The following is an 844,854-nucleotide window of genomic DNA, read 5'->3' on the forward strand; positions in this document are numbered from 1 at the left end:
CCAGAACGGCATCACCGCGGCCGGGTCGAGGGCGTCGATCGTCAGCTGCACCGTCTGCAGCACCGCGGGATTCGCCGCCAGCCCGAGCTCGGCCGCGACGCCGGAGATCGCCCTCGCCACGGCGACGTCGACCGGCGTGAGCGGCACGGACCCGACGTGCACCCGCACCCCGTCGGCCCGCAGGTCGATCTCCGCCACTCCGGCGGCCCGGCGGACCAACCCCGCCCCGGCGGCGTGCGACGGGGCGTCGAACCACGCGCTCGCCCCGGACGTCAGCACCCGCCAGTCGCCGACGCCGTCCGAGGCCTGGAACTGCGCCGCGGTCAGTGCGTTGTCCATGAAGGCACCCTAGATTCGGTTCCGGACGAAAGCCTTCCGGAATGCGACAACCGGCCGGGCCTGGTCGGCCCGGCCGGCACCGCGTCGTTTCGACTCAGAACTTCCCCGCCGCCACATCGGCCAGCGTGACCCGGGAGACCTCGAACTTGACGTCGTCCGAGGACTTGTTCTGGCCGCTGTGGAAGGAGATCGGGACGCCCGTGTCGGCGTCGATGGTCACGGTCTGGGTTTCGCCGGACGAGGACTTGGGGCCGGCCTTGACCGGCGGCTCGGTGTCGGTCAGCGCGAGAGTGGGCCGGCCGTCGGTCGAGGTCTTGGTCACGGCGACGTGCGGCAGCGTGGACATCAGGCGCAGCACGCCCTCGCGGACCACCGGGTTGCCCGCGCCGGCCTTGAGCGCGCCGATGCTGTCCGACCAGATCCACCAGTCGGTCAGCTCCTTGTCGTCCCGCTCGCTGATCACGCCGGGTTTCCCGGCCGCGCCGGCCATCTTCTGGCGGGCCGTGTCCAGGTCGCCCTTGGCCGCGTACACCGCCGCCTCGACCTCGCGGCCGAACAGGCTGTCGCCCTGGTTGTTGTGGGCGGCGACCTGCGCCGGCAGGCCGTCCCGCGTCTGGGCGAAGTAGTACGAGCCGTCGTCGCCGTACAGGTCCCACACCACGACCCGCTGACCGTTCGCTGGCGGGCCGGCAGGGACAACAGGGCGTGCGGCAGCACGTCGCGGTCGACGACGCGGTTCGAGGGATCCGGCACCGCCGCCTCCGGCGCGGCCTCGTCCGTGGGCGGCGCCGCGTCACGGTGGCGTTTCCAGTAGCGGTTGGCCTCATCGACCAGGATTCGCTTGACGTAGGCGTCCGGATTCTCGGCCCGCCGCGCGCTACGACTCCAGGCCTGAGCCCTCTTTCGCCAACAACTCGGCGGTTTCGGCGAGGATGCGGTGGGAGATGCCGGGATCGCGGGCCTCGGCGGCGGCGACGCCGTGCCACTTGGCGACCAGGACGGTCAGGCTCGTGGTGGTCGTCGCGGTCGCGGCCTCGCGCAGCACGATGTCGCGTTCGTGCTCGAATTCCGCTTTCAGCAGGGGAGGCAGCGCCGAGCCGATGGTGTCGAGCCGGGCGAGGACCTCGGGTGGGACGTCCATGATCTCCGTTCCGGGGAATAGCTGTTCCGAAGCGTAGGCGGCGGCGCGGCCGTCGCGGCGACGGCAAGGTTGTCCGGGCAGCGGAACGTGCCCGTGGTGTCGCCGCTCAGGACAGGCCGGTGATGAGCGCGTTGACGCCGAGCCGCCAGCGGCGGTCCACCGAGTGCCTCGACCCGCCGAGCCGCTGGGCGTTCTCGGCGGCGGCCATGCCCTGGACCAGGGTGAAGAAGATGAGCGCGATGTCGGTCGGGTCGCCGGTGAGCAGGCCCGCGTCGACGGCGTCCCGGACGTGCCGCACGAAGATCTTGCGCACCTTGACGCCGGCCTTGGTCTCCTCCGCCGTGGGGTCGAAGTCGGCGAACGGCCGGGCGAACATGACCTCGGCCAGCACGGGATTGGCGACGTTGAACCGGCGGAAGCCGTCGGCGAGCCGCCGGAGTCCGTCGAGCGGGTCGGCGGCGGGCGGCAGCTCGGCGAGGTCGTCGCCGAGCATCCGGAACCCCTCGAAGAAGACCGCCCGGACGATGCCGGCCTTGTCACCGAAGACCTCGTAGATCGCGGGCAGCGAGGCGCCGGCGCGGCCGGCGACGGTCCGGGTGGTCAGGCCGGCCACGCCCTCCTCGGCGAGCGCTGCGAGGGCGGCGGCCAGCCCACGCTCACGGAGGGCGTCGGTGCGCTGCTTCAACCGGGGCACGGGCACGACGGTACCAGGCTGTCGCGATTGAGCTGACGCACGTTACGGAACAATGATACGGAACGTTGTTACACGTGCCACCTCCGGCTCTGGACTGTTCTGACTGCGGTATAAAGAGGCGGTGACCGCCTCCGTTCTGCAACTGCTGCGAGACCGCAAGGCGCAGGGAAGCACGCCCGGGAACCGCAGCGACGACGCGCGCCTGGTGCTGCTGGTCGAGGGCGGCAGCTCCCGCGGCGCCTACTCGAGCGGCATGACGATCGCCATCGAGCAGCTGGGGCTGCTGCCGGCGTTCGACGCCGTCTACGGCAGCTCCGCCGGAACGCTGAACGCGGCCTGGCTGCTGTGCGGCCGCGCCGAAGCGACCCAGCACGCGTGGTGGGATCCGCTGATCATGCGCACGACCATCAACCTGGGCAACGCCCTGCGGCTGAAACCGGTGGTGGACACCCACTTCCTCGTCCACACCGTGTACACCGAGATCATGCCGATGGGGTTCCAGGAGATCCTCGACAACCCCGTCGAGTTCCACCCGATGGCCACCGACGCTCGCACGGGCGAGTCCGTCGACCTGTACGACCAGGTCCGCGACCAGGCCGGCGTGCAGCGGGCGCTGCGCGCCTCGACGGCGATGCCCATCCTCGCGGGGAAACCGGTCGAGATCGACGGGCGGTCCTTCGTGGACGCCGGCCTGAGCGAGGCGGTTCCGATCAGGACGGCGCTGGCCCAGCGGGCGACGCACATAGTGGCCCTGCGCACGATGCGCGCGGACGAGACCTCGTCGGCCCCGTCCCGCGGCGAGCGCCTGGTGGCGTCGCGCTGGTTCGCCCGACGCGCCCCCGGCGCCCTCGACCCGTGGCTGCGCAGCGACGTCTTCCGGGCGGAGGAGGAGCGCCTGCTGGCGACGCACCCCGCGACCCTGCAGATCCGCCCGCCGCTCGGCAGCGCGCGCATCGGCCGCACCGAACGGCGCCCACACCTGCTGCGCTCGGCCGTCGCCACGGGGCGGCAGGCGGCGCTGAGCGAACTGGCCGGCTGCGTCGAAGAGCCGCTACGCACCTAGGAGGTCGCTGGGACACGGTCCTCGCCGCCACGCTGTCCGCCCCGGCTGATCCTCGACTTCGCGACGTGAGGACGCCGGGATCCCCGGGGGACGGGGATCCCGGCGGGTGCGTCAGCCGACGAGCGGCTGCGCGGACAGCAGGATCTGGGTCCAGCCGTGCGTGTCGACCGGGTCGGTGCCGAAGCCCTCGATGTCGGAACCGTTGAGGTCGAACGGGTTGTGGTCGAAGTACCGGTACATCGCGCCGTCGCGCGTCTGGCCGTAGTACAGGCCGTAGCCGGGGGTGACGAGCTGGTCGAAGGTGCTCCACCGGTCGGCCAGCGTGGCGCCGGTCCAGGTGTAGTCGGCGGCGATGTGGTACGAGCGCAGCACACCGGTGGTGCTGATGCCGACCAGCCAGTCGTCGCCGGAGGCGGCGATGGTGCGCATGGTGAAGCCGGTGCCGATCACGGCCCGCTGGCCGATCTGGGTGGACGCCGGCTTGGGCCGGGAGACCACATAGGACATCAGGGTGCCGTTGGCGATGCCGTACAGGTGGCCGTGCCCGTCGTAGGTCAGCATGTCGTGCGTCCAGCCGCCGCCGAGCGCGGTGGGGGTGGCGAACTGCAGCGAGTTGCTGTTGGTGATGATGTCCACCCGGTACAGCTGGCCGGCGGGCGAGGTCACCAGCAAAGTGTTGAAGTTCAGCGTGGCCAACGTCTTCGGCACGAAGCCGAGGTTGTCGGTGGAGACGACGGTCTTGGTCCGGTCGCCGGTCTGCGAGTTGATGGTGGAGTAGGTGAGCCGACCGTCGGACAGCGCGCCGTAGATCGACACGGTGACGGCGCCGGGGCCGCTCAGCTCGTCGACGATGCGCTGCGCGTCCAGGGTCTGCTTGGCGTACCGGTCGGGGTAGGCCGACCGCTGCACCTTCTGGCAGACGTCGCCGATGTCAGCGGTGCGCCAGCTGCCGTTGGGGTAGACGCGCTCCATCTCGTCGAGGAACGCGTTGGTGGCCCAGCTCGGGTCGAGCCGGTCGTCCCGCGAGCCCCAGGCGTCGATCTGCTGGAACAGGCCGATGCTGCTGCTGCCGTCGCCGGCCGCCCCGCTGATGTTCTCGATGGTGGACTCGACGATGGTGGTGGTGATCGCGATGACCGCGGCCCGCTCGTCGAGCCCACGCTTCTGCACGGCGTCGATGACGGCGCGGGCGCACGACACCCGGTAGGCGGTCATCGAGTTCTTCAGGCCCTGGGTGAGCACGCCGTTGAGCTTGCTGGCGGCCTGGCCGTCGGCCGACGTCGGCGCGCCGTCGCACGGCTCGGTCTGGTAGGCGGCGACCTGGGCGACGCGGGCCCGGACGAAGTCGTCGGAATCGGTGGCGGCCTGGGCGGTGCCGGCGGTCAGCGCCGTCAGCGCGGCGGCCGCGAGGGCGAAGGTTCTTGCTGCGAAACGCAAAGCGGACTCCTGGGTGCGGACGGCGCCGCGGCCGGCGTTGGCCGCGGCGCCGCGTTGATGGTGGAGGTCAGGCGCCGGGCGGCGAGACGTAGCCGGAGATCGGCTGGTCGTTGTTCGCACCGGAACGGGCGGTGTCGGGATCGATGACCCGCCGGCTCACCTGCTGGCTGACGTTGCCGCCGACCACGGTCAGCGTCCCGTCCGGGTGGACCGCGGTCACCACGTCGACGTGCCCGCCGACCTGGCCGTCGGGCTGGCCGTAGATCACCCAGTCACCGGGCTTCGGGCTGCCGTGGGTGCTGCTGGAGCGCCACTTGAACAGGTTGTGGTCCACGCCCCACTTGCCCAGGCCACGCGCGACGAAGGTGCTGCGCGGCACGCCGGACACCCCGGCCGTCGCCCAGGTCCAGGTGGCGAACATCGCGCACCAGTCGAGCCGGCCGCCGTCGCAGGCCTCGTTGTACTTGTCGCACTGCGCCTCGGGGGTGCCGACCTCGCCGGTGGCCGCCGCGACGATCTTGCCGCGCAGCGGGTTGGCCGGCGGCTTGGCGGTGCAGGTGCTCGGGTCGGCCGAGAGCAGGATCTGCGTCCAGCCGCGGGAGGCGACCGGGTCGTCCAGGTGGTACGTGATGTCCGTGCCGCGACCGTCGGCCGGGTCGGCGTCCTCGTACCAGTACATGGCGCCGTCGGGGTTCTTGCCGTAGTACAGGCCGCCGCCGGGCGAGACCAGGTTCGCGAAGCTCTGCCAGCCGGCGTCGTCGAGCTGGGCGCGGGTGTAGCCGCCGGACGCGGTCACGGCGTAGCTGATCAGCTGGCCGTCCGAGGCGGTGGCGATGAGCCGGTCGTCGGCCGCCGCGGCCAGCGTCTTCAGGTAGAACCCGCCGCTGCCGATCTCCACGCGCTGCCCGATCTGCAGCGGGCCCGGCTTGCCGTTCTGGGCGGACATCAGGTACTGCAGCAGCACCCCGGCGGAGGTGGTGCCGTAGATGTGGCCGTGACCGTCGTAGGTCAGCAGGGTGTGGGTCCAGCCGTGCTGCAGGTCGATCGGGTCGTTGAAGGTCAGGCTGGTGGCGTTCGTGATCACGTCGATCCGGTAGAGCACGCCGGCGGTGGACGTGACCAGAACGGTGTTGCCGTTCAGCGTCGCCATCGCCTTCGGCGTGAAGCCGATCGACCGGCTGGACGTGATGACGTGCACGATGTTGCCGTTGTCCGGGTCGATCGCGGTGTAGGTCAGGCGGCCGTCGGCGAGCACGCCGTAGACCGAGACGTTGGCCGAGCAGGTCGCGTCGGCGTGGGCGGGCGGGCTCTGCACGGCGACCGCCGTGACGCAGCCGAGCGCGACCGCGAGGGCGACGACGGCCGCTCGGGCCCGTCTGAACAATGCCGGTAGTGCGGGCATGGTGGGGCCTTTCGAGAATCGGGATTTCACAATTCGGCTCAGTCGCCGGTGCTGGTGCAGGTCCACTTCAGCGCGCCGTACTGGTACGCCTTGCCGAAGACGGTGTCGTCGTCGCCGACCACGTAGGTGCCGGCGTCGTCGGTGACGCCGTCGGGCAGCGGCAGGTCGGCGAGGAAGGTGGTGCCCGACCACACGGCGGGCGGCCCGACCAGGTCGCCGCGGTCGCCGGCGATCAGCCCGTGGGCGTTGACGGCCTGCGCGGTCCCGCCGTTGTCGATCGGACGGGCGGCCGCGGGGTCGGTCCACAGCAGCGACTGCGACTCCGGCCAGGACTCGACCTTCGTGCCGATCACCCTGCCGGCGCGGACGGCCGCGACCATCGTCGGGTACTCGGCGGCCAGCGGGATGATCCGGCCGTTGCGCCACAGGTGCGCCGGATTGCTGGCGCCGTCGTAGAGCAGCACGGTGCCGTCGTCGTCGAGGTCCTTGCCCGACCCGTACGGGGTGTCGATGACGGTCGGCCCGGCCGCCAGCGTCGACCAGAGCAGCGAGACCTCATGCCCGTCCTTCACGGCATGACCACGGGCCAGCACGTCGCCGCGTTCGTTCAGCGCGACCGCGTAGTCGGTCACGTAGCCGGCGGGCGACGGCAGGTAGCTGAGCGTGCCGTGGCCGGTGTGGCCGCCCGCGTACAGGAAGGCGCCCGTGCGGTCGGTGCTGCGCTGGTGGCCGGACACCAGCACGGTGCCGGCCGAGTTCTCGTCGACGACCTGCGGGTACGTGAAGTCGGCGAACTCGTCGACCACGCGCGGCTGCCCGTTGGTCCAGAGCACCACCACGCCGCTGTCGCTGGTGTTCGACAGCACCCAGCCGGAGTAGTTGCCGTGGCTGTCGGTGCCCGTCACGGTCGTGTGCCGCTCGTCGTAGCCGGCCGGCGCCGCCACCTTGGCCACGTGCCAGTCGCAGGTTTCGGCTGCGGCCACGGCGGGTGTCGCCGTGCCGGCCCCCAACGCGAGCAGCACTGTCGCGAGCACGGCTGTTCGTCTGTGCATTCGATGTCCCCCTTGCGGAAGCCCTCGGTTCCCCTCACCTGACCGGGGGCTGCGCAACGGTGTAGCGCTTCGGCGTTGTCAGGCGCCGGGCGTTGGACGCCGGACACCAACACCCGGACAATGTCGAGGCCACGCCGGGCAAGGGCTGGGGGGAACATGCCGCGTGCCGAACGACCGCTGGAGCTGGACGGCTCCGCGCTCGCCGAATTCGCCGCCGACCTGCGGAAACTGCGGGAACAGGCGGGCCGCCCGCCGTACCGGGAGCTGGCCGCACGGGCGCATTTCTCGCACACGACGTTGTCCGACGCCGCCGGCGGCCGCCGCGTGCCGAGCCTCGCGGTCACGCTGGCGTTCGTGCGCTGCTGCGGCGGCGACGCGGCCGAATGGGAACGACGCTGGCGCGCGCTCCGCGCCGAGTTGGACGCCCGGTCCGCCGCGCCGGACGACGCCGTCGCGGGGGCCCCGTACGTCGGGTTGGCCAGCTACGAGGTCGCCGACGCCGATCGGTACGTCGGCCGCGAGCAGCTGGTGTCGGACCTGGCCGCCCGGGTGCGCCGGCAGCCGTTCACGGCGGTGTTCGGGCCGTCCGGCTCGGGCAAGTCGTCGGCGCTGCGGGCCGGCCTGATCCCGGCGCTGTCCGGGGACCGGCGGGTCGTCCTGTGCACGCCCGGCGCCGACCCGATGGCCGCCCTCGACGGCACGGCGGACGCGGACGTGATCGTCGTCGACCAGTTCGAGGAGCTGTTCACGCTCTGCGGCGACGAGTCCGAGCGCGAGCGGTTCATCGCCGCGCTGCTCGACGCCGCCGACGAGCGCCACGTGGTGATCGGGGTGCGCGCGGACTTCTATCCGCACTGCGCGCAGCACTCCGGCCTGGTGGCGGCCATGCGGGACGCGCAGGTGACCGTGGGCCCGATGACCACGGACGAGCTGCGGCGCGCGATCGTCGCGCCGGCGGCGAGGGCCCAGTGCAGCGTCGAGGGCGCGCTGCTGGCCACCCTGATGTCGGAGGCGGCGGGCCGGCCGGCCATCCTGCCGCTGCTGTCCCACGCCCTGCTGGAGACGTGGCGTCGGCGCGCCGGCGCGAAGCTCACCCTGGCCGGGTACGAGAGCGCGGGCGGCATCGCGCACGCGCTGGCGCGGACGGCCGACAGCGTGTTCGACGGCTTCAGCAACGCGCAGCAGAAGATCGCCCGGGACCTGTTCGTACGACTGTGCGTGCTGGGGGAGGGCACCGAGGACACGCGCCGCCGCGTGCCCAGGGCCGAGCTCGACCAGGGCGCCGACCACGACACCGTGATCGCCCGGCTGGTCGACGCCCGACTGGTCGTCGCCGACCGGGAGTCGGTGGAGATCACCCACGAGGCGCTGATCCGCAGCTGGCCCCGGCTGGGCCGGTGGCTGACCGAGGGCCGGGACGGCCTGCGGATCCATCGGATGCTGACCGAGGCCACCGCGACGTGGGAGGCGATGGACCGGGATCCGTCGACGCTGTACCGCGGGGCGCGGCTGGAGCAGGCCCTGCAGTGGCGCGAGACGGCCGAGTCCTCGCTGTCCGAGCGGGAACGCCAGTTCCTGGACGCCGGCGAGCGTGGCCGGCACGCCGAGCTCGCGGTGACCCGGCGGCGGACCCGGCGATTACGGCTGCTGATGGCCGCTGTCGTCGTGTGCGCCCTCGTCGCCGCCGTCGCGGCGGTGGTGGCCGGCACGGAGCGGACCACCGCGCTCCGCCAGCGTGACGACGCGCTGTTCCAACAGGTTCTGGCGGAATCGGACTGGTTGCGGGACCGGGACCCGTCGCTGTCCGCACAGCTGGCGCTCGTCGCCCGCCGGATGCGCCCGACCGACGACTCCGTGCGCACCCGACTGCTCAGCACCCAGACCGCCACCCTCGCGACCAGTGTCGGCAGCCACGGCGGCAACGTCTACTCGGCGTCGTTCAGCCCGGACGGCGCGATCCTCGCCTCGGGCGGCGCCGACGACGTCGTGCGGCTCTGGGGCCTGCGCACCTCGTCCGGCCGCGCGGAGTCGCTCGGGACGCTGCCCAACGACCAGGGCGGCTGGCTCAGCGCGGTCGTGTTCAGCCCGGTCGGTCCCGTGCTGGCCACCACCGGCAAGGCCGGCACCGTGCAGCTGTGGGACGTCACCGACCCGAAACGACCCACCCGGTTCGGCGCGCCGATCGCCGCCATCGGCGGCAGCGTCTACTCGGTGGCGTTCAGCTCGGACGGCCGGTTGCTCGCGACGGCGAACAACGACGGCACCATCGGGCTGTGGAACGTCGCCGACCCCGCGGCGCCTCGGTCCGTCGCCGTGTTCCACGGCCACGCCGGCGTGGTGGCGTCGGTCGCGTTCAGCTCCGACGGCCGGCTGCTCGTCTCCGGCGGTGGCGACAAGACGGTCCGGCTGTGGGACCTGCGGGACCTGGAACACCCCGTCCCGTTGCACGATCCCATGGGCGGCCCCGACCTGCTCGTGCACTCCGTGGCGATCAGCCCCGACAACCGGTACGTCGCGGCGGGCAGCCTGGACGGCACCGTGCGGATCTGGGACGTCGCCACCGGCGCGCCGGCCGGCGTCCCGCTGACCGGGCACACCGCCGCCGTCTGGATGGTGGCGTTCAGCCACGACGGGTCGATGCTCGCGAGCGGCAGCACCGACGGCACGGCCCGGCTGTGGAACATGTCCGATCCGGCCCACCCGGCGCCGCTGCCCCGGGCCACCGCCGGCGGGGACGTCTACACCGTCGCCTTCGCCCCCGACGACACCCGCCTGGTCACCGGGAGCTCGGACGGCGTCGTCCAGCTGTGGTCGCTGCCCGGTGGAGTGCTGCTCGGGCACCGCAGCACCGTGGACGCCGTCGCCTTCCGGCACGACGGCGGGCTCCTCGCCACCGGCGGCCTCGACGGCGCCGTGCGGCTGTGGCTCACCAAGGACCGGGGGCGGCCGCGGCTCGCCGCCGAGATCCCGCCGCCCGCCGGGCCGGCGGCGGTCTGCAACACCGACTGCACCGACATCGAGATGAGCTCCGACGGGCGGGTGCTGGCCGTGTTGAGCCAGGCCAAGGTCCTCCGGCTCTGGGACATCAGCACGCCCACCCGGCCGGTGCCGCTGGGCGACGGGTTCACCGTCAAGACGCCGCTGCGGGCCGCCTTCGCGTTCAGCTCGGACGGCCGCACGCTGGCCGTGCCCGAGGACGAGAACGCCGTGCAGCTCTGGGATGTGACCGACCCTCGCCTTCCGGTCCCCGTCGGCCGCGTCACCGCGGCCATCGGCGGCAACGCCATCGCCTTCAGTCCCGACGGCAAGCTGCTCGCCGCGGTCGACGACGATCACAGCATCCGGCTGTGGGACGTCACCAACCGCTCCGCGCCACGGGCCGTCGGACAGCTGCACGGCCACACCAACGACGTCGTGACCATCGCGTTCAGTCCGGACGGCCACACGCTGGCCAGCGGCGGCGCGGACCAGACCGTGTGGCTGTGGGACGTGCCGAATCCGACCCGGGCCATGGTCCTGCAGGGCCACACCCGGTCCGTCTCGGCGATCGCGTTCAGCCCCGACGGCCGCACCCTCGCCAGCGACAGCACCGACGAGACCATCCGGCTGTGGAACGTCGCCGACCGGGCCCATCCGACCGCGCTCGGCGCCCCGATGGCCGCCCTGACCAGCCGCGGCGCCGGCATCGCCTACAGCCCGGACGGCGCCTACCTCGCCGTCACCGACGACGCGGACGCCGTCCGCCTGCTCGATCTCGACGTGGACCACGCCGTGCAGCGGATCTGCGGCACCACCGACACACCCACCACCGACCAGTGGATCCGCTACCTGCCGACGCTGCCCTACGACCCGCCCTGCGCCGGCTGATCAATCATTGCCCGACCAGTCGGCGCACAGTGGCGGTGACGGCCTCGACGGCCATGTCGGCGGCGAGTTCGGCGGTGCCCCCGGCGTCGACGACGACGGCCTGGGTGAACATCGGGCTCAGGTGTGCGGCGACGGTCTGCTGCAACGGCTGCGGTGTGGAGCCGTCGCCGCCCGCGGCGCGCCAGACGGAGTCGGCGACGCTGCGGAAGAAGCGGTGCAGTTCCTCCTGATATCGGGCGTAGGCCTGGGCGAGGCGGGCGGGCAGGGGGCGCGCGGTGAATTCCCGGTGGAGGTGGCCGGCCTGCAGGTTGGCCTGGTGTCGGACGAGGGCGACGTCGGCGAGCCAGGTGTGCCAGTCGTCGCCGGTGTATTCGGGCACGGAGCGCAGGTGCTTGGCGCACGAGGCGTCGACGGCGGCGCTGAGCAGGTCCTCGCGGGTGGCGAAGTAGCGGAACACGGTCCGGCGGGCGACCTGGGCCAGCGTGGCGATGTCGTCCATGCTGACGCCGAGCCCGTGCTCGATCATGCCGCGCTCGGCCGCGTCGAGCAGCGCGTCGATGGTGACCTGGCGCCGTTGCCGCTGCACGGCGGTGAGCTCTGCCACGGTTGACATCCTACAGTGCCGTAATGACACTCATGAGTGTCACTTGGACACTCTTGAGTGTCGGTTAGGGGAACCATGGATCTGCAGTTGGCCGGCCGCCGCGCGGTGGTGACCGGAGGAAGCCGGGGGATCGGGTTCGCGGTCGGACGGGCGCTCGCGCAGGAGGGGGCGGCCGTGGCGCTGGTGTCGCGGAACGCGGAAAGCGTTGCGGCGCAAGCGACCCGGCTGAGCGCGGAGACGGGTGCGCAGGTCATCGGGGTCGCCGCCGACACCGCCGACGACGGGTCCGTGACGGCCATGGCCGAGACGGTGATCGCCCGCCTCGGCGGCGTGGACATCCTGGTCAACAACGCCGCCCCGGTGATGTCGGCGGTGTCCGGAGAAGACCAGCTGGAGGAGCAGATCAACGTCAAGGTCCGCGGCTACCTGCGCTGCGTGCGGGCCTTCACGCCGGGCATGACCGAGCGCCGCTGGGGGCGGGTCATCAACGTCGCGGGTCTCGCCGCGCGGCAGGCGGTGTCGGTGACCGGATCCATTCGCAACGTCGCGATCGCCGCCATGACAAGGAATCTGGCCGACGAACTCGGTCCGCGGGGCGTCAACGTGACGGTGGTGCACCCCGGGGCCACCCGCACCGAGGCCATGCAGTGGGCCGTCCAGCAGCAGGCCGAGGCGACCGGGCGCAGCCTCGAGGAGATCGAGCGCCGGTACGCCGACTCCATCTCCATCGGACGCGTGATCGAGCCGGCGGAGGTGGCGTCGGTGGTCGCCTTCCTCGCCAGCCCGCTCAGCGTTGCGATCAACGGCGACGCGGTCTGTGTCGGCGGCGGCGCCAAGGGCGCGATCCACTACTGACCGATGTCCCCGGCCGGCGCCGCCGGCCGGGGACGGCGAATCAGACCCCGAGGCCCGGGGTCACGACCACGTAGAACCGCGCGCCGCCGTAGACCTTGGCGCCGTCGTGATACGTGGTGACCACGTCGAAGCCGAAGACGTCGCCGACCCGCTGCTCGTGGTACTGCGGGATGGTGATCTTCAGCAGCTTGCGGTCGCCCGGCTTGAGCTCGATGTCGAGGTCGTCGGTCGGGCAGCCGTCGCCGGCGTCGACGGTCACCTTGTCCACCGGATCCCCGCACGGCGTCCGCAGCTCGAGGTCCCCGAAGTCGCCGACGAGCTTGCGCAGCTCGGCCGGGTCGTCCGGCAACTCCACCTCGCGGAAGGCGACATTGGCCTCGAGCGGGCACCGGTCGGTCGCCGGAACCGCCAGCAGCAGGTTGCGCGCCACCGTCGTGTTCACGGTCGCCGCCACGATCTGCAGGTTGCGCTGCGCGTGGTGCGAGTCGCGGTACGGGAAGACGGTGAAACCGGACTGCTGGCCGTCGGGCGGCGTGCCGTCGGCGCCGTCCCCGGCGAACGTCTCCTGGGCGTATATGTTCGCCTGGGCGCACACGTGGCCGTTGTAGTCGCTGACCTCCTTCGCCGTCGGCTGCCAGGGGTTGTTGTTGCTGACCAGCACGAAGTCCTGGTGGGGCTTGATCGGACCGGACTCGAAGCCCGCGAACACCGCCAGCCGGTCGGTCAGCGCGCCGGCGCCGGCGTTGAAGCCGAGCACCCAGCCCTCGAGGTTGATCTGCTTGAGGTCGGTCGGCGTGTTGTCCGCGCCCGGCGGCGGGTAGAGCAGGTCGCCGCGGTTGGTGGCCCGCACCACGAGCTGGTAGAACTTGCCGACCTCGACGCGGTTGCCGTCGGTCGGGTCGTTCCAGATCGCGGCCGTGGGGTCCCGGTACTGCTCCAGCCGCTCGATGGGGACCACGCGGACGTTGGGACCGTCCCACACGGCCACGTCCGAGGCGATCGGCCGGGTGCCGTCGTCGCCGGCCTTGTACGGGATGATCAGCCGGCCGCCGACCGGTGTCGGATCTGCCATGGTTGTCGACTCCTTGGTTTCTCAGGGCGTGCAGGTGATCTGGATGCCGGACACGGACACGTCGTTGGTGTTGTCGCCGTGGCCGGTGATCTCGAGGTAGTACGTGTAGTTCGTGGTGTCGATGGCCGCGCGGTTGGACTGGGCGGTCACGTAGATCTCGTAACGGCCGTCGGGGGTCTGCGACTTGATCCCGGTCTGGGACGCCACCGCCTCGGGCAGTTGGCCGCCGAACGGCTTGCGGTAGAGGTAGACGTCGACGGTGGCGGTGCCGGAGTTCGATCCGGTGACCCGGACGGTGTTCACCTTGCCCCGTGCCGGCAGGCTGGTCAGCGGGATGATGCCCTTCACGAGTCCGCCGGTGTCCTTGTGGGACTCGCCGTTGGCGTAGATCCACTGGCCGGCCGGCAGGGCCGAGTTCATCGACGGGTTCACGTTGACGGTGATCACGTCCGGCACCGTCGGCGCGACGGCGTTGAGCGCCTTGTTGATCTCGTCGATGCGGGCGGCGAGGGAGTCGAGGTCGGCCTCCAGGGCCTGGAACCGGACGTTGAAGCCGTTGTCGCCGCCGGCGGCGACCCGGTCGACCGTGTCCACCCACGGCTTGTGGCTGAACGTGCGCTTGAACTGGATGTTGAAATTCACTGGCTGTCCTCCTGGGCGGTGCGCGCGGGCAGGGGGCCGCGCAGGCGGTAGGTCGGAAAGGTGTAGGCCGGCAGCACGTCGAGCAGATCGGCCCTCAGTTCGAGCACCCGCTTGCGGATCTCGCTGGTGTCGATCTCGACGCCGACCGGGTGGAACTCGCTGAGCACGTTCATCACCAGGTCGTAGGCCTCCTTGGGAATGGCCACGTTCTCCTGCTGCCGCAGGTACGGCGTGAGCACGACCCGGGCGGTGTAGGGCTGCACACCGGGGGCGGTGTAGCGCGCGGTCACCTCCACCGGTCCGGCCTGCTGGGCGATGAGGTGCACGGAGTGGCCGGTGGTGCCGTCCAGCCGGGCCACGGCCTGCGCGCCGGTGCGCACGGACACCGCAAGCCGCTCGCCGTAACCGCTTCCCAGCGCCCAGAACGCCAGCGGCGCCAGGTTTGCGGTCGGATCGAGCACGGCGACGGCGTCGGTGCCGCCGAGCGCCGGATCGGCGACAGTGGTGGCGTACAAGCGGTTCTGCACGACGAACAGGTCGCTGACCAGGCCGGCCAGCCGAACACGGCGCGGCGGCTGGGTTTCCGCGCCGGTGGCGGTCCGGACCTGCACCTCGCCGGTGGTGGCGTCGGACAGGTACACCGCATTCGCGGTCGCGTCGTACACCACCGACCGCGGTGCTGGGCCGACGTTGTCCGCCGAACGGACGGCCCGGCCCGGCACGTCCACAATGGACAATCGCCCCGGGCTCACCGCGTACACCGCCGTCGGACTGACGGCCAGGTCCGTGACCACGTCGGGCATGGTGACGGGGGCGGACACGGTCGTGCCGCTGAGCGCCACCGAACGCACCGTCCTGTCGGCAAAGCCCAGCCAGGCGGTCGCCCCGGTCGGGTCGAGGGCCAGCGTGGTCGGCGGCGTCGGCAACGCGACGGTCGACAGCACGTCGAAGTTGAAGCCCATCACGACCAGCTTGGCGGTGGTCGCGATGACGATCTGGTCCTCGGTCGGATGCGCGACCACGGCCACCGGCTTCTCGGTCAGCTGGATGGCGGCGCCGATCTCGCCGAATCCGGTGTCCACGGTGGAGATCGTGTTGCTGTCGCCCTCGGCGACGAAGGCATACCGCAGGCCCGGGATGGCGGCGATGCCGATCGGGTCGTCGCCGACCTTGACGGTGGCCGCCACCTTCCCGCTGGCAGGGTCCACTGTGGACACCGTGCCGGTGCCGGCGTTGAGGACGCACAGGGCTGTGCCGTCCCACGCGATGGCGCGGGGCTCGGCCCGCGGCGCCACCCGCAGCAGCGAGCTGGCGCCCTCCTCGACCTCCGACGGCCCGCTGATCGTCACCAGATCCTCGGCCCGGTGTGCGACCTGGATCGCCGAGCCGGTGTTGCGCACGTAGTCGAAACCCGCGCCGTGGGCCAGGACCGCGATCGACTCGATGTTCAACGCGACGGTTCCGGCGTCGAACGTCAGCGCCCGACCGACCCGCTCCAACCCCGTCCCATCCGGGTTGTAGCCGGACCGCACGTGGATGGCCCCGGTCCGGCCGCCGGTGATGAGCATGTCCAGCATTGCCCTGAGGATGGCGGCCAGCGCCGGCTGCATGCGCAGCGCCTGCGGGTCGCCGGTGACCCGCGCGTCGCGGAACAGGGTCAGGTAGGTCGGCAGGAACGGCGCGTCGTCCACGGTGCCGGCGACGGACTCGGTGACGCCGCGCGCGCCGTCGGGGCCGATGGACGTGTTGGCCTGCACCTGTTCGAGCCCGATGCGCAGCTGCCGGGACCCGGTGAAGGTCCGCCCGCCGCGCCGCACCCCGGCCCGCACGGTCAGCCGGCCGGCCTTGAGCGCGTGGAACATCGGCCGCGGCAGCGTCGGGTCGTCCAGCAGCTCGACCCGCCCGGGTCCATAGTGGATGATCGACCACCGCACGACGGCGTCGGCCGGCGGCGCCGGATCCGTGCGCAGCACGAACGTGCCGCCCTCCCACACGTCGAACCCTTCGCCCCGGCTGGCGGAACCGCCGTCCGCGTCACGGATCTGCACGGTCGTGGTGTCGGCGACGGAGGCGTACACGTCGTCGGTGGCGGGCCGGTGCGTGACCCACGAGAACCCGACCTTGTGCGCCAGCGCGGCCAGCCGGTCGGCCGGCACGTCCGGGTGGTACAGCACCAGCCCCCGGCCGACCGCCCGCAGGTCGGTCGCGCCCGGCTCGTACCCGTACATCACGGCAAGATGCTGCGGAACTCCCATGCTGTCCAGCAGATCCGCCAGCGCCCACAGCGCCTTGCGAGTGGCAACCCGCATCAGCGTTGAGACACGCGGTCGCGACGGATCGCCGGCGTAGAAGGCGATCCGCCCGTCGTAGCCGTCGATCAGCATGGCCGGGTCGTACCACGGGTCGTCGGCCGCCGTGCCGCACACCGCCGCCTCGGGCACGTTGCGCCGGCCCAGTGCGTCGACCGACTCGCGCGGCAGCAGCCGGGCCGGCCGGATCGTCACCGGCAGCGTGCCGGCGAACTGCGGCGCGTCCACGTCCTCGACGACGAACGGGAACAGCGCGCCCGCGACCCGGTCGCCGACCGCCTTGTTGATCAACTCCTCGATGGTGGCCCTGGTCGGCAGCTTCCACTCGCGGAACAGCGCCAGCCGCGGCACGAAGCTGTCGTCGCTCTCACCGAGCACGGGGTGGAACCGGTCCAGCCCGACGGCGCTGAACCGGACTTCGTCCAGCGCGCCCCGGTATCCCGGGGCGCCGATCCGCACCGGCTCGGTGTTGGTGGCCTCGCCGAACTCGCCGATGTCCTGCCTGACCCGCAGCCGACCGTCCACGTAGAGCCGAACCTCGTCGAGATGCCGGTCGACGACGCCGGCGATGTGGTGGAACTCCGCGGTGCTCAAGGAGATGTCGGCGTACAGCGTGATCGTGGTCGTGGCGACGCCGTCGCTGACCACCAGCCGCACGTTGCGCGGGATGCCGCGGCCGAAGTCGCCCACCGACAGCGCCCAACCGGGCTTGGTGGCGTCCGCCGGCTGTTTGCGCACGAGGTCGCCCTGCCAGGTGCCGTCGGCCGGCTTGGCGAAGCACTCGATGGTGAGGCTCTGCCCGCGGCCGAGGGCGAAGTCGTGGTTGTCGGGAACGGTGATGCCGCCCGTGCCGTCGAACGACGCGGCGGTGCCGAACCTTCCCGCCCCGCCCAACGCCACCCCCGGGTCGACCGCGCCGCGCAGGCCGGTGCCGGGCCGGTACAACTCGGTCGCGTCCTCGACGGTCGTGCTGTTGGCCGGGTCGTTGAGGTGGTAGAGCGCGATCGTGTCGAAGTCGAAGATGTACGGCGTCGGCGGCAGCCGCGGCACGCCGAGATCGGACCCGATCAGGTCGAGGCTCGCCCCGAACGCGCTCGCCAGGTTCCGCTGCTTGCGGGCCTTGGCCAACTGCGCGGTCAGCACGTCCCGTTCCGTGCCGATCGTCCACAGTAGAGCGGCCAGGTCGCCGAGCAGCACGCTCAGCCGCCACTCCCGCGCGACCGAGTTGGCCTCGCCCTGCGGCGGCGGCAGGAACTCGACCGACCGCAGCACGGCCGTCGCCGCGTCCGCGCCGAGCGGCAACATGAACGAGCCGCCGGCCAGTGTTCCCGCCGGCACAGTGATCGTGCAGGTATGCGCCGAGCCGCCGGGCACGTCGTAGTGCGTCACCACAACCGTCTCCGCGGTCACGTCGACGCGGGCCGACAGGACGTAGCGCGGCTTGGGCAGCGCGCCGAACCGGGCGATGTGCTCACGGAAGTCGTACGCCGCCACCGTGCCGCGGCGGTCGGCGAAGGTCAGGTCCATCCGGTCCGCGCCGCGGCCGAAGGGGGCCGTGAGGTGGCCGGCCATCCGGTCTACGGCGGTCATCGGCCCACCACCTCCAGGTCCAGCAGGCCGCTGTCCAGCCGGAACACCGCGATCTCGGTGGGGCCGAGACCGAGGTTCTCGCCGACGGCGGCCTCGAACACGTCCCGCTGGAACTCGACCGCGCCGAACACCACCCGGCCGAGCTGCGGCGGGAACCGCCGCAGCCGCATGTCCTGCACGTCGAGCACGCCGGGCTGGTCCACCAGCACGGCCATGATCTGCGAGAACAGCACGTCGTCGCCGAGCCGCAGGCCGCCGATGTCGTTCGCCAGCCGGCGCACCAGGGCGGCGGTGATCGCCTGCTTGTCGATGCCGGGCTCGATGACCACCCGGGCGCGCAGGCCGACCTCGATGTGGTCGGCGGGCACGATGTTCGGGTGGATGCCCATCGGCCGCACCCGGTCCACCGCGGCCAGCACCCGGTCGTACACGCCGATGACGACGCCGGTGGTGTGCCACGGCCGGCCGATCTCGTGCGCCACGACGACCGTGAAGTCGTACTGCTGGTCCACACGGCGCTCGGCGGCGAAGACCCGCTGGTTGAAGTCGAACAGGGTGAAGTAGCTCTGCGAGACGTCCGGGCCGCCGAGCGGGTCCGACAGCAGCACGTCCAGCACGCCGGGCACGCTCAGCACGGCCGCCCGTACACTCTGGACGGTCCACATCTCCCGCGGGTAGCCGAGCTGGCGGGCCCGGTAGTCGGTGTCCGACTCCCGCGCGTCGCCGCCGGTGAACGGGGCCGGGTTGGTGACGGTGACCCTCGTGTTCGGCCCCAGGTTCAGGTACTGGTCCTGGTAGTCGAAGTCGATCAGGCTGATCTCGCCGGTGTCGACGTCGCCCGACTCGCCCGGCTCGAACGCCCGCGCCGCCACCGTCACGGTCTTGGCCTGGGCGCTGAGCCGCGCCGGCTCCGTGGTCCGGAACGCGACCGGCACGGTCTCGTTGGTGGTGAGGATGATGCCGACCGGCAGCAGGTAGGTGCGGCCCGGATCCGGGTTGTCGATGGTGAACTGCACCTGGCCGTGCGCGAACAGGAATCCGCGCGGCAGACCGATGTCCTCACCGAGCTGGTCGAGGCTCGGCCCGGTGGCCGTGGACACGAACTGGCTGTAGTACGTGTCCTCCAGCCGTTGCCACAGCAGGGCATCCTCGTCGGCGGTGACCTGGAGGATCTTGTTCAGCGCGCTGGTCGCGGACAGGTCGACGTCCGGCCCGAACGCGTCCCGCGCCCGCTGCTGGGCCTCCTGCAGGATCTCGGCGAATCCCTTGAGGACGAAACCGTCCGCGGTGACCCCGAAATCGGTCATGACTGTGCTCCGAGTTCAACTGGCAGGTCGAGGGTGGCTCCGTCGGCGGCGGTGACCGTGACATCGGCCCGCCACGTGCGGTCGTGCGCGGCCGGATCCCGTTGGTACACCTGGATGTCACGCACGTCGCGCACCCGGCTGTCGGTGCCGATCGTGCGCACCAGGTTGAGCTTCAGCAGGCTGGCCATGTCGTGCGCGCCGACCGGGGCGGTGAAGATCGAGGCGGTGTCCAGGCCGTACCGGGTGTCGTAGCGGTCGGTGCCCAGCGGCGTCAGCACGCGGATGGTCAGCGCCTGCACCAGGTTCGGCGGCCCGACCACCTCGTTCAGCCGGCCGTCGGTGAAACCGATGTCCCCGTCGTCGACCCGAAGCCCGCTGCCGTGGTATGTCGTCATCGTTGTCCCCCTTCACTTCGAGTCGAGTGCGGTCTGTCCGGCGCTGAGCACCCGGAATGTGTCCTGGTCGGTCGCGCCCTTGGCGCTCGACAGCACGACCGGCGTGCCGTGCACGGACAACACCGTCGACAGGCCCGCGGCGTATTGCTGGATCGATTGGCACGGCTTCTGGTTGGTGCAGCCGGCGAACCCGTCCGGACCCACCTTGTCCGACTTCAGCAGCGCCGGCTTGCCACCGACCTTGAGCACCGTCTGACTGGGCACGACGGCCCCCTTGCCGCCGTGTGTGCACAGGAGCACCGCGCCGTCCACCAGCACCGCGGCCATCAGCCCACCTCCACCGAGGACGCGTCCAGCTTGACCGTCTGCGCGGACAGCGTGATCGTGCTGCCGCTGATGGTGATCGACGCCTGGCCGTCGCCGAGGGTGATGTCCTTGCCCTCGGTGGTCACCGTCACCGAGCCGTCGTCGGTGATCGCCACCTTCGTGCCCTGGTCGTGCTCGATGACGAAGGTGCGGGCGGCCGGCGGCTCCGGGCGGGAGCCGACGTCCGGCAGCTTGTCCTCGCCGACGGTGATGGACAGCCCGGCGGCCTGGATCACCCGTCGTCCGGTGGCGTCGGTGAGATCGTTGACGCCCTTGCCTGCAGGCCGGCCGTTGTCCACTCCGGTCGGCAGGCAGAGCCAGTAGTCCCCGGGCTCGTTGCCGGGCGGCGCGTGGCCGGCCTGCCGGGACCAGGTGAATCCGGCGGCGAGGGCGTCGTTGACCGAGCCCTCGTTGTGCACGAGCACGGCCCGCATGCCCTCGTACACCGGCACGATCAGCCCGCAGCGGTCCCACGCGAACGGCGACACCAGTGGCTTCTGGTGCAGCGTGCGGGTTTCGTCCACCTCGCCGTCCACGCTGGGCGTCGTGACGTCCGGCTTCGGCTTCTGTCCGTAGTGGAGGGTCGCGCGGTGGCCGCCCTGCTCGCCCTCGCCGGCCTTGGCGTACGCGGTCACGTCACCGACGTCGACCGCCGGTCGGTCGGCGATGGTGTTGCGGATCATCTGGTGCATGCTGTCGGTGACGGTCTCCGCCCCGGTCGGCAGCTTGGTGGCCGCGGCGTCCATCGCCAGCACCTCGCACACGTAGCCGCCGGCTAGGGTGAAGCTGGTGGTCACCGACTTCAGCCGCAGGTTGTCCGCGTCGACACCGTCGATTCTCACCCGACGACCGATGTGCAACGACGGGTCGCCGAGCACCTGCAGCTCGTAGCTCGTGCCCCGCACCGGCGGCGCCGCCACGTCCCGCTGTTCGTCCTTGCGGCCCTGCCGCGTGATGTTGGTGTCGGGGGAGAACACCGCCGGCGGCGGATCCTGGTCCGGCACACCGATCACGGCCTTGCCGCCGGTCACGTACAACGGCAGTTCGGCGTCCTCGGCGATCAGCGCCAGCGCCTCCAGCGCGGAACTCGTGCGCGTGGTGAAGTCCTTGCGGTCCCCGGTGACCGACTTTCCGTCGACGACGACGTCCGTCTCGCGGTGGACCCGGTCGAGGAGGTACCCGAGCGACGACGAACCCAGCTGGTCGTAGTAGAACGGGGTTCTGGCCAGGTAGTAGCCGGCCACCTCGTTGCCCTCGACGACGGTCAGCAGCTCGCCGTTGCCGGCCACGGTCGTCTTGATCTTCGTGACGATGCCGAGCATCAGGCTCGTGCGCTGGCTGTCCGTGTCGTCGAAGTAGCCGAGTTGGATGTCCACGCCCAGCGGACCGGACAGCGGCGTGCTGGCCAGGTGCCGTGCGGCCAGCTGTTCGGCCGTCTCCAGCGGAAGATCGTGCAGCGTGAGGGTGAACTTGTCGGCCTCCCGGCCCATCTTCGACTCCGCGGTGAACTCGGCGTCTACGATGAAGTCGCCGTGCAGCACGTCGTTGGAGACCGTGGCCAGGGGCGCGCCGTTGGCGCGGAAGGTGAACTTGTACCAGACTACGAAGCCCATCGTGCCGCCACCCCTCCGACCACGGTCGAGCCGAACGCACCGGACCCGTTGAGGTTCAACGGATGCACGGACATCCGGGTGAACACCAGCGCCAGGTCGTCGGCCTCGTACTCCAGATCCGGCACCAGTTTCCGGCGGAAGATCGGCCGCGTCCGCACACCGTCCTGTTCGGACACGTCCAGCACCAGGTAGGCGCCGTCCCTCGGCAGCTCCAGCGGCTCGGCGCCGGCCAGCACCGCCTCGTCGGTGACCGTGACATAGAGCGCCACCACGTAGGTGTTTCCGTTGAACGCCAGCCGGAACGCCTGCGGGAAGCCGCGGTCGGCGTCGATCGGCAGTCGTAGGTAGTCGGTTCGCACGTCCGGCCTCACAGTGGTAGCAACGGGGTGACGGCGGCGCCGGCCAGGCCGGCCAGCGGGGCCGCCCCGCCCGCGCCGAGCAGCGTGCCGGCCGCCAGCGCCAGATCGCCGATCGCGCCGGCCAGCGCCGACTTCGCGGTGCGCGGCACCTGCTGCAGGCTGATCGACACGTCCAGCGCGTCCCGCTTGCCCGTGGTCTGGGTGAACTTCAGGTCGGTGATCTGCATGTCCAGGCTGATGGTCAGGCCGCACACCACCGGGATGCCGGCGGTGGCCAGCAGCTTCGCCGTCGCCGCCACCAACAGCCGGTTGTCCAGCGCCAGCGTCTCCAGCGCCTTCTTCAGCACCAGCCGCTCCGGCCCCAGCAGCAGCGCCTCGATCGCGATGGTCGTCCTCGTCGGCGCCACCGCCTGCGAGAACCGGCTGTCGGCGATGCGCTGAATCTGGTAGCCCTCGGACATCGAGATGCTCTGCACGTACAGCAGCGGCACCGGTCCGACGAGCACCGGCGGTGTCGGAGCCATCTCACGCACCCTTCCTGTCCACAGTGGATTCCTCGGTCATCACTTGGTCCGGTAGAAGTCGACGCCACCGGTCTCCAGCCACAGCTGCAGCGAGGCCCGCAGCCGCGCCCGCTGTTTGCGCCGGCGCCGGGGCAGCGTCGCGATGAGCGCCTCGTCGAACTGGGCCAGGAAGAACTTCTTCACCTCGCCGAACAGCGGCTCGCTCAACTCGTTGTAGCGGTAGCGGAGACGGCTGAAGCCGCCGTACGTGAGGGCATGGTGGCGCAGGTCCGACCGGACCTGGTTCGCGATCATGCTTGCGTCGCCGGTCAGGTTGGTCTTCACCTCCACCTCGACCGCGTCCAGACCGCGCAGGCGGGCCCTGATGTCGATCCGCCGGCCGGCCCGGTCCACTTCCAGCCGCATGGCCAGCGCGCCGTCGCGCTCGATCAGGTCGCGGACGGCGTACAGGTGCCCCCACGCGCCCTGGGCCGCGTTCATCGGGCCCTGCTTGGGGGAGTCCCGCAGCAACGCCGACAGCACGCGGTCCATGCCCTCGATCAGCACCGGGGTCCTGCCCCGTCCCTTGCTGTACGCGTCGAGATCGCCGATCAGCCCGAGCAGCTGGCGACGGTCCGCCTCGCCCCAGCCCCGGAACCGTTCGGACTGGCTGTCCGTGCCGGGGATGCGCTTGGGGCTGCGGCGGTCCAGGCCGGCCAGGCGCTCCAGGCCGTCCAGCTCGTGGTCGGCGAGCCCGTCCAGGAACGCCGCCTCCTTGTCGAACACCGTGAACGAGGCGTCCGTCTCACGCAGGGTCAGGCCGAGCTCCTCCTGCAATGCCGCCCACCGCGACCCGCCCGACCGCAGCCGGCGCGCGGCATTGCCGATGGGACCGGGGCCCTGGCCGGCAACGGTCACCAGGGCCGCCGCGTCGCCCCGCCGGAGCCGGTCGACGAACTCCAGGTACTCGGCCGGGTCGGTGATCCCGGCGGTCGCCGGTTCGAGCCGTTCCAGCAGCGGGACGACCTGCTTCGGATGCGCCTCGAACGTCCGGATGATGTCGCGCAGGGCCGCGGTGCCGGCGCGGTCGAGGAAGGCTGTGACCGCCTTGGACGTGGCGTACGCGACCACGTCCGCGCGGCCGATGACCTCGGCCAGCTCGTACGGGGACCAGCGGGCGGCGAACCGCAGCACCGCGGGCAGGTCCTGGTCGGACAGCTTCTCCAGCCAGGCGAGCTGCTGCCAGTTCGTGCTGTCGCCGGTCTCCAGCAGGCGGTGCAGGCCGGCGACGACGTCCTCGGTGAGGCCGGCCGAGCCGCCGGTCTTCTGCTCGACCAGCCGGACCACGTCGAGGGCGTGCGCGATCCGGTCGGCCGGCTCCTTGTTGCCGGCCATGGTGCGGAAGGTGTCGAAGGTGAGCGCCCGCGGCGGCGCGTTGTCGATCAGGTGCGCCAGATCGGCCTCGAAGCTGTTCGGCAGCAGCTTCACCAGCCGGGCGGCGTGCTCGGCGTCGGCGACGCCGACAACACCGCCCAGGGCGGTGAGCAGCCGCCCGGCGCGGGCGATCTCCTCGGCGGTGAGCACGGCCTTCGCGCCGCGCAGCCGGAGGAGCAGCCCGACGACCCACGTCGTGCCCTGACGGGCCTCGCCGGCGACCGCCTTGAGCTCGCCGGCGCCGATCGCCGCGGACGCGGCCTCGAGCAGCAGCAGGTACTTCACCCGGCGGACGATCTTCCGGCCGACCGAGAGGCCGCCGACGGCGCCGCGGGGCGCGCCGAGGCGCTCCGCGTAGTGCGCACCGGCCAGGGCGGTGCGCAGCGTGCGGCCGAGCCGGGTGACGAGTTCCCGCAGGGCCGCCCGGTCGTCCGGCCGGATCTCCACCGGAAGACCGGTCAGCAGGTCGCTGCCGGTCGCGTGCGACACCATCTGGTAGAGGCGGTAGAGGTGCGGCGCCGCGTCCACGAGCGTGGTGGGCAGTTTCGGCAACTCGCGGAAGGAGCCGGCGAAGTTCGCCGCCCAGTCCCACACGGTCGCCAGCGACTCCTCGGAGTCGTGCTCCGACAGCGGCGACTCCCGCTGCTCGGTGATCACCTGTTCGAGGTAGTTCACGTCGACCGGCTCCGGCCCGACGAAGCCGCCGAGCGTCACCAGCAGCTCGAACGTCGCCGAGTCGAACCGGGCGAACAGCGCCGCGACGCCGGCCGGGCCCAGCGGCGCGAACAGCGCCTCCAGCTCGGCCCGCGAGTCGCACGTGCGGACCAGCCGCAGGATCGCGTGGTGGATCTGGTCCACGTCCGGGCCGCCGACCGGGATGCTCGCGGCGTCCACCAGCAGGGCCAGCCAGGCACCGCGGTCGACCATGCTCATCGCCGCGAACGCCCGCTGGTCGAAGGAGAGCAGCCGCTCCACCGGCGAGTTCGACGACACCACCAGGCGATCGGCGAAGTCGAGCAGCTCCGTCGGCGTCACGACGTCGCCGGAGCGCAGGCTCTGCTGGTACTGCCGGGCAATCGTCTCGCCGCTGGTGTCGTTCGGGTGGAGCCTGCGCCCCTGCCGGTACAGGCGGTTGCCCTCGCGGGTGACGGCGAGGATCGCGCCGCTGTCGTGGTCGAACTCGAACCGGAGCCGGGTGTTGTAGAAGATGATGCCCTCCGGCGCCTCGATGTCGGTGTCCTGCTCGGCGAAGCCGCCGACGTCGGCGATGGCCAGCGGGCTGGTCAGCGGCAGCGCGCTGAACCGGCCGGGCTTGTCCCGCTCCCGGCGGACGACGAAGCCGGTGGCGCCGAACAGCGCCGACCCCCAGTGCAGGGCCCGGACCACGCTGTCCGTCTCCACCCGCTGGCTGGGGTCGGCGGTGCGGTAGGCGAGGTGCAGGGCGTCGGCCATGAGTACCCGGACCGGCGGCTGCGCGCCGACGTAGAGCACGTCGTGGTGCCGGTTGGCGGTGGTGGCGACCGGGGCGGGACGCCGCGTCGGCGTTGTGGGCCGTCGGCGGCCGCGGGCGGTGGCGATGCCGCGATGGATGCCACGGTGGATGGCGGCCTCGGTACGGCGCTGGTCGGACGGCGTGACGGCGGCGCCGTGCCAGGTGGTGGTGATGTCAGGGGACAAGATGGACCACCCGCCCGCTGCCCGGGATGACAAAGCGCTGCAACTCGTCGACGAGCCCGGCGGGAATCTCCATCTGGTCATCGGCGTACGTGACGTCGACCAGCCGCGGCTGCCGGCCGGCGAGCGGGCCGGTCCGATGTTCGGGAATGGCGGCGGAGCGGACGGCCCGCACCCAGTCCTCCCGGACCTCGAACGCCACGATCCGTGTGCCGGGTTCGTGCTTGGTGCCCTTGGCCAGGAACTCGTACGCGCGTTCCTCGGAGCCGAAGTTGAGGTGGATGGTGGCGCGGGCGATCCGCACGTCGCCGGTGGCCGTGACGGTCAGCAGCTGGCGATTGCCAGGGCCCTCGACCCGGTACACGACGCGGCCGCCGTGGGTGCCGCGCATCAGCGGCCGGACCAGCCGGGCGAGAGCTGCCTCGTTCCGTTCCACCGCGGCCAGCGGGATGCTGACGGCGTGCTCGGTCGTCAGGCGACGGGCGAATTCCTCGGCGCTGTCGGGAAGATCCTCGGGCCCGGGCAGGTCGGCCGTCGCCGATCGGGCGCCGCTCTCGTACTCCTGGGCCTCGGCCCGCAGCGCGTCGGCACTGGCACGCAGCTGTTCGGCTTCCTGACGCCGCCGGGCGGCATTCTGCCGGAGCCGCGCGGCCCGTTCGGGCCTGGTGGCGTCGACCATCGACGCCCGGATCTCGTCGTCGGCCGCCGACACGGCCGTTTCCGCAGCCCGCCGCTCGGCCGCCTCCGCCTCGGTCCGCGCCGCGCCGCCGCGCTGAAGTTGGTTCAGGGTCGGCTTGCGGGTGGTCAGGCCCATCTCGGTCAGCACGCTGTGCAGCTCCTCGATCCGCTTGGCGTCCCGGATCGCCCGGCCGGCCCGGACGTCGGCGGCCGCGGCGGACAGCACCGCGGCGCCGCGGGTGCCCGGCGCGACGCCGGCGGAGGCGCGGAAGATCGCTTCGGCCTCGCCCGCGGTGAGCCGGTACTCTCGGGCCATCCGCGCCACCGTGACGCCGGCCCGGCCGAACCGGAAGATCCGCCCGGCGACCGGCAGGAACACCGACGCCACCAGGATCGCCCGGTCCACAGTGGACAGCTGGTGGCCGAACAGGTCCTCGCCGCCGATGACCTCGTAGCCGGCGACGATGTTGCCGACCACCGGCAGCAGCCCGACGCCCAGCTCGATCGCCGTCTGCCACTCGGGCAGCCGAACCGGCGCGTCGTACTTGTCGACCTCCGGATACGCCTGCGCCAGCAGCAGATTCCGGCCCAGCTCCGGGTGGTCGTGCAGCCAGACGGCGAAGTCAGCCGCCGGGCTGGCGAAGCGGAAGCCGGGCCGGCTCATCCGCTGCCGCAGGTCCCGCAGGTAGGCGTCGGCCAGCCGGCGGCGGGCGTCGTGCTCGGCCTCGGACGGCGAGACGAGGAAACCCTTGCCGTGCTCGTTGTCCTCGGCCCGATGGGGCCGGTCGTCGACCGGGATCACCTTGGTCTGCAGGTACGTCAGCGCCTGCGCCAGGGCGGCGCCCTGGTCGGCGGAGACGTCCTCCCGCGGCACCACCGGGCGCGCCATCGGCACTGCCGAAGGCGTTGAAGGGACCGGCACGGCCCTCGGTATCGTGGGCGGGACGTCATGACCCGGGGGAGGCGTGTCGACGGGCCGGTGCAGGGGCGGGACCGGCGTCGACACCACCCACTCCGGCGCGGTCACGTCGCCGTGCCGCGGCGCGTACAGGGAACCCCGCGCCACGACCGAGAGCGAGACCACGATCGGCTCGGTGAACAGGTCGGCGTCCCGGTATGCCCGCGCCAGCGCGTTCGCCGCCTCCACCGGCCACAACCCGACCACCGGCAGCGCCCCGAGCAGGTGCGCCGTAATCCCGTTGTCGGCGACGGAAAACACGCCGTGCAGGTCCGGCTGGTCATGCTCGCCGGCCCGGACCCGCAGTTCGACCCGGTCGCCGGCGGTGAGCGGCCCGGTCTGAGGGCCGAGCCGGAACTCCAGCTCGGCCAGCTCGTCCCGGTCGCGCTGCGGCAACTCGGTCAGCAACGTCCGCCACCGCCCGGACAACCGCAGCTGCTGCCGCACCCGCAACTGCTCCACCGGCTTCAGCCCCCGGAACACGGTGAACGCCGCGACGGCCTCCGCGTCGGTGACCTGCCAGTCGAACGGGCCCGTGGCCAGCAACTCGGAGATCCGAGCCGCCGGATCGGGCCGTCCCCGCACCGGCACCGCCACCGGACGTCCACCGTCCCCATAGGACGGAACCCGGCCTGGCACCTCGACCGTCGGCCGCTCGACCGCCGGCCGACCGCGCGGCGCGCGCCGGTTGGTCGCGATCTCCCGCTCGGCGGCGGCCAGCCGGTCGGCGACGGCGCGGGCCACCGCGTCCTCGATGCGGGCCAGGTCGGCCTCGGTCGGCCGCCCGGTGATCCGCACCCGCACGGGTACGTGGCAGTCGATCCGGGGCATGGGTTTCTCCTGGGTAGGTGCGTCAGCCGCGGCTGCGCAGGGTGGTGTCGAGCTGCTCGAAGACGTGCCGGGCGATCTGCCGCAGCTGGTCGCCGTCCAGCTCGCCGACGATCTCGACCTGGACCGGGAAGTGGTAGCTGACCGCGTGGTCGCCGTCGGCCAGCACGGCCTCGCTGCCGGCGGCGGGCAGGATCCGCTCGCCCTCGTGCACCAGCGCGATGCCGGTGCGTTCGACCCGGGTGGCGTCGGCCACGGCTACTCGACCCCGGGCTGCAGGCAGGTGCAGGTGAACGTGGCCGTCGGCGCGCCGTCGATCACCACGTTGCTCGGGTTGGCCGAGGTGATCAGGCAGCGGCCGAACTTGAGCGCCTTGAACGCCCAGTCGGTGCCCTGCTTCTCCGACACCGCGATGTCGAACTCGGTGCCGGCCATGGCCAGCGTGGTCAGGTCGGCCACCACCGAGCCGATCGCCTGCACCGTCATGGTGAAGGTGAACGTCTGCGGCTGCCGCACGTAGCCGACGTTGTCGGCCTCCACGCTGTGCACCACCGTGTGCGGCACGTTGAAGGTCGGCGTGAACTGGGAGATCGGCGTGACGACCGTGCTCCCGAGTCGCACTTCCAGTCGGGTGTTCCAGTTGAGCATGACTCGTCCCGTTCTCGGCTAGGCGAAGTTGAGCTTGATCGCGATCCGGTGCATGGCGCCCGCGTACTCCACGGCCACCAGCACCTCCGCCACGCGGCTGGTCTCGGCGTGGTGGACCTGCGCGGCCTGCGCGTCCGACAGCGTGGACGGGTCCGCGTCGAGCAGGCCGAGGATCGGGATCACCACGTCGTAGGACTCGATCACGCCGTCGGCGACCAGCGGGTTGAGCACCGATTCCAGCTGCACGGCCAGCGCGCGCAGGCCGGACCGGCTGATCCGCAGGTTGCCGATGGCCCTGATGACCCGGGCCTTGAGCTGGAACGTGACGTCGTCGACGGTGCGGGTGATGTCGATGTACTGCTTGCCGTTCCTGTTCCCGGTGTAGCCCTCGCCGAGGCAGACCGCGCTGCCGCCGAGCAGCGCCGGCTTCGTCAGCCAGATCACGCCCCTGCCGCCGGAGGTCTTGCCGAAATCCTCGGGGCCGTTGAGGTTCTCGATCTCGGTGGCGGTGAAGTCGTCGGTCTTCACCGACACCGGCTTGAGCACCATCGACACGCTCGGCGGGTAGCCGGCCACCGTGCCGGCGACGGCCGCGGCCACGTCCTCGTCGCTCTTGTGCGCGACGTAGATCATCCGGTCGTTGGGCAGCGCGGCGGCCGGCGCCGGGTCGCTGTTGCCCTTGACCAGCATCGCGACGCCCATCCGCTCCTTGCCGTCGCCGCTGTTGGAGACGGCGGTGACATGCTTGGACAACAGGTCGATCGCACCGTTGGTCGCGCCGCTGGTGGCGTCCAGCGCGGTGTTGGCGACCAGCACGAACTGCACGTTCAGCGTTTCGACGGCGGCCAGCGCGGAGGTGATGTCCTGGGCCGCCGGCACGCCCCACACCTGGCCGGGGCCGGGCGTCTGGTCGAAGACGGTGTCGATCGCCCGGGTGAGCGCGGAGTTGATGGTCTTTCCGTCGGCCTGGTAGGCCGCCCCGAACTTCGTCGCGGCGTCGGTCGGGTCGCTGACCTGGACCGGGACACCGACGCCGCCGGTCGCGGCCGCGCCGACCACGGCGATGTTGCCGGTCGGCCGGATCACGGGGGAGAACAGGTCGACCGTCGACTGCACCTGCACGTAGCGCAATGGCATGCGGATTTCCTCCTTGTCAGTGGTACTTGCGCCGCAACTTGGCCCGCAGCGCCTCGAGCTGCCGCGGGGTCAGTTCCGGCTCGGTGACTGGTGCTGGGACGGTCTCGGCGGCGGTCTCGGCCGCCACCGGTTCGTCGGTCTGTTCTTCCTCGGGCACGGCGAATCCTTCGAAGACGTTGCGGTGAAAGGGAAATCAGGTGGTGAACGCCGCGACGGCGCGCTGCCTGGTGAAGAAGTCGGTCAGCTGCGCCTGGGTCAGGCCGGTCGCCGGCACCGCCGACGCGGGGAACACCAGCAGCGGCGCGCAGGCCGCGGTCGCCTCGGCGACGTCGGAATCGCCCTGGTAGCCGGTCTCCCGCTGGCATGCCGACGCGACCAGTCGCACGTCCCGCAGCGCGGCGGCGATGTCGATGATGTCCCGGACCAGCACGGCCACCCGGAGCGGGAAGCGACGGCCGTTGCGCGGATCGGCCGGGTCGAACGGCGGCGCCGGCTTCAGCCGGATCTCGCCGCGCAGGTAGTGGAAGGCGTCCCTGAGCTGCTCGACCGTGCTGATCCGATGCTCGGTCAGGAACGCGTCCAGGTCGAAGTAGGAGAACTTGGCCCGGAACTCGTCCAGCGTGGCGAACTCGCCGATGTCGCCGATCCGCCACGACTCGACCTCGCCCGGGTCGACGGTCAGCACCGTGTCCACGGTCAGCCGCGCGTCCAGATCCATCCACTGTGGACTGTTGTGGTCGTTGCCCTCGACGGTGAAGTCGGTCCTGGTGTGCGCCGGAATGGTCTGCATCCAGTTGCCGATCCGCTGCACCTGCGGGAACAGCGGCTGCTGGCAGGTCACCGACTGCACCGTCACGCCGGACACGTCGTGCACCGCGGCGTCCGGCAGTCGATAGACCTCCGCGAACAGCGCCCTGATCCGCGTGTGCGCCGGGTCGTCGGACGGGAACACCAGGTCGCGCAGTCCGTCCGGAGTGGACAGTCGGACCAGGGTGCTGTCGACGAACGCGGTCACGGCGTTCTCAGGCACAGGTGTCTCACCACGTGCTACCCCCGGATTTTCGGCCGCGCGCCAACCGCGCTGCCTTTCCAGCTTCACCGGGATCGTCCGAAAAATCACCGTCCCACCGGGTGCCCGATCGGGCTGATCGCCGGTGACGCCCCCGTGACGGGCATTGGGTTGACTTGTCCGCTCTGCCGGGTGCGAGGAGGAACAGTGTTCACGCTGCAACAGGTTGTCAGCCGGGAGGACCAGGCCTTCCTGTGCTCGGCGGCGAGGCTCGACGTCGGCCAGGACGGCCGGGTCTACCTCCTCGACTCGCGGTCGAACTCGAAGGTCACCATCAACTACGTCCTCGGCGTCGGCCCGGACGCCGCCGGCCGGCGCGGCGTCGCGTGGGTGCAGGGCGGCGAGGCCCCGGTGTCCGTCGCGGTGAACTCGCGGCACTACATGGCCCGGGCGGAGGCCCACTTCGGCGGCGAGGTCACGGTGATCGGCCCCGACCTCGACCCCGACGACCCGGTCGGCGTGTGGGCGGGCGCCTGGTACGGCGACGACACCGGCTACGACGCCCCGTTCCGGGTGATCGCCGGCGCGGCCACCGGCCGGTTCTACGCGCTCGCCCAGTACGGCCTCGGCCGGCCCGGCGACCCGAGGTTTCCGCGGGATCCCGTGCCGGCGATCGTCGCCGTCGGCAGCCCGCCCGAGCAGGTGGCCGCCCTGGCGACGTACAAGCTGCAGTTCGGGGCGGCGACGGTGCAGGTCCGCGACTTCCGGCTGCGGGAGACCGCCGCCGGGCCGGAGTTCTACGTGCTGTACAAGGACCTCGCGCCCGGGGGCACGAAGCACATCGCCAGGTTCGACCAGACCGGCGCCGAGGTGTGGGACCGCACCGACGACGTGATCGCCGCCATCGAACCGGGGCCGGACAACAAGGCCGGCGGCTTCGACGTGGCGGCGAGCGGCCACCTGTACGTGATCGGGGCGAAGGGCGCGCTGTACCGCTACCCGACGGACAACGGCGCCGCGGCCCGGACCCAGCTCCAGCTGACCGGGGCCTTCCCGACCGACGCGCCGTACAAGGACCTTCGCGTGCTGGGCAGCCAGCTGATCCTGCAACGGCAGCAGGACCGCGAGATGTTCGGCGTGTTCACGCTGCCCGACCCGGCGACGGCCGGCACCGCCGTGCCGTTCGTGCGATCCGTGTGGTCGCAGTACGAACTCGTGCAGGCGGTGTTCACCGACCAACCGCAGGACCAGCACATGGTGGCCGGCAGCAGCGTCCCGGTGACGCTGACCGTGGACCGCTTCGACGGCGGCGTGCAGCAGCGGTTGCCCGCCCCGGGGTGGCGGGCCTGGCTGCGCACGGTCGGGGCCCAGGACCACCGCGAAGTCGCCGTGACGCAGACCGCGGATTCCCAGTACACGCTGGCGATTCCGGCCGACGCCGCCGGCATGTACCAACTCACCCTGGCGCCGACGCGGGGGCCGTGGCGGATCGGTGAAACCCCCGACTACCGGTTCCGGCGCATCGTGGAGATCCGGCCCGCCGACGCCACCGGCTCGGTCAGCCTGAGCACCGTGTCCAACGCGGTGTTCGGCTTCGACGCGCTGCCGTCGCGGTACAGGGGCCAGCAGAACCGGACCCGTTACGCCGCAGGGGAACCCATCACCTTCACCGTGTCGATGCGGCCCGCGCCGACGGCCCCGGCCACCGTGACGCTCCGACTCGACGACCTCGCCACCGGAACCACGGTCGCCCGATCCGTGCTGAGCGTGCCGGCCGCCCCGCCGCCGCAGACGTCCATGACCGTGCCGACGTCCGTGACCAGCCTGCTGCGCCCCGGAAAGTACCTGCTCACCGCCGAGGCGCCGGGCAAGACCGTTGCCGCGCAACCGATCGAGATCGGCTCCGGGATGCCGGTCTCCGGCTACCGGCGGGTGTGGTTCGGCGACTACGGCGAGGTGTACCCGGGCCTGTACGGCGGCACCAACTCCACCTTCGCCGTCGACTACGGCGACGCCGCCGACGTGGCGGCCGCGCACCTGGAGCGGGTCCGCCGGCAGGGCTGGACCATCGAGGTCGACCGGCTGGCCAGGCAGTCCGGCAACATGGACGTCTTCGAGCTGAACCTGCTGCCGGAGACCACCCCGATCCAGGCCCGGCTGGATGGTGACCCGAACGCCGTGGACTCGATGAAGCTGTGGCGGCAGACGCCGCTGCTGGACGTGGTCGGCGGGCTCGGGGCGCTCGGCGTGCAGCAGCGCGGCCTGCTGCTGGCCAACGACACCATCCTGCCGGCGCCGGAGCAGAAGGACGTCCGGCAGAAGGACGCCAGGACGGCCAACTTCGAGGGCTACCCGATCGACCGGTACCAGGACCTGTTCCGCGCCAACACCGTGCTGTCCGGCTACCGCGCGTTCGGCGGCTGGCACTGGGCGGCCAACTGGTGGCTGAGCGAGCACAGCTCGAGCGCGCTGCCCAACGGGCTGTTCGGCCCCTTCACCGGCCCGTACCCGTATCAGCTCGACCAGACCAAGAAGGACCACAAGTGGCGGCCGCTGCTGGCCGCGATGCAGGAGCACGCGCTCAGCCACGGCCCGGACCTGCAGCGCCAGCTGCGGCGGGTGCTGGCGGCCGGGGCCAGGGCCGGCGCCGGCCGGTCCGACCTCGTCACCGCGGCGCCGGGTCCGTTCCGGGCCGGCTTCGTCTACCCGCCGGACTGGTTCACCGAGGTGGACGAGGTGGACCTGCAGGCGCAGTGGGAACAGTTCCCGCTCTGGCTGCACACCGCGTTCGCCGTCGACTACTATCCCCGGCCCGGCAAGCAGAGCACGCTGCACGAGGAGAGCGGCAACGACAGCGGGGCCGGCGAGCAGCTGCTGGGGCAGGCGTTCGCGGCGCTGATGCGCGGGTCGAACACCAGCGGCCACTCCGGCCCGGTGGTGGCGAGCCGGCAGCTGGACCTGTTGCCGGATCCGCGCGGCCTGGCCCACGGCCTGCCGTCGATGCACCGGGTGCTGGCCGGCGCGCTGCACGACTACGGCGAGTGGGTGAGCCGGTTCGGCAACGCCGACCGGGTGGCGATCCTGATCTCCCGCCGGACCTTCGCCGTCGAGGGCTGGTTCAACGACCTGCCCGACCACGTGGGCCGGATCTTCGAGGCGTACGTTTCCCTGCTGTACGCCCAGATCCCGACCAGCCTGGTCTTCGTCGAGGACCTGGACAAGCCGGGGGTGCGGCCACTGTCCGACTACGACGCGGTGCTGCTGGTGCACGAGCTGGTGGAGTTCGACGCGGACGTGCAGGTCGCGCTGCAGCAGGCCAAGCAGGTGTTCCACGACGGGACCTGCGCCGCCGACGTGGTCGCCGCGGTCCGCAGCAAACCGCTCGGCTATTCCTTCAACCAGTCCGACGACTACTCGTTCCAGCAGGCGCACAACGATTCGCAGAACCAGAGCGCCAACCCGAATCGCAACCGGCTCGACGAGGGCAAGCCCGATCCGGCGCGGCCGCCGAAGAGCTGGCAGCGGATCTCGATGTCCGGCGGGGCGGCGGTGCGCCCGCTGCTGGAGGGCACAATCGCCGCTCGATCCACTGTGGACGACAAGCAGGTGCTGGTGAGCGAGCGGATGCTGGGCTCCGCCCGGCTCGTCATCGCCGTGAACAACTCACTGTTCGATGTGGACAATGCGCTGTTCCGGCGGGCCGACGTCTCCACCGGCGTACGGGCTCCGCTGTCGACGACCGTGCGGCTGGCCGGCGTCCCGGCCGGCTCGGCGGTGTACGACGTGTTCGCCGGCAAGCAGGTGACGCCGTCCGCGCAGCGCACGGTGACCGCCGACTTCCGGCACTGGCCGGCCGCGATCTTCGCGGTGCTGCCGAAGCCGATCACCGGCGTTCGGGTCGACGCTGTGCCGGTGGTGAACGTGCGGGGCGACAGCCGCACGGAGATCGACTGGTCGGTGGCCGTGGTCGGCCCGGACACCCCGCTGCCGGTGCGGATCCGCGCCTTGGACGAGAGTAACACCGTGCTGTGGCAGCGGAACACCATCACCCCGGCCAGCGGTGCGTTCTACGCGCCGGCCAACACGCAGGGCCGGATCCGGGTCGAGGCGGTGGAACTGGTCAGCGGCCGCGCCGCGGTCGCCGATGCCGGCGCCGTCGGCGGTGGAGTGCCGCTGGACCTGCTCAACGGCCCGACCGGCGAGGTCGACCAGATCGCCGCCGCCCGGAGCGCCGCGGTGGCGTCGAGCGGTGTCGTCACCGACTGGCGGGCGGCGGCCGACCGGCTCGGTGCGCACGTGCGGGACATCGCGCTCACCGACGACGGCGGCGCCGTGCTCACCGCGGCCAACTGGGACAGCAACCTGTACGCCGTCGACCTGGCCACCGGGCAGCAGCGCTGGCAGGCCCGCGTCGGCCAGCACTTCAGCTATGGCGCGCAACGGATCGACCACGGCGTGGCCGTCCGCGCCTCGGTGCTGGACTCGCCGAGCGGCTTCGGACTGCACCTGGTCAACCCGGCCAACGGCGCCGTGGAACGCCGGTTCGACCTGTACGGCACGATGCCGCGCTGGTTCGAGCGGACCGCGACCACCATGCCCGACGGCCGGCCGCCCGCCTTCGCCACCCCGGCCGACGGCGCGTGGATCGCCAGCCAGGGCAACCTCGGCCTCGCGGTCTGGCGGCGCAGCGACGGTGCGCTGCTGTGGAAGCAGGACACCTGGAGTTCCGCGCCGGCCAGCATCGGCCGGCCGGGGGAGGCCAGCACAGCCGTGCTGGCCGCGCTGGACGCGGACACGCTGCTGGTGGTCGACCAGGGTTTCGCGACCGCGTACCAGGTGAGCACGCGGGCAGTGCGGTGGCGCAAGGACCTGAGCCTGTTGGCCACCACCATCGGCGGCCGGGCCACCGTCATCGTGCCCAGCCCCGACGGCAAGACCGTCGCCGTGGCCAGCAACTTCGACGCCGGCCGGGTGTTCCTGCTGCGCACGGCCGACGGCACGCCGGTGGCGACGCTGCCGGTCCGCGTCGACGAGTTGGCGTGGGGGCCGGACAGTCGCACCGTCGTCGTGCTGCGGGACACGCTGCTCGACCAGTACGACGCCGCGACCGGGGCGCTGCGCCAGAGCTACCCCGCCGCCGACGTGCTGCACAACCTCGACGTCGCCGCCGACGGGCGGATCGCCTGCGGCGACGAGCAGGGCAACCTGGTCGTGCTCGGCCCCGACCTGGCGCCGCTGCTGGTCCGGGACGTCGTCGGCATCCCCGCCGTGCGCTGGCTGCCCGGCGGCGACCTGCTCGTCGGCACCTGGCTCGGGCAGGTCACCCGGCTCGACGGCGCCTACCAGCCCCAGTGGACCACGCTGCTCCGGTCGACGGCCGCCGACATGCGGTCCACGCTGCTCGCGCCGTCGACGGCACCGGTGTCCGCCGTTCCCGTCACCGGCAACGCCACTACACCCGCCAGCACCGCGCCCAACCTGCTCACGACCGGCACCACGTTCTCCTTCCACGGCTGGGATCCGAACCACGAGCAGCCCATGGACGCCGCCACGCTGCTGTCCGCCACGCCGACGCCGCTCGGCGTGCCGTGGCTGCCCGACGGCATGGTGGAGTTCGCCGCCTCGGGGTTCCCGCTGTGCTGGGTGCGGATCGTGTCCCCGAAGAGCGTCACCTTCAGCAAGCTCTCGCTGTGGGACGACCCCGCACACCCCGAGTCGTGGCTGCGGGACGTGCGGCTGGACGTCCGGTCGAATGCCGGCGACCCGTGGCGGCCGGTGGCCCGCCTGGTGTCCGACGCCGCCAGCCGCAGCTTCCAGCTGGCCGGTCCCGTCGCCGCCACAGAACTGCGTCTGGTGCTGCCGCCCGGCATCCCCGGCAACCTCCGCGTCGCCGGCATCGCCGTGCACGCCTAGGGATCATCTCGGCGCGCAGGTTCGCCTGCGCGCCGAGAAGGTCCGTCAACACGGCGGCTGGTAGTCCACGCCGGGCAGGTAGGTGTTCCAGTCCTCCTGGCTGATGACGGGATGCGCGATCTGGCAGGCACGGACCTCGGCGCGGGCGGGGTCCGTCTCCCACAGCTGGGCCGTGTGGTCGTCGCTGGCGGTGGCCAGGGTGTGGCCGTCGGGGGAGAACGCCGCCGACTCGATGGAGCTGGTGTGGCCGGTGAGGACGGCGGACTCGGTCGGTTTCGCCGGATCGCTGTAGTCCCACAGCCGGACGGTGTGGTCGTAGCTCGCGGAGGCGAGGGTCCGGCCGTCCCGGCTGAACGCCACCGCGGAGACGACGTCCGTGTGTCCATGCAGGTCGGTCGACCGGCCGGGATGGCCGATGTCCCACAGCCGCACCGTTTTGTCGTCGCTGCCGGAGGCGAGCAGCTGCCCGTCGGGGCTGAACGCCACGGTGTCGACGAGATCGCGATGCGAGCCGAGCACGGACGGCGCGCCAGGATCGGCGGGATTGCTGACGTCCCACAGCCGGATCGTGCGGTCGTCGCTGGCCGTGGCCAGGGTGTGGCCGTCGGGGGAGAACGCCACGGGTTTGACGTTGTTCGTGTGGGCGTCGAGGGTGCGCAGCTCGGACCGCGTGGCGACGTCCCACAGCCGGGCGGTGTGGTCGTAGCTGCCGGAGGCCAGCACGCGGCTGTCGGGGGAGAACATCAGCGAGAAGACGTTGTCCCGATGACCCGTGAGCACGGCCAACTGCGCGGGATGCACGGGGTCGTCGAGGCTCCACAGCCGGATCGTGCGGTCGCGGCCGCCGGTGGCCAGCAGCTTCCCGTTCGGGCTGAACGCGACGGCGTCCACGCTGTCGGTGTGCCCGGCGATCTCCGGCAGCGACCTGGGATGGGCCGGGTTGGACAGGTCCCACAGCCGGGCGGTGTGGTCGAAGCTGGCCGTGGCGAGCAGCTTGCCGTCGGGGCTGAACGCGACCGATGCGACGTTCTGCTCGTGGCCTTTCAGCGGAATCGCGACCGCGCTGAGGAGATCGTCCCGGTTGTGGCGGGTGGGACTCATCCGGTACGCCGCCAGCGCGAGCTGCGCCGCCAACTCCGGCCGGTCCGTGCGCAGGGCGACGGCCGCGTCGGCAACCTGTTGCGCCAGCACGACATCGCGCTGCGCGGCGATCGTGCGGTTGGCGCTCATCGCCTCCGCGGTGGCGATGGTGGCGATCACCAGCAGCCCGGCGAGGACGACGACGAGCATGCGCAGCAACAGGCTCCGCCGGCGGGCCGCGGCCTGCTGGGCCGACTCGGCGGCCAGGCTCGCCGCCAGGAAGGCACGCTCCCGTGCCGTCAGAGCCGCGTCGTCGAGCTCACGCGCCTGAGCCAGCCGGACTCCCCGGTACAGGGCGTCCGGATCGCGCAGCAGCGACTCCCACACCGCCGCGTCGTCAGCGACCTGCCGGTGCAGGCGCAGGGCGTCCCGGTCGGCCGCCAGCCACGACCGCAGCCGGGGCCAGTGCTTGATCAGGGCCTCGTGTGTGATCTCGATCGTGTCCTGGTCCATGGTCACCAGGCGGGCCCGCACCAGTTCGTCCAGCACGGACCGGACGGTGGGATCGTCGTCGAGTTCGTCGATGGTGATCCGGCGCTTCGTGTCCTCCGTCGCCTCGCCCAGCGCCGTCAGCCGGAGCAGGATCTGCTTCACGACATCGCGCTGCTGCTGGTCGAACCGGTCGTAGACGCTCTCCGCGGTGTGGGCGATCGCGTGGTGGATGCCGCCGGTCGAGTTGTAGGCGGCCAGCGTGACAGCGATTCCCCGGCGACGGCGCCAGGTCTCCCGCAGCGCGTGGGACACCAGCGGCAACGCCCCCGGCTGGTTGCTGGCGTCGGCGACGAGGCGGACCACCAGCGCCGTCTCCACCGAGCAGCCGGCCGCCGCGGCCGGCTTCATGATGGCCTCACGCAGTTCGTCCGCGGTCATCGGGCCGACCAGCACCTGCCCGCCGCGCAGCGCTTCCCGCAGGTCCGGGTGGTCGCCGCAGTGGCCGAGGAAGTCCGCCCGCACGCCGAGCACCACCCGCACACGGCTCGGCTCCGCCGTGGCGGCGCCGACGAGGGCCCGGATGAACGCCGCCAGCTCCCCGTGATCCTCGCAGAGCGTGAAGATCTCCTCGAACTGGTCGACCACCAGCAGCAGGTCCGCGTCGTCCGGCTGCGATGCGAGGGCCTGTCGGATGCGCAGGTGCAGGTGGTCCGGGTCGGTCTCCAACTCCGTCTTCAGCACCACCGCCGATTCGCCGGTCAGCTTGGCCAGCTGGACCGCGCATTCCTCCAGCGGATGCGGGCCCGGCGACAGCAGCAGGGTCGGCTGCGGGCCCGTGCCCGCGACGCCCTCGGTTTGCGCCACGGCCGCCAACCCCGCGTGCAGCAGGGAGGATTTCCCGGAGCCCGAGGCCCCGAACACCCCCACGAACCGGCGGGACGCCACCTGCTCCCGCAGCTCCGCCAGCAGCGCATCCCGGCCGTGGAACCGATCCGCGTCCTCGATCCGGAACGGCGACAGCCCCAGGTACGGCGCCTCCGCGTCCGCTGCCGGCTCCGCCGGCGCCTCCTTGCCCGCCGCCACCTCACGCCAGCGGCGCTCCCACAGTTCCGTGTCGCCGTCGCAGGCCGCCACGTAGGCCAGCGTCACCGCCAGCGTCGGCAGCTTTCGCCCGCCCGCCGCCTCCGACAGCGCCGGCGCCGAGTAGTGCGAGCGCCGACTCAGTTCCCGATAGACCGGATTTCCGGCCGCTTCACGCAGTTTCCGCAGGTCCGCCGCGAATCTCAGCAGCGGCGTGTCGCCCGCGTCCAAGGGACGCTCGCCACGTGGCACAACCCACCCCCAAGGCTGTTTTTCCACTCCCCTGGGACCATTGTTCCGGATTGTCTATTCATCGTCCATCGGCCGAGCGCGAACACGTCAGCGCAGCAAACACGCCCTCTCCCGGTGGCCAGGCGCCGTGGTCCGGGCCGTCCGCTTCCGGCGTAGTCGTCCGCTCATCCGCTGATTGGAATTCCACTTCCAGCGCCATCGGTGGGGCAACAATGCACATCACCGGAAATTCGGGACCAGTGCCGAATCGGCGGCGGCGCCTAGGCGAACTGGTTTGCCGTCCGCATGCAGCCGGCTGCGCAGGAGCTTGGTAGGCGCGCAGGTGGTGTCCCGGTCGGCCGCCGCATGGCGCTGACGGCCGCCTCCAGCACGCTCGGGGAGCATGCGCGGGGGATCTCGCCGTCACGCCGTCATGCGATGCCGGCCTCGATGAGCTGACGCCAGATCTCGCCCTGGTCGGTGATCTCGACGCCGAGCTTCTCGGCCTTGGTCAGCTTGCTGGCGCCGACCTCGGCGCCGGTGATGAGCACGTCGGTGTTGGCCGAGACGGAGGAGGCGATGGTCGCGCCGGCCTTCTCGCACAGGCGCTGGAAGGCCGGGCGGTTCACCTTCTCGCCGGAACGGGGATCGCTGATCGCGCCGGTGACGACGACGGTCTTGCCGGCCAGGGGCGCGCCGGCGGCGACGACGGGCGGCAGGTCCTCCTCGCGTACGTCCAGAGAAACGCCGCGGTCGCGAAGGCGCTGGAGTTCGGGGCGCAGGCGGGTGAGGTGCGCGACGAGCGAGGCGGCGACGCGGGGACCGATGTCCTCGACGGCCACCAGCCGTTCCTCGCCGGCCTCGGCGACCTCTTCCAGGGAGCCGAATCCGGCCCGGCACAGGCGGGTGGCGGTGCCCTCGGAGGCCATCGGGATGGCCAGGCCGATCAGGGCCCGCCGCAGGCCCACCGCGCGGCTGGCGGCGATGGATTCGATCATGCGGGTCGCGGAGGTGTCGCCGATGCGCTCGAACTCCAACAGCCGCTCCTTGGTCAGGGCGTAGAAGTCCGACGGGTTCTCCAGGTCGCCGGACTCGGCCAGGCGCTCGATCCACACGGGACCGACGGCCTCGATGTCGGCGGCGGCGCGGGAGGCCCAGTGCACCAGCCGGCGCACCGTCTGGGCGGGGCAGGAAACGTTGGTGCAGAACAGTTCGCGACTGTTGCCCTGCTCGGTGAGGGGCTCGCCGCACGACGGGCACGTGGTCGGCGGCACGATCTCCCGCTCCGCGCCGGTGCGCCGCGACTCGTCGAGCACGCCGGCGACGAACGGGATCACATCGCCGGCTCGGCGCACGAGAACCGTGTCCCCGATGCGGATTCCCCGTGCCCTGATGACTTCCTGGTTGGCCAGGGTGGCGCGGGTCACGGTGGTGCCGCCGACGAACACCGGCTCCAGGTGGGCCACCGGGGCGATCTTGCCGGTCTTGCCGACGTCCCACACGACGTCGGCCAGCACGGTGGTCTTCTCCTCGGCGGCGAACTTGAACGCCAGCGCCCCGCGCGGCGAGTTGGACCGGGTGCCGGCGGCCGCGTAGGCGTCCCGGTCGGCCAGCCGCAGCACCGCGCCGTCCAGGTCGTAGTCGCGCTCGTTGCGACTCCGCTCGATCTCGGTGATCACGGCCTGCGCCTGCTCGGCGTCGGCACACACCCGCATGTCGGCGGCCGCCAGCCCCAGCGACTGCAGGGCCTGCTCCAGGTCGGCGGACGCGCCGTCGGTGGAGGTGTGCAGGTCGAAGGCGAACAGCTGCAGCCGCCGCTCGGCGACCGTGGCCGGGTCCTTGGCCCGGAGCGTGCCGGCGGCGGCGCCACGCGGGTTGATCAGCGGCTTGTCCGGGTGCGCGGCGTTGTAGGCGGCGAAGGTGGAGCGCAGCATCACCGCCTCGCCGCGCACCTCGACCCGGCCCGGGGCGTCGATGCGCTCGGGCACGCCGTCGACCAGCGCGCGGACCAGCATCGTCACGTCGTCGCCGGTCGTGCCGTCGCCGCGGGTGACCGCCCGCACCAGCCGCCCGTCCTCGTAGATCACGGCCAGCGACAGGCCGTCCAATTTGGGCATGACGGCCATCGGCTGGCCGGGGAACCGGTCGAAGAACGCCGCCACCTGCTCGGGCTTGGTGGCCTTCTCCAGCGACAGCATCGGCCGTGAGTGCCGGATCGGCGCGTGCAGCACCGACGGGGCGCCGACCTGCTCCAGCGGGTTCGGATCGGGCGCCAGCTCCGGGTTCGCCTCGACCAAGGCCCGCAGCTCGTCCTCGATCGCGTCGTACTCGGCGTCGGCCACCAGCGGCGAGCCCTGGTAGTAGGCGTCGCGCAGCGCCACGACCTGGTCGGCGAGCTTCTGGATGCGTTCCCCGGCGTTCACGGTGCTGACGCTACCGCCACCCCCTGACACAAACCGTCAGGCGACGGCCGTCATGAGCCTTCCGGGTCGGCCAGGTCGCCGTCATCGGGGGCACCTCTGTACGGGCATCGGTGCGCTGGCTGGACATCGACGGCGATCCACCGTAAGGGTGGCCCCATGTTGGCCTTTCGACTCACGGCTGCCGGCGCCACCGCGCTGCAGGACGTGCCGGTGCCCGAGCCCGGTCCCGGCGAGGTGCTGGTGCGGGTCGGCGCGGCCGGCGCCTGCCACTCCGACCTGCACATGATCGACGCCACGGCGCCGCGGCACGTCCCGCTCACCCTGGGGCACGAGATCGCCGGCTGGGTCGAGGCGCTCGGTCCCGGCGTCACGGGCTTCGCCGTGCACGAGCCGGTCGGCGTGTACGGGGTTCTCGGGTGCGGGCAGTGCGCCGAATGCCTGCGCGGGCGGGAGAACGCCTGCCGCAGCGGGTTCGGCGGGATCGGGCTGACCCGGGACGGCGGCATGGCCGAGTTCGTCGTCGTGCCGGCGCGTTGCCTGATGCCGTTGGGCGGCTTGGACGTCGTGCGTGCGGCGCCGATCGCCGACGCCGGGCTGACGCCGTACCACGCGATCGCGATGCACCGCTGCGCGCTGCAGGCCGGCAGTACCTGCGTCGTGCTCGGAGTCGGCGGGCTCGGCCACCTCGCCGTGCAGATCCTCCGCGCCACCACCGCCGCGACCGTCATCGCCGCCGACATCGCACCCGACGCCCTCGCCCTGGCCAAACGCCTCGGAGCCCACGCCGTCGTCGACACCGAGGATCCGGACGCCGCCGTAGCCGAGATCCGTGAGCATGCCGGGGCGGCGGACGTCGTGTTCGACTTCGTCGGCCTCAGCGCCACTCTGGACATCGCCCGGCGGGTCGTCGCCACCGGCGGGCACCTGAGCCTGGTGGGCCTCGGCGGCGGCACGCTCCCCGTGAGCCCCGGCGGCTGGACGCTTCCGTTCGAAGTCCGCATCACCCTGCCGTTCTGGGGGACCCGCGCCGAGTTCCGGGAGGTGCTGGCGCTGGCCGCGCGAGGGGACCTCACCACCGAGATCCAGCCGTTCGACCTCGCCGACGTGGCCACCGCCTACGACCGCCTCCGCGCCGGCGCGATCACCGGCCGCGCCGTCGTCGTGCCGGGTGGTGCCCGTGCCTGAGCTTCCCGAGGTCGAGTCCGCCCGGTCGGTGATCGAACGGGCCGCGCTCGGCCGGCTGATCGTCGACGTCGACGACTCCGACACCTACGTCTGTCGACCGCACGCACCCGGCGAGATCCGGTCCGCGCTGCTCGGACGTCGACTGGTGGCCGCGCACCGGCGGGGGAAGTCGCTGTGGTGCGACACCTCCGCCGACGACGGCGACGGCCCCGTGCTCGGCATCCACCTCGGCATGTCCGGGAAGATCGTCATCGCCGATCGCGACGGCGGGGAGATCGACGGCGGTGACTACTGGGAGGGCCGGCGCGTGCCCGGCGACTACCGCTGGTCGCGGTTCTCCCTCACCTTCGACGACGGCGGCCGGCTGATGCTGGTCGATCCCCGGCGACTCGGCCGGATCACCCTCGATCCGCCCGTCGACCGGCTCGGCCCCGACGCCGCCACCATCAGCCCCGCCGCGTTCCGGGCCGTGCTCAGCGCCGGGACCGCGCCCGTCAAGGCCAGGCTTCTCGACCAGCACGCCGTCGCCGGCATCGGCAACCTGCTCGCCGACGAGATCCTCTGGCGGGCCCGCGTCCACCCCGCCCGGCCCGTCGACGAGCTCACGCCCCGCCAGATCGGCAAGATCGTCCGTGCCACCCGGGACGCCGTCACCGACGCCCTGGCCGACGGCGGTGTGCACACCCTCAGCATCATCCCGTTCCGACGTCCCGGTGCCCGGTGTCCCCGTGACAGCGCCCCGATGTCCCGGGGCACCGTCGGCGGTCGTACCAGCTGGTGGTGCTCGGCCGAGCAACTGCTGTGAGCCGGCGAAGCGATCGGATGTCCACTGTGGAGGAACACCGCTAGGGCACCGGCTCCGGGGCCGGTTGGCGGTCACGGAGCAGGGCGCTGATGGACAGGAGCCCGATCATCGTGAGGCCGAAGCCGACGAGCCCGAGCACGACGGCGATGCCGGTGTGCAGGACGATGCCGACGGCCAGCGCCCAGGCGCGCACGCGATCGCCGGCGAAGACCGACAGGGCAAGGAATGTCTCGGCGGCGAGCGTGGCCCACGTCATCACGGGGCCGACGCCGTCGAGGAAAGCGGCGGCCGACGGGGTGGCGCCGAAGTAGGGATCCTGGAACACGTAGTGCAGCGCGGAGCCGTCACGCCAGGCGGCCTCGGCGAACTTCGAGACCGCGGACTGCGCATAGACGGACAGCACCAGCGCACGCACGGCGAGATGGCTCGCGGCGGCGGCGCCACGCCAGCGCGGGGACATGGGCGTCGATGGCCTGGTCCAGTGCCACGTGCGGTCGTCGCCGAGCAGGATCGGGATCAGCAGCAGCGCGACGATCTTGGCGATGTGCTCGCCGCCGGTGGGCGACACCAGGGCCGCGGCGAAGCTGAACGAGACGTACCAATGGGGAATGCACGTCCAGCGCGGTCGGTAGCCGACGGCCACGGCGACGAGGACGGCGATCGCCAGGTACCGCGCGACGGTCTGGCCCACCGCACCGGAGTTCAGGCACCACAACGTCACGGTGCGCAGGCCGGCGCCGCACTGCGGCCCGGTCGGGGCGTCGTCGACGCCGGGGAACAGGTCCGGGTCGGTCGTGAACAACAGGGTGAGCAACTCGGCCACCGCGACCAACGACCGGCCCACGCCGAGAAGCCGTGTTCGGGGCTCGAACTCGAGCAGGCGCGTCAGCATGCCAGGTCGACCGCGGCCACTCGCCGGATCTGGCGGGACGGACCGGGGGAGGGGTGCTCTACGGCGAAGACGAACGGTCCGCAGGCCTGCGGCAGCCGGCTGGGCACTGGCACGGCCGGGACGTTCGCAAGTACCGGTGAACAGTCCCGGATGTCGGTGGCGACGCAGTCATGCCAGGCGCTCGCGGGAATCTGCAGCGCGGTGGACACCAAATGCACGGAATCGCCGTACACCGACCGGCTCAGGCCCCACTGGTGCTCGACGTTCGGCGGGGTGAGCGGTTCGAAACCGCCGCCCCGTTCGCGGTAGGCCACGGTGAACTCACGATCGGCCGGCTGCGTGTAGAAGCCCCACCGCATCGGCCACAGCAGGGCCGCGGCCTCCTGGCGGGCATGGATCGCCGGGCCGACGAGACCCTCGGGCAGGTAGGTCACCGCCAGGATCGACGCGACCACCACGAGGGCGGCGAGCGTGAAGGCGAACCCGCGCCGGGCCTCGGCCAAGGGCTCCGCGCGGCCGACGGGCCTGCGGGTCAGCAGTCCTCGCAAGGAGTGTTGCCGGCCTGGATCGTCTCGACCGTCGTCCGGTGGGGCGCCGCCGCCCCGGAACCCTCCAGCAGGACGACCGCCAGGATCGCCGCCGCCACAAGCCCACCCAGCAAGCTGTACCGCTTCAAGTCCACTCCTCGGTCAGATGCTCAGCCCACGCGTTGTCCCGGTCCGTTCGTGGCGGTGAGGCTACCGTGGTGAGGTCCGGGCGGGGGTGGGTTTGGTGTATTTCGCGCTGTTGGGGTCGCTGGAGCTGCGGGTGGCGGGCGCGCCGGTCGCCCTCGGCGGGGAGCGGCAGCGCAAGCTGCTCGCGCTCCTGCTGCTCAACGCCGGCTCCGTGCTGCCCTACGACCGGCTCGTCGACGAGCTGTGGGAGGACCCGCCGCCCACCGCGCGGCGGCAGGTCGCCAACGCGGCCACCGGCGTTCGGCGGGTCATCGGCCAGCGGCTGGTCACCACGCCCCACGGCTATCTCGTCCGGCTCGGGGACGACCGGCTGGACCTGGCCGATTTCCGCGACCTGGTCCGGGACGCGGCGGCCGAGCCGCCGGAGGTGGCGGCGAAGCTGCTGGGCACCGCACTCGGCCTGTGGCGTGGGCCGCTGCTGGACGGCCTCGACTCTCCGATGATCGCTGCCGCCCGCGGCCGCCTGGCCGAGCAGCGGCTCACGGCGCTCGAACGGTACGCCGAGGTCGCGGTGGAACCCGCCGACCTGCAGACCGTCCTGGGCGAACTCGTCGTCCACGTCGCGGAGAACCCGTTCCGGGAGTCGCTGCGGGCCGCGCTGATGCGAGCGCTGCACCGGGCCGGGCGGCAGGCCGACGCGCTCGCCGTGTTCGAGGAGGGGCGCCGGCTGCTGGCCGAGCAGTTGGGCGTCGACCCGGGGCCGGCCTTGCGCGCCGCGCACGAGGAAGTGCTCAAGGCGGACCGCGCGGTCGACACCGGGGCCGCGTCGGCTCCGTCGTTCCTGCCGCTGGACACCGCGCACTTCGTCGGCCGTGACGTCGCCATCGGCCAGGTTCTCTCCGTGATCTCCGACGCTCCCGCCGGGCGCCCGGGGGTGGTGGTGTTGGAAGGCATGGGCGGGGTCGGCAAGACCGCGCTGGCCGTGCACCTGGCTCACCGCTTGCTCGACCGCTACCCGGACGGGGCGTACTTCCTGGATCTGCGCGGGTTCACCGACGGGGAGTCCCCGATGCCCGTCGACGCCGCGCTCGAAGTCCTGCTCTGGCAGGCCGGCGTGCCGGCCGACAAAGTCGCCGTCGACGGTGCCGCCCGGCGCGACCAGTGGCGACGACACACCGTGGGTAAGCGCTTACTCGTAGTGCTGGACAACGCCGCCGGCGCGACCCAGGCCCGGCAGCTGCTGCCGAGTTCGGCGGGATCGCTGGTGCTGGTGACCAGCCGTCGGCACCTGCTCGACCTGGACGAGGCCGTCCCGGTGCCGGTCGACGTGCTGGCGCCGGGTGCGGCGGCCGAGCTCTTCCGCAGGCTCGGCTCCGAGCGTCGAGTGGACGCGGAGCCCGAGGCGACGGACACGGTGGTGCGGCTGTGCGGCGGCCTGCCGCTGGCGGTGCGGATCGCGGCGTCCCGGTTCCGCCGCCGGCCGGCCTGGACCATGGCATACCTGGCCGAGCAGCTCGGCGACCGTCAGGGCCGCGAACGCACGTTCACCACCGACGACTCCGGAGTGGCCGGCACGATCACCCTGTCCTACCGGGATCTGCCGCCCGAACGCCGACGCCTGTTCCGCTTGCTCGGCGTCATCCCCGGACCCGATTTCGATGCCGACGCCGTCGCGGCGGTGGCCGCGGTGTCGCCGGCGCAGGCCCGGGAATCGCTCGACGCGCTGTTCGAACGGAGCCTCCTGCTCCAACTGGGCCCGGATCGCTATGCCCTGCACGACCTGGTTCGCGACTACGTCCGGGCCAGGGCGGCGGACGAGGACACCAAGGCCGACCTGCACGCGGCCTTCGAGCGGTTGTCGGACTACTACGCGCACTTCGTCCAGGTGCACTGCGCGCCGATCCGGGGGTACCGGCCGCTACCTCGATTCACCCTGTCCCGGCCGCCGGCGGCGGTGCCGGAGCCCACGACGCCCGCCCAGGCGATCGGCCGGTTGCGCGTCGAGTACGCCAATGTGGTCGCCGCGATCGGCCATGCCAGCGATCGAGGCTGGTGGGAGCACGTCTGGCGGCTGCCCTGCCTGCTGCTGCCCTACTTCGTCGCGATCGGCCGGAGGACGGGTGTGGGCGCGCTGGCCGATGAGGCGCTGCGGGCCGCCCGGCATCTCGGCAACACGCAGGCCGAGGCCTACGCGCTGCTCATCGCGGCCTTCGCGCTGGGTGAGCAGGGACGGCACGAGCAAGTGCGTGAGCTGCTCGGACGAGCCGTGCGGTTGAGCGAGGCCGGCGGCGATCTCGCGACCGCCGCGGCCGCACGTCGGGATCTGGGCGGGGCCGAGCTGGCGGCCGGCCGGCACGCCGAGGCGGAGCGGGAACTGGTCCAGGCCCGCCGGCTGGCGCGCGCCGCGGGCAACGTGGCGTGCGAGATAACCGCCACCAGCAATCTCGCGCTCACGTTCGCGCAGGTCGGTCGGCACGACGAGGCCCGAGCCCTGTTCGAGGAGGTGCTGGCCCACCACCGCACCACCGGGGCGGTCGGCAGCGAAGCCGTCACGCTGATCAACCTGGCCTGGTTGCACCACGCCGACGGCCAGGACGGCCTCGGGCTGACCGTGATGCTGCAGGCGCTGTCCCTGAGCCGGACCGCGGGCCGGATCGGCGCCGAGATCACCGCCCTGGCCTGGCTCGCGGTCATCCACCGCCGGCTGGGCCAGCTCGACGACGCCCTGACCGCCGGCCGGGAGGCGTGCGAGCTCGCCAGGCGGTCCGAGCTGCAGGATCCCGAGGCCGAGTCGCTCAACGGCCTGGGCGAGGCCTGCGTGGCGGCGGGCCGGCTCGACGACGCCGTGCGGGCGTTCGAGCGGGCCGAGCGGATCGCGTCGACCGGTGACCTGCCGATGGCGCTGGCCCGCGCTTGGGAGGGTCTCGCCCACGTCGCGGCCCGCCAGGGCGACCACGAACGCGCCACCCGACTCTGGGAACGCGCGTTGAGCACGTACCCGGCGACCATGCCCGACGCCGACCAGCCCCGGGCCCACCTCGCCGCGCCCGCGGACCCGCTCGTGCGGTGCACCCGCTGCCAGTCCAACCCGGCCGAGGTCCACTCCGCCGTGCGCTGAGCGCCCCCCCACCTGCACACCCGGCCCGCGGTCATCGACCGCGGGCCGGTTCCGATGTCGCGCGGATGCAGAGCGGATGTAGCCCGGTGCGAGGGTCGATCCCGTTCGAACGCAAGCGTCCAGCACATCGACTGGAGGTGAGTTATGGGTCAGCAGATTCTGATCGACGAGCCGGCGGTGACCGCCGGCGAGGGGGAGTTCGAGTTCTCCGAGGTCCTCGAGACCAGTGAGTTCGAGATCTCGATGAACGCGGACATCACGCGGTTCTGCTCCGGCTGTCGCTAGTCGGAGGGTGGCGGTCACGTGCCCGCTCCAGGCACGTGACCGCCCGTGAACGCCAACCGGGAGGGACGATGAACGCCACACCACGGCCGAAACTCGGCTCGGGCCTGGGCTACCGGGCCGGCCTGCACGAGCGCACGATGGCCAGCACCGCCCACATCGACTGGCTCGAACTGCTCGCGGAGCACTTCCTTCCGCTCACGCCGTGGCGGCGCCGGCTGCTCGACCAGCTGCGGACCGCGTACGTCTGCGTTCCGCACTGCCTGAACCTCTCGGTGGGCGGCCTGGGCGGGGTCGACGAGTCCTACCTGGACGCACTGTGCGAGATCAGCGCGCTCATCGACGCCCCCTGGGTCTCCGACCACCTGTGCTTCACCGAGGGCGACGGGTTCGACTTCGGGCACCTCACCCCGCTGCCGTGGACCAGGCGGGCCGCCGACCGGGCGGCGGAGAAGGCCGCGTACATCCAGCAGCGGCTGGGCCGGCAGTTCCTGCTGGAGAACATCACCTACCACTTCCGGCTGGGCGGCGAGCTCACCGAGGCGCGGTTCATCGAGCGGGTCCTGACCCGGGCCGACTGCGGGATGCTGCTCGACCTCAACAACGTGCACACCAACGCTGTCAACCACGGTTTCGACGCGGTCGAGTTCCTCGACCAGCTCCCGCTCGACCGGGTGGTGCAACTGCACGTGGCCGGCGGCCGCTGGAACGGCGACGTGCTGGAGGACTCGCACGACGCGCCCGTCCCCGACGAGGTGTGGCGGCTCGTGGAGCACATCATGCCCAGGGCGACGGGGTTGCGGGCCGTGCTGCTGGAACGGGACGCCGAGTTCCCCGACGAGTTCGACGTCCTGCTGGGCGAGATCGCGCGGGCGCGGGACCTGATGGACGGGGCGAGCCACCGTGTCGCCGGCTGAGGCGGCGCTGGGCGTGCAGGAGACCGTGACGAGAATCCTGCACGACGCCACGCTGTTCGACGCGCTGCGCCGGGGCAGTTTTCCCGACCTGGCCCGGCGGCTGCCGCTGGCCGACGGGGTCCTGGACGTGATCAGGACGATCGACGTGGCCGGCTTGCAGCACCACCTGCACACCATCCAGGCCAAGCACCTGCGGCATGCCGAGGGCGTGCTGCCGGTGTCGATGGCGGTGGCCCGGGAGCGGCTTGGACCGGACCGGCTGAGACAGGACTTCTGGACCCGAGCTCCGCTCGGTTTCGCCCCGGCCGCCGAGCTGCGCTCGGTCTACCTGGCGCTCGGGCGCGCGTACCTCGAAGGCTTGCCGGTGACCTCGAAGCCACCGTGGCTGGCCGACCTGGCCCGGTTCGAGGCCACGCGCGGCGGCAGCGCGACGGCGCCGCCGCGCGGCCAGGCGGCCGCGGACCGATTCCTGCTCAGCGGCGACGTCACGTTGTGCGCCTTCGACTGGGACGTCGTCTCCCTGTTCGCCGACCTGACCGCCGGCGTCGCGCCGGCCGAGCCGGGCCGGATCCACCGCCGCACCCTGCTGGCCGTGCGCGCGACCGGTGAGTGGCGCAGCCAGGTCTTCCGCCTGGGGCCGGCCACGTACGAGGTGCTCCGGCGGTGCGCCCGGCCGGCCCGCCTGGACGACCTGGTCGACGCGGTCGGCGGCGAGGCGGTCGCGGCCGACGTGCGCAAGATCGTCACCGGTGCGGTGGCGGGGAAGCTGTTGATCACGGGAGGCGGCGCATGAGGATCTGCGCGATCGTGAAGTACCCGCCCATCCAGGGTGGCGTGAGCGCCTACTCGTACTGGATGTGCCATGCGCTGGCCGCGCTCGGCCACCAGGTCTACGTCGTGACCAACGCCGACGAGGTGGAGCCGGAGTACCGGATCTGGATGCGCCCCGGCGACGATGCCCGGCTGCGGGCCCGCTTCGACAACGGCGGACTGGTCCACGTCAGATCGACCACGGCCTGGAACGAGGCGGAGCACCGCTACATCCCGGCCGGAAACCCGTCGGTGACGAAGCTCGCGGCGATGGCGACCGAGACGGTGCGGGAACACGGCTGCGACGTGGTGTTCGCGTTCTACCTCGAACCCTACGGTGTCGCGGCGAATCTCGTCTCGGCGTGGACGGGCACGCCGTTCGTGCTGCGCCACGCCGGCAGCGACCGGTACGCCCTGATGAGCCATCCCGACCTTTCCCTTGCGTACAAGGAACTGCTGCGGTCGGCCGATGCGCTGGTCAGCTCGGGCGGCGACTTCGACGGGCTGCTGGTCCCCGACGACCGCGTCCGCACACCGCCGGCGCTGCCCATCACCACGGCGTTCGCCCCGTCCGCGCCGGCCATGGACCTCGCCGCCGTGATCGGGGAGCTCACGGCGGCGGGCCATCCCGGGCTGTTCGCGCGGGCATCGTTCGACGACACCGCCCCGGTCATCGGCATGTACGGCAAGATGGGTGAGCTCAAGGGAACGCTGGACCTCGTCGCGGCGCTGGGCATCTTGCGGGACCGAGGCAGCGACGCCCAGCTGGTGCTCATGGGCGGCGGTGTGCACTGGCCCCGGGTCAAGGACGCGATCCTCGCCGCCGGGCTGGGCGACCGGGTGTGGCGGCTGCCGTTCCTCGCGCCCTGGCAGGTGCCCGGGTTCGTCCGGCGGTGCGACGCGGTGTGCTTCCTCGAACGCGGCTTCGCGATTCCCCAGCACGGACCGCGCGTCGCGGCCGAGATCCTGGCCTGTGGCCGGCCGCTCGTGGTCTCCGGGGAGATCGTCGCCAAACAGCCGTTCCGCGACCGGATGGTCGACGGTGAGAACCACTTCCTGGTGCCCGACCCACGTGACCACGTGAAGCTGGCGGACGTGCTGGCCGGTGTCCTGGCCGACCGTGCCGCCGCCGTCGCCGTCGGACTGGCCGGGGCCCGGCTGGTCGAACGCCCGGCGGAGGCCCAGATCGCCACCGGGTACGAACGTGCGCTGGCCTTCTCCTCGGTCGAGGGGTCCGAGGAGAAGGTCGGCGTCGAGGCCGTGCTTACCCTGCTGCACAAGCGATGCCCGGCCACGGCGGCGTTCCTCGGGCCACGTGTCGGGGCCGTGATCGCCGAGCACTGCGGCGACGTCGATCCCGCCCACCGGACGCCCGCGATGCTGGCATACGCGGTCACGGCCTGGTGTGCGGCGGCGTGCGAGGCGGAGCATCCGCTGCGGCGGGACGCGATTCGCCTTGAACACCACCTGTTGTGGTTCACCACGGACGTCGAGGGCGTGGCCGGGCTGCCGGTGTTCCCGGCCGCCGTGATCGCCGCCCGCACCGGCGTGACCGACCAGGTCCGGCCGGTCGCGACCCGCTACCGGCGTTTCGACCACCTCGACGTGGATCCGCACCACTACACGGCCGGACTCGCCGACCGGGGGAGCAGCGCGCCGGCGCCACGGCCACTCGACCAGCGCAGGCTCTTTCTCTTCCACAAGCTGCCGCAGCTCGAGGGACGCGTGTACCGGATCGGCGAGCAGACGGCACGGATCCTCGACCTGTGCACGGGCGAACTTTCCGTACGCGAAATAGGCGACCGCGCCGGGATTTCCGTGAAGGCCAGGGATGACCTGCGGGACATGGTCGATGGCTGGCGCCGCCGCGGGCTGGTGGCCTTCGCACAGGGCAGGCGGCCATGACGGCCGGCCGCTCCACGATGGTGCAGCTGCTCGGGATGCTCCCGGCCGCCGGGCGTGGCCTGACGGCGATCACCGCCACGGCCACCGTCGTCACCGCCTTGCTGCCGCTGGTGTTGATGCAGGTCGTCGGCGTCCTGGTCGGCAGTGTTCCGCGACTGCTGGCCGACGACCGGCCGGCGCTGTGGATGCTGCTGGCGGCGGTCGGCGTGCTGCTCGCCGTCCAGCAACTCGCCGGCCTGCTCCTCGCCGGGCTGTCCGAACGGTTGGGCCGGCGGCTCAACCTGGTCCTGCGCACGCGGGTGATGAAGGCGATGACCGAACCGGTCGGCCTGGCCCATCTCGACGACGCGCGGGTGCAGGAGCTGCGCCTGGGCGCGCAGGGGCTGCGCGGTGGGTACGCCGGGGTGATGGGGTCGGTGGTGGGCCTGACCCACAACGGCGGCCTCCTGCTCACCGCGGCGGGCTGCGCCGTCACCATCGTGTGGATCTCGCCGATGCTGGGCGCGATCCTGCTCGTGTCGCACGTCGCGGTGGGAACGCTGGCCCGGCGGCGGTTCCGCGAGAGCGTGTCGCTGCTGCACCTCGATCCGGCCCGGCAGCGCCGGTCCGCGTACTTCCGCGACCTGGCCCTGGCCGGCGGCGCGGACAAGGAGCTGCGGGTCTTCGGGCTCGCCGGCTGGGTGATCGACCGCTTCGACAGCACGTGGTTCGCGGTCATGAGGTCGGCGTGGCGGGACCGCCGCCGTTCGCATCCGGTGCTGTTCGCGGCGTACGTGGCGCTGGGCGTGGTCTACGCGGGCGCGGCCTACTGGCTGGTTCGGGCCGGCACTGACCATGTCATGGGCGTGTCCACGATCGCCGTGGCGATCCAGGCGATCCTCGGCCTGATGACGCTGGCCACCGTCAGCCAGTGGGACGAGCTGATGCAGGCCGGCCGTGACGCCAGCGCGGCCGTGGTGGCGCTGGAGCGGCGGATCGGCGAGTTCCCGGCCCGAGCGGCCGCGCCGGTCGTGCCGGCGACCGGTGGTGACCTGGTGTTCGACAACGTGCGGTTCGCCTACCGCGCCGGGTCCCGGGCCGTCCTCAAGGGCGTCGACCTGGTCATTCCCGAAGGCCGCGCGACCGCCATCGTCGGCCGCAACGGTTGCGGCAAGAGCACGTTGCTCAAGCTGCTGCTGCGGTTCTACGAGCCGGATTCGGGCCGGGTGTGTCGCGGTCCGGTCGCGTTGTCCGCGCTCGACCCGGTGGCCTGGCGAACCCGCTGCGCCGTGGTGTTCCAGGACTACCTGCGGATGGCGGTCTCGCTGCGCGACGCGGTCGAGTTCGGCGCCTGGGACCGGCGGGGCGGGCAACAGGCCCTGGACCTCGCGGCGGAACGGGCCGGGCTGAGCCAGGTGCTGGCCGAGCTGCCGGACGGCTGGGACACGGTGCTGTCGCCGCGGTTCGCCGGCGGAGTCGACCTGTCCGGCGGCCAGTGGCAGAAGGTCGCCATCGCCCGTGCCCTGTACGCGCTCGACCGCGGCGCCGAGATCCTGATCATGGACGAGCCCACGGCGAGCCTGGACGCCGAGGCCGAGCAGGCCGTCTACGAGTCGATCATCGAGGCGGCCGCCGGCCGGACGTCGATCCTGGTCTCGCACCGGTTCTCCTCGGTCCGCAAGGCCGACCACATCCACGTGCTCGACGACGGGGTGATCGCCGAGCACGGCAGCCACCCGGAGCTGATGGCCCGGGGCGGAAGTTACGCCCGGATGTTCGACAAGCAGGCGGAGTTGCTGCGATGACGGCGGGAATCCTCACGCGCGGGGTCGACGTGCTGTCGGCGCTGCGGCTGGCCGCGCAGGCGGCGGCGAGCGCGAACCGGCGGCTGGCCGTCGGGGTCGGCGTGCTGGCGGTGGTCGGCTCGGCCCTCACGGTCGCCGTTGCCCTTGTGTCCCAAGAGATCGTGGACAGCGCGACCACCGGTCAGGCCGTGCTGCTCGCCGCCGGGCTGTTCGGCGCGTACGCGATCGCCACGCTGTGCCTGGAGTGGCTGAACACGGGCCTGACGACCACCCTGGCCGAGGCAACCGACCACTGGCTGGAGTCCACGCTGGCGAGGTGCGTGCTGGCGCCGCCCGGGCTGGACCACGTGGAGAACAGCGAGTACCAGAACCAGGTCCACGTTCTGCTCAACCAGCGCGGCGCCCTGGGCGGGACGGTCAACACGGTCGTGGGCGCGACGACGCTGGCCGTGCGCTTCGTGGTGGCGGAGGTGTTGCTGGCCCGGATCTCCCCGGTGCTGCTGGTGTTCCCGCTGTTCATCGTGCCGACGATCGCGATCAGCGGCCGCACCCAGCGGCTGTTGTCCCGCAGCCTCACGGCGGTGGCCGAGCGAACCCGGCTCGCCACGATGTTCTTCCAGACCGCCAGCGATCCGGCGGCCGGCCGGGAACTGCGGGTCTACGGCCTCGGCCCGGAGGTCGTCCGCCGGCACACCGACCTGTTGCTGGAAGTGGACGAGGAGCAGTGGGCGGCGCGGCTGAAGAGCAGCCTGCTGGAGGGCGCCACCTGGGCGTTCTTCGCCGCCGGACTGGTCGGCGCGATCTTCTTCGCGGTGCACGACGGCCGCGCCCAGCACTCGCCGGCCGAGTTGCTGCTGCTGTTCGTGCTGGCCGCGCAGATCGCGGGGCAGACCAAGACGGCGAGCTTCGTGGTCGGGTCGATCGGCCGGCAGACCGACGCCTTCCGCCGCTACCGCCACGTCCGCGACGTCGCCGACCGGTACCGCGGGTCGTCCGCCGATGCCCCCGCGCCGGACCGCCTCGAGCACGGCATCGATCTGGTGGACGTCGAACTGCGCTATGCCGGCGCGTCCGAACCGGCGCTGCGGGGGGTGAGCTGCCATCTCCCCGCCGGTGCGACGGTCGCCCTGGTCGGTCCCAGCGGCGCCGGCAAGAGCTCGTTGGTCAAGCTGCTGCTCGGCCTGTACGAGCCGACCGCCGGCAGCGTCAACGTCGACGGTGTGCCGCTCTCGGCGATCGACCACGGGCGCTGGCGCGAGCGGACCGCCGCCGCGTTCCAGGACTTCACCCGCTTCGAGCTGACGTTGCTGGAAAGCGTCGGGGTCGGCGACCTGCCGCGTAGCACCGACGAGGTCGCCGTGGCCGGTGCCTTGCGACGCGCCGAGGCCGGTTCGCTGGTGCAGCACTGGGATGACGGCTTGCAGACCCGGCTCGGTCGCAGTCACGCCGACGGTGTGGAGCCGTCGGAGGGCCAGTGGCAGAAGGTGGCGATCGCGCGGGCGATGCTGCGCGACGCGCCCCTGCTCACGGTCCTCGACGAGCCGACCGCCAGCTTGGACGCGGAGAGCGAGTACGACCTCTTCCACGCGTACCGGCGCAGCGCACGCGACCGGGCGCACCGCACCGGCGGCATCACCGTGCTGGTGTCGCATCGGTTCGTCACGGTGCGTGATGCGGACCTGATTCTGGTCATCGACGGCGGCCGGGTGGTGGAGTCCGGCACTCACGACGAACTCGTGCGCCTGGGCGGCCGCTACGCCCGGCTGTTCGAGACGCAGGCGGGGGAGTACCGATGACCGTCTGGCACTCGCCGCAGACAGCGGATCGATACGACCGGTACACCCAGAAGTTCCCGTTGTACGCGACGACAAGCGCGCGTCTGGTGGCTGCGGCGGGCATCCGGCCCGGATCGCGGGTGCTCGACCTCGGCTGCGGAACGGGCGTGACGACTCGTGCCCTGCTGGCCCGCGTCGGGCCGGCCGGGCAGGTGCTGGCCGTCGACTCCTCGCCGGCGATGCTCGACACCGCCCGGGCGAACGTCAGGGCCGACAACGTCTCCTGGTACCAGGGCGATGCCCGGGACGTGGACCGGCTGGTCGGTGGGAAGGTGGACGCGGCGGTGTCCAACATGGCCTTCTGGCAGTTCGATCTCGTGCCGACCCTCGCCGCCGTCGCGAAGGTGCTCACCGACGAGGGGAGCCTGACGTTCAGCATCGGTTACCGGGTCCGGCCCGACGCCGCCGCGATCGCGAGCCACTGGCGAAGGACGTTGCGCGACAACGGTTACGACCTGGTCGAGGCGAGGCGATCCGAGCACCGGGAATCCGCGTTGTCCCTGCGTGAATGGTCACGCCTGGCGCTGGTCGCCCAGGCCGCTGCGCAGACCGACGACCAGCCGTGGACGCTGCACACGCTGTACTTCCGTTGCCGGCCACAGGGATGACCGCGATGTTCACCGTTACCGGTCAGGCGCAGGGCTGGATCTGCGCCCTTCCCGCCAGCGCCGCCGAGGCGACTCGGCGGGACATTCCCGTCGACCCCGTCGGCTACCTGCGCGAGATCGCCGCCGTGCCGGGGCTGCGGGAGGCGATCGCGGTCGCCAGCACATCGCTGGACCAGGCGTTCGACCGTGCCCTGGCCAACGGGCTGACCCACGACCGTGCGGGCCGGGTGGCCTTCTCCGTGGCCAAGTACCTGCTGCGGATGGCGACGCGCCCGGTCCCGTTCGGCACGATGGCCGGGACCGCCACGGCTGAGGTCGGCTGCGGTCCCGGCAGCGCCGAGCTCGGGGCACGGCATCGCCGGGAGGCGTTGCCGGATCTCGGTTGGCTGGCCTCGTTGGTGGCTCGGTGGGAGCAGGACGGGCGGCTCACCCCGGAACTGATGGTGATCACCAACGACCTCGTCGTGACGCGGGGGGATCGGCTGTTCCTCGCCACCCGCCCCGGCGCGGAGATCTCCCTGCGGCTCACGCCGTCGCTGCGGGAGACGGTGCGCTACTGCGGGCAGCCTCGCCGAGGCCGAGACCTACTTGACCATCTTGCCCGCACGTTCCCCTTGGTGGACAAGGACACCATTGCTGCGGCGGTCCGTGCACTGATCGGGCACGGTGTTCTGTGCACCGACCTGGCCGCCGCGACCACGCTGGAGCCCATCGCGGCGACCTTGCGGGCGGCCGGTCATGAGGACGCCGAGGCTGTTGCCGGGCTGCTTTCTCGATGTGCGGACTACTCCTCGTGCGCACCGGAAGCCAGGCGGGCGGCCCTGCGCACTGCGACGCGCTCCGCCCGGAACCTGGCCGAAGCGCCCGCGCCGCTCCAGGTCGACCTCGGCATGGACGCGTCGGTCCGGTTCCCCCGGATCGTGGCCGACGAACTCGACTCCGCGTTGTCGGTGTCGGCCCGGCTGGCCCGGACCGGCACCCGGGACCACGCCCTGCGCGAGTACCACAACGCGTTCCTCGCCCGGTACGGCCCGGCGACGGCGGTGCCGCTGCTGGAGGTCTTCGACAGCGAGCGGGGTCTGGGGCCCTACCGCGACCCGGCCGCCGCGTCCACGCCCACCGCCGAGACGCAGTGGCGCGACACCGTTCTGTTGCGGCTGGCCCAGCAGGCGGTCGCCGACGGGTTCGCCCCGGTGACGCTGACCGAGGACGTGATCGACGAGCTGGCCGCCGTCGGGCACAGCGGCGAGTTGCCGGCATCGGTGGAACTGTCCGTGGAGGTCCTGGCCGAGTCCATGGCCGCGATCGAGTCGGGACGATTCGACCTTCTACTGTGGACGGTGTCTGCCGGGGTGGTGACACAAACCAGCGCCGCCGCGCTGGCCGAGCGGGACACCATGCCGGTACAGCTGCGGTTCAAGCCGTTGGCGGCACGGGACGGCAACGTGCTCCGGCAGCCCCGGCTGCTGCCGGACGCCCTCGACATCGGCACCTTTCCCGCTGCCCACAGCCTGCGGGCGACCGACTTGGCGCTCGCCGCCACCTCACGGTCGTTCCACGTGCTGCGTCGCAACGACTTGCGGGAGATCGAACCGGTGTCCTTCACGCTGCTGCGGGACGACCGCAGCGGCGATCTCGAACGGTTCCTGCGCGTCTACCGCCGTCTGGGCCAGGCGCAGTTGCACTGGAGCTGGGGTGCCGCGGCCGCCCTGCCGTGGCTTCCCCGCGTGACCCACGGCCGCACGGTTCTGTCCGCCCAGCGCTGGCTGATCCCGCGAACTTTGAGCACGGCCGGCTGGGACGACGCCCTGGCGCGGTGGCGAGCGCAGTGGCGGGTGCCCGACGAAGTGCGGCTCGTCAGCGGGACTTCGGCGGTGGACCTCGATCTCCGGCAGGGCCTGCACCGCGAGCTCCTGCGCACCGAAACCGCCCGGAACCCCGAGGCGTACGTGAGTGAACTGCCCGGCTGCGCGGACCGGTACTCCTGGTTGGCGGGTCACGCCAGCCGGTTGCACTTCTCGGCCTTCCGCAAGGAATGCCGCCGACCCGTGACGGTCGTGCCACGCGGGGAGCCCGTGCGCCACCTTCCCGGCGGGGAATGGCTGTGCCTGAAGTTGTACGCCAGCCCGGTCCGTCACGACACGCTGTTGGCCGAACATCTGGCAGGCCTGGTCGACGCCCTGGGACTGCCGGCGGACCGGTGGTTCTTCGTCCGATACGCCGATCCGGCGCCCCATCTGCGACTGCGTTTCCGCGGCAGCGGCGCGGACCGAAAGATCTGTTCGTGGGCGGCTGCACTCGTGCGAACCGGCCTGGCCGCTCGGTTCGTGATCGACGAGTACGAGCCCGAGTCGGCCCGCTACGGCGGCGACAGGCTGATTGCCGCCGCCGAGCATGCCTTCGGGGCCGACAGCGTGGCCGCCGTTGAGTTGCTGTCCTCGGGTAAGCGCCACCCGCTCGCGGTCCTGTGCGCCGTCACCGGACTCGACCTGGTCCGGCAGGTGCACGGCCTAGGCTGGGAAACCTGGGTCAGCGCCAACCTGCCGCACGGGTTGCGTGGCCGGCGCGACGACCGCAAGGCGGCGCTCCGGCTGCACGCCAACTTGCCGGCAGAGCTGCGCACGGTGCTCGACGAGCGGGCTGAGCCGCTGCGCGAGTACGGCGAGCGGTTGCGCGCCGAGGGGAACGAGCGCCGTGACCGGGCCCTGAATTCCTTGCTGCACATGCACTTCAACCGTCTGACGCCGATCGGCTCACCGCTGGAGGGCCAGGCGCGGCTGCTCGCACGGGCGATCGCCGACACCCACCGAACGTATCCGCAGGAGAGGACATGACCCTGAACGACCTCGCCTACCGCCCGCCGGGGTTCACGCTCGCCGCGGACACCTCGGACTGGCCCGTGGCGCTGCACGACGGCGTGCAGCGGCTGGAACAGGCCCTGGACCGGGGTTTCGGCGCGCCCGACATGCCGTTGTTGCTGTGCGCGCAGGCAACCGTGGGCGACGCCGTGCTCAACATCGGCCTGAGCAAGGAATCCCTGCCCGGCCTGACCGCACTGCTCGGATCCGCGGACGCGGCGGAGCATGCCTACGGACGGCTGGAGACGGCCCTCGGGCAACCGCCGTCCCCGGATCCGCACCACCAGCTGCGGTCGGTGGTCGAGGGCATGGTCGCCGCCGGTGCGGACGTCGAGATCACGTCGATGGTGTTCGGCAATTCCGGTGTGGGTTCCGGCACCGGGCTGGCACTGAGTCGCCATCCGGAGTCGGGGGAGCCGGGACTGTTCGGCTGGTTCCTGCCCAACGCCACCGGCGTGGCGGTGGCCGATGCGGTCGCCGGAACCGATGTGACGGACCTGAGCGCCTTGACCGCGGAGTGGGTGACCGAACTGGCCGCCGTCACCCGATCATTGGAGCGGGTTCGGCGGGACATGTGCGAGATCCAGTTCGTCGTCGAGCACGGACGGCTCTGGATCCTGGACTCCCGGCCGGCGCCTCGAAGCGCGGCCGGGGCGTTCCGCGTCGCCAAGCGGCTCGCCGACGACGGGATCGTGACCGAAGACGAGATGGTGGGCCTGGTGACCGGCGAGCAGCTCACCTCGCTGCTGTTCGCCCAGGCCCGGCCGGGCCAGCACAGCCCGGCGGTCGCCACCGGGCAGGGGGTGTCGCCGGGCATCGCGTCCGGGCCGGCGGTGTTCGACGCCGAACGCGCCCGGGCCCGCCCGGGCAGCGTGCTCGTGCTGCCGGAGACCACTCCCGCCGACATGGAGGGGATGCTCACCACGGCCGGCATCCTGACCGCGCGGGGCGGCAGCAGTTCCCACGCCGCGGTGGTCGCCCGGGGCGTCGGCGTGCCGTGCGTCTGCGCGGCCGCCGGGATCACCATCGACCTGCCCGGGGCCAAGTTCCGCACGGCGGCGGGAATCTCCGTGCACGAGGGGGAGTTCATCACGATCGACGGCGCCACCGGAACCATCCACCTGGGACAGACCGCGGCGGGGGAGTCGGAGGTGTTGCGGCACCTGGAAACCCCGCTACCGGTGGAGGAACGATCCGAGCTGGTTGCTGCCGTCGATGCCGTGCTCGGCCACGCCGATCGGCTGCGCCGGCTGGAGATCCGGGCCAACGCCGACACCGCGGCCGACGCCGCGCGGGCCCGTGCCTTCGGCGCCACCGGGATCGGGTTGTGCCGCACCGAACACCTCTTCCTCGGCGCCCGCAGTTCGCTGGTGGCCGACCTGGTCCGGGCGAGGACCGCGCCCGAGCGGAACGCGGTGCTCGCCGTGATGACCCGGATCCACCACGGCGAACTGGTCGAGGTGTTCGCCGCGATGAGCGGGCTGCCGGTGACCGTGCGGCTGCTGGACCCGCCACTGCACGAGTTCGTGCCCGACCACGCCGAGCGGGAGACCAACCCGATGCTGGGCCGGCGTGGCGTCCGGCTGGGCCTGACGGTCGCCGGACTGTTCGCCGCCCAGGCCCGCGCGGTGGCCGAAGCGGCCCTCACGGTGCGGGAGCGGGGCGGCGACCCGCGCCCGGAGATCATGATCCCCTTCGTCAGCACCGAACGGGAACTCCGACCGCTGCGAACGGAGATCGAGACCGCGCTGGCCGAAGTGTTCGCGGCGCACGGCGAGTCGATGGAGATCCCGATCGGGACGATGATCGAGCTGCCCCGGGCCGCGCTGACCGCCGACGCCCTCGCCCGGCACGCCGACTTCTTCTCCTTCGGCACCAACGACTTGACGCAGACCACGTGGGGCATGTCCCGGGACGACGCCGAGTCGACCTTCCTGCGTGACTACGTCGACCGGGGCGTGGTCGAGGACTCTCCGTTCGGGACGTACGACCAGGCCGGAGTCGGTCAGTTGGTGGCCACGGCGCTGCGGCGGGGCCATGCCGCCCGTGCCGACCTCGTCACCGGGGTTTGCGGCGAGCACGCCCAACTCCCCGAGGCTGTGGCCCGGTTCCACGACGACGGCGTCGACTACCTGTCCTGCTCCCCGTTCGCCGTTCCGGCCGCACGCCTGGAAGCGGCCCGCGCCGCCCTCCACCACCGCACGAGGAGTCTCCCGTGAACGCCACCAAGACCCGGATCGGACAGCTCGGCAGCGGCAGCGGGCTGGACGTGCAGATCACCCACAACCCCGTGTTCGACCTGTTCATGACCCTGCGCCGGGAGACGACGGGCCGCAGCCACTGGGAACGCGTCGTCCTCGAGCCGCCCCACCGGCCCGGGGTGACGCGGTTCGCCGCCGCCCTGGCCGAACTCGCCCCGCGGCAGCTCAGCCAGTTGGAGCGGCACATCGCGCTGGCCCCGTCCCTGGAACAGCTCGCCGCATCGGTCAGCCGTGAGCCGCGGGCGGCCGAAGTGGTGGCGGCCATGGCCGAGGAGGCGGAGCACGTGGCGCTTGCCTTGCAGGCGTTCGGCTCGGACCCGAAGAGTTCGCTCGGCGCGGCCGGCGATCTGCTGGCCGACGTGCAGGACAAGTGCCTGACGTTCGTGGCCGAGGCGTTCGGGCTCGGCCAGCGCGCACTGTCGGTCGAGGTCCTCACGGTGCCGGCCACGCCGAGGGTGACACCGTGCGGGGTCCTGCTGGCCACGGGGCGACCGGCCGCCTTCGTGAACCACACCGAGCTGCGATCGGTCGGGCTCGTCGAGGCGATCCTCAACATGACCATGCTCGCCGCGCTCCGAGCGGACGGGAACGCCACGCCGGGCCGGCACATCGCGGCGCAGCTCACCGACGTGCCCACGGAACGGGCTCGCATGGCCCGCACGATCGACACGATCCTCGTCTACGTGACCAGTGCGCAGGCCATCCGGTTGTTCGTGGACACCGACCACCTCGACCTGGCCGAGCCGCTCGGCGTGTACATCACGCACGGCCGGCTCACCGACATCCTCCGGCCGTACTGGCTGCACCACCTGAGCGGCCGGCTGACCAGGGAGGCGGCGCTCGCCGCCGTCGTCGCCGAGCTCCAGGCCGGCGGTCCGGGCCTGTTCGCCCTGCGCGACACCGCCGAACTCGCCGCCGACTTCTACCTGCTGGAGCTCCTCCACGCCCGTTCGGACGCCGCCGCGAGCCGGCGCCTGGAGCAGTTCGAAGCCGCCCTGGCCCGCGACGTCATCCGCTACCTGCACACCGCCGTCGGCGCCGAACTCGGCCACTGCCAACGGGTGCCGATCGACACCGTGGCGGATCCCGAGCTGCGCGACTTCGTCACCGAGATCAACCGCGGCGACAGCGCCATCTCGTGGCGGCGGATCTTCGACCGCCTCGGCACCCGCGCCCTCCTGCTGGCCGAGGCCGCCTTCGAAGGGCCGTGCATTCCGTACGGCGGCCTGAAGTGGTCGCCGGTGGCGCGGACCTTGCGCCTGCACCTGGACGACGTGATCCCTCGGCGGGTGTTCATCGACCAGTGCTTCACCCTCCGCCACAACAACGGTCCGCTCTTCGACAAGTCCTTCGACGTGTCGAAGGTGCTCACCGTCCTCGATGCCCAGGCGTCCGCCGACTACGACCTGTTGCTACAGCACGCCTCCACCGACGTCCGCCGCCTCTGGGCCGCCCACCACGAAACGAGGTTCGCGGACCGTCATCCGGTGTGGCTGGGCTCCGCCGCCCGCGCCGTCTCGTCGGCATCGAGAAACGCGTCGCGGTGATCCCGCGCCCACGTACGGAAGCTACGAGCCGGGCGGCCGAGGAGGCGGTGCACGTCGTCCGTCACGACGGCGTTGCCGCCGTCGCGGACCAGCCGGAACCCGTGGACCGCGACGTCGACCACGGACGGATCGAACCCGCCGGCGAGCATCTGCTCTCGCGCCTGGTCAGGCGGGACGTCGACAGTCCCGATCGGTCGTCCCAGCAGCTCGGCTAGTTGGGCCACCTGGTCGGGAACGCTGACCAGCTCGGGCCCGGTCAGCGTGTAGGCCGTTCCGTCGTGCTCGGCGCCGAGCAGCGCCTCGACCGCCACCTCGGCCACGTCGCGAGGGTCGACGACCCCTTGCCCGCCCGTCCCGGTCATGTTGGGCACGGGCTGGCCGGCTCGGATCGATCCGGCCCAGCGCAGCGTGTTGGAGGCGAACGCGGAGGGACGCAGGACGGTCCAGGCCAACCCGCTGTCGGCCAGGGCTTGCTCGCCGGGGGCGTGCCAGTTCGCCGGCATGGCATTCCCGTCACCGGCGGGTAGCCGACCGCGGATGGCCGACAGCTTCACCACCTTCCGTACGCCGCCGGCGCGGGCGGCGTTGATCATCGCCAGGTCGTGCGCGGGAACCCACGCTCCCGGCGCGGTGAGCAGAAAGACACTCTCCACCCCGGCCGCCGCACGGCGCAGCGCCTCGGGATCCTCGTAATCGGCGTGCACCACCTCCACTCCGGCCTCGACCGACGGGAGACGGTTTCGGGTCATCGCCCGCAGCGGCGCGCCCCGCCGGGCCAAGAGCCGGAGGACTTCACTGCCGACGGTGCCCGTGGCACCAGTAACCAAGATCATGACGTCAGCCTGTCAGCGCCGACACCGGGCTGATAGGAAAATCCGGCACTCCTCGGTCGGGCCTCGGTACGGCCCGGCGCGGATACCCTGATGCCGTGAACGCGAGCCGACAACTGCCGGTCCCCGACGCTCTCCGGCTCTGGATGGACCGCATCGACCTCGCGTCGTACCGCGCGGACAGCGACCCGTGCCCGTTGGTCCACGTGCCAGACCCGGCCACCACGCTCGTGTGGCGCACAACGGCCGATGGGCACAGCGCCTTGCTGGTAGTCGGCCCACGCACGCACGCCGCCTACCACGAGGGCAAGGACATCCCGGTGTGCGTGCGGTTCCGGATCACGACTGGCGCCGCTCGAACACTCCTCGGCACGTCCGTCGACGAGATCACCGACCAGGTGGTGCCACTCGGCGAGCTGTGGGGGCCGCTCGGCACCCGACTTGCCGACGAACTGGCCGGGCTCGCTTCCCAACCGACGGCCGTTGTCGACCATCTGGCGGCCGCGCTCTCGGCCCGAGTCGATGCCGTGCAGGATCAGGGAAGTGCAACAGCGGATCTGGTCCGGCGGGCGTCGGTCGCGCTGTCCTCGAACAGCGGCCATTCGCGCCCACGGGTCGACGAGGTGGCCCGACGTGTCGGCGTCAGCGAGCGCCATCTCCGCAACGTGTTCACCACGGCCGTCGGCATCCCGCCGAAGCAGTTCGTTCGGCTCGCCCGGATCCGAACGGTCCTCCCCGGACTGCGTCGGACGTCCTGGGCCCGGCTGGCCAGCGATGCCGGTTACTACGACCAGTCGCACATGGTCGCCCAGTTCCGCGAGATCATGCACGTGACGCCGAGCGCGTTCGCCGCCGGCCGGTTACCCACTGTCCCTTGCTGAGCAACCGGACCCGTCAGACCGGGCCGCACGAATGGCTACGGCGTTCGATGAGCACGACGTCGCGCCACACACCGTGGTGTCGGCCGATGCGCTCGCGAGTGCCGACGGTCCGGAAACCGGAATTCCGGTGCAGCGCAAGGCTTTCGGTGTTCTCGGGGAAGACCCCGCTCTGCAACGTCCACACCCCCGCTGCCTCGGTGGCCGCGATGTACGTGGTGAGCAGGGCCGTGCCGATGCCGCGGCCGTGGTGGTCGGGGTGGACGTAGACGCTGTGCTCCAGCACGCCGGCGTACACGCAGCGGCTGGAGACCGGCGTCGCGGCGATCCACCCGAGCACGGCGCCGGTGGAGTCGGTGGCCACGAACCGGTGTGCGGCAAGGTGTGCTTGGTCCCACTGATCCCAACTCGGCGCGATGGTCTCGAAGCTGGCGTTGCCGGTGTCGAGTCCGGCTTGGTAGACGGCGAGCACCTGCTCGGCGTGCTCCGACTTCATGACGCCGACGACGACCGTGCTCCTGTTCTGCCGCAACGGTTTCGCGGCGCGAATGAGCGCGGCGTGCAGCTTGTCGGCGACCTGGTGCGTGCGGTGCACCTCGATGCCGGCGAGCCCGGCCGTGGCCAGGGCGGCGACATAGTCGTCAGTGGTCAGCGAGCTGGTCAGGCACTCGACCCGGTCGGCGCCGGCGGCGCGTTCGGCGTCGGTGAGGCTGAAGTCGGCCAGCACGTCGGTGATCCCGATCCGGCCGCCGGGACGCAGCACGCGGGCGATCTCGGCGAACACACGCGGCTTGTCGGCGGACAGGGTGATCACGCAGTTGGAGATCACCACGTCGACGGAGCCGTCCGGCAGCGGGATGTCCTCGATCCGGCCGCGGTGGAACTCGACGTTGGTGACGGCCTGCTCGGCGGCGTGCCGGCGGGCGAGGTCGAGCATTTCCGGCGTCATGTCCAGGCCGATCACCCGCCCGGCGGGCCCCACGCGGCGGGCGGAGACCAGCACGTCCAGCCCGGCGCCGGAGCCGAGGTCGAGCACGGTCTCGCCGGGGTTCAGGTCGGCGACCGCGACGGGGTTGCCGCAGCCGAGGCCGGCCTGGTCGAGCGGGACGTCGGCGAGGCGGTGCGCGGCGGCGGTGTAGCGGGCTTGCACGGGGCCGATGTCGGTCATGAGCACACCGCCTCGACGGTGGTCGGGGCCTTGCCCATCACCACGTCGGCGGCGCTGGGGAAGCACGCCACGCACCGCTGGTTCACCCGGTACAGGCGGGCGGTTCCCCGCTGCTCGACGAGCACGAACCGCACTTCGGCCAGGATCTTCAGGTGGGCGGACACCGTGGACTGCCCGACCGGGACCTGGTCCACGATCTCGCCGACGGTCATCGGCCGGTCCTGCTCGGCGAGCAGGTTCAGGATCTGCACGCGGGTGGCGTCCGCGAGGGCGCGGAACCACCCGGCGTAGGTCTCGGCGAGCTGACGGTCGAGCATCGGTAAACCCCCTTCATCGTTCATCGACGATAGACGATGAAGGGGGTTGTCGGCCAGCCCGCCGCAAAGCCCGCAGGAGCAGCGGCACGCCGACGACGGCGGGCAGCAGCCAGTACGTGATGTGCGGCAGCAGGTTCCACAGTGGCAGGTTCGGCCCGTTGTCCACGTAGAAGCCGGTCAACAGCGCCATGTAGGAGACCGCCATGCCGGTGCCGTGTATCCGGAACCAGCCAGGGCGATGCCGTCGGCGCGCGACCAGTCCGGCCGTCCCGGCGACGACGGCGACCGTGCCGATCGTCAGCAGGTCGACGTCGTGCGGCCAGCGCAGCACGGCCAGCGCCACGAGCGCGGCGAAGGAGCAGACGAGCGCCCAGTAGTAGACGATGCCGGCGCGTGGATGGCGGCCGCGTCGCTTGCGGGCCAGCGCCGCCAGCGCCCCCGCGACCACACATCCCGCGCCGGCGGCCACGTGCACGGCGAGCGCGGCGAGGAACACCGGCCTGTCGTCCGGGACCGGCAGGCCGCCGACGACGATCTGGTCGGCCAGCATGCTGGCCAGTGTGCGCCGGCTCAGGCGTCGGCGGCGACCAACTCAGCGAGCAGTTCGGCGACGCGGCGGTCGATCTCGTCGCGGATCGGGCGCACGTCCTCGACGGACCGGCCGGCGGGGTCGTCCAGCTTCCAGTCCAGGTAACGCCGGCCGGGGTAGACCGGGCAGGCGTCGCCGCAGCCCATCGTGATCACCACGTCGGCCGCCCGCACCGCGTCGTCGGTCAACGGCTTGGGGAACTCCTTGGACAGGTCCAGGCCGAGTTCGGCCATGACGGCGACCACGGCCGGGTTGATCGCGTCGGCCGGCGCCGAGCCGGCCGAGCGGACGGTGACGCGGCCGTGGGCGTGGTGGTCCAGCAGTGCGGCGGCCATCTGCGAGCGGCCGGCGTTGTGCACGCAGACGAACAGCACCTCGGGCTTGTCGGACACGGTCACTCCTCCACGGATGGGTTTGTCGCCGGCACGGGACCGAACAGGCGTCGTGCCCACAGGGCCGCGTAGACCAGCGCCACCAGCGCCGGCACCTCGATGAGCGGGCCGACCACACCGGCGAGAGCCTGTCCGCTGGTAGCGCCGAAGGTGGCGATCGCCACCGCGATGGCCAACTCGAAGTTGTTGCCGGCGGCGGTGAACGCCAGCGTGGTCGTGCGCTCGTACGGCAGGCCGACGGCGCGGCCGAGGGCGAACGAGCCGGCCCACATGATCGCGAAGTACGCGAGCAGTGGCAGCGCGATCCGGGCGACGTCGCCGGGACGGTGGGTGATCTGGTCGCCCTGCAAGGCGAACAGCACCACGATGGTGAACAGCAGGCCGTACAGCGCGGCCGGGCCGATCCGTGGCAGGAACCGCGTTTCGTACCAGTCTCGGCCGCGGGCACGCTCGCCGAGCCGGCGGGTCAGGTACCCGGCCACCAGCGGGATGCCGAGGAAGATCAGCACAGAGCGGGCGATCGCCCACGCCGAGACGGTCAGGTCGGCCCGTGGCAGGCCGAGCCAGCCGGGCAGCACGTCGAGGTAGAACCAGCCCAGCGCGGCGAACGCGATCACCTGGAACACGGAGTTGAGCGCGACCAGCACGGCGGCGGCCTCGCGGTCCCCGTCCGCGAGGTCGTTCCAGATGACGACCATCGCGATGCAGCGGGCCAGCCCGACGATGATCAGGCCCGTTCGGTACTCCGGCAGGTCCGGCAGCAGCAGCCACGCGAGCGTGAACATCAGTGCCGGGCCGAGCACCCAGTTCAGCAGCAGCGAGACGGCCATGAGCCGGCGGTCGCGGGTGACGGTGTCCAGCCGGTCGTAGCGGACCTTGGCCAGCACCGGGTACATCATGATCAGCAGGCCGAGCGCGATCGGCAGTGAGATCCCGTCCATCCGCACGGCGTCGATCGCCGCGCCCAGGCCGGGGATCACGCGGCCGGCGCCGAGGCCGAGCAGCATCGCGGCCAGGATCCACACCGGCAGGAACCGGTCGAGGGTGGACAGCCGAGCGACCACGCCCCGGTCGGCGACGGCGGTCACGGGGTGACCGGGGCGGCCTGGTCGGGGGCCATCAGCACCGCCGACAGCGTCTGCAGCGTGGTGGGCAGCACGCGGTAGTAGATCCAGGTGCCGCGGCGCTCGCCGTCGATGATCCCGGCCTCGCGCAACACCTTGAGGTGATGGGAGATGGTCGGCCCGGTCAGGTCGAAGGCGTCGGTCAGGTCGCACACGCACGCCTCGCCGCCGGCGTGGGAGGCGATCAGCGACAACAGTCGCAGTCGTACCGGGTCGCCCAGTGCCTTGAACACCCGCGCCAGCTCGACCGACTGGTCCTCGGTCAGGGGTCGGCGCATCAGCGGGGAGCAGCACAGTGACGTCTGCTCGACCAGCGGCAGCTGTTTCGGCATACGTCTAGGTTGACAGACATCTATCTAGAGCGCAATCTAACCAGCGTCCTGATTCGATGGATGTCTATCCAAGGAGGATGACATGTCCCGTGTGCAGCTGGCCCTGCGGGTGGCCGACCTGGACGCCTCGATCGCCTTCTACACCAAGCTGTTCGGCGTCGAACCGGCCAAGCTCCGGCCCGGCTACGCCAACTTCGCGATCGCCGAGCCGCCGCTGAAGCTCGTGCTCATCGAGGGCGAGCCCGCCCAGCAGACCGTGCTGGATCACCTCGGCGTCGAGGTCGAGTCCAGCGAGCAGGTCGGCGAGGCGACCGAGCGGCTGTCGGCGCTGGGGTTGTTCACCGACGTGCAGAACGACACGACCTGCTGCTACGCCGTGCAGGACAAGGTTTGGGTGCACGGCCCCGGCCAGGAGCCATGGGAGGTGTACGTCGTCAAGGGTGATTCGGCGACCTACGGCGTCGACCCCGAGCTGACCGCCGCCTGCTGCACCGACGACGCCGGCAAGACAACGTCGGCCTGCTGCGGCTAGCGCTGCGGCGCGGTCACGGCCCTCAGGTCTTCCAGCGATTCCCGCATCATTTGGGACAACTCGCATTCCTCGGAGGCCGCGAGCCAGAGCCTGAAGCCGACCTTGAAGACGACGATCCCCGCCTCGGCGGTCAGGGTTGCCGACGGTTCGGCAACGCCGCGCCGGCGCAGGGCGTCGGCGATCGCGGCCGACATCGAGGCGTACTTGGTCAGCTCGCGCTCCTGGAGTTCCGCGTTCGCCGCGATGACGGCCTGTCGCTGTCGGTGCTCGCGGCGGCCGGCGAACATCTGGGAGACCGCCTCAAGTCCCGCCGCTATCGCGTCGATCGGCGCCATGGACGCCGGTGCCTCGGCGACCGCGGTCGCGAACTCCTCCTGCAATGCGCCGGATTTGCCGAACATCACCTCGCACTTGTCGGCGTAGTGCCGGAAGTAGGTCCGCTCGGTGAGGCCCGCCCGTTTGGCGATCTCCGCCACCGTGGTCTGCTCGTAGCCGCGCTCATCGAAGAGCTCCAACGCCGCTTGCGCCAGGCGTCCGCACGCGTTCGGCTCCCATCTGCCCATGCGCGGATCCTACGAGATGGCAGTCACTGACATCAGATGCTAGGGTCTGATGTCAGTGACTGACATCGATGGTTCGGGGTGCCTCCCATGCGTATCTTCGTGACTGGCGGGTCCGGCTGGATCGCCTCCGCCGCCGCCCTCACCGCCACCGGAGCGGAAGCGATCCGCACCCCCGCCTGACAGCCGCGAAGACGCCACCTGCCCGGCTGTGCCTCCTCCCGGCCGGGTGCTGTCCCGCTCGCCGTACGCCTTCAACCCCGACGCGTCGCCGACGTCAACCGCTCAGCGAGGCGGTCCACGACCTTCGCCGACACGTCCGCGGGGGTCGTCCGCGAACACCCGGAAGCGCACGGTCGTCAGCCGCACCGCAAGCCCGAGCGGCCGCGGGCGCGCCGCTTCATCCCATCACCTGCACATTCCCATCGGGAGGTCCAGCAATGACAAGCGCATCACTCGCCGAGACCAGGGGGAACACATGCGCGTCGGAGTAGCCATGCCCGCGTTCGCCCCGGAAGAAAACCTCAAGAACGTCGTTGACCGCGCCGTCGAACTGGGCCGGGAAGCCGAGCACCTGGGGATCGACGCGGTCTGGTTCAACCAGCCGGCCACACACGACGCCGTCGTGCTCGCGGCCGTCGTGGGCCGCGAGGTCCCCCGCATCTCAGTGGGCACCGCCGTCGTACCCATGCATCCACGGCACCCGCAGCTCCTCGCATCCGCGGCCAAGACAGCCCAAGCGGCCACCCACGGACGCTTCCAACTCGGCATCGGCCTCGGAGCGCCGGACCTGTTGACGCACGCCTACGGCCTGCCCTACCCGCCGCCGATCACTCACCTGCGCGAGTACCTTGGCGCCATCCGGCCGCTGCTGGCCGGTGACGTCACCCCCTACGAGGGCGCAACCCTGACATCACACCCGGTCGGGCCCACCGCGGTAGCCGGCGCCGAACCGGAGATCCCGCTGATCGTGGGTGCCATGGGCCCTCAGGCGCTGCGCGTGGCCGGCGAACTGGCAGACGGAACGATGCCGTTCCTGGCCGGGCCTCGGACCATCGAGGAGCACATCGTCCCCCGGATAACCGAAGCAGCCGCTCGCGCCGGCCGCCCCGCTCCACGGGTGATCGCCTCGGTCCCAGCCATCGTGACCGACGACATCGACCAGGCCAGAGCCGCAGCCATCGCCCACCTGGCTTTCTACGATTCGATCCCGTCCTACCGCCGCGTCCGCGACATGGAGGGTGCACACCGCGCCGTCGACCTGGCGCTGATCGGCGACGAGGCGACGGTCGCAGCCGGACTACGCCGCTACATCGAGGCCGGCGCCACCGAAATCACCGTCGCCTACACCGACATCGCCCGTGAGGAAGACCGCCGGCGCACGTGGCAGCTCGCCGGCGAGCTGAGGCGGGCAGCCTGACTTCGGCACGCTGCGCGCCCGCACCGACAAGGAATCCGCCTCCATCGCCCGACGCGAGGACGGCGCTCCAGCTGGCGACAGTTCCGCTTCACCCATGGCGGCCCGGCCGCGGAGGCCGGGCCGCCCTGGCCCCCGCTCGCCGGGTGCGGCAGCCCTCGGCGGCTCCACGCGATCGCGACAGCACTGCGGGACAGTTCGACGCCCGGGCGTCCGTGAATATCGTGACAAGCTGATACGATATTCACGACGAGCGGCTGCGGCTCCGGTGGCGCGTGGCGAGGCCGTCCGGGAGGTCGCGAGATGACCAGGTCGCTGCGGGAACTGTCGGATCGGCTGGAGATCCAGGACCTGCTCGTCGACTACAGCTACGCGGTCGACAAGCGGGACTGGGACGCCCTCGACCGGATCTTCACCCCGGACGCGTCGATCGACTTCCGGGCGACCGGCGGCGCGTGCGGCGACCTCGCCACGATCAAGGCATTCCTGGTGAAGGCGCTGGCCCACTTCACCGTCACGCAGCACCTGGTGGCCGCCAGCAAGATCGAACTGGACGGGGACGCCGCCACCGGTCGCACCATGTGCCACAACCCCATGGTGTTCGACGGAGGTCGCGTGCTGTTCGTGGGCCTGTGGTACGTCGACCGCTTCGTCCGCACCGCGACCGGCTGGCGCATCGCGGACCGTGTCCAGGAACTCGCCTACTTCCACAACGACCCTCGTCCGCGCTGAACTTGCCGGTGTAGTCAGGTGCTGATGGTGTTGTCGCCGGCGCCGATCACGGACGCTCCGGTTCTCGGTCCTGGGCGACCTGGATGATCGTTCGGCCGGGGCCGCGGCGGCGGGCCATCGCGTCGGCGGTCTCGGCGAGCGGGCGCACGGCGCCGACGAGGGGCTTGAGCCGACCGTCCCGCAGGCGCTGGGCCAGGGTCACAAGCTGCGCGCGGTCGGGTTCGACGACGAAGAAGACGGCGCGCCCGTTCTTGGGCTGCACGGCCGGTGGCGCGGCGATGGTCACGAGGGTGCCGCCGGGACGCACCAACGCGGTCGACCGTTCGAGGACGTCGCCGCCGATGACGTCGAAGACCACGTCGACCTCGCCGACGCTTTCCCATGAGTCGGTGTCCAGGTCCAGGAATGCCTGTGCGCCAAGGCCGAGCACGACGTCGCGGGCGGCGGCGCGGCCGGTGCCGATCACGTGGGCACCGACCTCGCGGGCGAGTTGGACGGCGATCGATCCGACACTGCCGGCCGCGCCGTGGATCAGGACGGTCTGGCCGGTGGTGAGCCGCGCGTGGTCGAACAGTCCTTGCCACGCGGTCAGGCCGGAGATCGGCAGTGCCGCGGCCACGGTGTGGTCGATGTCGGCGGCGAGCGGGGCGAGGTTGCGGGCCTCGACGGCGGTGTACTCGGCCAGGGAGCCGTTGCGGGCCCAGTCGGTGAGGCCGAACACCCGTTGGCCGACGGTGAGGCCGGTGGTGCCGTAGCCCAGCTCGACGACGACGCCGGACAGTTCGTGCCCGGGAACGCTGGGCGTGCGGTCGCGGCCGGCCCGGTCGGTCCAGGTGGCGGGCCAGTCGAGCTCGCCGGGGGTGAAGCCGGCGGCGTGGACACGCACGATGACGTCGTTCTCGGCGGCGTGCGGATAGGGCAGGTCGGTCAGGGTCAGCCCGCCGACACCGGCGTCACGGTCTCGTACGGTGATGGCTTGCATGTCGGTTCCTCTTCCATACGGTTTCTCGAACGGTCAGCGGTGTCGCGGCGAGCCGACGGCCGGCGTGGAGGGCGGCGGTCAAGGACAGCGCCGCGACGAAAGCGGTGTACAGGTAGCTCGTGGTCTCCAGCCCCCACGAAGGAGCCGCCAGCCCGGCAGCGAGTGACGGCAGGCTCAGCGCCGCGTAGCTGACGACGTAGGCGGCGGAGAAGACCTCCGACCGCGACTTCGCGGCGGTGGCCGCGCTGATGGCGCGGAGCGTTCCGTTGAACGTGAGGCCGACGCCCAGCCCGGAGATGATCGATCCGCCGATGAAGGCGGACGGGGAGGCGAGGGCCAGGGCGGCGGCCAACCCCAGCGCGCCCAGCGTCAGCAGGATCGCTCCCGACAAGGTGGCGCGCAGCGCCGGTTGCCGCCCCGCCCACAGTCCGCCCGCGCTGTTGGCGACGAACAGCGCCGTGATGCTGAGACCGCCGGCGGCGCCGAACCGCACGTGCAGGACGTCGTGCACCAGGGATGGCGCGAGTGCGAGGAACAGCCCGGTGATGGACCACCCCGCGACGATGGCCGGGACCGCGGCGAAGAACTCCGGCCGCGTCTCGTGGGAACCCGCATTCTCGGGCGCAGCGCGGCCAGCCCGCCGGGACGGCGGACGGCCGTCTCGGGGATCGCGAGGACCAGGCCGGCGAGGACCACGAACACCAGTGTGAGCGCCGGGAAGATCGCCGCATCCGGACGCGGGCCCACCTGGACGAGCAGCCCCGCCACACCGCCGCCGACGGCCAGCCCGAAGCTCGTGCCCACGGCGGTCATCGTCGGCCCGGCGTGCGGGCGGCCCTCGGGGGAGAACTCGACCAGTCCGGCGGCGAGTGCGCCCGTCGCCGTCCCGGTGGCGATGCCCTGCACGATTCGGGCGATGACGAGCGGGACGACCCCGTCGGCCGCCCAGAAGACCGCCGTGCCGGCCGCGGCCACCAGCAGGGACGCGACCAGCACCGGACGGCGCCCGAGATGGTCGCTCAGCGAGCCGACCGTCAGCAGGGCGCCGACCAACCCGGCCACGTACACGGCGAAGACCACCGTCAGGACCGTCACCGAGAAGCCCCACCGCTGCAGGTACAGCGGATAGATCGGGGAAGGCGCGCTCGTCGACGCCATCAGCAGCACGTTGGCGACGACGAGCAGGCTGAAGGAAGCACCTCGTCCGAAGCGGCTCACACCATTCATCGCGGTGTCCTCGACGCGAGTTCCGGTCAGCTCGGCCAGGGCGAGCCGAGGATGCGCTCGACACTGGAGGTGAGCCGGAGATCGGGGATGAAGTGCGCCAGAACGTCGGCGTTGACGGTTCCGACGGTCGTCTCCGGACGGTTCTTCAACCCCTCGAAGTAGGTGCGCAGGAACTCGTTCTTGAAATCGCCCCGCGGGTGCGCGGCGAGGATCTCGGACACCTGCTCGGTGTCCAGCCCGTCAAGGCCGAAACCGACCACGTCGGTCAGCACGCCGAGATTCGTGCCGGCGATCTCCGGTCCCATTCGGCCGGGAATTCCCGGCGTCGTGTGCAGCGCGATCGCCGTCCACACGGTGTCCGCGGCCGCGGCGGAGAACCCGTGCTGGAGCAGGAACTTCCGGCCGTGGTCGGCCCCGTCGACCTCGAACCGCTGCACCACGTCGGAAAAGGGCGTCGCCAGACCGGTGTCGTGGAACATGGCGGCCAGGTAGAGCAGTTCGGGATCCGGTTGCACGCCGAGCCGGCGGGCGTGGATCTGGCCGAAGAAGAAAACCCGGCGGGAGTGGTGGTAGATGAGCGGGCTGGTCGTCTCCCGGACGAGCCGGGTCGCCTCGGCGACCGCCGCGGTCTCGGGAACCTCCACACCCGCGATGACCTCTGACATGACTTCCGCGCTTTCCCTTGTCGTTGTCGGACTGTGTCCGACAACCATGCTGCCGACCGACGTGTGCTCGGCGCTGCCTTCGTCCGGCCAGGAACCCCTCAAATCCGGACGGCGAAACCGCCGCGGTGAGCTGCGCCACTGGTGGCGTCACCCGCGCCGGGGGCGGCTCCCCCGCTTTTCGGTGACTGTGTGCTACCAATGGCTGTGCCTCCGCTCCGTGTCGCGTTCCTGGCCTACGACGGCGTGACCCTGTTGGACATCGCGGGTCCGGCGGAGGTGTTCAAGGAGGCCAACCGGTTCGGCGCCGACTACCGGATCGTGCTGCTGTCGCCGACCGGCCAGGACGTCACGTCGAACCTCGGGTTCAGCGTCTCGGTCGACGGCGCCGTCTCCGCCGAGCCCGCGCCGGACACCTACCTGGTGCCCGGCTCGGACCTCTTCCCACGCACGCCGGTGCCTCCCGACCTGGCGGAAGCCGCACGAGTGCCGGCGGCCGAAGCCCGCCGCGTCGCGTCGATCTGCACCGGCGCGTTCATCCTCGCCGCCGCCGGCCTGCTCGCCGGCAAGCGGGCGACCACGCACTGGAAGGCCACCCGCGAGCTCGCCAGCCGGTGCCCCACGTGCCGCGTCGAACCCGACGCGATCTACGTCCGTGACGGCGACACCTACACCTCGGCCGGGATCACCGCCGGCATCGATCTGGCGCTCGCGCTCGTCGAAGAGGACCACGGGCCGGACCTGACCCGTGACGTCGCCCGTGCCCTGGTGGTGTACATGCAGCGTTCCGGCGGCCAGTCGCAGTTCTCCGCTCCGCTGCAGGGGCCGCCGCCCCGCTCGCCGGCGCTGCGGACCGTCACCGACCTGGTGACCGCGAACCCGCAGGCCAGCCACTCGCTCGGTGAACTCGCGAAACACCTCAACCTGAGCACCCGTCACCTCACTCGGCTCTTCCACGAGGAGCTGTCCACCACCCCGGCCCGGTACGTGGAGAACATCCGCTTCGACATGGCCCGGGCGTTGCTGGACCAGGGACACACCGCGACCCAGGCCGCGGCCCGCGCCGGTTTCCCCAGCTACGAGAGCATGCGGCGGGTGTTCGCGCGCAAGCTGTCCATCAGCCCCGCCGCCTACCAGCGCCGCTTCAGCACAGCTCGCCGCGTCAACTCGGAGTAGCGCCGTCGGAGTCGCCGTTGTGGACGAGACGGTCTTGTAGACGGGCGTGCCGGAACTGGTACACAGCGCCCGCCTGGCGCAGCACACCACGCCGGTGGGCGTCTTCCAGGAAGCGAATGCAGTCCCGCGGCAGCTGCCCACGCATGGCCAGCCACGCGCGTGCGACCTGGAACAGACCCCATGCGCTGTCGAAACCGCCGGCCAGCGCCCCGGCCGATGCCGCCACCGCTGCCGCAGCCAGGCCTGCGATGTCACCGAAGACGACGCCGACCAGGACACCAACCGCTGCCATCAGACCGATGCCCTGGGTCAGCGCCCGCACTCGGGCCACGGACCGATCGGCGCGCAGGACGGAGACCGGGCTGGGGGCGGACAGCTCGTCGACCGGGACGGTCGACCAGTCGGCGACCGCCGCCACGACAGCTGCCGCGAACCCGCTGCCGGCGCCGAGCAGCAAAGCAGTGCCGAACCCGGTCAGCCACGTTGTCGCCAACACCACCACGACGCTGATGCACCCACCGAACGGCAACCGTTTCCCCGTCGTGCGGGCGAGTTGCCGCAGCCGGCCGTAAAGCCGCACGACGGTCCGCCCGGGGATGTGCCGTGCGCTCCACGCGAACCTGACGATGAGTCCGAACACGACGGAGGGGACCAGGGCCGCGATGAACGCCGTCATCAGCAACGGGAGCCCGCCGGCCAGTCCGGCCGCGTCGCCGGCGAGCCCGACGCCCAGGCCGGTCAGCAGCCCGGCGCCGAGTCCGTAGATGGTGCCGGTGACCGGTGGCGGGACAGCGTGGTGCAGTTGCCACCACGCCAGGTCCCGGGTGTGCTGACGATGCAGGTGCGTGGCCAGGAAGGTCAGCCAGCGCTGGGCATCGGCCGGGGCGTAGCGCGGCGACGTTCGACTCGTCGGGCCGGGCGGAACGCGCCGGTACAGGGACGGGATCAGCCGGTCCAGCAGATGGTTCTCGATCGCATGGGCGCTGGTGAAGCCGACCAGGTCGGCCGGGTCCGTGTCGGGGTGGAGGTAGGCGTTGCGGGCCAACCACACCGCCAGCGGGGTGGACAACGCCGCGGCCAGCGGGCCGTGGGGGTGAGCGCGCAGGTGGGCGTACACCGGATTCCAGCGTCCGTCACCAGGCACCGTGCCGGCCGCGAGGAACGCGATGGCATCCTCGACGCCTACGGGTTCGATCTCCACGACCGCCGCCGTGGCCAAGACCCGGCCGCCAGCCGCGACCGCGGCCTCGTACTCGGAACTGCGGCAGGTGACGGCGAACGGGCGACCACCGGCGCCGGCCCGGTCGAGCGCCTCGATGGCAGCCGCGTGCCGCGCGTGGGAGATCTCGTCCAAACCGTCGAGGATCGGCATCACTCGCCCGGCGGCGACGAGTGTGGCGGCGACGTCGCCCAACGCCGGATACTCCTCGACCAGGCGGCGGTTGAGCCAGGTGTCGAGATGTTCGGCGTCCGGATCCCACGACGCCAACGCCAGCATCACCGGTACCGGGCCACCCGCGCGCCGACGATGCTGGAGCAGCCCGAGGGTCAGCAGGATCGCCAGCACCGTCTTGCCGGCGCCCGGTTCGCCGAGCACCACCAGCTGCCGATGGGGTAGTCGCACCACGAGTTCGACGACGTCTTCGAGAAACCCGTGCAGTCGCAGCCGAAGCGGCCGACCCCCGACGGCGGCGCCGAGCACTGCCGCTGGTCGTCCGGTCACCGGACGGCCGGTGGTCGACCACCGCAGCCGCAGCGGTTCGGGCTGGCGCAGCAGCCGCACCGCCGCTTCGTCCGCCCATTGCCTGCGCACCACCTCGGCCAGCGCGTCGGCCTCGTCCGCCGCGGTCTCGGTGGTGTGGATGGTCACCGGGCCCTGGATGTGGCCGGCCTGGATCACGGTTCCGACCACGTCGCCGACGACGGTGTTCGCCGATCGAGCGGGCGTACGCCGTCTCCATCTCAGCACTGCCGCATTGTGTCGTTCCGTGTGCGCGGTGGCCGGCGGTTCACCGGCCCGCTACACGTTCGGCCCACCGCGGAACGGTCGGTCAGCAGGAGTCTCCGAGGTACTGGTTGAGCACCCACCCGGAGTCGCCGTTGTCGGTGTGCACGAAGGACCAGGCGCCCTGGTCGCGGCTGCGGTCGATGACCACCCGGTCGCCGTGCTGGAGGTGGCGCTGGACCTTGCCGGCCGGACTGTCGCGGAGGGACATGTGGTTGTCCTGGGCGCAGACCAGGCGGGTGACGACCTGTGCGTCGGAATCTCGCGGCCACCACAGCAAAGCGGCTGCCAGCACGAGGAGCACGAGAAGGCCGGCAGCGGCCAGCAGCCGCCGGTTCGGCGATCTGGGTACCCGGATCTTCTCGCCCGCGGCGGCCCGCCGCACGGCGTCGGCGAAGGCCGCGGCGGACGGGTAGCGGTCCGCCGGGTCCTTGGCCATGGCGACGGCGATGACGCCGTCGAACGGCCCGCCGGTGCGGGGCGGTGGTTCGGCGGTGACGGCGTAGGCGAGTTCGGGCAGGGACCGCTGTTCGTACGGCAACCGCCCGGTGATCGCCGTGAAGAGGGTGGCGCCGAGGGCGTAGACGTCGCCCCGGACCGTCGGCGGGTCTCCCCGCCACTGCTCGGGCGGCATGTACGCGAGGGTGCCGGTCATGTCCGGCTCGTCGGTGGAGGTCCAGCTCAGGTCGGCGGACTCGGTGCCGGCGTCCGGCAGCGGCGCGGCGATGCCGAAGTCGGTGACCAGCGCGTGCGAGCCGTCGAGCAACACGTTGGCGGGCTTGATGTCCCGGTGCACGAGGCCGGCGTCGTGCACCGCGGTCACCGCGGCGGCGACCTGGCCCAGCACGTCAGCCGCCTCGGCCGGCGGCAGCGGCACCCGCTCGCGCAGGTCGGAGCCGTGGACGAGCGGCATCGCGAACCAGACGACGCCGTCGTGCGACCCGTGCGCGACGACGGGGACGACGCCGGGATGGTCCACGCGGTCGGCCTCCGCCCGAAGGCGCACGCCCCGGCTCGCGGGCACGACCTTGACCGCCCACTCCGAGCCGTCCGACGTGCTGCGGGCCGCGTACACCGTGCCCATGCCGCCTTGGCCGAGCTGCTGCCCCAGCTCGTAGCCGGGCACCTCCGGCAACGTCACGACTCGCAACATACCCACCCCTTGATCGGTGGTAACCGCTCAGAACGTGACCAGTTCGACGACCCTCGACACGATCGGCACAGTGCCCAGCACGCGGGCCCGCAGCGACCGCTGGTCATCGGGGGAGGCGGGGTCCTGCGCCGGCCCGTCGACGGGGGCCAGCAGCTCCCGCAGCGCCTTGCCCAGCTCGTCGGGCGCGCACTCCGCCACCTGCGGCAGCAGCTCCCGGGCCTCGTGCAGCGCCCGGGCCAGCGGACCGGCCCGCGGCGTGTCCTCCAGCAGCAGCACGGCCAGGCGCAGCATCCGGCGGGCGGCGCGGCGGGCCAGTTCCGGTGAGGCGCTCGGCACCGTGTCCGCGCCGAGCCGGTCGCGCATCTGCTCGATCCAGGGTTCCACGGTCGCGGCCTGCCAGATCGGTCCGGACGCCAGTTCGGCGTCCGGCTCGGGCATGCCGTGGCTGCGGCGCTTGCGCCACACGGTGACCAGCTGGCGGGCCAGGCCGAGGGCGTCGGCGATCTCCGCGATGCCGTAGAACGGCCGGCTCGGGTGCATTGCCACAGATTACCCCTCTTGTCATCTCAGATGACACGGGCTACGGTCGGCGTGTCATCTGAAACGACGGTAGATGGGAGTTGAGATGACGTTCCGTCGATGGGCGGCGGCGGCCGGGATCTGCGCCGGCACGCTGCTGACCCTGGCCCCGGCCGCGCACGCCGACTTACCGCCCGGCTACGTGCACGCGGTCGTCACCTGCCAGACCGCGACGCTCTACACCGGCTTCAACCCCGGCCTGCACGGCACCACCAGCGGGGATCCCGGCTACACGCTGACCCAGGGCAACAAGGTCGCCGTGCAGACCAAGGCGCCGGTCTACAACGGCTGGCTGGACACGCTGGACATCGGGCCGAGCACCACCGGCTGGATGCGGACCGAGTGCATCGGGGGGTACGGGTCGTGGTGAGGCGCATCGGTGTGGTTCTGGCCGTGCTCGGGCTCGCGGCGGTGGGCACGGCCGGGGCGGCGCAGGCGGCCCCGACCGTCAAGGTCGTGTGCGGAGTGCAGAACGTGTACCTGCGGACCGAGCCGGTCGGCCCGGTGATCGACAACCTGCCGGCGGGCTCGCACTTCGTCGTGTACGAGGTGACGCCGGGCGGCTGGGCCCACGGCACCTCCTACTACGACAACGTGAGCGGGTACGTGCCCAACCAGTACCTGTGCGCCGAATGAGGCGCGCGCTGCTCGGCGGCGCGGCGGCGTTGTGCCTCGCCTCGGCGCTCGCGGCCCCCGCGCACGCCGGCATCCGGCACACCGTCGTCACCGCCGACTCGCCCTCGACCGGCCAGCCGGTCATCGGCGGCGGCAGCTGGATCGTCAACAAGCCCAGCGGTTACTACGTCGGTCGGGCCATGCCGGGCACCACGTTCGACAACGAGGTCACGTCCTCCTCGAACTGGCACTACGGCCGTGGCTACAACCCGAACATGTGCGGCTGGGTGATGCCCGGCTCGCTCGGTCCGACCATCGACACCGTCGCGGACTCGTGTTCGTCCGACACGGAATCACAGCTGTCGCACCGGATGACCGTCGGCAAGGACTACAACGCCGCCGCGCACGTGGCGCAGGACGGCACCGCCGTGCCGGCCGGGTCGTGCACCCTGTACTACAACTACTTCGTCGGCACGAACTTCGCCGGCGGCGCCAACGGCGGGCACTGGGCGGACGCTGCGGGTCCGGCGTCGTCGACCGTGTACTACCGCTTCACCACCTTGGACGGCCGCGCCGCCGTCGTGCGGGATCCGGCCCTGGGTTGGGGCTTCGTCCCGTTCGGCTGCGTGACCCGGCCGAGTCCGCTGTACAACGACAACGACTGACGCGCTTGGAGGCCGGGATCGATCCCGGCCTCCAAGCGTGCCGGGCTGCACGGCCCGGTTCGCCGACGAGTGCGTGCTGTGGCCCGGAAACCCGGTTGCCGGTGGCTGTCACGATGCGCGATTCTCCGGCCGTGGCCGATCTCCTTCCGGTGCTGTGGTTGTGCGGCCCTCCGGGCGTGGGCAAGTCCACCGTCGCCTGGGAGCTGTTCTCCGGCCTGCCTGGCGCCGGCCACATCGATATCGACCAGGTGGGCATGTGCTATCCGACGATTCCCTCCGACCCCGACCGAACCTTGTTGGAAGCACGCGTCCTCGGCCGGGCGGTGGCCAACTTCCGGGCGGCGGGCGCCAGTTGCCTCGTCGTGTCGGGGTACATCAACTCCCGACGCGGCATCCACACCGAGCACCTTCCGCACGCCGCGCTCAGCGTGCTGAGGCTGCGCTGCGACCAACCCGAACTACGCCGCCGCCTCGAGACCCGGGCCCGCCCGGGCGAGCAGCGGGAACTCGCGTTGCGCGAGGCCGACGTGCTCGACCGCAGCGGGTTGCCGTACCCGTGCCTGGACACCACCAGGCTCACCGCCGCCGAGGTGCTCGCGAGCGTCCGCGGCCGGTGGCCGGCACATCCGGTCCGGCAGCCTGGTCCCTGGCCGGAACCGGAGCCCACGCCCGGGGAAGTCCTCTGGCTGTGCGGCGCGACGGCGGTCGGCAAGTCGACCGTCGGATGGGAAGTGGCCCAGTCGTTGTGGCGCGCCGGGTACGTCACCGGTTTCGTCGACCTCCAGCAGATCGGCTTTCTCCGGTCGGCGCCGGGGCTGGGCCCGGGCAACCACCGGCTCAAGGCCGCCAACCTCGCTGCCGTGTGGCAGAACTTCCACGCACAGGGAGCGCGCCGCCTGGTCGTGGTCGGCTCGGTCGGCCAGGCCGGCGAGCTACGGCATTACGCCGAGGCGTTGCCTGCCGCGACCGTCGCGCTCTACCGGCTACACGCGGGCCCCGACCAGTTGCTGGAGCGGATCCGCCGGCGCGGGGCGGGCGATGGTCCACCGGTCGCAGGGGACGACCTGCGCGGGCAACCCCCTGCCGCGCTCGATCGAGCCCACCAGGCCGCGGTGGCGCAGGCCGAGGCGTTGGAACGCAGCGGCATCGGAGACATACGCGTCGACACCGACGGCCGTACCGTCGACGACCTCGCTGAGGAGATCGCCAGAAGTAGAGGCTGGTGACCGCCGCCGTGGCCGGTGCGACGCGAGCCTCTCCCGTGGGTGGACGTCAGCGGCCGAGCAGAGTGGTCAGGTCGACGGTGTCGGCCATCGCCCGGGTGCCCGCGTCGCCGGGGTGCAGGTGATCACCGGAGTCGTAGGCGGGGCGCATGCGGAACGGGTCGGCCGGGTCGGCGGTGGTGACGGCGAAGTCGACAACGCCGTCGAACGCCCCGCTGTGCCGGATCCAGTCGTTGAGCCGCTGCCAGGTCTGCCGGTGCTCCGGGGTGTCCAGGAACGACCCGCCGAACGGGGTGAGGGTCGCGCCGACGATCCGGACGCCCGCGGCGTGCGCGGCGGCGATCATCCGGCGGTAGCCGGCGACGATGTCCCCGGCGGACGCGTCGTAGCCGATGTCGTTGACGCCCTCCAGCAGGATCACCGTCCGCACACCGGTGATTCCCAGGGCGTCCCGCTGGAACCGGGTCACCCCGGCCACTCCGTAGTAGGGCTGGCCGGGGCGGTCGGCGAGCACGCGGTTGCCGCCCAGGCCGGCGTTGGCCACCGACAAGGTGCGGCCGGGCAGCGCGGCCAAGCGCCGGGCCAGGAAGTCCGGCCAGCGGCGGTTGGCGTTGCCGGTGGTGGTCGCGGTGTCGGTGATCGAGTCGCCGAACGCCACCACCGTGCCGGTCACGGCGGCCGACGGCGTGACGTCCACGCCGTCGGCCAGCATCCAGCACGGGGTGTCCCCGAACCGGGCGGCGTCCGCGGCGAGCGTCGCGTCACCGCCGGCCAGGTAGTTGCCCTGGGCGGTGAACGGGTGGTTGGTCAGCGGTCCGGTCGTGCCGGCGACGTGTGCGCTGACAAGCAGCGTGGACAGCGCCGTGACGCGCAGCGGCACCGGGTCGCTGAACTCCTGCACGCCTGGCGGCACGGTCAACGTGCGCCGGCCGTGGAAGGTCAGCTCGCGCATGGTGCCGGCAACCGGGGTGGCGCCGCTGCCCTGCACCGCAACCGAGGCGTGGTCGACGGCCAGTGGCTTGGTGCCGAAGGTGTTGGTCAACCGGACCCGCACGTGGTCGCCGCCGGCGCTGAGGAAGACCACGTTGCGCACGGTCTGGTCGGTCAGCCCGGTGCCGGCCGGGCAGGTGGAGCCGGGGATGGCGGACCCGACCACCGGGCTGGCGGACCAGCCGGTGACCCAGTGCGTGTCAGCGGTGCTGGCCGCGGCCGTTCCAGGCAGTGCCAGGACGATGGATGCGGCGGCCGCCAACGCGGCTGCTTGTGTTCGTTTCACGTCGTGTGTCCTCCTCAGTCGGCGGCCGGGTGCTTGCGCAGGCCGGCGCCGTACGCGGTGGGCGTGCCGTTGTGGTCGGTGATGAGCGCGAGATCGATCAGACCGGGCGGCCGCACGCCACCGCGGCGGCGGGGGACAGCGGCAGCACGGGCAGCAGGGCGGCCTGGAAGGCGTGGTACACATCGGGCTTGCCGGCCCACACGGTCGCGGCCGGCCGCCCCTCCGGATCGAGCTCGTGGTGCCAGCTGCCGCCGACCGGGTCGAGGTGTCGAGTGCGGGCGAACTCCCAGAACTCGTGGTACCGGCGCAGGTAGCCGGCATCGCCGGTGTGAACGTGCAGAGCGTGCGCGGCCAGCACCGCCTCGGCGATCACCCAGTGCATACGGGACCGCACGACAGGACGGTCCTGCCAGTCCACTGTGTACACGAAGCCCGGAAGCCCATCGGCCCGCCAGCCGCGCGTGACGGCCGAGTCGAACAGCCGCCGCGCGTCGTCCGCCAGCCAGGCCGGGGCGTCCGCACCGAACGTCGCCGCCAGGTGCAGCAACAGCCGGGACCACTCCAGCCAATGACCGGGGGTGCCGCCGAACGGCCGGAACGGGTGGTCGGGCCGGTCCCGGTTGTGGTCGGGCAGCGGGACCCAGGCGGCGGTGAAGTGCTCGGGCAGCCGCCAGTCGTGCGCGGCGGCCACCCCGTGCACCAGATGCTCGGCGATCCGCAGTGCCCGCCGGTGCCACCGCGGGTCGCCGGTGACGTCCCCGGCCGCGAGGAACGCCTCCACCAGGTGCATGTTGCTGTTGGCGCCGCGATAGTCCTCCGTGGACAGCCATGCGCGGTCCCAGCTCTCCGGGCCAGGCCGGCTTCCTCGTCCCAGAACCGCTGCTCCACCACGGACAACGCCTCGGCCAGCAGCTCCGCCGCCCCGGGCGCCTCGGCGGCGGTGGCGCTCGCGGCCGCCAGCACGACGAACGCGTGCTCGTAACCCGCCTTACGCGGATCGGCCGTGCTGGCGTACCAGCCGCCGTGCACCGGGTCGCGCAGGCGGCCCCGCAACGCCGCCACACCGTGCGCCGCCAGCTCGGCGGCTCCCGACTCGCCGAGCCCGTGCGCGAGGCTGAACACGTGCGTCATCCGGGCGGTGATCCAGGTGGCCACCGGCTGGTCCGGCACCAGCCGGCCGGCGCCGTCCAGCCACCCGAACCCGCCGTCGGGGTGCCGGGCCGCCCCGGCGAAGCGGACCAGGCGGTGGCGCTCACCGGCCAGCCACGCCCAGTGCTCGACGTTCCCGGCCCGGTGCTGGCGGATCTCGCCGGCGGTCACGACTCGTCGCCCGGATGCCAGCACTTCACCAGGTGGCCGGGGCCGACCGGCTCGTCCGGCGGGGTCTGCGCGCAGGTGGCGGTGGCGAGCGGGCAGCGGTCCCGGAAGCCGCAGCCCGGGCCCGCGCCGCCCCCGGCGCCGTCCGGCGGCCGGGTGGCGGCGGGGTCCTCCCGGCGGCGTCCGTCCGTGGTGCGCGCGTCTGGATTCGGCGCGGACGCGGCCAGCAGCCGGGTGTAGGGATGCCGGGGGCGCAGGATCACCTCGTCGGCGGGTCCCCGTTCGACGATCCGGCCCCGGTACATGACGATCACGTCGTCGGAGAAGTGCCGCGCGGTGGCCAGATCGTGCGTGATGTACAGGACGGCGAGCTGCTCCTCCCGCTGGAGCCGGGCCAGCAGGCTCAGCACTCCCAACCGGATCGAGACGTCCAACATGGACACCGGCTCGTCGGCGATCACCACCTGCGCGCCCGGGGCCAGCGCGCGGGCGATGGCCACCCGCTGCCGCTGGCCGCCGGACAGCTCGTGCGGGCGGCGGTGGGTGAACTCCTCGGGATCGAGGTTCACGCGTTCCAGCAGCCGGGCCACCTGCTCGCGGGTCTCCTGCTTGCCGGCGGCGCGGTGGTGCAGCCGCAGCGGCCGCGCGATGTGGTGCTCGACGGTGTGGAACGGGTTCAGCGACGCGAACGGGTCCTGGAACACCATCTGCACGTGGTGCCGGTGCTGCCGGTCGGGCACCGCCGCGCCGTCGGCGTCGGTCAGCCCGATGCTGCCGCCGCTGGGTTTCTCCAACCTGGTCAACAGCTTGGCCACAGTGGACTTGCCCGAGCCGGATTCGCCGACCAGACCGAGGGTGCGGCCGGGTGTGAGCGTGAAGGTGACGTCGTCCACGGCGCGCAGCCGGGTGCGGCGGACGGTGTAGTCCTTGACGAGGTTGTTGGCGTGCAACGTGGTCACCGCGAACCTCCGTCGGGCAGGGCGGTCGCCGGGACGAGGTAGTCGCGGCGTTCACCGGCCAGGCTGGGGAAGGAGGCCAGCAGGGTGCGCGTGTACGCGTGCTGCGGGTCCTGGTGGATCCGCTCGGCGGTGTCCAGCTCCACCACCTCGCCGGCGCGCATCACCGCGATGCGGTCCGCGACCTCCAGCAGCAGCGGCAGGTCGTGGGTGATCAGCACGACGGCGAAGCCCAGTTCGTCGCGGAACCGGAGGATCTCGTCGAGAATGCCGCGCTGCACCACGACATCCAGCGCGGTCGTCGGCTCGTCCATGATCATGACCTGTGGTTCGAGCAGCAGCGCCATCGCGATCATCACCCGTTGCCGCATGCCGCCGGACAGCTCGTGGGCGTACGAACGCAGCCGGCGCGGATCCACCCCCACCAGGCGCAGCACCTCGGCGCACCGCTCCCGTCGTTGCCGCTCGGTCATGCCCGGCCGATGGGTCCGCAGCACGTCGTCGAGCTGGCTGTGCACGGTGGTGACCGGGTTCAGCGAGTTCATCGCCCCCTGGAACACCATCGACAGCTTGGACCAGCGGAACGCTCGCAGCTGCTCGGGCGGCAGGTTCAGCACGTCGACGTCGGTGCCGTCGCGGTCGTGGAACACCACGGACCCGGCGGTGACCTCGGCCGGCGGTCGGTGCAGCCGGTTCACCGCGTACGCCAGGGTGGTCTTGCCGCAGCCGGACTCGCCGGCCAGGCCCAGCACCTCGCCACGCCGCAGCGTCAGCGACACGTCCCGCACCGCGTGCACCGGGGTGTCGGTGCGGTACACCACGTCCAGCCCGGTGACGGTGAGCACCGCGTCCGGCCGGTGCTCCGCCGGCGGCGGGCTGGTCCGCGCGACCCGGGCCCGGCCCCGCCGCAGCGGCGTGTCCCGCAGCCGGGGGTTGATGATCTCGTCGATGCTGAAGTTGACCAGCGACAGGCCGCAGCCGAGCAACGCGATCACCGCGCCCGGCGGCACGAACCACCACCAGGCGCCACGCCGCAGCGCGAACCCGTTCTGGGCGTAGTACAACATGGTGCCGAGCGTCGACGACCGGGATTCGCCGAGGCCGAGGAAGGCCAGCCCGGCCTCGTTGAGGATGGCCAGCAGCACGGCGAACACGAACTGCGAGGCCAGGATCGGCAGCAGGTTCGGCAGGATCTCGTTGGCCACGATCCGCCACGGCTTCTCGCCGGCCACCCGGGCCGCGGCCACGTAGTCCCGGTTGCGCAGCGACAAGGTCTGCGCTCGCAGCACCCGCGCGCTGGCCGCCCACCCGGTGATCGCCAGCACCACCGCGATCGTCCACGAGCCGCGCTGGTCGGCCGGCACGAAGCCGGCGATGACGATCACCAGCGGCAGGCCGGGAATCACCAGCATCACGTTGGACGCCAACGAGAACAGCTCGTCCACCGCCCCGCCGAGGTAGCTGCCGACCACGCCGAACAGGCCGGACAGCGCCGTGGCCAGCAGCCCGACCAGCAGGCCGGTCTGCAGCGAGCCGCGGGTCGAGGCGGCGAGCTGGGCCAGCACGTCCTGGCCGGTCTGGGTGGTGCCGAGCGGGTGCTGGCCGCCGGGCGGGGTCAGGCCGATGTCGCGCACCGTGTTCGGGTCGCCCAGCAGCAGCGGGCCGACCAGACCGAACAGCGCGATCAGGCCGACCAGCGCGAGGCCGATCCCCAGCTTCGGCGACCAGCGGGGCAGCACGGCGCGCCAGCCGCCGCGGCGCGAGGTCGAGGTCATCGGATGCTCTCCCTGGCTATCGGCCGGCTCGGGTTCGGGGGTCCATCAGGCCGTGCAGCAGGTCCACGACCAGGTTGGCGCCGAGGACGGCGACCGTGATCACCAGGAAGACGCCCTGCATCAGCGCGTAGTCGTTGCTCGCCACGGCGAGCAGCAGCTTGGAACCGATGCCCGGGTACGAGAACACCTGCTCGGTGACGATCGAGCCGGACACCACGAAACCCAGCGCGATGGCGAATCCCGACACCGACGGCAGCACCGCGTTGCGGGCCGCGTACCGGATCATCACCCGGCTGTCCCGCAGGCCCTTGGCCTGGGCGGTGAGCACGTAGTCCTCCGAGCCGGTGGCCACCATCATGTTGCGCATCCCCAGCAGCCAGCCGCCCACCGAGGACAGCACGATCGTCAGCGCCGGCAGCGCGCCGTGGTAGAGCGCGGACGCGATGAACTCGCCGTTCCAGCCCGGGTCGAGGGCGACGTCGTACCCGCTGTTGAGCGGGAACCAGCCCAGCCCGGAGGCGAACACCGCGACCAGGATCAGCGCCAGCCAGAAGTACGGCACCGCCGACAGCACGGTGGTGGCCGGCACGAGGTGGTCCAGCCAGGTGCCGCGCCGCCACCCGACGACCGCGCCGAGGCCGATGCCCAGCGCGAACGACATCAGCGTGGCCAGCCCGACCAGCACCAGCGTCCACGGCAGCGACTGGGCGATCACCTCCGACACCGGGGCCGGGAACGCGCTGACCGACACGCCCAGGTTCCCGTGCAGCATGTTGCCCAGGTACTCGACGTACTGCCGCGGCAGCGACTCCCCGGTGTCGGCGCCGAGAAGGAGCTCGTAGGCCCGGCGCACCGCCGGATCCGGCGGCCCGCCGTGCTCCGCGAGCCGGGCCAGCAGCGCGTCCACCGGATTGCCCGGCATCAGCCTCGGCACGACGAAGTTGAGTGTCACCGCCGCCCACAGGGCGACCAGGTAGAACGCGATCTTGCGGACGTAGTACCGCACGACGGGCCCTCCTCGTCCGGCCGTCAGCCCGCCGGCTTGAGGTGGATGTAGATCTGCGAGGCGTCCGGCCGTCCCCACACCGCCGGGAAGGCGTAGACGTCGTCCTTGGTGGGGAAGCCGGTGAACTTCGCCGCGTTGAACTCGCTGATCGCGCTGCCGGTGAGCACCGGGATGTACGGCATGACCTCCTCGATCCGGGTCTGCACGGTGTCGAGGTAGGGCTGGCGGGCGGCCGTGTCCTTGCCGTCGATCTTGTCGAGCGCGGCCAGCGCGGCGTCCACGGCCGGGTCGCTGAACCGGCCGAAGTTCGGGTTGGCGACCTGCCCGGCCGGCGCGGTGTTCTTGCTGCTGAAGAAGTAGCTGTAGAGGTAGAACGGGTCGGGCGCGGGCCCCTGGTACAGCGAGTCGATCAGCAGCTGGTACTGGCCGCGGCCGCGCGCGTCGGACCACTCGTTCCAGGACAGCTGCTCGGCGGTCAGCTTGATGCCGAACCGCTGCAGCTGCTGGGCCATCGTGTCCACGGCGGTGATGTAGTCGGTCCAGCCGGCGACGACCTTGACGCTGAGCGCCAGCGGCGTGCCGTTGCGGGCGTAGACGCCGTCCGCGCCCTTGGTGTAGCCGGCCTCGGCGAGCACCTGCGCGGCCTTGGCGGTGTCCGGTGACATCGGCGCGGTGCGGTCGTGCAGCTTGCCGGAGATGAGCTTGTCGTCCCGGCCGATCAGCGCGAAGCCGGGGGAGATCGGGGTCGAGGTGTTCTCGAACGCCAGCGAGTTGAGCTGGGTGCGGTTGAGCGCGTAGTAGATCGCCTTGCGGACGGCCGGGTCGGTCTGCGGACCGGTGCAGCCCAGCTGCGCGTTGGAGCAGGTGAACAGCGCGACCTGGTTCAACGGGGTGATGGCCGCCTTGTACCCCGGGTAGTTCTTCTCGATGTCCTTGATGTCCGGCACCGGCCCGGTCTGCCAGTCGATCGTGCCGGCGGCGAGCGCGTCGGCGCCGGCCTGGTTGCCCGACAGCGACACGGCGCGGATCTTCTTGACCGCCGGCTCGCCGCCCCAGTAGTGCGGATTGGCCTTGAGCGTGAACGCCTGCGGCTTGAAGTCGTCCAGCTGGTACGGCCCGGTGCCGACCGGGTTCTTCACCGGGTCGGTGACCGGGTTCGCGATGTCCTTCCACAGGTGCTGCGGCACGATGAAGATCCGCCCCAGCACCTGTGGGCCCTGCATGAACGACGGCTCGGGGAAGGTCACCGCCACGTGCGTGTCGTCGACGGCCCTGGCCTGGCCGGCGTAGCCGGTGGTGTTGAGCGCCTTGTTCTTGCTGATCAGGTCGAGCGTGTAGACCACGTCGGCGGCGGTGAACTTCACGCCGTCCGACCAGGTGGCGTTGTCCCGCACCGTGATGTCCAGCTCGGTGCCGGTCGCGTTCCAGCTGTAGGCGGTGCCCAGGCGCGGCGCCGGCGGGTCGTTGCGGACCACGTTGTAGAAGAACAGCGGCTCGAAGATCGTGCCGGGACCCTCGATCAGGTTGGGCGAGAACGGGTTGAAGTTGACCTGGTAGTCGCTGGACTGTCCCGTGTAGACGACGAGCGTGTCGTCACGGCCGCCACTGCCGCTGCCGCCCGCACAGCCGGCGGCCGTCAGCGCGGCGAGCACGACGGCGGCGACCGCGGCGGCGCGACGTCGTCCGCGCCGAGCCTGCTGGAACATCACGGATGGTCCTCTCGGTGGATGGGACTGCGTGGGCGGAAGCTGCGGTGGCGCGGTCGACCCGGGTCGCGGGCCGCGCCGTCGTCGTTGGCCTGGCACCGATCGGATGGCATTGTTAAGTAGCCGAAGAAACCAAGTCAACACCTGGATGTCGTCTGTCCGTTCCTGTCAGGTGGTCCGGTCCAAGGCCCGCGCCGAGAAACCCCTGGGCACGGGGGCCGTGCGGCGATCGGCCGGGCGTCGGTTGTCCGATACGCTTCGAACAGCGAGCGAACAAAGGTGGGAGGACCGGTGAGCGGACCGCGCGTCACGCCGCACGCCAGCAGCAAGGCCGCCGTGCTGGACGTGATCCGGGCCGCCGGCACCATCAGCCGGGTGGGGCTGGCCAACGCCACCGGCCTGACCGGCGCGACCATCTCGACCACCGTCCGCAAGCTGATCGACGAGGGTCTCGTCGTCGAGACGGGCCACGCCGAGTCCACCGGCGGCAAGCGCCGGGTGCTGCTGCGGCTGAACGAGTCCGCGCGCTTCGCCGTCGGCGTCCACCTCGACCAGGACCGCATCACCTACGCCCTGACCGACCTGAACGGATCGGTCGTCGCGCGGATCTCCCGGCTCGGCGCCGCCGGCGACCAGCCCGCCGACGTGGTGCGCCGGATGGGCCGTGAGGTGGCCGCGCTGATCGCCGGGGCGGGCGTGGACCGGGACCGCGTGCTGGGCGTCGGCCTGGTCGCGCCGGGCCGGCTCACCGCGGGCGGCGGGTTCCGCGTCGCCCCGCCGCCGCTGCGCCGGTGGCAGGACTTTCCCGTGGACGACGCGTTGACCGGGGCCACCGGCCTGCCGGTGGTGGTCGGCAACGACGCCACCGCCGCCGCGCTGGGCGAGCACTGGTCCGGCGGGGTCAGCGACGCCGGCACCTTCGCCGCCCTGTACATGGGCAGCGGCATCGGGGCCGGCCTGGTCGTCGGCGGCCTCACCTACACGGGGGCCAGCGGTGAAGCCGGCGAGATCGGCCACGCCTGCCTGGACGTGGACGGCCCGCTGTGCTGGTGCGGGGCGCGCGGGTGCCTGGAGGTGCTGGCCGGCCCCGCGGTGGTGGTGGCCGCCGCCCGCGCCGACCGGGCCTTGGCCCGGGCCATCGGGCTGGCCGGCCGTGGCCTGCTGCACCGGGACTCGGTGGCCGCGGACTTCGCGGCGATCAGCCGGGCCGCGCGGCGGGGCGAGTCCGGGGCGGTCGCGTTGCTGGAGCGCTCGGGGCGCTACCTGGCGGCGGCCGCGCGCACCCTCGCCAACGTCATGGACGTCGCGGTGCTGGTGCTCACCGGTCCGAGCTTCGCCGTGGCCGGGTCGCTGTACCTGCCGGTGGTGCAGGCCGAGTTGGACACGGCGTTCGTCGGCCGCAGCGCGCACCGGGTCGAGGTGCGGCTGTCGCCCTCGGCAGCCTCCGCGTCCGCCATCGGCGGTGCGGCAATGGTTCTGCAGTCCGAGCTGGTGCCGCTGCACACGGGGGAGCGGCTGCCCGGGGACCTCACCGTGCCGGAACCGCCGCCTGTCGCGGTCCAGGTGTCGTAGCTCCGGACCCCGTCTGGTCGTGAAACTTTCTTCGTTGACTAATTTTACTCGCGGGCAGCAGAATCGGGCATCCCCCGTCCCGATGCCGCGAGGAGCGCCCGCCCGTGATCGTTGAGACCCTGGACCGAGGCTGGCAGCTCACGCCGCTCGGCGACGCCGTGCCGGCCGACCTCGCGGGCCGCACGGTCCCCGCCACCGTGCCGGGCTCCGCGCACCTGGACCTGCTGTCGGCCGGCCTGATCGCCGACCCCTACCTGGACCGCGTCGCCGACGACCTGGCATGGGCGCACCGCGCCACCTGGCGCTACCGGACCACTTTCGACGCAACCGCCCCCGAAGCGGGAGAGCGCTGCGACCTGGTGTTCGAGGGCCTCGACACGGTCGCCGTCATCACCCTCAACGGGCAGGAACTGGGCCGGACCGCCAACATGCACCGGACGTACCGGTTCGACGTCCGCGACGCGCTGCGGGCCGGGACCAACGAGCTGGTGGTCAAGTTCCGCTCGGCTCTCGCCCATGCCGAGGAGCTGGCGGCCGAGCTGGGGCGGCGCGACCACGTCAACTCGCACCCGTTCAACATGGTGCGGAAGATGGCGTGCAGCTTCGGCTGGGACTGGGGCCCGGACCTGCAGACCGCCGGCATCTGGCAGCCGGTCCACTTGCAACGCTGGCGCGCCGCAAGGCTGGCAGAGGTGCGTCCGCTGGTCACAGTGGACGATGACGGCACCGGCCGGGTGGCCGTGCACGTCGACATCGAACGCGCCGACCGTGCCGAGGAGTTGGTCCTCGTCGCCGCCGTCGCCGGCCAGGCAGCTGATGTCACGGTGGCGGCCGGTGCGACGGCCGCCGTCGTCGAGCTCACCGTTCCGGACGTCCCGCTGTGGTGGCCGGCGGGCTACGGCGAGCAGCCGCTGCACGACCTCGCCGTCGCCCTCACCACCGCCGACGGCGCACCGCTGGGCGAGTACCGCCGCCGCATCGGGTTCCGCACCGTCACGGTGGACACCACGCCCGACGACATCGGCACGCCGTTCACGTTCGTCGTCAACGGGCAACGCCTGTTCGCCAAGGGCGCCAACTGGATTCCCGACGACCACTTCCTCACCCGCATCACCCGCGACCGGCTGGCCCGCCGGATCGACCAGGCCGTGGCCGCGAACCTCAACATGCTGCGGGTGTGGGGCGGCGGCGTGTACGAGTCCGAGGACTTCTACGAACTGTGCGACGAGCGGGGTGTCCTGGTGTGGCAGGACTTCCTGTTCGCCTGCGCCGGCTACCCCGAGGAGGATCCACTGTGGAGCGAGGTGGCGGCCGAGGCGCGGGAGCACGTCGCCCGGCTCACCCCGCACCCGTCCTTGGCCCTGTGGAACGGCAACAACGAGAACCTGTGGGGCTACGCCGACTGGGGCTGGGCGGGCGAACTCGCCGGCCGCACCTGGGGACACCGCTACTACACCGAGCTGCTGCCGGCGATCGTGGCCGAGCTGGATCCCACCCGGCACTACAGCCCGGGCAGCCCGTACAGCACCCAGCACGCCGCCGAGTCGCCGCACCCCAACGATCCCGACCACGGCACGCGGCATGAATGGGAGGTGTGGAACCGGGTCGACTACACCCGCTACCGCGACCACGTGCCGCGCTTCTGCTCCGAGTTCGGCTTCCAGGGGCCGCCCACCTGGGCCACGCTCACCCGCTGGGTGCGCGACGAGCCGCTGACGCCGACCTCGCCCGTGTTCCTGGCCCACCAGAAGGCCGAGGACGGCAACGGCAAGCTGGAGCGCGGCCTCGCCCCGCACCTGCCGCTGCCCGCCGACTTCGCCGACTGGCACTGGGCGACGCAGCTCAACCAGGCCCGTGCCGTCGCCTTCGGCATCGAGCACTTCCGGTCCTGGTGGCCCCGCACGGCCGGCGCGATCGTGTGGCAGCTCAACGACTGCTGGCCGGTCACCTCGTGGGCGGCCGTGGACAGCGACGAGCGGGTCAAGCCGCTGTGGTACGCGCTGCGCCGGGCCTTCGCCCCGCGGCTGCTGACCGTGCAGCCACGGGACGGCCGGTGGGTCCTCGTCGCCGTGAACGACCGGGACGACCCGTGGGTGGGGGAGCTCGCGCTGACCCGGCAGACCTTCGCCGGGGTGGAACTGGCCGGCGCTAGGCTCGCCCTCGACGTCCCGGCCCGGTCGGTCGCGCACGTCGAGCTGGCCGACGGCCTGCTCACCCCCGACGACCCGCGGCAGGAGGTGCTGGTGGCGACGACCATGGACGCCCGCGCCGTGCACCTGTTCGCCGAGGACCGCGACCTGGCGTATGAGGACGACGCCCTCACCGCCACTGCCACCGCTGTGCCCGGCGGCTACCGGGTCGAGGTCACCGCCCGCTCGTTCGTCCGGGATGTCACGCTGTTGGCGGACCGGCTCGCCCCCGACGCCGTTGTGGACGACGCGATGGTGACCCTCCTCGCCGGCGAGTCCGCCGCGTTCGAGGTACGCACCGGTGCCCGGCTCGACCCGGCCGCGCTGACCGCCGCGCCGGTGCTGCGCAGCGTCAACGACTTGTGTGGATCGGTGGTGCATCACCCGTGAGCAGTGCCGTGCCCGGCGCCGGAGCGGTCGGCCTCGTGTTGGCCCGGCCGCTGCGATTGCTGGGCATCGAACCGTTCTTCATGGAGTTCATCGGCGGCATCGACGAGCGCCTGGCCGAGCGCGACCTGTCGGTGCTGCTGCACGTGGTGACCACACACGACGACGAGATCGCCACCTACCGCCGCTGGGCCGCGCACCATCTGGTGGACGCGGTCACCGTGGTCAACCGCACCGACGACGACCACCGCCCGGCCGTGCTCCAAGAGCTGGGGCTGCCGGCCGTGCTGGTCGGGGCGCCGGCCGAGGCCTGCGACCTGCCGGCGGTCCGCACCGACGACGCCGGCCCGATGCGGGAAGCGGTGGCATACCTGCTGGGCCTCGGCCATCGCCGCATCGCCCGGGTCAGCGGTCCGGCGAATCTGCTGCACACCCGGGCGCGATCCGCCGCCATGCGGGAAGTGTGCGCGGAGGCGGTGATCCTGGAGGGCGACTACTCGGAGGAAGCCGGCGCCAAGCTCACCGCCGAGCTGCTGGACCGGGAGGACCGGCCGACCGCCATCCTGTACGACAACGACGTGATGGCGGTGGCCGGGCTCGCGGCAGCGGCCGAGCGCGGTGTCGCCGTCCCGGATCAGCTCAGCCTGATCGCCTGGGACGACTCCACCCTGTGCCGGCTCGCCGTGCCGCCGCTGACCACCATGAGCGTCGACGTGCACCAGTTCGGCCGCGCCGTCGCGGAATCCGTGCTGGAACTGGTGGACGGCGGGCCCGTGGCCGAGCGCTGGTCTCCCATCGCGCACCTGGTCGAACGGGCCAGCACCGCCGCCCCGGCCGAACCCGTCAGCCGGGAATCCTGACCCGTCGACCGTCTGGCGAATATTTCCGAAGTCCCGTGGCCTCAGGATCGGGAACCGGCGGCGGCCTCGGGATCTCCCCACGGGGCTTCCAGGGCGGCGCGGAGCGCGTCGACCGTGCCGGCGCCGATGACTTCGGCCAGGTTTGCCTCGATCCCGGCCAGCAACCGCATGGTCCGCGCGCGGCGCCGGTGCCCGGACTCGGTGAGGCGGACCAGTTTGGTCCGGGCGGAGGCGGGGTCGGGTTCGACGGTCAGGGCGTCCATGGCCACCAGTTCGTGCACCCATTGGTGGACGGTCGGTGAGCTGACGCCGATCAGGCGGGCCAGTTCCGCGATGCTGGCGCCGTCCGACGGGAGCTGGCTCAGCAGTGTCGCCTGGGCCGCGGTGATCGTCGCCGGGTCGTCGCCGGCATCGAGGGCGGCGATCACGGCAGCGCGGAACCAGTTGTGGGCGCGCCAAAGCAGCCGGATCAGCGGCTCGGGTTCCGGCGTGGGCGTGGCCATGGCAGTCATCTCCGCGGTCGGCGTCGGTCGATCTTAGTCCCCGGCACCAGGGGTTGCCCGGCGACTGTTAGGTAGCCTAACGTTAGGTTGCCTAATGGTCGAGTGTGGGAGGCAGACGTGCGGGTGATCGCGGTGGAGGAGGCCTTCTCGGTGCCGGAGGTGATCTCGTGGCCGCCGGCCGGTGCGGGCATGCCCGAGCGGTGGATTCGGGAGTGGGGCCGTCGCCTGCCGGACCTGGCTGAGCTGCGCCTGGCCGACATGGACGCCCACGGCGTGGACGTGCAGGTGCTGTCGATGACCTCGCCGGGCCTGGAGGTCATCGACGACGCGGCCGAGGCGGTCGCCGCCGCACGGCGGATCAACGACCACCTCGCCGACGCCGTCGCCGCGCACCCGACCCGGTTCGCCGGCTTCGCGGCCCTGCCGCTGCAGGACCCCGACGCCGCGGTGGCCGAACTGCGCCGGGCCGTGCACGAGCTCGGGCTGAAGGGGGTGCTGCACAACGACCACGTCGGCGGGCACTATCTGGACGAACCCCGGTTCCGCCCGGTGTGGGCGGAGTTGGAGCGCCTCGGGGTGACGCTGTACCTGCATCCGGCGATCGTGCCGGCCGACCGCTGGCGGGTGCTGGACGGGTATCCGGTGCTGGGCGGGCCGTCCTGGGGGTGGACGGCGGCGGTCGGCGCCCACGCGCTGCGGTTGATCTACGGTGGTGTGTTCGACGCGTTCCCGGGGGCGTCGGTGATGCTGGGGCACATGGGCGAGCTGCTGCCTTTCCAGCTGGCCCGGCTCGACAGCCGCTACCGGCAGGCCGATGTCGAGCGCCGGCCCCGGCAGTTGCCGTCGCACTACCTGCGGCACAACGTGTACGTGACGACCAGTGGCGTGTTCTCACACGCGGCGTTGTTGGGCGCGACGCACGAGGTCGGGACCGATCGGGTGCTGTTCGCCATCGACTACCCGTACGAGTCGACGGCGGAGGCGGTCGAGTTCCTGCGCACCGCGCCGTACGCTCCCGCGGATCTGGCGCGCATCGCCCACAGCAACGCCGAGAGGGTCCTGCGGCTGTGATTTCGCCGGCCGGCGGTGCCATTGGCCCGCCCGCCGGCGAGATCGTCAGCCCAGCGCCCCGACCACGGCGGGATACCAGCGGCTCTCCATCTTCTGGATGCCGGTGGTGCTGTTCGGGTGCACCCCGTCGACGGTGTCGGTTGCTGGGTTGAACCCGGTCCACTGGTCGACGACGGTGATCGGTGAGGCGGCGGTGCTGTGGGCCTTGGCCCAGCTGGGAATGGCGTTGTCGAGTGCGACCACCCGCTGGCCGCAGGCAGGGCAGTTGGCCGGGTTCATCGGGATGATGCGGGCGACGACGAGCTTGATGGTCGGCTTGCTGGCCCGCATCTGGCCGAGCATGGTGGTGTAGGCGTTGAGAATGGTGCTGGCCGGAACATTGCTCCAGACGTCGTTGGTGCCCAGGTGCATCAGGACGACGTCCGGACGGGTGGCCGACAGCCAGCCGGGAAGTTGGTTGTTGCGGACGATGCCGGTGGCCAGGATGCCGCCGTGACCCTCGTTCTCGCCGTCGTAGGCGAATCCGCAGCCCGGGGCCGGCAGCGTGCCGACGAAGTCGATGTTGCCGTGGCCGGTGGCGCGCAGGTGCCGCCACAGCAGGGCGCGCCAGCAGCCGGGGGAGCCGGTGATGGAGTCGCCCAGCGCCATGATCCGTGTGGGTGCGGCGGCCACGGCTCCGGCCGGGACGGGAGCCATGGCGGCGCAGGCGGCCAGCAGCAGGCCGGTGACCGTTGCCCGGAGAAAACGCCAGTTCACAGCGACCTCCTGAGGTCTCGTGTGCACAGTGGACGCAGTTGCGCAGCGGCGAGATGTGGTCCGGGAAGGGTGTCGAAGTGCGAGTCGGGGCAGGGCTCGCCGCAAGATCCCTGCCCCGACTCCGTACGCGCCCGTCCCTAACGGGCGACGAGCGCGACGACTTCGTCGACTCCGTCCGTGATGGCGGACGTGGTCGCGGCTCCGGCGGGATGGAAAGCGTTTTCCGGCACGGTGAGATCGAAGCGCTTCATCGGAGATCATTTCAAGGGCCCGCGCTTCATCACCGCGAGCCTGGCCGCCGGACGGCCACACGAGGCGGCCCTGTGTCTCGCCGCCATGCCGGAGACATGCGCCCGTCGCGGCGAAAGAAATGGTGTCGTGCCTGCGGTTTCGTCCATGCCACGCGCTTGGCTGCGGTGCCGGCAGCATCGCCGCGGCCCGCCGGGCGCCACCCGGCGGACCCGGGCGGGAACGAGGCGGCGTCGATGAAACTTTCGGTGAACACGGCCGGGAAGCACGTTCGTCGGCCCGATTCGCGGGTGCCTGCCCGTCCCGGCTTGACGGACGTCGAGTCCGCTGGTGACGATCGTCGTCGTTTCCCTGCCGCACCAAGTAATCGTGCCCCGAACTCGGGGACCGCAACGAAGAGGTGCTCATGAGAAAGTCACTTGCCGTGCTCGGCGCGACCCTGCTCGCCGCCGTCGCGTCGGTCGTGGTCGCCGTCCCGTCGACGTCGGCCGCCCCCAGCGCAACGGGATTGCACATCAGCGGTCGCGACATCGTCGAGGCCAACGGCCAGAAGTTCATCATGCGCGGCATCAGCCACGAGCACGTCTGGTTCCCCAGCCAGACCAGTTCGTTCGCCAACATCAAGGCGCAGGGCGCGAACACCGTGCGCGTGGTGTTGGGCAGTGGCAAGAGGTGGGGCCCGTCCAACGACGTGGCCAACGTCGTCGCGCAGTGCAAGCGCAACCGGCTGATCTGTGTGCTGGAGGTGCACGACACCACCGGTTACGGCCAGGACGGCGCCGCCGCCACGCTGGACCAGGCCGTCAGCTACTGGATCGGGCAGAAGAACAACCTGGTCGGCCAGGAGAACTACGTCGTGATCAACATCGGCAACGAGCCGATCGGCAACAACAACCCGGGCCAGTGGACCACCGCCACGGCCAACGCGGTGCGGCGGATGCGGGCCAACGGCTTCCAGCACCTGCTGATGGTCGACGCGCCCAACTGGGGTCAGGACCAGGACCACGTCATGCGCGACACCGCGCAGACGGTGTGGAACGCCGACTCCCAGCACAACACCGTGTTCTCGGTGCACATGTACGCCGTCTACAACACCGCGGCGTCGATCACCTCGTACTTCGACGCCTTCAAGAACAAGGGACTGCCACTGGTCGTGGGGGAGTTCGGTTGGCACTTCGCCGCGAGCGAGGTGGACGACCAGACGCTGATGGCGCAGGCGGTGGCCCGGGGCATCGGCTACCTGGGCTGGTCGTGGGCCGGCAACAACGACGCGCGGCTGGACATGACGAACAACTTCAACCCCAACCAGCTCACGACCTGGGGTAAGCGGATCATCAACGGCCCCAACGGGATCAAGGCCACCGGCAAGGAGGCCACCATCTACAGTCACCGCTGAACCACGGCCGGAGCGGGCCGGTCCTCCCCGGAGGCCGGCCACACGGTCGCAACCCCGACAATCGTCCCACTGTCCACAAGGGACTTCATACACGTCGAATCACGCCGAGGCGCGCGGCACCAGCTCCGTGTCGAGCACAACGCCGCACTGCGGGGCGGAACTGTCGTCCATCAGGCCGAGCAGCTCGCGGACCATCCGGGCGCCCAACTCCTCGGTGGGCTGGCGCACGGTGGTCAGCGGGGGATCGGTGTGCCGGCCGACCGGCAGGTCGTCGAAGCCGATCACGGCGACGTCGTCGGGCACGCGGCGGCCGGCCCGGCGTAACGCGCGCAGCACCCCGACGGCCATCAGGTCCGACGCGGCGAAGATCGCGTCCACGTGGGGCCGGCGTTCCAGCAGCCGGACCGTGGCGTGCTCGCCGGAGGCCTGGCTGAAGTCGCCGAAGTACACGAGGCCGTGGTCGGACCGTTCCGCGTCGGCCATGACCCGGCGGTAGCCGGCGAGCCGGTCGAACCCCGCGGTCATGTCCCGTGGCCCCGCCACGGTGGCGATCATCGACCGGCCACTGTCGATGAGGTGGCGGACCGCCCGCACGGCCCCGCCGTGGTTGTCGACGTCCACGTAGGAAACCTGGTTGATGTCGTTGCCGTGCATCGGTTGCCCACCGACGACAACGGGTACGCCGATCCGTCCCACGTTCAGCGGGCTGCGGCCGTGCATGCTCACGAACAGCGCCCCGTCGACGGGGCCACTGCCCAGATAGTGCATCGCCGGCACCTGGGAGTCCTTGGTGGACGGAACCGTGAGCAGCACCAGCTGCACTTCCGCGGCGGTCACCTCGCGGCTGATGCCGGCCACGATCCGAGCGAAGTACGGGTCGGTGAACAGCCGCAGGCCCTCCTCGCACACCACCAACGCGATGGAACGGGTGCGTGCCGGAGGAGCGGACCGCGCGGCGCGCTGGCGCCGGTAACCCAGCGCGGCGATCGCGGACTCGACCTGCCTGCGGGTCTCGGCCCGCACGAGGGGTACTCGGTTGAGCACCCGGGACGCGGTGGCCAGCGACACGCCGGCCGCTCGCGCGACGTCGGCGAGCGTCGGGGATGCCGGGCACGGCTCGACAGCGGTCACGCTCCACCTCACAAGACGGCTTCGTCCAGCGGAGGACCCAGTGTTATCTCAATCTTCCCCCGTGGGCAAGGAAAGGTCGCTCACGGGAGGACGTGGTGAATGCGACCGGTGAAAGTTTCAATCGGGAGCGGCTCGCGACGCGGTTGTCACGCCGCTGGGGACGCCGGCCGGCGAGTCGGGGAGTCGCAGGTCAGCAGCCGTCAGCGCACTGCGGCGGACCGTCAACTCGTCGAAACCATTGCTGTCGAAGCGCATCGAGCTTGACGCCCTCGCGACGCCGTTGCGATAGTCCTGGCACGGTTCGGCCTGGTGGCGCGGGTCATATGCCGAACTGTCGAAGCGATTCGAGGAACCCGTCTGGCCGGAGGTGTACGTTGGCGCGCCTACCTCGATGGTGCGGAAGCGTCCCCCTTGCCGTGGCGGCCGTCCTCACCGTCGCGACGGCCGCGGCCGCGACGGCCGTGGGTCGGTTCCGCGAATCCGGCCTTCCGTTGTCGGTGCGGGTCGACGACCTGACCTCCCGGCCCGCCCTGGACGGGAAGATCTCGCCGCTGCACCGGGTACGAGGTGCCGGTTCCCCGGCTGGGCATCGGTTTCCTCAAGACCGGCACCGATGCGCTGTGACAGTGGGAGGTCGACATGGTGACCATCACGGATGTGGCCAGGGCGGCTGGGGTCTCGCCGAGCACGGTGTCCTATGTGCTCAGTGGCAAGCGCACGATCTCCCTGGAGACCAGGAGAAGGGTGCAGCAGAGCATCCGCAGACTGGGGTACCAACCCAACGCCCGGGCTCGGGCGCTGGCCAGCAGCCGCACGCACGTCATCGCGTTGGTCGTCCCGTTCCGGGTCGACCTCAACGTCCCCGTGGTGATGCAGTTCGTCGCGGCGATGGTCGGGGCCGCCCGGGCGTACGACCACGACCTGTTGCTGCTGACCAAGGACGAGGGGTCGGCCGGACTGCGCCGCGTCATCGGCTCGGCCATCGCCGACGCGCTCATCGTGATGGACGTGGAGGCGGCCGAGCCGAGGATCCCGGTGCTGGCGTCGTTGCGGCGGCCGGTGGTGCTGGTCGGCGTGCCCGACCAACCGCAGGGGCTGACCTGTGTGGACCTCGACTTCGTGGCGGCCGGCGCGGCCACCGTGAACCACCTGGCCGACCTCGGGCACCGCCGCATCGCGTTGCTCGGCCCGTCTCCGGCGGTCTACGAGCGCGGCACCAGCTACGCCGGTCGATTCCTGCGCGGCTTCACCGAGGCGGTGGCGGCGCGTGGCCTGCACGCGGTCTCCCACCCGTGCGTGCCTTCCTACGACGGCGTGCGCGTTTCCCTGCACCAGACGCTGGACGCCGACCCGTCGATCACCGCGATCGTGACGCACAACGAGGCCGTGCTCGGCCCGTTGCTGTCCGAGGTGCGCCACCGCGGTCTCGACGTCCCCCGTGACATCTCGGTCGTGGCGGTCTGCCCCGACGACATGGCCAAGGCGCAGTCCGTCGCGCTGACCTCGCTCGCCATTCCCGCGGCGGAGCTGGGCCGGCTGGCGGTGGACATGACGATGCGGCAGCTCGACGGCCCGGCGCCGGCCGAGATCAGGCTGCTCTCGCCCCGGCTGACGCAGCGACACAGCACCGCGCGACCGCGCCCCTGATTCGGGCCGGGATTCGACACCAAGAGGAGATGACGGCGTTGTCGTCCACAATTGCACGCCTGAACAAGGCTATCGGGAGGCCGGCGGCGGCAGTGGCGCTCGTGCTGGCGTTGGCCGCCTGCGGGTCGTCCGGCGGCAGCGCGGCGAACTCCATCACCGAGCTGGACTACTACACCGACCAGCAGGGCTCGGCGGCCTGGCAGAAGGTGCTGGACACCTGCGCCCGGCAGACCGGCGTGACGATCCAGCGGCAGACCGTGCCCACGGACCAGATGCTGCCCAAGATCCTGCAGGGTGCGAGCTCGCGGTCGCTGCCGAATCTGGTGTTCACCGACAACCCGACGGTGCAGCAGATCGCCAGCACGGGCGCGCTCACGCCGCTGTCGGACTACGGCATCGCCACCGACAGCTACTACGACAGCATCGTCAAGGCCGGCACCTACCAGGGCAAGGTGTACGGGCTGGCGCCCGGCGTGAACGGTCTCGCCCTGCTCTACAACAAGGACATGCTGGCCGAGGCGGGGGTGGAGCCGCCGCGCACGTGGGACGAGCTCAAGGCGGCCGCGGCCAAGCTGACCAAGGGGCAGCGGTACGGCCTGGCCTTCTCGGCGATCCCGTCGGAGGAAGGCACGTGGCAGTTCCTGCCGTTCTTCTGGAGCAACGGCGCCGATCTGTCCACACTGGACTCCGACAGGGCGGTGCGGGCGCTGGAGTTCGTGTCCGGCCTGGTTTCCGCCGGCTCGGCGTCCAAGTCGGTGCTGAACTGGAACCAGAACGACGTGGCCGACCAGTTCGTCGCCGGCAACGCGGCCATGATGATCAACGGGTCGTGGAACCTGGCCCGGCTGGACGACGAGAAGTCGCTGCACTACGGCGTGGTGCCGATCCCGACGCCGGCCGCGGGCGGCGAGCCGACCGTCGCGTTGGGCGGCGAGATCGGCGTCATCCCGGCGACCGGCCAGGCCACTCAGCAGTCGGCGGCGAAGGTGCTGTCCTGCCTGCTGTCGCCGGACGTGATGCAGAGCTGGGACGCCGGCCACGCCTACGTTCCGTCCAAAAAGGACGTGGCGGAGAAGTTCGGCCAGCAGCACCCGACCATGCAGCCGTTCGTGACCGAGGTGGCGACCGCCCGGTCCCGTTCGGCCGAGCTGGGGGAGAGGTACCCGAAGGTATCGCAGGCGCTGGCCACCGCGGTGCAGGCGGCGATCACCGGCAGCCAGTCGCCCGAGCAGGCGCTGCGCCAGGCCCAGCAGGCGGGCGGGTCGTGAGCCGGCGCGCGGCCGCCATCGCCTTCCTGCTGCCCGCACTGCTGTACGTCCTGGTCTTCTTCGGATATCCGCTGGTCTACAACATCCTGATGAGTGTGCGGGACTACAGCGTCCGCTCGTTCTACACCGGGGAGGCGCCGTTCGTCGGGGTCGCGAACTACCTGGCGGCGATCGGCAACCCCGTCTTCGGCAAGGCGGCGCTGAACACCGTGTGGTTCACGGTCGGCTCGATCGCCTTCCAATTCGGGATCGGCCTGGCGCTGGCGGTGTTCTTCAACGGCCGGTTCCTGGGCAGCGCGACGCTGCGGGCGCTGCTGCTCCTGCCTTGGCTGTTGCCGCTGGTGGTCAGCGGCGCGGTGTGGCGGTGGATGTTCGACCAGGACCATGGTGTGCTCAACACGGCGCTGCGCCTGGTGGGCCTGCCGGCGGTGCCGTGGCTGACCGACACCGGGTGGGCGCTGCCGGCCGTGATCCTGACCAACATCTGGATCGGCATCCCGTTCAACCTGGTGCTGCTGCACGGCGGCCTGCGTGCCATTCCCGGTTCGCTGTACGAGGCGGCGGCGCTGGACGGCGCGAACGCCTGGCAGCGGTTCCGCGACGTGACCTGGCCGCTGCTGCGGCCCGTGACCTGGATCGTGCTGATGCTGGGCCTGGTGTACACGATCAAGGTGTTCGACGTGATCATGGTGATCACCGGCGGCGGCCCGGCCAACGCCACCCAGACATTGACCACGTTCTCCTACAGCCTGTCGTTCCACGACTTCGCCTTCGGGCAGGGCGCGGCGATCGGGAACGTGCTGATCCTGGTGGCGACCGGGTTCGGGTTCGTGTACCTGCGCTCGGCCCGGGAGCCGCTGGCATGAGGGGCCGGGTCAGGACCGTCGCCGGCGTGCTGATCGTGCTGGTGCTGCTGTTCCCGCTGTACTGGATGCTCAACGCGTCGCTGCAGCCCAGCGGGGCGCTGCTGCGGCCGACACCGGAGTTCCTGCCGCTTCCCGCGACCCTGGACGGCTATCGCGAGGCGCTGGCCACTCAGGGCGGGCACCTGCTGTCCAGCCTGGTGGTGGCCGGCGGCACCGTGCTGGTGTCGCTGCTGATCGCGACGCCGGCCGCGTACTCCCTGGCGCGATTGCCGTGGCGCGGTGGTCCCGTGTTCGTGTTCGCCCTGCTGATCGTGCAGATGATCCCCGGCATCGTGATGGCGAACTCGCTGTACGCGTTGTTCGGCAGCCTCGGCCTGATCGACAACTACCTCGGGCTGGTGCTGGCCGACTCCACCGCGACGGTGCCGTTCGCGATCCTGGTGTTGCGCGCGTTCATGGTGGCCATCCCCCGTGAGCTGTCCGAGGCGGCCCGGGTGGACGGCGCCGGCTACTGGCGCACGTTCACCTCGGTCATCGTCCCGGTCAGCCGCAACGCGGTGATCACCGCGGGGCTGTTCTCCTTCCTGTTCGCCTGGGCGGACTTCCTGTTCGCCGTCACGCTGACCACCGGGCAGGGCATCGAGCCGGTCACGGTCGGGATCTACCGCTTCGTGGGCAACCAGACCGCCGACTGGAACGGGGTGATGGCCACCGCGGTGCTGGCCTCGGTCCCCGCGGCGATTCTGCTGGTGGTGGCCCAGCGCTACGTCGTGGCCGGCATGACCGGCGGGGCGGTCAAGGAATGATCACCCGCACCCGCTGGAGCAGCTGTAAAACGTTATCGACAACGATTGACACAAGGTGTGCGGGCGAGCACACTCGGTCGTGTCCGGCTCGACCGTCGTCAGGAGTGGGGGACTGATGCCCGTCGTTGCGCCCGACCGCCGTGGCGTTGGGGGTCACGGCGGCCGGCGCGCCGGTCCACACCGGGCACCCTGACCAACTCCGGCAACAGCATGGCCGCCCGGTCCGGCCTCGCAGATCAATGTCGGGGCCTTCGCCGTGGTCCCTGATCACCCACCGGATCCAGCGGCCGACACCTGAATCGACGGGCCCGAGGCGCCGGCGGGACAATGTGTGTCCCGCCCCGTCGGTCGGCCGATTGAATACAGGAAGCCGTCGACCCGTCGAATTCGATTCGTGACCATCGGAGTAAACGCAGGGAATTCCCTCACCGGCGGGCGTCGAAAAGCCCCTGCCCCGGTGCACCGCCGGGACAGGGGCCGCTTCGTCACTTGCTGGAAACGCGATACATCACGACGCCGTGCGCGGGCACCGACGCGGAAATCGTGCCGGTGGTGCTGGACTTCGCGCCGGACCACAGATCGGTGAGGTTGTAGCCGGCGGCCCCGGTCTTGCCGATGGCCGACGTGGTGGTGCTGATGGTCGCCGTGGAGCCGGTCTCGTTGAACAGCACCACGGACACGTCGCCGTTGGCCAGCGGCTTGGCCAGCACGTCGTGGCCGTTGGTGGAGGAGACCATGCGGCCCTGCTTGCCGAGGGAGTCCTGGTCGACGGCGATGACGGCCTTGTTGGCCAGGATGCTCACGGTGGTGGAGCTGGCGCCGGCGATGTTCGTGCCGGCGATCAGCGGCGCGGCCATCTCGGCCCACAGGCTGAACTCGGCGCGGTCCTCGGTGGCCGACATGCCGTTGCCGATCTCCAGCATGTCCGGGTCGTTCCAGCCGCCGGGGCCGGCGTAGCCGGACAGGCGCACGTTGGCGTGGAAGATGCCCAGCATGGAGCTGAAGCTCGGCGAGATGTCGCCGGTGGTGCGCCAGCTGTTGCCGACCTGCGACCCCCAGGTCCAGACGTTCTCCTGGCCCCAGTTGCACAGGCTGAACAGGATCGGCCGGCCGGTCGCCGCGAGCGCGTCGCGCATGGCGGTGTAGCGGGACTGCGCGCCGACGCCCTGGTTGTTGCAGTTGTCGTACTTGAGGTAGTCCACGCCCCAGGACGCGAACAGCGCCGCGTCCTGCCGCTCATGGCCGAGGCTGCCGGGGTAGCCGGCGCAGGTGGCGGTGCCGGCGTCCTCGTAGATGCCGAGCTTGAGGCCCAGGGAGTGCACGTACTGGGCGGTGCCGGCGATGCCGTCCGGGAACTTGTTGCGGTCCGGCACCAGGTTGCCGTTGCCGTCGCGGTTGTGGGTCAGCCAGCAGTCGTCGATGTTGACGTACTGGTAGCCGGCGGCCTGCATGCCGTTGTTGTGCATGGCCAGCGCGGTGGACTTGATCAGCGACTCGGAGACGTTGCAGCCGTAGGCGTTCCAGTCGTTGAAGCCCATCTGCGGGGTCTTGGCCAGGCCGTTGCCCAGGGCCTGGGCCGGGGGAGCGGTCGCCAGCGCGAGCACGGCGGCCAGGACGAGTGAGAGCCGTTTCATGGAGGTCTCCGTCAGTGCAGGAAGCCGGCGTAGGGGCCGCTCAGGATGGCGTTGCGCTGCTGCTGGCTGAAGTTGCAGTTGGGGTAGTCGTACATCGACGCGGACATGCAGGTGCCGTCGGTGGAGGAGGCGTCCGGCAGGCCGAAGGCGTGCCCCAGCTCGTGCACCATGCCGCCGTACCAGCGGTTCATCGGCCCGTTGACGCCGGCGGCCCCGTCCGCGTCGTGCTTGGGCATCAGCACCCAGCCGCCGCCTCCGCCGCCGCCCGCGCCGGGGCCCTCGGCGCTGACCTCGCCGACGTTCAGCCAGCGACTGTCCGGCGCGCCGAGGCCGAGCTTGCGCCGCAGCTCGGCCTGCATGTTGAACACCGACCACCAGTACCGGTCGCCGCCGTTGGCGGTGTTCTCGTACCAGCTCCTGGTGTGGTCGCCGGTGACGACCTCGACCACCGGGCTGTTCAGCGTGAACGTCTTGCCGAGCTGCTTCTGGTAGAACCGCTGCGCCTCGGCCATCACGCCGGCGATGCCGTTGGGATAGCGCTGGTCGTAGGGCACGTCGGACGGGCGGAGCCAGAACACGCGCACCGTCTTGGTCGGCGGGGTGTGCGGGGTCGCGGCGCCGCCCGGCGCGGCGGTCAGCAGGCCGGTGGCGAGCACGGCCGCCAGCACGGGGGCGGCCCGGGCGAGCCGTCGTCGAAACGGCCGGATCGGGGCAGGGCGCATCGTCGGGCCTCATATCCTCGTCGCAGCGGCAGGGGACGACCGGCCGCCTTCGGCGAGACCGCCGAACGGCACGATTTTGTCAACGGTGAAGAAAGCCGACCGAAAGGCGTCCGGTCCTTCGGACTTTAGGGGCGGGTCGGAAGCGCTGTCAACGGAGCTGGTCGGGTGAACGGAGTATCGAAAATTTGTTTCGAAGGAACCGAGCTTGACTCGGCTGGGCGGCTACTCCTATCGTGCGAAAAGCCATTTCGACACCGTGATCAACAGAACATTTTCGATGACGACGTCAGGTCGACTCCGTCCTCTCCGCCAGGAGGTCGTTTCATGCCAGCAGGCTCCCCGCCGCGCCGGTGGCCTCGCGTTCTCGTCGCGGCGGTCGTGGCGGTGGCCGCCGTCTGCGCCACCACGTCGAGCGCCGCGGCGGTGACGCTGCCCGGCAGCTTCCGGTGGAACTCCGGCGGCGTGGTCATCAGCCCGCGGTCGGACTCGAGTCACAGCCTGGTGTCCATCAAGGACCCGAGCGTCGTCCGCTACAACAACCGCTGGTACGTGTACGCCTCCACGGTCAACAGCGCCGGCAAGTACAGCATGGCCACCGTGAACTTCACCGACTGGTCGCAGGCCGCGTCGGCGCCGACGTACCACCTGGACACCAACCCGAACATCGGCAGCCGGTACGCGGCCGCGCCGCAGCTGTTCTACTTCGCCCCGCAGCACAAGTGGTACCTGGTCTACCAGACCGGCCCGCCCTCGTTCTCCACCGCGAGCGACCCCGGCCGCCCGGACACCTGGTCGGCGCCGCAGCACTTCTTCGCCGCCGAACCGCCGATCGTCACCCAGAACAAGGGAAGTCACGGCTGGATCGACTTCTGGGTGATCTGCGACTCGGCCAACTGCTACCTGTTCTTCTCCGACGACAACGGGCATCTCTACCGCTCGCGCACCTCGGTGGCGAACTTCCCCGACGGCTTCACCGACACCACCATCGTGCTGCAGGACAGCAACAAGTTCCACCTGTTCGAAGCGTCCAACGTGTACAAGCTCAAGGGGCAGAACGGCTACCTGCTGCTGGTGGAGGCGATCGGCTCGGACGGGCGCCGGTACTTCCGCTCGTGGACGGCCGGCCGGCTGGACGGCGCCTGGACACCGCTGGCCGACACCGAGTCCAACCCGTTCGCCCGCGCCGACAACGTGACCTTTACCGGCCCGGCGTGGACGAAGGACTTCAGCCACGGCGAGATGATCCGTGACGGCTACGACCAGACCCTGACCATCGACCCGTGCCACCTGCAGTACCTCTACCAGGGCAAGGATCCGTCCGCGTCCGGTCCGTACACCTACCTGCCGTGGCGGCTGGGGCTGCTCACGCAGACCGGCTCCAGCTGCTGATTCCCGGAGGACGACGATGACCTCTTCGGCCGAACTGGCCAGACGGAACTTCCTGCGCCTGATGGGGGTTCTCGCCGCCGGAGCGGCGACCGCGCGGGCCGGGACGGCGTTCGCCGCGCCGAGTTATGTGTCCGACCGGGCCGACACGGGCAGTTTCCCTTTGGTGGCGGGGAAGAAGGCCACCGCGCTGGTGGTCAGCGCCGCCGATCACCCGGGCGTGGTGCGCGTCGCCGGGGACCTGCAGGCGGACATCGAGCGGGTCACCGGGATCCGGCCGGCCCTGCACGTCGACGAGGTCCCCCAGGCGGCGCAGGTGGTGTTGATCGGGTCGATCGATCGCAGTCCGCTGGTGCACGATCTGGTGTCCGCCGGTCGGCTTGACGTGTCCGGGATCGCCGGCAAGTGGGAGACCTCGCTGACCGAGGTCGTGGCCAACCCCCGGCCCGGGGTGGCCCGGGCCCTGGTGATCACCGGCAGCGACCAGCGGGGCACGATCTTCGGCGCCTACGACATCTCGCGCCTGATCGGCGTCTCACCGTGGTACTGGTGGGACGACGTCCCGGTGGCGCACCAGGACGAACTGCACGTGCAGGCCGGGCGGCACAGCCTCGGCACGCCGTTCGTGAAGTACCGGGGGCTGTTCATCAACGACGAGAACCCGGCGCTGGGCACGTGGGCGCCGGCGTTCTTCGGTCCCGGGCTGGCGCCGGGGCACGCCGACGGCTTCAACCACAAGTTCTACGAGAAGGTCTTCGAGACCATGCTGCGGCTGCGGGCGAACTACCTGTGGCCGGCGGTGTGGGGCCGGGCCTTCGCCGAGGACGATCCCGTCAACCACGCGACCGCCACCCGGTACGGCGTCGTCATGGGCACCTCGCACGAGGCGCCGATGTTGCGGGGCATCGAGGAGTGGAACCGGCACGCGGTGGCCGCGGTGCGCGACGCGGACGGCAAGATCGTGAAGCCGGGACACGACGCGTACGGCGGCACGGGGGAGTGGAGCTACCGCCGCAACCCGGACGCGCTGAGGGCGTACTGGACCGACGGCATCCGGCGCATGGTCGACCAGAACATCGAAGGCGTGGTCACGGTCGGGATGCGCGGCAACGGCGACACCGCGCTGCCCGACGGCGACAGCAAGGACCTGATGCAGGAGATCATCGCCGCGCAGCGCGCGATCCTGGCCCAGGAGACCGGAAAGGATCCGGCGACCACACCGCAGGTGTGGACGCTCTACAAGGAGGTCCTGCGGTACTGGCAGCAGGGACTGCGGCCGCCGGACGACGTCACCGTGGTGTTCCCCGACGACAACTGGGGGAACATGTGCAAGCTGCCCGACCCCACGCTGCCGCCCCGGGCCGGCGGTTACGGCCTGTACTACCACTTCGACTACGTCGGCGCCGCCCGCTGCTACAAGTGGGTGGACACGGCCCTGATCGCCAACGTCTGGGAGCAGCTCAACCAGGCCGCCACGTACGGCATCGACCGGCTGTGGGTGGCCAACGTCGGCGACATGAAGGGCAACGAGCTGCCGCTGCAGTTCTTCCTCGACTACGCCTGGAACCCGTTCCCGGCCGAGCAGTTGACCGCGTGGGAGCAGCAGTACGCCCGGCAGAGCTTCGGCGAGCGGAACGCGGCCGCCGTCGCCGGGGTCCTGCACACCTACGGCCGGCTGCAGTCCCGCCGCAAGCCGGAGCTGCTCAACCGCAGGATCAGCATCACCCCGGGCAAGGACCCGGCCACCGACCGGTCCGCGATCGTCTACGACGACCAGGCCAGCCCCTTCAGCCTGACCGACTACCAGGAGCTGGACCGGGTCACCGCCGAGTGGCGGCAGCTGGCCGACCGCGCCGACAAGGTCGGACGCCAGCTGCCGGCCGCCTGTCAGGACGCCTTCTTCGAGCTCGTGGGCTACGAGGTCGCGGCGAGCGCGAACCTGTATGCGTTGCGGCAGGCCGAGTTCACCAACATCCTCTACGCGGCCCAGGGCCGGGCCTCGGCCGACGACCTGGCGACCACGGCCGAGGCCCGGTTCAACGACGATCTCGCGCTGGCCGACCGGTTCAACACCAAGGTCGCCGGTGGGAAGTGGAAGGGGTTCCAGACCCAGCCGCACATCGACTACGGCGACGTGGCCCGCTACGGCACGGACGCGTCCTGGCAGCAGCCGCAGCTCAACAACGCGGCCATCCCGGACGTGATCTTCCCTGCTGTCCGTCGGGTCACCCTGGCGGCCGGTGCGGAGCTCGGTGTGGCGATAGACGGCTCGGACCGCTGGTGGCCGGCCGAACCGACCGGCCCGGTGCTGCCCGAGTTCAGCCCGTTCCAGTCACAGCCGGCGCAGTACATCGACGTGTTCAACCGCGGCAGTGCGGCCTTCGACTACACGATCACGCCCGGCGTGCCGTGGCTTCAGGCGCAGCCGGCGCGGGGACGGGTCGACAAGCAGGTCCGCGCGACGCTGCGGGTCGACTGGTCGAAGGCCCCCAAGGGGACGACTCAGGTGCCGATCGTGGTCAGCGGCGCCGGTCGCACCGTGACCGTCCAGGCCGTCGTCGCCAACCGATCGCTTCCTTCGGGATGGCGCAACGGTTTCGTGGAGGCCAACGGCTACGTGTCCATGGAGGCCGAGCACTTCACCGCCAGCGCGGGCACAGCGGCGGTGTCGTGGCGGCGCATCCCGGACCTCGGCCGCACCGGTGCGGGGATGAAACCCTTCCCCGTCACGGCCGCCTCCCAACAGCCGGGGCAGGGCCCGCGGCTGGAGTACCGGATGACGCTGTTCACCGCGGGAACCGTTACGGTGTGGGCCTTCCTGTCGCCGCGCAGCAACGTGCTGGCGTCGCCGGGCCTGCGCTACGCGGTGTCGTTCGACGACGCGCAGCCACAGGTGGTCGACATCATCAAGGCGACCGGCGCCGACTCCACCGCGATGAACCGGCAGTGGGAGTGGACCATCTCCGACAACGTCAACCGCACCGCCACCCGGCACACCATCGCCGGCCCCGGCACGCACGTGCTGAAGTTCTGGATGGTCGACCCGACAGTGGTGCTGCAGAAGCTCGTCGTGGACACCGGCGGCCTGCGGCCGAGCTACCTCGGCCCGCCCGAGAGCCGCCGAATTCCGTAAGGCACAAGGAAACGCCCCTTCCCCGTCGGGGAAGGGGCGTTTCGTCGTGGGCTCAGCTCGCGACTGGCCTCTGTGGGGGGTAAGCGCTTTCCCGACTCCGCATGCCGCTCACCGGAACAGTGAGAGGGGGACGGCCCGCCCGAGTGCCTGGTAGCCGACCGGGTTCAGGTGCAGGTGGTCGCCGGTGTCGTACGCCGGCAGCAACTGCCTCGGATTGGCCGGGTCGCGGGCGACGCGGTCGAAGTCGATCACACTGTCGAACCTGCCGCTGGTGCGGATCCACGTGTTGACGCTCTGCCGGGCGGCCTCCCGGTACCCGTCCGGGTCGTCGTAGGAATTGCCGCCGAAGGGGGTGATCGTCGCGCCGTAGACCCGGATGCCGTGGGCATGGGCACGGGTGACCATCTGCTGGTAGGCCATGATGAGGTTCTGGACGACCTGGTGCTGGGTGGTCGGGTCCGGCGTGGCGGTGCCGATGTCGTTGACGCCCTCGAACACCATCGACCAGTTGATGCCGCTCTGGGCCAGCACATCGCGGTCGAACCGGCCGAGGGCGTTGGGACCGAGGCCGTCGTGCAGCACGCGGTTTCCGCCGGCCGCCTGGTTGAGCACCGAGATGTCCCTGGTGTCCCGGCCCGCCTGCAGCCGTGCGATCAGCGCGTCCGGCCACCGGTCGTTGCCGTTTGTCGTCGAGCCCCGGCCGTCGGTGATCGAGTCGCCCACGATGGCGACGCCCGCACTGCGCGTGGTGGACAACAGTTCGACCGCGCTGAGGAAGTACCAGTGGTCGACCGGGGTCGCGCCGGAAAGGTCGGCATCGTCGAGGTGGTTGCCCGCGAGGAGGTACGAAGTGGTGCGGGAACCGGGATGCGAGGTGATGTTCGTGGACGCCTGTCCGGTGGCCAGGTAGAGCGTGACGGTCAGGTTCGACTGCGCCGTAACGGAAAGGTCGACCGGGTCCGAGACCGCCAGCGCCCCGACCGGTATCGTCACCGAGGGCTGGCCGTCGAAGGTGACCGTCCGCGAGGTGCCCGGCGCGATCGCGCTCACGCCGGCCTTCCCGTCGGCCGGAAGCGCCACCGAGACCGCGGTGATGGGCAGGTCTGCGCCGCCGAATGCGTTGGACAGCTGCAACCTGAGCTGTCGTCCGGCGGTTGAGACGTGGACCGTTTGTCGCACCGTGCTGTTCGCCAGTACCAGGTTCGGCTGTGTGAACGGCGCCGGCGGCATGTTGGCCGGCTCGGTGAGCTGCGGCATCGCGGTCCAGGTGTCGACCCAGTGCGTCGCGGAGGCAGTGGACTGGGAGGCAGCGGACTGCGTGGGGGCTGGCGGCAGGGAGAAGGCTGCGGCGGCGAGACAGATCACCGCGGCGGCGACGAGAGGAACCGGCCACCACAATGGTTTTCTCATGGCGTCAGCCTGCCGCAGGAGACCGCTGCTGACCAGACTCCACTCAGGTCAGCGCGTGACCGTGCAGCCCGTAACCGAAACGCCGGCTCTGACCGTCCACATGCGACCACGCCCCGCACTTCACACCGGTGAAGCCACTTCCGTCGCGGTATGGTTCCATGGACGCGTGGGGGAGCAGCCGCTACGTCGCCGGTGGCCCAGACGGGCCCTGCGGATCGGGCTCGCCGTCCTCGTTCTGGCCGTCGTGCTGACGGGTGCGAGTGTGACGTGGGCGTACACCGCCTCCGCCGGACACCGGTACGACGTCGCCGACGCGCCCGCCGCCCCGGTGGCGATCGTGCTCGGCGCGGAGGTCGGGACCCCTTTCCTCCGCGGCAGGCTGGACGTGACGGTTCAACTGGTCGCGACGGGCAAGGTGCGGTCGGTGTTGGTGTCCGGCAATGCCGCGGGCAGTTCCGGTGACGAGACCACGACGATGACCTCGTACCTCGTCTCGAGAGGCGTCTCCCCGACCAAGATCGTCGTCGATCCGTACGGCTTGGACACGTACGACACCTGCGCGCGGGCAGTGCGGGTGTTCGCCGTCCGCCGCGCGCTGGTGGTGACGCAGCCGTATCACCTGCCGAGGACGGTGGCGCTGTGCCGCAGCCTGGGAATGGACGCGGACGGCGTGAACGCGACGTGTGACTGTGGATTCCTCATCCTGCTCAAGAACCAGGTGCGGGAGTGGCTGGCCAGTGTCCTCGCCCTCAAGGACGCGATCTGGCACCGTGCGCCCGCTGTCGTGTCCCCGCCGATGTGAATCCCCTGTGCCGGCTCACCTCGTGTCGGCCGTGCCGACGTGGTCCGGTTCGGAGGCGCGGACGGCGTGACCGCGGAGTCCGGCGGCCGCCGGCGGCACGAGCGCGATGGTCAACAGGGCCGAGACCAGCAGGCCGCCCTGCGTGCCGACGCCCTGCACGAGCGGGCCGCCGAGGGCGAGGCCGATGGGTGCGGCCAGGGTCGAGCCGGCGGTCCACAGGGTGAGCACCGGCTGCTGCTCGTCCGGCGCGAGCACGGCCTGCACGGCCGTGTAGACCACGGGGGTGAAGGGTGCGTAGATCAGCCCGCCGACGAAGAGCACGACGACGGCGTAGGGCACCGACGGCGCGATGGTCAGCAGCAGCACCACGGCCGCCCACCCGGCGATGATCGAGACCAGGAGTTTCCGCTCGGGCAGCTTCCGGAGCAGGCCGGTCAGCATCGCGCCGATCAGCGCGCCCACGCCGAACCCGGTCCAGATCAGGCCCAGCGACAGGCCGTCACCCCGCAGCGGCCCGCGCACCAGCAGCGGCAGCGCGATCTCCACCGGCATGTAGAACAGGTTGAAACCGAACACCACCACCAGCAGCCGGGCGGTGAGTGGGATGCGGCGCAGGATCCGCAGGCCGGACGCGGGAATGGTCTCGCCGTCGACCGAGCCGGTGGTCGGTGGTCTGATGACGACGGCCGCCGCCAGCAGGAGGATCAGGCTGGCGCCGTCCACGAGCAGGGCGATGCCCGGATTGCGGACGGCGGCCAGGATCCCGCCGACCAGCGGGCCGATCGCGTACGTCGCGAGACTCGTGCTGGTGCCGAGGAGTCCGTTGGCCGCCAACCGGCCTTCCGGCGGCACCATCGCCGTCACCACGAGGCGGCGGGCGCTCATGCCGACCATCCGGAAGACCGAGGCGACCAGCAGCCCGCAGACCAGCACCGGCAGCGTGATCGCGTCCGCCATGGCCAGCAGTCCCAGCCCGGCGAGCAGGCCGCCGCGCAGGACGCAGTCCGCGATGATCGATGCCCGCGGCGGGATGCGCAGCCTGGTGAGCCCGATGGTGAAGGCCAGGACCGTGGCCAGCACGTACGGAGCCGCCTCGACCGCGGAGATCGCCAGCGGCGCCGGCACGTCGCCGTGGATGCGCAGGGTGAGCAGCGGCAACGCCGTGATGATCGCGCCGTCACCGACGTTGGTCACCGCGTCGCCGGCCAGCAGCGCGCTGACCTTGCCGTCGCGCAACACCCGCCAGTACGACCAGGTCCGGTTCTCCTCCACCACGCTGATCATTGTTGAACCTCCAGCAGAGTAGAAGTCCAGTGCCCGGGTCACCGGTAGGGTCGCCGGGTGCAGCGGGAGAACGTCCTGATGAGGGTCGGCTGGATCTGCCTGGCTGTGGTCAGCGTCGGCATCCTCGCCTTCGGCGCCGTCGTGTTGGTGACGCCGCCGAGCGGGGACAGCCCGCTCTACCGCGCTGACGGCCTGGCCTCGGTCGGCCTGGGCGGGTTCGGGCTGCTGCTCGCCGTGATCCCGTTCCGTCGGCGGGAACGTTGGGCCTGGTCGGCGCTGTGGTTCTACCCGCCGTTCTGGCTGGCTCACCTGGTGTTCGGCCTGCCGCCCGGCACCGACCACGTGCACCAGGTCGTGTTCGTCGTGCTTTCGCTGGCCGGCTTGCTGCTGCCGGTCCGACAGTTCTTCCCGGTCGGCGCGCGGTGACCGAGGCGCTGGCGCTGCTCGGGTTCGTGCTGCCACTCGGGCTGGACTCGTTCGCCGTCGCCGCGGCGGTCGGCGCCGCCGGGACGCTGCCCGCGCGGGTCCGGTGGCGGATCACCGCGTTGTTCGTGGTGTTCGAGGCCGGGATGCCGCTGGTCGGGCTCGCGCTTGGTGCGCCGGTGGCGCGGGCGATCGGTCCGGTCGCCAACTACGTGGTGGTCGCGGTCGGCCTGTGGATGTTGCTGCACGACGAGGACGACGAGGAGGAGAAGGCCGAACGGCTGGTGACCGCCCGCGGTGCCGCGCTGCTCGGCCTCGGCGTGAGTATCAGCCTGGACGAACTGGCCATCGGCTTCGGCCTGGGCCTCACCCACCTGCCGCTGCTGCCGGTGATCGTCGGCATCGCCGCGCAGGCGTTCATCGCCACCCAGCTCGGGCTGTGGCTGGGCGCCCACGTCGCCGAGCGATTCCGGGAAGCCGCTGAGCGCCTCGCCGGCATCGTGCTGGTCGTGATGGGCGTCGTGCTCGCCGTCGAGCAACTCATCGGGTGACAGCCGATCAGGCCACGAGCAGGACGACCTTTCCCGTGGTGCGGCGGGCGATGAGATCGGCGAAGGCGCGGTCGGCGTCGGACAGGGGGTAGCGGGAGCCGGTGATGGGGCGCAGCCGGCCCTGGGCGGTGAGGCTCAGCAGCTCGCTGAGGGGCTCGCGGTAGGCCAACGGCAGGGCGAGGGCGGGGCGGAGCCAGAAGCCGGCCACGGAGACGTTGCGTTCGGCGAGCCGGCCGGGGTCGATGGACGGCCGGCCCTGGTGCGCCGCGTCGCCGTAGCTGACCAGGCGGCCGAACTGGGCGAGCGCCTCCAGCCCGGCGGTGATCGCGGCCCCGCCGTTGGCGTCCAGAACGACGTCGACGCCTTGGCCGCCGTTGGCCTGGCGGATCCGCTCGGCGTAACCGGCCGGGTCGCTGTCGACGGCGGCGTCGGCGCCGAGTTCGAGGGCGAGGCGTCGTTTGTCCGAAGTGGACGCTGCGGCGATCACCCGGCCGGCGCCGAACTCGCGGGCCAGCTGGATCGCGAGCGAGCCGACGCCGCCCGCGGCGGCGTTGACGGCCACCGACTCGCCGCCTCGGAGGCGGGCGGAGCCGCGGAGCAGGTGCCAGGCGGTCAGGCCCTGCACGAGCAGGGCGAGCGCCTGCTCGTCGGTGACGCCGTCGGGGACGTCCACGGCCGCGTCGGCCGGGATCAGCGCCTGCTCGGCGAAACCGCCGCCGTCGAAGGACAATCCGACCACGCGACGACCGTCGGCGGTCCGGCCGACCACCTCGGAACCGGGGATGAACGGCAGGTCGACGGCGACGGAGTAGGTGCCGGCGATCCGTGAGACATCGGCGTAGTTGACGCCGGCGGCGGTGACGGCCACCAGCAGATGGCCGTCGCCCGGGACAGGGTCGTCCACCTCGGTCACGTCGAGGGTCTCGGGTCCGCCGTGCCGCGTGATCTGGATCGCCCGCATGTCATCAGACGGTAGGCGGGACCCGTGCGCTCCACTGTGACGTCCACATGCCGGGACCGGGTCGACGCCGCCACTGCTCGGCCAGCAGCTCGTACGACGGGTTTGAGCATCGGCCCGGTTGGGTAACCGCTCATGTTCAGCAAAAACGATCCCGGGGAGCTGGCTTAGGACGGGTTCGAGCACCGAGTGCTCGCTTTGGGTTGCCCCTCGCCAACGTAGGGAGCCCGCATGCGTGACCACTCGCGTCTGCCTCGGTGTTGGTCCCCGCCGCTGCGGGTCACGGTCGAGCACCGCGGCCGAATGTGCCTCGTGCGTGTGTCCGGCGAGGTGGACGCGTTCAGCGCCAATCAGCTCGCGCAGCCGATCTGGCGCGAGCTGGCCGAACTGCCGGACGTTCTGGTGCTCGATCTCCTGCACGTGACGTTCTTCGGCGCGGCCGGCGTGCGGCTCGCACTCCAGATCCGGCAGGCCGCCGAGAACGTCGAGGCCGACCTCCGCCTGCTGGGGACCGAAACCATTGTGCGGCCACTCGAACTCACCGGCCTCGGCCGGCTGTTCCGTGTGCACGCCACGCTTGCGGAGGCCGCCGCCGCGCTCGGATGAGATCGCGCGCGGCGAGGCGCGGTCGGTTCTGCCGTGCCGCGCTTCGCCAAACGTCGAGCTCCTATCGTTGACCGTGCCCGCGGGCTGGTCCGCTCGGCGGACCGCCATGCGTGCCGCCGCCGTGGGTGCCCGGGTCCGGCGGACCGTGCTCGTGGGTGTCGCGCTCGCAGTGCCCGGGCGCCGGGACCTTTCCGTCGCATCGCGCCGGTCGGTCTTCGGATGAGCGCGTGGAGAACACTGGTGGGTCGACCGGGTGGGATTCCGCCGCTGGAGTGGTGGCGGCGGGCGTGGTCGCAACGGCCACCTCCCGAGGCGGTGGAATCGCACCTGCGGACGGGTGACCGGCGGCGTCCGAGGATGACAGCCGCACCGACGTCGAGGTCCCGGGTGCCGGTGGGGCGACGGTCTTCGCCGAACAGGAGAAGTAGCAATCATCGGCTGGTGGGACGACCGTGAGCGGGACGACGATTCCGGCGACCATCAGCGCGAGACCGCCGACTCCGGCGGCCCACGAGACGGCGGTCGTGCGACCGTTGCTGCGGCCCCGCTCGGTCATACGAGTGATCCTCACGTACGCTGACAACGGTGACACCGGAGTATACGAAGCCCAATCGGCGCCCGGAACCGACGCCTGCGTGAATCGCGCATCGTGACGACCGCTCGCGCTGTGTCGATGTCGGCTCCATGCCGCCGAAAGGACGCGGCCGGTGCTGCCTACTGGCCGCGGTGTCGGGACCGGTCGGCGCGCGGGAAGTCGGCTTGCACGCGTTCCTCCTGGTGGTAGGTGCGCTCCTTGGCATAGGCGTCGTAAGCACGCTGATCGGCCTCGGTGTCGGGCGAGTCGCGCAGGCCACGGGGATGCAGGCGTTCGGTCAGCACGACGTTGAGCTGGGCGCCCGCCAGCGTGATCAGGCTCTGCAGGTAGAACCACCACAGGATGGTGATCACGGTGGCGAAGTGACCGTAGGTGCTCTGCGCGTTGTGCAGATAGCGGCTGATGATCAGCGAGGACAGCGACTGCAGGACCCAGAACAGCACGCCGGACAGCACCGCGCCGGGCAGCACCTGCCGGGTGGTGATCTTCCGGTTGGTCAGGATCCGGAAGGCCGCGACGAACAGGCCGACGTCCAGCGCGATCGCCACCGCGTACCCGGCCACGCGCCCCGTCCAGCCCAGGTCGATGCCGGTCGACTGGCCGGAGACGAACCCGGTGACCAGTGTGCTGACCACCAGACCGAGCCCGACGGTGGCCAACACGCCCAGCGCGCGCAGCAGCTGCGAGAACAGGCCGGGCCGTTTGACGTAGGGGATCTCCCACACGGCGTTGAACGCGACCTCGACCGTGCGCACCACCGCCAGGCCGCTCCACAACGCGTTGACCAACCCGACGATCAGCGCCCACCAGGAGCCGCTCAGCCCGTGCATCGCCGAGGTGTCCACCAACGGGATCATGCTCGCGACGTGTTCGAGCACCGTGGCCTTGATGCCGGTGGGCAGCAGGAAACCGAGCAGGGTCACGAACACCAACAACAGCGGGAAGAGCGAGAAGAACGCCCAGAAGGCGATCATGCTGGCCAGCCTGGTCGACTGGTCCTCGGCGAATTTCCGGGCCACCGCGACCGCGATCGCCACCGGCTTGTGCCGCTGCTGGAACTGGTCGATCTGGTCAACCGCCTCCTGCACGGGACCGGTGCCGCGAGTGTCGGGCGGCGCGCCGCGGGAGTGGGTTCCGGGGTTGTCGTTGTTCTCGCGCATGGCGGGCTCCCGGGTCGGGCCAGGGTTCATGACCGCTTACAGGTGCTCGCGGGTGCCCGTCGAGCCGACGGCGAACCTGCGTCCGCGGTGGGCATGCGCGCCATTGGCGTCGATTGGCCGGCGTTTCCGGCGGCGACAGCACACGATCTCATCGGACGCGCCACCGCCGGGCGCAGTTGTCACCGGTCGAGGCGATCGCCGGCCAGGGCGCGGCTGGCCATCGCGAAGACGGTGGGGCTCAGTTCCGGATCATCCTGGTCCGGCACCCACCGGCCGTTCCTGGTGCGGGCGGCCAACGCGTAGGCGCAGGCCCGTAGGACGTCGAAATCGGATCGGGAGCCGGGCTTGCTGAGTAACGCGTGAACGAGACCGGGTAACGCGAGCAGCGGGTACGCCGGGTCGTCGGCGGCGAGCAGTGGCGGTTGGCCTTCCGCTGTGGTCGGCAGGACGACCGGAACGCCGCCGCCCAGGGGATCGATCACGGCGTCGGAGCGGTGGGTGATGCGGCGCAGCGGGTAGCTCAGGGCGTCGGTGGGTTCCCAGGACACGATGTCGCCCACGCCGATGGCCAGCAGCAGCGGACACAGCGTCGGGATCGCCGTCGACTCGACGATGACCACGCGTGCCGACGCCGGCGGCCGGCCGGTCCTGGCCAGCAGCACGAGCAGCCGGCCGGCGAGCCCGACGGCGGTCATCTCCTCGCGGGTGAGGCACGGGATGGCCGCTCTCGCCGTGAACTCGGCCTTCAGTTGGCGGGCGCGGATCTGGTCCAGCCCGCCGAGGTACACGGCGTCCACGCCGCGCGGCCGTGGCGTGAACAGCAGTGCGACCGACTCCGGCACGATCTTCAGGCCCGGGAGCTCGTCGGGCAGGTCGGTGTCGCCGTCGCCGATGACGGCCAGACGCAGCGGGCGTCGCATCGCTGTCACCCGTTCCCGTCCGGCAGTGTGGCGAGAATGTCCGACTCCACCCACCCGCTCATGTCCACGCCGTGTCGTCGGGCGACGGCGAGCAGGTCGACGAGCCGGCCGGAGAACAGCTGCTCACGGTAGCCGTCACCCACCCGCCTGGCCTGGCGGATGTCGGCCTGAACGTCCTGGACGCGGTCGTGCAGCGTGGCCACGAACTCACCCATCGGACTCCGTCCCTCCAGCGGCTGCCCACATTATGCTCTGCGCAATTGAAGATTATTGCAACTCTTTGACACCGTACTGTGGCGACGATCTCCCGTTGCGGCGCGTAGCCGCGCAAGGGAGCGTGCGCGGGGCGTCGCGGCTCAGTCGGCCCGCACTTCCGTGGCCGCGCCGGGCACGGCGGTGCGGAGGTCTTCCAGCAGCTCGATCTGCCCCGCCAGCACCCCGGTCAGGATCGACCGGGCCACCGCGAGCAACTCGGCCACCTGCGGACTGGTCAGCGAGTAGTAGACGTTCGAGCCTTCCTTGCGGCTGGTCACCAGGCCGGCCCGGCGCAGCACCGCCAGCTGCTGTGACAGGTTGGCGGCCTCGATGCCGACCTCGGGCAGCATCTCGGCGACCGCGTGCTCGCGCTGGCTGAGCAGCTCCAGCACCCTGATCCGCGCCGGATGCCCCAACGTCTTGAAGAACTCGGCCTTCAGCTGGTACAGCGGCCTGCTCACGCCGACCACCCCGCCCTCGTCGTCATGTCATGATCCTCTCCTGTCCCGCCGCCGGAGGATCGACCGCGCCCAGCCTTTCGCAGGATCAACAATTGCAGAATTTAGCAAGTCTTCGCGGCGAGGGGGACTCTCCACGCGGCTGGCGTCGCGCGGATCTCATCCGGCCCGCTGGCCGGCGCCATGGCCGAGGTGAACGGTGGCCGGCGAGCGACCGGACCGACAGCGCCGGTAGACCTCGACGTGTCCAGCTCGCGTCGTTGTCGCGGGACCGCAAGACGCTGCCGTCCGCGCGCGCCGGCGCAGGTCCCCGGCAGCAGCTCGTACGTGGGGAGAGCGACCCGCGCCGGTCGCATGTGTCCTCTGTGGAACAAGGACGGGCGGCAGTGCCTGGGGGTGTGCACCACCGCCCGTCCGGTAGCGACGCCGGGAGGGAGGCCCTGGCGCCGCGAACCCTTGGGGGAACGGACGATCAGTGACCGGGATGCGTGGTCGGCGGGCCCGTGGCGTGGTTCGGGCCCGGATCGGGATGGCTGGTGGCGGGGCCGTTCCCGTTGTGCCCCTGGGCACCGTGGTTCCCGTCGGTGGTGGCCGGCGGGACGACCGTGGTGGTGCCGCCGGCCGGTCCCCGTTTGCTGGCAAGCAGTTCGGCGCAGTAGGCGTCGACCTTGTCCCTGCCGCCGGCCTCGGTGACCAGCGCCGTGAACCCCGGGCTGTCCAAGGCTTTGCCGTGCTCCGAGCCCGCACCGGCGGTGTAGGCGTTGCACAGGCCGGCCAGGGAGGGAGCCGGCGACGGGGCTTGCGGCGACGGGGATGAGCCGTGATCACCACTGCCACCGGCGCCGGTCAAGGGGTCGGTCGAGGACGGGTTCGTCGAGGTGCTGGGAGTGCCGGAGTGGGCGGGCGCGACCGGCGGGTTCCCGCTCAAAGGGGTTGGCAGATAACCAGTTGCGGCGGCCGTCGCGACGCCGCCGACAACCACCGCCACGGCGGCGGCGACGGCCGCGATCCTGGCGGTGCGCAGCCTCGCCAGCAGGGTCTTGAGTATCGACGGTCTCCGGGACGGAGATGCGGGCTCGAGACGAGCGGCGCGGAACGCCGCAACAGCGGCCTGCTCACCGGCCAGCTCGCCGTCACGGGCGGGGGCGGCCGCGGCGGCAAGCAGGTCGGTCAGCGGACGTGCGCCGACGACCGGGGCACCGTTGAGCATCTGCTCGGTGGTGCGCCGGTCGAGGCGGCGGCGGGGGTGCGTGCTCATCTCACCTCCTTCAGCGTCGGCGTGGCCATTTGTGTCACACCACCCGCTGACCTGCGGGTTTTCCCGTCCTCGTCCTCGGCGTCGAGGAGCTCGGCGAGCTTGCGCAGCCCCCGGTGGGCCGCGGTGCGCACGGCTCCGGCGCGCTTGCCGAGCACGCGGGCCGCCCGGGTGGCGTCCAGCCCCATGACCGCTCGCAGCAGGACGGCTTCGGCCTGGTCACGGGGCAGCGTCGCGATCAACGCCAGCGCCGCGTCGGTCCCGATCGCGTCCACAGCGGACTCGGCGGTGTCCTCGCGCGCGGGCACCTCGGCCAGCTGGTCGTCCTGCGCCGAGCCGGCCGGACGTCTTCGCTGGTGGCGCAGGTGATCCAGGGCTCGGTTCCGGGCGATGGTCGCGGCCCAGCCGCGGAATCCGTCCAGGTCGCCCCGGAAGGTCGCCAGGTCCCGCGCGATGTGCAGCCACGCTTCCGACGCGACGTCCTCGGCGTCGTCGGCGACCAGAACACGCAGGTAGCGCAGCAGGTTCGGCTGGACCGCGCGGTACAGCACCCGAAACGCGTCCTCGTCACCGCTCTCGCACGCGGCGCGCAACGCCACCGACGGATCTGGCGTCTCCGCAGCCGCCGACACCAGCGCCTCACCACCTTCACCCAGCCGCCTCGACAACCGCGACATCATGGTGCACGTCGGTGCCGTTACGGAACCCCTTGGCGGCCGGTCGAGCGTAGGCTCCGTCGCTCGCGGCGACTAACAAAAAGCTAACGACACTGTCCATTGCGGAGCTAACGGCGCATGATGCCGCGGCAACGCCATCACGCTGCCTCCTGGAGTCCACCATGGTCAAGTCCGGTCTGTTCAGAACCATCACCGCGGTGCTGCTCACCGCCGGCGCCGCGCTCGCGGCGTCGGGTGTGGCGGCCGCGGCGACGGACACCCCGCCGTCGTCGGGGGACGACCGGGCGGTCGTCTACTCGGGCAACGCCGTCACCTGCGACCAGGCGCACCTCCCTGGCGGCATCGTCCAGGTCACGTCCACTGTGGACGCCACGAACACCTACATCACCGTGACCGGTGTCCCCGGCGGCGTCACCGTCACCGGCATCGTGGTGAAGGGCAGCGACGGGTTCAACGTGTACCTGCCCGGCAAGCTCGGCGCGCTGCCGTGGAGCAACCTGCACTCCCCGATCGCCGGCAACAGCGGCAAGCCCGCGACGATCAGCCACTGGTTCGCCTGCGGCACCGAGACGACGTCGTCGACCAGCAAGACGACCAGTTCCACCAGCAAGACGAGCACCACCAGCACTACCAGTAAGACAAGCACCACCAGCAACACCACCACGACCGCGCCGGGCTCGTCGACCACCACCACGACGACCGTGACCACCACGACGGCCGCCGGCGTCGCCACGACGACCACCACGTCCGCCGGCACGGCGCCGCTCGCCTTCACCGGCTTCAGCGGTGGCTGGTTGGTCATCATCGCCGCCGCGCTGCTGCTCGGCGGGGCCGCGTTGATCGCGATCCCGAAGCTGCGCGCCCGGCGACGCTAGCCGATCCGGGGCGGGCGCCAGCGGCGTCGAGCCACGCCGCTGGGCCTGCCCTGGAATGCCCGAACCGTTGACCGTCTACTTCGGAATCATCATCGCCGCCGGGCGTCGTCGTCGATGGCGTCTGCGAGATTCAGCCCGCGTTCGAGTCCCGGCCATCGGCCGTCACACTGGGACTATCGTCCACAGTGGACTCTTGTGACGGTGGCTTCCCGACCGTGTCGAACGATCGCCGGCGCGAGATCCCCTCGACCGCGTCCGGATCGCGCAGGGTGGCTGGCAAGTTCAGTTCCACGGTGAATCGCTGCCGTGCCAGGGAATTCGGATCATCGCGCGGTGAGTCGCGGCTGCGACGACTAGCCGAGCGTCCACCGTTGGTTGCTGCGGCCGTTGCAGGTCCACAGCTGGACCAAAGCGCCGTCGGCGGTGCTCGCCCCGGTGACGTCGAGGCACAGTCCCGACTGGACGCCGCTGATGGAGCCGTCGGCGTTGAAGCGCCACCGCTGGTTGGCCTGGCCGTTGCAGTTCCAGATGATCACCTTGGTGCCGGGATCGGTGCCCTGGCCGTAGGCGTCGAGGCAGACCGTGCCGTCGTACACCGTCAGTTCGCCCGCGGAGCTGCGGGTGAAGATCTGGTTCGCACCCCCGGAGCAGGAGCGGATCTGCAGCTGCGTGCCGGGCGTGGTGGTGGAGTTCGGCACGTCCAGGCACTTGCCCGCACCGACCGCGTGCAGCTGTTTGCCGCCGGACCGTGGAGCCGTCGTCGTGGTCGCCGCCGGCGGGTGCGGGGCCGAGGACGGGGGAGTCGTCGTGGTGGTGACCGGCTGAGCCGGTGGCAAGGCCGACGTGGTGGCCGGCGGTGCCACGGCCGCGAACGTGGTGCTGGGCGCGGCGGTGGCGGTGGCGATGGTCGAGGACGACACGGCGGTCGGAATCCGCCAGTCCGTCGACGGCATCGGCTCGGCCACCGGCTCCGGCGGCGGCGAACTGGTCGCCAGGAAGATCAGCACCGAGCCGACCAGCGCGCCGGTCGTCGCGATCCACACCATCAATCCGTCGACGCGCGGTCTCTCGCGGCGTCTCGGACGATGCTCGAAGGGCTCCATAGCGCGGGCAGCATACGCGGCCGGATTCCCGCCCACTGTGCCGGATTTGGGCCGCGAACGTCAGAGTTGACCCTACGTAGTCGAATTCGACGAATTCGACGGTGGTCGGTCACCGTGGTTGCGTGCCGTCAGTCCGGACCAGGCCGGTCTGGTAGGCCAGCACGACCAGTTGCGCACGGTCGCGGGCGTCCACTTTGGCCATCGCGCGGTTGATGTGCGTCTTGACGGTCAACGGGCTCAGCATCAGCAGTGCGGCGATCTCGTCCGTGGACAGCCCGGTGGCCACCAGCGCGGTGATCTCGAGCTCCCGCTCGGTCAGGACCGCGAGCCGATCCGGATCGGCGGCGCGCGCGGTCCCGGGCTGGCGGAGGAAATGGTTGATCAGCTTGCTCGTCGCGGTCGGCGACAGCAGCCGGTCGCCCCGCGCCACCACGCGGATCGCGGCGAGCAGCTCGCCGGGTTCGGTGTCCTTGCCGAGAAAGCCGCTGGCGCCCACGCGCAACGCCTCGAAGACGTACTCGTCGATCTCGAACAGCGTCAGGATCAGCACCCGGACCGGCGCGAGATCCCGGTCGGCGGCGATCTGGCGGGTCGCGGCCAGACCGTCGCCGTCGGGCATGCGGATGTCCATCAGCAGCACGTCGGGCCGGGCGCACCGGGCCAGTTCCACGGCCTGCCGCCCGGTTCCGGCCTCGCCGACCACCTCCATGTCGTCCTCGGCGTCCACCAGCATGCGGAAGCCGACCCGCAGCAGCGCCTGGTCGTCGGCCAGTGCTACCCGGATCCGCGCGGCATCGGCCACAGCTCATCCCTCCTCGGGCAGCGGCAGCACGGCCGTCACCCGGAATCCGCCGTCCGGCCGCGGTCCGAGCACCACTCGGCCGCCCACGGCCGCGGCGCGTTCGATCATGCCTCGGGTTCCGTTGCCCGTCGTCCCCGCCGGCGCGCCCACGCCGTCGTCGTCGACCGCGATGCACAGCTCGGCCTGCCGGTAGTCCACGCACAGCCGGGCCGAGCCGGTCCGGGCGTGTCTGCGCACATTGGTCAGCGCCTCCTGGATGATCCGGTAGGCCGCGGCGTCCACCACCGCGGGGAGCGGTCGCGGCGATCCGACCGTGGTCAGCTCGACCGACAACCCGGCAACACCCAGGGCGTCGGTCAACTCCGCCAACCGCGCCAGCCCGGCGACCGGTTCGACCGGGGCGGCGGGGTCGCCCGGATGGCGGAGCATCTCGATGGTGACGGCCAATTCGTCCAGTGCCGCCCGGCTGGCGGCCCGGACGTGTCCCAGCGCGGTCTCGGCCTGCTCGGGGCGACGGGCCAGCAGGTGCGCGGCCACGCCGGCGTGCACGTGGATCAGGGCGAGTTGGTGGGAGACAACGTCGTGCAGGTCCCGCGCGAGGCGCACGCGTTCCTCGGCCACGCGGCGGCCGGCTTCCCGTTCCCGGTCGTGTTCGGCGTGCCGGGCCCGATCCTCGACGGCGGCGAGGTAGGCCCGTTGCTGGCGCGCTGCGTCCCCGGCCGCGACGGCGGCCGCCACTATGGCCAACTCCAGCAGGGGGACGCCCTCCCCCAGCAGCGTGCCGCCGATCCCGACGGTCACGAATGTGGCGACGCCGGTGGTGAGGGCGGCGCGGCGGGGGAGGGCGGCCGTCAGGGTGTAGACGGTGGCGGTCAGCGCGGTGGTGGTCGTCCAGTGCGGTCCGGAGCCGGTCAGCTGGGCCAGGAACGCGGCCACGGCGACCGTGACCGCGGCGGCGGGCCACTGCCGGCGGAAGGCCACCGCCAGGCCGGCGGCTGCCAGCACTGTCACCTCCCAGACCCGATGTGGTCCGGACAGACCGTCGGGCAACAACATCAGGCCGACAATGCACACGCCGACCGCGAGCACCGCGTCCAGGACTTGCCACCGCGACCACCTGGCGTAGCCGGCAAACAGCGTGCGCACGACACGACTGTAGAGCCTTCCGCCGCCGTGGTGCCGCTGAGCTCCCCGGGTACTGCCAGCGCAGTACGCCGTCCGCGATTACCGCGCCGGCAGTACCGGTCGACCCTGCCGTGGGTGGATGCGCCCGCGTGTGGTGCCGGGCCAAGGTGATGCCGTGCACGGTCGCCGTCGCGAATGCGTGCCACAACCCGAGGAGGATTCTGTGTTGAGTCGCTTGCTGCGAGCGCGCGGCCGGACGGGGAGGGCGGTGGCGTTGTTCGTCCTCGTTCTGTGCGGTGTGGTGGGAACGACCGGCGTCGTGCCGACGGCCCCGTCCCACGCAGCCACCGCCACGGCGACGCCGGTTCGAGAACTCCCGGTTCCGCCCACGGCTCCGTCGGCAGCGGCGGGATCGTGCACCCGAGCGGTGAACCCACACGGCACCGGCTGCCTGTCGGCCGCGCGAACCTCGGTCGGTTCGCCGGGATTCTTCTGGGACCCGCACTACGTGCTGCTCGGAGTGACCTTCGCCGGCGCTCCGGCCGCGCCCGACCCGGCCAGCGTCTACAGTGGACAGCAAGTGCTGCTGGAGAAGACCGACGGCACCACCTTCCCCAACGGTGACGCGTGGAAGTGCATCACCTGCGGGGTGCCGGCGGCCAACGAACAGGGTGTCGACACCACCAGCTTCACCTATCCGCCGCCGCACGCCTTTCCCGGGGACCGTCGGGTCCTGGTCGGCAACGGCGTGCTGGACTGCGGCCCGTACCAGGTGTCCGATGCCCGCTGCACTCCGGGGAACACGCGCATCTATCCGATCGAACTGGGCGGCAAACCGCTGGGCGGCGCCATCGGCGGCGGACTCACCCGCGAGTGGCGGCTCAATCCCGACGGCGTGCACCTGGGATGGAACACGGAGGTCCCGGCCGGCGACTTCTTCGACGAGTTCGGCTCGATGGGCCGGCTGGTCTTCGACCAGGCCGGCCGGCGCTACGACCTGACCGACGTCAGCCTGCTGTTCAACCGGGCGCCCGACTACCAGCCGTACGTCGTCCGGCCCGGCAACGTGCTGACGTTCAACCCGGCCGGGATGGTCGGCGAGTTCCGCGGCTGGAGCGCCGACGGGCGGTCAGCCCTGGGCATACAGTCCTACGAGTCCGACAGCATCGACGCCTGGGAAACCTCGCTGGCCACCGGCGAATCGCGCCCGCTGACCCGGCACGCCGAGTACACCGACCCGATGTTCGCCTCGCCCGACGGCCGGTGGCTGATCGCCGAGGAGGTGCTGGACTCCGGCCGCCTGCACTTCATCTCCGGCATGCCCGGCATCCCGCCCGTCACGGACCAGTTGCCGTCCACGGCCTACGTCTCGGGCATCCGCAACAACGGCGAACGCCGGTTCTTCCTGCCCTACCTGGTCAATGCCGCGACCGGCGCGAGCGCGCAGGTCAACCCCGGCGCCGACCCGAACTGGAACGCCGGCGCCGACCCCGTCTGGCTCGCCGACAGCTCCGCGGTGGTGTGGGCCGAGAACCTGGTCACCGCGCCGGACTGCGGCGGCGCCCATCCGCTGCCGTGTCCGGTGTCCACCGAGCCGGGCGGACGCCACAGCCGGGTCATGATCGCGCGATTCCCGGCCCTGCCGGCGAGCACGCCGGTCCCGCCGGCGCCCGTGTCCGACGCGGTGCCGTGGGGCACGCCCTACACCGTGGGGCAACCGTTCCCGACGCGACCTCACCTGCCCGCGGGCACGTACTCGTTGCCCGGCGCCGTGTGCGGGACGGCGACGGTCGTGATCACTACCGACGACACGGACGCACTGATCACCCGTATCGAGGTCGGCTACACGGGCTTCGACAACGACGGCAGCGACATCATCAACGGCACCGAGAGCATCGCGCGGGACTCCGACTCCGCGATCAGCGCCGTGACCTGGCACGAGAACCTCACGCTGACCGGCAGGCACACCGGGGCGAAGGTGACCAGTCCGGACGGCCTGACCCTGTCGCCACAGGTGATGGACAGCGACTTCCAGGCCACCGGCACCATGACCACCACCATCGACGGCCAGGTATACACCCAACCCGGCAACGGCGACTGACCCCGTCGCCCTGCACTGGCGAAGGCGGGCTCACCGCCCCGGTGATTGTCCACTAAGGACTAATAACGGGCTCGCCCGTGCGTCGAGGGGTGCTGTCCCGCAGGACGACGTTCGTCGGCAGCCACACGACCTCGCCCTCGCCGCCTGCGGCCAGGGCGAGGTCGATCGCGTGCAGGCCCATGGCCCGCATGGGCACCTGGACGGTGGTCAGCGCCGGGTGCACGTCGGTGGCGGCGCTGATGTCGTCGAAGCCCGCGACGGCCAGATCGTGCCCGGGCACCAGGTTCGCGTCGCGCAGCGCTCGCATGGCACCTATCGCCATCACGTCGTTGACCGCGAACGCCAGTTCGACGTCGTCCGGGCCACGGTCGAGCAGGGTGGTCATGGCGGCGTGGCCGCCGTCCTCGGTGAAGTCGGCTTCGACCACGAACCGGTCGGCCACCGTGATCCCGGTGCGGGCGAGGCCGGCGACGAACCCCTCGAGGCGGTCACGGGAGGTGCGAAGGACGTCCGGCCCGCGCAGCACGGCGAAGCGCCGGTACCCGTGGGCGACCAGCGCGGCCGCGAGGTCCTCGGCGGCTTTGCGGTTGTCGATCGTGACGGTGCCGTACGGCAGGCCCGGCTGGCTCACCACGGCCACGCGCCCGCCCGCGGCCTCGTACGCGCGCAGTTCCTCGGCCAGGGCCTCCTGATCCTCGCCGATCCGGCTGCCGGCGAGAATGATCGCGTGTGGCCGGTGGCCCCGCAGTGTCGAGACGATCTCCAGCTCCCGGTCCGGCGACCGGTCGGTGACGGCCATGGTCACGGTCAGGCCGGCGGCCTCGGCGCCCTCGACGGCCCCGGCGGCGATGGCGGAGAAGTACGGGTCGGCGATGTCGTGCACGATCAGGGCGACCATCTTCGTCGACCCCCTGGCGGTGGCCTGCGCCGACAGGTTCGGCGTGTACCCGAGCTTCGCGGCCGCCCGCAGCACGGAAGCGAGCTTGTCCGCGCTGACGTTGCGGGTGCTGCCGTTGAGCGCACGCGACGCCGTGGCCGGGGAGACGCCGGCCTCGGCTGCGACATCCCGCAGGGTGGGGGAGGAGCCGGTGCGCTGCTCGGTCATGACGGGACGAACTCGTTTCACTCGATCCGCGCGGTTCTTGTGGAAGTCGACGATAGGTGGTGGAATACGTTTTCCGACAGTGGCCCCCACGATGAGGTGAGGAGCACCACGTGTTACGCGTCTTCAGGCAAGCTGGCCCCGGATTGCTCGCGGCGGCAGTGCTCGTCGCCTCGGCACAGGTCGTTCTCGCCGCACCGGCCGACGGCGTCACGGCCGGGGTGAGTTACTACGTGGATGCCTCGCAGGGCGACGACAACGCTTCCGGTGTGGACAGCACGCACGCGTGGCGCAGCCTCGCGCGGGTCAACCGGGCGACCTTCCACCCCGGGGACCAGATCCTGTTGCGGGCCGGCGGCCGGTGGAGCGGCCAGCTGTGGCCGAAGGGCTCCGGCGCGTCGGGTGCGCCCGTCACCATCGACCGGTACGGCGACGGCGCGAACCCCCGGATCGACGGCGGTGGCCTGGTCGACGACACCGTGCGCCTGTCCGACCAGGAGTTCTGGACGGTCCGGCACCTGGAGGTGACCAACCAGGCGCCCGCGACGGGCACGCCGGGGGCGAACCTCAAGGACCTGCGAGGCATCCACGTCACCGGTGACAACGGCCGGCAGCTGCACGGCTTCGTCGTCGACGGCGTCAACGTCCACGACGTCACCGGCGAGGTGAACTGGATCGGTGGCAGCACATCGGACGACGCGTCCGGAATCCACTTCAAGACGGGCTGGGACCGGTCGAAGCGGACCGGCGGCATCGTCTTCGACACCACGGTGGCGAACGTCGGCGCGCCCACGGCGACGCCGACGGTGCTCGACGACGTCACCATCCAGAACTCGGTCATCGTCAACACGTCGTTCGCCGGCATCTCGATCAAGCAGTACACCGGTGACGGCCCCGGCGCGGTGGCCACCGGCTGGGGGACCCGCACGAGCCCGACCGACGCCAGGTTCACCCCGCACAACAACGTGGTCATCCGGGGCAACTACATCAGCCAGGCGGGCACCGCCTACGGGTGCAACGGTGTGTACGTCACCGACGTCCGGCACGCGGTCGTCGAGCACAACGTCATCTACCGGGCCGGCACGTCCGGCATCGAGACCTACTTCGCCGACGATGTGACCATCCAGTCCAACGAGGTCGCCGAGACCACCCAGAAGGCGAAGGGCGCGGACTCCAACGGCATCGACGCCGACAAGGGCACCACCAAGGTCGTCGTCCAGTACAACTGGTCCCACGGCAACGGCGACGGCATCCTGCTGTGCCAGTTCTCGTTCGGTGACGTCGTGCTGCGCTACAACGCGATCGCGGGCAACACCAGGTACCAGGTCTACCTGCACTCCGACAAGGCCGCCAGGGCCAAGGTGCACAACAACACGATCTACGACGACCGCAGCAAGTACGCGATCTACGGCTACGGCACGTCCCTCACCTCGTCGTACGACATCACGGACAACATCATCTACTCCAAGGTGGCCGGGGCGTCCCTCACCACCAGTTCGACGGTCCGCTACGACAACAACCTGTACGGCGGCGCTTCCCTGCCGGTGCCCTCCGGTGACACGCACGCCGTCCGCGCGGATCCGCAGTTCACGGGGTCGCCGGACTGGACGGTGGGCACGCCGGACGCCGGGCCGCGGCTCACCGGGGCGTACGGTCTGCGGGTCCGTTCCGGCTCTCCTGCCATCAACAGGGGAGTCGCGATCAGCGACAACGGTGGCCGTGACTACGCGGGAACACCGCTGTACAACGGGAAGCCGGACATCGGCGCGTTCGAAGTGGGGTAGCGATGCCGCATCCGGCACGGGACACCGTGACGCTGCACGACGTGGCGGCCGCCGCGGGAGTGTCGCTCGCGACCGCGTCACGCGTGCTGGGGGGCAGTTCCCGGACCGTCGCGCCGGAGTTCAGGGAGCGTGTCCTGACCGCGGCCGAGCGGCTGCGCTACACGGCGGACGCGTCGGCGCGGGCGATGCGGGGAATGAGTGACTCGCTGGCCCTCGTGGCCGACGATCTCACCACGCCGTCGATGGCCATCGTGGTGTCCGCGATGGAGCGGGCGGCCAGCACCACCGGCACGTTCGTCACCGTCTCGGCGACCCGCGGCGATCCCGAACGCCAGCTGGAGACCATCCGCCGCGTTCGGGCGCTGCGACCGCGGGCGCTGGTGCTCACCTCCGGCCGGGTCGACGCCGACGCCCTGTCCGGCCGGCTGCTCGCGGAGCTGCGCGCCTACGAGCTCGACGGGGGACGGGTGGTGATCGTCGGCGACACCGACCTGCCGTTCCATTCGGTCGGTTTCGACAATCGCCAGGCCGCTCGGCGACTCGGCCACTTCGTGGCCGAGTCGGGGCACCGGCGGGTCGCGATCATCGCGGGCGCTCGCGGCCAGGCCGCCCCCGAGACCCGGACCGCCGGGTTCGTCGACGGCCTTCGGGCCGGCGGCGTCGCCGCGGCCGACGTCCGGATCGTGCACTGCGCGGTGAGCCGGGAGGGCGGATTCGAGGCTGTGCAACGGCTTGTCGCCGAAGGGTTGCGGGACACCGATGCCGTCCTGGCGGTCAACGACCTGCTCGCCGTGGGCGCGCTCCGCGCCCTGCGCGAGGCCGGGGTGGCCGTGCCGGACGACGTGTCGCTGACCGGCTTCGACGACATCGGGCTGGCGGTCAACGTGACGCCGAGGCTCACCACGGTGGCGCTGCCGCTCGCGTACGTCGGGACCGAGGCGATCCGGCTCGCGCTCGGCGAACCCGGCGCGGTCACCCACGTGACCGTCGAAGGGCGTCTGGTGGTTCGCGACAGCACCGGACAGCGAGCTGTCGAAGCCGGTTGATGCGCTCTTGACGGTGTGGGTGTTGCCGGCCACACTCCTGGAATGCGTTTTCCGAGTCTCGCAGAAGAGGGGGCGGCATGAGCACCCTCGGCGAACTCAGGGCGTTGCGCCGGCGCGGCGCGCGGTCCACGAAGCGCGACAACAAGGCCGCCTTCTGGTTCCTGCTGCCCTGGTTCGCCGGACTGCTGTTCATCACCCTCGGGCCGATCGCGGCGTCGTTCGGTCTCGGCTTCACCAAGTACAACCTGATCCAGCCGCCCCGGTTCATCGGGCTGGGCAACTTCGCCCGGATCCTCACCGACGAGCGGCTGCACAACGCGCTGGGCGTGACCTTCACCTACGTCCTGGTGTCCGTGCCCCTGCAGCTGGCGTGCGCGCTCGGCGTCGCCATGCTGCTGGACCGGGGCATGCGCGGGCTGGCCTTCTACCGCTCGGCGTTCTACCTGCCGTCGCTGCTCGGCACGAGTGTGGCGATCGCGGTGCTGTGGCGGCAGATCTTCGGCACCGAGGGGCTGGTCAACCAGCTGCTCGGCCTGGTGGGCATCACCGGGCAGGGGTGGATCTCCGACCCGAGTTCCGCGCTGTCCACGCTCATCGTGCTCAACGTGTGGACGTTCGGCGCGCCGATGGTCATCTTCCTGGCCGGCCTGCGGCAGATCCCCACGGTCTACTACGAGGCCGCGGCCATCGACGGCGCCGGCCGGTGGACCAGGTTCCGGCGGATCACGCTGCCGCTGCTGTCCCCGATCATCTTCTTCAACCTGGTGCTGCAGGTGATCCACGCGTTCCAGTCGTTCACCCAGGCCTTCGTGGTGTCCGGCGGCACCGGTGGCCCGGCCGACTCCACCATGGTCTACACGCTGTACCTGTACCAGCAGGGCTTCGGGCGCTTCGACATGGGCTACGCCTCGGCGCTGGCCTGGTTCCTGCTGCTGATCATCGCCGGAATCACCGGAATCAACTTCTGGGCGGCCAAGCACTGGGTGTTCTATGACGACTGACATCAGCAGCCCGCCGGCGACCGTTGTCCCGCCGTCGCGGCGGGAGCGGCCGCGGGCGCGTCGGCCGACCGTCCGAAGTGTCCTGCGGACCGCCGCCCGGCACGTCGGCCTGACGCTGTTCGCGGTGGTCATGCTGTACCCGGTGTTGTGGATGGTCGTCAGCTCGCTGCGGCCGAACGACGAGATCTTCCGCAGTCCCGGCCTCGCGCTGGACCACCTGCGGATCCAGAACTACGCCGACGGCTGGACCGCGCTGGCGTCGCCGTTCGGGCACTACCTGGTCAACTCGGCGATCGTCGTGCTCGGCTGCATCGTCGGCAACCTGGTGTCGTGCTCCATGGCGGCCTACGCCTTCGCGCGCCTGGAGTTCACCGGAAAGCGCTGGTGGTTCGGCATCATGCTGGGCACCATCATGCTGCCGATCCACGTGATCATCGTGCCGCAGTACATCCTGTTCTCGCAGCTGGGCTGGGTGAACACGTACCTGCCGCTGATCGTCCCCAAGCTGCTGGCCACCGACGCGTTCTTCGTCTTCCTGATGGTGCAGTTCATCCGCGGCCTGCCGCGCGAGCTGGACGAGGCGGCGCGCATCGACGGCTGCGGCCACCCCCGGATCTTCCTGCGCGTCATCCTGCCGCTGATGAAGCCGGCGCTGGCCACCACGACGATCTTCACGTTCATCTGGACCTGGAACGACTTCTTCAGCCAGCTGATCTACCTGACGGACCCGGACAAGTACACCGTTCCCGTCGCCCTGCGCTCGTTCGTCGACGCCACCGCGACCACCTCGTGGGGCTCGCTGTTCGCGATGAGCGTGCTGTCGCTGCTCCCGATCTTCCTGGCTTTCCTCGTCGGACAGCGCTACCTCGTCCGGGGGATCGCCACGACCGGGGGCAGGTAGCCCCGGAAAGGAACCAAGGCCATGCGCTCGAGACACGTCCACCGCGTCGCCTGGGCGGTCCTGCTGACGGTGATCGCGTCCCTGCTGGTCGCCTGCTCGTCCGGACCGGGCGGGGACGACGAGCTGTCGGCCGGGCCGGTGACGCTGCGCTTCACCTGGTGGGGCGCCGACGACCGGCACAAGCGGACCCAGCAGGTGATCGACCTGTTCCAGAAGAAGCACCCGAACATCACCGTGCGCGGGGAGTTCAAGGACTGGAACAGCTACTGGGACAGCCTCGCCACCACCGTCGCGGCCAACGACGCCCCGGACGTCATCCAGATGGACGAGCTCTATCTCGCTTCGTACGCCCAGCGCGGCGCGCTGCTGGACCTCAACACCGAGAAGAAGTACCTGAACACCGGCGACTTCGACGCCAAGGCACTGGCCACCGGCGCCGTCGACGGCCAGCAGTACGGGCTGCCCGTCGGGTTGGGCTCGTACGCGCTGGTGGCCAACACGGACCTGCTGGCCAAGTACAACATCCCGCTTCCCGACGACAACACCTGGTCGTGGGACGATCTGAAGAAGATCGGGGAGCAGGTGTCGAAGGCCGGCGGCGGCTCGGTGTGGGGTGTGCAGTCCCCGGGCTTCAGTGACACCGGCGGCCTGCAGATCTGGGCCCGCCAGGCGGGCGGGTCGCTGTTCGACGACAAGGGCAAGGTCACCATCCCGCCCGACGCCCTCACCCGCTACTTCTCGTACATCCTCGACCTGGCCCGCGACGGCGCCGCGCCGCCGCCCTCGATCACCATCGAGAAGGCCGACGGCACTCTCAACCAGACGGCGGTCGCCACCAACACCGCCGCGTTCGGCCTGTGCTGGAACACCCAGCTGACCGCGCTGTCCGCGGCCAGCGGCCAGAAGCTGAAGCTGCTCAAGCTGCCCGGTGAGGCCAAGGCGCACGCCGAGTACTACAAGCCGTCGATGTTCTGGTCGGTCTCGGCCCGGTCCAAGCATCCGGCGGAAGCCGCGCTGCTGCTGGACTTCCTGGCCAACGACGCGGACGCGGCGAAGGTCATGCTGACCGACCGCGGCGTTCCGGCCAACCTGAAGATCCGCGCGGCCATCGACGGCAGCCTGACGGACACCGACAAGGCGGCGGCCGACTACCTGAACCGGATCACGGTCAGCGACCCGCCCCGGGTCACCCCCAACGGCGCGAGCACCATCGAGACGATCCTCAAGCGGCACGTCGAGGACGTGTTGTTCGACCGGGCCAAGCCGGACCAGGCCGCCAAGGCGTTCATCACCGAGCTGCAGGCCGATGTCGACGCGGCCAGGTAGCTCCCCATCGGACGGAAGGAGCGCCATGCCGGCGCGGACCCACCGCACCGCGATCGTCGGGACCGGGGCGATCGCGAACGCCCACGCGGCGGCCGTGCGTGCGGCCGGCGATCGGGCAGACCTGGTCGCGGTCGTGGACATCGACCGCGACCGTGCCCGCGCGTTCGCCGACGAGCACGGTGTGCCCGGCGTCTACCCCAGCCTGACCGCGCTGCTGGCGGAAGAGGCCGTGGACCTGGTGCACCTGTGCACCCCGCCGCGGCAGCACGCGCCACTGGCGATCGAGTGCCTGGACGCGGGGGTAACCGTGCTGGTGGAGAAGCCACCGGCGCTGTCCCTGGCCGAGATGGACGAACTGGTGGCGGCGGAGCGCCGGTCCAACGCCCACGTGGCCACCGTCTTCCAGCACCGCTTCGGATCGGCCGCTGTGCGGCTGCGCCGGTTGACCGCGGCCGAACAGCTGGGCCGGCCGCTGCTGGCCACCTGCGCCACGCTGTGGTACCGGGACGACGACTACTTCGCCGTGCCGTGGCGGGGATCGTGGGACAGCGAGGGTGGCGGACCCACGATGGGGCACGGCATCCACCAGTTCGACCTGCTGCTGTCCGTGCTCGGTCCGTGGACGGAGGTCCGCGCGCTGGCCGCGCGGCAGGCCCGTGCCGTGCGGACCGAGGACGTGTCGATGGCGCTGGTGACCTTCGCGAGCGGGGCGGTCGCCACGGTCGTCAACTCCGTGGTCTCACCGAGGCAGACCTCCGCGTTGAGGTTCGACTACGAGCGCGCCACGGTGGAGGTGGAACACCTGTACGGGTACACGGAAGCGGACTGGACGGTGACCCCGGTGGAGGGCCACGAGGACGTCCTGTCGGGGTGGGCCGACGCCGAGCCGAGCCCGCCCAGCGGCCACCAATGGCAGATCCGGGCGGTTCTCGACGCGCTCGACCGCGGCGATCCGCCCCCGGTGACGTGTGCGGACGCGCGGAACACCATGGAGTTCATCGCCGCGCTCTACGCGTCCGCCTTCACCGGCCAGCCGGTCTATTGTGGACAGATCACCCCGGACAACCCGTTCTACCGGCGGATGGACGGGACGGGGGCGCCATGGGCGGACGTCATGGAGGCAGGCCGATGAAGCCGACGATCGTCCAGGCCGCCGACTTCCTGGCCGTGTGCGCCGGGGATGTGGAGATCTTCCGCTACGTGTGCCGGCCGGAGGTGTCGCCGTTCGAGGGGCCGAAGCCCTACCTGCACCCGGTGCGGACACTGGCGGGCGATGTCGTGACGGCCTATCGGCCGCATGACCACCGGTGGCACAAGGGAATCCAGATGACCGCCACGGACGTGTCCGGGCAGAACTTCTGGGGTGGCGTGACCTACGTGCGCGACCAGGGTTACGTCGAACTGCCGAACGTCGGCACCATGCGGCACCAGGATCTCGTCGTCGCCGACACGCCGTCGGACCGCGCCGGCTTCACGGAAAGGCTGGCTTGGCACACCCAGGCCGGCGAGCACTGGGTGGACGAGGTGCGGGAGTTCACCGTCCAGGACATCGACGGCGAGTCGTGGGCGCTGCGGTTCACCACCGAGCTGACGAACGTGCGCGGCGAGCCGCTGGTCTTCGGCAGCCCGACGACCAGCGGGCGGGAACTGGCCGGCTACACCGGGCTGTTCTGGCGCGGGCCGAGGGCGTTCACCGACGGCGAGATCATCGCGGCGGACGGCCAGGGCGGCCCGGAGATGATGGGCCAAGAAGCGGCGTGGCTGGCCTATGTCGGGCACCACGACGAGGTGGACCGCTCGTCCACCCTGGTGTTCATCGACCATCCCGACAACGGGGTCACGCGGTGGTTCGTGCGCGACACCCCCTTCCCGGCGGTGAACCCCTCGTTCGCCTTCTTCGACAAGCTCGACCTCGCGGCGGGGGAGCGCCTGCGGCTGCGTTACCGCCTCGTCGTCGCGGACGGCGCGTGGGACCGCGCCCGCATCGAGTCCTATGTGGAGGATCATCCGTGGTGACGCCGTTGCCGGGCGCGGTCGGTGTGTCGGGGCTGCAGGTCTACGACTGGCCGACGCCGGACGGGGTGTGCGGTGGATCGCCGCACGTCCACCTGACCTGTGCCGAGTGCTACGTGGTCGTCGACGGCGTCGGCCGGGTGCAGACGCTGACCCGTCGCGGCTTCGCCGAGACGCCGCTGCGCGCCGGGACGGTGGCCTGGTTCACGCCGGGCACGATCCACCGCCTGGTCAACCAGAACGGCTTGCGGATCGTGGTGATCATGCAGAACAGCGGCCTGCCGGAAGCCGGTGACGCGGTGTTCACGTTCCCGGCCGAGACGCTCGCGGACCCGAGTGCGTACGCCGAAGCCGCGTCACTGGCCGGCCGCGACGGCGTGGACGCCGGTGAGCAGGCCGCCCGGCGGCGGCGCGACCTCGCGATCGAGGGATTCATCGCACTGCGCAAGCGGATCGACGCGGGGGACCACGGTGCGCTCACCGAGTTCTACCGGGCGGCTGTCCGGTTGAAACATGGCTCGTTCGCCGACTGGGAACAGCGCTGGTGGGCCGGTGCGCTGGCTGCGGCGCACGAAACGGGACAGCACCTGACCAGGCTGGGCGACGGGGACCTCACCCACCTCACCGAGGCCGACATCCATGTCCTGGACCCACCGGCCGCGCAGCGACTCGGCATGTGCGGCCGCCTCGACGTCTACGATCCCTCGTCCGGAACGTCCCCGCACGACTGAGGTTCCGCCGGCTGTCGGCCCGTCGGGGTGGTGTCCGATCCCGGACACCACCCCGACGGGGCCGGGATTACCGCAGGCCCCAGGCCAGGGCGACGCGGCTCGCGCCGCTGGCGTTGGTGACGCTCAGGGACAGCGCGGTGCCGCTGCCGTGCAGCGCGGTGAGCGAGTAGGTGTCGCCGGTGCGCAGGCCCGGCCAGTACACCGAACCCATGTGCAGCTCACGCAGCCGGGTCGTCACCGACTGGATGTAGGCGATCTCGTTGGAGCCGTCGACCGGCCCGTTGTAGTTCAGCCCGGTGGTCATGCTCGCGCCGAACTCGTCCAGGATCGTGCGGTACGCGCAGGTCCCGAGGCGCTGGTCGAAGTCGGCGACCCACTGCTTCGGGTCGGTCCACGTGCTGTGCCAGAAGCCGTAGAAGTGCAGCGCGAGACGGGTGCCGTTGAGCCGGTTGTCCGCGCACACCGGCTTGACGTCGTCGGCGTAGCCGGTGCCGTCGACGATCACCCGCGAGCGCGGGACGTTCGGGTGGGCCGACAGCCAGGAGGCGACGATGCCGGTCCACTCCTGGCTGGTGTAGCCGAACGGCTCGTTCATCGGCTCGAAGTACACGTGGCCGTTGCTCGCGTACCTCGCCGTGATGCGCTGCCACATCGCGGTGAACGCGGCCGTGTCGTCGATCCGGCCGTCCTTGGCGTTCGGCGCCTCCCAGTAGCCCAGGATCACCTTGAAGCCCTTGGCGGTGGCCGCGTCGACGGCGCCGGTGTAGGAGTTCCAGAACCGGCCGTTCACGGTGGCCGGGTTCACCGGTAGTCGCACGGTGTTGGCCCCGAGCTCGGCCTGGAACTGGCCGATCACGGCACTGGCCTTGGCATAGGTGGTGGCGTAGCTGTCCGCTGTGGACAGACCGGACGGCACGACCTCGTCGGAGGCGTAGTTGTCGCGCGGATCGGCCCAGTTCACGCCGCGGAACTGGCTGATGGTGGCGGCGTCGGCGGCCGGGGCGGTGACGGCGGCCAGGCCCGCCACGCCCACGGCGCAGCAGACCGCCGCGACGAGCTTGCGGATGGGCGAAGAGTTCATCGTTGATCTCCTCAGGCTTCGGTGTGGCCGAGCAGCGCGTGCGGTGCGCAGCGGACCACGGGGTCGGGCATCGTGTCGAGTTCGAGCACGACGACGTCGTTGGCGCCGGCCCGGACCACGGGGGCGGGCACGTAGAGCGTTCGCTGCGGGCCGCGGCGCCAGTAGCGGCCGAGCAGGAACCCGTTGATCCACACCAGTCCCTTGCCCCAGACCGCGGTGTCGAGGAACAGGTCCGTCGACTCGGTGACCGTGAGCCGGCCCCGCACGAGCACAGGGCCGGCGAGCGGCCCGTTGGCCTCGGCGCCGTCGGTTGTCCCGCGATACCGGTCCGGCAGCGTGGCAGTGTCGATCGGCCGCACCTCCCAGTCGGTCAGCATCCGGCCGTGCAGGTGGACGCCGCCGATGACGCCCTTGGGCTCGCCGATCCGGGGCCCGTAGTCGACGCGACCGAGGTCTTCGATCAGCAGCGTCAACTCACCGGCGGTCAGGGGCAGCGCGATAGCCTGGTCGTGGTGCTCGCGCAGGAGTGTGCCGAGCCGCACGCCGTCGAGGAAAACCGTGACACGGTCCCGGATCTCGCCGAAGACGAGCACTCCCGGGCCCTCGCCGTCGATCCGGGTGCGGGCCAGCGCCAGCTGCGGAATCGGTGCGAGGTCGTCGAAAGCGGGCAGTTGGTCGTGTGTCTCCCACGCGCCCGGGGTTTCCAGCAGCGAGATCGGTTCGTGCAGGGAGGTGGACGGGGTCGGCAGGGGCCGCGCGGGTGGCGGCACGCTGTCGGGAACCTTGTGGTAGCGCGCGATGACGTCCCGGAACGCGTGGTACTTCGCGGTCGGGTTGCCGGCCTCGTCCAGCGGCGCGTCGTAGTCGTAGGACGTGACGATCGGCTGGTAGGTGCCCTTGTCGTTGGCGCCGTTGGTGAGGCCGAAGTTGGTGCCGCCGTGGAACATGTAGATGTTGACCGACGCCCCGGCCGCCAGCAGCGCGTCCAGTTCCGCCGCGGACTCCTCGACGGAGGTCGTGTGGTGGTGCGCGCCCCAGTGGTCGAACCAGCCGCACCAGAACTCGCTGCACATGAGCGGGCCGGTCGGCTGCTGGGCGCGCAGGACGGCCAGCCGCTCGGCGGCGCGAGACCCGAACGACGCCGTGCGGTGCAGCCCGTCGATGCTGCCGGCCGCCAGCATGTCGTCCAGCGGCTGGTCCACTGTGGTCAGTGGCACCGTGATGCCCGCCGCGCGGGTGTGCCGGGTGAGTTCGGCCAGGTAGCGCTGGTCGCTGCCGTACGCCCCGTACTCGTTCTCGATCTGGACCAGCAGGACCGGGCCGCCCCGGTCGACCTGATGCGGCACGACCACGCGGTACACCTGGTCCAGGTACTCGCGAACGGCGTCGAGGTACCTGGGCTCGTAGGCGCGGACGCCGACGTCGGGATCGCGGAGCAGCCACGTCGGCAACCCGCCGTTGTCCCACTCGGCGCAGATGTACGGGCCCGGCCGCACGATGGCGTGCATGCCCGCCTCGGCGACCAGCCGGAGGAACCGGTCCAGGTCCAGCCCGCCGTCGAGGTCGAACGTGCCGCGTTCGGGCGCGTGGGCGTTCCACGGCACGTACGTCTCGACGGTGTTCAGACCCATCCGGCGGGCCTTGTCGATCCGGTCCGCCCACAGGTCCGGGTGCACCCGGAAGTAGTGCAGCGCACCGGAGAGGATCCGGAACGGCCGGCCGTCGAGCAGGAAGTCGGCGTCGCCGATCGCGAACTCGGCCATGCGTGGTCGTGCCTCCAGGTCGCGGAGCTGTTCGAGTGGGGCCAGGTCAGCCCGCGCTGACGGTGAAGCCCTGCTGGTTGCCGTAGTCGACGAGCGCGGACTGCCACGCCTTCAGGCCGCCCTCGATGGGCGTGCCGTTGAGGTAGGACTTGCCGACGGTGTCGTTGTAGATGCTGTTGGCGTAGAGCTGGTAGGGCAGGTAGCTCCAGCCCTTGGCCACCGCGCCGCTGGCCGCGGTGAGCACCTGGTTGATCTTCTGGCCGCCGAAGTACGGGTCGGTGGCGTCCAGGAACGCCGGCGCGTTCAAATCGGCGGTGGTGGAGGGGAAGCCGCCGCTGGCGATGAAGGACTTGATGCCGTTGCCGTGGTTGAGCCAGCGCACGAACGCCGCGGCCAGCGTCGGGTTCTGGCTCTGCTTGAGCACCGACTGGGCGCTGCCGCCGTTCTCCGCGCTGACCGGCTGGCCGTCGTAGGTCGGCATCGGCGCGACCGCCCACTTGCCGCTGCCCGCCGCCACCGAGGACTTGAACACGCCGGGCATCCATGCGCCGGTGACCAGGGTGGCGATCGTGCCGTCACCGAGCTCGCGGTACCAGTCGTCGCTCCAGCCCTTGACCGTGGACAGCAGCTTGCCCTGGACCAGCTGGTCCCAGACCTTGGTCCACTTCTGCGCGCCGGCGTCGTTCAGGTTGATCTTGACGTTGCGACCGTCTGTGCTGAACGGGTGGCCGCCCGCCTGCCAGATCATGCTCGTGGTGAAGCCGGCGTCGCCGTTGTCGGAGGTGATGAACTTGGTCGGGTCGGCGGCGTGCAGCTTCTTGGCCGCGTCCAGGTACTCGTCCCAGGTCTTCGGCACGGCAATGCCGTACTTGTCGAAGTCCTCCTTGTTGTAGAACAGCGCCATCGGGCCGGAGTCCTGCGGCAGCCCGTACAGTCCGCTGCCGACGTTGACGCTGGTCCAGGTGGAGGGGGTGTAGTCCTTCTGGAACGTGCCGAAGCCGTACTGGTTGAGATCGACCAGCGAACCGGGCAGCGCGAACTGCGGCAGCGCCTGGTACTCGATCTGGGCGACGTCCGGACCACCGGAGCCGGCCTTCACCGCGTTCTGCAGCTTGGTGTACTCGTCGTTGCCGGTGCCGGCGTTGACCAGGTTGACCTTGACGTTCGGGTACTCCTGCTCGAAGGCGGCGACCTGCGCCTTGGCCGACGGGGTCCAGGTCCAGTAGGTGATCGTGCCGCCGGCCTTGAGCGCGGCGTCGACGGAGTCCTGGGTGCCGTTGGCCTTGGCGGCGTCCTGGCCGGGCGAGCCGCACGCGGTGGCGAGCGCGGCGGCCAGGGCCAGTGCGGCGACTGCTCTGTGGCGGCGGAGTGGTGCCATCGGAGTTTCCTTCGCGACGTGGTGACGGGTTACTGCTTGACGCTTCCCGCGGTCAGACCGGACTGCCAGAACCGTTGCAGGAAAAGGAAAGCGATCACGAGCGGGATGATGGTGAGCAGCGAACCGGTGATCACCAGGTGGTAGATCGGCTGCGCCCCGGCGCCGATCGCCTGCGCGCTCCACTGGTTGAGCCCGACCGTGAGCGGGAACCAGTTCGGGTCGCTGAGCATGATCAGCGGAAGGAAGTAGTTGTTCCAGGTGGACACCACCGCGAACAGCGCCACCGTCACGATGCCGGGGACCAGCTGCCGCAGCGTCACCGCGAGGAAGATACGGATCTCGCCGGCGCCGTCGATGCGGGCCGCCTCCATCATCTCGTCCGGGATCGCGTCGGTGGCGTACACCCAGATCAGGTAGAGGCCGAACGGGCTGATCAGGGACGGGATGATCACCGCCAGCGGCGTGTCGGTCAGCCCGAGCCGGCTGAACAACAGGAAGGTCGGCACCGCCAGCGCGGTGGCGGGCACCGCGATCGCGCCGAGCACCACGGCGAACACCGCCTGCCGACCGCGGAACCGGTACTTGGCCAGGCCGTAGCCGGCCGCCGTGGCCAGGATCGTCGCGCCGCCCGCGCCGACCACGACGTAGAGCAGGGTGTTGCCCAGCCAGCGCAGGAAGACCCCGTTGTCGTAGGTGAACGTCTGGCGGATGTTGTCGAACAGGGCGAAGACGCCGCCGAAGGACAGTCCGGGCGTGGACAGCAGGTCGGGCTGGGTCTTGGTGGCGCTGATCACCAGCCACACCAACGGAATCAGCGTGTAGAGGAGGTAGAGCGACATCACCGCGGTCAGCGTGCGGGAGCGGCGCGGTCGCAGCACCGAGATCGAGCTCGCCACCGTCACATCTCCTTCCGCTTGCCGCGCAGCTGCACGGCGTAGGCGATCACCGCAGTGATCACGCCCATGACGATGGCGACCGTGGCCGAGTAGTTGTACTGCTGGCCGCTGAAGGACAGGTAGTAGGCGTACATGTTCGGCGTGTAGTTGGTGGTGATCACGTTGGGCACCAGCACGCGGAGGATGTTCGGCTCGTTGAACAGCTGGAAGCTGCCGATGATCGAGAAGATGGTCGCGACCACGATCGCCCCGCGGACCGCCGGGAGCTTGACGCTGACGATCGTGCGCAGCGCGCCGGCGCCGTCGATGGCGGCGGCCTCGATCTGGTCCGGCGGCACGACCTTGAGCGCCGAGTAGAAGATCAGCATGTTGTAGCCGACGAACTCCCAGGTGACGATGTTGCCGATGGACGTGAGCGCCCAGTTGCCGGACAGCGGTTCCACCACGTCCCGGCCGAGCAGGTGGTTCAGGTCGGCGGCCAGCCCGAAGTGGTCGCCGTAGATGAAGCCCCACATCAGGACGGCGACCACGCCGGGCACCGCGTACGGCAGGAAGATCACGATCCGGAAGAAGCCGGCGGCGTGCAGGCGGGCGCTGTCGATGGCGAACGCCGCGACCAGGGCCAGCAGCAGCATGATCGGCACCTGCACGGCCAGGAAGAGCAGCACGCGCAGGAAGGCTTCCCAGAACTTGGCGTCGCCCAGCGCCTGGGTGTAGTTGCCGAGCCCGACGAACACCGTGCCGCCGAAGAAGGCCTGGTCGCGGAAGAGGCTCAGCCCGAAGGCGTAGACCAGCGGGGCCAGGAAGGTCAGCGCGAAGACCACCGCGAACGGCGCGACGAACAGCCAGCCGCGTCGGTGGTGACGCTGGGTGTGGGCCCGGCTGGCGCGCGGCGACGGGGGGTTCGCCGTGGACGTCATCGTCCCTCCGGTTCCGATGCCGAATCGTCGAGTCGGCGTGAATGTTTACGTCAACATGGGTGCCGGGAGGCTAACTTGTTGACGTAAACATGTCCATAGGTGCAACCGAGGAGACAGCGTGCGGCAGAGTCCGGGGCGGGGCGGCGGGCGCGGGCCGTCAATGGCCGACGTGGCGCGCGAGGCCGGGGTGTCCGGGCAGACCGTGTCGCGGGTGGCCAACGGCCGGTCCAACGTGGACGCCGACACCCGCGAGCGGGTGCTCGCCGCGATGCGGCGGGTCGGCTACCGGCCCAACAGCGCCGCCCGCGCCCTGCGCAACGGGCGGTTTCGCAGCATCGGCGTGATCATCTCGTCGCTGTCCACCTTCGGCAACAGCCGCACCCTGGACGCCATCGCCGCCGCCGTGGTCGACCACGACTTCTCCATCGTGCTGATGACCGTGCCGCGATCCACGCAGGGCGAGGTCACCGGGGCGTTCAGCCGGCTCAACGAGCAGGCCGTGGACGGCGTGATCATCCTGATCGAGCAGCATCAGCTGGACCGGAGCGAGATCGAGGTGCCGCAGGGGCTGCCCGTCGTCGTGATCGACTCCAACGCGCGGTACCCCTCGCCGGTGATCGACACCGACCAGGCCGAGGGGGCCGCCTCCGCCACCCGGCACCTGCTGGAGCTCGGGCACGCCACCGTGTGGCACATCGCCGGGCCGCCCCAGTCCTATGCGGCCGAGCGCCGGCTCCGGTCGTGGCAGGCGGTCCTGGAGGCGGCCGGCCGGACCGTGCCGCCCGTCCTCGTCGGCGACTGGTCCGCCGCGTCCGGCTACGAGCACGGCCGCCGGCTGGCCGCCGACCCCTCCGTCACCGCCGTCTTCGCCGCCAACGACCAGATGGCGCTGGGTCTCGTCCGCGCCCTGCACGAGGCCGGCCGCGACGTGCCCGGCGACGTCAGCGTCGTCGGGTTCGACGACATGGACGAAGCCGCCCACTTCTGGCCGCCGCTCACCACCGTGCGCCAGTCCTTCGACGCCGTCGGCCGCCACGCCGTCGCCGCCCTCGTCAGCGAGATCGCCGACGGCCGTCGGGAGTCCACCCTGATCCACGTCCCGACCGAACTCGTCGTCCGCGCCAGCACCGCACCCCCGCCGAAGTAGCGGGGTCGGCGGGGTCAGCCCGCGTCCGGTCCGGTGAGCATCTTCAGCGTGGTCACCGTGTACGACAGCGAACCGCGGAAACCGGCGCCGGTGCGCACGATCGTCAGGTCGGCCAGCTCCTCGCCGGGTGCGGCGAAGAAGTTCAGGGTGCTGGTGCCCGTCCAGTTGTTGCCGACCACCGGAGTGTCCAGAACGGACTGGGTCAGCTCGTGCACGTCGGGGTTGTCGTACTGGCCGGCGATCAGGCGCGGGAAGTGCCGCAGGTTCACGATCGGTCGGCCCAGCGCCGGCAGCGTCGAGGACGGCGACTGGAGGGTGATCTGCGCTTCGGCGAGCCGGCGCCCGGCGGCCGACAGGCTGGCGCCGAACTGGCCGCCCGGGCCGACGACCGGCGATGCCTGGCCCGGCACGGAGAACGCCCTCGTCTGCCGGATGGCGCCCAGCTTCTTCGGGAAGCCCTGGAACCAGCCCCTGGCCAGCGCCGCGTCGTTGTCCACCCAGATGAACGGGCACCACGCCACCGGCCGGCCCTGGAACTGGGCGTCCAGCAGCACCAGGAACTCGGAGTACTGGCTGCGCACCGGATCCAGGTATTCCTGGTGGGAACCGGAGAACTGCCAGTCGATGAACAACGCGTAGGCGTGGCCGGACGTGTTCGGGTCCGGCGTCAGGCCGGCGGGCAGCGCGGCCTCGGCGGCCGTGGGCGTCGTCCAGAACTCGACGCCGACCACGTCACCCGCGTAGTGCCACGGCGGCTCGGACACGATGTTCGCGGTGCCCTTGGCGCTGAGCGGCAGGCTGTAGCCGAGCAGCTTCTCCGTGGGTTGCGTGGTGGTCGCCGGATCGGCCGCCGCCGGCGACACGACCGCGGCCGTGGTGACCGCCGCGATGCCGCCGGCGATCAGGCTCCGTCTGCCGATCTCGCCCCGGCCCGTGTTCGCGTCGGACATGCGTTCCTCCTTGCGTGGATGGGATTTCGCGATACGCCGAAGCTACCGGCGATCACGGCCGGTCCCAGCGCCCGACGATCAAGACTGCGGTCACCGTTGCCCGAAAGGTCGAGGAGCAAGTTCACCGCGGCCCGCTCAACTGTCCTTTGTGGACCAACGTGTCATGTTGGCTCCGATTTGGTGGTGTCGGCTGCCCGAAAGGACGCACCCCTGTCCGGATGGGCGCAGCTGATGAGGACTTTCGCCGTGAGGCGAGCGTGTTCGGCGAACAAGAGAGATCATTCCGCAGGCTTCGTGACGGGCAAGGGCTGGTCCGTGGCCAGGGCGGTCATGCTCCAATGGAGTACGGCCTGCGCTTCACCACCCTCGTCCGGGACACCAGCGATGGCACCTGCGGCACTTCGTGGCCGCGACCGGTGGCTACCGGATCGTCAACGCCCGGTCCGGGCTCGCGCTCACCGACGGCGGCTCGATCACGCAGATGCCGTCCGGCGACGAAGCCGAGCAGGTCTGGTCGCTCGTCCCGCACGGTAGCCGGGACCTGGTCAGGAACGTGGGCACCGGGCGGTTCCTGACGAGATCGACACGCCGGACCAGTACTGGACGGTCCGTCGGATCAACAACTGAGCATTGTGGCGGCGGCGCGGACGGGCGCCGCCCGCCGTGGGGAAGCTGAGTAGAACCACCGATGCCCGGCCCGCTGTCCTGCGGCGAGGATTCCGCAGGACATCGGGAGGTCATATGTCCAACGAGGACGGGCGTGGCGGCGTGACGGTGAGATCGGCGGAGACGAGTTGGCGGGTGGCGGGGTTGTGCGCCGGGTTGGCGCTGGCGGAGGCCCTGTTCTTCACGTTCCTGGGGCACTTTCGGCATCCCCGCCCGCTGTGGGACTACGGGATGCCCTGGGTGCTGGCGCCCGCCGTTCCCGTGCCGGGAGCCCTGCTGGGCCTGCTCACCGGTCTGCGCCGCCCGGCCGGCGGCCGGGTCCTCGCCACCGTCTACGGCGCGTTCCTGGCCGGCGTCGTCCTGGCCGCCGCCTGCGGCGGGGTGATGCTGCTCGACCTCATGATGTCGGACTAGGCGCCTCGGCGATCCGATGGCGGGAACGAGTGACTCCGACCATCGCGGCCTCCGTATGACGTAGCGGACAGGGCAGGGGCCGGGAATCCTGCACCAGATTCCCGGCCCTGTTCCGTCGACCGCGGCTCAGCCGGATCGACGAGTCACGACAGCGAGATGACGGCGTTGTGGTCGCCGCCGGGCGTGACGCTGACGGTGAACAGGTGAGTCGTCGAGTTGTAGGACACCGCGCCGGCGGTCCCGTCGGTCGCGGTCACCTTCGGCGCCGACGGGGCGTAGCCGTGCAGGGTGACCGAGTGCTCGCCGGCCGCGAACGTGACGGTGGCGTGCACCGTGCCGTTGTCCGACAGCTGCGAGACTCGCTTGCCGCCCAGCGACACGAACTTGCCGGCGTCACCGAGGAAGGCGATGCCGGACTGGCCGACCGGCGCGACCACGTAGTACGAGCCGGAGCTGACCGTGTCGGTGAACGTGCCGCCGGCCGGCACGACCTTGCCGGCGCCGGTGAAGTAGTTGTACACGTACGCGCCGCCGCCCACGCCGAGGCTGTTCGGGCTGAAGCTGACCGACTGGGAGCCGTTGTTGCGGGCGTAGGCGAAGACGTAGCCGTCGCGCAGGCCATTGTGGTCGGTGTAGGTGCCGGCCACCATCGGCGCGCTCGAGTTCTGCGCGACCGCCGGGTACACGGAGTCCAGCGGCACCAGCGAGGCGTCCGGCTTGACGATCACGCCGTCCCCGCGCACCGTCTTGGCCAGGTTCGAGACGCTCTCCTTGCCGATCGCGTCGCCCACGCCGACCATGCCGCCGGACAGCGTGGACAGCACGAGGTTGTTGGTCTCGGTGCTCATGAACACGTCGCTCCACGGCCATTCACCCAGCGCGCTGGCCATCCGCGAGTCGAACAGGAACGTGTCCCACTTGCTCCGGTCGAAGCGGTCAGCGCTGACCCTCCCCAAGGAGACGTGGAACTTCTTCACCCAGTTCTGCCCGGGTAGGCTCGTCGAACGCCGTCTTGGTGGTGGCCACCGATGACGCCCGGCGGCGGTGGTGGCCAGCTTTGGTCTTTGTCAGGCGAACGCCACCTCGGCCTCGATCTCGACGGGCAGCGCGAACGGCAGCTCGGCCACGCCGATCGCCGAACGGGCGTGGCTGCCGGCCTCCGGGCCCCACAAGCGCAGGATCAGGTGGGAGAAACCGTTGACCACCGCGGGCGTCGCGGTGAAGCCGGGAGCCGCGTTCACCATGCCGAAAACGCGCAGCCATGCGGTGATTCGATCCAGATCACCCAGTTCCCGGCGCAGGCTCGACAGGATCGCCAGGCCGGTCGACTTCGCCGCTTCGTAGGCCTGCTCCTGGCTGACCTGGTCACCGACCTTGCCGAACGGGCCGGCGAGCGTGCCCTCCGGGGTCAGCGGCCCGTGCCCGGACACGAAGGCACGGCCACCGTGCACGCGTACCTGGGGAAACGGCAGGTCCACGTCCTTCGGCGGACGCATGGGCTCCGGGAGGGTGAGACCGAGTTCGGCCAGTCTGGCTTCGATGCGCATGGTCGGAGATCCTGTCATGCCAGCCAGGCCGCGCCGTCGCGGTAGAGCCGTTCCACCGCCTCCCCGGTGAGTCCGGGCAGCCCGTTCCGCACCTCGTAGCCGGCCTCGGTCTGGACGTAGGCCAGATGCCGATAGCCCTCGGGGAAACGGGCGAGCCGCTGCGCGTCGAGTTCGATCCGCGCCCCGGGGTTTACCGGCGTCATGCGATCGATCTCGTAGATCAGCCTCCGTCGCACGATGCGCCACTGATCGTCCTCGCGCCCGAAGAAGTCGTAGAACCGCCCCGTGCACACGACGTCGGCCGGCACACCGTGGACGGTCGCGCGCTGAGTGATCGTCATCTTGGTCTGGGCGATGGCGCGGTCGCCGGCCACGTCGACGGAGCTGCCACCGAGGAAGTGCAGGATGCGGACGCCGGCCTCGAACCCCTTCGCGGAGGCGGCGATGAAGTCGGCCGCGCTGCCGTGGAACCACGTCGCGGTCATCTGCCCGTCCCGGTGCCACACGGTCGCGAACCTGGTCCAGTCCCCGGCATCCCGCCAGACCGCCCAGTTCTCGATCACGGTGCGGATTTCCCGGACGTCGTCCCGGACGGCTGGTGCCGTCGGCTGGGTCGTCGTCATGTCGTCTCCCTCCACCCGGCGCTCCCGGGGCGAGGCTAGATGGCGGCGTGCGGCGATCCCAAGGCTCAACCGCCGCTGAGTGGCAGCCACATGGGGCTACTGCCGACAGGCGCACAGAGGAATCACCGAGGTCGGGCGCCGCCTCCGGCAGGCTCCGGGCCGTCAGGTCCAGACGGCATCCGGCGGCCTGCTCGACGGTGGTTCGCCGCCGGCTTCAGCGAACGCATCGGCGGATGGACCCCGGACGGCGATCGGGACCGTCGTCCGGGGCATTCCGCGTGTACCCGCGTCGGGGCCCACTACGCCGTGCGCAAGCACATAGTTTGAGTAAGCATCAGTTGTGCTGGGAAACAATTGGCTGGCCCGGTCCGAGCAGCCGGCGTTTCGGCCGCACCACCCGCGCATGGCTGGTTCGGGCACCGCGTCCGGTGCCCGAACCATCTCGTAGGACCAGCCGTCAGCGAGTGGCGCGGCGGCTCGTCGAGGTGGACATCAACATGGCTGCGGCGGCCGCGCTGAGCACGGTGATCACGCCGCCGGTGACGACGTTGTTCCAGACGACAGCAACCGTGTCCGGACCGATGACCCACGGCGTGATGATCTGCCACACGCCGATGGCGGCCATCGCCCAGCTGAGCCGGAACATCCGGGTGGGAGCCGCGGTCAGCCCGCACGCCAGCACCGCGACAGCGAGGCCGATGATCAGGTTGTCGATGGCGAGGCGTGGATACGCTGCCCCGAAGCCCACCACCCATGGGGAGATGGCGGTGTACAGACCCGCGAGCAGGATCAGCCCGTCAACGGCCACCGCGGGCGGGCCGCCGAGGACGCGTGCGTACCGGTCGCGCATCTCGGACATGTCCGGGTGGTTGGTGAAGTCGACTGTGGGCCGAGAGATGTCGGCCATGAGACGGCCTCCTCTCCTTCAGATCGGCTGAGATCGCTGACGGACCTCGACTACCCGACCCGCATGGCGATAACCGATGACCGGCTGACTCCTGGGTCACAGTTTGATAGAGCAACTGTTGCATAGGGGTACGATTGGTGTGTTGCGCCGTCGCGTTGTGACGGGTCAGCCCGCGGCGGTTATCCGCCACTGCTGGTTGGTGCTGGCGCTGTCGCCCCACTGGCCGAGGGCGACGCCGTCGCCGGTGCGTCCCATGCCGTCGATGAACTTGCCGGTGGCGCGGTTCTTGATCCGCACGTTGTTGGCGTCGGTCAGCACCGTCCACTGTTGACTGGTGCTGTTGGTGTCGGCGTACTGGCCCACCGCGGCGCCGTCGGAGGTGCGGCCTTCGCCGTCCAGGTAGAGGCCGGTGGCGCGGTTCTTGATGCGCACGTAGTTCCCGTCGTTCTCGACGGTCCACTGCTGTTCGAGGCGGCTTGCGCTGCCGCTCCACTCACCGGCGTCGGATCCGCTGGACGTGCGGCCCACGCCGTCGATGTACTGACCCGTGGCGGCGTTGACGATCCGCACGTAGGTGCCGCCGCCGTTCCCGATTCCCCATGCGTACTGGAGTCGCGCCAGTCCGGTCGGGTTCACCAGCGACAGCTGGATGTTCGCCCCGCTTCCGCTCCTGGTGGTGAGGCTGTACCAGTCCCCGTCACGCAGGCCGGGCCAGTACACGCTGCCCATGCCGAGGCTGCGGAGTTCGCTGCTGACGCCCCGGATGTAGTCGGCGAAGAACGAGCCGCTCGGGATGCTGTAGTCGATGGTGTCGTAGTGGACGCCGTTCTTGCTGCCCGGTCCCATCGGGCCGCCCCATTCGGTGGCGACGGTGCGGCTGGCGTACCCGCCGATGTAGCTGGCGATGTGGTTGGCCCACTCGGTTTCGCTCTCGTAGCCGGCGAAGAACGAGTAGTCGTGCACGGCCAGCAGGGTGTTGTCGAGGCGGTGGTCGTTGCCGACGGCGGCGGCGTTCTGGGCGTAGCCGGTGCCGTCGAGGATCACCCGGCCGCGCGGCACCGCGGGGTATCGGGTCAGCCAGTCGTTGTACAGGTTGTCGAGGGCGGCGGCGCTGTAGCTGTACGGCTCGTTGATGACCTCGAAGTAGGCGTTGGGGTTGCTGCCGTACTTCGCGACGACCTTGTCCCACATCTGGTTGAACCCGGTGATGCTGGACGGCTTGCCGCCGGTGTAGGCCCAGTACGCCAGGATGACTTTGCCCTTGCTCAGCGCCGTGTCGATCGCCCCGGTGTAGGTTCCCCAGTAGCCGGCCACGGTCGGCTCGTTGATCGGCATCCGGACCGTGTCGGCGCCGGTGATGGAGTACATCTGCCCGACCACCCGGTCGGCCACGGTGGCGGCCGAGGAGTAGGTGTCGGAGGCGCCGAGCCCGGACACGTAGAGCACGCCGTTGACGAAGTTGTCCCGCTGGTCCGCCCAGTTCACGCCCCGGAACTGGCTGGTGGACGCGTGCGCCTGGTGTTGGCCGACGATCAGCGTTCCCCCGGCGAGCACGAACACCGCCAGTAGCCGCAGCAGGGTCAACGATCGCATCGGTCAGCCTCCAGGAATGCCAGTGCCGTGCACCGACGGCGCGGTGGTCCGCGCGGACCGTAACAGGGGCGAGCCGTTCCCCACCCGCGAAGGCGAACGGCCCGTCGATCGTCTCTGCCTCGGATGCGGCCGGTATTCGCACGTCCACCAGGGCACAAGCGCCTCCGCTCGGCGCGGGTGAGTCCTCCCCGGCGGCCTGAAAGTTCCAGAAACCGGAGCGGCTAGGGCACCATGACAAGCTTCCCGGCGGCTTCGTTGTTCTCCATGTACCGGTGGGCCGCGACGATGTCGGCCAGGCCGACGACTCGGTCGAGGTTGGGTCGATAGGCGCCGGCCTCGACCTCGCGGACGACCCGTTGCAGGCTGGCCGCGCCCACGCTGCCTTTGACGGTGTCGCTGTGGAACGCCGTGAGTTTGGTGCCGGACGGAATCATCGCTATCGGTTCGAGGTTCGGGATCAGCCAGCCGCTGAGCGAGCCCGCCACGCACACCGTCCCGCCGCGACGGACCAGCCGGAGTGAGTCCACCGCCGTGCTCGCCCCGACGAGATCCAGGACGTAGTCCGGCCCGTCGGGCCAGATCGAGTGGATGCTCGCTGCCAGCGCTCCGTCGGTGTCGAGGAGTGCGTGGTCGGCGCCGGCAGCGGTCAGCGTGTCGATCTTGTCCGGTCGGCGGGTCGTGGCCGCGGTCTCGACGCCGTGAGCGGACGCGATCGACGCGGCGGCCATCCCCACCGACGAGGTACCGCCGCGGATCAGCAACCGCCCCCGCACGGCCCCCAACGCGTCCAACGCGCCCTGCGCGGTCAGGTACGTCTCGGGTAGCGCGGCCATGACGTCCCAGGGCAACGTGGTCGCGATCGGCATCAACAGCGAGTTCGGCAACAACGCGTACTCCGCGTAGCCGCCGTCGAACTCCCGGCCCATCTCGCCCATCACCGCCGCGACGGTGGTTCCCTCCGGCAACCGGGGATCGGTCGAGACCGCCACGATGCCAACGCATTCGATGCCGAGCACACGCGGGAACGCCACGTTCGGGGAATGCCCCTGCCGGGTCCTCAGCTCCGACCGGTTCAGGCCCGCGCCCTTCACCCGCACCAGGCTCCAGCCCTCCCGAACCGCCGGCACCGGCAGCTCCCGGAGCTCCAGCACCTCCGGGCCACCAGCCCGCACACAGACCGCCGCTCGCATCGTCGTACTCATGCCTGCACTGTCGCCCGAACGCGATGTGGCCGGCCACCGGTAGAATGCCAAGTTATGCCCATTGGCCGCCAACCTGCCCGGTCCGCTGTGACATCACAGCTCTGGCCGTCCGGGGGAGCGCACCTGTGGCCGTCGGGGGGAACAAGCCCGGCGCAGTCCCATCAGCGTGGACACCTGGTGTACGCGGCCAGCGGGGTCCTGTCGGTGCACACCGAACGGGGCACGTCGATCGTGCCCGCCAACCGGGTCGCCTGGACCCCGCCCGGGTTCACGCACCAGCACCGCGCGCACGGCGACACCGACATGCGCATCGTGTTCCTGCCGCCGTCCCTGGCGCGGCTCATACCCGGCCGTCCGGCCGTGTTCACCGCCTCCGGCCTCGCCCGCGAAGTCCTGCTCACGCTCACGGGCCCACGCAACTACGACTCCGCTGCCCGCCCCTTCGACCGCGCCGCGCGTGCCCGCCTCCGTCGTGTCCTCGTCGACGAGCTCCACGAGGCACCCGAGCAGCCTCTGCAGCTGCCGGAACCCCACGACGACCGGTTGCGCGCCGTTGCCCGGATGCTGCGCGCGAGTCCCGCCGACAACAGCTCACTGGCCGAACTCGGGCGGACGATCGGAGCCAGCGCCCGCACCCTCAGCCGACTGTTCCACAACGAACTCGGCATGACCTTCTACGAGTGGCGCACCCAGCTGCGCGTCTGTCACGCGCTCGTCCTGCTCGCCGACGGCCACGACACGACGCAGGTCGCCCACGCCTGTGGCTGGGCGAACCCCAGCCACTTCATCACGGCCTTCACCAAGCTCGTCGGCACCACACCCGGCCGTCATCGATCGCGGAACACGACTGTCCGCGACACCTGATCACGAGATCGGGCACCTGGTGGCAGTGCCTCGTGGTCGCGGCAATGCCGCGGTGCCGCCGATGACTACGCCCGGCGGCACCGCGGTCCTGCTTCGGTCAGGTGGTCAGCACCCTAGAAGGGAACACGCCACCGCCGAGGAGTCGTTGGTCCTCGATGGCGGGGTTCCGGCCGGTGAGTTGGTGGGTGTGTACGTGGCCGACGCCGTGTTGGTGAAGGGCAGCAACGATATGAGCAACGACGTCGAACAGTAGATCTGTTTGCTCTGTCCTGCCGCCAGATCGAACGTGCCCGCGGCGGACCGGCACGACGGCGCGGCGTTGTCGTTGATCGTGACGCCGGTGATGTCGGTCGGACCGGTGTCGGTCACGGTGATCCGCCAGTGCGGGTTGGCCAGCAGCAGGCCGAGCAGGCCCGGCGTCGCGTGTTTCGCCCATGGTCCCGGGCCGCCGGGTTGGCAGTTGTCGTCGTGGACCGATACGCAGATCTCCTTGTTGACCGTCACTGTCGGCTGGCAGGCCGGCCCCGGCGCGACGGGCAGGCTCACGGTGTTGGAGGTGAGCGCGCCGGTGGCGTCATTGCCGGTCGCGGTGTCGGACACCGCCGTCGCGGTGCAGGTCGTCGAGACCGTGGTCTTGAAACAGACCTGCGGCGCGTCGCCGACGAACGCCACCACCAGGTGCGGCTGGTTGCCACCGGTGAAGTCGTTGCTGTTGTTCAGCACGAGGTGCGCGGACACGGTGATGCTGGGATGCGCGGCCGGTGAGATCCCCGACAGGTCCAGGGTGCCGTCCGGGGCGAACGTGGGATGGGCGATCACGGGGCCGCCTGTGTCGCTGACGTCCGCGGTCGACGCGGTCAGGTCGACGTTGGCGAGGTTCATGTTCTCCAGGCGGGCGTTGGTGTAGCTGTGGATGTGGCCGGTGCCGCCGTCGCAGTAGAACGCCGACGGCGTCAGCGTGACGTCCGCTCCGCTGTGGATGCACGGCGAACTCGACGTGGTGGGGTCCTCGGAGAACAGGATGCCGGCGTCGCCGAGGCCGAACAGGCAGCGAGTGGTCTGGTCGAACGCATAGCCGTAGTCCCGGGTGACTCCACCGTTGGCACTGGGATGCGTTGCCGGCAACGGGAAACCCGCGCACGCGGCTGCAGCGGTCCAGTCGTAGCAGACGGTGTCACCCGTGCTCGACCCGCCCCAGGTTCCGGTGTAGCTACGCAGATGGCCGTCCGAGCCGACGGCCGTCTCCGGGTTGAAGACCAGCTGGTTGGTCAGGGAGTTGAACACGGTCGGCGCGGCCAGTGGGGCGCCACTCACGGTGAAACAGGTCGATATCGACGTGGGATTGCCGGTCGTCGTCGCGCACGCGCCGACGGCATTGCTCGCGGTGTCGTATGCGGTGTAGGCGTTGTACGTGGAGTTGCCGGCCGGCGCGATGGCGTGTGGCGTGGCCCAGCCGGCGCAGGCCGTCGCGGTGGCCGGATCGAAGCAGCCGAGCACCGGCGCCCCGCCCGACGGCGAGGACGACGCGAACACCTTGCCGGCGGCGATGGCCATCGACCCCAGGTAGTTGGCGCCGGGCGAGTTGTTGTTGGCCGGCACGATCGCGGCGTACGGCTGGCCGGGACACGGCGACTGGGAGGCGATGGTCAGGCACAGCACCTGGCCGTTGCTCCCGACGCCGTAGAGGTTGCCGCCGGTGGCGACCAGGCCGGCGAGGCCGTACGCGCCGCCGGAACCGGTGGTGACGAGCGGGAAGTATCCGCAGTTGGCCCGCGCGCCGAGGTCGAGGCACCCGACCCCCACCGAGGAGGCGGTGACGGCGGCGTAGTACACCACGCCGGGCCGGCCCGGGTCCTGGACGTACTGCGGGGTCAGCGTGCTGGCGATGTCACCGGTGGAACCGGAGCCGAACGGTCCGGGCGCGGTGTTGACCGGCCGTGGCCACGGGCCACCGGCGCACGGCGCGCCGGCCGTGAGGTCGGTGCAGACCAGCTTGGGCGCCGCCGCGACCAGGTGGTGGTACATGTTCCACGCCTCGACCGTGCCGTTGGGCTGGCGGAAGATGATCGGCGAGTAGCCGTCTCCGCCGGTCGCGGTCGCGGTCGGCTTCACCGGCGCGAGCAGGATGTTCGCCAGGTTGGTGCCGCCGGACCGGGCGCCGGGATTGGTCGCCCGCACCGACACGGTTGCCGCGCCCGGGTCGGTGGTCTGGTAGTTCGTGCCGTCGGTCGACCAGGACGGTGTCCAGCCCGGCGGCACCTGGAGCGAGCCCGGCACGTACGTCTGTGTGGTCCCCGCGCCGGCGATCGGATCGGTGATGGTCGCCGCGGAGGGACCGTCCGGGCCGTTGTTGGCGTAGCTGAGCACCCAGTTGACGGTGTCCGCGTGGTTGACCGGGTTCGCGCCGGGACTGGTCACGTCCTGAGCGCTTTTGGTCAGCACGGACGTCGCCGCGGGTGCGGCGGTGACGGGAGCCGACACGCCGGCTGCCACCGCGGCGAACGCGATGCCGATCGCCAACGTCGAGCGTAGGTATCGCACAGTTCTCCCATGTCTTCGATGCATGCTCTCCCTCGCCCCAAATGGACTCGGCGCGGAAATGTCCGCGCCTGCGAATGCGAGCCTAGGAAGAGGGCCGCGGCCGGACAATGAGGGTCGCCGGGACGCCAGCGCCGGGGCTCTATCCGCGCAAGGGGTCACCGGGTCGGCGGCACTCTGGGCACCGGTTCGTGCCGGCGCGGCTGGGCGGAATGGGTCATCCGATGGTCCGATCGATTTCCGGTGAACCTTCACGAACTCGCCCGGTGACAGTCACCGAAATGGTCCGCTCGAGTGATACGCCGCGCATCCATCGAACAGGCCAACCCTTCCGGGTTTCGAAAAGTGTGCACCCCTCGGCGCACGCTGGCCGCGAATACCCGGAGCTCTTCTGCTTTGGCCGCACTGCGGTCACGGGGAACCGGCGCTGGTTGTCGCCGGACCCCACCAGCAGCGTCGTCGGAGTCTCACCTGTCGGGTTCGGCCTGTTCGGCCGGCCGGATGTTCTGGTTGACGTGGAACAGGTTGTCCGGGTCGTAGCGGCGCTTGATCCGGGCGAGCCGGTCGTAGTTGCCGCGGTAGGACGCCCTGACCCGGTCCTGTCCCTCGTCCATCAGGAAGTTGACGTACGCGCCGCCGGCCGAGGTGGGGTGCAGCTCCTGCCAGTAGTCCCGAGCCCACCGGGAGATGACGTCGGCGTTGGCCGGGTCCGGGTCGACGCCCACGATGACCCCGGCCCAGCCGCCGCCCCGGTAGGCGAAGGCGGTCGCGTCGTCCGGCACGCGGCCGGCCGCGCCGTCGACGGGGTAGAGGTGCATGGTGGAGTGGCCGGTCGGCAGCCGCGCGCCGTACTTGAGGTGCACGTCGATCGCGGCGTCGGAGATCTCGTCGAAGAAGTCCGCCCGCCAGTACCACTGCAGCCCGGCCGGGTAGAGGCCGTCGAACGCGCTCTGCAGCACGGTGAACGGCATGGCATGCAGGCCGACCAGCAACGGCGAACCGTAGGTCGTGATCGGCTCGAGTGTCTCGTCGGAGCGGGCGTGCGGCCCGGTGTAGCACCAGACGACGGCACAAGCCTTGCGGCCCCAGAGCTCCTCGGGGAACGGTGCGGCAGGCGGGACCGTGAGCAGCGCGAAGAAGCCGTTGAGCTCCTCCGGCAGCGACGGCAGCAGATCTCGGTACCAGCGCATCACTTCGGCGGTGTCGGCGAGGTCGTAGAGCACGGGACCGCCGATGACCACACCGTCGTCACCGATGTCGTGGCAGCGGAAGGTGAACGACGTGACGACGCCGAAGTTCCCGCCGCCGCCTCGCAGGGCCCAGAACAGGTCGCTGTGGGCGTTCTCGCTGGCCGTCACGAACGTGCCGTCGGCGAGCACCACGTCCGCGGCGAGAAGATTGTCGATCGTGAGGCCGAAGCGCCGGGAGAGGTAGCCGATGCCGCCGCCGAGCGTCAGTCCGCCGACACCGGTGGACGCGAGGAAGCCGGAGGGAGTCGCCATGCCGAACCCGACGGTCGCGTGGTCGACGTCGCCCCAGGTGCAGCCGGCGTCGGCACGGACGGTGTGGTTCCGGGGGTCGACCGTGGTGCTGCGCAACAGGGAAAGGTCGATGACCAGGGCGTCATCCCACACCCCGAGGCCGGCGGCGTTGTGGCCGCCACCTCGCACGGCGATCTCGAGGCCGTGTGCACGGCCGAAACGCACACAGGCGATGACGTCGACGGTGTCCCGACAGCGGGCGACGGCCGCGGGCCGCTTGTCGATCATGCCGTTGTAGACGGCACGTGCCTTGTCGTATCCGGCATCGCCCGGGGTGACGAGCTCGCCGCGCAGGGCGGCGGCCAGGTCTGCGAATGGCGTGTCGCCGACGTCGGCTGATGTGGCCGGTGTGGTCGTCATCCGCGATCTCCGGAGAACGCCGCTGAATGGTCAGGCCGGCTCATTCGCACCCCTTACTTCCACGCGGGAAGAAGTGGCCAGGTTACCGTCCAGGGCCTGTACGCGGGAGGTGGCAGGTGGCGAGTCCGCGCCAATGACGGAAATCGGCGACTGTGCAGCACCACGCCACGTCATTCGGCACATTCCCGCCGGTCCTGCCCCGTCTCTCGCGCCGCATGAACGAAGTCGGCGTGGGCAATGAAGTCGTTTCGAAACCCCATGAACTGCCGGGCGACTTCGAGAGCCTTTCAGGCCGCTACGGCAGCGCGGTCGCGAAATCGTCGGCCATCAGCCAGGAGAACCCGCCCGGTGACCAGAAACCGACGAACGCGGTGTAGGTGACCGGGCCGGGGTGGATGAGGTCGTCCGGCGTGCAGCGGGAGGCGAAGCGAACGGACAGCTGCTGGTACCCGTTGCTCAGCGGACCGAACTTGGTCTCCTTGTACGGCGTCACGGAGGGGTAGGCTCGCACGCCGAAGTAGCCCGCGGTGACGTTGCTCGACGTCCACACGAAGGCGCTCAGGTCGAGCGTGCGGCACGTGGGCACGACGATGTTCTGGGTCAACGCGTTCCACTGCGTCGTGCTCCGCGCCTCGATGTACGCGTCGTTGGCCATGCTGTGGGCGATACCGGCGTTGCGGTCCACCCCCTTGGTGTCCGGCCCCTCGGTGCACCAGTTCGGCACCGCCGTGCCGTCGGGCGCCGCCTCGAAGCTGGCGTTCGGCATGTACATCATCCAGCCGTCGCAGCTGGCCGGCGGTGTCGAGGCGCTGCTCGCCGACGCGGTGGCGCCGCCGGCGAGCAGCGCGCTGACGGCCGCGACCACGGCCCAGCCAAGGAATGTCCCGGAAAACCTCATGGTGACCCCCTGTTGTCACGTGTGAGAACCCCTGTCCGACCGGTGTGACGGCTGACGCCGCCGGCCGGGTGACGACCAGTGTCCGAGCGGTGGTCAAGGTGGTATCAAAGTCGGTCCTGGCGCAGCGGCCGGAGGGGGCGGCATGCTCGACGTGCTACGCGGACGGCTCTCCGTCGTGGTCGCGGCCGCCGGATACGGCAAGACGACGGCGGTCGCCCGGTGGCTGCGCGACACGGGCGAGAACGTGCTGGTGGTCGACGACGTGCACCGGGACGGCCCACCGGACACGGCGGGCGACGCCGACCGGTTGGTGCTGATCTCGCGCCGGCCGATTCCGGTGGTCACCCTGCTTCGCTACGACCTGGGCGCGCCGGTGGAGATCGGGCCGCGGCGGCTGGCCCTGTCGCCGCAGCAGGTGGCGGCCCTGCTGACGAGTCAGTACGGCGTCGACGATCCGGGCCTGGCCGCCGAGTTGCACCGGCTCACCGCCGGATGGCCCGCACTGGTGCAACTCGGCGGCGCCAGGCTGGCCTCGGAGGGAACGGCCGAGCCGCTCGCCGACCTGCTGGCGGCGCCGAACACCCCGCTGTACGACTACGTCCGCGGCGAAGTGCTCGACGACCTTCCCCCGGACGCGCTGGAACTTCTCGTGCACATCGCGGAACTGGGCTCCATCTCGATGGAGCTCGCGGCCGGGATCGGCCAGGACCGCCTGGCTCCGCACCTGGCGCTGCTGGCCCGGCTCGGTCTGCTGCAGCCGCCGGTCGTCAGCCGGGACTGGTACGAACCGGTGCCGGTGGTGGCCGCGATCGTCCGCGCCGGCCACCCGATGCCGCCGACCCGGCGCAAGGCGGTCGTCGCGCTGGCCGCCGAGTGGCACACCGACCATGGCCGGACCGCCGACGCGCTCCGCCTGGCGCTCGCCGCTGCCGACCACACCCGCTGCGCCCACCTGCTGCGTGAGTACGGCGGCCAGTTGCTGGCCGCGGGCGCCGCGAGCAGCATTGTCGCGGCGGCCCGGGCCCTGCCCGAACGGCTGCGGGACGACGCCGTCGAACTGGTCCACGCCGATGCGCTGCAGGCGACCGGGGACACCACGGGAGCGTTGGCGGTCTACTCACGGCTGGCCGGCGACTCGCGGCAACTGCCGCCCGGACTCGCCTGGCGTTACGGCGCGGCGGTCTACCTGTGGGGTGATCCGAACGACGCGCTCGCCGTGCTGCGCCGTGGCCGGCTGGACGACGGCGCGCAGTCGGACAACGCGTTGCTGCTGGCGTGGACCTCGGCCGCGCACTGGCTCGCCGGGGACGAGGCGAGGTGCGCCGAACTTGCCGGTCGCGCCTACGAAACCGCGTGCACCACGGGCGACAGCCGCGCACTCGCCACCGCACACGTCGCACTGGCGTTGTGCGCCCACCTCACCGGCGACCCGATCGGGCTGCGCGCGCACTACGGCCAGGCGCTGGAGCTGGCCGAGGCGGCCGGCGACACGGTGCAGGTGCTGCGGATCCGCGTGAACCTCGCGGCCGGGCTGGAGCAGGAGGGCCGCCTGACCGAGGCGCTCGCGGTGCTCGCTCCCGCCGTCGAGCTGGCCGCGTCCGGCGGCTACGACGGCTCGCTCGCCCTGGCGCTGGCGAACCAGGGCAAGCTGCTGCACCACCTGGGCCGGCTCGACGACGCGGTGGCGAGCTACCAGCGCGCGGTGCGGACGTACCAGCGGATGCACTCGATGAAGGTGGCCTACCCGCTCACCGGGCTCGGTGACATCCACCGGCTGCGCGGGCAGCCGGCGCAAGCCAAGGCGGCGTACACGGAGGCACTGCGCGCCGCCACCGAGGACGGCCACAACCGCCAGGGCATGGTCCCCGCGCTGGCCGGCCTGGCGCGGGTCGTCGCGGAGACCGATCCGGGCCAGGCCGCCGAATTCGCCAACCGCGCCATGGACCACGCGCACGGCCACTGGGTGACGACCGCACTGGTGGCCCGCGCCTGGGCGGCGTGGCAGGTGGGCGCGGGCGCCGACGCGCGCAAGGACGCGCAGGCCGCCATCGACGCCGCGGCCCTGCACCGGGACCGCAGCGGGATGGCGTGGGCACTGGAGGTCGAAGCGGCCGCCACCGACGAGCCCGCGGCGGCCGTGAAGCTGTTGCGGGAGGCCCTGTCGATCTGGCGGGACTCGGAGGCGTGGCTGGAGGCGGACCGGATCCGGGTGGCGCTCGGCCGGATCGGCGGTGACGACGGCGACCTGCGGCTCAACGGCCGGCTGGCCGAGTCCCGGCTGGCCGCCGCCGGTGTGCCGGCCGCGGCGCCGGTGCGCCCCGGCTCACCCGGCCGGGTCGAGGTCCGCGTGCTCGGCGGTTTCACCGTGCTCGTCGACGGCCAACCGCTGCCGCCGCGGGCGTGGCAGTCCAGAAAGGCACGTGACCTGCTGCGGGTGCTGATCGCCCGGCGCGGCAGTCCCGTCTCCCGCGACGAACTCGCCGACCTGTTGTGGGGGCCGGTCGCACGCGACGAGCGCCAGAAGGTGGCGCACCGGCTGGCGGTGGCGCTGTCCACGCTGCGCGGCGTGCTCGATCCCGACCGGCGGGCGCCGCCGGACCACTTCGTCCTGGCCAGCCACAAGGACATCGCGGTCGACCTCGGCCGGCTCACGGTCGACGTCGAGGACCTGTTCGCCCAGGCCCGGTACGGGGCGCGGCTGCGGGAACAGGGTGCGCCGGCCGACGCCTGGTCGGTGCTGACCGCCGCGGACCGGGCCTACAGCGGCGAGGTCTTCGCCGACGACCCGTATCCGGACTGGGCCCGGCCGCTGCGCGAGGAGGCACGCGCCACACACCTGCGCGTGCTGCGGATGCTGGTCGAGCTGGCCCAGCGGGCCGGCGAGGTCGACGAGGTCGTGTGCCACCTGCTGCGCATCCTGTCGGTGGATCCCTACGACGAGCAGGCGCACCGGGACCTGGTCGCGAACCTCGCCGAGGCGGGCCGGCACGGCGAGGCGTCGCGGGCGTTCCAGCGCTACTCCGAGGCGATGGTGGAGATCGGCGTGCCGGTGCGGGAGGTGTCCGGCTTCGCGGCGCGGTGACCGGTGGGACGCCGGGGATTCCCGACGCCCCACCGGTCGCGGGCTCACCACCAGACGTTGATCGAGCTGGTGATGTTGTCGAACCCGTACGTCGACATGTTGAACCGCCAGTTGCTGCCGCCCCACATGCTCAGCCACCCGCCGCCGAAGTTCGGGTCGGCGTAGAAGGTGGCGTTGCCGTTCATCAGCGCCGAGGAGATCACGTCGTTCCAGTTGCCGGCGCAGCCGAACAGCCCACAGCCGCGCAGGACGGCGGTCAGGTTGTTCACGCTCCAGCCCGACTGGATGGCCTGCGAGTCGTCGTGGCCCTCGTCACCGGAGTAGATGACGATGGACTGCCCCGCCGACATCGGCGTCGCAACCGCGTCGCGGCGCGCGACCTCCGCCTTGGCCTCGCTCTCGTTCGTGTAGCCCACCAGCAGGTCCGGCGTCCGCTGGTCGACGAAAAGGTAGAGCGGCCTGCCGTCGAACCGGCTGATCTCCTTCGGGGCCAGCCGAACCCCGTCGATCAGCAGCGGCACCTTGGGCACCGGCCGCGCGTGCACCGGGCCCACCGGCACATTCCCCACCGGCGCGTTCCCCGCCGACGCGGGAGCCGCCGCCACGCCGAGCAGCACGCCCATCGCCGCAATCAGCAGAGCCACCGTCCGTTTCACCATCACTGCCTCACTTCGATCGTTTCCACCCTCACCGCGAGGGCGACCGAAGACTCCCGGCCGACCGTCAACGTCGGGTCAGCGTGAAATCAGGACGTGAACCAGCATGCGTGGAGCCGACCGTGATCACGGCCGCGCCGGGCACCCGGCTGCTCGGACATGTCGGCCACGTCGCCGACGACCTCTGGTGGCGGTACCGTGGGGCCCGACAGTCGGGAGGTGCCATCGTGACGCCACGGCGCGATGCCGAGGCATCGACGTCCCGCGACTGCGACGTTCCGGCGCTGCGCGTGGAAGCGCTGCCCGACCAGGTGGGGGTACGCGTGGCCGGCGAGGTCGACGCGACTGTTCGAGACAGCTGGCACGCGACGCTGGCGCCGCTGGTGGATGTCGACGGCGACATCCACCTGGACCTGTCCGCGCTGACGTTCATCGATGTCCGAGGCGTGGCCGAACTGGTCGAACTGGCGCACGGTCTGGGAGAGGAGCGGCAGATGGTCCTGCACCAGCCGCCGCGCGTACTACGGCAGGTGATGGACGTGTTGTGGCCCGACGCCCCGCGATTGGTCATGGTGGCTGCGCCATGACGACCGCGACCACGGCGGCGAAGACCGACCCGTTCGACCACCCGGCGTTGTTCTACCGCGACGAGCACGAGTACCTGGCCGGCACCCTGCCGTTCATCACCGAGGGACTCGCCGCCGGCGCGCCCGTGGCGGTCGCCGTGCCCACCGCCAACCTCGCGCTGCTGCGCGAGGAGCTGGGCCGGGACGCCGAGCACGTGCGGATGCTGGACATGACCGAGGTCGGCCGCAACCCGGGACGGATCATCCCGGGCGTGCTGCGCGCGTTCGCCGATGCTCATCCCGGCCGGCACGTGCGGATCATCGGCGAGCCCATCTGGGCGCACCGCTCCGAGACCGAGTACCCGGCCTGTGCCCAGCACGAAGCGTTGATCAACCACGCATTCACCGGGCACACGGCGACGATCCTGTGCCCCTACGACGTCGCCGCGCTCGACCCGCTGGTCGTGGCCGACGCGGCCAGGACCCATCCGGTGCTGGTGGACCGCACAGGTCGACGCGACAGCGACCAGTACGCTCCCGACGCGGTCGTCGCCGACTACAACCGGCCACTGGCCACGCCCCCGAACGCCGTCACGTTCACGGCCACCGCCACGGACCTCGCGCGGCTGCGCCGCTGGGCCTCCGCGACGGCCGGCGCGCTCGGCCTGTCCGAAGGTCGTGCCGGGGACCTCCTGCTCGCCGTCACCGAGCTGGCCACCAACAGCATCGAACACGCGGGCAGCAGCGCCACCGTGATGCTGGGTGTCGACGGCAGCGACCTGGTGTGCCAGGTCCACGACACCGGCCATATCACCGACCCGCTGGTCGGACGCAGGCCCGAGGCCGCGGGTCAGCGCCGTGGGCGTGGCCTGCTGATGGTCAACCACCTCGCCGACCTGGTCCGACTGCACACGACCCCGCGGGGGACGAGTATCGAGGCCCGGTTCGTCCTCACCTGAGCGAGTGGGCGGCGTGGGTGACCGTCCAGCTGGCCAGCCCATCAGCGGAGGGCGTGCCGGGAGCGGCGGTGCAGACGGTCAGGGTCGCCCGACCCTCCCCATCGGGCGAACCGGTCTGCCCCCACGTTGTCATCCACGGCCACCGTCGCCGCGGCGGAATTCGGTAGGGTCGGAGCCGGAGACCGGAATCGGCGGGGGACCATGCGAAAGCTCGGGCTGAGATCGTGCTGCGTCGTCGTGCTGGCAGCGTCGGTGTTCCCGCTGCTGGTGCCGGCCGCGAGTGCCGGCGCCGACGATGCGCCGACGACGGTGGCGGGCCTGGTCGGCCGGTACGTCGATCTGAGCCGTCAAGCCGAGCGGGTCAACGAGCAGCTGCTCAAGGCCCAGGAGCAGGCGACCGCCTTGCGGCAGCAGGCCGTGGCGGCCGATGCCGCCTTCCGGGCGGCCGACGACAGTTGGAAGCAGGCGGTGCGGCAGGCCGAGCAGTTGGTGGCTGACCGTAGGGAACGGGCGGCGCTGCTCAGGACGATGGTGCCGGCCAACAGCGTGGCCGCGGTGCTGAACAGCGGCAGCCAGGACGAGTTCGCGTCGGCCTCGATCCTCGCCGGCCTGGTGCACGATGCCGACGACGCCGTGCAGGCGGCGACGGCGCAGACCCTGGCCCAGACGTCCCAGGCACGAGAGGCGGCCGAGCGGCAGCAGGCCGCGGCGGAGAAGGCGGCCGCGGCTGCGACCGCGACCGAGAACCAGGTCAGCGCGCAGCGTGCGGACCTGGACAAGCGGGTCGCCCAGGTTCGGGCGGCGTTGAACGCCTTGCCGCCCGACGCTGTCTCCCTGATGCAGGGCGGCACCGTGGCCCCGAGCGTGACGGTGCCGCCGGGAGCGGTGGGCACGGCGCTGCGGTTCGCTCTGGCCCAGCTGGGCAAGCCGTACGAGTGGGGCGGCACGGGGCCGTTCGCGTACGACTGTTCGGGCCTGGTCCAGGCCGCGTACGGCGCCGCCGGCGTGCGGTTGCCGCGGGTCGCCGCCGACCAGGCGCTGGTCGGGCAGCGGGTCGCACGGGCCGACGTCCGGGCGGGTGACCTGCTGTACTTCTATCAGCCGGTCCAACACGTGGCGCTGGCCCTCGACCACAACCAGGCGATCCAGGCGGCCACCTTCGGGGAGCCGGTCAAGATCAGCCCGATCGACTCGATCGGCCCGATCGCGGTGATCCGCCGGCTCGTGACGAACTGAGCGGACCGGCCGCACACTTCCGGCCCGTTCGGCGGCCCGACGGCGACCAGCACCGGCTACGCGGCCAAGGAGTGCCGGTCACGATCATGCGGCGGTGATCGTTCAACCGCGCCGGTGAGCGCTCAGGCCGTCGAGGATCAGGGCGAGCATCGACGGCGATCGGTCTTCCGGCCCCGAGGCGGCCCGCCAGAGGGCGCCGGTGAGCTGGAGGAAGTCACGGGGGTCGGCGTCGTCGCGGATGGTGCCGTCGTGTTTGCCCGCGTCGAGCAGCTGCGTGATGGCGGCGATGACCGGGCCGTAGGTCTGCTCGGTGATCGCTTGATGCGCACCGGGGCTGAGCGCGTCGCCGAGACCGTGCTTCTGCCGCATGGCGGCCACCAGGTCGACGGTCCACCGCCGAAGCGCCTCCAGCGGCGGCAGCGTCGCCAGCAGTTCCGGGACGGACTCGATGAGCCGGTCGACTTCGTGCTGGTAGATGGCCAGGACGAGAGCCTCTCGGGTCGGGAAGTTGCGGTACAGGGTGCCGGGCCCGACGCCGGCACGCTGCGCGATCTGGTTCATCGAGACGTCACCGCCCCCGGCGAAGGCCTCGCGAGCGACCTGCAGGATGCGAGCCCGGTTTTCCCGAGCGTCCGAGCGAACCATGTGCCGTCCTTGCTATCCGGAGACCTCTCCACTAACGTATGTGGAGACCTCTCCAGAACCATAGAGGAGCACCATGCGCTACACCAAGCTCGGAACCACGGGTCTCGACGTCTCGCCGATCGCGATCGGTGCGATGACCTACGGCGACCCCGACCGCGGCCACCCGGTCTGGTCACTGGCCGAGGACGCCAGTCGCCCGCTCGTCAAGCACGCTCTCGAGGCCGGCATCAACTTCTTCGACACCGCCAACATGTACTCCCACGGCTCCAGCGAGGAGATCCTGGGCCGTGCCCTCAAGGACTTCGCGAACCGGGACGACGTCGTCATCGCCACCAAGCTGCGTCACCCGATGCGGCCGGGACCGAACGGGAAGGGCCTGTCCCGAAAGGCGATCATGACCGAAGTCGAGCACAGCCTGCGGCGGCTCGGGACCGACTACATCGATCTCTACCAGATTCACCGCAACGACAACGACACCCCGCTCGAGGAGACCCTCGAAGCCCTGCACGACCTGGTCAAGTCCGGGAAGGTCCGCTACCTCGGGGCCTCCTCCATGGCCGCCTGGGAGTTCGCCAAGGCCCTCCACCTGCAGAAGCAGCACGGCTGGGCCCGGTTCGTGTCGATGCAGAACCACTACAACCTGCTCGCCCGCGAGGAGGAGCGCGAGATGATCCCGCTGTGCCTCGACGAGGGAGTCGGCACGATCGTCTGGAGCCCGCTCGCCCGCGGCCGGCTGGCCCGCCCCTGGGACGCCGCGAAGTCGACAGCCCGGTCCGAAACGGATGGTGGCTACGCGGACCTGCTCTACACCCCGCTCACCGCCGACAGCGACCACGCGATCATCGACGCCGTCGGCGCGATCGCCGAGGAGCGCGGCGCCACCCGAGCACAGGTCGCCCTGGCCTGGCTGCACAGCAAACCCGTCGTGTCGGCACCGCTCGTCGGGGCCAACACGATCACCCAGATCGACGACGCGATCGCGTCGTTGGACATCGAGCTGACCGACGAGGAACTCGCCGCCGTCGAGCGGCCGTACACGCCTCGCCACGACTTCCAAGGCATCTCCGACGAAGCCGAGCTGCAACGGATCCGGGACCGGGTTCCGGGATACGCGAACGTCTAGGACCACCAGGCGTTTCCGATCGAACGACGACACGTTCTCCGCCCAAGTCATTGTGAGGATCATTCATGACGGAAGTGCTGGTCACCGGCGGCTCGGGGTACATCGGCAGCTGGTGCGTGCTCGCGCTGCTGGCGCAAGGGCACACGGTACGCACCACGGTGCGAGACCTGAAGAAGGAGCCGACGCTGCGGGCGACGCTCCGTGCCGGAGGGGCGCCCGAGGACGCGAAGCTGACCGTGCTGCCGGCGGACCTCCAGCAGGACACCGGCTGGCGCGAGGCGGTCGGGGGCTGCGACTACGTGCTGCATGTCGCCTCGCCGACGCTCACCAGCCTGCCCCGCTACGACGACGAGATGGTCGTGCCCGCCCGGGACGGGGTGCTGCGCGTGCTGCGGGCCGCGCGCGAGGCCGGGGTGAAGCGGGTCGTGCTGACTTCGGCGTTCGGGGCGGTCGGGATGGGGCACCCCGAGAAGTCGCGGGTGTTCACCGAGGCCGACTGGAGCAATGTCGACGGCGGGATCCCCCCGTACCAGAAGTCCAAGACGCTTTCGGAGAAGGCGGCGTGGGAATTCGTCGCCGAGCACGGTGGTGTCGAGCTGGCTGTCGTGAACCCCGTGGGTGTGCTCGGACCGGTCCTCGGCTCCGACTACTCGCCGTCGCTGGGGCTGGTGCAGCGGATGCTGGACGGTGAACTGCCCGCTCTGCCGAAGTTCGCGATGGGGTACGTGGACGTGCGCGACGTCGCGGACCTGCACCTGCGGGCGATGACCGATCCGGCCGCGGCGGGTGAGCGGTTCCTCGCGATCTCCGGGCACAGCCTGTGGACGCGTGAGATCGCGGCGATCCTGCGGGACCGCCTCGGCGACCGCGCGTCGAAGGTGCCCACGCGTGAACTGCCGGTGTGGACGGCGCGAGCCCTCGCCCGCGTCAACCCGGGACTGCGCATCCTGCGCCCACAGCTGGGCCGGAACTTCGACGCCACGTCGGAGAAGGCTCGGCGGGTGCTGGGCTGGTCTCCGCGGCCGATCGAGGACACCATCGCCGACACGGCGGAGAGCCTGCTCGCGCTGAAGGGGGCGACCGTCTGACGGCCGTCGGGGGACCAGTGCTCGCCCACTTGTGACGGATCGAGGACGTGGTGCGCCATCGTGGTGAATCCGATCTGACCAGGAGAGGAAGCCCGTGATTCACCACTGGAAGAAGACGCTTGCGATACTGGCGGTCGCCGCCCTGGCATCGGTGTCGCCGGGCACGGCGACGGCGGCGCCCACCGGGCTGACCCCGGCGAACTTCCGCCTGCAGCAAGGCTCCTACTCGGCCACGATCGCCGCGCTGGACAAGGTGCTGCCCACGGCCGGGTTCCCGGACGTGGTGGCGAGCGCGAACCGCACGGCGAAGCCCTGCTCGGCGCACGCTCCGGCCGCGGTGGAGGCGTTCTGCTGGCAGTCCGAGCCCGGCGCGGACGACGAGGGCGGGACCGACTGGTACCCGCAGGGCATCACCTCCAGCGCCGACGCCGACCCGTCCGGCGCCTACCAGGGGCAGACCGTGATCGCCGCCAGCTGGTACTGGCACGCCGGCGGCGTCGACCGCGGTGACCGGATCGCGTTCGTGGACTACTCGGACCCGGCCCATCCGGTGTACCGCCTGGTGCTGCTGGTGCTGCCGACGACGAACTCGGCCGGCAAGCCCGACTTCAAACCCGTGACCAACAGCAGCGGGGACGCCGTGCACGCCGGCGGCATGTTCTGGTACGGCAACTACATCTACGTCGTGGACACCAGCGGCGGCCTGCGGGTCTTCGACCTGAACCACATCTGGTCGGTCGACACCGGCGGCGACGGGATCGGCCTCCAGTCCGACGGGTCCTACCAGGCCTTCGGCTACAAGTACGTGCTGCCGCAGGCCTTCACGTACAACGCCTCGACCGCCGGCGGCTACCCGGCGTTCCGGTTCTCCTCCACGGCCCTGGACCGCACCGGCGCCTCGGACACGATGGTCGTCTCGGAGTACAACACCGAGACCACGGACACCCACCGCGTCGTCCGGTATCCGCTCAACGCCGCCGACCACACCCTCGCGGCGTCGACCGACGGGCTGGTGCACGGGATCGAGGCGTACGAGACCGGCATTCTCAAGACGCAGGGGACCGCGTCCGTCCGCGGCCGCTACTACGCGTCCACCAGCTACTCGACCAGCACCGCCCACTACGGCTCGCTCTACTCCTACACCGCCCGGCAGTCGGTCGCGAAGTACGAGAACGTGTTGCAGCCCTACCCGGAGGACCTGAGCTACTGGCCCGGCCGGGACGAGCTCTGGTCGCTGTCGGAGGACCCGGGAAGCCGTGTGGTGTACGCGATGCGGGAGTCCCTGCTCGCCTGGCCGCTGGTGCAGAACGGTGACACCGGCGCCGACGTCAAGGCGTTGCAGTACCTGCTCAACAGCCAGCACAACGCCGGCCTGACCGTGGACGGCGACTTCGGCCCGGCGACCCTCGCCGCGGTCAAGAGCTTCCAGACCGCGCACAAGCTCACCGCGGACGGTGTGGTCGGCCCGAACACGTGGTCGGCGCTCGTGCCGACGGTGAACCCGGGCAGCACCGGGGACACGGTGCGGGCGGTTCAGACCGAACTCACCGCCCACGGCTGGGCGACCACGGTCAGCGGCACCCTCGACGCGGCGACGGTGACGTCGTTGAAGGCCTTCCAGGCCGCCAACGGCCTCGCCGCCGACGGCGCCGTCAACCGCGACACCTGGCGTGACTTGATCAACTGATCCTGGCGCGGCGCGCGGGCGCCGGTCCCGCGCGCCGCGATCATCGGGCCGACGCCAAGGTGTCGATGAGCAGGTTCGCCCGTAGCCGGCGGAGCTCCGGGCTCGGCCCGACGCCGAACTGCGCACGCAGGCGGAGCTGGGCCGAGTCGTACGCGGCGAGTGCCTCGCCCCGGCGACCGGAGCGGACCAACGCCGTCATCAACTGGCCGAGAAACCGTTCCCGCAGCGGGTGTTCCCGCGTGAGGGCGGCGAGCTCGACGACGACGTCTCCGTGCCGGCCGAGCGCGAGGTCGGCATCCAGCCGCGCCGTCAGCACGTCCAGTCGCAGCTCCTCGAGCAGGGCGGCGTGATGGGGCAGGTCGGTGCCGGCCAGTGCGGGGCCACGCCACAACGCCAGCGCCCAGCGCGCGGACGTTGCCGCCGCCTCATGGCGGCCGTGTCCGAGCTGCCGGTGCGTGTCCCGCGCGGCCTGCTCGAACGCCACCACATCCAGGCTCGCACGGTCCGCTCGGATCCGGTAGCCGGAAGGGCAGGTCTCGATCGGCACGCCGGCGAGCCGCAGCATCGACACCCGGTTCTGCACCTGCCGGTGAGCGGTGCGCGGCGGCCGCACGTCCCAGACCAGGTCCACCAGCCGCTCCACCGTCACCATGGAATTGGCCGCCAACAACAGTGCCGCGAGCACCGTCCGGCTGCGGGGGCCGCCCACCGGCAGCGGCCCGTCCTCGTCATGGGCCTCGACGGGCCCCAGGAGCGTGAAGGTCACCGTGCCCGCCATCGGTCAGTTCACCAGGGCCTTCCAGGTGTCCGCGTCGGTGCCGCCGGTGGCCGGCAATCCGTTGGCAGTCTGGAAACTCCGCAGGTTGGTGTCGGTGGTGGCGTCGAAGACGCCGGTCACGGGAGTGGCGATGTCGTGCGCGGTCAGCTCATTCTGCACCGCCCGCACGGCGTCGCCGGTGCTGCCCGACGCCACCGCCGGCACGAGCGCCGACCACGTGTTCGGGCCGACGATGCCGTCCACGGTCAGGCCGTGCGCGGACTGGAACTTCTTCACGGCCGCGAGCGTGGCCGGGCCGAAGTCGCCGTCGACCGTGAGGCCCGCCTGCTGCCGGGCGTTGAGCAGGTACTGCACGGTCTTCACCGTGTTGCCGGTGTCACCCTGCTCCACGATCGGCCAGGTGGGCGCCGGCGTGCCGGAGCCGGTCCACTGGTAGGTGACCTGGATCCAGCCGTTGTCGGTCATGCCCAGGCCGTCCCAGAACGTGCCGTCGGCGAGGTCGATGCCCGCCGGGTTGCCCACCGAGCGCCCGTACTGGTCCAGACCGCCGTTGTAGTCGTCCTGGTAGGCGGCCTGCGCCTCCGGCTTGCCCTGCGGCAGGTCCTTCCACGACTGGCGCACCGAGGACGGATTCCAGTAGTCGTCCCTGGTGTTCCACGGCCCGACGTCCCACACCGGCGCGACCTCGCACTTGTTGTTGGCCGGATTGCACAGTTTCACCGAGTAGGTGGAACTTCCCTTGGCCGACAACGCCTTTCCAGAGGGCAACGCGACGAAGTGGTCCCGGGACGTGATGGTGTGGCCGTTCGCGGTGGTCTGGCCGGCCAGGCCCTCACGGGTGGCGAACACGCGGTAGGTCAGCGGAGTCCCGGTGACCAGCGGACGAATCCCCGACTCGTCGGCGGACAGGCGTAAGCCGGTGACGGTCGGGGCCGCCGACCCGTTGGTGTGCAAGGTGATTCGGGCCTGCACGGCGGTCGCGGCCGCCGGCAGCGTGGTTCCGGCCGCCGTCCACTCGGTCCAGCTCCGGTCGGCCAGCCGGCCGCGGACGTCGACGTCGACCTGGGCGCCGGCCGGAATCCGGGCCGACAGGCGGGCGTCGACCCGGTCGGTCGGCGTGGCCAGTTCGTGCACGGCCAGCAGATCCACCGCGTAGCCCTGTCTCCAGGCCGGGTCGAGAACCGTGACGACACCGTCCCGTGTGGACATGTTGGTCTGGACGGCATCGGTGACCAGATCGGCCTGCCAGCCCGGCGAAGGGGTGGCGAACGCGGCCGGCGGGAGCAGCGCGGCCACGCCGATCGTGGCGGCCGCAAGGGAGATGACACGCACTTGCTTGTCCTTTCCGAACACGGGCCACGCCGGCCGCGCCCCTCGACACGGCCGGCGTGGAGTCGGTCACTTGACGACGGGCGAGGCGTAGCCGCCGATGCTGGTGCCGCTGCGGGAGATGGTCTTCTGCAACAGGCCGTCGTCGTTGCCGGTAGCCGGGTTGTAGGTGTTGCCGGAGATGTAGGTGATGGTGCTGCTGGTCGCCGACACCACGATGCCCACGTGGCCGTAGGTGAAGTAGACGGCGTCACCGGGCTTGGGATTGCTGGTGTGCCAGGTGCCGTGCGCCTTGCCGTAGTCCTCCAGGCTCGACGCGAGGCCGTTGATGCCGCTGGTGTTGGCCCCGGCCTTGATCCAGTCCCAGCGCACGAAGTCGGCGCACCACGCCTCGGAGCGCCAGCCGTTCGAGCAACCACCGCTGCCGACGCCGAGCTGCGTGCTGTAGTAGTTGCAGTTGTAGCCGCCGATCTCGTGGTTGTGCGCGGAGTTGGCGGCCTCCTGCTGCGCGATGGTCAGGATCTGCTGGACCATCTCGTCCTGCGTCGGCCGCGAGCACGGCGTCTTGAGGCGGTCGATGCCCATCGCGGTCATGGTCGCGGCGTCGGCCTGCCCGTTCTGGGTCAGGTTGTGCGCGGCCTGCCAGGTCTTCACGGCCGCCTCGGTGTTCGGCCCGTACATGCCGTCCTGGGTGGTGCCCGCGGCCGCCTGGACCTTGGTGACCTGGGCGGACAGTTCGGAGTTGGTCTCCGGCCCGACGACGCCGTCGACGGTCAGGCAGCGGTCGGTCTGGAAGGCCGACACGGCGCCGGTGGTCTGCGGGCCGGACACGCCGTCGACGTCGGTGAACGTCAGGTAGGCCATGCCGGCCAGATCCCACTGCGTCTGGCGGACGTCGGTGTCGGCGAGAGCCTGTCCCGGGGTGATGGCGGCCATCGTGGCGGTCATGGCCGCCGCGGCCAGGGCGAGGCCGACACGGCGGGCCCACGCTGAGCTGATGCGGATGTGCACGGTGATCCTTTCCGTCAGGAGTCAGGAGACGAGTGCTTGCCAGGTGTCCGGTCCGACGACGCCGTCGGCCGTGAGTTGGCTGCTGGTCTGGAACGCGACGACTGCCGCACGCGTGGCGTCGGTGAACTGGCCGTCGACGGTCACGGCGGCGCCGTGCGCGACGAGCTCGGTCTGGGCGGCCCGCACGGCCGGGCCGGAGTCGCCGGACTGCACGGTGACGACCAGCGCCTGCCAGGTGTTGGGGCCGACGATGCCGTCGGCGGTGAGCCCGTGCGCGGACTGGAACGCCTTCACCGCCGCGAGCGTCGCCGGACCGAAGTCGCCGTCCGCGGTCAGCGTCGCGCCGCGGGCGTCGAGCAGGTCCTGCACCGTCGTCACCCGGGTGCCGCTGTCGCCCTGCTGGACGATCGGCCAGGCGCGGACCGGCGGGGGAGTGTAGTCACCGAGGGCGAAGGTGCGCAGGTCGTCACGGGTGCCGTTGAACGTGTTCTGGTCGCCGGGGAACGGGCCGGAGTCGGCGTACTGCCAGATCGTGTCGCTGGCCCAGCCGGCCGGCAGCGGCAGCGGGGTGCCCGAGTAGTTGGCGATCCACAGCGGGTTGGTGGCGCCGAAGCCGGCGTAGTCGCCGGTGCACTTGTGCCACCAGTCGGTGGTGGAGTAGATCACCGGCGCCCGGCCGGCGCGGGCCCGGTAGCGGCTGCTGAAGGCGGAGATCCAGGAGACCATCGCGCCGGCGCTGAGGCCGTAGCAGGTGTCGCCGTGCGGGTTGTACTCGATGTCCAGCGCACCGGGCAGCGTCTTGCCGTCGGCACGCCAGCCGCCACCGTGGTCCACGAAGTAGTCCGCCTGTGTGGCGCCGCTGGACGCGTCGGGATGGGCGAAGTGGTAGGCGCCGCGGATCAGGCCGGCGCCGGCGGCGCCGTTGTACTGCTGGCCGAAGTAGCTGCTGACGTAGTTGGTGCTCTCGGTCGCCTTGACGTAGGCGAAGGACGCGCCGGCGGCGGCGACCGATGCCCAGTCGACCGCGCCCTGGTAACCGCTGACGTCCAGGCCGCGCACCGAGCCGATCGCGGCCGGCGTCACCGGCTGCGCCGTGCGGGCGGCCAGGCCGGAGCCGGCGTGATCGAGGTCCGGTCCGCTCGCCGCGGCGGCGGGGATTGCCGCCGTTACGGTGAACATGAGCGCGACCGTCAGACCCACGGCCACCGTTTGCCCTGTTCTCGCCACTGCCGTGAATCCTTTCGTCGGGGAGTGCGTGGCTTCCGGTCTACGGCGAACGTGGTTGTCCGGCTTCGTTCGCTGGACGCCGGACATCGGAGTTCGGACAATGGCTCCCTGATTGACGAAGCTGGGGGTTGGTGGCGGTGCCGAGATCCGAGCGGCCGCTCGAGGAGAACGACGCGCTGGGCCGGTTCGCCGCCGAACTGCGGCGAGTGCGGGAGAAGGCGGGCAAGCCGCCCTACCGGGAACTGGCGCGGCAGGCGCACTACTCGTCGACCACGCTCGCGGACGCCGCCGGCGGCCGGCGGCTGCCCAGCCTGGCGGTCACGTTGGCGTTCGTCGAGGCGTGCGGCGGCGACACCGTCGAGTGGGAGCAACGCTGGCGCGAGGTGGCCGCCACGCAGACCCTCGACCGCGCCGAGAACCCCGCCGTGGGCGAGTCCTGCCCCTATCCCGGCCTGGCGGCGTTCCAGCCGGAGGACGCGGATCGCTTCCACGGCCGGGAAGCGCTCACCGACGACCTCGTCTCACGCGTCGCCGGACGCCGGTTCGTCGCGGTGTTCGGTCCGTCCGGTTCCGGAAAGTCGTCCCTGATCCGCGCCGGTCTTGTCCCCGGACGGCGGGGGAACGGGCCGGTCGTGCTGTTCACCCCGGGCGCGGATCCGCTCGACGAGTGCGCGGCCCGGATCGCCGCGCTCGCGGGCGGTTCCGCGACCGCGTTGCGTCGCGAGCTGGGCAGCGACCGCCGGGCACTGCACCTGACCGTGTTGCAGGCACTGGCGAACGGACCGGCCGACGCCGAACTGCTGCTGGTCGTCGACCAGTTCGAAGAACTCTTCACGCTGTGCCCCGACGCCGGCGAACGCGCCGCGTTCATCGACGCGCTGCTGACGGCCGCGCAGGCCGGGAACAGCCGGACCCGCGTCGTCATCGGGGTCCGCGCGGACTTCTACGCCCACTGCGCCGACCACGCCGGGCTCGTCGAGGCACTCCGCGACGGGCAACTGCTCGTCGGCCGGATGACCACCGACGAACTGCGCCGCGCGATCAGCCAACCGATGGTGGACGCCGGCGGCGCGGTGGAAAGTGCCCTGCTGGCCAGGGTGATCGCCGACGCGGCCGGCCAACCGAACGCGTTGCCGCTGGTGTCGCACGCGCTGCGGGAGACGTGGTACCGGCGCCGCGGCGCCATGATGACGCTCAGCGGCTACGAGGCGTCGGGCGGAATGCACCAGGCGCTGGCCCGGACCGCCGAAGCCGTCTACACCGGTCTGACTCCCGACCAGCAACGACTGGCGCGCGCCGTCCTCCTGCGCCTGATCGCCGTCAACGCCGGCGCCGACGACACCAAGCGGCGAGTGCGACGGGACGAGCTGCCGGCCGATGCCGAACCGGTGCTGGACACGATGGTGCGGGCGCGACTGGTCACGGTCGACGCCGACACCGTGGAGCTGACCCACGAGGCCCTGCTGCACGCCTGGCCCCGCCTGCGCGAATGGGTGGCCGAGGACCGTCAGGGCCTGCTTGTGCACCAGCAACTCGTCGACGCCGCGCTGACCTGGGACCGGGAGGGCCACGATCCCGCCGTCCTGTACCGGGGAAACCGGCTGGCCGTGGCCATGGAGTGGGCCGCCCGCCACCGCGAGGACCTGGAGCGGGATCCGCGCCTGCGGCGCTTCCTCCTTTCGTCAGCGGGACGTCAGAACCGCGCCCGCCTGCTGACCCGCGCCGCGATCGCCGTGTTGGCGGTGCTCGCGGTCCTGGCGTCGACCGCGGCGGTGTACGCACTTCAACAGCGCGACACCGCGCAGGCGCAACGCGACCGTGCCGTAGCGATGCACACCGCGGACGAGGCGCAACAGGTGCACGACACCGACATCTCGTTGGCCGCCCAGTTCTCGCTCGCGGCCGAGCGAATGCAGGACACGTCCCAGAATCGGACTGCGGTGCTCGGCACGCAGAACGTCGCGCTGTCCTCGCTGGTCGACGGCGGTACGAAAACCGTGTACGGCGTGGCGTACAGCCCCGACAAGCGCACCCTGGCCACGGTCGGCCTGGACGGCGCTTTGCGGCTGTGGAACATCACCGATCCCGTGCACGTGAGGTTGTGGACGCCACCGCTGACCGGGCACCGCGACAAGGTGATGTGGGTGGCGTACAGCCCGAACGGCCATCTGGTCGCCACGGCCGGCAGCGACCACACGGTCCGGCTGTGGGACGTCACCGATCCCGCCCACGCCAGGTCCGCTGGGCCGCCGCTGCTCGGGCACAGCGACATCGTGTTCTCGGTGTCCTTCAGCCCGGACGGGCACACGCTGGTCAGCACGGGCGCCGACCGGACGCTGCGGTTGTGGAACGTGACGGATCCCGCGCACGCCACGCCGATCGGGCAGCCGCTCATCGGTAGCCACACCGACGCCGTCGCCTCGGCCACGTTCAGCCCGGACGGGCGCACGATCGCCAGCTCCGGCCACGACCACCTGATCCAGCTGTGGAACGTCACCGATCTGGCCAACCCGACACCGTGGGGACAGCCACTCGCCGGGCATTCCGACACCGTCTACGCGACCGCGTTCACCCCGGACAGCAGGCTCATGGCGTCGGTCAGCAACGACCACACCGTGCTGTTGTGGGACGTCAGCGATCCGGCGCACCCGGCCCGGCTCGGACACCCGCTGGCCGGGCACACCGACACCATCTTCGCGGTGGCGTTCAACCATGACGGCACCGTGCTGGCCACCGCCGGCGCCGACCAGACCATCCGGCTGTGGAACCTCAGCCAGCCGGCCGACCCGGTCCCGCTGGGCCAGCCGCTCACCGGGCACACCGGCTACATCTACTGGCTCGCGTTCAGCCCCGACGGGCAGACCCTGGCCAGCGTCGGGGCCGACAGCATGGTACGGCTGTGGCACCTGCCGGCGACCGTCCTCATCGGCCACACCAGCTACGTCAACGGCGTGGCTTTCCGGCGCGACGGCAAGGTCATGGCCAGCGCGAGCACCGACCGCACCGTCCGGTTGTGGGACACGGCCGACCCGAGACGTCCGAAGCCGCTCGGGCCGCCGCTGACCGGGAACACCAAGGCTGTCAACCAGGTCGCGTTCAGCCCCGACGGACACACCCTGGCCAGCGCCGGCCGTGACGGCACCGTGTGGTTGTGGGACGTCGCCGATCCCCGGCATGCCGTTGCCTGGCCCGAACCGGTGAGCGGGAACTCCCAGGCCGTCACGGAGGTCGCGTTCACGCCGGACGGGCGGACCCTGGCCGCGGCCGGCGCCGACGGCGTGGTGCGGCTGTGGAACGTCACGAACCGCGAGCACGTCACACCGGCCGCGACCCTCCTCGGCCACCGCGAGGACGTGACCTGGCTGGCGATCAGCCCCGACGGCCACGAACTGGCCGCTTCCAGCAGCGACGACACCGTGCTGCTGTGGGACATCACCGATCCCGGTCGTCCGGGGCAGGCCCGGCGGCTGACCGTCAACACCGGCGGCGTCCGGTGCGTCGCCTTCGCCCCGGACGGGCGCTACCTGGCCACCGCCGACAGCGACCACACCGTCCGGCTCTGGGACGTCAGCGGCACGGGGACGCCGCAGCAGATCGGCGCACCGCTGACCGGTCACACCAGCTTCGTGTACCAGGTGACGTTCACGCGTGACGGCACCACCATGGCCAGCACGGGCCAGGACGGCACGATCCGGTTGTGGGACGTCCACGACCCGGCCCACGCCAGCCCCGTCGGGCCGGCGCTGACCACGCACACGGCAGCCATCGACGGCGCTGCGTTCAACCCGGACGGCACGGTGCTGGCGACCGCCAGCGACGACCGCACCATCCAGCTGACCCCGATGGACGGGCAGGAGGCGGCGCGGCGCATCTGCGCCGACACCGCGGGAGTGCTGACGCCGCAGCGCTGGGCGCAGCACGTCCCCGAAGCCCCGTTCCCTGTTTCCTGCGGGTGATTGTCCGGCAGGTGATGTCCGGCGCGGTCGGCACGACGCCGGACATCCGTCACCGCTCTACACAGGTGGGACGGAGTCACCAGCAGACAGGAGAACACGATGCGTGCGACAGCGATCGCCGCCGCACTGACGTTCCTGCTCACCGGCGTCGCACAGGCCGACCCCGCGCCGCCGCCGTTCACGGTCTATCTCGACCCCGCCGGGTCGGACGCGAACAACGGCCTGAGCACGTCGACGGCGGTGCGGACACTCGCCCGCGCCCAGGACGTGATCACCGCCGCCCGGCCCCAGGCCGACGTGCAGGTCCGGATCAAGCAGGGCACCTACACGGCGCCCACGACGACCTGGACCTTCGTGGTGCCCGGCCACACCGTCACGTTCATGCCCGTCGACTACCAGTACGGCGGCGGGATCGACGACATCGCCGGCCGTCCCGTCTTCCGGGGCAACGGCACGGCCGGATACTGGTTCAAGGGCCGCATGCCCGACAGCGCCACCGCGGGCGGCGACGGTGGCCTGCGGTTCTACTACCTCCAGGTCCAGGACTACAGCGAGGGTGGCATCGCGCTCGCCGGCCGGACCACGACGGACTCGGCCACCAACCTGCGCGTGCCGGCCGACGCCGGGTTCAACCACAACAAGGTGTTCGGCCTGGAGTTCGTGGACATCGGCTCCAAGTGGTCCTCGGCCGGGTACGCCTACGGCGGTGTCGACCTCGTCAACTCCAGCGACAACGTGGTGCAGAACAACCACTTTGTGCACCTGGAGAACGCGGGCGGCGACGCCGACCTCCTGCACGGCGTGTATCTCGCGCACGGCAGCAGCCGCAACGTCGTGAGCGGCAACCAGTTCGCCTACGTCAGCGGTGATCCCGTCCGGGTCCGCAACGGCAGCGACGACAACGACGTGTACGGAAACACCCTCACCCGGTCCGGTCAGCGCGGGCTGCTCTCGGACTGGTTCTGCGACACCACCACCGGGTGCGTGTCACCGGGCCATCCACGCGAGTGCGCTTCGCACGGCAACCTGTTCCACGACAACGACAACGTGTCCGGTTACGACGGCAGCAGCATCTCCAACTGGGCCACGATCGTCGGGGACCTCGACTACGCCGGTGGCGCGCCGTGCAGCCTCGGCGGCGAGGCGCGCATCCGCACCTGGGGCAACACCTGAGCGCCCGACGTTCAGATCCGCCGTGACCGAAACAGTGAAGGAAATCCGATGAGACCTGCCCGCATGATTCTGCCCGTGGTCGCGGCGCTGGCCGCACTCCTGGTCCCCGGGCCGGGGACGCCGGCCGCCGACGCGGCGGTCGCCTCCGGCGCCGTGTTCAACAACCCGACCGACCCCGCCCAGCAGTACGCCATCGTCAACCAGCTGCGTTCCCTCATCCAGACAGCGGCGGCCGGATCGGACATCCGCGTCGCGATGTACCACTTCACCGACACCACCGTGGCGGGCGACCTGCTCGCGGCACACGACCGTGGTGTCAACGTCCGGCTGGTCGTCGACCACTCGGCCGCGGACTCGGCCGCCGTGGTGCGCCTGGTCGGGGGACTGGGCACCGACCGGAGCAAGTCGTCGTGGGTGACGTTGTGCACCGACGGCGGGGCGTGCATCGGCGACGTCGGCACCCCGATCATGCACAACAAGTTCTTCCTGTTCTCCCAGACCCAGGGCTCGGCCGACGTGGTGGTCCAGTCCTCGGCCAACCTCACCGTCGACAACGCCGAGAAGTACTGGAACAACGCGGTCACCCTGGTCGGCAACACCGCCCTCTACAACGGTTACCTGAGCTACTTCAACGACCTGGCCGCCCAGCACAAGACCGGCGACTACTACCGCACGGTCAGCGCCGGGGACGTCAAGGCGTACTTCTTTCCGAGGGCCGGCAACGACGAGTCCACGGACACGATCTACAACATGTTGAGCGACAACGTGACCTGCGAGGGAAACACCACCGTCGGCACGCCCACCGGCCGCACCGTGATCCGGATCGCCATGTGGGACTTCACCCGCGACAACATCGCGCGGGAACTCCGCGCGCTCGCCGACCGGAAGTGCTGGATCGAAATCGCCTACACCGGCATGGACGCGGGCACGCTGGGCTACCTGAGCGGCCACGACCGGATCAAGCTGCACCAGATCGACGGCACGTACATCGTGCACTCCAAGTACATGCTGATCGAGGGCACCTACGCCGGGGAACGCGACAGCAAATGGGTGATGACCGGTAGCCACAACTACACCAACGCGGCGTTGCGGGAGAACGACGAGGCGATGGTCCGCGTGCACTCCAACGCGATCCACGACCAGTATCGCGCGAACTTCGACGCGTTGATGGCAGCCACCGGCTGACCCGGATCCCGCGCGAACGGGCAGGCCGGATGGCTGGAGTCGAAGGACCAACACCGGCCTGCCCACCGAGTTTCCCGTTGTCACCCGGGCAGATCGCACAGGGGAGAGGATCCTCTCGTCCAGTTCCCGTCAACGGCGCGTTTGCGTCGCGTCCGCCGCTTGCGTCCGTCCCGCTCGTCATCCAACGCTTGCTTCTGAACCGTTCCGCGGTACGCGCTGATGCGGCGTGCGCGAGTCGGTTGGCAGAGCACGTCGGGGGTGGGGGAGGAAGTCCATGGGAGCTGCCGTAGGGCAGCCGACGTCCGAGATGGCCAGGGGACACCGTGGGGGGTGTTTCGTCGGACGACGCCGGGAGTTGGGTCGGCTACGGCGGTTGCTGCAGTGGCCGGAAGGAGAGCAGGTCGCGCGGTTCGTCCAGGTGGTCGGCGAGCCGGGGATCGGGAAGACCCGGTTGTTGCAGGAGTTCGCCGGAGCGGCGGGGCGGGCGGGCGTCCCGGTGTTGTGGGGGCGCGCGGACGAGTTCGAGCGAGAACTCCCGTTCGGCGTGTTCATCGACGCCGTCGCCGACCACCTGCCCGAGGCAGCGGTGGAACGGATCACGCAACTGGGCGAGGATGCCTGGGGCCTACTGCGCACGGTCTTTCCGCTGGGCCGGGGACCAGGACCGAAACAGCCTGCGGTGGAACTGCTGGATATCGAGCGTTATCGCCTGCACCGTGCTGTACGAGCGCTGTGGGAGACCGTGGCTGCGCCGGAGGGCCTCGTCCTGGTGTTGGACGATCTGCACTGGGCCGATGCCGGCTCGATCGAGCTGCTGGACCATCTGATCCGCCACCCACCCCGCGCCCGAGTGGTGGTGGCAACGGCCTTCCGCCCGCGGCAGGCGCCCGCACGGTTGAGCGCGATCCTGTCGCAAGCTGAGTTGATTGAGGTTGGGCCACTCGCCGCAGCGGAGATCGAGCAGTTCCTCGGCCCTGGCGCCGCGGCCGGCCGCCGGCGAGAGTTGTACGACGTCGGCTGCGGTAACCCGCTCTACCTGCAGGCACTGGCCCGTGACGGCAGATGGACGCACGACGCCGACCGTGTGTGTCCGGCAGGTGACGCTTCCGACCTGCTTCGCGCGTCGCTGTCGGATGACTTCGCTGCCCTGGGATCCGCCGAACTCGGGGTCGCGCAGGCGGCGGCGATCGCCGGCGAGGAGTTCGACGCGGATCTGGTGGCGGCGGTCGCCGACTGCGACCGGAACGAGGTCCTTGCCGTGATCGACCGACTGGTCGACCGTGATCTTCTCCGCCCGGCGGGTGTGCCTGGTCATTTCCGCTACCGGCATCCGCTGGTGCGCACCATGGCCTACCAGACCGCCGGGGCAGGGTGGCGAGTGGCCGCACACGCCCGTGCGGCAGCCGCGCTGCGGCAGCGCGGGGCGCCGGCCACCGCACGGGCGCACCACGTGGAACGTTCCGCTGCCTACGGCGACCCGGCTGCCATCGATGTCCTGTTGGACGCTGCCGTCACGACCATGCACACCACCCCGGCCACGGCGGCACATTGGCTGGAGGTGACGCTCCGCCTGCTTCCCGACGACGCGACAGCGCAGCCCATGCGGCTCAGTCTGCTGGGCATGCGCGCACGAGCCCTCGGCGTCACCGGACGCTTGGCCGACAGCCGGGAGTTGCTGCACGAGGCGTTGCGACTGCTGCCGGCTGAATCGGCCGAAGAACGCGCCCGGGTCGCGGGCTTCTGCGCCGTGATCGATCGCCTGCTCGGCCATCACGCCGAGGCCCGGGCCCTTCTCCTGCACGAACTGGACGGCCTCGCTGATCCGGACAGTGTTGCCGCGGCGCTGCTCAAGCTGGAACTCGCCGCCGGTCGACTCACCCGCGGGGACTTCACGACACACCACCCGTGGGCGTACGAGGCCCTCGCGATAGCACGCCACCACTCGGATCGGGCACTGCTGGCCACCGCGATGGGAATGTGCGTGCTGAACGGTTTGCTCGACGGCACGGTCGACTCCCAGACCTTCGCCTCACTTGACGAGACCAGTGCGGTGGTCGACGCGCTGCCGGACGGCGACCTGTCCCGGCACCTGGAGGCCACCGTCTGGCTCGGGTGGAGCGAGATGTTCCTCGAGCGCCCGGCCGAGGCATTGCGACACCTCGACCGGGGCCTGCGGCTGGCTCGCACGACCGGCCAGAACCACCTGATGACCTACCTGCGTATGGGGCAGGGCACCACTTATGGGCTGCTGGGCCGTCTCCAGGAGGCGGCCGACTGTTTCGCGGACGCGCTGGAAGTGTCGCGGCTGACCGGCAGTGACGAGCTGCGCGCCATGGCGCTGGCCAACCTGTGTTGGATCACCACGTGGCAGGGAGATCACGCGCGGGCGTTACGGCTGGGTGAGCAAGCCGTTGCCGCGGCCGGAGAAGACAAGGACTGGTATGCGGCTGTGGCGCACGGCCTGCTCGCCCAGGCTCGTCTGCATGCCGATGATCCCGGCACGTGCATCGAGATCCTGGTCCGGGCGGGTGGTGGCCCCGGGCTGCCCAATCTCGACCCCTTGTCCCGGGCCGGCTGGTACGAGCTGCTGGCCGCCGCCGACGCGCGTCTCCACCACGCCGAGCGAGCCGGCGACTGGGCACACCGCGCGGAAACACTGGCCGCCACGCTTGGACTGCACATGCGCACCGGATTCGCGCGGCTTGCCCGAGCTCACGCGCTGCGGTCGGCCGACCCGGCCCACGCCGCCCGACACGCCGTGGCCGCCGCGGAGTCCTTCGCCGAGGCAGGCGATCGCGTGGATGCGGGGAGAGCACACCTGCTGGCCGGTGTGCTGCTCGACCGCTGTGGCCACAGCGGGCCGGCCGGTAGGGAGCTGGCCAGCGCGCATGCGCTGTTCACCGCGTGCGGAGCGCGTGGGTTCCAGGCCAGGGCGGTGCGCGCGCAACGACGTGTCAACGCGCGGGGGCCGCGGCACTCCAGCCGCTCCGGACGGATCGGGAGCCTGACCCGTCGCGAGCTGGAGATCGCCCGTCTTGTCGGGACCGGCATGACCAACCGCCAGATAGCCGCCCAGCTGTGCGTGAGCAGCAAGACCGTCGAGGTGCACGTTTCCCGCATCCTCGCCAAGCTTGCGGTCCCCGCTCGCGCCGCGGTGGCGAACGCCCTGGCGGGGGCCGAAAACGGCGGTGACGGCGGATCCACCGGACGGTGAGCACGGGCCGTCAGCGACTCAGATGGTTGCACCACCTGAGTCGCTGACGCCGTCCTCCCGTGCACGCCGGCGGGCATCGTCGATGGCCGGCCGAGGGGCTTGCCCGCGGAGACCGACCGCCCGCGACGCAGGTGCGGTGGGCGTGCGTCGGGTTCGAGTTGGCCGCGGACGCCACTGTTCCCGTCGCCCCGGACGCGGGTATGACGCTGACCACCGTGGCGAGCGCGAGCCCGACGACAACAATCTTCCCTGTCCTGGTCACGTCGGTCTCCTCCTCGAAGGCTGATCGGATGCCAGTCAATCCGGCGTTACTCGGTGGAGCATCGGGGAATTCCCCATGTCTGGCGGATCATGCGCCACCGACGACCGCGCAAGGCCGGTGACACAACTGAGACAGCCACGGTGACCGGGGAGCGCCAGGCGTGAGAAGTAGTGGATTTCCCTGATGCTGTGGTCGGTGGCGGCCGGAGACGATGGCCGCTCACCTTGTGCGCCCGCCTGCGCGCACGAGGTCCACTGAGGAGGTGAGGAAACATGACCATCGAGATCAGACGGGTCGAGGACATCAAGGTTACATCGATCCACGTCATCGACACCTGCGGCGCGTGACGCCGAGGCGGTGGCCCTGCCATGGCGATGGCAGGGCCACACATGCGCAGAGAGAAGGATTCTTGTTGATACCGCGTCTGAAGTCCTTGACCTGCCTGGTCGGCGTCGGACGGCTGATCGTCACCATCGACCCGCGCAGGCGGATCGAACTCACCGATCCCGACGGCCACGTGTTGTTCCTGCTGCGCCTGCTGGCCGAGGGGACGAGAGACCTCCCCGAGTTGGTGGCAACGATGCGTGGTCGTCGACCGCGTGTCAGACAGTCCGATGTGGAGAGTGCGCTGAGCGCGCTCGACGAACTCGGCTGGCTGGACAATGCGCGGGCCCCGAGGATGCTCAGCGACGAGCAGCGCGAACGCTACTTCAGCAACCTGGCCTTCTTCGACGTGTTCACCTCCCAGCGCCGCGGGCGTGAGGAAGTGCAGCGCCAACTGGTCGACGCGCATGTGCTTGTCCTCGGCGTCGGCGGCCTCGGGTCGAGCGCCGTCCAGCATCTGGTGGGCCTCGGGGTAGGCCGCCTCACGTTGGTCGACTTCGACACTGTCGAACAGCGCAACTTCGCACGTCAGTACACCTACACCCCGGCGCAGCTCGGCCAGTCCAAAGTGGAGCAGGTCGCCGCCTGGGTTCGCGCGTTCGACCCGGCAGTCCGGGTGACCGCGCTCCACCGGCAGGTCACCGGCGGGGGCATGGTCGCCGAACTGCTGGACGACGTCGATTTCGTGGTCTCGGCGATCGACCAGCCGGCAGGAGTGGATCTCCAGGTGAATCGGGCCTGCGTGTCGGCCGGGGTGCCGTTCGTTCGGGGCGGACTGGCCTACGCGCAGGGGCTGTACTGGTCGGTCGACCCGGGCCGCAGCGCATGCCGGCATTGCCTTGAAACGCACCGGGAAGCGCAACGTCGCCAGGACACCAGCGGAGAGCTGTCCTGGCCGCGGGCACTCGAACAAGATCAGGTCAATCGCGCCATCGGACCGGTCGCGGGCATGCTCGGCGCGCTCGTGTCGATGGAGGCCCTGCGCTACCTCACTGGCGTGATCGCCCCGGTTGCCGCCGGCACCTACCATCTGATCGATTTCACGGGCGACTGTCGGATCACGACCGAACCGTGGCCGCGGGACGACAAGTGCCCGGTGTGTGCTCTCGCGCCGGTGTCACGCTCGGCAGCGAGGCGCGCGTTGTGACCGCGGACGGTCTGCCCAGGCGCCGTCGATACTGGCCACTGCTCGTCGGCACGTTCTTCGACGGCACGGTGTTGCTGGGCGCGCTGCTGGGCCGACTCGGCGGGCAGCTCCGCTGGTGGGAACTGGAGCCCGGCGCCGACAGGTTCCTGGCGGCACTGGCATTCCTCCAACTGTCGCTCATCGCCAGCCAGTGCTTCGTCTTTCTGCGGACGGACATCTACGCCGTGCTGCTCACCGCCGCCGGCTGCTTCGACCTGTGGCGGGTCAACCAGTTGCTCCTCCGGCGCAGGCTGAGGCTCATCACGCCGGCGCAGCGGCAGGAGCTCGACGCCGCCCATCCCAGGGATCTGGCGGTGGCCCGTTGGTACTGCTGGGTCTACATGGCCGGGCTTGTGCTGGCTGGCTGGTTCTTCGTCTGCTTCTTCGCTCCGGCCACCGTGCGTCTGCTGTGCTGGATCGCGCAGACGGTGGCCGGCGCCGAGCTCGCGGATCCTTCGTTCTGGGAGGCATTGGTCTTCGGAGCGGTCGTCCTGTCTCCGCAGATGGCGACTCTGGCGATAGCGGTTCGAGACATCAGCCGTCGGCGGCGTACGCGGGCTGCCGCTGGGCCGATGGGGCGACGACGAGTCTGGCCGGCGGTGCCCAGATGAGCGAAGCGTTCTACGCCGTCACGTATACTGTCGGGCCGCTGATCATGGCCCTCGTGACGATCGGCATCGGCACACTCGTCACACAGATCCGGCGCGTCCGCGACCGTGGAACGAAGAAGCGAAGTGGTTCCGAGCGCGTTGATCGCTGCACCGAAACGAGCTTCTACCGGAAGGGTGCGGACCTGATGCCGTCCATGGACGATCTCCAGGCGGAGTCCGTTACGTTGCGGATGCCTGCCCGCATCTGGGCTGGTATCGACGCCGGGATGGACAATGTCGTGTCCCTTGCCACTGTTGACGGCGATGCGCATGCCGTACGCGTCGGGCAGGCCATCCGTGAGGCGGGCTGGGCCCAGGTTCCCTGGGTGGACGGGCTGTGGCCGCCCATGGACCAGATCATCTCCATCCGGTTGACACGAGCTCAGTGGCGGTTCGCGGCCGATGAGGCGCGTGAGAGCGCCATCGACTACGAATCACTCCGTGACGAGGCGTCGGCGCAGTTGTGCAGAGATGCTCTCGCGGTGATCGAAGCCGCCGACGTGCCGTAGTGTGTCGCCGGTCGCCTGAATAGTGGGGCCAGCGACGGAGCGCCACATCCGCCGCCGGCCCCGACCTCGCCACTACCGATACCACCGCTGCTGAGGACCGTTATTGCAGTTCCAGACCTGGACGACACCGGTGAGCGTGACGCCGTCCAGCGTTTGGGCGTCCAAGCACTTGTTCCAGTTCAGGCCGTTGTGGATCCTGTGGTCGGGCGTGAAGAACCACCGCTGCTGAGGACCTCCGTTGCAGTCCCAGACCTGGACGGCGCCGGTGAGCGTACGGCCGTCCAGCGTCTGGGCGTCCAAGCACTTACTCCGGTTCAATCCGTTGAATTTGGTGCCGTCGCTGTTGTCGAACCAATCCTGCTGAGGACCTCCGTTGCAGTCCCAGACCTGGACGGCGCCGGTGAGCGTGAGGCCGTCCGGCGTCTGGGCGTCCAGGCACTTGTTCCAGTTCAAGCCATTGTGCAATTCCTGGCCCGAGGCGGCGGTCGCCGACGCGACATAGCCGTTCGCGGTGGTCAGCGCCACTGCCGTAGCCGCGGCGATGGTCAGTACGCAAGCTTTCTTTCCCGGCATCCGATCCTCCCCTTGCTCGGTGAAGTCATTGCGGCGAATTGCGTGGGCTCTTCGGAGGAGACGAGGCGGATGCCACCTGGGCGGCGGTACGCCGTGAGATTTGGCCGACACCGAGTGCGGTAGTGGATCCGCTGACCGCCACCAACGGCGCATCCTCGGCTGACGGAAGATGCTTCGGATTCATTCTTGGCTTCCCTTGTGAATAACCGTTGGATTACCCTCGGGTGGCCGTCATGAGTCTCCTTCTTTGGTTTCGTGGCAACAACGACGGCAACGAAGAGCCGCATCGCTCTCGGTCGGACTATCGCCTACTGTGGCCCCGCTGCCGGTGGTCACGCTGCCCGAAACAAGTTAAGTTGGAAGAACCGCAAACCAGCTCTACTCGCGTCGCTCCAGTCCTGGCAAGACTGTGGCGTGGCATATGTTCACCCATGGCGCGGCATGGCCACGCAATTGTTTGTACCCGCAATCGAGGTCTTCTTGGCGGATAGCCGTGTTCGAAACGAGTGGGCATGAGTGCGCTTGGCTATGGTGCTGATCCGACGCCGGCCGAACTGGTCGAAGCCGGCCACGCCGCCGGCGAGCGGCCAGCCTGGCACCCTGCCGGCGGCGGCCTACTTCACCGTCGCGCCGTGCTGGACGACCGGCTCCCACCGAACGCCCGAGCACCATCGAGCGCTCCCGCGCCCTCGTTCCGTGCGCACGAGGTCAGGAGCTGGCCAGGTAGGCGCGCCAGCCCCCGTGTGCGGTGATCTCCCGCGTCGGATCGGCGCAGCCGGTGTCGGCGACGAAGCCGAGCACCGTCGTGCCGTCGTCCAGCGCAAGAGGTCCCAGGTGCAGCGGTGGCGCGATGCCGGGCAGCAGATCGGCGACGGCCGCGGCGGGCAGGTCCCACACCTCGACCTCGATGCCGCCCGGTCCGCTGCCCCGAACCAGGCCCGGTCGGGGAAACGGTCCGTCCACTGTGTACATCCGGTAACCGCGTGCGGTACGCGCCCTGCTGTGCAGGGTGCCGCCGAGCCGGACGAGGTCGGCGTTGGCCGGCTGACCGGTCAGATGTGCACCGGCCACCGCCAGCAGACCGCGTTCGGCGACCGGCCGCTCGGCCTCGCCGGTCCACCGGGCCGCCAGGTCGAGCAGCGGTCCGTCGGCGAACGCCGGCGCGATCAGCTGCACGCCGAACGGCAGCCCGTCGGCGTCACCGGCCGGCACCGCGACCGCGCACAAGTCAAGCAGGTTCACCATGTTCGTGAACGTGCCGAGCCGCGCGTTCGTCCCGATCGGATCGGCGGCGACATCGGCGAGCCTCGGATGACCGGGCGTCACCGGCAGCAGGAGGGCATCGGCGCCGACGAACGTGGACTCCGCGATCGAACGCAGCCGGGCCAGTTCGCGCTGGACGGTGAACACATCGCCCGCGGTGAAACGGCCGCCCTCCGAGACGATCCGCCGCACCGTCGGGTCGACGCCCGGGCCGTTCAACTGGTCGCCGAACGCCGCCAGCCGTTCGGCGACCAGCGCCGACCCGTAGAGCAGTCGGGCGGCAGCCAGGAACGGGTCGACGTCCACCGGCACGACGTGCGCGATCCGCGCGAGGTGGTCGAGAGCGGAGGCCCACGCCGCCGCGTAGGACGGATCGAGGTCCAGTGGTCGGTTCGGGACGGCGACCACTCGCATGCGTGCCGCGACGCCGTGTGGGAGTCGTGTCGGCATCGGCCGCGAATACGGGTCGTGCGGATCGGGGCCGGTCAACGCCTCCAGCACCGGCCGGGCGGCCGTGACGGTGCGGGTCAGTGTCGTCACGCAGTCCAGCGACGGGCACGCCGGCAGCACGCCGCGGGTGGACACCAGGCCCCGGGTCGGTTTCACGCCGACCAGTCCGTTGAACGCGGCCGGCACCCGTCCGCTGCCCGCGGTGTCGGTGCCGAGCGCGAACGGCACGACGCCCAGCGCGACCGCGCTGCCCGAACTGCTGCCACCGCTGACGTGTTCCGGCGACGCCACGCAGTGACATGCCCCGTACGGTGACCGGGTGCCGACCAGACCGGTGGCGAACTGATCGAGGTTGGTCTTGCCGATCGGAACCGCACCGGCGGCGCGCAGCCGGTCCACGGCGACCGCGGACCGAGCGGCGGGTTCGGTCCGGTCCGGACACGCGGCGGTGGTCGGGACGCCCGCGACGTCGATGTTGTCCTTGACCGCGAACGGCATCCCGCCGAGTGGGCCGTCCGAGCCGTCGGGAGCGTCCGCCAGCACCGTGATGAAGGCGGGCTGGTCGACCTCGGCGGCCAGCTTGAGCGCGGTTCGCACGTCGTGGCTCATGCCCGCCACCGGTCCCGCTCGGCGGCGAACGCGGCCTCGCGCGCGGCCCGGAAGCGCGCGATCTCCTCACCGTGCTGCCGCTCCAGGTCGGTGACCTCGGTCAGGCCGAACGTGGCCGGCCGTCTGTCCAGTTCGGACCGTCCGGCCAGGATGTCGGCCCGAAGATCGGCGAGTTCCTCGACACCGACCGGTCGGAACCGCAATCGGTCGAACTGGCGCAGCAGCCACGGCGGCTCGGCGGAGCCGGGCACGTGGCGCCACACCGGAACGGTGCGCCCGACCAACTGGTAGCCACCGGGTCCTTCCATGCCGTACACGCAGAGGTACACGCCGCCGATGCCGACCGCGTTCTGCGGCGTCCACGTGCGCGCGGGATCGTACTTCGTGGTGACCAGCCGGTGCCGGGGATCGATGGGAATGGCCACGGGCGCGCCCAGGTACACGTCGCCGAGGCCGACGACCAGATAGGTCGCGTCCCGCACGATGTCGAAGACGTCGGCCCGCTCGGCCAGCGCGTTGACCCGCCGGATGAACTCGACGTTGTCCGGGCACCACGGCGCGTCCGGCCGCACCGACCGGGCGTAGCGGGCCATCGCCTCGTGCGCCGCGGGGTGGTCGAACGCGATCGGCAGAGTCACCTCGCGCACGTCGAGGGTGACGGTCGCCGGATCGGGCACACCGGCGGCCAGCTCGTCCAGGACGTCGGCGAGACGCGGCAGCGGGCACGCGAGCGGGTCGACCCGCACCAACAGCGACCGCACGCCCTCGACGATCTCCCGGACCCCGTGGACGACGGAGTCACGCAGCGCCTCGGCGAGTAGATGCACCCACAATCGCACCCGCAGGTCGAGCAGCGGGGGACCGGCCTCCAGCAGCACGTGGTGATCACCGGCGCGCCGAACCACCACCGTCGGGGCGGCTGCGGTCGCCGGCCGGGACAGCAGCAGGCCGTGGTCGCGCAGCAGCTCGGGACGGACACTCGGCGGCGCCGACCGCGGTGCCGGAACACCGGCCAGCGACCGCTCGAACGCGTCGGACACGGCGGCGGTGGGGTCGGCGAGCAGCGCGTCGCGTTCCCGGTTGGCGGCGTCGGCCTCCTCCGGTGACACCAACACCAGTTGCACGACGTCGCCCGGCCGGGCCTGGGCGAACATCCAGCGATCGGCGCGGATCACGGTGTACGGCACGACAAAGCCGCCGAGGCTCGGCCCGTCCGGACCGACCACGACCGGTGTGTCGCCGGACAGCATGATTCCGCCGATCGGGTAGGCGCTGTCATGGATGTTGGACGGGTGCAGGCCCGCTTCGCCGCCGTCCGGCCGGGCCCACTGCGGTCGCGGCCCGACCAGCCGGACACCGGTGCGGTCGGCCCGGTGGTCCACCGTCCACGTCGCCGCCAGCAGCGCAGCGGCGCCGGCGTCGGTGAGGTGTTCCGGCGCGCCGTGCGGACCGGCCAGCACGCGCACCGTCCAGGTCGAGCCCAGCGGCGGCAGCACGGACGTGACGTCCACCGGGGCGGCGAGGTTCTCCTCGCGCCCCAACGGGATCGTGTCGCCGACCGTCAGCGCGCGGCCGGCGAGCCCGCCGAAGCCACCGAGCAGGAACGTCGCGCGGCTGCCGAACACCGGCGGCACCGCGACGCCGCCACCGATCGCGAGATAGGCCCGGAAGCCGGGTGCGCCACACGGGCCGACGTCGACGACCGAGCCGGCGCCGACGACGGCGACCGTCCCGGGTCGCAGGGGGCGACCGTCCACTGTGGCCCGATGCGCGGCTCCGGTGACGCAGACCGTGGCCCGGCGGTCGAAACGCACGACCGGGCCGGTGACCACCGCTTCCAGCCCGGCGGCCGACGCGGGGTTGCCCACCGCCGCGTTCGCCAGGGCGAAGGAGAGGTCGTCCCAGGCCCCGGAGGGCGGCACACCGACGTCCCACATGCCGCCGCGACCGGCCTGATCCTGCACGGTGGTCTGGGTTCCGGCCGCGAGCACCGTGAGGGTCGCGGCGCGCACGCCGTGGTCGACGACGGTCACGGCGACCACCAGCCCAGCAGCCGCACCGGTGTGGGATCCCAGCCGTTGCAAGGGTTGTTCACCTGCGGGCAGTTGCTGATCAGCACCAGCAGGTCCCGTTCGGCGCGCACCTGGACGTGCTTGCCCGGCGCGGACACGCCGTCCGCGAACGTGAGGCCGCCGTCCGCGGTCACCGGGACGTTCATGAAGAAGTTGATGTTGTGACCGAGTCGTTGGGCGTCGATGCCGGCCGCCGCGCCGTGCCGCAGGAACGTCTCGCGACAGGCATGCTGATGGCGGGTGTGCTCGCCGTAACGGACCACATTGGACTCCTGCGCGCACGCGCCGCCGAGCGTGTCGTGCCGTCCACAGGTGTCGTCGGTGATGGTGGCCAGCACGTCCAGTCGCACCGACAGCAGGCGCGAACCGGTCGTCAGGTAGACAGCGCCCTGCTCACGGACGGTGTCGAAGGCGCTGTACCGGTTGTCCACGTCGGCGGCGTCGTAGAACAGCGTGTCCACGGCCTGGTTGCCGTGGAGGTCGACGATGCGGAACGTGCCGCCGGCCGGGATCGTGCCGAGAAAGCCGTCGCCCGCCTCGACGACGGTGTCCAGCACGGCCGTCGCGGGGTCGAACGCGAGTTCGGTCGCGGTCACGCCAGCACCTCCTTCGACAGCAGCAGGGCCCGTTCGCTTTCGGCGCGGAACGTCCAGGACGCGTCGTCCGGCCCCGGCGGATCGACGGCCCGTACTTCCGCCCGCACGGGCTGCGGCGCCCAGCGCGGGTCCAGCGGATGCGGCGCGGTCGACAGCACCACCAGCACGTCGATCTCGGCGCGCAGCGCCACCCAGTCGCCGGTGGTCGCGTGGTCCGGTTGGAACGTAAGGGTTCCTGCCGCGTCGTCGGCCGTGGCCGCCTTGGCGAAGAAGTTCACGCACCCATGCAGGTCCGCGGTGTCCCGCCCGTGCTTGCGCAGTTCGGCGAGCAGCCCCGCGCGGGCCGATCGGCGCCACGCGTTGCCGTCCCGCTGGTAGCTGGACGGGCCGAACCGGGCCACGTGCGTGTCCGTGGAGTGACCGCACAGCGCGTCGTGCCAGGGGAGTGACGATCCGGTGACCGAGCACAGCGCGAGGCCGCGGTCGGACATCAGCACCATCGGCGGTCGGATGGTGGCCGCCATCTGCGCCTTCAACGTGTCGGGAATGTTCAGGCGGTCGACCGGGTGCTGCGCGGTGAACAGCAGCGTCGAGCAGTTGGCGCCCGGACCGAGCGCGGTGAGCCGTAGTTCCCGGCCCCTGCGCACCAGCACCGACCACGCGGCGCCGGCCGGGATCTCGTGGGAGACGAGGACGTCGCTCATTCGGCACCGTCCAAGGCCAGCATGACGATGGCGGGCCGGCGGGTGCGCGCCGTGTACGCGAGCGCTCCGACCGCGAGCGCGCCGACCAGGAACAGCGGCGCGAACCACTGGAGGTAGATGTGTCCGCCGGCCGGGTCGAACACCTCGGCGCGCGGCCAGCCGAGGTTGACCGCCATCAGGGTGCCCCACGCCACCGCGAGCAGGTTGACCACGACACCCCACCGGCCCAGGCTGAACTCGCCGGCTCGGGTGGGCAGGCCACCGCGCAGTCGCCGGACCAGCATCGGCAGCGTCACCATGAGATACGCCAGGTACAGCAACATGATGCAGACGCTGGCGACGGTGGTGAACAGCGCCGGGTTGCCGACGTTCACCAGCAGCAGCGCCGCCGCGAGCACCCCCACGAGAACCGAGGCGCGGACCGGCGTTCCGGTGCGCCGGTTGACGGCCGCCAGCCCGGAGGAGAACGGCAGCACGCCGTCCCGTGACATGGAGAACACCATTCGCGTGGCGGCGGTCTGGATGGCCAGGGTGCACACGGCCACCGCGATCGCGACGTCCACCAGGAACACCCGCCCCAGCGTGTCGCCGAGCCTGCTGGTCAGCACGAACGGCAGGCCGCGGGCCGGGTCGCCCAGGCTGCCGTCGGTCACACTGCCCGCGGCCATCAGCGTGGCCAGCAGCATCAACGCGCCGCCGAGACCGGACACCAGCACGGCCCGGACGATGGTGCGTGGTGTGGTGCGGCGCGGATCGCGGGTCTCCTCGGACAGTTCGCCCGCGCTGTCGAACCCGACCAGCACGTACGCGGCCATCAGGCCCGACACCGCGAACGACCACAGGTAGCCGTGCCCAGCGGTGCCCTGCGTCTGCAGCACCACGCCGGGCCCACGCTCGGCGTGGGCGAACAGTGCGACGCACAGCAGTGCCACGCCGACCAGTTCGCACGTGACGCCGACGCTGTTGAGCACGGACATCAGGCGCACGCCGGTCGCCGTCACTGCCGTCGTGACGGCCAGCAGGATCACGCCGAGCACGACGGCGTTGGCGGCGCCGGTCGGGCTGGTCAGTGAACTGTCACCGGGCACGAGTTGGAACCCGCCCCAGACCGGCGGCAGCACGACCTGCAGCGCGATCGCGGCGCCGGCCAGGGTCACCACCTGGGCGACCATCATCAGCCAGCCGGCGGTCCAGCCCCAGATCCGGCCGCCCAGCCTCGTGGCCCACTGGTAGATCGCGCCGGAGATCGGGTACCGCGCGGCCAGCTCGGCGAAGCACAGCGCGACCAGCAACTGCCCGACCAGCACGATCGGCCACGTCCAGAAGAACGCCGGGCCGCCGAATCCGAACCCGAAGAAGAACAGCTGGAACACCGTGGTGAGGATGGAGACGAACGAGAAGCCGGCGGCGAACGAGCCGTAACCGCCGATCTTGCGGCGCAGCTGTTGGCCGTAGCCGAAGGTGGACAGATCCCCCGCGTCCGCGGCGGAGTCGGACTCCGCCTCGATGGATGTCACGCTCACGACAGCCTCCGGATCTGCGAGCCCGGACCACGCGCGCAGTCCGGGGCCGTTGGCCTCCCGGGCTTTTCTCCCGCCGTGGAACGGTCCCGTTTCCGGTGTGGACCGCCTGCGTCTCTCGGACCAGACCCGCGTCGCCGCGGCGGAACCCTAGACGCGCCCCGCGCCGCCGCGGGTCGTGAACAGTGCACCGGCGGGCCGTGTCGTCGCCGGGTCGGCCGTGTGAACCCCGCGTATCGGGACCGACCCGTGCGCGGCCAACGGCGTCACATCGTGTTCACACATGGCGGTCTTCGTGTGTGCGCGCACGACGGCGTCCGGGACCCCGGCAGCACCGACAACCTCGCCGAGCACAGCGTGCTCGGCGCGATCGCCGGTGACCGTGCGGCGTGGTCACGATGCCGCAACGGCAGAGCACCGGTGCGCTCAACGGCCACTTCACCGTCAGGTGCGGCGTTCGCCACGTTTCGCGCACTCGTAGGTGACGGACGACCTGATTTCCTTTCGGTGCGCGGCCGCGAATGCGGAAGTTTGCTCGGGCCGTAGGCGAAGAGTGCCCAAGGGAGCGACAATGAACTATCGAAGCGTGATCGTCGCCCGCATCGTGCCGGGTAGCGAGGGCACGGTTGCCGACGTGTTCGGCCACTACGACAGGACCACGCGACCGCAGGATGTCGGCGTGATCGGACGGGGATTGTATTCGCTGGACGACCTGTACGTGCACATCATCGAGCGCAACGTGGACCCGAAGGAGTCGTTGGGCAGGGCTCGCGGTTTGCCGGCGTTCAAGCAGATCGCCGAGGCCATCGCCCCGTACGTGACGCCGTACTCGAAGAACTGGAAGGTGCCGGCCGACGCCGTCGCCAAGGAGTTCTACAGCTGGGCGCCGGCCGAGAAGCCCGCGTCGGAGCCGGGGCGGGAGACCACGTATCTGACGGTCATCGCCGCGCACATCAAGCCCGGCGCCGAGGCGGACGTGGCCCGGATCTTCGCCGAATCCGACGCCGGGCCGCTGCCGGCCGAGATGGGCGTCACCGGCCGCGGGCTGTACTCGCTGGAGGACGTCTACGTGCACGTGTTGGAGCGCGCGGACGAGTCGATCTCCGACGCGATGCGGCGCAACCACGACAAACCGGCGTTCGCCAAGATCATGGACGACCTCAGCCCGTTCATCAGCGCGTACCGGCCGGATTCCTGGAAGGGGCCCGCGGACGCGGTGGCGAAGGAGTTCTATCGCTGGCGCGCCGACGGCTGACGACCACCGGCCACGCCGCGACGAGAATGAGGGAGAACACCGATATGAGCGCGCAACCGTTTCGACTCGAGAACCTGATGGACATTCTCGAGCACAAGGCCGGGCTGCCGGCCGCCGACCGGGTCACGGACGAAAGACTGACGCTGGCCGCGATAGGGCTGGATTCCCTGGCGTTTCTGACCCTCCAGTCGGTTCTGGAGGCCCGGTACGGATTCGAGTTGCCGGACGAGGCCATGCGGCACCGCCCGTTCGCGGACATCATCGCCGCGGTCAACGAGCGGCTCGAGGCGGCGAACCCGCTATGAGCGGACACACCGAGAACTCGGTGTTCATCGGCGCTCCGATCGACCTGGTCTGGAGCATGACGAACGACGTGGCGTCCTGGCCGACGCTGTTCACCGAGTACGCCACCGTGGACATCCTGGCCCGTGAGGAGAACACGGTGACGTTCCGGCTGTCGATGCACCCCGACGAGAACGGCACCGTCTGGAGTTGGGTGTCGAAGCGGACCCTGTATCCGGACGAGCGCCGGGTGCTGGCCTACCGGGTGGAGAAGGGGCCCTTCGCGTACATGGACATCGAGTGGACCTACCGCGAGGAGGGGGACGGGACCCGGATGCGCTGGGTGCAGGACTTCGCGATGCGGCCGGACGCGCCGGTCGACGACGCGGCGATGACCGAGCGGATCAACCGGAACACCCGGATCCAGATGGACGTGATCGCGCGGAAGATCGAGCTGGCGCGGGAACGGGCGTCATGACGACCACTTCGGACTCGACGGGCCAGGCGGAATCCTTCCGCACCGTGTCACGCCACGATGTCCCGCCCAACCTGCGGCGCGGCGGCGACATCCGAACCGTCCTGTCGCCGGCCACGGTCGGCGCGACGACCGGTTTCCTGGGCACGCTGACGTTGCGCCCCGGCGAGGTGGTGACCGAGCACTGGCACCCCTACTCCGAGGAGTTCCTGTTCTGTGTTCGCGGCGCGATCACCTTGCGACTGAACGGACGGTCGCAGCCGTTGCGCGCCGACGAGGGCGTGCTCATCCCGATCGGCGTCCGGCACCGGCTGCTGAACGACTCCGGCGACACCGCCTTCCTGGTCTTCAGCCTGAGCCCGCTCGCGCCACGCCCCGAGCTCGGGCACGTGGACACGGAGCCGCTGCCGGGTCAGGTCCCGGCGTGAGCGGCCGCGGCCGCTCGTCGGTGATCACCGGCCTTGGCGTGGTGGCGCCGGGGGGCAACGGGCGCAAGGAGTTCTGGCAGCTGATCACCAGCGGTCGGACCGCGACCAGGCGGATCTCGTTCTTCGACCCGGACCCGTTCCGCTCGCAGATCGCCGCGGAGTGCGACTTCGACCCGCTCGAGGCCGGGCTCACCCCGCAGGAGATCAGCCGCACCGACCGCTTCACGCAGTTCGCACTGGTCGCCGCGAGCGAAGCGGTCGCGGACAGCGGGCTGGAGCTCGCGAAGGGCGCGGTCGACCACAACCGGCTGGCCGTGGCCATGGGCAGCGCGGTCGGCGCCACCACTCGGCTCGAGGACGAGTACGTGGTCCTCTCCGACGGCGGTCGCAACTGGCTGGTGGATCCGCGCTACGGCAGCAGGTTCCTGTACGAGGCACTGGTGCCGAGCAGCATGGCGACCGAGATCGCCGTCCGGTTCGGCGCCAACGGCCCGGCCGCGGTGATCTCCACCGGATGCACTTCCGGCATCGACGCCGTGGGCTACGCCCACCAACTGGTCGAGGACGGTGACGCCGACGTGGTGATCGCGGGCGCGACCGAGGCCCCGATCTCGCCGATCACCATGGCCTGCTTCGACGCGATCAGGGCGACCTCGGCCCGCAACAACGACCCGGAACACGCCTCGCGCCCGTTCGACGCCACCCGGGACGGGTTCGTGATGGGCGAGGGCGCCGCGGTGCTCATCGTCGAGGAGGCCGAGCACGCCCGGCGGCGGGACGCGCACCAGTACTGCTCGATCGTCGGGTACGCCAACCGCTGCAACGCCTTCCACATGACGGGGTTGCGGCCCGACGGCGTCGAGATGGCCGCGGCGATCGGCGACGCGTTGCGCCAGGCGAGAATTCGCGCCGAGGAGGTCGGCTACGTCAACGCCCACGGATCCGGCACCAGGCAGAACGACGTCCACGAGACCGCCGCGTTCAAGCGCAGCCTCGGCGAGCACGCCTACCGGGTGCCGGTGAGCTCGATCAAGTCCATGGTCGGGCACTCGCTCGGCGCGATCGGCTCGATCGAGCTGGCCGCGTGCGCGCTCGCGATCGAGAACGGGGTGGTCCCGCCCACCGCCAACTACGAGCATCCGGATCCGTTGTGCGACCTGGACTACGTGCCCAGGACGGCACGGGACCAGCCGCTGGACGTCGTGCTCTCGGTGGGCAGCGGCTTCGGTGGCTTCCAGTCGGCGATGCTGCTGACCAAGCCGGGCTGGTCCCGGTGAACGCGACCGTGGTGACCGGAGTCGGTGTCGTCGCGCCGAGCGGTGTCGGGACCGAGGCGTACTGGCGGTCCACCCTGGACGGTGAGCTGCACGTCCGGCCGATCGAGGAGTTCGACGCGGACACGTACGGCGTGTCGATCGCCGGTCAGGTCCGCGGTTTCCGCTCCGAGGACCACATCGACGACCGGCTCGCCGTGCAGACCGACCGGTGGACCTGGATGGCTCTGGCGGCGACCCAGTTCGCCCTGGACGATGCCGGGTACGACATCGGCGGCGGGGACCGGTACCGCACCGGCGTGGCGTTCGGCAGCGGTTCCGGCGGCGTGGAGTTCGGCCAGCGGGAGATCCAGGCGCTGTGGGCGCAGGGGCGGCGCGCGGTCAGCGCCTACCAGTCCATCGCCTGGTTCTACGCGGCGAACACCGGTCAAGTGTCCATCAGGCACGGCGCCAAGGGGCCGTCCAGCGTTGTCGTCACCGACGGCGCGGGCGGACTGGACAGCGTCGGGCACGCGCGCAGGATGATCCGGCGCGGCACGCAGGCCATGATCGCCGGCGGCACCGAGGCGCCGCTGTGCCCGTACTCGCTGGCCTGCCAGGCAGCGAGCGGGCGGCTGACCACCAGTCGCGACCCGCGACACGGGTACAAGCCGTTCGACGTCGAGGCCAACGGACACGCACCCGGCGAGGGCGGCGCCGTCCTCGTCCTCGAAGACGCTGCCGAGGCCGAACGCAGAGGCGCGGCGCAGGTGTACGCCGAGGTCGCCGGATACGCGGCCACTCACGACGCGTACCACCATCACCGGCCCGCCGAGGACAACACGCAGCTGACCAGGTGCATGCGGCTGGCCATCGAGGACGCGGGTCTTTCCCCCGATGCCGTCGACCTCGTGCTGGCCGACGGAGCGGGCAGCCGCGACCTGGACGCGCTGGAGGTGCGGGCGATCAGGGACACCTTCGGGCCGGGGGCGAACAGCGTTCCGGTGAGCGCCCCACAGGGCTTCATCGGACGGCTCTGCGCGGGTGGCTCCGCGTTGAACCTGGTCGTCGGGGTGCTCGCCATCCGGGACGGCGTCGTTCCCGCCGTCGGCAATCTCACCAACCCGGTGCCCGACTACGGCCTCGACTTCGTTCGCGAGCCCCGTCGGATGCCCGTCGACGTCGTGCTGGTGACCGCGCGCGGCTACGGCGGATTCAACAGTTCCATCGTGCTACGCAAGCCATCCAAGGACAACTCGTGATCAGGACAATGCTTCGGATGCGGGCCCGCGCGGGGTGCGACTCCGCCGTGGAATCCGCGTGGCGGACGGCCGCCGCGCGGATCGGGCGGCTCGCCGGCAACCTCGGGCGGGACATGCTCCGGGACGCCGGCGACCCGCGCTCGTTCGTCGTCGTCACCGAGTGGGCCGACGAGTCCGCGCGGCACGGCTACGAGAACGGGCCGATCGCCGCGAGCTTCGCCGACGCCGTTCGGACGCTGTGCGAGGCACCCGCCGGACAGACCTACCGGGTGATGCGCGACCTCGACGGCAAGGGGGCGCGGATCTGCGTGGACGTCGCCGTCACCGTGCCGATGTCCCGGCGCGCGGAGTTCGAGCGCGGATACGCCGAGGTCGGCGCCCGGATGGCCACGGTACCCGGCCATGTGCGTGAGGAGCTGCTGCGCGAACCGGCCACCGACACCTATCACATCATCGCCGAATGGGAGAGCGAGGCGGCGTTCTACAGCTGGGTCGCCGATCCGGCACACGCCGAGCAGGCCGAGCCGATCGCGCCGTTCCTCCGCGAGTTCCAGCGCCGCGTGTTCCACCTCGGCGCCGACCGAAGGCCCGACGGCACAACGGATGTGCTCGTCGTCGGCGCGGGACCCACCGGGTTGACCACCGCCATCGAGCTGGCCCGGCGCGGCATCGCGTGCCAGGTGGTCGAGAAGCTGGCCGAACCGCCCGTGAACGCCGACAAGGCGATCGGCGTGCACTGCCGCACGATGGAGATCTGGGAGGACCAGGGCATCGCGCGGGACGCGATGGACGCCGGCATCTGGCTCACCGGCCAGGCCGTGTTCGTCAACGGCGCGCAGACCCATCACATGAGCTGGGAGCTACCCGACCTGCCGTACGGGCATCTCGGCCTGCCCCAGTACGAGACCGAACGCATCCTGGCCGACCGGCTGGCCACGCTCGGCCTGTCGCCTCGGCGAGGAGTGGAGCTGATCTCGTTCAGCCAGGACGACGACGGCGTGCGGGCCACGCTCGCGACCAGCGACGGCGGCACGGAAACGGTGCGCGCGAAGTACCTGGTCGGATGCGACGGCGCACACAGCAAGGTCCGTGACGGGCTCGGGCTGACCTTCTCGGGCGGGCTGGGCCAGTTCCCGCAGCTGTTCATGCTCGGTGACGTCGACGTGGACTGGGACATGCCGGACGGCCACCTGCTCCGGTTCATCCACGAGACCGACGGCCGGATGGACAACATGCTGGTGTGCGTGCCGTTGCGCGGCGAGGCCCGGTACCGGATCGCGACACTGGCGCCACCCCGGTTCTTCGCGCAGACCGGCGGCACGGAGGCCCCACCGGGGTTCAGCGAGGAACTCGCCGAACCGACGCTGGAAGACATTCAGGCCGCGCTGGACCAACTCGCCCCGCCGGGCACGCGCGCGTCGAACCTGCGCTGGTCGTCGGTGTTCCGGATCAGGCACGGGATCGTGAACCGGTACCGCGACCGGCGGGTGTTCGTGGCCGGCGACGCGGCGCATCTGCACCCGCCCGCGGGCGGCCAGGGCATGAACACCGGCATCCAGGACGCCTACAACCTCGCGTGGAAACTGGCACTGGCGGTGCGGGGGATCGCGGCGCCCGAACTGCTGGACAGCTACGAGACCGAGCGGCGCCCGCAGGGCGAGGAGATCGTCGGGCGGGCCGTGCGGATGGCATTCACCGACGAGCTGGACCGTGACGACCTGAAGCGTCAGTTCCTGCAAGAGATGTCGATGCTGGTCAGCTACTCGGCCAGCACGCTCGTCGGCGAGTCCGTGTCCATCCTCGACGGTCCCCGGCCCGGCGAGCGTGCTCCCGACGTCGGCGGTCTGCGCCGGCGAGGCGTCGGCCACGCCCTTCGGCTGCACGACCTGACCCGTGGCACCAGGCACACGCTGCTGCTCTACGCGGACGGTTCGACCGACGCGACAACGGTGATCGCCGCGGAGAAGTTGTACGCCGAGGTCCGCGAACTCGCCGCCGACGAGGTCGACGTGTACCTGCTGATCAGCCCGGACGCCGACCTGCCGCCGACGCTCACTCCTCCCACGCTGCGCGACGCCGGGGGCGAGTTCCGCGCGACCTACGGCGTCACCGGCGCCGCGCTCTACCTGATACGCCCGGACGGGCATGTCGGCTTCCGCAGCCGGCCGATCGACGCCGACGGGCTCAGGAACAACCTGCGACTGGTGTTCGGGGGTGCGAGGTGACCGGCGTGCGCACCGTGCTCGCGATGCGCACCAAGGAGGGCTGCGAGCAACGGTTCGAGGCGGAGTGGCTCTCGGCCGCCGCCGAGATCGGCACGGTGGACGGGTGCCTCCGCCAGGACCTGATCCGGGACGCCGACGACCCGCGCAGCTACCTGATCATCAGCGACTGGGCGGACCGCGAACGGCTGGACGCCTTCGGGCGCAGCGAGCTTCGCGACCGGCTGCTGCGCGTGGTCAGAGAGCTTCGCGAGTCCGCGCAACGACACACCTACCACGTTCTGCACAGCATGCGGAGCGAGTCCGAGGAGCCGCAATGACCGAGCATGCCGTTCCCGCGGCGGAGTTCTACACCGACGAGTTCGCCGCGGATCCGTACCCCGCCTATGCGCGGCTGCGCGAGGAGAGGCCGGTGTGTCCGGTCAGTTCGCCCCGGTTCGACTCCTACCTGATCACCAGGCTGGACGACGCCAGGGCCGCGCTGACCGACCCCCGGCTGTCCAAGGACCTCTACGGTCCCGGCGACCACTACGTCCGGATCTTCGGGCCGAATTCGGCGGCGTTGAACAAGAACATGCTCAATGCGGACCCGCCGGAGCACAGCCGGCTGCGCCGGGTGGTGTCGCAGGCGTTCGCGCCGCGCCGGGTCGAGGCGTTGCGCCCGCGTGTGGCGGAGATCGTCGACGCCCTGCTCGACAAGATCGTCCCGCACGGGCGGGCCGAGCTGATGGGCGAGTTCGCCATCCCGCTGCCGATGATGGTGATCTGCGACCTGCTCGGGGTGCCGGAAACCGATCACGAGCCGGTCCTCGGCTGGACGCAGGTGATCAGGACCTCCGGGTCGTCCGACCGCAGCCCCGAGGCGGACCGGGCGGCCGTGCAGCAGGCCCAGCTGCGCCTGCGCGACTATCTCGCCGACCTGGTCCGGCGCAAGCGCGTGAACCCGGCCGATGACGTCATCAGCGCACTCGTCGACGCCTGCGACAACGACGAGGGGCTGTCGGAGGCCGAGGTCGTGGCGACCACGTTCCTGCTGTTGTTCGCCGGGCACCAGACCACGGCCGACTTCCTCGGCAACGCGACGGTTGCGCTGCTGACCAACCCGGATCAGCTGAAGCTGCTCCGGGCCAGGCCGGAGCTGCTGCCGGCGGCGATCGAGGAGCTGCTCCGGTTCGACGGCCCGCTGCCGGTCGCCAGCCCCAGGATCGCCACGGAGGACGTCGAGTACCGGGGGGTGCGCATCCCGCGGGGATCCGTCGTCGGCGTGGTGATCAACGCGGCCAACCACGATCCTGCGCACTTCGCCGACCCGGACCGGCTGGACCTGGAACGTGGGGGTGGCTCACATATTGGCTTCGGTCACGGCGTCCACCACTGCCTCGGGGTCTCGCTGGCCCGGATGGAGGCGCGCATCGGCATCGGCACACTGCTGGACAGGCTGCCGGAACTACGCCTGGCGGTGGCGGCCGACGAGCTTCACCGGTTGCCGGCCGCGTCTCCCTTCCGTGGCTTGCTGGAGCTTCCCGTCCGGTTCACCGCGGGCACCACGGAGCGGTCGTAGTCCACCGTCCGGAGCAGCCGCCGGATCTCGGGCGACGGCTCGATGCCCAGTTCCGCCTTGAGCAGTTCCCGGTACCGGTGGAACTGGCGTACGGCCTCGGTGTAGTTCCGCTCGAGCAGGTGCACCCGAATGACCGCCCGGTGCGCGCTCTCCCGCAGCGGGGCGATGTCCGCGCACACCAGCGCCGTGTCCAGCGCCTCCACGTGCCTTCCGGCGTCGGCCAGCCGTGCGGAGACGGCCTCCAACGCGTGCAGCCGCAGCTGCCGCAGCCGCTCTCTCGCGGTCACGACCCACTCGTCGTACCAGCCGGTGAGCAGGTCGTCGGCGTGCAGCAGGCGCAGGATCTGCTCAGGGGTGGGCGGTTTGTTCGGTTCGCCGTAGAGCATGTCCTCGGCGCACCGAACGACGTCGTGCACGTCGACGGTCACGTGTGGGGCGAGCGCGAGCACGTCTCGGCTCACCCGGACCACACCGAGATTCCGGGCGAGGAGCCGGGACAGCGCCGAGCGCAGGTTCGCCTGCGCCTGTGCGTCGGAGCGTTCCGGCCACAACGTGCCCGCGAGGTACGAGCGGTTGCGCGAGCCGACCAGCGTGATCAACGCGATCAGCCGCCGGGCGGTCCCGGGCACCTCGACCTCGACCTGATCTCGCATCAGCCGCCACGAAGGCAGCAAGCACACGCGGAACTCGGGTGCCGGCGGCGACGTGGGCTCACTGTTCTGCGCCTGTGTGCCGTGGTCCCGGGCTTCCGGCGCGGCCGCGCTCGACTGCCCTTGAGCAGCGGACAGCGGGGATCTACGCACGGACGCCGCTCCTCTCGCGCCCGATCCGGGCAGCGGCGCGGCCGCGAGGGCACGCGACAGTGCGTTTTCCGGTACCAGGGCGGCCGTGCGGCCCCACCTCACAGCTGATCCGACAGCAGCCCGCCTCGGCGGACAAATCCGCAAAAATTGCACGCGCCCTTTCGTGAGATTCGGCTACCCGAACAACCCGCTGTCGACCGTCGAGTCCGCAGGAATCTGCCGCGGTGGGGGTTTGCCGAGCGCCATGTCGTGGCTCTTGTCGTCCGGGCGTTGGTGAACTCGTAATCATGTGCCGGATCGGGTGAAGCCTAACAAGAAAACCGTGGCGGGGCGGAGGAGCCAACCGGGCGGCCCCTCCTGACTCTCGGGTCCGGCTCGACGCCGGTGCTTCTACCGTACGCCGACGCCGAGGGCGCCGGCCGGCATCTCAATGTGGGCGCTACGGGACCGACTGCCTCGTCTGTGGACGCGTTTTCCGGTATGCGCCGCCATTGTTACATCTCTCGGCTGCCGGCCAGTCAGGCGACTCCTTGCTTGCCGAATCGCACTGCGATAGAGAAAGGCCATGGGACGTAAACACCTTGTCATTCTGCTCACGATGACCGCCGCAATGCTGGGGACCGTCGGGCCGGCGTCGGCCGAGTCCGCGCCGCCGGCCCGCACGGCAGTCACCACGGCCGACTTCGAGCCCTACCGGCCCGACGCCAAAGCCGTGACCTACAACCCCGACCTCGTCGCGGTCGGATCAACCGCCACCGTGCGTTCCATGCCCACCCCGGACGGCAAGACGATGGTGCTCCTGTATGTGGAGGGGCTGGTGGCCGACCATCAGTACGGCGCGCATGTGCACCAGAAGTCGTGTGGCGCGAAGGCCGAGGATGCCGGGCCGCACTACCAGAACGTGCCGGACCCGGTGCAGCCCTCGGTCGACCCGGCCTATGCCAACCCGCAGAACGAGATCTGGCTCGACTTCACCACCGACCGGCACGGCAACGCCCTGGTCAACTCGTTCGTGAACTGGCAGTTCACCGACCGGCATGCCGGTTCTGTGGTGATTCACGCCGAGCAAACGCACACCGACGCGGGGCACGCCGGCACCGCGGGCGACCGTTTGGCCTGCGTCACCGTCGATTTCTGAATGGCCCGCGAACGTCGTTGAACGGTCCGTGCTTTACTGAGTGACCAACTGCGGGAGGCCCTGCTGTCCGTGTGGACGGCAGGGCCTCTGACGTGCTTCGCATCTACATTCCAGTTCCGCCGGTGAGCACTGGTAGGCTGACCAGCCAGAGTTCGACGCATTGTGGCGGGCCTGTCGGCAAAAAGTAGGCCGGAAATAGGTTGCCCGTGGCCGTCGTCGGTTCCACGGGCGCAATCCTCATCACGGCTGATGGCACGGGGTTGGGCGGAGGGTGGTGCAGGGCAGTGCGACGCACTATGTCGCGCGGTAGGTGTGGAATCGCCGCAGAGGCAACCTCGACGATGACGCGGGCTCCGGGCGCTGGACCGGTGCGCGGGAGGGCGACGTCCGAGGTGCTCGCGCACCCGGGCGCGGCACCCATGCCTCTACGCGACCGAGGCCCAGCGCCCCCGCCATGACCACCAACGGAAAGGTCAATGTCAGCCACATGCCTGTGGTGTACCCGCGGCGAACGGTGGTTACGCCGATTGCCTCACCCAACCGGGCGAACTGCTGGCACCGGTCGACGTGTCGCGGCACCAGCGCGCACGGCCGGTCGGCCGCGACACTCCCGAGCCGGTCAGCGCAGTGACCACCGTTGGTTGGCTCCGGATCCGCAGGTCCACAGCACGATCTTGGTGCGGTTGCCGGTTCCGTTGTCGTACGCGTCCAGGCACAGGCCGGACACCGCGTTGGTGATCGTGCCGTCGGAGTTGATGTTCCAGCGCTGGTTGGCCCCGCCATGGCAGTCCCAGACCACGACGGCGGTGCCGTTCGTGGTCCCGCTGTCGTAGGCGTCCAGGCACTTCCCGCCGTTGACGACGAGCTGGCCGCGCGACGACACCCAGGTCTGGTTGGGACCGCCCGCGCAGTCCCACAGCTGGGCCTGGATGCCGTTGGTGATCCCGTTGTCGTCGACGTCCAGACAACGCCCGGACTGCGCGCCGACGACCTCGGCGCCCGCGGTGCCGGGCAGCGGCGACACCGTGATCGCGCTCGGCGCGTTCGTGAACGACACCGTGTTAGTCCCCTTGGCCAGGGACACGATCACCGACACCGTGCGCGGCCGCCCGCCCGTCGCCGGGAACGCCACGACGGTCGGCTGCTGGTCGTTGACCTTCAGCGTCGCGGTCTGCGCGGTGGCGGCCGTGTAGGTCACGTCGGCCACGGCGAGCCCGGTGGCCTCGGCGGTGACTCCGGTGAAATCGCCGTGGTAGGTCGTCGACGCGGTCTCGGTTCCGTCCACGGTGATCAGAACGGAGTCACCCGCCGGCACGGTCACGGTGTAATCCGCGGACCGGCTCGTCTCACCGGTCCAGACGTCGCGCACCCGGGCCCGATCGGACGTCAGGCCGAGATCGGCCCAGCGCACGGTCATCGCCGCCGGCGCGGACGTCCGGTTGAGCAACACGACGGCGCGACGGCCGGAGCCGGAGAGGACCTTGCCGTACACCTGAAGGCCCGCGCTGTCCTCGGAGATCTTCACGCCCTGCAGGCCGCGCGGGTCCTGATCGACCGCGATCACGTCCCGGTCGGTCAGAATCGACCTCGTGGCCGCGCTCATCGTCGCGAGGTTGTTGCCCGCCAGCAGCGGCGCCCCCGACACCGCCCACAGGCTCATCTCCGTGCGGGCCTGGGCGTCGGTGAGGCCGGGCATGCCGACGGTGAGCATGTCCGGGTCGTTGACGTAGCCGGTGTGCTGCGACACCGGGTGCTGCGCCTGGTCGAAGTTGGTCAGCACCTGGCCGAGCGTGGCGTTCTGGCCGTAGAGGATGATGTCGTTGCTGGTGCGCCACAACGCGCCGGCGCCGGGGCCCCAGTTCCACGGGTTCTTCCGGCCCCAGTCGCAGATCGACAGCTTCAGTGTCCGCCCGGTCTGCGCGGTGGCCCGGGTGATCGCGTCGCTGATCGCGCGATAGGTCGTCGCCGGGTCGAGCCCCTCGGCGTCGCCGCCGCACCAGTCGACCTTGACGTAGTCGAAGCCCCACCGCTGGAACTGCAGCATGTCCTGGTCGTAGTGACCCTCACTGCCGCTACCCGGTGCCGCGGGGCGGCCGGTCGGGTAGTAGTAGCCGCATCCGTCCTTGCCCGCGTCGGTGTAGATCCCGGCCTTGAGTCCCTTGCTGTGCAGGTAGTCCGCGATCGCCTTCATCCCGCCGGGCCACTCGGTCTCGTCGACCACGATGTTGCCCTGGGCGTCACGGGTGCCCTGCCACCAACCCTCGTCGATGTTGACGTAGGAGTAGCCCGCGGCCTTCATCCCGGACGACACCAGCGCGTCCGCCTGGGCTCTGATCGTCGTGTAGTCGATCTTGGCGGCGAAGCTGTTCCACGACGCCCAGCCCATCGGCGGCGCCGGAGCGGCGACGTCAGCGACCTTCGAGGCGGCCTCGGGAACGGCGTCGGCCGGGCCGGCGATCGGAGTACTCACCGCCGCCAGCAGGAGCACGACGACACCGCGCCGGAACATCGATCTCATGTGCGCACCCCGTTGTTAGCGCTAACATTCGGTCGGACTGAGTGAGATGTTCAGGGTTGCCGCGAGCCACGTCAAGAGCGTGAGTCGAATGTTCGGCGTCGGAGCGCCTCGAGGCCGGCCGTGCCGCCCCGAGCTCGCGACTCAGAGCTCGATGGGCCGGTACGCCAGCGCCTTGTCCACGATCTCCTCGGGGGAGAGCTCCTCGTCGGAGTAGAAGATCAGGTCGCTGATCGCCGGGTGCGGCACGGACTCGTCGAGCCGCTCGATCCACTCGCCGGCCTGCTCGTCGTCCCCCTCGCCGCGCTGGAGGCGGTCGACCAGCGCGATCATCTCGTCTCGGGTCAGGCGTTCCATGACGTTCCCTGGGTCATCCGTAGTGGTAGCCGCGGTCGAGGACGTCGCGGTGGTACTGCGGCGTCACGACGACGATGTTGCGCATGTCGTACACGGCGCCGCCGTGCTGGATGGGTGTCACGTGGTGCAGCGCGTAGCTCTTGACCTTACCGACGTGCTGGCTGGAATGCGCGATCGGCGCGTTCTCGTTCTGCATCCGGCGCACGTTGCTCGGGCTGAACTGGGAGGCCAGGTGCGGGTCGTTGCCGACGGCCTTCCAGAACGCCTTGCGGAAGTCGTCGAAGGAGTTGAACTGCTGGCCCTCCAGCTGCCGGGCGATCTGGCCGGGGATGCGGCCGGCGTTGCCGTGCGAGCCGCGCAGCCACTTGCCGTTGACGTCCTTGAGGTGGTGGCCGCCGGCGGCGGTGCCCGGCAGGTTGCGCGGATCGTCGCAGCCGGCCAGGCCGAGCGGGTCCAGCCACCCGACGGGATTGGGCACGTAGGCGTTCGGGTTGGCGCCGGCGTCCAGCCCGAGCGGGTCGGGCGCGAGATAGGCGGCGGCCTCGGGGTCGTAGTAGCGGAACAGGTTGTAGTTGTGGCCGGTCTCGGGATCGAAGTACTGGCCGGGAAAGCGCAGCGGACACCAGCTCTGCTGCACCACGGGCGCGAGTTGGCCGCCCCACAGGGTGGTCTGCTGCCGCCACGCGACCGTGCCGGCCGTGTCGACCAGCTCGTTCGGGGTGCCGATCAGGTCCGTGACGATGGCGTGGAACTGGCTGTCGATCCACTCCTGGGGTGCCCGGACCCGTTCGGTCTGGGCCAGCGGCGTGAACCCGCCGGGCTGGTAGTCCCAGGTCAGGGCCTGCCCACCGGAGTGGACCTGCTCGACGAGGGTGACGCCGTCCCAGGTGAAGGTCGTCTGTTCGACGACCCGGTCACCGTCCATGCGCAGCTTGGCGATGCGCCGGCCGAGCGGGTCGTAGCGGTAGCGCCAGGTGACGCCGTCGGGCGTGGTGACCGCGACGAGCCGGTCGTCGGCGTTCCAGGCGTAGCGCCACGTTCGGGTCTGCCCGGACAGTGTGCGGGTGTGCCGGGCGATCACGCGGCCCTGGCCGTCGTGCTCGTAGCGGCTCGCGCCGGCCGCGCGGGGCAGAGTGCCGGCGTGGGCACGGTCGGAGCCGGCGAGGACTCCGTTCGGGCCGTAGCCGTACTGCTCACGGTGCTGTGGCGTGATCACCGTGGTGACCCGGCCGACCGCGTCGAGCTCGAACTCCCGGATCCCGGCGAGTTGGTCGACGATCGTCGTCACCGCGGCGTCCCCGCGGTAGCGGTAGGCGCGGCGCTGGACCAGCCGCTGCTGCCCCGCCGGCCCGGGCGCGGTCACGGCCTGGGTGTGCAGGCGCTGGTTGGCGTCCCAGGTCTGGGTGAGGGTGACCGCGCCGATCCGGCGGGAGATCTCATTGCCGGCGGCGTCGTAGCCGAAGCTGATCGTCCGGCCGCCCGCGGTCAGCTGGCTGGCCAGGCCGGTGGGGCCGTAGCTCCAGCGGGAGAGCGCACCGGTCGGGGTGGTGCGGCTGATCTTGCGGCCGAGCGCGTCGTAGGCGCTGGCCAGCACGCGGCCGTCGCACGCCTCGGCGACGACCTGTCCCAGCACGTCCCGGGTGATGGTCAGCTCGCTGTCCTGGTTGGTGGCGCGGACCAGCCGGTCGGCCGGGTCGTACTCGAAGGTGGTGACGGCGTCGGCGGACTCCCGGCGCAGGAGCCGGCCCAGCGTGTCGTAGCTGAACGTCGTGGTCTGGCCGGCGCCGTTGACGCGGGTGACGGCCTGTCCGCAGGCGTCGCGGGTGTAGGTCAGGCGGCGGCCGTTGACGTCGGTCTCGCCGACCAGATTGCCGGCGGCGTCGTAGTCGTAGCGCCAGACGAGGCCCGCCGGGTCGGTCGTCGTCGTGAGCCGCAGCTCGGTGTCGTAGCGGTACTCGGTGCGGGCGCCGGTCGGCTCGATCCGGGCCAGCGGCAGGTCGAACGCGCCGTACTCGGTGCGGAAGACCTGGCCGAACCCGTTGGTGTAGGAGGTTTCGTTGCCCTCGCCGTCGTAGGTCCAGCGCTCGGTGGTGCCGTCGGGCAGGACCCGCTCGGTCGGGCGCCCGTCGACCGTCCACGCCAGGCGGGTGACACCGCCCAGGGCATCGGTGACGGCGACGACCTGGCCGAACGCGTTGCGCTCGTAGCGGGTCACCGCGCCCAGCGGGTCCGTCACCGTGATCGTCTGGCCGGCGGCGTCGCACTCGAACCGGGTCGTCGCGCCGGTCGGGTCGGTCACCGCCGCGATGTGCCCGCGCTCGTCGTAGTCCAGGCGGGTCGTCGCCCCGGTGGGGTCGGTGGCGGCGATCGTGTTGCCGTTGCCGTCGAAAGTGCGGCGCCACTGTGAGCCGTCCGGCTCGACCACGACGTCCGGCCGGCGATGTTCCCCGTACACGGCAACGGTTTGCGTGCCGTCCGGGCGGGTCAGCCGGTGCAGGAAACCGTTGTCGGTGTACTCGTAGCGGGTCGTGCGGCCCAGCGCGTCGGTGCGGGCGAGCAGCCGGTCGTGCCGATCCCATTCGGAGACGGTCTCGCCGCCCAGCGGGTCGACGACCTTGACCAGCTGGAGTGCGTCGTTGAAGTGGTACGTGGTGGCCTCGCCCAGCGAGTTGGTCATCGTGGTGACCAGATCGCCGTACTCGAAGACGGCGTTGAGCAGGCCGTCGTCGCCCTCCCCGGCGACGCAGCGGCCGGCGCTGTCGTAGCGGTAGCGGTAGGAGCGGCCGTTGCGGTCGGTCCAGCGGATCAACCGGCCGTCGGCGTCGTAGGCGAAGCGGTAGGCGCGCCCCTCCGGATCAGCCACCTCCACCAGGTTCTGGTGTTCGTCGTAGCCGTACCGGGCGACCGGTTCGCCGGCCACCGACAGTCCGGTGACCAGGCCGTCCGCGGTGTCGATGTCGACGACGTAGCCGCCGGAATGCCGCAGCCGCACCAGGTTCCCGTCGCCGTCGCGGTCGAACTCGACGCGGTGGCCGATGTGGTCGGCGATCGTGGTCAGCTCGCCGTTCTCGGCGAAGGCCAGGTGCAGGCCGGAGTCGATGTCGTCGAGCACGTGGCCTGTGGCGGTCCGGTGTAGCGGCCAGCGTGGGCCTTCGGCCGGTAGGACCGGCTCGTCAGCCGGGGCCGGGTAGGTCAGCAGCAGGCCGTCCTCGCCGACGAACACCACGCCCTCGGCGTCGATCTCCAGGCGTTGGTCGAGCGTGGACGCCCAGGATGCGCCGAACAGCCGACCCGTGCGGTAGGACGACTGGTGGGTGCGCGACAGCAACAGCGCCAACACACCCGGCAGCGCCAGGTCGAGCTGGGTCATGAGCACGTCGCCGGTGGCGAGGTCGACCGGGTCGCCGCCGACGCACTTCTTGCGCTTGGGGATCGCCCCCGGCCGGGTTTTGCCGTCCAGCTGGTTGCGAGCCGATCGGCGTGAGCCACCGCCGAGCCGTCCGGGCCGGCGTCCGCCGCCGCCCTTCGACCCGCCGACCCGCCCCGGATGACGTCCGCCGCCGCCCTTCGGGCCGAGGTTTCCCCTGGTGTCCGGGTGATGCCGCTTGAGCAGGCTGGCGCCGTGGCTGTCCGCCTCCTCGTAGAGGTCGCCGGTGGCGTGCAGGCGCTTGCCGGCGCCCTGGACCACCCGGCCGCCCTCGCTGAACACCTTGCCGGTGACCTGGATGCCCCGTCCCATGGCCTTGGCCACCACCGCGCCGATGCCTGAGCGGTCGCCGCTGGCGTGCGAGACCAGGTTCTGGCCGGCGGTTTCCAGCTTCTGGCCGCCGTCGGCGAGCTTGCCGCCGAAGTCGCTGAGCTTGCCGCCGGACCTACGCAGGTGGTCGGGATGCGCATTGATCTTGGTCATGAGCGCTTCCCCCTGGTTCCGGCCCGGCCCTGCCCCGAGTAGTTTGCCCGACGCAATGCCCGGGCTCGACGCGTTCGACGAAATGCGGGAAGGCGATGCGGCCCGCGGCCCGCGCGACCAGATGGTGGTCACCTACCACGCCGAGCCGGGCTCCGAGTCCGCGACGACACCGACGAACCTGACCGTGTCAGGCCACGAATCCGTGCCGCCGGGGGAGAACCACCTCGCGAGTCTCATCGACCCGTAGCGGGCGCGCCCGTCCCGCAACCTCGCGGCCCGTGCTCAAGCCCGTCCGCGAGCCACCACGTTCACAGGTCCCGATCGCGGAGGAGTTCGGGGAGTTCGGCCCGGTCGATCTGCTGGCGGAGGCGGAACTTCTGGACCTTTCCCGACCCGGTCAGGGGAAGCTCGTCGGCCGTGAGCCAGCGAGCGGGTGTCTTGTGCGGGGCCAGCTTCTCGCGGCACAGGTCCCGCAACTCGGCGACCGTCGGGACGTGGTCGGCATCGGTCGGCACGACCACCGCGGCGACGATCTCGCCCCACGTGGGATCGGGCAGGCCGAGCACGGTCACATCGCGGACGCCGGGATGGGTGAACAGCACCTGCTCGATCTCGGAGGCGTAGATGTTCTCGCCACCCCGGATGATCATGTCCTTGAGCCGGCCGGTGACCGTGAGATAGCCGCGCTCGTCCAGCACACCCAGGTCACCGGTGCGCAGCCACCCGTCCGCGTCAATGGTTTCGGCGGTGCGTTGCGGCATGCCGAAGTAGCCCGACATGGTCTGGTAGCCACGGGCGCAGATCTCCCCGACCCGGCCGGTCGGCATGAGCCGTCCGCTGACCGGGTCCCGGATCGCGACCTCCAGTTGCGGCAGCGGGCGCCCGGCGGTGGTGGCCTTGTCGTTCGGCGCGTCGTCGGGGCTGGTCTGGCTGATCACCGGCGACAGTTCGGTCTGGCCGTACACGGCGGTGAACCGCACGCCGAAGCGCTCCTCGACCCGGCGGACGAGTTCGGGTGGGACAGGGCTGCCGCCGGAGAGCACACGGGACAGCCGGGACAGGTCGAACCGGTCGAAGTCGGGATGGCTCAACAGGGCGATGAGCATGGTGGGGACGCCGGCCAGCATGTCGGCGTGATGCCGTGCGGCGGCGGTGAGCACCAGGGTCGGGTCGAAAAGCTGGCACAGCACGTAGCTGGCGCGCTGGTGGGCGCTGCCCAGCACGCCCATGGCGCAGCCGGCGGTGTGGAACAGCGGCATCGCGGACACCACTGCGCCTCGGCGCGGCAGCTGTGTCCGGTCGATCATGAACCGGGCGTTGGTGACCAGCCCCCGATGGTGCAGCAGCGCGCCCTTGGGGAACCCGGTGGTGCCGGAGGTGTACTGGATCTGGGCGGCGTCGCCCGGGCGCACCGTTGGCAGCGCGTCGGTTTCCTGGTGCGAGCGCACGGTGTCCGGCCAGTCGCCGAAGCACACGGTGGCACGCAGGTCGGGCAGTCCCGCGCTTGCCTCACGCGCGATGGCGGTCATGTCGCTGCCCCGGAACGCGGCGGTGTGGAACAGCCCGGCCGAGCGGGACTGCGCCAGGACGTAACGCAGTTCGGCCGTGCGCAGCGCCGGGTTCGCGGTCACCAGGATCAGGCCGGCCAGCGCCGCGCCGTACTGCAGGATCGTCCACTCGGGAATGTTCGGCGCCCAGACGGTGATTCGCTCGCCCGGGGAGAACCGCGTCAGCAGCCAGTGCGCGCACTGCTGGGCGTCGGCGAGCAGCTGGCCGTAGGTCCACTGGCGGTCGGTGCGGTCCGCGCCGGCCAGCGACGGCGTGTCCGGCGGCGCGACCTCGATCAGCGCGGTCTGGTCGCCGGCGTCGGCGGCGGCCAGGCGGAGCAGGTCGCCAGTGGTCAGCTCCAGCACGGGGTGGCTGGTGTCGGCGGGCCAGTACGCGAGATCGGCGGCTGCCATGACGGGTCACTCCTCGTCGAGTTGGGCCCTGGTCGGTATCGGGCCGCCGCCGTCGGGGATCGGTCGGCCGGCGTCCCGCCACCGCACCGCGGCCGGAAAGCCGTGCTCGGCGGCGAACTCCTGGAACCAGCGCCCCTCGGGGGAGTGCCGGGTGATGCCGTCGAACAAGGTGGCCAGGATCTGGGTTCCGGACAGCCCCATGTTGTCGTAGGCCTGGTTGATCATCAGCTTCTGCATGGCCAGCTGGTTGACCGGCACCCCGGCGATGCGGTCGGCCAGGGCCTCCACCGCGTCGTCGAGTTCGGCGGCGGGGACCGCCTGGAGCACCAGTCCCCAGGCGGCGGCGGTGGTTCCGTCGATGGTGTCGCCGGTCAGCAGCATCCGTTTGGCCCGCTCGGCGCCGAGGCGGTAGACCCACATCGCGGTGGTCGGGCAGCCCCAGACCCGGGCCGGCATGTAGCCGATGCGGGCGTCGTCGGCCATCACGACCAGGTCGCAGGACAGGGCGATGTCGCTGCCGCCGGCCACGGCGTACCCGTGGACCTTGGCAATGGTCGGCTTGAGCGAGCGCCACAGGGTGAAGAAGTCGTCGGTGTTGCGCTTCATGTGCTGGTAGTCCTGGATGGGATCCCAGACCGGCGGCTGGGTCAGGTCGCCCCTTTCCGCGTACTGCTTGAGGTCGTAGCCCGCGCTGAACGCCCGTCCCGCGCCCTGCAGCACGATCACCCTGACCGCGGGATCGTCGTTGGCCCGATCGACCAGTTCGCGGAGTCGGCGCGCCAGCTCGGCTGTGATCGCGTTCAACCGGTCGGGCCGGTTCAGCGTGAGGTAGGCCTTGCGGCCGCGCACCTCGTAACCGATGAGATCACTCACGTGTCGCTCCCGTCCACGTCCAGTGGGCGGCCGGTCAGGATGGCCCGGGCGACCGCCGCCCAGTCCAGGAGCAGCCGCTCGGTGCCGCCCCGCTCGCCGCGCAGCACGTCGGAGATCGCCAGTCCGCGCAGGAACTGCACGGTCAGCGAGGCCACCACCGGGTACCGGTCGCTGGCCACCAGGTCCGCGCCGAACACCTCGGCGACCACCCGATACAGGTCGCGGCTGGCCCGCTTTTCCTCGTCGCGCAGCACATCCCGCAGCGCGTGGTCGGTGCGGGCGGCGGCCCACAGCTCCAGCTCGGCGACGAACGCCGGGCGGACCATCGACGCCCCCAGCACACGAACCGCGCGTGTCACGTCGTCGAGGTCGGCCGGCACATCGGCCGCCGCTTCCCGCACGGCCGCCTCGTTGCGTTCCATCAACTCACGGATCGTGGCGCCCAGCATCGCCTCCCGGGTCGGGAAGTGATGCAGCAGTGCGCCTCGGCTGAACCTGCCGATGCGTTGCACCTCAACGGTTGTGGTCGCGGCCAGCCCGCGGCTGATCAGCAGCTCCACCGCGACCCGCACGATGCGCTGCCGCGTGGCTTCCCGCTGTGCGGCCCGCACACCGGGCGGCTTGGTGTCCGACGGCATGGGCGGACGATTTCACAGTCAGATCTGACTGTCAATGTGCGATGCGTCGGCGGCGAACCCACGGACCACTGGGGTGGCTGAAACCGGCCGTCGCCACCGGGACAGGGGAAGCGGGGGCCGCATCAGCAGATGGTCACCAAGTGGCTCCGCCGTCGATCCTGTTCTCGCTGGCCGGTCGGGCCGGTTGGCCGAACCGGCCCGACCGGTGTCGGTGAACGATGCTCAGGTATGGCTGATGACGACGTTGCGTGCGCGGAACGTCGTGTTCCCGCTGGGGCCGGGCGCGCCTGAGGAACCCTCCATCTGGAGGTTGATGATGACCCACATCGGCTTGCCGACGAACCCGGTCGCGTGGTGCACGGCCCGCTGCACGCCGTCGAGGAAGTAGCGGATGTCCACGTCGGTGTTGTTGACCTTGGTCAGCACGGCTCGATACTGAGCCTGCTGAAGGTCGAGCCGATGCACCCGTACCGGATGCAGCAGCTGATCAAGCAGTGGGGCAAGGACGAGGTGATCAACGTCGAGCCGCGGGCCTCGCTGTACAAGATGATCGAACGGCTGCGCAACACCGGCCTGATCGCCGTGCTCAACACCGAGCGGGACAGCCAGTGGCCCGAGCGCACGGTGTACGAACTCGCTCTTTGTCGATGCCGGGGAAACGGTTGGTCCGACTCGGCGTGAGCGGCCGCTCCGGGCCGGGCTCGCGGTCACGTCGACGGACTCGGCGCCGCATCGCGGACAGCCCTGCCGCAGCCGTCGACGATGTCACGTTGAATCGAGGAAAGCTCGGCGATGGCGTCTCTCGAACAGACCGGGTCGTGGCGACACGGACCGCCCGGTCACCCGGGCGGTCCGTGTCACGGCGTCAGGGCAGCGTCGGCACGCTGATCGTGACGACGTTGTCCCACGGCATGTTCGCGAAGCCTGCGCCGTTGTGCCAGGCCCGGAGCTGGTAGTTCGGGTCCACGGCGACGGCATCGGAACGGTGGTCGCCGTCCAGGTCGGCGAACTTCAGCGTCGCCGGATTCGGGAAGCCGGTGGCGACCTGCTGGTCCCCGCCGTCCCACGGCATCGTGGTGAAACCCTTGATGTTGTGCCAGGCGTGCACGGTGCCGTCGGCCATCACCCGCAGCGCCTCGGCCCGGCCGTCCCCGTCCAGGTCGGTGAACCAGCACTGGCCGGGCTTGAAGTCCACGGCCACGGTGACCGAGCCGCCGTCCCACGGCATCTCCGCGAAGCCCTTGATGTTGTGCCAGGCGGTGACGCTGTTGTCATCGTTGATCTTGAGGATCTCGGACTTCCGGTCCCCGTCCAGGTCGGTGAACATCAGCCGGGACGGGTCGTTGAAGCCGACGCCGACGATCTGGTCGCCGCCGTCCCACGGCATGGTGGTGAAGCCCTTGCCGTTGTGCCAGGCGTGCACGTCGCCGTTGTCGTAGTCCCGGATCGCCTCGGCCCGGCCGTCGCCGTCCAGGTCGGCGAAGTGCGACCGGTCCGCGGGGAACTCGACGGCGACGACGATGTCGTCGGTGCCCCACGGCGCGGAGCTGAAGCCGTTGTTGTTGTGCCGGGCCCGCACGGTGCCGTCCGGGAAGTACGCCAGCAGCTCCGCCTTGCCGTCGCCGTCCAGGTCGGCGAACTGGATCTTGGTCGGGTCGGCCATGAGCGGCGTGGTCTGGGCCTGGATCCACGAGGCCAGGTCGTCGACGCGGGTCTCGGTCGCGCCGCTGCGGGTCTCGTTCACGTCCAGACACCCGTGCTGCCAAGACCTGCTGGTGATGCCGACGAGCTCGGGCTGCCCGTTCACCGTCGCCACGGCCGGGCCGCCGGCGTCGCCCTTGCACGGATCCGCCGCGCCCGCGGCGGCCGCGAGAGAGATGGTTGTCGCGTCGGTGGCCTGGACGGTGTAGTTCGCCGCGTGCAGTCGGGCCGGCACCCACTCGGTGTCGGTGCGGCCGGCGCCGGCGACGTTGAGCGTGCTGCCCACGGCCGGCGCGGCGGTGTCGATGGCAATCGGCGTCACGTTGGCCACCGCCGAGGACAGTTGGGCCAGCACGACATCGCGCTCGGTGCGCGGCACGAGGTAGGTGACCGTGAGGGTGGCCGCCTTGTCGTCGGGGCCGATCGACACCCGGGCCGGCGTCGTCGGGGCGCCGGTGGCCACCGGCTGGCCGTTGACCGAGAAACAGCTGGACGAGGTGATCACCCAGCGCGGCGCGACCAGGGCGGCGGTGCACCCGGCCTGGTCGTTGACGTTCACCTTGGCGGCGAAGGCGAATGTGCCGTCGGGCACCGGCGTGCCTCCGCTGACCGCGAGCGCGAGCGCGCCGCCGAGTGCGGTGGCCGTCGCGACGACGACGGCGACCGTGGCGGCGCGGCGCAGACCGGAGTTGCGCATGTGTTGTAGTCCCCCCTTGATTCGAGAAGTGCTCACGGTAGGCCTCAGGACGACGCGGTCAGCTGGACGAGCGCGGTCGGGGCGGCGTCGGGCTTGGTGCCGACGCCGACCGGCGTGCTGCCGCTCGGGTTGACGTCCACCGTGCTGTGCGCGCCGGCGTCGGTGGTGAGGTCCGCCTTGAGCTTGTGGCCGGCGCCGGAGATCTGGCCGTCGCCGCGGATCTCGTACACGTTCGTCACCTTCAGCGTGAGCGTGCCGCTCGCGGCGGTCACCTTGAAGCAGACGGTGCCGTTCTTGCTCGGGCCGATCGGGTCGGTCGAGTGCACCTGGATCACGCCGATGTTGTTGGCGGGCGGCGTGCCGCAGTCGGCGTAGAGGATGTGTCCGTCGCCGGAGACCAGCGTGATGCCGGCGCTGGCGTTGATGGCGTTCGCGCCCGGGTAGGAGAAGTCCTCGACGAGCGAGGGCTGCTGGTTGTCGGCCGGGCTCTGCTGGCCCGCGTGCGCCACCAGAGTTCCGCCGGTCAGGGCCACCGCAGCGGCGGCCGCGCCGAGCAGAACGCGCGCGAGAATTCGCATCCGTCCCCCTGTGTCTGTCGCGGACCGGCGTGCCGAAGCGTCGGACGTTTTGTCCGGTCCGCGAGGAATGTGTGTCGCATCTAGTATCGTTTCCGTTAGCGCGAATCTTTCAGCGGCCATGCGTGATCTGAGTCACGTTTGATGACCGTGAATATCGAGCTATGCTCGGCTGGAGTCCAGCAGGGGAGGCTGGACTAAAGCGGGGGAAGCGGTTGCGCCATTCGGCATTCGCCGGTCGCTTCGCCCTGCGTCGTTCTTCTATTTCTCCGACCCGGCGGATATCGATCGGGTTCTGCGTCACTGGGGTCGCCGAGATGCTCGACTCGACCCTGGACTCCATGAGCAACGCCTGCGAACGCGTCCGCGTCGCGCTGCACCGTCGCCGATCAGAGGCCGGTTCGCTCGCCCCGAACACCGAGGTCGTCGCCGAACCGGGTGCCATTGAACGCGATCACCACCATATTCGCCATCGGCGGTATGGTGGTGATCGCGTTCAGTTTGGATTCGTCGCAGGGGCTAGAGGCCCATGCTTGCGCCGAGGCTGTTCAGCGCCTTGGTGACCATGCCCTGCGCGGTGGCGTTCAGGTTGGCGTTGGTGCCGTTCACGACCCAGGACGGGCCGGAGAAGATCACCACGGTCACGCCGTTGTCGACACCGCCGGTGGTGCCGCTGGAGGGGATGCCCAGCAGCGAGGCCGCCTTCACGGACGCCTCGCCCAATTCGCGCGAGTCGTTGTCCGAGGTGGTCTGGTCGTTCCCGGTCTGCGTGTCGCCGAAGATCGCGCCGATGACCTTGCTCTTGTAGAACATCAGCGCGAACTGCCGGCCCTTGATGCCGTGTTCCTTGTAGAAGAAGTGCGGACACGGGCTCTTGCGTTCGTAGCAGTCGTCGCCCAGCACGTAGAACGGCACGTGGTGCGCGGCCAGCTGCTTGCCGTTGCTGTCCTGGAAAGTCGTCTCGTCCTGGTGGTCGGGGTCGGAATCGGGATCGCTGCCGTCGTCGTCGACGGCCAGGCTGGAACCGTAGGCGTAGACGCCCGTCGCCACCTGGTACACGTTCACGTTCTGGGCCCGGGTCATGGTGTTGATGTGGGGCTTGGAGTTGACCTTGTTCGCGGTCGTGCTGTTCTTCTTGACGCCGGCCAGCACCTGGGCGGCCGTGTACGTCTTGTCGGCCGGGCTCTGGGCGGCCGTGGCCGCGGTGTTCGTCGTGGCTGCGGCGGCGGACTTCACGGCGAGCGGCGTCGCGAGCGCCAGAGCCGCGACGGCTACCACAGCGGCGCGCGTGCGGGTGGATGACATGAGTGCAGGGCCTCCGTCGATGGTTAGGAAAGTTTCCTAACGTATTGAAGCACTCGCGGTGACCTCTGTCACTGATCAACTTCACGACCGGTTAATACTACAGCCGCAGGCTGTGATGTTTGCGGTGTTGCCGCTGGTAGTGGCATCGCCGGGCGTGGGTCTGATGAAGTCGCCGCCAGTCCGACCATCGATCAGTGTGCGCTCGGGGGTGCGTCGGTCGCGTCAGGATGGCCCACAAACGTCTGATCTCGTTGCACGACAACGGGATCAAACACTCGTGGCCGGCTGTGACGCCCCCTTTGCGTCGCGGTCGCGTTCAGCGGACGCGGTCACGGCCAGGAACGCGGCGGCCAGCATCGACAGCGTGACATGTCGGTACCACGCCTGATACTTGCGGACCTGGTAGTGGTCCAAGCCGGTCTCGTTCTTGGCGAACTGGAAGGTTTCCTCGACACCCCAACGACTGCCGGCGACCCGGACAAGTTCTGCCAACGGCACGGGACGGCGGGTGTGGCAGATGTAGTACGCCAACTCGTCCGGCTTGCTGATCGACCGGCGCACCACGAGAAGGTGCTCGTCCGCGCCCGGGTCCAGCAGCAGCCAGTCATACAGCCGGCGCCCCTTGCTGCCCTCACCGGCCGACAGGCGTTGCCAGCCCTTGCGCGGTGCGCTGCGAGCCAACGCATCCGCCCGCACAGCGCCTTTCGGGGTGGTGAAGCGCTGATCGCAGGAAACGGCCATGACGTAGTCGATGTCGTTGTCTTCTAGCCAGGTTCGCAGGCCGGGATTGTCGCCGTATGCCTCGTCCGCGGTGAACCAGTCGATGTCCCTTCCCGCCTCCAGCAGGCGAGCCAGCATGTGTTGGGCCAGCACGGGCTTGGTCGCGAACTCCACATCCTCGTCGATCCCGGCCTCCGCGCAGCGCTCGCGGTCGTCGGTCCAGGACGCGGGCAGGTAGAGCTCGCGGTCGATCAACGCCCGCCCCCGGGCCGACACGTAGGTCAAGAACACGCCGAGTTGGCAGTTCTCGATCCGACCGGCGGTGCCGGAGTACTGCCGTTGGACACCGGCGGATTTGGTGCCTTTCTTGAGGAATCCGGTCTCGTCGGCGACCACGACCCCGGTGGGATCAGTGATCTGGTCCAGCACGTAGTCCCGCAGGTCGTCTCGGACCGCGTCGGCGTCCCAGCGGTAGAAGTTCAGCAGGCGCTGCATGCCGTCAGGGGCCAGGTCACCGGCCTGCTCGGCGATCGTCCAGGAGTTCTTGCGCTCGGCGCCCGACAGCAAGCCCAGCAGGTACATCCTGGCCCGGTGGCGTGAGTCTGCCTGTGCGAACCGGCCTGCGACCAGCGCGAACATGTCCTCGAACCCTGCCCGCCACCGCGCCAGGCGATCGTCCGCGTTCGTCTCCGGTAGGGCCGTGAGGTCCTGCTCCATGTCCGGCACACCCAAGTCGATCACGCATCGGCGGTCTCCGTGAACACGACACGCCGACAAGTATCACACCGTGCGGCTGTAGTATTAAGGCAGGTGTTACGGACTCCGAGCAGTGCGGGACGGCTCCCTCGCGGCTGCGTCGGCCACGTCCGGCGAGGCCACGCGGCCGCGGCCGGCCCTTCCCGGACCTCCTCGTTGCGCTCGCCGAGCGGTTGCCCGACGAGCGCAACGACCTGGGCGCCTGGTCGTGGACGACCACGAGTCCGAGCCGGAGCTCGGCAGCGTGACCACGGGCGGGAACCGGCGTTCATCGCCAAGGCGCGGGCCCGGGGAGCCGGGGCACTCTAGGCCGCGGCGCGGCCCCGCTGCGCCGTGAGGAACCAGGCCACCGTGTCAGCCAGGCCGTCCCGCAGCGGACGGGGCGTGAAATCGATGATCTCGTTCATCCTCCGCAGATCCAGCCGGCGACCCGACGGGCCCGCCGGCTTGTCCAGGTCCAGACGGATCCGCTCGGGCCGTCCCAGCAGCGCCGCGAGGCGGCGGGCCAGGTCCACGATGGACACCGACTCCGCCCCGCCCACGTTGACCGTCGGATGGCGGCTCGTGGCGATCATCGCCAGCGTGGTCCGGACCAAGTCCTCGACGTGCACGAAGCTGCGGGTCTGGCGGCCGTCGCCCCAGATCACCACCTCCTCGCCGGCGGCCAGCCGGTGCAGCATCGCCGGGATCACCCGCCCGCCGCTGTCCCGCGGCCCGTAGACGTTGGTCGGCCGGGGCACGTGGATGGTCATGCCGAACTGCTTGCGGTGCAGGTCGGCGAGGATCTCGGTGAACATCTTCGACAGCGCGTAGCCGTTCTCGGTGAAGTGCGCATGCCGCCGGAAGTCGTCCTCCTCGGCGACCGGATCCGGCGCGGCCGGCGCGTAGACCTCGGCCGAGCTCATCAGCACCACGTGGTCCACCTGCTGGCGGCGGGCGGCGCCGAGCACGTTGGAAGCGATCCGCATGTTCTCGTCCAGGATCCGCGCCGAGTGCCGCCGCTTGAACTCGGCGTTGCCGTCCAGGGCCGCGCAGTGCACCACCGCGTCGACGCGCCGCGCGGCGTACCGGCAGGCCGCCCGCAGCTCGCTCTCATCGAGCAGGTCGAGCTGGATCAGGCGGAGCCGGGCGGTGTGGCCCAATTCGGCGATCACCTCGGGTCTTTCCGTGCGGTGCAGGCAGATGACCTCCGCCCCGCGCGCGAGCAGCTGCTGCACGAAATGTGAGCCGACGAACCCGAGGCCGCCGGTCACCACGGCGGTGCGTCCCACCCAGTTCACGACCGCACCTCCGCCAGGCGGACGAGATCGTGGAGGCTGTCAGCGACCAGGTCCGGCGACGGCCGGCGGCGGATCTCCGTGCGCAGCGCCCAAGCCGCCGCGCGATGGCTGCCGTCGTCCAGCAGGGCGGTGACCGACGCGCGGACGGTCTCGGCGTCGACCTGCCCCGGCAGCAACTGGATGCCGGCGCCGGCGGCGGCCAACCGCTCGGCGTGCCGGTACTGATCGCACATCTGCGGCAATGCCAGCTGCGGCAACCCGAACGCGGTCGACGTCATGGTGGTGCCCGAACCACCGTGATGCACGATCGCGTCACAGGTCGGCAGCGCGTGGCTCAGCGGCAGGCCGGTCACGGCCCTGATGTGGGGCGGCAGGTCGTCGAGCGGCGCGAGATTGCCGCCGGTGACGAGCACGACGTCGGCGGCGACGTCGGACAGCCCGGCCAGCACGACGTCCAGCACGGACGCGTGGTCGCCCGGGATCGGGATGCTGCCGAGCGTGACGCAGATCCGTGGGCGGTCCGACCGCTCCAGCAGCCACATCGGCACCGGGCCGGAACCGTTGTAGGGGACGTACGTCATCGGCAGGGTCGCCGAGTGCGCGTCCGGATACTGCAGGCTGGGCGGACACACGTCGACGGTCCAGGTCGGTTCGGCGACGCCGGCCAGTCCCCACCGGCGATGCAGGTCGGCGAGGGCCGCCGCGGCGGCGCCCGGCAGCTCCGGCGGCAGCGCGACACCCCAGGTCTGAATCACGGTGGGAATGCCGACCACGGCCGCCGCGAGCGGGCCGGCGTGCTCCCACGGGGTGTGCAGCACGACGTCCGCCCGCCACTCGGCGGCCAGTTCGACCGTGCGGCCGGCGAGCCGCTCGGCGAGCGGCAGATAGTAGGCGACGACGTGGTCGATCAGCGCCGCCGTGGAGCTGTCCTGAACGGCGTGGTCATCGGGGACGAAATCTCGCACCGGACAATCGGGACCGAGTCGGACCGCGGGCAGTCCGGCGGCGACCGCCACATCGGCGAAACGTCCCGGCAATGCGACGAGAACATCGTGGCCGCCGTTGCGCAGTGCCCAGCACAACGGGACCAGCGGAAAGAAATGCCCATAGGTCGGACACGCTGTGACCAGCACTTTCATGGTTGCTCTGCCACTTCCTGCCTGGGTGATGGTCGTGGACGAGCGCGGCGGTCGAGCACTGGAAAGCTAGCCGATTCGTATGCCTTCCTCTATGACTTCGGGCGAGATATGGCCGAATTTCCGCGAATGACGTGAATTATCGGCGGCGTCGATCGCGGTCATTGTCGATGGCGGCCGGGCAGTCGTTGGGACAGAATCCTGCCGTGAGCGCATCTGGCCGAGCGGACACCGCGCCGCCGCACCGGCGATCCGGCTGTCTGATCATCGTCTGCGGACTGCCGGGCAGCGGCAAGACCACACACGCGCGCCGGCTGGCGGCACAACGTGGGGGCGTTCGCCTCGCTCCCGACGAGTGGATGTCCGCGCTGGGCGTGAACCTGTGGGACTCCGCGATGCGCGAGCGCGTGGAAACGCTGCAGTGGGCGCTGGCCAAGGACGTTCTCCGGGCCGGCGTGACCGTCGTGGTCGAATGGGGAACCTGGAGCCGCGCGGAACGAGACACCCTCCGAGTCGAGGCGAAAGAACTGGGCGCCTCGGTCGAACTGTTGTACCTGGATGTGCCGGTCGACGAGCTGTGGCGGCGCGTTCAAGGCCGCGGCAGCGAGGATCCACCGATCACGCGATCCGATCTCGACGCCTGGAGCCGCGCCTTCCAGCCACCGGACGAGGCGGAGACGCGGCTCTACGACGCACACCTCGGGTGACCGAGGAACGTCCGGTCGTGCCGCCGTCCGGGTGGTGCGTCAGCTGGGGCGATGTGAGGGTCGCGGCGCTACGGGAGATGTAGGCTGTCCGCAGCGCGTACCAGGGCGCCTCCCGTCCGCGGCAAGCACCGAGTGCTCCTGGATCCCACTCACTGTGCATCGCCGTGCGCTGACGTCCCTGTCGCACCCGGCCGCAGCGGACCCGGGTGACGATGGAGAAGCCATGGAAGCCAAGGATCTGCCCGACAATGCCGACCTGGGCCAGTTGCGGGCTCAGGCCAAGGAGCTCCGGCGAGCTTGTGTCGGCGGCAACCCGGTGGCACTGGCCCGGGTCCGGGCTGTGCGCCTGGAGGCGGGAGCGGAGATCCAACTCCGTGACGCGCAACTGGTGATCGCCCGGGAGCACGGTTTCGCCGGGTGGCGGGAGCTCGTGGCCGCCGTGGTCGCGCGGCAGAGCGGCGGTCGGGATCTGCACCGCTGGTTCGCGGTCGAGCTGAACAACAGCACCTGGGACGTGCTGGACGCCGGCCTGTCCGAGGACAGTCCCCGGGAGGAGCGCGAGCTGGCTCTGTACGCGGCCTACGCGTCCACCTATCACTGGATGCACGCCGGGACGGTGGCCAACCGCGGCCGCGGCGAGTACCTGATCGCCAGCGTCGCGACCAGCATCGGGTTGCTGGAGGTCGCCGCCCGCCACTCGGCCCGCTATGCCGAGCTGATCAAGCTGCATCCGGCGGCGTTCGCCGATTGGGACCGAGCCTTCGCGGCCGAGGGGCTGGCCCGGGTCGCGGCGAGGTCGGGCGCCCCGGACGCCGAAGGTCTCAAGGCCGAGGCCCAACGGCTCGGCGAGGCGGTCGCCGATCCCGAGGACCGCCGGATCTGCCTGGAACGGCTGGCCGCAGCGCCCTGGTGAGCCGGTGAGCGCCGCCCGGCTCAGCGCGAAAGCCGGGCAGCACTCAAGCCGACGGGACTCTGCCGTGCGCCCCGACGACCCACGCCACGCTGATGACGTCGTGCGCGCGGGACGGACATCCGCTACTGCCGACGGAGCCCGGTCAGCTGGCCAGTGCGTCCTACTTCGGTGCCTGGAAGCCGCCGATCCTCTGCTCGAGCAGTTCGGCCAGCCGCAGCGGGGTGCGGTCCTCGAACATCGGACCGATGAGCTGCACTCCGACCGGCAGGCCCTCGGCGGACCGGCCCGCGGGTACGGCGGTGGCGGGCAGGCCGGGCATGGTGGCCAGGCCGGCCCAGACGAGCTGGTCGAAGTACGGGTACTCGACGCCGTCGATGTCGATGCGCCGTTCCAGCGGATTGGGGTGGTGGTCGTGCGGGAACGCGGGCGTCGGCGTGATCGGGCACACCACAGCGTCGAACTCGGCGAACAGCTGCCGCCAGCCGTGGCGGTGGGCCTCGCGGCGGTTGTTCGCCTCGATCCAGTCGCGGTGGCTGAACAGCAGGGCGCGCAGCCGCACGCAGTCGAGACTCTGATCGTTCGCGCTCAGCCCGGCTACGCGGATCCGCAGCTGCTCGTCCGATTCGATGGGAAAACGCGCAACGGAGCCAGAAATCAGCAACTGCATGTACAGCGTCGCGGCTTCGGTCAGATCGGGCAGCAGCGGACTGCGCCGCTCGACGCGGGCGCCGCCGTCGGCCAGCGCGGCGGCCACCCGGTTCACGCCCGCCCGCACGCCGGACCCGGTCGCAATGAGCGGATGCTCGTCGAGGACCAGGACCCGGAAATCGCGGAGCCGCTCGTGGCGAGCGGGCGGCAGCGTCAACCGGTGCGCCACGCCGAGCGTCAGCGGGTCCGGTCCGGCCATGACGTCGAGCAGGAGCGTGAGGTCGCGGGCGGTGCGCGCCATCGGACCGACGACGGCGAGGTCGAGGTCGGCCGGCAATGCCGGCTCGGACGGCGGGACCATGCCGCGGTTGGCCGCCAGTCCGAGCGTGGGCTTGTGTGCGTAGACGCCGCAGAAGTGCGCGGGGGTGCGCAGCGAGCCGGCGATGTCGGAGCCGATGGACAGCGCGCCGAACCCGGACGCCAGGGCCGCCGCTGATCCGCCGGAGGATCCGCCCGGCGTGCGGCTGTGGTCCCACGGGTTGGCGGTGGTGCCGTAGATCTCGTTGAAGCTCTGGATGTCCTGCAGTCCCAACGGGACATTGGTCTTGCCGAGGATCACCGCGCCGGCGGCCTTGAGTCGCGACACCTGCACCGCGTCCTCGGCCGGCATGTAGTTCCGGTGCGGCGGCATGCCCCAGGTCGTGGGCAGCCCGGCGATGTTGTAGCACTCCTTGACCGTCACCGGAATGCCGAGCAGCGGCCGGTCCTCACCACGCGCGCGTGCCTGGTCGGCACGGCGTGCGGCGGCCCGCGCACGGTCGAAGTCCGGCACGCAGATCGCGTTGATCGCCTCGTCGTCGCGCTCGATACGGGCGATCGCCTCGTCGGTCAGTTCCACCGATGTCACCGCTCCGGCGCGCAACGCGGTAACGAGCTCCTCGGCCGTCTGAAAGCTCCATTCCATGAATTCGAAGCTATCGGCCGGCCGCGGAGGACACGAAATTCCGGTGCGCGCAACGAGGATATCGAACGGGCCGCCTTCACCGACGAAGTCGCGCACTCGTTCTACCGCCGAAGGCGGCCCACCGCAGGTCACGGCACCGATAGTGGGCCAACTCCGCCCGTGCAGGCCATGAAATGCCGCATCGTGCAACAGGATGGACGTCTCAATTCTTGTCCGCTGGCCGTTGACGTTCCCGATCGCCCATTGGGCCTTGTCCACCACATCGTTTGTCGACGGACGATTGTCGTCATGTTTCGCAACGTCCGCTCATGCCGCGGTGAGCGCCTGCGCCAGGTGCTCTCTCAGGCCGACGGGGAATGTCGCCAGGCCAGTCTGTCCCCGACCGCTAACACCAGGTTCCGGTGGTTCGATTCACCTGGCGGAGGTGGTGCGCATGATCGCACGAGTCGCGGTGTGGGAGCCCATGCCCGATGACGACCGCCAATGGGTGATCGACGCGGCCAAGGCCGTGCCCGGGGTCCTGGGCAGCTACCACCTTGTCGACCCGGCCACCGGCAACGGCCTGTCGATCGCGTTCTTCGAGGACGACACCGACCTGGCTGAGGTGAGGGCCGCGATCGCACGGCGGGCCGACGAGATCGGCTGGCACACGACGCCGCGTCCGGCGCCGAAGTCGGAGACGATCTACCGCGTGATCCGGAGCGGCTGATCGAGGCCGCGCCGCCCGAATCGGCCTTGACGGAGCCCAACAGCCGGAACTCCACATCCGCCCCCAAGATCTACCGGGTCCAGAATGACCCCGATCGGCCGTGTGGACAACGAGAACGGGTTACTTCGCCGGGGCGTACACGGTCAGCCGCACGGCGGCGTCGTCGTTGGCCTGGAAGGTGGCGTAGTCATAGGTCAGCACGCCGCGAACCGGGTGGTGCAGCACCTTGCGGCCGGAGCCGCGGCCGACGGAGATGTCGTGGTCCTCCCACCAGGCGGTGAACTCGGGCGAGCCGGCGGCCAGCCGGGCGGCGAGACGCGTGAACATGGGATCGCCGGCGAAGACGTCGTGGGCTGCGCGGAACTGGGTGACGGTGTGGCGGGCCATGGCGGCCCAGTCCTTGCCGAAAAGGCGGCGGGTGGCGGGGTCGAGCAGCAGATAGACGAGGATGTTGCGGTCCTCGTCGGCGCAGGCCCCGAAGTCGGTGAACAACTCGCCGGCGGCGTCGTTCCACGCGAGCACGTCCCAGCGGCGGCCGGTGGCGTAGGCCGGCTGGTCGAGGCCCTCGATGAGGCGCTTCACCGCAGGCGGAACGGTTTCCGGTTCGAACGCCGGCCGAGCGGTCTGCCGGGCGAGCACGGCGAGATGGGCCCGCTCGGTGTCGTCCAGGCGCAGCGCGGCGGCCAGGGCGTCGATGGTGGCGGCCGAGGGGCGGACGGTCCGTCCCTGCTCCAGGCGGACGTACCAGTCGACGCCGATGCCGGCGAGCTCGGCGACCTCTTCCCGGCGCAGGCCCGGCGTCCGTCGGCGGCGGCCCAGCGGCAGGCCGACCGCCTCGGGGGTCAGGCGTTCGCGGCGGGAGCGCAGGAACTCTCCGAGTCCGGCGGGCATCAGGGGACCTCCTCAATCCTAGGATAATACCAGGTCTGGTTACGGGCTCCTGGTCGCCGCACGATGGGTCGTGCCAGTGGAACGACCCAGTGGAACGACCCGGAGGAAGCCACCGATGAAGGCCGCAGTGCTCACGAAGTTCGGCGCCCCGCTGACCGTGCGAACCGTGCCCGATCCCGTGCCGGGAACGGGCGAGGTGCTGGTGGACGTGGTGGCGGCGCCGGTGCTGCCGTACACCGGTGAGGTGATCGACGGCGACCGCGGGTACATGCTGAACCTGCCGGTCACCGTCGGCGCCGGCGCGGTCGGCCGGGTCCGGTCCGTCGGGCCCGACGCGACGCGGCTCCGTGTGGGGGACTGGGTGCTGTGCGACCCGACGATCCGGTCCCGCGACGACGCCCTGACGCCGGACATCATGCTGCAGGGCTGGAGCGCTCGTGGCGACGGCGGGCTGCGCCTTCAGGACCACTTCGGCAACGGGTCCTTCGCGGAGCAACTCCTTGTCCCCACCGAGAACGCGATCCCGCTCGGATCGATCGACCCGGCGGACGCGGGCCGCTGGGCAGCGGCCGCGATCGTGTGCTTGGTGCCGTACGGGGGACTGCTCGCGGCCGAGCTGGCGGCGGGGGAGACGGTGCTGGTCAACGGGGCCACCGGCAACTTCGGCAGCGCCGGCGTCGCAGTGGCGCTGGCGATGGGCGCGGCCTGCGTGGTGGCCCCCGGGCGTGACGAGAAGATGTTGGCGGAGCTGGAGAACCGCTTCGGCAGTCGCGTCAGGACGGTCCGGCACGGCGACACCGAGGAGATGCGGCGGGCCGCGCCGGGGCCGATCGACGTCGTGCTGGACCTGCTGCCGCCGTCGGCCGGGAACGAGCCCGTACGGGCCGCCGCGATGACCGTGCGGGAGTACGGCCGGGTGGTGCTGATGGGTGGCGTGCAGGACGACGTCTCGCTGCCGTACCGGTGGTTGATGCGCAACGGGATCACTGTGCGCGGGCAGTGGATGTGCCCGCGCTGGGCCAATTTCCGCTTCGTCGAGCTGGTTCGTTCCGGCCTGCTCGACCTCGACCAGTTCACCGTCACGGAGTTCGCGCTCGACGACATCACCGCCGCCGTGAAGCACGCCGCCACCAGCGGTCGGTTCGCGGCGACCGTGATCGCCCCCTGAAGGCGATCAGCTCCACCGCCGGGCTGTTGCCGCGCCGCTCCTTCAGCGGACGCGTTGTCCCACTGACGCTACGGTCGCCGGTGAGCCGTGGCCAGCGAGCGTTCGATCTCCTCGGCGCGGTCGCCGGCGCCGAGGAGGAAAGTGCGCAGCTGCGCGTCGTGGCAGGTGCCGGCGTCGTGGGGATCGGCGAGGTAGCGGCCGAGTTCGAGGGTGACGAGGCCGTGCAGGGTGATCCACAGCTGACGGGCGACGAGGTGGGGGTCGGCGTGCCGGAGACGGCGCGCGGCCATGGCCCGGCGCACGGCGGAGACGAGGCACGACAGGGTGTACCGGGCCAGCTGGCGGTCGTCGTCGTTGGGGGAGAAGCCGTCGACGGCGGCGGTGCCGTACATGACGGCGTAGAGGTGTGGGTGCTGCTGGGCGGTGGCCCTGTAGGCGTGGGCCAGTAGGATCAGGTCAGTGACCGGATCCTCGGTGGGTGCGACCAGGGCGAGCCGGTCGTGCAGTCGCGAGAAACCCTCGTGCACGACGGCCCGCACAAGACCGTCCATGCCACCGAAGTGTGTGTACACGGCGGAAGTCGAGGCGCCGACCATCGCGGCGAGGCGGCGCGTGGACAGCGCCGGCGGCCCTTCGGCGGCCAGCAGCTCGGCCGCCGCCTCGACCAAGGCGGCGGCCGTCCGCGGATCGGCGCGACGAGGGCTCACAGCTCAGCGGGGCGCGATGGTGCCGTCGGGGTGCAGCCGGGTCAGGACGGAGGTCATGGCCTCGACGGTCCGGGCAGCCTGCTGCTCGTCCATCACCAGCGGCGGGGCGATCACCACGGTGTTGCCGTAGTCGCGAACGATCACCCCGTGGGCCTTGCGGATCTCGGTGGCGGCGGGACCGGCCATGATCGGCTCACGGGTGGCGCGGTCGGCGACCAGTTCGACGCCGATGGTGGCGCCGGCCATGCGGATGTCGCCGACCACGGGCAGCGACTCGGCCGCCGTCAGGCCCTCCCGCAGCCAGGCGCCGATCTGCCGGGAGCGGTCGAGCAGGCCCTCGTTCTCGATCAGGTCCAGGTTGGCCAGCGCGATCGCACACGCGGTCGGGTGGCCGAAGTAGGTGTAGCCGTGGAAGAAGCCGTCGTCGGTGACGGCGGCGGCGATGTCCTCGTTGAACAGCACCGCCCCGAGCGGGGCGTAGCCGCTGGTGAGCCCCTTGGCGGTGACGATCATGTCCGGGTCCATGCCGCGGCCGGGGGAGTCGAACCACGCGCCGGTCCGGCCGAATGCGGTCACCACCTCGTCGGCGATGAGCAGAATCCCGTTGTGCCGCAACAGGGCCCGCACCCGCGGCCAGTAGTCGTCGGGCGGCGGGACCACGCCACCGCCGGCCATCACCGGCTCGCCGATCATGGCGGCGATGTTGTGCGCGCCGATCTGCTCGATGGCGGCGGCCAGCTCGTCGATGAGGAAGTCGGTGCAGCCCCGGCCCTCGAACCACTCGGAGTGGTAAGGGAAGGGCGGCGTCAGCTTGTGCACGTGCGGCAGGTTCGGGCCGACCGCGTGCTGCATGCCGTCGAAGCCGGTGGCGGTGCCGCTGCCGTAGGTTGCGCCGTGGTAACCGAACCGGCGGGCCAGAATCCAGGTCCGCTCGGACTCGCCCCGCCGGTGGTGGTAGAGCCGGGCCGCCTTGATCGCGGTGTCCACGCCCTCCGAGCCGCCGCAGGTGAAGAACACCTGGCCCAGCCCGGCCGGCGCGAGGCCGGCCAGCCGGGTGGCCAGCCGGATCGACTTGTCGTTGGAGAACACGTCGAAGCTGGTGAAGTAGGGCAGCTGCCGGAGCTGCTCGGCGGCGGCCTCGGCCAGCTCGGCGCGGCCGTGGCCGACCTGGCACAGCCAGTTGGCGCCGCCGGTGGCGTCCAGGTACTCGGCGCCGTCGGCGTCCCACACCGCACACCCCTGGCCGCGCACGATCACGGCGCGGTCGGTGCGGTCGGAGCGCTGGTGCGGGTGCACCAGGTGCCGGCGGTCCAGGTCCGCGAGGGCGGCCATGTCCAGCGCGGCCGTTGCGAGGAAAGGAGAAGCCACGGCGATCCGCTCCAATCTGCACTTGTCTGTGCGATCGAACCTAGCAATCCCGTTGTCTGGCCCCACCTCTGAGATTGCCCTGCCGCGAACACCGCTTCAATTCACCGATTTTCCTGGCTAGCGTCGAACGAAAGACCGCTCAGGACACTGTGGACGATTCCGAGCCAGAGACAGGTGAGGCCCGTGTTGCCCTTCCGTATCGACGTTCCGCAGGACGAGCTGGACGAGCTCCGCGCGCGCATCGCCGCCGCCCGCTGGCCGACCGAGCTGCCCGGGGTGGGCTGGCAGCGCGGCGTGCCGGTCGGCTACCTGCGCGAGCTGTCCGAGTACTGGCGCACCACCTTCGACTGGCGGGCCGTCGAGCGGGAGCTGAACCGGTGGCCGCAGTTCACCGCGGTGATCGGCGGGGCCACCGTGCACTTCCTGCACGTCAGGTCGCCGGAGCCGGACGCGGTGCCGCTGATCATGACTCACGGCTGGCCCAGTTCGGTCGTGGAGTTCCTGGACGTGATCGGCCCGCTCACCGACCCCCGGTCCCACGGCGGCGATCCGCGCACGGCCTTCCACCTCGTGATCCCGTCCATCCCGGGCTTCGGCTTCTCCGGTCCCACCACGCAGACCGGCTGGAACGCGCGGCGGGTGGCCGCCGCCTGGGCCGAGCTGATGCGCCGGCTCGGCTACGAGCGCTACGGCGTGCACGGTGGCGACGCCGGCTCGGTCGTCTCGCTGGAACTGGCCCGCCTGGCCCCCGAGCACGTCCTGGGCGTGCACCTCACCATGCTGCTCACCTTCCCCTCCGGCGATCCTGCGGAACTGGCCGAGCTGAGTGACCTCGACCAGGAGCGCCTGGCCCGGCTGGCCCGGTTCGACGCCGAGCTGTCCGGCTACATGAAGCTCCAGTCGACCCGGCCGCAGACCCTGGCCTACGCGCTGACCGACTCACCGATCGGGCAGCTGGCCTGGATCGTGGAGAAGTTCCGGGAGTGGACCGATTCCGCCACGGTCCCCGAGGACGCGGTGTCCCGCGACCGGATGCTGGCCACGGTCACGGTGTACTGGCTGACCCGCACTGCCGGCTCGTCGGCCCATCACTACTACGAGGGCGCGGCCGACCTGCGCGGCGGTGGCGAGCCGATCGACGCGCCGGTGGGGGTGGCGGTGTTCGGGGCGGACATCCTGCCGCCGATCCGCCGGCTCGCCGAACGCGACCTGCCCAGGATCGTGCACTGGAGCGAGTTCGAACGGGGCGGCCACTTCCCGGCGCTGGAGCAGCCGGCGGCGCTGGTCGGCGACGTGCGGGCGTTCTTCGGCACGGTGAAGTGACGCGGTGGGGCGCCGGTCGGGGCGCCCCACCGCGTCAGACCGCGGCCGGGGCCGGTGCGGGCCGCTCGCGGATCAGGTCGGCGGCCTTCTCGGCGACGGCGATGACCGGCGCGTTGGTGTTGCCACGCACCAGGGTCGGCAGGACTGAGGCATCCACCACCCGCAGGCCGTCCACACCGAGCACGCGCAGCTCACTGTCCACAACGGACCCCATGGCGCAGGTTCCGACCGGGTGGAACAGGGTCTGCGTGTGCCGCCGGACATAGGCGCGCAGGTCACTGTCCGATTCGGACTCCGGAGCGAGATGGAGCTTCCCGGTGTAGCGGGCCAGCGGCCCCTGCCGGGCGATGTCCAGGCCGATCCGCAGGCCCCGCACGGCGACGTCGAGATCGGCCGGGTCGGCATAGTAGTTGTGCACGATGCGAGGCTTGGCCGTCGGATCGTCGGTGGCGATGCGAACGGCGCCCGTGCTGCGTGGACGCAGCACACAGGCGCCGTAGGACAGGGCGTGGTCGGTCGGCACGCCGAGCCCGCCCTCCGGGAACATCATCGGGGCGACGTGGAACTGCACGTCCGGCGCCGGCAGTCCGGGCTCGGTGCGGACGAATCCGCCGACCTCGGGCCCGTTGGAGGCCAACGGGCCACGGCGGTGCAGCACGTACTCGCGGACGTTGCCCGGCTCCCCGGCGACGAGCAGGCTGACCGGCTCGTCGTGCACGAAGTTCAGGTTCACCTGAGGATGGTCCTGAAGGTTGGCCCCGACCTCGGGCTGGTCCAGCCACACCGGAATGTCCAGCGCCCGCAGCAGATCGGCCGGGCCGATGCCGGACAGCATGAGCAGCTGCGGCGAGTTGTACGCGCCGGCGGCCAGGATCACCTCCCGCTCGGCCCGCAGCGTGATCTCCGCGCCGAACCGTCGGCCCACCAGCCCGGTGGCCACGCCCTCGGCCCGGGTGATCCGGTGCACCTGGAGATCGGTCAGCAGGGTGAGGTTGGGCCGGTGCAGCGCCGGGCGCAGGAAACCCACGGCCGTGCTGCACCGGCGGCCGTCCCGCTGGGTGACCTGGTACGCGCCGAAGCCGTCCTGCTCGGCGCCGTTGAAGTCCGAGTTGGCCGGATACCCGGCCGAGCCGGCGGCGGCCACGAAGGCCCGGGTCATCGGATTGCGGGACCGGCCGTCCGACACCGACAGCGGGCCGCCGACGCCGTGGTAACGGCCGGCGCCGCGTTCGTTGTCCTCGGACCGCAGGAAGTACGGCAGCAGCTCGGCGTAGCTCCAGCCGGGCTGCCCCCACTCGTCGTAGTCGGCGCGGTGGCCCCGGATGTACACCATCGCGTTCATGGAGCTGGTGCCGCCGAGCACCCGCCCGCGGGGCAGGTAGATCCGGCGGTTGTCGCAGCGCGGCTCGTCGTGCGTGTCGTAGTCCCAGTCGAGGCTGGTGCGGAACAACTTGCCGAACGCCGACGGCACGTGCACGTTCTCGCTGGTGTCCGGAGGGCCGGCCTCGACCAGGCAGACCCGCAGGTCCGGGTCCTCGCTCAGCCGGGCGGCCAGCACGCACCCGGCCGAGCCGCCGCCGACCACCACGTAGTCGTAGGTGTGCACCGCTCAGCTCCGCTCGACCACGGCCAGGACGTTGCCGGCGGGATCGCGGAACCAGGCGATGTTCGGCCCGCGGCCCCGGTAGATCCCCTTGGCATCGGTCTTCGGCCGGGTGTACTGCTCGAACCGCACGCCCTTCTCGGTCAGCTCGTCCACCGCCTGCTCCACGTCGTCGACGGGGAAGTACAGCGCGGTGTAGGTGGCCGGCGTGTGGTCCGGTTTGGGGTACAAGAGCAGTTGCGTGTGCTCGGACAGGGCGATCCGCAGCTGGCCGAACCGGCGGGTCACGGCCAGGCCCAGGGTGCCGGCGTAGAACTTCTGCGCCCGGCCCAGGTCGTCCACGGAGAACCCGGCGAACGCCTCGGATGGGTTGATCATGGGACAGCCTCCTTCGCTAGAACGTCACCACCGCGCGGAACAGCGCCTCGCCCCGCGCGACGCGGTCCACGGCGGTGGCCACCTCGCTCGCCGCGAAGGTCTGCACCCTCGGCCGCACCTGCCCGGACGCCGCCAGGTCCAGCGCCGTGCGCAGCAGGTCCAGGCCGTTGTGGGTCGCGCCGATCACCTGCTGCCGCTGGGCGAAGAACGGCCGGGCCAGACTCGGCGGGATGGTGAACGAGCCGGCGGTGTCGATCCCGGCCAGCACCATCCGCCCGTTCGGCCGCAGGGCCGGCAGGCAGTCGGTGGCCGCGGTGTAGGAGCTGCCCGTGACCAGCACGACGTCGGCGCCGCCGGCCGCGAGCAGTTCCGCACCGGAACCGACCACGGCGTCGGCGCCGAGTTCCCGGACCAGGTCGTGCTTGTGCGCCGACCGGGTGACGGCCACGGTCTCGAGGCCGCACGCCTTGGCGAACTGCACGGCCAGGTGGCCGACCCCGCCGATGCCGAGCACCGCGACCCGTTCGCCCTCCTGCGGCGCGGCGGCGATCAGCGCGCTCCACGCGGTGTATCCGGCGCACATCATCGGCGCGGCCAGCTCGTCCGGCAGCGTGTCGGGGATGGGCACCGTGGCCTCGGCCGCCGCGACGACGTACTCCGCATGCCCGCCGGGCACGGTGAATCCGGTCATCACCGGGGCGGCGCAGTTCAGCCCGGTCTGTCCGGTCACGGGCAGGCCCAGCGCGCAGTAGTCGCACGTGCCGCACCCGGCCTGCACCCAGGTCGTGCCCACCCGGTCGCCGACCTTCAGGTCTCGCACGCCCGGACCGACGTCGGCGACCTCGCCGACCGGCTCGTGGCCGGTGACCGCGGGATCGCCCATCGGGAACGGCAACACACCGCGCCAGGTCAGCACGTCGTTGTGGCACACCCCGCTGGCCCGCACCCGGATCAGCACCTGCCCCGGTCCGGGGCGCGGGGTCGGCACCTCGCGCACCTCCCACTCCTGTCCCACGCCGGGAATGACCGCTGCCCGCATCGCCGCCCCTTCCGTTGCCCATCAGGTGGAATCCAACTGGTGGCCGGGACACGTCGGCGGCCGGCCGCTCCGCCGGTTCATCCTCCGCCGGGGCTTGAGGAAGGCACATCTTCCACGTTGCGGCGGATGTCCCGGTCGGCCGCGCTGGTAGAATTCCGCCATGTCCGGCAGACGGTCCTACGACGACGGGTGCGCCACGGCGCACGCACTGGACCTCGTCGGCGAACGCTGGGCGCTGCTGGTGGTGCGGGAGCTGTTGTTGGGCCCCAAGCGGTTCACCGACCTGCGGGTCGGTCTGCCGGGTATCAGCCCGAACGTCTTGTCCCAGCGGCTGCGGGAACTGGAACAGGTCGGCGTGGTGAAGCGGGGACGGCTGACGCCGCCGGCCGCGGCCAGCGTGTACGAGCTGACGGAGTGGGGCCACGAGCTGGAACGGGTGATCCTGGCGCTGGGGCGGTGGGCCTGCCGGTCGCCGATGATGGCCCACGACGCCGCGGTCGGCGCCGACTCGCTGGTGCTGGCGCTGCGCAACCTGTTCGATCCCCGCGCGGCCCGGGGGTTCACCCTCACCTTCACGCTTGTGTTGGGTGACAACGACTTCCGTGTGTCGGTCGGCCGCACCCGGTGCCAGGTCAGCCGCGGCGCGGCCGCGAACCGGGACCTGGTGGTGCGCACCGACGCCACCACGCTCAACGCGCTGCTGTGGGGCGGGCGCGACCTGACCGAGGCGCTGCGGGCCGGGGACGTGCGGATCACCGGACCGGTGGAGCCGGTCGCCACCTTCCTCACCCTGTTCCCGCTGCCGGAACCGATGCCGCTCACCGGAAGCTGACCGGCACCGAGTGCACGACACTGCCCGTTCGGTCAGAATCGCCGGTACGCAAGTGCAGTTCGCCGAGCGTCGGGTGCAGCACCACCGTCGCGACAGTGCGTTCGCGGCGGATGTCTCCGTTGCCGGCGACGTGGATCGGCGGCGTGGACAGCACCGCGAAGTGCTGCTCGGCGCTCGCCGTGACGGGCACCTGCGCCAGTCGGTCCAAGCACGTGTGCAACCGGCGCACCGAGGACCTACGGGCGAATGGGTTGAGGGCGTCGAAGGGTTCCAGGTCCGGATGGAGGAAGTGGTTGGTGTGCACCAGTTCGTCGCCGGTGCGCACCCGCAGCCGGCCCGCCACCGCCTCGACCACGGCCGCCTTGCGCCGATCGCACAGCATGAAGCAGCGTGAGCTGGCCAGCGGCAGCCCGTGCAGCAGCGTGATCGCCTGGTCCACGTCGTCGGCCCGGTCCAGCAGCTCGCGAATGGCCAGATAGGGCGGCACACCGGCGGCCCACTCGCCGCCGAGCAGCAGGTTCAGGCCGATGGCCAGGCCGGCCGAGTTCAGTCCCAGGTAGCCGAGCTGGCCGGCGAAGCTGAGCACCAGACTGCGCCGCCCGGACAGGTCGAGGTCGAGCACCGAGAGCTGGTCCTCGAGGTCGCCGTTGAGGTCGACGGTCTGCGCCAGCACCGGCAGCCCCGATCCGCTGCGCGCGTACGTCGTGCAGTCGCCGCGAGCCGGCACCGTGCGGTAGCCCAGCACTTCACGGCGGATCTGCAACAGCACCGCCTCGTCCCGGCTGATCCCGGCGCCTTCGGCCAATCCGGTGATCTCGGCGGCGAGCCGGGGCACCGCGGCGGTGATCGCCTCGTCGTACGCGGCGATCACCGGCCGCAGCCCGGCCGGTGAGACGGGGTGCCAGAGGATGCGGTTGAGGCGGCACAGGTCGTCGGCCAGGAACTCGCGCAGCGCCGTGGCGCGGGCCGCGCCGTGCATCCGGCCCAGTTCCGTCGGATCTCCCGTCGCACGGACCAAGGGCACGTCCACGGGTCAGCCGGCGAGGCGCTGCCGGACCGCGGGCCACTCCGCCCGCAGCACGCTGTAGTAGACCGCGTCCCGACGAGTGCCGTCGGGCATCGGGTTGAAGCTGCGCAACGTGCCCTCCTCGGTGGCGCCGATGTTGCGCAGGCCCCGGCGGGCCTGCTCGTTGCGCCGGTCGGTCTTGAATTCGACACGTTCCGCGCCCATCCGGTCGAACGCGTGCGCCAGCAACAGGTTCTTGGCCGCGCCGTTCACGCCTCGGCCGCGGAAGTCCCGGCCCAGCCAGGACCAGCCGATCTCCAGCCGGCCGTCGCGTTCGGCCAGGTTGCCGTAGCTCATGCTGCCGGCGCCGCGGCCGGTCTTCTTGTCGACGATGTGGAACACCGCGCGCACGCCGGACTGGTGATCGGCCAGGGTGGCGTCGAAGAACGCCTGGAAGTCCTGCTCGGTGTCCACCCTGGTGACGAAGTACCGCCAGATGTCCGGGTCGAACGCGATGGCGTGCAACGACTCCCGGTCCTCCGGGCGCAGCGGGCTCAGCCGGACCCGGTCGTCCTCCAGAGTGGTGCGCGCGATGTCCAGCCAGCTCATCGGGTGCGGTCCTTTCGCGGTGCGGACGGTGCCGACCTCATCATGGCGCGAACCCACCGGCCGGGTCGTTGATCCGGTCGGCGAACGTCTCGGCGATCAGCTTGCGCCGCGGCTTGAACTGCCCGGTGAGCAGCCCGTTGTCCACGCTGAACGGCTCCGGCGCCACCACCACCCGGCCGATCTGCTCGTCCGGGCCGAACACGGCGTTGGTCCGGGCGACCTGCGCGGCGATCTCGGCGTGGTCGGCCGGTTCGGCCGGCGACACCACCGCGACCAGGTGCGTGCGGGTCGGGCAGAACAGCACGGCCTCGGCGATCGCGGGGCTGCGCCGCAGGTGCTCCTCGATCGGCCGCACCATGATCTTCCGGGCGTTGTCCAGCACGATGACGTCATCGGCCCGGCCGCGGATGTAGAGGAAGCCGTCCTCGTCGAAGTGCCCGATGTCGCCGGTGCGCACCAGCCCGTCCGGCCCGAACACCCGCTCGGACTCGCCCGGCGCGGCGAACTCGTAGCGCCGGTTCACCGGGTGCTCGCTGCGCACGCTGATCACGCCGTCCGCGTCCAGCAGCACCTGCTTGCCCGGCACCACCCGGCCCACGCTGCCCAGCCGGCAGGCGCCCGGGTGGTTCTTGGTCACGATGCACGTCTCGTTGAGGCCGTAGCCCTCGTAGATCGGCAGGCCGAGGTCGGTGTAGAAGCGCAGCGTGGACTCCCGGGCCGGGGCGGACCCGGTCCACAGGTAGCGGATCCGGCGGCCGAACACCTTGCGGGCGGCGGTGTGCGGATCCGACCCGGCGGCCAGCGACTCGATCCGCCGCCGCAGCACGTCGTAGAACGCCGGCACGCCCATCACCACGGTCGGTTCGACCCGGCGCAGCGTGTCGAACGCGGCCTCGTTGGTGCAGACGGTCACGTCGTGCCCGTACCGGAGCGCGGAGTAGATCCAGTACCGCTGCTGCAACAGGGACAGCGGCAGGAAGACGAACAGGTCGTCGCCGGGGCCGTGCGCGAACATCTGCTGCACGGCCCGCAGCGATCCCTCGATGCTGCCCACGGTGGCGCCGAGCCCCTTCGGCACGCCCGTGCTGCCGGAGGTGAACTTGAGCGTCGTGACGTCCTCCGGGCCGTAGCGCACCGGCGCCGGGATCGGGGCCGAGTTCTCCGCCCACTCGCGGACCACGGCGATCGGCGCGGTGCCGGGTGTGTCGCGGTCGGAGAACAGCAGCTTCAGCCCGTAGTCGGTGGCCAGCAGGCGCTCGTCGAACCGGCCCGGCTCGAAGCCGGCGACGACCACGCCCAGCCGCAGCGCCGCCAGGTCGAGCAGCACCCACTCCAGCGAGTTGGCCGCGACCACACCGATCCGGTCGCCCCGCCGCACCCCGGACTCGGCCAGCCGCGCGGCCAGCCGGCCGGCCAGCTCGTGCAGCTGGACCAGCTCGACCGTCTCGGAGCCGCCGAACCGGCTGAACCTGATCCGGTGACCGGCCGGCGGCGGCTCGGCGATGATGTGGTTGAGCACGGAGTCGGTCATTCCCCGGCCACCTCCTGCGGCACGAAGAAGGTCGGCCGGGCCAGGTCGACGCGGGCACCGGGCGGCACCAGGTCGACGCGGTGCGGCCAGCGGACCGGCGTGGGCTGGCCCAGCGCGGCCGCGAGCCGGCCGGCGAACCGGGGCATCACCGGCATGGCGCACGCCGCCAGCAAACGGGCGGCCGCCAGCTCCAGGGCCACGGCGGTGCGCGCCTCGTCCCGCCACGGGTCCAGCCCGGCCGCGGACCGCTCGCGTTCGGCGAACCGGCGGGCGTCGGTCACCAGGCCGTCCAGCTCCTCGGCGGCACGGTTCAGCGAGAAGCCGTCGGCCGACAGGCTGCTGGTCACGGCGGCCAGCCGGGTGCCGAGCTGGCGGAGGAACGCGGTGTGCTCAGGCGTCCACACGCCGGCGTCCGGCGCCACTCCCCGGTAGCCGTCCCGCACCCGCTCGCCGAGATCCCGCAACCACTCCTGCCAGCCGCCGATCAGCGTGTTCCGCACGACCGACGCGTAGTGGGCGCGGGAGAACGCGGTGCGCCGCCCCTCCGGCCGGGTGAGCGACAGGTAGAAGCGCAGCGCGTCCACCGTGTCCGGTCCGAGCACTTCCTTGCCCCACACGGCATGCCGCCGGCTGGTGGAGAACTTCGCGTCCTCCAGCAGGTAGAACTCGTTGACGTGGTAGTCGATGTCCGGCTCCCAGTCGGGGAAGGCCAGCCGGTACAGGGTCGGGTAGAGCACGGCGTGGTAGAAGCTGTTGTCGTAGCCGAAGAAGTGCACGATCTTCCAGTCCCGCTCGGGCGCGTCGGCCCGCCAGGACACGCCGATCCGGCGGCCCAGCGCCTCGATGCCGTGCAGGAAGCCGTACGACATCTCCGGCCAGGCCCAGATCACCTGTCCGGACACCGCCGGCTCGGTCGGCTCGACCCCCCACCGCGCCAGGTGGGTGAGGGGGACGTCGAACCGGTCCCGGCCGAACACGCGACCGGCCAGCTCCCGCAGCCGGGCCGGCACGCGGCCGAGCCGGTGGTGCTCGGCCACGAACGGGCCGAACCGGTGCAGCGGCAGGCAGAACCGGCACAGTTCGCCCTCGCGCGGCGTCGCCTCGGACAGGGCGGAGCGCGGTCGCACCAGGTCCACGGCGGTGTTGGGTTCCCCGCAGTCCTCGCACAGGTTGCCGCCGGTCCCGGCGCCGCAGGTGGGGCACTCGCCGTGCACGTCCACCTCGTACAGGTACTCGCCGGTGGCCCCGTCGAACAGCGCCGCCGTGGTGCTGGGCCGGACCACGCCGGAATCCACCAGCCGGCTGAAGAAGGCACGCAGCCCGGCGGCGTAGTCGGCGTCGTCCTGCGGCACCGTGTACTGGTCCGGCACGATGTCCATCAGCCGCAGCGTCTCCGCGATCTCCTTGCTGTACTGCGCCGCGGTGTCGGCCGGTTCGCCGTGCACGGTCCGGGCGGCTGCGGCCACGTAGCTCTGGAAGTCGTCGCTGCCGGTGAGGTGCCAGGCGGTGGCGCCGTTCATCCGCTGGAACCGGACGTAGGCGTCGGCCCCGAGGTATGGCCCCGACAGGTGGCCCAGGTGCAGGTCGCCGTTGGGGGTGGGCGGGGTGGAGAACACGAACAGCGGGCGCTGGTCGAAACGCCGCCGCTGGACGGCGGCCGCGGCCTCGGTCGCGCGCGCGGAGTCGCGCCAGTAGAGGTCGCCGAACACCAGGTCGGTGTCGCCGGTGTTGATCGCGACGTGCGTCTCGAACGGCTCGAACACGACCAGCGTGCCCGGACCGACCGGGTGCCGCCGCCCGTCGGCCTCGATCTCGCCGGTCCCGCTGACCACGACGAACACCTCGATCTCGTCGTGCTGGTGCGGGGTCGACCGGCCGCCCGGCTCGACCCGGCCCCACCCGGCGCCGACCGGGGCGGCGGGCACGGCGCTCATCCGGATGCCGAACGCCTCGGACAGCCGCGCCGCGTCATAGCGATCGATGATCACGCTGTTCTCCTCGGTCCGACGGTAGGAGCAGATCGACGGCCTCGGCCGCGACGGCCGGCGCCAGCCGGTAGCCGGAGCCGTTGGCGGCGCCGGCGAACACCACCCGGCCGGTCTCGTCCACCGGCCGCACCCAGGGCTCGCCGTCGGGGCTGTAGGCGTCGCAGAACACCCGGCCGTTCGGCCGGCCGGCGGCCAGCTCCGGCGCGTACCGCGCCAGGGTCTCGGTGGCCTCCTCGAGGTGCCGCCGGGACAGCCCCCGCACGGGGTCGTCCGGGTCGACGTCCCACTCCTGGCAGGTGTAGCTGAACAGCCAGTGGCCGCGGTCGGGCAGCGGCAGCAGGAACGCGTCCTCGTCCTCGAAGATGACGGCGCTGTCGGCCGGGGTCGCCATCCGGTCGAGGTGCAGCGCGACCACGCGCTTCACCCGGGATCCCGACGGGGCCAGCAACTCCCGCCACGCCGGGTCGTTCAGCCACGGACCGGGCGCGAGCACCACTCGATCGGCGGTGACGATGTCGCCGGTGGCCAGCCGCAGCCGGACCTCCCGCTCGCCGGGGACGATCTCGGTGACCCTCGTGCCTTCGGCGAACCGGACCCGCGGCCGCAGCCGCCGGGCCAGTCGCTGGGTGAGCGCCGAAACGTCGGCGTGTTGGCAGCCGTGGCAGGACCACGCGCCGACACCGTCCGGCAGGTTCGGCAGGCCCGGCACGACCGGCGCCGCCGTCAGCGCCGCCTGCGGCAGGTAGGTCCCGGGCAGCTCCCCGGCGACCACGAACGAGGGCACCGGCCGGATCGGCGCGTCGGGGTCCCGGTTGCGCAGGCGCTCGTAGAAGTCCTGGCTGTACACGGTCATGGCCCGGACCCGCTCGCTGCGCCCGCGTGGCAGGTGCAGCCCGGCCGACCGGCGGCTGGCGCCGCTGCCGATGGCGTCCCGGTCCAGCACCAGCACCGAGGTGTGCGGGGCCCGGTCGGCCAGTTCGCCGGCGACCAGGCAGCCGAGCACGCCGGCGCCGATCACCGCGACGTCCACCCCGGCGGTCATCGGGCGCCGCTCATCGGGTCGTCCGGGACCACCGACCAGTCGATGAAGGAGTGCTGCTGGTCGTCGGTGCGCACGCCGCGCAGCCGGTCGATGATGCGCTGGCTGCGCCAGGCGATCAGGCTCAGGTTCCGCTCGGCCAGGCCGCGCTGCCGGCGCGAGGAGTTCTGCATGAAGATGTTCCGGTCGATCGGACCGTCCCACCGCACCGCGAAGCTGTCGTCGATCCGGTACTCGTCGTGCTCGCGCTCCAGCCGGGACGCCAGCGGCGCCAGGAAGTCCATCGGCTCCGGCCGGTAGCCGGTGGCCCACACCACCACGTCCGCGCCGATCCGCTCGGGGGCGCCGGGATGGTGGTTGTGCCGCAGGGTCAGGCGCCAGGCTCCGGGCCCGCCGTCGAGGCCGACGACCTCCCGGTTGGGCCGCAGCACGGCAAGGCCCTCCGCGCCGGCCACGAACCGCAGCAGGTAGATCCGCTGGTACAGCGCGCGCAGCGTGGACAGCGAGATCCCGTCGCTGGTCAGCACCTGGCCGGCGTTGAAGTCGGCGCGGGCAGCCAGGTCGAGCCGGGCGAAGTAGTCCGAGTGGCAGGGCATGTAGTAGTCGTTGGTGAAGGGCGAGTCGTCGATCGGGAAGTAGTTCTGCCGACGGGACACCCAGCACACCTGACGCGGCATCGCACCTGGTCGGGACAGCAGGTCCAGCACCGCCTCGGCGCCGGACTGCCCACCGCCGACCACGGCCACCCGCTTGCCGGCCACGTCGGCGGCGCGGTCCACGTAGTCGTGCACGTGGAACTGGGTGGGGCCGAGCCGGGCGGCGCCGTGCTCCGGCACCCATGGCCGCTGTCCGACGCCCACCGCCACGTTCTCGGCCAGCACCGTGCGGCGCGAGGTGCGGACGTGGAACATCCCGTCGAACGCCACCTCCCGCACGGTCTCCCCGAAGGCCAGGTTCTTGTTGTTCCGACTCGCCCATTCGAGGTAGTTGCGGAACTCCTGGCGGGGAATCGCGTCGAACTGCGAGTTGACGAAATGGTAGATCCGGCCCTGGGCGTGCAGATAGGCCAGGAACGAGAAGGCGTTGGTCGGATCGGACAGGGTGACCAGGTCCTTCAACAGCGGGACCTGCAGCGCCGCGCCCGCCACCAGCTGGCCGTCGTGCCACCCGAAGTTCGCCTTCCGCTCCAGGAAGAGGTTCGATATCTTCGGGTGGGAATGCAGCAACGAGGCCAGGCTCAGATTGGCCGGACCGACGCCGATACCCACACAGTGGTACCGCACGCCATTGTCATCGGTCGTGATGTCTGCCATCGCGTGTCCATGCCTCGCGAACCTCGGTTTACCGGCTGAAGAATGCGTTTCGTATTCGAACCTCAGTCTTCAACACGGGACCGGGCGCCGCGAGATCCACGTTGGGGTATGCCCATCTGCCGGGCTCGGCGGACCGGTGCGGTCAGTGGATCGGAAACGCGACCTCGCAGACCTCGTCGTCGGGCGCGGCCGCCATGAAGTCGCCGAAGTACACCTCACGCGGCGCCCCGACGGCGGTCAGGCCGTGCTCGCCGATCCAGTGCGTCACCTGGTCGTAGGCGGCCAGGATCTGCGGGAACTCGACCTGGGCCCGGCGCAGCCGGGTGTAGGCCTGCTGGTGCGCGGGCTCCCGGCGGGTGGCCACGGCGCTGTCGCCGGCCCGGCTGGGGTCGATCGGCACGCACACCTCGACCGGCCCGTCGCTGTCCTCGTCGACGGCGCCGTAGTAGACGACGAACGGATTGCCGGCCAGGCCGCCGACATCGGTCGCGGCCTTGCCCAGCCGGCCGAGGGCGGCCCCGATCCAGCAGGACAGCCCGTCGGCCTGCACGTGCCGCTGTTCGGTCAGGACGCACTGCTCGGGCACGTCCCGCCGCCGCACGACGCAGTCGCCGCCGGTGCGGCCGGTCAGCTTGCCGGCCAGGTAGTCCACCAGTTCCCGCTGGCTGGTCACCCGCCGCTCGACCTCGGCCCAGTACGCCACCAGCTGCTCGGCCGCGGCCGGCTCGGGCGCGGCGACGATCTCGGCGATCTGGGCCAGCGGCATGTCCAGCCGGCGCAGCAGCCCGACCAGGCGGGCGGTCTCCAACTGGCTCTCCAGGTACCACCGGTACCCGTTGTGCTGGTCCACCCGGACCGGCGTGACCAGGCCGAGCCGGTCGTACACCCGCAGCGCCTTGATCGACAGGCGGGATCGGCGCGAGAACGCGCCGATGCTGAGCTCCTGGTCCTCGGGCGCCCGGCCGGCGGCCGCGTCATCAGCGTGCTCAGGGTCCACGAGGTCGAGCCTAGAGGTGTGCGTCGACCGAAACGGCCCGGTCAGCTCGATCACTTGATCGGGAAGGCGATGTCGCAGACCTCGTCGGAGTCGGCGGCCTCGGTGAAGTCGGTGAAGTAGACCTCGCGCGGGGCGTCGGCGATGGCGTAGCCGTTGCGGGCCACCCACTCGGCGACCGTGCCGAACGCCTTGGCCACCTGGGCCGGGTCCACGAACTCGGACTTGCGCAGGCGGACGTAGGCCTCCTGGTGCGCGGGCTCGACGCGCATCGGCACGTCGGCGGCGCCCTCCTTGTCGCGGCCGATCGGCGCGCAGACCTCCACCGGGATCTCGGGCGTGTCCTCGGTGAACTGCCCGTGGTAGACGACGAACCAGTGGTCGGCGCGGCCGCCGACCTCCTCGGTGGTCTTGTGCAGCCGGCCCATGGCGTCCATCAGCCACGGCTTGATGTCGGGCGCGGCGATCGTGCGCTGTTCGGTGAGTACCAGCAGTTCGGGGATCTCGCGCAGCCTGACGTCGGCCATCTGGGTGCTCCCTGTCGGTCGAACCGGTCGCCCGGGCGGCTGCCCGGGACCGGTCCGACCTTCGGGTCTGCCCCAGGGGCGGGGTCAAGCGGGGCCGGCTCAGCCCTGCTTGGCCCGCCCGTAGCGGAAGCCGATCGAGCCGTCGCGGACGCCGTCGTCGATGCGGCCGAGCAGCTCGGCGAAGTTGTCCTGGTCCAGCTCGGCGGCCTTGGCGAAGCGCACCATGTTCCGGCCGACCTTGGCCTTGCCCAGCTTGCCGGCGTAGTCCTCGACCAGGTACCGGTCGCCGACCACGGCCGCGACGTACAGGCTGATGTAGTTCTTCTGCAGGGCCAGCCCCAGCATCGGCCAGTCGATCGGCTCGTCGCTGCCGGCGACCCGGTACTGGAACGTGCCGTAGCCGATCATCGTCATGGACATGCCGGGCCGGCCGGTCCCGGTGCCGGTGAACAGGTAGCGCTTCAAGCTCGCCGCACCGGCCCTGATCGCCTTGTCGACCTGGCGCAGTTCCGGCTCGCGGGCCGGGTCCGCCGTGAAGTACTCGGTGAGAGTCCTGGCCGCCACAGTGAACATGGCGCCGGAGTGTAGCCGCACGGTCACGCCGGCGCGGGCGTCACGGGCGCTCGGGACCGGCCGAACCGGCGGTAGAACGGCTTCTCCACGGCGGTGCTCAGGTTCCAGGCCAGCAGCAGGGTCATGGCCAGCGACAGCGCGATCGCGCCGATCGCCGCGGGCACCGTCCAGTGATAGGTGAACCCGAACGCGCCGATCACGTTCTCCAGCACGATCCGGTGGAACAGGTAGAACGTGAACGACAGCTGCCCCAGCCACACCACAACCGGGCGGCTGGCCACCGACGGCTTGCCCTGGATGTCCCGCTCGGCCATCGACCCGATCAGCAGCAGCACCGGGATCACGTTCACCGCGACCAGGCTGTACGTGCTCGTCGCGGCGAAGGTCGAGATGACGTAGCCGAGGGCCAGGCCGACCCAGGCCACCCACGGCCGGATCGCCGGGAACCGGCCGACCCGCACGATCCGGGCCAGCAGCAGCCCCAGCACGAACTCCAGCAGCCGGCTCAGCGGGCACATGTACACCAGCCAGTACTGCTGCGCCGGCATGTCCAGCCAGATCAGCGGCGGACCGGTCGGGAACATCGCCGAGGCCACCAGCGGCACGCAGAACACCAGCGCCACGATGCCGAACGTCCAGGCCCACAACCGGTTCGGCGCGATCCGGCGGACCAGCGGGAACAGCAGCGGGAAGGTCAGGTAGAACACCGCCTGGCAGCCCAGCGACCAGGTGACGCCGTTGACCCCGAACGAGCTGGCGACGTCGGGCAGCCACGGTTGCAGCAGCAGGAACGCCTCCGGCACGTGGTGCAGGTCGAAGGTGGCTCCGGTGACCAGCATGGCCGCGATGGCCAGCACGCAGACCACGAAGTGGCTGGGGTAGATGCGCAGGAAGCGTCGCCAGTAGAAGCGCGTCGCCGGCTCGCGCCGGCGGGCCGACCAGGCCAGGCCGAATCCGCTGAGCACGAAGAAGAACGAGATCGAGTTCAGGCCGGCGGCGTTGAACAGGAACAGCGTGGTGTCGTCGAAGACGGGCTGGAGGAAGATGCGCGGACCGATCACCGCGTGGTAGACGAACACCGCGAGGGCGGCGAAGCAGCGCAGGCCGGTCAGCGAGGGCAATCGGTGGTCGGCCCGGTCGGCCGGACTGGACATGACGCCTCCATCAGGGGGTGGGTTCGGTTCGTCTCGCGCCGGTGAGCGGCGCGGACCCGTCCGGCAGGGCGAGCAGCATCGGGGGGTCGAGGTCGGACATCGGCCGCAGCGGCAGGTCGACGTGGTGGTCGGGGCCGCCGGCCGCCACGATCACCGGCCCGCGGGCGGCGACCAGCGGGCGCCGGGCGTCGGGCGTGGGGGCGCGGTAGCCGAGGACGTACCAGCTGCCGGGCGGCACGGCGGCCAGCGTGTAGCGGCCGGGACCAGGCAGCGCCGCGCACCGGACCGGCTGGCCCTGCGGTAGTCGCTCCGGGAACAGCCCGATGAACACCGCGCCGTTCGCGGCGGCGCCCGCCGGCAGCTCGACCCGCCCGCACACCGCCGGGGCGTGGTCCCGGTCCCGCTCGGTGCGGGGCCGCGACGCCAGCTGGCCTGCCTGGCCGCGGCGCTGCCGGTACAGCGAGGGCGACATGCCCACGCTGGTGCTGAACCGGGTGCTGAACGTGCCGACGCTGGCGTAGCCGACCTGGTGGCTGATCTGGGTGACGCTCAGCGAGGTCGTCACCAGCAGGTGCTTGGCCCGTTCCAGCCGCACCGCGGACAGGAAGCGGGCCGGCGACAGCCCGGTGACCCGCTGGAACATCCGGGAGAAGTGGAACTTGCTGAACATCGCGGTTCGCGCCATGTCGTCCAGCGTCAGCACTTCGCTCAGGTTTTCGTGCATCGACTCGATGACTTTGCGGACAGACCTCTCCGTCACATCATTCATGGCCCCCACCATTCGCCGGACGACATTCGACACATCACGCGCGGTAGAGAAAGCGGCCAGAAAGCCGGCGGGGAGCCGACCTCGGCAATGATGGGAAACTAACAGTCGTCGCTGAGTGTGCGCAATGTGCCCACTTGGGCGCGGGAGCGCAATTTCGGATATGTCGCCGGCCGTGCCGCTGAATGCGCGGCGCGGCCGGTGAATCGGTCGAGGCGTCGGCTCAGCGCGATTCGCGGTCGCGCGTTTCCACCAACTGGGCGAACTCGTGCCACGAGGTGCCGAGCTGCCGCGCGGCGGCGGCCACCAGCCCGGCGCAGTGCGGGGGAACGGCGTTGGCCAGGCGCCGCCACGCGGTCCTGCTGGTCAGCCGGTTGCCCAGCAGGTGCAGCAGCATCCGGCCGGCGGCGCTGAGCCGCACCGCGGGATCGCCGCGCAGCTTGGCCAGGATCGACTCGTAGTCGACCTCCTGGACGGCCGGGGCGGTGCGCTGCCGGGGCACCTCGGCCTCGGCGCGGGCCAGCTTGGCCCGCACGTCCCGGACGGTGGCGGTGGAGACGCCGGTCGCCCTGGCGACGGTCCGCAGCGAGGCTGTCGGCTCGCGCTCCAGGAACTCGCGCACCGCCTGCCGGGGCGCGGTCCCGTCCACCGGCCGCTTGCGGCCGTCCCGCCCGATCCGGGTGTGTGACTGGGAAGCGTCCCCAGTTGCCCGTCGCCTGATCGTCGCAATGGTCTTGTGGGACAGACCCGTCACCTCGGCGATGGCGCGGTCGGACCAGTCCGGGAAGTCGTGCAGGATGCGCGCGGCCGCCGCCGCCCGGTCGGTCCGGGACAGCGGCAGCCCGTGTGCCACGTTGGCCTGCACCGCCAGCACGAACGCGTGCTCGGTGTCGCCGTCGAAGAACCGCGCGTCGATGTGCTGTTCGCCGCGCTCGATCGCGGCCCGCAGCCGGTGCATGCCGTCGATGACCCGCATCGTGGGCCGATGCACGGCGATGGGCGGCAGCGTCGCGTCGGACTCGGCCAGCGTGTGCACGTGGTCGATGCTCTCCCCGGCCAGCCGCGGGGAGTCGGCGGCGTTCAGCGCCGCGATCGGGACGCGCACGGTGCCGGTCAGGTCGGGCGGCGGCGACCGGTGCTCGTCGGGGGTGATCATGTTCGACCCGCGTTGCCCACCCACCCGACGAACCCCCCGCGTCCCCGGCCTCGACACGCCATTCGCTGACCGCTCCACGAATCCTTGCGTGACGGCATGGATTCGGCATTCCCCTCGAACCGAGGATCACAGTTGCCTGTGAACTTGTCAAGAAATGGCCGCCGGGTTCGTTTCTGTTCCGTTCGCGTCTACGCTCGACGGTGTCCGAAAGGGCATCTTCGCTGGTAGCTAGGGCCCTGTCGGGTGCGCACACGAGAAGAAGCGGTTCGGCCGAACGGTCATGGATAATGCGTGGAAATGCATCCGGGCGTGGTCCGTGGTCGATTAACGGCGCTGCCGGGCTCCTATTGGGCGAAGGGTGGCGACCGCGTTCCCGCCGGCGCCCCCGATCGGACCCCGGCCGCCGGCCGTCCGCCGGCGGCCGGGAACCTGGTCAGCCGACGGCCGCCGGCCGGACCGGCCCGCCCTCCCGCCGCTCCCGCGAGCGGCGCCGCAGGTGCGCCACCCACCAGCCCAGCCCGCGCAGCGCGCACACGATGCTGGTGGCGAAGAACAGCGTGTAGACGACGTTGAACACCATCAGCACGCCGTACACCGTGGCCACCGAGGCGCCGAACACGAACTGGGCGCGGCCGGCCATGGGCGTGGTGCCGGGGTCGGTGATCATGTAGTTGGTGAACAGCACGAACGCCACCCCGGTCATCACCCCCAGCGCCGAGAAGATGGACACGTCCCAGATCCACCAGCGCAGCACCGCCTGGATCGCGAACCCGCCCATCCAGCCCATGATCAGCATGACCCGCTTGGTCAGCACCCCGTTGATCACGGTGCCGGCGGTGGCGATGAACAGCGGGATCATCACCCGGAAGTAGGTGTTGGCGTTCTCGGTGAACTCGTACGGCGGCGCGATGCTGGCCCACGTGCTGAAGCACAGCAGCACCATGGTGATGCCGAAGTTGGACGGGTTCATGAAGTGCCGCATCCGGCCCCTGATCGGCGCCTGGAGGATGTACTTGGCGCTCACCCCGACCACGACGCCGAAGGCCACCGGCCAGAACTGGTTGTTGGCGTAGAGCAGCATGTTCACCGCGACGCTGGTGATGTGCGCCGGCAGCAGGAACTCGTACACCCCGCGCACCCCGTTGCCGAGGAACCGCGGCCGCTCGCGGTGCGCCCAGGCGCGGATCATCTCCAGGCCGAGTTCGGTGGTGTAGCCGAGCAGCACCGCGGCGATCGGCCACAGCCACGGCTGCTCGAAGCCGAGCAGCGTGTAGCCGAAGATGTTGAACACGCTGATCGAGACGGCGAAGTTGCGCAGGGCCAGATAGCGCGGGTCGCGCGGGGCCGGCGCCGGGCCGGACGGCGGCGGCGCGCCCTGCGCCTCGCCCTTGACGGCCGGGGAAACGGCGGTCATCGGTTCGTCACCTCCTGGATCCCGTCGGTCAACATCAGGGTGTGCTCGCCGGGCTTGAGAGTGGTGGTCTGCTCGTGCCGGTGGCCCTGGAGATCCAGCCAGCGCACCTGCACGCTGACCGGGCCCATCTCGTCACCGAGTCCGAAGTGGACACCGAAGCTGCGGAAGCCACCGTGCCCGCCGCCGCCGTCGAGCTGCGACACCTGGCTGCCGCTGGGCGTGGTCACGGTGACGGTGGCGTCGTACGCCGGTGTGCCGACGCCGGCCATGCCCCCGCTCCGGCCCGGGGCCGCCGGCCGGAACAGGTTCAGGTCCAGGTAGTCGCCGCGGTCGGGCGAGGAGTTGGCGTAGAAGGCGGGCGGCCCCCACTGCCGGGCGATCGCCAGGTCCAGGGCGCCGGTGCCGGTGGTGTCCGCCGTCGCGATGCCACGGGTCGGGGTCGGCACGGCCAGGCCCAGCTCCTTGCTGATGTTGACGTACCTGCCGCTCCCCTCGCGGGCGTAGAAGGCCAGCGCCTGGTCGCCGGCGATGTCGTCGCCCGGCCGCACGTTCGGCCACATCGCCGGGTTGCTCAGCAGGTCGTCGTTGGTCATGGCCATCTCCTGCAGCCAGTTCCAGCGGTCGGTGTCGCCCTTGACGAAGCCGTCCGCCTGGACCATGGCCAGGGTCCCGTCGTTGCGGAAGTCGCCGAACTTGACGTCCCAGCACCAGCCGGTCCAGGCCACGCCGTACTGCTGCGCCTCCTGGGTGAACGGCGCGACGCCGTCGGCCAGCGAACCGGCCATGGCCGCGTTGTCCTCGGCCTGGTTCATGAACAGGAAGTTGCTCTCCTGAAGGCCCCAGGCGGTGGTGATGTTGCTGACCGCGAAGTCGAACCGCCCGGTCCGGTTCACGTCGCCGAAGTCCACGCCCATGCCCTTGAACGACCCGTTGCCGAGCACGAAGGACTTGGGCGTTGTCGGGCTGCGCTGGCCCTTGGCCTCGGTGAACCTGATGCGGCCCGGGCTGGACACGTTGTGCAGCAGGTGGCCGTGGCCGAAGTCGTTGGCCAGGTACATGTCCGGGACGCCGGAGCCGGTCAGGTCGGCGCCGGAGATGGCCAGCGTCCAGCCGGTCGAGGCGTCGTAGGGGATCGCGTCCCGGTCCTCGACGTAGCTGGCGGTGGGATGCTCCCCGCCGGCGCCGGACAGGAAGCGCAGCACTCGGTCGCCGCCGCCGTTGGTGGCGCTGGACAGCGACAGGTTCATCTGCACGTTGTTCAGGCCGTGCGGGTCGAGCACGTCGGAGTCGGGGAAGTAGTTGCCGATGACGATGTCGGGGTGCCCGTCACCGTCGAGGTCGGCCACGTAGTCGGCGTCGGTGTTCCAGCGCGGGCCGTGGTACCCGCCGTCGGTGCTCACCTGCGGCACCAGCTCGGTCGGCTCGTAGGCGGCCGGCGACGGCGTGGTCGCGGTCGACCTGGCCAGGAACAGGATCGGCGTGCGGCCCCAGTAGGTGACCAGCAGGTCCATTCGGCCGTCGCCGTTGAAGTCGCCCGGCGTGCAGCCGGTCGGGGCCATCGTGTCGTCGTACGGCAGCGGCGCGGCGTTCAGCGTGAACGGGGTGAACCGGTCCTGCTGCGGGGCCGTCGGCGTGTACGTGACGATCACGGAGTTGGTCCTGGTGTCCACAATGCACAGTGCGTCCGCGCGGCCGTGGCCGACCAGGTCGTTCATCGCGATGCTCGCGCCGACCGAGGAGATCCAGGACACCAGGTGCTCGTAGGCGGGGTTGACCGGGCGGATGGTCTTCATCGGCTGGTTGTCGTAGCCCGGCGGCATGGCGATGGGCAGTTCCCGGAATCGGTACCGGTCCGCCAGCCGGCTGCCGTCCGGGGCCGCGACCGCGCTCTGGCCGACCAGGAACAGCACCAGCAGCACGAGAATTGGCACGGCGCCGGGCACCAGTTTTCGGGCCCGGTCACGGGGTGTTCCCATAGTGATCCCCTCACAGGACGGCTGTTGCGCGCGTCCCCGTAGAGCTGTCGGCGAACTCGCCGCGGCGTGGCTCCGAGTGTGCTGAAGGCCGGGCGCGGAAAACTTCTCGCGGGTTGCCGCCTTGTCGGCCGATGTTCCCGAGTTCGAGGAAAACGGCTTCACAGCGGGAAGATGCCGCAAGCTGCGAGTAACGCCCCGCCGGACGAGCCCGAGACAATCGGGTGCTGCTGTCGATCACGGCGAAGGGGACGCACACGTGACGAACATCGAACCGGGCAGAGCACGCCGCACCGCCAACTTCCACCATCCCGTCGCCTTCTGGCTCGGCGCCGCGGCCTGCACCGCGGGAGTGCTGCTGCACCTGCCGATGTACCTGGGCGCGCGGGACATGGGCTACCGGCTGGTCGGCATGGAGATGGACGCCTCGATGCTGACGGGCATGGGGCTGATCCTGGCCGGCCTGGCGCTGGCGCTGTACGGGCTGGTGCCTCGTGGCGCCGGGTCGATCGGCCGGCGGGCCAGCGGGATCCGGGTGCGCGCGCTCGACGACGCGCCGGTCCGGTTCCAGCATGTGGCCCTGCTGGTCGTGATGGCGCTGGCGGTGACGATCGACGTGATGAAGCCGACCACGCTGGCCTTCGTGGCGCCCGGCGTGGCCGCGGAGTACGGGCTGAAGACCGCGGCCAACCCACACGGCACGCTGCCGGTGTCCTGGCTGCCGTTGGTCGGCATCACCGGCACGCTGCTCGGTTCCCTGCTGTGGGGCTGGGGCGGTGACCGGATCGGCCGCCGGGCCTCGATCGTGTTCGCCGCCCTGCTGTTCGTGTCCACCTCGATCTGCGGCGCGATGCCCAGCTTCCAGTGGAACCTGGCGATGTGCTTCCTGATGGGCACCGGCGCCGGCGGCATGCTGCCCATCGCCTTCGCGCTGATCGCCGAGACCATGCCGGCCCGCCACCGGGGCTGGCTGATCGTGCTGATCGGCGGGGACGTGGCCGGCGCGTACGTGATCACGAGCTGGCTGGCCGGCGCGCTGACCCCGGAGTACAGCTGGCGGATCCTCTGGCTGCTCGGGCTGCCGACCGGGCTGCTGCTGTTGCTGCTCAACCGATGGATCCCGGAGTCGGCGCGATTCCTGTTGGCCACCGGCCAGGACGAGGCGGCGGCGCAGGTGATGCGTCGGTACGGCGCAAGGGTCGTGACCGCGGCCGACTCGGCCGGGCCGACCGGGCCCCAGCCGTCCGGACGCGGCAGTTACGCCTCACTGTTCGCCCGCCCGTTCGCCGGGCCCACGACGGCGGTCGTCGCGCTGGCGGTGGCGATCGGCTTGCTGACCTACGGGTTCCAGTTCTGGGTGCCGACCAACCTGCAACACCTCGGGCTCACCGCGGTGACCTCCGACTACGTGCTGCGTGACTCGGCGCTGATCGGCCTGCCGGTGACGGTGCTCGTCGCGCTGCTGTACGGGTTCTGGAACAGCCGGTGGACGGTGATCCTGTTGTCCGCGCTGACGGCGGTGTCGGTGCTGGTGTTCGCGTTGTTCGCGGACACGGTGGTGCACAACCAGTTCCTGCTGTCGGTGCTGCTGGTGATCCCGCTGACCGGCATCAGCTCGGCCACCGCCGCGGTCACCGCGTACAGCGCCGAGATCTATCCGACCCGGGTGCGCTCCCGCGGCGCCGGGCTCACCGCGGGCATGACCAAGGCCGGCGGCGTGGCGGTGCTCGCACTGGCCGTTGCCGCGATCGCCGCGCCCTCCATCCTCCTGACCGCGCTGCTGGGCGCGATTCCGTTGCTGCTGGCCGTGGTGGTGTTCGCGCTGACCGCGCCGGACACCCACCAGCGGCAGCTGGAGGAGATCGTCGGCGAGCGCAGCGCGGTGTGACCGGAACCCGAGCGGGCCGCGCTTCGCCGGCCCGGTCGGGTCTCGCCCGGCCGCCACGGGCCGGTCAGTCGTCGGGCAGGCCGTAGCTCAGGCCGGCGGTCTGGAGCAGGGCCAGTCGGAGCTGCCCGTAGGTCGGGGCCAGCTCACGGAAGATGTTCGCCGCCCGGGCGGTGTTCCCGGTGACCAAAGGAAGTTGCAGCGCGCCGGTGAGCTTTGCCTGGCGCTCCAACAGGTTCGCGACTCCTGTGCAGCCGATCCGGCCGAACAGCGCGGCCGCCGCGGTCAGCCGCATGGCGCCGCCGCTGATCTGGTACTCCACCAGGTACTTGTGCTGCATGCGGGTCAGGCCGGCCTCCACCATGTCGGCCAGCCGCAGCGCGGTCGCCGCCGAGTCCGGGCCGTCCAGCAGCGCGATGGCCTTGGGAATGGACCGCCGCAGCGCTGTGTGCACGTCCACCTCGTGCACCTGCCGGAAGTTGGCGCGCGTGGTGTAGGGGGCGACCGGATAGCCCACGGTGTCGGCCTTCCAGGCCGTGAGGAACGCGTCCACCGGGACCGTCGCGAACGGATAGCCGTGCGGGTCGTGCATCAGCACGAGGTCACCGTCCACACCGAACACCACCACGTGGTGGTCGGCGCCGATCGGCTGGCCCAGCCCGGGATGGTGGGGCAGCAACCCCATCTCCACCGGGCCGGCCAGCACCGGCCGCTCCGGGGTGGCGGCGTGCAGCAGGGCCATTGCCTCCTCGGCCGAGCCGCCGTGCAGGTCGAACCGCCAGCCGAGCAGTTCCACGCAGTTGGCGATGCCCTCCGGGGGAAGCCAGTCGCGGGCGCAGAAGAACGGCAGGTCCTGGTCGACCATCCCGGTGCTCTGGATGCTCAGTCCGAAGGGGACACCGCTGAGGACGTCGAGGACGGCCCGGCCCGGACTGTGCCGGCCGAACATCATCGTGAGGGCGTCGGAGAAACAGTAGGGACCGTTTCCGCTGTAATCGACAAGCATGGCTGAAGTGTCGCAGCGCCGGCCGCGGGTTCGCTTTTCTGTCCGTGCGGTGTGCTGCGCAATTCTGAAGAGATTCCCGGCGACGCACGTTCCGAGTAGGCAGCTCCGTTTGGGCGGCCCGATGATGGGAGCGAGCCGAGAATGGGAGAACGGAAATGGGTGATGCCGCGGTGGTGGTGGCCGGCCGGGTGCCGGCGTTCGTGGCCGGACTGGCCGCGATCCTGGCCGAGGGCGGCTTCGAGGTCGCCCGGCCGCCCCGGCTGTCACCCTGGATCCAGCAGCGAGCCACCGAGGTGGCCGTGGTCGCGGTGCACGCCGACGAGGACCTCGACCAGCTGCGTTCGCTGGCCGACGAGTTCCCCGCGCTGTTGCTGGTGGCCGTGCTGCCGGCCGAGGAGGACGGCTGGTACGTGCGGGCGCTGCGGCGGGGCGCGCACGCGGCGGTGGCCTGGAGCTCGAGCCCGCCGGAGATAGTGGAGGCGGTGCGGGCGGCCCGCGACGGCCGGACGGTGCTGCCGACGGCGGTCGCTCGCAGCCTGGCCCGGTCGTCGATCGACCGGCCGAAGGGCACCCCGCTGCTGGCCCGCGAGGTGCACTGGCTGCGGGTACTGGCCGGTGGGGGCTCGGTGGTGCAACTGGCCAGAGCCGAGGGATATTCACAGCGTGAGATCTTCCGGCGGCTTTCCGATGTCTACCGCCGAATGGGTGCCCGTAATAGGTACGAGGCGATTGCGCTTGCTGGCCAGTGGGGACTGCTCGGCGGCGCCGGATCTTGACCGATCGCCCGGCCCTGGTTAGCCTGGCCTGGGGGGTAGTAAGTCTTTAGGACTTAGTTGTCCCAAGTTCCAACTTGTCGATCCATGCCCCCTTTGTGAATCGGGCGAAACCTCGATCTGGAAGGTCACACAAGGCCATGGTGAACATGTTCGGCTTCAACGCGGCCCGGGCCGGCGCGGTGTGCGCCGCCGTCCTGGCGGCAACGGCGCTGGTCGGCGCCGGGTACGCGACCGCGGCCCCGGCCGCGGCGACGATCAAGGTGACCCCGTCCACCGGCCTGAGCGACGGGCAGACCGTCGCGGTGGACGGGGCGGGTTTCACCGCCAACGACAAGATCGGTGTGATGGAGTGCGGGCCGGGCGACTGGCCCAACGTGAGCTGCTACTTCCCGAACCGAAGCATCGTCGTGTCCGACGGTTCTGGCGACTTCAGCACTTCGGTCGTCGTGGTGTCCTCGTTCACCGGCAACAGCCCGGTGGACGGCGCGCCGGCCGGCGCGGTCGACTGCACGGTCGCGCCGGGCTGCACGCTGCGGTCCGGCAGCATCGCGGACAACTCGGTGTTCGCCGACGCGGTGACGCTGGGCTTCGGCGGCTGACCCGGCGCCGATAGAACACCGATTCCGACCCCTGGCCGGCGCCCCCACCCCGGCCAGGGGTTGCCGCGCGTCCGGACCCGGTCCGCTCGGACAATCGGCTAGGCCACTGCGACCGGCCGTTTGTGGACTCCGACATCCAGCGCTGGCTGGATACGTTCGTCAGGACAACCACGAACCCGCTGGAGCTATTGGGGATGAGGACCATGCACGCCATTGTCATGGTGGGGGGCAAGGGTTCGCGCCTGCTGCCGCACACCAGGGAGCGGCCCAAGGCCCTGGTCAAGCTCGGCCGCTGCGCCATACTCGAGATCATCCTGCGTCGGCTGCGCGCGTTCGGGTTCAGCCGGGTCACGCTGTGCGTGGCCCACCTGGGGGAGCAGATCAGGGCCGCCTACGGCGACGGGTCCCGGCTCGGCCTGTCGATCGACTACACGGTGGACGACCGCCCGCTGGGCACCGCGGCCCCGCTGCGGCTGGTGGCGGACTGGCGGACGCCGGCGGTGGTGCTGAACGGAGACATCCTCAGCACCGTTGACTTCGGGCACCTGCTGCGTACTCACGAACTGAGCCGCAGCCTGCTCACCGTCGCCTACGTGCGCCGCCGGCTGACCGCCACGGTCGGGCTGGTGCAGCTGGCGGACGGTCGGGTCAGCGAGATCCTGGAGAAGCCGACCTTCGGGCTGCGCGTGTCCAGCGGGATCTACGCGGTCAGCCCGGTCGTCCTGGACTACCTGCCCGAGGGTTCGGTGGACATGCCCGGCCTGGTCAACGCCCTGGTGGCGAACGGGAAACCTGTGCACGGCTACGGGTTCGACGGCGCCTGGCACGACATCGGCACGCCCGGGCGGTACCTGGAGGCCAGTCGGGCCTTCGAGTCCGACCCGGACCTGTACCTGAGCCCGGCTCCGGCCGACGGCCGGCAGTGGCGGGTCCCGACGTCGCCGGTTCCCGGGTCGCCGGTGGACGCCCTCGCGGTGGCCGAGGACGGCCTGGACCTGACCGAGTTCGGCGACCACGGCGAGGACGACCTGCGCAGCGAGGCCCGCGCGTGACCGCCGGCGGGGTGGACGTGCTGGCGGTGTTCGGCGGCTACCAGGGAGCCTTCGCCGGGGCGGAGCGGATGGCCTGGCGCACGGCGACCGCCTTGGCCAAGCGGGGAAACCGGGTCGCGACGCTGACCGACAGCACCGAAGTCGCCGACGCGGGACCGCGGTCGCGTTCAGTGGCCGAGTTGTCCGCGGCCCGGCCGGACTGGCGGCCGGACGTGGTGCACGCGTACGACCTGGCCAAGCCGGCACACGTGGAGCTGGCCCGGCAGCTGGCCCGGCGATACCGAGTCGGGCTCGCCCTCACGCCGTGCTCCGTCGCGTCGGTGTGGCCGGAGCCCGAGCGGGCGCGGGAGCTGTGCCGGGCGGCCGACGTCCTGTTCGTCCTGACCGAGGCGGAACGGGCCGAACTGACCGGTATCGGCGTCCCGGCGCGGCGGATCCTGAGCATCCCGCAGGCGCCGGACCTCACCGAGCGAGCGGATCCGTCGGCGTTCCGGCGACGCCACGGCATCACCGGACCGGTCGTGTTGTTCGCTGCCCGGAGGGTCGCGTTCAAGGGCTACCGCGCGCTGCTGGCGGCCACGCGACTGGTGTGGCGGGAGCGGCCGGACACCACGTTCGTGTTCCTCGGCGCCGACGGCGAGCCGGAGGCCGCCGAGGCGTTCCGGGCGCACCGCGACCCGCGCATCCGCGACCTGGGCATGGTGGACGAGCAGACCAAGCACGACGCCTTCGCCGACTGCGCGGTGTTCTGCCTGCCCACCAGCGACGACGTGTTCCCGCTGGCCTTCGTCGAGGCGTGGGCATGCGGCAAGCCGGTGGTGAGCGGGCGGTTCCCCGGAGTGGAGGAGGTGGTGCGACACGGCGTGGACGGCCTGGTGGCCGAGGCCGCGCCCGGACCTGTCGCGGCCGCGCTGCTGACCCTGCTCGGCGATGCCCGCGCTCGCACGGCGATGGGGGAGGCCGGCCGGCTGCGCACGGCCGAGCGGTTCAACTGGGACAGGGTGGCCGCGATCGCCGAGGCCGGATACCGGTCGATCGGCGCGGCCGGCATCGGGAGGCGGGAATGAATGGGCCGGACCACTGGAAGGTGCTCTTCGCCGACAACACCATCGGTGAACCTGAGATCAAGGCGGTGACCGAGGTGCTGCGCTCGCGCTGGCTTTCGGCGGGCGCGGTCACCCGGCAGTTCGAGCAGGAGTTCGCCGCCACGCTCGGCGTCTGCGACGCGGTGGCGGTCAGCAGCGGCACGGCCGCGCTGCACCTGGCGGTGCTGGCCCTGGATCCCCTCTCCGGGGACGAGATCATCCTGCCGGCGCTGACCTTCGTGGCCTCGGCCGCGGTGGCCGCGCTGCACGGCATGACGCCGGTCTTCGCCGACGTCCGGTCCGAACGCGACCTCACCGTCGACCCGGCGGACGTCGCCCGGCTGATCACCCGTCGCACCAGGGCGATCGTCGCCATGCACTACGGCGGCCACCCGGCCGATGTGCTGGCCCTGCGCGACCTGGCCCGCCGCCACGGCCTGGTGCTGATCGAGGACGCGGCGCACGCGCCGGCGGTGCGGGTCGGGCAGCGCATGCTCGGCTCGTACGGCGACATCGGCTGCTTCAGCTTCTTCGCCACCAAGAACGCCACCACCGGCGAGGGCGGCATGGTGGTGGCCGAGGACCCGGCCGTGCTGGACCGGGTCCGGCTGATGCGGGCCCATCACCTGAGTTCGACGACCTGGCAGCGGGCCCAGTCCGGCGGCATCGGCTACGAGGTGGCCGGCATCGGCCTGAACTACCGGCCCACCGAGATCGCCGCCGCGCTGGGTCGGGTCCAGCTGGAGCGGCTGGCCGAGGACCGGACCCGGCGGCGGGCCCTGGTGGCCGCCTATCGCGAGGCGCTGGCCGACATTCCCGGCCTGGTGGTGCCGTTCGCCGAGCGGGCCGGGGACAGCGCGCACCACCTGATGGCCGTGTTGCTGCCGCCCGGCGCGGACCGGGAGCGGACCCGGGCCGCGCTGGCCGAGGGCGGGATCCAGACCTCGGTGCACTACCAGCCCACCAACCAGTTCTCGTTCTACCGCGGGCGGTTCCCCGGCGCCGCCCGGACGCTGCCGGTGACCGAGCGGGTCGCGCTCCGCCTGCTGTCCCTGCCGCTGCACGCCCGTATGTCCACATCGGACGCCGAGCTCGTCGCCACCCTGCTCGGCGAGCACCTGCGCCGTGAAGCAACCGTTACGGAGGAGACATGGCCCTGCTCGACCAGATCTGGCAACGCCTGACCCCGGCCGCGATCCGGCCGGTGCCGGCGTTCATGACGGACTTCCTGTCGGCCTGGGGTTTTCGCGCGGTGTGCGTCGCGTTCAAGTACCGGGTGTTCGACTCGCTGGCCGTCTCGCCCAAGACCCCGGCCGTGCTGGCCGAGGAGACCGGCACCCACGCCGGCGGCATGGCCCTGCTGCTGGACGCCCTCGACTGCCTCGGCTACGTGCGCAAGCGCGACGGCCGGTACGAGAACACGCCCATGGTCGAGCGGCTGCGGGAGACGATCAGCCTCGGCATCCCGTACTTCGAGAAGATCGCCTTCCGGGACTGGGAGCACCTGGAGACGCAGCTCAAGGACGGCCGGGGCGTGCGCCCGGTGTGGTTCGGCGGCGACTGGAAGATCTTCCAGGACGGCATGGTGTCGCTGGCCCGAATGAACATCGACGAGGTGCTGCGCAAGGTGAAGGTGGGCCGCTCGGCCCGCCGGCTGCTGGACCTCGGCGGCGGCCACGGCCTGTACAGCATCGCCTTCTGCCGCCGCTACCGGCGGCTGGACGCGGTGGTGTTCGACGTGCCGCAGGTGGAGAAGATCGTCACCAGGACGGTGGCCGAGCACGGCATGCAGGACCGGGTCAAGTTCCGCGGCGGCGACTTCTTCGTCGACGAGCTGGATCCGTCCGACGTGACCCTGCTGTTCAACCTGATCCACTCCAAGAGCGAGGAGGACAACCTGGAGATGATCCGGCGCGTCGCCGACAGCCTCGCGCCCGGCGGCACCGCGGTGCTGCTGGACCAGTTCCCCTCGCCGAAGCTGGGCAAGGTCGGCTACGCCTACGGCTCGCTGATGGCGCTGTCCATGTTCAGCGCCGCCGGGCAGCGGACCTACCAGCCCGACGAGGTCAGCGGTTGGTTCACCAAGGTGGGGCTGACCGACGTCAAGTTCCTGCCGATCCGCAGCGCCCCCGGCAACGCGCTGGTGGTGGGGCGCAAGGAGGGCTGAGGCACGAAGGCGGCCGGCCGGGCGAGCGAACCGGCCGGCCGCAGCCGCCGTTGCCCCGGGCGGGCCGGCGGCCAGCCGCCGGCCAGCCGCCGGCCAGCCGCCGGCCCGGCCAGCCGTCTCAGCCGTGCGCGTTGGTCACGCGGATCCTGGTGTATTCCAGCAAACCCCAATAGCCGTACTCCACTCCGACGCCGGAGTTGCGGGTGCCGCCGAACGGCACGTCGTGCCGAAGGTCTCCGTGCGCGTTGATCCAGGCGGTGCCGCAGTCCAGCCGCGCCGCGACGGCCGCGGCCTCGTGCGGCTCGCCCCACACCGATCCACCCAGCCCGAACTCGGTGGAGTTGGCCCGATCCACCGCTTCGGCCACGGTGTCGTAGCCCAGGACCGGGATGACCGGCCCGAACTGCTCCTGGGTCTCCAGGCGGGTGTCCGGCGGCAGGTCGGTGACGATGGTGGGCGGGTAGAAGTAGCCGGACCCGGTGGGCCGCCGTCCGCCGGTCACCATCCGGCCGCCGGCAGCGCGGGCGGCGTCGACCAGATCCACCACGTGGTGCCGCTGCGTCGCACTGACCAGCGGCCCCAGGTCGGTCGCGGCGTCCGAGCCGGGGCCGACCACGGTCTTCCGCGCGAGCTCCGCCAGCGCCTCCACCAGCTCCGCACGGTGCGGCTCGGGGACGTACACGCGCTTCACGGCGGCGCAGAACTGGCCGCTGTTCACCATCGCCGCCCGGAACAGCTCGCCGGCCACGTGTTCGATGTCCGCGCCGGCCAGCACCACCGCCGCGTCGTTGCCGCCCAGCTCCAACACGACGTGCTTGAACCCGGCCGCCGCGCGGGCGGCGATGGCCCGGCCGGTCGGGACCGATCCGGTGAAGGAAACCATGCGCACGTCGGGATGTCCGGTCAGGGCCGCGCCCAGCTCGCCGCCGCCGGTGACCACGGTGAGCACGTCCGGCGGCAGCACCTCGGCCAGGAGCTCGCCCATCCGCAGGCTGGACAGCGGGGTCAGCGGCGACGGCTTGACCAGCACGGTGTTGCCGGCCAGCAGCGCCGGCGCGATCTTGGTGACGGACAGGATGATCGGGTAGTTCGCCGGCGCGATGGCCGCGACCACACCGTGCGGCAACCGCTCCAGCACGACTCCCGCGCCCAGTGACTCCGGCGCCAGCCCGAGCTGTGCGGTGCGGGCGAACCACTCGGCCGCGAGTGCGACCTCGCCTTCGGCCTGGCGCAACGGCTTTCCCTGTTCCCGAGTCAGCAGCGCGGACAGTTCCGCGTGGTGCCGCTCGATCCGGGATCCGCAGGCACGCAGGACGTCGGCGCGGTCGGCCACGGATCGCCTCGCCCAGCCCGGAAACGCGGCCGCGGCGGCGTCGACCTTCGCCGCCAGCTCCGCCGCGCCGGTCCGCGCGATTCGCGCGATCACCTCCCCGGTCGCCGGGTCCTCGACTGCCAGCTGTGCGGTCATCGCTGCTCCTTCGCGGTCGGACATCGTAGTTCCAGCCTGTTCCGCTTGCCCAGCAGGAGAAAGAAGACCTTCGGGCATGCCGGATCGAGCAGGTTGTTGGCGCGCGCCTCAGCGGCTTTCGTGGCAGGCGGACCGATTGCGATCGTGGGTACCGGCCGAAGCGGGGCGGATCACTGTGGACGGAGGCGGGCCGTGGTGCTCAAGGCTTACACGGCGGCGGTGATGCGCCGCATGGCCGCCAGCTATCCGGATCTCGGCGGGACCGTCACCGACGCCGTCGAGGCGCGCGAGATCCACGCGCGAGCCACGTTCCCGCCGGGGCCGGAACTGCCGGCGGTGTGGGGCGAGATGGTGCCGGCCGAGCCGGACATCCCGATCCGGATCTACCATCCGCACGCCGACCGGCGCCCCCGCCCGGTGGTGGTGTACTTCCACGGCGGCGGGTTCGTCCTGTGCGATCTGGACACCCACGACGGCGTCTGCCGGCTGTTGGCCCGGGACGCGGACGTCGTGGTCGTGGCGGTGCACTACCGGCGCTCGCCGGAGCACCGGTACCCGGCCGCGGTGCAGGACGCGTACCGTGCCGTGCGCTGGGCCCGGGAACACGCCCACGAGTTCGGCGGCGACCCGGACCGGCTCGCGGTCGCCGGGGACAGCGCCGGCGGCACGCTGGCCACGGTCGCGTGTCTGATGGCGCGGGACAACGGCGGCCCGCCGATCGACTTCCAACTGCTGATCTACCCGGTGACCGACTGCCTGGCGCCGCGGCGCGAGCACGCCGAGGGCTACTACCTGACCAGCCGGCACATGCGGTGGTTCACCGAGCAGTACCTCACCGACCCGGCCGAGGGACTCCAGGCGTACGCGTCACCGCTGCGAGCGCCCGACCTGACTGGCCTGCCCCCGGCGCTGGTGCTCACCGTCGAGCACGACCCGCTGCGCGCGGAGGGTGAGGAGTACGCCGCGCGACTGGCCGGCGCCGGGGTCCCGACCGCCCTGCACCGGGTGGACGGCTTGTTCCACGGTGTCTTCGGGCTGTCCTCGCTGTTGCCCGCGGCCGCGCGACTGGAGCAGATCGCTTGTACGGCACTGCGCGAGGCGTTCGAGAGCAACGGAATGGGGAGCAGATGGACGACGTGTCGACCGACCTGAGCGACAGCATCGGCGAGCTGATGGGCGAGGTCCTGGTCCGCGAGCCGCTGGCCGGCCAGGACGACTTCTTCGAGTGCGGCGGCGACTCGGTGCGGGCGGTCGAGGTGCTGCAGCGGCTGGCCGAGCAGCACGGACCGGCCGAGGAGGACGCCGCCGACGAGTTCCAGGCCACGTTGCTGATGGCGATCTTCGAGGACGCCACGCCGGCCGGGCTCGCGGCGGTGATCGCCGGCCATGCGCGCTGACCGGCTGGAGTTGCGCCACCACCTGCGGGCCAACCGGGAGCGCGATCCGGACGGCCCGGCCGTTCGGAGCGGCTCGGTCGTGACCACGTGGGCGGAGCTGCACGACGCCGCCCTCGCGGTCGCGGCTGGCGCCGCTGCACTGCCGGCCGGCCCGGTGGTGGTCGTGGCCGACGGCAGCGTGGCCGGCGTGGCCACCGTGCTCGGCCTGCTCGTCGCCGGCGTGACCATCGCCCTGGTGGAGGAGCGCAGTTCCTACCTGACCGATGAAAGCTCGGTGTTGCACGGGTTCGGCGCGGTCGCGGTGGTCAGTCCGGACGGCGTGGGCGCGGGCTCGCTGGCCGGCTGGCGGTACCGCGATCTGTCTGCTCAGCAGGCAGATCCGGCCGGCGGTCCCGACGGTGAGCTGCTGCAACTGACCTCGGGCAGCACCGGCGAGCCTCGGCTGGCCCGTCAGACGCTGCGCAGCGCCTTGACCGGTGCGCGCAGCTACCGCACGGCGTTCGCGCTGACCCACGAGGACTCGGTGCTGCTCACCGTCCCGCCGGCACACTCGTTCGGCCTGATCGGCGGTGTGCTGGCGGCGGTAGTCAGCGGCGCGTCGTTGTGGTTGCTGCCCAGGTTCTCCGTGCGCGGCGCGCTGGACGCCATCACCGCGGGCGCAACGGTCATGCTCGGGACACCGTTGGTGTACCGGCTGCTCACGCCGGTGTTGCGGCCCGAGATGTCACGGATGCGGATCGCGTTGTCCTCCGGCGGTCCGCTGGCCGAGGAACTCGCCGCGCGGGCCGCCGACCGGCTGGGCTGCCCGGTCCGGCAGGTCTACGGCAGCACCGAGACCGGGCTGATCGCCTGCCATCCGGCCACCGTGGCGGACTGGCCGGCGGGATCGGTGGGTGTGGCCGCGCCCGGCGTGCGGCTGCGGGTCCGCGAGGGCCGGGTGCAGGTGCGCACCTCGACGCTGTTCCTCGGCTACGCCGGGGAAACCGACCCGGTGTCCACAGAGGACGGCTTCTACGACACCGGTGACACCGGCCTGCTCGGCGCGGCCGGGCACCTGTTCCTCACCGGACGCAAGGAGAGCTTCATCAACGTCGGCGGGCGCAAGGTGAACCCGCAGCGGATCGCCCGCATCCTGGGCGAGTGCCCGGGCGTCCGGGACGTGTACGTGTACGGCCATCCCGCCCGTGGCGGGGAGCAGCAGGTGCACGCCGCGGTGGTGCTGGCCCCGCCGGCCACGGCGGCGGACGTGATGGCGTTCTGCCGGTCCCGGCGGCTGATGCCGTACGAGGTGCCGCACCGCCTGCATCCACTGCCCGAACTGCCGCGGTCGGCGATGGGCAAGGTCAGCCGGCGCGCGGTGGCCGAGGCCGTCGCGGCGCGGTCCAGTGACGAGAGCGAGGGAACTACGTGATGAACCCGGGAAACCGGCCGGACGCGGGCCAGGTCGGCGTGCTCGGCCTCGGCTACGTCGGCCTGCTGCTGGCGCTGTCGCTGGCCCGGCAGGGCCGTTCGGTGGTCGGCGTGGACAGCAGCCCCCACGTGCGGGCCGAACTGCGGGCCGGCCGCCCGCAGTTCTTCGAGCCCGGACTGGACGAGTTGCTGACCGCCGAGTTGGGCCGTCGGTTCACCGTGGCCGACCAGCTGCCGGACACGCCGCTGGACGCGGTGATCATCTGCGTCGGCACCGCCGTGCACCCGGTCACCAAGCGGCCCGACCTCAGGGACCTGACGTCCGCCCTGGAGCACGTGGCCGAGCACGTCGGCGACGACACGCTGGTGGTGGTGCGCAGCACGGTCCCGGTCGGCACGACCCGGGACGTGATCGTCCCGAAGCTGCGGGAGCGGGTGGCGCGGCCGCTGGTGGCGTTCTGTCCCGAGCGGACGATCCAGGGCAAGGCGTTGGCCGAGATCGTGTCGTTGCCGCAGGTCATCGGCGCCGACGACGAGCGGTCCCTGGCCCGGGCCGAGGAGTTGTTCGCCCCGGTCGCGCCCGACCAGGTGACGGTGTCCAGCCTCGGGGCCGCGGAGATGGTCAAGCTGGCCTGCAACTCGCACACCGACCTGATCTACGGGTTCGGCAACGAGATCGCGCTGATGTCCGAGGCGCTGGGCCTGGACGCCGACGAGGTGATCGCCGCCGCCAACCTGCGTTACCCGCGCCCCGACCTGTCCCGTCCCGGCTACGTCGGCGGCAGCTGCCTGATCAAGGATCCCCACCTGCTGCGGTACTCCGCCGAGCAGGCCGGCTACCGGCCACCGATGGTGCTGGCCGCGCGCCACGTCAACGAGCTGGTGCCGAGGGTGGTGGCCGACCACGTGCTGACGGCGCTGGCGGCCAAGGGGTGCTCGCCGGACGAGGCCACGGTTCTGGTGTGCGGCATGGCCTACAAGGGCCGGCCGGAGACCGACGACGTGCGTGGCTCGGCCGCCGTCGAGGTGGCGGCCACGCTGCGGGGGCGGGTGTCCCGGCTGCTGGGCCATGACTTCGTGGTGGCGCCGGAGCGCATCGAGGGCCTGGGCTACCAGCCGGTCGAGCTGCCCGCCGGCCTGGCCGACGCCGACGCGCTGCTGGTGCTGGTCGACCATCCCCGCTACGCCGAGCAGCTGAGGCACGAGGTCGTACGCAAGCAGATGCGCTCGCCCGCGGTCGTGGTGGACATGTGGGGAGTCCTGGCCGACGAGCTGGCCGACGCCCCGGACGTCGAGTACCGGAGGTTCGGCCATGGCATCCGGTGAGCGCGTGCTGATCACCGGCGGGGCCGGTTTCGTCGGGCTGCACCTGGCCCGCCGCCTGCTGGCCGAGGACGCCGAGGTCACCCTGCTGGACGACTTCTCCCGTGGCCGGCGGGACGCCGACCTGAGCGAGCTGGCCCGGTTGGCCGAGCTGGTCGAGCACGACCTGCGCGAGCCCATCCCGAACCACCTGCTCACCGGCCGCTACACCCACGTCTACCACCTGGCCGCCGTCGTCGGCGTGCAGCGGGTGCACGACAACCCGAACCGCACGCTGGACGTCAACCTGCGCGCGGCCCTCAACGTGCTCGACTGGTGCCGCCGCGTGGAGCCGGAGTCGGTGTTCCTCAGCTCCACCAGCGAGGTCGCCGACGGCGCGGCCGAGCTCGGGCTGATCGGCTACCCGACCACCGAGAACGGGCCGTTCGCGCTGCCCGAGCCGGCCCAGCCGCGCGCGTCGTACGCGCTGAGCAAGCAGGTGGCCGAGTTCCTGTTCCGGCACAACGGCGCCGGCCTGCGGGTGCGGATCGGGCGCTACCACAACATCTACGGCCCCCGGATGGGCAACGAGCACGTGGTCCCGCAGTTCATCGCCCGCGCCCTGGCCCGCCAGGACCCGTTCCCGGTGTACGGGACCGACCAGACCCGGGCGTTCTGCTACATCGAGGACGCCGTCACCGCGACCGTGGCGCTGGCCCGGCTGGCCGGCGACGAGGCGGTCGTCGCCAACATCGGCAACGACCAGGAGGAGATCCCGATCGGCCGGCTCGCCGAGCAGGTGACCGCGCTGGCCGGGTACCGGCCCGCGCTGCGGCCGCTCGACGCGCCGCCCAGCTCGCCCCGGCGGCGGCTGCCCGACCTCACCACGCTGCGGGCGACCGTGGACTACCGGCCGGCGGTGGACCTGGCTGAGGGGCTGCGCCGGACATTCCACTGGTACGCGGCACAACCGGTGCCGGCATGACCTTCACCGTGCGGAACGGGCGGTTGTGGCGGGACGGGGCCGAGTTCGTCGCCATCGGCGTGAACTACCACCCGTCCCGGGCCGGCTGTGCCATCTGGACCGACTGGGCGCCGGACGTGCTGGCCGCCGACTTCCGGCGGATGGCCGCGGACGGGCTGAACACGGTGCGGCTGTTCGTGTTCTGGCGCGACTTCGAGCCGGCCGCCGGCCGTTACCGGGCGGAGTCGTTCGCCCGGCTGCGGGAGGCGGTGCGGCTGGCCGGTGCGGCCGGGCTGGCGTGCGTGCTGTCGGTGTGCACGATCTTCATGAACGGCCAGCTGCTCGAACCGGCCTGGCGGCGCGGCGAGAACCTGTGGCGGGACGAGGAAACCCTGCGCCGGCAGGAGGAGTTCGTCCGCAGGGTGGCCCGCGAACTGTCCGAAGTGGACAACATACTGGCGCTCGACCTCGGCGACGAGATCGAGAACGTCGACCCGGTGGCCGCGCGCGGGCTCGGCCCGGCGGAGGTCGCCGCCTGGCGGGCCCGGCTGGCGGCCGCGATCCGGGCCGAACTGCCGTCGGCCCTCGTGGTCCAGGCCACCGGCGCCACCGGGGTGTTCGGCGGCTCGGCGTTCGGCGTCGACAACTCGGCCGCGCTCGACCTCGTTGCCACGCACGGATTCCCGCTGTGGGCACCGGGCTCGGTCGAGTCCACCGACTCGTACAAGGCCACCAACCTGGTGCCGTTCCTGGTGCGGTTCGCCGCCGCGTACGGGGCGCCGTTCGTGGACGAGTTCGGCAGCTACGGCGTGGACGAGCCGACCGCGGCCCGCTACCTCCGGGCCGCCGGCGCGTCCACCATCGCCAACGGCGGCAACGGACTGCTGGCCTGGTGCTGGCAGGACATCACCGCCACCGGGGAGCCCTACCGGGACCGGCCCAACGAGCGAGCGGTGGGGCTGCGCCGGCCCGACGGCCGGGCGAAGCCGGCGCTGGCCGAACTCCGCCGGCTGGCGGCGAGCCGAGAGCTGAGCGGCCGGTCCGACCGGCCGCCGATCGCGATCTACCTGCCGGAACGGGTGCGCGGCGGTGGAGCGTCCTACCTGGACGGTGAGCCGGGAACGATCGGCGCCTTCTACGCCTACCTGCTGCTCAAGCGGGCCCACCTGCCGTTCGACCTGGTGTCGGGCCCGCTGGACGGCTACCGGCTGGTGCTGTGCCCTTCGGTCACCCGGGTGACCATGACCGATCTGGACCGGTTGCGGGCGCACGTGGACTCCGGCGGCGTGCTGTACTACTCGCTTGGGGATCATCTGCACGGCTTTCCCGGCGCGGACCTGGCCGGGGTCGAACTCGTGGACTTCCGGCTGGACCCGGGCGGCGAATCGGTGCTGCGCTGGGACGACGACGAGTGGCCGCTGCACTGGCCGGCGCGGCAGCGGAGCCGGGTCGCCGCGACCACGGCCACCCGACTGGCCGGCGACGACCGGGCGATGGTGCTGGACAACCGGGTAGGCGCCGGCCGGGTGCTGTTCTGTTCGGCCCCGTTCGAACGTCTGCTCGACCGGCCCGGCCTGCTCGCTTCCGGGCGCTGGGAACGGTTCTACCGCCGGATCGCCGAGCTGGCCGGGCTGCGGCCGGCGATCGGCGGCGCCGATCCGGACGTCGAGATCGTGCCGAAGCGAGGGCACGCGGTGGTGATCAATCACGGGGTCGCGCCGACCCGCTGCGAGCTGACCTGGCCGGGCCGGGCCGATCCGGTCACGGTGGAACTGGCCGGCAAGGACTGGTGTGTTGTCCGAGAGGACGTGCGATGAAAGGCGTTGTCTACCACGGGCCCGGCGACGTCCGGGTGCACGACGACCTGCCGATGCCGCAGCTGCGCGGGCCGCGAGACGCCGTGGTCAGGGTGACGATCACCGCGATCTGCGGCACCGATCTCCATCCCTACCGGCACGAACTCCCCGGCCTGCCGGCCGGGACCGTGCTGGGCCACGAGTTCGTGGGCACCGTGGCCGCCGCCGGAACCGAGGTCCCGTTCGCTGTCGGCGACCGCGTCCTCGCCTCCGATCTGGTGGCATGTGGACGGTGCCGGAACTGCGCCCTGGGCTGGCATTACCAGTGTTCGGAGGCGACCTTGTTCGGTTACGGCACGGTGGTGGGGGAGAGCCTGCCCGGCGGCCAGGCCGAGTACGTGCGGGTGCCGTTCGCGGACGTTGTGCTGTCGAGGATCCCGGCCGACGTCGAGGACGAGGAGGCGTTGTTCGCGGGAGACATTCTCACCACCGGTTACGCCGCTGTGGAAGCAGCCGGCCTGCGGCCGGGCGAGACGGTGGCCGTGATCGGCGGCGGTCCGGTCGGAGCGTGCGCGGCGATGTCCGCCGTCACCGCCGGCGCGGCGCGCGTGGTGGTGGTCGACCCGGACGACGGCCGCCGGGCCTGGGCTCGATCGCGGGGATGGCTTGCCGCCCAACCGGATTCGCCGGAGGCCGCGGACGCCGACGTGGTGATCGAAGCGGTCGGCGACGCCGAGGCGCTGCGCTGCGCGGTGCGCACCGCGGCCCGCCGCGGCCGGGTCGTCTCGATCGGCGCGCACCATTCGCCGGACCTGCCCTTCCCGGCCGACATCGCGTTCGCCCGGGAGCTGTCGGTGCGGTTCGTGGTCGGCGACCCGATCCGGTGCCGGGACCGGGTCCTCGACCTGGTGCGCGCCGACCGGCTGGATCCCACGGCGCTCGTGTCGCACCGGCTGCCGCTGTCCGCCGCCGCCAACGGATACCGGCTGTTCGACCGGCGCGAGGCGGTCAAGGTCCTGTTGCACGTAGGTGACCGGTGACCTACCCGTTCGGCGCGGTCACTCGACCGGTCCTTGGCGCCTTACCGGCGCCGCGGTGATCCGCGATCGTAGGACCACGAACTTACCGCACCTGGAGGCGAGATGACGTCGTTGGCCGCCGTGGCCAGCTATCTCCCGGAGCAGGTCACGCCGATCACGCCGTATCTGGCGCGTGTCGGCCTGAGCCCGTCGCAGATCAAGCTGTACCACCGGTTCTACGGATTCGCCGAGGTCCGGCTGGCGCCGGGCAGCTCCGGCGCCGACCTGATGCTGGCGGTGGCCGACCGGCTGCCCGAGCTGCGCGGCCAGCAGCACCGGGTGCGCTACCTGGTGCAGGCCCGGACGATCCAGCTGGCCGCGCCCTATCCGTACAACCCGCTGCACGAGGTGCGGGAGGCCCTGGGGCTGAAGAACGCCACCGCCTTCTCGCTCACCCAGCACGCCTGCGCCTCCGGGCTGCTCGCCGTGGACCTGTGCGGCAAGCTGCTGGCGTCCGACGGCGACCCGGACGCGCTGGCGCTGATCCTGGCCGGGGAGAAGGCGTTCACCCCGTCCGCGCAGGTGATCGCCGACTCGGCGATCATGGGCGAGGGCATGGCCGCGGTGCTGGTGCGGGCCGGCGGCGACCGGGACGTGATGATCGGCTACGCCACCCGCACGCACGGCCGGTTCCACACCGGACCGTTCCTGAGCCCGGAGCTGATGACGGAGTTCGACCAGCTCTACGCGCCCGCGCTGGCCGAGGTGATCACCGCGGCGGTGGCCCGCGCCGGTCTCACCCCGGACGACATAGCGCTGGTGCTGCCGCACAACGTCAACCAGATGTCCTGGTTCCGGGTGGCCAAGCTGGTGGGGCTGCCCCGGGACCGGATCGCGCTGGAGAACCTGCCCAAGCTGGGGCACTGCTTCTGCGCGGACTCGTTCATCAACTACCGCGCCGTCCGCGACGACGGCCGGCTGCGGCCCGGCGACCACTACGTGATGACCTCGGTGGGACTCGGCGCCACGTTCTCGGCCATGGTGTTCCGCCACTAGCGACGACAACAGGTGTGAGGAGACGAAGATGACCGAAGGCAAGACCGGACTGGACCGGCGCCAGGTGGTCGAGACCTCGATCGGCGTGCTGGCCGAGATGGTGCGCCGCCCGGCGGAGACGATCTCCGAGCAGACCCGGCTGTTCGAGGAGCTGGGCCTGGATTCGGTGAACACCCTCGAACTGCTGATGCATCTCGAGGAGCTGCTGCGGTTCCAGTTCGACGCGGACACCCTGGAGCAGCGCTACCTGGAGACGGTGGGCACGTTGGCCAGCTACGTCGTCGACCAGGCGGGCCGCTGACATGTACCTGGCCGGAGCGTTCGCGGAGGCGCCGGCGGGAGCGGGTCACCGCCCCTTCCGGATCAGCATGGCCGCCAGCCGGGTCGCCGGCGCCGGCCGGGCCTACGACCCCGGCCTGATCAGCTACTTCGCCGATCTGGCCGCGCTGTACGGGCTGCGGCACCGGGCCGACTACTTCACCCGGGTGCGTCGCAACACGTTCACCGACCTGGTGGCGGGCACGCTCGGCCGGCTCGACGGCTCGCTCGGGCCGGTGGACATCGCCGTGCTGGCGCACAGCACGCCGGACGCGGAGCCGGGCTGGCCGGCCTGCTACCTGGCCGAGGCGCTGCCCGGCGACCCGCTCGTGATGGCCGTGTCCGACCAGGGCACGGTCGCCCCGTTCAGCGCGCTGCGGATCATCGCGGACTACATGGCGCTGGACGGTATGCGGCGGGCGCTGCTGGTGGTGGCCGACCAGACGACGCTGATGAGCGACGAGCAGCCGCCGTCCGGCGCGGTGATGCCCACCCAGGACGCGGTGGTGGCCCTGGTCCTGGAGCGGCAGGACCAGGGCGCTGAGCTGAGCACGAGTCAGTTCTCCGACATCGGTGTGGAAGAAGCCGTGACGACCGTGGCCGAGTTGGCCCGCGAGGCCGGTCCGGCGGTGGTGGCGGTCGGGCCGGACCTGGCCGCTGTGGCCGAGCTCTGCCCGACGGCGCCGGTGCGGGTGGCCGAGAACGGCCGTCCCTGCACCGGGGCCTGGGACGGGCTCGGCACGAGCTGGCCGGACGAGGGCCGGCTGGCGCTGGTCGCCGACTACGACCGGGCACTGCGCTACCTCGGGCTGTGCCTGGTCGAAGTGGGCGGTCGGCCGTGACCGAGCCGTGGGCCGACTGCCGGCGACTGTCCCATGTGGATGGTCTGGTCGCCGGGCTGTCGGCGCTGTGCGGGATGCTCGGCCCGAAGGTGCTGCCCTTCGGGCCGGGCGGCCACGCCCTGGTGCCGAGGTCGGTGGCCGAGACGGCGACCTCGGCCTGGTTCGGCGGCGTGCTCTCCGAACGCTCCGCCGAACCGGAGCAACCGCTCACCGACGAACTGCTGTCCGCCGCCGGCCTGGTCGCCCTCCGTCGGCCCGTGCCGCCGGGGCCTCGGGTGGTGGAAACCGATCTGTGGTGGGCGACCGGAATCGCCTGGGTACGCCTCGGCGCCTCGGCGGCGCTGGCCGAGGACTGCCTGGCCCACCTGGAAACCCGTTCGCTGTTGGGCAACCTGCTCGTCGCCGGTCAGCTCGCCGACGCGCTGACCGGCCAGCTCACGGTGGACGCGTTGCTGCTGGGCGGTTCCCGGCCGACGCCGGCCCTGCTGCACGAGGCGCACCGACAGATCACCGAGACCGACCGGGCGCTGTCACGGCTGCGCGGGGCCGGCGGCTTCCTGGCCGACGGGCCGGGCGCGGCCGTGCACCTCTCGGAACTGCTCGCCGACGTCTACCTGGGTGGGACGCCATGATCGTGCTGGACGACCGGCTGTGCGCGCTGCGGGCCCGGTCGGCCGAGTGGGCGGCCGACCTGCGGGCCATCGCGCTGGACCTGGACCGTGATCCCGACCTGATCCGCCGCCACCTGAACCTGCCGGTGATCGAGCACATCGGACTGTTCCAGTACCCGCGCCGGTTCCACCCCCGCCCGCTCGTCGTCGACGGGCACCGGTTCCACGGCGACAGCGCCCTGGAACACGTGGTGTGCTTCGAAGAACTGGCGGCCGGCGACATCGGGGCCCTGATTGCCGCGCCCGGCGCGCCGATGGCCGGGCCGCTGGTCGCGCTGCTCGGCGACGACGACCAGCAGGAGGCGTTCTTCGGCCGGCTGCTGGCCGAGCACACGTGGACCTTCCTGGCGCTGACCGAGCCGGGCGGCGGCTCGGCCACCGACCGCCTGGCGACCACCATCGAGGATCTCACGTTGTCCGGGGCCAAACGGTACATCGGCAACGCCACCCGGTCCGGGATCGGCGTGGTGTTCGCCCGGTCCGGCCCCGGGCCGCTGGGCATCCGGGCCGTGCTGGTGCACGGGGACGACCCCGGGTTCAGCGCCACCGCGCTGCCCACCGTCGGCCTGCGGGCCGCGCTGCTGAGCCAGGTCGACCTGCGCGGTGTGCCGCTCGACCGGTCGCGGCTGCTCGGCGAGCACATGTCCGCCGCCCGCCGCGGCACCTGGAGCTGGGTGCGGGTGTTCAACCGCATCCGTCCCGCCGTCGCCGCCATGGCGCTGGGGATCGCCCGTGCCGCCTACGACTACGTCCGCACCAACCGCCATGCGCTTTCCCCGGCCGAACGCGACCGGTTGGCGGCGCTCGGCGTGCGCATTGACGGCGTGCGCCAACTGGTCTGGCGCTCGGCGGTGGCCGTGGACGCCGACCCCGCGGACGGCCACCTGGCCTCCGCCGCCAAGGCGTGCGCCACCAGCCTGGCCGAGGACGCCGCCGCCGCCGCGCTCGGCTTCTTCGGCGCCGGCGCGCGCCTGGACCATCCGCTGCTGGACAAGCTGGCCCGGGACGCCCGTGGGACGGAGTTCATGGAGGGCACGGGGAACGTGCAGAAACTCGCCGTCTACCACCACCTCGCGCGAAGGAGAAGGGATCATGGCTGAACACGACCGCGACTACCTGCCGGCGCCCCCCGGCGGCGCCCCCGCCGGCCCACCCGGCGGCACGATGGGCGCGCCGCCCGGCGGCGGCATGGGCGGTCCGCCCGGGGGTGGCATGGGCGGTCCGCCCGGGGGACCGATGGACGGACCTCCTGGGGGCGGCGGTCCGCCGGACGGGCCGCCGGGAGCGTGGGCGGTGCCGGGACCGGACCGGACCTCGATCCGCCGGGCGCTGATCCGGCTGGTGGTGCCGATGGCGCTGGCCGAGGTGGTGGGGCTGCTGGTGCTGGTCGGCGTGACCGCGCTGCTGGGCCGGATGGGCGGCGACGCGCTGTACATCCGGGCCCTGTACATGCCGGTGGCGAGCCTGTTCCTGGCCCTGTTCATCGCCTTCGACATCAGCAACCAGGTGACGGCGGCGATCAACCGGGGCCGGGGCCGGCCGCAGGACGTGGCGCCGATGGCGGCGAGCTTCGCCCGCGCCTGGCTGATGCTGGGCACGGTGCTGTCGATGGTGCTGCTCTACGGCGCGCCGACGCTGGCGGTGGCGCTGCGGGTGCCGCCGTGGGCGTTCGGGGACTTCATCGAGTTCGTGCAGTGGATGGCGTTGGCGGAGCTGACGTACATCGGCGTGGTCCTGTGCGCGTCGAGCCTGCGCGGCTTCGGGCACACCCGGCACGCGGCGGTGGTGACGCTGCTCGGCGCGGTGATCCAGTTCGGCGGCGTGGCGCTGGTGGGCCTCGGCGGCGGGGTGGGCGTGGAGAGCGTGCCGCTGTTCATCGCGGTGTCCTCGGCGGTGGGCCTGGTCCTCGGCCTGTTCCTGTTGCGCCGCACCGGGTTGTGGCAGCGGGGACAGCGGCTGCCCTGGCAGCCGGAGGTCATCGTCCAGCTCCGCCGGATCGGCCTGCCGGTGGCGACCACCCAGGTGATCCTGTTCGGAGCGAACTTCGTGCTGCTGCGCGTGCTCGGCGAGTTCGACGTGTCGGTGGTGTCGGCGTTCTCCAGCTCCTCCAGCCTGCAGGTGCTCCTGCTGATGCCGGGCATCGTGCTCGGCTCGGCCACCGCGATCGTGCTCAACCAGCAGCGCGGGGCCGGCAGGCTTGCCTGGCTGCCGAACACCCTGCGCACCGGCATGGAGCTCACGTTCGGCGTGTACGTGCTGATCGGCGTCCTGGTGTGGGCGCTGGCCGGCCCGCTGGGCTCGCTGATGACCAGCTCGGCCCCGGTGGCCGGCCAGACGGCGTTGTACCTGGGCACGATCGGCCTGACCTACGTGCTCCAGGGGCCGGTGCTGACCTCGCTGAACGTGATGGAACAGTTGGGCGCCGGGCTGCTCGCGGTGTCGCTTAACCTCTTCTACTACGCGGTGATCGTGGTGGCCAGCGTGCTGGTGGTGGCCGCGTCGCACGACCCGATGGCCTTCTACCGCACGGTGGCGCTGGCCAACCTGGCCGGGATCGCGGTGCTGTTCGCGGTGGCCTTCGTGGTGCGCCGGGCCAGCCGGGGCGGCGGGCGACCGGCGTTCGCGGGCTGATGGCCCGGGTCGAACGCCACCAGATCCGGTTCGACGGCGGGCCGGCGGCCATGGGACCGGCGACCTGGGCCCAGCACGAGATGTGGTCGCTGATGCGGGCGCGCGGGCCGTGCGGCGGGTTCTACAACCTGTCGCGAACCGTGCTCGTGCCGCCCGGCCCGACCGTGGCCGACGTGCTCGACCGCCTGGCCGAACTGGTGGCGCGGCACCAGTCCCTGCGCACGCTGTTCCACCCCGGCCCGGACGGCGATCCGGTGCAGCAGGTGGTGCCGGCGGGGGAGTTCCCGGTCGACGTCCTGCTCACGACCTCGCCCCGGGATCCCGACCCGGTCGGGCTCGCGGTGCGGCACGAACGGGCGATGACCCGCGAGGAGTTCGCGCTGGACTCGGACCTCCCGGTGCGTGCGCTGGTCGGCGTGACCGACGGCGTGCCCCGGGCGGTCACGCTGTGCGTGCCGCACGTGGCCGCCGACCTGGCCGGCATGCGGGTGGCCATGGCCGAGTTGGCCTGGTCGCTGGACGCGAGCGAGGTCCGGCGGCGAGCGCGCCCGCCGGCCCCGCAACCGCTGGACCTGGTGGCGTGGCAGCAATCCCCGGCCGGGCGGGCGGCCGCCGGCCGGGCAGCGGCCCATCTGCGGGCCGAGCTCGCGACCCGGCCGGCCCGGATGTTCCCGTCGGCCCGCCGGGCCGAGTTCGTCGCCTGCGGGATCGAGTCGCCGGCGCTCGACTTCGCCCTGGACCTGCTGGCGTTGCGGCACAACGTGAGCACGTCGGTCGTGCTGATGACGGCGGTCACGACACTGCTCGGCCGGTGGTGCGAGACGAGCCGGTGCGCGGTGCAACTGGTGGCCGGCAACAGGTTCGGGCCGGCCGAGCGGGCGACGGTCGGCAACCTGATCCAGGAAGTGCCGGTCACGATCTCCGTGTCGGGCGCCGAGTTCGCCGACCGCCTGCGCGCGACCTGGACCGCCTCGATGCGGGCCTACCGGGCCGCGCGCTTCCCACCGGGGCTGCTGACCGAGGCGGCCCGGGGCCGGGCGGTGGAGATGGACTGCTTCCTCAACGACGCCCGCGCGTCGGTGCGGGCCGACCCGAACCGGCGGCCGGTCGCCCTGCTGCCGGCCGCCGCGACGTTCCGGCCGACCGACTTCCGGCCGGACCGGCCGTTCACGCTGCTCGCGCTGGACGGCGTCGAGGCGATCCGGCTGCTGCTGGCCGCCGACACGGGGGTGCTGTCGGCCGACCAGGCCGAGCGGTTCCTGCGGCGGCTGGAGCACGAGCTGCTCGAGCTGGCGCGGTCGTGCTGACCTCCTGGCGCGACCGTGCCACGTAAATGTCGTGCTGACACGGAGAAAGGGCGCGGCCGAACCAGGGAAACCGTTGGTATCAATGGCTTACGGCAATGCGGCGGCCGCGAACCGGGCGGCCGGAAGCCACTGAGAGGTCGCAGATGTCAATTCCCGTCTCCATCGACACACAAGAGATCACCGATCTGAGCGTCGCGGTCCTCGCCGCCAACGAGGTGCTGTGCCGCGGCACGGAGTCGGTGCTCGGCTCGCTGCCCGCGGTCCGCGCGGTGCACCGCTGCGACGGCCCGGACGCCCTGGTCCGGTTCGTCGCCGAGCACACCGTCGACTTCCTGCTCGTGGCGGCGGCTGACGCGCACTGGCTGGACGCGGTGCGGGACCGGCTGTCCGGGGTGAAGGTGCTGGTCCTGATCGACGAGTCGGCCGCGCCCGACCAGTTCGGCGACGCCCCGGTGCCCATCGACGGTTTCCTGTCCCAGCACGACCTGTCCGCGCATTCGCTGTGGGACGGCCTGCGCCGGTGCGCCCGGGGCGAGCTGCCCATGCCGTCGGCCTTCGCCCGTGACCTGCTGGCCCGGGCCGAGACCCCGGCCTCGGCCCAGCGGATGCGCACGGCCAAGCTGACCAGCCGCGAGACCGAGGCGCTGACCCTGCTGGTGATGGGTCTGAGCAACAAGCAGATCGCGCGCCGGCTGGCCATCTCCAGCCACGGGGCCAAGCGGCTGGTCGGCAGCATCATGCTCAAGCTCAACTCGCCCAACCGGACCACGGCCGCGGTCAACGCGGTGCGGGCCGGCATCGTCGAGGGTCTGTGAGGACGCCACCCGATGACCGCTGACACCTCCCAGCAGCCCGAGATGTTCGCCGAGGTGGCCAAGACCGCGCGCTGGACGGCGGCGGCCCGGGCCCGCGAGAGCCGCCGGCCGGACCGGCTGTTCACCGACCCGTTCGCCGCCGGGCTGGCCGGCGCCGAGGGCGCCGACCTGCTCGCGCACTTCCACCCGGACTACGCCGCCAGCGAGGGAAACCCCTTCCTGCCCATCCGCACCCGCTGGTTCGACGACTTCATCACCGCCTCGGTCGGCCCGCACCGCTGCCAGGTGGTCGGCCTCGGCGCCGGCCTGGACACCCGCGCCCTGCGGCTGGACTGGCCGGACGGCGCCGTGGTGTACGAGGTGGACCAGGAAGACCTGCTGGCGTACAAGGAGAGCCGGCTGCCGGCCGACAGCGCGGCGATCCGCTGCGTGCGGCGGACCGTGCCGGTGAACCTGGCCGAGGACTGGGCCGGCGCGCTGTGCGGGGCCGGTTTCGACCCGGGCCTGCCGACAGTGTGGTTCGCCGAGGGACTGCTGTTCTACCTGCCCGAGGCGATGGCGCACAGCGTGCTCTCGACCGCGGCCGCGCTGTCCGCGCCGGATTCGCGGCTGGCGGCCGACCTGATCGGCACCGGCATCTTCAGTTTCCCGTACCTTCGGCGGTTCCTGGGCCGGCTGGAGGAGGCCGGCAGCCCGTGGCGGTTCGGCACCGACGAACCCGGACGCTTCGTCGAGGGCACCGGTTGGTCGGTCACCGACGTGCGGCAGCCGGGCGAGCCGGGGGCCAACTACGGGCGCTGGCCGGCCGCCGCGGTGGCCGCCTCGATCCGCGGCCTGCCCCGCAGCTATCTGGTCGCGGCCCGGCGGTCGGGCCACCGCACGTCCGAAGATGCCGCCGGCAGCGCCGGTTGAGCACTCTGGACGGGCCCCGTCCCGACCACTCACGAGGAGGACATGGTGCCCACCACCGCTAGCCCGACGCGGGCGGAGCTCGTGCGCCGTGCCGGCGAGCTGATCCCGGTGCTGCGCAAGCACGCCGACTGGGCGGAGGACAACCGCCGCCTGCACGAGGAGACCATCGAGGCGCTGGCGGCGGCCGGGATCTTCCGGATGCGGGTGCCCGCCCGCTACGGCGGCTACGAGTCCGACACCGCCACCCTGGTCGACGTGGCCGCGCAGCTGGCCCGGGCCGACGGCTCGACGGCGTGGACCGCCTCGGTGTACTGGATCCCGGGCTGGATGGTGACCCTGTTCCCGGACGAGGTGCAGGACGAGGTGTTCGGCACGCCGGACGTGCGTGTGTGCGGCACGCTGAGCCCCAGCGCCATCGCCGTCCCGGCCGAGGGCGGCGTGGTGGTGAACGGCAAGTGGGGCTTCATCAGCGGCGGCCTGCACAGCCAGTGGCAGGTGATCATCGCGGTGCTGGCCGCCGACGGCGGCGAGCCGTACCCGGTGATGGCCGTGGTGCCGATGAGCGATCTGCTGATCGTGGACGACTGGCACACCTCGGGCCTGCGGGGCAGCGGCAGCGTCAGCACCGTCGCCAAGGACCTGTTCGTGCCGGCGCACCGGGTGCTGCCGCTACCGGCAGTCCTGAGTGGACAGACGCCGCCCAACGCCAGTTCGGACTCGCCGATCTACCGCAACCCGCTGCTGCCGGTCGCCTCCGCCTCCTCGGTCGGCACCGTGCTGGGCCTGGCCCACAGCGCGCTGGCGGCGTTCCACAAGCGGCTGCCCGACCGGAAGATCACCTACACCGGCTACGACAAGCAGATCGAGGCGCCCCTGACCCACCACCAGGTGGCCGAGGCGACGATGAAGGTCGACCAGGCCGACTTCCACGCCCACCGGCTGGCCGCGCTGGTCGACGGCAAGGGCGAGGACGGCTCGCCGTGGTCGCTGCTGGAGCGGGCGCAGGCCCGCGCCGACATGGGCGCGGTGTGCCGGCTGGCCAAGGAGGCCGTCGACGTGCTGGCCTCGGCCAGCGGCGGCTCCTCCATCTACCGCGACGTGCCGATCCAGCGCATCGCCCGGGACGTCAACGCGGTGAACCTGCACGCGCTGATGCACCCGGACACCAACTTCGAGCTGTACGGCCGGGTCCTGTGTGGACTGCCGCCCAACACGCTCTACATCTGACCGGAAGGGGACCCCAGCATGACCGCCAGCAACTCCGACCTGGCCGCGGTGGTGGCGCTGACCCAGCGCGTCGTCGCGGCCTGGGCCTACCAGGACGCCGACGCGTTCGCCGGCGTGTTCACCGAGGACGGGACGATGATCCTGCCCGGCGTGTACCGCAAGGGGCGCGCCGAGATCGGCTCCTACATGGCCGAGGCGTTCGCCGGGCCGTACCGCGGCACCCAGGTCACCGGCAAGCCGCTGGACACCCGCTTCCTCGGCCCGGACACCGCCCTGCTGATCACCCAGGGCGGCGTGCTGCACGCCGGCGAGTCCGACGTGGCCGACGACCGCGCCATCCGGGCCAGCTGGCTCGCGGTCAAGCAGGACGGCCAGTGGTGGCTGGCGGCGTACCAGAACAGCCCGCGCACCGCGTCATGACCGGCGACCTGGGCGGCGGCCGGGCCGTGGTGCTCGGCGGCAGCATGGCCGGTCTGCTCGCGGCCCGTGTGCTCGCCGACACCTACCAGCGGGTCGTGGTCGTCGACCGCGACCAGCTGGACCAGGTGACCACGGCGCGGCGGGGCGTGCCGCAGGGCGCGCACGTGCACGGCCTGCTGGCCAAGGGACAGCAGGTGATCGAGGAGCTGTTCCCGGGCTTCACCGAGAAGATCGTGGCCGACGGGGCGCCGCTGTCCGACCTGGCCGGCACCGTGCGCTGGTACTTCCACGGGCGGCGGCTGTCAGCCGCCCCGTCGGAGCTGACCTGCGTCGCGGCGAGCCGGCCGGTGCTGGAGAGCCACGTGCGGGCCCGGGTGGCCGCGCGCACCACCGTGGAGATGCTGGAGCAGCACGACATTCTCGGCCTGACCACCACCTCGGGGCGGGAGCGGGTGACCGGCGTGCGGCTGCGCCGTCCCGACGGCAGTGAGCACCGGCTGACCGCCGACCTGGTGGTGGACGCCACCGGGCGGGGCTCGCGGACCCCGGTGTGGCTGGAGGAACTGGGCTACCGGCGGCCGGCCGAGGACCGGGTGAAGATCGACCTCACGTACACCACGCGACGCTATCGGCGGTGCCCGCCGGAGGTGTTCGGCCGGGACGTGTCCATCAACCCGGTGTCCACGCCGTCGCACCCGCGCGGCGCGTTCCTCACCCGGATCGAGAACGACCAGTACGCGGTGTCGCTGACCGGGGTGCTCGGCGACCGCGCGCCCACCGACCCGGACGGCTTCCTCGACTGGGCCCGGTCCCTGCCGGTGCCCGACGTCTACCGGGCGATCCGGGACGCCGAGCCGCTGGACGACCCGGTGGCGTTCCGCTACCCGGCCAGCGTGCGCCGACGCTACGAGCGGCTGGACCGGTTCCCGGACCGGCTGCTGGTGGTCGGGGACGCGGTGTGCAGCTTCAACCCGGTCTACGGGCAGGGCATGACCGTCGCCGCGCTGGAGGCGCTGACGCTGGCCGAGCACCTGCGGCGCGACCGTGTGCCCAACCCGCGCCGGTTCCTGGCCGACGTGGCCAAGGTGATCGACCTGCCGTGGGAGATCTCGGCCGGTGGCGACCTGGCCTTCGCCCAGGTGGCCGGGCCGCGCACGGCCAAGGTGCGGTTCAGCAACGCCTACATCGCCCGGCTGCACGCGGCGGCCGCCTCGGACAGCCAGCTCACCCGGACGTTCATGCGGGTGGCCGGCCTGGTCGAGCCGCCGGAGGCGCTGATGCGGCCGGGCACGGTGCTCCGGGTGCTGCGCAACGAACTGCGCGAACTGGTCGGGCGAAGGGGGTAGCCGGTGAGCAGACGACGTGGGACCGCGGTGGTGCTGGGCGCGAGCATGGCGGGGCTGCTGGCCGCGCGGGTGCTGGCCGAGTCGTTCGACCAGGTCACGGTGCTCGACCGGGACACGGTGCTGGGGGTGCGGGAGTCCCGGCGGGGCGCCCCGCACACCCGGCACGCGCACGGGCTGCACGCCCGGGGCCACCTGATCCTGGAGGAGCTGTTCCCGGACTTCACCGCCGAGCTCAGCGCGGCCGGCGTGCCCACCGGCGACCTGGGCGAGATGCGGTGGTTCTTCAACGCCCGCAAGCTCCGGCCGGCGCACACCGGGCTGGTCTCGGTGACCGCGCCGCGCCCGGTGCTCGAACACCACGTGCGGACCCGGGTGGCGGCGCTGCCGAACGTGCGGATCGGGGAACGCCGCACGGTGCTCGACCTGCTGTCCACTTCGGACCACTCGCGGGTCACCGGCGTCCGGCTCCGGGCGGAGGACGGTGACGCGGTCGAGGAGTTGCCCGCCGATCTGGTGGTGGACTGCACCGGGCGGGGCTCGCGGACCCCGGTGTGGCTGGAGGAACTGGGCTACCGGCGGCCGGACGTGGACCGGGTGAAGATCGGCCTGGCCTACACCACCCGGCACTACCGGATGAAGCCGGAGATGTTCGACGGGGTGCAGTCGATCAACCCGGTGGCCTCGCCCGCACACCCCAGGGGCGCGTTCTTCGGGCAGGTCGGCACCGACACGTGCATCCTGTCGCTGACCGGCATCCTCGGCGACCACCCGCCGACCGATCCGGAGGGCTTCCTGGAGTTCACCCGCTCGCTGCCGGTGCCGGACGTCTACCACGCCGTGCGGGAGGCCGAGGCGCTGGACGAGCCGGCGTCCTTCGCCTTCCCGGCCAGCGTGCGGCGCCGGTACGAGCGGCTGACCCGGTTCCCCGAGGGCCTGCTGGTGCTCGGCGACGCGGTGTGCAGCTTCAATCCCGTGTACGGGCAGGGCATGAGCGTCGCCGCGATCGAGACGATGGCCCTGCGCGAGCACCTGCGCGGCGGCGGCGGGGCCGGCGAGTTCTTCGCCCGGCTGGCCAAGGTGGTCGACGTCGCGTGGGACATCTCCACCGGCGGCGACCTGGACTTCCCCGCGGTGGAGGGCCGGCGGACGGTGAAGGTCCGGGTGGGCAACGCCTATCTGGCCCGGGTGCAGTACGCCGCGACCAAGGACGCCGACGTGACGGCGGCGTTCATGCGGGTCGCCGGGCTGATCGACCCGCCGCAGGCCCTCATGCGGCCGTCGATGATGGTGCGGGTGCTGCGGCACGCGATGCGCCGCCCCGCGCCGGGGCCGTCCTGGCTCGGCGCGAAGTAGCGGCGGACACGAAGAAGGCTCGGCCGGACCGGCCGAGCCTTCTTCGTGTCACTGGACGCTGGCGAGGTACTCCGCGCTGAGCTGGATGATCTGCACGTAGTTGCCGTCCGGGTCGGTGACGGTGCCGAACAGCCCGTCCCGACGCTGTTCCAGCTCGGCCACCCAGCTCGCGCCCAGCTCGGTCAGGTGCCGGGCGGTGGCCTCGGCGTCGTCGACGTGGAAGTTGAGCAGCACCCGGCCCGGCTCCGCCGTGCGGGCGGCGACGTCGTCACGGCCGTCGATGAGGATCGACACCGCGCCGAACTGGAGGAACCCGTACTGGTTCTCCGTGGGGCGCAGCGCGTCGAGGTACCACTGCTTGAGCCGCTCGGGGTCGGAGCTGCCGAGCAGGATGCTGCCAAGGATCGGGGACGACACGGTTTCCTCCTGTGTGGACGGTCGGGTCAGGTCGGTCGGCCCAGCCAGCTGCCCACCCGCCGCGCGGCGGTCAGGCTGCTCCAGGACGCCAGGCCGACCAGTGTGGCGTCTCGCGGGTCGGTGCGGCGGAACTCGGCCACCACCTGCTCGTCGACCTGGTACGGCGCGAGCGCGACCAGCAGCGCGAGCCGACCGGCGGCCCGGTCGGCGTCGGGGCAGTCGAGCAGTGCGGTGTCGACCCAGCCCCGGCTGATCCCGCGCGGCCGGCCGTCCCAGGCGGCCAGCTCCGCCTCCACCAGGGCCCGCACCGACTCGGGCACGGACTGCCGGCCGATCTCGTCGCCGGCGGCGTACACCCGGGAGAAGGCGTCGGTGAGCACCGGGCTCCCCTCCGCCCAGCCCAGGTCGGCCGGCGGCGGCGCGGGCGGCAGCAGGGACAGCGAAGTGCCCGGGGCATGGCGGGCGAGGGCCGCCGGGCGGAGGAACCGGCCGAGCGTCCGCAGCACCAGCGGTCGCACCCGGGCCGGCACCTGGGCCGGCACGGGGCTGTCGTCGAGGAACACGGTGACCATGCGGTTGATGTAGTGGAACACCACCGCCACCGCGGCGTGGTCGGGCAGCGCGGCCGGCCGGGCCAGCTCGCGGCGGCCGGTGTCGTGGGCCCAGCCGGCCAGCCGGCGGACCTCGGCGTCCTGGATCCGCTCCAGCCGTCCGGCGGCCAGCAGCCGGCCGACGCCGTCCGGCGCCAGGCCGTGCAGCGTGGCGCTGTGCACCGCCACGCAGTACGGGCACGCATTGCCCAGCGACACCGCGGCCGCCACGACCTCCTTGTCCCGACGGGACGCGGAGGTCGTGACGACCAGGGACTCGCGCAGCATCACCCAGCCGGCGGCCAGCGCCAGCGGGTGCGGCGAGTGCAGCGTGATCGGCGGCGCGACCAGGCCGAACTCGCGTTCCACCTCGCGGTAGACCGCCTGGTCGGGCACCGGGCTGACGTAGCGGATCCGAGCGGGCCGCCGGCGCAGCACCGCCCGGAGGAGCGCTCCGCTCATCACGGCAGGGACGCGCCGTAGCTGACCGCCACCCCGCGCTGCCTGGCCGCCCGCACGATGCCCGGGACGGCCCGCTCGGCCAGCGCCGCGATGGTCAGCGCCGGGTTCACGGTCAGCGCGCACGGCACGGCGGAGCCGTCGGTGACGAAGATGCCCGGGTGGCCGCGCAGCTCGTGCCGGTCGTCCAGGGCCGAGGTGGCCGGGTCGTCGCCGATCCGGCACGACGCCAGCGGGTGCACCGTGTACGCGCCGACCACGTCGTTGCTCCACGGCAGCACGGTCGCCAGCCCGTCCCGTTCCATGATCTCCTTCACCTGCGCGTCGGACTCGGCCCAGCCGCGCAGCGTGTTCTCGGTCGGCCGGTACCGGATCGGGCCGCGGCCCAGCATCTGCTGGGAGATGCGGAACGCGTTGCCGGTGGGCGGGGGAGCGCCGAACTCGCCCTCGTTGTCGTCCTCGGACATGGTGAACGTGGTCAGCCAGGACTGCCACCGCCGCAGCAGCTCCTTCTTCTCCGGGCCGAACCAGGTCGGCCCGTCCGGGCCGGGCACCTGGGCCAGGATGGTGCCGAAGCCGGGCGGGAAGTACAGCTGCTCCAGGCTGAACCGGGAGTACTCGGGCAGGCTGCCGTCCAGCCGGTCCCAGCTGGCCACGCACGGGCCCTTGCCGACCTGGTTGGCCCGGAAGGCGCTGCCGTCGGGCCGGCTCACGCCGAGCAGGTCCCGGGCCTTGTCCTCGTCGATGACGGCGGTGTTCAGCCGCTCCCCGTTGCCGGAGAAGTAGCGGCCCACCGCGTGCGGCATCGCGCCCAGCTCGGCCTCCGAGCGCTGGAGGATCACCGGGGTGGCGCCGGCGCCGGCGGCGAGCACCACGATCTTGGCGTCGATCGCGCCGGAGCCGTTGGTGAGCCGGTAGTCGTCGTCGTGGATGACGTTGTAGTGCACCCGGTAGCCGCCGTCGTCGGTGCGCGCGATCCGCTGGACCTCGTGCAGCGGCCGGATCTCCGCGCCGTTGGCGATCGCGCCCGGCAGGTAGTTGAGCAGCAGCGACCGCTTGGCGTCGAACCGGCAGCCGGCCATCATCCAGTTGCAGTTGGTGCACAGGGTGTTGTCCACGGCCGCCGGCACCGGGTTGGCGGTGTGCCCGGCCCGCGCGCAGGCGGCGGCGAACAGCCCACCGGCGTAGGTGACCGTGTTCCAGTCGTTCCGGCTGACCGGCAGGGCCTGCTCGACCCGGTCGTACCAGGGGTCGAGGGCGGCGCGGTCGATGGTGGCCGGCCACATGCGGCGGCCGATGCTTCCCTTGCGCTCGAACACGAACGACGGCACGCGCGGCATGGCGGCGAAGTACACGACGCTGCCGCCGCCGACGCAGTTGCCGCCCAGCAGGGCCATTCCGTCGCCGACCACGAAGTCGAAGATCCGCGTGTACGACGAGCCGAGCATGAAGTCGTGCTCGAACTCGTCGCTGCGCAGCCACGGCCCGCGCTCCAGCACGACCACCCGCGCGCCGCCGGCGGCCAGGTGGTAGGCGGTGATCGCACCGCCGAAGCCGCTGCCGACCACCAGGACGTCGGTCTGCTCCACGGCGAATGATTCGCCCGCAGGCTCGGTCATGCCAGGCTCCCGGAGGCGGTGGTGTCGGGGTGCAGGTCGGCCAGCGGGCGGCCGTAGGAGTAGGCCGGGAACCGCCACAGGCCGTCCGGATCCGGGGCGGCGAAGCCCATCGTGGCCAGCCCGACGTGCCCCTCGGCGATGGCCTCGGTGGTGTGCCGGTGCGCGGCGGTGTCGAAGGCCATGTTGCTGAACAGGGCCAGCGCCACCCAGCCGTCGCGCTCCGGGTGGTCCGGCCCGGTCAGGGCGCGGACCAGGGCGCTGCGGTCGTCGAAGGCCAGCGCCACGAACGCCGGCACGTCCCCGTCCAGGTCCCGGCCGTGCTCGCGCGCGTACGCGGTGGCGTGCTCGTTCAGCATCCGGGCCAGGTCGGTCAGGCCGCCGGCCACGCCGGCCGCCGGGGTCTCCAGCAGCTCGATCGCGCCGGCCACCACGGCCCCGCCGCCGGACGCCGCGCCGGCCACCGACCGGTCCGCCGGGAAGCGCTTCTCACCGGGCACGATCGTGTCGGCGAACGCCTCCAGGGTCATCGTCCTGGCCACCTGTTGCTGCGCGGTTCCCGGGTCCACGGCTATCCCTCCGAATTCGGCAATGGCCCGTCCCGCCATCCGTTCCTCGTATCCATCCGTATCGAAACCGTAGGTACGAGTTCTGAAACAGGACTATCGGCCCCAATGATTTAAGGGAGCTTCGGATGTGATCGTTCGGGTCTATCATCAGTGACGGAAACGGCAGGTCGCACCTCCGGGATTGCGCTGGTCGGATCAATGAATGCTCTGTTCGGGTGGTGACACAACGTATGTCAATTACCGCATTTACGTCACCGTGACCGCTGTTCGAACTTCCTTGCACGGCCATGGAGCCACTGGTAATGTCCGAATCCGAGGCATTGGAATCTGCGCCGCACTGTTTTGGACGGCGGTATACGAGCCGCAACACTCACATTGTCGACGCCGTGTCCGATGTGTGCGCGAAAGGGTGATCGCGGTGGGGGAGAATAGCGATGATCGGGTTGGCGCGGAGATGCGGGACGTGGTCGGCCGGGCCGTCGAGGTCATGCGGGAGCAACTCGGCCACCAACTCACGGTGGACGACCTGGCCCGGTCGGCGATGTTCAGCCGATTCCACTTCTCGCGGATATTCCAGCGGGTGACCGGCGTTTCGCCGGGCCGCTTCCTGTCCGCGCTGCGGCTCCATGAGGCCAAGCGGCTGCTGCTGGCCACCTCGGACAGCGTGACCGACATCAGCTACCAGGTCGGGTACCACAGCGTCGGCACGTTCAGCGCGCGCTTCCACAGCAGCGTCGGCCTGTCGCCGAGCGCCTACCGGCAGGCCGGCGGCTTCACCACCATGGTGTCGACCGAGCCGCGCGCCCGCAGGCGGCCCGGCTCGGCGCTGGTGCACGGGCGGCTGCGCAGCACCGAGGCCGACGAGACCGGCGTGATCTTCGTGGGGCTGTTCCCGGAGCCCGTGCCCCAGGGCCAGCCGGTGTGCGGCACGATCATGGCCGAGCCGGACCACTTCCTGCTGACCGACGTGCCGTCCGGAACGTGGTACCTGGTGGCCAGTTCCGTGCGCACCGCCTACGCCGCCGGGACCGAGCCGGAGCCCTTCGTCGCCGTGACCGGGCCGGTCACCGTGCACCCGTGCGCGGTGCTGTCGGTGGACCTGCCACTGCGCCGCCGGCGCGCGGTCGATCCGCCGCTGGTGCTGGGCCGGCTGACCGTGCCCGCGCCGACACCGTGCTACGGGGCCGCCAGCTGAGAACCCGGCGGCGCCCGCGTCACCGCAGCGCATGGACCCGCATCGGCAGCCCGCCGCGGATCCGCAGCGACAGCATGGGTTCCGGCACCACCCGGTGGCCCGGCACCGCGTCCAGGCGCAGTCGCCGGGAGACCATGGCCAGCACCATCGTGGCCTCCATCATCCCCAGGCTGTTGCCCACGCAGAACCGCGGCCCGGCCCCGAACGGGATGTAGGCGTACCGGGGCCGGCCCGCCGACCGGTCCGCGTCGAACCGGTCGGGGTCGAACCGCAGCGGATCGGACCAGAAGCCGGGATGGCGGTGCAGCGTGTACGGGCTGACCAGCACGTCCGCGCCGGCCGGCACGTGGTAGCCGCCGATCTCGTCGTCCCCCTGGGCCAGCCGCGGCAGGATCCAGACCGGCGGGTACAGCCGCATCGCCTCGGACAGCACCGAGCCGGTGTAGCGCAGCCGGGCCAGATCGGTGTACTCGGGCAGCCGGTCGCCCAGCACCTCCACCGCCTCGGCGTGCAGCCGCTCCGCCACCTCGCGGTGCTGGCCGACCAGGTGGAACGTCCAGCCGAGGGTGCTGGCCGTGGTCTCGTGCCCGGCCAGCAGCAGCGTCACCAGCTCGTCCCGCATGCGCTGCTGGCCCACCTCGGGGGCGACGATCAGCCGGGACAGCACGTCGTCCCCGCCCGGCCGCTCGCCGTCGGCGGCGACGCGCTCGGCGACCAGGCTGTCGACCACGTGCTGGAGGTAGCGGCGGGCACGGCGGAACCTGAGCTGCCGGGGCAGCGGCAGCCAGGCCGGGACCATGCCCAGCGTCACCATCTCGAACATGGCCTGGTCCTGCACGGACTCGAAGGCCCGGTCCACCGAGCCGAAGGCGCCGAGCTCGGCGTCCAGCAGGGTGTGGCCGAGCACGCCGAGCGTGAACGCCGTCAGCTCACGCAGCACGTCCACCGGCTCGTCGCGCGGCGCCGCCAGCCGGTCGACCAGGCGGGCCGCCTGCCGCGCGACCGTGCCGGCCTGGGCGGAGATCCGCTTGTGCGCGAACGCCGGCTGGATCATCCGGCGCTGTTCCCGCCACAGCTCGCCCTCGCTGGTCAGCAGGCCGTCGCCGAGGGCCCGGCGGGCCTGGATCAGGCCGATGCCCTTGTGGTAGTTGCCGGCGTTGTCGGCGAGCACGTGCTTGACGTGGTCGGGGTGGTTGAAGAAGTACAGCGCCTTCGGGCCGAGGGCCACGTGCGCCGCGTCGCCGTACGCCATCAGGCCGGTCATCATCGCCAGCCGGTCGCCGGCCAGCTGGCGCAGCAGGCGTGGCGACGCCGACCGCGGCGGACCCGGCGGCCGCCGGTGGGCGGTCACCGCGCGGCCCGCCGCGTTTCGGCGAACCGCCGCGCGACCGCCTGCCGCCAGCGCTCGTAGGCCGGCACCTCGCCGTCCACCACCGGATCGGGCAGCAGCTCCTGGGTGACCGCCGCGGCCAGCTGGGGGGTGGTGCCGCAGAACACCTCGGTGGCCACGGCCGTGTGCGGCACCAGGATGTCGGCCCGCACCCGGGCCTCGGCGGCGAAGGCCGAGCCCTGCGCGAGCTGCGGGCGGTATGCCCCGGCGCGGTCGGCCAGCGCCCGCAGCTCGGCCGCGGTGACCCCGCCGGCGAAGGTGGCGGCCAGCCCGACCCCGGCGTACAGGTCGGCGTGGCGCGCCTCGGGGAACTTCTCCAGCAGCCCGGTCACCACGTCCACATCGGTGCCGCCGACGAACCACAGGGCCCGGCCGATGCCCTGGTCGATGGCGCGGTCGGCATACCAGGCCGGACCGCCGCGCGGCCACGGGAAGTTCGGCTGCCGGTAGTGCTTGCGCACGTACCGGTCGGTGTGGAAGTAGGCCTGGTGGAAGCCGTAGCCGTCGAGCACCAGCCAGCGCAGCAGCGGATCGGTGCGCTCGCTGTCGGGCCAGCGGAACCGGGGCAGCCGGGCCATCGCCCAGCCGACCCCGCACTGCGCGATGTAGTGGTGGTTGCGGGCGGTCGGGCCGGCGAGGAACTCGGCCACGTGCCGGTTGCCGCCGACCGGCAGGCCGTCGCGCACGGCGAAGCCCATCGCCGCGCCCTCGTAGGCGAAGCCGCGCCACTGCGCCGGGAGCTCCTCCAGCCGGTCCTCCACGTCCTGCCCGGTGGACGCCTCGGCGGCCTCGCCGTAGCCGTCCAGGAACACCCGGCCGATCGTCTCCAGCAGCTGCTGGGCGTCCAGGTTCTTGCGGTGGAACCCGCGCACGTCCAGGCGCACCGCCGACACGTTCGGCGTGAGGATGCGGCGTCGCAGCGACCGCAGGATGTTCGGCACGTCAGCTCTCCTCAGTCCTCGGCGATGCGGTCGCGCACCCGGCGCCGCCACGTCTCGTAGTTCGGTGTCGGTCCGCCCTCGGGCTCCGTGACGGCGGTGTCGTCGGCCAGGGCGCACGCGGCCGGCACGGTCAGCCCGGCCAGCACGCCGACTCCCAGCTCGCTCTCGGGCGGCACGGTGCCCGAGAAGTGCCGGGCCTTGGCCGCGAACACCGCGCCCTGGCCCAGTTCCCGCCGGTACTTGCCGGCGGCGGTGCGCAGGGCGGTGAGCCCGTCGGCCGGACAGCCGCCGGCGAAGGTCGCGGCCAGCCCGACGCCGGCCCACAGGTCGGCCCGGCGGTGCTCGGCGAACCGGTCCACCGCCGCCGCCACCCCGGCGGGCTCGGCGCCGTGGATGAACCACAGGGCCCGTCCGATTCCCTGGTCCACGGCGCGAGGGAAGTACTCGGGGCAGCCCAGCCACGGGTAGTTCGGGCCGACCCACTGCTCGTCCACCCAGCGCGGGGTGTCGAAGTAGGCGCGGTCGAACCCGTACCCGTCCACCGCGAGCCAGCTCATGACCGGGTGGTAGGGCGTGCCGGGCAGGTCGGGCAGCACCTTGCGCCACAGCATCCGGGGCAGCCGGGCCATGGCGAACCCGATGCCGATGTAGGCCAGGAAGATGTGCCGCTGTCCCGGCCCCAGCAACAGCTCCTGGGTCCGCCGGCCGCCCGGCCCCATCGCGTCCCGCACCGTGCACGCCATGGTCGCGCCCTCGTAGCCGAAGCCGCGCAGGCCCGGTTCCAGCAGTTCCAGGCGACGTTGCAGCTCCCACTGCGAGCGCACCTCGATGCCCCACTCGAAGCCGCAGATCACCGCCTGCGGCACCGCTTCCAGCGTGGCGGCGGCCGGCGCGGCGGCCCCCGGGAAGCCACGGCGTTCGAACGTCACCTCAGCCAGCGCCGGAGTGAGCAGCCGTCTGCGCACCGAACCCAGCATCGGCATCGTCCCCTCGTCTCACCGCTCCCAGCCGTGGCCCCATCGTCTGGGTCCGCCGGGAGGGTCCGCACCTCGCAGCTTGCCGTGATCGTCCCGCCGGAAACCGGGCCGCAGCGTCGAAGAAGCGTCCGGACGGCCCTGTGCGGCAGGCTCGCTGGAGGCAACCGGCGCAGACTTCACTTCGGGATGTGGGCTGTACCCCGTTCCCAGAATCGGTGGAACATGAGCAACGAGCGGATAGCGATCGTCGGTATCGGACTTCGTTACCCGGACGCCGGTTCTCCGCGCGAACTGTGGGAGAACGTGCTGGCGGGGCGCTGTGCCTTCCGGCGGCTACCCGACGAGCGGATGAACCACGCCGACTACTACTCGGCCGATCCGGCGGCGCCCGACCGGTTCTACTCGCGCAACGCCGCGGTGTTGCGTGACTTCGAATTCGACCGGGTGCGCTACCACATCGCCGGCAGCACCTACCGGTCCACCGACCTCACGCACTGGCTGGCCCTGGACGTGGCCGCGGCGGCGCTGGCCGACGCCGGCTTCCCGGACGGCGTGGGGCTGCCCGGCCGCGGCACCGGCGTGGTCATCGGCAACAGCCTCACCGGTGAGTTCTCCCGCGCCAACAACCTACGGCTGCGCTGGCCGTACGTGCGGCGCGTGGTCGCCGCCGAGCTGGCCGGCCGGGGATGGTCCACAGAGGACACCGGATCGCTGCTGCGGGACATGGAGTCGCGGTTCAAGGCCCCGTTCCCGGCGGTCGACGAGGACACGCTGGCCGGAGCGCTGTCCAACACCATCGCCGGCCGGATCTGCAACTACTTCGACTTCGGCGGCGGCGGGTACACAGTGGACGGAGCCTGCTCGTCCTCGCTGCTGTCGGTGGCCACCGCCGCCAACGCGCTGGCCCAGGGGGACCTGGACGTCGCGCTGGCCGGCGGCGTGGACCTGTCCATCGATCCGCTGGAGGTGATCGGCTTCGCCAAGACCGGCGCGCTGGCCACCGGGCGGATGAAGGTGTACGACCGGGACTCCAACGGGTTCTGGCCCGGTGAGGGCGCCGGCATGCTGGTGCTGATGCGGGAGCGCGACGCGCTGGCCGCCGGCCGCCGGATGTACGCGGTGATCACCGGCTGGGGCGTGTCCTCGGACGGCCGCGGCGGCATCACCCGGCCGGAGGCCGCCGGCCACCGGCTGGCGCTGGAACGCGCCTACCACCGCGCCGGCTACGGCATCCAGACCGTGTCCTACTTCGAGGGCCACGGCACCGGGACCGCGGTCGGCGACCCGACCGAGATCGAGGCGCTGTCCTCGGCCCGCCGCGCCGCCGACCCGAGCGCGCCGCCGGCCGCGCTGGGCACCGTCAAGGGCAACTTCGGGCACACCAAGGCCGCGGCGGGCGTGGCCGGCCTGATCAAGGCCACGCTCGCCGTGCACCACCAGGTGATCCCGCCGGCCACCAGCCACTTCGACCCGCACCCGGTCCTGGGCAAGGAGGCCGCCGCGGTCTACGTGCCCACGAGGGCCGAGCCGTGGCCGGCGGGCGTGGCGCTGCGCGCCGGCGTGTCGGCGATGGGCTTCGGCGGCATCAACACGCACGTCGCTGTCCAGCAGGCGCCCGGGGTGCTGCGGCGGACGGCGCTGGACGAGCGGACCACACAGCTCGTGGCCGGCCGCCAGGACGCGGAGGTGCTGCTGCTGGACGCCACCGACCGCGCCGCGCTGCGCGAGAGGGTGGACGGCCTGCTCGGCTTCGTCGGTCGGCTGGCCTTCGCCGAGCTCACCGACCTCGCCGGCCAGCTGGCCGGCGAGCTGTCCGGCGGACCGCTGCGCGCCGCCGTCGTGGCCACCGATCCGGAGCACGCCGAGCGCGGCCTGGCCCGGCTGCGCGAACACCTCGACGACCCCCAGGCCGAGGTGTTCGCGCCGGACGAGGGCGTGTTCCTGTCCGCCGCGCCGACCCCGCCGCGCATCGCGTACCTGTTTCCCGGCCAGGGTTCCGGTCGCGGCGGGGCCGGTGCCCTGCGCGACCGGTTCCCGGCCGCCGAGGAGATCCTCTCGACGGTGCGGCCGGGCGCCGACCAGGTCGCCACCGAGGTGGCCCAGCCGCGCATCGTCAGCGGTTCGCTGGCCGGGCTGCGCGTGCTGCGGGACCTGGGGCTGACGGCCGACACCGCGGTCGGGCACAGCCTCGGCGAACTCACCGCGCTGCACTGGGCCGGCGCGCTGAACGAGGCTCAGGTGCTGACCCTGGCCGGGCTGCGCGGACGGGTGATGGCCCGGGACAGCCGGGCCGGCGGCACGATGGCGGGCCTGGCCACCGGCCCGGACCGGGCCGAGCAGCTGGCCGAGGGCGAGCCGGTGGTGATCGCGGGCTACAACGGTCCACACCAGACGGTGCTGTCCGGCCCGGCCGACGCGGTGGACCGGGTGTGCGCCAAGGCATCGGCCGCCGGGGTGGGAAGCTCCCGGCTCGCCGTGTCGCACGCTTTCCACTCGCCGCTGGTGGAACCGGCCGCGACCGCGTTCGCCGGCCATCTGTCCGAAGTGGACTTCGCGACGCCGGGTGGCGGGGTTTACTCCACGGTGACCGAGAAGGAGCTCGATCCGGCCACCGATCTGCGTGCGCTCCTGCACGACCAGATCCTGCTGCCGGTGCGGTTCCACCAGGCGGCGGCCGCGGCGGTCGCCGAGGCCGACCTGGTGCTGGAGGTCGGTCCAGGGCGGGTGCTCACCGGGCTGCTGAAGGAGATCGCGCCGGAGCGCCGCGTGCTGCCGCTGGACACCGACCACGCTTCGCTGGCGCCGCTGCTGCGGGTGATCGGCGCCGCCTTCGCGCTGGGCGCGCCGGTCCGCGTCGACGCCCTGTTCGCCGGCCGGCTGCTGCGGCCGCTGCCGGCCGACGGCGCGATGAAGTTCCTGACCAACCCGTGCTCGGCCGCGCCGGAGTTCGACCTGGCGCCGGAACTGCTCGCACCGGCCGAGGACGACGAGGTGGCCGAGTCGGTGGCGCCGGCCGGCGTCTCCACGTTCGCGTTGCTGCGCAACCTGACCGCCGAACGGGTGGAACTGCCGCTGGACACCGTCACCGAGCAGACGCTGCCGCTCGACGACCTGCACCTCAGCTCGATCACCGTCGGACAGATCGTCAACCAGGTCACCAGGGAACTCGGCCTGCCGGCGCTCGCGGCGACGCCCAACTTCGCCACGGTGTCGTTGGGGGAGTTGGCGACCATCATCGACGACCTCGCCGAAACCGCCCATGACACCGACGACAGCACCGTCGTGCCGGGCGTGGCGCCGTGGGTGCGGCCGTTTCGCGTCGACTACGTGCCGACGCCGCTGGAGACCGTGCCTACCAGCGGCCCGCCCGGCGACTGGGCCGTGCACACGCCGGCCGATCACCCCGTGGCCGCCCCGCTGGCCGAGGCGCTGGCCGCGGCCGGCATCGGCGACGGTGTGTTGCTGTGCCTGCCGGCAGAATGCACCGAGCAGCACGCGGGCCTGTTCCTCGACGCCGCCCACGCGGTGCTGGCCGCGCCCGCCGGCACCCGGTTCGTCGTGCTGCAGCAGCGGTTCGGCGCGGCCGGCCTGGCCAAGACGCTGCACCTGGAATCGCCGGGCACGCCGACCACCGTGATCAGCGTGCCGGACGTCATGACGATCGTGATCCCGCAGCTCGTGGCGGATGTCGCCGCCACGACGGCTTTCCAGGAGGTGCGCTACGACGAGTCCGGAGGCCGAACCGTGCCGGCGCTGCGCGTGCAGCCGGTGGCCGACGCCTCGGGCACGCCGCTGACCTCGCAGGACGTGCTGCTGGTGACCGGCGGCGGCAAGGGCATCACCGCCGAGTGCGCGTTCGCCGTGGCCCGGGACTCCGGCGCTCGGCTGGCCCTGCTCGGACGATCGGATCCGGCCGAGGACGCCGAACTGGCCGCCAACCTGGCCCGCATGGACGCGGAAGACGTGCGTTACCGCTACGCGCGGGCCGACGTCACCGATCCGGCTCAGGTGCGGGCCGCCGTGGACCAGTTCCGGGCCGAGCTCGGCGAGGTGACCGCGATCCTGCACGGCGCCGGCCGCAACGAGCCGACCGCGCTGGCCAACCTCACCGAGGAGGCGTTCCGCGCCGCGCTGGCCCCGAAGGTCGGCGGCCTGCGCGCGGTGCTGGCCGCCGTGGACCCGGACCGGATCCGCCTGCTGATCACGTTCGGCAGCATCATCGGCCGGGCGGGCCTGCGCGGCGAGGCGCACTACGCCTGCGCCAACGACTGGCTGACCGAACTGGCCACCGAGTTCCAGCGGGCGCACCCGGCCGCCCGGGTGCTGGCGCTGGAGTGGTCGGTGTGGTCCGGGGCCGGCATGGGGGAGCGGCTGGGCGTGGTGGAAGCGCTGCTGCGCGAGGGGATAACCCCGATCTCCGCCGACAGCGGCATGGCCGTGCTGCGCCGGCTGCTGGCCGACCCTTCGACGGGGCCGGTGCTGGTGGTGGCCGGGCGCTCCGGCGACCTGCCCTCGTTGCCGCTGGACCGCCCGCCGCTGCCGCTGCGCCGGTTCACCGACCGGGTGCTGGTGAACTACCCGGGCGTGGAACTGGTCTGCGAGGCCGACCTCTCCGCCGGCTCCGACCCCTACCTCAGCGATCACCAGCTGGACGGCGACCTGGTGCTCCCGGCGGTGCTGGGCATGGAGGCCATGGCCCAGGTCGCCTCGGCCGTCACCGGCCTGACCGGTTCGCCGGTGCTGTCCGACGTGGAGTTCCCACGGCCGGTGGTCGTCCCGCTCACCGGCACGACCACCATCAGGGTCGCCGCGCTGGTCACCGGCGACGGGGTGGTGCAGGTTGTGCTGCGCAGCGAGGAGACCGGGTTCAGCGCCGACCACTTCCGGGCCACGCTGACCTGGCCGCGGCCGGAGCCGGCCGGCGGCTCGACGCCCGACCGGGCGGCACTGCCGGCCGTCCCGGTCGACCCCCAGGCCGAGCTGTACGGCGAGGTCCTGTTCCAGGGCAAGCGGTTCCAGCGGGTGGTGGCCTATCGGAAGGTCAGCGCCCGGCATGCCGTCGCCGAGCTCTCCACCCAGTCGGTTGCCCCCTGGTTCGCCGCCTTCCTCCCGCAGGAACTGGTGCTGGCCGATCCGGGCAGCCGAGATGCGGCGATGCACGGCCTCCAGGTGTGTGTCCCGGACGCCACCCTGCTGCCGGAGCGGGTGGACCGGCTGTACCTGGCTCCTGACACCGTCGCCGACCGTCTGGTGCTGGATGCCCGGGAACGGGCCCAGGACGGCGACCGCTACACGTACGACGTCGACCTGTACGACCCGGACGGCTCACTGGTCGAGCGGTGGGTGGGCCTGGTCCTGCACGCCGTCCGCAAGCGTCACGGCGCCGGACCGTGGGTGCCGGCCCTGCTGGGCCCGCACCTGGAGCGCACCCTCGAGCACAAGCTCGGCGGCCGGCGGGCCGTGGTCGTCGAACCGGATCCGGTGGACGCGGACCGGCGGGTGCAGACCCGACTGGCGGCCAGCCGGGCCGCCGGTGCACCGCTGCGGGTGCACTACCGGCCGGACGGACGGCCCGAGACCGGCCGTCCCGACCTGCTGATCTCCAGCTCCCACGGCGCCGGCCTGACCATGGTCGTCGCCGGGGCCGAGCGGCTGGCCTGCGACGTCGAGACGGTCGTGGACCGCACCGAGCGGGACTGGGCCGACCTGCTCGGCCCCGACCTGGTCGCCGTGTGGGACCTCGTGAGGGCCGAGGCCGGCGACTCGCCGGCGGTGGCCGGCACACGGGTGTGGAGCGCGATGGAGTGCCTGCGCAAGGCCGGCTCGACCACGCAGGCGGTCACGGTGCGGCGGACGGACGCCGACGGCTGGGTGGTGCTGGCCGCCGGCGACGCCGCCATCGCGACCTGGACGACCACCCTGCGGGACCGCCCCGAGCCGGTGGTGTTCGCCGTGTTGGCCGGAGGGGGAGGCTGAGATGCCCGGGTACTACGAGATCCGACACACCGTCGGCTTCGAGGAGACGAACCTGGTCGGCAACGTCTACTACGTCAACTACCTGCGCTGGCAGGGCCGGTGCCGGGAGATGTTCCTCCGCGACCGGGCCCCCGGCGTGCTGGCCGAGCTGCGCGAGGACCTGAAGCTGTTCACGCTCAAGGTGGAGTGCGAGTTCTACGCCGAGCTGACCGCGTTCGACGAGCTGTCGGTGCGGATGCACCTGGAGGAGCTGACCCAGACCCAGCTCCAGTTCGGCTTCGACTACGTGCGCCTGGACGGGGAGTCGGAACTGCTGGTGGCGCGGGGCCGGCAGCGGATCGCCTGCATGCGCGGGCCGAACACGAACACCGTGCCGACCAGGGTGCCCGAGGAGTTCCGCACCGCGCTCGCGCCGTACGCGGAGACGGCGCGGTGAGCGGCGACGGGGCGTCGCCGCTGCGGGAGGTGATGTCCCGTTTCGCCACCGGCATCACGGTGCTGACGACCGGGGGCGAGCGGTGCCACGGCATGACCGCGAACTCCTTCAACTCCGTGTCGCTGGAACCGCCGCTGGTGCTGTGCTGCGTGGTGCGGACCGCCGTGATGCACGAGGCGATCAGCGTCAGCGGAAGCTTCGGGGTGTCCGTGCTCGCCGCCGACCAGGAGCACCTGGCCCGGTACTTCGCCGACCGGAGCCGGCCGCGCGGCGCTGCCCAGTTCGACTCGGTTCCCTGCCTGCCCGGCCGCTTCACCGGCGCGCCGCTGCTCACCGGGGCGCTGGCCTGGCTGGAGTGCCGGCTGGTCGCTGCCTACGACGGCGGCGACCACTCGATCTTCGTGGGCCAGGTGCTCGGATGCGGGCGGGGTGACGGCGGGGAGGCGCTGCTGTTCTTCGGCGGCGGCTTCCACCAGCTGCTGGCCCGCCCGGCCGAGGCCTGAGTTCGTCCACTGTGGACGGCAAGGGTGAAGAAGACAGCTCCGTCGGCTACGACCATGCTTGGTCCGTCACGACAAAGAGGAGGGCAGTCGCGTGAATCCGACCGAAGTGCTCGCCGATCTCGCCGCGGAGGGCGAGGAGTTCGACCGCCTGCTGACGGCGCTGGCCGAGGACCAGTGGACGCTGCCGACGCCGGCGCCCGGGTGGACCATCGCCCACCAGGTCGCGCACCTGGCCGCGACGTTCCGCATGGCCGGCACCGCGGCCGGCGACCCGGCGGCGTTCATGGCGATGACCGCCGGACTGTCCGCCGACTTCAACGCCAACGTGACGGCCGCCCTGTCCGCTTACCTGCGGGATCCGCACCCGGTGCTGCTGGAGCGGTGGCAGGCCGAACGCGCCGCCGCGATCGCCGCCCTGAGCGCGGTGCCGGCCGGCGAGGTGGTGCCGTGGCTGGTGCGCCCGCTGCCGCCGGGTGTGCTGGCCGGCGCCGGGCTGATGGAGTTGTTCGCACACGGCCAGGATGTCGCCGACGCACTGGGAATCCGGCCCGTGCGCACCGATCGCCTGCGGTTCGTGGTCGAGTTCGCCGTGCGCACCTGGGACTTCGGCTACCAGTCCCGGGGACTGACGCCGCCGGACGTGCAGTTCCGGTTCGAGCTGACCAGTCCGTCCGGCACGCGGTGGGAGTTCGGTCCGGACGGGGCCGAGCAGTGGATCCACGGCCCGGCCGAGGACTTCTGCCTGCTGGTCACGCGGCGCCGGCACCGTGACGACCTGGCGCTCACCGCCGGCGGCGCCGACGCGAACCAGTGGCTGGACCTCGCGCAAGCCTATCGCGGGCCGGCCGGCCCCGGCCGGCAGCCGGGCCAGTTCGCCGCGCGGCACTAGTATCGGCGGTGCCGTAGCCGAGCGACGAGGAGTGCGGATGTTCGCCAACACCAAGGCTTTCAGCGGTTTCGCCGTCGATGACGTGCCCCGTGCCAAGGCCTTCTACCGGGACGTGCTGGGCCTGCCGGTGACCGAGGAGCACGGCATGCTGCACCTGAAGTTGGCCACCGGCGCCGAGATCCTGGTGTACCCGAAGCCCGGTCACGTGCCCGCGTCCTACACGATCCTCAACTTCCCGGTGACGGACATCGAGGCCGCTGTCGACGAACTGGTCGGCCGCGGCGTGGTGTTCCAGCGCTATGCCGGATTCGACCAGGACGATCGAGGGATCTTCCGCGCCGAGGGCCCTTACATCGCTTGGTTCACCGACCCTGCCGGCAATGTGCTGTCGGTGCTCCAGGAACGCTGACCGCCCGTTCGGAGGTGTGGGCACCGCCGGTCGACGTGCCAAGGTTGCGACCACAGGGGGGACGACGACCGTCCTCGTCCGAGAGCTTTCCCGCTGTCGAAAGGGCTTCTGTCGTGCCGATTCCCACCGAACCCATCGGGAGCATCCCTCGACCGGCCGAACTGCTCGCGGTGATGGCCGCGCACGCCGCCGGTCAGGCCGACGACAACGAGCTGGCCCAGGCCCAGGATCAGGCCGTGCGTGACACGATCGGGCGATTCGAGGAGACCGGTTCGCCCGTCGTCTCCGACGGCGAGCAGAGCAAGCCCAGCTTCGCCACCTACCCGATCAGCGGACTGTCGGCGCTGGCGCCGGACGGGGTGGTCATTCCCTTCGCCGACGGGCACCAGCGCCAGCTTCCCGTGCTGACCGGCGGGCCCTTCCGCTACCAGGTCAGCGCCGACACGTTCCTGCGCCGGGCGCGGGAGATCGCGTCGGTTCCGGTGAAGCAGGCCGTGATCGCCCCGTCCGCGCTCAGCCTGCTCTACCCGGCGCAAGGTCTGGACGGGTACTCCCGCGAGGAGTTCGTGCAGGATCTCGTCCGGGAGAGCCAGTCCGAGATCCGCCGCTGCCTCGACGCCGGCGCGGAGAAGGTGCAGCTGGACTTCACCGAGGGCCGGCTGTCGATCAAGCTGGACCCGAGCGGCGAGGTGCTGCGCCAGTTCGTGGAGCTGAACAACCAGGTGCTGGCCGGCTTCTCCGACGAGGAACGAGCCCGCCTCGGCGTGCACACCTGCCCCGGCGGCGACCAGGATTCCACGCACAGCCTCGACGTCGACTACGCCGACCTGCTGCCCACCCTGTTCCAGCTCGAGGTCGGCAACGTGTACGTGCAGCTGGCCAGCGAGGCCGACCCCCGCCGCGTGCTCGAGGTCATCGCCAAGCACATCCGCCCCGACCAGCGCGTCTTCATCGGCGTCATCGATCCGATCGATCCCGTTGCGGAGACGCCCGAGCAGGTTCGCGACCGGGTCCTGCTGGCCGCCGAGCACCTCCCCGTCGACCAGTTCGGCACCTGCGACGACTGCGGCTTCTCGCCCTTCGGCGACGACGTGTCCACCTCCCGCGACCTCGCCTTCGCCAAGATCCGCAGCCGCGTCGAGGGCACGCGCCTCGCCGCCGAGCAGCTCGGCGTCTGAGCCGTGCGGACTCGGCGCGCCTTGCGCCGCGCCGAGTCCGCTGCGGGTCAGCGGTTGGTCGTCGGCCGACGAAGTGGGTCCAGCTCATGTTGCCGGGGTGTTGTGTGTCCCCGTGTAACCGACCGTCCACTGTCGACGCTGTCGGGTGGGCAATGGCAGCGCGCTGCGCTGGCCAGGGCGACCAACCATCTCGACCCCTGGCACCAGATCGACGCCCTGGAGTCGGCGCGGTCGCTCGGTTCACGGTGGTGGCGGCGTTGCATTCGCTGGACCTGCTGCGCGATGTGTGCGGCTTCGACGGATCGGTGGTGGACGATCCCGTGACCGGGGAACCGCGAGTGTTGCTTCGCCCGCGTCGCGATCGGCCCTAGTGGTTCGCTACCTGCGCCGGGTGACCGTCGGCTTGCCCCGGCTGATCGCGTAGCAGAGCTGGCCGAGCAGGATGGGGCCGATGACGACAACCGCCAACGCTCCGTAGCCCGTCATGAGCGGCTCCCTGTCTCGCGGGTTCGGTTTCCCACGAGGGTGTGCCGACTTCGCCCGTTCGGGCTAGCGCCGGCACCAGGTTCCGCGTGGTGATAAGGAGCTTCCGTGGGCTGCGGAGAAGTCGCGCCGAGCCGTCTGCACAACGCGGAGCCGGTTCCGCGATCGTCGGCTGTCGGATCACCGCGGAACGGGTGATCCTTGGGGGGTGTGGGATCGCAGTGATCGGGACTGGGACGGCAGCGCCGCGATCGGGGTCGAGATCGGCGTCGACCGTGTCGCTGCCGTCTCGGTGTCGGACGACTTCACGGTGATCGACACCACCTGCCTGCGTCCTGTCGACGAAATCCACGACATCGCCGGCATCGTCGACCCCGAATCGGTGGTGGACGCGACCTTCGCGGCTGTGCGGCAGGTCGCGCTGGCCTGCGCCGCCCGCGGCTACATGGTCGCGTCCGTCGCCTTCAGCGCGGCAGCGGAGGAAGCGGTCATCGCGGTCGACCCCTGGCTCATGGCGATGACTCCCGCGATCTCCTGCCTGGACAACGCCACCCTCGCCGTGGCGCGCGTGATCGGCGGGACGGCGGGGGACGAGATCCTCGCGTCCACCGGGGTCGCCGTGACGGCGGGGTCCGCCGTCGCCAGGATGGCCTGGTTCGTGGCGCACCACGACGTGCCGGCGTACGCGCGGTGGTGCGGCCTCAAGGACTATGTGGCGTCCCGGTTCTACGGCTCACTGGTCAGCGACGTGTCGACGGCGTCGTCGATGGGCCTGCTCGACCTGGGATCGATGACGTGGTCGGCCGCCGCGCTGCGCCCGGTCGGGCTGCGGCCGGAGCAGTTGCCGCCGCTGGTCGCCTCCGAGCAGATTCTCCCGCTCGACGAGGAGGCCGCGGAGTTGGCCGGTCTCGACCGCAGGACCCCTGTCACGGTCGGGGCCTCGGCCGCCTGCCTGTCCTCGCTCGCCATGGGGCTGTACCGGCCGAGGTCGGTCATGGTCCATCCCGGGCTCGTGGGCCGGCTGTGCTCGCTGCACGGCCGGCCCGGCCGGTCGGTGCCGTCCACGGCGGCGGTCGGCGGCAGTTGGCTGCTGACCGCGGACGGCATCGATTCGCTTCGCGCCGAGGGCGTCGACATCGACGTGATCAGGGTGGCCTCGGACATGCGGCAGTCGCCCGAGGTGGCTGCCGCGATCGCGAACACCCATGGCGTGATCGTGGAGATCTCCGACGTCGCCGAGCCGGCCGCGGTCGGCGCGGCCATGCTCGCCTGGTACGCCCGCGGTGTGCTGCCGGCGTTCGGCGCCACCGCCGACCTGTTCCCGCCCCACACGGTCGTGCGCCCGCGCGGCGGGTGAGGGACTCAGACCTCGAACTCGCCGTTCAGGATCGCCACCGCCAACTCCACCCGGGACCGGTAGCCCGTGCGGGAGAACAGCCGGGACAGCCTGCCCTCGACGCTCTTCTCGCTGGCCCGCAGCACCGTCGCCAACTGCTTGTTGCCCAGGCCCTCGGCCACGAGCACCGCCAGCAGCCGTTCGTTCTCCGCGACCGTGGACTGGCGGCCGGGCACCGCGATGTTGTGTTTGCGCATGAGGGTTCGTGACCACGCGCGCAGCAGCAGGGCGTCGAGACCGCCCAGGATCTCGTAGGCTTCGGTCAGCAGGTGCGGTTCGGCGGCGTCGACCTGGACGACATGCTCGATGGTGGTGACGAGCTGGAGCGGCTCGGAGAGTTCCCGGGCCAGTCGCAGCGCCTCCGCGCCGAACCCGGATCCCGGTTCGAGCGCCGCCCGGATCAGCAGGCGGTAGATCTCCGCCCGGACGGTGCCCAACCCGTCCACCACGGCCTCGGCCCGGTGCAGGCACGAGCGGGCGTCGGCCAGGTCTCCCTCGGCGTGCGCCAGCTTGAACGCGGCGAACCAGAGTTCGTCGGTTCCGGCCAGCACGCCGTCCCGGTCCGCGGTGTCGAGTGCCTCTCGCACCGTGGCGCGAGCGCGCTGGTGCTCGCCCAGCATGGTCGCGATCCACGCCTCGGGGCCGGCCAGCACGTGCGGCAGCACCGGGTGCGTGGACCGGCCGCCGGCCAGCAACTCGCGGGCCCGTGTGATTCGGCCGCGCGCCAGATGGATCACCGCGGCGGCCTGGACCATGGCGACCGCCACCGGCCCGTACCCGAAGGAGGGTCCACGCACGATGCGTGTGCGGGTGAACTCGACGGCGGCGTCGAACCGACCGCGTCGAGCGGCCAGCACCGCCTGCTCGGCCAGCCGCGACCACTCCGGGGGTCGGCTGTCCTCGGCGAGCAGCCGCTCCGCCCCCTGCCGGTCGCCGATGGCCAGCAGCGCCCCCACGTAGTGCGTCATCTGGCGCTGACGACGCCGGTCGTCGGCCCCGCACTCACACAGCGCGGCCAAGCCCCGGTCGAACTGGTCGCGGTCGCCCAGCCACAGGCCCGCCAGCGACCCGAGCACGGTCGCGTGGTGGACGGCCGTGGGACAGCCCCGCCAGACGTGCTCGGTGCCCGCCAGCAGGTCGCGTGCCTGCTGCCACCGTCCCAGCAGGGAGAGCGCCGCGGCCCGGGTGACGACCCGTTCCACCGGACGTCCGGCCCACGGCCACCACTCACCGCACGCGATCTGCTCGGTGGTGGCGAAGTCGCCGGTGGCGTGCAACGCGGTGACGTGCGCCAGGTGCACGTCCTGCAGCAGGTCCGGTGGCAGCTGGTCGGGCAGGTCGTGCAGCAGCGTGTGCGTGGTCTCCAGGCATTCGGCGACCTTGCCCCGGACGGCGCAGACCCCGGCGTGTTCCAGCAGGATCGCGGCCCGCTGCGCGCGGTCCGGGGTCAGGTCGGCGGCCGCCCGCAGCCACGTCTCGACGCGGCCCGCCCCGTTCGTCTCCCGCACCCGGGCGAGCAGTTCGGTCCTGGCTCGCTCGCCGTCGACCATGCGCCCGGCGTTCACCAGTTGGTCCGCCAGGTAGTCCGGGTCCTCGCACCGCGCCCGGCCGTCCCACACCGCCGTCACCGCGGCCTGGGCGAGCCGTCGGCGCTCGTACGGGCCGAGCTGGTCGATCAGCACCGCCTCGACCAGGGGCAGCCGGAAGACCCAGCGTCCCGTCCCGGCCAGGTGCCGCAGGATTCCCTGGGACCGCAACAGATCCAGCGCGGCGTCGACCTCGGACTCGGTCAGCCCGGTCGTCTCGGCGGCCAGCCGCACCGCCGCGTCGCCCAGCGGGTTGAGCACCGCCATCGCCTTGGCCACCGTCCACGCGGCGTTGCCCATCCGCCGCACGTACAACGGCAGCTCATGGTTGTCCGGAAGGGCGGGCGTGACGTCGGGGTGGGCCAGGTACGCGTGTCGGTCCACGACGCGAATGGCGTTGCTGCGCTGGTACGCCTCCAGCGCCGTGGTGAGTGCCTTCGGCCGGTTCCGGGTGAGCCGGCGCAGATGCCGCACGAGTTCCGGGGAGGGCTTCGCGCCGAATCGCTCGCTCATCAGCGCGGCCAGTTCGGCGTCGCCGAGCGGGCGCAGGTGCACGATCTCGGCCAGCCCCTCGTGCACCAGCTGGGACAGCACGGCCTGACCCGCGGACCCCGGCGCCGGGGGAGCGGTCAGCCTGATCGCGCAGACGCAGCGCGCCCGCGTGCCGACGAGCTTGCGGACCAATGACTCCAGCCGACCGAGCGTCTCGCCGTCGACCCATTGCGCGTCGTCCACCAGGAGCGCCGCGTTGTCCTTGGCGAGCAACTCGCTCGCGGCCGGAAGTCGGGGCGCCCCCAGCGGCCCGGGCAGATCGGACGAGTTGCGGGTGAACTGCATCGTCACGACGTGCGCGCCGCGCTCGTGCAGTGCCGCGCGGATCTCGTCCAGAGTGGTGCTCAACCCGATTCCGCAGGGGCCGACCATCGCGATCAGCGGTGGCCCCAGCGGCCGGGTCACCGCGTCGAGAATGCCGTCGACCGTGTGCCCTCGATCGAGTGAACCTTGGCTGTGCACCGTTGCGCTCCAGACGCGTCGAAACAACATGAGATGGCTTCATGTTCGTCCGGCGGGCTCGTCACCTCCTCCGCGGGCGGTCGGCCCATTATGGACTCGTGAGGGATGTCCCTGAAATGTGACGTCATCCGGTCGTGGTTCCGGATCGATCATGCGCCGGCTTCGCCCGGCCGGTCTCAGCGACTTGCGGAATCGTTTCCGTGCATATTGCTTTCCGCACTTGGCACTCCGTTCAATTCGTGGCACACACAGGGAGGTGGCGCGGGCGTGCAGCTCGGCAGGATCGTTCCGCTGGTGGTCGCCGGGCTGCTCGCCTCGGCGTGCACCGGCGGCCCCCAGAACGCCGTCGTGAACCAGGCCGTGACCGAACGGATCGCCTTGGTGCCGCCGGGAATTCACGATGCGCTGGCCGATGCGCGGCGGCGCGTGGCGGACAGCCTCGAAGGTAGGTCCGGGTTCGTGCCGCCCGCGCAGGGACCGCGGGCGCAGCGCAAGGGCGGCACCATCGCCTACGTCGCGGCCGACCTGACCAACGGCGGCGTCACCGCCGTCGGCGCCGCCGTCACCGAAGCCGCCGGCGAGATCGGCTGGCACGTCATGACGCTCGACGGCAAGGGCACCGCCCAGGGGCGTGCCGACGCGCTGGACCGGGCCGTCACGATCCGGCCCGACGGGATCGTGCTCGGCGGGTTCGACGCCACCGAGCAGGCCGCCACCATCAGGCAGGCCGCGGCCCTCGGCATCCCGGTCGTCGGCTGGCACGCGGGTCCGGCCCCGGGGCCCATTCCCGCCGCCGGCGTGTTCGCCAACGTCACCACCGATCCGCTCCAGGTGGCGTGGCTGGCCGCGGCTTACGCGGTGGCCGACTCCAACGGCACTGCCGGCGTGGTGGTGTTGACGGACTCGACGTACCAGGTCGCGGCGCGCAAGGCGGAGGCGATGCGGGCATACCTCGGCCTGTGCTCGGGTTGCGCCGTGCTGTCCGCCGAGGACTCCCCGATCGGGGACGCCGACATCAGTATGACCGGGCTGGTTTCCTCGCTGCTGCGGCGTGACGGCAGCAGGCTCGGTTACCTGCTGGCGGTCAACGGCAACTACTTCGGAGCCGCCAAGCCGGAACTGAACAACGCGGGCAAGCCGGCGGCCGGTCCGCCCGTGGCGGTGGCGGCCGGCGACGGCGACGCGGCGGAGTTCCAGCGCGTCCGGGACGGCGACCACCAGGCCGCGACCGTGGCCGAACCGTTGGTGCTGCAGGGTTGGCAGGTGGTCGACGAGCTCAACCGCGCCCTCGCCGGCCGCCCGTCGTCCGGGTTCGTCGCCACGCCGGCGCTGATCACCCGCCGGAACGTGCCCGCGGGCGACGTCTTCGACCCGCCGTCGGGCTACCGGGACGTCTACCGGAAGATGTGGAACGGCTCATGACCCGATGCTGGAGCCGGTAAGACCGGCTCCAGCACCTCGGGTGGCCGGCTCGGGATCCGTCGGGGGTGGACTCCGAACCGGCGTGTGCGGTCGTCGCACTGCCCGATCGTAGCGTCCCGTTGTCGCCGTCGATCGGCAGATCCGCCTGATGACGAACGGGTTCCGCGTCGTGCTGAGCAATCCTCGGAACAGTCAGTGTAGGAGAACCCCGGATGACCGCCACCGAGGGATTCCCCTGGCTGCACAGGGCTCAGCGAGCACGGCCGTCCACTGTGGGCACGCGGCGACGTGATGGGCACGTGGTCGACGTTCTTCCGCCCACCCGGCAGCCCGGGCCCGATGCGAGCTGTACCTTGCCGGCGCCGGCCTGGCGCGGGGATATGCCGGGCAGCCCGGCCTCACCGCGGGCCGCTTCGTCGCCAATCCGTTCGGCCCGCTCGGTTCCCGGCTGTTCCGCACCGGCGACCGGGTGCGGATGCGGTGGGACGGCCAGCTGGAACGCCTCGGGGTCGACACGAGCGCCAATCCGTTCGACGACGACGCCCGCCACCATCTGGTGCTGGTCAACGACGAGGACCAGCACTCGCTGTGGCCGTGCGTCGCCGAGGCGCCGGCGGGGTGGGCCGTGGTGCACGGGCCGGCCAGCCGTGCGGAGTGCCTCGCCTACGTCGAGCAGAACTGGACGGACATCCGTCCACGCAGCCTGCGCTGAATGCCGTCCGCACAACGCGGACGCCGTTCAGCGTCCCAAGGAAGGCTCACGTGAGGGACATCCCTGAGATGGGCGCCGGCCCGGCTTCGCGGGCCGTGCCGTAGCGCGATCGAGTGATATCGATGCTGTGCCGGAGAACTTCCTCCACATGGCGGGTGAACGGGAGGACGTGCAGTGGTAGCACCAGTGGTCGGCACACCGATGCCACGGCCACCGCAGGGCGGGGGCGAGGGCCTGGTCGTGGAGTGGTGTGGGCCGCACGCTCTGATCCGGCGTTGTGACGAGACGGCGAGCGAGGCTCGGATTCTCGGTTCGCTGCCGCATCTGCCCGGCACCGTCGTGATCATGGCGTCGGCGGTGGCGCAGCCGCATGCCGACCTGTGCGACGCGGTCCGCGCGTGCCTGCTCGCCGTGCGGTCCTGGCCCCGTGAGTCCGTTCCCCGCGCGGCCTGGCTCGCCGTCCCCGGGCTGGGCAACCCGGTGGGACAGGCGGTGAACTGGCTGTGCGGTCTCGCGGCCGAGTTCGGGATGGACATCCTCGCGCCGCACGGCATGTGCGCCGCCGCGTTCGGCGCGGGCATCTACGTCGGCCCGACCAGCGGCGGGCAGGGGTGGCGGCGGTTCGGCCCGGCGGGCGCCGGGGACCTGGTCACCACCCGTTTCCCGATGCCGTCCTGGGAGTACCTGCTGCCCTACGCCCCGGTCCAGGTCGCCGACCTGGTCGCAGACCCCGTGCCGGCCGGGTTGTCGGTCCGCCCGGCCGGCACGGCGCCATCGGGCCCGTCCGACGCCGCCAGCCACGTGCCGATGAGCGGGGCCGTCCCGAAGCTCATCGTGGGCGGCGCGGACGCGCCGCCGCACCCGGCGGCGGTCGCCGAGATCATCATGCGGCTGCCGCTGCAGGTGCGCACGCAGCTGCTCCTCGTGCCGACCACCGTGGCGGCGGCCGGTCACGAGTGGATCGGGGAACTGGTCCGACACATCGGGCACGAGATCGCCGTGTCCGCCGGCACCCAGCTCATGACCAGGGCGGGTCGTGTCCGCACGGTGGTGCTCGGCGACAACGGCGAGGAGCTGCTGGCGCCGTTCGCCACCCTGCTGCGCTACTCGCCGGACGTCGAGCGGCCGGAGGTGCTCGACGTCGTTCCGCCGCCCGGCGGCTGGGTGCAGTGCGGCGGCCGGCACTACCAGCACGTCGAGGACCGCTACCGGCTCCGGCCGGGCGGACCGGAGGTGATCGCGGAGGTCGTTCCCGGCGGGCTGGTCGTCCGTCAGGGCGACGGCCACGGCCCGTCACTGCCGTTCGATCCCACGGGCTGGACCCTTGCGCTCGGCACGCCCGGCGAGGCGGTCGGCGTCTCGCTGCTGCCCGCGCTGCAGAGCCTGCTGGACGGGCTGACCGACCTCCAGCGGCGAACCGTCCGGCTCCGGCTGCTCGGCCTGGCCGGTCCCGCCGTCCGCGACGGGCTGGAGCGGATCGTCCGCGTCGCCGGTGTGCGCCTGGAGGAATCGCTGCCCGCCGCATCTCCTGCCCCCGTGTCCCCGCCCCCACCACCCGAGATGTCGTCTTCGCCTCCCGCCCCGCCGTCGCTACCGGTGCCGCCGACGATGCCTGTGATCACGGTGTCCAGCCCCGACCGCCCGCAGCCGAAGCCGCTCGCACCGCCACCGGCGGAGCCGACATGGCCGCGCGCGGAGGAGGCACCCGAGCCAGCTTCCGCCGCACCGCCGGAACCCGCGCCCAAGCCCGAACCGGCCGTGCCGACGCCCGCACGCCTTCCCTGGAGCGTGCGCGGACGGATACAGCTGGAGGATCGGCCGAGTACACCGGCCGAACAGGCTCGCCTCAGCGCCAGCGGCGGCACGCAGTACACCGAGGCTCTCGCCATGGTGAACGTGGCCCTCTCGGCGTGGCCGATGCTGCGGCCGGAGGCGAAGGCCGACTACATCGCGGTCTGCATGTACCTGGGCTACGGCGAGGGCGGCGCGGTCGCCCTCAACGAAACGCTCGGCACCGGCGGCCCGGCGCCGTTCGACGGCTATCTGCCGTGCCTCACGTCCGGGCTGCGGCGGCTGCCGACGCACCGGCGCGTGGTGCTGCGCCAGGAGAAGCTCGAAGACGGCGACGAATGCCCCTACGCGGCCGGCACCGTGCTCGACGAGCCCGCGTTCCTCAGCGCCAGCGCGGCGCTCGACATCACGACTCCCGAGGCCGGCCTGGACGTGCTGATCTGGCCGCTCTCGGCGCGACGCACGACCGAGCTGGTGATGGGGCGCGCGGTGGACGAGACGGTGTTCCCGGCCGGCCGCCGGTTCAAGGCGCTCGCCGTGCTGACCTCCGACGCCGAACCCGGTGAGGACGTCGACGAGGTGCGGGCGCCGAAAACCGCCGTGCTGGTCCGGGAACTGGTTCCCGGCGAGGAGCCCAAGTCCCCGGAGGCCCTCGCCCGTGACGAAGCCGCGCTGTCGCGGCTGGAACGCGCATGGCAGGCGCGGCAGGAGGCGGAGCTGCGGGTGGTCGAGGACCCCGACCTGGTGGCCCGCCTGACCATCCCGATGACGGTGGCCGCCGACACCGGCGTCACTCCGGGCGCGGAGTTCGGCGGCACGGTCGGAGTGGCGTCGTGAGCCGCTGGTCGCGCGCGGCGCCCGTGCTCGGCGCGGTGGCGTTCCTGGTGGTCGCGCCGCCGCAGGCGTTCGCGGACTCGGTGCCGAACCTGCCGTCCGGCGACAAGTGCCTGCCGCCGCCGGTGGCGAGTGCCGGCACCGTGCCCTGGGCCCAGCAGTTGCTTGCGCCACAACGGGTGTGGCCGCTCACCCGTGGCGCCGGAGTGACCGTGGCGGTGGTGGACACCGGCGTGGACGGCTCCGCCCCCCAACTGGCCGGGCGGGTGCTGCCGGGACGCGACGTGCACAACCCGGGCAACCACCGCGCCGACAACGACTGTTTCGGCCACGGCACCTTCGTCGCGGGCATCATCGCCGCGGCGCCCGCTGCCGGCACGATGTTCGCCGGGGTTGCTCCCGATGCGACCGTCCTGCCGATCCGGGTGATCGAGAACGCCAGCGACACCTCGGCCGACACGCTGGCCACCGGCATCCGCGCCGCGGTCGACGCCGGCGCGCGCGTCATCAACGTGTCGGCCAGCACCCAGGCCCCCGACCCGAACATCGATGCCGCGGTGGCCTATGCGGCTTCGCGGGACGTGCTGATCATCGCTTCAGCCGGCAACGACGCGCAGCAGGGCAACCCCACTCCCTACCCGGCCTCGAACCCGTCGGTACTCGCGGTCGGGGCGATCGACCAGACGGGCAAGCGCGCCTCCTTCTCCCAGACCGGCGGCTACATGGGGTTGACCGCGCCCGGGGTCGACGTGTGCAGCTTGGGGCCCGGCGGACCGGGGCAGTGGCAGGCCAGCGGAACCAGCTACGCGGCGCCGTTCGTGAGCGGGGTCGCCGCGCTCGTGCGCGCCTACCACCCGACGCTGACCGCCCCACAGGTGCTGCACCGGTTGGAGGCCACAGCGGACCGGCCGCCGGCGAACGCGCCCGATCCGGGTTTCGGCTGGGGCACGGTGAATCCGCTCGCGGCCGTGACGGCGATCCTGCCGGAGGAGGGGCCGCTGGGCGCGGTGGCCGCCGCGGCGCCGCCGCCCGCGCCGGCCCCGCGTCCGATCGTGCCGGACGAGATCACCGGCCTGCTGGTGACGCTCAGCGTGCTCGGCACGGCGCTGGTGGCAGCGGCGGTGTGCCTGGCCGTGCGGCTGGTCCCCAGCGGAATGCGCCGTCGGTGGCGGCCGGCCCGCCGCGTGGCGGTGGTCTCGACCGAGGAATTCTGACCTCGTCACCGAACGACAACGGCCGGCCGCCGAGGGAAAACCTCGACGGCCGGCCATTGTGGACGGTCAGTCCCGCACGAGCGGGGTCTGCACCAGGTTCACCGACCGGCGCCGGTTGACGTACTGCGCCCGACCCACCGGTAGCGTCCTCGGCCGCACGTTGCCGATGAACACGCCCTCGTCCTTGGGGCAGGAGAACATCATCACCGCGCTGCCCAGCTCCCACAGCCGGCGCACCACCGGGTTCATCATCGCACGGCCGGCGTTCGCGGTGCTGCGGGCCATGACCAGGTGCAGCCCGACATCGGCGCCCTGCGGCAGCAGCGGCAGCAGCGGCTCCAGCGGATCGTTGTAGCCGCCGGTCTCGGTCAGCTCGAAGTCGTCGATCAGGATGAACAGGCGACCGCCGGTCCACCAGTCGCGCTTGCGCAGCCGGCTCGGGGAGATCTCCGGGCCCGGCACCCGGCTCTGCAGCAGCTCCGCCACCTCCCGGATCGACTCGGTCAACCCTTCGCTGCTGACCGTGTAGTTGATCTGGTTGTCCTGGGGAACGGCGTCGTGCAGCTCACGGCGGAAGTCCACGAACATCACGCGGCCCTCGTCGGGACCGTAGTGGGCGGCCACCGAGGTGGCGATGTGCCGCAACAAGTTCGTCTTCCCGCACTCGGCGTCGCCGAAGACCAGCAGGTGCGGGTTGACGTCGAAGTCGTGCCACTGCGGGTTCAGGCCGACGTCCTCGATGCCCAGCGCCATCGTCAGGTCCAGCTCCGGCGTGGCGGCGGTGGGCGGAGGCAGTTCGCCGACCCGCAGTTCGGCCGGCAGCAGCCGCACCTTCGGCGCGCGGGGCGCCGAGGGCAGGTCGAGCGACTCCGCCAACTCGGCGGTCGCCTCGGCCACGTCGTCGGTGGTGCTCGTCCCGTCGATGCGGGGCAGCGCGGTCAGGAAGTGCATCCGGTCGGTGGTGATGCCCCGGCCCGGGATCGCCGGCACGGTGGCCGCGAGCCTGCTGTTGACCTCCGACTCGAGCGGGTCGCCCAGCCGCAGCTCGAACCGGGTGCCCAGGACGTCGCGCAGCCACGGCCGCATCTCCGACCACCGGTTGGTGCCGACGACCAGGTGGATGCCGAAGCCGAGGCCGCGGGCGGCGAGCTCGCTGAACCGGTCCTCCAGCTCCTCGTAGTCCTGCCGGACCGTGTACCAGCCGTCCACGACGAGGAACACGTCGCCGTACGGGTCGACGTCGGTGAACATGCCCTGACGCCGCGCCCGGCGGTAGCTGCTCATCGAGTCGATGTTGTGCTGCGCGAACAGTTGTTCGCGTCGCTCCAACAGGTTGCACATCTCCAGCACCGTGCGGGTGACCCGGTCGCGGTCCAGCCGGCTGGCCAGACTGCCCATGTGCGGCAGTTTCGCCAGCGCGCTGAGCGTTCCGCCGAAGTCCAGGCAGTAGAACTGGACCTCGGCGGCGGTGTGCGTCAACGCGAGCGCGCTGATCAGTGTGCGCAGCAGCGTGCTCTTGCCGCTCTGCGGACCGCCGGTGATGCCGACGTTGCCCCTGGCCCCGGCCAGTTCGGCGACCAGCAGGTCACGCCGCTGCAGCGCCGGCAGGTCGATCAGGCCGACCGGAACCGACAGCGTCGAGGTGTCGTAGTCGCCGACCGGGCGGGGGCCCAGCTCGGGGTGGTCCACCAGCGGTGGCAGCAGCTGGTCGAGTGTGGCCGGCCGCTTCAGCGGCGGGAGCCACACCTGGTGCGCCACCGGCCCGATGCCGCGCAGCCGTCCGATCAGGACCTCCAGCATGGTCGAGGTTGCCTCGGCCGGCTGTGCGGTCTCCTCCTCCGTTGGTTCCCGCACCGCCTGCGGCGCGACGTACTCGGTGCCGAAGGCGACCAGGGCCTGTTCCACCTCGGCCCGCCGCAGCCGCTTCGCGACGGGCGCCCGGTACGGCCCGGAACTGTAGGCGCCCTTGAACCGGATCAGCGTCTGCGTGTCCGGCCGCAGGAAGCCGTTGCCGGGGCTGTTGGGCAGCTCGTACGCGTCGGGCACGCCGAGCACGCTGCGGCTCTCCATGGCCGAGAAGGTGCGCAGGCCGATCCGGTAGGACAGGTGGCTCTCGATCTTGCTGATCCGCCCCTCGTCGAGCCGCTGGCTGGCCAGCAGCAGGTGCACGCCGAGGCTTCGGCCGAGCCGCCCGATCATGGCGAACACGTCGACGAACTCCGGCTTGCTGGCCAGCATCTCGCTGAACTCGTCCACCACGATGAACAGCGCGGGCATCGGCTCCAGCGGTGCGCCCTGCGCGCGGGCGGCCTCGTAGTCGCGGCGGGACGCGTAGTTCCCGGCCGCGCGCAGCAGCTCCTGCCGGCGGTTGAGCTCGCCGGCCAGCGCGTCCTGCATGCGGTCGACCAGCTCCAGCTCGTCGGCCAGGTTGGTGATGACCGCCGACGTGTGCGGCAGCTCGTCGAAGCCGAGGAACGCCGCACCGCCCTTGAAGTCGACCAGCACCAGGTTGAGTTCCTCGGACGAATGCGTCGCCGCCATGGCCAACACCAGCGTCCGCAGCAGCTCGCTCTTGCCGGACCCGGTAGCCCCGATGAGCAGCCCGTGCGGCCCCATGCCGCCCTCGGCCGACTCCTTGATGTCCAGCTCGATCGGCGTTCCCGTGGACGTCATGCCGATCGGCACCCGCAGCCGCCGGCGGGCGCTGGACCTGGACCGCCGGTAGGAGACCGGGTCGAACGTGCGCAGGTCGCCGAGACCGAGCAGGGTGGGCAGCTCGTAGTCGCTGGCCAGTGGCTCCTCGTTGTCCTGCGCCTCGCCGACGCGATAGCGGGCCAGCAGCCGGGCCAGCGCGTCGGCGCCCTGCAGGCTGAGCGAGTCCGCCCGGCACAGCGGAGTCGGGGACGGCTTGCCGAGCCGGTCGAACGCGACGGTGCTGAGCTGCCCGTCGGCCACCTGCAGGTGCAACGTGTGCGGGCGCTGCTGCCAGGACAACGCGCCGGACAGGTCGATGACGATCGTGTTGCGGTAGGACTCCTCGCCGACACGGTGGTCCGCGGGCAGCGAGACACCGTCGATCACCAGCACCACGAACGGCTCGTTGGCGCTGACCGGGCTGTCCGGTTCGAACGGGGGACGGCCGGTGAACTCGACGCCGCCGAGCAGTTTCTCCAACTCGGTGATGCTGTCGGCGACCAGCCGCCGAGCGCCGGTCGCGTCCCGGCTGTCCAGGTCCTGGGTGTGCGGCAGCCACTTCACCCAGTCCCAGTGCGCACGCGACTCCTCGTTCACGCACACCGCGATGCGCGCCTCACCGGGGCTGTGCGCGGTGGCGAGCTGGGCCAGCATCGCCCGGACCAGGCCGCGCACCTGCTCCGGGTAGCCCTGCAGCTGCAACCGGGCGAAACCGCGCAGGTAGGCCGCGATGGGGGCGTTGTCCAGCGTGGAGTACGCGCGGATGAACCGGCGCAGCGCGTGGGCGCACAGCGGTTCGAGGTCCTCCAGCGGCTTGGAGTCGGGCGGCAGCAGCTTCGTCGAGCCGCGCTGCCGGCCCAGCCCGATCCGGACCTCGCCGAAGTCCTCGTGCATGGGGCGGCGCTCCCACAGCCGGTAACCCATCGCCATCGACCACAGCGACCGCGGGTCGGGGTGCACCCACAGGGCGGCCTTGTGCTGCTGGGACAGGGCGGAGCGCATCCGGGCCCGCAGCTGCCCGAGGTAGCGGACGTAGTCCCGGCGGTCGCCGTGCAGCTTCTCCTTGTGGTCCACCCCCGACCGCAGCAGCTGGGCCACGAGCATGCCGACGGCGGCGACGAGCATCAGCCCGCCGCCCACGTAGGCCAGCGCGCCGGAGCCGGGGCGGACGAACATCAGCACCATCGCCAGCGAGCTCAGGCCCATCGGCGCGTACATCAGGATCGCCGAGACCCCGCCGCCCGTGGTCTCCGGCACCGCGGGCGGCGGCTGCAGCTCGATCTCGTCGTTGGGCGCGGTCGGCCCGGGCCGCCGCGCCTTTCGCGTGAACACCTCGGTGGCCACTCGGACTCTCCTTTGGTGAAGGGTTTCCCTGGACCTGTCCCGCCGGCCGCCGCCGAGCGCTGGGCTCGGGGCGGCCGCGGCCTAGGTTCCGCAGCACGGCTTGTCGCTCGCCAGGAAGAATCCGGTGCACACATGGAAGAACGCACGCAGCATCGCATAAAAGTGCCGACAAGGCTACGGTTCGTGCTCGGTGACAAGGCGGTGGACGTCGCGCTGCCGGACGACGTGCAGCTGGTCGATCTGCTGCCGTCGATCCTGGCCCAGTTCGGAAAGGATCGGATCGAGGAGAGCGTCGATCACGAGGGGTGGGTGGCGCAGCGGCTGGGCGAGCCGCCGTTGGACGAGGATCGCTCGCCTGCCGAGCTGAACCTGGTCGACGGCGACACCGTCTACCTGCGACCCCGGGGCGAGGAGATGGCCCCGCTGGACTACGACGACCTGGTGGACGGAGTGGCCGAGCGCGTCCGGGCCGACGCCGGCCGGTGGTCGCCCGACCGTACCAGGTGGATGCTGCGCGTCGCGGCCGCCGCGGCGTTGCTGACGGCGCCGGTGGTCCTGCTGGTCGGACCGCACGCGGAGCCGTTCTGGCCACTGCCCTTCGTACTGGCGCTGGCGATGGTGGTCGGGGCGGCGGGACTGGCCCGGGCCAAGGGAAAAGTGGTCGATGCCACGCTGCTCGCGGTGATCGCGCTCGGCTACGCCGGCGTGGCCGGCTGGCTCGGGGCTCGGGCGTTGGACTCGGCCGGCCCGGTGGCGATCCGCATCGTCTGCGCGGTCGCCGGCACGATTCTGGTTGTCGTGCTGGCGCTCGTCGCGGTCGCCGACTCCGTCCTCGTCTTCATCCCCGTGCTCGTGTTCGCGGTGTTGCTGCTCGTGCCGGCGGTGATCTGGGCATCGTCCGGCCTTGCCCGCCACGAGGCGGCGGCGATCGGGATCGCGGTGAACCTGGTGCTGAGCCTGTTCGCGCCCGGCACCGCGTTCCGCCTCGGCGGCCTGCGGTTGCCCATGCTGCCCACCGAGTCCCACGAGGTGCGGGAGGACATCGAACCGGTGCCGCACCAGGTGGTGCTCGACCGCAGTGCAGTGGTGTTCGGGTACCTCAAGGCGCTGTACCTCGGTTACGGCGGCGCTCAGGCGGTGTTGCTCGTCGCACTGACCGTCGCGGGTGGACAGTGGCCGCTGATCCTCGCCGGTGTCTGCGCGCTCCTGCTGTTCCTACGGTCCCGCCACCTGAACGGGGTCGTGCCGAGGTCGGCCGTGCTTGCTCCGGCCGCCTGCACCGTGCTGGCCGTCGCGCTGCGACTGGCCTTCGGCGGCGACCCGGTGTACCGCGTGCTGGCGGTGCTCACGCCACTGGTGGCGGTCGGGGCCATGCTGCTCGTGCTCAGCACAGTGTTGCCGGGTAAGCGGTTGCGGCCGTACTGGGGACGCGCCGTCGACATCCTCGAGTACGCCACCGCGATCGCCGTGCTGCCGGTGCTGCTCGCGGTGCTCGACGTGTACGCCTGGGTTCGGGGGTTGAGCGGCTGATGCAGTCCCGGAGGGATCAGGTCCAGGCCTACTTCTTCGTCGTGGGCCGGCTGGTCGCCGGCCTCATGCACGGCAAGCCGGATGTGCCCGAGCACCCGAACAAGCGTTTCAACGGCGGCACCTTCCTCGGCGTCCTGCTCGCCGGCCTGCTGGTGGCCTGCTTCGGCATTTTCGGCATGCTCTTCCCCAGTGGCAACAACTCCTGGCGGACACCGGGCACGGTGGTGCTGGAGAAGGACACCGGCGCGCGTTACCTCTACACCGACGGCCAGTTGCGTCCCGCGCTGAACTTGGCCTCGGCGTTGCTGGCGGCGGGCGACAGCTCGAAGCTCGTCACGGTCGGTCGGGACTCGCTGACCGGGGTGCCGGTCGGTGCGCCGATCGGCATTGCCGGGGCGCCGGACGGGTTGCCAGGGGCGGACCAGCTCAACACGACACCCTGGACCGTGTGCGCGAAGCCGGCGGACCCACAGGCCGTGGCCAGCGCGCCCACCGTGACGCTGCGGCTGGACCAGACCGGCGGGATGCCGACGCCGCCCGACCAGGCTCTGCTGGTGTCCACTCCGGACGGTGCGGACTACCTGGTGTGGCGGGGGAGCCGGCTCCATATCGCGGACCCGACAGCGCTGGAGGCGTTGGGCTACAACGCCGACCCACCCCTGCGGGTGTCTCCCGCCTGGTTGAACGTGCTGCCCGTCGGGCGTGACCTGAAGGCGCCGGCGATCGCCGACATCGGGCAGCCCGGGGCCGTCGTCGCCGGGAAGACCGGCCACATCGGACAGTTGTTCGAACTGCGCAATCCGGCGACCGGTTCGCACGAGCTCTACGTCCTGCAGGGCGGCGGCCTGACGCCGGTCAGCCGGACCGTCGCCGCCATGCTGCTGGCCGATCCCGGCACGAAAAACGCCTACCCCGACGCTTCGGTGCGGCCGATCGAGATCGGACCGGGCGATGTGGCCGGCGTGCCCATGCTCAACGGCGACGCGCTGTCCTCCGGCTTGCCGGGCAGTCCGCCCGCACTGACCGATCCCGGCGCGACGAGCGAACCCTGCCTGCGGTTCAGCCCCCAGCTGGACGCCGGGCGGACCGCCACTCTGCTGATGCTGCCACGCGCCGCCGAGACGGTCGCCATGCCTCCCTCCGGCCGCCACGTCGAGGGCGCGACGGCCGACCAGGTGGTGATCCCGGTGGGCAGCGGGGCCCTCGTGCGGTCGCTGCCGACACCCGACGCGACGCCCGGCACCGAGTATCTGATCACGGATCTGGGCGTGAAGTACCCGTTCGCGGACGACTCGGATGTCGGCGCGCTGGGCTACTCGTCGGTGGCCGCTGTGGGCGTGTCGCCGGCACTGCTCGCCCTGCTCCCGACCGGCCCGGCTCTGACCCAGGCGGCCGCGCTGACCAGCCAGATGGTCGGGCGGTGACCCTCATGAGGGAAATTCCCGGACTTCGCCCCCGGGACGCTCCAGAGGCGAGTGGGGCTCTGTTTCCGCCCTCTAATTGAACCGCGGCCGCTCCGGCTCGACCACGTGACGGCCTTGAAGAGAAACCATCCAGGAGGTACCACCGTCATGGCTGGCAACACCACTCAGCTTACCCCCAACGATGTCACCGACATCGCCAACAAGCACCTCAACCTGGCCAACGAGATCACGAGCGACCAGCGGACCCTGTCGTCCAACATCCAGAACATGACCTCGGTCAACAAGGGCGCGATGATGACCGCCCTGACTCCGGTCTACGAGGACTGGAACGCCAAGATGACCGACATCGTGCAGCAGCTGCACACCATGGCGACGAACCTGCGCACGGTCGCCAACGACCTGCAGGCCCACGACGAGTCGAACGCCGCCGGCGTCGGCCGCTGAGCCGGTCTCGAGTCCACTTCACCATCCGACGTCCCACTCTCAGACAGGAGCTAACAGTGAGCGGTGTCATCAACTACGACTACGGCTCGATCGACACCGGCGTGTCGCAGATGAAGGCATTCAACGCCCAGGTGGAGCAGAAGATCTCTGCTCTCAAGAGCCAGGTGCAGGGCCTGCTCCAGGAGTTCAAGGGCGCGGCGTCCTCGTCGTACGACACCTGCGCCCAGCGGATCTCGCAGGACCTGAACCAGAGCAACGAGCGCCTCAACCACCTGGGCGGCAACGTCTCCAAGGGCGCGAGCAACTTCCAGTCCGCCGACGCCGCGAACGCGCGCCGGTTCGCCTGAGTCGATCGGGTGCCGGGCGGTCCGCGCCCGGCACCCGATCGGCAGTCACGGAAAGGCCGCACTCATGGTCAACAATCGCACGTACATCGACCCGGAGGGCATGCGCGGGAGCGCAACCCACATCGGCGGGCTGGTCGACGATCTCACCCCGTTCCACGCGGTGAGCGCGATCCAGACGAAGTCGGGCAACTTTCCCGCCGCCCACTGGCTGGACGGCGTCATCGCCCAGCGTGGTCAGGGGACGTTCCAGCACGGCCAGGGTCTTCACCTGGTCTGCCACGACATCAACGACGGCCTACACGGTGTCGTCGACACCTTCGAACAGACCGACGACTCCAACGCCGACGGCCTCGACCGCAGCGTCTTCCACGAGGTGAACGCCACCAGGCTGAAGTCGTGGCAGGACACGCAGGAATCGGCCGACGTGAACCGTGACGCCTGACCGGTGAACCGGACGGCGACGACGGGCACGCGGTGCCACGAGACCGACAAGGAGGCGTTCCCGGGCTGATGTGGCTGCCGGTGCGCGAGGCACTGGCAGTCACCTGAGTTCGTGAACGGGCCGGCAACTTTCCACGCTGCGAGGACGATTCCGCATGACAGTCCCCGGTTCCACCCCAGACTTCGTGTTCGCCACGGAGACTGCGGTCGAGGGCGACTTCGACCAGAACTTCTCCGGTTGGAACCAGACACTGTCCGCGCCGGCCAACAAGAGCGTCGACGGCATCTCGTCGGTCGCCGAGTTCGAGCAGCTGGCCGGCGCCGCTCTCGACGAGGAGACGCCCGCGCGTTTCCGGCAGCTCGCCTCGGCCTACCAGGGCGCGGTCGACAAGCTGCGGCAGTTCCAGGACGGTTTCGCCGGCGCGGTGAAGAATCTGGACCGGGAGTTCCAGGGCGCGGCCGGGCGGCAGTTCCAGGACTTCGCGCAGAACCAGATCCTGCGACGCAGCCAGGCGGTGACCGACGTCCTGTCGGCCTACCCGGGAGCGCTGAACGGCATCGCCGACGCCACGGAGACGTTCCAGGTTCACGTGTCCCAGGCGATGTTCGCGGCCGTGATGCGGATCAACATCAAGGAGCAGTTGGTCGACAAGTACATCACCGCGATGGCCTCGGCCGGTCAGAAGGTCGACGGTGCGAAGGTCATGCAGGATGAGATCAAGAAGGACGTCGACAACGTCCTGCTGCCCCAGCTGCGCGCGTCCCTGTCCAACCTTTCCGCCGCCTACACCAGCGGTGGGCACAGCATGGCGGCTTTCGACGCGCGGCCGATGCAGCCGCCGGCGGGTGCGAACAGCTCCGGTGGCCGGAAGGGCGGCGGCAGTCAGCAAGGTGGCAGTCAGCAGGGCGGCGGCAGCCAGCAGGGCGGCAGTCAGCAGGGCGACGGCAACCAACAGGGCGGCAGTCAGCAGGGTGGTGGCAGCCAGCAGGGAGACGGCAGCCGGCAGGGTGGCGATGGGGCGCTGACGCCCGCGCAGCGCCAGGCCATCCGGCAGAAGACCATCGACGATGCGGAGAAGGCGTCGGACAAGGCGATCGACGACCAGATCGCGCAGACGCTGCCCGCGAGCAGTTCGCCGCAGGCGGCGGCCCGCCGTCAGGCGCTCGAGGACGCCAAGCGCGCGATCGACCAGCGCCTCGAGAAGCTCGCGAAGGAGGACCCTACCGGCGACGGCAAGGCCACGACCGCGGCGGACGTCCGGCAACAGGCCCTGGAGCAGGCGAAGCAGGCGTCCGAACAGGCCGTGGACGGGCTCGAACAGCAGAGCGCGCACGACGGCAAGGGCGTTTCGCAGGACACCGGCGAGCAAACCGGCTCGCACGGCGGCACCTCTGCCGACACGGCGGCGACCGGCGCCTACGGATACGGCGGGTCGAGCGTCAGCAGCACCAAGGGTGCCAAGGACAAGAGCAGCAAGGACGGCGGTACCGGCCCCAAGGGCAGCTCCTCGGCGGATGCCGAGCGGCAGCAGGCGCTCGCGCAAGCGAAGAAGGTTTCCGACGACGCCATCGACAACCTGAAGAAGACCAGCACCGGCGATCCCGAGACCGACGCCATCCGGAACGAGGCGTACGACGACGCCAAGGAGACCTCCGACAAGGCGATCGACGACGTTGCCAAGACGGCGGCAGCCGCCAGCGGCGCGTCCGACCCCGAGTCGATCCGCAAGCAGGCCCTCGAACAGGCGAAGAAGGCCAGTGGTGATGCCATCACCAAGCAGATCGACGGCGGTGATGACAAGAAGGCGAACACAGACGGCGACGCGGCCAAGGAGAAGGCCGCGGCCGAGCAGAAGGCCAATCAGTCCAAGCAGCAACTCGCTGCCCTGGACGGTGGTGGCGGCGGTGGCGGCTCCCACGGCGGCGGCTCCACTGGTGATGACGGTGCTGCCGCCCGGCAATCCGCCGCGGAGAAGGCCGCGGCCGCGCGGACGGCCGATCAGAGCAAGGCGCAGCTCGCTGCCCTGGGCGGTGGCGGCGGCGGTGGTGCCGGTGGCGGCGGTGCCGGCGGTGGTGCCGGCGGTGGTGGTGATGCTGGCGGTGGCGGCGGTGCCGGTGGTGGCGGCGGCGACAGCAGCGGTGCCGGCGGTGATGGCGGTTCGTCCAGTGCGGACGCGCGCCAGTCTGCCGCGCAGCAAGCCGCCGCGGAGAAGGCCGCGGCCGCGCGGACGGCCGATCAGAGCAAGGCGCAGCTCGCTGCCCTGGGCGACGGTGGCGGAGGCGACGGTGGCGGAGGCGGCGCTGGCGGAGGCGGCGCTGGCGGAGGTGGTGGCGACAGCGGCGGATTCCACGCTGGCAGCAAGGTCAGCGTGCCCAAGAGCCCTGGCCTGTCTTCCCAAGAACTGGCGAACGAGTTGGCCGGCACGCGACAGGTCGCCGGCGCGGGAATCGACGGGCTGTCATCGCTCGGCAGCCTGTCGGGAACCGTTCCCTCCTACCAGAGTCCGGTGCCCGGCACCACGTCGCCCGAGGACTTCACGGGCGCCCCGCCGGATCTCGGCAAGACGTCCCTGTCGAGCTTTCTCGGTGGCGGTGGTGGCGGCGTCGGGGGTTCGGGGCTCGGCGGAGTCAAGGGCACCGGCGTCCCCGTGTCCCCCGAGGCGCCGGCGGCGCAGGCGCGCCAGCAGGGCTTCGAGCTGCCGGGCAGCGGTGGCGTGCCCACGTCGTCGGTTCCGCCCCGGTCGGTCGGCGGTCCCGGTGAGGAAGGCGTGCCGCCGATGATGCCGCCCGGCGCCGGTGCTGGCATGGGCGGCGGCATGGGGCAGAAACGTGAGCGGGAGCGCACGACCTGGCTGCAGGGTGAGCAAAAGGACTGGTCCGAAGACGAGACCGGCGTGTCGTCTTCAACGCTCGGACGGAGCTGATCGATGACAACCCCAGACGGAACCCAGCCCAGTTTCGACGAGGTCCTCGATCAGGTCATGGCCGCGGACCCGGACACCTTCTACCAGAAGGCGCGGGCGTTCGAGAACGTCGTGACGGTTCTGCAGGACGCCAGGGCGTTCCTGGCCAAGCAGCATCGGATGCTCGAGGAGCTGTGGACCACGCCGGACCCGGGCCGCTTCAACCGGCTGGAGCAGGTGATACGGCACCTCGAGACGCTGTTGAGCCGGTACCGGTACCCCAACTACGTCCAGGTGTTGCGGCGGATCGGCGACGTCATCCGGGACAGCCAGCAACGCCTGCTGTCCATGAAGGACGATCACGGCGACCACGCCGCCCGGGCCGACCGGGACAAGCGGGCCCGCAAGATTCTCGCCGACCTGTCCAGTTCGTACCGTCAGCTCGGCGAATCCCTGCAGGAGCTGCCGGAGCGGACCGCCGACGGCGATATCCTGCCGGCTTCGTTCACCCAGGGCACCACCGGGGCGTACGCGCCTGCGCCGCGCGTCGGCGTCGGCCGCGTCCTCGGAACGGCCGGCACGAAGGCACATGGAGGAACGCGGGCCTTCGGTGCAGCGCAGACACAGCCCGAGCTGACGGGTGGCGCCGCTCTGTCGAACACACCGGCTCCGTTTGCTCGCTTCGCCCACTACGCCACGCGTCCGGCCCCGCCGGGCCACGGCCGGACGGAACCTTCGTTCACCGGCTTCGCCGGCATGGCGGACCCGGGTCCCCAAGCCGCACCCTTCGTGCTCACGCAGCCGGGCGTCGGTTCGTCTCGATCGCCGCGCGATGTGGCGCAGGGCAAGGGCAACGTGCCGGCGGCGGATACCTCGGCGGGGCTCGGCCAGCGGGATCAGCTCGTGACGTTGCCAGCGAAGCTCGAGTCGATCCCGGGCGTAGGCGTGTCCGCCAAGGACGTTCCGGTCACGACCGCCGGCCCCGCGCCGGCTTCGGGCGTGGCGGCGCCCCCGGGACCCGCCCCCGCCGCCCCACAGGTCTCGCTGACCGGCAGCACCGCACGCGTGGCTGCCCCGGCCCCGGCCACCCCGGCGGCGTCCGACGTGCCCGTCGCGCCGCCGCCACCACCGGGACCGCCGGCCGCGGCCGTTGCCACCAACGCCTCGGCCGCGCCGCTGGCCATGTCCGCGGGCTCGAGCCTCACCTCGGGCTCCGCCATGCCGGGCAGCATGATGCGAGCCGGCCTCACTCCGGTCCCCATGGCGAACGTCGTCGGCGCCGCCTCCGTCCCGCGTGGGGCGGAGGTCTGGTTGCGGGCCGACGCCTCGAACTGGAACCCGGGGACAGGGGCACAGGCCCCGCTCGGCCGCGAGCACCTCGCCGGCCATCACCTCACCGCGGACGAGCGGGCGTGCGGTGCCGTGCAAAGAAAGGAAGCGCAATGACGGAGTGGAACCTCGCGAACTTCAGGTCGCTCGACGAGGCCAACGAGGCCGCCCTGGCGGCACTGGAGCGCGAGCAGACCAAGCTTGCCGAGCTGACCAAGGTGATCGAGGAGGAGAACGTCACCGTGCGGTCCAAGGACCGTTCGTTGAGCATGACCTTCGACGGCCGAGGCGAGCTCACCAACATCAGCTTCAACGGCGTCAAGTACCGCTCGATGGCCCCGGCCGAACTGGCGCACCTGCTGGTCGAGACGATCCGGTCCGGCCGCGCGCAGTGCGTGCGGAAGATGGCCGACGTCATGGGCGAGTCGATCGTCCCCGGCATCGACTTCACCGAGCTCGCCACCGGAAAGGTGAATCCCATGGACGTGTTCGAGAAGCTCATCTCGCCGTTCGTGGGTGACGACTTCGGCAGCGGTGTCGTCGGCCGTGCCACCAGGGAACCGCAGGGAGGAAAGTGACATGGGCGGCAAGCCGACCAGGATCGATGTCGACAGCGCGCGGCAGCAGAACTCGCGCCTTCGCGACACGGCGATCAGGTTCCATCAGTCGTACCTGAAGATGAACGCGTCCGCCGAGCAGTACGACGGCTGTTGGGGTGGCGACAAGTTCGGAACGGCCTTCGCCAAGAACTACAAGCCAGCCTCGGACAGCCTGCTGAAGTCGGACGGCAGCGAAGGCCTCAGCGGCACGGCCGACGTGATCGACGAGGGCATCGTCTACATGGAGGACACCGACCAGAACAACGCCAACTCGCTCTGATCGACGCCCGTCGCGGCCCTCCGGTGAGATAGGTGATCGCCCATGACCACGCACTTGTCGCCCAAGCTTCAGCATTTGCTGAAGGCCGTCGTCGGCATGGAGTGGCCCGAGGGCGACGAGCACCAGATGTGGGACCTGGCGGACGCGTGGCGTGAATTCCAAAGTGCCCTGGAGGAATTGAAGTCCGACGTGACGAGTGAGGCGGCGGGATTCGACGAGTCCATCCAGGGCGAGTTCGGGGATTCGCTTCAGGACTACTTCAACAACAAGGTTCTGTCGAAGCTTCCGGATGCGATCGATGCGGCCGGCGGTCTGGCCAAGGCGCTGGACAACGGCGGATCGAGCATCCAGGAAGCCAAGATCATGATCATCGCGGCGCTCTCCATCCTGGCCGCCTCGTTGTTCGCGCTGGCTTTGTCGATCTTCGGGTCGTTGTTCACGGGCGGTGTGATCGCGGCGGCCCGCGTCAGCATCGGCGCGGCGCTGAACAAGTTGCTGTCGGAGCTGATGGAGGTCGGGATCGCCCGGTTGGCACAGCAGTTGGCGACCAGGGTGGCGTGGGGCGCGGGGCTGGGCGCGGGCATCATGGGTGGCCTGGAAGCGGGCATCCAGGGCGGGCAGATCGCGGCGGGCCACCGACACGGGTTTGATCTGAAGTCGTTTGAGGGCGCCGTGATCGGCGGGGCGATCGGTGGTGCGTTCAGTGGCGCGGCGGAGTTCGCGGGCGGGCTGGGGAGGGGTCTGGGCGCGGCGTTGCCGAAGGGGATTCGCCCGTTCGGCAAGCTCGGTTCCAGCGCGCTGCAGATCGGTGTGGTGCCGCTGAGCAACATCGCGATCAACAAGGCGCTGCACCAGAAGGGGAGCCCGGCGGACGGGATGTTCGGCGCGTTCGACCACGGCGGTGGTTCGCATCCGGACGTGCCCAGGGTGGAGGTGCCGGACGTCAAATCGCTGCCGAAGGTGGACTTCTCGGGGTCGTTGCCGAAGCTGGAGTCGCCGGCGCCGCACGCGACCACGCCCATGCGCACCAGCGACGGCAAGCCCGCAGGAACGGCGTTCAGCCAGTCCCCGACGACGACCACCGGTGACACAGCGCGGACTGGTGATGCGGCGCGCACCGGGGACTCGGGTCGGGCGGCCGAGCAGAAGACCGCGACGGGGAGCACTTCCCCGACCACGACCGAGGCGAGCGGCTCCGCTGGTGGCCGGGCGGGCGCGTCGAGCCAGGGCGGGAGTGCCGCGAGTCGGCCGGGTGTGTCGACGGAGTCCGGCGGTGGTCGGCAGGGGGCGTCGGGTCAGAGTGGGAGTTCCGCGAGTCGGCCGAGCGTGTCCACCGAGTCCAGCGGGCGGCAGGGCACGTCCGGCGCGGCGGAGGTCCAGACCGAGTCGGACGGCCGGCACGGTGGCGCCGCCACGGAGTCGGGAAGCACGAGTTCGGGCACCGCGACGGCGCAGGCCGGTCACTCGGGCGGCCGGCCGAGCACCTCGCCGAGCCCCGACCGCAGGGGCGCTCAGGACCGCGGCCCGGACCGGGCGACGTCCGAACCGCGCAGCACCGAGTCGGCCAGTGACGGTTCTCCGCACACGGGCAAGGCTCCGGAGCAGACCGATAACCGCTCCGCACAAGGGGACAATGCCCCGGAACAGACCACGTCGCCGGTCGGCCGGGAGCAGCAGACCTCTCCGTCGCCCGCGTCCACCGCTCGTGGGGCGGCGGCTCGTCCCGACGTCTTCACCACCGGCGACGCGCCCCGCGGCGACACCCAAGCGCCGACGGCGACCGGGGACCGTGGCGCTGCGCCGGCCCGCGGCGTCTCCGACCCGCGCACCGAGACCCCCACGCCCACCCGTGGCAGTGACGACATCCGGACCAGTTCGGGCCCCAACACGCCCGCCGCCGCACCCAGGACCGGATCCGGAGCCGCCGACGGCGGCAACCGGGTCACGACAACGTCCACATCGGACATCCGGCCCGCGGGAGGCGGCGACGCGCAGACACCGAACCGGAACACTGCCGATGCACCGGCGCCGAATCGCGGCGATCAACCGCCCACACCGACCGCCGACCGGTCCAGGCCCCTCGACCCCGCCGTGCCGAACCGCACTTCCGCCGACCCCAGGGCGGCCGACCACACACCAGCCACCACGGACTCCGCGTCGCGGGATCCGGGGCAGCAACGCCCCACCACGACCAGCCCCGATACGAGCAAGGCCGCCGGCCAGACCGATGGCACGGCAGTCGTCAGGCCGGACCTAAGTGCCTCCGGTGACCGCGGCACTGCCGGCGACCGCACGGGAGCCACTGACCCGACCACGGCTCCGAGGGCCACTGACCCGACGGCTATGGCCTCGAGGGCGACGGACTCGGCAACCGCAGACCCGCGGGCTACGGGCCCGACGGCCACGACCGCCCGGCCCGACACTTCCGCCGGCGGGCCCTCCTCGTCCACTGTGGACCGCTCCCCGGTGTCCACCACGTCGGCAGCCACCGACCGGCCCGGCATCACCTCGGCGGATCGTTCGGCAACGCCTTCACGCGACGATCGGCCCGCCGACACGTCCCGTTCCGCGGACACCGACGGCGGCCGCCCGCAGACCGAGTCGGGTCCGGCGGCCGGCGGAGACCGGCCCGACCCGGAGCGAAACGGCGACGGTCCGCCGCCGGACAGCCACGTTCCCGAGGACGAGGAGATCGACCTGCCGGACGTCCCGGCCATGACGCCGTTGGAGCGGTTGACCGGTTTGCCGGATCCGTCGTCGGCTTCGCCGCTCGGCGACGTCGTGTCGGCCCCGGACGAGCGGATTTCCCTGCTGCAGCCTCAGGTGCAGACCCGGGTCAACGAGCTGACCGCCATCGCGCGGGGGGCTGGGCTGCCGGAGAGCCAGTGGCACAATGTGGCCGAGTCGGCCCGTGCGGCGGCCCGACAGGGCGAGTGGGGGCATACCGCCGCACGACTCGACGAACTCCGCGCGGCTGTGGGGAGCGGGGTGCTCGATCGGCGTCTTGAGGATTTCCGGAACCACGCGCGGGGCGGGTTCGAGCGTCTGCGCGATCTGGGGGTCCGTGAAGACACGTGGCAGGCCAAGGTGGACGCCGTCGAGCAGGCCCAGCGGAAGGGCCAGCCGGCGTTGGTGGACAGTGCGCTCCGGGAGTACACCGCGTTCATCGAGCGGCATCTCCCGGCGGAGTTGCTCACCGGGGACGACGCCCCCCGGTCCTACGACGCCCTGGTGGAACAGCTCCGCCGGGAGCTGGTCACGGTCTCCGACCCGCAGGAACGCGAACGTCTGCAGCACGACCTGGACGAGCACCAGCGGTTGCACGAGGCCCTGGACCGGTTGGCACGGTCCGATCCCGAGGCGGCGCACCAGCGGCGACGGTTCATCGAGCAGCAGGAAGAGGCGCGGTCCGCGGAGGAGGCAGCGCAGGCCCGACAGGCGCTGGCCGACGGCGACGGGGACCGCGAGCGGGGGCGCAGCCTCGACGACGTGCGCGCGGGCAAGGCCGAGGCGGACCGGGAACGCAGGTTCGCCGCGTTGCTCAGCTCGATGGCGGACGACCCGCGCGGGACGGAACTGCGGCAGCGGCTCGACGCCGCGGCGACCGAGCAGGAGCGGGCGCAGGCGCTGCGCGAGTGGGCCGAACACAACCGGTTGACGTCGGAGGAGCGGCTGTTCAACGACTTGCTGACGTCGGTTCCACGTTCGGGCGACGCGGAGCTGGAAGCGCAGCGGGCGCACCTGCACCGGCTGTCCGAGAACGCCACAACGCCGGAGGAGGCGCGAGCGGCGGACCAGGCACGCCGGGAACTCGACGACCGGCTGATGCGTCAGCGGGAGGAGCAGCGCGCCGCGAGGCTGCGTGCCGAAGCGGATGCCCATGCGAAGGCGGCGGACGACGACCTGCGCCAACGGATCAACCGGATGAACGGCGGGATCCCGCATGATCCGCATGAGGCCGAGTTGCGGCAGCGGCTCGACGCCGCGACGACCGAGCAGGAGCGGGCGCAGGCGCTGCGCGAGTTGGTCCAGCACAAGCAGGCGGCATTGCAGCATCGGGTCAACAGCGCGACCACGGAACGGGAGCGCGCCGAAGCGTTCGCCGAACAGGCCAAGTTCAACGACTGGACGCCGCTGGAGCGGCGGCTGGCCAAGGCACACATGGGTGATGTGCCCGAGGCGGACCCGCACCGCGCGCGTCTGCAGCACGAGGCCGAAAACGCCAGGACGCCCGAGGAGGAGCGCCGCGCGGTCCAGGCGCTCACCGAGTACCTGAACCGTCAGTCTCTTGATCCGGAGCGGTTGGCGGAGGAGCAGCGGCGGCTGGAGGAGCGGCTGGTTGCCGGGCCGCCGCTCCCCGAGGACCTGCACGAGCGGTTCGAAGCGTTGCGATCGCGTGACGACGGGGCGCACCTGGATCCGCATGAGGCCGAGCTGATGCGCAGGAGCGAGGCCGCCGACAGCCCGGAAGCGGCTCGCGGGCCCGATCAGGCCCTCCGGGACTACCGTCGCGCCAGGGAGCAGCAACAGCAGGCGCGGGAGCAGGAGCGGCTCGCGCAGGTCCACAAGCACGAGCAGGAAGTCGCCGATCTTCGGGACAAGTTGGCGCGGGAGCGGCGGACTGGTGCGGTGGACCACGCCGCGAAGACCCAGCAGCGGTTGGAACGGGCACAGGAGCGCTTGGCCGCAGCCCGCGACACCAACGACAACATGGCCGCGCTGCGACACGAGCTGCGGCAACAGGTCGAAAAGCCGGAATCCGACGGCCGACTCGACCGGCTGGTCCAGCGGGGCCGTTCCTCGCACGTCGAGCAGGAGCTGGAGCGACGACGGGAGGAACAGGAGTTTCTGCGCCTGGATCCGGTCGAGCCGGCGCCGCACGAACGTGGCGACGTGTCGAACGCCGCCGACTCCGAGCCTCACGTCGGCGATCGGCCGTCCGACGAACTCGGCGACAAGATCGCGGCCGGGATCAAGGACGCGCTCGACGCGCACAAGGCCCCGTCGGCACGTCACAGCGATGGGGCCGGTTCGCCACACCGGGAAGCGCCGCCGCACACCGCGGAGCCCGGCTCGGAGGTCGCTCAGCTTCAGGCCGAACGCCCCCGCTCAGCCGAGTCCACTGAGGACATCGACGCCCTGCCGTCCGCCACCGGTCCGCGGGTTGACAAAGCCACGATGCACTTGCGGGTTCCGGATGTCACGGATCTCGACCGGGCGTTGTCCGATCCTGACCACCACGACGCGGTCGTGGATTCCGCCGCTGACTCGCCGGCGCGGCACGACGTGCCCACGGAACTGGTGGGACAGTGGCCGCACGCCGAGACCCACACTCCAGGCCTGTCCGGCGCGAAGCCGGAGGAGCAGGTCGCTGCCGACCTGCCGCACACGCCTGCTTCCCACGTGGCCGCCGAGGCGCTGGGTGGAGACGTGCTACAGCGGTTCGAGGCGTTGCGTGCGGGTGGGGATCAAGAGCGGGCGGAGGTTCGGTCGCCGGAGGAGGTTGCGGCGGATCGGGCCTTCGACGAGGAGATGCATCGGCGGCTGGCGGCGTTGCGTGAGGAGCCGGTCACCGGGGACGAAGCGCCTGCGGAGCATGTCGCGGCGCGCGCGGACGACAACCACGGCTTCGCGCCTGATCCCGAACTCGCCCGGTTCGCGGACCGCGAGTTCGGCAAACTGGACGAGCGGACGGCGGCGGGGTTGTGGGGCGAGGCGACGCAGATCATCGCCCGGCACACCCCCTTCGACCTGACCATCGGCCGGCCCGGCGGCGGCATGCGGGAGCGCAGCCCGGAGCAGTTCTGGGCGACGATGCGGGTGGCGCAGGTGCTGCACCGGCACACAGGCGCGGCGGATCGGTTCGAACAGGCGATCGCCGCGGCCAGGGACGTGGCGCACAAGGGCGGCGCCGACCTGGGGCGGGTGACCGTGCCGCACCCGTCGGAACCCCAGCCGCAGCAGGCCTCCCACGAGCCGGAGGCCGGGCAGCGCGGCCACACGCCGCAGGAGCACCCGCACGGGCCGGAGCACGCGCCCCAGCCCTCGTCCGAGCACCAGCCCCCGTCCGAGCACCGGCCGCCGGACAGTGGGCCGCCTTCCCCCGTGGACTGGGCCGAACGCGCCCGGGCCGAGCGCCCGAAGGTCGACGGCGACATCAACGGCGAGCCGATCCGCCGGGCCATCCTCGACCTGCTCCACCTGCGGGACCGACCGGTGGACGAGGTGCGCGAGTCGATCGTCCGGACGAAGTTCTCCGACGAGAACCTGAAGGCGATGTTCCACCGGGCGGTCGACGGCGGTTTCGTGGTCGATCTGGGTTCGAGCTCCCGGAGCGGGCCGCAGATCCGGCTGGAGGTGAGCAGCCTCGGCACGCCGATCCACGAGACCCGGGCCAAGGGCGACTTCACCGGCGAGCACAGCCCGGAGGAGTCCAGGACAGCGCTCGCCAACACTCGGAGCAGCGTCTTCACCGAGGCCCGGAACCTGCGCGTCCCGGTGCTGTTCGCGGCGGTCAACGCCAAGGTCGCGGGCCTGTTCAACGCCCGCGGCGCCGACCTGAAGTCGACGGTCACGCACAAGTCGACGACGAAGGTCACCGAGACCGGGGTGCCGGGCACGCGGGCCACGCATGACGTGATGTTCCGGGTGAACGTCCGCAAGCCGCGGACGTGGCCGTGGACGAAGGATCGGACCTTCGGCGACGTCGTGCCGGTCGAGACGACGCTGCTGTGGCCGGACACGCACGAGCCGCTGTCGGAGCCGGTCGGGACCGCGCCGCTGGAACGCCCCCAGGACATCGTGCACGCGGAGTTCTCCGGACTGGGCGACGTCTACCGGCGGCTCGAACAGGATCACGGGTTCCCGCCGAGCTCGCAGGGCGCGCGCCGGCTGCGGGACTGGCTGCACAGCCTGCCGGCGACGGCCCCGGAACTGCTGGGCGGCAAACCGGCCCGCGCGTCGTTCAAGTTCCCAGGCATCCGGGACCGGATCGAGGTGATCGTCGCCGTCGCCGACACGCAGGCCACGCACGCCACGGTGGACCACACGGGCACCATCGAGCACGTCCGGGAGAGCACCACCGAACGGGACGCCGGCACGTCCCTGACCCGCCGCTGGGGTGGCGGCGTGGGCGTCGCCTTCGGGGACATCACCCAGACACACGTCGGTGGCGGCATCGGCCCGATCGTCCTCGGGTACGGCATGACCAAGGTCGAGACCCGCAACGTCGAGAAGACCGTGCACCAGGTGACGGACAAGTACCAGGGCCCGGTTCAGCGCCAGCGGGTGCGGTTCGACTTCGTCGTCAAGGTCGGTGAATCGGATCCGGCATTCCGCGTGGGTGGCGCGGCGACCGTCTGGCGCAAGCCGGAGGACGCCGTGAGCCAGGAGCCGCCGGCCACGCCCGACCCCGCCACCCACCCCAGCCACGAGCCGCTCACGCTGCCGTCCACCGTGGACGCTGAGAGGTTGCTGGACCGGGTTGACGCCGTGCGCCGCCTGCCGGAGGAGACGATCAGCCACCTCGTGGGGTCGACGTTGCACCGGCTTTCCCGCGAAGGGCTGGTGAAGGCGAAGCGGTTGCCGAAGATCGAGCAGCGGCTCCGCCGGTTCCTGGCGGACTACGCGGACGAGCTGGCGCGCGGTGGCGACGGTGCGCGGTTCCCGCTGAGTTCCTGGCACAAGAACGCGCCGGACGTGTTCGTGCGGGTACGGCCGGACGTGACCCGGCCGGAGTACCTCGGTGCGACGGGGGAGAGCCGCAGCGCCAAGGTCGGTGGCGGGCACCAGGACGCGGTGCAGATCACCAAGGGCACCGACATCTCGGCCGGCATCACGGCATTCATCTACGACAACGAGTCGGTTCCCGCGCACGACGTGCACGGCAAGCCGACGACGAAGGCCGTCGACTCGGTCGGATCGTCGCCTGGCATCGCGTACAAGGGCAATGTCCGTGAGGTCACGGACATCAAGCACGAAGCGGGCCGCGTGCACGAGCTCGCCGCCGACGGGCCGCTGCACCGGGTGCGATTCCCGGCGGAGTTCGAGGTCAGGGTCGGCGGCCGGTGGGCGCATCCCGGCAAGGCGCTGAACGGCGGCGGCTTGTTCAGCGGCCACGTCGAGGTCGTCGCCCAGGAACGTGCGGCGCCCGTCGCCGGGCACGACGAGATCCGGCCGGAAGGACCGCCGCAGTGGCATGACGGGCCGGCGCCGGAGTTCGCGCACCGGCCGGCCTACCTGCCGCCCGGCTTCCAGATCGACTCGCTGAAGCCGGTTCCCGAACTGTTGCCGACGGTCACGAAGATGATCGACGCGCCGCCGACGTCCCGGTTCGCCGGCTGGTTCCGGCGGCCGCTCGTGGGCAGCAGCCCGGCCCGTTTCGACGAGCACAAGGGCGCGGGCGTGTGGGGTCGTGAGCCGCATGTGCCGGACGAGCGCAACGCCGCCCGCGACGCCCTGGAGACCTTCACGAGCATCCCGGCCCGGCTGGCCCGGTTCGAGCGCTCCGCGCTCTACCAGGACACCGCGATGCTCAGGAGTCACAACCGTGCCGGCCTGGCCGGCAGCCGGGAGCGGGTGGCGCGGGTCGACCTGGCCACCCACCTGGCCAACCCGAAGATCCTCGGTGTCGACGAGACGCACCGGTTCGCCGTCACCGACACGACGGGATCCGATCAGGGCGTCACCCACGCCGACGGCTGGGGCGTGAAGGTCAAGGCCGACGTCTGGGACGCCGTGCCGCTGTCCAAGGTGACGAACCCGCTGTTCAGCATCGGCGGCTCGGCCGGATACGTGCATGCCGAGGAGCACGCGCGGGGCCTGGGGCTGACGGAGTCGGCGACACGGACGCGGACCGAGCGGGGCTATCTCGTCCGCTTCGACGCGACGTACGGCGTGCGGGCCGAGTCGCGGCACGCGGTGAACGTGTTCGGGGCGGAGTTCGACTGGAAGGCGCAGGCGCGTGCCGGTGAGAAGTGGGTGCACGTGCCGGAGGCGGCGACGGTGTGGATCCCGGCGGGGGAGATCCACCGGATCGGTCACCTGCCGGACGATGACCTGAGCAAGCTGGCGCCCGAGGATGCCGCCCGCTACCACCGCGAGCACCCGCACAACAACGGCGAAGACCAACCGGACCGGACCGTGCGAGATGGTGACGACACGGCACACCAGGAACCGGAGCCGGTGCGTGCGCCGGCGGACACCGGGCACGGCACCGGCCGGGTGGAGGTGTACCGGCCCGAGGCCGGCGTCGAACTGCTGACGCAGGTCGGCGCGCGCCTCAAGGAGTGGACCCGGCGGCACGAGGGGTCGCCACGTCCGGACCTTCTCGGCCTGGTCAAGCAAGCGCTGACCCGGACGGCCCAGCCGAGCCGCCGGGAGCTGGAGTTCGGCCCGCTCAACGAGCGGCTGGTCCGCGACGTCCTCGGCCCGAACCTGACGGGCGCCGAGTTCAGCGCGTTCGTGCGGGACATGCTGGGCGGCGGACGGTCGGTCTTCCTCGAGGGCCAGACCGCGTACGGCAAGGTCGAGCAGCTGGTGGTGTTGCGCGCCAAGCTCGGCCTGGGTGAGTACCACCGCACCGTCCGTGGAGCCGAGGACAAGGTCAGTTCCGCGGCCGCCGAGAAGTCGGGCATGAAGGTCACCGACGGTGTCGCCACCGACTTCGCGGTCGGCGTCCTGGCCGCCACCGGTCCGTCGGGCCGGCCCGGCACCACAGAGGCCGGCTATTTCGCCGGCGGTTACGGGTTCAAGGCCGAGGCCGCGCACAGCAGCGAGCGCACGCACAAGTTGGAGTTCAGCGACCAGGCCGACCACGCGGAGTTCCTGCACGACCTGCACATCGAGATGGACGTGTACCCCTACGCGCGGTCCGGGCACTACCGGAAGTACCTGCCGTGGGCGCGGCGGCTGGCGGAGCACGAGCACACCGTGTTCGACCTGCCCGGGGCTGTGCGGTCGTCGGTGCCCCTCCACGAGACGATTCCGGCGGACGGCCGCCCGCAACCGCCGATCGGCCACGCGGACGGTTCCCTGCGCGACTGGCAGCGTGACCAGGACGTGCCCCGCGGGTTCAGCGACGAGGCCACGGTGCACGTGCGTCCGTTCGACGCGCCCCAGCTGTTCGACGCCCTCGGCGATCTGGGTGACGGACGTGGCGGTCGGCCGATGCTGCACCCGCGGGCGATGCTCGAGTTGCGGTCGGCCACCTCGTCGCTGCCGCTGCGGCGGCACCTGCCGGACCTGCTGTCCGACGGCGGCCACGTGGTGCACGTCGCCGGCGACGCCATCGAGAGCGTGAAGATCACCGCGGACGTGGTGAAACGCGAACTCGTCCGGGTCATCGACCAACCGCTGCGGCCCGAGGTGAACGAGAAGGTGGCGGCCAAGGTCGGCGGCACGCACAAGGCGGAGATCGGGCCGGCCGTGTTCGCCAACGTCACCGCGGTGCCGATCGAGGACACGCAGCAGCGCGGCAACACGATGGTCGCCGACGTCTACGACAACTGGCGTGACATCGAGCGGTCGCACGGCAACGAGGTGTCGGGCACCCAGGAGGTTCCGAGGGACGGCGCGGGACAGTCCACTTCGGAGCAGGACAACCGGCACTACGTGGTCCGCCTGACTCCACAGTGGACGATCGAGCCGCGTTACCGGGGCAGTCGCGCGCCGGAGGGCTGGCACGCCCCGGTGCACACCGAGCCCGACCGGCCGATCACCGTCAGGACGGACCGGCGCGGGTTGGCGGACCTGGGCCTGGCCCACCTCCTCGACGAGCCGGCCCCAGCCGAGCATGCTCCCGAGAGCACGCACGACCGGCCGCGGGCCACGACGCTCGGCGACTTCCTGGGGTCCCGGCCGGCCGCGCCCGCGGCGACCGAGCATGTCGAGGTCGAGCGACCGAGTACGGAGCCGGAGCGCGCGGACGGCGAGCCGTCGGCGGCGGCCGGCCAGGCGCTGGCCCAGCACGAGCGGCGGGTTCGAGAGGCGCGACGCCAAGCGCGGGATGCGCGCCGGGCTCTGCCGACCGTTGCGGAGGTCGATGAGAGCCGGCTCGCCGACCAGTCGCGAGCGGACCTGATGGACGCGGAACGGCCGTTCGACTCGGCCGAGCCGCCGCCGGCGGCGGACCATCGGACCGACCTGCTGCCCGCGCTCGATGCGATTCCCGAGGTGGCCCCGGTGCGGGACGTGCCGCTGACCGGGCTGGAGATCGACGGGTTGCGGTTGCGGGAGAGCGCGACCGAGGACTTGCCGGACGGGTCACATTTCGAGGTGGTCGACGAGGGCGGTGTGCCACTGCCCGACGTGACGGTGTCGCCGCGGGAGCATGGTCGATTCGTCGTCACCGGGCTCGGGGTGGGTGCGCTGGACATCGGCCGGAACGGCCGGTTCCTGTTCCGGTCGGTGGAGTTGCCGGGCACGGACCGGGTGGTGCGGTTCGAGACGCCGACGGGGGTTGCGGGCCCGCGGTTGGCGGAGTCGGACGGGCTGCCGACCGGCCAGAGTTCCGCGGAGTTCGTGCCCACCGAGAACGGCGGGCTGGTCGTGCGGATGCCCGGGCTGGACGGGGGCGAGTGGCACTTTGACGCCGAGGGCCGGTTGCGGCGGCACGAGTTGCCGCTGATCGGCGACGATCTCGGTCAGCTGGCCGGGTTGTCGCTCCGGATCGAGCACGATCCGGCCGGCGGCGTGACCCGGTCCGTCGCCGGCGGCGTGGGGGCCGGCTTCGCCTTCCGGGTGGAGCCGTTGCCGGCGGCGCCGGCCGGCGAGCTGGGCGACGGCTTCACGGTGGTCGACCGGCACGACGGCCGGGCCTTCCACTTCGACGCCGACCGGCGGCTGCGGTCGGTCGACCTGCCGCCCGACCAGCAGGTGGAACCCGAGCACTCGACCGAGACCCGTTCCGAGGCACACGACTCCACCGCGCACGACGACTGGGACACCGAGGACGAGGAACTGCTGGCGGCGGAGGCCGAGGACGAGCTGGCGCCGCTTCGCTCCACCCCGGTCGAAGCCCCGCACCCCGACGAGGAACGGCCGACGTTGCCGAACGCGGTCGCCGGCGGCCAGCCGCGGGCGATCTACCGTGACGCGACGTACTTCCCGAAGGCGCAGGAGTTCGAGGCGCGGCTGGGAGCGTTCGCCTTCGATCATCCTCGGGCGCTGCGGGCGGCACGGCACGGCGTGTCCCGGCTGTTCGACGTGCTGGCCGAGGCCTTCCCGGAGCACGGGCGCGAGGAGGTCGCGAAGGTCTTCTTCAAGGACGACCCGAGTTCGGCGGGGCAGGTCGGCGAGCGCGACGCCGGGCCGGCGGACCTTCAGGAGTTGTTGGAGCGGGGCAATGTCCGTGAGTTGATGACCGCGTTCTTCAACGCGGCGTTCTTCAAGGACTCGCCGTTGACGCTGAAGGCGTTGCTGTCGGAGATCGCGGAGCACCGCGACTGGACGAGGGCCGAGCGACTGGGCCTGAACGTCCCGGCGTTGCGGCGGCAGGCCGCGTTCCTGCGGGGCGGCACACGGTCGCGGATCCACGCGGTGCTCGGCCTGGTCGCTCCGGGCCGGGCCGGGGCGTTCGACAAGGACTTCTTCTCCATCGGCAACGTGGTGGCGCAGTCGGGGGCATGGAAGCGCGAGGTGGCCAAGTACTGGGGCCGGGTCCGGCGCTGGCGGCCGGAGGACGAGCGGCTGGCCGGGCACATCGCCCGGACCCCGGGCGAGTGGGCCCGGCTCGGGATCGGGCTCAGCGAGCGGGAGCGGGAGTTCCTGGCCGCCAACCCGGTCGCCTTGCAGGTCATGGGTTTCCGGACGGAGTCGGTGGCGCTGGACGACCTGCGCTTCGACGAGCGGGGCGAGCCGGTGCTGGACGAGTTGCGCCAGGCTCCCGGGGTGCTCGGCGTGGAGGTGCACCGCGACGAGCACCGGCGGATCACCGGGATCACCCGGGTCGTCCAGGAAGCCGCCGTCATCGAAGACCCTCGGGCCGGTGACCTCGGACCGGGTGAGCACGGGCCGGAGTTGCCGCTCGGTGTGGTGTCCGGCAAGACGAACTGGGCGATGGACCCGGGTTCCTCGCTGTACCGGCAGGTGCACGACGAGCGGGGCATGCCGCTGCTCGCCGGTGTGTCGGGCACGGCGGCGAAGCTCGGCAACGCGTTCAAGCTGTTGGGCGCGGCTCACCCGGATCCGGACGGTTTCGCGTTGTCGTTGCTGGGGTGGATGCTGCCGACCGAGGATCATTCGCTGTACGAGATCCTCGCGGGCCTGCAGACGGCCGATGTGGTGCCGTCGTTGGCCGGGCATCCGCTGGACGACGCGGCCGAGATGTACCGGTCCATCCCGGGCGTGCCGCTGGCGGAGCTGCGGCAGCGGGTCGGTGCGGACGGCATGCTGCCACACGAGGCGGCGTACCGGGACAAGTTGTACGCCGAGCTCGCGGACGGCGGCTTCCGTGAGCCCGGAGAGATCGGGCTCGGGCTGGCCGAGCGGCGCCGGGACGCCTTCCAACGCCTCCGGGACGACCCGAGCGACCCGCTGGGCCGGACCGCCGCCGACTGGTTGCGCGACAACGGCATGACCGCCGGCCAGGTGCTGGACCGGCTGAGCCCGGCCCACTTCGCCGCCTTCGTCGCCTACACCGGCCCGGCGTTCCCGCTGATCAACGTGCTGCTCGACTTCAAGTCCGGCGGCGCATGGGTGCGCCGGCAGGCCCTCGGCGTCCAGATCAAGGGCCTGCTCGACAAGTACCTCGACCCCGGTGACGGCGGGCTGCCGATCCTGCCGTCCACGCTGGCGGACGATCCGCTGCTCGGCAATCTGCTGATGAAGCCGACGTCGGCCATGACGCCCAAGCAGTTGGCCGAACACAAGACGGACGTCCACGCCGCTGCCGAGGCGTTGCTGCCGTCCATCGAGAAGGAGATGGCGGCGCACACGGCGATGTTGCTGGACGCGTTGGCGCAGTTGCCGCCGGCTCGTGGCGAGGTGTGGCGCGGCACACGCTCGGTGGGTGATCTGGCGTCCGGGATCGGGCGGTTGATCTCGCCGACCTTCGGCGGCTCGAAGCTCTCCTTCACCGCCTTCGCCAGTTTCAGCCGGGAGGAGAGCGAGGCCCGACGCTTCATGCACAAGCAAGCCCAGCTGCCGCTGACCCACCGAGTGCTGATCCGGGCGAAGCTGTCCGGGAACCGGGCCCGGGACATTTCGGTGTTCGCCGTGCAGCAGAGCGAACGCGAGGTGCTGCTGCTGCCCGGCGCCCGGATGAAGATCACCTCCCGCCGGATCGCCGACGAGGGGAACCGGGCCGATGGTTTCGAGCTGATCGAGGCCGTGGAGGAGTTGCCCGAGTTCCCGGTGCGGGATTCGGACGATCCGGCGGACGCGGTCCGGTTGCGGGATGCGCTGCAGCGGTTGTCGGGGTCCGGTCCGTTGCTGCGACGAGAGGATCTCGAGCCGCTGGCCCGGCGGATCGGTGCGAGGTCCGGTTTGGACGTGTGGCAGCTGGCGGGCTTGGCCGGCGATGTGCACGGCGGGCCGGAACACCTGACCGTCGACGGCCTGACGACGATGCGCCGCACGGCGGATCTGGCCCGGCGCACGGTGAAGCTCGGCACCGACACACAGGTCACCGGCGAGCACCTGGACACGCTGGTGCGCCGGCTGGACGGCGCCGCGACGGACGCTGCCGTGGACCGGGAGGCGCGGCAGCGGTTGGTGGATCTGGTCGCACGGCTGAAGGTGCCGGGCCGGCGGGTCTCGTTCTCGCAGTTGGCCGCCGAATGGAACACCCGGCCGCAACGGGCCATGGCGACGTCGCACGCGCCGGTGGAACGGACCGAAGTCGGCGACGCGCCACCGGAGCTGGTGGAGCCGGTACCGGATCCGGTGCGGCCGGAGCAGTGGTCGCACCGCCGGGAGGGCGCACCGAGCAGCGAGTTGCGGACGGAGCGATTCGATCCGACGCAGGGCGTGCCCGCCGGGGACGGCTTGCTGCCCGGTCGTCACACGCTGATCCGTGCCTGGGTGCGGCGTGTCCAAGCCGATGACGGCCGCTGGGTGCGGAGCCTCACGCTGAACCTGCCCGTGCGGTTCGGCGAGGGCACCACTCCGGACATGCTTCCGGTGCTCGTGCAGCGGTGGCGTGCCGCGGTGGACCGGCAGTTCAACGGCGGCTTGCTGCTGCCGAGGTCGGGCGATCAGTTGCATGTGGACCTGCGGCTGACACCGGCCGCTGACGGTCGGGAAGCCATCGAGCTGAGCATGCCGTCGGTGCCCGAGCGGTCGGACCAGCTGCATTTCCGGTTGTCGCACGAGGGGCCGGAGCTGGGGCCGGAGGCGCTGGCGGAGGTGGCGCGGCGCAATGATCTGCTGGTTCTGCACGAGCTGGGACACTTCGTCGGTCTGCCGGACACGTACCTCGACCCGGACTCGCTGTTCCGCGACACCGCGGCGAAGGCCGCCAGCGACGGGATCATGGCCGACATCACCCGGACGCCCGAGGCCGGGGTGCCACGCCGGTACCTGGAGGCGATCGAGAACGCGATCGACTCGGGTCCGGTGGTGCGTGATCACCCGCTGTCCGCGGACCCGTCCCGCACCGGCCGGCCGGATCCGGTGTCCTCGTTGGACGATTCCGGCCCGCACGGCCCGGCCATGGCGCAGCCGGCCCGGTCCGCGCTCGACCAGGTGTTGCACGGCGACGCTGGTCCCGGCGAGCCGGACCTGGTGCGGATCGAGCGGTTGATCGCACAGGCCAGGAGGCAGGCGGTGCGGGCCGGGGTTCCGCCGCACTCGTTGCACCAGGGCGCGGTGGCGTTGCGGTCGGCGGCGTACGACCGGTTGCTGCACAATGCGCAGGCCGCGCGCCAGGCATACCTGGACAAGGGCTCGCCCGTCCAGGGTGGCTTCACTGTGATGCCGGACGGCGTCTCGGGCTGGCATGTCGGGCTGCACAACGGCACGGGACTGCGGACGGCGTTCGACGCGGACGGTCGTTGGACGCTGCGGGAGTTCCAGCTGGCGGATTCGCCGGCGTCGATGGCGCCGGACCTGCGGGTGGCGGCGTTGCGCTCCTGGGACGATTCCGGTCAGGAGAACCTGTCGTACCAGTTCTCCCGTGACGACGCGACCACGGCCGACCTCGAGGTGGCGGCGGTGCCGTCGGACTCCCCGGAGCATGTGTACGGCCCGCTCGTCGTCACCGATGTCATGAGCGGGCATCGATACCACTTCGGGCAGGAAGGGACGTTCACGGTCCGGGACGTGCCGGTGTACCGCGAGGCGTACCTGCGAACCGACGTGCTGGGGCCGGACGACGTCCCTAGGCTCGTCGACCCGCGCGGCGCGGCGCGCGACGACTGGACGGTGGAACGGGCGCCGGACGGCCGGGTGATCGTGCGGCCCGCGGCGCCCAATGACGCCCCGCGGCAGCGGATGGTGGTCGACCCCGGCAACGGGATCGTGGAGGCGGAGACCGTCCCGCTGCGGGACGAGCACGGCCGGCTGACCGGTTACGCGGACGTGGACCGCCGGCACGCCAGCCGGGGCAACCCGATCGAGGTCGAGGCCGCGCGCCTGGACCTCAACGGCGATCCGGTGGCGGACGCTCGGTTGACGGCGCGGATCTGGCCGGACGGGCGGCTGACGGTGTCCGACGAGGCCGGCCGGCCGCTGGCCGGCCGCGAGACGTGGGGCCGGCCGGTGGTGGAGCCGCCGTCGGTCGCCGGCAGTGAGGCGCTGCGGACGCTGTACGAGGATGTGGCGTACGACCTGAAGGCCCAGGAGTTCGAGGCGAACCTGGGGACGTTCGCCGCCAATCACCCCCGGGCGTTGCGGGCGGCGCGGCTGGGTGTGTCGCGGTTGTTCGACGTGCTGGCCGCCGCCTTCCCCGATCGCGGGGACGAGGTCGCCGCGATGTTCCTGAAGAACAGTTCGACCGACCTGCAGGATCTGCTGGGGCGGGGCGACGTCCGGGAGCTGATGGCGGCGTTCTCCCACGCCGCCTTCGACGACTCGCCGGTGACGTTGACGTCGCTGCTGTCGGAGATCGTCGAGCGGGGTGACTGGGAGCGGGCCGACGGGCTCGGCCTGGACGTCCCGACGCTGCGTCGACAGGCTCCGCCGCTGTCGGAGCCGAACACGGCGACGGCGGAGAAGGTCGGGAACGCGTTCAAGCTGTTGGATGTCGTGCACCCGGACCCGGACGGCGTGGCGCTGTCGGTGCTGGGCTCGATGCTGCCCGATCATGGTCTGAAGGACGTTCTCGCGGGGCTGCGGGCGGCGCACGTGCTGCCGTCGCCGGCCGGGCACACGGCGGCCGACGCGGCCGGAATGTACCGGTCCGTTCCCGGCGTGCGGCTGTCGGAACTGCGGGAACGCGTCGGCTTGGGCGGCATGCTGCCGCACGAGGCCGCGTACTGGGCCAAGCTGCACAGCCCGCTCGAGGACGGCGGTTTCCGCGAGCCGGGCACGGAAGCGCTCGCACTGGCCGAGCATCGCCGCACCACCATCGAACAGCTCGTCGACCAGCGACCTGGCGACGAGGCGACCCTGGTTGCCGCGGAATGGTTGCGGGACAACAACATGACCGCCCGGCAGGTGCTGGAGCGGCTGAGCCCGGCCCACTTCGCCGCCCTCATCGTCTACACCGGCCCGGCCTTCCCGCTGATGAACGTGCTGCTCAGGTTCCGGTCCGCGGGCACAAGGGCGGCGGCGCTGCGGTTCCAGGCCAGGCGCCTGCTCGACATGTATCTCGCCGGCGAACGGACGCTGAAGGACGTGCCGGTCGCGCTGCGCGAGGACGAGACGATCCGCGACCTCCTGGCGAACGCGCCGCGAAAGATGACGGTCGCCCAGGCGGCGAAGCACATCGACGCCTACCTCGACGCCGCCGGCCCGACGCCACTGCCGGCCGAGCTGGGGGACAAGCCACGCATTCGCGAGCTGACGGACATCCCGCACCAGAACATGACGCCGGAGCAGTTGGCGGAGCACAGGGAGTGGCTCCACGCCGCCGCAGAGGCGGTGCTGCCGGACATCGAGAAGGAGGCCGAGGAGAAGGCGGCGGCCCTGAAGGAGCCGCTCGACGCCGCCGTCGAGGCGTTGCTGCCCGCCATGGAGAAGGAGATGTCCGCCCACACCGCGATGGTGTTGGACGCCTTGACGCAGCTGCCGCCGGCACGCGGCGAGGTGTGGCGGGGCACTCGCTCGATCGGCGACCTCACGTCGGGTATCGGCCGCCTGATCTCACCGACCTTCGGCGGCTCGCGGATCTCCCTCGACGACTTCGCCAGCTTCAGCCGCGTCGAGGACAAGGCTCTTGACTTCATGGCCGCAGCGGCCCGGCTCCCGCTGACCCACCCCGTGCTGATCCACGCCCGGCTCACCGGCAACTGGGGCCGGGACATCTCGTTCCTGTCGGCCACGCCGGAGGAGAAGGAGGTGCTGCTGCTGCCCGGCGCCCGGATGGCGATCGCGGACCGCCGGACCGCCGAGAAGACCGTCGGCCGGGAGCCGACGCGGATCAGGTTCGAGCTGATCGAGGCCGTCGAGGAGCTGCCGGAATTCCCGGTGCGGGAGTCGGGCGAGCCGGTGGCGGCGCAGGCGGAGGCGTCCCGGCGCCGGGACGCGTTGCAGCGGTTGGCTGAGTCGGGTCCGCTGCTGCGGCGGGACGACCTCAAGCCGCTGGCCGCCCGGATCGGGGCGAAGACCGGGTTGCAGGTGTGGCAACTGGCCGGCTTGACCAGCGACATCCATGGCGGTCCGGAACACATCAGCGTGGACCGCTTGGCCGCCGTGCGCCGAACGGCGGACTTGGCCCGCCGCACGTTGAAACTCGGCGGCCAAGCACCCGTCACTGCCGAGCATCTGGACGCGCTGGTGCGGCGACTGGATGGCGCGGCGGAGGATGCCGCCGTCGACCGGGCGGCGCGGCAGCGGCTGGTGGATCTGGTGGCCCAGGTGAAGGTGCCGGGTCGGCGAGTCACGTACTCCGAGTTGGCGGCAGCGTGGACGACGCCCGTCGAGCACCACCACGAGGAGGCCGCGGTCGTCGAGCCGTCGGCCGAACCGGACACGAACGACTGGCAGGAGTCGTTGCAGCAGCGGTTCTCGCTGGACGCGGTCGTGGAAGTGACGCATCTGCGGGAGTTGCCGCTCGACGTGGACGGGCTGCGACTGCGGGAGAGCGCCACCGAGGGGTCGCCGGAGGGATCGCACTGGGAAGTCGTGGACGTGGACGGCGCGCCGCTTCCCGGGGTGTTGGTGATCCCTCGTGAGCGGGGCGGGTTCGTCGTGACCGGGCACGGCGTCGGCGCGTCGCACTTCGCTGCGGATGGTCGGTTCCTGTTCCGCACGGTGGCGTTGTCGGGCACAGATCGTGTCGTGCGCCTGGAGGCGCCAACTGGCGTGGCAGGCCCGCGGTTGGCCGAGCGGGACGGGTTGCCGTCCGGCCAGGCGACGGCGGAGTTCTCGCCGGCCGCGGACGGCGGCCTGGTGGTGCGGTTGCCGGACGTCGGCGAGTGGCATTTCGACGCCGACGGCCGGTTGTGGCACTACGAGCTGCCCCTGGCCGGCGAGCGGGCCGTCCATGAAGCGCTTCCGCCGCTGCCGGGGCCGGCCCCGGACGGGTTGTGGCTGCGGTCGGTGCATGGTCCCGACGGCGAGGTGTCCCGTTTGGACGTCGTGGACGCCGACAGGTCGCCGGTGCCGGACCGCGTGGTCGTGCCGCAGCCCGACGGGGGAGTGACCATCACCGCCGCGGCGGGGGATGTCCGGTGGAATCTCGGCCCCGAGCGGCAGCTGGAGTCGTACGAGGTACGGCTGCCGGGGACGGACCGGTTCGCGCTGTTCGACGGCGCCGGGCTGCCGTTGGTGGTGGACCGGGACGGCGAGCCGGTTGTCGACGGGTTCACGGCGGTGCCGGTCCGGGATCGCTCGGGCGAGACCTCCGGTGTGGTGGTCACCCGGCACGCCCCGCTCGCGGCCTGGCGGTTCGACGGAAGCCGGGCGTCACTCACTCCGCTCGCGCAATGGCGGTTCGACCACGACGGGTCGCTGGTCAGCGCCGACCTGCCGTTGACCGGCATCGATGCCGACAGCTCGCTGCGAGGTCTGCGGGTTCGCGTGTCCCACCACTCCGGTGAGGCGGGGCCGCAGGCACACCAGGTGTTCGAACTGGCGGGCACGCCCGCCGCGACACGTGAGTTCCGGGTCGTGCCGCTGGACGGCGACCTCGCCGACCGGCTGCCGGGCGGCTTCTCCGTCGTCCACCTGGGAACCGGGCAGCGGTGGCCCGTCGATGCCGATGGCCACGTCGTTTCCGACGGAATCGAGAACCATCCTCACGCCGAGGAGCCCGCAGCTGACCAGAGCCAGCTGCCGCCGGCACCGGGTGACGGTCATGACGGCTCCGCGAGCCGCCGATCGTCCGAGCCGATGCACGACTCGACGCTGCCGGAGCGAACCGCCGCCGAGCCGTCGATCCGGACCGCGCCGTCCCGTGTGCAAGCCCCCGCGGCCGTCCGCCACGACTCGCAGCCGCTGGACTTCGGTGGTGGCCTGGTGGAGCTGGCGCATCAAGAGGGCGGCTTCTACAAGCTCGACAACCATGACGTGTTCATCAGCGTCGACGCCGTGCACGATCCGGACGAGCATGAGCGCCAGGCGGTGTACGACCAGGTCCGGCAGTACTTCGGGGACGGGCTGACCGTCCACCGCGGCATTTCGTCCTGGCACCCCACGTGGCATCGGGTGCGGGACGGCGAGATTCCGCCGCTGGGCACGAGACCCCACCCCGATTACGACACCCGCAACACGAATTTCGTGCCGTTCACGGCGAACAGGGACATCGCCACGATGGCGGCGATGGGGCACACCGGCATGGGTGCGGGCGACGACCGTCGTTTCGTGCCCGGTTACGACCCGGCCGATCCGACGCACCCGGTCGGAATGGTGCTGTCGAAGCGGGTGTCGGCGGCGACCGGTGAGCCGATCGCGTTCATCAATCCCGGTGAGACCCAGGTCGGTGGGCCGATTCGCGATTTCGACGCGACGACGTACGACATGGGCACACCGCTGTCGGCGGTGTACGGCGGTGACGACGACGGCATGACCCTGGGCGCGGTGATGCCGCCGAAGCCGGAGCCGCACGAAGTCGCCGAGTACGTCGCGAAGTTCGGCGGCCTACGGCACGACCCGAATCTGCCCGCGTGGCAGCCGCCGGCAGCCGTCGAGCACGAGCCGACTCAGGACCCTGGCGCGGCGTCCACGAAGCGGATCCGCCCGTTGCCCGGTGCGGTGACCCGCCGGATCGGGTCGTGGTTCGGCCGCGGCGGCGCCAAGGCCGTGAACCGCGTCGCCGCGACCGGCGTCGACCTGGCCACCGGCAAGGTGATCAAGTTCCGGTCCTCCGAGGTCCGGGCCTATCCGCTGGTGCGGGACGGCCGGACGGTCGGCGTGACCTTCGAGGTGGGTGCGGAGCGCTCAACCCCGTTGGCGTCCAACACCTTCTCCGTCGCCGCCCAGGGCGAGTCGGACCAGGTGCACCTCACGTTGTCCTCGGGCGCCAAGGTCGCCGTGCACGGCTCAACGCTCGCCCACGTGCTGCACGACCTGAAGATGTTCCGCCGCACGTTCGAAATGGAGCACCCGGAGTCGGTGACGCTGCTGGTTGGACACGGCGGCGCCCTGGCACACGAGTTCGAGCAGGCCCTGTCAGAGGCGACCGGGCATGACGAGGAGGTCACCGAGCACGTCGTCACGCCGGGTGTCGCCGCGAAGTGGCCACCCCTGGCATCGTTGCGGCGCGCCCACACGAACTGGCGACAGGGTGTGCGGCCGGCGAAGGTCGTGGAGGGCCTCACCCTGCCCGCGATCGACCATCACACGAACGCGCCCACGACGTTCCACACCTCACAGGTGCCGGTGCGCCACCTGCGGGACAAGGACGGCACCCCGGTCGGCATCACCTTCTCCCGGGGCGAGGAGCTGCATGGCGACCGGGAGCTGGTCCGTTCCGTGTTCGGCGGGGTCACCGACATCTACTCGGCCGAGCACAAGGACGCCAGGGCCGAGAACCGCACGCACGTGATGGAGTCCCCCTGGCCCCGGAACACGCTGTACGTGACCACGCACGGCTACGCGGAGCGTTTCCACCTGCACCTCACCGACGGCCGCGAGGTTCTCCTCAGCGGCGAGACCTTCGGCAAGGTGCTGCACGACCTCGCCTCCTTCCGCCACATCGTGAACCGCAACGCCCCAGAGGCGCTGGCCCTGATCGTGTGCGAGGTCGGCAAGAACGACGCGCCCGGTGGCGCGGGGTATGACCTGCAGCAGACCCTCCAGGAGATGGGTTACCGGCAGCCGGTGGTCGCGGCCACCGAGACCATGTCCTTCAACCGCCGGTATCGCGGGCAGTGGAACACTGCCATCGTCAACGGCGGCACCTGGCGAGTGCTGTCCTCCGGTGACGCCGACGTCATCGGCCACGACCTCTGGAACTGGCGGGCGTTCGACCCACGGACCGCCGAGGCGACCCCGCTGGTCCGCGCGGGCAAGACGGTGGGCGTGTCGTTCCGCACCGACCGGGCGGAGTTGCGTCGCCGGCAGATCTGGGCGGGGCACGGCGCCTCCGCCGGGAGTGCGCCGTGGCCGCACCGCACGTTCCTGGTGGACGCCGAGCCCGCGCCGGGCGGTCGAATGGTCGTGCACACGCCGGCAGGCCCGTTGGTGGTCGACGGCAAGACCTTCGGCCGGGTATTGGCCCACACCCGGGCGTTCCGGGACGCGATGGCCACCGCCCGCCCGCAGGCGCTGGCGCTGCTGACCAGACAGTCCGGGGAGCTGTCCCAGCCGATGCCGGGGCAGCCGCGCGACCACTCCCTCGAGTTCGCCCGTTCCCTGGAACACGAGTTCGGTAGCGTGCCCCCGGTGTTCGCCCCGACCGGCTGGGTCCGGTTGGAGGCGGGTGCCGGCGGCACGCCCGAACTGCGCCTCGACCACGGCCAGTGGGCGCGGCACGACTTGTCGGGCCGCGTGTTCCCGGGCGTCGACGACGCGGGGCTGCGCCACCTGATCCGAACCGAGGACGTGGACGTCGCCCCGCTCTACCACGGCGACCATCAGGTGGGCGTGTCGTTCCACGGCCAGCAGGCCAGTGCCCATGTCCAGGGATGGTTCGACAAGGGCGCCGCCGCACCGCACGCCGGCGCCCCGTGGACCGACCACACCGTGTTCGTCGCCGCCGATGGCAGGCCCGACGGCTGCGGCATCCGGCTCGGGGACGGCGAGCGCGTGTGGGTCGACGGCCGCGTGCTGGCGCAGATCATGACCAAGTCCCGCGCGTTCGTGGACATCATGCACGGCATCGGTCCGGACGGACATCCGGTGCGGGACCGCGTCGACCGGTTCGCGTTGCTCGTGAGCCGCGCCGGCGAGCGGGCGGAACCGGGTGGCGCGGCGCGCGACTTCCGGGTCGAGCTGGCCGGCGACCTCGGTCACCGGCAGCCGGTGATCGCGCCGGGCGGCCCGCTCGATCTGCTGCTCGACCACGAGACGGGCCGTCCCGTCGCAGGCCTGCCCGACAGCGCGCAGTGGCGCACGTTCGTCGCCGATCGCAACGATTCGCGAGTGCTCGCGGACGGGCCGTTGGTGGCGGGCTGGCACGGCGGGACCGGGCTGCGCGACTGGTTCGCCACGCGGGACATCAGGCAGCACACGCTGGAGGCCGACGGCCGGGTCATCGGACTGACGTTCTCGTCGCGCCCGACCCCCGAGCAGACCTGGGCCGCCGGTGGCGGTCGGGACAGCACCGTCCACCTGGCGCCAAGGCAGAAACTCGGCGACGCCATGGCGGCCGGCAACCTGGACGTGCGCCCGGCTCCGTGGTCAGACCGGACCTTCTTCGTCGTCGCGCCGACCCATGTGAACCTGTTCGTCGTCGACATCGGCCGGGGCCATCGTGTCCTCGCGGGCCCGGCCTTCGCGCGTCTCGTCGCCGAGTCGGATGCGTTCCGTCGCGCACTGGCCGACGGCGCGAACGACGTCACCCTGCTCGTCTCGCACACCGGTGAACGCGGTGGCCCGGTGGCGGAACTGTTCCACCGGACGTTGGCCGACGAGTTCGGCTTCTCCGGCCGCGTGCACGCGCCGACCAGCCCGCTCGCCCTCATCCCGGGCGACGAGCACGGGGGTTCCCGGACGGTTCTGCACGGCGGCGAGTGGCGCACGTTCCCGGAGGGTGAGGGCGGCCCCGCTCGCCTGGACGGTGACTCGCCGCGTGGTGGCGACGGGCCGCGGGAGCGTCCGTTCGTTTCCACGGGTGTGCGGTCGAACGCGCTCACCCGTGACGATCGGCCGCTGGGGCCGGGCTTCCGGACCGAGCCTCCGGCCACTGTGGACGCCCGGAGAGCGGGCGCGCAGCTGCACGAGACGCCCAAGCGGCCGCCGATGCCGGTGCGGCAACGCGGCGTCGCGGCCGCGCCGCCGCAGCGGGTGACGCTGGCCGACTTCCTGGGCACACGGCCGTCCGAGCCGGTGGGTTCTCATGGCCGGTCTGGTGAGCATGTCGCTGAGGATCAGGGGCAGTCGGCGTCGCGGTCGCACCAGGAGGCGTCGGCGGTTGCTGGGCATCACTCGGAGTTGTTGGACTTCGGTGGTGGACTTGTGGAGCCGGCGCGTCGTGCGGAGGGTTTCTACAAGCTTGTCAATCATGACGTGTTCGTCAGTGTCGATGCCGTGCACAATCTGGGCGAGCGTGAGCGGCGGGAGGTGTTTGAGCAGGTCAGGCGGTATTTTGGCGAGGGTTTGACGCTGTATCGTGGTATTGGGTCGTGGCATCCGACGTGGCATCGGGTGCAGGATGGCGAGATTCCGCCGTTGGGTGTGATCCCGGTTCCGGATTACGACACTCGTAACACGAGTTTCGTGCCGTTCAGCGCGGACAAGGACATCGCCACGATGGCGGCGCTGAGCATCAGCGGCATGGGTGAGGGTGACAACGGCCGTTTTGTGGTTGGTTACGATCCGGCGGATGCGGCGCATCCGGTGGGGATGGTGCTGTCGAAGACGGTGTCGGCGGCCACGGGTGATCCGATTGCGTTCCTCAATTCGGGTGAGACGCAGCTGGGTGGGCCGATTCGTGGTTTCGACGCGGCGACGTTCACGATGGGCACGCCGTTGTCGGAGGTGTTGGGTGATGCCGACGACGGTATGACGCTGGCATCGATGATGCCGCCGAAGCCGGAGCCGGGTGAGGTCGCTGAGTATGTGGCCGAGTTCGGTGGTTTGCGGCATGATCCGAACCTGCCTTCGTGGCAGCCGGCTCCCGCTGCCGAGCACACCGAGGCCCATCCGAGTGCCACCGAGGTGGGTGCGGATGCGCAGAGCGCGGCCGAGCAGAACCACACCGACACCGAGCGGCGTGCCGGGGTGCCGGTTGCTGAGCGTGGTCCGGTGGTGCGGCCGGGTCGGTGGTCGGCGTTGTCGCGCCCGATCAGTCGTCTTGTCGGTCGTGGTTCTTCGTTTACGGGTGTGGACGCGTCCGGGCAGGTGCGGTCGTTCCGGCGGCGGGACGTCACCGCGCAGCCGTTGATCGTCGATGGTCGGGTCGCGGGGGTGTCGTTCCGCCCTGGTGACCGGCCGGTGGCGTTGCCGGTCACGGCGGATCACGGTCCGGTGTTCCATGTGGACGTGGACGCCACGGCGGACCGGTTCGGAGTCCGGTTGGCTGACGGCACGCCGGTCTCGGTGGATGGGCCGACGTTCGCGAAGCTGGTGGCGAAGTCCTCGCCGTTCCGTTCGCTGACCAAGCACACGGAGTTGGCGGCTGTCGCCCTGCCCGGGTCGCGGGCCGGAGCGCTGACCCACGCCGATGGTGCGGCGCACTCTTTCCAGCGCGGGTTGGCCGAGCTCGGCCGGGACGTGCCGGTGGTGGCTGCGGACGGGGCGCACCGTTGGCGGGTGTTCGGTGACGCGCACAAGGTGGCCTGTACGGGCGAGACCGGTCTGGTGCACGTGTTCGGCGCCGGCGAGGCCGCGGTCAGCCCGGTGACCCGTGGTGGCGAGGTCGTCGGCATGTCCTTCCGTGGCGAGCTGCCCGACGGTCTGCGCGACCCCGGCCCCGGGGACAGCCTCGTCGTGGCCGCGGCGCCGTTCCCGGACCGGATCGGTGTCACGTTGCTTGACGGGCGTCGGTTGTTGGTCTCCGGTGAGGCGTTCGCGACCGTGGTGGCGGATGCCGGTGTGTTCGAGCGGGCGCGGGCCAACCGCCCGGGCGGCATCACGTTGATGGCCTCGCGGACCGGTGAGATGGTCTGGCCGGGCGGTGGAGGCCACGACTTCCAGCGGGCGCTGAGCGAGCGTCTCGGTAGCGAGGTCGCGGTGACCGCGGCGCAGGAGGACCTGGCGCCGGAGATCTTCGAACAGACCGACGGACCGTACGGCCTGGAGACCATCAGGGAGGACGAGGAACTCGGTTCAGGACCTGATCCGGCGCGGTGGCACACGTTCGGGCCCCGGTCGCTCGACGGTCCGAACGAGCCGGGGAGCGACCGCGATTCGCACCCCGACGACGAGGGAGACGACGGTTCGGGCGGCCTGCGCCGCGACGGTGGCCCGACCGACACCGATCCGTTGCCCCCGCCGGATGCCGGGCACTCGCCGGAGCGGGTCGCGATCGTCCCCGCGCACGGCGCGCAGCTGCACGTTCCCGCGGACGGCGCCGAGTTCGCCCTCCTGGAACACAACGGCCGCCTCATCGACGTGACCGTGGTGACCCGGGCCGGGGAGGGTCTCGACCACGGACCGCTGGTGGAACTGCTGGGCGCGCGCCGGTCGGCGTGGTCGGACGGCTTCGCGGTGCTGCGGTGGTCGACCGACGCGCGGTCGCTGGCCGGAGCGCTCGGTGTCGACCGTGCGGCGCTGGAGGACGCGGCGGGGTGGCGGACGCTCGTCGTCGGGCCGCTGCCGCTGCCCGCCATCGACGGCGTCCACCCGGCGCGGCCGTCCGTGCTGGTCGACGGCGAGATCGCGGCCCGCCTGGTGGCCGCGGCGGAGCCGTTCCACCGCCTGCTGGGCGACGGTGCGCCGCACGCCCTCACCCTGCCTGGCGCGCAGGTGTCCCGCCAGGCCCACCATGACGAGGCGGGGCCGAGCGGCACCGCCCACGAGCACACCGGCACCAGCGAGATCGCGCCGGCGGACGACGGCGCCGGGCCGGGGGCGAACGGCACGCCCGCCACCACCGATCTCCTCGGGCCCGGCGATCTGGCCGAGCGGGCGCGGCGCGACCGTCCGACCGTCGAGGGTGACATCGACGGGGCGGCGCTGCGCGACGAGATCGCGAGGCTGATCGGCAAGCAGGCAAGCGGCGAGGACAGCGTGCTGCGGCGGCAGGTCGACTCGGCTTTCTCCGACGAGAGCCTCAAGCAGTACCTCCCGCAGGCGCTCGACGGCGGCATGGTCGTCGACTTCGGCGCGCGCGGCGGCCGCCGGGCCGAGGTCACCCTCGAAGTGGTGTCGGTGGGCAAGCCGAAGCCGGCCACCGAGCACGTGCCCGGCGAAGCGGCGGCCGAGAAGCCCGCCACGTCGGACAAGAAGGCCGAGTCCACGGACTCGAAGTCCGCAAAGGACGGCGAGCAGCCGGAGACCGCCAAGTTCCTGCACGAGCACGTCCAGGGTCCGGTGAAGACGAACATCGCCACGGCCCGCAGCACGGTCTCCACCGACGCCCGCTCCATCCGGGTGCCGCTGCCCTGGGTGGTGATCGGCGCGAAACTGGGCGGCCTGGTCAACGGGCGCGAGTCCGACTTCACCTCCAAGACCTCCCGCGACGCCAAGATCAAGCTGGAGGAGAAGGACGTCTCGGTGACCACCGCCGAGCACGACGTCACCTACCGGATCACCGTCCGCAAGCGGCGCGACTGGTTGGTGTGGCGCAAGGTCGAGCGCGTCGGGCACCACGACGTCGCCGTGAAGCTGTCCTGGCCGAAGTACCCCGAGCCGACCCGTGCCGTACTGCCCAGGATGCGGGTGGAGGCGCTTGCGCACGCCGAGTTCACCGGCGTCGGCGACCTCTACCGGAAGGTTGCGGCCGAGGCGGGCCTGCGCCAGGGCGACCCCGCGGTCCACGACTTCCGGGCCTGGCTGGAACAACTGCCGACCCGAGCCCACGAGCTGTTCGGCGGTCAGGCGGTGCGGGAGCACTTCGCCTTCAACGGCGGCAAGCCGGTCGAGGTGACCGTGGCCCTGCGGGCCCGTGGCGAGGAGGCCGGGTCCCACGGCAAGGCCGCGCCCGGCTGGAGCGGCGAGGTGAGCACCCTGCCCGGCGGTGTGGCGAGCCGGGCCGAGCGTGCCAGCGGCGAGACCATCTCCGGTCAGTCCTACACCCGCCGGCACGGTTTCAGCCTCACGTTCGCCGTCGGTCTGCTCAGCAAACCCACCGGCGGTTACGCCGGTGTCTTCTACAACCGCTTCGACAACACGATCACCGGCAGCAACATCGCCGAACGCCACGGCAGCGAGCTGAAGTTCAGCTACAAGGACACACTGGAGCGCCTGCAGACCGACCTGACCTACGTCGTCAGGATCGGCGACGACACGCGCAAGGCGTCGGGTACCGACACCGGCATCGCCCGTGACCACGTCCTCAACCAGCCGGACAGCGGCGCCGGTTCGAAGGTGCGGCCCTACCGGCCGGAGCGGGTCAAGGTCGCGCACCGCGAGGCGGAGCACGTGATCACCGCCGACGGCGCCGCGACCGCGTGGTTCCGGCCCGAGGACAAGATGCTCAAGGCGCCGGACGACGCGGCGCAGTCCCCGGAGGCGCCGCGCCCGGCCGACCCGCCGGGCGGCGACCGGTTCGAGGTGCCCGACCGACTCGGCGCCCGCTTCCGGCTGGACCGGGCCACCGCCGACACCATCGTCGGCCCGGTGCTCAACGAGCTGCTGGCCGCCGGCGCGATCCGTGCTGCCGAGGTGCCCCGGCTGGTGGACCGGTTCCGGATGTTCCTGGACGACCACGCCCGGGAGATCGTCAACGGTGACGGCGCCCGCTTCCCGCTCAGCGCCTGGCGCAAACACGCTCCGGACGTCTTCGTCCGCGGCGCCCTGGACCGGGCCGCGGGACGGCATGTCGGCGAGGTGCCCTCGGAGACCGTCGAGGGTTTCGTCTCGCTCAGCCACACCCACTCGGTCGAGGTGACCAGGGAAGCCGAGCGCGGCTTCGGGGTCACCGCCTCCGCCTTCGGCGGTCCGGACACGGCGAGCAAGGCCGGCAGCCACCTTCCGAAGGGGCTGGGTGACGACGCGGAAGCGGCCGGGATCATCGCCGGCGCGGCGCGCGACGGCCACCCGGACATGTTCTCGGCGGCCGGGGCGGTGGCCGGGGCGGCCGACGCCGACCACAAGAAGAAGCCGCGTGCGGTGTCCACCGGTGGCAGCCTGACGCTGAGCCGGGACAACACGAGCCGCGACATCGACAAGGTGGGGCAGCAGGTCGCGATCGAGCGGGACATCGCCGACGGGGACAAGGTGCACCGGTTCACCTACCCTGCCCGCTTCGAGGTCCGCATCGGCGGCCGCTGGTCCCAGCCGGATACGGCCGGGTGGCGGCACGGCCACGAACCCGGCCGCCGGGTCGTGCACAGCCCGGGGACGGTGGAGATCGACGCCCCGCTGCGCGGCGGCGAGGACGTCCCGGTCGACACCGAACCGAGCCGGGCCGACGAGCCGGTCACCTGGCACGAGGGCCCGCTGCCCGCCGACCGGGACCACTCGCTGGGCGAGCTGCCTGCGGGCTTCGAGATCGAGACGCTCAAGCCGGTCCCCGGCCTGCGCAACGCGATCGCGGAGCTCGTCGGTGTCCCACCGAAGAGCGGATGGCGCCACGTCCTCACCATCCCGTTCAGCGGCACGCTGCCGCCCCAGTTCGACGAGCACAAGGGCCGACGGCGCTACGACCGGCAGCTCGGGCAGCTGGACGAGCGCAATGTCGCCCTGGACGCGCTGGAGGAGTTCGCGAGCCCCGTCGCGCGCGCCACTCGGTTCGAGTCGGCTGTCCTGTTCCAGGACACCTTGCGGCTCAAGGCACACAGCCTCCCCGGTCTGCTCGGCACCCGTGAGCACACGGCCCGGGTGGACCTGAGCACCCGGCTCGGCGCCCCGCGGATCGTCGCCAAGGACGACGCCCACACCTTCCACGGCACCCGCCAGATCGACGCGTCCCGGGAGAACGCCGCGGAGACCACCGCCGAGACCAAGGCGCGCCTCAGCGTGTTCCGCACCGAGCCGGTCAGGGGTGTGTTCTCCACCGGCGCCGACCTCGGCCTGGGCATCGGCAAGCAGCACACCGACGGCATACTCGTGGGCGGCAAGGGACCGGTGAAGGCCGAGCACGAGCACACCGAACGCGGCTACCTCGTCAGTTTCGACGCGACCTACGAGGTGCGCGCGGACGTGCGACGCAACTTCGGCGACGTGGTCGGGTTCTGGCGCGAGCACGATTCGCTGCGCGGGCAGCGGTGGGCGGAGGTGCCGGATGCCGTGCGGGTGTGGGTGCCCGCACACGAGATCCACCACATCGGCGCGCTGTCGGACGCCGAGCTGGCCAAGCTCGACCCGGCCGACGCCGAGCACCACCGGACGAACCTGCCCGGCGAGCCCGGGGCCGCGGCGCCGGCCAGGCCGGCGCCGCGCCGTTCGGATGTCGGGCGCATGCCCGACATCGCGGAGGGCTCCGAGCACTCGTCCGCCGAGGGCGAGTCGCCCCACGGGACCGCGTCGCCGCAGGCCCAGTCGGAGCAGGCCGAGCACGAGGAGCGACCCGCCGCCGCACCGCGGCGCGACGAGGACGACCACGAGCCGGTGGGGGCGCCCGCCGAGGTCGGCCGCGGCGTGGGCAAGGTCGAGCTGTACCGGCTGGCCGCCGGCGCCGAACTGGTCCGGCAGGTCGAGGAGCGGCTGCGGCACTGGACCGGGAACAACGGCGGTGCGCTGTCCACGAGCAGGCTGGAACTGGCGGCGAAGACCCTGGTCGGCCCGTACGACCGGCTGCTGCCGCGGCACCCGTTCGAGCCGATCAACGAACGCCTGGTGCAGGACGTGCTGGGGCCGACGCTCGCGGGCAGCGTCGCCGACGCCGCGATCGAGGACATGCTCACCGGCGGCCGGTCGGTCTTCGTCGAGGGCGCGACCCCGTTCGGCAAGGTCGAGCAGCTTGTCGTGCTGCGCGCCGAACTGGGGGAGGGCCGGTACCACCGGACGATCAGCGAGGCCGTGGAGAAGACGAGCATGGAGGCCGAGCACGTCGCCGGCACCAGCGACCTGCGGCGTTGGCGCTGGGACGTGGGCCTGCGGTTGCTCGGCAACGTGAGCAAGTCGGGCCAGCCGGGCAGCCTGATGGCGGGCGGGCCCGGCCTGACGCACCGCGCCGGAACGAAGACCGAGGTGAGCCTGTCCCGGCGGGAGGGCGTGAAGACCGAGCGGACCGGCGAGGCCGTGCAGTTCGTGCACGACCTGCACATCACGATGGACGTGCACCCCTACGCCCGCGCTGGCCACTACAGCAAGGTGCTGCCGGACTGGATGCCGAAGCCCGGGCCTCGGCCGGTCGACGAGGTCTGGACCACCAGCTTCTCGCTCGCCGGTGCGGTCCGCTCGACGGTGCCGGCGGAGGACACCGTCCCGCCGCACCCGGAACCGGAGAAGATCCTCGACCGCGCCGAGGGGTCACTGGCGGACCTCGAGCGCGCGAACGACCAGGCCGTGCTGCCCGACGACGCTGTCCTGGTGGTCCGGCCGTTCGCCGCACCCGAACTCCACCACGCCCTGGACACGATTGTCTCCGGCGGCGACGGCAGGCCCGGCCTGCGCCCGCGGGCGGAGCACCAGGTGCGGGCGGCGGGCAGCACGACCGCGCTGCGGGCGAACCTGCCCACGCTGCTGTCGGACCGCGGCTACATGATCAAGGTCAACGGCGACGCGGTGTCCAGTGTCCGGATCAAGGCCGACCTCGTGGACCGGCAGCTGCTCCGGGTCCTCGACAAGCCCGTCGAACAGGAACTGCGCACCGACCACGAGGTGAAGATCACCGCGGACCGGCGCGGCGAGGTCAACGTCGCGGCCTCTGTGGACCTGCGCGCGGTCAGCGTGGACCACGTGCGCAGCCGTCCGACGATCCCGCTCGCCGACATCACCACGCCGGTCCTGCCGTGGACGGTCAAGGACAGCGCCACGATCAGCAGCACCGACAAGACCCAGGGCGCCGACGGCGGCGACCGGCGCTACCTCGTCAAGGTCCACCCGGTGTGGGAGGTCACGCCCGGCTACCGGTCGAAGCGCGCCCCGGAGGCCTGGAGCCAGCCACTGAAGACCGCGCCGGACAAGCCGATCCTGCTCGAGGTGAATCGCGCGGGCCTGGAGGCGCTCGGCCTGCGCGACCCGGACCCGGAGGCGCCCCTCAAGACCGACGAGAGCACGAGTGCCCCCGGGCACAGCCACTCGGATGTCGACGCTGCGTTCTCGGCCTTCGCGCCCCGGCGGACCCGCAGCCGACTGCGCTCGGACGGCGGCTGGGACTCCTTCGGCGCCGTCGGCGGTTTCTTCCTCGGCTTCCGCAGCCTGGAGCACACCGCACGCGACCTGGGGCCGCTGCCCGGTGCGATCGGAACCGACGGGCTGGCCGGACTCACCGACGGCGGCGAGATCCGCCGGTTCGCCCCCTCGGACGTGCGGACGCATCCGCTGGTCCGGCGCGGGGAAACGATCGGCATGAGCTTCCTGGCCGACCAGGAGCTCCGCTACGACCGCACGTGGGCCAAGGGGTACGTGCCCGCCGACGAGGTCACGCACTACTACGCCCCGGGCGTCCGGCCGACCTTCGACCGGGGTTGGGGCCACGACGTCCGCCGCACCCCGGCGCCCTGGCCGGACAAGCCGTTCTTCATCAGCACCCACGGGCACCCGGACTCGGTGGCGGTGCGGCTGACCGATGGCACCCGCCTGCGCGTGCTCGGTGACACGTTGGCCCGGCTGGTGGCCACTTCCGAGCCTTTCCGCAGCGCCGTCGGCCGCGACGACCCACGCGCGATCGCCCTGCTGGTCTGCTACGCGGGAACGGACGCCCGACCGGGAGGGGTCGGCTTCGACTTCCAGCACACGCTGGAGTCGGAGTTCGGCCACCGGCAGCCGGTCGTCGGCGCCACTCATGTCGTGGACCTCTGGCAGGACCCCAAGTACGCCAAGGGAAACCAGGTCAAGCGGTGGGTGCGCGGGCTGTTCACCGGCGACCTGCCGCGGCCGCGGGTGCCGTCCCGCACCGGGGTGATCGAGGGCGGCCACTGGCGGGTGTTCTCGTCCGGTTCGGCGGGCCTGCTCGGGGCCGATTCCACCGGCCGGACCCGCCATTTCACGCCCGCCGAGGTCCAGGCCACCCCGCTGGTCCGCGACGGCAGGACGGTCGGTGTGTCGTTCCGGCCCGACGCCACCGGGGAGGCCCCCGCGGCACGCGAGGGCTCGTTCCTCGTGGACGCGTCGACCGTGGGCGGCCAGTTCAGGCTCCGGCTGGCCGACGGCCGGACCCTGCTCGCCGAGGCATCCGCACTGGCCAAGGTCGTGACGCAGTCCGAGGCGTTCCGGGCGGCGGCCGAAGCCGGTCCGGTCGACTCGATCACCCTGCTGGCCAAGCCGAGCAACCCGGTGTTGCTGGGTCGCGCGCCGCACCCGATGGGCGACTTCCGGGAGGCACTGACCCACGCGTTCGGCTTCGACCGGCCCGTGCACGTGCCCGAGGAAGGCGGGTGGCGCACGGCACCCGGCCACGAGGCACGTCCCGAGCCGGTCGTGCTCGCGGGCGAGGTGTCCCACGGGCGCGCCCTCGACACCGCGGAACCGTCGTCCCAGGCCGCCGTGCCGGAGCCCGCACCGGTACAGCTGACGGGCAAGAACACGGCCACCGACCAGCCGCACTGGTTCCACCCGGAGGACGTCGGGGACAGCGAGCTGAGCGGGGACCGCGGAGGGCTGCACGGCACCGGCGCGGCCGGCCGGCTGTCGCTGTTCCGGCGCAGCGAGGTGGCGATGAGCCCGCTGGAACGTGGCGACCGAGCCGTCGGCGTGTCGTTCCGAACCGGCGACGACCTGAGCGCGGTCAAGTCGTGGGCCGCCGGCACGGAAGACCCGAGCGTCACTCACACGGTGGACATGAGGGCCTGGCGAGTGCACACGGAGCGGGCGCCGTGGACGGGTCACGCCTTCTATGTCGACACCCGGCACTCCGCCATCCAGCTCCTGGACGGCCGCGAGACGGGGGTCGACGGGGACACGCTGGCGAGGCTCGTGGTCAAGTCGGAGGCGTTCGGCCGGGCCCAGCACGTGGACGGGTTCGTGCTGCTGTCGTCCGCCGCGGGCGAGGGAGCGTTCGCCCACGACTTCGGCCGTGCGCTGGCGGAGCGGTTCGGCCGGGAGGAAACCCTCCACGCCCCGACCGGCGATCTCGACCTGGTGCCGGAGGATGCCGACACGGGCCGTCCGTCGCTGACCGTGGTCTGGGACGGCCGCTGGCGGCGCTTCCCCGCCATCGAGGCAGCAGGTCCGGATGGCGGGCCGATCCTCCGGGCGGGGTCGATCCCAAGCGCCCTGAGCGCGGTGGGCGACGCTGTGTCGGGCCTGCTGCACGGGACCGACGAGTCGGGCCAGATCCGGCACTTCCAGGCCGACGAGGTGGTCGTCGCACCGCTGACCAAGCGGGGGCGGCTCATCGGGGCCACCTTCACGCCCGACGAGGCCGGGCGTGCGCAGGACCTGCGCTGGGCCAGGGGCACGGGCCGTCGCCACACCTTCGTGCTTCCCGGCGGCGCCCGGTCCTATGACGCTGCCCGCGTCGCAGGCCTGACCCGGCAGGAGCGGCCGCCGTGGACGGGCAACGCCCTGTACCTGATGACCCACGGGCTGTCGAACGTGTTCCAGGTCGCCCTCGCCGACGGCACCCAGGTGGCTGTGGACGGCGCGACCTTCGCCAGGGTCGTCACCAGGGCAGGGGTGTTCCAGGACGCGCTGGCCGAGCTGCGGCCGGACTCGATCGCTCTGGTCATCTGCCTGGCGGGAGCGATCGACCGGCCCGGTGGCGCGGCCTTTGACTTCCAGCACACCCTGGCCACCGAGTTCGGGCACCGCCAGCCGGTGGTCGCGGCGACTCAGTCGGTCGAGCTGGTGCTCGACCGCTCAGCCGGTTCGCCGCTCGACCGGCTGACCGGGGCCGAGGTGTCGCGGACCGCGGTGCTGTTCGGAGGACACTGGCGGGTGTTCGCGTCGGGTCCGGCCGCGCTGCTCGGCGCCGACGCCGCCGGCCGCCCGCACCGCTTCGAGCCCGGTGACGTGCGGATCCGGGAGATCGTGGACGGCGGCCGTGTCGTGGGCGTCTCGTTCGGGCGGGGAACCCCGAGGCTGCCGGCGGGCTTCGCGGCTGACGCGTTCCATGTGGACGCTGCCGTGCGCGGGCACGGCTTCGAGGTCAGGCTCGCGAACGGCGCGACGCGCATCGTCGACGGCCGGGCGCTGGCGCGGCTGGTGGCCGAGTCGCGGCCGTTCCACGACGCGGCCCCGCACCGGTCGCCGAGTGCGATCGTGCTGCTCGACGCTGCCCCGGGGAGCGGCGATCGCGGTCCGCTGAACGACTTCCGGAACGCACTGGCCCGGCACTTCGGTCTCGAGCAGCCGGTGACCACAGTGGACGGTGCCCACGCCGCCGGTTTCGTGCGCGAGCCCGTGCCGCCCCGGCCGGTCGACACACCGCCGGGGACGATCTTCCGCGGCAAGGCTTCCCGCGTCGTTCTGACCGGCGTCGACGCCCGGGGGCGGGAACACCGGTTCGGCCCGGAAGCGGTCGAGGTGATCCCGATGCGCCGCGACGGCAAGGTCATCGGCCTGACCTTCGACGCCGCGGACTTCCGGACCGACCTCGAGTGGGCCCGCCGGGACCCGGCCGAGCAGCAGGTGACCTATCAGCTCCTCAGCGGGCGGAGCGCGGAGGACGTGTTCCACGGCCCGGACGCCCGGCGTGTCCCGTCGCCCTGGCCCGACGGCCCGTTCTTCGTCAGCACCCATGGCTTGCCCAAGTTGTTCCAGGTCAACCTGGTCGGCCGGCCCGACATCAGAATGAGCGGGACCGAGTTCGCCCGACTGCTCGGGTCGCTCGACCGTTTCCGGTCGGCGCTCGGACCGACCGACCGGCGTGCGATCGTGCTGCTGGTGTGCAGTGCCGGCACCCTCGTCGGCGAAGGCGGTGCGGCGCACGACTTCCAGCGCACCCTGGCCGCCGAGTTCGGCCACCGGCAGCCGGTCGTCGCCCCCAGCGCGAAGATGTACCAGGACACGGTGGGCGGCTTCACGCTCCTCAGCCCCGGGGACGAGTGGCGCACGTTCACCTCGGAGCGTTCGGATCTGCTGGGCGTGGGTGCGGACGGGCGCACGTACTACTTCCACCCGGGCGAGGTGCGGGCCGCTCGGTTGGTCGACGGTGGCCGGATCGTGGGTGTCTCGTTCGGACGTTCGCCCGGCCGAGAACCGGCCATTGTGGATGGCGCGGCACGGGCTGGGACATTCCACGTCGAGACTGCGCTGAGCGGTGGTGAGTTCCGGGTGTCGCTGCCGGGTGGTCGGGCGGTGCATCTCGATGGGGCGACGTTCGCCCGTGTGGTGGCGGTGTCGGCGCCGTGGCGTGTGGCGGGTCGTGGTGCGGGGTCAGTGGTGCTGCACGTGAGCGAGCCGCGCCGGCTCGACACGCGGCAGGATGAGGGCCCCACGGCGGCGCTTGAGGGGCTCCGGCAGGCGCTGGCGGCCGAGTTCGGGCACCACGGGGCCGTCACCATCGCCGGCGATGCCTGGCAGGGCGCTGCCCGGCCGCAGACCCTGGCTTTCCAGGGCACCATGAGGTCGGGCCACGTCCGCGAGTTCGAGGTCTCCGACGTCGTGGTCGGGCCGCTGGTCAAGCAGGGCAAGACGGTCGGGCTGACGTTCCGCGGCAAGCGGTACGAGCAGGTACTGGACCAGCAGTGGGCCCGCGGCCGGGGCAAGAGCGAGACCGTCGAGCTGCCGCCGGAGGAGAGCCGGTACTTCGAGGCACGGCACCGCGGCCTGGCGCACCCCATCCGCGCCCCGTGGACCGGCAACGCCCTCTACGTGGTGGCCCACGGGCGCCCCCACAGCGTCCTGGTGTCGCTCAACGACGGATCCGACGTGCCGGTGGACGGTGCGACGTTCGCGCGGATCGTGGCCGGCACGCAACTGTTCCAGGACGCGTTGGCCGACCGCCGCCCGGACTCCATCGTGCTGCTCAGCTGCTCCTCGGCGGCTGTGGACGGCCCCGGCGGCGCCGCCTACGAGTTCCAGCGGACGCTGGCGGACGAGTTCGGCCACCCGCTGCCGGTGACCGCTCCGACCACCGACGTGGAACTGGCGCCCGACCAGCCCGCCAGCGAGCTGGTGGAGCGGGTGATCGGGTACCCGTCGCGGACGGCGGTCGCCCGGGGCGGCCGGTGGCTGGTGTTCTCGACCCCGCCGGCCTCGCTGCTGGGCACCGACTGGCTCGGCCGCTACCGGCGGTTCGATGCGGCCGACGTGCAGCGGACCGAGATCGTCGACGGCGACCGGATGGTCGGTGTGTCCTTCGCCGCCGGCGCCGCGCGCCTGCCCGAGGACAGTCCGGCGGGAGTGTTCCATGTGGACATTCGTGCCGGGAGCCGCGGGTTCGAGGTGTCGTTGGCCGACGGCTCCCACCGGGGCGTGGACGGCCGCGCGCTGGCCCGGCTGGTGGCCGAGTCCCAGCCGTTCCTCGACGCCGTCGGCGACGGAGCGGCGCGGGCGGTCGTGCTGCTGACTCCCGGCGCCGGGAACGGCCCCGCACTGGACTTCCGGTCGGTGCTGGCTCGGCATTTCGGGCACGACGTGGCGGTCGTCGCCCCGGAGGGGCCCGTGCCGCAGCGACTCGGCCCGGACTTCGACGTGCTGACGCCGGACACGGGCTGGCAGGTGTTCCACGCTGCGGACGGCCCGGAACCCGTGAATGATTCCCCCGAAACTGTCTCGTCGAGGTCGCCGCGGCCCGCGCTGAGCCTGCGCCAGTTCCTTAATGGAGGGGGCGCCTGATGAACACGAGTAAGAAGGCCGAGGAGGCTGTGATGGCGGAGACCGGCACAATCGAGGAGACCCCCGTCAAGCTGGAGGGCGACCAGTGGGTCTTCCTGATCGACCCCGCGTGGCAGGCCGAGAACGCCGCGAAGGCCGAGGCCGGCGAGGGGGAGCCGACGCGCCCGCCGCTGGAGGTCGTGGTCGGTGGCTGGTTCGTCGCCGAGGACGGCGAGACCGGTCGGTTCCACGCCAACCCCGCCTATGAGCCCTCCTCGCCGGACTCGCCGACCGATCCCGTGGACGCCACCCTCCAGCTCGTGGTGCGCGGTGACGGCGACGCCGACCAGCTGCTGTCGACGATGCGGGAAAGCGCCTTCGGGATTGCCGTGAACGCCGAGAACACGCCGGTGGTGGTGCTGTCGCCCGACGAGGTGCCGTGCGTGCTGGTGGCCACGGCGCCGGCACACAGCCGGCGGATCGCGGAGGTCGAGGGGCTGTCGGACGTCGCGGCCTGGGTGGAGGTCACCCTCGACCAGTTGGTGGGCCTGCTGCCCGAGGAGGGGGTGGACGTGCTGCTCAACCCGGGCGCGCCCGCCTCGATGCGCCTGTTGGCCGCCGCACTGCGGGAAACCGTGGCCGAGGTGGGCGACGCCGCATCGGAGCAGCCGCAGGCGCGGCCGGCGACCGAGTCGGACACGCCGTCCAAGACGTCGGCGAAGCGAACCCGGTCCCCGAAGGCGCAGGTCGACGCCACAGCCGCGGGCTGACGGCCGGCCGCTACGGTCCTTACCGAGGCAGGCTCATCTTGTTCGAGAGGAGGGTAACTGTGTCGGATTTCCCTTCTGACGCCCCAGGTTCCGGTCCGTCCGCGGGTGGACCGCCGCTGTGGACCGGGTGGGTGGCGTTCGGGTCGGGGGCCGTCGTGGCGTTGAGCGTGGCCGGCGCACTCGCCCTGTCCCCGGTCGACCCCCGCTCGCCCGTCGTCGACGGTCGGGCCACCGCCGCGACGACCGCACCGTTGCCGCCCGGCGTCACCCCACTGCCGGCCCCCGGTGGCGGTTCGGCACTGGACAACCTGGTGATTTTGCCCGCCACGCCGGGAGATACGACGGGTGAGGCGCTGCAGCGGCCGGGGATCGGTCAGCGCCGGGCCGTGTCGGTGGTGTCGACCGGCCGACGGCCCCTCGTCGCGAGGCCGGCCCTGCCCCAACCGATCGCGCCGCCGCAGACGCCCACCGACCCGAAGACGAACACACCACCGCACCCGGTGCACAAGGCCAAGGGGCACAAGCCGACCCACCACCGAGCGCCGAGCCGTCACCGTCCAGCGGCCGGCGATCCGTGCCGGCACAAGCCGCAGTGAGGGATGCTCATCCCGTGAACTGGCCGCTGAGCATGGCCGTGGCCAGTTCCACCCGGCAGTGGTAGCCCGTGCGGGCGAACAGCCTCGACAGCCGCCCCTCCACGCTCTTCTCGCTGGCCTGCAGCGCGGTCGCTATCTGTTTGTTGCCGAGCCCCTCGGCCACCAGCACCGCCAGCAACCGCTCGTTCTCGGCGACCGTGGCCTGCCGTCCGGGTATCGATATGCCGTTGCAGCGCATCGTGTTGCGCAGCCACGCCCGGCTCATCAGCGCGTCCAACCCGCCGAGCAGGTCGTACGCCTCGGCCAGCAACGCCGGATCGGCCACTCCGTAGCGCACCAGTCGTTCCAGGAGCGAGGCCAGCTCCATGGGCTGGCCACGCCGCCGCGCCAGGTCGATCCCGGCCTCGGCCGCCTTCGGGTCCTTGTCCACGAGCGCGAGTAGCGCGAGACGGTTCAGCTCGGCCCGCCCGGTACCCATCTGCTTGGCCACCAACTCGACCTCACGCAGGCACTGCGGAACTTCCTCCTGGCACCCGGTGCGGACGGCGAGGTCGGCCAACGCGGTCCACAGCACGTCGGTGTGGACGACCAGGCCGTCGTCCTCGGCCTGGTCCAGGGCCTCCCGCAGCACCGCGCGCGCCTGCGCGGTCCGCCCGAGCGCGACCTCGATCAGCGCCTCCGGCACGGCCAGCAGGTGCCCCAGCGCGGGCCGCCCCGCCCGGCCCGCCGCCAGCAGTTCCCTGGCCCTCGCGAGCTTCCCGCGACTGGCCAGGATGGTCGCCGCCACCTGGTACATGCCCGCCTGGCCCACGTCGCTGCCGAACGGCGGCCCGGTGGCGATGCTCTTGCGGGCCAGTTCCAGGGCCTCGTCGAACCGGCCGCGCTCGGCCGCGACGAGGACGCGTCCGGGCAGGCGGAGGTGCTCGGCCGCGAGCCCGGTCTCGGCGAGCAGCTGCTCGGCCCGTCCCAGCTCGCCGAGGGTCAACAGCGCGCCGGCGTACCAGCAGGCCTGCTGCGGTCGCTGTCGCGGGTCGCCCGCGCCGGCGGCCAGGGCGGCCGCCGAGTTCTCGAACTCGGCCGGCTCACCGAACCAGAGCCGGACGAGCGCGCGCAGGGACGTGAACGCCGGGTCGAGGTCGTCGGCCGCCAGCAGGTCTCGTGCCTGTCGCCAGCGGTTGAGCAGCACCAGGGCGAGCAGCCGGAAGCCGCTGCGGTGCGGCTGCCCTCCCGGTCCGGGCAACCAGCCCTCGTCCGCGATCCGTTCCAGCACGGCGGTCTCGCCCGCCTCGTGCAGGGCGGTCAGGTGCACGAAGTAGACCTCGAGCAGCTGCCCGGGTGTGAGCTGGCCGGCCAGCGACAGCAGCAGGGCCTGCGAGGACTCGAGCGCCAGCAGGGGAGTGCCGCGGGCCAGGCATAGTCGTGCCTGCGTCAACAGGATCTGGGCCCGTTCCTGTGTGTCCGAGCTGAGGTCGGCGGCGGCCCGCAGCCAGCGGACAGCGCGGTCGGTGTCGATGAAGGACCGCCGGCCGGCGATGGCGAGCAGCGTGTCCTTGGCCCGGTCGGCCGGCGCCATCCGGCCGGCGCTCATCAGCAGGTCGGCCAGGTATCTGGCGTCCGGTTCGGGGGCCTCGCCGGCCCAGACCGCGGACACGGCGACCTGCGCCATCCGGTGTCGCTCGTACGGGCCGAGCACCCAGCGCAGCGCGAATCCCAGCAGGGGCGGCCGAAAGCTCCACGTCCGCTGTGCCCGGCGGAAGCGGAGCACGCCGGCGGCCTCCAACCCGGCCAGCAGCCGCCGGGCCTCGCTCTCGGGTACTCCCAGGGCATCGCCCACCAGCCGCGGTGCGGCGTCACCGAGCGGGCCGAACACCGCGGCCGCCTTGGCCGCCGCCCACACGTCCCGGCCCATCCGGCGGATCGGCAGCACCAGGGCGTCGCTGTCGGGCAGGTGCGGCGCACCGTCGACGGGCCCCAGGAAGGCGTGCCGGTCGACGAACCGGACGAGGTCGTGTTCACGCATGATCCGCAAAGCCGCCGTCACCGTGGCCGGCCAGCCCCGGGTGGCCCGCCACAACAGGGCGGCCAGCTCCGGCGCGGGCTTGGCCCCGATCGCGCCCGTGACCAGCGCGTCGAGCCGGCGCGGCGGTAGCGGGCGCAGCCGCACGTGCTCGGCGAGTCCGTCCCGTCGCAGCCGCGCCAGCATGGCGACCATGGCGGGCTCGACGGCCGACGGCAGCGGCAGGGCGACCGTGCACAGGCTCCGCGTGCCCGTGGCGGCGAGTTGCCGCACCAGCCCTTCCAGACCACCCACGGCCGCCGCGGCGACGCGTTGGATTTCCTCGACGACCAGCAGCGTCGGAGTGTTCCGCCGGTCCTCGAAAGAGGGGATCCGATCAGCCAGGTGGAACAAAGGTGTATTTTCGCTGAACGGAAGGTTAACTGTCGTCAGGCCTTGTTCCTCCGCGCAGCTGCGCATTTCGGACAGCGCGCGGGACAGTTCGGCGCCCGCGGGCCCGCTCAGCACCACCAGCGGGCGGCCCGGCATCCGGAGCTTGTCAACGATGTCGACGACGAGATCTCGGAAATCGCCGGCTTCGCCTTCCGGCGTGTGGCCACTGGGCCGGGGCATCGGTCGCGTCATGGCGGCTGGTCACACTCGTCTCACCACCCCTGGATCGGTGTCCGCTCATATGCGTGGAGGAACTTGTGAGGGAAGTCCCCATTGTGAGCGAACTTTCGCTGGGGCGGCCTAGTGCGTCTACGGACCGTGACAGACTATCCCCGCCTGTAGGTGAGCGCTATGCCACCTTTAGTGGTATGCGCCGCTCATCGGGTGAGCGTGTGAACAATTGAGGAGGCGGCCAGTGTCCCGGGAGTGTGGTGCCTTGTCGGGGCGGGACGAGGAGATCGCGAGAGTCGACGAGCTCGCCGGCCGGCCCGTGCTCATGCTCGTTCGAGGTCCGGCCGGAGCAGGCAAAACGTCCGTGCTGGCCGAGGTGCGGCGCGGCTGGGACGGCCGTGGCGTGAAAACAATTCATGTTCGCTTTTCCGATGACGTTCCGAGCTGGGACCAGTTCGGCGCGCTGGCCGTGGTGAGCACATTCCGCGAAAGGTTCAACCAATTCGGTGATTCGCGGATGGCCGCGGCGTTGGCTGCGGTGAGTCGACTCTGTGTGCCCGAGACCTACTGTTCCGGACGTGCGCGTTCCGCGCTGTTCGCCGAGTTGGTGCGACTGTTCGGCAGTCTCCGGCACAACGAGCTCTCGGCCGTGCTGTTCGACGACCTGCACGCCGCGCCCAACCCCGGCCTCGTGGTGACCGCCGCCCGGCACGCCGGGTGCACCGTGGTCGCCGCCTGCCGGGAGGACGGAATCGCGGAGCCGACCTCGCTGGGGATGCTCGCCGACCATGTCCTCGACCTGCGGCCGCTGACGGAGGCGCAGGTGGACGAGCTGATGACGGGGGCCGTCCGGGGCGTGCTCGACCAGTCCGTGGCGCCCGCGGTGCGCACCGCCCTCGGTTCGCTGTGCGGTAATCCGGGCGCCGTGCTGTCCGTTCTCGAATCACTGCGACAGCAGGGGCGGCTCGTGCCGCTCCGGGGCATGGTGTGCCTGGCCGACCCGGACCAGCCGATCGCACTGCCCGCCGATCACGAGCTCGTCCGCCTGGTGGAGCGGCTGACCGACACGGGGCCGCAGTTGGTCGCGCTCGCCGCGACCGCCGACCGGTTCCGGGTGGACGATCTGCTGGCATTCGCCGAGTCCACGGGCCGGGACCTGGGGGCCTGCGGCCGGACCGTCGACCTGCTGGTCGCCGCGGGCATCCTGGCCTGCGACTCGCAGGGCGCGCTGTCCGTGAGCTGCCCGGCGCTGGCCACCACGGTGCTGGCCGGCCTCGGCGAGCACGCGGTGCTCGCTCTGCACGGTGGGATCGCGGAGCACCTGCTGCGCGCCGGCCACCCGCGCCTGCCGCAGCCGGCACTCGTGGCCGACCATGTCGCACTGGCCGGCGCCGCGTTGCCCCCGACCCCGGACGTCGTGCCGCTGCTGTGTGCGGAGGCGACCAGGGTGCTGGCGGCCAAACCCGAACTGGCCGCGCGGTGGTACCGCGCCGCGCTGGCGCACTGTCGGGCGGACGACCCGGCTCGGGCACGGGAGTTGACCGGATCACTGCTGCGCCTGCTGGTGCGGATCGGGCGCTACGACTGGCTGGGCGACTTCGTCGCCGAGGTGGTCGCGGCGGGCGTGCCGGACGGGCAGCGGTACGAGGTTGCTGTCGGCGCGGCGTTGGCGGCCCTGCACACAGGGGCCCCGGTGCCGTCGAAGGTGTGGGATGAGCTGGTGGCAGACCCGGCCGGCCGGGCGCCGCTGGAGTTCACCACCCGCTGGTTCGAAGGCCGCGAGGAGATCCGGCTCGACGAGCTGGCCGCCGCCTTCGCCCCGTTCCGCGTCGGAGACCTGCCCGACGGGCCGCAGCCGACGCCCGACGACTGGGGGATCGCCGCCGGCCGGCACGACCTGGTGGTCCTGTTCGGCTACCTGCTCGGTGACGAGTACGGGCGGCCGCGCGGCGGCCCGCTGGGGCTGTACCACCGGGTCATCACCGGATACCACCGCGGCGAGTGGGCCGAGGTGCTGTCGGCGGCCCGGGCGCTGGAGCTCTGCGGGCCGGCGCACACCCCGGTCCACCAGCTGTCGCGCCTGCTAGCCACCGAGATCCGGGCCTGCGAGGGCGAGCTGAAGCTCGCGGCGGAGTGGCTGGCCGAGGCCCGTGAGGACTGCCCGTTCCCGGCCATGTGGAGCTGGGCCGAGATCGGCCTGCTGTGGCGGGCCGGCGAGGTGCAGCGGGCGATCGACGCGGGCTGGCGGGGATACGAGCGGGCCGCGGCGGCGGCCGAGCGGGGCACGGTGGTGGGGCTGCACTGGCTCCTTGTCCGGCTGGCGATGCTGGAGTCCGAGGCCGGCAACGTGGACAAGCTGCTGGAGCTGAGCGAACTGGCCCGCAAGTGGTACGGGCGCTACGGCGGCCGCCGGCTGCAGATGGCCGAGCTGATGCTCGGCGGCCTCGCCGAACGGGACTTCGCCAGCGCGCACACCGCCGTCGAGGTGCTCCGCAAGCACGACAACCAGAGCGAGCTGATGCGCGCGTGCCTGATCGCCTCGTCCGTCGCCGACGAACCGCGGCCCTGGCTGCACGAGGCGTACGACATCGCCAAACGGCTCGGCGGGGACCGGCTGCGGATGGTGATCAAGGCGAGGATGCGGGAGTGCGGGGTGACCCCGCCCCGACAGCGGGCCGCCAGCCAGGAGCTGTCCGAGGTCGAGATACGCGTCATCGCGCTGATCCAGCGCGGGCTGACCAACCGGCAGATCGCCGCGGCGGAGCGGGTCAGCGAGAAGACGGTGGAGAGCTACCTGACCCGGCTGTTCGCGAAGACCGGCTGCCGTTCGCGGCTGGATCTCGCCACGGCGAGCCTGGAGGGACGTCTCACCCTGCCCGGGTGCGACCGGAGCGGGACGGCGTGACAGGGAAAGGACAGTGCACGTGGCGCACGACGTGATCATGGTGACGCAGACCGCCGCGCCGGGGCACCGCTCCATCACGGACGCGGTCGAGGCGGCCCGCGACGGCTCGGTGATCATCGTGAGCGCCGGCCAGTACTACGAGAACCTGGTGCTGACCAAGGCCGTCACGGTCGCCGCGGAGGACGGCCCCGGCACCGTCCGGGTGGTGGCGCCGTCGGGGCCCACCGTGGTGCTCGCCGCCGACTCCGCGGCCCTGTCCGGGCTGACCGTCGAGGCGCAGGACGAGGAGAGCCCCGCGGTCGTGGTGGCCTCGGGCCAGCTCGGCCTCACCGAGTGCCGGGTCACGGCATCCGGGTGGTCGGCGGTGTACGCGCTGGACCGGGGGGCGGTGCTGATGCGCGGCTGCGACGTGTGGAACCCCGCCGGCGCCGGGATCGTGGTCACCTCCGCCTCGGGCAACATCGTCGACTCCTGCACGGTGCACGACGTGGGCACCTCCGGCGTCGTGGTCGCCGAGCACGGCGAGCTGGTGATGCGCGCGTGCTCGGTGCGCGACGCCGGCGGCAACGGCATCTGCCTGAACGGACACGGGCGGCTGACCGCCACCGACACCACGGTGACCGCGACGGCCAAGCCGGCGGTCGCGATCGAGCAGCACGCCGGCGCCACGGCCACCCGGCTGACCGTCTCCGACGTGCCCGGGATCGGCGTGTACCTCGCGTCCTCCGGCAGCATCCTGCTGGAGGACGGGTCGGTGACCGGTTCGGGCGCCGAGGGTGTGCTCACCACCGAGTCGTGCGCGCCGGTGCTGCGCCGGTTCCGGGTCAACCGGGCCCGCGAGCACGGGTTCCTGTTCAGCGGCCGGGCCGCGGGCAGCGCCGAGGAGTGCGAGGCCAGCGACATCGCGGGCGCCGGCGTGAGCGTCCGGGAACGCAGCACCACCGAGTTCACGCGGATGACCGTGTCGACGTGCACGGCGAGCGCGGTCAGCCTGGACGGCGCCGCGGACCCCTTCTTCCGCCGGCTGCGCGTGGTCGGCTGCGACGGCGCCGCTGTCGAGGTGGCGGACAACTCGCGGGGCCGCTTCGAGAACGTCGAAGTCGACCGATGTGGCCGCAGCGCGTTCGTGGTCAGCGGCGGCGCGCGCACGGAGGTGACGGGTCTGAGCGCACGCGGCGCCGGCGCGGCCGGGGTGCTGGTCGAGCAGGCGGCCGTCGCGTTGACCGACTGCGACATCGCCGAGGTCGGCGGGGACGGGCTGCACTTCGGCGCCGGCGCGGAGGTATCGGTGACCCGGTGCCGGGTGCGCGAGAGCAAGGCCAGCGGGTGCCACGTCGCCGAGGGGGCCAGCGCGACGGTGGAGGAGTCGGAGTTCGCGGCCAACGTCGGCGACGGCATCCACGTGCTCAGCCAGGACATGGTCCGGCTGGTGGCGTGCACGGTGCGCGACAACGGCGGATCCGGCCTGCGGCAGGCGCGGCCGAGCGCCAACCTGACCGTCGACGACCTGCGCAGCGGCACCAACGGGGTGCGCGATGCCTACGGGTCGGCCGCCGCCGCGTCCGCGGTGGCCGAGGCCCCGCGGCCGGCCGAGCAGCTGTCGTTCGCCGGACGTCCGCCGGGCGATCCGCTCAGTGAGATGAACTCGTTGGTGGGCCTGGATGGCGTCAAGCGCGAGGTCAACTCGCTGGTCAACCTGAACCTGATGGCCAAGCGCCGGCAGGAGGCGGGGCTGTCGGCCCCGCCGATGGCCCGCCACCTGGTGTTCGCCGGTGCGCCCGGCACCGGCAAGACCACGGTCGCGCGCCTGTACGGCGCTGTCCTGGCCGATCTGGGGGTGCTGCGGTCGGGGCACCTGGTCGAGGTGGCCCGGGCGGACCTCGTGGCGCAGATCATCGGCGGCACCGCCATCAAGACGACCGAGGTGTTCACCAGCGCGATGGGCGGTGTGTTGTTCATCGACGAGGCGTACACGCTGAGCATGGGGCAGGGCGGCACCGGGCCCGACTTCGGCCGCGAGGCCATCGACACCCTGCTGAAGCTGATGGAGGACCACCGCGAGGACGTGGTGGTGATCGCCGCCGGGTACTCCCTGCAGATGCGGGACTTCCTCCAGGCCAATCCCGGCCTGGAGTCGCGGTTCAGCCGGACGATCGAGTTCGAGAACTACACGCCCGACGAACTGGTGACGATCGTCCGCATGCACTGCAAGCGGCACGACTACCGTATCGAGGACGCCGCGGCGGACGTGCTGCGCGACTATTTCGAGCGAATTCCCAAGGACGGTACGTTCGGCAACGGACGCACCGCGCGCAAGGTGTTCGAGGTGATGGCCGACCGGCAGGCCTCGCGGCTGACCACGGCCGGTACGGTGGCCACGGCGGAGCTCACGCTGCTGACCGCCGAGGATTTCGACGAGTCGATGGTCTGATCGCCGAGTCATCGGGGCCGTGGCACGCGTGACGTGTCGCGGCCCCTTCTCGTGTGGCCGTGTCGTGTATACGACTGCTGAGGGTTTTCCCGCTTCCGGCCGGCCGACAACGCGGCGGCACTCACCGTCGCCAGGGCGTTTTCTAAAATGAATCGGTGAACCGGCGGCGCCGGCAATTCTCGTGCGAATTCACTCATATGTCGTGCGGCTGATGGACGGGACTTCACGATGACGGTGCTAGACGACCGACCTGGCCCGCGGTGGCCGCGCCCGGTGACGGTGCTGGACGAGCTGACCGAACTCGCCGACCGGCTGAGCAAGGGCGTCCTGCCCGTCGAGGCCCGGCCGGCGGCTCGGGTCCTCTACGGCGAGGCGATCCGGATCTACGCGCGGGTCCTCGACGGGGAGCCGGGGGTCGGCCCGGACCAGCGGGCCCGGGTGCGTGCGGCCGGCCGGGCGCTGGTGGCCGCCGGTGGCTCCCCGGACACGGCGGCCGACCATCTCGGCCGGGTGCTGTCGCACCTGGTGGAGGTCGCGGTCGCGGAGCAGCGGCCGCAGCGTCTGTCCACTGTGGTCAGCGTCGGGAACCTCGTGTTGCGCGACCTGCTGACCGGGGCGCGGGACGCCGGTCCGGAGCGGGGGAGCCGACCGCGGTGGGAGGTCGTCCAGCGGTTGGTCGCCGGCGAGGTCCCGCCCGGCGCCGAGCACGAGCTTGCCGCCGGCTACGACATCGTCCTGCTGCGGCCGTCCGAGGACGTGCCCCGACCGCGGCTGGCCGAACTGCTCGACGAGTTCGAAGGCCTCGGCGTGCTCGGCGCGCCAGTGGACGCGAGTGTCGTGCTGCTCATTCCGGCCACCCTCGACTACTCGCCCCAGCGGGCGGTCGAGCACTGGGCGGCCCGACTGGGCGCGAGCCCGTGGTGCGCGACGGCGCACCGGTCCCGAGACCGGATCGCCTCCGGGTACGAGGAGGCGGCCGACATCCTGACGCTGGCGGTGGCGTCGGGTCGCCCGCCGGGCGTGTTCCGCCTCGACGACTTCCTGATCGAGTACGCCGTGCTGCGCCAGTCCGCGGTCACCGACAGCCTGTTCGCGATCGTCAAGCCGGTGCTGGCCAACGACATGTTGCGCGAGACGCTGTCAGTGCTGATCGAGTCGGACTTCAACCGCAACGCCGCGGCGCAGGCCCTGTACATCCATCGGTCCACTTTGGACTATCGGATCCACCGCATCGAGGAGGCCACCGGCTACAGCCCGATGAGCGGCCGGGGCGCCCAGGTGCTCACCGTGGCGATGACCGCGAGCGCGGTCGCGGACGTCGTGCGCAGGCGCGAAGTCCCCGCCTCACCGACGCGTGATGCCGTAGCCGGTCAGGGTTTCGCGTACGGCAAGCGCTGTAGCCAGTAGGCCGAGTCCGCGCGGGTTGGTCGGTCGGTGTCCGCTGAGCTGTTCGATCCGCCGCAGCCGGTGGTCCAGGACGCCGCGGTCGACCCCGAGATCGGCCGACGCCCTGGCCAGGTCCCCGTCGGCCGAGATCACCGCGCGCAACGTGGCGTGCAGGGTCAGGTCGCCGACCAACCGCCCGGCCATCGCCGACAGCCGGTGGGCAACCGCCGGGTTCCTCGCGGCGGCGTACTCGACGAGCACGTCCTCCACGCGATGCACGCCCGCGGCCTTGCCGGTGAACAGGGCGAGTGCCGCGACATGGCGGGCCTCCTCCTCGGCCGATGCCACGTCCCGCCCCGACCACGCCACACCGAGCCACGTCCCTGATCGCACGCGATCCGGCAGCATGGCGAACGCCTCGCCGCACCGTCGCACGCCGTGCGGCTTGTCCTCCGCCGGCAGCACCAGCGCCCCGTCGGCCGTCCGCCGCACCGACCCCAGCCGGTGCGCAAGCCCGCCGAGCGGGTCGGCGCCGGCCGCCTCGTGACATGTGCGCGCCGCCACGACCACAAACACGTCCGCACCTGATGTCATGGTCGGCACGCTAGTTCCGCGCACCGGGACTGCGTCGGTGACCGACATCTCTTCCGCACGGTGCGGACGTTCTTCCGGCTGCCGAGGAACTCCGGGCCTTGGGCGTCAGTCGCCGTCGGGCAGCGGCAACGGCAGCGGCGGCAGGGGTCGCGCCGCCGCCTCGTACGCGGTGAGCGCGGTGCCGAGCACCTGCAGCCTGCGCGCGGAAGTCGGGTCGTGACCGGTGAGTTGCTCGATGCGGCGCAGCCGGTAGTCGAGCGTGCTGCGGTGGATCATCAGGTCGGTGGCCGCGCGGGACCTGTTGCCGTCGGCGGCCAGCAGCGCCCGCAGCGTGGCGAGCAGCACCGGGATGCGGGTGACGGGCTCGATCTTCGCGGCGAGCAGTCCCGCCACCGACGGGTGGGTGAGCACCGCGTACTCCACGGGCACGTCGCCCAGCAGGTAGCAGCCGGGTCTGCGCCGGGCGGCCAGGGCGGCGGCCACGACGTCGACCGCCTCGATCCGGCCTGCGGGCACCCGATCGACCTGCTGCCAGGAGACGCCGGCCCAACTGTGCTCGGGCAACAGGGCGTGCAGGCCCGTGCATCGTTCGAACCCGGCGTTCTCGTCCTCGGCGGGCACGAGAACGTAGCCGCCCTGGGCACACACGGCGGAGAGCACGTCCGCCCCGAGTTTGCCCATCACGGTGCGCCGTGCCGCCGGCGACGCGACCGTGCGGAACGCCATCACCGCGTACGCGCGGGCGAACCGGCCGTCCGCGGCGTCGACCTCTCCCCGCAGCAGCGCCGCCGCAGCCTCGTCGTGCGACGGCCGCCGGTGCGACCCGGCGGGCTGCACCTCCTGGAAGCCGTGCAGCAGTTCACGCATGAACCGGTTGCTCGCCTCGGCGAGCGCCCTGAGCCGCTCGGTCGACGCGCCGGGCACCTCGGCACGGGCCGCGACGGCTTCCTCGCACACCTTGCCCTGCAGTTCGAGCAGTTGGTCCAGCGGCCACTGCTCGATCGCCCAACTGTGACCCATCGTGCGGACGGCGGCGACCTTCCGAGCGTCCCATTCGTCGCCCATCCCGCGAGCACCGTCCGAGCAAAGCAGTCCGATGGACAGCCGCACCATGTCCGCTGCCTTGGCGCGCTGGGCGGCGGGGAGCCGGTCGAGTTCGCGGAGCACACGGCACCAGACAGTGGCGTGGAGGCCGTTCACCGGCGTTTTCCCCTGCACGGACATCAATAGCGGATCCCCTTCACACACGGGCGCGCGCACTCTCGGCGCGGATTGCCGGGCGGCGATTGTGATCGCAGTGTAAGCGTTGCATCCCTATCCGTCGTCGGCCGACAGTCGAATGTGAGCAATGGTTCAGCCGTTTCCCGAAAGCCGTCCGAAGAATGCGGAACCCGCCGTCTCGGGCCGACTCACGCGCCGCGGTGTGGGCCGGTTGTCGCCCGTCGCACGAGCGTGGTGGGGAAGACGACCTCGGTCGGCGGCCGCTGGTGCCGCAGCTCGTCCAGCAGGAGCTCGGCGGCCCGTGCTCCCTGCGCCGCGACCGGCTGCGCCACCGTGGTGAGGTCCAGCGCCGCGGCGAGCTCATGGTCGTCGAAGCCGACCAGCGAGACCTCCTCAGGTACCGCGACCCCGTTGCGGCGCAGCGCCCGCAAGGCGCCGAAGGCCATCTCGTCGGACATCGCGAACACCGCTGTCGGCTGCCCCGGGCCGGCGAGCAGCCGTGCCATGGCGGCCTCGCCACCGCCCGCGGTGAAACCGCCGGCAACCTGCCAGCCGGGTCCGGGCTCGATCCCGGCTTCGGCGAGCGCCCGCAGGTATCCGAACCGGCGCAGCGCCGGTGTGGTGAAACCGTGCGGGGCTGGATCGGCTTCGCCGATCAGCCCGATGCGGCGGTGTCCCAGGTGGACCAGCAGCCGCACCGCTTCCGCCGCGGCGGACAGGTCGTCGATGCGTACCGAGGAGAAGCCCGGCACGGCCGCGCCGACGAGCACGACGGGCACCCGCAGGCGACGCAGGGCGTCGGCCTCGCGGTCGGTGAGGGGCAGGCACAGCACCAGGACGGCGTCCACCCGCCGGCGCAACGGCATCTGTTCGAAGAAACGGGACCTGCTCGGGGCGTCGGCGACCCCGTACACGACCAGGTCGAGCCCCGCCTCGCGCAGGACCGCCTCGGCCCCGGCGATGACGGTGCCGAAGAACCACCGGGCCACGTAGGGGACCACGATCCCGACCGAGTTCGTGCGGCCCGACGCCAGGCTGGCGGCGTTGAACGGCGCGACGTAGTCCAGCTCGGCGGCCGCGTGCTCGACCCGCGCCCTGGTCGTCGCGGTGACCGAGGGCAAGCCGCGCAGCGCCCGCGAGGCGGTGGCCGTGGAGACCTGTGCGCGCCGGGCGACGTCGCGGATCGTGGGCATCGCCACCTCCCGGAACACCGACGCTACCGATTCGGACGTGGACGACGCCGAGAATTCCGCACAACGCGGAGCAGATTGCGTGGAATGCGGTCGACGGCTGCGGTGGAAACAAGTCCGCACGATGCGGAATCGCGGCCACGTGAAGCGCGCGGACCGTGCCGGCCGGATATTACGGTCGCCGACATCGAGATCGGCCCGTCACTGGTATTCCCGTGCAGAGAAGGCGGCTGTGTGAACGTCAAGGTCCTGCAGGTGCAGCAGTGGGCCAATGCGACCTACGGCGCCGTCATCGGCTACAACCGCTGCCCCGAGGACGGCCGGGTCGGCTGGTCGACGCTGTACTCGCTGACCAGAGCCCTGCAGCATGAGCTGGGCATCACGGCACTGTCGGACAACTTCGGACCGATGACGCTGGGCAAGCTCGCACAGCGCGGCGGCGTTCCCGTCACCGAGCCGAACCAGAACATCGTGCGGATCGTGCAGGGCGGCTGCGTCTGCAAGGGCTACGGTCCGGGCGAGTTCACCGGCTCCTTCGCCGCGGGGCCTCGTGCAGGCCACGATCCTGGCCATCCAGTTCGAACTGGGCATGAGCGACGACGACGCGACCGGCGCGGTCGGTCCGCTCACCAGAGCGGGACTGCGTCAGCATCCCCTCGCCGTCGGATCGACCGGCGTGTGGGTGAACCTGTTCAGCACGGGCATGGTGCTCAACGGACGGGCGTCGTTCACGGACACCTTCGGCGAGGACATGGCCTGCGCGGTGCGGGAGTTCCAGAGCTTGTCGGCGCTGCCCGTCTCGGGGCGGGCCGACCTGGCCACGTGGGCGCAGACGATGGTGTCCACCGGCGACCCCGACCGACCCGGCGCCGCCTGCGACTGCGTCACCACGATCACCCCCGAACGGACAACACGGCGCCCTGACGGTCCTTTGTGGACTGGACAGAATTCGCGCAGACCCGGCGCGCTCAGCCAGGCACGGCTGGGTGCCGGCGAGGTCGCCGAACGTCCACTTCGGACGCCAATGCCGAACGCCGCCAACGGCAGTCGAGTTCCCGTCGGCGGTGCGTGACGCGAGCGAGGCCGGGAGGATTTGCGGGTCCTCCCGGCCTCTGCTCACGAACGATGTTGAGAAAGTCAGTTGTCGTTGCAGGGCGTGATGGGCCCGTCAACCCTTCCGTTCCCGCTGGCGGGGGCGCGGAAGCAGTAGTTCTGGTTGTTGTCGAGGGTGACACCCTTCATCTGCTGGCCGCGGTCGGAGGCCGTGAACCTCGTCTGGGTGGCGTTGGCGGGAACCCGGTACACGTACTTTCCGCCGGCCGCACCGGCCGGCCACGTCGTGCACTTCTGCTTGATGTCCCGCCCCGAGGCGTCCCACGACCTGAAGCAGATCTTGAAGACGACGGACTTGTTGGAGAAGAGAATGAAGTGGTCCCCCGTCGCCGAGGCCGCAGGAGCGCCGACCACCGCGGCCGTGAGCGTGAGAGCGCTCGCCGCGAGACCCACCGCGATCTTCTTCATGGCGTTCACTGGAATCGCCTTTCCTTTGTTGCCTGTAATCGATCGGTAAAGACAAGGCAAACCTTGTCACACTGTCGTGTTTTGGACAATAAGAATAATTCGGGTTGTTGTCCTCAGTCTGCGGAGGCGGCCGCGCGGTGCGAATAGGTATCGCCGTTGCGCGGGGCCGCCTTGCTGCAGAGCTCCCGACTGGCGCTGACGGGTCGTGTCGCCGTAATGGCCGCCGCTGTGGCGGTTGCCCGCTGTGCGAGAGGTGGACGGGCGGTCGAGGGAATGCGGTTTCCCTCGGGAACCTTTGTGGTCGGACGGCGGTCTGTCGACCCGATTGTGTAGTGCTGGAAGCACTTACCTACGTAGTTGACGTGTGGCCGCGTGATTACCGCTGCAGGTGACAGGGGTGATTCTCGATGCGTGTTCTCACGGCGATTTCCCTGGCCGCGCTGTGTTTCGGGGCGGCCGCGTTGATCCCGCTGGCGGTGGCTGGTCAGCCCGGCGCACCGCCGCTGGCAGGTGTAGGTCGCATTCATGCCGATCGGCCGGGACGATGCCCACGGCTGGTCGTCGTGGCAGGAGGATTCGTATCAGGAGGACTGGAGTCTCGTCCGGAACCTGCACCCGATCATTGCGGCGGCCGGGGTGCGGTACCTGATCGACCTGCTCAACGAGGGCATGCCGATGTCGAATGAACCAGTGCTGCGGCAATACGGGACCCGCCTGTGGATCGACTACACGGCGAACTTCGGCGCGAGCGACACCGTGGGCTTCTCGATGACGACCTGGATCGCCGACCGGGCCACTCGGATGACCGCGGTGTACGGCACGAACCCGCCCGCCGTCTTCGACGTGCACCTGTATGGCGACAGCTGGAACGGTGACGAGTACTCGCAGTTCGTCGACGCCGACAGGAAGATGACCGAACTCGGCTACCACCAGGACTGGATCATCGGTAAGACCTATTTCGACGACGCTACGGCCGCCGACGGGATCAGGCGCGCCACCGGTGAGGCGGGCCGCGTCATCCGGTTTCTCACCCGGTGGCCGCTGACGAGTATGCCGGGGCACAGATCTCCGTGGTGGTGCTCGCCCCACGCTGACGTCGAGTGACAGCACGCCCACCCACTGGGCTGCCGCTACGACGAAGGCAAGTCCAGCGCCGCGCCCGTGTCATCATGCGCGGGCGCGGCGCTGGATCCGTTGTGACGCCTCAATGAGTGAACAGGGTGTACGGCAGGGCATCGGCGAGAGCCAGGTACCCGGCCGGGTTGAGGTGCAGATGGTCGCCGGTGTCGTAGCTCGACCGAAGGTGGCTGGGGTTGGCGGGGTCTCGCACGACCTGGTCGAAGTCGGCCACCGCGTCGAACTGGTTGCTGGTGCGGATCCACGAGTTGACCGTCTGGCGGGCGGCCTCGTGGGTTCCGGCCGGGTCGTCGTAGCTGTTGCCACCGAACGGTGTGATGGTCGCGCCGTACACCTTGATGCCGGCGGCGTGGGCTTTGGTGATGAATTGCTGGTACGCGGCGATGAGGCCGTCGGCGGTCTTGGGGGAGCCGTTGCCGCCGAGATCGTTGACGCCCTCGAAGACGATCAACCATTTGACGCCGCTCTGGCCGAGGACGTCGCGGTCGAAGCGGGACACCGCGGTGGGGCCGAGTCCGCCGCTGAGCACCGCGTTGCCGCCCGCGGCTTCGTTCACGACGGCGACGTCCGCGGTGGCGCCGCGCTTCTGGAGCCGGGCGAACAGGTCGTCGGGCCAGCGGTCGTTGCCGTTGGTGGTGGAGCCGCGGCCGTCGGTCAGCGAGTCGCCGAGCATCACCGCCGCACCGGTGTGCGGCGGCGCCCACACGTCCAGGCCGCTGAGGAAGTACCAGTGGTCCACCGGCGTCGTGCCGGTCAGGGTGGTGTCGGTGAGGTGGTTGCCCTTGGTCAGGTACGAGGTGGTGCGCGAGCCGGGGTGTGAGGTGATGTGGCTCGATGCCTGGCCTTGGGCGAGATAGAGCGTCACGGTGAGGTTGGATCCGCTCGGCACGGTGACGTTCAGCGGGTCGGAGATCGTTTCCTTGCCGACCGCGACGGTGACCGATTTCTGGCCGCCGAAGGTGACTGTCTTGGCGGTGCCGGCCTGGATTCCGCTCACCCCGGCGGCGCCGCCGGTCGGCGTCGCCACGGACGCAGCGGTGATCGGCAGTGGCGCACCTCCGAAGATGTTGTTCAGGTGCAGCCGGAACCGGGAACCGCCGACCGAGACGTGAATGGTCTGGCGCAGCGTGGCGTCCACCATGACCTGGTTGCCCTGCGTGTACGGGGCGGGCGGCATGTTGGACGCCTCGGTCAGCTGCGGCATCGACGTCCAGGTCGCCACCCAGTGGTCGCCGCCCGCACCGGTCGGCGGTTTCATCGGCGCCGCGGCGGCGACCCCACCGGTCGCGCCGACGGCGAGGACGGTCACCGCCGCGAGCCAGAGCCTTCTGCGAGCGAGCTTCATGGATCCTCCGATGGGACAAGGTTTCACGCGTGGCGGGAGCAACTGCGGTTGGCTACCCGACGGAGCAGGTTGCGGGTCGTGCCCGACGCGGACTAGCCACCGGACGTCGTCGGGCCACCGGTCAGGACGGGGGTGGTCCAGTCCCGCCAGCTCGGCAGGTTGCCGGCCTTCAGGCTGGAGATGCGAAACACGCCGGGAGGGTTGCCCTTCTTCAGCAGGAACGCCTGCAGGCTCTGCTGCAGCGGCGCCTTCCACTCCGGCCGGACCGAGCAGTGCGTACCGTTCTGCACGTCCGACCAGTAGCTGATGTCGGGTCCGGCGCCGAGCGCCTTGTACACCTCGGCGCCGCCCAGAGCGGCCACGCTGCCGGACCGGGCCGCCAGATGGTTGATGTGCGGGTTCTCCATGACGAACAACCCACGCGGGGCGACCATGGCGACCATCTCGTGAGTGTCGACCGGCAGCCGGGTCGGGTCGCCGGTGAAGGAGCCGAACGCGTCACCGAGCCACGGCTGCTCGCCGTAGGCGCTGCTCAACGACTGGGCGCCGGACTCACCGGGGACCCCGCGGAAGATCGGCACGCCGGCGGTGCCCGACTCGATCGGCATCGTCAGCGCGATGCGCTGGTCGAACGCGCCGGCGACGAACGCGCCCTTGCCGAACCGCGAGCATCCGGTCACGCCGGTCGCGTCGGCCTTCAGGATGCTGCCGCCGGACTGGGCGATGACATCGATGATCCGGCTCACGCCCCACGCCCAGGCCATCTCCAGCCCGGTGCTGCTGCCGGAGCCGTAGATGCTGTAGAACGCGCCCTGCTTGTTGTTGCGGGGCGTGCCTTCCTTGCCCACCTGGTACGGGTCGTAGTACGACAACGACAGGTTGTAATCTAGGTCCGGACTCTGGTAGTTGATCTTGTTGTGTTGGCGGAGATGGTGGCGGACTGGTCGGCGAGCTTCGAGGCGTTTCTGGGCCGGTTCGCCGGCAGGTTCCCCCGAGTGGAGTCGCGGCGCCGGATGCGCTGGTATGTCAAGGGATTGCTCGCCGAGATCGAGCGGAAGAACGGGTGGACGCTGGCCGAGGCCGCCGGGGATGCGGGGCCGGAAGGCATGCAGCGGTTGCTGAACTTCTACGCGTGGGACACCGATGGCTTGCGTGACGACGTGCGTGCCGCGGTTGTGGAACGCATCGGTGACGGTGAGCAGGGGGTGCTCATCGTCGACGAGACCGGCTTTCTGAAGAAGGGTGCCCACTCCGCAGGAGTCGCACGGCAGTACTCGGGCACTGCCGGCCGGATCGAGAACTCGCAGATCGGGGTATTTCTGGCGTATGCCTCACCACGCGGTCGTGCGCTGATTGATCGGGAGTTGTATCTGCCCAAGGACTGGACCGATGATCGTGACCGGTGCCGGGCGGCTGGCATTGATGACGAGGTGGAGTTCGCGACCAAACAGGTGCTGGCCCGCCGGATGATCGAGCGTGCGCTCGCGACGGAGGTGCCGTTCGGATGGGTGACCGCCGACGAGTTGTACGGGCAGGACACGAAGTTCCGGCTGTGGTTGGAGACCGTGGACGTCCCGCATGTGGTGGCGGTGCCCAAGTCGGCGATGGTGGTGTCGATGCACTTGGCCAAGGTCCGGGTTGCGCGGATGATTGCGGACGTCGCGGACGCAGATTGGCAGCGGCTCAGCTGCGGGGACGGAGTTCGTGGCCCTCGGGTGTCGGACTGGACGGCGGTGGAGATCCGGCCGTTGCGCCGGCGGGGTTGGGGGCACTGGCTGCTGGCTCGGCGTTCGGTCAGCGATCCGACCGACATCGCCTACTACGTGTGTTTCGGGCCTGCCGATACCAGCTTGGCGGAGCTGGTTCGTGTCGCGGGCAGCCGCTGGGCGATCGAGGAGTGTTTCCAGACGGCGAAGAACGAGACCGGTCTGGATCACTACCAGGCGCGGGGTTACCAGGCGTGGTACCGGCACGTCACGCTGTCGATGACGGCGTTGGCGTTCCTGGTGATCACACGGCCAACCGTTGAAAAGGGGGCTCCGTTGCTGGCGATGGTCAGACCGTGATCCCGTTGTCGGTCAACGAGGTTCGCCGGTTATGGAACCGGGTCGTGGTCCGTTCCGCCCACACCGTCGATCACATCCTGCACTGGTCACGGTGGCGGTTGGTTAGCCAGGCCCGTGCCCGAGCTAGCCACCACCGGAGACAACATCACGACCTGTCGTTGTCGTAGTAGTTGATGGTCGCGACACCGGCGGCGTGAATGGTGGCCGTGTCCGCCCCCAGGCCGCCGTACACCAGCACCGCCGGGAACGGCCCGGTGCCGCTGGGCAGGCTGACACTCGCCGAGAAGCTTGAGCTCTTGCCGCCGTCCGACACGTTGACCGTGATGCTTGTCCGCGTCACGGTCCCGGTCACGGCGGCCGGCTTGGCCGGCTTGGTGCCGTAGACATAGCGCTGCGCCAGCTTGCTGATCTCCTCCCGCCGGCACCGCCAGTCCGACCTCGTGGCGATCCGGCCGCCGTCGATCCGCTTGAACGGATCGGGCAGCTTCGGATTCGCGGTCGGGGAGCCGGGCAGCGACACCGGGCAGTCGGCGCCCTCGTCCTCGACGCCCGCAGTCAGGGTGGCGTTCGCGGTCGAAGGTCCCGCTACCGCCACGGTGGCCTCGGAAACCATCAGTGTCGCCGCGCCGAGCAGACATGCCGCGGCGACCGGAGCGAACCGGCCACGTCCGGGGGAACGGATCATCGTGCTCCTCCTTGGTTGTCGCGTGCCCTGTCTTTCGAAGAAGTGCGCTCAGGGGATCCGGTAGGTGACGAGGGACCGGGCGGGCACGGTCGCGGTGAACGCGTCCGCGCTGAGCCCGATGGCGGCCTGAGCGGCGGTGCTGTTGCTGGCGTTGGTCAGATACGGGGTGACGGCGCCGGTCGACTTGCCGCTGACGGTGTAGGTGGCGGACACACTGCTCTGTGCGGTGTTCAGGACCGCGATCACCGTGGAGCCGTCGCTGTTGCGGTAGGCCGAGACGGTCAGGTTGCTGTCGCCGCTGGTGGCGCCGATCCGGGTCGCCCCGGGGCGGATGAAGCGACTGAAGTTGGCAAGCGCGTAGTACCGCTTGGACGCCGTCAGGGTCGAGCCGGACAGACTGACCAGGGCGCTGTCGTGGCCGGTCGAGCTGATCCCCCACCAGTACAGGAAGGCGTTGAGGTTGGCTCGGGTCATGCCGGTCTGGATGCGCTGCGCCCAGGTGAAGCCGGCGCTCGTGCTGCCGTCGTCCCACGAGGTGTCCCAGCTGCTTCCGTTCACTCCCCACTCGGACTCCCAGACGCTGTGGCCGCCGGAGTTGATGGTGGAGCTCGGGGCGCTCGAGTAGCCGTGGCTGGTCCACAGCCCGACGTCGGCGTTGCCGACGGCGCTGACGTAGCTGGGCAGCAGGTTGAAGCCGAGAGTGTCGCAGCACGCGGCCTTGGTCGCCAGGCCCGACGCCTTCATAGCGGCGGAGAAAGTCGGCATGAAGCTGGCGGCCTGCGACGGGCTCACGAGCATGCTGGCGTAGCTGGTCGTCAGGGAGGGCTCGTTCACGAAACCCACCGCCGATGGGGTGAGCCCGACCGACGCCCAGTACTTGGCGTGCTGCACCAGATAGTTGGCGTAGGCCTTCCGCCAGTCGCCGGAGGAGCACGACGCACCCGAAGTGCCGCACAACGAGCCGCCGTTCGAGTCGCTGCCGTTGGTTTTCATGAACCCGGGAGCGCTCCACGCGACGTTGTAGAAGTTGGTCACTCCGTAGGTCTTGGCCTGGCGGGCCAGCCACAGTTGCCCCTGGTCGGTGGCGTCGCTGTTGCCGTTCCAGACGTAGGTGGGGGTGGCCGAGGGGCTGCCCGGCGACTTCGGCTCGATGGAGTCGCTGCCCGAGGGGATGATGCTGCGCAGGATGCTGAACCCGGCGCCGTTGGCGGTGCCGAACAACATGTTCAGCGCCTGCTGGCGGGTCGCGCTGCTCGCGTTGCGGATGGAGTTGGCCTGGCCGAACGCTTCGGAGACGCCGAATCCGTCGATGCGCTGGAACGTGGTGCCGGGGTCGATCGCCACCGTCGTCGCGGCATTGGCGGTCAGTTGACTCGCCCCGAGACAGACGAGCGCGGTGGCCGCGACGACGACCACTCGAATGCGGCGTGCAGTTCGAGACATACAAGCCCTCCAGCCTCGGTAATAGACGAGTCTTCCTCATATGTCGGGCGACGGCGACCGGTCCGCGGCCGCCATCGTCCTCACGCGACTGTCAGCAGGTCGAGTCGGTTTGAGTGAGCATGCCCAGTCGCCATGGCAGCGTGTTGTAGGACCCGGTCGCCGACGGGACCATGCCCTGGTAGACGTACCGCATGGCGCAGGGGTTGATGGTGGCGGTCTGGTCGTAGCCGGCGCGGATCATCTCGCCACTGCTGATGTCCTTCGTCCACGGCGTGCCGTTGAAGGTGACGTTGGCCTGGCCGGCGAACGGGTTGGTCTCGCTGGCGGTCAGCGGCGTCCAGGCGCCGTTGATGGCGGGCGAGGTGTAGGAACGGAAGTAGCGCCGCCCGTCGGAGCCGATGGCTTCCATGATCAGCAGGTACTGGTTGCTCCCCTGCACCTTGTACACGTTGTCGAGCCGGCCTTCGACCAGTCGGTGAAGTTCAGGTAGACCATACTGTAGTTGCCCGATTTGTCCACAGTGGACGCGAACACGTGCCAGCGGCCGTTGCAGTGGACGACCGACGGGTCCTTGATCGCCACGAGGTCGTGCGCTGCGTGCGACTTCGGGCTGACGACCATGCCGGTGGAACTCCACCGGAAACTGCTGGGCAGCAATCCAGTGCCGTGGACTTCAGTCGACGCGGCGGCCTGGGTGGGAACCGCCTGGACCACTCCGGCGCCGCCGAAGAGTAGGACGAGTGCGACGGCCAGCCCCGCCCGGCGCTGAATGAATCTCACGAGACCTCCTGGATTTCACGACTGCGACGCCAGGTTGTGACCACTCACATCCTGGGCGTGGGGCGGATCGGGTATCGATGGCTCGGCAGGAGGAATGCCAATCCCGGTCAGCGTGGCAAGCGGCATCACGGGGTCACAAGCATCGGCCGTGGCATCTGCATGTTTGCCGCAGTTCGGGCTATCTTTGGGTGGCGATGTGTTGTGAAAGTTTCAGCGGCGCACATGGCTGCGGCCACGGTCGGCGTCACGGACACCAACCGGGCGAGCCGCCGTCGAAACGACCGTTGTGTCGGGGCAGGCACATCGTCGGGCCTCGCATCCTCGTCGCAGCGGCAGGACGACTAACCGTCCTCGGCGAAGCTTTCGGGCGCCGCCGATGTCGTACAAGGCCGCCAAACGGCACGATTTTGTCGACGGTGAAGAAAGTCGAACCGAAAGAGTGTTCAGTGCTTCGGACTGTAGGGGCGGCCGGGAAGTGCTGTCAACGGAGCTGGCCGGGTGAACAAAGTATCGAAAAATGTTTCGAAGGAACCGAGCTTGACTCGGCTGGTCGGTGACTCCTATCGTCAAAAGTCGTTCGTCGGCGCTGGTCGGGAAAACATTTGGATGACGATGTCTCCCGCGGAGGTGGGCTGTGTCAGTCCTTCGTATGCTCGACGCTCATCAATGCGCCGCGTCGGAAGCGTCTGGAGATGCTCACAGGACGACGGGTCGTTCTGCTCACCGCCCTGGCTCGAACTGAAGCGGACCCAATACCTTCGTCCTGTCGGGCAAGCCGGCCCGGGTCATCGATCTGTTCGGGTCCGTGCTGCGGGAACTGCCACCCACCTACGCCGTGATCGAGGAGCCGCCTTCAGTCGGCTTGCTCAGGCTCACGTCGCGATGAACCACCCGGATCAATCGGCCATGCTCGGGGGAAGACCTTGTCAGCGGGCGAGCCTCGCGCGGGCCTCGTCGGTAAGCGGGGTGAAGAAGTTGACCAGGTTGCCGTCGGGGTCGCGGAACAGCAGGGAGCGGTTTCCCCACGGCATCGTGGTCGGCTTCTGCACGATCTCGGCGGCGACAGCCAGGCTCGCCAGCCGTTCGTATTCCCGGTCGACGTCGTCGACGAGGAACTCGAGGATCGCGGTCCGGTTCGACTCGGGCACGGCCGCCCCGGGACTGAACAGCGCCATCGTCTCGGCGCTGCCGATTGCCAGGGTGCACGACGGGCCGACGAGTTCGGCGAACTGCTCGGCGGGCCGCCGAGCATCGAGGCCGGTGACCTGTTCGTAGAACTCGACAAGGCGGGCGACGTCGCCGGTGATGACGCGGACGGAGACAAGCTGCACGGTGGATCCTTTCTGCGCTGGAGGACGGTTCTGACCCGTCCTCCGGGGACACCGGGCACGCTAGAGGCAATAGTGGACAGGATCCGCCCGGTATTGGGAGGATCTTCTGGTGACTCGGCCGATCGCCCGTGTACTGGCCTTGCTGGAGATCCTCCAGAGTGGAGGCATCAGGACCGTCGCCGAGCTCGCCGAGCGACTCGACGTGGACGAGCGCACCGTCCGCCGTTATGTGGAACACCTACTCGACCTGGACATCCCGGTCCGTTCGGTGCGCGGACGCCACGGCGGGTACCGCCTGTCCCCGGGCTACCGGATGCCCCCGCTGATGCTCACCGACGAGGAGGCCCTCGCTGTCCTGCTCGGTCTGGTCGCAGGCCGACGCGCTGGACTGATCAGCACCTCGGTCGCGGCCGCCGAGAGCGCGGTCGCGAAAGTCCGACGAGTGCTGCCCGAAGCCCTGGGGCGCCGGCTCGACGCGCTGCTGGAGGTCGCCGACTTCACCGCGCCCACACGACCGACACTCACGGCGGAGGCCGAGGTGCTGCTCACCGTCGCGGAGGCGGCGCGGGAACGTCGTCCGGTCGAGATCGCCTACATCGCCGGCCATGGCGGCGCCAGCGAACGCGTCGTCCACCCGTACGGGGTCGTGGCGCACTCCGGTCGGTGGTACCTGACCGGCTTCGACTCCACCAGCGGGCAAGTGCGCACGTTCCGCGTCGACCGCATCACGACCGTCGAGATGCGCGTCGGAACGTTCGACGTACCAGTCGGTTTCGACCCCGCCCAGCAGGTGCTGACCGCGATCGCCGAGGCGCCGTACCAGCACGAGGTGTCGGTGCGCATTCGATCGACGCCCGAACGGATCCGCTCCGTCTTCCCGCCGTCCGTCGCCACACTGGAGGAGATCGGGCCCGGTACTTCCTGGGTACGGGCGCGGGTGCGGGCACAGCGACTCGAATGGATACCACCGCTGCTTGCCGCGCTCGATCGACCGTTCGTCGTCGAACAACCCGACACCCTCCGCGACCTGGTGCGGGCGCTGGCCGGTCGACTGGCCAGCCACGCCGACGCACGACAGGGAGACTGATCGCGTCCTCGGCGTCGGCCACTGTCCCCAGCAGGCGGTAGGCCCGAAGACCGCCGGCCGATGCGTCTCCCACTCGGCGTTGAGCGCGTCCTCCCGCTCGGGCGACCGAGGCACATGCCCGTCACTCATGCGGCCGCATCCTCTCTCGAGTTCGTGGCTCCAGGATGGGGCGGGTTCGGTGGCCGACCCCTCAGGCTGTCGGACGTGAGTTCGCCGACGCCTGGAAACATCGCCCGCGCGCGACGAACGGCTACCTGTGGTGGGCAACTGCCCCTGCTGATCGTGGACGGCCCAGGACATCGGTGAGGTTGGCCAGGCCCGGTCAGCGTGGCCAACCGCACACCGCACCAGCCGTACGGACACTCACGCTGGAGGCCGCGTGGACTCGACCGCCTGCCGGCTGTTCAACCCCGAACTGGCGTCCCCGGAGACCGGCGCAGCAGAATCCGGCACGTGGCCGACCCGCTGGGGCTGGCCGATGTGGAGCCGGCGGCAGGGGAGACGTTGCCGGGCCTGATGGATCGGCTTACCGAGACCCGCCGCACGCCACATGTGCGGGGGTCCAGTGAGGACGAGGCGTTGGACGACGAGTTTGTGGCAAGGCTGGCCGAAGTCGCACGCGGGGACGTCATCTACCTCACCCCTGCGGTCGAACCGAAGCCGGCCGTCTTCGATCGGTCACGCGGCGGTGCGAGAACGGCTTCCCGGGTCGTCGGGTCCGCAGTCGAACAGGCCGGCCTCGGCATTGCCCGGTGTGTCCTGCGCAGGGTTGGGCAGGAGTGATGGCGACGATCGCGGTTGTCGGAACGGGCTACGTCGGTCTCGCGGCCGGCGCCTGCCTTGCCGAGCTTGGTCACCGGGTGTCCTGTTCCGATGTGGACGGTGACAAGGTGCGGCTCCTGCGCGCCGGCAAGGTGGACATCATCGAACCTGGTCTGGGAGAGCTGGTCCGCTCCGGCCTTGCCAACGGCCGGTTGAGGTTCCTGACCACACCGACCGTTACGGACGCCGACTTCGTCTTCCTCTGCGTGCCAACGCCGATGGCGGCGGACGGAGGCGCCGACCTGAGCGCCGTCACCTCGGTGATGCGCCAGATCGGAGACCAGCTGCCGCCCGGCTGCGTCGTGGTGAACAAGTCGACGGTGCCGGTCGGCACCGCGACAATGTTGTCGGAGTCGCTGAACGGCCGGGTGCCCGTGGTGTCCAACCCGGAGTTCCTTCGTGAAGGCTCGGCGGTGCACGACTTCCTGCACCCGGACCGGATCGTGGTGGGCTCCGATGACCTGACCGCCGCGCGGCGGGTGGCCGAGCTGTACGCCGCGCTGCCCGCTCCCGTCCTGGTGACGAGCACCGCGAGCGCAGAGTTGATCAAGTATGCGGCCAACAGCTTCTTGGCGGTGAAACTGTCGTACGCGAATGCGATCGCCGAGCTGTGCGAGCGGCTGGGCGCTGATGTCGCCGATGTGGTCAAGGGCGTCGGCCAGGATCACCGCATCGGGGAGTCGTTCCTTCGCGCCGGACCTGGCTGGGGTGGCTCGTGTCTGCCCAAGGACACCAGCGCGTTGCTGCGTACGGCAAGTGCCGCGGGACAACATTTCTCCTTGCTGGAAGCGGCGATCGCCACCAACGTGCGTCAACACTCGCGGGTCGTGGCCAAGATTCGCGGAGCGCTCGGAGGTGAGCTCCGAGGAGCGCGGATCTGCCTGCTGGGCCTGGCTTTCAAGGCCGGAACGAACGACATGCGCGACTCCCCGGCGCTGGCCGTCGCCGCCACGTTGGCGGCGGAAGGGGCCGAGCTGACCGGGTACGATCCGGTCGTCACGGCGGACGTGCCCGGTCTGCGGGTCGTTGATGACCCGTACGAGGCGGTCAAGGACGCCGGTGTCATCGTGCTGCTTACCGAGTGGCCGGAATTCCGCGGTCTGGAGTGGACTGCCATCCGAGCGCTCGCGGCCGGTGATGTGGTCGTCGACGCCCGCAACCATCTCGATCCGACCGTCGTGACCGCGGCCGGCATGCGATGGTGGGGAATCGGCTGTTCGAGGGGGGTTGACACGCGAGACACGTAGCGACTCCGCCTTCGGGAAGGCTGTTCAGGTCACCGAGGACCGGCTTGTTCGCTGTGTGTTCGAGGGAAGTCGAGCCTTCTCCCTTTTCTTGCTGTGTCAGGGAAGAAGGTAGGTACGGAAAACGAGTTCGGCTCGGGGATGGGGCTGAGTCCTCGTGTCGGTATGAATTCGGACTTGTCGACGGCTCAGCCGGCGACCGCGTGCAGGGGGAGAGATGAGCGGTAGTTCCGCGCTGGCAAGTGCGCAGCCCTTCGGGTTCGGTCCCGCGGCGAAGCTCGTGGCCGTTGTCGACCACCTCGGCGCCGCGCGGGCGAGCTTCTACGGCAACGGCATCGCACTGCGCTACGCCCAGGTCAACGGCGACCACTTCGACGCTGTCGAGGAGTTCGACTTCTCCGACCTCGACGCCGCGATGCACTTGGTCGGCTCGTTCGACTACGCCCTGAGCGTGATGGAACCCCGACTGGTGCTCGCGTGCGTGCGCCGTGGCGTGCCAGTGATGTTCTTCGACAGCCTCTTCGGATTCTGGCGCCTCGACCACGACCTCGCTGACCTCGCGGACGTGGCGCGCACCATCCGAGCCGGCGACGACGCGCAGGCCGCGGCGGCTTTCGCCGGGCTGTCCGTGCACGAGTCGATGGTCGTTTCGCACATGATCGCGACCAGGTCGTACGCCCAGATGTTCCCGGGGGTGGCACGCCGCCGCGATCAGCTCGCCGAGCTGGGATTCGACACCGTCACCGCGACCGGCTCGATGGCCAACCTGGCCGAGATCGAGCACCTGCGCGGCCTGGAGCCGCGCCTGTCCCGCACCCTCGTGCTGAACCTCGGCGGCTTCACCAACGCCTTCCTGGACTACGACCGGCGCGGCGGCTATGTCGACATTCTGATGGCCTGGACGGAGCACGTCGCCCGCACCCGGGACGACTTCGACGAGATCGTCATCTGCACGGGGGCGTTCGGTGACTCCTTCGAACGCCGGATCGGCGACGTGGTGCTCCGGTGCGGTCTCGTCCCGCACGCCGAATTCCTGCGGCTGGTCGCACGCCGGCCGGTGTACCTCACGCCACCCGGGTTGACGTCGTTGCATGAGGCAGTTGTCATTGGCACGCCGGCAATGCTGCTGCCCAGCCAGCACTACGGTCACGAGTTCAACCGTCGCAGCCTCGACGGCACGTCGGTGGCGCGGTGGAGCGCGTCCTTCGACGGCCTCGGCATCCCGGTCGAGCTACCGGACGACGATCTGCAGGGCACCCTCGCACTCGCTGAACTGGCCGACCGCATCCGCGCCGACGAGGCACTGCTCGCGGCGTTCGTCGCGAACATGGATCGCGAGCTGGACGCCTTCGTCTCCCGTACCGACCGGGACAGCGAACAGTGGATCACTGATCTGGGTGCCGTCTTCGCGGGCGAGCCGATCGCTCGCGTGATGGCGACGATCGAGGAGGAGGTCGGCCGTGTCCACGCCAGCAAGCCGCTCTGAGCGGCAGGTCGACGAGCAGGCGGTCCGCCTGCTCTCGGCGGCGTTCGACGGAACGGGGGCGGCCGTGAGTTTCAGGTCATGGACTCCCGTGGGAGCGCGCAAGATCAGGAAGCGTCGGTTCACCATGCTCGTCGCGGACGGCACCCCGGCGCTGGTCTGCAAGACCGCACTCGACATCGACGACGCCAAGGTCGGTGCCGAGGCGACCAAGCTGGACACGCTGGACCTGCCGGCGTCCCTCACCCGCGCCCGTGTGCTGAGCAGGCACGAGGGCGGGTTCGTCATGACGTACGTACCCGCGCTGGATCTGCCGGACGCGTTGGCCGGTCGGTCCCAGGAGTCGTTCGCCACGCTGCTCGGCCGCGCCGTCGAACTGGTTGCCGCCCTCCACCGACACTCCCGTGTGGACGGAGATGTGACCCGCCGGCGTGCCGTCGCCGGACAGTACGTGGCCGAGGAGTTGCTGCACCGACCGGAACTGCGAGCAGCGGTCGACGTTGCCGTCCTGGCCGCGACCCATGGCGACCTCGCGCCTTGGAACGTCCGGCACGATCCGGAGACCGACCGCTTGAGCCTGATCGACTGGGAGGACTACCGGCACTGCGGCATCGCCGGCATCGACATCGTCAACCTGCTCACGACGCTGGGGCTCGTGGTGTTCCCGGAGTACCGTACGCGCGGCCTCGACTGGCTGTACGACCAGATCTTCGGCGGCAGCCACTGGTACTCGCGGCTGGTCCATGACCTGATCGTTCGGTATGCGACCGCGACCGGCCAGGCGCCCGGCGCGGTTCTCGACCTGCTGCCCTTCCACTGCGCGTGGATGACCACACGGATCACCGCCGAGGGCCGCGATCCCAGTCAGCTCTACTACGCCACCTTCCTTCGCCGCTACGTCTCCCAACCGCCGGGGTGGTTCGATGCTTCCGCCGCCTGACACTTATGACGCCGTCGTGGTCGGCGGTGGCCCGTCCGGGATCTTCGCGGCCCATGGCGCGGCGCTCGCGGGCGCGCGCGTCCTGTTGCTCGAAGCCGGGGCGCCGATGGCGGACAGCCTGTGCCCGCGGGTCAAGCTCGACACATCCGGGCGGCTGGTGCGCGCGAGCGAGCGGTTCAGGATGCAGTGCCCTCGCTGCACCTGCCTGACCGGGCTGGGCGGCGCGGCCTTCCACTTCGACACCAACCTGGGCTACTCGCACGCCCTGACCAGGTCCAAGATCGAGGTGGACGAGACCGGAGAGATCCGCCCGTACAGCACCCTCGAGCGTGCCCTGCCGCCGTTCACCCGAGCGCAGGACGCGGTGCGTGAGGTCTTCGACCTGTTGCGGCAGCACGGACTTCCCGCATCGGACGATTCGGGGCCGGCCGCGGATCCGCCCGGCGCGGTGTCGGAGCTGTTCGAGGGAGTCGACCTGAGCACGTCGCAGGAGATCACGGTCGACCGTGCGCTCACGGTGGTCGACTCCGTGATGACCGCGTTCGTCGAGGCGGGCGGCGAGGTGGCGTTCCGGTCCAGGGTCACCTCGATCCGCGCCGGCGACGTCTTCCGGGTCACCGCCGCGACCCCGGCCGGGGAGCGCGAGGTCACGGCGCGGTCGGTGGTCGTCGCGGGCGGCAAACTGGGCATGTCCTGGATCCGGACGGTCGTGGCCGGCCTGGGAGTGGCCCACGAGCCGACCCGCAAGGTCGACATCGGCGTGCGCGTGGAGGGGGCACGGGAACAGTTCGGACCGCTGTCGGCATGGTGTGACAACCCGAAGCTGTCCTTCGTGAACGACCGAGGCGAATCGGTCCGCACGTTCTGCGTGTGTGCGGGTGGCCGCATCATGCAGTACGACTTCGAGGACACCGTGGTGCTGGACGGCCAGCACTGCATGACCAAGCCCACGCGACGGTCGAACTTCGGCGTCGTGACGACCGTTGCCGTACCGCCGGGCACCGACGGCACGGAGCACGCGTTGGACCTGGCGCGTGCCGTCTCCAAGCGGGGCGGCGGGAAGCCGGTCGCGTGTACCGTCGCCGAGCTCCGGCGGGAGCGTGTCGAGGACGTCGCGCTCGACACGAGCCTGATCGACTTCACGCACGCTCCGCTGTCCGAGTGCCTGCCCACCGGTCTGGTCAGCGACGTGCTGGCCATGGTCGACCGGCTCAACACGGCGTTCCCGGATCTGGTCGCCGACTCCGCGGTGGTGGCCGCCCCGGTGGTGGAACGGATTTATCCCCGGCTGGTGCTCAGCGAGCACATGGAATCCAGCGTGCCCGGCTTGTATTTCGTCGGGGACGCCTCCTCGAAGGTCATCGGGGTGACCTACGGTGCGGCGACGGGCCTGGCCGCGGCGCGCCATCTGGCGGGGAGCCGCCGGTCATGAGCATCGGATTCACCCTTCCCGCGCTGGACGCGACCTCCGACCCGCTGCGGATCGTCGCCGCCGCGGCCGGGCTGGTCACCGGCCGCTACGGCATTTCGGGCCGGATCGACCTCGCGCTGGACGACGGGACACGGCAACCGCTGGCCGCGGTGGCCGACCCCGAGGCGCAGCGCCTCGGCGACCTGCTCGCCCCGACCGAGGCGGCACCGGTGAGCCAGGTGCACCTCGACCAGTTCTGTGTGCTCACGCTCTCGGGGGTGCGAGTGGAGATCTCCACTGGCACGGTCGATCTACCGTGCGGCGCGGAGTCGTTCGCGGCGCATCTGCGAGGCGTGATCGAGGCCGCCGTGCGGCATCCGGACCGAGTGTTCGGTGACCACGACATCGTCACGGCCGACGAGCGTCGGCTGTTGCTGGGGGAATGGAACGGGTCGGACGTCACGTACCCGGCGACGACGTTGCACGGGATGTTCGCCGATCAGGCGCGCCGGACACCGGATGCTGTTGCGCTGGTGGACGAAGAGCGGTCGCTGACCTATCGGGAAGTCGATCTGATGTCCAACCGCGTCGCGCGGGGACTGCGCGGTCACGTCCCGGCGGCGGGCGTTGTCATCGCGGTGTCCGGGGCGCGATCGATCGACGTCCTGGTGGCCAAGATCGGCGTGATGAAGGCGGGCGCCGCCTTCCTCTACCTGGATCCGGCGACCCCGGCGACGCGGGTGGCGCAGATCTGTGCGATCGCCCGGCCCGTGGCGGTCGTCCGGTCCCGACAGGCGCCGTTGCCGCCGCTGGACTCGCCGCAGGTACTGCTCGACGACCTGCTCGCGGACGAGTCGGTGCCGACGGAGCCGGTCCCGGAGATCGCGGACGAGTCGACGGCGGCGTACGTCCTGTTCACCTCCGGCTCGACCGGGGAACCGAAGGGCGTGGTCCGTCCGCATCGGATGAACACGACGCGGGTCTTCCTCGAGCAGAAGATGTACGGTCTCGGCCCGGGCGACCGTCACCTGATGAAGTCGGTTCCGTTCTTTCGGGAGTTCTTCTGGGGACTGGCGACCGGCGGCGCCATCGTGGTCGCCCGTCCCGGCGGTGAGCGCGACGACCGCTACCTGGTCGAGCTGATCCGGCGGATGGGCATCACGGTCTGCTCGTTCGTGCCGTCGATGCTGCGGGTTCTGCTGGCGCACGACGACTTCCGGACCCCGTACCTGCCGGTCCGACACGTGTTCACCGCGGGCGAGGCGTTCGACCGCGACCTGGAGGACCGGCTGCGCGATCGCGGCTTCCCGGTGCATGTCACGTACACGTTGGCCGAGGCCGACTACGTCACGCATCGGGGCGCGGCACTACCGCCGGGACCGGGGACGACCGCCGGCCGGCCGCTGGACATGCGCGTCTACCTGTGCGATCCGCGAGGTCGGCTGGTGCCGCCGGGCGTCACGGGGGAGGTCTACACCGGTGGGCCCGGACTCGCCGACGGATACGTCAACAGACCGGAGCTGACGGCCGAGCGGTTCCTGGCCAACCCGTTCGAGCCGGATCGGGTCCCGACGGTCTTCCGGACCGGCGACCTCGGCCGGCACACCGCCGACGGGCAGTTCGAGTTCGTCGGCCGGGCCGACTCCCAGGTCAAGATCCGTGGCCAGCGGGTGGAGCCGACCGAGGTCGAGCATGTGCTGCGCCGGCATCCGGCCGTCGAGAACGCCGTGGTGGCCGCACTGCCCGACCCCGACCAGGGCAACGTGCTGGTGGCCTACCTCCAACCGGCGGTGGGAGACGTGGACACCCGCGAGGTCCGCGCGTTCGCGCATGAGCAGCTGCCCGGGCACATGGTGCCGACCTATCTGGTCGCGGTCGCCGAGCTGCCCATGCTGGTCAGCGGCAAGATCGACCGGGCAGCGCTCCGGACCGTCGTCGGGACCCGCGCGCCCGAGCTGGGGCCGCCGCTGCCGCCTCGGGGCGACCGGGAACGTCGCGTGGCGCGGGTGTGGGCCACTGTGCTCGGGATGCGCGAAGTCGGTGTCGAGGACTCGTTCACCGACCTCGGCGGCGACTCGCTCAAGGCGATGCTGCTGCGGAGCGCACTGGAGACGGAGCTGGGGACGCCGGTGGACTTCGCTTCCGTGCTGTCGGCGCCGACCGTGCGTGACTTCGTCGAGGCGACCTCGTGAGCGCCGCGTTCGACCAGCCGATCGCCGTCGTGGGCGCCGCGCTGCGGCTGCCCGGGGCGCGGAATCTCGGCGAGTACTGGGATCTGCTCACCGGAGCGCGGGACACTGTCACCCGCCGCACGGATGCCGTCCCGGACCCGGCGGCCAGCTCCCTCGGCGTGCCGCCCGACGCCCGGTTCGTCGGCGCCTACGGCGGGATCGACGACCCCATGGCATTCGACCCGGCGCGGTTCGGCATGTCCGCGGCCGAGGCCCTGCAGACCGATCCGCAGCAGCGGGTTCTGCTGGAACTCGTCGACGAGGCGCTCCACGTGGCGTCGGTGCCGGCGGCGGCCCATGCCCGCACCGGTGTGTTCGCCGGCGCCGGTCTCAACTCGTACGCCGACTCGGTCCGCACGGCCCTGCGTGGCGCGATCGGCGTGGACGACTTCGCCGTGGAGCTGGGCACCGCGCGTGACTACCTCGCCGGCAAGATCGCCTACCGGCTCAACCTGCGTGGGCCCGTGGTGAACGTGCTGGCCGCCTGCTCGACCGGCCTGGTCGCGGTGCACCTCGCCAGCCGGGCGCTGCTCGACGACGAAGTGGACGTGGCGGTTGCCGGAGTTTCGGCCATCAGGTACCCGCTGTGGACCGGCTACTGGGCGGTCCCCGGCAGCATCGCGTCGGCGGACGGCGTGTGCCGGCCGTTCGACGTGAGGGCCACGGGCACCGTTCCCGCCGACGGCGCCGGCGCCGTTGTGCTCAAGCGGCTCGCGGACGCGGTGAGCGACGGCGACGACGTGCTTGCGGTCGTTCGTGGTTCGGCGGTGGGCAACGACGGCCGCAAACCGGGCTTCGGACACGTCCGGGCCGACGCGCAGGAGGACGTCATCCGCGCTGCCCTTCGTGCGGCGGGCGTCGAGCCCGGTGATGTGTCCTATGTGGAGGCGCACGGCACGGGCACCCGCCTCGGCGACGCGGTGGAGTGGTCCACCCTGCACAGGGTGTTCGGCGCGAACGCCGGTTCGGTGGCAGTGGGGACCAGCAAGGGCAGCCTCGGGCACACCAGGGAGGCCGCCGGCATGGCCGGCCTGCTCAAGGCCATCCTGTGCTTGAGCAACGGTGTCGTGCCGCCGTCGGCGAACTTCGGGGCACTGCCGCACGATCTTCGCCTGGAGTCCGCGCTGCTGCCGGTCACCGACCCGATCGCGGTGGAGCGCGGGCTCGGCGGCGTCAGTGCGTTCGGCCTGGGCGGCACGAACTGTCACGTGGTGCTGGAACGCGCGCCTCGGCCGGCGGCACGGCCGGCCGCCCGGCGTTCGGTCGCCCTGGTGTCCAGCCACAGCGTCGCCGGGCTGGATGAGGAGACCAGGCTGCTGCGCGACGCCGGTGCAGCACAGGACGATCTGGCCGCCGGCTCCCAGGTTCGGGCACACCACCACCAGTTCCGGCGGTTCGTGGAACTGAGCGCGGACCTCGGCCCGAAGGCGTTGGCCCGCCGCACCCGCAAGGCGCCGCGCCGTGCGACGGCGGCTGCGTTCGCGTTCCCCGGCGTCGGTAGTGACCACATCGGCATGGTTGCCGATCTGGCGGCGGCGTCCGAGCTGTTTCGCGCGAGCCTGCGGGACACCGCGGAACTGGCCCGTGCGGTCGGCGTCCCTGGTCTGTTCGCCGAGCTGCCGGCGGAGTCGCCTGTGGACAGTCCCCCGACGCGCGCTGGCGCCTTGGTGAACCTGAGGATGGTGCTCGGACGGGGCGCGCCGCCGCAGAGTTGCGGATTCACCTCCTTGCCGGTGCGGCATCTGAGTTTGTTCGCGGTGCAGCTGGCGTTCGTGGACCTGTTGGCATCGGCCGGCGTGCGCCCGGCGGCCGTGGTCGGGCACTCGCTGGGCGAGTGGACGGCCGCGACCGTGGTGGGAGCGATCAGTCGGGCCGACGCGGTGCGGATGGTCGCTCGTCGCGCCGAACTCATCCAGAGCGCGCCGCAGGGCATGACCGTGTCCGTCGCCGCCGGTGCCGAGGAGATCCGGCCTCTGCTGGACGACGGACTGGAGATCGCCGCCGAGAACAGTCCGGTCGCATGCGTGGTGTCCGGCATCGACGCGACCGCGTTCGAGGAACGGCTCCGAGCACGGGGTGTGGTGCACCGTCGGCTGGACGACCGGTTCGCCTTCCACAACCGGCTGCTCGCCGAGGCCGCCGACACCCTGGCCGGCCTTGTCGAGGAGGTCGAGTTCACCGAGCCGGCGATCCCGATGGCCTCGGCCGTCACGGGGGAGTGGGTGAAGCAGTTCGACGCCGCGTACTGGCGGGCACAGCTGATCGGCACGGTGCGGTTCAAGGACGCGCTGGCCACCCTCGCCCGTGATCACGGCCTGCTGGTCGAGATCGGCCCCGGCAACGTCCGTCCCTGGGCGACGCACGCGGCGCCGGATCTTGACACTGTTCGAACGGCGAAGTCCTCCTTCGAGGGAGCACGCGACCGGGACGTGTATGAACAGGCGCTCGCTGAGCTGTGGCTGCACGGCCATGAGCCGGTCTGGCCCGTGCCGGCGGCCGACCGACCGCACCGGGCGCCGCGGGCCCTGCCGCCCGTGTTGACGCGGCGCGGCTTCGATCCCGGCCGCGAGCACGAGGCCGTCCCCGCGGCGCCGGCGGCCGAGTTCCCGCTCCGAGCGGCATCGGAGTTGTCGCAGCGGTTGGCCGAGCTGTGGTGCGCGTTGCTCGGTCTGGACCACGTCGACGAGGACGACCACTTCTTCGATCTCGGCGGCGATTCGCTGCTGGGCCGGCACCTGATCGCGCTGGTCCGGCAGCACACCGGCCGTGAGGTCCCGGGCGAGGTGGTGTTCGCGTCCGGCACGGTGCGCGGCATGGCCGATTCGATCCAACGCCACCTGTCGGAGGGAACGCGATGACGGAACGGATCGCGGTCATCGGCGCCGGGGTGATCGGCACCAGCGTCGCACACGCCCTGCTGCGCGCCGGTCGTCCCGTCACGCTGATAGACCGTCCCGGCCACGACTGGTCGACCGTACGCACGGCGATCCGGCACCACGAGCGGCTGGCCCGCTTCGCCGACCGGGGGTCGAAGCCGGCCGATCTGGACCGCCTCGCGCTGTCCACCGATCTCGCGGACGCGGCCGGCGCCGGGTTCGTGATCGAGAACGTCACCGAGGACCTCGAGGTCAAGACCGAGGTGTACCACCGGCTGCGCGAACTCGGCACCTCCGCGCACATCGCGGCCAACACCTCGGCGATTCCCATCGACACGCTCGCGGCAGCCGCCCCCGACCCGGCCAGGGTCGTCGGTGCGCACTTCATGAACCCGGTGTCCGCCACGGCGATGGTGGAGGTGGTGCGGGGTCCGCGCACCTCGCCGCGGACCTTGGACGCGATGCGATCGCTGCTGGACGACCTGGGCAAGCAGGCCGTGGTGGTCAACGACGCGCCGGGCTTCGTGATCAACCGGGTGCTGATGGCCATGGTGAACCAGGCGGCGGTGCTGGTCGAACAGGGCGTCGCCGAGCCGCACGCGGTCGACGCGCTGTTCAAGGGCTGTCTCGGTCACGCGATGGGGCCGCTGCGCACCGCGGACCTGATCGGCCTGGACACCATCGTCAAGACGCTGGACGTGCTCGGCGACGCGTTCCCCGACCCGGTGTTCACGCCGGCGGGCAGCCTCGTCGAGATGGTGGCGTCGGGGCGGCTGGGGATGAAGTCCGGGCAAGGCTTCTACGACTACCGCACGGGGGCGACGGATGATTGAGGCGACGGACGTACGGGCGACCGTGGCGGCGTTCGTGACCAGGCTGGCGGGCCGGCCGGTGGACGACGACGAGCCGATCGTCTCGTCCCGGCTGCTGGAGTCCATCGCCGTGGTCCAGCTGGTGGAGTTCCTCGAGCGGACCCTGGCCATCACCGTCGACGACGACGACCTGGAGATCGGCAACTTCGACTCGGTGTCCGCGATCGTCGCGCTCGCCCGGGCCAAACGGGCGGTGCGATGAGCCCGGTCGATGAGCTCCTCGCTTGCGGCGAGCTGCGGGCGCAGCTGGCCAAGGCCGAGGACGTCGGGGTGATCCCGGACGAGGTCTACCGGAAATGCGGCCGGCACGGGCTGTTCGGGCTCGCCGTGCCCGCGAAGTACGGCGGCACGACCCGCCCGCTGTCCGAGCGCGTCCGCGTGCATGAGGCCGTGGCGCGGCTGTCCGCCAGCCTGCACAGCGTCCTGGTGGTCCATGAGATGGTCGTGCACGCGATCGCGCGGTTCGGCCGGCCGGAGGTGCAGACCCGGTGGCTGCCGGCCCTGGCGACCGGCGACGCGCCGGCGGCGTTCGCGCTCACCGAACCCACGGGCGGAAGCACGTTCGACGCCCTGGGCACGACGGCCACCCCCGCCGCCGGCGGCTTCGTGCTCACCGGGTCCAAGCGCTGGGCCAGTTCCGGTCTGCGGGCACGTGTTGTGCTGGTCGTCGCCGCGACGCCGGGCGGACCGGTGGCATTGCTGGTCGACGGCGACAGCACGGGGCTGACCAGGCGACCGGCGGAGCCGCTCGCGGCGTTCCGCGCCACGTCCATGGCCGACCTGCGGTTCCACGAGTGTGTGGTGGCCAAGGGAAACCAGTTGAGCGCGACCGGATTCGGTCTGCATCGGGTGGCGACCGGATGCCTCACCCTGGGCCGGATCCTCGTCGCGGCGGGCGCTTGCGGGATCGCGGCCGCGGCCCTGGAGACGGCCGTCGATCACGTGCGGACCCGGAAGCCCGCTGCGAAAGCGTTGGCCGATCACGAGATCGTCCGGGCGGCGATCGCGAAGGAGCACGTCGACGTCCGCGCCGGCGTTGCCCTCACCTCGGCCGCCGCGGCCGCCTTCGACGCCGACGAGCCGGATGTGGTGCGAGAGGCGATGATCGCCAAGCTCGGCGCCACCGCGGCCGCGCGTGGGGCGACGAGCACCGCGCTGCGCCTGTACGGAGCCAGTGGCATGACGCAGGCGGCGCCGGTGCGCCGGTACGCGGCGGAGGCACAGGTCTACGACCTGATCGAGGGCGGGACCGACGTCCTGCTGTCGGCGCTGGGCGGCGACCTCGTGCGCGCAGAAGTGAGTTGGGGGTGGCGATGACGACGCTGAAGTGCGTGATCTGGGACCTGGACGACACTCTCTGGCGAGGCACGCTGGCCGAGGGCGACGACGTGGTGCCGGACGCCGCCGCCATCGACCTCGTCGACCGCTTGGAGCGGGCCGGCGTCGTGCAGTCCGTCGCCAGCCGCAACGACCACGACCAGGCCGAACGCCGGCTCGCCGAGATCGGCCTCGCCGACCGGTTCGTCTACCCGGAGATCTCCTGGTCGGCGAAGTCGGCCGCCGTGCGGCGCATCGTGTCGGCGTTGAACATCGGCTCGGACACCGTGGTGTTCCTCGACGACTCGGAGTTCGAGCGCGCGGAGGTCAGCGTCGGCAACCCGGGCGTGCGGTGCCACACCCTGGCCGAGTTCCTCGAACTCGACGGCGCGCACGGCCTGGTGCCCAGCGGCGTGACACCCGACGCGGCCCGCCGGCCGGCCATGTACCGCGACGAGCAGCGCCGCCGGGCGGCCGAGGCCGAGTTCCACGGTCCGCCGGGCGAGTTCCTGGCATCGCTGGAAATGACGCTCACCGTTCGCGCCGCCGACCGGGCGGACCTGGACCGCGCGGCCGAGCTGACCGAGCGCACCAACCAGCTGAACACGACCGGCACGACGTACTCGGTCGAGGAACTGGCCGCGCTCGGCGCCCGAACCGACCGCGAGGTGCTGATCGCCGAGCTGACCGACCGGTTCGGCGACTACGGCCGCGTCGGCCTGGCCGTGCTGCGGCGAGAACCGGGCGTGTGGACCGTCGACCTCCTGCTGGTGTCCTGCCGGGTGATGGGCCGCAACATCGGCAGCGCGCTGTTCGGTGTGATCGCGCAGCGGGCGAGCCACCAGGGGGTCGCGCTCCGCGTGCGGTACGTGCCCAACGGCCGCAACCGCCAGATGCGGATCGTCTGTTCGATGCTCGGTTTCCAGCCGGTTCCCGGCGACGGCCCGGACGTGATCCTCGAACACCAAGCACCCGGTTCGGTGACCGTTCCGGACTATCTCAAGCTGGGAGAAGCCTCGTGAGCCACGCCTTCATCGACCGCTGGGTCGACCGATTCGACACCGTCTACGACGAGACCGCGCTCGGCCGGATTCCCTGGTTCACCGCGTCCCCGGGCATCAAGGTCATCGAGGCGGTGATCACCGGCCTGATCAAGCGCGGCGACCGGGTGGTCGACCTCGGCTGCGGCCCCGGCTGCGACGCGGTGTTCCTGGCCTCGGCCGGAGTCGACACGGTTGCCTTCGACCGGGACGAGACGGCGCTGCGCAAGGCGCGGCAGCTGGCCGACTGGGCCGGCGTGACCGTGGAGCTGGTGCAGGGCGACATCCTGGCCACCGGCCTGCCGGCCGAGTCGTTCGACGTCGTGAACGACTCCTTCGTCTTCCACAACGTGCGCGCCGAGGCCCGCGCCGCCTACGCCGGCGAGGCCGCGCGCATCCTCAAACCGGGCGGGACGCTGCTGGTCAGCGCGTTCTCGGACCGGATGGTGGACGGCACCGGCCCGCTGCGGATCTCCGCGGCCGAGCTGTTCGACACGTTCCGGCCGGCGGTGTGGGAGTGCCTGTCCCTGGAGAACTACCGCAACCTGCCGACCGAGGCCCGGCCCGGCCAGTTCCACTGGTTCGGGGTGTTCCGCAAGCGAGAGGAACCGACCGCATGACTCACGCACCTGGCGGTGACCACCTGTGGCGGTCGGGCCGGATCGTGCCCTCGGCCGAGGCCACCGTGCACGTCCGCTCCGTCGGCCACGCGTCCGTGTCCGCGGTGTTCGAGGGCGTGAACGCCTACCGGGACGACAGCGGCGGGCTGAACGTGTTCCGGCTGGAGGAGCACCTGACGCGACTGGCGGACTCGGTGCGGCTGTCGCACCTGACGATGTCGTACACAGTGGACGAACTCTGTGCGGCGACGGTCGAGCTGCTGCGCCGCAACGAGGTCCGCGACGACGTGCACATCCGGCCGTGGGCGTTCGTCGAGGGCAATCCGATCGAGCAGATGGTGCCGGCCGGCGCCGGCTGCGAAGTGGTGATCGACTGTTGGCCGTTCCGCAGCCGGCTGGCCGAACCGGTCAGCCGCATCGCCGCCGTCACGTCGTGGCGGCGGGTGGCGTCCGAGTCCATGCCGCCCCGGATCAAGGCGTTCGCGAACTACCACAACGGGCGGCTCGGCAACATCGACGCGCAGAGCCGGGGCGCGGACTGGCCGATCTTCCTGGACGACCGGGGCCGGGTCACCGAGAGCTCCGGCGCGACGATCGGCCTCGTCCGCGACGGTGTGTTCCACACTCCCGGCCTGGACTGCGGAATCCTGGAGGGCGTCACCAGGGACACCGTGCTCCGGCTGCTGCGCGACGAGCTGGACGTGCCGGTGCGGGAACACGACCTGACCCGTGCCGACCTGCACCTCGCCGACGAGGTGATGTTCATCGGCACCTCGGCGGAGGTCCTGCCGATCACCGTGCTGGACGGCACGCGGGCGGCCGACGGCGTGATCGGGCCGGTCACCACCGCGTTGCGTGAGGAGTACGCCGCGGTGCTGCGGGGCCGCCGGCCCCGGTACAAGCACTGGCTCACGCCGGTCTGGGTGGCGGAACCGGCCGGCCGATGACCTCTCGCGTCGTGGCCGGGGCGGGCGTGCCGCACGTCCCGGTCTTCCCCCAACTCGTGCGCGACGGCGACCAGGACGTCGCCGGCCGTTACGGGGCGGTCGAGGCGGTGCTGGCCGCCGCCGAACCGGACCTGCTGGTCGTCGTCGCCAACGATCACCTCAACGCCTATTTCCTCGACCGGCTGCCGACGTTCGCGATCTCGCTGGGCGAGGCGGCGTCGGGGCCGCTGGACGCCGTGCCGTCGGTGGCCGCCCATGACGTGCCGGTCGACGCGGGCAGCGCGGCGGCGCTGGCCGCCCGGCTGGTCGACGCCGGATTCGACCTGACGTTGTGTCGGGACGCGGTGCTCGACCACAGCGTCGTCGTGCCGCTGCACTTCCTCAACGGCCGCCACCTGCCGGTGGTGGTGCTGCATGTCAACGGTCTCGTCGCGCCGCTGCCCTCCGCCCGGCGCTGTCACGAGCTGGGCTGCGCGCTGCGCCAAGCGGTGTCGACGTTGCCAGGGGACCGCCGGATCGCCGTGGTGGCCAGTGGCAGCTTCTCCCAGGACGTCGGTGGGTCGCGGGTGGATCCGGGCCGGTCGTGGTCGGTGCCTCGGCCGGACTGGGCGGAGCAGGTCGCCGCCATGCTGACCGTCGGCGATGTCGACCAGCTGGTCCGCCGCGCCACCCCGCAGATGCTGGCCGAGGCCGGGTCGGTGGCCGGCGAGCTGCTGAGCTGGATCACGGTCGCGGGCGCGGTGGGACGCGATCTGGCGCCACGGGTGGACTACCGGGCGGGCGAGGCGTTCGCGTTCGTCGCGTGGACGAAGGAGTAGCCGTGTCCGTTGCCGAAGTGGAGAAGTTCTGTCATCGGCTGAACGCCGACCCGGACCTGCTCGCACTGGCCCGGTCCGACCTGGACGGAGCGCTGTCGCGGTTCGGCCTGACCGAGCGCGAGCGGCAAGCCGTGCGGACCGGCGACGTCGGGCTTCTGCTTGCGGACGGGGTGCACCCGGTGCTGCTGGTGCGGTTGCACGTCCATGGCATCGCCGGGCTGACCGAGGCCGAGTACTCCCGCCGCGTGCGTGCCGTCCGGGACGTCACAGTCGACCGCCGTGATGAGCCGGCACGTCCGTACTGCCTGGTGACCGGTGCGACCGGAGGACTCGGCAGGGAGCTGGCAGCCGCCTTCTGCCGGGCCGGCTACCACCCGGTTCTCACCGCCCGGGACACAGACGCCCTCGACGCCCTCGTCGCCGACCTGCGGCCGCTGGGGCCTGCCACCGCCATCCCCGCCGACATCACCGATCCGGTGAGCGTGGTGGAGCTCGGCGAGCGCGTCCGTGCGGTGACCGACGAGTTGGCCGCCGCGGTGGCCAACGCCGGCATCGCCCTCGACCAGAGTTTCCTGCAGCCACGGGAACCGCTGGCGCGGTGGCGGGAAATGGTCCTGCTCAACGTGTTCGGCACGGCTGCGACCGCCAGGTTGGCGTTGCCGATGCTGGTGCCGGCCCGGGGCCGGCTCGTGCTGGTCGGCTCCGTCGTCGGCCGCACGGTGGTGCCGGGTGACCTGTACTCGGTGACCAAGAACGCCGTGACGGCGCTGGCAGCGGCCGTGCGCGCCGAGGCCGAGCCCGTGGGCGTCGGCGTCAGCGTGGTGCAGCCCGGCCTCATGGACACCGCGATGGTCAGTCCGGACCGCAGATCGCGGCCGATGCTCGCACCGCGCGAGGTCGCCAGGCAGATCGTCCGTCTCGTGGTCGAACGAGGCATTCAGGCGGACGAGGTGGTGCTGCGGCCGGTCGCCGGCCGCGACGTGGTCACCGAATCGATCGGAGGGTAGCGGTGCCGGTGCGAATTCTCGGTCGGGAGGGCGAGATCCTGGTCGTCGAGCCGACCAGGATCGGGGTCGTCGGCTGTGGCGGGCACGCCTATCGGAACGTGTTGCCGTCGGTGCGCCAGATCCCCGAGGCGATCATGGTTGCCTTCTGCGACCTGCATCGCGACAAGGCCGAGCTCTACGCTCGCTCGCTCGGCACGGACGCGGTGGCCCACGAGGACGTCGACGAGATGCTCGACCAGGGCGGTCTCGACGCCGTGGTGGTGGTCGTCGGATTCGACGACGAGACGGGCGAGCCGCTGTACCCGCCCGTCGTGGAGCGCATCCTGCGTCGCGGCGTGCCGGTGTGGCTGGAGAAGCCGCCCGCGGCCGACGTGAGCGGGGTGCGCCGGATGGCGGCGGCAGCGGCCGAGGGCGGCACGTTCGCTCAGGTCGGCTTCAAGAAGGTGTTCTCCCCCGCGGTGCACAGGCTGGGACAGCTGATCGCGCAACCCGAGTTCGGGCCGGTCACCCAGTACAGCTACAGCTACGACGTGGACATGCCGGCGCAGATCGGCAACCTGCGCTCACCGTCCGGCCGTCGGTTCCTCGACGACTTCGTGCACGTCGCCTCGGTGATCGACCAGCTGTTCGGCTCGCCCGCCCGGGTGCAGACGGTGCGCTCGCCGTCCGGCGCCGGCGTCGTGCTGAACGTGCACGCCGACGGCATCGTCGGCACGGTGAACCTGGCCAACTCCCGGTCCGGGCTGGCGCCGGTGGAGCGGCTGGAGATCGTCGGCACCGGCGCCAGCGCATCCCTGGAGAACGGGGCGTACCTGCGGTACTACCCGCCCGGCACGCGTGGCCCGTACGGCACGAGCACGAGCTATCTGCCTCCGGTGACCGACCAGGCGCCTGCCGACCTGGGACCGCGCGTCTGGGAGCCGGAGTTCTCGCTGGGCAACCTGCACGGCGGCTCCCTGTTCGTGCAGGGCTACTTCCACCAGATGCGCGCATTCGTGGACGCGGTCCGCGCGGGCACGCCGCCCGAGCGCTGCGGACTGGACGCCGCCGCCCGGGTCATGGCCTACCTCGACGCTCTCGTCGGCGACTTCGACAGCTGGCGGCCCGTCGCCGGCCAGCCGGACGTGGCGCACACCCACGAGGTCGACGAGCCGCAGGAGTTCAGCTGCCCGGACAGCGGCCGCGCGATGGTGCTCAAGGACGGGTGGAACTATGTCTGCCGGGACTGCGGGCGGACCCGGTCCGGCCAGTCGGCGGACGCGATCACCTGCGGCGCCGGGGTGCGGACGTGACCGGGCCGGACCGCCGCCGGCTGGTCCGCGGCGCCCTGCTCGTGCGGCGGGTCGAGGAGCGGCTGCTCGAGCTGTACGCCCGGGGCGAGGTGCCCGGCACCGTGCACACCGCGATCGGGCAGGAGTTCAGCGCGGTCGCCGTCGCCGATCATCTGGTCGCCTCGGACAAGGTCCTGTCCAACCACCGCTGCCACGGGCACTACCTGGCCGTGACGGGCGACGTGCCCGGATTGGTCGGTGAGGTGCTGGGCCGGGCCAACGGGGTCAACCAGGGCCGGGGCGGCAGCCAGCACCTGCACACCGACCGGTTCGTGTCGACCGGGGTGCAGGGCGGCTGCGTGCCGATCGCCGCGGGCCTCGCGATGGCGAACCGGGACGACGGGATCGCGGTGTGCTTCATCGGGGACGGCACGCTCGGCGAGGGCGTCGTGTACGAGGTGTTCAACCTCGCCTCCCTGTGGCGCCTGCCGGTCCTGTTCGTCGTGGAGGCGAACGGATACGCCCAGTCGACCCGGACCGAGGACGCGCTCGCCGGCACCATCGCCGGCCGGGCCGAGGCGTTCGGCATCCGCCACGGCCAGGCCGACACCTGGCACTGGGAGGAGCTGTGGGCCACGGCACGAGACGCGGTGCGCGCTGTGCGCTCGGGCGCCGGGCCGTTCGTCCTCGAGGTGCGCACCGCCCGGCTGGGTGCCCATTCGAAGGGCGACGACGACCGCGACCCGGCGGAGATCGCTCGGCTGCGGTCCCGTGATCCGTTGACCACGCTGATCGACGCCGACGACCCCGATGTGCTCGCCGTCCGCGACGAGGTCGAGCGCGTGGTGGACAACGCCACGGCGGCGGCCCTCGCCGCCGGTCCGGGCACCGTCCCGGTGCCGGCCGAGCCACGGCGGGACATCACGTGGTCGAAGGCGGACGCACCGCGCGCCCGGTTCGTCGACGGACTGCGGTCCGCGCTGGCGGACCTGATGCGTTCCCGGCCCGACGCGTACCTGATCGGCGAGGACGTCCGCGCCCCGTACGGCGGCGCGTTCAAGGTGACCGGCGGACTGTCGACGCTGCACCCGGACCGGGTCCGGAACACGCCGATCTCGGAGGCGGCCATCGTCGGTGTGGCCACCGGCCTCGCCCTGGGCGGCGCGCTCAGCCTGGTCGAGGTCATGTTCGGCGACTTCGTCACGCTCGCGGCCGACCAGTTGGTCAACCAGGCGGCCAAACTGGGCTTCCTCGCCGGGCAGGGGCCGGACGTGGTGCTGCGGACGCCGATGGGAGGCGGCCGCGGGTACGGCCCGACGCACAGCCAGTCGCTCGAGCGGATGTTCCTCGGTGTGCCCGGGCTGCGTGTGCTGGCGCACAACGGCCTGGCCGCGCCGGAACTCGTCGTCGGCGAGGTCGCGCGGGGCGGCACCGGACCTACGCTGCTGGTCGAGAACAAGCAGTTGTACGGGCGTGTGCCGGCGGAGTCGCTGCCCGCCGGGTTCACGCTGCTGAGGTCGGACGAGCGGTTTCCGACGATGTGGTTGCGGCCCGCCCGGCCGGCGACTGTCACGCTGCTCGGGCACGGTGGCATCTGCCACGAGCTGGTGCTCGCGTGCGAGCGGTTGTTCACCGAGCACGATGTGATCGCCCAGGTGATCAGCCCGACCCAGTTGTACCCGCTCGACTTCGCCGGCCTGCGCGAGGCCGTCGGCTCCGCGCCGGTCCTGGTGATCGCCGAGGAGGGGCAGGGCTTCGCCGGCTTCGGGGCCGAAGTCGGCGCGCGGGTGGCCGAACGGGGACTGCCGACGGTGGTGCGGCGGGTCGCGGCGGCGCCGCACGGAATTCCCGCCGGCCGGGTCGCCGAGCAGCACGCGCTGCCGGGGGTCGACGACGTCGTGGACGCGGCGCTGGACGGAATCAAGGCGGTGAGCACCGATGCCCGTTGAGATCAGGTTGGAGCAGCTGAGCGCGAACGATCCCACCGCGCGGATCACGGAGTGGCTGGTCGAGGACGGGGCTGCCGTCGCGGTGGGCGACGCGATCGCCGCCGTGGAGACGGCCAAGGTCAGCGTCGACGTGGTCAGTCCGCACGCCGGCATCGTGGTGCGCAGCGCCGCCGTCGCGGACGTGATCGGGGTGGGGGACCTGCTCGCGTACGTCTGCGCCGACCAGGCCGAGGTCGACGCCATGGTCCGTGATCGCGCCGAGCCGGTCGAACCGGAGGCGCGCACCGGGCGGTACTCCGCCGCGGCGGCCCGCTACATGACCGAGCACGGCATTCCGGACAGCGCCTTCGCCGACTACGACCTGGTCACGCTCGCCGACGCACAGGAGGTTCACGGCCGGCTGACCCGGCCGACCGCGACCAAGTCGCTGGAGGTCGCGCGGCTGACGGAGGCCAACGTGCTCAATGCCTCCTTGTCGGTCCAGTTCGCCGGCGAACGGATCCGGGCCGACGCGGACACCGCGGATCTGCCCACCGTTCGGCTGCTCGGCCGCGTGGTCGCCGCGACGGCCCGGGCGCTGGCCGACTTCCCGCAACTCAACGGCTACTACGACGACGGCGTCCGGCTTCGGTCGACCATCGACATCGGGGTGGCCATCGATCTCGGCGACGGGCTCAAGGTCGGTGTCGTGCGCCAGGACGAGCCGGTCGAGGACCGGTTGATGGAGCTGGTGTCCCGCTACGTCGACGGCACCCTCACACCGGCCGACGTGGCCGAGTCGAGCCTGACCATCAGCGACTTGTCCATGGAGAACGTGCTGTTCTTCCAACCACTGCTCAACCACAGGCAGGCCCTGGCCCTCGGCGTCGGCGGCGACCTGGAGCTGCCCGGGCAGCCTTTGACGCTGACCGCCACGTTCGACCACCGGGTGACCAGTGGTCGTGAGGTCAGCGCGTTCCTGGCGACGATCCGTCGTCATCTGGCCGTAGGAGGGACATCGTGACGGCTGAGGCATCGCCGGACCTGGTCGCGGACTGCGTCGCGCTGTGGCGCGAACTGCTGGGCCGGGACGACGTGGACGCGGACTCGAACTTCTTCACCGAGGGCGGCCGTTCGCTGCTGGGCGCCCGGCTGGTGAGCAGGGCTCGCACCCTCACCGGGGTGCGGGTCGGGCTCAGGGTGCTGATCGAGGCGCCGACGCCGCGCCGGTTCGCCGCGGAACTCGCCGCGGCCGCGGTCGACTGACGCGGCCGCGGCCTCGCGCTCAGCCGACCGACCGCATCAGCTCCTGTGCCACCGCCAGATACCGGGCGCCGAGTGCCTCGGTCGTCTCGATCCGGTCGGCGTCGGCCGAGCAGTGCATCAGGGCGACGGACGGATCCTGGTCCGCGAGCACGCGGACGAGCAGGCTCGCGCCCATCCCGGACTCCGACCGGAACGCGGTCGGCTCGGCGCGCACTCCGGTCAGGGGAAAGGGAATGTCCAGCGCGGCGGTCGCCAGGATGAGCAGGCCCTGCCGGTAGAGATCGGCGTCCGGCCACACCGTCCTGGTCAACAGCCGCGGCGGGCAGTTCGCGTGGTCCAGGCAGTCGAACAGCGACTCCATGAAGTTCTCGGCCAGCTCGGCCACGTCGCCGTGCAGGGCGGTCCGAACGTAGATCTCGGTGGTGCACATGCCCACCACCGAGTCGTCCTCGTCGAGATCGCGGTTGGCGCAGTTCATGGTGATCACGCAGCTGTCCGCACCGCTGAGGGACCGCGTCGCCGCCAGCAGGATGCCGGCGTACACGGCGAAGGGCGTGACGCAGTGGTCGGCGGCGAACTTGCCGGCCGATGCGGCGAAGCCGGGCGGCAGTTCCACTCGCGTGGTGTGCAGGCGGTTGCTCGTCGCGTCCTGCCCGAACGCGGGTAGGGGATTGCGGGCCGGCTCCGGGGTGGGGCCGATGTGCGACCGCCAGTACGAGACCAGCCGGTCCATCTCCGCCGCGTCCAGGGTTTCCCGCTGCTCGACCGACCACGCGGAGAACTGCTTGGCCCGTACGACCGGCGGTTCGGCGGCACCGCGGACATGGCAGTCGTACCGCTCGCACAGGTCCTGCAGCAGCCGGGTGGCCGACCGGCCGTCGGCCACCCGGTGGTCGACGGCGAGCACGAACACGTGGTCGGCGGGGCCGAGCCGGATCAGGCCCGCACGGGCCATGGGCGCCACCGCCGGGTGAACGGCCTCGACGACGGCCTCGTGCAGGCGATCCATCGCCGCGTCCAGGTCCGAGCCGTCTTCGACGAGCAGCGGGATCCGCGCCGACTCGGCGATGGTGGCGGTGAGACGACTACCATCCACCTGGAACGACCACCTCAGCGCGTCGTGCAGCACGGGCAGGTCGGCGAGTGCGCCGCGCAGTGCGTCGACCGAGAGGTCACCGGTGATCCGGTAGGACAGGCACACCGGACGGCAGGGGCGGTCCCAGACGTGCCCGTGGGAGTCGAAGTACTGCTCCTGCATGATCGCCGGTCGGATCGCCTCGGTGGCCACGTCGGTCGCCTTTCCACAGTGGTCGGTGCGGGGCCGGTCGCCGGATGGCGCAGGTGGCCCGGGATAATGGGTGTCATCGGTGTTCGTGAAGGGATGTGTGCGGCAAGTGGTTCAGTCGGTGGAGGCGGATTGGGTCTCGCGGTTCGCGGACGAGGTTGTCGCGGCGGCCGATCGCAGGGCCCCGGGAGAACCGATCGTGTGCGCGTCGGGACTGAGCCCGTCGGGTCCGATCCACCTGGGCAACCTGCGTGAGGTGATGACGCCGCACCTGGTCGCGGACGAGATCGCCCGCCGCGGCCGCGACTGCGAGCACATCATCTCGTGGGACGACTACGACCGGTTCCGACGCGTGCCCGCTGGCATCGACCCGTCCTGGGCCGAGCACATCGGCAAGCCGCTGACCTCGGTGCCCGCCCCGCCCGGCAGCGAGTACCCGAACTGGGCCGAGCACTTCAAGGCGGCCATGATGACGGCGCTCGACCAGCTCGGCGTGCGCTACCGGGGCATCAGCCAGACCGAGATGTACACCAGCGGCGCCTACCGCGACCAGGTGCTGCTGGCCATGAGCAAGCGCGCCGAGATCGACGCCATCCTCGCCCGGTACCGCACCAAGAAGCCGGTGGAGGACCCGGACGCCTCCGGCGACGAGCGCACCGGCGCGGCGTACTACCCGTTCAAGCCGTACTGCACGAGCTGTGGCCGCGACCTGACCACGATCACCCGGTACGACGACGAGACGACCGAGATGACCTACACCTGCGAGTGCGGGCACAGCGAGACGGTGCTGCTCTCGGAGTTCACCAGCGGCAAGCTGGTGTGGAAGGTCGACTGGCCGATGCGGTGGGCGTACGAGGGCGTGCTGTTCGAGCCCTCGGGGGTCGACCACTCGTCGCCGGGCTCCTCGTACGAGGTCGGCGGCCAGATCGTGGGCCAGGTCTTCGGCGGCACCCAGCCGATCGGCCCGATGTACGCGTTCGTCGGCATCACCGGCATGGCGAAGATGAGCAGTTCGGCCGGCGCCGTGCCGACGCCGGGGGACGCCCTCAGGATCATGGAGCCCGCGGTGCTGCGGTGGCTGTACGCCCGGCGCCGGCCGAACCAGTCCTTCAAGATCGCGTTCGACCAGGAGATCTACCGGTTGTACGACGAGTGGGACGCGCTCACCAACCGGATCGGGCAGGGTACGGCGTCGCCGGGTGACGCGGCGGCGTACGACCGCTCGGTCCGCACCGCGGCCGTCGAGCTGCCGGAGACCCCGCGCCGGATCGCCTATCGCACGCTGGCGTCGATCGTCGACATCACCACCGGCGACGAGCAGCAGACCCTGCGGATCCTGGGCGGGGTGGACACCCAGGATCCGATCACCGACCTCGAGCAGGTCCGGCCGCGGATCGACTGCGCGCAGCACTGGGTCGACACGTACATGCCGGCCGAGCAGCACACCCGGGTGCTGGCCGAGCCGGACACCGATCGGCTGTCCCGGCTGGACGAGACCGAGCAGCAGATGATCAAGACACTGCTGGCCCGGCTCACCGACGAGTGGTCGCTGGACGGGCTGACCACGCTGGTCTACGGCGTGCCCAAGCTGATGGCCGGCCTGCCCATGGACACGCCGCCGACGCCGGAGCTGAAGGTGGCCCAGCGCGCCTTCTTCGTCCTGCTCTACCAGCTGCTGGTCGGTAGCGAGACCGGGCCGCGGTTGCCCACGCTGCTGCTCGCCGTCGGCGCCGACCGGGTGCGCACCCTCGTGGGCGGCTGAGCCCGTCATGTGATCCGGGCCCTGGCATCGGCCAGCTTGGTCGCCACCGCGTCCGCGTCCGGGCCGGTGGCGATCACCCAGCCGACCCGGCCCCAGGGATCCTCAGGCGGAGGCGCCACCACCTCGCCGACCGCACGGGTCTCCCGGACCTCGACGACGTCGAGGTCCGGAGGCACGGTGAGCCCCCGGAACGGACCGGCTGCCCGGGGGTACAGGAAGGCGATGCCCGCCGCCCGTCGCGGGGACGGAGGCGCGGCCGGTTCGCGCCCGGCGACCACCTCGGCCAGCGCCGTGCCGACCCGCAGCCCCGAGGACATGCCGGCGAGGCGGGGGAGCGCCTCGCCCGCTGGCCGGCCGTTCACCTCGAGCACGCGCGGCTCGCCGTCGACCCAGCGGAGGTCGACGTTGGCGATCGTCCGGTTCAGGCCGCACTCCACCGCCGCGAGGCACCCGGCGTGTTCGACGGCCCGGAGCGCCTCCGGGGCGGCGATGCCACGGCCCACCACGCAGCCGGTGTTGATCGCCTGCGGCGCGAAGCCCTTGGTGATCCGACCGGTGAACAGCGCGCCGGCGCGGCCGTCGAGCACCCAGCAGTCGACGCTGAACTCGACTCCGTCGAGGAACTCCTCGACGATGGCATCGCCGATCGGGTCCATGCCGCCGCCCCTCGCATCCAGCCCGAACGCGACCGCGGCCGCGAGCTCCGCCTCGTCGGCCACGACGGTCACGCCCAGGCTGCCCGACATGTTGCGGGGCTTGACCACGACCGGATAGCCGATGGCGGCCGCCGCGGCAGCCGCGGCCTCGACGTCGCGGACGACCACGGACCGGACCGGGCGCAGGCCGGCGGCCTCGTTCAGCCGGCTGCGCTGGGCGTGCTTGTCCCGGACGACCAGGCTGGCTGGGTACGGCAGGCCCGGCACGCCGGTGTGTCGGGTCACCTCGCCGACCAACGGCAGCAGGATCTCCTCGTAGCTGAGCACGCCATCGACACCGGGGGCCAGCTCGGCCACTGTTCGCACCACGGACGGCAGATCCGTGGGGTCGATCGACATCGCCCGGGCCACGAACGGCAGCTGCCACCCGATCTCGCCGGGCTGCAGCAGGGTGACGGCGGCGGCCTCGCCCAGCTCCGCCAGCAGTTCACGGTGCCGTTGCTCGGATCCTGAGCCGATCAGGATGACGGCGGGCCGGCGGCTCACCCCTGGATCCCTTCGCGACCCGGCTGCGTGACACGGGAGCGGTCCGTCAGCCGGTCCAGGGACAGCCGAAAGCCGCCGTGCGGAGGGGCCTGGTCGAGGTGGGCGATGAACGAGTCGTACCGCTGCGCGGGCAACCCGGCCAGCGCCACCTGCTTGCGTAGCTCATGGGAATCGGTCTCGTGCAGGCCGCCGTCACCGACCCGGTGCCCGTCCAGGACGACGTCGAAGGTGGCGGTCCGTCCCACCGCACTGCCCCGGGCTGCGGCGAACCGCTGCCGGGACGCCGGGTGGTTGGTGACCACGAACACCCGCTCCCCGATCAGGTCGCCGAGCAGGCGGCGGTGCGCGAACGACAGCTCGATCCCGTAGTCGACGTCATGCCCGGCCCGGTTGAGCCGGTCGAGCGCCTCGCCGTAGTCCAGGGTGGACGCCGGCCCGTCCGCCATCGGAACGGCCAACCGGACCAGGTCCACAGCGCGCCGCGCCAGATCGCTCAGGTCCACCGGTGCACGCATCTCCACCTGGAGCATCGTCGTTTCCTCGCCGTCCCAGACGGGACCGATCTCGTAGACCTTGTCCATGCCGCCGACCACGGCGAGCTGGTGGTGCAGCTGCGCGGACCGCCGGCGGGCCAGCCCCTCCGTGACGAGGTCGGCGGGCACCAGGCACGGTGTCTGGATCTCGGCGAACCCCTCCGCCGCCAGCTGGTCTCGCCAGTGCGTCAGGACACGTGCGCGGTGCGCCAGCAGCCCGGGGTCGTCTGGTGGTCGCCAGCTGACGACGGGTGGTGGTGCGGTCAGCGCCGTGATGACCTCCTCGGTCCACTCGCCGACGATCCGGCGCGCCTTGTTCACCGACTGCTTGCGTGCGGACAGGTTGCTGGCGGCGTCCTCGGACAGGTGGTCGATGCCGACGACCTCTGCGGTCGTCGTGGCGTCGAGCTGCCGGGTGATCGACGGCGAGGACATGTCGATCAGCAGGTGCCGCTCGGTCAGGTGGCCGAACAGCTTGCCCGCGTACGCCACCGTCTCCGGAGTGTTGGTCAGGCACAGCACGATCACGTCCGCCTCGGCGATGCGGTCGAGATCGCCCCAGTCGACCTCGCGCGCGGCCCCGGCCTTGCCGGGCGTCCGGTTGCACGCGAACACCTCGTGGGCGGTCTCCTTGCCGAGGATCTCGGCGATCAGCCGACCCGTGCGGCCGAGCCCGACCACGGCGACGGACCGGGCCGACGTGACCCGGGCGATGCGTGAGCAGGCGACCCGCTCCAGGGAGACGTTGCCCTGTTGCAGCGAGGTGGTGGTGCGGACCGCGTGCAGCAGCGGACGCAGCCGGCGCGCGAGGAGGGTGAACGCGGAGTCCTGTCGTCCGGCCGTGCGGGCCTCGGCGAGGCCGGCGACGACCTGGGCGTAGACCTGGGAATCGCCCAGCACCACGCTGTGCAGGCCGACCGCGACCTCGCCGAGGAACTCGACGGCCTTGGCCCCGCAGTGGTGTTCGACCCGCGGCAGGTGCGGGCCGAGTCCGGGCGCGAGATCGAGCCACCGTCGCAGCAGCAGATCGCGGGCGAAATGCCGGTCGGTCGGCACGGCGAAGGTCGCCGCCACCATGATCGCGTTGCACTTGTCGATCACCGCGAGGTCGTCGACTGGGGCGCCGAGTCCACGGCGGAACAGTTCCGAACGGGACGTCTCGTTCCCGGCCGAGATGTGCGCGGCGGCCAGCTGGTCGAGCGCGTCCCGGTTCAGCTTGCGATGTTCCAGGGCCACGACCTGGAAGCGCGTGCCCGACTCCCCCATAAACCGCCCCCCGGCAACTCCCGCCGCATGGGCGGGCGACATCCTCGAATCAGGAAAGATGTTGGCGGACAACCAGCCTGCCCGCATGGCCCCTCGGCGAGTCTAACGCAGACCGTTCCGCCGTCAAGGCCGCGCAATCCGTTGCTCGGCCAGGGATCTAGACCCGCGCGGCGAGCCGGTTGCGGACGTGCAACGTGGTCGGCGAGCCGCCGCCGTCGAAGCCGCCGAACACCACGAAACCCGAGTGGTAGGCGAACCTGTGATCGTCCAGCTGGCGCAGCGGCGCGGGCGCCTGCACCGGCTCCTCGAGGTGATAGACGTTGTCGGCCAACAACTTCAGGCCGTCCGTCCCATGTGGCTCGACCCGGTACGAGTGGTAGAGGTCGTGGGTGTACGTCCCGGCGTACTTGGCGATGTCCCGGTCTCCGGACGGCCCCGGCTCGGCGTGGCCGGGGACCGTGAGCCCGTAGAGCCGGTCGAGCATCGCCTGGGACAGGTCGATGCAGACGTGTTCGCCCGCCTCGGAGTTGACCAGTGCCGCGTAGCCGACACCGGTGTCCACGTCCATGGCGATACTGCCGCTGGTGCCGCGGCCGAACGACTGGTGGAGCAGTAGGTCACGCCCACCCCATGTGGCTAGTTGCCAGCCGAGCCCCTGACTCATGCCGGGCGCGAACGCCGCGTGGATGGGACGCTGGGCGCGGGTGGCCTGCACGCGGCTGGTCTCGCTGAACACGGGCTGGGTGGCGTCGACCGCTCCCCGTCGGGTGTACAGGGCCGCGAGTCGCACAAGATCCGTTGTGCTGGCGAACATCCCGGCCGTCGCGGCGAGCCCGACCGGGCACGGGTCGGTGACCGGCACGACCGTGGCACTGTCCTCATCGAACCGATGCCCGATGCCGACGTGCCGGGCCAGCGCGCGTTCCGTGGTGGTGCACGCGCCGGTCATGCCCAGCGGGTCGAGAACACCGTACTGTACGGCGGTCTCCCACGGCATGCCCGTGACATGTTCGATCACCGCGCCCAGCACGATGAAGGCCGTGGTGCTGTAGCTGTGTTGCGTGCCCGGCCGGAACAGCAGCGGCGCGCGCAGGATGTGCCCGGTCAGCTCGGCCGCCGGCCGGTGCAGGTTGTCGTTCGCCTCGGGCGGCAGGTCGGCCAGGCCGCTCTGGTGCGACAGCAGGTGCCGCACCGTCAACCCGGCCGGCGCCGCGCAGTCGGCGGGCAGGTGGTCACGGATCTCGTCGTCGAGACCGAGCCGGCCCAGGTCGCACAGCTGGAGCACCAGAGCGGTGGTCACCAGCTTGGTGTGCGACTCGATCCGGAACACGGTCTCCGGCCCGACCGGCACCGGCGCGACGACCGAGGTGACCCCGGTGGTCCAGGTGGTGATCCCGTGTTCGTCGAGAACACTCAGCGAGCCGCCGACCGCCTGGCGGTCGGTCACCATCTCGACGAAAAGTGCCTCGATTTCGGCCTGTTCCTGCGGTGATGGCATCGGTTTCCCTTTGTTGCCAGAGAGGTTTCGGGCAGTGTACGCTCGCCCGAACCTGGCCACCGGCACTTTGGGAAAGCCGACCCGGTCGAGACGCTGCCACAAGGGGGGAACCATGTGGAGTAGTTCTGTTCGTGCTGCTCGAAGATTGTTCGGGGGCGATTCGTCCGCATCGGGCGGTGGACCGATCGCGCTCTGGGAGGCGCCCCTGTGAGCGGGGCTCGCATTCTGCCGAGTTCGCTCGCGCAGCAGCGTTTGTGGGTACTGAACCGGCTTGAGCCTCGCGATGCCGCCGACGTCGTGGTCTCGGTCTGGGAGACCGACGCCCCGCTCGACGTCGACGGGCTGGCCGCTGCGGCCCGTGACCTCGCCCGTGACCACGAGGTGTTGCGTACGGTGCTGCGGTCGGTGGACGGTCATGTCCGGCAGCTCGTGCTGGACCCGGCGCCGGACGTGGTGATCATCTCCCGCCCGGCGCGGTCGGTCGACGACGCCGTCGCCGTCGAGCTCGACGACGGATTCGATGTCGAATCGGGCCCGCTGTGGCGAATCTCCCTGGCACGGTTGGACGGTGATCGTCTGCTGTTCGTCGTGGCGATGCACGCGGCGATCGCCGACCAGCGGTCGGCCGACCTCGTCGCACGGCAGCTGATCGAGCCGAGGTCTTTGTCCGGTGTGGAAACCTCGACGTCACAGTCGATCTCCCCGGCCGAGTTCCTGGACCTCGTCCGGCGGCAGGGCGATGCCGACGAGGCGGCCGTCGAACTCCTCGAACACTGGCGATCACTTGTCACGAGCCGGCCGCCGGTGATCGACCTGCCGAGTGACCTGCCTCGGCCCAAGCTGCCGGTGCACCGCACGCGGCGAATTCCCTTGGCAGTGGACGAGGCCCGGCTGGCGCAGCTCGACGCGCTCGCGACCTCGTGCGACACGACCGTCGACGTCGTCCTGCTCACCGCCTGTGCTCTGACCATCCGGGCGTTCAGCCAGCGGGACGAGTTCGTGCTCGGAGTCTGGCACGATCACCGGCGCGACGGCGCCGGGCGCGCCCTGGGCCCGTTCACCGACATCCGGCCGGTCGCTGTGGACCTGTCCGATGTGCCGTGCGTCCGGGACCACGTCACGCAGCTGCGAGATCAGACCAGGGACCAGATGACCGTCCCCTTCGGACGCTTGGTGGAGGAGCTCGGCGTCGCCCGTGACCCGGGGCGGCATCCGCTGGTGCAGGTGGCGTTTTCCTATCTGGACAGAACCGCCGCGCAGCGGTGCGCGCCGGTGTCGACAAAGGTCGGTGCGAGCCGGCTCGACCTCGAGTTCCTCGTCGAACGCTGCGCCGACGGTCCGCGGGCCCTGTTGTCGTACGCGACCGATGTCTTCGACGCCGGCACCATGACCGCGATGGCGCGGACCTTCGACCTTCTAACAGCCGCTCTTGCCGGCTCGGCCGAGTCCGAATTGTCCTACGTGGACGATGAACACTCCGCGGCCGGTGCCGCTGCCACTCCGAGCGCCGCGGCCGGACACACGACCGTCGTGCACCTGGTGGACGAACAGGCACGGAATGCCCCCGACACGGTGGCTTTCGTGCACGGCACGGTCACCTGGACCTACCGTCAGCTCGTCGAACGATCCGAAGCGCTGGCTGACGCCCTGATCGACGCCGGTGTCGGCGACGGGGACATGGTCGTCGTGCACGGCCACCGGCGGCCGGACCTCATCGCCGGCTACCTGGCTGTGCTCCGGATCGGTGCGGCGTACGTGCCGATCGGGCCGGACATGCCGAGCGCCCGGCTGGCCGGGATCCTGGCCGACGCCGGGCCCAAGGTGGTGCTCACCGACCAGCCGGACGTCCCCGACGGTGCGTGGCGCTGCCTGCCGCTGGACGCCGAGGCCGCGACCCCGGCGCCCGGGAACCGGTCACGCCCGGGTGAGGTGGCCTATGTGTGCTACACCTCGGGGTCCACCGGCAAGCCCAAGGGCGTGGCGATCGAGCACGCGGCCCTCAGCCATTTCGTCGCCTGGTACCTGGACGAGTACCGGCTCGGCCCGTCCGATGTGGTCAGCTGGGCGACCGGCATCGGGTTCGACGCCTCCGTCGGCGACATCTGGCCGTCACTGGTCGCCGGGGCGACCATCGTGCTGCCCGAGGACGAGTTGCTGCGGTTGCAGCCGGAGGCGTTCGCCCGCTGGCTGGACGACGCCGGCGTGACGGTGTGCTTCCTGCCCTCCCCGCTGGCCGAGGCGTTCCTGGACAACACCGACCCGGAGCAGGTGCCGCGGCTGCGCTTCTTGCTGACCGGCGGTGACAGGTTCAACCGCCGGCCCTCGCCCGCGGCCTCGTACCGCGTGGTCAACCAGTACGGACCGACCGAGAGCACGGTCTGGTCGACCTTCAGCGTGGTGTCCGCCTCCGGTGACGGCGCGCCGACGATCGGAACGCCGATCCCGAACGTCACGGCCTACGTGCTCGACGGGCGGCGGCGGGTGCTGCCACGAGGCGCCTTCGGCGAGCTCTACCTCGGCGGGCCGCAGGTCGCGCGGGGGTACCTGAACCGGCCGGAACTCTCGGCCGAACGCTTCGTGCCGGACCCGTTCGCCGCGCAGCCGGACGCGCGCATGTACCGCACCGGGGACATCGTGCGCTGGACGGCGGCCGGCGAGCTGCAGTTCCTCGGTCGGTCGGACGGGCAGGTCAAGATTCGGGGCGTGCGGATCGAGCCGGCCGAGATCGAGGCCGTGCTGCTGAGTCATCCCGCGGTACGGGAGGCGGCCGTGGTCGCGCGCCCGGGTCGGACCGGGCAGCTCGAACTCGTGGCCCACTTGGTCCCGGGCGTGCACGGGGTGGCAACCGCCGACCTGGCAGCGCTGGTCAAGCAGTGTCTTCCCCAGGCGTTCTGGCCATCGGCGTACCTGCTCACCGACCGCTTCCCGCTCAGCGCCAACGGCAAGCTCGACCGAACCGCGCTTGCTGCTCGACCTCTGCCGGATGAGGCGCTACCCGGTTCGACACGTCCACCCGAGGGGCCGGTCGAGGAACTCGTCGCTCGCGTGTGGACGAAGGTGCTCAACCGGGACCGGATCGGCGCCGAGGACAACTTCTTCGCCCTCGGCGGCGATTCGCTGCTGGCGATCCAGGTGGTGTCCCAACTGGCTGCCGACGGCATGCGCGTGCGGCTGATCGACGTGTTCGACCAGCCGACGGTCGCCGAACTCGCCGCTGTGGTCGGCCGCGATGAGGCCGTCGCGGTGACACCGGTGATGCGTGCTACGGGCGCGGCGCTCGCCGTGGGCGCGCCGGTGGGCGGTCGGGTGCACGTCGTCCAGGTGCCTGACGGCATCGACACGAACGAGATCGTGAACGAGGCGCGGCGAGTGGCTTCCCGGCATGACGGGTTGCGTCTCCGGTTCGACCCCGACGGGCCGTCCGCGACTCTGTGCGGCGATGGCGTCGTGCACGTCGAGGCGTGCGACGACGAGACGACCACAGTGGACGAGCACGCCGCCCGGCTCGGGGCCATGACAACCCGTTTCGACGGCCCGGTGCTGGCGATCGTGCACATGCGTGCCGCGAGCCAACTGGTCATCGCCGCTCATCCGCTGTGCGTCGATCCGGAGTCCTGGCCCGTGTTGCTCGCGGAGCTCGCGGGTGGAACTCCTGGTGCCGGCACGGGAAAACCGTGGTTGGCCGCTGCCAACGAGGCCTACCGCACCACCACGGTCGAGCTGCTCGTCGCCGCCGCGGTGCTGGCGGTCGGCGAACGTCATGGCTGGTCCGACATCACGGTGGAGGTCGACAGCGACGGCCGCACGGATGGGGTCCCAGCGGTCGGACTGCACACCGCACGACGGCGTGTCGCGCTCAGCGTGGCCTCCGATGTCGCCGGCGTGATCACGGAGGCCAAGAACGCACTGCGGTCGCCCGAGAGTGGGGAACGCGCGGCCGGCGCACATACCCTGCGCCTGACCTACCACGATCCGCAGTGGGCGGACCTGCCGGCCGGGTGGCGGCGCATCCGGGAGATACGCCTGCCCACAGCGCAGGCCCACGACCTGGAGGTCGAGGTGACACCCGGTGAACCGAGTCCGGGTGTCGTGGCCTCGGATCGCTTCGAGGACGCCTTTCGGACGGCGTTGACGGCCGTGCTGGACCACTGCTCGAGTGTCCGCCCTGGTCAGTTCACCGCATCGGACTTCCCGCTTTTCAGCCTGGTCAAGCCGAAGGTGGCGGAACCGCGTCGATCACGCTGATCGGTTCGGGTCACCGGCTGTACGAATTGTCCCGTTCGGCGCATGGTTGATCGTTTCCGGCGGATCGAATCGCTGGTTTTCCACTGGTTCGCGGCCCGCCGGAGGCATCGGCGCGCGCGGCAAGATCATAACTGCGCACGTCGGTGGTGTCGTGCGCGCATCGATGTGAGCTGGGTGTTCGGCCACGGAGCTGAGCACTGCTCGTGATCATGCTCGCCGCCGGCGGTCACGGTTCGATCGGCGGAAATCGCTTCACCACCGAGACAGCAACGGGTCGGCCTGTTATGGTCGAGCCATCGCTGTCACGGATTTTCGGGGGGCAACAATGAACGCGGTTGGTTTGATCTGTTCGTCGCGCATGATCGTGACAGGTTCCGCCTTGCTGGGCGTCGCTGAATAGCCGGCTCAGCGCTCAGCTAATTCCCGACCGGGTCAGTTAATTCCCGACCGTCGTCGGTGTACAACGTGAAACCTGTCGTGCCCGGTGCGACAACGCCCGGGGCGACGTCGAATCCTGAGCGCCGGCCCGGTGGGCTCGGCGCGGGTGTTGCCGTGATCGCCTTTTCGTGTGAGGGAACTGTGGTTCGTCCTGGCTCTGGTGCCGTTGGTGATGTGACGGCGGAAATTCGTTGTGGTGATGAGGAAACCGCAATGCCCACGTTGCGGGTGGTGCCCGATCCCGTCGTCACGACGGTGCCGATCGACACGTTGCGGCCGGGGGAGCAGGTCCGGTCGGACGGTGAGGACGAGCACCATGTCGCGATGCTGGCCGAGTGCGGCCAGCGACTGCCGCCGGTGCTGGTCGATCCGGCCACCATGAGGGTCATCGACGGGATGCATCGGCTGAGCGCGGCGAGGCTGCGCGGTGAGAGCCACGTGGACGTCGAGTTCTTCCACGGCACCAGCACGGACGCCTTCATCGCCGCGGTGGAGCGCAACACCGTGCAGGGGCTCCCGCTGAGCCGCAAGGACCGGTTGAGCGCGGCCGCCAGGATCGTCGCTTCGCGTCCACAGTGGTCGAATCGGGTCATTGCCGCTAAGGTCGGCCTGTCGGACAAGACGGTGGCCGCAGTGCGACAGCGTTCGTCCTCGGACATTCCGCAGACGAACGTCCGGCTCGGCCGGGACGGCCGGGCCCGACCCGCCGACATCAGCGCCGGCCGAAAGCGCGCCGCCGAGTTCATCATGGACAACCCGCAGGCATCGCTGCGCGAGATCGCCGCGGCCGCGGGCATCGCGGTCGCCACCGCGCGGGATGTGCGGATCAAGGTCCAGGACGGCGTCGATCCGGTCGGCCGGCGGTGCGGTGGGCGACCGGCCGGCGGCGACACGCGCCGGCGAACCGACGACGCCCCGCCCGATGTCGCCGAGCTGGCAAGGGTCTTGTCCCAGCTGCGCACCGATCCGACCCTCCGCTTCACGGACGCGGGACGCATGGTTCTGCGCCTGCTGGACGCCCACCAGGTCGAGGCGCGCAACTGGCGCAGCCTGCTGGACCGGCTGCCGGCGCACTGCGTCACCAGGCTCGCGGACGCCGCCCGAAACTGCGCGCAGACCTGGCAGTTCGTCGAGTCGTACCTGCGTGACCGCACGGTCGAGGGTTGAACATCCCTTGGCACGCTGGAAATATCCGCCGCCGCGCAGTTGAATGGCGCTGCCGCAGGCGGTTGCCCGTAAGACTCCTGGGGTGACCTGTGAGGGGGCGTGTTGCCTAACCACCACACCGTGCTGACCCGCTTCGAGCAGCGCGTCCGTACCCATCCCGATCGGATCGCCGTCGTCGACGGTGATCAGCGAATCAGCTATCTGGGCCTGGCCCGGGAAGCTGCCCGGGTCGGGGCGGTCCTGGACGATGCGGGAGTGGCGCCCGGCGGGTTGCTGGGTCTGCGGATGGCGCGGTCCTGGCGGACGATCGCGGCGGTGCTCGGCATCTGGTCGCGTGGCCGCGGATACGTTCCTGTCGACCCGGACGCCCCGGAAGCGCGGCGTGCCCAGATCCTGGCCCAGGCGGGTCTGCGGCACGTGGTGGTGGAAACGCCCGAGGGTTACGCGGTGGACAGCCAAGCCACGACGGATGATGTCGCGACAGTCCCGGACGGCACTGCGTACGTCATCTTCACTTCCGGTAGCTCCGGCACGCCGAAGGGCGTGATCGTGAGCGACCGCAGCGTGTGCGCGCTGGTGGACGCGGCCAGCGCGACCGGCGTGCACGAGGCCGGGACGTGGTCGCAGGCGCATACCCACAACTTCGACTTCAGCGTCTGGGAAATGTGGGTGCCGCTGCTGGCGGGCGGAACCTGCGTCGTCGTGCCCGGCGACGTCGTCGCCGACCCGGAACGCTTCGTGGAGCTGTTGGGGCGGCACAAGGTGACTGTGCTCAACATCGTCCCGTCCGTCTTCCGAGGTGTGGCCGAGTTCGCGGCGAGTCGGGGGGTGACGCTCCCGGACCTGCGCGATGTCGTGTTCGGCGGCGAGGCGATCGACGTGGCGTCGGTGCGGCAGTGGTGGTCGGCCGGCGTGGCCGATCGCGCGGTGCTCCACAACATGTACGGCATCACCGAATGCACGGTGCACGTCACCACACACGCCCTCACACCGCAGAGCATCGCCGACGCCACCCCGGGCACGCCGATCGGCAGCGCGTTGCCGCATCTGCGAGTCATGCTGATGGCCGACGGAAAAACGGTGCCGGAAGGTGAGATCGGCGAGATCCACGTCTCCGGCGACGGTGTGGCCGACGGATACCTGAACCGACCGGACCTGACGGGGCAGCGGTTTGTCCGCGTCGAGGAGGACGGGTTCGCCCGGATCTGGTACCGCAGCGGAGACCTGGCCCGTCTGCTTCCCGACGGATCGCTCGTGTACCTCGGCCGGTCGGACGACCAGGTCAAGATCCGGGGAATCAGGGTCGAGCCGGGGGAGACCGAGACGGCGCTCCGATCACACCCCGAGGTGGACCGCGCGGTTGTCGTCGCCGTCTCCGCCGTGGACGGCGCACTGGAACTGGCCGCCGCGATCACACCGTCCGATGTGGACGGACCGAGGCCGGACGAGGCGGCGCTGCGCGACCATCTCCTGGCCCGGCTGCCGGCCGCCTTCGTTCCGGTCACGCTCAAGTGGTTCGACCGGTTACCCGTCACCGAGAGCGGAAAGATCGACCGGGCGCGACTGTCCGCCGAGTTGGTGTCGGCACGGCCCGCGCGTGTTGCGGCTTACGCGGACGGGCTCGACCGGCTATGGCACGACGCGGTCGGGGAGTGGCAGGACGCGGATGCCGGGTTTCTCAGCCTCGGTGGCCATTCCCTGACGGCCGCGCGCCTGGTCTCCGTACTCGACGACCAGTTCGGCGTGCGCCTTCCACTACGCAAGCTGTTGCAGGACAACATGTCGCTCAACGACCTGCGCGGCGAAGTCGGACACCTGCGGGAGCGGCCACGTGCCACCGTCACGGCGAGTTCGGGGCGGACCCGATGGAGGTTGACTTCCACTCAGCGGCGGATGTGGGTGCAGGACCGCATCGACCCGGATCCCGCTGCCTACAATGTTGTCGCGGCACTGCTGTGCCCGTCCGCCACGGATGTGGACGGGATCGTCGGCGCGTTGACCGACACGGCGGATCGACATGCCGCGCTGTGCGCCCGGGTCGAGCTCGACGCGGACAACACGCCCGTGTGGGTGCGGGATGACAGCCCGCTGTCGGTGCAACGCCGGACGGTCGAGCACGACGTCGACGACGAGGCTGTGGCCGAACACGCGCGGGCCCTCGGTGCGCAGTCGATCGACCTGGTGGGCGAGAGGCCGTTGCGTCTCGGGATCGTCCATCGCCCCGGCACCCCCGGCGTGGGCATTGTGTTGTCCCTGCACCACATCGTCGCCGACCAGCGTTCCGTCGAAGTGTTCTTCGACGACTTCGCGCGGGTGCACCGGGCACGCTCGACCGGAGTTCAACCGGATCCGCCGCCGGCCGCACCCGACACCGAGACCGAGCTTCGCGCGCCCGACTCCGAGAAGCTCACGCACTGGGTGCGGATGCTGGCGGACGCGCCTGACGGCATCGCGCTGCCATTCCGTGCGGGCGACGGCACGTCGGCCGGACATCGCGGCCATGTCAGCCGGACGTCCCTCGGCGCGGAGGTCAGCGCGAGCGTCGACCGGACCGCGGCCGGTGTTCCCTCGACGGCCTTCATGGTGATGTTCGCCGCGCTGAGCGTGGTACTGGCCCGGTGGTCGGGACAACGGACCCTCGTGTTCGGTGTGCCGGCGTCGCACCGCGGCTCGGCGGAGGACCACGACCTGGTCGGCTTCATGCTGGACACGCTGGCGGTACGGCTGGATCCAGCCGACGACATGTCCGTGGTGGACCTGGTCCGCCACGTCCGCGACCGCTTCGTCGAGGCGCTGGAGCACCGCGAGGTTCCTTTCGACGACGTGGTGGCGGCCCTTGGCCGGCGGGCCACCCCTGGGCGGACGCCGGTGTTCAACGTCTGGCTCAACGATCTCACCCGGGCCGCCGCACCACCCGTGATCGCGGGCGAGCGGGTGCGGTTCGTCGACCCGGTGCGGCCGGTGGCCCTGTTCGAACTCAATCTCTATGTCCGACGCGACGACGACGGCTATCTGGTCGAGTTCGTCGGCGAGGCCGCCAGGTTGCCGGCCGAGCTGGTGGACGAACTGGGCCGTCAGTTCGCCCATGTGCTCGACGAGATGATCGCGGCGCCAGATGCGACGGTGTCGGACCTGACGCTTGCGTCCGCGCGGCCGGCCGGACGTCTCGAATCGGTGGCCCACGCGGCCACTGAGATCGCCGACATGATCCAGGATCTGCTCGCCGAGGCGACAAGCCGTGGCGCCGCGATCGCCATCGAGGCGGCCGGGCGTCACCTGTCGTACGGCGAACTCGCCGACGAGGTCTCTGCTTTCGGCGCACGGCTGCACCGCGCCGGGATCGGGCCGGGTGCGGCGGTCGAGCTGCTGGTCCGGCGCGAGGTCGGCTTCCCCGTCGCGCTGCTTGCGCTGTGGTCGATCGGCGCGGTGCCCTGCCTAGTGGATGCCGAGTGGCCGGACAAGCAGCTTTCCGCCGCCAGCAGGATCGTCAACGCCAGCCACGTCGTCGGCACCGACCTGCACGTCGAGCCGACCGGAAGGGTCGTGCGTCTGCTGCCGGGAACGGGCCACGTCCTGTTCACTTCCGGCACGGCGAGTGAACCCGCCGCCGTGTTGGTTCCCGCGACGGCGCTGCCGGCAGCCATGACGTGGTACCTGAACAGGTTCCAACCGACCAGCACGGATCGAGTGCCGGTGTTCAGCGGTGTGGCGCATGACCCGGTGCTGCGCGACATCCTGGTGCCGCTGCTGTGCGGAGGGACCTGCGTCCTGCCCGGCGGCGAGGTCCTACGCTCGCCGGCCCGCATGGTGGATTTCCTCGACCATAACCGCGTGACGACACTGCACGCGACGCCGCCGCTGCTCAGGTTGCTGGTGGCGGCACTCGCCGACCACGACCGACGGCTGGACGCGCTGCGACTGATCATCTCCGGCGGTGCGCCGTTGGTCGCCGGGACCGTGCGCGCACTGCGGGAGCGGACGGCGGCGACGGTGGTGAACGCCTACGGGATGACCGAGTCGCCACAGATCGCCGCGTGCGCTGAGGCGCCGAACCCGCTGCCCGTCGATGATTTCGCGCAACTGCCCATCGGCTCGGGGGTGAACGGCACCACGCTGGCCGTTCTCGACGGTCGAGGGCGACCGACAGCGGTCGGTGAGCGCGGCGAAGTCGTGCTTGTCGGACGCAATCTTGCCTCCGGCTACCTCCCGGGCTCCGGGCGGCCGGGCGTCTTCACCACGGACGGCGGTGGCCACGTGTGCTCACTGCGGACCGGCGATCTCGCCCGGACCGACGCCCAGGGCTCGGTGCATCTGGACGGTCGGTCCGACCGGCAGGTCCAGATCCGGGGATTCCGGTTGGAGCTGTCGGCCGTCGAGGAGGCGGCACTCGACGATCCCGATGTGGACCAGGCCCTGGCCGCCGCGGTGCCGGACGGTGAGCACGATCGGTTGGCGCTCCAGGTCGTCCCCGCGGCCGGCGCCGCGCTGCGCGCCGACGAGTTGCGCGACCGGTTGCGTCAGCTGCTCCCCGCGTACGCCGTGCCGTCCGTGGTCGACATCGTCGACCAGATCCGGTTGAACGGCAACAACAAGGTCGTCTGGGACGAGCGGCCGCCGGCGGCGGTCGAGGCCGACACCGGCGACGACGACGTCACCGAGGCGATCCTGGGGTCCATCGAGCAGACCCTGGGCCGTCGGATCGGCCTCGACGTGAACTTCTTCGACGCGGGCCTGACGTCGATGGGCCTGCTGCGACTGCAGGCCCGGTTGGCGGACCGCCTCGACCAACCCGTGTCGGTGACCGGAATGTTCGACCACACCACCGTTCGCGCACTGTCCCGGTACCTGTCCGCCGACCCGGCCTCGGCACGGCATCGCCGGTCGTCGGCGGTGGACCGGGCGGCGTTGGCCGCCGCCGGCCGGGCCAGGAGAGACATCCGCAGGCGGATCATCGCCGCCCAGCGGACGGCAGAGGAGACGGAATGAACGTGGGGCTGCCGCCTTCCCCGACCGCGCGTGCCGGCGAGTCGGTCACGACCAGGGAGAACTCGCTCTGGCTGTTGAACCACCTCGTGCCGGACAGCGGCGTCAGCAACATCGCGCTCGCGTTCGGCGTCGACAGCCGGTTGCGCTGGTGGCCGCTTCAGGCCGCGGTCAGCCAGTTGCTGCGGCGTCACGAGGTGCTGCGCACGACGTACCACGACCGCGCCGGCACTTTGACGCGCACGGTGTTGCCCGCCGACGAAGCTGTGGTGGACGTGGACATCGTGCAGGTCGACTCGCAACGACTGGACGACGAGCTGACGGCGTTCGCCGCCGTTCCCTTCGAGCCGGACGGCGGGCTGCTGGTTCGGGCGGCGCTGTTCCTGTGCCCGGCCGGGGATGTGTTCTGCCTGGTCGCCCACCACCTGGTGTTCGACGGCCGGTCGGTGTCGATCGCCACCCGTGAGCTGGTCGAACTCGTGACAGCCGCTGCCGCCGAGCAGCCGGTGCCGCCGGCGCTGACCGGTGAGGTGCCGGCCCCGGTGCACCGGGAACCGGCGCGCTCAACCGTGGAGTACTGGCGGCAGGCCCTCGACGGCGTCGACGGCGCCAGCACCGCGCTGTCCGTCGGCGACGAACCGTCCGTGCAGTCGGATCTGCGTGGCGGCAGGATCCTTCACCACTTCGGCGAGCGGGCGCACGCCGCGGTGGCGGAACTGCGGGCCGGCCTCCGCGCCTCCGACCACGTCATCCTGCTCGCCGTCTTCCAGGCGCTGCTGGTCCGGCACGGCGCCGGCCCGGACGTGGTCGTCGGCTGTCCCGTCGACATCCGCGGCCCGGCCGACGCGGACACCATCGGGTACCTGATCAACACGATCGCGGTGCGCCAGCAGGTCACGGCCGACACGCCGTTCGCGGAGTTGGTGCGCCGGACCCGGGCCACGTTCCTGGAGGCGATCAGCCACGCCGACGCCTCGATCGACGCGGTGCTGGCCGAACTGCCCCGCCAGGTGGCCGGCTGGAAGTCGACGGTGTTCCGGCACATGTTCAACTTCATGGACGTGGGCGACCGGACGTCCGGGCCGCTGGATCGCATCGGTGCGCGCGGCGTCGACGTGCACAACGGCTTCAGCCGCTTCGACTTCGAGTTCTTCGTTCAGCGGGGTGCCAAGGGAACGACGGTGCGAGCGCTGTACGGCGCGGACGCCTTCACCGCCGCCGAGATCGAGTTGCTGCTGCAGCGTTACGAGGCGCTGCTCACGGCCGCCACCGCGGCGCCGGATTCGCCGATCGGCCTGCTCGACGTGTTCGGCGAGCTTGACCGCCAACTGATCGACGCGGCCAACGACACCGAGGCGCCGGTTCCGGTCGACACGGTGCCGGGGATGATCGCCCGCTGGGTGCTGGAGCGGCCGGACGCGGCGGCGGTGGTCGAAGCGGGACGGACCGTGTCCTACCGGCAGTTGTGGAGCCGGGTGCAGGATGTCGCGACGCGGCTGCGGGCGTGTGGAGTCGGCCCGGGCAGCATCGTCGGCGTTGCCGGTGAGCGCAGCGCGGATCTGGTCGCGGCGGTGCTCGGCGTGCTGCTGTGCGGAGCCGCCTACCTGCCGCTGGACCCGGAACACCCGCATCGCCGGTTCGGCCAGGTGATCGAGAACTCGGGCGTCGACGTGGTGATCGGCGATGCCACGGCCCTCGGCGCCCAAGGCGACGCGCTCGCCGACCTGACGACCGTGCCCTTGACCGACGACGGCTCGGCGGACCCGGCGCCCGTGGCGGTGGAAGACGCCTCGCTGATGGACGGGCCGGCATACGTGATCTACACGTCCGGCACGACGGGCGTGCCGAAGGGCGTGCGCATCAGCCACCGCAGCCTGGCCAACACAGTGGTCCACTTCGGACGGTTGCTCGGCGCGGACGGACCGCTGTCGACGGTGTGGCAGACGAGCTTCACGTTCGACATCTCGGCGCTGGAGCTGTTCCTGCCGCTGGCTCACGGCGCTGCCCTGGTAGTGGCCGACGACGTGACCCGGTCCGACGGCGCGGCCTTCCTCGACCTGGTCGGCCGGCACGACGTACGGGTGGTGCAGGCGACTCCGACGAGCTGGCACCAGTTGCTCGGCGACCAGGACGTCCAACTGGCCGGCCGCGTGCTGCTCTGTGGCGGCGAGCCGCTGACACCCGCCCTGGCCCGGCGACTGACGGCCACCGGCGCGCGCGTGTTCAACGTCTACGGTCCGACCGAGACGACGATCTGGTCGACGTGCGCGGAGCTGGACCGGACCGGCGTGGACGACGTGCACGTGGGCCGGCCGATCGCCAACACCACGGTGTTCATCGCCGACGAGTCGGGCCGCGAACTGCCCGTCGGACCCGTGGGCGAGCTCTGCATCGCCGGTGCCGGTGTGGCCGAGGGGTACCACCGCGCCGACGAGCTCACCGCCGACCGGTTCGGCTCGCACGGCACCCATGGCCGCTTCTACCGGACCGGCGACCTCGCGCGTTGGGACGTCGCCGGCCGGATCCGGCTGGTTGGCCGGGCCGACCGCCAGGTGAAGATCCGTGGCAACCGGATCGAGCTGGACGAGATCGAGTCGGTGCTCCAGGAGCATCCGGAGGTGACGGCGGCGGCCGTCGTACTCGAACGCGCCGGCGAGCCCGACGCGCGGCTCGTGGCGGTGGTGCAGGCGCAGGATCGTCCCGGGCTGGCCGCCGACCTGTGGGCGCATGCCCGGGCGGCGCTGGCGCCCGCCGCCGTCCCACAGGAGTTCCGTGTGGCGGCACGGCTGCCGGTCACTGCCAACGGAAAGCTGGATCGCAAGGCGGCACTGGTGGCGCTACCGGCGCTCACGGAGGCGGTCCAGCGGCCCGAGCCGACGGACGAGCGGCTGCGGAACCGCCTGGAGCTGTTGGTGCGGCTGTGGGGGCGAGTACTGGGCCGGGACGACACGACCGCGGACACCAACTTCTTCCTGCACGGCGGGCATTCGTTGCTCGGCATCTCGCTGCTGCGTCGCCTTCGGGAGGCGACATCGGTGCGGGTACGGCTCGCGGAACTGTTCGCGAACCCCACGCCCCGGGACATGTTGACCAGGTTGTCCGGATCTGACGCCGGTAAGCAGTGGCCGGCGGAAGCGCCCGGCGCGACATCACCTCGTGGGGGGACACGGTGACCGAACTTCTCGAACCCATCGCGGTCATCGGCATGGCCGGGCGGTTTCCCGGCGCACGCGACGTGACGGAGTTCTGGGACGTCCTCGCGGGCGGCGTCGAGTGCGTCAGGTCGGCCTCGGCCGACGAGCTGCTGGCCGTCGGCGTGCCGCCGTCGGCCCTCGATCACCCGGACTACGTTCCCGCGATCGCCCTGCCCGACGGCCTCACCGACTTCGACGCCGGCCTGTTCGGCTTCACGCCCCGCGAAGCGACCCTGTGCGATCCGCAGATCCGGCTGTTCCTGGAGACCGCCCACGCCGCGCTCGAGAACGCCGGCTACGCACCCGATCGGCTGGACTCGGTCGGCGTCTTCGGCTCTGCGGGCGTGAACCGCTACCACGAGGTGTACGGCCGATCGGCGGCCGATGAGCTGCGCAGCGCGTCCGGCATGTCGATCGGCACTCTCAACAACCCGGACTACGTCGGCACCCTCGTGTCGTACAAGTTCGGCTTCCGTGGTCCGAGCATGACCGTGCAGACGGCGTGCTCCAGCAGCCTGGTCGCCGCGCACCTGGCCGCGCAGGCGCTGCGTTCCGGCGAGTGCGACATCGCCGTTGCCGGCGGCGCGGATGTGGAGCTGCCGCTGGGACACGGGCACTGGTGGGCACCGGGCAGTCCGCTCAGCAGGGACGGTCACTGCCGGCCGTTCGACGCCGGGGCGACTGGCACCGTCTTCGGCAGCGGCGCCGGCGTCGTGGTGCTCAAGCTGCTCTCCGACGCGCTGGCGGACGGTGACGAGATCCATGCCGTCATCCGGTCCTCGGCGATCAACAACGACGGCTCGGACAAGGTCGGGTTCAGCGCGCCGAGCGTGCGCGGCCAGGCCGCCGCGGTGGTGGAGGCCATGGAGATGGGCGGCTTCGTGCCGTCGGACATCTCCTATCTGGAGGCGCACGCCACCGGCACCGAACTCGGCGACCCGGTGGAGCTGGAGGCCCTCAACCAGGCATACCGGCAGTTGGCCGGCGACGACTTGACGCCGGGGCTTGTCCCGATCGCCTCGGTGAAGGGCAACGTCGGCCACCTCGGCCACGCGTCCGGGGTCACGTCGCTGATCAAGGTCGCGCTGGCGCTGCGCAACGAGCTGATCCCGGCCAGCGTGAACTTCACCGCGCCGAACCCGAAGCTCCCCCTGGACGGATCGCCGTTCGTGGTCAACGACCGGGCTCGGCCCTGGCCCACCGCGGCCCATCGACCGCGGCTGGCCGGCGTCAACTCGCTCGGCATCGGCGGCACGAACGTGCACATGATCGTCGGGGAGGCGCCCGCCGTCACGCCGACGTCGACCGATGACCGACCCCGTCTGGTCGTCTGGTCGGCGAGGACCCGAGAGGCGCTCGACGCCTACCGACCGGCGCTGGCCGATCACTTCCGCACCATGGACACGGACCGGTTCGACGACGCTGTCGCGACGCTGCAACGGGGCCGCACCGAACACGCCGAGCGGGCCGCGGTCGTGGTGACCGACGCGGCAGATGCCGAGCGGGCGGTGCGGTCGTGGTCCGCGCCCGCTCGGACCACTGTGGACACCGTCGGCTTCCTGTTGCCGGGCCAGGGGACACAGTATGCGGGGATGGCGCGCGAGCTGTACGACCGCGACCAGACCTTCCGCGCGACCTTCGACGAGTGCCTGGACAACCTGCGGACCCACGGCGCCGACGTCCGCGAGCACTGGATCGCCGCGGACGACGCCGAACTGGCCGACACCCGCCTCGCCCAACCTCTGCTGTTCGCCGTGGAGTACGCACTGGCCACCATGTGGCAGGCGTGGGGGGTACGCCCGAACTGGTTGCTCGGCCACAGCATCGGTGAGCTCACGGCGGCGGCGGTGGCCGGTGTCGTCGATCTGCCGGACGCCGCGGCGCTGGTCGCCGGACGGGCAAGGTCGATGGCCGCGGCGGAGCCGGGGGCGATGCTCGCCGTACGTGCCAGCGAGGACGAGATCGCCGCGCACCTGTCCGACGGCGAGCTGAGCATCGCAGTGGTCAACGGGCCGCGTCAGGTCGTGCTGGCCGGTGCCGAGGACCGCATCGACGCCTGCGCTGGGCGGCTGCGCGACGCCGGCATCGCGGTGCGTCGGCTCAGGACGTCACACGCATTCCACAGCGGCCGCATGCGCGCGGCGGAACCCTCGTTCCTCGCCGCGTTCGCCGGAGTCGCGCTGCGCGCGCCTCGGATCCCGATCGTGTCCGCGGCCACCGGTGCCCCGATCAGTGACGAGCAGGCGACCGACCCGATGTTCTGGGTGGGCCAGTTGAGCCGGCCCGTGCTGTTCGGACAGGCGTTGGACACCGCGTTGGCCGACCGCTCCGCGCTGGTGGTCGAAGTCGGTCCCGGTCGCGTGCTCACCGAACTGGTGGGCGACCGAGCGGTGGCTGTGCCGTCGTTGCCGTCCGAAGCCGGCAGCGACTGGCAGGCCGTGTTGGACGCCGTGGGCACGGTATGGCGCCATGGCACGAGCGTCGACTGGTCGGCGATCGACCAGGACCGGCCGCTGCGTCGCACCGTTGTGCCCGGCTACCGGTACGAGCGCCAGCGCTACTGGCTGGACCCGGTGGCGGCGCCGACCGAGGCGGAGCCGCAGGAGGTCGTGGCCGAGGGACCGGCGGCAGGACCCGGACCCGTGGTGACGGGCGTGGCCAGTGAATTCACCGTGCCCACCTGGGTTGTCGTCGATCCCGTGCAGGGCAACGACTTCGAGCACGGCGACACGGCCGTGGCGCTGCTGCCGTCCGACCGGGACAGCGCGGTGGAGCTCATGGTGGCGATGCAGCGCGCCGGGTTGCGGGTGGTGCCGCTCTACGAGTCGACGGAGTTCCGCGCGCTGCCGGACGGCTACGAACTCGGCGCCGATGTCGACGCCGGGGTTGAGCGTGCACTCACCGACCTGGCCGCGCGTGGCGTCGCCGTGCGGCTCCTCGTGCACGCGCTCGGCGCGGCCGGGTGGGAGGCGCCGAGCACCCGGTCGGTCGACCGGCAACTAGCCCAGTCCTTCCACAGCCTGCTGTCCCTGGTCCGGCACGGTCACCGGCATGCCCTCGGTGCTCTGCCCGGCGTCGTCGTGGTGACACGGAACTCGGTGGACGTTTCCGGCGACGAGGGCACGGAGCCGGTCAAGGCGACGATGCACGGGGCGATGCTCAGCCTCGCCGAGGAGGAGCCGCGCGCCAGCTACAAGCTCGTCGACCTCGGACGTTCCGTGGACGAGGACCTGCTGGTGGCCGAACTGTGCGCGAGTGGGCGCACCGAGTTCGTCGCACTGCGCGGGGCACGCCGGTGGCTGCGCGGACTCCGGCCGTTCGAGGCTTCGCCCGGCGGTGACCGCACCTTGCGTCGCAACGGCGTCTACCTGATCACCGGCGGTCTCGGCGGCCTCGGTCGGGCCGTCGCGAGGGAGCTGGCGGGTACCGGGCTGCGCCCGACTCTGTTGCTGCTCGGGCGGTCCGCCGAGGCCGATGACACCCGGTATCGGGCCGAGATCGAAGCCTGGGAACGGATGGGCAGCCGCGTCGCGGTGCTGCAGGCGGACGTGACCGACGTCCGCGGGCTGCGCCGGGCCCTGGACATCGCGGCCAGCAGGTACGGCGCGGTGAACGGCGTGTTCCACCTCGCCGGCGTGCCGGGCGACGGGATGCTGCACGTGCGCTCCGTCGCCGATGCCGAGCGGGTGCTGGCCCCCAAGGTGAAAGGCACCCTCGTGCTGGCCGAGGTGCTGGCCACCCGGCCGGCGCTCGACTTCTTCGTCGCTTTCTCCAGTCGAGCGGCCCTGGCCGGGCATCGCGGCAGCGGCGACTACGCCGCGGCCAATGCCTTCCTGGACGCGTTCGTCGTGACCGACGCGTTGCCCGGGTGCAGGAAGATCAGCATCAACTGGCCGGCGTGGCACACCGTCGGTATGGCGGTGCCCGCGCCGCCGGCCGGAGTGGTCCGTTGGCGGACCACCCTGCGCCCGGACGCGTGCCCGGTTCTCGACGAACATCGGATCAACGGCCGGGCGCTGCTGCCCGGCACCGGTCACCTGGACCTGATCGTCCGTGCGTACCGGGAAACCGTCGCCACCGACGAGGAGATGGCCGTCCGGGTCGAAGACGTCGTCTTCCAGCGGCCCTTCGTGGTCCTCGCCGCGCTCGACTGGGAGATCGACTTCGAGCCTCACGCGGCGGGCGGACACCTGTTCCGAGTGTGTTCGCAACTACCGGGCGAGGACCGCGTGGTGCACGTCCAGGGGCGGATCGGCGCGTGCGCCTCCGATCCCGAGCCGTGCGACCTCGACGCGCTGCGCGACCGGATGCCGGACACGCAGCCGCCGCCGCGACGGCTGCCGGGACGGCGGATGTTTCTGCTCGGCCCGCGCTGGTCGAACGTGACCGCGATCCGGACGGGCGGGGGATCGGCGTCGGAAAAGCTCGTGTCGCTCGCCCTGCCCGAGGTCTTCGCCGCGGAGGCCGGGGACCACTGGCTGCACCCCACCCTGCTCGACTCGGCCACCGCACACGCGAGGGACACGACCGACGGCTTCTTCCTGCCGTTCGGCTACGAGTCGGTGACCGTGCACGGCCGGCTCGGGCCGGAGTTGGTCAGCCACATCCGCCGTCAACCCGGCGGCGACGAGCTGATCCGGGCGGACGTCGACGTGCTGGATCCGCACGGTCGCCTGGTCGTGGCCGTCACCGGCTTCACCATGCGCCGCGTCACCGACACCGCGTTCGCCGACCAGGAGCCGGTGGCGACGGTGGCGGCGGATGAGGAGCCGGCCGGCATCGATCCCGACACCGGCACCAGGATGCTGCTGCGGCTGCTGGACTCGCGCCCGCCCCGGCAAGTTGCCGTGAGCAGGCACCGCGGCGGTCGGCCCGTTCCGGAGGACCTCGCGCTGTCCGTGACCCACGTGGCACCACCCGCCGTGGCCGAGCCCGTGCACACCGCCCGACCCGTGGTCGCCGAGGCGACTGCGCCCGAGACGATGGCGCTCCGGCCGACGCCGGACACCAGCGCGACAACCACTGCGGAACCGGCGGCGCCGGACGGCTCCCTCGTCGGGCGGGTGACCGCGGTGTTCGCCCGGTCGCTGGGCATCCCGGGCGTCGACGCCGGTGACGACTTCTTCGAGCTCGGCGGCAATTCGCTCACCGCGGTCGAGGTCATGAGCCAGATCCGCAAGGAGTTCGCGGTCGACCTGAGCATCGCGGCGCTGTTCGACTACCCGACGATCGGACAGCTCGCCGAGGAACTCCAACGGCGGGGCGTCGCGTGACATGACCGCGATCATCGACGTGAAACCGGAGGCGGCGGGGCATCTCGTCGACCTGACCGAGGGCTGGTCGTTGTGGCGGCAGGCCGTGCTGCGCTCCGCCGGCATGCCGTTCGAATGGCTGTCCTGCCTGTCGGACGAGACGTTGTCGGCGCGGGACCGGATCGCCCGGCTGCTCGGGCACGAACGGTTCCTGGAGGCGTTGACCTGGCAGAGCCCGGCCGTCGTCGCCAACTGGGTGGGCGACTACCTGGCGACGGGCCGGCTGGCCCGGGCCGGGCAGCGGGAGGCGCTGCTGGCCCGGTACGCGCAGCGCTACTGCGCGAAGAACGACACCATCGGCTTTTTCGGTCCCGTGGCCTGGGCGGAACTCGACGAGGCCGGCGACCCGCTCGAACTCCATGGCACGGTCGAGACCAGGCGCCATAGCGTGCATCTGGAAAGCTGGGCGGTCGCGCTCGTCGCCAACTCATGGCCGCGGGAGCAGCAGCCGGTGCGCGTGCACCCGGCAGTGTCGTGGCGAGACTCGTGGGCCTGGCGTCCGCGACGACGACCGCACCAACTTTCGCCGCTGGCGGCGGAACTCTTGGCCCGAGCTCGTGACCAGTCGCTGCGTGCGCTGGTCGCCGAGGTCACGGCGGGCACAGGTGTCGAGCCAGCGTCGGTGGCAGCCGAGATCGACCGGTTGGTCGAGGCGGACGTGCTGGTCGTGGGCTACCGCGTGCCCCTCGACGGTGAACCCGAGAGGCACCTGCGCGCCGACGTCAGCCGGGTCGCCGACGAGCCGGACCGCCAAGGAATGCTCGCAACCCTCGACCGGCTGAGCGGGTTGCGTGAGCGGCTCGGTGAAACGGTGGGCCGGCCGGCGGAGGTGTACGAGGCCCTGACCGAGCTGACCGCCGGCGTTGCCTCCGCCAGCGGCCTGGACCGGGTCGACGCCGCCCGAAGCGGACAGGGTGGCCGCGCTGTGGCCTATCTGGACAGTCGGCGGGACCTCGACGTGGTGATCGGCGGGGAACTGATCGACAAACTGCGCGAGCCGCTGGGAATCGCGCTCGACGCCGCTCGTTGGCTCGCCGCGGAGGTGGGCGACGCGGTGGAGGAGCTCCTCTGGCAGCGGTACACGGAGCTCGCCGCGAGCGCCGACCCGGTGCGGCTGTGTGACCTGCAGTTCGCGGCGGCGGACGTGCTTTCCGGCGCTCCGGGTACCGTCGTCCACGACGTCGCCGAGGACTTCCTGCTGCGGTGGAAGGAAATCCTGGCGGCGGGCGAGCATACGGACGACGGCCGGGAGATCCGGCTCGACCTCGCGGCTGTCGCCCCTCTCGCGGCCGTCCTGTTCCCGCGTCGCGAGCCCCGGTGGCAAGCCGCCCGGTGCCACAGCCCGGACCTCATGCTCGATCACCACGGCGGGACCTGGCGTTGGGTACTCGGCGAGTTGCACGTCGGCCTGAACACCATGGAGAACCGGGTGTTCCACAACCAGGCCGACGATCCGGCCCGCCTCGCCGCGGCCGTCGCCGCCGACATGTCGGCCGGGCGGATGGTCGCGTTGCAGCCGTGGAACTCGCCCGAGGTCAGCTCGCGCACGTATCCGCCGCTGGCGGTGCACGTGCCCGACAGGTACGTGTACTGGTCGTTCGGCAACGACGTGGGCTCGCCGGCCGGTGCCGCGCTGCCCGGCACCGAACTGCTGGTCATGGCCGACGGCGACAGGTTGGCGGTGCGCCCGGAACGCGGCGGCTGGCAGGCGTCGCTGCTGGAAGCGTTCGGCGAGTTCCTGTCCGCGCTCGTGGCCGACCGGTTCGCGATCCTCGCCGCCGACCAGCACCAGCCGCGCGTCTGTCTCGGCGACCTGGTGCTGCGGCGGGAATCCTGGACGATCGCCGCCGCGGACATCGTGGCGTGCGCGGGCCCGGGCCGGCTGCGCGCGCGGCTGACCGAACTCGGCGTGCCGGTCCACTTCTTCGCCCGCACGCCGGCCGAACGCAAGCCGTTCTACGTGGACATGCGGTCGACAGCGCTGTTGGCCAACGTGACGAGGGCAGCGCGGTTGTGCGAAGGGGCTCAGGTGGTGATGAGCGAGATGCTGCCCGGTCCCGAGGGACTGTGGTTGCGCGACGACGCCGGCAACGGCCACACCGCGGAGTTCCGGGTGGTGGCGGTCGACGAGGCCGCGGCGCCGCCGGTCGTATTCGAGCGCGACGGGGGACGGTGACGGCAGTGTCCGCCATGATTGGAGCGATGAGATGAGCGGTGCCCCCGTCGAGGTGGTCGACCTTCGGCGCGAGTACATCGCGAAGGGCAGGCGCCGGGACACCCGGCGCGTGGTCGCCCTCGACGGTGTGTCCCTGACTGTGGAGCAGGGCACGGTACATGGTCTGCTCGGCCCGAACGGCGCCGGCAAGACGACACTGGTGAAGATCCTCTCCACCATCCTGCTGCCGACCTCGGGCACGGCGACGGTGTTCGGCCACGACGTCAGCACCGAGCCGATGGCGGTGCGGCGGTCCATCGGGCTGGTGCTGGGCGGCGACCGCGGCCTGTACGGCAGCCTGACCGGGCGGCGCAACCTCGAGTACTGGGCCGCGCTGTACGGCCTCGACGCCGGGCAGGGCCGGCGGCGGGCGGGCGAGCTGTTGGAACGGCTGGGGTTGGCCGATCGGGCGGACACCCGCGTCGAAACGTACTCACGGGGGATGAAGCAGCGCCTGCACCTGGCCCGCGGGCTGATGGGCGACTCGCGGCTGTTGATCTTCGACGAGCCGACCGTCGGCATGGATCCGGTTGCCGCCAGGGCCTTTCGCGAGCTGGTCCGAGACCTCCTTGCCGACGGCCGGTCGATGCTGCTGACCACCCACGACATGGCCGAGGCCGAACAGCTGTGCCACCAGGTGACGCTGATCGCCGACGGCGCGGTGCTCGCGACCGAGTCGCCGCGCACGCTGTCCGGCTGGATCGACGCCTACGAGTACGTCGACGTCGACCAGGTGCCCGGCGCGGTGGTGGACGAGATCGCGTTGCTGGACGGGGTGGCGGAGGTGACATCCCGGCCGGACGGCGGCGCGCGGATCTCCACCGTCGCCGCCGGAACCACCGCCGTCGTGCTCCGCAGGCTGCTCGACGCGGGCGTGACCGGGATCCGGACCGGACGGCCCAGCCTGGACGAGGTCTACGTGCGACTCATCGGCGACCGCGGACTGGAGGTCTCCTGATGCACGCCCTGCGCGCGGCCTTCGTGCTCCAGTTGGGTCTGCTACGGGCCAAGCTCGGACATGCCGGTGTCCTGGTCGCGATCCCGTTCTACGTGCTGATCTTCTTCTCCATCGTGCGGTCGAACGGCCGGGCCGACCTCGACTCGGCCGCCCTGCTTGCGCCCGCACTGGCCGGCATGTGGACGCTCGGACTGCACTTCGCCGGTGACATCGTCGACGGCGACCGTTGGGACGGCGTGCTGGAGGCGGTGCTCGCCGCACCGACCTCGTTGGTGCGAGTGGTGCTGGGCCGGTCGGCGGCGATCGGCCTGGTCAGCCTGCTCGGCTTCGTCGAGGCCCTGCTGTTCGGCCTGCTGTTCTTCCGCTCGGCGCTGGCGGTCGGCCACCCGTGGTGGTTCACCGCCGCGCTGCTGGCGACCACCTTCGCGTCGGTGTGCACGTGCTCGCTGATCGCCGTGGTGTGCGTGCTCGGGAAGTCGGCGCTGTCGTTCAAGAACTCGCTCATCTACCCGATCTACGTGCTGGGCGGCGTTTTCCTTCCGGTGGTCTACCTGCCCGGCTGGCTCGGCGTGCCCGCCAGAGCCGTGTACCTGTCGTGGAGCTCGGATCTGTTGCGGGCGGCGGCGTCCGGCGCTCCGCTCGTGGATCCGGCGCCGGCACTGGCCGCGATCGTCGGCCTGGGCGTCGCCGCGCTCGTGATCGGCGCGGTGGTGTCGGAACTCGTCGTCCACAAGGTGCGCAGGAGCGGAAGGGTCCTGGTGTCATGACATCACCCGTCGCCGCGGCCGCCCGGGTCGGCCGCCGGGCGTTGCTGATCGGTTTCGCCGACTTCCGCAGCAACCACACCGCGGCCGAGTGGCTCGGCGGCTGGGCGCTGCGCCTGGTGTTCCAGGTGGTCTTCTTCGCCAGCGCCGGCCTGCTCGTCGGCGGCGACGAGACGGTCCGGTACATGGCCGTGGGCAACGCGCTCGCGGTCGGTGTGATCGAATCGGCCACGTCGGTGCTCGCGCTCGGCTGGGAGCGCGCCAGCGGGCGGTTGGCCCTGATGATGGCGACTCCCGGCAACCACGTCGCCGCGCTGCTGGCCAGGCAGGGCAGTGCCCCGTTCCAGGGACTGCTCAGCTCGACCGTGGTGTTTCTCGTGGTGTGGGGGCTGTTCCGGCTGCCCGTGCCCGGACCGTCGGCGCTGCTGCTGCTCCCGGTGGCGCTGCTGACGTTCGTGTCGGTGTACTGCTACGGCCTGCTCATCGGCGTGGTGGTGATTCGCCGGCCCAGTGCCGGCTGGGCCGCCCTGAACGTCTCCTACCTGCTGCTCATGACGTTCTGCGGGGTGAATGTCGCTCCCGGGTTCTGGCCGGGACCGATCACCACGGTGGCGCAGGTGTTGCCGGTGACGCACGGAATCGAGGCGTTCCGCGGTCTCCTGGCCGGGCGGCCGCTCCCGTGGGTCGCGGCTCAGTCGGGACTCGAGCTGCTGGTCGCCATGGGCTGGCTCGCCGCCGCCGTGCTGGTCCTGCGGGCGAAGCTGGTGGCCGACCGGCGGGCCGGAACTCTGGATTTCGGGGGATGAGCGATGGACTTCAGCCTGTTCTACTTCGCCGACGACGCCGACCGTGACGGCGCCGAGTCCCGCTACCGGCTGCTGCTGGAGGGCGCGCAACTCGCGGACCGGTCCGGACTGGCCGCCGTGTGGACGCCGGAACGGCACTTCCACCGGTTCGGCGGCGTGTACCCGGACCCGGCGGTCACCGGCGCGGCGCTGGCGACCGTCACCGAGCGGATCCAGATCCGGGCCGGCAGCGTCGTGTCGCCGCTGCACGACCCGCTCGAGGTGGTGGAACGGTGGGCGGTGGTGGACAACCTGTCGCACGGCAGGGTCGGCCTGTCGCTGGCATCCGGTTGGCACGCCACCGACTTCGCCACCCGGCCCGAGGCGTTCGAGCGCCGGCGCGAACTCGTGGTCGAGTCCGTCGAGCAGATCAGGCAGCTGTGGGCAGGCGTTCCGGTCAAGCGCACGGACGGCGGCGGTCGTACGGTCGAGGTGCGCGCCTTCCCGCCGCCGGTGCGCGGGGCGTTGCCGCTGTGGCTGACCAGCGCGGGGTCGATCGAGACCTTCCAAGCCGCGGGACGACTGGGCGTCGGCGTGCTGACCTATCTGGTCGGACACACGCTGGCGGAACTGGCGGACAAGATCGCCGCTTACCGGGCAGCGGCCAGGGCAGCGTCGGGTGACAGCTGGGCGGGGCACGTCGTGCTGATGGTCCACGTGTACCTGGACCGGACGATGGAGGACGCCAAGGAGGCGGTGCGCGGGCCGCTGCGCAACTACCTGCGCAGTTCGCTGGACCTCAATGCGCGCTCGACTCGGCGCGGCGCGGGAGAGGGGACCGAACAGATGAGCCCCGCCGACGCGGAGGCTCTGGTCGACCGGTCGCTTGCGGGCTACTTCTCCCATCACGGCGTCTTCGGCACGGTCGACTACGCCGCGACCCGAGCCGACGAGCTCGCCGGGATCGGGGTCGACGAGATGGCATGCCTGATCGACTTCGGCGTCGCGGACGAGGTGGCGCTGGCATCGGTGCGGCGGATCGCCGAGCTGAACCGGGAGTTCAACGGTGAGCCCAGCTGAGCAGACGAGCCTGGGCGTCCGGCAGTTTCGGGAGCGCGTGGCCGCTCAGCGCGCCGAGCACTACCGGCGACTCTTCGGTCCCGTCACGGCGTCCGTCCTGCCGGCGTTGGCCGCTGCTGCCGGACTCGGCGCCGGCGGTAGGGCACTCGACCTGGGATGCGGGGACGGCCGGCTGTCGGCGATGCTGACGGGGCTCGGCTGGTGCTGCCTGCCGGCGGACCTGTCGATGTCGGCGATGCGGTCTGAGACCGGTCGTATTCCGGTCAACGCCATCGTCGCCGACGCGATGGCGCTGCCGGTGGCCGATGGCGCCGTCGAACTCGTGGCCGCTGCCTTCCTGACGCCGCATCTGCCCGACCTGCACCGCGGTCTGGCCGAGATGCGGCGGGTCCTGTGCCGGGACGGACGTGTGGTTCTCGCCGGTTGGAGCCGTCCGGCTCGATCGCCGTTCAACGGCCTGCTCGTCGAACTCATCCGGGACGGCGCGGGCCCGGCGGACCGCTCGGCGTTGGACGAGTCCGTCAGGCGGGCCGATCCGGAGTGTGTGGGCACTGAGCTCACGCGGGCCGGATTCACCGATGTCCGTGTCGACGCCGTGCCGACGACGGCACGGATCGCATCGCCGGAGGTCTGGTGGGACGGGCTCACGCGGGGCTCCGGCGGAATCGCGTTTCTGCTGCAGCAGCGCACGCCGTCCGATCGCGAGGACATCCGTCGGAGGTTTCTCGCCGAGGCGGCGAAGTTCGTGCAGGGTGCGGTCGTGTCCGTGGCCGCCGAGGCGTTCGTCATCGCCGCGACGGCGGCGTGAGCCGATCACATCGCTGTCGTTTCCGCAGTTGTCACACGAGTAAGGGAATTGGTCATGAGTAGTCGTCCGTTGTTCTCCTCCTTGGCGGTGGCCGCAGTCATCGGCGCCGGCATCAGCGCATCCGTGGCACCCGCGTCCGCGACCCCAGCAGACGCGACCTGTGACAGTGGGTACTGTGTGTGGTCCGGTGCGAACTACACCGGGACGAAGGTCGTGCTGGACATCCACAGCGTCAACAGCTGCATCACGCCCTCGGCACCTGGGTTCGACGCCACCAGGTCCGCCGCGTCCACAGGGGACGTCTACGCGCTGGAGTTCTTCGCCACCCCGGACTGCACCGGTCCCGAACAGACGGTCATGTATCGGACTGTGCCGACATTCGACACGCCGATGCGGGGCATCAAGGCCTTCATCATCCGGTTCTGAAGCCCGTCATGAGCCGCTCCCTGTCTCGTGGGTTCGGTTCCCCACGAGGATGTGACGACCTCGTCCGCTCGGGCTAGCGTCGTCACCAGCTCGGTAGCGCCGCGATCGGCGTCGAGATCGGCGTCGATCGCGGGCGCGGTTCGACGAGGCCGAGTTCGCCGATGAGGCCTGGGCCGCCGTGGTGCTGCACTCCTACCGCCACCGCTGGGGCTTCGTCGCCGGCGACCCTCGCTACGACGAGGACGCGCGCCGGGTGCTGCTGCACGGCGTCAGCCACCTAGCCACGGCTGCCACTGAGCGGCAGTTCGCGGCGAGCCGCTCGGCTGTTCTCCCGATACAGTCGGCAAACCTGAGTGGCGGGGCGTCACTCAGCGGCAGACGGGAGTGATGATGGCCGGCAACACCAGCAGCCCGGGGGCGAGCGTCGTCGAACGCGTGCTGGCCATCCTCGCCTGCTTCGACCTGTCCCGGACCGAGCTCACCCTGACCGAGATCGCCCGCCAGTCCGACCTGCCGCTGTCCACCGCCCGTCGGCTGCTCGCGCAACTGGTCGACTGGGGCGCGCTGGAGCGCATGGCCGGCAACCGCTACCGCGTGGGCATGCGCCTGTGGCACATCGGGATCCTGGCCCCACGGCAGCGCGGCCTGCGGGACGCGGCCATGCCGATGCTGTCCGACCTGTACGCGGCGACCGACGAAACCGTGCAACTCGTTGTCCTACAAGGACATGAGGCGCTGTGCGTGGAGAAGGTGTTCGGCCCGAAATCGGCGCCGACCGCGACCGAGGTGGGCGGCCGGCTGCCGTTGCACACCACGGCCGTCGGCAAGTGCCTGCTGGCCCACTCCCCGCGCAGCCTGGTCGACGAGGTCATCGCCGACGGGCTCACGCGGCGCACGGCGTACTCCATCCAACAGCCGGCGCGGCTGATAGAGGAGCTCCGGCGGGCCCGTCAGGACGGCGTCGCCTACTCGCACGAGGAGATGACCATCGGCGCGGCCTCGGTGGCCGCGCCGATCCTGGCCGGTAACGGCCTGCTGCTGGGTGCCGTGGGCATTGTCGTGCGGTCGACCACCCGCGTCGACACCCTCGCCGCCGCGGTGCGGACCGCGGCCCGCACCATCGCCCGCTTCGCCGAGTAGCCCGCTGCCGCCCCCGTTGCCGCTCAGCGGCCGCCAGGAAACCGACAGGCCGCCAGCCCCGACCCCGGCGGGTTCCGCTGCTAGCGTCGTTGTTGTTCAACATTCAACTAAGTGGGGAACAGTAACGATGGCAACGACTTCACCCTGGTACGGCGTCACCACGGCGGCGCTGCTGGTGGTCGGCACGGCCGTGGCGCTGGATCTCGGGCTCTCCGCGCCGGACACGTCGCCGGTCACCGCGCCCGTCGTCGTCGCGACGGAGCCGGCCGGCGAGCTGCACGGCCACAACCATTCGCATCACCGCGGCGGCAACCATGTCTGACCGGGCGACGCGCATTCTGCTGGTGATCGGTGCGGGGGCGGCGGCGACGGTGGCGTTGGCCGCGCCCGGCACGCTGGCCGCGCTGGCCGCGCCGTCGAGCCTGGCTCCCGTGATCGCGCACAACGCGGGCATGCTCGCCGGCTACGGCGCGGCGGTCATGCTGGTGATGATGTCGCGGTGGCCGCTGCTCGAGAACGCGGTCGGCGCGGACCGTCTCGCCCGCTGGCACGCCACCGGCGGGCGCACTTTCCTTGTGCTCGCACTGATGCACGCCATCGCGGCCGTGCAGGGCTGGGCCCAGGTCCGGCGCATCGCCGTGCTGCCGGCGCTGGCCGAGGTGCTCGGCATGCCCGGGTTGATCGCGGCCACCGTGGCCACCGCGCTGTTCCTGTTCGTCGCGGCCATGTCGATCCGGGCGGCGCGGCGGCGGATGTCCTACGAGCGCTGGCATCTGACTCATCTCAGCGTGTACGCGGCGGTCGGGCTGTCGTTCGGCCACGAACTGGCCGGGCCCGACGTCGCCGGCAACCGGGCGGCGCAGATCACCTTGAGCCTGCTCTACGTCTACGCTTACGTGCTGGTGTTGCGCTACCGCGTGATCAGCCCGGTGTGGCAGGCTTTCCGGCACCGGATGCGGGTCGTCCGGGTCAGCCGGGAGGCGGACGGCGTGGTCAGCATCGTGGTGCGCGGACGGCGTCTGGGCGAGCTTTCCCCACGGCCGGGCCAGTTCTTCCGCTGGCGGTTCCTGACCGCCCGCACCTGGCAGTCGGCCCATCCGTTCTCGCTGTCCGCGCCGCCGATCGGCGAGTTCCTCCGGCTCACGGTCAAGGAGCTCGGGCCGGGAAGCGCTTGCCTGCAACGGATCCGGCCCGGCGTCCGGGTGGTCACCGAAGGCCCGTACGGGGCGATGACCGCTGAGCGGCGGACCAGGCCGGGCGTGGTGCTGATCGCCGGCGGCATCGGGATCACGCCGATGCGGGCGCTGTTCGAGACGATCGGCGCCGCGCCCGGCCGGCTCACCCTCATCTACCGCGCGACCTCGGTGCGGGACATCGTCTTCCGGGCGGAGCTCGACGAGATCGCCCGCCGCCGCGGTGCCCGCGTCCACTACCTCGTCGGTCCCTCCTCGGCGTCGGCCAACCGCATGGACGCCGCCAACCTGACCCGCCTCGTGTCCGATCTGCGGGACCGTGACGTGTACCTGTGCGCTTCGCCGCGACTGGCCGAGGCCGTTCGTGAAGCAGTGCGCGAGGCCGGCGTGCCGCGCGCACAGTTCCATGAGGAAGTCTTTGCCTTCTAACGGAACAACGTCAGCGTCACGACGGCGACCACGATGCCGAGCACCACGGCCGCGACGCCGTACCGGACGCGATGGGCGCGTAGCACCGGCACGAAGCGATCGGCGGCGAAGCGGCCCGGGCCGGCGATCGCGACGGCCGCGGCGGAGACGGCCATCAGGAGCTCGTACTCGATGCCGCGCGGGGCGAAGAAGCCGCCGGACCACTTGACCGCCATGGCATTGACCATGGTGCCGACGATCGCGGCGGCGGCCAGCGGCGTGAGCAGGCCGGCGGCCAGGCCGAGGCCGCCGAGGGTCTCGGACAGGCCGGCGACGACGGCCATGAGGTCGGCGCTGCGATAGCCGCTGCGGGCGAAGAAGGCGGCGGCGCCGGACAACCCGCCGCCGCCGAACCAGCCGAACAGGTACTGCGTCCCGTGCGCGGCCATGGTGAGTCCGGCGACAAGGCGCACCATCAACAGGCCGGTATCGGTACTACGCATGGGTTTCCTCCGACAAGTTCGAATTGGAACGAGCCGAAGCTAACGGTCGCCGAGCCGTGGGCCAACGGTGAAGCGCCACTCAGTGGCAGTCGCCGGTTGACCCGAGCGGCGTCCGTGACCACCCTGTCGGGACCTCGGAAAGTCGAACCCCTCAGAGTCGAGGAGTCCTCGCATGAGCAGACCCGTGATGACCCGTGGTGAGATCGCCGCCAACGCCGGCCGCGAACTCGTGCTCACCACGGCGTTGATCTTCACCGTGGTGACTATCGTCCGCTGGCTCGGCGGACCGGGCTCACCGCTGGCCATCGGCACGCCGGCGGTGCTGTTCGCGGTGGCGGGTGCGCTCGTGGCCGTCCTGATCGCCGGACTGATGTACAGCCCGCTCGGCCGCCGCTCGGGCGGGCACATGCATGCCGGTGTAAGTCTGTTCATCTGGCTCAACGGCGGCTTACCCGGCGTGGCCGTGCTGCCGTACATTGCCGCGCAGCTCATCGGTTCCGTCGCCGGCGCGGGCCTGGCGCGGCTGGTGTGGGGGAGTGCGGTGACGCAGGTCGGGTACGCGGCCGTGCAGCCGGAGCCGGGCCTCGGTGCGGTCGGGCTGGTGTTGGCCGAGGCGATCCCACTGCTGGTGATCTTCACCGTCGTCACGCCGTTTCTGGCCACGCCGGGGCGGCGGAGGTGGATTCCGGTCGTCATCGGGGTCGGCGTCGGCCTGACCATCGCCCTGCTGGCCGGCGTCAGCGGCGCCTCGCTGAGCCCGGCCCGCCAGCTCGGCCCGGCGCTGTTGTCCGGCCAGACCGCCTACCTGTGGATCTACCTGCTCGTGCCGGCCGCGGCACCGCCGCTGGTCGCGTTGACCCGCCGGGCCGTGCGGACCTCCGCCTGAACTCCGAGGAGAACACCATGCCCATCACCCGCGACCTGATCATCGACGGCAAGGATGTGCCCGCCGCCGACGGCCGCACCACCGACGACGTCAATCCCTTCACCGGCAAGGTTTTCGCCACGGTGGCCGCCTCCGGCCCCGAGGACGTGACCCGCGCGGTCGACGCCGCCGACCGCGCGCTGCCCGCATGGTCGGCCACACCACCCTCGGCCCGGCGGGCGATCTTCCTCCGGGCGGCCGAGCTGTTCGAGTCCCGTGTGGACGAAGCCGTGGCGATCACGGCCGCCGAAGTCGGCGGGGCCGCGCCCTGGGCCCGGTTCAATGCCGTGCTGGCGGCCAACATGCTGCGCGAGGCCGCCGCCGCGATCACCCAGCCGCTCGGCGAGGTGCTGGCCACCGACACGCCGGGCCAGCTGTCCTACGCGGTGCGCGAACCGATGGGCGTGGTCGCCGCCTTCGCACCGTGGAACGCACCGCTGATCCTCGGCATCCGCGCCGTCGCCGTGCCGATGGCCGTCGGCAACACCGCCGTGCTCAAGCCCAGCGAGGATGCCCCGATCGGCGGCGGCCTGTTCCTGGCCGACATCTTCCGCGACGCCGGGCTGCCCGCCGGCGTGCTCAACGTGATCACCAACGACCGGGCCGACGCCGCCGCCGTCGCGCAGACCCTGATCGCCGACGACCGCGTGCGGGTCGTCAACTTCACCGGGTCGACCGAGGTCGGCCGGATCATCGGCGCCACCGCCGCCCAGCATCTCAAGCCGGCCGTGCTGGAGCTCGGCGGCAAGAACTCCCTGCTCGTGCTGGACGACGCCGACATCGACTACGCCGTGGACGCGGCGGCGTTCGGCTCGTTCCACAATGCCGGCCAGGTCTGCATGTCCACCGACCGGGTGCTGGTGCACCGGTCCGTCGTCGAGGAGTTCACCGCCAAGCTGGCCGCCAAGATCGAGTCGTTGCCGCACGGCGACCCGGCCGACCCCGCCACGGTCGTCGGCCCGCTGATCAACGCCCGCGGCGCCGCCCATGTCGCCGAGCTCGTCGCCGAGGCCGTGGCGGCCGGCGCCCGGGTCCGCACCGGCGGCCGGCCCGCCGACGGCACCCGTTACACCGCCACCGTGCTCGACAAGGTCACCCCGCAGATGCGCATCTACCGTGAGGAGATCTTCGGCCCCGCGGTCACGGTCATCGCCGTCGACAGCGATGACGAGGCCGTGGCCGTCGCCAACGACACCCCGTACGGCCTGTCCGCCGGCATCATCACTGAGGACACGCGCCGCGGTCTCGCCCTGGCCCGCCGCCTGCGCACCGGCATCGTGCACGTCGGCAACCAGACCATCGACGACGAGGCCCAAGCGCCCTTCGGCGGCGTCAAGTCCTCCGGCTACGGCCGTTTCGGCGGCCGTTGGGGCATCGACGCCTTCACCGACGTCCGCTGGGTGACCGTCGCCGACCGGCACAACCATTTCCCGTTCTGAGGGCGGGCCCGGCCGACCAGGACTGCCCGTTCGCGGGCCGGATCGCGATCGGCACGCTGCTGCCGGTATCCGCGCCTGCGGGGGTCAGCGGACTAACACGGGGCGTCAGTCGCGATTTCGTGAGCCACTGCGGTGATGTTGACGTCCATCAGGGTTGGCAGTGACGCCACGTTGGGGTAGTCCGGGTACTTCGCCTCCACCTGAGCCTTGACCGTGGCCAGCTCCTCCGGCGTGACGGTCGTGCCACCGGGTGACGACGGCGCGACCGCCGGCGCGACGAGCGCGCGGAAGTCCTTGATATAGCGCTTCTGGTGGGCGATCAGGCTCGGTGAGCCAGGGGCACCGTGTCCCGGGTACAGCGTCGCCGCGTAGGGAAAGCGGTCGCGCAGCCGGTCCAGGTCGGTCAGCCAGCCGCACGTGTGGGCCTCCAGCAGTGCCGGAGTCATGTGGTTCGACACGATGTCGCCCGGGAACAGCTTGTGGGTCAGCGGCTCGTAGAACACTGTCTCCGCGTCGGTCTCGCCCGGGCCGAACTCGGCGGTCTCCAGGCGGAGACCGCCCACGAACAGGGGCTGGTTCGGCTGGATCACGTGATCCGGCACCGTCATGGTCTTCGGGTAGTTGTCGTGCTCGATTTCGCGGGTCAGTTCGTAGAAGCCTTTCGAGTCGGTCCGGATTTCCTCGGCGGTCGCGGCCGTCGCGTACATCGGCGCGGTCGGGAACGCCTCGTGCAGCACGCCCAGTCCGCCGACGTGGTCGGGATGGGCGTGGGTGATCAGGATTGCGGCCACCGGGCGCCGGGCAGCGCGGATCGCCTTGAGCGCATTGCTGGCCTCGGACAGGGTGCGGCCCGAGTCGATCACGATGAGGCCGCGTGGTGCGGAGATCCACAGGACGTTGACCGAGCCGGGGTTCGGCGACGCGTACCGGCCGACGTCGAGCGGCCGGGCGGCGGCCGGCGCGGCGGTCAGGACCAGCAGCAGGACCGTGATGACGAGCTTTCTCACTGGAGTCGCTCCACGTTGGCTCGGGCCCAGTCCGCGAAGGTGCGGGGCGGACGGCCGGTGACTTGCTCGACGGACGGGAACACTGTCGCCTCGTCCAGCTTTCCTTCGGAGTAGAAGCTGAAGAATGCGTCAACGTACGGCTCGGGCATCTGGGTGAGCATCTCCGCACGGGCCTCGTCGTCGGGCTGGGCCTCGTAGCGAATCTCGCGGCCGAGTACCTCGCCGAGGATGCGGACCCGGTCCGCCGGACGCAGTGCCTCCGGTCCGGTCACCGGGTACTCGCGGCCCTCGTGTTCCGCCGAGACCAACGCTTTCGCGGCCACAGCGGCAATGTCGGCCGGGTCGATGACGGCGGAGGGAACATCCGGCCACGGTGCCCGCACCACACCGGCCCTGAGCTGCGGCAGCCACTGGAACGCGTTCGTCATGAACATTCGTGGCCGGACCATGGTCCACGCGAGCCCGGACGCACGCAGCGCGTCCTCGGTGTCGATCATGTAGCGGGCGACGGCGTTGGACCGGTCGCCGGTCTCGGCCGAACCGCCGGACAGTAGGACGACGCGACGCACGCCGGCCTTCTCCGCCTCGGCGAAGATCTCTGGTGCGTAGCCGCTGAGCAGGAACAACGCCTCCGCGCCGGCCAATGCCGGGGCCAGCGACGACGGGTCGGTCAGGTCCCCGGCCACAGCCTCGGCCCCGGCCGGCATCGTCGCCATGGCCGGGTCCCTGCTCAGGGCCCTCACCCGCGCACCGCTCCCGGCCAGCAGGCGGACGACTTCCCGCCCGACGTTTCCGGTCGCCCCGGTCACAACGATCATGCTTCCCCCCGGAATGTTAGGGATCGTTCCCTAACATGTAGACTACGTGATCATGAGGCGCATGGCCAGGGAGACGCGGGAACACATCCTGGCGGTGGCGCATGACCTCTTCTACTGGCACAGCATCAAAGGCACCGGCGTCGACACCATCGCCGCGGCGGCCGGTGTCGCGCCGACGACCCTCTATCGCCTGTTCGCGTCGAAGGACGATCTCGTCGCGGCGTACGTCGAGCGCGCCAGTGGGCTCTACAAGCAATGGTTCCTCGACGCGACCGCCGAAGGCGAGCCCGCTGACCGGATCCTGTCACTGTTCGACGCGCTCATCGAGCAGGTGCAGCCCGAACACTGCCGGGGTTGCCCGTTCCTGATGGCGATGGCCGAGCTGCCGGACGCGTCGACGAAGGCGCACACGCTGGCCGTCGAGACCAAGGCGTGGGTCCGCGCGCGGATCGGCGAACTGACCCCGTCGGACGTTCTCGCGGACCAGATCTTCCTTGTCATGGAAGGGATTTACGCGTCGGTGCAGTCACACGGCGCCGACGGGCCCGCGCGGCAGGCCCGCGGGCTGGTCGAGTCGCTGCTCAGGGCAGCCCGTTGAGGAACCGCCGTGGTCCTGCCCGCCGCGTCCGTTCGTGCGCTTACGGCTGCTTGAGCCGCTCCAGCACTGTCCGCGCCTGCGACTGCGCGATCGCGGAAAGATCGTCCAGCTTCAGCGGGCCCTCGCCACGCGCACGGTGGACCGCGACCTGGACCTCCACCGACACGTTGCTGTCCTGCACCCCGACGACGTAGCTCGCGCCCGGGGCCGGGTCCGTGACGGCGATCCCGCGCCAGTAGTTGCGGGCGCCGAGTCCGGGGATCGTGCCGGTGCTCCACCCCTGCTGCGCGGCTCCGGCGTTGTTCCACCTGTCGTATCCCGGTGGCTCGCCGGCAGAGGTGAACTCGACGCGGACGCCGATTCCGGCTTCGTCGGTGGTGACACCATCGATGGGGGATGTGCTGGTGTATTTCAGATCGCACGTCAGGCCGCCGCCGTAGCCGCCGCTGGGCGGGTCTTCCCGGTGTGTCGGCGGGGTCGGCGTGGAGGACCACTTCGTCAACGGCGTGGAGTCGAGCAGATCGCAGGCATTGGCGATCGCCGTCATCGAGTACTTTCCCGGCGCCGCGGAGGGCGGGGCGGTGGTCGCGGACGGAACCAGGCTCGGTGAAGCCGGAGTCGGCGCGGGCACGGCCCCGGTGGACGAGCCGCCGCTCACGGAGAGTCCGATCGCGACTCCGACGCCGAGTACCGTGACCAGCCCGACCGCGGCGACCACCATCGGCCCGGCCTTGGACCCGCCGGCCCGGCTGGGCGGGGCTGCGGGCGGCGGATAGCCGGACCCGGGACCGTAGCCCGGGCCGTACCCGTACCCGGGGGAACTGGATGTGGGCGGGCCCGCGACGAAGCTGGGCGTTGCTGGGGCGGGACCGGGCACCGGCGGAGCAGAGCCAGGCGGCACGTGGCCGGATGCGCCACAGACCGAGCCGTGCGGATCCACCGGGGTCGGGTGCGGCGGCCCGGCACCGGGATCGAGGTGGTTCGCGCCGCGCCGGTCGTCAGCTTCGCCCGGGAAATCGGTCATCGGTGCCGTACCTCGGTGTGCCGCATCGCGTCCCCTTAGTTCTGCTTCAGCCCGTTCAGCGTCTTGCGGATCTCAGCCTCGGCGATCGACTGCAGTTCGGCGCTGTCTACCTGCGAACTGTCCTTGCTGCGGCTGACGTTGAGCCGGACGCGCACCGAGACGTTGCCGTCCAGCACGGCCAGCACGTACCGCGTGTTGGTGACCAGGTTGCCGAAAACCTCGGAGTGCCAGTAGCCCTGGGTCCCGATTCCGGTGATCGGGCCGGACTCCATGCCCGCATCGGTCTTGGCCGTGTCACCGCGTTTCCAGTTGTCGTAGGAAGGCGGGGCGTCGCCGGTGGTGAAGTCCGCGTCGACGAGGATTTCGGCCGTGCCCAAGGCGTCGCCGCTGGAGTAGCCGATCTGGCAGCTCAGGCTGCCGGCGCCGTTGACACCCGGGCGGACCTCCCGGTGCTGGCGCGGGCCCGCGGGGGTGGGCGACCATTTCGTCAGCGGAGCGGGGTCGACGAGATCACAGGCGTTGGAGACCGCGTTCATCGAGTAGACCGGGGCTGCGGTCGGTTTCGGCGGCTGGCCGGAGGACTGTCTGACGACGACGCCGATCGCCACCCCGGCGCCCAGCACGATCACCAGCGCGACGACTCCGGCCACGATCCAGCCCGTCCGGCGCGGCCTGGCCGGTGGCGGATAGCCGTAGCCGGGATGGGGGTACGGAGGCCGGGGCCGGCTGAGATGGGGCGGCGGAGCGTTCCCTGCTGGCGCGAAGGGAGCCGGGGTGGACCCGACACTGCCCGGAGCCCGCTGATCATCACGCCCGTGGTCGGATTCGCTCATCCCCCGGCAGCCCTCCTCCCGGCCGCCTGGCCATCCTCGGATGCACTCACCGGGGACGCCGGTCGTGGCGGCGAGTCGATCGTAGTAGATCCGGTACGGGCGTTTGCCCCTTGATCACCGTGCGCTTCCGTCTGACGGCCTGCGTCGAGGTACCGATACCGCAGGCGTCAGTTGCGGCACTGGCGGCAGCGGCGACGGCGCGGGTGAGGCTTGGAACGCCTGGATCATGAGGGCGGCGAAGCGCCGGGAGGCCGCGATCCCTGCTGCCGGTGTGCTCGCGTTGATGCCGGCGTTGGCCATGATCATGAGGATGAGATCCTCCAGGACGGCGTCGGGGCGCAGGCGGCCGGCGTCCTTGGCCCGGCGGATCAGTTCGGCTGCGGAGGTCAGCGAGGAAGAGCGGTTCGCGGCGAAATCCATCGCGCGCGGGAAGGCGGACTTGAAGGCCGCGATGAAGCCGCGGTCACGTGCTTGCAGCTCACACAGCTTCTCGACCGTGACGCAGAAGCCGTGCCAGGGATCGGGGTCGGCGAGCCCTTCGTCCAGGATGGATCGCCATGCCAGCATCTGGTCGGTGAACGCCGCGGCGACCAGCATCTCCTTGGTCGGGAAATGACGGTAGACGGTCGCGGGCCCGACCTCGGCGCGTCGGGCGATCTCGCGGATCGGCACGTCCAAGCCGCCGGTGAGGAACGCCGAGCGCGTCGCGTCGAGGATGCGGTCGCGGTTGTCCCGGGCGTCGGAACGCAGGTTGCGAGGCAAACGAGCGGTCACCGCTATCACTTTAGTTAGACGGACGGGGGTGTCCCGCTACGGTCTGCTGATCAGTCCTGATCGAACAGATCACGCCACCACGGGACCCAAGTCCTGGGAAAGACCGGGCCGAGCATGACTTCCACCAGGCACGACGGGGACACCTGGGACCTGGCGTCCAGCGTCGGCGCGACCGCCACCGCGGCCGCGGCGGCCCGGGCGATAGCGACCCGCGCGGATCCTCGGCTCATCAACGACCCGTTCGCCGAACCGCTCGTCCGGGCGGTCGGCATCGACCTGCTCACCCGGCTGGCGACCGGCGAACTGCCTCCCGGCGACCTGGTCGAGCAAACAGCGATCGACGTGGCCAAGGTACGGACCAAGTTCTACGACGAGTTCTTCCTCGATGCGACGAGCGCGGGCATCACGCAGGTCGTGATCCTGGCCTCGGGGCTGGATTCCCGCGCGTACCGACTGCCCTGGCCGGCCGGGACCGTGGTGTACGAGGTCGACCAGCCGCAGGTCGTCGAATTCAAGACCCGCACACTGGCCGAGTTGGGCGCCGAACCCACCGCCGACCGGAAAGTGGTCGCGGTCGACCTGCGCGACGATTGGCCCACCGCACTGCGCACCGCCGGATTCGACCCGGCCCGGCCGACCGCGTGGAGCGCCGAAGGCCTGCTGGGCTACCTGCCGCCCGAGGCGCAGGACCGCCTGCTGGACACCATCACCGAGCTCAGCGCGCCGGGCAGCCGGGTGGCCACCGAGAGCAGGCCCAACCCGAAACCGGGCGAGGACGACACGACGAAGGCCAGCCTGAACCGCGTCTCCGAACGCTGGCGTGCCCAGGGTTTCGATCCCGACATGGCGAAGCTGCGCTATTTCGGCGAGCGCAACGAAGCCGCTCCCTACCTGACCGACCGCGGCTGGGCCCTGAACACGATCACCATCCGGGACCTGCTCGCCGCCAACGACCTTCCGCCCCTGAAGACGGACGACTTGCGCATGGGCGACGTGCTCTACGTCAGCGGCGCCCTCGACAAGGCCACGGAGTAGCAGCCACCTGCATGACGGCCGACTCCGCACGCGGGACGGTGGGCGCAGATGTCCGCTACTGCCGATGTGCGGGGATCCCGGTGATCGTCCGGGATCCCCTCCGCCCGTGTCGATCAGCGGTTCATCAGCGCGAAGACGCCCCAGCCGAGGTATTCGCGTTGGTTCCGGGCGTAGCGTGCCGGCGCGGTGGCCAGATCCGTGCGCATCTTCTCCGCCAGCTCGTCGTCGGGATGTGCGTCCAGCCAGCGGCGGGTGTTGAGCCACTGGGCCGCGACATAGCGGTCCCAGCTGTCCTGGTCGGCGAGGACCATCTCGACGACGTCGCAGCCGAGATCCCCGAACTGTTCCAGTAGGGCTGGAAGTGCGTGGAAATCGTCTTTCCTGGTGGCGTGACAGGCTTCGACCGTGGCTTGGTCCGGAGGTTCCCGGCGCCAGTACGGTTCACCGATCAGCATGGTGCCGCCGGGACGCAGGCTGCGCCGCAGCAGTTCCACCGTGCCGGCGACGCCACCACCGATCCAGGTGGCGCCGACGCATGACCCGATGTCCACCGGGTCGTCGGCAACGTGGTTCGACGCGTCGCCGTGGATGAAGGTGACCCGCTCGGCTACGTCCAACTCGATCGCTCGTGCTTCGGCCGAGGCCAGGAACACCGTGCTGATGTCCACACCGGTTCCAGTGATGTGGTGATCGCGGGCCCAGGTGCACAGCATCTCGCCCGAGCCGCAGGCCAGGTCGAGCATTCGAGCGCCGGGTGGCGGGTTCAACGCCTGGCCGAGGACAGCCAGTTTCTCGCTGGTGAGAGGGTTATGGATGCGATGACTGCTCTCGCGGATGGTGAAGCCGCGGGGAAGATCCACTTCTGGAATTCCTTACGTCCAAGGGTGAGATCACGGTGGTCAGCACGAGGTCGGTCGTCATGGACCGGGCTGCTCGGACCCGCATGAGATTCCCCCTTCGGACGAAAGGCCGGGTGGTTCGACGGGAAGGCTAGGCACGTCGCGCGTGCCTGTCGACCGGTTATCGCATCGGCAGCGGATGCGCTCACGCACGGGACACCTGGTCGATGGCGCTCACGCTGTCGCTGCCAGTACGCACCGCAGCTGCTACCTCGTGCCGGCCGGCAGTGACGGTCGTCCCGCGCTGCTGGAACGGAAACCTGCCCCGTAGCGCGGGTCGGCCGTTGAGGTCGTCAGCTGACGTTGGTGGCGTCCACTGCCACGCGCAGTGCGTTGGCCAGGGTGACGCCGTCGTCGACGGCCCAGAAGTGGGTGTAGAACAGCCGGGGCTGCTCGGTGAAACTGTGGTTGTGCAGCTCGACGACGTCGATGTTGCCCTTGCGGAGCGCCTGGAGCACTTTCTGCACCTCCGGGACGGTCATGGCGAAGTCGCCGTTGATCGCGGCCCGGCCACCGCCGACCGGCTGGAAGTTGATCCCCGTCGTCACGCCGAACGTCGGCGGGAGCACGTGGCCGTTGTCGACGATGGTGTCGTTGCGGGCGATGGTGACCTTGTAGATCCCGCCGTCGGCGGTTCCCTTGTGTCCCAATGCCTTGTCGATGCCGGCGGTGTCCAGGTCCAGGGGCGGCTGCGGCCCGGGCGGCGCGGCGGGTGGGATCGTGGTGGCGTCCAGCGCGGCCTTGATGCCTCGGGCGAGTTCGGCCGGGTTGGTGTTCATGGCGTGGATGTGCGTCCACCAGACCGGCGGCGTCTGCTCAAGCAAGTGCTTGTGTAGCGCGGTCTGTTCGATCCCGTGCGCCTGCAACGCGTCGGTGACCATGGGCAACTCGTCCTCCGTGACCACCAGGTCACCCATCACCATGACGCCGTCGCGGTATTCGGCGAACGCGGCATAGCCGCCGAAGGACAGACCGGGCTTGATCGCCACGCCGTAGGAGCTGACGTGCAGGTCGGTGCGGGGCAGCGGGATGCGGTAGACCGTGGAGTGGTCGCCGAACTTCCCGGTCCGGCCCAACAGGGCGGTGACGGGCTTCCAGTCCGCCTCGGCGGTGGGGATCGGTTGGTGCCGGCAGTGGTTCGCGTCGTAGTCGGAGTCCGTGCCCGCGGGGGCGTCAAATGCGTTCGGGCTGCCGGCGAGCAGCAGCGCGGGCAGTGGCAACACCGCGCGCCGGGCCATTCTCGCGGGGGTGAAGGGCATGCCTGTCCTTTCTTCGAGGATGTGTCGGCGGTCGCGCGGCCGGACGATGTCGCCCAGAACCACCAGAAACGTTCACGAGTCCGTTCACGCGGCCGGCTTCAGGAAGCCCGGGAAGAGGTACTCCGCGGCCGGCTTGGCGTTCCCGTACACCCAGGCGTCGAAGAAGCACTTCAGGTTCCGGTGCGCACTCAGCTCGGTCAGCAGCTGGAACTGCCGCATGGTCGCGTTGCTGTTGCGGTGGAGCGACGGCCATGTCCGCAGCACCCGGTCGAACGCCTGCTGCCCGATATAGTTCCGCAGCGCGTGCAGCATCATCGGGCCCTTCAGATACACGGCCGCCGTGAACTCGTTCCCCGGGCCCATGTCGTAGAGCTTGCCCGTCCAGAACGCCGTCGGCGCCGACTCGACCCACGCGAGGTACCGGGCGTTGAGGTCCTTGCCCTCCTTGGCCTCGTCCCACAGCCACTCGGCATACGACGCGAAGCATTCGTTGAGGCAGATGTCCTTCCAGTGCTCGACGGCCACCGAGTCGCCGTACCACTGGTGGGCATTCTCGTGCACGATCACGGCTATCCTGCCTCCCCAGCGGCCGGAGTAGATCGGTCGGCTCATCGTCTCCAGCGAGAAGCGGATCCCCTTGTCGAGGAAGATGCCGCCTGCCGCGTCGATCGGGTATGGACCGAATTTTGATTCGAGGAAATCCAGGATCTCCGGCAGTCGCGCCTCGGCCTGCTTCGCTGAATCCGGCGTGCCCGGGGCGAACGCGCTCACGATCGGCGCGCCGTCCTTACGCTTCTGCCGATCGAAGGTCCATTTGTCGACCGCCACCGTCGTCATGTACGGCACGATCGGCGTTTCTTCCGCCCACACGTGGGTGGTGCCGCCCGGGGCCGTGAACGTTCCGCGCTCGCGGCCGTTCGCGATCACGCCCCACCCATCCGGCACGGTGATCGCCAGGTGGAAGACGGCCTTGTCGAGCGGAGTGTCGTTGACCGGGTACCAGGTCGTCGCCGAGTGCGGCTCGCCGGCCACGAACGCGCCGCCGTCCTCGCTGAACTGCCAGCCGTTGTCGCCCAGCTTCGGGTCGTGGATCGGCGCCGGCACGCCGTGGTAGGCGAGTTTGGTCCGAAACGGCTGCCCGCGCCACAGCGGGAACGCCGGCGTGATCACCAACTCGTGCTCGCCGGTGCGGCTGAACTTCGCGGCCCGGCCGTCGACCTTGACCGAATCGACGGTCAACCCGCGCAGGTCGAGGTCGAACGAGCTGAGCGACTGCGTCGCCCGCGCGGTGATCGTCTGCAGGCCGCTGAGCTGATGCGACACGGGATCGTAGCGGACGTTCAGGTCGTAGTCCGAGACGTCATAGCCCCCGTTACCGTCCTGCGGATAGTAACTGTCCCCCGCACCGTCGCTGCCGGGTTTCGGAGCGCCCCTGTCCCCGGCCGACGCGACGCCGCCGCTCAGGCCGATCGCGGTGACCACGGCGGCCGCCATGAGCGCCCAGCGCTGGTTTCCCTTCATGTGCGCTCCTGTTCGTAGGTCCAGATCCGCAACGCGTCGCGGACGACGCATAACCCCTGAGATGCATCGTCGAAGTCACATTCGCACTCACCCATGTCGAGTGCGACCGACTCGGGTGAAAGTGACTGAGACAAACTCAACTATGGGGTGGAAAACAGTTCACGCGACACCGCGCACTTTCCGTCTTGGACACGCGTCAGACCTACTCTCGTAGCTTCGACGGCGCAATGTCGAAGTGGGGCGACATGCCGACTCTGACGCGGTATGGACATGTCATAGGTGCCGCGTCCACGCGGGTGGCGCTACGTGATGCGCATCCAGGTGAATATCGGGGCGACCTATTCGGGCTACCGGTGATAGCCGAAATGCCTCGAATCGTCGGAATCGCGCGAACCCCCTACGGGTACCGTGACAGTGGAGTAAGGAGGCGTCATGGGCCACTCCGCCACGACGACCTGGAAGGCGGCGGCGCAGGCCACACTGCACTGCCTGACCGGCTGCGCCATCGGCGAAGTCCTGGGCATGGTGATCGGCACGATGCTGGGCCTGCACAACGCCGGCACCGTGCTGTTGTCGATCGCGCTGGCGTTCGTGTTCGGCTACGCGCTGACCATGCGCGGCGTGCTGCGCGCCGGAGTCGCGTTCACGGCGGCGGTGAAGGTGGCGCTGGCCGCCGACACCGTGTCCATCCTGGTCATGGAGATCCTGGACAACGCGATCATGGTCGCGGTCCCGGGCGCGATGGACGCGGGCCTGGACAGCCTGCTGTTCTGGGGCTCGCTCGCCGCATCGCTGCTGGTGGCGTTCGTGCTGACCGTCCCGGTCAATCGGTGGATGATCTCCCGCGGCCGGGGCCACGCTGTGGCGGCGGCCTACCACGCCCACCACTGAACACCCGCTCACCACCGCCGACTCGGCCTGCGGGCAGCGGTCCTTCAAGGCCACCAGGACCGGTGACGCCCCGAAGGCGCGGGGTCGACGGTTGGCTCGCCGGGCCGCTGGCGGTTGTGGGAACGGATGGAGTAGCCTCACACGACCTGAAGACTTGCAAAGTTGTGCAATTGCTGATTTTGTGAAGGGTGGGTGTGTTCGATCCTCCGACGGCAGAGGCAGGGGAGAGCACGGCGCATGACGACGAGGGCGGGGTGGTCGGCGTGAGCAGGCCGCTGTACCAGCTGAAGGCCGAGTTCTTCAAGACGTTGGGGCATCCGGCGCGGATCAGGGTGCTGGAGCTGCTCAGCCAGCGCGAGCACGCGGTGGCCGAGATGCTGCCCGAGGTCGGCATCGAGGCCGCCAACCTGTCACAGCAGCTGGCGGTGCTGCGCCGGGCCGGCCTGGTGACCAGCCGCAAGGAAGGCTCGAACGTCTACTACTCGCTGACCAGTCCGCAGGTGGCCGAGTTGCTCGCGGTGGCCCGGTCGATCCTGACCGGGGTGCTGGCGGGGCAGATCGAGCTGCTGGAAGACCTCCGCACCGCCGTGCCCAGCACGACAGCGGAACTACCCGGGTCGGGGACGCGGGCGGCTGAGCCCGCGGTCACCCCCGTTGCACACCTCCACGCCGGCGGGGCGACCGCCGGCGGACGTGACAGAAATGGAGCAGGGGAGTGCTGAGGTTGTGGCGCAGGATCCGGAGCGTCGGGCGGGCGGCGGAGCCGGCGCCGCCAGAACCGGCCGGCGACCGGCCGGCCGCCGCCGCGCGGATGCGGGGCTCGGTGCAGGTGCGCCACGTCGACGCGGGTTCCTGCAACGGCTGCGAGATCGAGATCGCGGCGGCGTTCGGACCGGTGCACGACGCCGAGCGCTACGGCGCCCGGCTGGTGGCCTCGCCCCGCCATGCGGACGCGCTGCTGGTGACCGGACCGGTGACCCGCAACATGGTCGAGCCGCTGCGCCGCACCCACGACGCGGTCCCCGCACCCGGTGTTGTCCTCGCGGTCGGCGACTGTGCCCGTGACTGCGGCGTGTTCGCCGGCGCATACGGTGTGGTGGGCCGGGTCCGCGACGTGATTCCGGTCGACCTGGAGGTCGCCGGCTGCCCACCCCGCCCGGAGGCGATCACCGAGGCGCTGCGAAAGCTGACCGGCCGGTGAATCCCACCGGGCTGGGGCTCGACGTCGCGCTGGCGCTGGGCGTGCTCGCCGCCGCTCTCGGTGCCGTTGCCCCGCAACGAATCCGTCCTTACGCGAGCGGCACCGCCACGGCGCTGTGCGGGGCAGCCGGCGCGGCGGCCGGCGTCAGCGCGATGGCCGGGGTGGTGTACACGGCCGCCTTCCCGGCGCTGCTGCCGCTGTCCGGCGTGACGATCACCGTCGACTCGATGAGCGGCTTGTTCCTGGCCGTGACGGGGGCGGTCGCGCTCGTGTCGGCGGTCTACGGCGTCGGCTACGCTCGCGCCGACGCGAACGGCCGGTTGCCGCAGGCGGTGTTGCCGCTGTTCGTGGTCGCGATGATGCTCGTCGTCTCGGCCGGCAACGTAGCGGCGCTGTTGATGTGCTGGGAACTGATGGCGTTGTGCTCGCTGGTGTTGGTGCTCACCGAGCATCGGCGCCGGCCGGAGGTCGCCGGGGCGGGGCGTTGGTACGCTGCGATGACCCACTTCGGCTTCGTGGCGATTCTGGCCGGCTTGCTGGTGTTCACGGCCGCTGCCGGCGACGACTCGTTCTCGGCGCTGCGTGCCGCCGCGCACCACCTGTCGCCGACGGCCGCATCGGTGGTGTTCCTGGCAACGCTGGCAGGATTCGGGTCGAAGGCCGGCGTCGTGCCGCTGCACGTGTGGTTGCCGCGGGCGCATCCGGAAGCGCCCAGCCATGTTTCGGCGTTGATGTCGGCGGCGATGGTCAACCTCGGCGTGTACGGCATCGTACGGGTCGGGTTCGACCTGCTCGGCGGCGGACAGCGCTGGTGGTGGCTGCTGACCTTGGCAGTGGGGGCCGTCTCCGCGGTCTACGGCATCCTGCAGGCGGCGATGAGCACGGATCTCAAACGGCTGCTGGGCTACTCGACCACGGAGAACATGGGCCTGGTGCTGGTGGGGCTCGGCGCCGCCGGCATGGTCGCCGACGACCCGGTCCTTGCCGGCCTCGCGGTTGCCGCGGCGTTGCTGCACATGGTCAACCACGCGGCGTTCAAGACCGTGCTGTTCCTGGCCGCGGGTTCGGTGCAGCACGGAGCCGGAAGCCGAGACCTGGACGCGCTCGGCGGTCTGCAGAAGTCGATGCCGTTCACCGCCGGCGCGTTCGGGCTTGGCGCACTGGCCGCGTCGGCATTGCCGCCGGGCACGGCGTTCGTCTCGGAGTGGCTGTTGCTGCAGGCGTTGATCCACGGTCGGCCGAGTTCCGGGACCGCAGCCGCGATCATGATGCCGGTCGCGGTCGCGGCGGTGGCGTTGACCGCCGGGCTTGCGGTCGCCACCTTTGTCAAGGCGTTCGGCGTCGGGTTCCTGGCGCGCCCGCGAAGCGACGGCGCCGCTGCGGCGCGGGAGAGCCCGGCGTCGATGGTGGTCGCGATGGCGATCGCCGTGGCGGCCTGTGTCGTGCTCGCTGTGCTGCCGACCGCACTGCTGCCGGCGTTGGGCACACTGTCCGGTCGCCTGGTCGGCGCTGGCGAACCGGCGGTGGTCGACGGGATCACCATCCGACTGTCCGGCGTGTCCGGGGTGCTGTCGCCGCTGATGCTCGCGCTCGCGCTGGCGGCCGCGGTGCTGGTGCTGGTGGCGTTGGTGCGGCTGGTGGTGACGCGACGGGCCCGCCGTGCCGCGCGGTTGTGGGACTGCGGGGCCGGTCCGCTGTCCCCGCGCATGGAGTACACCGCGACCTCGTTCGCTGAGCCCCTGCAGCGGGTCTTCGACGACGTGGTGCGGCCGGAGACCGATGTGGACATCACTCATGTACGCGAGTCCAGCTACCTGGTGAAAGCCGTCCAGTACCGCAGCCAGGTGCCGGACCGGATCGAACGGCGGCTCTACGCCCCACTGCTGAAAGCCGTCGGTGTGTGGGGCACGGCGGCGCGCCGGCTGGCCACCGGCAGCGTGCACCGCTACCTCGGCTACGGCTTCTACGCCGTGTGCGGCCTGCTGATCCTCTTGGTGGTGACGAGATGAGCGACCCTATACCCGATCTCCGTTCCAGCCCGCCATGCGCCCGAGCCGCGGCGGCCGCGCTGTTGGCGGCGGCCGCACACGCCGAGCACGGAGAGACCACCTGATGAGTCTGTTGGGTGTGGTCGGTGGCGTGGTGCAACCGCTGGCGGTAGTGGCCGGATCCCCGGTCCTGGTCGGGATGATGCGGCAGACGCGGGCGCGCCTGGAGGGCCGGGCCGGCGCCGGGATCGGCCAGCCGTGGCGCGACCTACGTAAGCTGTTCGGCAAGGAGCCGGTCGCTCCCCGTGGCACCGGCTTGGTGTTCCGGGCCGCGCCATACGTGCTGGTGGCCACCACGCTCGTGGTCTCGCTCGTCGCCCCACTGGTGACCACCGACTCCGCGCTGGACCCGGTCGCCGACCTGTTCGCCGTGGTCGCCCTGCTGGCCGCGGGCACCGTCGCGCTCGCCCTCGCCGGGCTGGACACCGGGACCGCGTTCGGCGGGATGGGCGCCAGCCGCGAGATGACCATCATCGCGCTGGTCGAGCCGACCCTGCTGGTGGCCGTCTTCGCCCTCTCGGTGCCGGTCGGGTCGACCAACCTGGCCGCGATCGTGTCCTCGACACTGCGCGAACCGGCCCGAGTGATGTCGCCGGTGAGCCTGCTCGCGGCAGTGGCGTTGGTCATCGTGATCGTCGCCGAGACCGGGCGGCTGCCGGTGGACAACCCGTCCACGCACCTGGAGCTGACGATGGTGCACGAGGCGATGGTGTTGGAGTACGCCGGCCCGGACCTGGCGCTGGTGGAGTTGGCCTCGGCGATGCGGCTGAGCGTGTTCCTCGGGCTGTTGTCGAACCTGTTCGTCCCCTGGGGAATCGCCACGACGCCCGGGCCGCTCGCGGTGCTCGGCGGCGTCCTGGCGGTTGCGCTGAAAGTCGGGATCCTCGGATTCGCGCTCGCTGTCGGCGAGGTGTTCCTGGCGAAGTTGCGTCTGTTCCGGGTGCCGGAGCTGCTGGCCGGCTCGTTCCTGTTGGCGCTGCTCGCGGTCGCCGCGTCGTTCTTCCTGGCCTGACAAGGAGGTTTGCCGCGATCGTGAGTGACACAACCTACGTGCAGGTGCTGGATCTGGCCTGCGGCGGACTGTTGCTGACTTCGGTGCTGATGCTGTGGCGGCGAGAGCTCGCCGTGCTCATTCGTGTGTTCGTCGTGCAGGGGCTCGCCCTGGCCGTGGTGGCCGGTGTCGGCGCGGCCCACACCGGCAGCGTCGAGCTCGGAGGCGTTGCGGTGGGGATTCTCGCGCTCCGGGCTGGAGTTCTGCCCTGGGTGCTGCGCCGTGCGGTGGCCGCGGTAGGTCCGGCCAGCCGGGAAACGCGGCCGCTGGTCAACGTCGCCACGTCGCTGCTGGTCGCCGCGCTGCTCACGCTGGTGGCCTACGCGGTGTCCCGGCCGTTGGTCGCGCTCGCCCCCTCGGCCGCGACCAGCGCCATTCCGGTCGGCGTGGCGGTGGTGCTCATCGGATTCTTCGTGCTGGTCACCAGACGCAGGGCGCCGTCGCAACTGGTCGGATTCTTGTTGATGGACAACGGCATCACCGCCGTCGGCCTGTTGACCACGGCCGGCGTCGGGGTGACCGTCGAGCTGGGCGTGTCGCTCGACGTGCTGCTCGCCGTGCTGGTGCTGCAGATCCTGACCGGACGGATGCGCGAGACGTTCGGCGACACCGACGTCGCCGAGCTGCGGGAGTTGCACGACTGATGATCACGGTGCTGATACTCACCCCGGTCGGCCTGCCGGTGTTGGGCGCGCTGACCTACCTCGTGGTCGGATGGCGTCCGGTCACCGCCTTGATCGCGACCGGGACGGCGGCGGGCGAACTGGCGGCGGCCGTCGGCATCGCCGCGGTTGTCGGCGCGAGCGGTCCGCAGGTCGCGTTGAGCGGACTGGTTCGCGTCGACGCGCTTTCGGCGTTCATGTTGCTGGTGATCGGAGCGGTTGGGCTGCTGGCCACCGCCACCACTCCGTCCCACCTGACGACCGAGATCCGCGCCGGCCGCGCAAGCAGCCGGACCGCGGCCCGGCACAGCCTGCTCGCACAGGCGTTCCTGGCCGCGATGACGGCCGCCGTGCTGGCCGCCGACCTCGGCGTGCTGTGGATCGCGATCGAGGCGACCACGATCATCACGGCCTTCCTGGTCGGACAGCGCCGCACCCGCGAGGCAGTCGAGGCGGCGTGGAAGTACGTGGTGATCTGCTCGACCGGCATCGCCCTGGCCCTGCTGGGCGCATTGCTGCTCAACTACGCCGCACAGCACACACCGACCAAGCCCGGCCTGGACCTGGTCGGTCTGCTCGGTGCGGCGCACTCGCTCGACCCCGCGGTGACCAGGATCGCGGTGGCGTTGTTGGTGATCGGCTTCGGCTGCAAGGCCGGGCTCGCGCCGCTGCACGCCTGGCTGCCCGACGCGCACAGCCAGGCCCCGGCGCCGGTATCGGCCCTGATGTCCGGAGTGCTGCTGGCCGTGGCCTTCTACGCGATCCTGCGCGTGAAGCTCGTCTCCGACGCAGTGCTCGGCGCCGGCTTCGTGCGAGCGCTGCTGGTGGTGATGGCGCTGGCGTCGCTCGCGCTGGCGGCCTCATTGCTGATCGCGCAGCGCGACTACAAGCGGATGCTCGCGTACTCCAGCGTCGAACACCTGGGGTTGATCGCCATCGGCGCCGCGGTCGGCAGCCCGGTGGCGATGGCTGCGGTGCTGCTGCACGTGTTGGGCCACGGGCTGGCCAAGGGCGTGCTGTTCCTCGGCCTCGGGCGGTTGTCCCAGACGGCCGGCACCAGCCGCATCGAGCAGATCCGGGGCGTGGCCGCGCGACAGCCCGTGCTGGCAGGGTGCCTGGGCTTCGGTGTGCTGGCGCTCATCGGGCTGCCGCCGTTCAGCATCTTCGCCAGTGAACTGGGCATTGCGCGGGCCGGGTTCTCTGCCGGCCTGGGGTGGGCCATCGCGGCCGCACTGCTGCTGGCGGCGATCGCCGGAGCGGCTCTGGTGATCCACATGAGCCGCATGCTGCTGGGTGCCCCGGCCGAAGGGCCTGGCACCGCCACGGCGGCGCCCCGCCTGCCGGGCATGACCGCTGCCGTCCTGCTCGCCGGGCTCGCGTTGAGCGCGGCGCTCGGCGTGTCCGCCGGGCCACTGACCGACCTGCTGCACTCGGCAGCAGCCATAGCCACGGGGACGCCATGACACACGCCTTCGGTGAACTTGTCGGTCACCGCCGCACCGCCCGGGCCGTCGCCGCCGGTGAACTCCCGGACCACGTCCACGGGTTGCTCACCGCCGGATACCGCCCGGCACTGGTGGCCGGCCACGACGACACCACCCGGTTGCGCGCGGTGTACCTGTTCACCCATGCCGGCAGCGACCATCGCGTCGAACTGCACGTCCTGCTCGACCGCGACGCCCCGCAGGTGCCGAGCCTGGCCGACCTGTCGTTCCCGATCGGCCGTTTCGAACGAGAGATGCGCGACCTGTTCGGCATCGTGCCGGCAGACCATCCCCTGCCGCGCCGCCTGGTCCGGCACTTCCACTGGCCACAGGGCTGGTACCCGATGCGCGTCGACGCCGGCGACCCACCCGAGTTCGGCGACCTCGACGGCCCGTACCCGTTCCGGACCGTCGAGGGGCCCGGCGTCTACGAGATCCCCGTCGGGCCCGTGCACGCCGGCATGATCGAACCCGGCCACTTCCGGTTCTCCGTGGTGGGGGAGACCATCCTCAACCTCAAGGCCCGGCTTTGGTTCGTCCACAAGGGACTCGAGAAGTTGTTCCAGGGACGGCGACCGGGCGAGGGCGTCGAACTGGCCGAGTGCATCAGCGGCGACACCGCTGTCGGCCACGCGTTGGCGTACTGCATGGCCGTGGAGGACGCGCTCGGCATCCCGGTGCCGATCGCCGCGCGGCGGGATCGGGCGCTGCTGCTGGAGTTGGAGCGGCTGCACAACCACGTCGCCGACATCGGTGCGCTGTGCAACGACGTCGGGCACGGCATCCTCCACGCGCATGCCGGCCGCATCCGGGAACGGCTCTTGCGTGTCAACGAGGAGGTCACCGGGCACCGACTTCTCCGCGGTGCCATCCGGCCGGGGACAACCGCGCTGCGCGCGGTACCCGACGCCGAATTGTTGACGGCCACCGCCTTGGATGTCGTGGAGATCGTCGAGCTGGCGGTCGGCCACAGCGTCGTTCGTGACCGATTCGCCGGGACCGCCCGCCTGACCGCCGATCAGGCGGCCGATCTCGGCGTGCTCGGCTACGTGGCCCGCGCGAGCGGCCTGACCTTCGACGCACGCCACGACCATCCGTTCATCAAACCCCCGCTGCCGCGGTCCGAGCCGTCGCACGCCGAAGGCGACGTGCTGTCCCGTTTCCTCGTCCGCGTCGGAGAGATCCAGGAATCCGTGGCCTGGATCTCGGCCCTGCTCGACGCGGACGACGACCCTGAACAGGGTGAGACGGCTGGTGCGGCACTGTCCGGGGTGGGCATCGTCGAGGGCTGGCGGGGCACCATCGTGCACCGGGTCGAGCTCGCCGGCGACGGCACGCTCGCGCGGGTGAAGATCGTCGATCCGAGCTTCTTCAACTGGCCGGCCCTGCCGGTCGCGCTCGCGGACACCATCGTCCCGGACTTCCCGCTGGTCAACAAGAGCTTCAACCTCTCGTACGCCGGAAACGACCTGTAGGCCGAGGGAGAGAGGGGCGGCGGTGCCGTTGATCAGCGGCGCTGTCGAGCGGCAAGTCGAGGCCGTGGTCCCGCCGGTCCCCGAGGACAGCGGGTTTTGTTGCCTGGTTACGTTTTCCCGCCGCGGGCGATCTATTGCTCCGGGATGTGTGGAGCGGAACCGGAGAAGAGGGGGGCGCGTGACCGAGAGCTGCGATGCGGACAGGGACGGCACCCAGCACGGTGCGGCGCGATGACGTCGGGGCCGGAGCCGGCGGACGAGACGAACAACGTCATCATCGGCGGCATCGCGGGCAACGTGGTCCAGGCCGGCCACATCGACGTGGTGCACTTCGCGACGCCCGTGCCGGTGGCGCTGGCGGGCCTGCCGGCCGAGGTGGGCTTCACGGACCGTGTCGACGAACAGGCCGGGTTGGCCGCACTGCTCGATCCCGAGGCGAAGGGGCTGCCGAGCGTCGCGACGATCACCGGGCTGCCCGGGATCGGCAAGACCGCTCTGGCGGTGCGCGCGGCGCACGAGGCGGTGGCGGCCGGGTGGTTCCCGGGCGGTGTGCTGTTCATCGACCTGCACGGTTACGATCCGGCCGGTGGTGTCTCGGTGAACGCGGCGCTGCTGGCGATGTTGGGCGAACTGGGCACCGAACGGGCCCCGGCCACGCAGGGGGAGCGGGAGAACCGCTACCGCTCGATACTGGCCGAGATGGCCGACCGGGGCCGCCGCGTGCTCGTGCTGGCGGACAACGTCTCGGATGTGGCGCAGGCCAACGCGTTGCGGCCGGGCAGCCCCGTGCATCGAATGCTGATCACCAGCCGGGACAACCTGCCGGTGCCCGGGGCGCGCCGCGTCGAGTTGGGCGTGCTGCGGGATGTGGATGCGGTCGGTGTGATGGCCCAGGCGCTGGAGGCGGCGATGCCCGGCGACACGCGTGTGGCTGACGAACCACAGGAAGCCATCAGGCTCGCACAGTTGTGTGAGGGCCTGCCGTTGGCGTTGCGGATCGTCGCCGAGTTGCTCGCGGACCGACCCAGGCACGGCATCGGCCGGCTGGTGCGGACCGTCGGCGCGGCCACGGACCGGCTCGACATGCTCTCCTACGGCGAATCGGTCGCGGTCCGGGCTGCTTTCGACACGTCCTACCTGCGATTACCGCGGACCCTGGCGCGACTGTTCCGGCTGCTGTCCCTGCATCCCGGCCCACACATCGGCGTCGGGGCGGTCGCGGCGCTCGCCAACGTGTCGGAGAACGAGGCATGCCGGCTCGCAGAGGGCCTGTGCCGGGCCCACCTGATCGAGCCGTCGATCGTGCCCGACTGCTACCGATTCCACGACCTGGTCCGCCTCTACTCCGGACAGTGCTGCGAAACCGACGAACAACCGGCCGACCGTGCGGCGGCGGTCAGTCGGCTCCTGGGGTACTACCGAGCCGCGACCCAGGCCGTGCGCACGCACCTCGACTCCCGTACGCCCCCTGAGCACAAGTCATGGCTGTTCGGCGGACGGAGCGACGCGGTGGCGTGGTCGGAGGGCGAACGCCCGAACCTGATCCCGGTGGTGAGCCTGTCGGCGCGTTGCGGACTCGACGATCTGACCTGCGAGGTCGTGTCGGCGCTGCACCCGTTCTTCGAGCTGCGCAACCACCCGGACGAGTGGATCACCATCGCCAAGTTCGGCCTCGCGGCGGCACTGCGGCTCGGCGATCAGTTCGCCGAAGGGCAGAGCCTCACCGCGCTGGGCCTGGCCCACCAGGAACTTCAGTGGTACGACGAGGCACGCGACTACCACGGGCAGGCGCTGGCCGTGTGCCGGCGGACCGGCGACCGGCTCGGACAGGCCAAGGCCCTGATCAACGTTGGCGGGGTCAGCTACCAGCTCGGGCAGTTCGAGGACGCCGAGAGCAGGTGGGAGGAGGCCCTGACCATCGCGTGGGAGCGGGAGGACCGCTACCTGGCGGCAAGGACCTTGAACAACCTCGGCTTCCTCTCGGCGCTGCACCGCCGCTACGGCCTGGCCGAGTCCCGCTACCGACAGGCCCTCGCCTGCGCACGGGAACTGGGCGATCCGCAGGCCGAAGGCGGGGTGCTGACCAATCTCGGCGCCGTGTTGCAGCGTACGGGCCGCCACACCGACGCCGTCGAGTGCCACCGGCAGGCCCTCGATGTGCTGGCACAGAGCGGGGACCGGCTGCGTGCCGGCCGGGCGTTGCACAACATGGCGTTGGTGTACCAGGATCTCGGACAGTGGGGCGACGCGTCAGCCTGTCACCGGCGCGCGCTGGCGCTCCGCCGGGAGATCGGGGACCGGCACGGTGAAGGTCTGACCCTGACCCAGCTCGGCCGGATCCACGCCAGGCAGGGGCAGCGGGAAGAAGCCCTTACGTGCCAACGGCAAGCGCTCGCCGCCTTCGTGCAGACCGGTGCCACCGGCGACGCCGACGAGGTCCGGGGCCTGATCGACGAGCTGACGGCCTGAGGCACGGCCCCGTTCGCGGAACCCTGTCCGCCATGCGGTGGGATTCCAGATGTCGACCCCCGCATTCAAGCTGCGCCGACAGGCACGGTCAACGAGCACGGCATGATCGCCAGCGGTGTGATGGCGGCAGCCCATCAGACGCGCGGGCGGGCTGGGGCGTCGTCTTCATCGGTCGGCCGCCGCCAGATGAGCACGGTGACGGCCCCGGCGAGGATTGCCGCCGTGAGGGCGAAGGGGACCGGGATGAGGGGGTCGACGAGGGTGAGGAACCCGGCCACGGGCAGGGCGGTGTTGACGACGTGGTCGGCGTGGGGCCTGATCGCGAGGGCCCAGATGCCGAGGACGAAGACGGCGAGGGGGACTGTGTAGGCGAAGGACGCGTAGGGCTGGTGCAGTGTGGTGTGCCCGGTGAGGACGTCGATCGCGACCTCGGTGCCGGCGGAGAACGCGCCTGCGGCGGCGAAGATGAGGAAGTGCCCGTACACGTAGGCCAGGGAGCTCTTGACGTCCTTGATGGCGTGGTGGTGCGGCGGCCAGAAGTAGACCCACCACATGGCCGCCGTGGCGACGAGCGTGAGCGCGGCGATACCGATGAGCTGGCCGGACGACCCGACGTCCCGCTGGGCCTCGATGATCGCGTTGGCGGAGGCGAGCAGGCTCTCACCGAGGAGGATGAGGGTGAACAGGCCGTAGCGCTCGGTGATGTGGTGTGGGTGCCAGGGCGTGGTCCCGGTGCGCTCGGCGACGATCGGTACGACGAGTTCCGCGGCGATGAGCACGATCAGCGCGACGGTGAACACCCCGGAGGGAAGCAGCAGGCAGGCGAGCCACAAGGCTTGGACCAGTGCGATGCCCGCCGCGTAGATGAGTGTGGCTCGGCGCGTGGGGCCTGATGACCGCGACGCGCGGAGCCACTGCGCGACGAGTGCCACGCGCATGACGACGTAGGCGATGATGAGCACCGCGTAGTCGTGTTCCTCGAAGGCGGGGCCGATGCCGGAGGCGAAGACGAGCACGCCGCCCATCTGCACGATGGTGAGCACCCGGTACAGCCAGTCGTCGGTGTCGAAGGAGGTGGCGAACCAGGTGAAGTTCATCCAGGCCCACCAGATCCCGAAGAACACGAAGCCGTAGTTGACGATCCCGTCGAGCACATGCCCCTCGATGAGCGCGTGGTGCAGTTGCGCGGCGGCGATGCTCACGGCGACGACGAAGACGAGGTCGAAGAACAGCTCCAGCGTGGACGCGGCCCGCCCGGCCTCGTCCGGGTCGCGCGGCGTCATCGGGACGAGTCGGAGTCCCGCCGGCCGTCGAGAACTGACCATGTCGTGTGGTCAGATGGCCAAGCCGGAGCCCCCGGAGACCACGATCTCCTGCCCGGTGATGTACGCGGCATCGTCCGAAGCCAGGAACGCGACGGCCCCGGCGATGTCCTCCGGCACGGCGAGGCGGCCGAACGGGTTCTTCTCCGCCATCGCCGTCATCGTCGCCTCGACGTCATCGGACTGTGCGCGGAGCGAGGTCCGCGTCATGGGGGTGTCGGTGAATCCCGGGCTGACCGCGTTGACTCGGATGCGACGGGGGGCGAGCTCGAGGGCGAGTGTTGGGATCATCGCCAGCAACGCGCCGTGTGACCCGGCCGTGACGCTGTTGCCGGTCAGGCTACGCGTCGCTCCGATACCCACGGTGACAATGACCGAAGCGCCGTCGGACAGCAACGGCAGCGCCTTGACCAGCGTGAAGAACTGCCCTTTGGTGTTGACGGCGAACACCTCGTCGTACGCGGCTTCGTCGCTGGTGTCCAGCGTCATCGGACGGCTGACGCCGGCGTTCAGGAACAGCGTCGTCAGGCTCCCGAACCGTGCTCCGACTTCGGACACGACCTCGTCGGTGTCAGCGAGCGAGCGCGCGTCGGCCAGCAAGACCAGGACATCTTCGGGCAGTTCCGCCCGCGCCCGCGCGACGCTCTCCGGACGTTGTCCGGTGACGGCGACGCGGTAACCGCGGTTGTGCAGAATCTCGGCGGTCGCCTTCCCGATCCCGCTGGTACCGCCGGTGATCAGGGCTGTACGTGCCGACATGGTGATCACTCCACTGTGGTCATTGCCTTGGTTGGACAGCTCGATGGCGTCGCGCCGATGCCTGGCCGGTGGCAAAGGCGCAAGGGGAACGTGCCGGCAGTCGCTGAGCTCGCCGGTCGAAGTCACGTCGGACTCCCTGGACGCGGTAGTCCAGTTGGTTGACGCTAACCCGGTTCCGGCCCGGATTCTGGGTCCACTTGGCATCAGGGAACGGGAACCACTGTGAAGTCCCTGGGAATCGCCAGAGTCGAACACCAGCAGGCCTGATCACTCCCCGGGGTGGTAGTCGTTCGCCACCCGCTCGTCCTTCAGCACTTTCGTCCAGTCCACTGTGGCTTGGGCGGGCCGAGGTGCCGCCCTGATCATGTGTCGGTGCCGCTCGGACACCAGATCCCACAGCTCGTCGTGCCGTGCAAGGAAATCCTGGACGAACGGGCAGCGCGGGACAACCGAACGACCTGCCGCGCGGAGGAGGTCGAGCGCTGCAACGGTCATGGCCGTCGCCACGCCCCGTCCCCGCCAGGCCGGCTCGGTCACGGTGTGCACCAGGAACGTCTCGCTTCCGTTGTGTCGGTAGCTGGTGTACCCGACAAGCTCGCCGTCGCCGTTACGTGCCTCGAACAGCCCCGATGCCGGAACGTCTGCGACCACCAGTGCCACGCCGTCCGCGGTCACCCCGGCGCTCTTCCCCGACGACTCGCACGGTCCGTGCATGCTCACGATCGACCTCCGCTGATCAATCGGGACTAATTAGTCCAAACACTATCAGCTGGCCGGGCGATCATTGCCTATAGTGGACCTCGTGGACCGTTATGGCCAGGACGGCGGCGGCCGTGCCGACGAGCGTCCGACAGGGGAGACCGTCAAAACCAGGCTCGGTAGGCTGCTCGCGATTCAGGAACAGTTGCTGACCAACCTGCACTCGCTGCGGGACCTCGTCCAATGGCTGGACGAGGTGGTCCGCCTGGAGCGGGGGCGCGACGACGAGATCTGCCCGCTGGCCGACCTGGCCGAGCTGCTCGCCGATGGCGACGAAGCTGGACGGTCGGCGGTTCGCGCGTGCTTCGCGGCATGGGAGTCGCTGCTGGCGGTCGGAATCACCGGGGTTCGGGACAACGGCGAACTCGCCGCGGATGTCGATCCGGAAAGGCTTGCGACCGGCCTGATGGCCGCGCTACAGGGTGGTCTGCTGCTTGCCCGCACCACCCGCGACGTGCGGCGGTTGGAGGTGGCCCTCGACATCGCGCTCGGCTACGTCCGGACCCACGCCGTCACGCCGTGAGGAACGACTTCACGTGGTCAAGCGCCATGTCGAGGGCGATTTCCATGGGCTTGACGTCATGCGCGGTCTCAGCGAGGAGGTATCCGCCCTGCAAGGCCGCCATCAGACCCGTGGCGAGCTTCTCCGGATCGGCGTCCGGCCTGAGCGTCCCGCTCTCGCGCATCCGCTGCAGGCCGGCGGCGAGCAGCCCTTCCCATTCCATGAACGACTCGGCGAGCGTGGCGCGGGCCTGGTCGTCCTGGTCGGCCAGTTCGCTGGCCATCGAGCCCAGCGCACAGCCGTAGGCGCCGTTCTGCAACGCGTTTCGCTGCACCAGCGCGTCGCGCCAGCGGACCAGACCGCGGAACGACTTCAAGCGCTGAAGGTAGCCGCGTTCGCGCTCGAGGACCTGCGCGGCACGCGCCGCGACGACGGCGCGGACCAGTTCCTCCTTGTCCGGGAAGTGGTTGTAGAGCTGGGACTTGCTGGTACTGCTCGCGGCCCGGACGTCGTCCAGTGTGGTCGCGTTCACGCCCTTCACGTACATCAGCTCGGCAGCGGCCGCCACGATGCGCGCGCGGGTGGCGGCGCCACGTGGCGTCAGCCTCCGCCCCGGCTGTGCGTTCTCCGGCGTGCTCACGGGTCTCAGGCTACCTCATTTGATCACAGCCGCCGCCGCATTGGACTACACGGTCCTGCTCGTGCGCGCTGGTTCGCGCTCTTCGGTGAACGCGCACACGAGTGGCTCCCGTTCCCGGATGCCAAGTGGACCCAGGCCCCGAGTCGAAAACGGGCTAGTTTCGGAGCCGTGTTGGCAGTCGACCGAGTCGACCCGGCACGGACCGTAACGCGCCCGTTCGAGGGTGTTGATCAAGCGTAGACCAGGGAGATCTGATGGTTGTGCAGGCCAGCGGCCGACGGGGGAAGGGGGGACGTTCGAGGGAGTTGTCCTTGAAGGCTGTCGCCCGGCGGGAGCGCGTGTGGCCGGTCGCGACCGTGCTCACGCGCCTGGCGTTGGCCGCTGGGTTCCTCTCGGCCGTTGCCGATCGGTTCGGCTGGTGGGGCCCGCCGCACACCGCGTCGGTCGGGTGGGGCGATTTCGCCGCCTACACCGCCTATACGCACACCCTCTCGCCGTACGTGCCCGACGGGCTCCAAGACGCCGCCGCGTGGGCCGCGACCACTGCGGAATCGGTGCTGGGCCTGACGTTGCTGGCCGGCATCCTCGTGCGCTGGTCCGCATGGGCCGCCGCGGCGCTGCTGCTCGGGTTCGCGCTGTCGATGGGCCTGTTCCTGGACTGGGAAGCACCGCTGAGCAACTCCGTCTTCGCCGCCGCGGCCGCCGCCCTGCTGCTGGCCCTCGCGCCCGTGGACACGTTCGCCCTCAGCGTCGACCGCATTTTCACATACCGCTAGTGGGAGCACTCATGGTTCCATCGCAGATCGTCGGCCGTCTTCTGGCCATTGCCGCGCTGGCCGGCGCAACAGCCTGCGGCTCTGCCAACGAGAGCACGCCCGCGGCAGCCTCGGCGACGAGCACGGCCACCTCGTCGCCGCCCCAGGTGAGTGTCCTGCTCCAGCAGGCCCTTCCCAACGCTGAGGGCAAGACGTTCACGTCGCAGATCGTGGACTTCCCGCCAGGTGCGGCTGCGCCGCCGCACCGGCACGGTCAGGCTTTCGTGTACGCCTACGTACTGCAAGGTGCTGTGCGAAGCCAGGTCGACGACCAGTCCGCGACCACGTACCACCAAGGCGAGAACTGGTTCGAACAGCCAGGTGCCCACCACGTCGTCGCCGCGAATCCCAGCACGACAGAACGGGCCAAGCTGCTGGTCGTCTACGTCTCCGACACCGGAGACCCGCTCCAGGCCAACGATCCGCACTCGTGAGTCCTGATGCCGACGGCGCGGTTGCGCCAGCCTGGTCCGTATCGTTGTCCGACATGACCGAGCAAGCGGCCAGCGGTACCCGGACATCCGGCCTCGACCTGCATCTGGGCCATATCGGCCGCAATGTGCGCGCGGGGCTCATGGATGCCTTCCGGGAGGCGATCCGCAGCGGGCGGTTGGCGCCGGGGACGCGGCTGCCCTCGAGCCGGGTGCTGGCCGCCGACCTCGGGCTCGGCCGGAACACCGTGGTTCGCGTCTACTCGGAGCTGATCAACGAAGGATGGCTCACCGGGGTGCACGGCTCTGGCACCGAAGTGGCGCAGCGTTCGGCGGAGCCGGCGGGCGAACGGGAACGGCCGCGCCCGCCCGCGGCACGCCCGCAGTTGGTGCACAACCTCCGGCCGGGGCAGCCGGATCTGTCGTCGTTCCCGCGGGACGAGTGGATTCGGGCGGTGAAGCGGACGGTGAGCACGGCGCCGTTCGAAGCGTTCGGGTACACCGATCCACACGGCCGCAGTGAACTGCGTGATGCCGTCGCCCGGTATCTGGCCCGTGCCCGGGGCCTGCGTGCGCGAGCGGACAACGTCGTGGCGTGCAGCGGGGCCGCGGAAGGCCTGCGGCTCGTCGCCGCCGCGCTGGCGAAGGCCGGAGTCACGACGGTGGCGGTCGAAGAGTTCGGCCTGCAGACCCAGCGCGAGACCTTGGTGAAGGCCGGGCTCGACACCGTCCCGATCCCGGTGGACGCGGACGGAGCCGACCTGTCGACGCTCGATCAGGCGCCGTACCCGGGAGCGGTGCTGCTCACGCCGTCACACCAGTTCCCCCTGGGCGTGGCATTGCACTCCGACCGGCGGGCGGCGGTCGTGGACTGGGCGCGGCGGCGGGGCACGCTGATCATCGAGGACGACTACGACGGCGAGTTTCGCTACGACCGGTCGCCCGTGGGCGCGTTGCAGGGGCTGGACCACGACCACGTGGTCTACCTGGGCACCGCGAGCAAGTCCCTGGCACCGGGGCTGCGCCTCGGCTGGCTCGTGCTGCCGGACCACCTGGTCGGCTCGATCGTCGCGCAGAAGGGGGAAACCGAGGAGACGGTCGGCTTCGTCAACCAGTTGGCGATGACCGAATTCATCGAGTCGGGGGCGTACGACCGGCACATCCGCGCGATGCGCTCGCAGTACCGCCGCCGACGCCAGCAGCTGGTCGAGACGATCGGCCGACACGCGCCCACCGCGCGGGTGACCGGGATGTCCGCCGGACTGCACATCGTTCTCGAACAGCTCGGTCGAACCGGCGCCGACATCGTGCGCCGTGCGGCCCGCGAACAGGTGACGGTCGAGCCCCTCGACTTCTTCCGGCACCCCGGCTCCACATCGGACCGGGACGGTGTGGTGATCGGGTTCGCCGCGCCGTCCCCCAGCGCCTGGTCGGGCGTGCTGGACGCGCTGGTTCGTGCCCTTCGGTGAGCGCTGTACTGGTTCCCGTTCGCGGAGGCCAAGTGGACCCAGGTTCCGAGCCGAAACCGGGTTAGCGTCAACCAACTGGACTACCACGTCCAGGGGAGTTTGGCGTGACATCGATCGGCAACCTCACTCGACTGTCTGTGGTCCTTCGCAGCACCACGTCTGACGGTCGCGGCGGTACGTCCTCGTGTGGCGGGGACGTCATAATGGACTATATAGTCCATGTAGCCGTCCGGAGCGTGGCCGCGTGGACTGAATACAGGGAGGTGCCGGATGAAGGCGATCGTGGTGACGGACCAGGCCGCGGGAACGGCCGGGATGACGCTGGCGGAACGTCCCCAGCCCGCGGCGGCGGGGAACGATGTGCTGGTCGAGGTTCACGCGTCCGGGTTCACGACGGGGGAGCTGGAGTGGAACACGACCTGGACCGACCGTCTCGACCGTGATCGGACGCCGTCTATTCCCGGTCACGAGCTGGCCGGGGTGGTCAGCGCTCTCGGCTATGGCACCACCGGTCTGTCGGTAGGTCAGCGGGTGTTCGGACTCACGGACTGGACCCGCGACGGCACCCTGGCCGAGTACGTAGCCGTCGAGGCGCGCAACCTCGCGCCGCTGCCGGGCGATGTCGACTTCACGGTAGGCGCCAGCCTTCCGATCTCGGGCCTGACCGCGTGGCAGGGATTGTTCGTGCACGGCCGCGTCCAGGTGGGGCAGAGCGTCCTCGTGCACGGCGCGGCCGGTGGAGTCGGTTCAGTGGTGACGCAGCTCGCCCGTGAGGCCGGCGCTCACGTCATTGGCACCGGACGTGCCGCCGACCGGCAGACCGCGCTCGACTTCGGCGCGCACGAGTTCGTCGACCTGCAGGACGACTCGTTGGAAGACGTCGGTGGCGTCGATCTGGTGTTCGACATTTTCGGCGGAGAAGTCCAGAAGCGGTCCGCGGGCCTGATCCGAGCCGGGGGAACACTGGTGACCATCGCCGGCCCGCCCGAGGCGCGGCCCGCCGACGGCTTGGCGATCGACTTCGTCGTCGAGGCCGACCGTGCCCAACTGGGTGAGATCGCCCAGCGGGTGCGGGACGGACGACTGCGGACACTCATCGGAAACGTCGCGACCCTGGACGATGCCGTCGCCGCCTTCAACCCGACCGAGCGGGTCAAGGGGAAGACGATCATCCGCGTTCGTCCGTGAGGACTCCCCGAACAACACGATACGGCCGGCTGGTCGAGCCGGCATGGAACGCAAGCCAGCCCAAGAGCCGGGTAGGCACGGACTGATACAGCGAGGGATCCACATGAAGGCGATCGTGGTGACGGACCAGGCCGCCGGGACAGCCGGGATGGCGCTGGTGGAGCGGCCAGATCCGGATGCGGCGAGGCTCGCCGGCCTCTCGGGCGCAAGCTACGGCGATGTCGTCGTTGCCGTTCACGCGTCGGGATTCACCGGGAACGAGCTGGAGTGGCCCTCGACCTGGATCGACCGCCTCGGCCGTGACCGGACGCCGTCGATTCCCGGGCACGAGTTGGCGGGTGTGGTCACTGCGCTCAGCTACGGCACGACGGGGCTGTCGGTGGGCCAACGGGTGTTCGGCCTCACCGACTGGACCCGCGACGGCACGCTGGCGGAGTACGTGGTCGTCGAGGCGCGTAACCTCGCGCCATTGCCGGGCGACGTCGACTTCGCGACAGGCGCCGGCCTCGTGATGTCGGGTCTGACCGCGTGGCAAGGTCTGTTCGAACACGGCCGCCTTCAGACGGGGCAGAGCGTCCTCGTGCACGGCGCGGCCGGCGTAGTCGGATCAATGGCAACCCAGCTCGCCCGTGAGGCCGGCGCGCACGTCATCGGCACCGGACGCGCTGCCAGTCGGCAAGCCGCGCTCGACTTCGGCGCGCACGAGTTCGTCGACCTTCAGAACGACTCGCTGGAAGACGTCGGCAGCGTAGATCTGGTGTTCGACGTCCTCGGCGGAGAAATCCAGAAGCGGTCCGCGGGCCTGATCCGGGCCGGAGGAACCCTGGTGACCGTCACCGGCCCGCCGGAGGCGCGGCCCGCCGACGGCCTGGCGGTCGACTTCGTCGTCGTGCCCGATCGCGCCCAACTGGGTGAGATCGCCCAGTGGGTGCGGGACGGACGACTGCGGGCGAACATCGGCACCATCGCGACTCTCGACGATGCCGTCGCCGCCTTCAACCCGACCGAGCGGGTCAAGGGGAAGACGATCATCCGTGTTCGCCCGTGAGAACGGCGACATGATCGCCGGGCGGTAGCTCGTCATAGCGCCTGGCCTGCGATGCTACGCACTGAGTTCATGCTTACGACGGCCTCGACGAAGTAAATCGTCGAGGCCGAGTTGGAGGCTGAGCGAGAGGTCCGCCAGAGATTGGCGGACAGTGTGGTGCCGTCTCGGGGTTTCTGGCTGCGGTGAAGGCCGAACTGCTCAAAGAGATATCAGGAGAAACCGAGTGAACTCCGAGATGTACGTACAGAAGAACGGCGATCGCGGATCGTACGAAGCCATGGTCGACGGGCACGTTGTCGGCATGATCGTCTACCATTCGCCGCGAGGCGGTCAACGCGTGACGCTCAGCCACACGATCGTCGAGCCTGAGTATCGCGGCCAAGGGATCGCAACCCGGCTTGTCAAACACGCCCTGGACGACCTGCGAGCTCAGGACCTGAAACTCACCAACTACTGCCCCTTCGTGGCTGACTACATTGCCGATCACCCTGAATACAAGGAACTCGTCGACAGCCGCTTCCCGGGCCGCGCGACGGTACCCGACCGCGCACCACGCGAACAGGCCAACTGACGAACACCCGGACCGCACCGGAACATCAGCAGTCGTGGATTTGCGCGGATACGCCCTGGACGTACCGGCGGTCGCGGCGGCGCCGGGAGCCGCAAGCTCACAGCACTCTGGAAGGGGCATGGCCATGCGCGGAACCCTGCCTGATCGATGCGGCACCTTCACGATCGGAGGCCACCCGGTTACTCGACTCGGACTCGGGACCGCTCAGATGAGTGCGTCCGGTGTGTGGAGCCATCCGACGGACGCCGCTGAAGCGGCACGCGTGCTCCGGCAAGCGGTCGATCTCGGCGTGAACCTCATTGACATCGCCGAGTCGTCGGGCCCGTTCAACTACGAAGAACTCATTGCGCAGGCGCTGAATCCGTACCCCGAAAACCTGCTGCTGATGATCAAAGGTGGGCTGCTTCGATCGCCGGACGGGCAGTGGGAGCCCGTGCCGCGGCCCTCGTTCCTCCGTAAACAGATTGACACGCGACTGTGGTATCTGAAGCTCAATCGCATACCGTTGTTTCAATTGCACGGATTCAGTCCTCATGCTCCTGTCGCTGATCAGATCGGACTGCTCACCGATATGCAGCGAGAAGGAAAGATCGGGCAGATCGGGTTGGCGGAAGTGACGGTAGCCGAACTGGAGGAAGCGCGAAAATTTGCGGAGATCGCGACGGTTCAAGCTGAATACAATCTCATCAATCGGGCTGCCGAACCGTTGCTGAACTATGCGGAAGAGGCAAACATCGGGTTCATACCATGGCTTCCGCTGGCCACTGGAGCGCTGGCCAGTCAGGACGGCCCTCTGGCGGAGTTGGCGCGACGGCGCAGTGTCACACCTGCACAGCTCGCTCTTGCGTGGCTCCTGAAACGCTCGCCCGCGATGCTCCCCACCCCTGGGACGCTGAGTATGCAACACCTGAACGACAACGTGTCCGCGGTGGACATCGCGTTGACGGCAACCGAAGTCGATGATCTCGATCGGTCGATCCCACGGATCGACCGCCTGGCCCGGTCGGCGCAGTACTGGCGGTAGATCACCTCGACGTCTGACGACCTTCGCCGAGGGCGGCGTGGATGTGCTCTACGCCCCTTGCCCGTCCGGCCTCGACGCACTCGTCGCGATCGGCACCGCCGTCGCGCCGACACCGGTCAGCGTCCTCATCTCGCCCCGCGGCCCGCACTAGCCCAAACCCTGCGAACCACCGCTCCTCACTCACCCATCGTAAGAAGAAGGCAGATCGACGTGGATCTCGACAAGCTCATGAACAAGCACCTCACCAGGTACTTTGATCCCGACAGGACCATTCCGGAGGAAACCCTTCAGCAGCTGCTGAGGTTCCTGCGCTCCACCCCGTCGTCGGTGAACGTGCAGCCCAACCACTTCTACGTCCTCGCCACGCCCGAAGGCAAAGAGCGGCTGGCCAACAACCTGGGCGAACGATTCCAGGACAACGGCGAGAAGATCCTGAACGCGTCGCACACCATCATCCTCACCACCCGGGCAGACGTGCCTGACAGCCACATCGAGGCGGTGTTCGCGAAGGAGAAGGCCGACGGCCGGTTCCCTGACCCGTCGAAGCAAGAGCTGTGGGAGTCGATGACCCGAGACTTCCTCAACCTGCGGAACTACGGCTACAAGGACCTGAACCACTGGATGGAGAAGCAGACCTACATGGCGGTGGGCCTGACCATGATGGCGGCCGCTGAACTCGGCGTCGAGGCCACCCCGCTGGAGGGTTTCGACCCGACCAGCGTCGACAAGGCGTTCAAGATCCGCGAGGCCGGCCACAGCACCACGGTGCTGCTGGCCCTCGGCTACCCCGACCCGGAGAGGGTCTACACCAACCCGATCTCCCGATTCGACGCCGACCAGCTGTTCACCTTCATCTGAACGCCCACCCGGGAAGCAAAATCCACGACACAGAGCTCGTAACACGATCTTGCCGCGGTTGCCGGCGTGCAGCCGCCGCCGTTCGTGGCAGCCACCTCAGGCCTTGGCCGGATGGTCGGTGAACCCGGATCGAAAAAGGAGTTGATCACCTTGGACGGACAGGAGCTGCAGAAGGTCGCGGGCGACTGCGCCGCGGAACTGCCCGGCGTCGACCTGGAGCATCGTGTCGGGCCTGACTGGACGGTCTACAAGGTGCGCGGCAAGGTCTTCATGCTCATGACCGACATGCCGGGGCGCCCCGTCGTGATCCTGAAAGCTGCTCCGGACGACGCCGCGGCCCTGCGTGAGCAGTACGCGGACATCACCCCCGGCTATCACATGAACAAGAAGCACTGGATCACGGCGGAAGGCGGGGGCGCCATCGACGAGAAGCTGGTGAAGGAGCTCGTGATCGACTCCTACCGTCTCGTGGTCGGCGGGCTTCCCAAGGCCGAGCAGCCGGTGGATCCTCGCACCTACGACCGCCGCGCCTGACTTCGTCATGCGGTACCGCGCCAGTACCTGATCGCGGTGCGCTGGCCTGTGGTTTGGCCGGCCGATCCGGGTCGTGCTTCGGCTAGGCCGGGAGAATCCCCGGTGAGGCTATCGCCGGGTGCGTGGCGAGCTGGTACGGCTGGGCTGTCGACTCGGCGAACTGTTCGGCGGGTCCCGCGAACCCGCCAAGTAGGTCCCGCGCCGCGGGAGGCCGGGTGCACATTCTCGGTGTCGCTTCGGGCGGGTCTTGAAGGCGGACGGGCTGAATGCCGACGAGTGGACGCCACGCGAGCTGCGGCACAGCGTGCCTGTGGCCGTGGTCGGGACTCCGGGCAGCGGCCTGGTGGCGCTTCCAGGTTGGCTGCTGCCTCGCCCGCGCCGAAGGTGTGGCGCCGCCGGCGTCGATCGACTCTGTGAGTCCACGGCGGTTCATGAAGGTGGCACGGGCGGTACATTTCGTCCGGCTTCCGTGTTCCGCGCATAATATAGCCAATCAGAACCTCCTGGTGACAATTCGGGCATGAATTCGTGCACTTTCTGTCGACGGCGGGCATGCGGTGTCCTGCGTTGTTGTCTGGACCATTGCGTGTAGACGAGCGCGGGAGGTAGGGTCGGAACAGAGCGTCGAAAGTGTGCGTTTCGGTCGAGTTTTCGTTCGGGAAATTGCGGGCGACGTTGCCTGTAGGTCATTGACGGCAATCCTTCCCGTTTGTCTGTGCGGGCGGGTGGGCGGCGCGTGGAATGCGAGGTCGGTCGTGGCAGGACGGGTGATCTACACCGGATACGAGGTCGACGTCCCGGTCGGCGGCAACCGCATCATCACCGAACACGTCGCGCTGCTGCACGCGGCCGGCATCGAGGCGTATCGCTGGTCGCCCACGCCCGGCTTCCGCTACACCTGGTTCGACGACACCGTGCCGACGCTGTCCGGCGCCGAGATCGACCTCGGTGCGGACGACATGGTGGTGGTGCCCGAGTTGACGGTGCTGCCGGGACGCGACCCGGCGCCGGGCGGGCGCAAGGTGATTCTGTCGCAGGCCCATTTCATGACGTTCGTGACGTGTCCGGACCTGAATCCGTATCCGGGCTGGAGCGTCGATCCGGCGCTGTGGACCATTTCGCGCAACGGTGTCGAAGTGCTCGGACGGGCGATTCCGAATCTGCCGGCGCCGACGCTCGTGCCCAATCCGGTGGCCATCGACCTGTTTCGCCCGGCCCCGCGCCGTACGCGCAGCATCGCGTGGATGTCACGCAAGCGGCCCTCGGAGAGCGCCCTGCTCAAGCAGCTGCTCCGTGCCGACCCGCGAAGTGCTGGCGTGGAACTGCGCGACATCCGCGGTGTCCCGTACGAGCGGGTCGCGGAGATCATGGCGGACACATCGGTGTTCATCGCCCTGGGCTCACCCGAGGGCGAGGGATTCGGGCTGCCGATCGCCGAGGCACTGTCCGCGGGCTGCTTGGTCACCGGCTACGGACTCGGCGGCGGCGACGAACTGTTCGAGGCGCCGTCCGCGTGGCAGGTCCCCGACCTCCAGACGGTGCGACTGGTCGACCGCGCGCTGGAACTGCTCGACCTGCCCGACGCCGACCGCGTGCGCGAGCAGGGGCGGCAGTGGGTCGTCGAGCGGTACAGCCCCAAGGTCACCACGGACGCGCTGGTCGCGGCGGTCGAGGCCGCGCGACGGTTGCCGGGGCAGGCGTGCCGCGCCGTGCACCCCGACGCCTGGCAGGCCGAGCTGATGGCCGTCCTCGCGCCGTACGCGGCCCCGTTCGAGCAGCAGGCCCAGGCATCGCAGGAGTGAGCTGACAACCGCGGTCACCGTGACTTTCGGGGAGCACTGGTGAGTGTCGTACCTCTGCCATCGAGCGCTGCCCATCCGGTGGCCGTGGTGGGAATGACGTGCCGGGTACCTGGCGCGGAGAACGTCGCACAGCTGTGGCAGCTGCTGCTCGACGGAACGGAAGCGCTGACCGCGCCGCCCGAGGACCGCCGCGCCGATCTGGGCACCGCGGTCCGCGACGGCGTCATGGCGCGGGCGGGCTATCTGGCCGATGTGGCGGGTTTCGACGCGGCGCTGTTCGGCCTGTCGCCCAGTGAGGCGCGCGAGACCGATCCGCAGCAGCGGCTGCTGCTCGAACTGTGTTGGGAGGCGCTGGAGGACGCCGGCATCGTCACCGCCCCGGGCGCCGGGGTGTTCGTGGGTGTCACGTCGTCGGACTACGCCCTGCTCGCCGCGCGTGCCGGCCGGCCGGGACCACACGCGTTGACCGGCAGCAACCGCAGCTTCCTGGCCAACCGGCTCTCGCAGTTCTTCGGTTTCGAAGGGCCGAGTCTGGTCATCGACACGGCCCAGTCGGCCGGTCTCGTCGCCGTGCACGCGGCGTGCGAGAGCATCCGCAGCGGCGAGTCGAACCTGGCGATCGCCGGTGGGGTGCAGCTCAACCTCGCCGGTGAGGTGCCGGAGCAGTTCGCCGGCCTCGGTGCGCTGTCGGCCAGCGGGCGGTGCCAGACCTTCTCGGCCACCGCCGACGGATTCGCCCGAGGCGAGGGCGGCGCGCTGTTCGTGCTCAAGCCGCTGGACCGCGCGCTCGCCGACAACGACCGGATCCACGCCGTGCTGCGCGGCAGCGCCGTCAACCACGACGGCCAGGCCGCCGGCCTCACCGAGCCCAGCCCGGAAGCGCAGGCCCGGGTGTTGCGGGCCGCCTACCGCCGGGCCGGGGTCGCGGCCGAGGACATCGGTTACGTCGAGCTGCACGGCACCGGCACTCCGGTCGGCGACCCGGTGGAGGCGCGGGCACTGGGCGCCGTGCACGGTCACCGCGACAATGCCTTGCTGGTCGGCTCGGTGAAGACCAACATCGGGCACCTCGAAGCCGCGGCCGGCGCCGTGGGCCTGGTCAAAACGGTGCTCGCGACCCGGCATCGGGTGCTGCCGGCCAGCCTGAACTTCGTCGAGCCCAACCCGGCCATCCGGTTCGACGAGTGGAAGCTGCGAGTGGTGACCGCGCCGGAGCCGTGGCCCGGACCGGCCGAGGATCCGGTGCTGGCCGGGGTGTCGGCCATGGGCCTCGGCGGCACGAACGTGCACATGGTCGTGCAGTCCTGGCCCGATCCGGCGCCGCGCCACACGGAGGCCGACGGGCCGGTGGTCTGGTCGCTGTCCGGGCACACCGAGGCCGCGCTGCTGGCCCAGGCGCAACGCCTCGCCGCTCACGTCGACAGCGGGCCGGTGGAGATCGCCCGGTCCCTGGCCCTGCGGGCCCCGCTCGCGCACCGGGCCGCCGTCGTCGGACGCAGCCGCGAGGAACTGATCGACGGAATCCGGGCGCTCGCCACCGGAACGCAGCACCCGGCCCTCGTCCGGGGCACTGCCCGCCCGGTCGGCGAGCAGGTGGTGTTCGTCTTCCCCGGCCAGGGCTCGCAGTGGGAGGGCATGGCGCGCGAACTGCTCGACACCTCGGCGGTGTTCGCCGCGACGATCGCCGAGTGCGACGAGGCCCTGGCCCCATGGGTCGACTTCCGGGTCGCCGACGTGCTGCGCGGCACCGGGCCGTCGATGGCGCGTATCGACGTGAATCAGCCGGTGCTGTGGGCGGTGATGGTGGCGCTGGCCGCCGTGTGGCGCGACCAGGGGATCAGCCCGACGGCGGTGGCGGGCCAGTCGCAGGGCGAGGTGGCCGCCGCGTGTGTGGCCGGAGCGCTGTCCCTGGCGGACGGGGCGCGGCTGATCGCGACCCGGGCCCAGGCGGTCGCCCGGCACCTGACCGGCGTCGGCGCCATGGTGTGGGTCGGGCAGCCCGAAACCGTGGTGCGCGAGCGAATCGCGCCGTGGGGCGAGCGGCTGTCGGTCGCGGTGATCTCCGGGCCGGAGTCGGTCGTGGTCGCGGGCACGCGGGACGCGCTCGACGAACTGGCCGCGTCCTGGGACGTGGACATGCGGCAGGTCGGGGCCGACTACGCGTCGCACTCGCCGCTGGTCGAACCGGTGCGCGAGGAACTGGCCGCCGTGCTCGCTCCGCTGCGTCCAGGCCCGTCCCGGATCCCGTTCCACTCGACCGTGACCGGCGGCGTCATGTCCGGCGAGCAGTTGGACGCCGACTACTGGTACCGCAACCTGCGCGAACCGGTGGACCTGCATGCGACCGTGCGGGGGCTGCTCGGGGCCGGGGCCGCGGTGTTCGTCGAGGTCAGCCCGCACCCGATCCTGCTGGCCTCGGTCCGCGACTGCGCCCTCGCCGAGGACCGGCCCGCGGTCACGATCCCGACGCTGCGCCGTGACGAGGACGGCCTGGAGCGGATCACGAGGTCGCTGGCCGAGCTGTCGACGCAGGGCGGCCCGGTCGACTGGGCGGCGCGGTACGTCCACGCCGACCGGATTTCGTTGCCGCACTACGCGTTCCAGCGCCGCCGCTACTGGCTGGGCGAACAGGTCGCGCCCGTCGCGGACGGCCGGCCGGACGATCTCGGCGCACTCGTGCGGCGTGAGGCCGCCGCCGTGCTCGGTGTCTCCGATCCGTCCGAAGTGGACACCGCGCGGCCGTTCCGTGAGCAGGGGTTCGACTCGGCGATGCTCACGCATTTGACGAGTCGGATCGAGATGGCCACCGGCACCCGGCTGGCCACGTCGACCCTGTTCGCGCACCCGACCCCCGAACGCCTCGCCGCCCACCTCGGCGCATCGACACCCGAGCCGGAACCGGCAGCCCCGTCCCAAGAACTGGACGACGACCCCATCGTGGTGGTGGGCATCGGCTGCCGGTTCCCCGGCGGCATCGACTCGCCCGAGACGTTCTGGGCCGCGCTGGCCGCCGGCGCCGACCTCATCACCGAGGCGCCCGATGATCGCGGCTGGCACCCCGACACCCTGAGCCACCACGGCGGTTTCGTCACCGGCGCCACCGACTTCGACCCGGCATTCTTCGGCATCTCCGGCCGCGAGGCGCTGGTCATGGACCCGCAGCAGCGACTGGCGCTGGAGACGTCGTGGGAGGCGCTGGAGCGGGCCGGGCTGGACCCGACCTCGTTGCGTGGCAGCGACACCGGCGTCTTTCTCGGCGCGATGGCCCAGGACTACGGCGACCGGATGCACGAGACCACCGGGACGACCGAGGGCTACACGCTCACCGGCACGGCGCCGAGCGTCCTGTCCGGACGCATAGCCTATGTGCTGGGCACCGAAGGCCCGGCCCTCACCGTCGACACCGCGTGCTCGTCCTCGCTGGTCGCCCTGCATCTGGCCGCACGGGCGCTGCGCGCGGGGGAGTGCGGCCTGGCGCTGGCCGGTGGCGTGACCGTGCTGGCCACCCCGGGGATCTTCGTCGAGTTCTCCCGCCAGGGCGGCCTGTCCCCGGACGGCCGCTGCCGCTCGTTCTCCGACGACGCCGACGGCACCGGCTGGGCCGAAGGCGCCGGAGTCCTGGTGCTGCAACGCCTTTCCGACGCGCTCGCACAGGGCCGCGAGATGCTGGCGGTGCTGCGCGGTAGCGCGATCAACAACGACGGCGCCTCCAACGGGCTGACCGCGCCCAGCGGAACCGCGCAACAGAAGGTCATCCGCCATGCGCTGGCCGAGGCGGGTCTCCGACCGTCCGATGTGGACGCGGTGGAGGCGCATGGCACCGGCACCCGGCTCGGCGACCCGATCGAGGCCGAGGCGCTGCTGGCCACCTACGGCCGGGACCGGGACGTGCCGCTGCTCCTGGGTTCGGTGAAGTCGAACTTCGGCCACACCCAGGCCGCCGCCGGAGTCGCGGGCGTGATCAAGCTGATCCTCGCTCTCCGGCACGAACTGCTGCCCCGCACCCTGCACGCCGACCGGCCGTCCACACAGGTCGACTGGTCGGCCGGGTCGGTGGCGCTGCTGACCGAGGAGGTGCCGTGGCCACGGGCCGAGCGGCCCCGGCGGGCGGCGGTGTCGTCGTTCGGCATCTCCGGCACCAACGCGCATGTGATCCTCGAACAGCCGCCGCTGCCCGCGACCGACCCGGTGCCCGCCGCCTGGCCGCTGGTCGTGTCGGCCCGGTCCTCGGCCGCGCTGACGGCCCAGGTCGACCGGCTGGCCGCGCACGTCGCCGAACACGGCCTGGACGGCGTCGCTTCGGCGCTGGTCACCAGCCGCCCGCTGCGCAGCCACCGAGCGGTGGTGTTGGACGCGGCCGGACTGACCGACCTGGCTTCGCTGGATGTGGTGACCGGCGTTGCGCGGGATGTGGGCCGGACGGTGCTGGTGTTCCCCGGCCAGGGTGCGCAGTGGGTGGGCATGGGACGGGAGCTGATGTCGCATCCGGTGTTTGCCGCGCGGATGGCCGAGTGTGCGGATGCGCTGGGGTGGCGGCTGGACGATCTGTTCGGTGAGCTGGACCGGGTTGATGTGGTGCAGCCGGTGTCGTTCGCGGTGATGGTGTCGTTGGCGGCGGTGTGGGAATCGGTTGGTGTGCGGCCGGATGCGGTGATCGGGCATTCGCAGGGGGAGATCGCGGCGGCATGTGTTGCCGGGGCGTTGTCGTTGGAAGACGCCGCGCGGGTCGTGTCGTTGCGGAGCCGGGTGATCGCCGAGGAGTTGGCCGGGCGGGGCGGGATGCTCTCGGTCGCGCTCGCGCCGGACGAGATCGAGTTGCCGGCCGGTGTGGAGATCGCCGCGATCAACGGGCCCCGCGCGGTGGTGCTGGCCGGTGCGCCCGACGCGCTGGACGAGTTGGAGCGGCACCATCGCGAACGCGAGGTCCGGGTGCGCCGGGTCCCGGTGGACTACGCGTCGCACACCGCCCACGTCGACCCGGCGGCCGGGCGCATCGCGGCGGAGCTGGCCGGCATCTCCCCACAGCGGCCCAGGATTCCCTGGCTGTCCACTGTGGACCTGGAGTGGGTCGATGACGCGCCCGGGCCGGACTACTGGGTGCGGAACTTGCGGCAGCCGGTGCGGTTTGCCGAAGCCGTCGCCGCGCTGGCGGCGGCAGGCCACGGCCTGTTCGTCGAGTCCAGCGCGCACCCGGTGCTGACGGCGGCGATCGCGGACAGCGCGGGCCGGGACGTGGCCGTGGCCGGCACGTTGCGCCGCGACGACGGCGGCCCGGATCGGCTGCTCCGCGCGTTCGCCGAGGTCTTCACGGCCGGTGGACCGCTGGACTGGACGGCCGTGCTGCCCAAGTCCCGGCCGGTCGCGCTGCCCACTTCGGTGTTCGAACGACGCCGTTGCTGGCTCGGCGACCCACCCCGGGCCGTGGACCCGGCCCCGGCGGCCGACAACGCCGACCTGCTCGACCTGGTCCGCCGCCAGGCCGCGCTGGTGCTGGGCGAGCGCGAGCCCATCCCGGCCCGGATGCCGTTCCGCGACGCCGGGTTCGACTCGCTGACCTCGGTCGACCTCCGCACCCGCCTGGCCGACGCCACCGGCGTGACGCTGGCCGTGACGGCGGCGTTCGACCATCCGGACGCGACCGCGCTGGCCGAGCACCTGCGCGAACGCCTCGCCGGTGACGCGCGCGACGAGACGCCGACGGCCGCCGCGGCGAGTTCCGAACCGATCGCGGTGGTCGGGATGGCGGTCCGGCTGCCCGGCGGCGTGCACACCCCGGAGGACTTCTGGCGGCTGCTGGCCAACGGCACCGACGCCATCTCCGGATTCCCCACCGACCGTGGCTGGGACACCGACCGGCTGCCGCCCGGCACCACCCGCCAGGGCGGTTTCCTCGGTGACGCGGCCGAGTTCGACGCCGCGTTCTTCGGCATCTCGCCGCGCGAGGCGCAGGCGATGGACCCGCAGCAGCGGGTGTTCCTGGAATCGGCGTGGGAAGCCCTCGAGGACGCGGGCATCGACCCCACCTCGGTCCGCGGCAGCGCGACCGGCGTGTTCGTCGGTGCGACCCCGCAGCCCTACGGTCCTGATCCGCTGCTGGCCGGGCAGGCCGGGGGGTTGCTGCTCACCGGCACCCTGCCCGCCGTCATCTCCGGCCGCGTCGCCTACCTTCTGGGCACGCAGGGGCCCGCGGTCACCGTGGACACGGCATGCTCGTCGTCGCTGGTCGCGTTGCACCTGGCCGCCCAGTCGCTGCGGTCCGGCGAGTGCGCGACGGCGGTCGCCGGTGGCGTGACGGTGATCGCGGGGCCCGGTGTGTTCGCCGAGTTCGCCCGGCAGGGCGGGCTGGCGGCCGACGGCCGCTGTCGCGCGTTCGGCGCCGACGCGGACGGCACCGGCTGGGCCGAGGGCGCGGGCGTGCTGGTGCTCAAGCGGCTGTCCGACGCGGTCCGGGAGGGCCGCCGGGTGCTGGCCGTGATCAAGGGCTCGGCGGTGAACTCCGACGGCGCCTCCAACGGCCTGACCGCGCCCAACGGCAGCGCGCAGCAGCGGGTGATCCGCCAGGCCCTGGCCAACGCGGGACTGCGACCGTCCGATGTGGACGCGGTCGAGGCGCATGGCACCGGCACCCGGCTCGGCGACCCGATCGAGGCCGAGGCGCTGCTCGCCACCTACGGCCGGGACCGGGAAACGCCGCTGTGGCTGGGATCGGTGAAGTCCAACGTCGGGCACACCCAGGCGGCGGCGGGCGTGACCGGCGTGCTGAAGATGATCCTCGCCCTGCGCCACGGCCAACTTCCGCGCACACTGCACGCCGAGCGCCGCAGCGAGCTGGTCGACTGGTCCCAGGGCGCGGTAGAACTGCTCACCGAGCCACGCCCATGGCTGGCTGGCGGACGGCCACGGCGAGCCGGCGTGTCGGCGTTCGGGGTGTCCGGCACCAACGCGCACCTCGTCCTGGAGGAGGCGCCCCCCGCGCGCGAGGACGCGCCACCGGCCACGGCCGTGGTGCCGTTGGTGGTCAGCGCCCGCACCGCGAGCGCGTTGGACGCGCAGCTGACCCGGCTGGCCGAGCGCGGCGGTCGCCCGGTCGACCTGGCCCGACCGCTGCTGACCGGCCGCACGACGTCCTGGGAGCACCGGGCCGTCGTGATCGCCGAGACCGAGGACGAGGCCGTCGCCGGACTGCGCGAGCCCGCGATCCGCGGCGTCGCCGGCCACGTCCGCCTGGGGTTCCTGTTTGCCGGCCAAGGCGCGCAACGGGCCGGCGCCGGGCGCGAGCTGCACGAGGCGTTCCCGGTCTTCGCGAAGGCGTTCGACGCGGCATGCGCCGAACTGGACCGGCATCTCGCCGGGCATGTGCCGCATCCGGTGCGTCAGGCCGTGTTCGACGGCGACGGCCTTGGCGACACCGTGTACACCCAGGCCGGGTTGTTCGCGATCGAGGTGGCGACGGCGGAACTGCTCGGGTCGCTCGGCGTTGCGCCGCGCGCCGTCGCCGGGCATTCGCTCGGTGAGATCAGCGCCGCCCACGTCGCCGGCGTGCTCTCCCTGGCCGACGCCGCCGCGCTGGTGGCCGCGCGGGGCCGGCTGATGCAGGCGCTGCCGCCGGGCGGCGTGATGACGGCCGTCGCGGCCAGCGAGGCCGACGCCCGCGCGGCGCTGGTCGAGGGCGTGTCGCTCGCCGCCGTCAACGGCCCGGACACGGTGGTGCTGTCCGGGGCCGCCGACGGAGTGGACGAGGTCGTCCGTGCGCTCGGGGTGGACGGCCGGCGGCTCCGGGTCGGTCACGCGTTCCACTCGCCGCTGATGGAGCCGATGCTGGACGCCTTCCGCGAGGTCGTGGCCGGGCTTGCCTTGCGTGCGCCCAGGATCCCGCTCGTCTCCGGCGTGACCGGCGCGGTGGCCGGGGACGAGGTGTGCGACCCCGAGTACTGGGTGCGGCAGGTGCGCGAGACGGTCCGCTTCGCCGACGCCGTCAACACCATGGCCGACGAGCTGAACGTGTCCGCCGTGGTCGAGGTCGGGCCGGGTGGCACGTTGACCGGGATGGCGCCGGGGATGGCGCCGGCGGTCGCGTTGCTGCGGCGCGGCAAGCCCGAGGTGCGCGGGCTGCTCGACGGGCTCGGGCGGCTGTTCGTGGCCGGCCAGGACGTCCGATGGACCGAACTGACGCCGCCCGCCGCCGCTCCCGAACTGCCCAAGACCGTGTTCGAGCGCCGGCGGTTCTGGCTGACCGGCTCCGGCCACCCGGTCATCGACACCGTGGTGGACACGCCCGGCGGCGTGGTGCTGGCCGGTGCCTTCCGCGGGCCGGTGACGGCGGGCGCACTGGTCGAGCTGGCGCTGCGCGCCGCCGACGAAGCCGAATGCCCGGCACTGGCCGAGTTCACCGTGGCGGAGGTGCCCGCGCCGGGGCCGGTCCGGGTCACGGTCGGGCCGCAGCGAACGCTGGCCGTGCACGCCCGGGTCGCCGACGAATGGGTCGAGATCGCCGCCGGCCGGGTGGCCGACGAGGCCGCGATCCCCGAGGTCGACGAGGCGTTCGACGAGCTGGCGGTCGAGCCGTCGGCGCACGTCATCCATCCGGCGCTGCTCGACGACGTGGCGCCGGGCGAGGTCGCGTTCGAGTGGCGGGGCGTGCGGCTGCACGCAGCCGACGCGACCACTGTCCGGGTCCGGCGCGGCCCGGCCGAGAACGGCTTCGGGCTGGTGCTCTCGGACGGCGCGGGCCTCCCGGTGCTGACCGCTGAGCTGGTCCGCACCCGCCCCGCGGAGCGAACGGCGCCCGTGCTGCACCGGGTCGAGCTGGTGCCGAGCAAGCTCGTGCCCGGCCGGCCGGGCACGACCTGGCCGGTGCTCAGGGTCGGCGGCGGCGAACTCCACGACGTGCTCGCCGATGTCCTCGGCACGCTGCAGGCGTGCCTCGCCGGCGAAGGGCGGATGCTCGTCGTCGTCCCGCCCACGGCACAGGATCCGGTCGCGGCCGGCGTCGCCGGACTGGTCCGGACCGCGGCCACCGAGAACCCCGGCCGGATCGTGCTGGCGCGTACCGCCGACGACGACCTGGCCCCGCTGCTCGCGGTCGTGGACGCGGGCGAGCCCGAACTGGTGCTGACCGGCGGCGACGTCTTGGTGCCACGGCTGCGCCGCGCGGAGGCCGGGGCGCCATGGCGCCCACGCGGCACGGTCCTCGTCACTGGTGGCACCGGCGCCCTCGGCTCGCTGGTGGCCCGGCACCTGGTCGAACAGCACGGCGTCCGCGACCTGGTGATCGCCTCCCGCAGTGGTGAGGGCCCGATCTCCGAAGGTGTTCGGTTCGCCGCCGTCGACCTGGCCCGGCGCGACCAGGTGCGGGAGCTGATCGACGGCATCTCCGACCTGCGGGCCGTTGTGCACTGCGCGGGCATCGTCGACGACGGCGTGCTGTCCTCAGTGGATCGAAGCCGACTCGATGCCGTGCTGGGGCCGAAGATCGACGCTGCCCAGCACCTCGACGAGTTGACCCGCGATCGGGACCTCGACGCGTTCGTGCTGTTCTCCTCGGTCAGCGGCATCCTCGGCAGCGCCGGCCAGGCCGCCTACGCCGCCGCCAACGCAGCCCTCGACGCGCTCGCCGCCCGCCGCCGCGCCGCGGGCCTGCCGGCGACCTCGATCGCCTGGGGCCCTTGGGAACCGTCGGGCGGCATGACCGCAAGCCTGTCCGAGGTGGACATGCGACGGCTCGCCCGGCTCGGGCTGCGGCCGTTGCCGTCGGCCGAGGGCCTGCGGCTGCTCGACGCCGCCGTGCACGCTCCGGACCCGGTCGTGATCGCCGCCGACCTCGACCCGGCCGCGCTGCGCGGTCCCCGAACCCGGCGCCGGGCCGCGACCGAACCGCTCGCCGAGAACGACCTGCACGATCTCGTCCGCCGCGAGGCGGCGGCCGTGCTGGGCCTGGCCCCGTCGGCCGTGATCGAGACACGGTCGTTCCGCGACGCCGGATTCGACTCCCTGATGGCGGTCGAACTGCGCAACCGCCTGTCCGCCGCGACCGGCCTGACCCTCCCCGCCACCATCGTGTTCGACTGGCCGACCCCGGCCGACCTGGCCGCGCACCTCACCGCCGGCACGGCCGTCGAGGAGGCCACGACCCGGGCTCGGGCCGACGATGATCCGATCGCCCTGGTCGGCATGGCCATGCGGCTGCCCGGCGGCGTCGACACGCCCGAGGACTACTGGCGGCTGCTGGCCGACGGCACCGACGCGATCAGCGGCTTCCCCACCGATCGTGGCTGGCCCTCCGACCTCGACTCGATCACCCGCGAAGGCGGGTTCCTGCGGGGCGCCGACCGGTTCGACGCCGAGTTCTTCGGCATCTCGCCGCGCGAGGCGATCGCGATGGATCCGCAGCAGCGGCTGTTGCTGGAGACCTCGTGGGAGGCGCTGGAACGCGCCGGCTTCGACCCCGTCACGTTGCGCGGCCACGAACTCGGCGTGTTCGCGGGCGCGTCGGCCCAGCCCTACGGCACCGGCGGGCCGCTGGACGGCTACCAGCTCACCGGCACCGCATCGAGCGTCCTTTCCGGACGGATAGCGTACGTGCTCGGCACGCGCGGGCCCGCCGTCACCGTGGACACGGCCTGCTCGTCCGCGCTGGTCGCGCTGCACCTGGCCGTGCGCTCGTTGCGCGCCGGGGAGTGCGGCATCGCGCTGGCCGGCGGAGTGACGGTGCTGTCCACGCCCGATGTGTTCGTGGAGTTCTCGCGCCAGCGCGGCCTCGCCCCGGACGGCCGGTGCAAACCGTTCGCGGCGGCAGCCGACGGCACCGCCTGGGCCGAGGGCGTCGGGGTGCTGGTGCTGCAACGGTTGTCCGACGCCGTGGCCCAAGGACGCGAAGTGCTGGCCCTGGTGCGCGGCACGGCCGTCAACTCCGACGGCGCGTCCAACGGACTGACCGCGCCCAACGGCCCCGCCCAGGAACGGGTGATCCGGCAGGCGCTCGCGGACGCCGGCCTCGATCCGTCCGATGTGGATGCTGTGGAGGCGCACGGCACCGGCACCCGGCTCGGCGACCCGATCGAGGCCCAGGCCATCATCGCCACCTACGGCCGGGACCGCGACCGGCCACTGTGGCTGGGCTCGGTGAAGTCGAACGTCGGCCACACGCAGGCCGCGGCCGGCGCGGTCGGCCTGATGAAGATGGTGTTGGCCCTCCGGCACGAGACGCTGCCCCGGACCCTGCACGTCGACCGCCCGACCGACGAGGTCGACTGGGCGGCGGGCCCGGTGCGGCTGCTCACCGAGCCGGTCGCCTGGCCGTCGGGCTCCGTGCGCCGAGCGGCGGTGTCGGCGTTCGGGGTGTCCGGCACCAACGCGCACGTCGTGCTCGAAGCCCCGCCCGTGCGGGAGTCGATCCCGGCCGATCCGGGCTCGGCGCCGCTCGTCCTCTCGGGCCGCACTCCGACCGCGCTCGCGGCCCAGGCGGCGCGCCTGGCCGACGAGTTCCCGGACGCGCCGGTGGCCGCCGTCGCCCGCTCGTTGGTCACCACCCGAGCACTGCGGGAGCACCGCGCGGTCGTGTTCAGCAAGGCTGGCTTGCGCGACCTCGCCTCGCCGGACGTGGTGCTGGGCGCGGCACGGGATGCCGGCCGGACGGTGTTCGTCTTCCCCGGCCAGGGCGCGCAATGGGCCGGGATGGGCCGAGACCTGATGTCGCATCCGGTGTTTGCCGCGCGGATGGCCGAGTGTGCGGATGCGCTGGGGTGGCGGCTGGACGACTTGTTCGGTGACCTGGACCGGGTTGATGTGGTGCAGCCGGTGTCGTTCGCGGTGATGGTGTCGTTGGCGGCGGTGTGGGAATCGGTTGGTGTGCGGCCTGATGCGGTGATCGGGCATTCGCAGGGGGAGATCGCGGCGGCGTGTGTGGCGGGTGCGTTGTCGTTGGCGGACGCGGCGAAGATCGTGTCGTTGCGGAGCCGGGTGATCGCCGAGGAGTTGGCCGGGCGGGGCGGGATGCTGTCGATCGCGCTGGATCCGGGCGAGATCGATCTGCCGGCCGGAGTCGAGGTGGCCGTGGTGAACAGCCCCGGTGCGACCGTCGTGGCCGGAGCTCCGGACCTGCTGGAGGAACTGGAAAGCCGCTGTCGCGCGTCGGATGTGCGGGTACGGCGGCTGCCGGTGGACTACGCCTCGCACACCGCGCACGTGGACGCGGTCGCGGACCGGATCGCCGAGGAGTTGACGGGCATCACGACCGCGCCGCCCAGGGTCCCCTGGATGTCCACTGTGGACGTGACGTGGATCGACGGCGAACTCGGCCCCGATTACTGGGTGCGGAACCTGCGGCAGCCGGTGCGGTTCGCCGATGCCGTCACCGAACTGGGGACCCAGGGGTACGGCACCTTCGTGGAGGTCAGTTCGCATCCGGTGCTGACCACGGCCATCGAAGCCACCGTCGAGGACGCCCTGGTGGTCGGCACGCTCCGGCGCGACGACGGCGGGCCGGAGCGGCTGCTGCGCTCCTTCGCCGAGCTCCATGTCGGCGGTGGCGCCCTTGACTGGACGGCGATTCTGCCCGCAGCGCCACTCGTTCCGGTGCCGCCGACCGTCTTCGAGCACGAGCGCTTCTGGCGGCTGCCCACGCGCGGCGGAGGCGGCCAGGACGCTCTCGCGCACCCGGTGTTGTCGGCCGCCCATGAGATCCCGGACGGGGGTGGCTGGCTGCTGACCGGCCGGCTCTCCGTCGCCGACCAGCCCTGGCTCGCCGACCACGCCGTTGCCGGCATGCTGCTCGTTCCCGGCGCCGCGCTGGTGGAACTGGCGCTCCAGGCCGGCAAACGCGTCGGCCTGCCGGTGCTCGACGAGTTGGTGATCGAGACTCCGTTGGTCCTGACCGGCGAACGCGAGGTGCGGGTGGTGGTCGCCGCCGAGCAGGACGGCGGCCGACCGGTGTTCGTGCACTCCCGCGACGGCGACCGGTGGACCCGCCATGCCGCCGGCCGCCTCGACTCCGGGCCGGCCGCACCGCCCGCCGTGGAGTGGCCGGCGGAGGGCGAGGACATCTCCGGCGCCGAGCTGTACACGTCGATCGTCGAGGCCGGTTACGAGTACGGGCCGTCGTTCCAGGGCGTGCGGACGATCCGCCGACGCGGCGCCGACCTGTACGCGGAGATCGTGCCGCAGGACCCCACCGAAGGCTTCCTGGTGCACCCGGCCCTGCTCGACGCCGCGCTGCACCCGGCCGCGTTGACCGTGCGCGGAACGGCCGAGCTGCCCTTTGCCTGGCGCGGAATGACCGTGCACGGACCGGCGACCGGAACGGTGCGTGTGCACCTCGCTCCCGGCCCGGACGGCATCCGTGTGCAGGCCGTCGACGAGACCGGCGCCCCGGTCTTCACGGTGCGGGGCCTGGTCAGCCGGCCGGCCGTGATGACCGCCGAGGACGTGTTCGTGGTCGACAGCGTCGTGCTCCCGGTACCGGCCTCCGGTGATCCGCTGCCGGCGGAGTGGCGCGTGCACCGGGTGGCGCCGGGCGCGGGCACGGACGGCGAACGGGCCCGCCGGGCGGTGCTGGCCGCCGCCGAGGCGATCCGGGCGGACGAGTCGAAGCTGGTCGTGCTGACCGACGACCCGGCCGATCCGGCGGTGGCCGCGGTGCACGGCCTGATCCGGTGCGCCCAGGCCGAGCATCCCGGCCGAATCCTGCTCGTCGACGGCGATCTTCCCGCCCGCCAGACCGTCGAGAACCTGACCGGGGAGTGGCAGATCTCGATCCGGGACGGCGAGGTGCGCGCACCCCGGCTGGTGCGCCCGGTGGAACGCGTCGAGCCCAAACCGTGGCGTGGCCCGGTGCTGATCACCGGAGGCACCGGCACGCTCGGCGCACACACCGCGCGGCACCTCGTGCGCGCTCACGGCATTCGCGATCTCGTGCTGGTGTCTCGGCAGGGGCCGTCCGCCGAAGGGGCCGACGAACTGCGGGCGGAGCTGACCCGAGCGGGGGCGTCGGTCCGGATCCTGGCGGTCGACATCACCGACGAGGCGAGTGTGCGTGCGCTGCTGACCGAGCCGTTCGCCGCGGTCGTGCACACGGCCGGCGCGCTGGCCGACACCGCGCTGGCCAACCTCGACGCGTCGGACCTGGAGCGGACGATGCGGCCCAAGGCCGACGCGGCGGCGCTGCTCGACGAGTTGACCAGGGGCACCGGGACCGCGCTCGTCCTGTACTCGTCCGCCGCCGGAGTGCTCGGAAATCCGGGACAGGGCGCGTATGCCGCCGCCAACGCGTTCCTCGACGCCCTGGCCCGTCGACGGGCCGAGGCGGGCGACCCGGCGCTCTCGCTGGCGTGGGGCTTGTGGTCCGAGACCAGCGGACTGACCGGCGGTGCCGACACCGGTCGGATGGCCCGCGCGGGCGTGGTCGGCATCGCCACCGAGCAGGGGCTGCGGATGTTCGACGCGGCGCTCGGCTCGGGGCGCGCGGTGACCGTGCCGGTGGCGATCGACCGGACCGCGTTCGGCGCCCAACCGCCCGCGCTGTGGCGCGAGCTGGTCCGGCCCCGGCCCATCGCTGCCGGCCGCGGCGTGCTCGACCGGATCACGGCGGCCGATCCCGATCGCCGCGAAGGGCTGCTCGTCGACCTGGTGCGCCGGGAGGCGGCCGTCGTGCTCGGGCGGACCGGGACCGGCGGCATCGGGGCGAAAGCGGCCTTCCGCGACCTCGGGTTCGACTCGCTGACCTCGGTGGAGCTGCGCAACCGGCTCTTGGCGGCCACCGGCGTGAAGCTGCCGGTGACCGCGGTCTTCGACCATCCGAACGCGACCGAACTGGCCACCCGGCTGCACGAGGGCCTGTTCCCGCCGGCCGCCGTCGAACCGGAGCAGGAACGGCCGGCGGGCGACGAATCCGCGCTCATCGCGGAGATGAGCGCCGAGGAGCTCATCCGGCGGGCACTGGGCGAGGTGGGCTGACGATGGAGAAGGACGGGAGCGCCATGGCTGACGACCGCCTGGTGGCCGCGCTGCGCGCCGCGCTGCTGGAGCAGGAGCGGCTCAAGCAGGAGAACGCCCGCCTCGCCGATCGGACCGCCGAGCCGATCGCCGTGGTCGGCATGGGCCTGCGGTTGCCCGGCGGTGTCGTGACTCCGGAGCAGTTCTGGGAGTTGTTGGACGAGGGTCGGGATGTGGTCACCGGTTTCCCGACCGATCGGGGTTGGGATCTCGCCGCGCTCTACGACCCCGACCCCGCGACGCCCGGCACCACCCACACCCGGCACGGCGGATTCCTCGCTGACGCCGGTGCGTTCGACGCCGGGTTCTTCGGGATCTCGCCGCGTGAGGCGTTGGCGATGGATCCGCAGCAGCGGTTGTTGTTGGAGACGTCGTGGGAGGCGTTGGAGCGGGCGGGTATCGCGCCGGATTCGTTGCGTGGCAGTGATGTCGGCGTGTTCACCGGGCTGATGTACCACGACTACGCGCAGGGCGCGCAGTCCCGTGAGGTCGAGGGTTTCCTCGGTACCGGCACCTCCGGCAGCGTCGCCGCCGGTCGGGTGTCGTACGTGCTCGGTGTGCAGGGCCCGGCGGTCACGGTGGACACCGCTTGTTCGTCGTCGTTGGTGTCGTTGCATCTTGCGGCGCAGGCGTTGCGGGCGGGGGAGTGTTCGTTGGCGTTGGCGGGTGGCGCGACGGTGTTGTCGACGCCGGCGGTGTTCATCGAGTTCTCCCGGCAGCGGGGGCTCTCGGTGGATGGGCGCTGCAAGTCCTTTGCCGAGGCCGCGGACGGCACTGGTTGGGCCGAGGGCGTCGGTGTGCTGGCGCTGATGCGGCTGTCCGACGCGCTGGCCGAAGGCCGCGAGGTGCTGGCGGTGTTGCGGGGCTCGGCGGTCAACCAGGACGGCGCATCCAACGGCCTCACCGCGCCCAACGGCCCTGCCCAGCAGGAGGTGATCCGCCGGGCGCTGGCGTCGGCCGGCCTGCGACCGTCCGATGTGGACGCGGTCGAGGCGCACGGCACCGGCACGACCCTGGGCGACCCTATCGAGGCCGAGGCGCTGCTGGCGACGTACGGGCAGAATCGCGAGACGCCGTTGTGGCTCGGCTCGGCCAAGTCGAATCTCGGCCACACCCAGGCGGCGGCCGGCGTGACCGGTGTGATCAAGATGATCCTCGCGTTGCGGCACGGTCGATTGCCGCGGACGCTGCACGTGGACGCGCCGAGCAGCAAGGTGGATTGGTCGTCCGGTTCGGTGGAGCTGTTGACGCAGGCGCGGGAGTGGCCGCGTGGGGAGCGGCCGCGTCGGGCCGGCGTGTCGTCGTTCGGAGTGTCGGGCACCAACGCCCACGTGATCGTCGAGGAAGCCGCGCCCGCCGCCGTGGCCCCGACGGTTGACGCTCCGGCGCCGCTGGTGGTGTCCGCGCGCACGGCGACCGGGCTCGCGGCGCAGGCGGCCGCACTGGCCGATCAGCTCGGGAACGTGGCCGGGACGGCTCGGGCGCTGGTGGAGACGCGGGCGTTGCGCGAGCACCGCGCCGTGGTGCTGGGCGAACCGCTGGCCGGTTTGCGGGCGCTCGCGGTGAACCGGCCGCACCCGGAGGTCGTCACCGGTGACGCGGGCGAGCCGGCCCGGTCGGTTCTGGTGCTCTCGGGGCAGGGCGCGCAGTGGGCCGGCATGGGCCGGGAGTTGATGGCCCATCCGGTGTTCGCCGCGCGGATGGCCGAGTGCGCGACGGCGTTGGAGTGGCAGCCGGACGACCTGCTCGCGGACACGAACCGGGTCGAGCTCATGCAGCCGATCGCGTTCTCGGTGATGGTGTCGCTGGCGGCGGTGTGGGAGTCGGTGGGCTTCCGGCCGGACGCGGTGGTGGGGCATTCGCTGGGTGAGGTCGCGGCGGCCTGCGTGTCCGGCGCGTTGTCGCTGGCTGACGCGGCGAAGCTGGTGAAGCTGCGCGGCCGGGCCGTTGCCGAGAAGGCGACCGGGCGGGGCGGCATGCTCTCGGTGGCGTTGGCTCCCGGCGACATCGACCCGCCCGACGGGGTGGAGGTCGCCGCCGTCAACAGCCCCGAGTCCACCGTCCTGGCCGGCGACCCGGATGTCCTTGCCCGGTTGGAGCGAGACTTTCGCGCGCGTGGTGTGCGGGTGCGGATGTTGTCGGTCGACTACGCGTACCACACCGCCCAGGTTGATGCGGCGGCCGGCGAACTCGCCGCAGCGCTGGACGGGCTCACCACGGCCGAGCCGCGGATTCCATGGATGTCCACTGTGGACGCGGAGTGGGTGGAAGGCCCGCTCGGGCCGGACTATTGGGCGCGCAACCTGCGTCAGCAAGTGCGGTTCGCCGACGCCGTGGCCGCGCTCGGCGCGGAGGGGTACGGCCTGTTCGTGGAGGCCAGCGCCCACCCGCTGCTGACCGGCGCGATCACCGACACGCTGCCGGAGGCCGCCGCGGTTGGCACGCTCCGCCGCGACGACGCCGGGCCGGACCGGCTGCTGCGGTCGATCGCCGAGTTGTTCGTACGCGGCGGCGTCGTGGACTGGTCCCAGCTGCTGCCCGAGGCCCGGCCGGTGCCGATTCCGACGACGGTGTTCGAGCACCGCCACTACTGGCTCCCGGCCGGCGCGACGGGTCTCGCGCCGGAACTGCCCGCCGAAGCTCCGGAACCGGTGGCCGCGGCGGACGACCTGGTCGAGTTGGTGCGGGCCCAGGTCGCGGCGGTGCTGCGGCTGGACGAGACGGTGAGCCCCGGCCGGGCCTTCCGGGACAGCGGCCTCGACTCGCTCACCGCGGTCGAGCTGCGCGACCGCCTGCGCACCGCCACCGGCATCGCGCTGCCCGCCACCGTCGCCTTCGACCATCCGACCCCGATCGCGCTCGCCCGCCACCTCGGCGAGCTGATGCAAGGCACGCCCGAGGTCGCTTCGACCCGGGGCGCGACGGCGTCGGCCGAGCCGCTGGCGATCGTCGGCATGGCCATCCGGCTGCCGGGCGGAGTCGAGGACACCGAGGCGTTCTGGCGGTTGCTGGACCTCGGCGGCGACACCGTCGGCGACTTCCCGACCGACCGGGGCTGGGATCTCGACAACCTCTACGACCCCGAGCCCGGGGCGCCCGGCAGGACGTACACCCGTCACGGCGGCTTTCTGGCTGACGCGGCCGGGTTCGACGCGGCGTTCTTCGGCATCTCGCCGCGCGAGGCGCTGGCCATGGACCCGCAGCAGCGGGTGCTGTTGGAGACCGCGTGGGAGGCGCTGGAACACTCGGGCATCGACCCGACCTCGCTGTCCGGCCGCCAGGTCGGGGTGTTCATGGGCGCCTCGGCGCAGCCGTACGGCATCGGCGCGCGCGACGCCGAGGGCTACACGCTCACCGGCACCTCGGCCGGGGTCCTCTCCGGGCGGCTGGCCTACGTGCTCGGCCTGACCGGGCCCGCGCTCACCGTGGACACCGCGTGCTCGTCGTCCCTGGTGGCGTTGCACCTGGCCCGGCAGGCACTGCGCGCGGGCGAGTGCGAATCGGCGCTGGTCGGCGGGGTGACGGTGATGCCGACGCCGGACGCGTTCATCGAGTTCTCCCGCCAGCGTGGCCTGTCGCCCGACGGCCGGTGCCGCTCGTTCGGCAGCGGCGCCGACGGGACCGGCTGGAGCGAGGGCGTCGGCGTGCTCGTCGTGCAGCGGTTGTCCACCGCGCTGCGCCAGGGGCGCCGGGTGCACGCGCTCGTGCGCGGCTCGGCCATCAACTCCGACGGCACCTCCAACGGCCTCACCGCGCCCAATGGCCCCGCGCAGCAGCGCGTGATCCGCGCCGCCCTGGCCGACGCGGGCCTGGAACCGTCCGATGTGGACGTCGTGGAGGGCCACGGCACCGGCACCCGGCTCGGCGACCCGATGGAGGCCCAGGCCATCATCGCCACCTACGGCCAGGACCGTGACCGGCCACTGTGGCTCGGCTCGGTCAAGTCCAACGTGGGGCACACCGCCGCCGCCGCGGGCGTGACCGGCGTGGTCAAGATGGCGCTCGCCCTGAGCAAGGGGACGCTGCCGCGCACGCTCCACGTCGAACAGCCGTCGACCGAGGTCGACTGGGCGGCCGGCGCCGTGTCGTTGCTCGACGAACCCCAGGCCTGGCCACGTTCGGACCGTCCGCGCCGGGCCGGTGTGTCGTCGTTCGGAGTGTCCGGCACCAACGCGCACGTCATCATCGAGGAGCCGCCGGTTGCCGCCGAACCGCCCGCGGTCCCCGACACCGTGGTGCCGCTGGTGCTGTCCGCACGGAGCCCGGAAGCGCTGAGGGAGCAAGGAAAGCGGCTGGCCGACGGCCTGGCCGCCGGCCGGCTGGTGTCGGTGGCGCGGTCGCTGGTCACGACCCGTGCCACCTGGGAACACCGCGCGGTCGTGGTGGCCGGCGACGTGGCCGAGGCGGCCGCGGGGCTGCGCGACTTGGACCTGATCCCGCTCGGGGCGGGACGGGTGGCGTTTGTCTTCGCCGGTCAGGGCGCGCAGCGGCTGCGGATGGGCATGCGGCTCCACGATGCGTTCCCGGTCTACGCGCGGGCTTTCGACGAGGTCTGCGCCGCGTTCGAGCTGCCGGTGAGGCAGATCCTGAGCACGGACGACGGCGCGCTGGATCAGACCGTCAACACCCAGGCCGCGTTGTTCGCGGTCGAGGTGGCGATGCACACGCTGGTCACGTCCTGGGGCGTGCGGCCGCAGGCGCTCGCCGGTCATTCCATCGGGGAGTTGGCCGCCGCTCACGTGGCCGGCGTGTTCGACCTGGCCGACGCCGCGCGACTCGTGACGGCGCGGGGCCGGTTGCTGCAGGCGTTGCCCGAAGGCGGCGCGATGGTCGCGGTGGAGGCGAGCGAAGCCGAAGTCGCCGCGTACGACCACCTGATCGCCGCCGTGAACGGCCCGAACTCGGTGGTGCTGTCCGGCGACCGGGAGGAACTGACCGCCGCGGTCGAGGCGATCGGCCGGCGGACACGGTGGCTGAGGGTCAGCCATGCCTTCCACTCGGCGCTGGTCGAGCCGATGCTCGACGAGTTCCGCGCGGTGGCCGAGACGGTGTCGTTCGCGCCGCCCCGGATCCCGATCGTGTCCACGGTGACCGGTCGCGGGCTGACCGACGAAGAAGCCTGCTCGGCCGAGTACTGGGTCCAGCAGGTCCGCCGACCGGTCCGCTTCGCCGACGCCGTGGCGACGATGGACGCGGACGTCGTGCTCGAACTCGGTCCCGGCGGTGTGCTCGCCGGCCTGGTGCCGGGCGCGGTGGCGCTGACGCGGCGCGACCGCGACGAGGTCCGCACGGCCTACCTCGCGTTGGGCCGGATCTTCGCGCGCGGCGGGCACGTCGACTGGACGGCGGTCGTGCCCGACGCGCCTTTCGTGCCGTTGCCGACGACCGCCTTCCAGCACGAGCGGTTCTGGATCGCCGCGGACCGTCCGGTGGAGCGGGAGACCGTCCACGAGATCACGTGGACCAGGGTCGAGCTCCCGGCCGCCGTGCCGGACGGCCGCTGGCAGGTCATCGGCGACGACGCCCTCGCCGCCGAACTCGCCGAGCACGGCCTGACCGTGGCCGACGACGGTGACCACGTGCTCGCCGTCGTCGACGACGCCCGCGACCTGATGCACCTCCTGCACCGGACCGACGCGCCGGTCTGGGCCGTCACCCGCGGCGCGGTCGGAGTCGACGGTCCGGTGACCAATCCCGAGGCGGCCCAGGTGTGGGGTCTCGGTCGGGTCGCCGCCCTCGAACGGGCGTGGGGCGGTCTGATCGACCTGCCCGCCGGCCCCGGATTCGCCGACCAGCTGCTGGCGGTGCTGGCCGGGCCGGAGGACCAGGTCGCCATCCGGTCGACCGGCGTGCACGCCCGTCGTCTGGTGCCGACGACCGGCGCGCCAGGGTGGACGCCGAGGGGCACCGTCCTCGTCACCGGTGGCTCCGGCGCCCTGGGCACTCACGTCGCCCGGTGGGCACTCGCTCGCGGCGCCCAGCGCGTGGTGCTGCTCAGCCGGGGCGGCGGCAAGGCCGACGGGCTCGGCGACCGTGCCATCGGCGTCGCCTGCGACGTCACCGACCGGGCCGCCCTCGCCTCGGTCCTGGCCGCCTACCCACCCGACGCCGTCGTGCACGCCGCCGGCCATCCCGGTGGCCTGCGGCCGATCGCCGAGTACGACGACGCGATGCTGGCCGAGGTCCTGGCCGCGAAGGTCACCGGTGCGGCCCTGCTCGACGAGCTGACCGGGGACCTCGACGCGTTCGTGCTGTTCTCGTCGGTCGCCGGCGTCTGGGGCGCGGCCGGGCAGGGCGCGTACGCCGCCGCCAACGCCTACCTCGACGCCCTGGCGGAGCAGCGGCACGCCCGCGGCCGGGCCGCCACGTCGATCGCCTGGGGCGCGTGGTCCGGCGGCGGCATGGTCTCCGCCGCCGACCAGGCCGAACTGGCCCGTCGTGGCGTGCTCGGCCTCCCGCCCGAGTCCGCCCTCGCGGCCCTGGACGACGTACTCGGGCGAACCACCACCGTGGTGGCGCGGATGGACTGGCCCCGGTTCGTCCACCTCTTCACCGCGGCCCGGCCGAGCCCGTTGCTCGCCGGCTTCGCGGCCGAGCCGGAGCCCGTCCGGGAAAGGCGTGTTCTCGACCGGTCGGAGCTGCTGCGGATCGTGCGCACCGAGGCCGCTCGGGTGCTGGGCCTGGCCGACGCCGCCGCGCTCGACCCCCAGCGCGCGTTCCGTGACGCCGGATTCGACTCCCTGACCGCGGTCGAGCTGCGGGACCGGCTCGTGGCCGCCACCGGCCTGACCCTGCCCGCGACGCTCGCGTTCGACCATCCCGACGCCATCGCGATCGCCGCCCACCTGCACGAACAACTCGGCGGGGCGGCGGCCGCATCCGTCGTCGCCGCGCCCGCGGTGAGCGTCGGCGACGACCCGATCGTGATCGTCGGCATGGGCGTCCGGCTGCCCGGCGGCGTCCGGGCCCCCGAGGACTTCTGGGACCTGCTCGTGCGTGGCGAGGACGTCGTGGGCCCATTCCCCGACAACCGCGGCTGGCCCGCCGACCTCGACGCGTCCACCGGCCAGGGTGGCTTCCTCACCGACGCGGACCAGTTCGACGCCGAGTTCTTCGGCATCTCGCCGCGCGAAGCGCTCGCCATGGATCCGCAACAGCGCGTGCTGCTGGAAACCGCGTGGGAAGCGTTGGAACGCGCCGGAACCGACCCGAGCTCGCTGCGCGGCGACACGGTCGGCGTGTTCGTCGGCGGCGCCATGCAGCCCTACGGCATGGACGCGCAGGGCGCGGTCCCGGGTGCCGAAGGCTATTTGCTCACCGGCTCATCGCTGAGCGTGCTGTCCGGGCGACTGGCCTACGTCCTCGGCCTGCGCGGGCCGGCCGTCACGGTGGACACCGCCTGCTCGTCCTCCCTGGTGGCAACCCACCTGGCCATGCAGGCGTTGCGGTCGGGCGAGTGTTCGATGGCGCTCGCCGCCGGTGTCACCGTCATGGCGACACCGATCGGGTTCGTCGAGTTCTCCCGGCAGGGCGGGCTTTCCCCGGACGGGCGCTGTCGCTCGTTCGCCGAGGACGCCGACGGGACCGGCTGGTCCGAGGGCGCGGGCGTGCTGGTGTTGCAACGCCTGTCCGACGCGGTCGCGCAGGGACGGGAGGTGCTGGCGGTGCTGCGCGGCAGCGCGACGAACTCCGACGGCGCGTCGAACGGCCTCACCGCGCCCAACGGCCCCGCCCAGCGCGCGGTGATCCGCCAGGCCCTGGCCAGTGCCGGCCTCGCTCCGTCCGATGTGGACGCCGTCGAGGCCCACGGCACGGGCACCACGCTCGGCGATCCGATCGAGGCCCAGGCGCTGCTGGCGACGTACGGGCAGGATCGGGCCACGCCCCTGTTCCTGGGCTCGGTGAAGTCGAACCTCGGCCACACCCAGGCGGCGGCCGGCGTGACCGGCGTGATCAAGATGGTGCTCGCGCTGCGCCACGGCGTGCTGCCGCGCACCCTGCACGTAGATGCGCCGAGCAGCAAGGTCGACTGGTCGGCCGGGGCCGTCCAGCTGCTGACCGAGGCGACCGCGTGGCCGGTGGTCGACCGGCCACGGCGAGCCGGCGTCTCGTCCTTCGGCATGTCGGGCACGAACGCGCACGTGATCGTCGAGGAGCCGCCTGCTGCTGCCGAAGCCGTGCCGGCACCGGCCGGCTTGACGCCGCTGGTGGTCAGCGGTCGCAGCCAGGCGTCGCTGGCCGCGCAGGCTTCTCGACTGGCCGATCACCTGTCGCCGGAGATGCCGTTGGCCGGGGTGGCGCGGAGTTTGGTGGTCGCGCGGCCGGTGTTTCGGCATCGCACGGTGGCATTGACCCCGGAGGATCTCGCTTCGGCCGACGCGGTGACCGGAGTTGCGCGGGACCTCGGCCGGACAGTGCTGGTGTTTCCGGGGCAGGGTGCGCAGTGGGCGGGGATGGGCCGGGAGCTGATGTCTCACCCGGTCTTCGCCGCTCGGATGGCGGAATGTGCCGCGGCCCTGGGGATGGACGACTTGTTCGGGGATCTGGACCGGGTCGACGTCGTGCAGCCGGTGTCGTTCGCGGTGATGGTGTCGCTGGCGGCGCTGTGGGAGGCACACGGGCTGCGGGTCGATGCGGTGATCGGGCATTCTCAGGGCGAGATCGCGGCGGCTTGTGTGGCCGGTGCGTTGTCGCTGGCCGACGCCGCGAAGATCGTGTCGTTGCGGAGCCGGGTGATCGCCGAGGAACTGGCCGGGCGCGGCGGGATGCTGTCGGTCGGGATCGGCGCCGACGACGTGGACCCGGGCGACACCGAGATCGCGGTGGTCAACGGCCCGCGTTCGGTCGTGCTGGCCGGTAGCCCGGCCGCGCTCGACGAGCGGGAGCGGCATTACCGCGAGCTGGGGGCGCAGGTCCGCCGGCTGCCGGTGGACTACGCCTCGCACACCGCGCACGTGGATGCGGTCGCGGACCGCATCGCCGGTGAGTTGGCGGGCATCCGGACCGAGCCGCCCCGGGTCCCCTGGATGTCCGCTGTGGACGCTGAGTGGATCGACGGCGAACTCGGCCCCGATTACTGGGTGCGGAACCTGCGGCAGCCGGTGCGGTTCGCCGATGCGGTGGCCGCGCTCGCGGATGACGGCTTCGGGTTGTTCGTGGAGTCGAGTGCGCATCCGACGCTGGTGTCGGCGATCGCCGAGACCGCACCGGATGCAGTGGCCGTGGGCAGCCTGCGTCGGGATGAGGGTGATCACCGGCGGTTCCTGCGCTCCGTGGCCGAGGTGTTCGTGCAGGGCGGCCAGGTCGACTGGCTGTCGGTGATACCGGATGTGCCGCTGGCCCCGGTCCCGACCACGGTGTTCGAGTCGACGCGGTACTGGCTGATGCCCGCTCGCACCGCGGATGTCGCGTCGGCGGGGTTGGAGTCGGCCCGCCATCCGGTCCTGGGTGCGGTGGTCGAGGATCCCGAGTCCGGTGGGGTGGTGCTGACCGGGCGGCTTTCCACCGACTCGCAGCCGTGGCTGGCTGATCACGCGGTGCGGGGCACGGTGTTGGTGCCGGGTGCGCTGTTGGCCGAATTGGCGGTGCAGGCCGGTGACCGGGTCGGGCGGCCGGTGCTGGCCGAGTTGGTGATCGAAGCGCCGCTGACGCCGGCCGGTCCGGTCTCGGTGCGGGTGGCCGTGGACGGCAATGGCGCGCTGGTGATGCACGCCCGAGCCGACGAAGGGGAATGGACGCGGCACGCGACCGGTCGACTGTCCGCCGACGCGCCGGATCCCGCGCCGATGCCCGAGTGGCCGCCGGCCGGTGCCGAGGAACTGGATGTCACCGACCTGTATCCGCGCCTGGCCAAGGCCGGATACGAATACGGCCCGGCCTTCCAAGGAGTGCGAGCGGCATGGCGACGTGGCGGCGACCTCTTCGCCGAGGTCGCGTTCGACGGCGACGTCGACGGCTTCGCCGTTCATCCGGCCCTGCTCGACGCGGCGCTGCACATCGCGGGACGTGACCAGGCCACCGACGACCCGGTCGAGGTTCCTTTCGTCTGGCACGGGTTGGCCGTGCACGCAGCGGGCGCGCGGTCGGTGCGGGTTCGGCTGGGCGCGGGCAATGCCCTGCTCGTGACCGACGAGTCGGGGTCGCCCGTGCTCACGCTGGACGGCATGGACACCCGGCCGCTCACCACGACCGCGGTACGTCGGGGCCGACTGTACACAGTGGACTGGGTACCGGTCGCCGTGCCGTCGGCGCCTCGCGGCGACTGGGAGCTCCACCGCGTCCCGGAGACCGATTCACGCACCGCCGTCCTCGCCACCCTGGACAAGGTCCGCAGGGTCATTGACGATCATGGCCTGGTCGTGTGGACCACGGATGCCGCGGTTCGGGGTTTCGTCCGGTCGGTGCAGGCCGAGCAGCCGGGTCGGGTGCTGTTGGCCGACGGTGATGCTCTCGGCGTCGCGGCCGGCGCGGCGGCGATCGGTGAGTGGGAGATCAGTCTTCGCGGGGGCAAGGTCTTCGCGCCCCGCCTGGTGCCGGCGCAGCCCGGCGAGCCGACGATCGACCTGACCGGCACGGTCGTGGTGACCGGCGGCACCGGCACCCTCGGCGGTCTGCTCGCTGAGCACCTGGTGACGGCGTACGGCACGCGGCGGCTGGTGCTGGCTTCGCGGTCCGCCCACGCAGCGACCGAACTGCGCGACCGACTGTTCGCCCTCGGCGCGGACGTGGATCTTGTCGACTGCGACGTCTCGGTGCGGACCGAGGTGGAAGGTCTGCTCGCGCTCGCCGGCCCGGTGTCGGCGGTGGTGCACGCGGCCGGCGTGATCGCGGATGCGACGTTGGCCGGACAGGACGCGGCGCGGTTGGACGCGGTGTTCGGGCCGAAGGTCGACGCGCTGCGCCATCTGGACGAGTTGACCTCGGCGCCGCTGATCGTCTTCTCGGGAGCGGCCGGCGTTCTCGGCAATGCCGGACAGGCCAACTATGCCGCCGCCAACGCATGCGCCGATGATCTCGTCGCGCGGCGCCGGGCGGCCGGCTTGCCGGGGTGGTCGTTGGCGTGGGGCCTGTGGGAGGACCGCAGCACCATGACCGCGACCGCCGATGCGGGACGCCTGGAGCGCAACGGCATGCGCGCCCTGCCGACGGCGGACGCGCTGCGGTTGTTCGACGAGGCGCTGGGCTCGGATCACGAGCTGCTGGTGCCGTTGTCGGTCAGCGTGCCGACACTGCGCCGCCTTGCGCTGGACGATCGCCTGCCGGCGATCTTGCGCGGGCTGGCCGGGCCGGTGCGCCGGACGGTGTCGTCGGTGGCCGCGCCCACCGATGTCGCGGCGTTGGTGCGGCGCGAGGCCGCCGCTGTGCTGGGGCTGCCCGAGCCGGCGATCGAGCCACGCCGGGCGTTCCGTGACCTCGGGTTCGACTCGCTGACCGCCGTTGATCTGCGCAACCGTCTGGCCGCCGCGACCGGTCTGCGGCTGCCCGCGACGCTGGTGTTCGACCGGCCCGATCCGGAGACGTTGACCGCACACCTCGCCGGGCTGCTGGGCGGTGCGACCGAAGCGGTGCCGGCCCGGTCGGCCGCCGTCGAGTCCGCCGACCCCATCGCGATCGTCGGCATGGGCCTGCGGTTGCCGGGTGGCGTTGCGACTCCGGAGCAGTTCTGGGAGTTGTTGGACGAGGGCCGGGATGTGGTCACCGGTTTCCCTGCCGATCGTGGTTGGGATCTCGCCGCGCTCTACGACCCCAACCCGGAGAAGCCGGGCACGACCTACACCCGGGCCGGGGCATTCCTCAGCGATGCCGGCGACTTCGACGCGGAGTTCTTCGGGATCTCGCCGCGTGAGGCGTTGGCGATGGATCCGCAGCAGCGGTTGTTGTTGGAGACGTCGTGGGAGGCGTTGGAGCGGGCGGGTATCGCGCCGGATTCGTTGCGTGGCAGTGATGTCGGCGTGTTCACCGGGCTGATGTACCACGACTACGGGTTGGGCGCGCAGTCTCCGGAGGTGGAGGGCTATCTGGGGATCGGCACCTCCGGCAGTGTGGCGGCCGGTCGGGTGTCGTATGTGCTGGGGGTTCGTGGGCCGGCGGTGACGGTGGATACGGCCTGTTCGTCGTCGTTGGTGTCGTTGCATCTCGCGGCGCAGGCGTTGCGGGCGGGGGAGTGTTCGTTGGCGTTGGCGGGTGGCGCGACGGTGTTGTCGACGCCGGCCGTGTTCATCGAGTTCGCTCGCCAGCGCGGCCTGGCCGGTGACGGGCGCTGCAAGTCCTTCGCCGAGGCCGCGGACGGCACTGGTTGGGCCGAGGGCGTCGGCGTGCTTGTCCTGCAACGTTTGTCCGACGCGTTGGCCGAAGGCCGCGAGGTGCTGGCGGTGTTGCGGGGCTCGGCGGTCAACCAGGACGGCGCGTCCAACGGCCTCACCGCACCGAACGGCCCCGCCCAGCAGGACGTCATTCGCCGCGCACTGGCCAATGCCGCCCTCCGGCCGTCCGATGTGGACGCGGTCGAGGCGCACGGCACCGGCACGACCCTGGGTGATCCGATCGAGGCCGAGGCGCTGCTGGCGACGTACGGCCAGGATCGGGACGCGCCGCTGTTGCTGGGCTCGGTGAAGTCGAATCTCGGCCACACCCAGGCGGCGGCCGGCGTGACCGGTGTGATCAAGATGATCCTCGCGTTGCGGCACGGTCGATTGCCGCGGACGTTGCACGTGGACGCGCCGAGCAGCAAGGTGGATTGGTCGTCGGGCGCGGTGGAGTTGCTGACCGAGTCGTCGGCTTGGCCGCGTAACGGCCGTCCCCGGCGGGCGGGTGTGTCGTCGTTCGGGGTGTCGGGCACCAATGCGCATGTGATCGTCGAGGAGCCGCCCGCCGTCGAACCGGTGGCAATGCCGACTGCTCCGGCACCGCTGGTGGTGAGTGGGCGCACGCCGGCTTCGCTTGTGGCGCAGGCTTCTCGGCTGGCCGATCACCTCTCGCCGGAGATGCCGTTGGCAGGGGTGGCCCGTAGTTTGGTGGTCGCGCGGCCCGAGTATCGGCATCGTGCGGTGGCGTTGAGCGCGGCCGGGCTGCGTGATTTCGCGTCGCCGGAAGTGGTGACCGGGATCGCGCGCGATCTGGGCCGGACGGTGTTGGTGTTCCCGGGGCAGGGCGCGCAGTGGGTGGGCATGGGCCGGGAGTTGATGTCCGAGCCTGTTTTCGCTGAGCGGATGGTGGAGTGTGCGGCGGCTTTGGGATGGTCGCTGGAGGACTTGTTCAGTGGGCTGGACCAAGTGGACGTGGTGCAGCCGGTGTCGTTCGCGGTGATGGTGTCGCTGGCCGCGTTGTGGGAGTCAGTGGGCTTCCGGCCGGACGCGGTGCTCGGGCATTCGCAGGGGGAGATCGCAGCGGCCTGCGTGTCCGGCGCGTTGTCGCTGGCTGACGCGGCGAAGATCGTGGCGTTGCGCAGTCGGGTGATCGCCGAGGATCTGGCCGGGCGCGGCGGAATGCTGTCGATCGCGCTCGCCCCCGACGAGATCGAGTTGCCGGCCGGGGTCGAGGTGGCCGTGGTGAACAGCGCAGCCGCCACGGTGGTGGCAGGCGAACCGGCTGCGCTGGACGAACTGGAGCGTCACTACCAGGCCCTCGACGTGCGGGTGCGGCGGCTGCCGGTGGACTATGCGTCGCACACCTCGCAGGTGGAGTCGATCGGTCCGAGGATCGTCGAGTTGCTGGCCGGGATCAGTCCGCGGACTCCGCGAATTCCCTGGTTCTCGACTGTCGACCTGGCCTGGGTGGATCAGCCGCCGGGGCCGGACTACTGGGTGCGCAACCTGCGGCAGCCGGTGCGGTTCGCCGATGCGGTGACGGCGTTGACCGGCGACGGCTTCGGGCTGTTCGTGGAGTCGAGCGCGCATCCGGTGCTGGTTCCCGCGATCGCCGAGACCGCGCCCGATGCGGTGGCGGTGGGGAGCTTGCGACGCGGCGAGGGTGACCGTGCGCGGTTCCTGCGTTCGATGGCCGAGGTGTTCGTGCAGGGCGGCCGGGTCGATTGGCGGTCCGTGATACCGGACGTGCCGCTGGCTTCGATTCCCACGACCCTGTTCGAGCACCGGCGGTACTGGCTGATGCCCTCCGGTCGCGCGGACGTCGCGTCGGCGGGCCTTGTCGCCGCGGGGCACCCGGTTCTGGGTGCGGTGGTCGAGGATCCCGAGTCCGGTGGGGTGGTGCTGACCGGGCGACTGTCCACCGACACGCAGCCCTGGCTGGCTGATCACGCGGTGCACGGCACCGTCTTGGCCCCGGGCGCGCTGTTGGCCGAACTGGCGGTACAGGCCGGCCGTTGGGCGGGGCGTCCGGTGTTGGCGGAACTGGTGATCGAGGCGCGGCTGATCCTCGACGGCCCGGTTGCTGTCCGGGTCGCGGTCGACGGAGCCGGCGCGCTCACGATTCACGGGCGAGCGGACGGCGGCGGGTGGACCCGACACGCAACCGGCCAACTGTCCACCGACGCGCCGGATCCCGTACCGATGCCCGAGTGGCCGCCGGCTGGCGCGGACCCACTTGACGTGGCAGATCTGTACCCGCATCTGGCCGACGTCGGCTACGAATACGGGCCCGCTTTCCAGAACCTGCGGGCCGCGTGGCGGCGCGGCGAGGAGATGTTCGCCGAGATCACGGTGGATGCCGAGGGCAATGGCTTCGCCGTGCACCCGGCGCTGCTCGACGCCGCCCTGCACGCCGCGATCATCGGCGCGCAACCGGGCCAGGTCCGACTGCCGTTCGCGTGGACCGGGCTGGCCGTGCACCGTGACGGCGCTCGTGAGCTGCGTGTCCGACTCACGCTGACCGGCGACGCCATGAAGCTCGTCGCGACGGACTTCGCCGGTGCGCCCGTGCTGACGTTGGACTCCCTGGTCAGCAAGCCCATGACGGACACCCAGCAGCACCTCTACGCGGTCGACTGGCAACCGGTCTCGGCCACCGGCACCGCGGCGTCTGTCCTGCGGGCACCGTCGGATCGACCGGTCCGCGCGGCCTTGGCCGAGGTGCTCACCGCGTTGCGCGCCACCGTCGACGCGGCGGATCCGCTCACCGTGGTGACCGGCCCGGCCGCCGATGATCCGGTGGCGGCGGCGATCGGCGGCATGGTGCGGGCCGCGCAGGCCGAGCACCCGGGTCGCTTCGTGCTGGTGGAGACCGACGATCCGACGGCCGCCGTGCCCGCCGCCGGCGAGCCGCACCTGTCCCTTGTGGACGGAAAGCTGCGCGTGCCCCGGCTGGTGCGGCACGCGGTGCGGGGCACCGATCCGTGGCGGCTGGCCATCACCGGTAGCGGCACCGCCGACGGCGTGGCCCCGGTGCCGCTGAGCCTGACCGACCCCGGGCCCGGGGAGTTCAGGATCGAGGTCCGTGCGGCCGGGCTGAACTTCCGCGATGTCGTGATGGCGCTGGGCATTCACCAGGCCGAGGCGCTCGGCTCCGAGGCGGCGGGCGTCGTCACCGAGGTGGGGCCGGGCGTGACGACGCTGCGTCCGGGCGACCGCGTGTTCGGCGTCGTCGCGAACGCGCATGCCACGCATGCGATCGCCGACGTGCGGACCGTGATCCCGATCCCGCCGGGCTGGACGTTCGCCGAGGCGGCCGCGGTTCCCATCGCCTACCTCACCGCCTGGTACGGGCTGATCGACCTCGGCGGGCTGCAAGCCGGGGAGAAGGTGTTGGTGCACGCGGCGACCGGCGGTGTCGGCACAGCGGCGGTGCAGTTGGCCCGCCATCTCGGCGCCGAGGTCTACGCCACCGCGAGCCCGGCCAAGCAGCACCTGCTGGTGGCCCGCGGACTGCCCGCCGATCATGTCGCCGACTCGCGGACGCTGGCCTTCGAGCAGCGGTTCCCGCCGGTTGACGTGGTGCTGAACGCGCTGGCCAACGAGTTCACCGACGCGTCGCTGCGCCTGCTCGCGACCGGCGGCCGGTTCCTGGAGATGGGCAAGACCGACATCCGGGAAGGCATCCCCGGCTACCGGGCGTTCAGCCTGGAACAGGCCGGGCCGGAACGGATCGGCGAGCTGCTGCGCCGGGTCGTCGGGCTGTTCGAGTCCGGGGACCTGACCCTGCCGCCGATCACGCGGTGGGCGGCCGAGCGGGCGCCCGAGGCGTATCACGCGATGGCTCGCGCGCAGCACGTCGGCAAGAACGTGCTGGTCCAGCCCGTGCCACTCGACCCGGAGGGCACCGTGCTGATCACCGGCGGCACCGGTGCGCTGGGCGCGTTGACCGCCGAGCACCTGGCCGGTGCGCACGGCGTGCGGTCGCTGCTGCTGGTGTCGCGACAGGGCGCTGCGGCGCCCGGCGCGGACGAGTTGCGGGCCCGGTTGGCCGGGCTCGGCGCCCGAGCCGAGTTCGTGGCGGCCGACGTGGCCGACCGCGACCAGGTGGCCGCGGCGCTCGCCGCCGCGCCCACTCCGCTGACCGCGGTCGTGCACACGGCGGGTGTGCTGGCCGACGGCATTCTGTCCACAGTGGACGAATTGGCGCTGGATCGGGTGCTGCGACCCAAGGCCGACGCCGTGACCCATCTCGACGAGTTGACCCGGCGACTCGACCTGGCCGCCTTCGTGGTGTTCAGCTCGGCCGCCGGGGTGTTCGGCAACGCGGGCCAGGCGGCCTACTGCGCCGCGAACGCCTACGCCGACAGCGTCGTCGCGCGTCGCCGCGCGGCCGGCTACCCGGCGGTCTCGCTGGCCTGGGGACCGTGGCAGCAGGAACTCGGCGGCCTGAACGCGGGCCTCAACCGGTTCCCCGGCACCAGGGAACTGGACGCGGCCGAGGGGATGCGGTTGTTCGACGTGGCGCTACGGTCGGACCGGGCCCAGCTGGTGCCGATGATCACGGACCTGCGTGCCCTGCGAGAGCGGCCGGTGCCGGCGTTGCTGACCCGGCTGACCGGTTCCGTCGCCAGCAAGCCGAAGGCCGCGACGCCGGATCTGCCGCTGGATCCGGCCACCCTGCTCGCCCTGGTCCAGGCCGAGGCCGCGGCAGTGCTCGGCCTGGACAGCGCGCCCGCACCCGGTCGGGCGCTGCGCGATGCCGGGCTCGACTCGCTCACCGCCGTCGAGCTGCGCAACCGTCTCGGCGCCCGCACCGGCCGCACGCTGCCGGCGACCGTCGTGTTCGACTACCCGACGCCCGTGGCGCTGGCCGACCATCTCGGCACGCTGCTGTTCGCCCCGCCCGACCCGCTGGCGGGCATCCGCCGCCAACTCGACGACCTCGCCACCGCCCTGCCCGAGCTGGATCCCGGCGCGGCGGCGGACGTCGCCGAGCGGCTGCGGGACCTGCTGCGCGTGGTGGCGGCACCCGACGCCGGTCTCGAACCGGATCTCGACTCGGTGACCGAGGACAACCTGTTCGAGTTCCTCGACCGGGAACTCGGCTGACCACACAGGGAGAGAACACCGGTGAGCGCACCAGAACGCGTCAGCTTCCCGATGAGCCGCCGGGGGTGCCCGTTCGCACCACCGGAGGAGTACACGCGCTACCTCGCCCAGGACCGGGCGCAGCAGCTCGAACTGGGCTCCGGGCAGCGGGTGTGGGCGTTGACCCGCAACGCCGACGTCCGGGCGATGCTCAACGACCCCCGGTTCAGCGCCGACCGCGAGGCCCCCGGCTATCCGGACCTGTTCGGGATCGGCCCGCAGCCGCCGGGCCGGCTCAAGCCGTCGATGTTCAGCATGGACGCGCCCGCGCACACCGTCGCACGGCGCTACGTGCAGGGCGAGTTCACCATGCGCAAGATCCTGGAGCTGGAGCCGAGGATCCAGCAGATCGTGGACGAGCACGTCGAGGCCGTCGTCACCGGTCCGCGCCCGGCCGACCTGGTCGAGGCGCTCGCGCTGCCGGTGCCCTCGCTGGTGATCTGCGAACTGCTCGGCGTCCCGTACGCCGAACACGAGTTCTTCCAGCAGCGCAGCACCACGATGACCAGCCGCGGCCCGACGCCGATGGAGCGGCTGACCGCCATGAACGAGTTGCAGGACTACCTGGACGGCCTGGTGCTCGCCGCCGAGAAGGACCCCGGCGACGACCTGCTGGGCCGTCAGGTCCGCAAGCGTCGCGCCGAGGGCGCCTACGACCACGACGACCTGGTGTCGCTGGCGTTCCTGCTGCTGATCGCCGGCCATGAGACGACGGCCAACGCGACGTCGCTGGGCATCGTCGCGCTGCTGGAGAACCCCGACCAGCTGGCCGCGATCAGGGCCGATCCGTCGCTCACCCCGGACGCGGTCGAGGAGGTGGTGCGCTACTTCAACGTCGGCGACCTGGTCACCACCCGGGTGGCCGCGCAGGACGTGGAGATCGCGGGCGTCACCATCCGGGCCGGCGAGGGCGTCATCGGCCTCGGCCAGGCCGCGAACTTCGATCCCGACGCGTTCCCGGACCCGGGCCGCCTGGACATCAGGCGCGTGACCCGCGGCCACGTCTCCTTCAGCTACGGGCCACACCAGTGCCTCGGCGCCAACCTGGCCCGGCTGGAGATGCGGATCGTGTTCGACACGCTGTTCGCCCGCCTGCCCGGGCTGCGCCTCGCCGTCCCGTTCGACGAGCTGCCGTTCAAGTACGAGTCCGCGGTGTTCGGGCTGCACGAACTGCCCGTCACCTGGTGAGAAAGCTGAGCTGACGATGGACGACAAGAACGTCGAGTACTTCAAGCGGATGACCGTCGAGCTGCGCCGGGCCCGCGCCCGGGTCGCGGAGTTGGAGGCCGAGCGCGGCGAGGGCGTGGCGATCGTCGGCATCGGCCTGCGCCTGCCCGGCGGCATCGACACCCCGGAGCAGTTCTGGGATCTGCTGGCGTCCGGTCGTCACATCGTCGGCGGCTTCCCCACCGATCGCGGCTGGGACCTGGCCGCGCTGTTCGGCGACGACGAGGCCGCCGGCGGGCGCTCGATCAGCCGCCACGGCGCGTTCCTGGACGACGCGGGCGACTTCGACGCCGAGTTCTTCGGCATCTCCCCGCGCGAGGCGGCGGCCACCGACCCCCAGCAGCGGCTGGTGCTGGAGAGCTCCTGGGAGGCGCTGGAGCGGGCCGGCATCGACCCGACCTCGTTGCACGGCAGCGAACTCGGCGTGTTCATGGGTGCGACCAGCCAGGGTTACGGCAGCGAGTCGCGCAGCGAGTCGGAGGGGTTCCTGCTGACCGGCTCGGCCCCGGCCGCATTGTCCGGCCGGGTCTCCTACGTGCTCGGCACGCACGGGCCGTCGATCACGGTGGACACCGCGTGCTCGTCGTCGCTGGTGTCGCTGCACCTCGCGGCGCAGTCGCTGCGCGCGGGGGAGTGCTCACTGGCGCTGGCCGGTGGCGCGACCGTGATGACGACTCCGGTGGCGTTCACCGAGGTCACCCGGCTGGGCGGGATGGCGGCCGACGGGCGGTGCAAGTCGTTCTCGGCTGACGCGGACGGCACCGGCTGGTCCGAAGGCGTCGGAGTCCTCGCGCTGCAACGACTGTCCGACGCCGTGCGGGAGGGCCGCGAGATCCTGGCCGTGCTGCGGGGATCGGCGGTGAACCAGGACGGCGCGTCCAACGGGCTGACCGCGCCGAACGGTCCGGCCCAGCAGAAGGTGATCCGGCAGGCACTGGCCAACGCGGGTGTCCGAGCGTCCGAAGTGGACGCCGTCGAGGCGCACGGCACCGGCACCGTGCTCGGCGATCCGATCGAGGCGCAGGCGATCATGGCCGTGTACGGGCAGGACCGGGAGACACCGCTGCGGCTCGGCTCGGTGAAGTCCAACCTGGGCCACACCCAGTTGGCCGCCGGCGTGGTCGGGGTGATCAAGATGGTGCTGGCGCTGCGCAACGACCTGCTGCCGCTGACGCTGAACGTGACCCGTCCGACCGACAAGGTGGACTGGTCGCAGGGCTCCGTCGAGTTGCTGACCGAGGCGTTGCCATGGAAGCGCAACGGGCATCCGCGCCGCGCGGGCGTGTCGTCGTTCGGGGTCGCCGGCACGAACGCGCACGCGATTCTCGAAGAGGCCCCGTCGGTCGAATCCGCGGTGCTGCCGGTCGAGCCGGCCGGGCCGGTGCCGCTGGTGGTGACGGCGCGCAGCGCCGCGGCGCTCGCCGCCCAGGCTGCCCGGCTGGCCGAGCACCTGGCCCAGCCGGGCGTCGACCGCGCCGGCGTCGCCCGCTCGCTGGTCACCTCCCGCGCCCGGTGGGAGCACCGGGCCGTGATCCTGGGTGACGGGTTGCCCGAGCTCGCCGCCGGCCGCTCGGCGGAGGACGTCGTCACCGCCGTCGCCGGGGACGAACCCAGGACGGTGTTCGTGTTCCCGGGGCAGGGCGCGCAGTGGGTGGGCATGGGCCGTGACCTGTGGCGATCGCAGCCGGTGTTCGCGACCCGGATGGAGGAGTGCGAGCAGGCGCTTGCGTCCTATGTGGACTGGTCGCTGCGTGACGTCGTGCTCGGCGCCGGGTCGCTGGACCGGGTCGAGGTGCTGCAGCCGGTCACGTTCGCGGTGATGGTGTCGCTGGCCGCGCTGTTGGCCTCGCACGGGGTGCGGCCGGACGCGGTCGTCGGCCACTCCCAGGGCGAGATCGCCGCGGCCTGCGTCGCCGGTGCGCTCTCCCTCGCCGACGCGGCCAAGGTGGTCGCGCTGCGCGCCGCCACCGGCGCCGACCTGGGCCGGGGCGGCGGCCTGCTGACCGTGGCGCTGCCCGCGGCCGAGATCGAGCCGTGGGACGGCATCGAGATCGCGGCCGTCAACGGACCCCGCTCGGTGGTGCTGGCCGGGCCGGACGAGGCCATCGCCGAGGTCGAGCGGCACTACCGCGAGCGGGACGTCCGCGTGCGCACCGTCGCCGCGTCGTTCGCCTCGCACACCCGCCACGCCGAGCCCATCGCCGCCAAGGTGCTGGAGCTGCTGGCCGACGTCCGCGGTCAGGCGCCGACGGTGCCGTGGATGTCCACTGTGGACGCCGACTGGGTCCGGGAGCCGATCGACGCGGGCTACTGGGGCCGCAACCTCGTGCAGCGGGTGCGCTTCGCCGACGCCATCGCCAACCTGCGCGACTTCGGGCTGTTCGTCGAGGTCAGCACCCATCCCGTGCTCGCGGCGCCGATCTCCGACACCCTCGCCGGCACCGACGCGTCGGTGATCGGCATGCTCCGCCGGGACGACGGCGGCACCGACCGGTACGTCCGCTCCCTCGCCGAGATCTTCACCCATGGCGGCCCCGTCGACTGGACGTCCGTGCTGCCCGAGGCCAAGCCGGCCCCGGTGCCCACCACCGCGTTCACCCACCGCCGCTACTGGCTGCTGCCCGACCCGGCCACCGACGTCTCCCGGCTCGGCCTGGACTCCGTGCACCACCCGATCCTGGGCGCGGCGCTGCCCGACCCGAAGGGGCGCGGCGTGGTCCTGTCCGGCACGGTGTCCCGCGCGTCCGACCTGACGGGCGCACTGTTCCCGGAGTTGGCGGCGCGCGCGGGCCAGCACGTCGGCAGCCCGGTGGTGCACGAACTTGCCCTGACGGCGCCGCTGGTGCTCGACGAGGACCGCGTCACCGTGCAGGTCGTCGTGGGCGAACCGGGCCCGGCCGGGCTGCGTTCGATCGAGATCTACTCGCGCACCGCCGACGAGTGGACCCGCCACGCCGAAGGCACCCTGTCCACCGTCTCCGACACTCCCGAACCGTTGACCCAGTGGCCACCGGCCGGAACCGCCGTCGACGACTTCTACGAAACCCTCGCCGACGCGGGCTACGACTGCGATCCGGCGTTGCGCACCGTGCGCCGGGCCTGGCGCGACGGCGACACCTGGTACGCCGAACTCGCGACCGACGCCGATCCGGCCGGGTATGTCATCCACCCCGCCCTGCTGGAATCCGTTGCGCAGCTTGCCGGTGGGCCGGTGACCGCGTGGCACGGCTTCGCACCGCACGCGACCGCCGGCACTGCCCTCCGGGTGCGGCTCACCGCCGACCTGGCCGTGACCATCGCCGACGACGCCGGCCGGCCGGTCGCCACGATCGGCTCGCTGAGCACCCGGCCGCTGCCCTTCGCGCCCAGGCCGTACGTGGTGAGCTGGATTCCGATCCCGGACCAGCCGGTCGGCACGGTCGAACTGCCCTCCGTCGACGACGGTGGTGACCAACCGTGGGCGCTGCTCCGCGTAGCGCCCGACACGTCACGCGAAGCTGTGGTCGAAGCCCTGCAACGATTCCGCACCGGACCGACCAGACTGGTGATCGCCACCGACGGCGCGGCCACGGACCCGGTCGCGGCGTCGATATGGGGCCTGGTGCGCAGCGCGGCGGCCGAAACGCCCGATCGCTTCGTGCTCGTCGACGCTCCCGGCCCGATCCCGGCCGTGCTGGACTCGGGGGAGTGGCAGATCGTCGTCCGGGACGGCCAAGTGCTCGTCCCGAGGCTGGCCCGGCTCGACCGGCCGCCGGTCGAGCGCACCCTGGCCGGCACCGTGCTGATCACCGGCGACACCGCGTTCGGCAGCATCGTCGCCGAGCATCTGGTCGCCGAGCACGGCGAGGCCGTGCGCGTGGTGCGCGGCGACATCGCCGATCGTGACCAGGCCGCGGAACTGCTCGCCGCCAACGGGCCGTTGACCGCCGTGATCCACGCCGGAGACCTCGACGCCGCCCGACATCTGGACGAACTCACCCGTGAGCAGGACCTTCGGGCGTTCGTGCTGTTCTCCTCGGCCGCGGGCGTGCTGAGCACTGCCGGTCGGGCCGAGGAAGCCGCCGCCGGCGCCTTCCTGAACGCGCTGGCCACTCGTCGCCGCGCGGCGGGTCTCCCCGCGACCGCCCTGGCCTGGGACGACTTGCCGGACACCGAGCGGCTGCGGCTGCTCGACGTGGCCCTGGCCGCGGACGAACCGGTGCTGGTGCCCGTTCGGATCGACCGGGCCGCGCTTCGCGAGCGCGGCACGACCGACCCGATGCTGCGCGATTTCCTCCCCCGGGCGACGGCTGTCGCCCCCGGCCCGGCCGATCTCGCCACCCTGGACGCGGGCGCGAAAATGGAGGTTCTGACCGACCTGGTCCGGCGGGAAGCGGCGATCGTGCTCCGCCACGACGTCGCGGACGGAGGCCTGGCCGCGACGAAGGTGTTCCGGGAAGCCGGGTTCGACTCGCTGACCGCCGTCGAGCTGCGCAACCGCCTCAGCCGCGCCCTCGACCTCACGCTGCCGGTCACCTGGGTCTTCGACCACGAGACCCCGCGTGCCGCGGCCCGTGACCTCCTCGACCGGCTCGCCGCGCCGCCGGAGGCGCCGGCCTCGAACCGCGACTTCGTCGGTGTCTACGCGGCGCTGGTCGAACGCGGCCTCCAGCCCGTCGCCAACGACCTCGCCCGGGCCGCCGCCGCGGTCCGGGACCGGGCCGCCACCGTCGCCGAACTCACGGGCGGGGTCCGCACCACCACGCTGGCGGCCGGCACGAAGCTGCCCAAGCTCGTCTGCGTGCCGTCCATCGCCACCTGGGAACCGGTGCTGAACTACAGCGCCCTCGCCACACATTTCACCGGCATCGCCGACGTGACGGTGATCGTGCCGCCCGGCTACGAGACCGACACACCCGTGGCGGCCACCTGGGCGGCACTGGTCGACACCCTCGCCGACGCCGTGCGCCGCGAGGTCGGCGACCAGCCCTACCTGCTGGTCGGCTATTCCGGTGGCGGCGCCCTCGTCCACGAGATCGCCGCCGCCCTGGAACTCGCCGAGGCCCACCTGCCCGCCGGTGTGGTGCTGATCGACGTCCACACCAACGACAACCTTCCGCCGCGCATGCTGGACTTCTTCCGCCAGCAGTACCAGGCGATCACCCGGGCCGAGAACTACTCGTTCGAGAAGATCACCGCGTCGGTCCTCTACATCGGCATGTATCTCGACCAGTGGCGACTCGACCGCGCCCTCGCCGTGCCCGAGCTGCTGCTCAAGGCGGCGAACCCGCCCGAGACCCCGGCCGGCGAACCCCCGCTCGCCGACGAGGAGTGGCGCCAGGACTGGCCGTTCCCCGTGGACGTCCGCACCCTGCCCGGCGACCATTTCACGATCATGAGCCGCCATGCCGGCGAGGTCGCCCGCGCGATCGTGTCGTGGTACGAGACCCACCCCCGTGCTGCCGAGTGCCGGACCGGCAACAAGTAGCCGACGACTGAGCAGGCGCAGCGAGTGTGCGCTACAGGCGGATGCGACCGGCGAGGGAGTTCACGGGGTCAGGAGGATACGGCCGCGGCCAACTTCTGGCAGGTGGCCCACCCGGGAGCAGGACGAGGAAGACGCGTCCTCGGCTCCGTCGGTTCGTGCGGCTGTCCGGGTGACTACGCGGTCGCCGCGATGTCGGGGGAGCGCAGCAGCGCGGTGACGGTGCGGGCGGCGAGGACCTCGGCGCCCTCCTTGATTCCGACGGCCCGGAACTTGTGGCCGATCTGCAGCAGCGCGATGCCGTGGATGACCGACCACAGTGGACCGGCGACGGCGCGGGGGTCCTGGGTCCGGAGCAGTCCCGCCTGCTGGCCGGCCTCGATGGCGTTCAACAGGACGAGGAAGGTGTGCCGGCCGGCCGGCCGCACGTCGGTGAAGTCCAGCGCGCCGTGGGCGTCGTCGAACATGACCTTGTAGTGGTCCGGGTTGGCCAGCGCCCAGCGCACGTAGCCGCGGCCGAGCCGGACCAGCAGGTCCAGAGGGTCCCGGCCGCGGGCGGTGATGCGGTCCAGCGCCTGCCCGAGGACGGCGAATCCCTGTTCGGCGACCTCGCCCAGCAGGGCGTCCTTGTCCGCGAAGTGCCGGTACGGGGCAGCGGTGCTGACACCCGCGCGCTTGGCCGCCTCGCTCATCGTGAACCCCTGGGGCCCCTTCTCCGCCACGAGCTCCAGCGCCGCGTCGAGCAGCGCCCGCCGCAGGTCGCCATGATGGTAGGAACCCGCCGGCTTGGTGTTGGGGGTCGGCATGTTGCGGATGTTAACATTCACGCGATCTCGCGCCACCAGGAGTCCGTTGTGGGCACGTCGGTGACGGACTGGCCGGGGCGTGGGACGGCCACGCGGAGGCCGTCGGCCGCGGCCAGCAGCCGCTCGATCGGCTCGGACCAGGAGTGCCCGGCGAGCGCGAAAGTGCCCCAGTGCACCGGGATCAGCAGCTCGCCGCGCAGGTCTCGGTGCGCGGCAACGGCTTCCTCCGGCGTCATGTGCACGTCCGGCCACAGGTGGGAGTACGCGCCGATCTGGATCAACGTCACGTCGAACGGGCCGTGCCGCCGTCCGATCTCGCGATACCCGTCGAAGTAGCCGGAATCGCCGGTGTAGAACACCCGGTGCGCCGTGCCGGCCACCACCCAGCCCGCCCACAGGGTGCCGTTGCTGCCCGGACGGACCCGTCCGGAGAAGTGCCGGGCCGCCGTCGCCGTCAGCGTGAGGCCGGCGACGGTCACCGACTCCGTCCAGTCCACCTCGTCGATGCGGCTCGCCGGGATGCGCCAGCGTTGCAGGTGCGCGCCGACGCCAAGGGGCGTCACGAACCTGGTTTTCGGCCACCGCGCGGCGATTGCCTTGATGGTCGCGGTGTCGAGGTGGTCGTAGTGGTCGTGGGAGATCACCACGGCGTCGACCGGCGGCAGCTCGGCCAGGTCGACCGGCACTGGATGCAGGCGCTTCGGGCCGACCAGGGCGACCGGCGAGACGCGGTCGCTCCACACCGGATCGAACAGCACGGTGCCGCCCTCGAGTTCCACCAGGGCGGTCGAATGCCCCAGCCAGGTGGTTCGCACGCCGGTCGCCGGCGCGGTGAGTTCGGGTCTGACCAGCGGCACCGGTCCGGCCGGCCGACGACGATCCGGCCGGGCGGCCGGGTGATGTCCCGACGGGACCGGCTGCGCGGGGCCGGCCGGGTTCTGGAAAGCGCCGTCCCGATAGTTCGGGGACTGCCGTATTTGGGTGAGCCGGTCTCCGCTGGGACGTCCGCCGAGTGCCCCGGCGCCGATCAAGGTCATTGGCTCCTCCTCCGGTCGGGGGCGGGCGTCCTGCTTGACAACACAACAACCCGCTACGGTGCGCTGTTCCCCAACCGGGTTCCGTTCACCCACAGCCGAACGAGCGTCGCCACCGCGGTCACCGGGTCGTGCGAGCTTGCCGGCGGCTGTGCTAGGCCGGGGTGACCGTATCGGCCAGCGAGCGGGTCACCGTCCTGCTGGCCAGGGCCATGAACCGGCGGGGGCGGCGGGGCATCAGGTGGGTCATCGCGAAGTTGCCCGCGCCCGGCGTGAGGTAGCCGCGGTTGCGTTCCAGCCCTCGCAGCGCGGACCGGACCACATGCTCGGGCGTGATCGTGGGGCCGATGGCGGCGTCCGATGAGCCGACCTTGTCGAAGAACGGCGTCTTCACCGGGCCGGGGGTGACCGCGAGGACGTTCACTCCCCGTCCGCGCAGCTCCGCCCAGAGGCCGAGGCTGAACTGGAGGACGAAGGCCTTGGAGGCGCTGTAGGTCGTGAAGAACGGCAGCGTCGAGTAGCCGGCCGTGGAGCCGATGTTGATCACGCCGCCGGCGCCTCGCCGGACCATGTCCGGCAGCACCGCGTGCGTCAGGTCGACCATGGCGACGATGTTCACCATCACCTCGTCGTGCTCGCGGTCAGGCGGAATGTTCTCGAAGCGGCCCGCCGTGCCGAATCCGGCGTTGTTGACCAGCAGGTCGATGCGGAGGTCGCGGCGGCGCAACTCCTGGACGACGCGCTGCACGCCGTCGGCGGTCGCCAGGTCCTGCGCGATCACGTCCACCCTGACGTGGTGGCGGTCGCGCAGCTGCTGCGCCAGTGCCTCCAGTGCCTCGACGTTCCGGGCCACCAGCACCACGTTGTCGCCGCGCGCGGCGAGCTGACGGGCGAACTCGGCGCCGATTCCGGAGGACGCGCCGGTGACGAGTGCGGTCTTGGACATCTGTGCTCACTCCCTTGACCGAGCCAATGTTAATGTCCGTAACATACGGTCCGACCAGCTGGTCGGACAAGGGGCTGCGGTGTGGCGGATGTTACGATCATTAACATGCGGCGGCCGGCGCACCACCGAGGCTAGGGACGTGGTGTAGTCGATGTTGCGACCGGCGGGGCGGGGAGTTGCTGCCCGGCGCCGGACGACGGCGAAGCGCGATTGAGCCGGACTTACGCCGTCGTGTCCTCCCCGAGGATGGCCATGACCGAATGAAGCGTGGCGTCGAGCACGGCGCGGCTGCGCTCACCGGGCGGTAGCGCGCGGGCGATGGTCACCGCGCCGACGATGGCGGCCACAACGGCCCATGCGCTCTCCTGCTGTGCCTCGGGTGGTCCCGGCATGGCCGGCGCGACGAGCGCGACCACGTCGGCCATCCGGCCTTCGTAGGTTTCCCGGATCGAGTCGCCGGCCCTGGCGACGTCCACGCTCACTGCGGCCATCAGGCAACCGTCGGCCACGGCTTCGCAGTGCTCGTCGCTGAGGTAGAAGCGGAGGAGTTCGCGGAGCCGCCGCCGGCGTTCCTCGGGATCGGGGTCGTCGATGGCCGCGAACTCGGCCCCGAGTTGGGCCTTGACGACCTGCTCGAAGAACGACTCCTTGCTGCCGAAGTTCGAGTACAGCGCGCCCGAGGTCACCTGGGCCGCCGCGGCCAGGCCGTCCACGCCGACGCCGGTGAAGCCCTTCTCCTTGAGCGCGCGGGCGCCCGACTTGAGGATCGTGGCGCGTGCTTGCTCCTTGTGGTCTTTCGGGTACCGCATGTCCGGTCGCTTCCCTTCTTGCCGGGCCGTGCCCGACGAGCATAGGATAGCGGTCGTTATATAGCGATCGCTATCCTATGACGGTCGCGCCCCTCCGCAGATCGAGAGAAACGAGCAGGACCATGTCCGCACGTCACAACGACGCCGTCACCCGCACCGTCGACGTCGACGGCGTCGTCTTCGCCTACCGGGAGACCGGCCCCGACACCGGCATCCCGCTGGTGCTGCTGCACCACTTCACCGCCGTGCTCGACGACTGGGATCCGGCCGTGGTCGACGGCCTGGCCGCCGAGCGTCGGGTCATCGAGTTCGACCAGCGGGGAGTCGGCTCGTCGACCGGGACCGCACCCGACAGTGTCGAGGCCATGGGCGCCGATGCCGCGGCCTTCGTGCGGGCGCTCGGGCTGACGCAGGTCGACCTGCTGGGCTTCTCGCTGGGCGGCATGGTCGCCCAGGTGGTGGCCCAGGAACACCCGGAGCTGGTACGGCGCGTCATCCTCGCCGGCACCGCGCCCGCCGGCGACGCCGGACCGGCCAACATCCTCCCGGTGCTGCAGGACGCAGTCCAGCGGGCCACCGCGGCCGGCAAGCACCCCAAGCACTTCCTGTTCTTCTCTCCGACGGCGTCCAGTCAGGCCGCCGCCGACGCCTTCCTCGCGCGGCTCGACGAGCGCACGGCCGACCGGGACCCCGCCGCGACGAACGAGGCCATCGGCGCCCAGGTCACCGCTCTGGCCAAGTGGGAGCAGAGCAGCTCGCCGGCCGGCCTGGCCGACGTCCGCCACCCGGTCCTGGTGGTCAACGGCGACGACGACACCATGGTCCCGACGATCTCGTCGTTCAACCTGGCCCGACTGCTGCCCGACGCCCGGCTCAGCATCTATCCGGACGCCGGCCACGGCGCGCTGTTCCAGCATCACGAGCTGTTCGTGCGGCAGGCCCTGGACTTCCTCCGCGACTGAGGTGAGCTCAGGTGCCGGTCCGGTGCGCCGGACCGGCACCCCGTCGGCGGTATCTATCGGGTGCCGGGCATCACGGATCTGCGTCGCGCCCGAGACGGTGCGCCAGCGGCTGGCCGCCCGTGCGGTGGCGCTTCGCAGACCCGTAAGAAATTGGGCGGCCGTACCCTGTCGATGAAATGACCAAAAGTGCTATGGTTCTTACGTCGACCTCGGCTCGGCTTGACGCGAGCGATCCTCGTCCAGTTGGAGAACGATCATGAACCACGTCACCTGGCGCGTCCACGACGACGTCGCCGAGCTCGTGCTGGTCAACCCGCCGCAGAACCGCATCGGCGAACGGGCGGCGGAGGAGTTGCTCGCCGCCGTCGAGGCGATCGAGGCCGGACCGGCACGCGCCGTCCTGCTGCGGGCGGAGGGAAGCGACTTCAGCTTCGGTGGCGACATCACCTCCTGGCCCGACCTCGGTCACCGTCAACTGCGCGTGCTGTTCGAGAAGTTCCTGGTGGCGTTCAACCGCCTGGAACGCCTGCCGTTGCCGGTGATCGCGGCGGTTCAGGGGCTCTGTTTCGGCGGCGGCTTCGAACTGGCGCTGCGCGCCGACGTTCTGTTCGCGGCGGAAACCGCCCGTTTCGGCCATCCCGAGCAGTCCATCGGCGTGATCACCCTGCTCGGCGGCGCGCACCGGGTGGCGGCCCGCGCGGGTTGGGCCCGCGCCTTCGAGTGGACGCTGACCTCCGAACAGGTGTCCGCCGCGACGATGGCGCAGGCCGGCGTCGTCAATCGTGTTGTGCTCGACGACGAACTGCTTGCCACCGCGCGGTCCTTCGCCGCGAAGGTAGCCGGCGGGCCGACTCGTGCCTACGAGGCCAACAAGGCCGTGCTGCGCGCATGGGTCGACGGCGGCGTCAGCGCCGCGGACAATGCACTGTTCGACATCGCGATGCCGCTGTTCCACACCGACGACGCCCGTCGTGGCATCTCGTCCGCGATCGATGCGCTGCGCGCCGGAAAACCCCGGCCGGTGCTCGACTTCACCGGCAACTGAGTGCTACTCGACTAGGAGGAACCATGTCCGCAATGGACTCGGACGGGGTCCGGGTGATCACGCACCAGGTCCGCAGGCTCGAAGTCCCCGTCGCCGCGGGCTTCGAGGACTTCCGCGGCCGCTACGAACTCGCCGCTCCGGTGTGGGACGTGGCCGGCTTCGCGCGACTCGCGGAGGCCGGCGCCGGCTGGAACGCGGTGACCGAGGCCGCCGCCGCGAACGCGCCGCACGGCTTCATCCGGTACTGGGGAGCGGACATCGAATCGACCATGCGGCTCAGCGGCCGGTCACGGCCGTGCGTGGAGTACCTGATGGGCAACCACATCTATGCCCAGCGCATGTACCGGCACAATCCGGGCGTGATGCTGTACGCCCCACTGCGCACGGCGATCCACGTGGACTACGACGACCGGACATGGTTCACCGTGGACCAGCCCAGCACCCGGTTCGGCAGCTTCTCCGACGAGCGCATCGCCGCCGTCGGCATCGAGCTCGACGCCAAGCTCGCGGCCCTGATCGACCACCTCGGGCTGCCCGTGCCCGCCGACCTCGTCGCCGAGAGCGACCCGAACCGGAGGAGCCAGTGAAGATCACCTCACGGCTTGCCCTGATCGGCGCGGCCGTGCTGGCCGCCGGCCTGATCCCGGTCGCGGCCGACGCGCACCCGCCCCAGCTGACCGACCAACAGCGCCAGCAGATCGTCAGCCGGTTCGCGACCGCGGTCATCCACGACGACCACCAGGGCATCATCGCCAACACCACGCCCGGCATCACCTGGACGGTCCCCGGCCACAGCGCCGTGTCCGGCACGGCCGTCGGGCAGCGCGCCGTGGTGAAGCTGGTCGACACGTTCGCGCGGTACAACCTGAACATCTCCTTGCGCGCGTACACCTACGGCGCCGACACCGTCGCCGTCGAACTACACGACACCGGCAACCACAACGGCCGCACGCTCGACCAGGACATCGTCAACGTGCTGACCATCAGGGACGGCAGGATCTCCGCCCTCAGCGGCAATTTCGCCGACACCGCGTCCTTCGACGCCTACTTCTCGTGACCACGGCAGGGAAAGCAGATGACTGAACGCGAAGACATCGAGTTTCCCGCCGACGGCGGCGTGACGTTGCGGGGTTGGCTGTTCCGGCCCGACGGCGACGACCGGCCGCGACCGGCCATCACCATGGCCCACGGCTATGCCGGCGTGAAGGAACACGGGCTGGATCCGTTCGCCCGTGCCTTCACCGAGGCCGGCTTCGTCGTGCTGGTGGACGACCACCGGGGATTCGGCGCCAGCGACGGTGAGCCCCGCCATGAGGTCAACCCATGGGTCCAGATCGAGGACTGGCGCCGGGCCATCTCGTTCCTGGAGAGCCGGCCCGGAGTGGATCCGGCGCGGATCGGGTTGTGGGGGACGAGCTACGCCGGCGGCCACGCTCTCGTGCTAGGGGCCACGGACCGTCGGGTGCGCTGTGTCGTGGCACAGGCGCCGACCATCAGCGGCTACCAGCAAGGGGTGCGGCGGGTCGCGCCCGAAGCGACTGCGGCACTGGAGGAAGCCTTCGCAGAAGAGGATCGGGCCGCCTTGCGGGGCGAGCCGCCGCGTCGACAGGCGATCGTCAGCGCCGATCCCGCGCAGCCGGCGTCCTACCGCGCCCCCGACGCAGTCCAGTTCTACCTACAGGACTTGCCGGCCGTGGTGTGGCAGAACGACGCCACCGTGCGCTCGACACGGTTCGCTCGGGCCTATGAGCCCGGCGCATGGGCTCCGCGGGTGTCACCCACGCCGCTGTTGATGATCATCGCCCTGCGTGACACGGTCACGGTGACCGACCTCGCGCTGGCCGCCTATGAGCAGGCGCTGGAGCCCAAGCGCCTGGTCACCGTCGACGGTGGGCACTTCGACCCGTACGTGGCGGAGTTCCCGGCGGCCAGCGGTGCGGCCGTGCAGTGGTTCCAGCGGCATCTGAGCTAGGAGAACTGGTGCGGCACAAGGAGTTCGATCCTGCCGTTGCGCTGGACCAGGCGATGGTCCTGTTCTGGGACACGGGGTATGAAGCGACCTCGGTGCAGGATCTCACCGAGAAGTTGGGGATCGGCCGACGCAGCCTCTACGACACCTTCGGCGACAAGCACTCCCTGTTCATGCAGTCGTTGCGGCACTACGCGGAGACGGAGGCCCGTCGCGTGTGGGAAGCCGTTGAGCGGGCAGCCGATGCCCGTGAGGGCGTGCGGGTGCTGCTCGGAGCCGGGTTGTCCCAGAGCAGCCGCGGGACCGGATGCCTGGTGGTGAACACGGCGACCGAGGTGGGGCCACGCGACGGTGACGCCGCCGAGTTCGTCGAGCAGCACTTGGGCGGCGTTCGGAGCGCCTTGACCGACCTCGTCCGACGCGGCCAGGGCGAGGGGAGCATCGCCAACCCGGCCGCACCCGAGGTCTTGGCCAGTGTGTTGTTCACCGCCTGGCTCGGCCTTCGGGTGGGTGTGCGGGCCGGGCTGAGCCGCCGACGGCTCGAGCGAGACCTCTCCGACATCCTCAGCCTGCTCGACCGAGCGTGATCCGGGCCGGTCATAGCCGGCCTGGATCACCGATCCACCGCGCGGGAGATGCACCCGTCGCGGGGGGATGGAGAGAGGTACTCGAGCAGGTCGTCGCGTTCGTCGACGGCACGCTGGCCCATCGGACTGGGCTTCGTCGGCAGCCCCACGGCGGAAAATGACGATTGCTCGCTTGGGTGGGGCCGACGGTGCCCGGGGTGCACACGGACCAGCGCTGCCACCGCTTCCCGCCGGTGACGCTGCTGACGAGCTGTCTGAAGTCGAGGGCGAGGCGGCCGCCGACGAACGCCTCGATCCGGCCGAAGACGCACATGGGCAGCCTCAAGTGCCGGGCGGAGCGGCGGCAGCGACCGGCGACCGCTCTGCACGGAGGGGTCAAGGGGTGCGCAGTCGGCGCAGGCTGTCGACAATCAGTTCCAGGCCGAAGGCGAATTCGTCCTCCAGCGGCACTGGCAACGAGTCGGCGACCGCGCGGGTGGCCGGAAACTCGTCGGACGGCAGGTCGTGGAAATGCGTCGACACCCGCTCCCGCTCGGCGTCGTCGCCGGATCCGGCGAGCTGGATCGCGAAGCCGAGGACATAACGCGAAAGGGTGGCGTAGGCGCGTGCGGCGAGGTCCGGCGGGAGCCCGCCGTCGAGCAGGACGGCCAGGCAGCGTTCTCGCAGCACCATGGCGTTCGGCCCGGTCGGGGTCTGTTCGATCAGCAGGGGCGCGATCTTCCGGTGCCGGCCCAGCGTGTCGAACATCGCCCGGGCGACGGTCTGGCAGGCCTGATCCCAGCTCACCTCCGCCAGCGACGAGGAGTCGAGTTCGACCTCGCCGAAGACGCGATCGATCACGTGAGTGATCAAAGTCGCCCGGTTGCCGAAGTGGCGGTAGAGCGTGGCCGTGCCGGATTCGAGGCGTTGGGCGAGGGTCCGCATGGACAGGGCCTCGGCGCCTTCCTCGTCGACGAGCTGCAAGGCCGTGGCGAGGATGCGGTCCAGCGGGACGGCGGGGCGGCCACGGGACCGGCGAGCGGACCCGCCGGGCGGGGACGAACTGGTCACACCCGTCAGTATGACGGCCGGTTGACACCCCCCACAATAACGGCAACACTGTTGCCATTATGTGGACCGACTGCAACCCCGCCTCTGGCACCCGGCTCGTCCCGGTGGACGGCCTGCACGTTCACTACAAACGTGAAGGTCAGGGGCCGACGGTGGTACTGCTGCACGGCAGCGGGTCGTCGTTGGAAGGCTTCGAGCGGGTAGCGGCGCTGTTGTCGGCGTCCTACGACGTGATCCGTCCGGATCTCCCCGGGTTCGGGCGGACGGGGCCGCGGCCCGACCGCGACTACCGAGTCCGGACGTACGCGGGAACGATCGCCCGCTTCATGACCGCTTTGCAGCTGCCGAACTTCGCGGTGGCCGGGAATTCGCTGGGTGGCAACATCGCGTGGAACCTGGCCCTGGAGGCCCCCGAGCGGGTGAACGGGCTGGTACTGGTCAACGCCACCGGCTACCCGGACAAGACACTGCCCGCCGGGATGCGGCTGGCGCGGAACCCGGTGCTCCGCCCCCTGCTGCGGCGATGGCTCCCGCGCCGCGCGACCGAAAGCGGGCTGCGGGAAGCGGTCGGCGCGAACTCGGCCATCGTGGACGACGCCATGGTCGACCGGGTGCACGCGTTGACGAGCCGCCCGGGCAACCGGTCGGCATTCGTCGACTTCGCCAACACCGACCAGCCGGACCGCAGCACCGAAATCCCGCGGATCGCGGTTCCCACGCTGGTCCTGCGAAGCGCCGAGGTCGACGGGCAGCACTTCGCCCGCGACATCCCGGGCGCCCAGGAGCGCGTCCACCCCGACGGCGGGCACCTGCTCCCGGAAGAGGACCCGGACTGGGTGGCCGCGGCGATCGCGGAATTCCTGTCCGGGAACCAGGGGCGGCGATGAAGTACTTCGTCGCGTCCGATGAGGACCGCCGGCTCGACGCGGCCACGCGGCGGGCGCTGCGCGGCGGTTTCGTCACCCTGTCCGACGGTGTGACGCACTACGAGCTGGCCGGCCCCGACGAGGGCGAACTCGTCGTGCTGGTCGGCGGCCTCACGATCCCGCTGTTCTACTGGGACGGCCTCGCCGCGCGGTTGCACGCCCGCGGTCTTCGCACCCTGGCCTACAGCGCCTACGGCCGCGGCTATTCCGACCGGGTCCGGAGCAGTTACGACGAGGTGTTGTTCGTCCGTCAGCTGGCGGAGCTGCGCTCGGCCCTGGACCTCACACCGCAGCACGTGGTGGGGACCTCGATGGGTGCCCTGGTCGCGATGGCCTACACGGACCGGTACCCCGAAGCCGTGGCCACGCTTACCGTCGTGGGGCCGGCCGGGCTGGCCGAACGTCCCGCGCCGCAGCGGTTGCTGCGCAACGACGTCGTGGCCGGGTTCGTCGCCCGGCGATTCGGCCGCAGGTTGCTGGAGGGGCACCTCGGACACAACGTCCGCGCTCCCGATCAATCCGCCGAACTGGTCGCGATGGTGCGCGACGCCTACCGGTACGAAGGGTCCCTGTACTCGTTCTTCCAGACGCTGCGGGACTTTCCGCTGTACGAACGGCAGGACCTCTTCCGGAGGACGGGCCGGCTCGGCATCCCGACCCTGCTGGTGTGGGGCGACGACGACCAGGTCACCCCCATCACTCATCTCGACACCGCCGGCGCGCTGCTGCGCCCGCGGCAGACGCACGTCATCGCCCGCTGTGGCCACATGGCTCCATTCGAACGGCCGGACGACGTCGGCGACCTGATCGCGTCGTTCGCCGTTCCCCACCCGAATCGGCTCGAACCGTGAACCACACTCGAAAAACCCTCGACGTCCTGATCGCCGGCGCCGGGCCGACCGGCACCACGCTGGCGATCGACCTGGTTCGCCGCGGCCTCGGCGTCCGCGTCATCGACAAGGCCGCGCACGCCTTCGAAGGCTCTCGCGCCAAGGGCATCCAGCCGCGGACTCTGGAGGTGTTGGACGACCTCGGCATCCTCGACGACGTCCTCGCCGGCAGCAGCGACTACCCCCGGCTCGGCATCCACTTGGGACCGGTCACCGTACCGTGGCGCATGTTCCGCAACCGCGAACGCACCACCGACGTTCCCTACCCGAACACCCGGCTGATGCCCCAGTACCGCACCGACAGCGTGCTGCGCGACCGGCTCGGTCAGCTGGGCGGCCAGGTCGAGTACGGCCGGGAACTCGTCGAGTTCGACCAGGGCGACACGTCGGTCACCGCGACCGTGACCGGGAACGACGGCCCCGAACGGATCACCGCGCGCTACCTCGTGGGAGCGGAAGGGGGGTCGAGCGCCGTCCGCAAGCACCTCGGCGTGGGTTTCCTCGGCGAGACCGACGACCGGGACCGGATGCTCATCGTCGATGCCGTCACCACCGGCCTGTCCCGCCACCGCTGGCACGTCTGGCCGGGGGCCAAGGGGCGCTTCGTGGGCGCCTGTCCGCTGCCGCACACCGACCTGTTCCAGTGGATGGTCCGCCTGGCCCCGGACGAGGAGCCGCCCGAGGACGAGGAGGCGATCACCCGGCGGGTCCGGGCGCACACCCGCAACCGGTACGTCGAACTGCGCGACATCCGGTGGCGGTCGGTGTTCCGGCCCAACATCCGCCTGGCGGAGGCCTACCGCCGCGGCCGGGTCTTCCTTGCCGGCGACGCCGCGCACGTGCACACCCCGGCCGGCGCACAGGGCCTCAACACCGGCATCCAGGACGCCTACAACCTCGGCTGGAAGCTCGCCCAGGTCCTCGCCGGAGCCGACGCGCGGCTGCTGGACAGCTACGAAGCCGAACGGCTGCCGATCGCCGCGGGTGTGCTCGGCCTGTCGACGCAGAAGTACGAAGGCATTGCGAAGCTGGACCCGTCGAGCCTGCGCCGCGGCAAGGACGAACAGCAGTTGTCGCTTACGTACCACGGCGGCCCCCTCGCGCCGGGCGACGGCGACCGGACGACGACGCTGCGGGTCGGCGACCGCGCACCGGACACCGAACTGCTCGGCACGGACGGCACGACGGTGCGCCTGTTCGACACCTATCGCGGCCCACACTTCACCGTGGTCGCCTACGGCCCGGACGCCGCCGCGGTGAGCGACGAACTGGACTGGCCGGCCGCGGGTGCGCCGCTGCGACGTGTCGTCATCGACGCCGATGCCGATGCCGACCACGCGCTCACCGATCCCCGGCACGACTTCCGCCGTATCCACGGAATCGAGGGCGACACTGTGCTGCTCATCCGGCCCGACGGCTACGTCGGACACATCGCGACCCGGGACTTCCTCGGTTCGACCCACTCCGCCGCCCGCGCGATGACGCCGGTGGCCCAACCGGAGACGGCGGGATGAGCCGCACCCTGCTGCGCGGCGCGCGCGTGATCACCATGGCGCCGCACCGGCCCGACGCCGAACGCGCCGACGTCCTCATCGACGGCGACAGCATCGCCGGAGTCGGCGAAGGCCTCGACGAAACCGGCGCGGAGATCGTCGACGTCACGGACCGGATCATCCTGCCCGGTCTGGTCAACGCCCACCTGCACACCTGGCAGACCGCGCTGCGGGGCGTGGGCGCCGACTGGACGCTGGCGGACTACCTCGGCCGCATGCACGGTGGCGCGGCCAGGCACTACCGCTCCGAAGACATGCGCGTCGGCACGCTTGCCGGCGCGCTGAGCCAGCTCGACCGTGGCACCACGACCTTGGGCGACTGGTGCCACAACACGCCCACACCGGAACACACCGACGCCGCGCTCGACGGCCTGCGAGCGTCCGGCATCCGCGGGGTGTTCCTGCACGGCACCCCGTATTCCGCGGCCGACGCGGCTCACCCCGTGCGTGAGATCGACCGGCTGCTCGACGGCCCGGTCGCCGCCCATCCGCTGCTCGCTCTCGGCATGGCCGTCCGCGGACCGCAACTGTCCACTCCGGACGCTGCGGTCGCCGATTTCCGTGCCGCCGCCGAGCGCGGGCTCGTGGTGTCGATGCATCAGAGCGGCGGGGAGCCCGGGCCCGGGTGGGAGGCGGTGCGAGCCGCCGGGTTGCTGAGCCCCGACACCAACGTCGTGCACGGCGCCGGGCTCACCGACGAGTGGATCAAGACACTGGTGGACGCGGGCGCGAGCGTCACGTGCACGCCCGAGAACGAGCTCGGCCAAGGCCACGGCTTCCCCATCACCGGGCGCCTGCTCCGGCTGGGCGCCGCGCCGTCGCTGGGCACCGACACCGACGCCGTCGCGCCCGGCGACGTTCTCTCCGCCGCCCGGATCGCGTTGGCCTGCCAACGAGGCCGCGACCACGACCGCCACCGTCAGACCACCGGCTCGTTCTCCCTCACCGCGACGATCACCGGCAAGCAAGCACTGGCCTGGGCGACGGTCGAAGGTGCGCGAGCACTCGGGCTCGCCGGCCGCGTCGGCCGGCTCGAAGCGGGTATGCAGGCCGACCTCGTCGTCATCGACGGCCCCACGGCGAATCCCGTCGCGACAGCACTGTACGCGGGTTCCGGGGACATCGAAGCGGTCATGATCGCCGGGCGCTGGCGCAAACGCGACCACGCCCTCCTCGACGTGGACCTCGACGCCGTGCGAACGCAGTTGCGGGACTCCGCGGCCCGCCTCCTGTCCCACGTCACGGGCTGACGAGCAGGCGGGACGAACCCGCGCGTGGCACGGCTCTCCCGTTCTGTCCAATGGACGTCACTCGAGTCGAAAGGAGCCTTCCGGCTGGATGAAGTCGGGCTGTCGGAACGAGTAGTCCACGACGTCGGGGTGGTGCCTGAGCCGGTCTCGGGCGGCGCGTAACCCGGCGCGTGTTGACCCACGTCCGATTGCGCGGCGGCGTCGAATTGGGCGTCGAATGTGTCGACGGCCGCGTTCCGCCTTTCGTTTTCGACGTGACGGTTGACATGTCGGACAGGCGTATTTAACCTCGCCTCAGGTGAACCGGTTCGACAGTTGGACGCGGTGATCGTCAGTGTTTCCTCAAAGGCAAGCCTTGCCCCGTTCGACAACTCCGGGCATCATCGAATCGATTCGATCAGGAGCGCCGTGAACGTCAGAGACCGTCCGCCGGGTCAGCGCCGTATGGAGCACCGTGTCCTACGTGCTGAGTGGTCAGCGGCCGGTGTCCGAGGCGACCCTCCGGGCATGACGCCCTGACCGCCGCCGCGGCTGGGGCCGGGCACTGGATCCCGGCCGCAGCATTGAAAACATTTACAACCGCCGTGAGCATCATGGGCCGCTTGACAACTTGTGCACACTGTACGGTGCCTGTGGCGTTCGTGATCCGGACAGTCGCGTGGATTACCGAAAAACCGGTGCGGGAAGAGCGCGGATGCCGGCGTGGGGAATCTCCCGTCGGCGGATCGGTTCACCGTGCCTGCTCCGACGGCAGATCGGCGTCGTGTGACCCACCGCCGATTGTCTCGATCATGGGCAATGTGATTCGGCCGATCGACTCGGTCGGCCCTGTGTGGGCGTATATCGCACGGCGTGCCCTGGTGAGGAGTGCCTTGATGGTCGCACCCGACCGCCAGCCGACGCTGGCTGACGTCGCCCGATGGGCCGGGGTTTCCGTGGCAACGGCGTCACGGGTGCTCAACCGGTCGGCACCGGTGAACGAGGACACCGCTGCCCGGGTCGAGCGGGCCGTGGTCGAACTGGGCTACGTGCGGCAGCGGTCGCCGCACCTCGCGCGTGGGCACAGCGGCGCGCTGTCCGTGGTGGTCTTCGACGACCTGCTGCGATATCAGCGCGACTCCTTCTACAGCCGGCTGCTGGTCGGAGCCGAGCGTGCGGCGCTGCGGACCGGCCGTGAGCTGGTCGTGTCGACGGCGCTGCGGAACGCGCCCAGGGACACGCTGCTGCGCTACCTCTGTGGCGGCCATGTCGACGGTGTCGTGATGGTGGGGATGCAGTCCGACGGAGCGCCGGCACAGGTGGTGCGGGAGGCCGGGGTGCCGGTGATCTGCGTGGGCCGACCCACGGCGACCGGACTGTCCTATGTGGATGCGGACAACACGGGCGGGGCATGGCAGGCCGTGGCACACCTGATCTCGTCGGGCCGACAGGCCATCGCCACGATAGCCGGACCGAGGAACATGATCGCGGCCGACGACCGTCTGGCCGGCTATCGCAGCGCGCTGGCCGAGGGCGGCCTGGCGCCGGCCGGGATCGTCTGCCGCGGGGACTTCACCCTCAACTCGGGCGAGCATGCCATGTTGCGGTTGCTGGATCGCTATCCAGCGCTCGACGCCGTGTTCGCGGCCTCGGACCTGATGGCCGTCGGCGCGTTACGCGCGCTGCGCCGGTTGGGCGTGCGGGTGCCGGAGCAGGTGGCCGTCGTCGGGTTCGACGACGCCGCGCTGGCCAGGCACACGACGCCGCGGTTGACCACGGTTCGACAGCCGGTCGAGGAGATGGGCGCGCGGTCGGTCGCCGAACTGCTCGTCGCCGACGAGAGCTGCCGGGCGATCGTCCTGCCCACCAACCTGGTGCTGCGCGGATCGGCCTGACGTCAGCGGTGTGACGCCGTCGCTCGGTCGATAACCGTTCTGAAACTTTCATGGCCTGTTCCTGCGTTCGGCCACGTGTTGGTTGACGCGGATTGTCACCACAAGTTGCATCCGATGACACCGAGGTAACGGTGTGTGTCGTTGTGACCAGGAGGTGGCTGTGACCACGGTGCCGACTTCGGGCGCGCGCCCGACACTGCTGGACGTGGCGCGCACGGCCGGCGTCTCGCCCGCGACCGCGTCTCGCGTGCTGAACGGGTTCCACCAGGTCCGGCCGGAGACCAGGCGACAGGTCGAGAACGCCATGGCGGAACTGGGCTATGCGCGACGACGGTCGACGCGCGGCACCGAGCCGGACCGTACCGGTTCGATCGCGTTCATCGTGTGCGAGGGGGGCGCCCGTGTGTTCTCCGATCCGTTCTTCGCGCGCGTGCTGTGGGGTGCGAGCCGCGAACTGGCGCCGGTGGGGATGCAGTTGGTGCTGCTCATGGTGCACTCGCCTCAGGACTATCAGTCCGCCGCCGCGCGCTACCTGCGGCACGGCAACGTCGACGGCGCACTGCTGGTCAGCATGCACGGGCGGTATCCCATCGACTTGGACGGCGTGTCCGTGCCGGTGATGTTCTGCGGTTGTCCGATCGGCTCGAACGCCGATGATCTGTGTTATGTCGACGCGGACAACCGCGGCGGCGCCGAGCGTGCCGTGCGGTACCTGGTCGAATCCGGGCGACGCGTGATCGCGACGATCGCCGGCCCCGGGGACATGGCCGTCGGAGTGGACCGGCTGGCCGGCTACCGCGCGGCGTTGCTGGACGCCGGCCGGTTCGATTCTCGGCTGATCGTCCACGGCGACTTCGGCCAGTCCTCCGGCGACCATGCCGTGCGACTACTGCTGAACCGCCGACCGGACGTGGACGCGATCTTCTGCGCCTCCGACCTGATGGCCGCCGGGGCGTTACGCGCGTTACGCCGGCACGGCCGCCGGGTGCCCGAGGACGTCGCCGTGGTCGGCTTCGACGACTCGCCGATCGCCCGCCAGACCGAACCCCAGCTCACGACCGTGCGCCAGCCGATCGAGGAGATGGGCAGCCTGATGGTCAGGGAACTGCTCGCGTTGATCCAGGCGCCGGCGCCGCATCGCCGCCGAGCGGTCCTCGACACCCAGCTCGTCATCCGCGAGTCGGCCTGAAGGATTTCAGTCGACGATCCTGCGGCAGGGGAGCGGACCGCCGATCCTCAGTGGACAGACCGTGGTCACGCAGTACAACGGTGTGGTCCGGCGGACCGGTAAGCAGTCGTGGCGGCACGGAGTTCCACAAAGGTTCGTGCTCGGTGCCGGTTGAGTGCTGCCGGGGCGGGAACTGGGAGCCGCCCCGGCACACTCGTGCTGCAACTGCTCTCGGTCTATCCCAGGGTCCACTGCTGGTTGCTGCCGCCGTTGCAGGTCCACAGCTCGGCGAGCGCCCCGTCGGCGGTGGACGCGCCGGTCACGTCCAGGCAGAGCCCCGACTGCGCGCCGGTGATCGTGCCGTCGGAGTTGATGGTCCACTGCTGGTTGGCCTGCCCGTTGCAGGACCAGGTCACCACCTTCGTCCCGGCGGTGGTGCCCTGGCCGTACGCGTCCAGGCACAGCGTCGTGCCGCCGAGCGCGACCGTCAGCTGGTTCGACGAGCTGCGCGTCCAGGTCTGGTTGGCTTGGCCGTTGCAGGACCAGATCTGCGTCTGGGTGCCCAGGGTCGTGCTCGAGTTCGGCACGTCGAGGCACTTGCCCGCGCCGTTCGCGTGCAGCGGGCCGGTACTGGTCCCGGTGCCGCCGGCACCGTAGCCGGCCGCGGTGATGTTGGCCTGCACGGAGTTCTCGGTGGCGTCCGACGGGTAGCCGGACGTCATCACGCCTTCGTAGAAGGTGCCGGCCGATCCCTTGCTGTTGTCGCCGCCGATGCCGAGGATGATCGCGCCCTCCTTGTGCATCGGGTTGTAGCCCGAGACGTTCGGCCGCTGTCCACTGTAGAACGTCGACAGGCCGCCGGACTGCGCGTTGCCGGCCCGAATGGCCCACTGGTTGGCGCCGCCCTTGACGATGGCGGTCAGGTAGCGGTAGTTGACGCTCGGATCGTTGGCGTTGTACCCGGCGTTCACCCCGGAGAACAGGCCGTTCTCCAGATCGGCCATCACCCACGGGCCGTTGCCGGTGCCGTAGCCCCAGACCTTGATGTTGCCGAAGTAGATGGCCTCCATGTGGCCGTTGCCGGTGTCGTTGCTGCTGGTCTCGGCGTTGCCGTAGTCGAAGCAGCAGCCGCCGTTGTAGTGCGTGCCGTCGAAGACCGCGTACATGCCCTCCGGCTGGTCGCCGGTGGCGATGCCGGACGTGTGGTTGTTGCGGTAGCCGGTGCCGGCCGCCACGTACACGCCATAGGCCTTGTGGCCGTTGAGACTGGTTGGCGCCGCGGTCGCGTTGGCGAGGTTGTCGGGCCCGCCGGCGGCGCCGCCGGCGGGCGCCTGGGTGAGGTGGTTGCCCTTGCCGGACTGGTCGTAGATGATCGTGATGAGACACGTCGTGCCGGCACAGAAGGAATCCTGCGCGGCGGAGTCGGCGTATCCGCCGGCGCTGGTGACCCCGATGTCCCGGGTTGCGTTGTCCGACGAGCGCCTGACCTGGTAGAGGCTGCCCGAGTACGAGCCGTAGAGCGCTCGGGTGGTGCTGTGCGCGGCCACGCAGGGCGTTCCGCCGGCCGCGTATATGTCACACGGTCCCTGGGTAGCGGCCGGTGCCGGCGCAGCCGTGCCGACGGCGGCCCCAGCCGCGAGCAGTGTCGCGGCGCCCGCGGCCAGGATCAGCCGTCTGGTGCGTGGCATCCACGGTCGAGAGACCATAGGTGAACTCCCTTGTTCATGGCGGATGGTGATTCGGTGCCCGGAGACTCACCGATGACGCGATTGGCATTGTTAGCGCTAACATTCTTGGTGGCAAAGAAGAAGGGCTGGGGACGACTCCGGGGGACCGTGCGTGGCGGCCATCACTATCGCTCCCAGACGGACGCCCCGTCAAGATGTCGAAGCCCGGTGACGCCGCAACACGAACCGCGACTGCCGTCGGAGCTCTGTTCACCCCGACTCTCCCCCGAGGTGGCACGGCGGTGCGAGCGATGCGGGGCCCGCCGCCGATTGGTCTGGCGTCGCGGCCCCACGGTCAGTCCACGATGGACTCGACGTGCTCGGATGCGGCTGCGGCGGCCGGCTGGCGCCGACCGCCGCAGCTCGTCTCCCCGGGTCAGACGACGGTGATCGTCCACTGGTTGTTGGTGCTGCCGTTCGGGGCCCACAGGAGGGTGGAGTCGCCGACGGTGCTGTCGCCCGCGCCGTCCAGGGCGGTGCCGGTGCCGCGGTTGATGATCTGGTAGAGGCCGTTGCCCATGCTGTTCAACCGCCACTGCTGGTTGTTGCCGCCGTTCCACGGAGCCTGCATCGCGGTGGCGCCGTTGGCCGTGTTGCCCCAGCTGTCGGCGACCATCCCGTTGGCGTTGTTGACGATGCGGTAGTAGCCGCCGCCGACGTCCACCAGCTGCCACTGCAGGTTGGTGCTGTCGACCCAGTTCCACTGCTTGAGCCGGGATCCGGAGGGGACGTTGCCGCCGCTGTCCAGCACCAGACCCGTGGTGCCGTTGGCGATCTTCACCCAGCCGGTCGGCACCGGAGCGGCGCCGAGGGTGGGGATCGGCCCGGTGAAGGTCAGCTTGACCACGTACGCGAGCGCGTCGAACGGCGGGTTGGCCGACGGCATGACGATGTGCAGACCCGAGCCGTCCTGGCTGCGGTTGGGCAGGTTCGCGGCGTTGCCGGCGTCCGGGCCGAGCAGTTGCACCGAGGCCAAGCCGCTCAGGTTGATCCGGTTCGAGCTGAGGGTCGTGATGTTGAGGGTGCTCCCGGGCCAGCCCAGCACGGTCGCGTACAGCACGGTGTTGTCCTTGCTGCGGGTGAACCGGATGTCGGTGTTGGTTCCTTCCACCGGGGTGGTGAACGAACCACCGCCCATCTTCGTCGGCCCCTCGCCGTACGCCGCCCAGGCGCGGGTGCTGTAGACGGATTCGCCGAACCGCTTGAGGTGGTCGCCGATACCGAGCAGGATCGTCCGCTGCTGGTCGGGAATGGTGCCGTCGGCCATCGGGGCGATGTTGAGCATCATGGTGCCGTTCTTGCTGACTCGGTCGAGCAGCGCGTGCAGCATGGCCTTGACCGAGTAGTAGCCGATGCCGACGGTGTAGCACCAACTGGAGCTGGAGACGCTGTCGTCGGTCATCCAGTACGGGTTCTGGATGTCGCCCGGGCCACCGCGTTCGAAGTCGTAGACCTCGCCCTTGTTGTCGAAACCGTCCTTGTAGGTGGCGACCACGTCCCTGTTCCAGGCCACGGCCTGGTTGTAGTAGTGCGCGAGGAAGTTCAGCCGCTGGGTCTCGTCGACCAGGTTCAGATCGAAGTCCTGGTAGATCAGGTCGGGCTGGTAGCCGTCGACGACCTCCCGGAGCTTGTCGTACCACAGCTGGTTCTCCGCGGCGGATCCGTTCTGACCGAACAGTCGGCGCAGCGAATCCGTGGACTGGTAAGGCACGTGGTCGTAGTAGCCGTTGAAGTGGTAGGCGTGGTGCAGCGACGCCACCAACCTGAGACCCTTGCCGCGGATGGCGTCCGCGTGCAGCCGCAACAGGTCGAGCTTGGGGCCGGTCTTGACCGAGTTCCACTCGTTGGCGGCGCTGTTCCACATCGAGTAGCCGTCGTGGTGCTCGGCGACCGGGCCGGCGAACTTCGCGCCGGCGTCGGCGAACAACTGGGCCCAGTCGTTCGGGTCGAAGTTGCCCCCGGCGGACTTCAGCTTCGGCGCGAACTGGACCCAGTTGCCGGCCTTGTCCCGGGCGCCGTTGATGAAGTTCTGGTACGGCCATGCCGATGGGTCGCCGTACACGGCCTTGTGGTGGTTGTTCTCGCTCGACCCGTCGATGTACATGTTGCGCGGGTACCACTCGTTGCCGAACGCCGGGACGCTGAACACGCCCCAGTGGTAGTAGATGCCGAACTTGGCGTCCTGGAACCACTCCGGCGCGGGCGGGTGCTGGTCGACCGACGACCAGGAGGCCGTGTAGCTGCCCGGACCGGCGGTGGCCCAGACGATGCCGGGGCGCACCAGTCCGGTGGCCGCGGCGATGCCGGTGAACCCGGCGACGCTCAACAGCCTGCGTCGGCTGAACTGATGGGGAGAAGAGGACATTGCGGAGCCTTTCAGCCGAGCATCCACTGTGATTGCTGCCTTGCTTGCAGATCCAGAGCTGGACTTCGGCGCCGGGTCAGCGGAGCATGAAGTCCTGGTTGGTGCCGGGCGCGTTCTTGCACGGCCACTGGTCCAGCTGCTGGCCGAGGTTGCTGCCGGCCCCGTACACGTCCAGGCACAGGCCACTGTTCTGGTTGCGGAACTCGTACGAGCCGTCGGACTGCTGCACCGGCTGCCACAGGTTGGCGGCCGTGGTGCCCGGCGAACCCTGGACGATGTCGGGGGTGCCTTGGGCGGTGGTGCCGTTGGCGACGGTCACGTCCTGGCCGGAGCCCTGGGCCCGCAGCTCGCCGTAGCCACCGGAGGCGGGCACGAACTGGAACTGCTGGTTGGCCTGGCCGTTGCAGGTCCACTGGTCGATCGCGGCGCCGGCGCTGGAGCTGGCGCCGTACACGTCCAGGCAGAGGTTGTTGCTGGCGATCACGAGCTGGTGGTTGCCGCTGGGGAAGCCCCCGCCGCCGCTGGTCGAGGCTGGTGTGAGGTAGACGGCGAACGCGTCGTGGGAGGCCTGGAAGGTGATCGGCAAGGTGATCGATCCCCCCGTGGCGTTGACGTTCTGGTTGTACACCACCTGCGGCGCGGACAGCGGGGCCTGGTCGGGGATGCGGTGGACGGTGACGTTCACGCTGCCGTTGTTCGCGAGCCAGGGGACCGATGCCAGGCCGGTGAAGGTGACCGACGAGGTGCCGGTGGTCCCGTTGGCGTCGCCGATGATCGCGACCGCGCGTGTGGCGGTGGCGTCCTCCGAGGCCGAGATCGCGGTCGAGCCGACCTGGCCCGAGGTGGCCACGAGGGTGCCGGTCAGGTCGGCGTAGTCGCGCAGTGCCCACCAGTTGCCGGTGGGCTGCCAGGTCCCGCCGCTTTGGGTCAGGACCCCGGTGAGGTTGGGGGTGATGCAGCAGACCCAGTTGCCGCGCATGGCGTTGGTGTAGCCGGACTGGGCGAAGCGGGCCAGGTACCAGGCGGTCACGCCGGCGGTCTGCCGGTCGGCGGGCTGGTACTCGTTGGCCGACAGCGGGACCGGGCCGAGGCCGGCGGTGGTCAGGGCGTTGTTCAGCGACTGGGAGACGGTGACCGGGTCGTCGACGTCGCCCTCGTCGTGGTTGGTGATCATGTCCGGGACGGTGCCGGCCGCCTTCACGTGGGTCAGCCAGGTCTGCCACTGCGACGACCTGGCCTGGGGGGTGAAGGCGAAGGACGGGCCGACGATCTGCGCGCCGGGGGCGAGGCGGCGGATCTCGCGGAAGGCGGTGTCCCACATCTGGAAGTACTGGGCGCTGTTCACGCCGCGGGTCCAGAACACGGAGATGTCGGGTTCGTTGTCGATGTCGTAGGCGAACTTCAGGCCTGAGGCTTGTAGCGCGCCGACGGTGGCGTCGATGAAGCTGACCCAGTTGGAGCAGTTGCCGTTGTCGCACGGGTACACCGGTGTTGGAGGGCTGCCCGCCGTTGAGGCCGTAGATGTCGGTGAGCAGCGCCTGGTACTGGGCGTGGTAGGGCGGTTGGGTCAGTCGTTTGGCCTGGGAGATCATCGAGTCGAGGTCGGCCTGGGTGGCCGGGCCGAAGCGGTAGCCGTCTTTGATCCAGCCGCCGGAGAACCAGCCGCCGCCGCGGAAGGCGTTGATGCCCAGTGGTTTGAGGTACTGGTCGACGGGTTGGGTGCCGTCGGAGCTGATGCCGTAGAGGAAGCCTTCGCCTACTCCGGTTGAGGGTCCTCGGGGTGAGGCGAGGTCCACGGTCAGTGAGGCGGCCGGGGTGGCGTGGCTGGATCCGGGTGCGAGCAGGGGGACGGCCAAGGCCAGGGCTGCGCCGAGGGCCAGCAGCAGCCGACCGGGTCCGGTTCTCGTTCTCATCGGCTCCTCCTGGGGTACCGCGCCACGATGCCGTGACGACGCGATGAACTCATGAAGCGAACGGGGGAACGGACTGTGCGTGCGGAAACGACGTCGGGTTGCCGGCCCCGACTGGTCGCTGCTCTGGATATTGTCGAATGGACGGTGTCGAATCGATTCGACTCGCGGTATTGATGGATGTTACGACCCGGATACGAGAGCGGTCAACGGCAGGTTTCCCGTCCATGCCGACACCCTGCGAACCTTGCTCGGGCCGTGCATGAAAGTTTCACCGGACCGAGACGGGGTCGTGTGTCCACAGCTGTGACGATGCGTTGCGGCAACAGGCGAGCCTTGACACGTCCGGCGGCCGCGAGTTACTTACTCCGGAGATCGGGTGCCGGCCCGGCCGTGTGCCAGGTAGGCGCGGTCGCGTTTGTCCTTCGGAGGTGAGCGTCGGAGTTCTTGACGAATTCGAGGGATCCGCACAATGTACGGAAACGGTGCCTGGTCTTGACCGGCCCGGCGCGTCCCGTTCTCGATCAGGGGGGCGGCACCGAGATCGGGCTGCGCCCAACGGGTTCGCTCAGCCGGCGCTGTGTGCACGTCGCGGGGCGTCCTCCGTCGAATCGACACGGCATGTCACGGAGATCGACACTGGCGGCGGTCAACGCCTCGAATGCGGGCGTGACCTACACTGCGTGTCATTGGGCCGAACCGGTTCGGAGGGGGCTCGGTGGATATCGGGGAGATCGCCCGTCGTTCCGGGGTGTCGCGGAGCACCGTCTCCTACGCGTTGAGCGGGAAGCGCTCCGTGTCGGAGGCGACCAGGCGGCGGATCCAGGCGGTCGTGGACGAGCTGGGATACCGGCCGAACGCCGCGGCCCGTGCGCTGAAGGAGGGCCGTACCCGCACGCTCGGACTGGTGGTCCCGCCGGCGGTCGGCCGGTTGACGTTGATGCAGTTGGAGTTCGTCGCCGCCGTCATGGAGGCCGCCGCCCGCGCGGATCTGGACGTGCTGCTCTCGCCGTCCGGCGAGGACCATGACCGGTCGTTCGAGCGGCTGGTGACGGGGCGGCGGGTCGACGGGGTGATCGTCATGGAGATTCGCCTGGACGATCCCCGGGTGACGCGGTTGCAGGAGGCCGGCATGCCCTTCGTGGCGATCGGCCGCACCTCGCGACCACAGCGGACGTGCTGGGTCGACGTGGACTACACCACGCTGGTGGCCAGGTGCGTGGATCATCTGGCCGATCTGGGGCATCGTCACGTCGCCTTGCTCAACCGCCCGGCGCCGTTGGTGGCGTCCGGCTACGGTCCCGGGCAGCGGGCTCGGCAGGGCTTCGTCGAAGCGGCAGCCCGTCGTCAGGTCGTCGGGACCGAGTTGTGCTGTGACGACGACATGGCCGCGGGGGAGCGCTGTGTGGTCGAACTCCTGCACGCCCAACCCGAGATCAGCGCGATGGTGACGGTGAACGAGGCGGCGCTGCCCGGCGTGCAGCGGGGGCTGGAACGCGCCGGCCGGTCCGTGCCGGGCCGGTTCTCGATCGTGGGGGTGGCGGCGCGCTACTGGGCCGAGCAGTTCCATCCGCCCCTCACCGCCGCCGACGTGCCGGCCGGCGAGATGGGCACCACGGCGGTCGAGTTCCTCATCCAACGCATCGCCGAGCCCGACGCGCCGCCGCAGCAACGCCTGCTCACGCCGCCGATCTCGTTGCGCAGCAGCACCGGCCCCGCGGAGCGGGTCCGCTGACGCCCGTCGGACCGGGGTGAAGTTCCGACACGACAACGCTGATTCGCGCGCCTGTGGGGTTCTCCACGGCCGAGTGGAGAACCCCACAGCGTGGGCGGCCGTTCGAGGGCATCAGTTGTAGGAGACCCAGTAGCTGTTGGTCTGGAAGTTCATGCCGCCGCTGGAGGAGGTGATCTCCCAGCCGAACTGGACGTTGCCCAGGGTGACGTTGCCGATCCAGTGGGCGCTGTTCTCCAGCCACCTCAGGACGTCGAGGATGTTGACGGTGCCGGAGGTCGACCGGCCGGTGTTCAGGAAGGAGTAGACGTTGTTGGCTCCGTTCCACCCCTTGTAGACGTTCCAGTTGTAGCCGCCGAGCCACACGGTGGTGACGTAGGAGCCGATCGGTCCGATCGGCCCGGTCTGGTTGAGCCACAGCATGATCTCGTTGGAGTTGGACGAGTCCCAGATGTCGTAGGCGGTCTCGTAGGCGCCGGCGGAGGGCACCGAGACGTTGTAGCCCGAGGTCACCGAGTTCAGGGAGTTGATCGGCGTGCCGACCCACCGGGTGACGTTCGGATAGGACTTGATGCCCCCGGTGTTGGGCTGGTCCGACCACACTCCCCAGTTGCTGTAGGAGTTCGCCCAGATCGACTGCGGGCCGGCCCCATTGCCCCAGACGTCGTTGTACAGCGTGTAGCCGCCGTTGCTCCAGGACGCCCACCTGTCGGAGGACCCCCAGGTTGCGGCATAGGCGGGAGCGGCGGCCAGCGCCAGGGCGAGGCAGGCGGTGAGCAGCGTGACCACCGGGGCGATGATCCTGCGCTTCAGCCCGATGATCGTGAGATCGAGTCGAGTATGACGCATGTGTGAGTCCTCTTCGTTGAGGGATTTGGTGAAGCGCTTCGAATCATTGGCACGGACATCGCTCGCGTCAAGAGGCTTGCAAGTGCTTTGACCTGCGGAAAGTGCGGCGGTGAACAATCGTGGGCGCTTCGACGCATATTCGACAGAACCGAGTGTGACCGCTCACGGCGACGCCGCTGTTTCCATCGACGAACGTTCGACAATCGACGACCTGAGCCCGGCTCTCGACTGCGGCGGCGTGTTGGTGCTCACCGGCCCGGCACGGTTCGAAGCGCGCGCCGGGCCGGGAGGTCTGTTACGCGGGGATGAGCTGCCACTGCTGGTTGGCGCCCCCGGTGGCCGTCCACTGCACGACCCGTGCGCCATCGTCGGTCGCCCGGCCGTAGACGTCGGCCAGCAGTCCGTTGTCGGCGCTGGTGATCGTGAAGTAGCCGTCGCCGGTGGGCCGCAGGTACCAGTGCTGGTTGGCACCGCCGTTCCCGGTCCACTGCTCCAACTGAGTCCCGGTCGTGGTGGCGTGGCCGGGCACGTCGAGCACCTTGCCGCTGCCGGTGTAGGTCAGCGTGTAGGACCCGCCGGACGCCGCGCCGATGGTCCACGGTGCGCCGCCGGTCTGCTGGACGACCAGCGCGCCGTCAGCGGTCGACCCGCCGGCGACTGCCAGCGGCTTGCCGCTGTTGCGGTTGACGATCCGGTAGTTTCCGCTCAGCGCCGACGCACTGGTGATCTCGAACCGGTCCACGGTCACCCAGGTGCCGGTGGAACCGGACCGCTGGTTGCCGGTGACGCGTATCCGGACGGTGTGCGGGCCGGACGCCAGCGTCGTGTTGCTCCACACCACCGCGTCGCCGGTCCGCGTCGCCGAGTACTCGTCCACCAGCGTCTCGGCTGCGCCGTCCACCGAGACGGCCGCGATGCCGTGGTTCGGCGCGGTCACGGCGTCCAGGGTGATTCCGGTGCCGGTGAAGCTCAGCGTGGCGGTGTCGCCCGCGACATCGCTGTAGGAGTTGGTTCCGTCATACGGACCGGCCTCACCGGTGGCGTGTCCCCAACTCCCCGTGTAGGACATGGCGGAGCTGGCATCGTCCACATTGGACGAGACGGCGCCCAGGCCGAGGAACTCGGCGGAGTCGGTGAACACCGTGCTGCCGGACTTCGCGGTGGTCAGCACCAGGTACACCCGGGTGCCGCTGGTCGGGGCGGTGAACGTGACCGGCCGGGTGACCCGGGAGCCCAGCGGCACGGTCAGGGTCTCGTCACCGGAGGCGATCACCGTGCCGTCCGGCCGGTCCAGCCGGGCGGTCCAGGAGAACCCGACCGAGGTGCTGGTGAAGTCGTCGTTGAACACGGTGACGTCGCGGGTGACCGTGCTGCCGTACGGGTAGCTGTCGGCCGCCTGCGACAGCGGGAACGTGCCGTTGGCGTCGGACACGCCGGAGGCCGACCAGTACGGCAGGTCGATCGCGGCGACCGGGTTGAACGCGGCCTGGATCCGCTGGATCTGCGGGTTGCTCCACGGGTCGGCGAGATTGTCCGCCCCGTAGATCGGGTGGCCGCCCTCCTCCGGCGTGAAGTCGGTGGTGCGCACCCCGGGCACGACACCGGCCCACCCGGACAGCAGGGTGTAGGGCCGCAGGTCGGTGACGTCCTTGCCGCGCTTGGCGGCGGTCGCGGTGGCGAACCACTCGAAGCCCTGCTTCGTGTTGCAGGCCGGCCAGATGTACTCGCCCTCGCCGTCCGGCCGGCCGGCCGTAGACCAGACCTGCTCGCCGTAGTGGCCGAGACCGTCCAGGTAGTGCCCGAGGACCGCGAAGTTGCCGTACGTCATCGTGGGGTACTGGCCGGGCGACCCGCCGGGACCGAGGTCGACGCTGATCGGCCGGGTGCCGTCGGCGGTGTTGACCGCCGCGTAGAGGTCCTTCTCGAACTGCTCGGAGTCGCTGCCGCTGATGTTCGGCTCGTTGTCCTGGCTCCAGCGGATGACCGCCGGGTGATTGCGGTCGCGCAGGGCCAGCGCGCGATCGTGGGCGACCATGTTGTCGTGCCCGGCGACGAAGTCCTGCTGGCCGCTGGAGCCGCGGATAGCGCTCTCGTCGATGACCATCAGGCCCAGCTCGTCGGCCACGTCGAGCATGTAGGGGCTGGCCGGCTCCTGGTGGATCCGCACCACGTTGTAGTTGAGCCGCTGGTAGTTGTCGACCGCCTGCGGCCAGCCGCCGTTGCCGGTCGAGGGCGGCAGGAAGCCGGGCAGGGTGTCGTAGGCGTCGCCCTTGCCGCCGTTGTCGATCCGGTCGAAGTCGGCGCCCTGCAGGTTGTCGCCGCGGAAGTTCACTCGTACGCCGTTGAGGTAGTAGTAGTCGCCGTTCTGGCTGCTCTCCCGGAACCCGAACCGGTAGGTGGCGTCGCTGGTGCGGCCGTCGTCGGTCACCGCGTGCAGCGCCAGCCGGTGCAACTGGGCGCGGTACCCCTGCCGGTAGGGCACGTTCGGCCACCAGTACGAGGCGGAGCCCAGGTTCCACGGCACCGGGCCGACGGTCGCCGTTGCCGTCGAATGGGCCGCCACGGTGACCGAGCGGCCGGGCAGCGCCGGATAGTTGAAGGACGTGCCGTTGTCGGACGTGAGCGTGCCGCTCAGCGTCACTGTGCGGGCGGTGTCGGAGGTGTTGGCCACCGACACGTCGTAGGTGAGGCTCTGGTTGGCCACCGAGGTGCGCACGAAGGCGTCGCTGATGCGGACCGCCGGGTACACCCGCAGGAACGCCGAGCGGTAGATGCCCTGGGGGACCGCCTCGGACCACTCGGCGGCGTCGGGCACGACGTACTTGCCGTTCGCCGGGTTCTTCATCGCGTTGCGGCCCTTGACGTCCACGCTGAGCGTGTGGGTCGTGCCGGGCGCGGCGTAGGCGCTGATGTCGAAGTTCGACGGGGTGAACGCGGTCGTCTGGGTGGCGACGACCCGGCCGTCCACCGACAGGGTGGCCTGGTGGTTCACCGCGCCGAACTCGATCCACGCCGACTGCGGCCGGCCGGAGTCCGGCACGGTGATGGTGCGCGAGTACACCGCTTCGGACACGTCGGTGAAGCCCTGCTTGTACCAGCCGCCGCCGGGCACGCGGATCGAGGTCGTCGCCCGCCCGGTCGGCGTGAAGCTCCACGTGCCGGTCAGGTCCACGGACGCGAGCGCGCCGTTGCCGTCGCCGAAGCCGGTCACGTCGGCGAAGGATGCCGCCGGGGCGGCTGCTTGCGGCGCGGCGGTGGCCGGACGGGCCGCGACGGCGACGGCGAGCACTGCCACCGCCGTCGCGGCCCACCGGGTGAAGCGCCGAGAACTGGATGATCGAGTGTGATGCCGCATGGAACGTGCCTTCCGGTCTCCGTCGACGTGCGCGACCACTCCGTCATCCGATGGCCGCGGCGCGCCGTGTGCCGTGATGAATCGGGTAGGTCAGGGCGAGCAGGTCAGTGGATGCTCCATTGCTGGTTGCTCTGGCCGTTGCAGGTCCACAGTTCGACGGGAGTGCCGTTGGCGGTGCCGGCCCCGGTCACGTCGAGGCACAGTCCTGATTGGACGCCGGTGATGGTGCCGTTGGAATTGACGGTCCACTGCTGGTTGGCGCCGCCGTTGCAGGTCCAGGTGACGACCTTGGTGCCGGATGTGGTCCCCTGTCCGTACGCGTCGAGGCAGAGCTGGCTGCTGCCGCTGTAGACCGTGAGCTGGTTGCCCGAGGTGTGGGTCCACCCCTGGTTGGCCGCGCCGTCGCAGTCCCAGATCTGGACCTGGCTCCCCGGTGTCGTGCTGGCCCCGTTGACGTCCAGGCACCGGCCGGACGCGGCGGAGGTCACGCTCCCGGCCGCGGTGGACCCGCCCGGGCGCTTGAACAGGCCGAACTCGGCGATGGTCGGGGTGGACCGGGAGCCGGTGACGCGCAACCGCACCTGACTGGTGGTGACCGGCGAGTTCAGGCGGACGAGTTTCTTCTGGCCGATCGTGGTGTCGCCGGCGATCTGGTTCCAGGAGCTGCCGTTCCAGGCGTCCACGGCATAGGACTCGACGCGCTGGCCGATGTGCAGGTCCTCCTGCGCCGAGATGACATCGAACGTCTGCGTTCCGGGCAGGGTGAACACCAGCGCACCCGTGCTGCCGGTCGGCTGCCACGAGGTGTCCAGGTTGCCGTCCAGGGCCAGGTTCGGGGTGCGGCCCGAGGTGTTCGAGGTCCCGCTGTCGTTGGCCACGGTGGCGCCGCTGGCGAGGTTGGTGTTGAACGTCCCCGCGATCCTGGCGTTGAGCTGGGACAGCACGGTCACCTCGGACTGGTCGAACACGCCCTGTCGGTTCGGCGGGACGTCCAGCAGGTTGTTGCAGTTGCGGCCCACCGAGTTGTAGTACATGTCCTCCAGTTCCGGCACGCCCCGCCAGGTGTCGCCGGGCTGCCAGAACCAGTTGTGGTTCGCCGACAGCGTCCCGTTGCACTCCGGGGGCGACCAGCGCAGCAGGTTCCACGCGCTGGTCCCGTCCTGCTTGCGTTGGGACAGCAGGCTGTCGCTGCCCAGATCGGGGGCGCCGTAGCCGCCGGGCGGATTGATGATGGTGTCGGCGGCGGTCGCGGCGTTGCCGGTGAAGGGCACGACCGCCCACTCGGACTGGCGGGCGTAGCCGTTCTCGTTGCCGACCCAGCGGATGTCCGGCCCGCCGTCGTTCTCGATGGCCGCGTTGGGTTGCAGTGCCCGGACGATCTTGATCCAGTCGCTGAAGTTGTACGGCTGGTTGCGGCCGGTCGGGTTGGCGCCGTCCAGCCACAGCTCGTCGATGCCGCCGTAGCGGGACATCAACTCGTAGAGGGTGTTCTCGTAGTAGGTGTTGTAGTCGTCGGAGTTGAAGGTGAACGTGATTCCGTTGACGATCTCGGACGGGTCACTGGGAATGGTCACGGTCCGGCTCGGGCTGCCGTTGGCGAACTTCCCGCCCGGTTGGTTCTCGTGCAGGTCGGCCGGTGACAGGTAGATGCCCGCCTTCAGGCCGGCCTTGTGCATGGAGTCGGCGTAGTTCTTCACCACGTCACCGTTGCCGTTCTGCCATGCGTGGTCGGAGGCGACGCTGAAGGTGGAGTACTTGGAGGGGAAGAGCAGGAAGCCGTCGTGGTGCTTGGCGGTCAGGACGGCGCCCTTGAACCCGGTGTCCTTCAGCGAACTCGCCCACTGGTCGGTGTTCAGGCCGGTGGGCTGGAAGATGTTCGGGTCCTCGGTTCCGGTGCCCCACTCCCGGCCGTCGAAGGTGTTCACGCCGAAGTGGATGAACGCCATCCGCTCCGCCCGCTCCCAGGCCAGCTGGCGCGCCGATGGCACGACGTTGGCCGCGTTCGCGATGATCGTGCTGGGCGAGTCCGACGGCGCCACGGCGATGACCTCGGCCGGAGTCGCCGCGTAGGCGGGGCCTGCCGCGAGCACGGTGAGCACCGTCAGGGCGAGTCCGACCAGGCCGGCCAACCCTTTGCGGTGAGAAACGCGGAGTCGTGGCGCGGATCTGCGTTGATCTGCCGAAAGCATCGATGACCCTCTCTGCCGCTGTGGAGTCGCCGTCGGCCCGCGCTTGTGCTGACGCAGCAGTGTCGAACCGATTCGATCGGAGGCTACGGTCGAGGGTGTGGCCGGTCAACGTGTCGCAAGGACGGTCTGGACGGCTGAATTGGTCGCTGTCGGAAGCAGGGACTCGGCGGCTCGCCGTCGATCGGCCGTTGCCGCTGCTCACCGGGCCTGTTGCGAGGTCGCTTCGGCGATCACCGGGACATCGTGCCGGTGCGCAGGATTCGAGCTGGCGGCCATGAAACTTTCTAGCCAGCAGACCCGTGGTTCCGCGATCGGGTTCGTGGCGCGACGATGACGAGCGCAGAACCACGGGTCGCTCACCTCGCCGGACCCGACCGGAGTTCACCATCGGCGATGAGACCGGCCGGGCGCCGCGAAAATTCGAATCGGTTCGTGTCGTCAGCTCGCCGTGCAGATCGGCGTCGGTGACGTGTTGGTCCCCGAGTAGCCGGCCTGGAACCCGAAGGAGGTGTTGCCGCCAGGGGGGATCGCACCGTTGTAGCCGGCGTTCGTCACGGTCTCGTTGGGACCGCTGTGGCTCTCGGCCGCGTTCCAGACGTTGCTGATCTGCTGGTTGCCGCCCCAGACCCAGGTCACCTTCCAGCCGTTGGTGGGCGCCGTCCCGGTGTTCGTGACGGTCACGTTGGCGGTGAAGCCGGTGTCCCACTGGTTGCTCACCGTGTAGGCCACCGAGCATCCGCCGCCACCACCGCCAGTGCCACCACCTCCACCAGTACCGCCCCCACCGCCGCTGTTGCTGCCGGGGGTGGCACTGAAGGAGAAGCTGTTCGTGGCCAGGCCCTGGCCGCCCTGCCAGATCTCGAAGCCGGCCTCCGCGTCGAGCAGGTAGTGCGAGGGGTTGAGCGAGCCGCGCGCGACCGCGTCGTTGATCAGGGCCTTGATGTCAAGGTTGGTGAACGAGGTGCCGCCGGGGTTGAGCGTGTAGGAGATGATCTTCCACGAGGTCTGCTGCCCGGTCCAGACGTTCCAGTTGTAGCCGGCGACGTTGGCCGTGCCGGTCTGCGAGCCGAACGGCTGCACGCCACCCCGGCTGTTGAGCCAGATCATCATCTCGGTGCCGTCGGGCTGGCCGCTGGTGGTGGGGGTGGAGTTGAACCAGATGTCGTAGGCGACGTCGTAGGCCCCGGAGCCGGGCTGGACGGTGCTCCACGACGAGACCGCGCTGCCGAGGTTGCTCACCTGGATCGGCAGGCCGCTGTTGGGCGTGCACATGCCCCAGTGGCAGCCCTTGTAGATGGACGGGTAGGTGGCCGGGGCGCCGTTGGTGGGCAGGTTGAAGTTGGCCGTGCTCACCGACCACGCGGTGCCGCCGGAGTAGTTGACGCACTGCTGCGTGGACGAGTTCCACTCGTTGGCCTGGATGATGTAGTCCCCGGCCGAGATCGTGCCGGTGCCGGAACAGGTGGACGTGTCGGCTGCCGCAGTTGGCGCGCCGACCGCGGCGACGATCGCCGAGGCGGCCAGCGTCATCGCCGCGGCGGCCGCTGCCGCGCGGAGCCTGGTGAAGCGTAGGAACATCAGGTGTCACCCTTCGGGAGTCCGCCGCGCTCTGGCGGCGCAAGCGCGTCCGGGCAACCGCGGCAGGGCCGCCAGGGCCGAGAAGCGCTTGTGGTGCATGGGATTCGGCTCGCGTAGTGGTGGCGGCCCCGCCGTGTCGGCCGGCGGGGCCGCCCGTCGGTCAGCTCGCGGTGCAGGTGAGCGTCGGGTTCGTGTTCGTTCCGCTGTAGCTGGCCTGGAAGCCGAACGTGGTGTTGGCCCCGGGTGCGAGCGCGCCGTTGTAGGCCGCGTTCGACACGGTCTCGTTCTGGCCGCTGTGCGACTCGGTCGCGTTCCACGCGTTCGTGATCTGCTGGTTGCCGGACCACGTCCAGGTGACCTTCCACGACTGGACGGCCGCGCTGCCGGTGTTGGTCACCGTCACGTTCGCGGTGAAGCCGGTGTCCCAGGAACTGCCGATCGCGTACGTGGCCGAGCAGCCGCCGCCACCACCGCCGCCGGAGGGCTTGACCGTCCAGGTGAAGGAGGCCGAGCCGGTGGCGTTGCTGGTGTCGCGTGCGGTCACCGTGACCGTCGAGGTGCCGGCGGTCGTGGGCGTGCCGGAGATGAGGCCGGTAGTGGAGCTGATCGACAAGCCGGTCGGCAGCCCGGTGGCGCTGTAGGACAGGGTGCCGCCGGCCGTGTCGGTCGCGGTGATCTGGAGGCTGACAGCGGTGTTCACGGTGCTGGTCTGGTTGCCCGGGCTGGTCACCGTCACCGAGCCGGAGCCGCCGCCACCGGAGATCAGCGCCGGGTAGGCGTTGGTCACCAGCTGCTGGAACTGGGCGCCGAACCACTGGCCGGCCGGCACGTCGTAGCCCGGGATGGAACCGGTCGGGTAGGTGCCGCCGTTGCCGTCGCTGTTGGTGCCGCTGGGGTCGCAGTGCGGATCGCCGTGGCTGTGCGAGGCGGTCGGGTAGTCGCCGTCGGACTCACCCGGCGGCTTGATCCAGACGAAGCCGATGATCGGGTCGGCGGCGCCGTAGGGCTGCACGGTGGGCGCCGAACCCAGGCCCGCGCCGTTCTGGTTGCACCAGTCGCCGCGGAAGGACCGCTGGTCGATCTTGTTGGCGGCGACGTAGGCGTCCGGCGTGGTCGGCGAGGAGTTGAGCGAGGTCGGCCGGTTCGGGCCGCCCCAGCCGTTGCGCGAGGTGTCGATGAGGATGCCGATGGTCGAGGGGAAGCCCTGGGCGACCAGCTGCGAGTACATCGCCTCGTCGTAGGTCTTCTCGTCGAAGTACGGGTTCCACTGGTAGAACTTCGCCGAGTCCAGCGGCTGGCCGCCGACCGACATCGTGGAGTTCGGCAGGAACGGCTCGGTGGTCGGCGTGTAGTTGGCGGTGTCGGAGATGAAGCCGTCCACGCTGGCGACGCCGGCGGTCGTGGCCTTGGCCACCTTGGCGAACTCCTGCGCGGCCGGCGGCATGTTGCTCGACCAGCCCAGCCATGCCGAGTGCGCGATGTCCACGTAGTTGTAGACGTTGGGGATCGCGTGCAGCTTGTTCAGCGCGTACTCGACGCCCGCCTCGTAGTACGGGGTGGCCGCGGCGCAGGTCGGCTTGCTCGCGTTGGTGACGGCGTTGGGCAGCGAGTCCGGCTCGATGATCGCGACGATCCGCTCGTTGGCGTACTTGGAGTTGGACAGGATCGTCGCGATCGGGTCGATGTACTGGGACTCGTACGTCGCCAGGCCGGCCGAGGTGGCCGGCAGCTCGCCGTTGGAGGCCAGCGCGGCGCAGTCGCGGCCGGGCAGGTCGTAGATGACCACCTCGACCGTGATCGGAGTGCTGCCCTGCTGCTGGGCCAGCGCCTGGTCGAGGTGCCACTGCAGGCCGTGGTGGACGCTGTCGCCGCTGATCGCGGCGATCTTGTCCATCCACACGCCGGTCGGGAAGTTCGCGACCTTGGCCTCGGCGGCGGCCAGTGTCGGATTCGTCCCCTGGTCGGCGGCGGCCTGGGCGTTGACCTCGGCCGCGTAGTCCGGGCTCGCGTACTGGGTGGCGCCCACGAAGGGGTTGGTCACATGCGCGGCGGCGTGCGCCGCGGTCACCGTCAGCGGCGAGAGCACCGACGCGGCGACCGCGAGCGACACCGCGCCCGCGCGGAGCGCCTGGATGGTTCGGGACACTTCGGTCCTCACTCCTAGAAGACGTCCGCCGCGTCGTCCGCGACGGAGGTGCGGAAGGGCCTGCCGACCGTGAGGACGGCTCGTCGGAGAGTTGGCCAGCGTGATTGAGAAGTCAACGGAGTGTGCTTCCCGGCGAGGGCTCCCGAGGTCAGGGCCGGGTTCGCGCTGAAAGATTCCTGATTCGCACTGAAAGATTTCAGTGCGGCGTCACGGTTTCCGTCGAACGGCGACGTCAGGGACAGGATCGGCGCAGGTTGTCGTCCGCCGGAGCGATGCGTCCTCGCCTTGCCGCCGGCCAGTCTCGCCACCGCCAAGGCAACCGTGATCGGGTCCATGGCGAGCACCCCTTCCGAGTGTGGGGCTCTCGGAAGGGGTGCTGAGCTGCGGGTTGCGTTACGTCGGGCTGGCGATCCTCATCGGCGAGGATCGCTCAGCCCGAGCGAGGGCGGTCATGACCGACGGCTATGCCGTCACACCGACGGTCAGCAGCGGGCGGTAGTGCCCGGCGGGCAGGGGTTCGCCGACGGGGTGGCCGTCGACCTCGACCCAGGCATGCGCGGAGAACGGGCTGGTCCGCACGCCGGTGCACCAGGTCGGCCACGTTCCGCGGGCGCGGCACAGCAGGGCCACGGCGATGGAGCGTTGCAGACAGCCCTGACCGGCGCAGCGCAGGCTGACCGACACCACGGCCTCGCGAGCCCGCTCGGCCTGTGCCAGGGTCGCGGGTCGCGCGCCGCGGCTGGCGAACTCCAGCAGCTGACGGATTCGGACCGGCCGCCGGCCGATCAGCATCCTGGCGACGGCCACTGCAATCAACGGGAGCACCCGGCGGTGCAAGGGCATCGGGGCGGGCCGCGTCAGCGCGGCGGGGAGGCTCACGACGCGCCTTGGACCAGGCCGGCGGTGCGCAACCGGTCGAGCAGGCCGGTCACGTCCCGACGCACGCGGTCGGGTTCGACGGCGTGGCGGGCGGCGAGATCGGCGACGACCTGGTCGACCGCGCGGCCGCCGAGCACGGCGTCGAGGATGCCGGAACCGGTGGCGTTGAGCTGCCAGTACCGGCCGGTGTTCTGGTCCAACAGCACCGCGCCGTCGTCGGTGGCGGTGTGGGCGACGTCAGGGTGCAGTCGTAGCGGCACGGGAATCCTCCGGACGAGTGGGACGGTCGGTGGCCCGCAGCCAGTTCTCGCACCCGATCAGGCCCTCGACGGCGAAGACCGGGCGGAAGTCGGCGTAGGGGGCGAAGAGGCCGGCGATCAGGCGGTCACGGTCGATCAGGCCCCGCGCGGCCAGCGCGGAGTCGGCGAACAGGTCCGCGATGGTGTCACGGTGTCGGCGGAAGCCGGCCCGCACGTCCTGGTTGAACACGCCCTTCGTGGTCCGGGTGCGGATCCGTTCGGGCAGCACGCCCTGCATGGCCTCGGCCAGCAGCGGCTTGTAGCGGTACGGGGTGGCGCGTTCCGGCAGACGCACCGCCATCGCGGCTTCGACCACGCGGTCGTCGAGGAAGGGCAGCTCCAGGGCGACATTGGCGTCACCGAAAACCCTGGCCAACTGCCGATACGCCGCGGCGCCCTGCCGCAGCGTCGTCAGGTATTGGTGCTGGCCGAGGTCGGCGTCCAACGGCTCGGCCGTCTCGGCGTGCCGACGCAGCACATCGCGGGTGGTGGCGATCGCGTCGGCACTGGCCCACTCGGACGCGCGCAGCGACCCCAGTCCCCAGCCCAACACGGGAAATCGTCCCGGCAGCGGGGGAACGGTCAACTGCTCGGCCTGTGCTGCCCACCACGTGGATGCGGTGCCTGGGCGGAGAAGTGCCGCCAGCGTGGGCCGTAACGGCCACCGGTGCAACGCGAGCTGGCCTCGCACATGGTTCACAGCGGTCAGCGGCCGGCGGCGCAGCAATCGGGACAGGTAGCCGGGAAGGTCGCCGAACAGTTCGTCACCGCCGTGCCCGGCGAGGTGTCGGGTGACGCCGTTGTCGGCGAGAACCATGGCGGTGCGGCGGATGCGAGTGGCCGTCCGCATGAACGGATACGGCTGTTCGACATCGATGATCGTTGCCGGATCGGCAAAGCAAGCCGGCAGTTCCGTTTGTGGCAACACCAGGTGCTCGGCCGCGGGCAGCTGCTCGGAGGCCACCGCGCTGAAGATCGCGTCATCGTTTGCCGCTTCGGCCTCCGCCCAGCGAAAGGTCAGCAGCTCCGGGTTGTGTCGCGCGGCCAGGAAGCACAGTGATGAGGAATCCAGGCCGCCGGACAGATCGCTGCCCCACCGCTCGCACTGTCGCGCGCTGACGGCGTCGGCCAATGCCGCTCGAACCCGAACGGCACCCTCGCGCAGGCCGACCTCCGGCGTCGGCGCGCGCCACCACCGAACCTGCCGGACGCGATCGGCCCGCAGCACCAGATAGTGATCCGGCGGCAAGGCGGAAACCCCGCGCCACAGGGGCCGTTCGCCCAGCGGCGGCGGCAGGAGGCCGCACACCACGCGGGCCGCAAGCATTTCCTCGTCCACCACGTCGCCGAGCACGTCGGCGCGATCGGCCGCGACCGGGACTCCGTCGACCATGGCGTGGAAGACCGGCCGCAGCCCGGTGACCGAACCCTGCACGCGAACGTCACCGTTCACCGACACCACGAGGTGGAACGTGCCCGACAGGCTGCGGGCCAGCCGATCGGCGTCGGCCACCGTGCGCAGTTCTGCCGCCCATTTCGCCAGCTGGGCCGCGGTGACGGGACAAATGCCCAGCACCGCCACCGAAACCGGGCCGGCGGTGCCGACCACGCACTCGTCCGGCGACCATCGGCCCACCAGCCAGGGACGACCCGAGGCATGGGGCACCACCCGAACGCCGTCCCGCACGTGCCGGCCGGACACGGCGGCCGCGGCCGCCGTGTCCGGCAGGACCATCAACGCAAACCGCATCCTCAGAAACGCATGTGAGCGACGCCGTCCGGGAAGAGGGCGATCACCGGGCCGAGGGTGTCCTCGCCGAACTCGCCCACCTCCAGCAGCGCCGGCGGCTCGTACGGCTCCGGCTCGAGCTGCTCGTTCATCACGCACCATCCAGGGTGTAGCGCCGGCACACGGGCGTGCACCGGTCCCGGCCGACCCTAGGCAGCAGAATTTTCCTCACGATATCGAAGGCTTATTCATGTATGCGGAGGCGCGGTCGCCGGAGCAGGGTGATGGACAGCCCGGGAGCACAACGCTCTCGACTTCCCCGACCTGCTGCGACTGATCGACGAACGCTCGACGGCCTTCCGCGCCGCGTCGCCGCCGGGGCCGACGCCAGGGCGAAGATCGTGCCGGAGGACGCCCCGGCCGCGCCCGTCCACCGGGCCGGTGGCGGCGGTGAGTCGGTTCTGCGAGGGAATCAGGCGCGAGTCAGGGGAAACCCTGATGGCAGTGCGCCCGGCCGCGGGCACGCTGGAGGTGTCAAAGGGACATCCGCAGTTCGAGGAGAGTCATGAACGAATCCAAGCCCGAGTACACCCGTACCACCGTCGACTCGGTGGTCAACGCTGTTCGCGGGTTGGTCAGTGAGGGCATCAACCGTCGCGTGGTCGTGCGTGACAGCAAGGACGACGTGGTGCTGGAGGTGCCGGTGGCTCTCGGGCTGGTCGCGGCCCTGGCCGCTCCGGTGGCCACCACGATCGGTGCCGGTGTCGCGCTGGTCGGCAAGTGCGACATCAAGCTCGAGGACCGCCGGCAGCCCGGTAGCCAGCCCGCGACGACGGTCGACGCCGAGCAGGTGTAGTGGCAGACGGGGCCTCGCTGGACCTGTGAGCGGCTTCTCCGGCCGCTCCCGCGGTCGACCTCGGGAGCGGCCAGCGAAAGTCGTGGGTGGCCCACGCTCGTCCTGGACGTCTTCCAGGCGATGGGCGACGCCGACGAGGTTGCCCGACTGTGTCAGAGGGCGAAACCGGGAACGAGCGTGGGCAGCCGGCGCCGGCCGGCGCCGGTCAGCAGCAGCTCCCGAGAGTCTTCCCGCCGCCGGACCAGATCGTCGGCGATGAACGCGTCGAGCACGGCCTGTCCCAGTGCGCCGCCCAGGTGGGGCAGTCGGTGGGTCTTGTCGAGGCAGGCGGTGGCGAGCTTGCGGCGGCCGGGGTCGATGGCCGCGGCGTCGACTCCGAGGGAGGCGAACGCCGACAGGTCGTGGCCGAGCGTGAGTTCGTCGCCGCCGCCGGTCGGTGGCTGGAGGGCGGAGCGCTCGACCAGCATGCCGAACACGGAGACGCCCAGTCGCCCGGCCGCGTGGTCGTAACACGTGTGTGCGATGTCGACGGCAGACGTCGGTCGGCCGGTGGGTTCGAGATCGGTGTTGGCGGCGTAGCGGGACAACACGGTGAGCACGTCGCCGAGATCCGCCCGGCCGAGTCGGTACACCGCGTGCCGGCCGGTGTGCTCGACCGCGACGAGGCCGGCGGCGCGCAGTCGGGTGAGGTGGTTGCCGAGGCGGGGCGCGGATACGCCGATGGCGTCGGCCAGCTGGATCATCGTGTGCGGGCCCTCGGCCGCCAGCAGCTGCAGCGCCGTGAGTCGCACCGGGTCGGCCAGCTCGCGGGCCAGGCCGGTCACCGCGGACAGGACCGGATCGTCCGGGTCCACCCAGCCGGCCATCGGTCGCTCCTCTCGTCCGGGTTTGACGTTAGCACGATTCAGGCAACCCTGAATGGTCATTGCTGGACGGGGTGTCGCGGGCTACGGTGGCATGCAGACAGCGTTCATGATCTGCTGAAGGGTGGACGCGATGGTGGCGACGGCGAGCCCGGGCCACGCCGCCGAGGTCACCAGGGGCCTGCGGACGTTGCTGTGGGGAAGGGCCGTGTCCGCGCTCGGCGACGGCCTGTGGTTCACGATCTGGGCGGTGTTCTTCACCCGGATCCTGGGCCTGTCGATGATCATGGTGGGGTTCGGCATGGCGGTGGCCGCCGGCGTCGGCATGGCCGCCGCGGTGCCGATCGGCTCGATCGCCGACCGCCTCGACCCGAGGCTGGTGCTCGTGGCCATCACGGCCGTCCGGGCCGCGGCGATGGCCTCCTACCTGCTGGTGCACGACACGTGGACGTTCATGGTGGTCACCATCCCCTTCACCGCGCTGGCCACCGGCGGCACGGCGGTGCGCACGGCGCTGATCGCCGGCCTGGTGATGGACAACGCGGCCCGGATGCGGTCGCTGGCCCAGCAACGTGTCGCCCAGCATGTCGGCTACGCGATCGGCGCCGGCATCGGCGCGCTCGTGCTGGCCGCCGACCGGCCGCAGGTGTACCTGGTCGCGATCGCCGGCAACGCGGTGACGTTCGTGGTGCTGGCCGCGACCACCCTGGCCGTGCCGAGGCCGGCCGGGCAGGTCCACACCGGCACCATGGCGGGATCGCTGACGGCGCTGCGGGACCGCCCGTACCTGGCGGTCATCGGCTTGACCTCGTTGTTGTCCCTGTGCTGGGCCATGTTGTCCACCGGTCTACCGTTGTGGATCTCCGGCTCGACGCACCTGCCGCTCGCGCTCAGCGGTGTCGTGGTGGTGATCAGCTCAGTGGGCATCGCGGCGTTGCAGGTGCCGGTCACCAGGTTCGCCCGCACACCGGGCCAGTCGGCGCGGACGGCGGTGTGGGCCGGGATCCTGCTGGCAGTCGCCTGTGCGCTGCTCGCGACCACCTCGGGCGCGGCCGGCGTCATCGGCACGGCCGTGGTTGTCGTCGTGGCGCTCCTGCACGTCTGCGGTGAGCTCGGCTATGTGGCCGCGACGTGGGGGTTGTCGGTCAACCTGATGCGGGAGGACGCCCGGGGCGCCTACCAGGGGGTGAGCGAGGCGGCGACCGCGACCGTGCAGATGTTCGCGCCGGCCGTGTTCACGGTGGCGCTGGGGACCTTCGGCGCCGGTGGCTGGCTGCTGGTCGCCGTGGTGTTCGTGCTGGTGGTGATCCCCGTGCCGGCGCTGACCCGCTGGGCGGTGCGGACCCGGCGCGCCAGTTCCCGGACCGTCCACGTGGGACGGTTGGATGGGTGCGCGGACGCGCCGTTCGCGTGGCGGCTGGCCACTCCGGTCACGCAAAACCGAGGATGCCGTCAAGATCGAGTGTGATGTTTGGGCGCCGTTTTCTGCGGTATTCCTTCGGTGTTCGACGGCGACGGTCATTGGTGGACGCTGGTCGGCCAGCGCAACCCGCCACAGACCACCGACAAGTGAGAAGGAGTTGCCGTGAGCACCGAACGCAAGGTCGACGCGACCGCTGACGACGTCAAGGGCAAGGTCAAGGAAGGCGTCGGCAAGGTCACCGATGACCAGAGCCTCGAGACCGAGGGCAAGGGCGACCAGGCCAAGGGCAAGGTCAAGCAGGCGGTCGAGGACGTGAAGGACGTCTTCAAGAAGGACTGACCGACAACGCGGGACCGTGGAAGGGCTCCGCCTCGCGGTGGGGCCCTTCTCGTCCGCGATCGAGCCGGGGGAGGGCTCAGCGTTGACAGACCCTGAACGGGTTTCGAACTCCGATGCTGCCACCGGCTTCCCTGCGGAGCCCGCACCGGTCACTCGGGGCGACGAGGTCGAAACCGCCGTGGTGGTGCGTCTGGCCGGCGAGATCGACCTGGCCAACGCCGAGCACGCGGCCGAGCAGTTACGTGCCGCTGAGGCCGTCGCCGTGGCCGACGCGCCCGCGGTGGTGGTGCTCGACCTGAGCCGCGTGACCTTCCTCGGCTCGGTGGGGCTGGCGATGATCCTCGAGCACGACCAGCTCTGCGCCGCCTTGGACAGCCGGTTATGCGTGGTCGTCGGGGACAATCAACGTGTGTGGCGTCCGATCCACATCGCTTCGCTCGACGAAGTGCTCACCATCGTGTCGAGCGTGGCGGAGGCGGTCCGCGGCTGAACCGGCCTTGGTGCGTCCGGGGAAGCACCTGCTTTCCTCATGGCGGCGAAGCGGCGGTTCCTGTTTGACATCGGTCCACAGCGGGTACGAAACGCATGGTTGTTCGAAGCCACCGGAGGTGCGTGGTGCTCGCTCTGATCGGCCTACTGCTGGTGATCTGGCTCGTGTGCGCCGTTGTCGGCGCTGTGGTGAAGGGTCTCGTCTGGCTGCTGGTACTCGGGGTCGTCCTTTTCGTCGTCACCGCTGTGGTGGGGTGGGTCAAGCGGGAGGCACTCCGACGCTGAAGACGCGGAACCGCTGACGGCGGCATTGCGAAGGGGCAGCCGGCGCCGTCGGCTGCCCCTTCGGGTGGTCCGCCGCGCGACGGGCAAGAGCGCGAAGCGTTTTCTCGACGAGCGGCGCGGCGGGGCCACCGCGGTGTTCAGCCGGTGGCGTTGAGCAGGTCGAGCGCGCTCTGCTGGCGGGCCGCGTCGCTCTGGTCGAACGGGCCCGACCAGACCAGGCCGTACTGGTCGAATCCGTTGCGGTCGTTGGTGTAGGCCGAATCGGCCTGGCGCTTCAGGTAGGCCGTGTACGGGTGGTCGGACAGTGCCGCGTTCAGCGCCGACAGGTCGCGGGCGTAGACGCCCTTGAAGGTCGGGCCGTCCCCGACGCCACCGGGCTGCTCGCCCGGGTCCCGCAGGATTCCGTTGGGGTTGAGGGCCGTGCTGGTCGTGGACGCGTTGGCCAGCGTGCGAGCCTGGTCCAGGTACGAGCCGTTCCCGGTGGCCCGGTACAGCTCGGCCAGCGCCGCCAGCGGCACCCCCTGGTTGTAGGTCCAGGTCGGCTGGTTGTTGTTCACGCAGGTCGAGGTGAGCCCGTCGTTGACCAGGTTCTGGCCGTTGATCATCCCGCTGTTGCGGAACCAGGCCCAGCCGGCCCGCGCCCGTTGCAGATACGTCGTGTCGCCGGAGATCCTGTTGTGCAGCGCGGCGTTGAGCTGGATGTAGAGCGAGTTGGGAATGGCGTTCTTGTACGTCTTGGCCGAACTCCACCACACCCCGCCGCCGCAGGTGCCGTCCCAGTACGAGTGGACGTGGTCGGCGTCGAACCGGGCGGTGCTCAGGTAGCGGCTGTCGCCGGTCTGGTCGTAGGCCGCGACCCAGGCCAGGCCCCACCAGAGCGTGTCGTCGTTGTAGGCGTTGGTGAAGTTGCCGCCTTGGGCCGAGAGGTTCTTGGTGTAGGTGTTGGCGATGGCGTAGGTGTAGCTGCCCATACCGGATGCCCTGATGTTGCCGATGATCGCGGTCAGGGCGTTGGCGGAGTTCCACCAGCCGGTGGTGCCGAACAGGCCGGTGCCGTTGTCGTAGTCCTCCATCAACGCGGTCGCGGCGGCGGTGCGCCGGTCGTAGGAGTTCCACGTGGTGCGGCGCCAGTCCGTGCAGGTGATCGCCGTGCTTCCGGCCGGCTGGGCGCAGGCTCGCAGCAGGCCGACGCCGTTGTTGTTCCAGTCGTCGTCGTTGAACATCAGCGTGCGCCAGCCCGGGTAGCCGCTGGGCGTCTTGGTGTCGCCGAGCTTGGACCCGGAGGCCCAGCTGCGGCCGGCGTCGAACGAACGGTCCAGCCACAGCTCGTCGCCGGTGGAGCTGTTGGTGATCGCACCCCAGCCCATGTCGTCGGCGTCGTCGAGGTGCAGGGACAGTTGACGGTTGCCGGCGGCCGTCGCCGTGACGCCCTGCCGGTCCTGCGTGGCCAGCGCGGGATCGCGGGCGTCACAGTACTTGTCGCAGATGGTGGCCATCGGCGCGACGGCGCCGCTCGACGGGGGAGGAGCGGCGGTGGTCGGGGGCGGGGTCGGGGGTGCTCCGGTGGACGCGACGGCGGCGGCCGGGGCCACCAGGACCGCGGCAGCGAGCGTGAGGGCGCTCAACACGGCACCTCTGAGCATGGAACCTCCCGGTTGCAGGGTTGCCGGTAGGAACGTGCTGGTGAGAGCGCTCTCAACAGCGATTGTGAGGTTCGTGTGAGGCCGCCGTCAACGGTTGCGCGGGATATGTCCTGTTGTCGTCCGATGCTGGGAAATCACTGGTATCCGACCGCCGGCATGCCCCACCCCGACGGGATGGAGACCGAGCGCCTGCTCCGGCCGGCCGAGCCGTCCGATGTGGACGACCTGCGGGCGCTGGACGTGGCGCCGTCGCGGTGATGTCCTGCGGTCCGGCCCCCTTGACTCTCAACCCACTTGAGATTCCATAGTGGCCGGTGTGAACGACCTCTACTCCATCGGGGACGTCGCCCGCCGCACCGGCCTGAGCGTGAGCGCAGTCAGGTTCTACGCCGACGAGGGCGTCGTCACGCCCACCGGCCTGACCGGGGGCGGCTTCCGGCAGTACGACGTGCACGCCATCGCCCGCCTCGAACTCGTGCGCACCCTGCGCGACCTGGGCGCCGGCCTGGACGACATCCGCCGGGTGCTGGCCGCGGAGACCACCCTGCACAACCTGGCCACCACGCACCTGCGGCTGGTCGAGGACCAGCTGCGCCAGTTCCGGGCGCGCCGCGCCGTGCTGCGGACCATCGTCCGGCAACACACCACAACAGAACAGGTGAGCCTGATGCACAAGCTCGTGTCGATGTCCGACGACGACCGTGACCAGCTCATCAACCAGTTCTGGGACTTCGTGACCGACGGCCTGGACGTCCACCCCGGCTACATCGAGCGGCTGCACGCGATGCGGCCGCACCTGCCCGAGGAGCCGTCCACCGAGCAGCTCGAGGCCTGGATCGAGCTGGCCGACCTCGTGCGGGACGAGGAGTTCCGCACGGCGCTGCGCGACCACCTCCACCGCACCTTCAACACCGAGAAGGGCCGCCTGATGGCCACGCCGGAGATGATGGCCCACGCCGAGCGACAACGGGAGCTCTTCCTGGAGGCGAAGGCGGCGCTGCAGGCCGGCGTGCCCGCGGAGTCGCCGCAGGCCCGGGACATCGCCGAGCGGGTGGCCGCCGCCCGGGCCGAGATGCTCGCCGCCATGACCGGGCAGCACGATCCCGACGAGGTCCGGCGCAGCATTGTGGCGTTCGACCGGAACAAGGGGGCGCGGTGGATGGCCGAGGCGACCGGTCTGAAGCTGCTGACCCGGTACAGCACACTGGTAGCCACGATCAACGGCACGCCCAAGCCGGATCCGGACCAGGCGGCGACCCTGCACGAGTGGATGGCCGCCGCCCTGCGCTAGATGTGGTGACCTGAAAGGTTGTGACAGTAACCAGGCCGGTCGGCCTCCGGCAAAGACACGACGCGCGGATGAGGTTGTCCAGGTCAGCCCAGCGATGCGCTCGCGGCGCGCAGCTCGTCGAGGGCCTTCAGGAGGTAGGCGGCGAACCCGTCCTCGGGGGCACGATCACCTTCGGACCATTCGGCGTACCCCCGTTTGAAGGCGAGGACGCCGAGCTCGCTGGCGAGGGCGGCGGTCGGATCGGGCACGCCGCGGGCGACCAGGGCAGCGGTCATGGCGGCCGCGAGGCTGACGCTCTTGAGGGCGTCGCGCTCCTGGAGTTCGGCGCTGGCGGCGACGGCCGCCTTCAGACGCGGGGCGATCTCCCGGCTCATCGGGCCCATCGCGGTCGAGGCACGCTCCAGGCCGGCGGCGACCGCCTCGAGCGGGCTGGCGTCGGCGGGCGCCTCGGCGATGCCCTCGGTCAGCAGCCGGCACAGCGTCTCCTGCCCGGCGACCAGCAGCTCGCGCTTGTCGGGGAAGTGCCGGAAGAAGGTGCTCTTGGTGACCCCGGCGCGCTCCGCGATCTGCGCGACCGTCGTGGCGTCGTACCCCTGCTCGGTGAACAGGTCGACGGCCGCCATGACGAGGCGTTCGCGCGCTCCCGGCTCCCATCGACCCATGGAGCCATCATAAGTGATGGGACTCTTGTCCCATCACTCTGGTACGGTGATGGGACAAGAGTCCCATCACTCGCGGGAGAGTTCCATGCGCGTCTTCATCACCGGCGGCACCGGCCTGATCGGGTCCGCCGTCGTTGCCGAGCTGCTCGGCAACGGCCATACCGTCCTCGCACTCGCCCGCTCCGACGCCTCCGCACAGGCCGCCGCGGCGGCCGGCGCCGAGCCGATCCGGGGAGGTCTGGCCGATCTGGACGTCCTGCGCGCCGGCGCCGCTCAGGCCGACGGCGTGATCCACCTGGCCTTCGCCAACGACTTCAGCAGTCCCGAAGCCCTGGCGAACGCGGTCGCCGAGGAAAGTGCCGCCCTCGCCACCCTCGGCGAGGCACTCGTCGGCACCGACCGTCCCTTCGTGGTCTGCTCGGGCACGCCCGCAGTGCCGGGCCGCGCCTCCACCGAGGCCGACTCGGTTCCGACCGAGGGGCCGGTCGGCGGTCGCGGTCGTGCGGTCACGGGAGTTCTGGACCTGGCCTCGCGCGGCGTCCGGAGCTCGGCCGTCCGCCTGCCGCGGACCGTCCACAACGAGGGCACGGGCGGGTTCGCCGGCGTGTTGACCGGGATCGCGCGTCGCAGCGGTGTGTCCGGCTACCCGGGTGACGGCACGCAGCGCTGGCCGGCCGTGCATGCCCTCGACGCCGCAGTCCTGTTCCGGCTCGCCCTGGAGCAGGCGGAAGCCGGCACCGCCTGGCATGCCGTGGCCGATGAGGGCGACCGAGTGCGTGACATCGCCGCGGTCATCGGCCGGCGGCTGGGCCTGCCGGTCGAGTCCGTGCCGGTGGAGACCTACGGCCCCCTCGGCGTCATCTTCGCGGCCGACCAGCCCTCGTCCAGCGCCCACACCCGGCAGGCGCTCGGCTGGGAGCCGAAGCACCCCAGCCTGCTGGAGGACCTGGAGAACATCCAGCCCTGACCGGCAGCCCGGAACGTGGGGCGAGCTGCCGCCACTGATCACTCTTCTCGCCCTCTCGTCGCCTGTCTGCTCCCCATTTGTTCCCCGGGCTTCGGTAGCACCTGACCGCCCGACAGGAACGACTCTGCCCCGTCGAGCAGCCACTCGACGGGGCAGAGAGATCAGGATCAGCAGGAGTCAGCGGCGCAGTGATGTGCCCAGAACGTACTGTGCGTAGGCGACGGCCGTGTCCAGGATGATCCGTTGCGGACGACCGGTCCACGGCTCGATGCGTCCCCATCCGGTCATCGGGGTGTTGTCCCTGGTCCCGGGCGGCTGGCGCAACAACCCGTTGAAGGCCGCGCTCAACGGGCTCCAGCTGTTCTCCTGGTCGGCGTACTCGCCCGGCAGGTAGAGGGTGGAGTTGCCGTTCATCGTCAGGGCGATCTCGTCCCGTAGCGGTCGGAAACGGGCGGCTTCGGAGATGAACTGGGTCATCATCAGCACCCCGCGGGCCATGTCACGGGGATTGCTGGCGTTCCACAGGTTCCACACGGCCCCGTTGACGGTGTCCCGGTCGATCGCCAGGCCGGTGCGCCCCTGGCCCGCCGTGTTCTCGATGTCGCCGTAGCCCTCCCCGAACGGGCACTGCCATTCCCCGTGGCTGGCGCCGTTGGAGGGACCCGCCCCGTTGCGATTGCCCAGGTAGTTGTAGGTGCTCCCGCCCGTCCACCAGCCGACGAGGTACAGGTCCGAGCGCCGCAGCTGAAGGCGGACGAAGTTGGGGTTGCCCCACATGTGGATGTCGACCCGGATGAACCCGCCGCCACCGGTGTGGTCCACGTTGTAGCCGGAGCCGGCGTTCGGGACCGAGGTGGATCCGCCGTCGTTGACCCGGTTGCGGATGTCGTTGATGAAGTTGATGTAGTCGTAGCCGTTGTTGGCGCCGAGGTAGTAGGTGGGGTTGCCGTCCTCGGCGTGCGCGCTCGGGGCGCCGCCGAGCGGACCGAGCAGCCCGGCGATCGCCGCGACCGCCAGCGCGATCACGGCCGCCGCCACAGCGGCCGGGCGACGGCGTCGACGGCCGTCGCGCCGTCCCGCGCCCGTGTCCCGACCGTGTGCCGGTATCTGTTCGGAAACGTCCATGACAGTGGTAGTTGGCATGCCTCTGCTCTCGCATTGCTCGGGGTGTTGTGCGCCCGACGTGGTCGACCCCACGCCGGGCGGGCAGGCACCTGCCATCGGTGGCTGCGACGGCGGGTTTCATCTCTGGAAGCGTCCGCGAATGGTGCTTGTGGACAGCTGTGACGATGCAGGTCCGTAGTGCACCGAAACAATGGGGAACGCATTGAGTGGGTAGGCAGCCGCAATAAGATGGGTATGGCCGACGACGCCGGACCAACCGACCGCCCTCCGATCACTACACGAGACCAAGCGGGGCAGAGTGTCCGTAAAGGACGGTGATGGGGTGGCTGACCAGCAGGGCTCTCCGGGACTCGGCCGGGGCTTCGCGTTCGTCGGCCGCCGCCGCGAACTCGACCTCCTACTCGCTGCCGTCCGACAGCCGCCCGCCGTCGTCGTGATCGAGGGCGACGCCGGCATGGGCAAGTCCCGGCTGGTGCGCGAGGCCACCGCGATCCTGAGATCGCAGGGTTGGCGGGTGATGACGGGCTTCTGCCACCCGCTGCGTGAGCCCCTGCCGTACGGGCCGGTGGTGGACGCGCTGGGCAAGGCCGGTCCGTGGCTGCCGGACGCCGGGCTGCCGCCGACGGCCGGCGCGCTGGCCCCGCTGCTGCCGGACCTGGCCGACCGCCTGCCGCCGGCGCCGGCCGCATCGGAGCAGCCGGGCGCCGCCCGGCACCATCTGGTCCAGGCCGTGCGCTCGGTGCTGGCGTCGATCGGCCGGGTTGTGCTGGTCGTCGAGGATGTGCACTGGGTCGATGACGCCACCCGCGAGCTGCTCCTGCTGCTCGGCCGCGACCTGCCCGACCAGTTCGCGCTGGTGGTCACCTACCGCGCCGAGGACCTGCCGCCCGGGACCGCGGTCCTGGGCGCGGCCTACCGGCCGCCGCCCGGCGCCAGCGGCACGGTGATCCGGTTGTCGCCGTTGACCGAGACCGACGTCGCCGACCTGGCCGGTGCCGCGCTCGGCGCCCAGGCCACGCCCAAGCTGTGCGCTGCGCTCCACCGCCGCAGCGAAGGCCTGCCGCTGGTCGCCGAGGAAGACCTGATCACGCTGCGGGATCACGCGCGCCGGGACGTCAGGGACCTGGAGCAGGCCGAGGTGCCCGACGGCCTGCGGGAAGCGGTCACCGAGCGGCTGACGGCGCTGTCGCCGGCCGGGGCGGCGGTCGTGGACGCGGCGGCCGTGCTGGCCGTGCCGGCCACCGAGGCGCTGCTCGCCGAGGTCGCCGGGCTGGACCGCGACGCGGCCGCCGACGGACTGATCGATGCGCTGCGAGCGGCCGTGCTGCGCGAAATCGACAACGGCCGCTACGCCTTCCGTCACGTGCTCGCCCAGCAGGTCGCCTACCGGCACGTCCCCGGGCCGCGCCGGACCCGCCTGCACCAGCGGGCCATCGAGAAACTCCAGACCCACCATCCGGTTCCGCTGGTGCAGATCGCGCACCACACGCTGGCCACCGGCGACCAGCAGGGCTGGCTCGACCGCGTCGAGCAGGCCGCCGACCAAGCCGTCGCGCTCGGCGACACCGGCACCGCGGCCACCCTGCTGCACCAGATCCTGGACCGCCCGGAGGTGGACGGTGTGCGGCGGTCCCGAACCGCGCTCGCGCTGGCCCGGATCGCCAACTCGGGGGTGGACTACGCCGCGACCGCCTGCGCACTGCGCGCCGTCCTGGCCGATCCGCTGCTGCCGGCGCCGACCAGGGGCGAGATCCGGCTGGGGCTCGGCCTGATCATGCTCAACCTGGGCGGCGACTCGGCCGGCTTCGGCGAGCTCGAACGCGCCGTCGACGAGCTGGCCACCCTCCCGGACAAGGCAGCGCGGGCGATGATCGCGCTGGCCCTGAACGAGCGGAACGGCGCCGCCGCGCACGCGTGGGACTGGCTCGGCCGGGCCGAACAGGCCGTCCGGGACAGCACGAACGAGTCCGTCCGGGCGGCGGTCCAAGTCACCCGGCTCCTGCTGATGGCGCGGGCGGGCGATGCCGCCGTCTGGCCGCTGGTGGACCAGCTGCGGCGCCAGGGCGGAAGCCGGGCGGTGCTGGGGCAGACCTGTTACGGGCTCTACAACATCGGGGAGACGGCCATCCAGCTCGGCCATGACCGGCGGGCCCGCGCGCTGCTGCTGGCGAACCAGGACCTGGCCGAACGCCTGGACCATCGGCCGTTCGAATGCCTGAATCGCGTCGAACTGCTGCGCATCGAGTGGTTGGCCGGCCGTTGGGCCGGTCTGGAGGACGAGTACGCCGCCCTCGAGCGTGCCTATCCCGATGTCAAGCAGGTCGGTGTCGACCGGGCACTGTGCCAGGGACACCTTGCCCTGGTCCAGGGGCGGCACTCCCGAGCCCTGGAGCACTTCACGGTCGCCGCGGAGCACAGCGGCAACACGAGCGAGGCGGTCGTGAGCAGGGGAATCGCCGCTGGCCTCACCGCCGTGCGCCTCGCCCAGAACGAGCCGCAGGCGGCCTGGGCGATCGCCGAACCAGCCCTGTTGACGTTGAGCGGGCCCAGCGACTGGACGCGGACGACCGGTCTGTTCCCGGTCGCGGTGTGCGCGACCGCGACGCACCGGCCGCCATGGCCGAACTGGCACTGGCTCGCGGCCTGATGCTGCGCGCCACCGAACCCGCACAGGCCGCCGAGCACTTCGCCGAGGCGCAGCGCAGGTGGCAGGACATCGGCCGGCCCTACGAAGTGGCCAAGGCCGCCGAACGCCGCGGTGACGCCCTGACCTGTGTCTGTCCCGAAGACGCCCCGGCGCACCTCGCCGACGCCGTGCGCGGCTTCACCGATCTCGGCGCGACCGGCGACACCGCCCGCTGCCAACACCGCCTACGCGAACTCGGTGTCCAGGCGTTGCGACGACCGGGACGCCGTGGCTACGGAAACGAGTTGTCGCCCCGCGAACTCGAGGTCGCCGACCTGCTCGCAGGCGGCGCCACCAACCAGGACATCGCCCAGACCCTGTTCCTGTCCCCGCGCACCGTCGAGAAGCACGTGGCCCGCGTCCTGGCGAAACTGGGCACCGAGCGCAAGGGCATCCAAGGCGGCCGGTCGAACTCGGACAGCTACGGATCCGACGGAGGTGCCTGAGAAAGCGCGCCCAAATCCGTGGCATTTCCTCGCGAGGGCGAGATCAGGCGGCTTGCCCGAGTCGGCCGAGTACACCACGCTGAGCCCCGAGCACGAGGACTGCCGGCGAGCCCAGATCGCGCACCGATGAGTTTCCCACGCCGCGCTGGTCTGTACGCCGGACACCCACGGACGGAAGGCCGAGCCATGCGGAAACTGGTCTACGGCATGAACCTGACCCTGGACGGCTACATCGCCGCGGCCGGCGACGACATCGGCTGGAGCGGGCCGCCGAGCGACGAGCTGTTCCAGTGGTGGCTAGGCCACGAACAGGCGAGTGGCCTGTCGCTGTACGGGCGCAAGCTGTGGGAGACGATGAGCTCCTACTGGCCGACCGGCGACCAGCAGCCCGACGCCACCCCGGCGCAGATCGAGTTCGCGCGGAACTGGCGGGACACGCCGAAGGTGGTGTTCTCCTCGACGATCGACAAGGTCGACTGGAACACCCGCCTGGTCACCGGCGACGCGATCGCCGAGATCACCCGGCTCAAGGCCGAGGACGGCGGCCCCATGAACATCGGCGGCGCAACGCTCGCCGGGGCGGCCATGCGCGCCGGGCTGATCGACGAGTACGTGATCGTCACCCACCCAGTCCTGGTGGGCGGCGGCACGCCGTTCTTCACCGCGCTGGACAGCTGGGTGAACCTGAACCTGGTGGAGACGCGGACGTTTCCCGGCGGCGTGGTCCTGACCAGGTACGAGACGAGGCGCTGAGCAGCGGCACCCACGGCGCCGCCCGTGCGTGTTGTAGACGTACTTCCACTTCACCGGGCCGGCGTTGGTGATGCCCAGCGCGTAGCACACGGCGGAGTCGGCCGCCGAGCCTCGGCCCTGGCAGAAGATCTTGCCTCGCGGCAGAACCGCACGATGTCCCCACACGACAAGGAAGTGGCCCGTGTCGGGCAGACTGCCGGGGTGCCGAATCTCGACCGTGACGCCGAACAGGACATCCATCGCTGGCTGCTGCGGCGCGGGTTCGCGCTGGAGTACGCCACCCTGGCCTGGAACGTCGTCGGGATCGTCGTGCTGGCCGTCACCGCGATCACCGCGCGGTCGGTCGCACTGGCCGGGTTTGGCCTGGACTCGCTGATCGAGATCGGCGCTTCCACGGTGGTGATCTGGGAACTGTCCGGCACCAGCGAGGCACGGCAGCGACACGCGCTGCGGCTGATCGGGGTCGCGTTCGCGCTGCTGGCCGTCTACCTCGCGGTGCAATCCACGCTCGTGCTGGTCACCGGCTACCACCCGCAGCCCAGCACCGGCGGGATCATCTGGACCGCGGTCACTGCGGTGGTGATGTTCGCGCTGGCCGCCGGCAAGGCCCGCACCGGCGCCGCGCTGGACAACCTGGTGCTGCGCACCGAGGGGCGGGTCACGCTGGTCGACGCGATGCTCGCGGTCGCCGTGCTGGCCGGGCTGGTCCTCAACGCTGCCCTCGGCTGGTGGTGGGCCGACCCGATCGCCGGGTACGTGCTGCTGGCCTACGCCGCCCGCGAGGTGCACGAGATCTTTTCCGGCGAGCACTGATCCAAGCGCCGGCGGCTGCCGTAGTGCCGCCCACTCGGTGACACCGCTCACCGCGTCGGCAAGGTGTGGTCGTCCATGTGGTCCAGCGCGAGGACAGCCACCGTGGGCACAACCAGACCGTAGCTGGCGAGAATCCGGCGGAAGTTGGCAGTCCAGCGCGTTTCCGGCGGCGCGTGGCCGCCATTAGCTTCACGTCGTGATCGTCGTTTCCGCCGTCCTCATCGGCATCCTCTACGTCCTCGTCAACTCCCTCATCGCCGAGCCGCACCGCCGCCGCTTCAACGCGATCATGGTCGCGGGCGCCGGGGCCGCGTACCTCAGCAGCGGCGCGTTCGGGCCGTGGGAGATCGCGTTCACCGCCGCCGTGACCTACTGCGCGTACCGCGGCCTGGAGTCCTGGACCTACATCGGGATCGCCTGGCTCCTGCACACCGCGCTGGACGTGGTTCACCACATCAAGGGCAGCCCGATCCTCCCGTTCGCCCACACCTCCTCCCTGGGCTGCGCCATCTGCGATCCGGTGATCGCCATCTGGTGCTTCGGCGGTGGACGGCCGATTCAGCAGCTCCGCAGGCGGCTGGCGTCCGTGCCGAAATGGCGCCGTGCCAATCGGATGTCGTGACTGCCGTTCAGCTAGCGGCGTGAGGGCAGGTGGGCTGGCGCTACGAGGTGGTCGGCCCGGCGTCGGAGCGCTGGTGGGCAACCTTCGCTCGCTGGCGGCCTACCACCACCGCGCCACCGCATGGCCGACACCGTGGCCGCGCTGCGCGCGGTGTTCGCGGCCCCGGCTGAGCTGCTGGCCGGGCTGAACAGCTCGGCGAACCCCGTCGCGGTCCTGCCGGTCCTCTACCACCTGCTCTGGCAACGCGAACTGAACACCGACCTGCGCCGGCCGCTGCATCCGGACGTCAACGCGCCGCTGGGCCGATGGCCGGCACCGCACACAACCCCGGCCCGCAAGTCGCCCGAGCATCTGTCACCCGGACGAGGCCCCAAACTGGCAGTGCGTAGCTGAATTCGCCCTCCATCCGGACGCCCGGCACTACTTGCGGGGCACCGGCGGCGGCGGTTCCCGGGGATATGACGAACGCTCGACTACCGCTTCGCAGTTGCCCAGTCACCCACACCGGTACACAACAGCCCCCCGGCCCGGAACTCGTTTCCTCGCCAGGATACGAGGTACACGCCTCTCGGGTTCCGGCGACACGCGCCGGACGTATGCGAGAGAGAGCGACAATGACGACATCATCCGTGTGCCGCGCCGTGACGGCGGCCATCGCAGTTCCTGCCCTGCTGCTCGTCGCCCCCGCCATTGCCATGGCCGCCGGCACCGGCGACACCCACGGCGCGGCGATCCACCAGGTCACGACCCACCAGATCACCGCCAAGTCCGTGGTCCACGAAACACCGACCGCGATCAGCAGTACCGGGCACACTGTCGCGCTGCCGACACATCGCATGACAAGCACGAGCACCGCCAACACCAGCTCGAACGCCGCCACGACACCGGCTCGGCGCCAGGTCGGCGGCGTGACTCCGGTCGCGGCCGCACCGAAGGCCGCTCCGGCCACGGCCGTGCCCGCCACGCCCGTGGTCCATGAGACCACGGGCACGGCGCGTGGCTGGGATCCGTGCGGCGCCGACGCCTACGCCTGCGTCCACTGGCACGCGACGTACCACTGGCACGGTGAGTACCACGTCCTCGGCAACAACGTGGAGGCCGGGAACTACTGGAACGCCGGGGCCTATGCGGAGTGGAGCCCCACACATGACACCCACGGCCACTACTGGAACGCCGGCTCGCACGTGAATGTCTCTCATTACTACGGCGACGGCCACCACGGCGACGACGACTGAGCATCAGCTCGGGAGCCGTCGGTCCCGGCCCAGCGCCGGGACCGACGGCACGCACATGTCCGTGGCGAATTTCGCGGGCCGGACCGCGCTCCAATACGTGCTGGGTCGGACAATCCCACCACGCAGATATCGCCGCCGACGCCGCCGTCGACCAATCCTGCCGCGGCCCCCGCGGGCCGGGCCGCCCCGTGCGCCGATCTCCTTCGAGGTCCACGTACGTTGGCCGCCGCCGAGTGCCACTCCGCGCTGGTGCTCCCAGCCGATGCGTCGGTGGTGGTCGGTGCCGCTGTGTCGCCGCGCCGGCGATGGTGCCACGCGTACGGTGCATCCGTCGAAGCGGCCAGCAGATAAGTCGTGCTTCAGCGTGGTTTCGCGGGCTCCGGGAACGTGGTCAGTCCTTCCTCGACCAGGCGGGCGGCGCGGCGGACCTCCTGGGTCACGGCGTCGATCGCGTCCGGCAGTGGGCGACCGGGTCGCAAGTGGATCCTGAGGGCGCGGAACTGGACGCGCCACAGGCCGAGGAGGGTGGCCGCGACAATCTGGGGTTCGGGGTCGTCGGGTCGCATCCCGGTCCGGGTGGCGAGTACTTCGGCGGCGATGTCGACGAACCGGTCGGCGGTGTCACTCCGGTACGCCCGTAGCGAAGGGGTGTTCCGGATCAGGTCGCCGAACTTCTGGTACTGCGCCAGCGCGCGGTCCTGGTCGGTGTCGGCGGCGAGGCTCGCGACGAGGTCGTGTAGTTCGTGGTCGAGGACCGTCAGCATCGCGGTGACCGGGGGGAGCGCAGGGTTCGACAGGTGCGTGCGCAACGCCTCGGCCGTCGCCTCCAGCCGGTCCAGCAGCAGCGCCTCCTTGCTCGGGAAGTAGTTGAAGACGGTCTTCTCGGACACCCCGCACGCCTCGCCGACGTCGGCCACCCGGACGGCGTCGAAGCCGTGCTCGACGAACATCCGCGCGGCGGCGTCGGACAACTGCTGGCGCATCGCGCGCTTCTTGCGCTCGCGCAACCCTTCGACGGCCGGCCGACCGGTTCCCGTTGTCGCCATGCGGACATCCTACTTCAGCCGCACGAAAAGTTCTGTTACAGTATTTTTATAGCAGCCGAAGTTACCCTTGGAGGAGCCGCATGTCCGAGATCCACATCGTTCGCGACTACCCGCACTCGCCCGTGAAGGTCTGGCGGGCGATGACCGACCCGGACCTGATCCCGTACTGGACCTCGACCGGAAAAGGCGCTCGCGCCGTCGGGTTCCAGCCCGTGGCGGGCAACCGGTTCCAGTTCGTCGCCAAGCCGATGCCCGGCTGGCGGGGGATCGTCGACTGCGAGGTGCTGGAGGTCCGCGAGCGGGAACTGCTGCGCTACACCTGGATCGGCGCGCCGGGCGAGACACCCAGCCACGTCCGCTACCAGCTGGAGCCCACGCCCACGGGAACCCGCTTCACCTACCACCACACCGGGTTCACCGGGATCGGCGGATTCGCCATGGCCAAGCTGCTCGGCTCGGTCCGGACCAGGATGCTCACCGTCGGGGTGCCCGCCCTGCTCGCCGAGCTGGACGAGACCGGCGCGCTCCGCCCGGACACGACGCTGCGGCTGACGCAACCCCGATGAACATCCCCGCACAAGCACTCGCGGTCGTCGCGGCGCTCACGCACTTGTGGATCTTCACGATGGAAAGCGTCCGCTTCAGCCGCCCTGACGTGCACGCCATGTTCGAGGTGCGCGCGGCGGACCTCAACGCCGTCCGCCCCTGGGCGTTCCACCAGGGCTGCTACAACGCTCTACTGGCCCTGCAGATGCTCGCTGGTCTGACCGCGGTGCACCTGGGCGCCGCCGCCGCTGGCCAGGCCCTCGTCCTGGCCGCCAGCGCGTCCATGCTCGCGGCAGGCGTAGCCCTGATCGCCTTCGACCCCCGCCGGGCGCGGATCAAGGGCCTGATCGGCCAGGGCGCACCCGCCCTGGCAACCCTCATCGCCCTCATGGCCTGAGCCGCACCTGCAGAGAAACTTCCATGGCGAGGTCCAAGGACTGCAGGTCAGCCTCACCAGGGCCAAGGAGAAACCGGTCGATCTCGACCGGAGCATGACGCGGTTCGCCGCCCCTATCGGCTGACCGAAGCGAGGTGTTCTGGAAGTATTGCTCGGCGCGTGGCGGCCGTCACGACCTGCTGTTTCAGATCGGTGATGTGGAGTGCCGATGTCAAAGGAAAGTCCGCGGATTCCGCTGCGCTTCGGCGCGCAGCTCGTCCCACCCCTGCCCACCGGCGCGGTCGGGAGTGTCGTGTGTGGTCTGGTGGACGGGCGGCCCGTGGCGCTCACCTGCGGCGGGGCCACCGGAGATCGCTCGGTCCGGGTGTGGGACATGGACGATCACCAGCAGCTCGGGCGTGCCATCACCCCCCGCGGCTCTGAGCCGGTGTGGGGCGTGGCCTACGGAGAGTTGGATGGGCGGCCCGTGGCGGTGCTGGTTGGTGGCGGTGTGTGGGTGTGGGACCTGACCGAGCGGCGGCAGATCAGCCGCGGCACGGTCCGGCCTTACCCGCCGAGCCGGCATGTCGCCGGTGGGCTGTGGGATGTGGCGTGCACCCGGCTCGACGGCCGGCTGGTCGCCGTGACCGGCGGCTACGACGACAACGTCCGGGTCTGGGATGTCCTCACCGCACAGCAGCTTGGTGACCCGCTTGTCGGCCACACCGGCGTGATCAGGTCCGTGGTCTGCGGGGCACTGCAGGGCCGTCCGATCGTTGTGACCGGCAGCGAGGACCACACCGTGCGGCTGTGGGACCTGGACCGGCACGAGCCCATCGGTCAGCCGCTTGCCGGCCACGACGGCGAAGTCTGGGCGGTGGCCTACGGGGTGCTCGACGGCAGGCCGATCGCCGTCTCCGGCAGCAGGGACCGCACCGTCCGAGTCTGGGACGTGGCCAGTGGACGACAGCTCGGCGACCCACTGTGCGGCCACTCCAAGGAGGTGGACGCCGTCGCGCTAGCCACGGTCGCCGGTCGGACCGTCGCGGTCAGTGGCGGCGAGGACGTCCGGGTGTGGGACCTTCGGACTCGCCGTCAGGTCGGACCGCCCCTGTTCGATGGCCGCGACCTCGGCCACATCCGGGCGCTGGCCTGCGGCACCCTGCGCGGCCGCCCGGTCGCGCTCGCCGCATGCAGCGGTGCGTGGAGGGCGTGGGTGCGCGTGTGGGATCTGGAGGAACACCGCCACATCGGCAATACCGTGCCCGCCCGGTATGCCGCCGAGTTACCCACGAGCTGGACCGACCCGACCACCGGTGACGTCTACGACCTGACCCGCGATCTTGTCGACAGCGACGGGGGCCGGTGGCAGCTCGTCGACTACGACGGCATTGAACCCATCGTCGCCGAGCATCCGGTGAACCCGCGGGTCACCTTCGGCATCGCCCACGCGCACGCCGAGTACGACTTCGTCGATGCGGTCGCTCCCGGACCGAGGCGTCGCACGCCGCCCCGCACCACACACTCCACCCGCCGGCAGTACTACGAATTTCAAGTCTTGGACGAAGGTCGGGCACTGTCGGCGGAGCAGTTGGCCGAACTCGCCGAGCGATACCCGTACGCCAAGATCGGTCCGACCAGGATGGTGTGGGACTTCGACCCCGACGACGAGGACGACGCTGCCGGGAACGAGCACCCGGGCCTGTTGCTGGGGGAGCGGGAGCGCGACGATCTGCTCAACAGGTTCTTCGACGTCTTTCTGGAGTTCCGGGCCGGCGGTCAGCGGTACCTGATGTTCCGTCTGCCCACCGCCCAACTCGACCTGGAGACGGTCAGCCCCTATCTCACAGCCGGTTACTACGACGGACTATCAGCACGGGTGTGCGACTCCCATGTGCTGCTCGGCTTCGGCCACTACGAGGAGGACGGCGAGCTCGCCCACTGGCGAGAGCGGCCCAACACCTGGCTGAAGCCACTCCTGCCGCTCCATGCCGACCTCGCCAGCGGCGACCTCTCGGCCGCCTATCTGGGATGGCTCAAAGGCGTCCAAGACGCCGATGACCGAGACCAGCGTCGACCGCCACCGCGACCCACGACGTTGCGGGCGATGTCCCCGCAGCTGAGGAAGCTCGCCACCCTGCTCCACCTCAACCAGTGGGCCAGAAAGCACCTTCCCTGACACCCGGGCCAGGCGCACATACCGATCAGACCGGGGGAAACCCCGTACGAAATGCCACGAATGTTCGGGCGATGCGGGCTTGGTCAGCTCGCGGTCGAAGGCCGCCCCCCGGCGGCCGTGTCCGGCCGCGTCGTTGTCGAGGTGGGCGAGGAGTCAGCTGGTGCCGCCGAGCACGCCCAGCCGCCGCAGCGGTGCGCTGCACAAGGCCACCATTGTCACCAGGGCCAGATCGGCCGCGGCTGCATCAAGTTCGCCCGCAACGACGCCTGCTCGTTCTGCTCGATCCGGTTCGGTGGCATGTGGCGCAACTCCGTCCCGTCGGCGGAGGCCGCCTGGCAGGTCATCCACGCCGCGCACACCGCCGGGTACGACTACCTGTACCTGACGGCCGACGAGTTGCCGCTGATGTTCGGCCGGCTGTTGCTGTGGCGGAGTTGGACCGGGTGCAAGCGCGGGATCGGTAGCCGGTTCGCGCGATCCGAACCGCGATCCCGGGTTCGGGGATGCCTGCTGGGCTGACCGCGGGGTCGGAACGCAAGAACGGCTGGACCCTGGCCGAGCACACCGCCCAGATCGGCCCGGATGGCATGCAGCGGCTGCTGCGGCGAGCGGACTGTGACCGTGACGGCGTGCTGATCGTGGACGATACCGGGTTCCTTGTATTTCCGTATCGAGTGGACAGTCGCGCTCAAGTGGAGCAAAACTGGGGCACGCCCCTGACTCTATTTGAAACAGGGTCAGGATTCTGCTCCGCGTCCATGTCGCCCACTTGGGGAGGCCGAGTGTGAACCGTTCGTCGGCCGCGAGTTGGACCGGCAAGCCCGGTCGGTGCGAATCACCTTCCGTGTCGGATGCGGAGTCGAGTAAGCACAAGACGGCCTGCCGGATTCGATGCCGGCCAGGCCGTCTTCCGATTGCCGGTTACCGCGGTTTGTCGGTTACCGTGGGGGCCACTCGCCGCCGTCCTCGCCGCCGGTCGTCGGCGCCGAGACGGACGTGGACACGGCGGCTTCGGCGTGTGCGTGCGCAGCGCCCAGCGCCTGGGCTGCGACCGGCGTCGCCAACAGAGCGAACAGCAGACCAAGCGCGATGTTCCGTGCTTGCACCATGGTTGAAGCTCCCTTCGCTGCGACAGTTTCATTCGGCGACATCGGTGACCCCCGGGTCGTCGGGGTCCGACAAACCGAGCGCATACCGGTAGGATATTTTTACTAATGCCCACACGACGCCAAGTTCGGCCTCGTCACGTGGACCGAACAGCAGGAAGGGGCCGGAAGAGACGCTGGGCTTTCCCCAACCCGCTTTGCTGGCCGCTGCCGCACATGCCGAAGGCAGCATAACATGCAGGCTTCCGTCATAACTCGGGTGCAAATGCGTGAATTCCGTCAGGGCGATGAAGGCCGAGAGGGGTCCCCGCGCCAGCTTGGGCGCCAGGTGCAGCCCGTCGCTGCCGGGCGCGCAGGCGATCGCCGGCCGCACGAGCACGCCGCGCAGCCCGCCGGCCAGCAGTAGGAGTCTCTCCTGCAGCCATCGCGGCGCGTTCTGGGTCAGCTGCTCCTGCCTGCGCTCGTCCGAGGCCAGCGGCGTCGGGCCTTCTCTCCGCGGCAGGCTGCCGGATGTCACTGCGGCAACCTGGTGTCGGGCGATCCCATTCGTTCTCCCTGCCTCCAACGTGTGTCTCGCGAACATGGATCACGTTGCCGAAGCGGCATCCCCATTCGTTCCCGCGGCGATTCCGCCTGGCTCCCACCGGTTCCGGGATCCGGGCGGTAACGGAGCAGGAATGCCGGCACGCACGATCGGCGCAGCGACCGGACTCGCTGACTCGAGGAGATGCCGTGCTGGAATTCACCTTGCTGGGTCCATTGGGGGTCCAGGGCGCTGATGGCCCGGTCCAGCTGACCTCGACCAGGCTCAAGCAGGTGTGCGCGATCCTGCTGGTGGACAGCCCGCGGGTCGTCGACGTCGGCCGGATCGTGGCGGAACTGTGGCCGGCGGGGCCGCCGAAGTCGGCGTTGAGCACGGTGCACACCTACGTCTACCTGGTGCGCAAACAGTTGGCCGAGCACGTCGCGGATGTCAACAAGCTGGTCGCCACCGTGAGCAACGGGTACGCCATGACGGTCGATCGACAGGCGGTCGACGCCTTCCGGTTCGAGCAGTGTGTGCGCGACGGCCGCGTCCTGCTGGACGCGGGGCGGGCGGCCGACGCGTCCGCCAAGTTCGACAAGGCGCTGGCCATGTGGCGGGGATCCGCTCTGGTCGACGTGCGAGGCGGACCGTTGCTGGACGCGGAGGCCGTTCGGCTGGACGGCCTGCGCGAGGCCGCGCTGGAGCTGCGCATCCAGGCCGATCTGGCGCAGGAACGGCTGGCTGAGGTGATTCCGGAACTGCAGGCGCTGGTCCGGCGCTATCCGCTGCGAGAGCGTTTCCACCACCAGCTCGTCGCGGCGCTCAACCGGGCCGGGCGGCGGGCCGACGCGCTGATCGCCTACCGGCACACCTGCCGCGTGCTCCACGAGGAACTCGGCCTCGACCCCTCGTACGAACTGCGCCGGTTGCACCACCTGGTGCTGACCGGCGCGCCGGTCGGCGCAGCAGAAGCCGCGGTCAGACTGCCGTCTCCGTTGTGACGGTGGCTTCGGCCGCGCGTGGTTTTCCATTCGACCCGTGCTTGACGGGAGACCAGTCACTTGACCGCAACACATCAGTTCGGCCCGTACACCGCGATACTGCGCCCATCCGGTGCGACGGACCCCGCGCGACACGGAGCTGAGCGCCGCCGGCCTTTCCCGGACACGGAGCCGATGCGCCGACCGGCGGTGAACGGGGCTCCGACGGCCACCGGCGCCACGCCGCGAACCACCGGTTTCCTCACCCGTGACGGCCTCCGGTTCTCCGTCCTGGGTGACCTCCGTGCCCATCGCGGCGGCGTCGCGCTCGACAAGTTGGGCCCACCGCAGCAACAGGCCGTGCTGCTGGTGTTCCTGCACCACGCCTCCCACGCGGTCTCCATAGCGCAGCTCGTCGACGCGTTGTGGGAGAACGACCCGCCGCGATCCGCGGCACGCACGATCCGCACCTATGTGTGGCGGCTGCGAGGTGTCCTCCGGTCCGGTGACACATCGCCCGGCGAGCTCGTCTCCGCCGGGGACGGCTACCGCCTGGACATCGAACCATCCCAAGTGGACGCAAAGTACGCGACGCTGCTGCTCAAGAACGCCATCGAGCTGCGTGCCAGCGGCCGGACCGCGGAGGCGGCCGCCGCGCTGGACGAATCACTGACGCTGTGGCGCGGTGAGCCCCTGGTGGGGGTGCCGGGCCCGTTCGCGGATCGACAGCGGCTGCACCTCGCCGAACTGCACGTCAGTCTCGTCGAGGAACGCGCCGATCTCGACCTTGCCACTGGCCGGTTCCAGACCGCCGTGGCGCTTCTGCGCGATCTCGCGGCAGCGCACCCCCTCCGTGAGCGCCTCCAGGGACTGCTGATGCGCGCGTTGTACGGCGCCGGGCGGCAGGCCGACGCGCTGGCCGTGTTCCACGCGACCCGGCTGCGGCTCGCCGAGGAGATCGGCATCCACCCGTGTCAGGAGCTCATCAGGCTGCACCAGCAGATTCTCACCGGACAGCTCTCACGCGCGCCGCGCATCGAACCGGCGGCGACGACATCCCCGACACCGCATCCGGTTTCCGCGGAGCGCTCCGAAGGAGTCGGCCGGAGCGACCGGGAAACGTCCGCCGACTCGGCGGCGACGACAGCGGTTCCGCCCGCGGACTCGGGGCGGTCCGACCCGACCGGGTTCACCGTCGCCGAGCCGCCGGCGTCGGGCCACCCGACCGCACCCGCCTTTCCGGTCCCCGCCCAGCTGCCCCCGGACATCCCGGACTTCGTGGGCCGCGCCGCCGAGGTCCAGAGCCTCTGCGCCATCCTGACCGACCGGCGGCGATGTACCCCCGCAGTGGTCGCTGTGACCGGAATGGGCGGCGTCGGCAAGACGTCGCTCGCGGTGCACGTCGCCCATCGCGTCCGTTCCAGTTACCCCGACGGCCAGCTCTACGCGCGTTTCGACGGCGGGGACAGCGATCTCGACGCCACCAGGAACGTGCTGGCGGCCTTCCTGTCCGTGCTCGGCGTCCGGGCCGACCAGATGCCGGACGACGTGGCGGACCGCAGCCGGCTGCTGCGTTCGTTGCTGGACGGGCGCAGCAGCCTGATCGTCCTCGACAACGTCCCCGACGCGGCGGTGATCCGAGACCTGATTCCCGGCTCGGTCGCGTGCGGGGTGATCATCACCAGCCGCTCCCGACTCGTCGGCCTGCCGCTGACCCATCAGCAGTGTCTCGACGTCCTGAGCCTCGAAGCGGCGATCGCCCTGCTCGGCCACGAAATCGGCGCCGAGCGTGTGGCCGCGCAGCACGACGGCGTCGTCGCGCTCGTCACCGCGTGCGGCCGGCTGCCGCTGGCGATTCGCATCGTCGGGGCCCGGCTGGCCGGCCGGGCCGGTTGGCCCGTCTCGGCGATGATCGAGCGGCTCGACAACGGGCGGCAGAGCATGGCCGAACTCCGTGTCGGGGACCTGGCCGTCGAAGCAGTCCTCGAGAGCGGCTACCGGCGGCTCACCGCCGCCCAAGCCGACGCGCTCAGGCTGCTCGCCGATGTGAGCGGCGACGAGCTGACCCTGGCCACGGCCGCCGCCGTCCTCGGACTCGACGAGCACGTGGCCGAGGACATCCTGGAGTCACTCGTGGACGCCGCGATGCTCGAGTCGTCCGTTCCCGGCCGCTACCGCTTCCACGTGCTCGTCCGCGCGTTCGCTCGGCAGCTCGCCGACAGCCGCGACCGTGCCGAACCGCCGGATACGGGCGACCAGCCCCGTGTCGGGGCGGGAACGAGGTGAGTGTCGTGTCCCATCGGGAGGACAAGCGCGGCATGACTTCTGTATCAGCACCGGTCGCGACGACAACGGCGTCCGTCCCGCGGTCGCGGACGAAGATCCGGCCGTCTGGCCACAGTGGACTGATCGGGCGTCGTCCGGCCCGACCCGGCGCCGCCGCCGCGTGCAGTGACGGTTGCCCGGTAGGTCGCCCGCCGATCCGACGTCGACCGAACACCGATCACGACGGACCACGATCGTGTGCGAGGGGCGGAAGCCACCCGATTCCGCCCCACCGGGCCAATTCGCTTTCCGTGACCGGACCGCCAGGAGTGGGACGGGGCACCACATCACTCTCTTCGGGAGGAGGCGCATGATCGCGTCCGCTGCCGTGCCGACGGGTGCACGACCGGGGGCGGCACCCATCGTGCTCGCCACCCCCTCACCTGTCACCCACCGCACCGCCGAGGAGAACCTCGGACTGGGATATCTCGCAGCCTTCCTCCGCGAGGCCGGTTACGAGGTCACCATCGTCGACGGTTGGCTGCGGGGCCTCGACGTCATCGAACTCGCCGCGCAGGTGGTCGCACTCAGGCCGGTGCTGCTCGGATTCGCCTGCTACCGCAGCAACATGCAGCGGGCCATCGAGACCATGCGCCTGGTGCGCGAAGGCGGCGTCCGGCCGTTCACCGTCGCGGGCGGTTACGGGCCGACCTTCCACACCGAAGACTTCCTCGATGCGGGGTTCGACGCCGTGGTGCGTGGCGAGGGCGAGCTTCCGATGCGCATGCTCGCCGACCACCTCGCCGGTCGCGACGGCGCGCCGGACCTCGCGGCCATCCCCGGACTGAGCTGGCGCGCGGCCGACGGGAGAGTCCACCACAGCCCTCAGCCCGCGCCGAAGCTTCCGCTCGACAGCCTTCCGCATCCGCACCGCGACACCCTCGACCTCACCATGAAGCGGCGCAGTCTCGTCCACCTCCAGACCGCCCGTGGCTGCCAGGCCAGTTGCACCTTCTGCTCCATCGTGGCGTTCGAGCGGGTCGGCGGCGGCTCGACGTGGCGGCAGCGCGGCATCAAACACATCGCCGACGAGCTGGAGGCGCTCTGGGAGCGCGGGGCCCGTTATTTCAAGATCATCGACGATTCGCTGGTCGAACCGCCGCGGGACGCCCAGTGGTGCGCCGACCTCGCCGACGAGCTCGACCAGCGGGGGGTGCGGGCCCGGCTGCGCGGTTCGATCCGCGCCGACCGGGCCAGCGAGGACGTGGTGCGGGAACTGGCCCGCGCCGGATTCTTCTCCTTCTCCTGCGGCATCGAGAACTTCTCCCAGTCGGCGCTGCGGCGCATGGCCAAACGGGCCGACGTCGAACAGAACCACGCCGCCCTGGAACGCTTCCGGTCGCACGGCATCTACGTGCAGGCCGGGCACATCCTCTTCGACGACCGCACCAGCCTGCAGGAGCTGGAGGACAACTACGCCGGGATGCGCCGCCACTCCTGGGCGATCTCCAAGGGCATCTTCACCGAGATGTACGCGGCGGCGGGCACCAACTTCACCCGACGGCTGGCCAAGCGCGGCGCGCTCGAGGTGGACCGCGACACGCTCGGAAACACCCGCTACGACGTGCTCGATCCACGGGTGCGGCCGATCTACGACGCGCTGAAGCGGTGGCAGAAGGCGCATTCCGGCGTCTACGACAAGGCGATCGACCCGCTGTCCGCGCCCAAGGCCCTCGATGACCGTGAACTGGCCGTCATGCACGGGCTGTACCTGGAGCTGCGCCGGATCGACCTCGATCTGTTCCGCCGCTTGCTGGACGTCGCCGCCGGGCCGGTGCCCACCGCCCGGCTGGACGCCGAGATCGACGAGCTCGTGCGGGCCGAGACCGAGCGCACCGCCCCGTGGTACGAGCGTTTCGACCGCCGCGTCGAGGCGGCCTACCGCGACGTGGGCCTGGCCTACGACGCCGACGAGAACCCGTTTCTGTGCTGACAAGTCACTCCACCCGAAAGGTCGTGCCGTCCAGTGTCTGACCCGCAAACCGCGAAGCCGGAGTTCCCGTGGGAGCGCAAGGCGCTGCCGCTGTCCGTGATCGACGCCAAGGAGCACTTCGCCCGCCCCGTCGGCCCGATCGAGTACGAGGACGCCGACGAGTGCGCCATCGACATCAAGAACATCGGCTGGACCCTGGGCAACGACTGCCCGTACCGCTGCACCCACTGCTACTCGATGTCCGCCCGTGAGAAGGGCATGGACTTCAGCCTCGAGATCGTCGACCGCATCATCGGGCAGTTGGCCGCCAACAACGTCGAGACGGTGAACCTCGGCGGCAACGAGCCGCTGTTCACCAACGGCGCCAATCCCAAGAACACGCTGCTGCCGCAGATCATCGACGGGCTGGTCGACGCCGGGATCATCGTGGGCCTGACCACGTCCGGCATCACCGCCATCCACCTGGAGCGCGACCACAACGCGTCCTGGCGGCGGCTCAACGACCTCGACATCAGCTTCGACTCGCCGTTCGAGGAGGAGCACAACAAGAACCGCGGCGCGAAGATCTACAAGCAGGCGATCCGCACCCTTGAGCTCGCCAAGGAGTACGGCATCGACCACTCGATCATCATGTGCGGGATGAACTGGAACTTCACCCAGCGGCACCTGGAGGGGCTGCTGGAGCTGGCCTACAAGTACGACGCGCACATCCGCATCAACCCGATCAAGCCGGTCGAGGGCCAGCACATGGACTCGCTGCTGTCGGCCGAGCAGTACTACGAGGGATTCGCCTTCCTGATGGAGCACTGCTCGCCGGTGGACCTCGGCGAGCCGCCGATCGCCGCCGTGACCGACTACCAGAACGCGAAGGGCTGCCCCTGCGGCCGCACGTCCTTCCGGATCCACTCCATCACCCCGGACGGGCGGATCCCGGTCTCCCCCTGCGTGTACCTGCACGACTACAAGGTGGGCGACCTGCGCAAGGACGACCTGTACGACATCATCCGCTCCCCGCAGTTCGCCTCCTTCCGCCGGCGCAACGCCAATCCGCACCTTCTTGAGGGATGCTCGGGGTGCGAGATGCTCCAGTCCTGCCGCGGCGGCTGCGCCGGACGGTCCTACCTGCACAACGCGCACGTGACCGGAGAGCGGTCGCTGTTCGTGCGCGACCCGTACTGCCCCAAGGACATCAAGCCGAAGCAGACGTTCCCGCAGCGCCCGACCGTGCCCACCGACAAGCGCCTGGTGCACATGGACTACCTCTGCACGTGGATCGGGAAGCCGAAGTGACCGTCCTCGACGGCGGCCTGGTCGACACCCTGCCGCGTGACCTCGCCGACCGGCTGGCCGAACGCGTCGGCGCCGACCGGCTCCGGCAGGTGCGGGCGGCGAGCTTCAAGGAGCGTTCCAGCAACGGGTGGTTCCGCGGCGCGGTCGACGGCCAGGAAGTCTTCGTCAAGCTGTACGCCCGGGCCGACCGGGCCGCGGCGGACCGTGCGGTGTCGGCGGCCGTCGGACCGGCGCACACGACCCGGCTGCTCGGCTGGGGCCGGGACGAGCGGACCGGGGAGCACGCCGTCTTCGCCTGGGAGGACTGCACCGGCCTGCCGTGGGACGCTCGTGCGGCGGCGACCGCGGGACGGCTGCTGGCCGTGGTCCACGACACGCCGCCGCCCCTCGGTCCCGACGGGTCGCCGATCCTGGCCGGGCTCCCGACCGCCGAGAGCCACTACGACCGCCTGCTGGCCGGGCTGGCCCAGCAGGCGCCCCATCTGTTCGCCCGGATCAGCGGCCGGTTGACCGGCTCGTGGGCGACCGACCTGGTCGCGGCGGCGCAGCGCGCCGCCGCCCAGGCGCCGGCGGTGGTGCTGCACGGGGACTTCTCGTTCCGCAACATCGCGCGCACGGCACGGGGCGTGGACGTGGTCTTCGACTTCGAACGGGCCGTGACCGGGCCGGTCGAACAGGACCTGGGCCGGTTGTGGGACCGGGAGCTGGCGGCGATCGAGGGCGGTCACGACGCCTTCGTGGCCGGCTACCGGGCCGGGCGGGCCCAGGACCCCGGCCCGTTCTCGACGGCCGCGCTCGACTTCGCCCGCCTGTCGTGCGCGGTGAGCACCCTGATCGCCGCCCGACGCACCCGTGATCCCGAGTTCGAGGCCGAGGGTCTCGCCATCCTGGAAGCACTGACATGAGCAGCGACATCGATCCGGCCGCGCTGTTGGCCGTGCCCACGGCCGGCATCACCCTCGCGGTGGTCGGCAATCCGTCCGTGGTGGCGGCCCTGCGGCAGATCACCAGCCCCTTCTACCAACCCGTCACGGCGCCGCGAGGCGAGGTCTGGACGCTGAGCCTGTACATCGGGGACCCCGGCGTCGAGGCGGCCGACGAGCCGGCCCACCGCGCCGAGTTCGACATGGCCGCGCGGCGCATCACCGTGCGCTGCGCCAAGGCCGCCTGGCTGCCGGTTTTCGGCACTCGCTACGCCCGGACCCTCGTGCGGGCTCTGACCATCGGCCGCGGCGCTGTTCCCCTGCACGGCGCGGCCGTCGAGTTCGACGGGATCGGCGTCATCCTCGTCGGGGACAAGATGGCCGGCAAGACGACATCGGCGCTGTCCCTGGTGCGCTGCGGGGCCGCGCTCGTCTCCAACGACGACGTGCTGCTCGTGAAGGACGCCGTCGACGACTGGCGGCTGATCGGGGGACCCCGCTCGGTCGGCATCCGCCTCGGCTCCCTCGCCGAACACCGCCCGGCCCTCACCGTCGACGAGGTCGCCGCGGCGACCGCGGGCCACCCCGCCAACCGCGCCGACAAGCATTTCCTGCACCCCGGCGACATCGGCCGCCTCGGTGGCGTGGCCCGTGTCCAGGCGCCCGGGCGCGTGCTCATCGAACTCGTCTGCGAGCCCGGGCCGACCAGGAGCCGCCGGCTCGACGGCGACGAGGCCGCCGCCGTGCTGAGCGTCTACCTCGAGGACGCGGCCGACCGGCGCCGGTTCGACCTCATCGGCGCCCTCGGCGCGCCGGCGCCGGCGCTGACCGCGGACACGGTCGGATCACTGGTGCGGGGGCTGGACTTCTACCGGTTCTCGCATCCGATCTCCGGCTGGGTCGACGACCTGCTCGCCTTCGTCAAGGACATCGCCGCACAGCGCGGCGGCTCGGACACCGCAGAGGTGATGGCATGAAACTCGGAGTGGTCCTGCGCGCCGACAACCTGATCCGGGAGAAGCAACTGCGCCAGAACCGGGTCGTCACCCCGTTCGGTCCGGTCGACCGCGTCTTCAGCGGCCTCGTGCACAACGTCGAGGCCCATTTCCTCTACGGCCGCTTCCCCGGCGCCCGCACGCCGAGCTGGGAGATTCCCTACGAGGCCAACCAGAGCGCCTTCGACGCGCTGGGGGTGGACCACCAGATCGGCACGTTCGTCGTCGGCGGCGTCGACAAGTCGGTGCGCGGCGGTGACCTCATCATCCCGCACGACGTGATCAGCCTGTCCGGGCCGTCCCGCAGCCTGCCGCCGCTGGACGGCCGCTTCCGCAACGCGCACGTCATCCCGACGTTCTGCCCGGTGCTGCGGGAACTGCTGATCCGCGGTGCGCGCGCGACGGGCATCCCGGTGCACGAGAGCGGCGTCTACTTCAGCTTCTACGGCTTCGCCCGCATCGAGACCGACGCCGAGCTGCAGCTGATCGAGCGGCTGGGCGCCCGGCTGGTCGGCCAGACCCTGGACCCGGAGTTCACCCTGGCCCGGCAGCGCCAGCGGCACTACGCCGCCATCGCCATCGCCGTGGACTCCTACCACGACATGAAAAACGAGCAGGACGAGGACCCGGAGGTCTTCCGCGCCCGGTCCCGCGAGGCCATCGCCGTGGGACGGGAGCAGTTCGAGCGGATCATCGAGGCCGGGCTGGCCGGCCACGACGAGGCGGCCGAAGGCGACTGCGGCTGCGCGAAGGTGGCCAAGGGTCCGCACCGCGACATGTTCACCTCGTTCCCGGAGCACCTGTTGTGAGCGCGTTCGACGGGCTGCAGGAGGCCTACCTTCACCACATCGCGGACCTCCTGCACGAACCGCAGTTCCGCAACAGCCCGCGCGGCTACGCCAGCCAGGAGCGACTGGGGGTCAGGTTCACGCTGCGCGACCCGCTGCGCCGGCTGGTCACGCACCCGGCCCGGCGGACCAACCTGGTGTTCAACTTCGCCGAGGTGCTGTGGTATCTCGCGGGCCGCGACGACCTGGCCTACCTGGCGTACTACGCGCCCAGCGTGGCCAAGTACTCCGCGGACGGCCAGCGGTTGACCGGAACCGCCTACGGGCCGCGGATCTTCGACCACGGGGCCGGGGCCGGCGACCAGTGGGAGGCCGTGACGACGGCGATCCGCGAGGACCCCGACACCAAACGCGCGGTGATCCAGATCTTCCAGCCGCGCGAGCTGCTGGTGCCCGGCAACCCCGATGTGGCCTGCACGCTGGCCCTGCAGTTCCTGCTGCGCGAGGGCCGGATGCACATGGTCGCCTACATGCGGGCCAACGACGCCTACCGCGGCATGGCCAGCGACGTCTTCTCCTTCACCTGCCTGCTGGAGGCGATGGCCAGGAAGTTCCACGTCCCGGTCGGCTCCTACACCCACGTGGCCGGCTCGCTGCACCTGTACCAGCCCGACCTGGACAAGGCAGCCCGGCTGTTGGAGTGCCCGGAGCCGGTCGAGCCGGCGGGGGACCGGATGCCCGAGATGCCGGACGGCGACAACCGCCCGCACCTGGACCGCGTGCTGAAGATCGAGGAGGCGCTGCGGGTCGGTCGCGCGCGGCTCGACGCCGACGCGATCGAGGCGCTGGACCTGCCGTCCTGGTGGGCCCATGTGGTGCGGCTGTTCGAACTGTACCGGCGGGTGCGGGCCGGCCAGCCGGACCACGACCGGCTGGCCGACCACCTGCCGCCGCTGTACCGACGTCTCCTGCGCCAGCGCTTCCCGTCGCTGGCGATCCACGCCCCGTCCGCCGAGGAGGTCCTCGATGCCGCCCCATGACCGTATTTTCGACCCAGCGACGCACGAGGAGCTCGACCGCCCGGTCGTGTTCCTCGGCGGCCCGTTCAAAGCCCTCATCGACCCGGCCACCGGCCAGCTGCCGCAGCCGGTGCGCCGTCGCTACACCACGCTCATCGCCGCCTTCGAGGACGAGGGATGGGTGGTGCTCAACGCCCACCGCGCCGAGGAGTGGGGCGCCGGGCTGGTCAGCGCCGGCGAATGCACCCGCCGCGACCTGGAGTGGATGCGCCGCTGCTCGGTCTTCGTCGCCTTCCCCGGTGCGCCGGCCTCGCCCGGCACGCACGTCGAACTGGGCTGGGCGTCGGCGCTCGGCCGGCCGACCGTGGTGCTGGTGGAGCCGGGAACGGAACCCGCGGCGCTGGTCGGCGGCCTGCCCGTGGTGGCGCCGGTCACGCTCGTCGAGTACCGCGACGACCGGGACGGTGTACGCGAGGTGGTCGCGGCGGTGACGGCGGCGCTGCACACTCGGACGCCGGTCGCGGGGGTGTTGTCATGAGCGTGACGCCCCTTGCGCCGTACCACTTCCCGGGCAAGGCGCAACGGACCCGGTGCGTGACGATCGGCTCGTCGGACTCCAGCGCCGGCGCTGGCATCCAGGGCGACCTCAAGGCGTTCTCCTCGGTCGGCGCGTACGGCGCCAGCGTGGTCGTCGGCGTGACGGCCCAGAACACGACCGGTGTGAGCGCCAGCGCGGCGATCGACCCCAAGCTCGTCGAGAGCCAGTTGAAGGCGGTGCTCGACGACGTCGGTGCCGACGGCGTGAAGGTGGGCACCAGTTGGAACGCGCCGCTGGTGTGGACGCTGGTGGACCGGCTGGTCTGGCTCGACGACATCCCGGTGGTCGTGGACCCCGTGATGGAGACCGCCGCCGGCTCCGCGCTCGGCGGCAGCGAGGAGTCGGTGGTCGCGATCCGCGAGGGACTGCTCCCGCTGGCCTGGGTGGTGACGCCGAACGTGCGGGAGGCTCGGCGCATCACGCGGCTCGACGAGGACGCGCCGCCCGAGCAGTTGGCCGAGGAACTCGTCCAACTCGGCGCGCAGGCCGCGCTCATCACCGACGCCTTCCCGGACGACCCGGAGGTCTGCGACTGGCTGTTCGACGGCGAGAAGCACCACGAGATCCGCGGCCCGCGCGCGAGCACGCGGTGCGACCACGGCGCGGGCTGCGCGCATTCCGCGCTGCTGACGGTGTTCCTGGCCCGCGGTGTGGACCTCGTGGGCGCCGCCCACCAGGCCCATGAGGCGGTCAGTCTGGCCATTCAGCGCGGTGCGGCGGACATCGGCGCGGGGCGTCACCCCGTCGACCTGCTCGCCGGGAGCGTGGATTGGTGACCAGCCCGACACCAGGCGCGGACGTCGTGGTGATCGGCAGCGGGGTGGTGGGTCTGACGATCGCCTGGCTGCTGGCGCTGCGGGGGGCGGAGGTGACCGTCCTCGACGCGGCCGCGCCTGGATCCGGAGCCTCGCACGCGGCCCAGGGCGAGCTCGTGCCACCCGGCCCCGAGCTCGAATCCTGCTTCCGACGCAGCCTGGAGCTGTACGCCCGCCTCGCGGAGCAGACCGGAATGCCTTGGGACAGCGAGCCGATCGGCTCGCTGCTCCTGTCCGTGCCGGGCGACGGCGCCGCCGCGGGGGGCAGCACCGGATCGCGGGACCTGGTCGGTGCCGAGTACGTGTCAGGCCCCGCGCTGCGTGTGCTGGAGCCGGCCGTCGGGCCCTGCGTCGAATCGGCCTGGCTGCTGGCCGAGGGCCGCCGCATCGAGCCGGCTGCGGTGCTCACGGCACTGGCGCGGGCCGGGCAGGAGGCCGGGGCGGTGCTGCGGACGGGAGTCGGACCGCTGCGACTGGAACAGGGCGCGGGCGAAGGCTGGGTGGCCGTCGGCGAGTCCGGCACACGGGTCGCCGCGCGACAGATGGTGGTGGCCGCCGGACTCGGCTCGGCCGCGCTGCTCGCCCCGCACGGCATCCATGTGCCGCTGACCGGGGTGCGTGGGCGCGTGCTGGTCACCGAGCCGGTGCCCCCGCTGCTGCGCCGGGTGCTGGCCGAGGAGGTCGTCAGCGCTCCGTGTTCGGTGGCCCTGCTGGCCCACCAGACCCGATCCGGCCGCCTCGTGCTCGGCGGCTCCTGGTATCCGCAGGACGAGCCGGAGCCCGACGACCTGTCCGATCGCATCCTGACCCGGGCCCGGCGCCTGCTGCCGGCCATCGGCCACCCGAGGACGGTCGTCGAGCGCCGCGGGCTGCGGCCGACGCTGCCGGACCGGCGTCCCGTCGTGGACCGCCTGGCGCCGGGCCTGTTCGGGTGCTTCGGCCACGGCGGCGAGGGCTACATCGCCGGTCCCGGGACGGCCGAGCGGCTGGCCGATCTCGTGACCGCCGGAACGGCGAGCACGGCCTGAGGAGAATCCCGATGAGCTTTGTCGACGAGTTCCGTGAGCGCAGCGCGGACGTGTGGCGGGCCTACCGCGAGCATCCCTGGATCGAGGCGCTGGCCGCCGGCACGCTGCGGCCCGACCAGTTCGTCTTCTTCCAGATCGACGACGGATCGCACGTCACCGAGTTCAACCGCGCCATCGCGCTCGGCATCGCCAAGGCGCCGGTCGGCCACCCGTGGGCCGCCTGCGCCGCCGATGTGCTGGCCAACATGTCCACAGTGGCCGAACTGGACGAGAAGCGCGCGCTGGTCGAGGACCTCGGCTTCCCGGCTGCCGTCGGCCGGGACCGCTGGACCGCGTCACCGGCCCGCGAGGGGTACGTCAACCATCTGGTCCGCGTCGGCCTGGAAGGCACCTTCGCGCACATCGCCACGAGCCTCTACCCCTGCTCGCTGTTCACCGAGGTGATCGGGACGCGGTTCCGCGACGTGTCGATTCCCGGACCCGAGGCCTACCGCCGGTGGGCCGACATGTACACCCGCCGCACCCGCACCCGGATGTGCGCCGCGCACGCCGCGGTGCTGGAGGACGCCGCGGCGAGCGGCAACGCGGCCGAGGTCGAGACGCTGTACCAGATCTACAAGCGCAGCCTGGAACACCAGGTGCGGGTCTTCGACGCGGCGTGGACGCTCGACGGTGTGTGGCCGGGCGGCGGCCGCGCCCGCGCCGCCGACGTGGTCGGCGGGGGCGGACGATGACCGCCGGCGTGTCACCGGTCGCGTCCGAACACCACCTCACCCGGGGCGAACGGCCCGGTGAGCCGCGCGCGGGCCGGACTGGATCGGGCGATCTCGTGGCCGTGGCGAAACACGTGCAGGCGCGCGGGCAGCAACCGCAGCGCCTCGATCGGATCGCGCGCGTCGAGCAGCACGAAGTCGGCCGGCCGCCCCTCGGCGATGCCGTAGCGGTCGTCCAACCGCAGCAACCGCGCCCCGGAACCGGTGACCAGGTCGAGCATGCCGGCGAGCTGCTGGTGTCCGGTCAGGTGTCCGAACAGCGCCCCGAACTGGGCCACCGCGAGCATGTCGCCCACGCCCAGGGGGAGCCAGGCGTCCAGCACGGAGTCCTGGCCCAGTGCCACGGTGACCCCCGCCTCGCGCAGCGCGGCGATCGGCGCCATGCCGCGGCGCACGGGAGCCGCGTCGTTGCGCCCCTGCAAGACCGCGTTCACCATCGGGTTGGCCACCACGCCCACCCCCGAGTCGGCCAGCCGAGCCGCCACCTCGCCGAGCAGCGCCGCGTCGTACGCCGCCATCGCCGTGCAGTGGCCGAGCACCACCCGGCCCTGCCAGCCGCGCTCCGCCGCCTCGCGAGCCATCGAGACGGCGAAGCGGGAACCCGGGTCGTCGGTCTCGTCGCAGTGCGCGTCGACGTCGGCGTCGAACTCCTGCGCGATGTCGAAGACGTCCCGGACATGGGCTTCGCCCTGCGCCGGCGTCGGCTCGTGGTGCGGGATCCCGCCGACGGCGTCGCAGCCACGCGCCATCGCCGCGCGCAGCGCCTCGCGCTGGCCCGGCTCGCGGTACAGGCCGTCCTGGGGGAACGCGACGAGTTGGACGTCGCACACCCCGCGGGCCTCGTCCCGCAGTTCCAGCAGGGCACTGAGGGCGTCGGGGGCGCCGGGGCTGACGTCGACATGGCACCGCACGTGCAGCGTGCCGGCGGCGACCATCCAGCGCAGCACCTCACGGGCGTTGGCCAGGATCTGCTTGCCCGTCAGGCGAGCGCGCCGCCGCGACCAGACCGCGATGCCTTCGCCCAGCGTGCCCGAGCGGTTCGGGTCCGCCGGGTCGAGGGTGAGCGCCGAGTCCAGGTGCATGTGCGCGTCCACGAAGGGCGGGACCACCAGCCGCCCCGCGGCCTCCACCACCCGTGCGCCCTGCGCCCGCGCCGTCGCGACCTCGCGGGCGTCGAGCGGCCCGACCCGGGTGAAACGCCCGTCGCCCACCAGCAGGTCCACCGGCCCGTTTCGGTCGGCGAGGAGCGCGTCACGCACGAGCAGCTGGGCGGGGACCGGTGCGGCGCCGTGAGTCTGCACCCCACCACCGTAGCCGTCGTGCCGAACAGACCGACAAGGAAGTGAGTGAGCACAGTGGACAGTCCCAGCGCGTATCCCGAACTCCAGCTGGGGTGCCTCGCCCCGGCGGCCCCGGTCGGCGACATCCTGGCCCGGGTCGAGCGGGTCGTGGCCGACGGCGTGCGCCGGCTGGACCGCGTCGCCGACGTCGTGCGGCGCAACCGGGTGGTCCTGCTCGCCGCGCACAACCTCGACGGCACGACGCATCCCACCGGCGCGGCGCTCGTCGCCGAGCTCGCGCCGTTCGTCGCCGACCGGCGCCGGCGGGCCGAGGCCCTGGTGCGGACCGAGGAGTTGCTGGAGCGCCTCGGCGTCGCCCTCGGCATACCGGTGTGGGGTATCAAGGGCCTGGCGAGCCGGGCCGGGTACCCCGATCCCGCCCTCCGCGAGCTGCGGGACGCCGACGTCGCCGTCGCCGGGGCCGACGAGGCGTTCGCGCTGGCCGAGGAGCTGCGGGGGCACGGCTACGACACCGATCACGCCGAGCTGCCCTGGATCAAGCACGACGCCGGCGGCACGCCCTACGGCCAGTACAAGCTCACCGGCCCGGACGGCCACTCCGCGGTGGACATCCACTTCGGCCCCGGCTACTCCGCCGGACACTGCGGCCTGCTGCCGGTGCCCGCGCCGACCGAGCCGGGTCTACGCCCGCTGCCGATCCTGGCCAACCTGCGGCCGATGACCGGCAACAGCGGGGGAGACGTGCACGTCACCGTCAAGGACGTCAACGACCTGTGGACCGCGGCCAAGGTCCTGGACCCGGAGTCGGCCGCGGCCCTCGTCCGGGACGCGCGGGCCGCCGCCCTGCACGGGCACCTGGCCGGCATCGCCCGTCTCACCGCCGAGATCACCTCGGTCGACCGGGACCAGCGCGAGGTTCTCGACGTGTTGGTGCGGGCGGCCGCCGGTCGCGCCGGCCGCCCGGTGGTCGCGACCGGCCTGATGTCCCGCACCGCTCCGGTGCGGGTGCTGCGCACGACCGGCCGCGCCTACGCTCAGGCCCGAGCCCACACCCGCTCAGTGCCGGTCCGCGTCGCGGCGGCGGTCACCGCGTTCGCCTTCTACGTCGTCAACGCCCGTCCTCGCGTGGTCACGGCCCCGGTGCTCACCCGTAGGCCGGCCCCCTGGCGCTGCGTGCGGCTCGTTCCCGTCGGGTTGGCCGAAACTCTCGACCGGCGGGGCCCCGACGCCGCGTCGCAGTGGGAAGGCGACCGGTTGGGTTCGGCGGCCCCGCGCCCAGCGGGCGGCGGGCCGCGCCGTGAATCCCTGCGGTGGACCACGGACCGCACGGTTCTCGCGTACAACGACACGGTTTTCGTGTCCACGGTGTGGGGCGTCCTGCCCCGCGCAGTCGTGCGCAGCGCCGCGGTCGGCCCGGAGCAGAGGCGGCCGGCCCACACCGTGGCGGGGGCAGCCGAATGACCCCCGCACTGCACCGCCGCAGCGTCGTCACCGCCAAGGACGCCTTGGCCGTGGTCGGGCTGACGGTCGACGAGTTGGTCGCCTGCGTCGACCGCGAGCCGGCCGAGGGACCGCGCTACCTGGTCGGTTCCCTCGCCTCCGGCTTCGGCAACGACCACAGCGACGTGGACGTGCACATCCTCGTGCCCGGCCTCGAACGTCCCGTCGGGCCGCGGCTGCACCACGCCGCCGATGTCACCGTCGATGTCGAGCTGTATCCCGCGGCCTGGCCGGCCGAGACCGTCGCCCGGGTGGGCGCGGTGCCCACCGCTGACTGGCTGCTCGGCCGGATCGCGATGGACCGGGTCGTCGACGGCGGCCAGCGGCGCTGGCTGTGCCGGTGGATGCACGCCGTGCCCCTCGACCCCCAGGACGGCCCGGTCTTCAGCGACGAAGAGATCGCCGTCCTACTGCCCGCCCTCGTCCGCGAGGCGCACGACAAGCTCCTGGTCGACGCCGCCGTCGCGCTGCTGGCCGACGCCGCCGGCCGTCGCGGCGCGGTGGCCTACCCCGAGTCGGCCCGCGACTACCTGTGGGCGCGAGCGGCCCGTGGCCTGTTGGAACTGTTCTGCCGCGCGGCCGGCGACGTGACGACGGGGGAGAAGTGGCTGCCGGCGCGCGCCCGGCGGCTGGGCCTCGCCGTGCCGCCACCCGGGCGGTGCGCCGACGATGCCGCGTTCGTGCTCTCCGGACTGAGCTGGAGCGCCGCCGACATCATGGCCGCGGTGCACATCCACCCGGCGTCCGACGCCGCCCCGGTCGAGCTGGCCGGCCGCCGCTTCCTGGCCAACCGGCACGACCGCCTGCTGGAGACCTGGACGTCGGCCAGCGGCGCGCTCGGCGCGGCCCTGGAGGAACACGAGCCGGAGACGCTGCTGGACGCGGTGCGGTCCACGTCCTGCGATCTGGTCGTCGACGAGGCATTCGTGCGGGAAAGGCTGGCGGCGTGAGCGCGGTGGCGGGGATCGACGCGACCTGGCTGGTGACGCACGGAGCGAACGCGGCCTGGCGGTACGCCCGCTCCGTCCAGCCGACCCTGGCCGACATCGAGGCCGCCTGGCGGAACGAGGACTGGCCGCTGTGCGTGGAGGCCTGCGCGCAGGCGCTGCGCGGGATCGTGGTGTGCGGCTACTGCCTGAACGGGATGAAGACCATGCCCGACCGCACCGAGCTGCACCTGCTCATGGCGGTGGACGAGAGCCCGGCCGCGGCGGCGCTGCGGGCCCTGCCGCGGGCTTTCGTCGCTCGACGCCAGGAGGCGTCGGACGCCAGACGGACCACTTTGGACCACGTCGCGACGCTGCGCGCGAGCCTGCCCATCGACCTGCCGGTCATTCGCGCGGCCGGCGCCCATGTGCCGACGCTGCGCGTCACCGCCCAGGTCGGCCGGTGGCGGGCGGAGCGCGGCCTCGGGCCCGTCGACTGGGATCGGTCCGGCCTGTGACCGACGGGCACGACCTGACCGGCACGCCCCGGCCCTGGCCCGCCGACGTGGCCGAGCTGTGGCGGGACGGCCTGGCCGAGGCCAGCCGGGCCGCCTCGTGGGAATCCCGCCCGCCTTGGCGCGGAGTGCCCGCGCTGCGCGACGCGCTCGGCCGCCTCGTCGACTTCGACCAGGCGGCCGAGTTCCTGGTCACCGGCGGCATCCGACCGCTGATCGGCGCGTTCGCGCTGACCGGCCGCCGGGTCGTGGTCGAACGGCCCAGCTTCGAGGGCGTGGCGACCGCGTTCCGGCGCTGCGGCGCGCGGGTGCTGCGGGCGGACATCGACCAGGCGCTGCGGCTGGCCCGGCCGGCCGGCGACCACCTGCTGTGGATCACCTCGCCGTGGCGCAACCCCGACGGCTGGAGCCTGGACCCGGACGTCGTCGAGCGGCTGGCCGACTTCGTGCGGCGGGGCGGGATGCTGGTGCAGAACGAGACCTACCGCCTGTTCTCCCCGTCGACGTCCCCGGCGCCGGCGCGGGTGCCCGGCGCCTTCGTCGCCGGCTCCCTCACGAAGGCCGCCGGCCCCTGGTCCCGGCTCGGCTGGCTGATCGCTCCCGCCGTGCCCGGTCCGGTCGAGGCGCACCTGCGTGCGTCCGCCCCGCCGACGCTGTGGCAGGAGGCCTGGGCGCTGTTCGCCGCCGCGGGCGGATTCGATCGGTTGGGCCGGCGGGCCGCGGCGGTGGGGGCGTTGACCGATCGCACGGCGGCGGCCCTCGGCGGCCCCGTGACCGGAGGGACGAGCCTGCTGGTCAGCGTCAACAGCTCCGACCCGGTTGCCTTGCTGCGCCGGCGTTTCGGTCTGCTCGTCGGAAGCGGCACGGACTTCGCGGCACCGAACACCACGGCACGGTTGTGTTTCCTGGGCTGCAGTCCGGAGTGCGACCATGTCGGGGTCGAGGCGCTGGTGCGCTCCGGAGCCGCCCGGATCGTCCATGGTGGACGGAAGGCCGGGCGGCCGCTCGAACGGGGCGGGGCGGCGTGACTACCGGGACACCAGCAGCCCGCCGATCTCGAGCACGTCGTCGAGCAGCCGGCGGATCTGCTCGATCTCCGCCGGGGTGCAGTCGATGAGCACCTTGACCTCGGCGTCCCGCTTGACCGGGTCCGCGGTCACGAAGACCCCCACCACGCCGGAACCCGTCGCGCTGCCGCGGAACACGTCGATGGCGTGGCCGTCGCCGCCGGTCGTCCCGTCGAGATAGCCGTAGTCCACCGGATACACAGCCTGCGGCACCCGCGGATGCACGGAGTCCTTGGGACGGTCGACGGTCACCGTCGTCCCGGCCACCAGCGCGTCGAGGTTGGCGAAGAACGTCTCACTCATCCGCGCCCACCTTGGCCGCGATGAGGTCGACGATCCGTCGCACCGACCGGAAGTTCTCGAAGTCCAGCTCATCGTCCTCGAAGACGAGGGCGAATCGGTTTTCCAGGCTCAGCGTCAGGTCGACGCTGCGCAGCGAGTCCAGGCCGTGGTACGTCAGGGGATCGAGGTCGCCGATGCGCCGCTCGTCGCCGAGTATCTGTTCGATCCGGGACCGCACGATCCCGGTTATCTCGTCTCGGTTCATCCGGTTGCCTTTCAGGAGATGGCGAACGGTCCGCCCAAGTCTATGCTGAGCGGCATCCGTTGCGCACCATGCCATTTCTGGCAATCACACGGTTGATTCGATGCCGGCAGAACGGGATCGCACCGATCCGCCTGCGGCGTCCCGACCCACGAAGGCTGACATGACAGAGAGCACTGCCGCCGATCCGTCCCCGATCCCGCTCACGTTCGGCCAGGACCACGAGTTGCCCCTGGCGATGCGGACCGAGCCGCCGCCGAACGCGATCCAGGTCGCGGTGCGGATCGAGGGACAACTCGACGCCGACCTGCTCGCGCAGGCGCTGCGGCACGTGACGGCCGACAACGACGGCCTCCGGATGCGGTTGCTGGACGGCACGATCTCCCGCGCCGCGGCCGCCGGGCAGGTGACGCTGCCCGTGCCGGCGGTGGATTCGCCCGACCGGCCGCTGCTGGTGCGGCAGCTGGTGAAGGCCCGCGACGAGGACCAGTTCGGCTTGTACGTCCGCCGGCTGCGGGCGGTCAACAAGTCGCGGCAGTGGGATCTCGTCCAGGGGCCGCCGTACGCGTTCCGGCTGCTGCGACTGACGGCCGATCACCACGCCTTCCTCGGCGACTTCTCCCGTTTCGTCCTGGACGGACGGGGGCGGGTGCTGTTCCTGACCCGCCTCTGGGACGCCTACAGCGCCCTCGCCTGCGGGCGGAAGCCGGCGCCGACCGGTGCTCCGGACGCCTTCACGCGGGCGGCCCGGCAGCAACGCGCCACAATGGACCGACGCTCGGCCACGGTCAACCATCGTTACTGGCAGGGAAAGTTCACGGCCTTGGGGGAGCGGCTCGCCGCCGCTGGTGGGCTGACCGAGGTGGGCACGCCCAGGAGTGTGATGGCGGCGACCACCGTGGCCCGGACCCGCTCTCTTCGTTTCCGGGGACGGACCCTGGCCGAGCTGCGGGCCGCGCACGAGCGCGCCGGTGCGTCGCTGTTCCAGTGGGTCCTCGCGGCCGCCGCGGTGGAGGTCTTCCGCCGATGGCCGGATCCGGTGCTGCCGATCTCCGTCCAGGTGGACACCCGGGACAGCGACGCGATGGCGATCGTCGGCCGGTTCTCCGTCAAGCTGCCGTTGCACCTGACCCGCGCGGACGACGTGCCCGCCATGCTCCGGGTGATCAAGGCCGAACTGCTGCATGCGTTGCGGCACCGGCACATCTCCGAGGCCCACCTTCGAGGCGCGCGTGACGCGGCGGTGGCGGAAGCCGCCCCGTCGGCCCGTGCCGCCCTGCAAGCGGTCGCGCATCGCCGTGCGCTGACGGCCCGTCTCATGGACCATGACGGCGGCCTTGTCCTCCAGGCGGCGGGACTTCGGCTCGACAGCGCCGCCTATCCGCCGGCCGCGGACTACCGCCACGACGGGGTCGACATCTCGGTGCACCAGAACGCCGAGCGGGTCGTCGTCGCCCTCGCGCTGGACTCCAGCGAGTTCACCGACCGGGACGCCGACGACTTCGCGGCCGGGGTGGAGGCCCACCTGCGCCAACCGGTTTCCGTGTGATCCTCGCCGTCGATCGAACGAAGATCGCGTGTCGATCCCCGTCGACCATGCTTGTCGGCGGAGCGGGCGGACCGGCTGCACCGCGCCACCCGCCGATCCGCTCCGTCCATGGGCGTGACCCGTTCCAGTGGCACGTCCCCGATGTGGGAAGGAGTGATTTGCTGATGGACAACTCCGAGGTCCTCGACATCCAGGAGCTGTCGGACGAGATGCTCGCCGAGATCGTGGGCGGCAGCGGTCTGACGATCAACAGCTGCATCTGACCGGCCGCTGACGGCAGCGGGCAGCCGGGCGGCGGCAACGACCGTCCGGCTGTTCCGCCGCTCGTGCGTGTCGATCACGATCACGCCCGGCCGCTGACCCGGTGTACCCGATGACGGAGTTCAGTTGATGAGCACGATGCGAGACGGCGAGCGAGCCGTGCCGAACTCGGCCAACCCCCCGGCGCCCGTGTTCCGGGAGCAGGCCATGGCCGCCCGTGGCGCGGCCCGCGAACTGGGTGCTGCGGTGTCACCGGGATTCGCGCGGCCGGCGCGGACCAACTCGGATGATTCCGAGGGTGCGGCGGATCGGCCGCGCCGGTCCTGGCTGCGGGCCGGCTGGGACGCGTTGCGGGCGCGGCGTGTTCCCGTTCGCATCCAGTCGCAGGTCAGTGACTGCGGCCCCACGTGCCTGGCGATGGTGTTCGCGCTGCACGGCGTGGAGGTGCCGATCCGCGAGCTGCGCGAGGCCGCCGGCACCGGCCGCGACGGCGTCTCCGCCCGCCGGCTGCTGGACGCGGCGCGGGACCACGGCTTCCGCGGACGCGGTGTGCGGACCACATTGGACGGTCTGCGCGACCTGCCGGCGGGCGCCATCCTGTTCTGGAACTTCAACCACTTCGTCGTGCTGGAACGGGTCGCCGGCCGGCACATCCACCTGGTCGATCCCCAGTACGGTCGCCGCCGCATGACCTTGGACGCCGTCGGTGAGGCGTTCACCGGCGTGGCGCTACTGCTGAGTCCGCCGTTGCCCACCACAGGTGAGAAACCCTCGATTTTCGGCCTCCCCTTTCTGGCCAAGCTGGTGCACCGGCGGCGTGCGCGCCGGCCCGAGGGCTCGTGGCGCTATGCCCGCTACTTCCTGCCCGGCGATCGCCGCTGGATCCCGTTTGTCCTCTGTTCGTTGCTGCTGCTCGGCTTCAACCTCGCGACGCCGCTGGTCACCAAGGCGGTCGCCGACCACGCCACCGGGGGCCGCACCGGCGGCACGGCCCTGTTCCTGCTCGGCGTCGCACTGCTCGCCGTCCTCTACTTCCTGCTCCAGTTCGCCCGGTCGGTCGCCTTCGCGGCCATCCAGACGCGAGTCGACGAGGAGGTGACGACCGGCGTGCTGCACCGTCTGCTGGCGCTGCCCTACGGCTTCTTCGCCACCCGCGCGCCGGGCGACCTGATGCAGCGCGTGCGCACCAGCACCGCGGTGCGGCAGATCCTCTCGGCCACCGCGTTCACCAGCATGTTCGACGGCCTGTTGGTGCTGTTCTACATGGCCCTGCTGCTCCTGGCGGACCCGCTGCTGGCCGGTCTGGCCATCGCGCTGGCCCTCGCCCAGGTCGCGGTGCTCGTGCTGTCCTGGCGCCGGCAGGAATACGCCAGCGTCGACGCGCTGGAGGCCCGGTCGCGGGCCGACGCCGAGCTGGTCGAACTCCTCGAGGGCCTCAGCACGCTCAAGGCCGCCGGACTGGAGGACGTGGCCGCGCGCCGGTGGAGCCACACGCTGGCCGACGAGTTGAACGCGCGCACCCGCAGCCGCCGGCTGCTGGCCGTCTCCTCGGTGCTCAGCAGCGCGCTGCAGATCGCGGCCCCGCTGCTGGTACTCGTAGTGGGCTCCGTCCGCGTCGACGAAGGGCTGCTGTCCACCGGAGACGTGCTCGGTTTCAGCGTGTTGGCCATGGGCCTGCTGGTGCCCCTGGCCAATCTGGTGCAGACGGGTTTGCAGCTGTCCGGACTTGGCGCCTCCTTCGCCCGGCTAGGCGACATCATGGAGGCCGTGCCCGAGCGCGCCGCCCGGGACGGGGCGGCGGCCCCGACCGACCCGGACCCGGGCGGCGCGCTCAGCTTCGAGAACGTCTCGTTCGCCTATCCCGGCAGCGAACCGGTGCTCGACGAGGTCTCCTTCACCGTGCCGGCGGGCAGCTTCACCGTCATCCTCGGGGCGTCGGGTTCGGGCAAGTCGACCTGCGCCCTGCTGGCGGCCGGCCTGTACCCGGCCACCTCCGGGCGCGTGCGGGCTCTCGGCCGGGACCTGGCCCGCACCGACACCGTGGCCTACCGCCGCTCGATCGCCTTCGTCAACCAGGACTCCCGGCTGTTCGCCGGCTCGATCCGCGACAACATCACCTTCGGCAGCACGGACACCGACATCGAAGCGATCAAGACGGCCGCCCGGCTGGCCGAGATCCACCAGGACATCAGGACCCTGCCCCTGAAGTACCAGACCGTCCTGGGTTCCGGCGGCGCCGGGCTGTCCGGGGGACAGCGGCAGCGCGTCGCCCTGGCCCGGGCCCTCATGCGCCGGCCCGAGATCCTCATCCTGGACGAGGCCACCAGCGCGCTGGACCCGGCCCTGGAACGCCGGATCTTCCGCTCGCTGGTCGAACTCGGCACCACCCTGGTGGTCATCGCCCACCGGCTGACCGCCGTCGAGGAGGCGGACCAGATCGTGGTCCTGGACCAGGGCCGGGTGGTCCAGCGCGGCCACCACCGCGACCTGGTCGCCCAGGACGGCCCGTACCGCTCGCTGACCCAACGCGACGTCGCCCGGAGCGATGCGTGACGATGCGGGAACCGGTGGTGGGAAACGTCGTGGCCGTTCTCGACCAGGCCGCGGCGCGGCACGGTGCTCGCCCGGCGGTGAGAGACGCGACCGGGCGCTGGACCTGGGCCGAACTCGACCAGGCCAGCCAGCGCGTCGCTCGGGCGCTCGGAGCACGCGGCATCGGCCCGGGCAGCCGAGTCCTCTCGATCGCGCCGCCTGGACGGGACTTCGCCGCGCTGCTGTTCGGCACGATGCGCGCCGGCGCCAGCCTCATCCCGGCCCGCCCGGACGCCAGCGCTTTCGAGCTCGACCACATTCGCGCCGACGCCGCCCCGGCCCTGGTGGTCGGCAGCGACGACCGGCCGACACCGGCCGTGCCGGTGACCACGTTGCTGCGCCAGGGATCCGAGGACCGAAGCGGGCCGTCGCCCGCCGGTTCCCTGATAGCGGGCGACCAGGAGTGCCTGCTGCTCTACACCTCCGGCTCGACCGGCCGGCCCAAGGGCATCGTCTGCCCGCACGCGTCGGTTGCCTTCGCGGTGCGGGCGATCGGGGAACGTCTCGGCTACCGGCCCGACGACGTCGTCTGGAACCGCCTGCCGATGTGTTTCGACTACGGGCTCTACCAGCTGTTCCTGTGTGCGCTCGCCGGTGCGGAGCTGGTCACGCCGCCCGGCGTGATGTCCGCCGCCGAGCTCGTCGCGCTCCGCGAGGCCGGGGCCAGCGTGCTGCCGATCGTGCCGACCGCGGGTGACCTGTTGGCCCGCCTGGCCGTCAGGGACCGGCGGCCCACGAACGTCCGCCTCGTCACGAACACGGGTGCGGCGCTGACCGGCCCGCTGGCCGAACGGGTGCGCCTGGCCTTCCCGGACGTCGCGGTCGTATGCATGTACGGCATGACCGAGTGCAAGCGCATCACCATCGCCGATCCGGACGAGGACCTGGCCCATCCGGCCACCGTCGGGCGCCCGCTGCCCGGCACCCGCGTGCTCGTGGTGGACGCCGAAGGACGGAACCAGCCACCCGGCGCCCCCGGCGAGATCGTCGCCGTCGGCCCGCACGTGATGGCCGGCTACTGGAACAGTCCACAAGAGACTGCCCGCCGCTTCCGCCCCGCGCCGGACACCGGTGAGCCGGCGGTGTTCACCGGCGACCGCGGTTACCTCGATCCGGACGGACGCCTGTACTTCCTCGGCCGCGACGACGACGTCTTCAAACACCGCGGCTGGCGCATGAGCACCCTGGAACTGGAAACGGCGCTGCTGGACATACCCGACGTGCGCGCCGCCGCCGCATTGCCGCCCGACGCCGCCGGCACCCTGACCGTCTGGGCGGTCACCTCGCTGCCCGCCGACCACGTGCGCGACGCGTTGGCCGAGCGGCTGGGCGCCGCCCGTGCGCCGGACCGCTGCGTCGTGCTGCCCGAGCTGCCACAGACGCCCAACGGCAAGGTCGACCGGGCCGCCCTGCGTGCGTTGCGGGAGGCAGCGCCATGACGCCGGCCGACTCTCCACGGGATGCCGACCTCGGTCTCGATCCGGCCTTGCTGGAGGACATCGCCCGCGACTACGGGACGCCGGCGTACGTCTACGACCTGGACGCCGTGCGGGCGGCGTACATCGCTCTCACCGCCGACCTCCCGCAGCCGAGCGACCTCCTGTACTCCCTCAAGGCCAATCCGCATCCCGCGGTGGTCGAGGCGCTCGTCGCCGTCGGTGCCGGGGCGGAAGTGAGTTCGAGCGGCGAGCTGGCCGTCGCACTGGCCGCCGGCTGCCCGCCCCGGCACGTGCTGTACACCGGGCCCGGCAAGACCGCTGACGAGGTGCGGACCGCGCTGGCGGCGGGGGTCCGCCTGTTCTCGGTCGAGTCGCCCGGCGACCGTGCCCGCGTCGAGCAGGCGTGCGAACTGCTCGATGTCACCGTCGATGTCCTGGTGCGGCTGAACTATCCCCGGGCCAGCGCGGGCGGCTCGTTGCGGATGACCGGCCGCCCGACGGCTTTCGGCGTCGACGTGGGCGATGCCGGGGCGGTGACCGCGCTGCTGCGCCCCGGCCGGCGGGTGCGTCCGGTCGGCACGCACACCTTCTTCGCGACCAACGTGGCGGACGAGCAGGACCTGCGCGCGGAGTTCCACAACGCGCTGGCCGTCGTCCGCGCGGTTGGTGGCGACGGTTTCGCGCCCACCGTGCTCGCTCTCGGCGGCGGGTTCTCCGCGCCCAACGCGCGGCCGGGAACCTTGCCGCGGTACCACAGCCTGCGGGCCGACCTGGCCGAGCAGTTGGACGTCGCCTTCCCCGCCTGGCGATCCGGCGTGCCGCGGGTGCTGTTCGAGTCCGGGCGCCACCTCACCGCCACGAGTGGCACGCTGCTGACCACGGTGCTGGACACCAAACGCTCAGGCGACCGCACCTTCGTCGTGCTCGACGCGGGCGTGAACGTGCTCGGCGGCATGACCGGCCTCGGCCGGCTGCGGGCGCCCGACGCCCAGGCCCGGGTGGTCGGCCGGACCGACCGGCCGGACGAGCCCGAGCAGCGGGTGACCCTGGTCGGCCCCCTCTGCACCCCGCTCGACGTGCTGAGCACCACGGCCACGATCGCCGCGCCGCGCCGCGGTCAGCTGCTGGCGATCCCCAACGTCGGCGCGTACGGCACGACCGCCAGCCTGCTCGCCTTCCTCAGCCGTCCGGCGCCGGTCGAGGTGATCGTCGACCACGGTGTGGTGCGGCGCGCGGAACGGCTCGTGCTTCACTCCGAGGAGGTACATCCCGATTCTCAATGAAGTTGTCAAGATGAGAACGTCAAGCAGCGTTTGCCGAGAGGGGCGGGACGAGTGCGTAGCAGCGGTCGTCGCGCAGCAGTGCCCACAGGACGTTGACGCGGCGGCGTGCCAGGGCCAGGACGGCCTGGGTGTGGCGCTTGCCCTCGGATCTCTTGCGGTCATAGAAGGTCCGCGACTGGTCGTTGCAGCCGATGCTGACCAGTGCGGAGGTGTAGAGGGCGCGTTGCAGGCCGCGATGGTAGCGGCGGGGTCGGCGCAGGTTACCGCTGACCCGGCCGGAATCGTGCGGTGCCGGGGCCAGGCCGGCGTAGCCGGCCAGGTGATCAGCGGAGGCGAACGCGGTCATGTCACCGCCGGTGGCCGCGAGAAACTCCGCACCGAGCAGCACTCCGATACCGGGCATGCTCAACAGGGTCGCGGCGTGTCGGTGCCGGCGAAACCGGCCCTCGATGAGCTTGTCGGTCTGCTTGAGCTGCTCATCGAGGGAGATCACTCCCTTCGCCATGTCCGCGACGAGCTGCGCGGCCAACTGCTCGCCGGGCAGCACGGTGTGCTGGGAGCTCGCCGCTGCCACGGCTGCGGCAGCCAGTGCGGCGGCGCTGCGGACTTTCTGCGACCGCAGCCAGTCCTCAAGCCCGCCAACTCCGAGCCGGCGGATGGCTGTCGGTGTCTGGACGTGGGTGAGCAGGACCAGCGGGCCGTGGTTGGTCAGGTCCAACGCCCGTTCCAGGGCAGGGCTGATGCCCAACAATTGGTCGTGCAGCCGGTTGACCAGGCGCACGCGGTCACCGGCGAGGTCACGACGGCGCGCGACCAACATTCGCAACTCGACGATCAGTTCGTCGTCGACGCGCAGCGGGGACAGGTCCCGGCGCATGCGCGCCTGGTCGGCGATGATCGCGGCGTCTTTCGCGTCGGTCTTGCCCTCGCCCCGGTAGCCGCCGGCGGCGCGGTTGACCTGCTGGCCCGACAGGTGGACCACCTGCTGCCCGTGAGCGACCAGCAGCGCCAGCAGCAACGCGGCGCCACCAGTACAGACGTCGACGGCCCAGCGGACCTGGTCGGCCAACGCGGTGATCTGGCCGATCAGCTCCAGCACCGCGGTCTCGTCGTTGACCACCCGGCGCGACAGCAGCCGGACACCATCGGCGTCGATCACCACGACGTGGTGGTGTCCCTTGCCGATGTCCACCCCTGCCCACGCACGTTCCACTCGTGTCTCCCTGCTCTGACCAGCGTGTTCTCCCGTAGACGACCTCGCCGGCCTATCCCTACGCAGCGATCGGGTCGCAATTCTCAATCAGCGGCCGGGTCGTCAAGGAGGTGCCGGGTGGCCAATCGGAACAAGCCACACCAACCGCAGATGACTGAAAGCCACGCCCGGCGCCCCTGGGACCACTCGAACCCTACGACTGGCCCGAGCCGACCCAAGGAAGAAGGTAGGGATGGCTGACCGATCCGCCGTGCGCGTCCGGGACGCGCTCGAATCCCTCGACTCGCTCGTCCCGTTGCTGGCCGCGAACGCCGCGACCGTGGACCGGGAGGCCCGTTTCCCGGCGGAGAACCTCGATGCGCTGCGCGCCGCCGGTTTGCTCGGCCTGCTCGTGCCCGAGGACCACGGCGGCCAAGGCCTCGGCCTGGCCGACCTGGTGACGGTCGCGCAGCGGCTTGCCGGGGGCTGCCTGTCCACGGCCATGATCCTGGCCATGCACTGCCAGCAGGTCGACGTCCTGGTCCGCCACGCCGGCCCGAGACTGCGGGCCGAGCTGCTGCCGCGGATCGCCGCCGGCGAGGTGTACCTGGCGTCCGTCACCACCGAGGCGGGGACCGGGGGCCATCTGCTCTCTGCGGACGCATCCCTCGAACGCGGGGGAGCGGACGGGGCGGCCACGGCCGAAGCGTCCATCCGGTTTCGCCGCGACGCGCCGGTCGTCACCGGCGCCGCCCACGCCGACGGGTTCCTGATCACCATGCGCGATGGTCCCGACCAGGGGGAGCACGCGGTGAGCCTGGTCTACGCCGACCGGGCCGACCTCGACATCGAGCGCTACGGCGCCTGGAACCCGATGGGCATGCGGGCGACCGAGAGCGGCGCCGTGCGGCTGGCCGGGGCCATTCGCCCGGACCAGGTCGTCGGCCCGCCCGGCGGCTTTCGCGCCGTCGCCCTCGACAGCATGATCCCGGTGGGGCACCTGGCTTGGAGCGCCTGCTGGCTCGGGGCCGCGCGGGCCGTCTTCTCCGCCTTGGTGCGGCACCTGGCCCGCGACGGCCGAACCGACGTCGCCTCCCCGCTGGTGCGTGAGCGTGTCGCCCGGATCCGACTCGACCTGGAACTGGTGAGCGCCTATCTCGGGCGGGTCCGCGAGGAGGTCGAGCGGGTCCGGGCGCGGGCGGCTCCGTGCGACGCCCCGTCGCTGCAGATCCACCTCAACAGCCTGAAGATCGCCGCGTCCGAGTTGACCTACCGGGCCGTCGACCGGATGGTGCAGCTGGCCGGGATGTCCGTCGGGTACAGCGCCGACTCGGCGATCCCGCTCGAACGGGCCCTGCGTGACCTCCGCTCGGCCGCGCTGAACTACTCCAACGACCGCCTGTGGACCGCCACCGGCGGCCTGTGTCTGCTGGACCGCAAGGTCGAACTGCTGTGATCCGGCCGATCGGCCACGGTTAGGCGCCTTCCCGCTCGTCGGCCGGGTCCACCGAGTCCAGCTTGTCCCGCAGCACCCGGACCCACGGGGTGCCCATGGCCACGTGGTGGCGCAGCGCGTACTGCCACTGCTGCGCCGCCTCGTCCAGGTCGCCCAGCTCCGCCAGCACGTCGCCGACACCGGCCAGCGCCTTGCCCAGCTCGAGCCGGCACTCGACCCGCTCCGCCAGGTCGACCGCGTTGCGGTAGTGGGACATCGCCGCGGTGAGCTCGTGCCGGGCGAGGTGCACGGCGGCGAGGATGTTCATCGCCTCCGCCTCGACCGCGGGACGCTGGATGGTCCACAGCAGCTCCAGCGCCCGCATCCCGTGCGTCAGCGCATCGTCCAGCCGGCCCATGCGACGGTCGGCGTCGGCCATCCGCATCAGCGTCATCGCTTCGCCCGCGCGGAAACCGATGTCCTGCGTCGTCCGCATCGCCCGAGCCAGGATGTCGGTGGCGGCGGTGTGATCGCCCAGTTCCAGCTCGGCGGCGGCGATCGTCTCCATGGTGGTCACCATGTAGACCCCGTGGTTGAGCTGCTCGTGCAGCAACAGCGCCGTTCGGCCCACGTCCCGGGCCTCCCGGTTACGTCCCAACGCCAGGTGCACCACCGACAGCGTGCTGAGCGCCACGCCCTCCTCGAACAGGCTGCCCATCTCCCGATGCGCCGCGAGCGCCCGCTCCAGATAGGACAACGCCTCCGTGTAGCGGCCGACGCTCTGCGACAGCAGGCCGATCCGGCTCAGGCACACGGCCTCGGACTCGCGGTCGCCGGATTCCTCCGATATCGACAGCGCCCGCTTCATGTTGGTGAAGACCTCGCCGACCTTGCCCATCTGCCACTGCACCGACGACAGCGAACTGAGGTTCATGACCTCGATCGCGCGGTCGCCGCTGCGGGCCGCGGCCACGAGCGCGTTGTGCAGCATGTCGACGTGGTTGTGCAGGCGCCCGCGGATCTGCAGGTAGCTGGCCATGGCCCGGGGCAGGTGACTGCCGTGGTGGTCCGGGCCGTGTTCGGTGATGAAGGCGATCGCCGCGAACAGGCCGTCCTGCTCATGGTCGAACCAGGCCAGGCCGTCGGCCTGGGTTTCGAACGTCGGTATGCCGCTCGTCGGGGCCGAGACCTGCAGCGTGAGCCGCCGCCGACCCGGGTGGATGCTCGCGGCGGCCTCATCGGCCGTGACCAGGTAGAAGTCCAACAGCCGTCGCAACGCCGCCTGCCGCTCGGGCTCCGTGTCCTCGGCGTAGCCGGCCCGCAGCGCGTAGCTGCGCAGCAGGCCGTGCAGCGCGTACCGGTCCGCGCGGGGCTGGAGCAACAGGTGGGCGTCGAGCAGGTGCTCCAGGGTCCGGCTGGTCTGGCCGAGCGGCATGTTCGCGATGGCGGCCGCCGCGTGCACGCCGAAGTCGTTGCCCAGAGTCATGCCGACGTAGCGGAACAGGCGGCGGGCGCTGGCGGGCAGCCGCTGATAGGACATCTCGATCGTCCTCGACACGCTGCGTTCGGCGGTCGACAGCTCGTCCAGCCGGTCGTCCTCCTTCCGAAGGCGCCGCACGAGGTCCCCCATCGTCCACATAGGACGGCTTCGGAGCCGGGCGGCGGCGATGCGCAGGGCCAGCGGCAGATGTCCGCACACCGCGGTCAGCTCGCGGACGTCCGTGGCGGACCTGGTGATCTGCTCCTTGCCGAGGATCCGGCCGAGCAGGTCCATGGCCTCCTCGTCGGTCATGGGCCGCAGCGAGATCGGCGCCACGCCGTCCAGGTCGGTGATCCGGGACCGGCTGGTGACCAGCAGCAGGCAGCCGCCCGCGCCCGGCAGCAGCGGGCGGATCTGGCCGATGCCCACCGCGTCGTCGAGCACGACCAGCATCCGCTTGCCCGCCATCCGCGTCCGCCACATCGCCGAGCGGGCGGCCACCTCGTCCGGGATCTGGTCGCCCTCGACCCCGACGGCCTTCAGCAGCTGTTCGAGCGCCCCCATCGGGTCGAGCGGCTCAGCACCCTCGACATGGCCGCGCAGGTCGATGAACAGCTGGCCGTCGGGAAACTGGTCCGCGATCGCGTAGGCGGCGTGCAGCGCGAAGGAGGTCTTGCCGACCCCGGCCATGCCGTCGACGGCGACGATGGTCAGCCGGCCGCGTTCGGCGGCGGCCATCGCCAGGTTCGCCACGCTCGCCAGTTCGGCCACGCGGCCGACGAAGTCGGGGAGGGTGTAGGGAAGTGTGTTCGGCCGGGTCGCCGGCTCCTCGGCGACCTCGACCGCCGGTCTGAGGCGGATCGCCGGAGTCGCCGGACGCACGTCCAGCTCGGGGTCGCCGCGCAGGATCTGCTCGTAGAGCCGAGACAGCTGCGGCCCCGGATCCACCCCCAGCTCGTCGGCCAGCACGGTGCGGGCATCGGCGTAGGAGCGCAACGCCTCGGCCTGCCGGCCGGTCCGGTACAGCGCGAGCATCAGCTGCGCCCGGAGGGTCTCCCGCAGCGGGTGACGCTGCACCAACAGGTTCAGGTCGGTCACGACCGCCGCCGCCATCCCCAGCGACAGGCGCAGGCCGATCAGGCGCTCGGTGACCACCAGGCGTTGCTCGTCCAGCTGGGCGATGGCTGGGCTCAGCACCGGGCCGCCGAGGCCGTAGAGCGCCGAATCCCGCCACAGCTTCAGGCCCAGGTCCAACTGGATGGCCGCGTTCTCCGGCAGGCCGGACTCCATGGCCTCGTCGGCCCGGGCCAGCCGCAGGTTGAACAGGTTGAGGTCGAGCTGCTCGTCGCTCAGGTGCATTCGGTAGCCGGGACCGTCGGTGACGATGAGCGTGCTGTCCAGGTTCTTGCGCAGGTCAGCGATGATCTTGCGAACCTGGTGCGGCGCGGTGGCCGGGAGCTCGCCCTCCCAGGCCGCGTCGACCAGCCGGTCCACCGGCACGATGCGATTGTTCGACAGCAGCAGCACCGCCAGCACGTACTGGTGTCTGCGGCCGCGAAGAGGCAGCCGGCCCCGCTCGGTCCACACCTCCAACGGCCCGAGAACCTTAAACTCCACGAGCCACCTCCCTCCCCGTGCGCCGACGCCCTTCGGGTCGAACCCTCATGCGCCCGCACGCGGGGAGTGAGCCGTCCGCCCGTGGCCGACCTCGGTGCGCGATGTCAGACCCCCAGATGATCACGCGTCGCCCCGGCCGAGTGCGGCAGGCGGGCTTGTTCGGCGGTGCTCGGACCCGCGACTCCGGGGTCCGGACGCCACCGGCATCCTCCGGCCCTCATGCATTGATCATGTATCGACATCTACATGATTTGAGTGCGGTTGTGCACGCAACAGTCCGTCCGTCCCGCGTCCGATGGTCATTCGGTCACAGGGCGTTTCGGCCGATCCGTCCAAAGCCGAAGCGATCAGGGCGTTCAGCGCGATCTCGACCCGAAGCTTGTCTCATCGACCCGGGTGCGGGTGCGGGTGCGCGGCGCGGAAGGTTGTCGCCGCAGGCCAGGAGCCGCACCGGCCGTACCGGGAACACGCGTGCGCACCAACCCGCTGGCCTCCGAGTCAGGCACGGCCCCGGTGTCCTCCTCACGGGATGCCTCGGACATCGCTGCGTTCAGTACCAGGTGTCCAGCCCGACCGAACAGTGACGTCGGCGGGCTGGCCCAGGGGGCAGATGGAGACCTGCAGACCCAAACGGTTCAACCTCAGTAGCTGACGGCCCTGCCGGTGAAGTAGGGCTTATACGCCGATCAGGACCGACCGGGCAATCGTCATGTATAGAAGGTATGCCGCCCCCAACCCGCAGGTTGAAACTCAAGTCAGGGCACGTCGCGAAAGCCACGGCCAGGCCGACACACTCCGCCTGCCCTACTCCCACCGACACTGTCCTCGACACGCGGCGCGATCGTCACCGGGTAGAAGCCGCGCGAGTGCCTACGTGAGACGGCCGACTGCGTGGGCTGCCATTGCCGGCAACGGCAGCCCACGCACACTCTCCTACCATCCGGGATGCGGCCTCAGCCCTGGAAGTAGGATCCCGAGAAGTCCACCGCAGACCCCGGCGCCGGCTCGATCAGGTCCTCCTGCGGCTCGGCGGCCAGATATGCGATCACCGGGCAGTCGATCAGCGCCTTGACGCTGCCGTACGGCGCGCCGCCCGGGGCGGTGAGCAGGTCCGGGTGCTCGGCGGCGAGCTTGAGGATCTGGAACTCGTCGGTCTGCCGGGTGTTCAGCCCCTGCTGGACGGCCTTGGGTGTCCATTCGCCGAACTGGGCCTCCCACAGCGGGCTGTAGGCGGCACGGCGGTTGTTCTGCGTCAGGGTCGGGAAATCGCCCTGCACGTTGAGCGCGTCGCCGCCGTGACTGAGCGCCTGCAGCAATGCCGTGTCCTGAAGCGAGGCGTCGTCGGCGGCATGTCCGTCCAGAATCAGATGTGACAGGCCCTGCGCCTGCGGGTTGTTGGCGCCGGTCTGCCCGTTGACGAAGGCGAAGATGCGCTCCCGTGCACTGCCGAGCGAGTCGTCGCCTCCGGTGAAGGCCACGTTGTTCAGCGCCGGCACATAGGTGGCGCGCTCCAGTACCGCGGTCGTCGAGTCGCTGGCGTCGGTGGACAGGTACACGATCGGCTGGCCCGAGTCGAAACCGCGGATGAACAGCAGGTCGACGGACGCGCCGTGGAACTGGGCGGGCCCGGTGTCCTTGGCCGCCGGGTGCACGGCCAGCACCCGGTCGGCGGTGTCGGTGTGGTGTACGACGTCGAACGGCCCGTCGCCGACGGCGACGATCGGCGCGTTGTAGACGGTCGGCGAGCCGGCGACGCGGATGAAGGGACTGTAGTTCGCGTCGCCGACTGCGCCCGGGACCGCCTGGCTGGGCGGAAATCCGGTGTTGCCGGGTGTGAGCACGCGGTTGGGGCTGAAGTCGGGGACGCCGGCGAAGTGGATCGTCCCGTCGCCGAACACGTTGCCGGTCGGTGCGGTGAGCGTGACGTTCTGCACGCAGGTCTGACAGCCGATGCCGGCATTGGCGAGCTTGGGCGCGTAGTTCAGCCCGAGGTCGTCGGCGGCGCCCTGGTCGGAGGCCTCGGTGAGCACGTACCAGACTGTCCGTCCCTTGAACTCGCCCTTGTGCAAGGGAAGCCGGACGAACTCGTGCTGCAGGTCGACCTTGATCGCGCTCGGCAGAATGGTCTTGCTGACCGGCAGAGTTCCGGTGCTGGCACCGGTGCCGGTGGTGGCGGGGTGACCGCCGCCGGCGGCCGACGCGCTGGCCTGGGTGGAGACGACGGAGGCGAGAACCGAGGCCATGGCTAAGCCCATGGCGGAGAGGATGATCGCACGGCGGCGATCGCGCATTCTCACGTGATGCTCCTTGCAGTCAAGGGAATGTCGTGCTTGCGCAAGCCCGATAGGTTGCTGCGGAACGAGATTCCGCGCTTGCGGAATCGGCGTCGATGACGCTACCCGCAACCATCACGCTTGTTCCTTACGGAACGGTTATCGACATTCGTCTTCGTGGGCCCGCCAGGGCCGTCGGCGACAGGGCAAGGGTGAGCGCGACCGGTCGTGCAGGGTTGGACAGCCTTCTCGCCGCCACACTTGCGTCGCCGGCGGACCAACCTGTGCGATTGGTGACGTCGCGGTTGCCCCTGCCAACACGACAACGCCTGCCGCGACCGCGAAAGCCTGGCCAGCCGCGACGTCGATCGCCGTGAGCAGCCCGATGCCGAGGACGGAATCCAGTTCACGACTCGAGGTCAGCACGCCGGCCGCCCCGCAACGGCCGATCCACTGTCAGGCCGGGCGCAGAGCCCGGTAGTAGGTGATCTGCCCCATGACCGGGTGACGGCGTGAGGCCACCTCGGCGCAGTCGAGACCCGCCGCGTTCAGCATTCGCGGGATACCGTCGCCCTGGTTGTCGGCCAGGTGACCGGACTTCACCATGCGCCGAGCCAGCAATCCGTGGATCCCGTGCTTGTGTCCGGCGAAATCCACCAGGTGCAAGCTGCCGCCCGGGCGGAGCACCCGCACCACCTCCGCGGCGGCGGCGACTCTGGTGTCGTGGTCCAGATGGTGCAGCATCAACGCCGACAGCACTCGGTCGAAACTGCCGTCGGGATGCGGCAACCGCTGCGCGTAGCCGCGCTCGAACCGGATTCCGTTGAGGCCACGAGCCTTCCGCCGCGCGCGGGCGAGTGCCAGCGGATCCGGATCGGAACCGACCAACTCGACGCCCGGGTGGGTGCGCTTGACGCGGATCGCCACGTTGCCGGTGCCGCAGCCGATCTCCAGCACGCGCTGCCCAGCGGTGAGCTCGGCCTGCTCGATCAGGGTTCGATGGATGGCCGCCGCCCCGAGCGCGGCGGTGAACAGATCGTAGAACGGCAGCAAGGCGTCACGCCCGGCAGCGGGGAGGTAGTCGTGACGCTGCTTGCTCGGGGCCGTCGAGGTGGGATGATATTTCGTCACGGGTTCCATGATGAAGCCAGGTCAGACGGGAAACATGGTCGATTGTTGGTGAAAGTAGGACTATCTTTGGTTCATGTCCGAGGTGGCGAGGCCGGTGGGTTACCGCGCCGGAGTGCCGGTCTACCACTACCGCAGCGCGCCGGAGACACCGCCGGTCTCGGTGCTGCGGTTCGACGCGACCGGCGGGCCGGGCCACGGACAGCGCCACATTCACGACTTCCCGGTGCTGATGTACATCGAACGAGCCGGGCAGATGACGCTGGGCGACCCGCCTCGTCCGGTGCTGGACGGGGACGCATACGTGCTGGCCGCGGGCCAGGTCGTCGATCCGACTGCGGTGAACGCGATCACGGCGGGTCGCGCGGTGTTCTTCGATCCGACGGCACTGGGCGAGGCCGGCCCGTCGTCATCGTGGCGGAGTCATCCACTGCTGTTGCCGTTCCTGCACGGGATTCCGAGTGGGCTGCTTCGGCTGCGCGTTCCGCCGGCGCGGCAGCCGGTGTGGACGGCCACGATCGCGGCGATCGAAACAGAACTGGCCGACCGCGCCGTGGGGTACCGACAGGCCACGCTCGCGCACCTGACGCTTCTGCTGGTCGACGTCGCACGGCTGGCCACGGACGTGGTGGGCGACCTACGACGCAGCGATGAGCCCCTGCTGGCCGAGGTGTTCGACGTGATCGAGCGGCGATTCACCGAACCGCTGTCGCTGCGCGACGTGGCCAGCAATGTCGGGGTGACGCCGGGGTATCTGACCACGGTGGTCCGGCAGCGCACCGGACGCACCGTCCTGGACTGGATCACCGAACGCCGCATGGTCCAGGCCCGCCGGCTGCTCGCCGAGACGGGCCTGCCGGTCAGCGAGATCGCCCACCGCGTGGGCATCCCCGATGCGGGCTATTTCGCGCGGGTGTTCCGCCACAGCAACGGAATGACACCACGGGCATGGCGCCGAGACGCCGGTGGAACGCCGACATGAGCGCGCATGTCCGGCCCGGAGTACGGTTTCGCCCCCTGGCGCGGTCCTCAAACGGGTTGGATTCCGGTTCGCGGCCGTCGCTTACGGATGGATGCCGAAGGGGCCGAGGAGTCCGCCGTCGATCCGATGGGACTCCAGCAGCGCGAAGGCGTTGTCGAAGGTGAAGACGTCGGCGGCGGCCAGTAGCCCGGCGTACTTGGCAGTCACCGGCTCGGCGGCTTGGCGGGCGACCGCGTCGAGGTAGGCCTTGAAGATCGCCCAGGCGTTGCCGCTGGGCCCGTATTTCTCGAAGTAGGGCGTGGGGTCCACCGTGGCCGAGGCGTTGCGGACCGCGGCGTCGAGGTCGGCCATGTACTGCTTCTGGATGTCGCCGTCGGCACGGACACCGAGGCGTCCGAGATGGCCGCCGACCAAAGTCTGCCACGGGTACGCCATCGCCACGTCGTGGGCCTTCACCCAGGCGGGGATGTCCTGGGACACAGCGAGGTTCTTGAACGGCACCCAGCCCGGGTAGAGCACGTCCACGACCATGAGGGTTCGCTGGGCTGGTGCGTAGACGAAGATGTTGTCGGGCGAGTGGTTCGGACCGTGGTGGGCAAGCTCCAGCCGCTCACCGCCCACCTTGAGAACGTAGCGGTCCTCAAACGTTTCCGTCGGCGCCGGCCGGTTGGGGTCCCGGTCGAGCAGGAGCAACCGACGGGTCTCCGTGTGCCCGATGCGCACTACGTCCTTGCCGAAGATGACCGACGCGCCGATGTGGTCGGCGTGGGAGTGGGAGTAGATCAGGTGCGTGACCCTGTTGGGCATGCCGTTGGCTCGAGTGACCTCGGTGATGGCGCGCAGCAGGTTGCGTCCGATCGTGGGCGGTGCGTCGACGAGCACGACACCTTCACGCGTGGTCAGGAACATGGCCTGGTAGAAGGAGTCGGTCACCCAGTAGAGATTTCCCTGGATTCGGCTGACGTAGTAGCCGTCCGTGTTCAGCGCCGGTCCGACCGAGGCCGCGGGCACTGGCGCGTAGTCCGGCAGGGGGTCCGGCTCCGCCGCGGTGGCGGAGCCGGCCAGCGGTCCGCCGAGCAGCCCCGCCGCGGCGGGCACGACAGCGGCCAGCGCCACACTTTTCAGTAAGGTCCGGCGCGTGGCGGATTCGATGCGTTCGGGTCTGTTCGTCATGGCACATCCTTCGAAGGGGAGGGAAGAGAGGAAGCCGGTGCATTCCGGGTGGTCGTCGGCACGCCCATCACGGCGGCCCGGCCCGGCTGACGCCAGGCGCTCGTCATGCCGTCTTGATCGTCCCGCCGTCGATCACCAGGTCCGTGCCGGTGATCCACCGCGCCTGCGGACCGAGCAGGAACGCAATGGCGTCGGCGATCTCGTCGGCCTCGCCCATCCGTCCGAGCGCGATGCCCATGCTCGTCGGCACTCCCTCGTCGAGCACCTGCTCCCGCGTGGCACCGGAGGCGGCGGCCATACCGTCGGCGAGCCGGCCGTCATCGGTCCAGCCCGGTGTGCGGACTGGACCTGGCGACACCGCGTTGACCCGCACACCTCGCGGCGCGAACTCCTCTGACAGCGTCGTGGTGAGGTTGGTGAGCGCGGCTTTGTGCGCGGAGTAGTCGACGACCATGGGGAACGGCAGTCGAGCGTTGATCGATGAGACGTTGACGACGGCGCCGCCGCGCTCCAGCAGCGCAGGAAGCAACGCGCGGGTCAGCCGCACAGCCGACAGCACGTTCGCGGCGAATCCCTGTTCCCACTGCGCGTCGGTGACATCGAGGAACGAACTCCGGGCGTCGAACTGCCCGACGTTGTTGACCAGCGCGTCCACCCGGCCGCGCTGGAGCGCGGCGGCAGCGAGCGCCTCCACCCCCTCGGCTGTGGCGAGGTCAGCCCGCACCACGGTCAGGTCCTCCCCGTGCTCCGGCACGGCCGAGCGCGAGCCTGTGACCACGGCGTACCCATCCTTGCGCAGGCGCTCGACGACCGCCGCGCCGATGCCCTTCGTACCTCCGCTGACCACGGCCACCCTGGTGTTCACCACTGCCTCCCTGTTTGGGAGCGATCGCTCCCGTATGTGGGCACAGTAGTACGGGAGCGGGCGCTCCACAACTTCGCGTAGACTGGGCGTTGTGCCACGGCCCCGGGAGTTCGACGAACAGGACGCGGTCGCGCGCGCCACGGACCTGTTCCACCGGCGCGGCTACCACGCCACGTCCACACGCGACCTCGGCGAAGCGCTAGCGCTCAACCCGAGCAGTCTCTACCGCGCGTTCGGCGACAAGCACGCACTGTTCCTCCGCGCGCTGGACCACTACCAGGCATGCGAGTCCGCGCGCTGCGCCGCAGCACTGGAATACGACCGACCCGTCCGCGTCGTGCTGCGCGACTGGCTCTACTTGATGATCGAGACCACCGACACGGCAGGCTGCTTCCTCGTCAACACCGCCATCGAACTGGGCACCGGCGACCCCGAAACAGCCCGGCGCGTGGACGCGGCCTTCGAAGGCACGACCGACGCGATCGCCGCACTACTACGCCGTGGGATCACCGCAGGTGAACTGCCCGCCGACCTCGACGCGGACGCCACTGCGGACCTGCTGTTCACCACCCTCGCCGGGCTACGGGTACGCCACCGCGCCGGCCACGACTCGAGAAAACTCCGCGCAGCAGTCGACCGAGCCCTGCGCATACTCGACTGAACGCGCCAGAAAGCGCGATCCGAGTCGCCGGTTCGGCAGCTTCGGGTCGTGCCGGATCTTGCCTCCCGGCCGGAACGGCTCCACTGGGTTGTCGTGCGCGTTCGGTCGCTGGTCCCGGTTGATGGCTCTGCTCGGCAGTTGACGCCCCGCCGGGGGAGGCTCGCGTTCACCCGCTCGCACCGTGAGCGTGGGGCCCAGCATCTCGGCCGCGGCGACTCTGCCAAGTCGGTGTCCGTGGGGTTGGCGATCAGCTCTGGCGAGACCTACCCGCGCGCGGTTGGTCGCCCCGTGGACGCCGCCAGTGCCGAGGGCGTGCACCGAGTGCGTGGAACGGCTTGAGATGCGGCCGACGCTGGATCATTCTGCAAGTTTCACCGGCCGCGCCAGGTGAAACAGGGCGAAACCGGCCGTCGGTTGACGCCCGGTGGGAACGTGCCGAACCTCGCCGTGGCCGAGTTCCACGACACGAGGAGTTGCAGGATGCGGACATCGCACCGAGATCACCGGAGGCGGTGGGCGGCGCTGCCCCTTGCGGCGCTGCTGGCCGCCGCTTGGGCGGCCGGGACGCCGCCGGCCGCGGTCGCGGCCGCTGACGCCCCTGCGGCCATCAGCGCGTCGGTGAGCGTGAACGCGGGCAGCGCCCTCGCGACCGTGCCGAGCACCGCGATCGGCGTCAACGGCTCGGTGTACGACGCCGCACTCACCGACGCCGCGGTCCCCGGACTGTTGAAGTCGGCCGGCACCAACCTGATCCGCTTCCCCGGCGGCACGTCGTCGGACACCTACAACTGGCGGACCAACACCGACGTGGTGTCCGGTCAGCGGCAGGCGGTGGACTTCGACCACTACGCCACGCTGCTCGCCCAGACCGGGGCGCAGGGCATGATCACCGTCAACTACGGCACCGGTGACGCGGCCGGCGCGACGCAGAGCCCGGCCGAGACCGGGGCGCAGCTCGCCGCGGACTGGGTGCGCTACGCCAACGTCACCCACCACTACGGCATCAAGTACTGGGAGATCGGCAACGAGATCTACGGCAACGGGACCTACGGCGGCAGCTGGGAGCCCGACCGGCACTGCACCGCCGCGACGAACCCGACCGACTGCGGCCCGGCCGTCTACGCGCAGCACGTCAAGGAGTACATCAGCGCGATGAAGGCGGTCGACCCCGGCATCGTGGTCGGCGTCGTGCTGACCGCGCCCGGCAACTGGCCCGACGGCAACACCTCGGCGGGCAGCCCGCAGCCGTGGAACCAGACCGTCCTGTCCGCGCTGGGCAACCAGATCGGGTTCGCCGACGTGCACTGGTACCCGCAGAACCCGAGCACCGTCACGCCGCCGGGGCCGACCGACGCCGGCCTGCTCGCCGCCAACGCCCAGATCCCGGGCATGGTGTCGTCGCTGCGGTCGCTGCTGTCCCAGAGCGCCGGCGCCGACGTGCCGATCATGATCACCGAGACGAACTCGGTGTCGTCCAACCCCGGCAAGCAGACGCTGAGCATCGTCAACGCGCTGCACCTGGAGCAGGACTATCTCGGCTGGCTGGGCGCGGGCGTCGCGAACGTCGACTGGTGGCAGATCCACAACGGCATCGTCACCACCGGCGACAACGGCCCGTCGTTGTACGGCGACGCGACCTACGGCGACTACGGCATGTTGTCCGACGCGAGCTGCGACACGGCCAACGGCGTCCGGGTGTGCGAACCGGCCGCGGACACGCCGTTCCCCGCCTACTACGGCCTCCAGTTGCTCGGCCAGTTCATCCACCCCGGCGACACGCTGGTGTCCGCGTCGTCCACCGCGTCGCTCGTGCAGTCGTTCGCGGTGAAGAAGGCCGACGGTTCGCTGAAGGTCATGCTCGTCAACGACGATCCGACCAACAGCTACGCGGTGAACCTCGCCTACACCGGGTTCACGCCCAGCGGCGCCACGCCGACCGTGGCCACGCTCGCGCCACCCGGCACCGGCATCACCACGACGACCGCCGGGTCCGCGGCGTCGCAGACCATCGCGCCGTACACCGCGACCGTGGTCACGCTCCAGCCCGGCACGACCCAGAACCCGCCGAGCACTCCGGGCACGCCGGTGGCCTCCGCCGTCACGTCGACGTCGGTCGGCCTGAGCTGGACCGCGTCCACGAGCACCAACGGCATCGCCGGCTACGACGTCGTCCGGGTCAACGGCACCACCGAGACCGTGGTTGCCTCCTCGACCACGAACGCCGCGACCGTCACCGGCCTCATGCCGTCCACCGCCTACACGTTCGCCGTGTACGCCAAGGACACCGCCGGCAACCGTTCGGCCCGGTCCGGCACGGTCGCGGTCACGACGGGCTCGGTTTCCTCCGGCGGCTGCAAGGTGACGTACCAGCCGAACAGCTGGCCCGGCGGCTTCACCGGCGGCGTGACCATCACCAACACCGGGTCCACGGCATGGCACGGCTGGACGGTGACGTTCACCTTCGGCGGTGACCAGAAGATCACCAACGCCTGGAACGCCACCGTGACGCAGTCCGGAGCCAAGGCCACCGCGGTGAACGTCGGCTACAACGGAGACGTCGCGGCCGGCGGGTCGGCGTCGTTCGGCTTCCAGGGCACCTGGTCGAGTTCGAGCGCGGCGCCGACCGGGTTCGCCGTCAACGGCGCGACCTGCACGAGTTGACCGACCGCCGGCGGGTGGTTCGGGGTGCGGCACCTCGAACCACCCGCCGGTGAAACTTTCCACGGACATCCCCAGTTCAGCCCGCCGGCGGACGTCAAGTGTTGAGGGGTGAACCACGTGGGCGTCACGCTGCTCGGCATCCACCGACGACAGGAGTGACATGGATGCGTTACGCCGCAGGACATCCGCTCGGCGTCTCGCCGCGGTCCTCGCCGCGCTCGGCAGCCTCGTGCTCGTCGCGATCGTCGTGCCGAACGCCCGAGCCACCAGCGGCACGGCGTCGGCCGCGACTCCGTCGTGCCAGGTGACCGACCAGATCAACCAGTGGGCCGGCGGGTTCACGTCGAACATCACGGTGACCAACAACGGCCCGGCCGTCTCCTCCTGGACGGTGACCTGGACCTTCGGCGGCAACCAGCACGTGACGTCGGCCTGGTCGGCTCAGGTGGCCCAGACCGGGGCGGCGGTCACCGCGACCAACCAGTCCTACAACGGCTCGCTGCCCACCGGTGGCTCCGTGAGCTTCGGTTTCCAGGCAACGTTTTCCGGTGCCAACGACACGCCGGCTGACTTCGCCGTCAACGGGCAGCCCTGCAATGGCAACACCCCGCCGACATCCACGACCACTACCACCACCACGACCCCACCGGCCGGCACCGGTTGCACCTCGGCCACCGCGATCCGTTGCGACGGTTTCGAGGACCAGACCGGCCCGGCGCCATCGGGCCACTGGAGCACGGTGACACCCAACTGCTCCGGCGCCGGCACCGCGACGATCAGCACCGCGACCGCGCACACGGGAACCCGTTCGTTGCAGGTCAACGGCGCGGACGGCTACTGCAACCACGTGTTCGTCGACGACACGACCGATCCGCCGGCCGCGAGCCCGACCTGGTTCGTGCGGTTCTGGATCAAGCACACCACCCCGCTGCCCACCGGCCACGTGACGTTCCTGGCGATGAACGACGCCGCGGCCGGCAACACCGACCTCCGGCTCGGCGGCCAGAACGGCGCCCTGATGTGGAACCGGCAGTCCGACGACGCCACGCTCCCCGACCAGAGCCCCGCCGGCGTCGCGCAGAGCGTGCAACTGCCGGTCAACGCCTGGACGTGCGTGGAGTTCTCCGTCAGCGGCGCCGACGGCCAGATCCACACCTGGGTGAACGGGTCCGCGGTGCCCGGCCTGACCGAGGACGGCGTGCCCACCTCGAACATCGACGACCAGTGGCTGGGCCGCACCTGGCGGCCGAAGCTGACCGATCTGAAGCTGGGCTGGGAGAGCTACGGCGGCGGTGGGCCCGACGGGCTCTGGTTCGACGACGTGGCGCTGGGCACCAGCCGGATCGGCTGCGACTGACCGGGAAACCAACCGTCACCACAATGGAGGATGAGTGATGTGAGGATTCGACGCACAGTCCTGGCGGCCGCGATCGGCGTCGTCTCGGCGCTGGCCACGGTCGTCGCCGCGGCGCCCCAGGCGTCGGCGCACGGTGCGATGGTCTCCATCGGCAGCCGGACGTTCCTGTGCTACGAGGACGGCCTCACGTCGTCCGGCCAGGAGATCCCGCAGAACCCCGCCTGCCAGGCGGCCACCGCGACCAGCGGTGTGGTCCCGCTGTACAACTGGTTCGCCGTCGGCAACCGCACCGCCAACGGCGGCAAGGCCGGCGTGATCCCGGACGGCAAGCTGTGCAGCGGCAACAGCAACTACTACGACTTCTCCGGGTTCGACCAGGCTCGCTCGGACTGGCCGATCACCCACCTCACCGCCGGGTCGACCATCACCGTCAAGTACAACAAGTGGGCCGCGCATCCCGGCACGTTCAACCTGTACATCACCAAGGACGGCTGGGACTCCACGCGGCCGCTGACGTGGGCCGACCTCGAGTCGGTTCCGTTCTCCACGGCCACCAACCCGCCGTCGGTCGGCGATTCGGGCAGCGCCAGCAGCTACTACTACTGGACCGCGACGCTGCCGGCCAACAAGACCGGCAACCACATCATCTTCTCGCAGTGGGTCCGGTCCGACAGCACGGAGAACTTCCTCGGCTGCTCGGACGTCAAGTTCGACGGCGGCAACGGCAACGTGACCGGCATCGGCGCGGGAGCGCCACCGCCGCCCACCTCGACGCCGTGCACCGCGTCGTACGCGGTCACCAGCACCTGGCCGGGCGGATTCCAGGCCCAGGTGACGGTGAGCAACCCGAGCACGTCGGCGATGACCGGCTGGACGGTCGGCTGGACGGTGGCGGAGGGCGAGACCGTCACCAGTTCCTGGAACGGCACGCTGACCCAGGCGGGATCGCTGGCCACGGTCAAGGCGGCGAACTGGAACAACCAGCTCGCGGCCGGCGGCACCACCAACTTCGGCTTCACCGCCACCTACAACGGCACGCCGCCCGTGCCGACCAGCGTCTCCTGCCAGAGCCCGTAGTGCTGTCACCGGGCGGCGCCGCGGCGCCGCCCGGTGCGGAAAGGCCGTGACCGATGATCGCTCACACCCGCTCGCGCCGCGCCTGCGTCGTGGCGGCACTGCTCGGCACGGTCGTGACGGTCGCCGCGTGCAGCGGACCGACCACCGCCGAACCGCCGATGGCGGGAATGGACGACATGACGGGCATGTCGATGGCTCCGACCGTGTCCTCGATGGCCGAGGCCCAGCCGGTCGGCGACGGGCTTTCCAGCAGCGTCAACGGATACTCGTTCGTGCTGGCGACCGACACCGTGCCGGCCGGCGCGCCGGTCGGCTTCGACTTCCACATCAGCGGGCCGAGCGGCCAGCCGGTCACCAGATACCGGCCCTACGAGAGCCAGTTGATGCTGTTCGATCTCGTCCGCTCGGATCTGACCGGCTATCAGCACATCGACCCGGCGATGCGGCAGGACGGCACGTGGAGCGCGCAGCTGACCGCGCTGTCACCGGGTTCCTACCGCGCCTACGTCACATTCGCCGCACCCGACACCGGCAAGCCGTTGGTGTACACGCTGTCCCGGCCGTTCACCGTGCCCGGCCGGTCCGCCGACGTCGCGCTGCCGGGGCCGTCCGCCAGCGTTCGCCAGGGCAGCCTGACCGTGTCCATGTCAGGTCAACCGAAGGTCGGCGTCGCGAGCCCACTGACCTTCGACTTCACCGACGGCGGAAAGGCGATCAGCTACTTCCAACGTCGTCTCGACGGCTACGCGCACATTGTCGCGTTCCACGCCGGCGACCTCGCCTTCGCCCATCTGACGCCCGCGGACAAGGTTGCGGGCCGCAGCGATGTGTCGGCACTGAGCACGCGGGCGCTGTTCCCGGCCGGCGGCGCCTGGCGCCTCTTCGCCGAGTTCCAGACCAGCGGAGCACCGCAGACAGCGGCCTTCACGGTCGAGGTCTGACGGCGTCGAATTCACTGGAACCCGCGCCGGATGACCGGATGACCAACCCGGGTCCGTTTTCACACCACCCCCGGACCAGCCTGGACACCCGACGCGGCCGAACACGTCATGGGCGGTTGAGGAGGTCGAGCACCTTGGCGGCCATCGTGGCGGGGTCGCCGTCCTCGGGCCGGAGCACGAGGGCGGGCTCGACGGGAACCTCGTAGGGATCGTCGATCCCGGTGAAGCCCCTGATCTCGCCGGCCCTGGCCCGCGCGTACATGCCCTTGGGGTCACGGGCCTCGCAGACCTCGACGGGCGTGTCCACGAACACCTCCAGAAAGGCGAGCCCGGCCGCCGCGTGTCGGGCTCGGACCAGCTCGCGGTCGGCGCGGTACGGGCTGATCAGCGACACGACCGCGACCACGCCGGCGTCGGCGAACAGCTGTGCCACCTCGCCGACCCGCCGAACGTTCTCGGCCCGGTCACGCGGGCTGAACCTCAGATCGGCGTTGAGGCCGTGCCGCAGGTTGTCCCCGTCGAGCAGGTAGGCCGGGCGGCCGGCGGCCACCAGGCGGCGTTCCAACTCGGTGGCGATGGTGGACTTCCCCGAGGCGGACAGTCCGGTGAGCCACACCGTCATGCCCCTGGTCGCGCGATCGGACCGGCTGACCGCGGCGGGATGCCAGACCACGGACGCGCTCGGCTCGGTGATCATGCCGGCGGCCACCGTGCTGTTGGTCGCGTCGTCGACCAGGATGAAGCTGCCGGTCGACCGGTTGCGGCGATAGGCGTCGAACAGCAGCGGCGTCTGCGTGCGCAGCCGGACCCGTCCGATCTCGTTGAGCGACAGGGAATTCGCCGTCTCGTCGCGGTGCAGGGTGTTGATGTCGATGCGGTAGGCCAGTTCGCGCACCTGTGCCCGGACCGAGCGCGTGGTGTGCCGCAGGGTGTAGCGGGCGCCCGGCGTCAGCGTGGACCGTTCGGTGAGCCAGCAGACCATGGCGTCGATCTCCTGGCCGACGTGTGGCCGGTTGTGCGGCCGGCAGATCAGGTCGCCCCGCGCGACGTCCAACTCGTCGTCGAGGCGCACCGTGACCGCCTGCGGCGGGAACGCCTCGCCGACCGGTTCACCACCAGGGCCCCAGATGGACCGCACCCGCGAGGTGAAGCCCGCCGGCAGCACCACCACCTCGTCACCGGGTTTGAGCACGCCACCGGCCACGGTGCCCGCGTAACCCCGGAAGTCCCGCGTGCGGATCGCGTACTGGACCGGGAGCCTCGTGTCGATGAGGTTGCGGTCCGAGGCGACATGCACCTCCTCCAGGTGGTGCAGCAGCGAAGTGCCTTCGTACCAAGGCATGTTCGCACTGCGCTGCACGACGTTGTCGCCGTGCAGCGCGGAAACGGGCACGAACGCGAGGTCGGCCACGTTCAGCTTCATCGCGAACCGGCGGAATTCCTCGCGGATCTCCTCGAACCGCTCGGCCGACCAGTCGACGAGATCCATCTTGTTCACGCACAGCACCAGATGCGCGACGCCGAGCAGGCTGGCGATGAACGCGTGCCGCCGGGACTGCTCGACCACGCCCTTGCGCGCGTCGACCAGGATCAGCGCCAGATCCGCGTTGGACGCCCCGGTGACCATGTTCCGGGTGTACTGCACGTGCCCGGGCGTGTCGGCGATGATGATCTTCCGCTTGGGGGTGGTGAGATAGCGGTAGGCGACGTCGATGGTGATGCCCTGTTCGCGTTCGGCCCGCAGCCCGTCGGTCAGCAGGGCAAGGTTCAGCTCGTCCTCGCCGCGCTCACGGCTGGTTCGCTCCACCGCGGCGAGCTGGTCGGCGAAGATCGCTTTGGAGTCGTGGAGCAGCCGGCCGATCAGGGTGGACTTCCCGTCGTCGACACTGCCCGCGGTGGCCAGCCGAAGCATCAGAAGTACCCCTCCTTCTTGCGATCCTCCATACCGGCCTCGGATATCCGGTCGTCGGCGCGAGTCGCGCCGCGCTCGGTGATCCGGCTGGCCGCCACCTCGGCGATCACCGCTTCCGCCGTGGTGGCAGTGGATTCCACGCAGCCGGTGCACGTGGCGTCGCCGACGGTTCGGAAGCGCACCGACGCCTCGAACGGCTCCTCGCCGTCGATCAGTTCGACGAACCTGGTGTGTGCCAACAACATCCCGTCCCGGTGAAACACCGGACGCCGGTGCGCGTAGTAGATCGACGGCAGGTCGATGCGCTCGTCACGGATGTAGCGCCAGATGTCCACCTCGGTCCAGTTGGACAGCGGGAAGACGCGGATGTGCTCACCCTTGCGATGCGCCCCGTTGTAGAGATTCCACAGCTCGGGGCGCTGGTTGCGGGGGTCCCACTGGCCGAACTCGTCCCGGAAGCTGAACACCCGCTCCTTGGCGCGCGCCTTCTCCTCGTCTCGCCGCGCGCCACCGAACACCGCGTCGAAGCCGTGCTCGGCGATGCCCCGCAGCAGCGTCACGGTCTGCAGCCGGTTGCGGCTGGCCCGCGGCCCGGTCTCCTCGACCACCCGGCCCGCGTCGATGTCGTCCTGCACGGCGGCGACCACCAGGCGCACGCCGAACCGCGCCACGGCGCGGTCCCGGAACTCGATCACCTCGTCGAAGTTGTGCCCGGTGTCCACGTGCATCACCGGGAACGGCACCGGCGCCGGCCAGAACGCCTTGGCCGCCAGGTGCAGCATCACCACGGAGTCCTTGCCACCGGAGAACAGCAGCGCCGGTCGTTCGAAGGTGGCCGCGACCTCGCGCAGGACGTGCACCGACTCGGCTTCCAGCATGCGCAGCGGGGACAGTTCGTATGCAGTGGTCACGGGTCGACCCGCCCTTCACGTCGAGAGGAAACTAGAACAGGTTCTTGTTCTCGGTCAACCGGTGCCGGAAGCTGGACGACGCCACCGAGGCCAAGGAGGGACCCGTGACGGACCTGATCGCACTCGAGGAGATTCGCCGGCTGAAATACCGCTATCTGCGCAGCCTCGACCTCAAGCGCTGGGACGAGTTCGCCCAGACGCTGGCCGTGGACGCCACGGCCGACTACGGCACCCCGGTCTACGGCGAGCGGCTGAGGCTGGCCGGCCGCGACGAGATCGTGGCGTTCATGAGCCGCCGGCTCGGGCCGGACGTCATCACCGTGCACCTCGCCGGCCAGCCCGAGATCGACATCGACGGCGACGAGGCGACCGGGACGTGGGGCATGCAGGACACCGTGATCGCGACCGAGCGTCAGGTCGTGATCCAGGGCGCCGCGTTCTACGAGGACCGGTACCGGTGCGGCGAGGACGGCGTGTGGCGGATCAGCCACACCGGCTACGACCGGACCTACGAGGCGATGTTCGCGCTGACGGACCTGCCCGGCTTCAAGCTCACCGCCAACCGGTGGGCCGGCGTCCGCTGACCTGCTCCGTGACCGCGTCGGCCGCGGCGACGAGAGCGTTGCCGCGCCGCGCGATCTCGGCGCCGGTGATGGCGTCGCCGACGTACAGGGTGAGCACGAGTTCCTGGCCGCCGTCGGCGTCGAACGTCGGCGCCGCGATGAGGCTCACCGGGTGCTTGCGGCGTGTGGCCAGGTCCGCGCCGAGGTACACCCGCTCGCCGAGGCTGGAGACCATCTCGCCGACCAGTTCACGCACCTGTGCCGGCAGGTCGTACGCGGCGACGCCGGCCATCAGCGAGTGCAGCCGCATGCCGGCGGGGGACAGGCTTTCCACCAGATACCCGCGCTCGCGGCACTCGCCGACGACCCGGCGCAGGTGCGCGCGGTCGATCCGGGACGGCAGCGTCGGCGGCCGGGCCAGCCATTCGTCGAGCGCCCGGTCGCCGCCCCAGAGCACGTACATCAGCCCCACGGGTGGGGCGAACGGGTAGGTCTGGCCGACCTTGACCGCGGCGGCGGCCCGCGCGGGCCCGGTGCGCTCCAACACCATGATCTGCTCGCCGACCACCGCGGACGCCGTGCACACCGTGTCGTAGCGTGCGCTCAGGTCGGCGAGTTCGCGCCGGGCCAGCGCCGCGGCCGCGAAGTCGTGCTGAGCCACCCGTCCCGCGGCGATCAGCGCCGGTCCCAGCCTGTAGACCTTGGTCGCCGGATCGTGCACCAGGTAGCCGCCGCGGGTCAGCGCGGTCACGATGCCCAGGCAGGTCGGCTTGGCCAGGCCGACACCGCGGGCGAGTTCGGACAGGCCGAAGCGCTCGCCCGGACGGGCGACCAGGAAGTCCAGCACCGCGACCACGCGCTCGGTCGGCGGCGACTGACGGGTCACCATTGCCAATCCATAGAACACGTTCTAGCCTGGCCGGGCCGACGTTTGTACCACATCGGTACATATTTGGACCGCTGCCACCGAGGTGTCAAGGAGCCGCCCGTGCTCACCCAGCCGTTCGCGGACGCCGTCGCCGAGGCCGAGAAGGTCATCACCGGCGCCCCGCACATCCGGACCGAGCAGGATCTCGTCGAGGGATACGACTACCTGGCCGGCAGCATCCGGGCCTCGCTGCAGCTGGCCTGGGCCTACCAGCGCGACTTCCCGTACTTCGTCCGGTCCACCGGCCCCTACACCAAGCTGGGCCTGGACAACCCGGACACCCTGTACTTCCACTCCTACCTGCGCGACGACTGCGAGTACGTGGTGACCGGCCGGCGCGGCAGCACCGCCGACCTGAGCTTTCAGGTGCTTGCCGGGGACTACTCGCCGGTCGAGGTGCCCGACAGCCTGACCGCGTTCGACGACCGGGCCTTCGAGATCGGCGAGGACGGCGCCTTCGAGGTGCGGTTCGGGCCGGCGAAGCCGAACGCCGGCCCGAACTACTTCACCCTCGGTCCCGGTTCGGCGATGCTCATCGTGCGGGAGGTCTTCAGCGACTGGAGCACCGAACAGCCCGGCGTCATCCGCATCCACCGGGCCGGCGCCACCGGCGCCCCGCCGCCGTTGACCAGGGACGTGCTCGCCAAACGCTACGGCGTCGCCGGCAAGATCCTGCTCAGCCGGCTGCGCACCTTCCTCGCCTTCCCCGAGTGGTTCTACCTCAAGCTGCCGGTCAACACGATGACCGAACCGCGGGCCACGCCCGGCGGGCTGAGCACGCAGTTCTCCTCGGTCGGCCACTACGACCTCGCCGACGACCAGGCCATGATCGTCACCGTGCCGGCGTCGGACGCGCCGTACCAGGGCTTCCAACTCGGCAGCATGTGGTACGTGTCGCTGGACTACATCAACCACCAGACCAGCCTCACCGCCGACCAGGCCCGCGTCGACCCGGACGGCCGGCTGCGGTTCGTGGTCAGCGAGCGCGACCCTGGGCTGGCCAACTGGCTGGAGTGCACCGGGCACCGTCGTGGCTACCTGCAGATCCGGTGGCAGCGGCTGGCCAGGAAACTCGGACCGGCGGACGGCCCCGAGGTCGAGGTGGTCGACTTCGACCAACTGCCGCACCGGCTGCCGTTCCACGAGCGGGCGCGAGTGACACCGCAGGAGTACGCCGAGCGGATCTCGGCGCGTCGGGCCGCCGTCGCCGACCGGATGCTGGGCTGACCGATGGACCAGATGCGCACAGGACGGGACAGCGTCGGCACGGTCGAGGACTTGCACGCCTCGGCGACCAGGATCACCGGGCTTGCCGACTTCGGCGCCGACGAGTACCGCGACGGACTCGCGGTACTGCTGGAGTCCTACGCACGCGACGCCGCCCTCACACCGTTGGGAAACAAGGTGATGCGCGCGTTCCTGCGCGGTGCGCTGGTGGCCAGGCTGCTCAGCGAGGCCGCGTGGCAGCAGTATCCGGAGTACGCACAGGCGCCGGTCGAGCGGCCGATCTTCGTGACCGGCCTGCCGCGCACCGGCACGACCGCGTTGCACCGGTTGCTCTCCGCGGATCCCGCGCACCAGGGACTCCAGGTGTGGCTCACCGAAGTGCCGCAACCCCGCCCGCCGCGTGAGACCTGGGCGGACAACCCCGTGTTCCAGGCGATCGAGGAGAACTACCGCCGGCACCACGTCGAACATCCCGAGTTCATGGGGCTGCACTACATGTCCGCCGACGAGGTGGAGGAATGCTGGCAACTGCTCCGCCAGTCGATGCGGTCGATCTCCTACGAATGCCTGGCGCATCTGCCGACGTACTCCGCCTGGTTGGACGGCCAGGACTGGACCCCGGCCTACCGCCGGCACCGGCGCAACCTCCAGTTGATCGGACTGCCCGACCGCCATCGCCGCTGGGTGCTCAAGAATCCCAGCCACCTGTTCGCCCTCGACGCGCTGCTGGCCGTGTACCCGGACGCGCTGGTGATCCAGACGCACCGGTCGCCGCGGGCCGCCATCGCGTCGGTGTGCAGCCTGAACCAGCAGGCGAGCGCCGGCTGGTCGACCGTGTTCCGCGGTGACGTCGTGGGGCGGGACCAGTTGGAGCTGTGGGCGCGCGGCCTGGAACGCTTCACCGCCGATCGCGCCAACCACGACCAGGCCCAGTTCCTCGACGTGCACTACGACGACCTGGTCAAGGATCCGATCGGGACGGTGCGGGCGATCTACGCGCACTTCGGGCTGGCGCTGACCGAGCGGGCGGAAACCGCGATGACGGCCATGCACGCGGACAGCACCTCCGGCCGGCGCCAGCCGGCCCACCGCTACCAGCTGTCGGACTTCGGGCTGACCGGCGAGGAAGTCGACGAGCGCTTCGCCGACTACCTGCGGGCCCATGGCCGGGACCGGTGACGACAGTCGGCGTTGCTCGCACCGGCGGGCTGCGGATTTCGTCGCTGGCGACGCCAGCTCGCACTCCCGCCAAAAACTAGAACCTGTTACAGTTCTGGTGTGATCTTCGATCGGTTGCGAGTGACGGACAAGGTCGCGGTGGTCACCGGCGCCGGCCGTGGCATCGGGGCGGCGACGGCGGTGGCGCTGGCGGAGGCGGGCGCCGACGTGGTGATCTCCTCCCGCACGGAGGCCGAGCTGAACGACGTGGCGGCGCGGATCGAGAAGGCCGGCCGCAAGGCTCACGTCGTGCCGGCCGACTTGAGTGATCCGGAGGCCGCCGCGGGGCTGGCGGGCGCGGCGGTGGACGTCCTGGGCCGGCTCGACATCGTGGTGAACAACGTCGGTGGCACCTACCCGCGCCCGTTGCTCGAGACCACCGTCGAATTCCTCGAAGAAGCGTTCCGCTTCAACGTGTCGACCGCGCACGCCCTGACGGTTGCGGCGACACCGGCGATGTTGGCCACTGGTGGCGGCGCGATCGTGAACATCTCCTCCGCGATGGGGCGGGTCGCCGGACGTGGCTTCGCGGCCTACGGCACGGCAAAGGCCGCGCTCGCGCACTACACACGCCTGACGGCGGCCGATCTCGCGCCGCGTATCCGGGTCAACGCGATCGCCGTCGGCTCGGTGGCCACATCGGCGCTGGACATCGTGGTGCGCAATGCCGAGCTGCGAGCGAAGATGGAAGCCGCCACACCGCTGCACGCCATCGGTGACCCCGACGACATCGCCGCGACGGTCGTGTATCTGGCTTCGTCCGCCGGTGGTTTCGTGACCGGCAAGGTGATCGAGGTGGACGGTGGCCTGCAGGCGCCCAATCTGGAGCTCGGCCTGCCGGATCTCTGACCGAGGAGGGTGCGCTGGTGGCCTACCGGGTGGTGCAGTGGAGCACCGGCAACGTCGGGCGGCACGCGATCGCGGGCGTCGCCGCGCGTCCGGACCTGGAACTCGTCGGCGTCTGGGTGTCCACTCCGGACAAGGTTGGCAGGGACGCGGGAGAACTCGCCGGACTGGGACGGGAACTCGGCGTCGTCGCGACGAACGACGCCGACGAGATACTCGCGCTGCGACCCGACTGCGTCGTGTACACGGCGATGGCCGACGATCGGCTGGTGGCGGCGCTGGAAGACCTGCGGCGCATCCTGCGGGCCGGGATCAACGTGGTGTCCAGCTGCCCGGTCTTCCTCCAGTTCCCGAAGGGGACGGTGCCCGACGAAGTGTCGGAACCGGTTCGCCTTGCCGCGGTCGAGGGCGGCGTGTCGTTGTGGGTCAACGGCATCGACCCTGGATTCGCCAACGACTGGTTGCCGCTGGCGGTCACCGGCATCAGCGAGCGCATGGACCAGGTTCGCTGCCTGGAGATCCTGGACTACAGCACCTATCACAACCGGAAGGTGCTGTTCGACATCATGGGATTCGGCGGCCCGCTGGGGGAGACCCCGCTGTTGTTGCAGCCGGGCGTGCTGAGTCTGGCCTGGGGCAGTGTGGTGCGTCAGCTCGCGTCCGGTTTGGACATCGAACTGGACGGAGTGGAGGAGAGCTACCAGCGCCTTGCGGCGCCGGAGACCTTCGAGATCGGCGCGGGCGAGATCGCCGCGGGCACGGCGGCCGCGCTCCGGTTCGAGGTGCGAGGAATGCGCGGCGGCCGTCCGGTCTGCGTGCTGGAGCACGTCACCCGGCTGCGCCCCGACCTCGGGCCGGACTGGCCGCAGCCGGCGGGCCAGGGCTGCTACCGGGTCGAGGTGACCGGCGAGCCGAACTACACGCTCGACCTGACCTTGCTCGGTTCGGACGGGGACCACAACACGGCCGGTCTCAAGGCGACCGCGATGCGTCTGGTGAACGCGATCCCGGCGGTGGTGGCGGCAAGGCCCGGGCTGCTCACCGCGTTCGACCTCCCGCTGGTCACCGGCCGCGGCCTGCTTCGCAGCTGACGACCTTGATGATCGAGTCGGCGAGTTCCGGTTCCTCGTCCGGGACCGGGCAGGCCGGTTCGCGGCCTCGCTACAGCGGTCGACGGCCGCACCGTTCCCGGGACGGAGCAGACCTGGGGCACGGCTCAGCTGACCGCGTGGCCGCGGGTGGCGGCGAGCTCGCGGACGGCGTCGGCGACGGCTGGGGAGTCCTTGCTGAGGATCTTGCTGTGGTTGCTGGCGACCTTGGCGCTCACCTTGAGGTTGGGGTTGGCGGTGAGCAACGGGTCGAGCACGGTGCGGCCTTCCTCCATCTCCCCGTCCTTGGTCCCGAGGTTGTCGCCGGTGGCCAGCACGAACCGGACGGGACAGGTCAGGCGCTCCAGGACGGGCCCGCTGGCGGCGGAGACCTCGTTGACCTCGATGTTGACGTCGGCGTGCTGGTCGGCGCTCATCCGCGCGGCCAGGCCCAGGCGGGCGGCGATCGGGAAGGCCCACCGCATCCGGCGGAACAGCTTGCGGATCCGCACCCGGCCGGCCTCGCCGGTGAGGCCGATGGGGAACGCGTCCACGGTGACCAGCCCGGCGACGCGGTCGGGGTGCCGGTCGGCCCAGTGCCACCCGAGGATGCCCCCGTAGGACCAGCCCACCAGAATCGGCTGTTCCACGCCCCGCGCGGTGAGGACGGCGTCCAGGTCCCGAAGGCACGCCTCGAACGAGTACTCGGCGGAGCGCTTCGACTTGCCACGGGCCCGCTCGTCGTACGCGATGTGCCGGTAGCCGCTGCCGAGCTCGGAGATGACGCGGCGCCAGTGCGACTGGTCGGCGTAGGAGCCGTTCAGGTAGACGACGGGTCGGCCGGAGCCGCCGGTGTCGGTGACGTACAGGGCAGTGTCGTCGACGGGCAGCAGGCCGGTCCAGGGGGCGGTGCTCATGGTGTTGCCTCCGAGGGCGGAAGTGGATGACTGAAGCCACCATCACCGGTGGTGCTGACACCGGGCAGCCACCGCGCTGACACGGCCCCGAGGCATGTCAGAGGCGTGTCAGGCGGGTGACACCGGACCCGATGACAGTGCTGGGCATGACAAACCTGGCGATCGCGGCCTCCGGGCTGCGGAAGGCGTACAAGGACAAGACGGTGCTCGACGGCATCGACCTGAATGTCGGCACGGGCACGGTCTTCTCCCTGCTCGGTCCGAACGGCGCCGGCAAGACGACGACGGTGAACGTGCTGACCACGTTGATCAGGGCCGATGGCGGCACGGTCCGCGTGGCCGGGCACGACGTGGCGACGGAGGCCGCGGCGGTGCGGTCGGCGATCGGGGTGACCGGTCAGTTCGCGGCGGTGGACGAGTTGCTGACGGGGGAGGAGAACCTCCGGCTGATGGTGGACCTGAGCCCGCGAGCCGAGGACGGCATCGTCGGCCGGCTGCTGGAGCGCTTCGATCTGGTCGAGTCGGCGCGGAAGCCGGCATCCACCTACTCGGGAGGCATGCGCCGCAAGCTCGATCTGGCGATGACGCTGGTCGGCGACCCACGCATCATCTTCCTGGACGAGCCGACGACCGGGCTGGACCCGCGCAGCCGCCGCACCATGTGGTCGATCATCCGGGAACTGGTGGCCGACGGCGTGACGGTCTTCCTCACCACCCAGTACCTCGAGGAAGCCGACCAACTGGCCGACCGGATCGCGGTACTCGACCACGGCCGCCTGGTCGCCGAGGGCACTCCCGCCGAGCTCAAGCGCCGCATCCCCGGGACGCACGTCCGGCTCCGGTTCACCACCGCCGCCGAGCTCGACGCGGCCGCCCGGATCATCACCGACGCCACCCGTGAGGACGAGGCGCTGGCCCTGCGGGTGCCCGGCGACGGCGGCACGCGGTCGCTGCGGGCCCTGCTCGACCGGCTCGACGAGTACTCGATCAGCGCCGAGGAGCTCTCCGTGCACACCCCGGATCTCGACGACGTCTTCCTCGCCCTGACGGGCCACGCCACGGAGGTGGCCGCGAAATGAAGTCCCAGTCGATGGTGATGCTGCGACGCAACCTCAAGCACGTCGCCCGGAACCCGACCTCGGTGTTCAACGCGGTGCTGATGCCGGTCGTGGTCATGCTGATGTTCGTGTACCTGCTGGGCGGCGCCTTCAGCGTCGGCGTGGACTACGTCGACTACGCCACACCGGGCATGCTGCTGCTGGCCGTCTGCTACGGACTGGGGGCGGTGGCGACGTCGGTGAACTCCGACATGACCAAGGGCGTCATCAACCGGTTCAAGGTCATGGACGTCTCCCGCGGCGCGGTGCTGACCGGCCACGTCGTAGCCAGCGTGCTGACCAACCTGGTCGCCATCGGGGCGATCATCGGGGTGGCCTTCCTGCTGGGCTTCAGCCCGGCGGCGAGCCTGCTGGACTGGCTCGGCGTGGTCGGCATGGTGGTGCTGCTCGCGGTCGCAGCCGGCTGGTTCACGGTCGCGCTGGGACTGTTCGCGAAGTCCCCGGAGACGGCGGGGCTGGCCGCCGTGCCGCTGGTCATGCTGCCGTTCTTCAGCAGCGCGATCGTCCCCGCCGCGAAGATGGGGCCGGGCGTCCGGGAATTCGCCCAGTACCAGCCGTTCACGCCGATCATCGAGACGTTGCGAGGGTTGCTCAACGGCGCCCCGGCCGCCGGCGATGCGATCGCCGCCGTCGCCTGGTGCGTCGGCATCGCCCTCGTCGGCTACCTGTGGGCGCGGTCCACGTTCACCCGCCGAGCGTGACCGCGGCCAGCTCGCGCCAGCTCGCCCGGGTCCCCTCCTGAGTCGCCTCGGCGAACCGCTTGTCGCCGAGGCGACTTCGCGTGGCCTGCTCGATTCGGGTCACGTCCGGCTGGGAGCGGTCCGGCAGGCCGCGGAGGCCGACGCTCGCCGCCAGCAGCCGCGCCGCCTGCTCGTCCTGTTGCTGACGCAGCGCCAGGTCGGCCAGCCCGAGCAGCGCCTGCGCGATCACCGGTGTGCTCCCGTGCTCAGCCGCGGCCGCGAAGGCGGCGACGCGGTGTGCACGGGCTTCGTCGACATCCTCGGTCAGGTAGCCGAGGATGTCATGCCGCATCGCCCGGACCTGTGCCCGCTCGGCGGCGCTGCCCAGCAAGCCGGTCGCGACGTCGAGTTGCCGGCGCGCCTGCTCGGCGTCACCGCGCCAGCGGGCGAGGTTCGCCTTCCCCAGGGCCAACTCGATCAACGCCCCCGGCCATGCCACCCGCTCCGCGGACCGCTGCGCCTGCGCCATGGCGGCGGCGCTCGACTCGTCGTCGCCGGCCAGCCAGTGCAACTGGGCCTGCCGCGACCGCATCCGCACGACGTCCTCGATCGCGCCGACTTCGGTGACCACGGCGATCGCCTGCTCGTAGTGCTCGCACGCGCCGGTGAAATCGCCGCGCATGGCGATTCGGTCGGCCAGTTCGGTCAGGGCGAACGACATGCCCCACCGCTCGCCCAGCGCCTGATACTCGGCCAGCGCCGTCTCGAGACAGGCGTCGGCCTCCCGGCTGCCGTCGCCGGCCATGATCCGCATCTTGCCGAGCTGCAGCCGGGCCAGCGCACGAACCCAGGGCTCCTCGTCGGCGAGCAGCGGCTCCCACACGGCCAGGAACGCGTCCGGCTCCCGCACCAGCTGCTCCAGCGCGGCGACGAGTCGCACCGCCGGGTGGCAGCGCTGGACCCGGCGGTTGATCTCGTGCACCTCGTGGATCCACTCGGCGGCCTGGTTCTGGTCGCTCTCCAGCCCCGACGTCACGAATCCGGTGGCCAGCGCGTACACCGCGGCCCGGACCTCGTCGGCCACCTCGCCGGGCACGGCGGCCGCCGCCATGACCAGCTCGTTGCCCTCGTTCTTGTGCCCGCCGAGCCACCAGTACCAGCCGCCGGCCGCGGCCAGCCGCATCGCCCCGGCCGCATCGCCGGCCGCGAGCGCACCGCGCATCGCCGCGACGATGTTGTCGTGTTCGACCTCGAGCGCGGCGAGCCACTCCAGCTGCTCGGCGCCGCGAAGGTGCGGGTCGGCGGTCTCGGCGAGTTCGGTGAAGTGCGCGAGATGAGCCCGGCGGGCCAGATCGGTTTCCCCAGCCTCGGCCAGGCGCTGCTGGGCGTACTCCTTGATGGTGCCGAGCATCCGGTACCGCGGCGCTGCGTCGCCTTCGGCGACCACCAGCGATTTCTCGGTCAGCGCGGTCAGCAGGTCCAGCACCTCCCACGCGTCGACCGCGTCACCCGCGCAGACCCGCTCGGCGGCCTCCTGGCTCGCGCCGCCGGCGAACACCGACAGCCGCCGCAACGCCGCCCGCTCGGCGTCGGTCAGCAGTTCCCAGCTCCAGTCGACCATCGCGCGCAGTGTTCGGTGCCGGGGCAGTGCCGTGCGGCTGCCGCCGGTCAGCAGGCGGAACCGGTCGTCGAGCCGATGGGCGAGCTGATCCAGGGACATCGTCCGCAACCTGGCCGCGGCCAGCTCGATCGCCAGCGGCATCCCGTCCAGCGCCCGGCAGATGCGGGCCAGGGTCGACGACGTGCCGGCGTCGGCCGCGAGGTCCTTGCGCACCGCGCCGGCCCGGTCCCGCAGCAGCCGGACGGCCGGCGAGGACTCGATCTTGTCGGCGTCGGCGTCCTCCGCCGGCAGGACCAGCGGCGCGACGGGCCACAGCGCCTCGCCGGTGATGCCGAGCGGTTCCCGGCTCGTGGCGAGGATGCGCAGCCGCCGGCACTCGCCGAGCACACGGTGAGCGAAAGTCGCCGCGGACTCGATCACGTGCTCGCAGTTGTCCAGCACCAGCACCATCGCCCGGTCGCGGAGCGCGGCGATGACCCGGTCCGTCGGCTCCGCGTCCGGCGCCTCGCCGAGCAGCGAGTCCCGGAGCTTGAGCGCGGCGAGCGTCGCCTGCGCCACGTCACCGTCCGAGCCGACGGGCGCGAGCTCCACCAGCCAGACCCCGTCCGGCTGGTCGCCGAGCACCGTGCGCGCGGTCTCCGTGGCCAGCCTGGTCTTGCCCGAGCCGCCCGGCCCGATCAGCGTGGTGAGCCGATGGCCGGCGACGAGCTCGCGGACCGCGGCGACGTCGGCGTCCTTGCCGACGTAACTGGTCAGCTCGGCGCGCAGGTTGGTCCGGCGGGTCTCCTCCCGCCGCCCCAACTCGCCCCGCAGCAGCGCCACGTGCACCGCGGACAGCTCGGGTGAGGGGTCCACGCCCAGCTCGTCGGCCAGGGTTTCCCTGGTGCGCTGGTACAGGAGCAGCGCCTCGGTGTCGCGGCCGGTCGCGGCCAGCGCCCGCATCAGGGCGGCGACGAGCCGTTCGCGAACCGGATGTGCGACCACGAGGTCGGTCAGCTGCGTGACGATCTCCGCGCCGTGGCCGAGGCTGATCTCCGCATCGAACCGGTCCTCCAAGGCCGCCAGGCGCAGTCCCTCGAGCCGGGTGACCGCCGCGTCGAACGCCGCGCTGTCCAGCAGACCGACGTCCTGCATGGCCCCGCCGCGCCACAGGGCAAGGGCCTCGCGCAGCCGCCGTGGATCCGCTTCCTCGCGGGCCTGGCTGACGAGGCGTTGGAACCGCACGGCGTCGACGGCATCCGGTGCCACCGTCAGGCGGTAGCCGTTCGCCTGCCCGTCGACCGTCCCGTCCGGCAGCACCTTCCGCAGCCGGGAAACCAGGCGCTGCAAGGCATTCGCCGCGTCGGCGGGTGGGTTCTCGCCCCAGATCCAGTCGACGAGCGTCGCCTTCGGGACCACGTGACCCGGTTCGAGCGCGAGGGCGGCCAGCAGTCCGCGCAGCCGGGCGCCCGGCACGTCGGTCGGCGCACCGCCCTCCGTGCGTACCTCGAATGGTCCGAGCATCCCGATCTGCACCGGCCGATTTTGCCATGGGGGATCGGCTCGCTTCGGCAACTTGCGCCGGCTCTGACACCGATCGCGGCCACCACGTGATCGGTGTCAGGCCCGTGACCGTTCGGTGTCAGTGGAGCCGGCCACTGTGGTGACAGCAATCGTCACGAGAGGAACTTCCGATGAGCCACCCGGTTCCCGTTCCGCAGGGCCTGCCCACCGAGCGCGACGCCAGTCCGTTCGACCCGCCCCGCCGGATCAGCCGCCTGCGCGAGGCCCGCCCGGTCAGCCCGCTGGTCTTCCCGGACGGCCACGAGGGCTGGCTGGTCACCGGCTACGACGAGGTCCGCCAGGTGCTGGCCGACACCCGCTTCAGCTCCCGCCAGGACGTCGGCGTCCTGCACGTGCCCTGGGAAACGCCGGGCATGCCGCCGGCCACCGAGCCGTCCCCGCAGGTGCCGGGCCTGTTCATCGCGATGGACCCGCCGGACCACACCCGGTTGCGGCGCAAGCTGATCGGCGCCTTCACCGTGAAACGGATGAAGATGCTCGAGGAGCACATCGTCGAGATCACCGAGCGGCAGCTGGACGAGCTGGCCGGCCTCACCCCGCCGGTCGACCTGGTCAAGGCGTTCGCGCTGCCGGTGCCGTCGCTGGTGATCTGCGAGCTGCTCGGCGTGCCCTACCAGGACCGGGAGACCTTCCAGGCCAACTCCGCCCAGTTCCTGGTCAAGGACCAGTCGCTGGAGGAGAAGATGGGCGCGTGGAACGCGCTGACCTCGTACCTGGCCGGGCTGATCACCGCCAAGCGGGCCGAGCCGGGCGAGGACATGCTGTCCGACCTGGCCCGCGATGACGACCTGAGCGTCGAGGAGCTGATCGGCATCGCCTTCCTGCTGCTGCTCGCCGGCCACGAGACCACCGCGAACATGCTGGCGCTGGGCACTTTCGCGCTGCTGGAGCACCCCGAGCAGCTGGCCGAGCTGCGCGCCGACCCGGAGCTGATGCCCGATGCCGTCGAGGAGCTCATGCGCTACCTCGCCGTCGCCGACACGTTCCTGCGCTACGCCACGGAGGACATCGAGGTCGGCGGGGAGACGATCACCAAGGGGTCGACCGTCGTCGTCTCCCTGCTGGCCGCCGGCCACGACCCGCAGCGCTTCGACAACGGCGACACCCTGGACGTCCACCGCAGGGCCCGCGGCCACGTGTCCTTCGGCCACGGCGTGCACCAGTGCCTGGGCCAGCAACTGGCCCGTGTCGAGATGCGGGCCGGCTTCGCCGGGCTGCTGCGCCGCTTTCCGACTCTGCGACTGGCCATCCCGGCCGGCGAGGTGCGGCTGCGCACCGACATGAGCATCTACGGCGTGCACGAGCTGCCGGTCACCTGGACGGACACCGCGCCTTAGGCGTGACGATCACGGGGCGGAGCCAGCTGGGAAGGCCGTGTTCGCCGCGTCGATGACGACCTGCACGTCGAGACCGCGCACGACCGGGTCGGCGGACTTGCTCAGCGCCGACGCGGTGAACCGGACGACAGACGACGAGCTCGGCGACCACCGACGATGGGCCGGGCGGGTATCAGGCAGTCGAGACCTGCGCCGGCTCGAAGCGCCGCTTCTGGCGCAGAAAGTTCGACTCGAACCAACGGTAGCTGGCCGACGCGACCAGGACCGTGACCCCGACGACGAGGACGAACCTGAGCAGCGGTGGGTTGTAGCCGAGCCGGTCCAGCAGTTTTGCCAGCGGGACGAGCACGAGCATGTGGAGCAGGTACATGCCGTAGCTCACCGTGCCGATCCAGTTCACGGGGCGAGCGCACAACAGGCCGGCCAGGCCGTGATCCTCGCGTAGCACACACGCAGCGACCAGCAGCGTCATCAGACCGACCACCGTCAGCACGCCCCAGGGGTGTTCCATCGCGTCCATCACGGCCAGTCCGACCAGGACGAGAACCAGCGCCGTTGGACTGCCGAACCGGCCGCCCACCAGCGTCCGCATCAGGTCATAGCCGCGCCGGCTGTGCAGCACATGTGCCAGCAGGACTCCGAGCAGCAGACCGGCCGGAAGGTAGACCACGAGCGTGTCCGCGGCCTTCGCCGTGCCCTACCAGACCGTGGCCGCCGGTGTGGACAGCGCGACGCTGACCATCAGGATCGCCACGGCGAGCAGAACCGGCCATTTCCGGGCGGTGAACCGTTCGATGACGGGCCATACCAGATAGAACTGCTCCTCGGCGGCCAACGACCAGGCCAGGTAGAGCTCGCTGCCCAGGGGCACGAACCAGTTCGACGTGTAGGTCAGGAACGCCGGCAGGTTGTGCAGGTAGTCGTTCCCGTAGGCCGACGGCTTCCACACCAGGAGCACGAGGACGGCGTAGATCGCCACCACGGTGTAGTAGAGCGGGAAGATGCGCAGGCTGCGGCGGGCGTAGAAACGCCGAAGCGAGATCTGTCCGTGCTGGTCTCGTTCCCTGAGCAGCAGGGTGGTGATGAGGAAACCACTGATGACGAAAAACAGGGAGACACCGAGGTAGCCGGTGCGCGGTACGGGTATGCCGGCGACATCGCCGCCGCAGTGGTGCCAGATCACCGCGAGGATGCTCAGGCATCGCAGGCCGTTCAGCGACGCGAAAACTTTCGTGCGCCGATACGTGTCGTAACCCACCAATCCCGCCATACCTCGCGAGGCGCGCCAGCCTACCTTCCTCCCGGCCTCCGCCCCGAAGCAGTCCACAACCCGGCGCTGAAACAGTTCGTTCTTGAATCCGACAACCCGCGTGAAGAGGTCGAGATTGCTCTCCGCAACCACCTCCTCGATGCTCAGTTCGAACCGGACGCACGCCACGAGCGAGGTGGAGATTCGCCCTGCCCTGGGGCGAGCTTGCGGTGTTCGCTGACGGCCACACCATCCCCAAGGCGCTACGACCTACGGCCGTCGTCCTCGCCCGCCTGGACGACCGCTTCCGTCCGGCCCTGCTCAGCACTCACCGATCGCCGGACCACCACCTCCCATTCGCGGCAGTATGGCCCGCGGACCGGCTGGAGCAGGCCGAAGCGACGTGCAACTGACACACCACGGCCTGAACCAGAGGCGGATCGCCAGCATGGCCCAGGTCAGGGTAAGGATCGCCAGACAACCAGTCCGGTGTGGCGACGGCCTTCCTCAAGGGGGCGCTGCCGATCAAGGATGTGGGAACTTGCTCTCCGGTGTTCCGAGCGGGCGAAACACCGGAGAGTTCGTGCGGGAACGGTTAGCTGACCGGCGCCATCAGGTCAGTGATCCGCACGCGCGCGCCGAGGCCGGACGGCCACGCCACCGTCACCTCGTCGCCGAGACTGCCCTGGCCGGGCAGGTCGAAGCGGATCGAGGCCGGGTGAACCATCGGGCCCTCCGACTGCGAGGCCACGTACACCGTCGCCTCATGACTGGCGTCGACCGGCAGTTCCACGTAGGCATGGTGTCCCCCGTTGAGGGGAACGTTCATGTCCTGTCCCTTTTCGTCGAGGAACCGCACGTTGCTCAAGCCACCGCCGATCTTGCAGGTCACGCCGTCCCTGGCGGCGAACGCGATCCGGAACAACTTGCTGCCGCTGTTCGGCGAGTGCGCGTCGCGGGCGGTGATCTGCAGGTCATGTCCGGTGCACCAGCCGACATCGCCGGCGGTCGTCCGCGTGCCGTCGGCTGCGAAAGCGACGGCCGTCCCCGTCACGCCCAGGGCGACGGCGCCGGCCAGCGCCGCCACGGTCATGGTGTGCCGCAACTTGCTCACGTCGTACCCCTCTATCGCTTTGACCGGTTGTTGCTCACCACCGGTAGACGCCACACGGTCAAGGCCGGTTGCGATCACACAATTCCCGGGCCGCAGTCGCGCCGGTAGGAAGTGGCTGGGCCTCGGTCAGCACTCCACGTCGAGTGCGCCGCTGATCCGTTGGTGGTGAGCCCCTCCGTGCACTGCTTCCGACCCCCTGCACGATGCCGAGTCGAACGCTGCTTGGGTTGACCGAGACGCAGTTCTCAGGCGACAGGCGCGGCGTGATGACAAGATCGCTGCCCGGTAGCGGCAACACAGTGGTGGGGGAGTGCCCGATGTGGGTACAGCCGAACCAACGTTGACGGTGGTCAACTTCCGAAGCCCCGACGCATCCTCGGACGTCGACCATCCGGGGGACTGCGGTGCCCTTGATGCCCTGCGGTCGGCGTTGCCTTGGCGCACTTTCCGCTGACACAAGGGCCAGAAGAACCATTCACAACATCAAGGGCTGTTGTGAGAACTGCTCGGATCCGTGCCGGCGACCCCACGCGGGCCGCCGGCACGGCCGGTCATGCGACGGTGAGCGAGTAGAAGCCGCGCCCGAACGTGGCGATCACCAGACGATGGTGCGACTGGTCGTAGGCGATGTCGTCGACGGGCACCAGCGGCAGGTTCTGGCCCAGCCGAGCCCACTGGGCGGACCCCGCCGTGCCGGCGAAGACGCCCTGGTCCGTGCCGGCGTAGAGAATGCCGCCCGCGCCGATCACGAGGGTGTTCACCGGCGCCTGCGGCAGATTCCCGGACAGATCCGTCCAGTGCCCGCCGCTGTCGCCGGTGCGCAGCACATGCGGCTGCGGGGAACCGGACCGGTAGCCGGACAGCGTGACGTAGGCGGCGCTCGGGTTCTGCGGATCCACCACGACCCGCGTCACCCACGGCTGCCCGGTGAGCACGTTCGTCCAGGTGGTGCCGAGATCGTGCGTGACCCAGACCCGGCCGTCGTCGGTGCCGACCCAGACCGTGTGCTGGTCACGTGCCGCGGCGACGGTGGTGATGGTGCCGAACGGATAGTCGTCCTTGCCGGGGCCGCCGGTCAGGTCGGGGCTGATCGCGGTCCAGGTGACGCCGCCGTCGGTGGAGCGGTTGAGCCGGTTTCCGCCGTAGTACATGACTTTCGGGTTGGTCGGGTCGAACTGGACGGGGGTGAACCAGTTGCGGCGATCGGCGGTGGTGGCGTCGGTGAATTCGGTCATCGAGGCGCCGCCGTTGGTGGACCGCGCGCACTCGCCGTACTGGAGGCAGGCGAAGACGATGTTGTCGTCGGCCGGGCTGATCAGGTTCTCCTGGCCGTCACCGCCGAAGTACTCGTTGAACCGCGTGCCGCCCCACGACCGCAGCGATCCGTTGTCCTGCGCGCCGCCGGAGACGCGCGAGGTGTCCGCCGCGGTGATCGCCACGCTGTAGAGCTGCGTGAACGGCTCGCTGACGGCGTGTGTCCAGCCGCCGTCGCCGTTGCTGTCGGAGCGGTAGACGCCGCCGTCGTTGCCGAGGTACACGCGCTTGGGATGGCGCGGATCCCAGACGATGACGTGCTGATCGGAGTGCACGGCGTCGTTGGCGGTCCAGGTCTTGCCGGCGTCGTGCGAGGTCAGCAGGGGCACGCCGGCCAGCTGGACGTGGTTGGCGTCGCGCGGGTCCACCCAGATCTTGCCGAACCACCAGCTGTAGCTGGACTGCGAGTCGACGAGCTCCGGGTCGTCGGGCAGGCGGGTCCACGTGGTGCCGGCGTCGGCGGAGGTGTAGGCGCTGCCGTAGGAGCCGGCGGTCGTGCCGACGATGGCGTACATCCGTCCCGACTGGGAGGCCGAGATGCCGAATCCGTACCGGCCGACGTCGGGTCCGGTGGCCGGCAGCCCGCCGCCGAGCTGCTGCCAGGTGGCGCCGCTGTCGGTCGAGCGGTACAGGCCGGAGCCGACGCCGCCGTAAACCCGCTGGTCGGGCTGTCGGCGATGATCCCAGAGCGCGGCGTAGACACGGTGCGGGTCGGCCGGATCGAACTGGACGTCGACCGCCCCGGTGAACGCGTTGGGCACATCGAGCACCTTGCGCCACGTGCTGCCGCCGTCGGAGCTGAGGTAGACGCCGCGATCCCCGCCGGGCGTGTACAGCGATCCGTTCGCCGCGACCAGGATCCGCTGCGGATTGGTCGGGTCGATGGCGATCGCGCCGATGGTGCCGGAGTCGGACAGCCCCACCTGCCGCCAGGTCGCGCCGTGATCGGTGGAGCGGTAGACGCCGGTGCCCTCATAAGTGACGCTGCCGCCGCCCGGATTGGGCTCGCCGGTGCCGACGAAGACCGTGCCGTTGGGTGCTACCGCGACAGCACCCATCGCCTGCGTCGCATCCTGCGGCCAGGCGGCGGTGAAGGTGCGGCCCGCGTCTGTCGACCGCCAGAGGCCGCCGCTCGCCGAGGCCGCGTACAACGCGTCGGTGGTGGTCGGGTCCATGGCCAGGCCGACCACGCGGCCGCCGATGTTCGTCGGGCCCAGCGACTGCCAGGTGCCGCCGACCTTCGGCAGGCGGCGGGCCTGAGCCGCGGCGATGTCGTAGGCGTGCCGGGGAAGGGTCTGGCCCGGCACCGTTTTCTGCACGTAGCTGTAGTCGGCGGGGGCCGCCGGGCCACCGTCATCGTCGTCGTCCATGGGATGAGCCGAGGGAACGACCAGCGTGGCGGCGAGCGCGACGACCGTTGCTAACCGAAGCATCCGATCTCCTTCGTACGGATCCGAGCCGTGACGATGGCGACGCTAGGAGTAATGGTCGGCGCGTACCAGCCGTCGAAGGTCGGCCAGTCGTGGTGGCGTGCCTCATCGGTCAGCGTCGCCGGCCGCAGTGAAGGCCGAGTCGGTCCCTGGGCGTAGAGCAAGAGCAGCAGACCGGCGACACGGTCTTCGGGTTTGACGGATGGGTCGTTCAGCAGCCAGCGGGCCTGTTCCCAGCGGTTTTCGGTGTCGATGACGCGTACTGGTCCGCCCCATCTGGCTGCGGGATAGGTCGGCCGGGTCAGCTTCTGTTTCTTGGCCCATCGCACGAAATGGCCGGGCTCGTCCCGGTGTGTGGCTTTCTCGTCGGTGAGCCAGGGATCGAGATCGGGCTGCCCGCGGGTAGCAAGTGTCAGGTCGTGCGAGGCCAGCCGATCGAGGAAGTGCATCAGCGGGCAAGATCGGCCGGGGCCTCGGGTGGCGCTTCGGTTCTGGCAACCCCATCAGTGCGTACACCTAACGTGCACCGCCGGCCGACAAAACTGTTGGTCTCGACGGTCGTCATGGCTCCGCTCAGCGCGGTACTAGGGCGGAGCCGGCGGAGAGATCAAGGGTCGACTGCTGCTAAGTGGCAGTCCACTCAGTTCAGCGCGCGCCGCAGCACGGCGATCCGCTCCCGGTGCTCGCGAACCGTGACCTCAGCGGTGGGGGCGATGGCCGATGAGCCGTGGAAGGTGCCGGGGAACAGGTGCAGTTCCACCTGGACGCCGGCGGCGAGCAGCGCCTGCGCGTAGGCGATGGCCTCGTCGCGCAGCGGGTCGTGCTCCATCACGGCGATGTACGCCGGCGGTAGGCCCTCCAGGTCGGTGCAGCGAGACGGTGCGGCGTAAGGGGAAACGGCGTCGCCGCCACGCACGCCCGGGCCCAGGTAGGCGTCCCAGCTGCGGATCGCGTTCTCCCGGCTGAACATGGGCGTGTCCACGAACTCGACCATGGACCGGGTGGTCAGCCGGTCGTCGATCTCGGGGGTGTTCAGGTACTGGAAGGCGATCGCCGGCCCGCCGCAGTCCCGGGCCAGCAGGGCAAGCCCGGCGGCCAGGCCACCGCCGGCGCTGATGCCGTGCAGCGCGATCCGTGTCGGGTCCACCGCCGGATGCTCGGCCAGCCAGACCAGCGCGGCATGGCAGTCCTCGATGGCCGCCGGGAATCGGTTCTCGGGGGAGAGTCGGTAGTCCACCGACACCACGACCGCCTCTACCTCGCGGGCCAGATCGGCATGCAGCCCGTCGTTGGTGTCCAGGTCGCCGATCGTGAACCCGCCCGGGTGCATGGCCAGGATGCCCGGTAGCCCCGTCCGGCCCTCGGGCTGGTAGACGCGGACGCTCACGTCGGGCCCGACGATCTGGTCGGTGATCGTCAGGCCGGTGGGGTCGGCCGGCGCCTGGAGGTGCTTGAGCCCGGCCAGGCGGGCCCGGCTGGCGGCGACGTCGGTGGGGCCGGTGGGCGGGGGCATCGCGGCGAAGGCCGCGACCAGCGCCGGATCGACCCGGTACTTCGGCGGAATGCTCATCGGCGTGAATTATTCGGAATCGGCGCGGTCCGCGGCAATACCCGGATGCCTTGCGGTCATTATGTGACAGGCCGCGAAATGCTCGATCACATGGTGAAAGGATTCTGCTTGCGTAGGATCGCGCGCAGCCGTTCCATCTCCTCGACCAGCGTGCGGGCCGCGGTCTCTCGGGTCTGGGGATCGAAGCGGGACTCCGGCGCGGAGACGGTGTAGACCGCCAGCCCCGGCTGCACCCAGGGGATCGGAGCGGCGATGGTGACCGCGCCCTCGATGGTCTCGTCGACGCCGGCCAGGTAGCCCCGGTTGCGGCCCTGCTCGAGCTCGGCCAGCAGCGCGTCGACGCCGCCGACCGGGGCGGGTATGTCCGACTCGGCCAGCAGCGCGCGCACACCGGCCTCGTCCAGGTCGAGCAGCATCGCCTTGCCGGCCGGGCCGCGGGTGAGCGGGAACCCCACACCGATGCCGGCCTCGACCCGCTGAGGATGGGGGCTGGGCAGCTCCTGCGTGCAGGTGCACTTGTTGCCCAGCCGCCAGTACACGGCCACCGTCTCGCCGGTCAGCGCCCGCAGCCGGGTCAGGCTGGACTGGGTCTGCACGACGAAGGCGTCCCGGTGCAGCAGCACGCCGGCCAGCCGGAGGATCTCCGGCCCGGGACCGTAGGCCCGACTGCCCCGATCGAACACGAGGAAGTTCTCGGCCTCCAGCGCGCGCAGCAGCCGGTACGCGGTCGGCTGCGAGAAGCCGAACTTCTCGGCCACCTCGGGTCCGGTCAGCGTGGGCTGCTGCGGGGTGAAGGCACGCAGGATGGACAGTGCGCGGAAGACGCTCTGCGTCCCCGTCACCGCCGGCTCGACCTCGGTCAGGGTCCGCTCCGATCCGCTCGTCGTGTTGGGTGGCAAGTCTGGGGGCACGGGTGGCGGCCCCGCCAGTTCAGGCCTTCCTCGTCTCGACGACGTCGAGAATCCGGCCCGTGCCCTTGATCGTCATCGCACCGGCCGGCAGGGTACCGGCCGAGTTGCACGGCGCCACCGTGACCAGAGAATTGTTGCGCAGGAGCTTGAGCTTGCCGGTGTCGGCATAGCTGAGTATGTAGAGCGTGTCGTCGCTGACCACCCCGCCGGTCGGAGTCGCGACCGGCCGCCGTCCTCGCGAAATGTAGTCAGGTTGACGTTGAAGCTTTTGGTCAGGCCGGCGATCACCTGACTCTTCGCGTCTCGAACTGTCATGGCTCGATCCTATGTGACAATGGCCTCCTACTGACGATCCGGGCGGATTCAACTGCCCATACCGCCATTGTCACGCGGTGATTGGTCGACCCCGCTTCCTTGCCCCGGCCGGCGGTTCTTTGGGCCGATCACATTGTGATCGGCGACGTGCTCCTCGATTACATGATGACCGTGTTCTTCCTGATGGGACCCACTTTGTGAGGCTCGGTCACGGTGTAGGTTCGACCGGTGTCGCCGAGTGCTAACGTGGGTGTTGTGGCCGACAATAAGGGCAATATTCCGGTCCTGTCCCTGGCTCGGGAGAAGGACGCGCCGCTCGATCCTCCGAGTCGTTACGCCCAGCTCCGAATGGAGGCCCCGCTGTCGCGGGTCACGCTGGCGGAAGGGGCGATGCCTTCTGCCGTGAAGTCGCGGCCGAGCTGGATGTTGTGGTGGCGTCAGTGGAATACCGGCTGGCGCCGGAGCACCCGTTCCCGGCCCCGCTCGAGGACTGCTACGCCGGACTGCGTTGGCTGGCCGAGGATCCCGGCGTCGACCGGACGCGCATCGCCATCGGTGGGGCCAGCGCGGGCGGCGGGCTGGCCGCCGCGTTGGCCCTGCTGGTCCGTGAGCGCGGCGAGGTCACGCCGGTGTTCCAGCTGCTGATCTATCCGATGCTGGACGACCGGACCGCCGACCGCACCGACGTCGACCCCCGGACGCTGCGGCTGTGGAGCCAGCACAGCAACCGGTTCGGCTGGCGTTCCTACCTCGGCGCGGCGGTGAAGGACGTGCGCTACCTGGCCGCCGCCGGCCGCTGTGAGGATCTCGCCGGGCTGCCGCCGGCGTGGATCGGCGTCGGTACCAGGGATCTGTTCCTCGACGAGGACGTCGCCTACGCCGCCCGGCTCACCGACGCCGGCGTGCCGTGCACCCTGGAAGTCGTCCCCGGTGCCTACCACGGCTTCGATGCCACCGAACGCTCCGCCGCCGTCTCGCGGGACTTCCGGCGAGCACAGCTGTCCGCATTGGACACCGCACTGAATGGAGCGGCATGATGCCCCGGTCCGTGGACACTGCCACCCTTTCCATCGCGTACGAGGAATATCCGGGCGACGGGCCGGCGATCGTGCTCGTGCACGGCTGGCCTGACGGCCCGCGCGGCTGGCGGCGGGTCGCCGAGACGCTGGCCGCTGCTGGTCGTCGTGTGCTGGTGCCGGCCATTCGCGGCTTCGGTGGCACTCGGTTCCGTGATCCGGCGACGCCGCGCAGCGGTCAGCTGGCGGCCCTTGGCCGGGATCTGCTGGAGTTCTGCCAAGCCCTGGGCCTCGACGCCCCGGTCCTCATTGGACATGACTGGGGTGCTCGGGCAGCGGCCAATGCCTGCGGGCTGAACCCGTCGGCTGTCGCCGGTCTCGGTCTGCTGTCCGTCGGCTACGGCACCAACGACCCGACCCAGCCCATCGGCCTGGAGCAGGCACGAAACTACTGGTACCACTGGTATCTCGCCTCTGACCGCGGTCCGGCCGAGTTGCGGGAGCGGCGCGTCGAGTTCACGCGGTTCATGTGGGAGACGTGGTCCCCGTCCGGCTGGTTCGACGAGGCCGAGTTCGCCGCCACCGCCGCCGACTTCGCCAACGACGACTGGGCCGACGTGGTGCTGCACTCCTACCGCCACCGCTGGGGCTTCGTCGCCGGCGACACCCGCTACGACGAGGACGAGCGCCGCCTGCTACCCGCCCCGGTCCTGGCCCAGCCGACCCTCGTCCTGCACGGCGCCGCCGACCGCTGCAACGACCCGGCCACCTCGGCCGGCAAGGAGTCCTTCTTTACCGGCCGGTACCAGCGGGTGCTGCTGGACGGCGTCGGGCACTTCCCGCAGCGCGAGGCCCCCGACGCCGTCGCCCGTCACATCCTGGAGTTCTTCCCGAGCCACTCCGCCCCGGCGCGGTAGAGCTCCTGCACCGCTTCGCCGGTCAGGCCAGGGAGGCCGGCCTCCTCCTGGATATAGGCGAGGTGCCGGCAGCCCTCGGGGAACCGGGCCAGCCGCTCCTGGTGGAGCTCGACGCGTACGGCCGGTCGAAGACGCTTGGCGCTCGCAGCAGCGAGAGCGTCAGGGCCGCAGCGCGGCCTGCACCATCCGTGCCACCTTCATGAACTGCTGTGGACTCACGGAGTCGATCGGGGCTGGCGGCTGCGCTCCTTGGGAGCGGGCGAGGACGACGTCGTCGGGCACGGCCCGCAGGTGCACGATCACCAGTCCCGGCGGCACGCAGAGCAGGTACTGGCCGAAGTTGCCGATCGCCAGGAAGGACCCGCGCCCCAGCAGCCGCGGGAGCCACCACAGGTAGCCATAGTCGAGCTGCACCCCGACACCGCGATCGACCTGGACCGACGTGCTCTCGGCCACCCACGACGCCGGCACCACCGGCCGGCCGTCCCACCGCCCGCCCTGCAGCATCATCGCGCCGAGCCGCCCGAGGTCACGGGCAGAAAGGAAGAAGTGGTGCGCGAGGTGTTCGGACACCTCCGGGCGGCCCAGCAGTCGCTGGAGCCCCGGCTCGAAGTCGTCGAAGCCGAGCGGCGCGGCCAGGTCCTCGGCGAACGCATCGAACACGGACCGCCCGGTGCACCGCTGGAAGATCGTGCCGAGGGCGTTGAAGTCCCAGTTGTTGTAGTGGAACAACGCTCCCGGCGGCTGGGAGCCCCGAGCCGGCCCGTCCCGCTCGGGCCCGGCCACAGTCGCCGGCGGGTGATAAACACCGGAACTCGACGTCAGCAGGTCGCGCACCGTGGCGCGGCGTTCCTGCGGCAGCAGCCCACCGATGTCGTCGATTCCGAGCTCGCCAAGGGTCGCGCCGAGCCGGATGGTTCCGCTGGCGACCGCGGGTCCGTAAAGGACGGACAGGACGCTTTTGCGCGCCGAGGCCAGATAGGTCGGAGCGGTCGTCGCGCCGTGGTCGAGCACGACCTGGCCTTGGTCGAGCACGAGGAATGCCGTGGTCGGCAGGGCGTCGAGCGCATCGACGACGTTGTGGAGGGCCGTCATGTCGGGTCCTTAGCTGGGGGGCCGGCAAGTCCGAGGATCTGGGCGAGCGCGGCCGGCCGGGTGACACCGTGCGCCGTGAGCACCTTGCCGGCGCGAGTACCGGGCGTACGCAGGAGCCCGAGGAAGAGGTGCGCCACCGTCACGCCACGGCCGTGTGCCTCGGCGAGCGCGCCGTCGATGGCCCGGCGGACGTCCTGGCCGATCGGCGGTTGCGCGAGGCCGGCCGTGGCGGCCGGCCGGTCATTGTCCGGCTCCTGCCCGAGGGCTGCGCGAAGGTCCGACGGATCAACGTCGAGCGCGAGGATGACGGCGCCGGCCAACCCTGCTGGGTCGTCGAGGATCGCGACGAGGAGGTCGCCGCTGTCGACCGCGTCGTGGCCGAGCCGACCCGCGCGTGTTTGGGCCTGGCGGAGGCAGTCGAGCGCGTCGTCGTTGAATCCCTGCAGGACACCGGCGCGGATGAGATCGTCAACGGTCAACTGCGCGATCAACGGTGCGTATCGCTGTTGCGCGCCCTGCCGGCTGAGGCCGCGGGACGCGCCGATGTCCGCCCACGAGCAACCTTCGGCGCGTGCCAACTCCACGAAGAAGCCGACCAGGCTGTCGCCGAGGACGTTGAGCTCACCGGCGATCCGCTCCGCGGTGGCAATCTGCCGGACCGGATCGCGCGGCTCGGCGATGCCGTCGAGGAGCACCAGGCCGACGAGCTCGGGCAGAGTGGGCATCTGAGGCATGTCAACACACTAGTTGACAGGCGACATATGTCAACAGATCGGTTGACAATGGCTGGGAAGATCTGTATACGGACGTGTGGTGGTTGCCGGATGTCCTCCGCGATCTGGCCGAGGTCGTAGACCGGGCGGCCTTTCTCATCGCCGGTGAGGTGTCCGGTGGTGGTCGTGGGGTACAGCCGGGTGTAGCCCTCGGGGATGTGGGTGAGCAGCAGGTGCAGCCCTTCCGAATCCGTGGTGTCGTTCTGCGGAGTGGTCGGGTCAAGGCTGAACTCGGCGCCAAACCACAGTCACGATGCCTTACGATCGCCACGCCCACGCCGAACCGAAAATCAGTATCGGTTCGGAGGTCATCAGCGCGCACAGACCGGCCCCAGGCTCCCGAGAATGACGTTGTACACGTCACCGCCCCGCTGACCGGTGCCGAAGCGCAAATCGTCGTCTCTCTGAGAGATGTGGATTCGGTGTCCGGCAACCAGGCGCTGATCACGGGTGCCCTCTACCGGATCACGGCGAGCAGCCGGCTCAGTCTCGAGCTGTGGCCGGTGGCATGGCAGTTGCGCCCGGGCAACCAGCTCGAGCTGGAGATCGCGCAAGTGGGGGCTCAATGTGGTGACTGCACACCATGCCGTTCACGTTTCGGACTGTCGATCACCTTGCCAATTTCACCTGATAGGGTGATTCATGGGCGGTCGGACGGCTGCCAGACTTACGCACCCGTCAACCAAGATCGTCACGGAGCCGCCACCGTGTCCGGTCGACGACCTCGGGACTTGTTATGCGCGGTGGCAGCTTGTCCGCGCCCGGAGTGTTCCGGGCTTGGTGGTGGCGCAGTTCTCAGGCCCAGCGCCTGGCGCTGACGAGCGTGGCGACGGTGGCGGGCCTCGCCCTGTCCGGTGCGGCCCTGCTCTGGCCGCGGGGAATGCCCGCTTTCCTCGACGGCGTCTCGAGCTTCGCTGATTCCCCGGCCAGCAGCACCACCACGACCGCTGACATTGCGATGCCGGTTGTTACGCCCACACCGGATGACCCGGTGATCACCGTGAAGGCCGTGTCCACCGCGGCCCGCTTCGACGGAGTCGACGCCACCGGTCGTCCGGTGGCGATTCGCGTGTCGGGCATCGTCTCGGCGGCGGGGTGCTGGTCAACCGAATCCGTGCGCCAGGCGAGTGAAGCGTTGCTCGACAAGCGTGTCTGGCTGGTCCACGCCACCATCGCGCACCCGGATCCAGACGGCCGCGTGCCGGCCCAGGTGCTGCTGCCAGACGGCCACGACTACGCGCTCACCATGCTACGGGCCGGGGCTGTCCGCGTCGGCACCGGACCCGAGCAGGGCAAACTGACAGCCGCGGAGGCCGACGCGCGGCAAGCCCGGCGGGGATTGTGGGGCTCCTCGTGCACGCCGGCAAGCAGCGAAGGATCAACGGCCGGGCAGCCCGTACAGACGACGTCGGCGACCGGCCCCACCACCACGACGTCCGCTGTGGACCCCACGGTCACGGCTCATCCGACCACGTCCACCGACCTGCCCACCACAACCCACTCCGGCCAACAAGGTGGCCAGAGCGATGTGCAGGTGGGCCAGCCGTGCTCGCCGGAGGGTGCGTCCGGCGTCACCTCGCAGGGGCAGGCCGTCACGTGCGTGCAAGGGATGGACGGCCAAACCAGGTGGAGGAAGTCGTGACCGGGGACAGCGAAACCGAACTGGCCCTCACCGAGTTCTTCACCAGATTCGCCGAGCGCCGCGCGGCGAAACAGGAGTTGAGCCTGCCCGACGGCAGCCCTCCGCGCGGGCTGGCAGAGGACGGCCTGGTGCGCACGACCGGCTGGCTCCAGTTCGGGCCCCGTCCCGTCAGTTCAGCGCTGATCGCCGCGGTGGTGGGGCTGTTGGTGGCCATCGTCGCCACAGTCGCTGTGCTACCGGTCTTTCCTGGCATCAGTGGCCTGATTCCGCTGCTCCCGACGGCCTGCTACGCGTTTTGGCGGCTGCTGACGGTACGGCTGATGCCGGCGTCCAGTGCCCGCAACCTCGCAACGGTTACCGCACAGCAGCTACAGGCCGGCGACTGGGTGCGGTTGCACGGCTCGATCGGTCCCGTCGGGCAGGTCGCGCAGGCCGAGGTCGGCGGCACGTGCAAGGTGACGTTCGTTGGCGGCGTTGAGCGAGAATGGTCCGCCGGCGACCGGTTGCACCTCGTCGAACTGCTGGATTAGGAACCAAGGGCAGCGCCACGCTGCTTGGCGTCGGTGAGCCTGTCCCGGTCGAGAACTCGGTGGCTAGCTTTGACCTGCTTGCTTGTCCTGGTTGACGCTACTGGCCACCCCTCGCCCACGACTGGGCTGGACCGACTGTGCGGTGCTTGCGGCCCTGTCCCGGCTCCTGCCGAAATCCCTGCGGGCCTGCCGTATCGTCACGCCCACGACTTTGCTGCGGTGGCATCGCCGGCTCGTGGCGGGGAAGTGGCGTCAGCCGAAACCGCCGGGCCGTCCGCCAACTAGCGACGAGATCATCACGCTCATGATCCGCCTGGCAACCGAGAACCGAACCTGGGGCGTGATCCGCATCCAGGGCGAGCTGCGACGACTCGGGTATCGCATCGCCGCCTCCACCATCCGCCGGGTCCTGCGCAGCCACCGGATATCACTGCCCTCCAGCCGCGCCGAAACGCCGATGACGATCAGAACGTGATCCCACTGCCGGCCCCAGTGGACCGGATCAAGCGCACACGACGCCTTGCAGGACTGCTGAACGACTGTCAAGCAGCCGCCTAAACCCAAGGTCACAGCCAGTGTCAGTATTTTCGACCAGGACAGGCTGGGGCCAGGGGTTGCGCGGATCGCGCGGGTCGTCGCCGTCCTTTAACGCGAGGAAGTGGTCTTCTTCGTAGCTGGACGTGTTCGTGTCCGGGTAGCCGTAGTCGGCGATGCGTTGCTTCTTCAACGCGTCGCACGGAAGTAGAGCGCTCCTCAGCTTTGGGTCAGAACCCGACGAGGGTGGGCTGTTGGTCGGGGTTGCCGTACGTCAAGGTCCGTCGCAGCCCGTCTCGCAGCCGTGTGGTCGCGTCCTCGTCCAGGTCGAGCTCCAGTTGGAGTTCGCCGTCGTCGACGGAGAGTTCTTCGGCGACGTCTTCGCTGAACCGGATGGTCAGCTGGGTGTCGTCGAGTTCGACGTGCTCGATGCCGCCGTACTGGACACCGCCTTGGTCGTCCATGACGCAGTAGGTGTCCATGCCGGTGGCGGTGTCCTGCTCGGTCGGGGGCTGCAGGGAGGTCTGCACGATGAGGTGACCGCCCGAGCCGTCCGCGCTCTCGGCGAGGCCGAGGGTGAAGACCTGGTCGTCGGTGTTCTCGCCGGCGGTGACGGTGGTGATCGTGCGCCAAGTGGAGGTGGGCATGGGTCCTATCCTGCCTGCTGGGACCATCGACGAGCCGTGTGAAACCCCCTGGCGTTGCGGCCGCCGGTCGGGCCGCGTCAGACGAGCAACCCGGTGCCCGTCAATTCGACCATAAAAGCAACAAGATCAAACATTCAAGATGTTCGGATCGTAGAATCTGTCGAATATTCGGCTACTGTAGGGTAGGTATGCCTCACATTCGATCAGGATTCGATCAGGTTCGGAAACAATCCGTCAAACCTTGACATCGTCAGACATGGGACGCTTTCCTGAGTCGTGTGTCACCGCGCCGCCATCCTCATGAACCCGTGATCCGGTGACGCGGGAATGTTAGCGCTAACAGCATGCCCGGCTTGACGGAGAGCAGGGAGACGGCATGGGGGTCGAAACAGGCAGATGGCTGGGTGTGGCGGCCGCGGTCGTACTCATAGCGGTGACGGGCACCGCAGCAACAAGGCGTACGAGGTGTTCGTGACTCCCGGCATCGGGTACCGCTACGACAACGGCTGCTGCTTCGACTACGGCAACGTCGAGACCACCAACAACGACGACGGCAACGGCACGATGGAGGCCATCCACTTCGGGAACGCCTCGTACTGGGACACCGGCGCGGGCAGCGGGCCGTGGATCATGGCCGACCTGGAGAACGGCCTGCTCTCCGGTTCCGACGTGAACAGTCCGAACCCAGGTGGCTCGACGATCAACCGCCGGTACACCACCACGATGATCGAGGGCGGGTCGAACCAGTGGGCAATCCTGCCCCTGCCCCGACGTGAGCGGAGGCTCCACCGTCGACGGCGCTCTCGTCCAGCTCTGGGGCTGCAACGGCCAGCCCAACCAGCAGTGGCCCCTCGGCTGACCCCTGCGGAATCGAATCACGAATGAGGTCGACGATGACCCTGACCACCCATCCAAGTCGACGACGGCTCGCGGTTCTCGCCGTCGTCGCAGCGGTCGCCGTAGTCGCGGCTCCGCTCATCTCCCTCGTCACCGCGCCCCCTGCGCTTGCCCTGGGCAACGGCCTGGCGTTGACCCCGCAGTTGGGGTTCAACGACTGGAACGCCTACGGCTGCAACGTATCCGAGTCGCTCATCAAGTCAACGGCCCTTGCCATGCACAACAACGGCATGCAGGCCGCGGGCTACCAGTACGTCAACATCGACGACTGCTGGATGACCTCCAGCCGCAACAGCGCCGGTCAGTTGGTGCCCGATCCGAACAAGTTCCCCGACGGCATCTCGGGCACCGCCTCCTACGTGCATTCGCTGGGCCTGAAGCTGGGGATCTACGAGGACGCGGGCACGAAAACGTGCGCCGGATATCCCGGCAGCCTCGGGCACGAGAGCACCGACGCGAATACCTTCGCCTCCTGGGGCGTGGACTACCTCAAATACGACAACTGCAACAACCAGGGCATCAGCGCCCAGACCCGCTACACCACGATGCGGGACGCTCTGGCCGCCACCGGCCGCCCGATCCTGTTCAGCCTGTGCAACTGGGGCCAGGAGAACGTGTGGACCTGGGGCGCAGGCGTCGGCAACTCCTGGCGCACCACCGGTGACATCAACGCCAGCTTCGCCAGCATGCTCTCCATCTTCCACAGCAACGTGGGCCTGGCTTCGTATGCCGGCCCCGGGCACTGGAACGACCCGGACATGCTGGAGATCGGCAACGGCATGTCCGCCACCGAGGACCGGACCGAGTTCAGTCTCTGGGCCATGATGGCAGCCCCGCTGATCTCCGGCACCAACATCGCGAACGCGAGCAGCGGCACCCTGTCGATCCTGACCAACAAGAACCTCATCGCCATCGACCAGGACTCACTCGGCAAGCAGGGCACCGAGGTGTCCGCCAGCAACGGTCTCGACGTGCTGGCGAAGCCCCTGTCGAACGGTGACGTCGCCGTCGCGCTGTTCAACGAGAACGGCTCCACCGCCACGATCTCCACCACGGCGGGCGCGATCGGCAAGACCGGGGCGAGCAGCTACACCCTGACCGACCAGTGGACCGGCGCCACCTCTACCACCAGCGGCGCCATCAGTGCCTCCGTGCCCGCACACGGCACGGTCGTCTACCGGGTCGTGGGCGGTTCGTCGTCCGGCGGCGGGGCTGGTTCGGGCCCGCTGCATGCGGTGGGTGCGGGCAAGTGCCTTGATGACCCGAACTCGACCACGACGCCGGGCACGCAGCAGCAGATCTGGGACTGCAACGGTGGCGCGGCCCAGACCTGGACGCACACGGCGTCCAACCAGTTGACCCTCACGGTCGCAGGCACGACCTTGTGCCTGGACGCCAACAACAATCAGACCTCCCCGGGTACCGCGGTACAGACGTGGAGCTGCAACGGCGGGGCGAACCAGCAGTGGCAGCTCAACTCCAACGGCACGGTCACCGGCGTGCAGTCCGGCCTGTGCCTGGACGTGACCGGCGGGTCCACCGCGGATGGCGCCCTGGTCGAGCTGTGGACCTGCAACGGCGGCAGCAACCAGCAATGGAAACTCGGCTAGGGAGCAACGGATGACACCGACCACGCGGCTCGAGCGCCTCACCTCGCTCGGTGTCCTCGTCGCCCTGCTGCTGAGCCTGCTCGGCGTGCAGGTGGCGGCCAGCACGAGCGCGTACGCCGCCACCAACCAGTTCCACGGCGTGAACTGGGCCGACCCCAACGACAACTTCGTCACCGGCAACATCACGCCGGTCGGCCTGTCGAACACGGACAGCTATTCGACCACGTACGCGAAGGCCACCCCCATCCTCAAGGGCTACCAGGCGCTGGGCGCCAACACCGTGCGCATGGGGTTCAACCAGGCGACTGTCACCGGCAGTTGGTGGAACAGCTACACCGCCGCCTTTGACGCGGCCATCGCGCTGGGTATGAAGGTCGTGCTCGTCCCCTGGCTGCAGAACGGCGTGATCGGCGACACCAACTCGTTCTACGCGATGTGGAACACCGTGATCGGCAAATACGTGGGCAACAACCAAGTGTACTTCGGCATCATGAACGAGCCGTGGGGCTACAGCGCCACCGACGAGGACAACCTCGCGGCGGCCTGGGTGGCGCACTTCTCGCAGGTGCCCCGCGGGCGGATCCTGGTGCCCGGCGCCTGGGAGGGGAACCTGTGCACCGTCGGCGCCGACTCCCGTCTCGCCGGCACCCTGCTCTCGCTCCACGACTACACCCTCGGCGGAGAGACCCACCCCACCGAGGCCGATTGGATCACCAGCTTCGAGAACAACGTCTGCGGATACGACAGCCGCGCCGTGCTCACCGAGTTCGGTGTCCCGATGAACACCGGCGTGAACTACGACGGGCCCCGCGACGGCACCAACGACGTGTCCTTCCTCTACGCCCTCACCGACACCGTGCGCAAGCAGGGCATGGGCTCGCTCCTGTGGACCGGCGTGAAGTTCGCCGACCAGACCCAGGGCCCCGGCCCGTGTGAGAACGCGTCCTGCGCGATCACCTCTTTGCAGGGCAGCGCGCCGAACTACACGCTCAGCATCAACAACCAGTCCGGCCTCGACCGGCTTCAGTACGGCTGGGGTGCCGGCAGCACGGGCGGTGGCGGCACGGGCGGCCCCGTCCATGCGGTCGGCGCGGGCAAGTGCCTGGACGTGCCCGGCGCATCGCAGGCCAACGGCGCAGTGGCGCAGATCTGGGACTGCACCGGCGGCAGCAACCAGACCTGGACCCACACCTCGGGCAACCAGTTGACCGTCTACGGCACGAAGTGTCTGGACGCCACCGGCAACCAGACCAGCGCGGGCACACCGGTGGAGATCTGGGACTGCAACGGCGGCGCGAACCAGCAGTGGAACCTCAACTCCAACGGCACCATCACCGGCGTCCAGTCCGGCCTGTGCCTCGACGTGACCGGCGGCTCCACCGCCGACGGCGCCAAGGTTCAACTGTGGACCTGCAACGGCGCCAGCAACCAGCAGTGGACGCTGGGCTGACCCAACCGGGCTGACACGTCCGGGACCGCAGTTCCCGGACAACCTCGCGGTGTACGGGACGATCCGACACGATCGTCCCGTACACCGCCGTTCCGCGAGCGACTGCCCGGACGCCTCCTGCCGTTGCCAACCAGCCGGACGACCTGCCGACGCCGCGAGCAGTTGCCGCGGGATCGACACGGGCGGCCGCGGTTCGGTCTGGTGGATGTGCACGTCGCCTCGCACGACGCCGGCTTGCACGACCCCGGCCACCTCGTGGGCGCTGATCTTGTTGACGGTCTCCGGCGTCTGATCGCCATCGCTGCCAACGTCATCGGCGCGTCGCTGGTCTGCGTCCGCCATCGCCTCGACCCCCGTCGCACGCCCGCGGAGCACTCGACGCTAACCAGCCGGAACCGCGGAGACCACGCGATTCACGCGAACACGCGTGTCCCGGCCGCCGCGAGCCACTGATTTGAGGGGTGCCAATAACTTCGTGCTCGATCGTCCGCGGCGAGTCGCCAAGGCCACTCAAACGGCGTAACGGGCGCCAGAGCATGATCAATGTCAATTGTAAGCACAAGCAATTGTGTGGCAAGACGACGCCACAGGCAACATGTCTCCTCGCTTCGACCTTGCTTGCCTGAAGCAATGAGGGTAGAGCTGAGCCTTGTGTCACAAAATTTCTAGGTTGACCTTCCGGCAGTGGACACGCAGAAGACAACGCTTCGACTGACTTCACCCTGGAGGTTTTTGAGCCTGCCCGGTCGGAGGAGGTAATGGATCATGAGAACAAAGCTACCCGGGGCGCTCGCGCAAGAGAGTATTTGTGTCGCTGTCCAAGCAACCGTCAGGGACAGTTCACGACGGACGACTAGAACTGGAAGCTTGAAGATCGCTTTGGGGTGGGCCGTTCCTGATATCGTTGCCGTAGAACAAACCTCAGTCGGGTTGGGCAGCCCGTCTGCTGGCCGGACGACACATCTGGCACACAGGCATCAATCCTCTAGCGAGGAATGAGGTAAACAATGATGGGAGCTCGGAGATTGCTGTTCACCCTACTCGCGGCAACGGTGATGACTTATTGATTTTACACCAGCGATCGGTCGACCGAACTACAGTAAGGGCCCGTTATCCCACTAGCTTGAGGTTTAGCCTGTTCGGCAGGGTCTCGGGTTGTCTGGCTTGGGGTGCTTGCCGTGGCTGGGTTTCTTGTGTTTGAGCTGGTGACGGTGTGGACGTCGTGGCGCGGCGCGGGCTGGTGGTTGGGTCGAGATCCCCACACTCGTCACCGGCACAGTGTCCACTACGCGCCAGAGCGGTGATCAACGGGCTCGCAACCCAGATCCGGACGCTCGCAGTGGCCTCGCAAGGTACGCCCGGACTTCGCGACGTACGTCCCGGCGTCTCTGTTTCGCTCGAACATTGCGGATGGGCAGGCCGCTGATCTGTGATTCGCAAGATGTAGGTGCGGATGGTAGCCAGGCGAGTTGCCCAGATCCATCCTACGGATTCGACGACGGGGAAGCGAGCTCAGAGGCGAGGGCCGTGCTGGGTTGCGCTTGATGTCGGCGGATGTGTGCCGGTGGCGCAATGTGGCCTGTTGTGGCTCCTGGCCTGCGGGCAGTTCCGCGCCAGTATGCGTGGGAGGTGTCCAGGGTGGATCTTGTCTCTGACCGTACGCCTGAATCGGAAGTGGGGGCTTCCATGTCCATTGCCACGCCCGTCGACGTGTGCAGCTATCTCGCCCAGCAGAACGATCTCCACAGACATTCCCGCCTCCCCGGCGCGACGTCTCCTCAACGACAGAGTTACCGCAGTGGCCAGGGCAATACAGAAAGTTCGTAAGCGATTCACACGAACGGCGTCAGTCCACAGAAAGGACAGAAATGAAAAGACTGCTCATCGCCTTGATCGCGCTCTTCTCGGTGTCGACTCCCGTGGCCACCGCATCCGCTACTTCTGCGCCCGACGGCGTTTCGGTGATGAACACCGTGACATTGCGCAACTGTGACGGCCGGTTGGAGGACTTCGCCCTCGGCACGGATTCCTCGCTTGTGCACAGGTGGCAGAGAAGCCCAGGCGGGGCATGGACCGGCTGGGTGAGTCTCGGCGGGGTTCTGATCTACGACATCGACGCGTCACTCAACTCCGACTGCCGCCTCGAAGCGTTCGGCGTCGGCACCAACCACGAGATGTACCACATCTGGCAGGACGCCAATGCGAGCAACGGCTGGAGTGGCTGGGCCAGCCTGGGCGGCTACCTGACCAGCAGGCCCTGGTCACACCGGCTGTCGGACAACCGGCTTGAGGTCTGCGCCTGGGGCCCGGACCACATCTACCACTGCAAGGCACAAACCCGGCCCTCGTCAGGGCCGTGGACCGATTGGTACTGAACCAGTCTTGACGGCAGGGGCGGGCGCCACCGCCTGCCCCTGCTCATTTCGCCGTCCTGCTGAGGGGCGCGCTCGTCGCGACCATCACCAACACAACAGCGAAGGTGCTCTACCGGAGCGCGCCCGGCCAACACCTGCGCTGGCTGGCGTTCCTCCTCTTCATCACCGGCTTCGGACTGGACCTGCTCGCCAGCCACTGAGCGAATACATACGAGCTACTCGGACAGGCAGGTCGCTGACGGGCCGAGCCTCGCGAGGATGGCCGGGGCCCCTGGTAGGACTGGATTTGCAAAGATCAAGTCCGAACCAGAAGGCTCCCCGTGATCAGCTATCGAGCCACACTCGACGTGCCCGCGAACTGGCCCAGCACCTCGGCCGACTCCTGCAGGCCGAACGCCGCCGCGGCACCCGCGCGAACTCCAGGGCGCTGACCTGCTTCTGGCAAGCGGTGCTTAGCCTGCGCTGGTTCCGCCAGAACACCGATCCGACAGCGTTGGCCCGCGACCACGGCATCTCCCGAGCGACGGCCTACCGCTACCTCGACGAGGCGATCACCGTGCTCGCCGATCAGGCCCCGGACCCGCACGACGCCCGGCACCGAGCCAAAGACGAGGGCGTCACCCACCTCATCCTCGAGGCAAGGTCTTCTGCTGCGACCGCTACGGCGAGAAGACAATCAGCGTCAAAGGCGAGCCCATCGACCTGTGGTACTCCGGGAAAGCCCACGAGCACGGCGGCAACATCCAGGCGCTGTCGGCACCGAACGGCGCGCCGGCTGCCTCGCCGCGAAGCCTTCGCAGGTGACCGGAATGGCCACGTATCTATACGCCCTTCGCCGTGAGGTTTGACTTAAGCTTGGAGATTGCCCCTGGCTACCTCCATCCCTACCGGTTTCTATGCGGGACTCGGGGCACCACGCCGGTCACGGCGGCCGAAACGCCATCACGGTCGTACCGATCTCCGTCATGGCCATGTCTGAGCGAGCCTGTGGAACGTCTCCGGATCGCTGTGCACCGGCACCACGCAGAGCAGGTGGCCGCCGGGCGCGCGCAGCGTGTGGCACTCCAGCCAGCGCGAGACCAGCGTGGCGCCCAGGGCTGTCAGGCGGGCTACTTCCGCCGCCACATCATCAGTCTCGATATCGACGTGATACCGGGGCTTGCCGTCGATCGCCTGGATGTCGACGATCAACCCGGGGATGGCACCGTCGAGAGCGGTGAACTGTTCCTCGCCCGCCACGGAGCGGGCCGGAACGCCCAGTGCGGCAGACCAGAAATCCGCCGCCGAACCGGCTTCTGCTGCAGGCGCGTCGATGAAGATTCCGAACAGCCGACTGCGATGCACGGCGTGAGGCTATCCGAGGCGTGAGATCAGCCGGGTCCAGGGCCAGTTGGTGGCACGTCGATCATGAGAAGATGCGAGCCGCTGGCGCACCGGTGCGGTCGGATCGCGCCACGGCTGTCGCAGCGTAGTTCGCACCTTCGGTACGACCGAGCACTCCTCGACGACGAGGACCGGGCCCGGCTGGTCCGCATCGCCCGCCTGCAGGAGTCCTGAGGGCTGCCCGGCTCGGCGACAAGAGGACCGGCCAGACAGGATGGCGCAGCAGAAACACGCCCTACCACTGTGCAACATCCGGTCATGCTGCCGGTCGTGCAGAGTAATGCTCGCTACTGCCGATGGCAGAGGTGCCCGATCCGGGCTGCCTGCGCGGCAGCACGTAGTACTTTCGGCTTATTTCGACACGGCAGAAACCCTTCGAACGGAGGGAGCAACGGGCCGAACGGACAGTAATTTCAGTGTTTTTGGGCCCGGTGCCGGTTCCACCGCCATTTCGGTCCTACTGTGGCGGTGCTTAGTGATCTTGAACCGGAACCGAAGAGGGGAACCACCTTGCCCGACCGGACCAGATTCCTCGGCAAAATGCTCGCGGCGGCAGGCACAGCAGTGCTTGCGCTGGCCACGGCCGTGCCCACCGCCGCGGCCGCGCCATCCACCGTCGACCAGGACGTCGCGCAGCTGTACCAGGACGTCATCGACCTCTACAACGGTCTGCCCGCGAACGCGCTGCGCGGCGTCGACCGGCTCATCGACTCGCCCATCCCGCGAATCGGCCCCCGATTCCGGCCCGCGCAGGACCCGATACCGGGCTGCACCGAGGGGGCGCTGCTGACCTACGCGAACAAGCTCGCGGCACAGCTCACCCCGCTCGAGGGCAAGGCCCTCGACGCGTTGTCGGGGCTCAGCCAGCTCTACGTCCAGGGCGTCGCGTCCGACAAGTCCCCGCAGGTCTTCGGCACCGACGGCCAGTACACCTCGCGCGCCACGGCCACGATCGACAAGCTGCGTGGCTTCTGGGACATCGAGAGCTGGAACATCCAGCTCGTCGCCTGGAAGGGCACCGATCTCGGCAGCCAGGCGAAGATGGCGCAGACCTTCAGCCTCGGTCTCGCGCCGGCGAAGGTGAAAGCCGCTGCCGCGCTCGCCACCCAGGTGCTCTACGAAGTGCCGGCACTGCAGGGCGGCCGCAACCCGTTACTCACGCTGAACGCGTTCTCCGCCCCGGCCGACAGCCTCGGCGGCAAGCGCGTGGCGCTCGGTGACGGGCTGCTCGACACCGTCAACCTCCTCGGGTTCGACGACGTCTCGGTGGAGTCCGTGGTCGGACACGAGTACGGCCACCAGGTCGACTTCGCGCACAACAACTACCCGAGCAACGAGTCGTCCGAGATGGGCCCCGACGCGTACGGCGGCTATTTCGTCACGCATGCCAAGGGTTTCGGCTGGAATTCCCGCCTCCAGCAGGAGGTCACCTACCTGGACGCCTCCATCGGTGACTGCTACCACAGCCACGGCACCCCCGAGCAGCGCAAGGCCGCCGGCGCCTGGGGTGAGAAGCAGGCGACGAGCCAGGGCAACCCGAACCGGATCATCCCGTCCGCCACGATGATCGAGAAGTTCCAGAAGGAATACCCGAAGCTGATGCCGCCGGCCACTGACCAGTCGGCCGCGACCACGCTGGCCGCCGCTCACCGTTGAGCTCCGCTGCCCGACGGCGGGTCGTCTTCCTCAACCGAGGGAGACGACCCGCTTTCGTCGAAGATCGCCCATCGATGCCTGCTCGTGCCGCAGCAGGGCGTTGATGTGGTGGCTGGACACGCCTTCGGCGGCCGGGAAGTCGCGGAACTGCCTGCGCTCCTGGCCGCTCGTTCTGGCAGCGTTCGCGACCACCGATCCAGGCGGAGTGGCGATGGTTCGCGAGGCTGTCGCCCGGTCGCTGATTGATCAGGTAGATCGGGCGTCGGCGATGTGGACCAGGCGGAACTCCTCGTCATCCATATCGACGACGTGGATCTCGTGGTCCGCACGACCGGCGACCGGTACGAGATCACCAAACGAGTCGCAGAGCGGTTATCCGCTCTGCCGGCCAGCGGCTACCAGCTCCCTCCTGAGTTCACCCGGGCGTCGGAGGAACACCACGTCAACTACCCGCTCTACATCGATCCCGACGACAGTTGGTGCGTGGCCTCCGTCGCGTGGAACGTCGGTCAACGCACACCCGTGCACGGACACGAGACCTGGGCGTCGCCGGCATCTACTCGGGTGCCGAACGCGAGTTCCGCTACGTCAAACCCACGGCGGCCGAGACGGGCAGACCCTTCAGGCCGGCCAGGGAACAGGTGTGGGAGCGCGGACTAGAGGCTGTCCCGTAGCTCAACGTCTTTGTCCACACAGAACCTCAGGACTGCGACCACTGGCTGAGGTCGTCGATGTGCCGTCGGAGGACGGGGTCGCTGTCGTCGGGCTGACGTTGGTCGAGAATTGCTTCCAGCCGGGGCAACATGGCCGCGCATTGAGCGGGCGTGAGGTCGGGGCCAACCACTCCCTGAACCTGTGCAAGCCGATGTAGGACCAGGAGAGTGCCGACGCTCCTGGTCGCGGGCGGCCGTGGAGGCTGCCGCTGGCGGACCGTGTGCTGCTGGTCGCCGCGTACTGGCGGACTAACCTGCCCCTGCGGCAACTGGCACCGCTGTTCGGCGTGTCGAAGTCCGCGGTCAGTCGCGCCATAGGCCACCTCAGCCCGAAGCTCGCGCTCAAGCCGCGCAAGCGGTTCGCAAAGGACGCACTGCTGATCGTGGACGGCCCCTGGTACCCACCCGCGACCGCAGCATTGCCGACCAGTCCAAGAACTATCGGTACTCCACTGCCCACCAGGTCGTGATCGACGCCGCGCCAAGGGCAAGGACCTCCCAGCCGGGAAGGAGGAACACAACCGTTTCCACAGGCGAGTTCGGGCGCGCGTCGAGCACACATTCGCCCGCATGAAGGGCTGGAAGATCCTCCGCGACTGCGGCCTGAAAGGCGACGGCGTCCACCACGCCATGCTCGGCATTGCCCGCATGTACAACCTGGCCCTCAACGGATAGCCGAGGCGCCCGCGCCCTGGTCATCCCGCGTCCGCGTTGCCTCCAACTCGCTTACGGGACAACCTTAGTCACCGTGTGCTGCACGACCGACGACGACGCACGCCGTCGCGGCCGTCGGAAACGTGCCCACCATCGGCATTCACGTCTATGGAGCCGGCAGTTGTACGACTCGGCGACAGGAGCAGCCCGGCGGTTCGTCTCCGGCTGGAACGCAGTCGGAGGCTGACGCCGCTCTATCCCATGCCTGCGGGGATAGCCATGCCGGACAGGTAGCGTTCCAGCATCTGGCGTCGTTCGGCGAGTTGCTGCTCCTGGCGGATCAACTGCTCGCGGACCTGGCGCACGCGGGCGACGAGCGCGGAGCAGTCGCCGTTGGCCGGTGTGGTCCCGGCGCACGGGAGGATCTCCCGGATGATCTCGGAGGAAAGACCGGCCCGGAAGAGATCCTGGATGAAGGCGACCTGGCGTACCGCCTGCTCGTCGTAGTCCCGGTATCCGTTGCCGCGCCGGTGTGCTGACAGCAGTCCCTGTTGCTCGTAGTAGCGCAGTGAGCGGGTGCTGACTCCGCTGGCCGCGGCGAGTTCTCCGATCCGCACGCTGCTCCCTCCGTGGCGTCCGACAGCTTGACATTGACGTCAATGTCAAAGTTTACCGTGGCGGTCATGAAGGCGAAAGAACTGAGCAACCGCACGGCGCTGGTCACCGGGGCCGGCACGGGCATCGGGGCAGCCATCGCGGAACGGCTGGCCGCGCGGGGCGTACGCCTGGTGATCGTGGCGCGGGACGCTGCGCGTCTGGAGGGCGTCGCGGAGCGACTGCACGCCCAACATCAGGTCGATGTGCTTACGGTGCCGCTGGACCTGTCACTGCGGGACGCTCCCGCGCACCTGGCCGCACAGCTCAAGGCGACCGGAACCGAGCTCGACATCCTGATCAACAACGCCGGCGCCGCCCAGGTGGGGCGGATCGCGAAGGCAGACCCGGCGGACCTGCGCGCGCTGATCGACGTCAACGCCACCGCGGTCGCGGAGACGACCGCGCTGTTCCTGCCCGCGATGGTCGCCCGCGGGCGAGGCGCGATCGTCAACATCGCCAGCACGGCCGCGTACGCACCCGCGCCGTACAACGCGGTGTACGCGGCGTCGAAGGCGTTCGTGCTCTCCTTCACGCAGTCGCTGTGGTTGGAGACACGCGGCACCGGCGTCCGCGTGGTGGCGGTCAGCCCAGGTGCGACGGAGACTGCGATGAACACCCGACACATACCCGGAAAGCGGCAGCCCGAACAGGTAGCCGACACCGTCATGGCCGCACTGCGCAGCCGCGCCCCCGCGGTCGTCGACGGCCGGCTCAACACTGTGCAGGCGTTCGCGTTCAGCCGACTCATGCCCGCACGGACCGCCGCGCGGATCACCGGGAGGTTCTTCGGCAGGCAACTCGACCAGGATCCCAGCCGGCACAACTGACCAACGGTGGCCGGCGAGCGCCAAAGTGACCGGCGCTCGTCCAGGCGCCAGGCGAATCCGCATACTGGCCATTGCCCTGACGGCCGGCGCTATCGCGCTGACAGCGGGCGCGGCCGCCGACAGCGGGCATGTGCATCCGGCAGGGCTACCGCGCACAGGTTCTCGTTCGTCGCCACCCGCACGGCCTGTTACCAACTCGGCCGGCGCTACGACGTCGTCGGCCCAGCACCGGAAGTGCTGTTCGGCATCACGGGCGCTGAACCGGCCGCTGACCTTGTCGACGTGCGTGGTGGTCTGACAAGGAGACCATCACGCCCCTGGCATGCCGCGAACCCACCAGTCTTCTCCGACTTGGGGCCTCCTTGCCAGGCCCGCCGAGCGGCTGGTTTGTGGCCACCGAGCACAGGAGGTGGCCTGTGACGTGGAATTTGCCGGTCTGCACGCCTCCCTGTTGGGACGGCTCGACGTGCAGCATGTGATCACCACGTTCCTCCTTGGTGCCCGAGTCGGCCACCGCACGGGCTGGTACTACCCGGTCATCCAGAAGGCAGCGGCGGCCTGGCAGGCGCCGGCCCTGGCCGTGCGCATCAACCCCGCCTGGCCGGCGGGTGTGCCCGACGCGTCCTTCGGTCAGGACGGCTGCTCCGCCTGAACCGGCCGCGCATGGTTGCGGTGATTCCGGTCGGAACGACGGGCGACTGGGTATCTGTCTCCCGCCCCCATGCGGAAGGACGCACGACGGAACGGGCGGCTCGACTTGCCGGTTGAGGGACGCGCTTACGGAGCGTGCGGCATACCGGGGCGGTACCCGAAGGTCAGGGGGATAAACCAGCGCCTGGCGACGACCGGTCGCATACGGCCACAGTGACCGGTTGCCGTGGACTCGCGACACGAACAGTCCTCACCTCTAAGCCATATCTCGTTGAAACGACAACGACTAGCGATCTAGTGCAGTGGCGAACAGTTGATCAGAGCAATATTTCGACGATCGGTTTTCCTGCTTCGGTCGGCGGGTAGGCACCGGGTGTCGCAGGGCAACTTGAGAGCGGAGGGACATGACAGCCAACGTCGCGGACTACGTGCTCGAACGCCTGCGCCAGTGGGGCGTGCACCGGGTCTTCGCCTACCCGGGTGACGGCATCAACGGGCTGCTCGGGGCGTTCGATCGAGCCGGCGGGGATCCGGAGTTCGTCCAGCCCCGGCACGAGGAGATGGGCGCATTCATGGCGTGCGCGCACGCGAAGTTCACCGGCGAGGTGGGGTGCTGCATGGCCACGTCGGGGCCGGGTGCGGTGCACCTGCTCAACGGCCTGTACGACGCCAAGCTGGACCACCAGCCGGTGGTGGCGATCGTGGGCCAGCAGAAGCGCACCTCGCAAGGGGCGCACTACCAGCAGGAGATCTCGTTGGAGAACCTGTTCGCCGACGTGTCGGAGTTCTGCCAGGTGTGCATGCACCCGGCGCAGGTCCGGCACGTGATCGACCGGGCGTTCAAGACCGCGTTGACCCTGCGCGGTGTGGCCACCGTGATCATCCCGGAGGACGTGCAGGAGGAGGCGGCGCAGCCGTCGCCGCCGAAGGCGCACGGCTCGGTGTTCTCGAGCGTGGGCTGGAGTCAACCGCGGATGCTGCCCGACGAGGGCGAGCTGCGACGCGCCGCCGGTGTGCTCAACGAAGGCAGCCGGGTGGCGATGCTGATCGGCCAGGGCGCGGCGCACGCCGCCGCCGAGGTGGTCGAGGCGGCCGAGATCCTGGGCGCCGGGGTGGCGAAGGCGCTGCTGGGCCGGGAGGTGCTGCCCGACGACCTGCCGTTCGTCACCGGGCCGATCGGGCTGCTGGGCACCAAGCCCAGCGACGAGATGATGAACGACTGCGACACCCTGTTCATGGTCGGCACCAGCTTCCCCTACAGCGAGTGGCTGCCCGACGAGGGCCAGGCCCGCGGTGTCGAGATCGACATCGACGGGCGGATGATCGGCATCCGCTACCCGATGGACGCGCACCTGGTCGGCGACGCCAAGGAGACGCTCAAGGCGTTGATCCCGCTGCTCAAGCGGAAGAGCGACCGGTCGTGGCGGGAGACGATCGAGCGCAACGTCCGCACGTGGGACCGGGTCATGGCCGATCGGGCCGGGCAGCACTTCGGCGGCGTGATCAATCCGCAGGCGGTCGCGCAGGAGTTGTCGCCGCGGCTGCCGGACAACGCGATCGTGACCGCCGATTCCGGCTCCTCGACCAACTGGTGGGCCCGGCACCTGAAGCTGCGCAAGGGGATGCGGGCGTCGCTGTCGGGGACGCTGGCCACGATGGGGCCGGGCGTGCCGTACGCGATCGCCGCCCGGTTCGCCTACCCGGACCACCCGGTGATCGCCTTCGTCGGCGACGGCGCGTTCCAGATGAACGGCATGAACGAGATGATCACCGTCAAGCGCTATCTCGACCGGCTGGCCGGCTCCCCGCCGCTGGTGTTCTGCGTGTTCAACAACCAGGACCTCAACCAGGTCACCTGGGAGCAGCGGGCGATGGCCGGCGACCCGAAGTACCTGGGCTCGCAGTACATCCCCGACATCCCGTACGCGCGCTATGCCGAACTCGTCGGGTTGCGGGGCATCTACTGCGACGACCCGAAGGCGGTCGGCTCCGCCTGGGACGAGGCGTTGGCCAGCGACCGCCCGGTGGTGCTGGAGTTCAAGGTGGACCAGCAGATCGCGCCGATCCCGCCGCACATCATGTTCGAGCAGGGCAAGAAGGCGGCCAAGGCAGCGCTGCACGACCCGGAGAAGGTCGGTATCGCCACCCGCGGCTTCCGCCAGAAGCTGGTCGAGTTCTACGAGAAGCTGCCCGGCCGTGACGCGGACTGACGCTCCCGTCGTCGACGCGGTCGAGGTCCACGCCTTCACCGTGCCGACGGACGGACCCGACGGAACCGAGCAGGACGGCACCCTGGACTGGCACAGCACCACCATGGTGCTGGTCACCGCCCGCAGCGGCGATGCGATCGGCATCGGCTACACGTACGGCGAAGTCGCCACCGCGCACCTTATCGGCTCCAAGCTGACTGATCTCGTCACGGGCGCGGACGCATTGGCGCCGGTCGCCGCCTGGCAGCGGATGTTCGAGGGCATCCGCAACGCCGGACGGCCGGGCCTCGGCGCGATGGCCGTGTCCGCGGTCGACATCGCGTTGTGGGACCTCAAGGCGCGGTTGCTGGATCTTCCCCTGGTCCGACTGCTGCCGGCCGGTCATGACGCCGTGCCGATCTACGGCAGCGGCGGTTTCACCAACTACCCGCACGCCCGACTGGCCGAGCAACTGGCGGGCTGGGTCGGGCAGGGCATTCCCCGGGTGAAGCTGAAGGTGGGACGGAACCCGGACGAGGACCGGCAGCGGCTCGCGGCGGTGCGCCACGCCATCGGCCCGACGCCGGAGTTGTTCGTCGACGCCAACGGCGCGTTCACGCCGAAACAGGCGGCGGCGTGGGCCCGGCGCTACCACGACGAATGGGGCGTGATCTGGTTCGAGGAACCGGTCAGCTCGGCGGACCTGGAGGGTCTCCGCCTGGTGCGGGACCGGGCCCCGGCTCCGCTGGAGGTCGCCGCCGGCGAGTACGGGTACGTGCTGCGCGACTTCACCAACCTGGTCACGGCCGGCGCGGTCGACTGCCTCCAGGCCGACCTGACCCGCTGCGGCGGGGTCACCGGCCTGCTGGCCGTCGCCGGCCTCGCCGATGCGCACGAACTCGACCTCTCGGCCCACTGCGCGCCGGCGCTGTCGGCCCACGCGTTCTGTGCGGTTCGCCGGCTGCGGCACCTGGAGTACTTCCATGACCACACCCGCATCGAGGCGTTGCTGTTCGACGGCGTGCTCACGCCGGTGGACGGGACGCTGCGGCCCGCGCTGGACCGGCCCGGCACGGGCTTGGCGGTGAAGTGGCCGGACGCCGAGAGATACCGGGTCTTCGGTCCCGAACAGTGACGACCTACCCGCGGGAGGAAAGCATGAAACGGCTGCGCGAGGTCCCGGCGAAGACGTCACCGGAGATTCCCGGACCACCCCGAGGCGTGGTGCAGATCCCGGTGGCGGACCTGGAACGGGCGCTGGCCGGGGTGGTCGAGGGCGAGGTGCGCTTCGACGCGGGTTCGCTGGCGATGTACGCCAACGACGCCTCCAACTTCCGCCAGGTCCCCATCGGGGTCGTCGTGCCCAAGGCCCTCGACGATGTCGTCGCCACGCACCAGGTGTGCCACCGCTTCGGCGCCCCCATCGTCAACCGTGGCGGCGGCACCAGTCTGTCGGGGGAAACCGTCAACTACGCCGTGGTCATCGACCACTCGAAGTACCTCACCCGCATCGGCGACGTCGACACCGCCCGGCGGCTGGTCACCTGCGAGCCAGGGGCGATCAACGAAGACGTCAACCGGAAGACGGGGCAGGAGAACCTGGTGTTCGGCCCCGACCCGTCCTCGCACTCGCGGTGCGTGATCGGCGGCAACATCGGCAACAACTCCTGCGGCGTGCACTCGATTCAGTCCCAGCTCTACGGTCCGGGCCCGCGGACCTCGGACAACGTGCAGGCGCTGGAGATCGTCACGTACGCCGGCGACCGGTTCTGGGTCGGCGTCGACGAGGAACGCGACCTCGACGCCATCATCGCCGGCGGCGGGGCCAAAGGCAGGATCTACGCCCGGCTGCGCGGCCTGCGGGACCGCTATCTGGAACAGATCCGGCTCGGCTTCCAGCCGGCGACGAACGTGCCCCGCCGGGTCTCCGGGTACAACCTCGACGAACTGCTGCCCGAACGCGGCTTCAACGTCGCCCGCGCCCTGGTCGGCACCGAGGGGACCTGCGTGACGGTGCTCCAGGCGGTGCTGAAGCTCACCCCCGCGCTGCTGCAGCGCACCCTGGTCGTCGTCGGCTACGACGACCTGGCGGCGGCCAGCGAACATGCCCAGGAGATCGTGTCCCGGTGGCGGCCGATCGGGCTGGAGGCCCTGGACCGCCAGCTCATCGAGGACCAGCAGGAGCTGGCCATGAACCTCGACGACATCGAGGAGTTGCCCCACCGCGACGGCAATGCCTGGCTGCTGGTCCAGTTCGGCGCGGACGACGCCGAGGAGTCCGTCGCCACCGCCAAGGCGTTCACCGCCTGGCTGGTGGGGGAGAAGGGCTACGACCCGGACCACGTGCTGATCGCCAAGAGTAAGCAGGAGGGCGGCTCCAGCCAGGACCTGTGGACTATCCGGGAGGGCGGGCTGGGATCCACGGCGTTCCCGCACGGCAAGGACCACTGGCCGGGCTGGGAGGACTCCGCCGTGCCGCCCGAGCGCATCGGCGAGTACGTGACCCGGCTGCGGGCCCTGATGGACGCCCACGGCCTCGACGGCGCGATGTACGGGCACATGGCCCAGGGCTGCATCCACTGCCGGATCGGGTTCGACCTGTACACGGCGGAAGGCGTGGCGAACTACCGCTCGTTCATGGAGCAGGCGGCCGACCTGGTGACCTCGCTCGGCGGGACGTTGTCCGGTGAGCACGGCGACGGCCAGCAGCGGGCCGAACTGCTCGAACGCCAGTACGGCCCCGAACTTCTCGCCGCGATGCGGGAGTTCAAGCTGATCTGGGACCCGGACGCGAAGATGAATCCGGGCAAGGTCGTGGACGCCTATCGGCTGGACGAGGACCTCAAGCTCGGCGTCGACTACAACCCGGCCCGGCCGCACACCAAGTTCGCCTACCAGGAGGACGGCGGAGACTTCGCCCATGCCGCGTTGCGCTGCGTCGGCGTCGGCAAATGCCGCGTGCCGGAGGCCAAACAGACGATGTGCCCGAGCTACCAGGTCACCCACGAGGAGAAGCACAGCACCCGCGGGCGGGCCCGGCTGCTGTTCGAGATGCTGCGCGGCGAGGTGATCACCGACGGCTGGCAGTCGCGGGAGGTGGCCGACGCGCTGGATCTGTGCCTGGCCTGCAAGGGCTGCACCAACGATTGCCCGGTCAACGTGGACATGCCCACGTACAAGGCGGAGTTCCGTCACCACCACTACCGGTCGTGGCGCCGGTGGCGACCCCGGCACGCCTACGCCTTCGGCTTCATCGACCAGGTTTCCCGGTTCGCCGGTCTGATGCCCGAACTCGTCAATGCCGTCACGCAGACGCCGGGCCTGGCCCATGTGGCGAAGTTCCTTGGTGGCATAGACCAACGGCGCCCGCTGCCGAGCTTCGCGCCCATGACGCTGCAGCAGTGGTATCAGCAGCGTGGCGGCACTGCCAACCCGACCGGTCGGCCGGTGGTCCTGTTCCCGGACACCTTCAACAACCACCTGCACACCGACGTCGGCGTCGCTTGTGTGGAATCGCTGGAAGCGGCCGGGTGGCGGGTGATCATGCCCGAGGGGCACGTCTGCTGTGGCCGTCCGCTCTACGACTACGGGTTTCTCGACGTCGCCGAGCGGTACCTGCATCGGGTGTTGGACGTCCTGCGCGACCACGTCCGGGCCGGCACACCCGTGGTCGGGATGGAGCCCAGTTGCCTGGCGGTGTTCAAGGAGGAGCTGATCAAGATGCTCCCGCATGACGACGACGCCCGACGCCTGGCCGACAACGCCTACCACTTCGGGGAGTTCTTCACCGTCTTCGACATCGACCCGCCCCGGCTGGGTGGTGACGCGATGTTGTGGGGGCACTGCCATCAGCGCGCCACCGGCGGCATGCAGTCTGACCAGAAGCTGCTGGAGAAGATGGGCCTCGACGTGACGAACCTGAAGGGTGGGTGCTGCGGGCTGGCCGGCTCATGGGGATTCGAGAACGGCAAGTACGGCATCTCCATGGACTGCGGCGAGCAGGGCCTCCTGCCGGCGGTCCGGGACGCGGACTCGGACACTCTCGTCGTCGCGGATGGGTTTTCCTGCAAGACCCAGATCACCGATGCCGGCACCGGGCGCACGGCGCTGCACAGCGGGCAGGTCATGGCAATGGCTCGCGGCAAGATGCCGGAGCGACCGCGCCCGGTGGCGGCAGTCCGCTTGGCGCGAACGGTTGTGCCCGTATTTGCAGTAGCCGCAGCCGCCGTGGGCGCCGGCGCAGTTCTGCGACGGCTCCGTTAGCGCCGTCGGATCGCGGCCACCGCGTTCGCGGCCAGCGCCGCCGCGATCGCCAGGTCGATCACGGCGGCGCGGCGCCAGACCGGGCTCAGGCAGGCGATCGCCAGGCAGCTGGTCGCGTGCGCCGCGTCGACCACCGCGCCGATGGCCAGGGCGACATCCGCGTCCCGGGCACGCCGGCAGGCGACGGCCTGCACGACCTGGCGAACGCCCAACGCCCGCAACACCCATCGCGCCGATGAAGTGGGCGGGCAACCGGCCACTCGCAGCACGCGGTCGGGAACCGCCAGCAGAGCCGTCCCCCAGGCCGCCCGCAGGGCTGCGGCGATCACCGCCGGCGCCATGCGGCCAGCAGCGCACCGGCGGTCATCAGGCCGCCGATCGCCCCGAGCAGGCCGTGGTGCTGGGATGCCCACATCTGGAGGCTGCGCGGGTGCGCCTGGTCGTCGAACCGGCCGTGCGCGCCGAAGTCGTGGCCGTCGCGGCCGTCGGCCGGCTGCCAGAGATTGGCCGGCTGGTTCGCGTCCCGCTGCTGGTCGGTCTGCTGCGAGCCGAACGCCGTCCGGGCCAGGTAGCGGTCCAGCAGCCCGGGTGCGAACTTGTCACCCAGCAAGGTCAGCACGGTGCTGCCGCCGACCCAGTACTCACGCCGCTTCGGGTGGTCGGCCGCGTACAGGATCGCCCGCGCGCAGACCTCCGGCTGGTAGATCGGCGGCACGGGTTGGGCCTTGCGGGGCAGCCGGGACAGCACCCAGTCGAACTGAGGGGTGTTCACCCCGGGCATGTGCGCCATGGTGACGTGCACGTTCGACTTGGCGTGCAGCAGTTCCGGGCGCAGGGCGTCGTGCATACCCTGGATGGCGTGCTTGGACGCGCAGTAGGCGCTCTGCAGGGGAATTCCCCGGTACGCCAGCGCCGAGCCCGTCTGGACGATGGTTCCGTGGTCGCGGGGCAGCATCCGGTCCAGCGCGGCCTTGGTGCCGTGCATGAAGCCGAGCAGGTTCACCTCGATGACGCGGCGGAACTCGTTCGGCTCGATCTCGGTGAACGGCGCGAACACGGAGGTGAAGGCGACGTTCACCCACACGTCGATGGGCCCCAACTCCCGCTCGACCCGGTCGGCCGCGGCCACCACCTGGTCGTAGTCGGCGACATCGACTTCGATCGGCAGGGCCCGACCGCCGGCCCGTTCGACGTCGTCGGCGGCGGCCTTCAGTCCGGTGGCGCCTCGTGCCAGCAGTGCCACCTTCGCGCCGTGCTCCGCGAACAGTCGCGCGGTCGCTCGGCCGATGCCACCACTGGCGCCGGTCACCACAACGGTTCGTTCGGTCGAGTGCGTCATGGTTCGCCCTCCCTGGTCGGCGGCATCGGCGGATGGACCCCGGACGGCGATCGGCGCCGTCGTCCGGGGCATTCCGCGTGTACCCGCGTCGGGGCCCGCTACGCCGTGCGCGACGGCACAGTTTGTGTGAGCATTAGTTTCACAGGACAAGGTTGTCCACGTTGAAGTGTCACAGGACCGATGTGACGGGACAGTGCGCGAATGACAGCCGAACTTGAGAAGGTGTCGGCTCCGACCGAGCCGACACCGGTCCCGGTGCGAACACGCGCCCCCAAGGGCAGCGTCCTGGAGGAGACGCTGTTCACCACCGATCACAAGCGGATCGGGATGATGTACCTGGTCACCACGTTCGGGTTCTTCCTCGTCGGCGGCGTGCTGGCGCTGCTGATGCGGACCGAGCTGGCCCAGCCCGGACTGCAGTTCCTGTCGCAGGAGCAGTACAACCAGCTGTTCACCATGCACGGCACGATCATGCTGCTGCTGTACGCGACGCCGAACGTGTTCGCCTTCGCCAACCTGGTGCTGCCGCTGCAGATCGGCGCCCCGGACGTGGCGTTCCCGCGGCTGAACGCGTTGTCGTACTGGCTCTACCTGTTCGGCGGGCTGATCGTCGTCTCCGGCTTCGTCACCCCCGGCGGGGCCGCCGACTTCGGCTGGTTCGCCTACGCCCCACTGAACGAACTGGCCCACACGCCCGGCGTCGGCGGCAACCTCTGGGCCGCCGGCCTGATCGTGTCCGGCCTGAGCACGATTCTCGGCGCTGTCAACATGATCACCACCGTCGTGTGCCTGCGGGCCCCGGGCATGACCATGTTCCGGATGCCCATCTTCACCTGGAACATCCTGTTCACCTCGTTCCTCGTGCTGGCCGCGTTCCCGATCCTGACCGCCGCCCTGTTCGGACTGCTGGCCGACCGCACGCTGGGCGCGCACGTGTTCGACCCGCACAACGGCGGGGCGATCCTGTGGCAGCACCTGTTCTGGTTCTTCGGCCACCCCGAGGTCTACATCGTGGCCCTGCCCTACTTCGGCATCGTCACGGAGATCTTCCCCGTGTTCAGCCGAAAACCCTGCTTCGGCTACAAGGGCCTGATCTACGCCACCATCGCCATCGCCGGGCTGTCCATGACCGTGTGGGCCCATCACATGTTCGCCACCGGCGCCGTGCTGCTGCCGTTCTTCTCGTTCACCAGCTTCCTGATCGCGGTGCCGACCGGCATCAAGTTCTTCAACTGGATCGGCACCATGTGGAAGGGGCAGCTGACCTTCGAGACGCCGATGCTGTTCGCCATCGGCTTCCTGCTGACGTTCCTGTTCGGCGGGCTGGCCGGGGTCATCCTGGCCTCGCCGCCGCTGGACTTCCACGTCACCGACACCTACTTCGTGATCGCCCACCTGCACTACGTGCTGTTCGGCACGATCGTGTTCTCCACCTTCGCCGGCACCTACTTCTGGTTCCCCAAGATCACCGGCCGGATGATGGACGAGCGGCTGGGCAAGCTGCACTTCTGGCTCACGTTCATCGGCTTCCACACCACGTTCCTGGTCCAGCACTGGCTCGGCGCCGAGGGCATGCCCCGCCGCTACGCCGACTACCTCGGCTCCGACGGCTTCACGGTGCTGAACTCGATCTCCACCGTCGGCGCGTACATCCTGGGCCTGTCCATACTCCCGTTCCTGTGGAACGTCTTGCGCAGCTACCGCTACGGCGAGATCGTGCACGTGGACGACCCGTGGGGCTTCGGCAACTCCCTGGAGTGGGCGACGTCCTGCCCGCCGCCGCGGCACAACTTCCACTCGCTGCCCCGGATCCGCTCCGAGCGGCCGGCGTTCGACCTGCACTACCCCCACATCACCCCCGGCGGGGGATGAATGCGATCCCGGTGCGGGATCCACACCCCACACCGGGAAACAACAGCTCAGTGGTGGGTGCCGTTCCTCGTGGAAGACGCCACCAGCATGGAGGTGGCCAGACCAAGAACTGCGATCACTGCGCCGGTCACCACGTTGTTCCAGATGATGCCGGTCGCATGCGGAGCCATTCGCTGGATTGGACGTCGCTCGTCAGCTGTGGGTTACCGAGGGAGCCGTCGAGAAGCACGCGCGGCACATCCTCACCAAGCTGCGCCGGCAATCTGGCGGTGTGTGCGGCACCGGGCTGCAGCCGAGGCGGAGAACGGGGTCGCTGTACCCGTCGGTGACCCCGATCGGCGTGATGAGGGTCAGGCTGTGGGCAGCAGCATTGCCACCGCCCCTCAATGGATTCCGGACCGCCGTGGCTGGCGTCAGGTTCAGGGGCGGCGAGTTGTTGACACTGTTGTCCAGTTGCGAGGGTTCTGCGGTTTTGGCCTAGCGCCGGGGTGTTCGAGTGCACAGCTCTGACAGGCATGGAGAAGGTTGTGGCCGGCCGGTGGTGTGCTCGTGTGGGACAGCCGGTTCGGTATCGCTGCGCGAACGTATCCCCGCGGGCCGGCTGTCCGCGGTTCTCCGGCCTGGATTGCCGGGGCCTGGCTGGAGAACCCGAGCATGCGGGTCGTGTCAGGAAGAGGCCTCGCCGACGGGGAATGCGTGACGTCTCAGTGAATCGTGGATCGTCACCGCGGTGAGGGCGGCCACGCCGTCACGAGGACCGAGGCCCTGGGACTAGCTTGCTCCGGCGGTGGCCAGCAGCGGGATCTGACCGCCCGCCAACACGGCTCGTACCTGCCGCGGGGACAACCAGTGGCGCAGCCGGTACTGGCGACCTGTGGTGTGGTTGCGCACCGTCAACTCGGTCGAAGTGGTCAGCGTGTGGTGGAGTCCCTCGAACGCCAGGACGTCGCCCTGATCAATGCGATCGAAGTCGGCGCCGTCGACGAACACCAGCGGGAGCACGCCGAAGTTGGCCAGATTCTGCCAGTGGATCCGGGCGAAGGACTTGGCGACGACCACGCGCAGACCGAGCAGACGCGGGGCGATGGCGGCGTGCTCCCGGGACGAGCCCTGCCCGTAGTTCTCGCCGCCCACCACGACGTGCGTCGCGCCGGCCCGCCCCGGGTAGCCGGCGTCGATGGGAGTGAAGGTGAACTCGGCGAGTTTGGGGATGTTCGACCGGAACGGCAGCGCACGGGCGCCGGCGGGGGAGATCTCGTCGGTCGAGACGTCGTCGCCGACCTTGAGCAGGACCGGCGCGTGGATTTGGTCCGGCAGCGGGTCCAGGTCGGGTAGTTCGGAGATGTTCGGACCGCGGACGAGATCGACCCGCGCGGCGTCCTCCGCCGGCAGCGGCGGGACGAACATGTCGTCGCAGATCGACGACCGTTCGGGCAGGCGCGGCGTCGGGTAGTCCAGTCCGAGGTCGGCGGCCAGGTCTCGAGGGTCGGTGATATGTCCGGTCAGCGCGGCGGCCGCGGCGGTCTCCGGGGAGCACAGCCACACGAGGTCCTCGGCGGTGCCGGAACGGCCGGGGAAGTTCCGGGGGAATGTGCGCAACGAGTTGCTGCCCACGGCGGGCGCTTGGCCCATCCCGATGCACCCGAGGCAGCCGGCCTGGTGGATCCGGGCTCCCGCCTTGATCAGGTCGAGGGTGGCGCCGATCGCGGTGAGATCGGCGAGGGTCTGCCGCGAGGTCGGGTTGACGTCGAAGCTGACCGCCGGGTCGGTCTGGCGCCCGGCGACCACAGCAGCGACGACGGCGAAGTCCCGCAGGCCGGGGTTGGCGGACGAACCGACCACGACTTGGCCGACCGGGGTGCCGGCGACTTCGCGGACGGGTACCACGTTGCCGGGCGAGGACGGCTTGGCGATCAACGGCTCCAGTGCCGACAGGTCGACATGGTCGTGCAGGTCGTATTCGGCGTCCCGATCGGCGGGCAGTTCGACGAAATCGTCGGCACGCCCCTCGGCGGTCAGGAACCGGTACACCGCGTCGTCAGCAGGGAACACCGTGGCGGTGGCGCCCAGTTCAGCACCCATGTTGGCGATGACGTGCCGATCCATCGCGGTCAGCGTGGCCAGCCCCGGCCCGTGGTACTCGATGATCCGGTCGCGGCCACCGGAGACGCCGTGGCGGCGCAGCATCTCCAGGATCACGTCCTTGGCCGAGGTCCACGGCCGCAGCCGTCCGGTCAGCTGGACACCCCAGATCTCGGGCATCCGTAGGCGCAGCGGCTGCCCGGCCATGGCCATGGCCACATCCAGCCCGCCGACGCCGATCGCCAGCATGCCCAGGCTGCCCGCGGCGCAGGTGTGGGAATCCGAGCCGACCAGGGTCCTGCCGGGGATGCCGAACCGCTGCATGTGCGTCGGGTGGGAGACCCCGTTGCCCGGCTTGGAGTACCACAAGCCGAACCGGCGGCAGGCGGAGTACAGAAACAGGTGGTCCTCGGCGTTGCGCTCGTCGGCCTGTAGCAGGTTGTGATCGACGTACTGGACGCTGAGCTCGGTGCGAGCGCGATCCAGGCCCAGCGCCAGCAGTTCCTGCATCACCAGCGTTCCCGTCGCGTCCTGGGTCAGGGTTTGGTCGACGTGGAGCGCGATCTCCTCGCCTGGGCGCATCTGACCGTCCACCAGATGCGAGGAGATCAACTTCTGGGTGACGTTGCTGCCGGGCATCCCTTCTCCTTCCCCTGGCCTGTGCGGTGTTCTCCGCGCGGACTATGGCCGCTGGACAGGGAGCGCGTTGCGCCACGGTGTGGCTGACCGAGCCGAGCACGAGGCGCCCCAGGGCGCCGCGTCCGGATCACTCATGAGCACCACCGCTTGCGTGTCCTGGTCGCGTGTACCCATGAGTCACGTGGGTACACGGGACCGCGGCATCGGGTGAGCTGCGACGGAGCCAGCGCCGAGCGGCTCGAGTTGACCTCATCTTCGAGCACACTGGCTGGCAACGCCGCGACGAGGTCTTCCGGCCCGTAGCCGTGTCGACGGCATGACTGATACGGAACATGGACGAATCAGACCCGACCAGCACGATGTGGACACCTGGTGAATGTGGCGATGCACAGGCCGAACCCGCTGCAGTGGCTGCGTTACGTTTACGGTGGCCGGCTGCCGGAGCGCTATCGCGAGTGGGTACTACACGACGCAACGTGCCGCACCTGGCTGCTGCGGTACGTGTTGCGGGTGGTCGTGGAGGCGGTGCCGTTGCTGGTAGCCGGTTTTGCGGTGCTGACACTGCTGACTCCGGCGCCGGCGTCGTTGGTGCTGCCGGCATTGGCGCTGGCCCTGCTTACGAGCTTGTACTTCACGGTGACCAGCGCGGACGAGTTGATCGAAGTCCGTTTGGTGCAGCACGGATACCCGCCGGGAACCGGCAAGGCGGCGCGGCGGCGCCGCAGCGAGGCGTCCCATGATCGCTGAGTGACTCAGGTTTGGCGGGCACAAAGGACCGGCACCGGCGCAGCTCGTACGTGGCGGAGGCCTCGTCGAGGTCGGCGTCCGCGGATGGGAGGTGGCCGAACTGCCGTGCCGTACGATGCCCGACGATCGACACGTACGGGTTCCCGCACGCGCGCACCAGTCGGCGGGCCACCTCGCGCCGGGGCTGATCGAAGTGGGAGTGCGCCGACGCGATACACAACCGCCTTCTCGCGCATCCGTGCATTGAACGGTTCGCCGCCGGTGAGGGACAACAGGTCGGCGTACTCCTGCAAGAGGGCGCCGACCTCGTCGTTCGATCGGACCATGGCCAGACCTCCGGAGCGCGATCGTGTAGCGGGCAAGGAGCTCAGCCAGACCGTCATCGGCGCCTGACCGGCGGAAGCCGAAGACTTGTCGGGTGGGGTGTCCGCGGTGATCAACCAGCTGCCCTGTGGCCGGTGCGTCGTGGTGGCTCAGCTGACGGGGCCCGCTGCCGGCAGGCGGTCGCACTCGGTCAGCCGAATGCCCTGTTCGGGCACCATCCCGAACTGCACGAGCTGACGGTCGGTGACCAGATCGATGAGCCAGTCCGTAGCCACCCGCAGGCGGTTGCCGGGCAGAGCGAGCAGGTGATAGCCACGCGCCACGGCGGTGGCCAGGCATCCCTCCAACGGGATGTGCAACGGGTCGGCGACCGCGTCACCAGCGCCCAGATCGACCACGAATCCCAGGTCACGGTGCCTATAGCGACGGGGCCGCCCATGACCCAGGCAGGCCGCCAGGTTGATCGCGACGGTGCGGCCCTGGCGCTGGGCGTGCTGGGCGGTCATCGGGGTGAGCCGTCCCGGGTGGCGCCGATCGGCCACGGCAGCGACATCACCGGCGGCATACACGTGCGGCGATCCCGGAACGCGCAGGTAGTCGTCGACGATCAAACGTCCTTGCTCGGTAGGCAGGCCGAGAGCCTGCACGAGTGGGTCGGGGCGCACGCCCACGCACCAGACCACCGTGCGGGTCGGGATCTCGGCGCCGTCGGTGAGCCGGACGCACTGCTCGGTGACCTCGGCGACGCTGCTGCGCAGCCGGACGTCGATGCCGCGGGCCAGCAGCACCCGCAGCGTCGGCTCGGACAGCCGCTCGTCGAGTCCCGGGAGCACCCGCGGAGCAATGTCGACGAGCACCCAGCGGATATCGTGCTCACTCAGCTGACGTCGGTTGCGCACCGCATCACGGGTCAGCAGGCTAGCGTGCGCGACGAGCTCGGTGCCGGTGTAGCCGGCACCGACCACGACGAAGGTGACGCGGGCGGCGCGCTCGTGCGGGTCGTCGGCCAGCTCGGCGAACTCCAGCTGCCGCAGCACGTGGTCGCGAAGGAACACAGCCTCGGCGACCGACTTGAATCCGCGGGCGTGCTCGCCGACACCCGGAATGGACAACAGTCGGGTCACGCTGCCGGAGGCCACCACCAACCAGTCGAAGTCCAGCCCGTGGCAGCGGCCCTCGACGTCCACTGCCGTGCAGCGGCGACCGACCACGTCCAGGTCAACCACGTGCCCCAACACCAACCAGGTCTGAGGCAGCCTCGGACGCAACGCCACGGCCACGCGGCGAGGGTCCAGCGTGCCGCCAGCCACCTCCGGCAGCAACGGCACGTACAGCATGTAGTCGGTGGGGTTCACCGCGACCACCTCGACCTGGCCACGCGGCAACCGGCGTTCCAGCATGCGCAGACAGTGGTAGCCGGCGAAGCCAGTGCCGACCACCAGCACACGCGGGCGGTGCGGACTGCGACCGTCGGACATGGGAATCACCTCCACGATCGTGGACTGCGGGCGCTACGGGGCGCGCTGGTCACCGGGGGCAGGGCGGCACCGGCCGGCCCGGCCGCGGATGGGCTCCGGCGGGACAGTTGGACCAGGACCTGGCAGCGGCGGCTCCGGCTGCCCGGGGTCGGTCGGTATCGGCCGCTCCGGAACGAGCGGCACGGTCTCCGCACCGATTACAGATCATCGCAACAAGGACCTCGAAGTCTCACACAACTCGTACTGACGACGGCTACCCGGCGGCTCAGCGGGTATGCCCGCACTGCCTCAGGCGGCGTTCCCGATCTCCGTCCAACCAGGTCCGCACTGACTCGTCAGGTCGGACGGTCGGCGTAGGTCGTCCGGCACTGCTCGCCGACGACCGCGCTGGCCCACCCGGGCATCGTCCGCCCGCTGGTCGGCACCCGTCACGCGGCCGGCACGGCGATGACCGGTTCGCGCGGGCACCGAGCGGCGGGGCAGCCATTAGGGCCGGCTTCGGCTCGGAGGCATCCTTGCCGCCACGGCCATGGCGTAGGAGTGTCGGGACTGGGGTTCGTTGACGGTGCCGCTGCCCGTAGCGGGCTCAACGTCCGCCGCGGGTGTCACCTAAGGGTGAGGGCAACGTAGACGAACGCCAGCACCGTGGCCGGACCTAGCAATAGGAAGAGACTCAGCGCGCCGTACCACGGCTTGTCTTTGAGGTACATGGCAGCCAGCAGACCGATCGCGGCCAGGATCATTACGGTGAGCAGCGTCAACGCAACTACAGACATGTAGGCAGTCCAGGGGAAGTCGGGACTCGGCTTCGTGTGCTGGCCGGTGCGGGTGGACGTGTGCTATCCGGTGCGGTTGGTTGAGACGCGTCGGGCTCGGTGCTGGCTGTAGGGAACGGCGTGCAGAAGGGCGACGTGCACCGTGGTGCCGTTGGGCACTTGGTAGGAGCGTCGGTCACCGGGCTGTGCTCCGGTCAGTGCCTTGCCGAGGGGTGAAGTCGGTGAGTAGACCTCGATGCGGTTGGTGTTGCCGTCGATGTCGGGGTGTTCGGCGGCGCGTGTTCCGAGGAGGAAGGTTTCCTCGTCCGCGGTGTCGTCGTAGCGGATGGTGAGAACCATGCCGGGTTCGGCGATGCCGTCGTTGGGTGGGTCTTGCCCGACGATGGCGTTGGCGAGGAGTTCCTGGAGCTGGCGCATGCGCGCGGCACGCGTGTGCCCGTCGTCGGTGGTGCTGTCGCCGCTGCGGTTGGATGAGTGCTCCCGCATGGACGGTGTGAGCAGTGACGCGAGTTCGGCTTGGAGTCGCTCGTGTGCTTCGGGCGTCAGCCAGACGCGGTCGGTGTTGGTCATGATGTCGTGTCTCCGTCCGGGTCAGTTCCACGTTGATGTATTAGGTGCCGTCAGGACGACCAGGTGCTGCGGTCGCCCTGACGGCGTGGTTCATGGGAGCCGGGTGAGGGCACGACTCGCACGAACCCGGATATGGCATGGGAAGCTGCTCAGCGTGGCCCAGCTCCACCCGCCGGGGTGTCAGGGACCGGATGCTTGAGCGGTGTGACCGTGTCCTTGGCGTAGCCCGAGGCGATGCGTATGAGGATGGCGCGTTCTGCTCGCAGCAATGTGTTCTCCCTGCGTAGCCAGGTGAGTTCCGATCGTTCGTCCTCGCTGAGCGACGGCGCCTCCGACACCACGTGCTCACCGTCACCGGACTTCGGATCGGCTCTCAAGTCGGGCTCCGAGGTGGACCTGGTGTCGGGCCGCGTGTCGTTGTGGGTGGGCGGGTCAATCGTCATGGGTGGTGAGGGCTTCTCGCTTTTGGTGCGGTGCCGTGTGCCGGAATGTGTTCGCGGGGGAGTGGATGGTGGCGCCGCGGGCAACGACCGCGCGGCCCAGTGCCTGGACGAAACCGCCTGGTCGCCCACCGTCACCGATATGCCGCGTTCCTGTAGGAACCATGCGGCCGACAGACCGACGGTGCCGGCGCCGACCACGACAGCGGACCGTGGTCCGCACTCCAGACGCTCGATGCCGGCCATGTTCCACCTCCCACACTGTGTGCTGGACTCAACGCCCAGGATCGCGACAAGACCCGCACCGGCTGTTGTTGGTTCGGGACAAACGTGGGACCGGTTGATGTCGGATTCCGACAGAGCGGGCGGCTAACCTGGGACACCGGATCCCACGTGTGGGAGTGCGCATGGTCAGGTTGGATCGGTTGGTCAACGTGCTCGGCGGGTACGGGCTGCGGTTGGTGCGGTGCCCGGTTCCACGCTCGACCGAACTGCGCAGCGTGGTGCTACACGAGCGGACGGCCGGGCGCACCGTAGTGGGCGATGTGCTGCTCGCCGTCGGTGCCGGCTCAGTCGCCGAAGCGGTGCGGTGGGCGAGCACTGCCCGTGCGGCCGTGGTGCTGGTGCGCGACGAAGACGAGTCCGTGGTCTCTGACCACGGGATGGAGCAGGCAGATGAGGAGCAGCCGGTCGCGGTGATCGTTGTCGATCCGGCCGTGTCGTGGAGCGAGGTGGCGACGGTCGTGTACGGGCTGGTGCTCGAGGGCCGAGAAACCGAGTCCGGCCGGGGCCCGACCGACCTGTTCGCGCTGGCCGACAGCCTCGCCGACGCGGTCGACGGCGCGGTGACCATCGAGGACCGGCTCTCCCGCGTGCTCGCCTACTCCAGCCTGCAACAGCACGCCGACCGGGCACGCGCGGAGACGATCCTGGGCCGCCAGGCGCCGGAACCATTGCGGGCGCTGTTCGCCGCGCGGGGAGTGGTCGCCCACTTGGAGTCGTCGGACGAGCCGCTGTTCGTGCCCGAGGACCCCGATCACGGCCTCACCGGACGCGTCGTGGTCGCCGTCCGCGCCGGACGGGAGCTGCTCGGCTCGGTGTGGGTGACCAATCCCCACCCCCTGGGCCGAGAGCGGCACCAGGCCCTGACCGACGGCGCCCGCACCGTCGCACTCCACCTTCTCCGATCCCGGGCCAGCGCTGACCTCGAACGCCAGGTCGAGACCGACCTGGTCATGCAACTACTGGAGGGAACGGCTGACGCCGCCACCGTGGTGAGCAAGCTCGGCCTTCCCCAGAAATCGATGTATGTCATCGCCTCTCGCGCCCACCTCGCCGAGCAGGAGCGGCACGCGGCGCTACTGCTGGCCTTCGACCGCGCGACCACCGGCTTCGGGTGGTCACGCCCCGGACGCAGCGCGATCGCCGGCAATACCCTCTACACCGTGCTTCCCGGAGACGACATCTCCGCGGCACGCACGTGGATCACATCACTGCGGGCCGCGCTGCCGACCCGCTTGGCACTCATGGCCGGCATCAGCGCCCCGGCGGCGTCGGAGAACCTTCCCGCCGCCCGCGAGGAAGCCGACGAATGCCTGGCCCTCCACGAAACCCGACACACCGGCAGCGTCCCCCCGGCCTACGAGGAATCCTGGGACGACATCCTGCTGCAGCGCCTGCGCACCGCCGCCCGGGCGGGACGCGCACCAGCACGCGGACCGGTGTCCGAACTACGCCGCCACGACACCGAACACGACACCCAGTACGTCGCCACACTGCGTGCGTGGCTGCAGGCCCAAGGAGACCCCGCCGAAGCCGGCCGACAACTCGGCGTCCACGAGAACACCATCCGCTACCGGCTGCGCAAGATGACCGAACTCACCACGTTGGACCTAGGGGACGGCAAGAAACGTTTCGCGATGATGATCGAGGTCGCCGCCCTCGACAATCCACTGACCAGCACACAACCGCCTGTCTCGAACCCTGACCAGGGCTGACAAGTCGAGCCCACGCCACTCGTGCTGACGGCCGGCGCCCACTACAGCTGTTTCACGCAGACAGCGGCTCGCATCGCTGTTGGGACCACCAACTGTTGGGCTGCGACAAACACTACTTCTTTCGTTGTCGAATGTTGACAACCATCGTGGTGTTCGTCGAGGCATGGTGGATATCGACAGCGTGACGCGGTGACAGCTCGCGATCGCGCGGTTCGCGTCAACTGGGACAACCCGTTGGAGGTATGTCATGCTCAGCGGCGACGAACGCCCGGCGTTCCGCGCAATTCAGAAAACCCTGGTCGACGACGTCGCGTTCAAGGAGCCGATCCGCTCCTGTTCCTGATCATCCCCGGATCCTGGCGAACCGCATCGAAAATCGCAAAAAGAAGCGCACCGGCTGATCTGTTTCCGCCGGACCGGACCGTGTTGCAAGAAATGGAGACGGCAACTGTGAACACAATCATCTGCGGCATCGACCGTTCACCGGGAGCTCGGTCAGCCGTGCGTGTCGCGGCGGCACTGGCTGAGCGACTGTCCGCCCGTCTGATCGCCGTGCACGTGCGTGACCAGTCACCCCGAGATGGGGACCCGGCCCTACGCGTGGCGACGAACATCGTCGCGGAGGAGGTGCCGAACGTCGGCGCGCAACCCCGCGGAGCAACCGGTGACATCGCCGAGCGCCTGGGCGCGATCGCACGGTCGGAAGACGCGCTCATGATCGTGGTCGGCGCACGCCGTCGTGGACGCTCTCGCGCCTTTCTCCGTGCGCGTTCCGCTGTCGGCCTGGTCAGTCTGACGGACATCCCGGTCCTCGTCGCGCCGCTGCCCACCGGCTCGACCAACGCGAGCCCCGCCACCACCACAAGCGACGCGACGTGCCGGTCACTGCTGTCACCAGAGGCAGCATCGAACGTCGAGCGCGGCAACGACGAGACGTCGAGTGGTCATGTCAGGCCCGCAGGGACCACCGTGGCCGAGCAGCGGCGACTTCGCCGCACTTCAGGTGTCCGGATACGACCGCCGTGGTCACGCGGGCCGTATCGGAGCAGGCGACCTTATCGCTGACGCGAGTGCGGCCCTGCCGTCCCGTGGCGGCGCTCGGAATCACTTTCCCGTGACCACGCCCGTGTCGGTGTCGATGCTCACCTGCTGGTGCCAGCTCATGGACATGGTGGTGTGGCTGGGGAAAGTGAGCGGCAGCCACACGTACTTCGAGCTGTTGACCGGGCCGCCCGTCGCCGGTGCCCACCGGTCGCCGAGGTAGAGGTAGGAGGTGGTCTGCGTGCCCTGCACCGGCAGCACGTACGCGGTCTGTGACTGGAACGCCGTGGAGTTGCCGACATTGGCCAGGCCGCTCCACGGGCCGGCGACGCTGCTCGCCGTCGCGTATTTCTGCTGGTTCGGGTTCCAGTACGTCGCTCCCGAGGTGAGCAGGAAGTACGTGCCGTCGCGCTTGAACATGGCCGGCGCCTCCCGGGACGAGCCCGGCCACAGCGTGTGCACCAACGCGCTGACGCTGCGATAGTCGCTGGAGAGCCGATAGACGTCGAGGTCGGCGTTGTTCCGGGCCGCGGAAATCATGTATGCGGTGCCGTCGTCGTCACGAAACAGCGTGAGGTCGCGGGACATGTTGCCCAGCGGCCGGAAGCTGCCCTGGTGGTCGTACTTTCCGTCCACTGTGGACGACACGGCGACGGCGGCGCGGGCCTCGTTGTAGTCCTTGCCGTTCTCCTTGTGCATCCACATCACGAACTGGTGCGTCGTGCTGTTGTAGATCACCTTCGGCCGCTCGATGTCCGAGGTCCGCAGCTCTGCGGCCGAGGACTGGGTGAGCGCGTCGCCCCGGTACTCCCAGGCCTTGAGGTCGGCCGACCGGTAGACCGAGACCGCCTTGAAGGTGTTGTCCGGGTTGCGGTTCTCACCGAACCAGTAGTAGTACGCGCCCACCTTGACCATGCCGCCGCCGTGGGCCTGAACGGCATGGCCGGCCGTGTCGGTGAACTGAACCCCGTTGGCGATCGTCACCGTCGCCGCCTGGGCCGGGGGCGTGAGAACCAGAGCGAACGACAGCGCCAGCACGGCGCCGACCGCACCGCCTCGTCGTGACATAGCGGTCTCCTTTCGATGTCAGCAGGGGCAGCCGCGTCGCGTGGGTTTCGACATGACGCGACCGCCCCGAAAGATGGCTGGTCCTCAGTGGACTGAGCGGATTCACTGCCGGTTGGTGCCGCCGTCGCAGTCGTAGATGTCCAGCTGAGTGCCGTTGGTCTGGGTGCCCTTCGGCACGTCCAGACACTTGCCGGCGCTCACCGCGCGCACCTCACCCGACGTCCCACCGCTACCGCTTGCCGCCGGGGTTGGAGCTGTAGCCCCAGGCGTACTCGAGTCGGTCGCGGCCGGTGGCGTTGACCGTGGTCAAAGACAGATTGGTGCCGGTGCCGTGGAGCTGCTCCATGGACCAGGAATCGCCGGTGCGCAGGCCGGGCCAGTAGATGGAGCCGACACCTTCGCTGCGCATGGTGTCGGTCATGGCGTAGTAGTAGGACCTGTTGTTGTCACCGTCGCGCGAGCCGTTGTAGTTCACGCCCGTGCTCATCGGGACGCCGAACTCGGTGACGATCGTGCGGGAGCCGTATCCGTGCAGGTGACTGTTCAGTTCGGTGACCCAGGCGGCTTCAGTTTTGTGTGAGATGCCGAAGACGCTGTACAGGTGCAGGGACAGCAGGGTGCCGCTCAGGCGTGAGTCGGCCCCGACCGGGCCGAGGTTGGTGTCGGTTCCGGTGCCGGCCACCACGATGCGTCCGCGCGGCACTTTGGGATAGTGGGCCACGAAGCTCGCGGCGAAGTTGACCCAGGCGCTGCTGCTGAATCCGCCCGGTTCGTTGTAGATCTCGAAGTACACGCCGGGCTTGCTGAGGTAGCGGTTGATCACCATGTCCCACATCTTGTAGAAGGCCGTGGTGTCCTTGACGCAGCTGCAGGAGCCGGGGTAGGCCCATGGCGCGATCATGACGTTCATGCCCTGGTCGAGGGTCGCGTCGAGGGCGCCGATGTAGCTGTTCCACCAGGCCGACGAGGTGGTCTTGTCGTTCATGCCGAAACGGACGGTGTTGGCGCCCAGATTGGCCTTGAACCCACTGACTATCGCCGAGGCCTTGGCGTAGGTGGTGGCATAGCTGTCCGATGTGGACAGGCCCGACGGCACGACCGGGCCGTTGACGAAGTTGTCTCGTGGATCGGCCCAGTTCACGCCCTTGAACTGGCTGGTATTGACGACGGCGTGGGCGGGGGCAGAGAGCGGGCCGGTAGCCATTGCGGTGGCGGCGAGCGCCGCGGTGGCCAGGACCGTGAGCAGTATGCGCGGTCGCGGGATCGGGCGTCGGCTGTGGTTGCGTCCGGGACGAGAAAGCATGGATGGCCCTTCTTTCGGTGGGAGCGGATGGAGCAGAGCGGCGCCTGCAGCGTGGGGGCGGTCAACGGTCCGTGGGTGTCATGCCGCCCATCGAGTGGCCGGACGCGCCAACCCCGGCGGTCGTGTCGATATGGCCAGCCAACGGTTTTGCGGGCGCGGTTGCCGGGATCACTGTTCCGAGTGCGGCGGTCAGGGTGCCGGCCCGCGGGAGCGCGGTGCGAGTCAGGTAAGTCGGCATGGCCGGGAGTCCTTCGTTCGGTGCGATGTCGCGCGGCGCGGCGATCAGGGTCGGGGCCCGGCAGGGCTTCGCTGCGTGATCCCTGTCGCGGCACCGGGCGCGCCACTGCCGTTCCTCAACCGGTGAGAGGGCGTGGCCGAGCGGTGTCACCGTCCTCGGTGGACCTCCCCGACGATCGGCGTCCCGCTCACGCCTGCAGGAACCCGTTCATGATCGCCGTCGGCTCCCGGGTGGAGGAGTTCCACGCCCCGTCGCCGTACCCGGTGAACGGCGACATGCATTCGGGCTCCCAGTAGAAGATGCCCTGACCGCCGTTGTTCTTGAGCGCCTTGATGTAGGCGACCAGCTTGGCCTCGGTGGACGATGCCTTGCTGACGGGGCCGCCGAACTCGGTCTGCATGAACGGCTTGTGGTAGGCGTCGGAGATCTTCTTCATGTTGCCCACAATGCTGGTCGCGAGGTTGGCGCTGCCGTAGGAGGAGAACACCGACATGTCCCACTTGCCGCCGTGGCCGCTGTAGGCATTGAAGAACGTCTGCATCGAGGGGTACTTCTGCGGCTGGGCCAGGTGGATGCACACGGTCGTGCTCGGCGACACCTGCTTGACCTGGTTGTAGGCGGCGTTGAGCAGGCCGGCCATCTGGCCCGGGTTGGAGACGCTGCCGACGGGGTGGCAGATGCCGCTGTTGATCTCGTTGCCGATCTGCACCCAGGTGGGCAGCACGTCGTTGCTCTTCATGACGTTCATGGTCTGGCTCACGTAGTTGTTCATGGCCGTGAGCATCTGGCTGTAGTTCATGTTCTTCCAGGCTCCGGGCGGGTTCTGCACGCCGACGGAGTTCCAGGTGTCGCCGAACATGTAGTCCAGCATGATGGACATCCCTGCGGCCTTGACCCGCTTGGCGAACGCGGCGACCTCGGTGATGCCGCAGTGGCCGTTGGCCGGGTCGCCGGATGGATTGACGAACGTGCGCAGCCGGACGGCGCTGATGCCGTATCCCTTGAGGATGGTCAGCAGGTCCTGCGGCTGGCCATTGGCGTTCTTCCAGCTGTAGCCGTGGGCTTCCATCTGGGGCGCCCAGCTCACGTCGACGGCCTTGACGAAAGTGGTCGCGACGGTCGCGCCCGCCGCGGTGGCGGCCAGTGTCCGGGGCAGAGCGCTCGTGCCGAGCAGGGCCGCGCCGGCCGCCGCGCCGAGCAGGACGCTGCGCCGCCCTAGTTGCGCGGGCTCGTTGTCTGGCTTGTCGATCACGGGCGCGCTCCTTCGATAAGCGACCAGGCGGGTGTGGAAAGCGCTTACCAACGACGATGATGGAATCGCTCCAAGGAGATCGTTTCAAGGGCCGACGTTGCACCGCCGCGACCGCGAACGCCGGCCTCCCGTGGTGTCGCACGACATCGGTGGGTCGGTGGGCCTGCGGATTCGGTTGCACCACACCGAACGTCGTCGTCACCGTGCTCGCCAGGAGCCGGTCGGCTCGGCGGTGCGAATCTCGGTGAAAGTTTCAGCCTTGCCTACGGCGGCACTGGCGTAACCGATCACTTACGGGCCTCACGGCCTCCGTCCAGTCCCCGGTGCCAGCATCAAAGTGATCGATCACTATTTGGGAACGGCACCCGCACCAGTCGGTCTGCGCAGGACGGGGCCGCTGGACCCGCGCGGTATAACCCAGACCGAGCGTCTTGGTACAGGTGTCTCGGAACGCGTGGCCGACCAGAACGGGCGCGCCGTAGGCAGGCGGCGGCAGCGCTGGGGAGCAACCGTGTGCGCTGAACGGTCCCCACCTGCGCACAAGGGCTCTGAGGGGACCCGCGCTGACCTGCGGAGGGTGTGTTTTCGTAGGTCAGCGCATCGGGTCGTCGATAGTTGGCACGGTAGAGGTCAGGTATGCAGTTCGAGGCGCCGTTTTCGCTGGTCAAGCCCTGGTGGTGCCGACGCGGCAGGCCCTGGCTGGTGGTGCTCATACTTCGCTGTGTTTCGTCGTGCACGAGCTGCTCGGTCGCTGGCGTTGCTGGTGATGGTGTGCCGAGGCAGGGTTCGAGTGTGCGCGTCTTGGACATCGCCGGTGGAGTCGATCGCTTCGGTCGGTGATGGTCAGGTTCTCTGGCTGGCTCGGTGATCTTGCAATAGGTCCGGTTGGTTGTGGACCGGTGGTGACGGGCTGGTGGAGCGTCTATCGGGCCCGCAGGGGTGGGAGCTGACGGCAACGGCGGCTGGACGTGGTCCTGTTGGTAGCGGTCAGGTGGTGAGTCCTGTTGTCGTGGCGGACGGTGAACCAGCCCAGGGCCGTTCTCGCGCCAGACCGAGGCGATGCCGTACTTCTCCAGGAACTTGACGCTGAAGGTGCCGACGCTCTCACTGAACAGGGCCAGCATGTGGACCGCCTCCCCTCGGATAATCAACGAAGTCGATTTAGACCACGACGAGTTCACCGCCTCCGGCGAAGGCTCAGACGGGACGGATCTGGCTGGCGGGCGCCCGGAAGACAGCCGAACTACGCGACAAGATGGCGCAGCAGTCGACGCAGTAGCGAACAGTAGAGGGGCAGGCGGTTGACGAATACTGCGGTTTCGAGTTCAACCCGGAACGCTGCGGTTCGGGGGGCTAGTCTCCACGCCACCCGTCGACCTTCCCCCTGTTTTGACAGTGCCGCGTTACCGGGATCCTGGAGGGATCGTCACGAACGTTGAACCTCCCACTAAAATTCACTTGACAGGCCGAACCGGGGATGCGCTAGCGTGGTGTTTTACAAACATCAACGAAGGAAAGGTTGGTCAATGCGTCTGATCAGATTAGTTGTCGCCGCCTGTGTCCTCGGGACGACGGCCCTGATGGCCCCGGTGGCTGTCGCGGCCCCCAGCGCTGAAGGGTGCACGTACACTGACTATTACTACGGCCCTACGGCCACCGTTATGTGCGATACCCTCGGCACCGGTCTTGAAATGGTTTGGTCCGATCATCGGCGCGAGAATTTTGTGTTGGGCGCTAATGGTGTCGTTTATCAAGAATGGCAGCTTTACGGTGGGGACACGCAAGGGAGTGGCTGGCGTCCCATGGGCCATTCCAATAACGTCCGGGATGGGATGTACTGGTACGGACACGGGGATGCCCATAACAGTGATCGTCCCATCGTAGAGGCGTACGGCGGCGACTATGTGTGGTATTGTGACGCTTGGAACGGGAGCGCGTGGACGGACTGGTACGTCTGTCCTGTGCAGGGTGGGGATGCGTGACTCTTTTTGGGAGCGCGGCACTTGAGGAGGGAACGCGGTCTCGAGTGAGGTAATCGGCTGTGAGGGGCACCGCCACGCCCGCGCGAGCGTGCGCCGAGGACCAGGACGCCCGCGCACGCTCGCCTCAATCCGCCGCCTCGTCCTGCGCCTGGCAACCGAGAACCCATCCTGGGGCTACCGGCGCATCCACGGCGAACTCGCCCTCCTCGGTATCAAGATCGCTCCCTCCACCGCATGAAAGATCCTCAAGACGGAGGGGGTCGACCCGGCGCCGCACCGGACGACCATCGCTTGGGCCACCTTCTTGCGCTCGCAAGCCGAGGCGATCATGGCCATGGACTTTATCGAGACCGTCACCCTCACAGGACCGCGACAGTACATCCTCGCCGCCATCCACCACGCCGGCCGACGCGTGCGCATTCTCGGCGTCACCGCGCACCCTACGCATATCTGGGTGACCCAGGCCGTCCGCAACCTGGTCATGGACCTTGAGGATGCCGGAAGCCTCGCGCGGATCCGGTTCCTCCTTCGTGACCGCGACGCCAAGTACCCCGCGCTGATCGACGAGATCCTCGGCGAGGTGGGGATCACCACGGTGCTGACCGGTGTCCGGATGCCTCGCATGAACGCGATCACGGAACGCTGGGTGAAGACGCTTCGCGCCGAACCGTTGGATCGCGTGCTGATCTGGAACGAACCCCACCTGCGGCAGGCGCTTCGCGAGTACGAGCGGCTACAACCTGCACCGAACCCACCGATCGCTCGCCGCCGCAGCACCCTTACGAGCCCGGCCCCAGCCCCTTGAACCCGACCGGATCGAACGCCTCGCCATACGTCGACAAGATCGTCTCGACGGAGCCGTCCATGAGTACCGACATGCCGCCTGACCAGCGTGGACGTGGTATTCGGCACGCACAGCGTCGTACAAGCGCGGCACCAGCGGTTCAGGTACGGGCAGGGCCTAGCGTCCTCGCGCTCTAGCCAGCTGCCGGTGGTGACCTCCCAGTCAGCGATGTCGCGCCGACGGCACCGAGTGGCTCACTGTCTCGCTGGCGTTTGATGGCCATTGCCGAGACTGCGTCAACGTCCTACCGCCCGACCAGGCGGGCTGCTGCCACATTCTAAGGGTGGAGTTTTATCGGCGGCCTTGGGTCTTCGTCACCTACGGAGGTGTGTCCGGTGCCCCGTGGACGATCACAGCCACCCCAGCGTGGCCCTCATCGGTCTCGGTGACCGGGTCCGGCTCACGGTCTGAATGATGGCCTGCGAACATGGGATCGGTGCTGTCGGGCACCGGTCGCGGCAGCGTGGCAATCTTCCCGCTGAGGTGACCAGTTTCGTGGACCGCCGCTGGGAGGTTTCCGAGACGAAGCGGCTGCTGTCCGTCGCCCGGTTGTTGACGTTGACCGGCGCGGGTGGGGTGGGCAAGAGTCGGCTGGCGCTGCGAGCGGCGGACGGGGCGGAGGCGGTGCTGCGTCGGCGACACCGGGACCACTACCTCGGGCTGGCCGAACGAGGCGAGGCCGAGTGGGTCGGCCCCACTCAACTGGAGGTGGACGCCCGCATCCGGTCCGCACACCCCAACCTGCGCCTCGCCCTGGAGTACTGCCTGACCACCCCCGGCGAGTCGCAGGCCGGGCTGCGGATGGCCGCGGCCCTGCACTTCTTTTGGCTTTGCTGCGGCTTGCTGGCCGAGGGGCGCGATTGGCTGGGCCGTGCACTGGCCGTGGACACCGAGCCAAGCGACCAGCGGGCCGCCGCCCTGTGGACCAACGCCTACATCAGCACGCTGCAGGGGGACTTCCTCGTCGCCACGGCCATGGTGCAGGAGTGCCGGGACTGGGCCCTACCGCGGGGCGCAGAGACCACATTGGCCTACGCCCTGTTCATCGAGGGGCTCCTTGCGCGGTTAAACGACGACCTACCACGCGCGCAGGTGCTGTTGGAGGATGCTCTGGCACGCTTCGAGGCTGTCGGCGAACTGACCACCACTGTGATCATCGCCTATGCCGTGCTGGCCGGGGTGGCCGTTTTCCAGGGCGACTCCGACCACGCCATCGAGCTTTGCCGGGAGGGCCTGGCGCTCTGTGAGCGACATGGCGAGCAATGGGCCCGGTCCTATGTGGTCTCCGCTCTGTCCCTCGCCGAATGGATGGGGGGCGAGGTGACGCAGGCGAGCGCGCACGCCCGGGAAAGTCTCCGGAGTATGCGCAACTTCCGTGACCTTTTCGGCATGGCGTTGCAAGTTGAGCGGCTGGCCTGGATCACCTGCACGGCCGGCGAGGGCGAGCGGGCCGCCGTGCTGCTCGGCGCGGCACACCAGATCTGGCCGCTGTTCGGCGGCCAATCCCCGTTCGGCTCCTTGCACCATCTCGCCGCGCGCGAGGCGTGCGAGCGGCAGGCCCGCCACTGTCTCAGTGACCGCGCCTTCCAGGCTGCGTTCGGCCATGGCACCGAACTCGACCTGGCTCAGGCCATCGCCTACGCCCTCGGCGAGAAACCCGCACCCTCCACCCCGGCTCCCACCGCGAAAACGCCACTGACCAAGCGGGAGCAGCAGGTCGCCGAGCTCGTCGCCGAGGGTCTGTCCAACAAGGACATCGCCGCCCGGCTGGTGATCGCCCAACGCACCGCCGAAGGCCACGTTGAACACATCTTGACCAAGCTTGGCTTCACCAAACGCACCCAGCTCGCGGCATGGGCCACCGAACAACGAGAAACCGGGGATCGGTGAGGGCCGGCGCGGGCTTGGGTCGGCCGGTCGGGCAACCTTCCGGCGAGGTGACGAGTCTTGTCGGTCGCCACCGCTGGCCGCACTCACCGACACGCTTGCGGCCCTGCGCTCGTCGACGTGCTGAGTATCCACGATCAGTAGGGGGAGCGGTCAGCCATGAAGATGCTCGCGGACCACCTGATCGACAAACGGCTGCTGCGCTCCGGGGACATCGCAGTCGCCGGGTCGGGCTCCTACGCCAACCTGCGCGCCCAGCTCATGACCTGGGCCGAATGCCAGCCCCTGGCCGCGGACTTCTGCGCCCAGGCCATGGAGTGAGCTGATTAGCCCACTCCAGGAACGGCTACAAGATCCGTCACCACAGGCGGATGGACCAGTGAAACGCGTCGAGTTCAACCGGAGCTCGACGAGCACCACCGTCACAGGCCGGCGCACGCAGCCGGCGAGCACGAGACCTACGGAGGCACCCATGAAGGCGATCGTCGCGACGGATCAGGCCGCGGAAGCAGCCGGGATCACACTCGCGGAGCGGCCGGAACCTACGCCGGCCATCAACGACGTCGTCGTCGAAGTTCACGCGTCCGGCTTCGTCCCCGCGGAGTGGGAGTGGCCCTCCACGTGGGTCGATCGCGCCGGTCACGACCGCACCCAGGCGATCATCGGTCACGAGTTCGCCGGAGTGGTCACCTCCCTCGGCTACGGCACGACGGGGCTTTCGCTGGGGCAGCGGGTGTTCGGGATCACGGACTGGCATCGCGACGGGACCCTGGCCGAGTACGCGGCCGTGGAGGCACGCAACCTTGCGCCGCTGCCGGGGAACGTCGACTTCACGGTGGGTGCGAGCCTGCCGATCTCCGGCCTGACCGCGTGGCAGGGCCTTTTCCAGCACGGTCGTCTTCGAGCGGGGCAGACCGTCCTCGCACACGGCGCCGCCGGCGCGGTCGGGTCTGTGGTGACCCAGCTTGCCCGGGAGTTCGGCGCCTATGTCATCGGTACCGGGCGGGCGGCGGACCGCCAGGCGGCGCTCGACTTCGGCGCGAACGAGTTCCTCGACCTCGCCACCGAGGATCTCGCCGACATCGGCGGGGTCGACGTGGTCTTCGATGTCATCGGCGGTGACGTCCAACGGCGCTCGGCGCGCATAGTCCGGCCTGGCGGGACGTTGGTGTCGGTGGTCGGGCCGGTTGAGGCTCGCCCTGTCGACGGCTTGGCGGTCGACTTCGTCGTCGAGTCTGTTCCGAGTCAGCTGGTGGAGATCGTCGACCGGGTGCGGGACGGGCGCCTTCGCACGCACATCGGAACGGTCGCGACCCTCGACGACGCCGTCCCTGTGCTCAACCCGACCGAGCGACGCAAGGGCAAGACCGTCATTCGCGTGCGCCCCTGAGCATGTGGGCCTCGAAAACTCGTCGCCACAGTTCAGGACGCGTAACGGTACTCGTTGATGACTCCGCCGAGGATCCGGGTTCGCAGGAGCCTGTGGGCCTTCAAACCGGCTGCGGCAGGAGGTTGCTCTTGGGCGTCGGGTGGTCGCTGGTTTCGGGATCGATGTGGTCGATGCCTGTTGTAGTGATCCTGATACGCGGCGAGGACCTGCCCGGCGTGGGCCTGGTTCATGACCAGAACGTGGTCGAGAACCTCGCGACGGATGGTGTCGATCACTCGCTCGCAGTGGGCATTCATGCGCGGCGCCTAAGGCACGCTGAGCAGCGCCTTCACCTCCTCGGCTGCGAAAACAGCGTCGAAGGAAACGGTGTACTTGCTGTCCCGGTAGCGGAGGAGGAAGCGCAAAGACTCGACACGGCTGCCCAGGTTGCAGACGAGGTTGCGAGCCTGCTGAATCGCCCACTGCGCGGTCGGGTGCGCGGTGACGCCGGTGATATGGAGCTTGCGGGTGTGATGCTCAAGGAACGCCAGTGCGTACAGCCGTCTGCCGGTGATCGTGTCCACGTGGAAGAAGTCCGCGGCGATGATCCCCTCGGCCTGAGCGGTGAGGAACTCGCGCCAGCTGGGGGCCGGTGCGGCGCGGGGCCGGGTCGATGCCGCCTGCCTGCGGGATCGCCCAGACTGTCGACGGTGCGATGCGGTGTAGTCCCACTTCCCGGCACCAGTCTGCGATGCCAGGTCAGCAGCGTTGCTGGGGTGACCGGGAAGACAGTGCGCCAGCGGTGGCGCGGTAGCAGCGACGACAGCGCGGCCAGCCAGAACCGATCCGCGGGCTCGTAGCGGATCGGACCGCTGAGCTGTCGTCGCAGCACTACGTTCTTGTGCCGCAGCACAAGCAGTTCGGCGTCCTTGGCGGTGTCCCGGCGCAGCAGTACCGTCGGCACGGACAGCAGCGCACGCGTCGCTCGATACAGCAGCGAGACGATCATCCGGGCAGCATCCCAGCCGCGGCCGAGGAGCTGTGCGCCAGCCGACCACCTGCAGCGATGACTTTACGAGTCCCACAGGGTCTGGACACCGTCGGTGATGGAGTCATCCAGCGGTATGATCCGGACTCCGCCGTTGGATTCGGCGGCGGTGCCGAAACCGAGCAACGCACTGGTAACCAGGGGTTACCGCAACCGCGACCAGCAATCTGAGCGCTGTTCGCATGGTCTGCCCCCTCGGTGGTCGCGAGATGACTTTCGCCGTCAGCTCACCGAGGTGCTGAAGGACTGCACGCCGAGGCCGGCGCCGCCCTGCCAGGGCTCGAAGCCGAACTGGATACTGGTGAGGTACCAGGACCTGCTGATCTTGCCGCGAGACACCGAGTCCGAGGTGAACGCGCCGATGTCGACGTTCAGCGAGGTCGTCGGCGAGGTGCGGACGTAGCTGATGACGTTCCAGCCCGTGTTGCCGAACCAGACGTCCCAGCTCGCGCCACTGATCCACACGGTGGCGATCTTGGAGCCGATCGGTTGCGGAGCGCCCTGGTGGTTGCCCCAGATCATCAGTTCGGCGCCGGTGTTCTGCCCCGACGGGTTCGGGTTCGGGTCGAACCAGATGTCGTACGACGCGTCCCACTGTCCACTAGCGACGGTGTAGGCGACGGAGGACTGCACCGAGTGGAAGTTGGCCACCTGTTTGGGAAGCCCGCTGCCGCTCGTGCAGTTGCCGTAGTGGCAGCCGGCGTAGATCGACGGGTAGGACGCGGGTGCGCCGTTGGTCGGCTTGTTGTGATTGGCCGTGGTGATCGTGAACCCGTCGTCGCGGACGGAAAGGCACTGCGTGGTATCGTCGCCCCACTCGTTGTTCTGCACGAGGTAGCGCCCGCCCGACACCCGCACCGATCCGTACTTGTCGCAGATCTGGGTGTCGGCACTGGCGGCCGACGTGGTCGTCAGGGTGGTCGCACCGGCAAGCAGGGCAGCCGCCCCGAGTATGACCGTCGTCCTGCGCAGCCTTGACAACATCAACACTCCCTTGTGATGGCGAGCAGGTCTGGAAGCGCTTCCATTCGTGAGCGTCCCCAACTTGGGACGGTTCGTCAACCATTGGTGCACGAGGCCGAGACAGGCGCGCTTTCCGCTTGTCGTCATGGCCTGTTTCGCGGTCGGCCGGCGTCACCTGTGAAAGTTTCACGGTCAGCCCGTCCGACCGGACGGAATCCGCAACGCGGAGAAACGAGCTTGCCGCCGTTCCCGGCACGTGCCGCTGGTGGCGTGGCCGGCTTTTCAGCGCACAGCGGCCAGGCGGTCCGCACCCGCAGGGCCCGGCCGAGTGGCGGCCACGACCGGGGAGAAGGACTACTCGGGCAGTGGCCGGAAGGTTCGCGGCACCGCGGCCGCCGCACAACCGGCCGCGTTCGCCCATCGTCCGCGGTCGCCGGAGCCGACGAGCTCTCGGAGTCCCGGCAGGCCCGGGGTGAGCGACCAGCGTTCCTCCTTGTCGATGTCGAACCAGGTGAGCAGGCGCAGGTTGGGGAACCGGCCGGCGTTCAGCGCGGCGATCATCGCGGCGACCCACTCGCTCTTGCTGCCGCCGTCCTCGCTGCTGGCGAACTCGGGCAGCATCACCGGTTTGCCGGGATCGATCGCGCGGGCCCGGGCGTAGGCCGCGGCAAAGGTGTCGACGAAGCTGGTCCAGTGGTCGACGGTGGGGTCCCAGGACGGGCCGAAACCCCAGTTGTAGCCGTCGATCCCGATCCAGTCCACGTACGCGCCGCCCGGATAGGCGAGTGCCTCGTCGTTCCAGTCGGCGGCGGGGCTCGCCCCGTTGTTGAAGGCCCAGCACCACTGGACGTTGTGAGCGCCCTGGGCGCGCACGATGTCGTGCACGTGCCGGTAGGCCCGTACGAAGGCCCGCGGGTCCTGGTTGTTGGTGGCGACCGCCCAGGGATACCAGTTGCCGTTGAACTCGTGGCCCCAGCGCACGATCAGCGGTTTGCCGTACCGCGCGAACTCGCGGCCGCGGGCGGCGATGTAGTCGTCCCACTGCCCACCCGTGATGGCGTCCAATCCGATCTGGTTGGGGTCGGTCAGCGCAAGCGTCGGATCCCATGGCTCCCACGTGAAGTGCGGCAGCACATTCCGCCGCCAGAGCGCCTCGGCCGTCGCCACGGGGAACGCCGCCCGGCGACCCCAGTTGTCGAACCACATCACGCTCGCCGGCACGGCGCCGTAGTCGGCGAACGCACTGGCCGGCACGGTCGACTGATCGGCCACTTCCCGAAACAGGCCGAAGTAGCGCTGCTGCTCGGGCAGCGGGCCGGTGACCGGACTGCGGCTCGGCCCGGCGGCGTTGGCCACCGCCTCGTTGCCGGCGACCGCCATGAGCGCGGTGATCGATGCCGTGCGAAGAAGCGCACGTCGAGACAGGGAAAAGCCTGGTGAGGACATCAGAACTCCGTTGCTCAGGGGCGGCTGTGGGAGCGCTTCCATATATACCCCGCCTGCTTCGTCCAGACAACAGACTGCGCGTCACCGTGAGCGCTGCCCCGCCGTGAAACTTCCATGCCCACGTACCCCAGAAGCGGCTGCCGACGGCCTATGCCGTACCCATGGGGTTGAACGGGTAGAGCCTGCGAACGCAGACGGCGAAACCGTTGGTTCCTTGGCCGCGGTGACTTGGGATATGGGTCCTTAGTCGAGCGGCGGCCATCGGTTGTTCTCAGCGGGTCGGAGCTCCGAGGGGGCACCAGCTGTGGACCTCGCGCTTGCCTGCGAGGTTCGCCTCGGGAAGAGTTTCATCTGGCGAGGGGGCTTGTCCCCCGGATGTTGGACACTTGCTGGTGGGCTGCTACGTCATCATGAGGACGAGGATGACGACCTCGTCGAAGGCTGAACGCGTCGCTAGTCGCTTCGATGCTGAGGATGGTGTGGCAAGGGATGTGCGGCTGGATCCCGGACCTTCACACCGAACGCAGTGGAGCAAAACTGGAGCGGGGATGCGTGTTGAACCTACAGCGAACCGCACTGTACGGCATTCAAGTGTAGTGACCGCAACAGGTTTGACGTGGCAGTTCTCTGTTTTCGCAGGTCGGAGGCACTGTCTGCAGTGGGCGCTAGCCACACTGGCAGTGTGAGGGTCAGGGGTTCGAGTCCCCTCAGCTCCACAATTTGGTCAGGCCTCTTCGGTTGTGCGATTTTCGCAGGTCGAAGGGGCTTTTGATCTTTTGAGAAGGATCTCTGGTTGATCGCGCCCACAGGTGACGTGGTGTCCCTACTGGCGCAATTTTGGAGCAGCGCGCTCCGTGTGGGTAGGGTGTTTGATGTCGCAATTCGCGCGGTGATCAGGGATTTCGTTATCTCGCCCCATCTGCCGGCGGTGTGGGGGTCAAAACCGACCGAACTGTGCAGAGTGTGACCGTGCAGTCTCGCTGAGTAACGATCGGTATCCAAGCCTTAGTTTGCGGGTGGCATCCCATCGCAGGGTCGCGGTTATCGCACTTGATGTCGCCGTTCGGCAACTCTGATGAGGAGGACCGGCGTGGCCAGAAGGTGTCGGGTGCTCACCGGGTCACGTATTACTGATCATCTCCAAGACGTTCTAGCGTCCTGACTGGTCGGGAGGTCTCGTGTCCGGTGTGACAGAACGCCAGTGTTGTTTCGTCGGCATTCGTGATGTCCTGTTGTGGTGATGTGTCCGAGAAATAAAGAACCGCAACAGCGCTATTGCGAGAACCGTCGTTCATGTTGCGCGTGAATGCGGAGACAAGGTCCTTTCTGGCATGTGTGTTGTTATGATTGGGTGCCATTTTGTTCGGGATGGACGACGGTCCGTTGGTGGTGGTGCCGTCGGCGTGATTGTTGTCCTGGAGTGCGCCAGAGTTCCCGGTGGTGTTGTGGTCGTCCGTGATCACGGCGGGGTGGGGATCGCGCACGGGGCGGGGTGAGGTTGCCGTGCCGCGAGGTGTCGGCGTCAGGCGCGGGAGGTCCGCGTGAGTGTCGGGGTGCGGGGCCGGTCCGGCGGCGGGGTGGCCGTGTTGGGCGGTGTGCCAGCGATGTTCGAGGTGCGCGAGGAGTCGCTGTTCGAGTTCGGGGGCGACGTGGCTGTAGGTCTCGACGATGCGGTTGTCCAGGTGGTGGCCGAGGCGGCGGGCTTGGGCTATTTCGGGGATGTTGTCGGCGATGAGCCATGTTTTGTGGCTGTGGCGTAGTCCGTGGAAGGTCAGGCCGGGCTTGATCGGATAGGTGCGTGTCGGTGGGCCTTCGATGGTGAGATTGCCGTCCGCGGCGGGGCGCAGGACGCGGCGGATGAAAGTGGAGCGCCATAGCCAGGTGCCGCTGGGGGTGGTGAACACGTACTCGTAGGGGTGGGTGTCCAGGTGTGTCCGCAGCAAGTCGACCAGGAACGGGGGGAGTTGGATGCGGCGGGCGGAGGCGGCGGTTTTGGGTGGGCCGATCCAGCGTGTGCTTGTCGACTCGTGCAGGGCGCCATGTTCGCGGTCGATGATCAGCAGGCCGTGGTGTAGGTCGATGTTGTGGCGGTGTAGGCCGGTGAGTTCGCCCCAGCGGCAGCCGGTCCAGGCGGCGGTGATGATCAGGAGGCGGGCGGTGGGTCCGCCGAGCGTGCCGGCTTGGTCGGCGATGCGCAGGACCTGCTCGGGGGTGGCCCAGATCTTCTCTGGGGTGATTCGGCGGGAGCGGCGGCCGCGGCGGCGGCGTTTGTGGATGGGGTTGGCGGGGATGAGGCGTTGGTCGACGGCGTCGGTGAGGATCATGGACTGCAGGTTGACCCAGCCGGTGATGGTGGCGCGGGCGTAGCCGTTTTCGGCGGCTTCTTTGGTCCAGAGTTTGATGTCGAGGGTGGTGATGGTGCCCATCGGGGTGGTGCCGAAGCGGGGCAGGATGTGGCAGCGCAGGTAGCTGTCGTAGTTTTCCAGGGTGCGTTGGTCGAGGTCGAGGGTGGGGAACCAGCGCTTGACCCAGTCGGCCAGGGTGGTTTGGAATCCGGTGGGGTCGAGCCAGGTGCCGCGGCGTTGGTCGGTTTCCAGGTCGTCGGCGTAGTTGGTGGCGGCTTTTTTGGTGGGGAACCCGGGTATTGATCCGGTGGTGCCGTCGGCGCGTCGGAAGCGGACGCGCCAGGTCTGTGTTCCGGTCTTCTCGATCCAGGCCATGACGACCTCCCAGAGTTGTGGGTTGGGAGGTGTCATTGTGGACAAAATTGTGGTGGGGCGTCGGGGAAGTTCGGTTCGTCTGTTGGGAACCGCCCAAGCTATCTCGCGAGGCGGCGGCGAACAGGCGGTGTCCTGGTGCGCTCCTTGGTGGAGCTGGTTGGTCCGGGTAGGACGGTGCCCGCCGGCCGCGCGGAGCCCGGTCCGGTGATCGGGATCTTCGGGCTCGCTCTCGGTGTCGTGATCCAGCACACGTCAGGAGGACAACGGTCGATCCGGACCGAGGGGCCGGGCAGTCGTCCGACCGCCCAATGGGTTGGTGACGTAGTCGTCGGTGGCGGCCTTCAGACCGGCGATCACGTCGACGGTGTCGGTGCGTGCGGTCACGATGATGGTCGGCAGATCACCACGGCCGCGCGGGCGTGTTGGGTAAAGCAATCACCGGTTCGAGGCCTTCAAAAGCGCCAAACACGAGCGCTCCTAGCGCCAGCATCGATCTGGGAACGGCCCCGCCGAACCAGATCGGCGAGCAACCGCTTCGCGGCATGTCGAGGACCGGAAGGGACGCGCTGCCACCGAGGGCTGGCTGGGCGAGATCGAAGACCTGGACAGCACCTTGCGCTGTCTGCGCGACATCCGCGCCGACGTGCTGCGGTTGACCCGGCACGCGCGCCAGGTCAGCTTGGGTATGCCCATCCTCGTCTCGGCGCGCTGACACGCGGCGGCCGCGAGCTGCTGTGCACAGCCACGCTGCGGCGCACAGCAGGATCGCGGCCACTGGAGGCCGACGGTCACCGTGGCCCCCTCATGGCCGGCCGTCGGGTATCGAGACCCGCAGCCTGGTCGGCGCCAGCCGCGCCGCCGAGCTGATGCGGCACCACCGCGCGCTGACGTGGCTGCTGCTGCGACACGGTGCCACCGCCATCGACCCCTGGCCACGCCGACTGCCCACGCGGACGGACCCTGGCACCACTTTCCCATTCACCGACAAGGGCGAGGAGAGCATCCAGCCACCCCGTGACAGCGCGGTCGGCCTCGAGTCAGGCCCGAACCCCGACCCAGCCGTCGAGCGTAGGGGGCCGACTACTCTGGTAGCGGGCGGTGACCGATCACCTGCTCGCCCACCGCCGCGGACAGTCGCACTGCCGCGAAGCCGTAGTCGCGCATCCGCTCCTCGTACGCGCCGACGCCCTCCACCACCGCCCTGTACCCGTCGGTCACGGCGAGCAGTTCCTCACCGAGGACGTGCGCGTCGCGGAGCGCTGTGTTGGCGCCGATGCCCAGTGCCGAACTCATGGCGTGGATCGCATCGCCCATCATCGTCACGTTCGACGGCTCCCACGCGCCCACGGGCACGCAGCTGCGCAGGGTCAACGCCTGCACAGTGGTGACATCCCACAGTTGCACCGTGTCCACTAGCGCGGGATGCCACGAGGTCAGCCGCGCCATCACGTAGTCCCGCAGCCGCTGCGGGCTGGCCGTGAACAGTTCCGCGTCGGGCATCATCTTCTCGTTCACCGAGTTGAAGATGGTCAGCGCGAAATTCTCCCGGGCTTCGGCCTGGAACTCGTCGTCCTGCTCCTTGATCAGCGGCGAGTCCGGGTTGCTGCGCTCCAGCGGGCCGAACGTCAGACCGGTGTGATCGGAGTCGTAGGCCAACGAGAACGTGGTGAGCAGTTGCGCGGGAATCATGGCCCGCGTCTGGTCAGTCAGCGGGATCTTCGCGACAATGTGCCGTGCGCCGAGGTCGATGACCCGAGCGTGCGGCAGCCGCTGTGCCCGCACGGCCGAGTTGATGCCGTCCGCCGCGATCAGCACGTCGGCTTCGACGGTCTGGCCGTCGTCCAGCAGCACGGTCACCGTCGAGTCCGGATTGGACCGGTAGCCGACGACCTTGACACCAAACCGCACGACCTGTTCCAGGCCGAGGTGCAGAATCCGCCGCAGCGTCGAACGCGACACCACCAGGTGCTCGGGAATGTCGGAGACGGGAGCGCCCACGCCTTCGGTGGCCTTGGTGTCGCGGGCCGGGCGCAGGGTGAGGTGCTCGTCGTACAGGGGCATGCCCTCGTCGGGCATGCCTGAGGTCGCCAGGAACAGCTCCCACAACGCGGGTTCCAGCGCGGCGTGCAACGCGGTGGTGCCGGTGGAGTTGATGTGCAGCCGGTAGCCCGGGTCACGGGTGGCCACCCCGCAGTCGCGTTCATAGACGGTCACGTCCAGGCCGTGCCGGTGTAGCCGGTGAGCCAGCGTCATCCCGGCCGGCCCGCCGCCGGCGATCACGATACGCAGTACAGACACAAGTACTCCCGATTCCGTTGGCGCTGATCAGGGAGCACACCGGGTCCCCTCGGTAGGGAGAGGATGTTGACGCGGCCTGGGTTCTCCATGCCACGGGTCCGGGCTACCAACCGGAACGCGCAGTTTTGTGTGCAGCCGCAGCATAGCAATTATTGATGATCATTTGCCAATACCGGGTTGTGATTGTCGCCCGCGAATAGGTTCTTGACGGGACGCTGAGGATCTGGTCGGCCGTCGACTCGGCATTGACGCCAATGCCGGAATCTGCTCGGCCAGCAGGCTGGAAGCACCCGGACGAGTGGAACGCGACTTGACCCCGGATGTTGGACACCTGACACACTCGGATCATGACGGTCTGGGTGGACTGGAGTCCTGCATGGATGGTGATGAAGCACCACTCGCCGGAGTTCCGGGCCGAGGCGGTCGGGCTGTACCGGTCCCGTCCGGGCACGACGGTCGCCGCGGTGGCCAGGGATCTCGGGGGCAACCCGGAGACGCTGCGGGCCTGGATCCGGATCGATGACGGACGAAGCTGCCGCCCCAGCGTTCCATGATCGCGCTCGCGCGCGGGGCCTGAATCGGAGTCTTGATGATCTTTATGTCCTCGCTGAGGAACTCCGTGTCGAACATGGTCGTGAATTTCGCGTCCCGATCGCGGATCAGGAATTTGGACTGTGACACACGGTCGCCGAGGTCCATGACAAGATCACGTGCTTGTTGGGCGACCCAGTCCGCGGTGGGATGTGCGATGACGCCGAGGACGTGGACCCGACGCGTCGCGTGTGCGACCACCGCGAAGCAGTACAGTCGTGTGAGCATGACGGCGTCGCAATGGAAGAATTCGCAGGCCAGGATGCCGTGTGCTTGGGTACGCAGGAGTTCGGCCCAGGTTGGGCCTGCGTGTTGGGGGAGTCGGCAGAAGATCAGGTACCCAGCCACGATCGTCGGTCATGCCGAACGCGATCCGCCTGCCGTTACCCCTGGTCAGCGCCCATGGCCGAGTAGCGCACCCACAGGGCGGCCAGCATGATGACCAGCAGCGCGATGACGGGCGTGACGCCGGCGATCTGCTCGGCGGTCGAACTCGGCGCGGGTTGGCTGCCGGGCTGTCCCGGGAAGCCGGTGCCGTTGGCCATCCCGAACGCGGTCGCGGCCGGCACCGTGAGGATCAGCGCGGTGCCGGTGGAGGTGAGCCAGCCGAAGAACGCCGAGCCCCACTTGATGCCGCCGAAGCGCCTCTCCTGCCGGTCGAGGGACCTCGCCACGCTCCGACCCGGCCTCGTGGACCGGAATCGGTCGTGACCGCTCGACGGTGTCCGACGAGTCCGGCGGCACGGCCGTGTCGGTACTGCTTTCCTTGCGGCTGCGGTGAATGCCGTCGGAGGTGGTGTTCACGGCGATCTCCTGCCGTGTGGCGGCCGAACGGGTGCCGGGCGATCAGGCCGAGGGCGGGACCGGCGAGGCCATCACGAGGTCGGCTCGTTCCCACGCCCGGTGCAGGCCCACCGCGGCCACCAGGACCTCGGCGAAGTTCTTGTCGACCTCGTCGCCGGGGAGCACGCCCGGGCTGTCCACGTCGATGCCCGCCGCGACGAGGACCTTGACCCCGTCGCCCCAGGCGGCCAGGGCCTTGCAGTGCCGGAAGGCCTCCTGGAGCAGCACGGTCAGCCTGATGTCGCCGGTCGGGGTGGTCGCGCCGGCCACGACCAGCGCGTCGAACTCGACGGACCGGGCGGTCAGCAGGGTGCGGTCCACGGTCTGCCGCGACCGGCCCTTCCGCAGGACGCCGCCGACCGGGGCGATGACGAGCAGCGTGGCCCCGACCCGCTCGACCGCCTTGCGTAGCTTGGTGATCCCGGCGAGGTCGGACCCGGCGTCGGCGATGACGCCGATCTTGCGCCCGGCGACCGGCCCGGGCTCGGCGACCACCTGGGACAGCGCGGGGGAGAGGACGACGTCCTCGGCCGGCGTGCCCTTCGGCGCCGCCAGGCCCAGCCCGGCCGCGACCTGCTCGCACAGCTCGGCGTCCACTTCGGACAGTACGGCGAGTTCGCGTTCCCTGACGTCCGGCGCAAGGCATTTGCCGAGCTCGAAGGTGAACGCGGCCACGATGTGCCCGCGCTCCACCGGGGTCAGGCTTCGGTAGAACATCGTGGCCTGGGAGAAGTGGTCGCCGAAGGAGACGGGGTTCTCCCGGGTCTTCGCGCCGCTGACCTCCCGCGGCGCCGGCACGTAGCCGCCGTCGTCGGCCGAGGCCGTCGCGGGCCGGTTCTCGTCGATTCCGTTGGGGCGGTACGGGGTGATGCCGGTGTGGATTGCGGTCTGGTGCATACCGTCGCGCAGGTTGTCGTTGACCGCGGCGTGCGGGCAGTTGATCGGCAGCTGGGTGAAGTTCGGGCCGCCGAGGCGGGTGAGCTGGGTGTCCAGGTAGGAGAACAGGCGGGCCTGCATGAGCGGGTCGTCGGTGACCTCGATGCCGGGCACCAGGTTGCCGGTGTGGAAGGCCACCTGCTCGGTCTCGGCGAAGTAGTTGGTGGGATTGCGGTCCAGGGTGAGCTTGCCGACCAGCCGCACCGGCGCCAGTTCCTCGGGCACGATCTTGGTGGGGTCGAGCAGGTCGATGCCCTCGAAGGTCTGGTCCTCGGTGTCGGGCAGCAGTTGCAGGCCCAGCTCGAACTCCAGCGGCACGCCCGCCGTGATGGCGTCGGCCATGTCACGGCGGTGGAAGTCCGGGTCGACCCCGGCGGCGAGCTGTGCCTCCTCCCAGACCAGCGAGTGCACGCCGGCCACCGGCTTCCAGTGGAACTTCACCAGCGTGGTGGCGCCTTCGGCGTTCACCAGCCGGAAGGTGTGCACGCCGAAACCCTCCATCGTGCGGTAGGAGCGCGGAATGCCCCGATCGGACATGGCCCACAGGACGTGGTGGGTGGCCTCGGTGTGCCGGGACACGAAGTCCCAGAAGGTGTCGTGCGCGGTCTGCGCCTGCGGGATCTCCCGGTCCGGGTGCGGCTTGGCGGCGTGGATGACGTCGGGGAACTTGATGCCGTCCTGGATGAAGAACACCGGCATGTTGTTGCCGACCAGGTCGAAGTTGCCCTCGGCGGTGTAGAACTTCACCGCGAATCCGCGCACGTCGCGCACCGTGTCGGCGGAGCCGCGCGAGCCGAGCACGGTGGAGAACCGGACGAACACCGGCGTGGTGCGGCCCGCGGCCAGGAAACCGGCCCTGGTCACCGCCGCCGCCGTCCCGTAGGACTGGAACGTCCCGTGGGCCGCCGCGCCGCGGGCGTGCACCACCCGCTCGGGGATGCGCTCGTGGTCGAAGTGGGTGATCTTCTCGCGGAGGTGGAAGTCCTCCATCAGCGTCGGACCGCGGGCGCCGGCCTTGAGCGAGTGGTCGGTGTCGGGCAGTCGCACGCCCTGGGCGGTGGTGAGGAACTCGCCGCTCTGGGCTCGGGTGCCCGCCAAGCCCATGGGTTCCACGGGCGCCGGTGAACTCTGGTCCGGTTTCGCGGACGACGGCATGGTGGCTCCAGACGTGTCGGTGGTCGTGTCGTGACTGTGTCGAGTGCGCCTGCGACCGAGGGCCGGACGCGTCCCAGCTCGCCGCGAAGGCGGCCGAACGAGCGGTGCGCGAAGCCGACATCCGACGCCGAGTGGTGACAGGGCCGCCGGGTCCGGGGCGATCGCTATGCCGGGCTACCCCGGCCGTATGCCGTCAAACCAGGCCGACTCGGTCGGTCCCGGAGGTCGCGGGGGTGTTCGACGCACAGGAGCTTTGCTCGGATTACCGCTCCGAACATCTTGCCGGAAAGACAAAAGTGGAACCGCGCACCGCCGACGCCGCGGGCGTACAGTCGTACTCGACGGCACCGCGTCGGCCGCGGCCGAACGGAGGTCGGCCGACGGCCATCCGGGTTCGGCATGCCATCGCGTGCGGTCGGCGCGCAGGACTCGAGTCTCGCCGGGTGCCGCCTCCAGGCGCCGGTCACCGAGGGCCCGGCAGCCGGGAGCCGGTCTTCGCCCATCGCGCCGAGACCGCCGCCCGCACCACCCGCACCGCCGAACGCCCCGATTTCTTCCTATGCCACCACGAGGTGCGCCATGAACATCGCCATCGTCGTCATCGTCGTCATCGTCGCCCTGATCCTGCTGGCGACCGCGCTGAAGATCATCAAACAGTACGAGCGGGGCGTGCTGTTCCGGTTCGGCCGGGTGCGCGGCACCCGCGAGCCCGGCCTGCGGGCCATCATCCCGTTCGTCGACGTGCTGCGCCGGGTGACCCTGCGGATCGTCACGATGCCGATCCAGTCCCAGGGCATCATCACCCGCGACAACGTCAGCGTCGACGTCTCGGCGGTCGCCTACTTCCGCGTCGTCGACGCGGTGAAGTCGGTCGTGGCGATCGAGGACGTCTACGCCGCGATCGACCAGATCGCGCAGACCACCCTGCGCAAGGTCGTCGGCCAGCACACCCTCGACCAGACGCTGTCGGAGACCGACAAGATCAACCTGGATATCCGCACGATCCTCGACGCCGTCACGCTGGACTGGGGGGTCGAGGTGACGTTGGTGGAGCTCAAGGACATCCAGCTGCCCGACACCATGAAGCGCGCGATGGCCCGCCAGGCGGAGGCCGAGCGGGAGAAGCGCGCCAAGATCATCAACGCCGAGGGCGAGCTGCTCGCCGCCGCGGCGCTCGGCGAGGCCAGCGACGTCATGGTCGCCCACCCGCTGGCGCTGCAGCTGCGCAACCTGCAGAGCCTGGTCGAGATCGGCGTGGACAAGAACACCACCGTCGTGTTCCCGGCCCCGCTGATGAGCATGATCGGCGAGCTCGGCTCGTTCCTCGCCGGCGAGACCGCGGCCGCGAGCCGGATGGGGTCGCCGCCGGTTCCCGCGCCGCGGATCGTCGCCAACGCCGGGGAGTACGACCGGTCGGTGCCAACCCCGGGCTCGGTCCAATAGCCGCTGTCGACGAAGGGGATTCGCCCGGCCGGCCGGGACCGGGCCGCGCCGGCCACCCGATTGTCCGGGGCGTCCGGCACTGTCGCACCCCCCTGAACTGTGCGACGGTGAGGTGTCCGACCATCCAAGACCCTGATGGCCCGTTTTCCGGTGTGATCAGGAGGTGTGGGATGTGCGTGACTCGTGACATGGGCGTCCGGAGCCCCGATGGAACAGCTGCCGGCGAACGGGACGAGCGAACGCCGGCATGGCCGCGACGGGGTCGTCCCCGTACCAGACGGTCACTCGACCCGGGAACCAGGACGACGCCCGCGACGGCGGGGCTGTGAGGGAAAGAGCATGAGAGCACAGGACGTGATGAGCAGCCCCGCGGTGACGCTGCACCCGGATCGGTCGGTGTGGGACGCGGCGAAAGTGCTGTCGGCCAACGGGTTCACCGCCGCTCCCGTGGTCGACGGCAACGGACGGCTGCTCGGCATGGTCACGGCGGCCGATCTGCTGGGCGACCGCGCCCGGCGGGGGTCGCAGCCCTCGGCCGACCTCCCGGCGAGCACGCCCGCCGCCACCGTCGGCCAGGCGATGACCAGGCCCGACACCGGCGTCACGCCGGACACCGACGTCCGCGACGTCGCCCGGATGATGCTCGCCGAGCACGTCCACAGCATCCCGGTCGTGGACGCCATGGGTGTCATCGGCGTGCTCACCCGGCGCGACCTGCTGAAACCGGTCGCCAGGGACGACATGTCGATCGCGGCGGCCGTGCGGTCCCATCTCGCCGCCTATCGTGGCCGCGACCACTGGACCGTGTCGGTGCACGACGGTGCCGTCGCCATCGTCGACGACCTGGACAACGCGACCGACCGCCACGTCGCCAGGGTCATCGCCGAGGCGGTCACCGGCGTCAGCTCGGTCGAGGTCAGCGTCCGGCCCGAGCCCACCCGATGAGCCCCGTCCCGGTGATTCGCCAACTGCGCACGGCGGACGGGCCGGCTGTGCGCGAACTGCACGACGGTCTGTCCGAACGCGACACCTATCTGCGGTTCTTCACCCTTCGGCCCGCACGGCTGCCGCAGTTCGTCGACAGACTGGTCAGTGACGTCGCGCGCCGGGCGGCCATCGGCGCGTTCGTCGACGGCGGTCTCGTCGGCGTGGCCAGCTACGAGGTGGCCGCGGACGCGGTCACGGCGGACATCGCCGTGGTCGTGGCGCACCACATGCAGACGCACGGCATCGGCACGACTCTGTTGCGGAACCTGGTGTCCTTGGCGCAATCGGCGGGCCTGCGGCGGTTCACGGCCGAGGTGCTCCTCGAGAACACCGCGATGCTGCGGGTGCTGCGCGACTGCGGCCTGCCCAGCACCGTCAGCCGGGCCGGCTCGGTGAACCACGTCGTGGTGGAACTGGACGCCGCGTGGGCCGCCGACGCGTGAACGGGTCCGCCCGGCGGCGACCGTCGCTGACCAGTCAGGTTCCCGCCGACACGGCGCCGGAACGCATCACCGTCGGTACCGACGGCTCGTACTGGGGTGACCGCGCGTTGTCCTGGGGAGCGGAGCACGCTCGGCTGCGCGGCGCCCAGTTGCGGGTGCTGCACTCGGCGACCGAGGACCCGGTGTCGACGCTGGCCGACGCGAGTGCGACCAGCGACCTGGTGGTGCTGGGCTGCCGGGGGCGCCGGCACCGGCTACTGGGCCTCGGCGAGGCAGTGCTGCCCACGGTGGCGGCGGCGCACTGCGACGTGCTGGTCGTCCGTGGCACAGCCGCGGCCCAACGCGGCGAGAACAAGCGCGTCATCGCCATGGTCAGCGGCGGCCAGAACGACGTCACCGTTGTGGAACACGCGGCCGCCATGGCGAACTCCCACCACGCACGGATGGAAGTCCTGCACGCCGAGCCGCCTACCGTCATGGACGACGGCGTCTTCGCCGAGAAGCTGCGAATTGAGGCCCTGCGGCGGCGGATCACGGTGACCATGGTGCGGACGCTGCCCCATGACGTGATCGCCAACAGTGACGGCGCCGACCTGATCGTGCTCGGCCGGGGCCGATCCGCCGGACGGCCGTCGAACCCGGGCGTCGTCACGAAGTCGGCGCTGCACCACGCGCCGTGCCCGGTCCTCGTGGTGCATCCCCGTGCGCCGGCCACACAGCGAACACGCGTCGCCGGTCGGCCCGAGATGCCCTAGTGTTGAGCACGTTGGTTTGATGCTGCTCCAGCCCTTGGCGGCGCCGGCGTACGTCCGAGGAGCGGTCATGGTCATCAGTCAACTGCCGTCGCAGCGGTCTCCCATCCCTGAACCCGAGGTCGTCGGAATCGACGACCTGCCGGTGCTGTTCTCCTACCCGCCGCTGCACGGATGGACGCTGCACAGCCTGCTGTCCCCGGCAGCCGTCCGGTGCGCGACATGCGACCAATCGAGCCTCAGCGTGCTGGTCGCGACCCACACCGCGAGCGGTGAGATCCTCTGCGCCGCGTGCTACGGCGTTTCAGCCGTGGCGGCGGCTGCGGTCCAGGGCGGCTGGGGCCGGCCACCTGGTGCCGTCACCGTTCCCCAGCTGGGTCACGGCGATGACGATTGAGTGGCGTTCGGCCCGGCTCGTTCCCACCCAGCCGCCACTGTGGGAGTGTGATGAGGCATCAGACCACCCCAGACCACTGGTGGCCCACATCAGTGCGATCAGGAGGTGCGCGATGAACGCGACGGCGTTGCTGTCGCCGACGGCCGCCCGGCGATCACCGGTCACGGATGGGGCCTCCACCTGCGGAGATCTGGGCACTTCGAGCTGGCTCGGGATGCTCGACCTTCCGACGTGCACCCTTTGCGGCCGGTGACGACAAGGTCACGGGGACCCGGTGAGCGCCGACAACTCGTCACCGCGACGGGACGGACGGTGTCGTGACCGAGAACCACCGGCTGCGGCTGCGTGCACTGCTCGCGGCCGACGACGATCACGGCGTCGGCCCGCTGACTCGAATCTGCGCGTTGGCGGTGGTGGAACTCCAGGTCACCGGCGTCGGCGTGACTCTGGTCAGCCGCGCCGGCAGCGTCGACGCGCAACAGCGCCTGGTGCACGCCAGCGACGCCGTGGCCGCCCGGTTGGAGGACCTCCAGCTCACCGTCGGCGAGGGCCCGGGGCTGACCGCGATCACCTCCGGGGCCCCGGTGCTGGCACCCGACCTGGGCGCGGCCCGCTCCCGCTGGCCGGCCTTCTGCCCCGACGCCCAGCGCATCGGCGTTGCCGCGGCGTTTGCGTTCCCACTGACCCTGGGAGCGATCGCCCTCGGTTCGCTGGACTGCTATCGCGCCACGACCGGCCCGCTGAGCCGCGACCACGTCGCCTGCGGGCTGCTGCTGGCCGAGATGGCGTTCGAGGCGCTGCTGACCGAGGTCGCGGGACACGCTCCGGACGACGTCGGCTGGCTCTCCGACATCCATGCCGAGGTCCATCAGGCCACCGGCATGGTCAGCTACCAACTGGGTGTCGGCGTGCAGGCGGCACTGCTGCGGATCCGCGCCTACGCCTTCGCTCACGGTCTGGCCGTCGCGACGGTGGCCAGGCGGATCGTCGACCGCAGCCTGCTGCTGGACGACGGAAACGGAACGACACCATGACGGGAAGGGAGCACGGGTGAACGACCACCACGAACAGCGGCTGGCACGGGTGTTCGTCGAACTGGCGGACACCCTGGTCGATGACTTCGACATGCTGGAATTCCTGAGCATGCTCGTCGAGCGGTGTGTGGAGCTGTTGGACGTCGCGGCGGCCGGCGTCGTGCTGTCCGACCAAAAGGGCGGCCTGCGAATGGCCGCGGCCTCCTCGGAACAGGCCCGGCTGGTCGAGCTGTTCGCGGTGCAGACCGACGACGGACCGTGCCTGGACTGCGTGCGGACCGGCCAGCCGGTCTACAGCACCGACCTGGTCACCGACGCACGGCGTTGGCCCCGGTTCGCCCCCGCCGCCCGCGCCGCCGGCTTCGTCGCCACCCACGCCGTGCCGATGCGGCTGCGCGGCACCGTGATCGGGGCGTTGAACCTGTTCAAGGCCGAGCCGAACGGCGTCGACCAGCTCAGCGTGCAGCTGGGCCAGGCCCTCGCCGACGTGGCCACCATCGGCATGCTGCAACAGCGCGCCATCGACGACAACACGGTGCTGGTCGAGCAACTCCAGACCGCGCTCAACTCCCGCGTGGTCATCGAACAGGCCAAGGGCGTGCTGTCCGCCCACTCCGGTGTGGACATGGACCACGCCTTCGCGGCGCTGCGCGGCTACGCCCGCTCCCACAACCTGCGGCTGTCCGAACTCGCCTTCACCGTGGCCAACGGCGCCGCCGACCTCCGGGCGATCATGGTCGGCAGCAGGCCACCCGTCCGGCGCACGAGACAGTGACCGGGCACGACATCGACCCGACGGTCGTCCGGTCTGGTGCTGGAGGCCTGTCACCGATAGGGGGTCCACTGGGCGGTGGTGCGGGCGGCCCGCAGAGAGTGCAGGCGCCGCCGTAGCTCGATGCCGACCGAGGGAGTCAGGTGGGCGTTGGGCAGCCCGACCGCGACGAGCTTGAGTTCCCGAAGCTCACGCAGTACCGAGAACCCGGGCCACGCGGTGATGTCGATCCCGTAGGCGTCGGCGAGCTGGCGGTGGCCGTCCGCCGTACGGGCGAAGCGCAGCTGGCCGACCGCGAGCGGGACCAGGTCCCATTCCCGGGGGCCGACGCAGACGGTGTCCAGGTCGCACAGCACCGGCCCGGCCGGTGTCGTGATCAGGTTGCCCAGGTGCGCGTCACCGTGGATCACGCTGGCCGGCAGCGGATAGTCCAACGCGGCCAGCGCGGACTCGACCACGCGGCAGCGCCGCGACAGGAACTCGACGTCACCTCGGTCCCACCCGCGCATGCCGGTGATCCTGCTGCGCAGATCGGCGATCGGGTTCCAGCGCGGGAGGCGGACATCGGGGATCGGCAGCCGGTGCGGGCGGGTGAGCACGTCACTGAGCTGAACGGCGGTCGGCGTCGAGCCGGTGTCGGTGACCTCCTTCCAGAAACTCACCGCGTGTGTGTCGACCTCCACCGGATTCGGTATGCCGAGCAACGGTCTCACCGCCGGAATTCCGTTGGCGGCCAGCATCCGCCCGGCGGCCACGGCCGAGTGGGCCCGATGCGCCAGCCCCTCGGTGAGGGTGACTCGGACCACCACCCGATGCCGCACCAGCCGGAACACCGCGTTGTTGACCAGGCGGACCAGTGCGGCGCCGGCGGGGTCCAAGCCGACCTGCGCGCACGCCCGGGCCAGGACCGCCCAAGGCGCGTGCGGAGTGAGTCCTGAGACCACGGGGACAGTGCCCACCCTGGTTCCCCTTCGCTCAGGCACGATCGCAAGACGGGCTCTCGCAGCCGTGCCGCGGGGAGGCATTCGATCAGCCTTGTGCTCGTGATCGGGGACGCCTCCGGGATCGCGCAGGGTCCTGGCGCGGGGACGAAGTACGCTGGAAGCGGCGTGCATCACGCAGAGTAGGGCGAAGCCGGACCCTGACCTACCGCCATCCAGGCACGGAGTCATCACCGACGGGCGAACTGGACGGTGTCCTCGGTGCGACGGTCCTGGAGCCAATGGGGCACAAGCGATTCCGCACGACACCGGCTAACGTGGGATGTGATCAGCAGTACCGTCGACAGCGCGCTGTGGGGCGGCGGATGTGAGCAGCGACCGGGCCGACAGGGTAATAGCGGCGATCAACGATCTCGCCCGTGCCGAGGGAGCGCCGGTCGCGATCCGGCACGTGTGCCTGGCCTGTGCCAATGCGCTGCACGCCAGCGGAGTCGCGCTGTACGTGATCGGTGACCTCGGACTGGGCGAACCGGTCCACGCCATCCACCCGGTCGGGGGCCAGGTCGCCGAGTTGCAGGTCACCCTCGGCGACGGACCCGCCATGCAGGCGCTGGCCGACCCCTATCCGGTCGCGGCGCCTGATCTGTCCAGCAGCCAGGCGCAGACCGACTGGCCGGTGTTCGCGGCACAGGCGTGGGCCCTTGGCGTTCGGGCAGTGTTCGCGTATCCGCTGGCAATGGGAGCGATCACGGTGGGCGCCCTGGAGATCCACCGGGCCGTCGCGGGCGGATTGTCGGCCGCCGAGCGCGTCGACGCGCTGTTGTTCGCCGACGTGGCGATGCGCCTGATACTCGACCGGGTGCAGGACATCCCCACCGTCGGGGAGCACGAACTGTTCGCCAGCGAGTTCGCGGTGCCGTGGGGCGGAATCCACCGCGCCACCGGCATGGTTTCGGTGCAACTGCACAGCGACCTCGTCACGGCGTTCCTGCGGCTGCGCGCGCATGCGTTCAGCACGGATCGTCCACTGTCGACGGTCGCGGACGACGTGATCGAGGGCAGGCTGCGCTTCACCCCCGATCCCACCGACGAGACCGGTCCCGCGACCGATCCGTGACCACCTTCACCGTGCCGGAGACGGACCACCGTCGCAGGTCATGGTCACTTCGCTGGCGCAGGTGACAACGAGTGCGGGCAGTCGGAGGTCGTGGTCGGTGCGAGGAGAAGGTCGTGTGTTCCGGTCACGGTGAGCAGCCGGCGCACGATCCGGGCCGGCGCCACCAGGCACAGCGAGCCACCCGCGGCGGCCGCCCGGGAGCGCCAGCGCACGAACAGTGTCAGCCCGGCGCAGCCGCAGAACCGGAGCTCGGCAAGGTCGACGACCAGATCGCGGCCGGCCTCGGCCAGCGGTCGCACGTCCGAGTCGAGCCCGGGCGCGGTGGCCATGTCCAACTCGCCCTCCAGCCTGATCCGGACCAGGTTCCGGTCACTGTGGACGGTCCAGCCGAGTGGCGCGCGGGTCCGACTGCTCACGGTCCCGTTCACGGCTGGGAAGCGATGACCGGCCGCGACGAGAGCAGCGCCGTCAGATTCATCTCGTACCTCCTGGTCGCTCTGATGTGAGCCACCAGTGGTCTGGGGTGGTCGGATGACACGGCGGGCCGGGCTCAGTGGGGCAGGGTCACGGCGGGCGACGCGGGCAGGTCAGGCGCCAGACCCGGCCGCGAAAGGGTGTTCGTTCGATCCGGCGGCGGATCTGGCCAGATCGGCGTCCGGTGCGGCAGGTCAGTCGAGTCCGGGTACTCGACCGCCGTCGCCCTCCCAGCGGTCCTCGGCTCCGTCGGACGCCACACGAGGGCGTGGTATCGGTTCGCCGGACGAGACGCCGGCCATGGCCAGGATCGTCGCCGGGCTGTCGGCGTTGTCCCGCAACCCGGCGGCCATCATCGCGTCGTGCCCGGTCGCGTCCGCGGCCTCCGGAGGGACCACGAGTAGGGTGACACGCCGCCCGTCCAGCCCGATGACGTGCACGATGTCCTTGTCCTGGAAGCGGAATCCCTCCAACCGGACGCGCCAGCCGTCGATCTCGACCCGACGCGGAGTCGTGCCCCAGGCGGCCATCGCGAACACCACCCGATGCACCACTCCCAGCCGGACGGCCAGCACCCCGGCCAGTGCGGGCAGTTCCGCGGCCAGGTCCCGGGACCGCGGCCACCAGCCGCCGTCGACGTATCCGGTCGTCGGCCCCTGCGGCTTGAGTCTCAACCTGAGCTGTCGCTGCCCCACCGAGGCGGGACCGGCGTGAACATGTGGGCCCGACGTCATGCCGGTGCTCCTCAACCCGATCGCGTTGCGACCGTTCTGTGATCCGCCGAGGACGGCGCCGACGTGACTGCCGGCGCGCGATGTGCTCTCAGCACCCTCCATGCTACGCCGCCTGTCCACCCCAGGAGTGTCCTCGACCGGGCGTCGGCAGGCGTATCGTCACCACTGACGCCGTCTCGACATCGAACAGTCCGGCCGGCACGTGACCGAGGCCCGGATCCGAAGGCGTGAGCGCAGTCCAGAGGAAGTCTCATGAGTCAGACGTACGACCAGCGGCGAAGCACCGTGCAACACGTCCTGGAAACAGAGAAGATCCATGCGGGCAAGGGAAAGACGCTCGCCGACCTGGCCGCCAAGGTCCTTGACGCGCTCGACCACATCAAGGAGGACGTGCGCTAGCGCACGGCGGCGCGGGCATCGCCGCCGGATCCTCGACCGCCGGCGCGGACGTCGAGGTTTGGGACAGCCGTCGCTGAGCAACCCGGTAGCCGGGAGCGGCGCTCGACTGCGCCGCGTGCAGAGAACCGAGACCACGCGATGCCCGCATCATCCCCGGATTCCGCCGCCGGCCATCACGAACTCGTCGGCCAGCCGCATGACGACGAGCGCGAGGGTCCGGTGGCCGACGCCGAAGCCGAGGCGGCCCAGATCAGCGAGTCCGACCAGCCGCTGGGCACGATCGGTGCGCGATTCGACCGCAGGTCGCCGTTCCTGGTCGGGATGGCCGCCGCGGCTGGTGTCGCCGTCACCTACGGTCTCGTCCTGGTGGTGGCGGGCCTGCGGGAGGTGTTGATCCTCGTCGGGCTGGCGCTGTTCATCGCGATCGGACTCGAGCCGCTCGTGTCCTGGCTGGTGGCCCGCCGGCTGCCCCGCTGGCTGGCGGTCGCCGCCGTGTTCGTGGCGGCGGTCGGCGCGGTCGGCGGCTTCCTCACCGCGGCGATCCCGGTGGTCGTCGCGCAGGCGACCCAGGTGGTGGCGAAGGTCCCCGACTACCTACGCCAGGCCCAGGACCACAATTCCTGGCTCGGCCAGCTCAACGACCGGCTGCACCTCCAGCAGGCGGTCGAGAACTCGCTCAGCGGCGGCGCCAGCCTGCTCAACGCGGGCGCCGTGGTGTTCGGGGCGCTGGCCGATCTCGGCATCCTGGTGGTGCTGACCGTCTACTTCGTCGCCGACCTGCCCCGGATCCGGACCGCGCTCTACCGGTTGGTGCCCAACTCGCGACGGCCGCGGGCGATCCTGATCGGGGACGAGATCTGTGTGAAGGTCGGCGGCTACGTATTGGGGAACCTGCTGATCTCGGTCATCGCCGGGGTGCTCACCCTGGCCTGGTCGCTGGCCTTCGGCGTGCCGTACGCGGTGCTGCTCGCGATCGCCGTCGCCGTGCTGGACCTGATCCCCGTGGTCGGATCGGTCATCGGCGGGGTCCTGGTCAGCCTGGTCGCGCTGACCGTGTCCGTGCCGGTGTGCCTGGCCACGATCGGCTTCGTGCTGGTCTACCGGTTCGCCGAGGACTACCTGCTGGTCCCGAAGATAATCGGCGGCGCGGTGAAGGTGCCCGCGTTGGTCACCGTGGTGGCGGTGCTGCTGGGCGGGGCACTGCTCGGCGTGGTCGGCGCCCTGGTCGCGATCCCCATCGCCGCAGCGGCCTTGCTGCTGGCCAACGAGGTTCTTTATCCACGCCTGGACCGCGCGTGACCAGGAACCGGGCGACTTCACGCGTGACGGTGTACTGTCGGCGGAACCGGGAGCATCTCGCGTGTCGGCGTTCAGGCCGACGCCGTCCCCGGTGAACGTCCATGTCGGTCGTGCCGCGGCCGGGGACAGGGAGACCGACATGAGGTCGGGTCCGATCGTCCGCAAGATCCAGCACCGGCTCACCGTCGGACCGACGAAGTCCGATTCGGTCGACGGCGGCTGGTGGCCGAGGCCGCGCGAGCTGGCGGCGGAACCGCCGCCGTCGCCAACACCCCTGGGCGTCCGGTCGAACTGGATCCGAGCCACCCGGCCGCGTTCGCGGTGAGCGTCCCGGACGTCATGGCGACGGGCACTGTCCACTTCAGACTGTTGACGCGGACGGCCGGCGGCACGTGGAGGCAGGCCGTGATGGAGCCCGTGCGCGCATCCTCCGACAAGGCCGCCCTTTCGGCCGACTGCCCGGTGTGTCCGCATCCATCGGACGCGCATGACCAGATCGGTGCGAGGTACTGCGCCGCGACCGTGGCCGGGAAGTTCGAACGCGGATGTGTCTGTGTCACAGGCGAACCCGCCCGATAGGGCGGCCGTGGCGCCAAGGCCGGTCGACCCGTGGCGCACCCTCGGCGTCGAGGAGGAGTTCTTCCTGGTGGACGCCGAGACCGGAAACGCCGTGGCCGGCGCGCCGGAGATGGCTCGGCTGCTCGCGGACGAGCCGGCCGTCACCCCCGAGTTCATGCGGTACCAGATCGAGACGGCCACCCCGGTCTGTGCCGGGCTCGGCCAGGTCCGCGCGGAGTTGGATCGGCTCCGCCGCCTGCTCGTGGGCGCGGCCGACCGTGTCGGTTGCCTGCTGGTGGCCACCGGCGTGCTGCCGTTCGACACCCCGCCAACGCTCTCCGCGGTCACCGATCTGCCGCGCTACCGGGATCTCGTCGACCGGTTCCCTGGTCTGCTGTCGTCGGCCAGTACGTGTGGGTGCCATGTGCACGTCGGTGTCCCGTCACGGGAAGTCGGTGTCCAGGTGCTGTCGCGGATCCGATCGTGGCTGCCGCAACTGCTCGCGGTCGGCGCCAACTCGCCGTTCGCGATGGGACGGGACACCGGCTGGGACAGTTGGCGCCACCCGATGTGGTCGCGGTGGCCTACCGCGCGGCCGCCGGAGATCTGGGCTGACGCCGGCCACTACGACGCGGCGGTGCGCCACCTCGTGGACAGCGGCGCCGCGGTGGACCCACGCGGCGTCTACTGGCATGCGCGACTGTCGCCGCGGTACCCGACGGTGGAGGTGCGGATCGCGGACGTCGGACTGTCGGTGGACGATGCGGTGCTGCTCGCCGGACTGGTCCGGGCGTTGGTGGCGACCGCGGTCGAGGAGCTCCGTGCGGGCAGGCCGGCGCCGGCCGTGCCCACGGCGAGGATCGCGGCCGCGTTGTCCGCCGCCGCCCGACACGGCCTCGGTGGCCCCGGCATCGACGTCTTCTCCGGCGATGTCACGGCGCAGCGGCAGTTGTTCCAGGATCTGCTCGACCACCTCCGGCCCGGTCTGGAGGTCACCGGTGACGCGGACGAAGTCGAGCGGCTGGCCGGCGGGGTCGTGCTCGGCGGCAGCGGGGCGGACCGGCAGCGGGAGATGCGCGCCGCTTCGGCGACGACGGGGGAGTTCGTCATGGCGCTCGCCGCCGCGACCGCGGCGAGCCGGGCGCCGGAGCTCACGGTCGACGGCAACGACCGGTGATGCCGGGCTGTGCCGCCCGTCGCGGGCGCGGCGCAGCCCGGTGGCCTACGCCGTGGTCCTGCCGGGCATCCGAACGGGGCGCACGGCAGCCGTCGACGGCGCCGCGATCAGCTCTTCGAGCTGGCGGACGACCACAGCGGGCGGCATGGGCTGGGGCGTGGCGAACACGGTCAGCAGCGCGTCCACCGACTGTGCGACGGTGAATCTCGTGGCCGCCCGCTGTCGGGCCGGCAGCGAGAGCGGCCCGAGGTCGACCGCCTTGCGGATGCCCCACGCCAGTGCCTCGGCATCGTCCGGCGCGACGAGCACCAGGCCGCCGCAGTCGGTCTCGGGCAGGCCACCGTCACGTGACGCGATCACCCGGCAGCCCGAGTGCTGGGCCTCGATCGAGACGATGCCGAAGGTCTCGTGCCAGTACTGGCTGTTCGACGGCATCACCACGACGTCGTGCTCGGCCATCAAGGCCGCCATCGCCGCCGGTGTGGTGCGGGTGGGCACCACGGTGATGCCGGGATGGCCGCGGAGCAGCCGTTCGATGATCTTCCCCTGCGGCTTGTCCGCGCCCGCGGTCGTCGCGGTGAACGCGATACGCGAGTCCTGCTCGATGATGTCGATGTGCAGCGTCTCCAGCAGGGTGTAGACGCCCTTCTCCGGGCTCAGCCGGCCGGCGAACAGCACGCGGGTCGTGTCGGTCCGGGTGGCCGGCCGGGACTGGGCGGCGAAACAGGGTTCGGCGAACGGATGCACCACGTTGATCGTCGCGACGTCCACGTCCAGGTACCGCGACCACAGTGTGGCGGCGTAGCGGCTGGTGGCGATGAGCGCGCGCGTTCTGGTTCCCTCGACGGCGAATGCCCGGTGGTGGTCGCGAATGGGCGGCGGATTGTGCAGGATCAGGAACGCCGGACGTCTCGTGGGCACCGTGTGCGGTTCGTTGACGAACACGACCGTGCCGTCCAGATCGCCGACATCGGCCAGCCGTGACAGCGACCGGAACGGGACGCCGGCGAAGCCGTCCCGGCCGTCGCGGGCGCCGAGGCCGACCGTGACCACCTGCGCCGGGATGCCGCGCCTGGTGAGTTCCCGGACCTGTCCGACGGTGTAGTTCTCCGAGCCGCCGGTGCCGGCGGGCAACGGGTTTCCCGGTGACCAGACAAAGGAAATCAAGGTGCCACACCGTCTTTCGTCGTTGGGCGTCACAGATCGACTGGGCGAGCCGCGGCGCGGCCGAAACAATCCACAATGGACGAACGAGCGCGTGGCGGCCCAATCCGCTGAAGAGACGCTCAGAACCAGATGCCGGCGGGAATCCGCGGCGATGTGATGGCGAGCGAAGACACTCGTGGTCAACGTAGCACGGGAAGTCCGTGACCGCCGTGCCGGCGACGCACCGCCGCCAGCACGGAACTTTCCGGGATCGCCAGGCGTTGTGGTGTTGACGGCATGCGGCCGAAATCGGCCGTCCCCGTTCGAACATGGGAAACACATGACGTCAGTCGAGGCAGGACCGCCGGCCGCGCGACGTGGCACCGACTTCGCGGCGCTGTCGCGCGTGATCAGGCGGCAGGGCCTGCTCGACCGCCGGCCACGCAGGTATCTGGTGAAGTTCTCGGTCAACGCGGCGCTGCTGGCCGCGGGCTGGACGGCGTTCGCCGTGCTAGGATCGTCCTGGTGGCAAGTCGCCACGGCGGTTCTTCTGGCTCTGGCGCACACTCAGCTCGCGTTCATCGGCCATGATGCCGGTCACAAGCAGATCTTCACCGGAAAACGGGGCAACGACGTCGTCGGCTACCTGCACGCCGGTCTGGTCGGCATGAGCTATGGCTGGTGGCTGGGCAAGCACAACCGCCACCACGCCAATCCCAACCACGAGGACGAGGACCCGGACATCCGGATTTCCGTGCTGGCCTTCACCGGCGAGCAGGCCACCGCCAAGCGCGGTGTGGCCCGCTGGCTGGCCAGGAACCAGGCCGTGCTGTTCTTCCCGCTGTTGACGTTGGAGGGACTGGGCCTGCACGTGTCGGGCGTCAAGGCGGTCTGGCGGCGTGAGGTCAAGGCGGTGCCGCTGGAGGCGGCGCTGCTCGCGGCACATGCCGTCGGTTACCTCGCGGCAGTGTTCTTGGTGCTGTCGCCGGTGCACGCGCTGGTGTTCATCGCGGTGCACCAGGGGCTGTGGGGCGTCTACATGGGATGCTCCTTCGCCCCCAACCACAAGGGCATGCCCACCGTGTCGGCCGGGCAGCGGTTGGACTTCCTGCGCAAGCAGGTGCTGACCTCCCGCAACGTTCGCGGTGGCCGGGTTGTCGACTTCCTGCTGGGCGGACTGAACTACCAGATCGAGCACCACCTGTTTCCCAGCATGCCGAGGGCGAACCTGCGCCACGCCCAGCCACTGGTGCAGCGGTTCTGTGCGGACAACGGGATCGCCTACCACGAGACCGGCGCCCTGGACTCCTACCGACAGGTGCTCCGTCACCTGCACGCCGTCGGCGCGCCACTGCGCCGAACGAAAGGACAATGATCATCACTCAGACCATCACGGCTGTGCCGCCTCGCAATGCCGGCTCGCACGTCGACGAAGTCCGGTTCAGCCATCCCGTCCTGGACGCGCCCATGCGCCGCTGGGCGGACGGAACACCCGGATCCGGCCGCGCGCCGCGCTGCGCGCCGGTGCGATTCATCGCGCCCGCCGGCGGTGACCAGTCGACGGAGGACCATGTCGAACGGACGGTCTACACGGGACCGTCACCGCGGCAGTCGTTCCGCCGTGTCGGCGCTGAGTCGGCGGCACGCACCCGAGGCCGACGCACGGTGTAGTCCAGCTTGCGGGCCACCGCGCGGCCGAGTTCGTCCCAGCTCGCCTCGAACGCGGCCATGCCCTCGCGTTCCAGGGTTTCGGTGACGTCCGCGTAGTCGACACCGACGTGCCGCAACGAGTCGAGGTGCTCCCTGGCTGCCTCGTAGCGGGCGTGCACGGTGTCCCCGGCGACGACACCGTGGTCGGCGAAGGCGGCCAGTGTGTTGCCGGGCATGGTGTTCACGGTTCCGGACACGACGAGTTCGCTGACGTACACGGTGTCCGGACAGGACGGGTCCTTCACTGCGGTGGAAGCCCACAGCGGTCGTTGCGGATGCGCGCCGTCGGCGGCGAGGCGTTGCCAGCGTGAGGTCGCGAGGGATCCTTCGTGGATCTGGTGCGCCAGGCGGGCATGCTCGACAGGTCGCGGCCGGTGCGCCACGCCTGCTCGAGGCCGAGGGCGAAGGCGTCGACCACCTGGCGGTAACGGTCCAGTGAGAAGATCAGCGTGACGTTGACGCTGATGCCCCCGGCGATCGCCGCCGTGATGGCCGGCAATCCCGCCGTGGTGGCGGGAATCCTCACCATCAGGTTCGGCCGGCCGACCTCGTCCCACAGCGCGTGCGTCTGGTGGACGGTGGCGTCTGTGTCCCCGGCCAGCCGCGGGTCGACCTCGATCGACACCTTGCCGTCGACGCCGTCGGTGCGGTCGTTCACCGGCCGCAGCACGTCGCATCCCGCACGGACTTCCGTTCTGGTGATGGCGAAAACGGCGTCGTCGAGGTCGGAGCCGGCGAGTGCGTGCAGCTGCTCGTCGTATCTGTCTCCTGTGGACAGCGCGGACGCGAAGATGGTGGGGTTCGTGGTGACGCCCACGACGTGCCGGTCGGCGACAAGCGTCGCCAGTCCACCGCCCGCGAGCAACTCGCGGGACAGGTCGTCGAGCCACACCGAGACGCCGGCCGCGGACAGTTCGGCGAGCGGGGACCGCGGCCGTTCGGTGTTCACGAGGCCTCCGCGGTCGCCCGGCCGCTCATCGGGTGCGGGACAGGTTGCGGGCGACCCGCTGCGGCGCCGGCCAGCGGACCTTGGTCGCCCAGCCGAACTTCTCGAAGATCCAGATGACGCGGGCGGAGATGTCGATCTGCCCGCGGCGCACGCCGTGACGCGCGCAGGTCGGGTCCGCGTGGTGGGAGTTGTGCCATGACTCGCCCATGGAGGCGATGGCCAGCGGCCAGAAGTTCGCCGACCGGTCGCGCGCGGTGAACGGCCGGTCGCCGATCAGGTGGCAGATCGAGTTCACCGACCACGTGACATGGTGCAGCACCGCTACCCGCACCAGACCGGCCCAGAAGAACGCGGTCAGCGCGCCCCACCAGGTCATGGTGGCCAGACCGCCGACAAGGGCGGGGGCCAGCAGGGTGCCAGCGGTCAGCGCCGGGAACAGGCGATCGACGCGCCGAATGTCCTTGTCCGCCAACAGGTCCGGCGCGAAGCGGGCGGCGTTGGTCAGGTCCCGCTCGAACAGCCAGCCCATGTGCGCGTGCCAGAAGCCGCGCACCAGCGCGGTGGCGGAAGTGCCGTAACGCCATGGCGAATGCGGATCACCTTCCCGGTCGGCGAAGGCGTGATGGCGACGGTGATCGGCGACCCACGTGACGACGGGGCCCTGCATGGCCGCACTCCCGGCCGTGGCCAGCGCGATTCGCAGCGCGCGGTTGGCCCGGAACGCGCCATGGGTCAGGTAGCGGTGGAACCCGATGGTCACACCCAGACAGGTCAGGCAGTAGAAGAACACGGCGAGCCCGATGTCGAGCCAGCTCAGGCCCCAGCCCCACGCGGCGGGAACGGCGGCGGCCAGGGCCAGCATCGGCCCGGCCGTGAACACGACCACCAGTGCGATCCTGGCGGCGGACTGTTCGCCGGCCAACATCGGTTCCGGCTCGGCGACGCGAGGTGCACGAACAGAAGCGGTCACGAACAAACCTCCAGGGCCTGACGCTGTTACGGCCGCCGGGTCCGGGGCGATCGTGGCGAACTCTCACCATGAGGCTACCCCGGGACGCGCCGGCCAACCCGTCATGTTCCGACCGGCGGCAGCCGTCCGATCCCGTAGAGTGAGCCACGAACGACGTGGTGTGCTGACCATCTTGGCGAAGGCCCGGACCCGCCGCACCAGGAACCATCCTGAGTTGTCGATGTGGCGGAGGTGAAGGCATGCCGGTCGCATGGCTGGCGTACGGCCGAGGTCGCCACCGATGAGTGACCCTGACGGCGCGGTCTTTCGGGTGCGAGCCGTGATCGCCACCGCGATGCGGGAACACGCGGATGACCCGGACCTGCTGGTGCACGTGTGCCGGGCGTGCGCGGACCTGTTGCCGGTGGACGGCATGTCGATCTCGCTGATGAGCGACACGGACCGCCGGGAGGTGATGTTCGCCAGCGACGAGGTCAGCGCGCGAATCGAGGCACTTCAGTTCAGTCTCGGCGAGGGGCCGTGCTTCGAGGCGTTCACCACCGGCCGGCCGGTGCTCGTGCCGGACCTGGCCGGCGCCACCACCCCGGCGTGGCCGGCGTTCGCCGCCGAGATGGCAGGCGAGCCCGTGGGGGCCGTCTTCGCGTTTCCCTTGCAGAGCGGCACGGTCTGTGCCGGCGCGATGGATCTCTACCGGCGGCGGCCGGGCTGGCTGTCGCCGGCGGAGCTGGCCACGGCGCTGGCGGTGGTCGACGCGACGGTGCTGGTGATGCTGAGCCAGTTGGCCGAGGCCGACAACGGCATGTGGTGGCTCGCGCTGCCCGAGCAGCGCGAGCAGGTGCACCAGGCCGTCGGCATGGTCATCGCCGCGTTCGGAATTCCGGCCGATCAGGCGCTGGCGCGGCTGCGGGGATACGCGTTCGCCGCCGGCCGCCTCGTCGACGAGGTGGCCCACGACATCGTCACCCGCGCGCTCGCACCGAAGGATCTCGACAGGTGAACCGAAAGGGATTGAGCGGGTGAGCGACGGTGGAACTGACTATCCTCGACCTGGCCGACAGGAGCGGAGCGAACCCATGAGCAGCACAGCCCCCACCGGCGCGCAACGGGAATCGCAGCTGCTCCACGCCTTCGTCCAGATGGCCGACACCCTGGTCGACGACTACGACGTGGCCGACGTGCTGCACCAGTTGGTCGACCACTGCGTGCGGCTGCTGGACGCCGCCGCGGCCGGTCTGATGCTGTCCGACCAGCGCGGGAACCTACAGGTGCTCGCCTCCTCGTCCGAACGAACGCGGCTGCTGGAACTCTTCCAGATCCAGAACAACGAAGGCCCCTGCCTGGACTGCGTCCGCAGCGGCGAGCCGGTCCTGGTCGCCGACCTCACCGCCGTCACCGGGCGCTGGCCGATGTTCGCCCCGTTGGCGGTCGCGGGCGGCTTCGTCTCCGTGGCGGCCGTTCCGCTGCGGCTGCGACGGGAGACCATCGGAGCGCTGAACCTGTTCGGCCGCGAACCCGGGCCGCTCAACGACCAGGACGCTCAGGTCGCCCGGGCGCTGGCCGACACGGCCACCATCGGCATCCTCCAGGAACGGGCCATCCGTCGCGGCGAGGTGCTCACCGAGCAGCTGCAGACCGCGTTGAACAGCCGAATCATCATCGAGCAGGCCAAGGGTGTGCTCGCCTACGCCGGAGACCTGGAGATGGAGCAGGCGTTCGAGACCCTGCGCCGGTACGCCCGCAGCCACGGGGCCCGCCTCAGCGAGGTCGCGCACCGGCTGGTCACCGGCGGCATCCTGCCGCGGGAAATCCTGCCGGACAGTGTCGATTCCTGACACCCGGTTGCCCTATAGGGCGTCGGACCGTCCGACGCTAGGCTGCTCGGCACTTGCCTCTGCCAGCAGCCGCCCGGACCCGCGGTCAGCCCCCATCTTTGAGGAGCGCTCCGTGTGCCGGATGTCGACGGCCATCACGCTGGACGGCCCCGTGGGCCCAATTCCCTTTGTCACGCGCGACATGTAGCTGTCGGCCCGAGCGGCCGAGGCCGCGGCTCCGGCATGTTCCGACGATCGCCCGCCGAGTGCGGTGATCGTCCGGCCGGAGTTCGACAGGACGGCGTCGGGTCAGGGGTGACGCCGTCTGTTGGTCGTGGTGCTCCCCGCGCAGGGGGCGGGGAGCACCACGATGCCCCGATTGCGTTCGCCGTCGCCACGTCGAGGTTTCCCGATCTGCCCCCGGGGTAGCCAGTCGCAGCCCTTCCTGAGGGGAGGGATCGAGGACGTCACTCCTGGGCCGGGCCGACGCCGGCAGGCCATGGGTCTGTGCGTGAACCTGACGGAGGAAGGATTCCCAATGACGTTGTCAAGCGGTAGCGGTGATAGGCGGTGAGCCTGTCAGGCTGCTGCGCTGCCTGGTCGTGGCACGTGGGGCTGGAACGTTCGTTCGTCGCGGACGAGCGCCCACACGACGTTGAGGCGTCGACGCGCCAGGGCCAGTACGGCCTGCTTGTGGACCTTGCCCTCGTGCCGTTTGCGTTCGTAGAAGGCCTTCGACTCCGGACACCGGACGATGGCGTACTGCGCGGACAGGTAGAACGCCCGCAGCAGCCGCCGGTTGTAGCGGCGCGGACGGCGCAGGTTGCCCTGAACCCGGCCGGAGTCACGCGGGACCGGCGCCAGGCCGGCGACACCGGCCAGCCGGTCAACGCTGCCGAACGCGGCCGGATCCCCGCCGGTCAGAGCGATGATCTCGGCCCCGAGCAACGGCCCGATGCCGGGCATGCTCAGGATCACGGCGGCGTGCCGGTGCTGGCGAAACCGGCCCTCGATCAGGGCGTCGGTCTCCGCGATCTCCTCATCCAGGGCCATCACCCCCTTGGCCAGCCGCGCCGTCATGGCCGCGGCAGTGGACTGTCCGGGAACGGCGGTGAGCTGGGCCCGGGCTGCGGCGATCGCGGTCGCGGCGATTGCGGCGCCGTTGCGGACCTTGCGGGCCCGCAGCCAGGTGGCCAGCTCGGCCTGGCCGCACTCCCGCAGCGCGGCGGGAGTCTGAAAGCCGGTCAACAGCACCAGCGCGGCTTTGGAGGAGCTGTAGTCAAAGGCTCGTTCCAGGGCGGGGAAGTACTCCAGGATCTGGGCGCGCAGCCGGTTGATCGCCCTCGTGCGGTCGGCGGTCAGGTCGTAGCGGCGGGCGGTCAGGATCCGCAGGTCCACGGCGATCTCGTCGCCGGCGGTCATCGGGTGCAGGTCGCGGCGCATGCGGGCCTGGTCGGCGATGATGAACGCGTCCTTGGCGTCACTTTTGCCCGATCCTCGGTAGCCGGCCGAGGCGTGGTGGACGGTGCGGCCGGGGATGTAGAGCAGGGCCTGGTCGTGGTTGACCAACAGGGCGATCAGCAGCGCGCCGCCGCCGGCGTTGAGATCGATCGCCCACAGCACGTCGGGCGACAGCGCTCGGACATCGGCGATCAGCTCCAGCAGTTCGGCCTCGTTGTTGGGCACTCGCCGGGACAGGATCTTGTCGCCCTCGGCGTTGATCACCACGCAGTGGTGGTGGGCTTTGCCCGCGTCCACACCGGCCCACAGTTGCGGCACGGCCACCTCCCGTCGTCGTTCGTGCCAGACACCCAGCAGACGACCTCGCCGTCACGTCCTTATGCAGCGATTGTTTCGCTCATCCCAATCAGCGGCCGAGTCGTCGCAGGACCCCGGGCGGCCAATCCTTCCCAGCCACACCAACGGCTCCGTCATGACAGCCACACCCGAGGTCCCCGGGCCTTCCTGATCTTACGACTGACCAGAACCGACCCGACTCAGAAGATAAGGATCCTCATGAGCACCGAACGCAAGATCGACGCCAAGGCCGACGAGGTCAAGGGCAAGGTCAAGGAAGGCGTCGGCAGCGCCACCGACGACCACAGCCTGGAGGCCGAGGGCAAGGGCGACCAGGCCAAGGGCAAGGTCAAGGAGGCGGCCGAGAAGGTCAAGGACGTCTTCAAGAAGGACTGACCTGAGTAGACAGTGGTGGGCCGTCGCCAATCCGGCGACGGCCCACCACGTCGTTTCGCGGCCGTCTGCCGGATGGCCGCAGCCCGCGCCACCGGATCGGCATCGCCGGAGCCGCCGAGGTTTCGGCGGGCCGTGAACGGGCATCCCCTCGACGACGCCATGAGTTCCCGCGGTCCGCGGCCGGCGTCCCTGGTGAAGGAGCACAGCAAGCCATGATCATCTTAGGTGTCATCCTGTTGATCGCAGGTTTCCTGCTCAACATCTCCATCCTGTGGACCATCGGCATCGTGCTCGTGGTGATCGGCGCGGTGCTGGCGATCCTCGGCGGCACGGGACGCAAGGTCGGCGGCCGGGCGCACTGGTTCTGAGCCGACCCGTCACTCGGCGGTGACCGTCGCCCTCCTCAGCGCACCGGCACACTCACCGCCAGCGCGGCGGCGTCATCCTCCAGCCCCGTCCCGAAACTGGTCAACAGCCTCGCCACCGCGGCGATCAGGTCGGTCGCCGTGGTGGGCGAGAGGGCCGCGGCGAAGGCGTGCAGTCCTTCTTCCTCGTAGCGGCCCTGCCCATCACCGGTGCGCGCCTCGGTCAGCCCGTCGGTGTAGAGCAGCAAGGTGTCTCCTGGCCCCAGGTGCGCCGTGGTGGTGACGAAGCGGGCATCGGGCAGGACGCCGACCAGTTGGCCGCCGGGGGTCCGCAGAGGGTCGACTGCGCCGTCGGCGCGCAGCAGCAGGGCCGGCGGATGTCCGCCACTGGCCAGTCGCACCTGGTAGCCCCCGCCCTGCGGTGTGAGCAGTCCGAAGACCACGGTGGTGAACCGCGGATCGTCACCGGTGTATTCGTGATGGAGCACGGTGTTGAGGTTGCGCAGCACGGCGCTCGGGTCGTTGTCGTACACCGCCGCCGCGCGCAGGGTGTACCGGGTCAGGGAGGTCACCGCCGCCGCGTCGGCCCCCTTGCCGCACACGTCTCCCATGAACATGCCCCAGAGGCCACCGGCGAGTGGGAACAGGTCGTAGAAGTCGCCGCCGACCTCATCGGGGCTGGCGTGGTGGTAGTGGGCCGCGACCTCGGTGCCCGGCGGAGCGGACAGGATCGGTGGAAGCAGGGTGCGCTGCAAGGTGGTGGCCAGTTGCTGGACCCGATCGCGGTCCCGCTCGGCCTCGCGGCGGGCCCGCAGCAACTCCTGTTCGTAGGCTCGACGTTCGCGGGCATCGAAGATCGTCATGCGCAGCAGCAGAGGACGGCCGTCGTGGCCGGACTTGACCCGAGCGGTCAGCAACACCGGCAACCGGGCGCCGTCGGCGGTCACCAGCTCCAGTGCGATCCCGTTGACCTCGCCGTGCATGCGCAGCAGGGGAGCGAGATGGGTCTCGTGGTACAGCCGGCCACCGACCGTGAGCAGGTCGCTCAGCCGGCGCCGACCGACCAGGTCCGCGCGCCGGTGCCCGAGCCACTCCAGCAACGTAGAGTTGATCTTCACGATCCGGCCGTCCAGCATCGCCGACAGATACCCGCACGGCGCGTGTTCGTAGAGTTCCTCGGCGTCGTCCTCCAGCAGCGCGGAGAACTCCGCGTGGTCGCGGTCGGGCCCCGCCGCGGCCGTCACCGCAGGTCCCCGGTGAAGGACATGATCGCCTCGGCGGTGGCCTCGGGCGCGCTGAGCTGGGGACAGTGGCCGGTCGCATCCAGTGTGACCAGTCGACTGCCGGCGATGCGGGCGTGCACGAAAGCGCCGACCGCGCGCGGAGCGATGGCGTCCTGGGCGCACTCGACGACCAGCGTCGGCACGCCGACCGCGGCCAGATCGGCGCGGTTGTCGGACAGGAACGTCGTGCGGGCGAACACGGCGGCGATCGCCGGATCGGTGCGGCAGAAGCTGTCGGCCAGTTCCTGGCTCAGCTCGGGCCGGTCCGGGTTGCCCATGATCACCGGAGCCATCGCGGCCGACCAGCCGAGATAGTTGCTGTCCAGGGACTCCAGCAGCTCGTCGATGTCGGCGGCGGTGAATCCGCCCCGGTAGTCGCCGTCGTCGAGATAGCACGGCGACGGCGTCAGCAGGACGAGACCGGCGAACCGCTCGGGGTGGCGGTTGGCCGCCAGCACCCCGATCATCGCGCTGACCGAGTGCCCCACGAACACCACCTCCGGCAGGTCGAGGCCCGCGCAGAGGTTCAGCACGTCGTCGGCGTAACCATCCAGGCTCGCGTACACTTGCGGGTCCCAGGCCGCCAGGTCCGAACGGCCGGCGCCGACGTGGTCGAAGACCACCACCCGGTGATCGCGACCCAGCGCGGGAACGACCAGGCGCCACAGGTTCTGGTCGCAGCCGAACCCGTGGGCCAGCACGACCACCGGCCCGTCCTGATTGCCGGTGATCACCACGTTGTGCCTACCACGCACATCCATCGGTTGGTCTCCGTGCCCGCCCGGTCGTGTGCGGCAGCTGGCGTCAAGCCGCATACGGCCCCGGGGCTGTGGTCGGCCCGGTCACAGCAGGTGGACCGACGTGGCCTGCGGGCCCTTCTGGCCCTGGGTCACCTCGAACTCGACCGGCTGGTCGTCCGCGAGGCCGTTGTGGTCGTAGTCCTGGATCTTGCTGTGGTGCACGAACACGTCGCGCCCGCCGTCGCGGGAGCGATGAAACCGAAACCCTTCGTGTCACTGAACCACTTGACGGTTCCCTGAGTCATGCGCGTGCTCCTTCGGTCGAGTGGAACGCGTTCGACGTGTCCCGGTAGAAACCCGGGTACTGGTTCCCGACGCCGGGCGACGGTCGGGTGTGCGGCGCCGGCGCAGTCGTTGACGTCGAGCGAGTTGCCGGCCACCAACCGGGCGGCCCGGATATGCTGGTCCGCTTCCGCTCTCGCGGCCTTGGCTCGCGTGTCGGCGAACCCGACATCGCATCCTGGTGCTCGACCCAGGCCGGGTTGGCTCATCCGTGCTGCGGCCGTGATCGCGACGGGCGGGCGGCGTGGTGTCCCGGTGGGGTCGGCTGGCAGTTCGCGACCGACGACGGTGTGGGGTGGGGTGAGCGGATAGTGCGGGGGCAAGCGGTGCTCCCGTCTCCGTGCGGAGAAGCCGCCCGGTTGGATTGACAGGGGACCACGCTGGCTGAGTGTCGGCGGCTCGCGCCCGTCTGGCATCGACTGTACCCCATCGCAGCCGGACTCGACGGGGTTGGAATGCGGCGTGCTTGTCGACGCGCGCCGGATTTGTTGACGCCGGCGACCGGCACGGCGTTCGCGGCTTGGATTGACGAAATGGTTGTCCACCAAGGTGTTTCGGCAACGTAGGGGGGACGGCCTTCGCCGTCATCCAGAGCCGGGCTGGCGGCATGGTGGCCCCTGCCGTCAGCCCGGGACGCCAACGCCGGCGACGTGGAGCGCGGTCGCTCGGTGTCTTCTCAGATGGGCGCCGGGGCTTCGTCGTTGTGAAACGGTCAGCCGTGGCGCTCGATGCCCGCAAGGGACATGGTGGAGACTAGCCGGGCAGGCAACCCGACGTCGTGCCGACGCTCCCGTTCCTGGCCGGACAGGTCCGGCCAGCCTGGTTGCCGAGGACGCCACCAGTTCAAACACCGGCTCGCGAAAAGCTCTCGGCATGGTCCACCGTACCCCAGATCGGGCTGTCGCGCGGCACGTCAGGGAGTACGGTCGAGCCATGACGGAGGAGGCGGGGGCCCCGTGCTCGGTGCGACGCTGGCCGAGTGGGTCAAGGCCAGGGAGGAGACCCTACGACACCTGGTGGCCGGCGCCCGTCGATGAGAGGTGGGTACAGCATCTGGCCGACCTGTTGGCGACGGAGCGGTCGTGGCAGGACCAGTACACCGAGCTGATCGCCCTCGGTCGTGCCGGCGGCACGTTCCCTTCCTCCCAACGCTGATCGACCCGAAAATGAGGAACCATCGGCAGACGGGCGGCCCGATCCGCGCGGGCAAGTCACACATCCGACACTCCGGCCGCTGTGCTCAGCCTGTCGCTGTCCACACGAACACAGACCGGCGCGGCGAGCGGGCAGCTCCCGTCTACGCCGGCGAAGCCGCTGAGGTGAGTGCGAATCAGCTGGACACAGCGGCGATTATGTGACTGCCTCGCCTTTGCGATGGTGATGGTCGCGGCCGCACCACGGACGAAGGGACGCGAAATTCGCGCTTATGGCGGTCGAAACCGGGTATTCGACTGTCTTGCACAACTCGCGACCAGCAGCCGAACATGAACAGGTGATGCCCGTGGCCGCCTCGGACCCCGACCATCCTCCCGGCGAGCACGTGGTGTCCACCCTGCGGCTGACCGACGTGCCGGCCACCGCCGCCGCCCTGACCGGCGTCCGCGAGCAGTTGACGATATGGGCCGTCACTTCCGGGCTGGGCGACGACCAGGTCGACGACGTCGGGCTCGCCACCTACGAGGCGATGGCCAACATCGTCGACCATGCCTACGACCACCCCGGCGGCGTGTTCGACCTGCACGCCTGCCGACACGACGACCAGGTGACCGTCACGGTGACCGATCACGGTCGGTGGAAATCGCGGGAACGCGAAGCGGAGTCTCGGCGCGGTCGTGGGCTGCTGATCATCGAACGGACCACGCGCGAGTTCGAACTGAGCCCGCGCGCAGGCGGTACCACGGTGTGCATGGGCTGGTCGATCCCCGTCGACGAAACGAATTCGGGGCCGGCCACGCACTGAGGTCGCCGTCGCCGGTGCCACGCATGTTCGCGTTCGACAAACCTCGCGTGCGTCGGCGGCCCTGGCACCCGGTGGGAATGACGGGTAGCGTCAGTGACGCATAGTGAGGCCACCGAGGCTGTGCGGAATCGGTCGTGACAGGGGCGTCGGACGGGGCAGTAAGAATTCGAGGCGAGTAGGTCCCCATCAGCGGGCATGACATGGCCTCTCTACGGGGTCACCACATCTCTGCCTCACCTGGCACGTGTTTCGGCCTGTCGCCGCGGAGGCGGGACCCAATCGAACGGCGCTGACAATGCCTGCCACGGAACGGGAAGTCCGTGTTGCCGAGGCCGTGCTCGACCTCGCTCGCCGCGTCTCGGATTTCGATGTCCTGGACCTGCTCTACGATCTGACCGACCACGCGCTCACCCTGCTGACGGTGCAAGGCATCGGGATCACCATCGTTGACGCCCGTGGCAGGGTGCGGTATCTCACCGCGTCCGGCGAACGCTGCCGCAAACTGGAGGAAATCCAGATCGAGCTGGGCGAAGGCCCCTGCGTGGACAGCGCCCGCAGCGCCAGTCCCCTCGGCCCGGTCGCGTTCGGCGACGGCAGCCCAGGCGCGATGCGCCGGCCACGGTTCGCCGCCCACTTCCACATCGCGCGCGTAATCGCCATCGCGGCGGTCCCACTGCGCACCTCCGAGACCACCATCGGCGCCCTCAGCCTGATCAATACCAGGCCGCCGGTGCTCACCAGCCTGGACCTGGATGTCGCACAAGCTCTCGCCGACGCCGACGCCGACGCCGTCCGTTTCCTGAACCGGCGCCGACCACGCGAACAGGCCGAGATCACCGACCAACTCCGTGCAGCCCTCAACAGCCGCATCACGATCGAACAAGTCAAGGGAATCCTGGCCGAGCGCTTCCGCATCTCCATGGACGAAGCGTTCGCCCGCCTACGCGGACACGCCCCGCGCAGGCGCACCTCGATAGTTCCTGTTGAGCGACCTTCCGCACGCTGCGCAGCAACCGGCAGTGGCGGGGTGCGGCGATGATCGCCGCGCTCCGTCACGTCGTGGCGAACCGAGATGGTGGATGCGTGTCCCGATTGACGACCACCGCGCGCGGCCTGTCTCGGTCGGTGCATGCCGGCCTGGCCTGCCGGCGTAGCCGGGCGGTAGACGCGGCTGGTGACGGGTATCCGCCCGCGTCCTGCGCCCAACCATCACCCGTGCGGCGATGTCACTGTCATGGTGCACCGAAGCTTGCCGGGCTCGACCTGGGGCAGTGTCAGCCCGTTTGTTCGCGATGATCGCGGTCGCTGCCTGGAGGCTGGTCGCGACGGTGGCAGCCGTGGCTGCTCTGCTGCGTCTTCGTGATGTTGACACACCTTGGGTCGCGTTGCTGGCCTGGTCAGAGTATGCTGCGGGACAAGGGATCCATGCGTTTCACACCGGACGGGCTGGAGCAAATCTGGAGCAGGGATGCGTGCTGAACCGACGTTGAACCGCACTGTACGGCGCTCAAGTGCAGTGACCGCAACGGGTTTGCTGTGGCGATTCTCTGTTTTGGCAGGTCGGGGGCACTGTCCACAATGGCGTTGGGTCACACTGGCAGTGTGAGGGTCAGGCTCGGCATTGCCGCAGGCCAGAGTCCCACCCCTCAAGGCCGCCAACGCCGAGGTCCTCCTGCCCACTGCCGCTGCACAGCCTCACCTCGTTGGGATCCGCTCGGAGGGCTCGGCGTTCGAGCTGCACTACCCCACAGGTAGAGCGGCTGCGGCTGGAGGTGAGCACGGTGCAACGCCAAGCGTGACCGCGACGGAGCCGGTCGAGCCTATCCAGGCTTGCGGGCCAGGCCGCCGAAGAAGATGTAGTGCTCAGGGTGCGATGGAACATCGAGAGAAGTGTCAGGCCGCCACTCCGGCACATAGGCCGTGCCCGGTTCCACCAGCTCCAACCCATCGAACAGGCTGGTGATCCATTCCGTGGTTCGCGCGACCGCGGGATTGCTGCTGGTGGCGTACAGTTTCTCCAGCGCGCGCATCTCGGTGGGTCGGGAATCGGCGGTGGCATGCGTGATCGCGAGATAACTGCCCGGTACCAGCGCCTCTTGATAGTGGGCGACCAAGCTGGCGGGATCGTCGGAATCAGAGATGAAATGCAGCAGGGCCAACATCAGCACCGCGATCGGCTGGTCGAAGTCCAAAAGTCGCCGAATCTCGGGGGCGTCCAGGACAGCATCCGGAGTGCGGACATCGGCTCGAACGATCGTGGCGTTGGCGTTGTCATGCAGTATCAACTTGCTGTGCTCGACGGCCACCTCCTCGTTGTCCACGTACGCCACCCGGCAGGTGGGATCGGCCGCCTGGGCGATTTCATGAACATTGCCGACGGTCGGGATGCCGGAACCGATGTCGAGGAACTGCCGAATGCCTTTTCCGACCAAGAAGCGCACAGAACGGCGAAGGAACGCCCGGTTGGCCTGGCAGGAGGCGGCGACGCCGGGGAAGACCTGTTCCGCCTTGCGGGCGAACGCGCGATCCGCTTCGAAATTGTGCGCGCCGCCCAGGAGGGCGTCGTAGGCCCGTGCCGCACTCGGGGTGTTGAGATCGATGCCGGGCGGCACCCAGCCTGACAGATCCGCCATCGGTCGTCCTTCACGTCGTCGGGTCGGCTGCTTGATCATAATGGCTACCGCGGCGCGTAGCCGTCGATGTTCAACGGCGTGGCGCGCGGTGCTATCACCAGCCGGCTCACAGGCTGATTCCGGTGGCGCGCCACCCCCGCCAACGCTTGATCCGATGGTTACCGGTCGACGGCGGCGCGGTCAGACGCCAGAGGCGTGAAGCCGGTGCAGCGCCAGTTGGGTGCGGGACGTGCAGCCGGTCGCCTTCATTGCCGCCATGAGATGCTTCTTGACGGTGTTCACGGTGATGTGGAGTTCCTGGGCCACATCCTGGTTGGTCAGGCCTCGGGCCACCAGGTCGGACACCGCGGCCTGCCGCGGCGACAAGCAATCCGGGCCGACGATCCCACTCTCCGCCTGCAGGGCGAGCAACGGCCTGAGGTGACGGGTGAGCAGGCCGGCCACCGCTTGATCCCGCAGGGCGAAAACGTGGTCGGAGAGGATGCCGATCATCAGCACCTCTCCCGTCGCTCCTGACCGTATGGTGGCGGGCCGGGCGGGCGAAGGCACCGGCCGTCTGGAGGAACCTCCAACCCCTTCCACCTTCGGGCCATAGACGCGGTCAATTCCGGCTCCGACACTTGAATGTCCGTCGGACCGGCCGTGCTATCTGGGGGCAGTGGTGCGTTCACGATCAGACTTGGGAACGCCGGCGCCGACTCGCCGCGGGATCTGTGGTCCTGGCTGGCCGCTGAAGAGGATCTGCGGGGACGGGTCACCCTGACCGAACGGCCGCCCGACCCCGGAGCGATGGGACCGGTCGTGGCCACGCTCGCGCCGGGCGGGGCGGCGGTTGTGCTCGTCGGTGCGGTGATGCGGTGGCTGCGCTACCGCAGAGGCGACGTGACCGTCACCGTCGAGCGTGGCACCGAAAAGGTGCAAGTCAGTGCCACCCGGGTGCTCTCGTCAGCGGGCCTGCTGGTGAGCGTCTCCAACACCGGCGCGATCGTGCTTTGGGACGTGTCCCAACCGGGGCACCCCGCGCCGATTGGCCAGCCGGTGCCGGGCCACGACGGTGGGGCGACTGCGGTCGCGGTCGGCCCGGACGGCACGGTAGCCACCGGCGGGCGGGACAACGCCGTTCGACTGTGGCGGATCGACTCCTCGTCTCGCCGTCTGGTTCCCCTGGGAGCGCCGTTGGTCGGGCACACCGGAGAGGTGACCTCGGTGGCCTTCAGCCCGGACGGGAAGATGCTGGCCAGCGGCAGCCTGGACCGCACCGTGCGGCTGTGGAACCTCGGCGCCGACCCGGTCGCGCCGGCCGCCGCCCCGTTGCCGCACCGCAGCGGGGTCCGCACGGTTGCCTTCAGCCCGGACGGCCGCATCCTCGCCACCACCAGCGACGGTGTCGTCCAACTGTGGGACAGCACCGATCCGCAGCGGCTGACGCCGCGCACACCACCGATGACCCAACACGCCGGGCCGGTCACCGCCATTGCCTTCAGCCCCAACGGAAAGATCCTCGCCACCGGCGACGCGGACACCACCGTCCGGCTGTGGGGCATCGGCACACCGGGCCCGCCGCGACCGCTCGGGGAGCCACTGATCGGACACCGCGGGTCGGTCGCCGCGCTCAGCTTCAGCCCGGATGGCGCCCCGTTGGCCAGCGGCTCCGCCGACGGCACCGTGCGGCTGTGGGACGTGCGCAACCCGGTGGTCGCGGCGGCGGTGGGACAGCTGCCGGGCACCAGCGGACAGGTGATGTTCCGTCCGGGCAATGACATCCTGGCGGTGGCCGGCGCAGACCAGTCGCTGCAGCTGTGGGACGTGCACGAGCCCGGCGCACCGGTCCTGGCGGGCAAGGTCGCGACCGGGCACCGGGACGGCATCACCGGGTTGGCGTTCGATTCGGACGGCCGCATGCTGGCCACGTCGAGCGATGACAAGACGGTCCGCGTCTGGGACACGGCAACGCCAACGCGCGTCACTGAGATCGGTGGGCCGATAACCGGTCATTCCAGCGCCGTGGCCGCCGTGAGCTTCGGATCTGGCGACACGACCCTGCTCAGCGCCGGCCAGGACGGCAACCTCATGGTGTGGGACCTGCACGACCCGGCCCACGCACAGTTGTTCGCCGCCATGTTCAGCAGCAGCGCGCTCACCGGCCTGACCGCCCTGGCGCGTAGCCGTGACGGCCACACTGTCGCGGTCGGCACCGCCAACGCCACCGTGATCGGCGACGTCGACGCTGATCGGGTCGCCGCTTGGATCTGCGCGACTGCGGGGTCCCCGATCACGGCCAAGGAATGGGGGCAGTACTTCCCGGACCTGCCCTACCAATCATCCTGCGCGTGAGCTGACCGCCGTCGGCGCTCAGACACGCCCTCATCGCTGGGCTGGTGTGGGGATGGCGTTGTCGATGAGGACGGCGGCGATGGCGGCGGCGGTGGGGAAGGTTTCGGTGTTGAGGGCTCGGTTGCGGGCCGAGGCGCCATCCAGGAGCAGCGCCAGTTGTTCGCCGAGCTGTTCGGGGTTGGTGGCGCCGGCTTCGCGTGCGGTTTCGGCGAGCCGTGCGGCGACGGCTTTTTTGTAGTCGTGTGCGCGCTGGCGTGCGGGGTGGTGCGGGTCGGGGATTTCTACGGACGCCGCGATGAAGGGGCACAGGGGCGTGATGTCGTCCTGTGTCGCGGTCGTGGGCGCCTCGAAGGCTGCGAGGAGTCGTTCGCGGGGCGTGAGGTCGGTGCGGTCGAACACTCCCGGCATGACGTCGGGATCGAAGCGGCGCAGGTATTCGGCGACGAGTTCGTCCTTGCCGGTGAAGTGCTGGTAGGCCGTGCGCTTCGACACCTGGGCCACGGCGCAGAGTTGGTCCATGCCGGTCTGGTTGATGCCTTGCTCGCGGAACAGTCGTTGTGACGCGCTGAGGATGCGCTCGCGCGCGCCCCTGCCGCGGCGCCGGCCTTGGGGGCCCTTCTCCAACTCCGTCATACCCCGAGCATAGCCCAGGAGGGTAACGCCCGGTGTACATAGCTTGCGTTCCAACTGACCGTCCGATACGTTAAGGACACAGGTCGGTGTACATAGCTGGTGCTGTCGTGGTCGGCGCGGCCACGACGCGGACCGGCGTGCACAGCTGTGTTGGCCCATCTATTCATGGAGTGATCGTGGGAAAGCTCGATGGCAAGGTAGCGGTGATCACGGGCGGAACAAGTGGCATGGCGCTGGCCGGCGCCAAGCTGTTCGTCGACGAAGGAGCGCATGTTTTCATCTCGGGCCGGCGGCAGGAAGCGCTGGACGACGCCGTCAAGCTGATCGGCCGGAACGTGACCGGCGTGCAGGGCGATGCGGCCGACCTGGCGGACCTGGACCGTTTGTTCGACACGGTCAAGCGGGAAAAGGGCGCGATCGACGTGTTGTGGGCCAGCGCCGGGACGGGCGAGCAGCGCAGGCTCGGCGAGATCACCGAGGAGCACTTCGATGCCACCTTCGGGCTCAACGCGCGCGGCACGCTGTTCACGGTGCAGAAGGCGCTGCCGCTGTTCAACGACGGCGGCTCGATCTTCATGACCGGGTCGAACGCGTCGGTCAAGGGCTATCCCGAGTGGAGTGTGTATGCGGCGAGCAAGGCCGTGCTGCAGGCCTACGCCCGCGTGTGGCTGTCCGAGTTGAAGGACCGGCGGATCCGGGTGAATGTGCTGATGCCCGGCCAGGTCGCCACGCCGAAGCAGGAGGAGTTGTTCGACGAGGAGACGATGCGGCAGTTCGAGTCCCTGATCCCGCGGGGAGAGATGGGCCGCCCCGAGGAGATCGCGACGGTCGCGCTGTTCCTCGCCTCGGACGACTCGAGCTATGTGAACGGGACGGAACTGGCCGTTGACGGCGGCACCGCGGCGGTCTGAGCGGGAGAAAGCCAGAGCAGTCAACCCTTTCGATCGTCAGTCAAGACGGGACAACTCATGAGCAGCATCAGCATCATCGGCACCGGGAACATGGCCCGCACCCTCGGCGCGCTGGCGATAGCGGGCGGCAACACCGTCGAGATCATGGGCCGCGATCAGTCCAAAGCCGCCGACCTGGCCAAGGCTCTCGGCGGCGGCGCCACGACGGGAGAGTGGGGTGCCGTCCCGGCCGGGGACATCGTCATCGTGGCCCTGTTGTACGCCAGCGTCGTTCCGGTCGTCGCCCACTACGGAGACGCCCTCGCGGGCAAGGTCATCGTCGAAATCAGCAACCCGTTCAATTCCGCGGCCGACGGGCTGGCCCACGGCGAGGACACCTCGATCGCGCAGGAAGTCGCCAAGGCGGCCCCGGCCAGCGCCAGCGTGGTGAAGGCATTCAACACGATCTTCCGCCATGTCTTGGAGAAGGGCCGACCCGTCGTCTTCATCGCCGGCGACGATGCGCAGGCCAAGGCGGGCGTGGAGGCGTTCATCGAGAGCCTCGGGCTACGCCCGCTGGACGTCGGCGACCTGAAAATGGCGTACTGGCTGGAGGGTGCGGGCGTGGTGACGATGGGTCTCGCCCGCCACGGTGTGGGGAATTGGGACTTCGCCCTCGGCGTCACCGAACTTCCCGGCTGAGCCGCACCGCCCCGAGATCAACGTTGTCGCCGTCCGGTGGCATCCAGTGGAACAGCGACGGCAACCCGTACATCGACTCCGTGACCCCGGACAACGGCTCCATCGCGGCCACGGTCCCGTGCACCTCCGGCTGGTGCGCTCCGGCGCGAGCTACACCGGCTACTACTCCGAGGACGGCCAAACCTGGTCGACCGTCGGCACCGTGACCGCGCCCGGCCAGGCGGCCACCCAGAACGCCGGGCTGTTCGTGGTGTCCGCCTCGTCCGGCTCACCCGCGCTGATCGGCTACACGGCTTCACGATCTCCTGACCGGTGTTGCCGGGTCGGGGCGGTACGGTCTTGACCCGCGACACAAGCTGGGGTGCTCGGGTAGAAGTCCACCGGCGGTCAGAGCGTGGGATGCTGGTCGCGCACCGGGCTCAGGGTCTCCAGCAGCGAGGCGATATGCAGGATGGTCGACTCCGCGTGCCGAACTGGCCGCCGACTGCACGCCGGTCGGCAGGCCGGTGCTCGAGGTGCCGAACCGCATGGAGCCGCTCGATGCCCTGCTCGGCCATGGACGTCTCGGCCGCGTCGCGCATGACCTTCGTGGTCGTGTGCATCTGGTCCAGCGCCTCGTCCAGCCTGGTCAACCTCCTGAGTTCGGCGGCACCTACTTGGTCGGGGTGAACGTCCCACGGCGGCCGAAGGGCTCTGGCCTGAGGACCAACGGTTGATCATGTTGGGTTTCCCCACGATGCAGGTCGCTCGCGACTGAGACGCGTCACCGGGATACGCCCAGGCGCTCGCGATCAAGCCGGATGCTCTCGAACGCCGGCTCCCGGTGCCCTGGACGAGATCGCCCCGCCTGGTCGCGGCGGGCGGCCGCGGGTGCCCGTCGCGGCGAGCTTCAGGCCGGCCGGCACGTGCACGGCAAGGTCGTCATCGACATCTGGATCAAGGCCGCCGATTGCCCTGACGGGGCACGGCTTGATCGTCCGGGGGCGTGACGGGCAGGCCGGTCGTGACCAGCGGTCGAAGCGGGGCCCGTGCCACCAGGAACGCGAGCGCGGTAAGGAGTCTGCGGAGCTCGCGATCAGCTTTGTCGCTTTGCTCGGCCGTGGTCGAAACGGATCCGCGGGGCGAGCCTGATCCACCGGCCGGACCATGAAGCCGGCATCGCGCATGCCGAGACCGCCGTGATCATCTCCACGGCGGTTTCGTCGTCTGGCCGGCAGCTGTGCAAGCGCTAGGGATGGATCCCGAACGGGCCGAGCACGCCCGCGTCGATGCGCAGCGAGTTGACCATGCTGGCCGCGTTGTCCATGGTGAAGACGTCCGCCGCGGCGAGCTTGTCGATGTACTTCGCGACGACCGGGTCAGCGGCCTGGCGGGCGACCCCGTCGAGGTAGGTCTTGAAGATGGCCCAGGAGTTTCCGGTCGACCCGTACTTCTGGAAGTACGGCGTCGGGTCGAGCGTGGTGAGTGCGGTACGGGCGCTGTCCTGTAGGTCGGTCACGTAGTTCTGTTGCAGCACAACATCCTGCCGGCTGCCGAGCCGGCCGAGGTGACCGGAGACCAGGGTCGTCCAGGAGTAGTCCATCGCCGTCTGGTGAGCGGCCAGCCAACCCGGCACGTCCTGCGACTCGGCCAGGTTCTTGAACGGCGTCCACCCCGGGAAGATCACGTCCACCACCATGAGCGTGCGCTGGCGCGGAGCGTAGACGAAGATGTTGTCGGGGCTGTGGTTGGGCCCGTGATAGACCAGCTCCAGACGCTCACCGCCGACGGTGAGCACGTGTCGATCGTCGAACGTCACCGACGGCACGGGACGGTTCGGGTCGTTCGCGACCCGCAGCAGCCGCCGGGCCTCGGTGTGGGCGATCACCTCCACGTCGCGGCCGAACAGCCCCGCCGCGCCGATGTGATCGGCATGGTTGTGGGAGTAGACCACGTGCGTGACCCGCGAGGGGAGCCCCTGGGGCTTGGTCACGCTGTCGATCGCCCGCTGGATGTTCCGCCCGATCGTCGGCGGGGCGTCGACCAGCACCACGCCGTCGCGTGTTGCGAGGAACATCGCCTGATAGCTGGAATCGGTGACCCAGTAGAGGTTGCCGCTGATCTGTCCGACGTAGTAGCCGGCGGAGTTCAGCGCGGGTCCGAACGACGTCGGCGGCACCGGGGCGAAGTCGGGTAAGTCGGTCGACCCGGCGGCGTTGGCCGTCGCTGTCCCGCCAGCACCCACGAGCGCGACGACCGCCGGCGCGGCGGCCGCGATCGATGCCCGGCGCAGGAACGTGCGCCGGTCCGATGCGGCCGGTCCACGGTATTGCTCTTCGGTCATGGCTTCATTCCTTTTCAGATCTGCCAGCGTGTGCGGAACCGGCCATTGCGGCGGTGCGGGTCAGTCCAGGTGCTCAGCGGTCGACCGAGGCCGGTTCCGGCCGCGTCGACGCGCGCCTGGTCAGCACCATGGCCGCGGTGGAGAAGGCCAGACCGATGATCCAGGCGACGGGTCCCTGCACCCCCGGCCACAACGGCGCGTAACCGGGAACGAGGATGAGCACGATGAAGCCAACATCGGTGATGCCGGCCACGCCCAGGTTCAACCAGTAGCCCAGCCGCCAGCGTCGAAAGATCGTGATGACGGACACCACGGCGATGACGGCGGCCGCCGAGTACAGCGTCCACGCGTCCTGGAACAGCCGGCCCTGGATCATCGACGGTGGGACCGTGTCTCCCAGCTTGACAACACCGGCCGCGGCCTGAAAATGCAAAGCCGCCCAGAGAATATAGAAGAGAGCACCGATTATCGACAGTATTCGCGCCGCCATGACAAAACCTTCCATGCAGGAGGGAGAACGTGCTGACCGCGGTGAGTTTCGACGGTCACACCATGCGGCGTGGTCACGAGGTGTGGTGGGCCGCTTCCTCGATGACGTGCTGCACGGTGCCGGGGTGGGAGATCATCGACAGGTGGGAGGCGTTGATCTCGGTCACGGTCGAGCCGGCGCGCTTGGCCATGAATTCCTGCGCCGCGGCGGGCAGGGCGTGGTCGGCGGTTCCGATGACGTCCCAGCTGGGAATGCCGCTCCAGGCCGGCGCGCCGGACGGTTCGCCGAGCGCGGAGGCCGCGATCGGGCGCTGGATGGCGGCGAGCTCGGCGGCCTGCGCGGCCGACAGGTCGTTGGCCAGGATGCTCCGGAACTGCGCCGGCGTGATGTAGGCGTCGACGACGCCGTCGGCCGACGGCACGAAGGTGAGCGCGTCCGGGGTGACCTGGCTGCCCGGGAACTGGGTGGTCAGCCCGTTGAGGGTGTCGCCCTGGGCGGGGATGTAGGCGTCGACGTAGACCAGGGCCTTGACGTTGGTGTTGCCGGTGGCGGCGTTGGTGATGACGAAGCCGCCGTAGGAGTGTCCGACCAGGACGATCGGTCCGGGGACGGTCTTGAGGTAGCTGGCGAGGTAGGCGGAGTCGCCGGCCACGCCGCGCAGCGGGTTGGGCGGCACGTCGACGGTGTAGCCGTCGCGTTGGAGCCGGCTGACGACACCGTTCCAGCTCGAACCGTCGGCCCACGCGCCGTGGACGAGCACGACCGTCGGCTTGGGCCCGTGGCCGTATGCCTGGCTGGTGGCGGCGGACACGGCCGCGCCGGGGATGAGCCCGGCGGCGACGGCGATGGCCGCGCCGACCAGGGCGAATCGGACTCCGCGCGAGCGCGGTCGGTGTGCTGTACGCATGGGTTTTCCCTTCCTAGGTGATGGAGCGTGGTACGGCAGGGGGGTCAGAGGCCCAGATGCCGCAGCCAAGCGAGGGTGTGGTCGGCGACCTCACGCCAGCCGTGGTCGAAGACCAGGGAGTGGCCCCGGTCGGGAAACGACCGGTAGTCGGTGATCGCGCTCGATCCGGCGTAGAGCTTGTACGCGGCCTTGGCGACGACTTCGGGGACGGTGTGGTCCTGGCCGCCGCCGATGATCAGCAGTGGTCCACGGTCGTTGTTCCTGGTGTCCACCGCCGCCGGCGAGGACGTGCTGAAGTTGGCGGTGCTCGCCTCGAACAGCGGCTTGCCGGGGCCGGGAATGGCCCAGCGTTCGAACAGCTCGTCGGATTCGGCCTGCGGGATGGCGTTGCCGAAGCCGTAGCGGAACTGCTTGCTGGTGAGCGCGACCGCCTTCTTCTTGTTGCCCGGCTTGGACAGCACGGGCAGGCCCGAGCGGATCTGCGCGAACGGCACGGGCTTGACGCCCTTGATCTGGCCGGGGTCGATGGCGATCGCGGCGGCGGCGTGTCCGCCGGCCAGCAGTTTCTGGGCGATCAGGCCGCCGAAGGAGTGGCCGATGACGATCGGTTTGGCGCGCAGGCCGTTGATCACCTTCAGGTAGCTCGCGGTGATGTCGTCGATGCCGTGCCCGGCGAGGGCGGCGGCGTTGGCGCGGGTGGCGGCGACGGTGTCGGAGTCGCCGGGCCATCCCGGGGCGATCGGGTCGTAGCCGGCTTGTCGGTAGAGATCCACCCAGTTCTGCCACGAGTCGGAGTGGATCCACAGGCCGTGGATGAACACGACCGGCGTCGATGCGGACATGTCCGAGTCCTCCCATTACTTAAACTGACTAATAACTCCACCTGGGCCGTAGCACCCTGCCGAGGACACGGGAATCCCGCGCCGCGGACCGCGCGGTCGAGCGAGGATGCAACACGGGACCACGGACTGCGCGCAGTTCACACCCGTGCTCTGCACGGCCAGACCGGGGTGGGACGGCCCGACCGGCCTCGGCGTGCCGGTCGGGCTCAGGACGTTTTCGCGGTCACACCGCCCGCACGCCGTCCTGCCACACCTCCCGCACGTTGCCGGCCAGGCCACCGAAGTCGTACGGGTCACCGGCGACGACCACGACGTCGGCGCGATGGCCGGGGGCGAGACGACCCAGCTCACCGTCGAAACCGAGCAGCCGCGCGGCCGACGACGTCGTCGCGACCAGCACGTCGGCAGGGCTCATGCCGCACGAGCGCATGAGACCAAGCTCCTCGAGGTTCGTCCCGTGTGGACCGACGCCGCTGTCGGTGCCCATCGCGATCCGCACGCCCGCGGCGACGGCGCGGCGCACCGAGTCGGTGTGGACCTCGGCGACCTCTTTCGCCTTCCGCACCACGGCGTCCGGCAGTGACGCCCCCGCCTCGGCAGCGCGGATCACGTTCACCGGCGCCACGAGCGTCGGCACGAGCCACGTGCCGCGCGCCAGCATGAGCTCGATGGCCTCGTCGTCGAGGTAGATACCGTGCTCGATGGAGCGGATGCCGGCGCGCACAGCGTTCTTGATGCCCTCGGTGCCCTGCGCGTGGGCCATCACCGCGCGGCCCTGCATCTGGGCTTCGGTGACGAGAACGTCGAGCTCCTCCACCGTGAACTGGGAATGCCGCGGATCGGAGCGTGGTGAGAGCACGCCACCGGTGGTGCAGACCTTGAGCACGTCGGCGCCCGCGCGCAGCAGCGTTCGCGCGACCCGGCGCATCTCGTCCGGGCCATCGGCCATCGCATCGGGCCGGCCCGGGTGCGGCAGCGACGCCGGAACGCAGTGGCCCGAGGGCAGCCAGCCGTCGCCGTGCCCGCCGGTGGGGCTGATCAGGCCGATGGCGATCTGCAGTCGAGGCCCGGAGATCAGCCCGTCGGCCACGGCCTGCTTGATGCCGAGGTCGGCGCCAGCCGCGTCGCGCACGGTCGTGATGCCGAGCTTGAGCGTGGTCCACAGGTTCCGGGCCGCCTCGTAGAACTGGTACGAGAACGGCTTCTGAACTTGCGGCAGCAGCCCGAGGCCCGACCCCACCACGTGCACGTGGCAGTCGAACAGGCCGGGCAGCAGCGTCGCGCCCGTGCAGTCGACGGAGAGGTCGCCGTCGAGGCCGGCGCCGACATCGACGATCACCCCGTCCTCGATCACCACGTCCGCCGGCGCGGGTTCGCTGCCGGTGCCGTCGAACACCGTGCCACCGGTGAATACCGTGCGGGTCATACTGGTTCTCCTGCCTTCACGGGAACACCGGGCCAGCAGGTTGGCCGGCGAGCACCGCGCCGGTGGCCCCGGTGATGCCCACGATCAGCCGCACGATCGACTCCTCAACATTTTCGGTCCATCGGATTCGAGACTATGGTGGTTCTGCTCCTCCTACTGGCACGTTTTGGACAGGTGATGGTCAGAAACGGACAGCATGCGATCGCGGCGCTGCCCTACCGCGCGCACGTCGTCGGGGTGCCGCGCGGCGTCAAGGTGAATGACTTCCCGGGCCTGCTGACTCGGGCCGCCGGGCACGGCGTCGACCCGTACGGTCTCAAACGACCCGAATTCCATGTGCTGGTCGCGGTGCGGACCGGGACCGTGCGCTGCTCGCTGGACTTCACCGACCACGAACTGGCTCCCGGCGACTGGTTGTGGGTGCGCCCAGGGCAGGTCTATCGGTACAACTCCGGACTGGACGGCGTCGAGGGGCGGATCGTGTTGTTCCTGCCTGGCTTCCTTGACGGCGCCACGGCCGAGGTCGCCGGCGTCGACCGAGGCGCGTGGCAGCCGACCTCGGTGCCGGCAGAGGGCGAGGGCGACACCCTGTGGCAGGTACTGGGCCTGCTGGAACGCGAGTACGCGCGATGGGGCGAACGGCCGTCGGAGACGCAGTTGGAGGTGCTGCGGCACCTGCTCGCGGTACTCGTGCTGCGGCTTGCGGCTTTGCGTGGCACGCATGGGGAACCGAACGTCGCCGGGGATGCGTTCCTGCGCTTTCAGACGGCCGTCGAGCAGGGCTTCGCGCGTACACATCGAGTGGAGGACTACGCGGCACAACTCGGGTACAGCGTGCGTACCCTGACCAGGGCCACCCAGACCGCGGTGGGGTGTGGCGCCAAACGGTTCATCGACGACCGGGTTCTGCTGGAAGCCAAACGCCTGCTCGTGCACACCGACCTGCCGGCGGCGTCGATCGGGCAGCGGCTGGGCTTCCCCGGGGCCACCGTGTTCACGAAGTTCTTCCGTCAGCGGACCGAGCAGACGCCGACGGAGTTCCGGGCCGGCGGGGTCTGAACGGTAACGACGGCTCACGACCACCTGCCCGCTCCGTCCAATGTGGTCCGCCACCGGACCGGGCCGGCCGTCCGGAGGAAGGGGACGGTCGGCGGCGGTTCACAGCTGGTAGATCGACTTCGTTCGTTGGAAGGCCGCGAGTCCGTCCGGGCCCAGCTCGCGGCCGATCCCGCTGTTCTTGACGCCTCCGAAGGGCGCCCCGAGGTCGGGCAGGTAGCCGTTCACGCCGACACTGCCGGTGCGCACAAGGGCCCGGGTAGAGCGGGTCGAGTGGTGCGAGCGTCACCTTGCAGTGGTGGCGGACACCGAGCGGTGCGGTACGCGGGTGGGCGTAGGCCGCGACCGGCCACTCAGTCCCCGCCGCCAGCCGATCCGCCGCAACCAGGAACCGGCCGACCGGCGCCGGGCAATGTCCGGAACCCTCCGACGAGAAAGCAGCGCGCGCATGGCTGGACGAGCGCCGGCCCAACGGCGACGTACGAGTGATCTGTGGCCAGCTCACTGTAGATGGGACTCGGTACGTCCTTGGCCACACGTTTGTAGGAAGACTCTCCTACGCGCCGTTCGTTGAGACTACGGAGCAGCTTGGTCGTGATGTAGCAGCCGGGTACCCGTACATCGTGGGTGATGTCTTGGCGAACACGGTGGACCGCACAGAGGACATTCCGCACGTGGTTCAGGGCGCGGTGCTCGAAAGCCGTGATGGCATCGCGACGTGGATGGCGCCTGTTCCGAGCGGTGGCTGGGATGAGGACTGGGTTGACGAGAGGACGGCGAGCACCTGGCGTGGACTGATGGAGATGGAGCGGGGAGAAGGCCTCCCCAGGAGTTTGTCGTACCTCATACGTCGGGCGCGACGCTTGAATGCCGTCGTGCCGTACTCGCCCTAGTCACCGCAGACTCGGTCCTACAGGGTCTGCTCGATGTGGCCTTCAGCCTGCCGTGCTCGGCGGTGGCCCGAGGATCTCGACGCGGTGGCGCGTTGAGGCGTGGCCGATGGCGGCCGGGTCCAGCCGTGCCTGGTCCCACTCGCCGATGCCGGGTAGGCGATGCTCACGGGCGGGTTCGCCCGCCTCGGCCAGGAAGTGTTCGAAGCCACCGGGCGTGGTGATCTGCAACGCGTGCAGCGGCTCGTCCAATCCGACCACGAAAGTGTGCGCCAGCCCGACCGGCAGCATCACGAAGTCACCGGGACCCGCGACGAACTCCTTGCCGTCGCAGCTGAAACGGGCGGTGCCCGACAGCAGGTAGAACATCTCGTCCTCGTCGTGGTGGCGATGCAACGGCGGCGCGAATCCAGCCGGATTGACGAACTCCGCGACGGTCAGCCGCCCTCTGGTGTCGACACCGCCCGCCTTGACCGTGGCGAGGCTGCCGAGGAACCACCAGGACTGCCCGTCGGCGGGGCCGAGCACGTATGGACGAGTCGGCGGTGTGCTCTGGGACATGGTCGCCTCAATTCGATAGACAACGTCTAGTGAACATGATGCTAGTATCGCCGAACCATGGACGATGTCAAGGACAGCCTCGGCGGGGCCGCCCGACGGCCCTACCGGTCTCCGTTGCGGCAGGAGAACGCCCGGCAGACTCGGCAGGCAGTCATCGCCGCGGCCCGCGAACTGTTCGTCACCCGCGGGTACGCGAGCACCTCGCTCAACGACATCGCGACCGCAGCGGGCGTCGCCCGGCCGACCGCGTTCGCCGCCTTCGGGTCCAAGCCCGCGCTCCTACGCCATGTACTCGACCAAACTCTCGCCGGAGACGACGAGCCCGTGCCGGTCGCCGAGCGGCCCTGGTTTCGCCCTGTATGGGACGCCGCGACCCCGGCGGACGTCCTGGACGCTTACGCGGGCGTGTGCGTGCTGATCAACGGACGCGCGGCACGGATCTTCGAGGTCGTGCGCCGCGCGGCGGACCAGACCGCCGAGATCGCCGAGCTGTGGGAGACGTTGCAGCGCAACCGCCGCGCGGGCGCACGCATGGTCGTCGACCACGCCTTCGCAACCGGTCCGCTGGCCGCCGGGCTGGACATCGACCGCGCGACCGACATTCTGTGGATCTACAACGACCCCGCCCACTACGACGCCCTGGTGACCCACCACGGCTGGTCCGAGCACGACTATCGCACCTGGCTGTCCAGCCAGGCCCGGCACGCCCTACTCGGGCCGTGACCAAGCCAGACGGCGCAGCATCTGCACTGTCCAGGTGGGCGCAACGCACGACCAATCCTCATAGCCCATGCGCTCGTCAAGGCGACAGGACCAGCGATCAATTACCGCAGAAAGAAGTGCCGCGGTGACGGTGCCGGCCGGATCACCAGCGTGGTCCCGTCAGGAGGCGATGTTATTGCGTGTGGTGAGGGTGTCGGGGTGGTCGGGGCCAAGTCGGTGAATCGCCGTGTCGTGCAGCCGCTGGAAGTAATCCGCGGCCTCGGCCACCAACCCACACTCTGAGGCTTCGTCCGCCGCGAAACAGCACTGCATGCCCGTCTGGCTCCCACAGACCGTCTCCACTGGCCGTCATCGCCGCCTCGGTGTTGGCGCGGAGTACCTGTCCCAGTGCGGTGTCCCGCTCAACCTCAGGCCACGCCTCGCACAGCGCGTCCGCCGCGACACGGGCCAGCACCGACAACCGCCCCTGCGACAGGCTGTCCCGTGCGGCGCGCTGAACCAATGCGTGGACCCGGACCGCCCGAGGCGCTGAGCCCGGATCCCAGGTGATCAAGCCCAATCGATGCAGACACGCCAGCCCCTCCCGCGCATCCGCGGCATCCACGATATGCGTGGTCTGGTCGGCCAGCATCTCCAGCACAGCTTTGGAGCCGAAGACCTCGGCGGGGATGCCGTTGGGGTCCAACACACTGGCCACTTCCAACAGCCCGCCCGCCACCCCGGCCGGGGACAGACGGTTGGCGTACTCGATCGACAGCGACCAGGTCGAGGCCACCGTCTGCCGATGCTGATCAGGAAGCCCCTCGGCATCGGGCAACACCGAGACCAACGACCGATGCCGATCGCCCAGCAGCACCCGGTACTCCGCGCAGGTCAGTCACCGGTCGAACCGGTAGGCGCCCGCCTGGGCCAACGCCACCGGCAAAAGTACCCAACTCCGCCGCCAACTCCTCGACGCCGGCCAGCAGGTCCGGCTGCTCGGCCAATACCGCCGATAAGCCAGCGCCTCCGCAGGGGTGAACACATCGACCTCGACCCGCCGACGCCGGTGACCATCCAGGGCGGCGTCCCGACGCCGGGTCGTCACCACCACCCGCCCCGTCGTCGAGTGCGGCGGCCACCACTCCCGCACATCACTGGGCGCCTGGACGTCAATCGAGCACCAGCAACCACCTCGCGGTACTGCTCGCTAGCCACTCCAGCAGCCGCCGCGCAGCCTGCTCGGGGGTCGGAGTCCTCGTGCCCGGTCAGATCCGCGGCCTGCCGGCAGCAAGGTGGCGTGCTGATGTGTCGGTCGCACGCGACGTGAAACGCCGCCGTAGCGACGACACAACTGCTTGCGTTCGTGGCCTTGGCGGCCGCCGTAGTCGCGCCTACCGCGGCTACGGCAGCCGCGGCCGTTGGAGAAACAGATGTCCGTGCAGAAACAGCCGTGCGTCGTCTCGCGGATTGGCGACTTCGCATCGGATGTCGTCACGATCAACGAGGCCTGCCGCGACTACGTGGCCGCGATCGCCGCGGGGACTGCGGTTCGCCAGCCTGACGCGCTTAGGAACGTACGAGACCGGCCGTGGCGACGGGGGTATCGCGCCAGGACCAGTCCACGGACCTGTTCGGCCGGCCGTGACCGGGCGCTGGAAGCCGGGCCGGATATCGGCACGGCTGCATGCTCCGATCGTGGACTCCCAGATTGGCCGCCACCCCAGCGGCTGCGCAATTGAGGACGCCGAGGCCGGCTACGACGACGATCATTAGCGTGAGGCATGGCAGCGAGTGCTTCCGCGGCGGTCATGGCGCCGCCACCCTCGACGTCCTGTTCGGCTTGGGTGCCGAGCGAGGCGAGCGGCGGATCATTCTTGCGCGCGGCGGTGCGCAGAGCCTCCGTCGACCGGTGGCGCAGTCCCCATCGCCGACAGCCGGACCGGGTCGTCATCGATCTGGTGCTGCGACCGGCCAGCGGGCCAGGTCGTGAAGTTGTCGTTGCCCCACCGCGGAATTACGTGGAAGTGCAGGTGCGGTACGGACTGCTCGGAACCCGGCCCGCTGGCGTTCAGGATGTTGACACCCTGGGCTCCCAGCGCCGACCGCATGCCGTCGGCCACTCGTCTGACCAGCACCATCGACGCGGCAAGTACGGAAGGCTCCGCGTCGAAGATGTCTGTGATGTGCGCGGTCGGGATGACCAGGGTGTGGCCGGGTGCGATCGGCATGCGCGGAGCGAATGCGCAGGTGGATTGGTCACGTGCGATCCACCTGGCGCTGTCGTCGCGTATGAGGTGACAGAAGACGCAGTCCATGCTGTGTGAGTTTTCCAGGTACGGCGCCGCACATCCCTTAGCTGGTGTCCCGGTGGTCCCGATGTCTTTACTTGGCGTTGTTGTCGACCAGCTTCTTGACATTGGCCTGGACGAGCCTGACCTTGGCCAGGATCTCGTCGGCGGTGGCGGTCCAGGCGAACGGCGGGGGGACGTCCGCCACCGACACGGGGTCGCTCGCGACCGTCCCGGCGAAGTCCAAGCCGGGGGACACCGTGCCGGCCCAGATCACCCGGGCCGGCACGGCATCGACTGTGAGGGAGACGATCAAGATTCTCCGGGGGCGGCGGAAGGTCGCGGGCGCGCTTCGTCGAGGTGTCACGCGGGGGCGGACAGGATCACCCGGACTTCGGTGTTGCGGTAGCCGGCGCGGTCGAACGCGGCAGCCATCGGGCGGTTGCCCAGGTCGGTGGTGGCGGTGATCCGGTCCGCGCCCTCGGCGGCGTGGAACCGGGTGATCTCCGCCAGGATCTCCGCGACGAGGCCCTGGCCGCGCAACTCAGGCACAACGCCGAGGTAGCCGACATTGCGGTTGTACGCGGTGGCCGAGGGGATGGCCAGCCCGGCCAGCGCGCCGTCGGGGGTGTGGGCAAGCCGCCACCACTCCCGTTTGCCGGGCCGGTCCAGGTAGAACTCCAACGCCTCGCGGGCGGCGGCCTCCGCGCCATGGGCCGCCTCGTTCTCGCGGGTGTGGGCGTCCAGGCTGCCCTCGGCCACCCGCAGCAGCGCCTGCAGGAACACCTCGTCGTCCGGCTCGGGGGAGAACACCAGCCGCCCGCCCGGCTCCGGGATACCCGCGTCGGGGACCCACTCGTATTGCAGCCGCTCGACCTCGGCGGTGAGCCCGGCACGGTGGGCCGCGTCCTGCCGCCAGGCCACGGCGGCGGCCATCGCAGGGTCGTCCCGCCAGCCGCCGGGCAGCTTCATGATGTTGTACAACGGCGGCCGCTGCGCGCCGGCGTCCAGGAACGCCTTGTGCGCGGCGGTGAGCAACTCGGCGGCGACGCCGGCGCGATCGGTGACGCAGTCGTCGGTGACCAGGCAATCCAGTGCCAGCGGGTGCTCGCTGTCGGCTTGGCCCCACCACACGGCGCGGGCGAGGATCCGGCCGCCGTCCTCGGCGATCCAGGTCCACTCCGGACGGTACTGGCGCTGGGCCGCCTCGGCGCGCCAGGCGTCGGCGGCCAGCCACCAGACCGGCTCGGTGACCGGGATGGACAGGGCGCGGTCCTGATCGGACTCGGTTATGGGGTGGAACAACATCTCACGGGACATCTGTGGAGCCTTTCGGGTCAGTGTCTCAGGCGCGTCGGCCCTCGATGAACTCAAGCAGGTCGGTGTTGAGCTGGTCGGCGTGGGCGGCGTACAGGCCGTGGGCCGCGGTCTCGTGCACCTTGGGCACAGCCCTGGGGACGAGTTCGGCGGTCTGTGCCCCGGTGAGCTCGAACGGCGCGTTCACGTCCGCCCTCCCGTGCACCACGAGGGCGGGGATGGTGATCGCGCGCAGGTCCGCGCGGTAGTCGGTGGACAGCGCGGTGCGCTGCTCTGCGACGGCGGCCCAGGGTGAGCACGTCAGCGACCGGCGGAGCTCGACGTCCATCAGCTCCGCGGACAACCTGGGGTTCAGGTCCCATGATCCTCATAGGCGAGTTGGGTTCCTTCGTGGGACTCAAAGAATGGCACTGCCTTCTTCCTACCGGTTCGACGAATTCCGCAAGCCGGCGGCCATCCGCGCAGCGTCGTGGTCCAGACCGACTTGGTCAGGTCAGGACGGCCACCCCGCTGGGCAGGGTTGTGTGGTCGGTGAGTGCGGACCTGTGGGGTTCCAAAAGTCGGTCCACGCGTTGGCCTGCGGAAATGGGCCCGTGACGGACAGGGCATGATCGCCAGCCATGGCGCCGCGTCTGCTCTATCTGATCTTCGTCCGGCTGGTGGGTCTGCTGGTGTTGCTCGGCCGCTCGTCGGCGTACAAGGACGTCGAGTTGCTGGTGCTCCGCCACGAGGTCGCCGTGCTGCGCCGAGGCAAGCCGAAACCTCGCCTGGACTGGGTCGACCGCGCCGTGTTCGCCGCGCTGACCCGCCTGCTACCCACGGGGCTGCGGCTGCACCGGTTGGTCACGCCGGACACGATCCTGCGCTGGCACCGGCGCCTGGTAGCCGCGAAGTGGACCTAATGACTCGTGAACGACCGCCGGTGACGCCTCTGAGTTACCCAGGGCGGTAGACCTGCGTCCAGGCCGGCGCACTGGTTGGTCGTTCTGGATGGTCGAGTGCGAGCAGGACGCCTTAAGTGGACCATGGCAGCAGCCTTCTTGGTGTAGACCGGCGCCTCTCGCCTCGACATCCTCCTCACTCGTTCCGTTGACGCCTGGCGATACCTCGGGCCACGAGCCCTCCAGCTAAGACCGCGCCGACAACGGAACCGGAGGTGGTGGTGGCCAGCACGGTCGCCACCGCCTCGTTGATCAAGATGGTCGTCGTGATTCGAGCCCGTCCGCACGGAGGACACCTCGTTGGCCGGGAGCCGCATGAGCTCTTCGTCGAGACCGGTGCCCGCGCGGATCGCTGGGATCGTGAACGGCTCAATCGGAGGTCAGGCCATAGAGCCTCGTCATTAGGGCGCCGCGCGTTCTCACCAGGGTCTCGTTGACCAGCACAAACAGCCAGTTCGAGGAGAAACACAGAGTGAAGGTGTTCTGCGGGATCGACTGGGCCGAGGACCACCACGACGTCGCCCTGATCGACGCCGACGGCGGTCTGGTGGCCAAGCGTCGCATCGGCGACTCCGCCATGGGGTTCGCCGAGCTGATGACGATGCTCGCCGACGCCGGCGACATCGCCGAGGCCCCGATCCCGGTCGCGATTGAAACCCCGCGCGGCCTGCTGGTTTCGGCCCTGCGCCAGACCGGCCGCCGCGTCTACGCCATCAACCCGATGGCCGTCGCCCGCTATCGCGAGCGCCACACCGTCGCCCGCAAGAAGTCCGACCACGTCGACGCCATGACGCTGGCCAACATCCTGCGCACCGACGCTCACGCCCACCGGCCGCTGCCCGCTGACAGCGACCTCGCCCGCGCCGTCGCAGTGCTCTCCCGTGCCACCCAAGATGCCACCTGGCGTCGCACCCGCGCCACCCAGGAACTGCGGGCAGTGCTGCGCGAGTACTACCCAGGGTTCCTGGCCGCCTTCGCCAAGGGCACCGTCACCAACCTGGCCAGCCCAGAGGCCCGCGCCGTCCTGGCTCTCGCGCCAACCCCAGCGGCCGCAGCAAAGGTGACGAAGACACAGTTGGCCGCCGCACTACGCAGGGCCGGCCGCCAGCGCGGCATCGAGGATCTGGCCCTCCAGTTATGCCAAGCCCTGCGCGCCGAGCAGCTGCGACAGCCACCTGCCGTCGAGGACGCGTTCGGCAGTCAGGCCCTCGCTCTGCTCGGCACCCTGAACGCCGAGTGCGCCGCCGTCGATCAACTCAGCCAGACCACCGCGGAACTGTTCCAACAACACCCCGACTACGCCGTGATCACCAGCTTCCCTGGCCTGGCTGACCTATCTGGAGCCCGGGTGCTCGGCGAGATCGGCGATGACCGCAGCCGGTTCGCCGACGCCCGCGCGCTCAAGGCATACGCCGGCTCCGCACCGGTCACGAGGGCATCCGGACGCAGCATCTCGATCACCCGCCGCACCGTGAAGAACGACCGGCTCAACGCCGCCGGGTTCCTCTGGGCCTTCGCTGCGATGGCGAAGACCGGGGCGCCCCAAGAGCACTACCGGCGTCGCCGAGAACGCGGTGACCGACACGCTGCCGCCTTGCGGCACCTGTTCAACCGCTTCCTCGGCCAGCTCCACCATTGCCTACAGACTGGAGAGCACTACGACTCGATCAAGGCGTTCGGGCCGATCGACGACACACCCGCCCAGGCCGCCGCAGCTTGACACTTAGCGAGATCGGAGGTCTACCCGCACCGGATGGGGCGTCCACTGATCGCTGAGGAGACTCGCAGCCTGGTTGTGCTTCTGGCGCAGGAAAATCCGTGATGGGGACACCGCCGGATCCAGGGTGAACTCTCCCGACTCGGTCACCGGGTGGGGGCCGGCACGATCCGCCGGATCCTGGGCCAGGCCCCCTGGGGCCGGCTCCCCGCAGTGCGGACACCTCGTGGCGGGCCTTCCTACACAACCAGATCCAGGGCCTGTTCGCCGTGGACTTCTTTCACCTGGACACCATCGGCCTGCGCAGACTCTACGTGCTGTTCGTGCTGGAGGTCCGCGCCAGGCGAGTGCACATCCTCGGCGTCACCGCACACCGGACCGCCGCATGGACCGTCCAGCAGGCGCGCAATCTAAGGATGGACCTGCGAGAGCGGATCGCGTCGTTTCGGTTCCTCGTCCGGGACCGGGCGGGCCAGTTCGCGGCCTCGTTCGACGCTGTCCTGGCTGGCGTGGGCAACAAGACGGTCAAGATCCCACCACGTTGCCCACGGGCGAACTGCTACGCCGAACGGTTCGTACTCACCGTCGGATCCGAGCTCACCGACCGCATGCTGATCCTGGGCCAGCGGCATCTGCGCATCGTGCTCACCGAGTACGTCCAGCGCTACAACGGTCGACGGCCGCACCGTTCCCGCGAGCTTCGCCCGCCTAGGCCGACGCACCCTGTGGCGAACCTCAACTCCCGGCGGATCACAGCGACAGCGAATCCTCGGAGGCCTGATCAGCGAGCACGAACGCGCGCCGTGTAAAACTGCTGGTCAGCGCCGGTCCGCCTATTCTCAGGGTCGCCCGTCGGGGTAACTGTCATGGCGATCGGACCTGTGCGTGCGGTAGACAATGGGGACTGCGAGGGAAGGCGAGCATGTCGGACACGATGAAGTGGATACCGGCCGAGGTCGATGCGGATGTGCCCAGCGTGGCCCGAATCTACGACTACCTACTCGGCGGCAGCCACAACTTCGCCCCCGACCGGGCCATGGCGGACAAGTTGCTTGCCGTGCAGCCCAACGTCGCCGACATCGCCCGCCGCAACCGCGCGTTCCTGCGCCGCGTCGTGCAGTTCATGGTGGAGGCCGGTGTGCGGCAGTTCCTCGACCTGGGCTCCGGCATTCCGACCGCGGGAAACGTGCACGAGATCGCCCAGCAGGCTGCGCCCGGTTCGCGGGTGGTCTACGTGGACTATGAAGGCGTCGCCGTAGCGCACAGCAAACTCCTGCTCGCCGAGAACGAGAACGCCGCCGTCGTGCAGGCGGACGTCACCCGGCCCGACGACGTGCTGGGCGCTGAGGAGACCCGCCGCTTGATCGACTTCTCGCAGCCGGTCGGCCTGCTGGCCATCACCATCGGCCACTACCTGCCGCCGGCTTCTGACCCGGCTGGGGTGTTCGGTCGGTACCGCGATGCCGTCGCTCGCGGAAGTTACCTCGCGCTCACGCATCTGACCGACGACTTCACCAGCCTGCACGGTGACGAGATCGTCGAAACGATGAAGAGCACGCAGAACAACGTGTTCCCTCGGACGCGGGAGCAGGTGCTCGAGCTGTTCGGTGATTTCGATCTGGTCGAACCGGGGCTGGTCACGACCTCGCGGTGGCACCCGGACTACGGGGTGGCACCGGCGGTCGACCCGGAGGAAGACGGTCTGTACGCGGGCGTGGCCCTCAAGCCATGAGACTCGAGCGTGCAGCGACTCCCTGACGTCGTCGGCTGGACGCCCGGCGACCAGGAACCTGGCGGGCGGCTGTAGCTTCGCCGAGGAGTACCTTGCCGAAAGCCGGACCTGGTGGCGACGCGGCTGGCCGGCGGATCCTCGACGCCGGTTGAGGCTCGGGCGCTGGGATCGGCTATGTCCCCCGAGACGGTGATTCGCTCGACTGGACAGATTGCCGACACCTCGGGCGCGTCGCTCCACGGTTCCGGGTCCAAGGGGTGGTTGTCGTCTTAAGTCTCGGCGGTGACCGAGACAGTTCCGAGGTGTACGCCGCAGGTGACTGCCACGAACCCGGGGGCCGCGGCCAGCAGCCCGGTGGCGTCGGGGGTTGACAGGGTGCCGGCGTTGGACAGCGGGCTGTTCGGATGGTCGGGGTCTGCGAGCCAGAACAGGTTGTCGGTGACGAAGGCCGTTCCCGCGATTCAGTTGCGCAATGTGGCGGGCATCGACAACTCCCTAGCTGGGTGAATAGCGACGGGCTGGGGGCGGCTCCGCGCCGGCGCCGCCCCCCACGACAACGTTGCTCCTGGTCAACCTATCCCGGACACTGCGAGAAGGGCGGACCTGCTGGGCAATCTGCTGGTCGGTGACACCGGACCAGCCACCAGCCACCCGACTCCACGCCGTCACCAACGTCATGCCCTCAATCAATTAGTGGTCCGCCAGCCGGGCCAGGCCCTCGGTGGCCAGCGGGTCGCCGGGGGAGCGGTCCAGGACCGCCTCCCAGTTGACGCGGGCCGCCGCGTGGTCGTCGAGCTGGAAGCTGGCCAGGGCCAAGGCATTGCGCGCCACGACGTCCAGCGGGCACCAGTGCACCACGGCGGCGAACAGGTCCCTGGCCGTGCCCAGGTCGCCCGCCGTGGCAGCGGCCAGACCCCGATTGAACAAGTGGTCCGGATACGCCGACAGGCGGGCAAGGTGGCGCAGCGGCGTGCCGCAGCGGACGCACGTGTCGGCGTCCGCCGCGTTCTTCGTGTGGCAGTCGGTGAGCGGGCAGCGGACCGTCACGGCGTCGCCTCCACGGGCAGCGACTCGACGTCGTGGGCGCCGGACAGCAGCACGTCCCTGATCTGCTTCAGCCGGCGGTGGTGTTGGGCGATCCGGGTCTGCGTCCGGCCCGGATCCCGCCCGGCATCACGTTGGCACTCCGCCAGATCTCGCATGATCTCGGTGATCTCGCGCGCGAAGTCCGCGCGTCCCTTGGACTCGGCCAGGCGCATGACCTCGCCGCGAGCCAGGTGGGTGACGGCGGCCGCGGCGTCGGCCACGCGCTCCTCCTCGGAGCGGTTGTCCTTGCCCTCGGGGGTCTTCTGGTACTGCCCGTCGAGCCACCGCAGGATGCCGTACAGCTGCTCGATCGCCTCCCCGTAGGCCCGCTGGTCGCGGTTGCGGTAGGCCCGCTCGCCCTGGTCGACCTGGACGTCGATCGACTTGGCCAGCTCGTGCTCGTCGTGCGTGATGGCCGTGCCCACCACCGCCTGGCGGACCCGGTGGTTGAGTTCCCGGCACTCCGTGACGATCGCGTCGAACTCGGCCTTGGGCGGCACCAGCGTGATCTCGACGACCGCCAGCGAGTCGATGATGAACTCGAGCTCCTCCAGGTCGTGCTCCAACTGCACCAGGTCGTGGTTGCGCCACGCCGTCTCCAGGCTGGCCATCGTCATGTCCCACTTGGCCTCGGCCACCGCGCGGTCGCCCGCCTTGAGGTACAGCACCGAGTTGGCGAACCGGTTGGCCAGCTGATCGATCTCGGCCCGGGTCGGCTCCGGCCGCGGCGGCGCCTGCACCAGGCGGGCATCGAACTCGGTGCCGCCGACGGCACCGCGGACGGTGATCATGCTCTTGTCATCGATGTGCACGTCGAAGCTGATCTCGGCACCGCGCGGGGTGCTGGCCGGCACGGGCACCTCAATCACCTGCACCCGGCGCCGGTGCTGGTACAGCGGGAACAGCACCTGCTCGGTGCTGCCTGGGTGCTGGAAGCTGAACCGCGCACTGGTCGGCAGCAACGCCATCGCCGGCACCAGCTCCTTGACGTGGGGCCGGCCGGCGCGGTTGACCTGAAGCGAGAAGGCCTTGTTCAGGATGGGCGGCGAGGTCTCCCCGCCGTCCGTGCCGAGATCGTCGTCCTGGGTCACCATGCGGGCGGTGGACATCACCTTGTCGCCGTCACGGTCGTACAGGTCGAACGACAGCAGGCTCTCCGCCCCGGCCTGCACCGGCACCCGGGTGAAGCGGAAGACGCCGTCGGATCCCAGGTCGACCTCGTCGTCGTAGCCGCCGGTGCTCAGCCGGATGTGCCCGCCGTCCAAGTGGGTGTCGGCGGTGAGCGCCTCGGCCCGGCCCGCGACCACGGTGGTGGTCGACCCGGTCGCCCCGGTGCCACGGAAGGAGACCCGCACCGTGCGCTCGGGGTTGTGGCTGCGCAGGCCGCCCACCGCGGACGCGCGGATCGCCGCGCCCAGCGCCACGATGGTGTCGACCTTCTCGTAGACCGGTTCCGCGCAGCGGGCCCCGTCCGGGCCGCACAGCTCGCGGGTGACCATCTCGCGCACCAGCGGCATGTGGGTGGAGCCGCCGGCCAGGATCACCTGGTCCACATCGGACAGTGAGATGCCGGCGACCTTGCCGGCCAGCTCCATCACCTCGTGGCAGTAGCCGATGGTCCGGGCCACCACCGGCCGGGCGACCTCCTCGAACTCGGCCCGCTCCACCATCCGGTCGATGATCACCGGCGTGCCGTCCTTGTCCCGCACCGTGCCGCTGTCCCGGAACATGAACAGGTCCTGAGTGGACAGTGCCTGCTTGACGCCCTCGGCGAGGAACTTCAGCTGGGCGAACCGGATCTTGTCCTCGTCGTCACCGGCCAGGTCGAGGTCGAGCGCGTAGCCGTCCTCCACCAGATACTCCTGCAGCCAGCGGGCCATCTCCGTGTCGACGTTGTCGCCGCCGAGCATGTTGTTGCCGCTGATGCCCAGCACCTCGAAGGCGCCCGCGGTGCAGCGGACCACGCTCGCGTCGAACGTGCCGCCGCCCAGGTCGTACACCAGGAACGTGCCGTTCTCGGTCTTGCTGGACCAGCAGTGGTAGCAGGCCGCCGCGGTCGGCTCGTGCAGCAGGTCGAGCACCTCCAGCCCGGCCTTCTCGGCGGCGCGCCGGGTGGCCTCGATGGCCGGCTGGTCGAAGTACGCCGGCACGGTGACGATCGCCCGGTCCACCTCCCACGACGTGTCGGCCGTGTCCCAGGCGGCCACGTCCTGCTGGATCTGCCGCTTCATCTCGGCCAGCACAAGCGAGGACACTTGCTCGGGCGTCATGTCCTCGTCGGTGACGCGCACGGTCTCCTGCCGTCCCATCAGCCGCTTGACCGACCGGATCGGCGCGGGGTTGGCGCCGACCCGCCGGGCCGCCAGCCGCCCCACCACCAGCTCGCCGCTGCGGGGGTCCTTCCACACGCAGCTCGGCGTGGTCGCGGTGTGCCTGTCCCGGTGCAGCACGATGTCCGTGTCGGTGCGGTCCATCACCGCAACGGCGCTGTTGGTCGTGCCGAGGTCGATGCCGACGGCCTTGCTCAGGATCTGCTTCATCACGCGCCCTCTTCGTCGCTGCTGTGCCCCTGCGCGGGTTCGCCCATGACCACTCGGCCGAGGCGAACGACCTCGGCGCCATGCCGGATGATTGGTTCGACGGTCTCGGCCACGACCTCGTCGTGGAAGTCGGGTCCGTGCCGCCAGCCCACGACCTCGACCGCGGCGGCCACGTCGCGGAACGGCTGCCCGACCGGGTCCACCACGGTCAGGCCGGCGCGGTCGAGCGCGGACAGCATCTGGTCGCAGACCACACGCAGGGTGCGACTGGTCCGCTTCAGGCCGGCGTCCACCATCGCCTGGTCGTGCTCTTGGAGTACGGCCGAGAGCCGGAACACCAGCGCGGCCTGCTCCGCCGCCTCGGCCCGGGCCGAGGCGGCGGCCTCGGCCGACGCGGCGCGTTCGGCCGTCAGGTCCCGCCGGCAGCGTTGCAGCGCTGCACCCAGTTCCGAGGCGGGAGACTGTAGTTCGACCGGCTTGCCCACCGGCCGCGGGTGGAAGGCCGACCAGTCCAGGCCCACTGCGTCAGCCGAAGAGGACATGGCGCACCTCCACCGGCGGCGTGTCCCAAGCGGGTTGCACGGGTGGATCGGCCAGCGCGGCCGGCACGTCCGGCTCCGGCGTGGCCAGCACCTCGTCCACAGCGAGTCCCACCACGGCCAGCAGGTCGAAGTCCTCACGCCGCAGCGGCACCACGCCCTCGGCGATCGCGGCGAAGTCGACCGGGTTGCGCTTGTGCTGGTGCTCGAACGATTCCCACTCGCGGTCGCGGTAGTCGCTGCCGGGCGCCTCCAGCAGCTCGTGTCGCAGCCGGCCGGCGGGGTGGGTGATCAGGTCCCGCTGCGCCTCGACGACGGCCTGCCGTTCGGCGTCGCTCTCGGCCAGCTCGGCGGCCTCGCGGGCGCGCGCGACGATCGCCTCGGTGGTGGCGTCCGTCGGTAGCTGCAGCACGTGGAAGGGATTGCGGTTCACAGGCCGTCCTCCACCTGTCCGAGATTTCGTCGAATGGTCGTGTTCCCGGGTGCCAGCCGGACGGCTTCCTGGAGCAGTTCCCGGCTCCTGGCCAGGAGGTCCTTGCGTCCGGTCCACGCCTGCTTGCACGAGTCGCACAGCCAGGCGGTGTGGTCGTTCCAGAAGTCGGCGACGCGGACCCGGTACTCGCGCCGGTCACGGACCTGGAGCGTCACGAGCTGAACCACGACCTGCCGGCCGAGGTCCTTGTCTCCCTTGCAGACCGCGCATGTCGTGCCGAATGTGGGCCGCTTCGTCCGCAACAGCAGGTTCGTGATGTCGGTGAAGTCCGGATCCAGGGAATAGAGGCCGTTCTGGTTGCGGACCGCCCGCTCAACCGCCGCCATCACCTCGCGCAGCGCCGTCTCGAACTTCACCGGCACCTGTTGAGCCTCGTTGGCCAGATCGACGGCACGGCTGTTGAGCACCATGGCCATCTCCAGCGTGTGGTCCTTGTCCGCGGCCGCGGTTCGCTTGCGGACCAGATTCCTGGCCGCCGCCCACTGGTTGTCGCGCAGCGCCATTTCCAGCTCCACCACGGCCAGCTTGCCCTCGATGACGTCGCGCCAGGTGGCATCGGGCGAGAGGTCCAGTGCGCGTCGCAGGTCGGCGCGGGCGGTCTTCAGATCCTTCTTCTCCACGGCGCGCGCGGACCGCTGGAAGTACACCCGAGCCAGCAGGCCCCGGCGGACGTCATCGCCGGGCCCACCCGGGTCGATGGCCTTCAACACCTTCAGGGCCGCGTCGAGCTTGCCCGCCTCGATCGCGTCCACGGCCTCCTCGAAGCGCTGGTTGACGCGGGCGGCCTTCGCGTCTTCGAGCAGCTCCGCGGCGTTGTTGTTGCTCGGGTTCCAGATCAGTGCCTGGCTGAACAGCGGAATCGCCTTGGCCGGGTCGCGCGTGGCGAAGCCACGCAGCATCAGGTGCTGGGACAGCGTCTGGTTGCCGGGGTCCAGCACCTTCTTCTGGTCGCACAGCGGTTCCAGCTGCCTGGCCACCTTGGCCGCGGCCTGGCACACCTCGGCGAGCCGGTCCAGGTCGCCGTCGCCGTAGAGCGCCATGCACCACTGGTTGTACCAACGCAGCGCGGTCTGCAGCACCGGCCGGACCGGCACGCCCAGCCGCAGGAACGGGCCCAGGGTCTCGATGCCGCCCTCGTAGTTTCCGTTGAGGCCCTTCAGTTTCGCGATCGCCGCCGGATCCTCGACGACCTTGCGGGCGGCGTCGAGCAGGTCGCCGATCCAGCCGTCGAGCACCTCGCGCGCCACCGCGGCGATGTCGGCGAACCGCTTCGGATCGCCGGGCGCCGGGACGTTCAGGTGGAGCTTGTCGAGGGTCTCGTCCACGGCCGTGGCGTCGGCGCAGTCGATCAGGCAGCGCAGGTGCGGCGCGGCGACGTTCGCGGCCTTGGCGGTCAGTGCCCGCTGCCCGCGCGTGGCGTGTTCGGACAGCAGCTCCCGCATCACCTCGGTCCGCAGCCGGTCCTGGTCGGCCCGGACGTCCTCGCGTTGTCCGGCCCAGAACTTGGGGCTGCTCAACAGCCTGGCCCACAGCATGGTCGCCGCCACCAGGGGCTTGACCGCGTTCGGGTCGGCCAGCGCCCGCTCGCGGAACAGCACCGCCACGGCGTGCCGGAGCGGCACGGAGGCACCCCGCACCGGCAGGAACTTCTGCCATGCCTCCAGCGCGCCATCCCGGTCCTGGTCGAGCAGGGCGAACAGAAGGATGCCGTCGGTGTCCACGGCGCGTTCGAACACGCTGAACCGGCCCGCCGCCTCGCGTGTTTCGTCGGCCGGGAACAGATCGCCGATCAGCCGATCCACGCACCATCCGAACACCAGTCGCTCGGCCCACATCACGAGGGGCGACTCGGCCGGTGCGCCGGCGCGGAGGTACGCGCGCAGCCGTTCCATGCACAGCAGCACCCGCGTTTCGTCGCCGCGCTTCTGCGCGACGGAGAGGGCATGGTGGATGGCCCCCCGACTCCGCTTCGACTCCTGGGGCGCGTGCAAGGTGTCCTCGACAAGGTGGGCGATCTCGGCCTCGTCGATCACGGTGAACCGGGGCGTGGTGCTCGCCGCCACCCGGGCGGCCAGCAGCAGGTGGTCGGCGGCGCGCATGTCGTCGCCCTGCCGCTTGGCCAGCACCGCGCGGTGGCACAGCACCGCGACGTACTCCCCCCGCGTGGCCGGGTCGTCCGGCAGGTCGATTGCCTTGCGCCAGAAGGGATCGGCCGCCTCGTGGTCGCCGATGCCGGCCAGGTGGCGGGCGGTTGCCCGCGGATCGTCCATGTCGTCGGCGACTTGGCGGACCAGCCGGCTCAGGTAGTCGGGCACCCGTCGGCTGCTGACGCCGGCCTGGAGGTGGGGGAGTGCGTTGCGCAGGTTGACGATTCCGGTCAGATCCTGCTCACGTAGCAACGGCATCAGGGTCTTCACGGCCAGCGCCGGGGCCTCGTCCGCTTGCGCGGCCGCGACGAGCAGCCGCATGACCGGCGACCAGGGCTCGGGCGGCTGGGCCGGCGTGCCGGCGAGCGCGTCGGCCGCCTGGCGACAGAGCCGGGACTCGACGGTGTCGTCCTCGGGGACCGACCGCAGCGCTCGCAGCGCATGGGCGGTGTCCCCGGCCGCGAGGGCCCGCTCGGCGATGACCAGGGCGGTTGGTACGCCGGTGACCGCGATGTCGGTGTGGCCGCCGCGTGCGGTGCGGGCGGCGGCTAACTCACGCATGCGCAGCGCGTCGGGATTGCCGGTCGCTAGGGCGAGTTCGTCCAACAGGGCGGTCAGGGACGCGGCGCGGTCGGTGTCGGTCGTTTCGAGGGCCGCGTTGGCGATGACGGCCGCGGCGGCGCGGATGCCGGCGGCGGGCGGTGTCTGCGCCTGAGTCAGCACGCCGACGAGATGCTTCGCCGCCGGCACGCCGTCGGTGGGGTCGTTGGTCATGACCAGCGCCGCCGCCCAGGTGAGCCAGGTCGGGCGCCCGAATTGGTCCGGGTGCGAGGCGGGGTGTGGCCCCGCGGGTTCGGTGCCGGCGGCGACGGCGGTGGTCCACCACAGCAGGGCGGCGTCGCGCGGCGCGTCGTCGTCTTGTGTCGCGGCGGCACGGAACTCCTCGGCCGCGGCGGCGAAGTCCTTGCCAGCAAGGAGAAGTTGTCCGCGGGCGTAGTGGGCCCGGTCGCCCAGCGCGGTCAACCGGGCCGGCGCGGTGCCGGGATCGGCCCAGGCCCGAAGGAGTTCCATCGTCGGGTCCGTACGCTGACGCAGCCGATCCAGCCGGGATGGATCCCGAGTCAGCACCGACAACACCAGGGCTGCCCGCGCGTACCCCAGGCCGTCGGCCGCATGTTCGATCAACCCGTTCTTCGACCAGGCAAGGCCGGACCACAGCAACTGGTCGGCCAGCGGCAGCCGGGTGAACCATCGGTCGTCCACCCACTTCGCGGTGTCATCCGGGTTCGCCGCGGCGATGCCCGCGGCCACGCCGCCGCGCACCCGCTCCAGCCTCGCCGCGATGCTGCCGCGATTCTGCTGGTCCGGCACGGGTAACGCGGTTCCGGTGCGGATCAGGGTGGCCCGCGCCTGCACCAACGAGGCGGTGATCGGGTCGGGGCTGTCCGCGGTGATCTTCGACTGGACCGCTTCCGCCGTGCCGGGATCCGCCTCCATCAGTAGCAACCCGACCGGCCACCGCTCCGACGAGTGGGCCCCGTCGAAGCGCGCGGCGACGCCGTCGCGGTCGCCGAGCAGCAGCAGCGCCCACGCCGCGTGGTAGTTCCAATCGGAACGATTGGGGTGGCGGTCGGCCAGCGGCACCAGGATCCGCGCCGCACCTGGCGCGTCGCCCTCCAACAGGTGCGCGCGGCCGATCGCGTAGTCCAGCCAATCTCCGGCCTGGAGGCGGAGATTCAGCGCTGCCAGCCGGGAGGCGGTCGACGGGCAGAGGCCGGCGACCTCGGCGTCGTCCAGCCAGCGCAGCACGGCGCTCAGCTCGGCCAACTCGCCGACCACGCGGGGAACGGCCCGCTCGGCCACCACCGTCGCGATGCGGTCGTGGGCGCCCGCCCGCAGCCACGCTGACACCAGGCCGACCAGCGCGGTTTCGCTTTTGTCCTGTTGCCACGCCGATTCCAGTGGCGCGACCGCCACGTCCGGATCGTCGACGAAGAACAGGGCCGCGAAGCCTCGCGCGAGGTCGATCCCGGGCACCGCCACGCCACGGTCCCGCAGACCGTCGGCCAGCTCGCCGGCGACGGCGATCCGATCGGGGTGGTCGTCGAACCCGATCGTCATCGCCGCCGCCAGGATCGCGACCATCTCCGGCTCGTCGGCCGGCCTCGCACCGGCCAGATGCTCGACGTAGACCGACCAGAAGTTGCGGGTGGCGGCACCGCGGCGGGCCAGCTGCCGCGCCACCGACGCTCGTGCCGGCGCGGGCAGGCTGGCCCACCAGTAGAGCGCGGCGATCCGGAGGTTGGCGATGTCGTGCTCGCCGCGGGCGTCCCGGGTAGAGATCAGCGCCGACCAGGCGTCGGCCAGGCCGAGCCGGCCGCGCGACCGGTCGGCCACCACGGCGCCCCGCGCCTCGAGATCGCTGAGCTCGTCGGAGGTCGCGCCGCCGGTCGCGAGCACACTGGCGACGTACGGCGGCCAGAGCGTGGCCAGCGACCGGGAATGCGCGACGAAGTCCCGCTGCAGGTCGAGCAGCAGCTGCAGGCGGCGGATCCGGTCCGGCTCGGCCAGCGCCTCGGCCCACCGGTTGCGCAACCGGCCGCGGCGGGTGAATCGGCCGGCGAACGACCGTTGTGGTGTTGTCATCGGTTGCCGTTCTGGTCCCGGTCGCGCAACGACTCGAACCGCGCGGCCTGGAACTCGTTGCCGGCCCGGCGATAGGCCTTGGCCAGCTCGGTCAGCAGTCGCACGCGTTCCCGGGTGTCCCGCAGCAACGCCGAATGCTCCGTCATCCCCCACGCCTCCCGGAGCCGGCGCGCGGCCAGCGAGTGCTGGTCCAGCTGGCCGAGCAGCTCGGCCGACTCGCGCAGCAGGTCGAACCGGTCCCGGCCGGACGGCGTTGTCGCCAGCGCGGCCTCGACGTTGTGCAGGCGCTGCCGCAGGCGTCGGGCCGGCTTGCCGTCGGGTGGCGGTGCGGGTTCCTCATCGGGCACCGGAGTCTCCCGGGTGAGCGCCGCGAGCACGTCGGCCGCGTCGGCAAAACGCTCACTCGGGTGGTGTTTGAGGCACCGCAACACGATCCGGTCGAGCTTCCGGGTGACGGTGTTGTTCGACGTGGACGGGCGCGCCACCGGATGCCGCTCCTTGGCCTCGCGCAGCCACGCCTCCTGCCCGGCGTCGGGCAGGTCGATCGGCGGCACCAGGTCGCGGAACGGGTGGTCCCCGGTCAGCGCCTCGTACATCAGCACGCCCAGCGAGTAGACGTCCGAGGCCGGCGTGGCCCGCCCGGTCGCGGCCTCCGGGGCCATGTAGTCGACCGTGCCGGCCACGCCGCTGGCCTGCTCCGACTCCTCCGGCCGGACCGCCAGGCCGAAGTCGATCAGCCGCACCCGGTTGTCCCGACCGAGCATCACGTTGGCCGGCTTGAGGTCGCGGTGCACCAGCGGACGGTGCAGCCGGTGCAGCGCGCCGAGCGCGCCGGCGATCTCGGTCGCCCACGTGGTGAGCTGGCCGGCGTCGAGCCGACCCTGGCGGGCGATCCGCTCGGCCAGGCTGATGCCCTCCACGTACTCCATGGCCAGGAAGGCCCGGCCGTCCGGCTCGGTGCGGCCGGCGTCGAAGACGTGCACCAAATGCAGCTTGGCCGCCGCGTCCATGATCTGGTCCATGGCGTCGGCCAGCAGGAAGGCGTCGCCGAGCAAGTCCACGGCCTCACCGTCGCTCAGCCCCTCCCGGTGCGAGAGCTTGACCGCGACCCGGCGCAACGGCTCGCCCAGGGCGAGCTGGGTGCTGCGGAAGACCGCCCCGAACGCGCCCTCGCCGAGAAACTCCTCCAACAGATAGTTGCCGACGACCTGACCCTCGAGGTCGCGGGTACGCGTCACCGCTGGTCCTCCCGCGAGAAGACGACGTCGACGCGGTTAGTGTTCGGCTGGTGGATCAGCTCGATCCGCTGGCACGCCAGGTAGTCCTGGGATCGGCTGGTCGCCGCGCGCACGATCGGGTCCTCCACCAGTTCGGCGATGAGCTTGTCGACGATGCGCCCGCCCTCCTTGCCGCCCGAGTCCCGGTTGCGCGCGTGCGCCACGGTCGCGATGTGCTCGACCACGCTGTCCGGCACGACGAGCCGCTTCTCCCGGCTCTCCGACCAGAACCGCTCCCGCCGGCCCAGCATCTTGCGGGCGATGCCGGCCATCGCGGCCCGGTCCAGCGGGTTGAACACCACGACCCGCCGGATCCGGGCGAGGAACTCCGGCGGGAAGACCGGTTCCCGGGTGGCGGCGTGCTGCACCTTGGTCAGGTGGTTGCGGACGTTGCGCTCGATCTCGGACCGCTCCACCTGTCGGCCGAACTGGTCGGCGATCAGATCGGCGCCGGCGTTCGAGGTCATGATGAAGATGGCTCGGTCGGCGTGCGCGCGCACGCCCCGTTGGTCCTCGATCCAGCCCTCGTCGAACAGGTTCAGGAACGGCTTCCACACGTCCGGGTGCGCCTTCTCGGCCTCGTCCAGCAGGAACACGCAGTACGGGTCGGCGTTCAGCTCGTTGATCAGCCGGCCGCCGCGCTCGTGCCCGACGTAGCCGGCGGCCACGCCGATGATGCCGGTCACCGAGTGCCCCTCGAGGAAGTTGCCCATCGTGTAGACCTGCAGCCGCTTGGACGCCGAGTAGAACCGGGCCAGCGCCTTGGCCAGCTCCGACTTGCCCACGCCGGTCTGGCCGGCGAAGAACAGCACCGACCCGCTGCGCAGCCCGAACTTGATCAGGCGCAGCTCCTCGGCGACCGCCTGCACGGCGTGGTCCTGGCCGATGACGTCGGACCGGAGCGCGGCGGTGTAGTCCTCGCCGGCCGCGGGGTCGACGCCGGACAGCTGCCCTTCGGGCACACCGGACAGCTGCGACACCACGCGGGTCACGTCCTCGGCGGTGACGGCCTTGCGGTCGCTGCCCTGGACGGTGCGTTCGAAGTCGAGGTCCTCGCAGGCCCGCCGCAGCACGGAGACGGCCTTGCGGGGGAGCCGGTCATTGAGGATGTAGTCGGCGCACAGGCCGACCGCGCGCTCGACGGCCTTCGGCTCGATCGCCAGCCCGAACTCCGCGGCCAGGGTCTCCGCCGTGTGGGTGACCATGTCCAGCGCGGTCTCCCGGTCCGGCTCGCGCAGCTCCACCCGGGTCACCAGCGATCGCATGGCGTGGTCGCCGGCCAGCAGGTCCTCGTAGTCGGTGGCGTCCATGATCCCGATCAGCTGCACCCGGCCCTCCTTGAGCACGGCCCGCAGCAGCATCCGGTTGTCGGCGGCGGACTCGCTGCGCAGCAGCTGCCCGAGCCCGTCGAGGCAGAGCACCAGGTCGGTGCGGCCGGCCACGTGCGTGAAGACCGCGGCCAGCTTGCGCCCGCTATCCACGGGGGCGACGTCGCGACCGTCCGCCCATACGAAGCGCTTGTGCCGCAGGAACGCGATCTTGCCGCCGGCGGCGCGCCGGGCCAGCTCGCGGACCAGCGCGGTGCGGCCGACCCCGCCGTGGCCGGTGATCAGGACGTGGTTGCCCGACCGGCGGAACAGGGCCCGCGTGATGGCCTCGATCGGCTCGTCCAGGTGCGGCGCGGCCGGAATGCCGTCTGTACGGGCGGTGTGCGTGAGATCCTCGGCCGGCAGCAGATCGCCGGGGATCCGGAACGCCACCTCGGGCGGCGGGTTGCCGCGGACGTCGCGCAGGAACTCTTCCAGCTGACGGCGCGCGGTGGCCAGGTTGAGCCGCAGCGGCTCCCGCTCCAGGATCGACACCAGCCGCGCCGGCGGATCGGCCAGCAGCGCGCCGAGCAGATGCTGCGGCCCGATACGGTCCACCTGCCACAGCTCGGCCAGCCGGTGGGCGGCGTGCAGCAGCGCGACCGCGGTGTCGCCCAGGTCGGCGCGGCGCAGCTGGAGCGGATCCTGGGCGCGCTCGGAGATTCGCAGCGCGTTGGCCACTGCATCGGCCACCCGGGCCGGGCCCGCCTCGGCTGGCGCCTGCAACCGCACCAGCCGCTCGGCCAAACCCTCGGTCTCGCCGAGCAGAGCGAGGAAGACGTGCGGCGGCAGCACTCGGTCGAAGCCCAGCTCCGCAGCCCGCACGCACGCGTTCTGCAGCACCACCCAGGCCGGCTCGGTGAACAGTTCGGAGCGCAACCGCCCGGACGCCCCCTCGAACAGTTCGGCGCTCGGCGTGACCGCCAGCCGGATGTGGTCACGCAGCCCGCGGACGGCCAGCTCGGTGTCCAGGATCTTCAACTGGACGTCCAGCTGCCGAAGCACGTGCACCAGCAACAACTCCAGCTCGACGCCCGCGGCCGTGTCGCCGTGGCGGGCCGCGTCGAACTCGTCGAGCGCCCGCAGCGCGGCGGCGGAGAACCGCTCGCGCCGGCCGTCGAACTCATCGGGCGCGGAGCCCGGCGGATTATGCAGGTCGATGATCTGCCGCACGTGATCGACCTCGGCCTCACCGTCCAGCGCCATCGTGACGGCGGTCAGCACCTGCCGATCGCCGGATGACAACGCAGCGGCCAGGAAGTCGCTGGGGCGCACCGGCGCCGTCCGGCGGTCGATCGCGGCCAGCACCACCGACTCGGTTCTGGCGTCCAGGCCCGCGGTGCTCAGCAGGCCACCCTCGAACAGCACTCAAAACCCCAGTCCTCGACGACGTCGATCGACCGCAATGATGCGGCAACCGGCGGGCCTGCCGCCCAGCAAACGGCCGAAATAGGCCATCCGAGGGTAGTGGTTCGCGTACTATCCGCAGCTCATGGAGACTCGGATGCGCTTGGCCGTCCTGCTGGACGAGGCGGGCGACGCGGACCTGGCCGAGCTGACCAAGCTGCTGCGCGACGCGGGCGCCGCAGAGGTCGAGCGACCGCGTTTCGGTGAGCCCAGGGATGGCGTCCGGAGCGTGGACTCGGAGATCGCCGACGTGGTCGCGACCGTGACGCCCGCGATCGGGCTGGTGGAGCGGATCGTGAAGGCCGTTCGCGGCTGGCTCGGCCAGCGCCCGCGGCGCACCCTCAAGATCGTCATCGGCAAGGACAGCATCGAGCTCACCGGATACTCCACCGCCGCCGAGGACATGCTGGTGCGCGCGTTCGTCGAGCGCGTCTGCGAAAGGGGCTAGCGCGGTGGCCGAGCTGCGCGTGAGCGTGCAGGGCGCGCCCGCCGACCTGACCATGACCTGCAACTACGAACTCCGCTCGTCGACCGCCGATGGTGCCGGTTCGCTCCAGCAGGAGTACGTGGTGGAGCCCTCGCCAGACCTGGTCTCGCGGTCGTGCAAGGAACTCGACCGGATCGTTACCCAGGCGGTCGGTGCCAACCAGATCGGGGCCAGCTCGAAGGGCGCGAACCCGACAGCGCGGCTGGTTCAGATCGGGTCGCTCCTGTACAACGCTCTGTTCCCATCGGCCGACGGCAGCATTCCCGAGCTGGTCCGACGGTTGCGGGAGACCGAGGGGCCGCTGCTGCTGCGCACCAACGAGTCGGCGATTCCATGGGAGTTGCTGCACGACGGCGAAGATTTCTTGGCGATGGGGCGCGACATCGGTCGGCACCCGCACGTGACCAAGCGGGTGGTCGCGGGCCGCCGCCTGGACGCGATCGGCCGGGCGCTGGTCATCGGCGACCCGCTCGGCGACCTGCCGGCGGCCCGGGCCGAGGCGGAGCGGATCAGCTCGTGGCTACGGGATCGGGACGTCGAGTGCACGACGCTGATCGGCGAGCAGGCCGACACCCTCGGCGTGCACGGCGAGTTGGCCACCGGCACCTACGACCTGCTGCACTACTGCGGGCACGTGGTGATGGCGGAGGGCACTCCGTATGCCGGCATGTACCTGCACGGCAAGGACCTGTTCGACCAGCGCTCAATGAACAACCTGGACGCCCATGGCGCCCCGCCCGTGGTGTTCGTGAACGGGTGTGCTTCGGCTGACCGGCTGGCCAACCTGTGCGTGCCGTTCATGGTGAAGGGCGCGAAGATCGTCGTGGGCACCCGGCACCCCGTCGGGGACGTGCCCTCCCGCGAGTTCGCCGAGCGCTTCTACACCGAGCTGGTTGGCGGCGCGACCGCCGGCGGCGCGGTGCGGGCCGCCCGGCGGGCGCTGCGGGACGCCGGCAAGATCGAGTGGGCGTCGTTCGTGCTCTACGGCGATCCCGCCACCAGGGTCGCCGTCGGAGAGCCGCCGCGCCCGACGCCGCAGCGTCCACCGTCCGAAGTAGACGGATATCGGATGGACGGTGAGGCGCGGGCGGTGATCGATCGGATGGTGCGCAACGCAGGCCCGGCCGGCTTCGCCACGTCGCTCGAGTTGTTCCTGGAACTGATGGCAACGGATGTGGTGCGGGGCCGGATCACCGCCGCGGTCGGCGCAGAACAGCTCACCGTGGCCACCTTTGCCACCGACCTGTTGCGCACCTTCCAGGGCACCATGCCGGCGGGCGGGGCCGACTCCGACCGGACCGTGAAGGTGTCCGACACCGTCACCACCGTGCTGGTACGGGCCGAACGCGCCGCGCAGGCGGCCGGGCGCGACACCATCACCGTCACCGATCTCATCGACGAGTTCGTCGCGGTGGGTGGCGGCACGTCCGGCCCGCTGCTGGCGATGATGGGGATTCCGTTGCACAGCCTCGGCAAGGCGGGCGCTCAACCGTCCGTGCCCCTGCCGTCCGCACCACTACCTGGCCCAACGCGGCGCGACCCCGCCACCGCGGATGCCTTGTTCGACGAGGCCGGAGACATCCGCGCGGACCGTGTCGATCCCGATGTCGCCCGCGCGATCCGCACGGCCGGACTGTTGGGCTCACTCAGCGGCAATCCGATCTCCAGCGGCCTGCTGCTCTATGGCCTCGCCGCCGCCGGCGGCGGCACCCTGTACGACGCGCTCGAACGTCAGGGCGACGCCGGGAAGGCCGCGATCGAGTCGTTGACACCGGCCCGTCGGACCCGGCAGAACCGGTTCTCACCGCGGCTGCGGAAGACGCTGCTGGCCGCCCTAGAGGATGGGCAACGTCTCGACGAGGCCGCGGTGTTGCGGCAACTGCTGTCGGAACCGTCGTCGGCGCGGGAGATGCTGACCCGGGCCGGGGTCGACGTCACCCGTCTGCTGGCGGACCTGTAGTCAGGTGACAGGGGCCCTCCCATGTCGCTGCGACAAGGGCACGGCTGGTCCTCGCTGCGCCTGTTCTCGCCCGCGCAGTACAGCTTGCCGTCGAAGATAACGGCAGCAGGGCCTGTTCGTTGTCATGTGTACCAGCCGACGATCGGATCCCAGGCGGTCAGAAATGACGTCAGGGCGTGAAGGTAGGCCTGTTGGTCCTCCCACATGGCGACGTGCGCGCTGTGCGGGAACTCGACCCGCTCGGCGCGCGGAAGGAGCCGCTGCAGCGTGTCCGTGCAGGGCTCGGCGAACTCGTCGTAGCGCCCGCGCGTCAGCAGAACGGGATTCTGGATGCAGGACACCTGCGACGTGCGGTGCCAGGAGGCGAGGTTGCCGGTGACGGATAGCTCGTTCGGCCCGCCCATCGTGGCGTACACCTGGTTGCCGGCGAGGTTCGCGGCGCTGCGCAGCAGGGGCTCGGGATACGGGTCCAGGCGGCACAGGAAGTTCCGGTAGAAGACGTTCACCGCGTCGAGGTACTCGGGCGCGGTGAAGTCGCCCTTCGCCTCGTAGTGGTCCAGGACCTGTTGCACGTCGGCGGGAAGGAGCGTGCGCAGATACCGGGTGCCGGCAACGAACTGTGCGGCGCTGGCCGAGGTGCTGGACAGCACGACGGCGCCGACGCCGCGCGGTGACCGGCGCAGCAGGTACTCGATGGCGAGCCAGCCGCCCCACGAGTGCCCGTACAAGTGGTGTCGATTCAGCTTCAGGGCACGCCGGACCGCGTGGACCTCGGCGACGAACCGGTCGATCGTCCACAGTGACGGGTTGTCGGGCTTGTCCGAACGACCGCAGCCGAGCTGGTCGTAGAACACGACCGCCCGGCTGGTGGCGAACTCGCCCAGCGGTTCGAGGTAGTCGTGTCCGGCACCGGGTCCGCCGTGGAGGACCAGCAGCGGGGGACGCCATCCGCTGCCGACAACGTTGACCCAGACCCGGCCGCCGGGGACGTCGACGTATCGTTCTCCCGGCCGGAGATCTTGTGGGGCACCGAAGGCGGGCGTGGCAGAAGCGACCACGGACATGGCTCCGCCGACCGTCAAGCCGGTGGCCGCCTTGAGCACCTCGCGGCGGTTGATCATTGTAATTGGCCCTTTGCTCTCGTTTTGTTTGCTCGAGCCCGAGCCGTCGCATGTGGACCTGGATGACTCGGGTCGACCGTGGCTGGCAGAAGCTTGGCGACCTCGGCGGGGCGGTGGGAGACGCCAGGATCGCGGTCACCTCCGGTGGCCGCGACACCCACTTGCTACCTCTACACTCGTGGCGGTGGCCACGCCGTGCACGGCGGAAAGGCGTCACTGGCGCGAATCGCCACATACGCTGACAGCGTATGGCGCTCGACAATTCGATTCGGCGTCGTGATCAGCTTTGGCGATCAGCAACCGGTCCAACAGTTCGCGCCGCAGCGTGCCGATCATCCGTTCACAGAGCGCGTCCGCTCGCGGAGCTTGGGGCGGACTGCCCGGCATCCGGCTACCCTCGGCGGTGAACACTGCCTCACATGCCGAGGTGAACCGCGAGTCCCAGTCGCAGCAGGTCACCGAAGCTGACCGATCGCCGAGATGCATCAGTGCGTTACGAGCCGCCTGTCCGCGACGTGGTCGGCGCGCGCAAGGCAAGGCGTGTTCGTGATCTATGTCCGGCTGCGGGACAGGTGGATGGTGTTCGGCCCGTCCTCGGCGCCCACGGATGGCACGCGGCGTGTGCCGCATCGCGAGGTCCTCTGTCGCCGTCGCCCGCGTCGGTTGGGCGCAGCGGTTCGGCAGGTAGAGCGTGGCGTTGGTGGGTGCCAGGCCGATCACGGTGCCGGAGTCGTCCTCGCGCCACCGCTTGAGCGCCGCCCGCAAGATCCGGGTGCGCGGGTCGAGTTCGACGTGGACCTCCAGCGGCGACTCCACGGTCACCAGCGGGGTGCGCGCATCGTTCTCGTTGGTGCCGACGGCCGCGAACGCCCGCCCCATCACCAACGCGTCCACATGGGCCTGCTGGGCGTAGAGGTCAAGGCGGTTGGCCTGCCAGATCCGCCATAGTTCCTTGTCGGCTTCGTCCTTGCCGCCCATGCGGAACCCGGTCAGGTCCAGCCGTTCGTCGAGGCTGTCGACGACTAGCTCTGGCCAGTTGATCACGACCTGCCGCACCCGCTGATCCAGCCGCTGCAACAGCTCGGGGTGCATGTAGGACAGGGGTTGCTGGCCCTCATGGTAGGCGTCCAGCACATCGAGATCGGGAATCTGTGCACCGTGAGCTCGGATTAACCGCAGTAGCCAGCCTAGGTCGTCAAGTCCACTTTGGATGGTTGGGATCGTTATGGCTGATCACCTGCCAAGCTTCACCATGAGCGGCAACTTCTGTGTCAATCTCCAAGAGGACGCGAGGTCGACGTCTCGTGTTGCTAGCGTTGAAGAAAGTCTCGACGAGGGAGGAAGAATGCGAGGCATCTGGGGAAAGCTCGGTATTGTTGCGACCGCAATCACAGCCTGCGTCGCGGCCGCCGTGCCGGCGTCCGCGGCCACGACCCGCAACGTGCAGATCGTCTGCGGCAAACATCTGTTAAACGGCGACGCCTGGTACGGAAACTGCTCATCAAGCGCGCTCGGAGTCACGTATTCAATGTTCTGGGATGGCAATGTGCCGCGTTGCGCGCTGCTTGCGGGTTGGGAGGACCGTGACCTCGGTTTGGCCGGTCCGCCCTACGGCGTCGACTACGACAACATCCACGTCGGATGCTGAAGCTCGGTTAGCAGGGGGCCTACCGGAGGAGTCTGTTCCCCTCCGCAGGCTCCTCACCCCATGACGGCCATGCGTGATGACTTGCGCAGCTTCTGCCCGCGCAGCCGCCATCCGCCATGGCGGTGATCGGGACGGCGTCGATGCGCTTGCCGGTCTTCCCGCGCTCGGGCTTGTCCGGACGGATCAGATCCGGCTCACCCGCCGGGGAGGGCACTTCCACGTTGTCGAAACACCACGCGGCAACACAGTTTGCGTGATGGGACCAGGCGCGGGAGCGGGTCAGGGCCATCACCTCGGTCATGCCCGGCGTCAGTCCGCGGTAGGTCTGCGGCACCGGGCACATCGGCGCCTTCGTGCGTTTCTCCAGCCGCTGCCGGACCGGTTCGCCGGACCACTCGTCGTAGGACATGTCCGCGACCCGCAGCTCCGCGCAGTCAGCGGAGATGTCGGCCTCCACCGTGTCGTAGTCGATCACCTCGCCCGGCGTGACGGTGATCCAGCCGGCCTTGGCCCAGCGGCTGACGCGGTGGTCGGTGTGCTCGTCGAGGAACTTCACTGCGGCCTCGGGCAGCCAGAACCGCCACACCACCGATGGGTGCCCGTCGACGCCGTCCGGGACGAGCAGGCACCACGCCGTGAGGTCCAGTTTGGACGCCAGGTCCAGGCCGCCCCAGCTGGGGCGGCGGGGGAGCTGGGCGCGCAGCCGCGCCGGCTCGGTGGGTTCGGTGCCGGCGCACAGGGTGTAGAGGTGCATCGGCATCCACCGAGTGGACTGCTGTACCCACTGGTTCAGGCGGTACTGCCGGAACGAGTTCTCCCGGGCGGGGTTGGACAGGAACCAGTTGCGTTCGTCCCAGGGGACGGCGTCGTCGGGGACATTGCGTAGGTAGACGAAGCGGTACGGAGCGCGGGCGGGATCGTCCTGGATGCGGACGCATTCGTCGTGCTCGGACTTCGCGAACGACTAGGAGCCGTTGCCGGCGGTGGTGGCGGCGACCATCAGCGGCTGCATCCGGGTGCCCTGCCGGTCCGCATCGCTGACCACAGCTCGCCGTTGGGCTGGGGCAGGACCTCGTCGAAGATGATGACGGAGGGGTTGTGGCCGAGGTTGCCACCGGCATCAGCGGCGACGATTTCGTAGTAGGAGCCGGTCTTGTCATCGACGATACGGGCGGCGTGCCCAATCACCCGCAACCGGCGCGACAGCACCGGGGAGAGCCTGACCATGCGGGCGGCGACATCGAAGACCTTGCGGGCCTGCGGCTTGTCGAGTGCGCACCCGTAGATCTCCGCGCCCTCCACACCATCAGCCATGAGCAGGTACAGCGCGATGAACGCCAGCAGCTCGGACTTGCCATTCTTGCGGGCGAGCTCGATCCAGCCGATGCGGAACCGGCGGACGTAGCACTCCTACTCCTCATCCCAGCGGACCTCGCCAAACAGCGGAGCGACGATCTCCTCCCGCTGCCAGTCCGCCAAGACAAACGGCCGGCGGACCCAGCGGTCCTTGGTGTGCACACAGATCTCGTGTGCGAACGCCACCGCGTGCAGCGCACGTGGCAGGCAGCGATGGTCACCGCGCTTACGGCAGGTGTGCCCGTCGAAGGTGTGCCCGCAGACGGGCAACCGCGGCCGCCATCGACCACCTCGGTCTTGATCTCTTGACGGTCGGACGGGGTCAGCCCGAACCTCGCGGCGTACTGCAGGAAGGTCCGCTCGGCCTCGCCCTGCACAACGAGGGCGGGGTTCTTCATCAACCCGGACCGCCTTGGACCAGCAGCGCTGAGCCGTTCACCAGCTGCGTGGCGGCCCGGTAGCGGGCCAGCGCCTCGCACATGATCAGGAACGCTTCCGCGTCCCACGCGGTCAGCACTTTGCAGCTGATCAACCCCGGCGCCAAGCGCTCCCAGATCACCCGAGCCGCGTCGGAGGCCCAGTCCGGGCACAGGAGATCCGTCTCGGGCGGGACGGGCTCGGCGTCGTTGATCCGGTCCTATCCGGCGTGACTTGTGTCGATCACGGAGAAAGGTGCTCCGAGCTGGAAGGATACGACTCGCTGAGAGGCGTGTCCGAACCAGCGGCAGAAAGCCGGCCGGTCACCGACGCCCGACGCACTCGTGACTTACACACCAATGTCAACGAGCTTCGAACGTCCGCACATGCCGCTGGGCGTGGGCGCAGATGTCCGCTACTGCCGAGAGGCGGACATCATCCGATCGCGTCGCACTGGCCATGTGTGACGACCTCGGCGTTGCGTTACTCTCCGGAATGTTGTCGGAGATAGTTCCGTGCGGCTTGGGTGATCGGGTGGTCCCGTCCCAAGGCTGTTAAGGCGATGATGCCCGTCCGTCTGTAGAGCAGGTGCGCCTCGCGTCGCCGTCCCACGTCGTGGTAAGCGCAGGCGAGGTTGTGGCCGATGGTGAGCGTCTTGGGATCGCTGTTGCCGTGCAGGTTCTCGGACTCGACATAGGCCCGCTCGAGGTACGGGATAGCCACGTCCGCCCGTCCCGCGGCGTAGTAGGCGATGGCAAGGTTGCTGGCGGAGGCGACGGTATCGGGATGGGTGTCGCCCAGCATTCGCCGGGCGGCAGTGAATATCTGCGCGCGGAGCGGGATCTCCTGGTCTGGCCGCCCGTCGGAGTGGTAGGCGCACGCAAGCGCGGCGACCAGTCCACGCGTGACCTCGTGGTCCTCGCCGTGTACCCGCCGGCTCTCGCTCAGGGCGCGCTCGTAGAGCGAAATCGCGTCGTTCAACCGGCCTGCCTCGCTGTACATCAGCGCGAGGCAGCCAGCCGTCTCCACCGTGTCGGGATGGCCATCGCCCAGCACGCGACGCTGGTCAGCGAGGGTCTGCTCCGAGAGGCGGATCGCCTCGTCGAGCCGTCCGGCGTCGCGGCAGGCGTAGGCGAGTATGGCCGCCGAGTAGAGGGTGTCAGGGTGATGGTCGCCCAGCACCAGTCGCCGGTCGGCGAGGGTTTGCTCGGACAGCCGGATCGCCTCGTCCAGACGGCCGGCCACGCGGTAGGTGTGCGCCAGGCTGTTGGCTGTGAACAAGGCGTCGAGATTGTGTTCGCCGTACAGCCGCCGCTGGTCGCCGAGGGTCTGCTCAAAGAGCGGGATCGCCTCGCCCAGCCGCCCGGCCGACTCGTACAGGCCGGCGAGGTTGCTTGCGGCGCGCAGCGTGTAGGGGTGGTCGTCGCCGTGCTGCCGCCGGAGCGCGTCGAGAGCCGGCTCAAGCAGTTGGATCCCCTTATCCGGCTCGTGTGCGACCTGATAGGCGCAGGCAAGGCAGTCTGCAGCGCCGAGTGTGAAGAGTTCGTCGTCGCCGAGACGCCCTCGCGCGGAGATGAGTACCTGCTCGAAGAGTGGGATCGCGTCGGCGAGCCGTCCAGCTTGTTGATAGGCGGCCGCGAGATGACTCGCTGAGTTCCACGTGGTCGCGTGGTCATCACCGAACACGCGCCGCGCCGCGGACAGAGTCCGCTCAAGAAGCGTGATCGCCTCGTCCAACTGGCCCACGTCACGGTAGGCACTGGCGAGGTTGCCGGCCGCGGCCAGGGCGTCGGGATCCTCCTCACCGAGGGTCTGGTGCGCGGCCGTGAGAACCTGCTCGAAAAGCTCGATCGCGTCACCGAGCCGCCCCGTACGGTGGTAGGCGACGGCGAGGTCATGCAGCGCGCCGAGCCGCCCGGGCTCGTCATCGTCGCAGTGGAGGCTGTGATCGGCGTGAACCGCCTCGGCGAGACGCACCGCCCGGTCTGCAGCCGCCCCATGGGTCAGCTGCCGCACGGCCCATCGGCGCAGGGCCAGGACCCGCAGAACCACGGAAGCCGAACTACCGTGGGTTCGGGTGTGTTCCCAGAGCGTCTCGATGTGGCGGACGAGCTCGTCGCCCTGGTCCCGGCGCCGCCACGCTTCCTGCTGCACGAAAGTCGCCTCGTCCAGCAGGCAGGCCGCGCGGTTGATCACCGCGGAGAGGCCATGGTCCACGCGCTCGCGTAGCACACGTTGGGTGACCCGGTGCATCACCACCACCGTGTCGCCGGAGCCGCCGGCGAACTCGATCAGCGACGCGTCGAACAGTGTGTTCAAGAGATCATCGTCGGCGTTGAGCAGGGCGTGGGAGACACCATCCGGCGACAGCACACTGAGCAGATCCAGCACGGCCAGCTCAGCGGTCGTCTCCGCTGCCAGGAAGGGCATGACAGCCAGCAGGATGGCCTCGGCCGCACCGAGCGGGTACGGGTCACCGGAACGAGCCGTCAATGCCTGCTCGAGCGAGATGTTCTCAAGCCAGCGCAGGTACGTGCCGTAGTCACCGGTCCGCGGTGGTCTGGCGAGACGCGCGGCAGCCTGGGCAAGTGCGAGTGGGAGGTACCCCAGCTTGGCAGCAAGTGTCCGCGCGCCCGCTTCGTCCCGAATACCCGTCGAGCTGAACAGGAACCGCGCCGCGGTGTCTGGACTGAACAGGTCCACCGGCACACGTGCGCCAAGTCGTTCAACCGCGCGGATAGCGCTGGTCAGCACGATCTGTGTGCTGCCGGTAGCCGGCAGATACGGCGTCACGTGCTCGGGGTCGGTGACATTGTCAAACACCAGCAAAGCGGGGTCGCGGCGGGTGCTCAGCAGGCTTCGTAGGCGAGCGAGAACAGTGGCGTCGCGGTCGCTCTCCCGGCGGAGGTTGAGCATGTCGGCCAGTTCGACCAGCCCTGTCACGACTGCGTCGGCGGTCTCGCCAGGGATCCAGGCGACCAGCCACCCGTCAAGGATTCGTTGCCGCGCATAGGCTCCGACCAGCTGGGTCTTGCCCGTGCCCCGCTGCCCGGTGACCGCACACACCACGGCCAGCATTCCGCCCCCGGCGAGCCGGGCCAACTCGTCGACTTGCTCCCGAGGCTGAAAGTGCTGCGGTTCGCGCGGCACCGGCCCCACGACGATCTGGCCGGTATCCGCCGGCGCCCCAGGGGCCGCGAGGTACACGTTGTTGATCGACCCGGCCTGAACGACGTTGTGTGCCTGGCCGCAGACCTCGTTGCGCACCGGTACCGGATCTTCGCCGCCTTGCCTGGGTTCAGTCACAGCGCTGCCCTGTCGTAGTCCGGCAGTCGGAGTACGAATGTCGGATCGACGGCTACCGCATGACCGTTACACAGCAGTCCCATCCGCTGGCGCCGCGACGATGACTGGAAGGGTGAACGAGAGACGACGATCAGGTGGCGACACATCATCCTCTCGGGCCGGATCCACTCACGCGCTTGCGCCTTCGAACCCACCTAGCACATCCGCTACTGCCGCAGACCGCGCGTTGGCTCGACCTGCGACACGCGTCTCGGAACGCGTGGCCGACCAGAACGGGCGCGCCGTAGGCAGGCGGCGGCAGCGCTGGGGAGCAACCGTGTGCGCTGAACGGTCCCCACCTGCGCACAAGGGCTCTGAGGGGACCCGCGCTGACCTGCGGAGGGTGTGTTTTCGTAGGTCAGCGCATCGGGTCGTCGATAGTTGGCACGGTAGAGGTCAGGTATGCAGTTCGAGGCGCCGTTTTCGCTGGTCAAGCCCTGGTGGTGCCGACGCGGCAGGCCCTGGCTGGTGGTGCTCATACTTCGCTGTGTTTCGTCGTGCACGAGCTGCTCGGTCGCTGGCGTTGCTGGTGATGGTGTGCCGAGGCAGGGTTCGAGTGTGCGCGTCTTGGACATCGCCGGTGGAGTCGATCGCTTCGGTCGGTGATGGTCAGGTTCTCTGGCTGGCTCGGTGATCTTGCAATAGGTCCGGTTGGTTGTGGACCGGTGGTGACGGGCTGGTGGAGCGTCTATCGGGTACGTAGGGGTGGGAGCTGACGGCAACGGCGGTCAACGGTCACGAATGGTCGTCGGCCGCGTCCGGTGCGTGGTTGTTGTGGCTCGTTGATGTCGGTTGGCGGATCCACCCGGTCGGGTGGTGCGAACCGCGACCCTGGCAGGACCCCGTGAACTGATCCACCGTCTGTGAGAGTCGGTTATCGGTGGATGCAGGCCGCAGCGTAGCTGGCCGGGGTCTGGTAGCCCAGCGCGGAATGCCTGCGATGGTTGTTGTACTCGGTCTTCCAGTCGCTGATCACCACCCGCGCCTGGGGCAGCGACCAGAACACGGTGATGTTCAAGCACTCGTCGCGGAGCCGGCCGTTGAACGACTCGACATAGCCGTTGCGCCATGGCTGACGGGCGGGATGAACGCCAGCCCGACTCGCTCACCGGCCCACTCACGCATCGCCTGGCAGGCCAGCTCGGGGCCGTTGTCACTACGCAGCGCAGCCGGATACCCGCGACCACCAGCGATGCGGTCCAACTCGTCGATGAGATCGTCACTGGTGATCGAGCGTGCGACCAGCCCGCCCAGACACTCGCGGGTGTGTTCATCGACGATGGACACGATCTTGACCGGGCGGCCGTCGGTGGTGGCGTCGAACTGGAAATCCACCGCCCACACACGATTCGGCGCGTCCGCCACCGGCGGCGCCACGGTCGATGTGCCCAGCCGTTTGCGATGCCGTGGTCGCGGCACGCGTAAGCCTTCCTCGCGCCACAGCCGCTGGACCTTCTTGTGGTTGACGATCCAGCCCTCACCGCGGGCGTCGTGGTAGGCCCGCCGGAATCCCCACCGCGGATGCGCCTTGGCGTAGGCCCGCAGCCACGCCCGCAGCGCCGCGTCGGGATCGGCTGGGGTCTGCGCCACCGGTTCGCGGCGCTGGGTCGCACGGTGCTGCCCGGTCACCCGGCAGGCGAACCGCTCACTCACCCCGAACATCCGCATGAGGTGGTGCACGGCCGCCCGGCGGCGTTGCGGGCTCAGAAGTTTCCCTTCGCGATCTCCTTGAGCGCGGCTTTTTCCAGCTCGGCGTCCGCGAGCAGTCGTTTGAGGGTGGCGTTCTCCCGTTCCAGGTCCTTGAGCCGCTTGGCGTCGTCGGCTTTCAGCCCGCCGAACTGGTTACGCCATCGGTAGTAGGTCGGCTCGCTGACCTGCAACTCCCGGCAGACATCGGCGATGTCCTTGCCTTCGCCCAGCAGCCGATCGGCCTGGGCCAGCTTGCGCACGACCTGCTCAGGGGTGTGCCGCTTCCTGCTACTCATCGTCCTCGAGCCTTCCCGCCCACATGGTGGGCCACAAGACTCTCACTCGACCTGGATCAGCCCAGCGGGGTCATGCCAACCCCGTAACGGTGTTACGTAAAAACGTGGGGGCACCCGCTCCTGTTTCGGTCCTATTTTCGGGCTCTAGCAGGGTTTTGGTCCACTGTGGATGATCGACTGAAGATCGTCGGTGGGTATGAGAAAGGCCCGCAGACCTGGGCATCTGCCCCGGCTCGGCGGGCCTTCTTCGACCGTCGGGACGACAGGATTTGAACCTGCGACCCCTTGACCCCCAGTTGAATCCAGGGTCAACGACGTGCTCATGCCCGTTCTCCAAGCTCGCGTCCAAGTCTACTTGCCACAGTAAAGGGGTCCTCGATTTGTTGGGTTGATCATGAGCGGCAACCGGGACTGGGATGGTGGTCTCGGTATGTGGACGCCGAGTCTGCAGAGCTTGCTCTCGTGTCGAGTTGTCGAGGTGGCGTTCTGGTAGCGTTTCCAGGGCTTCTGCTGCGTTGGTTCGGCATCGGCTTCGCGGTGACCGTGCTGGCGGGTTGGGCTTTTGGGCGTGCGGGAAGCGTTGTGACCCTCGCCGGTGCCGGCTCGGACCGTGACCGGTGACACGGCGCCAGTAACCGCCAGGGGCGAGTTTTCGTCTACTTGAGGGTTACCCGGCGCGTCTCAAATTCACTCGGTTGTGTCGCAAGCGGTCTCCGTTGGCTTTCTTGTTGGTAACGAACTGGTCGAGCTTCTAACGCCGCCGAGTCGTATCGCGACTACGGGGTAGCAGTTCGACCCGGACGGTGGTGCTAATGCGTATCGGCAGGGTGTGGGCCGTGAAGCGGAAAATTTCCGAGGGTGCGTCAGGTCGTCATTGCGTCTTCCCTGGCAACTATGGTGACACATGGGCTCCGTCAACTGATGACGAGGACGAGTGCACTCAGGTGCCCACATGTCGGTAACCACCGGGGCTTTCGTGTAACGGCTGTCCCGAACGTGGCTGCCGCACGGTCGACCGTGATGGTGCGTCAAAAATGGACACACCACGGTCGAAAGTGGGCACCGCTGACGAGCTGAATCCCTCATTTGCGGTACTTGCTGGTGGGTGGGCGGGCAAGCTTGCTAGGCGGAAGGTCAGTCTTACCCGAATGGCTGACAGCTATACCCCGAATGGAAGCAGACTGTTCGCCTCGGTTTCGGCGAGACTGTCTGGCTCGCCATCGGACTGGTGGGCGCCGGGCACTGTCCCGGCCAGATGGTGGGACCTTGGAGAAGGGGACATCGGGCGTGACCACGAGCTTTGCCAGTCGCTTGGACGTGGTGCGGGTCAAAGCCGATCAATGGGCCGACGAGTTGATCGACCTCGGGCACCAGAACACACTCTTGCACTATCAGGACACTAAGACGATCACTCTCGATCTGACCTCGGCGTCGGCGGACTCGCTCGGGCAACTGCTCGGCGGCCGCAAGACGAAACTGTCGGCGCTGCTACCGGCGAAGGATGCCCACGCGGCAGCCTGCATCAGGGCACGTAACCTCCGGCGCAAGATGCTCCAGCTGGAAGAGGAACAGGGCGTCGAGGTCGGACGAGTAGCCCGGGGGCTGCTCCGCCTGCCGCCGCCGACCACCAGGGGAACGTCGCCGGTTCCTCCGTTGCGGGCACCGCTGGTGTTGCAGGCGATCGCCATCGACAGCAGGACCGCCGCGGAGAACGATTTCACAATCGACCTGGTCGGCGACGCCGAGGTCAATCCGGTGCTGCTGTACGCGCTGAACCGGCAGTACGGCGTGGACCTCGATCTTGACCGCACGCAGGAGCATCTCAACGGCCTGCTTGACGAGGCCGACGACCCAGCCGAGCAAGTGCGGCGCCTGTTCGGTGCGATCGAGGACCTACTGGGCCAGCAGAGCCTCACCGCCGAGCTCGAGGAGCGGGTGCTGGCAGGCATCTTCAGCTTCGAGAATCTGCCCATGGTCAAGGACCTCAAGGCCGCGACCGACCTGTTGGCCAGCCACGACGTGATCGCTGCGGCTGCCGGATTCGCACCAGCGATCGACGGATTGCAGGCGGTAGCTGCGGCGCACCGTACGGGCTCGCCGGACAGCGTGCAGCCCAAGGACGAGTTCTTGGTCCTGGACGCCGATTCCTCGCAGCAGCAAGCACTGTTCGCCGTCCTGTCCGGTCAGCATGTGGTGATCCAGGGGCCGCCGGGCACGGGCAAGAGCCAGACGATTGCCAACATCATCGCCTCGGCAGTGGCGGCAGGGAAGCGCATCCTGTTCGTCACCGAGAAGCGAGCCGCGATCGAGGCTGTTACCGAGCGCCTGCAGCAGGTCGACTTGCATCACCTGGTGCTGGACCTGCATCAGCAGACGCTCGGCCGGCGCCAGGTGGCCGAGCAGGTCGCCGAGTCCTTGGAACGGGCCAGCAAGGAGTTGCCGCCGCAGGTAAACGGGCTGCACGATCGCCTGGCCGAACGGCGGCGGCAGGTCATTCAGCACGACCACGAGTTGCACAGCCCACGTGCGCCGTGGGGGATCAGCGCGTACCAGGCCTACAGCGCGATGCTCGACCTGCCGGCTGCAAGCCGCATCGGCCACGTGCTGCGCGGTTCTCAACTCAACGCGCTCAGCGGGGACACGCTGAACCGCGTGGAGAACGACCTGGTCAATTTCGTCAGCATGGGCGGCCTCGCGGTCCGGCGCGGCGACTTGCCCTGGTCGCGTTGCGAGATCAGGAACATGCGCGACGTCGAGGAGGTCCACGCGAAGCTCACCGAGCTACACGCGCGGTCGTGGCGCAATGCGCAGTCCGAGCTGCGCGCGCTGGTCGGGCGGGCCGGCCTGCGCAAAGCGTCCGACCTGGCGGGCTGGCAGGACATCTTGGGGCTTCTCGGTGCCGTGGAGAAGACGGTGTCGTACTACGGCGAGGAGATCTTTTCCGCGCCGCTGGAGGATTTCTGCTTCGCCACTGGAGATCGGGCCTGGCGTGCCCGGCATCCGCGCCAACTCGGGTGGTGGGCACGCCGGGGCGTGCGAAAGCAGATCCGCATGATGCGCAAGGTCGGCAAGTGCGACCGTGGCCGGATGCACGAAGAGCTGCTGGCCGCGTCTTGGCAGCTCAACCGCTGGCGGCAGCTCGCGCTGGAAGGCGCCGTGCCGGCGGCCGTCCTCGGGCTGGGTGAAGTCCTCGGGCGGTTCACGGAGGTCCGTGACCAGCTGGCGGCCGTCGCCATGTGCGCTCGCATCGAGGAACCCGAGCAGCTACCGGAGGAGAAGATTTCCTCGACCCTCGACGAGCTGACCGGCGACGTGAACACCCTGTACCGGATGCCCAGGCTTAACACGATCACCGATCAGTTGGAGGCTCTGGGGTTGGGTCAACTGCTGGACGAGCTGGTCGAGCGCGACGCCGACGCCGACGAGGCGCTGCGCATGCTCCGCTCCTGCTGGTACAGCTCGCTGTTGCACGAATTCAAGCTGCGAGTGCCCTACCTCGCCCAGTTCACCGGCACACAGCACGACCGGATCGTCGCGGAGTTTCGGCAGGCCGACACCGATCACTTCCGGTTGAACGCCCAACGAATCCGCCGTGGCGTTGCCGAGCGGCTGGCCGCGGCGCGCGACAGTAATCGGCAGCAGAGCGCGCTGGTTCTCGGTGAGGCCAAGCGTAAACGCGGCCACATGCCCATCCGCAAGCTGGTGGCCAAGGCTCCGGACGTCCTACTGGCGGCGAGGCCGTGTTGGGCAATGTCGCCGATCGTCGTCAGCCGGCTGCTGCCGGCACAGCGGCTGTTCGACCTGGTCGTCTTCGATGAGGCCAGCCAGATCGAGCCGTACGACGCGATGGCCGCCATCATGCGCGGCGAGCAGCTCGTGGTGGCCGGCGACGACAAGCAGCTGCCGCCGACCATGTTCTTCCGGCAGACTCTGCGCGGCGGGGCGGGCGAGGACGACGAGGACGACGAGCAGCAGGCGGTGACGCCGCAGGTGGGCGACTTCGAGTCGATCCTGAAGTGCCTGGCCGCGCTGATCCCACGGACGTACACGCTGAAATGGCACTACCGCAGCGCGGACGAGCGACTGATCGCATTCTCCAACCATGAGATCTACGGCGACCAACTCGTCACCTTCCCTGGCCGCGACGAGAAGAGTCCACTGCGGCACGAAGTGGTGGACGGCATTGCCGCGCCCGGCACTGGCGGCGCGGCTGACGAGGAGATCAGCCGTGTCGTCGACCTGGTGCTCGAGCACGTGCGGCAGCACCCGGAGGACACGCTTGGCGTGATCACGATGAACATTAAGAACGCCGATCGGATCGAGGGCGCGTTGCGGCAGGCGGGCCAGCGCCATCCAGAGCTGGCTGAGTTCACCGCGCGGATGCAGGGACCTGGAAAGCGGTTGTTCGTCAAGAGCCTGGAGCGCGTGCAGGGCGACGAACGGGACGCGATCATCCTCAGCATTGGCTTCTCCAAGGGGGCGGACGGCCGGCTGCCGATGGGTTTCGGTCCGCTCAACCACGACGGCGGCGAGCGGCGGCTGAACGTCGCCGTGACCCGGGCCCGCCATCGGATGTGCGTGGTCAGCGCGTTCACTCACCACGACATGGCTCCCAACTGGCACAAGGAGGGGCCGAGGCTGCTCAGGAAGTTCTTGGAGTTCGCGGCCGGCGGTGGTGGGCCGGCCGACATCGGTCGTGCAGATGCCCAGCCGCTCAATGGGTTCGAGCGCAGCATTCACGAGGCGCTGCTGGCGGCGAACGTCCCGGTCGTGCCGCAGTGGGGGGTGTCCGGCTACCGCATCGACTTCGCGCTGATCCACCCCGAGCGCCCCGGGCTGATGGTGCTGGCCGTCGAGGCGGACGGCGAGCGCTATCACCTGTCGGAGTCCGCGCGCGATCGGGACCGACTGCGGCAGGACCATCTCGAACGGCTCGGCTGGCGGTTCCATCGGGTGTGGGCGAGCGAGTGGTTCAGTGATCCAGAGCAACAGACCGCGCGGATCGTCGAGCGCTGGCGTGAGGCTGTCGCCGACGCTGATCGGCAGCCGGATCCTGTGCCACCGACGGTTGAACGCGTCGAGGTGCCCGTGCCGAAGGTGGAACGCGGGCCTCGGCCGCGGGTGCCGCGCCGGGCAAAGATCGACGAGTACGGGCCGGCCGAGCTCATTGCGATAGCTCGGTGGGTCCTGTCCGACGGTCTGGCTCTCGATCGGGAGACGCGCATCGAGCAGGTCCGGGAGGCGCTCGGGTTTCAGCGACGGGGCAAGCGGATCGTCGAGCGGGTGTCCATCGCGCTCGACGAGGTCGAGAAGTCGGCAGCGGGGGAGGGGAACTGATGTTTCCATTGGATGGCAACACGTTGGAACGGGTCGCCCAGCGCGTCGTCGATATCGGCGGTGCGGGGGAGCGCCGCGGGTTCGAGTTGGAACGGCTGCTGCGCAACGCAGGCTGGAGTGATGTGCCGGAGTACGACGGCTCACCGCGGATTCCGTGGCTGACCGACGCCCTCGCGGACCGGGTCGACAATCGACCAGACATCGAGCGATTCCTTTGCCGCGTCTGCGATCCGCTCGAATACGACGGCGGCATGGCAGTGGCCGACGCGTTCCGGAATGAGCTCAATTCCATCCTCGAGTTCGAGCGGGTGGTGATCACCTATAGCGGCGGGCGGCCCGTGCTCGGCGAGCTCACCGGCGGGTCGGAGCAGCCGGTGTACGGTGCCCCGCCCGACGTTGAGCAGCGGCTTCGCGCCCTGCTGTCCGATCAACAGGTGATCGACCTGTTGATCGACCGGATCGCGCAGTGTCGAGCCGCTCAGGCCGCTGGGGCGTATCTGCTCGCGGTCTTCGGCATCGGCAGTTTCATCGAGGGGCTGCTGTTCTCCGCGCTGAAGGAGCGGTTCCCCGAGCTGGTCACCGCCGGATTCCGCGGCCAGGACGGCCGCAAGGTGCCGGCGAGCCGGGCCGGGCTCGCGCTGCTGATCGACACCGCCCACGAGAAGCGGCTCATTGAGCTGGACGCGCGGAACTTCATCCACCCCGTACGCGACTTCCGCAACTACATCCATCCCCGCCAGCAACTGGAGCACGACTTCACGCCCAATGCCGACACCGTGAACATGTGCTGGGTCCCGGTGAACGCTGTGCTCAACGACTTGGAGGAGAGCATTGCCGGGCAGGGCCAGAGGGCGGCCCTGTAGTCGATTCGGCGGTGCCGGGACTGCCCTGCACCGCCGAGACATGTCCTACCGCGCGCCTACTGACTGGAAGGCGTTGAATGGGTCTTTGTGTGTTGCCCTGACGCGGCGCTGGACATCGGCCTCCGGACCCCGCCGGGATCTGCTCCGTGTTTCCGAAGGGCGTGTCGGCGATGGCCAGAGCCACGAAGGCTGGCTCAGAACGTACAGGATCGCGTCGGCGACGGCCGGGCGAGTTCGCCGAGAGCTCGGCTGGGAGGGCGTTGCGGACGGCACGCTGGACCACGGCGTGCACGCGGACCGCAACCGCAACCTCGCCAGGGACCTGGGCGGCCGCGTCGAGTCCCTGCGCTTCCTCCTCCGCGACCGAGACAGCAAGTACACCGCATCTTTCGACGGTGTCTTCGCAGCCGAGGAGATGAAGGTGCTGCTCAGCGCGCCGCAAGCGCCGCGCATGAATGGCCACTGCGAGCGGGTGATCGGCACCCTCCGCCTGGAGGTCCTCGACCACGTTTTGACCATGAACGAGGCACACACCGGACGGGTTCTCGCCGCATACCGAGATCACTACAACAGGCATCGGCCGCACCGATCTCGATACCAACAACCACCCGACGCACAGGAGCAGACCCCTGCCGTACCCGGTTCGAAGGCCTCAAGACTCCTGCGAACCGGGTCCTTGGGGAGTCATCAACGAGTACCGTTACGCGTGCTGAGCTGCAGCGGAGAGTTTTCGAGCCCCACAGGTGGTCGCGACGGTCGACGCGGGTGGAGAGGCTGCTTGGAGGACTGCCTCCGGTCAACTCCGGTTACGGTCTCGGTGATCCGGACCGAGCCTCTCCTCGGGTGTGACTGGACAAAGTCGCTTGGGCTGGCTTGGTGAGAGTCGGCCAACGCGTTGGTAGACCTGATTTCCTGGGATGCCCTCGTGTAGGCGGTCGCGGGCGATTGGCGTCAACCCAGAGCTGCCTCGATCTCGTCGGCCTTGGGATCGCCCAGATCGTGGAAGATGGCCAACGCCCTGCGCAGGGCCTCCAACCGACCCTCAGCCTGGCCGGTCCTTTCGTAGTCCGCCGCTAGATCCTGCAAGGTCAAGGCCTGTCCGTATCGGTCACCCAGCTCGACGCGGATGTCGAGCGCCAGTCGACGAAGCTCGATGGCTGCGGTGAGGTTGCCGAGCTCGCGCTGCGTGGTGGCGGTACTGTGCTGGGCCCAGGCCTCCGAGTACCGGTCGCCGAGGTCGCGGAAGACGGCGGCGGCCCTACTGGAGTAAGCCAGTGCGCGGGGAAGGTCGTCGAGTTGTCGGTAAATGCCGCTGAGGCTGTTGTACGTGATCCCTTCGCCGTGGCGGTCGCCAACCGCTTGCCAGCCGGCCAAGGCGCGCTGCGAGTGTACGAGTGCCTCGTCGAGCCGTCCCCACTCCCGGCACGCGTTGCCGTAACCGTTGCACACCAACGCTTCCCCATATCGATCACCCAAACGCATCCAGATCTCCAGCGCACGGCGGAAGCAGTCCTCCGCCTCGACCTGCTGCCGAAGTTCCCGGTAGGCGATCGCCAGGTTGCCGAGCATCGTCGCGGTACCGAACTCGTCGCCCGTGCGTTCGGCCGCGGCGAGGCCGATGTTGTGAGTGGCGATCCAGTCCTCCCACGGCTTGCGACGGTAGAAGAAGCCCCACAGCGCGGCGGCGAGCTGCCACGCTGTCGCGTCTTCACCGACCTTGGCCGCGAGGCAGACCGCGGCCGTGAGGTTCGTCTGCTCCAGCGAACACCATTCCATGGCGGTCTGCGCGTCGTCGAACGACAGCCCGAAGGCTGTTGGCTGGGGATCGCTGCGCCGATACGGATTCAGGACACGGCCGGTCGCGTGAGCTGAGCTCAGGTACCAGGCGAGGAGATCGTGGACGGCCTGCTGGCGGCGGTCCGCCGATTCGACGACCTCGGCGCACTCGGCGGCGTAGGCGCGGAGCAGATCGTGCAGGCGATACCGTTGCGGGGCAGGCACCTCCAGCATGCTCGTTGACCTGAGCGCTTCGAGCGCCACCCGAAGCTGACCGGCACGCAGGCCGGTCAGCGCGGCCACGGCGTCCCGCCCGAACTCCGAGCCGGGGAGGAGGCCGAGCAGGCGGAAGAGTTCGGCGGCCTTCGGTTCGAGTGCCTTGTAGGACAACGAAAACACGGCCCGAACTGCGTTGGACGTGTCGTCCGTCGCCAACACGTCCAGGCGATCACGCTCGTCGGTCAGCTCGTCCACCAATTCGGCTACGCTGTGGTAGCCGCCGGAGCCGAGCCGCTCGCCCACGATTCGCAACACCAGCGGCAGGTTGGCGCACATCCGAACAAGGTCGGTCGAGACCGCGAGATCGTGATCGACCAGGTCGGCGCCGCCGATCTCCCGCAGCAGGCTGAGCGACTCGGTGTCGTCGAGCGGTTCGAGGTTCATGCCGGTGGCCCCCTCCATGGCCTTCAACCCGGACAAAGAGCTTCTGCTGGTCACCACGACGGTGACGGTCGCGCTGCCGGGTAAGAGCGGCCTGATCTGAGTCCCGCTCGCGGCATCGTCGAGCAGCACCAGGATCCGGCGGCCGTGCACCGTGGAGCGGAACAGCGCGGACCTGGCGTCCACGCTGGTCGTGGCCGGGATGTCCTTGACACCCATGGCGTGTCGGAAGCCGTCGAGCACCTCGCCGGGTTCGGCCGGCGGGTTGACGGGGTCAAAGCCGCGAAGGTCCGCGTACAGGACCCGTCCGGGAAGAGCGACGCCGAACGATGAGCCCAGTGCATCGCCGCCGCGGTCTTGCCGACTCCGGGGGTGCCAACGAGCAGAGCGACGCCGCCCTTGCCGACCTGGCGATCCAACTGCGTAAGCGTGGCGAGGCGATTGACAAAATGCTGGACGGCCCAGGGAAGTTGTTGAGGTGTGGGGAGGGCGTTGTCCGATCCGACGATCACAACCGAGTCGATGGAGCCGGCCTGCACAACCGTGTGCACGGCTGCCCCGGAGACGCTGTTGTGCACTTCACCTGGTCCGTCGGCCATCACACGTCCAGCTCCGACAGCGTGCGGGTGATCGCGTCAGCTCTGGGGTCACCGAGCTGGCGGAAGTACGCCTCGGCCAACTGGAGTTCCTCTCGCGCGCGGCTGACCTCGCCGACGGCCTTAAGGGCGTGGCCGAGGTCGGCCCGGGTGATGGCCGCGCCATAGTGCTCCTCGCTCTCGATCCGCGCCGTCAACGCCGTCTCATAGCACCGGACGGCCTCGGCGTGACGGCCGGCGTCGCGGTAGGCGTTGCCCTTGTTGGACAGCGCCCAGATGACGCCCCGCCGATAGCCGGCCCGGTCGAAGGCCTGCATCGCCTCGTCGGCGAGCACGAGCGCCCGGTCGAGTTCGCCCTGCCGGCAGTGGATGCCGCTGGAGTTGTTGAGCACCTTGCCGCGGAGCCGGTCGTCCTCGTCGGGGCCGATCAGGTCCAGCGCCCGCTGCGCGTAGTCGAGGCCGGCCGCGGAGTCGCCGACCTCATCGTAGGCGTAGGCGAGGTGGTTGAGCAGCTCAGCACGGCCGAGCCGGTCGCCGCAGGCACGCCACGCGTCGTCGGCGGCGGCCCACAGCGCGAAGGCGAGCTCGTGGTTGCGCAGCTCGCGCTGCGCGACGCCGAGGCTGGTCAGCAGCGACGCTTCCGCGCGCTTGTCGCCGAGCCCGCGGGCCGCGAACAGCGCGAGCATGAGCACGTCGATCCACTCCGACCAGGGCTTTCGACGGTAGAAGTACTCCATCATGGCCAAGGAGCGGCGGAGCGCGAGCTCGTTGTCGCCGTTCGCGGCGGCCCGCCGGATCGAGCCGAGCAGCTGCGCGGCGGTCTGCTCGCACCACTGCACCGCTTCCCGGTCGTTGTCGAAGGCTACCCGGGGAAACGCGCGGTCGTGCTGCCGGAGGACCTGCCCCGGCCGCTCGGCCAGGATGCGATCGGCTGCCTGCAGGGCTTGCTCGTGCCAGGTGTCGAGTTCCTCGGCCACGGCGTGCAGGAGCGGAACGCGCCGGGGCACGCGGTATGGGTCCAGGGGGAGCCGGTCGACTCCGACCTCGGCGCACAGCCCGTCCAGCACCTGCTCGACGTAGTCGCCCTTGGAACCCAGCTCCAGCAGGTACGCCTCGACCTCAAGCACGGCGTGGCGAACGCGTTCGGCCAGCTCCGCGGTCTCGGTGATGTCCTGGGGCTCGTCGGTCAGCGTCCTGACCCACGAGTGCAGCGCCAACAGCACGACGGCGGCCTTGCTGAGCAGGACCGTCTGTGAGCTGAGGACGTGGGCGTGCTCACCGACGAACAGCGTGACCTGGCCGGTCTCCTCGCTGACCGCGACCACCGGGAAGGAGATGTCTCGAGCGGTCCGGGCGGCGGTGACGTGGCGCGCGCCGACTCCCTGCGCCAGCACCGTCGAGCGCGGCGACAGCACTGTGTTGAAGCGCCGGATCTCGGCGGCGTCGGCCGACAGCACGAGGGCCAGGTCCATCTTGGAGAACTGGGCGATGTTCTCCGCCGACGCCGTGACGTTGTCGATGGGGAAGCCCTGCTCGCAGATCGCCGCTACCGAGTCGTCGTCCCCCAACACGAAGAGGCCACCGATCCGGGCTTTGCTGACCTGCCCAATGCCTTGGCGCAGCGGCGTGTCGAGGGCCAGCTTGACCGAGGCATCCCGAACCGCTGTCGGAACCTCCACCATCCGTCTCCCGGCCACGTTTAAATCGTCGATCATTCTGCCAGCCCTCCGTCTCCCAGGCGACTCACGGCCCCTCGCATGTCGGACAGCCCGCGATCGGCGCGGTCCCTGGCAGCCATTTCGCCTCGCCGAGCCGGCGGACGTCGAACGGCGGCGACCAGCTCGGCTGCGGGCGTAGCGCCAGCACGGCGTGCTCGCCGCCGAGCACCTGGTCCGGGTGCCCGAGGCGCTCCAGCATCGTGGCCACGGCGACCTTCGCCGCGAACTGCCCGACCAGGTGGAGGTCCGCGCCGACCGCGGTCATCGGGCGATGGATCGTGCCGGTGCCGTACTCCCCGTCGAGCGTCGGCTCCGGCCGCAGGCCATCGGACTCGAACAACGCGTCGCGCCGGCAGGCCAAGCAACCGGCGTCGGGCTGCGGGCGGAGGCGAATGACCTCGCCGATGCCGCCGTTCTCCAGCACGCATGCGAGGACCGCGGTCTTGCCGGCGCGCCGGGCGAGGTGGCTGACCACCTGGCGCGGCGGCACGCCGTCCGCGGCGCACAGCAAGACGTCCACCTCGGCCAACAGGTCGCGGACCCGATCGGCGTCGGTAATCACGTTGAGCGTGTGCGGCTTCACCGTGGTGTCCGGGCGGAGTCGTTCGAGGTCGTCACGCAGCGCGTCCACCTTGAACCGGCCGACGTGCTTCTCGCCGCAGACGTGGCGGGGCAGGTTGTGCCATTCGAGCCGGTCCGGGTCGAGCAGATGGAGCCGCCCGACGCCGTAAGCGGCCAGGGCGTGGGCCGCGGCGCCGCCGATGCTTCCCGCGCCGACCAACAGCACCCGGCGGTCGGCGAGCTCCGACACCGGCCAGTGCGGCTCCAATGCCGGCATGCCGGTGACCACGGGCTGGAGGATGATCGACAACGGGAAGGCGCCTTCGGGCGCGATCCGCCAGAGCACGAACTCCGGCACCGTGATCTCGGGGAACTCGGGGTCGCACTCGGGTGCGTGGGTGATCGCCAGGTAGCTCTCGCCGCCGGGACTACGCACGGCCGGGACCAGCTCCCGGAATCGACTGAACTCGATCATGCCGTGCTGCATGCGGGCGAACAGCCACTGCATGTTCACCAACGCCGGCACCCTGTACCAGCACCCGGTCGGCACGTTGTCGCCCGAGTGGATGAAGTGGCCGGGCGGCCCCGGGTCGGTGGCCATCTTGGGGCCGTTCCCGCGAGACACCGCGGACACGCCGGCGAGCAGATCCGGCATGGACACCTTGAGCGTGAGCCAGCCCCACCCGGACCCGGCTCGGATCGCGTCGGCCGCTGAGGCCGTGAGCATGATCGTGAGGTCAGCCACGGCCGGCCACCTGAGTGATCAACTCGTCGAGGTGCGGATCCGCCACGATGCCGTTGAGACTCATGGACTCGATCGCACCGCAGGTCATCAGCGCGTACTCAATCCGCCAGCCGGCCGCCTTGAGCAGCAGTTCGACCACGGACTCGCGGCCGGTCCACTGCGCCGGCTGCGCCAGCAGGCACAGGCTGCCGTCGCCGAGCACGTGCCACCGGTGGTGGGTGCGGGCCTCGAAGTCCGGCTCCGGGTCGCGGGGCAGGATCGACGGCACGGCGGCGGGGTAGGCGTGGCCGTAGTGGAGCTCCATGTCCAGGCCCGTCCCGGAGGTGAGCACGTCGAGGCCCGGCGGCGCGGGCCGCTCGAACGGCCACACCGGCAGCCGTCCCACCCAGCCGCCAGCACCGTGCGACACCCAGGTCAGCTCAGAGAAGCACTCGCCGACCTCCCGCAGGTCACGGTCGAGTCTGCGCGGTTCGCACCGCCACCATGTCGTCGGCATCAGGTCACCCCTGCGGCCCGTCGTGCACCGTGTAGGTCGGGATGACCAGCGTCGACAGCTTCGGCGTCGAGGCCGCCGGCGCGGGGAACCCGGAGCCGAGGATCTTGCGCCACAGCGTCTTGGCGTACGCGTCCTCGCCCTTCTCCTCGGCCAGCACGGCCTCCGCCGCCAGGTCCCGCGCCTGCTCCAGCGCGGTGCGCAGGGTCGCGGTGTCGAGGTCGGGCTGGATGAGGCCGCAGTACCCGGCCGGATCGACGATCGGCTCGTTCACCAGCATCGCGGCGCTGGTGAAGAAGCGGCTCAGCGCGACGGCCCGCGAGGTGGGGCACTCGGGCATGCAGGTCAGCGCCAGCACCTCCATGACGAGGCTCTTGACCGCCGGCTTTGCGCCGATGCCGAGCCGCCACTGCTTGAGCACGCGGACCATCGGCCGGAAGTACGGCCAGGCCTGCTGCCGCCGCCTCACGAGGTCGATGAGGAACTCGGGGTGCGCGGTGATCCAGCGGTCCTCAGTCTTGCTGGGGATCAGCAGCGTGCCGTCGGGCTTGCGGAGTACAGGCATGGCGTCCACGGTGAACCCGGTCGGGTCGTCGGGGTCGTCGAGGAAGCACTTGACCGCGCGGTCGCGGGGATCGGCGCGGCGGACCCACTGCTCGACCGTCCCGTTCGGGTTGCCGAGCTTGTCCTTGACCCGCTGCTGGGTCAGCACCAGCGCCTGCTCGGAGGACCCGCCGGGCAGGCCCCAGGTCGGGTATGCCTGGCTGTCGTAGACGACGATCAGGTCGACGTCGTGCACCGGCTTGAGCTGCGTGGACCGGCGCAACGAGCCGGAGCTGATGACCTCGACGACATCGTCGGCGCGACCCAGCGTCAGCTGGAACACGTCCCGGCGGTAGCGGGCGAGGCGGACCTGCTCGGCGTCCGCGTCGACGGTGCGCTGGAACTCGTCGAAGGCTGAGTTGGTGCCCATGATCCACTCCATGAAATGGTGCTGGTGCTTCGTTGCCCGGGAGAGTAACCCCTACCCCTGACAATTCCGCCGGCGGCCGGATTGCCGACGCTGGCGTCGCTGGCTGAATCCCTAATTTTCGGGTAACGGGGTGCTGTCCGGGCGCCCTGCGGTGGTGCCGCCTGGTCCAGACCGGATTGTCCGGACGCTCGGGCCTGCATGTCGTCGATGTCAGTGGAGGGTGGCGTCGGTCGATCTTGCCGATGGGTTTCTTGTGGTCTCTCGATGGCGGTGTCCCGGGAAAGGCGAAGGATTTTCTGGAAACCAACTGTCCTTTTTCTGGCCAATCTGACCGGCTGGTGTTGGCCCCGACCGTCTTGGGGGTGAATTTACGCTCCGGGCTGGTGTGAATGACCTGAATAGGGGAGGAAGGTCATGTCTTTTGGTCTCGGTGCGCGGGCCCGTCGCGGGCGCGGCTGCGATGTGTGAGGCATGGGGTCGGCCACTAAGAGGGTGTCTTACGTGGCGGCCTTGGCGAGCCTCTTGAAGCAAGTCAAGGCCGCCGCCAACGTCAGGAACGCGCAGAAGTGGTTCGCCTTGCGCTCGTACCGCATCGCGAGTCGGCGGTACCCGAACAACCAGGCGATCGTGCGTTCGATGACCCACCGGTGCCGACCCAGCCGCGCGCTGGACTCAGTGTCTTTGCGGGCGATCCGCACCGCGATCCCCTGCTCGCGTACCCACGCCCGTAACTCCTTGATGTCGTAGGCCTTGTCCGCGTGCAACTTCGCCGGCTTGCGCCGACGGGGACCACGCCGCGACTTCACTGCGGGGATCGCCCGCACCAACGGTTTGAGCCCGTAGGCGTCGTTGGTGTTGGCCGCCGACACCGCCACCGACAACGGCAGACCGGCCCGGTCGGACAGCGCGTGGATCTTCGAGCCCGGCTTGCCTCGATCGACCGGGCTCGGACCGGTCAACGATCCCCCTTTTTCGCCCGCACCGCCGCCGCGTCCACCACCACCCGCGACCAATCGATCAAGCCCTGGCCGCCCAACTCGTCCAAGACCGCCCGATGCACCCGTGGCCACAGGCCCGCTTTGGTCCACTCGGTGAACCTGCGGTGCGCGGTCGGCACTGTGACCCCGAACGACGGCGGTAGATGCCGCCAGGCGCAGCCGCTGGTCAACACGAACACGATCGCGGTGAACACCGCCCGGTCGTCCACCGGCGTCGTCCCACCGCCCTGCCGACGCGGCGTGAACTGTGGGACCAACGGCGCGACCAGTGCCCACAACTCGTCGGGCACCAGCCGCTGCGACAACGCATCCGTCACAACGTCTGATCATGGCAGCGGCCGAGCAAGATCCACGTGAGACGAGCTCTAATACGACAACGACAGGTTGTAATCTAGGTCCGGACTCTGGTAGTTGATCTTGTTGTGTTGGCGGAGATGGTGGCGGACTGGTCGGCGAGCTTCGAGGCGTTTCTGGGCCGGTTCGCCGGCAGGTTCCCCCGAGTGGAGTCGCGGCGCCGGATGCGCTGGTATGTCAAGGGATTGCTCGCCGAGATCGAGCGGAAGAACGGGTGGACGCTGGCCGAGGCCGCCGGGGATGCGGGGCCGGAAGGCATGCAGCGGTTGCTGAACTTCTACGCGTGGGACACCGATGGCTTGCGTGACGACGTGCGTGCCGCGGTTGTGGAACGCATCGGTGACGGTGAGCAGGGGGTGCTCATCGTCGACGAGACCGGCTTTCTGAAGAAGGGTGCCCACTCCGCAGGAGTCGCACGGCAGTACTCGGGCACTGCCGGCCGGATCGAGAACTCGCAGATCGGGGTATTTCTGGCGTATGCCTCACCACGCGGTCGTGCGCTGATTGATCGGGAGTTGTATCTGCCCAAGGACTGGACCGATGATCGTGACCGGTGCCGGGCGGCTGGCATTGATGACGAGGTGGAGTTCGCGACCAAACAGGTGCTGGCCCGCCGGATGATCGAGCGTGCGCTCGCGACGGAGGTGCCGTTCGGATGGGTGACCGCCGACGAGTTGTACGGGCAGGACACGAAGTTCCGGCTGTGGTTGGAGACCGTGGACGTCCCGCATGTGGTGGCGGTGCCCAAGTCGGCGATGGTGGTGTCGATGCACTTGGCCAAGGTCCGGGTTGCGCGGATGATTGCGGACGTCGCGGACGCAGATTGGCAGCGGCTCAGCTGCGGGGACGGAGTTCGTGGCCCTCGGGTGTCGGACTGGACGGCGGTGGAGATCCGGCCGTTGCGCCGGCGGGGTTGGGGGCACTGGCTGCTGGCTCGGCGTTCGGTCAGCGATCCGACCGACATCGCCTACTACGTGTGTTTCGGGCCTGCCGATACCAGCTTGGCGGAGCTGGTTCGTGTCGCGGGCAGCCGCTGGGCGATCGAGGAGTGTTTCCAGACGGCGAAGAACGAGACCGGTCTGGATCACTACCAGGCGCGGGGTTACCAGGCGTGGTACCGGCACGTCACGCTGTCGATGACGGCGTTGGCGTTCCTGGTGATCACACGGCCAACCGTTGAAAAGGGGGCTCCGTTGCTGGCGATGGTCAGACCGTGATCCCGTTGTCGGTCAACGAGGTTCGCCGGTTATGGAACCGGGTCGTGGTCCGTTCCGCCCACACCGTCGATCACATCCTGCACTGGTCACGGTGGCGGTTGGTTAGCCAGGCCCGTGCCCGAGCTAGCCACCACCGGAGACAACATCACGACCTGTCGTTGTCGTACTAACGGCGGCATCACGGAGGGGAGGTGGGCCTGACCACGCGCGGGGCTCTAGCAACGACACCTTGCCGCTCGACCTCAGGATCAAGATCCCGTGAACCGACAGGATCGTTTGCGGACCGGGTCTCCCGCCGCATGGCCGGATCTTGTCGGTCGGTGAGCCGGCTCGGTGTGGTGGTATCGCCGTGTGTCCACCTGACCGGGGGCGGCGGTGAGAAGGTCCTGCCCGCGAAGGCCTCGCCGCACGCAGTTTCGTGCAGCAACAGGCCGTGCTCGGCGGACATGACGTGACCGTCCCCGGCCCCGTCAAGATCTACATCAGCTGTTCGACCTCAGAACTGCCCGCCTAGACGGGTTCACGGCCGCACCCCCGCCACCGGCCGGTCGGGGTCGTCTACCCTCAACGGCGGAGGTATGACAACTACCCGTTCGGGCCAGCGGTTGCCCGCTAGAGTGGCTGCTGTCCTGCATGCGCGGAGGGTGGATGTCTGAACGGCCAGAGCCTCCTCTGGAGCTGCGGGCAGCGCTGGCGTTCGGTTCGCCGCTGCGGGACGGTCTCGAGTTGGTGCGCGGCCGGCACCGTGGTGCCACCGTAGTTCTCGGCTGGGGCGATGACTGTGAACAGGTCGTCCGGAAGGGCGACACCGTCAACCAGCCGGTGACCGCGGACGCGATCAACCGCGCGGCCGGCGGCGACTTGGCCACCATCCTGGCCCCCTCGCTGGACCGCATCATCCGCAAGCACACGGAGCTTGCCGCCGACCCGTCCATCCCGACCGACCAATTCGGTTCGCGGCACAGTTCGGCTCAGCGGTACGCCAAGCAGACCGGCTGGCCGGTCGCCACGGTGAGCGAGGAGCGCAACGTCATCACGCTGTTCGTCCGTGACAGCGTCTACGAGCTGCGATCGCTGCCCGAGCTCCGAACCGCGATCGAGTACATCCGGAACTTACTGCACTCGACCTACGCACTGATGCAGTCCGACATCCTCGTCACGGAGGAGGTGCGACGGTCCCGCCTGATCGAGGTCGAGGCCAAGCTGGCGAAGCTCGACGGCCATCTGATCGAGTTCGGCGAGCACGGCGAGGACATCCGCGACGACTGCCGGAACATCGCGCGCCTACTGGGCATCGAGTGGGAGCCGACGGCCGCCCCGCCGCCGCCCGACCAGGGCCTGCGCGGACCGGCGATCCACGACATCGGACAGCGTACGGGGACCACGAACGACTTCTCCGGCACCGCCGGCACCGTCGTCCAGGCCGGCTCGATCGAGACGGTGAACATCTTCCCCGCGACGCCGGCGTTGCCGACTCCCCGTCAGCTCCCGCCGGCGACCACACCGTTCACCGACCGGGTGGCCGTGACGGAGGAGATCGTCGACCTGCTCACCGCCGAGAACGCCTCGACCTCGATCTGTGTGGTGGTCGGCGGCGTCGGCGTCGGCAAATCCGCGCTGCTGGCGCGCTGTGGCCATGATCTCCAGGACCGGTTCCCGGACGGTGTCCTGCACGCGGACCTGCGTGGCTTCCACCCCAGTGCACCGCCGGTGGAGCCGGTCGACGTGCTCGGGGGCTTCCTACGCGACCTGGGCCTGGCCGCCGACGCCATTCCGGCCGACCTCGACGGCATGGTGCGCCTCTACCGATCGCGGCTGCACGGCCGACGTGTGCTCGTCATCTTCGACAATGCTCGCGACGCCGACCAGGTCCGGCCGCTGTTGCCGGGCACGAATACCTGCCCCGTCCTGGCGGCCAGCCGCAACGCCATGACAAATCTCGTGGTGCGTGAAGGCGCGCACCGAGTCAGGCTGCCCGAGCTCGCGCCCGATGACGCGGTGCAGCTGCTGGCTGAGCTCACGGCGGCACCAGCCGGGTCGCAGCTGGCGGAGATGGCCGAGCTCTGCGCCGGCAACCCGCTCGCGCTGCGCATCGCAGGCAGCCAGGCGTACGGCTATTCCGCCGAGGAACTGAAGGACTTCGTCGACGAGCTGCGGGCCGAGCGGCTTGAGGTGCTCAGCCTGCCCGATGACGACAACGCGTCGCTGCGGGCCGCGTTCTCGTTGTCCTACAAGGCGTTGCCCGCGAGCACTCAGCGTGCGTTCCGCCTGCTCGGGCTGTACCCGGGCGTGACCATCTCGACGGGTGCGGCCGAGGCGCTGTTCGGCGATCGCTGGGCGATCCGGGCGTTGGGCGACGCCCACCTGATCGAGCAGATCGGCCCACGCCGCTACCGACTGCACAGCCTCGGCCAAGCCTACGCCACTGAACGAGCGCTTGACTCCGAGCGGCCCGATGACCGTCGAGCGGCGCTGGCCAGGGTGGTGGACTGGTTCCGCCGCAACGCGGAGGCACACGGCCCCACGCTCGACCCCTGGCATCCCCGCACCGCGGTCGCCACCGGTCGATCGGCCGACCGCGACCAGGCCCTCAAGTGGTTCGACGACGAACTGGTCAACTTCGCCACGGTGGCGCGGGTTGCCTCGGACGTCGGCGATCACGACGCGGCTTGGCGGTTCGCTCTGGCCTGCGCACCGTACTTCTTCAGCCGGAAACCGTGGGCGACCTGGATCCTCGTGCAGGAGGCGGGTCTGGCCGCCGCCCGGGCGGCGAGTGAGCGAGACGGCGAAGCCTGGTTGTGCGACAGCCTCGCTGTGGCCTACCGCGAACAGCGGCGACACGACGACGCGGTACGGCACCTCGTGCTCGCGCTGGAGCTGTTCGAGGAAGCGGGAAATCCCCTCGGCACCGCCCAGAGCAGTCTGCACCTCGCCCAGACCTACCGTGAGCTGGGCGATCTCCCGCTGGCGGCGGATGCGGCGAACGCGGCGCTGGCGGCGTTCCGCACGGCAGGTTCGGCGCACGGCGAGGCCAGAGCCGAGAACCTGCTCGGCGGGATCGCGTCGGCCCGAGGCGAGCACTCGTCGGCGCTGGCCCACACCGAGCGGGCCATGAAGATCTTCGACGAGCAGGCCGACGAGCACGGATACTCCTGGGCGGTCAACAACCTGGGCCTGGTGCTGGCGAAGCTCGGTCGGTACGAACAGGCGGTGGACGCGTTCACGGCCGCGCTACGGGTGCGGCAGCGCATAGACAGGTACGGCCTCGCCTTCACCTACGAGGGACTCGGCGACGTGCACCGGCAGCTGGGCTCATCGGCCGAAGCGCGCCGGAACTGGCAGCATGCGCTGGAAATCTTCGACGTGGTCGGGGATCCGCGGGCCGAACGCCTCCGCACGCGGATCGAGGCACTCACCGACGATCATGCTCCCGCCGACGCGACGGCAGCGTCTCGCAAGCTGCGCCACATGTCCGACGGGCTGGCCGCCGAGCTCGACCGGTCGAGCGGGGCTGGCCACGCCGGCGAGCATCACCTGAGCACTGGTCTGTACGTACGGCGGACCCGGCAGGCCGAGGTGATCGAACTCCTCCGGCCGGACAACTATCCCAAGCCGCTGCTGATCCACGGCAGTGCCGGCCAGGGCAAGAGCAGCCTGCTGTGGGCGCTCTACCAGGAGCTCGCGGCCGACACCACAACGCAGCCGTATCTGCTGAACTCGCCGTGGCTGGCCTTCGGCGAGGCGCACGCGCCGTCAATCTCCACCGCAGAGCTGAGGCAGGCGGCCGAGCAGGCGCTGGCCGACGGCCGCGTCGCGGTGTTCCTGATCGATACGGTCGACCTGTTGCTGCACGACGACCTGCACGGCCGGGAGCTTGCCGACCTCTGCGAGACACTGACCGACGCCGGTGCTGAGGTGGTCCTCACCTCCCGTCCGGAAGAGGCGGAGCGGCTGCCGAAGCCGTCGTTCCGGCGGATCGGCCTCGCGTCGTACGACGAGGTGGAGTTGCCGCTGGCGGTGGCGAGCCATGTCGCCGCGTTCTGCCCGCGTTCAATGCCGGAGTCACTCGACGAGAAGGTCGGACTCATCGTCGGGGCGGTCGCGCGTGGCCTCGCGGTCAGCGAAGTCGTGCGGAACCCACTCACCCTTCGGCTGTTGTTCGAGTTGTACGCCGACGAGTTCCCGTTGCTGGAACACGACGTGTCCAGCCTGTACCAGGAGTACTGGCGACGTCGCGTAGAGACCGACAAGCGCAGCGAGGTGGCGCCTGGCGCGGGTCGGGATCTGTCCGCGTCGGTTGGCCATCTCGCCATCGCCCTGCTCGGGGCCGGTCGCATCGAGCGGAACGAGCAGCTGCTCCTCCAGTCGGCGGCGACCGTGGCCGCGGCGGCCACGGGGACCACGCACAAGGACGCGCTGGTCACCCTCAAGATCGATGTGGACCTGTTGGTCAGCCGCGGCGTCCTCATCCGGACCGAGCGCGGCATCCGGTTCTTCCACCAGACGGGCTTCGAGTACGCGGCGGCGTTGGGGCTGCTGGTGCGGGACGGCGTTCGCGCGCTGGTCTTCCTGCGGGACCACGTGGACACCCAGCAGGACGATCTCTTCGTGGGCGCGATACTGGAGCAGCTGCTCATCGTCGCCCTTGACCGCGCCCCTCTCGCCGATGAGACCGCCGCGATCATCCGGGAGATGGCCGTGGCGGCTGGCCCGACGCTTCCTCGTGTCGCGCTGGCCGCGCTGGCCCACCGGCCACGGCTGATGGCGACCACCGAGCAGCTCCTCGACACCGTGAGCCTCACCGCGGTGCGGCGGTACGTGCAGACCATGCCGACGGTCGCCGACGCCGACCCGCGACTACAGGTGACACTGCTGGGCCGGGCCTGGAAGCGTGGCGACGAAGTGCACGAGTCGGTGCTGGAGTCGTTAGAGCGTCTCGGCGGTCGCGACGCGTCCGGCGTGCGGGCCATGGTGGCCGAGCTCGGCTGCGTGGACGTCGCGCTCGGTCGCCGCGGTGAACCGGCCAAGGTCATCCAGTTGACGGCACGAGTGATAGTGGCCGCCGCGTCGGCCGATCCGGCCTGGGCGCGCCAGCAACTGCTCACCCTGTTCGACGACATGATCCAGCGCAACACCCACCGTGCTGTCCCGCTGTACCTGATCGAGCTGATCGCCGACCGGTGGGCCGTGTTGGGCTCCGCGGAGGCTGCTCGTGACATCCGGACGAGGATCGTCGAGGCACAGGGAACACGGGACGCGAGCGCCGGCGAGATGCGCAAGGCGCTCGGCCACATCGAAGCGCTGGCCTGGCGTGACGACTTCGCGATGCGGGGCCGGTCGGACGAGTGGTGGTGGACGGCTGTCGAGGAGCTGTGCGAGCGGCTGGAGCACGACTTCTACGATGTGCTCGGCAACGCCCGCCTGCTCGCCGTCGCCGAACTGATCATCACCGACGTGCTTGGCCCGGAGCGGGCGGTCCGCACCGTCACCCGGCTCGCCGAGCTGACCGGTTCGGCTCCCTTCGCGCTCAACCGCAGCCTGTACGCGCCGTTGTTCGCCGCGTACGACGACGATGACGACAATCCGGTGGCACCGGTCGTCCCGATCCTGCTCAGCCACCTCGACGGGCTGCCCGCGCCGGGCAACAAGCCCGCGGAGGGTGCACCGCGCTGGGCCTACGTAGCCCGCCAGGCCCTGCACGACTCTGGTTCGGCCGCCGACCGGGTGGCGGCGCTGCTCGCCGACGTGCCGTCTGCGACGCACCTCGACAGCTGGCTGTTGGATGACCACCTGGCTGTGCTGCTCGTGCCAGCGGCGATTGGTGGCCATCCGGTCGCGGCGGCCGCGCTCGACCAGGTGTCGACCCGACCCGACCTGTTGTCGCCTATCGGGCAGAAGAACGTCAGCTACGACCTCGTCCGGCACCTGCCCAGCCGGCCCGATCTGGTGGCCTTGCTGATCGAGCTTTCCATCCTGCGAGTGTCGTCCACGCCGCTGTCCGAGGTGCTGGTCTCGCACGACAATGCCCTGCTGGCCGAACTGCGCCGCGCATCGGTGCGGCTGTCGACGCTGCTCGACCGGCTGTTCGACGGCGGCGCGTCCGGGACGAAAGAGGCGGTGAGCCTGTGGCGACGGCTCTACCGGGCCGGCGTGGTACAGGTGTCGGACCTGGCAGCGCTGCAGAAGCGGCTCATCATGTGCCCGGATCCGGCGGCGCGCGGCAACATCCTTCAACTCGCCGTGGATGCCGCGCTCGCCGGAGAGTTGGACGGCCGCACCGTAGACGCCATGCTGCGTGGTCTGTTCCGGAAGGACGGCGGGAAGCGGACCATCACGTCGCCGGACGGAAGCCCGGCCGGACATGTGGCGACGACCGCCCGTGCAGTGTGGCTGCGCTTGGTTTGTATGGGCGATCCTACCGACGCAGTCGACGTGGACGAGGTCCTTGACATCGCCGCCGCCGCGCCGGCGACAACGGACAACCTCACGGTGCTCGGGCATCTGATCACCCGGCTCGCCGAACAGGGCTCTCCAGCCATCGCGACCCGAGTGCTGTTGCGTGTGGCCGAGACCGTGACCGCACTGGGTTTCTCGCGGAAGCAGGAGAACGGCGTCGCCAACAAGCTGCGCACGCCGATTCGGGCGATCTTCCGGCACTCCGCGCTCGCCGACCAGCGTGCGCTGCTGGCGCTGGCGCCGACCCTGCCCCGGACCCACGCCCGGATCCTGGTGGCGGCGGCCGCGCAGGAACGCTTCTTCCTGCTCCGACCGGACCTGGCAGCGCTGCTGGCCCAGGACCTACCGGAGGGTGTGGCCCAGCAGATCCAGGACGACATGGCGGTGCGGTCGCGCACGGAGGGCACCGGCGCCATGCCACGGTTGCTGCGGCCACTCGCCGACGACCAGCAGGCGTGACCCTGGCGGGGAACACCCAAACGCCATGGCATCTCACCCTGAAAGCAGGTAGACGCCCGGGTCGTGCTCCGCAGAATCGGACCATGGCCGTGACCTACCGCAGACCACCGACGGACACTCCGCCGCCGCGGCCCGGTGTCAGGCTTCGGCGCACGTGCCGCCGCTGCCGATCCGTGCACGACCTCGAGATCGCCCGCCCTGATCTCGTGGTGATCCGGACTGGTGAGAAAACGTGCCCGGAGTGCGCCCCGACGAGCGTGGCACGGAGCGCGGAAGCGAAGTCCGCCTTCGTCAAGGCGTCGTGGGTCGTGACCGACGACAGGCAGCCGCAATGGCAGGTTTGGCGGGACAAGGGCGACGGTGACGTCGACTACGTGCCGGTCGGTCCGCCGGACGTAGACCCTGAACCGGGAGGAGTCGATCCGGCCGCTTGGCGTGACTTCGCCCGCGATCTCGGTGACACTGACTTCAAGTTGCTCAAGCAGCGCTGGCGGCCGGATCACTGCGCCGCGATCGACGAGCTGGCTGCGGCCCTCGACGTGATGTGGTCCCTTGTCGGCTCGTCCGGCCGGATCGTCGTCAGACTGGCCGGGCTGTCCAGCACCGTCGTCGCCGCAGTCACCCAGGCCGTGACCGCGGCATCGGCTTCCGACGCGTTGCTGCCCATCGCCACGCTCGGCCGCTCGCTCAGAGCGCTCGGCACCCTGGCCTGCGCGAGTACTGCCGATATCGCGTCGTGCTTGTCGGCCCGTCGGCTGTTCGGCACCCTCCCGGCCACGCCCGAACCGGGGATCGCCGAGGTCCTGGCCGGGCCATACATGGTCGACGCGCTCACCCGCATGATCGCCGCGCTGCCGGTCAGTGAGATGGCACCGCCGCCCGTATTGCCGGCCGGCAAGATGCCGACCGAGCCGTTGAGCCAACCCGCCGAGACCCTCCGAATGATCGAGGTTGGCACCAGCGGACCGCCAGCCGGCCCGGCGGTGTTCGGCACGCAGCCGTGAGCACGACCGAGCCGCTCACCGACGGGCAGCACCGAGCCCTGGACGAGCTCAGGTACCTGGAGCGTGTCGCCGGCGGCCGGGTGAAGGTCGAGGCCGCCACCGACGACGGCCGGATCGACATCACCATCTACTGCGGCAGCGACCGCTCAAAGGATGCCGACGCCCAACTCCAGGCCTGGGAACCGTTCTCGATTCTGGTGGGGCGACGGTATCCGCTGGAGGTTCCGGCGGTTCAGGTGCGGCACCGGCGGTTCGCCGGCCTGCCCCACGTGGTGTGGGGCGAATACCTCTGCCTGCACGTCGGCGACAACGACTGGGATCCGGGCCGTGGCATGCAGGGCCTGCTCGAGCGGCTGCTGGCGTGGCTGGACCACGTCGCCACCGGCACGCTCACCGGTCCCGACCTACCATGGGAACCGCCCATCGCCCGCGCGATCCCACAACTCGGCAGGCTGATCATCCGCCCCGAGTTGCCGGACGCACTGGTGACCACGGGTGAGCCGCACATCGCGCTGGCCGTCGTCACGGCGGTCGGTGATCGGAAGTACGAACTGCGGCAGTGGCTCACCGGCCCCGACGACCTGCAGTCCACGCTGGATCCCCCGAACTTTCTGGCAGTGGGGGTGATCCTGCAGCGCCCGGCGGACTACAGCTACCCAACCCGGCGCGCCGAACTGCTCGCCAGCCTCCGTGACCACGGCTTCTCACTGGGGATGATGCAAGAGCTGACTGACCTGGCACTGGTCGGCAACGTCAAGCTGTGGGAAGGAGTTCCCCTTTCACTGGAGACTTGGCCGCTACCGTTTCTTCTTGTGATCAGCCCGTCGCCCGGCCACGCCGGGCCACGCCACCCGGCGGCTCATGTGGCTGCGTGGTATACGGACCCACTGAAGCAGGGCGACGAGTTGCTGTGGCTGAAGGTCTATGACCGCCGGCCGAGCATCGTGACCCGCCGGGACCATTCCCGGCCAGCGCACTGGCTCACCGGCCAGCGCATCCTCGTCCTCGGCTGTGGTGCACTCGGCGCACCCGTGGCCGAATCCTGCGTCCGTGCCGGGGCGGAGTTCGTTGAGTGCGTCGACAACCGCGCCGTGCATCCCGGAATCCTGGTGCGCCAGCCGTACCGCTACGACGACATCGGCCACGCCAAGGCGACCGTGCTCGCGGAGCGGCTGCGAGGCATCACGCCCGAGGCGACCGTGGAGGGCACGATCTCGAACGCGATCGATCTCGTCGCCGACGACGGCTTCCTGGCCCAGTTTGACCTCGTCGTGGACGCCACGGCCAATCGGTCTGTCGCCGTCGGGCTCGAACGGACTCGGTGGACGATGTCCGACCGTCGACCACCGGTGCTGTCGGTCATGGTCGGCCACGACTGCGAGCGCGCCATCGGGACATTGGCACTGCCGTCGGCTACCGGTGGTGGCGTCGACGCGCTGCGGCGGTTGGCGCTCGCCGCCGGCGAGGACGACGGATGGCAGGACGTCCTCGACGACTTCTTCCCCGATCCGCCGCGGACCGAACTCTTCCAGCCCGAGCCAGGCTGCTCCGACCCCACGTTCGTCGGCTCCGCCATGGACATGTCGGCGTTCGCCGGACAACTGCTCAACGACGCGCTCGCCCAACTCGCCACCCCTGTGCCGGTGAACAAGCTGGTGCCCGCTCTGTCGGCGACCGTGCTGCGATCGACCGAGGCAGTCGGATCGGGTCCGGCCGTGCGGCGACGTCAGTGGCGTGGCGACATGCTGCTCACCGAGGCCGGACACAGGTTTCAGGTACGGGTCGACCCGGCCGCCTCGGCCGGCATCCGCGCCGAGATCGAGCGGGTCGCGGAGTTCAAGGACCTGGACTGCGAGACCGGTGGCTACCTGCTGGGGCAGATCGACCAGGCGAGCCGGGTGGTGTGGATCACCGAGGCCCCGCCACCGCCACCGGGCAGCGAGGCGACGGCCACCAGCGTGAAGCTCATCCCTGATTTCGTCCGCCAGGTGGTCGCCGAGCGACGGGCCAGGACCAGGGGACTCGTCGACTGGGTCGGCACCTGGCACACGCATCCCCACAGCGAACCCAACCCCAGCTCGCTCGACGTGTCGACCGCAGCAGGGCTCGCCGAGGAGCGCGGCGCCCTGCTGCTGTTGATTGTCGGTGGCGGCCCCGGCCGGCTCACCGCGTGGACCGAGCATCGTCAACAGCCGGACTTCCACACCCGACTGTTCCTTCCCAGCTGAGGCGGAACCGTGGACATCACACCCGAGATGGTGCAGCAGTGGTCGAGAAAGCACGACTCGCTACTGCTCACCTGGACCCGCTCCGTGTTGACCACTGCCCTGGCCGATTCGAAGCGCCTGGAGGGTCGGGACTACGAGATCTTCGGGCAGGGCTCGTTCGCCAACGAGACCAACATCGCGAAGAGCAGTGACGTGGATCTCGTCGTGGCGTTGAAGCTACCGTTCCAGGAGGACATCTCCGTTCTCAGCCCGGCCGGCAAGCAGGTGTTCAAGCAGGTGTATGAGGAAAGTCTCTACGACTGGCATGACTTTCGGTCCGACGTGATCGCCACCCTGCGCCGGTCCTACCACGTGGTGCCGGCCAAGAAGTGCCTCGACATCTCGGATTTCGACTCCCTGCTGCGACTGCCCGCCGACGTGGTGCCGGCCCTGGAGTACCGGGAGTACTCGCAGATGCGGTCCGCCGAGCACGAGGAGTACCGCCTGGCCGTGTACTTCCACGACGCCGACGGCAAGCGGATCGTCAGCTACCCCCGGCAGCACCACCGAAACGGACAGGAGAAAGACCGCAACACTCGCGGCCGGTTCAAGGAGATCGTGCGCGTCGTGAAGAACGCCCGCGAGTTCGTCGCGCCGAGTGACGGCAAACCCACGGTGTCCTCATATCTGCTCGAGTGCCTCGTCTACAACGTGCCGAACGAGGTGTTCAGGCAGCCGCTGCCCATGGCATTCCAGGGTGTCCTCGACTGGCTGGTCGCTCAGGAGAACTGGCTGGACTTCCAGTGCCAGAACGGTATCAAGCTCCTGTTCGGCGAGGCGTTCCCCACGACACACGAACCCGAGGTGCGCCCTGTGATATACGAGGTGAGAGCCCGGCACTGCCGTCCGCTCTCGTGATCGGCGTCAAGCACTGCGGTCGTGCGCACGGTCGTCGACTCGGACCGGAAGCTCGGCGGTTCCTTGAGCACGTTTGCCGGCGCCGTGGCCGACAATCCGGCTTGCTGGTCGGCTTCGCAAAGCAAGGGATGGGCTGCACGACCGCTTCCGGCTGGAGATCACGACCTTCGAGGAGGTGGTGAGGCGGCTGACGGGCTCTGGCGGTGCCATCACGTCTGGGGTGGTCGACGGCGGATCTGTTAGCGCACCGGGGAACCGTGCATCGGCAGGTGATCGACATCGTCGAGCAACGGCTTGCCGCACCACCAGAGCTGACCGATAGGCTGAGGCCGCCAGGGCTGCCCGACTGGTTCGCCGAGGGTGCGGAGATGTTTGGCGTTACTGTTAGCGAGCCGAGGGCCGCGCGATGGAGCCCAGGCAAGTCGAGCTGAGACACGGCGCCGGATCTGTTGCTGTTTCTCTGGAACGACTGCCGGCGGACGGACTGCTCGGGGCGGGCGGTGCTCGGCGCTACTGAGGTTGAATTGTCGGGGTGTCATGGCGGGTCTGGAGTCAGGGCCAGTCCGGTTTCGGTGACGAAGGCGTCAATAAGCCCGGGTCGGTACTGCATCTGCTTGAGCCGGGTCTTCATCAGGCGGCGAGCTGATCGACGCCACGGGTGGCCAGGTTGCCCAGGCCGCGTTTGAGGTGTGACCACGCGCCTTCGACCGGATTCAGCTCCGGCGCGCTGAACAACCGTCCGATCGGGAGGGCGATCCTGGCCAGGGTCCAGCGCTGGTCCTCGGTCCGGCCATACGCGGCAGGCCCGGCGTCCAACGCGGCCTGCAAGCGAGCCACCTGGGCGTCGATCAGCTTGCACCGCCCGTCGCTGGGCCCGTGCGAGGCCAGTCCCGCACGGGCCCGCCCGTGCCCAGTCCCGCCGCCAGGCTCAGGCCGACTTGGTCGACACGCGCAGCCGGTCGGCGACCTCCGGGGCTCCACCCCGCCCGCGAACGACTCGGCTGCCTGCAGCCGCACCGCTTCGCGCTTGGCGCGCGGTCGCGGCCAGGCCGCTACCGTCTGGGTACCTCATCTCATCGGCGTAGGCCATAACTCATCGAATACCGCGGTGACACGCCGCTACCAGACCCAGACTTTTCAACCTCGGTAGTTCGGCACGCACAGCTCGTAACCTCGGCGCGGACAAACGTTATTCCCACATCGTGGGAGTCTCTTGGTGATCTTGTCCAGCGTCATCGCGACATCGTCAAGTCAAGGGGTCCAGTAGGTCAGGAGCGGCATGCTTGAGTTCGACGAACGGAACAAGATCATAAAAAGAAGGTCTTCGCAGCCTGTGAGCTGCGGAGACCCTCTCGACCGTCGGGACGACAGGATTTGAACCTGCGACCCCTTGACCCCCAGTCAAGTGCGCTACCAAACTGCGCCACGTCCCGGTCATGCACTCGGTGTTCCGGTGAGTGCGTGGATAGCTTAGCGCACGAGGGGGAAAGATCGAAATCGGGGGGTGGCGGGGCGCTGAGCTGGGGAAATGGAGGGCTTCCGGTGGTGGGGGTTGTGTGTTAGGAAACCTTCTGAACTATTTCGGCGGGCGGGGAGCTGGGGTTGATGAGACGAACGCTGGGCACGGCGCTGGCGTGCGCGGTGGTGATGAGCCTGGTGGCGGCCACGGCGGCGGTGCCGGGCGAGGCGGCGCCGGCGACTGGGGCGACGGGGCTGGAGACGCTGGGGCTGCACGGCTGGCAGGTGCAAAGCAGTGCGGACGCGAAGCAGTCGGGGGAGGAGGTGTCGAAGCCGGGCTTCGACACGGCGACCTGGCTGAAGGTGCGGCCGGATGACGGCGGGGCCCCGGGCACGGAGATCGGGGCGCTGGTGCAGAACGGGAAGTGCCCGAACGTCTACTTCTCGGACAACATGCGCAAGTGCTTCGGCTTCACGGACGACAACGCGGGCCCGGTGACGGTGCCGCAGTTCGCGGTGCCCTGGTGGTTCCGGACGGACTTCACGCCGGACCTCCGCAACGGCGGCACGGCGCAGCTGATCGTGAACGGCGTGATCGGCAAAGCGGACGTCTGGGTCAACGGCCGGCAGGTGGCGACGAGCGCCACGGTGACGGGCGCCTACACGAAGTTCACCTTCGACGTGTCGAAGATCCTCACCAACGGCCGCAACACGCTGGCCCTGGAGGTCTACCCGAACGACCCGGGCAAGATGTTCACGGTCTCCGACATCGACTGGAACCAGGTCCCGCCGGACAACAACACGGGCATCCACTTCCCGGTCCAGCTCAGGGTCTCGGGCGCCCTGACCAACGGCAACGCCCGCGTCCTGCAGGACAACGCGAAGGACCTGAGCCGCTCGACCCTGACGCCGAAGACGGACGTCGCGAACAACACCGACCGCACGGTCACGAGCCTGGCCAAGGCGACGGTCACCGCACCGGACGGTCGGAAGACGACGGTCCAGCAAACGGTGACCCTGGAGCCCCACACCACCCGGACGGTGACCTTCCACCCGATCGTCATCGACCACCCGAAGATGTGGTGGCCGTACTCCCTGGGCAGCCAGCCGCTGTACACGCTGACGACGGACGTGCAGGGCAGCGGCACGAGTGAGCAGTTCGGTATCCGCACGGTGACGACCGAGCTGGTCGGCCCCTCGCCGGCGGCTCCGGAGGGTGTCCGCCGCTACGCGATCAACGGCAAGCCGCTGGTGATCCGCGGCGCCGGCTTCGCGGAGGACCTTTTCCTGCGCTACGACTCGGCGGACATCGCCAGGCAGGTCGGGTTGCTCAAGAACATGGGCGTCAACCTGGTCCGCGTCGAGGGCCACTTCCTGCCGGACGACTTCTACCAGCAGATGGACCGCGCCGGCATCATGGTCAACGCCGGCTGGTCGTGCTGCGACCGGTGGGAGCTGCCCACGAGCGAGAAGGGCGTCACCGACGAGGACTTCAAGATCATCCAGCTGTCGGCGCAGACGGTCGGCGAACGGCTGCGCGACCACCCGAGCGTGATCACGTTCAACTGGAGCGACAACCAGCCGACGCCCCGCCAGGAGGCGGTGTCGCTGCAGGGCTTCAAGGACGCGGACTTCACGCAGCCGGTGGTGGCCTCGGCGGAGTACAAGGCCAGCCCGCAGCTGGGCCAGGCCGGCGAGAAGGAGGGCCCGTACGACTACGTGCCCCCGAGCTACTGGTACGACACCACGCACTTCGACCCGACCGACGACTCCCGCACCAACGTGGGCGGCTCCTGGGGCTTCGACAGCGAGCAGAGCGCCGGCGACACGGTGCCGACGCTGGACTCGCTGAACCGCTTCATGAGCGCGGACGAGCAGGCCAAGCTGTGGCAGGACCCGGCCTACAACCAGTACCACCTGAACTTCGAGGCCGACCACGGCGGCTACAACTTCGGCACGCTGTTCACCTTCGACACGGCCATGGCCAACCGCTACGGCCAGTGGTCGAGCCTGCGGCAGTACGTGCAGCAGGCGCAGGTGCAGAACTACGAGAACACCCGCTCGCAGTTCGAGGCGTTCATCGACCACTCGACCAACCAGCCGACGCCGGCCACCGGCACGATCTACTGGCAGGGCAACAAGGGCTGGCCGAGCCTGCTCTGGACGCTCTACAACAACGACGGCGACCAGGCCGGCAGCTTCTTCGGCGCGAAGAAGGCCAACGAGCCGCTGCACGTGCTGTACTCCTACGACGACGGCGGCGTCACGATCGACAACCTGGGCGCCGACATGCAGGACGGCCTGACCGTCCAGTCCAAGGTCTACGACACCAGCGGCAAGGTGCTGGACGACCAGCGGTCGGCCCCGACCAGCCTGGCCAGCCAGCAGGTCCGCAACGACGTGCTGAAGCCGAAGACGCCCGCGGTCACCACGCCGCCGGCCAAGGCCGGCACGTACTTCGTGGAGCTGTTGCTGCGCAAGGGAAACCAGGTCGTGGACCGCAACGTCTACTGGCTGTCCACGCAGCAGGACGTCGTCGACTGGCCGGCGAGCTACGGCAACCCGCAGGCGACCATGACCCAGTACGCGGACCTTCAGGGTCTCCAGGGCCTCCAGCAGGCCAAGGTCTCCGCGGTGGCGGCGTCGCAGAAGCAGCGGGACGGCAAGCAGGCCACGAAGGTGACGGTCACGAACACCTCGAAGCAGCCGATCGTCGGCTTCTTCCTGCGGGCGGACATCCGCCGCGGCAATGCGGACGGCACCGAGAAGCCCGGCGACAACCAGGTGACTTCGGGCCTGTGGAGCGACAACGACGTCACGCTGTGGCCGGGGGAGTCCCAGACCCTCACGGTCACCTACGACGCGGCGGACCTGCGCGGGGCCACGCCGGTGGTCAGTCTCCAGGGCTGGAACCTGCCGAGGTTCGACGTGAAGGCGGGCAGCGATCTGGTCTCCTGCGCGGCGCAGGAGGCGGCTGCGGCCGCCCGCGACATCCTGCACGTGGGGTGACGGAGCGGTAACCTAGCGGCGCCGTCGGAGCTTCCGGCGGCGCCGCTTTTCTGCCCCAGGGAACTGGGAGCGCTTCCAGAATTTCGGTCACGAGATGGCCTCACCCTGTTGACGAAGCCGTAGAAGCCCTACAAACTCGCCCGCAGCGTCTGGAAGCGCTTCCAGAATGGAGCGGAGCACATGCGTCACAGACTTCTCGCGACCGCCGTCGCGGCGGCCGTCATCGCCGGCACCGTCACGGCGTGCGGCGCCGGCGACGCCGCCGACGGCAAGGTCCACCTGACGATCGCCACGTTCGGCGAGTTCGGCTACGAGGACCTGCTCAAGCAGTACCAGGCCGACCACCCGAACATCGTCGTCACACAGCACAAGGTCGGGCAGGCCGCGCCGCACCACAAGGAGCTGTTCACCAAGCTCGCGGCCGGTTCGGGGCTGGACGACATCGAGGCCATCGAGGAGGGCTACCGGGCCCAGGTGATGGCCAAGTCCGACAAGTTCAACGACCTGAGCAAGATCGGCCCGGCCGACGCCGGCCCGGACCGCTGGCTGCCGTGGAAGTACGAGGCCGGCAAGTCCAAGGACGGCAAGCTGATCGGCTACGGAACCGACATCGGCCCGCTGGCCATGTGCTACCGCACGGACCTGCTGCAGGCCGCCGGCCTGCCCAGCGACGCCGACGGCGTGAAGGCGCTGTTCAGCAGCTGGCAGAGCTACTTCGACGCCGGCAAGACCTACGTGCAGAAGACCGGCAAGCCCTGGTTCGACACGTCGACCCAGATCTTCAACGCCATGCACAACCAGCACGACGTCGGCTACTACGACCAGAACGACAACCTGGTGGTGGCGACCAACCCCGACATCCAGAAGGACTGGAACGCGGTCACGCAGGCCATCGCCGACAAGGAGTCGGCCAAGCTGGTGTCGTTCAGCAACGAGTGGCAGGCCGGCTTCAAGACCAGCGGCTTCGCCACCACCGTCTGCCCCGCCTGGATGCTCGGCTCGATCGAGCAGAACTCGGGTCCGGACAACAAGGGCAAGTGGGCCGTCTCCTCGGCCTTCCCCGACGGCGGCGGCAACTGGGGCGGCTCGTACCTCACGGTTCCGTTGCAGAGCAAGCACCCCAAGGAGGCCGCCGAGCTCGCGGCCTGGCTGACCGCGCCGCAGCAGCAGATCAAGGCGTTCGTGGCCAAGGGGCCGTTCCCCAGCCAGGTGCAGGCCCTGCAGTCGCCCGAGCTGCTCAACACCACCAACGCCTACTTCGCCGACCCGAAGACCGGCGCGCTGTACGCCGAGCTGGCCAAGAAGCTGACCAAGGCCCAGTACAAGGGTCCGGCCGACGGCCAGATCCAGGACGACGTGTTCGCACCGGCGCTGCAGGCGGTGGAACAGGGCAAGTCCGCTGCCGATGGCTGGCAGCAGGCCGTGGCCGGCGCACAGAAGGCAGCGAAGTGACGCTGACTCGACTGCCCGCCCGGCGACCGGAGGCCACCGCTCCGGTCGCCGGGCGGCCGGACCGCTGGTCCAAACTGGATCTCAAGGTCTCGCCCTACGTCTATGTCGCGCCGTTCTTCGTGGTGTTCGCGGTGGTCGGCCTGTTTCCGTTGCTGTACACCGCATACGTGTCGCTGTTCGACTGGCGGCTCGGCGACGACACGGCGAAGTTCCTCGGCGCCGGCAACTACACCGAGCTGCTGGCCGACCCGCAGTTCTGGAACGCGCTGCTCAACACGGTCAGCATCTTCCTGCTCTCCAGCGTGCCGCAGGTGATCGTCGCGGTCGCGGTGGCCGCGCTGCTGAACACGAACCTGAGGCTGCGCACCGGTTTCCGGATGGGCGTGCTGGTGCCGTACGTGGCCAGCCTGGTGGCGGTCGGCATCATCTTCGGCAACCTGTTCGGCGTCAACTACGGCCTGGTCAACTCGGTGCTCGACATGGTCGGCATCGGCCGGATCGACTGGCAGGCCAACCGGCTGGCCAGCCACATCGCCATCGCCACCATGGTGAACTGGCGCTGGACCGGCTACAACGCGTTGATCGTGCTGGCCGCCATGCAGGCCATTCCGCCGGAGATGAACGAGGCGGCGATGATCGACGGTGCCGGCCCATGGCGGCGGTTCACCAGTATCACGCTGCCGATGCTGCGGCCGACCATCATCTTCGTGGTGATCACGTCGACCATCGGCGGCCTGCAGATCTTCACCGAGCCCAAGCTGTTCAGCGCGATGCCCGGCTCGGACACCGGTGGCTCGACCGGCCAGTTCCAGACCGTGACGCTGTACCTGTACCAGTCCGCGTTCGACAACCAGCGGCTCGGCTACGCCAGCGCCATCGCCTGGGTGCTGTTCCTGGTGATCGTGATCGCCGCGGTGGGCAACTACTTCATCACCAGGAGGCTGGCCCGATGACCCGCCGACCGGGTTTCCTCGTCTACGGCCTGCTGGTGGCCTTCATCCTCGGTTCGGTGTTCCCGATCTACTGGTCGTTCCTGGTGCCCAGCCACGGCAACGACATCCTCACCGACAAGGTGCCGCCGCTGCTGCCCGGCGGCAACTTCTTCAGCAACGCCCAACAGGTGCTGGACACGATTCCGTTCTGGCACGCGCTGATGAACAGCGTCATCGTCTCCGGCTCGGTCGCGCTGTCGGTCGTCGTCTTCTCGACGCTGGCCGGCTTCGCCTTCGCCAAGCTGCAGTTCCGTGGCAGCAACGTCCTTTTTGTGCTCGTCGTCCTGACGATGGCGGTGCCGACGCAGCTCGGCATCATCCCGCTCTACATGGCCATGGCCGACTTCGGCTGGGCCGGCCACCTGCAGGCGGTGATCGTGCCCAACCTGGTCAGCGCGTTCGGCGTGTTCTGGATGCGTCAGTACCTGGCCGACGCGGTGCCGTCCGAGCTGATCGAGGCGGCCCGCTCGGACGGCTGCTCGATGATCCGCGTCTTCTGGCACGTCGCCGTGCCGGCGTCCCGCCCGGCCGCGGCCATGCTCGGCCTGTTCACGTTCATGCAGTCCTGGAACGACTTCCTGTGGCCGCTGATCGCGCTTGACCAGAACAACCCGACCATCCAGCTGGCCCTGGAGCAGCTCCAGGCCGGCTACTACGTCAACTACGCACTGGTGCTAGCCGGCACCACGCTGGCAACGATCCCGATCTTCCTGCTGTTTGTCGCGGTCGGGCGCCAGCTCGTCGCCGGCATCATGCAGGGCGCCGTGAAGGGGTGAATGGTGTTCCCGGAAGGATTCCTGTGGGGCGCGGCGACCGCCGCCTACCAGGTGGAGGGCGCGGCGGCCGAGGACGGCCGGTGCGAATCCGTGTGGGACGTGTTCAGCCGGACACCCGGCCGGGTCGCCGGCGGCGACACCGGGGACGTGGCGGCCAACCACTACCACCTGCTCGACGTCGACCTGGCGCTGATGACCGAGCTGAACCTCAACGCCTATCGGTTCTCCGTGTCGTGGCCCCGGGTCATCGACGACGACGGCGCGGTCAACCGCAAGGGCATCGACTTCTACGAACGGCTCGTCGACGGTCTGCTCGATCGTGACATCACGCCGTTTCTCACGCTGTACCACTGGGATCTGCCGCAGCGGCTGGAGGATCGCGGCGGCTGGGCCAACCGGGACACCGCGCAGCACTTCGCCGACTACGCCCAGGTCGTGCACGACGCGCTCGGCGACCGCGTCCAGAACTGGACCACGCTGAACGAGCCTTACTGCGCCTCGCTGCTCGGTTACGGGGCCGGCGTGCACGCCCCGGGCCGGCGCGAGCCCCGCGCCGCGGCCGCCGCCGTGCACCATCTCCTGCTGGCGCACGGCCTCGCCCGCTCGATCATCCGGTCGAACGTCAGCATCACGCTGAACCTCTACCCGGTCGACCCGGTCAACCCCGACGACCCGGTCGACGTGGACGCCGCCCGGCGGGTCGACGGCCTGCAGAACCGGCTGTTCCTGGACCCGGTGCTGTGCGGGAGGTACCCGGCCGACGTACTGGCCGACCTGGAGCCGCTGGGGTTCGCCGACCACATCCGGTCCGGCGACCTGGCCCTGATCGGCGCCCCGCTGGACTCGCTCGGCGTCAACTACTACACCGGCCACCACGTCACCGGGCAGCCCGGCGGAACCACCCCGGAATGGATCGGCTCCGAACACGCGCACAACGTGAGCCGGAATCTGCCGACGACCGCGATGGGCTGGGAGGAATTGCCCGAGGGATTGTTCACGGTGCTGAACCGCCTGCATCACGAATACCCGCGGCTGCCCATTCACATCACCGAGAACGGCGCCGCCTACGACGACGTCGCCGACCACCGCGGCTTCGTCGACGACCCTGCCCGGCAGCGGTATTTCGAACAGCATCTGCGGGCCGTGGAGAAGGCGATCGAGGCCGGCGTTGACGTGCGCGGCTACTTCGCCTGGTCGCTGCTGGACAACTTCGAGTGGGCCGAGGGCTACGCGAAAAGGTTCGGCATAGCGCATGTCGACTTCGACACCTTCGACCGCACTCCTAAGCTGAGCGGCAGGTGGTACGCAACGGTGGCGAGGGCGAACGCCCTGCCGGAGTAGGGGTTCAGCGTGGTCGACGAAGGCCGGGAGGTCCCGACCCTCGACGAGGTGGCCAGGGTGGCCGGGGTGTCCCGGTCCACCGCCTCACGGGTGATCAACGGCCGGACCTACGTCAGCGCGAAGGCGCGCGAGGCGGTCGCGCGGGCCGTGACCAGCCTCGGCTACAGCCCGAACATGCTGGCCAGGTCGCTGGCGATGAAGCGGACCAACTCGATCGCGCTGGTGGTCTCCGAGCACGGCGACCGCGTGCTCGGAGACCCGTTCTTCGCCCGGGTGCTGCGCGGCGTGCACGCCGGCCTGGCCGGCAGCGGGCTGCAGCTCGTGCTGTTGATGGCGCAGGACGAGCAGGACCACGGCTCCATGGCCAACTACCTGACCTCCGGGCACGTGGACGGGGCGCTGGTGGTCAGCCTGCACGGCGAGGACCCGCTGCCGGGGCAGCTGGTCGCCTCCGGGGTGCCGGTGGTGCTGTGCGGGCGGCCGCTGGCCAAGGTCGAGGTGCCGTACGTGGACGCGGACAACTTCAACGGCGCCGGGCAGGCCGCGCAGTACCTGATCGACCAGGGCCGCCGGCACATCGGCACCATCGCCGGGCCGCGGGACATGGCCGTGGGCATCGACCGGCTCAGCGGCTGGCGGCGCACGCTGTCCATGGCCGGCCGGCCCACCGACACCATCGTGCACGCCGACTTCAGCCTGGAGGGCGGCACGGCGGCGATGGAGCAGCTGCTGATCGCCCATCCCAACCTGGACGCGGTGTTCGTGGCGTCGGACCTGATGGCCATCGGGGCGCTGCACGTGCTGCGCGGGCGTGGAATCCGCGTTCCCGAGGACGTCGCGGTGATCGGCTTCGACGACTCGGGGCTGGCCGCGACGTCGGTGCCGCCGCTGACCACGGTCCGGCAGCCGATAGAGGAACTGGGGCGGACGATGACGTGGCGGCTGCTCGCGCAGTTCGAGGGCGACGACGACCTGCCGCCGTCGGTGCTGCTGCCGACCGAGTTGATCCGCCGCGACACGGCGTGACCGAGGTACCGTTGCGGCCGTGACGATGCCCGAGCCGCTGGAGCCCATCGACGAGTCCTTCGACAGCGTGTTGGCGCTCGTGGCGCACCCGGACGACCTCGAGTACGGCACGGCCGCGGCGATCGCGCGCTGGACGGCCCAGGGCAAGCGCGTCGTCTACGGCCTGGCGACGAGCGGCGAGGCCGGCATCGACGGCCTCGACCCGGAGCAGTGCGGTCCGCTGCGCGAGGCCGAGGAGCGGGCTGGGGCCGCGATCGTCGGCGTGGACGTGGTGGAGTTCTACGGCTTCCCGGACGGTGTCGTGGAGTACGGGCTGCCGCTGCGCCGGGCCTTCGCCGAGGCCATTCGCCGGCACCGGCCGGACGTCGTCGTGACGAGCAGCTGGCGGGAGTTCTGGGGGCCGGGCAATCCCAACCAGGCCGATCACATCGCCGTCGGCCGGGCCGCGCTGGACGCCACCCGCGACGCGGCGAACCGGTGGGTCTTCCGGGACCTCGGCCTGGAGCCGTGGAAGGCCAAGCACATGTTCGTCGCCGCCGGCCCGAACGCGCGGCACGGCGTCGACGTGACGGCCACCTTCGACCTCGGTGTCGCGTCGCTGGAGGCGCACGCCGAGTACCTGCGGGGCCTGGTCGACAACCCGATGAGCGATCCGCGCGAGTTCCTGGAGTCGACCGGGCGGCCCACCGGCGCCCTGCTCGGGGCCAAGTACGGCGTCGCTTTCGAGGTGATCGACCTGTAGCGGCCGGCTCGTCCCGTCCGGCCCGCGCGTGTCCTCAAGACCGACAAACCCTGGTGAACGGCTGGTCCGGCCGGCCGTGTGGCCGCTGCTACGGTCGATGCATGTCCCGATCCGACGCCACCAGGGCCCGCCTGCTGGAGGCCGCCACCGAGGAGTTCTCGCGCTACGGCATCGCCGGCGCCCGGGTGGACCGGATCGCGGCCGCCGCCCAGGCGAACAAGAACCTGATCTACGTCTACTACACCAACAAGGAGACGCTGTTCCGCGCCGTGTTCGAGGCGCACGTGGTGCGGCTGCTGGACGAGGTGCCGTTCACGGTGGCGGACCTGCCCGGCTACGCGGGCCTGCTGTACGACTTCTTCCGGGCCAACCCGCGCCTGCTGCGGCTGGCCGGTTGGTTCCGGCTGGAGCAGGGCGACTACGACGAGGCGCTGACGGAGATCGCCAAGTCCAACGGGGAGAAGGTGGCGGCGATCGCGCGGGCGCAGGCCGACGGGTGGATCGACGACCGATACCCGCCCGAGGTGGTGCTGACCCTGGTGCTGGCGACCGCGGCGGCGTGGGGCTCGGGCAACCCGGTCACCGTGCCGACCTACGATGAGCCCGACCCCAAGATCGTTCGCGCGGCGATCGAGGCCGCGGTCCGCGGCGTCGTCGTGGGAAAGGACTCGGCAGCATGAGCGACGCGCCCACCTCCGACCTCACCGGCTGGCGCAAGGCGCCGTTCACCGGCGCCGGCCTGACCTACGACTGCTACGAGAAGGGCGAGGGGCCGGGCGTGGTGCTGGTGCCCGAGGTCCCGGGCATCACGCCGGAGGTGCTCGGCCTCGCCGATCACCTCGTCGACCAGGGCTTCACCGTGGTGGTGCCGTCGCCGTTCGGCACGCCGGGCAAGCCGATGTCCGTGGGCTACGTGCTCGGGACCATCGCCCGGCTGTGCGTGTCGGCCGAGTTCAGGGCGTTCACCGCGAACGCGCAGCGGCCGATCACCCAGTACCTGCGCGCGGTCGCCCGTGACCTGGCCGGCCGCACGCCGGGCAAGGGCGTCGGCGTGATCGGCATGTGCTTCACGGGCGGTTTCGCGCTGGCCACGGCCGTCGAGGACGTGGTGTTGGCGCCGGTGATGAGCCAGCCCTCGGTGCCGTTCCCGATCGGCGCCGCCCGCCGGGCCGACCCGGGCGTGTCGGAGGAGGAGCTGCGGACCGTCGTCAAGCGCACCGAGGACGGCCTGTGCGTGATGGGCCTGCGGTTCAGCGAGGACCCGGCCGTGCCGGCCGAGCGGTTCGCGACGCTGCGCAAGCGGCTCGGCGACGCGTTCGAGGTGATCGAGCTGGACTCCAAGCCGGGCAACCCCGGCGGCTTCGGCAAGCGGGCGCACTCGGTGCTGACCGCCGAGGTCCGCGACCGGCCGGGGCACCAGGCGCTGGCCGCGCGCGACCGGGTCGTGGCGTTCCTGCGCGAGCGGCTGTCCGCATGACGGATCTGGTGCTGCGCAACGTGCATCGGCACGGGCGGCTGGTGGACGTGCAGGTGAGTGGGGGAGTGGTCACAGCTTTCGCCGAGCCCGGAACGCCGGCCGGCGAGGAGATCGACGGCCAGGGCGGCCATCTGCTGCCGGGGCTGGTCGACGCCCACGTGCACATGCAGCAGTGGGCGGCGACCAGGCGACGAATTCCGTTGGGGCAGGCCAACTCCGCCGCGGAGGCGGTCGAGCTCGTCCGCACCGGTGCGGACGACTGGGTGTTCGGCGCGAACTTCGTCGACGGCCTGTGGCCGGACGCGCCGCACAAGGACCTGCTGGAGGCGGCCATGCCGGGCCGCAAGGTCGCGATGTTCAGCAGCGACCTGCACACGCTCTGGCTGAGTCCCGCGGCGCTCAAGGAACTCGCCCTGGATCACCCGACCGGCGTACTCGTCGAGGCGGAGTGCATGGCCGTCACGGCCCGGCTGCCGGCCGGCGACACCGACGCGTGGGTGCTGGAGGCCGCCGACGCGGCGGCCGCCCGCGGCGTCACCAAGATCGTCGACTACGAGCTGACCGACACCATCGCCGACTGGAAGCGGCGGCTGGCCATCCGGCCGCCGTCGGTGCGGGTGGCGGGCGTGATCGCCAAGCACCTGCTGGAGCTGACCATCGAACGCGGCTACCGGACCGGTTCGGTGGTGCCGGGCAGCGACGGTTTGCTGACCGTGGGGCCGTACAAGCTGTTCGTGGACGGGTCGCTGAACACGCGGACCGCCTACTGCCACGAGCCGTACGACGGTCACGGGCACGGCATGGTCGTCGTCCCGCCGGAGGAACTGGTGCCGCTGATGCGGCGGGCCTGGGAGAACGGGATCGTGCCGGCGGTGCACGCGATCGGCGACCGGGCCAACGAGATCGCGCTGGACGCCTTCGAGGAGGTCGGCTGCCTGGGGCGGATCGAGCACGCGCAGCTGGTGTCGGAGCGGGACCTGTCCCGGTTCGCACAACTCGGCGTGATCGCCTCCGTGCAGCCAGCGCATGCGCCGGACGACCGTGACGTCGCCGACCGGCACTGGGCCGGCCGCACCGCTCGGGCCTTCCCGTACCAGTCGCTGCTGGCGGCCGGTGCGACGCTGGAGATCGGATCGGACGCCCCGGTCGCGCCGCTGGACCCGTGGGACGGCATCGCCAGCGCCGTCACCCGCACCGACGACTCGCGGCCGGCGTGGCACCCGGAGCAGCGGATCCCGCTGGATGTCGCGCTGGCCGCGGCGTGCGGCGGGCGCCGCTCGGTCGAGGTCGGAGACGAGGCGGATCTCCTTGTCGCGGAACGGGATCCGGCTGCGGGGGAGTTGCGGGACATGCCGATCGTGCTGACCATGCTCGGAGGACGGATCACCCATGGCTGAGGACACCCTGCCGTACTCGACCTACTGCGAGGCCGTCTCGCGGGAGGTGACCCGCATCGGCGCGGTCGCTCGTGCCCACGACCTCTCGGCCGCGGTGCCGTGCTGTCCGGAGTGGACACTCGCCGACGTGGTCAAGCACGTCGGCGTGCTCCAGCAGTGGTTCGCCGCGATGATCGACCGACGGTCGCCGGAGCGGCTTCCCTTCCAGGACGTCGACTACGGCGTGCCGGCGGCCGTCGCCGACTACCCGGACTGGTTGGTGGACCGCCACGTCGAGGTCGGCAAGGTGCTTCGCGCCGCCGATCCGGATGCCGCGATGTGGACGTGGGGCCCCGGCGGCACCGTGCGGTTCTGGGTGCGGCGCATGGCCATGGAGTGCCTCATCCACCGCTACGACGCCGAGCTCGCCGCCGGTTCACCGACGGAGTTCGACCCCGTGTTGGCCGCGGACGGCGTTGCCGAGTTCCTGGTGAACCTGCCCTCCGCGGTGACGTTCACCCCCGGCGTCGCCGAGTTGCGCGGCGACGGCCGGACCATCGGCTTCGGCGTCTGGGGCACCGAGGTCGACTGGACCGTTCGCCTCGACCCCGACTCCTTCGGCCTGGTGCCCGCCGTCCCCGATCCCGACGCCACCGTGAGCGCCGAAACCGTCGAGGCCCTGCTCCTGCTCGTCTACGGCCGGATCGGCGCCGACGACCCGCGGATCAAGACCACCGGCGACCCGGCGCTGCTGGAAAGGTGGTTCACGTACTCGAAGTTCTGAGCCGTCAGCGCCGGTAGCGACGGGCGTCGGGTCAGGAGGTGAGCGTCCTTACCCATTCGCGCTGCTGCTCGGTGTCCGGCACCGGGTAGCCGCGGGCCTTGGTGATCCGCGCCCACGCGTCGTCGGGCTCCAGACCGCGCAGCACCATGATCGAGGCCGCCAGCAGGGACGACCGGCCGATGCCGGCCCAGCAGTGCGTGACGATGCCGGCGCCGGCGTCTAGGCGGGCGGCGAGGTCGCGCAGCACGGGCAGGATCTGGTCCCGGTCGGGGACGGTCCAGTCCGGGATGGGCAGGTGCACGAACTCGAGGCCGGCGGCGACGGCGGCCTTCGGTTCGTCGGTGAGGCCGGCGTCGGCGAAGTCCTCGTCGGTGAGCGCGCAGACGAGGATGTCCACACCGGCGGCCCGCAGCGTCGGCAGGTCACCGAGCCGGGGCTTGGCCATGGTGCTGAGCCGACCGGGACCGGGCAGGTCGACGGTGTAGATCACTCGTCGGCCATCCGGGCCAGCTCGGCGACGGCCTGCTCGGCGGTGGCGCGGGCGGCGACCAGTCGTTCGCGGAACTCGTTGTGCAGGGCCCGCATCCGGGCGGTGTGCTCGTCGGCGGCGGCGGTCTGCTGCCGTGCGTGCTCGTCGGCCTCGCGGACGGTGAGCGCCGCCCGCTCCTCGGCGAACCGGGTCACCTTCGCGGCCTCGGCCCGCGCCCGGGCCATCAGCTGCTCGTGCTCGCGGCTCAGCTTGGCCTTGAGCTCGTCGTACTCGCGGTCGAGGGAGTCGTTGTGCTCGTTGTACTTCCGCTCCAGCTGCACCCGCCGCTGCTGCAGCTCGGCGCGCTGCTCGGCCAGCTCGCGCTCGGCGGCCCGGCGCTGCTCGGCGATCTCCTCGGCGGCCAAGTCCATCATCATGCGCACGCGCTCGTTGACGTTCTCCCCGGTCACCGGCTCGTCGGCCAGCTTGCGGACCCGCTCGCGCAGCGAGATCAGCTCCTCCTCGGCCGCGCCGAGCCGCTTGGCCAGCTCCGCGTTGCCGGCCCGGGCGAGATCCCGCTCCCGGGTGGCGGTGCGCAGGTCGAACTCGAGGCGTGTCACGCGTTCGTTCACCTGGCGCGTGTTGTAGCCCCGGAGGACCACGTCGAAGTGGTCGGGTCTGCGGGCGTCCGGGCCCGCCGCTTCGTCGGCACCTGCCATGCCTCCACCCTACTGAGACGATCACGGCGGCGTTCACCCGAACCGGGGATAGGGATCCTCCGGGTAGCCGTCTTGCGCCGACCATCCCGGCCAACCAGGCAAAGCGCCCGAACCGGCCACTATCTTGACGGCGTCGGGCCGTGGCCTTAGCGTCTGGGTGAATCCGTCAGGAAGGTTTCCTAACTATTGGGAACCACTCCCGGCGGACCGCACACCGCCGCCTTCCTCGTCCCTGCTAGGAAGGAAACCCTGTCCATGGCAAGCGCAGTTCGTCGCGCCATCGTCATCGCCGCCGCGGCCCTGCTGCCCGCCGCGGCGCTGGCGGCCGGCACGGCCGGTGCCACCGCGGCCACGCCCAAGTCCTTCCCCGCCAAGTTCGCCGCGCCCTACCTGGAGCTGTCCAGCAGCACCGTCGGCGACATGGCCGCGGACAAGAGCGCGTCCGGCGTCAGCCACTACACGCTGGCGTTCCTCATTCCCAAGAGCGGCTGCACGCCGCAGTGGGAGGCGGGCGGCTCCGCCGTCGGTGCGTTCAAGTCCCAGATCAGCTCGCTGCAGTCCCAGGGCGGCGACGTGATCATCTCCTTCGGCGGCGCCGAGGGCGGTGAGCTGGCCCTGACCTGCACCAACACCGGCAGCCTGCAGGCCGCGTACGCCAACGTCGTCAAGACCAACAACGTGCACCGGCTCGACTTCGACATCGAGGGCTCGCCGCTGAACAACAAGGCGTCCATCACGCGCCGCGACCAGGCGCTGGCCGCGCTGCAGAAGGCCGACCCGTCGGTGCAGGTCGACTTCACCCTGCCGGTCGACCCGGGCGGCCTGCCCAGCAACGCGCTCAACCTGCTCAAGGACGCCAAGGCCCAGGGCGTCAAGGTCAGCACCGTGAACATCATGACGATGGACTTCGGTGACGGCGAGAACGCCCTCAACGACGCCGAGTCCGCCGCCAAGGGCACGGCCAAGCAGTTGGCCAGCCTCTACGGCATCTCCTCCGCGCAGGCGTGGGCGATGCTCGGGCTGACCCCGATCGCCGGCAAGAACGACGACAACGAGAACTTCACCCAGGCCAACGCCAAGACGCTGCTGCAGTTCGCCAAGTCCAACGGCGTCAGCCTGCTGTCCTTCTGGGAGGTCCACTCCTACGACAAGAAGGTCGGCTACGCCTACTCGAAGATCTTCAACGGCATCGGCTGATTCGTTCCACCCCGATGGGCCCCGTCGCGCGGCGGGGCCCATCGGCCTGTCCTGGAGTTGTCGAGGGATTGCGCGGACGAGAACGAGTCGTTGTTGTTGACCCACGCTGCAGGGTGTGGGGTGCCGTCGGCACCGAACCCGTCTGGCGTCCGTGAAATCGGGCCCGCGGGCGGGCTTGCTCTTTCGCAACAGTGTTGATTAAGTCTGGGCATGGCTGACCCCGACCTCGACGAGCTCCGCGAGCAGGAACGCCGGCTCGTCTTCGACCGCTTCGACAACGACACCGCCTGGGCCCTCGGCGTGCAGATGGTCACCGCCGCACGGGAACGCGCGCTGCCGGTCGTGGTGTCCATCGAACGCAACGGGCAGCGCTTGTTCCACGCCGCCCTGCCCGGCACCGCCGCCGACAACGACGCCTGGGTGGAGCGCAAGTCCCGGGTCGTCCGCCGCTACGGCCGCAGTTCGTACCAGGTCGGCTGCCACTTCCGCGCCGGCGGCGGCACTTTCGAGGAGAAGTCCCGCCTCGACCCCGACCAGTACGCCGCCCACGGCGGCTCGTTCCCGCTCACCATCCGCGGCGTCGGCGTCGTGGGCTCCATCACCGTCTCCGGCCTGCCCCAGGCCGACGACCACGCCTTCGTGGTGCAACAGCTGGAGCGGTTCCTCGCTTCGTGACCGTCAGCCGGCCGGGCAAGGCGCGTCGATCAGTTCGGCGGTGGAACGGCAAGCGCAGGACCGGTGATCAGGGACGAGCATCGGGCCGTGGCCGGTCGTCGGGTGGCGTAGGCGGCCGGGGCCGGGCGGCGGGAGAACTGGCGTCATCCCAGCTTCTTGCCGTTCACCTTGACGTTGACCAGCTTCAGTCCGTCCACATTGGACAATGTGTTCTTGGTGTCGGAGACGCCGTCGAACGCGCAGTCCTGTGCGGTGAAGCCGGCGACGTGGTCGTCGGACAGGCCGCTGACGTCGAACACCTTGCCGTTGACCTTGCTGCTCGAGCAGTTGGTGATGGTGAACGGGCCGAACTTCGGCGGGTACTTGCCGGTCTGGCCGTTGTAGGTCACGGTCACGTACGCGACGGCGCGATCGAAGGTGCCGCTCACGCTGTCCAGGTTGATGTTCTGCGCGAAGCCGCCGCGCAGCGTGTTCGACTTGACGTACAGGGCGAACTTCGTGGCGCCGGTGACCTTGATCTTGTACGCGTACACGTTGCGGATGCCGCCGGTGAGCTCGCTGCCGCAGGTGATCGCGCCCCAGTTGCCGTTCATCGTGCAGTTGACGACCACGATGTTCTGCGACGGCACGTTGACCCGGCGGCCGTCGGCGTCGCGGCCGGACTTGATGGCGATGTTGTCGTCGTGCGCCCCGAGATTGCAGTTGCTGATCACGACGTGGTCGCAGGACTCGGGGTCGCAGCCGTCGGTGTTGGAGTGAGCGGTGCTCGGGTCGGTGCTCACGCCGTCGACGGTGACGTTCTTGCACAGCGTCGGATGCAGCTGCCAGAACATCGAGTTCTTCAGCGTGACGCCCTGGATCAGCACGGTGTCGCAGGAGTACGGCTCGATGAACGTGGACCGCATGGTGTGGCCGGAGCCGGGCAGGACCCGCTTCTCCGGCGGCACCCCCTTGGCCACCAGGTCGTCCAGGTAGGCGCGGTCACTGCCCTTGTTCCACGACGACGTGTTGGCGGCGTCGAGCACGCCACTGCCGGTGACGGCGATGTTCTGCTCGCCGTGCGCGTAGATCATGGGGGAGCGGTTCATGCACTCGATGCCCTCGTAGCGGGTGAGCACCGTCGGGAACTTCGAGGCGTCGCCGCTGAACTTGAGTGTCGCGCCGGCGGCGAGGTTCAGGTCGACGTTGCTCTTGAGATAGATCGCGCCCGTGACGTACGTGCCCTTGGCGACGACGACGTGCCCGCCGCCGGCCGCGTTGGCCGCCGAGATCGCCTTGGCGAAGGCCGCCGTGTTGTCGGTCTTGCCGTCCGCCACCGCGCCGTAGTCGGCGACCTTGAACGTGCGGTCCGGGAACACCGGCAGCTTGGTGTTGGCGACGATGTCGTTCGCCGCCGGCCAGGGCAGCGTCGGCACGTCGTGACCACGGCGCCCGGCCGCACCGGCCGGGGCGTCGAACAGCGGGGCCAGCCCGAGCGCACCGGTCACGGCGGCGCCGAGCTTGATGATCTGCCTGCGGGAGAGCGCGCCGGCCATCGACTTCTTCCTCCTCGGTGAGGGTCGCGGCGGCGGGCCGTCCGTAACTGTAAAGGTTTCCACGGCGGGAGTGGATGTGACGCGGGTCACAAGGTTGGGATGCGACAACACGCGTCCGACAGCCTCGGCGCCGATGCCAACGTTCCGGTGACGTTGCCGTTCATTGGTCCGCCATGAGCGACCGTTCAACTACCATTTGTGACCAGTCGAGGACCTACTGGAGCACCGTCGGCGCCGGGACGGCCGAGGCCCTCGCCACGGCTGTCACGCCCATCGTCTACACGCTTCGACCGGTCGCCGATCGCGGCCGTCGGAGTGAACGGACGACCGACACAGGGCGCTGATCAGGCGGTATCCTCTTCTGATCCGGCCGGTGGAGGAGGTTCAGGTGGTCGAGCCAACCCACGAGTTCCACCTCCTGCACGTGACCCAGTCGTGGCCGGCGCCGGACTACGACGACCCGATGTACGACGCCATCAAGGCCGACCCGCCCGCCGGCTGCGTGCCCGACGACTTCGGTGGCCTGTTCGGGCTCCGCTGCGCGCGCAGCGCCCCCACCCTGCTCGACGCCGTCGCCGAGGTCTGCCACGAGGTGCGGACCGCGCACGGACTGCTCATGACCGATCTGGGCATCGAGAAACTGTGGGAGTGGGCCCCCGACGGCCGTGACGGCTTCGGCGCCACCATCGTCGGCCAGCTGCTGCTGATGGCGTCCTCACGCGGACAGCAACTCGGCTACGACATCGAAGACCTCGTCCGCTTCATCCGCACCGCGGCGGCCGCCAAGTAACCCGGTCGGCGAGCGGGAGGTTCAGGCTGCCGCCGCCGGGATCGGTTGCCTCGGCGCTGAGGCGACCGAGCAGGGCGACAACATCCGGATCGGCAAGGAAACACGGCCGGGGCGAACATCGTGCCAGCCGCGGACAACGGGACGGCCGATCACCCCGAGTGTCTACAGTGGATGATCGTCAGGCGGCCAGGCCGTCCTCGGCGCGGGCGGCGAGCCGCCACACCAGCTCCTCGGCCTGCTCGGCGTCGAGGGCGGGCGGCGGATCGGGTTGGCCCGGGCACCTTCCGGCGATCACGTCCTCGACGAACCGGTGGACCTCGTCCGCCTCGGCGAGCACGTCGTCGCCGAGATAGGCCAGCACCACCGGGTCGTCGGCGGGCGCCGTCTCCAGCGCGACCGACCAGCCGTGCCGCTCGTCCCACAGCAGCATCAGGTCCAGTTCCGGGAACGCCGGGCTGCGGCGGTGCAGCGCCAGATAGGCGCTGGACAGTTCGCTCACCTCGTAGTGCACGGCGTGCCGGGGCACGCGCAGCGAGGAGGCGACGGCGAAGACGTAGCGGGACAGGCCCCGCGCGGTGAGACTGTCGGGATCAACATTCACGACCGCCGGTTACCCGCGATACCGCGTTTCGAAACCGGTCACATCCGAAAATCCTGCGGACCGCCCAGCGCGCTCAGGATCCGTTGCATCACCTGCGGGTCGACACCGAGCGGCTCGTCGGCCAGCGCCTCGGCGGCGGGCGACCGGCGCTGCTCGCGACGCGGCAGCGGCACCGACTTGGCGGTCATGTTGTTCGGCAGCGGCAGTTCGCTCCACAGCCGCGTGCCGTACGCGGTGGGCACGACGCCGATGCGCGCGCCGGAGACCTCCGGTGACACCACGGGACGAGTGGCCACCTGCTCGTCCTCGACCTCGATAACCAGACCGTCGCCCTGCAGCCGCAACCGCACGGTCAGGAAGCCGGCGACCCCCGAACCGGCGTTGTCCACCACCGCGGCGACAAGGTGCCGCCCGACCTGTGTCGCCAACGGCACGAGAGGTCGCAGCGACCACTCCATCAGGGAGAAGCGGACGAACATCTCGGCGACGTTGACAGCACTCGGCGTCGCCACCAAGCGCAGGTCGTCCACCTGGGAGGTCTGGTTGTTCAACCGAGTTCCTTCCCGCAGTCGGTGCAGTGGTGCCGCGTATCTTGCCAACCTGCGCGAACGTTACGCCAGGCGGGTCACTTATCGTCGCGACGCGCCCGGCCCTCGAGGTAACGGGTGTGGTCGGCCTGGCGCCGCGAGTCGGCGTCGTAGAACTCCTCCGCGAGCCGCTTCGCCTCCTGTTCCAGCAGGTCGAGCTGGGTGAGCAGCTGCTCGGCGGCGCTCGGCTCGCTGGCCACGCGGCGGGTCACGGCGTACCACCACGGCATGTTCAGGAATGTTTGCACCGTCAACGGCAGGTCGGTCGCGGCGATCCGGGCGACCGCGTGCAGGGTGTCCGGGTAGGCGCTCAGCTCCGCCGGACGGGCGAGCAGACCGCAGAGCACCTCGGCGATCCGGTCCAGCCGTTCGACGGCCTCGGCCGGCATCCGATTGCCGAGCCCGCGCACCCGCGCCACGAGTGCGTCCAGCCCGCGCAGCAACGCCTCGGCCTCCTCCGCGGGCTGCGGCGGCATCAGCCGCACCCGCTCGGGCGGGGCGGCCAGCGCGCCGGCGGCGTACAGCGCGGCGACCACCCCGAGCCAGTAGTCGCCCCCGACGCCGGCGAGATGCAGACCGAGCCCGACCAGTCCGCCCGCGCAGCCGGCGATGTTCTTCGTCGACCCCAGATATCTGCTGACGCCCATCACTGGTATCCGCGAATGTCTTTGAAGACGTCGGACAACGACTCGCTGCGCCCGTCGAACATTTTGCCGCCGGTGGCGGCGGCGATGGCGGTCATGTCGGCCTGGTCGCCCTCGCCGAACAGCACCGGGAACACCGGCGTGCCCTTGAGCCGGTCCGGAACCCCGGCGACGAAAGCCGTGAAACCGTTCAGGTCGTCGCCCTCGTTGTTCGCGCCGTCGGTCATCAGCACGATCGACGTGAACCGGTCCGGGTCGGCGTCGGACTGCTGCTCCAGGATCTGGTACGCCTTCTCCAGGCTGGTGTAGATCGCGGTGTCGCCGTCGGCCACCAGCCCGTCCGCGGTGCGCTTGATCTGGTCGAGCGCCGACACCGTCGTGCCGGCCGCGCGGTCCACGCCACGGATCAACTCGTCGTTGTTGCGTCGCAACACGTCCAGCGCGAGGTAGCCCTGGACGCAGAGGGCCAGCTGGGTGAGCAGGTCCTGATGCCGTTGTCGCACCGGGAAAAGCACCTCGGCCCGGACCGCGTTGGCCCGTGCCGGATCGGCGAGGTCCATGATGGACGCCTGGCGGTCGACCGCCTCGTCCACCGCGCCGGCCATCGCGGCTGCCTCGGACAGCTTGCCCATGGCCTCCCACAGGCGTTCCCGCTCGCCCTGGATCGCCGCGTTGTCCCGGCGCAGGTCGTCCTGGCGGGCCCGCAGCGAGCGGACGACGGCGTTGATCGGCGCGTCGGCGGCCTGGTAGCGGGCCAGCAGCTTCTTCGCCGGGTTGCCCAGGCTGATGCCGAACACCCTGCGCCCGGCCGGATCCAGTTCGTTGATCCGCTGCCGCAGCTCGGTCAGGCTCACGCCGACCTGGTCGGCCGGCGGGTGCACGCCCCGCACGGTCCGGTCCAACAGCCGGCCGGCGATCGCCGCCGCCACCCGCATCTCGGCCTCGCCCAGCGCCAGAACCCGGCCCACCGGCACGGAGAAGTCCGGCGCCATCGGGTCCATCGCGCCGAGCTCGGCGGCGATGCGCTCGGCGTCGTCGGCCAGTTCGACCAGCCGATCCGCCGGCACCGGCACCATGTCGGTGGCGTGGGACGGCGACACCGCGCCGACCGGCTCCGGCGCGGTCAACGGCCGCTCGCTCACGACCCGTACTGCTTTCCGACGGCCTCCAGCAGGCGTTCGAGCGTCTCGAACGACGGCGGGTCGACGGTGTCCACCAGTGAGGTCGGCAGCGGCAGCTTGTGCCCGCCGACGACCTGCGTGAAGTACCTGGGGTCCTGCGTGCGGAAACCGAAGGTGGCGGCCAGGGAAGCCAGTTCCGGGTCGCTGTTGAGCAACTGCCCGACCTGGTCGCCCGGACCCTTCAGCGCGACGAGCGTGTGCTTGGAGTAGACGGTGGGGGACAGGTACACAGGCGCATGTCGGGCTTGATCGAACCGTCGTCGCGCACGAGCCGATCCGCGTACTGCGCCTCGTACACCAGCACCATGGGGTTGTGGCCGATGCCGGCGGACAGGTAGTCCTCGAACGGCGCGTCCGTGCTGTTCTGGGTGTAGCCCTGGTCGGTGAACAGCTTGGTGACCTTGGGCAGCACGGCGGTCTCCTGCTCCGGCGTGTTCACCACGTTGTCACGGTGCGTAGGTGTGCGAGTTGGCGTGGTCGTGCTGGATGCGGTCGGCCGCGGGGCTGCTGGAGGGGAAGGCGAAGTCGTACTTCGACAGGTCCGTCTGGGTGGCCATCGGCCGAGAGCCGGCCGGATCCACCCGCACGTCCAACCCGTGCCGGGCGAACGCGTCCCTGACCCGCTGGTCGGTGAAGAAGGCCAACTTCTCCGAGCCGATGACGCCGCGCACGGTGGTCAGCTGGGCGCTTTCGGTGGCGTCGCGGCCGAATATCACGGCCAGTGCCACCCCGGTCACCAGGACGACCGCGAGGCCGATGCTGATCAGCCGCTTCACCCTTGTCTCCCAAAGGTTTTCCGGTCGCGACGCCGCATGCGCCGCTGGTGACGATCATCGCCCCGGCCGCGCGGGCGCAGTCGGGAGTCGGCCGGATCGCGGCATGAATTCTTGGTGAACGAGGGCGGCCGTTGCCATACCAACCGGTCGGTACTAACGTGGCCGGCAGTCGTCCAACGGAGGTCGCCGCGTGATCGTCAGCACCATGCAGGAGTACCCGCTCACCATCACAGCGATCATGCGCCACGGCGCCGCCGTGTACGGCGGCAGCGAGTGCGTGACGAACACCGGCGCCGGCTTCCGCCGCGCCACCTTCGCCGAGATCGCCGCCAACGCCGAGCGGCTCGCCGCCGCGCTGACCAGGCTGGGCGTCGGGGCGGGCGACCGGGTCGCCACCTTCTGCTGGAACAACCAGGAGCACCTGGAGGCGTACTTCGCGGTGCCCGGCATGGGCGCGGTGCTGCACACGCTGAACATCCGGCTGTTCCCGGAGCAGCTGTCGCACATCGTCAACCACGCCGAAGACAAGATCATCATGGTGGACGACACCCTGGTGCCGCTGCTCGCCCGCAGCCTGGCCGACCTCGGCGCGGTCGAGAAGTTCATCGTGGTCGGCGACGGCGACGCCGGCGTGCTCGGCGACCGTGTCGTGCGGTACTCCGACATCATCGCCGCCGAGGAGCCCGGCTTCGCGTGGCCCGAGCTGGACGAGCGGTCCGCGGCGACCATGTGCTACACGAGCGGAACCACCGGCAACCCCAAGGGAGTCGTCTACTCACACCGGTCGTCCTACCTGCACGCCATGGCCGTGCTGTCGGCGTCCCTGATGGGCATCACCGAGGCCGACCGGGTGCTGACCATCGTGCCGATGTTCCACGTCAACGCGTGGGGCCTGCCGTACGGCGCTTTCCTGTCCGGCGCCACCCTGCACATGCCCGGCCCGTTCATGATGCCCGACCAGCTGA

649 protein-coding genes, 2 tRNA genes, 16 pseudogenes and 1 riboswitch (1 of these 668 cut by a window edge) are annotated in these 844,854 nt (G+C 70.6%); of the genes and pseudogenes, 362 read left to right on the forward strand and 305 right to left on the reverse strand.

Annotation, left to right across the window (positions count from 1 at the left end):
• The 4 genes from BJ998_RS35995 to BJ998_RS36010 form a co-directional block, all read right to left on the reverse strand.
• Positions 1 to 339, reverse strand: the start of a protein-coding gene (locus tag BJ998_RS35995; protein ID WP_184867750.1) for a 4a-hydroxytetrahydrobiopterin dehydratase family protein. Its footprint begins 864 nt before the window's first position; only the first 339 of its 1,203 coding nucleotides appear in the window; its start codon is at positions 337 to 339; its stop codon lies beyond the left edge, outside the window.
• A 94-nt stretch (positions 340 to 433) separates the two neighbouring features.
• A complete protein-coding gene (locus tag BJ998_RS36000; protein ID WP_184867751.1) occupies positions 434 to 1,000 on the reverse strand; it encodes a hypothetical protein in 567 nt (188 codons plus the stop codon).
• A 216-nt stretch (positions 1,001 to 1,216) separates the two neighbouring features.
• Complete coding sequence (locus tag BJ998_RS36005; RefSeq protein WP_184867752.1) at positions 1,217 to 1,480, reverse strand: DUF6247 family protein; 264 nt, start codon at positions 1,478 to 1,480, stop codon at positions 1,217 to 1,219.
• 106 nt (positions 1,481 to 1,586) lie between these two features.
• The gene (locus tag BJ998_RS36010) at positions 1,587 to 2,174 is read right to left on the reverse strand and encodes a TetR/AcrR family transcriptional regulator (RefSeq protein ID WP_184867753.1); all 588 of its coding nucleotides are present in this window, start codon (positions 2,172 to 2,174) and stop codon (positions 1,587 to 1,589) included.
• Between the two features lie 121 nt (positions 2,175 to 2,295).
• Here BJ998_RS36010 and BJ998_RS36015 point away from each other — a divergent pair, with 121 nt between their 5' ends.
• Entirely contained in the window at positions 2,296 to 3,237 is a 942-nt protein-coding gene (locus BJ998_RS36015) for a patatin-like phospholipase family protein (RefSeq protein ID WP_184867754.1), read from the forward strand.
• 111 nt (positions 3,238 to 3,348) lie between these two features.
• On the opposite strand, the gene BJ998_RS36020 is transcribed toward BJ998_RS36015, so the two are convergent.
• From BJ998_RS36020 to BJ998_RS36030, 3 genes are all read right to left on the reverse strand, one after another.
• Positions 3,349 to 4,674 carry a tachylectin-related carbohydrate-binding protein gene (locus tag BJ998_RS36020; RefSeq protein ID WP_221338241.1) on the reverse strand — a complete coding sequence of 442 codons (1,326 nt, stop codon included), beginning with the start codon at positions 4,672 to 4,674 and terminating at the stop codon, positions 3,349 to 3,351.
• A 67-nt stretch (positions 4,675 to 4,741) separates the two neighbouring features.
• Positions 4,742 to 6,058, reverse strand: a complete 1,317-nt coding sequence (locus tag BJ998_RS36025) for a CHAP domain-containing protein (RefSeq protein WP_184867755.1) — start codon at positions 6,056 to 6,058, stop codon at positions 4,742 to 4,744.
• 56 nt (positions 6,059 to 6,114) lie between these two features.
• Positions 6,115 to 7,128, reverse strand: a complete 1,014-nt coding sequence (locus BJ998_RS36030; protein WP_184867756.1) for a hypothetical protein — start codon at positions 7,126 to 7,128, stop codon at positions 6,115 to 6,117.
• A gap of 156 nt (positions 7,129 to 7,284) precedes the next feature.
• On the opposite strand from BJ998_RS36030, the gene BJ998_RS36035 reads away from it, so the two are divergent.
• A complete protein-coding gene (locus BJ998_RS36035) occupies positions 7,285 to 10,995 on the forward strand; it encodes an nSTAND1 domain-containing NTPase (protein ID WP_184867757.1) in 3,711 nt (1,236 codons plus the stop codon).
• A 4-nt stretch (positions 10,996 to 10,999) separates the two neighbouring features.
• Here the strand turns inward: BJ998_RS36035 and BJ998_RS48795 are convergent, their stop codons facing one another.
• Complete coding sequence (locus BJ998_RS48795; protein ID WP_184867758.1) at positions 11,000 to 11,599, reverse strand: TetR/AcrR family transcriptional regulator; 600 nt, start codon at positions 11,597 to 11,599, stop codon at positions 11,000 to 11,002.
• Positions 11,600 to 11,674: 75 nt separating this feature from the next.
• On the opposite strand from BJ998_RS48795, the gene BJ998_RS36045 reads away from it, so the two are divergent.
• On the forward strand, positions 11,675 to 12,454 hold the full coding sequence (locus tag BJ998_RS36045; RefSeq protein WP_184867759.1) for an SDR family NAD(P)-dependent oxidoreductase: 780 nt from the start codon (positions 11,675 to 11,677) through the stop codon (positions 12,452 to 12,454).
• A 40-nt stretch (positions 12,455 to 12,494) separates the two neighbouring features.
• Here BJ998_RS36045 and BJ998_RS36050 read toward each other — a convergent pair whose 3' ends face one another.
• Genes BJ998_RS36050 through BJ998_RS36125 form a run of 16 tightly spaced genes read right to left on the reverse strand, consistent with a single transcriptional unit; the run spans position 12,495 to position 30,997 of the window.
• Complete coding sequence (locus BJ998_RS36050; protein WP_184867760.1) at positions 12,495 to 13,526, reverse strand: hypothetical protein; 1,032 nt, start codon at positions 13,524 to 13,526, stop codon at positions 12,495 to 12,497.
• Positions 13,527 to 13,547: 21 nt separating this feature from the next.
• Positions 13,548 to 14,168: a hypothetical protein gene (locus tag BJ998_RS36055; RefSeq protein ID WP_184867761.1), complete on the reverse strand. Its 621-nt coding sequence runs from the start codon at positions 14,166 to 14,168 to the stop codon at positions 13,548 to 13,550.
• Entirely contained in the window at positions 14,165 to 18,067 is a 3,903-nt protein-coding gene (locus BJ998_RS36060; RefSeq protein ID WP_184867762.1) for a LamG-like jellyroll fold domain-containing protein, read from the reverse strand. Before BJ998_RS36060 ends, BJ998_RS36055 begins: the two co-directional genes overlap by 4 nt.
• A complete protein-coding gene (locus BJ998_RS36065) occupies positions 18,064 to 19,374 on the reverse strand; it encodes a baseplate J/gp47 family protein (RefSeq protein ID WP_184867763.1) in 1,311 nt (436 codons plus the stop codon). Before BJ998_RS36065 ends, BJ998_RS36060 begins: the two co-directional genes overlap by 4 nt.
• A complete protein-coding gene (locus BJ998_RS36070) occupies positions 19,371 to 19,769 on the reverse strand; it encodes a hypothetical protein (RefSeq protein WP_184867764.1) in 399 nt (132 codons plus the stop codon). The genes BJ998_RS36065 and BJ998_RS36070 overlap by 4 nt, the downstream gene beginning before the upstream one ends.
• A gap of 12 nt (positions 19,770 to 19,781) precedes the next feature.
• Positions 19,782 to 20,096 (reverse strand): hypothetical protein, encoded by a 315-nt coding sequence (locus BJ998_RS36075; protein WP_184867765.1) that lies wholly within the window; start codon positions 20,094 to 20,096, stop codon positions 19,782 to 19,784.
• A complete protein-coding gene (locus BJ998_RS36080; protein WP_184867766.1) occupies positions 20,096 to 21,748 on the reverse strand; it encodes a hypothetical protein in 1,653 nt (550 codons plus the stop codon). Before BJ998_RS36080 ends, BJ998_RS36075 begins: the two co-directional genes overlap by 1 nt.
• Positions 21,736 to 22,107 (reverse strand): hypothetical protein, encoded by a 372-nt coding sequence (locus BJ998_RS36085; RefSeq protein ID WP_184867767.1) that lies wholly within the window; start codon positions 22,105 to 22,107, stop codon positions 21,736 to 21,738. The genes BJ998_RS36080 and BJ998_RS36085 overlap by 13 nt, the downstream gene beginning before the upstream one ends.
• Before the next feature lie 8 nt (positions 22,108 to 22,115).
• Positions 22,116 to 22,631: a hypothetical protein gene (locus tag BJ998_RS36090; protein WP_184867768.1), complete on the reverse strand. Its 516-nt coding sequence runs from the start codon at positions 22,629 to 22,631 to the stop codon at positions 22,116 to 22,118.
• Between the two features lie 39 nt (positions 22,632 to 22,670).
• A complete protein-coding gene (locus BJ998_RS36095) occupies positions 22,671 to 25,721 on the reverse strand; it encodes a hypothetical protein (protein ID WP_184867769.1) in 3,051 nt (1,016 codons plus the stop codon).
• Positions 25,711 to 28,185, reverse strand: coding sequence for a pre-toxin TG domain-containing protein (locus BJ998_RS36100; RefSeq protein ID WP_184867770.1), 2,475 nt, complete (start codon positions 28,183 to 28,185; stop codon positions 25,711 to 25,713). The genes BJ998_RS36095 and BJ998_RS36100 overlap by 11 nt, the downstream gene beginning before the upstream one ends.
• A 22-nt stretch (positions 28,186 to 28,207) precedes the next feature.
• A complete protein-coding gene (locus BJ998_RS36105) occupies positions 28,208 to 28,438 on the reverse strand; it encodes a hypothetical protein (RefSeq protein WP_184867771.1) in 231 nt (76 codons plus the stop codon).
• 2 nt (positions 28,439 to 28,440) lie between these two features.
• Entirely contained in the window at positions 28,441 to 28,830 is a 390-nt protein-coding gene (locus tag BJ998_RS36110) for a hypothetical protein (RefSeq protein ID WP_184867772.1), read from the reverse strand.
• 18 nt (positions 28,831 to 28,848) lie between these two features.
• A complete protein-coding gene (locus BJ998_RS36115) occupies positions 28,849 to 29,967 on the reverse strand; it encodes a hypothetical protein (protein WP_184867773.1) in 1,119 nt (372 codons plus the stop codon).
• 16 nt (positions 29,968 to 29,983) lie between these two features.
• A complete protein-coding gene (locus tag BJ998_RS36120; RefSeq protein ID WP_184867774.1) occupies positions 29,984 to 30,124 on the reverse strand; it encodes a hypothetical protein in 141 nt (46 codons plus the stop codon).
• 36 nt (positions 30,125 to 30,160) lie between these two features.
• Positions 30,161 to 30,997 carry a hypothetical protein gene (locus BJ998_RS36125; RefSeq protein WP_184867775.1) on the reverse strand — a complete coding sequence of 279 codons (837 nt, stop codon included), beginning with the start codon at positions 30,995 to 30,997 and terminating at the stop codon, positions 30,161 to 30,163.
• Between the two features lie 186 nt (positions 30,998 to 31,183).
• Between BJ998_RS36125 and BJ998_RS36130 the strand changes: the two genes are divergently transcribed.
• Positions 31,184 to 36,889: a WD40 repeat domain-containing protein gene (locus BJ998_RS36130; RefSeq protein WP_184867776.1), complete on the forward strand. Its 5,706-nt coding sequence runs from the start codon at positions 31,184 to 31,186 to the stop codon at positions 36,887 to 36,889.
• A 45-nt stretch (positions 36,890 to 36,934) separates the two neighbouring features.
• On the opposite strand, the gene BJ998_RS36135 is transcribed toward BJ998_RS36130, so the two are convergent.
• Positions 36,935 to 39,772, reverse strand: a complete 2,838-nt coding sequence (locus BJ998_RS36135; RefSeq protein ID WP_221338242.1) for a WD40 repeat domain-containing protein — start codon at positions 39,770 to 39,772, stop codon at positions 36,935 to 36,937.
• Positions 39,773 to 40,203: 431 nt separating this feature from the next.
• The gene (gene ligA / locus BJ998_RS36140; RefSeq protein ID WP_184867778.1) at positions 40,204 to 42,195 is read right to left on the reverse strand and encodes an NAD-dependent DNA ligase LigA; all 1,992 of its coding nucleotides are present in this window, start codon (positions 42,193 to 42,195) and stop codon (positions 40,204 to 40,206) included.
• 156 nt (positions 42,196 to 42,351) lie between these two features.
• Between ligA and BJ998_RS36145 the strand changes: the two genes are divergently transcribed.
• Both BJ998_RS36145 and BJ998_RS36150 read left to right on the forward strand, forming a co-directional pair.
• Positions 42,352 to 43,380, forward strand: a complete 1,029-nt coding sequence (locus BJ998_RS36145; RefSeq protein ID WP_184867779.1) for an NAD(P)-dependent alcohol dehydrogenase — start codon at positions 42,352 to 42,354, stop codon at positions 43,378 to 43,380.
• Positions 43,373 to 44,185 carry an Fpg/Nei family DNA glycosylase gene (locus BJ998_RS36150; protein ID WP_184867780.1) on the forward strand — a complete coding sequence of 271 codons (813 nt, stop codon included), beginning with the start codon at positions 43,373 to 43,375 and terminating at the stop codon, positions 44,183 to 44,185. The genes BJ998_RS36145 and BJ998_RS36150 overlap by 8 nt, the downstream gene beginning before the upstream one ends.
• A 40-nt stretch (positions 44,186 to 44,225) precedes the next feature.
• Here BJ998_RS36150 and BJ998_RS36155 read toward each other — a convergent pair whose 3' ends face one another.
• From BJ998_RS36155 to BJ998_RS36165, 3 genes are read right to left on the reverse strand one after another with little or no spacing between them, the layout of a single operon-like run.
• Positions 44,226 to 45,077: a sporulation-delaying protein SdpB family protein gene (locus BJ998_RS36155; protein ID WP_184867781.1), complete on the reverse strand. Its 852-nt coding sequence runs from the start codon at positions 45,075 to 45,077 to the stop codon at positions 44,226 to 44,228.
• Positions 45,071 to 45,625, reverse strand: a complete 555-nt coding sequence (locus BJ998_RS36160; RefSeq protein WP_184867782.1) for a hypothetical protein — start codon at positions 45,623 to 45,625, stop codon at positions 45,071 to 45,073. Before BJ998_RS36160 ends, BJ998_RS36155 begins: the two co-directional genes overlap by 7 nt.
• Positions 45,610 to 45,753, reverse strand: coding sequence for a hypothetical protein (locus BJ998_RS36165; RefSeq protein ID WP_184867783.1), 144 nt, complete (start codon positions 45,751 to 45,753; stop codon positions 45,610 to 45,612). Before BJ998_RS36165 ends, BJ998_RS36160 begins: the two co-directional genes overlap by 16 nt.
• 86 nt (positions 45,754 to 45,839) lie before the next feature.
• Here BJ998_RS36165 and BJ998_RS36170 point away from each other — a divergent pair, with 86 nt between their 5' ends.
• From BJ998_RS36170 to BJ998_RS36220, 11 genes are all read left to right on the forward strand, one after another.
• Complete coding sequence (locus BJ998_RS36170) at positions 45,840 to 48,869, forward strand: AfsR/SARP family transcriptional regulator (protein WP_184867784.1); 3,030 nt, start codon at positions 45,840 to 45,842, stop codon at positions 48,867 to 48,869.
• Positions 48,870 to 49,013: 144 nt separating this feature from the next.
• Positions 49,014 to 49,154, forward strand: a complete 141-nt coding sequence (locus BJ998_RS36175) for a hypothetical protein (RefSeq protein WP_184867785.1) — start codon at positions 49,014 to 49,016, stop codon at positions 49,152 to 49,154.
• Positions 49,155 to 49,222: 68 nt separating this feature from the next.
• Positions 49,223 to 50,068: an MbnB/TglH/ChrH family RiPP precursor modification enzyme gene (locus BJ998_RS36180; RefSeq protein WP_184867786.1), complete on the forward strand. Its 846-nt coding sequence runs from the start codon at positions 49,223 to 49,225 to the stop codon at positions 50,066 to 50,068.
• Positions 50,055 to 50,861, forward strand: a complete 807-nt coding sequence (locus BJ998_RS36185; RefSeq protein WP_184867787.1) for a hypothetical protein — start codon at positions 50,055 to 50,057, stop codon at positions 50,859 to 50,861. The genes BJ998_RS36180 and BJ998_RS36185 overlap by 14 nt, the downstream gene beginning before the upstream one ends.
• On the forward strand, positions 50,858 to 52,783 hold the full coding sequence (locus tag BJ998_RS36190; RefSeq protein ID WP_184867788.1) for a glycosyltransferase: 1,926 nt from the start codon (positions 50,858 to 50,860) through the stop codon (positions 52,781 to 52,783). The genes BJ998_RS36185 and BJ998_RS36190 overlap by 4 nt, the downstream gene beginning before the upstream one ends.
• Entirely contained in the window at positions 52,780 to 54,567 is a 1,788-nt protein-coding gene (locus BJ998_RS36195; protein WP_184867789.1) for an ABC transporter ATP-binding protein, read from the forward strand. Before BJ998_RS36190 ends, BJ998_RS36195 begins: the two co-directional genes overlap by 4 nt.
• The gene (locus BJ998_RS36200) at positions 54,564 to 56,363 is read left to right on the forward strand and encodes an ABC transporter ATP-binding protein (protein WP_184867790.1); all 1,800 of its coding nucleotides are present in this window, start codon (positions 54,564 to 54,566) and stop codon (positions 56,361 to 56,363) included. Before BJ998_RS36195 ends, BJ998_RS36200 begins: the two co-directional genes overlap by 4 nt.
• Positions 56,360 to 57,010 carry a class I SAM-dependent DNA methyltransferase gene (locus BJ998_RS36205; RefSeq protein WP_184867791.1) on the forward strand — a complete coding sequence of 217 codons (651 nt, stop codon included), beginning with the start codon at positions 56,360 to 56,362 and terminating at the stop codon, positions 57,008 to 57,010. Before BJ998_RS36200 ends, BJ998_RS36205 begins: the two co-directional genes overlap by 4 nt.
• 5 nt (positions 57,011 to 57,015) lie before the next feature.
• Complete coding sequence (locus tag BJ998_RS36210; RefSeq protein WP_184867792.1) at positions 57,016 to 59,844, forward strand: lantibiotic dehydratase; 2,829 nt, start codon at positions 57,016 to 57,018, stop codon at positions 59,842 to 59,844.
• Positions 59,841 to 62,087, forward strand: a complete 2,247-nt coding sequence (locus BJ998_RS36215) for a putative PEP-binding protein (RefSeq protein WP_184867793.1) — start codon at positions 59,841 to 59,843, stop codon at positions 62,085 to 62,087. Before BJ998_RS36210 ends, BJ998_RS36215 begins: the two co-directional genes overlap by 4 nt.
• Entirely contained in the window at positions 62,084 to 63,676 is a 1,593-nt protein-coding gene (locus tag BJ998_RS36220; protein ID WP_184867794.1) for a hypothetical protein, read from the forward strand. Before BJ998_RS36215 ends, BJ998_RS36220 begins: the two co-directional genes overlap by 4 nt.
• On the opposite strand, the gene BJ998_RS36225 is transcribed toward BJ998_RS36220, so the two are convergent.
• On the reverse strand, positions 63,610 to 64,509 hold the full coding sequence (locus tag BJ998_RS36225; RefSeq protein ID WP_184867795.1) for an SDR family oxidoreductase: 900 nt from the start codon (positions 64,507 to 64,509) through the stop codon (positions 63,610 to 63,612). The genes BJ998_RS36220 and BJ998_RS36225 overlap by 67 nt on opposite strands.
• Before the next feature lie 95 nt (positions 64,510 to 64,604).
• Here BJ998_RS36225 and BJ998_RS36230 point away from each other — a divergent pair, with 95 nt between their 5' ends.
• Positions 64,605 to 65,387, forward strand: coding sequence for a helix-turn-helix domain-containing protein (locus BJ998_RS36230; RefSeq protein ID WP_184867796.1), 783 nt, complete (start codon positions 64,605 to 64,607; stop codon positions 65,385 to 65,387).
• Between the two features lie 13 nt (positions 65,388 to 65,400).
• Here BJ998_RS36230 and BJ998_RS47920 read toward each other — a convergent pair whose 3' ends face one another.
• Genes BJ998_RS47920 through BJ998_RS36260 form a run of 6 tightly spaced genes read right to left on the reverse strand, consistent with a single transcriptional unit; the run spans position 65,401 to position 69,306 of the window.
• The gene (locus BJ998_RS47920) at positions 65,401 to 66,552 is read right to left on the reverse strand and encodes a GNAT family N-acetyltransferase (RefSeq protein ID WP_184867797.1); all 1,152 of its coding nucleotides are present in this window, start codon (positions 66,550 to 66,552) and stop codon (positions 65,401 to 65,403) included.
• Positions 66,549 to 66,869 carry an ArsR/SmtB family transcription factor gene (locus BJ998_RS36240; RefSeq protein WP_221338243.1) on the reverse strand — a complete coding sequence of 107 codons (321 nt, stop codon included), beginning with the start codon at positions 66,867 to 66,869 and terminating at the stop codon, positions 66,549 to 66,551. Before BJ998_RS36240 ends, BJ998_RS47920 begins: the two co-directional genes overlap by 4 nt.
• Before the next feature lie 13 nt (positions 66,870 to 66,882).
• On the reverse strand, positions 66,883 to 67,419 hold the full coding sequence (locus tag BJ998_RS36245; protein ID WP_184867799.1) for a DUF2306 domain-containing protein: 537 nt from the start codon (positions 67,417 to 67,419) through the stop codon (positions 66,883 to 66,885).
• Between the two features lie 20 nt (positions 67,420 to 67,439).
• Entirely contained in the window at positions 67,440 to 67,850 is a 411-nt protein-coding gene (locus BJ998_RS36250; protein WP_184867800.1) for an arsenate reductase ArsC, read from the reverse strand.
• Between the two features lie 2 nt (positions 67,851 to 67,852).
• A complete protein-coding gene (arsB, locus tag BJ998_RS36255) occupies positions 67,853 to 68,938 on the reverse strand; it encodes an ACR3 family arsenite efflux transporter (protein ID WP_184867801.1) in 1,086 nt (361 codons plus the stop codon).
• Positions 68,935 to 69,306 carry an ArsR/SmtB family transcription factor gene (locus BJ998_RS36260; protein ID WP_184867802.1) on the reverse strand — a complete coding sequence of 124 codons (372 nt, stop codon included), beginning with the start codon at positions 69,304 to 69,306 and terminating at the stop codon, positions 68,935 to 68,937. Before BJ998_RS36260 ends, arsB begins: the two co-directional genes overlap by 4 nt.
• 82 nt (positions 69,307 to 69,388) lie before the next feature.
• On the opposite strand from BJ998_RS36260, the gene BJ998_RS36265 reads away from it, so the two are divergent.
• Positions 69,389 to 69,838, forward strand: a complete 450-nt coding sequence (locus tag BJ998_RS36265) for an ArsI/CadI family heavy metal resistance metalloenzyme (RefSeq protein WP_184867803.1) — start codon at positions 69,389 to 69,391, stop codon at positions 69,836 to 69,838.
• Here BJ998_RS36265 and BJ998_RS36270 read toward each other — a convergent pair.
• On the reverse strand, positions 69,835 to 70,401 hold the full coding sequence (locus BJ998_RS36270; protein WP_184867804.1) for a TetR/AcrR family transcriptional regulator: 567 nt from the start codon (positions 70,399 to 70,401) through the stop codon (positions 69,835 to 69,837). The two genes, BJ998_RS36265 and BJ998_RS36270, sit on opposite strands and share 4 nt — an antisense overlap.
• Positions 70,402 to 70,876: 475 nt before the next feature.
• Between BJ998_RS36270 and BJ998_RS36275 the strand changes: the two genes are divergently transcribed.
• Positions 70,877 to 71,818: a TIGR03564 family F420-dependent LLM class oxidoreductase gene (locus BJ998_RS36275; RefSeq protein ID WP_184867805.1), complete on the forward strand. Its 942-nt coding sequence runs from the start codon at positions 70,877 to 70,879 to the stop codon at positions 71,816 to 71,818.
• Between the two features lie 300 nt (positions 71,819 to 72,118).
• Positions 72,119 to 72,547 carry a nuclear transport factor 2 family protein gene (locus BJ998_RS36280; RefSeq protein ID WP_184867806.1) on the forward strand — a complete coding sequence of 143 codons (429 nt, stop codon included), beginning with the start codon at positions 72,119 to 72,121 and terminating at the stop codon, positions 72,545 to 72,547.
• A gap of 46 nt (positions 72,548 to 72,593) precedes the next feature.
• Here the strand turns inward: BJ998_RS36280 and BJ998_RS36285 are convergent, their stop codons facing one another.
• The 4 genes from BJ998_RS36285 to BJ998_RS36300 are packed head-to-tail and all read right to left on the reverse strand — an operon-like array spanning position 72,594 to position 75,421.
• On the reverse strand, positions 72,594 to 73,529 hold the full coding sequence (locus BJ998_RS36285; protein WP_184867807.1) for an NADP-dependent oxidoreductase: 936 nt from the start codon (positions 73,527 to 73,529) through the stop codon (positions 72,594 to 72,596).
• Complete coding sequence (locus BJ998_RS36290; RefSeq protein WP_184867808.1) at positions 73,501 to 73,920, reverse strand: hypothetical protein; 420 nt, start codon at positions 73,918 to 73,920, stop codon at positions 73,501 to 73,503. The genes BJ998_RS36285 and BJ998_RS36290 overlap by 29 nt, the downstream gene beginning before the upstream one ends.
• The gene (locus BJ998_RS36295) at positions 73,899 to 74,756 is read right to left on the reverse strand and encodes an MFS transporter (protein ID WP_184867809.1); all 858 of its coding nucleotides are present in this window, start codon (positions 74,754 to 74,756) and stop codon (positions 73,899 to 73,901) included. The genes BJ998_RS36290 and BJ998_RS36295 overlap by 22 nt, the downstream gene beginning before the upstream one ends.
• Positions 74,757 to 74,782: 26 nt before the next feature.
• Complete coding sequence (locus BJ998_RS36300; RefSeq protein WP_184867810.1) at positions 74,783 to 75,421, reverse strand: HD domain-containing protein; 639 nt, start codon at positions 75,419 to 75,421, stop codon at positions 74,783 to 74,785.
• Positions 75,422 to 75,619: 198 nt separating this feature from the next.
• Here BJ998_RS36300 and BJ998_RS36305 point away from each other — a divergent pair, with 198 nt between their 5' ends.
• On the forward strand, positions 75,620 to 76,594 hold the full coding sequence (locus BJ998_RS36305; RefSeq protein ID WP_184867811.1) for a GlxA family transcriptional regulator: 975 nt from the start codon (positions 75,620 to 75,622) through the stop codon (positions 76,592 to 76,594).
• Here the strand turns inward: BJ998_RS36305 and BJ998_RS36310 are convergent.
• The 3 genes from BJ998_RS36310 to BJ998_RS36320 form a co-directional block, all read right to left on the reverse strand.
• On the reverse strand, positions 76,581 to 78,563 hold the full coding sequence (locus BJ998_RS36310; protein ID WP_184867812.1) for an NACHT domain-containing protein: 1,983 nt from the start codon (positions 78,561 to 78,563) through the stop codon (positions 76,581 to 76,583). The genes BJ998_RS36305 and BJ998_RS36310 overlap by 14 nt on opposite strands.
• A gap of 82 nt (positions 78,564 to 78,645) precedes the next feature.
• Entirely contained in the window at positions 78,646 to 79,740 is a 1,095-nt protein-coding gene (locus BJ998_RS36315; RefSeq protein ID WP_184867813.1) for a serine/threonine-protein kinase, read from the reverse strand.
• Positions 79,741 to 79,779: 39 nt separating this feature from the next.
• Entirely contained in the window at positions 79,780 to 80,292 is a 513-nt protein-coding gene (locus tag BJ998_RS36320; protein ID WP_184867814.1) for a hypothetical protein, read from the reverse strand.
• Positions 80,293 to 80,377: 85 nt separating this feature from the next.
• Between BJ998_RS36320 and BJ998_RS36325 the strand changes: the two genes are divergently transcribed.
• From BJ998_RS36325 to BJ998_RS36340, 4 genes are all read left to right on the forward strand, one after another.
• Positions 80,378 to 80,701 (forward strand): hypothetical protein, encoded by a 324-nt coding sequence (locus BJ998_RS36325; RefSeq protein WP_184867815.1) that lies wholly within the window; start codon positions 80,378 to 80,380, stop codon positions 80,699 to 80,701.
• Complete coding sequence (locus tag BJ998_RS36330) at positions 80,695 to 80,967, forward strand: SH3 domain-containing protein (RefSeq protein ID WP_184867816.1); 273 nt, start codon at positions 80,695 to 80,697, stop codon at positions 80,965 to 80,967. Before BJ998_RS36325 ends, BJ998_RS36330 begins: the two co-directional genes overlap by 7 nt.
• Positions 80,964 to 81,611 carry a hypothetical protein gene (locus BJ998_RS36335; RefSeq protein WP_184867817.1) on the forward strand — a complete coding sequence of 216 codons (648 nt, stop codon included), beginning with the start codon at positions 80,964 to 80,966 and terminating at the stop codon, positions 81,609 to 81,611. The genes BJ998_RS36330 and BJ998_RS36335 overlap by 4 nt, the downstream gene beginning before the upstream one ends.
• A gap of 131 nt (positions 81,612 to 81,742) precedes the next feature.
• On the forward strand, positions 81,743 to 82,837 hold the full coding sequence (locus BJ998_RS36340; RefSeq protein WP_221338244.1) for an ATP-binding protein: 1,095 nt from the start codon (positions 81,743 to 81,745) through the stop codon (positions 82,835 to 82,837).
• Positions 82,838 to 82,883: 46 nt separating this feature from the next.
• Here BJ998_RS36340 and BJ998_RS36345 read toward each other — a convergent pair whose 3' ends face one another.
• The 6 genes and pseudogenes from BJ998_RS36345 to BJ998_RS36370 all read right to left on the reverse strand — a co-directional run bounded on the left by BJ998_RS36345 (position 82,884) and on the right by BJ998_RS36370 (position 90,870).
• Positions 82,884 to 84,110, reverse strand: a complete 1,227-nt coding sequence (locus BJ998_RS36345; RefSeq protein ID WP_312890490.1) for an SGNH/GDSL hydrolase family protein — start codon at positions 84,108 to 84,110, stop codon at positions 82,884 to 82,886.
• A 97-nt stretch (positions 84,111 to 84,207) separates the two neighbouring features.
• Positions 84,208 to 85,454 (reverse strand): annotated as a pseudogene (locus BJ998_RS49630) (AGE family epimerase/isomerase).
• Complete coding sequence (locus tag BJ998_RS36355; RefSeq protein WP_184867820.1) at positions 85,427 to 86,386, reverse strand: ABC transporter ATP-binding protein; 960 nt, start codon at positions 86,384 to 86,386, stop codon at positions 85,427 to 85,429. The pseudogene BJ998_RS49630 and the gene BJ998_RS36355 overlap by 28 nt, the downstream one beginning before the upstream one ends.
• Positions 86,383 to 88,158, reverse strand: a complete 1,776-nt coding sequence (locus tag BJ998_RS36360; RefSeq protein WP_184867821.1) for a dipeptide/oligopeptide/nickel ABC transporter permease/ATP-binding protein — start codon at positions 88,156 to 88,158, stop codon at positions 86,383 to 86,385. Before BJ998_RS36360 ends, BJ998_RS36355 begins: the two co-directional genes overlap by 4 nt.
• A 16-nt stretch (positions 88,159 to 88,174) precedes the next feature.
• Positions 88,175 to 89,164, reverse strand: a complete 990-nt coding sequence (locus BJ998_RS36365) for an ABC transporter permease (RefSeq protein WP_184867822.1) — start codon at positions 89,162 to 89,164, stop codon at positions 88,175 to 88,177.
• 23 nt (positions 89,165 to 89,187) lie between these two features.
• Positions 89,188 to 90,870, reverse strand: a complete 1,683-nt coding sequence (locus BJ998_RS36370; RefSeq protein WP_184869165.1) for an ABC transporter substrate-binding protein — start codon at positions 90,868 to 90,870, stop codon at positions 89,188 to 89,190.
• Positions 90,871 to 91,161: 291 nt separating this feature from the next.
• Between BJ998_RS36370 and BJ998_RS36375 the strand changes: the two genes are divergently transcribed.
• The 3 genes from BJ998_RS36375 (at position 91,162) to BJ998_RS36385 (ending at position 95,878) form a co-directional block, all read left to right on the forward strand.
• Positions 91,162 to 92,442 carry an ROK family transcriptional regulator gene (locus BJ998_RS36375; protein ID WP_184867823.1) on the forward strand — a complete coding sequence of 427 codons (1,281 nt, stop codon included), beginning with the start codon at positions 91,162 to 91,164 and terminating at the stop codon, positions 92,440 to 92,442.
• 104 nt (positions 92,443 to 92,546) lie between these two features.
• Positions 92,547 to 95,021, forward strand: a complete 2,475-nt coding sequence (locus BJ998_RS36380) for a glycoside hydrolase family 2 protein (RefSeq protein ID WP_184867824.1) — start codon at positions 92,547 to 92,549, stop codon at positions 95,019 to 95,021.
• Positions 95,018 to 95,878: a LacI family DNA-binding transcriptional regulator gene (locus BJ998_RS36385; protein WP_184867825.1), complete on the forward strand. Its 861-nt coding sequence runs from the start codon at positions 95,018 to 95,020 to the stop codon at positions 95,876 to 95,878. Before BJ998_RS36380 ends, BJ998_RS36385 begins: the two co-directional genes overlap by 4 nt.
• 41 nt (positions 95,879 to 95,919) lie before the next feature.
• Here the strand turns inward: BJ998_RS36385 and BJ998_RS36390 are convergent, their stop codons facing one another.
• Positions 95,920 to 96,381 (reverse strand): MarR family winged helix-turn-helix transcriptional regulator, encoded by a 462-nt coding sequence (locus BJ998_RS36390; RefSeq protein ID WP_184867826.1) that lies wholly within the window; start codon positions 96,379 to 96,381, stop codon positions 95,920 to 95,922.
• 117 nt (positions 96,382 to 96,498) lie between these two features.
• Here BJ998_RS36390 and BJ998_RS36395 point away from each other — a divergent pair, with 117 nt between their 5' ends.
• Complete coding sequence (locus tag BJ998_RS36395; RefSeq protein ID WP_184867827.1) at positions 96,499 to 97,452, forward strand: amidohydrolase family protein; 954 nt, start codon at positions 96,499 to 96,501, stop codon at positions 97,450 to 97,452.
• 45 nt (positions 97,453 to 97,497) lie between these two features.
• Here the strand turns inward: BJ998_RS36395 and BJ998_RS36400 are convergent, their stop codons facing one another.
• A complete protein-coding gene (locus BJ998_RS36400; RefSeq protein WP_184867828.1) occupies positions 97,498 to 98,208 on the reverse strand; it encodes an SGNH/GDSL hydrolase family protein in 711 nt (236 codons plus the stop codon).
• Positions 98,209 to 98,863: 655 nt separating this feature from the next.
• Between BJ998_RS36400 and BJ998_RS36405 the strand changes: the two genes are divergently transcribed.
• Complete coding sequence (locus tag BJ998_RS36405; RefSeq protein WP_184867829.1) at positions 98,864 to 99,853, forward strand: glycoside hydrolase family 5 protein; 990 nt, start codon at positions 98,864 to 98,866, stop codon at positions 99,851 to 99,853.
• 99 nt (positions 99,854 to 99,952) lie between these two features.
• Here the strand turns inward: BJ998_RS36405 and BJ998_RS36410 are convergent, their stop codons facing one another.
• Positions 99,953 to 100,984, reverse strand: coding sequence for a LacI family DNA-binding transcriptional regulator (locus tag BJ998_RS36410; RefSeq protein ID WP_184867830.1), 1,032 nt, complete (start codon positions 100,982 to 100,984; stop codon positions 99,953 to 99,955).
• Between the two features lie 639 nt (positions 100,985 to 101,623).
• On the opposite strand from BJ998_RS36410, the gene BJ998_RS36415 reads away from it, so the two are divergent.
• From BJ998_RS36415 to BJ998_RS36430, 4 genes are read left to right on the forward strand one after another with little or no spacing between them, the layout of a single operon-like run.
• On the forward strand, positions 101,624 to 102,631 hold the full coding sequence (locus tag BJ998_RS36415; RefSeq protein ID WP_184867831.1) for a LacI family DNA-binding transcriptional regulator: 1,008 nt from the start codon (positions 101,624 to 101,626) through the stop codon (positions 102,629 to 102,631).
• A gap of 29 nt (positions 102,632 to 102,660) precedes the next feature.
• Entirely contained in the window at positions 102,661 to 103,899 is a 1,239-nt protein-coding gene (locus tag BJ998_RS36420) for an ABC transporter substrate-binding protein (protein WP_184867832.1), read from the forward strand.
• Positions 103,896 to 104,765 (forward strand): carbohydrate ABC transporter permease, encoded by an 870-nt coding sequence (locus BJ998_RS36425; protein WP_184867833.1) that lies wholly within the window; start codon positions 103,896 to 103,898, stop codon positions 104,763 to 104,765. Before BJ998_RS36420 ends, BJ998_RS36425 begins: the two co-directional genes overlap by 4 nt.
• A complete protein-coding gene (locus BJ998_RS36430) occupies positions 104,762 to 105,571 on the forward strand; it encodes a carbohydrate ABC transporter permease (RefSeq protein ID WP_184867834.1) in 810 nt (269 codons plus the stop codon). Before BJ998_RS36425 ends, BJ998_RS36430 begins: the two co-directional genes overlap by 4 nt.
• Positions 105,572 to 106,056: 485 nt before the next feature.
• Here the strand turns inward: BJ998_RS36430 and BJ998_RS36435 are convergent, their stop codons facing one another.
• Together BJ998_RS36435 and BJ998_RS36440 are read right to left on the reverse strand one after the other, a co-directional pair.
• Positions 106,057 to 107,205 carry a glycoside hydrolase family 27 protein gene (locus BJ998_RS36435; RefSeq protein WP_184867835.1) on the reverse strand — a complete coding sequence of 383 codons (1,149 nt, stop codon included), beginning with the start codon at positions 107,203 to 107,205 and terminating at the stop codon, positions 106,057 to 106,059.
• Between the two features lie 11 nt (positions 107,206 to 107,216).
• On the reverse strand, positions 107,217 to 107,927 hold the full coding sequence (locus tag BJ998_RS36440) for a metallopeptidase domain-containing protein (RefSeq protein ID WP_246488724.1): 711 nt from the start codon (positions 107,925 to 107,927) through the stop codon (positions 107,217 to 107,219).
• Between the two features lie 324 nt (positions 107,928 to 108,251).
• Here BJ998_RS36440 and BJ998_RS36445 point away from each other — a divergent pair, with 324 nt between their 5' ends.
• The gene (locus BJ998_RS36445) at positions 108,252 to 109,316 is read left to right on the forward strand and encodes a glycoside hydrolase family 62 protein (protein ID WP_184867836.1); all 1,065 of its coding nucleotides are present in this window, start codon (positions 108,252 to 108,254) and stop codon (positions 109,314 to 109,316) included.
• A gap of 16 nt (positions 109,317 to 109,332) precedes the next feature.
• Positions 109,333 to 112,446, forward strand: a complete 3,114-nt coding sequence (locus BJ998_RS36450) for a glycosyl hydrolase 115 family protein (protein ID WP_184867837.1) — start codon at positions 109,333 to 109,335, stop codon at positions 112,444 to 112,446.
• A 108-nt stretch (positions 112,447 to 112,554) separates the two neighbouring features.
• Here the strand turns inward: BJ998_RS36450 and BJ998_RS36455 are convergent, their stop codons facing one another.
• Entirely contained in the window at positions 112,555 to 113,856 is a 1,302-nt protein-coding gene (locus tag BJ998_RS36455) for an SGNH/GDSL hydrolase family protein (protein ID WP_184867838.1), read from the reverse strand.
• 166 nt (positions 113,857 to 114,022) lie between these two features.
• Between BJ998_RS36455 and BJ998_RS36460 the strand changes: the two genes are divergently transcribed.
• The gene (locus BJ998_RS36460) at positions 114,023 to 114,658 is read left to right on the forward strand and encodes a SanA/YdcF family protein (RefSeq protein WP_221338245.1); all 636 of its coding nucleotides are present in this window, start codon (positions 114,023 to 114,025) and stop codon (positions 114,656 to 114,658) included.
• Positions 114,659 to 114,673: 15 nt separating this feature from the next.
• Here BJ998_RS36460 and BJ998_RS36465 read toward each other — a convergent pair whose 3' ends face one another.
• Positions 114,674 to 115,942 carry an MFS transporter gene (locus BJ998_RS36465; protein WP_184867840.1) on the reverse strand — a complete coding sequence of 423 codons (1,269 nt, stop codon included), beginning with the start codon at positions 115,940 to 115,942 and terminating at the stop codon, positions 114,674 to 114,676.
• A 57-nt stretch (positions 115,943 to 115,999) separates the two neighbouring features.
• Here BJ998_RS36465 and BJ998_RS36470 point away from each other — a divergent pair, with 57 nt between their 5' ends.
• Positions 116,000 to 116,368: a hypothetical protein gene (locus tag BJ998_RS36470; protein WP_312890491.1), complete on the forward strand. Its 369-nt coding sequence runs from the start codon at positions 116,000 to 116,002 to the stop codon at positions 116,366 to 116,368.
• Entirely contained in the window at positions 116,365 to 116,916 is a 552-nt protein-coding gene (locus BJ998_RS36475) for a manganese efflux pump MntP (RefSeq protein ID WP_184867841.1), read from the forward strand. The genes BJ998_RS36470 and BJ998_RS36475 overlap by 4 nt, the downstream gene beginning before the upstream one ends.
• A gap of 7 nt (positions 116,917 to 116,923) precedes the next feature.
• On the opposite strand, the gene BJ998_RS36480 is transcribed toward BJ998_RS36475, so the two are convergent.
• Entirely contained in the window at positions 116,924 to 117,877 is a 954-nt protein-coding gene (locus BJ998_RS36480; RefSeq protein ID WP_184867842.1) for a quinone oxidoreductase family protein, read from the reverse strand.
• A gap of 228 nt (positions 117,878 to 118,105) precedes the next feature.
• Between BJ998_RS36480 and BJ998_RS36485 the strand changes: the two genes are divergently transcribed.
• On the forward strand, positions 118,106 to 118,480 hold the full coding sequence (locus tag BJ998_RS36485; protein ID WP_184867843.1) for an anti-sigma factor antagonist: 375 nt from the start codon (positions 118,106 to 118,108) through the stop codon (positions 118,478 to 118,480).
• A 714-nt stretch (positions 118,481 to 119,194) separates the two neighbouring features.
• Here the strand turns inward: BJ998_RS36485 and BJ998_RS36490 are convergent.
• The 6 genes from BJ998_RS36490 to BJ998_RS36515 form a co-directional block, all read right to left on the reverse strand.
• Complete coding sequence (locus BJ998_RS36490; RefSeq protein ID WP_184867844.1) at positions 119,195 to 120,235, reverse strand: YihY/virulence factor BrkB family protein; 1,041 nt, start codon at positions 120,233 to 120,235, stop codon at positions 119,195 to 119,197.
• A gap of 179 nt (positions 120,236 to 120,414) precedes the next feature.
• Positions 120,415 to 121,155 carry a hypothetical protein gene (locus BJ998_RS36495; RefSeq protein WP_184867845.1) on the reverse strand — a complete coding sequence of 247 codons (741 nt, stop codon included), beginning with the start codon at positions 121,153 to 121,155 and terminating at the stop codon, positions 120,415 to 120,417.
• A 5-nt stretch (positions 121,156 to 121,160) separates the two neighbouring features.
• Complete coding sequence (locus BJ998_RS36500; protein WP_184867846.1) at positions 121,161 to 121,370, reverse strand: hypothetical protein; 210 nt, start codon at positions 121,368 to 121,370, stop codon at positions 121,161 to 121,163.
• A gap of 141 nt (positions 121,371 to 121,511) precedes the next feature.
• Entirely contained in the window at positions 121,512 to 121,871 is a 360-nt protein-coding gene (locus BJ998_RS36505) for an ArsR/SmtB family transcription factor (RefSeq protein ID WP_184867847.1), read from the reverse strand.
• 469 nt (positions 121,872 to 122,340) lie between these two features.
• Positions 122,341 to 123,126 carry a hypothetical protein gene (locus tag BJ998_RS36510; protein WP_184867848.1) on the reverse strand — a complete coding sequence of 262 codons (786 nt, stop codon included), beginning with the start codon at positions 123,124 to 123,126 and terminating at the stop codon, positions 122,341 to 122,343.
• On the reverse strand, positions 123,123 to 123,755 hold the full coding sequence (locus tag BJ998_RS36515) for an RNA polymerase sigma factor (protein ID WP_312890492.1): 633 nt from the start codon (positions 123,753 to 123,755) through the stop codon (positions 123,123 to 123,125). The genes BJ998_RS36510 and BJ998_RS36515 overlap by 4 nt, the downstream gene beginning before the upstream one ends.
• A 206-nt stretch (positions 123,756 to 123,961) precedes the next feature.
• Between BJ998_RS36515 and BJ998_RS36520 the strand changes: the two genes are divergently transcribed.
• Positions 123,962 to 124,675, forward strand: a complete 714-nt coding sequence (locus tag BJ998_RS36520) for a hypothetical protein (protein WP_184867850.1) — start codon at positions 123,962 to 123,964, stop codon at positions 124,673 to 124,675.
• A 353-nt stretch (positions 124,676 to 125,028) separates the two neighbouring features.
• Here BJ998_RS36520 and BJ998_RS48805 read toward each other — a convergent pair whose 3' ends face one another.
• From BJ998_RS48805 to BJ998_RS36535, 3 genes are all read right to left on the reverse strand, one after another.
• Complete coding sequence (locus tag BJ998_RS48805; RefSeq protein WP_376775962.1) at positions 125,029 to 125,721, reverse strand: RICIN domain-containing protein; 693 nt, start codon at positions 125,719 to 125,721, stop codon at positions 125,029 to 125,031.
• A 166-nt stretch (positions 125,722 to 125,887) separates the two neighbouring features.
• Entirely contained in the window at positions 125,888 to 126,580 is a 693-nt protein-coding gene (locus tag BJ998_RS36530) for a response regulator (protein WP_312890493.1), read from the reverse strand.
• Positions 126,581 to 126,583: 3 nt separating this feature from the next.
• Positions 126,584 to 127,726 (reverse strand): sensor histidine kinase, encoded by a 1,143-nt coding sequence (locus BJ998_RS36535; RefSeq protein WP_184867852.1) that lies wholly within the window; start codon positions 127,724 to 127,726, stop codon positions 126,584 to 126,586.
• A gap of 406 nt (positions 127,727 to 128,132) precedes the next feature.
• Between BJ998_RS36535 and BJ998_RS36540 the strand changes: the two genes are divergently transcribed.
• Positions 128,133 to 129,806, forward strand: a complete 1,674-nt coding sequence (locus tag BJ998_RS36540; protein ID WP_184867853.1) for a TolB-like translocation protein — start codon at positions 128,133 to 128,135, stop codon at positions 129,804 to 129,806.
• A 52-nt stretch (positions 129,807 to 129,858) separates the two neighbouring features.
• On the opposite strand, the gene BJ998_RS36545 is transcribed toward BJ998_RS36540, so the two are convergent.
• Positions 129,859 to 130,911, reverse strand: a complete 1,053-nt coding sequence (locus BJ998_RS36545; RefSeq protein ID WP_184867854.1) for a LacI family DNA-binding transcriptional regulator — start codon at positions 130,909 to 130,911, stop codon at positions 129,859 to 129,861.
• A gap of 110 nt (positions 130,912 to 131,021) precedes the next feature.
• Here BJ998_RS36545 and BJ998_RS36550 point away from each other — a divergent pair, with 110 nt between their 5' ends.
• The 8 genes from BJ998_RS36550 (at position 131,022) to BJ998_RS36585 (ending at position 139,710) form a co-directional block, all read left to right on the forward strand.
• The gene (locus tag BJ998_RS36550; RefSeq protein ID WP_312890494.1) at positions 131,022 to 132,692 is read left to right on the forward strand and encodes a right-handed parallel beta-helix repeat-containing protein; all 1,671 of its coding nucleotides are present in this window, start codon (positions 131,022 to 131,024) and stop codon (positions 132,690 to 132,692) included.
• Between the two features lie 2 nt (positions 132,693 to 132,694).
• Complete coding sequence (locus BJ998_RS36555; RefSeq protein ID WP_184867855.1) at positions 132,695 to 133,738, forward strand: LacI family DNA-binding transcriptional regulator; 1,044 nt, start codon at positions 132,695 to 132,697, stop codon at positions 133,736 to 133,738.
• A gap of 77 nt (positions 133,739 to 133,815) precedes the next feature.
• Complete coding sequence (locus BJ998_RS36560) at positions 133,816 to 134,739, forward strand: carbohydrate ABC transporter permease (RefSeq protein ID WP_184867856.1); 924 nt, start codon at positions 133,816 to 133,818, stop codon at positions 134,737 to 134,739.
• Entirely contained in the window at positions 134,729 to 135,640 is a 912-nt protein-coding gene (locus tag BJ998_RS36565; protein WP_184867857.1) for a carbohydrate ABC transporter permease, read from the forward strand. Before BJ998_RS36560 ends, BJ998_RS36565 begins: the two co-directional genes overlap by 11 nt.
• A 21-nt stretch (positions 135,641 to 135,661) precedes the next feature.
• Positions 135,662 to 136,966 (forward strand): ABC transporter substrate-binding protein, encoded by a 1,305-nt coding sequence (locus BJ998_RS36570; protein WP_184867858.1) that lies wholly within the window; start codon positions 135,662 to 135,664, stop codon positions 136,964 to 136,966.
• 25 nt (positions 136,967 to 136,991) lie between these two features.
• Positions 136,992 to 138,098, forward strand: coding sequence for a Gfo/Idh/MocA family protein (locus tag BJ998_RS36575; RefSeq protein ID WP_184867859.1), 1,107 nt, complete (start codon positions 136,992 to 136,994; stop codon positions 138,096 to 138,098).
• A complete protein-coding gene (locus tag BJ998_RS36580; RefSeq protein ID WP_221338246.1) occupies positions 138,095 to 138,982 on the forward strand; it encodes a DUF6807 domain-containing protein in 888 nt (295 codons plus the stop codon). Before BJ998_RS36575 ends, BJ998_RS36580 begins: the two co-directional genes overlap by 4 nt.
• Positions 138,976 to 139,710 carry a cupin domain-containing protein gene (locus BJ998_RS36585; protein WP_184867861.1) on the forward strand — a complete coding sequence of 245 codons (735 nt, stop codon included), beginning with the start codon at positions 138,976 to 138,978 and terminating at the stop codon, positions 139,708 to 139,710. The genes BJ998_RS36580 and BJ998_RS36585 overlap by 7 nt, the downstream gene beginning before the upstream one ends.
• A gap of 67 nt (positions 139,711 to 139,777) precedes the next feature.
• On the opposite strand, the gene BJ998_RS36590 is transcribed toward BJ998_RS36585, so the two are convergent.
• The 5 genes from BJ998_RS36590 to BJ998_RS36610 are packed head-to-tail and all read right to left on the reverse strand — an operon-like array spanning position 139,778 to position 145,748.
• Positions 139,778 to 140,791 (reverse strand): glycoside hydrolase family 5 protein, encoded by a 1,014-nt coding sequence (locus BJ998_RS36590; RefSeq protein ID WP_184867862.1) that lies wholly within the window; start codon positions 140,789 to 140,791, stop codon positions 139,778 to 139,780.
• An 11-nt stretch (positions 140,792 to 140,802) separates the two neighbouring features.
• The gene (locus BJ998_RS36595; RefSeq protein WP_184867863.1) at positions 140,803 to 142,554 is read right to left on the reverse strand and encodes a glycoside hydrolase family 35 protein; all 1,752 of its coding nucleotides are present in this window, start codon (positions 142,552 to 142,554) and stop codon (positions 140,803 to 140,805) included.
• A gap of 46 nt (positions 142,555 to 142,600) precedes the next feature.
• Entirely contained in the window at positions 142,601 to 143,932 is a 1,332-nt protein-coding gene (locus BJ998_RS36600; RefSeq protein ID WP_184867864.1) for an ABC transporter substrate-binding protein, read from the reverse strand.
• A 29-nt stretch (positions 143,933 to 143,961) separates the two neighbouring features.
• Entirely contained in the window at positions 143,962 to 144,771 is an 810-nt protein-coding gene (locus tag BJ998_RS36605; protein WP_184869169.1) for a carbohydrate ABC transporter permease, read from the reverse strand.
• A 59-nt stretch (positions 144,772 to 144,830) separates the two neighbouring features.
• A complete protein-coding gene (locus tag BJ998_RS36610) occupies positions 144,831 to 145,748 on the reverse strand; it encodes a carbohydrate ABC transporter permease (protein ID WP_184867865.1) in 918 nt (305 codons plus the stop codon).
• Between the two features lie 160 nt (positions 145,749 to 145,908).
• Between BJ998_RS36610 and BJ998_RS36615 the strand changes: the two genes are divergently transcribed.
• On the forward strand, positions 145,909 to 146,895 hold the full coding sequence (locus tag BJ998_RS36615; RefSeq protein ID WP_184869170.1) for a LacI family DNA-binding transcriptional regulator: 987 nt from the start codon (positions 145,909 to 145,911) through the stop codon (positions 146,893 to 146,895).
• Between the two features lie 14 nt (positions 146,896 to 146,909).
• Here the strand turns inward: BJ998_RS36615 and BJ998_RS36620 are convergent, their stop codons facing one another.
• Positions 146,910 to 147,845 carry an acetoacetate decarboxylase family protein gene (locus tag BJ998_RS36620; RefSeq protein ID WP_184867866.1) on the reverse strand — a complete coding sequence of 312 codons (936 nt, stop codon included), beginning with the start codon at positions 147,843 to 147,845 and terminating at the stop codon, positions 146,910 to 146,912.
• A 403-nt stretch (positions 147,846 to 148,248) separates the two neighbouring features.
• Here BJ998_RS36620 and BJ998_RS49635 point away from each other — a divergent pair, with 403 nt between their 5' ends.
• Positions 148,249 to 148,521, forward strand: coding sequence for an RICIN domain-containing protein (locus BJ998_RS49635; protein WP_184867867.1), 273 nt, complete (start codon positions 148,249 to 148,251; stop codon positions 148,519 to 148,521).
• Positions 148,522 to 148,586: 65 nt separating this feature from the next.
• Entirely contained in the window at positions 148,587 to 148,925 is a 339-nt protein-coding gene (locus tag BJ998_RS36630) for a hypothetical protein (RefSeq protein WP_184867868.1), read from the forward strand.
• A gap of 143 nt (positions 148,926 to 149,068) precedes the next feature.
• On the opposite strand, the gene BJ998_RS36635 is transcribed toward BJ998_RS36630, so the two are convergent.
• The 6 genes from BJ998_RS36635 to BJ998_RS36660 form a co-directional block, all read right to left on the reverse strand.
• Entirely contained in the window at positions 149,069 to 149,902 is an 834-nt protein-coding gene (locus BJ998_RS36635) for a hypothetical protein (protein WP_184867869.1), read from the reverse strand.
• A 90-nt stretch (positions 149,903 to 149,992) separates the two neighbouring features.
• On the reverse strand, positions 149,993 to 150,472 hold the full coding sequence (locus tag BJ998_RS36640) for a RidA family protein (protein WP_184867870.1): 480 nt from the start codon (positions 150,470 to 150,472) through the stop codon (positions 149,993 to 149,995).
• 14 nt (positions 150,473 to 150,486) lie between these two features.
• A complete protein-coding gene (locus BJ998_RS36645; protein ID WP_184867871.1) occupies positions 150,487 to 151,095 on the reverse strand; it encodes a nuclear transport factor 2 family protein in 609 nt (202 codons plus the stop codon).
• A 457-nt stretch (positions 151,096 to 151,552) separates the two neighbouring features.
• Positions 151,553 to 152,002, reverse strand: coding sequence for an SPW repeat protein (locus BJ998_RS36650; RefSeq protein ID WP_184867872.1), 450 nt, complete (start codon positions 152,000 to 152,002; stop codon positions 151,553 to 151,555).
• 165 nt (positions 152,003 to 152,167) lie between these two features.
• A complete protein-coding gene (locus BJ998_RS36655; RefSeq protein ID WP_184867873.1) occupies positions 152,168 to 153,595 on the reverse strand; it encodes an RICIN domain-containing protein in 1,428 nt (475 codons plus the stop codon).
• Positions 153,596 to 153,816: 221 nt separating this feature from the next.
• Positions 153,817 to 154,797: a zinc-binding dehydrogenase gene (locus BJ998_RS36660; protein WP_184867874.1), complete on the reverse strand. Its 981-nt coding sequence runs from the start codon at positions 154,795 to 154,797 to the stop codon at positions 153,817 to 153,819.
• A gap of 54 nt (positions 154,798 to 154,851) precedes the next feature.
• Here BJ998_RS36660 and BJ998_RS36665 point away from each other — a divergent pair, with 54 nt between their 5' ends.
• Positions 154,852 to 155,661, forward strand: coding sequence for a helix-turn-helix domain-containing protein (locus BJ998_RS36665; RefSeq protein WP_184867875.1), 810 nt, complete (start codon positions 154,852 to 154,854; stop codon positions 155,659 to 155,661).
• 105 nt (positions 155,662 to 155,766) lie between these two features.
• Here the strand turns inward: BJ998_RS36665 and BJ998_RS36670 are convergent, their stop codons facing one another.
• From BJ998_RS36670 to BJ998_RS36680, 3 genes are all read right to left on the reverse strand, one after another.
• Positions 155,767 to 158,202: a DUF7617 domain-containing protein gene (locus BJ998_RS36670; protein WP_312890496.1), complete on the reverse strand. Its 2,436-nt coding sequence runs from the start codon at positions 158,200 to 158,202 to the stop codon at positions 155,767 to 155,769.
• 464 nt (positions 158,203 to 158,666) lie between these two features.
• Positions 158,667 to 160,100 (reverse strand): FAD-binding oxidoreductase, encoded by a 1,434-nt coding sequence (locus BJ998_RS36675; protein WP_184867876.1) that lies wholly within the window; start codon positions 160,098 to 160,100, stop codon positions 158,667 to 158,669.
• Between the two features lie 295 nt (positions 160,101 to 160,395).
• Positions 160,396 to 160,998: a hypothetical protein gene (locus tag BJ998_RS36680; RefSeq protein ID WP_184867877.1), complete on the reverse strand. Its 603-nt coding sequence runs from the start codon at positions 160,996 to 160,998 to the stop codon at positions 160,396 to 160,398.
• Between the two features lie 142 nt (positions 160,999 to 161,140).
• On the opposite strand from BJ998_RS36680, the gene BJ998_RS36685 reads away from it, so the two are divergent.
• On the forward strand, positions 161,141 to 164,080 hold the full coding sequence (locus tag BJ998_RS36685; RefSeq protein ID WP_184867878.1) for a BTAD domain-containing putative transcriptional regulator: 2,940 nt from the start codon (positions 161,141 to 161,143) through the stop codon (positions 164,078 to 164,080).
• 44 nt (positions 164,081 to 164,124) lie between these two features.
• Here the strand turns inward: BJ998_RS36685 and BJ998_RS36690 are convergent, their stop codons facing one another.
• Complete coding sequence (locus BJ998_RS36690; RefSeq protein WP_184867879.1) at positions 164,125 to 164,724, reverse strand: hypothetical protein; 600 nt, start codon at positions 164,722 to 164,724, stop codon at positions 164,125 to 164,127.
• 134 nt (positions 164,725 to 164,858) lie between these two features.
• Here BJ998_RS36690 and BJ998_RS49335 point away from each other — a divergent pair, with 134 nt between their 5' ends.
• The 3 genes from BJ998_RS49335 to BJ998_RS36705 all read left to right on the forward strand — a co-directional run bounded on the left by BJ998_RS49335 (position 164,859) and on the right by BJ998_RS36705 (position 167,497).
• A complete protein-coding gene (locus BJ998_RS49335) occupies positions 164,859 to 165,323 on the forward strand; it encodes an STAS domain-containing protein (protein ID WP_184867880.1) in 465 nt (154 codons plus the stop codon).
• Entirely contained in the window at positions 165,320 to 166,261 is a 942-nt protein-coding gene (locus BJ998_RS36700) for an anti-sigma factor RsbA family regulatory protein (protein WP_184867881.1), read from the forward strand. Before BJ998_RS49335 ends, BJ998_RS36700 begins: the two co-directional genes overlap by 4 nt.
• Positions 166,262 to 166,462: 201 nt before the next feature.
• Positions 166,463 to 167,497, forward strand: a complete 1,035-nt coding sequence (locus BJ998_RS36705) for a C40 family peptidase (protein ID WP_184867882.1) — start codon at positions 166,463 to 166,465, stop codon at positions 167,495 to 167,497.
• A 102-nt stretch (positions 167,498 to 167,599) separates the two neighbouring features.
• Here BJ998_RS36705 and BJ998_RS36710 read toward each other — a convergent pair whose 3' ends face one another.
• Positions 167,600 to 168,142, reverse strand: coding sequence for a TetR/AcrR family transcriptional regulator (locus BJ998_RS36710; protein ID WP_184867883.1), 543 nt, complete (start codon positions 168,140 to 168,142; stop codon positions 167,600 to 167,602).
• A gap of 73 nt (positions 168,143 to 168,215) precedes the next feature.
• Between BJ998_RS36710 and BJ998_RS36715 the strand changes: the two genes are divergently transcribed.
• From BJ998_RS36715 to BJ998_RS49340, 3 genes are all read left to right on the forward strand, one after another.
• Positions 168,216 to 169,265, forward strand: a complete 1,050-nt coding sequence (locus BJ998_RS36715; RefSeq protein WP_184867884.1) for an aldo/keto reductase — start codon at positions 168,216 to 168,218, stop codon at positions 169,263 to 169,265.
• 65 nt (positions 169,266 to 169,330) lie between these two features.
• Entirely contained in the window at positions 169,331 to 170,353 is a 1,023-nt protein-coding gene (locus BJ998_RS36720) for an SDR family oxidoreductase (protein ID WP_184867885.1), read from the forward strand.
• Between the two features lie 94 nt (positions 170,354 to 170,447).
• The gene (locus BJ998_RS49340; protein ID WP_184867886.1) at positions 170,448 to 172,040 is read left to right on the forward strand and encodes a peptidoglycan-binding domain-containing protein; all 1,593 of its coding nucleotides are present in this window, start codon (positions 170,448 to 170,450) and stop codon (positions 172,038 to 172,040) included.
• A gap of 40 nt (positions 172,041 to 172,080) precedes the next feature.
• On the opposite strand, the gene BJ998_RS36730 is transcribed toward BJ998_RS49340, so the two are convergent.
• From BJ998_RS36730 to BJ998_RS49350, 4 genes are all read right to left on the reverse strand, one after another.
• Positions 172,081 to 172,806, reverse strand: a complete 726-nt coding sequence (locus BJ998_RS36730; protein WP_184867887.1) for an AfsR/SARP family transcriptional regulator — start codon at positions 172,804 to 172,806, stop codon at positions 172,081 to 172,083.
• A 15-nt stretch (positions 172,807 to 172,821) separates the two neighbouring features.
• Positions 172,822 to 174,150 carry a peptidoglycan-binding domain-containing protein gene (locus BJ998_RS49345; RefSeq protein WP_184867888.1) on the reverse strand — a complete coding sequence of 443 codons (1,329 nt, stop codon included), beginning with the start codon at positions 174,148 to 174,150 and terminating at the stop codon, positions 172,822 to 172,824.
• 66 nt (positions 174,151 to 174,216) lie between these two features.
• Entirely contained in the window at positions 174,217 to 175,158 is a 942-nt protein-coding gene (locus tag BJ998_RS36740) for an NlpC/P60 family protein (RefSeq protein ID WP_184867889.1), read from the reverse strand.
• Between the two features lie 21 nt (positions 175,159 to 175,179).
• Complete coding sequence (locus BJ998_RS49350; RefSeq protein ID WP_221338247.1) at positions 175,180 to 176,337, reverse strand: GH25 family lysozyme; 1,158 nt, start codon at positions 176,335 to 176,337, stop codon at positions 175,180 to 175,182.
• A 179-nt stretch (positions 176,338 to 176,516) separates the two neighbouring features.
• Here BJ998_RS49350 and BJ998_RS49355 point away from each other — a divergent pair, with 179 nt between their 5' ends.
• From BJ998_RS49355 to BJ998_RS36785, 7 genes are all read left to right on the forward strand, one after another.
• Positions 176,517 to 180,341, forward strand: coding sequence for an nSTAND1 domain-containing NTPase (locus tag BJ998_RS49355; protein WP_184867890.1), 3,825 nt, complete (start codon positions 176,517 to 176,519; stop codon positions 180,339 to 180,341).
• Between the two features lie 99 nt (positions 180,342 to 180,440).
• Complete coding sequence (locus BJ998_RS36760) at positions 180,441 to 181,514, forward strand: right-handed parallel beta-helix repeat-containing protein (RefSeq protein ID WP_184867891.1); 1,074 nt, start codon at positions 180,441 to 180,443, stop codon at positions 181,512 to 181,514.
• Between the two features lie 48 nt (positions 181,515 to 181,562).
• Positions 181,563 to 182,699 (forward strand): phospholipase D-like domain-containing protein, encoded by a 1,137-nt coding sequence (locus tag BJ998_RS36765; RefSeq protein ID WP_184867892.1) that lies wholly within the window; start codon positions 181,563 to 181,565, stop codon positions 182,697 to 182,699.
• 307 nt (positions 182,700 to 183,006) lie between these two features.
• Complete coding sequence (locus BJ998_RS36770) at positions 183,007 to 185,913, forward strand: helix-turn-helix transcriptional regulator (protein ID WP_246489884.1); 2,907 nt, start codon at positions 183,007 to 183,009, stop codon at positions 185,911 to 185,913.
• Positions 185,914 to 186,587: 674 nt separating this feature from the next.
• Entirely contained in the window at positions 186,588 to 187,706 is a 1,119-nt protein-coding gene (locus BJ998_RS36775) for a HesA/MoeB/ThiF family protein (protein ID WP_221338248.1), read from the forward strand.
• Entirely contained in the window at positions 187,703 to 188,356 is a 654-nt protein-coding gene (locus BJ998_RS36780; protein WP_184867895.1) for a hypothetical protein, read from the forward strand. The genes BJ998_RS36775 and BJ998_RS36780 overlap by 4 nt, the downstream gene beginning before the upstream one ends.
• Positions 188,353 to 188,904: a hypothetical protein gene (locus BJ998_RS36785; protein WP_184867896.1), complete on the forward strand. Its 552-nt coding sequence runs from the start codon at positions 188,353 to 188,355 to the stop codon at positions 188,902 to 188,904. The genes BJ998_RS36780 and BJ998_RS36785 overlap by 4 nt, the downstream gene beginning before the upstream one ends.
• A 72-nt stretch (positions 188,905 to 188,976) precedes the next feature.
• Here BJ998_RS36785 and BJ998_RS36790 read toward each other — a convergent pair whose 3' ends face one another.
• From BJ998_RS36790 to BJ998_RS36815, 6 genes are all read right to left on the reverse strand, one after another.
• Positions 188,977 to 189,477, reverse strand: coding sequence for a ricin-type beta-trefoil lectin domain protein (locus BJ998_RS36790; RefSeq protein ID WP_184867897.1), 501 nt, complete (start codon positions 189,475 to 189,477; stop codon positions 188,977 to 188,979).
• Between the two features lie 708 nt (positions 189,478 to 190,185).
• A complete protein-coding gene (gene atzF, locus BJ998_RS36795; protein WP_184867898.1) occupies positions 190,186 to 191,799 on the reverse strand; it encodes an allophanate hydrolase in 1,614 nt (537 codons plus the stop codon).
• Positions 191,796 to 193,832, reverse strand: a complete 2,037-nt coding sequence (locus tag BJ998_RS36800; protein ID WP_312890498.1) for a 5-oxoprolinase/urea amidolyase family protein — start codon at positions 193,830 to 193,832, stop codon at positions 191,796 to 191,798. The genes atzF and BJ998_RS36800 overlap by 4 nt, the downstream gene beginning before the upstream one ends.
• Positions 193,829 to 194,467, reverse strand: a complete 639-nt coding sequence (locus BJ998_RS36805; RefSeq protein ID WP_184867899.1) for an urea amidolyase associated protein UAAP2 — start codon at positions 194,465 to 194,467, stop codon at positions 193,829 to 193,831. The genes BJ998_RS36800 and BJ998_RS36805 overlap by 4 nt, the downstream gene beginning before the upstream one ends.
• The gene (locus BJ998_RS36810; RefSeq protein ID WP_184867900.1) at positions 194,464 to 195,171 is read right to left on the reverse strand and encodes an urea amidolyase associated protein UAAP1; all 708 of its coding nucleotides are present in this window, start codon (positions 195,169 to 195,171) and stop codon (positions 194,464 to 194,466) included. Before BJ998_RS36810 ends, BJ998_RS36805 begins: the two co-directional genes overlap by 4 nt.
• Positions 195,168 to 196,694, reverse strand: a complete 1,527-nt coding sequence (locus BJ998_RS36815; RefSeq protein WP_184867901.1) for an amino acid permease — start codon at positions 196,692 to 196,694, stop codon at positions 195,168 to 195,170. The genes BJ998_RS36810 and BJ998_RS36815 overlap by 4 nt, the downstream gene beginning before the upstream one ends.
• A 52-nt stretch (positions 196,695 to 196,746) precedes the next feature.
• Positions 196,747 to 196,856, reverse strand: a riboswitch (guanidine-I (ykkC/yxkD leader).
• Positions 196,857 to 197,262: 406 nt separating this feature from the next.
• On the opposite strand from BJ998_RS36815, the gene BJ998_RS36820 reads away from it, so the two are divergent.
• From BJ998_RS36820 to BJ998_RS36860, 9 genes are read left to right on the forward strand one after another with little or no spacing between them, the layout of a single operon-like run.
• On the forward strand, positions 197,263 to 197,946 hold the full coding sequence (locus BJ998_RS36820) for a TcmI family type II polyketide cyclase (RefSeq protein WP_184867902.1): 684 nt from the start codon (positions 197,263 to 197,265) through the stop codon (positions 197,944 to 197,946).
• A gap of 26 nt (positions 197,947 to 197,972) precedes the next feature.
• Positions 197,973 to 198,251: an acyl carrier protein gene (locus BJ998_RS36825; RefSeq protein WP_184867903.1), complete on the forward strand. Its 279-nt coding sequence runs from the start codon at positions 197,973 to 197,975 to the stop codon at positions 198,249 to 198,251.
• Positions 198,248 to 198,706, forward strand: a complete 459-nt coding sequence (locus tag BJ998_RS36830) for an SRPBCC family protein (protein ID WP_184867904.1) — start codon at positions 198,248 to 198,250, stop codon at positions 198,704 to 198,706. The genes BJ998_RS36825 and BJ998_RS36830 overlap by 4 nt, the downstream gene beginning before the upstream one ends.
• Positions 198,703 to 199,131: a cupin domain-containing protein gene (locus BJ998_RS36835; RefSeq protein WP_184867905.1), complete on the forward strand. Its 429-nt coding sequence runs from the start codon at positions 198,703 to 198,705 to the stop codon at positions 199,129 to 199,131. The genes BJ998_RS36830 and BJ998_RS36835 overlap by 4 nt, the downstream gene beginning before the upstream one ends.
• On the forward strand, positions 199,128 to 200,408 hold the full coding sequence (locus BJ998_RS36840; protein ID WP_312890499.1) for a beta-ketoacyl-[acyl-carrier-protein] synthase family protein: 1,281 nt from the start codon (positions 199,128 to 199,130) through the stop codon (positions 200,406 to 200,408). The genes BJ998_RS36835 and BJ998_RS36840 overlap by 4 nt, the downstream gene beginning before the upstream one ends.
• Positions 200,405 to 201,646: a beta-ketoacyl synthase N-terminal-like domain-containing protein gene (locus tag BJ998_RS36845; protein WP_312890500.1), complete on the forward strand. Its 1,242-nt coding sequence runs from the start codon at positions 200,405 to 200,407 to the stop codon at positions 201,644 to 201,646. Before BJ998_RS36840 ends, BJ998_RS36845 begins: the two co-directional genes overlap by 4 nt.
• Entirely contained in the window at positions 201,643 to 203,871 is a 2,229-nt protein-coding gene (locus BJ998_RS36850; RefSeq protein WP_221338249.1) for an FAD-dependent monooxygenase, read from the forward strand. Before BJ998_RS36845 ends, BJ998_RS36850 begins: the two co-directional genes overlap by 4 nt.
• Before the next feature lie 5 nt (positions 203,872 to 203,876).
• Positions 203,877 to 204,188, forward strand: coding sequence for a putative quinol monooxygenase (locus tag BJ998_RS36855; RefSeq protein WP_221338250.1), 312 nt, complete (start codon positions 203,877 to 203,879; stop codon positions 204,186 to 204,188).
• A complete protein-coding gene (locus BJ998_RS36860; protein WP_184867907.1) occupies positions 204,185 to 205,429 on the forward strand; it encodes a cytochrome P450 family protein in 1,245 nt (414 codons plus the stop codon). The genes BJ998_RS36855 and BJ998_RS36860 overlap by 4 nt, the downstream gene beginning before the upstream one ends.
• Here BJ998_RS36860 and BJ998_RS49360 read toward each other — a convergent pair.
• Positions 205,345 to 206,232: an AfsR/SARP family transcriptional regulator gene (locus tag BJ998_RS49360; RefSeq protein ID WP_184867908.1), complete on the reverse strand. Its 888-nt coding sequence runs from the start codon at positions 206,230 to 206,232 to the stop codon at positions 205,345 to 205,347. The genes BJ998_RS36860 and BJ998_RS49360 overlap by 85 nt on opposite strands.
• A 598-nt stretch (positions 206,233 to 206,830) precedes the next feature.
• Here BJ998_RS49360 and BJ998_RS36870 point away from each other — a divergent pair.
• Positions 206,831 to 207,370, forward strand: a complete 540-nt coding sequence (locus BJ998_RS36870; RefSeq protein WP_184867909.1) for a superoxide dismutase family protein — start codon at positions 206,831 to 206,833, stop codon at positions 207,368 to 207,370.
• Positions 207,371 to 207,989: 619 nt separating this feature from the next.
• On the opposite strand, the gene BJ998_RS36875 is transcribed toward BJ998_RS36870, so the two are convergent.
• The 3 genes from BJ998_RS36875 to BJ998_RS36885 form a co-directional block, all read right to left on the reverse strand.
• Positions 207,990 to 209,888, reverse strand: coding sequence for an RICIN domain-containing protein (locus BJ998_RS36875; RefSeq protein WP_246488726.1), 1,899 nt, complete (start codon positions 209,886 to 209,888; stop codon positions 207,990 to 207,992).
• Positions 209,889 to 210,029: 141 nt separating this feature from the next.
• A complete protein-coding gene (locus BJ998_RS36880; RefSeq protein ID WP_184867910.1) occupies positions 210,030 to 210,242 on the reverse strand; it encodes a bacteriocin immunity protein in 213 nt (70 codons plus the stop codon).
• A gap of 13 nt (positions 210,243 to 210,255) precedes the next feature.
• Positions 210,256 to 214,152 (reverse strand): pyocin-S2/colicin E7-DNase domain-containing protein, encoded by a 3,897-nt coding sequence (locus tag BJ998_RS36885; protein ID WP_184867911.1) that lies wholly within the window; start codon positions 214,150 to 214,152, stop codon positions 210,256 to 210,258.
• Between the two features lie 55 nt (positions 214,153 to 214,207).
• Between BJ998_RS36885 and BJ998_RS36890 the strand changes: the two genes are divergently transcribed.
• A complete protein-coding gene (locus BJ998_RS36890) occupies positions 214,208 to 214,399 on the forward strand; it encodes a hypothetical protein (RefSeq protein ID WP_184867912.1) in 192 nt (63 codons plus the stop codon).
• Positions 214,400 to 214,460: 61 nt separating this feature from the next.
• Here BJ998_RS36890 and BJ998_RS36895 read toward each other — a convergent pair whose 3' ends face one another.
• The 4 genes from BJ998_RS36895 to BJ998_RS36910 form a co-directional block, all read right to left on the reverse strand.
• On the reverse strand, positions 214,461 to 216,113 hold the full coding sequence (locus BJ998_RS36895; protein WP_184867913.1) for an AMP-binding protein: 1,653 nt from the start codon (positions 216,111 to 216,113) through the stop codon (positions 214,461 to 214,463).
• A 6-nt stretch (positions 216,114 to 216,119) separates the two neighbouring features.
• A complete protein-coding gene (locus tag BJ998_RS36900; RefSeq protein WP_184867914.1) occupies positions 216,120 to 216,986 on the reverse strand; it encodes a crotonase/enoyl-CoA hydratase family protein in 867 nt (288 codons plus the stop codon).
• Positions 216,983 to 217,624 carry a TetR/AcrR family transcriptional regulator gene (locus BJ998_RS36905; RefSeq protein ID WP_184867915.1) on the reverse strand — a complete coding sequence of 214 codons (642 nt, stop codon included), beginning with the start codon at positions 217,622 to 217,624 and terminating at the stop codon, positions 216,983 to 216,985. The genes BJ998_RS36900 and BJ998_RS36905 overlap by 4 nt, the downstream gene beginning before the upstream one ends.
• A 222-nt stretch (positions 217,625 to 217,846) precedes the next feature.
• On the reverse strand, positions 217,847 to 218,050 hold the full coding sequence (locus BJ998_RS36910; protein WP_184867916.1) for a LamG domain-containing protein: 204 nt from the start codon (positions 218,048 to 218,050) through the stop codon (positions 217,847 to 217,849).
• A gap of 33 nt (positions 218,051 to 218,083) precedes the next feature.
• Here BJ998_RS36910 and BJ998_RS36915 point away from each other — a divergent pair, with 33 nt between their 5' ends.
• Positions 218,084 to 218,305: a hypothetical protein gene (locus BJ998_RS36915; RefSeq protein ID WP_184867917.1), complete on the forward strand. Its 222-nt coding sequence runs from the start codon at positions 218,084 to 218,086 to the stop codon at positions 218,303 to 218,305.
• Positions 218,306 to 218,489: 184 nt separating this feature from the next.
• Here the strand turns inward: BJ998_RS36915 and BJ998_RS36920 are convergent, their stop codons facing one another.
• The 6 genes from BJ998_RS36920 to BJ998_RS48815 all read right to left on the reverse strand — a co-directional run bounded on the left by BJ998_RS36920 (position 218,490) and on the right by BJ998_RS48815 (position 225,797).
• Complete coding sequence (locus BJ998_RS36920; RefSeq protein ID WP_184867918.1) at positions 218,490 to 220,022, reverse strand: trypsin-like serine protease; 1,533 nt, start codon at positions 220,020 to 220,022, stop codon at positions 218,490 to 218,492.
• A 44-nt stretch (positions 220,023 to 220,066) separates the two neighbouring features.
• Positions 220,067 to 220,600 (reverse strand): hypothetical protein, encoded by a 534-nt coding sequence (locus BJ998_RS36925; RefSeq protein WP_184867919.1) that lies wholly within the window; start codon positions 220,598 to 220,600, stop codon positions 220,067 to 220,069.
• A gap of 516 nt (positions 220,601 to 221,116) precedes the next feature.
• On the reverse strand, positions 221,117 to 221,902 hold the full coding sequence (locus BJ998_RS36930; protein WP_184867920.1) for a glycoside hydrolase family 75 protein: 786 nt from the start codon (positions 221,900 to 221,902) through the stop codon (positions 221,117 to 221,119).
• Between the two features lie 267 nt (positions 221,903 to 222,169).
• On the reverse strand, positions 222,170 to 223,261 hold the full coding sequence (locus tag BJ998_RS36935; protein ID WP_184860234.1) for an IS701 family transposase: 1,092 nt from the start codon (positions 223,259 to 223,261) through the stop codon (positions 222,170 to 222,172).
• A gap of 422 nt (positions 223,262 to 223,683) precedes the next feature.
• Positions 223,684 to 224,658, reverse strand: coding sequence for an NAD-dependent epimerase/dehydratase family protein (locus BJ998_RS36940; RefSeq protein ID WP_184867921.1), 975 nt, complete (start codon positions 224,656 to 224,658; stop codon positions 223,684 to 223,686).
• Positions 224,655 to 225,797 carry a nucleotide disphospho-sugar-binding domain-containing protein gene (locus BJ998_RS48815; RefSeq protein WP_281393048.1) on the reverse strand — a complete coding sequence of 381 codons (1,143 nt, stop codon included), beginning with the start codon at positions 225,795 to 225,797 and terminating at the stop codon, positions 224,655 to 224,657. The genes BJ998_RS36940 and BJ998_RS48815 overlap by 4 nt, the downstream gene beginning before the upstream one ends.
• Before the next feature lie 203 nt (positions 225,798 to 226,000).
• Between BJ998_RS48815 and BJ998_RS36950 the strand changes: the two genes are divergently transcribed.
• Both BJ998_RS36950 and BJ998_RS36955 read left to right on the forward strand, forming a co-directional pair.
• The gene (locus tag BJ998_RS36950) at positions 226,001 to 226,501 is read left to right on the forward strand and encodes a P-loop nucleotide/nucleoside kinase family protein (RefSeq protein WP_221338251.1); all 501 of its coding nucleotides are present in this window, start codon (positions 226,001 to 226,003) and stop codon (positions 226,499 to 226,501) included.
• Positions 226,502 to 226,724: 223 nt separating this feature from the next.
• The gene (locus tag BJ998_RS36955) at positions 226,725 to 227,414 is read left to right on the forward strand and encodes a hypothetical protein (RefSeq protein ID WP_184867924.1); all 690 of its coding nucleotides are present in this window, start codon (positions 226,725 to 226,727) and stop codon (positions 227,412 to 227,414) included.
• A gap of 160 nt (positions 227,415 to 227,574) precedes the next feature.
• On the opposite strand, the gene BJ998_RS36960 is transcribed toward BJ998_RS36955, so the two are convergent.
• Positions 227,575 to 229,026 carry an amidase gene (locus BJ998_RS36960; RefSeq protein ID WP_184869177.1) on the reverse strand — a complete coding sequence of 484 codons (1,452 nt, stop codon included), beginning with the start codon at positions 229,024 to 229,026 and terminating at the stop codon, positions 227,575 to 227,577.
• A 433-nt stretch (positions 229,027 to 229,459) separates the two neighbouring features.
• Between BJ998_RS36960 and BJ998_RS36965 the strand changes: the two genes are divergently transcribed.
• Positions 229,460 to 229,735 carry a hypothetical protein gene (locus BJ998_RS36965; protein ID WP_221338252.1) on the forward strand — a complete coding sequence of 92 codons (276 nt, stop codon included), beginning with the start codon at positions 229,460 to 229,462 and terminating at the stop codon, positions 229,733 to 229,735.
• A 120-nt stretch (positions 229,736 to 229,855) separates the two neighbouring features.
• Here the strand turns inward: BJ998_RS36965 and BJ998_RS36970 are convergent, their stop codons facing one another.
• Entirely contained in the window at positions 229,856 to 230,626 is a 771-nt protein-coding gene (locus BJ998_RS36970) for a helix-turn-helix transcriptional regulator (RefSeq protein ID WP_184867925.1), read from the reverse strand.
• Positions 230,627 to 230,741: 115 nt separating this feature from the next.
• Between BJ998_RS36970 and BJ998_RS36975 the strand changes: the two genes are divergently transcribed.
• Complete coding sequence (locus BJ998_RS36975; protein ID WP_184867926.1) at positions 230,742 to 231,794, forward strand: alcohol dehydrogenase catalytic domain-containing protein; 1,053 nt, start codon at positions 230,742 to 230,744, stop codon at positions 231,792 to 231,794.
• 68 nt (positions 231,795 to 231,862) lie between these two features.
• Here the strand turns inward: BJ998_RS36975 and BJ998_RS36980 are convergent, their stop codons facing one another.
• Complete coding sequence (locus BJ998_RS36980) at positions 231,863 to 232,501, reverse strand: TetR/AcrR family transcriptional regulator (protein ID WP_184867927.1); 639 nt, start codon at positions 232,499 to 232,501, stop codon at positions 231,863 to 231,865.
• Positions 232,502 to 232,504: 3 nt separating this feature from the next.
• Positions 232,505 to 233,869 carry an aminotransferase family protein gene (locus BJ998_RS36985; RefSeq protein WP_312890501.1) on the reverse strand — a complete coding sequence of 455 codons (1,365 nt, stop codon included), beginning with the start codon at positions 233,867 to 233,869 and terminating at the stop codon, positions 232,505 to 232,507.
• Between the two features lie 183 nt (positions 233,870 to 234,052).
• Here BJ998_RS36985 and BJ998_RS36990 point away from each other — a divergent pair, with 183 nt between their 5' ends.
• A complete protein-coding gene (locus tag BJ998_RS36990; protein ID WP_184867928.1) occupies positions 234,053 to 235,192 on the forward strand; it encodes an epoxide hydrolase family protein in 1,140 nt (379 codons plus the stop codon).
• Positions 235,193 to 235,226: 34 nt separating this feature from the next.
• Here the strand turns inward: BJ998_RS36990 and BJ998_RS36995 are convergent, their stop codons facing one another.
• From BJ998_RS36995 to BJ998_RS37005, 3 genes are read right to left on the reverse strand one after another with little or no spacing between them, the layout of a single operon-like run.
• Positions 235,227 to 236,798, reverse strand: a complete 1,572-nt coding sequence (locus BJ998_RS36995) for a GMC family oxidoreductase (RefSeq protein ID WP_184867929.1) — start codon at positions 236,796 to 236,798, stop codon at positions 235,227 to 235,229.
• Between the two features lie 3 nt (positions 236,799 to 236,801).
• Positions 236,802 to 237,173: a VOC family protein gene (locus BJ998_RS37000; protein WP_184867930.1), complete on the reverse strand. Its 372-nt coding sequence runs from the start codon at positions 237,171 to 237,173 to the stop codon at positions 236,802 to 236,804.
• A gap of 16 nt (positions 237,174 to 237,189) precedes the next feature.
• Positions 237,190 to 238,212, reverse strand: a complete 1,023-nt coding sequence (locus BJ998_RS37005) for an alcohol dehydrogenase catalytic domain-containing protein (protein WP_184867931.1) — start codon at positions 238,210 to 238,212, stop codon at positions 237,190 to 237,192.
• A gap of 160 nt (positions 238,213 to 238,372) precedes the next feature.
• Here BJ998_RS37005 and BJ998_RS37010 point away from each other — a divergent pair, with 160 nt between their 5' ends.
• Complete coding sequence (locus BJ998_RS37010; RefSeq protein WP_184867932.1) at positions 238,373 to 239,044, forward strand: winged helix-turn-helix transcriptional regulator; 672 nt, start codon at positions 238,373 to 238,375, stop codon at positions 239,042 to 239,044.
• Here the strand turns inward: BJ998_RS37010 and BJ998_RS37015 are convergent.
• From BJ998_RS37015 to BJ998_RS37080, 14 genes are all read right to left on the reverse strand, one after another.
• A complete protein-coding gene (locus BJ998_RS37015; RefSeq protein ID WP_221338253.1) occupies positions 239,031 to 240,074 on the reverse strand; it encodes a C45 family autoproteolytic acyltransferase/hydrolase in 1,044 nt (347 codons plus the stop codon). The genes BJ998_RS37010 and BJ998_RS37015 overlap by 14 nt on opposite strands.
• A gap of 3 nt (positions 240,075 to 240,077) precedes the next feature.
• Positions 240,078 to 240,659: a GNAT family N-acetyltransferase gene (locus BJ998_RS37020; RefSeq protein ID WP_184867933.1), complete on the reverse strand. Its 582-nt coding sequence runs from the start codon at positions 240,657 to 240,659 to the stop codon at positions 240,078 to 240,080.
• A gap of 40 nt (positions 240,660 to 240,699) precedes the next feature.
• Entirely contained in the window at positions 240,700 to 242,190 is a 1,491-nt protein-coding gene (locus BJ998_RS37025) for an AMP-binding protein (protein ID WP_184867934.1), read from the reverse strand.
• Positions 242,187 to 244,178: a class I tRNA ligase family protein gene (locus BJ998_RS37030; protein ID WP_312890502.1), complete on the reverse strand. Its 1,992-nt coding sequence runs from the start codon at positions 244,176 to 244,178 to the stop codon at positions 242,187 to 242,189. The genes BJ998_RS37025 and BJ998_RS37030 overlap by 4 nt, the downstream gene beginning before the upstream one ends.
• Positions 244,159 to 245,220 carry an NAD(P)/FAD-dependent oxidoreductase gene (locus tag BJ998_RS37035; RefSeq protein WP_184867935.1) on the reverse strand — a complete coding sequence of 354 codons (1,062 nt, stop codon included), beginning with the start codon at positions 245,218 to 245,220 and terminating at the stop codon, positions 244,159 to 244,161. Before BJ998_RS37035 ends, BJ998_RS37030 begins: the two co-directional genes overlap by 20 nt.
• Complete coding sequence (locus BJ998_RS37040; protein ID WP_184867936.1) at positions 245,217 to 246,530, reverse strand: lysine N(6)-hydroxylase/L-ornithine N(5)-oxygenase family protein; 1,314 nt, start codon at positions 246,528 to 246,530, stop codon at positions 245,217 to 245,219. The genes BJ998_RS37035 and BJ998_RS37040 overlap by 4 nt, the downstream gene beginning before the upstream one ends.
• A 142-nt stretch (positions 246,531 to 246,672) precedes the next feature.
• Positions 246,673 to 247,527 carry a MerR family transcriptional regulator gene (locus BJ998_RS37045; protein WP_184867937.1) on the reverse strand — a complete coding sequence of 285 codons (855 nt, stop codon included), beginning with the start codon at positions 247,525 to 247,527 and terminating at the stop codon, positions 246,673 to 246,675.
• Positions 247,528 to 247,577: 50 nt separating this feature from the next.
• The gene (locus BJ998_RS37050; protein WP_184867938.1) at positions 247,578 to 248,051 is read right to left on the reverse strand and encodes a GyrI-like domain-containing protein; all 474 of its coding nucleotides are present in this window, start codon (positions 248,049 to 248,051) and stop codon (positions 247,578 to 247,580) included.
• Positions 248,052 to 248,150: 99 nt separating this feature from the next.
• Positions 248,151 to 248,624, reverse strand: a complete 474-nt coding sequence (locus BJ998_RS37055) for a DUF1801 domain-containing protein (protein ID WP_184867939.1) — start codon at positions 248,622 to 248,624, stop codon at positions 248,151 to 248,153.
• A 23-nt stretch (positions 248,625 to 248,647) separates the two neighbouring features.
• Positions 248,648 to 249,778 carry an acyltransferase family protein gene (locus BJ998_RS37060; protein ID WP_184867940.1) on the reverse strand — a complete coding sequence of 377 codons (1,131 nt, stop codon included), beginning with the start codon at positions 249,776 to 249,778 and terminating at the stop codon, positions 248,648 to 248,650.
• 10 nt (positions 249,779 to 249,788) lie between these two features.
• Positions 249,789 to 250,547, reverse strand: coding sequence for a helix-turn-helix domain-containing protein (locus tag BJ998_RS37065; RefSeq protein WP_184867941.1), 759 nt, complete (start codon positions 250,545 to 250,547; stop codon positions 249,789 to 249,791).
• 220 nt (positions 250,548 to 250,767) lie between these two features.
• Positions 250,768 to 251,724, reverse strand: coding sequence for a ParB/RepB/Spo0J family partition protein (locus BJ998_RS37070; RefSeq protein ID WP_184867942.1), 957 nt, complete (start codon positions 251,722 to 251,724; stop codon positions 250,768 to 250,770).
• Between the two features lie 409 nt (positions 251,725 to 252,133).
• Complete coding sequence (locus BJ998_RS37075; RefSeq protein ID WP_184867943.1) at positions 252,134 to 253,114, reverse strand: enediyne biosynthesis protein; 981 nt, start codon at positions 253,112 to 253,114, stop codon at positions 252,134 to 252,136.
• Entirely contained in the window at positions 253,111 to 255,090 is a 1,980-nt protein-coding gene (locus tag BJ998_RS37080) for a CRTAC1 family protein (protein WP_184867944.1), read from the reverse strand. The genes BJ998_RS37075 and BJ998_RS37080 overlap by 4 nt, the downstream gene beginning before the upstream one ends.
• A gap of 256 nt (positions 255,091 to 255,346) precedes the next feature.
• Here BJ998_RS37080 and BJ998_RS37085 point away from each other — a divergent pair, with 256 nt between their 5' ends.
• On the forward strand, positions 255,347 to 256,975 hold the full coding sequence (locus BJ998_RS37085) for an MFS transporter (protein ID WP_184867945.1): 1,629 nt from the start codon (positions 255,347 to 255,349) through the stop codon (positions 256,973 to 256,975).
• Positions 256,976 to 257,039: 64 nt separating this feature from the next.
• Here BJ998_RS37085 and BJ998_RS37090 read toward each other — a convergent pair whose 3' ends face one another.
• Complete coding sequence (locus tag BJ998_RS37090; RefSeq protein WP_184867946.1) at positions 257,040 to 257,978, reverse strand: YobF C-terminal domain-containing protein; 939 nt, start codon at positions 257,976 to 257,978, stop codon at positions 257,040 to 257,042.
• Positions 257,979 to 258,133: 155 nt separating this feature from the next.
• On the opposite strand from BJ998_RS37090, the gene BJ998_RS37095 reads away from it, so the two are divergent.
• The 6 genes from BJ998_RS37095 (at position 258,134) to BJ998_RS37120 (ending at position 263,657) form a co-directional block, all read left to right on the forward strand.
• On the forward strand, positions 258,134 to 258,754 hold the full coding sequence (locus BJ998_RS37095) for a helix-turn-helix domain-containing protein (protein WP_184867947.1): 621 nt from the start codon (positions 258,134 to 258,136) through the stop codon (positions 258,752 to 258,754).
• Positions 258,755 to 258,891: 137 nt separating this feature from the next.
• Positions 258,892 to 259,353, forward strand: coding sequence for an enediyne antibiotic chromoprotein (locus BJ998_RS37100; RefSeq protein WP_184867948.1), 462 nt, complete (start codon positions 258,892 to 258,894; stop codon positions 259,351 to 259,353).
• Between the two features lie 203 nt (positions 259,354 to 259,556).
• Positions 259,557 to 260,405, forward strand: a complete 849-nt coding sequence (locus BJ998_RS37105) for a nucleotidyltransferase family protein (RefSeq protein ID WP_184867949.1) — start codon at positions 259,557 to 259,559, stop codon at positions 260,403 to 260,405.
• Positions 260,402 to 261,472 (forward strand): glycosyltransferase family 4 protein, encoded by a 1,071-nt coding sequence (locus tag BJ998_RS37110; RefSeq protein WP_184867950.1) that lies wholly within the window; start codon positions 260,402 to 260,404, stop codon positions 261,470 to 261,472. The genes BJ998_RS37105 and BJ998_RS37110 overlap by 4 nt, the downstream gene beginning before the upstream one ends.
• Complete coding sequence (locus BJ998_RS37115) at positions 261,469 to 262,674, forward strand: DegT/DnrJ/EryC1/StrS family aminotransferase (protein ID WP_184867951.1); 1,206 nt, start codon at positions 261,469 to 261,471, stop codon at positions 262,672 to 262,674. The genes BJ998_RS37110 and BJ998_RS37115 overlap by 4 nt, the downstream gene beginning before the upstream one ends.
• A complete protein-coding gene (locus BJ998_RS37120; RefSeq protein WP_184867952.1) occupies positions 262,641 to 263,657 on the forward strand; it encodes a methyltransferase in 1,017 nt (338 codons plus the stop codon). The genes BJ998_RS37115 and BJ998_RS37120 overlap by 34 nt, the downstream gene beginning before the upstream one ends.
• Before the next feature lie 118 nt (positions 263,658 to 263,775).
• Here BJ998_RS37120 and BJ998_RS37125 read toward each other — a convergent pair whose 3' ends face one another.
• Positions 263,776 to 265,125: an aldehyde dehydrogenase family protein gene (locus BJ998_RS37125; protein ID WP_221338254.1), complete on the reverse strand. Its 1,350-nt coding sequence runs from the start codon at positions 265,123 to 265,125 to the stop codon at positions 263,776 to 263,778.
• Positions 265,126 to 265,317: 192 nt separating this feature from the next.
• On the opposite strand from BJ998_RS37125, the gene BJ998_RS37130 reads away from it, so the two are divergent.
• From BJ998_RS37130 to BJ998_RS37225, 20 genes are all read left to right on the forward strand, one after another.
• Complete coding sequence (locus BJ998_RS37130; protein WP_184867954.1) at positions 265,318 to 266,277, forward strand: alpha/beta hydrolase; 960 nt, start codon at positions 265,318 to 265,320, stop codon at positions 266,275 to 266,277.
• Entirely contained in the window at positions 266,253 to 266,522 is a 270-nt protein-coding gene (locus BJ998_RS37135) for a phosphopantetheine-binding protein (protein ID WP_184867955.1), read from the forward strand. Before BJ998_RS37130 ends, BJ998_RS37135 begins: the two co-directional genes overlap by 25 nt.
• Complete coding sequence (locus tag BJ998_RS37140; protein ID WP_184867956.1) at positions 266,512 to 267,933, forward strand: class I adenylate-forming enzyme family protein; 1,422 nt, start codon at positions 266,512 to 266,514, stop codon at positions 267,931 to 267,933. Before BJ998_RS37135 ends, BJ998_RS37140 begins: the two co-directional genes overlap by 11 nt.
• Complete coding sequence (locus tag BJ998_RS37145; RefSeq protein ID WP_184867957.1) at positions 267,933 to 269,258, forward strand: nucleotide sugar dehydrogenase; 1,326 nt, start codon at positions 267,933 to 267,935, stop codon at positions 269,256 to 269,258. The genes BJ998_RS37140 and BJ998_RS37145 overlap by 1 nt, the downstream gene beginning before the upstream one ends.
• Complete coding sequence (locus BJ998_RS37150) at positions 269,245 to 270,219, forward strand: NAD-dependent epimerase/dehydratase family protein (RefSeq protein ID WP_184867958.1); 975 nt, start codon at positions 269,245 to 269,247, stop codon at positions 270,217 to 270,219. The genes BJ998_RS37145 and BJ998_RS37150 overlap by 14 nt, the downstream gene beginning before the upstream one ends.
• Positions 270,216 to 272,015: a cellulase family glycosylhydrolase gene (locus BJ998_RS37155; protein WP_184867959.1), complete on the forward strand. Its 1,800-nt coding sequence runs from the start codon at positions 270,216 to 270,218 to the stop codon at positions 272,013 to 272,015. The genes BJ998_RS37150 and BJ998_RS37155 overlap by 4 nt, the downstream gene beginning before the upstream one ends.
• Positions 272,012 to 273,034 carry an FAD-dependent oxidoreductase gene (locus tag BJ998_RS37160; RefSeq protein ID WP_184867960.1) on the forward strand — a complete coding sequence of 341 codons (1,023 nt, stop codon included), beginning with the start codon at positions 272,012 to 272,014 and terminating at the stop codon, positions 273,032 to 273,034. The genes BJ998_RS37155 and BJ998_RS37160 overlap by 4 nt, the downstream gene beginning before the upstream one ends.
• Before the next feature lie 102 nt (positions 273,035 to 273,136).
• On the forward strand, positions 273,137 to 274,069 hold the full coding sequence (locus tag BJ998_RS37165; protein ID WP_184867961.1) for a 3-oxoacyl-[acyl-carrier-protein] synthase III C-terminal domain-containing protein: 933 nt from the start codon (positions 273,137 to 273,139) through the stop codon (positions 274,067 to 274,069).
• A 28-nt stretch (positions 274,070 to 274,097) separates the two neighbouring features.
• Positions 274,098 to 274,370 (forward strand): acyl carrier protein, encoded by a 273-nt coding sequence (locus BJ998_RS37170; protein ID WP_184867962.1) that lies wholly within the window; start codon positions 274,098 to 274,100, stop codon positions 274,368 to 274,370.
• A gap of 1 nt (position 274,371) precedes the next feature.
• On the forward strand, positions 274,372 to 275,229 hold the full coding sequence (locus BJ998_RS37175; protein ID WP_184867963.1) for a hypothetical protein: 858 nt from the start codon (positions 274,372 to 274,374) through the stop codon (positions 275,227 to 275,229).
• The gene (locus BJ998_RS37180; protein WP_184867964.1) at positions 275,226 to 275,861 is read left to right on the forward strand and encodes a hypothetical protein; all 636 of its coding nucleotides are present in this window, start codon (positions 275,226 to 275,228) and stop codon (positions 275,859 to 275,861) included. The genes BJ998_RS37175 and BJ998_RS37180 overlap by 4 nt, the downstream gene beginning before the upstream one ends.
• Positions 275,858 to 277,000, forward strand: a complete 1,143-nt coding sequence (locus BJ998_RS37185) for an acyl-CoA dehydrogenase family protein (RefSeq protein ID WP_184867965.1) — start codon at positions 275,858 to 275,860, stop codon at positions 276,998 to 277,000. The genes BJ998_RS37180 and BJ998_RS37185 overlap by 4 nt, the downstream gene beginning before the upstream one ends.
• The gene (locus tag BJ998_RS37190; protein ID WP_221338255.1) at positions 276,993 to 278,531 is read left to right on the forward strand and encodes an MATE family efflux transporter; all 1,539 of its coding nucleotides are present in this window, start codon (positions 276,993 to 276,995) and stop codon (positions 278,529 to 278,531) included. Before BJ998_RS37185 ends, BJ998_RS37190 begins: the two co-directional genes overlap by 8 nt.
• Positions 278,531 to 279,838: a condensation domain-containing protein gene (locus BJ998_RS37195; RefSeq protein ID WP_184867966.1), complete on the forward strand. Its 1,308-nt coding sequence runs from the start codon at positions 278,531 to 278,533 to the stop codon at positions 279,836 to 279,838. Before BJ998_RS37190 ends, BJ998_RS37195 begins: the two co-directional genes overlap by 1 nt.
• 143 nt (positions 279,839 to 279,981) lie before the next feature.
• On the forward strand, positions 279,982 to 280,653 hold the full coding sequence (locus tag BJ998_RS37200) for a helix-turn-helix transcriptional regulator (protein ID WP_184867967.1): 672 nt from the start codon (positions 279,982 to 279,984) through the stop codon (positions 280,651 to 280,653).
• Positions 280,654 to 280,665: 12 nt separating this feature from the next.
• A complete protein-coding gene (locus tag BJ998_RS37205) occupies positions 280,666 to 281,565 on the forward strand; it encodes a class I SAM-dependent methyltransferase (RefSeq protein ID WP_184867968.1) in 900 nt (299 codons plus the stop codon).
• A 42-nt stretch (positions 281,566 to 281,607) separates the two neighbouring features.
• Entirely contained in the window at positions 281,608 to 282,792 is a 1,185-nt protein-coding gene (locus BJ998_RS37210) for an acyl-CoA dehydrogenase family protein (protein ID WP_184867969.1), read from the forward strand.
• Positions 282,793 to 282,810: 18 nt separating this feature from the next.
• Entirely contained in the window at positions 282,811 to 283,212 is a 402-nt protein-coding gene (locus BJ998_RS37215) for an SgcJ/EcaC family oxidoreductase (RefSeq protein ID WP_184867970.1), read from the forward strand.
• Positions 283,209 to 284,558 (forward strand): FAD-dependent oxidoreductase, encoded by a 1,350-nt coding sequence (locus tag BJ998_RS37220; protein ID WP_184867971.1) that lies wholly within the window; start codon positions 283,209 to 283,211, stop codon positions 284,556 to 284,558. The genes BJ998_RS37215 and BJ998_RS37220 overlap by 4 nt, the downstream gene beginning before the upstream one ends.
• Before the next feature lie 3 nt (positions 284,559 to 284,561).
• Complete coding sequence (locus tag BJ998_RS37225; RefSeq protein WP_184867972.1) at positions 284,562 to 285,911, forward strand: FAD-dependent oxidoreductase; 1,350 nt, start codon at positions 284,562 to 284,564, stop codon at positions 285,909 to 285,911.
• A 48-nt stretch (positions 285,912 to 285,959) separates the two neighbouring features.
• Here BJ998_RS37225 and BJ998_RS37230 read toward each other — a convergent pair whose 3' ends face one another.
• The 4 genes from BJ998_RS37230 to BJ998_RS37245 are packed head-to-tail and all read right to left on the reverse strand — an operon-like array spanning position 285,960 to position 289,523.
• Complete coding sequence (locus BJ998_RS37230) at positions 285,960 to 286,328, reverse strand: VOC family protein (RefSeq protein ID WP_184867973.1); 369 nt, start codon at positions 286,326 to 286,328, stop codon at positions 285,960 to 285,962.
• Between the two features lie 26 nt (positions 286,329 to 286,354).
• Positions 286,355 to 287,380, reverse strand: a complete 1,026-nt coding sequence (locus tag BJ998_RS37235) for a carboxymuconolactone decarboxylase family protein (RefSeq protein WP_184867974.1) — start codon at positions 287,378 to 287,380, stop codon at positions 286,355 to 286,357.
• A complete protein-coding gene (locus BJ998_RS37240) occupies positions 287,380 to 288,996 on the reverse strand; it encodes an FAD-dependent oxidoreductase (RefSeq protein WP_184867975.1) in 1,617 nt (538 codons plus the stop codon). Before BJ998_RS37240 ends, BJ998_RS37235 begins: the two co-directional genes overlap by 1 nt.
• Complete coding sequence (locus BJ998_RS37245; RefSeq protein ID WP_184869183.1) at positions 288,993 to 289,523, reverse strand: DUF5987 family protein; 531 nt, start codon at positions 289,521 to 289,523, stop codon at positions 288,993 to 288,995. The genes BJ998_RS37240 and BJ998_RS37245 overlap by 4 nt, the downstream gene beginning before the upstream one ends.
• A gap of 457 nt (positions 289,524 to 289,980) precedes the next feature.
• Here BJ998_RS37245 and BJ998_RS37250 point away from each other — a divergent pair, with 457 nt between their 5' ends.
• Positions 289,981 to 290,757 carry a helix-turn-helix domain-containing protein gene (locus BJ998_RS37250; protein WP_312890504.1) on the forward strand — a complete coding sequence of 259 codons (777 nt, stop codon included), beginning with the start codon at positions 289,981 to 289,983 and terminating at the stop codon, positions 290,755 to 290,757.
• Between the two features lie 19 nt (positions 290,758 to 290,776).
• On the opposite strand, the gene BJ998_RS37255 is transcribed toward BJ998_RS37250, so the two are convergent.
• Genes BJ998_RS37255 through BJ998_RS37265 form a run of 3 tightly spaced genes read right to left on the reverse strand, consistent with a single transcriptional unit; the run spans position 290,777 to position 294,071 of the window.
• Positions 290,777 to 292,108, reverse strand: a complete 1,332-nt coding sequence (locus BJ998_RS37255; RefSeq protein WP_312890505.1) for a cytochrome P450 — start codon at positions 292,106 to 292,108, stop codon at positions 290,777 to 290,779.
• Entirely contained in the window at positions 292,105 to 293,088 is a 984-nt protein-coding gene (locus tag BJ998_RS37260) for a DUF1702 family protein (protein WP_312890506.1), read from the reverse strand. Before BJ998_RS37260 ends, BJ998_RS37255 begins: the two co-directional genes overlap by 4 nt.
• An 11-nt stretch (positions 293,089 to 293,099) precedes the next feature.
• Positions 293,100 to 294,071, reverse strand: a complete 972-nt coding sequence (locus BJ998_RS37265; protein ID WP_184867976.1) for a DUF1702 family protein — start codon at positions 294,069 to 294,071, stop codon at positions 293,100 to 293,102.
• A 216-nt stretch (positions 294,072 to 294,287) separates the two neighbouring features.
• Between BJ998_RS37265 and BJ998_RS37270 the strand changes: the two genes are divergently transcribed.
• From BJ998_RS37270 to BJ998_RS37300, 7 genes are all read left to right on the forward strand, one after another.
• The gene (locus BJ998_RS37270; protein ID WP_184867977.1) at positions 294,288 to 300,041 is read left to right on the forward strand and encodes a type I polyketide synthase; all 5,754 of its coding nucleotides are present in this window, start codon (positions 294,288 to 294,290) and stop codon (positions 300,039 to 300,041) included.
• 1 nt (position 300,042) lies between these two features.
• A complete protein-coding gene (locus BJ998_RS37275) occupies positions 300,043 to 300,477 on the forward strand; it encodes an acyl-CoA thioesterase (RefSeq protein WP_184867978.1) in 435 nt (144 codons plus the stop codon).
• Entirely contained in the window at positions 300,474 to 300,980 is a 507-nt protein-coding gene (locus tag BJ998_RS37280; RefSeq protein ID WP_376775967.1) for a flavin reductase family protein, read from the forward strand. The genes BJ998_RS37275 and BJ998_RS37280 overlap by 4 nt, the downstream gene beginning before the upstream one ends.
• Positions 300,981 to 301,071: 91 nt before the next feature.
• Positions 301,072 to 301,869 (forward strand): TIGR03084 family metal-binding protein, encoded by a 798-nt coding sequence (locus BJ998_RS37285; RefSeq protein ID WP_184867979.1) that lies wholly within the window; start codon positions 301,072 to 301,074, stop codon positions 301,867 to 301,869.
• Positions 301,870 to 301,906: 37 nt separating this feature from the next.
• Positions 301,907 to 302,278 (forward strand): VOC family protein, encoded by a 372-nt coding sequence (locus BJ998_RS37290; protein ID WP_184867980.1) that lies wholly within the window; start codon positions 301,907 to 301,909, stop codon positions 302,276 to 302,278.
• A gap of 113 nt (positions 302,279 to 302,391) precedes the next feature.
• Entirely contained in the window at positions 302,392 to 303,456 is a 1,065-nt protein-coding gene (locus BJ998_RS37295; RefSeq protein WP_184867981.1) for a cobalamin-independent methionine synthase II family protein, read from the forward strand.
• 691 nt (positions 303,457 to 304,147) lie between these two features.
• On the forward strand, positions 304,148 to 305,296 hold the full coding sequence (locus BJ998_RS37300) for an FGGY family carbohydrate kinase (protein WP_184867982.1): 1,149 nt from the start codon (positions 304,148 to 304,150) through the stop codon (positions 305,294 to 305,296).
• Positions 305,297 to 305,301: 5 nt separating this feature from the next.
• Here BJ998_RS37300 and BJ998_RS49365 read toward each other — a convergent pair whose 3' ends face one another.
• Positions 305,302 to 307,878 (reverse strand): ATP-binding protein, encoded by a 2,577-nt coding sequence (locus BJ998_RS49365; RefSeq protein WP_184867983.1) that lies wholly within the window; start codon positions 307,876 to 307,878, stop codon positions 305,302 to 305,304.
• Positions 307,879 to 308,202: 324 nt separating this feature from the next.
• Between BJ998_RS49365 and BJ998_RS37310 the strand changes: the two genes are divergently transcribed.
• The 4 genes from BJ998_RS37310 to mycP all read left to right on the forward strand — a co-directional run bounded on the left by BJ998_RS37310 (position 308,203) and on the right by mycP (position 313,908).
• Positions 308,203 to 309,357, forward strand: a complete 1,155-nt coding sequence (locus tag BJ998_RS37310) for a substrate-binding domain-containing protein (protein WP_184867984.1) — start codon at positions 308,203 to 308,205, stop codon at positions 309,355 to 309,357.
• A 475-nt stretch (positions 309,358 to 309,832) separates the two neighbouring features.
• Entirely contained in the window at positions 309,833 to 310,069 is a 237-nt protein-coding gene (locus tag BJ998_RS49640; protein ID WP_184869188.1) for an MbtH family protein, read from the forward strand.
• A 201-nt stretch (positions 310,070 to 310,270) separates the two neighbouring features.
• Complete coding sequence (locus BJ998_RS47995) at positions 310,271 to 312,697, forward strand: hypothetical protein (RefSeq protein WP_246488728.1); 2,427 nt, start codon at positions 310,271 to 310,273, stop codon at positions 312,695 to 312,697.
• Positions 312,694 to 313,908, forward strand: a complete 1,215-nt coding sequence (gene mycP / locus BJ998_RS37320; protein WP_312890507.1) for a type VII secretion-associated serine protease mycosin — start codon at positions 312,694 to 312,696, stop codon at positions 313,906 to 313,908. Before BJ998_RS47995 ends, mycP begins: the two co-directional genes overlap by 4 nt.
• A 66-nt stretch (positions 313,909 to 313,974) precedes the next feature.
• Here the strand turns inward: mycP and eccCa are convergent, their stop codons facing one another.
• Complete coding sequence (eccCa, locus tag BJ998_RS37325) at positions 313,975 to 317,946, reverse strand: type VII secretion protein EccCa (RefSeq protein WP_184867986.1); 3,972 nt, start codon at positions 317,944 to 317,946, stop codon at positions 313,975 to 313,977.
• Positions 317,947 to 318,129: 183 nt separating this feature from the next.
• Here eccCa and eccD point away from each other — a divergent pair, with 183 nt between their 5' ends.
• The 12 genes from eccD to BJ998_RS37385 all read left to right on the forward strand — a co-directional run bounded on the left by eccD (position 318,130) and on the right by BJ998_RS37385 (position 366,724).
• A complete protein-coding gene (gene eccD / locus BJ998_RS37330) occupies positions 318,130 to 319,476 on the forward strand; it encodes a type VII secretion integral membrane protein EccD (protein WP_184867987.1) in 1,347 nt (448 codons plus the stop codon).
• A complete protein-coding gene (eccB, locus tag BJ998_RS37335) occupies positions 319,476 to 320,900 on the forward strand; it encodes a type VII secretion protein EccB (protein WP_184867988.1) in 1,425 nt (474 codons plus the stop codon). The genes eccD and eccB overlap by 1 nt, the downstream gene beginning before the upstream one ends.
• 147 nt (positions 320,901 to 321,047) lie before the next feature.
• Positions 321,048 to 321,344 carry a WXG100 family type VII secretion target gene (locus BJ998_RS37340; RefSeq protein ID WP_184867989.1) on the forward strand — a complete coding sequence of 99 codons (297 nt, stop codon included), beginning with the start codon at positions 321,048 to 321,050 and terminating at the stop codon, positions 321,342 to 321,344.
• Between the two features lie 56 nt (positions 321,345 to 321,400).
• Positions 321,401 to 321,691, forward strand: coding sequence for a WXG100 family type VII secretion target (locus BJ998_RS37345; RefSeq protein WP_184867990.1), 291 nt, complete (start codon positions 321,401 to 321,403; stop codon positions 321,689 to 321,691).
• Positions 321,692 to 321,755: 64 nt separating this feature from the next.
• The gene (locus BJ998_RS37350; protein WP_184867991.1) at positions 321,756 to 322,133 is read left to right on the forward strand and encodes a hypothetical protein; all 378 of its coding nucleotides are present in this window, start codon (positions 321,756 to 321,758) and stop codon (positions 322,131 to 322,133) included.
• A 184-nt stretch (positions 322,134 to 322,317) separates the two neighbouring features.
• On the forward strand, positions 322,318 to 325,056 hold the full coding sequence (locus BJ998_RS37355) for a hypothetical protein (protein WP_184867992.1): 2,739 nt from the start codon (positions 322,318 to 322,320) through the stop codon (positions 325,054 to 325,056).
• A gap of 3 nt (positions 325,057 to 325,059) precedes the next feature.
• Positions 325,060 to 326,481 (forward strand): hypothetical protein, encoded by a 1,422-nt coding sequence (locus BJ998_RS37360; protein ID WP_184867993.1) that lies wholly within the window; start codon positions 325,060 to 325,062, stop codon positions 326,479 to 326,481.
• Positions 326,478 to 326,942, forward strand: a complete 465-nt coding sequence (locus BJ998_RS37365; protein ID WP_184867994.1) for a YbaB/EbfC family nucleoid-associated protein — start codon at positions 326,478 to 326,480, stop codon at positions 326,940 to 326,942. Before BJ998_RS37360 ends, BJ998_RS37365 begins: the two co-directional genes overlap by 4 nt.
• 1 nt (position 326,943) lies before the next feature.
• On the forward strand, positions 326,944 to 327,243 hold the full coding sequence (locus BJ998_RS37370; protein ID WP_184867995.1) for a hypothetical protein: 300 nt from the start codon (positions 326,944 to 326,946) through the stop codon (positions 327,241 to 327,243).
• A gap of 42 nt (positions 327,244 to 327,285) precedes the next feature.
• Entirely contained in the window at positions 327,286 to 365,379 is a 38,094-nt protein-coding gene (locus BJ998_RS37375) for a WXG100-like domain-containing protein (RefSeq protein ID WP_184867996.1), read from the forward strand.
• Positions 365,379 to 366,128, forward strand: a complete 750-nt coding sequence (locus tag BJ998_RS37380) for a type VII secretion system-associated protein (RefSeq protein ID WP_221338258.1) — start codon at positions 365,379 to 365,381, stop codon at positions 366,126 to 366,128. Before BJ998_RS37375 ends, BJ998_RS37380 begins: the two co-directional genes overlap by 1 nt.
• Positions 366,129 to 366,259: 131 nt before the next feature.
• Positions 366,260 to 366,724, forward strand: a complete 465-nt coding sequence (locus BJ998_RS37385; RefSeq protein ID WP_184867997.1) for a hypothetical protein — start codon at positions 366,260 to 366,262, stop codon at positions 366,722 to 366,724.
• 7 nt (positions 366,725 to 366,731) lie between these two features.
• Here BJ998_RS37385 and BJ998_RS37390 read toward each other — a convergent pair whose 3' ends face one another.
• Positions 366,732 to 369,365 (reverse strand): LuxR C-terminal-related transcriptional regulator, encoded by a 2,634-nt coding sequence (locus BJ998_RS37390; protein WP_184867998.1) that lies wholly within the window; start codon positions 369,363 to 369,365, stop codon positions 366,732 to 366,734.
• A gap of 223 nt (positions 369,366 to 369,588) precedes the next feature.
• Here BJ998_RS37390 and BJ998_RS37395 point away from each other — a divergent pair, with 223 nt between their 5' ends.
• From BJ998_RS37395 to BJ998_RS37405, 3 genes are all read left to right on the forward strand, one after another.
• Positions 369,589 to 372,249: a helix-turn-helix transcriptional regulator gene (locus BJ998_RS37395; RefSeq protein ID WP_184867999.1), complete on the forward strand. Its 2,661-nt coding sequence runs from the start codon at positions 369,589 to 369,591 to the stop codon at positions 372,247 to 372,249.
• A 19-nt stretch (positions 372,250 to 372,268) separates the two neighbouring features.
• Entirely contained in the window at positions 372,269 to 374,680 is a 2,412-nt protein-coding gene (locus BJ998_RS37400; protein WP_184868000.1) for a right-handed parallel beta-helix repeat-containing protein, read from the forward strand.
• A 228-nt stretch (positions 374,681 to 374,908) separates the two neighbouring features.
• Positions 374,909 to 376,087: a PucR family transcriptional regulator gene (locus BJ998_RS37405; protein ID WP_184868001.1), complete on the forward strand. Its 1,179-nt coding sequence runs from the start codon at positions 374,909 to 374,911 to the stop codon at positions 376,085 to 376,087.
• Here BJ998_RS37405 and BJ998_RS37410 read toward each other — a convergent pair.
• The 3 genes from BJ998_RS37410 to BJ998_RS37420 all read right to left on the reverse strand — a co-directional run bounded on the left by BJ998_RS37410 (position 376,025) and on the right by BJ998_RS37420 (position 379,074).
• Positions 376,025 to 376,660: a helix-turn-helix domain-containing protein gene (locus tag BJ998_RS37410; RefSeq protein ID WP_184868002.1), complete on the reverse strand. Its 636-nt coding sequence runs from the start codon at positions 376,658 to 376,660 to the stop codon at positions 376,025 to 376,027. The genes BJ998_RS37405 and BJ998_RS37410 overlap by 63 nt on opposite strands.
• A gap of 105 nt (positions 376,661 to 376,765) precedes the next feature.
• Positions 376,766 to 377,884: a helix-turn-helix domain-containing protein gene (locus tag BJ998_RS37415; RefSeq protein ID WP_184868003.1), complete on the reverse strand. Its 1,119-nt coding sequence runs from the start codon at positions 377,882 to 377,884 to the stop codon at positions 376,766 to 376,768.
• Positions 377,885 to 378,069: 185 nt separating this feature from the next.
• A complete protein-coding gene (locus BJ998_RS37420) occupies positions 378,070 to 379,074 on the reverse strand; it encodes a LacI family DNA-binding transcriptional regulator (protein ID WP_184868004.1) in 1,005 nt (334 codons plus the stop codon).
• A gap of 547 nt (positions 379,075 to 379,621) precedes the next feature.
• On the opposite strand from BJ998_RS37420, the gene BJ998_RS48000 reads away from it, so the two are divergent.
• On the forward strand, positions 379,622 to 380,143 hold the full coding sequence (locus BJ998_RS48000; protein ID WP_184868005.1) for a peptidoglycan-binding domain-containing protein: 522 nt from the start codon (positions 379,622 to 379,624) through the stop codon (positions 380,141 to 380,143).
• Between the two features lie 65 nt (positions 380,144 to 380,208).
• On the opposite strand, the gene BJ998_RS37430 is transcribed toward BJ998_RS48000, so the two are convergent.
• The gene (locus BJ998_RS37430) at positions 380,209 to 380,592 is read right to left on the reverse strand and encodes a hypothetical protein (RefSeq protein ID WP_184868006.1); all 384 of its coding nucleotides are present in this window, start codon (positions 380,590 to 380,592) and stop codon (positions 380,209 to 380,211) included.
• A 525-nt stretch (positions 380,593 to 381,117) separates the two neighbouring features.
• On the opposite strand from BJ998_RS37430, the gene BJ998_RS37435 reads away from it, so the two are divergent.
• Positions 381,118 to 381,696, forward strand: a complete 579-nt coding sequence (locus tag BJ998_RS37435; protein ID WP_184868007.1) for a hypothetical protein — start codon at positions 381,118 to 381,120, stop codon at positions 381,694 to 381,696.
• Between the two features lie 100 nt (positions 381,697 to 381,796).
• Here the strand turns inward: BJ998_RS37435 and BJ998_RS37440 are convergent, their stop codons facing one another.
• A complete protein-coding gene (locus BJ998_RS37440; RefSeq protein ID WP_184868008.1) occupies positions 381,797 to 383,074 on the reverse strand; it encodes an SGNH/GDSL hydrolase family protein in 1,278 nt (425 codons plus the stop codon).
• 92 nt (positions 383,075 to 383,166) lie between these two features.
• A complete protein-coding gene (locus BJ998_RS37445) occupies positions 383,167 to 383,946 on the reverse strand; it encodes a glucuronyl esterase domain-containing protein (RefSeq protein WP_221338259.1) in 780 nt (259 codons plus the stop codon).
• Positions 383,947 to 384,003: 57 nt separating this feature from the next.
• On the opposite strand from BJ998_RS37445, the gene BJ998_RS37450 reads away from it, so the two are divergent.
• On the forward strand, positions 384,004 to 385,140 hold the full coding sequence (locus BJ998_RS37450) for an IS701 family transposase (protein WP_425558910.1): 1,137 nt from the start codon (positions 384,004 to 384,006) through the stop codon (positions 385,138 to 385,140).
• A 145-nt stretch (positions 385,141 to 385,285) separates the two neighbouring features.
• Here the strand turns inward: BJ998_RS37450 and BJ998_RS37455 are convergent, their stop codons facing one another.
• From BJ998_RS37455 to BJ998_RS37470, 5 genes are all read right to left on the reverse strand, one after another.
• Positions 385,286 to 385,825 carry a glucuronyl esterase domain-containing protein gene (locus BJ998_RS37455; RefSeq protein ID WP_221338260.1) on the reverse strand — a complete coding sequence of 180 codons (540 nt, stop codon included), beginning with the start codon at positions 385,823 to 385,825 and terminating at the stop codon, positions 385,286 to 385,288.
• A 48-nt stretch (positions 385,826 to 385,873) separates the two neighbouring features.
• On the reverse strand, positions 385,874 to 387,268 hold the full coding sequence (locus tag BJ998_RS37460; RefSeq protein ID WP_184868009.1) for a glycoside hydrolase family 30 beta sandwich domain-containing protein: 1,395 nt from the start codon (positions 387,266 to 387,268) through the stop codon (positions 385,874 to 385,876).
• Between the two features lie 91 nt (positions 387,269 to 387,359).
• Positions 387,360 to 387,707: a non-reducing end alpha-L-arabinofuranosidase family hydrolase gene (locus tag BJ998_RS48005; RefSeq protein WP_312890509.1), complete on the reverse strand. Its 348-nt coding sequence runs from the start codon at positions 387,705 to 387,707 to the stop codon at positions 387,360 to 387,362.
• Positions 387,680 to 388,048, reverse strand: a complete 369-nt coding sequence (locus tag BJ998_RS49370) for a non-reducing end alpha-L-arabinofuranosidase family hydrolase (protein WP_312890510.1) — start codon at positions 388,046 to 388,048, stop codon at positions 387,680 to 387,682. Before BJ998_RS49370 ends, BJ998_RS48005 begins: the two co-directional genes overlap by 28 nt.
• Positions 388,049 to 388,974: 926 nt before the next feature.
• Entirely contained in the window at positions 388,975 to 389,379 is a 405-nt protein-coding gene (locus tag BJ998_RS37470; protein WP_184868010.1) for a VOC family protein, read from the reverse strand.
• Positions 389,380 to 389,488: 109 nt separating this feature from the next.
• Between BJ998_RS37470 and BJ998_RS37475 the strand changes: the two genes are divergently transcribed.
• The 20 genes from BJ998_RS37475 (at position 389,489) to BJ998_RS37570 (ending at position 412,559) form a co-directional block, all read left to right on the forward strand.
• On the forward strand, positions 389,489 to 390,466 hold the full coding sequence (locus BJ998_RS37475; protein ID WP_184868011.1) for a helix-turn-helix transcriptional regulator: 978 nt from the start codon (positions 389,489 to 389,491) through the stop codon (positions 390,464 to 390,466).
• A 453-nt stretch (positions 390,467 to 390,919) separates the two neighbouring features.
• Complete coding sequence (locus BJ998_RS37480; protein ID WP_184868012.1) at positions 390,920 to 391,249, forward strand: hypothetical protein; 330 nt, start codon at positions 390,920 to 390,922, stop codon at positions 391,247 to 391,249.
• Positions 391,249 to 392,535 (forward strand): UDP-glucose dehydrogenase family protein, encoded by a 1,287-nt coding sequence (locus BJ998_RS37485; protein WP_184868013.1) that lies wholly within the window; start codon positions 391,249 to 391,251, stop codon positions 392,533 to 392,535. Before BJ998_RS37480 ends, BJ998_RS37485 begins: the two co-directional genes overlap by 1 nt.
• A 214-nt stretch (positions 392,536 to 392,749) precedes the next feature.
• The gene (locus BJ998_RS37490; RefSeq protein WP_184868014.1) at positions 392,750 to 394,018 is read left to right on the forward strand and encodes a hypothetical protein; all 1,269 of its coding nucleotides are present in this window, start codon (positions 392,750 to 392,752) and stop codon (positions 394,016 to 394,018) included.
• Complete coding sequence (locus BJ998_RS37495) at positions 393,993 to 394,955, forward strand: phosphotransferase (RefSeq protein ID WP_184868015.1); 963 nt, start codon at positions 393,993 to 393,995, stop codon at positions 394,953 to 394,955. The genes BJ998_RS37490 and BJ998_RS37495 overlap by 26 nt, the downstream gene beginning before the upstream one ends.
• Positions 394,939 to 396,387 (forward strand): NAD(P)/FAD-dependent oxidoreductase, encoded by a 1,449-nt coding sequence (locus BJ998_RS37500; protein WP_184868016.1) that lies wholly within the window; start codon positions 394,939 to 394,941, stop codon positions 396,385 to 396,387. The genes BJ998_RS37495 and BJ998_RS37500 overlap by 17 nt, the downstream gene beginning before the upstream one ends.
• Entirely contained in the window at positions 396,384 to 398,558 is a 2,175-nt protein-coding gene (locus tag BJ998_RS37505) for an amino acid adenylation domain-containing protein (RefSeq protein ID WP_184868017.1), read from the forward strand. Before BJ998_RS37500 ends, BJ998_RS37505 begins: the two co-directional genes overlap by 4 nt.
• Positions 398,555 to 401,455, forward strand: a complete 2,901-nt coding sequence (locus BJ998_RS37510) for a type I polyketide synthase (protein ID WP_184868018.1) — start codon at positions 398,555 to 398,557, stop codon at positions 401,453 to 401,455. Before BJ998_RS37505 ends, BJ998_RS37510 begins: the two co-directional genes overlap by 4 nt.
• Complete coding sequence (locus tag BJ998_RS37515) at positions 401,452 to 402,306, forward strand: 3-hydroxyacyl-CoA dehydrogenase family protein (protein WP_184868019.1); 855 nt, start codon at positions 401,452 to 401,454, stop codon at positions 402,304 to 402,306. Before BJ998_RS37510 ends, BJ998_RS37515 begins: the two co-directional genes overlap by 4 nt.
• Positions 402,299 to 402,547, forward strand: a complete 249-nt coding sequence (locus BJ998_RS37520; RefSeq protein ID WP_184868020.1) for a phosphopantetheine-binding protein — start codon at positions 402,299 to 402,301, stop codon at positions 402,545 to 402,547. Before BJ998_RS37515 ends, BJ998_RS37520 begins: the two co-directional genes overlap by 8 nt.
• Positions 402,544 to 403,662 carry an acyl-CoA dehydrogenase family protein gene (locus tag BJ998_RS37525; RefSeq protein WP_184868021.1) on the forward strand — a complete coding sequence of 373 codons (1,119 nt, stop codon included), beginning with the start codon at positions 402,544 to 402,546 and terminating at the stop codon, positions 403,660 to 403,662. The genes BJ998_RS37520 and BJ998_RS37525 overlap by 4 nt, the downstream gene beginning before the upstream one ends.
• Positions 403,659 to 404,684: an HAD-IIIC family phosphatase gene (locus tag BJ998_RS37530; protein WP_184868022.1), complete on the forward strand. Its 1,026-nt coding sequence runs from the start codon at positions 403,659 to 403,661 to the stop codon at positions 404,682 to 404,684. Before BJ998_RS37525 ends, BJ998_RS37530 begins: the two co-directional genes overlap by 4 nt.
• Positions 404,681 to 405,322 carry a class I SAM-dependent methyltransferase gene (locus tag BJ998_RS37535; protein WP_184868023.1) on the forward strand — a complete coding sequence of 214 codons (642 nt, stop codon included), beginning with the start codon at positions 404,681 to 404,683 and terminating at the stop codon, positions 405,320 to 405,322. Before BJ998_RS37530 ends, BJ998_RS37535 begins: the two co-directional genes overlap by 4 nt.
• A complete protein-coding gene (locus BJ998_RS37540) occupies positions 405,319 to 406,269 on the forward strand; it encodes an aminotransferase class IV (RefSeq protein ID WP_184868024.1) in 951 nt (316 codons plus the stop codon). The genes BJ998_RS37535 and BJ998_RS37540 overlap by 4 nt, the downstream gene beginning before the upstream one ends.
• Positions 406,266 to 407,087: a DODA-type extradiol aromatic ring-opening family dioxygenase gene (locus BJ998_RS37545; RefSeq protein ID WP_184868025.1), complete on the forward strand. Its 822-nt coding sequence runs from the start codon at positions 406,266 to 406,268 to the stop codon at positions 407,085 to 407,087. The genes BJ998_RS37540 and BJ998_RS37545 overlap by 4 nt, the downstream gene beginning before the upstream one ends.
• 2 nt (positions 407,088 to 407,089) lie before the next feature.
• Positions 407,090 to 408,094, forward strand: a complete 1,005-nt coding sequence (locus BJ998_RS37550; protein WP_184868026.1) for an SDR family NAD(P)-dependent oxidoreductase — start codon at positions 407,090 to 407,092, stop codon at positions 408,092 to 408,094.
• Between the two features lie 2 nt (positions 408,095 to 408,096).
• Positions 408,097 to 409,386: a Gfo/Idh/MocA family protein gene (locus BJ998_RS37555; protein WP_184868027.1), complete on the forward strand. Its 1,290-nt coding sequence runs from the start codon at positions 408,097 to 408,099 to the stop codon at positions 409,384 to 409,386.
• A complete protein-coding gene (locus BJ998_RS37560) occupies positions 409,383 to 411,314 on the forward strand; it encodes a dehydrogenase E1 component subunit alpha/beta (protein WP_221338261.1) in 1,932 nt (643 codons plus the stop codon). The genes BJ998_RS37555 and BJ998_RS37560 overlap by 4 nt, the downstream gene beginning before the upstream one ends.
• Positions 411,304 to 412,317, forward strand: a complete 1,014-nt coding sequence (locus tag BJ998_RS37565) for a 2-oxo acid dehydrogenase subunit E2 (RefSeq protein WP_184868028.1) — start codon at positions 411,304 to 411,306, stop codon at positions 412,315 to 412,317. Before BJ998_RS37560 ends, BJ998_RS37565 begins: the two co-directional genes overlap by 11 nt.
• Positions 412,314 to 412,559: a phosphopantetheine-binding protein gene (locus tag BJ998_RS37570; protein ID WP_184868029.1), complete on the forward strand. Its 246-nt coding sequence runs from the start codon at positions 412,314 to 412,316 to the stop codon at positions 412,557 to 412,559. The genes BJ998_RS37565 and BJ998_RS37570 overlap by 4 nt, the downstream gene beginning before the upstream one ends.
• A 19-nt stretch (positions 412,560 to 412,578) precedes the next feature.
• Here the strand turns inward: BJ998_RS37570 and BJ998_RS37575 are convergent, their stop codons facing one another.
• The gene (locus BJ998_RS37575) at positions 412,579 to 413,847 is read right to left on the reverse strand and encodes a condensation domain-containing protein (RefSeq protein WP_184868030.1); all 1,269 of its coding nucleotides are present in this window, start codon (positions 413,845 to 413,847) and stop codon (positions 412,579 to 412,581) included.
• A gap of 118 nt (positions 413,848 to 413,965) precedes the next feature.
• On the opposite strand from BJ998_RS37575, the gene lysS reads away from it, so the two are divergent.
• Positions 413,966 to 415,606: a lysine--tRNA ligase gene (gene lysS, locus BJ998_RS37580; RefSeq protein WP_312890511.1), complete on the forward strand. Its 1,641-nt coding sequence runs from the start codon at positions 413,966 to 413,968 to the stop codon at positions 415,604 to 415,606.
• Between the two features lie 5 nt (positions 415,607 to 415,611).
• On the opposite strand, the gene BJ998_RS37585 is transcribed toward lysS, so the two are convergent.
• The 3 genes from BJ998_RS37585 to BJ998_RS37595 all read right to left on the reverse strand — a co-directional run bounded on the left by BJ998_RS37585 (position 415,612) and on the right by BJ998_RS37595 (position 420,105).
• A complete protein-coding gene (locus BJ998_RS37585) occupies positions 415,612 to 416,808 on the reverse strand; it encodes an ATP-grasp domain-containing protein (protein WP_184868031.1) in 1,197 nt (398 codons plus the stop codon).
• On the reverse strand, positions 416,805 to 418,607 hold the full coding sequence (locus BJ998_RS37590) for an amino acid--tRNA ligase-related protein (protein WP_184868032.1): 1,803 nt from the start codon (positions 418,605 to 418,607) through the stop codon (positions 416,805 to 416,807). Before BJ998_RS37590 ends, BJ998_RS37585 begins: the two co-directional genes overlap by 4 nt.
• A 157-nt stretch (positions 418,608 to 418,764) precedes the next feature.
• Positions 418,765 to 420,105, reverse strand: coding sequence for a serine hydrolase domain-containing protein (locus BJ998_RS37595; RefSeq protein WP_184868033.1), 1,341 nt, complete (start codon positions 420,103 to 420,105; stop codon positions 418,765 to 418,767).
• Positions 420,106 to 420,312: 207 nt separating this feature from the next.
• On the opposite strand from BJ998_RS37595, the gene BJ998_RS37600 reads away from it, so the two are divergent.
• From BJ998_RS37600 to BJ998_RS37670, 15 genes are all read left to right on the forward strand, one after another.
• Positions 420,313 to 424,350: a non-ribosomal peptide synthetase gene (locus tag BJ998_RS37600; protein ID WP_184868034.1), complete on the forward strand. Its 4,038-nt coding sequence runs from the start codon at positions 420,313 to 420,315 to the stop codon at positions 424,348 to 424,350.
• Between the two features lie 651 nt (positions 424,351 to 425,001).
• A complete protein-coding gene (locus tag BJ998_RS37605) occupies positions 425,002 to 425,955 on the forward strand; it encodes a ParB/RepB/Spo0J family partition protein (RefSeq protein ID WP_184868035.1) in 954 nt (317 codons plus the stop codon).
• A gap of 102 nt (positions 425,956 to 426,057) precedes the next feature.
• Positions 426,058 to 430,941 carry a non-ribosomal peptide synthetase gene (locus BJ998_RS37610; protein WP_184868036.1) on the forward strand — a complete coding sequence of 1,628 codons (4,884 nt, stop codon included), beginning with the start codon at positions 426,058 to 426,060 and terminating at the stop codon, positions 430,939 to 430,941.
• Entirely contained in the window at positions 430,938 to 434,111 is a 3,174-nt protein-coding gene (locus tag BJ998_RS37615) for a non-ribosomal peptide synthetase (RefSeq protein WP_184868037.1), read from the forward strand. Before BJ998_RS37610 ends, BJ998_RS37615 begins: the two co-directional genes overlap by 4 nt.
• Positions 434,108 to 439,405 carry a type I polyketide synthase gene (locus tag BJ998_RS37620; RefSeq protein ID WP_184868038.1) on the forward strand — a complete coding sequence of 1,766 codons (5,298 nt, stop codon included), beginning with the start codon at positions 434,108 to 434,110 and terminating at the stop codon, positions 439,403 to 439,405. The genes BJ998_RS37615 and BJ998_RS37620 overlap by 4 nt, the downstream gene beginning before the upstream one ends.
• Before the next feature lies 1 nt (position 439,406).
• The gene (locus tag BJ998_RS37625) at positions 439,407 to 441,620 is read left to right on the forward strand and encodes a lantibiotic dehydratase (protein WP_184868039.1); all 2,214 of its coding nucleotides are present in this window, start codon (positions 439,407 to 439,409) and stop codon (positions 441,618 to 441,620) included.
• Positions 441,621 to 441,651: 31 nt separating this feature from the next.
• Positions 441,652 to 442,617, forward strand: coding sequence for an ABC transporter ATP-binding protein (locus BJ998_RS37630; protein WP_184868040.1), 966 nt, complete (start codon positions 441,652 to 441,654; stop codon positions 442,615 to 442,617).
• Positions 442,617 to 443,384, forward strand: coding sequence for an ABC transporter permease (locus tag BJ998_RS37635; RefSeq protein WP_184868041.1), 768 nt, complete (start codon positions 442,617 to 442,619; stop codon positions 443,382 to 443,384). Before BJ998_RS37630 ends, BJ998_RS37635 begins: the two co-directional genes overlap by 1 nt.
• Positions 443,381 to 444,187, forward strand: a complete 807-nt coding sequence (locus BJ998_RS37640; protein ID WP_184868042.1) for an ABC transporter permease — start codon at positions 443,381 to 443,383, stop codon at positions 444,185 to 444,187. The genes BJ998_RS37635 and BJ998_RS37640 overlap by 4 nt, the downstream gene beginning before the upstream one ends.
• Positions 444,188 to 444,190: 3 nt before the next feature.
• Entirely contained in the window at positions 444,191 to 445,246 is a 1,056-nt protein-coding gene (locus BJ998_RS37645; protein WP_184868043.1) for a MupA/Atu3671 family FMN-dependent luciferase-like monooxygenase, read from the forward strand.
• Positions 445,233 to 446,054: a class I SAM-dependent methyltransferase gene (locus tag BJ998_RS37650; RefSeq protein WP_184868044.1), complete on the forward strand. Its 822-nt coding sequence runs from the start codon at positions 445,233 to 445,235 to the stop codon at positions 446,052 to 446,054. Before BJ998_RS37645 ends, BJ998_RS37650 begins: the two co-directional genes overlap by 14 nt.
• Positions 446,055 to 446,108: 54 nt before the next feature.
• Positions 446,109 to 446,480, forward strand: a complete 372-nt coding sequence (locus BJ998_RS37655) for a peptidase inhibitor family I36 protein (RefSeq protein ID WP_184868045.1) — start codon at positions 446,109 to 446,111, stop codon at positions 446,478 to 446,480.
• A gap of 390 nt (positions 446,481 to 446,870) precedes the next feature.
• Positions 446,871 to 447,620 (forward strand): IclR family transcriptional regulator, encoded by a 750-nt coding sequence (locus tag BJ998_RS37660; RefSeq protein WP_184868046.1) that lies wholly within the window; start codon positions 446,871 to 446,873, stop codon positions 447,618 to 447,620.
• A gap of 127 nt (positions 447,621 to 447,747) precedes the next feature.
• On the forward strand, positions 447,748 to 447,942 hold the full coding sequence (locus tag BJ998_RS37665; protein ID WP_184868047.1) for a hypothetical protein: 195 nt from the start codon (positions 447,748 to 447,750) through the stop codon (positions 447,940 to 447,942).
• Complete coding sequence (locus BJ998_RS37670) at positions 447,935 to 449,242, forward strand: ferredoxin reductase family protein (protein ID WP_184868048.1); 1,308 nt, start codon at positions 447,935 to 447,937, stop codon at positions 449,240 to 449,242. The genes BJ998_RS37665 and BJ998_RS37670 overlap by 8 nt, the downstream gene beginning before the upstream one ends.
• Here the strand turns inward: BJ998_RS37670 and BJ998_RS37675 are convergent.
• Positions 449,239 to 449,724 carry a DoxX family protein gene (locus BJ998_RS37675; protein WP_184868049.1) on the reverse strand — a complete coding sequence of 162 codons (486 nt, stop codon included), beginning with the start codon at positions 449,722 to 449,724 and terminating at the stop codon, positions 449,239 to 449,241. The genes BJ998_RS37670 and BJ998_RS37675 overlap by 4 nt on opposite strands.
• 172 nt (positions 449,725 to 449,896) lie before the next feature.
• Here BJ998_RS37675 and BJ998_RS37680 point away from each other — a divergent pair, with 172 nt between their 5' ends.
• Positions 449,897 to 450,610: an aquaporin gene (locus BJ998_RS37680; RefSeq protein WP_184868050.1), complete on the forward strand. Its 714-nt coding sequence runs from the start codon at positions 449,897 to 449,899 to the stop codon at positions 450,608 to 450,610.
• 17 nt (positions 450,611 to 450,627) lie between these two features.
• Entirely contained in the window at positions 450,628 to 452,088 is a 1,461-nt protein-coding gene (locus BJ998_RS37685; RefSeq protein ID WP_184868051.1) for an aldehyde dehydrogenase family protein, read from the forward strand.
• A 92-nt stretch (positions 452,089 to 452,180) separates the two neighbouring features.
• On the opposite strand, the gene BJ998_RS37690 is transcribed toward BJ998_RS37685, so the two are convergent.
• Together BJ998_RS37690 and BJ998_RS37695 are read right to left on the reverse strand one after the other, a co-directional pair.
• Positions 452,181 to 453,095, reverse strand: coding sequence for an MBL fold metallo-hydrolase (locus BJ998_RS37690; protein WP_221338262.1), 915 nt, complete (start codon positions 453,093 to 453,095; stop codon positions 452,181 to 452,183).
• Positions 453,092 to 453,913: an NAD(P)H-binding protein gene (locus tag BJ998_RS37695; protein ID WP_184868052.1), complete on the reverse strand. Its 822-nt coding sequence runs from the start codon at positions 453,911 to 453,913 to the stop codon at positions 453,092 to 453,094. Before BJ998_RS37695 ends, BJ998_RS37690 begins: the two co-directional genes overlap by 4 nt.
• A gap of 52 nt (positions 453,914 to 453,965) precedes the next feature.
• On the opposite strand from BJ998_RS37695, the gene BJ998_RS37700 reads away from it, so the two are divergent.
• Positions 453,966 to 454,511: a TetR/AcrR family transcriptional regulator gene (locus BJ998_RS37700; protein ID WP_184868053.1), complete on the forward strand. Its 546-nt coding sequence runs from the start codon at positions 453,966 to 453,968 to the stop codon at positions 454,509 to 454,511.
• Between the two features lie 40 nt (positions 454,512 to 454,551).
• On the opposite strand, the gene BJ998_RS37705 is transcribed toward BJ998_RS37700, so the two are convergent.
• From BJ998_RS37705 to BJ998_RS37715, 3 genes are all read right to left on the reverse strand, one after another.
• Entirely contained in the window at positions 454,552 to 455,535 is a 984-nt protein-coding gene (locus tag BJ998_RS37705) for a hypothetical protein (protein ID WP_184868054.1), read from the reverse strand.
• 35 nt (positions 455,536 to 455,570) lie between these two features.
• Positions 455,571 to 456,185: a hypothetical protein gene (locus tag BJ998_RS37710; RefSeq protein WP_184868055.1), complete on the reverse strand. Its 615-nt coding sequence runs from the start codon at positions 456,183 to 456,185 to the stop codon at positions 455,571 to 455,573.
• 297 nt (positions 456,186 to 456,482) lie between these two features.
• Positions 456,483 to 457,142: a TetR/AcrR family transcriptional regulator gene (locus tag BJ998_RS37715; RefSeq protein ID WP_184868056.1), complete on the reverse strand. Its 660-nt coding sequence runs from the start codon at positions 457,140 to 457,142 to the stop codon at positions 456,483 to 456,485.
• A gap of 114 nt (positions 457,143 to 457,256) precedes the next feature.
• Here BJ998_RS37715 and BJ998_RS37720 point away from each other — a divergent pair, with 114 nt between their 5' ends.
• Positions 457,257 to 458,177 carry an SAM-dependent methyltransferase gene (locus BJ998_RS37720; RefSeq protein ID WP_184868057.1) on the forward strand — a complete coding sequence of 307 codons (921 nt, stop codon included), beginning with the start codon at positions 457,257 to 457,259 and terminating at the stop codon, positions 458,175 to 458,177.
• A 113-nt stretch (positions 458,178 to 458,290) separates the two neighbouring features.
• Here the strand turns inward: BJ998_RS37720 and BJ998_RS37725 are convergent, their stop codons facing one another.
• From BJ998_RS37725 to BJ998_RS37735, 3 genes are all read right to left on the reverse strand, one after another.
• The gene (locus tag BJ998_RS37725; protein ID WP_184868058.1) at positions 458,291 to 459,037 is read right to left on the reverse strand and encodes an SAM-dependent methyltransferase; all 747 of its coding nucleotides are present in this window, start codon (positions 459,035 to 459,037) and stop codon (positions 458,291 to 458,293) included.
• A 332-nt stretch (positions 459,038 to 459,369) separates the two neighbouring features.
• Positions 459,370 to 460,335: a DUF1259 domain-containing protein gene (locus BJ998_RS37730; RefSeq protein WP_246488730.1), complete on the reverse strand. Its 966-nt coding sequence runs from the start codon at positions 460,333 to 460,335 to the stop codon at positions 459,370 to 459,372.
• Between the two features lie 84 nt (positions 460,336 to 460,419).
• Positions 460,420 to 461,856, reverse strand: coding sequence for a M1 family metallopeptidase (locus tag BJ998_RS37735; protein ID WP_184868059.1), 1,437 nt, complete (start codon positions 461,854 to 461,856; stop codon positions 460,420 to 460,422).
• A 432-nt stretch (positions 461,857 to 462,288) separates the two neighbouring features.
• On the opposite strand from BJ998_RS37735, the gene BJ998_RS37740 reads away from it, so the two are divergent.
• The 9 genes and pseudogenes from BJ998_RS37740 to BJ998_RS37780 all read left to right on the forward strand — a co-directional run bounded on the left by BJ998_RS37740 (position 462,289) and on the right by BJ998_RS37780 (position 473,137).
• Positions 462,289 to 462,747: a DUF4396 domain-containing protein gene (locus tag BJ998_RS37740; protein WP_184868060.1), complete on the forward strand. Its 459-nt coding sequence runs from the start codon at positions 462,289 to 462,291 to the stop codon at positions 462,745 to 462,747.
• A gap of 263 nt (positions 462,748 to 463,010) precedes the next feature.
• Positions 463,011 to 463,334: pseudogene (locus BJ998_RS37745) on the forward strand (ArsR/SmtB family transcription factor); the annotation flags it as partial.
• Positions 463,335 to 463,462: 128 nt separating this feature from the next.
• Complete coding sequence (locus BJ998_RS37750; RefSeq protein ID WP_312890512.1) at positions 463,463 to 463,948, forward strand: NADH-quinone oxidoreductase subunit B family protein; 486 nt, start codon at positions 463,463 to 463,465, stop codon at positions 463,946 to 463,948.
• Positions 463,945 to 465,957 (forward strand): proton-conducting transporter transmembrane domain-containing protein, encoded by a 2,013-nt coding sequence (locus BJ998_RS37755; protein WP_184868062.1) that lies wholly within the window; start codon positions 463,945 to 463,947, stop codon positions 465,955 to 465,957. The genes BJ998_RS37750 and BJ998_RS37755 overlap by 4 nt, the downstream gene beginning before the upstream one ends.
• 103 nt (positions 465,958 to 466,060) lie before the next feature.
• Complete coding sequence (locus tag BJ998_RS37760) at positions 466,061 to 467,008, forward strand: respiratory chain complex I subunit 1 family protein (protein WP_184868063.1); 948 nt, start codon at positions 466,061 to 466,063, stop codon at positions 467,006 to 467,008.
• Between the two features lie 20 nt (positions 467,009 to 467,028).
• Entirely contained in the window at positions 467,029 to 467,691 is a 663-nt protein-coding gene (locus BJ998_RS37765; RefSeq protein ID WP_184868064.1) for a hypothetical protein, read from the forward strand.
• Positions 467,691 to 469,172, forward strand: a complete 1,482-nt coding sequence (locus BJ998_RS37770; protein WP_184868065.1) for a proton-conducting transporter transmembrane domain-containing protein — start codon at positions 467,691 to 467,693, stop codon at positions 469,170 to 469,172. Before BJ998_RS37765 ends, BJ998_RS37770 begins: the two co-directional genes overlap by 1 nt.
• Positions 469,169 to 470,668 (forward strand): hydrogenase large subunit, encoded by a 1,500-nt coding sequence (locus BJ998_RS37775; protein WP_184868066.1) that lies wholly within the window; start codon positions 469,169 to 469,171, stop codon positions 470,666 to 470,668. The genes BJ998_RS37770 and BJ998_RS37775 overlap by 4 nt, the downstream gene beginning before the upstream one ends.
• 231 nt (positions 470,669 to 470,899) lie before the next feature.
• Complete coding sequence (locus tag BJ998_RS37780) at positions 470,900 to 473,137, forward strand: ATP-binding protein (RefSeq protein ID WP_184868067.1); 2,238 nt, start codon at positions 470,900 to 470,902, stop codon at positions 473,135 to 473,137.
• A 134-nt stretch (positions 473,138 to 473,271) separates the two neighbouring features.
• On the opposite strand, the gene BJ998_RS37785 is transcribed toward BJ998_RS37780, so the two are convergent.
• From BJ998_RS37785 to BJ998_RS37795, 3 genes are read right to left on the reverse strand one after another with little or no spacing between them, the layout of a single operon-like run.
• Positions 473,272 to 474,420, reverse strand: a complete 1,149-nt coding sequence (locus BJ998_RS37785) for a low temperature requirement protein A (protein WP_184868068.1) — start codon at positions 474,418 to 474,420, stop codon at positions 473,272 to 473,274.
• Positions 474,421 to 474,471: 51 nt separating this feature from the next.
• Positions 474,472 to 475,473 carry an SDR family oxidoreductase gene (locus tag BJ998_RS37790; RefSeq protein WP_312890513.1) on the reverse strand — a complete coding sequence of 334 codons (1,002 nt, stop codon included), beginning with the start codon at positions 475,471 to 475,473 and terminating at the stop codon, positions 474,472 to 474,474.
• 12 nt (positions 475,474 to 475,485) lie between these two features.
• Positions 475,486 to 475,932 carry a GNAT family N-acetyltransferase gene (locus tag BJ998_RS37795; RefSeq protein ID WP_246489927.1) on the reverse strand — a complete coding sequence of 149 codons (447 nt, stop codon included), beginning with the start codon at positions 475,930 to 475,932 and terminating at the stop codon, positions 475,486 to 475,488.
• Between the two features lie 79 nt (positions 475,933 to 476,011).
• On the opposite strand from BJ998_RS37795, the gene BJ998_RS37800 reads away from it, so the two are divergent.
• The gene (locus BJ998_RS37800; protein ID WP_184868070.1) at positions 476,012 to 476,500 is read left to right on the forward strand and encodes a TetR family transcriptional regulator C-terminal domain-containing protein; all 489 of its coding nucleotides are present in this window, start codon (positions 476,012 to 476,014) and stop codon (positions 476,498 to 476,500) included.
• Here BJ998_RS37800 and BJ998_RS37805 read toward each other — a convergent pair.
• Positions 476,490 to 477,119: a TetR/AcrR family transcriptional regulator gene (locus tag BJ998_RS37805; RefSeq protein WP_221338264.1), complete on the reverse strand. Its 630-nt coding sequence runs from the start codon at positions 477,117 to 477,119 to the stop codon at positions 476,490 to 476,492. The two genes, BJ998_RS37800 and BJ998_RS37805, sit on opposite strands and share 11 nt — an antisense overlap.
• Positions 477,120 to 477,430: 311 nt before the next feature.
• On the opposite strand from BJ998_RS37805, the gene BJ998_RS37810 reads away from it, so the two are divergent.
• The 14 genes and pseudogenes from BJ998_RS37810 (at position 477,431) to BJ998_RS37940 (ending at position 525,997) form a co-directional block, all read left to right on the forward strand.
• The gene (locus BJ998_RS37810; RefSeq protein ID WP_221338265.1) at positions 477,431 to 477,895 is read left to right on the forward strand and encodes a MauE/DoxX family redox-associated membrane protein; all 465 of its coding nucleotides are present in this window, start codon (positions 477,431 to 477,433) and stop codon (positions 477,893 to 477,895) included.
• 11 nt (positions 477,896 to 477,906) lie between these two features.
• Positions 477,907 to 478,368 (forward strand): cupin domain-containing protein, encoded by a 462-nt coding sequence (locus BJ998_RS37815; protein WP_184868072.1) that lies wholly within the window; start codon positions 477,907 to 477,909, stop codon positions 478,366 to 478,368.
• 53 nt (positions 478,369 to 478,421) lie between these two features.
• Positions 478,422 to 479,834 (forward strand): MocR-like pyridoxine biosynthesis transcription factor PdxR, encoded by a 1,413-nt coding sequence (pdxR, locus tag BJ998_RS37820; protein ID WP_184868073.1) that lies wholly within the window; start codon positions 478,422 to 478,424, stop codon positions 479,832 to 479,834.
• Between the two features lie 270 nt (positions 479,835 to 480,104).
• The gene (locus BJ998_RS37825; protein ID WP_184868074.1) at positions 480,105 to 481,022 is read left to right on the forward strand and encodes an NADP-dependent oxidoreductase; all 918 of its coding nucleotides are present in this window, start codon (positions 480,105 to 480,107) and stop codon (positions 481,020 to 481,022) included.
• A 103-nt stretch (positions 481,023 to 481,125) separates the two neighbouring features.
• Complete coding sequence (locus BJ998_RS37830; protein ID WP_184868075.1) at positions 481,126 to 482,070, forward strand: NADP-dependent oxidoreductase; 945 nt, start codon at positions 481,126 to 481,128, stop codon at positions 482,068 to 482,070.
• A 223-nt stretch (positions 482,071 to 482,293) separates the two neighbouring features.
• Entirely contained in the window at positions 482,294 to 482,641 is a 348-nt protein-coding gene (locus BJ998_RS37835; RefSeq protein ID WP_221338266.1) for a GNAT family N-acetyltransferase, read from the forward strand.
• A gap of 124 nt (positions 482,642 to 482,765) precedes the next feature.
• Entirely contained in the window at positions 482,766 to 483,665 is a 900-nt protein-coding gene (locus BJ998_RS37840; protein ID WP_221338267.1) for an aldo/keto reductase, read from the forward strand.
• Positions 483,666 to 483,875: 210 nt separating this feature from the next.
• Positions 483,876 to 484,523, forward strand: a complete 648-nt coding sequence (locus BJ998_RS37850; protein WP_184868077.1) for a nitroreductase family protein — start codon at positions 483,876 to 483,878, stop codon at positions 484,521 to 484,523.
• 66 nt (positions 484,524 to 484,589) lie between these two features.
• On the forward strand, positions 484,590 to 485,057 hold the full coding sequence (locus tag BJ998_RS37855) for an MmcQ/YjbR family DNA-binding protein (RefSeq protein ID WP_312890514.1): 468 nt from the start codon (positions 484,590 to 484,592) through the stop codon (positions 485,055 to 485,057).
• A 755-nt stretch (positions 485,058 to 485,812) separates the two neighbouring features.
• On the forward strand, positions 485,813 to 486,859 hold the full coding sequence (locus BJ998_RS37860; protein ID WP_184868078.1) for a glycosyltransferase family protein: 1,047 nt from the start codon (positions 485,813 to 485,815) through the stop codon (positions 486,857 to 486,859).
• A 39-nt stretch (positions 486,860 to 486,898) separates the two neighbouring features.
• Positions 486,899 to 501,808: a type I polyketide synthase gene (locus BJ998_RS37865; RefSeq protein WP_184868079.1), complete on the forward strand. Its 14,910-nt coding sequence runs from the start codon at positions 486,899 to 486,901 to the stop codon at positions 501,806 to 501,808.
• 119 nt (positions 501,809 to 501,927) lie between these two features.
• Positions 501,928 to 519,264, forward strand: a pseudogene (locus BJ998_RS46775) (SDR family NAD(P)-dependent oxidoreductase); the annotation flags it as partial.
• A gap of 51 nt (positions 519,265 to 519,315) precedes the next feature.
• The gene (locus BJ998_RS37935) at positions 519,316 to 520,491 is read left to right on the forward strand and encodes a cytochrome P450 (protein WP_184869200.1); all 1,176 of its coding nucleotides are present in this window, start codon (positions 519,316 to 519,318) and stop codon (positions 520,489 to 520,491) included.
• Between the two features lie 10 nt (positions 520,492 to 520,501).
• Positions 520,502 to 525,997, forward strand: coding sequence for a beta-ketoacyl synthase N-terminal-like domain-containing protein (locus BJ998_RS37940; protein ID WP_446685017.1), 5,496 nt, complete (start codon positions 520,502 to 520,504; stop codon positions 525,995 to 525,997).
• A gap of 173 nt (positions 525,998 to 526,170) precedes the next feature.
• Here the strand turns inward: BJ998_RS37940 and BJ998_RS37945 are convergent, their stop codons facing one another.
• The 4 genes from BJ998_RS37945 to BJ998_RS37960 all read right to left on the reverse strand — a co-directional run bounded on the left by BJ998_RS37945 (position 526,171) and on the right by BJ998_RS37960 (position 529,589).
• On the reverse strand, positions 526,171 to 526,800 hold the full coding sequence (locus tag BJ998_RS37945; protein WP_184868081.1) for a TetR/AcrR family transcriptional regulator: 630 nt from the start codon (positions 526,798 to 526,800) through the stop codon (positions 526,171 to 526,173).
• A 17-nt stretch (positions 526,801 to 526,817) separates the two neighbouring features.
• Complete coding sequence (locus BJ998_RS37950) at positions 526,818 to 527,837, reverse strand: MBL fold metallo-hydrolase (RefSeq protein ID WP_184868082.1); 1,020 nt, start codon at positions 527,835 to 527,837, stop codon at positions 526,818 to 526,820.
• A 151-nt stretch (positions 527,838 to 527,988) separates the two neighbouring features.
• The gene (locus tag BJ998_RS37955; RefSeq protein WP_184868083.1) at positions 527,989 to 528,780 is read right to left on the reverse strand and encodes an SDR family NAD(P)-dependent oxidoreductase; all 792 of its coding nucleotides are present in this window, start codon (positions 528,778 to 528,780) and stop codon (positions 527,989 to 527,991) included.
• A gap of 221 nt (positions 528,781 to 529,001) precedes the next feature.
• On the reverse strand, positions 529,002 to 529,589 hold the full coding sequence (locus BJ998_RS37960) for a TetR/AcrR family transcriptional regulator (protein ID WP_184868084.1): 588 nt from the start codon (positions 529,587 to 529,589) through the stop codon (positions 529,002 to 529,004).
• Positions 529,590 to 529,711: 122 nt separating this feature from the next.
• Between BJ998_RS37960 and BJ998_RS37965 the strand changes: the two genes are divergently transcribed.
• The 6 genes from BJ998_RS37965 (at position 529,712) to BJ998_RS37990 (ending at position 534,152) form a co-directional block, all read left to right on the forward strand.
• Positions 529,712 to 530,551 carry an alpha/beta fold hydrolase gene (locus tag BJ998_RS37965; RefSeq protein ID WP_184868085.1) on the forward strand — a complete coding sequence of 280 codons (840 nt, stop codon included), beginning with the start codon at positions 529,712 to 529,714 and terminating at the stop codon, positions 530,549 to 530,551.
• A gap of 256 nt (positions 530,552 to 530,807) precedes the next feature.
• Positions 530,808 to 531,596: an enoyl-CoA hydratase/isomerase family protein gene (locus BJ998_RS37970; RefSeq protein WP_184868086.1), complete on the forward strand. Its 789-nt coding sequence runs from the start codon at positions 530,808 to 530,810 to the stop codon at positions 531,594 to 531,596.
• A 23-nt stretch (positions 531,597 to 531,619) separates the two neighbouring features.
• Positions 531,620 to 532,183 (forward strand): DUF302 domain-containing protein, encoded by a 564-nt coding sequence (locus BJ998_RS37975; protein ID WP_184868087.1) that lies wholly within the window; start codon positions 531,620 to 531,622, stop codon positions 532,181 to 532,183.
• On the forward strand, positions 532,180 to 532,653 hold the full coding sequence (locus BJ998_RS37980) for a nuclear transport factor 2 family protein (RefSeq protein ID WP_184868088.1): 474 nt from the start codon (positions 532,180 to 532,182) through the stop codon (positions 532,651 to 532,653). The genes BJ998_RS37975 and BJ998_RS37980 overlap by 4 nt, the downstream gene beginning before the upstream one ends.
• A gap of 18 nt (positions 532,654 to 532,671) precedes the next feature.
• Entirely contained in the window at positions 532,672 to 533,568 is an 897-nt protein-coding gene (locus BJ998_RS37985; RefSeq protein ID WP_184868089.1) for an alpha/beta hydrolase, read from the forward strand.
• A gap of 8 nt (positions 533,569 to 533,576) precedes the next feature.
• Positions 533,577 to 534,152, forward strand: coding sequence for a TetR/AcrR family transcriptional regulator (locus tag BJ998_RS37990; protein ID WP_184868090.1), 576 nt, complete (start codon positions 533,577 to 533,579; stop codon positions 534,150 to 534,152).
• A gap of 375 nt (positions 534,153 to 534,527) precedes the next feature.
• On the opposite strand, the gene BJ998_RS37995 is transcribed toward BJ998_RS37990, so the two are convergent.
• On the reverse strand, positions 534,528 to 535,202 hold the full coding sequence (locus BJ998_RS37995; protein ID WP_312890515.1) for a TetR/AcrR family transcriptional regulator: 675 nt from the start codon (positions 535,200 to 535,202) through the stop codon (positions 534,528 to 534,530).
• Between the two features lie 59 nt (positions 535,203 to 535,261).
• Here BJ998_RS37995 and BJ998_RS38000 point away from each other — a divergent pair, with 59 nt between their 5' ends.
• From BJ998_RS38000 to BJ998_RS38025, 6 genes are all read left to right on the forward strand, one after another.
• A complete protein-coding gene (locus BJ998_RS38000; protein ID WP_184868091.1) occupies positions 535,262 to 536,089 on the forward strand; it encodes an alpha/beta fold hydrolase in 828 nt (275 codons plus the stop codon).
• Entirely contained in the window at positions 536,086 to 536,979 is an 894-nt protein-coding gene (locus BJ998_RS38005; RefSeq protein WP_184868092.1) for an alpha/beta fold hydrolase, read from the forward strand. Before BJ998_RS38000 ends, BJ998_RS38005 begins: the two co-directional genes overlap by 4 nt.
• Positions 536,976 to 538,532, forward strand: coding sequence for an FAD-dependent oxidoreductase (locus BJ998_RS38010; protein WP_184868093.1), 1,557 nt, complete (start codon positions 536,976 to 536,978; stop codon positions 538,530 to 538,532). The genes BJ998_RS38005 and BJ998_RS38010 overlap by 4 nt, the downstream gene beginning before the upstream one ends.
• Positions 538,529 to 539,821 carry an amidohydrolase family protein gene (locus BJ998_RS38015; protein WP_184868094.1) on the forward strand — a complete coding sequence of 431 codons (1,293 nt, stop codon included), beginning with the start codon at positions 538,529 to 538,531 and terminating at the stop codon, positions 539,819 to 539,821. Before BJ998_RS38010 ends, BJ998_RS38015 begins: the two co-directional genes overlap by 4 nt.
• Positions 539,822 to 540,696: 875 nt before the next feature.
• Positions 540,697 to 541,695 carry a LacI family DNA-binding transcriptional regulator gene (locus BJ998_RS38020; protein ID WP_184868095.1) on the forward strand — a complete coding sequence of 333 codons (999 nt, stop codon included), beginning with the start codon at positions 540,697 to 540,699 and terminating at the stop codon, positions 541,693 to 541,695.
• A 160-nt stretch (positions 541,696 to 541,855) separates the two neighbouring features.
• Entirely contained in the window at positions 541,856 to 542,884 is a 1,029-nt protein-coding gene (locus BJ998_RS38025) for a LacI family DNA-binding transcriptional regulator (protein WP_184868096.1), read from the forward strand.
• Between the two features lie 215 nt (positions 542,885 to 543,099).
• Here BJ998_RS38025 and BJ998_RS38030 read toward each other — a convergent pair whose 3' ends face one another.
• The 3 genes from BJ998_RS38030 to BJ998_RS49375 form a co-directional block, all read right to left on the reverse strand.
• On the reverse strand, positions 543,100 to 544,551 hold the full coding sequence (locus BJ998_RS38030; RefSeq protein ID WP_246488732.1) for an arabinofuranosidase catalytic domain-containing protein: 1,452 nt from the start codon (positions 544,549 to 544,551) through the stop codon (positions 543,100 to 543,102).
• Between the two features lie 415 nt (positions 544,552 to 544,966).
• Positions 544,967 to 546,916, reverse strand: coding sequence for an alpha-L-fucosidase (locus BJ998_RS38035; protein WP_246488733.1), 1,950 nt, complete (start codon positions 546,914 to 546,916; stop codon positions 544,967 to 544,969).
• Positions 546,917 to 547,031: 115 nt separating this feature from the next.
• Positions 547,032 to 548,441, reverse strand: coding sequence for an RICIN domain-containing protein (locus BJ998_RS49375; protein ID WP_312890516.1), 1,410 nt, complete (start codon positions 548,439 to 548,441; stop codon positions 547,032 to 547,034).
• Here BJ998_RS49375 and BJ998_RS48020 point away from each other — a divergent pair.
• Positions 548,395 to 548,724: a hypothetical protein gene (locus BJ998_RS48020; RefSeq protein ID WP_246488734.1), complete on the forward strand. Its 330-nt coding sequence runs from the start codon at positions 548,395 to 548,397 to the stop codon at positions 548,722 to 548,724. The two genes, BJ998_RS49375 and BJ998_RS48020, sit on opposite strands and share 47 nt — an antisense overlap.
• A gap of 859 nt (positions 548,725 to 549,583) precedes the next feature.
• Positions 549,584 to 550,600 carry a LacI family DNA-binding transcriptional regulator gene (locus BJ998_RS38045; RefSeq protein WP_184868099.1) on the forward strand — a complete coding sequence of 339 codons (1,017 nt, stop codon included), beginning with the start codon at positions 549,584 to 549,586 and terminating at the stop codon, positions 550,598 to 550,600.
• 111 nt (positions 550,601 to 550,711) lie between these two features.
• On the opposite strand, the gene BJ998_RS38050 is transcribed toward BJ998_RS38045, so the two are convergent.
• From BJ998_RS38050 to BJ998_RS38095, 10 genes are all read right to left on the reverse strand, one after another.
• Complete coding sequence (locus BJ998_RS38050) at positions 550,712 to 551,446, reverse strand: GH12 family glycosyl hydrolase domain-containing protein (RefSeq protein WP_184868100.1); 735 nt, start codon at positions 551,444 to 551,446, stop codon at positions 550,712 to 550,714.
• A gap of 295 nt (positions 551,447 to 551,741) precedes the next feature.
• Positions 551,742 to 554,801: an RICIN domain-containing protein gene (locus BJ998_RS38055; RefSeq protein ID WP_184868101.1), complete on the reverse strand. Its 3,060-nt coding sequence runs from the start codon at positions 554,799 to 554,801 to the stop codon at positions 551,742 to 551,744.
• Between the two features lie 104 nt (positions 554,802 to 554,905).
• Positions 554,906 to 556,930 (reverse strand): RICIN domain-containing protein, encoded by a 2,025-nt coding sequence (locus tag BJ998_RS38060; RefSeq protein ID WP_184868102.1) that lies wholly within the window; start codon positions 556,928 to 556,930, stop codon positions 554,906 to 554,908.
• Positions 556,931 to 557,428: 498 nt separating this feature from the next.
• Positions 557,429 to 558,568, reverse strand: a complete 1,140-nt coding sequence (locus BJ998_RS38065; RefSeq protein ID WP_184868103.1) for a GH12 family glycosyl hydrolase domain-containing protein — start codon at positions 558,566 to 558,568, stop codon at positions 557,429 to 557,431.
• Positions 558,569 to 558,728: 160 nt separating this feature from the next.
• Positions 558,729 to 560,714 carry a glycoside hydrolase family 6 protein gene (locus BJ998_RS38070; protein ID WP_312890517.1) on the reverse strand — a complete coding sequence of 662 codons (1,986 nt, stop codon included), beginning with the start codon at positions 560,712 to 560,714 and terminating at the stop codon, positions 558,729 to 558,731.
• A gap of 14 nt (positions 560,715 to 560,728) precedes the next feature.
• Entirely contained in the window at positions 560,729 to 561,049 is a 321-nt protein-coding gene (locus tag BJ998_RS38075) for a hypothetical protein (protein ID WP_184868104.1), read from the reverse strand.
• A 127-nt stretch (positions 561,050 to 561,176) separates the two neighbouring features.
• Positions 561,177 to 561,593, reverse strand: a complete 417-nt coding sequence (locus BJ998_RS38080) for a lasso peptide biosynthesis B2 protein (protein WP_312890518.1) — start codon at positions 561,591 to 561,593, stop codon at positions 561,177 to 561,179.
• Positions 561,590 to 561,853 (reverse strand): lasso peptide biosynthesis PqqD family chaperone, encoded by a 264-nt coding sequence (locus tag BJ998_RS38085; RefSeq protein ID WP_184868105.1) that lies wholly within the window; start codon positions 561,851 to 561,853, stop codon positions 561,590 to 561,592. The genes BJ998_RS38080 and BJ998_RS38085 overlap by 4 nt, the downstream gene beginning before the upstream one ends.
• Entirely contained in the window at positions 561,831 to 563,642 is a 1,812-nt protein-coding gene (locus tag BJ998_RS38090; RefSeq protein ID WP_246488735.1) for an asparagine synthase-related protein, read from the reverse strand. The genes BJ998_RS38085 and BJ998_RS38090 overlap by 23 nt, the downstream gene beginning before the upstream one ends.
• A gap of 2 nt (positions 563,643 to 563,644) precedes the next feature.
• Positions 563,645 to 563,773: a lasso RiPP family leader peptide-containing protein gene (locus tag BJ998_RS38095; RefSeq protein WP_184868106.1), complete on the reverse strand. Its 129-nt coding sequence runs from the start codon at positions 563,771 to 563,773 to the stop codon at positions 563,645 to 563,647.
• 413 nt (positions 563,774 to 564,186) lie between these two features.
• Here BJ998_RS38095 and BJ998_RS38100 point away from each other — a divergent pair, with 413 nt between their 5' ends.
• Positions 564,187 to 564,477 carry a DUF4342 domain-containing protein gene (locus tag BJ998_RS38100; RefSeq protein WP_184868107.1) on the forward strand — a complete coding sequence of 97 codons (291 nt, stop codon included), beginning with the start codon at positions 564,187 to 564,189 and terminating at the stop codon, positions 564,475 to 564,477.
• Between the two features lie 152 nt (positions 564,478 to 564,629).
• Here the strand turns inward: BJ998_RS38100 and BJ998_RS38105 are convergent, their stop codons facing one another.
• On the reverse strand, positions 564,630 to 565,343 hold the full coding sequence (locus BJ998_RS38105) for an ArsR/SmtB family transcription factor (protein ID WP_184868108.1): 714 nt from the start codon (positions 565,341 to 565,343) through the stop codon (positions 564,630 to 564,632).
• A 130-nt stretch (positions 565,344 to 565,473) separates the two neighbouring features.
• On the opposite strand from BJ998_RS38105, the gene BJ998_RS38110 reads away from it, so the two are divergent.
• The 4 genes from BJ998_RS38110 (at position 565,474) to BJ998_RS38125 (ending at position 567,876) form a co-directional block, all read left to right on the forward strand.
• Positions 565,474 to 566,808 (forward strand): MFS transporter, encoded by a 1,335-nt coding sequence (locus BJ998_RS38110; RefSeq protein WP_184868109.1) that lies wholly within the window; start codon positions 565,474 to 565,476, stop codon positions 566,806 to 566,808.
• 117 nt (positions 566,809 to 566,925) lie between these two features.
• Entirely contained in the window at positions 566,926 to 567,102 is a 177-nt protein-coding gene (locus tag BJ998_RS38115) for a CsbD family protein (protein WP_184868110.1), read from the forward strand.
• A 37-nt stretch (positions 567,103 to 567,139) separates the two neighbouring features.
• Positions 567,140 to 567,592 carry an STAS domain-containing protein gene (locus tag BJ998_RS38120; RefSeq protein ID WP_312890591.1) on the forward strand — a complete coding sequence of 151 codons (453 nt, stop codon included), beginning with the start codon at positions 567,140 to 567,142 and terminating at the stop codon, positions 567,590 to 567,592.
• 125 nt (positions 567,593 to 567,717) lie between these two features.
• Positions 567,718 to 567,876: a hypothetical protein gene (locus BJ998_RS38125; protein ID WP_184868112.1), complete on the forward strand. Its 159-nt coding sequence runs from the start codon at positions 567,718 to 567,720 to the stop codon at positions 567,874 to 567,876.
• A 137-nt stretch (positions 567,877 to 568,013) separates the two neighbouring features.
• Here the strand turns inward: BJ998_RS38125 and BJ998_RS38130 are convergent, their stop codons facing one another.
• Positions 568,014 to 569,519 carry a glycoside hydrolase family 76 protein gene (locus BJ998_RS38130; protein WP_184868113.1) on the reverse strand — a complete coding sequence of 502 codons (1,506 nt, stop codon included), beginning with the start codon at positions 569,517 to 569,519 and terminating at the stop codon, positions 568,014 to 568,016.
• A gap of 123 nt (positions 569,520 to 569,642) precedes the next feature.
• On the opposite strand from BJ998_RS38130, the gene BJ998_RS48835 reads away from it, so the two are divergent.
• Both BJ998_RS48835 and BJ998_RS38135 read left to right on the forward strand, forming a co-directional pair.
• Positions 569,643 to 569,777, forward strand: a complete 135-nt coding sequence (locus BJ998_RS48835; RefSeq protein WP_281393053.1) for a hypothetical protein — start codon at positions 569,643 to 569,645, stop codon at positions 569,775 to 569,777.
• Positions 569,778 to 569,835: 58 nt separating this feature from the next.
• Positions 569,836 to 570,810, forward strand: a complete 975-nt coding sequence (locus tag BJ998_RS38135) for a MerR family transcriptional regulator (protein WP_184868114.1) — start codon at positions 569,836 to 569,838, stop codon at positions 570,808 to 570,810.
• A gap of 83 nt (positions 570,811 to 570,893) precedes the next feature.
• Here the strand turns inward: BJ998_RS38135 and BJ998_RS38140 are convergent, their stop codons facing one another.
• Complete coding sequence (locus tag BJ998_RS38140) at positions 570,894 to 571,472, reverse strand: TetR/AcrR family transcriptional regulator (protein ID WP_184868115.1); 579 nt, start codon at positions 571,470 to 571,472, stop codon at positions 570,894 to 570,896.
• Between the two features lie 85 nt (positions 571,473 to 571,557).
• Between BJ998_RS38140 and BJ998_RS38145 the strand changes: the two genes are divergently transcribed.
• A complete protein-coding gene (locus tag BJ998_RS38145) occupies positions 571,558 to 572,439 on the forward strand; it encodes an SDR family oxidoreductase (protein WP_184868116.1) in 882 nt (293 codons plus the stop codon).
• A gap of 177 nt (positions 572,440 to 572,616) precedes the next feature.
• Here the strand turns inward: BJ998_RS38145 and BJ998_RS38150 are convergent, their stop codons facing one another.
• The gene (locus tag BJ998_RS38150; RefSeq protein ID WP_184868117.1) at positions 572,617 to 573,465 is read right to left on the reverse strand and encodes a ribosome-inactivating family protein; all 849 of its coding nucleotides are present in this window, start codon (positions 573,463 to 573,465) and stop codon (positions 572,617 to 572,619) included.
• 421 nt (positions 573,466 to 573,886) lie between these two features.
• On the opposite strand from BJ998_RS38150, the gene BJ998_RS38155 reads away from it, so the two are divergent.
• The 3 genes from BJ998_RS38155 to BJ998_RS38160 all read left to right on the forward strand — a co-directional run bounded on the left by BJ998_RS38155 (position 573,887) and on the right by BJ998_RS38160 (position 577,449).
• Positions 573,887 to 576,211 carry an ATP-binding protein gene (locus tag BJ998_RS38155; protein ID WP_221338272.1) on the forward strand — a complete coding sequence of 775 codons (2,325 nt, stop codon included), beginning with the start codon at positions 573,887 to 573,889 and terminating at the stop codon, positions 576,209 to 576,211.
• Positions 576,181 to 576,696: a helix-turn-helix transcriptional regulator gene (locus tag BJ998_RS46790; RefSeq protein WP_221338273.1), complete on the forward strand. Its 516-nt coding sequence runs from the start codon at positions 576,181 to 576,183 to the stop codon at positions 576,694 to 576,696. The genes BJ998_RS38155 and BJ998_RS46790 overlap by 31 nt, the downstream gene beginning before the upstream one ends.
• A 186-nt stretch (positions 576,697 to 576,882) precedes the next feature.
• The gene (locus BJ998_RS38160; protein WP_184868118.1) at positions 576,883 to 577,449 is read left to right on the forward strand and encodes a dihydrofolate reductase family protein; all 567 of its coding nucleotides are present in this window, start codon (positions 576,883 to 576,885) and stop codon (positions 577,447 to 577,449) included.
• A 54-nt stretch (positions 577,450 to 577,503) separates the two neighbouring features.
• Here BJ998_RS38160 and BJ998_RS49645 read toward each other — a convergent pair.
• Positions 577,504 to 577,581, reverse strand: a pseudogene (locus BJ998_RS49645) (hypothetical protein); the annotation flags it as partial.
• Positions 577,582 to 577,602: 21 nt separating this feature from the next.
• On the opposite strand from BJ998_RS49645, the gene BJ998_RS38170 reads away from it, so the two are divergent.
• From BJ998_RS38170 to BJ998_RS38185, 4 genes are all read left to right on the forward strand, one after another.
• Entirely contained in the window at positions 577,603 to 578,262 is a 660-nt protein-coding gene (locus BJ998_RS38170) for a cation efflux transmembrane domain-containing protein (RefSeq protein ID WP_221338274.1), read from the forward strand.
• A 199-nt stretch (positions 578,263 to 578,461) separates the two neighbouring features.
• A complete protein-coding gene (locus BJ998_RS38175; RefSeq protein ID WP_312890592.1) occupies positions 578,462 to 578,884 on the forward strand; it encodes a DUF6010 family protein in 423 nt (140 codons plus the stop codon).
• A 120-nt stretch (positions 578,885 to 579,004) separates the two neighbouring features.
• Complete coding sequence (locus BJ998_RS38180) at positions 579,005 to 579,277, forward strand: hypothetical protein (RefSeq protein WP_184868120.1); 273 nt, start codon at positions 579,005 to 579,007, stop codon at positions 579,275 to 579,277.
• 221 nt (positions 579,278 to 579,498) lie between these two features.
• Complete coding sequence (locus BJ998_RS38185; protein ID WP_184868121.1) at positions 579,499 to 580,119, forward strand: hypothetical protein; 621 nt, start codon at positions 579,499 to 579,501, stop codon at positions 580,117 to 580,119.
• A 359-nt stretch (positions 580,120 to 580,478) separates the two neighbouring features.
• Here the strand turns inward: BJ998_RS38185 and BJ998_RS38190 are convergent, their stop codons facing one another.
• Positions 580,479 to 581,165, reverse strand: coding sequence for a TetR family transcriptional regulator (locus BJ998_RS38190; RefSeq protein ID WP_184868122.1), 687 nt, complete (start codon positions 581,163 to 581,165; stop codon positions 580,479 to 580,481).
• Between the two features lie 80 nt (positions 581,166 to 581,245).
• On the opposite strand from BJ998_RS38190, the gene BJ998_RS38195 reads away from it, so the two are divergent.
• The 5 genes and pseudogenes from BJ998_RS38195 to BJ998_RS38210 form a co-directional block, all read left to right on the forward strand.
• The gene (locus BJ998_RS38195; protein WP_184868123.1) at positions 581,246 to 581,731 is read left to right on the forward strand and encodes an SRPBCC family protein; all 486 of its coding nucleotides are present in this window, start codon (positions 581,246 to 581,248) and stop codon (positions 581,729 to 581,731) included.
• Positions 581,728 to 582,108, forward strand: a complete 381-nt coding sequence (locus BJ998_RS38200) for a DUF1304 family protein (protein ID WP_281393054.1) — start codon at positions 581,728 to 581,730, stop codon at positions 582,106 to 582,108. The genes BJ998_RS38195 and BJ998_RS38200 overlap by 4 nt, the downstream gene beginning before the upstream one ends.
• 208 nt (positions 582,109 to 582,316) lie before the next feature.
• Complete coding sequence (locus tag BJ998_RS38205; protein ID WP_184868125.1) at positions 582,317 to 584,266, forward strand: WD40 repeat domain-containing protein; 1,950 nt, start codon at positions 582,317 to 582,319, stop codon at positions 584,264 to 584,266.
• Between the two features lie 117 nt (positions 584,267 to 584,383).
• A complete protein-coding gene (locus BJ998_RS49715; protein WP_425558937.1) occupies positions 584,384 to 584,785 on the forward strand; it encodes a hypothetical protein in 402 nt (133 codons plus the stop codon).
• Positions 584,692 to 584,925, forward strand: a pseudogene (locus BJ998_RS38210) (IS701 family transposase); the annotation flags it as partial. The gene BJ998_RS49715 and the pseudogene BJ998_RS38210, both read left to right, overlap by 94 nt.
• Positions 584,926 to 585,204: 279 nt before the next feature.
• On the opposite strand, the gene BJ998_RS38215 reads toward BJ998_RS38210, so the two are convergent.
• Positions 585,205 to 585,375 carry a hypothetical protein gene (locus BJ998_RS38215; RefSeq protein ID WP_184868126.1) on the reverse strand — a complete coding sequence of 57 codons (171 nt, stop codon included), beginning with the start codon at positions 585,373 to 585,375 and terminating at the stop codon, positions 585,205 to 585,207.
• Positions 585,376 to 585,403: 28 nt separating this feature from the next.
• On the reverse strand, positions 585,404 to 585,889 hold the full coding sequence (locus tag BJ998_RS38220; protein WP_184868127.1) for a luciferase domain-containing protein: 486 nt from the start codon (positions 585,887 to 585,889) through the stop codon (positions 585,404 to 585,406).
• Between the two features lie 215 nt (positions 585,890 to 586,104).
• Between BJ998_RS38220 and BJ998_RS38225 the strand changes: the two genes are divergently transcribed.
• The 12 genes from BJ998_RS38225 (at position 586,105) to BJ998_RS38280 (ending at position 599,326) form a co-directional block, all read left to right on the forward strand.
• Positions 586,105 to 586,899 carry an AfsR/SARP family transcriptional regulator gene (locus tag BJ998_RS38225; RefSeq protein WP_184868128.1) on the forward strand — a complete coding sequence of 265 codons (795 nt, stop codon included), beginning with the start codon at positions 586,105 to 586,107 and terminating at the stop codon, positions 586,897 to 586,899.
• A gap of 174 nt (positions 586,900 to 587,073) precedes the next feature.
• Positions 587,074 to 589,164, forward strand: a complete 2,091-nt coding sequence (locus BJ998_RS38230) for an AfsR/SARP family transcriptional regulator (RefSeq protein WP_184868129.1) — start codon at positions 587,074 to 587,076, stop codon at positions 589,162 to 589,164.
• A 349-nt stretch (positions 589,165 to 589,513) separates the two neighbouring features.
• Positions 589,514 to 591,136 (forward strand): B12-binding domain-containing radical SAM protein, encoded by a 1,623-nt coding sequence (locus BJ998_RS38235; RefSeq protein WP_221338275.1) that lies wholly within the window; start codon positions 589,514 to 589,516, stop codon positions 591,134 to 591,136.
• Positions 591,137 to 591,169: 33 nt separating this feature from the next.
• A complete protein-coding gene (locus BJ998_RS38240; protein ID WP_184868130.1) occupies positions 591,170 to 592,426 on the forward strand; it encodes a radical SAM/SPASM domain-containing protein in 1,257 nt (418 codons plus the stop codon).
• Positions 592,423 to 593,331, forward strand: a complete 909-nt coding sequence (locus tag BJ998_RS38245; protein ID WP_221338276.1) for a phosphotransferase — start codon at positions 592,423 to 592,425, stop codon at positions 593,329 to 593,331. The genes BJ998_RS38240 and BJ998_RS38245 overlap by 4 nt, the downstream gene beginning before the upstream one ends.
• On the forward strand, positions 593,328 to 594,326 hold the full coding sequence (locus tag BJ998_RS38250; RefSeq protein WP_184868131.1) for a hypothetical protein: 999 nt from the start codon (positions 593,328 to 593,330) through the stop codon (positions 594,324 to 594,326). Before BJ998_RS38245 ends, BJ998_RS38250 begins: the two co-directional genes overlap by 4 nt.
• Positions 594,323 to 595,153, forward strand: a complete 831-nt coding sequence (locus BJ998_RS38255; RefSeq protein ID WP_184868132.1) for a phosphorylase family protein — start codon at positions 594,323 to 594,325, stop codon at positions 595,151 to 595,153. Before BJ998_RS38250 ends, BJ998_RS38255 begins: the two co-directional genes overlap by 4 nt.
• Positions 595,150 to 596,172: a thymidylate synthase gene (locus BJ998_RS38260; RefSeq protein WP_184868133.1), complete on the forward strand. Its 1,023-nt coding sequence runs from the start codon at positions 595,150 to 595,152 to the stop codon at positions 596,170 to 596,172. Before BJ998_RS38255 ends, BJ998_RS38260 begins: the two co-directional genes overlap by 4 nt.
• A complete protein-coding gene (locus tag BJ998_RS38265; RefSeq protein WP_184868134.1) occupies positions 596,159 to 596,689 on the forward strand; it encodes a nucleoside 2-deoxyribosyltransferase in 531 nt (176 codons plus the stop codon). The genes BJ998_RS38260 and BJ998_RS38265 overlap by 14 nt, the downstream gene beginning before the upstream one ends.
• Complete coding sequence (gene thiD / locus BJ998_RS38270; protein WP_184868135.1) at positions 596,686 to 597,525, forward strand: bifunctional hydroxymethylpyrimidine kinase/phosphomethylpyrimidine kinase; 840 nt, start codon at positions 596,686 to 596,688, stop codon at positions 597,523 to 597,525. The genes BJ998_RS38265 and thiD overlap by 4 nt, the downstream gene beginning before the upstream one ends.
• Positions 597,522 to 598,592, forward strand: coding sequence for an NAD(P)/FAD-dependent oxidoreductase (locus BJ998_RS38275; protein ID WP_184868136.1), 1,071 nt, complete (start codon positions 597,522 to 597,524; stop codon positions 598,590 to 598,592). The genes thiD and BJ998_RS38275 overlap by 4 nt, the downstream gene beginning before the upstream one ends.
• An 11-nt stretch (positions 598,593 to 598,603) precedes the next feature.
• Positions 598,604 to 599,326 carry a TenA family protein gene (locus BJ998_RS38280; protein WP_184868137.1) on the forward strand — a complete coding sequence of 241 codons (723 nt, stop codon included), beginning with the start codon at positions 598,604 to 598,606 and terminating at the stop codon, positions 599,324 to 599,326.
• A gap of 11 nt (positions 599,327 to 599,337) precedes the next feature.
• Here BJ998_RS38280 and BJ998_RS38285 read toward each other — a convergent pair whose 3' ends face one another.
• Complete coding sequence (locus tag BJ998_RS38285; protein ID WP_184868138.1) at positions 599,338 to 600,666, reverse strand: amidohydrolase family protein; 1,329 nt, start codon at positions 600,664 to 600,666, stop codon at positions 599,338 to 599,340.
• Positions 600,667 to 600,711: 45 nt separating this feature from the next.
• Here BJ998_RS38285 and BJ998_RS38290 point away from each other — a divergent pair, with 45 nt between their 5' ends.
• Genes BJ998_RS38290 through BJ998_RS38305 form a run of 4 tightly spaced genes read left to right on the forward strand, consistent with a single transcriptional unit; the run spans position 600,712 to position 604,635 of the window.
• On the forward strand, positions 600,712 to 602,127 hold the full coding sequence (locus BJ998_RS38290; protein ID WP_184868139.1) for a nucleotidyltransferase family protein: 1,416 nt from the start codon (positions 600,712 to 600,714) through the stop codon (positions 602,125 to 602,127).
• Entirely contained in the window at positions 602,124 to 603,116 is a 993-nt protein-coding gene (locus BJ998_RS38295) for a hypothetical protein (RefSeq protein WP_184868140.1), read from the forward strand. Before BJ998_RS38290 ends, BJ998_RS38295 begins: the two co-directional genes overlap by 4 nt.
• Positions 603,113 to 603,610, forward strand: a complete 498-nt coding sequence (locus BJ998_RS38300; protein WP_184868141.1) for a hypothetical protein — start codon at positions 603,113 to 603,115, stop codon at positions 603,608 to 603,610. Before BJ998_RS38295 ends, BJ998_RS38300 begins: the two co-directional genes overlap by 4 nt.
• Positions 603,607 to 604,635: an aminotransferase class I/II-fold pyridoxal phosphate-dependent enzyme gene (locus BJ998_RS38305; RefSeq protein WP_184868142.1), complete on the forward strand. Its 1,029-nt coding sequence runs from the start codon at positions 603,607 to 603,609 to the stop codon at positions 604,633 to 604,635. Before BJ998_RS38300 ends, BJ998_RS38305 begins: the two co-directional genes overlap by 4 nt.
• Here BJ998_RS38305 and BJ998_RS38310 read toward each other — a convergent pair whose 3' ends face one another.
• Positions 604,636 to 604,977, reverse strand: coding sequence for an inorganic pyrophosphatase (locus BJ998_RS38310; RefSeq protein ID WP_184868143.1), 342 nt, complete (start codon positions 604,975 to 604,977; stop codon positions 604,636 to 604,638).
• Positions 604,970 to 605,221, reverse strand: a complete 252-nt coding sequence (locus BJ998_RS38315; protein ID WP_184868144.1) for an acyl carrier protein — start codon at positions 605,219 to 605,221, stop codon at positions 604,970 to 604,972. Before BJ998_RS38315 ends, BJ998_RS38310 begins: the two co-directional genes overlap by 8 nt.
• 160 nt (positions 605,222 to 605,381) lie before the next feature.
• Here BJ998_RS38315 and BJ998_RS38320 point away from each other — a divergent pair, with 160 nt between their 5' ends.
• The 5 genes from BJ998_RS38320 to BJ998_RS38340 all read left to right on the forward strand — a co-directional run bounded on the left by BJ998_RS38320 (position 605,382) and on the right by BJ998_RS38340 (position 612,342).
• Positions 605,382 to 606,767, forward strand: coding sequence for a condensation domain-containing protein (locus BJ998_RS38320; RefSeq protein ID WP_184868145.1), 1,386 nt, complete (start codon positions 605,382 to 605,384; stop codon positions 606,765 to 606,767).
• Between the two features lie 164 nt (positions 606,768 to 606,931).
• On the forward strand, positions 606,932 to 607,030 hold the full coding sequence (locus BJ998_RS38325; protein ID WP_184868146.1) for a bacteriocin: 99 nt from the start codon (positions 606,932 to 606,934) through the stop codon (positions 607,028 to 607,030).
• 127 nt (positions 607,031 to 607,157) lie between these two features.
• Positions 607,158 to 609,581 (forward strand): peptidase domain-containing ABC transporter, encoded by a 2,424-nt coding sequence (locus BJ998_RS38330; RefSeq protein WP_184868147.1) that lies wholly within the window; start codon positions 607,158 to 607,160, stop codon positions 609,579 to 609,581.
• Positions 609,582 to 609,583: 2 nt separating this feature from the next.
• The gene (locus tag BJ998_RS38335) at positions 609,584 to 611,059 is read left to right on the forward strand and encodes a class I adenylate-forming enzyme family protein (RefSeq protein WP_184869208.1); all 1,476 of its coding nucleotides are present in this window, start codon (positions 609,584 to 609,586) and stop codon (positions 611,057 to 611,059) included.
• Positions 611,056 to 612,342 (forward strand): type III PLP-dependent enzyme domain-containing protein, encoded by a 1,287-nt coding sequence (locus BJ998_RS38340; protein ID WP_184868148.1) that lies wholly within the window; start codon positions 611,056 to 611,058, stop codon positions 612,340 to 612,342. The genes BJ998_RS38335 and BJ998_RS38340 overlap by 4 nt, the downstream gene beginning before the upstream one ends.
• A 19-nt stretch (positions 612,343 to 612,361) precedes the next feature.
• On the opposite strand, the gene BJ998_RS38345 is transcribed toward BJ998_RS38340, so the two are convergent.
• Entirely contained in the window at positions 612,362 to 613,555 is a 1,194-nt protein-coding gene (locus tag BJ998_RS38345) for an IS110 family RNA-guided transposase (RefSeq protein ID WP_184868149.1), read from the reverse strand.
• 232 nt (positions 613,556 to 613,787) lie between these two features.
• Between BJ998_RS38345 and BJ998_RS38350 the strand changes: the two genes are divergently transcribed.
• Positions 613,788 to 614,990 (forward strand): acyl-CoA dehydrogenase family protein, encoded by a 1,203-nt coding sequence (locus BJ998_RS38350; RefSeq protein ID WP_184868150.1) that lies wholly within the window; start codon positions 613,788 to 613,790, stop codon positions 614,988 to 614,990.
• Positions 614,991 to 615,009: 19 nt separating this feature from the next.
• On the opposite strand, the gene BJ998_RS38355 is transcribed toward BJ998_RS38350, so the two are convergent.
• From BJ998_RS38355 to BJ998_RS38365, 3 genes are all read right to left on the reverse strand, one after another.
• A complete protein-coding gene (locus BJ998_RS38355; RefSeq protein WP_184868151.1) occupies positions 615,010 to 618,066 on the reverse strand; it encodes an AfsR/SARP family transcriptional regulator in 3,057 nt (1,018 codons plus the stop codon).
• Between the two features lie 953 nt (positions 618,067 to 619,019).
• Positions 619,020 to 620,363: a hypothetical protein gene (locus BJ998_RS38360; RefSeq protein ID WP_184868152.1), complete on the reverse strand. Its 1,344-nt coding sequence runs from the start codon at positions 620,361 to 620,363 to the stop codon at positions 619,020 to 619,022.
• A gap of 432 nt (positions 620,364 to 620,795) precedes the next feature.
• The gene (locus BJ998_RS38365) at positions 620,796 to 621,470 is read right to left on the reverse strand and encodes a class I SAM-dependent methyltransferase (RefSeq protein ID WP_221338278.1); all 675 of its coding nucleotides are present in this window, start codon (positions 621,468 to 621,470) and stop codon (positions 620,796 to 620,798) included.
• Between the two features lie 73 nt (positions 621,471 to 621,543).
• Between BJ998_RS38365 and BJ998_RS48030 the strand changes: the two genes are divergently transcribed.
• On the forward strand, positions 621,544 to 622,449 hold the full coding sequence (locus BJ998_RS48030; RefSeq protein WP_184868154.1) for a helix-turn-helix transcriptional regulator: 906 nt from the start codon (positions 621,544 to 621,546) through the stop codon (positions 622,447 to 622,449).
• Between the two features lie 81 nt (positions 622,450 to 622,530).
• Here BJ998_RS48030 and BJ998_RS38375 read toward each other — a convergent pair whose 3' ends face one another.
• The gene (locus BJ998_RS38375) at positions 622,531 to 623,622 is read right to left on the reverse strand and encodes an MBL fold metallo-hydrolase (RefSeq protein WP_184868155.1); all 1,092 of its coding nucleotides are present in this window, start codon (positions 623,620 to 623,622) and stop codon (positions 622,531 to 622,533) included.
• Between the two features lie 103 nt (positions 623,623 to 623,725).
• Positions 623,726 to 624,487, reverse strand: a complete 762-nt coding sequence (locus BJ998_RS38380) for an oxidoreductase (RefSeq protein ID WP_184868156.1) — start codon at positions 624,485 to 624,487, stop codon at positions 623,726 to 623,728.
• Between the two features lie 91 nt (positions 624,488 to 624,578).
• Between BJ998_RS38380 and BJ998_RS38385 the strand changes: the two genes are divergently transcribed.
• From BJ998_RS38385 to BJ998_RS38405, 5 genes are all read left to right on the forward strand, one after another.
• Positions 624,579 to 625,148 (forward strand): TetR/AcrR family transcriptional regulator, encoded by a 570-nt coding sequence (locus BJ998_RS38385; protein ID WP_184868157.1) that lies wholly within the window; start codon positions 624,579 to 624,581, stop codon positions 625,146 to 625,148.
• Positions 625,149 to 625,628: 480 nt separating this feature from the next.
• Positions 625,629 to 627,809 carry a cellulose binding domain-containing protein gene (locus tag BJ998_RS38390; protein ID WP_184868158.1) on the forward strand — a complete coding sequence of 727 codons (2,181 nt, stop codon included), beginning with the start codon at positions 625,629 to 625,631 and terminating at the stop codon, positions 627,807 to 627,809.
• A gap of 160 nt (positions 627,810 to 627,969) precedes the next feature.
• Entirely contained in the window at positions 627,970 to 629,166 is a 1,197-nt protein-coding gene (locus BJ998_RS38395; protein ID WP_184868159.1) for a cellulose-binding domain-containing protein, read from the forward strand.
• A gap of 30 nt (positions 629,167 to 629,196) precedes the next feature.
• Positions 629,197 to 630,243, forward strand: coding sequence for a lytic polysaccharide monooxygenase auxiliary activity family 9 protein (locus BJ998_RS38400; RefSeq protein ID WP_184868160.1), 1,047 nt, complete (start codon positions 629,197 to 629,199; stop codon positions 630,241 to 630,243).
• Positions 630,244 to 630,296: 53 nt separating this feature from the next.
• Positions 630,297 to 631,184: a DUF8832 domain-containing protein gene (locus tag BJ998_RS38405; RefSeq protein WP_184868161.1), complete on the forward strand. Its 888-nt coding sequence runs from the start codon at positions 630,297 to 630,299 to the stop codon at positions 631,182 to 631,184.
• Positions 631,185 to 631,290: 106 nt separating this feature from the next.
• Here the strand turns inward: BJ998_RS38405 and cysC are convergent, their stop codons facing one another.
• Positions 631,291 to 633,096: an adenylyl-sulfate kinase gene (gene cysC / locus BJ998_RS38410; RefSeq protein ID WP_184868162.1), complete on the reverse strand. Its 1,806-nt coding sequence runs from the start codon at positions 633,094 to 633,096 to the stop codon at positions 631,291 to 631,293.
• Entirely contained in the window at positions 633,096 to 633,974 is an 879-nt protein-coding gene (cysD, locus tag BJ998_RS38415; RefSeq protein WP_221339518.1) for a sulfate adenylyltransferase subunit CysD, read from the reverse strand. Before cysD ends, cysC begins: the two co-directional genes overlap by 1 nt.
• A gap of 137 nt (positions 633,975 to 634,111) precedes the next feature.
• Between cysD and BJ998_RS38420 the strand changes: the two genes are divergently transcribed.
• Complete coding sequence (locus BJ998_RS38420; protein WP_184868164.1) at positions 634,112 to 634,591, forward strand: nuclear transport factor 2 family protein; 480 nt, start codon at positions 634,112 to 634,114, stop codon at positions 634,589 to 634,591.
• On the opposite strand, the gene BJ998_RS38425 is transcribed toward BJ998_RS38420, so the two are convergent.
• Positions 634,560 to 635,459 (reverse strand): helix-turn-helix domain-containing protein, encoded by a 900-nt coding sequence (locus BJ998_RS38425; RefSeq protein WP_184868165.1) that lies wholly within the window; start codon positions 635,457 to 635,459, stop codon positions 634,560 to 634,562. The two genes, BJ998_RS38420 and BJ998_RS38425, sit on opposite strands and share 32 nt — an antisense overlap.
• Before the next feature lie 99 nt (positions 635,460 to 635,558).
• On the opposite strand from BJ998_RS38425, the gene BJ998_RS38430 reads away from it, so the two are divergent.
• From BJ998_RS38430 to BJ998_RS38445, 4 genes are all read left to right on the forward strand, one after another.
• Complete coding sequence (locus BJ998_RS38430) at positions 635,559 to 636,725, forward strand: hypothetical protein (protein WP_184868166.1); 1,167 nt, start codon at positions 635,559 to 635,561, stop codon at positions 636,723 to 636,725.
• Positions 636,726 to 636,737: 12 nt separating this feature from the next.
• Positions 636,738 to 637,904, forward strand: a complete 1,167-nt coding sequence (locus BJ998_RS38435; protein WP_184868167.1) for a sulfotransferase family protein — start codon at positions 636,738 to 636,740, stop codon at positions 637,902 to 637,904.
• 99 nt (positions 637,905 to 638,003) lie between these two features.
• Positions 638,004 to 638,792: an SDR family oxidoreductase gene (locus BJ998_RS38440; protein WP_184869209.1), complete on the forward strand. Its 789-nt coding sequence runs from the start codon at positions 638,004 to 638,006 to the stop codon at positions 638,790 to 638,792.
• 17 nt (positions 638,793 to 638,809) lie between these two features.
• A complete protein-coding gene (locus BJ998_RS38445; RefSeq protein WP_184868168.1) occupies positions 638,810 to 639,880 on the forward strand; it encodes an NAD(P)H-dependent amine dehydrogenase family protein in 1,071 nt (356 codons plus the stop codon).
• A gap of 125 nt (positions 639,881 to 640,005) precedes the next feature.
• On the opposite strand, the gene BJ998_RS38450 is transcribed toward BJ998_RS38445, so the two are convergent.
• Positions 640,006 to 640,794, reverse strand: a complete 789-nt coding sequence (locus tag BJ998_RS38450) for an alpha/beta fold hydrolase (protein WP_184868169.1) — start codon at positions 640,792 to 640,794, stop codon at positions 640,006 to 640,008.
• Between the two features lie 146 nt (positions 640,795 to 640,940).
• On the opposite strand from BJ998_RS38450, the gene BJ998_RS38455 reads away from it, so the two are divergent.
• Together BJ998_RS38455 and BJ998_RS38460 are read left to right on the forward strand one after the other, a co-directional pair.
• Complete coding sequence (locus BJ998_RS38455; RefSeq protein WP_184868170.1) at positions 640,941 to 641,873, forward strand: ATP-binding cassette domain-containing protein; 933 nt, start codon at positions 640,941 to 640,943, stop codon at positions 641,871 to 641,873.
• Positions 641,870 to 642,613: an ABC transporter permease gene (locus BJ998_RS38460; protein WP_184868171.1), complete on the forward strand. Its 744-nt coding sequence runs from the start codon at positions 641,870 to 641,872 to the stop codon at positions 642,611 to 642,613. Before BJ998_RS38455 ends, BJ998_RS38460 begins: the two co-directional genes overlap by 4 nt.
• Here BJ998_RS38460 and BJ998_RS38465 read toward each other — a convergent pair.
• Positions 642,597 to 645,728: an AfsR/SARP family transcriptional regulator gene (locus BJ998_RS38465; protein WP_184868172.1), complete on the reverse strand. Its 3,132-nt coding sequence runs from the start codon at positions 645,726 to 645,728 to the stop codon at positions 642,597 to 642,599. The genes BJ998_RS38460 and BJ998_RS38465 overlap by 17 nt on opposite strands.
• 158 nt (positions 645,729 to 645,886) lie before the next feature.
• On the opposite strand from BJ998_RS38465, the gene BJ998_RS38470 reads away from it, so the two are divergent.
• Positions 645,887 to 647,113 (forward strand): cytochrome P450, encoded by a 1,227-nt coding sequence (locus BJ998_RS38470; protein ID WP_184868173.1) that lies wholly within the window; start codon positions 645,887 to 645,889, stop codon positions 647,111 to 647,113.
• Between the two features lie 172 nt (positions 647,114 to 647,285).
• On the opposite strand, the pseudogene BJ998_RS48035 reads toward BJ998_RS38470, so the two are convergent.
• The 7 genes and pseudogenes from BJ998_RS48035 to BJ998_RS49720 all read right to left on the reverse strand — a co-directional run bounded on the left by BJ998_RS48035 (position 647,286) and on the right by BJ998_RS49720 (position 654,903).
• A pseudogene (locus BJ998_RS48035) lies at positions 647,286 to 648,383 on the reverse strand (acyltransferase family protein).
• A 574-nt stretch (positions 648,384 to 648,957) separates the two neighbouring features.
• Positions 648,958 to 649,476, reverse strand: coding sequence for a hypothetical protein (locus BJ998_RS38485; protein ID WP_184868176.1), 519 nt, complete (start codon positions 649,474 to 649,476; stop codon positions 648,958 to 648,960).
• Positions 649,477 to 650,027: 551 nt separating this feature from the next.
• Positions 650,028 to 652,223 carry a WD40/YVTN/BNR-like repeat-containing protein gene (locus tag BJ998_RS38490; RefSeq protein ID WP_184868177.1) on the reverse strand — a complete coding sequence of 732 codons (2,196 nt, stop codon included), beginning with the start codon at positions 652,221 to 652,223 and terminating at the stop codon, positions 650,028 to 650,030.
• On the reverse strand, positions 652,211 to 652,669 hold the full coding sequence (locus BJ998_RS38495; RefSeq protein WP_184868178.1) for a hypothetical protein: 459 nt from the start codon (positions 652,667 to 652,669) through the stop codon (positions 652,211 to 652,213). The genes BJ998_RS38490 and BJ998_RS38495 overlap by 13 nt, the downstream gene beginning before the upstream one ends.
• Positions 652,670 to 652,860: 191 nt before the next feature.
• A complete protein-coding gene (locus BJ998_RS38500; RefSeq protein ID WP_221338280.1) occupies positions 652,861 to 653,790 on the reverse strand; it encodes an alpha/beta hydrolase in 930 nt (309 codons plus the stop codon).
• Between the two features lie 86 nt (positions 653,791 to 653,876).
• Positions 653,877 to 654,701 (reverse strand): IclR family transcriptional regulator, encoded by an 825-nt coding sequence (locus BJ998_RS38505; protein WP_184868179.1) that lies wholly within the window; start codon positions 654,699 to 654,701, stop codon positions 653,877 to 653,879.
• Between the two features lie 19 nt (positions 654,702 to 654,720).
• Positions 654,721 to 654,903 carry a PNPOx family protein gene (locus tag BJ998_RS49720; RefSeq protein WP_184868180.1) on the reverse strand — a complete coding sequence of 61 codons (183 nt, stop codon included), beginning with the start codon at positions 654,901 to 654,903 and terminating at the stop codon, positions 654,721 to 654,723.
• Positions 654,904 to 655,378: 475 nt separating this feature from the next.
• On the opposite strand from BJ998_RS49720, the pseudogene BJ998_RS38515 reads away from it, so the two are divergent.
• Positions 655,379 to 656,053, forward strand: a pseudogene (locus BJ998_RS38515) (alpha/beta hydrolase); the annotation flags it as partial.
• Between the two features lie 11 nt (positions 656,054 to 656,064).
• Complete coding sequence (locus tag BJ998_RS38520; protein WP_221338281.1) at positions 656,065 to 656,949, forward strand: alpha/beta fold hydrolase; 885 nt, start codon at positions 656,065 to 656,067, stop codon at positions 656,947 to 656,949.
• A 159-nt stretch (positions 656,950 to 657,108) separates the two neighbouring features.
• On the opposite strand, the gene BJ998_RS38525 is transcribed toward BJ998_RS38520, so the two are convergent.
• Entirely contained in the window at positions 657,109 to 658,044 is a 936-nt protein-coding gene (locus tag BJ998_RS38525) for a serine hydrolase domain-containing protein (RefSeq protein ID WP_184868182.1), read from the reverse strand.
• Positions 658,041 to 658,769 carry a Clp protease N-terminal domain-containing protein gene (locus tag BJ998_RS38530; protein ID WP_184868183.1) on the reverse strand — a complete coding sequence of 243 codons (729 nt, stop codon included), beginning with the start codon at positions 658,767 to 658,769 and terminating at the stop codon, positions 658,041 to 658,043. Before BJ998_RS38530 ends, BJ998_RS38525 begins: the two co-directional genes overlap by 4 nt.
• Before the next feature lie 871 nt (positions 658,770 to 659,640).
• Here BJ998_RS38530 and BJ998_RS38535 point away from each other — a divergent pair.
• The 3 genes from BJ998_RS38535 (at position 659,641) to BJ998_RS38545 (ending at position 661,464) form a co-directional block, all read left to right on the forward strand.
• The gene (locus tag BJ998_RS38535; RefSeq protein ID WP_184868184.1) at positions 659,641 to 660,459 is read left to right on the forward strand and encodes a thermonuclease family protein; all 819 of its coding nucleotides are present in this window, start codon (positions 659,641 to 659,643) and stop codon (positions 660,457 to 660,459) included.
• Positions 660,456 to 660,989, forward strand: coding sequence for a hypothetical protein (locus tag BJ998_RS38540; RefSeq protein WP_184868185.1), 534 nt, complete (start codon positions 660,456 to 660,458; stop codon positions 660,987 to 660,989). Before BJ998_RS38535 ends, BJ998_RS38540 begins: the two co-directional genes overlap by 4 nt.
• A gap of 142 nt (positions 660,990 to 661,131) precedes the next feature.
• Complete coding sequence (locus BJ998_RS38545) at positions 661,132 to 661,464, forward strand: helix-turn-helix domain-containing protein (protein ID WP_312890520.1); 333 nt, start codon at positions 661,132 to 661,134, stop codon at positions 661,462 to 661,464.
• A 289-nt stretch (positions 661,465 to 661,753) separates the two neighbouring features.
• On the opposite strand, the gene BJ998_RS38550 is transcribed toward BJ998_RS38545, so the two are convergent.
• Positions 661,754 to 662,170, reverse strand: coding sequence for an Imm10 family immunity protein (locus BJ998_RS38550; RefSeq protein ID WP_184868186.1), 417 nt, complete (start codon positions 662,168 to 662,170; stop codon positions 661,754 to 661,756).
• Positions 662,171 to 662,635: 465 nt separating this feature from the next.
• Between BJ998_RS38550 and BJ998_RS49725 the strand changes: the two genes are divergently transcribed.
• From BJ998_RS49725 to BJ998_RS38565, 3 genes are read left to right on the forward strand one after another with little or no spacing between them, the layout of a single operon-like run.
• On the forward strand, positions 662,636 to 663,055 hold the full coding sequence (locus BJ998_RS49725; RefSeq protein ID WP_446685011.1) for an arabinofuranosidase catalytic domain-containing protein: 420 nt from the start codon (positions 662,636 to 662,638) through the stop codon (positions 663,053 to 663,055).
• 8 nt (positions 663,056 to 663,063) lie between these two features.
• A complete protein-coding gene (locus BJ998_RS38560) occupies positions 663,064 to 664,677 on the forward strand; it encodes a glycoside hydrolase family 27 protein (protein ID WP_184868187.1) in 1,614 nt (537 codons plus the stop codon).
• 10 nt (positions 664,678 to 664,687) lie between these two features.
• The gene (locus tag BJ998_RS38565; protein WP_184868188.1) at positions 664,688 to 666,127 is read left to right on the forward strand and encodes a ricin-type beta-trefoil lectin domain protein; all 1,440 of its coding nucleotides are present in this window, start codon (positions 664,688 to 664,690) and stop codon (positions 666,125 to 666,127) included.
• A gap of 1,846 nt (positions 666,128 to 667,973) precedes the next feature.
• On the opposite strand, the gene BJ998_RS38570 is transcribed toward BJ998_RS38565, so the two are convergent.
• Positions 667,974 to 668,150: a hypothetical protein gene (locus tag BJ998_RS38570; protein ID WP_184868189.1), complete on the reverse strand. Its 177-nt coding sequence runs from the start codon at positions 668,148 to 668,150 to the stop codon at positions 667,974 to 667,976.
• Between BJ998_RS38570 and BJ998_RS38575 the strand changes: the two genes are divergently transcribed.
• Positions 668,092 to 668,502 carry a DUF8189 domain-containing protein gene (locus BJ998_RS38575; RefSeq protein ID WP_512699330.1) on the forward strand — a complete coding sequence of 137 codons (411 nt, stop codon included), beginning with the start codon at positions 668,092 to 668,094 and terminating at the stop codon, positions 668,500 to 668,502. The genes BJ998_RS38570 and BJ998_RS38575 overlap by 59 nt on opposite strands.
• A 963-nt stretch (positions 668,503 to 669,465) precedes the next feature.
• Here BJ998_RS38575 and BJ998_RS38580 read toward each other — a convergent pair.
• Complete coding sequence (locus tag BJ998_RS38580) at positions 669,466 to 669,846, reverse strand: VOC family protein (protein ID WP_184868191.1); 381 nt, start codon at positions 669,844 to 669,846, stop codon at positions 669,466 to 669,468.
• 63 nt (positions 669,847 to 669,909) lie between these two features.
• Between BJ998_RS38580 and BJ998_RS38585 the strand changes: the two genes are divergently transcribed.
• Both BJ998_RS38585 and BJ998_RS38590 read left to right on the forward strand, forming a co-directional pair.
• On the forward strand, positions 669,910 to 670,059 hold the full coding sequence (locus BJ998_RS38585; protein WP_184868192.1) for a hypothetical protein: 150 nt from the start codon (positions 669,910 to 669,912) through the stop codon (positions 670,057 to 670,059).
• A 366-nt stretch (positions 670,060 to 670,425) separates the two neighbouring features.
• A complete protein-coding gene (locus tag BJ998_RS38590) occupies positions 670,426 to 671,541 on the forward strand; it encodes a hypothetical protein (protein ID WP_246488738.1) in 1,116 nt (371 codons plus the stop codon).
• 30 nt (positions 671,542 to 671,571) lie between these two features.
• On the opposite strand, the gene BJ998_RS38595 is transcribed toward BJ998_RS38590, so the two are convergent.
• Positions 671,572 to 671,733 carry a hypothetical protein gene (locus BJ998_RS38595; RefSeq protein WP_184868194.1) on the reverse strand — a complete coding sequence of 54 codons (162 nt, stop codon included), beginning with the start codon at positions 671,731 to 671,733 and terminating at the stop codon, positions 671,572 to 671,574.
• Positions 671,734 to 672,415: 682 nt separating this feature from the next.
• Between BJ998_RS38595 and BJ998_RS38600 the strand changes: the two are divergent.
• A pseudogene (locus BJ998_RS38600) lies at positions 672,416 to 672,929 on the forward strand (transposase family protein); the annotation flags it as partial.
• Between the two features lie 233 nt (positions 672,930 to 673,162).
• Here the strand turns inward: BJ998_RS38600 and BJ998_RS38605 are convergent.
• On the reverse strand, positions 673,163 to 673,525 hold the full coding sequence (locus BJ998_RS38605) for a MerR family transcriptional regulator (RefSeq protein ID WP_184868195.1): 363 nt from the start codon (positions 673,523 to 673,525) through the stop codon (positions 673,163 to 673,165).
• A 66-nt stretch (positions 673,526 to 673,591) separates the two neighbouring features.
• Between BJ998_RS38605 and BJ998_RS38610 the strand changes: the two genes are divergently transcribed.
• The 5 genes from BJ998_RS38610 to BJ998_RS38630 all read left to right on the forward strand — a co-directional run bounded on the left by BJ998_RS38610 (position 673,592) and on the right by BJ998_RS38630 (position 681,495).
• Entirely contained in the window at positions 673,592 to 674,392 is an 801-nt protein-coding gene (locus tag BJ998_RS38610) for an SDR family NAD(P)-dependent oxidoreductase (protein WP_246488739.1), read from the forward strand.
• Positions 674,393 to 674,813: 421 nt separating this feature from the next.
• Entirely contained in the window at positions 674,814 to 675,044 is a 231-nt protein-coding gene (locus BJ998_RS38615; RefSeq protein ID WP_184868197.1) for a hypothetical protein, read from the forward strand.
• A 403-nt stretch (positions 675,045 to 675,447) separates the two neighbouring features.
• Positions 675,448 to 677,253 carry a thiamine pyrophosphate-requiring protein gene (locus BJ998_RS38620; RefSeq protein WP_184868198.1) on the forward strand — a complete coding sequence of 602 codons (1,806 nt, stop codon included), beginning with the start codon at positions 675,448 to 675,450 and terminating at the stop codon, positions 677,251 to 677,253.
• Positions 677,240 to 678,367: an enolase C-terminal domain-like protein gene (locus tag BJ998_RS38625; RefSeq protein ID WP_184868199.1), complete on the forward strand. Its 1,128-nt coding sequence runs from the start codon at positions 677,240 to 677,242 to the stop codon at positions 678,365 to 678,367. Before BJ998_RS38620 ends, BJ998_RS38625 begins: the two co-directional genes overlap by 14 nt.
• Before the next feature lie 23 nt (positions 678,368 to 678,390).
• On the forward strand, positions 678,391 to 681,495 hold the full coding sequence (locus BJ998_RS38630) for an FAD-binding and (Fe-S)-binding domain-containing protein (RefSeq protein WP_184868200.1): 3,105 nt from the start codon (positions 678,391 to 678,393) through the stop codon (positions 681,493 to 681,495).
• On the opposite strand, the gene BJ998_RS38635 is transcribed toward BJ998_RS38630, so the two are convergent.
• Together BJ998_RS38635 and BJ998_RS38640 are read right to left on the reverse strand one after the other, a co-directional pair.
• The gene (locus BJ998_RS38635) at positions 681,492 to 681,836 is read right to left on the reverse strand and encodes a hypothetical protein (protein ID WP_184868201.1); all 345 of its coding nucleotides are present in this window, start codon (positions 681,834 to 681,836) and stop codon (positions 681,492 to 681,494) included. The genes BJ998_RS38630 and BJ998_RS38635 overlap by 4 nt on opposite strands.
• On the reverse strand, positions 681,821 to 682,834 hold the full coding sequence (locus BJ998_RS38640; RefSeq protein WP_184868202.1) for an SDR family oxidoreductase: 1,014 nt from the start codon (positions 682,832 to 682,834) through the stop codon (positions 681,821 to 681,823). The genes BJ998_RS38635 and BJ998_RS38640 overlap by 16 nt, the downstream gene beginning before the upstream one ends.
• Before the next feature lie 201 nt (positions 682,835 to 683,035).
• Here BJ998_RS38640 and ctaD point away from each other — a divergent pair, with 201 nt between their 5' ends.
• Positions 683,036 to 684,706, forward strand: a complete 1,671-nt coding sequence (ctaD, locus tag BJ998_RS38645) for an aa3-type cytochrome oxidase subunit I (RefSeq protein ID WP_184868203.1) — start codon at positions 683,036 to 683,038, stop codon at positions 684,704 to 684,706.
• Between the two features lie 47 nt (positions 684,707 to 684,753).
• On the opposite strand, the gene BJ998_RS38650 is transcribed toward ctaD, so the two are convergent.
• From BJ998_RS38650 to BJ998_RS48840, 3 genes and pseudogenes are all read right to left on the reverse strand, one after another.
• The gene (locus tag BJ998_RS38650) at positions 684,754 to 684,876 is read right to left on the reverse strand and encodes an SPW repeat domain-containing protein (RefSeq protein WP_184868204.1); all 123 of its coding nucleotides are present in this window, start codon (positions 684,874 to 684,876) and stop codon (positions 684,754 to 684,756) included.
• Positions 684,877 to 685,477: 601 nt separating this feature from the next.
• Positions 685,478 to 687,427, reverse strand: a complete 1,950-nt coding sequence (locus BJ998_RS38655) for an aconitate hydratase (protein WP_184868205.1) — start codon at positions 687,425 to 687,427, stop codon at positions 685,478 to 685,480.
• A gap of 49 nt (positions 687,428 to 687,476) precedes the next feature.
• A pseudogene (locus BJ998_RS48840) lies at positions 687,477 to 687,539 on the reverse strand (hypothetical protein); the annotation flags it as partial.
• A 272-nt stretch (positions 687,540 to 687,811) separates the two neighbouring features.
• On the opposite strand from BJ998_RS48840, the gene BJ998_RS38665 reads away from it, so the two are divergent.
• Entirely contained in the window at positions 687,812 to 688,174 is a 363-nt protein-coding gene (locus BJ998_RS38665) for a DUF5313 family protein (RefSeq protein WP_184868206.1), read from the forward strand.
• A 473-nt stretch (positions 688,175 to 688,647) separates the two neighbouring features.
• Here the strand turns inward: BJ998_RS38665 and BJ998_RS38670 are convergent, their stop codons facing one another.
• From BJ998_RS38670 to BJ998_RS38685, 4 genes and pseudogenes are all read right to left on the reverse strand, one after another.
• The gene (locus BJ998_RS38670) at positions 688,648 to 689,976 is read right to left on the reverse strand and encodes an NAD(P)/FAD-dependent oxidoreductase (RefSeq protein WP_184868207.1); all 1,329 of its coding nucleotides are present in this window, start codon (positions 689,974 to 689,976) and stop codon (positions 688,648 to 688,650) included.
• Positions 689,977 to 690,581: 605 nt separating this feature from the next.
• Entirely contained in the window at positions 690,582 to 690,752 is a 171-nt protein-coding gene (locus tag BJ998_RS38675; RefSeq protein ID WP_184868208.1) for a hypothetical protein, read from the reverse strand.
• Positions 690,753 to 690,815: 63 nt separating this feature from the next.
• Positions 690,816 to 691,322 (reverse strand): GreA/GreB family elongation factor, encoded by a 507-nt coding sequence (locus BJ998_RS38680; protein ID WP_184868209.1) that lies wholly within the window; start codon positions 691,320 to 691,322, stop codon positions 690,816 to 690,818.
• Between the two features lie 562 nt (positions 691,323 to 691,884).
• Positions 691,885 to 692,008 (reverse strand): annotated as a pseudogene (locus tag BJ998_RS38685) (FAD-dependent oxidoreductase); the annotation flags it as partial.
• 161 nt (positions 692,009 to 692,169) lie between these two features.
• Here BJ998_RS38685 and BJ998_RS38690 point away from each other — a divergent pair.
• Positions 692,170 to 693,759 carry a PucR family transcriptional regulator gene (locus tag BJ998_RS38690; RefSeq protein ID WP_184868210.1) on the forward strand — a complete coding sequence of 530 codons (1,590 nt, stop codon included), beginning with the start codon at positions 692,170 to 692,172 and terminating at the stop codon, positions 693,757 to 693,759.
• Positions 693,760 to 694,209: 450 nt separating this feature from the next.
• Positions 694,210 to 694,824: a universal stress protein gene (locus BJ998_RS38695; protein ID WP_184868211.1), complete on the forward strand. Its 615-nt coding sequence runs from the start codon at positions 694,210 to 694,212 to the stop codon at positions 694,822 to 694,824.
• Between the two features lie 39 nt (positions 694,825 to 694,863).
• On the opposite strand, the gene BJ998_RS38700 is transcribed toward BJ998_RS38695, so the two are convergent.
• The 3 genes from BJ998_RS38700 to BJ998_RS38710 all read right to left on the reverse strand — a co-directional run bounded on the left by BJ998_RS38700 (position 694,864) and on the right by BJ998_RS38710 (position 698,661).
• The gene (locus BJ998_RS38700; RefSeq protein WP_184868212.1) at positions 694,864 to 695,868 is read right to left on the reverse strand and encodes a family 43 glycosylhydrolase; all 1,005 of its coding nucleotides are present in this window, start codon (positions 695,866 to 695,868) and stop codon (positions 694,864 to 694,866) included.
• 229 nt (positions 695,869 to 696,097) lie between these two features.
• On the reverse strand, positions 696,098 to 697,171 hold the full coding sequence (locus tag BJ998_RS38705) for a glycoside hydrolase family 5 protein (RefSeq protein WP_184868213.1): 1,074 nt from the start codon (positions 697,169 to 697,171) through the stop codon (positions 696,098 to 696,100).
• Between the two features lie 425 nt (positions 697,172 to 697,596).
• Positions 697,597 to 698,661, reverse strand: coding sequence for a glycosyl hydrolase 53 family protein (locus tag BJ998_RS38710; protein WP_312890522.1), 1,065 nt, complete (start codon positions 698,659 to 698,661; stop codon positions 697,597 to 697,599).
• Between the two features lie 2,310 nt (positions 698,662 to 700,971).
• On the opposite strand from BJ998_RS38710, the gene BJ998_RS38715 reads away from it, so the two are divergent.
• From BJ998_RS38715 to BJ998_RS38730, 5 genes and pseudogenes are all read left to right on the forward strand, one after another.
• Entirely contained in the window at positions 700,972 to 701,448 is a 477-nt protein-coding gene (locus BJ998_RS38715; protein ID WP_246488741.1) for an integrase, read from the forward strand.
• A gap of 453 nt (positions 701,449 to 701,901) precedes the next feature.
• A pseudogene (locus BJ998_RS49730) lies at positions 701,902 to 702,096 on the forward strand (hypothetical protein); the annotation flags it as partial.
• A gap of 780 nt (positions 702,097 to 702,876) precedes the next feature.
• Positions 702,877 to 703,377, forward strand: coding sequence for a helix-turn-helix transcriptional regulator (locus BJ998_RS49735; protein ID WP_246489957.1), 501 nt, complete (start codon positions 702,877 to 702,879; stop codon positions 703,375 to 703,377).
• A 156-nt stretch (positions 703,378 to 703,533) separates the two neighbouring features.
• The gene (locus BJ998_RS38725) at positions 703,534 to 703,695 is read left to right on the forward strand and encodes a hypothetical protein (protein WP_184868215.1); all 162 of its coding nucleotides are present in this window, start codon (positions 703,534 to 703,536) and stop codon (positions 703,693 to 703,695) included.
• A gap of 151 nt (positions 703,696 to 703,846) precedes the next feature.
• Complete coding sequence (locus BJ998_RS38730; protein ID WP_184868216.1) at positions 703,847 to 704,764, forward strand: NADP-dependent oxidoreductase; 918 nt, start codon at positions 703,847 to 703,849, stop codon at positions 704,762 to 704,764.
• 32 nt (positions 704,765 to 704,796) lie between these two features.
• On the opposite strand, the gene BJ998_RS49660 is transcribed toward BJ998_RS38730, so the two are convergent.
• The 4 genes from BJ998_RS49660 to BJ998_RS38745 form a co-directional block, all read right to left on the reverse strand.
• Positions 704,797 to 705,060 carry an integrase core domain-containing protein gene (locus BJ998_RS49660; RefSeq protein ID WP_376775974.1) on the reverse strand — a complete coding sequence of 88 codons (264 nt, stop codon included), beginning with the start codon at positions 705,058 to 705,060 and terminating at the stop codon, positions 704,797 to 704,799.
• 9 nt (positions 705,061 to 705,069) lie between these two features.
• Positions 705,070 to 705,327: a hypothetical protein gene (locus BJ998_RS46805; RefSeq protein ID WP_221338285.1), complete on the reverse strand. Its 258-nt coding sequence runs from the start codon at positions 705,325 to 705,327 to the stop codon at positions 705,070 to 705,072.
• A gap of 686 nt (positions 705,328 to 706,013) precedes the next feature.
• Positions 706,014 to 706,775, reverse strand: coding sequence for a GH12 family glycosyl hydrolase domain-containing protein (locus tag BJ998_RS38740; RefSeq protein WP_184868217.1), 762 nt, complete (start codon positions 706,773 to 706,775; stop codon positions 706,014 to 706,016).
• Between the two features lie 333 nt (positions 706,776 to 707,108).
• Entirely contained in the window at positions 707,109 to 708,134 is a 1,026-nt protein-coding gene (locus BJ998_RS38745; RefSeq protein ID WP_184868218.1) for a glycoside hydrolase family 26 protein, read from the reverse strand.
• A 708-nt stretch (positions 708,135 to 708,842) separates the two neighbouring features.
• Between BJ998_RS38745 and BJ998_RS38750 the strand changes: the two genes are divergently transcribed.
• Positions 708,843 to 708,916 (forward strand) — tRNA-Ala (locus tag BJ998_RS38750).
• A gap of 411 nt (positions 708,917 to 709,327) precedes the next feature.
• Here BJ998_RS38750 and BJ998_RS38755 read toward each other — a convergent pair.
• From BJ998_RS38755 to BJ998_RS38765, 3 genes are all read right to left on the reverse strand, one after another.
• On the reverse strand, positions 709,328 to 710,920 hold the full coding sequence (locus BJ998_RS38755) for a tyrosine-type recombinase/integrase (RefSeq protein WP_184868219.1): 1,593 nt from the start codon (positions 710,918 to 710,920) through the stop codon (positions 709,328 to 709,330).
• Between the two features lie 400 nt (positions 710,921 to 711,320).
• The gene (locus BJ998_RS38760; RefSeq protein WP_184868220.1) at positions 711,321 to 711,695 is read right to left on the reverse strand and encodes a hypothetical protein; all 375 of its coding nucleotides are present in this window, start codon (positions 711,693 to 711,695) and stop codon (positions 711,321 to 711,323) included.
• A gap of 305 nt (positions 711,696 to 712,000) precedes the next feature.
• Complete coding sequence (locus BJ998_RS38765; protein WP_184868221.1) at positions 712,001 to 713,218, reverse strand: FAD-dependent oxidoreductase; 1,218 nt, start codon at positions 713,216 to 713,218, stop codon at positions 712,001 to 712,003.
• A 347-nt stretch (positions 713,219 to 713,565) separates the two neighbouring features.
• On the opposite strand from BJ998_RS38765, the gene BJ998_RS38770 reads away from it, so the two are divergent.
• Positions 713,566 to 713,772: a transposase gene (locus BJ998_RS38770; protein ID WP_184868222.1), complete on the forward strand. Its 207-nt coding sequence runs from the start codon at positions 713,566 to 713,568 to the stop codon at positions 713,770 to 713,772.
• Positions 713,773 to 714,192: 420 nt separating this feature from the next.
• Here the strand turns inward: BJ998_RS38770 and BJ998_RS38775 are convergent, their stop codons facing one another.
• The gene (locus BJ998_RS38775; RefSeq protein ID WP_184868223.1) at positions 714,193 to 714,483 is read right to left on the reverse strand and encodes a hypothetical protein; all 291 of its coding nucleotides are present in this window, start codon (positions 714,481 to 714,483) and stop codon (positions 714,193 to 714,195) included.
• Between the two features lie 172 nt (positions 714,484 to 714,655).
• Positions 714,656 to 716,692 carry a catalase gene (locus tag BJ998_RS38780; RefSeq protein ID WP_281393059.1) on the reverse strand — a complete coding sequence of 679 codons (2,037 nt, stop codon included), beginning with the start codon at positions 716,690 to 716,692 and terminating at the stop codon, positions 714,656 to 714,658.
• Positions 716,693 to 717,322: 630 nt separating this feature from the next.
• Between BJ998_RS38780 and BJ998_RS38785 the strand changes: the two genes are divergently transcribed.
• From BJ998_RS38785 to BJ998_RS38815, 7 genes are all read left to right on the forward strand, one after another.
• Entirely contained in the window at positions 717,323 to 718,186 is an 864-nt protein-coding gene (locus BJ998_RS38785) for a slipin family protein (protein WP_184868225.1), read from the forward strand.
• A 339-nt stretch (positions 718,187 to 718,525) separates the two neighbouring features.
• Positions 718,526 to 719,131 carry a CBS domain-containing protein gene (locus BJ998_RS38790; protein WP_184868226.1) on the forward strand — a complete coding sequence of 202 codons (606 nt, stop codon included), beginning with the start codon at positions 718,526 to 718,528 and terminating at the stop codon, positions 719,129 to 719,131.
• A gap of 11 nt (positions 719,132 to 719,142) precedes the next feature.
• Entirely contained in the window at positions 719,143 to 719,616 is a 474-nt protein-coding gene (locus BJ998_RS38795) for a GNAT family N-acetyltransferase (protein WP_184868227.1), read from the forward strand.
• Complete coding sequence (locus BJ998_RS38800) at positions 719,598 to 720,371, forward strand: universal stress protein (protein ID WP_184868228.1); 774 nt, start codon at positions 719,598 to 719,600, stop codon at positions 720,369 to 720,371. The genes BJ998_RS38795 and BJ998_RS38800 overlap by 19 nt, the downstream gene beginning before the upstream one ends.
• A 67-nt stretch (positions 720,372 to 720,438) precedes the next feature.
• Positions 720,439 to 720,765, forward strand: a complete 327-nt coding sequence (locus tag BJ998_RS38805; RefSeq protein ID WP_184868229.1) for a hypothetical protein — start codon at positions 720,439 to 720,441, stop codon at positions 720,763 to 720,765.
• 317 nt (positions 720,766 to 721,082) lie between these two features.
• Positions 721,083 to 721,799, forward strand: coding sequence for a GAF and ANTAR domain-containing protein (locus BJ998_RS38810; protein ID WP_184868230.1), 717 nt, complete (start codon positions 721,083 to 721,085; stop codon positions 721,797 to 721,799).
• A gap of 16 nt (positions 721,800 to 721,815) precedes the next feature.
• Complete coding sequence (locus tag BJ998_RS38815; RefSeq protein ID WP_312890523.1) at positions 721,816 to 722,574, forward strand: GAF and ANTAR domain-containing protein; 759 nt, start codon at positions 721,816 to 721,818, stop codon at positions 722,572 to 722,574.
• A gap of 50 nt (positions 722,575 to 722,624) precedes the next feature.
• Here the strand turns inward: BJ998_RS38815 and BJ998_RS38820 are convergent, their stop codons facing one another.
• Complete coding sequence (locus BJ998_RS38820; RefSeq protein WP_312890524.1) at positions 722,625 to 723,530, reverse strand: phosphotransferase family protein; 906 nt, start codon at positions 723,528 to 723,530, stop codon at positions 722,625 to 722,627.
• A gap of 349 nt (positions 723,531 to 723,879) precedes the next feature.
• On the opposite strand from BJ998_RS38820, the gene BJ998_RS38825 reads away from it, so the two are divergent.
• On the forward strand, positions 723,880 to 724,629 hold the full coding sequence (locus tag BJ998_RS38825) for an ANTAR domain-containing protein (RefSeq protein ID WP_184868232.1): 750 nt from the start codon (positions 723,880 to 723,882) through the stop codon (positions 724,627 to 724,629).
• Between the two features lie 44 nt (positions 724,630 to 724,673).
• Here the strand turns inward: BJ998_RS38825 and BJ998_RS48845 are convergent, their stop codons facing one another.
• Positions 724,674 to 725,045 carry an STAS domain-containing protein gene (locus BJ998_RS48845; RefSeq protein WP_184868233.1) on the reverse strand — a complete coding sequence of 124 codons (372 nt, stop codon included), beginning with the start codon at positions 725,043 to 725,045 and terminating at the stop codon, positions 724,674 to 724,676.
• Between the two features lie 252 nt (positions 725,046 to 725,297).
• Positions 725,298 to 725,837, reverse strand: coding sequence for a DUF5994 family protein (locus BJ998_RS38835; protein ID WP_184868234.1), 540 nt, complete (start codon positions 725,835 to 725,837; stop codon positions 725,298 to 725,300).
• A 252-nt stretch (positions 725,838 to 726,089) separates the two neighbouring features.
• Here BJ998_RS38835 and BJ998_RS38840 point away from each other — a divergent pair, with 252 nt between their 5' ends.
• The 5 genes from BJ998_RS38840 to BJ998_RS38855 all read left to right on the forward strand — a co-directional run bounded on the left by BJ998_RS38840 (position 726,090) and on the right by BJ998_RS38855 (position 729,270).
• Positions 726,090 to 726,236 (forward strand): DUF6307 family protein, encoded by a 147-nt coding sequence (locus BJ998_RS38840; protein ID WP_184868235.1) that lies wholly within the window; start codon positions 726,090 to 726,092, stop codon positions 726,234 to 726,236.
• A gap of 138 nt (positions 726,237 to 726,374) precedes the next feature.
• Positions 726,375 to 727,535, forward strand: a complete 1,161-nt coding sequence (locus tag BJ998_RS38845; protein WP_184868236.1) for an AI-2E family transporter — start codon at positions 726,375 to 726,377, stop codon at positions 727,533 to 727,535.
• 139 nt (positions 727,536 to 727,674) lie between these two features.
• On the forward strand, positions 727,675 to 727,860 hold the full coding sequence (locus BJ998_RS38850) for a hypothetical protein (RefSeq protein ID WP_184868237.1): 186 nt from the start codon (positions 727,675 to 727,677) through the stop codon (positions 727,858 to 727,860).
• A gap of 83 nt (positions 727,861 to 727,943) precedes the next feature.
• Entirely contained in the window at positions 727,944 to 728,114 is a 171-nt protein-coding gene (locus BJ998_RS46810; RefSeq protein WP_221339528.1) for an RGCVC family protein, read from the forward strand.
• Positions 728,115 to 728,121: 7 nt separating this feature from the next.
• On the forward strand, positions 728,122 to 729,270 hold the full coding sequence (locus tag BJ998_RS38855; protein ID WP_221339538.1) for a carboxylate-amine ligase: 1,149 nt from the start codon (positions 728,122 to 728,124) through the stop codon (positions 729,268 to 729,270).
• A 45-nt stretch (positions 729,271 to 729,315) separates the two neighbouring features.
• Here the strand turns inward: BJ998_RS38855 and BJ998_RS38860 are convergent, their stop codons facing one another.
• Positions 729,316 to 730,404 (reverse strand): glycosyltransferase family 4 protein, encoded by a 1,089-nt coding sequence (locus BJ998_RS38860; RefSeq protein ID WP_184868239.1) that lies wholly within the window; start codon positions 730,402 to 730,404, stop codon positions 729,316 to 729,318.
• 352 nt (positions 730,405 to 730,756) lie between these two features.
• Between BJ998_RS38860 and BJ998_RS38865 the strand changes: the two genes are divergently transcribed.
• Positions 730,757 to 731,791 (forward strand): fatty acid desaturase family protein, encoded by a 1,035-nt coding sequence (locus BJ998_RS38865; RefSeq protein ID WP_184868240.1) that lies wholly within the window; start codon positions 730,757 to 730,759, stop codon positions 731,789 to 731,791.
• Positions 731,792 to 732,134: 343 nt separating this feature from the next.
• Here BJ998_RS38865 and BJ998_RS38870 read toward each other — a convergent pair.
• Positions 732,135 to 733,075, reverse strand: a pseudogene (locus BJ998_RS38870) (transaldolase family protein); the annotation flags it as partial.
• A gap of 25 nt (positions 733,076 to 733,100) precedes the next feature.
• A complete protein-coding gene (locus BJ998_RS38875) occupies positions 733,101 to 734,000 on the reverse strand; it encodes an acyl-CoA desaturase (RefSeq protein ID WP_184869213.1) in 900 nt (299 codons plus the stop codon).
• A gap of 325 nt (positions 734,001 to 734,325) precedes the next feature.
• On the opposite strand from BJ998_RS38875, the gene BJ998_RS38880 reads away from it, so the two are divergent.
• Positions 734,326 to 735,042 (forward strand): GAF and ANTAR domain-containing protein, encoded by a 717-nt coding sequence (locus BJ998_RS38880; RefSeq protein ID WP_246488744.1) that lies wholly within the window; start codon positions 734,326 to 734,328, stop codon positions 735,040 to 735,042.
• Between the two features lie 76 nt (positions 735,043 to 735,118).
• Positions 735,119 to 735,877, forward strand: a complete 759-nt coding sequence (locus tag BJ998_RS38885) for a GAF and ANTAR domain-containing protein (RefSeq protein ID WP_184868241.1) — start codon at positions 735,119 to 735,121, stop codon at positions 735,875 to 735,877.
• Between the two features lie 558 nt (positions 735,878 to 736,435).
• Here the strand turns inward: BJ998_RS38885 and BJ998_RS38890 are convergent.
• The gene (locus BJ998_RS38890) at positions 736,436 to 737,635 is read right to left on the reverse strand and encodes an IS110 family RNA-guided transposase (RefSeq protein WP_376775833.1); all 1,200 of its coding nucleotides are present in this window, start codon (positions 737,633 to 737,635) and stop codon (positions 736,436 to 736,438) included.
• Positions 737,636 to 737,872: 237 nt separating this feature from the next.
• Between BJ998_RS38890 and BJ998_RS38895 the strand changes: the two genes are divergently transcribed.
• Both BJ998_RS38895 and BJ998_RS38900 read left to right on the forward strand, forming a co-directional pair.
• Positions 737,873 to 738,049 carry a CsbD family protein gene (locus BJ998_RS38895; protein ID WP_184868242.1) on the forward strand — a complete coding sequence of 59 codons (177 nt, stop codon included), beginning with the start codon at positions 737,873 to 737,875 and terminating at the stop codon, positions 738,047 to 738,049.
• 212 nt (positions 738,050 to 738,261) lie between these two features.
• On the forward strand, positions 738,262 to 738,417 hold the full coding sequence (locus BJ998_RS38900) for a hypothetical protein (RefSeq protein ID WP_169743537.1): 156 nt from the start codon (positions 738,262 to 738,264) through the stop codon (positions 738,415 to 738,417).
• Between the two features lie 35 nt (positions 738,418 to 738,452).
• Here BJ998_RS38900 and BJ998_RS38905 read toward each other — a convergent pair whose 3' ends face one another.
• The 3 genes and pseudogenes from BJ998_RS38905 to BJ998_RS38915 all read right to left on the reverse strand — a co-directional run bounded on the left by BJ998_RS38905 (position 738,453) and on the right by BJ998_RS38915 (position 740,742).
• Positions 738,453 to 739,658 (reverse strand): PP2C family protein-serine/threonine phosphatase, encoded by a 1,206-nt coding sequence (locus tag BJ998_RS38905; protein ID WP_184868243.1) that lies wholly within the window; start codon positions 739,656 to 739,658, stop codon positions 738,453 to 738,455.
• Complete coding sequence (locus tag BJ998_RS38910; protein ID WP_184868244.1) at positions 739,655 to 740,458, reverse strand: alpha/beta fold hydrolase; 804 nt, start codon at positions 740,456 to 740,458, stop codon at positions 739,655 to 739,657. Before BJ998_RS38910 ends, BJ998_RS38905 begins: the two co-directional genes overlap by 4 nt.
• An 81-nt stretch (positions 740,459 to 740,539) precedes the next feature.
• Positions 740,540 to 740,742: pseudogene (locus BJ998_RS38915) on the reverse strand (cold-shock protein).
• Between the two features lie 1,538 nt (positions 740,743 to 742,280).
• Here BJ998_RS38915 and BJ998_RS38920 point away from each other — a divergent pair.
• Positions 742,281 to 742,739 carry an ATP-binding protein gene (locus BJ998_RS38920; RefSeq protein WP_184868245.1) on the forward strand — a complete coding sequence of 153 codons (459 nt, stop codon included), beginning with the start codon at positions 742,281 to 742,283 and terminating at the stop codon, positions 742,737 to 742,739.
• 295 nt (positions 742,740 to 743,034) lie between these two features.
• Positions 743,035 to 743,778 carry an ANTAR domain-containing protein gene (locus tag BJ998_RS38925; RefSeq protein WP_184868246.1) on the forward strand — a complete coding sequence of 248 codons (744 nt, stop codon included), beginning with the start codon at positions 743,035 to 743,037 and terminating at the stop codon, positions 743,776 to 743,778.
• Between the two features lie 781 nt (positions 743,779 to 744,559).
• Here the strand turns inward: BJ998_RS38925 and BJ998_RS38930 are convergent.
• Both BJ998_RS38930 and BJ998_RS38935 read right to left on the reverse strand, forming a co-directional pair.
• Complete coding sequence (locus BJ998_RS38930; protein ID WP_184868247.1) at positions 744,560 to 745,372, reverse strand: SAM-dependent methyltransferase; 813 nt, start codon at positions 745,370 to 745,372, stop codon at positions 744,560 to 744,562.
• Positions 745,373 to 745,552: 180 nt separating this feature from the next.
• Positions 745,553 to 745,864: a helix-turn-helix domain-containing protein gene (locus BJ998_RS38935; protein WP_246489966.1), complete on the reverse strand. Its 312-nt coding sequence runs from the start codon at positions 745,862 to 745,864 to the stop codon at positions 745,553 to 745,555.
• Between the two features lie 132 nt (positions 745,865 to 745,996).
• Here BJ998_RS38935 and BJ998_RS38940 point away from each other — a divergent pair, with 132 nt between their 5' ends.
• The gene (locus BJ998_RS38940; RefSeq protein ID WP_221338286.1) at positions 745,997 to 747,706 is read left to right on the forward strand and encodes a WD40 repeat domain-containing protein; all 1,710 of its coding nucleotides are present in this window, start codon (positions 745,997 to 745,999) and stop codon (positions 747,704 to 747,706) included.
• 30 nt (positions 747,707 to 747,736) lie between these two features.
• Here the strand turns inward: BJ998_RS38940 and BJ998_RS38945 are convergent, their stop codons facing one another.
• A complete protein-coding gene (locus BJ998_RS38945; protein ID WP_184868250.1) occupies positions 747,737 to 748,339 on the reverse strand; it encodes a TetR/AcrR family transcriptional regulator in 603 nt (200 codons plus the stop codon).
• 176 nt (positions 748,340 to 748,515) lie between these two features.
• On the opposite strand from BJ998_RS38945, the gene BJ998_RS38950 reads away from it, so the two are divergent.
• A complete protein-coding gene (locus BJ998_RS38950; RefSeq protein ID WP_184869215.1) occupies positions 748,516 to 749,250 on the forward strand; it encodes an SDR family NAD(P)-dependent oxidoreductase in 735 nt (244 codons plus the stop codon).
• A gap of 57 nt (positions 749,251 to 749,307) precedes the next feature.
• A complete protein-coding gene (locus BJ998_RS38955; protein ID WP_184868251.1) occupies positions 749,308 to 749,931 on the forward strand; it encodes an NADPH-dependent F420 reductase in 624 nt (207 codons plus the stop codon).
• Here the strand turns inward: BJ998_RS38955 and BJ998_RS48850 are convergent.
• Positions 749,912 to 750,043 carry a hypothetical protein gene (locus BJ998_RS48850; protein ID WP_281393062.1) on the reverse strand — a complete coding sequence of 44 codons (132 nt, stop codon included), beginning with the start codon at positions 750,041 to 750,043 and terminating at the stop codon, positions 749,912 to 749,914. The two genes, BJ998_RS38955 and BJ998_RS48850, sit on opposite strands and share 20 nt — an antisense overlap.
• A gap of 6 nt (positions 750,044 to 750,049) precedes the next feature.
• Between BJ998_RS48850 and BJ998_RS38960 the strand changes: the two genes are divergently transcribed.
• Entirely contained in the window at positions 750,050 to 750,274 is a 225-nt protein-coding gene (locus BJ998_RS38960; RefSeq protein WP_184868252.1) for a DUF1349 domain-containing protein, read from the forward strand.
• 885 nt (positions 750,275 to 751,159) lie between these two features.
• Here the strand turns inward: BJ998_RS38960 and BJ998_RS38965 are convergent.
• From BJ998_RS38965 to BJ998_RS38985, 5 genes are all read right to left on the reverse strand, one after another.
• Positions 751,160 to 752,254, reverse strand: a complete 1,095-nt coding sequence (locus tag BJ998_RS38965; RefSeq protein WP_184868253.1) for an MBL fold metallo-hydrolase — start codon at positions 752,252 to 752,254, stop codon at positions 751,160 to 751,162.
• A 73-nt stretch (positions 752,255 to 752,327) separates the two neighbouring features.
• Entirely contained in the window at positions 752,328 to 752,744 is a 417-nt protein-coding gene (locus BJ998_RS38970; RefSeq protein WP_184868254.1) for a hypothetical protein, read from the reverse strand.
• Between the two features lie 73 nt (positions 752,745 to 752,817).
• Positions 752,818 to 753,651 carry an alpha/beta fold hydrolase gene (locus tag BJ998_RS38975; RefSeq protein ID WP_184868255.1) on the reverse strand — a complete coding sequence of 278 codons (834 nt, stop codon included), beginning with the start codon at positions 753,649 to 753,651 and terminating at the stop codon, positions 752,818 to 752,820.
• A 44-nt stretch (positions 753,652 to 753,695) separates the two neighbouring features.
• Positions 753,696 to 754,493, reverse strand: coding sequence for an alpha/beta hydrolase (locus tag BJ998_RS38980; RefSeq protein ID WP_184868256.1), 798 nt, complete (start codon positions 754,491 to 754,493; stop codon positions 753,696 to 753,698).
• 223 nt (positions 754,494 to 754,716) lie between these two features.
• Positions 754,717 to 755,919 (reverse strand): metal-dependent hydrolase family protein, encoded by a 1,203-nt coding sequence (locus BJ998_RS38985; RefSeq protein ID WP_184868257.1) that lies wholly within the window; start codon positions 755,917 to 755,919, stop codon positions 754,717 to 754,719.
• A 177-nt stretch (positions 755,920 to 756,096) separates the two neighbouring features.
• On the opposite strand from BJ998_RS38985, the gene BJ998_RS38990 reads away from it, so the two are divergent.
• Complete coding sequence (locus BJ998_RS38990; protein WP_184868258.1) at positions 756,097 to 756,978, forward strand: AraC family transcriptional regulator; 882 nt, start codon at positions 756,097 to 756,099, stop codon at positions 756,976 to 756,978.
• 99 nt (positions 756,979 to 757,077) lie between these two features.
• On the opposite strand, the pseudogene BJ998_RS38995 reads toward BJ998_RS38990, so the two are convergent.
• Together BJ998_RS38995 and BJ998_RS39000 are read right to left on the reverse strand one after the other, a co-directional pair.
• Positions 757,078 to 757,224 (reverse strand): annotated as a pseudogene (locus BJ998_RS38995) (aldehyde dehydrogenase family protein); the annotation flags it as partial.
• Between the two features lie 686 nt (positions 757,225 to 757,910).
• Positions 757,911 to 758,426, reverse strand: coding sequence for a cupin domain-containing protein (locus BJ998_RS39000; protein WP_184868260.1), 516 nt, complete (start codon positions 758,424 to 758,426; stop codon positions 757,911 to 757,913).
• A 57-nt stretch (positions 758,427 to 758,483) separates the two neighbouring features.
• Here BJ998_RS39000 and BJ998_RS39005 point away from each other — a divergent pair, with 57 nt between their 5' ends.
• Positions 758,484 to 759,149, forward strand: coding sequence for a TetR/AcrR family transcriptional regulator (locus tag BJ998_RS39005; RefSeq protein ID WP_184868261.1), 666 nt, complete (start codon positions 758,484 to 758,486; stop codon positions 759,147 to 759,149).
• Positions 759,150 to 759,321: 172 nt separating this feature from the next.
• On the opposite strand, the gene BJ998_RS39010 is transcribed toward BJ998_RS39005, so the two are convergent.
• From BJ998_RS39010 to BJ998_RS39030, 5 genes are all read right to left on the reverse strand, one after another.
• Positions 759,322 to 760,005 (reverse strand): DUF7779 domain-containing protein, encoded by a 684-nt coding sequence (locus BJ998_RS39010; protein ID WP_184868262.1) that lies wholly within the window; start codon positions 760,003 to 760,005, stop codon positions 759,322 to 759,324.
• 994 nt (positions 760,006 to 760,999) lie between these two features.
• Positions 761,000 to 761,548, reverse strand: a complete 549-nt coding sequence (locus BJ998_RS39015; protein WP_312890525.1) for an HIT family protein — start codon at positions 761,546 to 761,548, stop codon at positions 761,000 to 761,002.
• On the reverse strand, positions 761,514 to 761,708 hold the full coding sequence (locus BJ998_RS39020) for a hypothetical protein (protein WP_184868264.1): 195 nt from the start codon (positions 761,706 to 761,708) through the stop codon (positions 761,514 to 761,516). The genes BJ998_RS39015 and BJ998_RS39020 overlap by 35 nt, the downstream gene beginning before the upstream one ends.
• A 74-nt stretch (positions 761,709 to 761,782) precedes the next feature.
• Positions 761,783 to 762,739 carry a GNAT family N-acetyltransferase gene (locus tag BJ998_RS39025; RefSeq protein ID WP_221338287.1) on the reverse strand — a complete coding sequence of 319 codons (957 nt, stop codon included), beginning with the start codon at positions 762,737 to 762,739 and terminating at the stop codon, positions 761,783 to 761,785.
• A gap of 25 nt (positions 762,740 to 762,764) precedes the next feature.
• Positions 762,765 to 763,064 carry an alpha/beta fold hydrolase gene (locus BJ998_RS39030; protein ID WP_184868265.1) on the reverse strand — a complete coding sequence of 100 codons (300 nt, stop codon included), beginning with the start codon at positions 763,062 to 763,064 and terminating at the stop codon, positions 762,765 to 762,767.
• Positions 763,065 to 763,356: 292 nt separating this feature from the next.
• On the opposite strand from BJ998_RS39030, the gene BJ998_RS39035 reads away from it, so the two are divergent.
• The 4 genes from BJ998_RS39035 to BJ998_RS39050 all read left to right on the forward strand — a co-directional run bounded on the left by BJ998_RS39035 (position 763,357) and on the right by BJ998_RS39050 (position 767,126).
• Positions 763,357 to 763,638, forward strand: a complete 282-nt coding sequence (locus BJ998_RS39035) for an integrase (RefSeq protein ID WP_246488746.1) — start codon at positions 763,357 to 763,359, stop codon at positions 763,636 to 763,638.
• A gap of 511 nt (positions 763,639 to 764,149) precedes the next feature.
• A complete protein-coding gene (locus BJ998_RS39040) occupies positions 764,150 to 765,397 on the forward strand; it encodes an IS110 family RNA-guided transposase (protein ID WP_184859048.1) in 1,248 nt (415 codons plus the stop codon).
• 266 nt (positions 765,398 to 765,663) lie between these two features.
• A complete protein-coding gene (locus BJ998_RS39045; protein ID WP_312890526.1) occupies positions 765,664 to 766,203 on the forward strand; it encodes an integrase core domain-containing protein in 540 nt (179 codons plus the stop codon).
• A gap of 113 nt (positions 766,204 to 766,316) precedes the next feature.
• Positions 766,317 to 767,126: an SAM-dependent methyltransferase gene (locus BJ998_RS39050; protein ID WP_184868266.1), complete on the forward strand. Its 810-nt coding sequence runs from the start codon at positions 766,317 to 766,319 to the stop codon at positions 767,124 to 767,126.
• Positions 767,127 to 767,816: 690 nt separating this feature from the next.
• On the opposite strand, the gene BJ998_RS39055 is transcribed toward BJ998_RS39050, so the two are convergent.
• The 7 genes from BJ998_RS39055 to BJ998_RS39085 are packed head-to-tail and all read right to left on the reverse strand — an operon-like array spanning position 767,817 to position 780,589.
• Positions 767,817 to 768,173 carry a tetratricopeptide repeat protein gene (locus BJ998_RS39055; RefSeq protein ID WP_184868267.1) on the reverse strand — a complete coding sequence of 119 codons (357 nt, stop codon included), beginning with the start codon at positions 768,171 to 768,173 and terminating at the stop codon, positions 767,817 to 767,819.
• Positions 768,170 to 770,752: an Hsp70 family protein gene (locus tag BJ998_RS39060; protein ID WP_246489968.1), complete on the reverse strand. Its 2,583-nt coding sequence runs from the start codon at positions 770,750 to 770,752 to the stop codon at positions 768,170 to 768,172. The genes BJ998_RS39055 and BJ998_RS39060 overlap by 4 nt, the downstream gene beginning before the upstream one ends.
• Positions 770,752 to 771,294 (reverse strand): nucleotide exchange factor GrpE, encoded by a 543-nt coding sequence (locus BJ998_RS39065; protein ID WP_184868269.1) that lies wholly within the window; start codon positions 771,292 to 771,294, stop codon positions 770,752 to 770,754. The genes BJ998_RS39060 and BJ998_RS39065 overlap by 1 nt, the downstream gene beginning before the upstream one ends.
• Positions 771,278 to 771,724, reverse strand: a complete 447-nt coding sequence (locus tag BJ998_RS39070) for a hypothetical protein (RefSeq protein WP_184868270.1) — start codon at positions 771,722 to 771,724, stop codon at positions 771,278 to 771,280. The genes BJ998_RS39065 and BJ998_RS39070 overlap by 17 nt, the downstream gene beginning before the upstream one ends.
• Entirely contained in the window at positions 771,721 to 776,577 is a 4,857-nt protein-coding gene (locus BJ998_RS39075) for a tetratricopeptide repeat protein (protein ID WP_184868271.1), read from the reverse strand. The genes BJ998_RS39070 and BJ998_RS39075 overlap by 4 nt, the downstream gene beginning before the upstream one ends.
• Positions 776,574 to 777,815 carry a serine/threonine-protein kinase gene (locus BJ998_RS39080; RefSeq protein WP_184868272.1) on the reverse strand — a complete coding sequence of 414 codons (1,242 nt, stop codon included), beginning with the start codon at positions 777,813 to 777,815 and terminating at the stop codon, positions 776,574 to 776,576. The genes BJ998_RS39075 and BJ998_RS39080 overlap by 4 nt, the downstream gene beginning before the upstream one ends.
• Complete coding sequence (locus tag BJ998_RS39085; RefSeq protein WP_184868273.1) at positions 777,812 to 780,589, reverse strand: AAA family ATPase; 2,778 nt, start codon at positions 780,587 to 780,589, stop codon at positions 777,812 to 777,814. The genes BJ998_RS39080 and BJ998_RS39085 overlap by 4 nt, the downstream gene beginning before the upstream one ends.
• Before the next feature lie 136 nt (positions 780,590 to 780,725).
• Between BJ998_RS39085 and BJ998_RS39090 the strand changes: the two genes are divergently transcribed.
• Both BJ998_RS39090 and BJ998_RS39095 read left to right on the forward strand, forming a co-directional pair.
• Entirely contained in the window at positions 780,726 to 781,076 is a 351-nt protein-coding gene (locus tag BJ998_RS39090) for a hypothetical protein (protein WP_184868274.1), read from the forward strand.
• Between the two features lie 4 nt (positions 781,077 to 781,080).
• On the forward strand, positions 781,081 to 783,075 hold the full coding sequence (locus BJ998_RS39095) for a CHAT domain-containing protein (RefSeq protein WP_184868275.1): 1,995 nt from the start codon (positions 781,081 to 781,083) through the stop codon (positions 783,073 to 783,075).
• A 122-nt stretch (positions 783,076 to 783,197) separates the two neighbouring features.
• Here BJ998_RS39095 and BJ998_RS39100 read toward each other — a convergent pair whose 3' ends face one another.
• Together BJ998_RS39100 and BJ998_RS46815 are read right to left on the reverse strand one after the other, a co-directional pair.
• Positions 783,198 to 784,196 (reverse strand): proline iminopeptidase-family hydrolase, encoded by a 999-nt coding sequence (locus BJ998_RS39100; protein ID WP_184868276.1) that lies wholly within the window; start codon positions 784,194 to 784,196, stop codon positions 783,198 to 783,200.
• Positions 784,197 to 784,409: 213 nt separating this feature from the next.
• A complete protein-coding gene (locus BJ998_RS46815) occupies positions 784,410 to 785,423 on the reverse strand; it encodes a phage portal protein (protein WP_312890595.1) in 1,014 nt (337 codons plus the stop codon).
• Between the two features lie 118 nt (positions 785,424 to 785,541).
• Between BJ998_RS46815 and BJ998_RS39110 the strand changes: the two genes are divergently transcribed.
• Positions 785,542 to 785,844, forward strand: coding sequence for a hypothetical protein (locus tag BJ998_RS39110; RefSeq protein ID WP_184868277.1), 303 nt, complete (start codon positions 785,542 to 785,544; stop codon positions 785,842 to 785,844).
• A gap of 19 nt (positions 785,845 to 785,863) precedes the next feature.
• Here BJ998_RS39110 and BJ998_RS48065 read toward each other — a convergent pair whose 3' ends face one another.
• From BJ998_RS48065 to BJ998_RS39135, 7 genes and pseudogenes are all read right to left on the reverse strand, one after another.
• Positions 785,864 to 786,772 carry a terminase TerL endonuclease subunit gene (locus BJ998_RS48065; protein WP_312890596.1) on the reverse strand — a complete coding sequence of 303 codons (909 nt, stop codon included), beginning with the start codon at positions 786,770 to 786,772 and terminating at the stop codon, positions 785,864 to 785,866.
• 71 nt (positions 786,773 to 786,843) lie between these two features.
• Positions 786,844 to 787,230, reverse strand: coding sequence for a terminase large subunit domain-containing protein (locus tag BJ998_RS48070; protein WP_312890597.1), 387 nt, complete (start codon positions 787,228 to 787,230; stop codon positions 786,844 to 786,846).
• A gap of 24 nt (positions 787,231 to 787,254) precedes the next feature.
• Positions 787,255 to 787,386, reverse strand: coding sequence for a hypothetical protein (locus BJ998_RS48855; protein ID WP_281393455.1), 132 nt, complete (start codon positions 787,384 to 787,386; stop codon positions 787,255 to 787,257).
• Positions 787,387 to 787,547: 161 nt separating this feature from the next.
• Positions 787,548 to 787,598, reverse strand: a pseudogene (locus BJ998_RS48860) (hypothetical protein); the annotation flags it as partial.
• Entirely contained in the window at positions 787,598 to 787,759 is a 162-nt protein-coding gene (locus BJ998_RS48075; RefSeq protein ID WP_312890528.1) for a P27 family phage terminase small subunit, read from the reverse strand. The pseudogene BJ998_RS48860 and the gene BJ998_RS48075, both read right to left, overlap by 1 nt.
• Before the next feature lie 341 nt (positions 787,760 to 788,100).
• Complete coding sequence (locus tag BJ998_RS49385; RefSeq protein ID WP_184868279.1) at positions 788,101 to 790,884, reverse strand: tetratricopeptide repeat protein; 2,784 nt, start codon at positions 790,882 to 790,884, stop codon at positions 788,101 to 788,103.
• Positions 790,885 to 791,836: 952 nt separating this feature from the next.
• Positions 791,837 to 792,947: pseudogene (locus BJ998_RS39135) on the reverse strand (IS3 family transposase).
• Between the two features lie 1,287 nt (positions 792,948 to 794,234).
• Between BJ998_RS39135 and BJ998_RS39140 the strand changes: the two are divergent.
• From BJ998_RS39140 to BJ998_RS49665, 3 genes are all read left to right on the forward strand, one after another.
• A complete protein-coding gene (locus BJ998_RS39140; RefSeq protein WP_184868280.1) occupies positions 794,235 to 798,284 on the forward strand; it encodes a PDDEXK-like endonuclease domain-containing protein in 4,050 nt (1,349 codons plus the stop codon).
• Positions 798,284 to 799,147: a hypothetical protein gene (locus BJ998_RS39145; RefSeq protein ID WP_184868281.1), complete on the forward strand. Its 864-nt coding sequence runs from the start codon at positions 798,284 to 798,286 to the stop codon at positions 799,145 to 799,147. Before BJ998_RS39140 ends, BJ998_RS39145 begins: the two co-directional genes overlap by 1 nt.
• Before the next feature lie 451 nt (positions 799,148 to 799,598).
• Positions 799,599 to 800,027: an integrase core domain-containing protein gene (locus BJ998_RS49665; RefSeq protein WP_376776021.1), complete on the forward strand. Its 429-nt coding sequence runs from the start codon at positions 799,599 to 799,601 to the stop codon at positions 800,025 to 800,027.
• Positions 800,028 to 800,098: 71 nt separating this feature from the next.
• Here BJ998_RS49665 and BJ998_RS39155 read toward each other — a convergent pair whose 3' ends face one another.
• The 6 genes from BJ998_RS39155 to BJ998_RS39180 all read right to left on the reverse strand — a co-directional run bounded on the left by BJ998_RS39155 (position 800,099) and on the right by BJ998_RS39180 (position 807,984).
• On the reverse strand, positions 800,099 to 801,826 hold the full coding sequence (locus BJ998_RS39155) for a tetratricopeptide repeat protein (RefSeq protein WP_184868282.1): 1,728 nt from the start codon (positions 801,824 to 801,826) through the stop codon (positions 800,099 to 800,101).
• 355 nt (positions 801,827 to 802,181) lie between these two features.
• Positions 802,182 to 803,861, reverse strand: a complete 1,680-nt coding sequence (locus BJ998_RS39160; protein WP_184868283.1) for a diadenylate cyclase — start codon at positions 803,859 to 803,861, stop codon at positions 802,182 to 802,184.
• 61 nt (positions 803,862 to 803,922) lie between these two features.
• Positions 803,923 to 805,203 carry a HesA/MoeB/ThiF family protein gene (locus BJ998_RS49390; RefSeq protein ID WP_221338289.1) on the reverse strand — a complete coding sequence of 427 codons (1,281 nt, stop codon included), beginning with the start codon at positions 805,201 to 805,203 and terminating at the stop codon, positions 803,923 to 803,925.
• Positions 805,196 to 805,699 carry a hypothetical protein gene (locus BJ998_RS39170; RefSeq protein WP_184868285.1) on the reverse strand — a complete coding sequence of 168 codons (504 nt, stop codon included), beginning with the start codon at positions 805,697 to 805,699 and terminating at the stop codon, positions 805,196 to 805,198. The genes BJ998_RS49390 and BJ998_RS39170 overlap by 8 nt, the downstream gene beginning before the upstream one ends.
• Before the next feature lie 4 nt (positions 805,700 to 805,703).
• Positions 805,704 to 806,669 carry an SMODS domain-containing nucleotidyltransferase gene (locus BJ998_RS39175; protein WP_184868286.1) on the reverse strand — a complete coding sequence of 322 codons (966 nt, stop codon included), beginning with the start codon at positions 806,667 to 806,669 and terminating at the stop codon, positions 805,704 to 805,706.
• A 497-nt stretch (positions 806,670 to 807,166) separates the two neighbouring features.
• Positions 807,167 to 807,984, reverse strand: a protein-coding gene (locus tag BJ998_RS39180; RefSeq protein WP_184857770.1) for an IS5 family transposase whose coding sequence is annotated in 2 segments (ribosomal slippage) — positions 807,167 to 807,642 and positions 807,642 to 807,984 — 819 coding nt in all. Because the reading frame shifts where the segments join, the coding sequence is not laid out codon by codon here.
• A 117-nt stretch (positions 807,985 to 808,101) separates the two neighbouring features.
• Between BJ998_RS39180 and BJ998_RS39185 the strand changes: the two genes are divergently transcribed.
• The 5 genes from BJ998_RS39185 to BJ998_RS39205 all read left to right on the forward strand — a co-directional run bounded on the left by BJ998_RS39185 (position 808,102) and on the right by BJ998_RS39205 (position 820,282).
• Positions 808,102 to 809,238: an IS701 family transposase gene (locus BJ998_RS39185; RefSeq protein ID WP_425558910.1), complete on the forward strand. Its 1,137-nt coding sequence runs from the start codon at positions 808,102 to 808,104 to the stop codon at positions 809,236 to 809,238.
• A 648-nt stretch (positions 809,239 to 809,886) separates the two neighbouring features.
• On the forward strand, positions 809,887 to 816,153 hold the full coding sequence (locus BJ998_RS39190) for a tetratricopeptide repeat protein (RefSeq protein WP_184868287.1): 6,267 nt from the start codon (positions 809,887 to 809,889) through the stop codon (positions 816,151 to 816,153).
• Positions 816,154 to 816,326: 173 nt separating this feature from the next.
• On the forward strand, positions 816,327 to 817,157 hold the full coding sequence (locus BJ998_RS39195; RefSeq protein ID WP_184868288.1) for a hypothetical protein: 831 nt from the start codon (positions 816,327 to 816,329) through the stop codon (positions 817,155 to 817,157).
• Entirely contained in the window at positions 817,154 to 819,385 is a 2,232-nt protein-coding gene (locus BJ998_RS39200; protein WP_184868289.1) for a ThiF family adenylyltransferase, read from the forward strand. Before BJ998_RS39195 ends, BJ998_RS39200 begins: the two co-directional genes overlap by 4 nt.
• 9 nt (positions 819,386 to 819,394) lie before the next feature.
• The gene (locus BJ998_RS39205) at positions 819,395 to 820,282 is read left to right on the forward strand and encodes a nucleotidyltransferase-like protein (RefSeq protein ID WP_184868290.1); all 888 of its coding nucleotides are present in this window, start codon (positions 819,395 to 819,397) and stop codon (positions 820,280 to 820,282) included.
• 630 nt (positions 820,283 to 820,912) lie between these two features.
• Here the strand turns inward: BJ998_RS39205 and BJ998_RS46825 are convergent.
• Both BJ998_RS46825 and BJ998_RS39215 read right to left on the reverse strand, forming a co-directional pair.
• A complete protein-coding gene (locus tag BJ998_RS46825; RefSeq protein WP_221338290.1) occupies positions 820,913 to 821,119 on the reverse strand; it encodes a hypothetical protein in 207 nt (68 codons plus the stop codon).
• Between the two features lie 522 nt (positions 821,120 to 821,641).
• Positions 821,642 to 821,715 (reverse strand) — tRNA-Pro (locus BJ998_RS39215).
• A gap of 172 nt (positions 821,716 to 821,887) precedes the next feature.
• Here BJ998_RS39215 and BJ998_RS39220 point away from each other — a divergent pair.
• From BJ998_RS39220 to BJ998_RS39270, 11 genes are all read left to right on the forward strand, one after another.
• Positions 821,888 to 824,749 carry a glycoside hydrolase family 2 protein gene (locus tag BJ998_RS39220; protein WP_184868291.1) on the forward strand — a complete coding sequence of 954 codons (2,862 nt, stop codon included), beginning with the start codon at positions 821,888 to 821,890 and terminating at the stop codon, positions 824,747 to 824,749.
• A 180-nt stretch (positions 824,750 to 824,929) separates the two neighbouring features.
• Positions 824,930 to 826,201, forward strand: coding sequence for an ABC transporter substrate-binding protein (locus BJ998_RS39225; RefSeq protein ID WP_184868292.1), 1,272 nt, complete (start codon positions 824,930 to 824,932; stop codon positions 826,199 to 826,201).
• A 2-nt stretch (positions 826,202 to 826,203) separates the two neighbouring features.
• Positions 826,204 to 827,154: a carbohydrate ABC transporter permease gene (locus BJ998_RS39230; RefSeq protein WP_221339532.1), complete on the forward strand. Its 951-nt coding sequence runs from the start codon at positions 826,204 to 826,206 to the stop codon at positions 827,152 to 827,154.
• Positions 827,151 to 827,969 (forward strand): carbohydrate ABC transporter permease, encoded by an 819-nt coding sequence (locus BJ998_RS39235; RefSeq protein ID WP_184868294.1) that lies wholly within the window; start codon positions 827,151 to 827,153, stop codon positions 827,967 to 827,969. Before BJ998_RS39230 ends, BJ998_RS39235 begins: the two co-directional genes overlap by 4 nt.
• Positions 827,970 to 829,310: a GH1 family beta-glucosidase gene (locus BJ998_RS39240; protein WP_184868295.1), complete on the forward strand. Its 1,341-nt coding sequence runs from the start codon at positions 827,970 to 827,972 to the stop codon at positions 829,308 to 829,310.
• Between the two features lie 9 nt (positions 829,311 to 829,319).
• Positions 829,320 to 830,336: a LacI family DNA-binding transcriptional regulator gene (locus tag BJ998_RS39245; RefSeq protein ID WP_184868296.1), complete on the forward strand. Its 1,017-nt coding sequence runs from the start codon at positions 829,320 to 829,322 to the stop codon at positions 830,334 to 830,336.
• A 25-nt stretch (positions 830,337 to 830,361) separates the two neighbouring features.
• Positions 830,362 to 831,078 carry a PIG-L deacetylase family protein gene (locus BJ998_RS39250; RefSeq protein WP_184869218.1) on the forward strand — a complete coding sequence of 239 codons (717 nt, stop codon included), beginning with the start codon at positions 830,362 to 830,364 and terminating at the stop codon, positions 831,076 to 831,078.
• Positions 831,079 to 831,179: 101 nt separating this feature from the next.
• Positions 831,180 to 831,758 carry a TetR family transcriptional regulator gene (locus tag BJ998_RS39255; protein ID WP_184868297.1) on the forward strand — a complete coding sequence of 193 codons (579 nt, stop codon included), beginning with the start codon at positions 831,180 to 831,182 and terminating at the stop codon, positions 831,756 to 831,758.
• Positions 831,755 to 832,555, forward strand: coding sequence for a dienelactone hydrolase family protein (locus BJ998_RS39260; RefSeq protein ID WP_184868298.1), 801 nt, complete (start codon positions 831,755 to 831,757; stop codon positions 832,553 to 832,555). The genes BJ998_RS39255 and BJ998_RS39260 overlap by 4 nt, the downstream gene beginning before the upstream one ends.
• Entirely contained in the window at positions 832,552 to 833,952 is a 1,401-nt protein-coding gene (locus tag BJ998_RS39265) for an amidohydrolase (protein WP_184868299.1), read from the forward strand. The genes BJ998_RS39260 and BJ998_RS39265 overlap by 4 nt, the downstream gene beginning before the upstream one ends.
• The gene (locus tag BJ998_RS39270) at positions 833,945 to 834,715 is read left to right on the forward strand and encodes a maleylpyruvate isomerase family mycothiol-dependent enzyme (RefSeq protein ID WP_184868300.1); all 771 of its coding nucleotides are present in this window, start codon (positions 833,945 to 833,947) and stop codon (positions 834,713 to 834,715) included. The genes BJ998_RS39265 and BJ998_RS39270 overlap by 8 nt, the downstream gene beginning before the upstream one ends.
• Before the next feature lie 31 nt (positions 834,716 to 834,746).
• On the opposite strand, the gene BJ998_RS39275 is transcribed toward BJ998_RS39270, so the two are convergent.
• Both BJ998_RS39275 and BJ998_RS39280 read right to left on the reverse strand, forming a co-directional pair.
• Positions 834,747 to 835,205 carry a protein-tyrosine phosphatase family protein gene (locus tag BJ998_RS39275; RefSeq protein ID WP_221338291.1) on the reverse strand — a complete coding sequence of 153 codons (459 nt, stop codon included), beginning with the start codon at positions 835,203 to 835,205 and terminating at the stop codon, positions 834,747 to 834,749.
• Positions 835,202 to 835,903, reverse strand: a complete 702-nt coding sequence (locus BJ998_RS39280; protein ID WP_184868301.1) for a coiled-coil domain-containing protein — start codon at positions 835,901 to 835,903, stop codon at positions 835,202 to 835,204. The genes BJ998_RS39275 and BJ998_RS39280 overlap by 4 nt, the downstream gene beginning before the upstream one ends.
• Before the next feature lie 255 nt (positions 835,904 to 836,158).
• On the opposite strand from BJ998_RS39280, the gene BJ998_RS39285 reads away from it, so the two are divergent.
• Both BJ998_RS39285 and BJ998_RS39290 read left to right on the forward strand, forming a co-directional pair.
• The gene (locus tag BJ998_RS39285; RefSeq protein ID WP_184868302.1) at positions 836,159 to 837,100 is read left to right on the forward strand and encodes a chitinase; all 942 of its coding nucleotides are present in this window, start codon (positions 836,159 to 836,161) and stop codon (positions 837,098 to 837,100) included.
• 210 nt (positions 837,101 to 837,310) lie between these two features.
• The gene (locus BJ998_RS39290) at positions 837,311 to 837,775 is read left to right on the forward strand and encodes a heme-degrading domain-containing protein (protein WP_184868303.1); all 465 of its coding nucleotides are present in this window, start codon (positions 837,311 to 837,313) and stop codon (positions 837,773 to 837,775) included.
• Between the two features lie 143 nt (positions 837,776 to 837,918).
• On the opposite strand, the gene BJ998_RS39295 is transcribed toward BJ998_RS39290, so the two are convergent.
• Positions 837,919 to 839,310, reverse strand: a complete 1,392-nt coding sequence (locus BJ998_RS39295; protein ID WP_184868304.1) for a glycoside hydrolase family 28 protein — start codon at positions 839,308 to 839,310, stop codon at positions 837,919 to 837,921.
• Between the two features lie 388 nt (positions 839,311 to 839,698).
• Between BJ998_RS39295 and BJ998_RS39300 the strand changes: the two genes are divergently transcribed.
• On the forward strand, positions 839,699 to 840,100 hold the full coding sequence (locus BJ998_RS39300) for an amidase (protein WP_184868305.1): 402 nt from the start codon (positions 839,699 to 839,701) through the stop codon (positions 840,098 to 840,100).
• A gap of 178 nt (positions 840,101 to 840,278) precedes the next feature.
• Here BJ998_RS39300 and BJ998_RS39305 read toward each other — a convergent pair whose 3' ends face one another.
• The 7 genes from BJ998_RS39305 to BJ998_RS48100 form a co-directional block, all read right to left on the reverse strand.
• Positions 840,279 to 840,701 (reverse strand): DUF6292 family protein, encoded by a 423-nt coding sequence (locus BJ998_RS39305; RefSeq protein WP_184868306.1) that lies wholly within the window; start codon positions 840,699 to 840,701, stop codon positions 840,279 to 840,281.
• Between the two features lie 38 nt (positions 840,702 to 840,739).
• On the reverse strand, positions 840,740 to 841,252 hold the full coding sequence (locus BJ998_RS39310; RefSeq protein WP_184868307.1) for an ATP-binding protein: 513 nt from the start codon (positions 841,250 to 841,252) through the stop codon (positions 840,740 to 840,742).
• A gap of 74 nt (positions 841,253 to 841,326) precedes the next feature.
• Positions 841,327 to 841,935 (reverse strand): hypothetical protein, encoded by a 609-nt coding sequence (locus BJ998_RS39315; RefSeq protein WP_184868308.1) that lies wholly within the window; start codon positions 841,933 to 841,935, stop codon positions 841,327 to 841,329.
• A complete protein-coding gene (locus tag BJ998_RS39320) occupies positions 841,935 to 843,074 on the reverse strand; it encodes a toxic anion resistance protein (protein WP_312890530.1) in 1,140 nt (379 codons plus the stop codon). Before BJ998_RS39320 ends, BJ998_RS39315 begins: the two co-directional genes overlap by 1 nt.
• Positions 843,071 to 843,343, reverse strand: coding sequence for a hypothetical protein (locus tag BJ998_RS48090; protein ID WP_246488747.1), 273 nt, complete (start codon positions 843,341 to 843,343; stop codon positions 843,071 to 843,073). The genes BJ998_RS39320 and BJ998_RS48090 overlap by 4 nt, the downstream gene beginning before the upstream one ends.
• Positions 843,295 to 843,555, reverse strand: a complete 261-nt coding sequence (locus BJ998_RS48095) for a hypothetical protein (RefSeq protein ID WP_246488748.1) — start codon at positions 843,553 to 843,555, stop codon at positions 843,295 to 843,297. The genes BJ998_RS48090 and BJ998_RS48095 overlap by 49 nt, the downstream gene beginning before the upstream one ends.
• A gap of 4 nt (positions 843,556 to 843,559) precedes the next feature.
• Positions 843,560 to 843,889, reverse strand: a complete 330-nt coding sequence (locus tag BJ998_RS48100; RefSeq protein ID WP_246488749.1) for a hypothetical protein — start codon at positions 843,887 to 843,889, stop codon at positions 843,560 to 843,562.
• 190 nt (positions 843,890 to 844,079) lie between these two features.
• On the opposite strand from BJ998_RS48100, the gene BJ998_RS39330 reads away from it, so the two are divergent.
• The coding region (locus BJ998_RS39330) for an AMP-binding protein (RefSeq protein ID WP_221338292.1) at positions 844,080 to 844,854 on the forward strand (775 nt) is incomplete at its 3' end.

The sequence above is a fragment of the Kutzneria kofuensis genome (assembly GCF_014203355.1).
In the GTDB taxonomy this organism is placed as follows: Bacteria; Actinomycetota; Actinomycetes; order Mycobacteriales; family Pseudonocardiaceae; genus Kutzneria; species Kutzneria kofuensis.

Excerpts from the sequence above, each read along its gene's own strand:
- BJ998_RS38575 (WP_512699330.1), top strand. The coding sequence starts at position 668,092 with ATGAACACCGTGACATTGCGCAACTGTGACGGCCGGTTGGAGGACTTC.
- BJ998_RS37050 (WP_184867938.1), bottom strand. The coding sequence starts at position 248,051 with ATGGCCGACGTCAGGCTGCGCGAGATCCCCGAACTGCTGGTACTCACC.
- BJ998_RS39110 (WP_184868277.1), top strand. The coding sequence starts at position 785,542 with ATGCGAGGCATCTGGGGAAAGCTCGGTATTGTTGCGACCGCAATCACA.
- BJ998_RS38315 (WP_184868144.1), bottom strand. The coding sequence starts at position 605,221 with ATGAACCGAGACGAGATAACCGGGATCGTGCGGTCCCGGATCGAACAG.
- BJ998_RS36965 (WP_221338252.1), top strand. The coding sequence starts at position 229,460 with ATGATCGCACGAGTCGCGGTGTGGGAGCCCATGCCCGATGACGACCGC.
- BJ998_RS36300 (WP_184867810.1), bottom strand. The coding sequence starts at position 75,421 with ATGTCAGAGGTCATCGCGGGTGTGGAGGTTCCCGAGACCGCGGCGGTC.
- BJ998_RS36195 (WP_184867789.1), top strand. The coding sequence starts at position 52,780 with ATGACGGCCGGCCGCTCCACGATGGTGCAGCTGCTCGGGATGCTCCCG.
- BJ998_RS36930 (WP_184867920.1), bottom strand. The coding sequence starts at position 221,902 with ATGTCATCCACCCGCACGCGCGCCGCTGTGGTAGCCGTCGCGGCTCTG.
- BJ998_RS37830 (WP_184868075.1), top strand. The coding sequence starts at position 481,126 with ATGAAGGCGATCGTGGTGACGGACCAGGCCGCCGGGACAGCCGGGATG.
- thiD (WP_184868135.1), top strand. The coding sequence starts at position 596,686 with ATGAGCGTGACGCCCCTTGCGCCGTACCACTTCCCGGGCAAGGCGCAA.
- BJ998_RS37205 (WP_184867968.1), top strand. The coding sequence starts at position 280,666 with ATGACCGCTGACACCTCCCAGCAGCCCGAGATGTTCGCCGAGGTGGCC.
- BJ998_RS36060 (WP_184867762.1), bottom strand. The coding sequence starts at position 18,067 with ATGACCGCCGTAGACCGGATGGCCGGCCACCTCACGGCCCCCTTCGGC.
- BJ998_RS36430 (WP_184867834.1), top strand. The coding sequence starts at position 104,762 with ATGAGGGGCCGGGTCAGGACCGTCGCCGGCGTGCTGATCGTGCTGGTG.
- BJ998_RS38565 (WP_184868188.1), top strand. The coding sequence starts at position 664,688 with ATGACACCGACCACGCGGCTCGAGCGCCTCACCTCGCTCGGTGTCCTC.
- BJ998_RS38235 (WP_221338275.1), top strand. The coding sequence starts at position 589,514 with ATGATCGCGTCCGCTGCCGTGCCGACGGGTGCACGACCGGGGGCGGCA.
- BJ998_RS39220 (WP_184868291.1), top strand. The coding sequence starts at position 821,888 with ATGAGACGAACGCTGGGCACGGCGCTGGCGTGCGCGGTGGTGATGAGC.
- BJ998_RS38985 (WP_184868257.1), bottom strand. The coding sequence starts at position 755,919 with ATGACCCGCACGGTATTCACCGGTGGCACGGTGTTCGACGGCACCGGC.
- BJ998_RS37410 (WP_184868002.1), bottom strand. The coding sequence starts at position 376,660 with ATGACATCAGGTGCGGACGTGTTTGTGGTCGTGGCGGCGCGCACATGT.
- BJ998_RS36465 (WP_184867840.1), bottom strand. The coding sequence starts at position 115,942 with ATGATCAGCGTGGTGGAGGAGAACCGGACCTGGTCGTACTGGCGGGTG.
- BJ998_RS36110 (WP_184867772.1), bottom strand. The coding sequence starts at position 28,830 with ATGCTCAACTGGAACACCCGACTGGAAGTGCGACTCGGGAGCACGGTC.
- BJ998_RS37630 (WP_184868040.1), top strand. The coding sequence starts at position 441,652 with ATGAGCGGTGCCCCCGTCGAGGTGGTCGACCTTCGGCGCGAGTACATC.
- BJ998_RS38105 (WP_184868108.1), bottom strand. The coding sequence starts at position 565,343 with ATGGCCGGCTGGGTGGACCCGGACGATCCGGTCCTGTCCGCGGTGACC.
- BJ998_RS37960 (WP_184868084.1), bottom strand. The coding sequence starts at position 529,589 with ATGCGGTACCCGAAAGACCACAAGGAGCAAGCACGCGCCACGATCCTC.
- BJ998_RS37040 (WP_184867936.1), bottom strand. The coding sequence starts at position 246,530 with ATGGCAGACATCACGACCGATGACAATGGCGTGCGGTACCACTGTGTG.
- BJ998_RS38320 (WP_184868145.1), top strand. The coding sequence starts at position 605,382 with ATGACAGAGAGCACTGCCGCCGATCCGTCCCCGATCCCGCTCACGTTC.
- BJ998_RS38530 (WP_184868183.1), bottom strand. The coding sequence starts at position 658,769 with ATGCCCACTCTGCCCGAGCTCGTCGGCCTGGTGCTCCTCGACGGCATC.
- BJ998_RS37035 (WP_184867935.1), bottom strand. The coding sequence starts at position 245,220 with ATGACCGCCGGGGTGGACGTCGCGGTGATCGGCGCCGGCGTGCTCGGC.
- BJ998_RS36420 (WP_184867832.1), top strand. The coding sequence starts at position 102,661 with ATGACGGCGTTGTCGTCCACAATTGCACGCCTGAACAAGGCTATCGGG.
- BJ998_RS39160 (WP_184868283.1), bottom strand. The coding sequence starts at position 803,861 with ATGGTGGAGGTTCCGACAGCGGTTCGGGATGCCTCGGTCAAGCTGGCC.
- BJ998_RS36090 (WP_184867768.1), bottom strand. The coding sequence starts at position 22,631 with ATGGCTCCGACACCGCCGGTGCTCGTCGGACCGGTGCCGCTGCTGTAC.
- BJ998_RS37735 (WP_184868059.1), bottom strand. The coding sequence starts at position 461,856 with ATGAAGGGAAACCAGCGCTGGGCGCTCATGGCGGCCGCCGTGGTCACC.
- BJ998_RS37675 (WP_184868049.1), bottom strand. The coding sequence starts at position 449,724 with ATGCGTAGTACCGATACCGGCCTGTTGATGGTGCGCCTTGTCGCCGGA.
- BJ998_RS38180 (WP_184868120.1), top strand. The coding sequence starts at position 579,005 with ATGGCCGACACCGTGGCCGCGCTGCGCGCGGTGTTCGCGGCCCCGGCT.
- BJ998_RS38935 (WP_246489966.1), bottom strand. The coding sequence starts at position 745,864 with ATGATCGGCATCCTCTCCGACCACGTTTTCGCCCTGCGGGATCAAGCG.
- BJ998_RS37785 (WP_184868068.1), bottom strand. The coding sequence starts at position 474,420 with ATGACGCCGCGCGACCCGGACGAGGCCGGGCGGGCCGCGTCCACGCTG.
- BJ998_RS37500 (WP_184868016.1), top strand. The coding sequence starts at position 394,939 with ATGCTTCCGCCGCCTGACACTTATGACGCCGTCGTGGTCGGCGGTGGC.
- BJ998_RS36065 (WP_184867763.1), bottom strand. The coding sequence starts at position 19,374 with ATGACCGATTTCGGGGTCACCGCGGACGGTTTCGTCCTCAAGGGATTC.
- BJ998_RS36035 (WP_184867757.1), top strand. The coding sequence starts at position 7,285 with ATGCCGCGTGCCGAACGACCGCTGGAGCTGGACGGCTCCGCGCTCGCC.
- BJ998_RS36655 (WP_184867873.1), bottom strand. The coding sequence starts at position 153,595 with ATGCGATCGTTGACCCTGCTGCGGCTACTGGCGGTGTTCGTGCTCGCC.
- BJ998_RS36640 (WP_184867870.1), bottom strand. The coding sequence starts at position 150,472 with ATGCGCATCGAAGCCAGACTGGCCGAACTCGGTCTCACCCTCCCGGAG.
- BJ998_RS38015 (WP_184868094.1), top strand. The coding sequence starts at position 538,529 with ATGAGCCGCACCCTGCTGCGCGGCGCGCGCGTGATCACCATGGCGCCG.
- BJ998_RS36675 (WP_184867876.1), bottom strand. The coding sequence starts at position 160,100 with ATGACGACCACACCGGCCACATCAGCCGACGTCGGCGACACGCCATTC.
- BJ998_RS36605 (WP_184869169.1), bottom strand. The coding sequence starts at position 144,771 with ATGTCGCTCTACCTCCTCTACACGCTGATTCCGTTGGTGTGGCTGGTG.
- BJ998_RS37415 (WP_184868003.1), bottom strand. The coding sequence starts at position 377,884 with ATGTCCGTGCAGGGGAAAACGCCGGTGAACGGCCTCCACGCCACTGTC.
- BJ998_RS37455 (WP_221338260.1), bottom strand. The coding sequence starts at position 385,825 with ATGATCCGTTCCCCCGGACGTGGCCGGTTCGCTCCGGTCGCCGCGGCA.
- BJ998_RS37270 (WP_184867977.1), top strand. The coding sequence starts at position 294,288 with ATGAGCAACGAGCGGATAGCGATCGTCGGTATCGGACTTCGTTACCCG.
- BJ998_RS37220 (WP_184867971.1), top strand. The coding sequence starts at position 283,209 with ATGACCGGCGACCTGGGCGGCGGCCGGGCCGTGGTGCTCGGCGGCAGC.
- BJ998_RS49640 (WP_184869188.1), top strand. The coding sequence starts at position 309,833 with ATGCGGTGGGACGGCCAGCTGGAACGCCTCGGGGTCGACACGAGCGCC.
- BJ998_RS37590 (WP_184868032.1), bottom strand. The coding sequence starts at position 418,607 with ATGGGGGAGTCGGGCACGCGCTTCCAGGTCGTGGCCCTGGAACATCGC.
- BJ998_RS39035 (WP_246488746.1), top strand. The coding sequence starts at position 763,357 with ATGGCGCCGCGTCTGCTCTATCTGATCTTCGTCCGGCTGGTGGGTCTG.
- BJ998_RS49665 (WP_376776021.1), top strand. The coding sequence starts at position 799,599 with ATGAATGGCCACTGCGAGCGGGTGATCGGCACCCTCCGCCTGGAGGTC.
- BJ998_RS39315 (WP_184868308.1), bottom strand. The coding sequence starts at position 841,935 with ATGGGCGTCAGCAGATATCTGGGGTCGACGAAGAACATCGCCGGCTGC.
- BJ998_RS37240 (WP_184867975.1), bottom strand. The coding sequence starts at position 288,996 with ATGACCGAGCCTGCGGGCGAATCATTCGCCGTGGAGCAGACCGACGTC.
- BJ998_RS37730 (WP_246488730.1), bottom strand. The coding sequence starts at position 460,335 with ATGCCCTTCACCCCCGCGAGAATGGCCCGGCGCGCGGTGTTGCCACTG.
- cysD (WP_221339518.1), bottom strand. The coding sequence starts at position 633,974 with ATGCTGGAAGCCGAGTCGGTGCACGTCCTGCGCGAGGTCGCGGCCACC.
- BJ998_RS37770 (WP_184868065.1), top strand. The coding sequence starts at position 467,691 with ATGATCACGGTGCTGATACTCACCCCGGTCGGCCTGCCGGTGTTGGGC.
- BJ998_RS36415 (WP_184867831.1), top strand. The coding sequence starts at position 101,624 with ATGGTGACCATCACGGATGTGGCCAGGGCGGCTGGGGTCTCGCCGAGC.
- atzF (WP_184867898.1), bottom strand. The coding sequence starts at position 191,799 with ATGAGCCACGACGTGCGAACCGCGCTCAAGCTGGCCGCCGAGGTCGAC.
- BJ998_RS36680 (WP_184867877.1), bottom strand. The coding sequence starts at position 160,998 with ATGAGGTTTTCCGGGACATTCCTTGGCTGGGCCGTGGTCGCGGCCGTC.
- BJ998_RS37365 (WP_184867994.1), top strand. The coding sequence starts at position 326,478 with ATGACGGAGTGGAACCTCGCGAACTTCAGGTCGCTCGACGAGGCCAAC.
- BJ998_RS39240 (WP_184868295.1), top strand. The coding sequence starts at position 827,970 with ATGGTGTTCCCGGAAGGATTCCTGTGGGGCGCGGCGACCGCCGCCTAC.
- BJ998_RS39255 (WP_184868297.1), top strand. The coding sequence starts at position 831,180 with ATGTCCCGATCCGACGCCACCAGGGCCCGCCTGCTGGAGGCCGCCACC.
- BJ998_RS36455 (WP_184867838.1), bottom strand. The coding sequence starts at position 113,856 with ATGAGAAAACCATTGTGGTGGCCGGTTCCTCTCGTCGCCGCCGCGGTG.
- BJ998_RS38885 (WP_184868241.1), top strand. The coding sequence starts at position 735,119 with ATGAGCAGCACAGCCCCCACCGGCGCGCAACGGGAATCGCAGCTGCTC.
- BJ998_RS38330 (WP_184868147.1), top strand. The coding sequence starts at position 607,158 with ATGAGCACGATGCGAGACGGCGAGCGAGCCGTGCCGAACTCGGCCAAC.
- BJ998_RS38755 (WP_184868219.1), bottom strand. The coding sequence starts at position 710,920 with ATGGCCTGGATCGAGAAGACCGGAACACAGACCTGGCGCGTCCGCTTC.
- BJ998_RS37095 (WP_184867947.1), top strand. The coding sequence starts at position 258,134 with ATGGGTGATGCCGCGGTGGTGGTGGCCGGCCGGGTGCCGGCGTTCGTG.
- BJ998_RS38250 (WP_184868131.1), top strand. The coding sequence starts at position 593,328 with ATGAGCAGCGACATCGATCCGGCCGCGCTGTTGGCCGTGCCCACGGCC.
- BJ998_RS39290 (WP_184868303.1), top strand. The coding sequence starts at position 837,311 with ATGGCTGACCCCGACCTCGACGAGCTCCGCGAGCAGGAACGCCGGCTC.
- BJ998_RS36210 (WP_184867792.1), top strand. The coding sequence starts at position 57,016 with ATGTTCACCGTTACCGGTCAGGCGCAGGGCTGGATCTGCGCCCTTCCC.
- BJ998_RS37435 (WP_184868007.1), top strand. The coding sequence starts at position 381,118 with ATGCCGATCGGCCGGGACGATGCCCACGGCTGGTCGTCGTGGCAGGAG.
- BJ998_RS38560 (WP_184868187.1), top strand. The coding sequence starts at position 663,064 with ATGACCCTGACCACCCATCCAAGTCGACGACGGCTCGCGGTTCTCGCC.
- BJ998_RS38005 (WP_184868092.1), top strand. The coding sequence starts at position 536,086 with ATGAAGTACTTCGTCGCGTCCGATGAGGACCGCCGGCTCGACGCGGCC.
- BJ998_RS37075 (WP_184867943.1), bottom strand. The coding sequence starts at position 253,114 with ATGACCGCCGTTTCCCCGGCCGTCAAGGGCGAGGCGCAGGGCGCGCCG.
- BJ998_RS38160 (WP_184868118.1), top strand. The coding sequence starts at position 576,883 with ATGCGGAAACTGGTCTACGGCATGAACCTGACCCTGGACGGCTACATC.
- BJ998_RS37680 (WP_184868050.1), top strand. The coding sequence starts at position 449,897 with ATGAGCAGACCCGTGATGACCCGTGGTGAGATCGCCGCCAACGCCGGC.
- BJ998_RS38230 (WP_184868129.1), top strand. The coding sequence starts at position 587,074 with ATGCGCCGACCGGCGGTGAACGGGGCTCCGACGGCCACCGGCGCCACG.
- BJ998_RS38900 (WP_169743537.1), top strand. The coding sequence starts at position 738,262 with ATGATCATCTTAGGTGTCATCCTGTTGATCGCAGGTTTCCTGCTCAAC.
- BJ998_RS38390 (WP_184868158.1), top strand. The coding sequence starts at position 625,629 with ATGCGGACATCGCACCGAGATCACCGGAGGCGGTGGGCGGCGCTGCCC.
- BJ998_RS36790 (WP_184867897.1), bottom strand. The coding sequence starts at position 189,477 with ATGCCGGGAAAGAAAGCTTGCGTACTGACCATCGCCGCGGCTACGGCA.
- BJ998_RS38460 (WP_184868171.1), top strand. The coding sequence starts at position 641,870 with ATGAAGTCCCAGTCGATGGTGATGCTGCGACGCAACCTCAAGCACGTC.
- BJ998_RS36005 (WP_184867752.1), bottom strand. The coding sequence starts at position 1,480 with ATGGACGTCCCACCCGAGGTCCTCGCCCGGCTCGACACCATCGGCTCG.
- BJ998_RS38705 (WP_184868213.1), bottom strand. The coding sequence starts at position 697,171 with ATGCTTTCTCGTCCCGGACGCAACCACAGCCGACGCCCGATCCCGCGA.
- BJ998_RS38090 (WP_246488735.1), bottom strand. The coding sequence starts at position 563,642 with ATGCGGTTTGCGTTGATGGTCCTGCCGGACACGGCGGCCGCGGCCGCC.
- BJ998_RS37540 (WP_184868024.1), top strand. The coding sequence starts at position 405,319 with ATGACTCACGCACCTGGCGGTGACCACCTGTGGCGGTCGGGCCGGATC.
- BJ998_RS36765 (WP_184867892.1), top strand. The coding sequence starts at position 181,563 with ATGAGACCTGCCCGCATGATTCTGCCCGTGGTCGCGGCGCTGGCCGCA.
- BJ998_RS38725 (WP_184868215.1), top strand. The coding sequence starts at position 703,534 with ATGAAGATGCTCGCGGACCACCTGATCGACAAACGGCTGCTGCGCTCC.
- BJ998_RS37370 (WP_184867995.1), top strand. The coding sequence starts at position 326,944 with ATGGGCGGCAAGCCGACCAGGATCGATGTCGACAGCGCGCGGCAGCAG.
- BJ998_RS36445 (WP_184867836.1), top strand. The coding sequence starts at position 108,252 with ATGCCAGCAGGCTCCCCGCCGCGCCGGTGGCCTCGCGTTCTCGTCGCG.
- BJ998_RS36955 (WP_184867924.1), top strand. The coding sequence starts at position 226,725 with ATGGAAGCCAAGGATCTGCCCGACAATGCCGACCTGGGCCAGTTGCGG.
- BJ998_RS37685 (WP_184868051.1), top strand. The coding sequence starts at position 450,628 with ATGCCCATCACCCGCGACCTGATCATCGACGGCAAGGATGTGCCCGCC.
- BJ998_RS36710 (WP_184867883.1), bottom strand. The coding sequence starts at position 168,142 with ATGGTTCGCTCGGACGCTCGGGAAAACCGGGCTCGCATCCTGCAGGTC.
- BJ998_RS38095 (WP_184868106.1), bottom strand. The coding sequence starts at position 563,773 with ATGAACGAGCAGCTCGAGCCGGAGCCGTACGAGCCGCCGGCGCTGCTG.
- BJ998_RS37390 (WP_184867998.1), bottom strand. The coding sequence starts at position 369,365 with ATGACGCGACCGATGCCCCGGCCCAGTGGCCACACGCCGGAAGGCGAA.
- BJ998_RS38670 (WP_184868207.1), bottom strand. The coding sequence starts at position 689,976 with ATGTCCGACGGTCGCAGTCCGCACCGCCCGCGTGTGCTGGTGGTCGGC.
- BJ998_RS37505 (WP_184868017.1), top strand. The coding sequence starts at position 396,384 with ATGAGCATCGGATTCACCCTTCCCGCGCTGGACGCGACCTCCGACCCG.
- BJ998_RS36440 (WP_246488724.1), bottom strand. The coding sequence starts at position 107,927 with ATGCGCCCTGCCCCGATCCGGCCGTTTCGACGACGGCTCGCCCGGGCC.
- BJ998_RS37720 (WP_184868057.1), top strand. The coding sequence starts at position 457,257 with ATGACTTCCACCAGGCACGACGGGGACACCTGGGACCTGGCGTCCAGC.
- BJ998_RS36500 (WP_184867846.1), bottom strand. The coding sequence starts at position 121,370 with ATGGGTGAGTTCGTGGCCACGCTGCACGACCGCGTCCAGGACGTTCAG.
- BJ998_RS37970 (WP_184868086.1), top strand. The coding sequence starts at position 530,808 with ATGAACCACGTCACCTGGCGCGTCCACGACGACGTCGCCGAGCTCGTG.
- BJ998_RS38490 (WP_184868177.1), bottom strand. The coding sequence starts at position 652,223 with ATGCTTCGGTTAGCAACGGTCGTCGCGCTCGCCGCCACGCTGGTCGTT.
- BJ998_RS37780 (WP_184868067.1), top strand. The coding sequence starts at position 470,900 with ATGACGTCGGGGCCGGAGCCGGCGGACGAGACGAACAACGTCATCATC.
- BJ998_RS37010 (WP_184867932.1), top strand. The coding sequence starts at position 238,373 with ATGTCCGGCAGACGGTCCTACGACGACGGGTGCGCCACGGCGCACGCA.
- BJ998_RS37975 (WP_184868087.1), top strand. The coding sequence starts at position 531,620 with ATGTCCGCAATGGACTCGGACGGGGTCCGGGTGATCACGCACCAGGTC.
- BJ998_RS36360 (WP_184867821.1), bottom strand. The coding sequence starts at position 88,158 with ATGACCTCGACCTCGCGCCGCGGCGGCTGGCGCGCCGTGCTGCCCCGC.
- BJ998_RS36920 (WP_184867918.1), bottom strand. The coding sequence starts at position 220,022 with ATGCGCAACTCCGGTCTGCGCCGCGCCGCCACGGTCGCCGTCGTCGTC.
- BJ998_RS38400 (WP_184868160.1), top strand. The coding sequence starts at position 629,197 with ATGAGTGATGTGAGGATTCGACGCACAGTCCTGGCGGCCGCGATCGGC.
- BJ998_RS38690 (WP_184868210.1), top strand. The coding sequence starts at position 692,170 with ATGGTCAGGTTGGATCGGTTGGTCAACGTGCTCGGCGGGTACGGGCTG.
- BJ998_RS36785 (WP_184867896.1), top strand. The coding sequence starts at position 188,353 with ATGAGCGAAGCGTTCTACGCCGTCACGTATACTGTCGGGCCGCTGATC.
- BJ998_RS47995 (WP_246488728.1), top strand. The coding sequence starts at position 310,271 with ATGCCACGGCCACCGCAGGGCGGGGGCGAGGGCCTGGTCGTGGAGTGG.
- BJ998_RS36650 (WP_184867872.1), bottom strand. The coding sequence starts at position 152,002 with ATGGCCGACATCTCTCGGCCCACAGTCGACTTCACCAACCACCCGGAC.
- BJ998_RS37965 (WP_184868085.1), top strand. The coding sequence starts at position 529,712 with ATGTCCGCACGTCACAACGACGCCGTCACCCGCACCGTCGACGTCGAC.
- BJ998_RS39090 (WP_184868274.1), top strand. The coding sequence starts at position 780,726 with ATGCGCTTGGCCGTCCTGCTGGACGAGGCGGGCGACGCGGACCTGGCC.
- BJ998_RS36915 (WP_184867917.1), top strand. The coding sequence starts at position 218,084 with ATGCACCCGTACCGGATGCAGCAGCTGATCAAGCAGTGGGGCAAGGAC.
- BJ998_RS38325 (WP_184868146.1), top strand. The coding sequence starts at position 606,932 with ATGGACAACTCCGAGGTCCTCGACATCCAGGAGCTGTCGGACGAGATG.
- BJ998_RS38780 (WP_281393059.1), bottom strand. The coding sequence starts at position 716,692 with ATGGGCTTGGCGGGCACCCGAGCCCAGAGCGGCGAGTTCCTCACCACC.
- BJ998_RS36335 (WP_184867817.1), top strand. The coding sequence starts at position 80,964 with ATGAGGCGCGCGCTGCTCGGCGGCGCGGCGGCGTTGTGCCTCGCCTCG.
- BJ998_RS36215 (WP_184867793.1), top strand. The coding sequence starts at position 59,841 with ATGACCCTGAACGACCTCGCCTACCGCCCGCCGGGGTTCACGCTCGCC.
- BJ998_RS36885 (WP_184867911.1), bottom strand. The coding sequence starts at position 214,152 with ATGACCAAGATCAATGCGCATCCCGACCACCTGCGTAGGTCCGGCGGC.
- BJ998_RS37775 (WP_184868066.1), top strand. The coding sequence starts at position 469,169 with ATGACACACGCCTTCGGTGAACTTGTCGGTCACCGCCGCACCGCCCGG.
- BJ998_RS38055 (WP_184868101.1), bottom strand. The coding sequence starts at position 554,801 with ATGCGGCATCACACTCGATCATCCAGTTCTCGGCGCTTCACCCGGTGG.
- BJ998_RS39235 (WP_184868294.1), top strand. The coding sequence starts at position 827,151 with ATGACCCGCCGACCGGGTTTCCTCGTCTACGGCCTGCTGGTGGCCTTC.
- BJ998_RS38295 (WP_184868140.1), top strand. The coding sequence starts at position 602,124 with ATGACCCCCGCACTGCACCGCCGCAGCGTCGTCACCGCCAAGGACGCC.
- BJ998_RS37450 (WP_425558910.1), top strand. The coding sequence starts at position 384,004 with ATGGTGGCGGACTGGTCGGCGAGCTTCGAGGCGTTTCTGGGCCGGTTC.
- BJ998_RS38940 (WP_221338286.1), top strand. The coding sequence starts at position 745,997 with ATGTCCGTCGGACCGGCCGTGCTATCTGGGGGCAGTGGTGCGTTCACG.
- BJ998_RS36590 (WP_184867862.1), bottom strand. The coding sequence starts at position 140,791 with ATGAACTCTTCGCCCATCCGCAAGCTCGTCGCGGCGGTCTGCTGCGCC.
- BJ998_RS39190 (WP_184868287.1), top strand. The coding sequence starts at position 809,887 with ATGTCTGAACGGCCAGAGCCTCCTCTGGAGCTGCGGGCAGCGCTGGCG.
- BJ998_RS37150 (WP_184867958.1), top strand. The coding sequence starts at position 269,245 with ATGGCATCCGGTGAGCGCGTGCTGATCACCGGCGGGGCCGGTTTCGTC.
- BJ998_RS37615 (WP_184868037.1), top strand. The coding sequence starts at position 430,938 with ATGAACGTGGGGCTGCCGCCTTCCCCGACCGCGCGTGCCGGCGAGTCG.
- BJ998_RS37660 (WP_184868046.1), top strand. The coding sequence starts at position 446,871 with ATGGCCGGCAACACCAGCAGCCCGGGGGCGAGCGTCGTCGAACGCGTG.
- BJ998_RS37640 (WP_184868042.1), top strand. The coding sequence starts at position 443,381 with ATGACATCACCCGTCGCCGCGGCCGCCCGGGTCGGCCGCCGGGCGTTG.
- BJ998_RS38790 (WP_184868226.1), top strand. The coding sequence starts at position 718,526 with ATGAGAGCACAGGACGTGATGAGCAGCCCCGCGGTGACGCTGCACCCG.
- BJ998_RS36190 (WP_184867788.1), top strand. The coding sequence starts at position 50,858 with ATGAGGATCTGCGCGATCGTGAAGTACCCGCCCATCCAGGGTGGCGTG.
- BJ998_RS46810 (WP_221339528.1), top strand. The coding sequence starts at position 727,944 with ATGGAGCCCGTGCGCGCATCCTCCGACAAGGCCGCCCTTTCGGCCGAC.
- BJ998_RS38865 (WP_184868240.1), top strand. The coding sequence starts at position 730,757 with ATGACGTCAGTCGAGGCAGGACCGCCGGCCGCGCGACGTGGCACCGAC.
- BJ998_RS38880 (WP_246488744.1), top strand. The coding sequence starts at position 734,326 with ATGAGTGACCCTGACGGCGCGGTCTTTCGGGTGCGAGCCGTGATCGCC.
- BJ998_RS37165 (WP_184867961.1), top strand. The coding sequence starts at position 273,137 with ATGACGTCGTTGGCCGCCGTGGCCAGCTATCTCCCGGAGCAGGTCACG.
- BJ998_RS38740 (WP_184868217.1), bottom strand. The coding sequence starts at position 706,775 with ATGTTGTCAAGGCTGCGCAGGACGACGGTCATACTCGGGGCGGCTGCC.
- BJ998_RS39065 (WP_184868269.1), bottom strand. The coding sequence starts at position 771,294 with ATGTCCTCTTCGGCTGACGCAGTGGGCCTGGACTGGTCGGCCTTCCAC.
- BJ998_RS38635 (WP_184868201.1), bottom strand. The coding sequence starts at position 681,836 with ATGGCGCCGGCGGTGATCGCCGCAGCCCTGCGGGCGGCCTGGGGGACG.
- BJ998_RS38525 (WP_184868182.1), bottom strand. The coding sequence starts at position 658,044 with ATGACGGCCCTCCACAACGTCGTCGATGCGCTCGACGCCCTGCCGACC.
- BJ998_RS37210 (WP_184867969.1), top strand. The coding sequence starts at position 281,608 with ATGGTGCCCACCACCGCTAGCCCGACGCGGGCGGAGCTCGTGCGCCGT.
- BJ998_RS37185 (WP_184867965.1), top strand. The coding sequence starts at position 275,858 with ATGATCGTGCTGGACGACCGGCTGTGCGCGCTGCGGGCCCGGTCGGCC.
- BJ998_RS38500 (WP_221338280.1), bottom strand. The coding sequence starts at position 653,790 with ATGAGCATTCCGCCGAAGTACCGGGTCGATCCGGCGCTGGTCGCGGCC.
- BJ998_RS36615 (WP_184869170.1), top strand. The coding sequence starts at position 145,909 with ATGGCCGACGTGGCGCGCGAGGCCGGGGTGTCCGGGCAGACCGTGTCG.
- BJ998_RS38640 (WP_184868202.1), bottom strand. The coding sequence starts at position 682,834 with ATGACGCACTCGACCGAACGAACCGTTGTGGTGACCGGCGCCAGTGGT.
- BJ998_RS37350 (WP_184867991.1), top strand. The coding sequence starts at position 321,756 with ATGGTCAACAATCGCACGTACATCGACCCGGAGGGCATGCGCGGGAGC.
- BJ998_RS37145 (WP_184867957.1), top strand. The coding sequence starts at position 267,933 with ATGAACCCGGGAAACCGGCCGGACGCGGGCCAGGTCGGCGTGCTCGGC.
- BJ998_RS37420 (WP_184868004.1), bottom strand. The coding sequence starts at position 379,074 with ATGCCCACGATCCGCGACGTCGCCCGGCGCGCACAGGTCTCCACGGCC.
- BJ998_RS37520 (WP_184868020.1), top strand. The coding sequence starts at position 402,299 with ATGATTGAGGCGACGGACGTACGGGCGACCGTGGCGGCGTTCGTGACC.
- BJ998_RS36825 (WP_184867903.1), top strand. The coding sequence starts at position 197,973 with ATGAGGGAGAACACCGATATGAGCGCGCAACCGTTTCGACTCGAGAAC.
- BJ998_RS37290 (WP_184867980.1), top strand. The coding sequence starts at position 301,907 with ATGTTCGCCAACACCAAGGCTTTCAGCGGTTTCGCCGTCGATGACGTG.
- BJ998_RS39225 (WP_184868292.1), top strand. The coding sequence starts at position 824,930 with ATGCGTCACAGACTTCTCGCGACCGCCGTCGCGGCGGCCGTCATCGCC.
- BJ998_RS39265 (WP_184868299.1), top strand. The coding sequence starts at position 832,552 with ATGACGGATCTGGTGCTGCGCAACGTGCATCGGCACGGGCGGCTGGTG.
- BJ998_RS36935 (WP_184860234.1), bottom strand. The coding sequence starts at position 223,261 with ATGTTCGCGCTGGTCGCAGGCCGGTTCGCACAGGCAGACTCACGCCAC.
- BJ998_RS37700 (WP_184868053.1), top strand. The coding sequence starts at position 453,966 with ATGAGGCGCATGGCCAGGGAGACGCGGGAACACATCCTGGCGGTGGCG.
- BJ998_RS37515 (WP_184868019.1), top strand. The coding sequence starts at position 401,452 with ATGACGGAACGGATCGCGGTCATCGGCGCCGGGGTGATCGGCACCAGC.
- BJ998_RS37020 (WP_184867933.1), bottom strand. The coding sequence starts at position 240,659 with ATGAGCTGGCTGGACATCGCGCGCACCACTCTGGAGGACGACCGGGTC.
- BJ998_RS37815 (WP_184868072.1), top strand. The coding sequence starts at position 477,907 with ATGGTTCCATCGCAGATCGTCGGCCGTCTTCTGGCCATTGCCGCGCTG.
- BJ998_RS37645 (WP_184868043.1), top strand. The coding sequence starts at position 444,191 with ATGGACTTCAGCCTGTTCTACTTCGCCGACGACGCCGACCGTGACGGC.
- BJ998_RS38675 (WP_184868208.1), bottom strand. The coding sequence starts at position 690,752 with ATGTCTGTAGTTGCGTTGACGCTGCTCACCGTAATGATCCTGGCCGCG.
- BJ998_RS38130 (WP_184868113.1), bottom strand. The coding sequence starts at position 569,519 with ATGCTCAGAGGTGCCGTGTTGAGCGCCCTCACGCTCGCTGCCGCGGTC.
- BJ998_RS36630 (WP_184867868.1), top strand. The coding sequence starts at position 148,587 with ATGTCCAACGAGGACGGGCGTGGCGGCGTGACGGTGAGATCGGCGGAG.
- BJ998_RS38715 (WP_246488741.1), top strand. The coding sequence starts at position 700,972 with ATGGCCATGGACTTTATCGAGACCGTCACCCTCACAGGACCGCGACAG.
- BJ998_RS38335 (WP_184869208.1), top strand. The coding sequence starts at position 609,584 with ATGCGGGAACCGGTGGTGGGAAACGTCGTGGCCGTTCTCGACCAGGCC.
- BJ998_RS38425 (WP_184868165.1), bottom strand. The coding sequence starts at position 635,459 with ATGGTGACCCGTCAGTCGCCGCCGACCGAGCGCGTGGTCGCGGTGCTG.
- BJ998_RS38145 (WP_184868116.1), top strand. The coding sequence starts at position 571,558 with ATGCGCGTCTTCATCACCGGCGGCACCGGCCTGATCGGGTCCGCCGTC.
- BJ998_RS36080 (WP_184867766.1), bottom strand. The coding sequence starts at position 21,748 with ATGGGCTTCGTAGTCTGGTACAAGTTCACCTTCCGCGCCAACGGCGCG.
- BJ998_RS36860 (WP_184867907.1), top strand. The coding sequence starts at position 204,185 with ATGACCGAGCATGCCGTTCCCGCGGCGGAGTTCTACACCGACGAGTTC.
- BJ998_RS37195 (WP_184867966.1), top strand. The coding sequence starts at position 278,531 with ATGGCCCGGGTCGAACGCCACCAGATCCGGTTCGACGGCGGGCCGGCG.
- BJ998_RS39145 (WP_184868281.1), top strand. The coding sequence starts at position 798,284 with ATGTTTCCATTGGATGGCAACACGTTGGAACGGGTCGCCCAGCGCGTC.
- BJ998_RS37380 (WP_221338258.1), top strand. The coding sequence starts at position 365,379 with ATGAACACGAGTAAGAAGGCCGAGGAGGCTGTGATGGCGGAGACCGGC.
- BJ998_RS36050 (WP_184867760.1), bottom strand. The coding sequence starts at position 13,526 with ATGGCAGATCCGACACCGGTCGGCGGCCGGCTGATCATCCCGTACAAG.
- BJ998_RS38200 (WP_281393054.1), top strand. The coding sequence starts at position 581,728 with ATGAACATCCCCGCACAAGCACTCGCGGTCGTCGCGGCGCTCACGCAC.
- BJ998_RS48835 (WP_281393053.1), top strand. The coding sequence starts at position 569,643 with ATGCTGGGAAATCACTGGTATCCGACCGCCGGCATGCCCCACCCCGAC.
- BJ998_RS38965 (WP_184868253.1), bottom strand. The coding sequence starts at position 752,254 with ATGACCGAAGAGCAATACCGTGGACCGGCCGCATCGGACCGGCGCACG.
- BJ998_RS36620 (WP_184867866.1), bottom strand. The coding sequence starts at position 147,845 with ATGTCCGACGCGAACACGGGCCGGGGCGAGATCGGCAGACGGAGCCTG.
- BJ998_RS39100 (WP_184868276.1), bottom strand. The coding sequence starts at position 784,196 with ATGATCAACCGCCGCGAGGTGCTCAAGGCGGCCACCGGCTTGACGGTC.
- BJ998_RS36245 (WP_184867799.1), bottom strand. The coding sequence starts at position 67,419 with ATGCTGGCCGACCAGATCGTCGTCGGCGGCCTGCCGGTCCCGGACGAC.
- BJ998_RS37135 (WP_184867955.1), top strand. The coding sequence starts at position 266,253 with ATGGACGACGTGTCGACCGACCTGAGCGACAGCATCGGCGAGCTGATG.
- BJ998_RS37215 (WP_184867970.1), top strand. The coding sequence starts at position 282,811 with ATGACCGCCAGCAACTCCGACCTGGCCGCGGTGGTGGCGCTGACCCAG.
- BJ998_RS36895 (WP_184867913.1), bottom strand. The coding sequence starts at position 216,113 with ATGGCAGCCGCCGATCTCGCGTACTGGCCCGCCGACACCAGCCACCCC.
- BJ998_RS37090 (WP_184867946.1), bottom strand. The coding sequence starts at position 257,978 with ATGCTTGTCGATTACAGCGGAAACGGTCCCTACTGTTTCTCCGACGCC.
- BJ998_RS38550 (WP_184868186.1), bottom strand. The coding sequence starts at position 662,170 with ATGCCCACCTCCACTTGGCGCACGATCACCACCGTCACCGCCGGCGAG.
- BJ998_RS36030 (WP_184867756.1), bottom strand. The coding sequence starts at position 7,128 with ATGCACAGACGAACAGCCGTGCTCGCGACAGTGCTGCTCGCGTTGGGG.
- BJ998_RS38945 (WP_184868250.1), bottom strand. The coding sequence starts at position 748,339 with ATGACGGAGTTGGAGAAGGGCCCCCAAGGCCGGCGCCGCGGCAGGGGC.
- BJ998_RS36490 (WP_184867844.1), bottom strand. The coding sequence starts at position 120,235 with ATGCGCGAGAACAACGACAACCCCGGAACCCACTCCCGCGGCGCGCCG.
- BJ998_RS37625 (WP_184868039.1), top strand. The coding sequence starts at position 439,407 with ATGACCGCGATCATCGACGTGAAACCGGAGGCGGCGGGGCATCTCGTC.
- BJ998_RS38990 (WP_184868258.1), top strand. The coding sequence starts at position 756,097 with ATGGTCAGAAACGGACAGCATGCGATCGCGGCGCTGCCCTACCGCGCG.
- BJ998_RS36580 (WP_221338246.1), top strand. The coding sequence starts at position 138,095 with ATGAAGCCGACGATCGTCCAGGCCGCCGACTTCCTGGCCGTGTGCGCC.
- BJ998_RS36880 (WP_184867910.1), bottom strand. The coding sequence starts at position 210,242 with ATGGAACGCCTGACCCGAGACGAGATGATCGCGCTGGTCGACCGCCTC.
- BJ998_RS38050 (WP_184868100.1), bottom strand. The coding sequence starts at position 551,446 with ATGCGTCATACTCGACTCGATCTCACGATCATCGGGCTGAAGCGCAGG.
- BJ998_RS38000 (WP_184868091.1), top strand. The coding sequence starts at position 535,262 with ATGTGGACCGACTGCAACCCCGCCTCTGGCACCCGGCTCGTCCCGGTG.
- BJ998_RS36450 (WP_184867837.1), top strand. The coding sequence starts at position 109,333 with ATGACCTCTTCGGCCGAACTGGCCAGACGGAACTTCCTGCGCCTGATG.
- BJ998_RS38100 (WP_184868107.1), top strand. The coding sequence starts at position 564,187 with ATGAACGAATCCAAGCCCGAGTACACCCGTACCACCGTCGACTCGGTG.
- BJ998_RS38930 (WP_184868247.1), bottom strand. The coding sequence starts at position 745,372 with ATGGCGGATCTGTCAGGCTGGGTGCCGCCCGGCATCGATCTCAACACC.
- cysC (WP_184868162.1), bottom strand. The coding sequence starts at position 633,096 with ATGCTTCGGCTGGCCACCGCGGGCAGTGTCGACGACGGGAAGTCCACC.
- BJ998_RS39000 (WP_184868260.1), bottom strand. The coding sequence starts at position 758,426 with ATGTCCCAGAGCACACCGCCGACTCGTCCATACGTGCTCGGCCCCGCC.
- BJ998_RS38310 (WP_184868143.1), bottom strand. The coding sequence starts at position 604,977 with ATGAGTGAGACGTTCTTCGCCAACCTCGACGCGCTGGTGGCCGGGACG.
- BJ998_RS38470 (WP_184868173.1), top strand. The coding sequence starts at position 645,887 with ATGAGCCACCCGGTTCCCGTTCCGCAGGGCCTGCCCACCGAGCGCGAC.
- BJ998_RS38395 (WP_184868159.1), top strand. The coding sequence starts at position 627,970 with ATGGATGCGTTACGCCGCAGGACATCCGCTCGGCGTCTCGCCGCGGTC.
- BJ998_RS37665 (WP_184868047.1), top strand. The coding sequence starts at position 447,748 with ATGGCAACGACTTCACCCTGGTACGGCGTCACCACGGCGGCGCTGCTG.
- BJ998_RS37605 (WP_184868035.1), top strand. The coding sequence starts at position 425,002 with ATGCCCACGTTGCGGGTGGTGCCCGATCCCGTCGTCACGACGGTGCCG.
- BJ998_RS36575 (WP_184867859.1), top strand. The coding sequence starts at position 136,992 with ATGCCGGCGCGGACCCACCGCACCGCGATCGTCGGGACCGGGGCGATC.
- BJ998_RS38840 (WP_184868235.1), top strand. The coding sequence starts at position 726,090 with ATGAGTCAGACGTACGACCAGCGGCGAAGCACCGTGCAACACGTCCTG.
- BJ998_RS36820 (WP_184867902.1), top strand. The coding sequence starts at position 197,263 with ATGAACTATCGAAGCGTGATCGTCGCCCGCATCGTGCCGGGTAGCGAG.
- BJ998_RS36225 (WP_184867795.1), bottom strand. The coding sequence starts at position 64,509 with ATGATCTTGGTTACTGGTGCCACGGGCACCGTCGGCAGTGAAGTCCTC.
- BJ998_RS37200 (WP_184867967.1), top strand. The coding sequence starts at position 279,982 with ATGTCAATTCCCGTCTCCATCGACACACAAGAGATCACCGATCTGAGC.
- BJ998_RS38770 (WP_184868222.1), top strand. The coding sequence starts at position 713,566 with ATGACGGTCTGGGTGGACTGGAGTCCTGCATGGATGGTGATGAAGCAC.
- BJ998_RS37170 (WP_184867962.1), top strand. The coding sequence starts at position 274,098 with ATGACCGAAGGCAAGACCGGACTGGACCGGCGCCAGGTGGTCGAGACC.
- BJ998_RS38205 (WP_184868125.1), top strand. The coding sequence starts at position 582,317 with ATGTCAAAGGAAAGTCCGCGGATTCCGCTGCGCTTCGGCGCGCAGCTC.
- BJ998_RS36560 (WP_184867856.1), top strand. The coding sequence starts at position 133,816 with ATGAGCACCCTCGGCGAACTCAGGGCGTTGCGCCGGCGCGGCGCGCGG.
- BJ998_RS36485 (WP_184867843.1), top strand. The coding sequence starts at position 118,106 with ATGCGTGACCACTCGCGTCTGCCTCGGTGTTGGTCCCCGCCGCTGCGG.
- BJ998_RS38655 (WP_184868205.1), bottom strand. The coding sequence starts at position 687,427 with ATGCCCGGCAGCAACGTCACCCAGAAGTTGATCTCCTCGCATCTGGTG.
- BJ998_RS36260 (WP_184867802.1), bottom strand. The coding sequence starts at position 69,306 with ATGCCGAAACAGCTGCCGCTGGTCGAGCAGACGTCACTGTGCTGCTCC.
- BJ998_RS37760 (WP_184868063.1), top strand. The coding sequence starts at position 466,061 with ATGAGTCTGTTGGGTGTGGTCGGTGGCGTGGTGCAACCGCTGGCGGTA.
- BJ998_RS36510 (WP_184867848.1), bottom strand. The coding sequence starts at position 123,126 with ATGAGCACGCACCCCCGCCGCCGCCTCGACCGGCGCACCACCGAGCAG.
- BJ998_RS37565 (WP_184868028.1), top strand. The coding sequence starts at position 411,304 with ATGCCCGTTGAGATCAGGTTGGAGCAGCTGAGCGCGAACGATCCCACC.
- BJ998_RS38910 (WP_184868244.1), bottom strand. The coding sequence starts at position 740,458 with ATGGATGTGCGTGGTAGGCACAACGTGGTGATCACCGGCAATCAGGAC.
- BJ998_RS49735 (WP_246489957.1), top strand. The coding sequence starts at position 702,877 with ATGGCGTTGCAAGTTGAGCGGCTGGCCTGGATCACCTGCACGGCCGGC.
- BJ998_RS37245 (WP_184869183.1), bottom strand. The coding sequence starts at position 289,523 with ATGACCCTGGAGGCGTTCGCCGACACGATCGTGCCCGGTGAGAAGCGC.
- BJ998_RS36200 (WP_184867790.1), top strand. The coding sequence starts at position 54,564 with ATGACGGCGGGAATCCTCACGCGCGGGGTCGACGTGCTGTCGGCGCTG.
- BJ998_RS38925 (WP_184868246.1), top strand. The coding sequence starts at position 743,035 with ATGCCTGCCACGGAACGGGAAGTCCGTGTTGCCGAGGCCGTGCTCGAC.
- BJ998_RS36075 (WP_184867765.1), bottom strand. The coding sequence starts at position 20,096 with ATGGCCGCGGTGCTGGTGGACGGCGCGGTGCTCCTGTGCACACACGGC.
- BJ998_RS37460 (WP_184868009.1), bottom strand. The coding sequence starts at position 387,268 with ATGTCTCGAACTGCACGCCGCATTCGAGTGGTCGTCGTCGCGGCCACC.
- BJ998_RS38590 (WP_246488738.1), top strand. The coding sequence starts at position 670,426 with ATGCTCGCGGCGGCAGGCACAGCAGTGCTTGCGCTGGCCACGGCCGTG.
- BJ998_RS36280 (WP_184867806.1), top strand. The coding sequence starts at position 72,119 with ATGACCAGGTCGCTGCGGGAACTGTCGGATCGGCTGGAGATCCAGGAC.
- BJ998_RS36545 (WP_184867854.1), bottom strand. The coding sequence starts at position 130,911 with ATGACCGAGCAGCGCACCGGCTCCTCCCCCACCCTGCGGGATGTCGCA.
- BJ998_RS37160 (WP_184867960.1), top strand. The coding sequence starts at position 272,012 with ATGAAAGGCGTTGTCTACCACGGGCCCGGCGACGTCCGGGTGCACGAC.
- BJ998_RS48030 (WP_184868154.1), top strand. The coding sequence starts at position 621,544 with ATGTCCGAGGTGGCGAGGCCGGTGGGTTACCGCGCCGGAGTGCCGGTC.
- BJ998_RS37740 (WP_184868060.1), top strand. The coding sequence starts at position 462,289 with ATGGGCCACTCCGCCACGACGACCTGGAAGGCGGCGGCGCAGGCCACA.
- BJ998_RS37635 (WP_184868041.1), top strand. The coding sequence starts at position 442,617 with ATGCACGCCCTGCGCGCGGCCTTCGTGCTCCAGTTGGGTCTGCTACGG.
- BJ998_RS36325 (WP_184867815.1), top strand. The coding sequence starts at position 80,378 with ATGACGTTCCGTCGATGGGCGGCGGCGGCCGGGATCTGCGCCGGCACG.
- BJ998_RS37525 (WP_184868021.1), top strand. The coding sequence starts at position 402,544 with ATGAGCCCGGTCGATGAGCTCCTCGCTTGCGGCGAGCTGCGGGCGCAG.
- BJ998_RS39170 (WP_184868285.1), bottom strand. The coding sequence starts at position 805,699 with ATGCCGACGACATGGTGGCGGTGCGAACCGCGCAGACTCGACCGTGAC.
- BJ998_RS38405 (WP_184868161.1), top strand. The coding sequence starts at position 630,297 with ATGATCGCTCACACCCGCTCGCGCCGCGCCTGCGTCGTGGCGGCACTG.
- BJ998_RS37655 (WP_184868045.1), top strand. The coding sequence starts at position 446,109 with ATGAGTAGTCGTCCGTTGTTCTCCTCCTTGGCGGTGGCCGCAGTCATC.
- BJ998_RS36870 (WP_184867909.1), top strand. The coding sequence starts at position 206,831 with ATGACCGCCGCAATGCTGGGGACCGTCGGGCCGGCGTCGGCCGAGTCC.
- BJ998_RS37670 (WP_184868048.1), top strand. The coding sequence starts at position 447,935 with ATGTCTGACCGGGCGACGCGCATTCTGCTGGTGATCGGTGCGGGGGCG.
- BJ998_RS36905 (WP_184867915.1), bottom strand. The coding sequence starts at position 217,624 with ATGCCGTCGGACACCAAGCCGCCCGGTGTGCGGGCCGCACAGCGGGAA.
- BJ998_RS37985 (WP_184868089.1), top strand. The coding sequence starts at position 532,672 with ATGACTGAACGCGAAGACATCGAGTTTCCCGCCGACGGCGGCGTGACG.
- BJ998_RS38375 (WP_184868155.1), bottom strand. The coding sequence starts at position 623,622 with ATGACGAACAGACCCGAACGCATCGAATCCGCCACGCGCCGGACCTTA.
- eccB (WP_184867988.1), top strand. The coding sequence starts at position 319,476 with ATGCAGTCCCGGAGGGATCAGGTCCAGGCCTACTTCTTCGTCGTGGGC.
- BJ998_RS37080 (WP_184867944.1), bottom strand. The coding sequence starts at position 255,090 with ATGGGAACACCCCGTGACCGGGCCCGAAAACTGGTGCCCGGCGCCGTG.
- BJ998_RS36145 (WP_184867779.1), top strand. The coding sequence starts at position 42,352 with ATGTTGGCCTTTCGACTCACGGCTGCCGGCGCCACCGCGCTGCAGGAC.
- BJ998_RS38140 (WP_184868115.1), bottom strand. The coding sequence starts at position 571,472 with ATGGGTCGATGGGAGCCGGGAGCGCGCGAACGCCTCGTCATGGCGGCC.
- BJ998_RS37235 (WP_184867974.1), bottom strand. The coding sequence starts at position 287,380 with ATGAGCGGAGCGCTCCTCCGGGCGGTGCTGCGCCGGCGGCCCGCTCGG.
- BJ998_RS37430 (WP_184868006.1), bottom strand. The coding sequence starts at position 380,592 with ATGAAGAAGATCGCGGTGGGTCTCGCGGCGAGCGCTCTCACGCTCACG.
- BJ998_RS38075 (WP_184868104.1), bottom strand. The coding sequence starts at position 561,049 with ATGGACCCGATCACGGTTGCCTTGGCGGTGGCGAGACTGGCCGGCGGC.
- BJ998_RS38435 (WP_184868167.1), top strand. The coding sequence starts at position 636,738 with ATGCGCACAGGACGGGACAGCGTCGGCACGGTCGAGGACTTGCACGCC.
- BJ998_RS36115 (WP_184867773.1), bottom strand. The coding sequence starts at position 29,967 with ATGCCATTGCGCTACGTGCAGGTGCAGTCGACGGTCGACCTGTTCTCC.
- BJ998_RS37935 (WP_184869200.1), top strand. The coding sequence starts at position 519,316 with ATGAGCCGCCGGGGGTGCCCGTTCGCACCACCGGAGGAGTACACGCGC.
- BJ998_RS37545 (WP_184868025.1), top strand. The coding sequence starts at position 406,266 with ATGACCTCTCGCGTCGTGGCCGGGGCGGGCGTGCCGCACGTCCCGGTC.
- BJ998_RS39030 (WP_184868265.1), bottom strand. The coding sequence starts at position 763,064 with ATGGACGTCGAGCTCCGCCGGTCGCTGACGTGCTCACCCTGGGCCGCC.
- BJ998_RS36770 (WP_246489884.1), top strand. The coding sequence starts at position 183,007 with ATGGCCAGGGGACACCGTGGGGGGTGTTTCGTCGGACGACGCCGGGAG.
- BJ998_RS36875 (WP_246488726.1), bottom strand. The coding sequence starts at position 209,888 with ATGAGATCGATGTTCCGGCGCGGTGTCGTCGTGCTCCTGCTGGCGGCG.
- BJ998_RS37115 (WP_184867951.1), top strand. The coding sequence starts at position 261,469 with ATGAATGGGCCGGACCACTGGAAGGTGCTCTTCGCCGACAACACCATC.
- BJ998_RS38805 (WP_184868229.1), top strand. The coding sequence starts at position 720,439 with ATGGTCATCAGTCAACTGCCGTCGCAGCGGTCTCCCATCCCTGAACCC.
- BJ998_RS36835 (WP_184867905.1), top strand. The coding sequence starts at position 198,703 with ATGACGACCACTTCGGACTCGACGGGCCAGGCGGAATCCTTCCGCACC.
- BJ998_RS36045 (WP_184867759.1), top strand. The coding sequence starts at position 11,675 with ATGGATCTGCAGTTGGCCGGCCGCCGCGCGGTGGTGACCGGAGGAAGC.
- BJ998_RS38665 (WP_184868206.1), top strand. The coding sequence starts at position 687,812 with ATGCACAGGCCGAACCCGCTGCAGTGGCTGCGTTACGTTTACGGTGGC.
- BJ998_RS36205 (WP_184867791.1), top strand. The coding sequence starts at position 56,360 with ATGACCGTCTGGCACTCGCCGCAGACAGCGGATCGATACGACCGGTAC.
- BJ998_RS36960 (WP_184869177.1), bottom strand. The coding sequence starts at position 229,026 with ATGGAATGGAGCTTTCAGACGGCCGAGGAGCTCGTTACCGCGTTGCGC.
- BJ998_RS36600 (WP_184867864.1), bottom strand. The coding sequence starts at position 143,932 with ATGGCACCACTCCGCCGCCACAGAGCAGTCGCCGCACTGGCCCTGGCC.
- BJ998_RS36555 (WP_184867855.1), top strand. The coding sequence starts at position 132,695 with ATGCCGCATCCGGCACGGGACACCGTGACGCTGCACGACGTGGCGGCC.
- BJ998_RS36480 (WP_184867842.1), bottom strand. The coding sequence starts at position 117,877 with ATGCGGGCGATCCAGATCACGCGGCACGGCGGACCCGAGACCCTCGAC.
- BJ998_RS38970 (WP_184868254.1), bottom strand. The coding sequence starts at position 752,744 with ATGGCGGCGCGAATACTGTCGATAATCGGTGCTCTCTTCTATATTCTC.
- BJ998_RS36810 (WP_184867900.1), bottom strand. The coding sequence starts at position 195,171 with ATGAGCGACGTCCTCGTCTCCCACGAGATCCCGGCCGGCGCCGCGTGG.
- BJ998_RS36495 (WP_184867845.1), bottom strand. The coding sequence starts at position 121,155 with ATGCGACGCCCGCTGCGTCTGGCCGTCATCGGCGACGGCGACACCGAC.
- BJ998_RS39060 (WP_246489968.1), bottom strand. The coding sequence starts at position 770,752 with ATGAAGCAGATCCTGAGCAAGGCCGTCGGCATCGACCTCGGCACGACC.
- BJ998_RS39185 (WP_425558910.1), top strand. The coding sequence starts at position 808,102 with ATGGTGGCGGACTGGTCGGCGAGCTTCGAGGCGTTTCTGGGCCGGTTC.
- BJ998_RS36645 (WP_184867871.1), bottom strand. The coding sequence starts at position 151,095 with ATGACGACGACCCAGCCGACGGCACCAGCCGTCCGGGACGACGTCCGG.
- BJ998_RS38650 (WP_184868204.1), bottom strand. The coding sequence starts at position 684,876 with ATGGCTCCGCATGCGACCGGCATCATCTGGAACAACGTGGTGACCGGC.
- BJ998_RS36175 (WP_184867785.1), top strand. The coding sequence starts at position 49,014 with ATGGGTCAGCAGATTCTGATCGACGAGCCGGCGGTGACCGCCGGCGAG.
- BJ998_RS36370 (WP_184869165.1), bottom strand. The coding sequence starts at position 90,870 with ATGTTCCAGCAGGCTCGGCGCGGACGACGTCGCGCCGCCGCGGTCGCC.
- BJ998_RS36975 (WP_184867926.1), top strand. The coding sequence starts at position 230,742 with ATGAAGGCCGCAGTGCTCACGAAGTTCGGCGCCCCGCTGACCGTGCGA.
- BJ998_RS37485 (WP_184868013.1), top strand. The coding sequence starts at position 391,249 with ATGGCGACGATCGCGGTTGTCGGAACGGGCTACGTCGGTCTCGCGGCC.
- BJ998_RS36180 (WP_184867786.1), top strand. The coding sequence starts at position 49,223 with ATGAACGCCACACCACGGCCGAAACTCGGCTCGGGCCTGGGCTACCGG.
- BJ998_RS36700 (WP_184867881.1), top strand. The coding sequence starts at position 165,320 with ATGACGACCGCGACCACGGCGGCGAAGACCGACCCGTTCGACCACCCG.
- BJ998_RS37190 (WP_221338255.1), top strand. The coding sequence starts at position 276,993 with ATGGCTGAACACGACCGCGACTACCTGCCGGCGCCCCCCGGCGGCGCC.
- BJ998_RS36305 (WP_184867811.1), top strand. The coding sequence starts at position 75,620 with ATGGCTGTGCCTCCGCTCCGTGTCGCGTTCCTGGCCTACGACGGCGTG.
- BJ998_RS36595 (WP_184867863.1), bottom strand. The coding sequence starts at position 142,554 with ATGGCCGAGTTCGCGATCGGCGACGCCGACTTCCTGCTCGACGGCCGG.
- BJ998_RS38185 (WP_184868121.1), top strand. The coding sequence starts at position 579,499 with ATGACGACATCATCCGTGTGCCGCGCCGTGACGGCGGCCATCGCAGTT.
- BJ998_RS36405 (WP_184867829.1), top strand. The coding sequence starts at position 98,864 with ATGAGAAAGTCACTTGCCGTGCTCGGCGCGACCCTGCTCGCCGCCGTC.
- BJ998_RS36720 (WP_184867885.1), top strand. The coding sequence starts at position 169,331 with ATGACGGAAGTGCTGGTCACCGGCGGCTCGGGGTACATCGGCAGCTGG.
- BJ998_RS38190 (WP_184868122.1), bottom strand. The coding sequence starts at position 581,165 with ATGGCGACAACGGGAACCGGTCGGCCGGCCGTCGAAGGGTTGCGCGAG.
- BJ998_RS37360 (WP_184867993.1), top strand. The coding sequence starts at position 325,060 with ATGACAACCCCAGACGGAACCCAGCCCAGTTTCGACGAGGTCCTCGAT.
- BJ998_RS49350 (WP_221338247.1), bottom strand. The coding sequence starts at position 176,337 with ATGTTCACCGTAACGGCGGCAATCCCCGCCGCCGCGGCGAGCGGACCG.
- BJ998_RS38350 (WP_184868150.1), top strand. The coding sequence starts at position 613,788 with ATGGCTGACCGATCCGCCGTGCGCGTCCGGGACGCGCTCGAATCCCTC.
- BJ998_RS49660 (WP_376775974.1), bottom strand. The coding sequence starts at position 705,060 with ATGAATGCCCACTGCGAGCGAGTGATCGACACCATCCGTCGCGAGGTT.
- BJ998_RS38215 (WP_184868126.1), bottom strand. The coding sequence starts at position 585,375 with ATGGTGCAAGCACGGAACATCGCGCTTGGTCTGCTGTTCGCTCTGTTG.
- BJ998_RS36295 (WP_184867809.1), bottom strand. The coding sequence starts at position 74,756 with ATGAATGGTGTGAGCCGCTTCGGACGAGGTGCTTCCTTCAGCCTGCTC.
- pdxR (WP_184868073.1), top strand. The coding sequence starts at position 478,422 with ATGACCGAGCAAGCGGCCAGCGGTACCCGGACATCCGGCCTCGACCTG.
- BJ998_RS38875 (WP_184869213.1), bottom strand. The coding sequence starts at position 734,000 with ATGTTGGCCGGCGAACAGTCCGCCGCCAGGATCGCACTGGTGGTCGTG.
- BJ998_RS38020 (WP_184868095.1), top strand. The coding sequence starts at position 540,697 with ATGGTCGCACCCGACCGCCAGCCGACGCTGGCTGACGTCGCCCGATGG.
- BJ998_RS37530 (WP_184868022.1), top strand. The coding sequence starts at position 403,659 with ATGACGACGCTGAAGTGCGTGATCTGGGACCTGGACGACACTCTCTGG.
- BJ998_RS36925 (WP_184867919.1), bottom strand. The coding sequence starts at position 220,600 with ATGCGAATTCTCGCGCGCGTTCTGCTCGGCGCGGCCGCCGCTGCGGTG.
- BJ998_RS38195 (WP_184868123.1), top strand. The coding sequence starts at position 581,246 with ATGTCCGAGATCCACATCGTTCGCGACTACCCGCACTCGCCCGTGAAG.
- BJ998_RS39175 (WP_184868286.1), bottom strand. The coding sequence starts at position 806,669 with ATGGGCACCAACTCAGCCTTCGACGAGTTCCAGCGCACCGTCGACGCG.
- BJ998_RS48815 (WP_281393048.1), bottom strand. The coding sequence starts at position 225,797 with ATGAAAGTGCTGGTCACAGCGTGTCCGACCTATGGGCATTTCTTTCCG.
- BJ998_RS39050 (WP_184868266.1), top strand. The coding sequence starts at position 766,317 with ATGTCGGACACGATGAAGTGGATACCGGCCGAGGTCGATGCGGATGTG.
- BJ998_RS38745 (WP_184868218.1), bottom strand. The coding sequence starts at position 708,134 with ATGGCGGTCGCCGGCAACGAGGCGGTGGCCAACGCCGCCGGGCCGAGC.
- BJ998_RS38255 (WP_184868132.1), top strand. The coding sequence starts at position 594,323 with ATGAAACTCGGAGTGGTCCTGCGCGCCGACAACCTGATCCGGGAGAAG.
- BJ998_RS36155 (WP_184867781.1), bottom strand. The coding sequence starts at position 45,077 with ATGCTGACGCGCCTGCTCGAGTTCGAGCCCCGAACACGGCTTCTCGGC.
- BJ998_RS38280 (WP_184868137.1), top strand. The coding sequence starts at position 598,604 with ATGAGCTTTGTCGACGAGTTCCGTGAGCGCAGCGCGGACGTGTGGCGG.
- BJ998_RS39295 (WP_184868304.1), bottom strand. The coding sequence starts at position 839,310 with ATGGCCGGCGCGCTCTCCCGCAGGCAGATCATCAAGCTCGGCGCCGCC.
- BJ998_RS38110 (WP_184868109.1), top strand. The coding sequence starts at position 565,474 with ATGGTGGCGACGGCGAGCCCGGGCCACGCCGCCGAGGTCACCAGGGGC.
- BJ998_RS37100 (WP_184867948.1), top strand. The coding sequence starts at position 258,892 with ATGGTGAACATGTTCGGCTTCAACGCGGCCCGGGCCGGCGCGGTGTGC.
- BJ998_RS38785 (WP_184868225.1), top strand. The coding sequence starts at position 717,323 with ATGAACATCGCCATCGTCGTCATCGTCGTCATCGTCGCCCTGATCCTG.
- BJ998_RS36520 (WP_184867850.1), top strand. The coding sequence starts at position 123,962 with ATGGTCAAGTCCGGTCTGTTCAGAACCATCACCGCGGTGCTGCTCACC.
- ctaD (WP_184868203.1), top strand. The coding sequence starts at position 683,036 with ATGACAGCCGAACTTGAGAAGGTGTCGGCTCCGACCGAGCCGACACCG.
- BJ998_RS46790 (WP_221338273.1), top strand. The coding sequence starts at position 576,181 with ATGGCCGAACTGGCACTGGCTCGCGGCCTGATGCTGCGCGCCACCGAA.
- BJ998_RS36760 (WP_184867891.1), top strand. The coding sequence starts at position 180,441 with ATGCGTGCGACAGCGATCGCCGCCGCACTGACGTTCCTGCTCACCGGC.
- BJ998_RS36565 (WP_184867857.1), top strand. The coding sequence starts at position 134,729 with ATGACGACTGACATCAGCAGCCCGCCGGCGACCGTTGTCCCGCCGTCG.
- BJ998_RS36570 (WP_184867858.1), top strand. The coding sequence starts at position 135,662 with ATGCGCTCGAGACACGTCCACCGCGTCGCCTGGGCGGTCCTGCTGACG.
- BJ998_RS36890 (WP_184867912.1), top strand. The coding sequence starts at position 214,208 with ATGCCCGGGCTCGACGCGTTCGACGAAATGCGGGAAGGCGATGCGGCC.
- BJ998_RS39260 (WP_184868298.1), top strand. The coding sequence starts at position 831,755 with ATGAGCGACGCGCCCACCTCCGACCTCACCGGCTGGCGCAAGGCGCCG.
- BJ998_RS48805 (WP_376775962.1), bottom strand. The coding sequence starts at position 125,721 with ATGGTGTGGATCGCGACGACCGGCGCGCTGGTCGGCTCGGTGCTGATC.
- BJ998_RS39015 (WP_312890525.1), bottom strand. The coding sequence starts at position 761,548 with ATGTCAAGAAGCTGGTCGACAACAACGCCAAGTAAAGACATCGGGACC.
- BJ998_RS37175 (WP_184867963.1), top strand. The coding sequence starts at position 274,372 with ATGTACCTGGCCGGAGCGTTCGCGGAGGCGCCGGCGGGAGCGGGTCAC.
- BJ998_RS38835 (WP_184868234.1), bottom strand. The coding sequence starts at position 725,837 with ATGACGTCGGGCCCACATGTTCACGCCGGTCCCGCCTCGGTGGGGCAG.
- BJ998_RS39270 (WP_184868300.1), top strand. The coding sequence starts at position 833,945 with ATGGCTGAGGACACCCTGCCGTACTCGACCTACTGCGAGGCCGTCTCG.
- BJ998_RS36390 (WP_184867826.1), bottom strand. The coding sequence starts at position 96,381 with ATGGCCACGCCCACGCCGGAACCCGAGCCGCTGATCCGGCTGCTTTGG.
- BJ998_RS38730 (WP_184868216.1), top strand. The coding sequence starts at position 703,847 with ATGAAGGCGATCGTCGCGACGGATCAGGCCGCGGAAGCAGCCGGGATC.
- BJ998_RS37155 (WP_184867959.1), top strand. The coding sequence starts at position 270,216 with ATGACCTTCACCGTGCGGAACGGGCGGTTGTGGCGGGACGGGGCCGAG.
- BJ998_RS37340 (WP_184867989.1), top strand. The coding sequence starts at position 321,048 with ATGGCTGGCAACACCACTCAGCTTACCCCCAACGATGTCACCGACATC.
- BJ998_RS37120 (WP_184867952.1), top strand. The coding sequence starts at position 262,641 with ATGGCCCTGCTCGACCAGATCTGGCAACGCCTGACCCCGGCCGCGATC.
- BJ998_RS39025 (WP_221338287.1), bottom strand. The coding sequence starts at position 762,739 with ATGTCCCGTGAGATGTTGTTCCACCCCATAACCGAGTCCGATCAGGAC.
- BJ998_RS37105 (WP_184867949.1), top strand. The coding sequence starts at position 259,557 with ATGCACGCCATTGTCATGGTGGGGGGCAAGGGTTCGCGCCTGCTGCCG.
- BJ998_RS38850 (WP_184868237.1), top strand. The coding sequence starts at position 727,675 with ATGAGGTCGGGTCCGATCGTCCGCAAGATCCAGCACCGGCTCACCGTC.
- BJ998_RS36285 (WP_184867807.1), bottom strand. The coding sequence starts at position 73,529 with ATGCAAGCCATCACCGTACGAGACCGTGACGCCGGTGTCGGCGGGCTG.
- BJ998_RS38700 (WP_184868212.1), bottom strand. The coding sequence starts at position 695,868 with ATGTCACGACGAGGCGGTGCGGTCGGCGCCGTGCTGGCGCTGTCGTTC.
- BJ998_RS37375 (WP_184867996.1), top strand. The coding sequence starts at position 327,286 with ATGACCACGCACTTGTCGCCCAAGCTTCAGCATTTGCTGAAGGCCGTC.
- BJ998_RS37795 (WP_246489927.1), bottom strand. The coding sequence starts at position 475,932 with ATGCACGGACCGTGCGAGTCGTCGGGGAAGAGCGCCGGGGTGACCGCG.
- BJ998_RS37055 (WP_184867939.1), bottom strand. The coding sequence starts at position 248,624 with ATGTTCACTGTGGCGGCCAGGACTCTCACCGAGTACTTCACGGCGGAC.
- BJ998_RS38955 (WP_184868251.1), top strand. The coding sequence starts at position 749,308 with ATGAGCAGCATCAGCATCATCGGCACCGGGAACATGGCCCGCACCCTC.
- BJ998_RS39285 (WP_184868302.1), top strand. The coding sequence starts at position 836,159 with ATGGCAAGCGCAGTTCGTCGCGCCATCGTCATCGCCGCCGCGGCCCTG.
- BJ998_RS36970 (WP_184867925.1), bottom strand. The coding sequence starts at position 230,626 with ATGCCCGCCGGACTCGGAGAGTTCCTGCGCTCCCGCCGCGAACGCCTG.
- BJ998_RS38265 (WP_184868134.1), top strand. The coding sequence starts at position 596,159 with ATGCCGCCCCATGACCGTATTTTCGACCCAGCGACGCACGAGGAGCTC.
- BJ998_RS37955 (WP_184868083.1), bottom strand. The coding sequence starts at position 528,780 with ATGTCCAAGACCGCACTCGTCACCGGCGCGTCCTCCGGAATCGGCGCC.
- BJ998_RS37265 (WP_184867976.1), bottom strand. The coding sequence starts at position 294,071 with ATGCCGATGCTGGGTTCGGTGCGCAGACGGCTGCTCACTCCGGCGCTG.
- BJ998_RS37840 (WP_221338267.1), top strand. The coding sequence starts at position 482,766 with ATGCGCGGAACCCTGCCTGATCGATGCGGCACCTTCACGATCGGAGGC.
- BJ998_RS37945 (WP_184868081.1), bottom strand. The coding sequence starts at position 526,800 with ATGCCGACCCCCAACACCAAGCCGGCGGGTTCCTACCATCATGGCGAC.
- BJ998_RS37005 (WP_184867931.1), bottom strand. The coding sequence starts at position 238,212 with ATGCGGGCAGCGGTCATTCCCGGCGTGGGACAGGAGTGGGAGGTGCGC.
- BJ998_RS47920 (WP_184867797.1), bottom strand. The coding sequence starts at position 66,552 with ATGACCGACATCGGCCCCGTGCAAGCCCGCTACACCGCCGCCGCGCAC.
- BJ998_RS38620 (WP_184868198.1), top strand. The coding sequence starts at position 675,448 with ATGACAGCCAACGTCGCGGACTACGTGCTCGAACGCCTGCGCCAGTGG.
- BJ998_RS37065 (WP_184867941.1), bottom strand. The coding sequence starts at position 250,547 with ATGAATGATGTGACGGAGAGGTCTGTCCGCAAAGTCATCGAGTCGATG.
- BJ998_RS36435 (WP_184867835.1), bottom strand. The coding sequence starts at position 107,205 with ATGAAACGGCTCTCACTCGTCCTGGCCGCCGTGCTCGCGCTGGCGACC.
- BJ998_RS37695 (WP_184868052.1), bottom strand. The coding sequence starts at position 453,913 with ATGATCGTTGTGACCGGGGCGACCGGAAACGTCGGGCGGGAAGTCGTC.
- BJ998_RS39075 (WP_184868271.1), bottom strand. The coding sequence starts at position 776,577 with ATGACAACACCACAACGGTCGTTCGCCGGCCGATTCACCCGCCGCGGC.
- BJ998_RS37140 (WP_184867956.1), top strand. The coding sequence starts at position 266,512 with ATGCGCGCTGACCGGCTGGAGTTGCGCCACCACCTGCGGGCCAACCGG.
- BJ998_RS38450 (WP_184868169.1), bottom strand. The coding sequence starts at position 640,794 with ATGAGCACCGCCCCCTGGACCGGCCTGCTGCCCGTCGACGACACTGCC.
- BJ998_RS39280 (WP_184868301.1), bottom strand. The coding sequence starts at position 835,903 with ATGGCAGGTGCCGACGAAGCGGCGGGCCCGGACGCCCGCAGACCCGAC.
- BJ998_RS37825 (WP_184868074.1), top strand. The coding sequence starts at position 480,105 with ATGAAGGCGATCGTGGTGACGGACCAGGCCGCGGGAACGGCCGGGATG.
- BJ998_RS37705 (WP_184868054.1), bottom strand. The coding sequence starts at position 455,535 with ATGACCGATTTCCCGGGCGAAGCTGACGACCGGCGCGGCGCGAACCAC.
- BJ998_RS37440 (WP_184868008.1), bottom strand. The coding sequence starts at position 383,074 with ATGAAGCTCGCTCGCAGAAGGCTCTGGCTCGCGGCGGTGACCGTCCTC.
- BJ998_RS37025 (WP_184867934.1), bottom strand. The coding sequence starts at position 242,190 with ATGACCGACTCCGTGCTCAACCACATCATCGCCGAGCCGCCGCCGGCC.
- BJ998_RS36665 (WP_184867875.1), top strand. The coding sequence starts at position 154,852 with ATGCCCATTGGCCGCCAACCTGCCCGGTCCGCTGTGACATCACAGCTC.
- BJ998_RS37125 (WP_221338254.1), bottom strand. The coding sequence starts at position 265,125 with ATGACCGCACAGCTGGCAGTCGAGGACCCGGCGACCGGGGAGGTGATC.
- BJ998_RS38845 (WP_184868236.1), top strand. The coding sequence starts at position 726,375 with ATGCCCGCATCATCCCCGGATTCCGCCGCCGGCCATCACGAACTCGTC.
- BJ998_RS37490 (WP_184868014.1), top strand. The coding sequence starts at position 392,750 with ATGAGCGGTAGTTCCGCGCTGGCAAGTGCGCAGCCCTTCGGGTTCGGT.
- BJ998_RS37000 (WP_184867930.1), bottom strand. The coding sequence starts at position 237,173 with ATGATCAACCCATCCGAGGCGTTCGCCGGGTTCTCCGTGGACGACCTG.
- BJ998_RS37060 (WP_184867940.1), bottom strand. The coding sequence starts at position 249,778 with ATGTCCAGTCCGGCCGACCGGGCCGACCACCGATTGCCCTCGCTGACC.
- BJ998_RS38495 (WP_184868178.1), bottom strand. The coding sequence starts at position 652,669 with ATGCACTTCCTCGATCGGCTGGCCTCGCACGACCTGACACTTGCTACC.
- BJ998_RS36320 (WP_184867814.1), bottom strand. The coding sequence starts at position 80,292 with ATGCACCCGAGCCGGCCGTTCTACGGCATCGCGGAGATCGCCGACGCC.
- BJ998_RS36685 (WP_184867878.1), top strand. The coding sequence starts at position 161,141 with ATGCTCGACGTGCTACGCGGACGGCTCTCCGTCGTGGTCGCGGCCGCC.
- BJ998_RS36610 (WP_184867865.1), bottom strand. The coding sequence starts at position 145,748 with ATGACGTCCACGGCGAACCCCCCGTCGCCGCGCGCCAGCCGGGCCCAC.
- BJ998_RS38895 (WP_184868242.1), top strand. The coding sequence starts at position 737,873 with ATGAGCACCGAACGCAAGATCGACGCCAAGGCCGACGAGGTCAAGGGC.
- BJ998_RS36275 (WP_184867805.1), top strand. The coding sequence starts at position 70,877 with ATGCGCGTCGGAGTAGCCATGCCCGCGTTCGCCCCGGAAGAAAACCTC.
- BJ998_RS36715 (WP_184867884.1), top strand. The coding sequence starts at position 168,216 with ATGCGCTACACCAAGCTCGGAACCACGGGTCTCGACGTCTCGCCGATC.
- BJ998_RS39005 (WP_184868261.1), top strand. The coding sequence starts at position 758,484 with ATGGACGATGTCAAGGACAGCCTCGGCGGGGCCGCCCGACGGCCCTAC.
- BJ998_RS38585 (WP_184868192.1), top strand. The coding sequence starts at position 669,910 with ATGAGAAGATGCGAGCCGCTGGCGCACCGGTGCGGTCGGATCGCGCCA.
- BJ998_RS37405 (WP_184868001.1), top strand. The coding sequence starts at position 374,909 with ATGACGGTGCTAGACGACCGACCTGGCCCGCGGTGGCCGCGCCCGGTG.
- BJ998_RS38610 (WP_246488739.1), top strand. The coding sequence starts at position 673,592 with ATGAAGGCGAAAGAACTGAGCAACCGCACGGCGCTGGTCACCGGGGCC.
- BJ998_RS36265 (WP_184867803.1), top strand. The coding sequence starts at position 69,389 with ATGTCCCGTGTGCAGCTGGCCCTGCGGGTGGCCGACCTGGACGCCTCG.
- BJ998_RS38630 (WP_184868200.1), top strand. The coding sequence starts at position 678,391 with ATGAAACGGCTGCGCGAGGTCCCGGCGAAGACGTCACCGGAGATTCCC.
- BJ998_RS38065 (WP_184868103.1), bottom strand. The coding sequence starts at position 558,568 with ATGTTCCTACGCTTCACCAGGCTCCGCGCGGCAGCGGCCGCCGCGGCG.
- BJ998_RS39250 (WP_184869218.1), top strand. The coding sequence starts at position 830,362 with ATGCCCGAGCCGCTGGAGCCCATCGACGAGTCCTTCGACAGCGTGTTG.
- BJ998_RS36660 (WP_184867874.1), bottom strand. The coding sequence starts at position 154,797 with ATGAGTACGACGATGCGAGCGGCGGTCTGTGTGCGGGCTGGTGGCCCG.
- BJ998_RS36070 (WP_184867764.1), bottom strand. The coding sequence starts at position 19,769 with ATGACGACATACCACGGCAGCGGGCTTCGGGTCGACGACGGGGACATC.
- BJ998_RS37950 (WP_184868082.1), bottom strand. The coding sequence starts at position 527,837 with ATGACCTTGATCGGCGCCGGGGCACTCGGCGGACGTCCCAGCGGAGAC.
- BJ998_RS38340 (WP_184868148.1), top strand. The coding sequence starts at position 611,056 with ATGACGCCGGCCGACTCTCCACGGGATGCCGACCTCGGTCTCGATCCG.
- BJ998_RS37595 (WP_184868033.1), bottom strand. The coding sequence starts at position 420,105 with ATGCCATCACCGCAGGAACAGGCCGAAATCGAGGCACTTTTCGTCGAG.
- BJ998_RS36830 (WP_184867904.1), top strand. The coding sequence starts at position 198,248 with ATGAGCGGACACACCGAGAACTCGGTGTTCATCGGCGCTCCGATCGAC.
- BJ998_RS38455 (WP_184868170.1), top strand. The coding sequence starts at position 640,941 with ATGACAAACCTGGCGATCGCGGCCTCCGGGCTGCGGAAGGCGTACAAG.
- BJ998_RS38170 (WP_221338274.1), top strand. The coding sequence starts at position 577,603 with ATGTCCCCACACGACAAGGAAGTGGCCCGTGTCGGGCAGACTGCCGGG.
- BJ998_RS38030 (WP_246488732.1), bottom strand. The coding sequence starts at position 544,551 with ATGCCACGCACCAGACGGCTGATCCTGGCCGCGGGCGCCGCGACACTG.
- BJ998_RS38980 (WP_184868256.1), bottom strand. The coding sequence starts at position 754,493 with ATGTCCGCATCGACGCCGGTCGTGTTCATCCACGGCCTGTGGATCCAC.
- BJ998_RS36100 (WP_184867770.1), bottom strand. The coding sequence starts at position 28,185 with ATGCCCCGGATCGACTGCCACGTACCCGTGCGGGTGCGGATCACCGGG.
- BJ998_RS38680 (WP_184868209.1), bottom strand. The coding sequence starts at position 691,322 with ATGACCAACACCGACCGCGTCTGGCTGACGCCCGAAGCACACGAGCGA.
- BJ998_RS37275 (WP_184867978.1), top strand. The coding sequence starts at position 300,043 with ATGCCCGGGTACTACGAGATCCGACACACCGTCGGCTTCGAGGAGACG.
- BJ998_RS38975 (WP_184868255.1), bottom strand. The coding sequence starts at position 753,651 with ATGCGTACAGCACACCGACCGCGCTCGCGCGGAGTCCGATTCGCCCTG.
- BJ998_RS36240 (WP_221338243.1), bottom strand. The coding sequence starts at position 66,869 with ATGCTCGACCGTCAGCTCGCCGAGACCTACGCCGGGTGGTTCCGCGCC.
- BJ998_RS48020 (WP_246488734.1), top strand. The coding sequence starts at position 548,395 with ATGAAGCTGACCCAGTTGGAGCAGTTGCCGTTGTCGCACGGGTACACC.
- BJ998_RS36270 (WP_184867804.1), bottom strand. The coding sequence starts at position 70,401 with ATGGGCAGATGGGAGCCGAACGCGTGCGGACGCCTGGCGCAAGCGGCG.
- BJ998_RS36705 (WP_184867882.1), top strand. The coding sequence starts at position 166,463 with ATGCGAAAGCTCGGGCTGAGATCGTGCTGCGTCGTCGTGCTGGCAGCG.